841 protein-coding genes, 8 tRNA genes, 1 other RNA gene and 3 pseudogenes are annotated in these 840,428 nt (G+C 70.8%); 331 read left to right on the top strand and 522 right to left on the bottom strand.

Annotated features, from left to right (window positions below):
- The 12 genes from AA23TX_RS51265 to AA23TX_RS46835 form a co-directional block, all read right to left on the bottom strand.
- The coding region (locus AA23TX_RS51265; RefSeq protein WP_439328810.1) for a hypothetical protein at window positions 1-2,408 on the bottom strand (2,408 nt) is incomplete at its 3' end.
- A 96-nt stretch (window positions 2,409-2,504) separates the two neighbouring features.
- Entirely contained in the window at window positions 2,505-3,506 is a 1,002-nt protein-coding gene (locus tag AA23TX_RS46885; RefSeq protein ID WP_155549298.1) for a C40 family peptidase, read from the bottom strand.
- Between the two features lie 2 nt (window positions 3,507-3,508).
- Window positions 3,509-4,111 (bottom strand): hypothetical protein, encoded by a 603-nt coding sequence (locus tag AA23TX_RS46880; RefSeq protein WP_155549297.1) that lies wholly within the window; start codon window positions 4,109-4,111, stop codon window positions 3,509-3,511.
- A gap of 3 nt (window positions 4,112-4,114) precedes the next feature.
- On the bottom strand, window positions 4,115-6,193 hold the full coding sequence (locus AA23TX_RS46875) for a magnesium transporter (protein WP_155549296.1): 2,079 nt from the start codon (window positions 6,191-6,193) through the stop codon (window positions 4,115-4,117).
- Between the two features lie 106 nt (window positions 6,194-6,299).
- Window positions 6,300-9,302 carry an ATP-binding protein gene (locus AA23TX_RS46870; protein WP_155549295.1) on the bottom strand — a complete coding sequence of 1,001 codons (3,003 nt, stop codon included), beginning with the start codon at window positions 9,300-9,302 and terminating at the stop codon, window positions 6,300-6,302.
- A gap of 3 nt (window positions 9,303-9,305) precedes the next feature.
- The gene (locus tag AA23TX_RS46865) at window positions 9,306-9,785 is read right to left on the bottom strand and encodes a hypothetical protein (protein WP_155549294.1); all 480 of its coding nucleotides are present in this window, start codon (window positions 9,783-9,785) and stop codon (window positions 9,306-9,308) included.
- 9 nt (window positions 9,786-9,794) lie between these two features.
- Window positions 9,795-10,061, bottom strand: a complete 267-nt coding sequence (locus AA23TX_RS46860; RefSeq protein WP_004562703.1) for a hypothetical protein — start codon at window positions 10,059-10,061, stop codon at window positions 9,795-9,797.
- 453 nt (window positions 10,062-10,514) lie between these two features.
- On the bottom strand, window positions 10,515-11,372 hold the full coding sequence (locus tag AA23TX_RS46855; RefSeq protein WP_155549293.1) for an SCO6745 family protein: 858 nt from the start codon (window positions 11,370-11,372) through the stop codon (window positions 10,515-10,517).
- Between the two features lie 116 nt (window positions 11,373-11,488).
- An RNA gene (gene rnpB, locus AA23TX_RS46850) (RNase P RNA component class A) lies at window positions 11,489-11,893 on the bottom strand.
- A 202-nt stretch (window positions 11,894-12,095) separates the two neighbouring features.
- On the bottom strand, window positions 12,096-13,343 hold the full coding sequence (locus AA23TX_RS46845) for an NAD(P)/FAD-dependent oxidoreductase (RefSeq protein WP_155549292.1): 1,248 nt from the start codon (window positions 13,341-13,343) through the stop codon (window positions 12,096-12,098).
- Window positions 13,340-14,146, bottom strand: coding sequence for a 4Fe-4S domain-containing protein (locus AA23TX_RS46840; RefSeq protein WP_155549291.1), 807 nt, complete (start codon window positions 14,144-14,146; stop codon window positions 13,340-13,342). Before AA23TX_RS46840 ends, AA23TX_RS46845 begins: the two co-directional genes overlap by 4 nt.
- 8 nt (window positions 14,147-14,154) lie before the next feature.
- Window positions 14,155-14,823: a DUF4142 domain-containing protein gene (locus AA23TX_RS46835; protein ID WP_155549290.1), complete on the bottom strand. Its 669-nt coding sequence runs from the start codon at window positions 14,821-14,823 to the stop codon at window positions 14,155-14,157.
- 237 nt (window positions 14,824-15,060) lie between these two features.
- Here AA23TX_RS46835 and AA23TX_RS46830 point away from each other — a divergent pair, with 237 nt between their 5' ends.
- From AA23TX_RS46830 to AA23TX_RS46810, 5 genes are all read left to right on the top strand, one after another.
- Window positions 15,061-15,639 carry a sigma-70 family RNA polymerase sigma factor gene (locus AA23TX_RS46830; protein ID WP_155549289.1) on the top strand — a complete coding sequence of 193 codons (579 nt, stop codon included), beginning with the start codon at window positions 15,061-15,063 and terminating at the stop codon, window positions 15,637-15,639.
- Window positions 15,636-16,484: a zf-HC2 domain-containing protein gene (locus tag AA23TX_RS46825; protein ID WP_155549288.1), complete on the top strand. Its 849-nt coding sequence runs from the start codon at window positions 15,636-15,638 to the stop codon at window positions 16,482-16,484. The genes AA23TX_RS46830 and AA23TX_RS46825 overlap by 4 nt, the downstream gene beginning before the upstream one ends.
- A 31-nt stretch (window positions 16,485-16,515) precedes the next feature.
- Complete coding sequence (locus AA23TX_RS46820) at window positions 16,516-19,329, top strand: AAA family ATPase (protein WP_155549287.1); 2,814 nt, start codon at window positions 16,516-16,518, stop codon at window positions 19,327-19,329.
- A 57-nt stretch (window positions 19,330-19,386) separates the two neighbouring features.
- Window positions 19,387-20,499 (top strand): dimethylsulfone monooxygenase SfnG, encoded by a 1,113-nt coding sequence (gene sfnG, locus AA23TX_RS46815; RefSeq protein ID WP_155549286.1) that lies wholly within the window; start codon window positions 19,387-19,389, stop codon window positions 20,497-20,499.
- Between the two features lie 88 nt (window positions 20,500-20,587).
- A complete protein-coding gene (locus tag AA23TX_RS46810) occupies window positions 20,588-21,829 on the top strand; it encodes an SLC13 family permease (RefSeq protein ID WP_155549285.1) in 1,242 nt (413 codons plus the stop codon).
- 1 nt (window position 21,830) lies between these two features.
- On the opposite strand, the gene AA23TX_RS46805 is transcribed toward AA23TX_RS46810, so the two are convergent.
- The 4 genes from AA23TX_RS46805 to AA23TX_RS46790 form a co-directional block, all read right to left on the bottom strand.
- The gene (locus AA23TX_RS46805) at window positions 21,831-23,573 is read right to left on the bottom strand and encodes a hypothetical protein (RefSeq protein WP_155549284.1); all 1,743 of its coding nucleotides are present in this window, start codon (window positions 23,571-23,573) and stop codon (window positions 21,831-21,833) included.
- Window positions 23,574-23,757: 184 nt separating this feature from the next.
- On the bottom strand, window positions 23,758-24,882 hold the full coding sequence (locus AA23TX_RS46800; protein WP_230863103.1) for a bifunctional RNase H/acid phosphatase: 1,125 nt from the start codon (window positions 24,880-24,882) through the stop codon (window positions 23,758-23,760).
- Window positions 24,879-25,616 (bottom strand): zinc ribbon domain-containing protein, encoded by a 738-nt coding sequence (locus AA23TX_RS46795; protein WP_155549283.1) that lies wholly within the window; start codon window positions 25,614-25,616, stop codon window positions 24,879-24,881. Before AA23TX_RS46795 ends, AA23TX_RS46800 begins: the two co-directional genes overlap by 4 nt.
- A gap of 9 nt (window positions 25,617-25,625) precedes the next feature.
- Window positions 25,626-26,447, bottom strand: a complete 822-nt coding sequence (locus AA23TX_RS46790) for a Nif3-like dinuclear metal center hexameric protein (protein WP_155549282.1) — start codon at window positions 26,445-26,447, stop codon at window positions 25,626-25,628.
- 358 nt (window positions 26,448-26,805) lie between these two features.
- Here AA23TX_RS46790 and AA23TX_RS46785 point away from each other — a divergent pair, with 358 nt between their 5' ends.
- The 3 genes from AA23TX_RS46785 to AA23TX_RS46775 are packed head-to-tail and all read left to right on the top strand — an operon-like array spanning window position 26,806 to window position 28,826.
- Entirely contained in the window at window positions 26,806-27,267 is a 462-nt protein-coding gene (locus tag AA23TX_RS46785) for a low molecular weight protein-tyrosine-phosphatase (protein ID WP_155549281.1), read from the top strand.
- A 60-nt stretch (window positions 27,268-27,327) separates the two neighbouring features.
- The gene (locus AA23TX_RS46780) at window positions 27,328-28,158 is read left to right on the top strand and encodes an SURF1 family cytochrome oxidase biogenesis protein (RefSeq protein ID WP_155549280.1); all 831 of its coding nucleotides are present in this window, start codon (window positions 27,328-27,330) and stop codon (window positions 28,156-28,158) included.
- A gap of 50 nt (window positions 28,159-28,208) precedes the next feature.
- Entirely contained in the window at window positions 28,209-28,826 is a 618-nt protein-coding gene (locus tag AA23TX_RS46775) for an FMN-binding negative transcriptional regulator (protein ID WP_155549279.1), read from the top strand.
- Between the two features lie 23 nt (window positions 28,827-28,849).
- On the opposite strand, the gene AA23TX_RS46770 is transcribed toward AA23TX_RS46775, so the two are convergent.
- The 3 genes from AA23TX_RS46770 to AA23TX_RS46760 form a co-directional block, all read right to left on the bottom strand.
- Window positions 28,850-29,287 (bottom strand): hypothetical protein, encoded by a 438-nt coding sequence (locus tag AA23TX_RS46770; protein ID WP_155549278.1) that lies wholly within the window; start codon window positions 29,285-29,287, stop codon window positions 28,850-28,852.
- 64 nt (window positions 29,288-29,351) lie between these two features.
- Window positions 29,352-30,242: a cobalamin biosynthesis protein CobD/CbiB gene (locus AA23TX_RS46765; protein WP_155549277.1), complete on the bottom strand. Its 891-nt coding sequence runs from the start codon at window positions 30,240-30,242 to the stop codon at window positions 29,352-29,354.
- Window positions 30,243-30,306: 64 nt separating this feature from the next.
- Entirely contained in the window at window positions 30,307-30,990 is a 684-nt protein-coding gene (locus AA23TX_RS46760) for a FadR/GntR family transcriptional regulator (protein ID WP_155549276.1), read from the bottom strand.
- A 102-nt stretch (window positions 30,991-31,092) separates the two neighbouring features.
- Here AA23TX_RS46760 and AA23TX_RS46755 point away from each other — a divergent pair, with 102 nt between their 5' ends.
- The 4 genes from AA23TX_RS46755 (at window position 31,093) to AA23TX_RS46740 (ending at window position 33,873) form a co-directional block, all read left to right on the top strand.
- Entirely contained in the window at window positions 31,093-31,587 is a 495-nt protein-coding gene (locus AA23TX_RS46755; RefSeq protein WP_196425909.1) for a gluconokinase, read from the top strand.
- A complete protein-coding gene (locus AA23TX_RS46750; RefSeq protein ID WP_155549274.1) occupies window positions 31,584-32,948 on the top strand; it encodes a GntT/GntP/DsdX family permease in 1,365 nt (454 codons plus the stop codon). Before AA23TX_RS46755 ends, AA23TX_RS46750 begins: the two co-directional genes overlap by 4 nt.
- Window positions 32,949-33,040: 92 nt before the next feature.
- Complete coding sequence (locus AA23TX_RS46745; protein WP_155549273.1) at window positions 33,041-33,364, top strand: ArsR/SmtB family transcription factor; 324 nt, start codon at window positions 33,041-33,043, stop codon at window positions 33,362-33,364.
- Window positions 33,361-33,873, top strand: coding sequence for an SRPBCC domain-containing protein (locus AA23TX_RS46740; protein WP_155549272.1), 513 nt, complete (start codon window positions 33,361-33,363; stop codon window positions 33,871-33,873). Before AA23TX_RS46745 ends, AA23TX_RS46740 begins: the two co-directional genes overlap by 4 nt.
- A gap of 47 nt (window positions 33,874-33,920) precedes the next feature.
- Here AA23TX_RS46740 and AA23TX_RS46735 read toward each other — a convergent pair whose 3' ends face one another.
- From AA23TX_RS46735 to AA23TX_RS46710, 6 genes are all read right to left on the bottom strand, one after another.
- Window positions 33,921-34,889 (bottom strand): N-acetylglucosamine kinase, encoded by a 969-nt coding sequence (locus AA23TX_RS46735; protein ID WP_155549271.1) that lies wholly within the window; start codon window positions 34,887-34,889, stop codon window positions 33,921-33,923.
- Window positions 34,886-36,151, bottom strand: coding sequence for a 6-phospho-beta-glucosidase (locus AA23TX_RS46730; protein WP_155549270.1), 1,266 nt, complete (start codon window positions 36,149-36,151; stop codon window positions 34,886-34,888). Before AA23TX_RS46730 ends, AA23TX_RS46735 begins: the two co-directional genes overlap by 4 nt.
- Entirely contained in the window at window positions 36,148-37,038 is an 891-nt protein-coding gene (locus tag AA23TX_RS46725; protein WP_155549269.1) for a carbohydrate ABC transporter permease, read from the bottom strand. Before AA23TX_RS46725 ends, AA23TX_RS46730 begins: the two co-directional genes overlap by 4 nt.
- A gap of 70 nt (window positions 37,039-37,108) precedes the next feature.
- Window positions 37,109-38,101, bottom strand: coding sequence for a carbohydrate ABC transporter permease (locus tag AA23TX_RS46720; protein WP_196425908.1), 993 nt, complete (start codon window positions 38,099-38,101; stop codon window positions 37,109-37,111).
- Window positions 38,098-39,459 carry an extracellular solute-binding protein gene (locus AA23TX_RS46715; protein ID WP_155549268.1) on the bottom strand — a complete coding sequence of 454 codons (1,362 nt, stop codon included), beginning with the start codon at window positions 39,457-39,459 and terminating at the stop codon, window positions 38,098-38,100. Before AA23TX_RS46715 ends, AA23TX_RS46720 begins: the two co-directional genes overlap by 4 nt.
- Window positions 39,460-39,486: 27 nt before the next feature.
- Entirely contained in the window at window positions 39,487-40,728 is a 1,242-nt protein-coding gene (locus AA23TX_RS46710; protein WP_155549516.1) for an ROK family transcriptional regulator, read from the bottom strand.
- A 231-nt stretch (window positions 40,729-40,959) separates the two neighbouring features.
- Here AA23TX_RS46710 and AA23TX_RS46705 point away from each other — a divergent pair, with 231 nt between their 5' ends.
- Entirely contained in the window at window positions 40,960-41,442 is a 483-nt protein-coding gene (locus AA23TX_RS46705; protein WP_155549267.1) for a hypothetical protein, read from the top strand.
- On the opposite strand, the gene nudC is transcribed toward AA23TX_RS46705, so the two are convergent.
- Genes nudC through AA23TX_RS46680 form a run of 5 tightly spaced genes read right to left on the bottom strand, consistent with a single transcriptional unit; the run spans window position 41,414 to window position 48,433 of the window.
- On the bottom strand, window positions 41,414-42,433 hold the full coding sequence (gene nudC, locus AA23TX_RS46700; RefSeq protein ID WP_155549266.1) for an NAD(+) diphosphatase: 1,020 nt from the start codon (window positions 42,431-42,433) through the stop codon (window positions 41,414-41,416). The two genes, AA23TX_RS46705 and nudC, sit on opposite strands and share 29 nt — an antisense overlap.
- Window positions 42,433-43,812, bottom strand: coding sequence for a M16 family metallopeptidase (locus tag AA23TX_RS46695; protein WP_155549265.1), 1,380 nt, complete (start codon window positions 43,810-43,812; stop codon window positions 42,433-42,435). Before AA23TX_RS46695 ends, nudC begins: the two co-directional genes overlap by 1 nt.
- Window positions 43,809-45,101 (bottom strand): M16 family metallopeptidase, encoded by a 1,293-nt coding sequence (locus AA23TX_RS46690; protein ID WP_155549264.1) that lies wholly within the window; start codon window positions 45,099-45,101, stop codon window positions 43,809-43,811. The genes AA23TX_RS46695 and AA23TX_RS46690 overlap by 4 nt, the downstream gene beginning before the upstream one ends.
- Before the next feature lie 9 nt (window positions 45,102-45,110).
- Complete coding sequence (locus tag AA23TX_RS46685) at window positions 45,111-46,703, bottom strand: DUF2207 family protein (RefSeq protein WP_155549263.1); 1,593 nt, start codon at window positions 46,701-46,703, stop codon at window positions 45,111-45,113.
- 2 nt (window positions 46,704-46,705) lie between these two features.
- Complete coding sequence (locus AA23TX_RS46680) at window positions 46,706-48,433, bottom strand: DUF2207 domain-containing protein (RefSeq protein ID WP_155549262.1); 1,728 nt, start codon at window positions 48,431-48,433, stop codon at window positions 46,706-46,708.
- Window positions 48,434-48,670: 237 nt separating this feature from the next.
- On the opposite strand from AA23TX_RS46680, the gene AA23TX_RS46675 reads away from it, so the two are divergent.
- Window positions 48,671-49,936 carry a neutral zinc metallopeptidase gene (locus tag AA23TX_RS46675; protein WP_230863102.1) on the top strand — a complete coding sequence of 422 codons (1,266 nt, stop codon included), beginning with the start codon at window positions 48,671-48,673 and terminating at the stop codon, window positions 49,934-49,936.
- Here the strand turns inward: AA23TX_RS46675 and AA23TX_RS46670 are convergent.
- The gene (locus AA23TX_RS46670; protein ID WP_155549261.1) at window positions 49,933-50,931 is read right to left on the bottom strand and encodes an RDD family protein; all 999 of its coding nucleotides are present in this window, start codon (window positions 50,929-50,931) and stop codon (window positions 49,933-49,935) included. The two genes, AA23TX_RS46675 and AA23TX_RS46670, sit on opposite strands and share 4 nt — an antisense overlap.
- A gap of 33 nt (window positions 50,932-50,964) precedes the next feature.
- Here AA23TX_RS46670 and AA23TX_RS46665 point away from each other — a divergent pair, with 33 nt between their 5' ends.
- The gene (locus tag AA23TX_RS46665; protein ID WP_155549260.1) at window positions 50,965-51,972 is read left to right on the top strand and encodes a stage II sporulation protein M; all 1,008 of its coding nucleotides are present in this window, start codon (window positions 50,965-50,967) and stop codon (window positions 51,970-51,972) included.
- On the opposite strand, the gene AA23TX_RS46660 is transcribed toward AA23TX_RS46665, so the two are convergent.
- From AA23TX_RS46660 to AA23TX_RS46635, 6 genes are all read right to left on the bottom strand, one after another.
- Window positions 51,964-52,728: a ricin-type beta-trefoil lectin domain protein gene (locus AA23TX_RS46660; protein ID WP_155549259.1), complete on the bottom strand. Its 765-nt coding sequence runs from the start codon at window positions 52,726-52,728 to the stop codon at window positions 51,964-51,966. The two genes, AA23TX_RS46665 and AA23TX_RS46660, sit on opposite strands and share 9 nt — an antisense overlap.
- Before the next feature lie 96 nt (window positions 52,729-52,824).
- The gene (locus AA23TX_RS46655; RefSeq protein WP_155549258.1) at window positions 52,825-54,117 is read right to left on the bottom strand and encodes a DUF58 domain-containing protein; all 1,293 of its coding nucleotides are present in this window, start codon (window positions 54,115-54,117) and stop codon (window positions 52,825-52,827) included.
- A gap of 1 nt (window position 54,118) precedes the next feature.
- Window positions 54,119-55,084 carry an AAA family ATPase gene (locus AA23TX_RS46650; RefSeq protein WP_155549257.1) on the bottom strand — a complete coding sequence of 322 codons (966 nt, stop codon included), beginning with the start codon at window positions 55,082-55,084 and terminating at the stop codon, window positions 54,119-54,121.
- The gene (locus AA23TX_RS46645) at window positions 55,081-56,220 is read right to left on the bottom strand and encodes a DUF4350 domain-containing protein (protein WP_155549256.1); all 1,140 of its coding nucleotides are present in this window, start codon (window positions 56,218-56,220) and stop codon (window positions 55,081-55,083) included. The genes AA23TX_RS46650 and AA23TX_RS46645 overlap by 4 nt, the downstream gene beginning before the upstream one ends.
- Window positions 56,217-56,858, bottom strand: coding sequence for a DUF4129 domain-containing protein (locus AA23TX_RS46640; protein ID WP_155549255.1), 642 nt, complete (start codon window positions 56,856-56,858; stop codon window positions 56,217-56,219). Before AA23TX_RS46640 ends, AA23TX_RS46645 begins: the two co-directional genes overlap by 4 nt.
- Window positions 56,852-58,051 carry a hypothetical protein gene (locus tag AA23TX_RS46635; protein WP_155549254.1) on the bottom strand — a complete coding sequence of 400 codons (1,200 nt, stop codon included), beginning with the start codon at window positions 58,049-58,051 and terminating at the stop codon, window positions 56,852-56,854. The genes AA23TX_RS46640 and AA23TX_RS46635 overlap by 7 nt, the downstream gene beginning before the upstream one ends.
- 250 nt (window positions 58,052-58,301) lie before the next feature.
- On the opposite strand from AA23TX_RS46635, the gene AA23TX_RS46630 reads away from it, so the two are divergent.
- Window positions 58,302-59,321, top strand: coding sequence for a neutral zinc metallopeptidase (locus AA23TX_RS46630; RefSeq protein WP_155549513.1), 1,020 nt, complete (start codon window positions 58,302-58,304; stop codon window positions 59,319-59,321).
- On the opposite strand, the gene AA23TX_RS46625 is transcribed toward AA23TX_RS46630, so the two are convergent.
- Window positions 59,314-59,733 (bottom strand): hypothetical protein, encoded by a 420-nt coding sequence (locus tag AA23TX_RS46625; RefSeq protein ID WP_155549514.1) that lies wholly within the window; start codon window positions 59,731-59,733, stop codon window positions 59,314-59,316. The genes AA23TX_RS46630 and AA23TX_RS46625 overlap by 8 nt on opposite strands.
- A gap of 115 nt (window positions 59,734-59,848) precedes the next feature.
- Window positions 59,849-60,928 carry a potassium channel family protein gene (locus AA23TX_RS46620; RefSeq protein ID WP_155549253.1) on the bottom strand — a complete coding sequence of 360 codons (1,080 nt, stop codon included), beginning with the start codon at window positions 60,926-60,928 and terminating at the stop codon, window positions 59,849-59,851.
- Between the two features lie 91 nt (window positions 60,929-61,019).
- Between AA23TX_RS46620 and AA23TX_RS46615 the strand changes: the two genes are divergently transcribed.
- Window positions 61,020-61,388: a DoxX family protein gene (locus AA23TX_RS46615; protein WP_155549252.1), complete on the top strand. Its 369-nt coding sequence runs from the start codon at window positions 61,020-61,022 to the stop codon at window positions 61,386-61,388.
- Between the two features lie 132 nt (window positions 61,389-61,520).
- On the opposite strand, the gene AA23TX_RS46610 is transcribed toward AA23TX_RS46615, so the two are convergent.
- A complete protein-coding gene (locus tag AA23TX_RS46610; protein ID WP_155549251.1) occupies window positions 61,521-64,757 on the bottom strand; it encodes an ATP-dependent helicase in 3,237 nt (1,078 codons plus the stop codon).
- A gap of 76 nt (window positions 64,758-64,833) precedes the next feature.
- On the bottom strand, window positions 64,834-68,046 hold the full coding sequence (locus AA23TX_RS46605) for an ATP-dependent helicase (RefSeq protein ID WP_439328809.1): 3,213 nt from the start codon (window positions 68,044-68,046) through the stop codon (window positions 64,834-64,836).
- A 133-nt stretch (window positions 68,047-68,179) separates the two neighbouring features.
- Between AA23TX_RS46605 and AA23TX_RS46600 the strand changes: the two genes are divergently transcribed.
- Complete coding sequence (locus AA23TX_RS46600; protein WP_155549250.1) at window positions 68,180-68,503, top strand: MGMT family protein; 324 nt, start codon at window positions 68,180-68,182, stop codon at window positions 68,501-68,503.
- 28 nt (window positions 68,504-68,531) lie between these two features.
- Window positions 68,532-69,392, top strand: coding sequence for a siderophore-interacting protein (locus AA23TX_RS46595; protein WP_155549249.1), 861 nt, complete (start codon window positions 68,532-68,534; stop codon window positions 69,390-69,392).
- Window positions 69,393-69,397: 5 nt separating this feature from the next.
- Here AA23TX_RS46595 and AA23TX_RS46590 read toward each other — a convergent pair whose 3' ends face one another.
- Window positions 69,398-70,210 carry a uroporphyrinogen-III synthase gene (locus AA23TX_RS46590; RefSeq protein ID WP_155549248.1) on the bottom strand — a complete coding sequence of 271 codons (813 nt, stop codon included), beginning with the start codon at window positions 70,208-70,210 and terminating at the stop codon, window positions 69,398-69,400.
- Complete coding sequence (locus AA23TX_RS46585; RefSeq protein WP_155549247.1) at window positions 70,203-71,171, bottom strand: helix-turn-helix transcriptional regulator; 969 nt, start codon at window positions 71,169-71,171, stop codon at window positions 70,203-70,205. The genes AA23TX_RS46590 and AA23TX_RS46585 overlap by 8 nt, the downstream gene beginning before the upstream one ends.
- 62 nt (window positions 71,172-71,233) lie before the next feature.
- On the opposite strand from AA23TX_RS46585, the gene AA23TX_RS46580 reads away from it, so the two are divergent.
- Both AA23TX_RS46580 and AA23TX_RS46575 read left to right on the top strand, forming a co-directional pair.
- A complete protein-coding gene (locus tag AA23TX_RS46580; protein ID WP_196425906.1) occupies window positions 71,234-71,629 on the top strand; it encodes a DUF3224 domain-containing protein in 396 nt (131 codons plus the stop codon).
- A gap of 9 nt (window positions 71,630-71,638) precedes the next feature.
- A complete protein-coding gene (locus AA23TX_RS46575) occupies window positions 71,639-72,736 on the top strand; it encodes a DNA glycosylase AlkZ-like family protein (RefSeq protein WP_155549246.1) in 1,098 nt (365 codons plus the stop codon).
- Between the two features lie 32 nt (window positions 72,737-72,768).
- Here the strand turns inward: AA23TX_RS46575 and AA23TX_RS46570 are convergent, their stop codons facing one another.
- From AA23TX_RS46570 to AA23TX_RS46525, 10 genes are all read right to left on the bottom strand, one after another.
- Complete coding sequence (locus AA23TX_RS46570; protein ID WP_155549245.1) at window positions 72,769-73,869, bottom strand: uroporphyrinogen-III synthase; 1,101 nt, start codon at window positions 73,867-73,869, stop codon at window positions 72,769-72,771.
- A complete protein-coding gene (nirD, locus tag AA23TX_RS46565) occupies window positions 73,866-74,210 on the bottom strand; it encodes a nitrite reductase small subunit NirD (protein WP_155549244.1) in 345 nt (114 codons plus the stop codon). Before nirD ends, AA23TX_RS46570 begins: the two co-directional genes overlap by 4 nt.
- Window positions 74,207-76,729, bottom strand: coding sequence for a nitrite reductase large subunit NirB (gene nirB, locus AA23TX_RS46560; protein ID WP_155549243.1), 2,523 nt, complete (start codon window positions 76,727-76,729; stop codon window positions 74,207-74,209). The genes nirD and nirB overlap by 4 nt, the downstream gene beginning before the upstream one ends.
- Window position 76,730: 1 nt before the next feature.
- Window positions 76,731-78,122 carry a nitrate/nitrite transporter gene (locus tag AA23TX_RS46555; RefSeq protein ID WP_155549242.1) on the bottom strand — a complete coding sequence of 464 codons (1,392 nt, stop codon included), beginning with the start codon at window positions 78,120-78,122 and terminating at the stop codon, window positions 76,731-76,733.
- Complete coding sequence (locus AA23TX_RS46550) at window positions 78,119-79,546, bottom strand: FAD-dependent oxidoreductase (protein ID WP_155549241.1); 1,428 nt, start codon at window positions 79,544-79,546, stop codon at window positions 78,119-78,121. Before AA23TX_RS46550 ends, AA23TX_RS46555 begins: the two co-directional genes overlap by 4 nt.
- Window positions 79,543-81,585 carry a molybdopterin oxidoreductase family protein gene (locus tag AA23TX_RS46545; RefSeq protein ID WP_155549240.1) on the bottom strand — a complete coding sequence of 681 codons (2,043 nt, stop codon included), beginning with the start codon at window positions 81,583-81,585 and terminating at the stop codon, window positions 79,543-79,545. Before AA23TX_RS46545 ends, AA23TX_RS46550 begins: the two co-directional genes overlap by 4 nt.
- 138 nt (window positions 81,586-81,723) lie before the next feature.
- On the bottom strand, window positions 81,724-82,521 hold the full coding sequence (locus AA23TX_RS46540; protein WP_155549239.1) for a TIGR02569 family protein: 798 nt from the start codon (window positions 82,519-82,521) through the stop codon (window positions 81,724-81,726).
- Between the two features lie 143 nt (window positions 82,522-82,664).
- Window positions 82,665-83,840 carry an adenylyltransferase/sulfurtransferase MoeZ gene (gene moeZ / locus AA23TX_RS46535; RefSeq protein WP_155549238.1) on the bottom strand — a complete coding sequence of 392 codons (1,176 nt, stop codon included), beginning with the start codon at window positions 83,838-83,840 and terminating at the stop codon, window positions 82,665-82,667.
- 89 nt (window positions 83,841-83,929) lie between these two features.
- A complete protein-coding gene (locus AA23TX_RS46530) occupies window positions 83,930-85,075 on the bottom strand; it encodes a DUF3152 domain-containing protein (RefSeq protein WP_155549237.1) in 1,146 nt (381 codons plus the stop codon).
- Between the two features lie 80 nt (window positions 85,076-85,155).
- Window positions 85,156-86,169, bottom strand: a complete 1,014-nt coding sequence (locus tag AA23TX_RS46525; protein ID WP_230863101.1) for an alpha/beta fold hydrolase — start codon at window positions 86,167-86,169, stop codon at window positions 85,156-85,158.
- A 77-nt stretch (window positions 86,170-86,246) separates the two neighbouring features.
- Here AA23TX_RS46525 and AA23TX_RS46520 point away from each other — a divergent pair, with 77 nt between their 5' ends.
- A complete protein-coding gene (locus AA23TX_RS46520) occupies window positions 86,247-86,873 on the top strand; it encodes a TetR/AcrR family transcriptional regulator (protein ID WP_125307066.1) in 627 nt (208 codons plus the stop codon).
- 43 nt (window positions 86,874-86,916) lie between these two features.
- On the opposite strand, the gene AA23TX_RS46515 is transcribed toward AA23TX_RS46520, so the two are convergent.
- Window positions 86,917-87,828, bottom strand: a complete 912-nt coding sequence (locus AA23TX_RS46515; RefSeq protein ID WP_155549235.1) for an alpha/beta fold hydrolase — start codon at window positions 87,826-87,828, stop codon at window positions 86,917-86,919.
- Entirely contained in the window at window positions 87,825-88,733 is a 909-nt protein-coding gene (locus tag AA23TX_RS46510; protein WP_196425905.1) for an AurF N-oxygenase family protein, read from the bottom strand. Before AA23TX_RS46510 ends, AA23TX_RS46515 begins: the two co-directional genes overlap by 4 nt.
- Before the next feature lie 52 nt (window positions 88,734-88,785).
- On the opposite strand from AA23TX_RS46510, the gene AA23TX_RS46505 reads away from it, so the two are divergent.
- Both AA23TX_RS46505 and AA23TX_RS46500 read left to right on the top strand, forming a co-directional pair.
- The gene (locus tag AA23TX_RS46505) at window positions 88,786-89,559 is read left to right on the top strand and encodes a TetR/AcrR family transcriptional regulator (RefSeq protein ID WP_155549234.1); all 774 of its coding nucleotides are present in this window, start codon (window positions 88,786-88,788) and stop codon (window positions 89,557-89,559) included.
- A complete protein-coding gene (locus AA23TX_RS46500; protein ID WP_155549233.1) occupies window positions 89,556-89,873 on the top strand; it encodes a DUF4873 domain-containing protein in 318 nt (105 codons plus the stop codon). Before AA23TX_RS46505 ends, AA23TX_RS46500 begins: the two co-directional genes overlap by 4 nt.
- Before the next feature lie 88 nt (window positions 89,874-89,961).
- Here AA23TX_RS46500 and AA23TX_RS46495 read toward each other — a convergent pair whose 3' ends face one another.
- The 3 genes from AA23TX_RS46495 to AA23TX_RS46485 form a co-directional block, all read right to left on the bottom strand.
- Window positions 89,962-90,429 (bottom strand): pyridoxamine 5'-phosphate oxidase family protein, encoded by a 468-nt coding sequence (locus AA23TX_RS46495; protein ID WP_155549232.1) that lies wholly within the window; start codon window positions 90,427-90,429, stop codon window positions 89,962-89,964.
- Between the two features lie 169 nt (window positions 90,430-90,598).
- Window positions 90,599-90,829, bottom strand: coding sequence for a DUF3107 domain-containing protein (locus tag AA23TX_RS46490; RefSeq protein ID WP_125307071.1), 231 nt, complete (start codon window positions 90,827-90,829; stop codon window positions 90,599-90,601).
- A gap of 119 nt (window positions 90,830-90,948) precedes the next feature.
- Entirely contained in the window at window positions 90,949-91,602 is a 654-nt protein-coding gene (locus AA23TX_RS46485; protein ID WP_155549231.1) for a ferritin-like fold-containing protein, read from the bottom strand.
- A 231-nt stretch (window positions 91,603-91,833) separates the two neighbouring features.
- Here AA23TX_RS46485 and AA23TX_RS46480 point away from each other — a divergent pair, with 231 nt between their 5' ends.
- Both AA23TX_RS46480 and AA23TX_RS46475 read left to right on the top strand, forming a co-directional pair.
- Window positions 91,834-93,624, top strand: a complete 1,791-nt coding sequence (locus AA23TX_RS46480; protein WP_155549230.1) for a DEAD/DEAH box helicase — start codon at window positions 91,834-91,836, stop codon at window positions 93,622-93,624.
- 24 nt (window positions 93,625-93,648) lie between these two features.
- Entirely contained in the window at window positions 93,649-94,983 is a 1,335-nt protein-coding gene (locus AA23TX_RS46475) for an Rv3212 family protein (RefSeq protein ID WP_196425904.1), read from the top strand.
- A 151-nt stretch (window positions 94,984-95,134) separates the two neighbouring features.
- Here AA23TX_RS46475 and AA23TX_RS46470 read toward each other — a convergent pair whose 3' ends face one another.
- The 7 genes from AA23TX_RS46470 to AA23TX_RS46440 all read right to left on the bottom strand — a co-directional run bounded on the left by AA23TX_RS46470 (window position 95,135) and on the right by AA23TX_RS46440 (window position 101,775).
- Window positions 95,135-95,806, bottom strand: coding sequence for a hypothetical protein (locus AA23TX_RS46470; protein WP_155549229.1), 672 nt, complete (start codon window positions 95,804-95,806; stop codon window positions 95,135-95,137).
- Between the two features lie 12 nt (window positions 95,807-95,818).
- A complete protein-coding gene (locus AA23TX_RS46465; RefSeq protein ID WP_196425935.1) occupies window positions 95,819-96,670 on the bottom strand; it encodes a RecB family exonuclease in 852 nt (283 codons plus the stop codon).
- Window positions 96,671-96,883: 213 nt separating this feature from the next.
- Complete coding sequence (locus AA23TX_RS46460; RefSeq protein ID WP_155549227.1) at window positions 96,884-99,349, bottom strand: alpha-L-rhamnosidase-related protein; 2,466 nt, start codon at window positions 99,347-99,349, stop codon at window positions 96,884-96,886.
- A gap of 135 nt (window positions 99,350-99,484) precedes the next feature.
- Window positions 99,485-100,114 carry a MarC family protein gene (locus AA23TX_RS46455; protein ID WP_155549226.1) on the bottom strand — a complete coding sequence of 210 codons (630 nt, stop codon included), beginning with the start codon at window positions 100,112-100,114 and terminating at the stop codon, window positions 99,485-99,487.
- Window position 100,115: 1 nt separating this feature from the next.
- Window positions 100,116-100,979, bottom strand: a complete 864-nt coding sequence (locus AA23TX_RS46450; protein WP_439328808.1) for a PHP domain-containing protein — start codon at window positions 100,977-100,979, stop codon at window positions 100,116-100,118.
- Between the two features lie 49 nt (window positions 100,980-101,028).
- Window positions 101,029-101,589: a PH domain-containing protein gene (locus AA23TX_RS46445; protein ID WP_003095467.1), complete on the bottom strand. Its 561-nt coding sequence runs from the start codon at window positions 101,587-101,589 to the stop codon at window positions 101,029-101,031.
- Window positions 101,590-101,610: 21 nt separating this feature from the next.
- Window positions 101,611-101,775, bottom strand: a complete 165-nt coding sequence (locus AA23TX_RS46440; protein ID WP_196425937.1) for a hypothetical protein — start codon at window positions 101,773-101,775, stop codon at window positions 101,611-101,613.
- Window positions 101,776-101,971: 196 nt separating this feature from the next.
- Between AA23TX_RS46440 and AA23TX_RS46435 the strand changes: the two genes are divergently transcribed.
- The gene (locus AA23TX_RS46435) at window positions 101,972-102,385 is read left to right on the top strand and encodes an NUDIX hydrolase (protein WP_155549223.1); all 414 of its coding nucleotides are present in this window, start codon (window positions 101,972-101,974) and stop codon (window positions 102,383-102,385) included.
- A gap of 28 nt (window positions 102,386-102,413) precedes the next feature.
- On the opposite strand, the gene AA23TX_RS46430 is transcribed toward AA23TX_RS46435, so the two are convergent.
- Both AA23TX_RS46430 and AA23TX_RS46425 read right to left on the bottom strand, forming a co-directional pair.
- Entirely contained in the window at window positions 102,414-103,505 is a 1,092-nt protein-coding gene (locus AA23TX_RS46430; protein WP_155549508.1) for a DUF2332 domain-containing protein, read from the bottom strand.
- Window positions 103,506-103,530: 25 nt separating this feature from the next.
- Window positions 103,531-104,034 (bottom strand): MaoC family dehydratase, encoded by a 504-nt coding sequence (locus AA23TX_RS46425; RefSeq protein WP_013223004.1) that lies wholly within the window; start codon window positions 104,032-104,034, stop codon window positions 103,531-103,533.
- 416 nt (window positions 104,035-104,450) lie between these two features.
- Here AA23TX_RS46425 and corA point away from each other — a divergent pair, with 416 nt between their 5' ends.
- The 3 genes from corA to AA23TX_RS46410 all read left to right on the top strand — a co-directional run bounded on the left by corA (window position 104,451) and on the right by AA23TX_RS46410 (window position 107,191).
- Window positions 104,451-105,533: a magnesium/cobalt transporter CorA gene (corA, locus tag AA23TX_RS46420; RefSeq protein ID WP_155549222.1), complete on the top strand. Its 1,083-nt coding sequence runs from the start codon at window positions 104,451-104,453 to the stop codon at window positions 105,531-105,533.
- A gap of 171 nt (window positions 105,534-105,704) precedes the next feature.
- Entirely contained in the window at window positions 105,705-106,355 is a 651-nt protein-coding gene (locus AA23TX_RS46415; protein WP_155549221.1) for a metallophosphoesterase family protein, read from the top strand.
- Window positions 106,352-107,191 carry a chromosome partitioning protein ParB gene (locus AA23TX_RS46410; protein ID WP_155549220.1) on the top strand — a complete coding sequence of 280 codons (840 nt, stop codon included), beginning with the start codon at window positions 106,352-106,354 and terminating at the stop codon, window positions 107,189-107,191. Before AA23TX_RS46415 ends, AA23TX_RS46410 begins: the two co-directional genes overlap by 4 nt.
- A gap of 46 nt (window positions 107,192-107,237) precedes the next feature.
- Here AA23TX_RS46410 and AA23TX_RS46405 read toward each other — a convergent pair whose 3' ends face one another.
- Window positions 107,238-108,737, bottom strand: a complete 1,500-nt coding sequence (locus AA23TX_RS46405; protein ID WP_155549219.1) for an MFS transporter — start codon at window positions 108,735-108,737, stop codon at window positions 107,238-107,240.
- 119 nt (window positions 108,738-108,856) lie between these two features.
- Here AA23TX_RS46405 and AA23TX_RS46400 point away from each other — a divergent pair, with 119 nt between their 5' ends.
- From AA23TX_RS46400 to AA23TX_RS46390, 3 genes are all read left to right on the top strand, one after another.
- Window positions 108,857-109,522 (top strand): TetR/AcrR family transcriptional regulator, encoded by a 666-nt coding sequence (locus AA23TX_RS46400; RefSeq protein WP_155549218.1) that lies wholly within the window; start codon window positions 108,857-108,859, stop codon window positions 109,520-109,522.
- Window positions 109,523-109,608: 86 nt separating this feature from the next.
- Complete coding sequence (locus AA23TX_RS46395) at window positions 109,609-110,445, top strand: helix-turn-helix domain-containing protein (RefSeq protein ID WP_196425903.1); 837 nt, start codon at window positions 109,609-109,611, stop codon at window positions 110,443-110,445.
- Between the two features lie 8 nt (window positions 110,446-110,453).
- Window positions 110,454-110,654 (top strand): DUF397 domain-containing protein, encoded by a 201-nt coding sequence (locus tag AA23TX_RS46390; protein WP_230863100.1) that lies wholly within the window; start codon window positions 110,454-110,456, stop codon window positions 110,652-110,654.
- On the opposite strand, the gene AA23TX_RS46385 is transcribed toward AA23TX_RS46390, so the two are convergent.
- Window positions 110,638-110,835, bottom strand: coding sequence for a PspC domain-containing protein (locus tag AA23TX_RS46385; RefSeq protein ID WP_155549215.1), 198 nt, complete (start codon window positions 110,833-110,835; stop codon window positions 110,638-110,640). The genes AA23TX_RS46390 and AA23TX_RS46385 overlap by 17 nt on opposite strands.
- A gap of 262 nt (window positions 110,836-111,097) precedes the next feature.
- Here AA23TX_RS46385 and AA23TX_RS46380 point away from each other — a divergent pair, with 262 nt between their 5' ends.
- The 4 genes from AA23TX_RS46380 (at window position 111,098) to AA23TX_RS46365 (ending at window position 114,240) form a co-directional block, all read left to right on the top strand.
- On the top strand, window positions 111,098-111,994 hold the full coding sequence (locus AA23TX_RS46380) for a hypothetical protein (RefSeq protein WP_230863099.1): 897 nt from the start codon (window positions 111,098-111,100) through the stop codon (window positions 111,992-111,994).
- A 115-nt stretch (window positions 111,995-112,109) separates the two neighbouring features.
- Window positions 112,110-112,469 (top strand): YciI family protein, encoded by a 360-nt coding sequence (locus AA23TX_RS46375; RefSeq protein WP_155549214.1) that lies wholly within the window; start codon window positions 112,110-112,112, stop codon window positions 112,467-112,469.
- Window positions 112,469-113,674 (top strand): RNA polymerase sigma factor, encoded by a 1,206-nt coding sequence (locus AA23TX_RS46370; protein WP_155549213.1) that lies wholly within the window; start codon window positions 112,469-112,471, stop codon window positions 113,672-113,674. Before AA23TX_RS46375 ends, AA23TX_RS46370 begins: the two co-directional genes overlap by 1 nt.
- Window positions 113,671-114,240, top strand: a complete 570-nt coding sequence (locus AA23TX_RS46365; RefSeq protein WP_155549212.1) for a dihydrofolate reductase family protein — start codon at window positions 113,671-113,673, stop codon at window positions 114,238-114,240. The genes AA23TX_RS46370 and AA23TX_RS46365 overlap by 4 nt, the downstream gene beginning before the upstream one ends.
- Window positions 114,241-114,297: 57 nt before the next feature.
- On the opposite strand, the gene AA23TX_RS46360 is transcribed toward AA23TX_RS46365, so the two are convergent.
- From AA23TX_RS46360 to AA23TX_RS46335, 6 genes are all read right to left on the bottom strand, one after another.
- Window positions 114,298-115,479, bottom strand: coding sequence for an ABC transporter ATP-binding protein (locus tag AA23TX_RS46360; protein WP_155549211.1), 1,182 nt, complete (start codon window positions 115,477-115,479; stop codon window positions 114,298-114,300).
- A 2-nt stretch (window positions 115,480-115,481) separates the two neighbouring features.
- Window positions 115,482-116,321 (bottom strand): carbohydrate ABC transporter permease, encoded by an 840-nt coding sequence (locus AA23TX_RS46355; RefSeq protein ID WP_155549210.1) that lies wholly within the window; start codon window positions 116,319-116,321, stop codon window positions 115,482-115,484.
- Window positions 116,321-117,289, bottom strand: coding sequence for a carbohydrate ABC transporter permease (locus AA23TX_RS46350; RefSeq protein ID WP_155549209.1), 969 nt, complete (start codon window positions 117,287-117,289; stop codon window positions 116,321-116,323). The genes AA23TX_RS46355 and AA23TX_RS46350 overlap by 1 nt, the downstream gene beginning before the upstream one ends.
- The gene (locus AA23TX_RS46345; RefSeq protein ID WP_155549208.1) at window positions 117,286-118,608 is read right to left on the bottom strand and encodes an ABC transporter substrate-binding protein; all 1,323 of its coding nucleotides are present in this window, start codon (window positions 118,606-118,608) and stop codon (window positions 117,286-117,288) included. The genes AA23TX_RS46350 and AA23TX_RS46345 overlap by 4 nt, the downstream gene beginning before the upstream one ends.
- Window positions 118,609-118,851: 243 nt before the next feature.
- A complete protein-coding gene (locus AA23TX_RS46340; protein ID WP_196425934.1) occupies window positions 118,852-119,379 on the bottom strand; it encodes a YflT domain-containing protein in 528 nt (175 codons plus the stop codon).
- A gap of 118 nt (window positions 119,380-119,497) precedes the next feature.
- Window positions 119,498-120,694: an acyl-CoA dehydrogenase family protein gene (locus tag AA23TX_RS46335; protein WP_155549206.1), complete on the bottom strand. Its 1,197-nt coding sequence runs from the start codon at window positions 120,692-120,694 to the stop codon at window positions 119,498-119,500.
- A gap of 133 nt (window positions 120,695-120,827) precedes the next feature.
- Here AA23TX_RS46335 and AA23TX_RS46330 point away from each other — a divergent pair, with 133 nt between their 5' ends.
- A complete protein-coding gene (locus tag AA23TX_RS46330) occupies window positions 120,828-121,154 on the top strand; it encodes a DUF4190 domain-containing protein (RefSeq protein ID WP_155549205.1) in 327 nt (108 codons plus the stop codon).
- A 41-nt stretch (window positions 121,155-121,195) separates the two neighbouring features.
- A complete protein-coding gene (locus tag AA23TX_RS46325) occupies window positions 121,196-121,813 on the top strand; it encodes a DUF4190 domain-containing protein (RefSeq protein WP_155549204.1) in 618 nt (205 codons plus the stop codon).
- Here AA23TX_RS46325 and AA23TX_RS46320 read toward each other — a convergent pair.
- Window positions 121,810-122,703 (bottom strand): slipin family protein, encoded by an 894-nt coding sequence (locus AA23TX_RS46320; RefSeq protein ID WP_155549203.1) that lies wholly within the window; start codon window positions 122,701-122,703, stop codon window positions 121,810-121,812. The two genes, AA23TX_RS46325 and AA23TX_RS46320, sit on opposite strands and share 4 nt — an antisense overlap.
- A 92-nt stretch (window positions 122,704-122,795) precedes the next feature.
- Here AA23TX_RS46320 and AA23TX_RS46315 point away from each other — a divergent pair, with 92 nt between their 5' ends.
- The 4 genes from AA23TX_RS46315 to AA23TX_RS46300 are packed head-to-tail and all read left to right on the top strand — an operon-like array spanning window position 122,796 to window position 126,674.
- The gene (locus AA23TX_RS46315; RefSeq protein WP_155549202.1) at window positions 122,796-123,707 is read left to right on the top strand and encodes an aminoglycoside phosphotransferase family protein; all 912 of its coding nucleotides are present in this window, start codon (window positions 122,796-122,798) and stop codon (window positions 123,705-123,707) included.
- A 10-nt stretch (window positions 123,708-123,717) separates the two neighbouring features.
- The gene (locus AA23TX_RS46310; RefSeq protein ID WP_155549201.1) at window positions 123,718-125,016 is read left to right on the top strand and encodes a magnesium transporter MgtE N-terminal domain-containing protein; all 1,299 of its coding nucleotides are present in this window, start codon (window positions 123,718-123,720) and stop codon (window positions 125,014-125,016) included.
- Complete coding sequence (locus AA23TX_RS46305; protein WP_155549200.1) at window positions 125,009-125,518, top strand: DUF1003 domain-containing protein; 510 nt, start codon at window positions 125,009-125,011, stop codon at window positions 125,516-125,518. Before AA23TX_RS46310 ends, AA23TX_RS46305 begins: the two co-directional genes overlap by 8 nt.
- A 10-nt stretch (window positions 125,519-125,528) precedes the next feature.
- Window positions 125,529-126,674, top strand: coding sequence for an Mrp/NBP35 family ATP-binding protein (locus AA23TX_RS46300; protein WP_155549199.1), 1,146 nt, complete (start codon window positions 125,529-125,531; stop codon window positions 126,672-126,674).
- A 7-nt stretch (window positions 126,675-126,681) separates the two neighbouring features.
- Here the strand turns inward: AA23TX_RS46300 and AA23TX_RS46295 are convergent, their stop codons facing one another.
- The 5 genes from AA23TX_RS46295 to sigE all read right to left on the bottom strand — a co-directional run bounded on the left by AA23TX_RS46295 (window position 126,682) and on the right by sigE (window position 131,784).
- A complete protein-coding gene (locus AA23TX_RS46295; protein ID WP_155549198.1) occupies window positions 126,682-127,734 on the bottom strand; it encodes a hypothetical protein in 1,053 nt (350 codons plus the stop codon).
- A 348-nt stretch (window positions 127,735-128,082) separates the two neighbouring features.
- Window positions 128,083-128,514 carry a Sec-independent protein translocase protein TatB gene (tatB, locus tag AA23TX_RS46290; RefSeq protein ID WP_155549197.1) on the bottom strand — a complete coding sequence of 144 codons (432 nt, stop codon included), beginning with the start codon at window positions 128,512-128,514 and terminating at the stop codon, window positions 128,083-128,085.
- 76 nt (window positions 128,515-128,590) lie between these two features.
- Window positions 128,591-130,108, bottom strand: coding sequence for a S1C family serine protease (locus AA23TX_RS46285; protein ID WP_196425902.1), 1,518 nt, complete (start codon window positions 130,106-130,108; stop codon window positions 128,591-128,593).
- Window positions 130,109-130,534: 426 nt separating this feature from the next.
- On the bottom strand, window positions 130,535-131,188 hold the full coding sequence (locus tag AA23TX_RS46280) for an anti-sigma factor family protein (protein WP_155549195.1): 654 nt from the start codon (window positions 131,186-131,188) through the stop codon (window positions 130,535-130,537).
- Window positions 131,185-131,784, bottom strand: coding sequence for an RNA polymerase sigma factor SigE (gene sigE / locus AA23TX_RS46275; protein ID WP_196425933.1), 600 nt, complete (start codon window positions 131,782-131,784; stop codon window positions 131,185-131,187). The genes AA23TX_RS46280 and sigE overlap by 4 nt, the downstream gene beginning before the upstream one ends.
- 211 nt (window positions 131,785-131,995) lie before the next feature.
- Here sigE and AA23TX_RS46270 point away from each other — a divergent pair, with 211 nt between their 5' ends.
- Entirely contained in the window at window positions 131,996-132,640 is a 645-nt protein-coding gene (locus tag AA23TX_RS46270) for an O-methyltransferase (protein WP_155549193.1), read from the top strand.
- Here AA23TX_RS46270 and AA23TX_RS46265 read toward each other — a convergent pair.
- Entirely contained in the window at window positions 132,599-133,897 is a 1,299-nt protein-coding gene (locus tag AA23TX_RS46265) for an MFS transporter (protein ID WP_230863098.1), read from the bottom strand. The two genes, AA23TX_RS46270 and AA23TX_RS46265, sit on opposite strands and share 42 nt — an antisense overlap.
- Window positions 133,898-133,959: 62 nt before the next feature.
- On the opposite strand from AA23TX_RS46265, the gene AA23TX_RS46260 reads away from it, so the two are divergent.
- Complete coding sequence (locus AA23TX_RS46260; protein ID WP_155549192.1) at window positions 133,960-134,862, top strand: LysR family transcriptional regulator; 903 nt, start codon at window positions 133,960-133,962, stop codon at window positions 134,860-134,862.
- Window positions 134,863-135,126: 264 nt separating this feature from the next.
- Here AA23TX_RS46260 and AA23TX_RS46255 read toward each other — a convergent pair whose 3' ends face one another.
- A complete protein-coding gene (locus AA23TX_RS46255) occupies window positions 135,127-136,590 on the bottom strand; it encodes a leucyl aminopeptidase family protein (protein ID WP_155549191.1) in 1,464 nt (487 codons plus the stop codon).
- A gap of 90 nt (window positions 136,591-136,680) precedes the next feature.
- A complete protein-coding gene (locus tag AA23TX_RS46250) occupies window positions 136,681-136,848 on the bottom strand; it encodes a DUF3117 domain-containing protein (protein ID WP_013222969.1) in 168 nt (55 codons plus the stop codon).
- 197 nt (window positions 136,849-137,045) lie between these two features.
- Between AA23TX_RS46250 and AA23TX_RS46245 the strand changes: the two genes are divergently transcribed.
- Entirely contained in the window at window positions 137,046-137,840 is a 795-nt protein-coding gene (locus tag AA23TX_RS46245) for an enoyl-CoA hydratase-related protein (protein WP_155549190.1), read from the top strand.
- A 37-nt stretch (window positions 137,841-137,877) separates the two neighbouring features.
- Here the strand turns inward: AA23TX_RS46245 and AA23TX_RS46240 are convergent, their stop codons facing one another.
- From AA23TX_RS46240 to AA23TX_RS46220, 5 genes are read right to left on the bottom strand one after another with little or no spacing between them, the layout of a single operon-like run.
- Window positions 137,878-138,447, bottom strand: a complete 570-nt coding sequence (locus AA23TX_RS46240; RefSeq protein WP_155549189.1) for a DNA-3-methyladenine glycosylase I — start codon at window positions 138,445-138,447, stop codon at window positions 137,878-137,880.
- Window positions 138,440-138,898, bottom strand: coding sequence for an SRPBCC family protein (locus AA23TX_RS46235; protein WP_155549188.1), 459 nt, complete (start codon window positions 138,896-138,898; stop codon window positions 138,440-138,442). The genes AA23TX_RS46240 and AA23TX_RS46235 overlap by 8 nt, the downstream gene beginning before the upstream one ends.
- A complete protein-coding gene (locus AA23TX_RS46230) occupies window positions 138,895-139,218 on the bottom strand; it encodes a DivIVA domain-containing protein (protein WP_155549187.1) in 324 nt (107 codons plus the stop codon). Before AA23TX_RS46230 ends, AA23TX_RS46235 begins: the two co-directional genes overlap by 4 nt.
- The gene (locus AA23TX_RS46225) at window positions 139,215-139,883 is read right to left on the bottom strand and encodes a permease prefix domain 1-containing protein (protein ID WP_155549186.1); all 669 of its coding nucleotides are present in this window, start codon (window positions 139,881-139,883) and stop codon (window positions 139,215-139,217) included. The genes AA23TX_RS46230 and AA23TX_RS46225 overlap by 4 nt, the downstream gene beginning before the upstream one ends.
- Entirely contained in the window at window positions 139,880-140,197 is a 318-nt protein-coding gene (locus AA23TX_RS46220; protein WP_155549185.1) for a helix-turn-helix transcriptional regulator, read from the bottom strand. The genes AA23TX_RS46225 and AA23TX_RS46220 overlap by 4 nt, the downstream gene beginning before the upstream one ends.
- A gap of 60 nt (window positions 140,198-140,257) precedes the next feature.
- Between AA23TX_RS46220 and AA23TX_RS46215 the strand changes: the two genes are divergently transcribed.
- The 4 genes from AA23TX_RS46215 (at window position 140,258) to cydC (ending at window position 145,677) form a co-directional block, all read left to right on the top strand.
- The gene (locus tag AA23TX_RS46215; RefSeq protein WP_155549184.1) at window positions 140,258-141,418 is read left to right on the top strand and encodes a cytochrome ubiquinol oxidase subunit I; all 1,161 of its coding nucleotides are present in this window, start codon (window positions 140,258-140,260) and stop codon (window positions 141,416-141,418) included.
- A gap of 3 nt (window positions 141,419-141,421) precedes the next feature.
- The gene (locus AA23TX_RS46210; protein WP_155549183.1) at window positions 141,422-142,390 is read left to right on the top strand and encodes a cytochrome d ubiquinol oxidase subunit II; all 969 of its coding nucleotides are present in this window, start codon (window positions 141,422-141,424) and stop codon (window positions 142,388-142,390) included.
- A 9-nt stretch (window positions 142,391-142,399) separates the two neighbouring features.
- Window positions 142,400-143,959, top strand: a complete 1,560-nt coding sequence (gene cydD / locus AA23TX_RS46205) for a thiol reductant ABC exporter subunit CydD (protein ID WP_230863097.1) — start codon at window positions 142,400-142,402, stop codon at window positions 143,957-143,959.
- A 113-nt stretch (window positions 143,960-144,072) separates the two neighbouring features.
- On the top strand, window positions 144,073-145,677 hold the full coding sequence (cydC, locus tag AA23TX_RS46200) for a thiol reductant ABC exporter subunit CydC (RefSeq protein WP_439328807.1): 1,605 nt from the start codon (window positions 144,073-144,075) through the stop codon (window positions 145,675-145,677).
- On the opposite strand, the gene AA23TX_RS46195 is transcribed toward cydC, so the two are convergent.
- Window positions 145,613-146,515, bottom strand: coding sequence for a glucosyl-3-phosphoglycerate synthase (locus AA23TX_RS46195; protein ID WP_155549182.1), 903 nt, complete (start codon window positions 146,513-146,515; stop codon window positions 145,613-145,615). The genes cydC and AA23TX_RS46195 overlap by 65 nt on opposite strands.
- Before the next feature lie 51 nt (window positions 146,516-146,566).
- Here AA23TX_RS46195 and AA23TX_RS46190 point away from each other — a divergent pair, with 51 nt between their 5' ends.
- Complete coding sequence (locus AA23TX_RS46190; protein ID WP_155549181.1) at window positions 146,567-147,241, top strand: lysophospholipid acyltransferase family protein; 675 nt, start codon at window positions 146,567-146,569, stop codon at window positions 147,239-147,241.
- Here the strand turns inward: AA23TX_RS46190 and AA23TX_RS46185 are convergent.
- Both AA23TX_RS46185 and AA23TX_RS46180 read right to left on the bottom strand, forming a co-directional pair.
- Window positions 147,238-147,471 (bottom strand): hypothetical protein, encoded by a 234-nt coding sequence (locus tag AA23TX_RS46185; RefSeq protein WP_155549180.1) that lies wholly within the window; start codon window positions 147,469-147,471, stop codon window positions 147,238-147,240. The two genes, AA23TX_RS46190 and AA23TX_RS46185, sit on opposite strands and share 4 nt — an antisense overlap.
- A gap of 28 nt (window positions 147,472-147,499) precedes the next feature.
- Window positions 147,500-148,216 carry an SDR family oxidoreductase gene (locus AA23TX_RS46180; RefSeq protein WP_155549179.1) on the bottom strand — a complete coding sequence of 239 codons (717 nt, stop codon included), beginning with the start codon at window positions 148,214-148,216 and terminating at the stop codon, window positions 147,500-147,502.
- A 70-nt stretch (window positions 148,217-148,286) separates the two neighbouring features.
- Between AA23TX_RS46180 and AA23TX_RS46175 the strand changes: the two genes are divergently transcribed.
- On the top strand, window positions 148,287-149,129 hold the full coding sequence (locus AA23TX_RS46175) for a LysR family transcriptional regulator (RefSeq protein WP_155549178.1): 843 nt from the start codon (window positions 148,287-148,289) through the stop codon (window positions 149,127-149,129).
- Here the strand turns inward: AA23TX_RS46175 and AA23TX_RS46170 are convergent.
- From AA23TX_RS46170 to AA23TX_RS46160, 3 genes are read right to left on the bottom strand one after another with little or no spacing between them, the layout of a single operon-like run.
- Window positions 149,098-149,682, bottom strand: a complete 585-nt coding sequence (locus tag AA23TX_RS46170) for an LOG family protein (RefSeq protein ID WP_155549177.1) — start codon at window positions 149,680-149,682, stop codon at window positions 149,098-149,100. The genes AA23TX_RS46175 and AA23TX_RS46170 overlap by 32 nt on opposite strands.
- A complete protein-coding gene (locus tag AA23TX_RS46165) occupies window positions 149,682-150,467 on the bottom strand; it encodes an LOG family protein (RefSeq protein WP_155549176.1) in 786 nt (261 codons plus the stop codon). The genes AA23TX_RS46170 and AA23TX_RS46165 overlap by 1 nt, the downstream gene beginning before the upstream one ends.
- Before the next feature lie 9 nt (window positions 150,468-150,476).
- On the bottom strand, window positions 150,477-152,309 hold the full coding sequence (locus AA23TX_RS46160) for a glycoside hydrolase family 9 protein (protein WP_155549175.1): 1,833 nt from the start codon (window positions 152,307-152,309) through the stop codon (window positions 150,477-150,479).
- A gap of 207 nt (window positions 152,310-152,516) precedes the next feature.
- On the opposite strand from AA23TX_RS46160, the gene AA23TX_RS46155 reads away from it, so the two are divergent.
- The 8 genes from AA23TX_RS46155 (at window position 152,517) to AA23TX_RS46120 (ending at window position 164,331) form a co-directional block, all read left to right on the top strand.
- Window positions 152,517-152,831, top strand: coding sequence for a transposase (locus AA23TX_RS46155; protein WP_155549174.1), 315 nt, complete (start codon window positions 152,517-152,519; stop codon window positions 152,829-152,831).
- Entirely contained in the window at window positions 152,828-153,712 is an 885-nt protein-coding gene (locus AA23TX_RS46150; protein ID WP_155540926.1) for an IS3 family transposase, read from the top strand. The genes AA23TX_RS46155 and AA23TX_RS46150 overlap by 4 nt, the downstream gene beginning before the upstream one ends.
- 106 nt (window positions 153,713-153,818) lie before the next feature.
- Window positions 153,819-155,111: a helix-turn-helix domain-containing protein gene (locus AA23TX_RS46145; protein ID WP_155549173.1), complete on the top strand. Its 1,293-nt coding sequence runs from the start codon at window positions 153,819-153,821 to the stop codon at window positions 155,109-155,111.
- 404 nt (window positions 155,112-155,515) lie between these two features.
- The gene (locus tag AA23TX_RS46140) at window positions 155,516-157,534 is read left to right on the top strand and encodes a M4 family metallopeptidase (protein WP_155549172.1); all 2,019 of its coding nucleotides are present in this window, start codon (window positions 155,516-155,518) and stop codon (window positions 157,532-157,534) included.
- Between the two features lie 74 nt (window positions 157,535-157,608).
- Entirely contained in the window at window positions 157,609-158,874 is a 1,266-nt protein-coding gene (locus tag AA23TX_RS46135) for a helix-turn-helix domain-containing protein (RefSeq protein WP_155549171.1), read from the top strand.
- 314 nt (window positions 158,875-159,188) lie between these two features.
- Window positions 159,189-161,453 carry a M4 family metallopeptidase gene (locus tag AA23TX_RS46130; RefSeq protein WP_196425901.1) on the top strand — a complete coding sequence of 755 codons (2,265 nt, stop codon included), beginning with the start codon at window positions 159,189-159,191 and terminating at the stop codon, window positions 161,451-161,453.
- Between the two features lie 83 nt (window positions 161,454-161,536).
- Window positions 161,537-163,141 (top strand): M28 family metallopeptidase, encoded by a 1,605-nt coding sequence (locus tag AA23TX_RS46125; protein WP_155549170.1) that lies wholly within the window; start codon window positions 161,537-161,539, stop codon window positions 163,139-163,141.
- Window positions 163,142-163,278: 137 nt separating this feature from the next.
- The gene (locus AA23TX_RS46120) at window positions 163,279-164,331 is read left to right on the top strand and encodes a chitinase (protein WP_155549169.1); all 1,053 of its coding nucleotides are present in this window, start codon (window positions 163,279-163,281) and stop codon (window positions 164,329-164,331) included.
- 42 nt (window positions 164,332-164,373) lie between these two features.
- Here AA23TX_RS46120 and AA23TX_RS46115 read toward each other — a convergent pair whose 3' ends face one another.
- The 3 genes from AA23TX_RS46115 to dapE form a co-directional block, all read right to left on the bottom strand.
- Window positions 164,374-165,477, bottom strand: a complete 1,104-nt coding sequence (locus tag AA23TX_RS46115; protein ID WP_155549168.1) for an NADAR family protein — start codon at window positions 165,475-165,477, stop codon at window positions 164,374-164,376.
- Between the two features lie 9 nt (window positions 165,478-165,486).
- A complete protein-coding gene (locus AA23TX_RS46110) occupies window positions 165,487-166,290 on the bottom strand; it encodes a DUF3152 domain-containing protein (protein WP_155549167.1) in 804 nt (267 codons plus the stop codon).
- 143 nt (window positions 166,291-166,433) lie between these two features.
- Entirely contained in the window at window positions 166,434-167,504 is a 1,071-nt protein-coding gene (gene dapE / locus AA23TX_RS46105) for a succinyl-diaminopimelate desuccinylase (protein ID WP_155549166.1), read from the bottom strand.
- Window positions 167,505-167,548: 44 nt separating this feature from the next.
- On the opposite strand from dapE, the gene AA23TX_RS46100 reads away from it, so the two are divergent.
- The 4 genes from AA23TX_RS46100 (at window position 167,549) to AA23TX_RS49875 (ending at window position 170,218) form a co-directional block, all read left to right on the top strand.
- A complete protein-coding gene (locus tag AA23TX_RS46100; RefSeq protein WP_155549503.1) occupies window positions 167,549-167,956 on the top strand; it encodes a hypothetical protein in 408 nt (135 codons plus the stop codon).
- A gap of 95 nt (window positions 167,957-168,051) precedes the next feature.
- A complete protein-coding gene (dapD, locus tag AA23TX_RS46095) occupies window positions 168,052-169,035 on the top strand; it encodes a 2,3,4,5-tetrahydropyridine-2,6-dicarboxylate N-succinyltransferase (RefSeq protein ID WP_155549165.1) in 984 nt (327 codons plus the stop codon).
- A 28-nt stretch (window positions 169,036-169,063) separates the two neighbouring features.
- Window positions 169,064-170,002: a CHAD domain-containing protein gene (locus AA23TX_RS46090; RefSeq protein ID WP_155549164.1), complete on the top strand. Its 939-nt coding sequence runs from the start codon at window positions 169,064-169,066 to the stop codon at window positions 170,000-170,002.
- Window positions 170,003-170,041: 39 nt separating this feature from the next.
- Entirely contained in the window at window positions 170,042-170,218 is a 177-nt protein-coding gene (locus AA23TX_RS49875; protein ID WP_196425900.1) for a hypothetical protein, read from the top strand.
- Here AA23TX_RS49875 and AA23TX_RS46085 read toward each other — a convergent pair whose 3' ends face one another.
- The gene (locus AA23TX_RS46085; protein ID WP_155549163.1) at window positions 170,219-171,625 is read right to left on the bottom strand and encodes an FAD-dependent monooxygenase; all 1,407 of its coding nucleotides are present in this window, start codon (window positions 171,623-171,625) and stop codon (window positions 170,219-170,221) included.
- Between the two features lie 44 nt (window positions 171,626-171,669).
- On the opposite strand from AA23TX_RS46085, the gene AA23TX_RS46080 reads away from it, so the two are divergent.
- Window positions 171,670-172,317 carry a TetR/AcrR family transcriptional regulator gene (locus tag AA23TX_RS46080; protein WP_155549162.1) on the top strand — a complete coding sequence of 216 codons (648 nt, stop codon included), beginning with the start codon at window positions 171,670-171,672 and terminating at the stop codon, window positions 172,315-172,317.
- Here AA23TX_RS46080 and dapC read toward each other — a convergent pair.
- The 3 genes from dapC to AA23TX_RS46065 form a co-directional block, all read right to left on the bottom strand.
- Window positions 172,311-173,402, bottom strand: coding sequence for a succinyldiaminopimelate transaminase (gene dapC / locus AA23TX_RS46075; RefSeq protein ID WP_155549161.1), 1,092 nt, complete (start codon window positions 173,400-173,402; stop codon window positions 172,311-172,313). The genes AA23TX_RS46080 and dapC overlap by 7 nt on opposite strands.
- Window positions 173,399-173,719 (bottom strand): ferredoxin, encoded by a 321-nt coding sequence (gene fdxA / locus AA23TX_RS46070; RefSeq protein ID WP_003083029.1) that lies wholly within the window; start codon window positions 173,717-173,719, stop codon window positions 173,399-173,401. The genes dapC and fdxA overlap by 4 nt, the downstream gene beginning before the upstream one ends.
- Window positions 173,720-173,832: 113 nt before the next feature.
- Window positions 173,833-174,015: a hypothetical protein gene (locus tag AA23TX_RS46065; RefSeq protein ID WP_155549160.1), complete on the bottom strand. Its 183-nt coding sequence runs from the start codon at window positions 174,013-174,015 to the stop codon at window positions 173,833-173,835.
- A 59-nt stretch (window positions 174,016-174,074) separates the two neighbouring features.
- Here AA23TX_RS46065 and AA23TX_RS46060 point away from each other — a divergent pair, with 59 nt between their 5' ends.
- From AA23TX_RS46060 to AA23TX_RS50885, 7 genes are read left to right on the top strand one after another with little or no spacing between them, the layout of a single operon-like run.
- Entirely contained in the window at window positions 174,075-174,827 is a 753-nt protein-coding gene (locus AA23TX_RS46060; RefSeq protein WP_155549159.1) for a GNAT family N-acetyltransferase, read from the top strand.
- Window positions 174,824-175,813, top strand: coding sequence for a 2-phospho-L-lactate transferase (gene cofD / locus AA23TX_RS46055; protein WP_155549158.1), 990 nt, complete (start codon window positions 174,824-174,826; stop codon window positions 175,811-175,813). Before AA23TX_RS46060 ends, cofD begins: the two co-directional genes overlap by 4 nt.
- Window positions 175,749-177,143: a coenzyme F420-0:L-glutamate ligase gene (locus tag AA23TX_RS46050; RefSeq protein ID WP_155549157.1), complete on the top strand. Its 1,395-nt coding sequence runs from the start codon at window positions 175,749-175,751 to the stop codon at window positions 177,141-177,143. The genes cofD and AA23TX_RS46050 overlap by 65 nt, the downstream gene beginning before the upstream one ends.
- On the top strand, window positions 177,140-177,685 hold the full coding sequence (locus AA23TX_RS46045) for an NUDIX hydrolase (RefSeq protein ID WP_155549156.1): 546 nt from the start codon (window positions 177,140-177,142) through the stop codon (window positions 177,683-177,685). Before AA23TX_RS46050 ends, AA23TX_RS46045 begins: the two co-directional genes overlap by 4 nt.
- A gap of 26 nt (window positions 177,686-177,711) precedes the next feature.
- Window positions 177,712-178,182 carry a hypothetical protein gene (locus AA23TX_RS46040; protein WP_155549155.1) on the top strand — a complete coding sequence of 157 codons (471 nt, stop codon included), beginning with the start codon at window positions 177,712-177,714 and terminating at the stop codon, window positions 178,180-178,182.
- The gene (locus AA23TX_RS46035) at window positions 178,179-178,544 is read left to right on the top strand and encodes a GntR family transcriptional regulator (RefSeq protein WP_155549154.1); all 366 of its coding nucleotides are present in this window, start codon (window positions 178,179-178,181) and stop codon (window positions 178,542-178,544) included. Before AA23TX_RS46040 ends, AA23TX_RS46035 begins: the two co-directional genes overlap by 4 nt.
- Window positions 178,545-178,546: 2 nt before the next feature.
- On the top strand, window positions 178,547-178,852 hold the full coding sequence (locus AA23TX_RS50885; RefSeq protein WP_277875492.1) for a hypothetical protein: 306 nt from the start codon (window positions 178,547-178,549) through the stop codon (window positions 178,850-178,852).
- A 10-nt stretch (window positions 178,853-178,862) separates the two neighbouring features.
- Here AA23TX_RS50885 and AA23TX_RS46025 read toward each other — a convergent pair whose 3' ends face one another.
- Both AA23TX_RS46025 and manB read right to left on the bottom strand, forming a co-directional pair.
- Window positions 178,863-179,759, bottom strand: a complete 897-nt coding sequence (locus tag AA23TX_RS46025; protein WP_155549153.1) for a DNA-3-methyladenine glycosylase family protein — start codon at window positions 179,757-179,759, stop codon at window positions 178,863-178,865.
- Between the two features lie 2 nt (window positions 179,760-179,761).
- Window positions 179,762-180,841 (bottom strand): mannose-1-phosphate guanylyltransferase, encoded by a 1,080-nt coding sequence (gene manB / locus AA23TX_RS46020; RefSeq protein WP_155549152.1) that lies wholly within the window; start codon window positions 180,839-180,841, stop codon window positions 179,762-179,764.
- Between the two features lie 141 nt (window positions 180,842-180,982).
- Between manB and AA23TX_RS46015 the strand changes: the two genes are divergently transcribed.
- Entirely contained in the window at window positions 180,983-181,447 is a 465-nt protein-coding gene (locus AA23TX_RS46015; protein ID WP_155549151.1) for a hypothetical protein, read from the top strand.
- Here the strand turns inward: AA23TX_RS46015 and AA23TX_RS46010 are convergent.
- The 3 genes from AA23TX_RS46010 to AA23TX_RS46000 all read right to left on the bottom strand — a co-directional run bounded on the left by AA23TX_RS46010 (window position 181,444) and on the right by AA23TX_RS46000 (window position 184,782).
- Window positions 181,444-182,304 (bottom strand): glycosyltransferase family 2 protein, encoded by an 861-nt coding sequence (locus AA23TX_RS46010; RefSeq protein ID WP_196425899.1) that lies wholly within the window; start codon window positions 182,302-182,304, stop codon window positions 181,444-181,446. The genes AA23TX_RS46015 and AA23TX_RS46010 overlap by 4 nt on opposite strands.
- Before the next feature lie 199 nt (window positions 182,305-182,503).
- The gene (locus AA23TX_RS46005) at window positions 182,504-183,652 is read right to left on the bottom strand and encodes a glycosyltransferase family 4 protein (protein ID WP_155549150.1); all 1,149 of its coding nucleotides are present in this window, start codon (window positions 183,650-183,652) and stop codon (window positions 182,504-182,506) included.
- Between the two features lie 53 nt (window positions 183,653-183,705).
- On the bottom strand, window positions 183,706-184,782 hold the full coding sequence (locus AA23TX_RS46000; RefSeq protein ID WP_155549149.1) for a glycosyltransferase family 4 protein: 1,077 nt from the start codon (window positions 184,780-184,782) through the stop codon (window positions 183,706-183,708).
- A gap of 9 nt (window positions 184,783-184,791) precedes the next feature.
- On the opposite strand from AA23TX_RS46000, the gene AA23TX_RS45995 reads away from it, so the two are divergent.
- From AA23TX_RS45995 to AA23TX_RS45985, 3 genes are read left to right on the top strand one after another with little or no spacing between them, the layout of a single operon-like run.
- Window positions 184,792-185,727, top strand: coding sequence for a glycosyltransferase family 2 protein (locus tag AA23TX_RS45995; protein ID WP_196425898.1), 936 nt, complete (start codon window positions 184,792-184,794; stop codon window positions 185,725-185,727).
- Between the two features lie 31 nt (window positions 185,728-185,758).
- Complete coding sequence (locus tag AA23TX_RS45990) at window positions 185,759-188,260, top strand: glycosyltransferase (RefSeq protein WP_155549148.1); 2,502 nt, start codon at window positions 185,759-185,761, stop codon at window positions 188,258-188,260.
- Window positions 188,253-189,338: a glycosyltransferase family 4 protein gene (locus AA23TX_RS45985; RefSeq protein ID WP_155549147.1), complete on the top strand. Its 1,086-nt coding sequence runs from the start codon at window positions 188,253-188,255 to the stop codon at window positions 189,336-189,338. Before AA23TX_RS45990 ends, AA23TX_RS45985 begins: the two co-directional genes overlap by 8 nt.
- On the opposite strand, the gene AA23TX_RS45980 is transcribed toward AA23TX_RS45985, so the two are convergent.
- Window positions 189,324-189,512 carry a hypothetical protein gene (locus AA23TX_RS45980; RefSeq protein WP_155549146.1) on the bottom strand — a complete coding sequence of 63 codons (189 nt, stop codon included), beginning with the start codon at window positions 189,510-189,512 and terminating at the stop codon, window positions 189,324-189,326. The genes AA23TX_RS45985 and AA23TX_RS45980 overlap by 15 nt on opposite strands.
- A gap of 137 nt (window positions 189,513-189,649) precedes the next feature.
- On the opposite strand from AA23TX_RS45980, the gene AA23TX_RS45975 reads away from it, so the two are divergent.
- Entirely contained in the window at window positions 189,650-189,925 is a 276-nt protein-coding gene (locus AA23TX_RS45975) for a hypothetical protein (protein ID WP_155549145.1), read from the top strand.
- On the opposite strand, the gene rfbD is transcribed toward AA23TX_RS45975, so the two are convergent.
- Both rfbD and rfbB read right to left on the bottom strand, forming a co-directional pair.
- Window positions 189,907-190,800, bottom strand: coding sequence for a dTDP-4-dehydrorhamnose reductase (gene rfbD, locus AA23TX_RS45970; RefSeq protein ID WP_155549144.1), 894 nt, complete (start codon window positions 190,798-190,800; stop codon window positions 189,907-189,909). The genes AA23TX_RS45975 and rfbD overlap by 19 nt on opposite strands.
- Window positions 190,801-190,804: 4 nt before the next feature.
- Window positions 190,805-191,803 (bottom strand): dTDP-glucose 4,6-dehydratase, encoded by a 999-nt coding sequence (gene rfbB / locus AA23TX_RS45965; protein WP_155549143.1) that lies wholly within the window; start codon window positions 191,801-191,803, stop codon window positions 190,805-190,807.
- Window positions 191,804-191,943: 140 nt separating this feature from the next.
- Between rfbB and AA23TX_RS45960 the strand changes: the two genes are divergently transcribed.
- Window positions 191,944-193,464, top strand: coding sequence for an LCP family protein (locus AA23TX_RS45960; protein ID WP_155549142.1), 1,521 nt, complete (start codon window positions 191,944-191,946; stop codon window positions 193,462-193,464).
- Between the two features lie 37 nt (window positions 193,465-193,501).
- On the top strand, window positions 193,502-194,788 hold the full coding sequence (locus AA23TX_RS45955) for an LCP family protein (protein ID WP_155549141.1): 1,287 nt from the start codon (window positions 193,502-193,504) through the stop codon (window positions 194,786-194,788).
- Here AA23TX_RS45955 and AA23TX_RS45950 read toward each other — a convergent pair.
- Window positions 194,781-195,611: an NmrA family NAD(P)-binding protein gene (locus tag AA23TX_RS45950; RefSeq protein ID WP_155549140.1), complete on the bottom strand. Its 831-nt coding sequence runs from the start codon at window positions 195,609-195,611 to the stop codon at window positions 194,781-194,783. The genes AA23TX_RS45955 and AA23TX_RS45950 overlap by 8 nt on opposite strands.
- Window positions 195,612-195,719: 108 nt before the next feature.
- Here AA23TX_RS45950 and AA23TX_RS45945 point away from each other — a divergent pair, with 108 nt between their 5' ends.
- A complete protein-coding gene (locus AA23TX_RS45945) occupies window positions 195,720-196,430 on the top strand; it encodes a TIGR03089 family protein (protein WP_155549139.1) in 711 nt (236 codons plus the stop codon).
- On the opposite strand, the gene AA23TX_RS45940 is transcribed toward AA23TX_RS45945, so the two are convergent.
- Window positions 196,427-196,867, bottom strand: coding sequence for a DoxX family protein (locus tag AA23TX_RS45940; RefSeq protein WP_155549138.1), 441 nt, complete (start codon window positions 196,865-196,867; stop codon window positions 196,427-196,429). The two genes, AA23TX_RS45945 and AA23TX_RS45940, sit on opposite strands and share 4 nt — an antisense overlap.
- Before the next feature lie 248 nt (window positions 196,868-197,115).
- Between AA23TX_RS45940 and AA23TX_RS45935 the strand changes: the two genes are divergently transcribed.
- The gene (locus AA23TX_RS45935; RefSeq protein ID WP_155549137.1) at window positions 197,116-198,966 is read left to right on the top strand and encodes an elongation factor G; all 1,851 of its coding nucleotides are present in this window, start codon (window positions 197,116-197,118) and stop codon (window positions 198,964-198,966) included.
- Here AA23TX_RS45935 and AA23TX_RS45930 read toward each other — a convergent pair.
- Window positions 198,963-199,832: a DUF1206 domain-containing protein gene (locus AA23TX_RS45930; RefSeq protein ID WP_155549136.1), complete on the bottom strand. Its 870-nt coding sequence runs from the start codon at window positions 199,830-199,832 to the stop codon at window positions 198,963-198,965. The two genes, AA23TX_RS45935 and AA23TX_RS45930, sit on opposite strands and share 4 nt — an antisense overlap.
- Before the next feature lie 79 nt (window positions 199,833-199,911).
- On the opposite strand from AA23TX_RS45930, the gene AA23TX_RS45925 reads away from it, so the two are divergent.
- The gene (locus AA23TX_RS45925) at window positions 199,912-200,304 is read left to right on the top strand and encodes a hypothetical protein (protein WP_155549135.1); all 393 of its coding nucleotides are present in this window, start codon (window positions 199,912-199,914) and stop codon (window positions 200,302-200,304) included.
- Here AA23TX_RS45925 and AA23TX_RS45920 read toward each other — a convergent pair.
- The 3 genes from AA23TX_RS45920 to AA23TX_RS45910 all read right to left on the bottom strand — a co-directional run bounded on the left by AA23TX_RS45920 (window position 200,301) and on the right by AA23TX_RS45910 (window position 203,129).
- On the bottom strand, window positions 200,301-200,726 hold the full coding sequence (locus AA23TX_RS45920) for a hypothetical protein (protein WP_155549134.1): 426 nt from the start codon (window positions 200,724-200,726) through the stop codon (window positions 200,301-200,303). The genes AA23TX_RS45925 and AA23TX_RS45920 overlap by 4 nt on opposite strands.
- A 68-nt stretch (window positions 200,727-200,794) precedes the next feature.
- Entirely contained in the window at window positions 200,795-201,736 is a 942-nt protein-coding gene (locus AA23TX_RS45915; RefSeq protein WP_155549133.1) for an esterase/lipase family protein, read from the bottom strand.
- Between the two features lie 235 nt (window positions 201,737-201,971).
- Window positions 201,972-203,129, bottom strand: coding sequence for an acyl-CoA dehydrogenase family protein (locus AA23TX_RS45910; protein ID WP_155549132.1), 1,158 nt, complete (start codon window positions 203,127-203,129; stop codon window positions 201,972-201,974).
- 114 nt (window positions 203,130-203,243) lie between these two features.
- Here AA23TX_RS45910 and AA23TX_RS45905 point away from each other — a divergent pair, with 114 nt between their 5' ends.
- Entirely contained in the window at window positions 203,244-204,920 is a 1,677-nt protein-coding gene (locus tag AA23TX_RS45905) for a class I adenylate-forming enzyme family protein (RefSeq protein ID WP_196425897.1), read from the top strand.
- On the opposite strand, the gene AA23TX_RS45900 is transcribed toward AA23TX_RS45905, so the two are convergent.
- On the bottom strand, window positions 204,885-205,937 hold the full coding sequence (locus AA23TX_RS45900) for an Lrp/AsnC family transcriptional regulator (protein ID WP_155549130.1): 1,053 nt from the start codon (window positions 205,935-205,937) through the stop codon (window positions 204,885-204,887). The genes AA23TX_RS45905 and AA23TX_RS45900 overlap by 36 nt on opposite strands.
- 89 nt (window positions 205,938-206,026) lie before the next feature.
- Between AA23TX_RS45900 and AA23TX_RS45895 the strand changes: the two genes are divergently transcribed.
- Window positions 206,027-206,710 carry an SDR family NAD(P)-dependent oxidoreductase gene (locus tag AA23TX_RS45895; protein ID WP_155549129.1) on the top strand — a complete coding sequence of 228 codons (684 nt, stop codon included), beginning with the start codon at window positions 206,027-206,029 and terminating at the stop codon, window positions 206,708-206,710.
- 3 nt (window positions 206,711-206,713) lie between these two features.
- Here AA23TX_RS45895 and purE read toward each other — a convergent pair whose 3' ends face one another.
- The 5 genes from purE to AA23TX_RS45870 form a co-directional block, all read right to left on the bottom strand.
- Window positions 206,714-207,211 (bottom strand): 5-(carboxyamino)imidazole ribonucleotide mutase, encoded by a 498-nt coding sequence (gene purE / locus AA23TX_RS45890; RefSeq protein WP_155549128.1) that lies wholly within the window; start codon window positions 207,209-207,211, stop codon window positions 206,714-206,716.
- Between the two features lie 10 nt (window positions 207,212-207,221).
- Window positions 207,222-208,406 carry a 5-(carboxyamino)imidazole ribonucleotide synthase gene (locus AA23TX_RS45885; protein ID WP_155549127.1) on the bottom strand — a complete coding sequence of 395 codons (1,185 nt, stop codon included), beginning with the start codon at window positions 208,404-208,406 and terminating at the stop codon, window positions 207,222-207,224.
- 12 nt (window positions 208,407-208,418) lie between these two features.
- The gene (locus AA23TX_RS45880; RefSeq protein WP_155549126.1) at window positions 208,419-209,624 is read right to left on the bottom strand and encodes a glycosyltransferase 87 family protein; all 1,206 of its coding nucleotides are present in this window, start codon (window positions 209,622-209,624) and stop codon (window positions 208,419-208,421) included.
- The gene (locus tag AA23TX_RS45875) at window positions 209,599-210,948 is read right to left on the bottom strand and encodes a glycosyltransferase 87 family protein (protein ID WP_155549125.1); all 1,350 of its coding nucleotides are present in this window, start codon (window positions 210,946-210,948) and stop codon (window positions 209,599-209,601) included. The genes AA23TX_RS45880 and AA23TX_RS45875 overlap by 26 nt, the downstream gene beginning before the upstream one ends.
- Window positions 210,949-211,019: 71 nt before the next feature.
- Window positions 211,020-211,853, bottom strand: coding sequence for a GGDEF domain-containing protein (locus AA23TX_RS45870; RefSeq protein ID WP_155549124.1), 834 nt, complete (start codon window positions 211,851-211,853; stop codon window positions 211,020-211,022).
- A 269-nt stretch (window positions 211,854-212,122) separates the two neighbouring features.
- Here AA23TX_RS45870 and AA23TX_RS45865 point away from each other — a divergent pair, with 269 nt between their 5' ends.
- The 3 genes from AA23TX_RS45865 to AA23TX_RS45855 are packed head-to-tail and all read left to right on the top strand — an operon-like array spanning window position 212,123 to window position 215,395.
- On the top strand, window positions 212,123-214,318 hold the full coding sequence (locus tag AA23TX_RS45865) for a sigma-70 family RNA polymerase sigma factor (RefSeq protein ID WP_155549123.1): 2,196 nt from the start codon (window positions 212,123-212,125) through the stop codon (window positions 214,316-214,318).
- Window positions 214,319-214,328: 10 nt separating this feature from the next.
- The gene (locus tag AA23TX_RS45860) at window positions 214,329-214,829 is read left to right on the top strand and encodes a GtrA family protein (RefSeq protein ID WP_155549122.1); all 501 of its coding nucleotides are present in this window, start codon (window positions 214,329-214,331) and stop codon (window positions 214,827-214,829) included.
- A 38-nt stretch (window positions 214,830-214,867) separates the two neighbouring features.
- The gene (locus AA23TX_RS45855; protein WP_196425896.1) at window positions 214,868-215,395 is read left to right on the top strand and encodes a GtrA family protein; all 528 of its coding nucleotides are present in this window, start codon (window positions 214,868-214,870) and stop codon (window positions 215,393-215,395) included.
- 14 nt (window positions 215,396-215,409) lie between these two features.
- Here AA23TX_RS45855 and AA23TX_RS45850 read toward each other — a convergent pair whose 3' ends face one another.
- Window positions 215,410-215,751: a hypothetical protein gene (locus tag AA23TX_RS45850; protein ID WP_155549121.1), complete on the bottom strand. Its 342-nt coding sequence runs from the start codon at window positions 215,749-215,751 to the stop codon at window positions 215,410-215,412.
- Window positions 215,752-216,021: 270 nt separating this feature from the next.
- Here AA23TX_RS45850 and AA23TX_RS45845 point away from each other — a divergent pair, with 270 nt between their 5' ends.
- From AA23TX_RS45845 to AA23TX_RS45830, 4 genes are all read left to right on the top strand, one after another.
- The gene (locus tag AA23TX_RS45845) at window positions 216,022-217,320 is read left to right on the top strand and encodes an MFS transporter (protein ID WP_155549120.1); all 1,299 of its coding nucleotides are present in this window, start codon (window positions 216,022-216,024) and stop codon (window positions 217,318-217,320) included.
- Window positions 217,317-218,171, top strand: a complete 855-nt coding sequence (locus tag AA23TX_RS45840) for an NAD(P)H-binding protein (RefSeq protein WP_155549119.1) — start codon at window positions 217,317-217,319, stop codon at window positions 218,169-218,171. The genes AA23TX_RS45845 and AA23TX_RS45840 overlap by 4 nt, the downstream gene beginning before the upstream one ends.
- Window positions 218,172-218,189: 18 nt before the next feature.
- A complete protein-coding gene (locus AA23TX_RS45835; protein WP_155549118.1) occupies window positions 218,190-218,840 on the top strand; it encodes a response regulator in 651 nt (216 codons plus the stop codon).
- A 120-nt stretch (window positions 218,841-218,960) separates the two neighbouring features.
- The gene (locus AA23TX_RS45830; RefSeq protein ID WP_155549498.1) at window positions 218,961-219,593 is read left to right on the top strand and encodes a response regulator transcription factor; all 633 of its coding nucleotides are present in this window, start codon (window positions 218,961-218,963) and stop codon (window positions 219,591-219,593) included.
- Here AA23TX_RS45830 and AA23TX_RS45825 read toward each other — a convergent pair.
- Window positions 219,590-220,873 carry an ATP-binding protein gene (locus AA23TX_RS45825; protein WP_155549117.1) on the bottom strand — a complete coding sequence of 428 codons (1,284 nt, stop codon included), beginning with the start codon at window positions 220,871-220,873 and terminating at the stop codon, window positions 219,590-219,592. The genes AA23TX_RS45830 and AA23TX_RS45825 overlap by 4 nt on opposite strands.
- Window positions 220,874-220,876: 3 nt before the next feature.
- The gene (locus AA23TX_RS45820; protein ID WP_155549497.1) at window positions 220,877-221,572 is read right to left on the bottom strand and encodes a response regulator transcription factor; all 696 of its coding nucleotides are present in this window, start codon (window positions 221,570-221,572) and stop codon (window positions 220,877-220,879) included.
- 42 nt (window positions 221,573-221,614) lie between these two features.
- Between AA23TX_RS45820 and hisN the strand changes: the two genes are divergently transcribed.
- Window positions 221,615-222,400 (top strand): histidinol-phosphatase, encoded by a 786-nt coding sequence (gene hisN, locus AA23TX_RS45815; protein ID WP_155549116.1) that lies wholly within the window; start codon window positions 221,615-221,617, stop codon window positions 222,398-222,400.
- A 136-nt stretch (window positions 222,401-222,536) separates the two neighbouring features.
- On the top strand, window positions 222,537-225,791 hold the full coding sequence (locus AA23TX_RS45810; RefSeq protein WP_155549115.1) for a GH92 family glycosyl hydrolase: 3,255 nt from the start codon (window positions 222,537-222,539) through the stop codon (window positions 225,789-225,791).
- Between the two features lie 43 nt (window positions 225,792-225,834).
- On the opposite strand, the gene AA23TX_RS45805 is transcribed toward AA23TX_RS45810, so the two are convergent.
- The 5 genes from AA23TX_RS45805 to AA23TX_RS45785 form a co-directional block, all read right to left on the bottom strand.
- Window positions 225,835-226,095, bottom strand: coding sequence for a hypothetical protein (locus AA23TX_RS45805; RefSeq protein ID WP_003105220.1), 261 nt, complete (start codon window positions 226,093-226,095; stop codon window positions 225,835-225,837).
- Window positions 226,095-227,078, bottom strand: a complete 984-nt coding sequence (locus AA23TX_RS45800) for a TNT domain-containing protein (protein WP_230863095.1) — start codon at window positions 227,076-227,078, stop codon at window positions 226,095-226,097. The genes AA23TX_RS45805 and AA23TX_RS45800 overlap by 1 nt, the downstream gene beginning before the upstream one ends.
- Before the next feature lie 101 nt (window positions 227,079-227,179).
- Window positions 227,180-228,109 carry a hydroxymethylglutaryl-CoA lyase gene (locus AA23TX_RS45795; RefSeq protein WP_155549113.1) on the bottom strand — a complete coding sequence of 310 codons (930 nt, stop codon included), beginning with the start codon at window positions 228,107-228,109 and terminating at the stop codon, window positions 227,180-227,182.
- On the bottom strand, window positions 228,109-228,699 hold the full coding sequence (locus AA23TX_RS45790) for a PH domain-containing protein (RefSeq protein ID WP_155549112.1): 591 nt from the start codon (window positions 228,697-228,699) through the stop codon (window positions 228,109-228,111). Before AA23TX_RS45790 ends, AA23TX_RS45795 begins: the two co-directional genes overlap by 1 nt.
- Before the next feature lie 85 nt (window positions 228,700-228,784).
- The gene (locus tag AA23TX_RS45785) at window positions 228,785-229,582 is read right to left on the bottom strand and encodes a biotin--[acetyl-CoA-carboxylase] ligase (protein WP_155549111.1); all 798 of its coding nucleotides are present in this window, start codon (window positions 229,580-229,582) and stop codon (window positions 228,785-228,787) included.
- 81 nt (window positions 229,583-229,663) lie between these two features.
- On the opposite strand from AA23TX_RS45785, the gene AA23TX_RS45780 reads away from it, so the two are divergent.
- Window positions 229,664-230,692, top strand: a complete 1,029-nt coding sequence (locus tag AA23TX_RS45780; RefSeq protein ID WP_155549110.1) for a C40 family peptidase — start codon at window positions 229,664-229,666, stop codon at window positions 230,690-230,692.
- Here AA23TX_RS45780 and AA23TX_RS45775 read toward each other — a convergent pair.
- Complete coding sequence (locus AA23TX_RS45775; protein WP_155549109.1) at window positions 230,665-231,333, bottom strand: response regulator; 669 nt, start codon at window positions 231,331-231,333, stop codon at window positions 230,665-230,667. The genes AA23TX_RS45780 and AA23TX_RS45775 overlap by 28 nt on opposite strands.
- Window positions 231,330-232,430 carry a sensor histidine kinase gene (locus AA23TX_RS45770; protein WP_155549108.1) on the bottom strand — a complete coding sequence of 367 codons (1,101 nt, stop codon included), beginning with the start codon at window positions 232,428-232,430 and terminating at the stop codon, window positions 231,330-231,332. Before AA23TX_RS45770 ends, AA23TX_RS45775 begins: the two co-directional genes overlap by 4 nt.
- Window positions 232,431-232,615: 185 nt before the next feature.
- On the opposite strand from AA23TX_RS45770, the gene AA23TX_RS45765 reads away from it, so the two are divergent.
- From AA23TX_RS45765 to AA23TX_RS45755, 3 genes are all read left to right on the top strand, one after another.
- On the top strand, window positions 232,616-232,933 hold the full coding sequence (locus AA23TX_RS45765) for a DUF6223 family protein (RefSeq protein WP_155549107.1): 318 nt from the start codon (window positions 232,616-232,618) through the stop codon (window positions 232,931-232,933).
- A gap of 10 nt (window positions 232,934-232,943) precedes the next feature.
- Window positions 232,944-233,279, top strand: a complete 336-nt coding sequence (locus tag AA23TX_RS45760; RefSeq protein ID WP_155549106.1) for a VOC family protein — start codon at window positions 232,944-232,946, stop codon at window positions 233,277-233,279.
- 95 nt (window positions 233,280-233,374) lie between these two features.
- The gene (locus AA23TX_RS45755) at window positions 233,375-234,226 is read left to right on the top strand and encodes a sigma-70 family RNA polymerase sigma factor (protein ID WP_155549105.1); all 852 of its coding nucleotides are present in this window, start codon (window positions 233,375-233,377) and stop codon (window positions 234,224-234,226) included.
- Here the strand turns inward: AA23TX_RS45755 and AA23TX_RS45750 are convergent.
- Window positions 234,210-234,803: a dihydrofolate reductase family protein gene (locus AA23TX_RS45750; RefSeq protein ID WP_155549104.1), complete on the bottom strand. Its 594-nt coding sequence runs from the start codon at window positions 234,801-234,803 to the stop codon at window positions 234,210-234,212. The genes AA23TX_RS45755 and AA23TX_RS45750 overlap by 17 nt on opposite strands.
- Before the next feature lie 190 nt (window positions 234,804-234,993).
- Here AA23TX_RS45750 and AA23TX_RS45745 point away from each other — a divergent pair, with 190 nt between their 5' ends.
- The 3 genes from AA23TX_RS45745 (at window position 234,994) to AA23TX_RS45735 (ending at window position 237,549) form a co-directional block, all read left to right on the top strand.
- Window positions 234,994-235,812: a class I SAM-dependent methyltransferase gene (locus AA23TX_RS45745; RefSeq protein ID WP_155549103.1), complete on the top strand. Its 819-nt coding sequence runs from the start codon at window positions 234,994-234,996 to the stop codon at window positions 235,810-235,812.
- A gap of 15 nt (window positions 235,813-235,827) precedes the next feature.
- Complete coding sequence (locus AA23TX_RS45740; RefSeq protein WP_155549102.1) at window positions 235,828-236,439, top strand: TetR/AcrR family transcriptional regulator; 612 nt, start codon at window positions 235,828-235,830, stop codon at window positions 236,437-236,439.
- Between the two features lie 216 nt (window positions 236,440-236,655).
- Complete coding sequence (locus AA23TX_RS45735; protein WP_155549101.1) at window positions 236,656-237,549, top strand: LysR family transcriptional regulator; 894 nt, start codon at window positions 236,656-236,658, stop codon at window positions 237,547-237,549.
- On the opposite strand, the gene AA23TX_RS50645 is transcribed toward AA23TX_RS45735, so the two are convergent.
- The 3 genes from AA23TX_RS50645 to AA23TX_RS45725 all read right to left on the bottom strand — a co-directional run bounded on the left by AA23TX_RS50645 (window position 237,506) and on the right by AA23TX_RS45725 (window position 238,959).
- Window positions 237,506-237,667, bottom strand: a complete 162-nt coding sequence (locus tag AA23TX_RS50645) for a hypothetical protein (protein ID WP_230863093.1) — start codon at window positions 237,665-237,667, stop codon at window positions 237,506-237,508. The genes AA23TX_RS45735 and AA23TX_RS50645 overlap by 44 nt on opposite strands.
- Before the next feature lie 77 nt (window positions 237,668-237,744).
- Window positions 237,745-237,942 (bottom strand): hypothetical protein, encoded by a 198-nt coding sequence (locus tag AA23TX_RS50640; protein ID WP_230863092.1) that lies wholly within the window; start codon window positions 237,940-237,942, stop codon window positions 237,745-237,747.
- Between the two features lie 18 nt (window positions 237,943-237,960).
- Window positions 237,961-238,959 (bottom strand): GlxA family transcriptional regulator, encoded by a 999-nt coding sequence (locus AA23TX_RS45725; RefSeq protein WP_155549100.1) that lies wholly within the window; start codon window positions 238,957-238,959, stop codon window positions 237,961-237,963.
- A gap of 71 nt (window positions 238,960-239,030) precedes the next feature.
- On the opposite strand from AA23TX_RS45725, the gene AA23TX_RS45720 reads away from it, so the two are divergent.
- On the top strand, window positions 239,031-239,879 hold the full coding sequence (locus AA23TX_RS45720; protein WP_155549099.1) for an NAD(P)H-dependent oxidoreductase: 849 nt from the start codon (window positions 239,031-239,033) through the stop codon (window positions 239,877-239,879).
- Here the strand turns inward: AA23TX_RS45720 and AA23TX_RS45715 are convergent.
- Window positions 239,815-240,552: an SDR family NAD(P)-dependent oxidoreductase gene (locus AA23TX_RS45715; RefSeq protein ID WP_155549098.1), complete on the bottom strand. Its 738-nt coding sequence runs from the start codon at window positions 240,550-240,552 to the stop codon at window positions 239,815-239,817. The genes AA23TX_RS45720 and AA23TX_RS45715 overlap by 65 nt on opposite strands.
- Window positions 240,549-241,354, bottom strand: a pseudogene (locus AA23TX_RS51000) (NAD(P)-dependent oxidoreductase). The gene AA23TX_RS45715 and the pseudogene AA23TX_RS51000 overlap by 4 nt, the downstream one beginning before the upstream one ends.
- 128 nt (window positions 241,355-241,482) lie before the next feature.
- Between AA23TX_RS51000 and AA23TX_RS45705 the strand changes: the two are divergent.
- Window positions 241,483-241,842, top strand: a complete 360-nt coding sequence (locus AA23TX_RS45705; RefSeq protein WP_196425894.1) for a winged helix-turn-helix transcriptional regulator — start codon at window positions 241,483-241,485, stop codon at window positions 241,840-241,842.
- Here AA23TX_RS45705 and AA23TX_RS45700 read toward each other — a convergent pair.
- A complete protein-coding gene (locus AA23TX_RS45700) occupies window positions 241,814-242,998 on the bottom strand; it encodes an FAD-dependent monooxygenase (RefSeq protein WP_155549097.1) in 1,185 nt (394 codons plus the stop codon). The genes AA23TX_RS45705 and AA23TX_RS45700 overlap by 29 nt on opposite strands.
- A 73-nt stretch (window positions 242,999-243,071) precedes the next feature.
- Between AA23TX_RS45700 and AA23TX_RS45695 the strand changes: the two genes are divergently transcribed.
- Complete coding sequence (locus AA23TX_RS45695) at window positions 243,072-243,644, top strand: TetR/AcrR family transcriptional regulator (RefSeq protein ID WP_155549096.1); 573 nt, start codon at window positions 243,072-243,074, stop codon at window positions 243,642-243,644.
- Here AA23TX_RS45695 and AA23TX_RS45690 read toward each other — a convergent pair.
- Together AA23TX_RS45690 and AA23TX_RS45685 are read right to left on the bottom strand one after the other, a co-directional pair.
- Window positions 243,641-244,786 (bottom strand): polysaccharide lyase family 7 protein, encoded by a 1,146-nt coding sequence (locus AA23TX_RS45690; protein ID WP_155549095.1) that lies wholly within the window; start codon window positions 244,784-244,786, stop codon window positions 243,641-243,643. The two genes, AA23TX_RS45695 and AA23TX_RS45690, sit on opposite strands and share 4 nt — an antisense overlap.
- A 24-nt stretch (window positions 244,787-244,810) precedes the next feature.
- Window positions 244,811-245,371: a flavodoxin family protein gene (locus tag AA23TX_RS45685; protein ID WP_155549094.1), complete on the bottom strand. Its 561-nt coding sequence runs from the start codon at window positions 245,369-245,371 to the stop codon at window positions 244,811-244,813.
- Between the two features lie 79 nt (window positions 245,372-245,450).
- On the opposite strand from AA23TX_RS45685, the gene AA23TX_RS45680 reads away from it, so the two are divergent.
- From AA23TX_RS45680 to AA23TX_RS45650, 7 genes are all read left to right on the top strand, one after another.
- Window positions 245,451-245,867, top strand: a complete 417-nt coding sequence (locus tag AA23TX_RS45680; protein WP_155549093.1) for a MarR family winged helix-turn-helix transcriptional regulator — start codon at window positions 245,451-245,453, stop codon at window positions 245,865-245,867.
- A gap of 31 nt (window positions 245,868-245,898) precedes the next feature.
- A complete protein-coding gene (locus AA23TX_RS45675) occupies window positions 245,899-246,690 on the top strand; it encodes an SRPBCC family protein (protein ID WP_155549092.1) in 792 nt (263 codons plus the stop codon).
- 34 nt (window positions 246,691-246,724) lie between these two features.
- Window positions 246,725-247,828: a sensor histidine kinase gene (locus AA23TX_RS45670; RefSeq protein ID WP_155549091.1), complete on the top strand. Its 1,104-nt coding sequence runs from the start codon at window positions 246,725-246,727 to the stop codon at window positions 247,826-247,828.
- Window positions 247,825-248,475: a response regulator gene (locus AA23TX_RS45665; RefSeq protein ID WP_155549090.1), complete on the top strand. Its 651-nt coding sequence runs from the start codon at window positions 247,825-247,827 to the stop codon at window positions 248,473-248,475. The genes AA23TX_RS45670 and AA23TX_RS45665 overlap by 4 nt, the downstream gene beginning before the upstream one ends.
- A 97-nt stretch (window positions 248,476-248,572) precedes the next feature.
- Window positions 248,573-249,319 (top strand): hypothetical protein, encoded by a 747-nt coding sequence (locus tag AA23TX_RS45660; RefSeq protein ID WP_155549089.1) that lies wholly within the window; start codon window positions 248,573-248,575, stop codon window positions 249,317-249,319.
- A 206-nt stretch (window positions 249,320-249,525) separates the two neighbouring features.
- Window positions 249,526-251,163 carry an acyl-CoA carboxylase subunit beta gene (locus AA23TX_RS45655; RefSeq protein WP_155549088.1) on the top strand — a complete coding sequence of 546 codons (1,638 nt, stop codon included), beginning with the start codon at window positions 249,526-249,528 and terminating at the stop codon, window positions 251,161-251,163.
- Window positions 251,160-251,378: an acyl-CoA carboxylase subunit epsilon gene (locus tag AA23TX_RS45650; protein ID WP_155549087.1), complete on the top strand. Its 219-nt coding sequence runs from the start codon at window positions 251,160-251,162 to the stop codon at window positions 251,376-251,378. Before AA23TX_RS45655 ends, AA23TX_RS45650 begins: the two co-directional genes overlap by 4 nt.
- A 4-nt stretch (window positions 251,379-251,382) precedes the next feature.
- Here AA23TX_RS45650 and AA23TX_RS45645 read toward each other — a convergent pair whose 3' ends face one another.
- Together AA23TX_RS45645 and AA23TX_RS45640 are read right to left on the bottom strand one after the other, a co-directional pair.
- A complete protein-coding gene (locus tag AA23TX_RS45645; RefSeq protein WP_155549086.1) occupies window positions 251,383-251,841 on the bottom strand; it encodes a MarR family winged helix-turn-helix transcriptional regulator in 459 nt (152 codons plus the stop codon).
- A 9-nt stretch (window positions 251,842-251,850) separates the two neighbouring features.
- Window positions 251,851-252,744 (bottom strand): LLM class flavin-dependent oxidoreductase, encoded by an 894-nt coding sequence (locus AA23TX_RS45640; protein WP_155549085.1) that lies wholly within the window; start codon window positions 252,742-252,744, stop codon window positions 251,851-251,853.
- 438 nt (window positions 252,745-253,182) lie between these two features.
- Between AA23TX_RS45640 and AA23TX_RS50630 the strand changes: the two genes are divergently transcribed.
- From AA23TX_RS50630 to AA23TX_RS45615, 3 genes are all read left to right on the top strand, one after another.
- A complete protein-coding gene (locus AA23TX_RS50630) occupies window positions 253,183-255,936 on the top strand; it encodes an LAGLIDADG family homing endonuclease (RefSeq protein ID WP_230863091.1) in 2,754 nt (917 codons plus the stop codon).
- A gap of 151 nt (window positions 255,937-256,087) precedes the next feature.
- Entirely contained in the window at window positions 256,088-256,714 is a 627-nt protein-coding gene (locus AA23TX_RS45620; protein WP_155549084.1) for a PadR family transcriptional regulator, read from the top strand.
- On the top strand, window positions 256,695-258,308 hold the full coding sequence (locus tag AA23TX_RS45615) for a DHA2 family efflux MFS transporter permease subunit (RefSeq protein ID WP_155549083.1): 1,614 nt from the start codon (window positions 256,695-256,697) through the stop codon (window positions 258,306-258,308). Before AA23TX_RS45620 ends, AA23TX_RS45615 begins: the two co-directional genes overlap by 20 nt.
- Before the next feature lie 60 nt (window positions 258,309-258,368).
- On the opposite strand, the gene AA23TX_RS50875 is transcribed toward AA23TX_RS45615, so the two are convergent.
- Window positions 258,369-258,497, bottom strand: coding sequence for a hypothetical protein (locus AA23TX_RS50875; RefSeq protein WP_277875489.1), 129 nt, complete (start codon window positions 258,495-258,497; stop codon window positions 258,369-258,371).
- Window positions 258,498-258,613: 116 nt separating this feature from the next.
- Between AA23TX_RS50875 and AA23TX_RS45610 the strand changes: the two genes are divergently transcribed.
- Both AA23TX_RS45610 and AA23TX_RS45605 read left to right on the top strand, forming a co-directional pair.
- A complete protein-coding gene (locus AA23TX_RS45610) occupies window positions 258,614-259,243 on the top strand; it encodes a Maf family protein (RefSeq protein ID WP_155549082.1) in 630 nt (209 codons plus the stop codon).
- 99 nt (window positions 259,244-259,342) lie between these two features.
- A complete protein-coding gene (locus AA23TX_RS45605) occupies window positions 259,343-260,695 on the top strand; it encodes a dicarboxylate/amino acid:cation symporter (RefSeq protein ID WP_196425893.1) in 1,353 nt (450 codons plus the stop codon).
- A gap of 54 nt (window positions 260,696-260,749) precedes the next feature.
- On the opposite strand, the gene AA23TX_RS45600 is transcribed toward AA23TX_RS45605, so the two are convergent.
- Window positions 260,750-261,472 carry a hypothetical protein gene (locus AA23TX_RS45600; RefSeq protein WP_155549080.1) on the bottom strand — a complete coding sequence of 241 codons (723 nt, stop codon included), beginning with the start codon at window positions 261,470-261,472 and terminating at the stop codon, window positions 260,750-260,752.
- Window positions 261,473-261,602: 130 nt separating this feature from the next.
- Between AA23TX_RS45600 and AA23TX_RS45595 the strand changes: the two genes are divergently transcribed.
- From AA23TX_RS45595 to AA23TX_RS45565, 7 genes are all read left to right on the top strand, one after another.
- Window positions 261,603-261,878: an SAV_915 family protein gene (locus tag AA23TX_RS45595; protein WP_086673790.1), complete on the top strand. Its 276-nt coding sequence runs from the start codon at window positions 261,603-261,605 to the stop codon at window positions 261,876-261,878.
- A gap of 106 nt (window positions 261,879-261,984) precedes the next feature.
- Entirely contained in the window at window positions 261,985-263,778 is a 1,794-nt protein-coding gene (locus tag AA23TX_RS45590) for an acetyl/propionyl/methylcrotonyl-CoA carboxylase subunit alpha (protein ID WP_155549078.1), read from the top strand.
- Window positions 263,779-263,836: 58 nt separating this feature from the next.
- Entirely contained in the window at window positions 263,837-264,397 is a 561-nt protein-coding gene (locus tag AA23TX_RS45585; RefSeq protein ID WP_155549077.1) for a DUF1707 SHOCT-like domain-containing protein, read from the top strand.
- 6 nt (window positions 264,398-264,403) lie between these two features.
- The gene (locus AA23TX_RS45580) at window positions 264,404-264,793 is read left to right on the top strand and encodes a DUF1707 SHOCT-like domain-containing protein (protein ID WP_155549076.1); all 390 of its coding nucleotides are present in this window, start codon (window positions 264,404-264,406) and stop codon (window positions 264,791-264,793) included.
- A 22-nt stretch (window positions 264,794-264,815) separates the two neighbouring features.
- Complete coding sequence (locus AA23TX_RS45575) at window positions 264,816-265,970, top strand: sensor histidine kinase (RefSeq protein ID WP_155549495.1); 1,155 nt, start codon at window positions 264,816-264,818, stop codon at window positions 265,968-265,970.
- 76 nt (window positions 265,971-266,046) lie between these two features.
- On the top strand, window positions 266,047-267,054 hold the full coding sequence (locus AA23TX_RS45570; protein ID WP_155549075.1) for a hypothetical protein: 1,008 nt from the start codon (window positions 266,047-266,049) through the stop codon (window positions 267,052-267,054).
- 59 nt (window positions 267,055-267,113) lie between these two features.
- Window positions 267,114-267,644, top strand: coding sequence for a GNAT family N-acetyltransferase (locus AA23TX_RS45565; RefSeq protein WP_155549074.1), 531 nt, complete (start codon window positions 267,114-267,116; stop codon window positions 267,642-267,644).
- Window positions 267,645-267,797: 153 nt separating this feature from the next.
- Here AA23TX_RS45565 and AA23TX_RS45560 read toward each other — a convergent pair whose 3' ends face one another.
- Complete coding sequence (locus AA23TX_RS45560) at window positions 267,798-269,531, bottom strand: glycerol-3-phosphate dehydrogenase/oxidase (RefSeq protein WP_155549073.1); 1,734 nt, start codon at window positions 269,529-269,531, stop codon at window positions 267,798-267,800.
- Between the two features lie 269 nt (window positions 269,532-269,800).
- Between AA23TX_RS45560 and AA23TX_RS45555 the strand changes: the two genes are divergently transcribed.
- Both AA23TX_RS45555 and glpK read left to right on the top strand, forming a co-directional pair.
- Entirely contained in the window at window positions 269,801-270,550 is a 750-nt protein-coding gene (locus AA23TX_RS45555) for an MIP/aquaporin family protein (RefSeq protein ID WP_196425892.1), read from the top strand.
- Window positions 270,551-270,580: 30 nt separating this feature from the next.
- Window positions 270,581-272,095 (top strand): glycerol kinase GlpK, encoded by a 1,515-nt coding sequence (gene glpK, locus AA23TX_RS45550; protein ID WP_155549072.1) that lies wholly within the window; start codon window positions 270,581-270,583, stop codon window positions 272,093-272,095.
- A gap of 165 nt (window positions 272,096-272,260) precedes the next feature.
- Here the strand turns inward: glpK and AA23TX_RS45545 are convergent, their stop codons facing one another.
- The 5 genes from AA23TX_RS45545 to AA23TX_RS45525 form a co-directional block, all read right to left on the bottom strand.
- Window positions 272,261-273,064: a VOC family protein gene (locus AA23TX_RS45545; protein WP_155549071.1), complete on the bottom strand. Its 804-nt coding sequence runs from the start codon at window positions 273,062-273,064 to the stop codon at window positions 272,261-272,263.
- An 89-nt stretch (window positions 273,065-273,153) separates the two neighbouring features.
- Complete coding sequence (locus AA23TX_RS45540) at window positions 273,154-273,801, bottom strand: class F sortase (protein WP_155549070.1); 648 nt, start codon at window positions 273,799-273,801, stop codon at window positions 273,154-273,156.
- Window positions 273,802-273,887: 86 nt separating this feature from the next.
- Window positions 273,888-274,475, bottom strand: a complete 588-nt coding sequence (locus AA23TX_RS45535; protein WP_155549069.1) for a hypothetical protein — start codon at window positions 274,473-274,475, stop codon at window positions 273,888-273,890.
- 221 nt (window positions 274,476-274,696) lie between these two features.
- Window positions 274,697-275,155, bottom strand: a complete 459-nt coding sequence (locus AA23TX_RS45530) for a hypothetical protein (protein WP_155549068.1) — start codon at window positions 275,153-275,155, stop codon at window positions 274,697-274,699.
- Between the two features lie 72 nt (window positions 275,156-275,227).
- Window positions 275,228-276,631, bottom strand: coding sequence for an NAD(P)H-quinone dehydrogenase (locus tag AA23TX_RS45525; RefSeq protein ID WP_155549067.1), 1,404 nt, complete (start codon window positions 276,629-276,631; stop codon window positions 275,228-275,230).
- 128 nt (window positions 276,632-276,759) lie between these two features.
- Here AA23TX_RS45525 and AA23TX_RS45520 point away from each other — a divergent pair, with 128 nt between their 5' ends.
- Window positions 276,760-277,212 carry a gamma-glutamylcyclotransferase family protein gene (locus AA23TX_RS45520; RefSeq protein WP_196425891.1) on the top strand — a complete coding sequence of 151 codons (453 nt, stop codon included), beginning with the start codon at window positions 276,760-276,762 and terminating at the stop codon, window positions 277,210-277,212.
- Between the two features lie 53 nt (window positions 277,213-277,265).
- Here AA23TX_RS45520 and AA23TX_RS45515 read toward each other — a convergent pair whose 3' ends face one another.
- The 6 genes from AA23TX_RS45515 to AA23TX_RS45490 all read right to left on the bottom strand — a co-directional run bounded on the left by AA23TX_RS45515 (window position 277,266) and on the right by AA23TX_RS45490 (window position 285,167).
- A complete protein-coding gene (locus AA23TX_RS45515; protein WP_155549066.1) occupies window positions 277,266-278,165 on the bottom strand; it encodes an endonuclease domain-containing protein in 900 nt (299 codons plus the stop codon).
- Window positions 278,166-278,310: 145 nt separating this feature from the next.
- On the bottom strand, window positions 278,311-279,612 hold the full coding sequence (locus tag AA23TX_RS45510) for an amidohydrolase (protein ID WP_155549065.1): 1,302 nt from the start codon (window positions 279,610-279,612) through the stop codon (window positions 278,311-278,313).
- A gap of 197 nt (window positions 279,613-279,809) precedes the next feature.
- Window positions 279,810-280,118 (bottom strand): hypothetical protein, encoded by a 309-nt coding sequence (locus AA23TX_RS45505; RefSeq protein WP_155549064.1) that lies wholly within the window; start codon window positions 280,116-280,118, stop codon window positions 279,810-279,812.
- Between the two features lie 49 nt (window positions 280,119-280,167).
- Window positions 280,168-281,163: a methylmalonyl Co-A mutase-associated GTPase MeaB gene (gene meaB, locus AA23TX_RS45500; RefSeq protein WP_155549063.1), complete on the bottom strand. Its 996-nt coding sequence runs from the start codon at window positions 281,161-281,163 to the stop codon at window positions 280,168-280,170.
- A gap of 3 nt (window positions 281,164-281,166) precedes the next feature.
- A complete protein-coding gene (scpA, locus tag AA23TX_RS45495) occupies window positions 281,167-283,335 on the bottom strand; it encodes a methylmalonyl-CoA mutase (protein ID WP_155549062.1) in 2,169 nt (722 codons plus the stop codon).
- The gene (locus tag AA23TX_RS45490; protein WP_196425890.1) at window positions 283,332-285,167 is read right to left on the bottom strand and encodes a methylmalonyl-CoA mutase subunit beta; all 1,836 of its coding nucleotides are present in this window, start codon (window positions 285,165-285,167) and stop codon (window positions 283,332-283,334) included. The genes scpA and AA23TX_RS45490 overlap by 4 nt, the downstream gene beginning before the upstream one ends.
- Window positions 285,168-285,263: 96 nt before the next feature.
- On the opposite strand from AA23TX_RS45490, the gene AA23TX_RS45485 reads away from it, so the two are divergent.
- Complete coding sequence (locus tag AA23TX_RS45485; protein ID WP_277875487.1) at window positions 285,264-287,027, top strand: serine/threonine-protein kinase; 1,764 nt, start codon at window positions 285,264-285,266, stop codon at window positions 287,025-287,027.
- Here AA23TX_RS45485 and AA23TX_RS45480 read toward each other — a convergent pair.
- Window positions 287,024-287,662 (bottom strand): MerR family transcriptional regulator, encoded by a 639-nt coding sequence (locus AA23TX_RS45480; RefSeq protein WP_155549490.1) that lies wholly within the window; start codon window positions 287,660-287,662, stop codon window positions 287,024-287,026. The genes AA23TX_RS45485 and AA23TX_RS45480 overlap by 4 nt on opposite strands.
- Before the next feature lie 114 nt (window positions 287,663-287,776).
- Here AA23TX_RS45480 and AA23TX_RS45475 point away from each other — a divergent pair, with 114 nt between their 5' ends.
- Genes AA23TX_RS45475 through AA23TX_RS45465 form a run of 3 tightly spaced genes read left to right on the top strand, consistent with a single transcriptional unit; the run spans window position 287,777 to window position 289,910 of the window.
- Complete coding sequence (locus AA23TX_RS45475; protein WP_155549061.1) at window positions 287,777-288,718, top strand: hypothetical protein; 942 nt, start codon at window positions 287,777-287,779, stop codon at window positions 288,716-288,718.
- Window positions 288,715-289,134, top strand: coding sequence for an ABA4-like family protein (locus AA23TX_RS45470; protein ID WP_155549060.1), 420 nt, complete (start codon window positions 288,715-288,717; stop codon window positions 289,132-289,134). The genes AA23TX_RS45475 and AA23TX_RS45470 overlap by 4 nt, the downstream gene beginning before the upstream one ends.
- Complete coding sequence (locus tag AA23TX_RS45465) at window positions 289,131-289,910, top strand: purine-nucleoside phosphorylase (RefSeq protein ID WP_155549059.1); 780 nt, start codon at window positions 289,131-289,133, stop codon at window positions 289,908-289,910. Before AA23TX_RS45470 ends, AA23TX_RS45465 begins: the two co-directional genes overlap by 4 nt.
- Before the next feature lie 55 nt (window positions 289,911-289,965).
- Here the strand turns inward: AA23TX_RS45465 and AA23TX_RS45460 are convergent, their stop codons facing one another.
- A complete protein-coding gene (locus AA23TX_RS45460; RefSeq protein ID WP_155549058.1) occupies window positions 289,966-291,126 on the bottom strand; it encodes a glycosyltransferase in 1,161 nt (386 codons plus the stop codon).
- A 30-nt stretch (window positions 291,127-291,156) separates the two neighbouring features.
- Between AA23TX_RS45460 and AA23TX_RS45455 the strand changes: the two genes are divergently transcribed.
- The 9 genes from AA23TX_RS45455 to AA23TX_RS45415 all read left to right on the top strand — a co-directional run bounded on the left by AA23TX_RS45455 (window position 291,157) and on the right by AA23TX_RS45415 (window position 299,887).
- Entirely contained in the window at window positions 291,157-292,791 is a 1,635-nt protein-coding gene (locus AA23TX_RS45455) for a phospho-sugar mutase (RefSeq protein ID WP_155549057.1), read from the top strand.
- Window positions 292,791-293,243 carry a flavodoxin family protein gene (locus AA23TX_RS45450; protein ID WP_155549056.1) on the top strand — a complete coding sequence of 151 codons (453 nt, stop codon included), beginning with the start codon at window positions 292,791-292,793 and terminating at the stop codon, window positions 293,241-293,243. Before AA23TX_RS45455 ends, AA23TX_RS45450 begins: the two co-directional genes overlap by 1 nt.
- 311 nt (window positions 293,244-293,554) lie before the next feature.
- Window positions 293,555-293,959 carry an exosome complex component gene (locus AA23TX_RS45445; RefSeq protein WP_155549055.1) on the top strand — a complete coding sequence of 135 codons (405 nt, stop codon included), beginning with the start codon at window positions 293,555-293,557 and terminating at the stop codon, window positions 293,957-293,959.
- Window positions 293,956-294,477 (top strand): hypothetical protein, encoded by a 522-nt coding sequence (locus AA23TX_RS45440; RefSeq protein ID WP_155549054.1) that lies wholly within the window; start codon window positions 293,956-293,958, stop codon window positions 294,475-294,477. The genes AA23TX_RS45445 and AA23TX_RS45440 overlap by 4 nt, the downstream gene beginning before the upstream one ends.
- Window positions 294,474-295,595 (top strand): MAB_1171c family putative transporter, encoded by a 1,122-nt coding sequence (locus AA23TX_RS45435; protein WP_155549053.1) that lies wholly within the window; start codon window positions 294,474-294,476, stop codon window positions 295,593-295,595. The genes AA23TX_RS45440 and AA23TX_RS45435 overlap by 4 nt, the downstream gene beginning before the upstream one ends.
- Window position 295,596: 1 nt before the next feature.
- Entirely contained in the window at window positions 295,597-296,760 is a 1,164-nt protein-coding gene (locus AA23TX_RS45430; RefSeq protein ID WP_155549052.1) for an amidohydrolase family protein, read from the top strand.
- A gap of 86 nt (window positions 296,761-296,846) precedes the next feature.
- Window positions 296,847-297,236, top strand: a complete 390-nt coding sequence (locus AA23TX_RS45425) for a hypothetical protein (RefSeq protein ID WP_155549051.1) — start codon at window positions 296,847-296,849, stop codon at window positions 297,234-297,236.
- 24 nt (window positions 297,237-297,260) lie between these two features.
- Complete coding sequence (gene hisS / locus AA23TX_RS45420) at window positions 297,261-298,550, top strand: histidine--tRNA ligase (protein WP_155549050.1); 1,290 nt, start codon at window positions 297,261-297,263, stop codon at window positions 298,548-298,550.
- Between the two features lie 32 nt (window positions 298,551-298,582).
- Window positions 298,583-299,887, top strand: coding sequence for a hypothetical protein (locus tag AA23TX_RS45415; RefSeq protein WP_196425889.1), 1,305 nt, complete (start codon window positions 298,583-298,585; stop codon window positions 299,885-299,887).
- A 91-nt stretch (window positions 299,888-299,978) separates the two neighbouring features.
- Here AA23TX_RS45415 and AA23TX_RS45410 read toward each other — a convergent pair whose 3' ends face one another.
- The 8 genes from AA23TX_RS45410 to AA23TX_RS45375 form a co-directional block, all read right to left on the bottom strand.
- Window positions 299,979-301,169: a sensor histidine kinase gene (locus AA23TX_RS45410; protein ID WP_155549049.1), complete on the bottom strand. Its 1,191-nt coding sequence runs from the start codon at window positions 301,167-301,169 to the stop codon at window positions 299,979-299,981.
- Complete coding sequence (locus tag AA23TX_RS45405) at window positions 301,166-301,813, bottom strand: response regulator transcription factor (protein ID WP_155549488.1); 648 nt, start codon at window positions 301,811-301,813, stop codon at window positions 301,166-301,168. Before AA23TX_RS45405 ends, AA23TX_RS45410 begins: the two co-directional genes overlap by 4 nt.
- Window positions 301,814-301,877: 64 nt before the next feature.
- Complete coding sequence (locus AA23TX_RS45400) at window positions 301,878-303,158, bottom strand: cation:proton antiporter (RefSeq protein ID WP_155549048.1); 1,281 nt, start codon at window positions 303,156-303,158, stop codon at window positions 301,878-301,880.
- On the bottom strand, window positions 303,155-304,420 hold the full coding sequence (locus AA23TX_RS45395) for a cytochrome P450 family protein (protein ID WP_155549047.1): 1,266 nt from the start codon (window positions 304,418-304,420) through the stop codon (window positions 303,155-303,157). The genes AA23TX_RS45400 and AA23TX_RS45395 overlap by 4 nt, the downstream gene beginning before the upstream one ends.
- Window positions 304,417-305,487, bottom strand: a complete 1,071-nt coding sequence (locus tag AA23TX_RS45390; RefSeq protein WP_155549046.1) for an alpha-hydroxy acid oxidase — start codon at window positions 305,485-305,487, stop codon at window positions 304,417-304,419. Before AA23TX_RS45390 ends, AA23TX_RS45395 begins: the two co-directional genes overlap by 4 nt.
- Window positions 305,487-307,025, bottom strand: a complete 1,539-nt coding sequence (locus AA23TX_RS45385) for an NAD(P)-binding domain-containing protein (protein ID WP_196425888.1) — start codon at window positions 307,023-307,025, stop codon at window positions 305,487-305,489. Before AA23TX_RS45385 ends, AA23TX_RS45390 begins: the two co-directional genes overlap by 1 nt.
- Before the next feature lie 79 nt (window positions 307,026-307,104).
- Window positions 307,105-308,028, bottom strand: a complete 924-nt coding sequence (locus tag AA23TX_RS45380) for an aldo/keto reductase (protein WP_230863113.1) — start codon at window positions 308,026-308,028, stop codon at window positions 307,105-307,107.
- Between the two features lie 50 nt (window positions 308,029-308,078).
- Complete coding sequence (locus tag AA23TX_RS45375) at window positions 308,079-308,480, bottom strand: MerR family transcriptional regulator (RefSeq protein ID WP_155549043.1); 402 nt, start codon at window positions 308,478-308,480, stop codon at window positions 308,079-308,081.
- Between the two features lie 84 nt (window positions 308,481-308,564).
- Here AA23TX_RS45375 and AA23TX_RS45370 point away from each other — a divergent pair, with 84 nt between their 5' ends.
- Window positions 308,565-309,182: a TetR/AcrR family transcriptional regulator gene (locus AA23TX_RS45370; RefSeq protein WP_155549042.1), complete on the top strand. Its 618-nt coding sequence runs from the start codon at window positions 308,565-308,567 to the stop codon at window positions 309,180-309,182.
- Here AA23TX_RS45370 and AA23TX_RS45365 read toward each other — a convergent pair.
- Entirely contained in the window at window positions 309,155-310,414 is a 1,260-nt protein-coding gene (locus AA23TX_RS45365; protein WP_155549041.1) for a hypothetical protein, read from the bottom strand. The genes AA23TX_RS45370 and AA23TX_RS45365 overlap by 28 nt on opposite strands.
- On the bottom strand, window positions 310,411-310,986 hold the full coding sequence (locus AA23TX_RS45360) for an RNA polymerase sigma factor (RefSeq protein WP_155549040.1): 576 nt from the start codon (window positions 310,984-310,986) through the stop codon (window positions 310,411-310,413). Before AA23TX_RS45360 ends, AA23TX_RS45365 begins: the two co-directional genes overlap by 4 nt.
- A 70-nt stretch (window positions 310,987-311,056) precedes the next feature.
- Here AA23TX_RS45360 and AA23TX_RS45355 point away from each other — a divergent pair, with 70 nt between their 5' ends.
- Window positions 311,057-312,448 carry a hypothetical protein gene (locus AA23TX_RS45355; protein WP_155549039.1) on the top strand — a complete coding sequence of 464 codons (1,392 nt, stop codon included), beginning with the start codon at window positions 311,057-311,059 and terminating at the stop codon, window positions 312,446-312,448.
- Here AA23TX_RS45355 and AA23TX_RS45350 read toward each other — a convergent pair.
- From AA23TX_RS45350 to AA23TX_RS45340, 3 genes are read right to left on the bottom strand one after another with little or no spacing between them, the layout of a single operon-like run.
- On the bottom strand, window positions 312,430-313,407 hold the full coding sequence (locus tag AA23TX_RS45350; protein ID WP_230863090.1) for a pentapeptide repeat-containing protein: 978 nt from the start codon (window positions 313,405-313,407) through the stop codon (window positions 312,430-312,432). The two genes, AA23TX_RS45355 and AA23TX_RS45350, sit on opposite strands and share 19 nt — an antisense overlap.
- Window positions 313,382-314,005 (bottom strand): uracil phosphoribosyltransferase, encoded by a 624-nt coding sequence (upp, locus tag AA23TX_RS45345; RefSeq protein ID WP_155549038.1) that lies wholly within the window; start codon window positions 314,003-314,005, stop codon window positions 313,382-313,384. Before upp ends, AA23TX_RS45350 begins: the two co-directional genes overlap by 26 nt.
- A gap of 5 nt (window positions 314,006-314,010) precedes the next feature.
- A complete protein-coding gene (locus tag AA23TX_RS45340; RefSeq protein WP_155549037.1) occupies window positions 314,011-314,433 on the bottom strand; it encodes a protein-tyrosine phosphatase family protein in 423 nt (140 codons plus the stop codon).
- An 86-nt stretch (window positions 314,434-314,519) separates the two neighbouring features.
- Here AA23TX_RS45340 and AA23TX_RS45335 point away from each other — a divergent pair, with 86 nt between their 5' ends.
- The 5 genes from AA23TX_RS45335 (at window position 314,520) to AA23TX_RS45315 (ending at window position 319,119) form a co-directional block, all read left to right on the top strand.
- The gene (locus AA23TX_RS45335) at window positions 314,520-315,134 is read left to right on the top strand and encodes a DUF1707 SHOCT-like domain-containing protein (protein ID WP_196425931.1); all 615 of its coding nucleotides are present in this window, start codon (window positions 314,520-314,522) and stop codon (window positions 315,132-315,134) included.
- Between the two features lie 84 nt (window positions 315,135-315,218).
- Window positions 315,219-316,193 (top strand): deoxyribose-phosphate aldolase, encoded by a 975-nt coding sequence (gene deoC, locus AA23TX_RS45330; protein WP_155549035.1) that lies wholly within the window; start codon window positions 315,219-315,221, stop codon window positions 316,191-316,193.
- Window positions 316,193-317,623, top strand: a complete 1,431-nt coding sequence (locus AA23TX_RS45325; protein ID WP_155549034.1) for an aldehyde dehydrogenase family protein — start codon at window positions 316,193-316,195, stop codon at window positions 317,621-317,623. Before deoC ends, AA23TX_RS45325 begins: the two co-directional genes overlap by 1 nt.
- Window positions 317,616-318,482, top strand: a complete 867-nt coding sequence (locus tag AA23TX_RS45320) for an aldehyde dehydrogenase family protein (RefSeq protein WP_155549033.1) — start codon at window positions 317,616-317,618, stop codon at window positions 318,480-318,482. The genes AA23TX_RS45325 and AA23TX_RS45320 overlap by 8 nt, the downstream gene beginning before the upstream one ends.
- Window positions 318,483-318,612: 130 nt before the next feature.
- Window positions 318,613-319,119 (top strand): hypothetical protein, encoded by a 507-nt coding sequence (locus AA23TX_RS45315; RefSeq protein WP_155549032.1) that lies wholly within the window; start codon window positions 318,613-318,615, stop codon window positions 319,117-319,119.
- Here the strand turns inward: AA23TX_RS45315 and AA23TX_RS45310 are convergent.
- Entirely contained in the window at window positions 319,116-319,961 is an 846-nt protein-coding gene (locus AA23TX_RS45310; protein ID WP_230863089.1) for a GH12 family glycosyl hydrolase domain-containing protein, read from the bottom strand. The two genes, AA23TX_RS45315 and AA23TX_RS45310, sit on opposite strands and share 4 nt — an antisense overlap.
- An 86-nt stretch (window positions 319,962-320,047) precedes the next feature.
- Window positions 320,048-320,698, bottom strand: coding sequence for a TetR/AcrR family transcriptional regulator (locus AA23TX_RS45305; RefSeq protein ID WP_155549030.1), 651 nt, complete (start codon window positions 320,696-320,698; stop codon window positions 320,048-320,050).
- Window positions 320,699-320,875: 177 nt separating this feature from the next.
- Here AA23TX_RS45305 and AA23TX_RS45300 point away from each other — a divergent pair, with 177 nt between their 5' ends.
- Genes AA23TX_RS45300 through AA23TX_RS45290 form a run of 3 tightly spaced genes read left to right on the top strand, consistent with a single transcriptional unit; the run spans window position 320,876 to window position 323,545 of the window.
- Window positions 320,876-322,096, top strand: coding sequence for a cytochrome P450 (locus AA23TX_RS45300; protein ID WP_155549029.1), 1,221 nt, complete (start codon window positions 320,876-320,878; stop codon window positions 322,094-322,096).
- 10 nt (window positions 322,097-322,106) lie between these two features.
- Window positions 322,107-323,306 carry a cytochrome P450 gene (locus tag AA23TX_RS45295; protein ID WP_155549028.1) on the top strand — a complete coding sequence of 400 codons (1,200 nt, stop codon included), beginning with the start codon at window positions 322,107-322,109 and terminating at the stop codon, window positions 323,304-323,306.
- Between the two features lie 44 nt (window positions 323,307-323,350).
- Window positions 323,351-323,545 carry a ferredoxin gene (locus AA23TX_RS45290; protein WP_155549027.1) on the top strand — a complete coding sequence of 65 codons (195 nt, stop codon included), beginning with the start codon at window positions 323,351-323,353 and terminating at the stop codon, window positions 323,543-323,545.
- Between the two features lie 74 nt (window positions 323,546-323,619).
- Here the strand turns inward: AA23TX_RS45290 and AA23TX_RS45285 are convergent, their stop codons facing one another.
- From AA23TX_RS45285 to AA23TX_RS45265, 5 genes are all read right to left on the bottom strand, one after another.
- Window positions 323,620-324,693, bottom strand: coding sequence for an ABC transporter ATP-binding protein (locus AA23TX_RS45285; RefSeq protein ID WP_155549026.1), 1,074 nt, complete (start codon window positions 324,691-324,693; stop codon window positions 323,620-323,622).
- 2 nt (window positions 324,694-324,695) lie between these two features.
- A complete protein-coding gene (locus AA23TX_RS45280) occupies window positions 324,696-325,487 on the bottom strand; it encodes a carbohydrate ABC transporter permease (protein WP_155549486.1) in 792 nt (263 codons plus the stop codon).
- Between the two features lie 77 nt (window positions 325,488-325,564).
- Window positions 325,565-326,497: a carbohydrate ABC transporter permease gene (locus tag AA23TX_RS45275; RefSeq protein ID WP_155549025.1), complete on the bottom strand. Its 933-nt coding sequence runs from the start codon at window positions 326,495-326,497 to the stop codon at window positions 325,565-325,567.
- Window positions 326,497-327,837 (bottom strand): ABC transporter substrate-binding protein, encoded by a 1,341-nt coding sequence (locus tag AA23TX_RS45270; protein WP_155549024.1) that lies wholly within the window; start codon window positions 327,835-327,837, stop codon window positions 326,497-326,499. Before AA23TX_RS45270 ends, AA23TX_RS45275 begins: the two co-directional genes overlap by 1 nt.
- Window positions 327,824-328,828 (bottom strand): zinc-dependent alcohol dehydrogenase family protein, encoded by a 1,005-nt coding sequence (locus tag AA23TX_RS45265; RefSeq protein ID WP_155549023.1) that lies wholly within the window; start codon window positions 328,826-328,828, stop codon window positions 327,824-327,826. Before AA23TX_RS45265 ends, AA23TX_RS45270 begins: the two co-directional genes overlap by 14 nt.
- A gap of 128 nt (window positions 328,829-328,956) precedes the next feature.
- Between AA23TX_RS45265 and AA23TX_RS45260 the strand changes: the two genes are divergently transcribed.
- The gene (locus tag AA23TX_RS45260; protein WP_155549022.1) at window positions 328,957-329,940 is read left to right on the top strand and encodes a sugar-binding transcriptional regulator; all 984 of its coding nucleotides are present in this window, start codon (window positions 328,957-328,959) and stop codon (window positions 329,938-329,940) included.
- A gap of 310 nt (window positions 329,941-330,250) precedes the next feature.
- Window positions 330,251-330,901: a S8/S53 family peptidase gene (locus AA23TX_RS45255; protein WP_155549021.1), complete on the top strand. Its 651-nt coding sequence runs from the start codon at window positions 330,251-330,253 to the stop codon at window positions 330,899-330,901.
- On the opposite strand, the pseudogene AA23TX_RS45250 reads toward AA23TX_RS45255, so the two are convergent.
- A pseudogene (locus tag AA23TX_RS45250) lies at window positions 330,792-331,116 on the bottom strand (winged helix-turn-helix transcriptional regulator). The gene AA23TX_RS45255 and the pseudogene AA23TX_RS45250 overlap by 110 nt on opposite strands.
- 68 nt (window positions 331,117-331,184) lie before the next feature.
- On the opposite strand from AA23TX_RS45250, the gene AA23TX_RS45245 reads away from it, so the two are divergent.
- On the top strand, window positions 331,185-331,772 hold the full coding sequence (locus AA23TX_RS45245; protein ID WP_155549020.1) for an NADPH-dependent F420 reductase: 588 nt from the start codon (window positions 331,185-331,187) through the stop codon (window positions 331,770-331,772).
- Between the two features lie 3 nt (window positions 331,773-331,775).
- On the opposite strand, the gene AA23TX_RS50870 is transcribed toward AA23TX_RS45245, so the two are convergent.
- The 3 genes from AA23TX_RS50870 to AA23TX_RS45235 are packed head-to-tail and all read right to left on the bottom strand — an operon-like array spanning window position 331,776 to window position 335,571.
- Window positions 331,776-331,910: a hypothetical protein gene (locus tag AA23TX_RS50870; RefSeq protein ID WP_277875484.1), complete on the bottom strand. Its 135-nt coding sequence runs from the start codon at window positions 331,908-331,910 to the stop codon at window positions 331,776-331,778.
- Entirely contained in the window at window positions 331,898-333,028 is a 1,131-nt protein-coding gene (locus AA23TX_RS45240; protein WP_155549019.1) for a C45 family autoproteolytic acyltransferase/hydrolase, read from the bottom strand. Before AA23TX_RS45240 ends, AA23TX_RS50870 begins: the two co-directional genes overlap by 13 nt.
- 38 nt (window positions 333,029-333,066) lie before the next feature.
- Window positions 333,067-335,571, bottom strand: coding sequence for a DEAD/DEAH box helicase (locus AA23TX_RS45235; RefSeq protein ID WP_155549018.1), 2,505 nt, complete (start codon window positions 335,569-335,571; stop codon window positions 333,067-333,069).
- 151 nt (window positions 335,572-335,722) lie between these two features.
- On the opposite strand from AA23TX_RS45235, the gene AA23TX_RS45230 reads away from it, so the two are divergent.
- Window positions 335,723-336,979 carry a SatS C-terminal domain-containing protein gene (locus AA23TX_RS45230; protein WP_155549017.1) on the top strand — a complete coding sequence of 419 codons (1,257 nt, stop codon included), beginning with the start codon at window positions 335,723-335,725 and terminating at the stop codon, window positions 336,977-336,979.
- A gap of 284 nt (window positions 336,980-337,263) precedes the next feature.
- On the opposite strand, the gene AA23TX_RS45225 is transcribed toward AA23TX_RS45230, so the two are convergent.
- Window positions 337,264-338,475, bottom strand: a complete 1,212-nt coding sequence (locus AA23TX_RS45225) for an MFS transporter (protein WP_155549485.1) — start codon at window positions 338,473-338,475, stop codon at window positions 337,264-337,266.
- A gap of 111 nt (window positions 338,476-338,586) precedes the next feature.
- The gene (locus AA23TX_RS45220) at window positions 338,587-339,681 is read right to left on the bottom strand and encodes an adenosine deaminase (protein WP_155549016.1); all 1,095 of its coding nucleotides are present in this window, start codon (window positions 339,679-339,681) and stop codon (window positions 338,587-338,589) included.
- A gap of 212 nt (window positions 339,682-339,893) precedes the next feature.
- Between AA23TX_RS45220 and AA23TX_RS45215 the strand changes: the two genes are divergently transcribed.
- On the top strand, window positions 339,894-341,018 hold the full coding sequence (locus tag AA23TX_RS45215; RefSeq protein ID WP_155549015.1) for a PA containing protein: 1,125 nt from the start codon (window positions 339,894-339,896) through the stop codon (window positions 341,016-341,018).
- A gap of 95 nt (window positions 341,019-341,113) precedes the next feature.
- On the opposite strand, the gene AA23TX_RS45210 is transcribed toward AA23TX_RS45215, so the two are convergent.
- The 7 genes from AA23TX_RS45210 to AA23TX_RS45180 form a co-directional block, all read right to left on the bottom strand.
- On the bottom strand, window positions 341,114-342,397 hold the full coding sequence (locus tag AA23TX_RS45210) for a thymidine phosphorylase (RefSeq protein ID WP_155549014.1): 1,284 nt from the start codon (window positions 342,395-342,397) through the stop codon (window positions 341,114-341,116).
- On the bottom strand, window positions 342,394-342,786 hold the full coding sequence (locus tag AA23TX_RS45205) for a cytidine deaminase (RefSeq protein WP_091304561.1): 393 nt from the start codon (window positions 342,784-342,786) through the stop codon (window positions 342,394-342,396). Before AA23TX_RS45205 ends, AA23TX_RS45210 begins: the two co-directional genes overlap by 4 nt.
- Window positions 342,786-344,015, bottom strand: coding sequence for an ABC transporter permease (locus AA23TX_RS45200; RefSeq protein ID WP_439328816.1), 1,230 nt, complete (start codon window positions 344,013-344,015; stop codon window positions 342,786-342,788). Before AA23TX_RS45200 ends, AA23TX_RS45205 begins: the two co-directional genes overlap by 1 nt.
- 47 nt (window positions 344,016-344,062) lie before the next feature.
- Window positions 344,063-345,160, bottom strand: a complete 1,098-nt coding sequence (locus tag AA23TX_RS45195) for an ABC transporter permease (protein WP_155549012.1) — start codon at window positions 345,158-345,160, stop codon at window positions 344,063-344,065.
- Window positions 345,157-346,737 carry an ABC transporter ATP-binding protein gene (locus AA23TX_RS45190; protein WP_155549011.1) on the bottom strand — a complete coding sequence of 527 codons (1,581 nt, stop codon included), beginning with the start codon at window positions 346,735-346,737 and terminating at the stop codon, window positions 345,157-345,159. Before AA23TX_RS45190 ends, AA23TX_RS45195 begins: the two co-directional genes overlap by 4 nt.
- Window positions 346,738-346,815: 78 nt before the next feature.
- Window positions 346,816-347,958: a BMP family lipoprotein gene (locus tag AA23TX_RS45185; RefSeq protein WP_155549010.1), complete on the bottom strand. Its 1,143-nt coding sequence runs from the start codon at window positions 347,956-347,958 to the stop codon at window positions 346,816-346,818.
- A 377-nt stretch (window positions 347,959-348,335) separates the two neighbouring features.
- Window positions 348,336-350,327: an NPCBM/NEW2 domain-containing protein gene (locus tag AA23TX_RS45180; protein WP_155549009.1), complete on the bottom strand. Its 1,992-nt coding sequence runs from the start codon at window positions 350,325-350,327 to the stop codon at window positions 348,336-348,338.
- A 393-nt stretch (window positions 350,328-350,720) separates the two neighbouring features.
- On the opposite strand from AA23TX_RS45180, the gene sdhC reads away from it, so the two are divergent.
- Genes sdhC through AA23TX_RS45160 form a run of 4 tightly spaced genes read left to right on the top strand, consistent with a single transcriptional unit; the run spans window position 350,721 to window position 354,122 of the window.
- Window positions 350,721-351,164, top strand: a complete 444-nt coding sequence (gene sdhC / locus AA23TX_RS45175) for a succinate dehydrogenase, cytochrome b556 subunit (protein ID WP_155549008.1) — start codon at window positions 350,721-350,723, stop codon at window positions 351,162-351,164.
- A gap of 1 nt (window position 351,165) precedes the next feature.
- Window positions 351,166-351,579: a succinate dehydrogenase hydrophobic membrane anchor subunit gene (locus tag AA23TX_RS45170; RefSeq protein ID WP_155549007.1), complete on the top strand. Its 414-nt coding sequence runs from the start codon at window positions 351,166-351,168 to the stop codon at window positions 351,577-351,579.
- 18 nt (window positions 351,580-351,597) lie between these two features.
- Window positions 351,598-353,352 carry a succinate dehydrogenase flavoprotein subunit gene (sdhA, locus tag AA23TX_RS45165; protein WP_155549006.1) on the top strand — a complete coding sequence of 585 codons (1,755 nt, stop codon included), beginning with the start codon at window positions 351,598-351,600 and terminating at the stop codon, window positions 353,350-353,352.
- Window positions 353,352-354,122: a succinate dehydrogenase iron-sulfur subunit gene (locus AA23TX_RS45160; RefSeq protein ID WP_155549005.1), complete on the top strand. Its 771-nt coding sequence runs from the start codon at window positions 353,352-353,354 to the stop codon at window positions 354,120-354,122. The genes sdhA and AA23TX_RS45160 overlap by 1 nt, the downstream gene beginning before the upstream one ends.
- Window positions 354,123-354,527: 405 nt before the next feature.
- On the opposite strand, the gene AA23TX_RS45155 is transcribed toward AA23TX_RS45160, so the two are convergent.
- Both AA23TX_RS45155 and AA23TX_RS45150 read right to left on the bottom strand, forming a co-directional pair.
- Window positions 354,528-355,928 carry a S8 family peptidase gene (locus tag AA23TX_RS45155; RefSeq protein WP_196425887.1) on the bottom strand — a complete coding sequence of 467 codons (1,401 nt, stop codon included), beginning with the start codon at window positions 355,926-355,928 and terminating at the stop codon, window positions 354,528-354,530.
- A gap of 63 nt (window positions 355,929-355,991) precedes the next feature.
- Window positions 355,992-356,228, bottom strand: a complete 237-nt coding sequence (locus tag AA23TX_RS45150) for an SCO4848 family membrane protein (RefSeq protein WP_155549003.1) — start codon at window positions 356,226-356,228, stop codon at window positions 355,992-355,994.
- A 43-nt stretch (window positions 356,229-356,271) separates the two neighbouring features.
- On the opposite strand from AA23TX_RS45150, the gene AA23TX_RS45145 reads away from it, so the two are divergent.
- Window positions 356,272-357,516, top strand: a complete 1,245-nt coding sequence (locus tag AA23TX_RS45145) for a D-alanyl-D-alanine carboxypeptidase family protein (RefSeq protein ID WP_155549002.1) — start codon at window positions 356,272-356,274, stop codon at window positions 357,514-357,516.
- On the opposite strand, the gene AA23TX_RS45140 is transcribed toward AA23TX_RS45145, so the two are convergent.
- From AA23TX_RS45140 to AA23TX_RS45105, 8 genes are all read right to left on the bottom strand, one after another.
- Complete coding sequence (locus tag AA23TX_RS45140; RefSeq protein ID WP_155549001.1) at window positions 357,513-357,959, bottom strand: winged helix-turn-helix transcriptional regulator; 447 nt, start codon at window positions 357,957-357,959, stop codon at window positions 357,513-357,515. The two genes, AA23TX_RS45145 and AA23TX_RS45140, sit on opposite strands and share 4 nt — an antisense overlap.
- Window positions 357,956-358,960 carry an NADP-dependent oxidoreductase gene (locus tag AA23TX_RS45135; protein WP_155549000.1) on the bottom strand — a complete coding sequence of 335 codons (1,005 nt, stop codon included), beginning with the start codon at window positions 358,958-358,960 and terminating at the stop codon, window positions 357,956-357,958. Before AA23TX_RS45135 ends, AA23TX_RS45140 begins: the two co-directional genes overlap by 4 nt.
- Before the next feature lie 8 nt (window positions 358,961-358,968).
- A complete protein-coding gene (locus tag AA23TX_RS45130; protein ID WP_155548999.1) occupies window positions 358,969-360,075 on the bottom strand; it encodes an acyl-CoA dehydrogenase family protein in 1,107 nt (368 codons plus the stop codon).
- Window positions 360,076-360,131: 56 nt separating this feature from the next.
- Window positions 360,132-361,142: an inner membrane protein YhjD gene (gene yhjD / locus AA23TX_RS45125; protein ID WP_155548998.1), complete on the bottom strand. Its 1,011-nt coding sequence runs from the start codon at window positions 361,140-361,142 to the stop codon at window positions 360,132-360,134.
- Window positions 361,143-361,391: 249 nt separating this feature from the next.
- Window positions 361,392-362,567: an IS30 family transposase gene (locus AA23TX_RS45120; RefSeq protein WP_439328806.1), complete on the bottom strand. Its 1,176-nt coding sequence runs from the start codon at window positions 362,565-362,567 to the stop codon at window positions 361,392-361,394.
- Between the two features lie 227 nt (window positions 362,568-362,794).
- Window positions 362,795-363,298 (bottom strand): AAA family ATPase, encoded by a 504-nt coding sequence (locus AA23TX_RS45115; RefSeq protein ID WP_155548997.1) that lies wholly within the window; start codon window positions 363,296-363,298, stop codon window positions 362,795-362,797.
- Window positions 363,299-363,301: 3 nt separating this feature from the next.
- Window positions 363,302-364,336 (bottom strand): tryptophan--tRNA ligase, encoded by a 1,035-nt coding sequence (trpS, locus tag AA23TX_RS45110; RefSeq protein WP_155548996.1) that lies wholly within the window; start codon window positions 364,334-364,336, stop codon window positions 363,302-363,304.
- Window positions 364,337-364,893: 557 nt separating this feature from the next.
- Complete coding sequence (locus tag AA23TX_RS45105) at window positions 364,894-365,244, bottom strand: hypothetical protein (protein ID WP_196425886.1); 351 nt, start codon at window positions 365,242-365,244, stop codon at window positions 364,894-364,896.
- A 467-nt stretch (window positions 365,245-365,711) separates the two neighbouring features.
- Here AA23TX_RS45105 and AA23TX_RS45100 point away from each other — a divergent pair, with 467 nt between their 5' ends.
- Window positions 365,712-366,440 (top strand): chitinase, encoded by a 729-nt coding sequence (locus AA23TX_RS45100; protein ID WP_155548994.1) that lies wholly within the window; start codon window positions 365,712-365,714, stop codon window positions 366,438-366,440.
- Window positions 366,441-366,497: 57 nt separating this feature from the next.
- Here AA23TX_RS45100 and AA23TX_RS45095 read toward each other — a convergent pair whose 3' ends face one another.
- Window positions 366,498-366,998: a MarR family winged helix-turn-helix transcriptional regulator gene (locus AA23TX_RS45095; protein WP_155548993.1), complete on the bottom strand. Its 501-nt coding sequence runs from the start codon at window positions 366,996-366,998 to the stop codon at window positions 366,498-366,500.
- An 82-nt stretch (window positions 366,999-367,080) separates the two neighbouring features.
- Here AA23TX_RS45095 and AA23TX_RS45090 point away from each other — a divergent pair, with 82 nt between their 5' ends.
- Window positions 367,081-367,554, top strand: coding sequence for a cupin domain-containing protein (locus AA23TX_RS45090; RefSeq protein ID WP_155548992.1), 474 nt, complete (start codon window positions 367,081-367,083; stop codon window positions 367,552-367,554).
- Here the strand turns inward: AA23TX_RS45090 and AA23TX_RS45085 are convergent.
- Complete coding sequence (locus AA23TX_RS45085; RefSeq protein ID WP_155548991.1) at window positions 367,551-368,357, bottom strand: exodeoxyribonuclease III; 807 nt, start codon at window positions 368,355-368,357, stop codon at window positions 367,551-367,553. The two genes, AA23TX_RS45090 and AA23TX_RS45085, sit on opposite strands and share 4 nt — an antisense overlap.
- Window positions 368,358-368,392: 35 nt before the next feature.
- Between AA23TX_RS45085 and AA23TX_RS45080 the strand changes: the two genes are divergently transcribed.
- The 3 genes from AA23TX_RS45080 (at window position 368,393) to AA23TX_RS45070 (ending at window position 370,788) form a co-directional block, all read left to right on the top strand.
- Window positions 368,393-369,121, top strand: coding sequence for an MBL fold metallo-hydrolase (locus tag AA23TX_RS45080; protein WP_155548990.1), 729 nt, complete (start codon window positions 368,393-368,395; stop codon window positions 369,119-369,121).
- Between the two features lie 400 nt (window positions 369,122-369,521).
- Window positions 369,522-370,097 (top strand): TetR/AcrR family transcriptional regulator, encoded by a 576-nt coding sequence (locus AA23TX_RS45075; RefSeq protein WP_155548989.1) that lies wholly within the window; start codon window positions 369,522-369,524, stop codon window positions 370,095-370,097.
- A 79-nt stretch (window positions 370,098-370,176) separates the two neighbouring features.
- Window positions 370,177-370,788, top strand: a complete 612-nt coding sequence (locus AA23TX_RS45070) for a permease (RefSeq protein ID WP_155548988.1) — start codon at window positions 370,177-370,179, stop codon at window positions 370,786-370,788.
- Between the two features lie 4 nt (window positions 370,789-370,792).
- Here the strand turns inward: AA23TX_RS45070 and AA23TX_RS45065 are convergent, their stop codons facing one another.
- Window positions 370,793-371,089, bottom strand: a complete 297-nt coding sequence (locus AA23TX_RS45065; RefSeq protein ID WP_155548987.1) for an SH3 domain-containing protein — start codon at window positions 371,087-371,089, stop codon at window positions 370,793-370,795.
- Window positions 371,090-371,271: 182 nt separating this feature from the next.
- Window positions 371,272-372,495 (bottom strand): NADP-dependent isocitrate dehydrogenase, encoded by a 1,224-nt coding sequence (locus AA23TX_RS45060; RefSeq protein ID WP_155548986.1) that lies wholly within the window; start codon window positions 372,493-372,495, stop codon window positions 371,272-371,274.
- 259 nt (window positions 372,496-372,754) lie between these two features.
- On the opposite strand from AA23TX_RS45060, the gene AA23TX_RS45055 reads away from it, so the two are divergent.
- From AA23TX_RS45055 to AA23TX_RS50865, 4 genes are read left to right on the top strand one after another with little or no spacing between them, the layout of a single operon-like run.
- Window positions 372,755-373,273, top strand: coding sequence for a hypothetical protein (locus AA23TX_RS45055; RefSeq protein ID WP_155548985.1), 519 nt, complete (start codon window positions 372,755-372,757; stop codon window positions 373,271-373,273).
- A 25-nt stretch (window positions 373,274-373,298) separates the two neighbouring features.
- A complete protein-coding gene (locus AA23TX_RS45050; protein ID WP_155548984.1) occupies window positions 373,299-373,679 on the top strand; it encodes a DUF2203 domain-containing protein in 381 nt (126 codons plus the stop codon).
- Window positions 373,680-373,688: 9 nt separating this feature from the next.
- The gene (locus tag AA23TX_RS45045; protein ID WP_155548983.1) at window positions 373,689-374,306 is read left to right on the top strand and encodes a class I SAM-dependent methyltransferase; all 618 of its coding nucleotides are present in this window, start codon (window positions 373,689-373,691) and stop codon (window positions 374,304-374,306) included.
- A 29-nt stretch (window positions 374,307-374,335) separates the two neighbouring features.
- Window positions 374,336-374,467, top strand: a complete 132-nt coding sequence (locus AA23TX_RS50865) for a hypothetical protein (RefSeq protein ID WP_277875482.1) — start codon at window positions 374,336-374,338, stop codon at window positions 374,465-374,467.
- Here AA23TX_RS50865 and AA23TX_RS45040 read toward each other — a convergent pair.
- The gene (locus AA23TX_RS45040; protein WP_230863088.1) at window positions 374,457-374,963 is read right to left on the bottom strand and encodes a hypothetical protein; all 507 of its coding nucleotides are present in this window, start codon (window positions 374,961-374,963) and stop codon (window positions 374,457-374,459) included. The two genes, AA23TX_RS50865 and AA23TX_RS45040, sit on opposite strands and share 11 nt — an antisense overlap.
- A gap of 84 nt (window positions 374,964-375,047) precedes the next feature.
- Window positions 375,048-375,461, bottom strand: a complete 414-nt coding sequence (locus AA23TX_RS45035; protein WP_155548982.1) for a DUF2000 domain-containing protein — start codon at window positions 375,459-375,461, stop codon at window positions 375,048-375,050.
- Window positions 375,462-375,510: 49 nt separating this feature from the next.
- Here AA23TX_RS45035 and AA23TX_RS45030 point away from each other — a divergent pair, with 49 nt between their 5' ends.
- Together AA23TX_RS45030 and AA23TX_RS45025 are read left to right on the top strand one after the other, a co-directional pair.
- Window positions 375,511-376,287 (top strand): helix-turn-helix transcriptional regulator, encoded by a 777-nt coding sequence (locus AA23TX_RS45030; protein WP_155548981.1) that lies wholly within the window; start codon window positions 375,511-375,513, stop codon window positions 376,285-376,287.
- Window positions 376,288-376,317: 30 nt separating this feature from the next.
- Window positions 376,318-376,899, top strand: coding sequence for an HhH-GPD-type base excision DNA repair protein (locus AA23TX_RS45025; protein ID WP_155548980.1), 582 nt, complete (start codon window positions 376,318-376,320; stop codon window positions 376,897-376,899).
- A gap of 53 nt (window positions 376,900-376,952) precedes the next feature.
- On the opposite strand, the gene AA23TX_RS45020 is transcribed toward AA23TX_RS45025, so the two are convergent.
- Window positions 376,953-377,387 carry a TrmH family RNA methyltransferase gene (locus AA23TX_RS45020; RefSeq protein ID WP_155548979.1) on the bottom strand — a complete coding sequence of 145 codons (435 nt, stop codon included), beginning with the start codon at window positions 377,385-377,387 and terminating at the stop codon, window positions 376,953-376,955.
- A gap of 195 nt (window positions 377,388-377,582) precedes the next feature.
- Here AA23TX_RS45020 and AA23TX_RS45015 point away from each other — a divergent pair, with 195 nt between their 5' ends.
- Window positions 377,583-377,771, top strand: coding sequence for a DUF1918 domain-containing protein (locus AA23TX_RS45015; RefSeq protein WP_155548978.1), 189 nt, complete (start codon window positions 377,583-377,585; stop codon window positions 377,769-377,771).
- Here AA23TX_RS45015 and AA23TX_RS45010 read toward each other — a convergent pair.
- Window positions 377,768-378,946: an MFS transporter gene (locus AA23TX_RS45010; RefSeq protein WP_155548977.1), complete on the bottom strand. Its 1,179-nt coding sequence runs from the start codon at window positions 378,944-378,946 to the stop codon at window positions 377,768-377,770. The genes AA23TX_RS45015 and AA23TX_RS45010 overlap by 4 nt on opposite strands.
- A 108-nt stretch (window positions 378,947-379,054) precedes the next feature.
- On the opposite strand from AA23TX_RS45010, the gene AA23TX_RS45005 reads away from it, so the two are divergent.
- A complete protein-coding gene (locus AA23TX_RS45005; protein ID WP_155548976.1) occupies window positions 379,055-379,378 on the top strand; it encodes an ArsR/SmtB family transcription factor in 324 nt (107 codons plus the stop codon).
- A 194-nt stretch (window positions 379,379-379,572) separates the two neighbouring features.
- On the top strand, window positions 379,573-380,757 hold the full coding sequence (locus tag AA23TX_RS45000) for an MFS transporter (protein WP_155548975.1): 1,185 nt from the start codon (window positions 379,573-379,575) through the stop codon (window positions 380,755-380,757).
- A gap of 49 nt (window positions 380,758-380,806) precedes the next feature.
- Here the strand turns inward: AA23TX_RS45000 and AA23TX_RS44995 are convergent, their stop codons facing one another.
- Together AA23TX_RS44995 and AA23TX_RS44990 are read right to left on the bottom strand one after the other, a co-directional pair.
- A complete protein-coding gene (locus AA23TX_RS44995; protein WP_155548974.1) occupies window positions 380,807-381,130 on the bottom strand; it encodes a DUF3017 domain-containing protein in 324 nt (107 codons plus the stop codon).
- Window positions 381,130-381,984 carry a bifunctional methylenetetrahydrofolate dehydrogenase/methenyltetrahydrofolate cyclohydrolase gene (locus tag AA23TX_RS44990; RefSeq protein WP_155548973.1) on the bottom strand — a complete coding sequence of 285 codons (855 nt, stop codon included), beginning with the start codon at window positions 381,982-381,984 and terminating at the stop codon, window positions 381,130-381,132. The genes AA23TX_RS44995 and AA23TX_RS44990 overlap by 1 nt, the downstream gene beginning before the upstream one ends.
- A gap of 188 nt (window positions 381,985-382,172) precedes the next feature.
- On the opposite strand from AA23TX_RS44990, the gene AA23TX_RS44985 reads away from it, so the two are divergent.
- Window positions 382,173-384,917: a glycohydrolase toxin TNT-related protein gene (locus tag AA23TX_RS44985; protein ID WP_155548972.1), complete on the top strand. Its 2,745-nt coding sequence runs from the start codon at window positions 382,173-382,175 to the stop codon at window positions 384,915-384,917.
- Between the two features lie 41 nt (window positions 384,918-384,958).
- Here the strand turns inward: AA23TX_RS44985 and AA23TX_RS44980 are convergent, their stop codons facing one another.
- A complete protein-coding gene (locus AA23TX_RS44980) occupies window positions 384,959-385,546 on the bottom strand; it encodes a pentapeptide repeat-containing protein (protein WP_155548971.1) in 588 nt (195 codons plus the stop codon).
- A 28-nt stretch (window positions 385,547-385,574) separates the two neighbouring features.
- Complete coding sequence (locus AA23TX_RS44975) at window positions 385,575-386,033, bottom strand: VOC family protein (RefSeq protein ID WP_155548970.1); 459 nt, start codon at window positions 386,031-386,033, stop codon at window positions 385,575-385,577.
- Window positions 386,034-386,108: 75 nt separating this feature from the next.
- Between AA23TX_RS44975 and AA23TX_RS44970 the strand changes: the two genes are divergently transcribed.
- The 3 genes from AA23TX_RS44970 to AA23TX_RS44960 are packed head-to-tail and all read left to right on the top strand — an operon-like array spanning window position 386,109 to window position 388,099.
- On the top strand, window positions 386,109-386,921 hold the full coding sequence (locus tag AA23TX_RS44970; RefSeq protein WP_155548969.1) for a helix-turn-helix domain-containing protein: 813 nt from the start codon (window positions 386,109-386,111) through the stop codon (window positions 386,919-386,921).
- Entirely contained in the window at window positions 386,890-387,318 is a 429-nt protein-coding gene (locus AA23TX_RS44965; RefSeq protein WP_196425884.1) for an acyl-CoA thioesterase, read from the top strand. The genes AA23TX_RS44970 and AA23TX_RS44965 overlap by 32 nt, the downstream gene beginning before the upstream one ends.
- Window positions 387,319-387,349: 31 nt before the next feature.
- On the top strand, window positions 387,350-388,099 hold the full coding sequence (locus AA23TX_RS44960) for a class I SAM-dependent methyltransferase (protein WP_155548968.1): 750 nt from the start codon (window positions 387,350-387,352) through the stop codon (window positions 388,097-388,099).
- Here AA23TX_RS44960 and AA23TX_RS44955 read toward each other — a convergent pair.
- The 4 genes from AA23TX_RS44955 to imuA' form a co-directional block, all read right to left on the bottom strand.
- Entirely contained in the window at window positions 388,071-391,376 is a 3,306-nt protein-coding gene (locus tag AA23TX_RS44955; RefSeq protein ID WP_155548967.1) for an error-prone DNA polymerase, read from the bottom strand. The two genes, AA23TX_RS44960 and AA23TX_RS44955, sit on opposite strands and share 29 nt — an antisense overlap.
- Window positions 391,377-391,826 carry a hypothetical protein gene (locus AA23TX_RS44950; protein ID WP_155548966.1) on the bottom strand — a complete coding sequence of 150 codons (450 nt, stop codon included), beginning with the start codon at window positions 391,824-391,826 and terminating at the stop codon, window positions 391,377-391,379.
- 2 nt (window positions 391,827-391,828) lie between these two features.
- Window positions 391,829-393,436 (bottom strand): DNA polymerase Y family protein, encoded by a 1,608-nt coding sequence (locus tag AA23TX_RS44945; RefSeq protein WP_500676498.1) that lies wholly within the window; start codon window positions 393,434-393,436, stop codon window positions 391,829-391,831.
- A gap of 268 nt (window positions 393,437-393,704) precedes the next feature.
- Window positions 393,705-394,403, bottom strand: a complete 699-nt coding sequence (imuA', locus tag AA23TX_RS44940) for a DnaE2-dependent mutagenesis accessory factor ImuA' (protein WP_155548965.1) — start codon at window positions 394,401-394,403, stop codon at window positions 393,705-393,707.
- Between the two features lie 288 nt (window positions 394,404-394,691).
- Between imuA' and AA23TX_RS44935 the strand changes: the two genes are divergently transcribed.
- From AA23TX_RS44935 to AA23TX_RS44925, 3 genes are all read left to right on the top strand, one after another.
- The gene (locus AA23TX_RS44935; protein ID WP_155548964.1) at window positions 394,692-395,162 is read left to right on the top strand and encodes a GNAT family N-acetyltransferase; all 471 of its coding nucleotides are present in this window, start codon (window positions 394,692-394,694) and stop codon (window positions 395,160-395,162) included.
- 168 nt (window positions 395,163-395,330) lie between these two features.
- A complete protein-coding gene (locus AA23TX_RS44930) occupies window positions 395,331-396,080 on the top strand; it encodes a hypothetical protein (RefSeq protein ID WP_155548963.1) in 750 nt (249 codons plus the stop codon).
- Window positions 396,077-396,595 (top strand): GNAT family N-acetyltransferase, encoded by a 519-nt coding sequence (locus AA23TX_RS44925; protein WP_230863087.1) that lies wholly within the window; start codon window positions 396,077-396,079, stop codon window positions 396,593-396,595. Before AA23TX_RS44930 ends, AA23TX_RS44925 begins: the two co-directional genes overlap by 4 nt.
- Here AA23TX_RS44925 and AA23TX_RS44920 read toward each other — a convergent pair.
- The 9 genes from AA23TX_RS44920 to AA23TX_RS44880 all read right to left on the bottom strand — a co-directional run bounded on the left by AA23TX_RS44920 (window position 396,579) and on the right by AA23TX_RS44880 (window position 406,623).
- Window positions 396,579-397,322 carry a hypothetical protein gene (locus AA23TX_RS44920; protein ID WP_155548962.1) on the bottom strand — a complete coding sequence of 248 codons (744 nt, stop codon included), beginning with the start codon at window positions 397,320-397,322 and terminating at the stop codon, window positions 396,579-396,581. The genes AA23TX_RS44925 and AA23TX_RS44920 overlap by 17 nt on opposite strands.
- Window positions 397,323-397,352: 30 nt before the next feature.
- Entirely contained in the window at window positions 397,353-398,912 is a 1,560-nt protein-coding gene (gene purH / locus AA23TX_RS44915; RefSeq protein ID WP_155548961.1) for a bifunctional phosphoribosylaminoimidazolecarboxamide formyltransferase/IMP cyclohydrolase, read from the bottom strand.
- Window positions 398,902-399,519 (bottom strand): phosphoribosylglycinamide formyltransferase, encoded by a 618-nt coding sequence (purN, locus tag AA23TX_RS44910; protein WP_155548960.1) that lies wholly within the window; start codon window positions 399,517-399,519, stop codon window positions 398,902-398,904. The genes purH and purN overlap by 11 nt, the downstream gene beginning before the upstream one ends.
- Before the next feature lie 77 nt (window positions 399,520-399,596).
- Window positions 399,597-401,069, bottom strand: coding sequence for a cell division protein PerM (locus AA23TX_RS44905; protein ID WP_155548959.1), 1,473 nt, complete (start codon window positions 401,067-401,069; stop codon window positions 399,597-399,599).
- 146 nt (window positions 401,070-401,215) lie between these two features.
- Complete coding sequence (locus tag AA23TX_RS44900; protein ID WP_155548958.1) at window positions 401,216-401,998, bottom strand: DUF5336 domain-containing protein; 783 nt, start codon at window positions 401,996-401,998, stop codon at window positions 401,216-401,218.
- 208 nt (window positions 401,999-402,206) lie between these two features.
- On the bottom strand, window positions 402,207-403,097 hold the full coding sequence (gene sucD, locus AA23TX_RS44895) for a succinate--CoA ligase subunit alpha (RefSeq protein ID WP_155548957.1): 891 nt from the start codon (window positions 403,095-403,097) through the stop codon (window positions 402,207-402,209).
- Window positions 403,098-403,099: 2 nt separating this feature from the next.
- Window positions 403,100-404,269 (bottom strand): ADP-forming succinate--CoA ligase subunit beta, encoded by a 1,170-nt coding sequence (gene sucC / locus AA23TX_RS44890; protein WP_155548956.1) that lies wholly within the window; start codon window positions 404,267-404,269, stop codon window positions 403,100-403,102.
- Between the two features lie 118 nt (window positions 404,270-404,387).
- Window positions 404,388-404,720, bottom strand: coding sequence for a hypothetical protein (locus AA23TX_RS44885; protein ID WP_155548955.1), 333 nt, complete (start codon window positions 404,718-404,720; stop codon window positions 404,388-404,390).
- Complete coding sequence (locus tag AA23TX_RS44880) at window positions 404,710-406,623, bottom strand: hypothetical protein (protein WP_155548954.1); 1,914 nt, start codon at window positions 406,621-406,623, stop codon at window positions 404,710-404,712. The genes AA23TX_RS44885 and AA23TX_RS44880 overlap by 11 nt, the downstream gene beginning before the upstream one ends.
- Between AA23TX_RS44880 and AA23TX_RS44875 the strand changes: the two genes are divergently transcribed.
- On the top strand, window positions 406,616-406,801 hold the full coding sequence (locus AA23TX_RS44875) for a hypothetical protein (protein WP_155548953.1): 186 nt from the start codon (window positions 406,616-406,618) through the stop codon (window positions 406,799-406,801). The two genes, AA23TX_RS44880 and AA23TX_RS44875, sit on opposite strands and share 8 nt — an antisense overlap.
- A 1,565-nt stretch (window positions 406,802-408,366) precedes the next feature.
- The gene (locus tag AA23TX_RS44870; RefSeq protein ID WP_155548952.1) at window positions 408,367-409,047 is read left to right on the top strand and encodes a M23 family metallopeptidase; all 681 of its coding nucleotides are present in this window, start codon (window positions 408,367-408,369) and stop codon (window positions 409,045-409,047) included.
- 870 nt (window positions 409,048-409,917) lie between these two features.
- On the opposite strand, the gene pcrA is transcribed toward AA23TX_RS44870, so the two are convergent.
- Complete coding sequence (pcrA, locus tag AA23TX_RS44865; RefSeq protein ID WP_155548951.1) at window positions 409,918-412,335, bottom strand: DNA helicase PcrA; 2,418 nt, start codon at window positions 412,333-412,335, stop codon at window positions 409,918-409,920.
- Window positions 412,336-412,443: 108 nt separating this feature from the next.
- On the opposite strand from pcrA, the gene AA23TX_RS44860 reads away from it, so the two are divergent.
- The 7 genes from AA23TX_RS44860 (at window position 412,444) to AA23TX_RS44830 (ending at window position 419,376) form a co-directional block, all read left to right on the top strand.
- Window positions 412,444-412,869 carry a DUF1707 SHOCT-like domain-containing protein gene (locus AA23TX_RS44860; RefSeq protein WP_155548950.1) on the top strand — a complete coding sequence of 142 codons (426 nt, stop codon included), beginning with the start codon at window positions 412,444-412,446 and terminating at the stop codon, window positions 412,867-412,869.
- 161 nt (window positions 412,870-413,030) lie between these two features.
- Window positions 413,031-413,327 (top strand): chorismate mutase, encoded by a 297-nt coding sequence (locus tag AA23TX_RS44855; RefSeq protein ID WP_155548949.1) that lies wholly within the window; start codon window positions 413,031-413,033, stop codon window positions 413,325-413,327.
- A 64-nt stretch (window positions 413,328-413,391) separates the two neighbouring features.
- Window positions 413,392-413,706, top strand: a complete 315-nt coding sequence (locus AA23TX_RS44850; RefSeq protein WP_155548948.1) for a hypothetical protein — start codon at window positions 413,392-413,394, stop codon at window positions 413,704-413,706.
- Between the two features lie 338 nt (window positions 413,707-414,044).
- Entirely contained in the window at window positions 414,045-415,292 is a 1,248-nt protein-coding gene (locus AA23TX_RS44845; RefSeq protein ID WP_196425883.1) for a hypothetical protein, read from the top strand.
- Window positions 415,293-415,551: 259 nt separating this feature from the next.
- Entirely contained in the window at window positions 415,552-416,412 is an 861-nt protein-coding gene (locus AA23TX_RS44840) for a hypothetical protein (protein WP_155548947.1), read from the top strand.
- A 215-nt stretch (window positions 416,413-416,627) separates the two neighbouring features.
- Window positions 416,628-418,265, top strand: coding sequence for a serine/threonine-protein kinase (locus tag AA23TX_RS44835; protein WP_155548946.1), 1,638 nt, complete (start codon window positions 416,628-416,630; stop codon window positions 418,263-418,265).
- A gap of 16 nt (window positions 418,266-418,281) precedes the next feature.
- Complete coding sequence (locus tag AA23TX_RS44830) at window positions 418,282-419,376, top strand: serine/threonine-protein kinase (RefSeq protein ID WP_155548945.1); 1,095 nt, start codon at window positions 418,282-418,284, stop codon at window positions 419,374-419,376.
- Here AA23TX_RS44830 and AA23TX_RS44825 read toward each other — a convergent pair.
- Window positions 419,373-420,275, bottom strand: a complete 903-nt coding sequence (locus AA23TX_RS44825; protein WP_155548944.1) for a LysR family transcriptional regulator — start codon at window positions 420,273-420,275, stop codon at window positions 419,373-419,375. The two genes, AA23TX_RS44830 and AA23TX_RS44825, sit on opposite strands and share 4 nt — an antisense overlap.
- 106 nt (window positions 420,276-420,381) lie before the next feature.
- On the opposite strand from AA23TX_RS44825, the gene AA23TX_RS44820 reads away from it, so the two are divergent.
- Entirely contained in the window at window positions 420,382-421,350 is a 969-nt protein-coding gene (locus tag AA23TX_RS44820; RefSeq protein ID WP_230863086.1) for a DMT family transporter, read from the top strand.
- Window positions 421,351-421,353: 3 nt separating this feature from the next.
- Here the strand turns inward: AA23TX_RS44820 and AA23TX_RS44815 are convergent, their stop codons facing one another.
- Together AA23TX_RS44815 and AA23TX_RS44810 are read right to left on the bottom strand one after the other, a co-directional pair.
- Window positions 421,354-422,034, bottom strand: coding sequence for a response regulator (locus tag AA23TX_RS44815; protein ID WP_155548943.1), 681 nt, complete (start codon window positions 422,032-422,034; stop codon window positions 421,354-421,356).
- A 7-nt stretch (window positions 422,035-422,041) separates the two neighbouring features.
- Window positions 422,042-423,337 (bottom strand): ATP-binding protein, encoded by a 1,296-nt coding sequence (locus AA23TX_RS44810; RefSeq protein WP_155548942.1) that lies wholly within the window; start codon window positions 423,335-423,337, stop codon window positions 422,042-422,044.
- A 125-nt stretch (window positions 423,338-423,462) separates the two neighbouring features.
- Here AA23TX_RS44810 and AA23TX_RS44805 point away from each other — a divergent pair, with 125 nt between their 5' ends.
- Together AA23TX_RS44805 and AA23TX_RS44800 are read left to right on the top strand one after the other, a co-directional pair.
- Window positions 423,463-424,746 carry a PspC domain-containing protein gene (locus AA23TX_RS44805; RefSeq protein ID WP_155548941.1) on the top strand — a complete coding sequence of 428 codons (1,284 nt, stop codon included), beginning with the start codon at window positions 423,463-423,465 and terminating at the stop codon, window positions 424,744-424,746.
- Entirely contained in the window at window positions 424,739-424,981 is a 243-nt protein-coding gene (locus AA23TX_RS44800) for a hypothetical protein (RefSeq protein WP_155548940.1), read from the top strand. Before AA23TX_RS44805 ends, AA23TX_RS44800 begins: the two co-directional genes overlap by 8 nt.
- A 57-nt stretch (window positions 424,982-425,038) precedes the next feature.
- On the opposite strand, the gene guaA is transcribed toward AA23TX_RS44800, so the two are convergent.
- On the bottom strand, window positions 425,039-426,595 hold the full coding sequence (gene guaA, locus AA23TX_RS44795; protein ID WP_155548939.1) for a glutamine-hydrolyzing GMP synthase: 1,557 nt from the start codon (window positions 426,593-426,595) through the stop codon (window positions 425,039-425,041).
- 108 nt (window positions 426,596-426,703) lie between these two features.
- On the opposite strand from guaA, the gene AA23TX_RS44790 reads away from it, so the two are divergent.
- Both AA23TX_RS44790 and AA23TX_RS44785 read left to right on the top strand, forming a co-directional pair.
- Window positions 426,704-427,273 (top strand): DinB family protein, encoded by a 570-nt coding sequence (locus AA23TX_RS44790; RefSeq protein ID WP_155548938.1) that lies wholly within the window; start codon window positions 426,704-426,706, stop codon window positions 427,271-427,273.
- Between the two features lie 162 nt (window positions 427,274-427,435).
- Window positions 427,436-427,894 carry a hypothetical protein gene (locus AA23TX_RS44785; protein WP_155548937.1) on the top strand — a complete coding sequence of 153 codons (459 nt, stop codon included), beginning with the start codon at window positions 427,436-427,438 and terminating at the stop codon, window positions 427,892-427,894.
- Window positions 427,895-427,943: 49 nt separating this feature from the next.
- On the opposite strand, the gene AA23TX_RS44780 is transcribed toward AA23TX_RS44785, so the two are convergent.
- Window positions 427,944-428,537: a rhomboid family intramembrane serine protease gene (locus AA23TX_RS44780; protein ID WP_155548936.1), complete on the bottom strand. Its 594-nt coding sequence runs from the start codon at window positions 428,535-428,537 to the stop codon at window positions 427,944-427,946.
- Between the two features lie 74 nt (window positions 428,538-428,611).
- On the opposite strand from AA23TX_RS44780, the gene AA23TX_RS44775 reads away from it, so the two are divergent.
- Together AA23TX_RS44775 and AA23TX_RS44770 are read left to right on the top strand one after the other, a co-directional pair.
- Window positions 428,612-429,646, top strand: coding sequence for a zinc-dependent alcohol dehydrogenase family protein (locus AA23TX_RS44775; protein ID WP_155548935.1), 1,035 nt, complete (start codon window positions 428,612-428,614; stop codon window positions 429,644-429,646).
- Window positions 429,647-429,802: 156 nt separating this feature from the next.
- Complete coding sequence (locus AA23TX_RS44770) at window positions 429,803-431,248, top strand: aldehyde dehydrogenase family protein (RefSeq protein WP_155548934.1); 1,446 nt, start codon at window positions 429,803-429,805, stop codon at window positions 431,246-431,248.
- On the opposite strand, the gene AA23TX_RS44765 is transcribed toward AA23TX_RS44770, so the two are convergent.
- The 3 genes from AA23TX_RS44765 to AA23TX_RS44755 form a co-directional block, all read right to left on the bottom strand.
- Window positions 431,245-432,717 (bottom strand): FAD-binding oxidoreductase, encoded by a 1,473-nt coding sequence (locus AA23TX_RS44765; protein ID WP_155548933.1) that lies wholly within the window; start codon window positions 432,715-432,717, stop codon window positions 431,245-431,247. The genes AA23TX_RS44770 and AA23TX_RS44765 overlap by 4 nt on opposite strands.
- Window positions 432,718-432,888: 171 nt before the next feature.
- Complete coding sequence (locus AA23TX_RS44760; protein WP_155548932.1) at window positions 432,889-433,602, bottom strand: maleylpyruvate isomerase N-terminal domain-containing protein; 714 nt, start codon at window positions 433,600-433,602, stop codon at window positions 432,889-432,891.
- Window positions 433,603-433,612: 10 nt separating this feature from the next.
- The gene (locus AA23TX_RS44755) at window positions 433,613-435,322 is read right to left on the bottom strand and encodes a GMC family oxidoreductase (protein ID WP_155548931.1); all 1,710 of its coding nucleotides are present in this window, start codon (window positions 435,320-435,322) and stop codon (window positions 433,613-433,615) included.
- Window positions 435,323-435,485: 163 nt separating this feature from the next.
- On the opposite strand from AA23TX_RS44755, the gene AA23TX_RS44750 reads away from it, so the two are divergent.
- Entirely contained in the window at window positions 435,486-435,677 is a 192-nt protein-coding gene (locus AA23TX_RS44750) for a DUF397 domain-containing protein (protein ID WP_155548930.1), read from the top strand.
- Between the two features lie 25 nt (window positions 435,678-435,702).
- Here AA23TX_RS44750 and AA23TX_RS44745 read toward each other — a convergent pair whose 3' ends face one another.
- The 6 genes from AA23TX_RS44745 to guaB all read right to left on the bottom strand — a co-directional run bounded on the left by AA23TX_RS44745 (window position 435,703) and on the right by guaB (window position 440,276).
- The gene (locus tag AA23TX_RS44745) at window positions 435,703-436,116 is read right to left on the bottom strand and encodes a DUF3558 family protein (RefSeq protein WP_230863084.1); all 414 of its coding nucleotides are present in this window, start codon (window positions 436,114-436,116) and stop codon (window positions 435,703-435,705) included.
- Window positions 436,117-436,175: 59 nt separating this feature from the next.
- Window positions 436,176-437,309 (bottom strand): GuaB3 family IMP dehydrogenase-related protein, encoded by a 1,134-nt coding sequence (locus AA23TX_RS44740; RefSeq protein ID WP_155548929.1) that lies wholly within the window; start codon window positions 437,307-437,309, stop codon window positions 436,176-436,178.
- 76 nt (window positions 437,310-437,385) lie between these two features.
- Complete coding sequence (locus AA23TX_RS44735; protein ID WP_155548928.1) at window positions 437,386-437,871, bottom strand: hypothetical protein; 486 nt, start codon at window positions 437,869-437,871, stop codon at window positions 437,386-437,388.
- 2 nt (window positions 437,872-437,873) lie between these two features.
- Window positions 437,874-438,401 (bottom strand): hypothetical protein, encoded by a 528-nt coding sequence (locus AA23TX_RS44730; RefSeq protein ID WP_155548927.1) that lies wholly within the window; start codon window positions 438,399-438,401, stop codon window positions 437,874-437,876.
- A gap of 74 nt (window positions 438,402-438,475) precedes the next feature.
- Window positions 438,476-438,694: a DUF3574 domain-containing protein gene (locus tag AA23TX_RS44725; RefSeq protein ID WP_277875480.1), complete on the bottom strand. Its 219-nt coding sequence runs from the start codon at window positions 438,692-438,694 to the stop codon at window positions 438,476-438,478.
- A 70-nt stretch (window positions 438,695-438,764) separates the two neighbouring features.
- Window positions 438,765-440,276 (bottom strand): IMP dehydrogenase, encoded by a 1,512-nt coding sequence (gene guaB, locus AA23TX_RS44720; RefSeq protein ID WP_155548926.1) that lies wholly within the window; start codon window positions 440,274-440,276, stop codon window positions 438,765-438,767.
- A gap of 129 nt (window positions 440,277-440,405) precedes the next feature.
- Here guaB and AA23TX_RS44715 point away from each other — a divergent pair, with 129 nt between their 5' ends.
- A complete protein-coding gene (locus tag AA23TX_RS44715) occupies window positions 440,406-440,801 on the top strand; it encodes a DUF5319 domain-containing protein (RefSeq protein ID WP_155548925.1) in 396 nt (131 codons plus the stop codon).
- A 61-nt stretch (window positions 440,802-440,862) separates the two neighbouring features.
- On the opposite strand, the gene AA23TX_RS44710 is transcribed toward AA23TX_RS44715, so the two are convergent.
- The 5 genes from AA23TX_RS44710 to AA23TX_RS44690 form a co-directional block, all read right to left on the bottom strand.
- Window positions 440,863-441,801 (bottom strand): anti-sigma-D factor RsdA, encoded by a 939-nt coding sequence (locus AA23TX_RS44710; protein ID WP_155548924.1) that lies wholly within the window; start codon window positions 441,799-441,801, stop codon window positions 440,863-440,865.
- On the bottom strand, window positions 441,802-442,374 hold the full coding sequence (locus tag AA23TX_RS44705; RefSeq protein ID WP_026468912.1) for a sigma-70 family RNA polymerase sigma factor: 573 nt from the start codon (window positions 442,372-442,374) through the stop codon (window positions 441,802-441,804). It lies immediately after the preceding gene.
- 395 nt (window positions 442,375-442,769) lie between these two features.
- Complete coding sequence (locus AA23TX_RS44700; protein ID WP_003073605.1) at window positions 442,770-443,366, bottom strand: response regulator transcription factor; 597 nt, start codon at window positions 443,364-443,366, stop codon at window positions 442,770-442,772.
- A 131-nt stretch (window positions 443,367-443,497) separates the two neighbouring features.
- Window positions 443,498-444,364: a hypothetical protein gene (locus AA23TX_RS50625; protein ID WP_155548923.1), complete on the bottom strand. Its 867-nt coding sequence runs from the start codon at window positions 444,362-444,364 to the stop codon at window positions 443,498-443,500.
- A gap of 327 nt (window positions 444,365-444,691) precedes the next feature.
- Window positions 444,692-445,636, bottom strand: a complete 945-nt coding sequence (locus tag AA23TX_RS44690) for a MerR family transcriptional regulator (RefSeq protein WP_155548922.1) — start codon at window positions 445,634-445,636, stop codon at window positions 444,692-444,694.
- Between the two features lie 209 nt (window positions 445,637-445,845).
- Between AA23TX_RS44690 and AA23TX_RS44685 the strand changes: the two genes are divergently transcribed.
- Window positions 445,846-446,148, top strand: a complete 303-nt coding sequence (locus tag AA23TX_RS44685) for a WhiB family transcriptional regulator (RefSeq protein WP_043792619.1) — start codon at window positions 445,846-445,848, stop codon at window positions 446,146-446,148.
- A 115-nt stretch (window positions 446,149-446,263) separates the two neighbouring features.
- Here the strand turns inward: AA23TX_RS44685 and groL are convergent, their stop codons facing one another.
- Together groL and groES are read right to left on the bottom strand one after the other, a co-directional pair.
- Entirely contained in the window at window positions 446,264-447,877 is a 1,614-nt protein-coding gene (gene groL / locus AA23TX_RS44680; protein ID WP_155548921.1) for a chaperonin GroEL, read from the bottom strand.
- A 98-nt stretch (window positions 447,878-447,975) separates the two neighbouring features.
- Window positions 447,976-448,269: a co-chaperone GroES gene (gene groES / locus AA23TX_RS44675; RefSeq protein WP_007031106.1), complete on the bottom strand. Its 294-nt coding sequence runs from the start codon at window positions 448,267-448,269 to the stop codon at window positions 447,976-447,978.
- A 415-nt stretch (window positions 448,270-448,684) separates the two neighbouring features.
- Between groES and AA23TX_RS44670 the strand changes: the two genes are divergently transcribed.
- Window positions 448,685-450,559, top strand: coding sequence for an N-acetylmuramoyl-L-alanine amidase (locus AA23TX_RS44670; RefSeq protein WP_196425881.1), 1,875 nt, complete (start codon window positions 448,685-448,687; stop codon window positions 450,557-450,559).
- A gap of 19 nt (window positions 450,560-450,578) precedes the next feature.
- Here AA23TX_RS44670 and AA23TX_RS44665 read toward each other — a convergent pair whose 3' ends face one another.
- Both AA23TX_RS44665 and xrtP read right to left on the bottom strand, forming a co-directional pair.
- Window positions 450,579-451,955: an XrtP-associated glycosyltransferase gene (locus AA23TX_RS44665; RefSeq protein WP_155548919.1), complete on the bottom strand. Its 1,377-nt coding sequence runs from the start codon at window positions 451,953-451,955 to the stop codon at window positions 450,579-450,581.
- Window positions 451,952-452,446 (bottom strand): exosortase P, encoded by a 495-nt coding sequence (gene xrtP / locus AA23TX_RS44660; protein WP_500676499.1) that lies wholly within the window; start codon window positions 452,444-452,446, stop codon window positions 451,952-451,954. Before xrtP ends, AA23TX_RS44665 begins: the two co-directional genes overlap by 4 nt.
- A gap of 377 nt (window positions 452,447-452,823) precedes the next feature.
- Between xrtP and AA23TX_RS44655 the strand changes: the two genes are divergently transcribed.
- From AA23TX_RS44655 to wecB, 3 genes are all read left to right on the top strand, one after another.
- Window positions 452,824-453,591, top strand: coding sequence for a choice-of-anchor protein CoaP (locus AA23TX_RS44655; RefSeq protein WP_155548918.1), 768 nt, complete (start codon window positions 452,824-452,826; stop codon window positions 453,589-453,591).
- Window positions 453,592-453,602: 11 nt separating this feature from the next.
- Complete coding sequence (locus AA23TX_RS44650) at window positions 453,603-453,785, top strand: LAXTG motif-containing small protein (protein ID WP_155548917.1); 183 nt, start codon at window positions 453,603-453,605, stop codon at window positions 453,783-453,785.
- A gap of 93 nt (window positions 453,786-453,878) precedes the next feature.
- Window positions 453,879-455,030, top strand: a complete 1,152-nt coding sequence (wecB, locus tag AA23TX_RS44645; protein ID WP_155548916.1) for a non-hydrolyzing UDP-N-acetylglucosamine 2-epimerase — start codon at window positions 453,879-453,881, stop codon at window positions 455,028-455,030.
- A gap of 150 nt (window positions 455,031-455,180) precedes the next feature.
- Here the strand turns inward: wecB and tsaD are convergent, their stop codons facing one another.
- From tsaD to tsaB, 3 genes are read right to left on the bottom strand one after another with little or no spacing between them, the layout of a single operon-like run.
- Entirely contained in the window at window positions 455,181-456,227 is a 1,047-nt protein-coding gene (gene tsaD / locus AA23TX_RS44640) for a tRNA (adenosine(37)-N6)-threonylcarbamoyltransferase complex transferase subunit TsaD (RefSeq protein ID WP_155548915.1), read from the bottom strand.
- Entirely contained in the window at window positions 456,227-456,706 is a 480-nt protein-coding gene (gene rimI / locus AA23TX_RS44635) for a ribosomal protein S18-alanine N-acetyltransferase (protein WP_155548914.1), read from the bottom strand. Before rimI ends, tsaD begins: the two co-directional genes overlap by 1 nt.
- Window positions 456,703-457,368: a tRNA (adenosine(37)-N6)-threonylcarbamoyltransferase complex dimerization subunit type 1 TsaB gene (gene tsaB, locus AA23TX_RS44630; RefSeq protein ID WP_155548913.1), complete on the bottom strand. Its 666-nt coding sequence runs from the start codon at window positions 457,366-457,368 to the stop codon at window positions 456,703-456,705. The genes rimI and tsaB overlap by 4 nt, the downstream gene beginning before the upstream one ends.
- Window positions 457,369-457,467: 99 nt before the next feature.
- Here tsaB and AA23TX_RS44625 point away from each other — a divergent pair, with 99 nt between their 5' ends.
- The 3 genes from AA23TX_RS44625 to AA23TX_RS44615 all read left to right on the top strand — a co-directional run bounded on the left by AA23TX_RS44625 (window position 457,468) and on the right by AA23TX_RS44615 (window position 461,289).
- On the top strand, window positions 457,468-458,892 hold the full coding sequence (locus AA23TX_RS44625; RefSeq protein WP_155549476.1) for an acyl-CoA synthetase: 1,425 nt from the start codon (window positions 457,468-457,470) through the stop codon (window positions 458,890-458,892).
- On the top strand, window positions 458,885-460,216 hold the full coding sequence (locus AA23TX_RS44620; RefSeq protein WP_155548912.1) for a carboxyl transferase domain-containing protein: 1,332 nt from the start codon (window positions 458,885-458,887) through the stop codon (window positions 460,214-460,216). Before AA23TX_RS44625 ends, AA23TX_RS44620 begins: the two co-directional genes overlap by 8 nt.
- A gap of 110 nt (window positions 460,217-460,326) precedes the next feature.
- A complete protein-coding gene (locus AA23TX_RS44615; RefSeq protein WP_155549475.1) occupies window positions 460,327-461,289 on the top strand; it encodes a serine hydrolase in 963 nt (320 codons plus the stop codon).
- 49 nt (window positions 461,290-461,338) lie between these two features.
- Here AA23TX_RS44615 and tsaE read toward each other — a convergent pair whose 3' ends face one another.
- The 8 genes from tsaE to glmS are packed head-to-tail and all read right to left on the bottom strand — an operon-like array spanning window position 461,339 to window position 470,765.
- Complete coding sequence (gene tsaE / locus AA23TX_RS44610) at window positions 461,339-461,815, bottom strand: tRNA (adenosine(37)-N6)-threonylcarbamoyltransferase complex ATPase subunit type 1 TsaE (RefSeq protein WP_155548911.1); 477 nt, start codon at window positions 461,813-461,815, stop codon at window positions 461,339-461,341.
- Window positions 461,800-462,897 carry an alpha/beta fold hydrolase gene (locus AA23TX_RS44605; RefSeq protein ID WP_196425879.1) on the bottom strand — a complete coding sequence of 366 codons (1,098 nt, stop codon included), beginning with the start codon at window positions 462,895-462,897 and terminating at the stop codon, window positions 461,800-461,802. Before AA23TX_RS44605 ends, tsaE begins: the two co-directional genes overlap by 16 nt.
- The gene (gene alr / locus AA23TX_RS44600) at window positions 462,894-464,009 is read right to left on the bottom strand and encodes an alanine racemase (protein WP_155548910.1); all 1,116 of its coding nucleotides are present in this window, start codon (window positions 464,007-464,009) and stop codon (window positions 462,894-462,896) included. The genes AA23TX_RS44605 and alr overlap by 4 nt, the downstream gene beginning before the upstream one ends.
- Window positions 464,010-464,038: 29 nt before the next feature.
- A complete protein-coding gene (locus AA23TX_RS44595) occupies window positions 464,039-465,130 on the bottom strand; it encodes an ABC transporter ATP-binding protein (protein ID WP_155548909.1) in 1,092 nt (363 codons plus the stop codon).
- A 3-nt stretch (window positions 465,131-465,133) separates the two neighbouring features.
- Window positions 465,134-466,564, bottom strand: coding sequence for a xylulokinase (gene xylB / locus AA23TX_RS44590; RefSeq protein WP_155548908.1), 1,431 nt, complete (start codon window positions 466,562-466,564; stop codon window positions 465,134-465,136).
- Window positions 466,554-467,387, bottom strand: coding sequence for a DeoR/GlpR family DNA-binding transcription regulator (locus tag AA23TX_RS44585; RefSeq protein WP_155548907.1), 834 nt, complete (start codon window positions 467,385-467,387; stop codon window positions 466,554-466,556). The genes xylB and AA23TX_RS44585 overlap by 11 nt, the downstream gene beginning before the upstream one ends.
- A gap of 56 nt (window positions 467,388-467,443) precedes the next feature.
- Window positions 467,444-468,883, bottom strand: a complete 1,440-nt coding sequence (locus AA23TX_RS44580) for an NAD(P)H-hydrate dehydratase (protein WP_155548906.1) — start codon at window positions 468,881-468,883, stop codon at window positions 467,444-467,446.
- A gap of 22 nt (window positions 468,884-468,905) precedes the next feature.
- The gene (glmS, locus tag AA23TX_RS44575; RefSeq protein ID WP_155548905.1) at window positions 468,906-470,765 is read right to left on the bottom strand and encodes a glutamine--fructose-6-phosphate transaminase (isomerizing); all 1,860 of its coding nucleotides are present in this window, start codon (window positions 470,763-470,765) and stop codon (window positions 468,906-468,908) included.
- Window positions 470,766-471,127: 362 nt separating this feature from the next.
- On the opposite strand from glmS, the gene AA23TX_RS44570 reads away from it, so the two are divergent.
- Window positions 471,128-471,952: a dienelactone hydrolase family protein gene (locus AA23TX_RS44570; RefSeq protein WP_155548904.1), complete on the top strand. Its 825-nt coding sequence runs from the start codon at window positions 471,128-471,130 to the stop codon at window positions 471,950-471,952.
- Window positions 471,953-471,994: 42 nt separating this feature from the next.
- Here AA23TX_RS44570 and AA23TX_RS44565 read toward each other — a convergent pair whose 3' ends face one another.
- From AA23TX_RS44565 to AA23TX_RS44545, 5 genes are all read right to left on the bottom strand, one after another.
- On the bottom strand, window positions 471,995-472,453 hold the full coding sequence (locus AA23TX_RS44565; RefSeq protein ID WP_155548903.1) for a hypothetical protein: 459 nt from the start codon (window positions 472,451-472,453) through the stop codon (window positions 471,995-471,997).
- 19 nt (window positions 472,454-472,472) lie between these two features.
- Window positions 472,473-475,022: a WXG100 family type VII secretion target gene (locus AA23TX_RS50620; protein ID WP_155548902.1), complete on the bottom strand. Its 2,550-nt coding sequence runs from the start codon at window positions 475,020-475,022 to the stop codon at window positions 472,473-472,475.
- Window positions 475,022-475,333: a hypothetical protein gene (locus AA23TX_RS44555; RefSeq protein ID WP_230863081.1), complete on the bottom strand. Its 312-nt coding sequence runs from the start codon at window positions 475,331-475,333 to the stop codon at window positions 475,022-475,024. Before AA23TX_RS44555 ends, AA23TX_RS50620 begins: the two co-directional genes overlap by 1 nt.
- A 143-nt stretch (window positions 475,334-475,476) precedes the next feature.
- Window positions 475,477-475,737 carry an acyl carrier protein gene (locus tag AA23TX_RS44550; RefSeq protein WP_155548901.1) on the bottom strand — a complete coding sequence of 87 codons (261 nt, stop codon included), beginning with the start codon at window positions 475,735-475,737 and terminating at the stop codon, window positions 475,477-475,479.
- The gene (locus AA23TX_RS44545) at window positions 475,730-477,274 is read right to left on the bottom strand and encodes a fatty acyl-AMP ligase (RefSeq protein ID WP_155548900.1); all 1,545 of its coding nucleotides are present in this window, start codon (window positions 477,272-477,274) and stop codon (window positions 475,730-475,732) included. The genes AA23TX_RS44550 and AA23TX_RS44545 overlap by 8 nt, the downstream gene beginning before the upstream one ends.
- Before the next feature lie 30 nt (window positions 477,275-477,304).
- Between AA23TX_RS44545 and AA23TX_RS44540 the strand changes: the two genes are divergently transcribed.
- Window positions 477,305-478,189, top strand: coding sequence for a cytochrome P450 family protein (locus AA23TX_RS44540; protein ID WP_155548899.1), 885 nt, complete (start codon window positions 477,305-477,307; stop codon window positions 478,187-478,189).
- 25 nt (window positions 478,190-478,214) lie between these two features.
- Here AA23TX_RS44540 and glmM read toward each other — a convergent pair whose 3' ends face one another.
- The 3 genes from glmM to rplM form a co-directional block, all read right to left on the bottom strand.
- Complete coding sequence (glmM, locus tag AA23TX_RS44535; protein WP_155548898.1) at window positions 478,215-479,549, bottom strand: phosphoglucosamine mutase; 1,335 nt, start codon at window positions 479,547-479,549, stop codon at window positions 478,215-478,217.
- 188 nt (window positions 479,550-479,737) lie between these two features.
- Window positions 479,738-480,295 carry a 30S ribosomal protein S9 gene (rpsI, locus tag AA23TX_RS44530; protein WP_155548897.1) on the bottom strand — a complete coding sequence of 186 codons (558 nt, stop codon included), beginning with the start codon at window positions 480,293-480,295 and terminating at the stop codon, window positions 479,738-479,740.
- Window positions 480,296-480,309: 14 nt separating this feature from the next.
- Entirely contained in the window at window positions 480,310-480,762 is a 453-nt protein-coding gene (gene rplM, locus AA23TX_RS44525) for a 50S ribosomal protein L13 (RefSeq protein WP_020643241.1), read from the bottom strand.
- A gap of 273 nt (window positions 480,763-481,035) precedes the next feature.
- Here rplM and AA23TX_RS44520 point away from each other — a divergent pair, with 273 nt between their 5' ends.
- Together AA23TX_RS44520 and AA23TX_RS44515 are read left to right on the top strand one after the other, a co-directional pair.
- Complete coding sequence (locus AA23TX_RS44520; protein WP_155548896.1) at window positions 481,036-481,929, top strand: hypothetical protein; 894 nt, start codon at window positions 481,036-481,038, stop codon at window positions 481,927-481,929.
- A gap of 28 nt (window positions 481,930-481,957) precedes the next feature.
- Window positions 481,958-482,671, top strand: a complete 714-nt coding sequence (locus AA23TX_RS44515) for a DUF4333 domain-containing protein (RefSeq protein ID WP_155548895.1) — start codon at window positions 481,958-481,960, stop codon at window positions 482,669-482,671.
- A 107-nt stretch (window positions 482,672-482,778) separates the two neighbouring features.
- Here the strand turns inward: AA23TX_RS44515 and AA23TX_RS44510 are convergent, their stop codons facing one another.
- The 5 genes from AA23TX_RS44510 to eccCa all read right to left on the bottom strand — a co-directional run bounded on the left by AA23TX_RS44510 (window position 482,779) and on the right by eccCa (window position 490,211).
- Window positions 482,779-483,072 (bottom strand): WXG100 family type VII secretion target, encoded by a 294-nt coding sequence (locus AA23TX_RS44510; protein WP_155548894.1) that lies wholly within the window; start codon window positions 483,070-483,072, stop codon window positions 482,779-482,781.
- A gap of 61 nt (window positions 483,073-483,133) precedes the next feature.
- On the bottom strand, window positions 483,134-483,460 hold the full coding sequence (locus AA23TX_RS44505) for a WXG100 family type VII secretion target (protein WP_155548893.1): 327 nt from the start codon (window positions 483,458-483,460) through the stop codon (window positions 483,134-483,136).
- Window positions 483,461-483,714: 254 nt separating this feature from the next.
- Window positions 483,715-484,011, bottom strand: a complete 297-nt coding sequence (locus AA23TX_RS44500) for a hypothetical protein (protein ID WP_439328805.1) — start codon at window positions 484,009-484,011, stop codon at window positions 483,715-483,717.
- Window positions 484,012-484,087: 76 nt separating this feature from the next.
- Complete coding sequence (locus AA23TX_RS44495; protein WP_155548891.1) at window positions 484,088-486,094, bottom strand: type VII secretion-associated protein; 2,007 nt, start codon at window positions 486,092-486,094, stop codon at window positions 484,088-484,090.
- A gap of 103 nt (window positions 486,095-486,197) precedes the next feature.
- Window positions 486,198-490,211 carry a type VII secretion protein EccCa gene (eccCa, locus tag AA23TX_RS44490; protein WP_155548890.1) on the bottom strand — a complete coding sequence of 1,338 codons (4,014 nt, stop codon included), beginning with the start codon at window positions 490,209-490,211 and terminating at the stop codon, window positions 486,198-486,200.
- Between the two features lie 306 nt (window positions 490,212-490,517).
- Here eccCa and eccD point away from each other — a divergent pair, with 306 nt between their 5' ends.
- Window positions 490,518-491,882, top strand: coding sequence for a type VII secretion integral membrane protein EccD (eccD, locus tag AA23TX_RS44485; protein ID WP_155548889.1), 1,365 nt, complete (start codon window positions 490,518-490,520; stop codon window positions 491,880-491,882).
- 20 nt (window positions 491,883-491,902) lie between these two features.
- Window positions 491,903-493,534, top strand: coding sequence for a S8 family serine peptidase (locus AA23TX_RS44480; RefSeq protein WP_155548888.1), 1,632 nt, complete (start codon window positions 491,903-491,905; stop codon window positions 493,532-493,534).
- Between the two features lie 24 nt (window positions 493,535-493,558).
- Here AA23TX_RS44480 and AA23TX_RS44475 read toward each other — a convergent pair whose 3' ends face one another.
- From AA23TX_RS44475 to eccB, 3 genes are all read right to left on the bottom strand, one after another.
- Window positions 493,559-494,689: a WXG100 family type VII secretion target gene (locus tag AA23TX_RS44475; RefSeq protein WP_155548887.1), complete on the bottom strand. Its 1,131-nt coding sequence runs from the start codon at window positions 494,687-494,689 to the stop codon at window positions 493,559-493,561.
- The gene (locus AA23TX_RS44470) at window positions 494,689-495,006 is read right to left on the bottom strand and encodes a hypothetical protein (protein ID WP_196425878.1); all 318 of its coding nucleotides are present in this window, start codon (window positions 495,004-495,006) and stop codon (window positions 494,689-494,691) included. Before AA23TX_RS44470 ends, AA23TX_RS44475 begins: the two co-directional genes overlap by 1 nt.
- A 68-nt stretch (window positions 495,007-495,074) precedes the next feature.
- Window positions 495,075-496,715, bottom strand: a complete 1,641-nt coding sequence (gene eccB / locus AA23TX_RS44465; RefSeq protein ID WP_155548886.1) for a type VII secretion protein EccB — start codon at window positions 496,713-496,715, stop codon at window positions 495,075-495,077.
- Window positions 496,716-497,005: 290 nt separating this feature from the next.
- Between eccB and AA23TX_RS49860 the strand changes: the two genes are divergently transcribed.
- Genes AA23TX_RS49860 through AA23TX_RS44450 form a run of 3 tightly spaced genes read left to right on the top strand, consistent with a single transcriptional unit; the run spans window position 497,006 to window position 499,256 of the window.
- Entirely contained in the window at window positions 497,006-497,341 is a 336-nt protein-coding gene (locus AA23TX_RS49860) for a hypothetical protein (RefSeq protein WP_196425877.1), read from the top strand.
- Entirely contained in the window at window positions 497,305-498,540 is a 1,236-nt protein-coding gene (gene eccE, locus AA23TX_RS44455) for a type VII secretion protein EccE (RefSeq protein ID WP_155549471.1), read from the top strand. Before AA23TX_RS49860 ends, eccE begins: the two co-directional genes overlap by 37 nt.
- Window positions 498,537-499,256 (top strand): hypothetical protein, encoded by a 720-nt coding sequence (locus AA23TX_RS44450; protein WP_155548885.1) that lies wholly within the window; start codon window positions 498,537-498,539, stop codon window positions 499,254-499,256. The genes eccE and AA23TX_RS44450 overlap by 4 nt, the downstream gene beginning before the upstream one ends.
- Before the next feature lie 45 nt (window positions 499,257-499,301).
- On the opposite strand, the gene truA is transcribed toward AA23TX_RS44450, so the two are convergent.
- From truA to AA23TX_RS44245, 41 genes are all read right to left on the bottom strand, one after another.
- Window positions 499,302-500,141 (bottom strand): tRNA pseudouridine(38-40) synthase TruA, encoded by an 840-nt coding sequence (gene truA, locus AA23TX_RS44445; RefSeq protein WP_155549470.1) that lies wholly within the window; start codon window positions 500,139-500,141, stop codon window positions 499,302-499,304.
- A gap of 65 nt (window positions 500,142-500,206) precedes the next feature.
- A complete protein-coding gene (gene rplQ / locus AA23TX_RS44440) occupies window positions 500,207-500,881 on the bottom strand; it encodes a 50S ribosomal protein L17, sunset domain variant (RefSeq protein ID WP_155548884.1) in 675 nt (224 codons plus the stop codon).
- Window positions 500,882-500,925: 44 nt separating this feature from the next.
- Window positions 500,926-501,996, bottom strand: a complete 1,071-nt coding sequence (locus AA23TX_RS44435; protein ID WP_004558887.1) for a DNA-directed RNA polymerase subunit alpha — start codon at window positions 501,994-501,996, stop codon at window positions 500,926-500,928.
- Window positions 501,997-502,101: 105 nt separating this feature from the next.
- On the bottom strand, window positions 502,102-502,707 hold the full coding sequence (rpsD, locus tag AA23TX_RS44430; RefSeq protein WP_155548883.1) for a 30S ribosomal protein S4: 606 nt from the start codon (window positions 502,705-502,707) through the stop codon (window positions 502,102-502,104).
- Window positions 502,708-502,730: 23 nt separating this feature from the next.
- Complete coding sequence (gene rpsK, locus AA23TX_RS44425; protein WP_004558885.1) at window positions 502,731-503,138, bottom strand: 30S ribosomal protein S11; 408 nt, start codon at window positions 503,136-503,138, stop codon at window positions 502,731-502,733.
- Between the two features lie 18 nt (window positions 503,139-503,156).
- Complete coding sequence (locus tag AA23TX_RS44420) at window positions 503,157-503,342, bottom strand: hypothetical protein (RefSeq protein WP_086681363.1); 186 nt, start codon at window positions 503,340-503,342, stop codon at window positions 503,157-503,159.
- The gene (rpsM, locus tag AA23TX_RS44415; RefSeq protein WP_004558883.1) at window positions 503,339-503,719 is read right to left on the bottom strand and encodes a 30S ribosomal protein S13; all 381 of its coding nucleotides are present in this window, start codon (window positions 503,717-503,719) and stop codon (window positions 503,339-503,341) included. The genes AA23TX_RS44420 and rpsM overlap by 4 nt, the downstream gene beginning before the upstream one ends.
- A 205-nt stretch (window positions 503,720-503,924) precedes the next feature.
- Entirely contained in the window at window positions 503,925-504,038 is a 114-nt protein-coding gene (rpmJ, locus tag AA23TX_RS44410; protein WP_004558882.1) for a 50S ribosomal protein L36, read from the bottom strand.
- Window positions 504,039-504,135: 97 nt separating this feature from the next.
- The gene (infA, locus tag AA23TX_RS44405; RefSeq protein ID WP_004558881.1) at window positions 504,136-504,357 is read right to left on the bottom strand and encodes a translation initiation factor IF-1; all 222 of its coding nucleotides are present in this window, start codon (window positions 504,355-504,357) and stop codon (window positions 504,136-504,138) included.
- Between the two features lie 263 nt (window positions 504,358-504,620).
- Window positions 504,621-505,397: a type I methionyl aminopeptidase gene (gene map, locus AA23TX_RS44400; RefSeq protein ID WP_155548882.1), complete on the bottom strand. Its 777-nt coding sequence runs from the start codon at window positions 505,395-505,397 to the stop codon at window positions 504,621-504,623.
- A 44-nt stretch (window positions 505,398-505,441) separates the two neighbouring features.
- Window positions 505,442-505,996 carry an adenylate kinase gene (locus AA23TX_RS44395; RefSeq protein WP_155548881.1) on the bottom strand — a complete coding sequence of 185 codons (555 nt, stop codon included), beginning with the start codon at window positions 505,994-505,996 and terminating at the stop codon, window positions 505,442-505,444.
- Window positions 505,993-507,300 carry a preprotein translocase subunit SecY gene (gene secY / locus AA23TX_RS44390; RefSeq protein ID WP_155548880.1) on the bottom strand — a complete coding sequence of 436 codons (1,308 nt, stop codon included), beginning with the start codon at window positions 507,298-507,300 and terminating at the stop codon, window positions 505,993-505,995. Before secY ends, AA23TX_RS44395 begins: the two co-directional genes overlap by 4 nt.
- 267 nt (window positions 507,301-507,567) lie before the next feature.
- Window positions 507,568-508,200 carry a LysE family translocator gene (locus AA23TX_RS44385; RefSeq protein WP_196425876.1) on the bottom strand — a complete coding sequence of 211 codons (633 nt, stop codon included), beginning with the start codon at window positions 508,198-508,200 and terminating at the stop codon, window positions 507,568-507,570.
- A 31-nt stretch (window positions 508,201-508,231) separates the two neighbouring features.
- A complete protein-coding gene (locus tag AA23TX_RS50615) occupies window positions 508,232-509,431 on the bottom strand; it encodes a hypothetical protein (RefSeq protein ID WP_230863079.1) in 1,200 nt (399 codons plus the stop codon).
- Between the two features lie 48 nt (window positions 509,432-509,479).
- On the bottom strand, window positions 509,480-510,076 hold the full coding sequence (locus AA23TX_RS44375; RefSeq protein ID WP_155548879.1) for a hypothetical protein: 597 nt from the start codon (window positions 510,074-510,076) through the stop codon (window positions 509,480-509,482).
- Between the two features lie 104 nt (window positions 510,077-510,180).
- Window positions 510,181-510,627 carry a 50S ribosomal protein L15 gene (rplO, locus tag AA23TX_RS44370; protein WP_155548878.1) on the bottom strand — a complete coding sequence of 149 codons (447 nt, stop codon included), beginning with the start codon at window positions 510,625-510,627 and terminating at the stop codon, window positions 510,181-510,183.
- On the bottom strand, window positions 510,624-510,809 hold the full coding sequence (gene rpmD / locus AA23TX_RS44365; protein WP_155548877.1) for a 50S ribosomal protein L30: 186 nt from the start codon (window positions 510,807-510,809) through the stop codon (window positions 510,624-510,626). Before rpmD ends, rplO begins: the two co-directional genes overlap by 4 nt.
- A 1-nt stretch (window position 510,810) precedes the next feature.
- Window positions 510,811-511,458, bottom strand: coding sequence for a 30S ribosomal protein S5 (gene rpsE, locus AA23TX_RS44360; RefSeq protein WP_155548876.1), 648 nt, complete (start codon window positions 511,456-511,458; stop codon window positions 510,811-510,813).
- A 34-nt stretch (window positions 511,459-511,492) separates the two neighbouring features.
- Window positions 511,493-511,891 (bottom strand): 50S ribosomal protein L18, encoded by a 399-nt coding sequence (rplR, locus tag AA23TX_RS44355; protein ID WP_230863078.1) that lies wholly within the window; start codon window positions 511,889-511,891, stop codon window positions 511,493-511,495.
- Window positions 511,892-511,893: 2 nt separating this feature from the next.
- Window positions 511,894-512,433: a 50S ribosomal protein L6 gene (gene rplF / locus AA23TX_RS44350; RefSeq protein ID WP_155548874.1), complete on the bottom strand. Its 540-nt coding sequence runs from the start codon at window positions 512,431-512,433 to the stop codon at window positions 511,894-511,896.
- 16 nt (window positions 512,434-512,449) lie between these two features.
- Entirely contained in the window at window positions 512,450-512,848 is a 399-nt protein-coding gene (gene rpsH, locus AA23TX_RS44345; protein WP_155548873.1) for a 30S ribosomal protein S8, read from the bottom strand.
- Window positions 512,849-512,936: 88 nt separating this feature from the next.
- Window positions 512,937-513,122, bottom strand: coding sequence for a type Z 30S ribosomal protein S14 (locus tag AA23TX_RS44340; RefSeq protein ID WP_004558870.1), 186 nt, complete (start codon window positions 513,120-513,122; stop codon window positions 512,937-512,939).
- A gap of 4 nt (window positions 513,123-513,126) precedes the next feature.
- Window positions 513,127-513,690, bottom strand: a complete 564-nt coding sequence (rplE, locus tag AA23TX_RS44335) for a 50S ribosomal protein L5 (RefSeq protein ID WP_155548872.1) — start codon at window positions 513,688-513,690, stop codon at window positions 513,127-513,129.
- Complete coding sequence (gene rplX, locus AA23TX_RS44330) at window positions 513,690-514,004, bottom strand: 50S ribosomal protein L24 (RefSeq protein ID WP_086675498.1); 315 nt, start codon at window positions 514,002-514,004, stop codon at window positions 513,690-513,692. Before rplX ends, rplE begins: the two co-directional genes overlap by 1 nt.
- Entirely contained in the window at window positions 514,004-514,372 is a 369-nt protein-coding gene (rplN, locus tag AA23TX_RS44325) for a 50S ribosomal protein L14 (protein WP_004558867.1), read from the bottom strand. Before rplN ends, rplX begins: the two co-directional genes overlap by 1 nt.
- Window positions 514,373-514,450: 78 nt before the next feature.
- Window positions 514,451-514,729, bottom strand: coding sequence for a 30S ribosomal protein S17 (gene rpsQ, locus AA23TX_RS44320; RefSeq protein WP_086675499.1), 279 nt, complete (start codon window positions 514,727-514,729; stop codon window positions 514,451-514,453).
- On the bottom strand, window positions 514,726-514,971 hold the full coding sequence (rpmC, locus tag AA23TX_RS44315) for a 50S ribosomal protein L29 (protein ID WP_086675500.1): 246 nt from the start codon (window positions 514,969-514,971) through the stop codon (window positions 514,726-514,728). Before rpmC ends, rpsQ begins: the two co-directional genes overlap by 4 nt.
- Window positions 514,971-515,390 (bottom strand): 50S ribosomal protein L16, encoded by a 420-nt coding sequence (gene rplP / locus AA23TX_RS44310; RefSeq protein WP_004558864.1) that lies wholly within the window; start codon window positions 515,388-515,390, stop codon window positions 514,971-514,973. Before rplP ends, rpmC begins: the two co-directional genes overlap by 1 nt.
- 3 nt (window positions 515,391-515,393) lie before the next feature.
- Window positions 515,394-516,233 (bottom strand): 30S ribosomal protein S3, encoded by an 840-nt coding sequence (rpsC, locus tag AA23TX_RS44305; RefSeq protein WP_013222607.1) that lies wholly within the window; start codon window positions 516,231-516,233, stop codon window positions 515,394-515,396.
- Complete coding sequence (gene rplV / locus AA23TX_RS44300) at window positions 516,233-516,652, bottom strand: 50S ribosomal protein L22 (RefSeq protein ID WP_086675501.1); 420 nt, start codon at window positions 516,650-516,652, stop codon at window positions 516,233-516,235. Before rplV ends, rpsC begins: the two co-directional genes overlap by 1 nt.
- Window positions 516,653-516,681: 29 nt before the next feature.
- A complete protein-coding gene (gene rpsS / locus AA23TX_RS44295; protein WP_003102083.1) occupies window positions 516,682-516,963 on the bottom strand; it encodes a 30S ribosomal protein S19 in 282 nt (93 codons plus the stop codon).
- An 18-nt stretch (window positions 516,964-516,981) separates the two neighbouring features.
- The gene (gene rplB, locus AA23TX_RS44290; protein WP_155548871.1) at window positions 516,982-517,818 is read right to left on the bottom strand and encodes a 50S ribosomal protein L2; all 837 of its coding nucleotides are present in this window, start codon (window positions 517,816-517,818) and stop codon (window positions 516,982-516,984) included.
- Between the two features lie 15 nt (window positions 517,819-517,833).
- The gene (rplW, locus tag AA23TX_RS44285; RefSeq protein WP_003102087.1) at window positions 517,834-518,145 is read right to left on the bottom strand and encodes a 50S ribosomal protein L23; all 312 of its coding nucleotides are present in this window, start codon (window positions 518,143-518,145) and stop codon (window positions 517,834-517,836) included.
- Window positions 518,142-518,831, bottom strand: a complete 690-nt coding sequence (gene rplD / locus AA23TX_RS44280; RefSeq protein WP_155548870.1) for a 50S ribosomal protein L4 — start codon at window positions 518,829-518,831, stop codon at window positions 518,142-518,144. Before rplD ends, rplW begins: the two co-directional genes overlap by 4 nt.
- Entirely contained in the window at window positions 518,828-519,484 is a 657-nt protein-coding gene (gene rplC, locus AA23TX_RS44275) for a 50S ribosomal protein L3 (protein ID WP_086675504.1), read from the bottom strand. Before rplC ends, rplD begins: the two co-directional genes overlap by 4 nt.
- Window positions 519,485-519,517: 33 nt before the next feature.
- Window positions 519,518-519,823 carry a 30S ribosomal protein S10 gene (rpsJ, locus tag AA23TX_RS44270; protein ID WP_003102098.1) on the bottom strand — a complete coding sequence of 102 codons (306 nt, stop codon included), beginning with the start codon at window positions 519,821-519,823 and terminating at the stop codon, window positions 519,518-519,520.
- 406 nt (window positions 519,824-520,229) lie between these two features.
- Complete coding sequence (gene tuf, locus AA23TX_RS44265) at window positions 520,230-521,423, bottom strand: elongation factor Tu (protein ID WP_155548869.1); 1,194 nt, start codon at window positions 521,421-521,423, stop codon at window positions 520,230-520,232.
- Between the two features lie 131 nt (window positions 521,424-521,554).
- Entirely contained in the window at window positions 521,555-523,654 is a 2,100-nt protein-coding gene (gene fusA / locus AA23TX_RS44260; protein ID WP_155548868.1) for an elongation factor G, read from the bottom strand.
- 63 nt (window positions 523,655-523,717) lie between these two features.
- Window positions 523,718-524,188 carry a 30S ribosomal protein S7 gene (rpsG, locus tag AA23TX_RS44255; protein ID WP_003102106.1) on the bottom strand — a complete coding sequence of 157 codons (471 nt, stop codon included), beginning with the start codon at window positions 524,186-524,188 and terminating at the stop codon, window positions 523,718-523,720.
- Entirely contained in the window at window positions 524,188-524,562 is a 375-nt protein-coding gene (rpsL, locus tag AA23TX_RS44250; RefSeq protein ID WP_003102113.1) for a 30S ribosomal protein S12, read from the bottom strand. Before rpsL ends, rpsG begins: the two co-directional genes overlap by 1 nt.
- 584 nt (window positions 524,563-525,146) lie before the next feature.
- Window positions 525,147-525,302, bottom strand: coding sequence for a hypothetical protein (locus AA23TX_RS44245; RefSeq protein WP_155548867.1), 156 nt, complete (start codon window positions 525,300-525,302; stop codon window positions 525,147-525,149).
- A gap of 164 nt (window positions 525,303-525,466) precedes the next feature.
- Between AA23TX_RS44245 and AA23TX_RS44240 the strand changes: the two genes are divergently transcribed.
- Genes AA23TX_RS44240 through AA23TX_RS50610 form a run of 4 tightly spaced genes read left to right on the top strand, consistent with a single transcriptional unit; the run spans window position 525,467 to window position 528,256 of the window.
- Window positions 525,467-526,021 carry a YbaB/EbfC family nucleoid-associated protein gene (locus tag AA23TX_RS44240; protein ID WP_155548866.1) on the top strand — a complete coding sequence of 185 codons (555 nt, stop codon included), beginning with the start codon at window positions 525,467-525,469 and terminating at the stop codon, window positions 526,019-526,021.
- Window positions 526,021-526,368 (top strand): hypothetical protein, encoded by a 348-nt coding sequence (locus AA23TX_RS44235; protein WP_155548865.1) that lies wholly within the window; start codon window positions 526,021-526,023, stop codon window positions 526,366-526,368. Before AA23TX_RS44240 ends, AA23TX_RS44235 begins: the two co-directional genes overlap by 1 nt.
- An 11-nt stretch (window positions 526,369-526,379) precedes the next feature.
- Window positions 526,380-527,633 (top strand): hypothetical protein, encoded by a 1,254-nt coding sequence (locus tag AA23TX_RS44230; RefSeq protein WP_155548864.1) that lies wholly within the window; start codon window positions 526,380-526,382, stop codon window positions 527,631-527,633.
- Entirely contained in the window at window positions 527,633-528,256 is a 624-nt protein-coding gene (locus AA23TX_RS50610; protein WP_230863077.1) for a hypothetical protein, read from the top strand. Before AA23TX_RS44230 ends, AA23TX_RS50610 begins: the two co-directional genes overlap by 1 nt.
- On the opposite strand, the gene AA23TX_RS44220 is transcribed toward AA23TX_RS50610, so the two are convergent.
- Entirely contained in the window at window positions 528,240-528,461 is a 222-nt protein-coding gene (locus AA23TX_RS44220; RefSeq protein ID WP_155548863.1) for a hypothetical protein, read from the bottom strand. The two genes, AA23TX_RS50610 and AA23TX_RS44220, sit on opposite strands and share 17 nt — an antisense overlap.
- 58 nt (window positions 528,462-528,519) lie before the next feature.
- Here AA23TX_RS44220 and AA23TX_RS44215 point away from each other — a divergent pair, with 58 nt between their 5' ends.
- Entirely contained in the window at window positions 528,520-528,999 is a 480-nt protein-coding gene (locus AA23TX_RS44215) for a GNAT family N-acetyltransferase (RefSeq protein WP_230863076.1), read from the top strand.
- 42 nt (window positions 529,000-529,041) lie between these two features.
- On the opposite strand, the gene AA23TX_RS44210 is transcribed toward AA23TX_RS44215, so the two are convergent.
- Window positions 529,042-529,683 (bottom strand): zinc ribbon domain-containing protein, encoded by a 642-nt coding sequence (locus tag AA23TX_RS44210; protein ID WP_230863075.1) that lies wholly within the window; start codon window positions 529,681-529,683, stop codon window positions 529,042-529,044.
- Window positions 529,684-529,744: 61 nt separating this feature from the next.
- The gene (locus AA23TX_RS44205) at window positions 529,745-530,917 is read right to left on the bottom strand and encodes an MFS transporter (RefSeq protein ID WP_155548862.1); all 1,173 of its coding nucleotides are present in this window, start codon (window positions 530,915-530,917) and stop codon (window positions 529,745-529,747) included.
- Between the two features lie 95 nt (window positions 530,918-531,012).
- On the opposite strand from AA23TX_RS44205, the gene AA23TX_RS44200 reads away from it, so the two are divergent.
- Window positions 531,013-531,513: an Lrp/AsnC family transcriptional regulator gene (locus tag AA23TX_RS44200; protein ID WP_155548861.1), complete on the top strand. Its 501-nt coding sequence runs from the start codon at window positions 531,013-531,015 to the stop codon at window positions 531,511-531,513.
- A 46-nt stretch (window positions 531,514-531,559) separates the two neighbouring features.
- Window positions 531,560-532,342: a M15 family metallopeptidase gene (locus tag AA23TX_RS44195; RefSeq protein ID WP_155548860.1), complete on the top strand. Its 783-nt coding sequence runs from the start codon at window positions 531,560-531,562 to the stop codon at window positions 532,340-532,342.
- Between the two features lie 49 nt (window positions 532,343-532,391).
- On the opposite strand, the gene AA23TX_RS44190 is transcribed toward AA23TX_RS44195, so the two are convergent.
- The 17 genes from AA23TX_RS44190 to rplJ all read right to left on the bottom strand — a co-directional run bounded on the left by AA23TX_RS44190 (window position 532,392) and on the right by rplJ (window position 555,242).
- A complete protein-coding gene (locus AA23TX_RS44190) occupies window positions 532,392-533,837 on the bottom strand; it encodes a carboxypeptidase regulatory-like domain-containing protein (protein ID WP_230863074.1) in 1,446 nt (481 codons plus the stop codon).
- A 182-nt stretch (window positions 533,838-534,019) separates the two neighbouring features.
- Complete coding sequence (locus AA23TX_RS44185) at window positions 534,020-537,931, bottom strand: DNA-directed RNA polymerase subunit beta' (RefSeq protein WP_155548859.1); 3,912 nt, start codon at window positions 537,929-537,931, stop codon at window positions 534,020-534,022.
- 95 nt (window positions 537,932-538,026) lie between these two features.
- On the bottom strand, window positions 538,027-541,530 hold the full coding sequence (gene rpoB, locus AA23TX_RS44180) for a DNA-directed RNA polymerase subunit beta (RefSeq protein ID WP_155548858.1): 3,504 nt from the start codon (window positions 541,528-541,530) through the stop codon (window positions 538,027-538,029).
- A 715-nt stretch (window positions 541,531-542,245) separates the two neighbouring features.
- On the bottom strand, window positions 542,246-543,244 hold the full coding sequence (locus tag AA23TX_RS44175) for a hypothetical protein (protein ID WP_155549463.1): 999 nt from the start codon (window positions 543,242-543,244) through the stop codon (window positions 542,246-542,248).
- A gap of 70 nt (window positions 543,245-543,314) precedes the next feature.
- A complete protein-coding gene (locus AA23TX_RS44170) occupies window positions 543,315-543,902 on the bottom strand; it encodes a hypothetical protein (protein WP_155548857.1) in 588 nt (195 codons plus the stop codon).
- 36 nt (window positions 543,903-543,938) lie between these two features.
- Window positions 543,939-545,204: an MCE family protein gene (locus tag AA23TX_RS44165; RefSeq protein WP_155548856.1), complete on the bottom strand. Its 1,266-nt coding sequence runs from the start codon at window positions 545,202-545,204 to the stop codon at window positions 543,939-543,941.
- The gene (locus AA23TX_RS44160; RefSeq protein WP_155548855.1) at window positions 545,204-546,382 is read right to left on the bottom strand and encodes an MCE family protein; all 1,179 of its coding nucleotides are present in this window, start codon (window positions 546,380-546,382) and stop codon (window positions 545,204-545,206) included. Before AA23TX_RS44160 ends, AA23TX_RS44165 begins: the two co-directional genes overlap by 1 nt.
- Window positions 546,379-547,563: an MCE family protein gene (locus AA23TX_RS44155; protein WP_155548854.1), complete on the bottom strand. Its 1,185-nt coding sequence runs from the start codon at window positions 547,561-547,563 to the stop codon at window positions 546,379-546,381. The genes AA23TX_RS44160 and AA23TX_RS44155 overlap by 4 nt, the downstream gene beginning before the upstream one ends.
- Window positions 547,560-548,546, bottom strand: a complete 987-nt coding sequence (locus AA23TX_RS44150; RefSeq protein WP_155548853.1) for an MCE family protein — start codon at window positions 548,544-548,546, stop codon at window positions 547,560-547,562. Before AA23TX_RS44150 ends, AA23TX_RS44155 begins: the two co-directional genes overlap by 4 nt.
- Window positions 548,543-549,571 carry an MCE family protein gene (locus AA23TX_RS44145; RefSeq protein ID WP_155548852.1) on the bottom strand — a complete coding sequence of 343 codons (1,029 nt, stop codon included), beginning with the start codon at window positions 549,569-549,571 and terminating at the stop codon, window positions 548,543-548,545. The genes AA23TX_RS44150 and AA23TX_RS44145 overlap by 4 nt, the downstream gene beginning before the upstream one ends.
- Entirely contained in the window at window positions 549,568-550,893 is a 1,326-nt protein-coding gene (locus AA23TX_RS44140; RefSeq protein WP_155548851.1) for an MCE family protein, read from the bottom strand. The genes AA23TX_RS44145 and AA23TX_RS44140 overlap by 4 nt, the downstream gene beginning before the upstream one ends.
- Entirely contained in the window at window positions 550,890-551,726 is an 837-nt protein-coding gene (locus tag AA23TX_RS44135; protein WP_003060266.1) for an MlaE family ABC transporter permease, read from the bottom strand. The genes AA23TX_RS44140 and AA23TX_RS44135 overlap by 4 nt, the downstream gene beginning before the upstream one ends.
- A gap of 4 nt (window positions 551,727-551,730) precedes the next feature.
- Window positions 551,731-552,483: an MlaE family ABC transporter permease gene (locus tag AA23TX_RS44130; protein ID WP_086675527.1), complete on the bottom strand. Its 753-nt coding sequence runs from the start codon at window positions 552,481-552,483 to the stop codon at window positions 551,731-551,733.
- Between the two features lie 38 nt (window positions 552,484-552,521).
- Window positions 552,522-553,718, bottom strand: a complete 1,197-nt coding sequence (locus AA23TX_RS44125; protein WP_155548850.1) for an ABC transporter ATP-binding protein — start codon at window positions 553,716-553,718, stop codon at window positions 552,522-552,524.
- Between the two features lie 288 nt (window positions 553,719-554,006).
- A complete protein-coding gene (locus AA23TX_RS44120; RefSeq protein WP_155548849.1) occupies window positions 554,007-554,144 on the bottom strand; it encodes a hypothetical protein in 138 nt (45 codons plus the stop codon).
- 106 nt (window positions 554,145-554,250) lie between these two features.
- The gene (gene rplL / locus AA23TX_RS44115; RefSeq protein WP_155548848.1) at window positions 554,251-554,637 is read right to left on the bottom strand and encodes a 50S ribosomal protein L7/L12; all 387 of its coding nucleotides are present in this window, start codon (window positions 554,635-554,637) and stop codon (window positions 554,251-554,253) included.
- Between the two features lie 50 nt (window positions 554,638-554,687).
- The gene (rplJ, locus tag AA23TX_RS44110; protein ID WP_155548847.1) at window positions 554,688-555,242 is read right to left on the bottom strand and encodes a 50S ribosomal protein L10; all 555 of its coding nucleotides are present in this window, start codon (window positions 555,240-555,242) and stop codon (window positions 554,688-554,690) included.
- A 311-nt stretch (window positions 555,243-555,553) separates the two neighbouring features.
- Between rplJ and AA23TX_RS44105 the strand changes: the two genes are divergently transcribed.
- Entirely contained in the window at window positions 555,554-556,513 is a 960-nt protein-coding gene (locus AA23TX_RS44105; RefSeq protein WP_155548846.1) for a hypothetical protein, read from the top strand.
- Here the strand turns inward: AA23TX_RS44105 and AA23TX_RS44100 are convergent, their stop codons facing one another.
- The 6 genes from AA23TX_RS44100 to AA23TX_RS44075 all read right to left on the bottom strand — a co-directional run bounded on the left by AA23TX_RS44100 (window position 556,514) and on the right by AA23TX_RS44075 (window position 560,127).
- The gene (locus tag AA23TX_RS44100; protein WP_155548845.1) at window positions 556,514-557,287 is read right to left on the bottom strand and encodes an alpha/beta fold hydrolase; all 774 of its coding nucleotides are present in this window, start codon (window positions 557,285-557,287) and stop codon (window positions 556,514-556,516) included. It lies immediately after the preceding gene.
- A 70-nt stretch (window positions 557,288-557,357) separates the two neighbouring features.
- A complete protein-coding gene (gene rplA, locus AA23TX_RS44095) occupies window positions 557,358-558,077 on the bottom strand; it encodes a 50S ribosomal protein L1 (RefSeq protein ID WP_155548844.1) in 720 nt (239 codons plus the stop codon).
- 97 nt (window positions 558,078-558,174) lie between these two features.
- Complete coding sequence (gene rplK / locus AA23TX_RS44090) at window positions 558,175-558,606, bottom strand: 50S ribosomal protein L11 (protein WP_155548843.1); 432 nt, start codon at window positions 558,604-558,606, stop codon at window positions 558,175-558,177.
- A gap of 73 nt (window positions 558,607-558,679) precedes the next feature.
- Window positions 558,680-559,513, bottom strand: a complete 834-nt coding sequence (gene nusG, locus AA23TX_RS44085) for a transcription termination/antitermination protein NusG (protein ID WP_155548842.1) — start codon at window positions 559,511-559,513, stop codon at window positions 558,680-558,682.
- Window positions 559,514-559,587: 74 nt separating this feature from the next.
- Window positions 559,588-560,028: a preprotein translocase subunit SecE gene (gene secE, locus AA23TX_RS44080; RefSeq protein ID WP_155548841.1), complete on the bottom strand. Its 441-nt coding sequence runs from the start codon at window positions 560,026-560,028 to the stop codon at window positions 559,588-559,590.
- A gap of 26 nt (window positions 560,029-560,054) precedes the next feature.
- Window positions 560,055-560,127: transfer RNA gene (locus tag AA23TX_RS44075), tRNA-Trp, on the bottom strand.
- Between the two features lie 274 nt (window positions 560,128-560,401).
- Between AA23TX_RS44075 and AA23TX_RS44070 the strand changes: the two genes are divergently transcribed.
- On the top strand, window positions 560,402-561,286 hold the full coding sequence (locus AA23TX_RS44070; RefSeq protein WP_155549462.1) for a TIGR03619 family F420-dependent LLM class oxidoreductase: 885 nt from the start codon (window positions 560,402-560,404) through the stop codon (window positions 561,284-561,286).
- Window positions 561,287-561,290: 4 nt separating this feature from the next.
- On the opposite strand, the gene AA23TX_RS44065 is transcribed toward AA23TX_RS44070, so the two are convergent.
- On the bottom strand, window positions 561,291-561,506 hold the full coding sequence (locus AA23TX_RS44065) for a hypothetical protein (RefSeq protein WP_155548840.1): 216 nt from the start codon (window positions 561,504-561,506) through the stop codon (window positions 561,291-561,293).
- A gap of 152 nt (window positions 561,507-561,658) precedes the next feature.
- Here AA23TX_RS44065 and AA23TX_RS44060 point away from each other — a divergent pair, with 152 nt between their 5' ends.
- On the top strand, window positions 561,659-562,561 hold the full coding sequence (locus AA23TX_RS44060; protein ID WP_155548839.1) for an SGNH/GDSL hydrolase family protein: 903 nt from the start codon (window positions 561,659-561,661) through the stop codon (window positions 562,559-562,561).
- 168 nt (window positions 562,562-562,729) lie between these two features.
- Here AA23TX_RS44060 and AA23TX_RS44055 read toward each other — a convergent pair whose 3' ends face one another.
- The 6 genes from AA23TX_RS44055 to AA23TX_RS44030 form a co-directional block, all read right to left on the bottom strand.
- On the bottom strand, window positions 562,730-563,128 hold the full coding sequence (locus AA23TX_RS44055) for a MaoC family dehydratase (protein WP_155548838.1): 399 nt from the start codon (window positions 563,126-563,128) through the stop codon (window positions 562,730-562,732).
- Window positions 563,125-563,574, bottom strand: a complete 450-nt coding sequence (locus tag AA23TX_RS44050) for a MaoC family dehydratase N-terminal domain-containing protein (protein ID WP_196425873.1) — start codon at window positions 563,572-563,574, stop codon at window positions 563,125-563,127. Before AA23TX_RS44050 ends, AA23TX_RS44055 begins: the two co-directional genes overlap by 4 nt.
- An 81-nt stretch (window positions 563,575-563,655) precedes the next feature.
- Window positions 563,656-563,820: a 50S ribosomal protein L33 gene (gene rpmG, locus AA23TX_RS44045; RefSeq protein WP_005152047.1), complete on the bottom strand. Its 165-nt coding sequence runs from the start codon at window positions 563,818-563,820 to the stop codon at window positions 563,656-563,658.
- Window positions 563,821-563,871: 51 nt separating this feature from the next.
- Window positions 563,872-563,944, bottom strand: a tRNA-Met gene (locus tag AA23TX_RS44040).
- A gap of 133 nt (window positions 563,945-564,077) precedes the next feature.
- Window positions 564,078-564,150, bottom strand: a tRNA-Thr gene (locus AA23TX_RS44035).
- 80 nt (window positions 564,151-564,230) lie between these two features.
- Complete coding sequence (locus tag AA23TX_RS44030; protein ID WP_155548837.1) at window positions 564,231-566,876, bottom strand: putative bifunctional diguanylate cyclase/phosphodiesterase; 2,646 nt, start codon at window positions 566,874-566,876, stop codon at window positions 564,231-564,233.
- 284 nt (window positions 566,877-567,160) lie between these two features.
- Between AA23TX_RS44030 and AA23TX_RS44025 the strand changes: the two genes are divergently transcribed.
- The 3 genes from AA23TX_RS44025 to lon all read left to right on the top strand — a co-directional run bounded on the left by AA23TX_RS44025 (window position 567,161) and on the right by lon (window position 571,527).
- Complete coding sequence (locus AA23TX_RS44025; RefSeq protein ID WP_155548836.1) at window positions 567,161-568,099, top strand: GNAT family N-acetyltransferase; 939 nt, start codon at window positions 567,161-567,163, stop codon at window positions 568,097-568,099.
- Between the two features lie 70 nt (window positions 568,100-568,169).
- Window positions 568,170-569,024 (top strand): SAM-dependent methyltransferase, encoded by an 855-nt coding sequence (locus AA23TX_RS44020; protein ID WP_155548835.1) that lies wholly within the window; start codon window positions 568,170-568,172, stop codon window positions 569,022-569,024.
- 100 nt (window positions 569,025-569,124) lie between these two features.
- Entirely contained in the window at window positions 569,125-571,527 is a 2,403-nt protein-coding gene (gene lon, locus AA23TX_RS44015) for an endopeptidase La (protein WP_155548834.1), read from the top strand.
- Window positions 571,528-571,594: 67 nt separating this feature from the next.
- Here the strand turns inward: lon and AA23TX_RS44010 are convergent, their stop codons facing one another.
- The 4 genes from AA23TX_RS44010 to AA23TX_RS43995 all read right to left on the bottom strand — a co-directional run bounded on the left by AA23TX_RS44010 (window position 571,595) and on the right by AA23TX_RS43995 (window position 576,241).
- The gene (locus AA23TX_RS44010; RefSeq protein ID WP_155548833.1) at window positions 571,595-574,159 is read right to left on the bottom strand and encodes a DUF4407 domain-containing protein; all 2,565 of its coding nucleotides are present in this window, start codon (window positions 574,157-574,159) and stop codon (window positions 571,595-571,597) included.
- Entirely contained in the window at window positions 574,156-574,908 is a 753-nt protein-coding gene (locus AA23TX_RS44005; protein ID WP_155548832.1) for a hypothetical protein, read from the bottom strand. Before AA23TX_RS44005 ends, AA23TX_RS44010 begins: the two co-directional genes overlap by 4 nt.
- 97 nt (window positions 574,909-575,005) lie before the next feature.
- Window positions 575,006-575,797 (bottom strand): FHA domain-containing protein, encoded by a 792-nt coding sequence (locus AA23TX_RS44000; RefSeq protein ID WP_230863112.1) that lies wholly within the window; start codon window positions 575,795-575,797, stop codon window positions 575,006-575,008.
- A gap of 361 nt (window positions 575,798-576,158) precedes the next feature.
- Window positions 576,159-576,241 (bottom strand) — tRNA-Tyr (locus AA23TX_RS43995).
- 118 nt (window positions 576,242-576,359) lie between these two features.
- Between AA23TX_RS43995 and AA23TX_RS43990 the strand changes: the two genes are divergently transcribed.
- Together AA23TX_RS43990 and AA23TX_RS43985 are read left to right on the top strand one after the other, a co-directional pair.
- Complete coding sequence (locus AA23TX_RS43990) at window positions 576,360-576,851, top strand: YajQ family cyclic di-GMP-binding protein (protein ID WP_155548830.1); 492 nt, start codon at window positions 576,360-576,362, stop codon at window positions 576,849-576,851.
- A 98-nt stretch (window positions 576,852-576,949) separates the two neighbouring features.
- Window positions 576,950-577,423 carry an HIT family protein gene (locus AA23TX_RS43985; RefSeq protein WP_196425872.1) on the top strand — a complete coding sequence of 158 codons (474 nt, stop codon included), beginning with the start codon at window positions 576,950-576,952 and terminating at the stop codon, window positions 577,421-577,423.
- 63 nt (window positions 577,424-577,486) lie between these two features.
- On the opposite strand, the gene AA23TX_RS43980 is transcribed toward AA23TX_RS43985, so the two are convergent.
- On the bottom strand, window positions 577,487-578,143 hold the full coding sequence (locus tag AA23TX_RS43980) for a hypothetical protein (protein ID WP_155548828.1): 657 nt from the start codon (window positions 578,141-578,143) through the stop codon (window positions 577,487-577,489).
- A gap of 146 nt (window positions 578,144-578,289) precedes the next feature.
- Between AA23TX_RS43980 and AA23TX_RS43975 the strand changes: the two genes are divergently transcribed.
- Both AA23TX_RS43975 and rfbA read left to right on the top strand, forming a co-directional pair.
- Window positions 578,290-579,426 carry a sialidase family protein gene (locus tag AA23TX_RS43975; protein WP_196425871.1) on the top strand — a complete coding sequence of 379 codons (1,137 nt, stop codon included), beginning with the start codon at window positions 578,290-578,292 and terminating at the stop codon, window positions 579,424-579,426.
- Window positions 579,427-579,477: 51 nt separating this feature from the next.
- On the top strand, window positions 579,478-580,359 hold the full coding sequence (gene rfbA, locus AA23TX_RS43970) for a glucose-1-phosphate thymidylyltransferase RfbA (protein ID WP_155548826.1): 882 nt from the start codon (window positions 579,478-579,480) through the stop codon (window positions 580,357-580,359).
- On the opposite strand, the gene AA23TX_RS43965 is transcribed toward rfbA, so the two are convergent.
- The 3 genes from AA23TX_RS43965 to htpX are packed head-to-tail and all read right to left on the bottom strand — an operon-like array spanning window position 580,356 to window position 583,674.
- Window positions 580,356-581,666 carry an NtaA/DmoA family FMN-dependent monooxygenase gene (locus AA23TX_RS43965; RefSeq protein ID WP_155548825.1) on the bottom strand — a complete coding sequence of 437 codons (1,311 nt, stop codon included), beginning with the start codon at window positions 581,664-581,666 and terminating at the stop codon, window positions 580,356-580,358. The genes rfbA and AA23TX_RS43965 overlap by 4 nt on opposite strands.
- Before the next feature lies 1 nt (window position 581,667).
- A complete protein-coding gene (locus AA23TX_RS43960) occupies window positions 581,668-582,762 on the bottom strand; it encodes an LLM class flavin-dependent oxidoreductase (RefSeq protein WP_155548824.1) in 1,095 nt (364 codons plus the stop codon).
- A 60-nt stretch (window positions 582,763-582,822) separates the two neighbouring features.
- Window positions 582,823-583,674, bottom strand: coding sequence for a zinc metalloprotease HtpX (gene htpX / locus AA23TX_RS43955; protein WP_155548823.1), 852 nt, complete (start codon window positions 583,672-583,674; stop codon window positions 582,823-582,825).
- 132 nt (window positions 583,675-583,806) lie between these two features.
- Here htpX and AA23TX_RS43950 point away from each other — a divergent pair, with 132 nt between their 5' ends.
- On the top strand, window positions 583,807-584,775 hold the full coding sequence (locus AA23TX_RS43950; protein WP_155548822.1) for a YncE family protein: 969 nt from the start codon (window positions 583,807-583,809) through the stop codon (window positions 584,773-584,775).
- Window positions 584,776-584,815: 40 nt separating this feature from the next.
- Window positions 584,816-585,691 (top strand): LLM class F420-dependent oxidoreductase, encoded by an 876-nt coding sequence (locus AA23TX_RS43945; RefSeq protein ID WP_155548821.1) that lies wholly within the window; start codon window positions 584,816-584,818, stop codon window positions 585,689-585,691.
- 44 nt (window positions 585,692-585,735) lie between these two features.
- Here the strand turns inward: AA23TX_RS43945 and AA23TX_RS43940 are convergent, their stop codons facing one another.
- The 4 genes from AA23TX_RS43940 to AA23TX_RS43925 form a co-directional block, all read right to left on the bottom strand.
- Window positions 585,736-586,125, bottom strand: coding sequence for a hypothetical protein (locus AA23TX_RS43940; RefSeq protein WP_155548820.1), 390 nt, complete (start codon window positions 586,123-586,125; stop codon window positions 585,736-585,738).
- A 24-nt stretch (window positions 586,126-586,149) separates the two neighbouring features.
- Window positions 586,150-587,466, bottom strand: coding sequence for a CdiA C-terminal domain-containing protein (locus AA23TX_RS43935; RefSeq protein WP_155548819.1), 1,317 nt, complete (start codon window positions 587,464-587,466; stop codon window positions 586,150-586,152).
- 85 nt (window positions 587,467-587,551) lie between these two features.
- On the bottom strand, window positions 587,552-587,851 hold the full coding sequence (locus AA23TX_RS43930) for a WXG100 family type VII secretion target (protein ID WP_196425870.1): 300 nt from the start codon (window positions 587,849-587,851) through the stop codon (window positions 587,552-587,554).
- 75 nt (window positions 587,852-587,926) lie between these two features.
- Window positions 587,927-588,295 (bottom strand): YrdB family protein, encoded by a 369-nt coding sequence (locus tag AA23TX_RS43925; RefSeq protein ID WP_196425869.1) that lies wholly within the window; start codon window positions 588,293-588,295, stop codon window positions 587,927-587,929.
- 198 nt (window positions 588,296-588,493) lie between these two features.
- Here AA23TX_RS43925 and AA23TX_RS43920 point away from each other — a divergent pair, with 198 nt between their 5' ends.
- From AA23TX_RS43920 to AA23TX_RS43865, 12 genes are all read left to right on the top strand, one after another.
- Window positions 588,494-589,726 (top strand): class I SAM-dependent methyltransferase, encoded by a 1,233-nt coding sequence (locus AA23TX_RS43920; RefSeq protein WP_155548817.1) that lies wholly within the window; start codon window positions 588,494-588,496, stop codon window positions 589,724-589,726.
- A 1-nt stretch (window position 589,727) separates the two neighbouring features.
- Window positions 589,728-590,519, top strand: a complete 792-nt coding sequence (locus AA23TX_RS43915) for a glycosyltransferase family protein (protein ID WP_155548816.1) — start codon at window positions 589,728-589,730, stop codon at window positions 590,517-590,519.
- Window positions 590,516-591,163: a PIG-L deacetylase family protein gene (locus AA23TX_RS43910; RefSeq protein WP_155548815.1), complete on the top strand. Its 648-nt coding sequence runs from the start codon at window positions 590,516-590,518 to the stop codon at window positions 591,161-591,163. The genes AA23TX_RS43915 and AA23TX_RS43910 overlap by 4 nt, the downstream gene beginning before the upstream one ends.
- Window positions 591,164-591,167: 4 nt before the next feature.
- Window positions 591,168-592,187: an NAD-dependent epimerase/dehydratase family protein gene (locus AA23TX_RS43905; RefSeq protein WP_155548814.1), complete on the top strand. Its 1,020-nt coding sequence runs from the start codon at window positions 591,168-591,170 to the stop codon at window positions 592,185-592,187.
- On the top strand, window positions 592,187-593,467 hold the full coding sequence (locus tag AA23TX_RS43900) for a DUF4910 domain-containing protein (protein WP_155548813.1): 1,281 nt from the start codon (window positions 592,187-592,189) through the stop codon (window positions 593,465-593,467). Before AA23TX_RS43905 ends, AA23TX_RS43900 begins: the two co-directional genes overlap by 1 nt.
- 5 nt (window positions 593,468-593,472) lie before the next feature.
- Window positions 593,473-594,846, top strand: coding sequence for an MATE family efflux transporter (locus AA23TX_RS43895; protein ID WP_155548812.1), 1,374 nt, complete (start codon window positions 593,473-593,475; stop codon window positions 594,844-594,846).
- Between the two features lie 7 nt (window positions 594,847-594,853).
- On the top strand, window positions 594,854-595,798 hold the full coding sequence (locus AA23TX_RS43890; protein WP_155548811.1) for a glycosyltransferase family 2 protein: 945 nt from the start codon (window positions 594,854-594,856) through the stop codon (window positions 595,796-595,798).
- A complete protein-coding gene (locus AA23TX_RS43885; protein WP_155548810.1) occupies window positions 595,795-596,979 on the top strand; it encodes a polysaccharide pyruvyl transferase family protein in 1,185 nt (394 codons plus the stop codon). The genes AA23TX_RS43890 and AA23TX_RS43885 overlap by 4 nt, the downstream gene beginning before the upstream one ends.
- Window positions 596,976-597,524, top strand: coding sequence for a dTDP-4-dehydrorhamnose 3,5-epimerase family protein (locus tag AA23TX_RS43880; RefSeq protein WP_155548809.1), 549 nt, complete (start codon window positions 596,976-596,978; stop codon window positions 597,522-597,524). The genes AA23TX_RS43885 and AA23TX_RS43880 overlap by 4 nt, the downstream gene beginning before the upstream one ends.
- 5 nt (window positions 597,525-597,529) lie before the next feature.
- The gene (locus tag AA23TX_RS43875) at window positions 597,530-598,846 is read left to right on the top strand and encodes a glutamate-1-semialdehyde 2,1-aminomutase (RefSeq protein ID WP_155548808.1); all 1,317 of its coding nucleotides are present in this window, start codon (window positions 597,530-597,532) and stop codon (window positions 598,844-598,846) included.
- 147 nt (window positions 598,847-598,993) lie between these two features.
- A complete protein-coding gene (locus AA23TX_RS43870) occupies window positions 598,994-600,475 on the top strand; it encodes a right-handed parallel beta-helix repeat-containing protein (RefSeq protein WP_196425868.1) in 1,482 nt (493 codons plus the stop codon).
- Window positions 600,476-600,642: 167 nt separating this feature from the next.
- The gene (locus AA23TX_RS43865; RefSeq protein ID WP_196425867.1) at window positions 600,643-601,257 is read left to right on the top strand and encodes an HAD family hydrolase; all 615 of its coding nucleotides are present in this window, start codon (window positions 600,643-600,645) and stop codon (window positions 601,255-601,257) included.
- On the opposite strand, the gene AA23TX_RS43860 is transcribed toward AA23TX_RS43865, so the two are convergent.
- The 15 genes from AA23TX_RS43860 to ddaH all read right to left on the bottom strand — a co-directional run bounded on the left by AA23TX_RS43860 (window position 601,244) and on the right by ddaH (window position 621,367).
- Window positions 601,244-601,858 carry a maleylpyruvate isomerase family mycothiol-dependent enzyme gene (locus tag AA23TX_RS43860; protein WP_155548806.1) on the bottom strand — a complete coding sequence of 205 codons (615 nt, stop codon included), beginning with the start codon at window positions 601,856-601,858 and terminating at the stop codon, window positions 601,244-601,246. The two genes, AA23TX_RS43865 and AA23TX_RS43860, sit on opposite strands and share 14 nt — an antisense overlap.
- A gap of 283 nt (window positions 601,859-602,141) precedes the next feature.
- Window positions 602,142-602,789 carry a phosphatase PAP2 family protein gene (locus AA23TX_RS43855; protein ID WP_155548805.1) on the bottom strand — a complete coding sequence of 216 codons (648 nt, stop codon included), beginning with the start codon at window positions 602,787-602,789 and terminating at the stop codon, window positions 602,142-602,144.
- Complete coding sequence (locus tag AA23TX_RS43850) at window positions 602,786-603,961, bottom strand: glycosyltransferase (protein WP_155548804.1); 1,176 nt, start codon at window positions 603,959-603,961, stop codon at window positions 602,786-602,788. The genes AA23TX_RS43855 and AA23TX_RS43850 overlap by 4 nt, the downstream gene beginning before the upstream one ends.
- A complete protein-coding gene (locus AA23TX_RS43845) occupies window positions 603,958-605,211 on the bottom strand; it encodes an O-antigen ligase family protein (protein WP_439328804.1) in 1,254 nt (417 codons plus the stop codon). The genes AA23TX_RS43850 and AA23TX_RS43845 overlap by 4 nt, the downstream gene beginning before the upstream one ends.
- A 1-nt stretch (window position 605,212) precedes the next feature.
- Window positions 605,213-606,733, bottom strand: coding sequence for a right-handed parallel beta-helix repeat-containing protein (locus tag AA23TX_RS43840; RefSeq protein WP_155548803.1), 1,521 nt, complete (start codon window positions 606,731-606,733; stop codon window positions 605,213-605,215).
- Between the two features lie 9 nt (window positions 606,734-606,742).
- Entirely contained in the window at window positions 606,743-608,689 is a 1,947-nt protein-coding gene (locus AA23TX_RS43835) for a heparinase II/III family protein (RefSeq protein WP_155548802.1), read from the bottom strand.
- A 43-nt stretch (window positions 608,690-608,732) separates the two neighbouring features.
- The gene (locus tag AA23TX_RS43830; RefSeq protein WP_155548801.1) at window positions 608,733-610,910 is read right to left on the bottom strand and encodes a bi-domain-containing oxidoreductase; all 2,178 of its coding nucleotides are present in this window, start codon (window positions 610,908-610,910) and stop codon (window positions 608,733-608,735) included.
- Window positions 610,907-612,817 (bottom strand): asparagine synthase (glutamine-hydrolyzing), encoded by a 1,911-nt coding sequence (asnB, locus tag AA23TX_RS43825; protein WP_155548800.1) that lies wholly within the window; start codon window positions 612,815-612,817, stop codon window positions 610,907-610,909. The genes AA23TX_RS43830 and asnB overlap by 4 nt, the downstream gene beginning before the upstream one ends.
- Before the next feature lie 33 nt (window positions 612,818-612,850).
- Entirely contained in the window at window positions 612,851-614,686 is a 1,836-nt protein-coding gene (locus tag AA23TX_RS43820; protein WP_155548799.1) for a Wzz/FepE/Etk N-terminal domain-containing protein, read from the bottom strand.
- Window positions 614,683-616,041, bottom strand: coding sequence for an exopolysaccharide biosynthesis protein (locus AA23TX_RS43815; RefSeq protein WP_196425866.1), 1,359 nt, complete (start codon window positions 616,039-616,041; stop codon window positions 614,683-614,685). Before AA23TX_RS43815 ends, AA23TX_RS43820 begins: the two co-directional genes overlap by 4 nt.
- Before the next feature lie 109 nt (window positions 616,042-616,150).
- A complete protein-coding gene (locus tag AA23TX_RS43810; RefSeq protein ID WP_155548797.1) occupies window positions 616,151-617,341 on the bottom strand; it encodes a glycosyltransferase family 4 protein in 1,191 nt (396 codons plus the stop codon).
- Window positions 617,322-618,638 carry a nucleotide sugar dehydrogenase gene (locus AA23TX_RS43805; protein ID WP_155548796.1) on the bottom strand — a complete coding sequence of 439 codons (1,317 nt, stop codon included), beginning with the start codon at window positions 618,636-618,638 and terminating at the stop codon, window positions 617,322-617,324. The genes AA23TX_RS43810 and AA23TX_RS43805 overlap by 20 nt, the downstream gene beginning before the upstream one ends.
- Window positions 618,639-618,884: 246 nt before the next feature.
- Window positions 618,885-619,586, bottom strand: coding sequence for a glycoside hydrolase family 75 protein (locus tag AA23TX_RS43800; protein WP_155548795.1), 702 nt, complete (start codon window positions 619,584-619,586; stop codon window positions 618,885-618,887).
- Window positions 619,587-619,799: 213 nt separating this feature from the next.
- The gene (locus tag AA23TX_RS43795; protein WP_155548794.1) at window positions 619,800-620,459 is read right to left on the bottom strand and encodes a polysaccharide deacetylase family protein; all 660 of its coding nucleotides are present in this window, start codon (window positions 620,457-620,459) and stop codon (window positions 619,800-619,802) included.
- Window positions 620,460-620,539: 80 nt separating this feature from the next.
- Window positions 620,540-621,367, bottom strand: a complete 828-nt coding sequence (gene ddaH / locus AA23TX_RS43790; protein WP_338422546.1) for a dimethylargininase — start codon at window positions 621,365-621,367, stop codon at window positions 620,540-620,542.
- Window positions 621,368-621,459: 92 nt separating this feature from the next.
- Between ddaH and AA23TX_RS43785 the strand changes: the two genes are divergently transcribed.
- A complete protein-coding gene (locus tag AA23TX_RS43785; protein ID WP_155548792.1) occupies window positions 621,460-621,906 on the top strand; it encodes an Lrp/AsnC family transcriptional regulator in 447 nt (148 codons plus the stop codon).
- A 350-nt stretch (window positions 621,907-622,256) separates the two neighbouring features.
- Here the strand turns inward: AA23TX_RS43785 and AA23TX_RS43780 are convergent, their stop codons facing one another.
- The gene (locus AA23TX_RS43780; protein ID WP_155548791.1) at window positions 622,257-622,625 is read right to left on the bottom strand and encodes a hypothetical protein; all 369 of its coding nucleotides are present in this window, start codon (window positions 622,623-622,625) and stop codon (window positions 622,257-622,259) included.
- A gap of 22 nt (window positions 622,626-622,647) precedes the next feature.
- Here AA23TX_RS43780 and AA23TX_RS43775 point away from each other — a divergent pair, with 22 nt between their 5' ends.
- The 4 genes from AA23TX_RS43775 (at window position 622,648) to AA23TX_RS43760 (ending at window position 627,079) form a co-directional block, all read left to right on the top strand.
- Window positions 622,648-623,403 carry an enoyl-CoA hydratase gene (locus AA23TX_RS43775; RefSeq protein WP_155548790.1) on the top strand — a complete coding sequence of 252 codons (756 nt, stop codon included), beginning with the start codon at window positions 622,648-622,650 and terminating at the stop codon, window positions 623,401-623,403.
- A 262-nt stretch (window positions 623,404-623,665) separates the two neighbouring features.
- Window positions 623,666-625,591, top strand: a complete 1,926-nt coding sequence (locus AA23TX_RS43770) for a 2-oxoacid:acceptor oxidoreductase subunit alpha (RefSeq protein ID WP_155548789.1) — start codon at window positions 623,666-623,668, stop codon at window positions 625,589-625,591.
- On the top strand, window positions 625,588-626,652 hold the full coding sequence (locus AA23TX_RS43765) for a 2-oxoacid:ferredoxin oxidoreductase subunit beta (RefSeq protein ID WP_155548788.1): 1,065 nt from the start codon (window positions 625,588-625,590) through the stop codon (window positions 626,650-626,652). Before AA23TX_RS43770 ends, AA23TX_RS43765 begins: the two co-directional genes overlap by 4 nt.
- Window positions 626,653-626,749: 97 nt before the next feature.
- Entirely contained in the window at window positions 626,750-627,079 is a 330-nt protein-coding gene (locus tag AA23TX_RS43760) for a VOC family protein (RefSeq protein WP_230863072.1), read from the top strand.
- A gap of 45 nt (window positions 627,080-627,124) precedes the next feature.
- Here AA23TX_RS43760 and AA23TX_RS43755 read toward each other — a convergent pair whose 3' ends face one another.
- From AA23TX_RS43755 to AA23TX_RS43745, 3 genes are read right to left on the bottom strand one after another with little or no spacing between them, the layout of a single operon-like run.
- Entirely contained in the window at window positions 627,125-628,360 is a 1,236-nt protein-coding gene (locus AA23TX_RS43755; RefSeq protein ID WP_155548787.1) for a sunset domain-containing protein, read from the bottom strand.
- 17 nt (window positions 628,361-628,377) lie between these two features.
- Window positions 628,378-629,430 (bottom strand): polyprenyl synthetase family protein, encoded by a 1,053-nt coding sequence (locus AA23TX_RS43750; protein WP_155549456.1) that lies wholly within the window; start codon window positions 629,428-629,430, stop codon window positions 628,378-628,380.
- A 59-nt stretch (window positions 629,431-629,489) separates the two neighbouring features.
- The gene (locus AA23TX_RS43745) at window positions 629,490-629,690 is read right to left on the bottom strand and encodes a hypothetical protein (RefSeq protein WP_155548786.1); all 201 of its coding nucleotides are present in this window, start codon (window positions 629,688-629,690) and stop codon (window positions 629,490-629,492) included.
- Window positions 629,691-629,845: 155 nt separating this feature from the next.
- Here AA23TX_RS43745 and AA23TX_RS49855 point away from each other — a divergent pair, with 155 nt between their 5' ends.
- The 5 genes from AA23TX_RS49855 (at window position 629,846) to AA23TX_RS43720 (ending at window position 633,648) form a co-directional block, all read left to right on the top strand.
- Window positions 629,846-630,490 (top strand): hypothetical protein, encoded by a 645-nt coding sequence (locus AA23TX_RS49855; protein ID WP_196425865.1) that lies wholly within the window; start codon window positions 629,846-629,848, stop codon window positions 630,488-630,490.
- Between the two features lie 296 nt (window positions 630,491-630,786).
- Window positions 630,787-631,059 carry a hypothetical protein gene (locus AA23TX_RS43735; protein ID WP_230863071.1) on the top strand — a complete coding sequence of 91 codons (273 nt, stop codon included), beginning with the start codon at window positions 630,787-630,789 and terminating at the stop codon, window positions 631,057-631,059.
- A complete protein-coding gene (locus AA23TX_RS43730; RefSeq protein ID WP_155548784.1) occupies window positions 631,059-631,685 on the top strand; it encodes a DUF3558 domain-containing protein in 627 nt (208 codons plus the stop codon). The genes AA23TX_RS43735 and AA23TX_RS43730 overlap by 1 nt, the downstream gene beginning before the upstream one ends.
- Window positions 631,685-632,950 carry a PPE domain-containing protein gene (locus tag AA23TX_RS43725; protein ID WP_155548783.1) on the top strand — a complete coding sequence of 422 codons (1,266 nt, stop codon included), beginning with the start codon at window positions 631,685-631,687 and terminating at the stop codon, window positions 632,948-632,950. The genes AA23TX_RS43730 and AA23TX_RS43725 overlap by 1 nt, the downstream gene beginning before the upstream one ends.
- A 5-nt stretch (window positions 632,951-632,955) precedes the next feature.
- A complete protein-coding gene (locus tag AA23TX_RS43720) occupies window positions 632,956-633,648 on the top strand; it encodes an ESX secretion-associated protein EspG (RefSeq protein WP_155548782.1) in 693 nt (230 codons plus the stop codon).
- Between the two features lie 31 nt (window positions 633,649-633,679).
- Here AA23TX_RS43720 and nuoN read toward each other — a convergent pair whose 3' ends face one another.
- The 16 genes from nuoN to AA23TX_RS43640 form a co-directional block, all read right to left on the bottom strand.
- The gene (gene nuoN / locus AA23TX_RS43715; protein WP_155548781.1) at window positions 633,680-635,251 is read right to left on the bottom strand and encodes an NADH-quinone oxidoreductase subunit NuoN; all 1,572 of its coding nucleotides are present in this window, start codon (window positions 635,249-635,251) and stop codon (window positions 633,680-633,682) included.
- Window positions 635,252-635,253: 2 nt separating this feature from the next.
- Window positions 635,254-636,804, bottom strand: coding sequence for an NADH-quinone oxidoreductase subunit M (locus AA23TX_RS43710; protein WP_155548780.1), 1,551 nt, complete (start codon window positions 636,802-636,804; stop codon window positions 635,254-635,256).
- A complete protein-coding gene (gene nuoL / locus AA23TX_RS43705) occupies window positions 636,804-638,705 on the bottom strand; it encodes an NADH-quinone oxidoreductase subunit L (RefSeq protein ID WP_155548779.1) in 1,902 nt (633 codons plus the stop codon). Before nuoL ends, AA23TX_RS43710 begins: the two co-directional genes overlap by 1 nt.
- An 11-nt stretch (window positions 638,706-638,716) precedes the next feature.
- Window positions 638,717-639,016 (bottom strand): NADH-quinone oxidoreductase subunit NuoK, encoded by a 300-nt coding sequence (gene nuoK, locus AA23TX_RS43700; protein WP_003081840.1) that lies wholly within the window; start codon window positions 639,014-639,016, stop codon window positions 638,717-638,719.
- Window positions 639,013-639,876, bottom strand: coding sequence for an NADH-quinone oxidoreductase subunit J (locus AA23TX_RS43695; protein ID WP_155548778.1), 864 nt, complete (start codon window positions 639,874-639,876; stop codon window positions 639,013-639,015). Before AA23TX_RS43695 ends, nuoK begins: the two co-directional genes overlap by 4 nt.
- Window positions 639,873-640,397 (bottom strand): NADH-quinone oxidoreductase subunit NuoI, encoded by a 525-nt coding sequence (gene nuoI, locus AA23TX_RS43690; protein ID WP_086678351.1) that lies wholly within the window; start codon window positions 640,395-640,397, stop codon window positions 639,873-639,875. Before nuoI ends, AA23TX_RS43695 begins: the two co-directional genes overlap by 4 nt.
- On the bottom strand, window positions 640,384-641,733 hold the full coding sequence (gene nuoH / locus AA23TX_RS43685) for an NADH-quinone oxidoreductase subunit NuoH (protein ID WP_155548777.1): 1,350 nt from the start codon (window positions 641,731-641,733) through the stop codon (window positions 640,384-640,386). The genes nuoI and nuoH overlap by 14 nt, the downstream gene beginning before the upstream one ends.
- Window positions 641,730-644,204: an NADH-quinone oxidoreductase subunit G gene (locus AA23TX_RS43680; RefSeq protein WP_155548776.1), complete on the bottom strand. Its 2,475-nt coding sequence runs from the start codon at window positions 644,202-644,204 to the stop codon at window positions 641,730-641,732. Before AA23TX_RS43680 ends, nuoH begins: the two co-directional genes overlap by 4 nt.
- Window positions 644,201-645,499, bottom strand: coding sequence for an NADH-quinone oxidoreductase subunit NuoF (gene nuoF, locus AA23TX_RS43675; RefSeq protein WP_155548775.1), 1,299 nt, complete (start codon window positions 645,497-645,499; stop codon window positions 644,201-644,203). The genes AA23TX_RS43680 and nuoF overlap by 4 nt, the downstream gene beginning before the upstream one ends.
- Window positions 645,499-646,356, bottom strand: a complete 858-nt coding sequence (gene nuoE / locus AA23TX_RS43670) for an NADH-quinone oxidoreductase subunit NuoE (protein ID WP_155548774.1) — start codon at window positions 646,354-646,356, stop codon at window positions 645,499-645,501. Before nuoE ends, nuoF begins: the two co-directional genes overlap by 1 nt.
- Window positions 646,353-647,684 carry an NADH-quinone oxidoreductase subunit D gene (locus tag AA23TX_RS43665; protein ID WP_155548773.1) on the bottom strand — a complete coding sequence of 444 codons (1,332 nt, stop codon included), beginning with the start codon at window positions 647,682-647,684 and terminating at the stop codon, window positions 646,353-646,355. Before AA23TX_RS43665 ends, nuoE begins: the two co-directional genes overlap by 4 nt.
- Entirely contained in the window at window positions 647,681-648,430 is a 750-nt protein-coding gene (locus AA23TX_RS43660; protein WP_155548772.1) for an NADH-quinone oxidoreductase subunit C, read from the bottom strand. Before AA23TX_RS43660 ends, AA23TX_RS43665 begins: the two co-directional genes overlap by 4 nt.
- Window positions 648,431-648,434: 4 nt before the next feature.
- Window positions 648,435-648,983 carry a NuoB/complex I 20 kDa subunit family protein gene (locus AA23TX_RS43655; protein WP_155548771.1) on the bottom strand — a complete coding sequence of 183 codons (549 nt, stop codon included), beginning with the start codon at window positions 648,981-648,983 and terminating at the stop codon, window positions 648,435-648,437.
- Window positions 648,984-648,987: 4 nt separating this feature from the next.
- Complete coding sequence (locus tag AA23TX_RS43650; RefSeq protein ID WP_155548770.1) at window positions 648,988-649,407, bottom strand: NADH-quinone oxidoreductase subunit A; 420 nt, start codon at window positions 649,405-649,407, stop codon at window positions 648,988-648,990.
- Window positions 649,408-650,048: 641 nt separating this feature from the next.
- Entirely contained in the window at window positions 650,049-651,335 is a 1,287-nt protein-coding gene (locus AA23TX_RS43645) for a geranylgeranyl reductase family protein (protein WP_196425864.1), read from the bottom strand.
- Between the two features lie 10 nt (window positions 651,336-651,345).
- Entirely contained in the window at window positions 651,346-652,035 is a 690-nt protein-coding gene (locus tag AA23TX_RS43640; protein WP_155548769.1) for a demethylmenaquinone methyltransferase, read from the bottom strand.
- Between the two features lie 130 nt (window positions 652,036-652,165).
- On the opposite strand from AA23TX_RS43640, the gene AA23TX_RS43635 reads away from it, so the two are divergent.
- A complete protein-coding gene (locus tag AA23TX_RS43635) occupies window positions 652,166-652,621 on the top strand; it encodes a MarR family winged helix-turn-helix transcriptional regulator (protein WP_155548768.1) in 456 nt (151 codons plus the stop codon).
- Here AA23TX_RS43635 and AA23TX_RS43630 read toward each other — a convergent pair.
- Window positions 652,614-653,717, bottom strand: a complete 1,104-nt coding sequence (locus tag AA23TX_RS43630; protein WP_155548767.1) for a glycosyltransferase family 4 protein — start codon at window positions 653,715-653,717, stop codon at window positions 652,614-652,616. The two genes, AA23TX_RS43635 and AA23TX_RS43630, sit on opposite strands and share 8 nt — an antisense overlap.
- A 1-nt stretch (window position 653,718) precedes the next feature.
- On the bottom strand, window positions 653,719-654,789 hold the full coding sequence (locus tag AA23TX_RS43625) for a glycosyltransferase family 4 protein (RefSeq protein ID WP_277875477.1): 1,071 nt from the start codon (window positions 654,787-654,789) through the stop codon (window positions 653,719-653,721).
- Window positions 654,790-654,966: 177 nt separating this feature from the next.
- Between AA23TX_RS43625 and AA23TX_RS43620 the strand changes: the two genes are divergently transcribed.
- Entirely contained in the window at window positions 654,967-655,803 is an 837-nt protein-coding gene (locus AA23TX_RS43620; RefSeq protein WP_155548766.1) for an inositol monophosphatase family protein, read from the top strand.
- 352 nt (window positions 655,804-656,155) lie between these two features.
- A complete protein-coding gene (locus tag AA23TX_RS43615; protein WP_155548765.1) occupies window positions 656,156-656,752 on the top strand; it encodes a GNAT family N-acetyltransferase in 597 nt (198 codons plus the stop codon).
- Here AA23TX_RS43615 and AA23TX_RS43610 read toward each other — a convergent pair.
- From AA23TX_RS43610 to menD, 3 genes are all read right to left on the bottom strand, one after another.
- The gene (locus AA23TX_RS43610; protein WP_155548764.1) at window positions 656,679-657,116 is read right to left on the bottom strand and encodes a DUF3592 domain-containing protein; all 438 of its coding nucleotides are present in this window, start codon (window positions 657,114-657,116) and stop codon (window positions 656,679-656,681) included. The genes AA23TX_RS43615 and AA23TX_RS43610 overlap by 74 nt on opposite strands.
- 22 nt (window positions 657,117-657,138) lie before the next feature.
- On the bottom strand, window positions 657,139-658,656 hold the full coding sequence (locus tag AA23TX_RS43605) for a M1 family metallopeptidase (RefSeq protein ID WP_155548763.1): 1,518 nt from the start codon (window positions 658,654-658,656) through the stop codon (window positions 657,139-657,141).
- 152 nt (window positions 658,657-658,808) lie between these two features.
- Entirely contained in the window at window positions 658,809-660,485 is a 1,677-nt protein-coding gene (gene menD, locus AA23TX_RS43600) for a 2-succinyl-5-enolpyruvyl-6-hydroxy-3-cyclohexene-1-carboxylic-acid synthase (protein WP_196425862.1), read from the bottom strand.
- A 51-nt stretch (window positions 660,486-660,536) separates the two neighbouring features.
- Here menD and AA23TX_RS43595 point away from each other — a divergent pair, with 51 nt between their 5' ends.
- From AA23TX_RS43595 to AA23TX_RS43585, 4 genes are read left to right on the top strand one after another with little or no spacing between them, the layout of a single operon-like run.
- Window positions 660,537-661,460: a 1,4-dihydroxy-2-naphthoyl-CoA synthase gene (locus tag AA23TX_RS43595; RefSeq protein WP_155548761.1), complete on the top strand. Its 924-nt coding sequence runs from the start codon at window positions 660,537-660,539 to the stop codon at window positions 661,458-661,460.
- Between the two features lies 1 nt (window position 661,461).
- Window positions 661,462-662,595: an o-succinylbenzoate--CoA ligase gene (gene menE / locus AA23TX_RS43590; RefSeq protein ID WP_196425926.1), complete on the top strand. Its 1,134-nt coding sequence runs from the start codon at window positions 661,462-661,464 to the stop codon at window positions 662,593-662,595.
- A 51-nt stretch (window positions 662,596-662,646) separates the two neighbouring features.
- Window positions 662,647-662,790: a hypothetical protein gene (locus tag AA23TX_RS49850; RefSeq protein WP_196425861.1), complete on the top strand. Its 144-nt coding sequence runs from the start codon at window positions 662,647-662,649 to the stop codon at window positions 662,788-662,790.
- Between the two features lie 49 nt (window positions 662,791-662,839).
- Complete coding sequence (locus AA23TX_RS43585; RefSeq protein WP_196425860.1) at window positions 662,840-663,709, top strand: 1,4-dihydroxy-2-naphthoate polyprenyltransferase; 870 nt, start codon at window positions 662,840-662,842, stop codon at window positions 663,707-663,709.
- Here the strand turns inward: AA23TX_RS43585 and AA23TX_RS43580 are convergent.
- From AA23TX_RS43580 to AA23TX_RS43560, 5 genes are all read right to left on the bottom strand, one after another.
- The gene (locus AA23TX_RS43580; protein ID WP_155548759.1) at window positions 663,706-664,458 is read right to left on the bottom strand and encodes a response regulator transcription factor; all 753 of its coding nucleotides are present in this window, start codon (window positions 664,456-664,458) and stop codon (window positions 663,706-663,708) included. The two genes, AA23TX_RS43585 and AA23TX_RS43580, sit on opposite strands and share 4 nt — an antisense overlap.
- A gap of 101 nt (window positions 664,459-664,559) precedes the next feature.
- Window positions 664,560-666,191: a DUF7405 family protein gene (locus AA23TX_RS43575; RefSeq protein ID WP_155548758.1), complete on the bottom strand. Its 1,632-nt coding sequence runs from the start codon at window positions 666,189-666,191 to the stop codon at window positions 664,560-664,562.
- A 74-nt stretch (window positions 666,192-666,265) separates the two neighbouring features.
- The gene (gene cds1 / locus AA23TX_RS43570; RefSeq protein ID WP_155548757.1) at window positions 666,266-667,348 is read right to left on the bottom strand and encodes an L-cysteine desulfhydrase Cds1; all 1,083 of its coding nucleotides are present in this window, start codon (window positions 667,346-667,348) and stop codon (window positions 666,266-666,268) included.
- Window positions 667,345-667,632, bottom strand: coding sequence for a DUF4229 domain-containing protein (locus AA23TX_RS43565; RefSeq protein ID WP_155548756.1), 288 nt, complete (start codon window positions 667,630-667,632; stop codon window positions 667,345-667,347). Before AA23TX_RS43565 ends, cds1 begins: the two co-directional genes overlap by 4 nt.
- Before the next feature lie 11 nt (window positions 667,633-667,643).
- Window positions 667,644-668,117 carry an Lrp/AsnC family transcriptional regulator gene (locus tag AA23TX_RS43560; protein ID WP_196425859.1) on the bottom strand — a complete coding sequence of 158 codons (474 nt, stop codon included), beginning with the start codon at window positions 668,115-668,117 and terminating at the stop codon, window positions 667,644-667,646.
- A 279-nt stretch (window positions 668,118-668,396) separates the two neighbouring features.
- Here AA23TX_RS43560 and AA23TX_RS43555 point away from each other — a divergent pair, with 279 nt between their 5' ends.
- Together AA23TX_RS43555 and AA23TX_RS43550 are read left to right on the top strand one after the other, a co-directional pair.
- Entirely contained in the window at window positions 668,397-668,609 is a 213-nt protein-coding gene (locus AA23TX_RS43555) for a BldC family transcriptional regulator (RefSeq protein WP_072474890.1), read from the top strand.
- Between the two features lie 150 nt (window positions 668,610-668,759).
- Window positions 668,760-668,942: a hypothetical protein gene (locus AA23TX_RS43550; RefSeq protein WP_155548755.1), complete on the top strand. Its 183-nt coding sequence runs from the start codon at window positions 668,760-668,762 to the stop codon at window positions 668,940-668,942.
- A gap of 74 nt (window positions 668,943-669,016) precedes the next feature.
- On the opposite strand, the gene AA23TX_RS43545 is transcribed toward AA23TX_RS43550, so the two are convergent.
- The 7 genes from AA23TX_RS43545 to hemL form a co-directional block, all read right to left on the bottom strand.
- Window positions 669,017-670,399 carry a MinD/ParA family ATP-binding protein gene (locus tag AA23TX_RS43545; protein ID WP_155548754.1) on the bottom strand — a complete coding sequence of 461 codons (1,383 nt, stop codon included), beginning with the start codon at window positions 670,397-670,399 and terminating at the stop codon, window positions 669,017-669,019.
- Between the two features lie 76 nt (window positions 670,400-670,475).
- Window positions 670,476-671,444, bottom strand: a complete 969-nt coding sequence (gene ccsB / locus AA23TX_RS43540) for a c-type cytochrome biogenesis protein CcsB (protein ID WP_155548753.1) — start codon at window positions 671,442-671,444, stop codon at window positions 670,476-670,478.
- Window positions 671,445-671,448: 4 nt separating this feature from the next.
- Entirely contained in the window at window positions 671,449-673,044 is a 1,596-nt protein-coding gene (gene resB, locus AA23TX_RS43535) for a cytochrome c biogenesis protein ResB (protein WP_155548752.1), read from the bottom strand.
- Window positions 673,041-673,814 (bottom strand): cytochrome c biogenesis CcdA family protein, encoded by a 774-nt coding sequence (locus tag AA23TX_RS43530; RefSeq protein WP_155548751.1) that lies wholly within the window; start codon window positions 673,812-673,814, stop codon window positions 673,041-673,043. The genes resB and AA23TX_RS43530 overlap by 4 nt, the downstream gene beginning before the upstream one ends.
- A 287-nt stretch (window positions 673,815-674,101) precedes the next feature.
- The gene (locus tag AA23TX_RS43525) at window positions 674,102-674,674 is read right to left on the bottom strand and encodes a TlpA family protein disulfide reductase (protein ID WP_155548750.1); all 573 of its coding nucleotides are present in this window, start codon (window positions 674,672-674,674) and stop codon (window positions 674,102-674,104) included.
- Window positions 674,671-675,297 (bottom strand): histidine phosphatase family protein, encoded by a 627-nt coding sequence (locus AA23TX_RS43520; protein WP_155548749.1) that lies wholly within the window; start codon window positions 675,295-675,297, stop codon window positions 674,671-674,673. The genes AA23TX_RS43525 and AA23TX_RS43520 overlap by 4 nt, the downstream gene beginning before the upstream one ends.
- Entirely contained in the window at window positions 675,294-676,595 is a 1,302-nt protein-coding gene (hemL, locus tag AA23TX_RS43515) for a glutamate-1-semialdehyde 2,1-aminomutase (protein WP_155548748.1), read from the bottom strand. The genes AA23TX_RS43520 and hemL overlap by 4 nt, the downstream gene beginning before the upstream one ends.
- Window positions 676,596-676,655: 60 nt before the next feature.
- Between hemL and AA23TX_RS43510 the strand changes: the two genes are divergently transcribed.
- A complete protein-coding gene (locus AA23TX_RS43510; protein ID WP_155548747.1) occupies window positions 676,656-677,132 on the top strand; it encodes a TspO/MBR family protein in 477 nt (158 codons plus the stop codon).
- On the opposite strand, the gene AA23TX_RS43505 is transcribed toward AA23TX_RS43510, so the two are convergent.
- The 8 genes from AA23TX_RS43505 to hemB form a co-directional block, all read right to left on the bottom strand.
- The gene (locus AA23TX_RS43505; RefSeq protein WP_155548746.1) at window positions 677,129-677,713 is read right to left on the bottom strand and encodes a hypothetical protein; all 585 of its coding nucleotides are present in this window, start codon (window positions 677,711-677,713) and stop codon (window positions 677,129-677,131) included. The two genes, AA23TX_RS43510 and AA23TX_RS43505, sit on opposite strands and share 4 nt — an antisense overlap.
- A gap of 12 nt (window positions 677,714-677,725) precedes the next feature.
- The gene (locus AA23TX_RS43500) at window positions 677,726-678,931 is read right to left on the bottom strand and encodes an ABC transporter permease (protein ID WP_155548745.1); all 1,206 of its coding nucleotides are present in this window, start codon (window positions 678,929-678,931) and stop codon (window positions 677,726-677,728) included.
- On the bottom strand, window positions 678,928-679,641 hold the full coding sequence (locus tag AA23TX_RS43495) for an ABC transporter ATP-binding protein (RefSeq protein WP_155548744.1): 714 nt from the start codon (window positions 679,639-679,641) through the stop codon (window positions 678,928-678,930). The genes AA23TX_RS43500 and AA23TX_RS43495 overlap by 4 nt, the downstream gene beginning before the upstream one ends.
- Window positions 679,638-680,936: an efflux RND transporter periplasmic adaptor subunit gene (locus AA23TX_RS43490; RefSeq protein WP_155548743.1), complete on the bottom strand. Its 1,299-nt coding sequence runs from the start codon at window positions 680,934-680,936 to the stop codon at window positions 679,638-679,640. Before AA23TX_RS43490 ends, AA23TX_RS43495 begins: the two co-directional genes overlap by 4 nt.
- 62 nt (window positions 680,937-680,998) lie before the next feature.
- Complete coding sequence (locus AA23TX_RS43485) at window positions 680,999-681,337, bottom strand: hypothetical protein (RefSeq protein WP_155548742.1); 339 nt, start codon at window positions 681,335-681,337, stop codon at window positions 680,999-681,001.
- Window positions 681,338-681,350: 13 nt separating this feature from the next.
- Window positions 681,351-681,797: a transport-regulating membrane protein Mce1N gene (gene mce1N / locus AA23TX_RS43480; protein WP_155548741.1), complete on the bottom strand. Its 447-nt coding sequence runs from the start codon at window positions 681,795-681,797 to the stop codon at window positions 681,351-681,353.
- Window positions 681,794-682,336 (bottom strand): hypothetical protein, encoded by a 543-nt coding sequence (locus AA23TX_RS43475; protein ID WP_155548740.1) that lies wholly within the window; start codon window positions 682,334-682,336, stop codon window positions 681,794-681,796. Before AA23TX_RS43475 ends, mce1N begins: the two co-directional genes overlap by 4 nt.
- An 18-nt stretch (window positions 682,337-682,354) precedes the next feature.
- The gene (hemB, locus tag AA23TX_RS43470; RefSeq protein ID WP_155548739.1) at window positions 682,355-683,326 is read right to left on the bottom strand and encodes a porphobilinogen synthase; all 972 of its coding nucleotides are present in this window, start codon (window positions 683,324-683,326) and stop codon (window positions 682,355-682,357) included.
- A gap of 111 nt (window positions 683,327-683,437) precedes the next feature.
- Here hemB and AA23TX_RS43465 point away from each other — a divergent pair, with 111 nt between their 5' ends.
- Genes AA23TX_RS43465 through AA23TX_RS50600 form a run of 3 tightly spaced genes read left to right on the top strand, consistent with a single transcriptional unit; the run spans window position 683,438 to window position 685,106 of the window.
- Entirely contained in the window at window positions 683,438-684,232 is a 795-nt protein-coding gene (locus AA23TX_RS43465; protein ID WP_230863070.1) for a helix-turn-helix domain-containing protein, read from the top strand.
- On the top strand, window positions 684,229-684,642 hold the full coding sequence (locus AA23TX_RS50605; protein ID WP_230863069.1) for an NAD-dependent epimerase/dehydratase family protein: 414 nt from the start codon (window positions 684,229-684,231) through the stop codon (window positions 684,640-684,642). The genes AA23TX_RS43465 and AA23TX_RS50605 overlap by 4 nt, the downstream gene beginning before the upstream one ends.
- Window positions 684,570-685,106 carry an NAD-dependent epimerase/dehydratase family protein gene (locus AA23TX_RS50600; RefSeq protein ID WP_230863068.1) on the top strand — a complete coding sequence of 179 codons (537 nt, stop codon included), beginning with the start codon at window positions 684,570-684,572 and terminating at the stop codon, window positions 685,104-685,106. Before AA23TX_RS50605 ends, AA23TX_RS50600 begins: the two co-directional genes overlap by 73 nt.
- A 52-nt stretch (window positions 685,107-685,158) precedes the next feature.
- Here AA23TX_RS50600 and AA23TX_RS43455 read toward each other — a convergent pair whose 3' ends face one another.
- From AA23TX_RS43455 to AA23TX_RS43425, 7 genes are all read right to left on the bottom strand, one after another.
- Window positions 685,159-686,691, bottom strand: a complete 1,533-nt coding sequence (locus tag AA23TX_RS43455; RefSeq protein ID WP_155548737.1) for a bifunctional uroporphyrinogen-III C-methyltransferase/uroporphyrinogen-III synthase — start codon at window positions 686,689-686,691, stop codon at window positions 685,159-685,161.
- Between the two features lie 83 nt (window positions 686,692-686,774).
- Window positions 686,775-687,704, bottom strand: coding sequence for a hydroxymethylbilane synthase (gene hemC, locus AA23TX_RS43450; protein WP_155548736.1), 930 nt, complete (start codon window positions 687,702-687,704; stop codon window positions 686,775-686,777).
- 20 nt (window positions 687,705-687,724) lie between these two features.
- Window positions 687,725-689,032 carry a glutamyl-tRNA reductase gene (locus tag AA23TX_RS43445; RefSeq protein WP_155548735.1) on the bottom strand — a complete coding sequence of 436 codons (1,308 nt, stop codon included), beginning with the start codon at window positions 689,030-689,032 and terminating at the stop codon, window positions 687,725-687,727.
- The gene (locus AA23TX_RS43440) at window positions 689,029-689,943 is read right to left on the bottom strand and encodes a redox-sensing transcriptional repressor Rex (RefSeq protein ID WP_155548734.1); all 915 of its coding nucleotides are present in this window, start codon (window positions 689,941-689,943) and stop codon (window positions 689,029-689,031) included. The genes AA23TX_RS43445 and AA23TX_RS43440 overlap by 4 nt, the downstream gene beginning before the upstream one ends.
- Before the next feature lie 309 nt (window positions 689,944-690,252).
- Complete coding sequence (locus AA23TX_RS43435) at window positions 690,253-691,809, bottom strand: molybdopterin-dependent oxidoreductase (RefSeq protein WP_155548733.1); 1,557 nt, start codon at window positions 691,807-691,809, stop codon at window positions 690,253-690,255.
- Between the two features lie 132 nt (window positions 691,810-691,941).
- Complete coding sequence (locus AA23TX_RS43430; RefSeq protein ID WP_155548732.1) at window positions 691,942-692,178, bottom strand: glutaredoxin family protein; 237 nt, start codon at window positions 692,176-692,178, stop codon at window positions 691,942-691,944.
- Between the two features lie 19 nt (window positions 692,179-692,197).
- A complete protein-coding gene (locus AA23TX_RS43425) occupies window positions 692,198-693,715 on the bottom strand; it encodes an AMP-binding protein (protein WP_155548731.1) in 1,518 nt (505 codons plus the stop codon).
- A 316-nt stretch (window positions 693,716-694,031) separates the two neighbouring features.
- Between AA23TX_RS43425 and AA23TX_RS43420 the strand changes: the two genes are divergently transcribed.
- The 3 genes from AA23TX_RS43420 to AA23TX_RS43410 all read left to right on the top strand — a co-directional run bounded on the left by AA23TX_RS43420 (window position 694,032) and on the right by AA23TX_RS43410 (window position 696,904).
- Window positions 694,032-694,724 carry a sigma-70 family RNA polymerase sigma factor gene (locus AA23TX_RS43420; protein WP_155548730.1) on the top strand — a complete coding sequence of 231 codons (693 nt, stop codon included), beginning with the start codon at window positions 694,032-694,034 and terminating at the stop codon, window positions 694,722-694,724.
- A gap of 112 nt (window positions 694,725-694,836) precedes the next feature.
- Entirely contained in the window at window positions 694,837-695,910 is a 1,074-nt protein-coding gene (locus tag AA23TX_RS43415; protein WP_155548729.1) for a DUF5667 domain-containing protein, read from the top strand.
- A gap of 85 nt (window positions 695,911-695,995) precedes the next feature.
- Entirely contained in the window at window positions 695,996-696,904 is a 909-nt protein-coding gene (locus AA23TX_RS43410) for an HAD family hydrolase (protein WP_196425857.1), read from the top strand.
- Window positions 696,905-696,907: 3 nt separating this feature from the next.
- Here the strand turns inward: AA23TX_RS43410 and AA23TX_RS43405 are convergent, their stop codons facing one another.
- The 13 genes from AA23TX_RS43405 to AA23TX_RS43345 form a co-directional block, all read right to left on the bottom strand.
- Window positions 696,908-697,924 (bottom strand): lysophospholipid acyltransferase family protein, encoded by a 1,017-nt coding sequence (locus tag AA23TX_RS43405; protein ID WP_155548728.1) that lies wholly within the window; start codon window positions 697,922-697,924, stop codon window positions 696,908-696,910.
- Window positions 697,925-698,001: 77 nt separating this feature from the next.
- Entirely contained in the window at window positions 698,002-699,045 is a 1,044-nt protein-coding gene (locus AA23TX_RS43400) for an NAD-dependent epimerase/dehydratase family protein (protein WP_155548727.1), read from the bottom strand.
- A 256-nt stretch (window positions 699,046-699,301) separates the two neighbouring features.
- Window positions 699,302-699,403, bottom strand: coding sequence for a 30S ribosomal protein bS22 (locus AA23TX_RS43395; protein WP_007030867.1), 102 nt, complete (start codon window positions 699,401-699,403; stop codon window positions 699,302-699,304).
- A gap of 155 nt (window positions 699,404-699,558) precedes the next feature.
- Complete coding sequence (locus AA23TX_RS43390) at window positions 699,559-699,774, bottom strand: helix-turn-helix domain-containing protein (RefSeq protein ID WP_013222402.1); 216 nt, start codon at window positions 699,772-699,774, stop codon at window positions 699,559-699,561.
- 182 nt (window positions 699,775-699,956) lie between these two features.
- The gene (locus tag AA23TX_RS49845) at window positions 699,957-700,154 is read right to left on the bottom strand and encodes a hypothetical protein (protein ID WP_196425856.1); all 198 of its coding nucleotides are present in this window, start codon (window positions 700,152-700,154) and stop codon (window positions 699,957-699,959) included.
- 193 nt (window positions 700,155-700,347) lie between these two features.
- Window positions 700,348-701,160 carry a pyrroline-5-carboxylate reductase gene (gene proC / locus AA23TX_RS43380; protein WP_155548726.1) on the bottom strand — a complete coding sequence of 271 codons (813 nt, stop codon included), beginning with the start codon at window positions 701,158-701,160 and terminating at the stop codon, window positions 700,348-700,350.
- A gap of 24 nt (window positions 701,161-701,184) precedes the next feature.
- The gene (locus AA23TX_RS43375) at window positions 701,185-702,012 is read right to left on the bottom strand and encodes a thioesterase family protein (RefSeq protein ID WP_155548725.1); all 828 of its coding nucleotides are present in this window, start codon (window positions 702,010-702,012) and stop codon (window positions 701,185-701,187) included.
- Between the two features lie 134 nt (window positions 702,013-702,146).
- Window positions 702,147-702,959: a sugar phosphate isomerase/epimerase family protein gene (locus tag AA23TX_RS43370; RefSeq protein ID WP_196425855.1), complete on the bottom strand. Its 813-nt coding sequence runs from the start codon at window positions 702,957-702,959 to the stop codon at window positions 702,147-702,149.
- Between the two features lie 74 nt (window positions 702,960-703,033).
- Window positions 703,034-704,689, bottom strand: coding sequence for an Rv0497 family membrane protein (locus AA23TX_RS50595; protein ID WP_230863067.1), 1,656 nt, complete (start codon window positions 704,687-704,689; stop codon window positions 703,034-703,036).
- Between the two features lie 157 nt (window positions 704,690-704,846).
- On the bottom strand, window positions 704,847-705,830 hold the full coding sequence (locus AA23TX_RS43360; RefSeq protein WP_155548723.1) for a Ppx/GppA phosphatase family protein: 984 nt from the start codon (window positions 705,828-705,830) through the stop codon (window positions 704,847-704,849).
- A gap of 114 nt (window positions 705,831-705,944) precedes the next feature.
- Window positions 705,945-706,634, bottom strand: coding sequence for a response regulator (locus AA23TX_RS43355; protein WP_003062718.1), 690 nt, complete (start codon window positions 706,632-706,634; stop codon window positions 705,945-705,947).
- Complete coding sequence (locus AA23TX_RS43350) at window positions 706,631-707,872, bottom strand: sensor histidine kinase (protein ID WP_196425854.1); 1,242 nt, start codon at window positions 707,870-707,872, stop codon at window positions 706,631-706,633. Before AA23TX_RS43350 ends, AA23TX_RS43355 begins: the two co-directional genes overlap by 4 nt.
- 145 nt (window positions 707,873-708,017) lie before the next feature.
- Entirely contained in the window at window positions 708,018-708,890 is an 873-nt protein-coding gene (locus AA23TX_RS43345) for an oxidoreductase (RefSeq protein WP_155548722.1), read from the bottom strand.
- Between the two features lie 66 nt (window positions 708,891-708,956).
- Between AA23TX_RS43345 and AA23TX_RS43340 the strand changes: the two genes are divergently transcribed.
- On the top strand, window positions 708,957-709,595 hold the full coding sequence (locus AA23TX_RS43340; RefSeq protein WP_155548721.1) for a helix-turn-helix domain-containing protein: 639 nt from the start codon (window positions 708,957-708,959) through the stop codon (window positions 709,593-709,595).
- A complete protein-coding gene (locus AA23TX_RS43335; RefSeq protein ID WP_155548720.1) occupies window positions 709,592-710,470 on the top strand; it encodes a hypothetical protein in 879 nt (292 codons plus the stop codon). Before AA23TX_RS43340 ends, AA23TX_RS43335 begins: the two co-directional genes overlap by 4 nt.
- 1 nt (window position 710,471) lies before the next feature.
- Here the strand turns inward: AA23TX_RS43335 and AA23TX_RS43330 are convergent, their stop codons facing one another.
- The 7 genes from AA23TX_RS43330 to AA23TX_RS43300 all read right to left on the bottom strand — a co-directional run bounded on the left by AA23TX_RS43330 (window position 710,472) and on the right by AA23TX_RS43300 (window position 717,788).
- Window positions 710,472-711,221, bottom strand: a complete 750-nt coding sequence (locus AA23TX_RS43330; protein ID WP_155548719.1) for a phosphoglyceromutase — start codon at window positions 711,219-711,221, stop codon at window positions 710,472-710,474.
- A 585-nt stretch (window positions 711,222-711,806) separates the two neighbouring features.
- Entirely contained in the window at window positions 711,807-712,673 is an 867-nt protein-coding gene (locus tag AA23TX_RS43325; protein ID WP_155548718.1) for a DUF4349 domain-containing protein, read from the bottom strand.
- A gap of 70 nt (window positions 712,674-712,743) precedes the next feature.
- Window positions 712,744-713,247 (bottom strand): type III secretion system chaperone family protein, encoded by a 504-nt coding sequence (locus AA23TX_RS43320; protein WP_155548717.1) that lies wholly within the window; start codon window positions 713,245-713,247, stop codon window positions 712,744-712,746.
- Window positions 713,244-714,548, bottom strand: coding sequence for a D-inositol-3-phosphate glycosyltransferase (mshA, locus tag AA23TX_RS43315; RefSeq protein ID WP_196425853.1), 1,305 nt, complete (start codon window positions 714,546-714,548; stop codon window positions 713,244-713,246). Before mshA ends, AA23TX_RS43320 begins: the two co-directional genes overlap by 4 nt.
- A gap of 23 nt (window positions 714,549-714,571) precedes the next feature.
- On the bottom strand, window positions 714,572-715,387 hold the full coding sequence (locus AA23TX_RS43310) for an alpha/beta fold hydrolase (protein ID WP_155548716.1): 816 nt from the start codon (window positions 715,385-715,387) through the stop codon (window positions 714,572-714,574).
- A gap of 3 nt (window positions 715,388-715,390) precedes the next feature.
- On the bottom strand, window positions 715,391-716,572 hold the full coding sequence (locus AA23TX_RS43305; RefSeq protein WP_155548715.1) for a L,D-transpeptidase: 1,182 nt from the start codon (window positions 716,570-716,572) through the stop codon (window positions 715,391-715,393).
- Window positions 716,573-716,732: 160 nt separating this feature from the next.
- Window positions 716,733-717,788, bottom strand: a complete 1,056-nt coding sequence (locus tag AA23TX_RS43300; protein WP_155548714.1) for a UDP-N-acetylmuramate dehydrogenase — start codon at window positions 717,786-717,788, stop codon at window positions 716,733-716,735.
- 24 nt (window positions 717,789-717,812) lie between these two features.
- Between AA23TX_RS43300 and AA23TX_RS43295 the strand changes: the two genes are divergently transcribed.
- The 5 genes from AA23TX_RS43295 to purU all read left to right on the top strand — a co-directional run bounded on the left by AA23TX_RS43295 (window position 717,813) and on the right by purU (window position 721,279).
- Window positions 717,813-718,319: a DUF2505 domain-containing protein gene (locus AA23TX_RS43295; RefSeq protein WP_155548713.1), complete on the top strand. Its 507-nt coding sequence runs from the start codon at window positions 717,813-717,815 to the stop codon at window positions 718,317-718,319.
- On the top strand, window positions 718,298-719,098 hold the full coding sequence (locus AA23TX_RS43290) for a class I SAM-dependent methyltransferase (RefSeq protein WP_155548712.1): 801 nt from the start codon (window positions 718,298-718,300) through the stop codon (window positions 719,096-719,098). The genes AA23TX_RS43295 and AA23TX_RS43290 overlap by 22 nt, the downstream gene beginning before the upstream one ends.
- A gap of 68 nt (window positions 719,099-719,166) precedes the next feature.
- Complete coding sequence (locus AA23TX_RS43285) at window positions 719,167-719,874, top strand: DedA family protein (RefSeq protein WP_155548711.1); 708 nt, start codon at window positions 719,167-719,169, stop codon at window positions 719,872-719,874.
- Window positions 719,765-720,388, top strand: a complete 624-nt coding sequence (locus AA23TX_RS43280) for a maleylpyruvate isomerase family mycothiol-dependent enzyme (protein ID WP_155548710.1) — start codon at window positions 719,765-719,767, stop codon at window positions 720,386-720,388. The genes AA23TX_RS43285 and AA23TX_RS43280 overlap by 110 nt, the downstream gene beginning before the upstream one ends.
- Before the next feature lie 15 nt (window positions 720,389-720,403).
- Window positions 720,404-721,279 (top strand): formyltetrahydrofolate deformylase, encoded by an 876-nt coding sequence (purU, locus tag AA23TX_RS43275; RefSeq protein ID WP_196425852.1) that lies wholly within the window; start codon window positions 720,404-720,406, stop codon window positions 721,277-721,279.
- A 59-nt stretch (window positions 721,280-721,338) separates the two neighbouring features.
- On the opposite strand, the gene AA23TX_RS43270 is transcribed toward purU, so the two are convergent.
- Entirely contained in the window at window positions 721,339-722,388 is a 1,050-nt protein-coding gene (locus AA23TX_RS43270) for an NAD(P)-dependent alcohol dehydrogenase (RefSeq protein WP_155548708.1), read from the bottom strand.
- Window positions 722,389-722,478: 90 nt separating this feature from the next.
- Here AA23TX_RS43270 and AA23TX_RS43265 point away from each other — a divergent pair, with 90 nt between their 5' ends.
- From AA23TX_RS43265 to AA23TX_RS43255, 3 genes are read left to right on the top strand one after another with little or no spacing between them, the layout of a single operon-like run.
- On the top strand, window positions 722,479-723,090 hold the full coding sequence (locus tag AA23TX_RS43265; protein ID WP_155548707.1) for a TetR/AcrR family transcriptional regulator: 612 nt from the start codon (window positions 722,479-722,481) through the stop codon (window positions 723,088-723,090).
- 9 nt (window positions 723,091-723,099) lie between these two features.
- On the top strand, window positions 723,100-723,714 hold the full coding sequence (locus tag AA23TX_RS43260) for a pyridoxamine 5'-phosphate oxidase family protein (protein WP_155548706.1): 615 nt from the start codon (window positions 723,100-723,102) through the stop codon (window positions 723,712-723,714).
- A gap of 4 nt (window positions 723,715-723,718) precedes the next feature.
- Window positions 723,719-724,348: a haloacid dehalogenase type II gene (locus AA23TX_RS43255; RefSeq protein ID WP_155548705.1), complete on the top strand. Its 630-nt coding sequence runs from the start codon at window positions 723,719-723,721 to the stop codon at window positions 724,346-724,348.
- Here AA23TX_RS43255 and AA23TX_RS43250 read toward each other — a convergent pair.
- A complete protein-coding gene (locus AA23TX_RS43250; protein WP_155548704.1) occupies window positions 724,345-725,361 on the bottom strand; it encodes an NADP-dependent oxidoreductase in 1,017 nt (338 codons plus the stop codon). The two genes, AA23TX_RS43255 and AA23TX_RS43250, sit on opposite strands and share 4 nt — an antisense overlap.
- 95 nt (window positions 725,362-725,456) lie before the next feature.
- Window positions 725,457-725,891 (bottom strand): SRPBCC family protein, encoded by a 435-nt coding sequence (locus AA23TX_RS43245; RefSeq protein WP_155548703.1) that lies wholly within the window; start codon window positions 725,889-725,891, stop codon window positions 725,457-725,459.
- Window positions 725,892-725,975: 84 nt separating this feature from the next.
- Here AA23TX_RS43245 and AA23TX_RS43240 point away from each other — a divergent pair, with 84 nt between their 5' ends.
- Both AA23TX_RS43240 and AA23TX_RS43235 read left to right on the top strand, forming a co-directional pair.
- Window positions 725,976-726,458, top strand: coding sequence for a MarR family transcriptional regulator (locus AA23TX_RS43240; protein ID WP_155548702.1), 483 nt, complete (start codon window positions 725,976-725,978; stop codon window positions 726,456-726,458).
- Window positions 726,459-726,488: 30 nt separating this feature from the next.
- Window positions 726,489-727,262: a class I SAM-dependent methyltransferase gene (locus AA23TX_RS43235; RefSeq protein WP_155548701.1), complete on the top strand. Its 774-nt coding sequence runs from the start codon at window positions 726,489-726,491 to the stop codon at window positions 727,260-727,262.
- Here the strand turns inward: AA23TX_RS43235 and AA23TX_RS43230 are convergent.
- Window positions 727,259-728,182 (bottom strand): ABC transporter substrate-binding protein, encoded by a 924-nt coding sequence (locus AA23TX_RS43230; protein WP_155548700.1) that lies wholly within the window; start codon window positions 728,180-728,182, stop codon window positions 727,259-727,261. The genes AA23TX_RS43235 and AA23TX_RS43230 overlap by 4 nt on opposite strands.
- A gap of 137 nt (window positions 728,183-728,319) precedes the next feature.
- Here AA23TX_RS43230 and AA23TX_RS43225 point away from each other — a divergent pair, with 137 nt between their 5' ends.
- From AA23TX_RS43225 to AA23TX_RS43210, 4 genes are read left to right on the top strand one after another with little or no spacing between them, the layout of a single operon-like run.
- A complete protein-coding gene (locus AA23TX_RS43225) occupies window positions 728,320-729,018 on the top strand; it encodes an ABC transporter permease (RefSeq protein WP_155548699.1) in 699 nt (232 codons plus the stop codon).
- Window positions 729,015-729,728 carry an ABC transporter permease gene (locus AA23TX_RS43220; protein WP_155548698.1) on the top strand — a complete coding sequence of 238 codons (714 nt, stop codon included), beginning with the start codon at window positions 729,015-729,017 and terminating at the stop codon, window positions 729,726-729,728. Before AA23TX_RS43225 ends, AA23TX_RS43220 begins: the two co-directional genes overlap by 4 nt.
- Window positions 729,729-729,766: 38 nt before the next feature.
- Window positions 729,767-730,603, top strand: coding sequence for a helix-turn-helix domain-containing protein (locus tag AA23TX_RS43215; protein ID WP_155548697.1), 837 nt, complete (start codon window positions 729,767-729,769; stop codon window positions 730,601-730,603).
- 16 nt (window positions 730,604-730,619) lie between these two features.
- Window positions 730,620-730,799 (top strand): DUF397 domain-containing protein, encoded by a 180-nt coding sequence (locus AA23TX_RS43210; protein WP_230863066.1) that lies wholly within the window; start codon window positions 730,620-730,622, stop codon window positions 730,797-730,799.
- On the opposite strand, the gene AA23TX_RS43205 is transcribed toward AA23TX_RS43210, so the two are convergent.
- The 7 genes from AA23TX_RS43205 to AA23TX_RS43175 form a co-directional block, all read right to left on the bottom strand.
- Window positions 730,796-731,347, bottom strand: coding sequence for a cadmium resistance transporter (locus tag AA23TX_RS43205; RefSeq protein ID WP_155549446.1), 552 nt, complete (start codon window positions 731,345-731,347; stop codon window positions 730,796-730,798). The genes AA23TX_RS43210 and AA23TX_RS43205 overlap by 4 nt on opposite strands.
- Window positions 731,348-731,349: 2 nt before the next feature.
- Window positions 731,350-732,798: an aromatic amino acid lyase gene (locus tag AA23TX_RS43200; protein WP_155548695.1), complete on the bottom strand. Its 1,449-nt coding sequence runs from the start codon at window positions 732,796-732,798 to the stop codon at window positions 731,350-731,352.
- The gene (locus AA23TX_RS43195) at window positions 732,795-733,802 is read right to left on the bottom strand and encodes an ornithine cyclodeaminase family protein (RefSeq protein WP_155548694.1); all 1,008 of its coding nucleotides are present in this window, start codon (window positions 733,800-733,802) and stop codon (window positions 732,795-732,797) included. The genes AA23TX_RS43200 and AA23TX_RS43195 overlap by 4 nt, the downstream gene beginning before the upstream one ends.
- Entirely contained in the window at window positions 733,799-734,341 is a 543-nt protein-coding gene (locus tag AA23TX_RS43190; protein ID WP_155548693.1) for a YbaK/EbsC family protein, read from the bottom strand. Before AA23TX_RS43190 ends, AA23TX_RS43195 begins: the two co-directional genes overlap by 4 nt.
- A gap of 46 nt (window positions 734,342-734,387) precedes the next feature.
- A complete protein-coding gene (locus AA23TX_RS43185; RefSeq protein ID WP_155548692.1) occupies window positions 734,388-734,681 on the bottom strand; it encodes a DUF2516 family protein in 294 nt (97 codons plus the stop codon).
- Window positions 734,682-734,888: 207 nt separating this feature from the next.
- Window positions 734,889-735,578, bottom strand: a complete 690-nt coding sequence (locus tag AA23TX_RS43180; protein ID WP_155548691.1) for a hypothetical protein — start codon at window positions 735,576-735,578, stop codon at window positions 734,889-734,891.
- Between the two features lie 2 nt (window positions 735,579-735,580).
- Window positions 735,581-736,018, bottom strand: coding sequence for a helix-turn-helix domain-containing protein (locus AA23TX_RS43175; RefSeq protein ID WP_155549445.1), 438 nt, complete (start codon window positions 736,016-736,018; stop codon window positions 735,581-735,583).
- Window positions 736,019-736,267: 249 nt separating this feature from the next.
- On the opposite strand from AA23TX_RS43175, the gene AA23TX_RS43170 reads away from it, so the two are divergent.
- Entirely contained in the window at window positions 736,268-737,440 is a 1,173-nt protein-coding gene (locus AA23TX_RS43170; protein ID WP_155548690.1) for a methyltransferase domain-containing protein, read from the top strand.
- Here the strand turns inward: AA23TX_RS43170 and AA23TX_RS43165 are convergent.
- From AA23TX_RS43165 to AA23TX_RS43155, 3 genes are read right to left on the bottom strand one after another with little or no spacing between them, the layout of a single operon-like run.
- The gene (locus tag AA23TX_RS43165; protein WP_155548689.1) at window positions 737,437-738,048 is read right to left on the bottom strand and encodes an AAA family ATPase; all 612 of its coding nucleotides are present in this window, start codon (window positions 738,046-738,048) and stop codon (window positions 737,437-737,439) included. The two genes, AA23TX_RS43170 and AA23TX_RS43165, sit on opposite strands and share 4 nt — an antisense overlap.
- Window position 738,049: 1 nt before the next feature.
- On the bottom strand, window positions 738,050-738,394 hold the full coding sequence (locus AA23TX_RS43160; protein WP_277875473.1) for a TFIIB-type zinc ribbon-containing protein: 345 nt from the start codon (window positions 738,392-738,394) through the stop codon (window positions 738,050-738,052).
- 25 nt (window positions 738,395-738,419) lie between these two features.
- Window positions 738,420-738,788, bottom strand: coding sequence for a VOC family protein (locus AA23TX_RS43155; protein ID WP_155548687.1), 369 nt, complete (start codon window positions 738,786-738,788; stop codon window positions 738,420-738,422).
- A gap of 90 nt (window positions 738,789-738,878) precedes the next feature.
- Here AA23TX_RS43155 and AA23TX_RS43150 point away from each other — a divergent pair, with 90 nt between their 5' ends.
- On the top strand, window positions 738,879-739,349 hold the full coding sequence (locus tag AA23TX_RS43150; RefSeq protein ID WP_155548686.1) for a CGNR zinc finger domain-containing protein: 471 nt from the start codon (window positions 738,879-738,881) through the stop codon (window positions 739,347-739,349).
- 289 nt (window positions 739,350-739,638) lie between these two features.
- On the opposite strand, the gene AA23TX_RS43145 is transcribed toward AA23TX_RS43150, so the two are convergent.
- Window positions 739,639-740,937, bottom strand: a complete 1,299-nt coding sequence (locus AA23TX_RS43145) for a DUF445 domain-containing protein (RefSeq protein WP_155548685.1) — start codon at window positions 740,935-740,937, stop codon at window positions 739,639-739,641.
- Window positions 740,938-740,966: 29 nt separating this feature from the next.
- Here AA23TX_RS43145 and AA23TX_RS43140 point away from each other — a divergent pair, with 29 nt between their 5' ends.
- On the top strand, window positions 740,967-742,133 hold the full coding sequence (locus AA23TX_RS43140) for a pyridoxal phosphate-dependent aminotransferase (protein WP_155548684.1): 1,167 nt from the start codon (window positions 740,967-740,969) through the stop codon (window positions 742,131-742,133).
- 770 nt (window positions 742,134-742,903) lie between these two features.
- Window positions 742,904-744,097 carry a hypothetical protein gene (locus AA23TX_RS43135; protein ID WP_230863065.1) on the top strand — a complete coding sequence of 398 codons (1,194 nt, stop codon included), beginning with the start codon at window positions 742,904-742,906 and terminating at the stop codon, window positions 744,095-744,097.
- Window positions 744,098-744,604: 507 nt separating this feature from the next.
- Here AA23TX_RS43135 and yczR read toward each other — a convergent pair.
- Complete coding sequence (gene yczR, locus AA23TX_RS43130; protein ID WP_196425851.1) at window positions 744,605-746,050, bottom strand: MocR-like transcription factor YczR; 1,446 nt, start codon at window positions 746,048-746,050, stop codon at window positions 744,605-744,607.
- A 61-nt stretch (window positions 746,051-746,111) separates the two neighbouring features.
- Here yczR and yczE point away from each other — a divergent pair, with 61 nt between their 5' ends.
- Window positions 746,112-746,732: a membrane protein YczE gene (yczE, locus tag AA23TX_RS43125; protein ID WP_155548682.1), complete on the top strand. Its 621-nt coding sequence runs from the start codon at window positions 746,112-746,114 to the stop codon at window positions 746,730-746,732.
- Here the strand turns inward: yczE and AA23TX_RS43120 are convergent.
- Window positions 746,729-747,256, bottom strand: a complete 528-nt coding sequence (locus AA23TX_RS43120) for a Clp protease N-terminal domain-containing protein (protein ID WP_086675675.1) — start codon at window positions 747,254-747,256, stop codon at window positions 746,729-746,731. The two genes, yczE and AA23TX_RS43120, sit on opposite strands and share 4 nt — an antisense overlap.
- Window positions 747,256-747,465 carry a sigma factor-like helix-turn-helix DNA-binding protein gene (locus AA23TX_RS43115; RefSeq protein WP_086675674.1) on the bottom strand — a complete coding sequence of 70 codons (210 nt, stop codon included), beginning with the start codon at window positions 747,463-747,465 and terminating at the stop codon, window positions 747,256-747,258. The genes AA23TX_RS43120 and AA23TX_RS43115 overlap by 1 nt, the downstream gene beginning before the upstream one ends.
- A 93-nt stretch (window positions 747,466-747,558) precedes the next feature.
- Between AA23TX_RS43115 and AA23TX_RS43110 the strand changes: the two genes are divergently transcribed.
- Window positions 747,559-748,344 (top strand): protein phosphatase 2C domain-containing protein, encoded by a 786-nt coding sequence (locus AA23TX_RS43110; protein WP_155548681.1) that lies wholly within the window; start codon window positions 747,559-747,561, stop codon window positions 748,342-748,344.
- A gap of 35 nt (window positions 748,345-748,379) precedes the next feature.
- A pseudogene (locus tag AA23TX_RS43105) lies at window positions 748,380-748,940 on the top strand (DUF998 domain-containing protein); the annotation flags it as partial.
- An 84-nt stretch (window positions 748,941-749,024) separates the two neighbouring features.
- Here the strand turns inward: AA23TX_RS43105 and AA23TX_RS43100 are convergent.
- Complete coding sequence (locus AA23TX_RS43100) at window positions 749,025-750,053, bottom strand: D-cysteine desulfhydrase family protein (RefSeq protein ID WP_155548680.1); 1,029 nt, start codon at window positions 750,051-750,053, stop codon at window positions 749,025-749,027.
- A gap of 135 nt (window positions 750,054-750,188) precedes the next feature.
- Here AA23TX_RS43100 and AA23TX_RS43095 point away from each other — a divergent pair, with 135 nt between their 5' ends.
- From AA23TX_RS43095 to AA23TX_RS43085, 3 genes are read left to right on the top strand one after another with little or no spacing between them, the layout of a single operon-like run.
- Window positions 750,189-751,565 (top strand): amidase, encoded by a 1,377-nt coding sequence (locus AA23TX_RS43095; RefSeq protein WP_155548679.1) that lies wholly within the window; start codon window positions 750,189-750,191, stop codon window positions 751,563-751,565.
- The gene (locus AA23TX_RS43090; protein ID WP_155548678.1) at window positions 751,532-752,107 is read left to right on the top strand and encodes a TetR/AcrR family transcriptional regulator; all 576 of its coding nucleotides are present in this window, start codon (window positions 751,532-751,534) and stop codon (window positions 752,105-752,107) included. The genes AA23TX_RS43095 and AA23TX_RS43090 overlap by 34 nt, the downstream gene beginning before the upstream one ends.
- Window positions 752,107-752,973, top strand: a complete 867-nt coding sequence (locus AA23TX_RS43085) for an oxygenase MpaB family protein (RefSeq protein ID WP_155548677.1) — start codon at window positions 752,107-752,109, stop codon at window positions 752,971-752,973. Before AA23TX_RS43090 ends, AA23TX_RS43085 begins: the two co-directional genes overlap by 1 nt.
- A 28-nt stretch (window positions 752,974-753,001) precedes the next feature.
- On the opposite strand, the gene AA23TX_RS43080 is transcribed toward AA23TX_RS43085, so the two are convergent.
- Window positions 753,002-753,553 carry a CGNR zinc finger domain-containing protein gene (locus tag AA23TX_RS43080; protein ID WP_155548676.1) on the bottom strand — a complete coding sequence of 184 codons (552 nt, stop codon included), beginning with the start codon at window positions 753,551-753,553 and terminating at the stop codon, window positions 753,002-753,004.
- 53 nt (window positions 753,554-753,606) lie between these two features.
- Between AA23TX_RS43080 and AA23TX_RS43075 the strand changes: the two genes are divergently transcribed.
- The 5 genes from AA23TX_RS43075 (at window position 753,607) to AA23TX_RS43055 (ending at window position 758,038) form a co-directional block, all read left to right on the top strand.
- Window positions 753,607-754,461 carry an alpha/beta fold hydrolase gene (locus tag AA23TX_RS43075; protein ID WP_155548675.1) on the top strand — a complete coding sequence of 285 codons (855 nt, stop codon included), beginning with the start codon at window positions 753,607-753,609 and terminating at the stop codon, window positions 754,459-754,461.
- Between the two features lie 95 nt (window positions 754,462-754,556).
- Window positions 754,557-755,954 carry a DUF8832 domain-containing protein gene (locus AA23TX_RS43070; RefSeq protein WP_196425850.1) on the top strand — a complete coding sequence of 466 codons (1,398 nt, stop codon included), beginning with the start codon at window positions 754,557-754,559 and terminating at the stop codon, window positions 755,952-755,954.
- Window positions 755,951-756,343, top strand: coding sequence for a FixH family protein (locus AA23TX_RS43065; protein ID WP_155548674.1), 393 nt, complete (start codon window positions 755,951-755,953; stop codon window positions 756,341-756,343). The genes AA23TX_RS43070 and AA23TX_RS43065 overlap by 4 nt, the downstream gene beginning before the upstream one ends.
- A 14-nt stretch (window positions 756,344-756,357) precedes the next feature.
- Window positions 756,358-757,500 (top strand): hypothetical protein, encoded by a 1,143-nt coding sequence (locus tag AA23TX_RS43060; protein WP_155548673.1) that lies wholly within the window; start codon window positions 756,358-756,360, stop codon window positions 757,498-757,500.
- Window positions 757,493-758,038, top strand: coding sequence for a hypothetical protein (locus AA23TX_RS43055; protein WP_155548672.1), 546 nt, complete (start codon window positions 757,493-757,495; stop codon window positions 758,036-758,038). The genes AA23TX_RS43060 and AA23TX_RS43055 overlap by 8 nt, the downstream gene beginning before the upstream one ends.
- 146 nt (window positions 758,039-758,184) lie before the next feature.
- Here AA23TX_RS43055 and AA23TX_RS43050 read toward each other — a convergent pair whose 3' ends face one another.
- On the bottom strand, window positions 758,185-758,439 hold the full coding sequence (locus tag AA23TX_RS43050; RefSeq protein WP_155548671.1) for a DUF397 domain-containing protein: 255 nt from the start codon (window positions 758,437-758,439) through the stop codon (window positions 758,185-758,187).
- Window positions 758,440-758,707: 268 nt separating this feature from the next.
- On the opposite strand from AA23TX_RS43050, the gene AA23TX_RS43045 reads away from it, so the two are divergent.
- Both AA23TX_RS43045 and AA23TX_RS43040 read left to right on the top strand, forming a co-directional pair.
- Window positions 758,708-758,992, top strand: a complete 285-nt coding sequence (locus tag AA23TX_RS43045; protein ID WP_155548670.1) for a hypothetical protein — start codon at window positions 758,708-758,710, stop codon at window positions 758,990-758,992.
- A gap of 3 nt (window positions 758,993-758,995) precedes the next feature.
- Window positions 758,996-759,250: a hypothetical protein gene (locus tag AA23TX_RS43040; protein WP_155548669.1), complete on the top strand. Its 255-nt coding sequence runs from the start codon at window positions 758,996-758,998 to the stop codon at window positions 759,248-759,250.
- Between the two features lie 63 nt (window positions 759,251-759,313).
- Here AA23TX_RS43040 and AA23TX_RS43035 read toward each other — a convergent pair whose 3' ends face one another.
- The 4 genes from AA23TX_RS43035 to AA23TX_RS43020 all read right to left on the bottom strand — a co-directional run bounded on the left by AA23TX_RS43035 (window position 759,314) and on the right by AA23TX_RS43020 (window position 762,552).
- Complete coding sequence (locus AA23TX_RS43035; protein WP_155548668.1) at window positions 759,314-759,919, bottom strand: class I SAM-dependent DNA methyltransferase; 606 nt, start codon at window positions 759,917-759,919, stop codon at window positions 759,314-759,316.
- Window positions 759,916-760,764, bottom strand: coding sequence for an SAM-dependent methyltransferase (locus tag AA23TX_RS43030; RefSeq protein WP_155548667.1), 849 nt, complete (start codon window positions 760,762-760,764; stop codon window positions 759,916-759,918). Before AA23TX_RS43030 ends, AA23TX_RS43035 begins: the two co-directional genes overlap by 4 nt.
- Window positions 760,761-761,588 (bottom strand): SAM-dependent methyltransferase, encoded by an 828-nt coding sequence (locus AA23TX_RS43025; protein WP_155548666.1) that lies wholly within the window; start codon window positions 761,586-761,588, stop codon window positions 760,761-760,763. The genes AA23TX_RS43030 and AA23TX_RS43025 overlap by 4 nt, the downstream gene beginning before the upstream one ends.
- Window positions 761,589-761,688: 100 nt before the next feature.
- Window positions 761,689-762,552: a helix-turn-helix domain-containing protein gene (locus AA23TX_RS43020; RefSeq protein WP_155548665.1), complete on the bottom strand. Its 864-nt coding sequence runs from the start codon at window positions 762,550-762,552 to the stop codon at window positions 761,689-761,691.
- 234 nt (window positions 762,553-762,786) lie between these two features.
- Here AA23TX_RS43020 and AA23TX_RS43015 point away from each other — a divergent pair, with 234 nt between their 5' ends.
- Both AA23TX_RS43015 and gnd read left to right on the top strand, forming a co-directional pair.
- On the top strand, window positions 762,787-763,707 hold the full coding sequence (locus AA23TX_RS43015; protein ID WP_155548664.1) for an MBL fold metallo-hydrolase: 921 nt from the start codon (window positions 762,787-762,789) through the stop codon (window positions 763,705-763,707).
- Between the two features lie 85 nt (window positions 763,708-763,792).
- Complete coding sequence (gene gnd / locus AA23TX_RS43010; protein WP_155548663.1) at window positions 763,793-765,232, top strand: NADP-dependent phosphogluconate dehydrogenase; 1,440 nt, start codon at window positions 763,793-763,795, stop codon at window positions 765,230-765,232.
- Window positions 765,233-765,328: 96 nt separating this feature from the next.
- Here the strand turns inward: gnd and AA23TX_RS43005 are convergent, their stop codons facing one another.
- Genes AA23TX_RS43005 through AA23TX_RS42995 form a run of 3 tightly spaced genes read right to left on the bottom strand, consistent with a single transcriptional unit; the run spans window position 765,329 to window position 768,144 of the window.
- Window positions 765,329-766,066, bottom strand: coding sequence for a Clp protease N-terminal domain-containing protein (locus AA23TX_RS43005; RefSeq protein ID WP_155548662.1), 738 nt, complete (start codon window positions 766,064-766,066; stop codon window positions 765,329-765,331).
- 32 nt (window positions 766,067-766,098) lie between these two features.
- Window positions 766,099-767,328: an NAD(P)/FAD-dependent oxidoreductase gene (locus AA23TX_RS43000; protein ID WP_155548661.1), complete on the bottom strand. Its 1,230-nt coding sequence runs from the start codon at window positions 767,326-767,328 to the stop codon at window positions 766,099-766,101.
- Between the two features lie 24 nt (window positions 767,329-767,352).
- Window positions 767,353-768,144: an IclR family transcriptional regulator gene (locus tag AA23TX_RS42995; RefSeq protein WP_155548660.1), complete on the bottom strand. Its 792-nt coding sequence runs from the start codon at window positions 768,142-768,144 to the stop codon at window positions 767,353-767,355.
- A 113-nt stretch (window positions 768,145-768,257) separates the two neighbouring features.
- On the opposite strand from AA23TX_RS42995, the gene AA23TX_RS42990 reads away from it, so the two are divergent.
- Entirely contained in the window at window positions 768,258-768,620 is a 363-nt protein-coding gene (locus tag AA23TX_RS42990) for a hypothetical protein (RefSeq protein WP_155548659.1), read from the top strand.
- 42 nt (window positions 768,621-768,662) lie between these two features.
- Here AA23TX_RS42990 and AA23TX_RS42985 read toward each other — a convergent pair whose 3' ends face one another.
- Together AA23TX_RS42985 and AA23TX_RS42980 are read right to left on the bottom strand one after the other, a co-directional pair.
- The gene (locus AA23TX_RS42985; RefSeq protein ID WP_155548658.1) at window positions 768,663-768,980 is read right to left on the bottom strand and encodes an NIPSNAP family protein; all 318 of its coding nucleotides are present in this window, start codon (window positions 768,978-768,980) and stop codon (window positions 768,663-768,665) included.
- Window positions 768,980-770,119 (bottom strand): 5-methyltetrahydropteroyltriglutamate--homocysteine S-methyltransferase, encoded by a 1,140-nt coding sequence (locus AA23TX_RS42980; protein ID WP_230863064.1) that lies wholly within the window; start codon window positions 770,117-770,119, stop codon window positions 768,980-768,982. The genes AA23TX_RS42985 and AA23TX_RS42980 overlap by 1 nt, the downstream gene beginning before the upstream one ends.
- Before the next feature lie 118 nt (window positions 770,120-770,237).
- On the opposite strand from AA23TX_RS42980, the gene AA23TX_RS42975 reads away from it, so the two are divergent.
- Window positions 770,238-771,569, top strand: coding sequence for a nucleobase:cation symporter-2 family protein (locus AA23TX_RS42975; protein WP_155548657.1), 1,332 nt, complete (start codon window positions 770,238-770,240; stop codon window positions 771,567-771,569).
- On the opposite strand, the gene AA23TX_RS42970 is transcribed toward AA23TX_RS42975, so the two are convergent.
- Window positions 771,520-772,095, bottom strand: a complete 576-nt coding sequence (locus tag AA23TX_RS42970) for a TetR/AcrR family transcriptional regulator (protein WP_155548656.1) — start codon at window positions 772,093-772,095, stop codon at window positions 771,520-771,522. The genes AA23TX_RS42975 and AA23TX_RS42970 overlap by 50 nt on opposite strands.
- Before the next feature lie 88 nt (window positions 772,096-772,183).
- On the opposite strand from AA23TX_RS42970, the gene AA23TX_RS42965 reads away from it, so the two are divergent.
- Window positions 772,184-772,630, top strand: a complete 447-nt coding sequence (locus AA23TX_RS42965) for a pyridoxamine 5'-phosphate oxidase family protein (RefSeq protein WP_155548655.1) — start codon at window positions 772,184-772,186, stop codon at window positions 772,628-772,630.
- On the opposite strand, the gene AA23TX_RS42960 is transcribed toward AA23TX_RS42965, so the two are convergent.
- Window positions 772,631-773,134 carry a hypothetical protein gene (locus AA23TX_RS42960; RefSeq protein ID WP_155548654.1) on the bottom strand — a complete coding sequence of 168 codons (504 nt, stop codon included), beginning with the start codon at window positions 773,132-773,134 and terminating at the stop codon, window positions 772,631-772,633. It lies immediately after the preceding gene.
- 170 nt (window positions 773,135-773,304) lie between these two features.
- On the opposite strand from AA23TX_RS42960, the gene AA23TX_RS42955 reads away from it, so the two are divergent.
- Window positions 773,305-774,054 carry a rhomboid-like protein gene (locus tag AA23TX_RS42955; RefSeq protein ID WP_230863063.1) on the top strand — a complete coding sequence of 250 codons (750 nt, stop codon included), beginning with the start codon at window positions 773,305-773,307 and terminating at the stop codon, window positions 774,052-774,054.
- A gap of 40 nt (window positions 774,055-774,094) precedes the next feature.
- Window positions 774,095-776,404: a sensor domain-containing protein gene (locus AA23TX_RS42950; protein ID WP_155548653.1), complete on the top strand. Its 2,310-nt coding sequence runs from the start codon at window positions 774,095-774,097 to the stop codon at window positions 776,402-776,404.
- Here AA23TX_RS42950 and AA23TX_RS42945 read toward each other — a convergent pair.
- The 9 genes from AA23TX_RS42945 to AA23TX_RS42905 form a co-directional block, all read right to left on the bottom strand.
- The gene (locus AA23TX_RS42945; RefSeq protein WP_155548652.1) at window positions 776,398-777,183 is read right to left on the bottom strand and encodes an arylamine N-acetyltransferase family protein; all 786 of its coding nucleotides are present in this window, start codon (window positions 777,181-777,183) and stop codon (window positions 776,398-776,400) included. The two genes, AA23TX_RS42950 and AA23TX_RS42945, sit on opposite strands and share 7 nt — an antisense overlap.
- 33 nt (window positions 777,184-777,216) lie before the next feature.
- Entirely contained in the window at window positions 777,217-777,543 is a 327-nt protein-coding gene (locus tag AA23TX_RS42940; RefSeq protein WP_230863062.1) for a YciI family protein, read from the bottom strand.
- 131 nt (window positions 777,544-777,674) lie between these two features.
- On the bottom strand, window positions 777,675-778,250 hold the full coding sequence (locus AA23TX_RS42935; RefSeq protein ID WP_155548650.1) for a class I SAM-dependent methyltransferase: 576 nt from the start codon (window positions 778,248-778,250) through the stop codon (window positions 777,675-777,677).
- A 94-nt stretch (window positions 778,251-778,344) separates the two neighbouring features.
- Window positions 778,345-778,779 (bottom strand): hypothetical protein, encoded by a 435-nt coding sequence (locus AA23TX_RS42930; protein WP_155548649.1) that lies wholly within the window; start codon window positions 778,777-778,779, stop codon window positions 778,345-778,347.
- Window positions 778,780-778,939: 160 nt separating this feature from the next.
- Window positions 778,940-779,013 (bottom strand) — tRNA-Phe (locus AA23TX_RS42925).
- A 31-nt stretch (window positions 779,014-779,044) separates the two neighbouring features.
- Window positions 779,045-779,118 (bottom strand) — tRNA-Asp (locus AA23TX_RS42920).
- 28 nt (window positions 779,119-779,146) lie between these two features.
- Window positions 779,147-779,219 (bottom strand) — tRNA-Glu (locus AA23TX_RS42915).
- Between the two features lie 99 nt (window positions 779,220-779,318).
- Window positions 779,319-780,098, bottom strand: a complete 780-nt coding sequence (locus tag AA23TX_RS42910; protein WP_155548648.1) for an SCO6745 family protein — start codon at window positions 780,096-780,098, stop codon at window positions 779,319-779,321.
- A gap of 156 nt (window positions 780,099-780,254) precedes the next feature.
- Complete coding sequence (locus AA23TX_RS42905) at window positions 780,255-780,509, bottom strand: hypothetical protein (RefSeq protein WP_155548647.1); 255 nt, start codon at window positions 780,507-780,509, stop codon at window positions 780,255-780,257.
- A 634-nt stretch (window positions 780,510-781,143) separates the two neighbouring features.
- Here AA23TX_RS42905 and AA23TX_RS42895 point away from each other — a divergent pair.
- Window positions 781,144-781,596 carry a hypothetical protein gene (locus AA23TX_RS42895; RefSeq protein WP_196425849.1) on the top strand — a complete coding sequence of 151 codons (453 nt, stop codon included), beginning with the start codon at window positions 781,144-781,146 and terminating at the stop codon, window positions 781,594-781,596.
- A gap of 182 nt (window positions 781,597-781,778) precedes the next feature.
- Here AA23TX_RS42895 and AA23TX_RS42890 read toward each other — a convergent pair whose 3' ends face one another.
- The gene (locus AA23TX_RS42890) at window positions 781,779-781,982 is read right to left on the bottom strand and encodes a cold-shock protein (protein WP_003097368.1); all 204 of its coding nucleotides are present in this window, start codon (window positions 781,980-781,982) and stop codon (window positions 781,779-781,781) included.
- 427 nt (window positions 781,983-782,409) lie between these two features.
- Here AA23TX_RS42890 and AA23TX_RS42885 point away from each other — a divergent pair, with 427 nt between their 5' ends.
- The 5 genes from AA23TX_RS42885 to AA23TX_RS42865 all read left to right on the top strand — a co-directional run bounded on the left by AA23TX_RS42885 (window position 782,410) and on the right by AA23TX_RS42865 (window position 785,417).
- The gene (locus AA23TX_RS42885) at window positions 782,410-783,651 is read left to right on the top strand and encodes a L,D-transpeptidase (RefSeq protein WP_196425848.1); all 1,242 of its coding nucleotides are present in this window, start codon (window positions 782,410-782,412) and stop codon (window positions 783,649-783,651) included.
- Between the two features lie 170 nt (window positions 783,652-783,821).
- A complete protein-coding gene (locus AA23TX_RS42880) occupies window positions 783,822-784,118 on the top strand; it encodes a hypothetical protein (protein WP_196425847.1) in 297 nt (98 codons plus the stop codon).
- Window positions 784,119-784,122: 4 nt separating this feature from the next.
- Window positions 784,123-784,674 carry a SigE family RNA polymerase sigma factor gene (locus AA23TX_RS42875; protein WP_155548643.1) on the top strand — a complete coding sequence of 184 codons (552 nt, stop codon included), beginning with the start codon at window positions 784,123-784,125 and terminating at the stop codon, window positions 784,672-784,674.
- Window positions 784,675-784,679: 5 nt separating this feature from the next.
- Entirely contained in the window at window positions 784,680-785,141 is a 462-nt protein-coding gene (locus tag AA23TX_RS42870) for a hypothetical protein (protein WP_155548642.1), read from the top strand.
- Window positions 785,142-785,162: 21 nt separating this feature from the next.
- Complete coding sequence (locus AA23TX_RS42865) at window positions 785,163-785,417, top strand: hypothetical protein (RefSeq protein WP_155548641.1); 255 nt, start codon at window positions 785,163-785,165, stop codon at window positions 785,415-785,417.
- A gap of 67 nt (window positions 785,418-785,484) precedes the next feature.
- Here AA23TX_RS42865 and AA23TX_RS42860 read toward each other — a convergent pair whose 3' ends face one another.
- On the bottom strand, window positions 785,485-786,777 hold the full coding sequence (locus AA23TX_RS42860; protein WP_230863061.1) for an MFS transporter: 1,293 nt from the start codon (window positions 786,775-786,777) through the stop codon (window positions 785,485-785,487).
- A gap of 279 nt (window positions 786,778-787,056) precedes the next feature.
- Here AA23TX_RS42860 and AA23TX_RS42855 point away from each other — a divergent pair, with 279 nt between their 5' ends.
- On the top strand, window positions 787,057-787,653 hold the full coding sequence (locus AA23TX_RS42855) for a PaaI family thioesterase (protein ID WP_196425846.1): 597 nt from the start codon (window positions 787,057-787,059) through the stop codon (window positions 787,651-787,653).
- Window positions 787,654-787,663: 10 nt separating this feature from the next.
- Here AA23TX_RS42855 and AA23TX_RS42850 read toward each other — a convergent pair whose 3' ends face one another.
- The 13 genes from AA23TX_RS42850 to AA23TX_RS42795 form a co-directional block, all read right to left on the bottom strand.
- Window positions 787,664-790,321 (bottom strand): serine/threonine-protein kinase, encoded by a 2,658-nt coding sequence (locus tag AA23TX_RS42850; RefSeq protein ID WP_155548640.1) that lies wholly within the window; start codon window positions 790,319-790,321, stop codon window positions 787,664-787,666.
- 55 nt (window positions 790,322-790,376) lie between these two features.
- Complete coding sequence (locus tag AA23TX_RS42845; RefSeq protein WP_196425845.1) at window positions 790,377-791,348, bottom strand: glutamate ABC transporter substrate-binding protein; 972 nt, start codon at window positions 791,346-791,348, stop codon at window positions 790,377-790,379.
- The gene (locus tag AA23TX_RS42840) at window positions 791,345-792,763 is read right to left on the bottom strand and encodes a GlnX family signal transduction membrane protein (protein WP_155548639.1); all 1,419 of its coding nucleotides are present in this window, start codon (window positions 792,761-792,763) and stop codon (window positions 791,345-791,347) included. Before AA23TX_RS42840 ends, AA23TX_RS42845 begins: the two co-directional genes overlap by 4 nt.
- 171 nt (window positions 792,764-792,934) lie before the next feature.
- Window positions 792,935-794,071: a sensor histidine kinase gene (locus AA23TX_RS42835; RefSeq protein WP_155548638.1), complete on the bottom strand. Its 1,137-nt coding sequence runs from the start codon at window positions 794,069-794,071 to the stop codon at window positions 792,935-792,937.
- A 14-nt stretch (window positions 794,072-794,085) separates the two neighbouring features.
- Window positions 794,086-795,348, bottom strand: a complete 1,263-nt coding sequence (locus tag AA23TX_RS42830) for a helix-turn-helix domain-containing protein (protein WP_155548637.1) — start codon at window positions 795,346-795,348, stop codon at window positions 794,086-794,088.
- 159 nt (window positions 795,349-795,507) lie between these two features.
- The gene (locus tag AA23TX_RS42825) at window positions 795,508-795,660 is read right to left on the bottom strand and encodes a hypothetical protein (RefSeq protein ID WP_155548636.1); all 153 of its coding nucleotides are present in this window, start codon (window positions 795,658-795,660) and stop codon (window positions 795,508-795,510) included.
- The gene (locus AA23TX_RS42820; protein WP_155548635.1) at window positions 795,657-796,643 is read right to left on the bottom strand and encodes an alpha-ketoacid dehydrogenase subunit beta; all 987 of its coding nucleotides are present in this window, start codon (window positions 796,641-796,643) and stop codon (window positions 795,657-795,659) included. Before AA23TX_RS42820 ends, AA23TX_RS42825 begins: the two co-directional genes overlap by 4 nt.
- A 12-nt stretch (window positions 796,644-796,655) precedes the next feature.
- On the bottom strand, window positions 796,656-797,612 hold the full coding sequence (locus AA23TX_RS42815) for a thiamine pyrophosphate-dependent dehydrogenase E1 component subunit alpha (RefSeq protein ID WP_155548634.1): 957 nt from the start codon (window positions 797,610-797,612) through the stop codon (window positions 796,656-796,658).
- Window positions 797,609-798,643, bottom strand: coding sequence for an ATP-NAD kinase family protein (locus tag AA23TX_RS42810; RefSeq protein WP_155548633.1), 1,035 nt, complete (start codon window positions 798,641-798,643; stop codon window positions 797,609-797,611). Before AA23TX_RS42810 ends, AA23TX_RS42815 begins: the two co-directional genes overlap by 4 nt.
- A 683-nt stretch (window positions 798,644-799,326) precedes the next feature.
- Entirely contained in the window at window positions 799,327-799,551 is a 225-nt protein-coding gene (locus AA23TX_RS42805) for a heavy-metal-associated domain-containing protein (RefSeq protein ID WP_155548632.1), read from the bottom strand.
- Between the two features lie 64 nt (window positions 799,552-799,615).
- Window positions 799,616-799,819, bottom strand: a complete 204-nt coding sequence (locus AA23TX_RS42800) for a cold-shock protein (protein WP_013222289.1) — start codon at window positions 799,817-799,819, stop codon at window positions 799,616-799,618.
- A 206-nt stretch (window positions 799,820-800,025) separates the two neighbouring features.
- Window positions 800,026-800,199: a hypothetical protein gene (locus AA23TX_RS49835; protein WP_196425844.1), complete on the bottom strand. Its 174-nt coding sequence runs from the start codon at window positions 800,197-800,199 to the stop codon at window positions 800,026-800,028.
- Between the two features lie 213 nt (window positions 800,200-800,412).
- A complete protein-coding gene (locus AA23TX_RS42795; protein WP_155548631.1) occupies window positions 800,413-802,071 on the bottom strand; it encodes a thiamine pyrophosphate-binding protein in 1,659 nt (552 codons plus the stop codon).
- 135 nt (window positions 802,072-802,206) lie between these two features.
- Between AA23TX_RS42795 and AA23TX_RS42790 the strand changes: the two genes are divergently transcribed.
- On the top strand, window positions 802,207-803,487 hold the full coding sequence (locus AA23TX_RS42790) for a hydroxyacid-oxoacid transhydrogenase (RefSeq protein WP_155548630.1): 1,281 nt from the start codon (window positions 802,207-802,209) through the stop codon (window positions 803,485-803,487).
- Complete coding sequence (locus tag AA23TX_RS42785; protein ID WP_155548629.1) at window positions 803,481-803,894, top strand: acyl-CoA thioesterase; 414 nt, start codon at window positions 803,481-803,483, stop codon at window positions 803,892-803,894. Before AA23TX_RS42790 ends, AA23TX_RS42785 begins: the two co-directional genes overlap by 7 nt.
- Window positions 803,895-804,127: 233 nt before the next feature.
- Here AA23TX_RS42785 and AA23TX_RS42780 read toward each other — a convergent pair whose 3' ends face one another.
- From AA23TX_RS42780 to lanKC, 4 genes are all read right to left on the bottom strand, one after another.
- Complete coding sequence (locus AA23TX_RS42780) at window positions 804,128-806,176, bottom strand: ATP-binding cassette domain-containing protein (protein WP_155548628.1); 2,049 nt, start codon at window positions 806,174-806,176, stop codon at window positions 804,128-804,130.
- Window positions 806,173-807,840 (bottom strand): ABC transporter ATP-binding protein, encoded by a 1,668-nt coding sequence (locus tag AA23TX_RS42775; RefSeq protein ID WP_155548627.1) that lies wholly within the window; start codon window positions 807,838-807,840, stop codon window positions 806,173-806,175. The genes AA23TX_RS42780 and AA23TX_RS42775 overlap by 4 nt, the downstream gene beginning before the upstream one ends.
- 129 nt (window positions 807,841-807,969) lie before the next feature.
- Window positions 807,970-808,113, bottom strand: a complete 144-nt coding sequence (locus AA23TX_RS42770; RefSeq protein WP_155548626.1) for a SapB/AmfS family lanthipeptide — start codon at window positions 808,111-808,113, stop codon at window positions 807,970-807,972.
- A 38-nt stretch (window positions 808,114-808,151) separates the two neighbouring features.
- The gene (gene lanKC, locus AA23TX_RS42765) at window positions 808,152-810,716 is read right to left on the bottom strand and encodes a class III lanthionine synthetase LanKC (RefSeq protein WP_155548625.1); all 2,565 of its coding nucleotides are present in this window, start codon (window positions 810,714-810,716) and stop codon (window positions 808,152-808,154) included.
- 448 nt (window positions 810,717-811,164) lie between these two features.
- On the opposite strand from lanKC, the gene AA23TX_RS42760 reads away from it, so the two are divergent.
- Together AA23TX_RS42760 and AA23TX_RS42755 are read left to right on the top strand one after the other, a co-directional pair.
- Window positions 811,165-811,530 carry a hypothetical protein gene (locus tag AA23TX_RS42760; protein ID WP_155548624.1) on the top strand — a complete coding sequence of 122 codons (366 nt, stop codon included), beginning with the start codon at window positions 811,165-811,167 and terminating at the stop codon, window positions 811,528-811,530.
- Between the two features lie 22 nt (window positions 811,531-811,552).
- A complete protein-coding gene (locus AA23TX_RS42755; protein ID WP_155549437.1) occupies window positions 811,553-811,924 on the top strand; it encodes a hypothetical protein in 372 nt (123 codons plus the stop codon).
- On the opposite strand, the gene AA23TX_RS42750 is transcribed toward AA23TX_RS42755, so the two are convergent.
- Window positions 811,914-813,785 (bottom strand): ArnT family glycosyltransferase, encoded by a 1,872-nt coding sequence (locus tag AA23TX_RS42750; protein WP_155548623.1) that lies wholly within the window; start codon window positions 813,783-813,785, stop codon window positions 811,914-811,916. The genes AA23TX_RS42755 and AA23TX_RS42750 overlap by 11 nt on opposite strands.
- 299 nt (window positions 813,786-814,084) lie before the next feature.
- On the opposite strand from AA23TX_RS42750, the gene AA23TX_RS42745 reads away from it, so the two are divergent.
- Entirely contained in the window at window positions 814,085-814,759 is a 675-nt protein-coding gene (locus AA23TX_RS42745; protein ID WP_439328814.1) for a S1 family peptidase, read from the top strand.
- A 41-nt stretch (window positions 814,760-814,800) separates the two neighbouring features.
- Here AA23TX_RS42745 and AA23TX_RS42740 read toward each other — a convergent pair whose 3' ends face one another.
- The 3 genes from AA23TX_RS42740 to AA23TX_RS42730 form a co-directional block, all read right to left on the bottom strand.
- Window positions 814,801-816,096: an alginate lyase family protein gene (locus tag AA23TX_RS42740; RefSeq protein ID WP_155548621.1), complete on the bottom strand. Its 1,296-nt coding sequence runs from the start codon at window positions 816,094-816,096 to the stop codon at window positions 814,801-814,803.
- An 89-nt stretch (window positions 816,097-816,185) separates the two neighbouring features.
- Complete coding sequence (locus tag AA23TX_RS42735) at window positions 816,186-816,686, bottom strand: SixA phosphatase family protein (protein ID WP_155548620.1); 501 nt, start codon at window positions 816,684-816,686, stop codon at window positions 816,186-816,188.
- Window positions 816,687-817,069: 383 nt separating this feature from the next.
- Complete coding sequence (locus AA23TX_RS42730; RefSeq protein WP_230863059.1) at window positions 817,070-820,018, bottom strand: AfsR/SARP family transcriptional regulator; 2,949 nt, start codon at window positions 820,016-820,018, stop codon at window positions 817,070-817,072.
- Between the two features lie 280 nt (window positions 820,019-820,298).
- Between AA23TX_RS42730 and AA23TX_RS42725 the strand changes: the two genes are divergently transcribed.
- Window positions 820,299-821,513, top strand: coding sequence for a hypothetical protein (locus AA23TX_RS42725; protein WP_155548619.1), 1,215 nt, complete (start codon window positions 820,299-820,301; stop codon window positions 821,511-821,513).
- A 194-nt stretch (window positions 821,514-821,707) separates the two neighbouring features.
- On the opposite strand, the gene AA23TX_RS42720 is transcribed toward AA23TX_RS42725, so the two are convergent.
- Together AA23TX_RS42720 and AA23TX_RS42715 are read right to left on the bottom strand one after the other, a co-directional pair.
- Window positions 821,708-823,753, bottom strand: a complete 2,046-nt coding sequence (locus tag AA23TX_RS42720; RefSeq protein ID WP_155548618.1) for an NB-ARC domain-containing protein — start codon at window positions 823,751-823,753, stop codon at window positions 821,708-821,710.
- A 170-nt stretch (window positions 823,754-823,923) separates the two neighbouring features.
- Window positions 823,924-824,286 (bottom strand): helix-turn-helix domain-containing protein, encoded by a 363-nt coding sequence (locus tag AA23TX_RS42715; protein WP_155548617.1) that lies wholly within the window; start codon window positions 824,284-824,286, stop codon window positions 823,924-823,926.
- 666 nt (window positions 824,287-824,952) lie between these two features.
- Here AA23TX_RS42715 and AA23TX_RS42710 point away from each other — a divergent pair.
- Genes AA23TX_RS42710 through AA23TX_RS42700 form a run of 3 tightly spaced genes read left to right on the top strand, consistent with a single transcriptional unit; the run spans window position 824,953 to window position 826,861 of the window.
- The gene (locus AA23TX_RS42710) at window positions 824,953-825,237 is read left to right on the top strand and encodes a hypothetical protein (RefSeq protein WP_230863058.1); all 285 of its coding nucleotides are present in this window, start codon (window positions 824,953-824,955) and stop codon (window positions 825,235-825,237) included.
- Window positions 825,230-826,396 carry a putative T7SS-secreted protein gene (locus AA23TX_RS50590; protein WP_230863057.1) on the top strand — a complete coding sequence of 389 codons (1,167 nt, stop codon included), beginning with the start codon at window positions 825,230-825,232 and terminating at the stop codon, window positions 826,394-826,396. Before AA23TX_RS42710 ends, AA23TX_RS50590 begins: the two co-directional genes overlap by 8 nt.
- Window positions 826,397-826,435: 39 nt before the next feature.
- Entirely contained in the window at window positions 826,436-826,861 is a 426-nt protein-coding gene (locus AA23TX_RS42700; RefSeq protein ID WP_155548615.1) for a contact-dependent growth inhibition system immunity protein, read from the top strand.
- A 255-nt stretch (window positions 826,862-827,116) separates the two neighbouring features.
- Here AA23TX_RS42700 and AA23TX_RS42695 read toward each other — a convergent pair whose 3' ends face one another.
- Genes AA23TX_RS42695 through AA23TX_RS42685 form a run of 3 tightly spaced genes read right to left on the bottom strand, consistent with a single transcriptional unit; the run spans window position 827,117 to window position 833,192 of the window.
- The gene (locus AA23TX_RS42695; RefSeq protein WP_155548614.1) at window positions 827,117-830,254 is read right to left on the bottom strand and encodes a type I restriction endonuclease subunit R; all 3,138 of its coding nucleotides are present in this window, start codon (window positions 830,252-830,254) and stop codon (window positions 827,117-827,119) included.
- Window positions 830,254-831,402: a restriction endonuclease subunit S gene (locus AA23TX_RS42690; protein ID WP_155548613.1), complete on the bottom strand. Its 1,149-nt coding sequence runs from the start codon at window positions 831,400-831,402 to the stop codon at window positions 830,254-830,256. The genes AA23TX_RS42695 and AA23TX_RS42690 overlap by 1 nt, the downstream gene beginning before the upstream one ends.
- Before the next feature lie 44 nt (window positions 831,403-831,446).
- Window positions 831,447-833,192, bottom strand: a complete 1,746-nt coding sequence (locus AA23TX_RS42685) for a type I restriction-modification system subunit M (protein WP_155548612.1) — start codon at window positions 833,190-833,192, stop codon at window positions 831,447-831,449.
- 31 nt (window positions 833,193-833,223) lie between these two features.
- On the opposite strand from AA23TX_RS42685, the gene AA23TX_RS51305 reads away from it, so the two are divergent.
- A complete protein-coding gene (locus tag AA23TX_RS51305; protein ID WP_500676497.1) occupies window positions 833,224-833,802 on the top strand; it encodes a DUF8548 family protein in 579 nt (192 codons plus the stop codon).
- A gap of 71 nt (window positions 833,803-833,873) precedes the next feature.
- Here AA23TX_RS51305 and AA23TX_RS42675 read toward each other — a convergent pair whose 3' ends face one another.
- Window positions 833,874-834,161, bottom strand: coding sequence for a helix-turn-helix domain-containing protein (locus AA23TX_RS42675; protein WP_155548610.1), 288 nt, complete (start codon window positions 834,159-834,161; stop codon window positions 833,874-833,876).
- A 66-nt stretch (window positions 834,162-834,227) separates the two neighbouring features.
- Here AA23TX_RS42675 and AA23TX_RS42670 point away from each other — a divergent pair, with 66 nt between their 5' ends.
- The 3 genes from AA23TX_RS42670 (at window position 834,228) to AA23TX_RS49830 (ending at window position 839,727) form a co-directional block, all read left to right on the top strand.
- Window positions 834,228-835,205 (top strand): AAA family ATPase, encoded by a 978-nt coding sequence (locus AA23TX_RS42670; RefSeq protein ID WP_155548609.1) that lies wholly within the window; start codon window positions 834,228-834,230, stop codon window positions 835,203-835,205.
- A gap of 220 nt (window positions 835,206-835,425) precedes the next feature.
- The gene (locus AA23TX_RS42665) at window positions 835,426-837,663 is read left to right on the top strand and encodes a S8 family peptidase (protein WP_196425841.1); all 2,238 of its coding nucleotides are present in this window, start codon (window positions 835,426-835,428) and stop codon (window positions 837,661-837,663) included.
- 1,296 nt (window positions 837,664-838,959) lie between these two features.
- Window positions 838,960-839,727 carry a site-specific integrase gene (locus AA23TX_RS49830; RefSeq protein WP_196425840.1) on the top strand — a complete coding sequence of 256 codons (768 nt, stop codon included), beginning with the start codon at window positions 838,960-838,962 and terminating at the stop codon, window positions 839,725-839,727.
- Between the two features lie 463 nt (window positions 839,728-840,190).
- On the opposite strand, the gene AA23TX_RS42655 is transcribed toward AA23TX_RS49830, so the two are convergent.
- Window positions 840,191-840,263: transfer RNA gene (locus AA23TX_RS42655), tRNA-Lys, on the bottom strand.
- Window positions 840,264-840,428 lie beyond the last annotated feature (165 nt).

Raw genomic sequence — 840,428 nt, 5'->3', positions numbered from 1 at the left:
TGGGAGCTGGTGGGGTGCGGCTGGGGTGCGGGTTGGTGCTGAGTAGGCGCCTGCGGTGACTGCTGCGCGGCGGGCGGTTGCTGCTGGGCAGGCGACTGCTGCGCAGCCGCCGGTTGCGCGCTCGCCGGTTGCTGCGCGGCAGGCGGTTGCTGCTGGACCGGCGACTGCCGCGCGGCGGGCGGTGCCTGCGCGACGGACGGTGCCTGCGCGGCCGGTGACTGCTGCGGGACCGGCGACTGCTGCGCGGCAGGCGGTTGCTGCTGGGCCGACGACTGCTGCGCAGCCGCCGGTTGCGCGCTCGACGGTTGCTGTGCGGTCGGTGGTTGCTCCTGGACCGGTGCCTGGTCTGCCTGCTGCGGAGCCGGCAGTTGCTGCCGGACTGGCGACTGCTGCGGCTCCCGGGCTGCGGGCGGTTGGTGCCGAAGTGCTGAAAGTGGCGCGGCAGACGGCGGCTGCTGGACCGACGGCCGCGGCTGCTTGGCCGGCGGATGCTGAGCTGACTGCTGTACCGCAGACGCTTGCTGCTGAGTCGCCTGCGGTGCCACAGGCGACTGGTGAGCGGGCTGCTGCACCGCAGTCGATTGCTGCTGATTCGATTCTTGCGAACCAGCAGGTCGCTGCACAGCAGACACCTGCTCCGGGGCCGACGCCTGCGGCTCCTGCTGCACTGGAGCCGGTTGCACGGCCGACGCCTGCGGCGACTGCTGCTGCACTGTGGCCGGTTGCTGTTCTACCGCGGGCGATTGCTGCTGGTCGGGCGACGGAGCGGCAGGTTGCTGCTGGCTCGGTGGCTGCGGACCGTCAACGGGCTGCGGCGAGGTCGGCGATTCCGACTCCCGCGCAACGAACGGCTGCTGCCCCTCGGCAGGCGACTCGGGCGCGGCAGCCTGCTGATCCGGCGCCGATTCCGACTCGGGCGCAACGAACGGCTGCTGCCCCTCAGCAGGCGGCTCTTGCGCTGAAGGCGGCTGGTGCATCTCCGATGCAGCCGGTGCGCCCAGCTGCGGCTCACCAGCCGACTGCGGTTCCGCCGGGGGTTCCGCTGGCTGCTCCGGCGCTTGCGTGGCTGGGACCGCTGCCTCAGCCCCGGACTCCGCGCCATCCCGGGGCTCAGGCCCAGCAGCATCCCGCGGCTCAGGCCCAGCGCCGTCCTGCAGCCCCGACCCAACGGCCTCCCGCGACTCAGGCACAGCACCATCCTGCGGCCCTGACTCGAGGCTTTCCCGCAGCTCGGGCTCAGCACCGACCCGCGACTCAAGCCCGGCACCGTCCCGCAGCTCGGGCCCAGCACCGTCCCACGGCTCGCTCGCAGCGCTGCCCTGCAGCTCGGGCTCAGCACCAGCCCGACGCTCAGGCGCAGCGGCACCCTGCAGCTCAGGCTCTGCCGATGAAGACTCAGCTGCTTCGGGCTGGACCACATCCCGTCGCTCGTGTTCTGCAGACACGGATTCAGCCGCTTCCCCCGGCCTCACCTCCACCGCCGCCTCAGGCTGGGTGGTCTCACCCCGCTCCGGCGCGGACTCGACCGGCTCCGACGCCTCGGCCCGCAACACAGACTCGGCCTGCGACACCTCAGCGGCGGCCGTCTCCGACGGCAGCGGCGTCACTTCCGGCTCGGCCGGCTGCCAGCCGGTCTCCACCGGCTGACCGACGTCGATCGACGGCTCCCCCGGCGCAAGCGTCTCCTCGACAGGAGGCGCGGGAACAGCACGCTCAACGCCGGCCTCCGGAGCCGCATGGCGGGGCGCTCGCTCCTCCGCCGGCCGACGCCCCCGGTCCGGCGCACCGGGCTCCTGGCTCCAACCCACCCCCGATGCCGACTGCCCCCACCCGGGAGGCTGAGCCGGCTGCTGCACCGTCCGCCACACCGGGGCCGGCCCGATGTTCATCGGTGCCGGCGCCTGGTCCGGGCGCGCTCCCGGGGGCGGGGGCGTCGGACGGGCCGCCGGCCGCGGGATCGGGTCCAGCGACGACACCAAGACCGACGTGTTCTCCGGGTCCTCGACCTTCCGGCCGCTGCGCTCGCGGTAGACCATCTCGCCGTCGGCGTCCATCTCCACCAGGTAGCCCGCCTCCGCGAGCTGCTCCTCGTCGAGGTCCGCCAGTCTCTCGTAGCGCGAGGGCACCACGCGGTAGATCGGCCAGGCCAGCGACGCGTGCTCGGCGTGGAACTGGGCCAGCAGCGCCGCCATCTGCTGCTGCCACGGCAGCGACATCCCCTCCGCCAGCGACCTGGGCAGCACCACGTACCCCGCGTCGACGCCGGGATAGCCCTGGCTCAGCTGGTCGGACAGGGGCGTGCTGGACGCGGGGCGCGCCGACTGCCGGGGCGGCTGGGGCGCGCCGAACAGCCCCGCCGGGTCCTGGCCGGCCCCGGCTTTGCCTCGCTTGCCGAACTTGCGTCCCACGTGCTCATCCTCTGCCAGTACGCGGCCACCTGCTCGTGGAAGCGCCGCGACGTCGGGTGAATCGGCCGATTCGTGTCAAGGCCCTCGAGACCCATGCTAAACGCCGGGGCGGACGGCCTGCGGCACCACTTCGGCCTCGTCGAACGAGAACGGCCTCGTGTGCACCGGGACGCCGGTCTGCTGCGCCTCGACGACCTTGCCGTCGCCCAGGTACATCATCACGTGGTGGATCGTGTCCGGGTTCGAGGGATCCGTGGCGAGGAACAGCAGGTCACCGGGCTGCGCCTCGCGCACCGGCAGCAGCGCGCCCGCGTGGTACTGGTCGCGCGAAACCCGCGGCAGGATGATCCCGGCCGACTCGTACGCGCGCAGCATCAAGCCCGAACAGTCGTACGAGTTCGGGCCCGTGGCGCCCCACACATACGGCTTACCCTGCTCGCCGAGAGCGAAACTGATCGCCTTCCCGGCGGCCTCGCTCGGCGGCAGCAGCTGACCCAGCCCGGTGCCGCAGGCGACGACGTCGACGACCTGGCCGACGTTCTCCACCAGCGTCGCCGCCATCGGCTCCCACTTGTGGTAGCGGTCCGGGAACCCCGAGCGCTCGACCTTCTGCGCCGCGTCGCCCGGGCGCATGTTCTCCCAGTCCGGGACCGCGAGCAGCACGTCGTAGAACTTGTTGACCGCGTAGGTCGGGTTGGTGACCTCGGCGACCGAGCCCCAGCCCATCGACGGGCGCATCTGGAAGATGCCCTGGGAGTCGCGGTCACCGTAGGTGAGGTTGTGCAGCCCGGACTCGGTCATCCCGGCCTGGATCGCGACCTGCCACCCGCGCGGCGCCAGGGACCGCTGCTTGCCGATCGTGATGATCAGCGCGACGATGCCCTTCTGCTCGTCGTCGAGCTTGGACGCGTCGACCGTGCCGCGCTCGCCCTCGCCGGGCTGGGTCGGCCCGACCGAGGCGTCGCAGCTCATCAGCGACACGCCCCGGGCCTGCGCCTGCTGGTTGTCGACGACGACCTTGGCGGCGACGGCGGTGACGATCAGGGCACCGATCGCGACGAACACGATCAGCCCCAGCCACAACCCCAGCCGCCGCACGCTCAGCTCGCCTGGTCGTAGTCGGCGACGCGCCAGCCCGCGTTGGTGTTGACGACCGTGATGGCGAGCTTGGGCCCGTCGGTCGGGATCGTCAGCTGCACCGAGCTGGTGTAGGACGTCCCGACGACCGGCTCACCGGTGACCTTCGTCGCCGGGATGTTCGCCGGGTCGACCGACGACATCACCGGCAGGTACTCCTCGGTGGTGAAGGGTTTCAGCTTGGCGAGCCACTGGTCCGAGGTGATCCCGGCCGGGTGGTCGACCCAGGCCGCGGCCCACTCCTTGGCGACGCGGACGGCGTCCCCGTTCGGCGCCGCCGTGGTCGGGGTGGCCAGCGGCGCGGACAGCCGCGTCGGCAGGTTCGACGTCGGCACCGGCGCCGCGACCCCGGGCGGCGGGGTCGCCGTCACCGACGTCGTGGTGCCGGTGGTGGGCGAGGCCTTGGCCTGCGGCTTGCCGACCACCTTCGGCAGCACGATGCCGAGCGCGGTGACCAGGATGGCCAGGAAGACCAGCGTCCCCATCAGGTGGCGGGGCGAGCGCAGCGGCCAGCCCCACAGGCGGCGGTAGACAGCGGCGCGGCCGCGGTTGGTGCGGATCGGCATCGGTCACCGCCCCATGGCTTGGTCGGTGTCCCGCTCTTCGCGGACCTCGATGCCGCGCGACGGCCGGTACAGCACGAAGACCGGCTTGCCCGCGACGACTTCGGGGTCGACGCGGCGGGGCTGGGTCCGCACGCCCGGCGTCCGCGGCACGTCCTGCGGTGTGTAGTCGCTGAAGCCGGACTCGGGGGTGCGCAGGTCGGACGGCACGACGACGGGCTCGGGCTCGTCGTTCCAGCGGCGGTCGGCCACCGGGGAGGTGTCGACGCGCCGGCTTTCCTCCCGGCGGAGCGTGGGACGACCACCGGCACCGACGACGACGTAGTCGCCGGGGTCGCCGTTGGCCGGGTTGTACTGGCCGTAGACCGGGGAGCCGGGGCGTCCGCCGGCGGGCAGCGCGCCCGCCGCACCCCCGCCGATCGCCCCCGGCCAGGCCCCGGACCAGGCGGCGGCCGGGCGGCCGGCGCCCGAGGTGTGGTCGAGCCGCTGGGAGTTGGCGAAGATCGTGGCCTCCGGCCGGAAGCGGCCACCACCGGCGGTGGCGCCGAGCGGACCGCGCTGCTCGCCGTCGACGACGTCGTCGGTCTCGCGCACGTTCTGCCAGAACTCGTCCTGCGGCGTCGGGCCGCTGCGGTTGCGCTTGAAGCGGGAGAAGATCCCGCCACCGGGCGACGGCACGGCGGCGCCGACCATGCTGACCGACATCTCGACCATCTGCCACAGGCGCCGGACGGGCCGCCCGACCATGAACAGCAGCACGGTGATGAGCCCGGCGAGGACCATCTGCGTGAGCATGTTCAGCGAGTTCCCGGCGTCGAAGATGGCCTGCAGCAGCAGCGCGTGCACCCCGGCGAGCACCGAGAGCACGACGAGGTTGAACGCGACCCCGCCGGCGACCTTGAGCACGCGGCGCAGGATCTCGGGGTGCAGCAGGGCGACGAGCCCGATCAGCGGCGCGGTGAGCGCGAAGAGGCGGATCAGGACCTGGGCCAGGAGTACGGACGCCTTCGCGAGCAGCTGGAAGAGCGAGTAGACGAGGGCCTGGCCGAGGGAGAGGAAGCCGGCGCCGGTGCGGCCGCCCGCTTCGCCGGTGAAGTAGCCGGTGGCGGGGCCGAGCTTGGTGGAGATGTCCTTGTAGGCGTTCTTCTTGCCGTCGATGACACCTTGGTTGGCGTCGTCGCCGTTCACCAGCTGGTTGCGGGTGAACGCCTGGGCGTCGAGCAGCGGCTTGCCGAACTGCTCGGCCTGCGGCGCGTTGGTGGTGCCGAACTCCCCGCGCAGCCAGTTGTTGTAGACGATCTGCGTGTGGAGCTGGGTGGGCAGGATGTCGCGGACGATCCGGTCGCCGCTCTCGTCCACGAAGCCCGCCTGGATGTTCGTGGTGGTCTGGACGATCGCTTTGTCGATCGGGTCGAAGTAGCGCAGCATCGCCAGTGACGACGCGGCCAGCCAGATCCCGGCGAGTGCGTAGAGCGCCCGTTTGCTGACCGCGGCCAGGTCACCCCGCCAGATGTTGCGGAACATCATGATCGACAGGATCAGCGCGACCAGGCCGAACAGCTGGGCGTAGATGTTGTTGTAGACCTTCTCGGCGCCCGACTTGACCGCGGCGTAGATCGGGTTCAGCAGGCCGCCTTCGAGCACCGTGTAGTGCAGCGAGTTGGTGGCGCCGACGATGTTCTTGCCCAGGTTGAAAAGCTGGTTGCCACCCCAGGTGTCCAAAGTGGATCCCGCCGGGGTGAGGTTCAGCCCCGAGCAGTTGGTCTCGAAGGTGTTCCAGACCATGCCCGCGTAGCTGTAGTCGATGTACGCGCTGTTCGGTTCGCCGTGGCCCTCCGGCGGGTCGATCGCGCCAACCATGCCCGCCCCCGGACGCTCCGGGTTCGGCGCCTCACCGCAGGCCGCCGCGCTCGCCGCGGGCGCCGTGGCGATGGCCTGCAGGCCGAGCACCAGCATGACGGCGAACATCGTCGCCTTGCGGCTCGGGACGCGGCGCGCTTTCGGGCCTTCCTTGATGCGGCGCTTCAGCGCGTGCCACGCGGCGGCCAGCGTCAGCAGCACCGCCAGCGTCAGCAGGGTGTTCATGCGGCACCCTCCGCGGTAGCCCGCGGGGGTACGACCGCTCGCGAGGAACGGCGGGCCCGCCCCTCGCAGCCGGGGGCGGTGCGGCTACTTCGGGTCCGGGCGGCGGTCATGCGGCGTCCCGGCCGGTGCCGCCCTTTCCACCCGTGCGGGCGTGCTGCTGCCCGCCGTTGCCGTTCGGGGAAACACCGCCGTTTGGCGAGACACTGCCGTTCGGAGAAACGCCGCCCTCGACCTCGCCGGTTTCGGAGGCCAAGGGATCGGGCGCGCCCAGGAGGTTCTCGTCGGCCAGGCCGACCTCCAGCTCCGCCGCCAGCTCGAAGTCCTGCTCCAGCTCGATGTCGTCCTCCGGTGGGGACGCCACGAACGGCCTCTTCTCCTCCGACGGGAGCGCCAGCTCGTTGCCCGGGCGGCGCGGGGGCGATGCCGCGTCCTTCGAGCCCGGGGTCGTGTCCATGACCGCGCGGAGGTGGTCCAGGTGCGGCCCGGAGAAGTCGACGCGGATGCGTTCGACCCCGCCCGCGCCGTCGCCGAAGATGAACTGGCGGGGCTCGACGTCGCGCTCCAGACCGCGCTGCTGCGACCCCGGACGACGGCCCAGGGCCGCCACCACCTGCTCGTACCCGACCCCTACCGGGACCTTCAACAGCCGCAACGCGTCCGCCTGGGCGTCGTCGTCGTCCAACCGGCCCACGAACACCGAGTCCAGCAGGGTCACGAAACCCTGGATCTTCAGGAAGTCCGCCGGGATCTGGGACGACAGCAGGACACGGACGTTCCACTTGCGCGAGTCACGCGCGAAGCGGTTCATCAGCACCCGGCCGGTCGGGACCTCGGACAGGAAGAACGCCTCGTCGATCCAGACGCCCTTGCGCATCTCCTTCGGCTTCTCGTACACCGACCGCTGGGTCAGCCACGCCGCCAGGTTCAGCATCTCGACGCCCAGGGACTCCGCGTCCGTCCAGTACTCGCGCGGGACGCCGTCCTTGGGCAGGGTCAGCCCGGCCATCGTCAGGACCGTCAGGCGGTCGTCGCGGGTCTCCGCGTACGGGTCCGCGTCCGTCTCCGGGATCAGCAGCGCCATCCGCTCGCGCATCTCGTCGAGGAAGTCCGCGACGACACCCGCGTGCTCGTGGTGTTCCGAAGAATCCCGCCGGAGCGCATCGATTACCTGGCCCGGATCCGCGTCGAAGCGGCCGCCGACCGTGCGGACCGCGCGCAGCAGCACGATCCGGGTCTGGGCCATCCGCGAGACCTCGTACGGCAGGACACCGGTCAGGACGTCGAGCACGAGACGTCGTCGCGTCGCGCCCGCGAGGGCTTTCTCGCGGCGCCAGGAGCGCTCCGGGTCTTCCTCGTCCATGAAGTGCTCGATCAGCGGCTCGGCGACCACCCGGTACGGGTTCAGGATGCCGGGCTGGGCGTTGAGCAGGTTGATCGGCCGCGCGTACGGGCGCAGCTCCGGCAGGTCGCACAGCCGCGACAGCGGGCCGGACGGGTCGAGGATCGTCCAGTTCGCGCCGGCGCGCAGCGTCTTGTAGACGATGCCGCCGCCGAGGAACGACTTACCACCACCCAGGCCGGCGACCATCGCGGTCAGGCCGGAGCCGTCGCGGATCTCCTGGGCCATCCACGGGTCCCAGGCCACCGGGCGCCGCGTGGCGGTGCACGTCTCGCCGAGCAGGATGCCGCGGCGGTCGCCGACCTCCGCGGTCGCCGTCGGGACCGCCGAGGACGCCCAGACCACCGACCCGCGGCGCATGTACGCCGCCGAGGCCAGCGGCTCGCCCGGGATGAACTCCCGGGCCATCGCGTACTGGGCCTCGGGGTGCTCGATGGCGATCTTCGGCTTGTAGAGGTCGAGCAGCTGCTGGGCCAGGCGCAGCGCGTCGCGCTCGGTCGGGCCGGACACCGCCAGCCGCCACCACGAGCGCACGCGGGTGGCGAGCGCGGTGAAGCCCGACGTCATCTCGTCGTCGATCTCCAGCACGCGCCCGGCCTGGCGCGACAGCGACTGCGGCGGCTCCAGCTCGTGCTCGTCGGTGTAGTGCTTGACCTGCGAGCGCACCTTGTTCATCTGGCGCTGCAGCTCGCTGGCGACCTCCTCGGGCCGCCGGACGTAGATCCGCGCCGACACCTCGACCGCCGCCGGCAGCCGGTCGGCGTGCTGGATCCACGGGTCGTCGACCTCGGGGATCTGCAGGCCGTGCATCTGCCCGACGGTGAGCACGGCCAAGTGCCGCGACACCCCGGCGTTGGAGCCGGTGCGGCCGCGGACGGTGACCGTCGGCGCGTACGGGTCGGCGTAGTAGTCGGCGGCGTCGGTGAAGCTGGCCAGGTCCTCGGGCTCCCAGGCCGCGCCCGGCACGGCGGGCATGTTCCGCGGCGCGGGCAGGCCCAGCGAGCACGAGCGGTGCATCAGCCAGGACATCTCCTCGGCGTGCACCGGACGGCCTTCCAGCCCGGCGCTGCCGATGACCTGGTCGAGGTGCTCGACCTCGGAGTCGAGCGCGCTCAGCTCGGCGTCGACGGCCTCGGGCAGGATCTTGCGCAGCACGGGCGCGGCGCGTTCGACCGCGCGGTCGACCATCCGCCGGGTCTGCACCTGGACGCCGATGTAGACCTCTTTTTCGGCCATCGAGCGGCCCATGAGCTGCTGCTGCTCGCCGATCAGGTAGTCGTCGAACGACAGCGCGCCCGGGACGTCGCCGGGGCGGCCGTGTGCGTTGTAGACGTGCGCCTCGGCCCACATCCGGATCGGGTACGGCCGGTTCGTCACGCGCAGGTGCAGCCAGCGGCCCTGCAGCTCGGCGTACTGGCCGGCGATGGCCGCGACGAGGTCGCGCCGCTGCGAGTCCGAGCGGAACGACCAGCGCTGCGGCGCCAGCCGGTACCACGCGTAGACCTCGTAGCCCGTGCGGACCAGGTGCCCGTCGATGCTGCGCACCGCGATCGAGGGGGTGTACGCGGGGATCGCCTGCTCGCCGGTCAGGCGACGGCCGTTGCCGCCTCCCGAGCCGTTCCGCGCCGCGCGGACCTGCTCGGGCGGCTGCCACGCGCCCGAGTGCGCGTCCCGACCCCGTTTTCCTCGGCTACCGCCGCGACCGAACAACGACTACCTCCCGGCCCGAGCCGCGTTGCCGCGGCTCCGGCGCGCTCGTGGTGTTCCCTGGACCCCGGCACCCGGCGGCCCGCCGTGGTGCTGGTACTGCCGCTTCCGGCGATGCTTCGGCAGCGGGCGCTCGGCCCGTACCCGGACGCGGCTGGCGCTGACCGCGCCGCCCGTGCCCGTGGTCACCTCGCGGGGGGTGTTGAGCTCGCGCCCGGCCATCGAGACCACGGTGCCCAGGGGCCGCTCGTGGCTGATCTTGGCCGTGAGCAGCCGGGTGATCGCGATGGTGGCGATGAACGCCCACGCCGTCGAGAAGAACCCGAAGCTCCACCCCGCCCAGCGTTCGACGCCGAGGACGACGAAGAACGCCGGGATGCCGATGAGCCACGCGACGTAGCGGGCTCTCCAGGGAAAAGTCGCTTTCGGCGGGCCGAGCCACACGGCGTCGACCCGGTAGACCTCGTCATCAGTCCTGATCCGCACGCCGCCGCCTCAGCCGGTGAACAGGCCGGCGATCCACTGGCCCACGTTCACGCCCGCGCCACTGACCGCGAGACCGATGATGGCGAGCGCGATGACCACGCCGGCGAGCCGCCGCATGACACCGGCGTTGTCGCCCTTTCCGCCACCCAGCCAGAGAAGCAGGAGGGCGACGGCCAGCAGCACCAGGGGGATGACGTTGTCGAGCAGCCACTGGCGCACGTTTCCCGTGCCCAGCTCGCCGGCGGCCAGCGTGTCGAGGGTGGTCAAGGTCATCATCGCGTTACTCCCGGTGCGCGGTGGGGCCCGCGCGGCTCTGGCTCAGGCGGTGCTTCGAACAACATCATGGCGGCTACGAGGGGTAGTGGTCAAAGCGCGCTGCGTAGACGACGGCTGGGTTGTCAACCGGTGTGGCGCGCACGGCGCACGAAAACTCCACGCCCACCATCATCGCGGCAAGGGCCCTCGGGTTAAAGCCCGGGCACCCATACTTCTCAGTGTGCTGACGAACTCACCCCATTGCTCGGGATTTGCTCACTGTGGGTACTTGCACCGAGGCCGTTGTGCGGCCTGGGACAGTGTGACATGACCCGAACGGCCCCGTCGCGCGAGTCCGCTCCGTTACCGTGGTTCGGCCGGTGGGCACCCATGTCGATCTTGACGGCTCGCGCTGTCCGTCACACGGCGCTCAAAACCTCACACGCTTTTCACTACATAGCGTGATCTTGGGCTTCAGGCGCGGCGCTGGGCGAAAACGCCCTTCGGGAACGCACCGGCCGCGACCACGCGGCGGGTGAGGTCCCGGCCGAGCTCCTCCAGCCGGGCCAGCTTCTCCGCTCCGAGGTGGTCCCACGGGCCCCTCGCGGCGGCTTCGGTGGCCGCCTCGACGCGGTCACGCACCGCGACGCCTTCGTCGGTGAGCGCGCCTTCGCCGTCGAGGATCCCGCGGTCGCGCAGGCGCTGCTCGGCGGCGGTCCACTGCTCGTCGCTCCAGCCCCGCGTCAGCTTGGCCGCGTCGACGGTGAACCCGGCGCCGGTGGCCACGTGGGTGACGAGGGCTTCCACGCCGCTCAGGCCGTTGAGGAGGAGGGCGGCGATGTGGCCGTCGCCGCGGTGCTCGCGCAGCAGGGTGATGGCGTGCCAGAGCGCGAGGTGCGGCGGCTCCGGCCAGTCCAGGCCGGCGTGCGCGGCGTAGAGGGGGCGTCCTTCGGTCGTGCAGCCGGCGGTGGCCTCCCGGGCGAGGTCGGCGGCCTCGACGACCTCGTCGCTCTTCAGCTCGCCTTCGCCGAGGAGCCGGGTGAGGGCCCCGTCTACGCCGTCGAGCCGCGCTTCGAGGACCTGCTCCGGCGTCGCGAGGGTCCAGGCGCGCGGGATCACGCGGGCGACGACCTCGGGGTTGAAGTTGTAGAAGGTGGCGGCGACGACCTCGGGCCCGACCGGTCCCATCGCGGCCGAGCGGCCGGCGAAGTAGGGCATCCGCCCCGGCCGCAGCCCGATGCCGGTGAGCGCCTGGTCCACTTCGGGCGCGAAGTACGCCAGAGCGTGAAGGGAATCGAAGGCCGACTTGAACCGCTTCTCGTCACCCGCCATAGCGGCACCCTACTACCGGGTAACCACCGGCGGAACCTTCTGCCAAGACCGGTCGTGAGTGAGAAACAGGGTTAGAACACGGTTTCTCACTCACGACGGCCGCGGCAGAAGCGAGGCGGACGAGCCGGCATGTAAGCCGGATCCTGTTCCCGGGTCGCCTCGCGGCTCACCGGGCGGCGGCCATCCATCTCGGCCTGCCGTCGCCGGCAGGCTCCAGCGGCCTACCCGCAGGCTCGGACGGGCCGTCCTCGAACGCCTGCGCAGGAGCTCGCGCTCCCTCTTGGCCTTGCTCCGGGTGGGGTTTACCCAGCCGCCCCGGTCACCCGGGACGCTGGTGGTCTCTTACACCACCGTTTCACCCTTACCCCGGCCCTCGTGAAGCACGCGGGCCGTGGCGGTCTGTTTTCTGTGGCACTTTCCCGCGGGTCACCCCGGGTTGCCGTTAGCAACCACCCTGCCCTGTGGAGTCCGGACTTTCCTCGGACCGGGTCGCCCCGGCCCGCGACCGCCCTGCCAGCTCGTCCGCGGCACGAATGGTAGCCCAGCGCCCGGCCGCGGCCGGGCCGTGGTCGCGGACGGGCAGCACGGCGGCCCGCCACGGCCACGAAGCCGAGCCACGCTCGCGGGGACGAGCACCGGCCATCGCGGGGCCGCGCGGCAGGACCGGCGGCGACGGGCGGAGGCGCTCGCCGCACCACGGCCGCGGAACCGAAATCCCGGGACTCAGTAGCCGGCCGCGGCGCGGCTGTGGTGACGGGGCCGCTCGGGTTCCGGGGGCCGCTGCGGCGGGACGATCGACGGCGCCGAGCGGCGGGCCAGCTCGGCCGTCCAGTGCAGCACCGCGGCGGGGCTGTCGAGGCCGATGAGCCCGACCAGCTCGCCGCCCGAGACGAAGCCGGTGATCGGGCGGGTGCCGGCCACCGGCGACTCCAGCAGCACCGTGTCCGTCCCGAGCATGGGCCGGCCGGCGACCTGGATCCGGACGCCGTGCTGTTCGGACCAGTAGCGCGGCACCGGCGTGTACGCCGGCGAACCCGACGGCCCGGCGAGCAGGTTCTCGGCCGCCGCGCGGCTCATCTCCACGGCGTTGAGCCAGTGCTCGTCGCGCCGCGGCGTCGCGTCGTAGCGGAGGTTGGGCCAGCGGGCGACGTCGCCGGCCGCGACGATCGTGTCCGAGCCGACGACGTGGCAGGTGGGCCCGCAGACGACGCCGTCGTCGAGCGGCAGCTTCGCGCCGCGCAGCCAGGACACCGCGGGCACGCTCCCGACGGCGACCACGACGCAGCCGACGTCGATGGCGCGGCCGTCGGCGAACTCCAGGCCGACCGACGTCGTCCCCGGGTGCCACCGGCGGATGGTGGTCCCGAGCTCCAGCCGGACACCGCGGGCGGCGTGCAGCGCCGTGAGCCAGTCGCCGATCTCGGGGCCGAGGACGTCGGCCAGCAGTGCCCGCGACCGGCCGATGAGGACGACGTCGCGGTCCATCTCCCGCAGGCTCGAAGCGACTTCGCAGCCGATGAAGCCGTCCCCGATCACGGCGACCGGGCCGGAACTGGTGGCAAGCGCACGCTGGAGGGCCGTGGTGTCGGACAGGGTCCGGACGACGACGACCCGCGGGTGGCCGTGCGGCGCGCCGGGCATCCGGCGGGGCTCGACGCCGGTGGCGATGATCAGGCCGTCGTAGCGGAGCTCCTCGCCGTCGAGGTGGACGACCTGCCGGTTCGGCGACAGCGCGGTGACCGGCGTGTCGAAGTACCACTCGGCGTCGACCTCGAGCGGGTCGGCGAGCAGGGTCTGAGCCCGGCTGACCGCGCCGGTGAGCAGGCTCTTGGACAGCGCCGGGCGGTGGTAGGCGATGTCCGGCTCGGCGCCGAAGACGACGACCTCGCCCTCGAACCCGAGCTCGCGCAGCCGTTCGGCGGCCCGCAGGCCGGCGAGACCGGCTCCGGCGATGACGATGCGTTCGCTCACGAGGTGGCTCCCAACAGGTGGATGGCTCGCATGGGACAGGCGCGCGCGGCCGCGCGGACGTTCGGCGTTTCCCCGGCTCCCGGCCGTTTCTCGTACTCCAGCTGCCCGTCGTGGCCGAGCTGGAAGACCCCCGGCGCCTCGGACTGGCAGACGCCGTAGGCGTGGCAGCGGTGGCTGTCGACGTCGATGCGCAGCGACGCGAGCTCGGGTTCTTCGGGCGCGGGCTCGATCAGCCCGGCCCGGACGAGGGCCGAGGTGGGCAGCACCCGCAGCGCGGACAGCACCACCGGCGGCACGAGCAGCGTGATCCCGGCGAGCCAGACGACCGAAAGGTGCCCGCTCGAGATCGCGCCGAGCCAGGCGTGCACGGCCAGCAGCCCGATGGCGAGGTAGCCGAGCTGGTGGAAGCGCAGCCAGCGGCCTTCGCGCTTGCCGCGCCGCAGGCCCGCGGTGATCGACACGGCGATGACGAGCTCGAGGCCCGCGATGCCGAGCGCGTGCCGGGGCGTGCCGTCGTAGAACGGGAGCAGCAGGTCGGCGACGCCGAACGGGTCGTCCTCGAGGAAGAGGAACGTCAGCCCGTGCAGGGTGCCGGTGGCGAGGGTGAACGCGGCGAGCAGGACGTGCCCGGCGCGCAGCGCGTCCTGGCCGCTGAACCGGCGGACCCAGCCGGTGGCGGCCAGCACGCCCCAGCACAGGGTGAGGCACATGCAGAGGTAGGTGAGGCGGCCGGACAGCGCGGCGGCCTGGGCGATCCCGGTGTCGTGCGGCGACACCGGGAACAGCGCGGCGGACGGGGACATGGACGGGCTTACCTCCGGGTGCGCGGCTGGGTCCTGCCGGGGGTTCCGAGCAGGCGGAGCAGGCCGAACGTGGCGACGGCGGCGAACGCCACGAAAGCGGCCCCGAAAGCGAGGTCCCCGCCACCGAGGGTGTCGTCCTCGGTGGCGGAGACGAGCAGGGAAGTGGTCTCGGCGAGCCCGGTGCTCTCGAGGAGCGTCAGGTGCCCGAGCGAGGTGTCGACGGCGGTCTGGGCGAACGCGCGGACGTCGTCGTCGCGGGTGCCGGCGCGGACGTCGGAGGCGAGCCCGAAGAGGGACCCGTACTCGGCGCGCAGGCGGTTGACGTAGGCGCGGTCGAACGCGTCGCCGGAGTCACCGGACAGCTCGCCGGCCCACCGGCGTTCCTGCTCGGTCGGCTCGGCGGGGAGGGCGATGGCGAGCCGGTCGGCGACCGCGCGCAGGGCGACGTCGAGGCGGGCCTGGTCGTCGGCGATGCGGACGGCGACCGCGCGCACGCGCCGGTTGGTGGCGCGCTCGGCGGCGAGCCTGCTCGCCGGCGTGGCCCACAGCGTGTGCTGCTTCAGGCGCGCCAGCAAAGTGCGGTCGGTCTGCTGCAGCTCGCCGGCGGACGCGGGCAGGGCGCAGCCGAGCACGAGCGCGGTCGTGGCGGCGAACAAGGCCACGAATCGGAACGGCATCCCCGTTGTCCCTTCGTGAAGAACGTCTCACCGGGGGTTACGGAAGAACGGCGTTCACCGGTTCTCTTCGTCACCTTTTAGTGACTGTGATGTAAATCACAAGACACAATTTGAACCCCCTCTGCGGCGCGCATGGCCTAATGGGGCACGGAAACTAATGCATATGGCCTATTAAGTGCTTTTGCGCTACGCTCCGATGGCCCCACGGTCCGCCAGTCAGGTGAGGTTGCGAGCTTTATGGAAGCACTGGGCAGAGAAAGTCTCGGTCACGTCGGCCGCACTTCGTCCGCAACGGCGGTCGAAGCACGCCCCGACACGGGAGACGACCTCGTCCCGCTGCTGTACAAGGACTTCCGCGCCACCTTATTTTCGCAGGTACTGGCCCTGACGAACCACGACCGGCAGTGGACCGAAGACGTCGTGCAGGAGACCATGATCCGCGCGTGGCAGCACTCCGGCACGCTCGAACGCGAGCCCGGAATGCTGCGCGGCTGGCTCCTCACGGTGGCGCGCCGGATCGTCATCGACGGCTGGCGAAATCGCCGGGTCCGCCCGCAGGAGGTCGCTCTGGAGATCCCGGAAAACGCCGAGTCCACCGATCGCGCGGACAGTTCGTTAGCCGCACTAACGATTAGCCGGGCAATGTCGGCACTGGACGAGAAATATCAGTCCGTCATCGCCGAGACATATCTCGCCGGAAACACCGTCCGGCAGGCGGCGACAATTCTGGGAATTCCTGAGGGAACCGTCAAATCGCGGTTGTACACGGCGATGCGGCAATTGCGTAAAGCGCTCGGGGAAGTGACGGTGCGATGAGGGCGAGGCACCGCGACGCCGCGGCTTACGAACTCGGCGTCCTCGACGATGCGGGAGAGTTCGAAACCCACCTCGCGGAGTGTCCCCGGTGCCGCGAACTGCTCACCGGCTTCCACCCGGTGTCCGCGGCGCTGGCGGAGGCGGCCCGGCTCGGCTACCTGCCGGGCGGCGGTTCCCCTCCCGGTGGTCCCCCGGTCTCCGGCGGGCCGGTCGGTGCCGGTGCCCCGGCTTCCGGTGGTTCCGGCTCCCCGGCCCTCGGTAGTCCCGCCGACCACGGTTTGCCCGCCTCCGGTGGCTCCGCCGATGCCGGTGCCCCGGCCTTCGGTGGTTCTCCCGGTGCCGGTGCCCCGGCCCTCGGTGGTCCCGCTGGTGCCGGTGCCCCGGCTCCCGATGGTTCTCCTGGTGCCGGTGCCCCGGCCTTCGGTGGTTCTCTCGGTGCCGGCGCCCCGGCCCTCGGTGGCCCCGCTGGTACCGGTGTCCCGGCTCCCGATGGTTCCCCCGGCCCCGGTGCCCCGGCCTCCGGCAGCGTCTCCGCCTCCGGCGGCCCACCGGCTACCGGCGACCCGGTCCCCGGCTCCACCCAGCAGCGGCCCGGCGCGGCCGGCGTCGGCTACCCGCCGCCGAGCGAGGGGTCCGCCCGGCGGCGAAAGCCGTGGGTGTTCTCCCGCCGGCGGGGGATGGTCGCCGGCGTGCTCCTGCTGGGCGGGACGATCGTCTGCGCGGCCCGGCCGGCCGTCGCGAGGACCTGGTCCGCTTTCGCTGCGTCCATCGTCTCCCCTGCTCAGGTTGTGGCCGGTACCGGCCATGACCTGCGGGATCTCCCGTGGTCAGCCGGTTTCCAGTAGTCTGCCCCAACCCAACATGAAAGTCCTTACGGTGGATACCGAAGTAAATCCCGAGCATCCCGTCAGCGGGGCTTCGGTACCGAAGCGCCCCGCTCCGCGGCTCCCCGGCCGCGAGCCCGAGCTCAGCCGCCTGACCAGCCTGTTCCCCCTCGCGCTGGACGGCACGGCCGCGAGCGCGGTGCTGGTCGGCGAGTTCGGCATGGGCAAGACCGCCACGCTCCACACCGCCGCGGCGCTCGCCGCGGACGCCGGCTTCACCGTCGCGGTCGCCACCGGGTCGCGGCTGGAGAGCCACCTGCCCGGCGGGGTCGCCCGCCAGCTGGCCGACGCGCTCGACGATCCCGGTGCCCCGCGCCCGCCCGTCGCCGACCTCTGCGGGCCGGCCGGCGAGAGCGAAGCGCTCGACCTCTTCTTCCGGATCATCCGGGACGCGACCGAGCGGGGCCCGCTGTTCCTCGGCATCGACAACGTGCACCTCGCCGACGCCTGGTCGATGCGGTGCCTCGCCTACATCCGGCACCGCGTGCTCGACCTGCCGGTGTTGATCATACTCACCTCCCTGATCGGCCACCCGCCGCACCGCGAGGTCGCGCTGCTGGAGATGGCCGGCTGCACGCCGGCGACGATCACCCTGAACGGCCTCGGCGACGCGGGCGCGGCGGAGATCCTCGGCCTCGCGCCGGGCGAGCTCGCGACCGCCTGCCGCGAGGCGACCGGCGGCAACCCGTACCTGCTGCAGGCGCTGCGGCCGCGGCTGCTGCCCGGCGCGGACCCGCACGAGCTCGGCTCGTCGCTGATCGGGCAGGTGCTCCACACGCGGATGGCGGAGTTCCCGGACGCGCCGGCGATCCTGCACGCGGCCGCGATCCTCGGCGAGGACGCCGGCTTCGACCTGCTGGCCCAGCTCGCCGGCGTCGACGAGCTCGACGCGCTGCAGGCGATCGACACGATGGTCCGGCTGCACGTGCTGAACAACAGCAACGCACCGACGCTGACCTACCCGTTCGTCCGCAACTCCGTGCTGCGGGACATGCCGAAGACGACGCGGGCGGTCAACCACGCGCGGGCGGCGAAGCTGCTGTCGGAGACCGGTGCGCCGGTCGAGCGCGTCGCCGCGCACCTGCTCGAAGCGACGTCGATCCGGATCCCGTGGGGCGTGGACGTCCTGCGGCTGAGCGCGCGCAACGCCGTGTTCTCCGGCCGGCCCGAGCTCGCCTCGCGGCACCTGCGGCGGGCGCTGGAGGAGCGGCTGACGTCGGGGCGGCGGGTGGCCGTGCTGCTGCAGCTGGCCCACGCGGAGTTCCAGGTCGACCCGCCCGCCGCGGCGCAGCGGGTGCGGGAGGCCGTCGACACCATCGGCAACCGCGACACGGCCGCGTTCATCGCCTCGGCGATGCTGCTGTCGCTCTGCGGCGGCCAGGACGCGCGGCTCGCGATCAGCGCGGCCGGCCAGATCGCCGCCCGGCTCGACGCCGGCGGCCCGGACGCCGTCTGGCCGCTGCTGTGCATGACCTACCTCGCCGAGGCCGGCAGCCGGCTCGGCCCGCCGCCGGAGTTCCGCGACTTCGAGGAGCAGTGGGCGCCGCTGACCGACCCGGCGGCGCAGCGCAGCCGCTCGGCGTTGCTGGCGCTGGACGCCGTCCGCAGCGGCGAGTCGGCGCCGGACGCCGTCGGGCACTTCGCGGACGCGCTGAGCCTCACCGCGGGCGCCGCCGCCCCGGACCCGGCCGGCGACGAGCCCGAACTGTTCGAGCAGCACTACTTCTTCACGCTGGCCACCGCGGTGCTCGCGGACGAGCCGACGCTCGTCGACCGGCTGTGCCGCGTCCTCGACGTCGAGCGCGAGCCGTGGGACGTGCACATCCCGCACGGCGCGCTGCCCACCCTGGCCCGCGGGATCGCACTGCAGGCCAGCGGCGACCTGCAGCGGGCGAGCGTGCACTTCGAGTCGCTGCTGCGCCGCTTCGACGAGCGCGGCGGGACGACGACGTGCCCGGTCGGCGTGCTGTGCGCGGCGAAGCTCGTCGAATGCTGGGTGGACCTGGGCCGGTTCGAGGCGGCGACGTCGCTGCTGGACCGGATGGACTTCGTCGCGAGCCAGGGCCTGTTCACCCACACCTACCTCCTCTACGCGCGCGGCCGCCTGCGCGTCGCGACCGGGTACACCCGCTTCGGGTTCGAAGACCTGCTCAGCTGCGGCCGGAGGCTCGCCCACCACGGCATGCGGTTCCCGGGTTTCGTGCCGTGGCGCGCCCACGCGGCGCGGGCCGCGCTGGCGCTGGGCCAGGCCGACGACGCGGCCCGCTTGGCCGAAGAGGACATGAACGCGTCCGCCCGCTGGGGCGCGGCGCGGCCGCTGGGCACGGCCCTGACGACGATGGGGCTCGTCCGCGAGGACGACGAAGCCGAGCGGGCGCTGAACAAGTCGATCACGACGCTCGGCTCGTCCCCGGCCCGCCTCCAGCTGGCGACGGCGCTGACCGAGCTCGGCACGCTGCAGGCACGCCACGGCCAGTCCGAAAAGGCCATCGAGACCCTGCGGCAGGCGGTGGAGCTGAGCGAGCACTGCGGCGCGCGTCCGCTCGCCCGGCGTGCGGCGGAGGAGCTGCGGTCGGCGCGGCGGACGTTGACGCCGGCCAAGGACAACGAGCACGGCTTGACGCGGCAGGAGAACCGGATCGCCGTCATGGCCGCGCAGGGGCTGACGAACCGGGAGATCGCGACCGCGCTGCACCTCACGCGGCGGACGGTGGAGCTGCACCTGTCCGGCGCGTACCGCAAGCTCGGCATCCCCGGCCGCGCGGAACTCGGTGGCGCACTGGCGAAGTCCCAGCGCGGCGGGTGAGTTCCCACCGCGTGGACGCGCGTTGACCGGCTCCGGCGTCGTTGCTCTACTCGGGCCATGTCGCTCGAAGAGCCGTTGAAATTCGCCTACTGGGTCCCGAACGTGAGTGGTGGCCTCGTCACGTCCGACATCGAACAGCGGACGGACTGGGGCTACGAGTACAACAGAGACCTGGCTGTCCTGGCCGAGAACAGCGGGTTCGAGTACGCGCTTTCGCAGGTGCGCTACACGGCCAGCTACGGCGCCTCGTACCAGCACGAGTCCACCGGGTTCAGCCTGGCGCTGCTGCTCGCGACGCAGCGGCTCAAGGTGATCGCGGCCGTCCACCCCGGACTGTGGCACCCCGGTGTGCTGGCGAAGTTCATCGCCAGCGCCGACGTGATCTCCGGCGGGCGCGCGGCGGTCAACGTGGTGAGCGGCTGGTTCAAGGGCGAGTTCACCGGCCTCGGCGAGCCGTGGCTGGAGCACGACGAGCGTTACCGCCGGTCCGAGGAGTTCATCCGCGTGCTGCGCGAGCTGTGGACGAACGACCACGCCGAGTTCCGCGGCGACTTCTACCGGATCCACGACTTCGACATCAAGCCGAAGCCGGTGGCGGCCCCGCACCCCGAGATCTTCCAGGGCGGCAACTCGACGGCGGCGCGCAAGCTCGCCGGGAGCGTGTCGGACTGGTACTTCAGCAACGGCAAGGACTTCGACGGCTTCAGCGAGCAGGTTGCGGAGGTGCGGGGGTACGCGGCTTCGAACGCGCGCACTGTCCGATTCGGACTCAACGGGTTCGTCATCGCCCGCGAGTCGGAGAGTGAAGCTCGCGCGGTCCTGCAGGAGATCGTCGCGAAGGCCAACGTCGAGGCGGTGGAGGGGTTCCGGTCGGCGGTGGCGCAGGCGGGAAAGTCCACTTCGGACGCCAAGGGCATGTGGGCGGACTCGGAGTTCGAGGACCTGGTGCAGTACAACGACGGCTTCCGCACGAAGCTGATCGGCACGCCCGAGCAGATCGCCGACCGGGCGATCGAGTACAAGAAGCGCGGCGCTTCGCTGTTGCTGCTCGGGTTCCTGCACTACCTGGAGGACGTCGAGCACTTCGGCAAGCACGTGCTGCCGGTGATCCGGGCGAAGGAGCAGGACCTGGCGCGCGGCGCGGCCACCCCGGAGCCGCTCGGCGTCTGACCCGGGACCGTCGGGGCGCCCCCGTTCTCGACGCTACCCGAGAGCACCGACAAAACCGGTGGGCGAAACCGTCGGCTAGCGTGAGCCGGTGAACTTCTGGGCAGGCGCGGGAAGCCTGATACTGCTGGCCGCCGTGCTGGTCTTCGCGATCGTGCGGCCGCGCGGCTGGCCCGAAGCCGTCGCCGCGGTGCCGGCGGCCGGCCTCGTGCTGCTGCTGGGGCTCGTGCGGCCGGAAGCGGCCGGGCAGCGCGCTGTCGAGATCCTCCCGACGCTGGGCTTCCTGGCCGCGATCCTGCTTTTGTCCTTTTTGGCCAGTGTCGACGGTGTCTTCACCTGGCTCGGGAACCGCCTGGCCGAGGCCTGCCACGGCAAGCCGCGGCGGCTGCTCGTGCTCACCTTCGCGGCGGCGTCCGGAGTGACCGCCGTCCTCAGCCTGGACGCCACGGTCGTCCTGCTCACCCCGGTGGTTCTGGCGACGGCGACGAGCCTGCGTCTCCCACCCCGCCCGCACGTCTACGCCTGCGCGCACCTGGCGAACTCGGCGTCGACGCTGCTGCCGGTGTCCAACCTGACGAACCTGCTCGCGTTCGGCGCCTCGGGGCTGACGTTCGCCGGGTTCACCGCGGCGATGGCGTTGCCGTGGATGGTCACGATCGCCATCGAACTGCTGGTGTTCCTGCGGTTCTTCGCCGCCGACCTCCGTCCGCGCGAGACCGCCGAGCCGAAGCAGCACCTGGAGACGCCGACGTTCGCGCTGGTCATCCTGGGCCTGACCCTGGCCGGCTTCGCGCTGGGCCCGCTGGGCCACGTCGAGCCCGTGTGGATCGCGGCGCTGGCCGCGCTGATCCTCGGCACCCGCGCCCTGGCGCGGGGCACGATCAAGCCGTGGCAGCTGGTGACCGAAGCGGCGCCGCAGCTGTGCCTGTTCGTGCTGGGCCTGGCGGTCGTGGTCGAGGCGGTCTCGGAGCACCTGCTCGGCGGCCTGCTGCGCGACGTCCTGCCGTCGTCGGCGGGCCTGGTGGACCTGCTGGTCGCGGCCGGGGTGGCGGCGCTGCTGGCCAACCTGGTCAACAACCTCCCGGCGACGCTGATCCTGCTGTCCGTCCTGGGCCCGCACCCGGCGCCGGGAGTGCTGCTGGCGGTGCTCCTGGGGGTCAACATCGGCCCGAACGCGAGCTACCTGGGCTCACTGGCGACGCTGCTGTGGCGCCGCACGCTGCCGGAGCACCCGTCGGCGAAGACGTTCCACGCACTGGGGGCGATCACCACGCCCCTGTGCCTGGTGGCGGCGACCGGGGCGTTGTGGCTGAGCTTGGGGCTGCTGACCTGAGTCAGCCGGGCATCGTGATCGTCTGGCCCGGCTTCATCGTCGCGCCGCAGTCGTCGAGCGGGCCGCCGAAGCGGTCCGCCGCCACGGCCGGGATCGTCTTCGCCGCGTAGTCCTGCGCCGCCTTGAGCTTCGCCGGGTCCGTCGCCGCGTCCTTGCGCACCCAGTCGCCGTTGCGCAGGCCCTCGATCGGCGAGCTGTAGATCAGCACGTAGTCGCGGTCCAGGCGCGGGTCCAGCGCGATGCCGTTGCCCGCGGCCCACGGGCCCCAGGAGTGGATGAACGTCGGCTTCACCGTGTCGAACACGTAGTTCCGCAGACCGGCCAGGTCGTTGTCGTGCACCAGGTCGGCGATCGGCTTGTTGACCAGGCCGGCCATGTCGACGAGCTCGAGCCGGCTGGTCATCGACGAGCCGCCGAGGTCCGGCAGCAGCAGGGACGCCTTCTGGATGCCCAGGATGTCCGCGTACGTGTTGAAGCCGCGGCCGAAGCGGTCCGCCACCAGGCACGCGGTGATGTTCGGGCTCTTCGCGAACTTGTCCGCGGCCTGCGCGAACCCGATCGCCGACGGGACGAACGCCCCCACCAGCACCACGACGATCCCGATCCGCAGGAGCGCCCGGCGGTGCTTGAGCAGCTCACCCGCCGAGAGCGTGCCGGCGATGACGGCCAGCGGCCAGATCGGGCTGGCGAACCGGTGCTGGTACATCCAGTCGGCGACCATCACGCCGTACGCGATGATCCCCAGCGCCAGCGGCACCAGCAGCGCGATCAGCGGACGCCGCCACGGCGCCTTGACCAGCGCGAACGCGATCACCAGCGCGAGCAGGACCACCCCGGCCCAGCCCGCGTAGCCGGCCAGCTCGAAGGGCCGCTTCAAGGCGTCGAAGCCGGGCAGCCCCTGCTGCTTGGCGACCGACGGGTTGGCCAGCAGCCGCCCGAACTCCGAGTGCCGCCAGACGACGTACGCGCCGAACGGCACGGCGAACGCCGCCACCGACAGCAGGGCCAGGCGGAAGCTCTTCCAGAACAGGCCGCCGCGCAGCAAGAGCAGCGCCGCCAGCGGGTACGCGCCCGCGTAGATCAGGCCTTCCGGCCGGGTCAGCGCGGCGAACGCGACCAGGACGCCCGCCCAGAGCGCGACCTTCGGCGTCAGCAGCTTGTCGCGCTTGACCGAGACGAACAGCGTCACGGCCAGCGTGACGACCACGAAGGCGAACAGCGAGTTCTCCAGGCCGGACACGACCCAGATGACGAACGACGGGATCGTCGCCAGCGTCAGGCCCACGACCAGCGTGACCAGCCAGGCGAAGCGCGTGAAGATCTGCTTCGCGGCGATGTAGCACGCCGTCAGGATGCCGCCGGTGAAGAGCAGGCCCAGCGCCTTCGGGAACAGCACGTAGTCCGGGAGGCCGAACAGCAGGCCGTGGTCGAACAGGCCGACGAGCTTGCCGACGCCGAGCAGCACCATCCACGTCGGGTCGGAGAAGCCCTCGACCGGCGGGGCGCCCGGCTGCAGCACCGGGCCGAGGCCGTCGGCGAAGCTGCGGGCGTAGGAGAAGGTGATGGCGGCGTCGTCGACGATCCAGTGGCCGTAGCGGGTGGCGTGGACCGCCACGGCGGCCATTCCCGCCAGGACGGCCAGCACCGGCGCCAGCCGCGCGCCCCAGCCCCGCGTGGTCGTCACGGGCGTGGGCTCCTCGGGGACGTCGCTCGGGGAGGTCTCGGTGAGTGCGCTAGCCGTCATTTCCTCGTCACTGTTCCGCCCGCAGGCCTCTGCCGGTGGGATACGCACGAGCTGGCGCCCCATGAAGCGCGCCCGAGGCCGGACCCGCCACCGCGGCGACGCGGTCGAGACACTGTAGCCAATACCCCATCGGGGGTCCGGCACGCGTCGGCATTGAGCGTGATCCACCCCACATTTGCGGCGGTCAGGTCAGGTGCGAGGTGTCGTTGACCAGCCGCACCGAAGCGTTCCCGTCCGGGTAGAACTCGACGATCGACAGCGACGCCAGATCGAGGTGCAGCCGGAACAGCAGCTGCGGGCCGGCGTCGAGCCCCATCCGGAGCAGCGTCTTGATCGGCGTCACGTGGCTGACCAGCACCAACGTCTTCCCGCCGTGCTCGGCGATCAGCTCGTCGCGGGCCTTGCGGACGCGCCGGTGGACGACGTCGAAGCTCTCCCCGCCGGGCGGCGGCACCGCGCTGTCGCCCAGCCACGAACCGTGGAGCTCGGGGTCGCGCTCCGCCGCTTCGGCGAACGTCAGGCCTTCCCAGTCGCCGAAGTCGGTCTCGATGAGGCCGGGGTGGGTCTCGACGCGCCCGCCGAGCGCGTCGGCGACGGCCTGCGCGGTCTGCTTGGTGCGGGTGAGCGGCGAGGAGATGATCGGGACGCTCTCGCCGTCGACGACCAGGCCGTCGGTCGCGGCCAGCCGCTTCGCCGCCGCGGCGGCCTGCGATCGGCCCAGCTCGGTCAGCGGGACGTCACCGCGGCCGGAGTAGCGGCGCAGCGCCGACATCTCCGTCTGGCCGTGGCGCAGCAGGAGCAGCCGGGTCGGGGTGCCCTTCGCACCGGTCCAGGCCACCGTCGCGCGGTCGGGCCGTCGGGTCGGGAGCTTCGGGGCGGGCTTCCCGGCGGCGGGCTTGCCGGTGGCCGCGTCCATCGCTTCGTTGGCCAGCCGGTCGGCGTGGGAGTTCTGCGCCCGCGGGATCCACTCGTACTCGACGCGGGAGAAACCGGCGGCCAGCTCCTTGGCTCGTTCCGCCAGCGGCTGCATGTCCGGGTGCTTGATCTTCCAGCGCCCGGACATCTGCTCGACGACGAGCTTCGAGTCCATCCGGACGTCCACAGTGGACGCACCGAGCTCGGCCGCGGCGGCCAGCCCGGCGATCAGGCCGTTGTACTCGGCGACGTTGTTGGTGACGACGCCGAGGCTTTCCTTGCGCTCGGCCAGGACCTCGTCGGTGGCGGCGTCCTTGACGACCGCGCCGTAGCCGGCCGGGCCCGGGTTACCCCGGGAGCCCCCGTCCGCTTCGACGACCACGTGCGACGTCACAGACCCGACTCCATGGTCCGGACCAGCACCGCGCCGCAGTTCTCGCACTGGATGACGTCGTCCTCCGGCGCGGCCTTGATCTCGGCGATCGTGTTGCGGTCCATCTCCAGCTGGCACGCGCCGCAGCGGCGGGCCCGCAGCAGCGCGGCGCCGATGCCCTTCTGCTCACGGACGCGCTCGTACAGCTTGAGCAGCGGCTCCGGGAAGCGCGGCAGCAGCTTCGCGCGGTCTTCTTCGCGGCGCGCGCGGGTGGTGTCGAGATCCTTGAACGCCTCGTCGCGGCGGGCGACCGCGGCGGCGACCTCGGCCTCGGCCTTGTCGACCTCGGCGCCGGTGCGCTGCGCGTCCAGGCCGAGGGCCTCGCGCTGCTCCATCAGCTCCAGCAGGTCGTCTTCGAGCGCGCTCTGCCGGCGCTGCAGGGTCTGCAGCTCGTGCTCGATGTCGGTCATCTGCTTCGAGTTCACCGAGCCGGACGCGAGGAGCTTGCGGTCTCGGTCCTCGCGGGCGCGGACCGACTCGATCTCCTTCTCCTGCCGGGCCACCTCCCGGTCGAGGTCGGACGCGGCGGTCTCCACCGACACGAGCGCGTCACGGCGCTCGCGGGCCGTCTTCTCCCCCGCGTCGATCTCGGCCAGCTCGGGCAGGGTGCGGCGGCGGTGCGCGGTGCGCGAGAGCTCGGCGTCCACCTTGGCGAGCTCGAGCAACTGGCGCTGCACGGCGGGTTCGGCCTTCACGGTGCTCCTCTAAATCGATGTGCGCTCGGCGCGGACGTTCCACGGGTCGGTGCACCGCGTGGAGACGTAGGTGTCGACGTTACCCGCAAACGCCTGCGCCACGACCAGCGAGGCTTGCCCGCACCAGGGCCATTCGCTGGCCCAGTGGGTCAGCCCGACCAGTGCGGGCACCGCGCCCGGGTTCGCGAGGTGCTCACCGGCGGGGTGATGCCGCAGGTCGGCGGTGACGAAGGCGTCGACGCCGGCCGCGGTGGCCTGCTTCAGGTAGGAGTCCCCGGCGCCGCCGGAGACGGCGACGGTGCGGATCGGGCGGTCCGGGTCGCCCGCGCCGAGCACGCCCGGCACGGTCGCGGGCAGGGCCTCGGCGACGCGCTGGACGAACGTCGCGAACGGCTCGGCCTCGGGCAGCTCGCCGATCCGGCCGATGCCGGTGACGCCGTCTTCGTTGGGCGCCAGCGGGCCGGTCACGCGCAGCCCGATCGCCTGCGCGAGCGCGTCGGAGACGCCGGGGTCGGCGGAGTCGGCGTTGGTGTGCGCGCAGTAGAGCGCGATGCCGGTGCGGATCATCCGGTGCACCAGCGAGCCCTTGGCGGTGTCGGCGGCGACGCCGTGCACGCCGCGCAGCAGCAGCGGGTGGTGCGCGACGATCAGCTGCGCGCCGAGGTCGGCGGCCTCGTCGACGGTCTCGGCGACCGGGTCGACGCAGAACAGCACCCGCGTGACGGGCTCGGCGGGGTCGCCGCAGACGAGGCCGACGGCGTCCCACGACTCGGCGAGCGCGGGCGGGTAGGCCTGCTCCAGGACGGTGATGATTTCGGAAAGCGCGGGCACCGGGGGATCTTCGCATGTACGGGCGCGAGCCCCGCGAGTGCTGGCGGTGCGCTACGCGGTGATCTCCGGCTGGGTCCCGGCTTAGGTCCCAGCTTCGGTCCCACAGCGACGTGCATCACCCGTTAGTGGCGCCCCGGCGGCGGGTCCACCACCGCCGCCGTGAGCGCCGGGGCGGAGCGTCAGTTGCAGTTGCCGCAGCAGCCGCAGCCCTGACCGGTGCACTTCGAGCAGCATCCGTGCATGATCGCTCTCCTTCCGGTTCGCGTCCTCGCGGGAACGACGCTAAGTGGCGGCGCGGGGCAGCGGGTACCGCCGAGCGAGCGGGTGACCGGGTGAACCGGCCGGTTACGCTCGCGAAATGACGCACCTCGTCTTCGTCTGCTCCGGCAACATCTGCCGCTCCCCGATGGCGGAACTCGTCTTCCGCGCGCACCTCGAGGACGCCGGCCTCGGCGACGTGGTGCGCGTGTCCAGTTCCGGTACCGGGGGCTGGCACGCCGGAGAGCCCGCCGACAAGCGCGCCCGCGCCACGCTCGAAGCGCACGGCTACCCCACCGCGCACGTCGCCTCCGAGGTGTCGGACGAAGACCTCGCCGCCGATCTGCTGCTGGCCGCCGATGACGGGCACGCGGAGTTCCTGCGCGCCCGCGTCGACGATCCCTCGAAGGTGCGGCTGCTGCGGTCGTTCGACCCGTCGGCCCCCGGCGGCGCCGAAGTCCCGGACCCCTACTACGGCGGTGACGACGGCTTCGAAGACGTCCTCGGCATGATCGAACGCTCGGTCCCCGGTTTGCTGGATTGGGTGCGTTCGCGCGGGTAGAAGTCACAGGTGACGGAGGTCGGCGGGCGCCACGGGCGGGGCACCGCCTACCGTGGTGGCGTGCGGTTGCGGTTCCTGCTCAAGCCCGGGTGGCTGGCGCTGACGGTGGTGGTGTTCACCTTCGCCATCTGCTGCTTCACGCTGCTTTCACCCTGGCAGTTCAGCCGCAACGCCGAACGCGAGCAGCAGAACTCCGCGCTGGAGGCGTCGTTCACCGCGCCGCCCCTGCCGCTGACGCGGCTGCTGCCGCCGGGGAGCGCGCCCGACCAGCACACGGAGTGGCACCTCGTCTCGATCACCGGCCAGTACCTCGCGGACAAGGAAGTCGTCGCGCGGCTGCGGACGGTCCAGGGCGAGGGCGCCTTCGAGGTGCTGACGCCGATGCGGACCACCGACGGCACGGTCGTCCTGGTCGACCGCGGGTACGTCCGGCTCGACAGCAAGTCCGGCGTGCTGCCGTACGCGCCGCCGCCGGCCGGGATCGTTTCCGTGACGGCCCGGGCGCGGGCGGACGAGACCGATCCGAAGAACCGGGACGCGTTCGCCGACGCGTCGACCGGCGGGCAGCTGCAGAGCTACGTCGTCGATTCGCGGGTGGTCGCGCGGGCGGGGAAGCTCGACATCCGGCCGGGGTACTTCCAGCTCGACACCGATCAGCCCGGTGTGCTGGGCGCGCTGCCGCTGCCGCAGACCGACTCGGGGCCGTTCCTGTCGTACGCGCTGCAGTGGATCGCGTTCGGCGCGATGGCGCTGCTGGGCTGGCTGTACTTCACGGTGCGTGAGCTGAAGCCGGGTGGGGCTTTGGTCTCCGGGGAGGCTCCTGCGCGGCGGAAGTCCGTCGCGGAGATCCTGGCCGAGGACGAGCTGGCCGAAAGTGGCCATCAGAAGTAGCTCGAAATTGGCCCTTCTTCGGGGCCACTTGCCGGCGTGACACTGGGCTCATGCTGATCCACCCCTGGGACGCCGCTTCGGACGCGGAGTGGCGCGAATGGCTGTCCACGCACGACTTCGGCCAGCTGATCGCCGGCGGCACGGGCCGCGACCTGCCGGTGGTGACCCCGGCGCACTTCGCGTTCGACGGCGACCGCACGGTGGTGACGCACCTGGCGCGTCCGAACCCGATCTGGCCCCTGCTGGAGGAACACCCGCGAGCGCTGCTGACGGTGGTCGACGACTACACGTACATCCGCGCGGACTGGAACACGGACGCGGACCCGGCGTTCGGGGTGCCGACGTCGTACTACGCGACGGTCCAGCTCGAGGGCGACGTGCGGCTGGTCGACGACCCGGACTCGAAGGCTTCGTTGCTGGAGAAGCAGCTGCGGCACTTCGAGCCGGACGGCGCGCGGGCGCCGGTGAGCGCGGCTTCGGACTCGCCGGACCGGCGATTGCTGCCGGGGATCCGCGGGATCGAGTTCACGATCACGGGCGTGCGGGCGAAGTTCAAGTTCGGCGGGAACAAGACGGAGGCGGACCGGGACCGCATCGGCACCCGGTTGGCGGACCGCGGCGGCCGGCTCGACGCGGAGGCGTTGACCCAGCTGCGCCGGCGCGGCTGAAGCCGCCGCGCCGACGGTCCGTGTCAGCCGCCGCAGGCCGGGACCGGGAGCACGTCCAGGAACCCGTGGATGGTTTCGCCCGTGGTGTGGTTGAGCGCGTCGGCGGTCATGTGCTGAGTGACGCCGGGTTGGTTGGCCGTCGCGTGCTGCTCCCGGATCCCCATGGTCGTCGAGACGTCGTCGCCGGTGAAGAAGACCAGGCCGTTGTCGGCGAAGGTGATGGTCCAGGTCTGGCCGGCGACGTTCGTGTGGATCTCGAACTCCTCCCCCACGACGAACGACCCTCCGGGGCCGTCGTCGTCGTGCTTGGACTTCAGCGTGAACGGCGTGCCCAGGCTGCCGGACTTGTCCTGCTCGTAGGTGGGACCGCAGCGCCGCTTGGCCTCGGCGGTGCCGCCGGTGACGACGAGGGTGACCAGGCTCGCGGCGACCACGCCCGCCGCAATGTGCTTGTACCGCACGAAATCCTCCCGTATCTCTGCGAAGCGTTGCCTACGCCTGTCGATACGCGGAGGAGTTACAGCGTCAGCGCGAGCGGCGCCGGAAACCCGCCACCACGGCCAAAACCACCGACGTCACCGCGGCCAGCCAGCCGACGACCCGGGACAGCTCCACCGCCCGCGTCACGTGCCCCGCGTCCGGATTCCGCCCGACCCCGAGCACCGGCAGCTCCGCCACCCCGTGCGGGTACACCGTCCGCCCGCCGACGCGGACCTCCAGCGCCCCCGCGAACGCCGCCTCCACCCGGCCGGCGTTGGGGCTCGGGTGGGCGATCGTGTCGCGGCGCCAGGCCCGCCACGCGCCGCCCGCCGAGCCGCCGACCACCGGGGCCGCCAGGACCGTCAGGGCCGCCGCCATGCGGGTCGGGACCAGGTGGACCAGCTCGTCGAGGCGGTCGATCGCCCAGTGGCCCTGCCGTCCGACGCGTGACCGGCGGAGCAGGCTCACCGCCCGCGCGCCGAGCAGGCCCGGGACCCCCGCCACCGCGCCCCAGACCAGGGGCGCCACGACCGCGTCCGACGTGTTCTCCGCCAGCGTCTCCACCGAGGCCCGGGACAGCCCGACCAGGTCCAGGCCGTCGGCCACGCGCGGGTCCAGCTCGGACAGCGTGGACCGCGCCGGGTCGAAGCGGGACTCCTCGAGGTCGCGCGCCAGCTCCGTGCCCTGCAGGGCCAGGCCGGCCGCGCCGAGCACCGCCCACGTCGTCACCGCCGTCGCCGACGCCTGCACCAGCGGACGGCCGCGGCCGGCGCGCTCGAGCAGGAGACCGCCGGCCACCGCGGCGCCCGCGACCGCGAGGCCCGGGCCCTGCGCGAGCCGCCGGAACGCCGTCACCGGGGGCCGGCGACGCGGGTCGCCGAGGGCGCCGTCGGCCGCCACGCCCAACACCAGTCCGATCGCGCGCGCCGCGCTCACCCGTGCCCCCCGGCAGAAGAAAGTCCAGTTCCCGAGGGAGGCTACTCGCCCCCGCGGCACCGCCTTACTCGACCAGCGCCGCGATCTCCTCCCGCGCCTGGACGACGATGTCGCGCATCGCCCGCTCCGCCCGGTCCGCGTCCCCGGCCGCCACCGCCGCGGCCACCTCCAGGTGGAGTGCCACAGCCTCGGGCTGCGGCTCCGGCGGCATCAGCCCGTGCCCGGTCCGCCCGGTGAGCACCTCCGCGACGACCTCGGACAGCTGCGCGAACATCGGGTTCCGGGACGCGCCGAGCAGCAGGTCGTGGAACGCGATGTCGAACTCGAGGAACGTCGTCAAGTCGCGCGCCCGGGCCGTCCGCGCCAGCCGCTCCCCCAGCGCGCCGAGCCGGCCGCGCTCCTCCGGCGTCGCGCGCAGGGCCGCGTACCGCGCCGCGCACGGCTCGATCGCCGACCGCAGCTCGTTGAGCGTCGCGAGGGCCGTCGGCCGCGCGGGGCCGTCGAGCTGCCAGCGGATCAGCCGCGGGTCGTAGTGGTTCCACTCCGCCGGCTCCCGGACGATCACCCCGACCCGGCGCTTGCTGGTGGTCAACCGCATCGTCTCCAGCACTCGGACGACTTCGCGCGCGACAGTCCGCGAAGCGCCGAAGCGCTCCTGGAGCTCTTCGGAGCGCAGGACGGTGCCTGGTGGCAGCGCTCCGTTGGCGATCGACGCGCCGAGGGCGTCCAATACCTGCTCGTGTCCCACTCGGCCAACCTAGCCGTCTGATTCGATTAAGTAGTACTTTATCTTGAATAAGTAGTACTTTTGAGTTTGACTCACCCGAGCACAACGACGTGGGAGGTGCGGATGACCGTCATCGTGGTGATGGGCGTGTCAGGCTCCGGCAAGACGACGATCGGCACGGCGCTCGCGAACGCGCTGGACGTCGAGTACGCCGAAGCGGACACGTTCCACCCGCAGGCCAACATCGACAAGATGACCGCGGGCCACCCGCTGACCGACGAGGACCGCGCCCCCTGGCTCGAAGCCATCGCCGGCTGGATCCGCGAGCACCAGGCTTCCGGCGGCGTCGTGACGTCGTCCGCGCTCAAGCGCCGGTACCGCGACGTGCTGAGAACCGGCGGGAACGTCTGGTTCGCCCACCTGAACGGTGACCACGACACCCTCGCCGAGCGGATGAAGTCCCGCTCCGGCCACTTCATGCCGGTGTCGCTGCTGGACTCCCAGCTCGCCGACCTGGAACCGCTCGAGCCGGACGAGCCCGGCGCCGTCTTCGACATCCGCGAGACGCCCGACGAGATCACCGCCGCCGCCCTCACCGCCTTCCGGGAACGTTCATGACCACCCTCGCCGCCGCCTGGACCGGCCACGACACCCGGCTGATCGCCGCGACGGTCGTCGCGATCGCCGTCATCGTCGTGCTGATCACCAAGGTGAAGCTGCACCCGTTCCTGTCGCTGGTGCTCGGTTCGCTCGTGCTCGGCCTGACCGCCGGGATGCCGGTCGACAAGCTGCTGAAGAGCTTCAGCAGCGGCGTCGGCAGCACGGTCGCGTCCGTCGGCATCCTCATCGCCCTCGGCGCGATGCTGGGCAAGCTGCTGGCCGACTCCGGTGGCGCCGACCAGATCGTCGACACGGTGCTCGGCAAGGCCCGCGGCGCCGCGTTGCCCTGGGCGATGGCGCTGGTCGCGGCGCTGATCGGGCTGCCGATGTTCTTCGAAATCGGCCTCGTCATGCTCATCCCGGTGGTGCTGCTCGCGGCCAAGCGCACCGGGAAACCGTTGATGCTGCTGGGAATCCCGGCGGTGGCCGGCCTTTCGGTGCTGCACGGCCTGGTCCCGCCGCACCCGGGCCCGCTCGCCGCGGCGGGCGCGCTGAACGCGAACGTCGGGATCACGCTGGCGTTCGGCCTGCTCGTCGGCATCCCGACGCTGGTCATCGCGGGGCCGCTGTTCGGCAAGCTGGCCGCGCGGCTGGTGCCGGACGCGACGCCGCCCGAGCGGCTGATCCCCGAGCGGGCGGACCCGGACAAGCCGCGTCCCAGCTTCGCGGCGACGCTGACGACGGTCCTGCTGCCGGTCGTGCTCATGCTGGCGAAAGCGCTCTCGGACATCCTGCTGGCCAAGGACAACGGCGCCCGGCGCGTGCTGGACTTCGTCGGCGACCCGCTGATCGCGCTGCTGGCGGCGGTGCTGGTGGGCATGGTGCTGCTGGGCCGCCCGGCGGGTCTCGACCGTTCCCGGCTGTCCACTGTGGTCGGTGACTCGCTGGGCCCGATCGCGGGCATCATGCTGATCGTCGGCGCGGGCGGCGGTTTCAAGCAGACCCTGGTCGACGCGGGGGTCGGCGACGTCATCACGGGCCTGGCCAAGGACGCGCACCTGTCGCCACTGCTGCTGGGCTGGCTGGTGGCGGTGGCGATCCGCTTGGCGACGGGCTCGGCCACGGTGGCGACCGTCTCGGCGGCGGGGATCGTGGCGCCGTTGGCGGCGGGGATGGATCCGTCGCACAGTGCGCTGCTGGTGCTCGCGATCGGGGCGGGGTCGTTGTTCTTCTCGCACGTGAACGACGCGGGGTTCTGGCTGGTGAAGGAGTACTTCGGGCTGTCGGTCGGGCAGACGCTGAAGAGCTGGTCGGTGATGGAGACGCTGATCTCCGTGGTGGCGATCGCGCTGATCCTGCCGCTGTCACTGGTCGTTTAGCGCGCTGCTCACGAGGAGGCCGTCACCGGATCAGGGTGGCGGCCTTCTTCGGGCGTTGACATGTGACCTTTTGGTCACCTATTCTCGCTCACGTGCCCGACGACGACCTGGTGTTCAAGGCGCTGGCGGATCCGACCCGCCGGTTCCTGCTCGACCTGCTCTTCGAGCGCGACGGCCGCACGCTCACCGAGCTGGAGACCCAGGTCGACATGACCCGCTTCGGCGTCATGAAGCACCTGAAGCTCCTCGAGGAGGCCGGGCTCGTCGTCGCGCGGAAGGAAGGCCGGGAGAAACGGCACTTCCTGAACCCCGTGCCCATCCGGCAGATCCACGACCGGTGGATCGACAAGTACACCGAACGTCACGTCACCGCGCTGCTCGATCTCAAGGACGAACTGGAAGGCGAAGAACCATGACGACCACCGTGCAGGTCCACCGCGTCTACATCAAGGCCACCCCGGAGCGCATCTGGGAAGCCATCACCAAGCCCGAGTGGACCCGGAAGTACGGCTACACCGGCCTCGCCGACTTCGACCTCAAGGTCGGCGGCAAGCACCGCACCCGCCCCACGCAGGAGTTCATCGACGCCGGCTTCACCGGTGACCTCGTCGACGGCGAAGTCCTCGAAGTCGACCCGCCGCGCAAGCTCGTCGTCACCTGGAAGCTGCTCATGGGTCCCGACGAGATGTCCGCCGAGCCGTACACCACGCTCACCTACGACATCGAGGCGACGAAGACCGCCGGCACCAGACTGACCGTCACCCACGACGTCACCGGCGCGCCGCTCACCGGCGAGATGGTCAGCGGGATCCACGAAGACGTCAACGCCGGCCCCGGCGAGAACGCGGGTGGCGGCTGGGACTGGATCCTGTCGGACCTCAAGTCCCTGCTCGAAACCGGCGAGATCCTGGTCCCCGCGCCGTGAAGGGTCTGGTGGCCTGCCTCGCGCCGCTTCGAGGCAGGCCACCAGGTCTATGCGCGCTGGGTCGCCGCCTTCAGGGACGCCTTCGCGGCGTCCGACGCGCCCAGCGTGTCCAGTCCGAACAAAGCCGCTCCCACCACCGGGTTCACGTCCACGACGCGGACCACCGCGCGCGGCGCGACCTTCAGGCAGCGCCGCTCGATCTCCGCGATCACCGGCGCGCCGACCCCGGTCAGCACCCCGCCGCCGAGGACGATCTCCGGTGCTTCCCCGGTCAGGTCCAGGTTCCGCAGGATCACCGCCGCGAACACGCTGACCTCTTCCACGAACCGGGTGACGATGTCCGACGCCACCTCGTCGCCCGCCGCCGCGACCTCGAACAGCAGCGGGCACAGGCCGTGGATCGAGGCCGGGTCGATCTCCTCGAAGTGCAGGCCCTGCACGACGTCCAGCAGCCTCCGCTTGCCGAAGAAGGACGCCACGGCAGCCTGCAACGCGGTCCGCGGACCGCGGCCGTCCTCGGCGCGCACGGCCCACCACAGGGCCTCCTCGCCGAGCCGGTAGCCGCCGCCCCAGTCGCCGGAGATCTTGCCCAGCGCGGGAAAGCGGTGCACGCGGCCGTCGGGACCGACGCCGGCGCCGTTGATCCCGGCGCCGCAGACCACCGCGACACCCACCCCCGCGCTGCCCGCCCGGAGCAGCGCGAGGGTGTCGTTGCCGACCGTCAGGGTGTCGCTCCACCCGCGCGCGGACAGCGCCGCGTGCAGCGCTTCTTCCTCACGTGGGAAGTCGAGACCGGCGAGGTACGCCGACGTGTGCACCGCGAACGGCTTCTCCCCGAAATCGGGAAAAGCCTCCAGGACCAGGCCTTCCAGCGCCGTGACGCAGGCCGCCACGCCGATGTTCTGCGGCGACGCGCCGGGTCCACGCGACTTGCCCAGCACGACGCCGTCTTCCGAGATCACCAGGACCTCGGTCTTGCTGTTGCCGCCGTCGATCGCGATGACAGCGGGCCTCATCCGCGCGCCCAGGGCAAGTACTCGCGGTTGATCTGCACCAGCGAATCGGCCAGCGTGTCGGCCTTCGTGTACTGGCCGACCAGCGGGTGCGCCAGCAGCGCGTCGGCCACGCGGTCGCGGCCGCCCTTGATCGCCGCCTCCAGCGCGAGGAACTCGTACGCCGTGGTCGCCGCGATGAGGCCCGAGAACTGCGGCTCCACCGGCGTCTGCGCGATCGGCGTCGCACCGTTGGAGTCCACAGTGGACCGCGCTTCGATGACGGCGTCGTCCGGCAGGAACGGGAACGTGCCGTCGTTGCGGACGTTCACCACGTGCTCCTCGGCCGGTCCGCCCGCGGTCAGCGCGTGCACCAGCTGCACCGCGGCTTCCGAGTAGTACGCGCCGCCGCGCTTCTCCAGCGACTCGGGCTTCGTGTTCTGCTCCGGGTCGAGGTAGATCTTCAGCAGCTCTTCCTCGACGTCGGAGACGACGTCCGCGCGCGGCCGCTCAGTGCGCTGCTTCGTGACCTGCTCGTCGTGCGCGTAGAAGTACTTCAGGTAGTACGACGGCACGACGTTCATGCGCCGCAACCACTTCTCCGGAACGCTGACCTCGTTCGAGAGGTAGTCCAGATGCTGGTCCAGCAGCTCCGGCAGCCGGTCGACGCCGTCGACGAGCGCGCCGCGCTCCCAGCTCAGGTGGTTCAGTCCGGTGTGCACGAGCTTGACGTCGTCCGCGCCGACGCCGAGCAGCTTCCCGAACTGGCGCTGCAGGTTGATCGCGACGTTGCACAGCCCGACCGCGCGGTGGCCTTCGTTGAGCAGCGCGCGGGTCACGATGCCGACCGGGTTGGTGAAGTTGACGATCCACGTGTCGTCGCCGGCGATCTTGCGGACGCGGTCGGCGATGTCGAGCACGACCGGCACCGTGCGCAGCGCCTTCGCCAGGCCGCCCGCGCCGGTCGTCTCCTGACCGACGCAGCCGCAGGCGTGCGGGAACGTCTCGTCCGACCGCCGCGCCCGCTGGCCCCCGACGCGCAGCTGGATCAGCACCGCCGACGCGCCGTCGACGCCCTCTTCCAGCGACTGCGTGGTCCGGACCCGCGCCGGGTGCCCGGCGTGGTCGAGAACGCGCTGGCTGAACCCGCCGACGGCCTCCACGCGGTAGGCGTCCGGGTCGACCAGCACGATCTCGTCGACGTCCAAAGTGGACCGGCGACCGGCGATCCCGTCGATCAGCTCCGGCGTGTAGGTGGACCCGCCACCGACGACTGCCAGCTTCATCCCTTGACTCCCGTGAATGTGATGCCCTTGACGAACGACTTCTGCGCGAAGATGAACAGGACGATCACCGGCGCCATGATCAGCGCGGTCGCCGCCATCGTCATGTTCCACTCGACGTGGTGCATGCCGCGGAAGGACGCGATCGCCAGCGAAAGCGGCCAGTGGTCCTGGTTCTCGCCCGTGTAGAGCAGCGGCCCGAAGTAGTCGTTCCAGGTGAACAGGAAGCAGAACATCGCGGTGGCCGCGATCCCGGGCTTCGCCATCGGGATGAGCACCCGGTACATCGCCTGGAACTCGTTGCAGCCGTCGATCTTCGCCGCTTCGAGGTAGTCCTTCGGAATGGTGAGGAAGAACTGGCGGAGCAGGAAGATCGAGAACGCGTCGAAGAAGAAGTACGGCACGATCAGCGGAACCAGCGTGCCGGTGAGGCCCATCCGGACCCACAGGTCGTACAGCGGCACGATGGTGACCTGCGGCGGCAGCATCATCGCGGCGACCGTGAGCATGAAGAACAGGTTCTGCCCGCGCCACCGCAGTTTCGCCAGCGCGTACGCCGCCGGGATCGCCGAAAGCAGCGCGCCGACGGTCGCCAGCGCCGAATACAGCAGGCTGTTGCCGAAGTACTCCAGCAGCGGCGCCTTCTTGAACACCGTGACGAAGTTTTCGAAGTGCCATTCGGTCGGCCACAGGCTCGCCGTCATCGCCTGGTCGCTCTTCATCACCGCGGTGAGGAACACGAACAGCAGCGGCAGCATGAAGATCACGCCGAGAGCGATCCCGGTCGCGTGCAGCGCGATCCAGGACAGCCGTTTGTCCCAGGTCCGCTTGAACCGCACCCGTGGCGGCACGCCCGCCGGTTTCTGCGGCGCTTCGGCCAGTGCGGTCATGCCCCCACTCCATTCATGCGGGACACCCGCACCCGGTCGGGGTCACGAACAAGCTGTCGCGAGGGTATGTTCATGCCCCCTCCTCCTGGTGCTGGGACTTGCGCAGCTGCCTGACGAGAATCCAGGTGAAGCCCGCGCTCACGATGAACAGCAGCACGGCCATCGCCGCCGCGTAACCCATGTTGAAGTAGCGGAAGCCCTGGACGTACAGCCAGATCGGGTACGTCAGCGTCGAGTTCTGCGGTGCGCCGATGAGCTTCGAGTTGCCGGCGACGTCGGCGGTGCCCGCGGACGCGGAGGCCGCCACGATCGCCTGCGTGAAGAACTGCAGCGCGTAGATGATCGAGTTGACCACGCCGAACAGCAGCACCGGCGAGATCGACGGCAGCGTGACGTGCCAGAACCGCCGGACCGGGCCGGCGCCGTCGAGCTCGGCGGCCTCGTACTGCTCGGTCGGGACGTCGAGCAGCGCGGCCAGGATGATGATCATCAGCTCGCCGGAACCCCACAGCGCGAGCAGCGTCAGCGCGGGCTTCGACATGGCCGGGCTGTTGAACCACAGCCCGCCGTCGATGCCGATGAGCCGCAGGAACCGGTTCACCGGCCCGAATTCGGGGTTGAACACGAAGACGAACGCCAGCGTCGCCGCCGCGGGCGGGGCCAGGGTCGGCAGGTAGCAGAGCGTCCGGACCAGGCCCACCCCCGACTTGAGGCGGGAGATCACCGACGCGATGCCGAGCGAGAACAGCACCCGGCACGTCGTCAGGATGACCACCAGCCACAGCGTGTTGTACGCCGCGACGCCGACGAGCGGCTCGGTGGTGAACATCCGGACGTAGTTGTCGAACCCGATGAACTGCGGCGGGTTGATCAGGTCGTACTTGGTGAAGGAGTAGTAGACCGTGGCGATCAGCGGGTAGCCGAAGAAGACCAGGAACCCGATGAGCGCCGGAGCCATGAAGAAGAAGACGGTCCGGCGGCGCTTGGCCCGGCGGGCCCCCGTCCGCGCCTTGGCAGGCGCGGACGGGGTTCCGTCGGTTTTCGCGGCAAGAGTGGAGGTCATCCGCCCGCGCCCTTTTGCTTCAGTTCGTCGTTGATCTGCGCATCCACCTTCTTCAGGCCTTCGGTCAGATCGGGGATCGAGCCGGCCTGCCACTTCTCGGCGAAGTCGTTGACCGCCTTGAGGTGCGCGTCGCCGATCGGCGTGGTCTGGTTCGAGACGAGCTTGCCGCTGTCGTACATGTCGAGGAACGTCTTGAACTGCGGCTGCAGGTCGAGGCGCGGCGACGTCAGCGAGGCCTTCGTGCTGGGCACGTTCTTCAGGCCGTTGGCCATGTCCACCAGGGTGTCGGTGTCCAGGGTGACCTGCTTGATCAGCTCCCACGCGGCGCCGGGGTTCTTGGCGCCCTTGGGGATCGCGATGATCGTGCCGGTGGTGAAGGCACTGCCGTACTTGTCCGCCATGGAGGTGAGCACCGGGGCGGGCGCGGTGGCGTAGTTCAGGGTCGGCGCCTGGTCCTTGATGAACGCGGTGCGGAACTCACCGTCGTAGATCATCGCCAGCTTGCCCTTCTGGAAGCCGTTGTCGGCGGAGTACTCGTCCCCGAGACCGGCCTTGAACTTCTCGACCTTGTCGTGGCCGCCGAGCGCGTCGATCAGCTTCTTCTGGAACTCGAACATCGCCTTCCAGCCGGGGTTGGTGGCGAGGTCCGACTTGCCGTCCGGGCCGATGAACGGCGCGCCGAAGTTCGGCGCCCAGTACTGGGCCTGGTTGGCGTAGAACGGCATCGACGGCAGGAAGCCGGCGACCTTGATCGAGCCGTCCGCGTTGTACTCGGTCAGCTTCTTGGCGTCCTCGAGCAGCTCGTCCGTGGTCTTCGGCGGCGAGGTGACGCCCTTCGCCGCGAACATGTCCTTGTTGTAGTAGAAGCCGTAGACGTCGGCGAGCATCGGCATCGCGCACCGCTTGCCCTGGTACTCGGTGTAGTTGCGGACCGCCTCGGGGATTTGATCGAGGTCGATCTTGTCGCGGTCGATGTAGGGCTTCAGGTCCTGGAAGCTGCCGTTGGAGCACCAGGCGCCGAGGTTGTCGGTGTAGAAGGAGATCGCGACGTCGGGTGGGTTGCCACCGCGGATCGACTGCGTGAGCTTGTCGTCGTCCTGGTTGCCCTCGTGCTTGATCTCGATGTTCGGGTACTTCGCCTTGAGCTTGTTGAGGCCCGCGGTGACCACGCCGTACTCGCGGTCGGTGAACTTGGAGTACACGGTGATCGTGAGCTTGTCGTCCTTGCCGGGCGCGGCGGCCGCGTCACCGCCGCCGCTCGGCGCGGCGGCGCCGGAACAGGCGCTCGTCAGCAGGACGGACGCCGCGGCGGCGGCCACTAACAGGGCGCCTCGGCGGGTCCGGGTGGTAGGGGGCATGGCCCTCCTCCTCATCGGTTGGGGCTGCTACTCGGTTGGGGACGGGGCGGAACGGGTGTTCGGGAGGGCCTCCGGGTTCTTGCCGAGTGGCTCTCCGACCGCGGGCCTGCGCGACCCGAGGAGTGTGGGGGTGACGACGCCGAAGACGTCCTCACGGGCGGTGGCCAGCGCGGACTGCAGCGCGCCGGCGCGGACGGCGTTGCCCTGCACCGAAGCGCAGCCGACGGGCGTGCGCGGCAGGACCAGGTCGTGCAGCTTTTCCTGCACCAGCGCGGCGAGGTTCTCGCCGCCGGCGCGGCTGGTGTCCCCGCAGAGGAGCACGAGCTGCGGGTCGGCGACCGCGACGAGGTTGGCGATGCCGCCGGCGACGCGGCGGGCGAGGTCGTGTCGGAAGGGATGGTCCGGCTCGGTTTTCGCGACGGCGTCCCAGGCGGTTTCGGCTTCGACGCCGTGCGCGGCGGCGAGGCGGCAGAGGGCGGGCGAGTCGACCAGGTTGCCGAACCGGGCGCCGGCCTCGGGCCAGACGTCGCCGGTGTCCACGGTGGCCGGGTCGGGCACGCGCATCCAGTCGATCTCGCCGCCGCCGCCGGTGGCGCCGCGCAGCAGCCGACGGCCGATGACGACCGCACCGCCGACGCCTTCGGACAGCCAGACCATGACGAAGTCGTCGACGTCCTGGGCCTGCCCGACGCTCATCTCCTCGACGGCGACGAGGTTGACGTCGTTCTCGATGAGGACGTCGACGCCGAGGTCGTCACTGAGTCTCTGGGGAACGTCGAAGCCGAGCCAGCCGGGGATGTGCGGGGCGGAGGAGAGCAGGCCGGTCCGCGGGTCGAACGCGCCCTGCGCGCCGATCACGACGTGGGCGAGCTGAGTCCTGGTCAGTCCGGCTTGCCGGGCGACGTGTTCGAGGGCCTCGCCGAAGGTCCCGACGACGTCGGCGCCTTCGTGGACGGGCAGCGGCGTCCGGTACTCGGCGAGCACGATCCCGGCGACGTCGGCGACGACGAAGTCGGCGAGGTGCGGGGTGAGGTCCACGGCGGCAACGAAGGCGAGGCTGCCGTTGGCCGCCCAGAGCTGGGCGCGGGGACCCCGCCCACCGCCTCGGACGCCGGCCTTGATGACGAGGTTGTCCTGCTCGAGCCGGGTGATGAGCTGCGCGGTGGCGGGCTTGGAGAGCCCGATGGCGAGCTCGAGCTCGGCACGCGTCAGCGGGCCCTCCCGCAGGAGGACCTCGATGGCGGCGCGATCGTTGATCTCGCGCAGCATCCGCGGGCTACCGGCTCGCACTCGTCCCTCCGGACTTAATTAGGATACTTTACAGACGGTTTCGCAGGACTGTAGTGAGCCGGGGCACAGCCGTCAACGGTCTCGTGAAACGAGCAGGTAACGCCTCGACGGCGCTGGGCCACGTGGCGGAAACACCGGTGAACGAGTTGCGCCGGGCGGGTGGGGCCTGGTCAGCGGATTTCCAGTTGCGCAGGTGGGGATGCTGGAAGCATGACCTCGGCCGTTCCGCCTTCGGACGCACTGGGCTGCCCGGTGCCGATCGCACGGTTCGTCGCGCGGACCGACCTCGCCGTCGTCGCGCTTCAACACGTCGTCGCCTATCCGGCGGGGTGCGCCTTCACCGTGCACCTCGGCATCCGGCGCGGGTCGCTGGACCAGGCCACCTGGGACGGCATCGGCGAAAGTCACGCCGGCGGGTTCCGCGGCGCCTCTGACGACAGCCTGCAGTTCCGGGTCGGCCGGGGCTCCCTGACCGAGATCGGCGGCGGCGCGAGCTACGACGACCGGCGTTATCGGGGTGACCGGCAGCTTTGGCTCTCGCCGCTACCGGCCGGGCCGTTCGAGTTCAGTGTGGAGTGGCGGAAGGTCGGCCTCGCCCGCACCGCGACCACGATCGACGGACAAGCCATCGTCGAGGCGGCGGCGCGGGCCGAGCCGTACTGGCCTACTCCTCCGCGTCCGCCCAGGCCTTGAGCATCACGCGGGCGATCGACGAGTTGCCCGGCAGGATGATCTCCGCCGCGCCATCGGCGATCGGCGTCGGTCGCGCGCCCCCGTTGCGCGGTGAACTGTTCTCGAACGCCGCGCGCACCTCCTCGCGCGACACCCACAGCGCCTCTTCGATCTCTCCGTCCGCGGGGACCAACGGCAACGAGCGATCCGCCCGGGCCGTGAACCCCAGCATGATCGACCGCGGGAACGGCCACGGCTGGCTCCCGAGGTACCGGACGTCCGACACCACCGCCCCCACCTCCTCGCGGATCTCGCGCAGGACGCACGCCTCCAGTGACTCGCCCGCCTCCACGAACCCCGCCAGCACCGAATACCGCCCCGCCGGCCAGATCGGCTGACGCGCCAGCAGCACGTGGGAGCCGTTCACTCCCTCCGCGGAATGCACCAGGCAGATCACCGCCGGGTCCGTGCGCGGGTACTCCTCGCGGCCGTCGTTGGTGCACTTGCTCGCCCAGCCGAACTGGATCAGCTCCGTCGGATGACCGCAGCGCGTGCAGAACTTCGCCTGGCGACGCCAGTTCCGCAACGCCTGCGCCGTCGTGAACAGGCCCGCCGACGTGTCGTCCAGCAGGTCTCCGTACCCGCGCAGCTCGACCCAGATCTCGCCGTCGGCGCGCGGGACCTCCTCGACGAACCCCCAGCTGCCCGCCATCTTCACCGTGTCGGCGTCGCCCGACGGGCCGCCCGGCAGCGACCAGTAGTCCGTGTCCTGCCACTCGCCGAGGAACACCGCGTCCGCCGGCGGCGAGGCGCCGAAGTCGACGGCTTTGCGGAAGGCCAGCACCGAAGAGCCTTCGACCACCGGGGTGCGCCCGGTGTCGTCCAGCAGGACGACCCGGGCGTCGGCCCAGCGCGACAGCAGCCGCGAAGGGTTGGTGCGCAAGCCCTCCTGACGGTCCACAGTGGACCGTGACAGGGTGGGCAGGTCACCGAGGGCGAACGGGACGGACATCAGGCGGGCTCGCCCACTACGACGTCGCCCAGCGCGAGGAGCTTGTGTTCCAGCACCGCCGCGTCGCCGACCACCACGCCGGTGAACCGCTGGGGCGCGAAGTACTTCAGCGCCGCTTCCGCGACCTCCGAAGCCGTCACCGCCGCCACCCGCGCCGGGTGCTCGTTCAGCCACTCCAGGCCCAGCCCGGTCGAGGCCAGCGCCAGCACCTGGCCGGCCAGCCCGGACTGCGACGACGTCGAGGTCAGCAGCGACCCGATCGCGTACTGCCGCACCGACTCCAGCTCGTCGCCCACCGGCGGGACCTGGCCGAGGCGGCCCAGCTCGTAGCGGGTCTCCAGCAGCGCCGGCGCGGTCGCCTCGGTCGCGGTGTCCGCGTCGACGTTGACCACCGCGGTGCCGTCGGTGAACTCGAACCCGGAGTGCGCGGAGTAGGTGTACCCCTTGTTCTCGCGGATGTTCTCCACCAGCCGCGACGAGAAGTACCCACCATAGGCCAGGTTCGCCAGCTGCAGCGCCGCGTAACCAGGGTCGGTGCGCGGCACGGTCTGCGCCGACAGCCGGATCTGCGACTGCACGGCGCCGGCGCGCGGCACCAGCAGCACGTTCGGCCCGGTCAGCTCCGGCAGCGCCGGCAGCCGGACCGCGGAGCGGTCGGAAGCCCAGCCGCCCAGCACCTTCTCCAGCTCGCCGACGACGGCGGCCGGATCGATGTCGCCGACCAGCACCAGCACCGCGCCACGCGGCAGCACGGCCGCCTGGTGCAGCGCCCGGACCTGCTCGGGCGTCACGACGGCGACGTCTTCGGCGCGCGGGACCTCGCGCGTCGCCGGGTGGTCGCCGTAGCGGTGCTTCTGCAGCGCCTCCCGCGCGATCGTGCGCGGCTGCGTGCGCGAGACGGCGATCCGCTCGACCAGCCGCTCCTTCTCGCGCGCGATCTCGTCGTCGGCGTAGGTCGCTCCGGTGAGGACGTCACCGAGCACGTCGAGGAACGTCGGGAGCTTCTCCGCGAGCGCCGATCCGGTCAGCACCAGGCGTTCCGGGTCGACGCCGGCGCCGATGTCGCCGCCGATCAGCGCCAGCTCGGCGTCGATCTCGATGCGGTTGCGCCGCGCGGTGCCGGTCAGGATCGTCTCGGCGAGGACCTCGGACGTCGCCGCGTGCAGCGCGTCGTCGCCCGCGAACGGGATCCACAGCCGCGCCTCGACCATCGGCACGGTCGCCTTGCGCACGGCCAGCACGCGCAGGCCGTTCGAGAGCTCGGTGTCCACATGGGACAGATCGCCGGCGGCGCGCTGCTCGCCGAGGGGCGGCAGCGGGCGCGGCCCCCGCGCGGTGCGGCCGATCTCCTCGGCCGTGCGGTGCGTTGCAGAAGTCACTGCTCGTTGTTCCCTTCCGAAGCGGGCTTGACCACCAGCACGGCGCGCGCGTCCGGGCGCAGCGCCTTCGCCGCGGCCGACACGGCTTCCGACGTGACGGCGGACATCCGGTCCGCGAGCTTGTACACCAGCGACGCGTCGCCGTAGAGCAGCTCGAACGAGCCGAGCGCGAGGGTCCGGGACACCAGCCTGTCGTGCTCGGAGTGCAGGCTCGCCGTCCAGCGGGCGGTGACCTTCCGCAGCTCGTGGGCGTCCGGCGGATTCTCGGCGATCTTCTCGAGCTCGTCGTCCAGCGCGGCGAGCACGCGCTCGCGCGGCACCTCGTGCGGGTGGATCAGGGTGATGGTGAACGTGTCCGGGTCGCGCGCCTCGAACGGGCCGAACAGCCCGGCGCCGGCGCCGATGTCGACGACCAGCGGCTCCTTGTGCACGAGCCGCTGCTGCAGGCGGGAACCGTCGCCGTCGGTCAGGACGCCGGCGAGCACGAGGTAGGCCAGGTAGCCGTCGACGTCGTTGATCGGGTCGGGCATCCGGTAGCCGATGCCGAGCGCGGGCAGCGGCGCGTGCGGGTCTTCGACCTCGCCGCGCAGCTCGGTGGTCGGCAGCGGCTCGGCGAACGACGGCCGCTGCGGCGCGGGCCGGAACGGGACGTCGCCGAAGTGCTGCTCGATCAGCTCCTTGGCGGTCCCGATCTCGAAGTCGCCCGCCACGGTGAGCACGGCGTTCGCCGGCGCGTAGTAGGTGTCGAAGAACGCGGCGCAGTCTTCGACCGTGGCGCTCTCGAGGTCCTCGAAGCCGCCGTAGCCGTTGTGCGCGTTGGGGAACGTCGAGTACAGGACCGGCGGCAGGGTGATCCAGGGGAACCCGCCGTAGGGCCGGTTCAGCACGTTGAGCCGGATCTCTTCCTTGACGACGTCGATCTGGTTCGCCAGGTTCTCGGCGGTCAGCTTCGGCGCTCGCATCCGATCGGCTTCGAGGAACAGCGCGCGCTCCAGCGCGGCGCTCGGCAGCACCTCGAAGTAGTCGGTGTAGTCCGGGTGGGTGGACCCGTTGAAGGTGCCACCGCTGGACTGCACGTGCCGGAAGTGGGCGAGTTTCTCCAAGCTCTCGCTGCCCTGGAACATCAGGTGCTCGAAGAGGTGCGCGAAACCGGTGCGCCCCTCCGGCTCGGAGCGGAAACCCACGTCGTAGTGCACGCTGACGCCGACCACCGGCGCGGTCGCGTCGGGTGCGAGGACCACCCGCAGACCATTGTCGAGGGTGTATCGGACGAGCTCGGGATCGGCCATGGCCCCACCCTACGACGGCTCGGGGCCTCCTGGCTTCCCGGCTGGCGGGTGAGAACCGGTGTCCGCGGCCACGGTGGCGAGCAGGCGCCCGCGGTGCGCGCCGGCGAAGGTGCCGGCGAGCGCCGTCGCGAACGATCCGGCCTGGTCAGGGGTGATGTCGCCGTCGTGCCAGTACACCTTCGGCGGGTGGTCGAGGCCGGCGAACGCGGCCACCCACGGACCGGTTTCGCCCAGAGCTGACGCGTACGGCAGGCCGCGGGAGAACACCAGCTCGCGCTGGGGCTTGTCGTAGTCCTTCGCGCGCACCGAGGCGAGTTCCCCGGCGACGCCGCGCAGCCGGCACGCGACGTCGGCGCCCGCTCGGCGGCGCGCGGGCAACGCGGCCGAGACGGCGACGGCGGCGACCCCGGCCAGCACGAGGATGACGCCGAGCTGGGCGTACCCGGCGGTCAGCGCGAGCAGGATGGTCAAGAACACGCCGTAGAAGACGACCCGGGTCCCGGCCCGCCCGAGCCGCCGCGTCGTGAGCCAGCCGCGGCCGACGAGGTCGGCGCGCAGCTCCGCGTGGGGGATTTCGACGTGCCGCTGCCGCAGTTCGGCAAGGGTCACCGACTCCTCGGGCAGCACGGCTTCGAAGACGGCACGCTCGAAGGACGTCAGGTGCTCGTCGACGGGGTTGCGGCGGGTCAGGCGGGAGCCGTCGCTGACCCAGAGGTAGTTGCGGACCGCCAGGTCGAGCACGGTCGCGGCCAGGTCGGCGGGCCCGGCCCGGCCGTGCAGCAGCAAGCCGGCGTGCCCGGGCAGCACCCCGGACGGCGACGCGAACTCGCCGGACGCGGAGACCAGCGCGGCCTTCGGCGGTTCGCCGTCGCCGGCGTCACGGCGGCGCGCGAACCAGACGAACGCGGCCGCGGCGAGCAGGAGCGCGCCGAAGCCCGCCCAGGCCCAGCCGACCGGGGCGGTGAGCACGAACGCGCCGGCGATCGTCTTGGCCGGGACCAGTTCCGCGTTCGCCGGGACGGTGCCCGCGGGCAGCTCGACGGTCGTCGTCATCCGCTGGCCCGCCGCCAGGTTCTGCTGGCTGAACCGCGTCAGCCCGGCGTGGTCGATCTGCGCCGCGCCGCACTGGAAGTCGGAGCCGGGCGGCCCGGCGAGGCAGTCGACGGCGGTCGGGATCCGCGGCGCCGCGAAGGAAGCCCGGATGAACTTCAGGTCGGCGCTCCAGCCCCCGGCCAGTTCCCAGGTGACCCGGTCGCCGTCGACCGCGCCGTCCACTGTGTACCGGACGGTCGACGTGCCCGAGGTGAGGTGGACGGTGAAGGTGTCGTCGTCGACCTGGGCCGTACCGCTGCCTTCGAGGACGACGTCGCGGACGCCGTAGAAGCGGTCGCGATCGTGCGGCGCCGCGACCCGCAGCGGGACGCGGCGGTCCATCGTGACGCCGTCGGGCACGGAGATCGCTTCGGCTACCGAAAGCGAGCCGTCGCGCTCGACCTTGAGCTGGATCTCGGCGCTCTGCGGCACGGTGGGCAGCGGCGGCTGGTCTTGGGCCGCCACCGGTGCCGAGGTCAGGAAGAGCGCCAGCACCGCTTCCGCGAGCACGGTCAGCGGGACGCGCGGACGGACGCGGTGAGCAGCCCGTCGAGCGCCGTCAGGAAGGACGGGAAGTGCGTGCCGAAGCGGCGCAGGTCGTGATCGGACTCCATGCCGCCGTACCAGTAGAGCCCGGCCGAACCGTCCGACGCGGGGTTGAGCGCGGCGAAGGTGCCGAGCCAGCGTTCGGTGTCGCCCAGGACGACCGCGTACGGCAGCGAGCGTGAGAACACCATCTCGCGATCGGCCGGCGGGATGTCCTCGGCCTTCGCGGTGCGCAGGTAGTCGAGCAGGCCGCGGACCTGGCCGACGAGCACCCGGCCGCGCGCGGTGCGTGAGGGCAGCAGCGCGGCCGCCGCGGCGACGGCGAGCCCGGCCAGCGCGACCGCGACGCCGAGCAGCGCGTCGCCGATCGTGAAGGTGAGGACCGCGGTGGCGCCCGCGCCGAGCGCGAAGATCCCGGTGCCGAGCCAGGTCAGCCGGCCGCGGGCGGTGTCGGGCCGGCGGGAGAACCAGCGCTTGGTGACGACGTCGGCGTACATCGCGTCGCTGATCTTGCGGAGGTCGAGCCGGCCGTGAGCGCGCAGCTGGGACACGAGCACGGCGTCGGTGCCGGCCGGCAGGAGCGTCTCGTAGACGGCGCGTTCGAAGTCGTGCAGGTGCTCGTCCGGCGGGTTGCGGCGGGCGATCTGCCAGTCGGGCCCCGGTACTTCGGCCAGCCAGAGGTAGTTGCGGACGGCGAGGTCGACGACGGTGGCACTGATGTCGACGACGTCGACGGTCTCGTCCACGACGGTGCCGACCTGGCCGGGCAGGACGCCGTCCGGGCTGGCGAAGAAGACGCGGTCGCCGTCGCGGAGCAGGACCTCGACCGGGCCGGTGGCGGTGGTGAGCGCGCCGGCGTCTTCCTTGCGGCGGCGCCGGACGAAGAGGCCGCCGGCGACGAGGAAGACGAGCAGGAGCGCGAAGACGACGCCGGTCAGCGGGGTGAAGGCGAAGGCGGTGGCGAAGAGCCCGACCTCGGCGAACTTCGCGTTGGCCGGGACGGTGTTCGCGGGCAGTCCGACGATCAGGTCGACCCGGTCGCCGGGCTTGACGTCGTTCTGTTCGAGCCGGACGACGCCGGTGTGGTCGAGCTCCGCGAGGGTGCAGCGCTGGTTCGAGCCGATCGGGCCGGCGAAGCAGTCCACAGGGGACAGTCGCGGCGACGGCGCGAGGAAGGAGGCGGTGAGCTTGTCCACGGGCGCGTCGAAGCCGCTCGCGACCTGCCAGCGGGCTTGCTGGCGGCCGCTCTGGTCGGCGATGGCGCCGTCGACGGTGTAGGTGACGGTGGAGGTGCCGCCGGTGAAGGTGAGGACGAGCTGGTCACCGGTCAGCCGGCTGGTGGCGGCGCCTTCGGTCTTGACGTTCCTGGCGTCGAAGACGCGGTCTTGGTCGTCGCCGGCCGAGACTCGGAGGGGGACGCGCGAGATGAGCTGCCGGCCACCGGGGACCGTGACTTTCTCGGTGACTTCGAGGGAGCCGTCACGCAGAACCTTGAGGGCGACATCGGCGACGGCGCCTTCGGGCGGCTGGACGTTTTGGCCGTTTTCGCCGTTGAGCTGCTGGGGCTTCTTGACCTGTTCGGACGGAGCGTTCGGCAGGACGGGCCCGGCGGAGGGCCCTTGCGCGGCGGCCGGCCCGGCGCTCAGCACGACCCAGGCGGCGACCGCGGCCGCTGCCCCCCATTTGCTCGACACAGCACCACACCCTAGAGCACCCGCTCTATGCTGACGCCCGGAACGGCGAGATCTCCGCAGGTACGCCGCTTCCGACGGGGAAATCGCACGGGGGGTTCCGCTTTCATGACGCAAGGCCCACAGGGTCCTGGCTCCGGTCCTGGCCCGCACGACCCTCGGCGGCCGTTGCCACCGCCGGGGGCCCGGCCGTTGCCACCACCCGGGGCCCGGCCGCTGCCACCGCCGGGGACTCGGCCGTTGCCGCCGGGGCCGGTCGGACAGCCGCAGTTTCCCGGCCGGCCGCCGCAAGGTCCGCAGTTTCCCGGCCACCCTCCCCGAGGCCCGCAAGGCACCCAGGGCTTCCCCGCTCACGGCCCGTACCCGCGCCCCGGCTTCCCTCCGGCCGGCGCGCCCCTCCCGCCGCCGGCCGCCGCTGTCCCGCCCGCCTTCGCCCCCTCCTACGCCGGCCCGCCGCCCGGTGCGCCCTACGGCCCCCGCTTCGCTCCCGGCTACCGCCCGCACGTCGCCAAGAAGTCCAACACCGGGGTCATCGTCGCCGTCGCGATCATCGGGATCGTCGCCGTCGTCGGAGGGCTCGTCGCGGCCGTCGCGCTGATCGGGGGCACCACGCGGCACGTCGCCGACGCGGGGTACTCCAGCACCTACCCCTCGGACACCTACGAAACGACCTCCGCAGCCGAGACCACCGAAACCACGTCGTCCACCGAAGACACGACCACCAGCGAAACCACCGAGCGCACGACCCGCACGTCCGAGCCCCCGCGCGGGCCGCGCCCGGTCGCCGCGACCGGGGACAACCCGATGTTCGCCAGTGCCGACTACGGCCTGCAGAACGTCTCCTGCTCGCTGAGCCGCTGGGCGACCGACCAGGCCAGCGCCACCCGCTTCTTCCAGTCCGGGATCGCCTGCCTCGACGCGATGTGGTCGCGCATGCTCGGCGGCGCGAACCTGCCGTTCCGGTCGCCGAACCTGTCGGTGCCGCGGTCGCTGTCGGAGTCGTCGACGCCGTGCGGCAGCGGCGGCACGACGACCGGTGTCACGCCGTTCTACTGCCCGTCGAACGACACGATCTACATGCCGCTGGACCGCATCGAGATCGACGTGTGGGGCAACCACCCCGGCCCCTACCTCTCGATGCTCGCCCACGAATACGGCCACCACGTGCAGAACCTGGCCGGCATCTCCGAGGCGTACGGCAACCAGCGCTACGACGCGGGCGCCGACTCGGCGGTCGGCCTGGAGCTGTCCCGGCGGATGGAGCTCGAAGCCCAGTGCTTCTCGGGCATGTTCCTCGGCTCGGCGTCGGTCTCGGGCGGCTCGGTCGACAAGAACATCTACAACGAGGCCTGGAACGCCCAGGACCGCGGCGACGACTACGCCCGCAACGGCAAGCGCGACCACGGCAGCGCCAAGCACAACATCTCCTGGTGGCAGCACGGCGCGACCAAGAACCGCAACCAGCAGTGCAACACGTGGTTGTCGGCCTCGGGAGACGTCTCCTAGCCCGGCGGGGCGAACGGGTTTTCGGCGGGAGGCGCCGGAGTTCCGGACGGCGGGGTCGGCGTGTCCGCCTCGGCCGCCGCCGGCCAAGGCGAGGCCACGGCGGGCTGCCCGCCCGTGGCCGTCGACCCGAGCCGAGCGCCCGCCGGGTACCCCGCCTGCCGGAACCCCGGCTGATCCGGCCCCGGCGTGGCGGGGAGCTGCCCGCGCGCCGCCGCGACCTGCGCCGCGTAAGCCCGCACCGCTCGCGCGTGATCGCGGTTGCGCCGTTCCGCCAGCACCGCCGCCAGGAACGCCCAAGGCGGCACGCCCGGCGGCACCGGCGTCCCCAGTGCGTTGCCGACCTGCTGCGCCAGCTTCCAGCCCAGCGCGTGCGACGCTTCCGGCGCCAGCTGGCCGAACCGCGCCAGGAACTGACGGCTCGCCAGCGCGAGGTCGTCCGGGAGCCGCGTCAGGTCGAGCTGAGCCGCCCAGCCCTCGAGGCCCGGCGGCATGCCGATCGCCGGGTAGCCCACGCTTTCCGGCACGCGGTCGCGGACCACCAGAGTGCCGGCGAGGAAGTCGCCGACGCGGCGGCCGTCGGACGAGCACAGCGACACGATCACCGCCACCGCCCCGAACACGCCGAGCGCCCAGAAGTCGATGACGAACCCGGCCAGGCCGCGGGTCAGGGCGTGGCGGAAGCGGATCGGCCCGCCGTCGACGCGCACCACGCGCAGCCCCACCGCCATCTTGCCCAGCGAACGGCCCCGCGACAGCGTCTCGAACAGCACCGGGTAGCCGACCATGATCAGCACCACGAACACCAGGAGGAGGGTCAGCGCGAGCGATTCGTCGTCGCCCGGCACGGTGAGCATGAGCACGACGAACGCGCCGATGAACAGCGCGAACTGCACGAGGACGTCCAGCACCATCGCCAGCGCCCGGCTGGCGAGCTTGGCGACGTGCAGGTCCAGGACGACGGCTTCGCCGGTGACCAGCTCGGATTCCTCGTGCACACGGCCCAGCGTAGCGACGGATAGGCTGACCTCGTGGATGTGGACGTCTTCGTCGCGACGCACTCGGCGGAGTGGTCCCGGCTCGGCGAGCTGACCCACCGCGGCGGCAAGCTGACGGGGGCGGAGGCCGACGAGCTGGTGACGCTCTACCAGCGGACCGCGACCCACCTGTCGATCGTCCGGTCGGTCGCGCCCGACCCGGCCCTGGTGAGCCGCCTGTCCGGGCTGGTCGCCCGCGGCCGGAGCGCGATCTCGGGGTCGCACAACCCCGCGTGGCGCGAGGTCGCCCTGTTCTTCACGCGCCGCTTCCCCGCCGCCGTGTACCTCTCGCGGCGCTGGTGGATCCCGGCCGCGCTGGTGTCGATCGCGGTGATGGTCGTGATCGCGGTCTGGGTCGCCGGCGACCCGAACGTGCGCGCGTCGATCGGCAGCGCGGACGAGCTCAACCAGCTGACCAAGCCCGGCGGCGAGGCGGAAAGCTACTACTCGACGGGCCCGGCGACGTCGTTCGCGGCGCGCGTGTGGACGAACAACGCCTGGGTGGCCGCGACCTGCCTGTTCCTCGGCATCGCGCTGGGCCTGCCGGTGATCGGCGCGCTGTGGCTGAACTCGCTCAACGCGGGCGTGATCATCGGCGCGATGAGCGCGGCCGGCCGCGGCGACGTGATGATCGGCCTCCTGCTCCCCCACGGCCTCCTGGAGCTGACGGCGGTGTTCATCGCGGCGGGCACCGGGCTGAAGCTCGGCTGGACGGTGGTCGACCCCGGCCGCCGCTCCCGGACGAAAGCGCTGGCCGAGCAAGGCCGTTCGGTCGTGGTGATGGCGCTGGGGCTGGCGTGCGTGCTGTTCGTGTCCGGGCTGATCGAGGCGTTCGTGACGCCGTCGGGCTGGCCGACGTGGGTCCGGGTGGGGATCGGCGTCGCGGTCGAAATCGCTTTCCTGGTCTACGTTTTCACGCTCGGCAGACGGGCGGCGAAGGAAGGCGAAGTGGGCGACCTCGACGCGCGCGACGCCGGGGACGCCCTGCCCGAGTCAGCATAGGCACGAGCCCTCGAAGGCGATCGACGACCCGTCCTCCAGCCCGGCCGTCCCGACGAACCGCGCCTCGAACTCGCCCACCTCGGTCAGCACCAGCTTCGGGCTCGACGCCGTTCCGTCCGCGCCCGTCTTGACCGTCACCGTCTCGCCTCCGCCTTCGAACACCAAAGCGTTCTTCGGGCGAGCCGCGCGGACGAAGAACGTCACCGGCACGTCCGCCGCCGGCTGGCCGTTTTCGCCGATCACCCGGACCACGAACGGCGTTCCCGGGTCCTTCGACGCCAGGCGCTGGCCGTTGCCGGACAGGATCGCCAGCGTCCGGCCGCCCGCCGCCCACGTGTTCGCGATGCCCGTCAGGGAACAGACTTCCTGGTACAGCCGGGCCCCCGGGACGGCGTCCTCCGCGGTCAAGCACCGCGCCGTCGCGACGTTCGCGATCTCGACCAGGCCCGGCAGTCCCGCCACGCGCCGCCACGTCTGGTGCTTGTCCTTGTCGTCGCAGGCCGCCAGTTTCACCGCCACCCCGTCGACCGGGCTCGCCGCGGTCAAGCACTGTCCACTCTGGACATTCGTGAAATGCTGCCCGGCGTAGGTCCACTTCGCGCCCGCATCTCCCGCGTCGGCCAGCACGGGCTTGCCGTCGGCCACCGCGAGCGAGAGCTTGCCCCCGCCGTCGGCCAGGTAGACCGGCGCGCCGTCCGCCGGAACCGGCGAGGGTGCCGAAGAGATCGCCAGTGCCACGGCCATGAGCTTCCACATGCTTCGGGCTTAACAGGGTCGGGCACCTCGCACCACCGCAGCCACACTCGTGAGTGAGAAACAGGGTTAGAACACTGTTTCTCACTCACGACCTCTTTAGAGCCGCCCGGCCGCCTTCAGCGCCAGGTACCGGTCCGCCAGCGCCGGCGGCAGCTCCTCCGGCACCGCGTCCACCACGCTGACCCCGTGCCGGGCCAGGCGTTCGGTCACCCGCTGCCGCTCCGCCGTCGTCCGCGACGCCGCCGCCGCGTCGTACACGGCCTCCGCGTCGCCCCGGCCGGTGAGCATCTCCGCGACCCGCGGGTCCGCCACCGCCGCCACGATCAGCTCGTGCCGCGCGGTCAGCGAGCTCAGCACCGGGAACAGGCCTTCCTCCAGCGGCGCCGCGTCGAGCCCGGTCAGCAGCACCACCAGCGAACGGCGGCGGGTGCGCTGGAGCACCTCCGCGACCATCCCCCGCGCGTCCGTCTCGACCAGCGACGGCTCGATCGGCGCCATCGCGTTCACCAGGGACGTCAGCAGGGAGGCCCCCGAAGAACCCTGCACCGCGGCCCGCAGGCGACGGTCGTACGCCAGCAGGTCGACGCGGTCGCCCGCCCGGGAAGCCAGCACGGCCAGCAGCAGCGCCGCGTCCATCGCCGCGTCCAGGCGCGGGGCGTCGCCGACCCGGCCGGCCGACACGCGGCCCGTGTCCAGCACCAGCACCACGTGCCGGTCGCGCTCCGGGCGCCAGGTCCGGACCATCACGTCCGCCGCCCGCGCCGTCGCGCGCCAGTCGATCGAGCGGACGTCGTCGCCGATCACGTACTCGCGCAGCGAGTCGAACTCCGTGCCCTGCCCGCGGATCAGCACCGCGCTGCGGCCGTCGAGCTGCTGCAGCCGCGCCAGCCGCGACGGCAGGTGCTTGCGGCTGTGGAACGGCGGCAGCACGCGGACGGTCCACGGCACCTCGTGCGACCCCTGCCGCGCGGCCACGCCCAGCGGCCCGACCGACCGGACCGTCACCCGCGCCGCCGTCCGGTCGCCGCGCCGCGTCGGCCGCAGGGAAGTCACCAGCGCCTGCCGTTCCCCGGCCGGGACGCGCAACGCGTGCCGGTCCGCGGCTCCGGCCGAAGGCGGCCACGCGTCACGCAGCTGCCCGCGCACCGCACGGCCACCGGGGTTCGCGACGACCAACGTCACCTCGCACGGCTCGCCGAGCCGCACCGACGTGTCGCCCGACCGCCGGAAAGCCAGCGGCCGCACGCTTCCGGCCAGCACGAGGTCGACGACCACGAGCAGCACGAGCACGCCGCCGACGGCCAGGATCCCGGTCTTCGACGGCCACACCAGCCCGACCACCAGCGCGCCGAACAGCGCGAGCAGCCCGAGCCTTCCGGTGACGGCCATGTCAGCGCGGCACGGGCACGGACGCGAGCACGCGGTCGAGCACGCCGTCCGCGGTGACGCCCTCCAGCTCGGCCTCCGGCCGCACGTCGAGACGGTGCCGCAACGCGGGCCGAGCCAGGGCCTTGACGTCGTCGGGGGTCGCGTAGTCGCGGCCGGCGAGCCACGCCCAGGCCCGCGTCACCGCGAGCAACGCCGTGGCGCCACGCGGGGAAACGCCGATCCGCACCGACGGCAACGACCGCGTCGCCCGGCACAGGTCGACGACGTACCCGATCACCTCGGGCCCGATCGTCACGCGTGCCACGGCTTCCCGCGCCGCCGCCAGCTCCGTCGCGCCCGCGACCGCCTTCAAGCCCGCCGCAGCCAGGTTGCGCGGGTCGAAACCCTGCGCGTGCCGCCAGAGGATGCCGATCTCGTCCTCGCGCGACGGCGTGGGCATGGTCAGCTTCAGCAGGAACCGGTCCAGCTGCGCCTCCGGCAGCGGGTAGGTGCCTTCGTACTCCACCGGGTTCTGCGTGGCGATCACGATGAACGGGTCGGGCAGCGGCCGCGTCTTGCCGTCGAGCGAGACCTGCCGCTCCTCCATCGCCTCCAGCAGCGACGACTGCGTCTTCGGCGGCGTCCGGTTGATCTCGTCGGCGAGCAGCAGGTTCGTGAACACCGGCCCCTCGCGGAAGGAGAACTCGCCGCTGTGCGCGTCGTAGACGATCGAGCCGGTGACGTCGCCGGGCATCAGGTCCGGCGTGAACTGCACGCGCGTGGTCTCCAGGTCCAGCGCGGCCGCCAGCGCCCGCACGAGCAGCGTCTTCGCCACGCCCGGGACGCCTTCGAGCAGCACGTGCCCCCGGCAGAGCAGCGCCAGGATCAGCCCGGTGACCGCGGCGTCGTTGCCGACGACGGCCTTGCCGACCTCGGCGCGCAACGCGATCAGCGCGTCCCGGGCCCCAGTCGCGTTCTCGCTGGTCAAGATCGCCCCACCTCTCGTTCCACCCTGTCCAGTTCGCCGGCCAGCCGGACCAGCGCGGGGTCGTCCGGCACCGGCGGGCCGTGGAGCACCGCGCCGATGTCGTTGGCCGGCCGTCCGGTGCGCGCGCTCACCGCGGTCACCAGCGCCGCCGCGTCGGCGTCGCGCGGCAGGCCCAGCACGGTCCGCAGCCGGCTCCGCGCCGCTTCCCGCAGCGTCTCGCCCGCGTGTCCCGCGGCCTTCGCCCGCCGGTACAGCCGGGCGCGCCCTTCGGCGGTTTCGGCCGCGCGCACGACGATCGGCAGCGGCTCGGTGACCACCGGGCCGAGCCGGCGCGCCCGCCACAGCGCCAGCAGCGCCACGGCGATGAACGCCTGCGCCGCACCGTAGTACCAGCCGTCGGGGATCAGCTCGAAGATCGACTTACGGGTATCGTCCAGCGCCGGGTCGGTCGTGGACGGCAGGTACCAGACGAGCTTCGGGTGCCCGCCCAGCAGGTGCAGCCCGAGCGCGGCGTTGCCCTCGTCGGCGAGCCGCGAGTTGGTCAGCGGGGCGGGCGAGCCGAGCAGTGTCGTCGTGCCACCCGCGTCGGCGAGCTGCAGCAGCGTGCCGCCGCCGTCTTCGCCGGGGTAGCAGGACCGCGCGCCGGGCGAGGCGTACCCGATGCCACCGAGGGTGACGTCGCCCGCCGCGACGGCCGCGGCGACCGTGCACTGCGGGCTCAGGGTGCCGGTGTCGCTCTGGCCGACCGGGCGCACCAGCGGCAGCGAGTCGTGCAGCGTCGGGGCTCCCGGCGTCACGAAGACGACGTCCGCGGCGTGCTGCCGCAGCGCGTCGAGCCGCTTCGCCGGGACGAGGTCGGGCTGGGTGACCAGCAGCGTCGCGTCTTCGCTGAGCGCGTCGTCGGCTTCGTCGGCGGTGTGCGCGGTCCGGACGTCGACGCCCTGGTCCCGCAGGAGCTGCGCGAGCGCGTGGGCGCCGCCGGGTTCGTACGAGCCGGGTTCGAGCGCGCCGTGGGTCTGCTCGCCGCGGCCGAGCAGGAGCAGGGCCCCGGCGGCGAAGATCAGCGCGACCAGGGCGAGCGGGATCCGCGCACCGCGCCAGATCCGGCGCACGTCCGGCGAAACGGAGGTGCTCACGAGCCCGCCATGGCGACCGGCCGTTCGCGGCGGCAGCGTTCGTCCAGCTCGGTGAGCGTCCGGTACGCCGTTTCGGTGCCTTCGCGGCCGCCGTAGTGGACGTCGTCGAAGAGCCGCGCGCCGTCCCGCAGTTCCGCCGCGACGTTCGGCAGCAGGGTCCCGGCTTCGGCGGCGGCCTCGTCCGCGGTCCGGCCGGAGCGGGCGTCGAGCAGCGCGCGTTCCTCCAGGGCCCGCACGACGGCGCGGAAGCGGTCGCGGACAGCGTCGTCGTACCGGCCGGCGGCCGCGGCTTCGGCGGCCGAGCGGCGGTAGTCGTCGGCGCTCCGGCGCTGGCCGCCGAAGACCGTCCCGCCGGCCCGGGACGTCCGGGCGATCTTGCCGGTGCGCAGCCGGACCACGACGACGAGCACGATCAGCAGCACGAGGACGAGCAGCACGCCCCAGATCCCGCCCGGGACCACGGACGAAACGCCGTTGAGCAGCTTTTCCAGCTGCTCGCCGAGCCACTGCCCGATCTGCTGCAGGAAGTTCGGCTGCGCGTCCCGGTACTTCGGGTCGGTCAGCTCTTCCGCGGCGGCACGGCGGGCAGCGTCCCGGTCGATGTCGACCGGGACGTCGCTGAGGACCAGCGTCACCATGCCTGCGGCGGCTGCACGCCGGCCGCGCGCGCCAGCTCGATGTCCATGCCTTCGCGGCGCATCCGCTGGTCGAGGTAGACGATCACGGTGACCAGCGTGACGAACGGGATCGCGATGGTGCCGGAGACGATCTGCCCGGCCGACTGCAGCAGCAGGTCACCCGTGCTGGGCAGCGTCACCTTGCCCGGGTTGAGCACCTGGTCGAAGACGCCGGTGCCGAGGGCGAACGGCAGCTGGATGATGTTCTCGAAGAGCGACTGGATGAGCCGCGCCAGCAGCAGGATGCCCAGCACCCGCCAGAACGCGCCGCCGACCAGCTTGATCGACCGCGCGAACGCCTCGCGGAACGTCCCGCGCTCGAGCACGAGCGCCGGCACGGCCAGCGCCCAGAACACCCAGGCCAGCACGCCGGGGACGATGCAGAGCATCAGGCCGAGCGTCGTGACCAGCGCGTACACGAACGCGACGCCGAGCAGCGGGAACAGCCGCGGCTGCAGCTCGCGCCACGCGATGCCGAAGGTGACCTCGCGGCCCAGCGCGGCCCGGCCCATCACCGTGGCCATCAGGCCGGTGGTGATCGCCAGCAGCAGGGTCGAGATCAGCAGCGTCGGGATCAGCACGAGGAAGAGGTCGCCGAAGGTGCCGAAGACGAGGTCGCGCACTTCTTCGTCGGTCGCGCCCGGGCCGAGGGTCGCCGTCGTGGCGAGGTTCTCGAAGTCGGCGATCACGTACTTCTGCACCAGGAACGTGATCCCGGCGGTGAGCACCGCCATCACCGCGCCGATGCCGAGGATCAGCAGCGGGTGCCGGCGGATCGCGGTGATCGCGCCGTCGAGGATGTCGCCGATGTTGAGCGGCCGCAGCGCGATCACGCCGGGCTTGCCGAGCCCGTGCGGGCTCCAGCCCCCCGGCTGCTGGTACTGCTGCTGGTACTGCTGCCCGCCGTACGGCGGCAGTGGTGTCGGCGATGTCGGCGGGGTCGGCGGCCGCTCCCAGCCCGGCGGGGTCGCCGGTCCCGGGGTCGCCTGGGCGTCCGGCGGCTGCCACCCGCGCGGCGGCGTCGCCGGTGACGCGGAGTGGTCTTCGGCCGGCTTCGAATCACCCGATCCGGGGGCGGGAATCCGCGGGACGCCCTGGCTGGGTGTCGGCGTGTCGTCGCCCTTGTCGCCGGGCGCGCCACCGGTGTCTGTCATCGAAGCCCCTCGCCTGCGGTACCTGGTTGGCAACACTCTTTCAGAGCCGGTCGCACCCGGCCAGACCTGGGGTGACGTCCGTTCGCGGTGACACCGTGCGCACGGACGGGTGCGAGAGGCCCCATTCCCCCGATATGCTGAATGGCGGGATCGGGTACCCCCGGTCCGTACCGAGACCCTTCGGGACTGCCTAGTGACGCAACCGCCCCACGGCCAGGTACCGCCTCGCGGAACCGTCCAGCCGCCGCCGGTGCCGGATGCGCAACCGGATCTTCCCTGGCTGGGCCGCCCGCACACCGTGTCCGCGCCGCGTCGCCGGTCTCCCGCCGCGGTGATCGGGGTGTGCCTCGGCGCGGTCGCCGTGCTGGTGCTCGGGCTGGTCGCGATCGTCGCCCTCAACCGCGGCGAGACCCCGCTGGCCAACGCGAATTTCCGGGACACGCCGTCGTCCCAAGACGTCCCTTCGCCGCTGCAGCCCGGCGGCGCGGGCGCTCCGGCCTCGGCGTCGAGCCCCCCGTCCGAGACCTCCGCGCCCAGCGCGACCGGCCCGCAGAAGATCCTCAAGCTGGCCGACCACCCGATCCTGCAGGACCCGAACGCCGGCCTGCAGAACCGCGTCTGCACGCTGCCGGCGTGGCAGAGCACCCAGGCGGGCGCGGAAGCGTTCTTCACCGCGGCCAGCAAGTGCCTGGACGCGGCGTGGGGCCCGTTCCTCGAGGCCTACCACCTGCCGTTCACGCCGCCCGCGCTGCACTTCCCGACGGGCGCGAGCTTCGAGACCGAGTGCGGCACCATCCAGGTCGGCATCGCGACCGCCGCGTACTACTGCGAAAACAACCTGTACGTCCCGTTCCGCGGGCTGCAGACCGACCAGTACGGCAACAACCCCGGCGTCTACCTGGCCCTGTTCGCCCACGAGTACGGCCACCACGTGCAGGAGGTCGCCGGGCTGATGGACGCGGCCTGGCAGAAGATCTACGAGGCCGGCCAGAACAGCCCGGCCGGGCTCGAGATGTCGCGGCGCAAGGAGCTGCAGGCCCAGTGCTTCTCGGGCATGTTCCTCGGCGCGCACGTCGACCAGGGCGGCACGATCAGCCGCGACATGTACAACAAGGCCTGGAACGACCAGGAGACCCGCGGCGACAACACCTCCCGCAGCCACGACCACGGGACGAACGCGCACTACGCGTCCTGGTGGCGGGCGGGCGCGACGAGCAACCGGATCTCCGACTGCAACACCTTCGCGGCGCCGTCGTCCGAGGTCAGCTAGCTGTTTTGGGTCGCAGCGGGATGCTCAACCACAGGTAGACGAACATCCCGCCCGAGAAGCACGCGAACACCAGCAGGAACAGGCCGACCGGGCGCCGTGCGTCCGAGGCGCCCGCCGAGGTGTCCGCGACGCGGACCGTGACCGTCCCCTGGTCGGGCAGCACCTCCGGGACGCCGACGTCGACCCGCTCGCCTTGGCCGTGCCCGCAGCCGTTCAGGGTGCCTTCGTGCGTCTTGCCCGCGACGGTGAACTTCACGGTCTCGACCGCGTCCGGCCGGTCGCACGGCGCCGGCTTGGTGACCTCGGCCCGCACCGGCGCGCCCACGTCGTCGTTCGAGATGCCCAGCAGCCCCGGGCCGGCCAGCCAGGCCAGCAGTACGACGAGCACACCCGCCGCGGCGGGGATCGCCACCGTGGGCCACTTGAGATCGAGTGATCGCGGGGGCACTTCGCCATGGTTCCAGATCCGGCGGGCAAAACCCAGGCGCCCCGGTCCCGCTCAGCAGGTCTCGCCGGGCGAAGCGGACCTACCGCTCGATCTTCTCCGCCTGCGTCACCTTCTTGACGTAGAGCAGCTTGTCGCCCGGCTCGATGGCGTCGGCCTGCGGAGCGTCCACGCGGTACAGGACGCCGTCGCGGACCAGGCCGAGGACGAGGTCGGGCAGGTGCCGCGGCGACCCGCCCTCCTCGGACGGCTCGACCGGCCGTTCGGCGATCGCCAGGCCCGATTCGGGCGTGAGCAGGTCCTCCATGATGTCGACGACCAGCGGCGTCGACGTCGCCATGCCGAGCAGCCGCCCGGCCGTCTCACTGGAGACGACGACCTGGTTGGCGCCGGACTGCTTGAGCAGGTGGACGTTCTCCGCCTCCCGCACCGACGCGACGATGTGCGCCTGGGGCGCCAGCTCGCGGGCGGTGAGCGTGACGAGCACCGCCGTGTCGTCCCGGTTCGGGGCGACGACAACCGCGCGCGCGTGCTGCACAGCGGCGACGCGCAGGACGTCGGAGCGGGTGGCCGAGCCGTGCACGGCGACGAGGCCGAGTGCGCTCGCCGCGTCGAGGGCCTGCTGGTCGGTGTCGACGACGACGATCTGCCCCGGGGCGATGTTCTCGTCGCCGAGCAGCGCGTTGACGGCGGACCGGCCCTTGGTGCCGAACCCGACGACGACCGTGTGGTCGCGCACCTTCGTCCTCCACTTCTGGATCTTGAACGCCTGCCGGGAGCGCTCGGTGAGCACCTCCAGGGTGGTCCCGACCAGGACGATGAGGAAGAGCACCCGCAGCGGGGTGATCACCAGCACGTTCACCAGGCGGGCGGACGAGGTGGCCGGCGCGATGTCGCCGTAGCCGGTCGTCGAGAGGGAAACGGTGGCGTAGTACAGGCTGTCGAGCAGGGACAGGCCGTCGCCGTTGGCATCGCGGTAGCCGTCACGGTCGACGTACACGATGATCACCGTCAGCAGCAGCGCGAGTGTCGCGCCGATGACCCGCTTCATGATCGAACGCAGCGGGCTGACCGTCAGCTCGGGCATCCGCAGGACGCCGACGAGCTCGTGGTCCGGCCGATCGGTGAGACTGCCCAGCGGCAACCGCCTCAGTGCCTTCATGCACCGGCTCCCCGCGGCAGGTGTCGAGCGTCACTCACGCCCGGAGGATAGCCGAACGGAGTAGGGCGCCGCCGCGTGGAACGATGAGTCGATGGCCACCTCCCAGCGACCCGCCCACTTCCTGGCCGGTGCCCTCGGCTTCATGGGCGTCCTGCATTTCGCCGTCCCGAAGCCGTTCGACGGCCTGATCCCCCGGTGGCTGCCGGGTTCCCGGCGGGCGTGGACGTACGGTTCGGGCGTCGCCGAGCTGACGGTCGCGGCCGCGGTGGCGGTCCCCCGCACCCGCCGCCTCGGCGGCCTGGCGGCGGCCCTGCTGTTCCTGGGCGTCTTCCCAGGCAACGTCAAGATGGCACTGGACGCTGCCCCGGCCCCGGCCCCGCAACGCGCGATGGCCTGGGCCCGCCTCCCCCTGCAGTGGCCCCTGATCGCGTGGGCTCTGAAGGTCCGCGACCGAGCCTGACCGGGCATCACGCGTGATTGAGCGGGCATCACGCGTGATTGGAGGGGCATCAGCGCGATGCCCCTCCAGACACGGCTGATGCCCCGCTGATCACGGGTGATGCCCCTCCAGACACGCGTGATGCCCCGCGGGTCACGCCTCGGGGATGTCGCGGAGGATTTGGCGGAGGCCTTCGGGGTCCAGGAGGTCGGCCGGGCGGATCGTGCGGTTCGCGCGGACGTAGTGGAACGCCGCGCGGACCTCCTCCACCGGGACGTTCTTCAGCGCCGCCCACGCCATCCGGTACGCCGCCAGCTGGACCGCCAGCGCCGGCAGCCGGGACTCCGGCGGGACCGCGCCCGTCTTCCAGTCCACGACCTCCCAGTACCCGTCCGGGTGCCGGAACACCGCGTCCATGCGGCCGCGCAGGGTGATGCCCTCGACGTCCGCCGAGAACGACACCTCCACCGCCACCGGCACGCGGGCCGCCCACTCGCTCTTTTCGAACTCCGTCTGCAGCTCTTCGAAGTCCGTGTCGGGCGCCTCGCCGAAGTCGGCCGCGCCCGGGAGGTCGTCGATCTCGATGAGCTGGTCGCCCGCGAACCGGCGCTCCAGCCAGCCGTGGAACTCCGTGCCGCGGCGGGCGAAGCTGTTCGGTTCCATCGGGAGCGGACGGCTCAGGTCCGCCGCCAGCTTCCCCGCGTCGTCGGCCAGCGCGACCAGCTGGCTCACCGAAAGCCGCGACGGCAACGGGACCCGCCGGACCCGGTCGTCCTTCCGTGCCCACTCTTCGAGGAGGACGTCGGTGTCGGTCAGCCAACCGTCCGGATCGTCCTCTTCGGACTCAATTTCATCCACAGTGGACAGCGCTTCGGACACCAGCTCCACCCCCGTCTGGACGCCGGTGCGGCGGTCGGCCAGCGGATCGACCGGCCAGCGCCCCTTCCGCGAGTCCGACACCAGCGGGTTCTCGTCCTCTTCGGACGGTTCCGGCGCCCACTCGGCGAGCTGCCCGACGCCGGTCTCGCGCAGGACGTCGCCGATCTCCGTCAGGAATTCCGACGGCCCCTTGGACCGGCTGCTGCTCTCGTTCCACCAGTGCCCGGACACGATCAGCGCGTGCTCGGACCGCGTCAGCGCGACGTAGCAGAGCCGCCGTTCCTCCGACTGCTCCCGCTCGACGAACCCGGCTTCGTGCAGTTCCAGTCCTTCTTGGACTTCCTTGCGGTCGTAGCCGTCGGCGATCCGCAGCTCCGGCAGGTCCTGTGAGTCTCCGCGCAACGCCGCGGGCAGCGACGTCGCGGTCCGCAGCCACGACGACGACCGTCGCCGTCCCGGGAAGACGTCCTGCACCAGGTGCGGGACGGCGACGACCTCCCATTCGAGGCCCTTCGCCGAGTGCACGGTGAGTACCTGCACGCGGTCGGGCACGACCTCGACCTCGCCCGGGGTGAGGCCGTCTTCGGCGTGCGCGGCGGTGTTCAGGTAGTCCACAAAGGACAGCAGGGTCGCCGTCGGTGCCGTCTCGGCGTAGTCGGTGACGACCTCGGCGAACGCGTCCAGGTGCGCGCGCCCGGCGGATCCGGGGCGCGCCAGCGATTCGACGTCCAGGAGCATCGTGCGTTCGACGTCGGCGACCAGCTCGGGCAGCGACTGGTCGAGCCGCCGCCGCAACGCGGACAGCTCCCAGCCGACGCGGCGGATGCGCTTGTAACCCTCTTCGGAATACCGTTCCGGCGAGCCCGGCTCGTCGATGGCGTCGATCAGCCCGGCCTGCTCGACGCGTTCCGCGACCAGCTCGGGCGCGTCCGGCTTCTCGGGGCTCGAGAGTTCGCCGGCGCGCCGCCACAACGCGGCGACGTCCGCGGCCGCGAGCCGCCAGCGCGCGCCGGTCAGCAGCCGGGCCGCCGCGCTGCCCGACAGCGGGTCGGCGAGCACCTTGAGCGTCGAGACGAGGTCCGCGACCTCGGGCTCGTCCAGGAGCCCGCCGAGCCCGACGACCTCGACCGGCAATCCGCGCGCCCGCAACTCTGCGGCGATCGGGGCCATGTCGGCGCGGCGCCGCACGAGCACGGCGGCGGTCGGCGGCTTGCCGGTCTCCTCCTGGGTGGCGTACCAGCGCCGGGCGAGGGCGTCGGCCACCCAGTCGCGTTCGGCGCGGATGTCCGGCAGCAGCGCGCACGCGATGTCCGCTGGCCCGGCGCCTTCGCGCGCCCGGAGCCGTTCGACGCCGAGGCCGCGCGCCCGCAGCGGTTCGGCGATGGCGTTGGCGAGGTCGAGGATCTCCGGCGGGTTGCGGAAGCTCGTCAGCAGGCCGAAGTCGTTCGCGGGGACCAGGTTTTCCCCGTCGTGACGCGGGAAGTCCGTGGTGAAGCGGGGGAGGTTGGCCGCGCTGGCCCCGCGCCAGCCGTAGATCGCCTGGGCCGGGTCGCCGACCGCGGTGACCGGCATCGGCTGGTTTTCGACACCGCCGAAGAGCGCCCGGAGCAGGACGCGCTGGGCGTGCCCGGTGTCCTGGTATTCGTCGAGCAGCACCGCGCCGAAGCGCTCCCGTTCGCCGCGCACAACGGAGGGATAGTTGCTCGCGAGCTGCGCGGCCAGCGACATCTGGTCGGCGAAGTCGAGTGCGCCTTCGTTGCGCTTGCGCCGGTGGTACTCCTCGACCAGCGGCAGCAGCGCCAGCCGGAAGTGCTGCGCCGCCATGATTTCGGTGAGCTTCTGCGGCAGCGCGGCCCGCTGTCCCTTGGCCCGCGGCGCGTTCTCGATGACGCGGCACATCCACGTCGTGTATTCGGCGAGCTGGTCGACCGAGATGAGGTGCTCACCGAGCTCACCGGCCAGCTGCAGGACGTCCGCGGTGACGGTCGGCGGGACGCGGTCGGTGTCCAGCTCGTTGTCCCAAGTGGACACGACGCGGTGCGCGATCTGCCACGACGACGTTTCGGACAGCAACCGGACGCCGGGCTGGACCGGCAGGCGCAGCCCGTGTTCGGACAGCAGGCGCCCGGCGTAGGCGTGGTAGGTGAGGACGGTCGGCTCACCGGCGACCACAGTGGACCGCAGGCCGCCGCTCGGGTCGAGCCGATCGAGCAGCCCCGAGCCGGCGAGCCGCCGCAGCCGGGCCCGCACGCGTTCGCCGAGCTGGCGAGCGGCCTTGCGGGTGAAGGTGAGACCCAGGACGCGGTCGGGGCTGACGATCCCGTTGGCGACGAGCCAGACGACCCGCGCGGCCATGGTTTCGGTCTTGCCGGCGCCGGCCCCGGCGACGACGAGGGAAGGCTCGACCGGCGAGGCGATGACGGTGGCCTGTTCGGGAGTCGGCCGGTGCAGCCCGAGCGCGTCGGCGAGTTCGGCGGGCTCGACGGGGTTGGCGACGACGAGCGGGCTCACGCACGCCTCCCGGCCGGTCGTGAGTGGGAAACAGGGTTAGAACACTGTTTCCCACTCACGACGTCTTCGCGACGGGTCACGGGCCCGGCACCTGCCTGCCCTCGGGCCGCAGCGGGCAGCACCCGCGCGCGGGACAGCGGTCGCAGTCCGGGTTCTCCTGGGCCTGGTAGTCCGGCCCCGCCGCCGAGGCCGCCGCGTCGCGGACCAGCTCCAGCCACTGCTTGCCGCCCACCTCGTCGAGCGGGGGCTGAGACCTCTCCGTCGCTCCCGTCTTGTTGTTCGCCTTCGCCACGTACACCAGCCGCGCGCCGCCGGGCTCGTTGCTGCCCTTGATCGCACCCAGCAGTACCGCCAGCTGGTACGCCGCCAGCTGCGGGTGCTCCTCCGCGTCCTTTCCGGACACCGGGACCTTGCCGGTCTTGATGTCGACGATCACCGGGCGGCCCTCGGCGTCCAGCTCGACCCGGTCGACGCGGCCGCGCAGCAGCACCCGGACCTCGTCCTCGCCCCCGGCCGGCAGCTCGACCTCGATGTCCTGCTCGACACCCGCCGCCTTGAGCTCGGCACGGCTGCGCTCCAGCCAGGTCACGAAGTTCTGCAGCATCTGCTCGACGCGCCGCCGCTCACGCCGGGAAAACCACGGTGCGCCAGCGTCGACGCGCACCCAAGCCTCGTCCAAGGCGGCCTGCAGCTCGGCGTCGGTCTTGCCGGACGCGACGGACTCCGCCAGCCCGTGCACCAGCGTCCCGGTCACCGCGGCCAGCTGCGCCGGGTCGCTCCCGCCGTGGCGCTCGATCATCCACCGCAGCGGGCACTTCGTCAGGATTTCCACTGTGGACGGTGAGATCCGGATCAGGTCGCCGGGGCGGTGCACCGGCTCGTCGGTCGACGCCGGGAGCAGGCCGTACCACGTCGACGGGTGCGCGCCCGGCACCTTGGCCTCGGCCAGCCGCGCGAGCTGCTTCGCGGCACGACGCCGTCGCGCGGGCTCGGCCTTGTCGTCGCAGACGACCTCGCGCAGCTCCCCCACCAGCTCGGCCAGCACCAGCGACCGGCCGGGCGGCTTCATCCGCGAGTCGAGACCGCCGTCGTCGGCACCGTTCTCCTCGAGGTCGTCGAGGAAGCGGGACGGCTGTTCGTCCTCTCCGGACACCGCGGTGACCAGCAGCGTCTGCTTCGCCCGGCTCATCGCGAGGTAGAACAGGCGCCGCTCCTCGGCGAGGATCGGCGCGGTCGCGGAGACGGCGTCGTCGTCCACTCCGGACATCAGGTCCTTCAGCCGTTCCACGCCCAGCACGGATCCGCGCAGCCGCAGGTCCGGCCACGCGCCCTCCTGGACGCCGGCGACGGCGACGACCGTCCACTCGCGACCGGCGGCGGCGTGCGCGGTCAGCAGCGAAACCCCGTCCGAAGGCACGGCCGCCGGCGCGAGCGTGTCCCCCGCGATCTGTTGTGCACCGAGATAATCCGCGAAGGACGCGACACTCGCGCGCGGCAGCCGGTCGACGTACCGGCCGGCCGCGTCGAACAGCGCGACGACGGCGTCGAGGTCGCGGTCGGCCTGCGCCCCCAGCGATCCGCCGCGTTCGACCTGCTTCAGCAGCTTGTCCTGCAGCCCGCTTTCCCGCCACAGCTGCCACACGACCTGCTCGACGCCGTCGCCGCGGGCGACAGCCTGGTGCGTGAGGCGCAGCAGCCCGCCGACGCGCCGCACCGGTTCGGCCTCGGCGTCGGCCAGCCCGACGAGGATGTCCCCGCCGCGCAACGCTTCCACGAGCAGCTCGTCACTCGAGCGCTGCCCGCCGCCGGCCAGTTCCAGCCGCCGGAGACCGCGGCGCAACCGCCGCAGCGCCAGCGGATCCGCGCCACCGAGCGACGACGACAGCAGCATCTCGGCGAGGTCGATGTCGAGCAGCTCGGGCGACGGCGCGAGCTTCAGCACGGCCAGCAACGGCCGCACCGCGGGCTGGCGAGCCAGCGGCAGCTCCTCGGTCGCCGACCCGATCGGGACGCCGGCCGCGCGCAAAGCGCGTTGCAGCACCAGGAAAGTCCGGGCCGGCGACCGGACGAGCACCGCGATCTCCGACCACGGCACGCCGTCGACGAGGTGCGCGCGGCGGAGCTGGTCGGCGATCCAGCTCGCCTCGGCGGCGGGCGTCGGCATCACGCGCACCCGCACGTTCCCCCCGGAAGCACCCGCGGGCGGGACGATCTTGCGGTGCCGCGACGCCCCGGGCAGCGTCGCGCCGATCTTCGCCACCGCAAGCCGGACGGCCGGGGCCAGCCGGTGCGACGTCGTGAGCGTGACGGTCCGGCTGCCGTCCGGGTCGGCGTCGGCGAACAGGCTCGCGTCGGCGCCGCGGAAGGAGAACACGTTCTGGTCGGGGTCGCCGGCGACGACGAATTCGGCCGCGGTGTGCCCGATCATCCGGACGAGGCCGGTCTGCAGCGGGTCGAGGTGGTGGGCGTCGTCGACGAAGAGGTGCCGCACCCGGGTGCGCTCACGTTCGCGCAGCTCGTCGTCGTCTTCCAGGGCGAGCAGCGCGGAGGTGACCAGCTCGGCGGCGTCGAGGGCGGGCGCGCTCGCCACGCCCAGCGCGTTGCCGCCCGCGCCCTGCAGCTGCGTGACTTCTTCGTACTGGGCCCAGAACTGCCCGGCGGCGATCCACTCCTCGCGCCCGCGGCGGCGGCCCAGCTCGGCGAGGTCCTCCGGGCCGAGCCCGCGCTCGGCGGCCCGCATGAGCAGGTCGCGCAGCTCTTCGGCGAAGCCGGGGACGATCAGCGCCGGCCGCAGCTGCTCGGGCCAGTACCCGGCTTCCTCGTCGAGGTCGCCGGCGAGCAGCTCGCGGACGACGACGTCCTGCTCGGCACCGGCGAGCAGGCGCGGCGGCGGGAGTTCCTCGGCCATCGCTTCCAGCCGCAGCAGCGAGTAGGCGTACGAGTGGACCGTGCGGACGAGCGGTTCGCGGACGGTCCGGGGCAGCGGCCGCGCCTGGTCGGGGTCGGCGGTGAGGCGGCGCGTGATGTCGGCGCGCAGCGCGTCGGCGGCCTTGCGCGACGTCGTGAGCACCAGCACGCTCTCCGGGTCGGCGCCCTCGGCGATGCGGCGGGTGGCGGCCGAGGCGAGCAGCGCCGTCTTGCCGGTGCCGGGGCCGCCGAGCACGCGGCGGAAACCCCCGGGTGCGGAGAGCACCCGCCGGGCGCCTTCGTCCCAGGTGAAGGAGGGTGCGTCGGCGATCGGCGGGCGCACCAGGCGCGCGTCCGCCTGCGCCGTTCGCCTCGCGTTCACCCAGCGATGGAACCACGACCGGAGTAGTGGGTGCGGCACCGGCACGCCTTAACGGGGCTGCGTGCGATGAAGGTGCCGGAGCGTGCGCCGGGTGGCCACCGAAAGTGTCGTACCCCTCCGGCAGAGTGGGGGCATGGACGACGTTCTGCACGAGCGCGTGCGGGAAATCATCGAGTCGGTGCCGGCCGGCACGGTCGCGACGTACGGCGACATCGCGGCGCTCTCCGGCGCGCCCTCACCGCGGATGGTCGGCGCCATCCTGGCCGAGGACGGGCACGACCTGCCGTGGCACCGGATCCTGCGCGCGAACGGGACACCGGCGCCGCACCTGGTCCACGACCAGCTCGAACGGCTGCGCGCGGAGGGCGTCCTGGCCGACGGCCAGCGCGTCGACCTGCGCAAGTACCGCTGGAAGCCCGGCGGTGACGAAGATCCCGGTGAGGAGGGGCTGTTCTGACCGCTGTTTTTTAGGTTAGCCTCGCCTAATGGCGACGACTCAGGTGGAGCGACCGGCCCTGACGTACCACCGAGCCCGGGTGACCGCGGTCCGGCCGGTGACGCCGCACATGGTGCGCGTGACGTTCGAGGCGGCGAGCTTCCGCGAAGTCCCGGCCGGGGCGCCCGACCAGTACGTCAAGGTCTTCTTCCCGCGGCCCGGCCAGGAAGAACCCGAGCTGCCGGAGACCGGCTCCGACGTCATGTCCTGGTACCGCACGTACCTGGCGATGCCGGACGCCGTCCGCCCGCCGATGCGCACCTACACCGTGCGGGCGCACCGGCCGGCCGCGGCGGAGATCGACGTCGACTTCGTGCTGCACGGCGACACCGGCCCGGCTTCGGCCTGGGCGTCGCGCGTCACGCCGGGCGACCGTGTGACGTTCACCGGACCGTACGGCCTGTACGACCTGCCCGCCGAGGCCGACTGGCAGCTGCTCGTCGGTGACGAAACGGCGTTGCCGGCGATCGGCGCGATCATCGAGCAGCTCCCGGCCGGTACGCGCGCTTCGGCGTACATCGAGGTTTCGGAGCGCGAAGAGCGTCAGACGTTCGAGACGCGCGGAGCGGTCGAAGTCCACTGGCTGCTTCGCGGCTCGCGGCCGCTGGGACAAGCGTTGCTGGACGCGGTGCGTACGGCGACTTTCCCCGGCGGAGCGCCGTATGCGTGGGTGTCGGGCGAAGCGGGCGTCGTGAAGCTGGTGCGGCGGCACCTGGTGCGCGAGCGCGAAGTCGACAAGCGGCGGATCTGCTTCACCGGCTACTGGCGCGCGGGGATCAGCGAAGAGGCGGCAAGCCGGGAAGCGGTCCGCGCGGCCGACGCGGGCGAGGTGCCGCCGGACGAGGACTGACCCCGCTAGCCCGCCGTCGAGAGCGTCGTGACCAGGAGCTTCACCAGGGCGCCGAGGCGTTGCCGCTCCGGCTGCACCGTCCGGACCCCGGCCGCCTCCAACGGCGCGGCCGTCACCGGGCCCACACACGCGCACACCAACGGCCCGCGCATCGCCGCGAGCAGCTCGTCGTACCGTCCGTAGGAGCGGGCCAAGGTCAGGAAGTTCGCCGCCGCCGGGGCGCTCGTGAACGTCAGTGCTCCCAGCTCGCCGGCCACGGCCGCGTCGATCAGGTCGTGCACCGGTGTGACGTCCGGTGGCGAATACCACCGGTACGGCTGCAGTTCGACCAGCGTCGCCCCGGCCGTGACCAGCGGCGCCGTGTGCTCCGGCAGCGGCGTCCCGTGCAGCTGGACCGCCACCCGCGCGCCGTCGATCCCGGCTGCCGCGAGCGTCCCGAACAGCTCCGCGTTGCTCTCCGAGGCAGCCGAATACGCCTCCCGCAGCCCGGCACCGCGCACCGCGCCGACGGCCTTCGGGCCGCGCGCGTAGATCCGGGACGCACCCAGCGCCGTCACCAGGCGGTCGCGCAGGCCCCAGTCCTCGGCCGCCGCCAGCCAGCCGCGGAAGCCCGCGCCCGTCGTGACCACCGTGAACCCCACCGGCGACGCCAGCACGGACTCGGTGCCCGCGCGCAGCTCCGGGTCGCTGTCCAGGGGCACGATGGTGATCGTGGGCGCGTGGCGGACCTCGGCGCCGTACCGTTCGAGCGCGCCGATGAACTCCTCGGCTCGCCGCTCGGCCGTGACTCCGATCGCGATCCCGCTCAGCTCACCCATAGATCGCGCCCATCTCCTCGATCGCCCGCGCCAGCTCGGCCCGGAGGTCCGCCGGTTCCAGGACCTCCAGGTGCGGCCCGAACCGCAGCAGCTCGCCGATGGCCGGTTCGCCCGGCTCCACCGGCAGCTCCACGGTGAGCCAGCCCTCCGCGTCCGGTTCGTTCCGGCAGTGCCGCAGGGCACGGGCGCCGACCGACCCCGCGTAGAACGGTACGAGAGCCTGCGCCCGCGGCGACAACCGCACCACGGCCACCCGCGGGAACATCCGGCGTTCGAACTGCTCGGACCACTCCTGCCAGTACGTCGCGAGGTCGAACCCGGCGGGCCGCTCGAACTCCTCCCCCAGGTCGGTCAGCTCCAGCACGCGCGAAATCCGGTAGGTGCGGTCGGTGCCCTCGCAGCGGGCGGCGAGGTACCAGTTGCCCGCCTTGAGAATCAGCCCCAGCGGCTCGACGTCGCGCTCGACGACCCGCTGGCCCCACCGCTCGTAGCGGATCCGGATCCGGTGCGACGACCACACGGCGTCGGCGATCGCGGACAGGGCCGGCAGGCTTTCGATGCCCCGGTGCCAGCCGGGGACGTCCAGGTAGAACCGCTCGGCGACGCGCCCGGCGCGGTCGCGCAGCTCCTGCGGCAGCGCCGCGTACAGCTTGAGCTGGGCCGCCGCGAGGACGGTGCCGAGGCCCAGCTCGGCGGCCGCCACCGGCAATCCGGCCAGCGACAGCGACTGGGCCTCCTCCTCGGTCATCCCGGTCAGGCGAGTGCGGTAGCCGTCGACCAGGCGGTACCCGCCGGTCCGGCCGCGGTCGGCGTACACCGGGACGCCGGACGCCGACAGCGCGTCGATGTCCCGGTAGACCGTGCGGACCGAGACCTCGAGCTCCTCGGCCAGCTCTTCGGCCGTCATCCGGCCGCGGTTCTGCAGCAGGAGCAGGACGGACAAGAGCCGGCTGGCGCGCATGGCCCGATTCTGGCAGAAATACCTGACACAAGCTGACAGGTATGCCCGGCAGGGTGGTCTCCATGAACGCATTCACCATGAAGAACTGGGAAGAGAACATCGTCAGCGGGACGGACGGCGGCCCGCGGGTCGCCTACGCGCACGCCTCGATGGCGTACGACGGCGTCATCGAGGGTGAATCGGTCTGCGACCTCCTGCTGTACTACGCCGGCGAGGGCTACGAGAGTGGCACGACGACGTCGCCGAGCTTCGAGCGCTTCGCGGGCAAGGTCGACGGTCGCGAAGGGACATTCATCGTGAAGCACGAGTTCACGTTCGACGCCCAGGGCATCGCGTCCACCTTCGACGTCGTGCCGGGCTCGGGCACCGGCGAGCTGGCGGGCCTCACCGGGAGCGGCACCGTCGGCGGCGCGATGGGTGAGAAGAAAATGGGGTACACCTTCGAGTACACGCTCTAGGAGTCGCACGTGGACCGTCGCCAGGTACTCGCCTACCGCATCGCCGAGCACGGGCTGCACCGCACCGCGAAGGACGTCACCGGCCTCGCGGTCGTGCGGGCCGGGCTGCAGGACAGCATGCGCGACACCGCGCTGCTCGCTCTGGTGGCCCGGCTCGCCGAGCCCGTGTCCCCGGTGGACGATCCGCGGCTCGTGCTCGCGTGGACGTTGCGGGGCGCGCCGCACTACCACCTGGATCTGGCCGAGGTGACGCGCGCGCTGGTGCCCCTGGACGACGCGGACGCGCTGGCCCGGATGCTGTGGCAGCGCAAGGACCTGGCGGCGACCGGCCTGGCGGCGTCCGACGTGGTCTTCACTGCGGCCGCGGCCCTCCGCGCCGTGGTCAAGGGACCGATGACGAAGGGCGCGGTCTCGACGGCGGTGACGAAGAAGCTCCCGCCGGAGTTCTCCCGCTGGTGCCGCGGCTGCAACGCGACGCACATCCAGGAGCAGCTGATGCGCATCGCGGCGCCGCACGCCGGTGTCCGCCTGGTGGCCGGGGCTCCCGCGGCCACGCTGGCGCCCCTCGAGGGCCGTGGCCGGATGCGCAAGACACCCGACGTCGCCGCGGCGACGTCGGTGGTCGAGTCGTACCTGCGGCTCAACGGCCCGGCGTCGCCGGGTGAGGCCGCCGAGTTCGTCGGGACGGCGCGCGCGGTGGTGGACAAGACCTGGCCGGACGACCTGGCCGAGGTGCAGGTCGAGGGCAAGAAACGGTACCTGCCCGCTTCGCGCTTGGCGGCTTTGGAAAACCCGCCGGAGCCTGACGTCGTGCGGCTGCTGCCGCCGTGGGATCCGTTCATCCAGGCGCGCGACAAGACGTTGCTGGTCCCGGACCCGTTGCGGCGCAAGGAAGTCTGGAAGATGCTGGGCAACCCGGGAGTCCTGCTGGCGGACGGCGACATCGCGGGCACCTGGCGGACCAAGGGCAGCGGCGCGAAGCTGACGTTCACCGTGACGGCGTTCGACCCGCTTCGCCCGGACGTGCGCGAGGAGGTCGAAGCGGAAGCGGCCCGCGTGGCGGCGGCGCGGGGGTTCGAGAAGCACGTGGTCACCGGGATGTCGTGAGTGAGAAACTGTGTTCTAACCCTGTTTCTCACTCACGACCCGTCCACCGCCAGCCGGTAGCCGCGCTTCACCACCGTCTGCACGACCTTCCCGCCACCCAGGGACGTGCGCAGCCGGCCGATCGCCGTCTCCACCGCGTGCTCCTCGCCGCCTCCCGGCAACGCCGAAATCAGCTCGCGCCGGGACACCACCCGCCCCGGTGAAGCCGCCAACGCCCGCAGCAACGCCATCGGTGCCGGTGCCACCTCGCGCCATTCGCCGTCCACCACCGCCGCCTGGCCGCGCAGCTCGATCGACAGCCCGCCCGCCGAAAACCGGGGTGAACGCGCCAGGAGCGTCTCCGACACCGTCCGGGCCAGGGCGCCGAGCCGGGCCCGGTGCGGCTGCACCGTCGGCACGCCGAGCGCCGCCAGCGGACCCGCCGTGATCGGCCCGACGCACGCCGCGACGCACGGGCCCGACAACGCCGAGATCAACCCCGGCAACCGGCCGGTGCGGCGCGCCAGCGCGACCAGCGAGGCCACCGCCGGGGCGCTCGTGAACGGCAGCGCGTGGATCGACCCGTCCAGCACGCCGTCCAGCAACCGGTCCACCGGGCCGGGGTCGACCGGCCCGACCCAGCGGTACACCGAGACCTCGATGACCTCCGCCCCGGCCGCGCGCAGGGCGTCCACGAAGTACGGCAGCGGCTCGCCGTGCAGCTGCACCGCGATCCGCTTGCCGGAAACGTCCGCGGAAAGCAGGTGCTGCAACAGCTCCGCGTTGCTCTCCGACGCCGGCGAGTACGACTCCGACAGCCCCGCCGCGCGAATCGCCCCGGTCACCTTCGGCCCGCGAGCCAGCAGTGAAGACGACGAGAGCCGCGACAGCAGAGCGTCACCCAGACCCCAGCCCTCGGCCGCCTCCAGCCAGCCGCGGAAGCCGATGCCCGTCGTCGCCACCACGGCGTCCACATGCGACTCCAATAGCGCCGACGTCGCCGCGCGCAGCTCCGTGTCGTCGGTCAGCGGCACGATCCGGATCGCCGGGCCGTAGCGGACGCCGGCCCCCTTGCGCACCAGCAGCGCGCCGAGCTCGTCCGCTCGGCGCGCCGCGGTGATGCCGACCACGAACCCGGTCAGCGGCAGGATCACGGGCTCTCCACTTCGACCACGCCCTCTCGCACGCGCACCTCGTACACCGGAACCGTCACACCCTCGGTGTCCAGGCACTGTCCACTGTCGAGCGCGAACCGTTCCTTGTAGACGGGCGAGGCGACCACCGGGACCCCGCCCGCGTCACCGACGATGCCGCGCGAGAGCACCGCCGCTCCGCTGCACGGGTCCCAGTTGGACAGTGCGTACCAGCGATCCCCCGGCAGGTGGAAGATCGCCACCTGGACGCCGCCGTCGAACAGCGCGGCCACCCCCGCGTACTCCGGCACCGCTTCGGCGGCGCACACCGCCGTCCAGGTCCGTTCGATCGACGTCGTCATCGGCGCACCTCGCTGTTCGAAAAGCGCGGGACTCCCAGCATCACGGGCACTTTCTGCTCCCGCTCCGAACGGAACGAGATCGCCGGGTCGGGCGTACCCGGCGCATTGACGAAGGACGAGAACCGGGCCAGCTTCTCCGGGTCCTCGAGGACTCCCTTCCACTCGTCGGCGTAGTTGTCGACGTGCTTGGCCATCGCCGCGTCGAGGTCTTCGCAGATGCCGAGCGAGTCGTCGACGATCACCGCGCGCAGGTGGTCGAGACCGCCGTCCAGCTCCTCGATCCACGGCGCCGTCCGCTGCAACCGGTCCGCGGTCCGCACGTAGAACATCAGGAACCGGTCGATGGTCCGGATCAGCGTCGCCGTGTCCACATCGGACAAGAGCAGCTCGGCGTGCCGCGGGGTCGTTCCGCCGTTGCCGCCGACGTAGAGGTTCCAGCCGTTCTCGGTGGCGATGATGCCGAAGTCCTTGCTCCGGGCCTCCGCGCATTCCCGCGCGCACCCCGAAACCGCCGACTTCAGCTTGTGCGGCGACCGCAGCCCGCGGTAGCGCAGCTCCAGCTCGATCGCCAGCCCGACGCTGTCCTGCACGCCGTAGCGGCACCACGTCGACCCGACGCACGACTTGACCGTGCGCAGCGCCTTGCCGTAGGCGTGCCCGGACTCGAAGCCCGCGTCCACCAGCCGGCGCCAGATCAGCGGCAGCTGGTCCACGGTGGCCCCGAACAGGTCGATCCGCTGGCCGCCGGTGATCTTCGTGTACAGCCCGAAGTCCTGGGCCACCTGGCCGATGACGATCAGCTTCTCCGGCGTGATCTCGCCACCGGGAATCCGCGGGACGATCGAGTACGTGCCGTTGCGCTGCAGGTTCGCCAGGTACCGGTCGTTGGTGTCCTGCAACGTCATCTGCTCGCCGCCGAGCACGTGGCCGTTGCCGAGGGTGGCCAGGATGGACGCCACCGCCGGCTTGCAGACCGCGCAGCCGCTGCCCGAGCCGTACCGGCCGATCAGCTCGCTGAACGTCGTGATCCGGGTGGCCTGGACGATCTCGAACAGCTCCGCGCGCGACTGCGGGAAGTGCTCGCACACGGCCTTCGACTGCTCGACGCCGCACGCCGTCAGCAGCTTGCCGAGCAGCGGGACGCACGAGCCGCACGCGGTGCCGGCGCGGGTGCACGCCTTGAGCTTCGGGACGGTGTCGCAGCCGTCTTCGTGGATCGCCCGCGTGATCGCGCCCTTGGAGACGGCGTTGCACGAGCAGATCTGCGCCGCGTCCGGCAGCGCGTCGACGCCGACCGCGGCGCCCCCGCCGGCCGGGGCGAGGATCGCGCCCGGCTCGGCGGGCAGCGGACGGCCGACCAGCGCGCGCAGCGTGTTGTACTCGGTGGCGTCGCCGACGAGCACGCCACCGAGGAGCGTCTTGCCGTCGTCGGTGACCACGAGCTTCTTGTAGGTGCCGGCGACCGCGTCGTTGACGGCGACTTCCAACGCGCCTTCGGTCTTCGCGTGCGCGTCGCCGAAGGACGCCACATCGACGCCCATCAGCTTCAGCTTCGTGGACGTGTCCGGCTCCGGGAACTCGCCGGACCCGCCGGTGAGCTGGGCGGCGACGATCTCGGCCATCGCGTAGCCGGGCGCCACGATGCCGTAGACGCGGCCGTCGACGGCCGCGCACTCACCGATCGCGAACACCGCCGGGTCGCTGGTGCGGCAGGAGGAATCCGTGAGCACCCCACCGCGCGGCCCGACGTCCAAACCGGACTGGCGGGCGAGGTCGTCGCGCGGCCGGACGCCGGCGGAGAACACGACGAGGTCGACGTCCAGCTCGGTGCCGTTGCCCAGCTTGGCCAGCAGCCGGGAGTCGTCGGCCTCGATGGCGTCGGTCGACGTTCCCGTGTGGACGGTGACGTCCAGCCCGCTGATGAGCCGGCGCAGCAGCGACCCGCCGCCTTCGTCGACCTGCAGGGGCATCAGCCGCGGCGCCATCTCGACGACGTGCGGCGAGAGTCCCATGTCCCGCAACGCCTTCGCGGCCTCCAAGCCGAGCAGGCCACCGCCGATGACGACGGCCGAGCGCCGCCCGCGTCCCGGCTTTTCGACGGCCGCCGCGCGGATCGCGTCGAGGTCCTCGATGGTCCGGTAGACGAAGCAGCCGGGCAGGTCGTGCCCGGGCACCGGCGGCACGAACGGCCGCGAGCCGGTGGCCAGCACCAGCGCGTCGTAGGAAACGACGTCGCCGGAGGCCGTGGTGACCGTCCGGGCGGCCCGGTCGACCGATACCGCCAGTTCACCGAGCCGGAGATCCACCAGGGAATCGCCCGCGTAGTCCGAACCGGGCAGCGCCAGCGACGCCGGGTCCCAACTGTCCACATAGGACGTGAGCGCCACCCGGTCGTACGCCGGACGCGGCTCCTCGGACAGGACGACGATGTGCCAAGTGCCGGAAGGGTCTTCCGCGCGCACCGCCTCCACGAGCCGGTGGGCGACCATGCCGTGTCCGGCGACGACCAGGGTGGGCATCTCAGACCTCCGCTCCCGCGAGCGCCAGACCGCGCTCACTCGTGGGCTGTTCGGCGGGCTTGCGCAGGTAGACCGCCCAGGTGACGGCGAAGCACAGCCCGTAGAAGACGAGGAATCCGACGAAGGCGGGGACCCCGCTCTTGGCGTCGGCGAACGACTGCCGGAACGCGAGGTTGATGAACAGGCCGCCTTCGGCACCGATCGCGCCGGCCAGGCCGATCAGCGCGCCGGACAGCCGCCGCGCCTTGAGCAGCTCGGCCGCCTCTTCGGCACCGTTCGCGATCGCCACCTTCGCCTTCGCGCGGAAGATCGCCGGGATCATCTTGTACGTCGAGCCGTTGCCGACGCCGGTGAGGACGAACAGCACGATGAAGGCGACCGTGAACAGCGCCAGGGACTTCGACGTCGACGCGAGGATCAGCACGACGGTGGACAGCGCCATCCCGACGAAGGTGAAGAAGGTGATCTTGCCGCCACCGATCCGGTCGGCCAGCCAGCCGCCCGCCGGCCGCGAGAGCGAGCCGAGCAGCGGGCCGAGGAACGTCACCGCGGCCGCCTGCAGCGGGGTGCGGCCGAACTGGTTCTGCAGCACCAGGCCGAAGGCGAAGCTGTAGCCGATGAACGAGCCGAACGTGCCGACGTAGAGGAACGACATGACCCAGGTGTGCGGGTCCTTGACGACCTCGCGCATCGCCTTGGTGTCGCCCTTCACGGTGGCGAGGTTGTCCATGTAGAAGTACGCGCACACCGCGGCGACGACGATCAGCGGGATGTAGACGTAGAGCACGATCCGCGGCGCGGTCGCACCCGCCGTGCCGATCACCAGCAGCCCGACCAGCTGGATGGCCGCGACGCCGAGGTTGCCGCCGCCGGCGTTGAGGCCGAGCGCCCACCCCTTGTGCTTCTCGGGGTAGAACGTGTTGATGTTCGTCATCGACGACGCGAAGTTGCCGCCGCCGACGCCGCCGAGCGCCGCGACCAGCAGGAACGTGCCGAGCGACGTCCCGGGGTGCAGCACGACCGCGGCCAGGATCGTCGGGATCAGCAGCAGCGCCGCGCTGACGACCGTCCAGTTGCGACCGCCGAACTTCGCCACGGCGAAGGTGTAGGGCAGCCGCATCAGGCCGCCGATCAGCGTCGGCGTCGAGACGAGCAGGAACTTGTCGGCGGCCGAGAACCCGTAGTCCTTGCCCATGAACAGGACGATGACCGACCACAGGGTCCAGATGGAGAAGCCGATGTGCTCGGCGAACACGGAGAACCAGAGGTTCCGGCGCGCGACCTTCTTGCCCGTGGACTCCCAGAACTCCTCGTTCTCCGGTTCCCAGTGCTCGATCCAGTGCTTTCCTTGGTGTACCACGGTGTTCTCCTTGCGACGGGTCGGGTTGGTCATTGCGCCGCGAGCCAGTTCGCGATACCGCCTACGGCGTCCGCGCAGCCGCCGCAGCCGGTCGTGGCCCGGGTGGCCCGCGCCAGTGCGGGAGTGTCGGTGGCCCCGGCCTTCCAGGCCTCGACCAGCCGGCTCTTGGTGACGTTGTTGCAGCGGCAGATCACCGCCGCCGCCGGCAGATCGGCCGGGCTGGCCGCGGGGGCGCTTCCGGTCGGCAGCGCCCGGCCCAGCAGGACCGCGAGGCGGTCGTCGGGCAGCAGCGTGCCGCGGTCGTGGAACTGCGTGATCGACGCGGCGGCGTCGGGCAGGCCGAGCAGGATCGCGCCGGTGACGCGGTTTTCGCGGACGACGAGCTTGCCGTAGCGCCCGCCGGTGGGGTCGTTGAAGGTGAGCACCTCGACGTCCGGGGTGCCGGCGTCGAGCTGCGTCTCGCCGAGCGCGGCGAGGTCGATGCCGCGGGCCTTCAGCCGGGTGACGGCTGTGGTGCCGCGGTAGCGTGCGGCGGCATTGGTGCCGGTCAGGACGTCGGCGAGGACCTCGGCCTGCTCCCACGCGGGCTGGATCAGCCCGGCCGGCGCGCCGGGGTGGCGGGCGCAGTCGCCGAGGGCGTGGATGCGGCCGTCGCTGGTGCGCAGCACGTCGTCCACGACGATGGCGCCATCGACGTCGAGTCCGGCGTCCACGGCCAGGCTCGTCTCGGCGCGCACACCGGCGGCGACCACGACCAGGTCGGCCGGGACGAGCGTGCCGTCGTCGAGCTTGAGGCCGTCCCCGGGCAGGTAGCGGGCGGCGGTGGCGCCGAACTTGAACGTCACGCCCATGCCGGTGAGCTGCCGGGCCAGCACGTGCCCGGCGGCCGGGTCGAGCTGGCGTTCCATGACGTGCCCCAGCGGGTGCACGACCGTCACCTGGTTGCCGCGCCCGGCCAGGCCGCGGGCCGCTTCGAGGCCGAGCAGCCCGCCGCCGAGCACCGCGACCGGCGCACCGTAGCGGGCGGCGTCGAGGATCTTGGCGCAGTCGTCGAGGCTGCGGAAGGCGACCACGCCCGGCCCGGCTTCGAGGCCTTCGACCGGCGGGATCCAGGGGTTGGCGCCGGTGGCGAGCACGAGCGCGTCGTAGTCCACGCATGCGCCGTCGCCGAGTTCCACGCAGCGCTTGTCGCGGTCGATGCGGGTGACGTCGACCCCGAGCCGCAGGTCGATGTTGTGGCGCGCGGCCCATTCGTCGTCGTGCAGGCGGACGCTCTCGGCGCTCATCCCGCCGGCGACGACGGCCGACAGCAGCACCCGGTTGTAGGCCGCGTGCTTCTCGGCGCCCAGCACGGTCAGCCGGACGCGTTCGGCGATCGGGTCACGGCGGCGGATTTCGTCGGCCAGCCGGGCGCCGGCCATGCCGTACCCGACGATGACGACTTCACGCGGTGTCATGCGGCACCATCCACAGTAGACAGAGAAACGGCACACACCTTGAACTCCGGCATCCGGCTGACCGGGTCGAGCGCCGGGTTGGTGAACAGGTTCGCGCGCTGCTCACCGGGGAAGTGGAACGGCAGGAACACGAGATCGGGCTTCAACGACTGCACGAAGCGCACCTTGGCGACCGTCTCGCCACGGCGTGAGCGGATTCTCGCGGGATCGCCTTCCTCGAGACCGGCCCGCTTGGCCGTATCGGGGTGAACCTCGACGAATGCTTCGGGGACGACATCGTCGAGTTCCTTGATCAGCCGCGTCTGCGCGCCCGACTGGTAGTGCTGCAGCACGCGGCCGGTGGTGGCCTGCAGCGGGAACTCCTCGTCCGGCAGCTCGGCCGGGCCGGAGTACTCGACCGGCGCGAACCGCGCGCGACCGTCCGGGTGAGCGAACGCGTCGAGGAACATCCGCGGGGTTCCGGGGTGGTCATCCGCGGGCACCGGCCAGTGCAGGGCCTCGCCGTCGCGCAGCCGGTCGTAGCTCACGCCGGAGTAGTCGGCGACGCCGCCCTTGGACGCGATCCGCAGTTCTTCGAACACGGTCTCGGGGTCGGCGGGGAAGCCCGCCTTGCCCAGCCGTAGCGCGAGTCCGTTGAGGACGTCCAAGTCGGACCGGACACCCGGGGGCGCGTCGATCGCCTTGCGCCGCAACAGGACGCGGCCTTCCAGGTTGGTGAGCGTGCCGTCTTCCTCGGCCCACTGCGTGACCGGGAGGACGACGTCGGCCAGCGCGGCCGTCTCCGACAGCACGAAGTCGGCGACGACCAGGAAGTCCAACGCGGACAGTCGATCTTGGACCCGTCCCGAGCGCGGCGCCGAGACGACGACGTTGCTGCCGAACACCATCAGCGCCTTCGGGCCCTCGTCGGTGCCCAGCGCGTCCAGCAGCTCGGTGGCCGAGCGGCCGGGCCCGGGCAGGCTGTCCGGGTCGACGCCCCAGACGCCGGCGACGTACTCGCGCGCGGCCGGGTCGTCGAGCTTGCGGTAGCCGGGCAGCTGGTCGGCCTTCTGACCGTGCTCGCGGCCGCCTTGACCGTTGCCCTGGCCGGTGAGGCAGCCGTAGCCGGAACCTTCACGTCCGGGCAGGCCCAGCGAGAGCGCGAGGTTGATCCAGCCGCCGACGTTCGCGGTCCCGGTGGCGTGCTGCTCGGTGCCGCGGGCGGTGAGGATGTAGGCGTTGCGGGCATTGGCGAGCTTCGCGGCGGCGAGGCGCATGTCGGCCGCCGGGACGCCGGTGACGCGCTCGGCGCGTTCCGGCCACCACGTCGCCGCGATCCGCCAGGCTTCTCCGAACTCGTTCGTGCGTGCGTCCACATAGGATCGATCGAGGTGACCGCCTTCGACGACGGCGTGCAGGATCCCCAGCGCCAGCGCGAGATCCGTGCCTGGCGCGGGAGCGAGGTGGAGGCCCGCCGACTCGGCGGTCGGGGTGCGCCGCGGGTCGACGACGATCAGGTCGGCGCCGCGCAGGTGCTGGACGAACGGCGGCATCGTCTCGGCCGGGTTGGCCCCGGCGAGCAGCACGACGTCGGCGTTCTTGAGATCCGTGACGGGGAACGGCATCCCGCGGTCGGCCCCGAAGGCCTTGATCCCCGCGGCGGCGGCCGAGGACATGCAGAACCGGCCGTTGTAGTCGATCTGCGACGTGCCGAGCGCGACCCGGGCGAACTTGCCGAGCAGGTAGGCCTTCTCGTTGGTCAGCCCGCCGCCGCCGAAGACCGCGACGGCGTCGGGGCCGTGCTGTTCTTTCAGCTCGGCGAGCTTGCGCGCGACGAAGTCGAGGGCGAAGTCCCAGCTGACCGGCTCGAGCGCGCCGTCGACCCGGATCATCGGGGTGGTCAGCCGCCGCGGCGAGGTGAGGAGCGCCCCGGCGGTCCAGCCCTTCTGGCACAGGCCGCCGGCGTTCACCGGGAAGTCCCGCGGCGTCACGCGGACGCCGTCGAGGCGCATCCCGCACTGCAGCGCGCAGTACGGGCAGTGGGTGTCGACCTGCGGCACGGGCACCTCCTCGGCGTTCGGGATGACCCGACGCTAAGGAGGCCGTGTTACTCGGAATCGACCGAATGTTTCAGGCAGTTGACATTGCGACGGGTTTCACGCGCCCCCGGCGGTGAGGTGAGTGACCCGCGCCACTGCTCAGAGCACACCGCTGACTTCGCGAGCCGCCGCGCGAAGGCCGTCGAGAGCCGCGCGGGTGGACCTCGGGTTCAGCGCGTTCGACGCCAGCCGGAACAGGACCGCGCGCAGCAGCAGCTGCGGCCACTCCGGCAGGTGGGCCCACCGCTCGAGCAGCTCCCGCTTCGCGCCGCCCCAGGCCAGGGCGTCCACCGCGACGATCGCCGCGCCGTACTCGCCCGGGCGGTAGTACGGGACGAAGTCGACGAGGCCGGGAGCCTCGTCGCCGTCGAACAGCAGGCCGGCCAGCAGCTCGCCGTGGGCCACCTGCAGCGGCAGCTTGATCGGGCGGCGGGCGCCGGCGAGGACCTCGAACCAGCGGCCGCCCTTCGTCTCTTCGAGCGGGACCTCGAGCTCTTCCCACGCGACGCGGTCGGCGACGGCGTCGATGTCACGACGGCCGGCGATGAAGTCCGGCCGGGGCAGGCCGATGGTCGCGCGGTGCAGCTTCACCGCCGCCAGCACCGACGCGTCGCCGCGGTGCTCGGGCGTGCCCGCCACGAAGCGGGACGCCGTCCAGCCGCCGACGATCCAGCGGCCGTCGCTGGAGCGGACCGGCTTCGCCACGCGCAGGCCCGGCTCGTGGATGTAGTCGAGGGCGCGGGCCGTCCACAGCGTCCTGGCCTTGTCCGTGACCGGCTTGAACACGAGGTCGCCGCAGCGCCACGCCGTCGAATCCGGCATCGGTTCACTGCCGTCGTCGAGGCCGCCGAAGGCCGCGCAGACGTGCGCCGGAGGACGTTCGAGGGTTGTCCGCACAACTGGTGACGGTACCCGGCCGGGCGGTCCACGATCGAGAAGACGCGCTGGTCACGCAGTGTTTTAGCGCCGGAGCGCGAGTCGGACGAAACGCCGTGAAGGCCGCCTCCGAAGCCGGAGGCGGCCTTCACGGGCAACCACTGTCAGTAGGTCGGCAGGCTCGGGTCGATCTGCTTGGCCCAGGCCAGCACACCGCCGCCGAGGTGCGTCGCGTCCTTGAACCCGGCCGCGTGCAGCGCGGCGAGCGCCTCCGCGGACCGCGCGCCCGACTTGCAGTGCAGGACGATCGGCTTGTCCTGCGGCAGCTCGGCCAGCGCCTCGCCCGAGAGGATCCGGTCCTTCGGGATCAGCGTCGCGCCCTTGATGTTGACGATCTCGTACTCGTGCGGCTCGCGGACGTCGATCAGGGCGAAGTTCTCGCCGCTGTCGAACTTGGCCTTGAGCTCGGCGGGTGTGATCGTGCTGCCCGTCGCGGCCTGGGCGGCCTCGTCGGACACCACGCCGCAGAACGCCTCGTAGTCGATCAGCTCGGTGATCTTCGGGGTCTCCGGATCCTTGCGGATCTTGACCTCGCGGTACTTCATCTCCAGCGCGTCGTAGCTGATGAGCCGCCCGAGCAGCGTCTCGCCGATGCCGGTGATGAGCTTGATCGCCTCGGTCACCATGATCGAGCCGATCGACGCGCACAGCACGCCCAGCACGCCACCCTCGGCGCAGGAGGGGACCATGCCCGGGGGCGGCGGCTCCGGGTAGAGGTCGCGGTAGTTGAGGCCCTTGCCGTTCGGCGCGTCCTCCCAGAACACGCTGACCTGGCCCTCGAACCGGAAGATCGAGCCCCAGACGTACGGCTTGCCCAGCAGCACCGCGGCGTCGTTCACCAGGTAGCGCGTGGCGAAGTTGTCGGTGCCGTCGACGATCAGGTCGTACTGCTCGAAGATCTCGAGCGCGTTCGACGAGTCCAGGCGGTCGGTGTGCAGGTACACCTTGACCAGCGGGTTGATCTCGGCGATCGACTCCTGCGCGGACGCGGCCTTGAGCTTGCCGACGTCGGACTGGCCGTGGATGACCTGGCGCTGCAGGTTCGACTCGTCGACGACGTCGAAGTCGACGATGCCGAGCGTGCCGACCCCGGCCGCGGCCAGGTACAGCAGAGCGGGGCTGCCGAGGCCGCCGGCCCCGATCACCAGGACCTTCGCGTTCTTCAGCCGCTTCTGCCCGACCACCCCGACATCCGGGATGATCAGGTGACGGCTGTACCGGGCCACCTCTTCCTTGGTGAGCTCGGCAGCCGGCTCGACGAGCGGCGGCAGTGCTGACATCGGGTCCTCCATCTCGCGCGGATCGCGTCCATCCCACTATGCACAACGCGCGCGGGCAAATAGACCTTCCCGGGTCCAGATGCTGAGAACTACGGCGTGGGGTTCGGCCAGGAGTTGGTCTTGCAGATGCGGCCGTCCTTGGCCACCTTGCCCTTGTCGCCGCCGGGGATGTCGTTGAGCATCGAGACGTAGTCGTCGTTGACGCCGAACGACTGCTGCATCATCACCGGCGCGGGCTGGTCGTTGCCACCGCAGCCGACGTGCTGGTTGCCCAGGGCGTGCCCGACCTCGTGGTTGATGGCGTACTGCCGGTACCCGGTCATGTCGGCGCCGTACGCCTTCGCGCCGCGCACCCAGCGGGCCAGGTTGATCAGCACGCGGCCGAGGCTCTTGCGGTAGCAGGAGGCCTCGAACTTGATCTGGAACCCGCAGGCGTCCGGCCGGTGGGTGGTCTCCGGCGTGGTGAGGCTCACCCTGAACGTCGGGTTCGGGAAGTTGGCGTCCACGCGCTGGAACGCGATCTTGCCGTCCCAGGTCCAGCCCTTCGCCGGGTCGGACAGCGTGCCCTGGACGGCCGAGGCGAAGGCGTCGTCGCCGGCGTAGCTCGCCGGGTCGATGCCGTCCTCGACCTCGATCGTGTACGTGTACAGCTTCCCGTTGCCGACCTTCGGGCCGGTGCCCGGCACCACGTGCCACTTGCCGGCGCCCGCCTGCGTGAACGGGCCGCCGTCGGGCAGCTCGGCGGTCGGCACCTTGAGGTCGACGGGCGTGGCCGGGTTCTCCGGGATGGCCTGCTCGCCGTTGCCGTCGATCGCGCCGCCCGCCGCGTCCCCGCCCGCCGACTCGACGCCGGCCGGCGTCCCCTGCTCGGCGATCGGCTCGGCCGGGCTGTTCGCGGTGTTGAAGACGACGAGCACGGTCAGCACGACGAGGATCGGCAGGGCGTAGACGCGCCAGCCGTAGGTCTTGGTGAACTTCGCGAGGCCGGCCTTCGGCGGCTCCGGCTTCTCGCGCGGGGTCTCGACGTGCGGCTTCCAGGAGGCGCTCAGCGGCTCGGCGCTGGTCCGCCGCCCGCCCGGGCGGTAGCGGTCCTCGCCGACGCGCTGAGCCGGCTGCCCGCCGGGGCGGTACTGGCCGTTGCGCGGGGGGTTTTCGGGCTCCGGGGTGCGGCGGGCCGAGGCACGGTGGGGAGCCCGCCGATCTTCGCCTCGCGCGTCGTGCTTCACCCGGTCCACCGCACCAGGGTGCCACAGCGCCATCGGACCGTTATGAGCGACTGGCGGTCCACCCGGGGATTTGTCGGCACCCGATCGGGCTACCAGGTCCCGGCTTCGACGTGCTCCCACATGCCGAGCACGGCCTTCGCCACGACGATCGGGCGCTCCATCTGCGCCACGTGACCCGTCCGCGGCAGGACGAGCAGCCGGGCCTTCGGGATCACCCGGGCCGTCCGCAGGGCGCGTCGCACGGAGATGACCCGGTCCTCGCGGCCCCAGACCACCAGCGTCGGCGCCTTCACCCGCGGCGCCGACGACCACAGGGAGGCTTTTCCGAGCGTCGACCAGGCCCGGAAGATCGCGAACGTGCTCCGCGCCATCGCGGGCCCGGCCCAGGCGAACCCGGCGCGGGCGCCGTGCTCCTCGGCCAGCTCGTCCAGCCGGCTCGCCGGGAAGCGCGAGGGGTCGGCGAAGCACAGCTTGATCACCTGCGCGGCGCGTTCGCGCGGGCCGAGGGCGGCCAGCTGCGCCCGCACCCGCGCGCCGACCAGCGGCAGGTACGCCAGCGCCATCCGCGGGTCCGACAGCCGTCGCGGGTCGAGGCGGCGGTCCGGCATCGCGGGCGAGATGAGCGTCAGGGTCTTGACCAGCTCGGGTCGGCGTTCGGCGATGAGCAGGGCGATGGCGCCGCCCATGGAGTTGCCGAGCAGGTGCACCGGCGCGCCGACGTCCTCGATGTGCCGTGCGACGACCTCGGCGTGCGCCTGGAGGCTGAAGTCGAAGCCTTCCTCGGGCTCCGAGTAGCCGAAGCCGGGCAGGTCGGGCGCGGTGCCGCCGGCGACCGGCGCGAGCAGCGCGGCCAGGTCGGTCCAGTTCGTCGACGAACCGCCGAGACCGTGGACGTACACCGCGGGCACGCCGTCCGGACCCGGCGTGCGGCGGACGTGCAGGCGAGCCGTCCCGACTTCTTCGAAAGTCGCCGGCCAGGGCGGGAGTATCGGTTCCAGTGCGGGTAATCCCCTGGTCGACAGGGGCACGTGGGTGAGGGGCACCCGCGTCGTCACGGCGGCGTTCACGAACCCAGGATGCCCGACACTTGGCAAGGCATACATACCGGCGAGTAATCTTCAGGACGACTTCACGCGGTGGCGACCCCGCCCGTCGAAGGTGTGAAGACGGGAGGATGGGCATGACGGAGATGACGCGGCTGCAGCAGCGCGGGGTGCGCCTGCCCCGGACGGAACGGCGGGCCCAGCTCCTCGCCGCGGCGCAGCGGGTCTTCGCCGAGAACGGCTACCACGCCGCCGCGATGGACGAGATCGCCGAAGTGGCCGGTGTCAGCAAGCCGGTGCTCTACCAGCACTTCCCCGGCAAGCTCGATCTCTACATCGCGCTGCTGGAGAGCCACGTCGACGAGCTGGTCAAGCGCGTGCAGACGGCACTGGACTCGACGACGGAGAACCGTCAGCGCGTCCCGGCGACGGTCGGCGCGTTCTTCGACTTCGTCAGCAACGACGCGGGTGCGTTCCGGATGGTGTTCGAGTCCGACCTGCGCGGCGAGCCGGCGGTCCAGGAAGCGGTCGACCGCGCGACGTCGGCGAGCGTGGACGCGATCACGGAGACGATCACGGCGGACGCGGGCCTCGACGAGGACAAGGCGCGGCTGCTGGCCGTGGGCCTGGTGGGGATGAGCCAGGTCAGCGCCCGGTTCTGGCTGCAGCACCACCAGTCGATGAGCCGCGAGGAAGCGGTGGCGCTGACGGCCAACCTGGCGTGGCGCGGCATCGGCGGCGGCTTCCCGCTCAAGGACTCCTGACCCGCCGAAGCGGCACTTCCCCCGGGGAAGTGCCGCTTCGCGGTCAGCGGGTGGCGGCCACCCGGACCAGCGCGGAGATCCTGCGGGCGACCTCGAACGGACGCTCCTGCGGCAGCATGTGACCGGCGCCCGGGAATCGGACGAACTCCGCGTGCGGCAGCTCGTCCGCGATCACCTTCGCGTGCGCGAGCGGGCAGAGCCGGTCCTTCTCCCCCGCCAGCACCACCGACGGGACGTCGCACAGCGCGCCCAGCCCGCCGACGCCGCGGTGGGCCGCGATCGCGTCCAGGAACATCCCCGCGCTCGCCGGATGCGCGCTGAGCAGCTGCTCGACGACGCTGTCCACCTGCGCCCGCCCCGGCCGGTCACCGAAGACGAGCCGCCGGGCGCCCGAGCGAACCATCGTCGGCCGCAGCCGCAGGGTGTCCGCCTTGAGCCGGGCGAGCAGCCGGGCCACCCGGGGCTCGAAGCGCGTCACACCCCGGCCGACCAGGCCCGGAAAGCCGAGCGTCAGCTGGTCCATGTCGCCGGACGACGTCGCGACGAACGCCGCCCCCGCCAGCCGCTCCCGGACGAGGGCCGGGTGCCGTTCGGCGAGCACCATCAGCGTCATGCCGCCCATCGAGTGCCCGGCCAGCACCAGCGGCCCCTCCGGGACGCGATCGGCGATGATCTCGGCCAGGTCGTCGGCGAGCCGCGCGATCGTCGCCGAGCCCCGCCGGGCGTGCGCCGAGCCGCCGTGGCCGCGCAGGTCGTAGCGGAGGACGCGCACGCCGGGGTCGAGGTGCGGCAGCACGAAGTCCCACGTCCGGTGGTCCTGCGTCCAGCCGTGCACCAGCACCAGCGTCACCGCCGAATCGGCCGGCCCGGACGTCGAAAGGTGCAGCGCGGCGCCGTCGCTCGCGACGAACCGGTGCCCGATCGACGGGTCCCGCAGCCGCGACGCGGTCGTCATCGGCCCGCCGGGAGCAGGAAGGACTTGCGCCAGAAGTACTTCCCGGGCAGCCCGACCAGGCCGGACTCCTCCAGGAACGGCATGATCTTCTCCCCGGCCCAGGCGATCGTCCCCTGCCAGTGCGGGTTGTTCAGCGCCGCCTCGACGCCGTCGCGCGGCCGGATGCCGACCGCCTTGTAGACGTTCGGGTTGATGAACGCCCGCGTCACGAAGTACGAGATGAGCGCGATGACGAACTGCTGGTAGCCGATCTCGGCCTTCGACAGCTTCGCCATGCCGCGCGTGACTTCTTCGCGGGCGAAGGTGACGTGCCGCGCCTCCTCCAGCACGTGGATCCGGTTGACCATCCGGACCAGCGGCTGGACGCCGTCGTCGTTCATCTGCTCGCGCTGCAGCCGATCCAGGACCTCCTCGGCCACCAGGATCGCGCCGTAGCGCGCCGGGCCGTAGGAGATCGTCGGCATCAGCTTCGCCAGCTTCCGCAGCCACGGCACCGGGCCGTAGGCGGGGCAGCCGATCCGCGACGCCATCCGCGCGAACATCGTCGAGTGCCGGCACTCGTCGGCGATCTCGGTCAGCGCGAACTGCGCGTGCGCGGACGTCGGGTCCTGCTCGTAGACCTCCTTGAGCAGCATCTGCATCAGGAGGATCTCGAACCACAGTCCCGTGGTGGCGACGCTCGCGACCTCGTGCTTGCCCAGCTCGATGCGCTGCTCGGGGGTCAGCTTGTCCCAGAGTTCGGTGCCGTAGAGCGAGGAGCGCTCGTCGAGGATGAACCGCTTGCCTTCGACGAGCGGGGCCGCCCAGTCGATGTCGACGTCGGGGTCGTAGAACTTGTTCGCCGACGACTTGAGCAGGCGGTTCGCGGTCTTCTCGCGATCCGGTTCCTTCAGCGTCCGCGTCATCGCCGACACCCCTTCCAACATGTAACTTGAGGTAACAGTTACCTCTGGTAGCATGAGCCCCGTGATCGAACGTGTCAAGCGCTCCGGCAAGCCGTCCAGGTCGTCCTCGCGCGACGAGGAGGCGACCGGCGACGCCCGCCGCGACCGCTGGCGCAAGCACCGGATCGCGCGGCGCAAGGAGTTCGTCGAGGCCGCGCTGCGGGCGCTCGACACGCACGGCCCTGACCTCGGCATGGAGGACGTCGCCGCGGAGGCGGGCGTCACGAAACCCGTGCTGTACCGGCACTTCGACGACAAGGCCGACCTCTACGTGGCCCTCGGCCAGCGCGGCACGGAGATCCTCTTCGAGCGGCTGATCCCGGCGATCAACGCCGAGCTCGCGCCGGTCCCGCGGATCCGGATGGCCCTCGACGCGTTCTTCACGGTGATCGAGGAGCACCCGAACCTGTACCGGCTGCTGGCGCACGGGCGGCCGGAGAAACCGGTGTCGTCGGACGTCGTGGCCGAGGACAAGGAACTGATCGCGACGGCGCTGACCGCGCTGCTGGGCGACTACATGCGGATGTTCAACATGGACTCCGGCGCGGCCGAGCCGTGGGCGCACGGGATCGTCGGCATGGTCCAGAACACCGGCGAGTGGTGGCTCGACCGCCGCTCGATGGGCCGCGACGCGGTGGTCGAGTACCTGACGCAGATCATCTGGGCGGCCATCGACGGGCTGACCCGCCAGCACGGCGTGGTCATCGACCCGAACCAGCCCCTGGAAGCCAACAAGGTGGTCCAGCTGGGCCGCGCGGAGTCCGAGTCGTTGGAGGAGACGTCATGAGCGAGCACGACGAAGACGGCTACAGCGGTCCGGCGACGCTGGAGGTCGACGGCGTGTCGCTGTCGACGACGGTGGAGCTGCGCGGCTACTTCCAGCCGATCGACGGCTTCTACCGCTGGTACGGCCGGGTCGCGGTGAACGACGAGCTGACTCGCCTGGCCGGCGGCAAGAAGAAGGCCGTCTCGATCCAGGCCGGCGCGTATTCGGCCACCGGGGAGCTGTCGGACCCGGACCCGTGGGGGCGGTACCGGATCACCGGCACGAGCACGCCGCCGTTCCACGTCCCCACGACGCTCGAAGAGCTCAACGCCTAGAACGCCGTGAAGGCCCCCTCGGTCGAGGAGGCCTTCACGGACCTCGGAACCGGGGCGGCCGACCCGCGCGGCGGCCGACCCGGCCGGATCAGGGGTGGCGCGGGCCGGGCAGCGGGCCCGGCAGCTCACGCCCGGGCAGCCAGCCGTTCGGGATGTCCGTCGCGCGCCACTTGCGGACGCTCAGGCGCACCGCGGTGACCGGGGCGGCCAGGAACGGCCCCGCCTCGGGCACCTTCGCGACGAGCAGGTCGCGCACCAGCGCGTCGTCGTCGGCCGGGACGACCTCGGCCAGCGCCTGGGCCTGCAGGAACGGCTGCATCGGCGAGCCCGTCGACACCACCACCGAGACGACCGGGTTCTCGCGGACCGCGGCCAGGGTCCGGCCCCGGTCCTCGAGGACGAGGTTCAGCGTGAACGGTCCGCTCTCGGCGAAATACACGCCTCCGACCCACGGGCCGTCGCTGCCCGAGGTCGCGAGGAACATCGACTTGTGCGCGGAGAGGGTGTTCCGCACGAGATCCGCCACGTCGCTCGCCATCGGCTCGACAGTGGTCATGCTGGGTGCTCCTGGGGGTCGGGGCGTCCGGGTCCCGTGACACCGGATCGCTCGCCGAAGTTAGGCGGCGGAATCGCGACACACCAAGGAGAACCGACCGATCCGGTGAACCCGGAGCGCACGAAGGCCACCCCGGGCGGGCCCGGGGTGGCCTTCGAGTGGCTCCGAGTCAGTCGCCGACGCCGAACCCGACCTTGCGGACGTCGGACGGGGCGATCTCGACGTACGCGATGCGGTCGGACGGGACGATGTACTTGCGCCCCTTCTCGTCGCTGATGCGGAAGAGCCCGTCACCGGCCGTCAGGGCCTCGGCGACCAGCTTCTCCACCTCTTCGGGAGACTGGCCACTGGACACCACCAGCTCGCGCGGCGTGTCCTTGATGCCGATCTTGACCTCCACGTGGGACCTCCGCTGGAAATTCGTAAGGGATGTGCTCGGCAAGGCTAACCGAACGGGCTCGTTCCGGTGGCGCATGTCCGCGCTCGACCGCGTCGTCACTTCCGGGTACTCCATCGGGGTCAGCCCAGGCCGAGCGCCTGCATGCGCTTGGTGTGCCCCTGTTGCAACCGCCGGAACAACGCGGCAATTCCGGAGAGGTCACCCGAGCCGCCGATGATGAGCTCGGCGAGCCCGTCGCGCTCGGCGACGACGTACTGGGCCTGGGTCAGCGCCTCACCGAGCAGGCGGCGCCCCCAGAGGGCCAGCTTGTCGCGGGTCTTGGGGTCGGCTTCGATGCCGGCGGCGACTTCGCGCTCGGCGAACGCCGAGTGGCCGGTGTCGGCGAGCACGGTGAGCACGAGGTCCTTGGTCTCCGGGTCGAGCCAGCTGGCGATCTCCCGGTAGAGGTCGGCGGCCAGGCCGTCGCCGACGTAGGCCTTGACCAGCGACTCCAGCCACGACTTCGGCCGCGTCGAGGCGTGCCAGGCGTCGACCTGGGCCACGAACGGCGACATCGCGTCCTCGATCTTGACGTCGTGCGCGGCGAGGTGCCTGCCGAGCAGGCCGTAGTGACCGATCTCCGCCGCGGCCATCTGCGCCAGCGCGGCGCGCCCGGCCAGGGTGGGGGCGCTGCGCGCGTCTTCGGCCATCCGGTCGAACGCGGAAAGTTCGAGGTAGGCGATCACACCCAGAAGGTCGACTACGCCTTCTGAGATCTCTTTCGGCTCGGTCACGGGGGCAGGGTATCGCCGAAGCACCCGGGCGTGTCGGGACGAGACCGATCACACTGGTTCCGGCGTGCCGGGTACTGTCGAAAAACTGCTGACCAGGTACACTGCGGATGATATAGAAGCTTCCGTACGCCATACCGGCGTCGGGAACAGGCAGGTCACGTTGGCTTGCCGACGTACTGCAATGTGCGTGCACGCCTCTTCCGGCATTCCCGGGGCGGACCGGTTCCGCGCTTGAAGATCAGCGCCAGGGACCAGGGTTTACTCCCGGTCGAGTGTCGAGCGGACCCACGGCTGTGCGCGCTGGTCACGAGAGAGGCGATCACCCTGACCGCAGAAATTCCCACAACCGAACAGACCCCCGCCGTCGCGCTGGAGCACAGCGAGACCGGCCCGGCCGCGCTCGACACCTCGCACCCGCTGCAGGCGGGCGTCGAGGTCGAGCCCGAGAACCCGACCTTCGCGTCCTTCGGCGTCAAGCCGGAGATCGTCAAGGCCCTCGGCGAGGCCGGCATCGAGCGCACCTTCGCGATCCAGGAGCTCACCCTGCCGCTGGCGATGGCCGGCGACGACCTCATCGGCCAGGCCCGCACCGGCATGGGCAAGACCCTGGGCTTCGGCGTGCCGCTGCTGCACCGCGTGGAGGTGCCGGGCGACGGCACCCCGCAGGTGCTGGTCGTGGTGCCGACCCGCGAGCTGTGCATCCAGGTCGCCAACGACCTCAAGGGCGCCGGCAAGCACCTCGGCATCCGGACGCTGGCCATCTACGGCGGCCGCCCCTACGAGCCGCAGATCGAGGCCCTGCGCAAGGGCATCGACGTCGTGATCGGCACCCCGGGCCGCCTGCTCGACCTGGCCGAGCAGCAGCACCTCGTGCTGGGCAAGGTCCGCGGCCTCGTGCTGGACGAGGCCGACGAGATGCTCGACCTGGGCTTCCTGCCCGACATCGAGCGCATCCTGCGGATGGTGCCGGACGAGCGGCAGACCATGCTGTTCTCGGCCACGATGCCCGGCCCGATCATCACGCTGGCCCGCACGTTCCTGCGGCAGCCCACGCACATCCGCGCCGAAGAGAACGACGCGAGCGCGATCCACGAGCGCACCACGCAGTTCGTCTACCGGGCGCACTCGATGGACAAGCCCGAGGTGATCGCCCGCGTCCTGCAGGCGAAGGACCGCGGCCTGACGATGATCTTCAGCCGCACCAAGCGCACCGCCCAGAAGGTGGCCGACGACCTGGTCGAGCGCGGCTTCGCGGCCGCCGCCGTCCACGGTGACCTCGGCCAGGGCGCGCGCGAGCAGGCGCTGCGCGCGTTCCGCTCCGGCAAGGTCGACGTGCTGGTGGCGACCGACGTCGCGGCCCGCGGCATCGACATCGACGACGTCACCCACGTCATCAACTACCAGTGCCCGGACGACGAGAAGACCTACGTCCACCGCATCGGCCGCACCGGCCGCGCGGGCCGGACCGGCGTCGCCGTCACGCTCGTCGACTGGGACGAGATGCCGCGCTGGAAGCTCATTTCGGACACCCTGGGCCTCGACAAGCCGGAGCCGGTGGAGACGTACTCGTCGTCGCCGCACCTGTACGCCGACCTGGGCATCCCCGAGGGCACGAAGGGCCGGCTGCCACTGGCCAACCGCACCCGGGCCGGCCTGGCCGCCGAGGAGGAAGAGGACCTGGGCGGCAAGCGCCGCGGCCCGCGTGGCCGGGGCAAGCCGGGCGAGACCGTCTCGGAAGACGCGCCGCGCAAGCGCAACCGCACCCCGCGCAAGCGGACCCGCGGTGGCTCGCACGCGGCCGAGGCGATCGAGGCCGCGGACAACGCCGCTGCCTCGTCCCCCGACGACGCTCCCGCTGCCGAGGGACGCACCCGGTCGCGTCGCCGCACCCGCGGCACCGCGCCGGAAGCGACCGGCCCGGCCACCGAGAAGGAAGCCGGCGACAACGCCGAGCGGCCCGCTCGGCGGCGCCGCCGTCGCCGTCCCGCCGCGACGTCTGATACACCTGCGTCGGCAGACTGAACCTGAACGCGGGGGTCCGGGCACGTGAGCGACGTCGGGAAGGCGCCTGAAAACGCGCCTGAAGAGACCCCTGAGTACGGCTCGGAGGACGTCCTCGAGGACGCTTCCGAGGAGGCCGTGAGCTCTCCGCCCGCTCCGCGGGTCAAGGCGCGTCGTTCGCCTTGGAACCGCGGGCGGGACCGGGTGGCCGCGGCCTTGGTCGCGGTCGTCGCGGTCGCCACCGCGCTGGTCATCGGCGTGACGAGCGACAGCGCGGCGACCGACCGCACCGAGGCGGCGCCGCCCCCGCCGTTGCCGGCAGCGCCGGACAAGGTGCCCGGCTCGCTGGCCGAGATCTGGAGCGCCCGCAGCGGCGCGACGCCGGTCCCGGTGGTGGCGGGCGACGCGGTGGCGACGGCGGACGGCGGCGAGGTCGCCGCCCGCGACCCGTTGACCGGGCAGATCCGCTGGCACTACACGCGTGACCGGCCGTTGTGCACGATGAACGAGACGTGGGGTCGGCTGAACGCCGTCTACGCCAAGTCGGAGGGGTGCAGCGAAGTCACGCAGCTGGACCCGGGCACGGGCCGGATCACGGCGCAGCGCAACGGCAACGCGGAGCTGGGAACGCGCCTGGTCGGCGACGGCTCCCACGTGACGGCAACGGGCAAGAAGCTCCTCACGACGTGGCGCGACGACCTGGTGCAGAGCGCGGAGTACGGCCAGGTCCCGGCGCTGGTCAACGCGGGCAAGCAGCCCCGCACGGGCTGCACGTACGGCACGGTGGCGGCGGCGTCGGGCAAGGTCGGCGTGATCGAGCGCTGCCCGGGCGACCCGGCGGACCGCCTGACGGTCTACAAGGCGGCCCCGGAGAAGGACGACGAGCCATCGGTGGCGTTCAGCAGCGTGCTGGCCGGCAAGCGAGCACGCGTGATCGCGATGTCCGGCGACCTGACGGCGGTGGTCCTCCCGGACCAGAAGCTGCTGGTGGTCTACAACGGCGACGGTTCCCAGCGCGCGGCGTACCCGCTGGACGTGCCGGCCACGGACCTGGCGGCGGACCCGGCCGGCGGTGTCGAGGCGACGACCCAGACGACGCAGAACGTGTACTGGTTCAGCGGGTCGAAGATGCTGGCCCTTTCCCGCGACGACCTTTCGCCGCGCTGGACGTTGAGCAGCGCATCGGGGCCGGGGATCTTGTTCGCGGCACAGCTGGTGGTCCCGATCAAGGGCGGCTTGGCGGTGCTGAACGAGAATGACGGCTCCACGATCCGGACGGTCGGGGTGGACCGCCGGGGGTACGCGGGGGTAGTCCGCTTGGGCGCGGCGGGCCCGGTCCTGCTGGAAGAACGCGGCGACACCCTGACGGCCCTGAAGTAGCCGACGCGAGTCACGAGTTCGGCCCTCGATCACGCGAGTTCCGGCTTCGCTGTTCCGGCGCTGGTCACTCGCGTGATCGGGCGGGCTTTACGCGTGTCCGGAGCGGCATCTCGCGTGATTGCAGGGGCATCAAGCGTGCTCGGGCGACGGTTCAGGTGAGCCAGAAGAGAGTCAGGGCCGAGACGGTGAACAGCACCACCGCGACGCCCGCACCCACGGCGGGGGCACCGTTGCGGCGGTCCGCGACTCGCTGGGCCAGCAACGCCAGCACCGCCGCCACCGGGTGGCCGACCAGCAGCACCGCGCCGGGGCCCGGCGCGCCCGTGTTCAGGTCGATCGCCGCCACCACGAGGACGCCGATCGCCAGGACCGTGAGGCCGGCCGCGAGGGAGCCGGTGAAGCCGCGCCACCAGCGACCGCCCGGCTTGCCCGGCTCAGCGGGTTCTTCGGCATCGCTCTCCGGCGCAGCATCCGACGGCTCGACCCGCTCGGGCTCGACGCGTTCCTGAGGGACCGTCTGTGCCTCGGCCGGGCCGGGCCCGGCGGCGAACGGCTCAGTCTCCTGCGGAACGACCCGCGCGCCCGGCTCGGTCGCAAGCCACTCGGTCTGCCGCGACCTCGCCTCGGCCGGGCCGGATCCGGTCGCGAGCCGCTCCGTCTGTTGCGCCTCGGCCGGACCGGCTTCTGCGGCGAGCGGCTCGGCCTGCTTCCGCGACCCCGCCCGCGCCTCGGCCGCATCAGTCCCGGCCGAGGGGCGCTCCACCTCGGGCGCGCCCGTGGGCAGCGGGACCGTGGCCAGTTCGTCGGTTTCCGGTGAAGGCACTTTCCCTCCCTGTCAGGGCGCGAGCAGGTCCCATGGCTGCATCTGCGGGGCCGCTTCCTGCCCCGCCTTGCAGCTCGGCCTGAAGTCGCACCAGGCGCAACGGCGGTCCGGGCGGGGCGGGAACAGCTCGTCTCCGTCGCCGCCCGCGTCCAGGGTATCCGTGGCCAGCCTGAGGTCCGAGGCGGTCTCGCCGGCGCGTTGCAGCTGCCTCTGCAAGCTCTCCGGCGTGTGCTCGGCCGCCGCGATCGTGCCGGTCGGGAGGTGGTGCAGTTCCACCGTCGTGCACGGCATCCGCAGCGTCCGCGCCGCCGCCACCGCGTACAGCGCCAATGCCTGCGACGCCCGGGCCTCGTACTCGTCCGGCGGGCGCCGTCCCGTTTTGTAGTCCACGATCACCAACGCGCCGTCACGCGCGTCGATGCGGTCCGCGCGGCCCTCGATGATCATCGACGGCTTCTCCCCCGGTGACGGGCTCACCGGCGCCGACACCCATCGTTCGAGCCCGACCGGGTCGTGCGTGACGTCGTTGTCCTCGACGTACTCCGCCACCCACCCCTTGGCCCGCGCCCGGTAGCGCGCCGCCTGCTCCTCGCTCTCGAAGCCCGCGTCCTTCCAGAACTCCGCCACGAGCGCCACCGCCCGCTGCGGCACCCGCTTGAGCACCGGCAGGTCGAACAACGCCCGCAGCGCGTTGTGCACCACCGCGCCGAGCGTGCTGTGCGCCCACGGCCCCGTGCGCTGCGGGGTGGGCCGTTCGAGGTACGCGAGGCGGTACCGGCGCGGGCAGTCGTCGAAGGTGGCCAGCCGCGCCGGCGACACCTTCGTGAGCCGTACCGGTTGCGCGACGCCGAAGTCGAACCCCATCTGCTCCTTCACGGCTGCCACGCTACGCACCACCACCGACACTTTTTCCGGGGGTTCGGGTGGCGGAGCCCCCGACTTGGGGGCGAAGCCCCCAATGTCACCGACACTTTTTCCGGGGGTTCGGGTGGCGGAGCCCCCGGCTTGGGGGCGAAGCCCCCAATGTCACCGACACTTTCCGCGCGGGGCGCGACCGGCCCCGCGCGGAAAGAGCGGCTACTTCACCACGAGGACCGTGTGCGTCCCGCCGGATACAGGCAGGCCACCGGCCACGGCCCGCATCGGCCGCCCATCCAGCAGCACCAAGCGGCCCGACGGGACCACGAGCGAACCCGACGTCCCGCGCGGAGCCGTCACCGTCAACGAGAACACCGAACCCTGCTGAGTCCACGAAGCCGACAACGCGCCCTTCGGCGTCGGCACCGCTCCGCGCGCCCAGGCGACCGAACCCGGGTGCGGTGACACCGTCCACGTCGCGAAGCCCGGCGAAGCCGGCGAGACGCCCAGCAGCTCGTTCGTCAAAGCGGGCACGACGCCGGTCGACCAGCCGTGCGCCGCCGACGTGTACCCCTGCTCGTAGTGCGACCCGCCCTCGCCGATGCCCTCCCACGCCGTGATGCCCGGGTCGTGGGACGCCATCCAGCCGTACATCCGCTTGATCTGGTCGATCGCCGAGTCCGGCTGCCCGCTCCGGAACCGCGCCTGCAGCTCGGGGAACGACGTGAACGCGTACACGCGCTTCGTGCCATCGGAAACGAGAGTGTCGTTGTCCATGAACGGGTTCCCGTAGGGCAACGCACCCGCCGCGAGCCGCGCCAACGCCGAAGTGGCCTGCGAAGGCGACGCGATACCGGCCAAGATGGCCTGGCTGTTGCCGTCCTGGCCGTGGCGCACCGCGCCCGTCCCGGAGTCGAGGTACGCCCCCGCCGCGGGATCCCACAGGTAAGCGTTCACCGCGGACGCCACACCGGAAGCACGCGCGAGCCACCGGTCAGCGTCGGCGGAATGCCCGGTCGCCCGCGCCAGGCCCGCCGCGCCCTGAAGCGCCCGGACGTACAACGCGTTGTAGTAGGTCACTTCGCCCGTACGCGGCAGGAACGCGTAGTCGCCGTAGCCGCCCGTGCCGTTGAGGCCCTTCGCGAGCAACCCGCGCGAATCGGTGACCGACGGGTACCACGCGTCGAGCGTCTTCACGAGCTGCGAGTAGTACGAAGACGCGTACGCGGTGTCGCCCGTGTAGAGCACGTAGTCCCAACTCGACGTCACCCACCAGAGCGGATAGTCGAACAGCGGCAGCGTGTAGTCGTTGATCGACGCCGGCGGGATCCAGCCGTCCGCGCGCTGGTGGTCGGCCAGGTCGGCGAGCACATTGCGAGCCGCGGTGCCGTCCTGGTGGGTCAGGTACTCGGTCAGCCCGGAGACCGCGACGTCGCCGACGTACGGGTCCCGGTCGCGCTTCGCGCCGTCGTGCAGCACCAGTTTCCCGTCCAGCGACGGCGAGAACGCGCCGCGTGGGTCCACATCGGACTCGCGGAAGGTGTCCATCCCCAGCTCGTTGGTGTAGGACGCGGCGTACCAGTAGCGGTTCAAAGCGTCGTCGGACGACTCGAACCAGCCGCGGTAGGTGCTCGGCGTCCCGAGGAACGGCGTGAAGTCGAGCGAGACGCCGTTGATCCGCACCTCACCCGACGGCTGGGTGAGCGGCGCGTCCGACGCGAGCGCGTCGAGGCTGATCCGCAGGTAGCGGAAGCCGCGCAGGCCGTCCGCGCACACCTGCGTGCCGGAAGCACAGCCCTTCGTGTCCCGCCAGACGGTCGATGTCGCGGGCACCGCGATCTGGTCGCTGCCCGGCCCGCCGGAGAAGTCCGAGCGCGAGAAGTCGGAGCGTTCGCCCAGGTACTGCTGGGTTTCCGAGGTCGACACCCGGATGCCGGGGTGGTTCGCGGACGCACCCGCGAACGAGATCTTCGGATAGCCCGCGACGACCTTGCCGAAGTCTACCACCGCGACCGGCACCGGCGGGTCGGCGACCAGGCCGGGCCAGACCTCGGTGACGCGGCTGAACTCCCCCGACGGCGTGTTCTGGTCCTTCGTCACGGTGATCCGGACCTGCGTGGTCGTCACCGGCCGGTCGAACTGCACCGCGCGCTGGACGGCGGTGTTGCCGCTCACCGAAGCCGCGACGCGCCAGGCGCCACTGTCCAGGACCTCCACCGTGTAGTCCTGCGGCACACCGTCCACACTGGACAGGATCGTGACGCCGGGGAGCGCGACGGGCGCCGCCGAGGTGATGGTCAGGACGTCCGGGTAGGCGCCGATCGTGTCGTCGTTCCAGAAGGTGTCGGTGTTGCCGTCGACGGCGTTGCCGGGCGCGTACGTCCGCGGCTGGCCGTTCCCGCCGTTGTTCGGCGCGTGGAACGACGACGCGGCCGCCGTGGTCCCCGTGGGCCAGGCCGGCTTCGGCGGCGGGGCCTGCCGCTTGAACGTCGTGACGCCCCGGCCGAGCAGGCCGTCCGGGTTCGTGACGTCGCCGGCGGTCGACAGCACCTTGACCGGCCGCACGTCCCGGCTCGCCGGCGCTACGACGTACTTCTGCCAGCTCGGGGCGGCGTCGGCGGGTGCGGCGACCACGCCGCTCGCCACCAGCACCGTGACCGGCAGGAATGCTCTGAGCCACTTCATCGAGGCCTCCGAAAACCGACACAAGGCGGTTGAAACGATTCAAACGCTGGGCTGGGATTCAATCTGCGGGAGGCGTGCCAACGATGTCAACGAACCCGCCGGTTCCTGTCCGGCAGGACAACCCGAAAGGCGGGGTCAGCTGCCGCCGTCGATGAAGCCGCGCACGGAGTTCGCGACGAGCTCCACGGCGATCGCCGCGAGCAGCAGACCGGCCACCTTGGCCAGCAGCGTGATGCCGCTTTCCTTGATCAGCCGGATGACCACGCCGGAGTAGCGCATGCAGATGTAGATCACGAAGTGCGTCGTGACGATCGCCAGCGCCAGGGCGATGTACGCGCCGATGTGCCCGTCGGCCTGGCGGACGAACACGATGGTCGCGGCGATCGCGCCGGGCCCGGCCAGCAGCGGCGTACCGAGCGGGACGAGCGCGACGTTGACGTCTTCCGTGGCCGCTTCGGCCTCGTGGCCGCTGCCGGTGAGCAGCTGCAGCGCGATGAGCAGGAGCAGCAGGCCGCCGGCGCCCTGCAGCGCCGGGATGCCGATGCCGAGGTAGGCCAGGATCGCCTGGCCCGCGACCGCGAACAGGCTGATCACCAGCAGCGACACCAGGACGGCCTGCCGCGCGGCCTTCGCCCTGGTCGCGACCGGCTTGCGGCCGACGAGACTCAAGAACACCGGCACCGTGCCGGGCGGGTCCATGATGACGATCAAGGTGATCGTCGCGCTCATGAAGAGCTTGGCGTCGAAGAAGTCGGCGATGGCCATGTCAGCCCTTCACGACCTGGGACCCCGTCGCCCGCGAAACGAGTTCTTCGAACTGCCCGGGGTCGGTGGTGCACTCGCCGAGCGCGATCGTCTTGTTCGTGCCGTGGTAGTCGCTGGACCCGGTGACGAGCAGGCCGAGCTCGCCGGCCAGCGCGCGGGTGCGGGCGCGCGTCGGCTCGTCGTGGTTCGGGTGGTCGGCCTCGACGCCGGTGAGCCCGTGCGCGGCCAGCTCGGCGAGGGTTTCCTCGCTGATGGTGGCGCCGCGGCTGAAGGCGAAGGGGTGCGCGATGACCGTGACGCCGCCGGCCTCGGCGATCATGTCGATGGCCTCCTCGACCGGCGTGTCGCGTCGCGCGACGTAGTAGCCGCGGCGCGGGCTCAGGTAGTCGGCGAAGGCTTCGTCGACCGACTTGACCAGCCCGGCCCGGACCAGCGCCTGGGCCAGGTGCGGGCGCCCGGGCGGTGAGTCCTCGGGCAGCAGGCCGAAGATCTCGTCGGCGTCGATCGGGAGGCCGTCGGCGGCCATCCGCTCGGCCATCCGGCGCAGCCGCGTGCGGCGCTCGACGCGCAGCCGGGTCTGCTCGGTGACGACGGGCTCGGACGTCGGGTCGAAGAGGTAGGCCAGCAGGTGGACGCTGATCTGACGGCCGGTCTCGGGGTTGATCGAGACGGTCGAGAGCTCGGCGCCGGGCACCAGCGTCAGGCCTGGCGGGATGGCCGCGGTGGCCGGGGCCCAGCCCGCGGTGGTGTCGTGGTCGGTGATCGCGACGGCGTCGAGCCCGGCTTTCGCGGCCGCGGCGACGAGCCCGGCCGGCGAGTCGGTGCCGTCGGAAGCGGTGGAATGGGCGTGCAGGTCGATGCGCATCGGGTCCATTGTCGACGATGCGCTGCGTCACACGCGCGGCGGGATGAGGCTAGCCGACCGGCTTCTTGCCCCGGGCGGCTCGCTGGGCCTTGATCATCGAGAAGCGCTCGGCCTGCTTCTGCTTGTCGCCGAAGACCAGCTCCGAGATCGTGTCGTAGAACTCTTCGGGCCGCGGCAGGAAGTCGATCTTGTTGAGGGCCTGGATCTGACCGGCCGACTCGACGACCATCGTGCCGTAGCCCATCATGCGGCCGGTGGCGGTGCGCACGTAGCTGAGGTCGGTGACCTTGCTGATCGGCATCATCAGGACCTTGGTGGTGAACACGCCGGTGGTCATCACGAACCGCTTGTCGGTGACCACCAGCCGTTCGACCCACCACTCCATCACCACGTAGGCGAACCGCAGCACGACGAGGAGCGCGACGTACCAGAGGATGTTCTGGCCGATGTAAAGCGCCGGTGGCAGCAGGTAGGACACCAGGACGCAGACGGCCAGCAGGGCGGCCGCTTCGAAGGTGTCCCACAGCAGCACCGCCCAGTGGCGGCGGATCCGGATGACCCGCCGCTCGGTGTCGAGGAGGTACTCGTCGGGATCGCGAGGCGCGAACATGGTTCGAGGGTAGCCCCGCGATCAGCCCTTGAACACGTTGCTGACGAAGGTGATCACCGATTCGGCCGAGTCCCGGAGGAACTGGACGATGTTGCCGACAAGGCCCGCGGCCTGACCCGGCTGGGCAATGACGAAGAACAGCACCAACGCGATACCGGCGAGGCCCGCAATCTTCTTCACGTTCACCGCGATCAAATCCCGTCTCTTACGGTGACACCGGACAACAGCAGAAATCCTGACTTTTTACGTTGTACCGCACTGAACAGGCGGACGGGAGGTAAGTCCCGCGCTTGGGGCAGCACGTGGTCCGAAGTGTACCGTATGGCTACTCTCCGTGTACAGGACATCCGTTTTCAAGTCGGTCACGTCTACCCTTCGGGACATGGAAGCACCTGGGGACGCCACGATCCGCTGCGTCGGCGGCATAGCGTTCGACCCGCACGGCCGCTTGCTGCTCATCCGGCGCGCGAATGACCCCGGTTCGGGGCAATGGTCGCTGCCGGGTGGCCGAGTCGAACCGGGCGAAACGGACAAAGAGGCCGTGGTCAGGGAGCTCTCCGAAGAGACGGGACTCGACGTGATTCCCGGCACACTGGTCGGGACGGTGACCCGGGGGCGGTACGAAATCCACGACTACCGGTGCGCGGTCGCCGGCGGCGTCCTCACAGCGGGTGACGACGCAACGGACGCGCGCTGGTCCGATGCGGCAGACCTGTCGGCCCTGGAGGCGGGCGGGGAGCTGGTCGACCTGCTTTACGTGACGCTCCGCGACTGGAACGCCCTGCCTCGCGCCTGAAATGCCGTGATTCGCCACCTCCGCGGCTTTACAGCGGCAACCAGGTCATCCGCTGCCCGTGCGGAGCGGTCCGGGCCAACGCGTGCGCGTCGGCCTTCCCGCCCTCCCAGCGCACGACGCCCAGCGTCGCCAGCCCGTCACCCACCAGGTCGTCCCGCCCGGGCAGCACCGTCTCGAGCCCGGCACCGTAGAACTCCTCCGACACCCACCACAACGGCCGCGAAGCCGCCAGCGAAGCCAGCGCCGACACGAACGCGGCTCGCCGTGGCTCCGGGAAGTACGCCAGCGCGTGGCTCGTCACCACCACCAGCGGCCCCTCCAGCGACGAAGCGGCCGCCTCCAGGTCGTCGACCCCGTCCCCCGCGATGAGGCGGGGCCGGTGCTTCGCCTGCTCGGCCGCCGCGGTGCGGAGCAGCCGGATGCGGTCCGGCTGGTCGGCCCAGACGCAGGCCTCCAGCCACGCCAGCTCGTCCTCGTCCGAGAGGTCCACCGGCGCGCGGTCCAGGCCGGCCCGGTCGAGCAACGCGAGCTTCTTCGGCAGCTTCGGCGCGACGGCGCCCGGCGCCAGGTCCAACGCGCAGTGCAGGCCGACCGGGGTCTTCGCCGGGCCCGCCGTCAGCTGCTCGCCGCCGTCGCACTGGTAGCGGTAGCCGAAGCGGTCCAGCCCCAGCAGCAGGCCCGCGCTGCAGCCGACCTCCAGCAGGGAGACCTTGCCGCCCGCTTCCTTCGCCGCCCGCGCCACGCCCGGGTACAGCAGCGCCGCCCGGCGGACCTCGTTCGTCTGCGTGTACCGCGACGAAATCAGCGCCCTGGCCTTCTCGGACCGCTCCAGCAGGAACGACCGGAACAGCGGCCAGGTCTCCGAGTCGACGCCGTCGAAGCCGCCGAGCGACGGGTAGTACCGCGACAGCGGGTGGATCGGGTCGGCCTGCACGAGCCGGTGCGCGGTCGCCATCAGCAGCGTCGCGCGCACCTCGCCGTCGCGCGCCGAGGCCAGCAGCCCGGCGACGTCGTCGTCCTCGGCCGCCCGCAGGGCCAGGTGCTCGTACAGCGGCGAGACCCCGCGGGCCTCGACTTCCGCGAACGTGCGCAGTACTTCCTTGATCCCGTCCAGGTCCATCAGCGCCTCATCCGTGTACACAGCCTCATTCGTGCGGCACCGGCCGGCCCGGCTGCTCCCCGCCCCGAGTTTCCCCGTACGAGCGCTTCGGCACCATCACCTTCCGCCGGAAGGTGCACACGATCAGGCCATCCTGCTTGTACCCGCGCGTCTCGACGTACACGACGCCGCGATCGTCCTTCGACTTCGACGGCGTCTTGTCCAGCACCTCGGTCTCGCCGTAGATGGTGTCGCCGTGGAAGGTCGGCTTGACGTGCTTGAGCGACTCGACCTCGAGGTTCGCGATGGCCTTGCCGGAGACGTCGGGCACGGACATCCCGAGCAGCAGCGAATAGACGTAGTTCCCGACCACGACGTTCTTGCCGAAGTCCGTGGTCTCCTCGGCGTAGTGCGCGTCGAGGTGCAGCGGGTGGTGGTTCATGGTGATCAGGCAGAAGAGGTGGTCGTCGTATTCGGTGACCGTTTTGCCCGGCCAGTGCTTGTAGACCGCACCGACCTCGAACTCCTCGTAGTACCGACCGAACTGCACTCGTCTCTCCCTGTTCCGCGTACTGTGCCGTTGGTTACCAATCCGACCACAGCCACGGCCATCCAGCTGTGTGGCAACGGTTACCTACCGCTGAGGGGCGGCCTGCATTTGGTCGGATCGGTAACGCCGCGTGAGGCTGGTACGACACGCATCCGTAGTGAGGAGTACCCTCAACCATTGGTGTTCGCGCGTCAACGCGAGCCCCACCACTCTGGACCCGGCCCGAAGGAGGTGAGGAACCCCGATGAGTAGTGGCGATAGTCCGCTCCCTAGTACTCCCAGCGTTCCCACCACACCCGCCGGCCGGCTCATCTCCTGGTAGGCCTTTTCCCGGGAACGCTGGTGTCGCCGGGCGGACGCGTTCCGCCCCTGGTCAGTCGTCTTCGCACGACCACGCACGACGCCCAGGAGATCCCATGCCTGCCATTCCCTCGCTCGGCGGCCTTCGCGGCCGCGGCAACAAGGGCGCCGTCCCCGTCCGCCCGGTCCCGGTGCCGCTGTCCGCGTACGTCGTGGACTGCGCGGTGTACGTCGCGGGCGAGCGCCTGCCCGGCCGCTGGACGCACATCGAAGCGATCAAAGAGGTCCGCAAGCGGCACGAGGGGTTCGTCTGGATCGGGCTGCACGAGCCCGACTCCCAGCAGATCCAGGGCATCGCGGAGACGTTCGGGCTGCACGAGCTGGCCGTCGAGGACGCCCTCGAAGCGCACCAGCGCCCGAAGCTGGAGCGCTACGACGACACGCTCTTCCTGGTGGTCAAGACCGTCCGTTACGTCGAACACGAGTCCCCCACCACGGCGAACGAGATCGTCGAGACCGGCGAGCTGATGGTGTTCCTCGGCCGGGACTTCGTGATCACCGTCCGCCACGGGAACCACTCCGGCCTGGCGCGCCTGCGCCGTGAGCTGGACGACGATTCCGAGCGCCTGCAGCTCGGCCCGGCCGCGGTCGTGCACGCGATCACCGACCACGTCGTCGACCACTACCTCGACGTCACGGGCCGGATCGAGAACGACATCGACGTCATGGAGGCGCAGGTCTTCGCGCCCCGGTCGCAGGTCAGCGCCGAGCAGATCTACCTGATGAAGCGGGAGGTCCTCGAGCTGCGGCGGGCGGTGATGCCGCTCGCGACGCCGATCCAGCGGCTGGCCGAGGGCTACACGCGACTGGTGCCGGACGAGGTCCGCTCCTACTTCCGCGACGTCGCCGACCACCTCACGACCGTGTCCGAGCGGGTGGCGGCGTTCGACGAGCTGCTGTCCACCCTGGTCGACGCGACGGTCGCGAAGATCTCCCTGCAGCAGAACACCGACATGCGCAAGATCACGTCGTGGGCGGCGATCATCACCGTGCCGACGATGATCGCGGGCATCTACGGGATGAACTTCGACTACCTGCCCGAGCTGCACTGGAAGTTCGGGTACCCGCTGGTGATCACCGTGATCCTGGCGATCTGCCTGTTGCTGTACCGAATATTCCGGAAGAACGGCTGGCTCTAGGTCCCCTCTTCCCCCACTGGAGTGTTCGTGATGCCTCGCATGCTGTCCAACCTCAAGTTCTGGGCCCTCGCGCTCAGCCTCGTCTGGATCTTCGTCATCACCTTCGTCATCGTCGCCGACCCGGGGTTCGCACACGGGATGAAGTGACGCCCGGCGTCGTACCCTGGGTGCGTGCCGAAAGCGCTGGTGGTCTCCGACGAGGTCGACGAGCGGCTGTGGACCGACGCGGTCCGCGCCGTCTCCGTCGACCTGGTCATCGGCGCCGGCGATCTTCCCTACGACTACCTGGCGTTCCTGGCGAGCGCGCTCGACGCACCGTGCGTGTTCGTGCCCGGGAACCACGACCCCGACCTGAGCGGCTACACGCGCTACGGCGGGCTGTCCATGAAGGACGGTTTCCCCACGGCCTGGCCGGGCCCGGCGGGCGGCGTCAACGCCGACGGCCGGGTCGTCGACGTCGCCGGGATCCGGTTCGCCGGGCTCGGCGGCTCGATCCGCTACAACGACGGACCGAACCAGTGGACGCAGCGCCAGCAGGCGCGCCGGGCCCGCGGCCTGGTGCGGCGCGCGAAGTGGCGGCGCCGTCGCGACGGCCACGACGTCGACGTCCTGCTGACGCATTCGCCGCCGCTGGACCTCGGCGACCGGGCGGACCCGCCGCACCGCGGGTTCGCGTGCCTGCACCGGACGATCGACGTGCTGCGCCCGAAGTGGTTGCTGCACGGGCACATCCACCCCCACGGCGAGCCGGTACCGGACCGGGTCGTCGGCGAAACCCGGATCCGCAACGTGGTGGGCCACCGGATCATGGAGTTCTCATGAAAGAGACGGGGTTTCCCCGCGCCGACGCGGAAAACGACTTCCTCCGCGCTCGCCGGAGCCAGGTGCTCTCGCGGCTTTCGACGTGGCTGCGGCGCGAGCCCGACGACGTCAACATCATGCTGCCGTTCCACGAGGTCGTGGAGGCGCTCGGGTACGCGGGCGAGCACCGGATCGGGTTGCGGGTGATCAAGCTGGACTCGATCGTCGGCACGGTCGACCGCAGCCGCGACTTCGACCGCCGCTTCCGTCCGACGACCGGCCGCGTCCGCGAGCGCTGGGAGCGCCTGGCGTTGGCGGCACGGCGGGGCGAGGAGATCCCGCCGATCGAGGTGTACCGGGTGGGCGAGCTGCACTTCATCATCGACGGCCACCACCGCGTGTCGGTGGCGCTCGCCCAGGGGCTGTCCACAATAGAGGCATTCGTGACGGTGGTCCGGACCAAGCTGGACCCGAGCGGCATCCGCCACCGGGGCGACCTGATCGTCAAGGACTACCGGAGGTTGTTCCTGGAGCGCGTGCCGCTGACCGGCCACGCGCGGGCGTCGGTGATCGTGTCGGACCCGTGGGACTACGCGAAGCTGGGCGAACACGTGGAGGCGTGGGGCTTCCGGCTGATGCAGGACGAGGGCAAGTTCTGCGACCGGGCGAGCGTGGCGCAGCGCTGGTTCGACGAGGAGTTCGTGCCGGTGGTGGGGATGCTCCGGCAGGCGGAGATGATCGGCGACCGGACGGACGCCGAGGCGTACATGTGGGTGGCGGCGGAGCGGTACCGGCTGATCCGGACCCACCGCTGGGACGACGAAGTCATCGAAACCCTCCGCTCCCGCCAGTCGTGAGTGGGAAACAGTGTTCTAACCCTGTTTCCCACTCACGACGCGGTGCTCACATGTGCACGGCGCCGGGGGCGGCTTCGCCCTTCGGGACGCCCGACTGGAGCAGCAGGCCGCTGATCACCGCACCCGCGGCGAAGATCACCGCCGCCCAGGTGAACGCCGTCGTGTAGCTCTCGATCGCCGCCTCGGCCGCCAGCTGCGGGGTCGGGACCTTGTCCGCGAGGTACGACGTCGCCGCGTTGCCGGCCAGCGTCGACAGCAGCGCCGTGCCGATCGAGCCGCCGACCTGCTGCATCGTGTTGACCGCGGCCGACGCGACACCCGCGTCGTGCGCCTCGACGCCGAACGTCGCGACGCTCATCGCCGGCGCCATCGCCAGGCCGATGCCGAAGCCCATCACCAGCAGCGGGCCGAGGACGCCGGACGCGTACGTGCTCTCGAGCCCGATGCCGCTCAGCCAGAACAGCCCGACGGCCGCGATCGCCATGCCCGTCGGGACCAGCGGACGCGGGCCGAAGCGCGGCAGCAGCACCGCCGTCGCCGTCGTCGCGGCCAGCATCAGCGTCGCGACCATCGGCAGGAAACCGACGCCGCTCTCGATCGGCGTGAACTTCAGGTTCTGCTGCACGTAGAACGTCAGGAACAGGAAGATCGCGAACATGCCGATGGCGAGCAGGAACATCGCCAGGTACGAGCCGCCGCGGTTGCGGTCCAGCAGCACGCGCAGCGGGAGCAGCGGGTGCGAGACGCGCTGCTGCAGCCACACGAACACACCCAGCAGCACGACGCCCGCCGTGAGGAAGCCCCACACCGAAACCGACGACCACGAGTCCGACTCGGCGTTCGCGAAGCCGTAGACCAGCGCGAACAGGCCGGCCGACGCGGTGACCGTGCCCGGCAGGTCGAGCTTCGGGCGCGGGCCGCCGTCCCGCTCGTTGCGCAGCAGGACCGAGCTGCCGACGAAGGCGACGACCGCGAAGATGATGTTCACGAACATGCACCAGCGCCAGTCGAGGTACTCGGTGAGCACGCCGCCGAGCAGCAGCCCGACCGCCGCGCCGCCACCGCCGATGGCGCCGAACACGCCGAACGCGCGGCCGCGTTCCTTCGGGTCGGTGAACGTCGTGGTGAGCAGCGAGAGTGCGGCCGGCGCGAGCAGGGCGCCGAACACGCCCTGGGCCGCGCGGGCGATCAGCAGCATTTCGATGTTGGCGGCCGCGCCCCCGAGCGCCGACACCGCGGCGAAGCCGGCCAGGCCGACGAGCAGGGCGTTCTTGCGGCCGAAGACGTCCGCGAGCCGCCCGCCGAGCAGCAGCAGGCTGCCGAACGCGAGCGCGTACGCCGTCACGACCCACTGGCGGGCGTCGTTGGAAAAGCCCAGGTCGACCTGGGCGGACGGCAGCGCGATGTTCACGACGGTCGCGTCCAGCACGACCATCAGCTGCGCCAGGCCGATCATCACCAGGATCAGCCACCGTCTGGCGTGGTGGGGGTTCTCGGCGGCGCGCACGTCCCCCGGCGGCGCGACCTCGAGAGTGGATTCGGACATGGGTGTCCCCTCACTGGGAGTGATCAGGAAGCTATGTGGAGTAGGTATCTCCCCTTACGCGACCCAAGGTACACACAAACCGGAGAAGGTGCCTCTACTTTGTGAGCTAGACTGGGGGAATGACACGGGACGCAGGTCCCGCCGCACCGGCGCGGCCGCTGCGGCGCGACGCCGAACTCAACCGCCGCCGCATCCTCGCCTCGGCCCGGGTGGTCTTCGGCCAGCGAGGGCTCGAAGCCACGCTCGACGACATCGCCCACCACGCCGGCCTCGGCGTCGGCACCGTCTACCGCCGGTTCCCCAGCAAGGAACACCTGGTCGAGGCCATGTTCGCCGAGCGGATGGAAGAAATCGGCGACCTCGCCGAGGAAGCGCTGAAGGCCGACGACCCCTGGCAGGCGTTCGTCGACTTCACCTGGAAGTCGATCGAGCTTCACTCGGGCGACCGCGGGCTGCGCGAGATCATGCTGTCCAACAAGTTCGGCCACGAGCACGTCGCGGAAGAGAAAGCCCGCATGGTGCCGTTGATCACACAGCTCGTCGAGCGGGCGAAGGCGGCGGGCGGCCTGCGCGCCGACTTCGCCCCGACGGACATCCCGCTGCTGCACATGATGATCGGCTCGGCGATCGAGTTCACGTCCGCGGTCGAGCCCGACCTGTGGCGCCGCTGCCTCGCGATGCTGCTGGACGGCCTGCGCGCCCAGCCCGGCAAGCCGTCGGAGCTGCCCCACCCGCCGCTCGGCGTGGACGAAGTCGACGAAGCGATGTCCTGCTGGCGCCCCTGATGGGGTGATCGGCGCGGGATCCCGGCGCCGACCTCCCGCCCGGACACTGCTGCCCGCGCGATCATGGCGACGGGGAGGTGCGCGGGTTGGCGTATTACAGCGTTCCGGCGATTCGACGGCTGCAGCTGGGCCGGGAGCTGAAGGCCTGGCGGGAGAAGGCCGGCCTGACGCTGGAGCAGGCGGGCGGCGACCTCGACATTTCGAAGAGCACGCTGTCCCGGCTGGAGAAGGGGCAGGGGGCGATCCACCCGCTGCACGCCCGGGCGATGGCGGAGCTGTACCGCGTGCCCGAGGACGAGCTGGTGGAGCTGGTCGAGATCGCCCGCGAAGCGCGGCGGCCCAACCAGAACCGGATCGAAGGGGTGTCGGTCAACAGCTACCCGGCGCTGGAGGCGGAAGCGGTCTCGGTCCGCAACTTCGAGGTCGCGACGGTGCCCGGCTTGTTGCAGACCGAGGACTACGCCGCTGCCTTCTTCGCCGAGAGCGGCACTCGCGAGCGCAACCGCAACCTCAACGTGCGCATGCACCGCGCGAAGCGGCTTCACGCCGAAGATCCACTTCAGCTCCACACGATCATCGACGAGGTGGCCCTTCGCCGCCGGATCGCGAAACCGAGCGCCCTCGTCGCGCAGATGCTGCACATTGTCGAGCTCTCCGAGCTCGACAATGTGCAGGTGCAGGTGGTTTCCGCCGCGGTCGGGGCGCACCCGGGCCTCCGGGGTGCGTTTTCGGTGCTGCGGTTCCCGGAGGACACCATCAGCGATCTCGGCTACGTGGACCACGCGGGCGGCCATCTGCAACTGGTCAAGCAGACCCAGGTCGCCGAACTCATCCGCCAGTTCCGCAAGCTGGGTAGGATGGCCCTCGGCGAAACCGAGTCGAGGAATCTGGTTTTCGCGCTGGCCAACGAGATGAGCGGTTGAGGTGGGCTGTGGACCCGAGCAAGTCAGGCTGGTTCAAGAGCAGCTATAGCCAGGGCGAAAACACCGCCTGCGTCGAGGTCGCCTTCGCCACACCCGCCGTGGCGGTGCGGGACTCGAAGGATCCCTCCGGCCCGCACCTCGCCGTCGACTCTTCTTCCTGGCTCGGCTTCCTCACCTCGATCACTACCGCCGTCACTCGGACGGGATGATCGCCCACAGGATCAGGTAGGCCACGAACTGCGGCCCGGGCAGCAGGCACGACAGCACGGCCAGCAGCCGCACGGTGCTCGTCTTCATGCCCCACCGCTGGGCGAGACCCGCGCACACACCACCGATCATGCGGCCGTAGCGGGGACGGGACAGCCGTCGGGTGGTGACCGGTGCGCTCATCGTCTTTCCCTTTCTTCGTGCCTCGGAGAACTTCCGATATCTCCACTTCACCACCGGAGCACCCTCTTCCGCATCGCTCGCGGGAAGGATCTCTCCCTTAGGGGACGGTAAAAGCGAAATTCGTTCGGAGGCCGCCGTCGCACCCGGGAAACCGCCGTGGAATCCGGTGACCTGCACGTTCTCCGGGCCGGGCGCGAAAAACAGTGAGAGATGTCCCCGTCAGGGCTGGTTTTTCGCTTCGATACCGCGATACTTGCTCACCGTGTACCCGCGTCTGAACGTCTTGGTCGTCGCACTGCTCTGCGCCCTGCTCACCGCCGGGTGCGCGACGACCCAGGCCGCTCCCGAGCCGTCGTCGGGGCCCACGCCGCTGACGGCGTCCGCCGCGCTCGGGGACTTCGCCACCGTCGACTACTGCAGCCTGCTCGACGTGCCGGCGGTCGCGCCCGGCGCAGTCACCACCCCGACGTTCGAGAACTGCCGGGCCGACGCCGGCGGGCGCACGATCCTCGTCGGGCCGCTGGCCTTCGACTCCGACCCGAACATCAAGCCCTACGACTACCTCGGGCCGGTGCCCGACGGCGTCGCGGTGCAGCAATCGATGTTCAACGACCGCAGCACGTGCACCCGCGCGATCACCTTCGCCGACGGCAACCGGCTCGACCTCTCGGTCACTGACGGCGGCGGCGACCAGGCCGGCCGCTGCGGCGTCGCGGACGCGGCCGTCGGGTCGGTGCTGAGCACCGTCACCGCGAACAAGGTGAAGCGGCTGAACTTCCCGGACCGTTCGTGGGGCCTGGTGGCGCCGTGCGTGCTGCTGGACAAACCCGATCTCGAAGCCGTCGCGGGCGCCGGCAGCCGGCCCGCGACCGGGCTGTCCGGGCACAGCTGCATCCGGGGCAAGGTGAGCTTCAAGCTGACCGTGGAGACGGACGAGGCGGCGGCCCCGCCCGAGCAGCTCGGCGGCCGCGAGGCCCGGGTCCGGCTCGCGGGCGCGTTCTGCCTGGTCGACACGACCCAGCCGGCGCGAGGCCTGCCGGGCCACCGCGAGCTGGCGGAGCTCAGCGTGGTGGAGACGGCGGGCACCGCGGGCGACGGCACGTGCGCCCTGGCCAGGACGGCGGCGAACACGATCCTGCCCCTGCTCCCGCGGGGATAGGTGCTCAGGCTCGCGAGCCTCCCGAAAAATTCTTCCGCGGCGATGTCGAATGGCGTCGAGCCGGTTCGTAGCCAGGGTGAGAGCCGCTCGCCCGATCCCGCAGAAGGAGCCCGAGATGATGCAGTACCTCCTCGCCGTCCAGTTCGACGAAAGCGCGCCGCCGGAGCCCGAAGAGGACGTGCGGGCCATGATGGCCCGGACCGGCGAGGTCACCGACGAGATGAAGGACGCCGGGGTGTGGGTCTTCGTCGGCGGGCTGCAGCACTCGGACGCCACGACGGTCGTCCGCACCGCCGGCGGCACGACCGCGTTCACCGACGGCCCGTTCGCCGAAACCAAGGAACAGCTCGGCGGGTTCTGGGTGATCCAGGCCGAGGACCTCGACCAGGCGCTCGTCTGGGCCGAGAAGTGCTCGGTGGCCTGCGGGCAGCCGATCGAGGTGCGCCCGTTCGACGACGGTTCGCGCCGGCGCTGATGGATCTCGACGACGTCTACCGGGCGGAGTACGGCCGGTGCGTGGCCACGCTGACGCGTCTCCTCGGGGACATCGGGCTCGCCGAAGAGGCCGTGCAGGACGCGTTCGCGGTGGCCGTCACGCACTGGCACGACGCGCTGCCGCCCAACCCCGGCGCGTGGATCGTCACCACCGCCCGCAACCGGGCGATCGACCGCCTGCGCCGGGAGTCCACCCGCGAAGCCCGGCACGCGCAGGCGTTGCTGCTGCACCGATCCGACGAGCTCCCGGAGGAGGGACCCGTGCGCGACGACCAGCTCCGCCTGATCTTCACCTGCTGCCACCCGGCACTCTCGCCGCTCGCGCAGACGGCGCTCACCCTGCGGCTGCTCGGCGGCCTGGAGGTGCCGGAGATCGCCCGCGCCTACCTCGTGCCGGAGGCGACCATCTCGCAGCGGATCGTCCGCGCGAAGAAGAAGATCCGCGACGCCCGCATCCCCTACCGGGTGCCGGACGCCGCCGCGCTCCCCGACCGGCTGGCCTCGGTGCTGACCGTGCTGTACCTGGTGTTCAACGAGGGGTACGCGTCGACTTCCGGCGAGCTGCTGCGGACGGACCTGTGCGCCGACGCCGTCCGCCTGGCGCGGGCGCTCGCCGAGCTGATGCCGGACGAGCCGGAGGTCCTCGGGCTGCTCGCGCTGCTCCTGCTCACCGAAGCCCGGCGGCCCGCGCGCGTGGGCCCCTCGGGGGAGCTGGTCGTGCTCGCGGAGCAGGACCGGTCGCGGTGGAACCGGGAGCTGATCGCCGAGGGGCACGAGCTGGTGCGGCGGTGCCTGCGCCGCAACCGGCCCGGGCCGTACCAGCTGCAGGCGGCGGTCAACGCCGTGCACACGGACGGGCCGTCGACCGACTGGACGCAGGTGCTGGCGCTCTACGACCAGCTGCTGGCGCAGACGTCGTCGCCGATCGTCGCGCTCAACCGCGCGGTGGCCGTCGCCGAGGTCCACGGCCCGGCGCAAGCGTTGGCCGCCATTGAAGACCTGGACCTGCCGGGCTACCACCTGCTGCCCGCCACCCGCGCGGACCTGCTCGCCCGGCTGGGCCGGACCGCCGAGGCGGTCGCCGCCTACGACGAGGCGATCACCTTGGCCCGCAACGAAACCGAACGAACCTTCCTGGAGAGCCGGCGGGCGCGCTTGGCCCCCGAAGAAAGGAACCGGCCATGACCGCCACGTACACCTTCGACGTCTTCTCCAGCCTCGACGGCTTCGGCAGCCACCACGGCGACTGGGGCGGCTACTGGGGCAAGCAGGGGCCGGAACTGCTCGCGCACCGCCTCGCCCAGTACGAGGAGGACCAGCGGATGGTCTTCGGCGCCACCACCTTCCGGACCAACGCCGAGATGCTGAACGCCGTTCCCGAGGACGACCTCGACCCGTGGGTGAAGCGGCTGCGGAACCTGCCCGCCACGGTCGTGTCGACCACACTCGAAGAACCGCTCGCCTGGCCGGACGCGACGATCCTGAGGGGCGACGCCGTCGACGTCGTGGCCCGGCTCAAGGAGGAGTCCGACGTTCCGCTGCGCTCGCACGGCAGCCTCTCGCTGAACCGCGCGCTGCTGGCCGCCGGGCTGGTCGACCGCGTCCAGGTGACGCTCTACCCGGTGATCACCGGCCGGACCGGGGAGGGCCCGATCTTCGCCGGCGCGGAAGACTTCGACCTCGAACTGCTCGAGACCCGGACGCTGGACGGCGACATCCAGGAACTCGTCTACCGGCCCACCCGGCACTGAACGCCGGGAAGGGCGCCCCCCATGAGTCCATGAGGGCGCCCTTCCCGGGTCTCGTGGCTAGTCCTCGTAGGTGAGGTTCTTGCCGTTGGACGGGTCGAACAGCTTGATCTTGTCCGCGTCGTACCAGACCTCGAGGTCCTCGTTCTCCTTCGCCGACGACTCCGCCGAGAGGCGGGCCACGATCTGGGACTCCGAGCCGGGGACGTCGGCCGAACCGCTGTCCGCGGCCAGTTCCGCCAGCTCCGCGGACGTCGCCGTCTCACCGTCCACCGTGAAGTGGGCGAACTTCTCCGAGCCCATCGACTCGAGGACGTCGATGTGCGCGGTGAACGTGCCGCCGCCGGACTTCTGGGCCGCGTCGACGAGCGCCGCGTCCTCGAAGTGCTCCGGCCGGATGCCGACCAGCACCTCGCGCGGGGCGTCCGCCTTCTCCACCAGCTGCCGGATCCGGTCCGTCAGCGGCGTGACCCCGAGTGGCGTCCGCAGTTCGTTGTTCTCCAGCGTGGCCGGCACGAAGTTCATCGACGGCGAGCCGATGAACCCCGCGACGAACAGGTTCGCCGGGTTCTCGTAGAGGAACTGCGGGGCGCCGATCTGCTGCACGAAACCGCCGCGCAGCACCACGACCCGGTCGCCGAGGGTCATGGCCTCGGTCTGGTCGTGCGTGACGTACAGCGTCGTCGTGCCGAGCTGCTTCTGGATCTTCGACACCGACGTCCGCATCTGGCCGCGGAGCTTGGCGTCCAGGTTGGACAGTGGCTCGTCCATCAGGAACGCCTTCGGGTTCCGGACGATCGCCCGGCCCATCGCCACGCGCTGGCGCTGGCCACCGGAGAGGTTGGCCGGCTTGCGGTCCAGGTGCGCGGTCAGGTCGAGGATCGTCGCCGCTTCCTCCACCTTCGCCCGCACCGTCTGGTCGTCGACCTTGGCCAGCCGCAGCGGGAAGGCCATGTTCTCCCGCACGCTCATGTGCGGGTAGAGCGCGTAGGACTGGAACACCATCGCGATGTCCCGGTCCTTCGGGGCCTTCTCGTTGACGCGCTTGCCGTCGATGCGCAGCTCGCCGGAGGAGATGTCCTCCAGGCCCGCCACCATGTTCAGCATGGTCGACTTCCCGCAGCCGGACGGCCCGACCAGCACCAGGAACTCGCCGTCGGCGATGGTGATGTCCACTTCGGACACCGCGAGCGCGCCGTCGGGGTACTTCTTCGACACCTTGTCGAGGACGATTTCTGCCATGACTACCCCTTCACCGCACCGGAGGTCAGCCCCGCCACGATGCGACGCTGGAAGAACAACACGAACACAATGATCGGGATGGTGATGACGACCGCGGCCGCGCTCACCTGTCCCGTCGGGTCCTCGAACTGCGAGGACCCGGTGAAGAACGACAGCGCCGCCGGCACCGTGCGCGACGCCGTGGTCGACGTCAGCGAGATGGCGAACAGGAAGTCGTTCCAGCAGAAGATGAACACCAGGATCGCGGTGGTGAACACACCCGGCGCGGCCAGCGGCGCGATCACCTTCCGGAACGCCTGGGCCGGCGTCGCGCCGTCCATCTTCGCCGCTTTTTCCAGCTCCCACGGGATTTCCCGGAAGAACGCCGACAGCGTGTAGATCGACAGCGGCAGGGCGAACGTGATGTAGGGCAGGATCAGCCCCGGCCAGGTGTCGAACAGCGCCAGGTTCCGCTCGATGTTGAACAGCGGGGTCACCAGCGACACCTGCGGGAACATCGCGATCAGCAGCGAAAGCCCGACCAGCAGCTGCTTGCCGGGGAACTCCAGCCGCGCGATCGCGTACGCGGCCATCGTGCCCAGCACCACCGCGATCACCGTGGAGATGATCGCGATGCCGATCGAGTTGACCAGCGCCAGCAGGAACTCCGACGTCTGGAAGATGTCCGCGTAGTTCTGCCAGGTCCACGACTGCGGGATGAACGACCCGTCGGTCAGCGTGTCCTTGGTCTTGAACGACAGCGAGACGACCCAGAGCACCGGCACCAGCGCGAACACCAGCACGAGGATGTCGACCAGGCCCCACCTGAGCTTGCGGCCCGTCGTGACGGTTCCCATCACCATCAGCGCTTACCCCCGTCGTCCGAACCCGGTGCGGCCGTGCCGAACACCTTGATGAAGATGAAGGCGATGATCGCCACGGTGATGAAGATCAGCACCGCCATCGTCGACCCGATCCCGAGGTTGAGCCCCTTGACCAGGTTGTCGTAGGTCTGCATGGACACCGAGCCGGTGTCCTGCGCGCCGCCGGTGAGCACGTAGATGTTGTCGAAGATCCGGAAGGCGTCGAGCGTGCGGAACAGCAGCGCCACCAGGATCGCCGGCTTCATCACCGGCAGCATCACCTTCGTGAACCGCTGCCACGCGCTCGCGCCGTCCATCGACGCGGCCTTGAGCAGGTCGTCCGGCACCAGCGCGAGGCCGGCCATCAGCAGCAGCGCCATGAACGGCGTGGTCTTCCACACCTCGGCGAGGATGATGATGAACATCGACGGCCACTGGTCGGTCAGCGGCGCCGCGTCCGCGGCCAGCCAGTTCGCCAGGTAGCCGGTCTTCGGCGTCCACGCGTAGTACCAGGAGAACGCCGCGACGACCGTGACGATGCCGTACGGGATCAGGGCGACCGTGCGGACCAGGCCGCGCCCGACGAGCGTGCGGTGCATGACCAGCGCCAGCGCCATGCCGAGCACGAACTCGATCGCCACCGACACCACGGTCAGGAACATCGTGGTGCCGAACGCCGTCCACCAGTACGAGTTGGACAGCACGGCCCCGTAGTTGTCGAGGCCGACGAACTCCTGCTGCGCGGGGAACCTCAGGTCGTACCGCTGCAGCGACAGCCAGATCGAGTAGACGATCGGGTAGCCGGTGACGGCGATCATCACGAGGAACGCGGGCGCGCACAGCCACAGCCCGAGCTTCCGTTCGGCCTTCTTCCCTTCCGAGAGGGCGGGCTTGCCCTTCTTGCCGGAGGTCGCCTCGGCGACCGTGGCCCCGGAGGTGTCCGCCGGGGTCGAGTCCTGGACGGTCACGGGATCACTCCCTTCGACTGGAGCGCGTCGTTGAGCTGCTCGCGCAGCTTGTCCGCGGTGGCCTTCGGGTCGATTTCACCCGGCGGGGAAAGGACTTTCGACATCACCGTCGACATGTTCTGGTACGCCGGGGTCAGCGGCCGCACCGCCGAGTCCTTGATGGCGTCGATGATCGAGTCGCGCATCGGGTACTTGAGCGCCATGTTCGGGTTGTCGGCGCTCGCCGGCTTCGACGGGTCCAGCGGCGTGTCGTTGTGGTACACCGATTCGATGGTCGGCGGCACCCCGTCGTTGATCGCCGAGAACTTCTGGTTCTCCGCGTTGCGCAGGCACAGCGCCGCTTCGAACGCCTCGGGCTTGTGCTGCGACAGCGAGCTGACGCCGAGGTCGTACCCGCCGATCGTGGTCTTGGCCGGCGTGCCTGCCTGCGCCTCGGGGTAGACGGCCCACTTGAAGTGCGAGACGTCCTGCGGCTTTTCCTTGGCGTAGGAGGCGTAGACGAACGGCCAGTTGAGCTCGAACGCGGCGTCACCGCGCTGGAACGTCTGGCGGACGTCGTCCTCCTTCGAGTTGGTCAGCGACGGGTCGGTGATGCCCGAGGAAGCGATCTGCTTCAGCAGGGCGAGCGCCTTGACCGCGCCGTCGTCCAGGACGACGGACTTGCCGTCGTCGGACAGGATGTGCCCGCCCATGGACTCCACGAGCGTGTTGTAGAAGACGACGAGACCTTCGTACTGCGCGCCGGTGAAGACGATGCTGTACGGCTTGCCCTGCGCCTTGAGCTCCTTCGACTTGGCGATCATCTCGTCCCACGTCTTCGGCGGCGTGGGCGTGATGCGGTCGTCGTACCAGAGCAGCTGGACGTTGGTGTTCTTCGTGGCCGCGTAGAGCTTCCCGTTGTAGGTCGCCGTTTCCAGCGGGCCCTGCAGGACGCCTTCGGTCGCCGCCGTCTTGTTCTGGTCCTTCCACTCCTCGACCCAGCCGGCTTCGGCGAACTCCGAAACCCAGGTCACGTCGAGGCCGAGGACGTCCATCGCGGTGTCCCCGGCGGCGAGCCGCCGGGCCATCTGCAGGCGCTGGTCGTCCGCGCCGCGCTGGAGCTTGTTGTAGACGATCTCGTACTTGCCGTTCGCCGCCGCGTTGCAGTTGTCGACGACTTTCTGGAAGCTGTCCTCGGGCGCGTAGTAGACGTTGATCTTGAGCCCGCCGCTCGAACCGCAACCGGCCAGCATGCCGGTCACCAGAGCCCCTGCCCCCAGCAGGACCGCGGTACGGCCGGGCGAGCGCCCCCGTTTGCCCGCGCCGATCCTCTTCCCCATAAGGCCTCCTCACCCGCATGCACGCCGGAAACCGCGGCACCCGGCGGGCACCACGACGCGATGAGGCGAACCGCGCCAGCACCCCGACGTGCTAGTGATCGGGCCGCCGCGCTGGTTGGGCGAGGCCGCCCGACTGGTGTCGGACAACTTATGCCGGGCGATCACACCCCGCAAGCAGTATCGGTAACGATTCAGCCCACTGCAGCTCGAACTGTGATTTTCCCCTGATAATGGCCGTCTTTTTCAGGTCGTGGCCGGAGGTGGTTTGAGGGCGAGCCGGGCGAGCAGCTCACGGGCCTGCTCGGCCGAGCGCGGCTGGCACAGGACGTCGTAGCGGCCGGCGACGAGCTGGCTCGCCGAGGAGAAGTCCCGCCGCTGCCCCCGCGACATGCTGTACCCGATGGCGGCGAACATCAGCCCGGAGAGGACGCCCAGCACGAGCCCGGTGAGCAGCTGCAGCGCGAAGCCCTGGTTGACGAACAGGCCGAGCAGCAGCCCGGCGAACAGGCCGAACCAGGCACCCGAGACGGCGCCGGTGCCGAGCACGCGGCCCCAGCTGAGCTTCCCGATGACGCGCTCGACGAGCATCAGGTCCACGCCGACGATCGTGACGTCGCTGACGGAGAACTCGCTCTCCGCGAGGAAGTCGACGGCCTGCTGCGCCTCGCCGTAGGTCGCGTACGACCCGATCGGCCAGCCGGTCGGCGGGGTCGGCAGCCGCGGGAGGCCACCTTGCGCCCGGCCCCCGCCAAAGGGACTACTCACCATCATCACCTGCGCACTCGTGGGTCTGGGCGTCCATCTTGTCAAGAACGCCCGGACCGTGCGAGCCGCTTACCCCGAAAGGCCGGGCGCCGATTGTCGCTGTATCGACAATCGGCGCCTTCCTTCAGGAGCGGGACTTGTACTCGCGCAGCAGACCGCGGCTGATGATGGTCTTCTGGATCTCGCTCGTGCCCTCGCCGATCAGCAGGAACGGCGCCTCGCGCATCAGGCGCTCGATCTCGTACTCCTTCGAGTACCCGTAACCGCCGTGGATGCGGAACGAGTCCTGCGTGACCTCCGCGCAGTACTCCGACGCGATCAGCTTCGCCATGCCCGCCTCGACGTCGTTGCGCTCGCCGGAGTCCTTCAGCCGGGCCGCGTTCACCATCATCAGGTGGGCCGCCTCGACCTTGGTCGCCATCTCGGCCAGCTTGAACGCCACGGCCTGGTGCTCGGCGATCGCCTTGCCGAACGTCTTGCGCTGCTGGGCGTACTCCACCGCCAGCTCGAACGCGCGGATCGCGATGCCGCACGCCCGCGCCGCGACGTTCACGCGACCGACCTCGACACCGTCCATCATGTACGCGAAGCCCTTGCCCGGCGCCTCGCCGAGGACCATGTCGGCGCCGATCTTGTAGCCGTCGAAGACCGCTTCGGTCGTGTCGACGCCCTTGTAGCCCATCTTGTCGATCTTGCCGGGAATGGTCAGCCCGGGCGCGACCTCGCCGAAGCCCTCCGGTTTCTCGACGAGGAACGCCGTCAGGTTCTGGTGGGCCTTCTCCGCCCCTTCGTCCGTCTTGACCAGCAGCGCGATCAGGTTCGACGAGCCGCCGTTGGTCAGCCACATCTTGGCGCCGTCGATGACGTAGCCGTCGTCGGTCTTCTTCGCCTTGGTCTTGATCGCCGCGACGTCCGAGCCGAGGTCCGGCTCCGACATCGAGAACGAGCCGCGCACCTCGCCGGTCGCCATCCGCGGCAGGAAGTGCCGCTTCTGCGCTTCGGTGCCGTGGCGGGTGATCATGTGCGCCACGATGAAGTGGGTGTTGATCACGCCGGACACGCTCATCCAGCCGCGCGCGATCTCCTCGACGACGAGCGCGTAGGTCAGCAGCGACTCGCCGAGCCCGCCGTACTCCTCGGGGATGGTGATCCCGAACAGGCCCATCTCCTTCATGCCCTCGACGATGTCCGCCGGGTACGTGTCGGAGTGCTCGAGCTCCTGCGCGTGCGGGATGACCTCCTTGTCCACGAACGAGCGGACGGTCGCGAGGATCTCCGACTGCACGTCGGTCAGGCCGGCGGTCTGGGCGAGACGGGCCATCACGGCTCCCTTTCCGGATACGACGCCGGCTCGCGGCGCTGGGTTACCGGGGAGTATGACCCGAAAGCCGCAACCCTGCTATGAGGGCGCTCACGATCCGCGCCGTAAAGTCCCCCGGGGGAGGAAGCCGATCTTGAGCCACCCGTACGACCCGGACGACCCCTTCGGCAGGCGGTCCCCGGCCGGCGGTTCCACGCCGGACCCCGGCGAAGAACCGGGTCCGGGTCTCGCGGCCGGGGCGCTGCTCTGCTCGATCGCCGGCAGCTTCGTGTGCTTGCCGGCCGGTATCGCGGGCGTCGCCATGGGCCACGTCGCCCACGGCCGGGCCAAGCGCGGCGAAGCGACCGGGCGAGGCCTCGCGATCGCCGCGTTCGTCGTGGGCTACCTCGGGATCGCACTGAACGCCGTCGCGCTCGTGCTCCTCTTCCGGTTCGGCGTCGCGCACGGGCACTTCCGCTGACCGGCTAGGTTGAGGTCCTGAACGCACCGAGGGGACCCGCCATGACCGACCCGTCCGGGGACAAGGACCGTCCGGCCGATCCGACCGCTTCGTACGACCCGCCGCCCACCGCGGAGCCCGCGCCGTACGCACCGGAGAACTACGACCCGCCGTCGGCCGACAGCACGATCGCCGACGTCCCCGCCCCCGAGCGAGCCACCTCCGAGCAGCCCGCCCCGGAGCAGCCCGGTGAGCTGCCGCCCGGCGCGTTCGAGGCTCCCGCCGCGCACATCCCCGGCACGCCCTACGTCGCGCCCGGCCAGCCGCAACCGTCGTACGCCCACCCGTACCACCAGCAGCCGTACCCGCCGGCCTACGGCCAGCCGTACGGCGGCCCGGCGCCCTACGTCCAGCCGCCGTACGTCCCCGTCGCGCCCCGGCCGGACAACGCGCTGGCGATCGGTGCGCTGGTCTGCTCGATCCTCGGCTTCTGCTCCGGCATCACCGCGATCGCCGGGCTGGTCATGGGCCACATCGCGCTGAGCAGGACGAACCGCGGCGAAGCGGGCGGCCGCGGCCTGGCCACGGCCGCCGTGATCGTCGGCTACGTCGTGGTCGCGCTGTACGTGGGCTTCTTCACGACCCTCATCATCCTGGCCGCGAACGGCCAGCTGAGCTAGTCGGCGGGCTGCACCGCGTCGCCGGGGCTGCGCGGTGACGGCGTCACGTGACCGTTCTCCTCCGGCTTGGCTTCCCCGAGTTCGAGCTCCGGCTCCGGAGCCGCGGGAGCCGGCTCGGGTGCGGCGGGCGCCGCGGGCCTCGGCGTCTGCGCGTCGAGGAACCTCAGCAGCTCCACCGGGAACGGCAGCACCAGCGTCGAGTTCTTCTCCGACGACACCTGCACGACGGTCTCCAGCAGCCGCAGCTGCAGTGCCGCCGGGGTGTCGGCCATCTGCGCGGCGGCCTGCGAGAGCTTGTACGACGCCTGCAGCTCACCGTCGGCGGAGATGACGCGCGCGCGCCGTTCCCGCTCCGCCTCGGCCTGCCGCGACATCGAGCGCTTCATCGCCTCCGGCAGCGCGACGTCCTTGATCTCGACGCGGTCGATGTGGATGCCCCAGTCCAGCGCCGGGCTGTCGATCATCAGCTCCAGTCCCTCGTTGAGGCGTTCGCGGTTGGAGAGCAGGTCGTCGAGGTCGCTCTTGCCGATGATCGAGCGCAGTGACGTCTGCGCGACCTGGCCGACCGCCGACCGGTAGTCCTGGACGTTGACCGCCGCGACGACCGGGTCGATGACCTTGAAGTAGACGACCGCGTCGACCCGGACGGTGACGTTGTCCCGGGTGATGCCGTCCTGGGCGGGCACCGGCAGGGTCACGATCTGCATGTTGACCTTCTGCATCCGGTCCACGAACGGCACCAGCAGCGTCAGGCCGGGCTCCGACACGCGGGACCGCACCCGGCCGAACCGGAAGACGAGGCCCCGTTCGTACTGCTTGACGACGCGCACGCCGGCCGCGAGCCAGGCTCCGCCCGCGACGACTACGGCGCTGAGGATCTCCACCACCATGGCTGCTCCCGGGGTTGCGTTTTCCCCTGAAAACCCAGCGTACGCCCGTCTCGACCAGGGCGAAACGCGCTGGACGCGCCCACCAGACTGGGGTGGTGAACGATCTCCGCGTGCCACCGCTGTTCGCCGGCCGGGCGCCCCGGGTGCTCGGCCCGGAGGCCGTCCCGTGGCTCACGGCCTTGCCGGACCTCGCCGCCGGGTACGCGCGCGAGTGGGGGCTGACGTTCGAGGGCGAGGCGATGCACGGCTACGTCGGCGTCGTGCAGCCCGCCCGGCTCGCCGACGGCACGCCGGTGGCGCTGAAACTGGGCTGGCGCGACGAAGAGTCCGCCGACGAGCCGCTCGCACTGTCCACATGGGCCGGCCGGGGTGCGGTGCTGCTGCTGGAGTCCGCGCCGGAGGACGGCGTCCTGCTGCTGGAGCGGCTCGACGCCGCGCGCACCCTCGACGACCTCCCGCTGCGCGAGGCCGTCCCGCTGCTCGGCTCGCTGGCGCGGCGCCTCGCCGTCCCCGCGCCGCCGTCGTTGCGCCGGAACCTGCGCACCGAAGCCGGAAGGCTCGCCGAGGAGCTTCCCCGGCGGTGGGCCGCGCTCGGCGAGCCGTTCGAGCGGCGGCTCGTCGACGACGCCGTCGCGATCTGCCGCGAACTCGGGCCGTCGGCGCGTGAGCTGCTGGTGAACGAGGACCTGCACTTCCAGAACGTGCTGGCCGGTACGCGCGAGCCGTGGCTCGTCATCGACCCGAAACCCCTGGCGGGTGACCCCGAGTGGGGCGTGATCCCGTTGTTCTGGAACCGCTTCACGGAGTCCACACTGGACGAACGGTTCGCCATGATCGTCGCTTCACAGGAGCTGGACGCCGAGAAAGCCCGCGCGTGGACGCTCGTGCGAGCCGTCCAGAACTGGATCTGGATGGCGGAGGAGCTCGCGGACTCCGGCGAGGACAGCGACGACCCGGCGTTCGTCACCGTGGCGGAAATCGCTCCCTGGGCAGCCAGCCGATAGGGTCGGCGGCATGGCCGCGGTCAACAGGGTTTTCGCAGCTCAGCTGTCGGGTTTGCCGGTCTTCGGCCCCGACGGCGAGTCCATCGGCCGGGTCCGCGACCTCGTCGCCGGCCTGCGCCTGGACGCGCAGCCGCCGCGGATCCTCGGCGTGGTCGTCGAGCTGACCACGCGGCGGCGGGTCTTCGTGCCGATGCTGCGCGTCACCTCCATCGAGCCGAGCGCCGTCACGCTCGCCACCGGCTCGGTCAACATGCGCCAGTTCAACCAGCGCCCCAACGAGGTCCTGGTGCTCGGCCAGCTGCTCGACGCGCACGCGACGCTGGCCGGGTCGGACACGCGGATCACCGTCGTCGACGCCGCGATGGAGCCGACCCGCACCCGCGACTGGGTGCTGGCGAAGCTCGCCATCCGCGAGCGGCGCGTCGGGCTGGGGCGCCGCCGGTCGGCGATGCAGGTGCTGCGCTGGGAGGAGGTCGCCGGCCTGGGCCTGGCCGACCTGGCGAAGCAGCCACAGGGCGCGGGCCAGCTGCTCATGCTGTTCGACACCATGCGCTCGGTCGACGTGGCCGCGACCGTCCGCGACCTGCCGCTCAAGCGCCGTCACGAGGTCGCCGACGCGATGGACGACGAGCGGCTCGCCGACGTCCTGGAAGAGCTGCCGGACGACGACCAGAAGGAACTGCTGTCCTACCTCGCCGAGGAGCGCGCGGCCGACATCCTCGAGGCGATGAACCCGGACGACGCGGCCGATCTGCTCGCCGAGCTCGCTCCCGCGGAGCAGAGCCGGCTGCTGGAGCTGATGGAGCCGGAGGAGTCCGCGCCGGTCCGGCGGCTGCTGGCCTATTCGTCCGACACCGCGGGCGGCCTGATGACGCCCGAGCCGGTGGTGCTGACGCCCGACACCACGATCGCCGAGGCGCTGGCCCACATCCGCAACGCCGAGCTGCCGCCCGCGCTGGCCAGCATGGTGTTCGTCTGCCGGCCGCCGACCGCGACGCCGACCGGGCGCTTCGTCGGCGTCGTGCACTTCCAGCGGCTGCTGCGCGAGCCGCCGGCGGAGCTCGTGGCCAGCGCCGTCGACACCGGGCTGGCGGCCCTGCGGCCGAACGCGACCCTGCCCGAGGTCACGCGCTACTTCGCGGCCTACAACCTGACCTGCGGGCCGGTCGTCGACACCGAAGACCACCTGCTCGGCGCGGTCACCGTGGACGACGTCCTCGACCACCTGCTGCCCGAGGACTGGCGCGAGACCGGCCTGCACGACACCACCGGCGAGACCGGCGAGCACCTGGAGGCCGACCGTGCCTGAACCGACGTCCCGACGGCGGCTGGACCAGCCGCGCAGCCAGAGCCGGTTCAAGCTGAACATCGACCCCGACACCTTCGGCCGCTTCACCGAGCGGATCGCGCGGTTCCTCGGCACCGGGAAGTACCTCTTCTGGCAGACGCTGCTGGTGTTCATCTGGATCGTGCTGAACCTCACCGCGGTGTCGCTGCAGTGGGACCCGTATCCGTTCATCCTGCTCAACCTGGCCTTTTCGACGCAGGCGGCGTACGCGGCGCCGCTGATCCTGCTCGCGCAGAACCGCCAGGACGACCGCGACCGCGTCTCCCTGGAGGAGGACCGGAACCGGGCGCTGCAGACGAAGGCCGACACGGAGTACCTGGCCCGGGAGCTGGCGGCGCTGCGGCTGGCGGTCGGCGAGGTGGCGACGCGGGACTACCTGCGCAGCGAGCTGGACCGGCTGCGGGAGGACCTCGACGTCCAGCCCCGGAAGGCCAAGCCCAACCGCACTCCTACCGGGTCGTAACATCGACGGGGTGACCAGCACTCAGCAGCTCCCCAGCGTCGACGACGTCCGCAGCGCGCTGAAGAGCGTGCAAGATCCCGAGATCCACAAACCCATCACGGACCTGGGGATGGTGAAGGACGTCGTCGTCGGCGAAGACGGTGTCGTCACCGTCGGGATCTACCTGACGGTGGCCGGCTGCCCGCTGAAGGCGACGCTGACCAACGACACCCGCGAGGCCGTCGCGAAGCTCCCGGGCGTGGTCGACGTGCGGGTCGAGCTGGACGTCATGAGTGACGAACAGCGCTCCGAGCTGCGGAAGTCGCTGCGCGGGGACGCCGCGGAGCCGGTCATCCCGTTCGCGCAGCCGGGCTCGATGACGCGGGTGTACTGCGTCGCGTCCGGCAAGGGCGGCGTCGGCAAGTCGTCGGTCACGGTGAACCTGGCCGCGGCGATGGCTTCCCGCGGGTTGTCGGTCGGCGTCGTGGACGCGGACATCTACGGCCACTCGATCCCCCGCATGCTGGGCACGCGCGAGAAGCCGACCAAGGTCGACACGATGATCATGCCGCCGCAGGCGCACGGCGTGAAGGTGATCTCGATCGGCATGTTCACCCCGGGCAACACGCCGGTGGTGTGGCGCGGGCCGATGCTGCACCGCGCGCTGCAGCAGTTCCTGGCGGACGTCTTCTGGGGCGACCTCGACATCCTGCTGCTGGACCTGCCGCCGGGCACCGGCGACATCGCGATCTCGGTGGCCCAGCTGATCCCGAACGCGGAGATCCTGGTCGTCACCACCCCGCAGCAGGCCGCGGCCGAGGTGGCCGAGCGGGCCGGCGCGATCGCGCTGCAGACGCGTCAGCGCGTCGCCGGCGTCATCGAGAACATGTCGTGGCTGGAGCAGGAAGACGGCTCCCGCCTGGAGATCTTCGGCTCGGGCGGCGGGCAGGCGGTGGCCGAGTCGCTGACGAAGTCGATCGGCTCCGAGGTGCCGCTGCTGGGCCAGGTGCCGCTGGACCCGCGCCTGCGCGAGCAGGGCGACGCGGGGACGCCGCTGGTGCTGTCCGCGCCGGACGCGCCGGCGTCGGTGGTGCTCAAGGAGACGGCGAAGAAGCTGACGGTCCGGGCGCGCGGCCTGGCCGGGATGATGCTGAACGTCACCCCGGCCGGCCGCTGAGCCGTCCCTAGGAGCAGCGCCAGACGTAGGCGGTCGAGTGCTGCGTGGCGGAGTCGTAGCGGAAGCCGCCCGCGGTGCCGTCGTCGCCGATGACGACGGGCAGGTCGGCCTTGAGGTCGCCGAACTTCGAGACGAAGGTGCCCTGGTTCCAGACGCCGTAGCCGGTGCCGGCCGCGTCGTTGCCGCCGTTCGCTTCGTCGATCCGGCCGGTGATCAGGCCGTTCGCGTTGATCGTGAAGCCCGGGTTGCCGTTGGACAGGTTGTAGCTGGACTTCGGCAGGACGTGGGCCGCGTGCTGCTGGTCCCAGTAGACGCCGACCTTCTTGCCGTTGTAGACGCCGTAGCCGACGACGCGGCCGTTCTTGATGGCCTCGGGCCACGCGTACTCGAGGCCCGGCAGGGTGCCGAGGTGGGTCAGCGTCCCGTCGCGCCAGATGTCCCCGCTGTTCAGCACGATCGAGCCGTCCGTGTCGACCGCGGCCAGGCCCGACGGCAGGCCGGTCAGCAGCGTCACGGTGCCCGGCTGGGCGGCGGGCCAGCGGACCGGGGTCGTGCCCGAGCCGTTCTGCTTGCGCACGACACCGATGACGTCGCCGGAGTCGGTGATGCCGAGGGCGCTCGAGAGCGTGTAGCCCGCGGGCAGCTGGCTCGAAGTCGGGAAGGGCAGCTGCACGAGGGTGCCGCCGGAGCTCTTGAAGGCCTTCTGGAAGAGGAAGCCGGACCCGAAGAGCGAGTAGGTCGCGGTCCCGGCGACGGCGCCCGAGCGGTTCTCGGCGGTCACGGCGGCACCGGCGGTCCCCGCCGTGCCGAGGTCGGTGTAGGTCCCGTTGGTCCAGGAAGCGGCACGGCGGGTCTCGCCGAACTCGTCGGTCGGCAGTGTCCAGCCGGCGAAGTTCCCCTTGTCGTCGGTGGCGGTCACCTGCGCGCTGACGGAGGTGCCCGCCCCGAGGGCGGTGGGCTTCCAGGTGCAGGCGGCGGCTTGCGTGGCGGCGGTCGCCTGCTGCCCCGATCCCAGCAGGCCGACGGCGAGCAGCGCACAGCCCAGCGATCTGAATTTCATCTCTCTCCCCTTCGTTTGCGAGCGGCGGACAGCCGCCCCCACTTCGAACGTAGGAGGAAACGATCACTCGGCCGGGGCTCGCGACCCGGGACTAGGGAAATCCCCGGAAACGGTGCGCAAACGGGCGTTCGTGCTTAGTTGGTCCACAGTGGACCCGACGACGTGGCACCCGGCCCGTCTCCTGTTCACGGGTGACGGCCGCAGCCACCCACCCAAAAACAGCCCCCGCCCTCTCCGGGGGTCCGGCCCCGCACCAATTTTATCGGGGCCGGCAGACAAAAAGCTCTGAATGGCCGAGCCGCAGCCGAATTGTCCACATTGCGGCAGGGCTGGGGATAACTGCGACGCCTACGTGGCGTCCGGGTCGATCGGCGGGCGCTCCCCCGGCTTGAGTGGCTCCGGCTGCTTAGCCTGGGCCGTGTAGCCGTTCGAGCCATTCGTCCCGTTGGTCCCGTTGGTACCGCCCAGGTTCGGGCTGCCGTTCGTGATGCCCTTGAGGCCGAGCGGGTCCGCGTCGCCGTCGAACAGGTGCTGCGTCACCACCCGCTTCGGGTCGAAGTTGCGCAGCCCGCGCAGGTCTTCCAAGGGTTTGCGGAGCTGGTCGAACTCCGGGCCCATCTCCTCGCGGAGCTGTTCCCGCGCACCGGTCGCGAAGTCGCGGACCTTCTTCACGCTCTTCGCCATCCAGGACGCCGCTTCGGGAAGCCGTTCCGGGCCGAGGATGAAGAGACCGGCGATGATGAGGACGAGGATTTCCCCCCATCCGACACTGTCGAACACCGTCTACCTCCGCTCGGAACCTACCCGCCCAGGGTACCCGCCCCGGCCCGCGCTCCGGCAGGCCGAACGCGGGAACTCAGTCGGAAGCCAGGGTTACGTCGACGACGAAGCTCGCGCCGTCCCGGACCAGTTGCACCGGGACGACCTGGCCGACGTCGTGGGCGCGCACCGCGACCGTCATCTCGGCCGAGTCCCGGACCAGGCGGCCGCCGATCTTCGTGATGACGTCGCCCTCCTTGATGCCGGCGTTCGCGGCCGGCCCGCCGGGCGCGACGTTCTTCACCTGCGCGCCCATGGTGGACGAGCCGGCGACGGTCGACGAGGCGTTGATGCCGATGTCGGCGTGCTGGACCTTGCCGTCCTTGATCAGCGCTTTCGCGATCTTGACGGCGTAGTCGCTGGGGATCGCGAACCCGATGCCGATGCTGCCGCCGTCGGCGCCGGAGGAGCGGATCGAGGAGTTGATCCCGACGAGCGCGCCGGTGGCGTCGACGAGCGCGCCGCCCGAGTTGCCGTGGTTGATGGCGGCGTCGGTCTGGATGGCTTCGTAGGTGACCGGCGGCGCGCCGTTGTCGCCGCCCGCGGTGATCGGGCGGTTGAGGGCGCTGACGATGCCGGCGGTCACGGAGTTCTGCAGCGCGAGCGGCGAGCCGATGGCCATCACGGTGTCGCCGACCTGCAGGTCCGACGACTTGCCGATCTGCAGGACGGTCGGGTTGGTGACGTTGACCTTGACGACGGCGAGGTCGGTCTTCTGGTCGGAGCCGACGAGCTTGGCTTCGGTGCGGGTGCCGTCGATGAAGATGGCGGTGATCTTGACGCCTTGGTCGGCGCTCGCGGAGGAGATGACGTGCTCGTTGGTGAGGATGTAGCCCTGCGGGTCGATCATGACGCCGGAGCCCTGCTCACCGGAGTCGGCCCCGGGCTTGTAGACCTCGAGCGAGACGACGGCGGGTGCGACGCGCTTGGCGATCTCGGCGACCGAGCCGGCGGGACGCTCCTTGGCGGCCTCGGCTTCGGAGATGGTGGCGGAGCCGGTGAGCTCGTTCCCGGTGTCGGCGACCCACCAGCCGACGAGTCCCCCGACGGCCCCGACGAGCAGCGCGACGACGCCGAGCAGGCCGAGCGCCTTGGGCTGGACGCGCCGGCCGAAGAGCACCTCGGGCAGGCTGAGCAGGGCACCGGGCGGGCGCTGGGCGGGCTTTTCCTCGTCTTCGGCCGGCATCGCGGGCCCGGCGAGAACGGCACCGGCGCCGGGATCGCGCCAGGGATCGCTGGTGCTGTGCCAGAGGGGCGGGTCTTGTTCTTTCGGTTCCCCGGTGGCCTCGCGCGGCCGTTCGAGCAGCACGCCCTCGGCCCCGGGCGGCCGCCGGAAGGCTTCGGCGAGCGATTCGGGAGCGGGCGGCGCGAGCCGGACACCGTTGGATTTCTGCGGGGAGTAGAGCTGGTCGAACGCCCCGTCGACCCCACTCGGCCTGCCGAAGACGGCGGCCTGAGCCGGATCGACGGCGGGCCGCGCGAGCGGCCGCGGACCCAGCCGGTCGGCATCACGCGCGCCGGGCTGCTCGGGATTCTCGTTCGGCTCGGTCATCATTCCCCGGTGCAGAAGATCAGGTGGCTGGGCGTGACGATACCCAAGCCCAGTGCTCCGAGTCTGCCGGTACGTCAGTGAAATGGCTGTTGCTTGGGCCGGCTGTCCCCAGGGGGCGGGCATTGTGGACAAACGGACGGCTCAGCCGCTGATCAGGGCTTTCCGTCAGCGGGCGGCGATAGACTGGACTCGGGGTCGCCCCCCTGGGACGGGCGGGGGCTGCGTTCCGGGGCCTGATGGGGGCTTGCCCCGGGCTGGGGCCCGTACTTCGGGAGCGCCATCCGCCCTCGGACATGCAAAAGCCGCCGTTGGAACCGGCGGGAGCCGCTCCAGGGCTCGCACTCCCTGATCGCTTCAGCCGAGCAGCCCAGGACATGGCGAAGGCCGCCCCGAGGAATTCCTCGTGGCGGCCTTCGCGGGAAACAAGTCTCAGCGGATGCCCGCCGGCACCGCGGCCGGCGAACTCACCGGAGTCGACGTCGGGACCGCCACCGGCTGCGGCACCGCCATCTGGGCCGGCAGCAGGTTCGCCTGCTGCGGCGCTCCGCCCCCGGTTTCCGGGGTTCCGTCACCGCTGTCCGCGGTCGTCCCCACCAGCGCCAGCGCGCTCAACACCAGCCCGGACACCACCACTCCGGCGCCCTGTGCCGCGCGGCGCTTCAACCGGCCGCCGCCCAGGACGTTCGGGGACTGGCCCAGCGGGGCCGCTGTTCCCAACGGCGACACACCGCCCAGGACGCCCGTGTCCCGCAGCCCGGCGACCCGGTCCGGGCGCTGGACCGCGACCAGCTGACCGTCGGCCGTGATGGCCAGGTTGTCCGGGGCGCTCGGGACGTCCGTGTGCTCCGGGATCGACTGCAGGCTCGCCAGGAACCCCGCCGACATCGACGGCGCACCCGCGCGGCGGATCGCGTCGACCGTCTGGCGCTGGGCGCGCACCTCGGCGGCGCACCCGGCGCAGCGCGTGATGTGCGACGCCGCGCGATCGCGGGCGCCGTGCGACAGTTCCCCGTCGACGAACGCCACCACGGCGTCCGGCAGCAAGTGCGACTCGGGGAGTGCCCAGCCTCGGGGAGCGGTCATACCGACACCTTCGCAGACTCGCGGTCGTGAGCGCGCCGGCGCTCGAGCGACGCGCGCAGCGCCTGGCGCCCGCGGTGGATCCGGCTGCGGACGGTGCCCAGCTTGACACCGAGCGTCGCGCCGATCTCCTCGTACGAGAGCCCTTCGACGTCACACAGCACCACGGCGGCGCGGAACTCCGGCGGCAGCTCGTCGAGCGCGGCCTGCAGGTCCGGGTCCAGGTGCGTGTCGGAGAAGACCTGCTCGGGGCTCGGGTCGTCACCGACGATGCGGTCGGTGTCGTCCGGCAGGCCTTCCATCCGTACGCGCGAGCGGCGGCGGGCCATGTCGAGGAAGAGGTTGGTGGTGATGCGGTGCAGCCAGCCCTCGAACGTGCCGGGCTTGTAGGACGCCAGCGACCGGAAGACCCGGATGAAGGTCTCCTGGGTGAGGTCCTCGGCGTCGTGCGTGTTGCCGGTCAGGCGGTAGGCGAGCCGGTAGACCCGGTCGCTGTGCTCTCGGACGACCTCGTCCCAGGACGGCGGCGTCCAGACCGCCTCGTCCAGGGACACGGGCTGAGCCGCGTCGGCGTCGTCATCGGCAACGGCGTTCTGCATCGCGGGAGCAGGCACCTCCATCTGTGTTCTCCTGTCTGCTCCACCCAACGCGGGCTGTCGCCACGGTGTTCCCCGTGGCCTCGGATTTCAGTCTGTCCGGACTCCTTATGGTTCTAGTGAGACTGGACTGAGAGCAGGCTGAGAACTTCTTCCGGGGTGCTTACCAGGGAGCCTGCGCGGATTTATCGACAACCAACGCTAACCTCCGTGCGTGAACACGCCCACCCCCGCGGCCGCACCGGCCGACTCCGGGTTCGTCGACGGGTACCTGCCCGACGACGAGGTGCTGTCTTCGGCGCGCGCACGGGCCGATGACCTGGGCTGCAGCTCGCTGAGCGCGGGCGCGGGCGCGACCTTGCGCTTCCTGGCCGCGACGCTGTGCGCGAAGGCCGTCGTCGAGGTCGGCACGGGCGCCGGGGTGAGCGGGCTGAGCCTGCTGCGCGGCATGGCCCCCGACGGCATCCTGACCTCGATCGACGTCGAGCCGGAGTACCAGCGGGCGGCGCGCGCGACGTTCCGCGAGGCCGGCTTCGCACCGGGCCGCACGCGCTTGATCGTCGGGCGCGCGCTGGACGTGCTCCAGCGGCTCACCCCGGGCGGCTACGACCTGGTGTTCGTCGACTCGGCGCACATCGAGTACCCCGGCTGCTACGAGCTGGGCGTGTCCTTGCTGCGGCGCGGCGGGATCATCGCGTTCCACAACGTGCTGGCCGGCGGCCGCGTGATCGACCCGTCCCACCGTGATCCGGAGACGCTGGCGCTGCGCGAGGTGGCCCGGGCCTTCCGGGAGGACGAACGCCTGGTCCCGGCGTTGCTACCGGTGGGCGGCGGACTGCTGGTCGCGGCGGCGACCTGAGTACTTGTCCACAGGTCCGCCGGACTGTGGACAACTCGCCGGTTCCGGCCGGTTGTGTCGGCCCACGCCGATAGACTGGAACGGGGACGCCCCCCAGGGACGGGCGGGGGCTGTCCAGGCGCCGACCGCCGCTGCCGCCAGCAGGAGCCACACCGTCACCAGGGCGATCAGCCACGGCCAGCCCGCGTGCCCGTAGACCCACGCTCCCGCCGCGCCGCCGACGCTGCTGCCCAGGTAGTACGTCGCCGTGTACATGCCGCCCACCTGGCCGCGGGCGTTCTCGGGGGCGTCGGCCGCCGCCCAGCCGTTCGCCACCGCGTGCGCGGCGAAGAACGCGCAGGTCAGCACCAGGAAACCGGCGATGACCAGCGGTAGTGAGTTCGGCAGTGTCAGCGCCGCACCCACCGCCGTCAGCAGCAGCGCGCCGATCAGCGCGCGGCGCCGGCCGACGCGCGCCACCAGCCTTCCCGCCGCGGCCGACGACACCGATCCCGTCGCGTAGGCGAGGAAGACCAGCGACGCGATCGCCGGCGACAGGTCCAGCGGGTGGCCGGTCAGCCGGAACCCGGCCGCGTTGTACAGCGCGACGAACGAGCCCATCGCGAGCAGCGCGACCGCGTACTGGGCGAGCAGCACCCGCTTGCTCAACGCCGTGACGAGCCCCCGGGCGACCGCGCGAAGCTGGGCGTCGCCGCGTGGGCGCGTCCCCGGCGGCAGCGTCACGACCGTGATCGCCGAGCAGATCGCGCCCACGCCCGCGACGACGAACAGCGCGCCGCGCCAGCTGAGCGGCCCGGCGGTGAACCCGCTGGCCAGCCGGCCGAGCATGCCGCCGATCGTGTTGCCCGCGATCATCGCGCCGACCGCGGCGGCGACGCCCGCGCGGCCGAGGCGTTCGGCCAGGTAGGCCGCCGCGACGCCGGGGAAGCCCGCGATGGCGACGCCCTGGAGCGCGCGCAGGACGAGCAGCGCGGGGTACGTCGGCATCAGCGGCAGCAGCAGGCCGAAGACGACGGACGCGATCACCGAAGTCAGGATCACCGGGCGCCGGCCGATCACCTCGGACAGCGCGGCGATCGGCAGGACGGCGATGGCGAGCGCGCCGGTCGCGACGCTGACCGCGAGCGCCGCGCCGCCGGGGTCGAGGTGGTACTGCGCGGCGAGCTGGGGCAGCACCGGCTGCGGCGCGTAGAGCAGGGCGAAGGAGGAGATCCCGGCCGCGGCGACGGCGGTCTTGACTCGGCGCGTGGAAGTCACGACCTGAAAGTAAGCAGCGCTAACCAATACGTCCAATGCGCTGAACTGGCATGATTGATGCGATGACGTATGACTCGCTGACGGCGCAGGTGGCGCCGCACCTGCCGCTGCTCGCCGCGCTGCGCGAGACGAGGAACGTCACACGCGCGGCGGAGCTGCTGGGGGTGCCGCAGCCGACGGTGAGCCGCCGGCTCGCGGCGCTGGCCGACGCGCTGGGGGCGCCGTTGACGGTTCCGGACGGCCGCGGCATCCGTCTCACGCGCGCGGCGGAACTGCTGGCCGAAGCGGCCGAGCGCGGGTTGGCGGCGGTGGACACGGGCGTCCGGCTGGCGCGCGAGGAGGTGGCGCCGGAGTCGGGGCACGTCGTGCTGGGGTTCCTGCACCTGCTCGGGCGGTCGCTGGTGCCGTCGCTGCTGCGCGGGCACCGGGCGCGGTACCCGGGAGTGCGGTTCACGCTGGTCCAGGGCTCGCGGCAGGAGATGGTCGACCGTCTGGTGGGCGGCGAGCTGGACCTGGCCCTGCTGGCACCGCTTCCCGCGGCGGCTTCGCTGGCCACGGCGGGCTTGGTGGACGAGGAGATCCTGCTGTCGGTCCCGGCGGGCCACCACCTGGCGGGCCGGGCTTCGGTGCGGGTGGCGGAGCTGGCCGACGAGGAGTTCGTGCTGCTGGAGCCGGGGTACGGCGTGCGAACCCTGACCGACGAGCTGTGCGCGGCGGCGGGATTCACCCCGCGGATCGCGTTCGAGGGCCAGGAGTCGGACACGGTCCGGGGACTGGTGGCGGCGGGGCTCGGAGTGGCGCTGCTGCCGCGGTTCGGTCCGGGGACGCCGGCGGGGGTGGCCGAGGTGCCGTTGGAGCCGCGGCCGTACCGGACGATCGGGCTGGTGTGGCGGGCCGACGAGCCGATGACCCCGGCGGTCACCGGCTTCCGCGACCACGTCCTGACGACGGCGGCCGAGCGCTGAGGCCGACCCCACCCCCGGCAAAGTCGCGGTGGCTCGCTCACCCGCAGCTCCGCCAACGTCTGCGGCCACACCAGCGCCGTCGAAACCGCCCCCTTCGAGGCCGACCCCTCGACTTTGCCGCGGCCCCCACCCGTCCCTGGGGGGCGTCCCTGCTCCAGCCTATCGGCCCCCACCGACGACACTGGCTGCGAACAACGAGTTGTCCACAGATCCGCTGACCTGTGGACAACCACGGAACCCCAGGTCAGCCGCACGAAGCCGGGCTCAGGCCAGCGAAGCTGCCAGCTCCACCAAAGTCCGCGCCGCGAAACCGGTCGCCCCCGGGACCACGTCGTCGTAGTTCTTCTCCGACCGCGCCGGTCCCGCGATGTCCAAGTGCGCCCACGGCAGTCCCGCCGTGAACTCCCTCAAGAACAGGGCCGCCGTGATGCCGCCCGGGCCGGCCGGGGTCTGGCGGACGTCGCCGAACTCGCCGCGGACGTTCTCCGCGTAGTCCTCCGTCAGCGGCATGCGCCACCACGCCTCGCCCACGCGCGCACCCGCCTCCACCACCGAAGCCGCCAGGTCGGAATCCGTGGCGAACAGGCCGCCCGTACGCAGCCCCAGCGACACCTTCATCGCGCCCGTCAGCGTGGCCGCGTCCACCACCAGGTCCGGGTTGAAGCGGCGGATCCCGTAGACCAGCGCGTCGGCCAGGACCATGCGGCCCTCCGCGTCCGTGTTGCCGACCTCGGTCGTCTTGCCGCCGTAGTGGCGGACGATGTCGCCCGGCCGGTACGCCGATCCCGACACGTGATTCTCCGCCGCCGGCACCAGCGCCGTCACGCGCACCGGCAGCTCCAGCGCCGCGATCCCGCGGATGGCCGCGATCACCGCCGCGCCGCCCGCCATGTCCGTGCGCATCAGGTGCATGCCGTCGGCCGGCTTGATCGACAGGCCGCCCGTGTCGAACGTGATGCCCTTGCCCACCAGCAGCAGGTGCTTCGCCGCCCCCGACGGCTTGTACGTCATCTCGATCAGCCGCGGCGGCCGCGACGACCCGCCGCCGACCGCCAGGACGCCGCCGAAGCCCTGCGCCGTCAGCCACTTCTCGTCCCGGATCGCCACCTCGACGCGCGGGCCCGCCACCCGGGCCGCCGTGTCCGCGAGCCAGGCCGGAGTCTTGATGTTGGACGGGGTGTTCGCGAGGTCGCGCGTCAGCGCCGTCGACGCCGCCAGCACCGACGCCCGCGAGACCAGCTCGGTGAAAGTGGGGACCGCCCGGTCGTGCGCCACCAGCCGCACCGTGCGGACGGACGGCGCAGCGTCCTCGCCCGTCACCTTGAACTTGTAACCCCCGAGCAGCAGCCCCAGTGCCAGTTCCGTCACGTGCTCGCCGGAAGCCTCCTCCGGCAGCACCAGCTGCACCACGCGGAACGCCTTGCCGCCATGGTCGACGTCGTCCGCAAGGCCCGCGTTCACCGCGCGGACCAGCGCCGCGCCCGCCTTCCGGTACTGCTTCGGCTCGCCGTTGCCCAGGCCCGCGATCCAGCGGGCCTCCCCGGCGGGGACCGTCTGCACGTCGCCCGCCTTGCCGGTGATCCGGACGCCGCCGATCTCCAGCGGCTCGGACTCGACGTCGTCGGCGGGGGCCGTCACCAGCCGGGCGACCGGGGCGCCGCGACGGAGGTCGCCCGCCACCTCGATGTCGAGCAGACTGGTCGGAACGGGGGGTAGCGGATTACGCACAGTGAGCAACCTTCGGGCGCAGAGGAACCGCGACCCCGGCCTCCGAAGGGAGACCGGGGTGCGACGGAAGGACGGTTCGAGGGGGTCGGCTCAGCCGGTGACCTCCGCCAAAGCGGCGCCGAGGTCCTTCGCTTCTTCCGCGGAAAGTTCGACGACGAGTCGCCCACCGCCCTCGAGCGGTACGCGCATCACGAGGCCCCGCCCCTCCTTAGTCACTTCGAGGGGACCATCTCCGGTCCGGGGCTTCATGGCCGCCATAGCGTGCTCCCTCCGTCTCAACCGGCGCGCCCGGGTCGCGCTCGCGTGAAAGCCAGCCGGGTCTGGTGTCCATTGTCCCTCATCAGCGGCCGGGCGCATCAGCGGACCGATCTTTTGCCGCCGTATCGGTGCTGGTATGCGGCTCGCGCGGGGTGGAAGACTGTCGGACGACCGATGTTTCCGCGCAAGGAGAAGACGTGACCACATCCGACGTCCTGCTGTCCGCCGACGCCGACGGGGTGCGCACCCTCACGCTCAACCGGCCGCAGGCGTACAACTCGCTGACCGTCGAGCTGAAGGAAGCACTGCTCGCGGCGCTGCGCGAGGCGTCCGGCGATGCAGCCGTCCGCGCGGTCGTGCTGACCGGTTCCGGCAAGGCGTTCTGCGCCGGCCAGGATTTGAAGGAGCACGTGGGACTGCTCCAGGCGGGTGACCCCGCCCCGCTACACACGGTGAAGGAGCACTACAACCCGATCGTCCAGGCGATCGTGTCGATGGAGAAGCCGGTGATCGCGGCGATCAACGGCACCGCCGCGGGCGCCGGGGCGGCCTTCGCCTACGCCAGTGACCTGCGGATCGCCGCCGAGTCGTCGTCGTTCCTGATGGCCTTCGCCAACGTCGGGCTCGGCCCGGACTCCGGTGCGTCCTGGACGCTGCAGCGGCTGGTCGGCTACGGCCGCGCGGCCGAGCTGATGCTGCTGGCCCGGACCGTCGACGCCGCCGAAGCGCTGCGGCTCGGCCTGGTCGGCGAGGTCGTGCCGGACGAGGAACTGCCCGCCCGCGCCCAGAAGATCGCGGCGAAGCTGGCGAACGGGCCGACCGTGGCCTACGCGAAGATCAAGAGCGTGCTCAACCTGGCCGCGCAGTCGACGTTCGACGAGGCGCTCGCCGCCGAGGACGCCGCCCAGACCGCGCTCGGCGCGACCGCCGACCACACCGAGGCCGTCGAAGCCTTCGTCGGCAAGCGCAAGCCGGTCTTCCAGGGCAAGTGAGCGTCGTGAGTGAGAAACAGTGTTCTAACCCTGTTTCTCACTCACGACCGGCCCGGAAGCAGCCCTTGACGTGGTCGTCGACCATGCCGGTCGCCTGCATCAGCGCGTAGCACGTCGTCGGGCCGAGGAAGACGAAGCCGCGCTTCTTCAGCTCCTTGGCCATGGCCTTGGACTCGTCCGTGATCGCCGGGACGTCCGCCATCGTCCGCGGGCGCTTGTGCGACGAAGGCGCGAACGACCACAGCAGGTCGTCCAGCGGGGTGTCCAGGGAAGCGATCGCCTTCGCGTTGTTGATCGCGGCCAGGATCTTCGCCCGGTTCCGCACGATCGACGCGTCCTGCATCAGGCGCTCGACGTCGGCGTCGCCGAACTTGGCCACCTTCGCCGGCTTGAACTGCTTGAACGCCTTCCGGAAGCCGTCCCGCTTGCGCAGGATCGTGATCCACGAAAGCCCCGACTGGAACGACTCGAGGCACAACCGCTCGTACAGCTCGTCCTGCCCGTGGAGCGGCGTGCCCCACTCTTCGTCGTGGTACGACGCGTAGTCCGGGGTCGAATTGCCCCAGCTGCACCGCGCGACGCCGTCGGCGCCGAGAAGCTCACTCATCCCCACCCACCGAATAGTCCTCCGCGAACCGCGCGAACCGCCGCAGCGACTGGCGCACCCCGAGCGCGAACGCCGGCCGCACCACCGGCCAGCCGAGCCGACCCAAGGGCCCGAACGGCAGCCGCAGGTGCTCGGCCCAGACGAACGTCGAGTGCGTCGCGCCCTTGGGCACCACCTGGAACACGCCCGTGCCCTGCACGAAGCTGCCGAGGTGGCGGACCCCGCACCGCACCGGCGGCTCCCAGCTGGTGATCTCCATCGTGTCGGTGAAGCCGACCCCGGCGACGCCGGTGAACGCCGACAGGCGCGACCCGACGCTGCGGCCGTTGCCCTCGACGACCTCGACCTCGGTGCCGAGCATCCACTCGCCCTGGCGCGTCCAGTCCGTCAGCGCGAGCCAGGTCGTCCCGGCCGGCGCGCGGACGTCGACCGACAGGATCAGGTCCGTCACTGGGCGCCTTCGGGCGAGCTCTCCCGCTCGTGTTCGCGCTGCTCCAGCTCGGCGACCCGGGTGCGCAGCTCGTCGAGCTCGACGCCGAGGCGCCGCATCACCCAGTCCACTTCGGACATCTTGTAGCCGCGCAGGACCTGCTGGAAGCGGACCTCCCGCAGGTCCTCGCCGGTGATGTCCTCGGCGGGCAGCCGCGTCGGCGAGCTGCCCGGCGGCAGCGGGGCGAGCTCCTCACCCCGGCCGAAGACCACGGCGGCGAGCAGGAACACCACGGCGGCCACCAGCAGCATGACTACGAGGTAGATCAGCGCGGTCGTCACGCGACGATCGTGGCATACCCACCCCAGGATCGTCTCGCGAGCACGACGAGCCGGAGCGAAAGCAGCACCCACGCGACCATCAACAGGACGCACGGGACGCTCAGGAACAGCCTCGAGACGTCGACCAAGCCGGTCGAGCCGATGACCAGCCCGACCGAGGCGAGGTTGATGCCGACGGCCAGCGCGATCAGGACGCCGCAGAACCGGGCGAGCCGGACGGCGTCGAGGCGGCGGCTGAGCCAGCGGGTGCCGAGCAGGGCGATCAGGCCGATCACCGGCACCACGAAGACGGCGCCGTGGGTGGCGTGGGCGATCACCTTGTACCACTCCGGCGTGGGCGTCGACAGCTTCGTCCACTCGCCGAAGGTGAGGATCCGGGCGTAGTCCCAGGAGGCCTGCATCAGCGGGACGCCGATGACGAGCTTCCACAGCGTCCGGACGCCGCTGAGCATGCCGAGCTCGGCCTGGTAGTCGCGGGCGACGACGGCCGCCGGGCCGAAGTCGGCGACCGCGCGGCGTTCGGCGTCCTCGTCGCTCCAGCCGCCCGCGCGGTAGGCGTCGGCGGCGTCGTGCAGCCCGTCGCGGGCCTCTTCGAGGAGGTCGGCCTTGAACCTGCCGCAGCCGTGCAGCCGCTGGTCGAGGTCCCCCAGGTACTCGTCGATCATGCTCCCAGCACTCCCCCGATGACCGTGGTGAACTCCCGCCATTCGGTGCGTTCGGCGGCCAGGGCCTGCTCGCCGGAGCGGGTGAGGCGGTAGGTGCGGCGCTTGCGGCCGGACACGACGTCCCATTCGCTGCTCAGCCAGCCGGCCCGCTCGAGCCGGCGCAGCGCCGGGTAGACGGTGCCGGTGGGCAGGTCGAGCGCGCCGTCGCTGCGCAGCTGGAGCGCCTCGATGATCGCGTAGCCGTGGAGCTTCCGGCCGTCGAGCACGGCCAGCAGCAGCGCGTCGAGGTGGCCGCGCAGGGTGTCCGCCTTCATGAGTACGCAGTCTACACGTCGCCTTGCTACATGTAGCCAGTCTATGTGTAGCCTGACTACATGAACGCCCTCCCGGTCGCGAGACTCCAGTTCGCGACGACGACTTCGTTCCACTTCTTGTTCGTGCTGCTCACACTGGGGTTGGTCACGCTGGTGGCCGTGATGCAGACGCGCTGGACGCTCGGCGGCAGGCCCGAACTGCTGCGGATGACGCGCTTCTGGGGCCGCCTCTACGTCATCAACTACGCGCTGGGGATCGTCACCGGCATCGTGATGGAGTTCCAGTTCGGGCTCACTTGGACCGGGCTGTCCGCCTTCGCCGGGGACGTCTTCGGCGCGCCGCTGGCCATCGAGACGCTGGTCGCGTTCTTCCTCGAGTCGACCTTCCTCGGCCTGTGGATCTTCGGCTTCGGGCGCATGAACAAGTGGCTGCACCTGGCGCTGATCTGGCTGGTCACGCTGACCGCGTACGCGTCGGCGCTGTTCATCATGCTGGCCAACTCGTTCCTGCAGAACCCGGTCGGCAGCCGCCTCGAAGGCGGCACGCTGCACCTCGACGACTTCGGCGCGCTGTTCTCGAACCCGGCCCTGGCCGCGTCGCTGCCGCACGTGCTCAGCGCCGCGCTGGTGACCGGCGGGTTCTTCGTCGTCGGCGTCAGCGCGTGGCACTTCCTCAAGCGCACCAACGAAGTCGAGTTCTTCCGCCGCTCGATGCGGATCGGCGTCGTCGCGGCGCTCGTCGGCTCGATCTTCGTGGTCAACCAGGGCTTCGCGCAGTTCGGCCAGCTGAAGATGTACCAGCCGGACAAGCTGGACGAGAGCGTGGTCGGCATGCCGCTGGGCGCGATGATCGGGCTCGGGTTCCTCATGTTCGTCTGCGCGATCCTCGGCACGCTGCTGCTGGTCCGGAACTGGATCACCCGGGCGCGGTTCCTGCACTACCTGATGGTCGCGGCGATCCCGTTGCCCTTCCTCGCGGCGATCATGGGGTGGCTGGTGCGCGAGCTCGGCCGTCAGCCGTGGCTGGTCTGGGGGAAGCTGCGCACCGCGGACGCGATCGCGGACGTCCCCGCCGGCCAGATCCTGTTCTCCTTCATCGCCTTTTCCCTGCTGTTCGCCGCGCTCGCGGTCGCCGACTGGGTGCTCATGGCGCGGGTCGCCAAGCGCGGCCCGGAGCCGGTGGACGAGCCCGCCGAGCTGCCCGTCCTGAGCGGAGTCTGACCGATGGCGACCTTCTTCTGGTGCCTGCTGGGCCTGCTGACCTGCGGCTACTTCGCGCTGGCCGGCTACGACTACGGCGTCGGCATGCTGCTGCCCGCGTTCGAAGCCGACGAGCGGCGGCGACGGCAGACGCTCGGCGCGCTCGGGCCGTTCTTCCTGGCCAACGAGGTGTGGCTGGTGGCCGCGGTCGGCCTGCTGTTCGGCGCGTTCCCGCACCTGGAGGGCAAGGTGTTCGCCGGGGCGTACGTGCTGGTCGTGACGCTGCTGCTCGGCCTGGTCACGTTCACGGCGTCGGTGCAGCTGCGCAGCCGCCGCCCGGACGCGCGGCGCGGCGCCTGGACGGCGGGCATCGTCGGCGGTGCGCTGGTCACCGCGCTGTCGTGGGGCCTGTTCCTGGGCAACCTGGTGCTCGGCCTGCCACCGACCGACGATGTCTTGGCGTTCTTCAGCCCGTACGCGGCGCTGTGGGGGCTGGGGTTCGTCGCGCTGTTCTGCTTGCAGGGGGCGGCGTTCCTCGCGGTGCGCGCGCCGGCGGAGCTGACCGGCCGCGCGGTGCGGCTGGCGCGTGCCTTCTCGGCGCCGGTGCTCGCTTTCCTCGTGATCGCCACGGGGTGGGGGTTCTTCACCCTTTCCGGAGTTACCGCGCTCGGCATCGGCGTGGTCGTGCTGGCGTTCTTGGCACTCGCCGTTTCGCGGCTGGGGCTGGCTTCGCGGCGGCATCGGGTGGCGCTCGTCGCGTCGATGGTGCTGTCGGCCTGCCCGGCGCTGCTCGCGGGCACGCTGCGGTTCCCGACGGTGCTGGTTTCCCCGACGTCAACGCTGACCGTCGAGCAGGCGGCGACGGCGTCCGGCACGTTCGCGGTGCTGGGCTGGTTCGCCGTGCCGGCGGTGGTGGTGCTCCTGGTGGTGCAGTGGCTGACCTGGCGCGCGCACCGGCATCCCCTCGACCAGCGCTCGCTGCTGCACTTCTAGGGGGTTTCGGTGCCTGCTCTGCCCGGACTCCGGCGGTACCTGGTCGTGCTGGCCGTGCTCGGAGTGCTCTCGGCGATCCTGGTTCTGATCCAGGCCGAAGGGCTGGCCACGCTGCTCACCGGCGGTGGCGTGTCGGTCTTCCTGGTCGTGGCTGTCGCCTCGCGGGTCTTGGTGACCTGGGGTCACGGCGTCCTCAGTGGACGGTTCGCGGCCACGGTCCGCGCCGGCCTGCGGCGCCGGCTGCTCGGCTCGGCCGCCGAGCGCGCCGGCGTCGTCGCCACGCAGATCACGCGGGGTGTCGACGCGACGGACAGCTACCTGACCGGGTACCTGCCGTCGCTGGTCGTCTCGGCGGTGGTGCCGATCGCGGTGATCGTGCGGCTGTTCACGACGGACGTCGTGTCGGCGCTGGTGGTGACGGCGACGCTGCCGCTGATCCCGGTGTTCGCGATCCTGGTCGGCAAGCACACGGCGGCGCGCACGGCGCGGCAGTGGTCGTCGCTGACGAAGCTGGGCGGGCACTTCCTCGACGTCGTCCGCGGGCTGGAGACCCTTCGGCTGTTCGGCCGGGCATCGGCGCAGGCGTCGACGGTCCGGGCGATGGCTTCCGCCCACGCCGACGCGACGGTGAAGACGCTGCGGGTGGCGTTCCTGTCGTCGCTGGTGCTGGAGCTGGTCGCGACGATGTCGGTGGCCCTGGTCGCGGTCCCGATCGGGTTCCGGCTGCTGTCCGGCTCCCTCGACCCCCGGACGGCTCTGCTGGTGTTGGTCCTGGCGCCGGAGGCGTACCTGCCGCTGCGGGCGGCGGGCGCGAAGTTCCACGCGGCGGCGGAGGGGTTGACGGCGCTGCGGGAGGCACTCGCGGTACCGGTGGTCTCGTCGCGCTCGGCTGTCTTCACTCGACGACGAGGTGCGCCTTCGGTCGCCTTCGAGCGGGTGTCCGTTTCCTACGACGGGGTTCCCGCTCTGTCCGAAGTGGACTTTTCGGTGCCCGCCGGTTCGCGGGTGGCTCTGGTCGGGCCCAGCGGGTCGGGGAAGAGCACCGTGCTGGCTGTCTTGCTGGGGTTCGTGACGCCGTCTTCGGGGCGGGTGCTCGTGGACGGCGTGGACCTGCGTTCTTTGTCTCCTTCGGACTGGCTGGCCGACGTGGCCTGGGTCCCGCAGCGGCCGACGCTGTTCCGGGGATCGTTGGCGTCGAACATCTCGCTGGGTACATCGACCGACTTCTCGGCGGCGGCCCGGGCGGCTTCGTTGGACTCGGTGGCTGCCGGCTTGCCGGGCGGGTTCTCCACCGCGGTGGGCGAGCTGGGTGAGGTGCTGTCGGCGGGCCAGCGGCAGCGGGTGGGGCTGGCGCGGGCGTTGGCGCGGACTTCGGCGGGGCTGGTGCTGCTGGACGAGCCGACGGCCCGGCTGGACTCCCGAACAGAGGCGGCGGTGCTGTCGGCGACGCGACGGTTGTTGCCGGGCCGTACGGCGGTGCTGGTCGCGCACCGGCCGGCGATGGTCTCGCTGGCGGACCGGGTGATCGAGCTGCGGGGTGGCCGGGTGTGCTCGGAGGTGGCGGCGTGATGGGTTTGTCAACTTTTCTGTCCACAGGAGGTCAGTTGTCCACAGATCGCCGAGCGGCCCCTTTTTGCACCCCGGCGCCAGTAGGCTGGGATCGGGGACGCCCCCCGGGATGGGTGGGGGCTGCTCTGGAGGTCTGGGCCCTGTCCCCCAAAGACATCCTCCGGCTTCTCCGCGCCGCCCTTCTCGGTGCCGGCGCCGAACTCGCCGCCCTCGCGCTCATGGCCACCGCCGCGTGGCTGCTCCTCCGCGCCGCCGAACAGCCTCCGCTCGGTGCCCTGACCGTCGCCATCGTCGGCGTCCGGACCCTCGCCCTGCTCCGCGGTGGTCTCCGATATGCCGAACGGCTCGCCGGGCACGAAGTCGTCCTGCGCTGGCTCGGCGCCCTCCGGACCCGCGTCTACCGGGCACTCATCCCCGGCTCACGGTTCTCCGGCGGTGACCTCGTCACGCGGCTCGTGTCCGATGTGGACGCTCTGCAGGACGCCGTCCTGCGGTGGCTGCTGCCCTCCGGAGTCGCTGCGCTCGTCGGGACCGCCGCCGTCGCGGTCACGCTGACCGCGTCCGTGTCCGCCGCCGTCGCGCTCGCGGGCGGGCTGGCGGTCGCCGGGGTGCTGCTGCCGTGGCTGGTCGTCCGGATCACCCGGCGGGCCGCTCGGGACGACGCTCCGAAACGGGCCGAACTTGCCGAACGGGCCGTTGAACTCGTCACCGGGCACCGGGAACTCGTGGCCGCCGGGGCCCTCGACGAACACCTCGCCGGGGCGACCGGCGTTGTCGACGAAATCGCCGTGAGTGACCGAACCGCGTCGGGAAAGACCGCCGCGCTCACCGCCGCCGGGGTGCTCGTCCAACTGGTGACCACCGCCGCCGTCGCGCTGCTCGCCCACGCCTCCGTGCCCTGGACCGCCGCGCTCACCCTGGGCGCCATGACCGCCTTCGAAGTCGTCCTGCCGCTCGTCGGCGCCGCCCGCCGCGTTCCCGAGATCCGCGCGTCGGCCGCCCGCGTGAAGGACGTGCTGACCGGACCCGCCGGGCCACAGCACACCCGGGAAGTCCACAATGGACACATTGAATTCCGGAAAGCCGTTGTCCGGTACCCGGGCCGGGCGCCCGCGCTGAGGGACGTCGACCTCGACCTCCCGCCCGGCAAGCGCGTCGGGATCCTCGGCCCCAGTGGTGCCGGCAAGACGACCCTGCTCCGGCTCCTCCTCGGCCTCGAAACCCCCATGGACGGCCAGGTGCTCCTCGACGGCCATCCGCTCGCCGAGTACGCGGCCCTGCCCCAACTGATAAGCGCAGCACTCGCCGACGCCCACGTCTTCCACACGACCGTCCGCGAAAACCTCCTGCTCGCGAAGCCCGACGCCACCGACGAAGAGCTGCGAGAAGCCTGCGCGACCGCGGATTTCGACCTCGACCTGGACCGCGACACCGGCCCGGACGGCGACGCGCTCTCCGGCGGTCAACGTCAGCGGCTGATCCTCGCCCGCGCGGTCCTGGCCGCGCCGGAGGTCCTCGTGCTCGACGAGCCGGTCGAGGGCCTCGACCCCGCTCACGGCGACGCCGTCCTGAAGAACGTCCTCGCGCACGCGAAAGGCACCGTCGTCCTCGTGACGCACCGCCCCGAGCACCTCGAAGGCTTCGACCAGGTCCTCACCCTCGAGGACGGGCGAGCACTTCCCGCATCGGCGGCCGGTCCGCGACCCGGACCTCGGTGACGTCCGGCAGCCACTCCTCGTCGACCTGCACGAACTGCGTGAGCGGCGCGTCGGCGGCCGGGATCCCGCAGCGCGCCAGCGCCGTGCCCAGGATCTGCCGGGACATCGCGCCCAGCTGCAGCAGTGACCGGTTCCGGTGCTTGCGGACGCCGAGGTTGACCTGCGCGAGCCCGTCGAGGCCGTAGCGCGCCTCGGCGTCGAGCAGCAGCCCGATCTCGACGCCGTACCCGGCGGCGAACGGCACCGACTCCAGGAACGCGCGCGTGCCCGCGTACTCGCCCCCGAGGGGCTGGATCAGCCCGCCGAGCGACGGGCGCAACGCCGAGAGCACCGGCCGCGCCAGCAGCTCGGTGACGCGGCCGCCGCCGCTGCTCTCCAGTCGCAGCGGACGGCGGTAGAAGCCCTTCACCAGGTGGACGCCGTTTTCGGAGACCAGTGGCCCGAGCAGCGACGGCACGAACGCCGGGTCCGGGTCGACGAGGTCGGAGTCGAGGAACACGACGAAGTCGCCGCTGGTCGCGGCCAGCGAACGCCACAGCACCTCGCCCTTGCCGGGCACCGGCGGCAGGTCCGGCAGGACGTCCTCACGGCGGACGACCCGCGCGCCGGCGGCCTCGGCGGTTTGCGCGGTCGCGTCCGTGGAACCCGAATCCATGACGACCAGCTCGTCGACGACGCTGCCGACCAGCGGACGCACGGACGCGACGACGTCGCCCACCGTCCGCTCTTCGTCCAGCGCCGGTAGCACGACCGAAACCGTCCGGTCACCCTTCGCGGTCACGATGTCCTCGGGCGTCCACCCGGGCTCCTGCCACGTACGCCGCTCGAACCAACTCACGAGTAACGATCGTGCCATGCTGGGGTCACCGCACCCGAGGAGGAGGACCACTTGATCGCGCTGCTTGTCCGGTTCGTGCTGGGACCGCTGGCCAGGGCGGTGTACCGGCCGGAGGTGCACGGCGTCGAAAACGTGCCCACCACGGGCCCGGTGATCTTGGCGGCCAACCACCGGGCCGCGCTCGACACCGGCGTGATCACGTTCGCGACGCCGCGGCAGGTCAAGTTCCTCGGCAAGGCCGAGTACTTCACCGGCAAGGGCCCCAAGGGCAAGCTGATGGCCGGGTTCGTCGGCGGGCTCGGCTACATCCCGGTCGAGCGCGGCAACGCCCAAGCCGGGCTGGCCGCCCTCGAAGCGGCGCGCAAGGTGCTCGACGCGGGAGGCGTCTTCGCGATCTACCCGGAGGGCACGCGTTCCCTGGACGGCCGGCTGCACCGCGGCCACACCGGCGTCGCGGCGCTGGCCCTCGCGACCGGCGCGAAGGTGGTGCCGGTCGCGCTGACCGGCACCGAAAAGCTCCAGCCCGCCGGGAAGCGGATCCCCCGCCCGGCGAAGATCGCCATCACGTTCGGCAAGCCCCTCGACTTCTCGCGCTACGAGGGCCAGGACTACTCGCCGGCGATCCGCCGGTCGGTCACCGACGAGGTGATGTACCAGATCCTGGAGATCTCGGGGCAGGAGTACGTGGACACCTACCACAAGCGGCCGAGCGAGGGCGTCGCCTAGTTCGCGATCCAGATCAGCGAACTGGTGATCTTCGCGAAGTCGTACTTCGGCGCCAGCGGACCTCGCCAGTCGCGGCCGATCAGCAGCTGGCGACCGCCTCCGCGTTCGTAGTCGATGTTCTCGTACAGGCCCCACAGACGGGGGCCGGCAGGACGGCCGCCAGCCGCCGGACCGCGCGCTTGCTCGACTCGATCATGGTGGGTTCCTCCCCTTCGGTTCACCCCCAGCACGCGCGGACCGGCCCGCCGGTTTAGGCCGTCACCACGGCACCGGGCCCTCGTCGTCGACAAAAGTGCCCGTCGGGCCGTCCGCTCCGATCGTCGCCATCCGGACCGCCGCCACCGCGCCTTGCGCCGGTGTCCGGAACCCCGAGTGGCCGTTCAGGTCCGTCGCGCAGTAGCCCGGGCAGACCGCGTTGACCAGGATGCCGTCGCCGCGCAGCTCCCTCGCGTACTGCAAGGTCAGCGACGTCAACGCCGTCTTCGACGGGGTGTAGCCCGCCGAGATCGGCAGCTCGACGGCCGGATCGGCGTTGCGGGTCAGGGACGCGGCGCTGCTGGAGACGTTGACGATGCGCGGCGCGGCCGACCGGCGCAGCAGCGGCAGCAGCGCGTTCGTGACCGTGATGACGCCGAAGAAGTTCGTCTCGAAGATCGTGCGCAGCGTGCCCAGGTCGGCCGTGCTGGGGGTCTGGTGGGCCAGGTCGGTGCCCGGTGGGCGGGCGATGGCGGCGTTGTTGACCAGCACGTCGAGCCGGCCGTAGCGCTCCTCGAGAGCCGAAGCCGCCGCGGCGACCGAAGCGGGGTCGGTGACGTCGAGGACCACCGAGTCCGTGCCCAGCTCCGCGGCCGCCTTCTCGCCCAGTTCCGCGCTGCGGGCGCCGATGACGACGGTGTGCCCGAGGGTGGCGAGCTGCGCGGCGATCTCGCGGCCGATGCCCTTGTTCGCGCCGGTGACCAAAGTGATTCCGTCCATGACTCCAGCACACCAGCGAGCCGCACACGCGAGCCAACACCGATGCCGCATCGGCCGATACTCTGGCGGTATGGAGACGCGGGAGCTCGCGTATTTCGTGGCCGTCGCCGAGGAACTGCACTTCGGCCGCGCCGCGCAGCGCCTCGGCATGGCGCAGCCTCCGCTGTCGCGCGCCATCCAGCAGCTCGAACGCCGCATGGGCGTGCCGCTGCTGAACCGCACGAGCCGCGGCGTGAGCCTGACGCCCGCGGGCGCGGTTTTCCTTGCGGAGAGCCGCAAAGCGCTCGACGCGGTGGACGCCGCGGTGCGCCGGGCGCAGCGCGCGGGACAGGAGGTGCCGAAGCTGCTCGTGGCGATGAAGCCCGACGGCGACGCCGGCCTGCTCGAGCGGATCCTCCCCGGGTACCGGGCCGACCCGGACGCGATCGAGGTCGAGGTCGTCGTGGGCGGGATCGGCGAGCAGTCCCGCATGCTGCGCGACGGCCGCGTCGACCTGGCGTTCCTGCACGGCCCGCACGACGACTCCGTCGGGTTCGACACCGAGCTGCTGCTGGAGCAGGACCAGGTGGCGATGCTCGCGCGCGGGCACCGCCTGGCCGACCGGTCGGCGCTGGTGCTCGCCGACCTGGACGGCGAGCCGCTCCCCCGGTGGCCCGGCAGCGACGTGCGCGGGCCCGAGGTGCGGGACGCGGGGCAGCTGCTCCAGCTCGTGGCGCTGGGCCAGGTCGTCGCGGTGGTCCCGGAGTCGGCCCGCCGCCACGTGCGCGCGGACGTCGTGTGCCTGCCGGTGCTCGACGCGCCCCGGACGTCGGTGCTGCTGGCGTGGCCCGACCGGACGCGCTCGCGGGCGGTGGCCGCGTTCGTCCGGGCGAGCACCGACGTCAGATCCCCGGCGGCTCCGTCGCCCACTTAGGCGGCGCGGGCGGCTCGTACGTCGCGAACCGGTCGAGCAGCACCGCCGGGTCGGTGTCGGTCATCAGCAGCTGCCGGTACTCCGGCTTGACGAACCCCTCGGTCACCATGTGGTCGGCGAACGCCACCAGCGGCCCGTAGTACCCGTCGACGTCGACCAGGCCGATCGGCTTGCCGTGCAGGCCGAGCTGGGCCCACGTCCAGACCTCGAACAGCTCCTCCAGCGTCCCGGCGCCGCCGGGCAGCGCGAGGAAGCCGTCGGACAGGGCCGCCATCTTGGCCTTGCGCTCGTGCATGTCCTTCACGACGTGCAGCTCGGACAGCCCGGCGTGCGAAATCTCTACGCTCGAGAGCGCCTCCGGGATCACGCCGATCACCTCGCCGCCCGCGGCCAGCGCCGCGTCGGCGACCACGCCCATCGTGCCGACGCTCGCGCCGCCGTAGACCAGGCCGATGCCGCGCTGGGCCAGGAGCTTGCCCAGCGCAGCCGCCTGCTCGGCGTAGCGCGGCGAGAACCCCATCGACGAGCCGCAGAAGACACAGATCCGGCTCATCAGTGGGTGTCCTCCCAGGCCTGGTAGGACTCCTGCACGACGCGGACGGCGTCGTCGATGTCGTCGGTGACGTGCAGCAGGTCCAGGTCGTGCGGGCTGACCTTGCCCTCGGCCTGCACGGTCTTGGCGATCCAGTCGTAGAGCCCGCCCCAGTAGTCGCTGCCGAACAGCACCACCGGGAACTTCGTGACCTTCTTGGTCTGCACCAGCGTCAGCGCCTCGAACAGCTCGTCGAGCGTGCCGAAGCCGCCGGGCAGGCAGATGAAGGCCTGCGAATACTTGATGAACATCGTCTTCCGGGCGAAGAAGTACCGGAAGTTGACGCCGAGGTCGACCCACGGGTTCAGGCCCTGCTCGAACGGCAGCTCGATGCCCAGCCCGACGGAGAAGCCGCCGGCCTCGGCCGCGCCGCGGTTCACGGCCTCCATCGCGCCCGGGCCGCCGCCGGTCATCACGGCGAACCCGGCGTCGGCCAGCGCCGCGCCGATCTTGCGGCCGAGCTCGTACTCCGGGTGGTCGCGCTTGGTGCGGGCCGAACCGAACACCGTGACCGCGCGCGGGACCTCGGCGAGCGCGCCGAAGCCTTCGACGAACTCGGCCTGGATGCGCAGCACGCGCCACGGGTCGGTGTGCACCCAGTCGCTCGGGCCGCGCGCGTCCAGGAGCCGCTGGTCGGTGGTGCTGCCCTGGTCGCGGCGGTCGCGGCGCAGCACGACCGGGCCCTTGTGGCGCTCTACCGGGCGTTCGGGGTACTGGCCGTCCGGCCATTCAGACTGTTCGCTCACTTCCCCATGCTACGGCCTGCCCGCCAGCGAGAATGCCAACGTCGCCGTGGAGGTGAAGTCGATGGCGGGCTCGTTACTGGGCCATGAACTGAGGTCGTCGGCGTAGCGACTTCCCTGGCCGTCGAAGGATTCATACGGACGGGTGCATTCCTTCGCGCCCGCCGGGAAGGGCAGATCGGCGAAGTTGTCCGCTCCGTTGGGGCCGTTGACGACCGCGCCGTACAGCACTTTCGAAGGTCCGGCGAGGTTCGCGGCCTGGTGGTGCGGGCACTGCGGGGACGTCGTCCCGACGCCGACCACGAGCGACACTCCCCACGCGTTCGCGCCGAGCGTGAAGTTCCGCTGTTGCGCGCCGAAGGCCGCGTAGCGGGTGTCGCCGGTGACGCGCTGGTAGAGCCGCGCGGTGGCGGCGAAGCCGAAGCTCTTGCTGGCGGCGTCGAAGTCGGTGACGTCGACGGCGGTCCGGAATGGACTCTTCTTCGCCGACTCGACCCCCGCGTCCAGCTGACGGCGCAGATCCGCGGCCAGCTCGCGGACGCCGAGCGCGGCGCCGGGGACGCCGGTGCGCAGCAGGCCGGCGAGGTCGGCGTGGGCGAGCGCGCTGGTGTCGTAGAGGTTCAACGTGCTCGTGTCGTCGCTGCCGATGTAGGCCTTCGCCCACTTCGCCGCTTCGCGGACCCAGCCGTTCGCGCGGGGGTCTCCGAGGGCTCGCGCCGCGAGCGCCAGCTGCGTCGCACCGAGTTCCAGGTCGTCCTCCCAGGATGACTCCGGGTAGTAGGCGTGCGGGAACGCGCTGACGAGTTCGCCGACGTCCGCCGTCTTGGCCTGGGCGAACACCGCGGCCGCCTCGGCCAGGTAGTGGCGGGCCAGGCGCGGGTCCCGGTGGGCCTGGACCTGCGCGCCGAGCGCGAAGGCGGCGGCGACGCGGCCGGCGAGGTTCGGCGACAGCGGCGCGCCGGCGGGAGCGGCCGGGAAGACCGGGCGGTACTTGACGAAGTAGGCGGGGTCGCCGGGCTTGACGTCGAGGGCGTCGTCGTCCTGGGGGTTGCGCCAGACGTCGTGGTCGCCGAGGAAGCCGAACTCCTCGCTGCCGGTGCCGATGCCGACCTGGGCGTAGAGGGTCTTCGTCCGGCCGTCCCACATCTTGTCGAGCCAGTCGAGGCCGAAGCGGACCTCCTTCGCCAGCACCGCGTCGGGGTCGTCGCGGAGTACGAAGCCCAGTTCGGCCAGGGAATACGCGGTGTTGGAGGTGAACTTGACGAAGTCGCCGGCGTCGACCCAGCCGCCTTCGACGTCGACCGGGCCGCCCTGGGCTTTCAGCGGTTCGACGATTTCGTCGCCGCCTTCGCCTTGGAACTTCGGCTCCGCGTACACGGTCGCCTTCCGGTCCGCGAGGTGCGACGGCCGGCGGTCGAGACGGCCGGGGATGACGTCGTGGCCGTCGCGCTGGGCCTGGAAGAACTCGGTGGTGGCGCGCACGAGCGGGCGGAACAGGCGCCTCGCGGTGTCGATCCGGAACGGCGGCGACGTCGCTCCGGCGGCCTTGACGCGATAGGTGCCTGGGCGGTCCACAGTGGACAGGTCGAGATCGAACACGTTGTTGTACCGCGCGTTCCAGGCACCGAGACTGACACCGGTGCGGCCCTCACGGACCGTACGGCCGCGCTCGTCGACGACGGTGAACTTCCCCGCGGCGCCGCCGAGCAGGTAGGCGTGCTTCGCCTCGCCCAGCGCGTAGCCGACTTGGTCGACGCGCACCTCGGCGGGAGTCGCCGCCTCGGCCGGGGTGGCGGCGAGGGGCACGGCGAGCGCGGCCGCTGTCGCGAGGGGAAGCAGGCGCATGGTCGCCCTCCACTTTGTTAGGAAAGTTTCCTATTTAGCGAGAGAACGCTATCCCGGCGCGGGCGAGGCGTCAATATGTCCGTTTCCGCGGTCCCGCCGACGACCGCGCCGGGGCATCACGCGTGACTGGGCGGGCATCACGCGTGATGCCCCTCTGATCACGGGTGTGGGGTTGCCCCTTGGGGCCGGACACCTTGATTCCAGACAGTGGTCTGGAGGGAGGATGTCCTGGTGTCTCGCAGGTCGAAGTACCCGGAGCAGTTCCGTCGTGACGCCATCGAGTTGGTGAACTCGAGTGATCGTCCGTTGCGGCAGATCGCCCGCGAACTGGGGGTCAACCACGAGACCCTGCGGTCGTGGGTGAACGTGGCCAAGCAGGAAGCTGCGGCCGGGCCGATGGTGGAGGATCCGGCGGTGACCGATGAAGTCCAGCGGTTGCGGAAGCAGGTCGCTGAGCTGCAGAAAGAGAAGGAGATCCTGCGGAAAGCGGCCGCCTATTTTGCGCGCGAGATGGATCGATGATCTACCGCTACCGGTTCATCTCCGAACACCGCACCACCTTCGGTGTCCAGCGGTTGTGCCAGGTCCTCGGGCTGCGCCGGCAAGGCTTCCACGAGTGGGTCGCGGCCGAGTCAGATCGGGCCCGGCGGGCGGAGGCTGAAGTCGAACTGGTCAGGTTGATCACCAGCATCCACGCCGAGCACCGTGGCGCCTACGGCGTTCCGCGGGTGACTGCGGAACTGCACCGCCGCGGCCACACGATCAACCACAAACGGGTGGAGCGGCTGATGCGCGAGCACGGTCTGGCCGGGATCACCCGCCGCAAACGCCGCGTCACCACCCGGCCCGCGGCCGGCCCGGTCACCCCGGTGGGTGATCTGATCCGCCGCGACTTCACCGCCACCGCCCCAGGGACAAGGCTGGTCGGGGACATCACCTGCCTGCCCACCTTCCAAGGCTGGCTCTACCTGGCCACCGTCATCGACCTGCACACCCGCGAAATCGTCGGCCACGCCATGGCCAGCCATATGCGCACCGACCTGGTCTGCGACGCGATCGACCTCGCTGCGGCCCGCGGCCTCATCCAGCCCGATGCGGTGTTTCACACCGACCGCGGCGTCCAATACACCTCCGGCCAGTTCCGCACCGCCCTCGCCGAACACCAGATCCGGCCATCGGTCGGGCGGGTCGGGTCCTGCTACGACAACGCCGTCGCCGAAGCCTTCTTCGCCACGTTGAAGACCGAAATCGGCACCACGATCTGGCGCACCCGGGCCCAGGCCCGCCAGGACGTGTTCCGCTATCTGCGCTACTACAACCACGCAAGGTTGCACTCCACCATCGGCCAGAACACCCCGGCCGAAGCCAGAACCACCTACTACGCTCAAGCCTCAGCTGCCTAAACCCCGTGTCCGCCTCACCGGGGCAACTCCAGGTGATGCCTCCGTGGACACACGTGATGCCCGTCCGGGCACGCCCGCGTCTCTGACGTGACGGCTCCGCGAGGCCATGACCTACCGTGGGGAGATGACCGAACCGCTCGGCGCGCGGATCCGCCGGCTGCGCGCCGAGCGCGGGTGGACTCAGCGCGAGCTGGCCGAGCCGGGGTACGACCGGGGGTTCCTGGCCAAGGTCGAGACCGGCAGCCGGCCGCCGTCGGAGGAGATGCTCGCCTACCTGGCCCGGCGGCTCGGCCTGACCGTCGACGACCTGCGGTTCGGCCGCCCTCCCGGCGTCGCCGACGAGCTGCGCGCGTCCCTCGACGAGGGCTATCGCGACCTCGAACAGGGCCGCGTCGCGCTCGCGGAAGAACGGTTCGCCCTCGCCGGGAAGCAGGCGGCGGACTACCGGCTCGGCGACGTCGAGTGCTACGCGCGCTTCTGCCTCGCCGAGGTGAAGTGGCAGCTGTTCGACGTCTCGGGCGCGCAGAAGGCCCTCGAACACGCGTCGGAACGGGCCGATGCCGCGCCGCCGTGGCTGCGGGCGATGATCGTGCACCGCTGGTCGGGCTGCCGGTACCTGAGCGGCGACGCCGGCACGGCGATCGCGCGCGTCGAGGAGGCGCTGGCCTCTCCGGAACTCGACCCGGATGCCGAGCTGTGCCTGCTCAGCGCGTTGATCCACCCGCTGATGGAGATGGGCGGGCTGCACCGGGCCCAGCGCGCGGCCCTTTCCGGCGTGCGCCTGACCCGCGTGGCCACCCGGCCGGACTTCGTGGCGCGGTTCCACCGGCAGGCGTCGCAGGTGTGGCAGGCGACGGGGCAGTCCGCCCGGGCGGAGCAGGACCTCATCGAGGCCTGCCGCCTGTTCGCGTCGGTGGGTTTCGACCGCGACGCGGCCCGCTGCCGCTGGGCTCGTGGGTACCTGCTGCGCCGGCTGGGCCGCCTGGACGAGGCCCGCGCGGAGCTGACGTCGGCCCGCGACCAGCTGGCGGCGATCGGCGCGGAGGAAGGCGTCGCGGGCGCGACCCTGGAGCTGGCCGAGGTCCGCCTCCGCCAGGGCGCCCCCGCCGAAGCGGCGTCGCTGGTCTCGGAAGTCTGGCCACTGCTGGCCCGCGACGTCGAGTCCCTCGGCGAGGCGACGGGCCTGCTGGGCCAGGTCGCGCAGTCCCGCGACGACCTTCCCGAGGCCACCCGCCTCCTGCGCGAGGCGGCGGAGATCCAGACCCGCGCGTCCCTGCACGGCGCGGCGGTCTCGACGTCCCTGCGCCTCGGCGACGTCCTCCGACAACGTGGTCATCTCGACGAGGCGATCCAGGCCTACCAGCGCGGCCTCGACTCCGCCGCCGGCACCGACTCGTAGCCGTGTCGACCCTCCAGACACGCGTGTCGACCCTCTAGACACGCGAGATGACCCTTCAATCACGCGAGCGCACCGCCGATCACCGAACAGCGCGTGATCGGGAGGTCGACTCGCGTGATTCAAGGGTCGACACGCGTGATTGAGGGGTCGACACGGCGGACCTGCGGGGCGAGTGGTCCGGGTGGGGCAAGTTTCCTACCAAAGTTGGTGAATTGGTTCAGACCAGTCGCCAAGACCCCGTTTTCCTGGGGTTTGCCGGGAACCGGCGTGATCTTGTCCGGCCCGCGCTGGGCCGTTCGGCCCATTGACCCGCTGACGAGCGGAACCTTTACTCGGACGCGTCCGGCGCAATAACAGCAGTTATTCCGCTGGGCACACTCCCCGTGTCCCCGGAAAGGTTCCCCATGAGATCCCCACGAGGGCTGGCGGCGATCGCCGGCCTCGCCCTGACCTTCGCAGCGGTGCCGGCGATCCCGGCCACCGCGCACGCCCAGCCACAAGCCGTCCCGCCCGAGGCGCTCGCCGCCCGCGCCGCCGACCAGGCCGCCCTCACCGGCGCCGACCGGCTCGCCAAGGGCGCCGGGGAGGCCTTCGTCCGCACCGGGGTCACCCCGGGTGGCGGCGGGCTCTACTACGCCTCCTACCAGCGCACTTACCACGGCCTACCGGTCGTCGGCGGGGACGCGGTCGTCGTCGCCGACGGCGCCGGGCGCGTCCGCGGCACCGAAGCCGCCCACACCGCACCGATCGCCGTCGGCACCAGCGCCGCGCTCAAAGCCGAGCAGGCCACCAAGATCGCCGCGGCCAAGGTGTCCACAGTAGACACCGCCACCACGCCGAAGCTCGTCGTCCTCGCCGGAGACGCACCAAAGCTCGCCTACGAGGTCGTCGTCAGCGGCCGCGACCACGGCAAACCCACCAAGTTGCACGTCTTCGTCGACAGCACCACCGGCAAGGTCCTCGACACCCGCGACGACGTCCGCGAAGCCGGCACCGGCAACTCCTACTACGCCGGGACCGTCTCGATCGACACGTCCGGCTCCGGCAGCTCCTACTCGATGACCGACCCGGGCCGCCGAGGCATCGCCTGCGGCCGCGAGGGCGGCGCGATCTTCACCAAGAACACGAACACCTGGGGCAACGGCTCCGGCACCGACCTCGAAACCGGCTGCGTCGACACGCTCTACAGCGTCCAGACCGAGTGGAAGATGCTCGGCGAGTGGCTGGGCCGCAACGGCATCGACGGCGCCGGCGGCGGCTTCCGCGCCAGCGTCGGCCTCAACGACGTCAACGCCTACTGGGACGGCTCCTCGACCCACTTCGGGCACTCGCAGGACAACCGCCGCCAGGCGACGCCGATGGACGTCGTCGGCCACGAGTTCGGGCACGCGATCTTCCAGACGACCCCGGGTGGCGCCGGTTCCGGCAACGAGAACGGTGGCCTCAACGAGTCCACCGGTGACATCTTCGGCGCGCTGACCGAGTTCTACGCCAACAACCCGAAGGACACCCCGGACTTCACCGTCGGCGAGGGCGTCAACCTCGTCGGCCAGGGCCCGATCCGCTACATGGACAACCCGTCGAAGGTCGGCGACCCGAACTGCTACTCGTCGTCGATTCCCAGCACCGAGGTGCACGCCGCCGCCGGCCCGCAGAACCACTGGTTCTACCTCCTCTCGCAAGGCAGCGGCGCCAGCCCGACGTGCAACAACAGCACCGTCACCGGCGTCGGTATTCAGAAGGCCGGCAAGATCTTCTACAACGGCCTCCTCAAGAAGACGTCGTCGTGGAACCACAAGGCCGCCCGCAAGGCCACGCTCGAAGCCGCGATCGCGCTCTTCCCGGGCAGCTGCACCGAGTTCACCGCCACCAAGGCCGCCTGGGACGCGGTGAGCGTGACGGCCGTCAGCGGTGAGCCGACCTGCAGCGGCCAGCCGCCGGCGGGCAACGACTACTCGCTGACGCTCTCCCCGGCGTCCGCGTCCGTCCAACCCGGACAGACGGCGACGACCACGGTGACCACCCGGATCACGCAAGGTAGCGCCCAGACTGTCCAGCTGCTCGCGACCGGTCTCCCCGAAGGCGCCAAGGCGACCTTCAGCCCGGCGAGCGTCCAGTCCGGTGGCACGTCGACGCTGACCATCACCACCTCGGCGACCACGCCGCAGGGCACCAGCCAGGTGACGGTCACCGGCGACGGCACCGACGCGGACCACACCGCGCAGTTCTCGCTCACCGTCGGCACCGGCACCCCGCCGACCGGCTGCGACGGTATCGCCGAGTGGGACTCCGCGAAGGCGTACGTGCCCAACGACGTCGTCGGCCACAACGGTCACAAGTGGACGTCGCTGTGGTACTCGACCGGCGCCGAGCCCGGCGCGCCCGGCTCGTGGGCCGTGTGGAGCGACGCCGGCGCCTGCTGATCCCGGTCGCGCGGCGGCGGGCGACTCCCCCGCCGCCGCGCGGCCTACCCTGAACCGGTGGAAGGGCGACCCGAGTGAGCGAGAGCGTCGGCGAACGCCTGCGTGAGCTGCGCACCGAGCGCGGGCTCACGCAGCGCGAACTGGCCGGGCCGCAGTACTCCGCGGCGTACGTGTCGTCGGTCGAAACCGGCGCGCGGACGCCGTCGGGCGACGCGCTGCGGTTCTTCGCCCAGCAGCTGGGCATCGACCCGGACGAGCTGCTCGGCGGCAGCTCACCCCGGGAGCTGCTCGAGCTCGACCTCGAGCTGATCGAGACGGCGGACCGGTTCCTGTCCGGTGACGCCCGCCGCGCGACCCCGCGGATGCAGCGGATCCGGCGCCACGCCGAACGCCTGGACCGGCCGCGGCAGGCGGGCATCGCCCTGCTGTGGCTGGCCGGGTACTCCTCCGGCGACGTCCGCACGAAGTACGTCGCGGAGGCCGAGACGACGTTGTCGGGCGAGCCGCCGCCGGTCCGCGCGATGGTCGTCCCGCTGCGCGCGGCGGTGCTGAGCGACTGGGGCGAGGCGCAGTATTCCTTGCACCTGCTGGAAACCTGCCACGCGGAGCTGCTGCGCGACGGGTACCCGCAGCCGTCGATGCTGCTGACGCTGCGGGCGTGCCTGGCCGAGCGGCACCTGCGCCAGGGCGACCTGGAGCGGGCCGCGGAGTACGCCGAGGCGGCACTGCGGCTCACCCGGGGCGGGCCGGCGGTATTGGCCGAGCTGACCCGCAGCCACGTCGAGGTGTGCCGCAGCCACCTGGCGGCCGACCGGTTCGCCGACGCGGCGGCGTCGGTCGCCGCGGCGTACGACCTGATGCAGGAACGGGCCCTGCACCCGGCGATGGCGCACTGCCTGCTGGCCAGGGCCCGCGTCCGCGGCCGCGCGGGCGACGTCGAAGGCGCGCTGGCCGACCTCGGCGCGGCGCGGGAGACGGCGTGGCCCGACGACGTCCCGGCGATCACGGTCGAGCTGGCGTCGGAGTACCTGGCGGCGGGCCGGCTGGAGACGGCGGGCACGCTGCTCGACCAGGTCCGCCCGGCCGTCGTGGCGGGCACGCCGCTGGCCGCGGAACTCCGGTTGCAGCTGGGGTCACTCGCCCGCGCCCGCGGTGACGCGCGCGGCGCGGCGGAGTACCTGCGGGCGGCGGTCGAGCTGGCCACCGGGCTCGGCGCACGGAGTGTGCTGGTGCGGGCCCTGCGGCCGCTGAGCGAGCTGCTGGGCGAGACCGGGCGGCAGGAAGAAGCCGCGAACGTGCTGCGGAACGGGCTGATCGCGTTGGGCGCCGAAGCCGACTGACATCGTTTTCCCGAGCAGTACTGACGATTCCCGTTGATCGAGATCTTCCGGCGTTCGGATGGTGTCCGGAACAGTCCCTACGAAAGTCGTTCCGGTGCGGAACGCGCGGAGAATCCCCAGCACCGGCGGGGTTTGTACGAATTGACCGCCGAATCCGGAACGCGGCATTGGTCCGTTCGGCGCATTGACGCCCCGATCCGCTGATCCTTTACTCGGATGCGTCCGGACGCATACCTGGTGTTAGCACGCCGGACACGTCCCCCTTTTCCCCGCACCGCACCCCATCGTCCTGCCTTCGTGGAAGGAAGACCTCGATGACCCATCGTGGGTTCAGAACGGGCTTGGCGGCCGCCGCCGGGCTCGCCATGACACTCGCGCTGCCGGTAGCCCCGGCCAGCGCGGCTCCCCAGGCACAACCCGCCGCACCCGACGTCGCGGCCGCCCGCGCCGCCGACCAGGCCGCGGCTTCCGGACTGGACGCGCTCAAGCGCGGACCGGCGGAATCGTTCCAGCGCATCGGGCTCACCGCCGGTGGCGGCGGCCTGTTCTACGGCGCCTACCAGCGGACCTACCAGGGCCTGCGGGTCGTGGGCGGGGACGCGGTCGTCGTCGCCGACGGCGCCGGGCGCGTCCGCGGGACCAGCGCCGCCGAGACCGCGGCCATCACCGTCGGGACGCAGGCCGCGCTCGACGCCGCGAAGGCCGCGGCCACCGCGCGCGCCCAACTGCCCACTGTGGACAGTGTGAGCACGCCGGAGAAGGTCGTGCTGGCCGGGGCGAGCCCCAAGCTGGCCTACGAGGTCGTCGTCGCCGGGCGCACCGCCACGGCGCCGAGCAACCTGCACGTGTTCGTCGACGCCGCCACCGGCGCGGTGCTCGACAAGCGAGACGACGTCAAGACGTTCGCTTCCGGGGCGAAGACCCAGGCCCAGCCGGGCACCGTGAACGTGGCCGGCACGGGCAACAGCTACTACGTCGGCAACGTCTCCATCGACACGACGCAGTCCGGCACCACCTACACCATGCGCGACCCGGGCCGCACCGGCATCAGCTGCGGCCGTGAAGGCGGTTCCGTCTACAGCGGCACCGACAACGCCTGGGGCAACGGCACCGGCACCGACCTCGAGACCGCCTGCGTCGACACGCTCTTCGGCGTGCAGACCGAGTGGAAGATGCTCGCCGACTGGCTCGGCCGCAACGGCATCAACGGCAGCGGCACCGGCTACCCGGCGTCGGTCGGCCTGAGCGACGTCAACGCCTACTGGAACGGCTCCTCCACGCACTTCGGGCACTCGCAGGACAACCAGCGCCAGGCCACCTCGATGGACGTCGTCGGCCACGAGTTCGGCCACGGCATCTTCCAGTTCACCCCGGGCGGTGCCGGTTCCGGCAACGAGAACGGCGGGATGAACGAGTCGACCGGTGACATCTTCGGCGCGCTGACCGAGGCCTACGCCAACAACCCGAAGGACGTCCCGGACTACCAGGTCGGCGAGGGCGTCAACCTGGTCGGCCAGGGCCCGATCCGCTACATGTACCAGCCGTCGCTGGTCGGCGACCCGAACTGCTACTCGTCGTCGATCCCGAGCACCGAGGTGCACGCCGCGGCCGGCCCGCAGAACCACTGGTTCTACCTGCTCGCCGAGGGCTCCGCGCCCGGCGGCGGCAAGCCGAACAGCCCGACGTGCAACAACTCCAGCGTCACCGGCGTCGGCATCCAGAAGGCAGGCAAGATCTTCTACAACGGCCTGCTGAAGAAGACCTCGTCGTGGAACCACAAGGCCGCCCGCAAGGCGACCCTCGAAGCCGCGATCGCGCTCTTCCCGGGCAGCTGCACCGAGTACAACGCCACCAAGGCCGCGTGGGACGCCGTCTCGGTCACCACCGCGACCGGCGAGCCCACCTCGTGCAGCGGTGGCGGTCCGGACTTCTCCGTCGCGCTGAACCCGGCTTCGGGTTCCGTGCAGCCGGGTGCCTCGGCGACGACCACGATCAGCACCGCGATCACCTCCGGCGCGGCGCAGTCGGTCACGCTGTCCGCCTCGGGCCTCCCGGCCGGCGCGACCGCGACGTTCAGCCCGGCGACCATCCAGTCCGGCGGCAGCTCGACGCTGACGATCGCGACGACGTCGTCGACCCCGACCGGCAGCTTCCCGATCACCATCACCGCCGACGGGGCCAGCACCGACCACACAGCGCAGTACACGCTGTCGGTCGGGACCACGGGCTCCTGCGCCGCGGTGACCAACTCGACCCGGCTGGACATCCCGGACTACCCGGGCGCCGCGGTCAGCAGCACCAGCACCGTGGCCGGCTGCGCGCGCAACGCGTCGTCGACCACCAAGGTCGAGGTGCACATCACCCACACCTACAGCGGTGACCTGGTCCTCGACCTGGTCGCGCCGGACGGCACCGCCTACCGGCTGAAGAACTCCAGCAGCAACTCGACGCCGAACATCAACACCACGTACACCGTCAACGCTTCTTCGGAAGCCGCGAACGGCGCGTGGCAGCTCCGCATCCGAGACGTCGGCCCCGCCGACACCGGTTACCTGTCCACCTGGACGTTGACCGTGTAGCAGTTCCCCACCCGTGAAGGCCGCACCAGCCCGGTGCGGCCTTCACGGCCGTTCTCCCAACCCCCACCGAAGGAATCACCGCCATGAAGTGGAAGAGCAAGATCGGCGCCGGGGTCACCGCCCTGGCGGCCGTCCTGGGTGTCGTGACGGCCCCGGCGGCCACCGCCGCGCCCGCCACGGCGCTCGCCGCGCCGGACATCTCCCTGGCCAACATCAAGACCCACCTCAACCAGCTGCAGACCATCGCGAACAACAACGGCGGCACGCGCTCGGCGCGTGGCGGCGGGTACGCGGCGTCGGTGTCCTATGTGGAGAACCTGCTGAAGAACGCGGGTTTCACCACGACGCGCCAGACGTGCACCAGCTGCCTCGGGCAGTCGCAGAACCTGATCGCGGAGTGGCCGCAGGGTGACGCGAGCCAGGTCATCATGCTCGGCGCGCACCTCGACAGCGTCAGCGCCGGCCCCGGCATCAACGACAACGGCTCCGGCAGCGCGTCGATCCTCGAGACCGCGCTGACGCTGGCCCGCACCAACCCGGCGATGGCCAAGCGCGTCCGGTTCGCCTGGTGGGCCGACGAGGAGTCCGGCCTGGTCGGCTCGAAGTACTACGTCAACAACCTGCCGAGCAGCGAGCGCACGAAGATCAAGACCTACCTCAACTTCGACATGATCGGTTCGAAGAACTGGGGTTACTTCGTCTATGACGACGTCGCGTCGGTCAAGGCGATCTTCGACGAGTACTTCTCCTCCATCGGCATCCAGACCGAGGGCGACAGCGAAGGCGACGGCCGCTCCGACCACGCGTCGTTCAAGAGCGCGGGCATCCCGGTCGGCGGCCTGGCCACCGGCGCCGGCGACATCAAGAGCTCGGCGCAGGCCCAGAAGTGGGGCGGCACCGCGGGTGCGGCGTTCGACAACTGCTACCACCGCGCGTGCGACACGACGGCGAACATCCCGGACACCCCGCTGGAGAAGAACTCCGACGCCATCGGGTACGCGCTCTGGAAGCTGGCCGTCGCCACGACGCAGGGCAACGACTTCTCGGTGAGCTTGAACCCGACCGCCGGAACCGTCCAACCCGGACAGTCGCTGCAGGTCGCGGTGAGCACCGCGACGACGTCCGGCAGCGCGCAGTCCATCTCGCTGTCGGCTTCGGGCCTGCCCGCGGGCGCGACGGCGTCGTTCAGCCCGGCGACCGTCCAGTCGGGCGGTTCTTCGACGCTGACGATCACGACGTCTTCAAGCACTCCGACCGGCAGTTTCCCGGTGACCGTGACCGCCGATGGCGCCAGCGTCGACCACACGGCGTCGTTCACCCTCGGGGTCGGGACGTCCTCGTGCGCCCCGGTGACCAACGGGACCCGGCTGGACATCCCGGATTATCCCGGTGCCGCGGTGAACAGCACGGCGACCGTCGGCGGCTGCGCGCGCAACGCGTCCGGCACCACCAAGGTCGAGGTGCACATCACCCACACCTACCGCGGTGACCTGGTCATCGACCTCGTCGCCCCGGACGGCACGGCGTACCGGCTGAAGAACTCCAGCAGCGACTCGACGCCGAACCTCGACACCACCTACACCGTCAACGCCTCTTCGGAGGCCGCGAACGGGGCCTGGCAGCTGCGGCTGCGGGACGTCGGCCCGGCCGACACCGGTTACCTGTCCTCCTGGACGCTGACCGTCTGACCCCTCGGCCTGGGGCGCCCCTCACCGGGCGCCCCAGGTTGTCTAGACCACCCGTTCGTAGGTAGTCAGCGCTTTCCCCGGTTCCCTATCGTGGACGCCACACGCCGCGTTCGCCCTCAACGACGATGGGAGCCGGTATGTCCGGTCGCAGAACCCGCCTGTTCGGAACCCTCCTGGCAGCGGTCTTGGCCGTCCCGCTGCTCGTGTCGGCCCCCGCGCAGGGGGCGGTGCAGGCCGACACGTGCGCGGTGAAATCCCGGCCCACCGGCAAGGTCCTCCAGGGCTACTGGGAAAACTGGGACGGCGCCGCGAACGGCGTCCACCCCGGGATGGGCTGGGTACCGATCACCGACACACGCATGGCCCAGCACGGCTACAACGTCATCAACGCCGCCTTCCCGGTGATCCGGTCCGACGGGACCGTGTTGTGGGAGAACGGGATGGACGCCGGCGTCAAGGTGTCGACGCCCGCCGAGATGTGCGCGGCGAAGGCCGCGGGCGCGACGCTCCTGATGTCGATCGGGGGCGCGGCGGCCGGGATCGACCTGTCGTCGTCCGCGGTGGCCGACAAGTTCGTCGCGACGGTCGTGCCGATCCTGAAGGCGTACAACTTCGACGGGATCGACATCGACATCGAGACCGGGCTGACCGGCAGCGGCAACATCAAGACGTTGTCGGCGTCGCAGTCCAACCTGATCCGGATCATCGACGGCGTGCTGGCGAAGATGCCGTCGAACTTCGGGCTGACGATGGCGCCGGAGACCGCGTACGTCACCGGCGGCAGCATCACCTACGGCTCGATCTGGGGCGCGTACCTGCCGATCATCAAGAAGTACGCGGACAACGGCCGCCTGTGGTGGCTGAACATGCAGTACTACAACGGATCGATGTACGGCTGCTCGGGTGACTCGTACCAGGCCGGGACCGTGCAGGGCTTCACCGTGCAGACGCAGTGCCTGAACAACGGCCTGGTGGTGCAGGGCACGACGATCCGCGTCCCGTACGACAAGCAGGTCCCGGGGTTGCCCGCCCAGCCCGGCGCGGGCGGCGGGTACATGTCGCCGAGCCTGGTTTCCCAGGCGTGGCGGTCGGTTCCGGGGCTCAAGGGCCTGATGGACTGGTCGATCAACTGGGACGGTTCGAAGGGCTGGACGTTCGGCGACAACGTCAAGTCGTTGCAGGGCCGCTAGGAGTCGCACCGGCCCGGACCCGTTCCGGGCCGGTGCTCCCGGTCAGCGTCCCGCGAGCTCCGACCGCACCAGCTCCAGCAGGCGCCCCACCCAGTTGGCGCCGCCGGAGCTCCAGTACCGCGAACCCCAATCCCCGTAGAGCAGCCGGGCGTCGCCGGTTTCCCGCAGCCGCTGTGCCATCGCCGGATGCCGGTCGAACTTGTCCCGCAGGAGCGCGGCCATCACCCCGAGCCGCACCGCGGACCAGCCGTCCCGGCGGGGTGCCCGCTCGGCGAGGATCCGGGCTTCGCGGCCGAGCTCGACGGCGGCGATCCGATCGTGCCAGGCGGCGTCGTCGGTGGACAGCGCCCAGTAAGCGTGCATGACCGTCCGGTACTCCCGGCCGTCGTGCACAACCGGTGCCGGGTAGTCGATCTGCAACACCTCGGGACCCGGTGGCTCCGGCCAGCCGGTCGGGTAGACCCCGGCGCCGATCCGCAGCGGGATCGCGCCCGGTGTCTCCGGCCCGTCCGCCGCGTTCCGCTGCCGCGACTCGGCGACACCGCGCTCGCCGCGGCGGAAGTACTCCAGCGCCCACTCTTGCTTCTCCGGCGTCACGGTGATCGTGCGGTCCGGGTGCCGGGCGGGGATCGTCTCGCCCACTTCGGCAAGCAGGATCCGCACCGGCACGTCGTTCTGGTCCATGTCGCCGAGCACGTAGATCCGCCGGTGCTCGGGCACCGCGTGGTACCGCTCGCGGACGATCTCCAGGGTGGCGGGGCTCGGCTCGGCGGCGTACGCGACCAGTGCGTCCCGGCAGCGCCCGGAGGAATCCGGCCGGTCGTTGAGCCGATCCACCTCGTCGGCGAGGTCCGCGATGAGCAGTTCGGGCGTCAACCAGGATTCCAGCCGCGCGGTGCCGGCGGCGGTGCCGTTCACGATGACCCTCACGTCCTCGGGTGGGGTCAGGGTCAGGGTGCCGTCGGCGAAAGCGGTGCGAAGGCCGTCGAAGTCGGTCGTCTCCCACGGCCAGGCGACGACGCCGTCGGCGTAGACGGCGAGAGTGGTCAGGACGCACCTGTCGTGTTCGCGGACGAAGATCAGGCGTTGCCGCCCCTGAACGACGTCGCCCTCGACGGGCCGCCAGGTCGGAGTGGTGTCCGGCATGCGGCAAGCCTAGGAGTCGCCGGCCGGGATCGGGTCGTTGTACTCGCCGGACGGGCCGGCGTACTCGCGGCCGTCGGGGAACGGCCAGGGGTTCGGGACGCAGCCGTGCAGCCCGAGCGTCTGCTGCTCCATCACCGGCGCCGGCCGGCCCGCGCCCGGGCACAGCTCGTGGCCGTGGCCGAGCCGGTGCCCGGTCTCGTGGGTGACCATGTACTGCCGGTAGACGTCGAGCGGGGCACCGTAGTTCGGGACGGCGTTGGCCCAGCGGGCGACGTTCAGCACGACGTTGCTTCCGTTGCGGCAGGAGGTGTAGCTGTCCGCCGTGCCGCCGCAGAGCTTGTCGCGGCTGGCCGGCGTCGCCAGGTAGATGGTGAAGTCGGCGGGGTCCTCGGGCCCGACCTCCTGCAGCCGCCACTCGCCGCCGCCGGTCCAGCCGCGCGGGTCGCCGAGGATGCCGCGGATGGCCTTGGCGAACGCGGCCGGCCCGACGCCGTCGATGTCGGTCTCGAGGGCGATCCGGTAGCGCATGAGCTTGCCCTGGGTGCCGGCCACCTCGTCGCTGCCGGGGGTGAACATCCACTGGCCGGAGCCGGTGCGCGGGAAGGTGATCTGCTGCGCGGCCTGCGTCACCGGCTGCTGCTGTTGCGGCTGTTCGGCGGGCGGCGGCGGCAGCGAGGTGGCATCCCCGATGGCGGTGACGATCGGCCCGGCCGCCGGCGCGGCGACGGGCTGCTGTTCACAGGCGGTCAGCGCACCGACGACCGCCAGGGCCAGCGCGGCAACGGCCGCGGCCCGTCTCGCGGTTTTCGGCATGGGTCCTCCCGAACATGCGGCTTCACCAGGGAATACGGCTCCCGCCGGGGAAAAGTTGCGCGGTTCGGGTTCCGGTTCGCGCACCAGGGTGTCACCGCAGCTCAGCACACGCGAGTGTGACAGTCGCCACTGAGCCGGCCCACTCAGGACAGGAACTTGCGCAGGACCTCGGTCACCTGACGGATCTCCGCCGTCCGGACGTTCTCCTGCTTCGTGTGCGCCAGCGTCGGGTTGCCCGGGCCGAAGTTCACCGCCGGCATCCCCAACGCCGCGAAACGCGCCACGTCCGTCCAGCCCAGCTTCGCCGCCGCGTGGCCGCCCGCCGCCGCCACCAGCTCCGCCGCCGCCGGGGCCGACAGGCCCGGCAGGGCTCCCGGTGACATGTCCACAACGGACAGTTCGTAGCCGTCGAACACCTCGCGCACGTGGCGTTCCGCCGTCTCCGGGGTGCGGTCGGGTGCGAAGCGGAAGTTCACCGTCAGCACCGCCGAATCCGGGACGACGTTGCCCGCGACGCCGCCGCCGATCTTCGTCGCCTGCAGGCCTTCGCGGTAGGTCAGCCCGTCGATGTCGACGACGCGCGGCGCGTACTCCGCCAGCCGCCGCATCGGCTCGGCCAGCGCGTGGATCGCGTTCTCCCCCATCCACGCCCGCGCGGTGTGCGCGCGCTTGCCGGTGGTCCGCAGCTCGACGCGCATCGTGCCCTGGCAGCCCGCCTCGATCACGCCGTTCGACGGCTCGCCGACGATCGCCAGGTCGCCGGCCAGCCACTCCGGCAGCTCGCGCTCGATCCGGCCGAGGCCGTTCTTGACCGCTTCGACCTCTTCGTTGTCGTAGAAGACGAACGTGATGTCGTGCCGGGGCGAGGACAGGGTCGCGGCGAGGTGCAGGAACACCGCGTCGCCGCTCTTCATGTCGACCGTGCCGAGGCCGTGCAGGATCTCGTCGGCGCCGGTGCCTTCGCGCCGCGAAGGCAGATTTCCGTTTTCCGGCACGGTGTCCAGGTGCCCGGCGAGCACGACCCGTGACGGGCGGCCGAGGTTCGTGCGCGCGAGGACGGCGTCGCCGTTGCGGATCACCTCGAGGTGCGGCGCCTGCTTCTCCAGCGCTTCACGCACCAGCGTCGCCAGCTCGGCCTCGGATCCGGACACGCTGAAGACGTCCACCAAGGCCGCGGTCAGGTCGACGGGGTCGGCGCGCAGGTCGAGGCTCATGCCCGGCACGCTACCGTGAGGGTGTGCGTAGGTTCCCGGTCGCCGTGGGCGGCGCGTTGCTGGTCCTGGTCCTGTCCGGCTGCGGAAACGAAGCCGGCCCGACCCCCAAGCAGGGCGGCGAGCCGGGGCCGGACGCGCTCCCGACGAAGCTGGACGCGCTGACCGCCGACCAGTGCTACGCCAGCCCGCGCACCCAGCTGCCGAAGGGCTGTGAGAAGTACGTCACGGAGGTCGCCAACGTGCCGGGCACGGCCCGCAAGCGCGCGGACGACCGCGACCCGCAGCTGGTCGCCGAAGCGGACAAGCTCGACCAGGCGATCAAGTCCTTCCGGAGCGCGGGCTGCACGACCGTGCCCGAAGCGGGCGGCCCCTGCACCCAGGCGCTGGTCGACGTCGCCGCCGCCCTCGACGGCCTGAAGAAGCAGGTAGCCGCCCGGCCCACGAGTGGTTGACGCGCGTCACCCCCGATCTTTCGGGGGTCCAGGGGGCTTGCCCCCGGCTGGGGTCTGGGGCTTGGCCCCAGAGGTTACGGACTACCGTGAGGGCCGTGAGCGAGCAGAGCCCGAACCCCGAAACGACCGGCGCCAGCGGCGTCGGGCTGGCCACCGTCGCGACCGACGGGACGGTCCTCGACACCTGGTACCCGCACCCGAAGCTGATCGAGACCGGGTCCCCCGGCACCGAGCGCCTGAGTACCGAAGAGGCCACCGAGCTGCTCGGCGAAGCCGCCGCGGCGCTGCTCGGCCCGGACACCGACCGCGGGGTCGAGGTCGTCGCCGTCCGCACCACGATCGGCAAGCTGGCCGACGCGCCCGCGGACACCCACGACATGTACCTGCGGCTGCACCTGCTCTCGCACCGGCTGGTCCGCCCGCACGGCCAGAACCTCGACGGGATGTTCGGCCTGCTCGCGAACGTCGTGTGGACCAACCACGGCCCGTGCCCGGTCGAGGGCTTCGAGACGACGCGGCTGCGGCTGCGCTCGCGCGGCGCGGTGACCGTCTACAGCGTCGACAAGTTCCCGCGGATGGTCGACTACGTGCTGCCGTCCGGCGTCCGGATCGGCGACGCGGACCGCGTGCGGCTCGGCGCGCACCTGGCATCCGGCACGACCGTGATGCACGAGGGCTTCGTGAACTTCAACGCCGGCACGCTCGGCGCGTCGATGGTCGAGGGCCGGATCTCGGCCGGCGTCGTGGTCGGCGACGGCTCGGACGTCGGCGGCGGCGCGTCGATCATGGGCACGCTGTCGGGCGGCGGCAAGGAGACGATCTCGCTGGGCGAGCGCTGCCTGATCGGCGCGAACGGCGGCGTCGGGATCTCGCTGGGCGACGACACGGTCGTCGAGGCCGGGCTGTACGTGACGGCGGGGACGAAGGTCGTCGTCGACGGCAAGGTCGTCAAGGCTCGCGAGCTCAACGGCGTCTCGGGCGCGGTCTTCCGCCGCAACTCGGCGACCGGCGCGGTCGAGGTCGTGCCGCGGACGGGGTCCGGCGTCGAGCTGAACTCGATGCTGCACGCCAACGACTGAGCGGCGGAATTCACTTAGTATTCATGGTGTGACCACCGAATCGTTGCCTCGCACCCCGGCCGAACTGGGTCTGCCGGAGCTCCCGGTCGAGGCGCGCCCGGCTGATCCGGCGGCCCACCACGTGCGGGCCAAGCTCGACCGGGAGATCCGCGCGCTGCTCGCGTACGAACCCGGCACGCGCTCGGGCGCCGATCCCGAGGACCTGCACCAGATGCGCGTCGCCCTGCGGCGGATGCGCAGCGTGCTGAAGCTGTCCGGCGCGCTGGTCGGGGACGGCGCCGAGCCGGTGCGCGCGGAGCTGGGCTGGCTCGGGCAGTCGCTCGGCGAGGTGCGCGACTACGACGTCCTGATCGGGCACCTGCGCGAGGTCATGGCCGACTTCGAGGTCCGCGACCAGGCCGCCGGGCGCCGGCTGGTGTCCCGGTTCGTCACCGAGCGCGCCACGGCGAAACGGCGGCTGACCAGGGCGTTGTCCAGTGCCCGCTACTCGACGCTGCTGCGGGAGGTCAGCCTGCTGACCCGCGACCGGGAGGCCGCCGCCGAGGTGGCGGAGCGGTCGCACGACCTGGTCGCCGGGCTGACGAAGCCGCACCGCAAGCTCGCGAAGGCCGTCCGCGCGCTGCCCGCCGACCCGCCGGACGACGACCTGCACGCCCTGCGCATCCACGGCAAGAAGCTCCGGTACGCCGCCGAGCTGGCCCAGACGTCGGCGAAGAAGAAGCGGGCCAAGCGGATCAAGCGGCTGATCAAGGCGACGCGGGACTTCCAGACCGTGCTCGGCGACCACCAGGACGCGGTGATCGCGGCCGAGCGGATGCGCACGGTGCTGGAGACGGCCGACGGGGAGGTCGGCTTCGTCGCCGGCCGGATCGCCGAGCGCGAGCTGGGCCGCCGCGCCGAGGCTCGCGCGGCTTGGCGCGCCTCCTGGGCCGCGGTCGACGACGCCGCGAAGGCCCTCCACGCCTGACCACCCCTGGAGCCCTGCCGCCGACCGTAAGCTCGGCTGATGGAGACCGCGCTGACCCTGGCCATCGGCGGAGTGGTCCTGCTGCTCCTGATCGTCCTCACGATCGGCGTCCTGGCCGGCCGCCGGGTGCGGCGCGGGCGGAAGCTCGGTCGCTACCCCTACCGCGCCAAGCCGAACGGCACCTACGACAACTCCACGCACGGCGGGATGTCGTGATCAGGCGATCGACCAGACGTACCCGTCGGGCCGGATGAGCACCTGCCGGCCACCCTCGGCCTCGTACGCCGCGTACGCGTGGCCACCGTCGTCGACCAGGTCGGTGCCGGTCGCGACGCTCCCCGCGGGCAGGATCCGGTAGCCCTCCGCCGGGCCGTCGCCGAAGGTCAGCGACGTCGCGTGCGGGCCGCGGAACAGCTCGAACAGCCGCACGCGCTTGCCGTTCGCGTCGAGCAGGGGCGCGTCCGGGGCGCGGTCGCCGGGACGCAGCGCGCCGGTGCCGGCCGGGGACAGCGGGCCGCCGCGGTAGCTGATGTCCAGCTGGTGGAAGTCCTCGCCGCGCCGGTGCGCGTCCTCGTCGCCGTCGACGTACTTCTGCATCAGCTCCGTCGAGATGCCGAGCACGCGCGCCGCGTTCGTCCGGCGCTCGGGCTCGTAGCTGTCGATCAGCTCGGGTGCGCCGTCGGCGAGCTTCCAGCCCAGGTTGTAGCCGTCTCCGACGCCGGTGTTCAGGCCCTGGCCCCCGGTCGGCGGGTGGACGTGCGCCGCGTCGCCGGCCAGGAAGACCCGGCCGTCGCGGAACCGCGCGGCCAGCCGGACGTTCGGCCGCCACACCGTCGACCAGGCCAGGTCGGACAGCTTGACGGTGCCGCCGCTGAGGGCGTCGAGCCGGGCCTGGACCGCGGGCAACGCCGTCTCGGCGTCCAGCTCGCCGTCGCCGAGCGGCGCGCCGAACTGGAACCACGGCGTGCCCGGCAGCGGGCTGAACATCATGCCGCTCATCGGGTCTTCCGGAGTCGCGAACCAGTGGCCGTACGCGCGGTCCAGCCCCTCGGCGTGGACGTCGCCGAGCAGCATCCGGATCGACTCGTCGGTGCTGCCTTCGAACGCGATCCCCAGCGTCTTGCGGACGAAGCTCTTGCCGCCGTCGGCGCCGGCCAGGTACTCGGCGCGGACGGTCTCCCCCGTGCTCAGCGTGGCCGTGACGCCGTCGGCGTCCTGCTCGAAGCCGGTCAGCGCGGTGCTCAGCTCGACGTGCACGCCGAACTCGGCCAGCCGGTCGCGCAGGATGCCCTCGGTCTGCGACTGGCCGAGGAACCAGCCGGTCGGGTACGGCTTCGCCGGCGTCGGCTCGACCGGGTCGAACATCATCCGCTCGCCGACGACCTCGCCGCCGAGGTGGATCTTCATCGGCACCGGCGCGGCCCCCGCGGCCAGCACCGCGTCGAGCACGCCGAGGTCCTCGAAGATCTCCAGCGTGCGCGGCTGGAGCCCGTCGCCGCGCGAGCCCACGAAGTACGTCTCGGCCTTGTCGAAGATCCGCACGGCGACGTCGCGCCGGGCCAGCTCGATGGCCAGCGTCAGCCCGGTCGGCCCCGCCCCCGCGATCAGCACCCGAGTATCCATCTCGTCCTCCCAGTGAATTGCGATTCAGTGAATCTGGATTCAGAATGACACTGCTAGCGTCCGGCGTCAAGGAGGTGGCGGTGAACCGCAAGGAGAAGGCCGCGGAGACGGAGACCGCGCTGAAGGAGGCGGCCCGGCGCGTGTTCGCGCGGAAGGGCTACCTGAACACGAAGATCACGGACATCACCGCCGAGGCGGGCCGGGCCGCGGGATCGTTCTACAACCACTTCCCCGGCAAGGAAGAGCTGCTCGAAGCGCTCCTGGCCGACATCGCGACGTCCGGCGACGAGAGCGCGCTGACCGAGGGGCACCTGTCGGACTTCAGCGACCCGGCGGCGGTGCGCTGGCACGTGGCGCAGTACTGGGACTTCTACAAGGAGCACGCGCCGACGATGCAGGCGCTGCGCCAGGCGGCGATGGTCAACGACGCGTTCGCCCGGACGCTGGCGAGCTTCGGCGCCACCCAGGGCGCGGATCTCAACGGCCACCTCGCCCACGTGACGGCGGCCGGGATGCGGCTGCCGGCGCGCACCGAGCTGACGATCGCGATGATGTACCAGCTCGTCGACAGCTTCGCGCAGATGTGGCTGCTCGACCCGGCGCCGGCGGGGTGGACACCACCGACCGACGAAGAGGCGATCGAAGCGCTCACCCGGTTCGTCTACCGCGGCTTCACGGGCCGGGACTACTGACTCAAGCGCTCCACGGCAGCGTCGACGCGCTCGTCCGTCGCGGTCAGGGCGACGCGGACGTGCTGACCGCCGGTCGGGCCGTAGAACGTTCCCGGGGCCACCAGGATGCCGCGGTCGGCCAGCCACTCGACCGTCGCCGCCGCGGGCTCGTCGCGCGTGGCCCACAGATACAGCCCGGCCTCGGAGTGGTCAATCTGGAAACCGTTGTCCTGCAACGCCTTCCGCAGCGACAGCCGGCGCCGGGCATAACGCTCGCGCTGGGCGGCCAGCGCCTCGTCGTCGGTCAGGGCGGCGACCATCGCCTCCTGGACCGGGCGGGGCACGATCATGCCCGCGTGCTTGCGGATCTCGAGCAGCTGCGCGATCAGCCGGGGGTCACCGGTCAGGAACCCGGCGCGGTAGCTGGCGAGGTTCGCCGACTTGGACAGCGAGTGCACCGCGATCAGGCCTTCGGTACTGCCGCCGCACACGTCCGGGTGCAGCACCGACAACGGCGAAGTCTCCCAGCCCAGCGCCAGGTAGCACTCGTCGGAGACCACCACGACGTCGCGCTCGCGGGCCCACTCGACGACCTTGCGCAGGTGCTCCACCGGGAGCACGCGACCCGTCGGGTTGGACGGCGAGTTCAGCCAGATCATCGCCGGCCGCTGCGGGCCGAGCGCGACCGTGCTGTCGGCGCGCAGGATCGACGCGCCCGCGAGCAGCGCCCCGACCTCGTACGTCGGGTAGGCCAGCTCCGGGATGACCACGAGGTCGCCGGGACCGAAGCCGAGCAGGCGCGGCAGCCAGGCCACGGCCTCCTTCGACCCGATCGTCGGGAGCACCGCGTCCGGCTCGATGCCGGTGACGCCGTGCCGGCGGCCGAGGGCGGCGATGGCCGCCGCGCGCAGGGCCGGGATGCCGTGCGTCGTCGGGTAGCCCGGGATCTCCGACACCGACGCGAGCGCGTCGCGGATGCCGGCCGGGACCGGGTCGACGGGCGTGCCGATGGAGAGGTCGACCATCCCGCCGGGGTGGGCGCTCGCCGTGGCCTTGACCTCGGCGAGCGAATCCCAGGGGAAGTCGGGCAGCGCGACCCGGCTCATTCGCCCTGCGGGGGCAGCGCCTTGATGAACGCCGGGTCGTGCGCGGTCTTGCCCACCTTGGAGGCGCCGCCGGGCGAGCCCAGCTCGTCGAAGAAGTCGACGTTGGCCTTGGTGTAGTCCGACCAGTTGTCCGGGACGTCGTCCTCGTAGTAGATCGCCTCGACCGGGCAGACCGGCTCGCAGGCGCCGCAGTCGACGCACTCGTCCGGGTGGATGTACAGCATCCGCTCGCCCTCGTAGATGCAGTCCACGGGGCACTCGTCGATACACGCCTTGTCGAGCACGTCGACGCAGGGCTCGGCGATCACGTAGGTCACTGCGCACTCCTGCTTTTCTCTGCAAACAGCCAGTCGTGGCCGACACTACGCGGTTCGGCCACCCGTTCGGTTGGTGAGGCAAGCCTTAGCCATACCCCGGGTATGGCGCGTGCTCACCTCTCCCGGCGGCGCGGGGGCGGGGTGGCCCGGGCGTCGCCGGTGATGACGAAGCGCGGCTTGGGTGCCTCGCCCGCGTCACTTTCGGTCTTCTTCTCCCCCACGGCGCGGTTGAACCCCTCGGAGATCTCGTCGACGAGCTTCTCGTTGTGCCGCTCGTCCTTGCGCTGGATGCCCACGGCCACCTCCTCGGGAAAATCCGCTCCGCGCCTTTCACGGCCTTGGGGACAATCTAGCGGTGAACGCACCCGAGACGCTCGAAATCGCCTGCAGCAGAGCATGGCCGCCGCTGGTCGAAAAACCCTTGGGGACCTGGCGGCTGCGCTGGGCGGACGGCTTCACCGGCCGCGCGAACAGCGCGCTCGCCGTCGGCGACCCCGGCCTGCCGATCCCGGACGCCCTGCGCGCGGTGTGTGACTTCGCCCACGATCGGGGGATCCAGCCGATGGTGCAGGTGGTCCGCGACAGCCCGAACGAGCGGGCGATCGTCGCCGAGGGCTGGTTCCAGGCGACGCGGCACCACCGCGGCCACGAGGTCGTCGTGCTCACCGCGCCGCTGACCGGCGCATCCCCGGTCGACGGCGTCGTCGTGCACGACGAGCCGACGCCGGAGTGGTGGAACCTCACGCTCGGGCCCGGCGAGGACATCCCGGCCGCGCGGAGCGTCCTGACCGGCGGGAAGGTCGGCTACGGCGTCGCGACGCTCGACGGCGCCGCCGCCGGAGTCGTCCGCGGCGCCCTGGTCGACGGCTGGCTGCACGTCGGCCGCCTGGAGGTCGCACCGGATTTCCGGCGCCGCGGGCTCGCGAAGGCGCTGATGGGCGCCCTGCACGCGTGGGGTGCGGAACACGGAGCGGACCGGGCGGTGTTGCAGGTGGCGGAGGGGAACTCGGGCGCACTCGCGCTCTATGCGGGGCTGGGCTACACCCCGCACCACAGATACCGGTACTGGGTGCCCGCACCCGGCTCGTGCGAGGATTCGACGTCGTGAAGATCGTGGTGATGGTCGGCGGAGTGGGCGGGGCCCGCTTCCTGCTGGGTTTGAAGTCGGCGCTGGGCATGACGCCCGAAGGCGCGAGCGAGTCCGGGCACGAGGTGACGGCGCTGGTCAACACCGGCGACGACGTCTGGATGCACGGCCTGCGGATCTGCCCGGACCTGGACACCTGCATGTACACGCTGGGCGGCGGGATCGACAAGGACCGCGGCTGGGGGCATTCGGGCGAGACCTGGGTCGTCAAGGAGGAGCTGGCGGCCTACGGCGCCGAGCCGAGCTGGTTCGGCCTCGGCGACAAGGACATCGCCACCCACCTGATCCGGTCGCGGATGCTGCGGGCGGGCTATCCGCTCTCGGCGGTGACCGAGGCCCTGTGCGACCGCTGGCAGCCCGGCGTCCGGCTGCTGCCGATGTCGGACGACCGCGTCGAGACGCACGTCGTCATCGACGACCCGGAGCAGGACGGCCAGCAGAAGGCCGTCCACTTCCAGGAGTGGTGGGTGCGCTACCGCGCCGAGCCGAAGGCGCACTCGATCGTCGCGGTCGGCAACGACGAGGCCAAGCCCGCGCCGGGCGTGCTCGAAGCCATCGCCGGCGCCGACGCCGTGCTGTTCGCGCCGTCGAACCCGGTGGTGTCGATCGGGACCACGCTGGGCGTGCCGGGGATCCGGGACGCGCTGCGCAAGACGTCGGCCGGCGTCGTCGGGGTGTCGCCGATCATCGGCGGCAAGGCGCTGCGCGGGATGGCCGACGCGTGCCTGACCGCGATCGGCGTCGAGACGTCGGCGGAGGCGGTGGGCCGGCACTACGGCTCGCGCAAGGCCGACGGCGTGCTCGACGGCTGGCTGATCGCGGAAGGCGAGACGGCCGACGTGCCGGGCGTGACCGTGCGCGACGTCCCGCTGCTGATGTCCGATGTGGACGCGACCGCGGCGATGGCCCGCGCGGCGCTGGAACTGGCTGGAGCCCCCGTTGACTGACCACGCTTCCGCCAAGCTGGAGATCCTGCCCGTCACCGGGCTGCCGGAGTTCCGCCCCGGCGACGACCTGACCGGCGCGATCGTCAAGGCCGCGCCGTGGCTGCGCTCGGGTGACGTCCTCGTCGTGACCAGCAAGATCGTCTCGAAGGCCGAGGGCAGGCTCGTCAAGGTGCCCGCCGACCCCGAGGCCCGTGACGCCGAGCGCCGCAAGCTCGTCGAGCGCGAGGCCATCCGGGTGGTGGCGCGGATCGCGCGCACGGTGATCACCCAGAACCACCTGGGGATCGTGCAGGCGGCGTCGGGCATCGACGCGTCGAACGTCGAGGGCGACGAGGTCGCGCTGCTGCCGGCCGACCCGGACGCGTCGGCCCTGGCCCTGCGCAACGGGTTGCGCGAGCGGCTCGGCGTCGAGGTCGCCGTGGTCGTCACCGACACGATGGGCCGCGCGTGGCGGGTCGGGCAGACCGACGCCGCGATCGGCTCGTCCGGGTTGCGCGTGCTGCACGCCTACCGCGGCGAGGTGGACGGGCAGGGCAACGAGCTGGCCGTCACCGAGGTCGCGGTCGCCGACGAGCTGGCCGCGGCCGCCGACCTGGTCAAGGGCAAGCTCGGCGGCACGCCGATCGCCGTCGTCCGCGGTCTGGACATCTTCGACGACGGCTCGACGGCCCGGAACCTCGTCCGCCCGCTGGAGGAGGACCTCTTCCGGCTGGGCACGAACGAGGCCATCGAGCAGGGGCGGCGCGCGGCCGTCCCGGCGCGGCGTTCGGTGCGGCACTTCTCGGACGAGCCGGTGGACCCGGCCGCGATGCGCCGCGCCGTGGCGTCCGCGCTGACCGCGCCCGCGCCGCACCACACGCACCCGGTGCGGTTCGTCTGGCTGCGCGACCCGGGCCTGCGGCACAAGCTGCTCGACGCGATGCGCGAGTCGTGGCGGGCCGACCTGTCCGCGGACGAGTTCACGCAGGAGCAGATCGCGAAGCGGCTCAGCCGCGGCGACATCCTTTACCGGGCCCCGGAAGTGGTCATCCCGTTCCTGGTGCCCGACGGCGCGCACACCTACCGCGACGAGCGTCGCAACGACTGCGAGAAGACGATGTTCACCGTCGCTGGCGGCGCCGCGGTGCAGGGCCTGCTGGTCTCGCTGGCGGCCGAAGGGCTCGGTTCGTGCTGGATCGGGTCGACGATCTTCGCCGCCCCGCTCGTCCGCGAGGTCCTCGGGCTCGACGAACGCTGGCAGCCGCTCGGCTCGGTCGCGATCGGCGTCCCGCTCGACGATCCCGGCCCGCGCGGGCCGATCACGCCCGGGGAAGGACTGCTGGAGCTGTGAGCCTGCACGCGGACGCCGTCACGACGCTGGGTTCGTGGCAGCCCGATCTCGCTTCCCAGGAGTCGCTGCGGCAGGCGTTCCTCGGGTTCCTCGCGGCGCGTGAGGACAGCTGTCAGCGCTCGTGCGAAGCCGGGCACCTCACGGCGTCGGCGGTGGTCCTGGACCACACCGGGACGCGGGTCCTGCTCACGCTGCACCCGCGGGTCGGCCGCTGGCTGCAGCTCGGCGGGCACTGCGAGCCCGCCGACGTCTCGCTGGCCGCGGCCGCGCTGCGGGAGGCGACCGAGGAGTCCGGGATGGCCGGGCTGCGGATCTCCGCCGAGCCGGTCCACCTGGACGTCCACCCGATCACCTGCTCGCTCGGGGTGCCGACGCGGCACTTCGACGTCCGGTACGCGGTGCACGCCCCGGCGGGCGCGGAGCCGGTGCGCAGCGACGAGTCCGACGACCTGCGGTGGTGGCCGGTGGACGGGCTCCCGGCGGGGTCGGAAGATCTCGCCGATCTGGTGAAAGCGGCCGTTCCTGTCGGTGCCGGGCACTAGCCTGGGACGCGGAGAGGGAGGTCCACATGGCTACGCGGTTCCCCGAGCGGGTGCACTATCACTCCGGCAGCGGCGGGGACAGCGGGGTGTTCGGCTACATCGTCGTCGGCCTGCTGATCCTCGCGATCATCGTGTTCGTGATCGTGGTGGCGGTGCGGGTGTCGAAGATGCGCCGCGAAGAGGCGATGAAGCAGGGCGGGCAGTTCCCGCCGCAGCAGAACTTCCCGCCGCAGCAAGGGTTCGCGCAGCCACCGGGTGGGTTCGCCCCGCCGCAGCAAGGGACCGCCGCGTTCCCACCGCAGCCGGGGCCGGGTGGGTTCGCCGCGCAGCCCGGGTACCCGCCGGGTCCGCAGGCCGGGTTCGCGCCGCAGCAGGCCGGGTTCCCGCCGTCGCAACCCGTTCCGCAGCAGCCGGGCTTCCCGCCGTCGCAGCCGGTTCCGCAGGGGCCGTACGGGCAGCGGCCGCCGGGGCCGGGAGCGGGTCCGCAGAGCTGGTGATCATCCCCTTCGACAGCAGTTCGCCGGTCCCGCCGTTCGAGCAGGTGCGGTCCGGGCTCGCGACGCGGATCAACGACCGGAGCCTCCCGGTGGGCACGAAGCTGCCCACGGTCCGCCAGTTCGCCGCCGACCTGGGAATCGCGCCGAACACGGTGGCCCGCGCGTACCGCGAGCTGGAGGAAGCCGGGCTGATCGAGACGCGCGGCCGGGCGGGCAGCTTCGTCGCGGCGTCCGGCGACCAGAGCCGCCGCCGCGCGCAGCAGGCCGCGGCCCGATACGCGGACCTCACCCGTAAGCTCGGCTTGGACGACGCCGAGGCGCTGGCGATCGTCCGTGCCGCGCTCGACGAAGGGAAAGGCTGACCGTGGGACTGAGCGTGCTGACGCTGCTGATCATCCTGGTGCCGGTCGCGGTGCTCGTGACGGTGGTGGTCGTCGTGATCAAGGCGAACAAGCCGAAGCAGCCGCCGTACCCGCCGCAGCAGTACCCGGGTTACCCGCCCCAGCAGGGGTATCCGGGCCAGCAGCCGGGCTACCCGCCGCAGGGCTACCCCGGCCAGCAGCCGCCGGGATACCCGCCGCAGCAAGGCTATCCGGGCCAGCAGCCGCCGTACCCGCCCCAGCAGGGCGGCTACCCCGGCCAGCAACCGCCGTACCCGCCGCAGCAGTAGTCCGGGGCTCTCACATGGCGCGGTAGTCGCGCAGCTCGATGCGCGGACCGAAGCGCGGCCGCCGGTGGCCCGCCGCCTCCAGGTAGCGCACCGCCCGCTGCCGCTGCGGGGCGTACGGCGCCAGGACCTCCGCCATGCCCGCGTCGTCGAGTTTCAGGCCCAGCACGGCGTTCCCGACCATCGACGGGATGTTGTAGTCGCCGAAGCTGACCGCGTCCGGGTCGCCCCACGCGCGCTGCGCGATCTCCGCCGCCGTCCACACCCCGATCCCCGGGACGTGACGCAGCAGGTGCCTGCCCTCGATCCCGCGCAGCTCGACCGCCCGCTCCAGGTGGTGTGCGACGCGGGCCGCGTTGAGCAACGCCGTGCGGCGCTTGATGTCGACGCCCGCGCGGTGCCAGTGCCAGTCCGGCAGCGACCGCAGCGCGACCGGCGTCGGCGGCACGCGCAGCCGTTCCGGGCCCGGCCCGGGCGCCGGCGCGCCGAACCGGCGGCACAGCTCGGCCCACGACCGGATCGCCTCCTTGCCGGTCACCTTCTGCTCCAGCACCGCGAGCACCAGCCAGTCCCACACGACGCCGGTGGCGCCCAGCCGCAGCCCGGGATTCTCGCGCCGGGCGCGCGCGACGACGTCGTGGTGCGCGACGAACCCGGAGTCGTCGTCGTTCGCGCCCAGCAGCGCGGGGACGCCGGTGAGCAGCCGATCCTTGCCCTGGCCCCAGGCCGCGGCCTCGATGCGGCCGTCGGTCAGCTTACGCAGGGCGAGGGTGCCCGGGCCGTCCGGCGTGTTCGACGCGAGCCACGTGATCCCGCGCTCGTCGGTGAGGATGTTGAGCGACCCGCGCCCGCGCTTCAGCGGACCCAGGACGCTGCCCAGGTCGACTTCGAACGCGGGACGCCAGAACATGGCTAGGCGTCGCTCGAGAAGCGGACGGAACCGTCGGGCAGCACGGTGTCGGGCCAGATCCGGGCACCGTCGAGCAGCTCGCAGCCGGCGCCGACGGACACGCCGTCGCCCAGCACGACCCCGCGCAGCACCGCGCCGGCGCCGACGCGCGCACCGTGCCCGAGCACCGAACGCTCGACGATCGCGCCCTCGGACACGGCAGCGCCGTCGAAGAGCACCGAGCCGTCGATCTTCGCGCCGGAACCGACCACCGCGCCGCCGCCGATGGTCGAACCACCGGACAGCTGGGCGTCTTCGGCCACGGAAGCGCCGTCGAGCACCAGGAAGTCGCCGGGACGGCCGGGCAGCGCCGACGTCGGCGCGACGCCGCGCACCAGGTCGGCCGAGCCGCGGACGAACGCCTCCGGCGTGCCGACGTCCAGCCAGTAGGACGCGTCGACGAAGCCGTGGATGTGCGCGCCCTGCTCGAGCAGCTGCGGGAACGTCTCGCGCTCGACCGAGACGCGGCGCCCGGTCGGGATCGACTCGATCACCGGGCGGCGGAAGACGTAGCAGCCGGCGTTGATCTGGTCGGTCGGCGGGTTCGGCGTCTTCTCGAGGAAGGCCTGGACGCGCCCGGTCTCGTCGGTCGGCACCGAGCCGAACCGGCTCGGGTCGGGCACGCGCTGCAGGTGCAGGGTGACGTCGGCCTCGGACTCGCGGTGCACGCGCAGCTGCTCGCCGAGGTCGGAGCCGGAGATGATGTCGCCGTTGAAGACGATCACGTGGTCGGCGCGCAGCTTGTCGTAGACGTTCCGGATGGCGCCCGCCGTGTCGAGCGGCTCCTCCTCGACGACGTACTCGAGGTCCAGACCGATCGACTTGCCGTCGCCGAAGTACTCCTCGAACACCTCCGCCCGGTAGCTCGTCCCCAGCACGACGTGCCGGATCCCGGCCTCGCGGATGCGCGAGAACAGGTGGCTGAGGTAGGGCGTCCCGGCTGTCGGGAGCATCGGCTTCGGTGCCGAAAGGGTCAGTGGCCGCAGGCGCGTGCCCTTGCCCCCGACCAGCACGACGGCGTCGATCTCGACCTCGGACGTCACGGAAATCTCCTCTTGTATCACGCACCGCTGAGCGACAAGCCGCGGGAAACCCTGACGGAGGTCGCCCGGAGGGCCTACCCTAGACACGAAACAGGCGGGCCTTTCCCCAGAGGGCCCCGGGTCAGTCGGGAGGCCGAGGGGATGGACCCCCGCGATCGGGCGGACGCCCTGCTCGCACGAGCCCAGGCGCGCGGTGTGTTCGTGGTGACGCCGGACAGCGCCATTTCGCCGATGGACGCCTCGAACACGCAGCAGATACCGCGTGCCGCCATCGACGGCCTCGACAGAAGCCAGGACCCGGACACGACGACGCAGCTGCCGGCGTCGCTGATCGAGGAGAACGACCACCCGCTCGCGGGCGCGTCTCCGACTCGGCGGCTGGAAGCGGCGGGCGGACGTCGTCCCCAGGCCACCGCCCCGTTGAGCACGCCGGCGCCGACGACACCGATGAAGACCCCGGTGACGACGCCGCTGGCCCGCCGTCCCCAGGCCGAGCCGATCACGAGCCCGCTGAAGGAGCCGGACCCGGAGGACACCGGCCTGGTGCCGACGGTGACGCAGAACAACGGCAGGTCCGACCTTTCGCGCCGGCTCGACGGGATCTAGCGGGTCTCGAGCTTCAGCCTGACCGCCAGCCCGAGCTTCACGGCGGCCAGCACCGGCTTCCAGGCGAGGCCCGGGTGGCGGTCGGCGAGGTAGCGGTAAGCGCTGTCGTGGTGGGCCTTGAGCATCTTCTTCGACGCCTGCGAGGTCGAGTGCCCACCTTCGTGGGTGACGCTCGCGGACGGCGCGTAGACGTTCAGCCAGCCGGCCTTCGCCAGCCGGTCGCCGAGGTCGACGTCCTCGAAGTACATGAAGTAGCGCGTGTCGAAGCCGCCGACGGAGTCGAACGCCTCCCGGCGGATGAGCTGGCACGAGCCGGACAGCCAGCCCGACGTGCGCTCGACCGGCGTGCCGGTCTCCTGGCGGTACTGCTTCGTCCAGGGGTTGCCCGGCCAGACCTTCGCGAAGGCGGCGTGCCCGATGCCGCGCCCGAACGACGGCAGCAGCCGCGCCGAGGGGTAGACGGTGCCGTCGAGGTCCTTGATGAGCGGCCCGAAGGCACCCCCGCGCGGCCACCGGCCCGCGACGTCGAGGAGGGCGTCGAGCGAGCCGGGCTCCCATTCGAGGTCCGGGTTGACGACGACGACCCAGCCGTACCGGTCGTCCAGCTCGGCGACGCCCCGGTTGGCGGCGGTCCCGTAGCCGACGTTCTCCCCGATGCTGAGCAGCTGCACGTTCTTACGCTTCTTCGCGACCTCTTCGAGGGCGCCTTCGACGGACGCGTTGTCCGCGACGACCACCTTGACCTCGCGCTCGGTGGCCTTCTCGAGGGTGTCGAGGAACCGCTCGATGGTGTCCTCGGAGAAGTAGGTCACGGTCACGACGCCGACTTCGTCGCCATAGCGGGGGTGCTCAGTCACCCGGCCATTGTCCACCGGTCACCCAACGCGACCCCGCCACCCCGCACCGCGTGACGGAACCGCCGACACGCGTGATCAGGAAGCCGACACGCGTGTTTGGGGAGTCGACACACCGCGCGGGGCCGCGTTTTGCCGTGTCGACCCTCCAATCACGCGTGTCGACCCTTCAATCACGCGTGTCGACTCTCGGATCACGGGTTCAGCGGGTGCGGAGGTGGCGGGACCAGGCCTTTGCGTACGCCTCGCGGTGCCGCTCCGCGGTGGTGGCCCAGGAAAACTCCTTCGCGCGCTGCTGGGCCGCCGTCGCCAGCTCGGCTCGGCGGCCCGGGTCGGCCAGCAGCTCCTCGATCGCCGCCGCCACGTCGCCCGCGCCGACGCCGCAGTACGCCACCGCGTCGCCGCCGACCTCCGGCAGCGACAGCCGCCGGGTCGTCAGCACGCAGGCGCCGCACGCCATCGCCTCCAGCACCGGCAGGCCGAAACCCTCGCCCAGCGACGGATAAGCCACCAGCGAAGCCCCGCCGAGGAACCCGGCCAGCGTCCCGAAGGGCAGATATCCTGCCCGGATCACCCGAAGCCGATGCGGGACGGCGTCCAGCGCCCGCTCCACCTGTGTGTCCCACCCGGGCTGGCCGGCCAGCACCAACGCCGGCGCGTCCCGCTGCCCGGCCACCGCCCGCGCGAACCCGCGGATCAGCGCCGGCACGTTCTTGCGCGGCTCCAACGCCCCGAGGAACGCCACGTACGGCGTGCGCCCGAGCCCGACCGCCGATCGGGCGGCCGCCACCTCCGACGGTGACGGCGGGTGAAAGCGCTCGGTGTCGACGCCGTGGTGAATGACTTCCAGCGAAGCGTGCCGCACCGGGCCGACGCGGGCCAGCTCCGCGGCCGTCGCCGCCGACGGCACCACGCACAGCGTCGCGCGCCGGAGCGCTGTCGCCGTCCACGCGCGGAAGAACCGGGCCTTCACCGACGAGTGCAGCACGGCGTCGGTGAAGAACGTCGCGTCGTGGAGCGTGACGACCGATGCCGCCGACGTGGCCAGCGGCATCGTGTAGTGCGGCGAGTGGACGACGTCCGCGCCGAGGCGGCGCACCAGCCGGGGCAGGGTCGCCTGTTCCCAGGTCAGCCGCGCGGTGCGGGTGGTCGTCGACGGCGAAGCGGGCACGACCCGCGAGCGCGGCGCCAGCCGATCGTAAAGCTGCAGGTCCCGGGGCTGGCAGACGACGGTGATCCGCGCCCCGTCCGCGTCGAGCGCGGCGACGAGCGAGTCCACGTACCGGCCGACCCCGCCGCGGTCCGCGGGAACCGCGGTGGCGTCGATCAGGACCCGGGGCTCATCGCTCACCCCTGCAGGGTACGGCGGCGACCCTGCGTCATGGTGGGGAACTGGCAAACCGGTCAGGTGTGAGCCCGCGTGTGAATCGCCCAGACGGCTTCGGCCGCGCGGCGCCAGGTGAACGCGCGTGCCCGCTCCCTCCCCGAACGAGTGAGGTCGGCCGCCACGGAGGGTGAGCTCAGCACCTCTCGCAACGCGGCTGCCAGCGCCGCCGCGTCGCCGCGCGGGACCATGATCCCCGCGCCGCCCGCCACCTCGGCCAGCGCCGGCGCGTCGGTGTGCACCACCGGGATCCCCGCCGCCATCGCCTCCAGCAGGCCCAGCCCGAACCCCTCGTCGAGGCTCGGCACGGCCAGCACGCTCGCCCGCCGCAGCACCGTCGCCAGCTCGGCGTCCGACACCTTCCCCAGCATCCGCAGCCGGTCCGCCGGAAGGCCGCGCTCGGCGGCCAGCGCCACCGGGTCGACGCCGCCCCAGCCCGGCTGCCCGGCCAGCACGAGCACCGTGTCTTCGAGCGCCGCGACCGCGTCGACCAGCACGTCGATCCCCTTGCGCGGCTCGATCGTCCCGACGGCCAGCACGTACTCCGGCGGCAGGTCGAGAGGCGCGGACCCGGTCGGGACCCGCACCCCGTGCGGGACCACGCGCACCGGGACGTCGACGTCGATCAGCACCGCCAGCTCGTCGGCGACCGCCCGCGTCGGCACGACCAGCCCGGACGCGCGCCGCGCCGCGCGCGCGATCATCGACCGGTGCCAGCTGACCCCGCGCGCGGTGAGCGTCTCGGGGTGGGTCCACGGCACGGTGTCGTGCACGGTCACGCTCAACGTCTTTCCGGCCGGTGCACGCGGCGGCGCGAACGGCGTCGGCGCGTGCACCGCGTCGCCGCCCGGCCACCACGGAAACCCCAGCTGCCAGAGGCCGATCAGCGCCCGCGGCGGGATCCGCAGCGCCCGCGGCCCGTCGACGCCCTCGAGCCGGGCCGCGCCGACGTCGGCGTGCCGCGCGACCACGCTGGACACCGTCCAGCCCGGCGGCGCGGTCTTCGCGAGCGCGGGCAGGAGCTCGGCCGTGTAGCGCCCGGTGCCACCGGGCACGGGCGCGAGGAGCTGCTCGGCGAGCACGACCAGTTCGGGCACGCGGCTATTGTGCGGGACGTGACCGCGAATCCCGCCACTACGGTGGTCGTCGTGACCTGGCGGGGTGCCGGGCACGTCACCGCCTGCCTCGACGCGCTCGCCGCGCAGACGCGTCCACATCGGACGCTCGTGGTGGACAACGCCTCCGACGACGGCACCGCCGCCCTGCTCGCGGCCCATCCTTCGCACCCGCAAGTAATTCGCCTGCCGCGCAACACGGGTTACGCGGGCGCGCTCGCCGTCGCCGCGAAGCGCGTCGAGACCCCGCTGATGGCGTGGCTGAACGACGACGCCGAACCCGAGCCGGACTGGCTGGCGACACTCGAAGACACCCTGGAAAAAGCGCCTTTGGCCGGCGCGGCGACGTCACGGCTCGTGCGGCCGGACGGCGCGACGCAGTCCGCCGGGGTCCGCCTGACCACCGACGGCCACGGCGCCGACCTCACCGAGCCCACCGCCGAGGTGTTCGGCTTCTGCGGCGGCGCGGCGCTCCTGCGGACGGACGTGCTGAAGAGCGTGCGCGGCGTCCCGGCCGGGTTCTTCTGCTACTACGAGGACACCGACACGGCCTGGCGGCTGCGGCTGGCCGGCTGGGACGTCATCGCCGCGCCCGACGCCCGCGTCCGGCACGCCCACGGCGTCAGCAGCGAGCTGGGTTCGCCGCTGTTCCACCGTTGGAACGAGCGCAACCGGCTGCTCATGCTGCTGCGCTGCGCACCCCGCGGGGTCGCGGTGAACCAGCTGGTCAGGTTCGCCGTGTTGACAGCGGTACTGCCGCTGCGGCCGGGCCGTCCGGCCGCCCCGAACTTCCGCTTCGGGCTGCGCTGCCGGGTGCTGGCCGAGGTGGTGGTCAGGCTGCCCGCGACGCTCGCGGCCCGCCGCAAGATCGGCCGTCGCGCGGCACTCGGCCGAGGCGCGGTCTGGGAGGCTTGGGCTGGCCTTTAAGCTGGCGCTCATCCCGACGAAGGAGCAGGCTTTGGCGCAGGGGGCACCGCAACCGCTCGTCTCGGTGATCGTGGTCAATTACCACGGCGCCGACGACACGATCACCTGCCTGCGCGCGCTCGCCGAGCACGACTACCCCGAGCTCGAGCTGATCTGCGTCGACAACTCCGACGAAGCCGCGCGCATCCGCGAAGCCGTCCCCCAGGCCCGCGTCATCGAGGCCGGCCGCAACACCGGCTTCGCCGGCGGCTGCAACCTCGGCGCGAAGCACGCGAAGGGCACGGTCCTCGGCTTCCTCAACAACGACGCCCGCCCGGCGCCCGGCTGGGTCTCCGCCGCGGTCGCCGAGCTGCGCGCGCAACCCCGCGTGGCCGCCGTCGCCAGCAAGGTCCTCGACTGGGAGGGCACCGGCACCGACTTCGTCGACGGCGGCCTGACCTGGTTCGGCATGGGCTACAAGCGCCACGCGGGTTCGCCGCTGGCCGACGTCCCGGCCGCCGAGCACGAGGTCGCGAAGGACGTCCTGTTCGGCACCGGTTCGGCGATGTTCGTCCGCACGGCCGTGTTCGCCGAGCTCGACGGCTTCGACGAGCGGTTCTTCATGTTCTACGAGGACGTCGACCTCGGCTGGCGGCTGAACCTCCGCGGCTGGCGCGTCCGGTACGTGCCGGAGTCGCTGACCTATCACCGCCACCACGGCACGATGGCCGCGGTCGACGCGCCGGAGACCGGCCGCGAGACCTTCCTCCTGGAGCGCAACGCCCTCGCCGCGCTCTACAAGAACCTCTCCGACGAGACCCTGGTCCGCGCGCTGCCGGCGGCGCTCGCGCTGGCCGTGCGCCGGGCCACCGCCCGCGGCGAGCTGGACGCCACTCAGCTGGACCTCGAACAGGGCGTCGGCCCGATCGAATCCGGCGACGTCGCGATCCCCCGCACCACGCTCGCCGGGATCCTGGCGATCGACCAGTTCGTCGAGCAGCTGCCGTCGCTGGCGGAGTCGCGTGCGGTCGAGCAGGCCGCTCGCGTCCGCACCGACGCCGACCTGCTTCCCTTGCTGCGCAAGGCGTTGGAGCCCGCCTACCCGCTGCCGCGCTACCTCGCCGCGCACGACATCCTCGTCGAGGCGTTCGGCATCGAAAAGGCTTTCGGGCAGCGTCGCAAGATCCTCGTGATCACCGGCGACGCGCTCACCGAGCGGATGGCCGGCCCGGCGATCCGTGCCTGGAACATCGCGCTGGCGCTGTCCGCCGAGCACGACGTCCACCTCGTCACCACCAACCCCCTCGCGACGCCGCCGCCCGCGCCGTTCCGCATCAGCGCCGGCAAGCACCGCGAGCTGGAGGCGCCGATCGCCTGGGCCGACGTCGTCGTGCTGCAGGGTCACGTGCTCGAGCTCGCGCCGTCGCTGAAGAAGGAGCACAGCGGCAAGATCGTCGTCGCCGACCTCTACGACCCGATGCACCTCGAACTGCTGGAGCAGGGCAAGGGCGTCGCCGACGACAAGCGCGCGGCCGACCTCGCCGGCGTCACGCGGGTCCTGGACGCCCAGATCGAGCGCGGCGACTTCTTCCTCTGCGCGTCCGAGCGGCAGCGGCACCTCTGGCTCGGCCACCTGGCCGCGCTCGGCCGGCTGTCCCCGCGGCTCTACGACGCCGACCCGACGACGCAGTCGCTGCTCGCGGTCGTCCCCTTCGGACTGTCGACGGAGGCGCCGACGCGGACCGGCCCCGGGCTCCGGTCGTCGCTGGGCCTCGGCGGCACCGACCACGTCGTGCTCTGGGCAGGCGGGGTGTACAGCTGGTTCGACCCGCTGACGCTGGTCCGCGCGATCGACACGCTCCGCCGTCGCCGCGGCGACGTCCGGCTGGTCTTCCTCGGTATGAAGCACCCGAACCCCGAGGTCGCCGAGATGGACATCGGCACGCGGACGATGCGGCTGGCGGATTCGCTGGGGCTGACGGACAAGCACGTCTACTTCAACGAGCAGTGGGTGCCCTACCACGAGCGCCAGAACTGGCTGCTCGACGCGAACTGCGGCGTCACCACGCACTACGAGCACGTCGAGACGACGTTCGCGTTCCGCACCCGGGTGCTCGACTACCTGTGGGCCGGGCTGCCGATCGTGACGACCGACGGCGACTCGTTCGCCGACCTCGTGCGGGCGGAACGGCTGGGCGTCGTCGTCCCGGCCGAGGACGCCGACGCGCTGGCCGAAGCGCTCGAAAAGTGTTTGTACAACGAGGAGTTCGCCGCGGGCTGCGTCGAGCGGATCGCCGTCGTCGCGCAGCGCTACACCTGGCCGGAGGCGCTGAAGCCGCTGGTGGAGTTCTGCCGCGACCCGCGCCCGGCGGCCGACCGGCTGCCCGGGTCCGCGGACCTGGTGACGACGCCGGCCGTGCGCGGCCGCGCGATGGTGCGCCGCGACGTCGACCTGGTCCGGGAGTACCTCGCGGCCGGCGGCGCGGGCGAGCTGGCGCGGCGCGTCGGCGGCCGGGTGCTCAAGGTCGCGAAGCAACGGCTCCGTCGTGGCTAGGTCCCTGAGCGTTCTCCTCGACGGCACCCCGCTGCTCGGCGCGCGCACCGGGATCGGCCGGTACACCTCGGCGCTGATCGAAGAGCTGGTGTCGATCCCCGAGGTGGACACGCGCGCGGTGGCGTTCACGCTGCGCGGCTGGCGAAGGCTGCGGCACGTGCTCCCGTACGGCGCGCGGGCCCGCGGGATCCCGGTGGCGGCGCGGCTGCTGCGGGCGGCGTGGACGCGGTCGGACTTCCCGGCGGTGGAGCTGTTCGCCGGGCCGACGGATGTCGTGCACGGCACGAACTTCGTGCTGCCGGGCCGCCTCCGCGCGGCCGGCGTGGTGACGATCCACGACCTGGCCTTCTTCGACAACCCGGCGGAGCTGGCGCCGAGCGACCGCGGCCTGCCGGAGCTGGTCCGTCGCGGCGCGCGCCGGGCGAACGTGATCTGCACCCCGACGGCGGCGGTCGCGGACGCGGTGGCGGAGCGCCTGGACGTCTCCCGCGACAAGATCGTGGTGACCCCGCTGGGCGTCAACCCGGCGTGGTTCACGGCACGTCCCCCGGACGACGAGCGGCGCGCGCGTCTCGGCTTGCCCGCCCGGTACCTGCTGTTCGCCGGAGCCGCGGGCCCGCGCAAGGGCCTCGACTGGCTGACCCGCACCCACGACGCGGCGCCGGACCTGCCGGACCTGGTGTTCGCCGGCCCGGGCCCGTTCCCGCGCGGCCCCCGGCTGTCGCAGACCGGCTATCTGTCCGATGTGGACCTGCGCACGGTGGTCGCGGGCGCGTCGGCACTGGTGCTGCCGTCCCGTGACGAGGGCTTCGGCCTGCCGGTGCTGGAGGCGATGGCGTCGGACGTCCCGGTGGTGTGCACCGACATCCCGGCGTTGCGCGAGGTGGCGGGCGACTGCGCGAGCCTGGTCCCGTACGGCGACGTGGACGGCTTGGCGGAGGCGCTGAGGACGGCGATCACGGACCCGCACGCGGTGGCGACGTCGGCATCGAGGCGAGCGCACGCGGCGAACTTCACGTGGCGCACGTGCGCCGAGCTGACGGTCGGCGCGTACCGGCTGGCCTCAGGCCGCCACTGACCGGTCCGCCCGCGGATCCGGCGCGGCGGCGTCGCCGCCCACCAGCAGCAGCGTGGCGAGGAACGTCACCAGCACGGCCACGGCCACGATCTTCGTCACGGTGCTCAACCGCATCGTCACCAGCATCGCGACTCCGTTCTCCGGGACCTGCGAGAACCACGGTCCGCTCCGCACCCGCGCTCGGTCCAAGCCGACCCGGCGCAACGGACCGGTATCGGGCCGCCCGATCCGGTAACGAAGGCCGGGCGCCCCGAGACGTACGGATCCTGCGGCGCGCCGACGAGGCCGACCGGACCCGGCGGAACCCGAACGTGCTCACCGTCAACATGTTCCGGTACCGCTGGGAGCGCAAGGACCGCTACACCGAGGACCTCATCTCGTACCTGTTCCGGCCGGCGCCCCAGCGCCGTCACTTCGCCGAAATGACCGCAGTCGTCGAAGGTGAGCTGATGTGGTCGCGCGTGGCCGCCCGGCCGGTCCTGTCCGGCGGCGGCCACGTCGTGCCCACCACGATCCTGGCCATGCTGGCCAGTCTCCTGGAGAACGCGCCGCCGGACTTCGCGGACCGCTACGCCGTCGCGAAGTAGGCGTCCAGCGCCTCTTCCCACGGCCGCATCGGCGTCAGCCAGGCTTCCTTCCACGAGGCCGGGGACAGCACCGAGTACGCCGGCCGCGTCGCCGCCTGCGGGTACTCCGCCGTCGTACAAGGCTTCACCCGTGCGGGGTCCGCACCCAGGTGCTTGAAGATCGCCTGCGCGAAGCCGCACCAGCTCACCGAACCCGCGTTCGTGCAGTGCAGGATCCGCCGCTCCGGCCCGTCACCGGCCGCCACCCGCGAAGCCAGCTCGAGCAGCCCCGCGGCCAGGTCGGCCGTCCACGTAGGACCGCCGATCTGATCGTCCACAACGGACAGTTCCGGGCGCGAAGACTCCAGCCGTGCCATGGTCTTCACGAAGTTCGACCCCGCGTGCCCGTACAGCCACCCGGTCCGCACCACCCACGACGACGCCCCCGACCCGAGCACCGCGTCCTCGCCGGCCGCCTTCGTGCGGCCGTAGGCCGACCGCGGCCCCAGCTCGTCGGACGGCTCGTACGGCAGCGAAGCGTCGCCGGCGAACACGTAGTCCGTCGACACGTGGATCAGCGGCACCCGCCGGGAAGCGCACGCCGCGGCCAGTACCCGCGGCCCGTCGGCGTTCACCGCGAACGCGCGGTCCTCGTCCTTCTCCGCCGCGTCGACCGCCGTGTACGCCGCCGCGTTGACCACGACCGGCGCCGAGCCCGTTTCGCGCGCCCGGTCGGCCAGCGCGCCGACGGCCGCCAGCACCTGGCCCGTCGCCGTCACGTCCAGCTCCGCCGATCCCGGCGCGACGACGTCCACGTCGTCACCCGAAGCAGCGGCCAGGTCGCGGCCGAGCTGTCCGGAACCGCCGGGCACGAGCACCGTCAGCCGCACGAGCACATCCTCACTTCTTGAGCGTCTTGAGCGCGGCCCGCTCCGCCAGGGGCTCCCACCACGCGCGATTGTCCGTGTACCAGGCCACTGTCGCGGCCAGACCGTCCTCGAAGGACACGCGCGGAGCGTACCCCAGCTCCGTACCGATCTTCGTGATGTCCACCGAGTACCGGCGGTCGTGACCCTTGCGGTCCTCGACCGGCTCGACGCTGTCCCAGCCCGCGCCCACCGCGGCCAGGAGCTTTTCCGTCAGCTCCCGGTTCGTCAGCTCGGTGCCGCCGCCGATGTTGTAGATCTCGCCGGGCCGCCCGCCGTCGGCGACCAGCTGGATGCCGTGGCAGTGGTCGTCCACGTGCAGCCAGTCACGGACGTTGAGCCCGTCGCCGTAGAGCGGCACCTTACGGCCGTCGAGGAGGTTCGTGACGAACAGCGGGATGACCTTCTCGGGGAACTGGTACGGACCGTAGTTGTTGGAGCACCGCGTGATGCACACCGGCAGCCCGTGGGTCCGGAAGAAGGAGCGCGCCACCAGATCGGAGGACGCCTTCGACGCCGAATAGGGCGAGTTCGGCTCCAGGATGTGCTCCTCGGTCCAGGATCCGGACTCGATCGAGCCGTACACCTCGTCCGTGGACACGTGGACGAACTTCGAGACGCCCGCTTCCAGCGCCGCCTGCAGCAGGTTCTGCGTGCCGAGCACGTTCGTCAGCACGAAGTCGGCGGCGCCGAGGATCGAGCGGTCCACATGCGACTCCGCGGCGAAGTGCACGACCAGGTCCACCCCGCGCATGACCTCGGCGACCCGCGTGGCGTCACAGATGTCGCCGCGGACGAACTCGAGCCGCGGGTCCGCGGCGACCGGCGCCAGGTTGGCCTCGTTGCCGGCGTAGGTGAGCTTGTCCAGCACCACCACCTCGGCGTCGCGCACCGTCGGATAGGCGCCGCTCAGCACCTGCCGGACGTAGTGCGACCCGATGAAGCCGGCACCACCGGTGACCAGGACCCGCATCTTCCCGCCTTTCCCTCGGCCCCCGACCGGGGCAATCGGCCCCCAGCCTACGGAGGTCAGACAACACCCTCAGTAGAGTCATCCTCGGAGGCACAGGGGTGCCCTGGGGGAAGCACGGGGTTTCACAGGGGAGGAAGCGCGTGACCGAATGGCCTGCGCCGCCGATCCCGGCGCACCGTAGCCACGGTGTCGCGGTCTTCGCACGCCGCGGCGGCAAGGTCGTGGTGTCGTTGCTGTCCGTCGCGATCCTGGCCCTGACCTGGTACGGCTGGCACTTCATCGGCGACCCGAACACCGGCTTGACCACCACGAACGTCTTCGCCGACACCGAGGCGCACGCGAAGCCGCTCGACGGCGCCATCGACATCCTCCTGGTCGGGCAGGACAGCCGCACCGACGCGCAGGGCAACCCGCTGCCGCGCGAAGTGCTGGACATGCTGCACGCCGGCGTCTCCGACGGCGAGCTGAACACCGACACGATGATCCTCGTGCACATCCCCCAGAACGGGAAGCACGCGATCGCGATCTCGTTCCCCCGCGACTCCTGGGTGGAGCTGGCCGGCGGCTACGGCAAGCACAAGCTCAACAGCGCCTTTGTCTACGCGTACACGGACACTTACAAGACGTTGCAGCGCCAGGGCATGACCGACCTCAAGCAGGCCGACGCCGAGGCGAAGGTCGCGGGGCGGAAGAACCTGATCGCCACGATCGAGAAGTTCATCGGCAAGCCGGGCATGATCGACCGGTACGCCGAGGTGAACCTGGCGAGCTTCTACGAGATCACCAAGTCGATCGGCGGCGTCGAGGTCTGTCTCAACGGGCCGGTCAAGGAAGTGAAGTCCGGCGTGGACCTGCCGGGCGGGCGCCAGACGATCGAGGGCGTGCAGGCGCTCGCGTTCGTCCGCCAGCGCTACGGCCTGCCCAACTACGACCTCGACCGGATCGCCCGGCAGCAGGCGTTCCTGTCCGGCCTGGCCCGCAAGGTCATCTCGACCGACGTGCTGACCAGTCCGGGGAAGATCGCCGACCTGGTGGCCGCGGTGAAGAAGTCCGTGGTGCTGTCGCAGGGCTGGGACCTGACCGAGTTCGCCGAGCAGATGCGCGGCCTGACCGGCGGCAACATCGAGTTCCACACCATCCCCACCCAGGGCAACGCGGTGATCGGCGGCGCCGACGTGCTGCGCGTCGACCAGGCGGCTGTCCAGGCCGAGGTGACGCGGCTGACCACGGACGGCGACGCCCCCGCGACGCCGGCGCCGGCCCAGCTGCCGGGTGCGAAGGCCGTCACGGTCGAGTTGTTCGACGGCACGGGCTCGCCGTCGCTGGCCACCCAGACGCACACAACGCTCCAGGGCAAGGGCTTCACCCTCGTCGCCGACCAGAAGCTGAGCACCCGCAACACCACCGTCGTCCGGTACAACCCGGCCGACAGCGCCGCGCTGGACCTGGTCAAGCAGGCCCTGGGCACGACCGTCCAGGCGGAGCCGGACCGCGACGTCGCCGCCGGGCACGTGCGCGTCCTGCTGGGCAAGGACTTCCGCAGCTCGGCCGCCGGCCCGGGCGGCGCACCGGCCAGCACGCCGAAGGCGCCGTCGACCCCGGCGTCTGCCACCCCCGCCGCGCCGCCGATCACCGCGGGCGACGTTCCCTGCATCAACTAGACTGAGTACGCAGGGTGGTCGGGGGAGGTCAACCAGGATGGACGACGAGCAGGAAAAGCCGGATCCGGCCGCGGAGCCGGTGACGGAGCGCGACGATTCCGAGTGGAAGCCGTCGCCATTTCCGCGGGAAGCGGCTCCCGCTCCGGTGGCCGCGAGGCCGTCGCGGGTGCGGCGGGCCGGGCGGGTCACCCGCCGGGTCGCGGTCGGGCTCGTCTCGGTGCTCGCGCTCGGCGCCAGCGGCTACGCCTACGTCACCAAGGACCAGCTGCAGAGCACCGTGCCGACGACGGACGCGCTCACCCCGCGCGCCGGTGAGCCCGCGCCGCCGCCAGCGGACGACGGCGCCGACGACATCCTGCTCGTCGGCAGCGACGCGCGGACGGACGCGCAGGGCAACCAGCTCCCGCCGCGGGTGCTGAGGGAGCTGCGGACCGAGGCCAACAGCGGCGCGGTGAACACCGACACGGTGATCCTCCTGCGGGTGCCGAAGGACGGCTCGAAGCCGTCGGCGGTGTCGGTGCCGCGGGACACCTGGACCGACATCCCGGGCCGCGGCAAGGCGAAGATCAACTCGGCGTACGGCATCGCGAAGGCGCACTTCGCGCAGGAGCTGCGCGGGCAGGGCGAACGCGACCAGGCGAAGATCGAGCGCGACTCCGACACCGAGGGCCGCCGGGTGCTGGTGCAGGCGGTGCAGGACCTCACGCAGGTGCGCGTCGACCACTACGCCGAGATCAACCTGCTGGGCTTCTACCTGCTCACCGAGGCGCTCGGTGGCGTCAAGGTGTGCCTGAACCACTCGACCGAGGACAAGGACTCGGGCGCGAACTTCCGCCGCGGCGAGCAGACGGTGTCGGGCGGGGAAGCGCTGTCGTTCGTCCGGCAGCGCAAGAACCTGCCGCGCGGCGACCTCGACCGGATCGTGCGGCAGCAGGCGTTCCTGTCGTCGGCGCTGCGCCAGGTGCTTTCGGCGGGCACGCTGACCAGCCCGGGCACGCTGAACAACCTGATGGACGCGGTGCACCGGTCACTGACCCTGGACCCGGGGCTCGACCTGCTGCAGTTCGCGCAGCAGGCGAAGGGCATCGCGTCGGGCGACCTGACGTTCGCGACGATCCCGGTGATCACGGCGAACGGGCGCAGCGAGGACGGTCAGAGCATCGTCGAGATCGACCCGAAGGCGGTCCGCGAGTTCGTGGCGGGCCTGGCGGGCCGAGCGGCCCCGGTGGCGGCCAAGGCATCGGGCGGCGGCTCGGGCAGCGGCGCCGCCCCCGCCGCGGCGCCGCTGCTCCAGGCCTCCGACGGAGTCCCCTGCGTCAACTGAAGTCGGCGCGGTGGTCCTCCGCCCACTGCCGGAACGTCCGCGGCGCGTGCCCGGTCACCTCGCGCACGACGTCCGTCACCACCGACGGCTCCCGCGTCGTCCGCTCCCACGCCCGCAGGACCTCCGGTGGCACCTCCGGCGGCCACCCCAGCGCCGTCATGCGGGACGCCGTCTGCTCCGGCGTCTCCTCCTCGACCCGCATCGGCCGGCCGAGGACGTCCGCGAGCACTTCCGCCTGCTCCCGGAACGTGATCGGCGCCGGCCCGCTCAGCTGCAGCGCTTCGCCGGCGTGGGAGCCGTCGACCAGGATCCGCGCCGCGACGTCGGCGATGTCGCGCTCGTGGATGGCGCCGATCCGCGCGTCCGGGTACGGGGTGCGGATCACGCCCTCGGCGACGTCCGCGCGCCAGCCCAGGACGTTGGTGGCGAACGCGCCCGGGTTCAGCAGCGTCTCCGCGAACGGCGCCGCGATCAGCGCCTGCTCCACCGCGCGGTGGAGCGACGCGATCCGGCTCCCCGAGGACCTCGGCTCGAGCGTCGCGCCCGACGACAGCAGCACGACGTGCCGCACGCCGGCCGCTTCGGCCGCCTTCACGAAGCCCTCGATCCCCGACGGCCGGGTGTACAGGAACACCGACTCGACGCCGTCGAGCGCGGCGTCCAAGGTGGACGGATCTTCGAGGTCGACGCTCACCTTCGCCGTGGGCACGTCGAGCGTGGTGGCGTCGCGGCTCGACGCGCGCACGTCCTGACCTGCGGCGACGAGCGCGTCGAGCACGGCGCGGCCGACGTGTCCACGCGCGCCGGTGACGAGAATGGTCATGGCTGTCCCCCAGCTCTCCAGTTGCATTTGCTTGCAAAGCAAACGTACTGAGATTCACGTGGCGGTGTCAACCGGCGAAGCGCGTGGTCCGCGCTTTAGCCTGTCCGCATGAGCCTGACCGACGAGCTGCTGCGCCCGCTGCTGGCCTCGCCCGCGAAACCGTTGATCACCCACTACGACGACCAGCTCGGCAGCCGCGTCGAGCTGTCCGTGGCGACGACCGCCAACTGGGCCGCGAAGACGGCCAACTGGCTGACCGAGGAGTTCGACGTCGAGCCGGGCGACGCCGTCGCCGTGCAGCTGCCGGCGCACTGGCAGACCGTCGGCGTGCTGCTCGGGGCGTGGTGGTGCGGGGCGCGCGTCGTGACCGAGGGCGCCGGCGCGCGGGTGGCGTTCGTCGGGCCGGACGACCCGGAGCCGACCGGCGCGACCGCGACCGCCGTCGTCACGCTGGACCCGATGGGCCGCGGCCTCGACGAGGCGCCGGGCGGCGGCGCGTTCGACTACCTGACGGAGTCCCGCGCGGCGGGCGACCAGTACAGCCCGCTCGTCGCGATCCCCGGCGACACCCCCGCGCTGTTCGACTCCACTGTGGACGAAGTACTGGCCGAAGCCCGCGCCCGCGCGGCGAAGCTGGGCCTCGGCGCGGACGACCGCGTGCTGTCCACTCGCGACTGGAGCGGGCCGGAGGGCATCCTCGACGGCCTGCTCGTCCCCCTGGTCGCCGGCGCCCACCTGGTCCACGTGAGCAACGCGAACGAGGCGAAGCTGGGAGCCCGCCGTGATGCGGAGCGCACCACGGCGGACCTCCCGGCCTAGGCGTTCTGCAGCTCGCTGGCCTCGGCTTCGCGGCGGGCCCGCTTGCGGCCCCACAGCAGGTGGTCGAGCGAAAGCCGGCCGCCGTTGAAGCCGAGCGCCAGCCCGGCGAGCGCGAGCACCAGGACCAGCTCGTAGCCGCCCTGGCCGGTCAGCCCGTTGTCGATGTGCACCGAGAGCAGCGCGCCCACGGAGATCACGACGTACCCGATGCCGACCAGCGGCATCAGGAACCCGACGATGAACGCGATCGAGCCGAGGATTTCGACGGTCATCGCGAAGACCGCGGCGACCGTGGGCAGCGGGATGCCCGTCATCGAGAAGAACTTCGCCGTGCCGTCGATGCCGTTGTTCCACTTCTGGAGGCCGTGCGCGAGGAAGACGACCGCGACGCCGATCCTCCCCAGCAGCAGGGCCACGTCCTTGAATCGTCCGAACATCCGGTTTCAGCTCCCCGGTGGGTGAATTTTCAACTGACCCGCCCCAAGTTAGGGCGCCGGGACCCCGGATCGAAGCTCCGGAGGGTGATCGACAGGGAACCGACAGGGACGGAAATTCGCTTTTCGCGCGCCCCGCCGCGGGGCTATCTTCGCCCTGACCTGCGTCCACGACCGTGAGGAGACCCCGATGCGCCGACAGACCGTCCGACCCGGCCTGTCACCCGCATCACAAAGGACTTCCCACGACCGTGAAAACCCTGAACATCGGCATCCTGGCGCACGTCGACGCCGGTAAGACCAGCCTGACCGAGCGCCTGCTCTTCGAAGCCGGCGCCATCGCGCGCCTCGGCAGCGTCGACCGCGGCGACACCCAGACCGACTCCCTCGAGCTCGAACGCCGTCGCGGCATCACCATCCGCTCCGCGGTGGTCTCGTTCACGACCGGCGACACCCGGATCACGCTCATCGACACCCCGGGTCACTCGGACTTCATCGCGGAGGTCGAGCGCGCGCTGCGCGTCCTCGACGGCGCCGTGCTCGTCGTGTCCGCGGTCGAGGGCGTCCAGGCCCAGACCCGCGTCCTGATGCGCACACTGCGCCGGCTCGGCATCCCGGTGCTGATCTTCGTCAACAAGACCGACCGGATGGGCGCGCGCGACCAGCTCGGCGATATCCGCGCGAAGCTCACGCCCCGGGCGATCACGCTGAACGCGTCATCCGGCGAGCTGGCCGAGTTCCTGGCCGACGGCGACGACGCCTTCCTGGCGTCCTATGTGGACGACCGAGTCGACGCCGCGTCCTGTCGAGCCGAGCTGGCCCGGCAGGTCGCCCGCGCCGAGCTGCACCCCGTCCTGTCCGGCTCGGCGCTCACCGGCGACGGCGTCGCGGACCTGGTGACGGCGATGACCGAGCTGCTCCCGGCGACCGAACGCACCGGCGACGGGCCACTGCACGCGACGGTCTTCAAGATCGACCGCGGCCGCGCCGGGGAGAAGATCGCCTACGCCCGCCTGCACTCCGGTTCACTGGCCGCGCGACAGCGAATCCCTTTCTTCCGCGGCGAAACCGAGTTCACCGGCCGGGTCTCGGCGCTCGAGGTCGCCGGCGACGACGTGGCGCTCGCCGGGGACGTCGCCCGGGTGCGCGGGCTGCGGGAGGTCCGCATCGGCGACCGGCTCGGCTCCCCCGGCCCCGCCGGCGACGGCGTGTTCGCGCCGCCGAGCCTGGAGACCGTCGTGCGGCCGGTCCGGCCCGAGCAGGCCGCGGCGCTGTTCACGGCGCTGACGCGACTGTCCGAAGAGGACCCGCTGATCGACGTCCGCCGCCACGGCCACGACATCTCGGTCCGGCTCTACGGCGAAGTGCAGAAGGAGGTGCTGCGCTCGATGCTGGCCGACGGCGCCGGCATCGACGTCACGTTCGAGCGGACGAGCACCCTGTACGTCGAGAAGCCGGTCGGCTGCGGGGAAGCCCTCGAGGGGCTGGATCCGGAGCAGCGGCTGTACTTCTTCGCGACGGTCGGGCTGCGGGTGGAGCCCGGCCCCGGCCGCACGTTCGGGCTTTCGGTCGAGCTGGGTTCGCTGCCGCTCGCGTTCCACAAGGCCATCGACGAGACCGTCCACGCCACGCTGGAGCAGGGGTTATACGGCTGGGAAGTGCTGGGCGTGGCCGTCACGCTGACGCACACGGCGTTCTTCAGCCCGCTCAGTGCGGCGGGCGACTTCCGCAAGATGACGCCGCTGGTGCTGATGGCGGCGCTGAAGGAGGCCGGCACGCGGGTGCACGAGCCGGTGCACCGCTTCGAGCTGGAGGTCCCGGCGAACGCCGTCAGCGCGGCGCTGCTCAAGCTCGCGGACCTGCGCGCGGTGCCCGGCGAGCCGGTGACCGGGCCGTCGTCGTGCACGCTGCACGGCACGATCCCCGCGGAGCACGTCCACGCGTTCGAGCAGGCGCTCCCGGCGCTCAGCCAGGGCGAAGGCGTCTTCCTCAGCGAGTTCGAGGACTACCGGCCCTACCCCGGTCCGCCGCCGGTGCGGCCGCGGACCGGCCAGAACCCCTTGGACCGCAAGGAGTACCTCGCGCAGGTGGCCCGGCGTTAGCGCTTGTGCGCCCAGGCCGCGCCGAAGCAGTACGCGCCGAAGGAGGCGAGGCCGAGCGCCACCACGATCAGCAGCACGGTGCCGAAGGGCTGGGCGGCGAGCGTCTTGAGCGCGGCGTCCAGCCCGCCGGCCTTGTTCGGGTCGGCCGTGAACCCGGCGATGGCGAGCAGGAACGCGACGATGGCGAGGACGACGCCCTTCGCGAGGTAGCCGACCCGGCCCACCCCGCCGATCCAGCGCTTCGTCTTGCCCGGCAGCTCCTGCGTGTCGAGGTCTTCGAGGAACTTCTTCTTGACGCCCTTCACCCCGGCCGCGATCGCGACTCCGAGGACGCAGGCGGCGGCGATGACCACCAGCGCCGGGCCCGCGGGCAGCTGGAGCAGCTTCCCGGTGAACTCCTGCTGGGTCTGGTTGCCCGACCCACCGCCACCGCTGCCGGTGGCGATCTTGAAGGCGGTGAAGCCCAGCGCGATGACGACGACGCCGCGCGCGGCCGCGCCGATCCGCTTGCGCGTGCGCTTGCCGCCGCTGACCCATTCGTAGCCGGTGGCGGCCATCATGAACTGCCAGAGGCCGAACAGGACCAGGCCGACGGCGAGGATCCAGAGCAGGACCTGGCCGAACGCCGTCGAACCGACCTGCTGCAGTGCGCCCTTCTGGTCGGCCTGCTCGCTGCTCCCGACGGCGACCTGCACGGCCAGGTAGGCGATGACGAGGTGGACGACGCCGTAGCAGGCCATGCCGATCCGGCCGAGCAGCTGCGCGGTGTCGCTCTTCTCGCCCTTTTCGGCTTCGGCCTCGGTCCGGTTCGCGCCTCTTCGGGCGGAACCCTCGGTCCGGCGCACGCCGTCTGATGTCCGGTTCATACCGTGTGGGTACCCATCCCGGAGCGCACCCCGCTGGGCCATGCGGCGCAATCGCGCGCTGTGATGGGACGATTCCGGCATGGATGCGCGGCTGGTCGGCTACTGGTCGGAGTCGGAGGTGCACCCCGGTTCGACCGAATACACCGAACTGGGCTTCCGCCCCGACGGCACGGGCTGGCAGTACTGGTCGAGCTGGAGCACGGCGTTCGTCGTCCACCGCTTCACGTGGGAGGGCACGGCGAGCCGGCTCCTGATCCGGCTCGGCATGATCCTGGACGGCACCTGGTCGCTCGCCGGCGAGCGGACGCACCACCGCATCGAGCGCCGCGAGCACCTCGACACGGAATTGACGCTGAGCTGCACGCTGGCCCCGGGGCCGAGGCTGCGGCTGGCCCGCCCGCTCGACGAGATGCTCGGCGGCACGGAGTTCCTCGCCGTCCCGGGCGGCGGCACCGACCCGACGCTCGCTTAGGCGGGGCGGCGCCGCACCTCGTCGAGGCGGGCCCAGCCGCCGTTGACCGCCAGCAGCGTCAGTACCTGCTCGGCCTGTTCGGCGAAGCGCACGAGGTCGTCGTGCAGCAGGGCGGCGCGTTCGCCGTCCAGCGGGTCGACGTCGTCGAACCAGAGCGAGATCGCCGAACCGGCCGTGACGGCGAGCCCCTGCGTCAAGCTGAGGAAGCCGGGCGACGGCTCGCGCGCGGCCGCGCGGTAAGCGGTTTCGATCTCATCGCACGCGGCCAGGAGCTCCCGCAGCTGGGCGACGGCCCCGGCGGGCGTGCCGTCCCAGGCGGCCGTCGGCCAGGCGCGGTCGGACAGCTCGAGCCACAGCCGCCAGCCGGCGACCAGCTCGGCTTCGTCATGGGGCGTCCAGGACGCCGGAACCGGCCAGTACATCCTTCGAGGGTGACACCGCCGGAGCGGAAAACCGCCCCGGCGGTGGGTTATGTCTCATGTGGCGAAACTCAGCCGATCTGCCCGCTGATCACCGGCGGCACCGGCACGCAGGGCGGCGTCTTGGCGTGGGCCGGGTCGAGCGCGTTGAGCACCAGCCCCTGGGCGACGGGGTCGTAGGTGATGCCGAGGTGGTCGGTGAAGTCGAGCCCGCAGACGTTCTGCAGCAGGATGTTCTTCACGTTCGGCTTCTGGGCCAGGAACGCGCTCGCGTACGGCGTGACGACGTCGTCGTAGCGGGTCTGGATGACGGTGTACTGGATGCCGTCGACGGTCTCGCCCCCGGAGTTGAGCGCGGTGAGGAAGTCCGAGCCGACGGCTTGTTCGTTGCACGACTGGCAGACGGTGCCGAGCGCGGCCGGCACGCCGGGGATCATCTCGAGGGTGCTGAGCAGACCGAAGAGATCGGTCCCGTGATTGGACGGCGACAGCCCGACGAGCCGGCTGATCTTGTCCGCGCCACCGAGGTACTTGATCCAGTACCGGACGTTCATCCCACCCTGCGAGTGCCCGACGACGTCGAGCTTCTTCGCCCCGGTGGCCTGGAGGATCTTGTCCCCGAAGGCGGCAAGCGCTTTCGTGGTGTCGGCGATGGGCCCGACGGTCTGCAGGAAGCTCCCGGGCGCCCCGCCGAAGTTGCCGGCGAAGACGCAGTAACCGGCGTTGGCCAGCTTCTGCGAGAGGTTGGCCCAGTTTTCGTAGGCGTTGGCGGTGGTCCCGTTGGAGAGCAACACGGGGTTCGGGTGCCGGTCGGAGGGCTTGCAGTTCCAGTCGTTCGCCCCCGGTGGGGCGATGGTGGGCGCACCGAGCGAGTAGAGCGCGGCGGTGAGGATGTTGGGCTGCACGGGCCCGGTGGGTTCCTTTTCGGCGGCTTGCCCGGTACCGGCCCCGAGTGCCAGCGCCGCCACCGTGGCGACGGCGGCCGTGAGCCACCTGCGCGTCGTTGCGCCCATCCGTTTCACCTCTCTGTGAACCGATGGTGATCCGCATCACCGAAGTGTTAACGCGCGGGTAACTTGTCCGGACACTCCCCCTGGTGAGTGATTTTCTTCCGGGCCCTGACCTGCTACGAGTGACACAAGGCGGGTTGAGTGGCACTCACGGACATGACAAACTCCACCGCTCCCGGACACGACGAAGCCCCCGGCGCGATCGTCGCGCCGGGGGCCGTTGGTCGGTTGCGGTTGTTCAGCCCTTGAGCAGGGCGCGGGCCATGACGACCTTCTGGATCTGGTTCGTGCCTTCGTAGATCTGTGTGATCTTCGCGTCGCGCATCATGCGCTCCACCGGGAAGTCGCGGGTGTAGCCGGCGCCGCCGAAGAGCTGAACAGCATCCGTCGTCACCTCCATCGCGATGTCGGACGCGTAAGTCTTGGCCGCCGAAGCCATGAACCCAGCCCGCTTGTCCCCGCGCTCCGAAGCCGCCGCCGAGGCGTAGACCAGGTGGCGAGCCGCCTCGATCTTCGTGCCCATCTCGGCCAGCATGAACTGAACGCCCTGGAACTCCGCGATCGACTTGCCGAACTGCCGGCGGTCCTTCACGTACGCGATAGCCGCGTCCAAAGCGCCCTGGGCGATACCCAACGCCTGCGCGCCGATCGTCGGGCGGGTGTGATCCAGCGTCCGCAGCGCCGTCTTCAAACCGGTCCCCGGCTCGCCGATGATGCGGTCCTCGGGAATCGTGCAGTTCTCGAAGTAGATCTCGCGCGTCGGGGAGCCCTTGATGCCGAGCTTCTTCTCCTTCGGGCCCACCGAGAAGCCCGGGTCGTCCTTGTGCACGACGAACGCCGAGATGCCGTTGGCCTTCTTCTCCGCGTCCGGGTCGGTCACGGCCATCACCGTGTACCAGGACGACTCGCCCGCGTTGGTGATCCAGCACTTGGTGCCGTTGAGCACCCAGTGGTCACCGTCGAGCCGGGCGCGCGCACGCATCGACGCGGTGTCCGAGCCGGCCTCGCGCTCCGAGAGCGCGTACGACGCCGAAGCTTCGCCCGACGCGATCGAGGGCAGCACCAGCTTCTTCACGCTCTCCGAACCGGACAGGATGATCGGCTGCGTGCCGAGCTTGTTCACCGCCGGGATCAGCGACGCCGACGCGTCGACCCGCGCGACCTCTTCGATCACGATGCAGGCGCCCACGGCGTCCGCGCCCTGGCCGTCGTACTCCTCGCCGATGTGGACGGCGTTGAACCCGGACTTGACCAGCGCGTTGTACGCCTCGATCGGGTAGCGCTCGTTCTCGTCGACCTCGGCCGCGTACGGCGCGATCTCCTTCTCGGCCAGGGCCCGGACCGCGGCCCGCAGCTCCTCGTGCTCCTCGGCAAGCTGGTACAGGCCTTCGGTCACTTCCGGTCACCTTCTCTACGACGTCGGGAGGGTTCCGTCGATGTTAGCGCTCGTTCACTGACTGCGTCGCTCTCGTCCTTGTGTCGTTGACCGCAGAATTCGTATGGTCGAGTGATGCCGCTCACCGCGCCGACGACGCCGCCCGGTTTGCCCGCCACCCTCGACTACCCCGAAGTCCCCGTCGGTTCCCTCATCGCCGCGGGCGCCGCCCGCTGGGGCGACCGGACCGCCTTCGCCCACGACGGCCGCAGCCTCACCTTCACCGAGACCTACCGCGCGGCCTGCCGCTTCGCCCACGCGCTGCGGGCGCGGGGTGTCGGCCGCGGTGACGTCGTGGCGCTGCACCTGCCGAACTGCCTGGCCTTCCCGATCGCCTACTACGGCACGCTGCTGGCCGGGGCGACCTTCAGCCCGGCCAACCCGCTGCTCCCGCCGGACGACCTCGCCTTCCAGCTCGCCGACTGCGAAGCCGCGGCCGTCGTGACGTTCGGGCCGGTCGCCGGGGTACTCGCGAGCGTCGCCGACCGGATCCCGGCCCGGCTGACGATCGTCGTCGGCCCCACCGGCGACCTGCCCGCCGACGCCGTCGAGTTCGAGGCGTTCCACGCCGGGCAGCCGGACGAGCGGCCGGACGCCGGCACGTCGGTCCACGACGACCTCGCGCACCTCGCCTACACCGGCGGCACCACCGGCCGGTCGAAGGGCGTGCGGCTGACGCACCGCAACGTCGTGGTCAACACCCTCCAGCACGCGTGCTGGGGCACCGGCTCGGTACCGGCGCTCGACGAGCACGGCGACGTCACCATCGACCAGATCGGCAGCGAGGACGAGTGGCCGTCCCGGCTCGGCACCGGCGTCGCGATCAACCTGACGCCGTGGTTCCACGCGATGGGCATCATCGGCGGGCTGAACGCGGCCGTTCTCGCCGGCACCACGACCGTGCTCCACTCGCGCTTCGACCCCGCCGCCTACATCGCCGACGCCGAACGGCTGCGGATCACCGGCATCGGCGGCGCGCCCGCACTGTTCGCCGCGCTGCTCGCGACGCCCGCCTTCCACACCGCGGACCTGTCTTCGGTGAAGTCGATCGGCTCCGGCGCCGCGCCGATGAACCACGCGATGATCAACGCGCTGCGCGAGCGCTTCCCGGGCGTGGTCGTCGCCGAGGGCTACGGCCTCACCGAGGCGACCATGGGCGCGGTCATCTCCCCGACGTACCGCTCGGGCACGCGCAAGGTCGGCTCGGTCGGCGTGCCGATCTTCGACACCGAGGTCAAGGTCGTCCCCGCCGAGGGCGGCGAGGACCCGCTCCCGGCGGGCGAGAAGGGCGAGGTCTGCCTGCGCGGGCCGCAGATCATGCTGGGCTACCGCAACCGCCCGGAGGAGACGGCGGCCGCCCTCGTCGACGGCTGGCTCCACACCGGCGACGTCGGCATCCTCGACGCCGACGGCTACCTGTCCATTGTGGACCGCAAGAAGGACATGCTGCTGTACAAGGGGTACAACGTCTTCCCGCGTGAGCTGGAGGAGCTGCTCATCACGATGCCCGGCGTCGCGGCGGCGGCCGTGGTGGGCCGGCCCGACACCGAGGTCGGCGAACTGCCGGTCGCCTTCGTGGTGCCCCGCGGTTCGCTGGACGCCGACGAGCTGATGGCCGCGGTCAACGAGAAGGTGACGCCCTACAAGCGGCTGCGGGAGATCCGCGTGGTCGAGCAGATCCCGGTGTCCGCCGCCGGGAAGGTGCTCAAGCGGGAGTTACGGCAGCAGCTGATCGGCGAGCTGCCCGGCTAGCCGGTCGCCGGACAGGAGCGTGCCCGCCTGCTTGACGTGCTTGAGCAGCGGGGAGACCTCCATGCTCTGCAGCCCGGGCAGCGCGCCGATCCGGTCCGAGGTGAACTCGAACAGCTCGTCGAGGTCCCGGCAGTGCGCGACGGCGTGGAGGTTGTACGGCCCGGAAACCGCCGCGGCGAAGGCGATTTCCGGCTGCTGCGCGAGCGTGCGCCCCACGTCCTTGACCGCCGACGGGTGCACGCGCAGCCAGAGGTGCGCCCGGGCGTGGTACCCGAGCGCCTCGGCCGCGATTTCGACGTCGATGTGGACGACGCGCAGCCGGAGCAGCGTCTCAAGGCGGCGCGCGGCGCGGCCGGGCGTCAGGTCCGCCGCCGCGGCCAGGTCGACCAGGGCGGCGCGGCCGTCCGCGGCGAGGACGTCGAGCAGCTTTTCGTCTTCGGGCGTGAGGTGCACGGGCTCACGCGCCACGACCGGGGCTTCCGTGAACGGCGACGCGTCGGTCCCGAGCATCGCTTCCTGCTCGGGGGTCAGCGTGCCCCGCAGCGCGGCCCAGTAGTGCCCGCGGCCGCCGACGAACTGGCGGAGCATCGCCGACGCGTGGATGTCGAGGACGGCCGCGGTCCGCGGCAGCTGCTGGCCGAGCAGGTCGTCCCGCTGTTCCCGGGTCCGCGACCGCACCGCGAACCCGATCTCGGAGCCCCCGGCGCAGAGGCCCACCCAGCTGACGTCCTCGCGCTTCGCGAGGGCGTCGGCGATCGCCGCGGTGCTGCCGGGACGGCACCGCAGCCGCACCAGCCACTTGCTCTGGCCCAGCGCGCCCGGGTCGACGATGCCCGCGACGCGCAGGACGCCCTCGCTCCGCAGCCGCCGATAGCGGCGGCCGACCGCGTTCTCGGTGACACCGAGGACGGCCGCGATCGAGGCGAACGAGGCTCGCGGAGCCACCTGGAGTGCCCGGATGAGACGCACATCGTCGGCCTGCACAGTGCCGGATTCGGCCATCGCGGCTCCCCTCATCGAGGCAATCCTACAAATCCGCCACCCGCACGGGCACGCTCGGCGAGCGAGTGGACAGACTCGGGGCACACCGCTCGAAGGGAACAGCCATGGAAACCGCCCTCGTCATCGGAGCCTCGCGCGGGCTCGGGCACGCGATCGCCGCCGAGCTGGCCGCCCGCCACTGGCACGTGATCGGCACGGTCCGCGACCCGGCCGCCCGGACACCCCTGCACGACCTGGCCGACGCCTCCGCCGGACGCGTCGAGGTCGAACACCTCGACATCACCGAGCCCGATCAGCTGCCGCCCCTGCGCGAACGGCTCGCCGGACGCCGGATCGACGTGCTCTTCGTCAACGCGGGCACCACGAACAACCCGGCGACTCCGATCGGCGAGGTGTCGACCGCCGACTTCGTCGAGGTGATGGTGACCAACGCGCTCAGCCCGATGCGCGTCATCGAGGCGCTGCAGGACCTCGTGCCCCCGGACGGGCTCATCGGCGCGATGTCGTCCGGCCAGGGCAGCATCACCAACAACACGGCCGGCTCGCGCGAGGTCTACCGCGCCAGCAAGGCGGCGCTGAACATGCTCATGCGCAGCTTCGCCGCCCGGCAGGCCGACCGGGCACTGCTGCTCATGGCCCCCGGCTGGATCCGCACCGCTCTCGGCGGCGACCAAGCGCCGTTCACCGTCGAGGAGTCCGTGCCGCTGATCGTGGACGTCCTGCTGGCCAAGCTCGGCAAGCCCGGCCTCGAGTTCCTCGACCGCGAGGGCAAGACCGTGCCGTGGTGACCGCTAGTGGCCGGCCTTCGCGCGCAGGGCCGCGTCCTTGTCCAGGACCAGCTTCTCGAGGTCGCGCTGGAACTCCGCCATCTTCGAGCGCAGGCCCTCGTCCGACGCCGCCAGGATGCGGACCGCCAGCAGGCCCGCGTTGCGCGCGCCGCCCACCGAGACCGTCGCCACCGGGACGCCCGCCGGCATCTGGACGATCGACAGCAACGAGTCCAGGCCGTCCAGGTACTTCAGCGGGACCGGGACGCCGATCACCGGCAGCACCGTCGCCGAGGCGACCATGCCCGGCAGGTGGGCCGCGCCGCCCGCGCCCGCGATGATCACGCGGATGCCGCGCGCCACCGCCGACGTCGCGTAGTCCAGCATGCGCTGCGGGGTGCGGTGCGCCGAGTAGACGCCGACCTCGTACTCGACGCCGAACTCGTCCAGCGCCGCACCGGCCGCCTCGAGGGTCGGCCAGTCCGAGTCGCTGCCCATGATCACGCCCACCTGCGGCGCCATACCTGATCTCCTAGTGGATTTCGTAGCCGTCGAGCCAGACGGCGTGGGACAGCCAGTGCGCCGAGAGCAGCGCGCGGTTGCGCAGGTCGTCCATGCGGTCGCCGGTGAAGTTGACGTGCCCGAGCTTGCGCCCCGGCCGCTCCTGCTTGCCGTAGAGGTGCACCCGCGCCTCCGGGTACCGCGCGAACAGGTGGTGCAGCCGCTCGTCCGGCCCCATCTCGGGCAGCTCCGGCGCGCCCAGCACGTTCGCCATCACGCACGCCGGCGCGATGAGGTCCGTCCGGCCCAGCGGGTAGTCGAGCACCGCCCGCAGGTGCTGCTCGAACTGCGACGTGCGCGCGCCGTCCATGGTCCAGTGGCCGGAGTTGTGCGGGCGCATGGCCAGCTCGTTCACCAGCAGCCCGGTGTCCGTCTCGAACAGCTCGACCGCGAGCAGCCCGGTGACGTCCAGCGTCGACGCGACCCGCAGCGCCAGGTCCTGTGCCTCGTGCACGCGCTCCGGCGAGAGCCCCGGGGCCGGGGCCAGCACCTCGGTGTTGATGCCGCCGGTCTGCACCGTCTCGACCACGGGGTACGCCGCGCCCTGGCCGAAGGGCGAGCGGGCGACGAGCGCGGCCAGTTCCCGCCGCATCGCCACCTTCTCCTCGACCAGCAGCGCTGTGCCCGCTTCCAGCAGCTCCGGCACGGTCTCGCGCGCGTGCTGGGCGGTGTCCAGCATCCAGACGCCGCGGCCGTCGTACCCGCCGGTCGACGCCTTGAGCACCACCGGCCAGCCGTGCTCGCCGCCGAACTTCACCACGTCGTCCACAGTGGACACCTCGGCGAAGGCCGGGCCCGGCACGCCGAGACCCGCCATCATCTCGCGCATCACCAGCTTGTTCTGCGCGAAGCCGAGCGCCGACGGCGCCGGCCGGATGAGGTAGCCCTCCATCGCCAGCGTCAGCAGGTGCTCGCCCGGCACGTGCTCGTGGTCGAACGTGAGCACGTCGACCGACGCCGCGAACTTCCGCAGCGCGTCGAGGTCGGTGTGGTGCCCCAGCGTGACGTCGCCGGCGACGAGCCCCGCGGCTTCGTTCTCCCCCGCCGCGAGCACGCGCAGGGACTGGCCGAGGGAGATCGCCGCCTGGTGGGTCATCCGGGCCAGCTGACCGCCGCCCACCATGCCCACGACGGGCAGACCGGTGTGTTTGTCCATAGCCGTCTCAGACTAAACGGTGACGACCTGCGGCGACCGCCGGACCAGACGTAGCTCACGCGCCGCCAGGCCGAGGATCCCGCCCGCCGCCGCGAGCACGTAGACGTTGCCGAGGACCGACCAGCCCAGGCCCCAGCCGAACTCCGCGTCGCCGCCGTTGGGCACGAGCATCACGATCTGCGAGAGGAACAGCGCCGCCACCGCCGCCGCGGCCCACCACCGCGCCTTGACCACGAGCAGCGTGAGCAAGGGCACGCACCAGACCCAGTGGTGCGACCACGACACCGGCGACAGCAGCAGCCCGTAGAACGCCGTCACGAGCAGAGCCGCCGCGTCCTCACCTCGCCGGTGCAGCCGCACGACCAGCCACACCGCGGGCACGGCGAGCACCGCCGCCACCCCGACCGCCACCGCCAGCGACCAGGACGCCAGGTGCGAAGCCCGGTTGACCAGCCCGTTGAGCGACTGGTTGAAGATCCAGTGCACCGAACCGACCCGGCTCGGGTCGGTCGCCGAATCCCGCCAGAACCGCGCCGCGTCGACCGGGATGACCGCGAACATCACCGCTTCGAGCGCCACGAACGTGCCCAGGGCCCGCAGCCCGTCTCTCCACCTTCCTGTGAAGAACAGGTGCGGCACGAAGATCAGCGGAGTCAGCTTGATCGCCGCCGCCACGCCGATCAGCACGCCCGCCCAGCGCGACCCCCTGGCCGACAGCACCAGGACGTCCAGCACCACGAACGCCATCAGTATCAAGTTGATCTGGCCCAGGAACAGCGTCTTCCACACCGGTTCCAGCGCCAGCGCGATGGCCGTTCCCGCCGGCAACGCCCACCAGCTTCTTCCCAGAAGCGACGAGTGCCCCGGCGACGACAGCACCACCGTGATCACGACCATAAGGGCGACCACCGACAAAAACGCGATCACGCCCCAGACCAGGCCCGATGGCACGAGCGCGAGCGGCAGGAACAGCGGCGCGGCGGCCGGCGTGTAGGTGAACGGCAGGCGCACCCAGTCGGGCAGCGCGGTCAGCACGTCCCGCGTGTAGAGCGGGTCACCGTGCAGCAGCGTCATGGCCCCGGCGCGGTACACGGCGCTGTCCGCGCCCAGGTGCCACCCGGCCAGCCAGACGACGACGCCGAGCGCCAGCACCAGCAGCGCGATCCCGCCGGCCAGGAGCCGGCCCCGCACCTCAGACGCCGGACGCGACGTCGACATGCTCGTCCGTCGCGGCTTTCTTCCTGGCCCGCCGCTGCAGGCCCCAGCGCAGGCTCAGCGCCACGGCCAGCACGACCGGCATCAGGATGTACGCGTCACCCAGGATGTTCTGCCAGACCGTCCAGTGCAGCTCGACGTTGCGGCCGTTCGGCAGGATCAGCAGCACGCAGCTGACGAACACGAACGCCGCGAGGAACGTCCCGACCCAGCGCTTCCACGCCGTCTTCGGGGTGGTCTTCGGCAGCCGCGAGACCAGCAGCACGATCAGCGGGATCACCCACACCCAGTGGTGCGTCCACGAGATCGGCGAGATCAGCAGCGTCCAGAACGCCGTGACGAGCAGCGCGGCCAGCGCCTGGCCCTTGCGGTGGAAGCGGACCAGCAGCCACAGCGCCGGGATCGCGAGCAGGAACCCGATGCCCATCGCCGCCGACGACGCCCACGGCGCGAGGTCGGTGGCCCGGTTCATCAGCGCGTTCAGCGACTGGTTGCCCGCCCAGTGCACCGGCCCGATGCGGCCGGTGTCCGGCAGCGTCACGGTCCAGTACTTGGCCGCGTCGTGCGAGTTGATCAGGAACATCAGCCCCTGCAGCACGACGAACGTGGCGAAGCCGCGGATCGCGTCCATCCGGCGGCCGGTGATGAACAGGTGCCCGAGGAACACCAGCGGCGTCAGCTTGATCGCCGCCGCGACGCCGACCAGCACGCCGCCCCACCGGCTGCCGCGCGCGCCGATGACCAGCATGTCCAGCATGATCATGGCCATCAGGACCAGGTTGATCTGGCCGAGGAAGATCGTCCGCCACACCGGCTCGAGGGCGAGGAAGACCAGGAAGAAGACGATGGTCGAGCGGGCGGGCGAGGCCCACCAGCGCGGGCCGTCGGCGGCCGGGCGGGGCAGGGCGCCGATCGCGATCCGGATCGACAACGCCATCGCCGCCAGCGAGATCGCGGTGATCAGGCCCCAGGAAATCTGCGTCGGGAACGCGGCGAGCGGCACGAAGATCAGGGCGGCCGTCGGCGGGTAGGTGAACGGCAGCAGCGCCCACCACGGCTCGGGGGCCAGCGTGTTCGCGTCGTAGAGGGAGTCGCCGTGCAGCAGCGTGAGCGCACCGGCCCGGTAGACCGCGCTGTCGACGCCGAGCACCCAGTCGTGCTGCCAGCCCCAGATGCCGTATCCGATCGCGACCAGCGGGATCACCGCGAGGATCAGCATCGACCGAGGGCGGACGGACAGGCGGGCGAGTGACTTCCGCAGGGCCAGGCGGTGCTGCGATCTGGCCGCGACTGCGCCGTCGACGTCGGTGGATACGGTCCGGGTCACCTCACCAGGAAATCATGAGCCGCCTGATCGGGGTCAGAAGGGTCCTGGCGAAAACGGACTTTTCACGCTTTCTACACCCGGGCGAGGTGGGCCAGCAGGTCGCAGGCCATTTCGTGGGTGGCGGGCAGGCGCACCGCCGACACCCGGGGCCGGCCGGCGTCCGCCAGCTGCGAATCCACGGAAAGCCGCTCGTGCAACGCTCTTCGCAGCGCGACGCCGTGCGAAGCGACCCGCTCGTCCTTCGGGACCAGCGCGGCCACGACGGACGTCCCCAGCGAAGCGACGCTCTGCCCGCTGTCGAACACCGCCCGCAGCGCGTCCGCGACCAGGATCATCCCGGTCAGCCGCGGGAACCCGGTGACCGTGGTGAGGTCGAGCGAGACGACCAGCAGCACGTGATCCTCGGCGGCCGGCCGCTCGCGCGCGGCGGCGGCCCGGTAGACCTCGTAGAGCCGGGTGCGCAGGTAGGCGGCCGAGGGCAGGCCGGTCAGCGGGTCGGTGACCTCGGTGTGCACGAGCTGGTCGGTGGCGACGTCGGCCCAGGCCAGCGCGGTGGTCCGCAGCAGCCGCGCCGGCGTGGCGTCGATGTCCGGCGAGACGAACCCGTCGCCGGTGTGGTCGAGGACCGCGTGCAGCGCGGCCAGGTCGGCGAGGGTTTCCGCGAGCCCCGCACCGGCCGCCGCCCGGGCGCGGGCCAGCCCGGCCAGCGCGGTTTCGGCGGCTTCGACGCGGCCCTTGGCCATCACGGCCGCGCAGACGGCGTCGACCTCGGGCAGGGCCCAGTCGCTGGGGAACCGCCAGCCGGCGGCCAGGCTGGCCGTCCGCCAGCGGGCACGCAGGGTGCGCAGGGCGCGGTCGGCGAGCGGGGCGTCACCGGGACCGGAGCGCGTAGCCGGAACGTCCACTGGCGGCCTGCCCCTTTCGTCCGGTCCGTGTCGATCTTGCTCGGTGCTTCACGGTGAGGACGTGCCCCACCGGACGCCGTGACGCGTACTCGCGAGTTTTGTTAAGAAGCTTTTCCACGGCGCGACCCGGGGTCGGGTGATTTCGATGCGCCGTCGGAGTCAACACCCCGACCACAGCGTGACGGCTCGGGGTGGGTCAGTCACACTTGTCACGCGTCGCGGACCCGCCTGTAATGGCAGGTCCTGGCCCTAACCGACCGAGGAGTGCCGTGTCCACCGTTCCCGCCGATCTCAGCGGAAAGAGTGACGCCGAGCTGATCGCCGAGGTCCGCGCGGGAAAGATCGAGTCGTACGGGCCGCTCTACGAACGTCACACCGGTGCGGCCCACAATCTCGCTCGTCAGCTGGCCCGTTCGAGCTCCGAAGCCGACGACCTCGTGTCCGAGGCGTTCGCGAAAGTGCTCGACACTCTGCGTGGCGGGAAAGGGCCGGACACAGCCTTCCGGGCGTACTTGCTGACTGCGCTGCGTCACACCGCGTACGACCGCACCCGCAAGGAACGCCGGGTCGACCTCAACGAGGACATGGCCGACGTCTCGGCCGAGGCACTGACCGTGCCGTTCTCCGACACCGCCGTCGCGGGACTCGAGCGGACGATGGCCGCCAAGGCGTTCGCGCGGCTGCCCGAACGCTGGCAGGCGGTGCTCTGGCACACCGAGATCGAGCAGCAGAGCCCGGCCGAGGTCGCGCCGCTGCTGGGGCTGACCGCGAACGGCGTCTCCGCGCTCGCCTACCGCGCTCGCGAAGGGCTGCGCCAGGCGTACCTGCAGGTCCACCTGCAGGAGAACGCCGAGGAACGCTGCCGCGCCTGCGCCGAGCGGCTCGGCTCGTGGACCCGCGACGGACTGTCCAAGCGCGAACGCTCCCAGGTCGAAAACCACCTCGACGAGTGCGAGAACTGCCGGGCGCTGGCCGCGGAGCTCGCCGACGTCAACGGCGGGCTGCGCGCGATCATCGCCCCGATCGTCCTGGGCGGCGCGGCGCTCGGCTACCTCGCCACGATCGGCGCGGCCAAGGCGAGCGCGGCCACCGCGGCCGCGGCCGGTGCGGCGGCCGCCGGTGCCGCCGCAGCCGGGGGCAAGGCCGGCGCGGCCGCCGGAGCCGCTGCGGCGGGACCCCGTCAGTTCGCCGGGGTCGCCGCCTCGGGCGCGGCGGTCGTCGCGGCCGTCGTCATCGCGCTCACCGCCGGCGGCGGGGCGCAGGAGATCCCGGTCGCGGCCCAGGTGCCGCCGCCGGTGGTCCAGCCGGTCAACCCGCCGGCCCCCAAACCGCAGCCCCCGGCCCCGCCGGCGCCGGCGCAGCCGCCCGCACCTCCCGCTCCGCCCGCTCCTCCGGCGGCCCCGCCCGTCGAGCCCGCCCCTCCGGCGGTCGAGCCGCCCGCGCCGGCGCCCCCCGCACCGCCGGCCCCGGCGCCGCCGTCGATGTCCGCGACCACCCCGCCGGACGGCCTCGAACTGAGTCCCGGCACCGCGATGAACCTGCCGATCACCGTCCGCAACGACGGCGGCAGCCCGTCCGAGCCGGTGGTCGCCGCGATGAAGCTGCCCCCGGGCGTGCACGCGGTCGACGCCGGCGGAGGCGGCGCGCCGATGGCGTTCGCGCAGGACGGCGGCCCGATCTCGGTGAACTGCCCGGGTGGCGACGGCGTGGTGACGTGCAAGACCGGCGCGGGCCTGCAGCCCGGCCAGAGCGCGACGCTGAACTTCCGCCTCCGGGCCGACGACGACGCCGAAGGCGGCACGGTGACCGGCTCGGTCACCGCCGGCGTCCGGATCAACGTCGCGGTGAGCGTCAAGGTCACCGTGAAACTGCCGCCGGACGCGGTGGTGCTGGAAGCCCAGGGCGACGGGCTCTCGGCGTTCCCGTGGACCCGCAACCCGCTGGTCTACGTGCGCGTGCGCAACACCGGCGAGTCGACGAAGCCGGTCACGGTCACCTTCGACCACCCGCTGTGGCAGTGGTGGAGCCTGCGCGGCTTCCCGTGCGCGCCGTCCGGCGAGGGCGCGACCTGCACGACGAACACGGCGCTGGCGCCCGGTCAGCACGTCAACCTGTGGGTGCGGCTGAAGGGCCGTCCCGACGACGGGCGCGTGACGATCACCGCGAAGCTCGGCAAGGCGGCCGCGCAGCCGGTGACCGTGGACTTCGGCTGCTACCACCACTGGTGCGGCAAGGACCCGCTCCCGACGACGACAACGCCGACGACCAAGCCGTCCAAGCCGGCTCCGACGTCGCCCTCGAAGCCGACGTCCACGCCTCCGGCGACGACCACGAAGACCGAGCCGACGACCGAGCCCCCGACGTCGCCGACCACGACGAGCGCACCGCCGCAACCGGGGACGAAGCCGGCCGATCAGCGACCGACCGTCACCCCCGAGAAGGGATTCGGCTGGCTGACCGGGTAGCGTCCGCGCGGTGCGCGAGCTGCTGAAGAAGCATCGCGAGCTCCTCCGCTTCGCCGTCGTCGGCGGGATCAGCTTCGTGATCACCATGTCCGTCAACTACGGCCTGAAGTTCACCGTGCTGCGGACCCATCCGGTGACGGCGTTGATCGTCGGCGTCCTCGTCGCGACGATCTTCTCCTACGTCGCCAACCGCGAGTGGTCGTTCCGCACCCGCGGCGGCCGGGAGCGGGCCCACGAGGCCGCGCTGTTCTTCCTGATCAGCGGCGTCGCGCTGGGCCTGAACGCGCTGCCGCAGTGGTTCTCGCGGTACGTGCTCGACCTGCAGGCGCCACGGCTGTCGCCGTTCGGCGTCGAGGTGGCCGACTTCGTCAGCGGGATCATCATCGGGACCCTGCTCGGCACGGCGTTCCGGTGGTGGGCGTTCAAGAAGTGGGTCTTCCCGGACGAGGACGCGCGCGGCGTCGTCGCGGTCGCGGATGATCCGGACATTCAGGACCGGAAGGCCGCCTGAACCACAGGTCAACGCGGTGTGCTCCTAGACTGCATGCTGTGACCGTTGTGGAAACCGTGCTCAAGCGCACGCCGGAGCCGCTGCGTTCGGTGCTCATCAAGCACCGGGAGCTGCTGAAGTTCGGGATCGTGGGCGGCACGACGTTCCTGGTCGACAACGGCGTCTGGTACTTCCTGAAGCTGTCGGTGCTGGAGTCGAAGCCGACGACGGCGAAGGCGATCGCGATCATCGTCGCGACGATCGTGTCGTACATCCTGAACCGCGAGTGGTCGTTCCGCACCCGCGGCGGCCGGGAGCGCCACCACGAGGCCGCGCTTTTCTTCGTGATCAGCGGCATCGCGGTCGTGGTGAACCTGATCCCGCTGTACGTCTCGCGGTACGTGCTGGACCTGGAGGTCCCCCACGTGACGCGGCTGGTGCAGGAGGTCGCGGACTTCGCGAGCGGCTCGATCATCGGCATGCTGCTGGCGATGTTCTTCCGCTTCTGGGGCTTCAAGAAGTGGGTCTTCCCGGACGAGCTGGGCGAGCGCCGCCGGGACACCGGCGACGTGACCCGCCTGCACTGACCCGGGTTCAGCGGCTACATCTGCACGAAGTACTCGGGATCGTCGTCGCGATCGGCGTTGACCGGGACGGTGCGGTAGGTCTTCCCGCTCTCGCAGACGGTGATCTTGAGCCGGTCGAAACCGCCGACCCGATCGGGGTCGCCGATCGAAAAGTCGAAGGGCACGTCGTCGTGGGCCGAGGCGGTCCTCGTCGCGCTGTCGATCTTGGTCGCCCCGGCGTAGGCCCCGAAGCACACGGTCGTGCCCCTCGCGAGGTAGTCCGCCACGGTCCCCTGCACCGTCGAGGTCCGATTGCCCCAGATGACGTCGCCGATGGCCTGCCCGCCGCAGCCCTGGGTCGTTCCGCCGTTGAGCACGGACGACCCGCTTCACCCGGATGATGTCCTGCCCCAGGAAAACTACTTGTCCTCTGACATGTAGTTGTCTACTGTCATCTCGTCAGTGTTCCTTCGTGAGGACGCCGTCCGGGTTCGGCCGGGCGAGCGGGACGATTCGAGGTGGTTTCCGAGCGCGAAGAGGTCGTACCCGTTCGCGGGTGACGATGGAGCCTTTTCCCGACTCGACGGGACGCGTTTTCCTGCGCGTCCGGACACCTCTCGTCCCTTCTGACGAAACAAGGACATCCCTTGATCACAACCGCGCCTTCGCGCGCCCAAAAACCGGCCCTCGCCGGGCTTTTCCTGTCCGTCTTCCTCGCGATGCTCGACGCCCAGGTCGTCGCCATCGCGCTCCCCCGGGTCGCCGCCGAGTTCGGCGGGACCGGTTCCTACGCCTGGGTCACCACCGCCTACCTGCTCGCCGGGAGCGTCACCGCTCCCCTGTACGGCAAGCTCGGCGACGTCTTCGGCCGCAAACGCGTGCTCCTCGGCGCGCTCGGCCTGTTCCTGCTCGGTTCGCTCGCCTGCGGGCTGGCGCCGTCGGCCACCGCGCTCATCGTCGGCCGGGTTCTGCAGGGCGCCGGCTCCGGAGGGCTCTTCGTCTCCGTCGGCGCTTCGCTCGGCGAGATGTTCACGCCGCGCGAAGGCGCGAAGTACTTCGGATGGTTCTCGATCTGCTTCGCCGTCGCGTCGCTCGCCGGGCCGGTCGTCGGCGGCGTCCTCACCGGGCTCGCCGGGTGGCGGTCGATCTTCCTGGTCAACCTGCCGCTCGGGCTCGTCGCCGTCGCGCTCCTCAAGACCCTCGACCTGCCGAGACGACGGCGGGAAGCGCCCTTCGACTTCGCCGGCGTCGTTCTGCTCGGCGGGGCGATCACCGGGTTCACCCTGCTCACGCCGTGGTCGGTCGGTCTCGGCGCGGTGGCGGCCGTCGCGTTCGTCTTCACCGAGCGAAAAGCCGAAGCGCCCGTGCTCCCGCTGCGCCTCTTCAAGGACCGCACGTTCACCGTGTCCGTCGTGCTCAGCGTGCTCGCCGGGTTCGCGTTCCTCGGCTCGATCAACTACATCGCGATCCTCCTGCAGGCCGACGCCGGCCCGGCGGAAGGCGGGCTGCGGCTGGTGCCGATGACGCTCGCCGTGTCGCTTTCGTCCGTGGTCGCGAGCAGGATCATCGCCCGCACCGGCGCCTACCGCTGGGCGCCCCGGCTGAGCACGGCGCTGGGCCTGATCGCCGTGCTCGGCCTGACCACGCTGCACGAGCTGCCCCTGATCCTGGCCTGCCTGGTCGTCTTCGGCCTCGCGGCCGGGCTCAACCTGCAGGTGCTCGCCATGGCGACGCAGAACACCGCGCCGCCGGCGGACCGCGGTGCCGTCGCCGCGGGCGTCAACCTCGCCCGCGCGCTCGGCTCGAGCCTCGGCCCGGTCGCGCTCGGCTTCGCCTACAACGCCGGCACGCACGGCGTTTTCCTCGCCCTGCTGCCCGTCCTCGCGCTCGCCGTCGTCACGGCGTTCGCACTCCCGCACGTCCCGCTCGAAGGAGCTTCCCGATGATCTTCGTCCTCGGCGCCACCGGCAAGATCGGCCGCGCCCTAGTTCCCGCCCTCCTCGACGCCGGCGCCGCCGTCCGCGCCCTGACCCGGGACCCGGCCAAGGCCCGCATCGACCCGCGCGCCGAAGTCGTGCGAGCCGACCTGGACACCGCCGACCTGCCGGCCCTCTTCGACGGCGCGGACCGCGTTTTCGTTCTGACGCAAGGCCACAGCGCCGACCGTGAAGCCGCGGTCGCGCGGGCCGCCGCGAGCGCCGGTACCACCCACCTCGTCAAGCTGTCCACCACCGGTGTCCACTTCGGACAGAAGGATCCGATCACCCGCGCCCACGCCGAAGCCGAGCAGGCGATCCGCGAAGCCGGCCCGGCGTGGACGATCCTGCGCCCCGGCGCGTTCATGGACAACCGGTTCGCCTGGCGCGAAACCATCCGCGACGAGAACGCCGTCTACGTCCCCGAAGGCGACTCGGCGTCCGCGCTGATCCACGTCCGGGACATCGCGGCCGTCGCGACGCTCGCCCTCACGACGTCCGAGCACGAAGGGGCGACCTACGAGCTCACCGGCGGCGAAGCCCTCACGACCGAGCGGCAGGTCGCGATCCTCGCCGACGCCCTCGGCCGTCCGGTGCAGTACGTCGAAGAGCCGGAAAGCGCCGCGCGCGAACGCATGATGCGGAAGTACGGCTGGCCCGCCGAAGCCGTCGACGGCTTCTTCGCGCTGAAGCGGGAGTCCGCCGAGCGCGAACACGTCGTGTTCGACACCGTCGACCGCGTGCTCGGCCGGCCGCCGCTGACGTTCGCCGATTGGGCACGTGAGAATGCGGCCGCGTTCCCCTACCATTACCGGGGGTGACGGCGGGGAGGTGACCGGATGAGCCAGGACCTGCGCGTCCTCGTCGTGGACGACCACCCGCTGTTCCGGTTCGGCGTGTGCACGCTCCTGGACGCCGAGCCCGGGATCGAGGTCGTCGGCGAGGCCGCCGGCGGTGGCGCCGCGATCGACGCCGCGGGCGCGCTGCTCCCCGACGTCGTGGTCATGGACCTCCACCTGCCGGACCTGTCCGGGATCCAGGCGACCCGGCACATCGCGGCCGTGAGCCCGGACACCGGCGTGCTGATGCTGACGATGGCCGACGAAAGCGAGTCGGTCTTCGCGGCGATGCGCGCCGGTGCCCGCGGCTACCTGCTCAAGGACGCCGAGCCGGACGAGATCATCCGCGCGGTGCGGGCGGTCGCGCGGCGGGAAGCGATCTTCGGCCCCGACATCGCGAACCGCCTGCTCGGCTTCTTCAACCAGCCGCCGCCCGCGAGCGAGCCGGTGTTCCCGGAGCTGACGGCGCGTGAGCGCGAGGTCCTGTCGCTCATCGCGGCCGGGCACAGCAACGGCGTCATCGCGCACACCCTGTGCCTGAGCCCCAAAACGGTGCGTAACCACATTTCGAACGTCTTCGCCAAGCTTCACGTCGCCGATCGCGCCGAAGCGATCGTCCGGGCGCGGGACGCGGGTCTCGGCCGGTCCTGACGGGCGTCCATCCGGGCAACATCGGGACGCCGGTCCCATGCGCCCGGGACACTGAGACGGGCATTCTGGACAGGGTGAGGGGTGGAACTCTCGCACACCGTTCGAGGGGAATGGGTGACGATGTTCGAATCCGACAGGACGCCGGTGGTGGTCCGCGCCACCGATCCGATCCTGCACAACGGCGTCTGCATGGCGCTGCGTTCGCGGGACGAGGTCCGCGTGGTGGACGGCGAGGCGGGTGATCCGGCGGAGGTCGCGTTGCTGGTCGCCGACCGGCTCGACGAGACGATGACCCGGATGCTGTCCGCACTGCACCACCAGGGCTTCACCCGCATCGTGCTGGTCGCGGGGGAAGTCGACGACAACGAGATCCTCAACGCCGTCGAGCACGGGGTCTGCGCGGTCGCCCGCCGCGCCGACGCCGGGCCGGAGGTGCTCGTCCGGCTGATCAAGGCGGCCGCGGCCGGGGAGGGCGCACTGCCGCCGGACCTGCTCGGCCGGCTGCTGAACCGGGTTTCCCGCCTGCAGCGGCAAGTGCTCCAGCCGCACGGCCTGCACCTGGGCGGGATGAGCGACCGGGAGACGGAGGTGCTCCGGCTCGTCGCGGCGGGGTATTCGACGCAGGAAATCGCCGACGAGCTGTGTTATTCGCAGCGGACGGTGAAGAGCATCCTGCACGACGTGACCAACCGGTTCCAGCTGCGCAACCGTTCGCACGCCGTGGCGTATGCGTTGCGGGAGGGGTTGATTTAGCGCGGAACGCGTTCGGCGGGCCAGCGGACTTCCGGGACATCGCTGGGCCGCGGCACCTTCAAGAACAGGCTGAAGACGGCCGGGCGGCGGTTGGACAGCTCCAGCCGCCCGCCGTCGGCCTCGACTAGCGCGCGGGCCAGTGCCAGCCCGACACCCGTCGAGCCGCCGCCGGAGAAGCCGCGTTCGAAGATGTGCGGGGCCAGCTCGTCCGGGACGCCCGGACCCGTGTCGCTGACTTCGACCACCACCGTGCCGTCGGCGTCGCCGCGGCGCGCCACCACCGTGACCGTGCCTGAACCGTGGCGCAGGGCGTTGTCCAGCAGTACTCCGACGACCTCGCGCAGCCGTCCCGGTGTCGCGCGCGCCATCAAGCCGTCGGCCACGCGCATCCGGAGGTTGCGTCCCTCCGAGCGCAGCAGCTCGCGCCACTCCTGCGCCATTTCCGGCAGCTGCTTCGGCAGGTCCACCGGTTCCGCGCCGACCTCACGCGCCGCGCGCGCCGCCGCCAGCAGCTCGTCGAGCGCCTCCGCGAGCCGGTCGGCCTGTTCCTGCGCCGCCTTCGACTCGTCGGCCACCTCCTCGTCCGGGTGGACGGTGAGCGGTTCCAGCCGCAGCTGCAACGCCGTGAGCCGGCTGCGCAGCTGGTGCGAGACGTCGCCGACGAGCTGGCGTTCCCGCTGCACGAGCTGGGCGAGCGCGGTGCCGGAGGCGTCCAGCGCCTCGGCGACCATGTCCAGCTCGCCGACGCCGTAGCGGCTCGGGTCGGGCCGGAAGTCGCCGCCGCCGAGGCGGGACGCGCGTTCGGCGACGTGCCGCAGGGGTTTCGCCAGCCGCCGGGCCGTCGCGATCGCCACCACCGCGCCGGTGGCGACCGACAGCAGCACCAGCAGCACGACGACCAGCGTCACCGTCGTCTGGCGCTCGTGCATCGGGCCGGCCGGGACGGCGATCGCCACCTTGCCGTCGCGGGCCAGGTCGGCCGTCTCGGTGACGGTGTCGGGACCCGGGTCGTTGCCGTAGCGCTTCTCCTGCTGGTTGGGGACCTGGACGCTGAGCAGCCCGTTGGCCGGGACCGCCGCGCGCACCTGGTCGAGGTCGATCTCCTGGCCGTTGGCGATCTCGGTGTCGAGGATCGCCGCGGCGGCGCGGGCGTTCTCGGCGAGCGTCTCGCGGTAGCTCGACTCGATCTGCCAGCTCGCCACGATGCCCAGCGGAATGCCGAGGACCGCCGCGGTGACGGCCACGGCCAGCAGGATGGCCAGCAGGATGCGACGGCGCACGGCTTATTCGGCGTTGAACCGGAAGCCGACACCGCGGACGGTCGCGATCCGCCGCTCGCCGTCGTGGGTCTTGCTGGTGCGCCCGGCGGCCTCGTCGGCGGCGATGGCGAGCTTCCGCCGCAGCCACGACATGTGCATGTCGAGCGTCTTGGACGTCTTCGACTCGAGGTCGTTCCAGACCTCGGCGAGGATCTCGTCGCGGCTGACGACCTGCCCGGCGCGGCTCATCAGCACGCGCAGCAGCTCGAACTCCTTGTTCGCCAGCTGCACCTCGTGCAGGTCGACGGTGACCAGCCGCGCGCCGAGGTCCATCCGCACGCCGCCGGCTTCGAGCACCTCCGGCACCCGGCGGCGCAGCAGCGCGCGGATCCGGGCGAGCAGCTCGGCGAGCCGGAACGGCTTGGCGACGTAGTCGTCGGCGCCCGCGTCCAGGCCGACGACGAAGTCGACCTCGTCGGTGCGGGCGGTGAGCATCAGGACGGGCAGCTCGGTGCCGTTGGCGCGCAGGCGCCGGCAGACCTCGAGGCCGTCCATGCCGGGCAGCCCGAGGTCGAGCACGAGCAGGTCGACTCTCTGGGCGGCGGTGGCGTCGAGGACCGAAGGACCGTCGGTGACGACGTGGATCTCGTATCCCTCACGTTCGAGGGCGCGGGAGAGCGGTTCGGCGATGGCCGGATCGTCTTCGGCAAGTAGGACCATGCTCACCTGCGTAACTCTACGGCGAAGAGGCGTGAAACCATCGTGACCGTGCCTGGCTACGGAGATGATCTGGCCCTCGCCACCCGGCTGGCTGACGCCGCCGACGCGATCACGACGGCGCGCTTTCGCGCCCTGGACCTGAGGATCGAGCGCAAGCCCGACCGCACCCCGGTGACCGACGCGGACACCGCGGTCGAAGACGCGATCCGGGCTTTGCTGGCTACCGAGCGCCCTTCCGACGCTGTCCTGGGCGAGGAACGCGGCGGTTCGGCGGCGACGGGCCGGGCGTGGGTGCTCGACCCGATCGACGGCACCAAGAACTTCCTCCGGGGCGTACCCGTCTGGGCGACCCTGATCGCCCTCGTCGAAGACGGCGACCCGGTGGTCGGCATGATCAGCGCGCCACTGCTGGGCCGCCGTTGGTGGGCGGCCTCCGGGTCCGGCGCGTTCTCCAGCGATTCGGCCGGAACGCGGCAGCTGTCGGTTTCCGGCGTCTCGTCCCTTTCGGACGCTTATCTGTCCACGACGGACTTGAACTCGTGGACCGAGTACCACTCGCGCGAGAAGTACCTGGACCTGGTGGACGCGTGCTGGGAAACCCGCGCGTTCGGCGACTTCTGGCACCACGTGCTGGTGGCGGAGGGCGCGCTCGACGTGGCGGCCGAGTGCATCGTGAACCCGTGGGACGTCGCGGCGGCCCAGGTGATCGTCACCGAGGCGGGCGGCCGCTTCAGCGACCTGGACGGCTCGGGCCGGTACGACAACGGCAGCGCGCTGTCGACGAACGGCCTGCTGCACGAGGACGTCCTGGGGATCCTCAAGAGGTAACCGGATAGGCCGCTCGGCGGGCACTTCTTGACCGGTCTGAACCACCGGTGGTTCACTCCCAGTGCTCGCCGGGCCACCCCTGCTCCCTGACAACGTTGTCAGCCCCGGGTGCCCCACTCACCCCGGGAGGAAGAGCATGCGCAGAGTCGTCACCGCGGCTTTGGTCATTCCCCTGTTCACGGCCATCACGACCGGCCCAGCCACTCCGGCCGCCGCCGCTCACGCGACCGACCTCGCCGCCTACGTCAACCCGTTCGTCGGCGCCAAGGCCGGCGACACCCCCGAAACCAACACCTACGCCGGTGACACCTTCCCCGGCGCCGACGTCCCCTTCGGCATGGTGCAGTGGAGTCCCGACACCCCCCTGCAGCCCAAGCCGCCCGCCGGGCAGGGCCGCTACTACGCCCGCGACCGCGACGGCGGCTACGCGTGGGAAGAGAACCGGCTCCGCGGCTTCAGCCTCACCCACTTCAACGGCGCCGGCTGCGGTGGCGCGGCCGGTGACGTCCCGTTCCTCCCCTTCGCCGGGAACATCACCACGTCACCGGCGAAAGACGCCACCCCGTACTTCCCCACCTTCAGCCACCCGAACGAATCCGCGTCCCCCGGCTACTACAAGGTGACGACGGACTCCGGCATCACCACCGAGCTGACCGCGACCCAGCGCTCCGGCATGGGCCGCTTCACGTTCCCCAAAAACTCGCCCGCCACGCTGCTCATCGACGTCGCGCAGTCCGCGATGGGCAGCGACGACGCGTCGGTGACCGTCGACCCGGCGAAGCGCACCGTCGAAGGCTGGGTCTCCAGCGGCCACTTCTGCCGCGGCCCCAACACCTACAAGGTCTACTTCTCGGCGTCCTTCGACCAGCCGTTCGCGACGTCCGGGACCTGGCAGGACGCGACCGTGACGCCCGGTGGCACCAGCGCCCGCGGGGGCGATCTCAGCAAGGACAGGTGGGACAAGCAGGTCGTCACCGCCGAGGGCGGCTCCGGCGCCTACTTGACCTTCGACCCCGCCAAGCCGGTCCAGGTCCGCGTCGGTTTGTCCTATGTGGACGCCAAGGGCGCGCGGCTCAACGCCGCGCTCGAACAGCGTCACGACTCCTTCGAGACCATCAAGGACAACGCGCGCCGAACGTGGAACGACCGGCTCGGGCAGATCGCCGTCGAAGGCGGCACGGACGCGGCCACGCGCACCTTCTACACCGCGCTCTACCACACTCTCCTGCAGCCGAACGTCTTCTCCGATGTGGACGGTCGCTACGCCGGCTTCGACAAGGCGATCCACCACACGAAACCGGGCCACGCGCAGTACGCGAACTTCTCCGGCTGGGACACCTACCGCGACGAGGTCCAGCTGCTCTCGATGCTCGCGCCGCACGAGGCCGCCGACATGGCGCAGTCGATGCTCAACCAGGCGAACCAGGCCGGCGGGATCTGGGACCGCTGGTCGCAGAACAACGACTTCATGGGCGTGATGGGCGGCGACCCGTACCACTCGATCATCGCCAGCACGTACGCCTTCGGCGCCACGGACTTCGACGCGTCCCAGGCGTTGAAGTCGATGGTCAACGGCGCCACCCACGTCCAGCAGGCGGGCGAGCGCGCCCTCGAACGGCCGGGCCTGTCGGACTACCAGACACTGGGCTACCACCCGAACAACGTCTCGGACATGCTCGAAGAGACGACCGCGGACTTCGGCATCGCACAGCTGGCCCAGCGGCTCGGCCAGAAGACCACCTACCAGCAGTTCATGACCCGCGCGCAGTACTGGGAGAACGTCTACAACCCGGCGACGGGCTACCTGCAGACCCGGCTGCGCGACGGCCGGTTCCTATCGCCGTTCGACCCCGCGAAGTACGAAGAAATGCGCTACCAGGAAGGGAACGCGGCGCAGTACACGTGGATGGTGCCCTACAACGTCCGCGGACTCTTCGACGCGATGGGCGGCGACGAAGCCGTGAAGAAGCGGCTCGACTTCTTCTTCACGAAGCTGAACAGCGACGCCAGTTCGCCGTACGCGTTCATGTCCAACGAGCCGTCGTTCGAGGTGCCGTGGGAGTACGCGTACGCGGGCGCGCCGTCGAAGACGCAGGACATCGTGCGCCGCTCGGCCGAGCTGCTGTTCAAGCCGGCCGAGGACGGCCTGCCCGGTAACGACGACCTCGGCGCGACGTCGGCGTGGTACGTCTTCGCCGCACTCGGCATGTACCCGGAAGCGCCCGGCCGCGCCGAAATGGTGCTGGCCAGCCCGATGTTCCCGAAGATCACGCTGACGCGGGCGACCGGGCAGCGGACCACGATCACCGCGCCCGGCGCGTCCAGCTCGGTGAAGTACGTGAAGAGCCTGAAGGTGAACGGCCAGGCGAGCACGAAGCCGTGGCTGCCGGAGTCCTTCGCGGTGAACGGCGGCCGGCTCGACTTCACGCTCGGCGCGTCCCCGACGTCGTGGGGCTCGAAGGCCTCGGACGCGCCGCCGTCCTTCCGCGACGGCGAGGTGCCGGTGCGCGGCCGCGTCGGGCCGGGCCGGATCGTCGTCGCGCCCGGCTCGGCGACCACGGCCACCGTGATCGCGGAAGGCATCACCGGCCAGGGCAAGGTGACCTGGCGGGCGAAGCCGCCGGCCGGGATCACCGTGACGCCGTCGAGCGGCACGCTCGCGGTGGGCCCGAACGGGACCGCGTCGCAGCAAGTCCGCGTCGCGGCCGCCGCCGGGACACCGGACGCCTACACGAGTGTGCCGGTGGAGTTCAGCGGGCAGCCGGTGCCCGCGTACCTGCCGGTGACGGCCGGGAAGCCGGGGACGCTGCCCGCGGCGAACACGAACGTCGGCGTCACCGACGATCGGTTCGTCCAGTACGGCGACTTCGGCGAGACGGACCTCTACCCCGGCCAGTTCGCCTATTCGGCCCAGGGCTTGGCCGCGAGCGGCATCCAGCCCGGCGCGAAGGTGCGGGAGTTCACGTGGCCGTCGAGCCCGGCGGGATCGCCGGACAACGTGATCGCCTCAGGGCAAACGCTTGCGGTGGACGCCCCTGCGGGCGCGACGAAGCTGTCGTTCCTCGGCTCGGCGACCGGCGGTGACGCGCAGGGCAGCGTCACGGTCACCTACACCGACGGCTCGACCCAGCAGGGCGCGCTGGGCCTGTCGGAGTGGCTGCTGCGGGGCGGCGAGGAGACGCCGCAGTTCGGGAACACGGTCGTCGCGTCGGTGCCGTACGTGAACTCGGCGTTCCCGAGGTACATGTTCCGGCTGCAGCGGCCGTACACGTCGTACCTGTTCGCGACGGCCCCGATCGCCCTCGACCCGGCGAAGCGGGTCAAGTCACTCACCCTGCCCACCGCCACCGGCGCGGGACAGGCACACGTCTTCACCTACGCGGTGTCCTGACGAGGTCGTGAGTGAGAAACAGTGTTCTAACCCTGTTTCTCACTCACGACCCGGGCAGCAGGCCGACGGCGCCGCGGGCGACCTGCGCCCAGGCCAGCCGGCCGAAGAGGTAGTGGCACGCCACCTGCTCGCTGGTGAACCGCGCCCAGTCGTAGCGGTTGCCCTGCTCCCGCCAGAAGACCTCCCACGCCTCGTCCTCGCCCTGCATCAGGCACCAGGCGTTGTCGACCTCGGCGCCGAGCGAGACGACCTCCGGCGGCACGCCCAGCACGCCCAGCCAGCGCTGGATCGACTGCGTGTTCATCAGTCCTCATCCCCCTTGGCCTCGGCGAGGTAGCCGAGGGTCACGAGCTCGTCGGCCGCCAGCAGGGCCCGGAACCGGACGCCGCCGCCGACCTGGCCGAACCAGTTCGCCGTCTCCGAACGCCACATCGGCACCGCGCGCACGACGACGTACCGGCGGTATTCGGCGTCCAGCATCCCGGGCGGCAGCGAGCGTTCCGCGAACGGCGTGCCGTCGGCGAAGAACACGCGCCCGTACGCCGGGCCGAAGCGGTCGAGCACGGTGTTCATCGGGACCATCACCGGCGTGGCCGGCTCGATGCTGCCCTCCGGGTAGTGGTCGCCCGGCGGCCACGCGTACTCGGGCCCCAGCTCGCTGTGCCCGAGCACGAACCGGCGGATCCAGACGGCCTGCGTCGCCCGGGCATACGGGACATACCCGTCGGTCAGGTGCCGGGGTACCGGCCGCGGCGGCGCGGTCGGCGAACGGCGGAACCCGGCGGTGACGTTGGTGAGCGCCTGGTCGTCGAAGATCAGCCGGGCGTCCGGGTGGTCGTTCGGGCCGAAGCCCTCCGGGTCCTCGGGCAGCGGCAGCTGCAACGCCGGCCGGTCCATGGCCACCGGCAGGTGCCCGATCGGGAACATGTGCACCAGGAACAGCGCGACAACGCTTTCCCGCTCCATGCGCGGCGAGCCGAGCGCGGGCAGCGGTGCGGGCGAGCCCGGGTTCGGCGGCGGGCCGGCCACCGGCGGAGGCGGCCCGGCGGGTGCCGGCGGAACGGGCGCCGACGGGACGGGAGCGGGCGGAGCCGGCGGCAGCTGGAACGGCGGGAGCAGCGGCGACACCGCGTGCGGCCACGCCGCGGGGTTGCCCGAGGGCGGTGTCGGCGCCTCTTCGAACGCGCCGGAATCCGTCAAGCCGTACCCGGGCAGCCGGATCGGCCCGGTGTCGAGGTCGGCCTCGACCGGTTCGGAGCCCGCCTCGGAAGGCTCGGTCACACACATCCTCCGGCTCGGTCGGTGCCCGCGGGCACTCTGTTCGACGCGGCCGCGGCGCTGCCGGTCCCCCTTGATACCGCACGCGTCACGTGCGGGTGCGGGCGAGGTCAGCTCAGCGCGGCCACCACGCGGGACGGGCTCGGGCGGCCGAGCTGTCCCGCCATCCACGCGCTGGCCGCCACCAGCGTGTCCAGGTCGACGCCGGTGGCCACCCCGAGGCCGTCCAGCATCCACACCAGGTCTTCGGTGGCCAGGTTCCCCGTGGCCGACTCGGCGTACGGGCAACCGCCGAGCCCACCCGCCGAAGAGTCCACTGTCGACACTCCACATCGGAGCGCCGCCAGGGTGTTGGCCAGAGCCTGACCATAGGTGTCGTGGAAGTGCACGGCCAAAGTACCGACATCGCCGAACAGCCCGACCAGGTTCTCGACCTGGCCCGCGGTCGCGACGCCGATGGTGTCGCCCAGCGACAGCTGCGAGCACCCCATCTCCAGCAGGCGGCGGCCGGCGTCGGCGACCTGCTTCGCCGGCACGGCACCCTCCCACGGGTCGCCGAAGCACATCGAGAGGTAGCCACGCACGTCCAGGCCGGCTTCCCGGGCCCGCGTCACGACCGGCTCGAACATCGCGAACTGCTCGTCCAGCGACGAGTTGAGGTTCTTCCGCGCGAACGTCTCGGTCGCGCTGGCGAAGATCGCGATGTGCTCGACGCCGGCGTCGAGGGCCCGGTCCAGGCCCTTCTCGTTCGGCACCAGCACCGGGTAGCGGACGCCCGCGCGACGATCCAGCCCGGCCAGCAGCTGCTCGGCGTCGGCCAGCTGCGGCACCCACTTGGGGTGCACGAAGCTCGTCGCCTCGAGCGTCGTCAGGCCGGCGCCCGCGAGCCGGTCGAGGAACTCCAGCTTGACCTCGACCGGGACGATCGTCTTCTCGTTCTGCAGGCCGTCCCGGGGGCCGACCTCCCAGATCGTGACCCGCTCCGGCAGCTCACCCGTCGAGGGGACCCGCTCCGGCAGGCCCAGTTCGCGCGTGCCCATCAGCGGCGTCGGTCGCCGCGGGGCGGGTGCCCGCTCTGGGGCGGCAGCGGCTCGGTCTGCTGGGGACCGGGGGCCTGGCCGCCCGCCCGGTAGTCGTCGTACGGGTTGTCGTTGACCTCGCGGTAGATCACCGTGTACACCTTCTCGACGTGCGGGATGTCCTCGAACCGCAGCGGCTCGGCCGACGCCGACTCGATGATCAGCGTGCCGCAGCCGAACACCCGGTCCAGCAGGTCGTGCTCGAACTGGACGCTGTTGATGCGGCCCATCGGGATGTCGATGCCGGTGCGCTTCAGGACGCCTTCACGGGCGATCAGGCGATCGGTGGTCACGATGAAGTGGGTGGTGCGCCAGCGCACGAGCGGTGCCAGGAACAGCCACACGATCAGCACGAGGGCGACGACCCCGATGGCGATCAGCCCGACCGTGTTCCACGGCGAGCCGGCGTCCTTGGCGAGGATCGCCAGCCAGATACCCGCGCCCAGGGTGACCAGGAACGCGAGTGTCGGGAAGATCAGCATCTTGAAGTGCGGGTGACTGTGCACCACGACGTGCTCTTGCTCGCTGAGCAAATCGTCCGGATAAGCCACGGCGGACGCTCCCAAGGTCGGTGCGGCGATGTCGCTTCACCGTACCGGCGAGACGCCCGGCCGGTGAGTGCAACGCCCCGAAGAATCAGGCCGGGCGGACGTGGACCACGTCACCCGCGAACACGGTGTGCCGCTGGCCGCCGGTCATGTCGACCTGGAGCTGCCCGGCGGCGTCGATGTCGGCCGCGCGGCCGACGAGCGACGTCCCGTCCGGCAGCTGCACCTCGACGTCCTGGCCGAGGGTCGCGCAGTGGGCGCGGTAGTCGCCCAGCAGGCCGGCTTCGGTGAGGTCGCCGCCCGCGAGCCGCCAGCGCTTCTCCAGCTCGTCGAACTCGGTGAGCAGCGCGATCGCGACGTCGGTGCGGTCGGTGTCGGTGGCGCCCAGCTCGGCGAGCGACGTCGCGGGCAGGCCGCCAGGGCCCGGCTGGACGTCGCCGAGCGGCAGCACGTTGAGGCCGATGCCGAGCACGAGCGACGGCGGGTCCCCGGCGACGGCCTCGGCCAGGATCCCGGCGCACTTCGCGCCGCCCGAAAGGACGTCGTTGGGCCACTTGAGCACGGCGTCGACCCCCACGCCGGCCGCGGCCGCCCGGACGGCGAGCCCGGCGACGACGGAGAGTGAGCCCAGCGCCGTGAACGGGACGCCCGGCCGCAGCGCCACGCTGAGGTACAGCCCGGCGCCCTTCGGCGAGCTCCACGTCCGGGCCCGGCGGCCGACCCCCGCGGTCTGCTCCTCGGCCAGCAGAACGGTCCGGTCCGCGGCGCCGTCGTCAAGGGCTTTCCGCAGGTCGGCGTTGGTGGACCCGGTGCGCTCCACGACGTCGATCTTCGCGTACCGATCCTTGAGCGCCGCGGTCAGCCGGGCGGCGTCGATCTCTGCCATGTGTCCACCATATGGGAGTCCCCCTAACGTGCAAGCTACTCAGTCGTTCACTAAGAGGTGCGCTCTTCTAAGTTGGACCCCGTGACGACCAAGCCGACCTCCTGGGCTCGTGGTGCGGCCCTCCGCGGCCTCGTCGCGCTCCCGCTCGTCGCGGGTCTGGTGGCCGCGGGCTGGCTGCTGGCCGACCGGTCGCCCGAGCCCGCGGCCGCCCCGGCTCCCCTGCCGGTGGCGCGCGACGCGGCGTCGGGCCCGTCGGTCCTCGAGGTCAGCGCGCCGGTGAAGGCGCAGGAGCCGGGCCAGGGCGCGTCCGGGCAGGGCGGCAAGAGCCCGCTCCAGCAGTGGGCCGACCAGCTGTCCGAGCCCCTCGACATCCCGGCGGCCGCACTGATCGGCTACGCGAACGGCGAGCTGACCCTGCGGAGCGAAGACCCGTCGTGCCACCTCTCGTGGGTCACGCTGGCGGGCGTCGGCTCGGCGGCGTCGAACCACGGCCGCGGCGGCGGCAACCTCCTCGGGCTGACCGCGGCGCAGGCCAAGAAGTACGGCGGCGAAGCGCCGGTCGCGGCCGGACGCGCCCTGTGCGCGGGCGGCACGGACCTCGGCGCCGGCCCGGGCTGGTGGAAGGCGATCGCGGCGTACCACCCGGGCGGCGACACGGAGTTGTTCCGCCAGCGCGTCCTCGGCATGGCCCAGCTGTACGCGACGCTCTCCCTGGACCCGGCGGCGGCCTCGTCGCCGTCCGTTCGCGCGACGCGCTTCGCGTTGGGCCAGCTCGGCCTCCCGTACGTCTGGGGCGGCAACGGCCCCGACGCGGGCGCGGCCGGCTTCGACTGCTCGGGCCTGACGAAGGCGTCGTACGACAGCGCGGGCGTGAACCTGCCGCGAACGGCGGACAGCCAGTTCCGGGCGCTCCCGCCGGTCCCGGCGTCGCAGGAGCCCCGCCTCGGCGACCTGGTGTTCTACGGCAGCCCGGCGACGCGCATCCACCACGTGGGGCTGTACCTGGGCAACGGCCTGATGATCAACGCGCCGACCGAGGGCCAGGCGATCCAGATCCACACGTACCACTCGAAGGGCGACGACTACGCGGGCGCGGGCCGCCCGGCCTGAGGCACCAGCCCGGACTCGTAGGCGAACACCACCAGCTGGGCCCGGTCCCGTGCCCGCAGCTTCGCCATCGCCCGGTTGACGTGGGTCTTCGCGGTCAGCGGGCTGATCACCATCCGGTCGGCGACCTGGTCGTTGGACAAGCCGCGCGCGACCAGCGCGACGGCCTCGCGTTCGCGGTTGGTCAGCTCCGCCAGGCCCGCGCCCGGCACGGGCGGCTGAGTCACGTACCGGTCGATCAGCTTGCGGGTGATCGACGGCGCGAGCAGCGCGTCGCCCCGCGCGGCGACGCGCACAGCGTGCAGGAAGTCCTCCGGCCGGATGTCCTTGACCAGGAACCCCGCCGCGCCGGCGCGCAGGGCTTCGAAGACGTATTCGTCCAGGCCGTAGTTGGTCAGGATGACGACGTGCACGGCGGCCAGCGCCGGCTGCGCGGCGATGCGGCGGGTCGCCTCGATGCCGTCGACCCCCGGCATCCGGACGTCGAGGAGCGCGATGTCCGGCAGGTGCTCGAGCGCGAGCGCCACGGCCTCGCCGCCGTCGGCGGCTTCGGCCACCACCTCGATGCCGTCCTCGGCGTCTAGGAGCGCGCGGAACCCGCTGCGGATGAGCGGCTGGTCGTCGGCCAGCAGGATGCGGATCATGCCGGGTGGTCCACGGGAAGCTCGGCCTCGACGCTGAACCCGCCTTCGCGGCGCGGCTCGGCCCGGAGCCGGCCGCCGAGGGCCGTGACGCGTTCGCGCATCCCCAGCAGGCCGACGCCCGGCTCCGGCGCGGTGTCCACAGTGGCCTCGCCGTCGTCGTCGACCCGGACGACCAGGGTGCCGGGCCGGTGGTCGATCCGGACCGACGCGGTGGCCGCGGCGGCGTGCCGGGCGACGTTGGTCAGCGACTCCTGGACGATCCGGTAGGCGGTCCGGCCGACTGCCACCGGCACGTCCTCGCGGCGGCCTTCGATCGTCAAGTGCGCGTCGAGACCGGTGGACCGGGCGCGGTCCACGAGTTCCGGGACGTCGTCGAGCCCGCGCGGCGGGTTCGGGTCGTCGTCGCGCAACGCTTCCAGCGTCGCGCGCAGCTCCCGGGCTGCCTCACGGCCGGCGTCGCGGATCGCCAGGAGGGCTTCCGGCACGTCCTCGCCCCGCTTGCCCGCCAGGTGGACGGCCACTTCGGCCTGCAGCTTGATGACGGAGATCTGGTGGGTGAGCGAATCGTGCAGCTCCCGCGCGATGTGCAGCCGCTCCTCGTCGGCCCGCCGCCGCGCGGTCTCTTCGCGGGTCCGTTCGGCCTCGTCGGCACGGCGCTCGGCCTGGCGCAGCGCCTCCCCCGCCGCGCCGGCGGCGATAAGCCAGGCCAGCTGGAGGACGTCGCGGGACTGCGTGAACGCCTCGCCGGTGGTGTGCAGACCCGAGGCCAGGATCGCGAACGGAACCGCGCCCAGCATGAGCACCGAAGCCACCACCGCGGCGACGCGGTGGCCCGCCCGGACCGCCGCGTACACCGCGAACAGGTAGGCGACGACGGGCACTTCGAATCCCGCGCCCTGGTAGCCGAGTGCGCACGCCGCGGTCACCGCCAGCACGACGACCGGCGCCCGGCGGCGCGCCGCCAACGCGAGTCCGCCTGTCACCAGGAACGCGTAGCCCAGGGGGTCGAGGTCCGTCGGCACGTGCCGCGTAGAGAGCCCGGCGACCAGCAGGGCCGCCGCCACCCCCACGGCGATCACTCCGTCCACGACCCTCATCCCCGCACCCTAACCGGATGTTCCGGGCGGCGAATCCGGCGCGAAGAGCATTCGCGGGCTACCGCGCCCGCGGTACATCCCCGGTTCCTGCGGCGGCCGCGGCAGCGGGAAGTGCCCGCGCCCGCACGACGACGGGCGGCGGGTCCGGCGGCCATCCTTCCCGGACACCGAAGAAGGAGTACGCCATGGTTGCAGCAGCTGTCACGAGTTATGCCTTGACGCCGGGACGTGTGTGGTCCGTGGTGGCCGCGCTGGTGGGACTGGCCGGCGTGGTCGCCGGCGGGCTGGCCCTAACCCGTGGCCGGGGTGCCGCTGTCGCGCTGGCCGCGGGAGCGGCGGGCGCGGCCGGCGGAGCCGTCGTCGTGGCCATGGCCAAGGGCGGTCCCGGCACCGGATACGGGATCGTCGGCGGCTGGGCGGCGCTGGTGATCGGCGTGGTCGCCGCGGCCCTCGGCGGGCTGGCGCTGGCTCGCTCGCGCGGTTTTGTCGGTGGTCGCCGCTAGCGTCGGCGGCATGTACGAAGTCGACTTCGCCGAGTTCCCGTCCACGTCGGCCACCGCGTCCGGCGAGTTCTTCGCGCGCGCCTTCGGCTGGGAGGTGACGCCGTACGGGCCGACGTATTCGGACGTCCGCGCGCCCGGTCTCACTTTCGGCTTCCAGGCCGACGCGGCCGAGCAATCCAGCGCGCCCCTGGTCACGATCCGCACGGACGACCTGGCGGCGGCCCGCGTCGCGGTCGAAGCGGCCGGAGGGGAGGTGACGAAGGAGCCGTTCGGCTTCCCCGGCGGCCGACGCTTCCACTTCCGCGAACCCGGCGGCAGCGAGCTGGCGGTGTGGTGCACGGAGTAGCCGGCCACTTCGGCGGGGTCAGCGAGCTCATCGGTCACCTCTGGTCGCGGCGATCCGTCGTCAGTGCGACGGCGAAGGCGGGCGAAAGGTGACCGATGGACGAGCTGGCCGGGAAGTTCGAGGCCGAACGCGGGCGGTTGCGCGGCCTGGCCTTCCGGATGCTCGGCTCGGCGGCCGAAGCGGACGACGCCGTCCAGGAGGCTTGGCTTCGCCTGAACCGCGCGGACTCCATCGACAACCTCGCGGCTTGGCTGACGACGGTCGTCTCGCGCGTCTGCCTGGACGTCCTGCGCACGCGGAAGGCTCGCCGCGAGGACCCGTTCGAGGTGGTCCCGGACCTCGCGGCCGACGCCGATCCGGCGGGCGAGGTCGAGCTGGCCGACTCGGTGGGCCGCGCGCTGCTCGTCGTGCTGGACGCGCTGGGCCCCGCCGAGCGGATCGCGTTCGTGCTGCACGACCTGTTCGCGGTGCCGTTCGACCGGATCGCGCCGGTGCTCGACCGCACCCCGGTGGCGGCGAAGAAGCTCGCGAGCCGTGCGCGGCACCGCGTCCGCGACACGTCCCCGCTGCCGCCGGCCGACCTGGCGCGGCACCGCCGGGTGGTCGACGCCTTCCTCGCCGCGGCCCGCGGCGGAGACCTCGACGAGCTCCTGGCCGTGCTGGCCCCGGACGTCGTCCGGCACGCCGACGCCGCCGCGCTGCTGGCCGGAACGGCCCTCGAGGCCCGCGGGGCTCGTGCCGTCGCCGAGGAGACGCAGGTGTTCGGGAAACGGGCTCACTTCGCCGAAACGGCCTTGGTGGACGGCGCGGTCGGCGTCGTCGTGGCCCCGCGCGGGCGGCTGGTGCTCGCCCTCGCGGTGACGGTCGAGGGCGAGCGGGTGGCGGCGTACGAGGTGATCGCCGATCCCGCCCGGCTCGCCGCGCTGCACGTCACGCTCCTTGCTTGACCCGGTAGGAGAGGTGCGTGACACCGGTCCCTTCGACGACCTCGGGGCCGGTGAGCATGGTGGTCGTGTCGAGGTCGTCGAAGAACCGGACGCCGGAGCCGAGCAGCACCGGGACGAGGTCGACCTGGATGCCGTCGAGCAGGCCGAGGTTGAGGCACTGCTGCGCGATCTTGGTGCTGGCGACGGCGACGTTCTTGTCCCCGGCGGCCTTCTTGGCCTGCTCGACAGCGCTTTCGACGCCGTCGGTGACGAAGGTGAACGGCGCGTCCGGGTGCGGCCAGTCCGCCGGCGGCTCGTGGGTGACGACGAAGACCGGCACGCCCATCGGGTGCTGCCCGCCCCAGCCCTGGGTGATGTCGAACAGGTGGCGGCCGGCGATCAGCGCGCCCACGTTGTCCATGGCGTCGCGAAGCATCTTCGCGCTGGCTTCGGAGGTCTTGAAGGTCGCCCACTCGACGGCGGTGGGCACCTCGACGTCACCGCTGCCGAACCATCCGAACAGGTGATCGATGCGGTCCTGCGGGTCGGCGACGAAGCCGTCGAGGGACATGGACATGTTGGCGATGACGTCGGCCACTTTGAGCTCCTTTGTGCTTTTCGGAGGCGGTTTGCCTCGCTGAGGGGAAGTCTTCCGCGATCGCCCGGCCGGAAGATCTGCCACCTGGCCGACATCCGGCGGCGGGTGGCCGATGCCTTGACAGGCGCCGCAGTCTTCGCGACCATGAACGTGTGTTCATGAACGCATGTTCACAACGAAGGAGATGGGGATGACGGGGATCGTCAACACCGCGCAGGCCGAGGCGTGGAACGGCTACGAAGGGGAGCACTGGGCTTCGCACGCGGACCGCTACGACGCGGTGAACAGCGGGTTCAACGACTACGTGCTCGACCAGGTGGGCAGGGACGACAGGGTGCTCGACATCGGCTGCGGCAACGGGCAGCTGACGCGGCTCGCGGCGGCGCGGGCCCGGTCCGCGACCGGCGTCGACCTGTCCGGGCCGATGCTCGCGACCGCGCGGACGCGGGCGGCGGAGGTGCCGAACGTGACCTTCGAGCAGGGTGACGCCCAGGAGCACCCGTTCGCCGACGGCGGGTTCGACCTGGCGATCAGCCGGTTCGGGGTGATGTTCTTCGCCGACCCGGTGGCGGCGTTCGCCAACGTCCGGCGGGCCCTGAGCCCCGGCGGGCGGCTCGCGTTCCTCTGCCTGACGGCGCTCTCCGGCACCGACCTCGGCACGGTGTTCGGGGCGATGGCGGAGTACCTGCCCCAGCCCACGGGCCCGGACGGCAGCGGCCCGACGTCGTTCGCGGACCCGGACCGGACGACGGCGGTCCTGACCGGAGCCGGCTTCGAGGACGTGGTGTGCACCCGCGTCGAGGCCGGCCAGGTCTGGGGCCGCGACGTCCCGGACGCGGCGGGGTTCATCGCCGGCTGGGGTCCGGTCCGCCACCACCTGGGCATGGTCGACGCCGCGACCGCCGCCAAGGCGACCGAAGCCCTCACCGCGGCGCTCGAACCGTTCGCGGGCCCGGACGCGGTCCGCCTCCGCGGGGCGGCGTGGCTGGTCACGGGAAGGAGGTCGTAGGGCACTGGTTCTACGATGGCGGTGATGTCACCGAGGAAAGCCGCGGCTCAGCGGGACGGCCAGTCCCTGCACGACCTGCTGGTCGAAACCGCTCAGAAGATGATCGCCACGCACGGGACGGCCGGGATGACCGTGCGCGAGATCGCGCGCATGGCGGGCGTCGCCGACGGCGTGCTCTACAACCACTTCTCCGACAAGGAGGAGCTGGTGGCCAGGGCCCTCCTGGAGCACGTGCGCACGACGGAAGCGGAGCTGGGCGACCTGCCGGTGGCCGGCGAAGGCACGCTGGAGGGGAACCTCCGCCGCCACCTGGAGTTCGGCCTCGCCCTGCACGCGGTGATCGTCCCGGCGTTCAGCGGCCTGCTCGGGCAGCCGAAGGTGCTGGAGCGGTTCGCGGAAATCAGCGAGCGATCCGGCTACTGGCGCGATCGCCTGCTGACGTACCTGCAGGAGGAACGCACCCTCGGCAGGCTGCGCCCGGAGTCCGAAGTGGACGCGACAGCGGCCATGCTGGTCGGCTACTGCCACGCCTCGGTGATGGCAGCGGTCTTCCCGCACACGGGCCCGCTCGACCCGCCCACCCCGGACGCGGTGGTCCGAGCGGCCCTCGACGGCATCGCTCCTTGACACCCGACCGGCGCTCCTCGCCCTCGCCGCTCGCGCACCGGGCGGTCGCGCTCCCCGCGGTCCGGCTTCAGCCGCAGGAGGGCTGTGCGCGGCTCCCGTGGGTCGCGGAGTCTCCGTCATCACTGTCTGTCCTTTGTGGAATTGTCGACACCAAAACCACCATTCGCACAACAGAAAGGGAAAGACCGATGGACTCTGCCGCGATACCCTCGCGGTATGGACGACGTCGAGGTCCGTGAGCTGCGGTACTTCCGCGCAGTCGCCGAGGAGCTGAACTTCTCCCGCGCCGCCGAGCGGCTCGGGATGGCGCAGCCGCCGCTGTCGCGTGCGATCCGATTGATGGAGCGGCGGCTGGGCGTCCAGCTCTTCGAACGCACGAGCCGGCACGTCGAACTGACGCCGGCCGGGAACGTCCTGTTCGCGGAGTCGGCCAAGGCACTGGACGCGGTCACGGCCGCGGTCCGGCGCACCCGCCGGGCGGCGCGGCGGCCGCTCGTCGTCGCCGCGAAACCCGGTGTCGCCACCGAACTGCTGCGGCGGATCGCCGACGGGCACCCGGACCCGGTCGAGATCCGGCTCAGCGGGTTCGGGGAGCAGGCCGCCCTGCTGCGGGACGGCCGGGCCGACGTGGTCTTGCTGGGCGGTCCGGGCGACCACGGCGGCCTGGACGCCGAGGTGCTGTTCACCGAGCCTCGGGTCGCCGCGCTCCCGGTGCGGCACGAGCTGGCCGGCCGGTCCTCGCTGACCTGCGCGGACTTCACCGGGCGGGCGACGCCGTCCTGGCCGGACGCGTCGGCCGTGGACCGGGCCTACTGGTCGGGCCGGGACGTGACCGGCGGCCCGGTCACCCCGGGGCCGGTGGTGCACGACAGCGCCCAGCTGCTGGAGGCCGTCGCGCTCGGGCAGGCGATCGCGTTGCTGCCGGCGTCGGTCGCGCAGTGGTACCCGCGGACCGATGTCGTCTACCGGCCGGTCGCCGACGCGACGCCGTACTCGCTCGCGCTCGGCTGGCCGGCGGGCGCGCGGGATCTGCGGATCGCGCGGTTCGTGCGGACCGCCGTCGAAGTCAGCGAAGCACGACCTCGACCGGGAGCGGTCCCGGCGGGGTGACCGAGCGGATCACCGGCGACACCCGGAGGTCCCACAGGATCATCTCGTGCTTGGTGAGGGCGGCGAGGTCGAGCACGAGGTTGTGCCGCGCGTACGGCAGGCCGCGCAGGAACGGCACGTCCAGATCCGGCGCGACCACGAGCAGGGCCGGGTCGACGTCGCCCGAGCGGGCGGCGGTCCAGGCGTCCGCGCCGGTCAGGAACCGGTCGCGGGGTACGTCGAGGACCAGCCCGGCACGAGGTAACCCGCGAAGCCGACCCGGGCGCGCGCCGGGATGCCGTGGTGGCGGGACGCCGCCCGGCGCAACTCCGCGAGGTCGCGCGGAACTCCGTCGAGCCACGACGACTGCGCGCCCGGGTCGGTGAAACGGCTCTGGCCGCGGTACCAGTCCACCGCCCCGGACTACGAAAATCAGCCCGCCTGCATCGCGAGTTCGCCGCGGAACGTCGTGCGGTACGCGCTCGGTGACACCCCGAGTGCGGCCTGGAAGTGCTGGCGCAGCGACGCCGCCGTGCCGAAGCCGGCCTCCGTCGCGACGCGGTCGACCGGCAGGTCCGACTCCTCCAGCAGCTGGCGGGCGCGCTCGATCCGTTGCTGTGTCAGCCATTGCAGGGCCGAGATGCCGACCTCGTCGCGGAAGCGGCGGGTGAACGTCCGGGTGCTCATCGCCTCACGGGCGGCGAGTTCGCGCAGCGTCAGCGGGCGGTGCAGGTTCTCGAGCGCCCAGGCGCGCGCCGCTTTCGTCGACGACGTGCTCGGCTCGGGCACCGGCCGCCGGACGAACTGGGCCTGGCCGCCCTCGCGGTGCGGTGAGACCACCGTGCCGCGGGCGACTTCGTTGGCGACGGTCGCGCCGTGGTCGCGGCGGATCATGTGCAGCACCAGGTCGATCCCGGACGCGACGCCCGCCGACGTCAGGACGTTGCCGTCGTCGGTGTAGAGCACGTCCGGGTCTACGTCGACCTCCGGGAACCGGTTCCGCAGGTCGTCGGCGGAGCGCCAGTGGGTCGTCGCGCGGCGGCCGTCGAGGAGGCCGGCCGCGGCGAGCACGAACGCGCCCGTGCAGATCGACGCGATCCGCGCGTCCCCCGGGATCCGGTCGAGCGCCGCCGCGAGGGGCGGGGTCAGCACGCGCGCCAAGGGCTCGTATTCGACCAGCGACGCCGGGACGATCACGGTGTCGGCTTCGGCGAGGACCTCGGGGCCGCGGTCGATCGGGATGGTGAAGTCGGAGTCGGTGCGGACCGGGCCGGGTTCGAGGGTGCAGGTCACGACCTCGTACAACGGCTCGCCCGACGCCGAGCGCGCCTGCCCGAAGAGCCGGTGGACGATGCCCAGCTCCATCACGAGCATGCCGTGCCTGACCAGCACGGCGACGTGGTGACGGTCCGGGTGCACGAATTCGGCCATGGCTCGATTCTTGCACATGTTGTCCATCAGGCCACTCGATCGTGACGGCGGTCCGCGTGACCATCGAGGTCATGAACGTTCTGTGGGTCTTCGCGCATCCGGAACCGCGCTCGCTGAGCGGAGCCCTCCGCGACGACGGGCTCCGGACGCTGCGCGAGCTCGGTCACGACGTCCGGGAATCCGACCTGTACGCGATGAAGTGGAACCCGGTGGTCGACGCGGCCGACTTCGGCGCCGAGGCCGGCGACGAGCGGCTGGTCGTCGGGGCGACGTCGGCCCGTGCGCACGCGCGGGGCGAGCTGAGCCCGGACATCGTGGCCGAGCAGGAGAAGCTCGACTGGGCGGACGCAGTCGTCGTGCAGTTCCCGTTGTGGTGGTACGGAATGCCGGCGATCCTCAAGGGCTGGTTCGACCGCGTGTTCGTGAAGGGCTTCGGCTACGGCGTCCGCGCCGACGACGGCCGAACGTTGCGCTACGGCGAAGGCCGGCTCGCGGGCAAGCGCGCGATGGTGGTGCTCACCGCGGGTGCCCGCGAGCCGGCCATGGGCCCGCGCGGGGTGAACGGCCCGCTGCACGACATCCTGTTCCCGCTGCACCACGGAACGCTGTTCTACGCGGGGATGTCGGTACTGGAGCCGGTCCCGGTCTACGGCGCCGACCGGCTGCCGGACGAGCGGTTCACCCGGGCCCGCGAGCAGGTGCGCACGCGCCTGGCCACGCTGGAGACGGCGGAGCCGATCCCGTTCCGGACGCAGAACGGCGGCGACTACGACGAAGACCTCGTCCTGCGCGCGGATCACGCACCCGGCGCGACAGGCCTGGCCGTCCACCTCGCCGCACCCGCCGGGCCGATCGTCACGCCGGCAACGTCAGCCGCTGGCCCAGGCCGCCGTCGACCGGGAGGTCCGCTCCGGTCGTGAACGTCGCCTCGAACGCCAGGAACAGCACCGCCGCCGCGACTTCCTCCACTCTCGCGTGTCTCTTCAGCGGCGTCACCTCGTCGCCGGTCGACTTGAACGACGCCAGCACCGACGCGGGCACCCCGGTCACGCCCATCGTCGGCGTGTCCGTGTAGCCCGGGCTGACCACGTTCACCCGGATCCCGCGCGGCGCCAGCTCGGCCGCGTATGTCAGCGCGAACGACCGCACCGCCGCCTTCGCCGCCGAATACGGCCCCATTCCGGCGATCCCCGCGCCGGCCGCCACCGAGGTCGTGAACACGAACGACCCGCCCGGCCGCACCAAGCCGGCCAGCCGCTGCGCCGTGAAGTACGCGCCCTTCGCGTTGACGTCGAACGTCCGGTCGTAGATCTCCGGCGTCGCCTCGGCGTACGGCGTCAACGTGGCGAACCCGACGTTGATGAACACCAGGTCCAGCGAGCCCAGCTTCTCGGCGGCGAACGCCCCCAACGCCTCGATGTCGGTCAACGACGAAGCGTCCGACGACAGCAGGTGCGCCGGCAGGTCCAGCCCCGACACGTCGCGGCCGGTCGCCAGCACCTCCGCGCCGCCGTCGAGCAGCGCGCGCACCACCGCCAGGCCCATGCCGTGCGTGCCGCCCGTGACGACGGCCTTCTTCCCCGAATACTTCACCGGATCTCCTCGATGACACTGGCGATCGCGTGCGCACCGTGGCCCGAAGCCACCGCGCGGTCGAACAACTCCTGCAGCGCCGCGGGCACGGAAGCGCCGATCCCCTGCGCACGGCTCGTCTCCACCAGGAGACGAGCCCCGCCGCGTTGATGTCCAGCGCCGACACATCGGTCTCGTAGTCACCGCCGGCCACCGAAGCGCCGATCCCCGGTAGGAAACCGCCGACCGCCGAGAGCCACGACGTCGCCATCGGCGTGAACGTCGACGGCGCGACGCCCTCGGTCCCCACCAGGGCCAGCGCGTGCAGGTACCCGGCCATCGTCGACCACATGATGCCCAGCAGCGCCAGGTCGTACAGCGCCGCCAGCCCGGCGTCCTCACCGAGGAACACCGGCTCCCCCAGCACCGTCAGCACTTCGCGCTGCGCCGAAAACACCGACGGCGAACCGCTGTAGAGAATCCGTGACTGCGGGGTCCCGATGCCCTGCGGCACCGCCATGATCACGCCGTCCACGTACTCGATCCCCGCCGACGCTGCCCACGACGCCGTCTCACGAGCCTGCGCGGGCGTCCCCGAAGTGAGGTTGACCAGCACCTTCGGTGAACACGCCGAGAGCACCGGCCGCTGGCTGTCGTATGTGGACAGACAACTGAGCACCACGTCCGCCGAGGCGGCTTCCGCCGGCGTGGCCGCGAGGCGTGCCCCACAGTCGAGCAGCGGCCCCGCCTTGAGCGGCGACCGGTTCCACACCACGACGTCGTGGCCCGCCCCCAAGAGCGCGCCGGCGAGGGCGGAGCCCATCCGCCCCAGGCCGAGCACGCCCACCTGTTTCTTGCTATCTCCCATGCGGATCATGCTGGGCCCAGCGCTTTACTATGGACAAGTACCGACTATTTGGTCAGGTACCCACCAAAAGGTAAGGATCCTGCATGCTGGCGAGAACCTACCGCTGCGGGCTGGACGCGGCGATCGACGTCGTCGGCGGCCGCTGGAAGGCCCTGATCCTGTGGGCGCTGCACGCCGAGCCGCTGCGGTTCGGGGAGCTGAAGCGAAAGGTGAACGGGATCAGCGAGAAGATGCTGATCCAAGCACTGCGAGAACTCGAAGCGGACGAAGTCGTGCACCGCGAGGTGTTCCACGAGATCCCGCCGAAGGTCGAGTACTCGCTGACCGACCTGGGTCAGCGGCTGAACACCGCGTTGCTGCCGCTGGGCGACTGGGGCGAGGAGAACATGGCCGGCATCGCGAAGCGTCGCGGAGTCACGCCCGCGCCGCCGCATACTCCTTGAGCGTGATCGCGTTGCCCGCCTTCAGCGGCAGTTCCTCGATCATCTTGCGCCACGGCAGGTACGGCAGCAGCTTGTAGTTGAGGTTGCGCAGCCGGATCCACCCGCGGGTCGGCGGCACGAACCACTTCCCGTTGCCCTGGGCCAGCTTCTGGCAAGCGTCGACGAAGCCGCGCATCTCCTGTTCGTAGGCCGCGAACGCGGAGACGTGGTCACGGCCCGCCAACTCGCCCGCCAGCACGTACGCGCCGACGATCGCGAGGCTCGTCCCCATGCCCGAGAGCGGCGCGGCGCAGTACGCGGCGTCGCCGACCAGCGCGACGCGGCCGCGTGAGTACGAGTCGAGCACGATCTGGCTGGCCGAGTCGAAGTAGAAGTCCGGCGCCTCACGCATCGCGTCGAGCAGCCTCGACGTCTCCCAGCCGACCTCCCCGAACTTCTCCTCGACGATCCGCCGCTGCTGCTCGACGTCGCGGTGGTCGTAGTCGAGCGCGCCGGCGCCGAACCAGAACAGCGCCTTCGCCTCCGTGTTGTCCCGCGCGCTGTAGACGCCGACGGTGCGGTTCGGCTCGTTGTAGAACCGGCCGGCGCGGTCGAGGCCGAGGTGGTTCGGCACGGTGCAGATCGAGACGTAGTACCCGAGGTCGCGGCGGTACCGCGACTCGTCGCCGAAGACCAGCGAGCGCACGTTCGAGTGCAGCCCGTCGGCCCCGACGACCAGGTCGAACTCGCGCGGCTCGCCGTGTTCGAACGTCACCGTGACGCCGTCGTCGCGCTCGAGGACACCGGTGATCGAGTCGCCGAAGACGTACTCGACGTCGTCCTTCGTGGCGTCGTAGAGGATCCGCGACAGGTCGCCGCGCAGGATTTCCAGCTCGCCGCTCTGGAACGTCGCGGGCGTGACGGCCAGCGGCCGGTCGTCACCGTCCACATAGGTCACGTCGCCCATCCGCGTCGCGGCGGCTTCGACCTGCGCCAGCAGGCCCATCCGGTCGAGAACCCGCAGCGACGCGCCGCGGAAGTCGACCGCGTAGCCGCCGTCGCGCAGTTCGGGAGCGCGTTCGACGACCGTCGGCGTGAAGCCGTGGCGGTGCAGCCAGAAGGCGAGAGCGGGGCCGGCGACGCTCGCGCCGGAGATGAGGACTCGTCGGTTCGTCATGCCGAGAACCATAACCGCGATTTGGGCGATCGCGCAAGGCGTTCGCCTAAGGCGATCGTGCTAGACTCCGGTCATGGGCAACAAGGAAGCACTCCTGGCCGGCGCGAAGCGCTGCCTGAACGAGAAGGGCTACGCCCGCACGACCGTGCGTGACCTGGCCTCGGCGGCGAACGTCAGCATGGCCGCGATCGGCTACCACTTCGGCTCGCGGGAGGCGCTGCTCAACACGGCGCTGATCGAGGCGAACGAGGAGTGGGGCGAGACGCTGGCGAAGGTGCTGCAGGTCGAGACACCGGCGAGCGCGTCACCGGCCGAGCGGTTCGAGCTGATCTGGCGCCGCGTCATCGAGTCGTTCGAAGAGCACCGCCGGATGTGGGCGGTGAGCATGGAGGCGTACTCGCAGCCGGACCTGGACCCCGAGGTCCGCACGCAGCTGGCGAACGCCCTGGAGCTGGCCCGCTTCGGGCTGGCGAACCTCTTCCAGGGCCTCGACGACGGCAGCGCCGAGGCCCGGGCCGTCGGCACCGTGCACCAGGCCCTCCTGTCGGGCGCGATGCTGCAGTGGCTGATCGACCCGGACCGTGCGCCGTCGGGCGCCGACCTGGTCCGCGGCCTGCGCCTGATCGCGACGGACGTCCTGACCTAGGTGTGGGTCACGGCGAGGTCGTGGATCACGACTTCGCCGTAGTTGCCGGCGGAGCAGGGCGAGGAGTTGCCACAGTTGGCTTGCGTGTAGGCGCCGGCCTTGAAGTAGGCACCGGAGAACTTCTGGCTGATCGTGGTCACGAGCGTGCCGTTGTAATACGCCTTGACGGCACCACCGGAGACGACGAACTTCGCCTCGAACACCGTGCCGAGCTCGTAGCCGCCGGTGATCAGCTTGTAGTGGGCGTCGTCGCCCTTGGTGACGTAGAGGTTCGAGCCCTCCAGCCTGAACACCGTGATGTCGTCACTGGAGCCGTGGATCTGCCCGGCCACGACCTGCGGCTTGCCCGCGGGCAGGTGGGTGATCGCCTCACGGATCGTCATCGTCGACGTCCCCGAGGTCGACGACCAGCTCGCCAGGTCCGCACCCTTCGTCTCACGCAGTTCCGAACGCGGATAGCCGGAGCCGCTGGTGGTGACGCCGTCGACCGCCGCCCGGAACCGCACGCCGGCGCAATCGGCGGTCGGGACGAACCACGGGTCAGCCTTGAAGGTCGCGAGCCGCGGCTGCTTGACCACCGTGGGATCTTCGGCTTGGCCGGTCGGCAGGCCCTCGTACCAGTTGCGGAGGTCGAGCACGTCCGCCGGATACGCGCACGCCCCGCCGCTGCCGCCGTCGGCGCCGAAGACGTGGGCTTCGGCGATGCTGGTCCAGTCGTTCTTGGTGTTGCCGTGCCCGACGATCCGCACGTAGCGGCCGGCGGTGTCGGCGAAGTCCGCGGTCTCGAAGTCCGCGGTGCGGCCGCTGGACGCGTGCCGGGACAGCACCGTGGTCCAGGCCGAGCCGTCGCCGGACACCTGGACGTCGAAGGTGAACACCCGGGCGTCGCCCTGGTACCACGCGAGCGCCACCGACCCGACAGTCTGCGCCGAGCCCAGGTCGTACTCGATCCACGCGCCGTCGCCCTCGGCCGACCAACGGGTGCCGAGGTCGCCGTCCAGGCTGGCGGCCGGGACGTGGCCGTCGTCCCCGCTCGCGGACACGGCCGCGACCGCCAGCACCGGCGCGCCGGCGGCGTGCGCGACCGGCGCGCACACCGCCGCCAGGGAGAAGGTCAGAGCGGCGATCTTCGTCGTTCGCATGCCCCGGACTCTGCCACCGAAGATCTAGGCGTTTACCAGATCCGCGCCGGTGAAGAAGGTCGACGCCGCCGACATCGCGTCCGCGTCCAAGAGCACGTCACCGGGACGGCTGCCGTTCCCCAGCAGCACGCCACCCCAGTTCATGCTCAGGTACTCCGCGCACAGCTCGAGCGTGCCGATCAGCGGCTGGGCCTCGCGCGCCGTCTCGCTCAGGACGCTCACGCCCCACAGCGTCTTGCCGCGCATCTTCGGCTTGAACTCGACCGGCAGCCGCATCCACCCGGACCAGTAGTCCAGGTAGAGCTTCACGCTCGCCGCGACCGAGTACCAGTACACCGGCGACACGACGACGATGTCCGTCGCGGCGAACGTCGCGTCCATCAGCAGCTGCTCGTTCTCACCCGGCGCCGGGTGCTCGCCCGCGCCGTGGCGGCGGTCTTCGAACGGCGGTAGCGGCAGCTCGGGCAGCCGGAGCCACCGCTGCTCGGCGTCGCGAGGCAGCTCCCTCGCTGCCCGTCGCGCCAGCATCTCCGTGTTCCCGCCGGCTCGCGCCGCGCCGACCAGGAAGAGGAAGTTCCGCGTCATGACCAGTCCCCTCAGTTACTTGCATGTACATATAAAGACTGTCCCTGGACTATGCTGGTGTCAAGAGGAAGGCGGAGAGATGACCGTCGACGAACAGTCCTGGGGACGCATGCTCGTGCTGCATGCCCGCGTCGAGCAGGAGCTGGGGAAGGCGCTGCAACGGCGGCACGGGCTCGGCCTGTCCGAGTACCGCGCGCTCGGCAAGCTGGTCGCCGGCCCGCGCGGTGGCCTGCGGATGCAGGAGCTCGCCGAGGCGATCGGGCTCAACCAGAGCTCGGTCAGCCGGATGTGCGCGCGCCTCGAAGACGCCGGCCTGACCATCCGCGACCTGTGCGAAGACGACCGCCGCGGCGTCTATTCGGTGATCACCGACGCGGGCCGCAAGCGCTACGCCGAGACCGAGCCGACGTACTGTTCGGTGCTGCGGACCTCGCTCGACAAGGCCGCGAGCGACCCGGAGCTCGCCGCCGCGGCGGCCGCCGTCCGGGGAGCTTGACCCGTATATTCCTCAGTGGTTATATACGGGCATGCCCGCGAAACTGCTGACCGACGAGGACCGCCCCGCCCTCCGGCTGGAACGCCGCCTGAAGCACGCGCCGGAGAAGGTCTGGCGGGCCATCACGGACCCGGCCGAGCTGGCGCACTGGTTCCCGGCGAAGGTCGACGTCGAACTGCGCGATGGCGGCGACATCCGGTTCACCTTCCCCGGCGAGGACGACTCGACGACCGGCCGGGTCGTCACGGTCGACCCACCGCGCGAGTTCACCTTCGTCTGGAACGACGACACGCTGCGCTGGCTGATTTCGCCGGACGGCGACGGCAGCCTCCTGGAGTTCACGCACACGTTCGGCCGCGGCGACCCGGCGATCGCGAAGCTGGCCGCGGGCCGCACCGCCGCCGGCTGGGACGTCTGCCTCGAAGCCCTCGACGCGCGGTTGTCCGGCCGCGATTTCGAGCAGCCGAAGGACTGGCACGCCCGCATGGCGTCCTATGTGGACGAATTCGGCCTCGGCCACGGGGAAGTGCTCGAAGACGGCACGATCCGCTTCCGCCGCGACCTCGTCTGGAAGCCGGTGGACGAGGTCCGCGCGCTGCTCCCGGACGAACCCGGCTGGCACGTGACCCAGGAGCCCCTCGAAGGCACCCGCGTCGAGTTCACCGAACCCGCGCCCGACGACGTCGTCGCGGAGCTGGCCAGGCGCCACGAGCAGCTCGACAAGCTGTTCGCCGCGACGCACGGTGTCGAGCTGCCGGACTGGACGCCCGAGCACGTCGAGACCGTGAAGAAGCAGTACGCGGAGCGTCCGACCCAGGGTTGACGCGCGGCGCGCACGTCGGCATTACGTTCGTTCCATGCGAATTCGCGTGGTGCTGGACGTGCTCGCGGTCCTGGTGCTCACGGTGGGGGCCGGCGGCAACCTCGCCGCCGGGGCGTGGACGCTGCCGCTGTGGCTGCCCGCGTGGCTCGGCTGGACGATCATGCTGACGAGCGTCGCCCCGATCGTGCTGCGGCGCTGGTGGCCGCGGCCCGCCTACATCCTGGCGCTCGTGCTGACCGCGGCGGCCGTGCCGATCGGCGGGCCGGTGCTCGCGGTCGCCGTCGTGTCGGCCGGGTGCGCGCTCTACACCTTCGTCGTGCACCGGGGCAGCCGAGCCTCGCGAGTCGGTTTCGTGGCCGGGCTGCTCGGTGTCGGCCTGGTCGGGGTCGTGGTGCCGAACCCGAGCACCGCCACGACCGTCAACTTCGGGGCGTCGGCGCTGATCGTCGGGTTCGCGCTCGGCATCGCCGTCCACGGGCGCCGCGAATACGCCGCGGCCGAGCGGGAAAACCACGCGCGGGAAGCGGTTTCCGCGGAACGGCTGCGGATCGCGCGCGAGATGCACGACGTCGTCGCGCACAGCATGAGCCTCATCGCGGTGAAGGCGGCCGTCGGCAACCACGTCGCTTCGGAGCAGCCCGCGGAGGCGCGGGAAGCGTTGCGGGTCATCGAAGACACCAGCCGCGAGACGCTGGCCGAGCTGCGGCGCATGCTGGGCGTGCTGCGCGACGGCACGGGCGTCCCGGCGCTGGCCCCCGCCCCGACGCTCGACGACCTGCGCGCGCTCGCCGAACGCGCGGAGCTGGCGGGGCCGTCCGTCGACCTCGCGGTCGAGGGTCTCGACGAGCTGCCGGGCGGCGTCGGCCAGTCGGTGTACCGGATCGTGCAGGAGGCCCTGACCAACGTGGTCAAGCACGCGGGAGCGACGACGTGCCGCATCCGCGTCACGGGAAGCGAGGGCGAAGTGAGCATCGAGGTCCGCGACGACGGCCGCGGCGGCCCGGCCACCCCGGGCCACGGCTTGATCGGGATGCGCGAGCGCGTGGCCGTCTACGGCGGCGAGTTTTCGGCGGGCCCGTGCACTCCTGGCTTCCGTGTGTTCGCGCGCTTGCCGTACGAGACGGCGGTGGCCCGATGACCCGCGTCCTGATCGCCGACGACCAGGCGCTGCTGCGCGGAAGCTTCCGGGTGCTGGTGGACAGCGCACCGGGCCTGGAGGTGGTCGGCGAGGCCTCGGACGGCGTCGAGGCGGTGGCGTTGACGCGGCGCTTCGCCCCGGACGTCGTGTTGATGGACGTCCGGATGCCGTCGATGGACGGCATCGAGGCGACCCGCCTGATCTGCGCCGTGTCGGAAGTCCGGGTGCTGATGCTGACGACGTTCGACCTCGACGAGTACGTGTACGCGGCGTTGCGCGCGGGGGCGAGCGGGTTCCTGTTGAAGGACACGCGGCCGGCGGACCTGCTGTCGGCGATCTCGATCGTGGCTTCGGGTGACGCGCTGCTGGCCCCCTCGGTGACGCGACGGTTGGTGTCGGAGTTCGCACGGCTGCCGACGGGCCCGGTGAAGCAGCTGGAGGGCGTGACGGCGCGTGAGCAGGAGGTCCTGGCCCTGATCGCGCGAGGGTTGTCGAACGACGAGATCGCCGCGCGGCTGCATTTGGGGATCGCGACGGTGAAGACCCACATCGGGCGGCTACTGCACAAACTGGCGGCGCGGGACCGGGCACAGCTGGTGATCGCGGCTTACGAGTCGGGATTGATCAGACCGTCACCGCGGCAGTAACGGGAACATCTCCATTCGGGCGCCGTCACGGTAAATAGCGTGACGACGGCACCAACGAACGCGACTTACCGGCACACGAGATTTCGAGGTGCCGGCCATGAATATTCCACCGAACAACCAAGCATTGCGAACCTCCATCACCAAAACCTACCTGGCGTTGCGCTGGGGAATGGCGGGGATCGGATTGATCCTGCCCTTCTTCCTGTGGATCGTCGGCCCGTGGGTCACCTCGGGCCCGCTGCCGGATTCGATCAGCGGGTACTACCACACCCCCTTGCGGGACGTGTTCGTCGGCGCTCTCGTCACGACGGGGACCTTCCTGTTCCTCTACAAGATCTTCACCCCCCTCGAGAACTGGCTGCTGAACATCGCGGGGATCAGCGCCATCCTGGTCGCCGTGCTGCCGTGCACGGTGCCCACCGGCCGCCCGCCCGCGGAGTTCACCTTCCAGGCGGGCCACGTGCTCTTCGCAATCATCACCTTCGTCTGCCTCGGCTTGACCGCGATTTTTTGCGCACGCAAGTCGCTGATGAAGGGGAAACAGGACCTCACGCCAGGGCAACTCAAGATCTTCACCATCGTCTATCGGACGATCGGTGTCCTGATGATCGCATTACCCCTCGCGGTCGCCCTCTTGGACGCGGCCGGAATGGCCAACCTCTTCTGGATCGAGTCCGCCGGACTGTGGATGTTCAGCGCTTACTGGGGCGTGAAAACCTTCGAATTCAGCATCACGGGAGCCGAAAAGAAAGCGATCAAGGGACCGACCTGCACACTCCCGGACTGCCCGCTGGCCGACCGCACGAGCGAAGGCGGCGAAGCGCCGCATCCTGTCGCCCAGTAACGGGGAGGCCGCCGAGGGCCCGCGAAGCGGGCTGCGCCACACCGACACGCGGCTCAGGGCCGCAACCTACCCACCGCAAGCGTTTGCGTCGAGACCGAGCAACGCAGGTAGCCAGGTCGGGGCACGTCCGCCACACCGAGGTCCGGCTCCCGGACGTTGCCTACGCCACACGCGAAGTGACCGGCAAGTAGCTAAGCTCCCGTGGCATGAGCAGTGCGACGGAGCCGCTCGGGACGCCGCCCGAGGATGAACCGGACATCCACACCACGGCGGGCAAGCTGGCCGACCTCTATCGCCGCTATGACGAGGCCGTGCACGCCGGCTCGGCTCGTGCGGTGGAGAAGCAGCACGCCAAGGGCAAGAAAACCGCGCGGGAACGCATCGAGCTGCTGCTCGACGAGAACTCGTTCGTGGAGCTCGACGAGCTGGCCCGGCACCGCTCGACCAACTTCGGGCAGGAGAAGAACCGGCCCTACGGCGACGGCGTCGTCACCGGGTACGGCACCGTCGACGGCCGCCCGATCTGCGTGTTCAGCCAGGACGTCACCATCTTCGGCGGCAGCCTCGGCGAGGTCTACGGCGAGAAGATCGTCAAGGTCATGGACCTGGCCATCAAGACCGGCCGCCCGATCGTCGGCATCAACGAAGGCGGCGGCGCGCGCATCCAGGAAGGCGTCGTCTCGCTCGGCCTCTACGGCGAGATCTTCCGGCGCAACGTGCAGGCGTCCGGCGTCATCCCGCAGATCTCGCTGATCATGGGCGCGAACGCGGGCGGGCACGTCTACTCCCCCGCGCTGACCGACTTCGTCGTGATGGTCGACGAGACCTCGCAGATGTTCATCACCGGCCCGGACGTCGTCAAGACGGTCACCGGCGAGGACGTCACCTTCGAGGAGCTCGGCGGTGGCCGCACCCACAACACGAAGTCCGGCGTCGCGCACTACCTCGGCAACGACGACGAAGACGCCATCGCCTACGTCAAGGAACTGCTCTCCTACCTGCCGCAGAACAACCTCTCGGACGCACCGGTCTTCGAGCCGTCGGATGCGCCGGCCGGGTTCTTCGACGACGTCACGGACGCCGACCGTGAGCTCGACACACTCATCCCGGACTCGCCGAACACCCCGTACGACATGCACGAGGTCATCAACCGCGTCGTCGACGACGGCGACTTCCTCGAGGTCCACGAGCTCTTCGCGCCGAACATCATCGTCGGCTTCGGGCGCGTCGACGGCCAGAGCGTCGGCGTCGTCGCCAACCAGCCGACGCAGTTCGCCGGCTGCCTCGACATCGACGCGTCCGAGAAGGCCGCGCGGTTCGTCCGCACCTGCGACGCGTTCAACATCCCGGTGCTCACCTTCGTCGACGTCCCGGGCTTCCTCCCGGGCACCGACCAGGAGTGGAACGGCATCATCCGCCGCGGCGCGAAGCTGATCTTCGCCTACGCGGAAGCCACGGTCCCGCTGGTCACGATCATCACGCGCAAGGCGTACGGCGGCGCGTACGACGTCATGGGCTCCAAGCACCTCGGCGCCGACATCAACCTCGCCTGGCCGACCGCGCAGGTCGCGGTGATGGGCGCCCAGGGCGCGGCGAACATCGTCCACCGCAAGACGCTGGCGAACGCGGCCAACGAGGGCAAGGACGTCGACGCCCTTCGCGCCGAGCTGATCCAGGAGTACGAGGACACGCTGCTCAACCCGTACGCGGCGGCCGAGCGGGGATATGTCGACTCGGTGATCGTGCCGGCGCACACCCGCGGGCACGTCGCGCGGGCGCTGTCGCTGCTGCGCAACAAGCGGGAGTCGCTGCCGCCCAAGAAGCACGGGAACATCCCGCTGTGAGCAGCGACGAGAAGCCCCTGCTGCGGGTGGTCCGCGGAAACCCGAGCGACGCCGAACTGGCCGCGCTGACGGCGGTCGTCGCCGCGGCGTCGGCCGCGAAGGCGCCGGAGAAGCCGAAATCGCGTACGTCGTGGTGGGGCGATCACGCCGCTTCGCTGCGTAAGCCGCTTCACCCCGGCGAAGGCGCTTGGCGCGCTTCGGGTTTCCCCAGCTGACTCCTCAGCGCTGGACGGCGTCCAGGAACACCGTCGGGACCTCGTTCTCGCGGACGACCCGCCCCAGCAACGCCGCCAGCCGGTCGCGGTCCGGACCACTCCAGCCCGCGGCCAGGTCGTCGACTCGCCGGCACGTCGCCGCGTAGAAGTCCTCCGCCAGTTCGCGGCCCTCCTCGGTCAGCACGACCTGGACCGCGCGGCGATCGTCCGGGTCGGGCTCGCGGCGCACCAGCTCGCGCCGGACCGCGCGGTCGACGAGGCCCGTCAGGCTGGACTTCTCGAGGCCGAGCGTCGCGCCGAGGTCGCCCATGCCGTACGGACGGCCCATCAGCACGCACAGCAGCTGGCCCTGCGGCACGGTCAGCCCGTACTCGCGCGCCGACTCGGCGTAGACGGCGTTCACCAGGAACGACGCCCGCACGAGCCCGGCCACCACGCCGAGGTCCTCCCCGTGTTTCCCCATCGCGCCAGCCTACTTCGCGACGGCTTCCCGCACGGCGGGCACGATCTCCCCGGCCCAGCGCGCGGCGCTCGTCTCGTCGGGCGTGCTGCCCCCGGGCCCGAACAGCACGAACCCGGCGGCGCCGTGCTCCAGGACCGCGCCGGTCAGCTCCTCGATCCACTGGTCCGGCGAGCCGCCGATCCAGCGCCCGTCGTCGGCGCGGGTGTTCTTGAGTGCCTCGGTCGTGATGCGGCCGGGGAAGTTGTAGACGGTGACGATGTCGCCGGGATCGCGGCCGGCGTCGACGGCGGCCTGGTCGATCACCGGTCGTGAGGTGCGGTAGCGCTCGCTGAGCCAGTCGGCGGCGCGGCCGGGCATCCAGCCGTCGGCGACGCGCCCGGTGACGGCCAGCGACTTCGGCCCGACGGACCCGGTCCACAACGGCGGCATCGCTTCCTCCGCCGGTTCGAGGTTCGTGACCTGGTAGAACTCGCCGTCGAAAGTCACCGGTTCCCCGCCCCCGCCGAGCATCTTGACGAGCCGGACGCCCTCCTCGAAGGCGCGGACGGCCTGCCCCGGCGTCAGCTTGGTGAACCCGAGCCGCGCGATGTCGTCCCAGAGCCCGCCGACCCCCATCCCGAGCACGATCCGCCCGCCGGTCAGTGCGCTCAGCGACGTGATCGTGCGAGCGAGCATCGACGCGGGGCGCGTCGGCAGGTTGGTGACGCTGACCAGGCCGGAGATCCGTTCGGTGCGTCCCAGAAGGACCCCGATCTCGGCGTACGCGTCGAGGCGGTCGGCGTAGTACGGGTGATCGGACACGGTGAGCAGGTCGAGCCCGGCCTGGTCGGCCTGGAGGGCGAGCTTCAGGGTGCCGGGTACGGCGGCGACCGCGGTGGACACGCCGATGCCGAAGTGCGTCATGGTTCCTCCCAGTTTTAGTTCGTGCTACGAACTTACTATAGATAGTTCTTAGCACGAACTACTCACGCTCGCCAGGCCGTCCGCGGACCGGTCGGATATTCGGTTCCGCCGGGACGAGCGGGCGGCTAACGTAGTTCTCGCCCGGTGCGGCGGTGAGGGTTACTTCTCTGGTATCCCATGGGTTCGAATCCCGAAAGCCTTCACCACTTCGATCTCGGGCACGCACTCCCGGTGCGAGCACGATCTCGGGAGCCGCGGCCACACCGATGTCCGGTGCGCAGGCGAGGGTTACTTCCTTGTAGTGGGCAGGTCGGGGGTTCGAATCCCTCCCGGGCCACTTGGTCCGGTAGCTCAGCTCGGCAGAGCAGCAACATACCTTCACCGACTTCGAACTCGGGCATCGCCGTGGCCGCGGCTCCCCCATCACGAGGGGGAGAAATGAGCAAGTTCAACACCGCGACCTCGCCGGTCCGCGGTGAGGCCACGGCTTCCGCCGTCACCCACGAGGGTGGCGCCGGCTACGCGCGCGACGCCCGGTCCGAGCTTTTCCTGCTCGCTGTCACCAACATGGTCGGCGAGCACACCTTCTACGAGTCCGCCGGCGCGCGCGACACCCGCTACACATCGCTCGTCCACGCCGCGACCCTCGAGGATCCACAGTGGACGGCCCGGTTCCTGCGCTGGCTGCGCACCGAGGCGAACCTGCGCACCGCGTCGCTCGTCGGCGCGGCCGAGTTCGCCAAGGCGCGCCGCGATGCCGGGCTCGACGGGCTCGGCCGTCAGGTCGTCGCCGACGTCCTGCAGCGGGCCGACGAGCCCGGGGAGCTGCTCGCCTACTGGACTTCCGTGCACGGCAAGAACATCCCGAAGCCGGTCAAGCGCGGCGTGGCCGACGCGGCGCGAAAGCTCTACGACGAGCGCGCGTACGTCAAGTGGGACTCGGCCGCGCGGGCGTTCCGCTTCGCCGACGTCCTCGAGCTGACGCACCCGGCCGGCCGTGACGCCGCCCAGGGCGCGCTGTTCAAGCACGTCCTCGACGAGCGGCACTCCCGCGGGAACCCGCTGCCGGACGCGCTCGAAGTCCTGCGCGCCCGCGCCGAGCTGATGGCGTGGGACGTCCCGCGCCGTCGCGAGCTGTTCGGGCAGCCGGACGCGCCGGACGTCCTCCGCGCGGCGGGCATGACGTGGGAGTCGGTCGCCGGCTGGCTGCAGGGCCCGCTCGACTCGCGCGTCTGGGAAGCGCTGATCCCGTCGATGGGATACATGGCCTGCCTTGCCGAAGGAACTCCGGTCTGGCTCCCGGACGGGACGACCGCTCCGATCGAGGAGGTCGTCCGTCGTCGTCTGCCAGTCCTCGCCTACGACCGCGACTGGGACACCCGCCCGGTGCGCTACGGCCCCGGACAGGAGCCGCGCGAACGGTCCGTCGGCCGCTTGGTCCCGACCGCGCCGTCAGACTGGATCGACGCCGGTCTACGCCCCGCCTCGACTGTGCGGCTGGTCTCCGGCCGCGAGATCACGGCGACGCGGGATCACCGCTGGGTCCGTCAGCGAGCGCGCGGACGGCAGGCTTGGGAGTGGACGACGACCGCCGGCCTCGTCGTCGGCGACCGTGTCCCCATTCCGCTCACCGCCTCGTACTTCGGCACCGAGGGCGACGCCTGGGACGGCTACTTCATCGGCGCGATGCTCGGCGATGGCGGCATGACTTCCGTGACACCCGAGTTCCACGGCGACCCCGAGGACGGCGCCTGCGCCTTCATGCGCGACTACGCCGGAAAGCACGGCTGCGAAGTGCGCGAGTACCCGAACGGCAAGATCGTCCGGATGCGCTTTCCGCTCCAGCGGTGGCATCGCAATCCCCTGGCCGAGGTGCTGCGCGCCTACGAAGTCTGGGGCAAGCGAGTCGAGATGAAGGCGCTCCCCGAGCGCCCGTTCAGCCGCGAGTTCTGGATCGGAGCGCTCTCTGGGCTCATCGACACCGACGGCTGCGTGCGGGAGCGCCGAAACGCGAAGAAGACCTACCACGCGTCGGTGGAGTACGCGACCGTCAGCCGACGGCTCGCCGCCCAGGTCGCGGACGCGCTGCTCCGCCTCGGAGTCCCGTCGAGGTTGGTCGAGCGCGCTCCGCGGACGAGCGGAAGCCGCGCCGGTGGACGTGAGATCATCAGCCGGCACCCGCTGTTCGTCGTCGAGGTGAGCCGGGCCGCCGCGGTCTGCCGTCTCTCGGAGCTCCTCGAGCTTCGGATCGGGTACAAGGCGACGACTCTCGCCCGCGCCGCGGAACGTCTCGCACACGTGGCGGCCGCGACGAGCGAAATGCACGGCTATGACCCGTCGGTCGCCCTGGACCGGATCGTGGCGATCGAAGACGCGGGCGACGTCCCGGCCTACTGCGTGACCGTGGATACCTCGCACCTCTTCGTCGCGAACGGTGTGGTGACCGGAAACTGCCTGCGAAACCTCAGGAACTTCGACCAGGCCGGTGTCTCGGACGAGGTCGCGCAGCGGGTCGCCGCACGGCTGGCCGACCCGGCGCAGGTCGCGAAGTCGCGGCAGCTGCCGATGCGGTTCCTGTCGGCGTACCGCGCCGCGCCGTCGCCGCGGTGGGCGTGGGCGCTGGAGCAGGCCATCGCGCATTCGCTGGCGAACGTGCCGGAGCTGCCGGGCCGGACGCTCGTGCTCGTCGACACCTCGGCGTCGATGAACATGGGCTTCAGCAAGGACGGCACGCTGAAGCGCTGGGACGCGGCCGCGGTGTTCGGCCTCGCACTGGGCCGCCGGTGCGCGAGCGCCGACGTCGTGTCGTTCTCGGACGGCTTCCTCCTGGGCGGCGCGCACACCAAGGTGTTCAAGCTGCGGCCGGGCGGGTCGCTGCTGAGCGACGTCGAGCGCTGGAAGTCCCGCGGGTACTTCCTCGGCGGTGGCACGAACACGGCGGCCGCGGTGAAGCGGCACTTCGCCCGGCACGACCGCGTCGTCATCCTCACCGACGAGCAGGCCGGCGGCGGCGACGTCGGACGGTCACTGCCCGCGCACGTGCCGCTGTACACGTGGAACCTGGCCGGCTACCGGTTCGGCCACGCGCCGTCCGGCAGCGGGCACCGGCACACGTTCGGCGGCCTCACCGACCAGGGGTTCCGGATGATTCCCCTGCTCGAAGCGGGTGAGAACGCCGACTGGCCGTTCTGAGAGAAGCCGCGGAGGCCCCCATGACGGGATCATGGGGGCCTCCGTGCCGTGTACGGACCGTCACAGAAGTGAGCGTGGACGGCCGCTTAGTCTGCGCCGTATAGTCCACGTGGAATAAACGACCTGGAGTCATCCGAAGGGACTAACGATCATGGCCTCGGCCAAGCTGACCCCGCTCGGCCTCGCCGTGCTGGAGCTGCTCCACGAGAAGCCCATGCACCCGTACGAGATGGCTTCGCTCATGCGCGAGCGGTACGTCAGCACCCGCGTCAACGTGAAGGCCGGGTCGCTCTACCACACCGTGGAACGCCTGCAGCGCAACGGTTTCATCGAGGTCGTCGACACGCAGCGCGACGGCAGGCGGCCCGAACGGACCGTCTACGGCATGACCCAGGCCGGCCTGGACGAGTTCAACCAGCGCGGCCGCGAGCTGCTGGGCGACCTCGCTGACGAGTTCCCCGCGTACCTCTCCGGCCTCGCCGTGATCGACGAGCTCGGCAAGGAGACGTCCCTGCTGGAGCTCGAACACCGGATCACCCGGCTGCGCGCCGGCGTCGCGGCCGACGAGGCGGTGCTGCAGCGCCTCGCCGAGGACCGGACGCCGCCGATCTACTGGCTCGACTGGCAGTACAAGTGCGACCAGCGGAAGTTCGAGCTCGAGTGGACCGTGCGCCTGCACGAAGAACTGAGGTCCGGGCGGATCCCGTTCCAGGACTGCGAACAACCGAAGCTCACGCTCATCACCGAGGAAGACGACGATGAACGCAAGACAAGCTAACCCGTGGGCGGCGCTCGGCGCGCTGTGCCTCGGCTTCTTCATGATCCTGCTCGACACGACGATCGTGTCGATCGCGATCCCGACCATGCTGCGCGAGCTGAACGCCGGGCTGAACTCCGTCGTCTGGGTGATCAGCGTCTACCTGCTGACCTACGCCGTGCCGATGCTGTTCACCAGCCGCCTCGGCGACCGCTTCGGCCCGAAGCGGGTGTTCCTCGCCGGGCTGGTCGTGTTCACCGGCGCGTCGCTGTGGTGCGGCCTGTCCGGCAACGTCGAGATGCTGATCGCCGCACGTGCCGTGCAGGGCATCGGCGCCGCGCTGATGACGCCGCAGACGCTGGCGTTCATCACGCACCTGTTCCCGCCGGCCAAGCGCGGCCCGGCGATGGGCATGTGGGGCGGCGTCGCCGGGCTGGCGACGATCACCGGCCCGCTGCTCGGCGGTGTGCTCGTCGACCACTTCGGCTGGGAGTGGATCTTCTACGTCAACGTGCCGATCGGCGTGGTCGCCATCGTCATGACGCTGGTGCTGGTGCCGGACTGGCAGCCGAAGCACTCGCACTCGTTCGACGTGATCGGCATCCTGCTCTCGAGCGCGGCGCTGCTGTTCATCGTGTTCGGCGTGCAGAACGGCCAGCAGTACGACTGGGGCACCGTCTGGGGCGGGATCACGGTGTTCGAGATCATCGGCGCCGGCGTGCTGCTGCTGATCGCGTTCGTGGTGTGGCAGCGGGTCAACAGGCGCGAGCCGCTGCTGCCGCTGCAGGTCTTTTCGAACCGCAACTTCTCGGCGGGCACGCTCACGGCGACGACGGTCGGCTTCGCGATGACCGGCATGTTCCTGCCGCTGGTGATCTACATCCAGTCGGTGCTCGGCCTGACCCCGACGATGGCGGGCCTGCTGACCGCGCCGATGTCGCTGCTGTCGGGGATCGTGGCGCCGTTCGTCGGGAACCTGTCCGACAAGGTGAACGGCAAGTACCTCGTGATGTTCGGCCTGGGGTCGCTGGCCGCGGGGCTCGGGGTCATCGCGCTGCAGGCGTCGCCGGACAGCAGCCCGTGGAGCTTCATCCCGGCGCTGCTGCTGTGCGGTCTCGGCATCGGCTGCATCTTCTCGCCGATGAGCAACATGACGATGGGGTCGGTGGAACCCCGGCTGGCCGGGACGGCGTCGGGGATCTTCAACACGTCCCGCCAGGTCGGCGGCGTGCTCGGCTCCGCGGCGATCGGCGTGCTGCTGCAGGCCCAGGTGAGCTCGTCCATCGCGGACGAAGCGGCGAAGGCGGCCTCGCAGCTGCCGGAGCAGTACCGGGCGCCGTTCGCGGAAGGCATCGCGAAGGCCGCGGCGAGCACCGGAGAGTTCGGGTCGGCCGGCGGGCCGTCGCCGATGCCGGGGCTGCCCGCGGAGGTCGCCGCGCAGGCGGGCCGGCTCGCTTCCGACGCTGTCCACAGTGGACTGACGGACGCCGCGCGGGTGACGATGCTGCTGCCGATGGCGGTGCTGCTGCTCGGCGTGCTTTCGGCGGCCATGCTGCGGAAGGTGAAGCCACGCTGGGAAACCCAGGCGCCGGCTCCCGAGGCCGCCACCGCTTGAGAACCGTGCGAGCCTCCGGGGTCGGGACCGGAGGCTCGCACGAACCGCGGGAGCGGTGGTCTAGCGGGCGGCCTTCGACACCGAGGTCGAGTCCGCCCGGATGGTCGCCCGGCCCTTCGTCGCGCGGATCCTCGCCCACAGCGACTGCGACCTGTGAGCCGACGTCGATTCCGTGACCCGTACGGTCATCGGTCACCTCCGCGTCTTCCCGGCGCCATATGTTGCGAGCAACAACAAACTAACTCCGCATCCGGGTGGCGCCGGTCACAATTCGGTTACGGCAGGCGTCCGGGTACCTTCACGCTGTGCAGTTCGTCCTCGCCTCCCAGTCCCCCGCCCGGCTCGCCCTCCTGCGTTCCGCCGGTCTCGATCCGGCCGTGTTCGTCTCCGGCGTCGACGAGGACGCCGTCGCCGCCTCGCTGACCGATCCATCACCGTCGGAACTGGTCGCCGCCCTCGCCGCGGCCAAGGCCGAAGCCGTCCTCGACGAGGTCGCCGCGGCCCACCCGGACGCCGTCGTCGTCGCCTGCGACTCGATGTTGAACATCGGCGGGCAGATGGTCGGCAAACCGGCGAACCCGGACATCGCGCGGCAGCGCTGGGCCGCGATGGCGGGGTCATCCGGTGAACTCCTCACCGGCCACGCGGTCGTCCGGCTCGACGGCGGCACGCGCGCCAAGGACACCAGCGGCTGGGAGTCGACGACCGTCCGGTTCGGCACGCCGAGCGCGGCGGAGATCGACGCCTACATCGCGACCGGCGAGCCGCTGCACGTGGCCGGCGGCTTCACGATCGACGGCATGGGCAGCTGGTTCGTCGACGGGCTCGACGGCGGCCACACGAGCGTCGTCGGCATCAGCCTCCCGCTGACGCGCCGGCTGCTCGCCGAGGTCGGCGTGAGTGTCGTGGATCTCTGGCGACCTCCCGCATCCTGAGAAGAGCGCCACACCAACGGGTGATCCGGAAGAGTCTCGTCTTGCCTAACGTTCTTCTCACGAGGCAATACAGAAACTTTCGAGCACCGGAGTCTCCCCGTGTCTTTTGTACGGACATACACCAAACCGCGGGTGTTCGCGGCCGCGGTTCTCGGCTCGCTCGTCGTCGGCGCCCTCCTGGGCGTCCTCGCGCGGCAGACCGGAGCCGGCTGGCTGACCGATCTCCTCGACCAGATCGGCACCATCTTCACGACCCTGCTGCAGATCGCGGTGATCCCGCTGGTCTTCACGGCGATCGTGGTCGGCATCAACAGCCTCCGGAAGCTCGGCGGCGGCCGCACCGCCGCGCGCCTCGGCGGCAAGACGGTCATGTGGTTCGCCATCACGTCGTTCATCGCGTCGCTGATCGGCATCGCGGTCGGGCGGATCTTCAACCCGGGTTCGGGCGGGCTCGGCGGCGTCACGGCGACCGCCAAGAACGCGGACAAAGCCGCCGCCAGCGTCGACCACTGGGGTTCGTGGGACGCCTTCGTCAACGGGCTGCTGCCGGAGAACTTCGTGAAAGCGTTCTCCGACGGCGAGACGCTGCAGGTGCTGTTCCTCGCGCTGGTCATCGGCGCGGCCGCGTACAGCCTGGGTGACAAGGCGAAGCCGTTCGTGGACTTCACGACGAGCGTCTTCGAGATCATCCAGCGCTACCTCGGCTGGATCGTCCGGCTGGCCCCGATCGGCATCATCGGCCTGATCGGCGCGGCGGTCTCCAACTACGGCGACGCGCTGTTCCGGCCGCTGTTCTCCACCACGCTCGCGGTGTACGTCGGCTGCCTGCTCGTGCTGTTCGTCGTCTACCCGATCCTGCTGCGGTTCGTGGCGAAGGTCAGCCCGCTGAAGTTCTTCTCCAAGGCGGGCACGGCGATCCAGTTCGCGTTCGCCTCGCAGTCCTCGGCCGCGACACTGCCGCTGACCCGCCAGTCCGCGGTGAACCTCGGCGTCCAGCCGGCGTACGCGGCCTTCGCGACCCCGCTCGGCAGCGCGACGAAGATGGACGGCTGCGCGGCGGTCTTCCCGGCGATCGCGGCGATCTTCGTCGCCAACCTGGCCGGGGTGTCGCTGAACTTCTGGCAGTACGTGGGCATCGTCGTGGTCGCCGTGGTCGGCGCACTGGCGACGGCCGGCACCACGGGCTGGCTGACGGCGTTCACGCTGACGACGTCGTTCATCGGCCTCGACGCGAAGCAGGTGGCGCTCGGCCTGGCGCTGATCTACTCGGTCAACCCGATCATGGACATGATGCGCACGGCGACGAACGTGGCCGGCCAGATCGTGGTGCCGGTGGTCGTGGCCCGCGGCGAGGGTCTCCTCGACGAAGAGGTCCTGAACGCCCCGACGGACCGTCCGCAGCACAGCGACGAGGGCACCGAGGCCCGGCACACGGAACCCGCCCCCGCCTGACCCGCGAGTCCGAGAAGGCCGCCTCGAGAAGCTTCGAGGCGGCCTTCTCGTCGTTCAGGACGGGCAGGTGCGCAGGTCCGCGCGCGTGAGGCGGATGTCCGGCCACCCGCGCAGGTCCGACGGCGCCGTGTACCGGCGCGTGCAGCCGACCGACTTGCCCGTCAGGTCGTACACCTGGCCCAGCACCGGGGCCGCGTCGCACTTCGCCGTGCCCGAGTCCGCGCCGCGGCAGTCGTGGCGGACCACGATCACGTCCGGGCGGCCGTCGGCCGTGACGTCGTAGAGCGAAAGTGTTCCCGCGTCCGCGAAGTACGGCTTGCCCGGCGCGCGCCACACCCCGCCGCTCGCGACGAGCAGCTCGCCGTACGCCGCCTTGCCCTCGCTGCCGACGTCGCCGCGGACCAGGCACGTCGGCGCCGCGCCGTCGATGCAGCGCAGCGAGTTCTGGTCCAGCCGCACGCCCAGCTGGGCGATCGACAGCTCGAACACCGTGCCCGGCTCGGGCCCGACGCGCACGCGCGCCGACCCGCCCGCCGCATCGGTCAGCAGCACCACCGGGGTGCCGCCGACCGTCATCGCCGCCAGCTGGCGGCACGGGCCGCCGCCGCACGTCACCACCGGGGACACCGGAGCGGCCGCGGGCTCGGCCGCGCCGGCGGGTTCCTCCGGCCGCGGCCGGAGCAGGAACACCGCGGCGATCGCGCCGACGGTCACCACCGCGGCCAGCACCGCGGTGAGCAGCGCCGACCGAGGCGTGCGCGCCGCCGAAGTCCGCATGAGACAGAGCGTAAGCCGCGTCGCGACTGTGTGTGGGCAGCGGCCCGGCGGGGTGTGGCCGAAATCCCCCGGCCGTGGACCCCGCGGAGGCACCCCGTGCTCGCGGAGCGTGTCCGTCTATGTTGTCCGGGTGACGAACCCGAACCTTCCCCCCGCCCTCTACCTGCCGACCGGGCCGGCCAGCGCCGAGACCGAAGGCGCGTCGATCGAGCTGCGCCGCACGCCGGACGGCCGCACCGCCCTGGTCGCGTTCACCGCGCTCGACCGGCTGATCGACTGCTGCGGCGAGCACCAGCCGTGGGTGCTGGTGAACACCGAGCACCTGCCGAAGGTCCACGCGGCGAACCCCTACGACGTCATCGTGCTGGACTCGCCGCTGCCCCAGGAGCTGCGGCACCACGTCTGAGCGTGGTTCAGCTCTCACTCAAGGGACTCGCGACGGCATATCCGTAGACTTCCCCGTACCGCGTGAGCGGTCAGCAATGCAGCTGTCGGGACGCAGGAGGTGCGGGGTGGCCGAGCAGGTCGGCGAATCCACCGGTGGTCCGGTGACGAGGGTCCTGGTCGCCAACCGGGGCGAGATCGCGGTACGCGTGATCAGAGCCGCCAAGGACGCTGGACTGACCAGCGTCGCGGTGTACGCCGATCCGGACCGCGACGCACCGCACGTGCGCCTGGCCGACGAGGCGTTCGCACTCGGCGGGAGCACGGCCGCCGAGAGCTACCTGAACTTCGACAAGCTCCTCGACGCCGCCAAGCGCTCGGGCGCCGACTCGGTGCACCCGGGCTACGGTTTCCTCTCCGAGAACGCGGACTTCGCCCAGGCCGTCCTCGACGCCGGGCTGACCTGGATCGGGCCGAGCCCGCAGGCCATCCGCGACCTCGGCGACAAGGTCACCGCCCGCCACATCGCGCTGCGCGCGGGCGCGCCGTTGGTGCCGGGCACGAAGGAGCCGGCCAAGGACGCCGACGAGATCGTCGCGTTCGCCGACGAGTACGGCCTGCCGGTGGCCATCAAGGCCGCGTTCGGCGGCGGTGGCCGCGGCCTCAAGGTCGCGCGCACCCGCGAAGAGATCCCCGAGCTGTTCGAGTCGGCGACCCGCGAGGCGGTCGCCGCGTTCGGCCGCGGCGAGTGCTTCGTCGAGCGCTACCTCGACAAGCCGCGCCACGTCGAGGCGCAGGTGCTGGCCGACCAGCACGGGAACGCCATCGTCGTCGGCACCCGCGACTGCTCGCTGCAGCGACGGCACCAGAAGCTCGTCGAGGAAGCGCCCGCGCCGTTCCTGAGCGACGAGCAGCGCAAGCGCATCCACGAGTCGGCGAAGGCGATCTGCAAGGAAGCCGGGTACTACGGCGCCGGCACGGTCGAGTACCTCGTCGCCACCGACGGCACCATCTCCTTCCTCGAGGTCAACACGCGCCTGCAGGTCGAGCACCCGGTCTCGGAGGAGACCACCGGCCTCGACCTCGTCCGCGAGATGTTCCGCATCGCGCGCGGCGAGAAGCTCCGGATCACCGAGGACCCCGAGCCGCGCGGTCACTCGATCGAGTTCCGCATCAACGGCGAGGACGCCGGCCGCGGCTTCCTGCCCGCGCCGGGCACGGTGACGAAGTTCGTCGCGCCGAGCGGCCCCGGCGTGCGCGTCGACTCGGGTGTCGAGTCCGGCAGCGTGATCGGCGGCCAGTTCGACTCGATGCTGGCGAAGCTGATCGTCACCGGCTCCGACCGGAACAACGCCCTCGAACGCAGCCGCCGCGCGCTCGACGAGATGGTCGTCGAGGGCATGGCGACGGTGCTGCCGTTCGACCGCGTGATCGTGAACGACCCCGCGTTCATCGGCGACGAGAACGGCTTCAGCGTGCACACGCGCTGGATCGAGACGGAGTTCGACAACAAGATCGAGCCGTTCGTCGCGCCGGACGTCGAGGCCGCCGAAGAAGAGCCACGGCAGAACGTCGTCGTCGAGGTCGGCGGGCGGCGCCTGGAAGTGTCGCTGCCGGGCGGGTTCGCGCTCGAAGGCGGCGGCGGGGGCGGTACGGCCGTCAAGGCGAAGCCGCGCAAGCGCGCCGGTGGTGGCAAGGCCGCGGTCAGCGGTGACGCCGTCACCGCGCCGATGCAGGGCACCATCGTGAAGGTCGCCGTCGAAGAGGGCCAGACGGTCGAAGCCGGTGAGCTGATCGTCGTCCTCGAGGCGATGAAGATGGAGAACCCGGTCACCGCACACAAAGCGGGCACGGTCACCGGCCTTTCGGTCGAGGTCGGCGCCGCCGTGACGCAGGGCACGCAGCTTCTCGAGATCAAGTAGCGCAGTTCGTTACCGATGTCGTGGTGGGCCGCCCCCGAGGCGGCCTACCATCGACCAGGTGACCGAAGTCCCGTCTCCGCAGCTGCGGATCAGCGACCAGAACCGCGAGTCCGCGCTGTCCGCGCTCGGTGAGCACATGAGCGCGGGGCGGATCGACATCGACGAGTACGGCGAGCGCTCGGCGCGGATCACCGCGGCCAAGACCCGGGGCGAGCTCGTCGAGATCTTCGCGGACCTGCCCGCACCACACCCCCGCTACGACGACGCGCCGCAGGCCGTCGCGGCCCCCGGGCCGGCGTCGGAGGCCCAGCCCGCGCCCCGGCAACCGGGTGCGCCGGTCGGCTGGAGCGGGGGACAACGGTTCGTCGCCGCGTTCCTCCCGCTGGTCTGGATCGCGACGATCGCGCTGATCGCCACCGGCGTCGTGCACGGGACCCTGATCCTCGTCCCGATCGGGCTGAGCATCTTCGGCCGGTCGATGTGGGGTCACGCCGGGCACGACCAGCACCACGCCCACCACGACCACGGGGACCGCCGCGAGCGGCACCTGCGCGACCGGGACCGGCGGCGCGAGCTGCGCGACTCCTACCGCGACCACCGGCGTGGCCTGGACCGCTGATCCACCGTGGGCGACATGCGGTTGAGCGACGACGAACGCCAGGACGCCCTGGACGTCCTCGAGGAGCACGTCCGGTCCGGGCGGCTGGACATCGACGAGTACGGCACCCGGTCCGCGAAGGTCACCGCGGCCAAGCGGGTCAGCGAGCTCGTGCCGCTGTTCGACGACCTGCCTTCGCCGCGCCCGAGCGCGCTGCTCAACGGGGCGTCCGCGCCCCCAGTGCCGGTGATGTCCGGCGACGGCGCGCTGCAGCAGTTCCTGATCCGCGGCGCGGTCCCGATCGCGATCGTCCTCGCGGTCGCGGTGCTCATCCTGTCCCGCGGCCGGCTGTTGATCATCTCGGTGGCGCTGCCGCTGGTGGTCGCGATGATCGCCGGGGCCCGCCGCCGGCGCTGAGCCTGCGAGAATCACGGCCGTGATGGGCGTGGTGCCGGGCGCGCTGGACGCCCGAGGCGAACGGGTGGCGGGGCCGATCTTCACCGGCGTCGGCCTCGCCGGGCTCGCGGCGTGCGTGATCTGGGGGCCCGGGATCCGGGGTGCCACGCTCGCCGTCGTCGTGGCCGCGGCGGTGTGGGTGCCGCTGCTGATCCCGCTGTTCCCGCACCGGCGCACGCACCCGTGGCTCGCCGCCGGCTACTACGCGGGCGTGCTCGCGGCCGCCACCGTGCTGGTGGCGCGCGACGACACCTTCATGGGCTTCGCGTCCTTCGGCTACCCGCTCGCCTTCGTGCTCTTCCCGGCGCGCTGGGGGTTCTTCGCGGTGGCCGCGACGGCGACGGTGCCGCTGCTGGCGGCGAACTCGGATTCGCCGAGCCCGACGTGGGTGCTGGTCCTGTCGATGGCCGGGCCGCTGCTGTACGCCGCGTGGTTCGTCGGGGCGGAGAGCGAGCAGCGGCGGAAGGCGACCGTCCGGCTGGAAGCGGCGCTCGAGGAGAACGCGGACCTGCACGCGCGGCTGGTCACTCAGGCGCGGGAGGCCGGCGTCCTCGACGAGCGGCAGCGGATGGCCCGCGAAATCCACGACACCCTCGCCCAGGGCCTGACCGGGATCGTCACGCAGCTGCAGGCCGCCGACGGCCCGGACCGCGACCGGCGGGTGGAGCAGGCTCACGCGCTCGCCCGGGAGAGTCTCGGCGAAGCGCGTCGCGCGGTGCAGGCGCTGCGGCCGGAGCCGTTGGCCGCGGCCCAGCTGCCGGAAGCGCTTTCCCGGCTGGCCGACCGGGTCTCCGCGACGTCCGGGGTCGCGGTGCGCATGGAGACCACCGGCGACGCCCGGCCCCTGCTGCCCGACCTGGAGGAGACGCTCTACCGCGTCGCGCAGGAGGCACTGGCGAACGCGGAGAAGCACGCGAAGGCGTCCCGGATCGCGGTGACACTGTCCTATTCGGACGATCTGGTGCTGCTCGACGTCGTCGACGACGGTGCCGGCTTCCGGCCCGGCGACCGCGGCGACGGCACCGGCTTCGGCCTGGAGGCGATGCGCCAGCGCGTCCGCCGGGTGGCGGGGACGCTGTCGATCGAAAGCACCCCGGGCGGCGGCACGGCCGTCAGCGCGCAGGTCCCCGCGCTCTGAGATTGCTCCGTTCGCCGGGCAACCGGTACCCCCCTCCGGACGTGGAGAGCACGCAGGTCGGGGGAAAGGGGACAAGATGAAGAAGACGTGGTTGCGGGCGGGGGTGCTCGCCACCGTGGCGATCGCCGTCACCGCTCTGGGTGTTCCCGCGGACGCCGCGGCGGTCCGCATTCCGTGGCGGCCGACGGTACTGCCGTTGCCGCCCGGCGCGGGCGCGGGCAACATCACCGGGTCGGACGGCAAGGGCGAGTACACCGGCACGTTCCGGGTCAACGACGTCACCCAGGTCGTGAGCTGGCGCAACGGGCAGCCGTTCTTGCGTGGCGTGCCGGACGGGTACGAGCGGGTCGACGCCAACGACGAAAACTCGTCCGGCGTCGTGGTCGGCACGATCCACGACTACCAGACCATGACCAGCCGGACCTACACCTTGGACGAGTCGTGGTACCACATCAAGGACAACCCGGCGGGCTACCGGGAAGTGACCGGCGTCGCGATCAACACGCGCGGCGATGTGCTGGGTGAGGCGTACGAGCCCGGGGTGCCCCGGGCCATCGTCCTGTGGCGGGCCGACGGCAGCGCGCCGGTGGTCATCCCGGAGACGGGGGACGTCTCGAGCCCGCGCGACCTGGACGACGACGGCACGATCCTGCTGAGCACGGGCACCGGATCGGCGCTGTGGAAGGACGGCGTCCTGCGGAAGCTCACGCCGAGCCCGTCCGGACAGGCCGAGGGGTCCGCGATCCGCAACGGAGTCGTCGTCGGGTGGCGCCTGTGGGGCGGCAACCAGGCGGCCCGGTGGTCCACGCCGGACGGGACGACCGGCCTGGAGGGCGGCGGCATCGCCGTGGACGTCAACAAGGCCGGGTTGACCGTGGGCATGGCGCCCACGCCGTCAGGGCCGCAGATCTACGGCAACGCGGTGGTGTGGCGCGGCACGGTCCCGGGCGTGGTCCAGGGCCCCAGCGGCTACTCGACGTTCCGGGCCCAGGTCGCGGCCGACGACGGCACGCTCGCGGGCTACGCGTCGAACGACGCGACCCCCGACAGCGGGGTGCCGGTGATCTGGCGCTTGACGCCGTGATCCGGCCTTGATCGCCGGGCCGGGGGCGGCGCGCTCCCGGCCTGGCTAGGCTGGGCGGAGTGGAACCGGTGGAGATCAACGCGGGCACGTACTACTTGCGCCAGCTGCGCGCGGACCGGCACATCGACGACCGGCCGCCGCTGATGGAGGCGTTCGCCGACCCGACGCACCGCAAGTACGTGCTGAACTACCGCTTGCGCACCCTCGACGAGGCAACGGAGTACGTAGCGCTGCGAGCAGCCCAGTGGGCGGGCGACGAGCGCTGTTCGTGGGCGATCGCGGAGCCGACGTCGGGCAGGCTGCTGGGCGAGGTGGGCCTGCGCGAGCTGGACCTCGCCGCGCAGTACGCGGAGGCGACGATCTGGGTTCACCCGACCGAGCGAGGCAAGGGCATCGCGACAACGGCGTTGAACGCGGCTTTGCGTTTCGGTTTCGGTGGCTTGGGGCTGACGGAGGTGAGCTACCGCTACGAGGAGAGCAACACGGCATCGGCAATCGTGGCGGAGCGCTGCGGGTTCACCCTGGTGGGCCCAGAGCCAACCCCAGCCCCGACCGGCGAGCGCCTGATCCGCTGGCACCGGACTTCCTGAGCAGCGGGGGCCCGGACTCCCGGAAAACATCCCCCGCCGCTCCCAGGGGGGCGTCCCCTTGGCCAGTCTATCGGCGCCCTCGGACGGAACTCGTCCGAAAGCGCCCGGCGGCGCGGCTTGTCCACAACTCGCAGGGGCTGGGGACAACCTCTCTCAGCTCACCGGCTCCACGATGCCCGCCCGGGCCTCCGGGGCCGCCGACCGCAGGGCGTCCGCCGCTTCGTCGCTCGGCTGGGACTGGGACTCGCGCTCCGCCTCCACCCGTGCGTTGTAGACCTCGATCTCCCGCTTCACCGTTTCGGGTGACCAGCCGAGGACCTCGCCGACCAATGCCGCCACCTGCTCCGCGCACTCCACCCCGCGGTGGGCGTACTCGATCGAGATGCGGGTCCGGCGGGCCAGGACGTCCTCCAGGTGCAGCGCCCCCTCGTGCGAAGCCGCGTACACCACCTCGACGCCCAGGTAGTCCGGCGCGTGCTCGATCGGCTTCAGCAGCTCGGGACGACCGCTTGCCGAGGCCAGGACCTCGTTGACCAGCGACCCGTAGCGATCCAGCAGGTGACGGACCCGGTACGGGTGCAGGCCGTGCTCGGCGGCCAGGTGGTCGGCCTGGTTGACCAGCGCGTGGTAACCGTCCGCGCCGATCAGGGGCACCTTGTCCGTGATCGACGGCTGCGAGCGGCCCGGCAGGTCCACCGCCGCCGCGTCGACCGCGTCCGCCGCCATCACCCGGTACGTCGTGTACTTGCCGCCCGCGATCGCGACCAGGCCCGGCGCCACCCGTGCCACCGCGTGCTCGCGCGAAAGCTTCGAAGTCTCTTCGCTCTCCCCCGCCAGCAGCGGGCGAAGGCCCGCGTACACGCCTTCGATGTCGTCGTGCGTCAGCGGGGTCGCCAGGACGCTGTTGACGTGCTCCAGCAGGTAGTCGATGTCGTGCTTCGTCGCCGCCGGGTGCGCCAGGTCGAGGTTCCAGTCCGTGTCCGTCGTCCCGACGATCCAGTGATTCCGCCACGGGATCACGAACAGCACCGACTTCTCGGTGCGCAGGATCATCCCCGACTCCGAGACGATCCGGTCGCGCGGCACGACGATGTGCACGCCCTTGCTGGCGCGCACGCGGAACCGCCCGCGGCCGCCTGACAGGCGCTGCAGCTCGTCGGTCCAGACGCCGGTGCAGTTGATCACCGCGGCCGCCGAGATCTCCGTCTCGCGGCCGTCCTCGACGTCGCGCACGCGCACGCCGGACACCCGGTCGGCCTCGCGCAGGAACCCGACGACCTGGGTCGACGTCCGCACGACCGCGCCGTAGTGCGCCGCCGTCCTGGCCACCGTCATCGTGTGACGGGCGTCGTCGGACTGCGCGTCGTAGTAGCGGATCCCGCCGATCAGCGCGGACCGCTTGAGCGCCGGCACCATCCGCAGCGCGCCCGCACGAGTGAGGTGCTTCTGGCCCGGGACGCTCTTGGCGCCGCCCATCGTGTCGTACATCAGCAGGCCGGCGGCGGTGTAGGGCCGTTCCCACACGCGGTGCGTCAGCGGGTAGAGAAAGCTGACCGGCTTCACCAGATGGGGTGCGATCGTCGTCAGCATCAGCTCACGTTCGCGCAGCGCCTCCCGGACCAGGCCGAACTCGAGCTGTTCCAGGTAGCGCAGGCCGCCGTGGAAGAGCTTGCTCGACCGGCTCGACGTCCCCGAAGCGAGGTCGCGGGCTTCGACGAGCGCGACCCGCAGCCCGCGCGTCGCGGCGTCCAGCGCCGTGCCCGCGCCGACCACGCCGCCGCCGATGACGACGAGGTCGAAGGTCTCGTTGCCGAGCCGCTGCCAGGTCTCTTCGCGCTTGACCGGGCCCAGTCGAGCCGGGTTCGTCTCCGCTGCGTGCTGCGCCACGTGACATTCCTCCTCGGTGCCGGCGAGGGTTCCAGCATCGCACGACCTGGTGATCCTCCGCCCGTCCACGGATGACACTTGTGGCGTAACCCTCCGCGATCTTGCTGTGCTTCCACCTGCGTTCGGGTCGGATCTTGAAAAGATTCGGCTGGCCGGAGCTTGGAATCCGCTTCTACGCCCCGGTAACGTCGCGCGAACGTGGGTCGGCAACGGTGCCGTGGCACGCCGTGATCGACCCTGCGCAGAGTGTCCAGTGTGGAGGTGCAGCGGTGAGTGCTGGGGCAATAATCGTCTGGGAACTACTGGGAACGGCCGCGCTGATCCTGCTCGGCAACGGTGTGGTCGCGAACCACGTACTCCGCAAGAACAACGGTCACAACGCCGGGTTCCTGTTCATCAACTTCGGCTGGGCGTTCGCCGTCTTCACGGGCGCCAGCATCGCCGCGCCCAGCGGCGCGCATCTCAACCCGGCCGTGACGCTGGGCCTGGCCATCGCGGACAAGACCCACTGGGCCGACGTCCCCTTCTACTTCATCGGCCAGATGGCCGGCGCGATCATCGGCGCCGTGCTCTGCTGGGCCACCTACAAGCTGCAGTTCGACGACCACCCCGAGCCCGAGAACACGCTCGGGATCTTCTCCACCGCGCCGCAGATCCCGAACACCGCGTGGAACCTCGTCACCGAGGTCATCGGCACCTTCGTCCTGGTGGCCTGGATCCTGCTCAGCCCGGTGGTCTCCGTCGGTGACGGTGGCACCCCGAACTTCGGCAACTCCGCGCTCGGCTACGCGGGTGTCTCGTTCGTGGTCCTCGTGATCGGTACTTCGCTCGGCGGGCCGACGGGCTACGCCATCAACCCGGCCCGCGACCTCGGCCCGCGCATCGCGTACGCGTTCCTGCTGCCGATCAAGAACAAGGCCAACGCCAACTGGGGCTATTCGTGGATCCCGGTCGTCGGCCCGCTGGCCGGCGGTTCGCTGGCCGCGTTGCTCTACCTCGTCGTGCACAACCTGACCTGATCGCCCCCCTACCGGATTCCTGGAGCACACATGACTTCGTACGTAGCCGCGATCGACCAGGGCACCACGTCGACCCGGTGCATGATCTTCAACCACGAGGGCCGGGTCGTCGCCGTCGACCAGAAGGAGCACGAGCAGATCTTCCCGAAGGCGGGCTGGGTCGAGCACAACGCCGAGGAGATCTGGGAGAACACCCGCGCGGTCGCCGCGGGCGCGGTCGCCAAGGCCGACCTGCACACCACCGACATCGTCGCCGTCGGTATCACCAACCAGCGCGAGACCGCGCTGGTCTGGGACAAGACGACCGGCAAGCCGGTGTACAACGCGATCGTCTGGCAGGACACCCGCACCGACCGGATCGTCACCGAGCTCGGCAACCTCGGCGGCGGCCAGGAGCGCTACCGCGAGAAGGTCGGCCTTCCGCTCGCGACGTACTTCTCCGGGCCGAAGGTCAAGTGGATCCTCGACAACGTCGAAGGCGCGCGCGAGAAGGCCGAAGCCGGTGACCTGATCTTCGGCAACATGGACACCTGGGTGCTGTGGAACATGACCGGCGGGCCCGACGGCGGCGTGCACGTCACCGACCCGACCAACGCGTCGCGCACCATGCTGATGGACCTCGACACGCTGCAGTGGGACCCCGAGATCGCCGCCGAGATGACGATCCCGCTGTCCATGCTGCCGGAGATCCGATCGTCCTCCGAGGAGTACGGCAAGGTCCGCGCAAAGGGTGCGCTGGCCGGCGTGCCGATCGCGGGCATCCTGGGCGACCAGCAGGCCGCGACGTTCGGCCAGGCCTGCCTTTCGCCCGGCGAGGCCAAGAACACCTACGGCACCGGCAACTTCATGCTGCTGAACACCGGTACCGAGAAGGTGATGTCGCAGAACGGGCTGCTCACCACGGTCTGCTACAAGATCGGCTCGAACGACACGGTCTACGCGCTGGAAGGCTCCATCGCGGTGACCGGCTCGCTGGTGCAGTGGCTGCGCGACAACCTCGGCATGATCTCGACCGCGGCCGAGATCGAAGAGCACGCCCGCAGTGTCGAGGACAACGGCGGCGCGTACTTCGTCCCGGCGTTCTCGGGTCTGTTCGCTCCTTACTGGCGGTCCGACGCCCGCGGCGCGATCGTCGGGCTCACCCGGTTCGTCAACAAGGGTCACCTGGCCCGCGCGGTCCTGGAGGCCACGGCGTTCCAGACGCGTGAGGTGCTCGAGGCGATGAACGCCGACTCGGGTGTTTCGCTCACCTCCCTCAAGGTGGACGGCGGAATGGTCGTCAACGAGCTGCTGATGCAGTTCCAGGCCGACATCCTCGGCGTGCCGGTGATCCGCCCGGTGGTCAACGAGACGACGGCGCTGGGAGCCGCGTACGCCGCCGGCCTGGCGGTGGGGTTCTGGAAGTCCGAGGACGACATCCGCACGAACTGGGCCCAGGACAAGCAGTGGGAGCCGGCCATGGACGACGCCCGCCGCGACCGCGAGTTCCGCAACTGGAAGAAGGCCGTGACGAAGACCTTCGACTGGGTCGACGACGAGGACTGACCGGCCCGGGCCGGGGGCGTCTTCCGGCGCCTCCGGTCCGCAGCCGTGCGCTGCCCCGCCCGTTCGCGCGCAGGGCAGCCGCTCTCGACCTCACGGCCACGCGGCGCTCCGGCCCTCGCCGCACTCCCCTGCGGCCCGCCTTACCCCGCGCCCGCACTCGCCCTCTCAGTCCTCCCAGCCCTCCGGTTTCCCGGACTGCTCGTTCGGCGCGATGATCAAGAACGGCACCCCCTGGTCGTCCACCACCCGCACCTGCCGCCCGTACGGTGAGTCGAACGGCTGGTCCAGCGCCCGGCCGCCCAGCTCCGCCACCTTGGCCGCGCTCGCGTCGGCGTCCGCCACCGAGAAGTACGCCGACCAGTTCGACGGCACCTCCGCCGGCACCGAATCGGGCAGGGCGCCGAGCCCGCCGACCGGGCGGCCGTCGAGCAGCAGCACCGCGTACGTGAAGTCGTCGTTCGACAGGTCCTGGAACCCGTACCCGAACACCTGCTCGTAGAACGCCTTCGCCGCCGGGTAGTCGCGGCTCATGCACTCGTTCCACGCCAGCGTGCCCGGGGCCGCCGTGACCTGCGTGCCCAGGTGGTTACCCGGCTCCCACAGCCCGAACACCGCGCCCGCCGGATCGGCCACCACCGCCATCCGGCCTTCCTTCAGCACCTCCATCACCGGCATGACGATCCGGCCGCCGGCCTCGGTGATCGCCGCGGCCGTCTTGTCCACGTCGGACACCGAGAGGTATGTCGTCCACACCGGTGGCAGGTCCTGCCCCGGCGGGGTCTGGCCGATCCCGGCGACCGGGCGGCCGCTCAGCTCGGCCATGCCGTAGAAGCCGGTTTCTTCACCGCCCGCCTGCACGTCCCAGCCGAACAGGCCGCTGTAGAAGGCCACCGCTTTCGCCTGGTCGGGCACCATCAGGTCCACCCAGCTGGGTGTCCCGTCGGGCCACGGCTCGTCGCGGAACAACATGTCGACTCCCAACCCTCGCCTACGCCGCCTCGGGTGACGGCCGACACAGTCTTGCACCGGGCACCGACAAAAACAGGGCCGAAGGACTCTCAGCCGCTGATGAGCTGGGCGTAGACGACGATGTTGTCGACGTAGTTGTGCGCGCTCCGGTCGAAAACGCCGCCGCAGGTGATCAGCCGCAGCTCGGGTCCGGCCGTGTCGTCGTACACGCCTTCCTTCTCGAAGTCCTGCTTCGGCACCTGGTGCACCTTCGTCACCTCGAACAGCGCCGTCGTGCCGTCCTTGCGCGCGATCGAGACGCGGTCGCCGGGGGCCAGCTCCTTGAGGCGGTAGAAAATGCCCTTCTGGTGGTTGCCGTCGACGTGCCCGAGGACGACGGCCGGGCCGACCTCGCCCGGCGTCGGCGCGTAGGTGTACCAGCCCGCCTGCAGCGGCGTGGTCACCGGCGGCACCTGGATCGTGTTGTCCGCGTTGACACCCAGCGGAACCAGCGACGAGTGCGCACCGATCTTCGGGATGTCGATCGAGACCGGATCGGACTTCGGCAACGCGACGTCGGCGGGCTGCTCACCGGCCGCGGGTTCCGGGTTCACCGCGACGGGTTGCGCGGGCGGCGGCTGGGCGGTCGACGGCTCCGGGCCGCCCCCGAGCGTCAGCGCCAGCACCACCAAAGCGGCCAGCAACGCCAGGATCAGCGCGATCAGGTAGCGCCGCCGTCCCGTGGTCCTCGTGGTCATGTGCTCCCCCTTCCCACGGGTTTACACGTCTGGGCGGCCCGATCGGTTGGGCCGCCCAGACGCTACCCCCGCTCCCCCTCGGAGGATCAGCGGCGCCGCGCCCGCCGGGCCAGCACGAGACCGCTGCCGCCGACGGCGAGCACCCCCATGGCGGCCGCGGCCGCGAGCGGCGCGCCGGAGTCGTCGACCGGGCCGTCGGTGCCGCCGGTCTGCGGCGCACCGGCCGGCACCTTGGCGACCTGCTTGGCGCCCGACGTCTTGGCGCCCGGCGTCTTGGCGGCCACGCGGTCCACGACGAACGCCACGTCGACGAAGGTGTCGGGGCGGCCGTCGCGCGGGTGGCAGCGCAGGTTGACGGGATACTCGCCGGCGCGGACGTCGCGCACGGTCCCGACGTAGGCCCGGACCGAGCCGTTCGAGCCGGTCCCGGTTGCGAAGGCGTCGACCGCTCTGGAGGTGACATACGCCTCGCCGTCGCACTCGGCGGTGATCCGAAGCTCCGCGCCGGGCACGCCGTGGCGCGGAGTGATCGTGAGCTTGGGAGCAGCCGGCTTGGCGGTGGTGCCCGGCTCGGGGGTCGCGCTCGTGCTCGGCGCGGTGCTCGCGAGCGCCGCGCCGGGCGCGAGGACGAGAAAGGCCACAGCGATGCCCGCGACGACAGCGGTGTTCTTCATTCTTTTCTCCCCTGGTGAATGAATAGACAAAGCATTTTCGCGGACTCCGGTCGCAGTTTCCACTGCCTCGACTTCGTTCGCTTGCTTATGTAGCCCAAGACGTCTCCACCTGCGAAAGGTTGCGCCCGAAGGTCACGAAAAAGTCGCGAAATCGCCCGGCGGGAACTCAAGAAAAAACCACCCCGGAGCGTGGCTCCGAGGTGGTTCGGTGGTTTGCGGATTCAGCCGGCCATGCTGCCGTCGCCGGCTTTCGCGGCGCCGGAGGGCACCTTCGAAACCTGCGGCGCGGGCACCGAGAACTGCGTGCTGTACGTCTGGCCGCCGCAGGTCACCGTCAGCGGGTACGTCCCGGCCTGGGTGCCCGGGTTGAGCGCGACGTCGGCGCTGATGTTCGCGTCGGCGCCCATGAACGGGCCGGGGGTGTAGTTGGAGAAGGTCAGCACCGGCGAGGAGAACTTCGGCGAAGCGCCCTCGCACTTCGCCAGCGCGACGTTGGGCGCGTCGCGGACGTACTTGTCCACGAGCGTCTGGTTGATCGCGGTGTTGACGTTGAGCTGGACGCTGCCCTTCGCCGGCGCGGCGGCCGGCGTCGTGCCGGGACTCTGCTGGGCCATCGCCGGCCCCGTCAGCGTCGTCGCCCCGATCACCGCTGCCACAACCAAAACCACCGTCTTGCGCACCTTCGCACCCTTCGCGTCCTTCAGCCTTACAACCGACAAGACGCGACGGGGCGCGACGGGTTGCCTACCGGATCAGTCCAGATCGTCGTGGCGCATGAGCTGGCGCCCGGCCTCGGTGATCGAGCCCGACAGCGACGGGTACACCGAAAATGTCAGTGCCAGGTGGTCCACTGTGAGCTGGTTCTGGACGGCGAGCGCGATGGGAAGGATGAGCTCGCTCGCCTGCGGCGCCACGACGACTCCACCGACGACCACGCCGGTGGCGGGGCGGCAGAAAAGCTTCACGAAGCCTCGGCGGAGGCCCTCCATCTTCGCGCGCGCGTTGGTGGCCAGGGGCAGCATGATGGTGCGCGCGGGCACCTCGCCGGAGTCGATCGCGTGCTGGCTGATGCCGACGGTCGCGATCTCCGGGTGGGTGAACACGTTGGCGGCGACGGTCTTGAGCTTGATCGGCGCGACGCCCTCGCCCAGCGCGTGCCACATCGCGATGCGGCCCTGCATGCTCGCCACCGAGGCCAGCATGAGCACGCCGGTGCAGTCGCCGGCGGCGTAGATCCCGGGAACGGAGGTGCGCGAAACGCGGTCGACGGTGATGAACCCGCCGGGGCCGGGCGAGATGCCGACGCGGTCGAGGCCGATGTCCTTGGTGTTCGGGACCGACCCGACGGTCATCAGCGCGTGGCTGGCTTCGATCACGCGGCCGTCGGCGAGGTGGATCTCGACGCCCTTTTCGGTGCGCTCGACGCGGTCGGCGCGCGCCTGCTTCGCGACGGTCGTGCCGCGCTGCGAGAAGACCTCCTCGAGCACCGCGGCGGCGTCGGCGTCCTCGTGCGGGAGGACGCGGTCACGGCTGGAGACGACGGTGACCTTGACGCCCATCTCGGTGTAGGCGGACGCGAACTCGGCGCCGGTGACGCCCGAGCCGATCACGGCGAGGTGCTCGGGCAGCTCCTCGAGCTCGTAGAGCTGACGCCAGTCGAGGATGCGCTCGCCGTCGGGCACCGCGCCGGGCAGGACGCGCGGGGTGGCGCCGGTGGAGATCAGGACGACGTCGGCGGGGAGCTTCTCGGTCTGGCCGTCCGCCGTCGTCACGGCGACCTTGTGGGTCGCGAGGCCGGTCTCGTCGTCGCAGAAGCGGGCTTCGCCGATGACGACGCGAACGCCCTCACGCTGGACGCGGGCGCGGATGTCGGCGGACTGGGCCAGCGCGAGGCCCTTCACCCGGCCGTGGACGGTCGGGAGGTCGATGCTCGTGTCGGCCATGTCGGTGTTGATGCCGAGCTCGCCGAGGTCGTGCATCTTCGCCAGCGCGCCCGAGCTCGCGATGAACGTCTTCGACGGGACGCAGTCGTAGAGCACGCAGGCGCCACCCAGGCCGTCCTTCTCGACGATCGTGACGTCGGCCCCGTGCTGGGCTGCGACCAGCGCGGCTTCGTAGCCGGCCGGGCCCCCGCCCATGATCACGATCCTGGTCACCTGGGTCCTCCTCGAAGTGCTCGCGTGCGGTGCTCTCACCGTACGCGGCGAAGGTGACCGGACACTGAAGTGGGCGAACACGGCGAGTGCGTCCACTCGGGTCAGCGCGGGGTCGCTACGCTGTCGGCGTGCCGTTGTATGCCGCTTACGGATCGAACATGGAGCCCGCCCAGATGCTGGAGCGCGCGCCGCACTCTCCGATGGCCGGCTCCGGCTGGCTGGAGGGGTGGCGCCTGACCTTCGGCGGCGAGGACCTCGGCTGGGAAGGTGCCCTGGCCACGATCGTCGAAGACCCGGCTTCCCGGGTCTTCGTCGTGTTGTACGACGTGACGCCGCTGGACGAGACGGGCCTGGACCGCTGGGAAGGCGGCGAGCTGGGGATCCACTCGAAGATCCGGCTCCGGGTCCAGACGATGGACGGCTCGGTGCTGGCCTGGCTGTACGTCCTGGACGCGTACGAGGGCGGCTTGCCTTCCGCGCGTTACCTGGGTGTGCTGGCCGACGCCGCCGAGACCGCCGGAGCCCCCGCCGACTACGTCGACGACCTCCGAACCCGCCCCTGCTCCGGCATCTCCGGCTGATGCCCCTCCAGTCACGCGTGATGCCCTCCTGATCACGCGTGATGCCTCTCCAGTCACGCGAGATGCCTCGAACGTAACGTGAAGGCGTCCCGCAGCTCGGAGAGGAGACGGCTCGGATCCCGCAGGTCGGCCGCCGTCGCGCGGATGGTGGTCCACCCTCGCCCTGCCATCCGGGCATCCCGCTGTGCGTCACTCTCCTGCCGTTCCTCGTGCGCGGCGAACCCGTCGTACTCGAGTGCGATCCGCAACTCGGGCCAGGCGATGTCGAGGACGTACAGCCGGCGGCCGTCGACCGCGGTGATCTCGAACTGCACCTCCGGCACCGGGAACCCGGCCTCGACCACGATCAGCTTGAGGATGCTCTCCGGTGGTGATTCGGCCTTCCCGGTCGCCAACGCCAGCAGCATCTGCCCCCTGTGGATACCTCGCCGGTCCCGGCGGTCGACGAGGCGGTCCCGGACGTTCTTCCGCAGGGTCCGGGAGTGGTCCGGTGGGAGCCCGGCCATGGCCTGATCGACCGCCGCGAAGGCAGTCCGCTCGTCACCGTCGCAGAGGTAGTCGGCCAGGGCGAGATCGAGGGAGAAGGCCGGAAGACCGTCCAGTTCGACCACGTCGGAAGGCTGGTATTCGGCCCGGTGCACCACCAGTCCAGGCTTCGAGCGAGCACGCTTCGCGGGAGGTACGGACAGGTGGATCACGGGGCCCACCGCCGCCGAAATCCCATGCAGTGCAAGGGAAGTCGCGCCGGACAAGGCGGCGGGCTGACCGACGTGGATCAGCGCCGCCTGGGCCAGCGTCGGCAGGTTCAGCGAATCGGCGGCGTGGATGAGCACGCCGCGCCAGGGTTGTGCGAGCACCCCCGTCGCCAATCCCTCCAGAACCGCCCGGCGACCCAAGATCCGATCAGCCTCGGCCCGTGAAACCGCTCCATGTCGTCCTCCCCAATCGATCATGTAATCGAGAATCGGCCCTTCCCTCGACGAAGGGAAGAGCCGATTCCGTGATCTGTGGACAACTCGCTATACCTGTGGATAACTCCGTGCGGAAAGAGGCATCACGCGTGTCTGGACGGGCATCACGCGTGATTGGAGGGGCATCTCAGGCGAGGGTGGTTAGGGCGGTGTGGACCAGGGTTCGGACTCCGCAGAGCAGGGCTCGCTCGTCGAGGATGAACGTGGGGCGGTGGATGTCGGACTGGGGGGCCGGGGCGCCGGGCCAGACGCCCAGGCGGGCGAACGCTCCCTGAACGTGCTCCAGGTACCAGCCGAAGTCCTCGCCGCCGGATGACTGCTCTGTCGAAGCCACCGCGCCTTCGCCCAGGGCCGCTTCGACGCCCGCGCGCATCAGGGCCGTCGAGTCCGCGTCCGAGACCACCGGCGGGACTCCGCGGCGGTAGTCGAGGGAGAAGCCGACGCCCAGCGGCGCCAGGAGGGACTCCACCGACGACGCCACCAGCGGCTCCAGCGACGTCCAGACCTCGTGGTCGGCCGTGCGCAGCGTGCCGCGCAGGACGCCGTCCTGGGGGACCGCGTTGGCCGCCTGGCCCGCGTGGACCGCGCCCCAGACCAGGACCGTTCCCGAGCGCGGGTCGACGCGCCGCGAGAGCAACGCCGGCAGCCCCGTGATCACCGTGCCCAGCGCGTGGACCAGGTCGGCCGTCAGGTGCGGACGGGACGTGTGCCCACCCGGCGACGTCAGCCGCAGCTCGATCAGGTCCGCCGCCGACGTCAGGGCGCCGACGCGCATCCCGACCAGGCCGACCTCGAGCCGCGGGTCCACGTGCAGGCCGTAGATCCGCTCGACGCCGTCCAGCGCGCCCGCCGCGATCATGTCCAGCGCGCCGCCGGGCATGACCTCTTCGGCGTGCTGGAAGATCAGCCGCACGCGGCCGGGCAGCTCCGGCGCGCCGGCCAGGGCGCGGGCCGCGCCCAGCAGGATCGCCGTGTGGGCGTCGTGGCCGCACATGTGGGCCGCGCCCTCGACGGTCGACGCGTAGGGCAGCTCGGTCGCTTCGGTGAGCGGCAGGGCGTCCATGTCCGCGCGCAACGCCACGCACCGTTCGCCGCTGCCGATGTCGCAGACGACGCCGGTGCCGCCGGGCAGCACCCACGGCTTGAGCCCGACGGAGCGCAGCAGCGTGACGATCAGCTCCGTGGTCGCGAACTCGTGCCGCGACAGCTCCGGGTGCGCGTGGATGTGCCGGCGCCAGGCGAGCACATCGGTCGCGTTGGCGCGCAGCCAGTCATCGAGCCAGAACGGGCCACGGCCCGCACCAAGGTCCTCCACGGGAGCCATGCTTACGCCGGCTTCGGAAATCAGCGCTTCGGACCCCTCCATGGGGTTGATGATGCGCCCGTGGGGGTCGCCTGGAACGTCCGGTCGTGAGTCCAACACCGTCACGCCGCACCTCCTCCCGCAACACGGGTAACCCGGGCAGCGGCTGGGGTCACGCAACGTGCCGATCGATCTGTCGTACGCATTTGCAGACGATCGTGCACCATGCAGGCGGCAACGCGCGCCTCGAAAACGGCCGTCCTAGATGGCCGGTACCGGATCTGCGTTGAACGGCGTGCAGTAGTTCGGCTAAGCCGAACGCCTCAAGAGCTCTTGGCTTTCTTCGAACGGATCCGCCTGCCCCAGATCACGATCCCGAGCAGCGCCACCGCTACCACACCCGCGACCAGCTTGTTCCTGGTCTTTTCGGTGTTCGCCTTGTCGGTCTGGGCCGGGTCGAGCACCGGACCCGGATTGGGAGTGGCCTGCACGGGGACCAGCGCGGCGGACGCGTGCCCGACCGTCACCGCCACCGTGTGGTGGGCACGCACCGGTTCGGCGGACGCCGGAGACGCGGTGAACAGCACCGCGCCCAGCACGCCGGCCAGGACCAGACCCCGCAGTTTCGCCATGTCATCCCTTCGCCACGACCAGGCATTCTCCCGCGGAACGCCCGGCGCGTCAGCCCCCACGCGGTGGACCGAACGCGTCGAGGATCCGCTGAGCACCGAGGGTAGCCGTCAGCTCACCGTCCCGCACCGCCCGTTCGACGTCGGGAACGACCGTTCGCACGTCCGGATGTGCCGCCAGGCGACTCAGCAGCTGTTCGCGAACCATCGCCCACGTCCAGTCGACCTGCTGCTGACGGCGTCGCGCTTCGAGCTCGCCGGACGCCGTGAGCGTGTCGCGGTGCTGCTCGATCGCGCCCCAGACCTCGTCCAGCCGCAGGTTGTGCAGGCCGCTGCAGGTCAGCACGGGTGGCGTCCAGGACGCTTCGGGCCCGTAGATCATCCGCAGCGCGCCGGACAGCTCCCGGGCCGCGCGGCGAGCGTCCCGCTCGTGGTCGCCGTCGGCCTTGTTGACGGCGATGACGTCGGCCAGCTCCAGCACGCCCTTCTTGATGCCCTGGAGCTGGTCGCCCGTGCGCGCGAGCGTCAGGAACAGGAAGCAGTCGACCATGTTCGCGACGGTCACTTCGGACTGTCCTACCCCGACGGTCTCGACCAGGACGGTGTCGTAGCCGGCGGCTTCCATCAGCACGATCGTCTCGCGCGTCGCGCGTGCGACGCCACCGAGCGTCCCGGACGTCGGCGACGGCCGGATGAACGCCCGTTCGTCGACCGCCAGGCGCGCCATCCGGGTCTTGTCGCCGAGGATCGACCCGCCGGTGCGCGTCGACGACGGGTCGACCGCCAGGACGGCGACGCGGTGCCCGGCCGTGGTCAGGTCGGTGCCCAGCTGGTCGATGAATGTCGACTTGCCGACACCGGGAACGCCCGTGATGCCGATGCGCCGCGCGCCACCGGAAGCGGGCAGCAGCTCGACGAGCAGCTCCTGCGCCAGCGCCCGGTGGTCCTCCCGCTGCGACTCGACCAGCGTGATCGCCTTCGACAGCGTCCCGCGGTCTCCCGCCAGCACGCCCTTGGCGTACGCGGGGACGTCGATCTTGCGCGGCAAGGGTCAGGACTCCTGCGCCGTCAGCTGGCCGAGCAGGTCGATGGCCGCGTCCGCGAGCACCGTGCCGGGCCCGAAGATCGCCGCCGCGCCGGCCTCGCGCAGCGCCGGGTAGTCCTGCGGCGGGATGACCCCGCCAACGACGACCATGATGTCCTCGCGGCCCAGCTCGGCGAGCTCATGGCGCAGCGCGGGCACCAGCGAGAGGTGCCCGGCGGCCAATGAGGACACCCCGACGACGTGCACGTCCGCCTCGATCGCCTGCCGCGCGACCTCGGCCGGGGTGGAGAACAGCGGGCCGACGTCGACGTCGAAGCCGATGTCGGCGAAGCCGGTGGCGATCACCTTCTGGCCGCGGTCGTGGCCGTCCTGGCCCATCTTGGCGACCAGGATGCGCGGACGGCGTCCTTCCTCCGCGGCGAACTCCTCGACCAGCTGACGGGCCTTCTCGACGTTCTGCGACTTACCCACCTCTTCGCGGTAGACGCCCGAAATCGTCCGGATCTGCCCGGCGTGGCGGCCCCAGAGCTTCTCCAAGGCGTCGGAGATCTCGCCGACGGTGGCCTTCGCGCGGGCCGCCCCGATGGCCAGCTCCAGGAGGTTGCCGCCGTTCCCGGCGCCCTCGGTGAGCCGTCGCAACGCGTCCTCGGTGGCGGCGGAATCGCGCTCGGAACGCAGGCGCCGCAGCTTCTCCAGCTGCTGCGTCCGGACGCCGGCGTTGTCCACTTTGAGCACTTCGATGTCTTCGTCGCTCGTGACCTGGTACTTGTTCACGCCGATCACCGGCTGGCGACCGGAGTCGATGCGCGCCTGGGTGCGCGCCGCGGCCTCCTCGATGCGCAGCTTGGGGATGCCCGCGTCGATCGCCTTGGCCATCCCGCCGGCCTGCTCGACCTCGCTGATGTGGCCCCACGCCTTGCGCGCGAGGTCGTAGGTCAGCTTCTCGACGAACGCACTGCCGCCCCACGGGTCGATCACGCGCGTCGTGCCGGATTCCTGCTGCAGCAGCAGCTGCGTGTTGCGGGCGATCCGCGCGGAGAAGTCGGTGGGCAGCGCGAGGGCTTCGTCGAGGGCGTTGGTGTGCAGCGACTGCGTGTGCCCCTGGGTCGCGGCCATCGCCTCGACGCAGGTCCGCACGACGTTGTTGTAGACGTCCTGGGCGGTCAGCGACCAGCCGGACGTCTGGGAGTGCGTGCGCAGCGAGAGCGACTTCGAGTTCTGAGGGTCGAAGCCCTTCACGAGCTTCGCCCACAGCAGGCGCGCCGCGCGCAGCTTCGCGACCTCCATGAAGAAGTTCATGCCGATGGCCCAGAAGAACGACAGTCGCGGCGCGAACTTGTCGACGCTGAGCCCCGCGTCGACGCCGGAGCGGAGGTACTCGACGCCGTCGGCGAGCGTGTACGCCAGCTCCAGGTCGGCGGTCGCCCCGGCTTCCTGCATGTGGTAGCCGGAGATGGAGATCGAGTTGTACTTCGGCATGTGCTGCGAAGTGAAGGAAAAGATGTCGGAGATGATCCGCATCGACGGCTGCGGCGGGTAGATGTAGGTGTTGCGGACCATGAACTCCTTGAGGATGTCGTTCTGGATGGTCCCCGCGAGCTGCTCCGGCTTCACCCCCTGCTCCTCGGCCGCGACGACGTAGAGCGCCAGCACCGGCAGCACCGCGCCGTTCATCGTCATCGACACGGACATCTTGTCGAGGGGGATGCCGTCGAAGAGCTGGCGCATGTCGTAGATGGAGTCGATCGCGACGCCCGCCATGCCGACGTCGCCGGAGACGCGCGGGTGGTCGGAGTCGTAGCCGCGGTGGGTGGCCAGGTCGAAGGCGACCGAAAGCCCTTTCTGGCCGGCGGCGAGGTTGCGCCGGTAGAAGGCGTTGGACTCCTCGGCCGTCGAGAACCCGGCGTACTGGCGGATGGTCCAGGGCTGGTTGACGTACATCGTCGGGTACGGCCCGCGCAGGAAGGGCGCGATGCCGGGGTACGTGCCCAGGAAGTCCACATCGGACAGGTCGTCGGCGGTGTAGACCGGCTTGACTCCGATGCCCTCGGGCGTCTCCCAGACCAGGGCGTCCGGGCCCTTGCCGGTGGCTTCCTGCACCGCGCGCGCCCAGGCGTCGCGGTCGGCCGGCGCGGGCGTGCCGAGGTCGAGGCCGGCGAAGTTCGGGATGCTCATCGGGTGACTCCCAGCTTGGCGTGCAGGCCGTTCAGGACGTCGAGGGCGTCGCAGCCGGCGAAGACGTTGGCGTCCACACCGTCGTAGGTACCCTTGCCCGCCAGTAGTACGTAGTCGGCTCCGAGCGACGCGGCGACGTCCGCCGCCCGCTCGACGTAGGCGTCGTCGGTGCCGCAGAGACAGGCGATCTTCGCGCCGGACTCGCGGAACGCGCCCGGCAGGTCGTCGGTCGCGCCCGGGTTGACGGCTTCGAGGCCGCCGGCCTGGAACAGGTTGGCGGCGAACCCGGCGCGCGCGGTGTGCGCCGCGACCGGTCCCAAAGTGGCGAGGAAGATCTTCGGCCGTGAACCGTGCGCAGCGAGGTACGCGTCCGAAGCGTCGCGAAGCGCCTCGAAGCCTTCGGCGTACCGGTGCCGCGGCAGCCCACCTTCCACAGTGGACTCGACCGGCGTCCGGACCACCGGCTTCTCGGCCAGGTTCGGGAACTCGCTGACGCCGGTGAGCGGGTCGCGACGGGTCGCGATCCGCTTCGACCGCTTCTCCCACGTCTCGGCGAGCCGCCCGGCCAGTGCGCCCGAAGCGAGTTCGGCGACCAGGCCGCCCGCACCCTCGATGGCCGTGAACTCGGCCCAGGCCGCGTGCGCGAGGTCGTCGGTCAGCTTCTCGACGTACCAGGAGCCGCCCGCCGGGTCGGCCACGCCGGCCAGCTTGGACTCTTCCAGCAGGACGGCGTGGGTGTTGCGGGCGATCCGCGCGGAGAACGCGTCCGGACGCCCGATCGCGGCGTCGAACGGCAGCACCGTGACGGCGTCCGCGCCGCCGACGCCGGCGCCGAAGCAGGCGACCGTCGTGCGCAGCATGTTCACCCAGGGGTCGCGCCGGGTCAGCATGGACGGCGACGTCACGGCGTGCTGGCGCATCGGCGAGGAGAACCCGCACACCTCGGCGACGCGGGCCCACAGGCGGCGCGCCGCGCGCAGCTTGGCGATGGTGGAGAACTGGTCGGCGGTGGCGGCGAGCCGGAACTCGAGCTGCCCGGCCGCGGCTTCGACGTCGAGGCCCGCGTCCGTCAAGGAACGCAGGTAGGTGACGCCGGCGGCGACGAGCGCGCCCAGCTCCTGCGCGTCCGATCCGCCCGCCTCGTGGAACGGGAGGCCGTCGGCGACGACCGTGCGCACCTTCGGGTACTTCCCGGCGACACGCGCGGCGAGCGCGGCGGCCGGTTCCAGCTCGACGGCCGAGCCGCTGCGCGCCGCGAGCCCGATCGGGTCGGCGCCCAGCACCGCGGTGGCTTCGCTCGCCGGGATCTCGCGCTCGTCGAACAGCTCGAACAGCGCGTCGGCGGCGGCCTCGAACGAAGCACCCGCGTCCAGGACCACCGGCGCCAGGTCGACGTAGACCTCGTTGAGCGCGTCGGCGATCGACGCGGGCGGGACGGCCAGCCAGATCGACGTCACGCCGCCTTCGAGGTCGGCGAGGATCGCGCGGTTGACCTCGCGCGCGTCGTCGCCGGTGAAGCGGGCGCGGACGTCCCAGCCCGTGCTGATCTGCCCGTCCGGCCGGGATCCGCGCACGAACGGCGGCAGGCCGGGGAACCCGGTCTCGCCGGGGACGTCCTCGGCCGTGTACAGCGGCTGGATCTCGATGCCGTCGTAGGTCCGCGTGACGAGCTTGCTCTCCGGGGCGCCCGCGAAATTCTCGGGCAGCCTGCCGCTCTTGCGCAGGACCCCCGCGACGAGCTCCTGCCACTGCTCGCGCGTCGCCTGCGGGAACTCGGCTGCCAGGTCGAGGTCGGAGATCGGCACTGACTCCGGACCGGCCACTTCAGTCATACCCAGTGATGGTAGAGGCACGGGCCGCGTCGGACCTGTGACTCTAGTCGCGCCCCTAGGCAGTCAGGGGTCGATCGGGTACGACACAATCAGGGGGTGCCCCCCTCCAGCGAAGAGACACGACTGGTCGCCGGTCGCTACCGGCTGCGCTCGGTGCTGGGCTCGGGGTCGATGGGCACGGTCTGGTCGGCCTACGACGAGTTCCTGCACCGCCAGGTGGCCGTCAAGGAGATGAAGGTGCCCCCGGGCATCCCCTCTTCGCAGGCCGACGAGCTGCGGGAGCGCACGCTGCGCGAGGCCCGCGCGATCGCCGTCCTGTCTCACCCGAACGTGATCATCCTGCACGACGTCGCCCGCGAGGACGACCAGCCGTTCGTGGTGATGGAGCTGCTGCCCTCGCGCAGCCTGGCGCACATCCTGCGCGACCACGGGCCGCTGACGGTCGAGCAGGCCGCCGCGGTCGGCATCGCCGTCGCGTCCGCGCTGGAGGCCGCGCACGCCGCCGGGATCACGCACCGCGACGTCAAGCCGGGCAACGTCCTGGTCGCCAGCGACGGCCGGATCAAGCTGACCGACTTCGGCATCGCGCGCAACGTCTCCGAAGCGACCATGACCCGCACCGGGATCATGCTCGGCTCCCCCGCCTACATCGCGCCGGAGGTCGCCTCCGGCGGCGCGGTCATCCCCGCCGCCGACCTGTGGGGCCTCGGCGCGACGCTGTTCGCCGCGGTCGAGGGCGCGCCGCCGTACGACGCCGACGGCGACCCGCTGGAGACCGTCGGCAAGGTCGTCAACGGCAAGGTGCCCAAGCCGAAGGCCGGGCCGCTCGCCGACGTCATCTCCGCGCTGATGAAGAAAGAGCCGGGCGACCGGATCACCCTGCGCGAGGTCCGGTACCGGCTGTACCCGCTGCAGACGAAGACGCCGCTCGACCTGTTCGGGCCGGACCTGTTCCGCACCCCGGACGGGAAGAAGACGTCCGCGCAGCCGGACGCGACCGACACCCAGGTGATCAAGACCGTCCTGCCCGCCAAGGCGGAGAAGAAGGCCGAGGGGTCGAGCAGCGAGCTCGCCACCGACCCCGGGCCGCTGCCGTTCCTGCGCCCGCCCACGCCGGCGCCGGCCGCGCCCCCGGCTCCTTCGCCCGAGCCGGCGACGGTGTTCGTCGCGCAGCCGCGGCCGGCCGGGCGGCGCACCGCCCGGGCGAGCGCGGTGCTCGTCGCCGTGGCGATCCTGCTTTTCCTGCTGGCCGCGGGCGGCGGGTTCGCGCTGGCCAGGACGGTGGGCGGGCAGCCGCTGCTCCCCCCGGCGGCCGAACCGACGGCGACGCCGAACGGGCCGACCCAGGTGCCGCCGCCGACGCTGGTGCACCAGACCGGCAACGGCAGCGCGCTGAACAACGACGGCGGGCAGTACGACCTCGACGTGCCGGAGGGCTGGCAGCGGTTCGTCGCCCCGCACAACACCAAGTTCGGGCTCAGTCTGGTCATCCAGTACGTCTCGCCGGACGGGCGCCGGTCCCTGCGCCTGGAGCGGCTGGGGAAGTACTTCGACCAGACCGACAGCTACGACGACTACATCACCTGGCTGCAGCAGTCCTACCCCGACAACGCGTTCGAGCTCTCCGAGACGTCGACGGCGCCGGACCACAAGAGCGCGACGCTGGGCTACCGCCTCGGCGAAGCCGGCACCCTGCCGCAGAACGAAGGCACCGGGGGCACCCGCGTGACGTTCATGAAGATGGTCGAGGCGGGCACCAGCCTGTGGCTCCTGTCGGTGACCGTGCCGGTCGAGCAGGAGAGCGCGGGCCGGGAAGACGTCTTCGACCGCGTCGCGCCCACGCTCAAGGTCTCGGACTAGCTGCCGGGCGTCCGGCCGAGGACGTCGCGGGAGACGTGTTCCTGCGCGAGGTGGCGCAGGCCCGTGAAGATCCGGTCGCCCAGCACCGTGGCGACCAGCCCCGCCTCGATGATCTTGTCGAACGACGTCAGCCCGGCCACGACCTCGACGTCCAGCTCGGCGACGCGTACCGCCAGCGCGGCGTACTCGTCCAGGCGCTCGGCGAGCTTCCCGTGCCCGAGCTCCTTCGCCGTGGCCAGCGCGGCGATCAGGTTGCCGAACGCCCGGTTCTCCGTCGGGTGCCACTTCCAGCCGTGGCGAAGTGCCAGGTCGTGGAGCAGTTCGGACGCCCACGCGGCGGCCTCGTCGGACACCTGCGGTGGCACGCCGGCCAGCTCCTGCTGGACCACGCCCATCGTCTCGTGCGGGGTCGCGTCGCCGTCGATCGCGGCGAGGACGGCGCCGACCGAGGCGAGCGGCAGCCCGCCGACCTCGGTGAGCGCCCTGATCAGCCGGAGCCGCTGGACGTGGTCCGGGGAGTACCGGGCCTGGTTGGGGCTCGTGCGCTCGCCCGGCGGGAGCAGACCTTCGCGCAGGTAGTACTTGACGGTCGCGACCGGCACTCCCGATCCCGCGCTCAGTTCGGCCATCCGCATGCGCATCCACTCCGATCCCAGGGTCCGGTTCCGGGTCAACCCTGAAGACTTCTCAGTATGGATAGCTTAACTTCCCATAACGGAGAGCTTGACTATCCATTCTGGGAGGGAACCATGACCATCCTTGCCGACGTCCGGAGCAGAACGCGCGGGTGGCACCGGCCGTCCGCGCTGGCGGCCGCCACCCTGGGGGTGGTCGCGGTCCTGTGCGTCGCCGCGATGCTCCTCGACCAGCGGACTCTCGAAGGCGCGCCGATCTGGGCGAAGCCGTTCAAGTTCGCGGTGTCCGGCGCGCTCTACTTCCTCACCTGGAGCTGGCTCGTCTCGCTGCTGCCGCGGTTCCGGCGCACGGCGAACTGGCTGACGAACTTCCTGGTGCTGATCTTCGCCGCCGAGTACGTCCTGCTCGTGGTCCAGGCCGCGCGTGGCCGGGCGAGCCACTTCAACAACGCGACCGCGCTCGACGCCGGGATCTACAGCGTCATGGCCAAGATGATCATCGGGCTCTGGGTCGCGACGTTCGCGCTGACCGTGCTGGTGATGGTCACGAAGGTCGAGGACCGGGCGAGCTTCTGGGCCGTGCGCGCCGGCGCCGTCGTGTCGCTCGGGGGGATCTCGCTCGGCGTCCTGATGACGAGCCCGACCGCGCGGCAGCTCGCGCAGTGGCAGACCGGCGGGAAGCCGGACATGGTCGGCGCGCACACCGTCGGGCTCGCCGACGGCGGTCCCGGCCTGCCGATCCTCGGCTGGAGCACGGTCGCCGGCGACCTGCGGATCCCGCACTTCGTCGGGATGCACGCGCTGCAGGCGCTGCCGCTGCTGGCCCTCGCGCTCGCGGCGCTGGCCCCGCGCTTCGCCCGGCTGCGCGACGACGCCGTCCGTGCGCGGCTCGTCCTGGTCGGCGCGGCCGGGTACGCGGGGCTGACCGCGCTGGTCACCTGGCAGGCGCTGCGGGCGCAGTCGATCGTGCACCCGGACGCGCTGACGCTCGGCGCGTTCGCCGTGCTCGTGGCGGGGGCCGGGCTGGGGTCGTGGGCCGCGGTGCGCGTCCGATGACCCTCTTCGACCTGGCGTTCCCGCTGGCCACGCCGTTCTGGGCGCTGATGATCCTGCTGCCGGAGTGGCGGTGGACCCCACGGATCATGGCGTCGCCGTGGGTGCCGTTGGTGCCGCTCGCCTGCTACTTCGCCCTGGTCGTGCCGCACTTCGGCGAGTGGGGCCGGGCGATGCTGCGGCCCGACCTCGGCGTGCTGCAGACGCTGCTGGCCACGCCGTGGGGCGCCGGGCTCGTCTGGGCGCACCTCATCGCGTTCGACCTGTTCATCGCGCGGTGGATGTACTTCGAAGGCCGGTCGACGGGGATCTCACCGTGGATCGTGAGCCCGATCCTGGTGCTGACGATCTTCCTGTCGCCGTTCGGGCTGGTGGTGTTCCTCGTGGTGAGGGCGGTCCGGATACGCTCCCTGGCATGAGTGAACACGAAGCCGCGAGCGCCATCGCCAAGCGCACCGGCGTGGACGCGCACGACATCGCGGTGGTACTGGGATCGGGCTGGCGCCCGGCGGCGGACGTCATCGGGGAGTACGAGACGGAGATCCCGTTCGCCGAGCTGCCCGGCTTCACCACGCCCGGCGCCGTGGGCCACGGCGGCACGATCCGCTCGCTGAAGATCGGCGACAAGAACGTCCTGGTCCTGCTCGGGCGGACGCACTTCTACGAGGGCAAAGGCATCGACCCGGTGGTGCACAACGTGCGCACCGCGGCGGCGGCCGGCGTCCGGACGGTGCTGCTGACGAACGCCGCGGGCGGGCTGCGCCAGGGGTTCCAGGTCGGTCAGCCGGTGCTGATCTCCGACCACCTGAACCTGACCGCGCGCTCGCCGATCGTCGGGGCGAACTTCGTCGACCTGACCGACCTGTACTCGGCGCGGCTGCGGAAGGTCGCGCAGGAGATCGACCCCTCGCTGGAGGAAGGCGTCTACGCGGGCCTGACCGGGCCGCACTTCGAGACGCCGGCCGAGATCCACATGCTGCGCACGCTGGGCGCGGACCTGGTCGGCATGTCGACCGTCCTGGAGGCGATCGCGGCCCGCGCGGCCGGGGTCGAGGTGTTCGGGCTGTCGCTGGTGACCAACCTGGCCGCCGGCATGACCGGCGAGCCGCTGAACCACCAGGAAGTCCTGGAGGCGGGCCGCGCGGCCGCGACCCGGATGGGGTCCCTGCTGCGCGAGCTGGTCACCCGCGCCTGACCGGTTCCGGCTTGAACTCCGCGCGCACGGGGTTCAAGCCGGAACTCGCTTGGTTTCAGGCGAAGCCGGGGAGCTGGGCGGTCACCTCGGCCGGGGACGGCATGGCCGCGACCTCGGCCGCCAGTGCCCGGGTCGCGTCGGCGACCGACGTGTCCGTGAGCAGGCGGCGTCCTTCGGAGGCGACCGCATCCGCCGTGACCTCGGCGGCCAGGAGCCGGGAGCCGACGCCGGCCGCCACGACCGCGTCCGCGTTGCTGAACTGGTCCGCGCCCTGCGGCAGCAGGAGCTGCGGGAGGCCCGCGCCGAACGCGCCCAGCGTCGTGCCGCTGCCGCCGTGGTGGACCACCAGGTCGACGTGCGGAAGCAGCTCCGACTGCGGTACCCAGGACTCGAGCCGGACGTTCGGCGGCACCTCGCCGAGCGCCGCCGGGTCGACCGTCGGGCCCGTGGCGACCAGGACGTCGACGTCCAACCCGGACAGTCCGGCGATCGCCGCGCCCAGCACGCCCGCGTGCCCCATCGCCGTGCCGAGCGTCAGGTAGACCAGCGGCCGCGACCGCTCCAGCACGCCGGCCGGCAGCTCGCCCGGCTCGCTCCAGCCGACCGGCCGCAGCGGGACGCGCGTCGCGCGCGCCAGGAATCCCGGGTCCTGCACCGACTCCGGGCAGATGTCGACGAACGGCCCGCCGAACGCGAGGTCCGCACCGACGGAGATGCCCAGCTCGGCACCGTGCGCACGGATCGCGTCGCGGATCCGCGTCACCATCGGGTCGTCGCTCGACACGCGGCCGAAACCGTGCGCCACCACCGGGATCCCGGCCTTCATCGCGGCGAACGCGCCACCGGAGTTGCCGGCCTCGCTCACGACGAGATCCGGGCGGAACCGCGAGAACAGCGGCAGCAGGTCGGCGACGAACCGCTTCGGCATCAGCTCGCCGAACACATTCGCGACGATCGGTCCCAGCACCTCCGGCGGGACCTCACCGGGCGGACGACGCGGACCGGACGGCCCGGCCCCGGCGAACGCCTGCCCGAACGCGTCCTTGATGGCCAGCCCGGCGGCCGCCGTCTCGAGACCGGCTTTCGTCAGCTGTGGCAGGAAATCGCCGGAGGTGGCGAAGACGACGTCGTGGCCCGCGTCGCGCGCGGCGACCGCCAGCGGGACGAGCGGGAACGTGTGACCGAAGGACCCCAGTGAGGTGAAGAGCAAGCGCACCCGTCCGACCCTAGCCCGTAGGCTGTCGCGGTGACCTTGACTTCCACGCTGCGTGACGCCGCCTACCGCTGGATTGCCGACGACCCGGACGAAAGCACCCGCGCCGAGCTGCAGGACGTCCTGGCGAAGGCGATGGGCGGCGAGCCGGACGCGGCGGGCGAGCTGGCCGACCGGATGGCCGGCGCCCTGGAGTTCGGCACCGCCGGCCTGCGCGGGCCGGTGCGCGCCGGGCCGAACGGGATGAACGTCGCCGTCGTCACGCGGACCACCGCGGGGGTCGCGGAGTGGCTGAAGGCGCACGGGCACGCGGGCGCGCTGGTCGTCGTCGGCCGGGACGCGCGGCACGGCTCGGAAGCCTTCGCGACCGCGGCCGCCGAGGTCCTCACCGCGGCCGGGTTCGACGTCAAGGTGTTCCCGAAGCCGCTGCCGACGCCGGTGCTCGCGTTCGCCGTCGGGCGGCTCGGCGCGGTGGCCGGAATCCAGATCACCGCGTCGCACAACCCCCCGGCGGACAACGGCTACAAGCTCTACGACGCGACCGGCGGCCAGATCGTCCCGCCGTCCGACGGCGAGATCGAGCGCGCCATCCAGGCCGCGCCCGCCGCGGTGAGCGTGCCGCGGGCGCCCGGCGCCGAGGTCGTCGACCTCGTGGACCGCTACCTCGACGAGGTCGCGACGCTGCCGATGGGAGGCGAGCGAGCGGTGCGCGTGGCCGCGACGGCGTTGCACGGCGTCGGCGCCGACACGCTGCGCGCCGCGTTCGAGCGGGCCGGCTTCACCGACCTGCACCTGGTCGGCGACCAGGCCGCGCCGGACCCCGACTTCCCGACCGTGTCGTTCCCGAACCCGGAAGAGCCCGGCGCGACGGACCTGCTGCTCGCGCTCGCGTCCGATGTGGACGCCGACCTGGCGGTCGCGCTCGACCCGGACGCCGACCGGTGCGCGCTGGGCGTGCGGGACGCGGGAGGCGAGTGGCGAATGCTCCGCGGCGACGAGACCGGCGTGCTGCTCGGCTCGTACGTCCTGTCCACAGTGGACCGCACGGTCCTGCCGGACCCGCTGGTCGCGACGACGATCGTCTCGTCGTCGATGCTGGGCGAGATCGCGAAGGCCGAGGGCGCCCGCTACGCCGAGACGCTGACCGGGTTCAAGTGGCTGGTCCGCGCGGGCGAAGGACTCGTGTTCGCCTACGAAGAAGCGCTCGGCCTGTGCGTGAACCCGGGCTTCGTGCGGGACAAGGACGGCATCGCCGCCGCGACCTTGGCCGCGGGGTATACGGCGCGGCTGAAGGCCGAGGGGCGCACGCCACTGGACGTGCTGGACGAGCTGGCGCGGCGCCACGGCGTCCACCTCACCGACCAGGTTTCCCTGCGGGTCACCGATCTCGCCGTCCGCGGGCAGCTGATGGCGAAGGTGCGGGAGACGCCGCCGGCCGAGCTGGGCGGCGTCGCGGTGACGCTGGAAGACCTGCTGCCGGACGCGGACGTGCTGCGCCTGACCGGCGAAGGGCTGCGCGTGGTGATCCGCCCGTCCGGGACCGAGCCGAAGCTGAAGGCGTACCTGCAGGTCGTGGCGCCGGTGACGGGTTCGCTGGCCGAGGCTCGCGACGCCGCGTCCGCCCGGCTGGCCGCGTCGCGGGCGGCCGTCGAGGAGCTGCTCGCCTGATGCCGAGGCTGCTGATCGTGCACCACACGCCGTCGCCGTCGACGCAGGCGCTGTTCGAAGCGGTGCTGGCCGGCGCGGCGCACCCGGACATCGAGGGCGTGGAGGTGGTCCGCCGGGCGGCGCTGGGGGCAGGAGTCCCCGACGTCCTCGAAGCGGACGGCTACCTGCTGGGCACGCCGGCGAACCTGGGCAGCATGAGCGGTGCGCTGAAGCACTTCTTCGACACCGTCTACTACCCGTGCCTGGACGCGACGCGCGGCCGTCCGTTCGGGTACTGGATCCACGGCACCGGCGACACGTCGGGGACGGAACGCCAGCTGCTTTCGATCACCACGGGCCTGGGTTGGGAGAAGGTGGCGGAACCCGTGATCAGCACCGGGGAACCGGACCGGAAGACCCTGGAAGCGTGCACCGAACTGGGCGGCACGCTGGCTGCCACGGTGATGTCGTAGAAACGGATGTCCTGAAAAAGTAAGGGGCCTGTCACCGGAAGCCCTGGGGGTCGACCTCCGGCAACAGGCCGTGGCCAAGGGACCGCCGCGAGGGCGTTCGACCTTGGCAGCTGAAGCGTACTACAGACCGCGGATCATGACGAGTCGGCGGACACGACGGCCTCTCGTCTTGCGGTTCCGTACACCCCCAGGGTACGGAGAGCAAGACGAGAGGCGCGCCAACTGTAAACCACTGCATACGATACCTGTCAACATGTGCGTACAGTGGTTTCCCGGCTAGAATTTTCACGGTGGAAACCTAGGGGGCGGGTATGGCACGGGAACGCACCTTCGCGGAGCGCCTGAGCGCCCTGATCGAGGCAGCTCGGGTGGACGGCCGCGCGCCGCACAGCTATCGGGAGATCTCGGCCGCCGTCGAGCGGGCGGGCGGGCCGGCGATGTCGCCCGCCTACCTGCAGCAGCTGGCCACGGGCAAGCGCGTCAATCCGAAGATCCACTATGTTGAAGCCCTGGCGAGACTGTTCGGCGTGCCCGTCACGTACTTCTTCGACGAAGAGGCAGCCGCTCCCCCGGCCGGGGAAGCGCAGCTGATGGCGATGCGGGCGCAGGAGCTTTCGCCGCAGGGACGCCGGCAGGTCATGGACCTGCTGGAGCTGGTGGAGCGCTACGAACGGGCCGAACGCGATGGCCGGAACCCGGAGGACGCCGCGCGATGAAGGAACGGGAGCTGCGCCGCCGGTGCCGGAAGCTGCTGAAGCAGCTCGACATCGGCCCGCCGCTCGACGTCGAAGTGCTGTGCGCGCGGCTGGGGGACCAACGGGGGAAGCCGATCCGGCTGATGGCCTACCCGCTGGAAGTGCCCGGACCGTTCGGCTGCTGGATCGCGACGTCGGCGGCGGACTACATCTTCTACCAGGCCGAAACGACGAAGTCCCACCAAGATCACATCATCCTGCACGAGCTCGGGCACATGCTGGCCGACCACCACCCGCACGGCGACGCCGAGCCGGCGGACTTCCTGCGCGGGCCCGCTCCGGATCTTGACCCGGATGCAGTACACCGCGCACTGCGCCGGACGTCCTACGATGACGCGCACGAGTGGGAAGCCGAGACCGTCGCGACCATCATCCTCGAGTGGGCGTCGGTCCTGAACTACACGATCCCGCGGCGCGCTGCGGACCGGGATCTCCGCCGGATCCAGGGGGCGCTCGGCGATCACCAAGGGTGGTTGTGAGTACACTTTTCAGCCCCGTGAACCTGATCGCGATGGTGCTGTTCGGCGTCGCGCTCGCGTGGCGGATCTACCAGGTGCAGCGTGCGCCGACCGTGCCGAACTGGGCCGTCACCGCGTGCGTCGCCGGGTTCGCCCTCGCGTTCCTCCTCCAGCAGGAGGTCATTTCCGACGAGATCGACGCCGTCCTCGGGCGCGGCGCGGCGCGCGTGGCCAACAACGCGCTGCTGGCGTGCGCCGTGTGCGCGCTGGTGATCTTCTTCCTCGGCTCGGCGCTGGGCCCGCGGCGCTACCGCCGGGTGGTCGTGGAGCTGGTGCCGCTGGCCGCGGCGATCACGCTGATGATCGTCACGATGGCCCTGACGGCGCCGGAGCTGCGCGGGCTCCCGCTCGGACCGTCGACGATCCACGACAGCGGGGTCGCGAGCTTCTACCTCGGCGCCGGGCTGTACCTGATCTACGGCCTGATCGCCTGCACGACGTGGATCGTGCGCTACCAGCGGGTGGCCGACCGGAACCTGCGGATCGGCCTTCGGCTGGGCGCGATCGGCCTGGCCTGCGCGACCGTGGGCAGCATCTTCCGCGCGCTGTACATCGTGGTGGCGTGGGCGTTCGGGCCGGTCGTCAAGGTGCTGCTGCTGCTCGGGGTGCCGTTCGTGATCGTCGGCGGGATGCTGTTCCTGCTCGGCGTCACCTACCCGGGGGTGAGCGCGCGCGTGTCGGCGTTGCGGCGACGGCGCCAGCACCGCCGCGAGCACCACGCGCTCGGTCCCTTGTGGACGGTCCTGGTCCAGGCGTTCCCCAGCATCGTGCTGCGGACGCCGCCGCGCCGCCGCGGCGAGCTCCTTTCCCCGCGCAGCATCCACCGCGTGCACTACCGCCGCGTGATCGAGATCCGGGACGGCCTGGTGCAGCTTTCGCCCTACCTGGACGCGGGCTTCGGCGAGGTCGTCGCCACCGATCCCGCGGCCGCGGCGGCCGCGTTGAAGACGGCGCTGGCGCGGCACGCGGCCGGCGAGGAGAGCGACGGCCACGCCAAGCAGGTCCTGCCCGCGCCGGCGGACGACATCGAATCGGACGTCCGGCCGCTGCTGGCGCTGTCCGCGGCGATGGAGTCGTGACGTGGACACGCTGATCACGGCGGGCCGGGTGCTGCCACGACCGTCTTCGCCGGTGCGCGACGGCGCGGTGCTGGTGCGCGACGGCGTGATCGTGGCGGCCGGCCCACGCGCGGAGGTGCTGCCACTGGCCGCGCCGGACGCGTCGCGGCGCGACTTCCCCACCGGCACCGCGCTGGCCGGGTTGTTCAACGTCCACGTGCACCTGGCTTTCGACGCTTCCCGCGAGATGCTGGCGCACTTCCACGCTGGCTCCCTTCTGGACGGTGCGCGCTCGCGGCTGTCGTCGATGCTGCGCAGCGGCGTCACGACGGTGCGGGACCTCGGCGACCGCGACCACCTGGGCGCGGCGGTCCGGCGGTCGTTCTCCGGGGAAGCCGCGCCGCGGCTGCTGGTGTCGGGCCCGCCGATCACCGTGCCGGACGGGCATTGCCACTTCTTCGGTGGCGCGGTCGCGTCCGATTCCGAAATCCGCGCGCTGATCGACGAGAACGCGGCGGCGGGCGCGGACGTGATCAAGGTGATGGCCAGCGGCGGCCAGATCACCGAGGGCGGCGCGGACATGTGGGAGTCGCAGTTTTCCGCGCGCGAGCTTGCGGTGGTGGTTTCGCACGCGGCCACGCACGGGCTTCCGGTGGCGGCGCACGCCCACGGCGCGGACGCGATCGAGGCGGCGGTCGAGGCCGGGGTGTCGACGATCGAGCACTGCAGCTTCCTGACCGGGCCGCGGTCGTTCGACCGGCGGGACGCGGTGGCTTCGAAGATGGCCGCGGCCGGGATCTCGGCGTGTTCGACGAGCAGCCGCAACTGGCGGGTGATCGTCGAGAAGCTCGGCGACGACGTCGCACAGGCGATGTACGGGCGGCTGCCGTGGCTGGAGGAGCACGGCGTCCGGCTGTTGTCGGGGACGGACGCGGGGTTGCCGGGGTCGGTGTTCGGCGACCCCGTGGGGGCTTTGGAGCTGTACGAATGGCTGGGGTTCTCCCGGCGCCGGATCTTGGAGATCGCGACCTGTGATTCCGCGGCCGGGCTCGGCCTGACGTCGGTGACCGGCTGCCTCGAGCCGGGGCTGGCGGCGGACGTGCTCGTGGTCGAAGGTGACCCGCTGGCGTCGCTGTCGGCGTTGCGGAACCCCTTGCTGGTGCTGGCCCAGGGCCGCGAAGCCTAGTTTCCCGATCGGGGAATGCCTGGTTTGGTGACACCGTTTTAAAACAGTGTTACCGTAGCCGCAGCCCACCTCGAAGGAGTCCCCCGATGCACGGACCCACCCAGCTCTTCACCGTGATCGCCCTGGTCTCGCTGCCCACCGTCATGTACGGCGGCTACGCGCTCATGGGCGTCATGCGCGACCGGAAGCTCACCGAACACCAGCGCACGATGTTCCGCGCCGGTCATGCCCACGCCGGTGTCCTGCTGATCCTCGCCCTGGTCGCGCTGCAGATCCTCAGCCGCACCACGCTGTCCGACACCACCCTGTGGGTCACCTGCTTCCTGCTGCTCTTCGGGATCCTCGCCCAGTCCGGCGGCTTCTTCCTCCACCTGATCCCGAACCGGGGCAAGCTCGGCGGCCGCGTCACGTCCGTCGGTGCGGTGCTCCTGGGGGCTGCCACGCTGCTCACCGCCTACGGGGTCGCCTTCGCCTGAGCGCCGGTCGTTAAGCTGGGTGACGTGCCTGAATACCTGCCGACCGCGCCCTACAAGGGGACCCGGGACTTCCTGCCCGCCGAAATGTCCGTCCGCACGCAGGTCTTCGGTCATCTCTACGACGTCCTCGAGCGCCGCGGCTTCCTCCGCTACGACGGGCCGATCCTCGAATCGGCCGAGATCTACGAGCGGAAGTCGGGCCAGGAGCTCGCCGACAAGCAGCTCTACACCCTCACCGACAAGGGCGGGCGGCGCCTCGCGCTGCGTCCGGAGATGACGCCGTCGGTGGCGCGGATGATCGCCGGGAGCGCCAAGTCGCTGTCGTTCCCCGTCCGCTGGTACAGCCACCCGAACTGCCACCGGTACGAGGCGCCGCAGCGGGGCCGCGTGCGCGAGCACTGGCAGATCAACGCCGACATCTTCGGCTCGGACAGCGCCAACTGCGAGATCGAGATCTTCGAGCTGGTCCACGACATGATGGCGGCGCTGGGCGCGACGCCGGACATGTTCGTGCTGCGCGTCAACGACCGGAACCTGCTGACGTCGGCGCTGACCGACGTCGCCGGTGTCTCCCAGGACCACCTGGCCCAGGTGTTCGCGCTGGTCGACCGCTGGGAGAAGTACCCGCGCGAGAAGCTGGCCGAAAGCGCCGGCGAGATCGGGCTCTCGGACAAGCAGTTCGAAAAGCTCGCCGAGACGCTCGACGCGGGCGAGTCGCTGCTGGACGAGCTGCCGGCCGAGGTGCGCGAGCAGTCGAACCTCGTGAAGGTCCTGAACAGCAGCGCGGGCAGCCTGGTGAAGTACGAGCCGATGATCGTGCGCGGGCTGGCGTACTACACGTCGACCGTGTTCGAGGTCTTCGACACCTCGCCGGAGAACCGCCGCGCCCTCTTCGGCGGCGGGCGCTACAGCGACCTCGCGTCGATGTTCACGCCGCAGCAGATCCCGGGCATCGGGTTCGGCATGGGCGACGTCACGCTGATGGACTTCCTCGACACGCACGGCTTGTCGCCCGCGCCGCGCAGCGAGGTCGACGTCATGGTGATCCCGGTGACCGAGGACCTCTCGGACGCGGCCCGCTCGGTGGCGTCGTCACTGCGCGCCGCGGGGCTCCGGACGTCGACGCCGATCGAGCACCGCAAGCTGGGCAAGGAACTCGGCCGCGCGGACAAGGCGGGCGCGGTCGCGGTGGTGATCGTCGGCCAGGAGGACTGGGCGGCCGGCAACGTCACCGTCCGCAGCCTCGCGACGCGCGAGCAGAACCCGGTCGCGATCGCCGACGCCCCCGCCGCGGTCCAGGCCCTGCTGAGCTGAAACCGGCTCGACACGCCTGACAGGCTGGGTGCGTGTTCGAAACCGGCCTGCCCGATCTGGACGCCTTCGCCGCGGGTGACGTGCGACGCTGGGCGGAGTTCGACGTCGCCGTGCGGCGGGCGTGGTGGACCGAGCAGCGCTGGTACCGCTTCCCCGGCAGCGAGCTCCTGCCGCTGTCGCGGGAAAAGCTGGCCGAGGCCGCGTGCCACGGCAACGGCCGGATGCGCGAAGTGGCCGTCGAGCGGCTGGCCGTCAGCCCCGATCCGGAGGCGGTGCCGCTGCTGCTCGTCCGGTGCGTCGACTGGGTCCGGCCGATCCGCGAGCGCGCACGGGAAGCGGCACTGTCCAGGTTGGACTCCGCGACCCTGCGGTCGATGCTGCCGCTGATCGGGGTGCTCCGGCGCCGGCAGCTCGACGACTGGATGACGACGCTGTTCCGGCGAGCCCTGCCGGATCACCTCGACGTGGCGCTGGCGATCGACGACCGGGAGGTCCGGCGCTGGGTCCACGTCGAGGTGCTCGGGCTCCTTTCGCGCGAGCACCTGCTGGACGTCGCGCTGCGGGACCACGACTTCGTGGTCCGCGCGGTGTGCGGCACCGCGCTGCTCGACCGCGGCGAGTGCGTCGAAGAGCTCCTCGCGGCCGGGACACCGAAGGTCCGGATGCGGGCGTTGACGCTGCTCGGGCCCGACGCCGCCGTGGCCCACCTGGCGGACCGGTCGTCGGCGGTGCGGTCGATGGCGCAGGCGCTGGTGTCCCAGGCGGGTGGCGACCCGGCCGCGCACTACCGCGCGATGCCGGTGTCGTTCGGCGCGGTCGCCGGGCTCGGCGAGACCGGCACGCGCGAGGACGCTTCGGGCCTGGAGCGGCTCCTCGCCGACGATCGTCCCCGGATCCGGGCCGTGGCGGTCCGCGGCCTGCGCCGGGTGGCGCCGGAGTCGGCCGCGGTGCGCCCGTTGCTGACGGACCTGTCGCCCGCGGTGACTCGTCAGGTGGTGACGTTCCTGCGCGGCAAGCCCGCGCTGGTCGACGTCCCCGCGCTGCGGGAGCTGCTCGCGGCGGAGCCACTCCACACCCGACGTGCGGGCGCGGCGCTGCTGCGTGACCGCGACACCTGGTTGCGCCTGCACACGGACCTCACGCTGCTGCGCGACCCCGACCTGGCCGCCGACGCCGAGCAAGACCTGTACGCCTGGCTGCACCACACGGCGGCGACGTACACGACCCCGTCCCCCGCCCTGGCAACCGAAATCGAGGCACTCCTCCCGCTTGCCCCACCGCAAGCGGCCCGGCAGCTCCGCTTCGCCCTGCGTCCAACCCGGAACTCGCGTGATTGAAGGGGCATCACGTGTGATTGGGGAGGCATCACTCCTGATGCCCCTTCAATCACCCGTGATGCCCTCCTGATCACGGGTGATGCCCCGTGGATCACGCGGGGTCGGCGCGGAGGAGCCTGAGGGTGAACGTGGCTCCGTCGCCGGGGCGGCCGGCGGCCGCGATCGTGCCGCCGTGGCCCGTCACCACCTCGCGGACCAGGGCCAGGCCCAGGCCGAAGCGGCGGCCGTCGCCGTCGGAACCTCGGGCGAAACGCTCGAAGATCCGCTCCGCGTCCGCCGAGGGGAAGCCGACGCCCGTGTCGCGGATGCGCAGCTCCACGTGCTTTTCGTCCGGTACGCCGAGCCACACCTCGATGGAACCGCCCGGTGGGGTGTGGCCCAAAGCGTTGTCCAGCAACGCCGAAAGCACGCGCCGCAACGCTGTCGGGACGCCCTGGACGACGTACGGCCGCCGTTCCCGTGACACCGCGAGCCGGACCCGGCTCTCCCCCGCGCGCACCGCTTCGGCCGCCACCGCCTCCTCGGCGAGCCCGCCCAGCTCCACCAGCTCGAACTCCGGCCGGTCGCACGCCTGCGCCGACAGCAGCAGGTCCTCGACGACCTCACCGAGCTCCCGCGTGCCGCGGACCAGCTGCTCGAGATCTTCGGCGTCGCGGCCGGACGAACGCCGCGCCAGCAGCTGCGCCCGCGTGTGCAGCCGGGTCAGCGGGGCGCGCAGCTCGTGGGACGCGTCCGCGACGAACGTCCGCTGTCGCCGCAGCGCGTCGGCCAGGGGCCGGATCGCCCGGCAGGCCAGCACCCGGCCGCACAGCACCGCCGCGAGCAGCGCCAGCACCTCGGCGACCACCAGCCCGGACACCAGCGACGAGCGGTCCTGGATCTGGTAGAGCTCCTCGAAGTACGCCTGCGAAACGACGCCCCCGCGGTTCTCGACCCGGATCGTGTACGTCATGCCGCCGATCGGGCGCCGTTCCGTGTGGACGTCCCCGGGCGACGGCACCGTCGCGTCCAGCGCCGCGATCGGCATGCCGGCCGGGGACGGGCCCGCGGGCGCGTGCAGGACCGGCGTGAACAGCCAGACGCAGCCGGGCGGGGTCGCGGCCGGGCCCAGCTCGACCGTCCTGGCCAGCGAGCGGTCGGCCTCGGCGTGCTGCCGGGTCAGCAGCATCCCGTACGCGATCGCGCCCGCGACGGCCACCAGCATCGACACCACCACGGCGATCTGCGCGGTGATCGCCCACCGCGCCCGCCGCAGGGCCCGTTCCTCCTGGTCCGGTTTCATACCACGCCGATCTGGTAGCCGAGGCCGTGCACGGTCCGGACGACGTCGCGGCCGAGCTTGCGCCGCAGGTAGTACACGTAGGTGTCCACAATGGACTCACCGGTCGAGTCGGCGAAGACGTGCGTGACCAGCGACGCCCGCGGGTGGATCGCCTTGGGCCGCTGCGCCAGCGTCCGCAGCAGCTCGAACTCGCGTCCGGACAGCGTGATCCGCTCCCCTCTCGGCAGCACGACCTCGTGCCGCCGCAGGTCGAGGGCCGCCGCGCCGAGCGGCAGACTCTCCGCGCCCTCCAGGTCACGGCGGCCGAGCGCGCGCAGCCGCGCCAGCAGCTCCTCGGCCTCGAACGGCTTGACGAGGTAGTCGTCGGCACCGGCGTCGAGCCCGCCGACGCGGTCGGCGAGCTCGCCCAGCGCCGAGAGCACCAGGACCCGGGTGGTCACCGCCCGCGCCCGCAGCCGGGCGATCAGCTCGAGGCCGTCCAGCACGGGAAGGCGGCGGTCGATGATCATCACGTCGTACTGCCCGGTGAGCCCGAGGTGCAGGCCCCGCTGCCCGTCGTGCGCCGCTTCGGTCTCGTAGCCTTCGTCCGCGAGCAGCTCGGCGAGCATGCCCGCCAGCTCCCGGTCGTCCTCGACGAGCAGCACTCTCGGTTTCGTCGCCCCTTCGTGCACGAACCCATACTGGCAGTGATTTTCCGAAATTGAACTATCAACTTTTCCCGTTTACCGGGACCGGTTCGGCCGTCAGGAGCAGTGCGCTGCTCCCCCGGCGGGCATCACGGCGGTCGAGCCAGCTCAGCACCGGCGCCGTCATGATCGTGGTGACGAGCGCGACGAGCACCAGCACCGTGAACAACGCCGGCGAGACGATCCCCGCGGCGAGCCCGACGTTGAGCGCGATCAGCTGCATCAGCCCGCGGGCGTTGATCAGCGCGCCGACGCGCAACGCCACCGGCTGCGATTCCCCCACCAGCCGCGCCGCGCCCCAGCAGGCACCGAGCTTGCCGATGATCGCGACGACCACGCACAGCACCGCGAACGCGAGCAGCTTCGGGTCCGCGAGCAGCGCGAACCGGGTGTTCAGGCCGGAATAGGTGAAGAACAGCGGGAGGAACACGATCCGCCCGATCGGCATGATCTTCGCGAGCACGGCGTCCGCGGCGGGCACGCGGGGGAACACGATGCCGACGCAGAAGGCGCCGAACACCGCGTACAGCCCGATGATGTCGGTGAACCAGGCGGCCGCGAACAGCGTCAGCGCCGTGATCAACATCTTCTGGTCGGCCGTGATCCGCTCGCTGCCCATCGCCTTCGCGAGCACCCGGCGGCCGACGAGCACGAGCAGCAACGCGAACAGCAGGCCGCCGCCCACGGCCAGCGCGACCGGCCCGGCCGAGTCGGCGTGCATGCCCAGCACGACAGCCAGCAGGACCCACGCCAGGACGTCGTCGAGGGCGCCGCAGGCCAGCGCGAGCGAGCCGAACCGGGTGCCGCCGAGACCGCGTTCGGTGATGATCCGGGCGAGCATCGGGAACGCGGTGATGGCCAGCGCGACCCCGACGAACGCCGCCGACGTCGCGAGCGAGACGCCGTCCTTGGCGATGCCGGCCCAGCTCGTGCCGAACACGGCGACGCCGACCCCGAGCGCGAGCGGCACCACCGTGCCCGCGGCCGAGATCGCGCCGACCGACTTCGCCGAGCCGCGGATGCTGCGGAGGCTGAACTCGTACCCCGCACCGAACATGTAGATGACCAGGCCGATCTGGCCGCCGACGTAGAGCAGCGGGCGGATGCCGTCCGGGAACAGCGCCGTCTGCACGCCCGGGAGGACCAGCCCCAGCAGCGACGGGCCGAGCAGCACGCCGGAGATCATCTCGCCGACCACCGGTGGCTGGCCCAGCCGCACCGCGACCAGGCAGACGAGCCGGCACACCACGAGGATGACCGCGACGGCGAGGAAGAACGCCGGTGCCGCTTCGGTGGGGGTCATGAGTTTCCTCCGGCGAAGTAGGTCGAGCAGAGGGCTTGTCTGCGGGCGTCGAGCACCATGTACGTGCCGAAGACGAGCTGGGCGAAGCTGCGCCAGACGTCTTCCCAGCGGTCGCGGACCGCGAGCCACACCAGGGGCGCACGCCGTCGGCGCGCACCGCGGGGCGTGAACAGCGCCGGGCCGCGGTTGGGGATGGAGCGCGTGTGCCCGGCCGTCGAGGCGAGGCTGAACCGGCGCAGGACCTCACGCGTCACGACGCGCATGGTCGGCGGGGCCAGTCCGCGGGCCGGGCAGGCCCGGTTCTGCGCGACTCCGAACGGGATGAACTCGTCTTTCGCGGTCTGGGCGGCGAAACCCGGGTAGCTGAAGCACAGCACTGTGCCCGCCGGGATGGTCAGGTCGGCCAGGTCGATGTCGGCCGTGGAGATCCGGTGCGCGATGCCGAACAGGGGGTACTCGCGCAGCCCGTCGTCGATGACCCGGTCCAGGTAGGCGTCGTCGTCCGGGTGCTCGACGAGGCGTCGCTGCACGTCCGGGCGCTGCGCGACGATCATCAGCAGGTGCGCCATCGCCTCGGACATCTGCACGACGGCGGTGTTGAAGAACGTGCCCTGCAGGTAGTAGGCCTGCTCCTCCGGCGTCAGGGAGTCCGGCAGCGGGTGCGGGACGTCGGCGAGGCGCCGCCGCAGGTACTTCGTCAACCGGGCCCGGCGGCGCATGTTCCGCGGCCGCACGCACTTCAGGGCCGAGACGACGTCGTCGGCGTGTCCCACGATGAGGTCGCGCGCCTCGGGCGGGCACGGCTCGTCGAACACCAGCTCGTAGTACAGCTCGGCCCAGATCGGCATCATCTCGTCGCGGATCCGGACCAGGCCGCCGCCGAGATCGTCGAGGACGTGGGCGGCCACCCGGCGGGCCAGGTCCTCGGAGTCCTTTTTGGACCGCACCAGGATGTGCCGGGTGCACTTGGCGACCTCGTCGTAGCGCGGCCCGGCTTCGAGGTGCTCCTGGTGCACCTGGGGCCCGGGCGCGAGCCAGTACCAGAACAGGTCGGACAGCGCGGCGCCGCGGCTGCGGCCGTTCGCCGCCGGGTCGGCGTAGACGCGCCGGAAGTCCTCGACGCCGACCTGCTCCCCCGGGATCGTCACCGTGTCCTGGCCGTTGACCAGCGAGAAGATCCGCATCCGCAGCGCGACGACCCGGGCGGGCAGCCACGCCGGCGCGGTCACCAATGCCGCGGTGGCAAGCGCTTTCCCGATCATCGCCGCACCTGGTCCGGAGTCAGGTCGGCCGGGTGCCGGCCACCGCACATGGCCAGCGCTTGGTCGAAGTCGTCGCGCAGCAGCTCCAGGACCTGCGTGACGCCTTCGCGGCCACCCGCGGCGAGCCCCCACACGATCGGCCGGCCGACGCCGACCGCGTCCGCGCCGAGGGCCAGCGCCTTGACGACGTCGGTGCCGCGGCGGATCCCGCCGTCGAGCAGCACCGGGATCGCCCCACCGACGGCCGCCGCGATCTCGGGCAGGACGTCGATCGTGGCGGGCACGGTGTCGAGCTGGCGGCCGCCGTGGTTGGACACGACGATCCCGGCGACGCCGTGGTGCACCGCCAGCCGCGCGTCCTCGGGGTGCAGCACGCCCTTGATCAGCACCGGGAGCTTGGTCTTCGACCGCAGCCACGCGATGTGGTCCCAGTTCAGCCCGGCCGACATGACGATCTCGCGGACGTGGCTGGCGTTGCCGCCGCTGCGGTTTTCCCCCAGGTTGCGGAGGTTCTCCACGACCAGTCCGGGCGGCAGGTCGTGGAAGTCGTTGCGGTCGTCGCGCTCGCGGCGGCCGAGCACCGGCGAGTCGACGGTGACGACGAACGCCCGGACCCCGGCGCTTTCGGCGCGGCGCACGATCGCCTCGGTGAACTCCAGGTCCGGCTGCAGGTAGAGCTGGAACCACAGGCCCGGGTCCGGCGCGACCTCGCGGGCCGCCGCGGCGATGTCCTCGATCGCCGTGGTGGCGGCCATGCTGACGATCATGATCGTGCCCGCCCGCGCCGCCGCCCTCGCCGTGGCGAGTTCGCCGTCTCCGTGGGCCAGCCGGTGGAACGCCGTGGGCGCGACGAGGATCGGCATCGACGACGGCGTCCCGAGCAGCTCGACGCTCAGGTCCCGTTTGTCGCTGCCGCGCAGGACCCGCGGGAGCAGCCGCAGCTTCTTGAACGCGGTTTCGTTCTCCGCCACGGTGATCTCGTCCTGCGCGCCGCCCGCGAAGTAGTCGTAGTGCACCGGGTCGAGGCGCTGCCGGGCCGCCGCCTCGAACTCCGCGATCGTGCGCATCACAGCTCCCGAGCGAAGAACGCGGTCAGCGGCTCGACGTGCACCTCTTTGTCCCACTCGTTCTCGAGGTTCTCGGTGACGTGGTGGGTCGCGACCAGCTCGCCGCGGCGGTAGTGCCGGACGATCGGGTGCAGGTAGTGGCCTTCGCCGGTGTCGTTGGCCTGATCCTGGGCGGCGCGCGCGACGAAGTCGAAGGGGTCGATCTTGTCGTGGTCGGGGCCGTAGTCGAGGGTGACGACGTAGACCTCGTCCGGCGGGTCCTGGAGGACGCGATCGACCGGCACCTCTTCGAGGTAGCGGGCGGTGTCGCCGTCGACGACCAGCGCGTCGCCGAGGAAGCCGAACTGCTGGTACAGCGCGGAAGTCCGGTTGATCCGGGTGATCACGGCGTCGGTCAGCGCGTCCGGTTTGGCGGGCAGCTCGGTGCTCGGCCACGGCGTGTCGTGGTGACGCTCGTTCAGGACCTTGGTCAGCGCGCGGACGCCGTAGCGGAAGCCGTGGATGAACGCGCTGGTGGCCTTCTTGAAGTCGCGGACCTGCGTGATCGTGCCGGCGAAGTAGAGGCCGGGCACGTTGACCGACTCCCAGTCCGGCGTCTGCGCCGGGAAGCGATCGTTGATCGTGAGCTGCGGGCGGCAGTCCTCGTCGAACAGCGACGCGTCGAAGCGGAAGCCCGTGCAGCCGATGACGCGGTCGTAGCGGATTTCCTTGATGACCTCGTCGGCGCGGGCGAAGGCGAACTTGACGTGGTAGCCGTCGGCGTCCTTGCGGACCTCGCGGACGTCGCCGTCGAGGATCGCGTGCTGGAGCTTCAGCTGGTACATGTCGAGGATGCCCGCGTTGTAGGCGCGCAGGTGGCCGACGAAGTGGGTGCGCCAGGCGAGCTTCACCGGCCGCGGGCCGCCGACGTGCACGACCGCGGCGGTCTCGATGAGGTTGTCGGCGGTCTCGAACGCGGAGTTCCCCTTGCCCAGCACGAGAACGCGCTGGTCGGTGAAGCTCTTCGGATCGACGTCGACGTCCACGTACTGGTCGATCAGCTCGACGCCGGGGAACTGCGGGAGGTACGGCTTGGTGACGCCGGTGGCCATGACCAGCCGGTGCGCTTGGAACTCTTCGTCACCGGCGGTGAGGATGAAGAGAGCGCTTTCCGGGTCACGGCGGATGCGCGTCACCCGGGTGTCGTAGCGGACCTGGACGTCGTGCTTCGCCGCGTAGTCGGCGAGGTAGCGCAGGAGGTCCGGCGCGTCCGGGAAGAGCTTTTCGCTGTAGTCGGTGAAGAGGGGCTGATCCTCGCCGCCCGCGGTCAGGATCGAGTTCCAGTCCATCCGCATGCGCAGCTCCGGGTCGGTGTACCCGGTGTGCTTCTTGTTGATGGAGATGAGCGTCCGGTGCCGCGGGAAGGTCTCGAAGAACTGACCGGGCGCGGACCCGGCCTCCAGCACCAGGTACCGGTGGCCGGCGTGGCCGAGGTGCTGCCCCAGCTGCACCCCGGCGGGCCCGGCCCCGACGACCAGATAATCGAGCACTTCCTCCACGACGACCTCCTGAGGCTCGGCACCGACCTTGATCGGCGCCGAGCCTGCTCCGGAGATCTCAGAAAAGGCTCAGAAGCACTTACCTGCCGGCCGCGCGGGCCAGGCGTTCGGGGTAGCGCTCCCCCGCGACGGCCTCGGCGGGAGCCGCCGCCGCAATGGCCGCGAGGTCGTCCGCGGTCAGCTCCAGCGAAGCCGCCGCCACGTTCTCCTCCAGGTACTTGCGGCGCTTCGTCCCCGGGATCGGGACGACGTCCTCGCCGTGGGACTGCACCCACGCGAGCGCGAGCTGCCCCGCCGTGACGCCCTTTTCGTCCGCCAGCTTCCGCAGCGCGTCGACGATCGCCATGTTGCGCTCGAAGTTGCCCTCGGCGAACCGCGGCAGGCCGCGGCGCATGTCGTCCTCGGGCAGGTCCTTCATCGACGTCACCGCGCCCGTCAGGAAACCGCGGCCCAGCGGCGAGAACGGCACGACGCCGATGCCGAGCTCCCGGCACGTGTCCAGGATTTCGCCCTCGATGCCGCGGGTCCACAGCGACCACTCGCTCTGCAGCGCCGTCACGGGGTGCACCGCGTGCGCGGCGCGGATCGTCGCCGCGCTCGCCTCGGAAATCCCGGCGTACCGGATCTTCCCGGCTTCCACCAGCTCACCCAGCGCGCCCCAGGTCTCCTCGATGGGCGTGTCCGGGTCGACGCGGTGCTGGTAGTACAGGTCGATGTGGTCGACGCCGAGCCGGCGCAGCGACTCGTCGCAGCTCTGCTTCACGTACTCGGCGTCGCCGCGGGCCCCCATCGCGCCGTCGGTCCACACGATGCCGAACTTCGTCGCGAGCACGACCTCGTCGCGGCGGCCGGCGATCGCGCGGCCGACCAGCTCCTCGTTGACGCCGTTCGCGTAGACGTTCGCGGTGTCGAGCAGCGTGACGCCGAGGTCGAGAGCCCGGTGGATCGTCGCGATCGACTCGTCGTCGTTGTCGCGGACGCCGTAGGCCTGGCTCATCCCCATGCAGCCGAGCCCCTGGGCGCCGACCTCCAGACCGCCGAGCTTCCTGGTCTTCACGCGGAAATCTCCTCCCTGCCCGGTTCCACTCCGAGCACGTTGCGCTCGACCTGGGCGTAGTTGTCGATCTTGTAGTCGAGGATGTCGAGGCAGCCCTGCAGCTCGGCGATCCGCTCGGCGACCGACCGCCGCTGCTCCACCAGGAGAGCCTTGCGACGGCCCGCGCTGGCGACGCCGTGGCGGCGCAGCGACGCGTACTCGCGCATGCTCTTGATGGGCATCCCCGTGGTGCGCAGCTTGGTCAGGAACCCCAGCCAGCCGAGGTCGTCGTCGGAATAGGCCCGGCGGCCCGCGGTGTCGCGCGCGGGCGGGTCGAGCAGTTTGATGCGCTCGTAGTACCGGAGGGTGTCGATGGACAGCCCGCTACGTCGAGCGGCTTCCGCTATCGAGTAGCTCATGCGCTCGACACTACGACCTGGAGTGCACTCCAGGTCAAATCCTCGTTCTGGTCAAAAATAACAGCGTTCCGATACGCTGTGTGCATGGCTCGACCACGGACACACGACGAAGCCCTCCGGCTGAAGCTGCTCGACCGCGCCGGCGAGCTGATCGCCGCGGACGGGCCGAAGGCGCTTTCCCTGCGGAAGCTGGCCGCCGACGCCGGGACGTCGACCACCGCCGTGTACTCCCTCTTCGGCAGCAAACCCGATCTGGTGAACGCCCTCTACACCGAAGGCTTCCGCCGCTTCGGCGCCCGCATGGCCGGCACCGTGCTGACCGGCGACCCGGTCGGCGACCTCGTCGCGCTCGGCAGCGCCTACCGCGCCAGCGCGCTGGCCGACCCCAACCTCTACGGGATCATGTTCACCAGGTCGGTGCCCGGGTTCGAGCCCAACGAAGACGCCGAGAAGCTGGCCCGGAAGACCCTCGAGCCCTTGGAAGCGGTCATCCGGAAGGCCATCGCCGACGGGGTCTTCCTCGACGTCCCCCCGGAGACGGTCGCGGTCGGCTGCTGGGCCTTCGTGCACGGGCTCGTCTCCCTGGAGCTGACCGGCAACCTGCCGGAGGAGTTCGACGTCACGGGCTCCTACGAGACGGCCCTGCGTGCGAACGCCTCCGGCTGGCTGCGGCCTCACAACAGCCGCAGCGACCCGTCGTAGACGACCTTGCCCTGCGCGTCGCGGGCCAGGACGTGCACCTTCGCGTCCGGGGCCCAGTCGATCCCGTCCGGCAACCAGGCCAGGGCCATGCCCTCGACGACGTCCACGTCGGCTTCGGCGCCGGCTGCGAACCCAAAGGCCGCCGAGGTCGCCGAGGCGGGCAGCGCCACCGGGACCGGGTTGCGGGCCTTCCCCGCCGGGGCACCTGCCTCGCGGGCGCCGAGCGTGCTCACCCTCAGGACGCGGGCCGGGGTCTGCCGGTTTTCGGCCAGGTCGGGGTAGACCCGCGCCTGGGTCTGTCCCGGCCGCCCGTAGTCGGGCTCCCGCGTGCAGACGATCACCCGGTCACCCCGGCGGCCCATGACGACCTGGTAGTCGTCGTCCTGCAGGAGCGGCCCGGGCCGGTAGGCCGCGGCGTCCGGGACCACCTCTTCGGCGTCGGCGAGGCAGTCGCCCAGCGCCCGACCCGCCGGTGAGGTGCGGTCGGCCGGCTCCGGGCGGTCGGTCACCGCGAGCAGGGGCGCCGGCGCGGCCGGCAGGTCCACCTGCCGGGGCGGTCCGGCGCCGGTGTCGGTGAGCGCGACCCGGGCCAGGCCCGACCCGACGCGGGTGAACGCCGCGAACTGGCGGCTGACCGGCGAGGCCTCGAGCTCGTTCCCGCTCGACCCGCGGGGCGTCGTGACCGCGAGGCTCGCCTTAGGCCAGGCCGGGTCGAGCACCCCGCCGACCAGCCCGGTCTGGCTGCGCAGCAGGAGCCCGGTGCGCGTACCCGGCGCGTACGCGGGCGTGGCCGCCGGGTCCGACAGCGTCACGGTCGTCTCGGTCGTCTCGCAGAACATCGGCTTGCCGGCCGCGGTCGCCGCGACCATCGAGTCCGCTGCCAAGACCTCCGTGAACAGCGGGACCCACTCCTCGCGCGGCGGCACCCGGTCCGTCTTGCCGGCGGCCTGGACCGCCGCCCAGCAGCGATCCAGTGCCGCGGTCGCGAGCCGGGCGTCGAGCGTCAGGCCGCCGGTGACCGCGGGCGGCGGCCCCGCGACGGGCTGCTGCCGGAACGTCTTCGTCGCGACGACCGCGCCGGCGGCCAGGACGAGCACGGCGGCCGCCGCGGCGTACCAGACGCGGTTGGTCCGACGCGGTTGCCCGATCCCGGCGCGGACTTCGGCACGCAGCCGGTCGCGGACGTCGTCCGGCAGCGCGCGCCGCGGCGGGAGACCGAGGTCGTCGCTCATTTCTCTGCCTCCTTCAGCAACGTGCGCAGGCGTGCGCGGGCCCGGGACAGGTGGGCGCGGACGGTGACCTCGGCGACGGCCAGCGCCGCGGCCGCGTCGGCGACGCTCAGGTCGCCGAGCAGGCACAGCTCGACGACCGCGCGCTGCGCTTTCGGCAGCGCCCGCACGGCTTCGACGATCTCGCGCAGCCGCTCCTCACCGTCGAGCCGCTCGGCGACCGCGTCGGCATGGTCGGACACCACCGGCGGGTCGGGGATCTTCCGGAGCAGCCGCAGCCGCCGTCTCGCGCCGCGGTGCTCGTCGCGGGCGGCGTTGCCGGCCACCGTGTAGAGCCACGGCAGGGCACTGTCGCGCACCAGTGTCACGTCGGCGCGGCGGCGCCAGGCGGTGAGAAACGTGTTCGAGGTGAGGTCCTCGGCGGCGCTCCACGACCCGGTCAACCGGTAGGCGTGGTTCCAGACGGCTTCGGCGTGCCGCTCGAAGAGTTCGCCGAAGGCCGCCTCGTCGCCGCCCGCGGCCCGGTCCCACAGGACCCGATCGTCCACCGGCGCCCCCGTCGCATGGCTGGTCACACCCCTCAGTGGCCGGCACCGGCCGGGTTGTTGCGCGCAACTCCCGCGAATCCGGCGGCCACTTCCGGTCGTGATCATCGAACAGGTCCGGACCACGGACAAGCTTCGCCTGCGGTTGCCCGCCGCCGTCGCGTGCGTGTCGGCGCTGGTGTTCGCGCTGGCCCGCCCGCACCTCATCGACGACACGTTCATCACGCTCGCCTACGCGCGCAACCTCGCGTTCCACGGGCACTGGGGACTGCTGGCCGACGCGACGTCGAACTCGGCGACGTCCCCGGCGAACGTTCTCGCCCTGGCCGCCCTGACCTTCGTGGTGCGCGACGCCGTCTTCGCCGCCGGAGTGCTGTACGTGCTGAGCCAGGTCGCGCTCGTCCTGGCCCTGCGGCGGCTCGGCACGGCGCTGCCGCGCTGGTTCCCCGCGCTGACGTTCGCCGCGTTGACGGTCAACCCTCTGCTGCTGTCGTCGATCGGGCTGGAGGTCGCCCTGGGGTCGGCGGTGCTCGGGTGGCTCACGGTCTTCGCCGTCGAACGGCGGCCCCTGGTTTTCGGGCTCACCGCGGGCGCGCTCGCGCTCGTGCGGCTGGACCTGCTGATCTTCGCCGTCGTCCTGGGTTTCTCGCTGCGATCCGGGCGGGCCGTGCTCGGCGCCGCGCTCGTCGCGCTGCCGTGGTTCGCTTTCAGCTGGGTCGTGCTCGGCGCGGCCGTGCCGGACACCTTCGTGATCAAGACGCTGCAGGGCGCGCAACGGGCCTGGGGTGACTGGACCTTCGCCAACGGGCCGCTGTTCTACCTCCGGACCTCGCCCTGGACGACCGTGCTGTCGTTCCTGCCGCTCGTGTCGCTGCCCTTCGCCGCCCGGCGGCTTCGGCCGTTTTCGCTGCTGGCGCTGGGAGGTGCGCTCTACCACGGGATGTACGTGCTGCTGACCGTTCCGCCGTACCACTGGTACTACGGCGCCGGTATCACCGCGGCGACGATCTTCCTGTGTGCGCGGGTTTCCGGACGGATCGCGGTCGGCGGTGTGCTCGTGCTGATCGCGGCCAGTGTCGTCGCGTACGCGGCCCCGGGGCTGCCGCGCGAATTCGCGCCGCTCACTTCGAACTACGCGTCGACCGCGAAGTACGTCGAGATCGGCCGGGACCTGCGCGGCCTCGCCGCCGGCCGGGTGATCGGCAGCGCCGGGGAAATCGGCGTGCTGGCCTACACGTGCGAGTGCGCGATCGTCGACGTCTTCGCCGACCGCGGCCTGCTGCCCGCGGCCATCGACGCCCGCGGCGCCGGCGACCGGTGGGTCCGCGCGGCACTGCGGGTGGACTACGCGTTCTTCGACTTCGACGTCCGGCCGCGGCGGCCCGACCTGGTCCTGCGCCGGTTGCCCAGCCCGCCGCCGGACGCCCTCGCGCACTGGACGCTCGACGCGCCGACGCTGGGACGGCAGGAGCTCTACTTGGTGCCGTCCTGAGGGAACTGCGCGTCGGTCAGGTCGAGTTCCGCGTGCTCGCCGCCCTCGAAGTCGGCCCCCTCTTCGAAGACCGTGCGCGAAAACTCGAACCGGCCGCTGGACCGGATCCGGGTGAAGCGGACGTTGCTGGTGAAGTGCGCCCGGGAAAAGAAAGCGCCTTCCTCGAAGACCGACCGGTCGAAGTTCACGATGTCGCGGAACTCGGTGCCGTAGAACCCGACGCGGCGGGTGAAGTGCGAGCCGCGGATGTGGAGCTGACCGACGAACCGGGCGCGGCTGAAGTCGGCGCCGGCCAGGGTGCACCCGCTCAGCCGGAAGTCGACGAGCGTGGCTCGCTGCAGGTCGATCGACATCCCCGGCCAGTAGCCGGCCGTGTCGTGGCTCAGGTGCGTCTTGAGCAGCTCCTGCACGGCCAGCCGGACGAGGAGCTCACCTTCCTCGGGGTCATCGGCCAGGTCGCGGGCCGCGGTGCCCTTGAGCCCGACGTCCGGAGCTTTGAACGGCATCCGCAGGTACGCGCACAGCACGTTGACGATCGTCTGACGCTGCTTCGGGTTGTCCTGCCCGAGCCGCTCCAGCGCGTAGAGCCCGCCGAACCGCACCGGCGCCTTGTCGCTGCCGAGCTGCTCGACGGCTTTCGTGTACAGCTCGGTGACGCGACGCTCCTCCAGGTCGCGTTCGGTCACGCCGGCGACGCGGGTCGTCTCGGCGAGCTGCAGCTCGAGCGTGCGCTGGCGGCGCGTCGCCAGCCACAAGGCGAAGACGCCACCCGCGCCCGCGCCGACGCCGAACGCCGTCTTCACGGCGTCGATGCGGACCGGCGCGTCCGGTCGTCCGGACCAGGCCAGGAACAGCCAGAGCAGGCCGCCGGTGACGGCCGCGACCGCGACGGCCGTCACCGCGATCCACCGCCACTTCAGGACCGGCAACGGCTCAGACGGCGCCGTACTGGCGGTCACCGGCGTCGCCGAGGCCCGGGACGATGAAGCCCGAGTCGTTGAGGCGCTCGTCGATACTGGCGGTGACGACGCGGACCGGCAGGCCGGTCTTTTCCAGGTGCGCCAAGCCTTCCGGCGCGGCCAGGGCGCAGATGGCCGTGACGTCGTCGGCGCCCCGATCGGTGAGCAGCCGGATCGTGTACTCCATCGAGCCGCCGGTGGCGAGCATCGGGTCGAGCACCATGACCGGCCGGTCGGCGAGCGACTCGGGCAGCGACTCGAGGTACGGCGTCGGCTTGAGGGTTTCCTCGTCGCGCGCGAGGCCGACGAAGCCCATCTGCGCGTCCGGGATCAGCTTGTGCGCCTGGTCGGCCATGCCGAGGCCGGCCCGCAGCACCGGGACGAGCAGTGGCGGCTTGGCCAGCTTGTAGCCCTCGGTGCGCGCGACCGGCGTGTGGATCCGCTCGGTCTTGACCGGCACGTCGCGCGTGGCTTCGTAGACCAGCATGACGGTCAGCTCGTGCAGCGCGGCCCGGAACGCGGCGCTGTCGGTGCGCGCGTCGCGCATCGTGGAGAGGCGGGCCTTCGCGAGGGGGTGATCGACGACGTGCACATCCATGCGGGTCAATCTAGTCGTTTCGCGAAGCTCTTCACCCAGCCGCGCTGCCAGGGCGTTTCGACGGCGCGTTCGTGGTAGTGCTTTCTGGTCCAGGCGACGGCTTCGCCGGCCGGGACGCCGGAGAGGATCGCGAGGCAGGCCATCACCGTGCCGGTCCGCCCGGCGCCGCCGTAGCAGGCGACTTCGACGGTTTCGACCTTGGCTCGTTCGTGCAGGGCCTTGATCTTTTCGCGGGCGTCTTGGGGATTCGTCGGTAGCAGGAAGTCGGGCCAGGTCACCCACTCGTGCGGCCAGGTGATGCCGCCGCCGTGCTTGCGCCGCAGCCGGCTGGTGCCCAGGTAGAGCCCGAAGTCCGGCTCGGGTTCGTCGGGTCGCGGGCGGGCGAGACCTCGCCCCCTGACGCGGGTGCCGTCCGGAAACTCGACCATAGGGGTCAGTGTCCTCCTGAAGGTGGACACGGTGGGTGGTTTTCGCCGCTAAGCTCCGCCGGGTGAGCGAACTGACGCCCGACCAGATGCGGGCTTCCGACGCGGACCGCGAACGCGTCGCCCAGGTGCTGCACAACGCCCTCTCGGAAGGGCGGATCACGGTCAACGAGCTGGAAGAACGCCTTTCCACGGTGTACGCGGCGAAGACGGTCGGCGAGCTCAAACCCGTGACGGAGGACCTGCCGTCGACGTCGGGGGCGATCGAGCCGGCGACCACGCGGGCGCTGGGCTTCCCGGACCAGCGCATCGGCGGCCACCCGGGCTCCCCGGTGTCGATCGGCGTGATGTCCGGCGCGGTCCGCAAGGGCAGCTGGGTCCTGCCACCGCAGCACACGAGCTTCGCCTTCTGGGGCGGCGCGGAGATCGACCTCCGCCAGGCCCGTTTCGCGGACCGGCAGTGCACGATCACGGCGGTCGCGATCATGGGCGGCATCACGATCACGGTCCCGGACGACATCAACGTGGACGTGACGGGGATCGGCTTCATGGGCGGGTTCGTGCTGGAGGACAAGTCGGGAGCGCCACCCGCACCCCCGACGGCACCGACGGTGAAGATCAACGGCCTGGGCTTCTGGGGCGGGGTCGTCGTCTACCGGAAGCCGGCGAAGCGGTCAGAGCCGCCGCAGATCGAAGGGTCCTGACCTCGGCGTTGTGACGCGTCCCGCACCCAGCGTCACAACCAATGGGGGCTCGCGCTGTCGGACCCGCCGCCTAGACTCAGGCGCATGACAGCCACGACCAGCACGTCAGCGGCGCCGGCCACCCCGGCACCGCTGGTGGACGCGGCTCGCGATGACGCGAGCCTGCGCCGCTTCCTGCTCGGGCTGCCCGGTGTCGACCAGGTCGGCGTCGAGCAGCGCGCGGCGGGCCTCGGCACGCGCAGCATCAAGAAGGACGCCAAGCGGTGGGCCATCGACACCGCCATCTCCATGGTCGACCTGACCACGCTGGAGGGCGCCGACACCCACGGCAAGGTCCGGGCGCTCGCCGCGAAGGCCGTCCGCCCCGATCCCGAACGCCAGGACACCCCGCGCGTCGCCGCCGTCTGCGTGTACCCGGACATGGTCGCCACCGCCGTCGAGGCGCTGAAGGGCAGCGGCGTCCACGTCGCGTCCGTCGCGACCGGCTTCCCCGCGGGCCGCACGAGCCGGGAGATCAAGCTGGCCGACACCAAGATCGCCGTCGACGCCGGCGCGCACGAAGTCGACATGGTGATCGACCGCGGCGCCTTCCTCGAAGGCCGCTACATGGACGTCTTCGAGGAGATCCAGGCCATCAAGGCCGCCTGCGGCGACGCCCACCTGAAGGTCATCCTCGAGACCGGCGAGCTGGCGACCTACGACAACGTGCGGCGCGCGTCGTGGCTGGCGCTGCTGGCCGGCGGCGACTTCATCAAGACGTCCACCGGCAAGGTCTCCCCCGCCGCGACGCTGCCGGTCACCCACATCATGCTGCAGGCCGTCCACGACTGGCACGTGCAGACCGGCCAGCTGCGCGGCGTCAAGCCCGCCGGCGGCATCCGGACCACGAAGGACGCGATCAAGTACCTCGTCGCCGTGCACGAGGTCGCCGGCGAGCAGTGGCTGGTCCCGGACCTGTTCCGCTTCGGCGCGTCCAGCCTGCTCAACGACCTGCTGCTGCAGCGCCGCACCCAGGTGGACGGCCACTACAGCGGCCCCGACTACGTGACGGTGGACTGATGCCTGTTTTCGAGTACGCGCCGGCGCCCGAATCCCGGGCCATCGCGAACCTCAAGGACCACTACAAGCCGTTCATCAACGGCGAGTTCGTCGACGGCTCGGGTGAGCCGCTCAAGACGATCAACCCGGCCACCGAAGAGGTGCTGGCCGAGGTCGGCACCGCGTCGAAGTCCGATGTGGACACCGCGGTCAAGGCGGCGCGCAAGGCTTTTTCGACCTGGTCCAAGATGCCGGGCACCGAGCGCGCCAAGTACCTGTTCCGCATCGCGCGGCTGATCCAGGAGCGCTCGCGCGAGCTGGCGGTGCTGGAGAGCCTCGACAACGGCAAGCCGATCAAGGAGTCGCGCGACTCCGACATCCCGACGGCCGCGGCGCACTTCTTCTACCACGCCGGCTGGGCCGACAAGCTGGACTACGCGGGCTACGGGCCGAACCCGAAGCCGCTGGGCGTCGCGGGCCAGATCATCCCGTGGAACTTCCCGCTGCTGATGCTGGCCTGGAAGATCGCGCCGGCGCTGGCCACCGGCAACACGGTGGTCCTCAAGCCGGCCGAGACGACGCCGCTGACCGCGCTGGTCTTCGCCGACATCTGCCGGCAGGCGGAGCTGCCGCCGGGCGTCGTCAACATCCTGCCGGGCGCGGGCGACATCGGTGCGTCCCTGGTGGAGCACGCGGACATCGACAAGATCGCCTTCACCGGTTCGACCGAGGTCGGCAAGGCGATCCAGCGCGAGGTCGCGGGCACGCCGAAGAAGCTGACGCTGGAGCTGGGCGGCAAGGCCGCGAACATCGTGTTCGAGGACGCGCCGCTCGACCAGGCCATCGAAGGCATCGTCAACGGCATCTTCTTCAACCAGGGCCACGTCTGCTGCGCGGGCTCGCGGCTGCTGGTGCAGGAGTCCATCGCCGAAGAGGTGCTGGAGAAGCTGCGCTACCGCGTCTCGACGCTGCGCGTCGGCGACCCCCTGGACAAGAACACCGACGTCGGCGCGATCAACTCGGCCGAGCAGCTGGCGAAGATCCGCGGGCTCGTCGAGTCCGGTGACGCCGAGGGCGCGCAGCGCTGGACCAGCCCGTGCCCGATGCCGGACCGCGGGTTCTTCTTCGCCCCCACGGTGTTCGCGAACGTCCACCAGTCGATGCGGATCGCGCGCGAGGAGATCTTCGGGCCGGTGCTGTCGGTGCTGACTTTCCGCACACCGGACGAGGCCGTCTCGAAGGCGAACAACACCCCGTACGGGCTTTCGGCCGGTATCTGGACCGAAAAGGGCTCCCGGATCCTGTGGATGGCGAACCAGCTGCGCGCGGGCGTGGTCTGGGCCAACACCTTCAACCGCTTCGACCCCACCGCCCCCTTCGGCGGCTACCAGGAATCCGGCTTCGGGCGCGAAGGCGGCCGCACCGGGCTGGAGGCGTACCTGAATGTCTGACCGGATTTCCGTCGCGAAGACGTACAAGCTTTACGTGGGCGGCAAGTTCCCGCGTTCGGAGTCCGGCCGGGTGTACCCGGTGACGGACGCGAAGGGCAAGTTCCTGGCGAACGCGGCGCACGCGTCCCGCAAGGACGTCCGCGACGCGGTGGTGGCGGCCCGCAAGGCGTTCGGAGGCTGGGCCGCGGCGACGGCGTACAACCGCGGCCAGGTGCTGTACCGGGTGGCCGAGGTACTAGAGGGCCGCCGCGACCAGTTCATCGCGGAGGTTTCGGCCTCGGAGGGACTGGCGCCGAAGAAAGCCGAGTCCATTGTGGACGCGGCGATCGACCGCTGGGTCTGGTACGCGGGCTGGACGGACAAGATCGCGTCGGTCCTGGGCTCGGCCAACCCGGTCGCGGGGCCGTACTTCTCGTTCACGGTCCCGGAGCCGACGGGCGTGGTGGGCATCCTCGCGCCGCAGGGGTCGTCGTTGCTGGGCTTGGTCGAGGTCCTGGCCCCGGTCCTGGCGACGGGCTCGACGGCGGTGGTGGTGTCGAGCGCGGAGAGGCCGTTGCCGGCGATCACGCTGTCGGAGGTCCTGGCGACATCGGACGTACCGGGCGGAGTGGCGAACATCCTGACGGGGCGGGCATCGGAGCTGGGCCCGTGGCTGGCGTCGCACGGTGACGTGAACGCGCTGGACCCGACGGGAGCATCTCCGGAAGACCGCGTGGGGTTGGCGCGCGAAGCGGCGAACACGGTGAAGCGGGTACTGACGGTGCCCTCGGCAGAGCCGGACTGGACGGAGGCACCGGACCTGACTCGCCTGCGGAGGTACCTGGAGGCGAAGACGGTCTGGCACCCGCTGGGCGTCTGAGTTCACGAGCGGAGGCCACTGCCCGGGTTCGGGTGGTGGCCTCCGTCGTTTATGACCACGCTAAGCTGTCGGACAAGTACTCAGAGTGCCGGGGGCGCACGTGAACGGACCGATCTGGATCCCACCTCGCATGGCCGCGCGTTTTCGCAGCTCCTGCCTGAGCCTGGGCGTGGTCTCGGTGGCCGGGGGCGTCCTGGTCGGGTTCGGGATTTCGATCGGTGGCGTCCTACTCCCCGGCAGGTCCGGCGCGATGCTCGTCTCCACAGTAGCCACGGGCGTCTCCCTCGGCCTGTTCGTGCTGGTCTCCGGCGTAACGATGACCCTGGCCCGAGGCTGGGTGACGACGCTCCCCCAGGGGCACCTCCTCGACCGGCGAAAGTCGGCACTGGCGCTCTACCCGCTCGGCGTACCGGCCGGCGCCGGCCTCTTCGCATCGTCGATCTTCTACGTGACCTTCACTGCCCGCTTCACGTGGTCAGCTGAGGAGGTGACCCGGACCGTCCACCTCGTGACGCCGGGAATCGCGGCCTACCTCTTCCTCCCGGCCATCGCCGTCGTGCTGTGCATGGTCAACCTCGTGGTCGGCTGGCCGCTGTTCCGCCCGTCCCAGCGGACCATCCAGCGGTACGCGCGCTAGCTCATCGTCACCGAGAATTCGGTCAGCGTGAACCTCGCCTTGCCTCCGCCCGTCGAGCAGAACTCGATCCCGTAGCCGATCTGGTTCACGGTCGGGTTGGGCGGGATCAGGCCCTTGCCGATCGCCCAGGCGATCATCGCCTTCAGGTCCAAGCTGCCCGAGTACTGCGTCGCCCGTGAAACGAACGCCACGTACCCGTCGTCGTCCGCCCAGACGTCGTACGTCGACCCTCCCGCCGTGTACGTCGCCAGCTTGTCGCCCGACGGCTGCTGCTTCAGGTTCTCCGTCCACACCATCAGCTCGCTGACGCCCTTGCCGTCGCCGACTCCGTTCAGCCACAGGTCGTACGCCACGTCGTAGATGCCCACGCCCGGGCCGCGGCCCGCGAACGTCGTCCTGATCACCGAATAGTCGTTGAACGGTTTCCCCTTTTGTTCGTTGATGTCCTTGTGCACATTCGGATAGGTTTTCACCGACGTCGAGTCGGGCTGACTGGAATCGACGTACCAGTTGTCGTACGCGCACGCACGCAGCGTTTCCGGGCCCGCTTCGTCCTGATTCCACATGTTGTTGTGGACGTAGTAGCCGCCGTCCGACCAGCCGCCGTCGGCGTCGGACGTCGTGAACTCGGGACTGCGGCAGCCGCGCACCGGTGTCGTCGACGGCGGTGTCGGAGTCGGTACCACCACAGGGGAAGACGGCGTCGGCGACACGGGGGTGGCCGACGTGGCCGGCACGCTGGGCGCCGTCGTCGAAGGCGGGACCACAACCGCGGGCGCCGCCACGCCGCCGACCGGGCCGTCACCGCAGCCGGCGACCGCCAAGAAGGGAATCGTCAACACCACGGCCAGCATTGTTCGTCGCATTTTCCCGCCCGCAACCAGAATTCGGCAGAACGAGGCGGAACCCTAACACGGAAACCGAAGAATCAGCTGTGGTCGTCCGTGGGCTCCAGATCGGCCGAAGTGATCGGGCGGCCCGGCAGCTCGGTGCTCGGGAACGCGCTGAGCCCGTCGATCATGATTCCGACGCAGCGCCGCGCCGCCATCTCGGCGATCTCCGGCGCCTTCGCCCGCACCTGCCGCAGCAGCGTCGCGAAGAGGATGGCGATGTCCCCGGCACCGACGTCCGGGCGCAGCTTGCCCTCGGCCTGGGCGCCGCGGACGAAGTCGTCGACCACCTCGAGGATCTCGTCACGCAGGCGCCGGACCTCCGGGTCGCCCTTGAGGATCACCAGCGCCCGGTGCGACACCATCGCCAGCTGGATGCTCAGCTGCAGCTCCACCGACTGCCGCAGCAGCCGCTCGAGCGCACGCCACGGCGACGTCTCCTCCGCGGCGATCGTGCGCGCGTCGATCAGCACCCGCTCGAAGTTGTCCATCGCGACCGCGCGGACCAGCGCGTCCCGGTCCGGGAACCGGCGGTACAGCGTGCCGACGCCGACGCCGGCCGCGCGGGCGATCTCCTCCATCGGCACCTCGGGACCGGAAACGGCGAAGATGGTCTTCGCGGCGGCCAGGATCTGGTCACGGTTGCGCCGCGCGTCCGCCCGCAGGGTCGTCTCGGGGTCTGCCGTCATGCCGTTCGCCTCTCGCTGGATCGCGCGGGCTGATTCTCGCATGGTCAGGCGGCCACACACTCGAACTCGAGTGAGTCACCCGTTAGCTAGTGGACGACTTCCCTCCACTTGAGTACCTTGGGTTCTAGAACCGGAATGTAATCCTCCGCATACGTTACGTCCGTTTTAGGGGGTCCCATGACCGAAGTTGCCGAACCTGCCACGCGGGGCGAGGTGTTCCCGCTGGAGCGGAGCTGCCCGTTCGCGCCGCCGCCGGCCTACGAAAAGCTCCGCGAAGCGGGCCCGGTCCAGCGCGTCGGCCTGCCCGACGGCTCGGACGCCTGGGCCATCACCCGCCTGGAGGAAGTCCGGGAGATGCTGACCGATCCGCGGTTCAGCTCCAACCGGTTCAACCCGGGCTTCCCGATACTGACGAAGAGCGGGCGCCCGCAGCGCCGCCGGTTCACCGCGTCGCTGATCAACATGGACCCGCCGGAGCACGGTGCCGCCCGCCGCGAGGTCGTCGGCGAGTTCACCGTCAAGCGCATGAAGGCGCTGCAGCCGCGGATCCAGCAGATCGTCGACGAGCACATCGACGCGATCCTGGCCGGCCCGAAGCCCGCCGACCTGGTCTCGGCGCTCTCGCTGCCGGTGCCGTCGCTGGTCATCTGCGAGCAGCTCGGCGTCCCGTACGCCGACCACGACTTCTTCCAGTCGCGCAGCTCCACCCTGCTGAACCGCGAGGTGACGCAGGAGGCGCGCATCCAGGCCGTCGAAGAGATGCAGGACTACCTCGACAAGCTGGTCGCCACCAAGGAGGCCGACCCGACCGACGACCTGCTCGGCCGGCAGATCCTCAAGCAGCGCGAGGAGCACGGCGACGTCGACCACGACTCGCTGGTCTCGCTGGCGTTCCTGCTGCTCCTCGCCGGGCACGAGACGACGGCGAACATGATCTCGCTCGGCACCGTCGCGCTGCTGGAGAACCCGGACCAGCTCGAGATCATCAAGAACGACCCGGGCAAGACGCTCGACGCCGTCGAGGAGCTGCTGCGGTACTTCACGATCGCGGAGTTCGCGACCTCGCGCGTCGCCACCGAGGACGTCGAGATCGGCGGTCAGCTGATCCGCGCTGGCGAGGGTGTCCTGGGCCTGAGCTACTCCGGCAACCGCGACGAGGCCGCGTTCGAAGACGCCGACAAGCTCGACCTCGAACGCGGTGCGCGCCACCACGTCGCCTTCGGCTTCGGGCCGCACCAGTGCCTCGGCCAGAACCTGGCCCGGATGGAGCTGCAGATCGTCTTCGACACGCTCTTCCGCCGCATCCCGGAGCTGAAGCTGGCCGCGCCGGTCGACCAGCTGCCGTTCAAGCACGACGCGCAGATCTTCGGCCTCTACTGCCTGCCCGTGACCTGGTGAGGGGGACGCCATGACCACCGTCGAGAAGCACGAGTTCCCGATGACCCGCACGTGCCCGTTCGCGCCGCCGCCGGCGTACGAGGAGATCCGCGAAGAGGATCCGGTTTCGAAGGTGGGACTGCCCGACGGCGGCTGGGCCTGGGTCGTCACCCGGCACGAGGACGTCCGGACGGTCCTGAACGACCGCCGCTTCAGCGCCGACCGCCAGCACCCCGACTTTCCGCAGCTGGTCAAGGGCGGGTTCCGGCGGAAGGGCGACGAGCGCACCATGATCACCATGGACGCGCCGGAGCACGGGCCGGCCCGCAAGGCCGTGCTCGGCGAGTTCACCGTCCGCCGGATGGAGGCGCTGCGGCCGCGGATCCAGGAGATCGTGGACGGGCAGATCGACGCGCTGCTGGCCGGGCCGAAGCCGGGTGACCTGGTCGAGGCGCTGTCGCTGCCGGTGCCGTCGCTGGTGATCTGCGAAATGCTCGGCGTGCCCTACGCCGACCACGGCTTCTTCCAGGAGCACACCGCCAAGCTGATCAAGCGCGCGACGCCGCCGGAGGAGCGGCGGGCGGCCTTCGACACCATCCGCGGCTACATGGAAGACCTCATCGCGAAGAAGGAGGAAAACCCGTCGGACGACCTGCTCGGGCGGCAGATCGTCAAGCTCCGCGAGGACGGCACCTACCGGCGGGCGTCGCTGGCCGCGACCGGGTTCCTGCTGCTGGTGGCCGGGCACGAGACGACGGCGAACATGATCTCGCTGTCCACCGTGGCGTTCCTGCGGAACCCGGAGCAGCTCGCGGCGATCAAGGCCGACCCGGGCAAGACGCTCGACGCGGTCGAGGAGATGCTGCGCTACTGGACGATCGTCGACGCGGCCACGGCGCGCCTGTGCGTCGAGGACGTCGAGGTCGGCGGGCAGCTCATCAAGGCCGGGGAAGGCGTGCTGGCGCTGGGCTACGCGGCGAACCGCGACCCGCGGGCGTTCGAGAACGCCGACGAGCTGGACATCGAGCGCGGCGCGCGCCACCACGTCGCGTTCGGCTTCGGCCCGCACCAGTGCCTCGGCCAGAACCTGGCCCGGATGGAGCTGCAGATCGTCTTCGACACGCTCTTCCGGCGCATCCCGACGCTGGCGCTGGGCGCGGACGTCGACGACCTGCCGTTCAAGGACGACGCGAACATCTACGGCCTGTACCGGCTGCCGGTGACCTGGTAGAGATCGAAGAGCTGCGTATCCCACCACAGGCAGAAAGAAGAACCATGAAGATCATCGCGGACACCGGCAAGTGCGTCGGCGCCGGGCAGTGCGTGCTGACCGAGCCCGAGCTCTTCGACCAGAGTGAGGACGACGGCACGGTCATCGTCCTGAACGAGCAGCCGGAGGGCGAGCTGGTCGAGAAGGCCCGCGAAGCGGTGCACGTCTGCCCCAGCCAGGCCCTCTCGCTGCAGGAGTAGCGAGGAAACGGCCACCTCGCGGGCAAGGGGTTTCCCGCGAGGTGGCCGTGGCCTGTTTCTTCAGGAGAGCCTTTTCAGGAGAGCCGCAGCGTCGTCTCCGGGTTGAAGGCGTGGGTCTCGCCTTCGCCGCGCAGGCCCACCCGGACGTTGTCGCCCATCCGGGGCGGGGTGCGGCCGTCGACCCGGACGACGAACCGGTCGTCGCCGACCTTGCCGTGCAGGTACGCGTCCGCGCCCAGTTCCTCGACCAGCTCCACCACCAGCTCGAAGCCGCCCTCCGACACCAGCTCCAGCGACTCCGGACGCACGCCGAAGACGACCTCGCGCAGATCGCCCGCGGCCGCCAGCACCGACCGGGGCAGCGGCAGGGTGACGTCGCCCAGCTTGACGCCGCCTTCGGTCAGCGGCAGGGTCGCCAGGTTCATCGCCGGCGACCCGATGAAGCCCGCCACGAACGAGTTCTTCGGGTTCTCGTACAGCTCCCGCGGCGACGCGCACTGCTGCAGCACGCCGTCCTTCAGGACCGCCACCCGGTCGCCCATCGTCATCGCCTCGACCTGATCGTGCGTGACGTAGATGGTCGTCGTGCCCAGGCGCTGCTGCAGCTTCGCGATGTTCGCGCGGGTCTCCACGCGCAGCTTCGCGTCCAAGTTGGACAGTGGCTCGTCCATCAGGAACACGCTGGGCTCGCGCACGATCGCCCGCCCCATCGCGACGCGCTGCCGCTGCCCGCCGGACAACGCCTTCGGCTTGCGGTCCAGGAACTTCGAAAGGTCGAGCATCTTCGCGGCCTCGGCCACCTTCGCGTCGATGTCCACTTTGGACAGTCCACGCAGCTTCAGCGCGAAGCCCATGTTGTCGGCGACCGTCATGTGCGGGTACAGCGCGTAGGACTGGAACACCATCGCGATGTCCCGGTCCTTCGGCGGCAGGTGCGTGACGTCGCGGTCGCCGATGTGGATGGCGCCCTCGTCGATGTCCTCGAGCCCGGCGAGCATCCGCAACGCCGTCGACTTGCCCGAGCCCGACGGCCCGACCAGGACGAGGAACTCACCGTCCGGCACCGCGAGGTCGAGCTGGTCGACGGCCCGTACCGCGTGCGCGCCCGGGTAGATCCGCGACGCCGATTCGTAACTGACTCCGGCCATGGCTACTTCACCGCTCCCATCGACAGACCCCGGACGAGGTGGTTCTGCGCGATCCAGCCGACGATCATCACCGGCAGCGAGGCCAGCAGCGCGGCGGCGGAAAGCTGGGCCCAGTACAGGCCCTCACTGGTGATGAACCCGACGAGGAACACCGGCACGGTGCCGGCGCGCGCCGCCGTCAGGTTGACCGCGTAGAAGAACTCGGTCCAGGAGAAGATGACGCAGATCAGCGCGGTCGCCGCGATCCCGGGCGCGACCACCGGCATGATGATCTTGCGCAGCAGGGTCGGCAGGTTCGCGCCGTCGATCCGCCCGGCCTCGATCATCTCGTGCGGCACTTCCAGGAAGAACGACCGCATCATCCAGATGGCCAGCGGCAGGTTCATCGACGTGTACAGGATGACCAGCGCCCACACCGTGTCCAGCAGCTCGGTGTTCTGGGAGATGATGTACAGCGGGATGATCGCCGCCACGATCGGCAGCATCTTCGTCGAGAGGAAGAAGCCGAGCGCGTTCGACGTCTTCTTCACCGGCGCCAGCGACAGCGCGTACGCGGCCGGGATGCCGAGCAGCAGCACCAGCAGCGTCGAAAGCACCGTCACGAACGCCGAGTTCGACAGGTAGGGCAGGAACCCGCCCTTCAGGACGTTCGCGATCTGGTCGAACGTCGGGCTGAAGAACAGCTTCGGCGGGTCGGTGTAGGCGTCGGCCTCCTGCTTGAACGCCGTGAGGATCATCCACAGCAGCGGGAAGACGAACAGGATCGCGATGATCCAGGTGACGGCGGTGAGCACGCCGGGACCGGTCTTGCGCTTCGGCTTGGGCGCCGGAGGGGCGGTGGTGGCCGCTTCCGGGCGGGTGTCGAGGGTGGTCACTTGATGCCTCCGTCCACCGAGAAGGTCCGGAACATCAGGCGCAGCGCGAAGGTCGCGACGATCATCGTCAGGATCACGACGATCACGCCCATCGCCGACGACTGGCCGACGTCGAAGCCTTCGAACGCGCGCTGGTAGATGTAGTACGGCAGGTTGGTGCTGGCCGTGCCCGGCCCGCCCTGGGTCATCAGGAAGATCGCGTCGAAGCTGTTCACGATGTAGATCGCGCCCAGCAGCGTCGCCAGCTGCAGGAACCGGGACAGGTGCGGCAGCGTGATCGACGCGAACGTCCGCCACCGGCTGGCACCGTCCACGGAGGCCGCTTCCAGGACCTCCTTGGACTGGCTCTGCAGGCCCGCGAGGATCAGCAGCATCATGAACGGCGTCCACTGCCACACGATCTGCGCCATCACCGAGGCCAGCGGGAACTCCGAAAGCCAGTCGACGTCGGTGCCGAAGACGAAGTGCAGCAGCCCGTAGGTCGGGTCGAACACCGTCGTCTTCCACAGCAGCGCGCCGGCCGCCGGCAGGATCAGGAACGGCGTGATCAGCAGCGTCCGGACGACGCCGCGGCCGAAGAACTTCCGGTCGAGCAGGATCGCCAGGCCGAGGCCCAGCAGCAGCGCGACGAGCACGCACACCACGGTCAGCACCACCGTGTTGAGCAGCGCCACCAGGAACGTCGTGTCGCTGAAGACGTCGATGTAGTTGTCGAGGCCGACGAAGTGCCGCGAACCCGGCCGGACCAGGTTCCACGACTGGAACGAGTAGAACACGGTGAGCAGGAACGGCAGCTGCGTCACCGCGATGACGAAGATCAGCGCGGGCAGCAGCGGCAGCCGCCGCTTGGCCGCGGTGCTCAGGCCTTTCTTCTCTTCGGCCTTCGCGTGCGTCTGGGACTGGGGGGTGTCTACGGAGAGCGTGGACATCACTGCACCGCCTTGTAGGAGTCGCCCACCGTCTGGGCGTAGTCCTGGGACTGCTTCAGGGCGTCGTCGACCGACTCGCGGCCGGCGATCGCCGCCGACAGCTGCTGGCTCACCCGGGTGCCCAGGTCCTGGAACTCGGGGATGCCGACGAACTGGATGCCGGGGTAGGGCACCGGGTTCGCCATGGCCTTCTGCTGGTTCGCGTCCGCGATGCCGTCGAGCGTCGGCTTCGCGTAGGCCTGCGCGGCCTTGGCGTAGTCGGGGATGTCGTAGGTGGACTGACGCACACCTGGCGGGACGCGGTTCCAGCCGTAGGTCGCCCCGACCTTCTGCACGTACGCCTTGTCGGTCATCCAGGCCATGAACTTCCAGGCCGCGTCCTTGTCCTTGGCGACCTTCGGGATGCCGAGCGCCCAGGTGTAGAGCCAGCCGCTGGCCTGCGTCTTGACGACCGGCGCCGGCGCGTACCCGGACTTGCCGACGATCTTGCTGCTCGACGGGTCCTCGTTGGTGCCCGCCATGACCGTCGCGTCGTACCACATCGCCGCGTTGCCCTGCGTGTAGCGCGTACCGCACTCGGAGAACCCGGCGCTGGAGGCACCGACCTCGCCGTGGTCACGGATCAGGTTGACGTAGAAGTTCGCGGCTTCCTTGAACTCCGGCGACGTCAGCTTGGCGTTCCAGTCCTTGTCGAACCACTGGGCGCCGAAGGTGTTGGCCACGGTCGTGAACGGCGCGAGGCTCTCGCCCCAGCCGGGCTTGCCGCGCAGGCAGATACCGCTGACGCCGGCGGCCTTGTCGTCGAGCTTCGCGGCGTAGTCGGCGATCTGCTGCCAGGTCGGCTTGGCCGGCATGGTGATCCCGGCCTTGTCGAAGAGGTCCTTGCGGTAGGCCAGGAACGACGACTCGCCGTAGAACGGCACCGCGTACATCTGGTTCTGGTACGACAGCGACTGCTTGATGCTGGGGATGAAGTCGCCTTCGTCGTAGCCCGGGGTGGCCGCCATGTGCGGTTCGAGGTTCTCGAGCCAGCCGTTGGCCGCCCACTGCGGGGCCTCGTAGTTGCTGATCATGACGACGTCGAACTCGCCGCCTTCGGTGGCGGTCGACGCGGTGATCTTGGCGCGGGCCTGGTTTTCCGGCAGCGAGACGAACTTGAGGTTGATCCCCGTCGCCTTCTCGAACTCCGGGGCGAGGGAGATCGCGTCCTTCATCTGCGGGTTGGACACGATCGCGATGACGAGGGTCGAGCCGCCGGTGCCGACCGAGCCGGCGCCGGCACAGCCGGTGACCAGCAAGGACGTCGCGGCGAAGAGGGTGAGGAGCTTACGCACGGCCACCTCCCGGGAGTACCTGGACCTTCAGGCCCGAGCCGCTGCGCATCTTGGCCAGCGCCTCGGGGTACTGCTCCAGCGGAAGCCGGTCCGTGAGCAGCGAGTCGGTGTCGATCGCACCGGACGCGACGAGGTCGAGCGCGGTGCCGAAGCTGTGCAGCACGGCCATCGAGCCGACGATGGTGATCTCGTCGTTGTAGATGCGGAACGGCGACAGCGCGACGCGGGCTTCCGCCGGTGCGACGCCGAAGACGAGCAGCCGGCCGCCGCGCCGGATCGAGTCGAACGCGGCTTCGATGGCGGGCGCGGCGCCGGTGGCGTCCACGGCGACGTCGAACTTCTCGCCGTTCAGGTCCTTGACGTCGGCCGCGGTGGCGACGGCGCCGAGGCTCTTTGCCCGTGGCAAGCGGGCTTCGTTGCGGTCGACCACCGTGACCTGCGCGCCGGAGCGCTGCAGCAGCTGCTGCATGATCAGGCCCATGGTGCCGGCGCCGACCACGAGGAAGCGCTCTCCGGCTTCGACGCCGACGCGGCGCACGCCGTGCACCGCGCAGGAGACGGGCTCGACCAGCGCGCCCTGTTCCCAGGTCATCGAGTCGGGCATGCGGTAGCAGGTGGACGACGGGACGGCGACGTACTCCGCGAAGGCGCCGTTGACGGTGTCGCCGGTGGCACCCCAGTTCGCGCAGAGGTTGCCGTGGCCGGCGCGGCACGGGCCGCAGTAGCCGCAGAACAGCGACGGATCGACGGCGACGCGGTCGCCGACCTTCCACTCGCCCGGCACGTCCGCGCCGAGCTCGACGATCTCCCCGGCGAACTCGTGCCCGGGGACGATGGGATACGGCGTGGGCGGGAAGTGCCCGTCGGCGATGTGCAGGTCGGTCCCGCAGATCCCGCACGCTCCGACCTTGACGACGACCTGACGTTCCCCGGGTTTCGGATCGGGCACCTCGCCGACCCTGATCTCACCGGGCCGGTCGACGATGGCGGCACGCATGCCTTGCCCCTTTCTCGCGCTCATATGAGCGGCGTTGACCTATGGCGTCGAGAACATGTGAAGGCATTACAGGACTGACCTCGGTGTTACGTCAACCTTTCGGGCAGATTTCGGGCTATAGTGCTCAGATGAGCGCTTCTCGCAAGGGTGCCTCGCTCTCGGAAGCGATGCTGCTCGCCACCGTCGCCCGGCGCTTCTACGTGCAGGGACGTTCCAAGCTGGAGATCGCCGACGAATTCGGCGTCAGCCGGTTCAAGGTGGCGCGCATGCTCGACACGGCCAGGGACTCCGGGCTGGTCAGGGTGGAGTTCTCGCTGCCGGCGCCGGTGGACCTGGCGCTGTCGGACGAGGTGCGTTCGGCCTACGGCCTGCAGCAGGCACTCGTGCTCGAACGCTCAACCGAGCGCGAGCCACGAGAGGTCGTCCGCGCCAAGATCGGGACGCTGGCCGCGCGGCTGCTGGAGGAGATCGTCCGGCCCAGCGACGTCGTCGGGCTGTCGTGGGCGCGGTCGGTGAACGCGATGACCGAGGCGATCCGGGCGCTGCCGCGGTGCCCGATCGTCCAGCTGTGCGGGGTGCAGGCCGGGATGGACATGCGCGGCCGTTCGGTGGAGACGGTCAGCCGCGTGACGTCGGTGTCCGGCGGCGACGCGTACCCGATCTTCGGGCCGCTGGTGCTGCCGGACCGGCGGACCACCGAGACGCTGCGGCGCCAGCCGGGCATCGCGGAGACGTTCGGGCAGTTCCGGAACCTGACCAAGGCGGTGGTCAGCATCGGCGCGTGGCAGCCGGGCGAGTCGACGGTGTACGACGCACTGGACGAAGCCGAGCGCGCGGCCATCGCGGCCCGCGGAGCGACGGCGGAGGTCGCGGCGCGCCTGTTCGACGCTTCCGGCAACGCGTTGTCGACGGGCCTGGCCCACCACGTGCTGGCGATCAGCCACGAAGAGCTGACGGCGGTGCCGGAGGTGATCGCGCTCGGCTACAGCCGGCCGAAAGCAGCGGCGGTGGACGCGGTCCTGCGGTCCGGCATGGTCACCACGCTGATCACGGACGCGGCGGCAGCCGTCCCCCTCCTGGCCCTGGCCGCCAAGAACCCACCCCACAAGTGATCGAAGGGTCGACACGCGTGATCCAGAGGTCGACACGCGTGATCAGGGAGCCGACACGCCACCCGGCCCCCGCGCCGCCGTGTCGACCCTCCAATCACGCGTGATGCCCCTCTAATCACGCGTTATGCCCCTCCAGACACGCGTTATGCCCGCCCGATCACGCGAGTTCCGGGTTCCGGCCCTACTCCCGCGGAGGTACTGCCCCCGTGGCGGCGTACTCCGGTGGGTGCAGAGCGGAGGTCGCGGGCTCCGGGGCGAAACCCGGGTCGCGCCCGATGTGCCGCCGTCACCTCTCCGCGAGCCTGGAAGCGTGAAGACTTCCCCTCGCTGGCGTCAAGCCGTCGTCTGGCTGCACGTCGTTTCGTCCGTCGCCTGGATGAGCCAGGCCCTCGCGCTCGTCGTGCTGATGGCGTCGGGCGCGCCCACGATGGCCGACCGGCTCGACTCCGTCCTGCTCGCGCCGATGGCGAACGTCTCCGCGTTCACCGGCTTGCTGCTCGCCGGCGCCACGGCGTGGGGCTACTTCCGGCATTGGTGGGTGCTGACGAAGTTCGCCCTGACGTTCATCCAGCTCTACGCCGGAATCTTCCTGCTCTCCCCCGCGCTGCGCGACTCCGCGCACACCGACACCGTCGCCTGGCCGCAGATCGCCGGGGCCTCTCTGATGGCGAGCGCGCTGTCGTTCCAGGCCTGGCTGTCGATCGCGAAGCCGGGGAAGAAGACGCCGTGGTCCCCTAAGGAGAAGCCGCCGACCGCGCCGACCTGGGTGTTCGTCGCCGGGATCGCCGCGCCCGCGGTCGACGTCGTCGCCGGGATCCTGCTCGGCTACCCGCTGCCCGCGTTGTCGCTGGTCATGCTGATCGTGCTCGGTCTTGAGCGGCGACGACGGCATCGCCGTGCTCCGCGGCCCAGCGTCCGAAGCCCTCGATCGGCTCGAGCAACGTCGAACCCAACGGCGTGAGCGCGTACGCACCGGAACGCCGCTCGACGAGACCGTCGGATTCCAGGCGCCGCACGGTTTCCGTGAGCACCTTTGCGCTGATCCCCCCCGATGGTGCGACGCAGCTCGCCGTGCCGGCGCGGGCCGTGGCGCAGGGCCCAGAGCACCACCGGGTTCCACGTGTTGGCGACCAGGTCGAACGCGAGCCGCGTCCGGCAGTCGGCGAGAAAGTCCATGGTTACCTTTCGGTTCCTGCCGGGGTTCCTACCGTCGTGCTGGTACCAGCCAAGCACAAGGAGGACGCATGCGGATCGGGATCTTCGGCACGGGCGGGATGGCGGACGCGCTCGGCACGCACTGGGCGCGCGCCGGCCACGAGCTGCTGGTGAGCGGCCGCAGTCCCGACGCGCTGGCGAAGCGGTTGGGCGCGCGAAGCGGAACCTGGCGCGAAGTGGCGTCGCAGGCCGAAGTGCTGCTGCTCGCTCTACCCGCCGACGCGGTCTTCGAGGTCCTCGCCGAGGCGGGCTCGTTGACCGGCAAGGTCCTGGTGGACTGCACCAACCAGCCCGGCACGCCCGACGACCTCCCGCCCGGCACGCCGGTGGCCTCGCGGATCGCGGCCGCCGCCCCGGACGCGCACGTGGTCAAGGCGTTCAACCTCGCCCACGTCGACGTCTGGCGGAACCCGCCGAGGACCCTCACGGTCCCCCTCTGCGGCGACGACCCGGCGGCCCTCGACGCGGTCCGCACGCTGGTCCGCGACGTCGGCTGCGCGCCGGTCGACGGTGGCGGCCTGGACCGCGCCGCGCTGCTGGAAGCGACGGCGGCGTTCGTCATCGGCCTGTGGTTCGCCGGCGAAGACGCGCAGGCGATCCTCGCGCCCGCCGGCTGAACGTCAGAGGCCGTACTCGATGGCGGTGGCGTCGGTCGCGTACTCGACCGCCGTCGCCGCCGTCGCGGCGGGCGCGACCACCAAGGCCAGCACTCCCGCGGCGAAGATCCCGGCCAGCACGCGCTTCAGGTTCCGCATGGTCCCTCCCCGGTTCGGCGAGCCTCCACGGTAACGCCGGGACAGCGCTGTCCGGCGACGATTGCGCCGTTGAGCGCACCGGCTGCGTCCACGTCGCCGGACGCCAGGTCCGCCACCCGGGCGCGCAGCGGCGCTCCGCCGCGGGGAACCACCGTCACCGTGCCGTCGGCCAGGTCCGTCACCACGGTGCTCAACGTCATCAGCGGGTCGCCGCCGGCGGCGTCGCGGCGGACGTCGGTGGTCAGCGCCGAGACCAGCCACTTCGCGTCCGGCGCGAGCGGGGCCAGGTGCGCGCACACCTCGGCCCTCGCCAGGCTCTCCTCCGGCGCGACGTCCCAATGCGGCGAGAGCCGGCGGAAGTGGTTGGTGTGCCAGGAAAGCCCACTGCCCACAGTGGTCACGGCGGTCTCTTCCCCGGCCTTCTCGACCACCGTCACGGCGGGCGAGCCGACCTGGCCCATCGTGTACGCGAACCCGCCCGCCGACGCGTGGGAACGCAGCACGGACACCGCTTCCGCCACCGAAGTGGCGCGCTGGGCGGTGCGCGCGACGAAGTGCCGTCCGGCGCACGGCGGAGGCGTCACCACGCTCACGCTGTCGATCCCCCACACCAGGCCGTGCGTGGTGAGCGTGACCGTGTTGGCCGGCAGGAAGCCCGGGTACCACCAGACGCACACGCCGGGCTCGCCGTCGATCAGCAGCGTCAGCAGGCGCCCGATCCCGTCGAACACCGGGGCGCCGTCCTCGTTGTGGCCGAGCAGCGACGGCGTGCCGGCCCACGCGAGGTCCGTGCACCCCGTGCCGTCGCCCGCGCCGAGGTCGCCGCGCAGGTTGGCCAGCAGCAGGTCGTCGAACGGCACCCCGGCGCCCTCGGCCAGCGCCGTCAGCTCGGCGTAGGCGTCCGGGTGCTCGACCTGCGACGCCGATTCGACGGCCCGGAACAGCACCGGCGACCGTCGCGAACGCGCGGTGACCGGCCAGTCCGGCAGTCCGTCGAGGACGGTCCGGATGTCCGCGGCGGCGTAGGCGCCCAGCTCCCGGAAAGCGGCTTCCCGGGGCCCGCTGACGACCGTCCAGCGCACGTCGCCGATCCGGTGCTCCCGCACTGTCGCCACCATGTGATCACGATGACTGAGCAGTCAGTGAATCGCAACGGCTAGTGGGCGCCCACTTCGGTCACGTGGACCACCGCCGACCCGGCTTCGTCGGACGCGGCCAGGTCGACCTCCGCGCTGATGCCCCAGTCGTGGTCGCCCGCCGGGTCATCGAAGATCTGGCGCACCTTCCAGACGTCCGGCTCCTGCTCGATGATGATCAGCGCCGGGCCGCGCGCGTCCGGGCCGGTGCCGAGCGTCTCGTACTCCTCGAAGTAGCCCTCGATCGCGTCCTGCCACGCCTCGGCGTCCCAGCCGGACGCCGCGTCCAGCTCGCCCAGGACGTTCCACGCCCGCCGTCCGAACAGCTCGACCCGGCGGAACAGCTCGTTGCGCACCAGCACCCGGAACGCGCGTTCGTTGCGCGTGACCCCCGCCGGAACGGCCGGCTGCCGCACCTCCACCTGGCCCTCTTCGCCCGGGTGGCGTAGCGCTTCCCACTCGTCGAGGAGGCTGGAGTCGACCTGCCGGACGAGCTCGCCGAGCCACTCGATGAGGTCCTGCAGCGGCTCGGTCTTCGCCTCGTCCGGCACGGTGTGGCGCAGCGCGTCGTAGACGTCCGCGAGGTAGCGCAGCACCAGGCCTTCCGACCGGGCGAGCTGGTAGAAGCCGATGTACTCGACGAAGTTCATCGCGCGCTCGTACATGTCGCGCACCACGGACTTCGGCGAAAGCTCGTAGTCGTCGACCCACGGGTGCCCCTGCCGGTAGCTGTGGAACGCGCCCTGCAGCAGCTCCTCCAGCGGCTTCGGGTACGAGACGTTCTCGAGCAGCTCCATCCGCTCGTCGTACTCGATGCCCTCGGCCTTCATGGCGTTCACGGCCTCGCCGCGCGCCTTGAACTGCTGCTGCGACAGCACCGGCCGCGGATTGTCCACAGTGGCTTCCACAGTGGACACGACGTCGAGCGGGTAGCTCGGCGACTCCAGGTCGAACAGGTCGATCGCGGCCAGTGCGAACGGCGAAAGCGGCTGGTTGAGCGCGAAGTCGAACTGCAGGTCGACGGTGAGCCGGATGATCCGGCCCTGCTCGTCCGGTTCGGGCAGCCGCTCGACGACGCCGGCGGCGAGCAGCGCGCGGTAGATCGCGATGGCGCGCAGGATGAGCTTGCGCTGCGACGCCCGGTCCTCGTGGTTGTCCTCCAGGAGGTGGCGCATCGAGGCGAACGCGTTGCCCGGCCGCGAGATCACGTTGAGCAGCATCGAGTGCGTCACCTTGAAGCTGGACGTCAGCGGCTCGGGTTCGGCCGCGATGAGCCGGTCGAACGTGCTCTCGGTCCAGTTGACGAAGCCCTCCGGCGCCTTCTTCCGGACGATCTTCTTTTTCTTCTTCGGGTCGTCGCCCGCCTTCTCGAGGGCCTTCGCGTTCTCGACGACGTGGTCGGGCGCCTGCACGACGACGTAGCCGTCGGTGTCGTAGCCCGCGCGCCCGGCCCGGCCGGCGATCTGGTGGAACTCCCGTGCCTTGAGGTGACGCTGCCGGACGCCGTCGTACTTGGTCAGCGCGGAGAAGACCACTGTCCTGATCGGTACGTTGATGCCGACGCCGAGGGTGTCCGTCCCGCAGATCACCTTGAGCAGCCCGGACTGGGCCAAGGTCTCGACCAATCGCCGGTACTTCGGCAGCATGCCGGCGTGGTGGACGCCGATGCCGTGGCGGACAAGCCGCGAGAGCGTCTTGCCGAAGCCGGCGGCGAACCGGAAGTCGCCGATCAGCTCGGCGATGGCTTCCTTTTCGGCCTTGGTCGTGACGTTGATGCTCATCAGCGTCTGCGCCCGCTCGATGGCCGCGGCCTGCGAGAAGTGCACGACGTAGACCGGCGCCTGGCCGCCGTTGAGCAGCTCGGACATGGTCTCGTGCAGCGGCGTCAGCGCGTACCGGAAGGTCAGCGGCACCGGGCGCTGCACCGACGTGACGACGGCCGTCGGCCTGCCGGTGCGGCGGGTGAGGTCCTTTTCGAAGAAGGACACGTCGCCCAGGGTCGCCGACATCAGGACGAACTGCGCCTTCGGCAGCTCCAGGATCGGCACCTGCCACGCCCAGCCGCGGTCGGGCTCGGAGTAGAAGTGGAACTCGTCGGCGACGACCTGCCCGACGGGCGCGTCGGCCCCGAACCGCAACGCGATGTTCGCCAGGATTTCGGCCGTGCAGCAGATGATCGGCGCGTCCGGGTTGACGCTGGAGTCGCCCGTCATCATCCCGACGTTGTCCGCGCCGAAGATCTCGATGAGCTGGAAGAACTTCTCCGACACGAGGGCTTTGATGGGCGCGGTGTAGTAGCTGCGGCGGCCCTGGGCGAGCGCGGTGAAGTGCGCGCCGACGGCGACGAGGCTCTTCCCGGAGCCGGTCGGCGTCGAGAGGATGACGTTCGATCCGGAGACGACCTCCATCACCGCCTCCTCCTGCGCCGGGTACAGCTCGATGCCCCGTTCGGCCGTCCAGGTCGTGAACGCTTCGAAGAGGGCGTCGGGGTCGGGATCCGCAGGCAGGAGGTCTGTGAGAGTCATCAGGCGTCCATCGTGCCATCCGCTCGTCGCAAAGTCGGCAGGGGCGATCGCATCGCGCGTGGTAAACCCGTAGGCTTCGCGGTACCGCGCACCGACCGGGGGATACTTTCGGTCTCGCGCGCACACGGGCGGTACTCCGGAGGGCTTAGGAATGGCACAGGACATCATCCCGATCGAACTCGGGCTGCCGCAGGGCGACGTCGTCACCCTGTGGGCCCCGCGCTGGCGGGAGGACGGCGAGGAGTGGGAAGCGTTCCTCGGCGACGAGGACGACCTGTACGCCTTCCCGGACGCCGCGCACCTGGCCGCCTTCGTCCGCACGTCCGAGCGTCACGACCTGCTCGACCACCCGGCGTGGGACGCCGTGCCGTCGCTGAACGTGCCGGAGCTGATCCCGGACGAGGACCACACCTACGACCTCGTCGGCGTGCCGGAGCTCGTCGCCGAGGAGCCGGACGTCTGGCACATCGCGGAGCTGGCCGAGATCGTCGGCATCGTGCGCTCGCTCGCCGACGTCTGCGACCTCGAAGAGGTGCACGAGATCCTCGACTCGACCGAGGGCTTCTCGCTGCTCGACCAGGGCACCCTCCCGTTCACCGGGAGCGTCGGCGTCCAGGTCTGGAACGACCTGTCCGAGACGGTGTCGCAGAAGTGGGACACCGTGCTCGACGCGATCGACGGCCTGGTGACCGCGCCGGACGTCGACGAGAAGGTCCTGGAGCAGACGGCCGAGGAGCTGGCGGCGTTCCACGAGGAGTCCGCGGAGGCCGAGGCCGGCGCCGAGGGCGAAGAGGACCTCGAGGCGATCTCCTCGGACGATGAGGACGACGAAGACGAGGAAGAGGGCCCGGTCGGCTTCTGGGCCGAGGTCGGCATCGACCCGATCAAGATCATCACGTCCGGCGCGGAGTACTACACGCTGCGCTGCTACCTCGACGACGCACCGGTGTTCCTCGGCAGCGAAGGCGAGATCGACGTGTTCACGTCCGAGAAGGCCCTGGCCCGAGCGCTGGCCGACGGCAAGGACCTGGCCGACACCGACCTCGCCGAAGTGTCCACGTGGGACGAGGTCCTGGCGAAGGCGACGGCGGGCGAGCTCGAGGTCGAGGTCGACACCGAGAACACGTACGTCCTGACGGGCCTGGACGCGGACATCGCGGAGGGCCCGGAGGCGATCGACCCGACGCAGCTGGAGCTGGCGGTCGAGCTGATCACGGACGCGGCGGACTGGGCGGGCGACGACTCGGCCGAGACGGCACTGGCGGGCAACGAAAGCCTGGGCTGGCTGGTGTCGTTCGTCCTGCGCCCGGACCCGACGCGCCTGGAGCCGTCGGCCCCGTTCGACGCCGAGCAGAGCGCTTGGCGGAAGCTCGTCGAGGGTTTCGAGAACCGCCTGACGGTGGCTTGATCTTTTCGCTCACGAAGGCCGCCTCCCGAGGTTCCGGGGAGGCGGCCTTCGTCGTGTCGTCCCTCCAAGCACGCGTGATGCCCCTCCAATCACGTGAGATGCCTCCGCAATCACGCGTGATGCCCCGCTGATCACGGGTGATCGCCATCCCCGCACCACTTGGACCGGTCGGCTCGCGTACCCGGAGGGTCGGCTCGCGTGCTTGGCCGGGCATCTCACGTGATTGGGCGGGCATCACGTGTGATTGGAGGGGCATCACGCGTGATCCGGAAGCCGACACGGTGTCAGTCCGGGGAGGTGTGCTCCGCGCGGGTCGGGACCACCAGTACCGCCAGCGCCGGGAACACTGCCGCCACGCAGAACGCCAGTGCGTACCTGCTGTCGCCGATCACCAGGCCCAGCAGGGGCGGGGTCAGCGAGGCCGCGATGTTCTGGCCCGTGTTCTGCGTCCCCATCGCGCGGCCCGACCAGGCCAGGCCCGCCAGCTCCGCAGAGGCCGTGAAGCCGAGGCCGTTGTCGGCCACCGTGATGATCCCCGCCAGCGCCACGGCCAGCAGTACCAGCCAGGGCCACGAAACGTCCCCCAAAGCCACCAGCAGCATCACCAAGCAGCTCAGCACCGCCAGCTGACGCATCGGGCGCAGCCGGCTCCCCACCCGGTCCGACCACCAGCCCGACCCGAGCCTGCCCAAAGCGCCCAGCACCTGGACCGCCGCGAGGAACCAGCCCGCGGACAGGGGGCTCCAGTGCTGCACCGCCACCAGGTACGCCGGCGCGAACGCCGACACCGCGAACTGCGGCACCACCAGCAGCGCGCTCGCGCCGTGGACCCGCCACAGCGTCGCGTGCCGGTACGGCGAGGGCGGCTTCTCGCCCGATGCCGGCCGCGGGGGCCGGGGCGGGTCCGTCACCAGCCACGCCACCAGCAGCGCGACCACGATCGCCAGCCCGGCCGGCAGCAGGACGGCCGCCCGGAACCCGAAGTGCTCCGCCAGCGGCGGCAACCCGAGCGCCGCGACGCCGACACCGAGCGGCTGGGCCGTCTGGCGGATGCCCATCGCGACTCCGCGCTCGGACTTCGCGAACCAGCCCATCACCACGCGACCGCTCGCCGCGTTCACCGAAGCCGTACACGCTCCGGCGGCCAGGAACACACCAAAGAGAAGCCCGACCGGGTGAGTTCCCACCCCGGCGTACACCAGGAGTAACCCCGAGGCACCCAGCCCGAGCGCCATGATCAGACGCTCTCCGTAACGGTCCGCAGCCGCGCCCCACACGATCAGGGTGAACAGCAGACCGATGCTCGGGGCCGCGACGACCGTGCCGGCCTGGGCCAGCGTCAGCCCCTCGGCGTCCCGCATGACCGGGACCAGGAACGGGATGCCGTAGAGGAACGAACAGCTCGCGGTCTGCGCGGCGAGGCCGAGCGCGAGAACGAGCCACCGTCGCGAACTCGTCTGCAGCTGCTCGACCGAACCGTCCGCGACCTGCGCCATCTCGCTCACCGTCTCAAATTCTGAGAACTACTTCCTACATGGTGAACGATAGTTGCCGTGCCTAAGGACCGCAACCGCCTTGCGGGCGGTCACGGTCCGGAGGCGAGGAGGTCAGCTCAGCGCGGCGTACCCGGGCTTGATGACGTCGTCGATCAGCGCGAGCCGGGCGTCGAAATCGATGAACGCGGATTTCATCGCGTTGATCGTGAACCACCGGAAGTCGTCGAGGTCATACCCGAAGGTCTCGTGCAGCGCGGCGAATTCGCTGGTCATCGTGCATCCGCTCATCAGCCGGTTGTCGGTGTTCACGGTCACCCGGAAGCGCAGCCGCTTGAGCAGGGCCAGCGGGTGCTCGGCGATCGAGCGCACGGTGCCTGTTTGGACGTTCGACGTCGGGCAGATCTCCAGGGGGATCCTTCGGTCGCGGACATACGCGGCCAACCGTCCAAGGTGGACCGTCCCGTCCGCGTCGGTCTTGACGTCCTCGACGATCCGCACGCCGTGCCCGAGCCGCTCGGCCCCGCAGTGCTGAATCGCCTCCCAAATGGACGGAAGTCCGAACGCCTCGCCGGCGTGAATGGTGAAATGCGCATTGTTCTGGCGCAAATATTCGAAAGCGTCGAGATTGCGGGTCGGCGGGAATCCGTCTTCGGGGCCGGCGATGTCGAAGCCGACGACGCCGGCGTCGCGGTAGCGGACGGCCAGGTTCGCGATCTCGAGGGCCCGGGCGTGCTGGCGCATCGCGCAGAGCAACGTCCCGACGCGGATGCTGCCGCCGTTCGCGGCCACGCGCCGTGTGCCCTCCGTGAACCCCTCCTGGACCGCCTCGACCACCGCATCGAGTGACAGACCGCGTTCGACGAACAACTCCGGTGCGTAGCGCACCTCGGCGTAGACGACGCCGTCGGCGGCCAGGTCCTCCACCGCCTCCGCGGCGACCCTGACCAGCGATTCCTCCGTTTGCATCACTCCGCAGGTGTGCGCGAACGTCTCGAGGTAGGAAACGAGTGAGCCGGAATCGGCCGCTCGGCGGAACCAGCTGCCCAGCTCGGCCGGATCGGTGGTGGGCAGACCGGCATAACCGGTGGCGTCGGCGAGCTCGGCGACGGTGGCCGGGCGGAGGCCGCCGTCGAGGTGGTCGTGCAGGAGGACCTTCGGCGCGCGGCGGAGTGTCTCGCTGGTCAGAACAGGGCTTTCGTCAGGCATCCCCCAACGGTAACCTCGTTGTCATTCCCCTACATGGCCGTAACTCTCAGGCTCGGGTCAACGCTCAGCGTTGACGATCATGCGACGAATCGGCCATCCGGGGGCAGCCTCCGTAATACGCGCTTCACGGGGGCCATACGCACAGCAATTTCGCAATCGTTAAGCTTCGTGGCACGTCCCTCCATTTCCCCGCCGACGAAGGACACACAGCAGTGACCACTGACAACCACATTGCCGCCCCGTCCTTCGACCGGATGCGCAACATGCTGGTGCGCGCGGCCGAAGTGCGTGAGAGCGAGCAGCAGCAGATCTTCGACGCGCTCGACGACATCTACGCCCGCCTCGCGCCGGTGGACTCGCTGGGCGCGGTCCGCAAGCGGCTGTCCGAGATGCCCGACCGCACCGAGGTCAGCGTCCTGGCCGAGCGCCTCGACGAGACGATGTCCCGGCTCGAGTCGCAGGACAACGCGATCGCCGCGCTGACCCGCGCCGTCGAGAGCATCGTCGACAAGCTGGCCAAGCCGTTCGCGCAGCTCGACGGCCGGCTCGACGGCATGGCGGCGCGCCTCGAGGGCGTCGGCGGCCGGATGGACGGACTCGAGGACAAGCTCCAGAACATCCACCGCCGGCTCGACGAGGTCGGTGGCCACCTCGACAAGCAGGACGCGAAGCTCGACTCGATCCCGCAGTCGGTGCACGGCCCGGTCCGGGAGCGGATCGAGCAGGCCGAGGCGTCGCTGCGCGACCGCGTCGACCACGCCGACCACGAGCTGCGGGGCAAGGTCGACGAGCTGAGCCGCACCACGCACGAGCGCATCGGCGAGCTGGACCGCGTCACCGGCGAGCGGATCGGCGCGAACACCGAGGCGCTCAAGGTCGCGCTGACCGAGACCGGCGAGATGATCGACGCGTCGGACCGCCTGGAGAAGCTCGGCAACCGCCTCGAGACGGTCACCACCCGCCTCGACGAGCTGGCCGGCCGCCTCGACAAGGTGGAGGACGGCTTCCTCTCCGGCATCGGCGACCTCGACGGCGCGCTCAAGGCCGGGCTGTCGAAGGTCGAGGGCACGTTGTCCAAGCAGCCGGACACCGACTCGGTCGACACGCTGGTCCGCAAGAGCAACGACGAGAGCGTCCGCCGCATCGGCGGCCAGCTCGACGAGGCGATGGCGACGTTCGCGGAGCTGATGCTCGGCGGCGGCCCCGCGGTGCAGCAGATCTCCCCGCCGCCCCCGGCGCCGCGCCAGCCGCGTCGCAGCTCGCGCAACGGCCGCGCGCCGAAGGCCGCGGACACGAAGACCAAGACGGGCGAAGGCGCGGAAGAAGCCGCGGAGTAACCCCAGCCCCATGAAGAGGCCCCCGCCGGGATCCGGCGGGGGCCTCTTCATGCTTCAGACGTCACTCAGTCGGGTGATCATCTTCGCGATGATCATCACACCGTTCCGCGGATCGTCTCCCGGACGATCGGGCCCGGCTCCGGCGCGGAGTCAGCGACCGTGAAGCCGCCTTCGAGCGCCGCCAAGGCCGCCGGGACGGCGTCGGGCGTGTCTGTGTGCAGCTCCAGCAGCGGCTCACCCTCCGTGACGCGGGAGCCGGGCTTGGCCAGGCACAGGATGCCCGCCGCGGCCTGGACCGGATCTTCCTTGCGGGCCCGGCCCGCGCCCAGCCGCCATGCCGCGACGCCCACCGCGTAGGCGTCCAGCGAAGCCAGCACGCCCGACGCAGGCGCGGTGACCACGTGGACGTGCGAAGGCGTCGGCAGCGGCGCCGAAGGGTCGCCGCCCTGGGCGGAGATCATCCGGCACCACGTCTCGTACGCCTCGCCGGAAGCCAGCACCGCGGCCGGATCCACGTCGAGACCGGCCAGCGCCAGCATCTCCCGCGCCAAGGCGAGCGTCAGCTCCACGACGTCCGCGGGGCCACCGCCCTGAAGCACGGAAACCGACTCGGCGACCTCCACCGCGTTCCCGACCGCCCGCCCCAGCGGGACGTTCATGTCGGTCAGCAGCGCCGTCGTCGGGACGCCGTGGTCGACGCCGATCGAGGTCAACGTCGACGCCAGCTCACGAGCCTGAGAAAGCGTCTTCATGAACGCGCCCGACCCGAACTTCACGTCCAGGACCAGTCCGGACGCGCCTTCCGCGATCTTCTTGCTCATGATCGAGCTGGCGATCAGCGGGATCGACTCCACTGTGGACGTCACGTCCCGCAGCGCGTAGAGCTTCTTGTCCGCCGGTGCCAGCCCGGACGTCGCCGCGCAGACCACCGCGCCGACGTCCTCCAGCTGCACCTGAATTTCCGAAGTGGACAGTGACGCACGCCAGCCCGGGATGGACTCCAGCTTGTCGAGCGTGCCGCCGGTGTGCCCGAGCCCGCGCCCGGACAGCTGCGGCACGGCCGCGCCGCACGCGGCCACCAACGGTGCCAGCGGCAACGTGATCTTGTCACCGACGCCACCTGTCGAATGCTTGTCGACCGTCGGTCGCGAGACGTCCAACGAGAGGCGCTCACCCGAGGAGATCATGGCGTGGGTCCAGCGGGAGATCTCCGCGGAATCCATGCCCCGCAAGAAGATCGCCATCGCCAGCGCCGACATCTGTTCCTCGGCCACGACACCGTGCGTGTACGCGTCGACGACCCAGTCGATCTGCTCGTCCGAAAGCCGGCCGCCGTCCCGCTTCGTGCGGATGACGTCGACCGCCGCGAAGTCCGTCACGGCAGGTCGTCCGGGCCGAAGGCGTCCGGCAGCACGTCCGACATCGGCAGGATGCCGCTGGGGGTGTCGACCAGACACGAAGACCCGCCCAGCTCGAACAGGATCTGCCGGCAGCGCCCGCACGGCATCAGCAGGTCACCGGCACCGCTGCGGCACGCCACCGCGACGAGGCGACCGCCGCCGGACAGCCGGAGCTGGCCGGCCATCGTGCACTCCGCGCAGAGCCCGAGCCCGTAGGACGCGTTCTCGACGTTGCACCCGGTGACCACGCGCCCGTCGTCGACGATCCCGGCGACGCCCACGTGCAGGCCCGAATAAGGCGCGTACGCGTGGGAAGCCGCTTCGATCGCCTGGGAACGCAGCGCATCCCAGTCCACAGTGGACGTCATCAGTCCTCACCTCGCCGGTACGGCTGCCCGTCGGCCTTCGGCGGCCGCAGCCGCTGCGAAGCCACCGCGAGCACGATCAGCGTCACGAAGTGCGCGGTGTACGGGATCAAGTCGGACGGCAGCGTGTCGTTGGACCAGTAGATCGCGTACAGCACGCCGGCGCCGACGACGCCGAGCCCCGCGGCGATCCACTGGCGGCGGAACAGCTGCACGACGACGATCACGGCGACCAGGATCACCGCGCCGTACAGCAGCGCGAGCACCGCTTCGCCGCCGCCGGCGAGCTGCAGGCCGTCCGCGTAGCCGAACAGCGCCGCGCCGCCGAGGAGGCCGCCCGGGCGCCAGTTGCCGAAGATCATCGCCGCGAGGCCGATGTACCCGCGGCCGTTGGTCTGGTTCTCCAGGTAGTCCGCGCCGCCGCGCAGCAGCACCAGCGAGGCGCCACCCATGCCGGCCAGCGCGCCGGAGATCAGCATCGCGATGTACTTGTGCCGGTAGACGTTGACGCCGAGGGACTCCGCGGCCACCGGGTTCTCGCCGCACGACCGCAGCCGCAGGCCGAACCGGGTCTTCCAGAGCACCCAGAAGCTCAGCGGTACCAGGAGGATCGCGATCATCGTCAGCGGCGCGACCTCGGTGACCAGGCCGCGCAGGATGCCGGCCACGTCGGAGATCCCGACGCGCTGCTCCTTTTCCAGGTCGCCGAGCCAGTCCGAGAGGCCGCTCGCCGAGTAGGTGTCGAACTTCGGCACCACCGGCGACTGCCGCGGGTTGCCGGAGATCGGCGCGAAGATCAGGTTCGCCAGGTACTTCGTGACGCCCAGGCCGAGCAGGTTGATCGCGACGCCGGAGACGATGTGGTTGACGTTGAACGTCACCGTCGCCACCGCGTGCAGCAGGCCGCCGAGCGCGCCGAAGACGATCGCGGCCACCAGGCCGGCCCACACCCCGCCGTTGTACGAACCCCAGGCGGCGCCCCAGGTCCCGAGGATCATCATGCCCTCGAGACCGATGTTGACGACGCCCGCGCGTTCGGCCCAGAGGCCGCCCAGCGCGCAGAGCAGGATCGGCAGCGCGAGGCGCAGAGCCGTCGACGCCGTGTTCGACGACGTCAGGGCGGCGACGCCGGTCGAGTACGAAGCCGTCGAGACGACGGCGATGGCGATCACGGCCCAGATGACCCCGCGGAGCCAGCCGGGGATCCGGGACCGCTTGCGGTGCACGGGCATCGTGCCGGGGCTGCCCGCGTCGGGCCGGGAGACATCGGTGACGGCCATCAGACCGCACCCCCTTCGGCGACCGAGGAACCCTTGCGGCCGTTGGCGGCGAGCGCCCGGCCGACTCTGCGTTGTTCGGCGGCCAGGTCGGCCCGGCGCACGACCTCGTACGCCACGACGACCGACAGCACGATGATGCCCTGCATGATCGTCGCGATCTCCTTGGACACGTTGATCTGCTCCAGCGACACCGCGGAGGTGTCGAGGAACGCCCACAGCAGCGCGCCGAGCGCGATGCCACCGGGGTGGTTGCGGCCGAGCAGCGCGACGGCGATGCCGGTGAAGCCGTACATCTGGGTCGCGGTGATGCCGTAGCTGTAGTCGCGGCCGAGCAGCTCCGGCATCGCGACCAGGCCGGCGACGCCACCCGAGAGCAGCATCGCGATCAGCGTCATCTTCTTGGCGCTGACCCCGCCCGCGGCCGCGGCCGTGGTGGACTCGCCGGAGGCCTTGAGCTCGAAGCCGAACCGCGTGCGGTTGAGCATGAACCAGTAGGCCCCGCCGACGATCGCCGCGATGATCACGAACCCGAACAGCGTGCCGGAGCCGAGCGGGATGCCCGGGATCCGGCCGGACGGCTCGATCACGCGGGTGCCGATGTTGTTGCCCCGCTGCACGCCGAACTGGTCGGCGTTGATGAGGAAGGCGATGATGCCGGCGACGATCGCGTTGAGCATGATCGTCGAGATGACCTCGCTGACCCCGCGGGTCACCTTGAGGATCGCCGGGACCGCCGCGTAGGCCATGCCCGCCACGACCGCGACCACCAGGATCGCGATGACGTGGATGACCGGCGGCAGCTTCATCGCGCCGCCGGCGATGGCGGCGACGACGGCGGCGAAGCGGTACTGGCCCTCGACACCGATGTTGAAGAGGTTCATCTGGAAGCCGATGGCCACCGCGAGCCCGGACAGGTAGTAGACGGTCGCCAGGTTCACCGTGTCGACCGCGGTGGAGCCCTTGAACATCTGGCCGATCATCGTGCCGTAGGCCTGCAGCGGGTCGGCCCCGGAGATGATCAGCGCGATCGCCGACAGCAGCACGGCGAAGACGATCGCCAGCAGCGGCGGTAGCAGTTTAGTGCGCCAGGAAGTCATTCTTCGTCACCCGCTGTGTCGTCTTCGGCGCCGGTCATCGCCGAACCCAGTTCCTGCGGCGTCACGGTGGCGGGGTCGGCCTCGCTCACGAGGCGCCCGCGCAGCATGACCCGGATCGTGTCGGACAGGCCGATCAGCTCGTCGAGGTCGGCGGAGATCAGCAGCACCGCGAGCCCGGCGGAGCGGGCCTGGCGGATGTTTTCCCAGATCAGCGCCTGTGCGCCGACGTCGACACCGCGAGTCGGGTGCGAGGCGATCAGCAGCACCGGGTTGCCGGAGAGCTCCCGCCCGACGATCAGCTTCTGCTGGTTGCCGCCCGAGAGCGCCGCGGCGGGGACGTCGATCCCCGGCGTGCGGACGTCGTACTCGCGCACGATCCGCTCGGTGTCGGCGCGGGCGCCGGCGATGTCGAGCAGCTGACCCTTGGAGACCGGCTCGCGGGTCTGGTAACCGAGGATCCGGTTGACCCACAACGGTTGCGTGAGCAGCAGGCTGTGCCGGGTGCGGTCTTCGGCGATGTAGCCGATGCCGGCCTCGCGCCGGGTGAGCGTGCCCGCCCGGGTGAGGTCACGGGCCTTGCCGTCCGCGTCCACCAGCTCGATCTTCCCGCCGGACGGCTTGCGCATGCCCATGATGGTTTCGACGAGCTCGGTCTGGCCGTTGCCTTCGACGCCCGCGACGCCGAGCACCTCCCCCGCGCGCACGGTGAAGGTGACGTCGTCGAGCGCGTTGCGGTCGGAACCCTCGGCGCCCAGCGTCAGGCCGGTCAGCCGCAGGACCGCGCGGTCGGTGACGGTGGACTCGCGGGTCTCCGGGCTGGGCAGCTCCGAGCCGACCATCATCTCCGCGAGCTGGCGCGAGGTGATGGTCTTCGGGTCGGCCGTGCCGACGGTGGTGCCGCGCCGGATCACCGTGACGGTGTCGGCGATCGCGCGCACCTCGTCGAGCTTGTGCGAGATGAAGAGGAAGGTGTAGCCGTCGGCCTTCATCTCCCGGACGGTCGCGAACAGCGCGTCGACCTCCTGTGGCACGAGCACCGCGGTGGGCTCGTCCAGGATGATGATCTTCGCGCCGCGGTAGAGCACCTTGACGATCTCGACGCGCTGGCGGTCGGCGACGCCCAGCTCTTCGAGCAGCGTGTCCGGCTTGGCGTGCAGGCCGGTGCGCTCGGCGAGCTCGGCCAGCCGGGCGCGGGCGGCGCGGCCGATGCCGTGCAGGGCCTCGGCGCCGAGGAAGACGTTCTCGCCGACCGTGAGGTTGTCGGCCAGCATGAAGTGCTGGTGCACCATGCCGATGCCGGCGCGGATGGCGTCCTGCGGGTTGCGCAGCTTCACCTCGTCGCCGTTGATCGCGATCGTGCCCTCGTCCGGCGGCTGCATGCCGTAGAGGATCTTCATCAAGGTGGACTTGCCGGCGCCGTTCTCGCCACAGATGGCGTGCACCTCGCCCGTGACGACGGTGAGGTTGACGTCGGAGTTGGCCACCACACCCGGGAAGCGTTTGGTGATCCCGGTCAGCTGGACGGCGGGGGCGCCCCGGTCGGGGACGGCCTCGGCCGGGGCCTCGGCAGTGCTCATGGGCGGGAGAATTCCATATCTCTTAAACGCGTGAGGGGCCCGGAGGGATTTTCCCTCCGAGCCCCGACGCGTAGTGAGCTACTTCTGCGGCTTGTCCGAAACGGTGATCGCGCCCGAGATGATCTGGGCCTTGTACCCGTCCAGGACGTCCTTGATGTCGTCGACCTTGCCACCGGAGGTGGCGTAGCCGACGCCGTCGACCTTGAGGTCGAACCGCTTCGGCAGGACGGTCAGGTCGCCCTTGGCGACGGCCTGGATGTAGTCGAACACCGCGACGTCGACGCGCTTGAGCATGGACGTGATGATGACGTCCTTGTCGGCCGCGACGGTCTTCTGGTTGTACTGGTCGGAGTCGACCCCGATGGCCAGCGCGTTGCCCGCCTTGGCGGCGTCGAAGACGCCCTTACCGGAAGCGCCGGCGGCGTGGTAGATGACGTCCGCGCCCTTGGCGATCTCGGCCGCGGCCTTGGCGTTGCCCTTCGGCGGGTCCTGGAACCCGGAGAAGTCACCGGCCGGCGTGAGGTACTCGTCCTCGATCTTGATCTTGGACGAAACCGTCTTCGCGCCCTGCAGGAAGCCGGCCTCGAACTTCTGGATCAGCGGGGTGTTGACACCGCCGACGAAGCCGATGTGGCAGCTCTTGCTCTTGTACGCGGCAGCGACGCCGGCCAGGAACGAGCCCTGCTCCTCGGCGAAGACCAGCGGCGTGACGTTCGGGAGCGTGATCGAGTCGTCGTCGACGATGGCGAACTTGGTGTTCGGGTACTTCGCGGCGACGGCCTTGACGGAGTCGGCGTAGGCGAAGCCGACCGCGACGATCGGGTTCAGGCCCTGCGAAGCCATCTGGTCGAGGCGCTGCTGCTTGGCCGACTCGGCCTCGCTGGCGGACGCGGTGCTCTCGTTGACCGTCGTCACGCCGAGGTCGGACTTGGCCTTGTCGGTGCCCGCGGCGGCGGCGTCGTTGAACGACGCGTCACCCCGGCCGCCGACGTCGAAGGCCAGGCCGATCTTCAGCTGGCTGCCGTCGACCTTGCCGCCGGCGGCCGCGCTGCTCGAAGTGGCGGCGGGCGCGGCGGGCGGCTTCTGCGCGGTCACGCAGTCCGAACCGCCCGACGAAGGCGCGGCACTGTTGTTACTGCTGCCACCGCTCGAGTCCTTGGCGCACCCGGCCAGGGCGAGCACCCCGGCCATGGTCACTGCGGCCAGCGCGGTTCCACGCATGCGACGCAACGTGAGTCTCCCTCCCCGCTGATCCAGCGGATGGTCAAGAGCACGACCCGGCCCACTGCCGGGTCGACCGCCAGACCGTACCCAACGGACAGGAAAGCGCCATAGGAACGGCACGCTACGTAACACAAACGTTTACTCACGAGTCGCGCGCGCGACGACATGTATACCCAAAGTGATCATCAGGCGTACCGCGAGCCACTTTCGCCGGACTCGCGGGGGTCGGGACGGCCAAAATGCCGCCGGACGTCACCGATTGTGCCGGGTGAAGGTGATCCGCCGCCGACACCGTCACTCTGTGAGATGACAGAGCGCGGTGGGGTCGTGAGTGAGAAACAGTGTTAGAACACTGTTTCTCACTCACGACCGGGTCAGGCACACGTGAGCCGAGCGGCCGCCCAATCGCTGCGGTCGTAGGAGTTGCCGTCGCCGCCGTCGGTGACCACCAGCCGCAGGTAGCGGGCGCCGTGGAGGTCCGCCGTCAGCGGGACCGCCGGGTCCTGCCACGTCCGGACGCCGGTCGCGGCGACCCGGGAGCCGTCCGCGTAGACCTCGAACGTCGCCGAGCCCTGCTTGTTCGTCGCCTCGCGTTCGTCGTCCACGCCGACGTCGGCGGTGAACGTCGTGCAGTGGCCGCCCAGGTAGAAGACGACTTCGCTGGGGGCGTGCGCGCCGAGGCCCTTCGGGTAGACGACGCCGTTGATCGTCAGGGGCTTGCCGTCTCCGGCCGGGATGCTGCCGTTGGACATGTCCCGCTCGACCGGGCCGTAGCCGTTCTTCTCCGCCGCCCAGCGCAGGTCGCTCGCCCACGCCGGCCCGCTGGGTGGCGCCGTGGGCACCGTCAGCCGCTGGTCACCGGCCCAGCTCACCTGGCCGAACCCGAGCGCGCGGTACGTGACGCCGCCGCCCAGCACCGCCGTCGTGCCTTCGGTTCCGGCCGGCGGGGTGACCCGCCAGCGTCCCGCGGCGGTGTCGCCGGTACCCAGCACGAACGCCCGTGGCCGGGCCACCTGCTCGACGCGCCAGCCGGCGGGCGCGGACAGCGTCACGCGCGGGTCGAACACCGGGACGCGGGCCTCGTCGGTCGCGGACACGGTGACCTCGAACGGCCGGCCTGCCGGAGTGATCTCCCCCGGCACGCCGGGCACCGGCGCGGCCAGCTCGACCCCGGTGCGCACGAGCGGCTCGTTCCGCAGCCAGGAGCCACCCGCGTGGACCCGGTAGACGACCGTCGCGTGCGGCGGGACGACCGCGGAGATCCGGCCCGCGGTCTGGAAGTCGCGGCGGGCCCAGAGGTCGCGGGCGGCGTAGCCGGCGGCCTGGGGCAGCCCGGCGGCCGCGGCGGTGGTGCCGATCGTGGCGTTGGCGGAAGTCTCGTTGAAGAGCGCGACCGCGACGTCGCCGTTCGCGAGGGGCTTGGCGAAGACCCAGTGACCGTCCTGCTTGGACAGCAGGCGCGCCTGGACGCCGCGGCGGTCCTGGTCGAGGGCGATGACCTCGGCGTTGCGCAGCACGTCGAAGTTCTCCGGGGACACCTTGCGCAGGTCGGCGCCGATGAGCAGCGGAGCGGCCATCATGGCCCACAGCGAGAAGTGGGACCGGTACTCCTCGGTCGTCATGCCGCCGTTGCCGACCTCGAGCATGTCGGGATCGTTCCAGTGGCCCGGACCGGCGTAGGGCGCGAGCGGCGCGTTCGCCGCGAGGATCTGGACCATCTTGGCCCAGTTGTCCTTGATGTCGCCGGTGGTGCGCCACAGGTGCCCGACGCCCGCACCCCACTCCCACGGCTTGTTCTCGCCCCACTCGCAGAGCGAGTACACGATCGGGCGACCGGTCTTCGCCAGCGCGTCGCGCATCTTCGGGTACCGCTCGAGCGCGGGCCGTCCGTCGTTGTTGCAGTTGTCGTACTTGAGGTAGTCGACACCCCAGTCCGCGAACGTCTGCGCGTCGACGTCCTCGTGGTCGAGCGCGCCGGGCTGGGTCTTCGCGCAGGTCACCGTGCCCGCGCTGGTGTAGATGCCGAACTTGAGGCCCTTCGAGTGGACGTAGTCGGCCAGCGCTTTCATCCCGCTCGGGAAGCGCGCCTTGTTCGCTTGCATCCGGCCGTCGGCGTCGCGAACCGGCTCGGCCCAGCAGTCGTCGACGTTGACGTACTGGTAGCCGGCCGCCTTCAGGCCCTGGGCGACGAAGATGTCGGCGGTGTCGCGGATGATCCGCTCGTCGACGGCGCAGCCGGTGGTGTTCCAGTTGTTGAAGCCCATCGGCGGCGTCAGCGCCAGTCCGTCGGGCAGCGCCCGCGCGGGCGTGACCACCGCCACGGGAAGCAGAACCGCGACGGCGATCACCAAGCCGAGTCGTCGCACCAGAACGTCACCCCATCGTGAGAGATCCGATGTATCTGGCAGCGACAGTAGAAATGACCCGCCGGTTGGTCAACAACAAACCGGATGCACCAGCCTTTTGGTCTAGTGCATCAGATATCAGACTCCACAGACGTCAGATCTACAGTGACCAGAAGGCCGTCTGCCTCTGCACGACCGAGTGCGCTGCGCCACACCGCCGGGTGGCGGCACGGGAGTACCGGTGTCTGGTCCATCACAGAGGGGAACCCGGAGGTGAGCCGCGTCCCGGGTGCGGGTCTAGCATCCGATTCATCCAGGCTCGATGACGTTGATCTCGGCACTGCCGCCGTCCCACGGCGACTGCGGACCTCACGACCACCGGGCACATAGTCAGACGTTGGAGGCCGTTCACCGATGTCCACCACGGCGAGCACTGCCACCTCGGCAGAGGCGAGCGATCGGGCGGGTGCCTCACGCCGGCAGGGGACCTTCTACCGGGGCGACCCCGGCATGTGGTCCTGGGTGCTGCACCGCATCACCGGCGTGCTCACATTCTTCTTCCTCTTCGTGCACGTGCTCGACACCGCGCTGGTGCGCGTGTCGCCGAACACCTACGACCAGGTCATCGAGACGTACAAGACCCCGATCGTCAACCTCCTCGAGGTCGGCCTGGTCGGCGCGGTCCTGTTCCACGCGCTCAACGGCATCCGCGTCATGCTGGTCGACTTCTGGTCGAAGGGCCCGAAGCTGCAGAAGGCCATGCTCTGGGTGATCGGCGTGGTCTGGGTCGTCGTGATGGTCCCCGGTGCGTTCTTCATGCTGAAGCGCACCGTCGAAACGCTCTTCGGGGGTAACTGACATGGCCGACCTCGCCCTCGCGAACCCCCGCGCGCCGAAGCGTCCCGCCGCCCGCCGGAGCAACTTCGAGCTCTACAGCTGGCTGTTCATGCGGATCTCCGGCCTCGCGCTGATCATCCTGGTGCTGGGCCACCTGCTGATCATGAACATCCTCGACGGCGGTGTGCACCGCATCAACTGGGGCTTCGTCGCCGGTCGCTGGGCCTCGCCGTTCTGGCAGTTCTGGGACCTGGCCATGCTCTGGCTGGCCGAGATCCACGGCGGCAACGGGCTGCGCACCATCATCGACGACTACGCGCGCAAGGACAGCACGCGGTTCTGGCTGAAGATCCTGCTCTACGTGTCCATGGCGCTGATCCTGGCCGTCGGCACGATGGTGATCTTCACCTTCGACCCGAACATGCCCGCGAACTGACTCCGGAGACTTCCTGCCATGCAGTTCCACAAGTACGACGTGGTGATCGTCGGCGCCGGCGGCGCCGGGATGCGCGCGGCCATCGAGTCCGGCCAGCGGGCCCGCACCGCGGTCCTCACCAAGCTCTACCCGACCCGGTCCCACACCGGCGCGGCCCAGGGCGGCATGTGCGCCGCGCTGGCGAACGTCGAAGAGGACAACTGGGAGTGGCACACCTTCGACACGATCAAGGGCGGCGACTACCTGGTCGACCAGGACGCCGCCGAGATCATGGCGAAGGAGGCCATCGACGCGGTCCTCGACCTCGAGAAGATGGGCCTGCCGTTCAACCGCACGCCCGAGGGCAAGATCGACCAGCGCCGCTTCGGCGGGCACACGCGTGACCACGGCAAGGCCGCGGTCCGCCGCGCCTGCTACGCCGCGGACCGCACCGGCCACATGATCCTCCAGACGCTTTACCAAAACTGCGTCAAGTACGGCACGGAGTTCTTCAACGAGTTCTACGTGCTCGACCTCGTCACCACCCCGGACGAGAACGGCAACCCGGTCGCCTCCGGCGTCGTCGCCTACGAGCTGGCCACCGGCGAGCTGCACGTCTTCCAGGCGAAGTCGATCGTGATGGCCACCGGCGGGGCGGGCAAGATCTTCAAGACGACGTCGAACGCGCACACCCTCACCGGTGACGGTCTCGGCATCATCTTCCGCAAGGGCCTGCCGCTGGAGGACATGGAGTTCTTCCAGTTCCACCCGACCGGCCTCGCGGGCCTGGGCATTCTCATTTCCGAAGCCGTCCGCGGCGAGGGCGGGATCCTGCGCAACGCGTCCGGCGAGCGGTTCATGGAGCGCTACGCCCCCACCATCAAGGACCTCGCCCCGCGCGACATCGTGGCGCGCTCGATGGTGCAGGAAGTGCTGCAGGGCCGGGGTTGCGGGCCGAACAAGGACTACGTCGTCCTGGACGTCACGCACATCCCCGAGGAGACGCTGAACGCGAAGCTCCCGGACATCATGGAGTTCTCCCGGACCTACCTGGGCGTCGACCCGGTCAAGGAACCGGTGCCGGTGTTCCCGACCTGTCACTACGTGATGGGCGGCATCCCGACCAACATCCACGGCGAGGCGCTGCGGGACAACGAGAACGTCATCCCGGGTCTCTACGCGGCGGGCGAGGTCGCGTGCGTGTCCGTGCACGGCTCGAACCGCCTGGGCACGAACTCGCTGCTGGACATCAACGTGTTCGGCCGCCGCGCCGGCATCGCGGCCGCGGAGTACGCGCTGGCGCACGAGCACGTCGAGCTGCCGGCGGAACCCACCAAGCTGGTGGAAGAGCAGCTGGCGGGCCTGCTGTCGGAGCACGGCGACGAGCGCGTCGCCGACATCCGCAAGGAAATGCAGCAGACGATGGACTCGCACGCGTCGGTGTACCGGACCGAGGACACGCTGAAGCAGGCGCTGACCGACGTCCAGGCGCTGAAGGCGCGTTACCAGCGGATCACCGTGGCGGACAAGGGCAAGCGGTACAACACCGACCTGCTCGAGGCCGTCGAGCTGGGCTTCCTGCTGGAGCTGGCCGAGGTGCTGGTCGTGGGCGCGATCGCCCGCAAGGAGTCCCGCGGCGGCCACGCGCGCGAGGACTACCCGACCCGCGACGACACGAACTTCATGCGCCACACCATGGCCTACAAGCAGGGCGCCGAGCTGGCCTCGGACATCCGCCTGGACTACAAGCCCGTGACCTTCACCCGCTATGAGCCGATGGAGCGGAAGTACTGATGACTGCTATTGCTGAAGCTCCTTCGGCTTCTGCTTCCGATGAGCACACGCCGATCACGGTCACGCTGAAGATCCTCCGGTTCAACCCGGAGGTGGATCAGGAGCCGCACTGGGAGTCCTACGAGGTCCCGGCGCAGCGCACCGACCGCCTGCTCAATCTGCTGTTCTACGTCAAGGACTACATCGACGGCACGTTCTCGTTCCGCCGCTCGTGCGCCCACGGCGTGTGTGGTTCGGACGCGATGCAGATCAACGGCATCAACCGCCTGGCGTGCAAGGTCCTGATGAAGGACCTGCTGTCCCCGAACGGCAAGCCGACGACGATCACGATCGCCCCGATCAAGGGCCTGACGACGTTGAAGGACCTGTACGTCGACATGGACCCGTTCTTCGAGGCGTACCGGGCGATCAAGCCGTACCTGATCAACTACAGCCCCGAGCCCACCCGCGAGCGTCTCCAGTCCCAGGCGGACCGCGACCGGTTCGACGACACGACGAAGTGCATCCTGTGCGCGTGCTGCACGTCCTCGTGCCCGGTGTACTGGAACGACGGCTCGTACTTCGGCCCGGCGGCGATCGTGAACGCCCACCGGTTCATCTTCGACTCCCGTGACGAGGGAGCGGAGGAGCGCCTGGACATCCTCAACGACGGCGAGGGTGTCTGGCGCTGCCGCACGACGTTCAACTGCACGGACGCCTGCCCCCGAGGAATCCAGGTGACGAAGGCGATCCAGGAAGTGAAGCGCGCACTGTTGTTCAAGCGCGTCTGACGTTCTGACGAAGAAGGGCCCCCGCTCACCTGAGCGGGGGCCCTTTTTCTCGCAACCGACGGCCGGCAGCGAAGGCCGACCACGAGGTCACCAGACCTCCTGCTTTGCCGCGGCAGGGTTAAGTCACGGCAGGATTAAGCCACGGCAGAAGTCAGCCGTGAAAAAGCAAAAGCATGTCCTCGCCGGACCGGCAGGCTCCGGGATGACCACCCGTTTCGCTGCTGTCTCTCGTTTGAGAGGTGGGCCGCTGGGTGGTCATCCCGTCGCCTGATTGAGGCCTATCACTTTGAGCCGGGCCCGCAAGCTTGCGTTGTCGTCTCGCGGTGGTCTCTGTGTTGCGGGCCCGGCTCAAAGTGATTTGACGGCCTCAGGCGACGGGATGACCACCCTGCTCCTTTGCTGGGGTCAGCGCACCGCGTCCAGGGCGTTGACCAGGCCGTGGCCGTAGTACGAGTTGTTCTTCGCCGGCCCTGTGCACTCCGTCTCCGCCGATGCGCACTTCACCGGGTCCGCCTCGCCGGTGAGAACGCGAGCCAGCAGCTGCGGCGGAAGCCCGCGGAAACGAGACGCGATCAGCGCCGCAACCCCCGCCGCGTGCGGCGAGGCCATCGACGTCCCGCACTTCGAGCCATACAACCCGCCGAACACCGTCGTCGACAGCGGGCACGACGGCCCTTCACCAGCCGGCGGCAACTGCGAGAAGTCCCCACCCGGGGCCGTCACGTCGATCGCTCCGTAGTTGCTGAACGACGACTTCGTGCCCGCGTACCCCACCGACGACACCTTCACCACGCCGTCGATCGCCTTCGGGAGGATTCCGCACGACGAGTCCACCGGGTGCGGGCGGTTCGGGTCCGTCGTCTGCGCCGTCGTGTCGAAGCCCGAGTTGCCCGCCGCCGACACGTTCAGGACCCCGTGGCGCGTCGAGAACTCGATCGCGCGGCGCACTGCTTCATACGCCGCCGCGTCGCCCGGCTCCTTCGAGCAGAAGAACATGCCCGGGTCGATGTAGTAGCTGTTGTTCGTCACCGGGAAGCCGTGCTTCGCCGCCCACACGAAGCCGCAGACCGCCGACTCCGGGAAGATGTAGCCGTCGTCGTTGACCACCTTCACCGAGGCCAGGCGCACGCCCGGTGCGATGCCCGTGAAGCCCGCCGCCGGGTCCTTGCCCGCGATCGTGCCCGCCACGTGCGTGCCGTGGTCGGACGTCGTCGGCGCCCACGATGCCGGCGTCAGGTCCGGCGCGCCCGTGATGCAGCCCGCCGACTCGGACGGGGAAACCGCCGCCTTGAGCGCCGGGTGCGTCGCGTCGATGCCCGAGTCCAGGACGCCGACCGTCACCGAGCGGCTGCCCTGGTACTTCTTGTTCGCCTCGGGCGCGTGGATCGCCTTCATGTCCCACTGCTGCGCCGACAGGTCACCCGCGGCCGCGGTGGTCCGCGTGTCCTCCAGCGTCCGCACCGCACCCAGCGAGCGGGCGGAAGCCGCGGCCCCCTGGGAAGCCACGTCCTTCCCGCCCGAATACGCCCGGTAGACGCCGATCTTCTGCTGGAAGTCCGCGTTGCGCGAGCTGGCGATCGCGACGCCGATCTCGCCGTAGTACGCCACCTTCGTGCCGCACTTGGCCGCCAGCTCCTTGTCGACCGCCGAAGCGCGCGTGCCCGGCTGGTAGGTCACGACGTACGTGTACGGCGTGCTCGTCGTGTCGCAGGCGACCGGCGCGGCCTCCGCGGCCGGGGCCGCCGCGAACAGGCCGCCCCCGACGGCCAGCACGAGCGGGGCCGCCATTCGGCGTAAACGGGACATTCCACCTCCAGAGTCAGTGGCGTCAACCTAAACCGGCCCCGGGGACCGCGCCACCGACCAAAGTCAGGAGGCGACCCGGGACGCGCGGAACGCGCGCCAGCCCAGCACGCCGATGATCGTCCCGAGCACGAACGACACGACCGTCAGCACCGCGTGCACCACGAAGTACGCGGTCGGCGAGCCGTCGGGGGTCCACGACTGGTCGCTGGCCCACAGGTTCTTGGCGAAGGTGATCCAGATGATCCACGACCACACGCCGAAGGCCAGCAGGAACAGCGAGGTGCCTCGGGAAATCCGCATGCCCCTGAGTATGCGACGCACGCCTCGGCGCTAGATTGCGTGGGTGCACTCCGCTGTCTTCCGGTCGCTCAAGGTCTTCACGACGACGCTCGCCGCCGCCCTCCTGGCCCTGAGCACCCCGGTCCTCGCGGCCGCGGCGCCGCAGCAGGGCCAGTGCGCGAACCGCCAGGCCCCGCCGGCCCCCGTCGACACGTCGGAGCGGCCCGCCCCCGGCCAGCAGGTCCCGGCCGCGCTGGCCGTGCCCGCCGTCCCGGTCGGCGGCCCGCGGATGGCCGAGTGCGGCCTGGTCACCCCGGACGGCGCGCTCAACCCGCCGGACGGCAACACCGCGGCGTCGTGGGTGGTGCAGGACCTCGACACCGGCGCGGTCGTCGCGGCGAAGGACCCGCACGCCCGGGAGCGGCCGGCGTCGCTGATCAAGACGCTGCTCGCCCTCGTCGTGGTCACCCAGCTGAACCCGCAGCAGGTGCTCGTCGCGACGAAGGAGGACGCCGAGCAGGAGTGCACCTGCGTCGGCCTCGTCGCCGGCGGCCAGTACACCGTCGACCAGCTGCTCCACGGCCTGCTGATGCACTCGGGCAACGACGTCGCGCACGCCTTCGCCACGGCGCTCGGCGGGGTCGACGCGGCGGTGACCAAGATGAACGCGCTGGCGGCCCGCATCGGCGCGCACGACACGCGCGCCGCGACGCCGTCGGGGCTCGACGGGCCGGGCATGTCGACCTCGGCCTACGACCTGAGCCTGATCTTCCACTACGCGATGAAGCAGCCGGAGTTCGCGAAGGTCGTCTCGACGAAGAACTTCGAGATCCCGGCGACCGGCGGCAAGCCGGCCATCCCGATCTACAACGACAACAAGCTGCTCGGTGTCTACCCCGGCTTCCTCGGCGGCAAGACCGGCTTCACCGACGACGCCCGCCACACCTACGTCGGCGCGGCGCAGCAGAAGGGCAAGCGGCTCGCGGTCGTCATGCTGCGCGCCGAGCAGAAGCCGACGAAGGTCGTCGACCAGGCGGCGAAGCTGCTCGACTACGGCTTCGCGCTGGAGGCCGACCGCGCGGTGCCGGTCGGCCGGATCGACTACCAGTCCCCGGTCGCCACGCCCGACGGCAGCAACCCGTCTTCGGTCGCCGACGGCGGCACCGGCAACAGCGGGACGTCCTCGGCCGCGTCGGCCGCCAAGGAGGACCCGTTCGGCGTCACCGGCTGGATCATCACGCTGGTGGTGTTCCTGATCATCGTCGGCGGGTTCGTGGTCGGGCGCCGGCGCACGAAGGCCGCGAACTAGCGGAACCCGGGGCCGGGTTCCGGGGTCACCTTGTCGGTGGTGACCGCGCCGCCGCAGTGTCCACACGCGACATACGTCTCCGAGATCTCGCCGCAGTCCTTGTGCCGCAACAGGATCGGCGGGCCTTCCGGACCGGCCAGGTGCTTGTCGCCCCACTGCATCAGCGTGACGACGGCGCCGAAGAGGTCCCGCCCGGCCTGCGTGAGGTGGTACTCGGGACGATCCGGCACGTCTTCGACGCGCGTCAGCACACCCGCCTCGACGAGCGTCTTGAGCCGGGCGGACAGCGTCGGGCGCGGGATCGACAGGTTGCGCGCGAACTCGCCGTAGCGCCGCACGCCGAAGAACGCCTCGCGCAGGATGAGCAGGCTCCACCGCTCGCCGACCAGGTCGAGCGCCCGCCCGACCGAGTCCGCCGTGAAGCGGTGCGTCAGGTCGGTCACAGCGCCAGCACCAGCTTGCCGGTGTTCTCGCCGCGGAACAGCTTGAGCAGCGTCTCCGGGAACTTCGCGATCCCGCCTTCGACGACGTCTTCACGCGACTTCAGCTTGCCCTCGCCCAGCCAGCCGGCCAGCGCGGCGATCGCCTCCGGGTAACGCTCGGCATAGTCGGAGAAGACGAACCCGGTCATCGACGCGCGCCGCACCAGCAGCTGCATGTAGTTGGCCGGGCCGCGCGGGCCTTCGGTGCTGTTGTACTGGGAAACCGCGCCGCTGAGCACGATCCGGGCGCCGCGCGCGAGCCGGGCCAGCGCCGCTTCGAGGACGTCGCCACCGACGTTGTCGAAGAAGACGTCGATGCCGTCGGGCGCGTGCTCCTTGAGGTCGGCGCGGACGTTCCCGGCGCGGTGGTCGACGGCGGCGTCGAAGCCGTACTCCTCGACCAGCATCCGGCACTTTCCGGGCCCGCCCGCGATGCCGACGACACGGCAGCCGTGGATCTTGGCGAGCTGGCCCACCACGATCCCGACGGACCCGGCCGCGGCCGAGACGGCGACGGTCTGGCCCGGCTCGGGCCGGCCGACGTCGAACAGCCCGAAGTAGGCGGTGATCCCGCTGATCCCGAGCGCGCCGAGGAACGTCGGCGCCGGCGCGAGCGACGTGTCGACGATCGTGACGCCCTTGCCGTCCGAGACGGCGAAGTCCTGGACGCCGAAGGTCCCGAACACGCTCTGCCCGGCGCGGAAGCCCGGGTGGCGTGACTCGACGACCTCGGCGATCCCGGCCGCGCGCATGACTTCGCCGATGCCGACCGGCGGAACGTAGGACCGGCCGGCGTTCATCCACGTGCGCATCGCGGGGTCGAGCGACAGGTACCGGACCTTGACCAGGAACTCGCCGTCGCCGGGCGCCGGAACGGCTTCCTCGGTGTACTGCCAGTCGGTGTCCTTCGGCAGCCCGGCGGCCGGGCGGGCGGCGAGGCGGTACTGGGCGTTGACGGGCACGGGACTCCTCAGAGCTGTTCGGTGCGGGCGGGGACGCCCAGCAGCAGCTTGCCGGACAGCTCGAAGCTGGCCGGGTTGACCTGGAAGTGGGCGGTCGCCGTGTGCGCGTCGCGGAAGCGGCGCTGCAACGGCGAAGTTTCGTAGATCGCCGCGCCGCCGCCCAGGTCGTACATGCTTTCGGCGACCTTCGCGGCAGTGCGCGTGACGTGGGTGGCGGCCAGGCGCAGGCCCAGCTTGAGCGCGTCCGGCACCGGGTCCGTGCCCTGCGCGGCCTGCCAGGCGTCGTCGATGCTGGTGTAGAAGAGCAGCCGCGCCGCACGCAGGGCGGCTTCGGCCTCCGCGACGGCGGCCTGGGTCTGCGACCGCTCGGCCAGCGACCGGCTGGAGCCGAGCGGTTTGCGCGTCGAGGCGAGGGCGACGAGGTCGTCGATCGCGCCGCGCGCGTTGCCCAGCGCGGCCGCCGCGACCGACAGCGCGAAGAAGCCGAAGAGCGGGAAGCGGTGCAGCGCAACGGCTTCCGCGGGTGGCCCGCCCATCACCGAGAAGACGCGGTGCTCGGGGACGAACAGCTCGTCGACCACGCAGTCGTGGCTGCCGGTGCCGCGCAGGCCGTTCGTGTGCCAGGTGTCCAGCACTTCGATCTCGGCCTTGGGCAACGCGGCGACGTACAGCTCCTTTTCGTGCACGAACCCGGCGAACAACCAGTCGCAGTGCGGGATGCCGCTGCAGAACGGCCAGCGCCCGGAGACGGTGTAGCCACCGTCGGTCTTGCGGCCGGTGCCGCGCGGGGCCCAGACACCGGCGGCGACCGTCTTCGGGTCCCCGAAGACCTCTTCGGCGCACTTCGGCGGGGCGTAGGCGGAAAGCAGGCTGCTCGTCACGGCGATCGAGACGCACCAGCCGGCCGAAGCGTCGCCGCGCGCGACCGTCTCCGCGGTTTCGAGGCTGAGCGCGGGCGGCGCTTCCGGGCCGCCCAGGTAGCCGGGGACGCCGCTGCGCAGGAGCTGGGCGTCGGTCAGCTTCGCGACGAGCTCCGCGGGCAACGCGCGGCGCTGCTCGGTGACCGGCGCGAGCGTCTGGGCGAGGGCGGCACACTCGCGGGCGGCGTCCAGCATGAAACCTCCGGTTCAGATTTCTTACCGGTTCAGTTTCTTTACCGCGGGTGTCACTGTCAAGGCTTGCGGCGGCCACCCAGCCACGCGAGCAGGGCCCCGGCGCTGAACGCTCCCGCGACGGCGCCGAGCCCCGGCCCGCGCTGCACCGTGACGGCCTGTTCGAGCCGCACGGGCGGCGGTGGCTGGACGACCTCGCGCTGGTTCTCCTTCGCTGTCGCCGTCCACGCCGTGACGAGCAGGAGGAAGCGCGAGACGAAGTTGGCGAACACGAGCAGGCCGATGACCGGCCCGAACAGCGCGAACGCCGGCGACTTCGTGACGCTGGCCAGGTAGAACGTGGCGGCCTGCTGCAGGATGACGAACCCGATGGAAGCGAACACCGCGCCCTTGACGGCGCTGCGCAGGGCGACGCGTTCGCGTGGCAGGCGCGCGATGACCCAGAGGAAGACGAGGGTGTTGGCGGCCAGGCCGAGCACGATGGTGGCGATGCGGAGCAGGACCTTCGCCCAGGTCTCGTCGGCCAGCCCGACGAGCCCGAGCAGGAAGTTCCCGACCCCGCCGCCGACCGCGGTCAGCGCGAACGAGACGACGAGCGCCACCCCGAGGCCGACGAGCGCGACGAGGTCCTTGAGCGTCTGCTTGACGACCGGCTGCGGCTGCTTCTCCTGGCCCCACTGCGCGGTGAGCGCGTCCCGCAGGTTCGCCATCCAGCCGACGCCGGAGTAGAGAGCGATGAGGAGGCCGAAGATCCCGATGCCGCTGCCGGCGTTGATCGCGGCGTCCACGATGCCCTGGACGAGGCTGCGCAGGCCCGAGGGCACGGAGTCGTTGATGCTGTTCTTGATCTGATCGATGACGTGCGGGTCATGGTTGACGACCAGCCCGACCACGGCGAACGCGACCATCAGGATCGGGATGACGGACAGGACGCTGAAGTAGGTGATGGCGGCGGCGTAGTGGTTGCCGTACCGCTCGGTGAAGGCCTCGTTGGCCCGGATCAGGTGATCGAGCCACGGGTACTTCCGCCGCAGCCGCGGCAGGAGCTTTTCCTTCTCTTCGTTCGCCACTGTGAAACGCTAACCACGCCAGGTGACTCCCGCAACGCGAGCGGTCTCCGTGAGGGATGCGAGCGTTTCCGGGAGGGGCCTTCGCGGCCAGAGCTGACACCGTCCGGCTCGGCGATCGCGGCGCGGCCTCTGGTTGTCCACAGTCCTCGGCAGTTGTGGACAAGCCGCTGGTCCGGCACCGCGCAAGTCCGAATCGTCGGTGGGCGCCGATAGACTGGACGTGGGGACGCCCCCCAGGGAAGGCGGTTTCTAGCGGTCGTTGCAACACTGCTGCTGGTGGGTGGTGTTGAGTAACTGTGTCATGCGTTCGGCTGGGCTGTCCCAGTCGAGGGTCATCCGGGGCCGGTCGTTGAGCTCGGCGGCGACGGTGTCGAGGTGTTCAGCGGTGTGCACCGAGAGGTCGGTTCCTTTGGGGAAGTACTGGCGGAGCAGGCCGTTGGTGTTTTCGTTGGATCCGCGTTGCCAGGGGGCGTGCGGGTCGCAGAAGTAGACCGGCATGTTCGTGGCCGCGGTGAACTGGCCGTGCAGGTGCATTTCGCTGCCCTGATCCCAAGTCAGCGACCGGCGCAGCTGCTCGGGCAGTGTCTGGATCTTGGTGATGAGGGCGTCGCGGACCAGGGTCGGGGTGTAGCCCTCGGGCAGGTGCAGCAGCATCACATACCGGGTGTGGCGTTCGACCAGGGTTGCGATCGCTGTCCGGTTGTGAGCGCCCATGATCAGGTCGCCTTCCCAGTGTCCAGGCACCGCCCGGTCCGCCACCTCGGGTGGCCGGTCGCTGATCATCACCATCGGGGTGGCCATCCGCGGCCGCCGCTGATCCGAACGCACGTGCGGCCGCCGCTGTATGCGGCCGGTGCGCAGCCACCCGGCGACCTCACGCCGCAACCCGCCCTTGGCCTGCACATACAAGGCTTGGTAGATGGTTTCGCAGGTCACATGCCACTCCGGCCGGTCAGGGTGATCGCGGCGGAGTCGGCGGGTGATCTGCTGCGGGCTCCACCGCACGTCCAGCCCATCCTGAACGATCGCCCGCAGCACCGGATCCGCGACCAGCTTGCCCACCTTCGGGCGGGGCCGCCGGGCCGTGGCCATCCCGTGCGCGGCGTGCGGGTGGTAGGTCCCGTCGGGCTGCTGGTTGCGGGCCAGCTCCCGGCTGATGGTCGAGACCGGCCGGCCCAGCTCAGCCGCGATCATCCGCAGCGAGGTCCCCGCCTGGCGGACCCGGTCGGCGATCAAGTTCCGCTCGTCCAGGCTCAAGAACCGCGAGGCCACCTCGACCAGCGCCACCGGCGCCGCTGCGGCGTGGGCTGCCTCGGCCCGCCAGCGTTTCGCGGTCCGGTAGTTGATCCCGACCTGCCGGGCCGCTTCTCTGGTGCCTGCTCCTGCTTCCACCAGGCCAAAGTAGGCCACCCGCTCCGCAGTCAACGCCCGGCCAGGCCGACCACGACCGCGGGAAAGGCAGCCTGGGGCACGATCTCGATCCCGTCTAGGCACGAGGCAACTCCTAAACACTCAGGTGTTGCAACCACCCCTAGAAACCACCGAAGGGCGGGGGCCGCTTTAGGGTCGGCGGCGGCCCCAAGTCCACAAGAACCTGGGTCCCGCAACCTCGTGACCCGCGGTCAGGTGCGTGGGCGCCGCCCGTTCTTCGCTTACGTGAGGGAGGCGAGCAGCGCCGGATAGGCGTCCTCTTCGCGCAGGACCACGGCCCGCGGGCGCGTCGCCGCGTACCGGGCCACTCGGTCGTACGCCGCCACCAGGTCTTCGTCCGTCAGTGGCTCCGCCGTCTCGATCTCCGGCGAACCGCGCCCGGCGAAGCGCCGCCGGGTCTCCGCGAGGCCGGGCAGAAGCACGATCTCGTGGAAGCTCGCGCCGGTCTCCGCGGCCAATGCTTCGAGCCGCTCGGCGAAGCCCGGCCGGGCCAGCAGTTGCGGCACCACGACGTCGTAACCCGCGGTCAGGTGCGTGCGCGCCGCCGCCAGTGCGATCTCCCGCGCCAGCAGGCCCGCCTCGCCCGGCGACGACCGCCACCCGCCGACCATCGCGCGGACGCGATCCACGTCCAGGGCGAGCGCCGGCGGGTGGGCGTCGGCGTAGTGCCGGGCGAGCGTCGACTTGCCGCTGCCCGGCGGGCCGTTCACCAGGATCAGCTTCACGCGTCAGCGGACGGGCGGCAGGAAACCGATCCGCTGGTACGTCTTGGCCAGCGTCTTCGACGCCACGTCGCGGGCGCGCTCCGCACCCGCCGCGAGGACCTTGTCCAGCTCCGCGACATCGTCCAAATAGGACTTGGCGCGCTCCTGGATCGGGGTCACCCACTCGACGAACACCTCGCCGAGGTCCTTCTTCAGGTCGCCGTAGCCCTTGCCCTCGTACGCCGCTTCGAGGTCGGCGATCGACCGGTCGGTCAGGGCCGAGTAGATCGTGAGCAGGTTCGACACGCCCGCCTTGTTCTCGGTGTCGAACTTGACCTCGCGGCCCGTGTCGGTGACCGCCGAGCGGATCTTCTTGGCCGAGCGCTTGGGGTCCTCGAGCAGCTCCACGATCCCGTTGGCGCTGGAGGCCGACTTGCTCATCTTGGCCGTCGGGTCCTGGAGGTCGTAGATCTTCGCCGTGTCCTTGATGATGTACGGCTCGGGCACGACGAACGTCTTGCCCAGCCGGTTGTTGAAGCGCTGCGCGAGGTCGCGCGTCAGCTCCAGGTGCTGGCGCTGGTCCTCGCCGACCGGGACCGCGTCGGCCTGGTAGAGCAGGATGTCCGCGGCCTGCAGGATCGGGTACGTGAACAGGCCGACGCTGGAGCGGTCGGAGCCCTGCTTCGCGGACTTGTCCTTGAACTGCGTCATCCGGCCGGCCTCGCCGAACCCGGTCTGGCACTCCATGACCCAGCTCAGCTGGGCGTGCTCCGGGACGTGGCTCTGCACGAACAGGGCACTGCGCCGCGGGTCGATGCCGATCGCGAGCAGCTGGGCGGCCGAGACGCGGGTGCGCTGCCGCAGCACCTTCGGGTCCTGCTCGACGGTGATGGCGTGCAGGTCGACGACGCAGTAGAACGGCTCGTGGGTGTCCTGCAGCCGCACCCACTGGCGCAGCGCGCCGAGGTAGTTGCCGAGGTGGAACGAGTCGGCGGTGGGCTGGATCCCGGACAGGACCCGCGGACGGCGTTCGGCGGCGACGGTCTGCTCTTCGGACACGTGAGGATTCTTCCAGGCCGGACCGCGCGGCGGGTGCCGAGGGGGCCCAAGCTGGGGATTCTTCCAACCTGCGACGCGCGCGAGGTATCGGCGGCAAGACGCGTGATCGGAGGGCCGACACGCGTGATCAGGCGGTCGACACGCGTGATTGGAGGGTCAACTCGCGTGATTGGGGAGTCGACACGCGTACCCGGGGGTCGACTCGCGTGCCCAAACGGACGACACACGTACTTGAACGGACGACACGCGTACCTGGGCGGACGACACGGTGTGGCCCGCGGCCGGTCGGGGCAGGTGCGCGCCGGGTTGGCCAAGCGGGCGCCGGGTCCGGGGCAGGCGCGCCGGTTTGGCCAGGCGGGCGGCTGGTTGGGGCAGGCGCGGCGAGTTGGTCAGGCGGGCGCCGGGTGGAGCAAGCGCGCCGGGCTGGCCAGGCGCGGCGAGTTGGTCAGGCGGGCGCCGGGTGGAGCAAGCGCGCCGGGCTGGCCAGGCGCGGCGAGTTGGTCAGGCGGGCGCCGGGTGGAGCAAGCGCGCCGGGCTGGCGAGGCGCGGTGCGTGGGTCAGGCGTGCGGGCGCTGGGTGAGGAACGGGCGGGTCGGCGTGGCGTCGGGCTCGCCGAGGACTGCTTCGGCCATCGCCGTGACCGGGCCGGGCGCTTCGGGGACGGCCGGGGCGGCCTCGGCGATGCGGGTCTTGCGGCGCTGGCGCAGCACACCCAGCGTCATGCCGACGATGCCGAGCGCCACCGCGACCAGCCCGACCGGGCCGAGCACGCCGAAGCTCTCCGCGTTGGTCTCCGCCTGCGCCGTCACGACGTCGGCGAACGCGTTCCCGCCGCCGGCCACGAGCAGCGCGACCGGGACGAGCGCGACCACGGCAACCGCGCGGAATCCGCGCAGGGTGGACCGCATCAGGCTTTGACCTGGGTTGCGCACCGGAGTGCCTCCCGCGAGTGACGAGCGCAGTGAACCTAACAAGAAGCTCACCCATACGAGTGAGGCGCTGCATGCTGCTGGTCAAAAAACTACCGAGTGTGTCAAGACCCGGAGGCACTGACCGGCTTGGCGGCCGAGACTAGCGCCCAACCGAGAACACGAGCCGGGCACCCCCAGGGTTCACGCCGCCACCCGAGTGGGTGTTGCGCAAGACGGAACGCTCCTACACAAAGTAGAGAATGACCGATCCATGTCCGATCGCCCGTCACCCGTTCATCGCAATTCGGGCTCACCCTCTGCCGTTCGCCGCAGTCACACTGCTCCGATCGCGCACTCTTATTCGGAAAACTTTTAACACTATTGAGATTGGTCTATACCTCTTGGAGTAACCCATTCGGCTCGGTCGGACCGCGCACGACCGGCGTGATCAAGAGGAGTCCCGAATGTCGTTCACCCGGTTCCTGAAGCGCACCGGAGTGGCGGTGAGCGCGCTCGCCGCGGCGGCGACCGCCGTCGTACTCCCGGCCACCACCGCGTCCGCGGCAGCGGACGCCTCCTTTGTGGTCAGCGAGGCCCAGTTCGACCAGATCTTCCCGGGCCGCAACAGCTTCTATACCTACAGCGGCCTCACCGACGCGCTGTCGGCCTACCCCGGCTTCGCCAACACCGGCGACGACACGGTGAAGAAGCAGGAAGCCGCGGCGTTCCTCGCCAACGTCAACCACGAAACCGGCGGCCTCGTCTACGTCGTCGAGCAGAACACCGCGAACTACCCGCACTACTGCGACACCAGCCAGTCCTACGGCTGCCCGGCTGGCCAGGCCGCGTACTACGGCCGCGGCCCGATCCAGCTCAGCTGGAACTTCAACTACAAGGCCGCGGGCGACGCCCTGGGCATCGACCTGCTGAACAACCCTTACCAGGTCGAGCAGGACGCGGCCGTCGCGTGGAAGACCGGCCTCTGGTACTGGAACACCCAGACCGGCCCGGGCACGATGACGCCGCACGACGCGATGGTCAACCAGCGCGGCTTCGGTGAGACCATCCGCAGCATCAACGGCTCCATCGAGTGCAACGGCGGCAACCCCGCCCAGGTGCAGAGCCGGATCGACAAGTACACCCAGATCACCGGGATCCTCGGGGTCCCGACGGGCGGCAACCTGTCCTGCTGATCCGGGCGCGGCGAGAAGGGCCTTCCCGGCAGTGCGCCGGGGAGGCCCTTTTTGCGGTCAGGTCTGGGGATCGAGGTGACCGAGGAGCTTGCGCAGGACGTCGTCGAGCAGGTTCAGGTCCTTTCCGGACAGTCCGGAAAGGAGCTCGGAGACGTTCGCGGTGTGCTCGGTCATCGCGGCGTCGACGGCGTCGAAACCCTGGTCCGTCAAACGGATCCGGAAGCTGCGGCGGTCGTTCGGGTCCAGCGCGCGCTCGACGAACCCCGCCTTCTCCAGCCGATCGAGGCGGCTCGTCATGCCGGCGCGGGACATCATCAGCGTCGCGGACAGCTCGGACGGGATCAGCGTGTAGGGCGGCCCGGACCGGCGCAACGCGGCCAGGACGTCGAACTCCCCGCGTTGCAGGCCGAACTTGCCGAACACCCGCTCCTGGGCCGGGCCCAGCACGAGCGCGAGCCTGCCCATCCGGCCGGCCACGCCGATGGCGGTCAGGTCGAGGTCGGGGCGTTCGCGGTGCCAGGCCGACACGACGGCGTCGACGGCGTCTTCGTCACTCACGCGGCCCACTCTATTCGACGCCAGCACTATTCGCCGCCTGATAGTTTGACAGCGAACTATCAGTCGTGGAACCATCCTCGGCATGACGACATTGCTGGTACGCCACGACGAAGCCGAGCAGCTCGGCTCGACCCCCGACACGATGACCCTGCTCGCGGACGTCTCGCAGACCGGCGGGCACCTGAGCACGAACCGCGCCTCGCTGGGCCGCGGACGCGACGGCGCGACGCCGCACTTCCACACCTCGTCGGCCGAGATGTTCTTCATGCTGGACGGCGAGCTGGAGGTCCTGAACGGCGAAGACGTCGTGACGGTGCGGACCGGCGACATGCTGTTCGTGCCGCCGCACACGACGCACGCCTTCGGCGCGAGCGAGCGTTCGGGCGCGGACGTGCTGATCGTGTTCACGCCCGGCGTCGAGCGCTTCGAGTACTTCCGGATGATCGACCGGATCCGGCGCGGCGAGGCGTCGCCGGCGGAGATCCTGGCGTCGCAGGACCGGTTCGACAACCACTTCGTGGACAGCGCGACCTGGCGCGCGGCCCGCGCGGCCTAGATGTCGTAGGTGGCAGTGACCGGCGCGTGGTCGGACCAGCGCTGGTCGTAGGCGGCGGCGCGTTCGACGACGACGTCGACGACCTTCTCGGCGAGGCCCGGGGTCGCGAGCTGGCAGTCGATGCGCCAGCCGGAGTCGTTGTCGAAGGCCTGGCCGCGGTAGGACCACCAGGTGTAGGGGCCGGGGCCTTCGGGGTCGAGGCGGCGCTGGACGTCGGCGAAGCCGGCCTCGGAGTAGACGCGGCCGAGCCAGGCGCGTTCCTCGGGGAGGAAGCCGGAGTTCTTGCGGTTGCCGCGCCAGTTCTTGAGGTCGACGGTGTCGTAGGCGATGTTCCAGTCCCCCACGACGACGACCTCGCGCCCGGCCGCGGCGGCCTTGGCCCGGAGCTCGACCAGGTAGGGCAGGAACGCGGCCATGAAGCGTTCCTTTTCGTCCTGGCGCTCGGTGCCGACGTCCCCGCTGGGGAGGTAGAGGCTCGCGACGACGACGTTCGGCAGGTGCACTTCGAGGTAGCGGCCGCTGTCCTCGAACTCCGGTTCCCCGAAGCCGATCCGGACCTCTTCGGGCTCGACGCGGCTGTAGACGGCGACGCCGTTGCGCCCCTTGACGGCGGCGGGGGCGTGCACCGCGAACCAGCCTTCGGGGTCGACGACCTCGGCGGGAAGCTGCTCGGCCGTGGCGCGCACCTCCTGGCAGCAGACGACGTCGGCCTTCGTGGCGGCGAGCCACTCGACGAAGCCCTTTTTGGCGGCGGCGCGGAGGCCGTTGACGTTCACGGTGGAGACGGTCAGCACGAACTGCACGCTACCGGCCGGGCCGCTCTGCCAGACTGCCGGGCATGGGTGAGCTGGCGGTGCTCGGCAGCTGCGGCGCGTTTCCGGAGCCAGGGCGAGCGTGTGCGGGATTCCTGTTGTCGCACAACGGATTCCGCATCGTCCTCGACCTCGGGTACGGCGCGGCGTCGCGCCTGTTCGCGCACGGGCTGCCCGACGCCGTCGTGGCGACGCACGAGCACCCCGACCACTGCGCGGACGTGAGCGCGCTCGGGCGAGCCTGGCACTACACGGCGTCGGCGACCGGCCGGTTGCCGTTGCACTGCACACCCGGAACGGTCCGGCGCTTGGCGGCGATGGAGCCGCGGCCGCACCCGACGGAGCTGTTCGAGGTGCACGACCTCGGCGCGCCGGCCGACATCGGGCCGTTCCGCCTGACGACGTATCCGCTGCCGCACCACGTGCCGAACTTCGGCGTGCGCTTGACGGCGCCCGGGTTGACGGTGGCGTACACCGGCGACACGGGACCATCGCCGACGTTGGCCGACCTCGGCCGCGACGCGGATCTGGTCATCTGCGACGCCACGCTCCGCACCCCACCGGCGGAGGGAGAGCCCCGGTTCTTGATGACCGCGACCGAGGCGGGCCAGTGGGCGGCCGCCGCCGGAGCGCGGCGGTTGATGCTGACCCACTTCTGGCCTGGGACTGACCGCGGGGCCGCTGCCGAGGAGGCGCGCGCGGAGTTCGGTGGCGAGGTGCTGGTCGCGGACGAGGACCTGACGGTCGCCCTCTGACGGCTGCCCGGACTCGACTCACCCACTCCAACCGACCCGTCCCGGCTCGCTCCAGCCCGGCCCGGCCATGCTCAGAAGAGTCTCACCCTCGCGCTCCGACCCCCGTCCGAGCGCGGTCCCCAGGCTCCACTCCCCCGGCCCCGCCAAGCCGCACCGACCGAGCACCCACCGAACACCTGCCGAACACCCACGCCCGCGGAACTCCCCCTGGAGACCCCGCGGACAACCGCACTCAGCCCGTGCCGCATTCAGTTGTCGCCCGTCCTCGGGCGGTGTCACACCTCCTCTCACCTGCGTATTCAGCCTGATCAAGTTCTACCAGCCACCACCGACAAAAAACGCGCCTTGACGCACCAAGCTACGAGTATTAGCTTTAAAGCTATGCCAAGTAGCCAACCCGATGTCCCCTAGAGCGGGCCTGACCACCGCGACCGTGGTCGACCTGGCCCTCAAGATCGTCGACGAATCCGGACCCGAGGCCCTCACCCTCGCCAAGGTCGCCGACCGCGCGAACGTCGCCGCGCCTTCTCTCTACAAGCACGTCAAAAACGTCGCCGACCTGCGACGGCTCATCGACCTCCGAGTCGTCCAAGAGATGGCCGAAGCACTGAGGACCGCCGCCACCGGGCGGGAAGGCGCAGCAGCCGTACGCGCCCTTGCCGACGCCTACCGCGCCTACCTGCGGCGCCACCCGCACCGCACCCACGCGCTCGCCACCGCTCCCGACGAAACCGATACCGAGCTCAGCCGGGCCACGCACGCTGTTGCCGAGGTCGTCTTCGCCGTGCTCCGGCCGTTCGGCTTCGACCACGTCCAGGCCGTGCACGCCACCCGCTGCATCCGCGCCGCCGCGCACGGCTTTGCCGGGCTGGAAGCGTCCGGGGGCTTCGGGCGGCCCGAAGACGTCGACCAGAGCTTCGAAGTCCTCAAAACCATGCTCGTCCAAGGCCTCACGAACTACGCGGAGAAACCATGAGCTTCATCGTCGCTGTCCTCCTCTTCACCGTCGGGCTCGGCGTGCTCGACGCCCGCTTCCCCTGGACGGAGGCCCGCAGATGATCGCCGGGCACTTCGGGCTCGCGGCCGCCGTCAAGGCGGGCCGGCCGGCCATTCCCGTGTGGACGCTCATGCTCGCCACCGCCTGGCTCGACGTCGTCTTCGTGCCGCTCTACCTCAGCGGCATCGAGACCGTCGACGGCGCGGGCTACGGCGGCGGCCTCATCCACGCCGACTACACGCACTCGCTCGTCGGCGCGCTCGTCCTCGCCGCCCTCTTCGGCCTGGTCGCGAGCTACTGGCTCGGCCGCGAAGCCGTGACATCCCGGGCTTCGCCCGAGGCCGGGGGCTCCGCCACCCGGAACCCCCGAAAAGAAATCGGGCTGATCCTCGCCGGCGTCGTCTTTTCGCACTGGCTGCTCGACCTCGTCGTGCACCGCCCCGACCTGCCGATCCTGCCCGGCAACGCCGGCGACCTGCCCACGTTCGGCTTCGGGCTCTGGCGGCTGCCCGTCGTCTCGGCCGTCGTCGAACTGCTGATGCTCGCGATCGGCATCGGCCTCTACTGGCGCGCCGCCGCGAAACGGGACCCGAAGCGCGCTCGCACGCTGGGCCTGTCCGCCGCGGCGTTCGGCGTCGCCACCCTCGCGCTGGACCTGCTCGGCGTGTGACGGCTCAGCAGGCGGACCCGGCGACCGGCGCGGTGAACGCGGCGGCGACCCACTTGTCGTCGGCCACCTTCCGGAAGCCGTTCTGCACGCCGGGCAACGCGTCGAACGAGGCGTCACGCAGGTACTTGCCGACGATCTTGGCGTTGCCGTCGGCGGTCTCGCGGGCGTTGAGGACGTCCGCGGTCACCGTCACCTTGCAGCCGGTGGCCGAAGCTCCCGAGGCCTGCTTGTCCGTGTTCATCACGTAGACGACGATGACCAGGACGATGGCGCCCAAGATGATCAGAGTCTTCTTCGACATGCCTTCCTCCAACCGCGTGCCCCGTCCCCCGCCAAGGGTAGGCAATCCTTTACCCGGACCGACAGCGCCGGACGCAGCAACCACCCGGAGGCGCCAATCCGGATCACCCGCCGGTGACGCACCGTGCACGAAAAGAACCCCCGCCCCGGCAAACCGGGACGGGGGTTCTTCACGAGACGAACTCAGCCCTGGGCGATCTTCTTCGCCAGGTTGTCGTCCAGCGTCGCGAGGAACTCCTCGGTCGTCTGGAACGGCTGGTCCTTGCTGATCAGCAGCGCCAGGTCCTTCGTCATCTGACCGGCCTCGACCGTCTCGACGACGACCTGCTCCAGCTTGTTGGCGAAGCCGATGAGCTCCTGGTTGCCGTCCAGCTTGCCGCGGTGCTCGAGACCCCGGGTCCACGCGTAGATCGACGCGATCGGGTTCGTCGAGGTCGGCTTGCCCTGCTGGTGCTGGCGGTAGTGCCGGGTGACCGTGCCGTGCGCGGCCTCGGCCTCGACGGTCCGGCCGTCCGGCGTACGCAGGACCGACGTCATCAGGCCGAGCGAGCCGAAGCCCTGCGCGACCGTGTCGGACTGGACGTCACCGTCGTAGTTCTTGCACGCCCAGACGTAGCCGCCCTCCCACTTCATCGCCGCCGCGACCATGTCGTCGATCAGGCGGTGCTCGTAGGAGATGCCCTTGGCGTCGAACTCGGCCTTGAACTCGGCCTGGAAGATCTCCTCGAACACGTCCTTGAACTGGCCGTCGTAGGCCTTGAGGATGGTGTTCTTGGTGGAGAGGTAGACCGGCAGGCCGCGGTCGAGGCCGTACTGGAGCGAGGCGCGCGCGAAGTCCTCGATGGACTTCTTGAAGTTGTACATCCCCATGGCGACGCCGCCGCCCTCGGGGAACTTCGCGACCTCGAACTCCATCGGCTCGGAGCCGTCGTCCGGGGTGTAGCTGATGGTCAGCGTGCCCGGGCCGGGGACCTTGAAGTTGGTCGCCTTGTACTGGTCGCCGTGGGCGTGACGGCCGATGATGATCGGCTTCGTCCACGTCGGCACCAGCCGCGGGATGTTCTGGATGACGATCGGCTCGCGGAAGATCACGCCGCCGAGGATGTTGCGGATCGTCCCGTTCGGGGACAGCCACATCTTCTTGAGGCCGAACTCTTCGACGCGCGCCTCGTCCGGGGTGATCGTGGCGCACTTGACGCCGACGCCGTGCTTCTTGATCGCGTTCGCGGCGTCGACCGTGACCTGGTCGTCGGTGCGGTCCCGCTCCTCGATGCCCAGGTCGTAGTAGTCCAGGTTCACGTCCAGGTACGGGTGGATCAGCTTGTCCTTGATGAACTGCCAGATGATGCGGGTCATCTCATCGCCGTCGAGTTCGACGACGGTGCCCTGGACCTTGATCTTGGCCATGAGCAGCGGTGCTCCTTCCGCGGATCTTCGCGTTACTTCGATAAGTCTTCGCCGGTAGCGGTACAAGCGTACTGCTTGACCGTCCTGGATGGTTCCAGTAGTGGCCGGTATCAAGTCTCCCCCGCCTGTTTGTGGTGGTAGTCACCGGGCGGGTGCCCGCCGTTCGCCCGATTCGACCGTTCGCCGAGCGATCGTCGCGTGGAGGGGTGAACCAAGGCACGATGCGATCCGTGAACTCATCATGCGGGAGGTGACGGCCATGTCGACCCATCGGTACGCCGAGTACGAAGACGACTACGAGGACTACGAAGACCCCGAAAACACCACTGACGTGCTCGACGAGCGGCCGCGCCGCGGCGTCGCCCACTTCGTCAGCGCGCTGGGCGGGCTCCTGCTCACGCCGGTCGCGCTGGGCCTGCTGAGCTGGGGCGGGTTGCGCCAGCAGCAGCTGATCCAGGCGACGCTCAGCACCAACCGCGACCCGCAGGGCATCGCGCTGCTGGCCGGCGGGGCGATCCTGCTGCTGGTCGTCGCGTCGCTCGGCGCGCTGTCGGCGGTCGGCCCGATCCTCGGCGGGCTGCTCTACGGCGTGCTGCCCGGCGTCGCGGCGATGGCCGTGCCCGACTGGGGCTTCCGGCTGGTGAACCTGATGCCGAAGAGCGACATCGCGTACGGCGTCATGGACTTCCTCTTCATCGGCGGCCTGCTCGGTGTGGGGTTCCTGCTCGTCGGCAGCGGGCTGGCCAACGCCCTGGTGCGGCGGCGCCGGGAGGCCTGAACCGCGCCGGTGGGATCATCGGCCGATGGGTTTGTTCACCGTCGCCGAAGCCTGCGACGAACTGGCGAAGCTGCGGCCGGTCCTCGACGAACTGGTGCGCGTGCGGGCCGACGCGGCCGAGCTCGCGGCGTCGCTGCGGCCCGGCGGGCGCGCCACCGAGCTGGGCGGGCTGCCCGAGTGGAAGGCCGCGCAGGCCCGGCTCGACGACCTGATGACGACGGTCCAGCGCACCGGCGCCGAGCTCAAGGGGTTCGCGCCGCTGCTGGTCGACTTCCCGGCCGAGCTCGACGGCGTCGACGTGCTGCTGTGCTGGCTCGAGGGTGATCGCGAGCTGGGCTGGTACCACCGCACCGACCTGGGCTTCGCCGGCCGCCGTCCGCTGAAAATCGCTGGTCCGCCGGACTAGGTTGGGTCCGTGGACCACGCATCGCGGGCAGCGCTGTTCGACGGCACGGCCGAGAACTACGACGAAGACACCTTCCACGCCCAGGTGGCGGACGCGCTGGTCGCGCCGCTGCCGGCCGGGCCGGGGCTCGTGCTGGACGTCGCCACCGGGACGGGGTTCGCGGCGTACGCGGCTTTGCGGCTGAAGCCTTCTCGCGTGCTGGCCGTCGATCTCTCGCCGGCGATGGTGGCTCAAGCCGCGGCGAAGGCCGCTTCGCTCGATCCTGCCGGGGTGATCACCTGGCAGGTCGGGCCGGCGGTGCCGATGCCCGCGGACGACGGTTCGGCCGACGTCGTGCTGTGCGCGTCCTCGCTGCACTTCCTGGGCGCGGTCGCGTTCGCCGACTGGCTGCGGGTGCTCCGGCCGGGCGGACGGCTGGCGTTTTCGGTGGTTTCGGGGGCGCGGTTCAAGCCGTCCGGCCCCTTCGCGGCGTTCGTGCCGGCGGACTTGTCGTTCCCCCTCGACGAAACCGGCGCCGCGGCCCTGGCCTCGTCGGCGGGGTTCCGGGACGTCTCGGCCCGGACGTTCACGGTCGACGGCGGCGACCGGGTGCGGAGCGTCTTCCTGGTGCACGCGACGGCCCCGTGAACCTGGAGCGCCCCGACGTGGTTTGGCGCATGCTGGGCGGTGACGCGGGCACGCCCGCCGATCCCGACGGCTGGTTCCTCCAGCGCCGGGACCGGCCCGCGGACTGGGTCACCTGGGTGACCGCCGGGACGTTGCCGCCGGTGGCGCGGCTCAGGCCGTGAAGTGGACCTCGCCGCGAGTGGCCGGACCGTCCGGGGTGTCGCAGCGCTGGACGAACGTCGCGTCGAGGCCGGTGACGCGGCCGTCCGCCCCGCGGTCCAGGCGGTCCACGGTGAAGTCCGCATAGACGTCGCCGCAGCCCAAGCCGCCGCTGACCACCAGGAAGCCCGGCGTGTCCGTCGCCGGGTCGTCGGTCCAGCGGAAGCGCGCGCCGGTGTACGTGCCGGTGTGCAGCGTTTCGCCGGCCGGCGGGCTCATCTCGACCCGCAGGTCGGTGAACCCGGACTGGACGTCGACCTTCAGGATTCCCTCGTTGACCCACACCCGGACCTCGTCGCCCGGCCCGGCGTAGTGCGCGGTGCCGTGCAACGGGTGCGAGCCTTCCTCCGCGACGTAATCGACGGTCTGCACCGGGTCCGCCGAAGCGACCGGCACGAACGCCACGCCCAGCCCGGCCACCGCCGTCAGGACCACGCACGCACGACGAAGCGAATTCACGGAACCTCCCCAGTCCGAGCCGCTCTCCGCGGCGCTGCCGATCATGCTGCCAGTGCCGGCGCGGACCGGACAGGGGGTTTCTACTCAGCGGTGCAGCGACGCGCCCTTGAGGATCTTGTCCACGGCGTTCTTCGGGCCGTGCACCGCGAGCCCGGCCAGCGCGAGCTTCTCCCCCGGCACCGCGCGGACCGCCGCCCGGTTGTCGTCGTCGTTGCCCGTGTGGAACAGCTCGTCGGTGAAGATCGAGAACCGCAGCCCGCGGCCCAGCGCGCGGGTGTGCGCCGCGGTCAGGACGTCCGCGCTGCCCGAGAACACCATCACCGGCTGGCCGAACATCGGCAGGTACTCCGTGCCGTCGGCGTCCGCGTAGGGCTCGCCCATCAGCTCCGGCGTCACGTGGGCGATCCCGCTCACCAGGAACGCGGTGACGTTCAGCCGCTGCCAGGACGCCAGGTCGTCGCGCAGCAGGACGGCGATCTTCGTGTCGAAGGAAGTCATGCACGAAGACTCGTCCGCCGGCCACGCCCGCGTCTTGTACGTTCTTGACATGGCCCACGTGGAAGCTTGGCGGCCGGCGGTCCCGGGGATCGCCGAGGTCTTCCACGCCCACTTCATCACGCACGCCTACCCGTTGCACACGCACGACACGTGGACGCTGCTGATCGTCGACGACGGCGTCATCCGCTACGACCTCGACCGCCACCACCACGGCGCGCTCGGGACGGCGGTGACGCTGCTGCCCCCGAACGTCGCGCACGACGGGCGCGCCGCGACCAGCCACGGCTTCCGCAAGCGCGTGCTCTACCTGGACACGTCGGTGCTGGGCGAGGACCTCGTCGGCGCGGCGGTCGACCAGCCGAGCGTCGCCGACGGCCTGCTGCGCACCCGGATCCACCAGCTGCACGCGTCGCTGGCCGAGCCGGGCGACGCGCTCGAGGCCGAAAGCCGGCTCGCGCTCGTCGCCGAGCGGCTGCGCACCCACCTGGGCCGGACCGAGACGCACCCGCCGAAGCAGGGGCTCGCGGACGACCTGCGAGACCTGCTCGACGCTCGCCTGCCCGAAGCGGTGACGCTCGCCGAAGCGGGCGAGACGCTCGGCGCGCACCCGGCGCACCTCGTCCGCTGCTTCGGCGCGCGGTTCGGCCTGCCACCGCACCGCTACCTGACGGGCCGCCGCGTCGACCGCGCGCGCCGGCTGCTGCTCGACGGCGCTCCCGCCGCGGAGGTCGCCGTGACGGCCGGGTTCACCGACCAGGCCCACCTGACCCGGCACTTCAAGCGGTACCTGGGCACGACGCCGTCGCGGTACTCGAAGGCTCGTTGACCCACCGGCCGGTTGTGTCAAGATGACCGCATGCTGCGCGAACTGCACCTGACCGGCGACCCGGCCGCCGACAAGCTGCTCAACGACGACCCGTTCGCCCTGCTCGTCGGCATGCTCCTCGACCAGCAGTTCCCGATGGAGCACGCGTTCGCCGGCCCGCGGAAGATCGCCGACCGGATGGACGGCTTCGCGCTGGCGAAGATCGCCGCGACCGACGTCGAGAAGTTCGTCGAGATGTGTGTCGTGCCGCCGGCCATCCACCGCTACGGCGGTTCGATGGCCCGCCGCGTCCACGCGCTCGCGGAGCACATCATCGAGAACTACGACGGCCGGACCGAGGGGCTCTGGCTCGACGGCCGCCCGAAGCCCGACGGCCCCGAAGTCCTGAAGCGGCTGCGGGCGCTGCCGGGGTTCGGCGAGCAGAAGGCGAAGATCTTCCTGGCTCTGCTGGGCAAGCAGCGCGGCATCCAGCCGAAGGGCTGGCGCGAGGCAGCCGGCGCGTACGGCGACCGCGGCTCGCGCCGGTCGATCGCCGACGTCACGAGCGCCGAGACGCTCGCCCAGGTCCGAGCGTTCAAGAAGGCCGCCAAGGCCGCCGCCGCGTCGAGCTAGCGCAGCGGGCCCAGCGACCGCGGCCCGTGCTGATTCGTCCACAGTGGACCCTCTCACAGCAGGCCGGCGAGTTTGTACAGGACCAGGCTTCCCGCGACGGCGACGTTGAGGCTCGCGCCGGTCCCCACCATCGGGATTTCGACGACGGTGTCGAGCAGGTCGAGGACTTCCGGCGGGATGCCGGTCTGCTCGTGGCCGAGCACGGCGATCATGCGGCCGCGGGCGGCGGGAAGGTCGGCCAGGCGCACCGCTTCCTCCGCCAGCTCGACGCCGACCACGTGCGTGCCCGCTGCCCGTTCGCGGGCCAGCCAGCCCGGCGGGTCGTGCACCCAGTGCACGCACGCCGGACGCCGCAACGTGTTGCCGCGGCGCAGCGCCTCCGGTACCCAGGGGAACCGCGGCACTGCGAGGCACGCGCCCACCGCGTCGCAGGTGCGCAGGAGCGTGCCGAGGTTCGCGCCGTGCAGCGGCCAGAGCGGGGCGGCCACCAGGTGACCCCAACAGGAATGTGCCTTGCTCCGCCAGGACTTCCGCAGCTCGCGGGGCGTGCGGACCCGGACAGCGGGGCTCACCGGCGCCGAGGCGCGGCGCCTCCGATTTCGTTGGTCATGCCCGGATTCTAACCCGTTCGCCGGGACCGTCGAACGAGTTGCGCTCCTACCCTGGACCCGGAGGTGAAGGCCATGCACGCCGGAGTGGGAGACGAAATCCAGGTACACGGCCGTACCGTCGGGTCGGCCGAGCAGCGCGGCGAGATCCTCGAAGTCCGCGGGCCCGACGGCGCCCCGCCCTACCTGGTGCGGTTCGCCGACGGGCACGAGGCGCTCGTCTTCCCCGGGCCGGACTGCGAAGTCCAGGCCCACGCCGACTAACCCACGGCGACCTCTTCACGACGTCCGCGGACCCGGCCCCACGCGGTGCCGACGAGCACCAGCGCCACCAGGGTCAGCGCCGCCGCGACCTCCGGGAGCAGCAGCGGCCCGCCGGAGTCGAGGACCGCTCCGCCGACCACGCCGGACAGCCCCACGCCGAGGTAGATCGCCGACGCGTTGAGCGACAGCACCAGACCCGCGTGGCCCGGGGCCAGCTCGATCAGGCGGTGCTGCACCGGCGGGCTGAACGACCACGTCGCCACGCCCCACACGAACAGCGCGACACCCGCCACGATCGGCGTCGTGGTCGCGATCGGCAGCAGCGCCAGCACCACGGTGATCGCGGCCGTCACGACCAGCAGCGGCGTGCGCGAACCCCAGCGGTCGGTCGCCCGGCCGGCGGCGAAGTTGCCGACCGCGCCGCCGACGCCGTAGCAGAAGAGCAGCACCGTGACCGCCGTGCCGTGAACGCCCGCGGTCGCGGCCAGCAGCGGTGACACGAACGTGTAGACCATGAACGCGGCGAGGCAGCCGAGCACCGTCACGGCCAGCATGACGAGCACGCGCGGGTCGCGGCCCGCGGCGAACCGCTCGGCCAGGCTCACCTTCGGCGGCGCGGCGACCGACGGCAGCGCCACCCGCACGGCCAGCGCGCTCGCCAGCGAGAACGCCGCGACCAGCGCGAACGCCGTCCGGTAGCCGAGGTGCTGCGAAATGAGGCTGCCCAGCGGGACGCCGAAGATGAGCGCGACGGTCAGGCCGCCGAACACCAGCGCGACGGCGCGGCCCCGGCGTTCCGGGCTGCTCAGTTCGGCCGCGACCGCGCTGGCCGCCGGGGTGAACACCGCGGCGCCGACCGCGGTCACCACCCGGGCCAGCAGGAGCGTGCCGTAGCCGGGTGCGAGTGCCGCGAACAGGTTGCCGGCGGCGGTGACGACGAGCGCGGCGACCAGCAGCGCCCGGCGCTCCCAGGTGCCGGTGACGGCGGCGAAGATCGGCGAGCCGACCGCGTACGCGATGGCGAAGGCCGTGACGAGCTGCGCCGCGGCGGTGGCCGACACGTGCAGCTCGCCGGTCAGCGCCGGCAGCAGCCCGGCGACGATGTAGCCGCTGGTCCCGACGCCGAACGCGCCGAAGGCCAGCACCGAGATCCTCGAGGACGAGGGTGCGGACATGGGTGGGTCCCCCAAGCGGGCGAGTGATTGGTTCGACGAACGTCGTAGTTCGACCATCACCGTACTACGCCACTCCGACAATTTCGATCGGCGTCGTACAATGGGCTCATGGCCAAGACCGTCACGCTGCCGCCGATCGTCCACCCGACGACGGACGAGATCACCGTCGAAGGCGTGCTCCGCGCTCTCGCCGACCCGGTGCGCCTGGCGATCGTGCGCCAGCTCGCGGCCGCGGACCACGAGATCGCGTGCGGCGGGCTGACCGTGCCGGTGACCAAGTCCACACTCACCCACCACCTGAGCATCCTGCGCCAGGCCGGCGTCGTGGCCGGCCGCCAGGAGGGGACGACCCGGTTCAACGCGTTGCGCCGCAACGACCTCGACGCCCTGTTCCCGGGCCTGCTGACCGGCGTTCTGGCCGCTCCGCGCTGATCACGCCGTTACGGTGTGGATCGTCACGCGCTATCGGGATGACAACGACCCCCTCCGCTTGTTGGACTGTGCGTAGGACAGCCCACGGCGCTGGGGCCGCATGGCTGTCTTCTTTTTCGTCCACCAACTGAACCGATCCAGTACCTGTGACTGAGACGGCCAAGTAATCGATTTCTCATCTGGGAAGGAGTGCCGTGCCCGTCGCGCTGCTCGCGCTCGCCATCGGAGCCTTCGGCATCGGGACCACCGAGTTCGTCATGATGGGCGTGCTGCCCCAGGCGGCCGCCGAGTTCGGCGTCGACATCCCGACCGCCGGCTACCTCATCTCCGCCTACGCCCTCGGCGTCGTCGTCGGCGCCCCGCTGCTCACCGCGGTCGCCGTCCGGCTGCCGCGCAAGACCATGCTGCTGGCCATGATGGGCCTGTTCACCCTGGGCAACGCCCTCTTCGCGCTCTCCCCGAACCAGGAGTTCGGGGTCGCGTTCCGGTTCCTGGCCGGCCTGCCCCACGGCGCGTTCTTCGGCGCCGGCGCCGTCGTCGCCTCCAGCCTCGTCGGGCCCGGCCAGCGTGCCAAGGCCGTGTCGATGATGTTCTTGGGCCTGACCTTGGCCAACGTCATCGGCGTGCCGCTGGGCACGCTGCTGGGCCAGCGGGTCGGCTGGCGCGCCACGTTCGGCGTCGTCGCCGTGATCGGCCTGGTCGCCGCCGCGGCCATCGCGAAGCTGGTGCCCCACCAGGGCCGGCCCGCGGAGGCCTCGCTGCGCACCGAGCTCGGTGCGTTCAAGCGGCCGCAGGTGCACCTGGCGCTGGCGATCGTCACCTTCGGACTCGGCGGCGTGTTCGCCTGCCTGTCCTACATCACGCCGATGCTGACCGACGTCGCCGGCTACTCGCCGTCGAACGTCACCCTGCTGCTCTCGCTGGCCGGGGTCGGCATGACGATCGGCAACCTGCTCGGCGGCCGCCTGGCCGACCGCGCGCTGATGCCGGGCCTGTACGCCGCGCTGCTGGCGCTGGCGTGCGTGCTGGGCATCTTCACGATCACCGCGCAGGGCAAGGTCGGCGCGGCGATCACGATCTTCTTCGTCGGTGTCGCCGGGTTCATGATCGGCCCGATGATGCAGGCGCGGATCATGGAGAAGGCGGGCGGCACTCCGTCCCTGGTGTCGGCCGCCGTCCAGTCCGCGTTCAACATCGCGAACTCGATCGGGGCGTACCTCGGCGGGCTCGTCATCGCGGGCGGCCTCGGCCTGGTCGCCCCCAACTGGGTCGGCGCGCTGCTGGCCGTCTTCGGGCTGTCGCTGGCGATCGTCTCCGGCACCCTGGACCGTCGCGAAGCGCGCGCCGAACGTCACCGCGAACTCGCGATGGCGTCCTGACCGGCCTGAAAAGCGCCACTTTCCCCGGGAAGTGGCGCTTTTCAGGCGTTCAGGAGGAGGCGAGCGGGCCGCCGATGATCGTCAGGGCCACGTAGAGCACGGCGGCCGCGAGACCGACGTACGTCACGATGTCGACGACCTTGCCGCGGATCGCGAGCAGCCCGGCCCGCTCCGTCGGCAGCACCGCCCGCAGCACCCCGGCGAGCAGGAGCGCGGCGCCGATCAGCGCCGCGCCCTCGCGCCAGTGGTACTGGACGATCCGCAGCGCCGCGACGGCCGCCACCAGCAGCACCGCCGCGAACGGGAGCTGCGTGAACCTGGCCCGTCCGCCCCGGCGGTCGTGCACGTCCCGCCGGTCTTCGGTCATCGTCATCAGCCTTGGACCGAGCGCTCGGCCGCTTCGACCACGTTGCTGACGAGCATCGCCCGGGTCATCGGCCCGACCCCGCCCGGGTTCGGCGAGATCCAGCCGGCCACCTCGGCCACGTCCGGGTGAACATCGCCGGTGAGCTTGCCGTCCACGTGGGACACGCCGACGTCGAGCACCGCGGCGCCCGGGGCGACCATGTCCGGCGTGATGATCCCGGGCACGCCGGCCGCGGCGACCACGATGTCGGCCCGGCGGACCTCGGCGGCGAGGTCGCGGGTGCCGGTGTGGCAGAGGGTGACGGTGGCGTTCTCGCTGCGGCGGGTCAGCAGCAGGCCCAGCGTCCGGCCGACGGTGATCCCGCGGCCGACGACGGTGACGCGCGCGCCGTTCAGCTCGACGCCGTGGCGCTTGAGCAGCTCGATGATCCCGTACGGCGTGCACGGCAGCGCGCCCCGCTGGCCCAGCACCAGGCGGCCGAGGCTGACCGGCGCGAGGCCGTCGGCGTCCTTCTCCGGGTCGATGCGCTCGAGGACGCGGTTCGCGTCGAGGTGCTTCGGCAGCGGCAGCTGGACGATGTAGCCGTGGCACGCCGGGTCGGCGTTGAGGTCGTCGACGACGGCCTCGAGCTTCTCCTGGGTGATGTCGGCCGGCAGGTCGCGGCGGATCGAGTTGACCCCGATCTTGCCGCTGTCGGCGTGCTTCATCCGCACGTACGAGTGCGACCCCGGGTCGTCGCCGACGAGGACGGTGCCCAGGCCCGGCGTCACCCCCTTCGCGGCCAGCGCCGCGACGCGCGGCTCGAGCTCCGCGAAAATGGCGTTCTTGGTGGCCTTGCCGTCGAGAATCTTCGCCGTCACGACGCCCATTCTGGCAAAGCGACCCCCGCGCGTCGCTTCCAGGCGCGCGTGGTCGCAGCCCGTAGAGTGATCGTCACCCCCGCACGGTCCACTCGCGACGCTGGCCGCGATCAAGCTGTGATCTACCGCACCTCGCATCACCCGAGGTCAGACCGTGTGCCACCGGGTCGCCGAGCGGCAAAACCCACATGCGGGGTGCACTCGCGCGCGCGAACAGTCAAAATGTCCCCGTGGCACAACCGACGACGCAGCTGAACGCGACCGAGCAGGACACCCTGGTCAAGCAGATCGGCCTTGCCCTGCTCCGTGCCGCCCCGCGCGACTGGCGCAAGGTCTCGGCGGAATACCGAGCCGTCGGGAGGTACCACGAGCTGACCGGCGAGATCGTCACCGAAGACGGCACGGTGCACGAGTGGCTCGCCACCCACGACATCGCGACCCTCTTCGGGCGGTTACGCGGCGGCATGTACCGCGACGGCCGCGGGACGTGGTTCAACGCGCGCTACCAGCTCGACCACCCGTCCAGCTACAACCTCGAGTACAACCGCGACGAGCCGGTGTGGAACCTCGCGCCGCCGCCGCAGGCCTACTCGGACGAGCTGCGGATGTTCCCGCGCACCGAGGACAACGTGCCCGAGTGGCTGATCCGGCGGATGTCCGGGCTCGGCCCGGAGCAGCCGGGGCCGCACTTCCGGATCGCCCGGATCTTCGACACGATCGGCCCCGCCGGCCGTCCGGTGATCAACCGCCCCGACCTCGAGGTCGAGGAGCAGGACCGGCTGCTGGAGTACCTCGACCACGCGCCGCTGGTCGTCACCGAGCGCGGGTACGACATCGACCGCCTGGCCGCGACGCCCGAGGCCACCGTGCCGGTCGCCTTCCACAGCGACGGGCAGTGGATCTGGCCCGCCGCGGTCAACTTCTACCTGCGCAAGTACGGCGTTTCCCCCGAGTCTGACCTGGTCGAGCACGTCCGCGCGGTCGGCTTCTCGCTGCCACCGGTCGACGAGCCGACGCTGCAGGCCGCCGGCGCGTACCTGACCCGCGGCAACCAGCCGCCCCCGCAGCAGCAGCGCCCGGGCGGCCCGCCGCCGCAGGGCCCGCCGCCCGGACCGCCGCCGCAGGGGCCGCCGCCCCAGCAGGCACCCGCGGGCCCGCCGCCGACCATGGTCGCGCCGGCGGTGCCGGTCCCGCCGGTCCCGCAGCACCAGGAGCCGCCCGCACCCGTGGAAGCGCCGCCGGCCGCGGCGCACGCCCCCGAGCCGGAGGCCCCGGCCGAGGAGCACGCGTACGCCGAAGACGCGGAGTTCGCCGAAGAGGGCTACGACGACCAGGAGTTCGACGACCGCTTCGCCGAGGAGGACTCCTACGGCGAGGGCGAGTACGAGCACTCCGAGCACGCCGCCGGCGCGAACGGCACTTCGCCGGAGCCGGGCCGGGTGCCCGACCTCGAAGAGACCGCGGAGTACGTCCCCGACCAGCCGATCGGGCACGGGGAGGAGCCTCGCGACGGCGCCCACGCGCCGGGCCGGTTCGGCGACGAGCAGGAGCCGGAGCCCACTTCCCACCACGAGGACGACGAGCACCCCGCGTTCGACGCCGGCACCCATCGCGACGACGAGCCGGCGCACGCCGCGTTCCAGCCGGACGAGGCCGAGTCCGCGGCCGACGCCTTCCCGGGCCGGCCCCGCCAGGACGAGGAGTCGTTCCAGCCGCCGGAGCAGCCCGCGTTCGACCCGGGTCCGCCGACCATGATCACGCAGTCGGAAGTGCCGGGCGTGCTGCCGGTGCCCGAGCCGACGATGCCGCCGCGGCCGGCCGTCCCGGCACCGGCTCCCGAGCAGCCCCGCTCGGGCCGCCGCGCGCTGCGCCGCGAGACCCCGGACCACCCGGTGCTCGCCGGCCTGCAGGCCAAGCTGGACGAGCTCGAGGTGCCCGAGAGCGGCTACAAGCTGGGCGAGCCCGCCGAGCACGGGTGGAGCGTCGAGCAGGTCGACGACGGCTGGCGCGTCGGCTGGTACGACGGCAAGCTCAGCAACCCCGCGGTCTTCGGTGACGCCGAGGACGCGGCCGCGTTCATGCTCGGCAAGCTGCTGCTCAACCCGGAGGGCCACGTGCCCGAGCCGGAACCGGAGCCCGAACCGGAGCCCGAGCCCGAGCCGGAACCGGCGCCGCAGCGGGTCGTCGCGACGCTGTCGCCGGAGGTCGCGACCGGGTCGTACCCGGTCCGCAAGCCGGAGCCGCCGGTGCCCGCCCAGGAGCAGACGGCGTTCACGAGCGCCGAGGAGCTGTTCGGCGACCTGGAGGACGACGAGCCCCCGGCCCCGCCGACGCCGCCGCGTCAGCCCGTGCCGGTCCCGGCCGGGCCGCCGCCGCTGGCCCAGCAGCAGGCCGGGCCGCCGCCCGCGGCCCCCGCGCCGCCCCGGCGCGAACCGCCGTCGACGCCGACCGTCCTGGCGTCCCCGGTGCCGCCGGGTGCCCCGCCCGCCGGGGCTCCGCTCGGTGCGCCGCCCGCCCCGCCACGTCGTGAGGAGCCGGCCCGCCCGGCCGTCAACGGCGGTGGCGGCGGTGCTCAGCAGCAGTGGCCGATCGGGCCGATGGCCGGTGAGCCGCCGCTGACGCTGTTCCGCGGCAAGGAGCTGCGCGAGCTGCCCGCGGGCAGTGAGCTGGACCGCTTCGGCGGCCCGACCGGCAACCTGACGTACGCCGCGGGCACGCCGTTCGCCGAGCGGTCCCTGGTGCCCGAGTGGGTGAACCGGCCGTACCACGTCTACCGCGTGCAACGGCCGCTCGAGGCGCTGGCCGGCGTCGCGATCCCGTGGTTCAACCAGCCGGGCGGCGGGTCGGCGTACCTGCTTCCGGCGTCGATCGAGGAGCTGGTCGCCGAGGGCGACCTGATCGAGCTCGACCCGGGCGAACCCCCGATCGACTGAGCTTCTTCGAAGGCCCCGGCGCTGCCGGGGCCTTCGTGGTTTCAGCGGATGACGAGCCCGTGGGCGGCGGCGAAGGCGATGGCCGTCTCGACGTCCACTTCGGCGCCCCGCAGGTTCGCCTGGACCAGGGCGTTCGCGTCGAGGCGTGCGCCGCGCAGGTCCGCGCCGTCGAGCTTCGCGGCCTGGAGGCGGGCGCCGGTCAGGTCGCTCCCGCGCAGGTCGGCGCCGGTGAGGTCGGCCTCGGTCAGGTTGGCTTCGCGCAGCCGCAGCCCGGACAGGCCCAGCTTGCGCAGCCGCGCTTTCGCGAGCGACGCCAGCGACAGGTCGCACTCGGTGAGGGCGATGCCGCCGAACCCGCACTCGGCGAACGACGAGCCGAGCAGCGAGCACGACGTCCAGCGGCTTTCGACCAGCACCGAGCGGTCGAAGGTGCACGACCGGAACGCGGACGCGTCGTGCCGCGAGCGCGAGAGGTCGGCCCGCCCGAACACGCAGTCGTCGAAGGTGCAGCCGCGCGTGCGCAGCCCGCTCAGGTCCGCCCCGGTGAAGTCGCACCCGGTGAACCGGCGCTTTTCCCACCACTGCCCGGACAACACCGCTTCGCGGTAGTCCTCCCCCGTCTCCAGCACGGCCCCAGGGTGCCACACCCGCGTCCGGCTAGAGCTTCGCACCCTGGACGTAGTTCATGGCCTCGACGTACTCGGGCAGCTGCGCGCGGCGCGCCATCTCGGCTTCGTCCAGGTCCTCCAAGCGGGTCTGGATCCACCACAGGTTTCCGAAGGGATCCCGCACGCGGCCGACGCGGTCGCCGAAGAACAACACCGTCTGGCGCGTCACTTCGGTCGCGCCCGCCGCGATCGCGCGCCGCTGGGTTTCTTCGCTGTCCGGCACGTAAAGCCGCAAGAAGGCCGGGGTGTCCGCCCAGTCGTCCGGCGAGTCGAACGCCATCACGACGGCATCGCCGATGCGGACCTCCGCGTGGCCGATCTTCCCGTCTTCGCCGGCGACGCGGCCGAGCTCCTCGGCGTCGAAAGCGCGCTTCAGGAAGTCGAGCAGGCCGGCGGTGTCGTGGCCGATGATCCACGGGGTGACCGTCGTGTAGCCGGCGGGAACCATGTTTCCTCCTCGGTCGGTGTGGCCCCGACGATAAGGTCGAAATAGGACAGTTCCTGACCGCTGCATACTGGGCTCATGGGAGTTCCGCTGCGGCCGCTGGCGGCGCGGTCGGTGTACCGCGAAGTCGCGCCTCCGGCCGCTTTGGCCGGCGTCCTGGCCTGCGGCTGGCACGGGCAAACCGGCTGGGCGCGGCCGCTGCGCGTGCTCCCGGACGGCTGCGCGGACCTCGTCTGGGACGGCGACGCGCTCACGGTGGTCGTCACCGTCGGCGCTCCCCTGCGGCTGTGGGTGCCCGCCGACGCGTCGCGAGTCGGCGTGCGGCTGCGGTGCGGGGCCGCGGCCGCCGTGCTCGGCACATCGATGCCGGAGCTGCCCGCGGGCGCGACCCGGCTGAGCGACCTCTGGGGTGCCGACGCCCGTCGCGCCGAAGAAGCCCTCGCTGCCGCCGATCCCGAAGCCCAGCGCGGAATCCTCGAAACGCTCGTCGCTCGCCGGAGTGCGACGCCGGACCGGCGGGTGCTGGCCGCCGTCCGGGCTCTCGGCGCGGCCACGCGGACGTCCGACGTCGCCGTGGGGATCAGCGAACGCGCGTTGCGGCGGCACCTCGTCCACGCGGTCGGCGCCGGGCCCAAGCAGCTGCACCGCGTCCGGCGGTTCCAGCGGTTCCTGCGCCTCCTCGAGCCCCTGGTCGCCGGGCGGACGTCGCTGGCGCGCGCCGCCGCCGAACTCGGGTACGCCGACCAGTCGCACCTCGGCCGCGAATGCCGTCGCCTGTCCGGTTCCTCCCCGGCCGCGCTCGTGCGGGTGGCCGAAAAGTTCCAGACGCCCGCCCCGCCCGTGCGCCACGATCGCCGGCATGTTCCGAGTCACCATCGCGGTGCGCGCTGACGACCTCGACGTCAACGGCCACGTCCGCGGCCCGGCCTACCTCGCCTACGCCGACCACGCACGCTGGGTGTGCGTGCGGGCCGCCGGCATCGACCCCGCCGAGCTGACCGCGCGCCGGATCGGTCCGGTCAACCTGGAGACGACCGTGCGGTTCCACCGCGAGCTCGTCCCGGGCAGCGAGGTCTCGGTAAGCTGCGAATTCCGTTACGGCGAAGGCAAGACCTCGCGGGTCGAGCAGGAGTTCCACGCGCCGGACGGGACGCTCGTCGCCTCGGTGTCGTCGGTGTCGGGGCTGCTGGACCTCGACCGGCGGCGGCTGCTCCCGGACCCCGGCGAGTACTGGCGGGAGCTGGCCGCCCACCCGGAGCTGCTGGGCCTGGCGCCGAAAACCGGGTGATCTTTCCCGGCCCCCTCACTACGGTGGCGCCGTGCCCGACCACGACTACGTCGATCCCTACCTCGCCTCGCTCTACGACGTGATGAACCCGCGCGAGAGCAGCGGCGACTTCGCGTTCTACCTGCCGATGATCATGGCCGCGGAGTCGGTGCTCGACGTCGGCTGCGGCACCGGTTCGCTGCTGCACTGGGCGCGCGAGTCCGGCCACGCGGGACGGCTCGTCGGCCTCGACCCCGCCGAGGGCATGCTCATCCAGGCCCGCCGCCGGGACGACGTCGAGTGGGTGCACGGCGATTTGTCGACCGCCGCTTGGGAAAGCGAGTTCGATTTCGCGGTGATGACCGGGCACGCGTTCCAGGTGCTCCTGACCGACGACGAACTCCGCACGGCGTTCTCGGCGATCCACCGCGCGCTGAAGCCGGGTGGCCGGTTCGGGTTCGACACGCGCAATCCCGCCGCTCGCGGCTGGGAACGCTGGACGCCCGCGCACGTCTGGGAGGCCGGTGAGGTGCGGTCGTGGAACGACGCCGGGCCCTTCGAGAACGGCTACGTCAGCTTCACGACGACGTACGAAAGCCCTCAGTGGGACGCGCCGCAGTACAGCGAAAGCACGTTGCGCTTCCTCGACATCCCTTCCCTGACCGGCTTCATCGAGGACGCCGGGCTGGTCGTCGACGAGCAGTACGGCTACTGGGACCGCACCCCCGTGACCGGCGACAGCCCGGAGATCGTCACGATCGTCCGGCGCCCGCTCACCGGAAGTCCCGCGACTTCGCCTTGATCCGCATGGGCAGCGCCTCGACGCGGTCGGCGAGCACGCTGACCACGCCGTCGGCCTTCTCCACCACCCCGCGGATCAGCAGCGCCGGGCTCGCGCGCGCGACGCGGTGGTAGCGCTGCCACAGGCCGAGCGTGCAGATCACGTTGACCATCCCCGTCTCGTCCTCGATGTTGAGGAAGGTGACACCGCCCGCGGTCGCCGGGCGCTGCCGGTGCGTGACGGCGCCGCCGACCAGCACGCGCACGCCGTCGTCGAGGTCGGCGAGGCCGTTCGCCGGGACGACGCCGAGCGCGTCGAGGCGGTCGCGGATGAACTGGGTCGGGTAGCTGTCCGGCGATACCCCGGTGGCCCAGACGTCCGCCGCCGCGAGGTCGATGCCGTCCATCCCGGGCAGCGTCGGCGCCGACCCGCCGACCAGGCCCGGCAGCTTCTCCGGGCGTTCCCCGGCGACGGCGCCCGCGGTCCACAGCGCCTGACGGCGGTCGCCGCCGAACCCGGCGAACGCGCCGGCCGTGGCGAGCGCCTCGATCTGCGGGGTCTTCAGCCGCACGCGGCGGGCGACGTCGGCCATGTCGGTGAAGTCGCCGTTCGCCTGCCGTTCGGTGACGATCCGCTTCGCGACGTCCTCGCCGATCATCCGTACGGTGCTCAGCCCGGTGCGGACGTCGTGGTACTTCCCGCCGCCCGGCTCCAGCGTCGCGTGCGGCAGGCTGCGGTTGATGTCCGGGCCGTGCACGGTGACGCCGTGCCGCCGGGCGTCCGCGACCAGCGACTGCGGTGAGTAGAACCCCATCGGCTGAGCGCGCAGCAGGCCCGCCAGGAACGCGTCCGGGTGGTAGAACTTGAAGTAGGCACTGGAAAAGACCAGGTGCGCGAAGCTCAGCGCGTGGCTCTCCGGGAAGCCGAAGTTCGCGAAAGCCTTGAGCTTCAAGAAGATCTTCTGCGCCAGCTCGTCTTCGACACCGTTCGCGGCGGCGCCTTCGAGGAACCGCTGACGCAACCGGTCCATCTTCCGGTCCGAGCGCTTCGAGCCCATCGCGTGCCGCAGCTGGTCGGCCTCCGCCGCCGTGAAGTCGGCGACGTCCAAGACGATCTGCATCATCTGCTCCTGGAACAGCGGCACGCCGAGGGTCTTCTCCAGGGCCGTCGCCAGCAGCGGGTGGTCGTAGTCCCACTCCTCGATGCCCTGCTTGCGGCGGATGTACGGGTGCACCGAACCGCCCTGGATCGGGCCGGGCCGGATCAGCGCGACCTCGACGGCTAGGTCGTAGAACTTGTCGGGCTTGAGGCGTGGCAAGGTGGCCAGCTGCGCGCGGCTTTCGACCTGGAACACGCCGATCGCGTCGGCGCGGCAGAGCATGCCGTAGATGTTCTGGTCGGTGAGGTCCAGCTCGGCGAGGTCGATCTTCTCGCCCTTGTACTCCTCGACGAGGTCGAGCATGTAGTGCAGGGCCGAGAGCATGCCGAGGCCGAGCAGGTCGAACTTGACGAGCCCGGCGGCGGCGCAGTCCTCCTTCTCCCACTGGATGACGCTGCGGTTTTCCATCCGCGCCCACTCGACCGGCACGACCTGGCTCACGGGTTCGTGGCACATGACCATCCCGCCGGAGTGGATACCCAGGTGCCGCGGGAAGTCCTCGAGCGCGAACGCGAGCTGCACGACCTCGTCCGGGATGTCGTGGTCGTGGTCCTTTTCGGTGCTGCGCAACGATCCCCAGCGGTCGATCTGCTTGCTCCAGGCGTCCTGCTGCCCCGGCGAGTAGCCCAGTGCTCGCGCGGCGTCGCGGACGGCTGACCGGGCGCGGTAGGTGATCACGTTCGCGACCTGGGCGGTCCGCAGGCGCCCGTGCTTCTCGAAGACGTACTGGATGGCCTCCTCGCGGCGGTCGGACTCGATGTCGAGGTCGATGTCCGGGTAGCCGTCGCGGTCCGGGGCGAGGAAGCGCTCGAAGAGCAGCTTGTTGGCCACCGAGTCGACCTTCGTGATGCCGAGCGCGTAACAGACGGCCGAATTCGCGGCCGAACCCCGGCCCTGGCAGAGGATTTTGTGGTCGTTGCAGAACTTGACGATGTCCCAGACGATCAGGAAGTAGCCGGGGAAGCCGAGCTGCTCGATGATTTCCAGCTCGTGCTGGATCTGCTCGTTGGCCTTTTCTTCGTGTTCCTTGCCGCCGAAACGCTCCTCCGCGCCCTTTTTCGTCAGCTCGCGCAGGTAGGTCGCTTCGGTGTGGCCTTCGGGGACGTCGAAGGGCGGCAGCTTCGGGGCGATCAGCTTGAGCGGGAAGGCGCATTCCATGCCCAGCAACGCACTGCGGCGGACGGCGCCGGGGTAGCGCCGGAACAGGACGTCCATTTCGGCGCCGCTGCGGAGGAACGCCGTTCCGGCGGCGGGCAGCCAGCCTTCCAGCTCGTCGATCCCGCGACGGGCGCGGATGGCGGCGAGCGCGTCGGCGAGCGGGGCACGTTCCGGACGGGCGTAGTGCGCGGCGGTGGTGGCCACGGTCGGGAGGCCCAGTTCGCCGGCGAGCTTCGTCAGGACGTCGTTGTGGGTGCTGTCGAGCGGCTGGCGGTGGTCGGTTAGCTCGACGTAGACGTTGTCCTGGCCGAACCGGTCTGTCAGTTCCTTCAGTTTCTCCGCGGCGGCCGCCGGGCCGTGCGTGACGAGGGCGGTGCGCACCGCGCCTTTGCGGCAGCCCGTCAGCACCACGCACTGCCCGGCGACCTCCTCGGCGACCGCACCGAGGTCGTAGCTGGGCTTGCCCTTCTCGGCGTGCTCGTGGATCTGGCCGGCGGTGATGGCGCGGCAGAGGGCTCGGTAGCCCTGGTCGCCGCGGGCGAGCAGCAGGAGGTGCTCGCCTTCGGGGTCGGCGACGCCGTTCTGCGGGCCCTGGAGGCCGAAGCTGAGCTCGGTGCCGAAGACGGTGTTGACGCCCAGTTCCCGCGCGGCCTCGGCGAAGCGGACGACGCCGTACATGCCGTCGTGGTCGGTGAGCGCGATGGCGTCGAGCTGCAGGCGCGCGGCTTCTTCGACGAGCTCTTCGGGATGGCTGGCGCCGTCGAGGAAGCTGAAGTTGGAGTGGCAGTGCAGCTCGGCGTAGGGGACGCGGACGGTTTCGCCGCCGTCGTCGTTGCGCCGGGTGGGGAGGTTCTGTGGCCGCTGGTAGGCCTCGCGCTTGCGGCCCCAGGCGGGGCTGTCGCCGTGGTCGCCGGGAGGCACCCCGCCGGCGAGGGTGCGGGCGAGGTCCTTCCAGCGGACGGGCGGGTTGTTCCAGCCCATTCAGCGGCTCCCGGGCTCTTCGGTTCCCTGCGCCTCCCGGCGGCGACGGTGCCAGTTGCTGGGGTGGTTCCAGCGGCTCCGAGCCTCGGCGTCACTCATGGGGCGCGGCTCCGCCGCCGGGGTGGCCGGGTGATCCTCCGCCGCATCGGTGCGTCGTCGCCGGTCGGCGGGTCCGCTCAGGCGGCAGCCGTTCTCCTTCGACGAGCGCGGAACCGGCAGCATGATCACCGGGCACACCCACTCTTCCTCGGCATCGGGCAGCTGTCCGCGCACCGACCAGCTTTCGCTCGCCGCGTCACCCACCTCCGCGGCAGGTGCCGCGTGGTGGTCGCCGGCTGCTGGAGCCGGAACCTCTCGCAGCCATTCGCGCTCCTCTTCGGCTCGGCGGGGCGTTGCTCCCGGTTCGGCTCGCAGCCAGGCTCGGAGCTTTCGTGCGTAGTCCTCGTCCATGCTCAGTCGTACACTCCCTCGACCGTCCACAGTGGATTTTCCGTGCCCGCGCAGTGCACCAGCACCGCGTCGGGCGGGTCGTCCGGCTCGCCCGCGATCAGCAGCTGCAGCCGCGCGCGCCGGGGGCCCGGTCTTCGGCGGTCACCCGCCACCGGCCACGGCCCCGCCCACCCCACGACCTCGCGGTGCGGGCCGCCGGTGATGCTCAGCCCGCGCGGGACCGCCGTCAGCTGCTCGCGCGCCGTGATGCCCACCGGCCTGCCCTCGGCGTCGAAGACCTGGGCCGGCACCGGGCGGTCGAGGACCGTCGCGGGCGAAGGAGCCGGCAGCCGTCCGGGCCAGGTCGCGTCCGCGGGCGCCGACTGCTCGCGCGGGTCACCCCACGGCACCAGCCGGACGCGGCCCGCCGGGTCGCGGCCGCCGTCGAGCAACGGCGTCACCACTCCCCCCGGCCCGAGCAGTCCCTGGACCCGCACGAACGCCCGCGCCGCGCGTTCGTCGTCCTCGTCGGAACGGCCGTTCCGCCACAGGTCGAGCTGCAGCGACCGCCCTTCGACGACCTCCTCAGGCTCCAGCCGCAGCCGCACCACACCCGAAGTCGGACGCCGGCCCGGCGCCGCGCGCAGCCAGCCTTCGAACTGCCAGCGCACGCGGTCGGCGACCCCGGCGGGCGTCAGCGGTTCCGCGCACCGCCACGCGCGGCCGAGGTGTTCGCCCTCCTCGGTGACCGCGTAGACACCGAGCCGTGTGCAGGCCAGACCGTGCCCGGCGAGCCCGGCGCAGAACCGCGTCGCGAGGCCCTTGGCGAGGAAGGCCGCGACGTCCACCCGCTCGACGACCGGGTCGAACTCCTCGGTGAGCGTCAGTTCGGGCGGCGGCCGGCGCCGCAGCGGCGGACGTTCGGAACGGCCCCGCGCCAGCCGGTGCGCGAGCACGCCGTCGGCACCGAAGCGGTTGACGACGTCGCGCTCGGGAAGTTCAGCGAACGCGCCGAGCGTCCGCAGTCCGAGCCGGCGCAACAGGTCGACGAGCTCCGCGCGCTCGGCGCCGGGCTGGTCGAGCTCGGTGACGGGCAGCGGCGCGAGGAACTCGGCGACGCGCCCGGGTTCGACGAACTCCCCGCACCGCGCGGCGAGCGTCGCGGCGAAGAGCCCTTCGGCGACGCCGACCTGGCACTCCACGCCCGCCGCGGCGGACACTTCGTCGACGAGCCGTTCGACGAGGGCGTGCTCCCCGCCGAAGTACCCGGCGGCACCGTCGACGGGGACGGCGACGAGCCCCGGCCGCACGACCTCGACCCCGACGACGAGCGCCTCGACCGCCCTCGCGACGGCTTCGAAGAGCCGCGCGTCCCGGCCGTCGTCGGCGGCGAAGACGGCCAGGTCCGGACAGTTCGACTGCGCCTCCCGCCGCCGCATTCCCCGCCGGACGCCGTTCCGCCGGGCACCGGCATTGCTCGCGACAACCCGGTTCGCACTGAAAACAGCGGCGGGCGCGGTGACGGCAACGCCCTCAACGGCCGCAGCGGCGACCACGGGCCAGTCCGGGCACCAGAGGACGAGCATCCGGGTGGGGAGGTCGACGGAACGCCGCTGCGCGGGGACGGTCATGCGGCCTCCCCGAGTGAGCGGCGGAAGCCGGCCAGGCGGCGCGCGTGGCCAGACAGTCGACTCACGTGCCCACAGAGTCGGCTGGCGTACCCGGCGGGTCGACTCACGGACCCAGACAGCCCAGAGGGTCGGCTCACGGACCCAGAAAGTCGGCTCGCGTACCTGGAAGATCGGCTTGCCTGGCTGGCGGGCCAACACGGGGACTTGGGGACATGGTGCTTCGGGCGGCGGGGGCCGTCCGGGGAGGGAGTCCGCTGGGGATGCCAAGTCATGCCGTGGCCTCCTCGTGGACGGAGCCGCGAGGTTCGGCCGGCGACGGCGCACCGGCGGAGCCGGGGAGCGCGAGCGAAGCCGAGAGCGGGCGGGCCGCCGCGCCGCGGCCGTGGACCCGTACCGAAGCCGTTCGCTCGCGCAGGTGGCCGTAGCCGTCCGACAGGCCGGACCACGCCGAAAACCGGCACGACAGCTCGACGTCCGCTGCCGGCCACGCCCCCGACGCCAGCAGCACCGCCCCGCGGTGCCGGGCCCGGGCCGACAGCCGCCGCGCCACGGCCGGCTGTACCTTCTCCGCGTTGACCACCACCAGGTCGACGCCGTCGAGCAGCGCCGCCACCACCGCCGGGAGCTCCACGCCCGGGTGTGGGACCAGCGCCACCCGGGCGAGGTCCACGCCATACTCGGACGCCGCCGCCAGACCCAGCGACGGGAGGCCGGCCACGGCCGCCCACGACCCGGCGCTGGTGGCTTCGGCCAGCAGCGCGAACACCAGCGATGTCCCCCCGTGGACCGCCACGGTGCTCCCGCGCCGGAGCCCGCCCGCGGGCAGCAGCCCGGCGAGCGCCGGGACGACCGGGAGCACCTTCCCCGTCGCCCGGGCCCGCTCGGCCTGGGCCGCGACCCGGCTCGCCGTGCTGACCCCGGGCAGGGCCGCCAGCCGGGCCACCGGCGGCTCCACCACAGCGGTCACCGCACGCACCTCCCCACCACGGACTAGGCCGGCGGTCGGGCCTCTCCCAAAACACGACCGACGGCACTGGTTCGCCGCGGGGAAGGCGGCGGTTTCACATCGAACACGTGTTCGATGTGCTCAAGTCAACCGCGAACCGCCCGACCTGTCAAGTCACCCACCAGTGGGCAACGAACCGGGCTGCGGACGACAGAAACCGCAGGCCACGGGCAGAATCGCCACCGAAGCAGCACCCTGCCCCGGCAATGCGGTTGCCCCCGCCGAGCCTCGGTCGCTAAACAGTCCCCTGTGGAGCTCACCGAAGTCCGGCCCGAAGACTGCCCGGAACTGCTCGTCCTGCAACGCTGCTGCTGGGTCCAGGAGGCCGTCCTCAACGACACCCTCGACATCCCCGCGCTGCACGAAACCCTCGAGGACGTCCGCGACTGGGCCAAGACCTGGTCGGTGTGGGTCCTGCGGCAGGACCACCGGCTGGTCGGCGCGGTGCGGGCCCGGCTCGAAGGCGACCGCTGGGAGCTCGGCAGGCTGATGGTCGCGCCCGATCTCGCCGGCCGCGGGCTCGGCCGCCGGCTGCTCGAGCACGCCGAGGCGCACGCACCCGCCGAGGCGCGCCGGTTCGCCCTGTTCACCGGCGCCCGCAGCACCCGCAACATCACGCTCTACCAGCGGGCCGGCTACCGGCTCACCGACGCGCCCGCGGCCGGCGGCCACATCAGCGGCGCCGTTTACCTGGAGAAAGAAGTCACACAGCGCTACTGAGCCATTCGTCGCCGAGCCGGCCGCAGTCACGGCCGAATGGTTTCGTGGCAACGGTTCCTTGCCTCGGGGCGGGCGGCCTGCTTCCGGCCGGATCGGCGAAAAAGCCGGTCCGCCCGCCTGACGCTGCGGCGTCGGCTAGATTCCCCGGTGGACTTCTGGGGGTGCGCGATGACCAAACGGCCGGTTCTGTGGATCGCCGGAGCACTGGTCGCGGCGGGTGCGGTGCTGACCGTCGTGCTCACGGCCGGCGGTGGGGTGCCCGGCGCCAAGGCCGCGGCCCCGGGGCCGACGACGATGGGCGCCGAGTGGCGCTCCTTCCGCGCCGACGTCACCGGGATCCGCCCGGGGCCGGAGCCGACCAGCCTGTTCGTGCAGGTCGCCCTGCCCGGCAAGGACCCCGGCTGCGTCCGGGAACCGCGCATCGAGCAGATCGTGGAGACCAAGACCGACGTCCGCGCCGACGTCGTCTACTCGACCCGGCCCGCCTCGGGCGGTTGCCAGGACAAGGTGCCCGCCGAGCTGCTGCTGGCCACGGCCACGCCGGTCGCCGAACGCACCGTGATTCTCAACGGCGACAACGGCAACGCCTGGCACAAGCTCGGCGCCGGCTGGGGGCACTGCGCGCCGCAGGGCACCTGCGCCCCGCCCGCCGACCACTGCGACCCGGCCTGGATCGGCGCCGCCGTGACCGCGACGGGCGCCCAGAGCACGGGCACCACCCGCGTCTGCGACCCGAACTGGCTGGTCCTGGACCTGCCGGTGCGGCAGACCGAACCGCCGGCCCGTTCGGTCTTCCGCTGGGCCGACACCGGCTGGACGTCGTTCGCGCAGGTCAAGTCGGCCGGCTGCCCGGAGATCCGGGCGGCCGAGCCGAAGTTCCCCGTCGCGCTCTGCAAGACGCTGCCCGCGCCCGCGTGACCGACGTCGCGCTGCGACCCTTCCGCGAGGACGACCTGCCGGTCCTGGACCGGTTCGCGAACGACCCGGCGGTGCTGGGCGTCCACCAGTGGACCGGGTTCACGGACCCACGGGTGCGCCGCCGCCGCTGGGCCGAAGACGGTTACCTCGGCCCGAACGACACGGCGCTGGCCGTGACCGCGGACGACGTCGTCGCCGGCATGGCGAGCTGGGAAGCCGCCGACCGCGGCGGTCCGGCGGGCGGCTGCTTCGAGATCGGCCTGACGCTGCTGCCGGAACACCGCGGCCGGGGCCTCGGCCTGACCGCGCACCGGCTGCTCGTCGCCCACCTCTTCTCGGTCACGCGCGCCCACCGGCTCGAGGCGTTCACCGACGGCGGCAACGCTGCCGAGCAGAAGACGCTGGAACGGGCCGGGTTCCACCGCGAAGGCGTAATGCGCGAAGTCACCTGGCGCGACGGCGGCTGGCGCGACGAGGTCGTCTACGCGCTGTTCCGCCCTAGCGGAGCTGCTTGACGATCTCGGTGCCGACCGCCTTCACGGCGTCGTCGGTCTCCTGCTGCGGCATCGGCGAGTTCGAGAAGAAGCCCTTGTCCCAGCCGGACACCTCGACGATGACGACCGTGGTGCCCTTCAGGACGTGCAGCTCCGAACCGCTGAAGGCGCTCTTCGTGACCAGCCGGACCAGCACCGCCTTGTCGCCGACGCCCTTGACGTCGGTCGGCGGCACTTCCGGGCCGACCGGCGCGAACAGCTGGTTCGCCTGGGCCCGCGCGTTTTCCCCGGAGTACCCGGTGATCCGGACGCTCAGGGTGGCGTCCCGGACGTTCTCGTCGGACCCGGGCTTCCAGCTGCAGTTGACCTGCTTCAGGCCGGGCACGTTCGCGGTGCCCGGGCCGCCCAGCGCGAAGCTCGGGAAGCCCGCTTTCTCCAGCACCGCCGCCGGGACCTGGCACTCGGCGGGCACCGGCGACGACGACGGTGCCGCGCCGGTGCTCGCGAAGTAGTCGCTCGCGAAGATCCCGAGCGGGATGCCCGCGCCGAGCAGCACCACCACCGCGCCGGCGATCCCGAGGATCAGCCCGGTCCGCTTCTTCTTCGGCGGCGGCACCGGCCCGCCGTAACCGGGATATCCCTGCTGCGGGTAGCCGGGTGGCGGGTAGCCGGGCTGCTGGGGATACCCCGGCGGCCCCTGCTGCCCGTAGCCCGGCTGACCCGGTCCGTACGGCGGTGGTTGCTGCATCGAGCCCTCCCTCTCGAAGCGAAGCCGGGGTCAGTGCGCGAAGTGGCGCGTCCCCGTCAGGTACATCGTGACGCCGGCCTTCTCCGCGGCCGCGATCACCTCGGCGTCGCGGACCGAGCCACCGGGCTGCACGATCGCCCGCACGCCCGCCTCGACCAGCACCTCCAGGCCGTCCGGGAACGGGAAGAACGCGTCGGACGCGCCCACCGAGCCCTTCGCCCGGTCGCCCGCCCGCGAGACCGCCAGCCGCGACGAGTCGACGCGGTTGACCTGGCCCATGCCGACGCCGACGGTCGCGCCGTCCGCGGCGAGCAGGATCGCGTTCGACTTGACCGCGCGCAGCGAACGCCACGCGAACTCGAGGTCGCGCAGGGTCTGCTCATCGGCCGGGGTGCCGGTCGCCAGCGTCCACGAAGCCGGGTCGTCGCCCGGTGCGTTGATCGCGTCGACGGTCTGCACGAGCACGCCGCCGGAGATCTGGCGGAACTCGATCGGGGACGGCGGGACCTCGGGGAGCTTCAGCAGCCGGATGTTCTTCTTGCGCTGCAGGATCTCCAGTGCCTCGGTGTCGAAGTCCGGCGCCAGCACGACCTCGGTGAACACCTCGGCGATCTGCTCGGCGGCCTCGCGGCTGACCGGCCGGTTCGTCGCGATGACGCCGCCGTAGGCCGAAACCGGGTCGCACGCGTGCGCCTTGCGGTGCGCCTCCGCGATGTCGGTGCCGACCGCGATGCCGCACGGGTTGGCGTGCTTGATGATCGCGACGGCCGGCTCGGCGAAGTCGAACGCGGCGCGGCGGGCGGCGTCGGTGTCGACGTAGTTGTTGTAGGACATGGCCTTGCCGTGCAGCTGCTCGGCGTGGGCCAGGCCGGCCCGGTGTCCCTTGTACAGCGCGGCCTTCTGGTGCGGGTTCTCGCCGTAGCGCAGCACCTCGCCGCGTTCCCAGCTGATGCCGGAGAAGTCCGGGAAGCCGGAGTCGTCCGCGGGCGCGTAGACGTTGGAGAACCAGGACGCGACGGCGATGTCGTACGCCGCGGTGTGCGCGTACGCCTGCGCGGCGAGGCGCTTGCGGTCGGCGAGGTCGAAGCCGCCGTCGGCGACGCGCTCCAGGACCCAGCCGTAGCGGGCCGGGTCGACGACGACCGCGACGCTGCCGTGGTTCTTCGCGGCGCCGCGGACCATGGCCGGGCCGCCGATGTCGATGTTCTCGACGCAGTCCTCGGGGCTCGCGCCGGAGGCGACGGTCTGCGTGAACGGGTAGAGGTTCACGACGAGCAGGTCGAACGCCGCGATGTCCAGCTTGCGCAGCTGCTCGACGTGGTCGGGGTTGCCCTGGTCGGCGAGCAGCCCGGCGTGCACGTTCGGGTGCAGCGTCTTGACCCGGCCGTCCAGCGACTCGGGGAAGCCGGTGACGTCTTCGACCGGCGTGACCGGGACACCCGCGTCGGCGATGGCCTTCGCCGTGCCGCCGGTGGAGACGATCTCGACGCCGGCCGCGTGCAGGCCGGTCGCGAGGTCCAGCAGGCCCGCCTTGTCCGAGACGCCGATCAGCGCCCGGCGGACCGGGCGCCGTCCCAGGTCAGTGCTCACGAAATGTCACCTTTCGTCCGTCCACGGTGCAGCCACCGCGGCCGAGTCGCTCGATCGTTTCCACCAGCAGCCTGCGTTCGACGGCCTTGATCCGTTCGTGCAGGACGTCTTCGGTGTCGTCGTGCTCCACGACGACCGCCTCCTGGGCGATGATCGGCCCGGTGTCGACCCCGGCGTCCGCGAAGTGCACGGTCGAGCCGGTGACCTTGACGCCGGCCTCCAGTGCGTCGCGCACCGCGTGCATCCCGGGGAACGACGGGAGCAGCGCCGGGTGCGTGTTGACCACAGTGAACCGGCCGAGGAACTGTTCGCCGAGGATCTTCATGAACCCGGCGGAGACGACCAGGTCGGGCTGGTAGGCGCCGACGGCCTCGGTCAGCGCCTTGTCCCAGGCCGCGCGGTCAGGGTGATCCGCGACGCGGACCGTGAACGACGGGATGCTCACGCGCTCGGCGCGGGTCAGCGCTTCGATGCCGGTGCGGTCGGCGCCGACGGCGATGACCTTGGCCGGGAAGCCGGACCGCCCGGTGGCGTCCAGCACCGCCTGCAGGAGGGTGCCGGAGCCCGACGCGAGCACGACGAGCTTCACCGGAGTGGGCAGGTCCAACCGTTGAGACAGAGCGGGCTCCTTGCCGCGGGCGGTGCGCAGCCGGGCGCACGGCGCTTCACCAGGTCACGTCAACCCTAACGGTCGGTCTCGGCCGCCTCGACGTCGCCGCAGGTCTCGGTGCCTCCGGTCACAACCTCGCCGGCTTCGGGGACGTCCTCGGCCGGGTCTTCGAGGCCCAGTTCGGCGTCGGCTTCGGCGTCGAACTCCGTGTCCTCGCCGGGTTCTTCGCCAGCTTCTGCTTCGGGCTCTTCGGTTTCTTCGTCCTCTTCGGACGCTTCGAGTTCCTCGACGGCTTCGGCGGCTTCGTCGACGTCGACCTCTTCGGCGTCTTCGAAGGCCTCGTTGTCCTCGAGCGCTTCGGGCGGCGAGGGCGGCTCGTGCTCGCCCGTGAAGAACGCGACGAACGAACCCGGGATGAAGATCCAGCAGAACGCGACGATCGACGCGACGCCGACCGGGACGCTGACCGGGTCGAACGGGCCGTCGCCGAGCCGCCCGCCGGACAGCGAGCCCAGCAGGACGCAGCCGAGCGCGACCACCGCGCCGGCCACCGCGACCGCGCGGATGCGCTGTGCCGGGTCCGCGTCGACCTTGCGCAGCGACCAGCCGGCGAGTGCGCCCGTCGCCGCGGGCAGCACCAGCAGCGCCGGCCACCACGCCGCGTGGTGTTCCGGCAGGCCGCCCAGCAGCGGGACGCCGGGGACGGCACCGCCGCGGTAGCCGAACATCCCGACGTTCAGGTCGCCGATCGAGAAACCGGGCCCGGTGACGAACGACAGCGTGGCCGTCACGGCGTTCGGCAGGTACAGCACGGAGAGCAGGAACATCCCGAAGCTGCTGCCGAGCGCGGGCTCGTACATGTCGGCCACCGTCCGCCAGGACAGCGCGGTCGCGACGGTGAACACGACAGCACCGCAGGCCACCAGCACCGCGAGGCCCAGCGCACCGGCCCGGACCCCGCGCAACGCGAGGGGGTCGAGGCGCTCGGCGACGACGTCCGGCAGTCCGCAGCACCGGGCGATGCCCACCGCCGAGGCCGCCGCGGCGAGCAGCCCGGGCACGGCGAAGGCGACCATCGGGTTCGCCGTCACCGGCGAGCCCTGCGCGCAGAGCGCGATGACGAGCCCGAACAGCGCGTGCGCGCCGGTGATCGTCACGAACACCGGCAGCGCCGCGCGCGGTGTCCGGCAGCCGAGGCGCACGGTGGCGCCGGACGCCGTCCGCGCGGCCAGCACGAGCGCGCCCAGGGTCGGGAGCAGCGGCAGCACGCCGAGCGGGTGGACGCCGAGGCCGAGGCGCACCTGGTGCGCGGCGAGCCAGCCGGGCCCGGCGGCCAGCAGCACGCCGGTGCCGGAGAAGACGGTGCGGGGGGCGGTGAGCGCCACCAGCGTCAGCACGGTCGCGACGACGGCGTAGCCGGTGACCAGCGGGCCGAGGGCGGCGGCGAGCAACACCCGCACCCGCGCCGCCCGGGACGGTCCGACGTCGGGTTCGAGGTCGCCCACCGGCTCCTCGCGGGAGTCGGTGAGCAGGTCCATGATCCGCACCCTGACATCCGGGCTGGTCCGTCCGGGTGAGCCACGCCGCCGTCGGCCGGGGTGGCGAAGCTAACCCACCCGGTCGAGTAACCCTCGGAGTGCAAAACACCCGCTGTGACACCGAGCGTCACAGCGGGTGTTTCGGAGGACTTGCGTCAGCTCGACTTGCCGAAGCCACCGGGCGGCGTGCCCGGGTTGTCCGGCGGCGGCTGCTGGAAGAACGAGCCCTGCTGCGGGGCGTACGTCGTGGCCTGCTGCCCCGGCGGCGGCGTGGTCGACGGCGGGTTCGGCGAGCCGTACTGGCCCTGCGAGAACGGCTCCCCGGTCTGGTTGGCCGGACCCGGTCCGTGGCCCGGCTGCTGCTGGCCGTACTGCTGCTGCCCGGGCTGGCCGTACTGCTGCTGGCCCGGCTGGCCCGCCTGGCCGTACTGGCCGCCGTAGGACGGCGCGGCCGGCTTCGGCGTCGGCGGCTTGACGATGTCCTGCTCGATGAGCAGCGCGCCGACGGCCGCGGCCATCTGCAGGATGCCCAGGATCAGCACGATGACGAAAATGCCGGGCGTCGTCTGCAGCGCGATGAGCGAGTCGAGGACCTCGAGCGCACCGAGGACGCTGAGCAGCGCCGCGAACGGCAGCGTCTTCGGTCCCCTCGGCAGCGCGTACATCCCGGCGAGCAGGCCACCGGCGAGCAGGAGCACCGTGCCGAGACCGGTGTCGGCCTTGTCGGAGAACCCGAGGAAGTACTGGACGATGCCGAACACCGCGACGCCCAGGGAGAGCAGCAGCGGCAGGTTCTGCGTCAGGCCCGCGGCGCCCGAGGGCGCCTGGTGCGAGTGCGGCGGCGGCTGCTGAGCGGGGAAGCCACTGGACGGCGGTCCGGGGGGCTGCTGGCCGCCACCCTGCTGGGGGTAGCCGGGCCCACCGCTGGGGAAGGTCATCGGGAAGCACTCCTGTCGGTTCGACCGGCACTCCGGGGCACGCGGGCACCCGGGGGAAGACGAGGCGGCTTGCGTGCGCAGAACGCTAGCGCACTCGCAGGCCACCAGCCCATCAGACGCGTGAATACCTCGGGAGGTTTCGTCCTGAAACCAGGAAAGGCCGGGCACCCTGCGGATGCCCGGCCTCACCAGGAGTTACGCCTCGAACTCAGCCGAGGTTGTTGTACAGCTCACGCGCCAGGACGGCGGTCTCGCTCGGGGTCTTGCCGACCTTGACGCCGGCGGCCTCGAGGGCCTCCTTCTTGGCGGCGGCCGTGCCGGAGGAACCGGAGACGATGGCGCCCGCGTGGCCCATGGTCTTGCCCTCGGGCGCGGTGAAGCCCGCGACGTAACCGACGACCGGCTTCGTCACGTTCTCCTTGATGTAGGCCGCGGCGCGCTCTTCGGCGTCGCCACCGATCTCGCCGATCATCACGATGACCTTGGTCTCGGGGTCCGCCTCGAACGCCTCGAGGGCGTCGATGTGCGTGGTGCCGATGATCGGGTCACCGCCGATGCCGACCGCGGTGGAGAAGCCGATGTCCCGCAGCTCGTACATCATCTGGTAGGTCAGCGTGCCGGACTTCGACACGAGGCCGATCTGGCCAGGGCCGGAGATGTCGGCCGGGATGATGCCGGCGTTCGACTTGCCGGGGCTGATCACGCCGGGGCAGTTCGGCCCGATGATCCGGGTCGTGTTGCCCTTGGCGACGGCGTGGGCCCAGAAGTAGGCCGAGTCGTGCACCGGGATGCCCTCGGTGATGACGACGGCCAGCGGGATCTCGGCGTCGATCGCCTCGACGACCGCGTCCTTCGCGAACTTCGGCGGCACGAAGATGACCGACACGTCGGCGCCGGTCTCCTTGATCGCCTCTTCGACGGTGCCGAAGACCTTGAGGTCCTTGCCCTCGATGGTGACGGTCTGGCCGGCCTTGCGGGCGTTGACGCCACCCACGATGTTCGTGCCGGACTTCAGCATCTTGGTCGCGTGCTTCATGCCCTCGGAGCCGGTGAGCCCCTGCACGATGACCTTGCTGTTCTCGTTCAGGAAGATCGACATCTTCACGCACCTGCCGCGGCGAGCTCGGCAGCCTTGTCGGCCGCGTTGTCCATTGTGTCCACCACGGTGACCAGCGGGTGGTTCGCGTCGGCCAGGATCTGGCGACCCTCGACGACGTTGTTGCCGTCCAGGCGGACGACCAGCGGCTTGGCGGCCTCGTCACCCAGGATCTTCAGGGCCTCGACGATGCCGTTCGCCACCGCGTCGCAGGCGGTGATGCCGCCGAAGACGTTGACGAAGACGCTCTTGACGTCGGTGTCGTTGAGGATGACGTCCAGCCCGGCCGCCATGACCTCGGCCGACGCGCCGCCGCCGATGTCGAGGAAGTTCGCCGGCTTCACGCCGCCGTGCTTCTCGCCCGCGTACGCCACGACGTCCAAAGTGGACATGACGAGGCCCGCGCCGTTGCCGATGATGCCGACCTGGCCGTCGAGCTTGACGTAGTTGAGGTTCTTGGCCTTGGCCTTCGCCTCGAGCGGGTTCTCCGCGTCCTTGTCCACCAGGGCCTCGTGGCCCGGCTGGCGGAAGTCCGCGTTCTCGTCGAGGGTGACCTTGCCGTCGAGGGCGATGATCTTGTCCTGCGGGTCACGGACCAGCGGGTTGACCTCGACCAGGGTGGCGTCCTCGGAGACGAAGGTCTCCCAGAGCTTCACGACGACGTCGGCGGCCTCGTCGATGATGTCGGCCGGGAAGTTGCCGGCCTTCAGGATCTCGAGCGCCTTCGCCTTGTCGACGCCGGTGATCGAGTCGACCGGGATCTTGGCGAGCGCCTCCGGGCGCTCGACGGCGAGCTGCTCGATCTCCATGCCGCCCTCGGAGGACGCCATCGCCAGGAAGGTCCGGTTGGACCGGTCCAGCAGGAAGGAGAAGTAGTACTCGGACGCGATGTCCGAGGCTTCGGCCACCAGCACGCGACGCGTGATGTGGCCCTTGATGTCGAGGCCGAGGATGGCTTCCGCCTTCTCCTTCGCCTCGTCGGGCGTCTGGGCCAGCTTGACGCCGCCCGCCTTCCCGCGGCCGCCGACCTTCACCTGCGCCTTGACGACGACCTGGTTACCGATCTGCTCCGCGGCGGCCTTGGCTTCTTCGGGGGTGCTAGCCACCGAGCCCGGCAGAACCGGTACTCCGTGGGCGGCGAAGAGATCCCTCGCCTGGTACTCGTAGAGGTCCACTACTCCAGTCTCCTGACGACACGCCACTGCAGGTGGTCCGCGACCGGACCGCGCTGTCGGACCAGTCGAGGTTAGCGACCTGCGCAGACGCAGGGGACTCCGCACCTGGTGAAGTCGGTCACCGTACGCGGTCAGACGGTGCTCCCGCGGTGTGAGACCGCCCACCGCGCAACCGTTCCGCCGCTTTTTCCGGGGTCGTCCCGGCGTCGACCGGAACCACGCGGACGGGGTCGAGCGCCTGTTCGAGGTCCGGCGGCGGCCGCTCGCCGAGCACGGCGACGGCGTCCGGGTCCTCCTGCTCGGCGGTCCGGAGGATCTGCTCGATAGTGTCCAGCGGGCCGGCGTGAACGACCTCCATGCCGTCGTCGCGCAGCGCGCGGCCGAGCGCGACGGCGGCCGGATCGGGCTTCCCGAACTCGACGACGAGCACCCGGAGTCGCTCACGGCTCACGGCGGCCACCGGCGACGGCCAGGCCGGCCGCCAAGAGCAGCGCGGCGACGGCGGCGAGGGCGAGCCAGAAGCCGGTCGACGGGCTCGCGTCGCCGAGGGAGCCGCCGACGAGCGGCAGTTCCGCGGCGTGCAGCGCGGTGAGCAGCGCGGCCCCGGCGAGCAGGGCCGCGGCGGACTTGGGCCGCGACCGCAGCGCGAGCGCGGCCGCGCCGACGACGACCACGACGGCGGTCAGCAGCCCCCACGAAGGGGTGTCGAAGTTCGACCAGAGCCCGGGCGCGACGTAGCCGGGCACGCTGAAGACGGGCAGCCCGAACGCGGCGACGGCCAGCACCCCGCCGGCCACGACGGGCGTGAGCACGTTCTTCCCCGGCTCGGTGACGGTTTCGGCGTCCTCGCGTTCGACGACCCCGGTCCCGGCGGCGGCGAGCGCGACCAGGACGGCGAGCACGAGCGCGGCGAACGTCCAGGCCGCACCGGCGCCGAGGTCGTAGGTGAAGACGGGGGCGGCGCCGGACGTGCCGCCGAGGTCCGCGCCCCCGAAGCCGGCGAGGTTGCCGGCCTGGGTGGCGGTCAGCGCGGTGTTCAGAACGGCGGTGCCGGCCAGGACGATCCCCGCCCAGGCGACCCCGAGCACGGACCGCGCGCCTGCCGCCGTCTTGCGGATCAGGGTGCCGAGCGCGAGGACCCCGACGACGAGCGCGGCGGCGAGCAGGAACCACCGGGCGGGGCTCTCCGCGGCGGCGCTGGTGGGCGCGACGGCCCCGGGGTTGACCGCGGTGACGGCGACCTGCGGCGCGAAGGTTCCGATCAGGGCGGCGACGGCGGTGGCGAGGCCGAGCACGCCGGTCGTCAGCCGCCACCAGAAGATGCCGGGGACCTTGACGTCGCTCTCGGTGTCTTTAGGCGTTTCGCTGAGCCGGGTGAAGGCGAGGCCGGCGGTGATCGCCGTCGCGGCGAGCACGAGGACCGGGCCCCAGGTGACGTGGAGGTCGTCGCGCAAGAGTCCGGCGAGGACGGGCGGCACGGCCATCCCGAAGGCGCCGGCGGTGAGGCCGAGCAGGGTGCCTCTCGCGGTGCTTTCGGACGGAGAGGCGAGCGCGAGCACGGCGGCCAGCGGCAGCGCGGCGGCGAGCAGCAGGTAGCCGCCGAGGGCGGGCCAGGGCCCTTCGAAGGCGGCGCGGGCGAGGAGGAAGCCGTTGTCCGAGCCGACGGGGGCGGTGAGCAGGCCGACGGAGGCGGCGACGGCGAGCAGCGGGACGAGCAGGCGCCAGCGTCGCCGTTCGGGTTCGTCGTCTTGCCGGTTCGCCTGCCAGGCGGCCACACCGGCGGCGACGGTGAGCAGGTCACCGGCCAAGAGCAGCCAGAACCCGGCGCCGACGGCCGAGCCGCCGACGAAGCGGTCGGGGAGGTAGAGCTCGGGGCGGATGGTGAGGGGCCCGTTGACGGCGAACTGGAGGTCGAGCACCAGACGCCCGGGAGCGAGGGCGGCGAGACCCAGGAGGAGCCCTTTGGCGAGGGCGGGTTTCCCGGCGACGGCGGTCCAGATGGCGGCGAGGACCGGGGCGAGGGAGAGGAGGGCCAGCCAGGGCCAGCTGCCGAACCCGGGGCCCGCGGCCGGGGAGACCGGGACGACGGCTGCGGCGGTGAGGGCGATGGCGCCGAGGGTGGCGACGGCCAGGGCGATGGTCAGGGGGCGGGAGGGGGTGGTGTCTTCGGCCCAGGTGGCGGGGTCGGTCGTCGCCGCTGTGGGGGGCTTGGGGCGGGTGGCTGTAGGGCGGGTGCTCGCCGGTCCGGCCTTGGCTGTGCGGGTGCTCGCGGGTCCGGCCGTGGCTTTCGCACTGCCGGTGGCCCCGGCTTTCGCAGCGCCGGTGGGCCCGGCCTTCGCCTCGCCAGTGGCCACGGCCTTCGCCGCGCCGGTGGGGCCGGCTTTCGCGCTGCCGGTGGCCGTGGCTTTCGCGGCGCCGGTCGGCCTGGCTTTCGCGGTGCCCGCGGGTTCGGGGCGGGCGGTTGCCGCGGAGGTGCCGGCGTTCGCCGCTGCGGCGGGCTTTGCCTTCGCTGCGTCGGCAGGCTCGGGCTGAGCGCTCGCCGCGCGGGTGCCCGCCGGTCCGGACCGGGCTTTCGCCGCGCCGGTGGGCCGTGCTTTTGCTGCACCGGCGGCACCGGTCTTGGCCGCATCGACGGGTTCGGCCCGAGGGGGCGCTGCGTCGGTGGGGGCTTGGCCGGGGGCAGCTTCAACCGATTCGGTGGTTTCCGCGGGCGCCTGCCGGGAAGTCTGTGCGCGAGGAGGCTTCCGCTTGCCGGTGGGATCGGTGGTCGCGGGGTCCTGCGGGGAGGCCGGGGAGCCGGGGGTGCTCCCGGTCGGGGGCTCTGAGCGTGGGGGCATCGCCCGCGACGCTAGCAAGGTCGGCCGGACCGGGAGGTCCCAGCGGGCCACGAGTCGGCGAGCGGCGCAGGTTGGCGGGCGACGGATACCGGCGAGGTGGCCCGGGCTGGCTAACGGGGCGGCGCAGTTCGGCGGGCGGCGCCAAGCGCAGAACGGCGCAGGTAGGCGGGGCGGTGCAGGTAGGCCGAGCCCGGGTGACATGCGGAGCGGCACGGGTCAGCGGTCGGTGCAGACGCGCGGATCGCGCAAGGTGAAGGCGCAGGCCAGCGGACGGGTGCAGAGTGGCGCGGGCTAGCGCGAGCCGCGAGTCAGCGAGCTGCGCAGGCCATGGGCGGCGGAAGTCGGCGGACTGCCCGGGCTGGCTGCCGTTGGGCGGTGCCGGTCGGCGGGCGGCGCGAGGTCCAGGACGGCGCGGGCCATGCGGCCAGAGCAGGTGCGTGAGCGGGCCAGCCCGCCGGATGGCGTCGGGTGCAGAACGGACCGGCTGGCGGGCATGCACCACAGAGCCGCCCGAGCGTCGCCGGAGTTGAGGTCGGGCTGCCGGGCGTTACCCATCAGACAGTGGCCGAATGCGGGACTCGGTCACGAGAACCCAGCGAATCCTCGAGCGCAAGCCCAAGAAGTCGGACAAAACAGACACCGACGAGCCGGATCTAAACACGAGTCGGTGAGCGGTTCGCGAGCGTCGATGAACGGTCGCCCCGGTCGACTCCGAGAGCCTTCGTGACACCCCGACATCCGCGCCCAGAGCACGCCTCGAGATGCACTCGGGCGTCGAGAGTGCTTGAACATCCCCTGGCTGACCCTTATTCCGGCCCCCTGGGCCGCAAACCTCGTCGGACGGTCCATAACCGCCCGCAAGGTCTGTAAGGCAAGTCACAACCAATGTAGTAAACCCCGTCTAACTTTGAGTAATCCCTACAGGTGGACGCAAGATCCGCGCCACCCGATCGGCCGCCCGACGGGGCAGATCTTGCTTACGGCGGTGCCCGTTCGTTACTGTCCCCCGGTCCCCATTACAGTCAGGTCACGAAGTAGGACAACGAGCGAACCACCCCCGAGGTTGGCTCACCGGGTTCCCCCGCCCGCAGTCCTCGACCCGGCTCCCCGACGATGGAAGGCTCTGTCTTGGCTTCACACCGCTCCCCCGGCGGCCAAGCTCCTTCCCCGGCACTGAAGGACGCACTCGAAGGTGCAGTCGTTCGTGTCCGGGGTGCGCACCGCATCGCCCCGCCCTCCTCGGCCCTCCGCGGACGTGTTGTGGTCGCCGCTGTCGCGGCCGGTGCGTTCGCTGCCGCTGCTGCGGGCTCGACGCTCAAGACGGTCACCGATTCCGACCAGGCTGTGACGCCCTTGGCCAACAGCCAGGACGCCAGCGCCTCGTTCACCTCGGGAGGTGCGGGCACCGGGGGCGCCCCCGAGCTCCTGCCGGCCGGGCACGCCATCGACGCTTCCGCCGAGGCCGCCAAGCTTTCCGACAGCGCTTCGATCACGCAGGCCCGTGAGCAGCGTGAAGCCGACGCCGCCAAGAAGGCCGCCGAAGAAGCCGCTCGTCCCAAGACCTGCCTGCCGGCCCACGGCACCTTCACCTCGGGCTTCGGTGCCCGTTGGGGCACGAGCCACCTCGGCATCGACATCGCCAACGCGATCGGCACCCCGATCTACGCCGCCTCCGACGGCACCGTGATCGAGGCCGGCCCCGCCAGCGGCTTCGGCCTCTGGGTCCGGGTGCAGCTCGACGACGGCACCATCCAGGTCTACGGCCACATGAACAGCTTCTCCGTCAAGGAGGGCCAGAAGGTCAAGTGCGGCCAGCAGATCGCCGAGATCGGCAACCGCGGCCAGAGCACCGGACCGCACCTGCACTTCGAGGTGTGGCAGAACGGCACCAAGAAGATCGACCCCCGGCCCTGGCTGGCCGCGCGCGGCATCGTCATCTGATCCGTTCGCTCCACCCCGGTGGCCCACCGAACCGGGCCATCGCACCGGGAAACCCGGCTGTAGAGCCATGATCCGCCACCGAGGGCCGACGACGCCCCTCGTTCGAGTGCGAACGGTCATCCGCTCCAGCCGGGACACCACGGCCGTCCGAGACACGTGAACACCCGCGCCGGACGGCACCCGGCTCCGGCACACGGCGCACGCACGACGGATTCCCATCCGAGAGCGGCGAACCGACAGCGGATGCACCCGAGCCAGCGCGGCCGGAAGCCCGCCAGCTCGCTCCACACCCCTCGGCTCGCCCGAGATCATCCTCAGCCGCAAAAGACGCGCCAAACGACGGCTCAGCGCCCGGAAACGGCTAACGATGCCCGCCCGGCAACCGGCGGATGAAGTAGGCCACCGCGACCTGCCACACCGTGCACAGCTCCGCGGACCTCCGGACCGGCACCGGCACCCAGCCCCAGGGCAGAATTCCCCCTGCGCCCCCCGCGGAGCGGACACGCGCGGCCCGACGTGTCGTCCAGCGGCGTCCCCGGCCGCAGGTGACACATCGCCCGTCCGCTCCGAGCTCGTGCTGCCTGAGCAGCGCTCGCCAGGCGGCGGCCAGCCGGCACGCCTCCGCTCCCGCACGCGAAGGAATTCCTGAAGCCCCCGAAGGGCCCGGACCCCGATCCGGAACCGCCGACCCCAGGACTCCTCGCAGGTGTTTTTGTACCCCTTCGGCCAACAGGTGAAACAGCACCGCGTCCACACCACACTACCCCCTCCGTCGAACTTGTGTTCGATCGTGGGGTCAGTTCTACCGGTGGGGTACGACGATTCCGGCGGCGATCGCCGGGATCGCCGCCGGGTTCACTCGGACGGGTGTTAGAGCTTCACCATCGGCACGCTGCCGATCAGCATCAGGCGGACCTTGCCCGCCGCACCGAAGTCGATGGTCGCCGTGGCGCGCGGGCCGACGCCGTCGCACGAGATCACCGTGCCCAGGCCGTACTTGTCGTGGCTGACCCGGTCGCCGACGTCCAGCTTCAGCGCCACCGTGTCCTTCCAGCCCTTGCCGAACGACGGCGTGCCCGAAGAAGACGGTGAAGACGTCCGGCGGCCGCCCCAGGTGGTCGCCGCGCGCGGCGTGCCGCCACCCCGCGAACCCGACCCGAACCCGAACCCGCCGCTCGACGGCTCCAGCCGCCGCCAGTCGACGAGGTCGCCCGGCAGCTCGTCGAGGAACCGCGAAGCCGGGTTCATCGACGGCTGCCCCCAGGCCGACCGCGTGATCGCGCGCGAGACGTACAACCGCTTGCGCGCCCGCGTGATCGCGACGTACGCCAGCCGCCGTTCCTCGGCCAGCTCGGTCGGGTCGCCCAGCGCGCGCATGTGCGGGAAGACGCCGTCCTCCCAGCCGGTGCAGAACACGACCGGGTACTCCAGGCCCTTCGCGGTGTGCACGGTCATCAGCGTGACGACGCCCGCGCCGCCGTCGCCTTCTTCGCCGCCGTCGGGCGAAGGCACCGAATCGGCGTCCGCCACCAGCGACACGCGTTCGAGGAACGCGGGCAGCGAGCCCGGCGCCGGCACCCCGGGCTCCACGACCAGCTCGGCGTTCTCGTCCGCGACGACCTCGGCGGTGATCTCGGTGAACTCCCGGGCGACGGTGATGAGCTCGTCCAGGTTCTCCACGCGCGTGTGGTCCTGCGGGTCGTCCGACTCCTCGAGCTCGACGCGGTAGCCGGTCTTCTCCAGCACCGCTTCGAGGACGTCGTGGACCTCCGCGCCGGAAGTGATCAGGTCGCCCAGCTCGTCGAGCATCCCCACGAACCCGCTGATCGCCTTGACCGAGCGCGGGTTCAGCAGCGCCACCTTGCCCTCGGCGGCGTCCCGCAGCGCCGCCGCGAACGACACCCGCTCGCGCTCGGCGTGCGTCGCCACCACGGCTTCCGCGCGGTCGCCGATGCCGCGCTTGGGCACGTTCAGCACGCGCCGCAGGCTGACCGTGTCGTCCGGGTTCGCCAGCACGCGCAGGTACGCGATCATGTCGCGGACTTCGCGCCGCTCGTAGAACCGCACGCCGCCGACGACCTTGTACGGCAGGCCGAGCCGGATGAAGATCTCTTCGAAGACGCGGGACTGGTTGTTGGTGCGGTAGAAGACGGCGACGTCGGAGTAGTCGGCTTCGCCCTTCTCCGCCAGCGCGTCGATCTCGTTCGCGACGAACGCGGCCTCGTCGTGGTCGTTGTCCGCGACGTAGCCGACGATCTTCTCGCCCTCGCCCGAATCCGTCCACAGCCGCTTCGCGCGCCGGTTCGGGTTCCGCTCGATGACGGCGTTGGCCGCGGACAGGATCGTCTGCGTGGAGCGGTAGTTCTGCTCCAGCAGGATGGTGTGCGCGTTCGGGAAGTCCCGTTCGAACTCTTCGATGTTGCGGATCGTGGCGCCGCGGAAGGCGTAGATCGACTGGTCCGCGTCACCGACGACGACCAGCTCGGCCGGGTCGACGCCCGATTCGTTCGGCGTGGTCCCGGCCAGCTCGCGGACCAGCGTGTACTGCGCGTGGTTCGTGTCCTGGTACTCGTCGACCAGCACGTGGCGGAAGCGCCGCCGGTAGTACTCGGCGACGGCCGGGAACGCCTGCAGCAGCGAGACCGTGCGCATGATGAGGTCGTCGAAGTCGAAGGCGTTGGCCTGGTTCAGCCGCCGCTGGTACTCGACGTAGACCTCGGCGACGCGCCGCTCGAGGTCGTTGGCCGCGTTGGCCGACGCCTCTTCGGGGTCGACGAGCTCGTTCTTCAGGTTCGAGATGTGGATGGCCAGAGTGCGGGCGGCGTAACGCTTCGGGTCGATGTCGAGGTCCCGCGCCACGAGCGTGATGAGCCGCTTCGTGTCGTCCGAGTCGTAGATCGAGAAGCTCGACGACATGTCCAGCGTCTTGGCTTCCCGGCGCAGGATCCGCACGCACATCGAGTGGAACGTCGACACCCACATCGCGTTCGCGCGGCGCCCGACGAGCGCGGCGACGCGCTCGCGCATCTCGGCGGCGGCCTTGTTGGTGAACGTGATCGCCATGATCTCGCCCGGGTGCACGCGGCGTTGCCCGAGCAGGTAGGCGATCCGGCGGGTCAGCACCCGGGTCTTGCCCGATCCCGCACCCGCGACCACCAGCAGCGGGCCACCGGCGTGGGTGACGGCTTCGCGCTGGGACGGGTTCAGGTCCTCGAGCAGATCGGCCTGCCCGCCGGAAGCGGGCTTGCGCGCGGGGGTCTCGGCGGGGAGATCGAAGAGGGTGTCCATCGTCTGTCCACGCTACCCCGGGCGGGTGGGCTACCGCGTCAGGCGTAGGGCGAGATGTCGCCTGGCGTCCGACGCGCGGCGGGCCCGCCGCGCGGAGCATCGGCGGACATGGAAGACAAGCGCACCGCCCGCATCCGGGCCGCCGACGCCGATCGCGAACGCGTCGCCACCACCGTCCAGACCGCCGGCTCCGAAGGCCGGCTCACCCTCGAAGAGGTCGAAGAGCGCCTCGCCCACGTCTATTCCGCCCGGTTCACCGACGAGCTGACCGAGCTCACCGCCGACCTGCCGCGGCCCGTGCCGGCCCGGCCGGGCTTCCCGCTGACCCGGGCCGCGCTGCGGCGGTACCCGGCGCTGCGCCTGCACCTCGCCGTCGTGGTCGCGATCGCCGTGGTCGCGATCGTCCGGTGGGCGGTGCTGGGCGCCGGGTTCTTCTGGCCCGCCTTCCCGATGTTCTGGCTCGCGGTGAGCCTCTTCGTTCATGCCGGGGTGCGTTCGGCCCGGGAGCGGGCCGGTGCGGCTGTGCCATACTGAAACCGTGCGGCACCACGCAGAGCGATTTTTTTACGGGACCCGGACTCCGGCTCCCGTGATCGCGTAGTGCCCGAACCGCCATCACGCCAGCCCCGGAGTCCACGGACCCGGGGCTGTCGCCGTCCCAGGGGCCGGATCCGGGCACCGAGGGAGAGGTCCCGATGAACGCACACGCGACGAACGCCGATGGCCAGCCCGCCGAGGACACCCCGGCCGGGGACGACATCGCGTCGCTCCGGCAGGAGATCGACTGGCTGGACAAGGAGATCCTGCGGCTGGTGAAACGCCGGGTCGAGGTGTCCAAGGAGATCGGGGCCGCGCGGATGGCCGCCGGTGGCACGCGGATCGTCTACAACCGCGAGATGGACGTGCTCGAGCGCTACCGCGAACTCGGCCCGGATGGCCGCCAGCTGGCGATGGCGCTGCTGAACCTCGGCCGCGGCAGGCTCGGCCGGTAACGGTTGTCCGAATTCCGGGTCTTCCCTGAGGCACCGGTGACCCGGCTGCGGGCAGACTGTGGTCATGGACTGGCTCGTGAACCTCATCGCCGTCATCGTCGCGCTCGCGAGCGTGCTGGCCGCGCTGGGCCATGTGGGGTATCTGGCGATGCTGAACAACGCGGCGGGTAAGCGGGCCGGCGGTGCGCCGGTCGCGCAGTACGTCCGCGGTCGCTGGGCCGTTGCGGGCGGTACCACCGCGGCCTCGCTGTTCGCCTGGTTGCTCACGGCCGGGGGACCGACGCTCGACATCGTGGCGATCCTGCTCGCGGCGGGTAGCGGCGTGGTGGCGACCAAGGCCCTGCAGTCGACGCGTGACCGTTACCGCACCGGCGGCTGAAACCCGCTGAACTGGGCCGATGGCGCTGCGTGAGACTGCGCAGCGTCACTTTCCCCCGTTCGGTCGCGCCCGACCGAGTGAAACCTCTGCAACTTGCAGGTTTGGGGGCGACTTTCTACGCCGGATGCTCCTAGGGTTGACGCCGTGAGGACCCTTGCGTTCGGGTCGGGCGGAGCCCGCAGGACGCGCGGGGGCACCGGCCCCGCGCGCCCAGTCTCGCATGCGCGTGCATCTGCGCAGGATTCGGAACGCGAAGCCGCTCGTGAGGATGGTGCTCCGATCGGGTTCTCCTGCCACCGGACGGCGTCACGGCCGGACCGCCGGGTGGTCGAGTCGGCATGACCCAAGGCACGGAGTTCCACGGACGCGGCGGTGCGCCCGCGCATCCCGGGCGGCACCGGCTCGGCGGCACGGACGGCTGGACGCCCCCGCTCCCCCAGAACCGCGCCGGCCGGCGGCACGCGGCCGGCCCCGCGCCGGTCGACCCGCCCGTGTCCGGGTCCCTTCCCCTCGCGCAGCCGATGTCCGGTGGGCTCCCCCTGCCCCAGCCGACGTCCGGCGCGCTCCCCCAGCCGTCCCTGCCCCAGCCCCGCGACCGGCGCCCCGTGCCCCCGCTGTTCCCCGCCTCGCACGGCAGCCTGCCCCTGGACGACGTCGAGCCCGAGGCGCCGTCGCGCCCCGAGACCCGCGCCGACCAGGCCGCGCGCCGCACCCGCGTCTCGCTGGCCACCCCGCAGCCGCGCGGCGTGGACCAGGTGGACCAGGAGGACGACGACGTCCGCGTCTACGCGGCACCCCCGATCGACGGGCTCGGCGTCGGCGGCTTCACCATCGGGTCGGTGCCCGCCTCCGTGACCCCGCCCAAGACGTGGCGGAAGGCGGCCTGGTTCGCCACCGGCGCGTCCGGCGCCGTGGTCGTCGGGCTGCTCTTCGCCGGGTCCTACCTGGTCGGGAAACCGCCGGTGGACCAGGCCGTGCAGGGCGCGTGGCCCGGCTACCAGGGCGCGCCGACCGTCATCGACCCCACGGGCGAGACCGAGCCGCCGTCCCGGCAGGGCGGTTCCGCGCCGGCGCCGGACGACAGCACGCCGACGCCGGACAAGCCGGCCGGGCGGACCAGCGGCGGTGGCGCGGGCCCCGTCGACGGCGTCCCCTCGCCGCCGATCACCGACAGCGGCGCAGGTTCGCAGACGTCCGGCACCACCACGCCGAACGGACGGCCGCAGAAGCCCGCGGTCACGCCCGCCCAGCGCGAGACCCCGGTCAAGCCGCCCTGGTGGTACTCCTTCCCGCCGGACGCCCAGACCATGGGCGACAACTCGGAGAAGTTCTTCAACACCGTCACCACCGACCCCGCCGCGGCGTCGGCGGTGACCACCGGAGAGCTCCACGACCAGGGCCCGCAGGCCCTCGCCGAGCGGTACGCCGGCGTCGCCTACTTCGAGGTCCGGAAGATCAGCATCGACCAGCAGCGCGGCGTCACGGTGAACACCGTCGAGATCACCCGCACCGACGGGTCCAAGACGATCGAAGAGCGCACGCTGACGTTCGGGGACGGCGACAAGATCGCGGCTGACGGCCAGTAACCGACCCTGCACGTGCGGTTCGCCCGTTCCGATGCACGTGCGGTGCGCCGAGCGGTTACCCCTGGTCCGGGTGGGTGACATAAGCTGCCGCTCGTCGTATCGCGATGGCATTCCGGCGACAGAGCCTGGTGATGCCCGTCCGCACAGGGTTACCTGACGACAGCGGATCCGGAACCGGCCACGAGTCGGCCATCCGGACCAACGGAAGCCCGGCCGAACGGCCGTGTGACCGCCCCGGAACCCCAGAGCGAGGACATTCGTGCTTGATCGGCAGCGCACACGGCGTGAGGTACCCAACGCCGTCCGCGTCGAGGACGTGATCCCGGCCGAGATTCTCGACGGCGTCGGCGACGCCGACCGCGACTATCTCGAGCAGGTCTTCCGTGACCCGCAGCGGTTCCTGCCGCCGCGGCCGGAACCCGTGCGCGAGCCGGCGCAGGCCGAGGACGCCGACGAGCCGGAGAGCCGGTTCGTCCGCCGCGCCAAGCTGGCCGGGCTCGTCGCCGCCGGGGCGCTCGTCGCCGGCGCGGTGGTCGCCGCGCCGATGCTGACCAGCGCGCACCGCGCCGTGTCCGAAGGCGCCCAGTCCACGCCCGCCGGGTTCACCGGCGCCGCGGAGCTCGGCGGCCTCGCCGTCCCACAGCACCAGGCCGGTGGCGGCGCGCCCGAGCAGCCCAGCGCCCCGACCGCGGGCACGCACTCCGGAGGCGGCCCGTCGGCCGACGAGTCGACCGGCAACGGTCCGCGGACCCAGGCCGCGCCGGCCACCACGAACGAGGTGCCGGACAAGGCCGCCGACGCACGCAGCGCGAGCCGGAAGATCCAGGCCGTCAAGGACTTCTACGCCGCCATCGCGCGGGATTCGGCGGGCGCGCTCGCGCTGCTGAGCCCGTCGCTGGCCGACGGCGCGGCCGGTGAGCTGGTCCGCACGTGGAGCTCGATGGACGCCATCGACGTCCAGGAGGCCGACACGCAGATCAACCCGGACGGCTCGATCCTCGCGGTCGCGACGCTCCACCGGCCGGACGGCGCCCTGGTGCGCGTGACCCAGCTGTTCCGGGTCGCCGACACGGGCGGGTTGATCACCGAAGCCGAGCTCGTCTCGGCCCAATACATGTAGCCCTGGGCGATCACGCCTTCACCCGTGGTTCAAGTGCCTGTACCGGATTCGTGTGCGCAGAGTGAGCGCCTAGCCTTGTCACGGGCCGATCTCGGGAGAGGCGGCCCACAGCCCACGACATGTGCATACGCTCCAGCGAAGCGGCGTGCGCGTGGCCGCGTCACCAGGCACCGATCCTCACGCCCTGGTGAAGTCGGAGCCCAAAGGGAGGTCGCGTGAGCGACGAGGGTCGCCTGGTCGCCGGTCGGTACCGCATCGCCGGCCGGATCGGCACGGGCGCGATGGGGGCCGTCTGGCAGGCGCATGACGAAGTCCTGGGCCGCACCGTGGCCATCAAGCAGCTTCTGCTCCAGCCGCACCTGGACGAGCACGACGCCGAGGACGCCCGGCAGCGGACGATGCGCGAGGGCCGGATCGCCGCCCGCCTGCACCACCCGAACGCGATCTCCGTCTTCGACGTCGTCACCGACGACAACGGGCAGCCGTGCCTGATCATGGAGTACCTCAACTCCACCAGCCTGGCCGCCGTGCTGCAGGAACGCCGCACGCTGCCGCCGACCGAGGTGGCGCGCATCGGCGCCCAGGTCGCCGCGGCGCTGCGCGAGGCGCACGCGGTCGGCATCGTCCACCGCGACATCAAGCCGGGCAACATCCTGCTCGGCGCCAACGGCGTCGTGAAGATCACCGACTTCGGCATCTCCCGCGCCAAGGACGACGTCACGGTCACCAAGACCGGGATGATCGCCGGCACCCCGGCGTACCTGGCCCCCGAGGTCGCGATCGGCGGCGACCCCGGCCCGGAGTCCGACGTCTTCTCCCTCGGGTCCACGCTCTACGCCGCCTGCGAGGGCCAGCCGCCGTTCGGCTTGTCCGAGAACACGCTGAGCCTGCTGCACGCGGTCGCGGCCGGGCAGATCAACCCGCCGCGCCAGTCCGGCCCGCTGGCCAGCGTCCTGGCCGTGCTGCTGCACCCGGACATCCAGCACCGGCCGACCGCCGAAGAGTGCGAGGAGCTGCTCGCGGCCGTCGCGCGCGGTGAGCTTCCGCTCGGCGGGCCGTCGGACGAGACCATGATGGCGCCGTCGGCGGGTGTCCTGGGAGCGGGCGCGCTGGGCGCGGCGGCCGCCGCGGACCCGAACGCGACCCAGATGTTCGACGAGATCCCCGCGGGCCACTCGGGCAGCCTGCTCGACAACCAGGCCCCGACGCAGGCCGTGCCGTACTACGACGAGGACGACTACCCGGAGGGCACCGGCTACCCGGAGGACGACTACGACGGGTACGGCCGCTACCGCGACGACGAGCAGCAGTACGCGGCCGGAGGCGTGCCTCCCGGCCTCGCCGCGACCCGCGCGGTGCCGGTGCCCCCGCACGACCAGGGCCCGTACGCGGACGATTACGACGACTACGACGACGAGCCCGCCCCGCCGCCCCCGCCGCGGCGCGCGCAGACCAGCCCGGCCGACGATGACGACGAGAAGCCCGGTGCCTGGAAGCGCCCGGCGATCATCGGCGGCATCGTGGTCGTGGGCCTGGTCGCGCTGGCCGTCTGGCTGCTGAACCCGAACAACCCGGAAACGCCTGCCTCGCCGATTTCGAGCAACAAGCCGACCCCGGTCGCGACGTCGTCGTCGCAGGCTTCGACGACGGAGGAGCCGACCGAGACGGCCGACGTCCCGCCGCCGGTGTCGGAGACGACCTCGTCGAAGCGCACGACCTCTCGGCAGACCGAGCCGGAGAAGACAACGACTCCGAAGACCACGCCGAAAACGACGCCGCCGGAAACCACGCCCGTCGAGACAACGCCCACCACGCCGTCGACGACAACTACGCCGCCCGCCGGCAACCCCTGATCATCCGAGGTTTGTGTTGAGCTCTGAAGGCACCATCGTCGGCGGCCGGTTCCGGCTGGACCAGCCGATCGGCCGCGGCCGCGCGGGCATCGTGTGGCTGGCGTTCGACACGCGGCTCTTCCGCACCGTCGCGATGAAGCGGATGTACCTGCCGGTCGGCGCCGGCGAGCGCGCCGAGCAGGCGCGCGCGGGTGCCATGCAGGAGGGCAAGGACGCGGCCCGGATCGAGCACCCCAGCGCGATCAAGGTGTTCGACGTGCTGCCCGACGGCCAGGACGTCTGGCTGGTGATGGAGTACATCCCGTCGCGCAGCATGGCGACGTTCCTCGCCGAGCACGGCCGCCTCACCCCCGACCAGGCGGCGCAGCTGGGGATCCAGCTCGGCAACGCGCTCTCCGCGATCCACACGGCCGGGTTCGTGCACCGCACGCTCGAACCGGGCACGGTGCTGCTGGCCGACGACGGCGGCGTGAAGCTCACCGACATCGGCATCAGCGGCGGCGGACCCCACGCGGCCTACGTGGCGCCTGAGGTCGCGCGGGGGCTGCCCCCGACGCCGGCCGCGGACGTCTTCTCGCTCGGCGCGACGCTGTACACGTCCGTCGAGGGCGTGCCGCCGTTCGGGGAGGACGGGCAGTCGTCCGAGCGGCCGGCGCAGAACGCGGGCGTGCTGACCGCGGCGCTGCGCAAGATGCTGCGCTCGGACCCGACGACCCGGCCGACGATGGCCGACACGGTCCGTTCGCTGAGCGCGATCACCGAGGGCCGCGAGACGGCGTTCATCCCGCCGACCAACCCCGGGATCCCGCCGCCCCCGCCCCCGCCGTTCAACCCGGGGCTGGCGGCCGCGGCACCGCCGATGCCGCCGTCGGGACCCCAGTTCCAGCAGCAGGTCCCGGTCGCCGCGCCCGGCTACTCCTCGGCCGAGGAGACGCAGCGGATGCAGCCGGTACCGCCGCCGACGCAGTACGCGCCGTCGCCCGCGCCCGGACCCCAACCGCAGGCCGGGGCGTGGACTCTGCCGGTGTCGAAGAAGACGCTGATCACCATCGCCGCGATCCTCGCGGCCGTGCTGGTCGGGATCCTCGTCTCGGAGCTGTTCTTCGTCTAAGCCACCTTGGCGGTCGCCGCGCGCATGGCTTCGAGCAGCGTGCGGACGGCCGGGTGGCCCCACGCCCGTGACGCGACCGCGGCGTGGATCGCGCGGACCGGCTCCGGGTTGCGGATCTTGCGGACGACGACGCCGGGGTGCAGCGCGCCGAGCCCCAGCTCCGGGATCAGGCCGACGCCGATGCCGGCGGCCACGAACCCCTGCGCCGTCTGGTAGTCCTCGGACTCGACCACGACGTTCGGCGCGAACCCGGCGGACGCGCAGGCGCTGTCCAGGATGTCGCGGCAGACGCCCGGCAGGCCGTCGACGCCGACCCACGGCTCCTCGGCGAACTCCGTCAGGTCGAGCACGCGCTTGCGGGCCAGCGGGTGCGTCTTCGGCAGCACGGCGCGGTAAGGGTCGTCGAGCAGGTGGACGAGCTCGACGCCCTTGCCGGGCTGCCTCTTGCGCGGGAAGACGGTGATCGCGACGTCGGCGTCACCGGCTTCGACCTCCGTCATCGGGTCGTCGGGCTCGACCAGCTTGAGGTCCAGGCGGACGCCGGGGTGCTCGCGGCGGACCGCGGCCGTGGCGGGCGCGACCAGGGACGCGCCGGCCGTCGAGAAGTAGCGGATGGCGACGCGGCCGATGCGGCCTTCCTTCAGCTCGGTCAGCGCCGCTTCGGCCTTCGCGAGCTCGGAGCTCAGCGTCTCGGCGTGCTCGGACAGCAGCGCGCCCGCCGGTGTCGGCCGCACGCCGCGGCCGACGCGTTCGAGCAGTTCGGTGCCGGCTTCGCGTTCCAGCGCCGAGAGCTGCTGGCTGATCGCGGACGGCGTGTAGCCGAGGTTGCGGGCTGCGGCGGTGATCGACCCACTGGTGATCACGGCGCGGAGGACCTGCATGCGGCGGACGTCGAGCATGCCCCTGATCGTACAGCTGAGCTTAACGGTTCATGCAGTTATTTTCGCTTGTCCTTATGTCTTTCCCGGACGAAGCTGGCGCTTGATCGGAGAAGGAGGAACTGGGGTGGGCGAGTCGAAGACCCTGCTGAGGATCGCCGCGCTGGCGTTGATGTGGGGCTCGAGCTTCTTCTGGATCAAGCTGGGGCTGGGCATGTTCTCGCCGGTGCAGCTGGTGCTGGCGCGGCTCGTGCTCGGCGCGGCGATGCTGCTGGTACTGTGCCGGCTGCAGCGGGCCCGCCTGCCGCGCGACCGGCGGATGTGGGGTCACCTGGCCGTGGCGGCGTTCTTCCACAACGCGCTGCCGTTCCTGCTGTTCGCGATCGGCGAGACGACCGTCGACTCGGGGATCACCGGGGTGCTGAACTCGACGACGCCGCTGTGGGTGCTGCTGGCGGCGCCGATGATGGGGACGTCGTCGCGGATGACCGGGACTCGGCTGGCCGGACTGCTGGTCGGCCTCGGCGGGATCCTGCTGATCTTCGCGCCGTGGCAGGCGTCGGGGCTGCTGAGCTGGGGCGCGCTGGCGTGCCTCGCGGCGGCGGCGAGCTACGGCTTCGCGTTCGTCTACGAGGGCAAGTACCTGTCTTCTTCGTCGTCTTCGCCGTACGCGCTCTCGGCCGGGCAGATGGTGCTGGCCAGCGGGATGCTGGTGCTGGCGCTGCCGGCGGGCGGGTTCACGCCGGTGCACGTGTCCACCGGGCCACTGCTGGCCGTCCTGGTGCTGGGCATCGGGTCGACGGGCATCGCGTTCGCGCTCAACTACCAGCTCCTGGCGAGCGAGGGCGCGGTCGCGGCGTCGGTCGTCGGCTACCTGCTGCCGGTGGTCTCGGTGCTGCTGGGCGCGGTGTTCCTGGGCGAACAGCTGAACCTGCGGGTGATCGCGGGCATGGTGGTCGTCCTCGGCGGGGTCGCGCTGACCCGCCTCCAGAAGCCGGAGCGAGTGGCCGCGGAACTGCCCCGTGACCAAGCGGATGGGCTTGGTGACGACACCACCGGGCACGCGCCGCGGCCGCTCGCTCCTCTGGCGGACTGAGGGTCAGACCAGGCGGCGGTCGGAGGCCCAGCGGGAGAGCTCGTAGCGGTTCGAGAGCTGGGTCTTCCGCAGGACGCTCGACACGTGCGTCTCGACGGTCTTGACCGAGATGAACAGCTCCGACGCGATCTCCTTGTACGCGTACCCGCGGGCCAGCAGCCTCAGGACGTCGCGCTCGCGGGGGGTCAGCAGGTCCAGCTCGGGGTCGTTGATCGGGGCGGAGCCCGGGCGGTCGGCGAACGCGTCCAGCACGAACCCCGCCAGCCGCGGGGAGAACACCGCGTCACCGTCCGAGACGCGGACCACCGCGCGGACCAGCTCCTTCGACGAGATCGTCTTCGTCACGTACCCGCGCGCACCCGCGCGGATGACCGCGATGACGTCCTCGGCCGCGTCGGAGACCGACAGCGCCAGGAACACCACGTCCGGCAGCTCCGGGCGGACGCGGCGCAGCACTTCGGCGCCGCCGCCGTCGGGCATGTGGACGTCGAGGAGGACCACCTGGGGCTTCGTCCGGGCGATGCCGGCGACCGCCTCGGCCACCGAGCCTGCCTCGCCGACCACCCGGACCTCGTCGGTGATCGAGTCGAGCTCGGTGCGGACACCCGCGCGGAACAGCGCGTGGTCGTCGACGAGGAACACCTTCACCGGTTCGCGCTGGGTGTCAGTCACGAGTTCGAGCATAGCCGCCTCACGCTGCTCCCTTACCCGCTTTCACCGGCATGGCGAGCTGCACTTCGGTGCCCTCCCCCGGCGCGGTGCGCACCTTGCACGTGCCGCCGTGGCGGGTCATCCGGCCGCGGATCGAGTCGGCGAGGCCGTGGCGGTCGTCCGGGACCAGGTCGGGGTCGAAGCCCTTGCCGCGGTCGCGGACGAACACCGTCACCGACGTCGGCTCGACCTCGGCGAAGACGCTGACCTCCTCGACGCCGGCGTGCTTCGCGGCGTTGACGATCGCTTCGCGCGCGGCCTGGACGAGCGCCACCAGCGAGTCGTCCAGCTCGGCGTCGCCGACGACGACCTGGCCCACGGAGATCGCGAACGTGTCCTCGACCTCGCCGCACGCCGTCGCGAGGGCTTCGGACAGCTGGCCGCTCGCCTCTTCGGCGGTCTCGACGGGCTTGCCGTAGCCGTTCGGGCCGTAGAGCCAGCCGCGCAGCTCGCGTTCCTGGCTGCGGGCCAGCCGCGCGACCTCGCGCGGCTGCTCGCTCTGCTTCTGGATCAGCGCGAGCGTCTGCAGGACGGAATCGTGCAGGTGCGCGGCGATCTCGGCGCGTTCGTCGGTGCGGATGCGGGCCTTGCGCTCGTCGGAGAGGTCGCGGACCAGCCGCAGCCAGAACGGGATGGTCAGGACGGCGACGCCGATGAGCGTCGCGACGACGGCGATCAGGGCGAACTGGACCTGGTCGAACGTGCCGCTGCGCAGCACGACGACGGTGATGCCGGTGATGACCAGCGCGACGCCGGCGACGATCCGGATCGCGGCCGACCAGCCGCCCCCGCCGAGGAAGGCGCCCGCGAAGCCGTCCTTCGCGCCGACCCGCCAGCGGCGGCGCTGCGACTCGTCGGCCTCACGCCAGACGACGGCGAGACCGATCATGGCGACGGCGAGCGGCACGGCGACCCAGCCGCTGATGAACCCGGTGAGCGTCCCGCTGGCGACGGCGAGACCGACCCCGAGCGCGATCAGGCCGAACGCCTGCTGCCGCTCCTTCGAGGTGGGCGCCTTCGCGGTTTCTTCGGTCTGCTGCTGGACGAAGACCCAGAGGAGCCCGTAGGCGAGCAGGCCCGCGCCGTTCAGGGCGGCGAGCAGCGCGAAAGCCGTCCGCACCCACAGGACGGGCACCCCGAGGTGATCGGCGAGCCCCCCGGCGACGCCGGCGATGGCCCGGCCGGACCGGCGCCGGAACATCTTGGGCTTGTCCGGGACGGCCACCTGGTCGGGGGCTACGTGGTCGAGGGCTTCCTGCACGTGGTCCATGGTCACACGCAGGGGCGTGCGCTTCCATCGGGGAAGTCCCCGATTCCGGACCCGGCCCCGGAACCCTCTCCGGGAAACCTCAGGGACCATCCCGGATGTCCGCCGATCTCCCGTGCCGCATGCTCTTCGGTATGAGTGGTGCGAGTGAGACACGGGCACCGAAGCCGAGTCCGTTGAACGGCTTCGAGGAGACCGTGAAGGACTTCTGGGTGAGCCGGCCGAGGCGGCCGCACGTGGGGCGGAAGGTGGCCGGCGTCGCCGCCGCCATCGGGTACCGGTACGGGATCGATCCCGTCGTCGTGCGGATCGCGCTCGTGGTCGCGACGATCTTCGGTGGCTTCGGCGTCCCCTTCTACCTGCTGGGGTGGCTGTTCCTGCCGGGCGAGAGCGACGAGGTCTCCGGCTTCGAAAGCCTGATCGGCCGCGGCCGGTCGTCGGTTTCGCCGGCCTTCGCCGTCGTGCTCAGCGTGCTGACCGTCGTCAGCGTCGGGGGCAGCTTCAGCGGCTCCTGGTTCGACGGCGGCGCCCTCATCAGCTTCGCCCTCATCTCCATCGCGCTCTACCTGCTGCACCGCAACCGCGGCCAGGAGAACCGGCCCGCGCCGGTCGTTTCGCGGACACAGGCCTTCACCGGGAACGGAGCCTTCACCATGACCGACACCGCGACCGCGCCCGCGGAGGCGAAGCCGGGGTGGGACCCGCTCGCCGCCGACCCGGCCGGCTGGGACCTGCCTGACCCGCCGTCGACGCAGCCGCCGCCCGCGCCGCCGATGCACCACCGCGACCGCCGGCCCGAACGGCGCCGCAACTCCAAGGTGGGCTCGGCCACGTTCGCGCTCGCCGTGCTGACCGCCGGCGGTGGCGTGCTCGCCAACCTCAACGGCGCCACGTGGTTCTCCGCGCAGCACATCGTCGGCCTCGTGCTCGGCGTGGTCGGGATCGGACTGGTCACCGGCGCGTTCGCCCGCGGCGGGCGGGGCCTGATCGGGCTCGCCGTGCCGCTCGCGATCGCCGGGATGGTCCTGACGACCGTGCCGTTCGAGAACTTCGACTTCCGCGGCGGTGCGGGCGACCTGCACGAGACCCCGCACTCGGTGACCGACCTGAAGCCGCTCTACCAGCACGCCGCGGGCGACATCGACCTCGACCTGACCGCGTTGCCGGCCGGCTCGCCGATCACCACCAACGTGATCAACGGCGCCGGCGACACGACGGTCACCGTGCCGGACACCGCGGACGTCACCTACGACTGCCACACCGGCGCCGGCAACACGCAGTGCTTCGGCCACGAGGCCGACGGCATCAGCCAGGACGCGCTGACCGGCGTCGACTACGGCACGGACGGCCCCGGCGGCCAGCAGATCACCCTGCACGTCAAGAACAGCGTGGGCAACGTGGAGATGCGCCGTGGCTGACCAGAACCCCTACGCCTACGACAACCCGCAAGAGGCCCCGCCCGCGAAGCGCGGTGGCGTGGACGTCTTCACCCTGATCGTCGGGGTCGCGACGCTGCTGATCTCCGCCTACGTCCTCTCGGACGGCGCGAGCTGGCTGCCGCAGTTCGACTTCCGCTGGGTGATCGCCGGCGGCGCGGTGTTCGTGGGGCTCATGCTCCTCGGCGCGTCGTTCGGCAGCAAACGCCGCCGATAACCGAAGACACTCGAGGCCCTGGATCCCACGCCGGGGCCTCGAGTCCTGTCCGGGCCCTTACTCCCACTCGATGGTGCCCGGCGGCTTGGACGTCACGTCCAGCACCACCCGGTTGACCTCCGCCACCTCGTTGGTGATGCGCGTGGAGATCCGCTCGAGGACGTCGTAGGGCAGGCGCGTCCAGTCCGCGGTCATGGCGTCTTCGGACGACACCGGCCGCAGCACCACCGGGTGCCCGTAGGTCCGGCCGTCGCCCTGGACGCCGACGCTGCGGACGTCGGCGAGCAGCACCACCGGGCACTGCCAGATGCTGCGGTCCAGCCCGGCCGCCGTCAGCTCCTCGCGCGCGATCAGGTCGGCCGCGCGCAGGGTTTCCAGGCGCTCGGCGTCGACCGCGCCGATGATGCGGATGCCCAGGCCGGGGCCGGGGAACGGCTGGCGCTGGACGATCGTCTCGGGCAGGCCCAGCTCCAGGCCGACGCGGCGGACCTCGTCCTTGAACAGCAGCCGCAGCGGCTCGACGAGCTCGAACTCCAGGTCGTCCGGCAGGCCGCCGACGTTGTGGTGGCTCTTGATGTTGGCCGTGCCCTCGCCGCCGCCGGACTCGACGACGTCCGGGTACAACGTGCCCTGGACCAGGAACTTGTAGTCGCCCACGGCCTTGAGGTCGCGCTCGGCCTGCTCGAAGACGCGGATGAACTCACGCCCGATGATCTTGCGCTTCTGCTCCGGGTCGGTGACGCCGGCGAGCGCGTCGAGGAAGCGTTCCCGCGCGTCGATCGTGACGAGGTTGACCCCGGTGGCGGAGACGAAGTCCTGCTCGACCTGGGTGCGCTCGCCCGCCCGCAGCAGGCCGTGGTCGACGAACACGCAGGTCAGCCGGTCGCCGATGGCGCGCTGCACCAAAGCGGCGGCCACCGCGGAGTCGACCCCGCCGGACAGCCCGCAGATCGCCCGGCCGTCGCCGATCTGCTCGCTGATCCGCTGGACCTGCTCTTCGACGATCGACGATGTCGTCCACTGCGGCTCGATCCCGGCGATGTCGCGCAGGAACCGGCGAAGCACCTCCTGGCCGTGCGGCGAGTGCGCGACCTCCGGGTGGTACTGGACGCCGGCGAAGCGGCGCTCGACGTCTTCGAAGCCGGCGACCTCGGCGCCGTCGGAGGAGGCCGTGACGACCGAGCCCTCCGGGGCCTTGGTGACGCTGTCGTTGTGGCTCATCCACGCGGGCTGGTGCGCGGGCAGGCCGGCGTGCAGGACACCGCCGTCACCGGTCACGCGGACCTCGGTGCGGCCGAACTCGCGGACGCCGGTCGGCTCGACGACGCCGCCGAGCGCGCTGGCCAGCAGCTGGTGGCCGTAGCAGATGCCGAACATCGGGACGCCGGCTTCGGTGAGCTTCGGGTCCATGCCCGGGGCGCCTTCGGCGTACACGCTCGAAGGGCCGCCGGAAAGGATGATGGCCGCGGGGTTCTTCGCGAGGATCTCTTCGGTGGACGCGCTGTGCGGCACGACCTCCGAGTAGATCTGTGCCTCGCGGACGCGCCGGGCGATCAGCTGCGCGTACTGCGCCCCGAAGTCCACGACGAGAACCGGACCGGTGGGGTTGGGCACCTGAGGACCTCCTGGCAGCGGCGGGATTCCCCACCATCGTCCCAGGTGGGCTGGGTCACCCCGGATTCAGGGCCGTCCCTGTCCTCGATCGGGCCTACGGTGCCCGTCATGGCTGTGAACTGGACGAAGGAACTGACCGACCAGCTCGACTTCCACTGGAACGTCCTGGTACGCCCGAAGCTCGAAGGGCTCACCGACGAGGAGTACTTCTGGGAGCCGGCGGCGGGCTGCTGGACCGTGCGCCCGCGCAAGTCCGACGACGAGCCCGGCACGGGCCCGTTCACCATCGACTTCGCGTTCCCGGAGCCGACGCCGCCGCCGGTCACGACGATCGCGTGGCGGCTCGGGCACATCCTCGTCGGCGTGCTCGGCGCGCGGATCGGGTCGCACTTCGGCGGCGCGCCGATCGGCTACGACAGCTACCCCTACCCGGGGACGGCCGCCGAAGCGCTGTCGGAGCTCGACAAGCTCTACGCGCAGTGGATCGAAGGCGTCCGGGGCCTCGACGAGGAAGCCCTGGCCCGGCCGTGCGGCCCGGCGGAGGGCCCGTACGCCGAATACCCGATGGCGACGCTGGTGCTGCACATCCACCGCGAGATGATCCACCACTGCGCCGAGATCCTGCTGCTGCGCGACCTCCACCGGAGCCAGGCCGATTACCGGCCCGGCCAGAAGTAGGCCGGCCCTCGAGCGGCACGTGACCATTGCGGCGAACCGATCCGGCCGTGGCTGTGGCCGGGTCGGTCATCATCAGCACTGTAACGCCGAGTCACCGTCGGCCCGATTCACGGGTATCGAGGGCGGCCCCGGCCGGGGCCCGCCGCCTAGGGGGACCCGCGCATGCTCTACCGACTCCGCCCGCCGGACCGCCTGACGTGGTGTGACGTACCCGGGTACGCGGTCTGCCGCGCCGACGACCAGCCACCGCCCGACTGGGAGGAGCTGTCGTGGGTGCCCGCCGAAGCGCGCGCGTTCAGCAACGACCTCCTGCGGATCGCCGTCCGGTACGGCGTGCGCTCGGGCGGTGGGATCGTCCTCGACGCCCGGCACACCGAGGACCTGGGCCGGGCCGACGAGCTGCGGTGCGACCGGATCGCCGCCGCCCACGCCCGGGCGGAGCTGCGCAGCGGTGCGAGCGGGCAGCCGGTGGGCGTGCTCGGCTCGGAAGACCACGAGTGGGACCGCACCGAGGAGGCGGCTCGCAAGGCCGAAGCGGATCTCGCCGAGCTCCTCGCGGTGCCCGTGCGGATCGACCTCGTCGCGCACTGGCAGCGGCTCGGCGGGCGCTACCCGGACTGAGGAACGGACGGACCGGAGCCACCCCACCGGGACTCCGGGCCGTCCGCGGTCACCGCCCCGGGCGCGGCAGGAGCAGGAAGCCGAGCGCCATCCCCAGCAGGCAGGGCAGGCCGTGGTTGTCGTGGACGACCGTGTCGACGACGGCCAGCACCGGCACGGCGAACGCCATGACGCGGAACTGCACCGGCAGCAGCACGCCGTAGCGGCGCGAGGCCACCATGACCACCGCCGTCAGGCCGCCGATGAGGCCGACGACGCACATCGAGTTGCCCGCGCCGACCGGGTTCAGCCAGACGTAGCTCATGAACTGGCCGAACAGGCCGCAGCCGAAGTACAGCAAGAGCCAGCGAGCACGGCCGAACACCCGCTCGGCGAGCGTGCCGAAGACCGCCAGCCAAAGCAGGTTCGAGACCAGGCCGAACGCCAAGGCGTCCTGGAAGAACATCCCCGTGACCAGGCGGTACCACTCGCCGTCGTCGATCCTCGCCGCGTCGCGGACGACCGCGTCGTACAGCGGCCGGTGCGCCAGCTGCGCGATCCCGCACGCCAGCGTCACCAGGAACACCGCGGCGGTGAGGTACGGGCGGCGGGCTCCCAGCGTGAGTCGCCCGAACGGGCTGCGGGATGCGGCGCGGGTGGTCATGGACGAAAATCTAGGCGCGACAACGCCGCCGTACCCCCGACGTTTGTCACGAACCTCCACGGGAAGGCACTGGCATGCGAGCGACAGTCATCTACGGCGCCGGCGACGTCCGGGTCGAGACCGTTCCCGACCCGAAGCTGGCCGAGCCCACCGACGTCGTCCTGCGGGTCGTGCGGTCCTGCATCTGCGGGAGCGACCTCTGGCCGTACGCCGACATGGAGCCGCGCGAGCACGGCCGCCGGATCGGGCACGAGTTCCTCGGGATCGTCGAGGAGACCGGCGCCGACGTCACCACGGTCAAGAAGGGCGACCTCGCCGTCGCGCCGTTCGTGTGGTCCGACAACACCTGCGAGTTCTGCCGCGAAGGCCTGCAGACGTCGTGCCTGCACGGCGGCGGCTGGGGCGCGAAGGGCGTCGATGGCGGCCAGGGCGAGGCCGTGCGCGTCCCGCAGGCCGACGGCACGCTGGTCAAGCTCCCGCCCACCGAGGACGACGACCTGCTCGCGTCCCTGCTCACGCTGTCGGACGTCTTTTCCACCGGCCACCACGCCGCAGTGAAGGCGCGTGTGAGCGAGGGCCAGAACGTCACCGTGATCGGCGACGGCGCCGTCGGGCTTTCCGCCGTCCTCGCGGCGAAGCGCCTCGGCGCCGGCCGGATCGTCCTGATGGGCCGGCACCGGGCCCGCACCGACCTCGGCCGCGAATTCGGCGCGACCGACGTCGTCGCCGAACGCGGCGAGGAGGGCGTCGAGAAGGTGCGCGAACTGACGAACGGCCGGGGCACGCACGCCGTCCTCGAGTGCGTCGGCACGAAGGGCGCCTTCGAGATGGGCATCGGGGTGGTGCGCGCGGGCGGCGCGGTCAGCCGGGTCGGCCTGCCGCAGTACGAAGAAGGCCCGATCGGTGTGGGCGTGTTCCGCCGCAACGTCACCATCACCGGCGGGGTCGCCCCGGCCCGGCACTACATCCCCGAGCTGCTGCCGGACGTTCTCGACGGCCGGTACCAGCCCGGCCGGGTCTTCGACCGGACCATCGACATCGAGGGCGTGCCGGACGGCTACCGCGCCATGGCGAACCGCGAGGCGCTGAAGGTGCTCATCAAGCCGTGACCCGTCCGGGTGGGTTCCACTTTCGGGGGTTCCCACCCCGCATTGCCGATCCGGCCAAAGCAGGCCGCGCCCGAGCAGCACGTAATCGCTGCTCGGAGAGCCGTCGGCCGTGGCTGCGGTCGGATTGGCAATGAACGGCACAGTACGTTGGTACGCATGGACATGATCACCCCCGAGCCGCGTCCCGCCTGGATCGCCGGCCGCCCGGAGGCGGGCGCCACCACCCTCGTCGTGCACCACCCGTACGACGGCAGCGAGGTCGCGACGGTCGCCGTGCCCGGGCCGGAGCAGGTCGAACGCGCGGTCGCCGCCGCGGTGTCGGTCGCTCGCGAGCTCCGCGCCACCCCGGCGCACGTGCGCGCGGGCGCGCTCGAGCACGTGTCCCGGGTGCTCGCCGCCCGTGCCGAAGAGATCGCCGAGGTCATCACGGCCGAGAACGGCAAGCCGCTCAAGTGGGCCGAAGCCGAGGTCAACCGCGCGGTGTCGGTGTTCCGCATCGCCGCCGAGGAGGCCCGCCGGTTCACCGGCGACGTCCAGCGCCTCGACACCGACCCGGCGGGTGAGGCGCGGCTGGCGCTGACCCGCCGCGTGCCGCGCGGGCCGGTGCTCGGCATCGCACCGTTCAACTTCCCGCTCAACCTGGTGGCGCACAAGGTCGCGCCGTCGCTGGCGATCGGTGCGCCGATCATCGTCAAGCCGGCCCCGCGGACGCCGCTGTCGTCGCTGATCCTCGGCGAGATCCTGGCCGAGACGGACCTGCCCGAGGGGTCGTTTTCCGTGCTGCCGCTGGGAAACGACGAGACGAAGGCGCTCGTCACCGACCCGCGGCTGCCCGTCGTGTCGTTCACCGGCTCGGGTCCGGTCGGCTGGTCGCTCAAGGACGCCGCGCCGCGCAAGCACGTCGTGCTGGAGCTGGGCGGCAACGCGGCGGCCGTCGTGCTGCGCGACTGGCCCGACCCCGAAGGCGCCGCGCACCGCATCGCCACCTTCGGCAACTACCAGGCCGGACAGTCCTGCATCGCCGTGCAGCGGGTGATCGTGGACGCCGCCGTCGCGGACGAGTTCGTGCCCGCGCTGCTGGAAGCCGTCGAGTCGCAGCGCATGGGCGACCCGTACGACCGCAACACCGACGTCGGCCCGGTCGTCGACGAGGCCGCCGCCGAGCGGATCGTCGCGTGGGTCGCCGAGGCCGTCGACGCGGGCGCGAAGCTGCTCACCGGCGGCACCCGCGACGGCGCGACCGTGGCCCCGACCCTGCTCACCGACGTCCCGGCGGACACCAAGGCCTGGGCCGAAGAGATCTTCGGGCCCGTGCTCGCGGTGTCCGTTGTGGACGGTGTGGACGAGGCCTTCCGCTCGGTCAACGAATCCGCGTACGGCCTGCAGGCCGGCGTCTTCACCACCGACGTCCAGCTGGCGTTCCACGCGTCGGCGGAGCTGGAGGTCGGCGGCGTGATCATCGGCGACGTCCCGTCCTACCGCGCCGACCAGATGCCCTACGGCGGCGTCAAGGGCTCCGGCGTCGGCCGCGAAGGCGTGCTGGCCGCGATGCACGACCTGACCGAGGAGCGCGTCACCGTCTTCACCGGCATCGACCTCTAGACGACGAGGCCCTGCCCGAACCGGAAGACGTTTTGGGGGTCGTACTTCCTCGCGACGTCCTGCAAGCGCTTCGCGTTGTCGCCGTAGTAGGCGGCCTTCCAGTCGGGCAGGGCCGGGTCGATGTAGTTGACGTACCCGCCGCCCGCGCCGGCCGCGGCGAGGCCCGCGACGACCTCACCGACCGACTGCGCCACCTTCGCCTGGGTCTTCACCGTCGCGGGCGCGTAGATCTGCACGCTGGCCAGCGCGTCGCGGTGCCAGAACGCCGTCGCGTCCTTCGCCGGCTCGCCGACCTTGCCGCCGAGGCCGTCGATGAGCAGGTCCATCCCCGCCCGGCCGTCGGCGAGAGCGACGACCTTCGCCGGGTCGACCGGGTTCGTGATGATCCGCGACGACGCGACGAAAGACTGCCGGGCCGAGCTGCCCGAGAAGTAGTTCATGGCGCCGAGGTAGTCCAGGCTCTTCACGGTGCGCTGCGTCGGCCGCGCGCCGGCGTTGGTCGTGAGGTTGTTCAGCAGCGTGTTCAGCCCGGACGGCGGACCGACGTAGCAGCCGCCGACGCGGCACTGCACCGGAGAGCCGCCGGAGATCACGATGTTGGCCCACAGCTCCGGCGGCATCGCGGCGATCCACTGCTGCCACGCGCCGAGCACGCCGGCCGCGGAACCGGACGGGAAGCGCAGCGAGAACACCGTCAGGTTCGGCGCGGGGTCGGTTTCGAAGGTGAACTGGGTGACGATGCCGAAGTTGCCGCCGCCCCCGCCGCGCAGCGCCCAGAACAGGTCCGGCTCGGAGCTCGCGGACGCCGTCACCACCTTGCCGTCGGCCGTGACGACCTGCGCCGAGCTCAGGTGGTCGCAGGTCAGGCCGTACTTGCGGGAGAGCACGCCGATGCCGCCGCCGAGGGTCAGCCCGGCGATCCCGACCGTCGGGCAGGAGCCGGCGGGCAGCGCGCGCCCGGCCCGCGCCAGCCCGGCGTACACGTCCTTCAGCTTCGCGCCCGCGCCGATGACGGCCTGGGTGCCCTGGATGTCCACTTTGTTCATCCGGGACAAGTCGATGACGAGCCCGCTCTGGGGAACCGAGTAGCCGGCGTAGGAGTGGCCGCCGCTGCGCGCGGCGAGCGTCACGCGCCCGGCGGCGGCCTGGACGCAGGCCTGCACGTCCTCGGCGCTCGACGCCGAGGCGATGGCGACCGGGTTGTTGCCGTCGAAGAGGGGGTTGAAGGCGCGTTTGGCGGTGTCGTAGCCGTCGCCACCCGGGCGCACGACGCCGCCGGCCAGCTTGCCGCGCAGGTCGTCCCAGTTCGGCGGACCGGTGGGCAGCCGGGTGGTGGGCGGCCCGGACGTCTCGGGCGGCGGCGCGCCCGTCGAAGCGGCGGGGGCCGAAGGGGTGCCCGGCCCGCACGCGGCGGCGACGGCACCGGCCGCCGACACGCCCGCGACCCGGAGGAACGCCCTTCTGTCCATGTGGTCGAAGACGTGCGGCCGTCCGCCGGGTTGCCCGGTCACCGGGCCGGCCTGCTCACGCTGTCCACATCGGACTCCTCGCTGCCGGGGACGCCCAGTTTAGGGCCGGACCCGGGGTTTCGCGCCCCTGATCGGTACACGGAGGACGGTCGCGGTCAGTTCACGGCCGCTTCACGACCAGGCGGGGATCCGCGGCACGTCGCCGTCGAGGCTCTCGCCGTCGGAACGCCCGCTCAGCCAGGCCAGGAGCTGCCCGCTCGTGCCGGTGACGGTCGCACCGGGGGCGGCGCCCATCGTCCATTCGCCCGTGCCCTCGGCGACCAGGCGCAGCGCGGGGAGGTGCGCGCTCCGGGAGTTGATCGCGTGCTGGACGACCTCACCGGCGAGCGGACCGAGCAGCGCCAGGACGCGGTCGAGGTCGTAGCCGCGATCGAGGTCGGCGAGGTGGATGGTCAGCTCGGACACCCGCATCCGCGCGACGACGGTCCCGCTGACGGGGTTGCCCTGCCGGTTGCGGGCCTCCCGCGCCCAGGCGTCGTCCGGCAGGCCGGCGGCGTACTCCTCGAAGCGCGCGGCGGACGCGACGAAGTCGGCGAGGATGTCGGCGGCCCCGCGCCGGGCACCAGCCTCGATGTCGGCTTCGCGGGCTTCGGGGCTGGCGTACATCGGCGTCTCGACACCGGTGTTCGCCCAGGTCAGGAGGTTCTTGAGGCCGTCGGCGTTGCGCGCGACGTGCGCCAGGACGTGGGCGCGCGACCACCCGGGCAACGCGCTGGGGGCGCGCAGCTCGGGCTCGCCGAGGCCACCGATGGCCCGCGCCCATTCGTCGTCGAGTTTCCGTACCGCGTCGAGCAGGGCGCGCGCCTTTTCGGATGCCGTCGTCACGGCCCCGAGTCTAGGACCGCCGGAGTGCCGCCGGGGCGTCGGCGGGAACGGCCGGGTTCTTCGGCGCCACCGGCTCCAACCGGACGTACGACGAGTCCTGCGCCGGCCGCTGGTCCGCCTCGCCCTTGTTCGGCCAGAACGAGAACGCCCGCTCGGCCTGGGCCGCGATCGTCAGGGACGGGTTCACGCCCAGGTTGGCCGTGATCGCCGCGCCGTCGACGACCGACAGGCCCGGGTAGCCGAACACCCGGTGGTACGGATCGATCACGCCCTCCTCGGCGGACGCGCCGATCGGGACGCCGCCGATGAAGTGCGCGGTCAGCGGGATGTCGAAGATCTCGCCCCACGTGCCGCCCGCGATGCCGCCGATGCGGTCCGCCGTGCGCTCGTTGGCCTCGTGACCGGCCGGGATGAAGCTCGGGTTCGGCTCGCCGTGGCCCTGCTTCGACGTGTACTTGCGCCGGCCGAACAGGCCGCGCTTCGTGTACGTCGTGATCGAGTTGTCGAGGCTCTGCATCACCAGCAGGATCACCGTGCGCTCGCTCCAGCGGTAGCCGTTGAGCAGCTTCGCCGCCTGCACGGGGTGCTTGAGCATGAACGTGACGGCCTGCCGCCAGCGCGGCACCGGCGACGCGCCGTCGGTGGCGATCGTCTGCAGCAGGCTCATCGCGTTGCTGCCCTTGCCGTACCGCACCGGCTCGATGTGGGTGTTCTCGTCCGGGTGGATCGACGACGTGATCGCGACCCCGCGGCTGAAGTTGCGGCTCTCGTCGACCTCGGTGCGGGCCGCGCCGATGATCGCCTCGGAGTTCGTCCGGGTCAGCTCGCCGAGGCGCCGCGACAGCTTGGGCAGCGTGCCGGTGTCCTTCAGCTGGTGCAGCAGGTTCTGCGTGCCCCAGGTGCCGGCGGCGAAGACGACCTTCTCGGCGGTGATCGTGGTCCGGAAGCGCTTCGACGTCGTCCCGGTCTTCTTCAGGTCGACTTCGTAACCGCCGCCGACCGGCCGCACCGACGTCACCGTCGTCAGCGGGATGACCTTCGCGCCGTCCTTCTCCGCGAGGTAGAGGTAGTTCTTGACCAGCGTGTTCTTCGCGCCGACGCGGCAGCCGGTCATGCAGGCCCCGCATTCGGTGCAGCCGGTGCGCTCGGGCCCGGCACCCCCGAAGTACGGGTCCTGGGCACGCGCGCCGGGCTTGCCGAAGTAGACGCCGACGGGGGTCGGGTGGAACGAATCGGCGACGCCCATGTCCTTCGCGACGTCGCGCATCACGACGTCGGACGGGGTGATAGTCGGGTTCGTGACGACGCCGAGCATGCGACTCGCCTGGTCGTAGTGCGGCGCGAGCTCGGACTCCCAGTCGGTGATGTGCGACCACTGCTTGTCCGCGTAGAACGGCTTGAGCGGCCGGTAGAGCGTGTTCGCGTAGACGAGCGAGCCACCGCCGACGCCCGCGCCGGCCAGCACCATGACGTCGTTGAGCATGTGGATGCGCTGGATCCCGTAGCAGCCGACCTGCGGCGCCCACAGGTAGCGCCGGAGGTCCCACGACGTCTTCGCGAACTCGTCGTCGGCGAACCTGCGCCCGGCTTCGACGACCGCTACCCGGTAGCCCTTCTCGGTGAGCCGCAGCGCCGCGACGCTGCCGCCGAACCCCGACCCCACGACGACGACGTCGTAGTCGAGGGCACCCGCACTGGTGGTGGTGTTACTGGCAGTCACACCTTGAGCGTAACCCGGGGTTCCCGTCCTGACCAGAGGTAAGTTACTGGCGAGTCACCCGTTTTGGCGCATCCATCGAGACCTTTGTGGGTAATTATCAAAGTGCTCGATGTCCACGTAGGCGAGACCCGTCGGCGGGACACGATTTCCGGGAGGGACCGACATGGGCCCCCAGCAGCTCACCGGTTGGCGCAAGTCGAGCCACAGCCACTTCGAGGAGAACGCGTGCGTCGAGATCGGCGCCGGTCCGGGCGTGGTCGGCGTGCGGGACACCAAGCAGTCGGTGCCCCGCCCGATCCTCGTCTACTCCGACAACGCCTTCGCTGCGTTCCTCGCGCACCTCACCAGGCAATAGTGTGCTCTGCCGGGAGCTGACCTCGTCAGCTCCCGGCCTTCGCATTGCCCAGCACCATCGCCGTGACCTGGCGCGCAGCTTCGCAGGGGTCGTTCTTGCCGATGTTCTTCTCGGACTGATCAACGCTGATGTCGACGGTTTGCGTATCACTGGTCCCCACGGCGACGGTGCATTCGCCCCTGGCCCGCTGATCACCGACGCCGTCGTAAGCGACCAGCGGATACCCGTCAACGGGCTCCAGCGGCTCGAAAAAGGGATAGGTCGTCCCCTTCGCGAGCCCTGGCTCGCGTACTCCCGGCCCAGCCCTGGGCGTGAGCGATCCTGTTTGCGTTCTTGCGGTCTTCCTTGAACTCGTCGGCCAGGTCGTCCCGGTCCTTGGCCAGTTCGCGGAGCGTCGCCTCGTCGGAGCCGAACCCGACCCTCGAACCAGCCGGCGCACCGTACGAACCCGCCACCGGAACACCGTTCGGGCCCGGCAACACCAGCAAGGTTCAAGCCTCACCGGCGGACGGTGAGCCCCACCCGCTGGAACTCCTTGAGGTCCGAATAGCCCGTCTTCGCCATCGCACGACGCAGCGCTCCGAACAGGTTCACCACGCCTTCCGCGTCGGACGACGGCCCGAACAGCAGGGTCTTCAGGTCGACGGCGTAGTCCGGCCCGGCCGCCACGCGCGAGCGCGGCAGTGACGGGTGCGCGGCCGCCGCCGTCCAGTACAGGCCCTGACCCGGTGCGTCCGACGCCGCGGCCAGCGGTGAGCCGAGCATGACGGCGTCCGCTCCGCACGCGATCGCCTTCGCGATGTCGCCGGAGACCGTCATGCCGCCGTCCGCCAGGACGTGCACGTAGCGGCCGCCGGTCTCGTCGAGGTAGTCGCGGCGGGCGGCCGCGGCGTCGATGATCGCCGTGGCCATCGGGACGCCGATGCCGAGGACGCGGTCGGTGCTCGTCACGCCCGGCGTGTAGCCGTGGCCGACGATGACGCCGGCCGCGCCGGTGCGCATCAGGTGCATCGCCGTGCGGTAGTCGCTGACGCCGCCGGCGATCACCGGCACGTCGAGGCGGCCGATGAAGTCCTTGAGGTTCAGCGGCTCGGCGTCGCGCTGCACGTGCTCGGCCGAGATGATCGTGCCCTGCACGACCAGGATCTCGACGCCGGCCGCGATCAGGTCCGGGGTCAGCTCGGCGGCGTGCTGCGGGCTGACGCGCGCGGCGACCGTGACGCCGGATTCGCGGACGGTCTTGATCGCCTCGGTCAGCAGGTCGAGCCGGATCGGCGCGGCGTGCAGCTCCTGCAGCACGCGCCCGACCGCGGTCGGGTCCTCGAGGTCCTCGGCCGCGCGGACCAGCTGGAAGATGGCGTCCTCGACGTTCGCGTGCCGCGCCCACAGACCCTCGGCGTTGAGCACGCCCAGGCCGCCCAGCTCGCCGACGGCGACCGCGGTCCCGGGCGAGACGATCGCATCCGTCGGGTGCGTGACGAGCGGCAGGTCGAAGCGGTAGGCGTCGATCTGCCAGGAGGTGGACACCACCGAAGACGACCGGGTCCGCCGCGACGGCACGATCTCGACGTCGTCGAGGTCATAAGCCCGCCGCGCGGTGCGGCCCATCCCGATCTCGACCAGGTCCCGCACGTGAAGCCTCCTCCGACGACGACAATCTGCCGTGCCCCATTGTCGCTAGTCCGCGTGGGTGACCCGCGCACGGGGGTTAGAACAGCAGCAACACCGGCAGCGCGCCCGCCGCGAACCCGGCCGTCGCGGTCAACGCGGCCAGCGCGGGCCGGTCCGCTTCCGCGACCCAGATCAGCGTGAAGACCAGCGCCATGACCTCGATCGCCGCCACGAAGACGCCGACGGCGACGGGCGAATTCCCGACCCTCACCCGGTGACCGCCGGCCTCCACGGCCTGCACCGACCGCCCGAACTCGGAAACGTCCAGGCGGACCGGCACTCCCGGCTCCAGGTCGAGTGTCGCGTCGCCCGATTCGACCTGGAAGCGCTCGCCGGCCGCCGTGCGGAGGACGAGGTCGTACCGGTGGCCCGTCGAGCTCGAGTCGTGCTGGCCCCGGCTCTCGACGGTGGCTTCTTCCCGCTCGGCCGGTCCGCCCGCGTCGAGGACCCCCCACGTCCCGAAGGCCAGCGCGGCCCCGGCGAGGGCCGCGCCCACCACGGAGACGACGAGGCTCCCGGCCACGGCTACACCCGCACGAAGACGATGACGGGCGCCAGCAGCGCACCCAGGGCCAGGGCCAGCCAGGTCGCCACCGGTGGGTAGACGTTCAGCCGGACCGCGCCGAAGTACATCGCGCCCAACGCGAGCAGGGCCGCGCAGATCAGCAGCACCGGCCGGATCACGCCCGGCCGCAGGTCGACCACGCCGCCGCCGGCGCTGAGGTAGGCGATGCTGCCGTCCGCCGTCGAGACGTCGAGCGCGACCGGCTGCCCGGCGGGCAGGTCGAGGCCGGGATCGACCGCTGTGACGCGGTAGAGCCGGTTCCCGGCGTCGATCGCGACGGTGTGGCTGACCGCCTCGTCGTCCCCGCCGACCGGGAGCGCTCCCCGCTCGTGGGACAGGACGTGCCCTTCGACGCGAAAGGTGGGCGCGTCGCGACCGGCCAACACCTGGCACATCAGGCAGACGATCCCGCCGAGGAACAGCGACGCGAGCGCGACGGCCGTGAAGAACACCTTGCGCAGCAGGCGCGTGAAGCGGCTGACCGTCATGCCGTCCAGTGCACACCAAAGTGGCCACGCAAGGCGATAGGCCGATTACCGTAAGCACGCTAGGTTACGAAAACTCAGAAGGAGACCTTCGCCACTGAGTCCGAACGCAGTACCGACTCCTGCTGGAACTGCTTTTCGTAGTCGGCGCGCAGGCCTTCGATCTCCCGCTCGGCCTCGCGGTCGGCGAACGGGTAGAGCAGTACGACCACATGGGTGTGCTCGCGCACGATCGTCCCGGACCCGCCGCGCCACCGGTCGTGAGTGAGAAACAGTGTTCTAACCCTGTTTCTCACTCACGACCGTCTGGGACTCGAGAGCCGGGCCGCGATCAACGAATGGCTCTGACCGACTTCGATACCGGCCCTAACGCGTCGTGTAGTTCGGGGCCTCGACGGTCATCGTGATGTCGTGCGGGTGGCTCTCCTTGAGGCCGGCCGCGGTGATCCGGACCAGCTGGGCTTCCTGCAGCTCGGCGATCGTGTTCGCGCCGGCGTAGCCCATGCCCGAGCGCAGGCCGCCGACGAGCTGGTGCACGACGTTGGCCAGCGGCCCGCGGAACGGGATGCGGCCTTCGATGCCTTCGGGGACCAGCTTGTCCTCGCTCAGCACGTCGTCCTGGGCGTAGCGGTCCTTGGAGTACGACTTCGCCTGGCCCCGCGACTGCATCGCGCCGAGCGAGCCCATGCCGCGGTAGACCTTGAACTGCTTGCCGTTGACCAGGATCAGGTCGCCGGGCGACTCGGCGGTGCCGGCCAGCAGGCTGCCCAGCATCACCGTCGACGCGCCGGACGCGATCGCCTTCGCGATGTCGCCGGAGTACTGGATGCCGCCGTCGCCGATCACCGGGACGCCCGCCGGGCGGCACGCCTGGTCGGCCTCGTAGATCGCGGAGATCTGGGGGACGCCGACGCCCGCGACGATCCGGGTGGTGCAGATCGAGCCCGGGCCGACGCCGACCTTGACGCCGTCCGCGCCCGCGTCGACCAGCGCCTGCGCGCCCGCGCGGGTCGCGACGTTGCCGCCGACGATGTCGACCGCGTCGCCCAGCTCCTTCTTCAGCAGGCTCACCGTGTCGACGACCGCCCGGGAGTGCCCGTGCGCGGTGTCGACCATCAGGACGTCGACGCCCGCGTCGGCCAGCGCCATCGCGCGCTTGTGGCCGTCCGGGCCGACGCCGACCGCGGCGCCGACGATCAGGCGGCCGTCCGGGTCCTTCGTCGCCTTCGGGTACTGCTCGGTCTTCACGAAGTCCTTGACGGTGATCAGCCCGCGCAGCTTGCCCGCGCCGTCGACGATCGGGAGCTTCTCGATCTTGTGCCGGCGCAGCAGGCCGAGCGCGGCGTCCGCGGACACGCCGACCTGGGCGGTGACCAGCGGCGCCTTCGTCATCACCTCGGACACCGGGCGGCTGTGGTCCACCTCGAACCGCATGTCGCGGTTGGTGATGATGCCCACCAGCGCGCCGGACGCGTCGGCCACCGGCACCCCGGAGATGCGGAACTTCGCGCACAGCGCGTCGACCTCGGCCAGCGTCGCGTCGGGCGAGCAGGTGACCGGGTCGGTGACCATGCCCGCCTCGGACCGCTTCACGACCTCGACGGCGGCGGCCTGCTCGTCGATCGGCAGGTTGCGCTGGAGCACGCCGATGCCGCCCTGGCGGGCCATGGCGATGGCCATCCGGGCCTCGGTGACGGTGTCCATCGCGGCGGAGACCAGCGGGATGCCGAGGGTGATGTTCCGGGTCAGCCGCGTGCCGGTGTCCACCGCGCTGGGCACGACGTCGGATTCGGCAGGCAGCAGCAGCACGTCGTCGAAGGTCAGGCCGAGCATGGCGAACTTGGCCGGCATGGGGGCGGTGATGCCGTCGCTGGTCATAGCGGGTGAAGGGCCTTCCTGACGCGGGATGAGCGGGGTCGCTGTGGCGACTCGGAGCCTTCCCCTCATGATATCCGCCGCTCGGCCCCGCCCCGGGCGGTGGGCGAGCCGCGGGGACCGCCCGGTACCGTGCAGGCCGTGGCGCATGATGTCCTGCCTCCAGACCCGTTCGCGGACGACCCGGACGACCCGGCCCGGGCGTTCCTCGTCGACGAGGACCGGCTGGACGAGCCGATCAGCGACTCCGAACGCACGGAGCTGCTGGCCGACCTCTCCGATCTGGCCGTCTACCAGGCGCTCCTCGAGCCCCGCGGGGTCCGCGGGATCGTCGTCGACTGCGGCGAGTGCGACGAACCGCACTACCACGACTGGCACCTGCTGCGGGCCAGCCTGGAGCAGCTGCTGGCCGACGGGCGGATGCGCCCGCACGAGCCGGCCTACGACCCGAACCCGGGCGACTACGTGAGCTGGGACTACTGCCGGGGCTTCGCCGACGGCGTAACGGCCAACGAAAGCGCCTACTGAGTCAGAACGCGAAAGAGCCCTGGTGAGCTTGCTCACCAGGGCTCTTTCGTATCCGAAGCTCTTACTCGCCGCCGGAGCTCTGGCCGCCGACGGAGGACTCGCTGCGGCCCGTGTTCGTGCCGGGGTCGTTGCCACTCGCGGCCGTGGTGCTCGGCGGCGGCTCGGTGGTCGGCGGCGGCGGCGTGGTGGTCGGCGGCGGCGGGGGCGTCGGGGTCGGCGTCCCGGTGCCCGGCAGGCTGGTGGTACCGCTGCCGCTGCCCGGGATGGACGTCGCCGAGCCGGCCGGCGGCACCTGCGTCGACGAGGCACCGGGCGGCACCAGCGTCGGAGTCGTCTGGGTCGGGCCCTGGACCGGCGCTTCCGGGTTCTGGAGCTGCGCGGCGAGCTGCCGGTGCTGCTCCATCAGCTGGTCGCGGTTGTCCTCGTCGCTGACCTGCGACAGGGCGGCCTGCGCGGCGTCGAGGGCTTCGCGGGCGGCGTCGAGGTTGCCGCCGGCGATGGCGAGGTTCGCCTTCTCGAGGTCGACCTTCGCGTTCGCGGCCGCCTCGACCGAGCGGGTGTGATCGGAGTACAGGACCTTCGCGAGGCCCCACAGGGTGTCGCCGGGTTCTGCGGAGCGCGCGGCCAGCCCGGTGCCGGTGAACGCGATCGCCAGCACAGCGGCGGCGACGGCGACCGGGACGAGCAGCCTGCGGCGGCGTCCGCTCGAAGCGTGTTGCTTCGCGAGACTCGCGGTGGTGACGGTCCGCACAGCGGTGTCGACGTCGACCAGTTCGGCCAGAGGCTCACTGTCGATGTCTCTTCGCCACGCGACCAGCAACGCGTTGAGCTCCTGATCGCCGAGGCCGTCGGCCAGCGCCGGATCGGACCCGCCGAGCGCGTCGAGCAGAGCATCGTCCGCTTGGACCGCCGACAGGTCGGCGGCGAACTCCGCCTCCGAAGACGACAAGCCATTGCCGAACACGTCATCGGGCTCGTAGCCCTTCTCGTGACCGGTCACTCAGATCACCTCCTCCGCGGCCAGGACCTTTCTCAGCCGCGCGAGGGCGCGGTGCTGGGCGACGCGGACGGCACCGGGCGTGGAGCCGACCGCATCCGCGGTCTCCTCCGCCGACAGGCCCACGACCACGCGCAACACCACGATCTCCCGCTGCTTGTCCGGCAGCACCTGCAACAACTGGGACATCCGCTCGTTCAGCTCACCTTGCAGCGCCCGCTGCTCGGGACCGACCCCGCCCTCGACTTCGTCGGGGATCTCGGCCACCGGCTCGGCCCGGTTGCGCGCCGCGGCGCGATGCGCGTCGGCCACCTTGTGCTGGGCGATCCCGTAGACGAAGGCCAGGAACGGACGGCCTTGATCGCGGTACGAAGGCAATGCCGTTAGCACCGCGAGACACACCTCCTGCGCAACGTCGTCCGCCGAAGCGAAAGATCGCTCCTGCCTGCCAACCCGGGCGCGGCAATACCGCACTACCAGTGGACGGATAGCAGCCAGCAGCCGCTCCACTGCCTGGGGATCTCCCTCGACAGCAGCGGCGACCGGTTCATCCAGTCCATCCCCCACATTGGCCATCGCAGACAACAGTCCCAGTGTTACGTGTAGGTGTGCAAAGAACCCGGCCCGTGGTCGCCTCCACCCCGAACCGGTGACCGCTACCGTACCTTCGGGCCGCTTCGGACCGGCGCGCGCGGTGCTTCCCGGCGCGCCGCACCGTCTGAAGGCACGGAAATACGGATGGTCCTGCAGACCCGCGGTCGTCATCGCCGATTCAACGAACGAACGGTGTCGCGGGTACGAGATCCGTCGGAGGGACGGGTGCCGGGACGGGGTTCCGCCCGGTGGCTGCCCGAAGGGGCGCCGGAGTGTGATGGGGACCACACAAGTGCGGGCCAGGGCGGTGCGCGCCCTGGCCCGTCGTCACCTGTATTCCGGCCGTGTCAGGATCGAGGAGAAGCCGCGGGGACGGGTCAGCTGACCAGGCCGCGACGGAAGCCGTGCGCCACGGCCTGCGCGCGGTCGCGCACGCCGAGCTTGCGGAACAGCCGCCGGGCGTGGGTCTTCACCGTGTCCTCGGACAGGTAGAGCTCGCGGCCGATCTGGCCGTTGCTCTTGCCCTGGCTCATCCCGCGGAGCACCTGAAGCTCGCGCTCGGTCAGCTGGACGCCCGGGTCGGACGGCTGACGGGGCGCGGGCACCGAGGTGCTCGCCAGGGTGTGGGCCAGTGCGGCGACCAGCTCCGGCCGGGACGCGTCCCAGCGGAGGTAGCCACGGGCACCGCCGGCGATCGCCGCGGCGATGCTGCCCGCGTCGTCGGGGGCACCGAAGACGATGACGTTCGCCTGGGGGTTGGCGGAGACGAGCCGTCGAGTGGCTTCGACACCTGTCGGGACCGCGCGTTGCGTTCCGACCAGCACGACGTCGACGGGCTGACGGGAGTACCGGGCCAGCAGCTCGTCACCGTGCGCTACGCAGTCGATGCGACTGACCCCAGGGACCGCGGACATCACTCGGGTGAGCCCTTCACGGACACTGCGTCGGTCGTCGCAGATCAAGACCGTCGTCACGGGGTTTCCTTCCTGCAGCCGGGTGACATTCCACTTCCCCTATCGGACGCTTTAGCCCGAACCTTGACACGATCCGGTGGCTTTTTTTGAAGTTTCTTAGCCCGGATGCCGGAACACCCCATTCCGACGGCTCAACCACCCGGGGCGGGGACCCATGGTGATTCCCCCGCGATCCTCCTCCCGCAAGGATCTGCGCTTCGTAACACTGCGTGCAACACCTCTGCCACTCTGAATCGATACTCCTCGGCGTGTCCTGGGCGCAGATCGGCCATGACGAGGGCGGCCGGCCACAAAAGTGAAAGCAGTTCGCATTCCTCGGCCGTCGCCATTGCATTTCCGACAAGACCGTCCGAAATCTCCCGGTGATCGGGAGCCCCGGCGGCCCGCAGGGCCACGGCCAGCACAATCCCGGATTTCACGACGTGCCGCCGTGCACCGCGGGCTTCGGCCGTTTCGAATGCGCGCTCGGCGTGCGGCACGGCGGCGGCGCCCTGACCTGCGGCGAGCTCGATCTCGGCCCCGACCCAGCCGCCGCGGACCCGGGCTCGCCACCGATCGTCCTCGCGGGTCGCACGCTCGGCGAGCCTGCGAGCGGCGCCGAGGCGCCCGAGGGCGAGGTTGTCGGCGGCCAGGCCGAGGAGGGCATCGGCTCGCGCGCCCGCGGCGTCGAGACCGTCCGGGTCGGGGCGGCTGTCCCGGCCGGCGGCTTTCGCGAAGGCCTCACCGTCGAGCGCACGAGCCTGCCGGTGGCCGCCCAGCTGCCTCCGGTGGGCGGCGAGGGCGCTGGCGGCGAGTGAGGCCTCGACCGGACCGGCTTCGTGCCTCAGGGGGCCAAGCAGAGCCGCGGCGGCGGCATACCGGCCTTGGGCGCCGAGCACGATGGCGGCGAGCAGCCGCCCCCGGGGGGTGCGGGCCCCTCCGCCGGCTCCGCGCGTGACGGCGGGGTCCGGGAGCGGATCGCTCCCGAACGCGGCGGCCCTGAGGGCGGGTTCGTGCACCCGTCCTTTCTAGCGGGTGGCACCGACAGAAACATGATCGAAGTGAGCCGCCTCGCGGATCGCCCGGTTCGCCCGAGGGCGGCGGCGGCCCGGACAGCCTTCCCCTGGGGTTCCAGCAAGATCGACGGTGCTGCTCTCGAGTTGACTCCGACGAGATGCCAGCTGGCGTGGCCTGCGGGCGGCAGCGGCCCGGACAGCACGCCCCCGCCCTTCCCTGGGGGGCGTCCCCTTGGCCAGTCTATCGGCGAGGCCGGACAAAACCGGGGGACCGCGGCCCCCGCGGCGAAGTTGTCCACAACCAAACCTCGCCTGTGGACAACTCGGGGTCTACCCCCGTCCGCCCACCAGGACGTGCTCGAGCCGGTCTGCCGCGCCCGGTAGGTCGGTCAGCAGCTCCACCTTGTCCGGCAGCCCCGCCGGGTCCCATCCGGGCCCGCACGCGAACAGCCGGCTCCGCTGCCTGCCCCGGGACACCCTCGCGAACAGCCGCGTGTCCGCCACCCCGCGGCGGTGGGCCCACAGGACCACCGCCGCCGGCGCGCTGCGGCGGACCGCCACCGCCAGCACCTCCGCCGGCAACGGCACCCCGAACAGCTGCGCCCCGATGCGGCGGCCGGCCAGGGACGCCGCCAGTGCGTACATCGGCATCGAGTCGCGCTCCTCCGGGACGCAGCCCAGCAGCACCGGGCGCGTGTTGCGGGGCTCGTCCAGCACCGGGGTCGCGCGGACCAGCGCCGCGAACACGCACTCCGCCAGCAGGTACTCGACCTCCGCGCCCGCGCTCGCGCCGCGCCAGCGGGCTCCCAGGGCCGACAGCACCGGCTCGACCACGCCCGTCCACGCCGGGAGGACGCCCAGCTCGGCGATCGTGTCCGCGAGCATCCGCTGGACCGCGCCCACGTCCATCGCCAGCGCCGCCGTGCTCAGGCGGCGGGCCAGTCGGGAACGGACCTCGAGTCCGTCGTCGGCGCCGGACACCCCCGGAGGGTCCTCGGGCTCCTCCGGCTGGGGCGGCCCGGAGCGCGGCATCTGCTCGAGGGCGTAGCGCGCGGCCTCGGCCGTCGACGCGCCGCTCAGCAACGCTCGCTGCATCAGTTCGAGGCGGCCGATGTCGGAGCTGCCGTAGCGGCGGTGACGGCCGTCGGTGTGCCGGCTGGGACCCAGCCCGTAGCGGCGGTCCCAGGTTCGGAGGGTGGACGGCGCGACCCCGAGCCGGCGGGCGACCGAGGCCACCGGCAGGGTGGGTTCTTCGGTACCCGACCCAGCTCCCACGAGCCTCAATATCCAGGCACTCAGCGCAGTCGGCAACCGGAGGCGAAACCCCTGCTCACACATCCGGGGGATGCCTAACGGCTGAATCGAACCGAATCGCTTGAACAACTATTGGCGCGCTTCTAACGTTACCGCCGTTGCACCGAATGGAGTATCGGCACCACAGCAGAGCAGCTAGCGGCATCGACCGATTGACGGAGGCGGTCAGGATGGCAGACACGCGCAGGCTCCCAGGACCCAACGCCGACATGTGGGACTGGCAGCTCGAAGGGTCGTGCCGGGGGATGGACAGCGCGTCCTTCTTTCACCCGGACGGCGAGCGCGGCCCGGCGCGGGCACGGCGGGAGGCCAGGGCGAAGGCGGTCTGCCTGAGCTGCCCCGTCCTGGAGATGTGCCGCAGCCACGCGCTGGCCGTGCACGAGCCCTACGGCATCTGGGGCGGGCTCTCGGAGTCCGAGCGGGAGCACCTCATCAAGTCCGACAAACGCGCGCTCAGCATGTCCGGCGGCTGAGCGCCCCACAGACATCGGAGGGCGGCACCGGGTGGGGTGCCGCCCTTCGTGCTGTTCCGGACACAAAGAAGCGGGGCGGCACTCCCGAGGGAGTACCGCCCCGCTCTCGCCTGAATCAGTGCGAGTGGCCGTGGCCGCCCGCGGCGGGCTCTTCCTCGGCCGGCTTCTCGACGATCGACGACTCCGTCGTCAGCACCAGACGCGCGATCGAGGCGGCGTTCGCCACCGCGGACCGGGTCACCTTGACCGGGTCGACGATGCCGGCGGCCAGCAGGTCGGTCAGCTCGCCGGTGGCGGCGTTGAAGCCCTGGCCCCAGCTCTGCTCCCGGACCTTGTTGACGATGACCGCGCCCTCGTGGCCCGCGTTGGTCGCGATCCAGAACAGCGGGGCGGACAGCGCGTCGCGCACGATGCGGACACCGGTCGCTTCGTCGCCCTCGAGGCCGAGGCCGCCTTCGAGCTCCTTGACCGCGTGGACCAGCGCCGAACCACCGCCGGGCAGGATGCCCTCTTCGACGGCCGCCTTGGTCGAAGCCACGGCGTCCTCGATGCGGTGCTTGCGCTCGTTCAGCTCGGTCTCGGTGGCCGCGCCGACCTTGATGACCGCGACGCCGCCGCCGAGCTTCGCGAGCCGCTCCTGCAGCTTCTCGCGGTCCCAGTCGGAGTCGGTGGTCTCGATCTCCTTGCGGATCTGCGCGACCCGCCCGGAGATGGCGTCCTTGGTGCCGGCACCGTCGACGATCGTGGTGTCGTCCTTGGTGACGACGATCCGGCGGGCCTTGCCCAGCGCGCCGAGGTCGACGTCGGACAGCTTGCGGCCGATCTCCGCGGAGATGACCTCGCCACCGGTGACGACCGCGAGGTCGTCCAGGAACGCCTTGCGGCGGTCGCCGAAGAACGGCGCCTTGACCGCGACGGCGGTGATCGTCTTGCGCAGCGAGTTCACCACGAGAGTGGACAGCGCTTCGCCGTCGACGTCCTCGGCGATGATGAGCAGCGGCTTCTTGGCCTCGACGACCTTCTCGAGCACCGGCAGCAGCTCGGCCAGCGACGAGACCTTCTCGCGGACGAGCAGGATGTAGGCGTCCTCGAGGATCGCCTTCTGCTCCTCCGGGTTGGTCGCGAAGTGCGCCGAGAGGAAGCCCTTGTCGAACTGGACGCCCTCGGTGATCACCAGCTCGGTCGCCAGGGTCGACGACTCCTCGATGGTGATGACGCCGTCTTCGCCGACCTTCTCGACGGCTTCGCCGAGCAGGGCGCCGATGGTGGCGTCGCGGGAGGTGACGGTGCCGACCTGGGCGATGTCCTTGCGGCCCTTGACCGGGGTGGCCTTGGCCTTGAGGACCTCGATGACCTTCTCCGCGGCGGCCTCGATGCCGCGGCCGATCGAGGTCGGGTTGGCGCCGGCCGCGACGTTGCGCAGGCCGACCTTCACCAGCGACTGCGCGAGCACGGTCGCGGTCGTGGTGCCGTCGCCGGCGACGTCGTTGGTCTTGGTGGCGACGCTCTTGGCGAGCTGCGCGCCGAGGTTCTCGAAGGGGTCGTCGAGCTCGATCTCACGGGCGACGGTCACGCCGTCGAGGGTGATGGTCGGGCCGCCGAACTTCTTGTCGAGCACGACGTGACGACCGCGCGGGCCGAGGGTGACCTTGACCGCGTCGGCGAGCTTGTTCACCCCGCGCTCCAGCGCGCGACGAGCGTCCTCGTCGAAACTGATCTGCTTGGGCATAGCGTGTTCCGCTTACCTTTCGGTGTCTTTGAAACGCAAGAACGCCCCGCTCCCCGGCGTTGTGCGGGGCCCGGGGCGTCATGCGCTGCGAGCGGACGTCAGTTGATGACGGCCAGCACGTCGCGGGCGGACAGGATCAGGTAGTCCTCACCGTTGTACTTGACCTCGGTGCCGCCGTACTTCGAGTAGATGACGACATCGCCGACGGAGACATCGAGCGGGACGCGGTTGCCCTTGTCGTCGATGCGGCCCGGGCCCACGGCCAGAACCTTGCCCTCCTGGGGCTTCTCCTTGGCGGTGTCGGGGATGACGAGGCCGGAAGCGGTCGTCTCCTCGGCCTCACTCGTCTGGACAACGATCTTGTCCTCGAGCGGCTTGATGTTCACGCTCACCGGGTTGACCTCCACGGTCGTCGAAAGCGTTGGCAGGATGTGGTTACGGCTCTACCACCCCCGCCGTCGCGGGTGCCGGGGCTGTCGGGCCGTGCGATTAGCACTCTAGCCACGTGAGTGCCAGTCGTGCAAGGAGGGTCCCCACCGGCGTGTGAAGCAGCCTCGAACGACCCCCTGACCGGCGCCAACACAGACCGCCCTAGACCTCCCCCGCCCCTCGTCCCCGCCGCAGTCAGCGCCGGAGAGCCGGGGTCAAGGGTGAGCGAAGCTCATCGCGAAGCGACGCCGAAGGCGCCCGTGAGGCCGGGTATCCGGTGTTGAACAATCGAGCGACGAGGAGCGGTCACCGCCTCTTACCCCTGGCGTGAGTTTCTGGTTAGGTTCTCACCACCTGGCACCAGAACCCTGGGGGTTTATGCCCATGTCAACCCGTCCCCTCTCCAGAGCGGCGGTCCTCACCGCCGCCGTCTCCCTCACCGCCGCGCTGGCCACCGCCCCGGCCCAAGCAGCCACCACCGAACAACGCCAACGCGACTTCACCGCCGCGGCCACCGAGTTCGGCGTCCCCGAGAACGTCCTCCTCGGCGTCTCCTACCTGGAGTCCCGCTGGGACTTCAACGCCGGAACGCCCAGCACGTCGGCCGGCTACGGCCCCATGCACCTCACCGACGTGAGGGAAGCCGGAGCAGCCACCTCCCACCACGACGAGGGCACCGAAGACCCCCGCGGCGACGACGCCCGCCCCGCCCTCCACCCGGAGGCCGGTCCCGCCACTCCCCCACCGGGTCTCCAGACCATCGACGAGGCCGCCCAGCTCACCGGCCAAACAGCCGAGACCCTCCGCACGGACCCGGCCCAGAACATCCGGGGCGGCGCCGCCCTGCTCGCGAAGTACCACGCCGGCCAAGCCGACTGGTACGACGCCGTGGCGCGCTACAGCGGATCCACCGGCGAAGCCGCCCAGACGTTCGCCGACGAGGTCTTCGACACGATCAAGACCGGCGTCGCCCGCACCACGGACGACGGTCAGCAGGTCACCCTGGCCGCGACGCCGGACGTCGCCGCGAAGCAGCACCCCGGCAACCCCGCGAACGTCGAGTGCCCGAGGACCGTCGCCTGCGAGTCGGTCCCGGCGCCGTACCAGGAACTGCCGAACGACGACTACGGCAACCACGACCTGGCCAACCGGCCGGTCAGCCAGAAGATCGACCACATCGTCATCCACGACACCGAGGGCTACTGGGACAGCGTCCTCAAGCTCGCCCAGGACCCGACGTACGTGAGCTGGCACTACACGATCCGCTCCAACGACGGCCTGATCGCGCAGCACGTGCCGACCAAGGACGTCGCCTGGCACGCCGGCAACTGGTACATCAACGCGAAGTCCATCGGCATCGAGCACGAGGGCTTCGCCGCGAAGGGCACCTGGTACACCGAAGCGATGTACCGGTCGAGCGCGAAGCTCGTCGGCTACCTCGCGCGCAAGTACGACATCCCGCTCGACCGGGCGCACATCATCGGCCACGACAACGTGCCGGGGACGGTCCCGTCGACCATCGCGGGCATGCACTGGGACCCTGGCCCCTACTGGGACTGGTCGCACTACTTCGACCTGCTCGGCGCGCCGCTCGGCGGGTTCGGGCTGCCCGGCTCGTCGCTGGTCACCATCGACCCGGACTTCGCGAAGAACCAGCCGATCTTCACCGGCTGTGACGCCGTCGGAACGCCCTGCGCGGCAAGGGGTTCCGAGGCCGTCGTACTGCACTCCGAGCCGAATGACGCCTCGCCGCTGCTGAAGGACGTCGGCCTGCACACCGACGGCTCGCCGTCCACCATGGCCGTCTCCGACGTCGGCAGCCGGGCCGCGACCGGGCAGCGGTACGCCGTCGCCGACGTCAGCGGCGACTGGACCGCGATCTGGTACCTCGGGCAGAAGGGCTGGTTCCACAACCCGCGCGGCGCCCGCGTCGCGAAGCCCGCGATCGGGCTCGTGGTGACCCCGAAGCCGGGGCTGGCGACGATCCCGGTCTACGGGCGCGCGTACCCCGAGCCCGAGGCCTACCCGGCGAACGTCAAGGTGCAGGCCATCACGCCGCTGCCGTACACGCTGGCGGCCGGGCAGAAGTACTCCTCGGCCGGGACGGTCGGCTCGGAGTACTACTCGGCCACGACGTTCGACGTGGCCGACCACGTGGTGGTGAAGGGCAAGCTCAAGTACGTCCAGATCCAGTTCGGGCACCGGATCGCGTTCGTCAAGGCGGACGACGTCCGGATCCTCCCGGCCTTCTGACCGAGGGCGGAGGTCGCGCTCACGCGTCGAGCGCGACCTTCGCCCCGGCCGCCTGCTCGGTGTTGCGGCGCGTCTTCGCCCAGCCGTTGCGGCCGCGGATCAGGCGGAACAGCGCGCGCCACGACGTCACGTAGAACGTGTAGATGTACGCCGCGTAGGCGAAGCCGAGACCGATGCCGCGCAACACATTGCGGCTGCGCAAGCACTTCAGCTGGTAGATCGGGCCCCAGACGAGGAACGGGAGCAGCCCGAACGAGCCGTAGATGGCGAAGAGGATCCATGCGCCGCCGGTGAACCACGTCCACATCTGCGCCGGGTCGCCCGCGGTGCTCGCGATCAGCAGGATGAACGGGATCGGGTACAGCAGCGAGCCGAGCAGCTGCAGCCACGGCTGGGCCAGGTAGTACATCATCTCCGCCGCGCCGAGCGTGCTGACGTGCGGCGAGTCCCAGATCCGCCGCAGGTACCGCGCGCACTGCATGGTGCCCTGGCCCCACCTCGTGCGCTGCACCAGGAACCGCCGCAGGCTGTACAGACCCTCCTGCGCCACATGGGAATCCGGCGTGAACCCGGTGCGCCAGCCTTCGGTGAGCAGGTGGACGCCGAGCTCGAAGTCCTCCAGCAGCGAGCCGCGCCACGGCTGTTCGTCGGGGCCGGCGATCGAGTCGAGCGCGGTGAGCCGGGTGAACTGGCCGTTGCCGCCCATGGAGATCGTGCCGGTGAAGCCGCGTGACGTCTGGATCGCCGCGATCGCCGTCCGGAACTCGAGGTCCTGCAGCTGCGCCAGCTTCAGGCCGAACCAGCGGCCGACGGGGTTGCGCGTCGGCGGGGGCGTGCCGACGTTGCTCATCCAGACGTCGAGCTGGACCGCGCCGATCCCCGCGTCGCCGAAGAGGTGGTCCGCCGCGCAGACCTCCAGGCAGTTCGGGGCCGGGCGGCCGTCGGCGTCGACCACCACGACCACGACGTCGTCGCGGGTCGCCTCCGGGCCCATCCAGTCGTTGAGCGCCCGGTAGGCGGCGTTGAGGGCGTCACCCTTGCCGGTCCGGGCCTCGGGGCGCACGCGCGGCACGAGGTGCAGGTACGGGTCGTAACCGCCGTGGCGCCGCCACAGCATCCGCACGACGCGGGCGGTGCGGTCGTCGGAGTCGTCGTCGACGACCCAGACGTGCGCCTTGCGGAACGTCGTGCGCAGGTAGCGGATGGTCTCGCGGATGACGGACTCTTCGTCGCGGCACGGCACGAAGAAGTGCCACGTGAAGTCCGCCGGATCACCCACCGGCGCGGGTTTGCGGCGCAGGTACGGCACGACGATCACGACGACGTACACCAGGAACGCCACGCTCATCGTCAGCGCGAACGCCTGCGTGATCGCCAGCAGGACCTTGACGCTCATGCCTTCTTCTTCCGGGTGGCCAGCCAGACGAACAGGACCAGCGAGACGGCGCCACCGAGCACGCTGACCATCGAGCCGAGCAGCGTGTGGCCCCAGTAGTAGCCCTCGTCGGTGCCGAACTCGTGGACCAGCCCGACGATCGTCAGAATGCGCAGTTGATTCACCAAGACGACGACGAGCGCGGAAATGCCGAGGGAAAAGAAGAGCCGCTTCGCATTGGCTGGCCGGAAGTACAGCATCGCCATCGTCACAACGAGCAGTGGCAGCAAAAGGAACGCGGAAGAACATTCCGGCGTCATTCTCAACCCGAATGGAGTAGCACTGCTCAACCCAAAGTAAACGGACTCCCGATCGGGCGCTACATAAACACCCGATGTAGTGATGAGATCGAGGATCACGCCGGCGAGGCGCACTTCCAGTTCGCGGTAGAACCGCTCGGCCAGCACCAACGCGGCCCCCGCGACCATCAGCGCACCGAGTGCGATGACCAGGGGAAACTTCGTCGTACCTGAGTTCGGAGCGCTCGCTACGGCCACGACGGTCCTCTCGGTGTCGGTTCTTCGGTCAAGCTGCGGACCCCGGGCGAGCGTAAGTCATGGACGCCCCGCGATTCCACTCGGAGGTGGGGTTTGACCGGCCATTCGGCAGAATCGCCGTCGAACTTGCTAGGCCGACCGGGTGACGTCGGGTTCGACCTGCGAAAACGCCCGAAAGCACTACCCGATCCGGTGATCAACCCCATTTTGTGTGCTATTCGCGGCGGTCTTGGCGATAGTCGATTCGCGTGCCGAATCGAGGCAGGCAGGATCGATCCGCGCCCGCGGTCACGCTTTCACCCGGAAACTCAGCGAATTCGGAGGATCAGTTGATGAAGAGCTCCCTCGTACGCCGTGGCGGGCTGCTCGCCGCGGTCGTGGCGAGCGTCGTGCTCGCCGGCGCGACCCCCGCTTCGGCGGCCCCCGGCGACGGTTCCGCGTACGGCGTCGACGTCAACGTGACGCTGCTCGGCCAGCCCGCGGTCAAGGTGGGGCCGCTCGCGGCCGCGAACACCGCCGGACCGACGACGAACACCCTGGCCAGTGCGAACGCGGCCGGCATCCTGACCGCCGGCGTGATCACCACCGAGGCCAAGCGCGACGACAACTCCGGCGCGGTGACGGCGAAGGCGACCACCGCCGACGTCGGCCTGCCGCTGCTCAAGGCCGCACTCGGCACCGTCGGCGTCAAGACCGTCGAAGCCGTCTGCACCGCCACCCAGGAAGGGGTGAAGGGCAGCAGCACGCTGGCCGACGCGAAGCTCGGCAGCATCGGCGCGGTCGACGCCAACCCGGCGCCGAACACCCAGATCAAGGTGGCCATCGGCCTGGTCAACGTCGCGACGATCATCCTCAACGAGCAGATCAAGAACGCCGACGGCAGCCTCACGGTCAACGCCATCCACGTGAAGCTGCTCGGTGGCGTCGTCGGCGCACTCGGCTCGGGTGACGTGATCGTGTCCTCGGCGACCTGCGGCCCAGCCGCGCCGCCGATGCCGCTGGCGTCCGGCGCGGGGCTGTGGATCGGGCTCGGCCTGCTCGGCGCGATCGCCCTGCCGGTCGGGACGCGGATCTACCGCCGTCGCGCGGCACAGGCCTGAGTGAGGCCCGGATGTACAAGATGCCGGGTGCGGGCGTCGGCGTGGCCGGTGGCGGGGTGGGCACCCTCGCCGCCACCGGTGCCGACGTCGGGTGGTGGCTGGCCGTCGGGGTGCTCCTGGTCCTGCTCGGGACCGTCGCGCTGATCGCCGTCCACCGCCGCAACCGCCGCCTCTCCCAGGCGCGGGAGCACTGAGGCCGGGGCCGTCGGCGTGCGCCCCTCGCACGCCGGCGGCCCTTGCCGACGATTTGCTGGACACTGGACGATGTGGAGAAGGGGCACCGCGGGGTGGATGTGATGTTGCTGGCCGGGACGCGGCCGGAAGCGCTCAAGCTCGCGCCGCTGGCACTCGCGCTGGAGGAGCACCCGGCCATGCGGCCGATCCTGGTCCACAGCGGGCAGCACGCGGGCATGGTCGAGCAGGCCCTGTCCCCGTTCGGCCTGGTCGCGGACGCGTGGCTGGACGTGCCGCCGCGCGTGACCGGCGGCCAGGCGGAGCTGGTCGCGGGCCTGCTGCCCGCGCTCGACGACGTCCTGCGCCGGTTCGCCCCGGCCGCACTCGTCGTCCAGGGCGACACCACGACGACGCTCGCCGGCGCGCTGGCGGCGTTCTGGCTGGGCATCCCGGTGGTGCACCTCGAAGCCGGGCTGCGCACGCACGACCTCACCGCACCGTTCCCGGAGGAGGGCGCGCGGCAGATGGTGTCCCGCCTGGCGGCGCTGCACCTGGCACCGACCCTCGGCGCGGCCGCCGCGCTGCGCTCGGAAGGCGTTGCGCGGCAACGGATCGCGGTCACGGGCAACACAGTGGTCGACGCGGTACTGGAGATCGCGGCACGCGACCTCCCGGCGCGCGACACGGCGCTGGCGCTGCTGGAGATGGAGATCGCGGAGGCGGACGAGCGGCTGGTACTCGTGACGTCGCACCGCCGTGAGTCGTGGGGCGAGCCCCTGGAGCGGACGCTGGCCGCGGTGCAGCTGATCGTGGCCGAGCACCCGGACGTGCAGGTGCTGTTCCCGGCGCACCCGAACCCCCAGGTCCGCGACCAGGTCGAGGCGGCACTGGGCGGCCTGCCACGCGTGACGGTGACGGACCCGCTGGAGTACCCGGACCTGGTCCGCGCACTGCGCCTGGCATCACTTGTGCTGACGGACTCGGGCGGCATCCAGGAGGAGGCGCCAACGTTCGGCACACCGGTGCTGGTCCTGCGCGACGTCACCGAGCGGCTGGAGGTCGTGGAGGCGGGCTGCGCGTGGCTGGTGGGAACGGACACGGAACGAATCGCCGACACGGCGGCGCGTCTGCTGAGCGGCGAGCTACAGCCGGCGCAGGTCGGAAACCCTTACGGCGAAGGCAAAGCGGCCGCACTGGCCGTGGCGGCAATCGAGGAGCTACTGGGCGTGGGCTCCCCGGCACACAAGCACGCGGCGGCGTCCTGACGCGCACCCCGGAAGAAAGGGACCCACACCCCCCGCAACCCCGATCCGAAGCCAGAACACGGCCGGCGACGCCGGGTCAAGGCATCTTTCCCGTCTTGACCCGGTGCCGCCGGCCGTAGTCACAATGGGCGAGCGGGGTGGCGGACGCCCCTAGAGCGACACCACCGACACCGGCAGAGCCGGGTTAGCACTGAAGTCCAGCGACGCGGTCGGACGCTTGGCCGCCACCACATGCGCACCCAGCGCCGCGATCATCGCCCCATTGTCCGTGCACAGCCGCGGCCGCGGAACCCGCAGCTCGATCCCGGCCGCGGCACAGCGCTCAGCCGCCAGCGACGACAGCCGCGAGTTCGCCGCAACGCCACCCGAGATGACGATCGTGCCAATCCCCTGCTCCTTCGCCGCACGAATCGCCTTCATGGTCAGCACATCCGCAACGGCCTCCTGGAACGACGCAGCAACGTCGTCCACCGGGATCTCCTCACCGCGCCGAGCCGCACCCTCGACCCAGCGCGCCACCGACGTCTTCAAGCCCGAAAACGAGAAGTCGTTCTTCGCGTCGCGCGGACCCGTCATGCCACGCGGGAACGCGATCGCGGAAGGATTCCCGTTCTTAGCCGCCTTGTCGATCGGCGGACCGCCCGGGTACGGCAGGCCCAGCACACGCGCAACCTTGTCGTACGCCTCACCAGCTGCATCGTCCACAGTGGACCCCAACTCGGTGATCTCCGACGCGATGTCGTCGACGCGCAGCAGCTGGGTGTGCCCACCGGAGACCAGCAGCGCCAGGCACGGCGTCGGCAACGGCCCGTGCTGCAGCGTGTCCACCGCGATGTGCCCGGCCAGGTGGTTGACGCCGTACAAGGGCACGTCCAGCGCCGTCGCGTAAGCCTTCGCCGCGGACACGCCGACCAGCAGCGCACCGGCCAGGCCAGGGCCGGCCGTCACCGCGATGGCGTCCACATCGGACAGTGCGAGCCCGGCTTTTTCGAAGGCACGCGAAGTCGTCGGGACCATCGCCTCGAGGTGCGCGCGGCTCGCGACCTCGGGCACCACGCCGCCGAACCGGGCGTGCTGCTCGACGCTGGAAGCGACCTCGTCGGCGAGCAGCTCGACCGTGCCGTCGTCGTGCAGGCGGACCAGGCCGACGCCGGTCTCGTCGCACGAGCTCTCGATGCCCATGATGATGCGTGACATCAGCCCGCCACCTCGTCTCGCGTCCGCGCCGGGCGGACCATCGTGTACGCGTCGGCGCCGGAGGGCTGGTAGTAGCGCTTCCGGATGCCGAGCCGTTCGAAGCCGTGGCTCTCGTACAGCGCGAGAGCCGAGTCGTTGTCCGTGCGGACCTCGAGGAACACCGGCGCCTCGAACTCGTCGGCCCGCTCCAGCAGGGCCCGCAGCAGCGCCTTGCCGATGCCTCGCCGCTGGTGCTCGGGCGCGACGCCGATGGTGTGCACGGTCGCCTCGTACTCGCCGCGCCGGCGTCCGACGACGGCGAGCCCGGCGTACCCGAGCAGCTCGTCGCTCTCGTCCGGGCGCGCGGCGAGGTAGAAGTTGCCCGCGTCCAGCTCCGAGTGGAAGGCGCGGGAGCTCCACGGGTCGTCGCCGGGGAAGAGGATCTGCTCGATCTCGACGCACCGGGCGATGTCCCGGCGGCGCAGCGGCTCGAGTCTCACGGCGCGGTCACCCGTTTCGGCGCGGTGGGCTCGGCGGCGTCGGGACGGCGCAGGTACAGGGGCGTCAGCGGCGCGGGCGTTTCCTTCGCCAGCAACGCACTCCGCGCGACCTTCACCAAGCCGGCGGGCGACGGGAAGCGCGGCTCGATCGGCTGGACGTCGAGCGCGTCGGCGTACAGCACCGCGCCGTCGCCGGCCGCGACCTCGATCCCGGTCTCCAGCTCGGCCGGGCGCTGGACGTGCGGGCCGTCGGTGCGGTTCCCGGCGGCGTCGTACGCGGCGCAGTAGACCTCGCGGCGGCGGGCGTCGGTGAGGACGAGGAAAGCGCTGTCGCTCCGGACGACGTCGGCGGCCAGCGCGTCGAGGCTGCAGACGGGGTACACCGGGAGGCCGAGGGCGTGCCCGAGCGCGGCGGCGGTGGCCATCCCGGCGCGCAGGCCGGTGAAGGGGCCGGGCCCGACGCCGACGACGATCGCGTCGAGGTCCTTGAGCGACACTCCGGCGGCCTCGGCGGCGGCCAGCGCGTGCGGCATGATCAGCTCGCCGTGGGCGCGAGGGTCCACTGTGACGCGTTCGCCGCGCGTCTCGACCCCGTCGCCGTCCGCCTCGACGACGCCCGCGGTGACCGCCGGGGTCGAGGTATCGATCGCCAGTACCAACACGGTAAGCAAGCGTACGACCAGGGCCTTCGGCCGCTTGCTGCAGGGGACTGATCCGCACGGTAACGTGCGGGGCGAGTGCGACTCTGGGAGGTCCCCGCGGTGCCCGACCCGTTGTTCCCCACCCTCGCGTCAGGTTCGGGCAAGGAAGCCCTCCGGTTCGGCGAACAGGCTCTTGCTTACCGTGAACTCGCCGCGGTCGCCGGCGGTCTCGCCGCCGGGCTGCCCCGTGGCCGGGTCGCGGTCTGGGCGACCCCGACTCTCCACACGAGCGTCGCCGTCGTGGCCGCGCTGCTGGCCGGCGTCCCGGCCGTGCCGCTCAACCCGAAGATCGGCGAGCGTGAGCTGGCCCACATCCTCGCCGACAGCGAACCGGAGCTGGTGCTGGCCGAACCGGGCGTCGAGCTGCCCGAAGGCCTGGCGGCGCTGCCCCGCCATGACATCCCGCTGACCGGCGAAGCCACGCCGATCCCGGACGAGCCGGACCCCGAGACGCCCGCGCTGATCGTCTACACGTCGGGCACCACCGGCCCGCCCAAGGGCGTCGTCCTCCCCCGCCGGTCGATCGCGACGACGCTCGACGCTCTCGAGGACGCCTGGGGCTGGACCGGCGAAGACGTCCTCGTGCACGGGCTCCCGCTGTTCCACGTGCACGGCCTGATCCTCGGCATCCTCGGCCCGCTGCGCCGCGGCGGTTCGGTGCGCCACCTCGGCCGCTTCTCGACCGAAGGCGTCACGCGCGAGCTGGCGACCGGCGCGACCATGCTGTTCGGCGTCCCGACGATGTACCACCGCATCGCCGGCGAGGTCGCCACGGACACCGCACTGGCGGAGGCGCTGAAGAACGCACGGCTCCTGGTTTCCGGGTCGGCCGCGCTACCGGTGCACGACCACCAGCGGATCACCGCGGCGACCGGCCAGCAGGTCGTCGAGCGCTACGGGATGACCGAGACGCTGATGAACACGAGCGTCCGCGCGGACGGCGAGCGCAAGCCCGGCACCGTCGGCGTCCCGCTGCGCGGCGTCGAGCTCAGGCTGGTCGGCGAAGCCGGCGAGACGATCGAGGACCTCGACAGCGTCGGCGAGATCCAGGTGCGCGGGCCCAACTTGTTCACCGAGTACCTCAACCGCCCGGACGCGACGGCGGCCGCGTTCGACGGCGGCTGGTTCCGCACCGGCGACATGGCCACCCGCGACTCCGACGGGTACGTGCAGATCGTCGGGCGCAAGGCGACCGACCTGATCAAGAGCGGCGGCTACAAGATCGGCGCCGGCGAGATCGAGAACGCGCTGCTCGAACACCCCGGTGTCGCGGAGGCGGCCGTCACCGGCGAGCCGGACGACGACCTCGGCGAGCGGATCGTCGCGTGGATCGTGCCCGACGGGGAGCCACCCGGCGCGGAGGAGCTGGCCGACCACGTCGCGAAGCTGCTCGCGCCGCACAAGCGCCCGCGGGTCGTCCGCTACCTGGACGCGTTGCCGCGCAACGACATGGGCAAGGTCATGAAGCGGGCGCTCGGTGACTAGGCAGCCGGCGCGCGAGGTCGTCGGGGCGATCGCCAACGGCTTCGTGGAGTTCCCCACGCCGTTGCGCGACGAGCCGGCCGACGGGCCGATCGGCTGGCCCGGCTACCGCGAAGCACGCTCCGCCGCCGAAGAGCGCACCGGTGAGAAGGAGTCCGTCGTCTGCGGGACGGCGAAGGTCGGCGACGTCGAGGCCGTGCTGATCGCGTTCGAGTTCGGGTTCCTCGGCGGGTCGCTCGGGCAGCGCACCGGCGACCGGATCGAGGCGGCGTTCGCGCACGCGCGCGACGCGCGGCTGCCGGTGGTATCGCTGATTTCGACCGGCGGCAGCCGCATGCAGCAGGGCATGCGCGCGTTGATGCAGCTGCAGCGGGTGGCCCGGGCGTCGGCGCTGACGCGGGCGTCGGGCATCCCGCAGATCTCCGTGCTGCGCGACCCGACGACCGGCGGCGGCTGGGCGACGCTCGGCGCGGGTGCCGACGTCATCCTCGCGCTGCCGGAAGCACAGGTCGGCTTCGCGGGCTCGCGAGTGCGTCCGGACGGCTCGCCGGAGGCGTACACGGCGGAGGCCAAGTACGAGTGGGGTCAGGTCGACGCTCTGGTGTCCCCGGACGCGCTCGGCCCGACCCTGGAACGGTGGCTGCGGCTGCTGACCGCACGCTCGTCGGCGGCCGCTCCGCCACCTTCGGCGCTACGAGCGGCTTCGCTGCCTTCGACGGGCTGGGAAGCGGTGGAGGCCGCGCGTTCCCCGCGTCGGCCGCGAGCCGTCGAGTACCTCGACGCGTACTTCGACTGGCGCTCGGACGTCAGCGGCGACCGCACCGGCGGCGTCGACCCGGGTGTCCTGTGCGGCTTCGGCTGGCGCGACGGCCGGACGATCGCGTACGCGGCCCAGTGCGGCACACCGACGTTGCCTTCGGGCTTCCGGACGGCGGCGCGGCTGGTCAAGCTGGCTTCCCGGCTGGGCATCCCGGTGCTGACCCTGGTCGACACCCCGGGCGCGGCGAACGACGCGGCGGCCGAGCAGGCCGGCGCGGGCGGCGCGATCGCGGCGATGTTCGAAGCGGTCGCGACGGCCTCGATCCCGGTGACGACCTTGGTGATCGGCGAGGGCGGCTCGGGCGGCGCACTGGCGTTCGCGGCCCTGGAGTCGACGTGGGTGACCCCGGACGCGTACTTCTCGGTGACCTCCCCGGAAGCCGCGGCGGCAATCCTGAAGCGACCGGCTTCGGAGGTGCCGGACATCGCCAACCAGCTGCACCTGCGGCCACAGGACCTGGTGGACCTCGGGGTCGCCCGCGCGGTCGTGAGTGAGAAACAGGGTTAGAACACTGTTTCTCACTCACGACCTCTTCGCGAGCTTTGTGCCGCCGACGGGTCCATCCGTGGTTGGATCTTGCGATGGGGTATCGACTCAACAGGCGAGCGGCGTTCGGTTTGGGGACCGCCGTCGCCGCTGGAAGCATTCTGGCCGGCTCTCCCGCGTACGCGCAGGAAGCAGACATCGAGGCCAGCCCGGCCACACCGGACCGGGCCAGGCAGAAAGTGCGGCGCGTCTACGACACCGCGGCCGCTGAGGCAGGCGGCATCTGGAACTCCTACATCAGCGTGGCCGACGAGGTGGCCGTCGACGTGGCGTCCGACGAGATCGTCGAGGCGTACAGCGTCAACAAGGTGGCCGTCGCGGTCACCTTGATGGACAAGATCGACCGTGGCCTGCTCACCCTGGACCAGCAGGTCCAGGTGCCGGCGAGCATCGTCGTGCCGGGTGGTGACGGCATCATCATCCTGGACCAGGCGTACCCGAGCGCGTTCACGCTGGGGCACGTCCTGTCGCTGTTCCTCACGGTTTCGGACGACACGTGCGTCCGGCTGGTGGGGCTCGTGGTTCCGGCGGCCGAGATCAACCAGATCCTGGTGACCAAGGGCTTCCCCAAGACCCAGGTCACGCCGGTGGCCAACCCGAACCGCTACTTCCTCGGCCAGACCACTCCGCGCGAGACCCACGACCTGCTGAAGGCACTGGTCGCGGGCACGTTGCTGAGCCCGGCGTCGACGGAGTACCTGCTGTCCATCCTGCGGTCGCAGGTGGCGTTCACCGACGGTATCCGCCGGGAGATGTCGTCCGTCGATCGGGCGAGGATCGCCACGAAGGCGGGCTGGCTGAACGACGGCCGCAACGAGGCGGGCATCATGTTCGACGCCGCGGGCAAGCCGGTGCTGATCTACTCGATGTTCGCGCACGGCCAGGCGAACCCGGAGGACTTCGGGGCCACGCACCCGGTCCGGCAGGCGAGCGCGAAGATGGGGCCGAAGTTCCTGCGCGCGGTCGACAAGATCGCGGGCGCCGGCGCCAGGACCTTCCGGGCACCGGCCTACCAGCAATACAACGGCGGCTGACCGCAGCTACCTCGTGAGTGAGAAACAGGGTTAGAACACTGTTTCTCACTCACGAGGTCTTGGCGAGCTCCGGAACCCGGTCGACCCAGGTGCCGTGCGGTTCCAGGGTGACCTCGCGGACGTCGTCCTCGCGGCGGTCCAGCCGCACCACCAGGTAGTCGGCCGACAGCCGTTCCGCCGAACCCTCGCCCCACTCGACCACGATGGCCGAGCGTTCCAGGTCGGTGTCCAGGTCGAGGTCGTCCAGCTGGGACAGGTCACCGCCGAGGCGGTACGCGTCCACGTGCACCAGCGGCACTCCCGCCGCGCCCGCCGGGTGGACGCGGGCCAGGACGAACGTCGGGGAGCTGACGCGGCCGCCGACGCCGAGGCCGTCCGCGATGCCGCGGGTCAGCGTCGTCTTGCCCGCGCCGAGGGGACCCGCGAGCAGCACCAGGTCGCCCGCGCGCAGCGAACGGCCGAGGGACCGCCCGAACTCCATCGTGTCTTCGGGCTTCGGGTACAGATGCGTCAACGCTGCCACCACCAGTTTCGCCGGGCTGAAGTCATGCCGTCCACACCGGAACAGCGTTGCAGGAGATCGATCAGGTGGCTGGTCACCAGCTCGGGCTGTTCGAGCAGCACCATGTGCCCGGCGCCGCGCACGCGCACCAGCTCCGCGTCGGGCAGCTCGGACGCGATCCGCTCGGCGTGCGAGAACGGCGTGAACCGGTCCGAATCGCCGCCGATGACCAGCACTTCCGCGTGCTTCAACCCGGCCAGCGCCGCGTACCGGTTGTGGCTGCCGAGCGTGTCGACGAAGTTGACGAGCCCGCGGACCGGCGTCACCTCGAGCATTTCGAGCATGAAGTCGACCAGCCTCGGCGCGACGTCGCGGCTGCCGAAAGCCAAGCGCCGCACGGCTTGGCGCGTCAGCTGCCCACCCGCGGCGCGAACGAACTCCACCAGCCCCGGCTGCCAGCCGGCGAGACCGCCGGCGGCGCGCGTCAGCGGGTTGTACTTCGAGAGCAGCGAACGCGGCAACCCGCGTGCGCCCACTTCGCCCGCCGCGGTCGCGATGAACGCGACGCCTTCGACACGCTCTTCGAACAAGGAAGGAAACTCGGCGGCCAGCTCCATGATCACCATGCCGCCCATCGAGTGCCCCATCAGCACGAGGGGCCCGTCCGGCACCACGGACCGCAGCACGACGTCGAGGTCGCGCGCCAGCTGCTCGATCGTCGAGTTCTCCGCCGAAGCCGCGCCGGACAGGCCGTGGCCGCGGTGGTCGTAGTACACCTGACGCACGCGCGGCAGCCGAAGCGACTCGAGGTCGCGACGCTGGAAGTGCCAGCAGCGCCGCGAAAGCGCGAAGCCGTGTACCCCCACGACAGTCAGTTCGGGCTTGCCGCCGTCCCCCGGGTCGATCTCCTCGACCGAAAGCGGCGTGCCGTCGTCGGCCGCGACCGTGTAGACGCGGTCGGGCTTCAGCTCCCCCAGCGGCTCGTCCACGTACGGATCCTCACTGTGCCGCCGCTGCTGCGCGGCGACGATTGCGGCGGCGGCCGTCCCGGTGGCGATGGCCCCGACCCCGCCGGCGATGGCCAGCAGTCGACGTGAAGGTGTCACGAGCGCTCTCCCAGATACCGGCGCCGCACCCGCGGGCGGTACATCGAGGTGACGACCTCGTAGTCGATGGTGCCCAGCTTGTCGGCCCATTCCCGGGCCGTCGGCTCGCCGTTCCCACCGGCGCCGAACAGGACGACCTCATCGCCGACGGACGGCTCGAAGTCACCGCAGTCGACGACGAGCTGGTCCATGCAGACCCGCCCGGCCACCGGCCGCCGCTGCCCGCCGAGCCAGACGTCCATCCGCCCGGACAGCGACCGCGGGACGCCGTCGGCGTACCCGGCCGGCACGAGCGCCAGGTTCGTGTCGCGCGAAGCCGTCCAGGTGTGGCCGTAGGAAACCGATTCGCCGGCTTCGATGCGCTTGACCAGCGCGACCGTGGACCGGAACGTCATGGCCGGGCGCAGGTCTTCGGCCTGCGGCACCGGATTCAGCCCGTACATCGCGATGCCCGGGCGGACGATGTCGAAGTGCAGGTCCGGCCGGGTGAGCAAGGCCGCGGAGTTCGCCAGGTGCCGCTTCGGGTCGAGCCCGGCGGCGCGGGCGGCGTCGTAGGCCTCGGCGAACCGCTTCGCCTGGAGGTCGGTCGCCGGGTGGTCCGGCTCGTCCGCGCACGCGAGGTGGGACCAGATCGCGACGACTTCGACCCGCGGTTCGGCGGCCGCCGATTCGACCAGCTCGGCCCACTGGGCGGGCGGGCAGCCGTTGCGCGAGAGCCCGGTGTCGATTTTGAGGTGCACACGAGCCCGGGTACCCACCGGCGTGGCGGCCGCGATGCGGCGTAGCTCACCCACGGAACTGGCCGCGAGGTCGACGCCGGCCTCGATGCCCGGCGCGAAGTCGACGTCCGGAGTGTCCAGCCAGCTGAACAGCCGGGTCGTGATCCCGGCTTCGCGCAGGGCCAGGGCCTCGCCGAGCGAGCACGTGCCGAGCCAGCCCGCGCCGGCCTCGACCGCGGCGCGCGCCACCGGCAGCGCGCCGTGGCCGTAGGCGTCGGCCTTCACCACGGCCATCACCTCGGCACCGGGCGCGCGGGCGCCCAGCAGGGTGAGGTTGTGGCGGATCGCGTCGAGGTCGATGTCGACCCGGGCGCGGGAGAAACTGGGAGTCATGGCGACTCCCAGTTTCCCATGACCCGAGGTCAGGGCAGGCGCAGCCCGGACGTGGCGGAGAACACGTGCAGCTCGTCGGGGCGGATCCGCAGGTGCAGGGTGTCGCCCATGGCCGGCGGCGTGCGCGGGTCGACCCGGACGACGACGTTGGGCCGGGTGTCGTCGGCGTCGGTCTGGGCGAGCTTGCCGTAGACGAAGGCGTCCGAGCCGAGCTCCTCGACCAGGTCCACCTTGATCGGCAGGGCGCCGTCCTCGTTCGTCACGACCTCGAGGGCCTCGGGGCGGAAGCCCAGGGTCACGGTGTCGCCGTCGGCGGCGGCGATCGTCTCGCGGGTCAGCGGCACGCGCGCGCCGCCCACCTCGGCCCCGTCGGCCGTCAGCTTCGCGGTGGCGAGGTTCATCGCAGGCGAGCCGATGAACCCGGCGACGAAAGCGTTCGCGGGCCGGTCGTACAGGGCGCGCGGGGTGTCGCACTGCTGCAGCAGACCGTCCGACAGCACGGCGACGCGGTCACCCATCGTCATGGCCTCGACCTGGTCGTGCGTGACGTAGACCGTGGTGACGCCGAGGCGGCGCTGCAGCGCGGCGATCTGCGTACGCGTCGACACTCGCAGCTTCGCGTCGAGGTTCGACAGCGGCTCGTCCATCAGGAAGACCTGCGGCTCGCGGACGATCGCGCGGCCCATCGCGACGCGCTGGCGCTGACCACCGGAGAGCGCCTTCGGCTTGCGGTCGAGGTAGTCCACGATGTCGAGCAGCTTCGCGGCCTCGAGGACCTTCTGCTTGATCTCGGACGCGGGACGCCCGGCGATCTTCAGCGCGAAGCCCATGTTCTGCGCGACCGTCATGTGCGGGTACAGCGCGTAGTTCTGGAACACCATCGCGATGTCGCGCGAGCGCGGCGGCAGCTGCGTGACGTCGCGGTCGCCGATCCAGACGGCGCCGTCGTCGATGTCCTCGAGGCCGGCGAGCATGCGCAGGCTGGTCGACTTGCCGCAGCCGGACGGGCCGACCAGCACCAGGAACTCGCCGTCGGCGATCTCCAGGTCCAGCGCGTCGACCGCGGGGCGCTCCGAACCGGCGTAGCGCCGGGTCGCCTTGTCGTAGGTGATGGAAGCCATCGGTCAGTCCTCTCCGAGATTCCGCCGGACCCCGTACGCCGCTTCGCGGGCTTCGAGGTGGCGCTGCTGGATCCGGTGGCCCTCGGCGCGCTGCGCCTCGGTCGGCTCGTCCAGCTCGAGCCGGGCTTTCGTGTTTTCCTGCCAGGACGGGGGTTCCGCACTGGAAGTCAGGGCCCAGGCCGCCTGCCGCGCCGCGCCGATGGCGACGTACTCGGCGACGTCGGGCAGCTGCACGGGCACGCCGAACACCAGCGGTGCGACCGCGCGGACGGCGGCCGACTGCGCGCCCCCGCCGATCAGCAGCACGCGGCCGACGTCGAGGCCGTGCGCGCGCACCGCGTCGAGGCCGGCGGCGAGGCCGCAGAGCATGCCTTCGACGGCGCTGCGCGCGAGGTTCTCCGGGGTCATGTTCACCCTGGTCAGCCCGGTCAGCGAGCCGGTCGCGCCGGGCAGGTTCGGGGTGCGCTCGCCGTCGAGGTAGGGCAGGAAGGTCAGGCCGCCGGCGCCGGGCTCGGCCCGCAGCGCCAGCCGGTCGAACTCGCTCAGCGTCGCGCCGAGCATGGCCGCCGTCGCGGTGAGGACGCGCGCGGCGTTGAGCGTGCAGGCGAGCGGCAGGAACCGGCCGGTGGCGTCGGCGAACCCGGCCACCTCGCCGGACGCGTCGGCCGCGCCGGTTTCGGCGACGCCGAACACGGTCCCGCTGGTGCCCAGCGAGACGACGACGTCGCCCGGCTGCAGCTCGAGCGCGAGGGCGGCGGCCATGTTGTCGCCCGTGCCCGCGGAGACGAGCACTCCGTCCGGGGTGTGGCCGGCGGTGTCGGCCGGGCCGAGGACGGTGGGCAGCTCCGGCGTCCGGCCGCCGAAGGCGTGGGCCAGGACGTCGAGGCGGTAGGCGTTGTCGGACGGCGAGAAGTACCCGGTGCCGGACGCGTCGCCGCGGTCGGTGACCGGGGCGCCGCCGGTGAGCTTCCAGGTCAGCCAGTCGTGCGGGAGCAGCACGCGGGCGACGCGGTCGGCGAGCTCCGGCTCGTGGTCGGCCAGCCAGCGCAGCTTCGTGACGGTGAAGCTGGCGACCGGCACCGAGCCGACCGACTTCGCCCAGACCGACGGCCCGCCGAGCTCGTCGATGAGGTCGAGCGCCGACTGCGCGGAGCGGGTGTCGTTCCACAGCAGCGCGGGGCGGACGACCTCGTCGTCCTCGTCGAGGGTGACCATGCCGTGCTGCTGACCGCCGACGCCGATGGCCTTGACGTCGTCGAGCAGGCCCTTCGTGGCTTCACCGAAGGCGTCCCACCAGGCGGCGGGGTCGACCTCGGTGCCCTCGGGGTGCGGCGCGCGGCCGGTGCGGACGATCTCGCCGGTTTCGGCGTCGCACACGACGACCTTGGTCGACTGCGTGGACGAGTCGATGCCGGCGACCAGCTCAGCTGTCATAGGGCTGCCCCTCTGCGACGTGTTCGACGATCTCGATCGCGGTACCGGCGTTGAGCGCGGCCTCGATCTCCTCGGTCGGCGTGGTTTCGCCGGTGATCAGCAGGTCGTAGTCGCCGACGTCGCCGTGCCCGTAGGTGGCGGTGCGGCCGAACTTCGAGTGGTCGACGACGAGGACCGTCCGGTTCGCGACCCGCAGCGCCGCCTTCTTCAGCTCGGCGTAGTCGCGGTCGGGGTGGAACAGCCGCCCGACGGCGACGGCGGTGACCGAGACGAACGAGACGTCGGCGCGGAGGGAGTCGAGCAGGTTCAGGACCTCGGGGCCGGAGCAGGAGTCGTACTCGGGCGAGTACCGGCCGCCCGCCAGTACGACGTCGACCTTCGAGCCGAGCAGCCGGGCGGCGTGCAGCGAGTTCGTGACGACGGTGAGGGCGTCGATCTCGGCGAGGCGCTTGACCAGCGGGAGGAGCGTGGTGGAGTCGTCGACGAAGACGGTCTGGCCGGGCTGGACGTGGTTCGCGGCCGCTTCGCCGAGGGCCTCTTTCTCACCGTGGTGAAGGGTGTCTCGGAAGCGGGCGGCGGTCTCGATGGTGAGGGCCGGGTAGGCCTCGACCTTGCCGCGCAGCTTGCGCAGGAGACGGCGCTCGGCGAGGTCGTCGAGGTCGCGGTGCATGGTCATCAGGCTGACCCGGAACCTCGTCGTCAGGTCGTCGATGCGGGCCTCGCCCTGCTCGATGACGTGGTCGAGGATGTCCTGCCGCCGCTGTTCGACGACGGCATCGGACGGCCGGGTCTTCCGGTCTCCAGGTGCTGTGCCGCCGCTCACACGGCATTCTTACCAGATTTAGCGCCCGGAGTTAACAGAGAACTCGATAAGTCTTCTCAGGACGTCAGCGAGCGGATCGCGCGGATCGCCTCCGGGATCGCGTGGACCAGGCCCGACGCCGACGTCGGGGCGTTCTGGGCCGCGATCGCGCCCGCCAGCGAATGCACGTGGGCCGCCGCCGCGGCCGCCAGCCAGGGGTCCAGGCCCGCCGCCAGCAGGGCGCCCACCAGGCCCGACAGCACGTCGCCCGAGCCCGCCGTCGCCAGCCAGGCCCCACGCGGGGTGTTGACCGCGACCCGGCCGTCCGGAGCCGCGATCACCGTGACGTGCCCCTTCAGCAGCACGACCGCGTCGTACTTCTTCGCCGCTTCGCGCGCTGCCGCCACCCGGTCCGCGCCGGGCTTACGGCCCATCAGGCGCTCGTACTCGCCCGCGTGCGGGGTCAGCACCAGCGGTGTGTCCGGGTCACGGGCGTCCAGGACCTCCGGGGACTTCGCGATGATCGTCGTCGCGTCGGCGTCCGCGCAGACCGGGACGCCCTGGCCGAGCACGTGCCGCAGCACGTCACGCCCCTCGGAGCCGGTGCCGATGCCCGGTCCGACCGCCCACGCCTGGACGCGCCCGGCGTCCGCGACCGTGCCCGTCGCGATGATCTCCGGCCACTGCGACCGGACGACGTCGGCCGCGTGGCCCGCGTAGCGCACCAGGCCCGCCGTCGCGCGCACCGCCGAACCCGCCGCCAGCACCGCCGCGCCCGGGTAGGTCGCCGAGCCCGCCGCGATTCCGACCACGCCCTGGCTGTACTTGTCGTCTTCGGGCCCGGGCACCGGCCAAGCCGCGGCGACGTCCACGATGTCGAGCCGCCGCAGGTCGGGGTCGGCCAGCTCGAGGCCGATGTCGACCAGCACGACCTCGCCGCAGTGGGTGGGCGCCAACGCGTGCACCGGCTTGAGCGCACCGAACGTCACCGTGCGGGCCGCCTTCACCGCCGGGCCGTCGACGGCGCCGGTGTCCGGGTCGACGCCGCTGGGCAGGTCGACGGCGACGATCGGCGCCTCGACCAGCTCGACGAGCCGGGCCGCATCCGGACGCAGACCGCCTTTGCCGGAGATCCCGATGATGCCGTCGACCACGACGTCGGCCTTCGCGATCCACTGTGGACCGTCCTCGGGGGACACGATCCGGCCGCCGGCCCGCTTCAGTGCCTCGAGACCGGCGGGGTGCGCCTTCTCGGGCTTGAGCAGGATCGCCGTGACGGCGACCCCGCGTCGGCGCAGGAAAGCCCCGGCCCAGAGCGCGTCGCCGCCGTTGTCGCCCGAGCCGACCAGCAGCACGACCCGGCGGCCGGAGACCGCACCGGTGTGGTCTCCGAGGAAGTCCGCCAGCTGCACCGAGAGCCCGAAGGACGCTCGGCGCATCAACTCGCCTTCGGGCGTCACGGCGAACGCCCGCCCCTCCGCCTCGCGAATCCGTTCCGTGGTCCAGATTCCCTGCACGGCGGAGCCTCTCTACGCTGTGTTATTCAACAGTCACGGACTTCGCCAGGTTACGCGGCTTGTCGACGTCGTACCCGCGGGCGCGGGCGATCTCCGCGGCCAGCACCTGCAGCGGCACCGTGGACACCAGCGGCTGCAGCAGTGTCGGCACCGCGGGGACCTCGATGAGCTCGTCCGCGAACGGCCGGACCGTCTCGTCGCCCTCTTCGGCGATCACGATCGTGCGGGCGCCGCGCGCCTGGATCTCGCTGATGTTCGACACCAGCTTCGAGTGCAGCACCGCACGGCCCTTGGGCGACGGCATCACGACGACGACCGGCAGGCCCTCTTCGATCAGCGCGATCGGGCCGTGCTTCAGCTCGCCGGCCGCGAAGCCCTCGGCGTGCATGTACGCGAGTTCCTTGAGCTTGAGCGCGCCTTCGAGGGCGACCGGGAACCCGACGTGGCGGCCGAGGAACAGGATCGCCTTCGAGTCGGCGATCCGGCGGCCGAGGTCGCGCACCTGGTCCACAGTGGACAGCACCTTCTGGACGGCCGCGGGCATGGCCTCCAGCTCGGCGAACTCGCGGGCGACCTCGTCCGGGTACTTCGTGCCGCGGGCCTGCGCCAGCGCCAGGCCGACCAGGTAGTTGGCCGCGATCTGGGCGAGGAACGCCTTGGTCGAGGCGACGCCGATCTCGGGCCCGGCGTGCGTGTAGAGCACGGCGTCGGACTCGCGCGGGATCTGCGCGCCGTTGGTGTTGCAGACGGCCAGGACGCGCGCCTTCTGCTCGCGCGCGTGCCGGACGGCTTCGAGCGTGTCCGCCGTCTCGCCGGACTGGGAGACGGCGACGACCAGCGTGTCGCGGTCGAGGACCGGGTCGCGGTAGCGGAACTCCGAGGCCAGCTCGACCTCGACCGGCAGCCGTGTCCAGTGCTCGATGGCGTACTTGGCGACCAGGCCGGAGTGGTAGGCCGAACCGCAGGCGACGACGAAGACCTTGTCGACGTCGCGCAGGTCCTGGTCGGAGATGCGCTGCTCGTCGAGGATGATCCGGCCGGACTCGAAGTGCCCGCGAAGGGTGTTCGCGAGCGCCTCGGGCTGCTCCTCGATCTCCTTGAGCATGAAGTACTCGTGGCCGCCCTTTTCGGCGGCGGAGAGGTCCCAGTCGACGGTGAACGGCTTGGCCTGGGCGGCGTCGCCGTGGAAGTCGGTGACCTCGTAGCCCTCGCGGGTGATGACGACGAGCTGGTCCTGGCCCAGCTCGACGGCCTCGCGGGTGTGCTCGATGAACGCGGCGACGTCGGAGGCGACGAAGTGCTCGCCCTCCCCGACCCCGACGACCAGCGGCGACGACCGGCGCGCGGCCACGATCGTGTCCGGCTGGTCGGCGTGCGTCACCACCAGGGTGAAGGCGCCTTCGAGCCGTCGGCAGACGGCGGCGACGCTCGCGGCCAGGTCACCCTTGGTGTCGCCTTCGGTGTAGGCGCGGGCGACGAGGTGCGCGGCGGTCTCGCTGTCGGTGTCGCTGGCCATCTCGACGCCGTCGGCTTCGAGCTCGGCGCGAAGGGCGGCGAAGTTCTCGATGATGCCGTTGTGCACGACGGCGACGCGCTGCGAGGCGTCGCGGTGCGGGTGCGAGTTCCGGTCGATCGGCGCGCCGTGGGTGGCCCAGCGGGTGTGGCCCATGCCGGCGGTGCCGGTGATGCTCTCCCGGCCGACCTTGTCGAGCTCGGCTTCCAGGTTGGCGAGCCGGCCGGCCTTGCGCTCGACGGTCAGCTCCCCGCCGTCCAGCACGGCGATCCCGGCCGAGTCGTAACCGCGGTACTCCATGCGACGGAGCCCGCCGAGGACGACGTCCAGAGCCGGGCGGTGCCCGACATATCCCACGATTCCACACACGAGCACCAGCCTAACGAGGGATATTCAGCGGGTTGACTGGGTCTGGAAAGTGGGTTTTACCTGCGTGAATGTTGCGCCCGATGGTCCGGACCAATGCTTTGTCACTCACACGTGGGGGCTGTTGGTCCGCCACCCCGAAGCCTGATTGTGACTACGGACGGCAGCACCGCGTCAAGGCGGGAAAGATGCCTTGACCCGGTACTCCCGTCCGTGTTCGGGCTTCGGATCGGGGTTGCGGGGAGGTCTGGGTGGCTGAGTCTGGTGCCTGTGCTGCTTCTGGCGGGCCGGGCCGTCCGGTACGCCGGCTGATCGTCGGTGCGGCGGGCGCGCCGTGCCGGGGGTCGGGCGCTAGGGTTCCGGGCATGGCCAGCAAGCCCAAGCAGCTGCTCGCGGAGTTGACGCACCCGGGTCCGCACGAGGTTCTCCGGGGCAACCTTGCCCTGGTCGGGCTGCCCGGCGTCGTCTACACACCAGGTGCCGGGCTCGGGTTGCCCGCTCTTGCCTTCGGGCACGGGTGGCTGCAGCCGCCCGATCGGTACCGGCAGCTGCTGCACCACCTCGCCAGCTGGGGCATCGTCGCCGCCGCGCCCGCTACCCAGCGGGGTCCGCTGCCGTCGCACCGGTTGCTCGCCGCCGACCTGATGACCACCCTCGACGTCGTCACGACCGTGCGGCTCGGGCCGGACGGCATCAGCGTCGACCCGGCCAAGCTCGGCCTCGCCGGGCACTCCACCGGGGGCGGCTCCGCCGTCCTCGCCGCGGCTCAGGACGCGCAGTCCGAGCACCCGCGGATCAAGGCGGTCGCGACCATCACCGCCGCCCAGACGCTGCCGCCGGCCACCGAGTCGGCGAAGGCCATCACCGTCCCCGGGCTGCACCTCGCCGCCGAAGAGGACCTCGTCGCCCCGAAGATCGGGCACGCCGAGGCCATCACGAACGCCTGGGGCGGCGAAGACGTCCAGCTGCGCACCCTCGGCAAGTCGACCCACCTGGGCGTCACCGAGGGACGGCACTGGTCGCAGCTGATCATGCACGGCAAGCCGCACCGCAAGACGCAGCAGCTCACGCGTGCCCTGTTCACGGCGTTCTTCCTGACGCACCTCACCGGCACGGACAAGTACCGGGCGCTGCTGGAGGCCGACGTCAAGCGCGCCCCCATCGAGCGCGAAGAAGAACCCGCGCACTGACGCGGAAAGGGCCCGGCCGGAGCCGGGCCCTTTCGAAGAAACTCAGACCAGCCAGCTCGTGCTGGAGAAGTCGTCCTCGTCCTCGATCTGACGCGCGTGCCGCCCCCGCTTCGACGGCTCCGGGGCCGGTTCCGGCACGGGCTCGGGCCGGGGCGCCGCCGCCGCGGGCAGCGGGGTGCCGTAGCTCGGCGTCGGGTACGGCGTGCGGCCGGTGTCCGCTTCCTCGTCCTCGACGCCGAACTCCATCAGGGACTCGCGGCCCTTGTCGGCCAGCGTCTTCTCCGTCGCCCAGCCGCCCGCGCTCTCCTTGCGCTTGGTGAGCTCGTCCATGTGCTCGGCGTACTTCTGCGCGGCGGCGAGCTCGTTCTTCAGCCCTTCGCGGGCCTGCTTCTCGGCCTCCGCGACCCGGCGTTCGCGCAGCCCCCGCTGCTCGTCCTGCTCGCGCGCCGCGGCGTCCATCGTCGAGATCGCCGCGCGATACCGCTCTTCGGCGCTGCTCATCGCCCCTCCTCGCCCCTGGTCACCGGTCGTACCGGATCGAACGGTCACCCTCGTCGTCCAGCGAGCCGCTGATCCGGCCCTTGGCCCCGCTCGTCTCGAAGACGCCGCCCTCGATGCGGTACTGGCTGGGCCCGCGCTGCTGGTCGCCGCCGCCACCGCCACCCGGGGCGCCGCCCATCCCGCCCATCATGCCCATGCCACCCATGCCGCTCATCCCGCCGGACGAGCTCGCGGCGGCGGCCTGGTGGCCGCCCGGGTCGACCGGGGTCGCGCCGAGACCGCCACCGTCGGACATCGGCATCGACGCGTCGCTGCCCGTCTGCGCACCGGGATCCAGCGACACGGCACCGGCGAAGTCCGCCGACCCGCCGCCCGTGACGGCGGACCCGAAGTCGCTCGCCCCGGCCGTGGTCGTCGAGTCGCCGCCACCACCGCCGGCCACGCCGGAGTCACCGCCGGCACCCGCGTCGGCCACGGCCACCGCCGGCTCCGCGCCGACACCGCTGCCGCCGCCGAAGTCGCCGGAGAAGTCCTGGCCACCCGGGGCGGTGAAGCCGCCCCCGCCCGCGCCGGCCGCCGCACCCTGCGTGAACGCCGGGTCGGGGTTGGGCGGCGACGGGTCCTTCGTCAGCGGCGACTCGGCGTCCGCGTCGTGCCGGATCGCGGACCCGGTGCCGTCGGTCGCCGACGCCGGGCCGGTCTTGAGGTCGCTCGCCTTGGGGTCGTCCTTCTCGTCGAGCGTGTACGTCGTCGGCTCGCCCTTGCCGTCGTCGACGGTCACGATCGTCGGGCCGTCCGGGCCCTCCGGCCGCTCGGCCGTGATCTCGAGGTTGCCGTCCTTGATGTGGATCTTGCCGTCGGGACCCGGCTTGTAGCTGCCGTCGGCCGAGGGCTGCCCGTCCTTGACGGCCTGCTGCGAGCCCTGCGGACCGAAGCTGCCGTCGGCGGCCTTGGCGCCGTCCTTGCCGTCCTTGCCCGCTTCGGCCTTGTCGTCGTCACCCCAGTCGAGGTGGTAGTCCTTCTTGTTGCCGTGGCCGTCGTCCACGGAGATGTCCTGCTTGCCCTGCTTGTCGGGCTCGGACATCTCGATCGTGTTGTCGCCCTTCTTGACCGACACCGTGTCGGTGTCGTCGGTGTTCTTGATGGCTTCACCGGTCGTCGGGTCGATCGGGTACGGCTTGCCGGTGTCCGGGTCCATCTCGAGGGGCTTCCCGGTGATCGGGTTCTTGCCGTCCTCGGGCTTCGCCGGGTCCGCGGCCGCGGGGGGCTCGGCCGCCGACGGCGTCGTGCCGCCCCCGCCGGTACCGCCGCCCGTGCCACCCCCGGTGCCACCGCCCGTGCCGCCGCCGGTCCCGCCGCCGTTGTCGTTCTTGCCGGGGCCGCCGGTGTTCTCCTTGCCCTTGTCCGTGCCGCCGGTGTCCGTGCCCTTGGCCTCGGTGAGCTGGTTGCGGTAGCCGTCCATGTACCGCTCGAGCGCGCCGAACTGCTGGTCGATCGTGTCCTTGGCGGACTTGCAGGAGCCGTTGAAGGCGTTGATCAGGCCCTGGTACTCGGTCGCGAACGCGCCGTCGCGCCAGTAGCGGCAGACGTTGCGGCCGTACTCCTTGTTCTCGTCGTTGAAGCCGCAGTCGTCGTTCTGCAGCCGCTCGGCGAGGTTCGTCTGGTTGCCGTTCTTCGCGTTGACGGCGTCGACCCAGCCGGCGACCTTCATGAAGTCGTCGAACTCCTCGGTCTCGCCGTTGGCGATCTTGAGGACGTCCTTGGCCATGTTGATGTCGGCCTGCGCGACCGTCGTGCGGTGCAGCTGCAGGACCTCGTCGACCTTCTTCTTGACGGCGTCGTAGACGTGCGTCACGGTCTGCGGGATCAGCTTCGCGGCGCCGTCGATCTGCTGCGAGAGCTCCTTGGCGTGCGGCTTGATCGTCTCGTCGTACTTGATCTCCGCCGCGTTCGCGCCCTTGCCCTTCCACTCCCCGAAGAGGGTCTGGAGCTCGGTGTCGCTCTTGCTCAGCGTGTCTTCGACGACCTTGTGCGCCTTGGCGAGGTCGTCGGCCTCGGTGAGGAACTTCTGGAACTGGATCCCGCGGTTCTCGTGGAACTTGTCCTTGAGGTCCTTCTGAGAGTCGATGTGGCCGGACCCGCCCTTGATCTTGTTCCAGATCTCGTCGGTCCACAGGACGAGGAAGTCGACCGTGATGTTGCCCTGGTCGAGCATTTCGTCGGAGGTCTTCGCGCCGGCCCCCAGCGTCGGCGCAGCGATTCCGTCGAGGTTCTTCTTCGCCGTGTTCTTGCGGTCGGTCTGGGCCTGTTGTTCCTTGCCCTTCGCCGCCCCGTCCTGCTGGGCTTCCTTGAGCGCGTTGTCGACGTCGTCATCGGATCCGGACGGCGCGAGCGGGGTCGTCAGCCAGTTCCGGTCGGAATACCCGTCGATGTATTCCTTGGCGTACTTCTCTTCTTCGTCGTTGAAGTTCCAGGTCGCCTTGTCGTACGCCTCCATGAGCGCGGACTTCTTGTCCATGGAGACGTTCGGGTCGTCGAGGACCTTCTTGATTTCCGCCCAGTCCGCCATTACTTGCTCCCCGCCGCGTTCGCCTGTGCGCCGGCGTTCGACTCCTGCGCGGTGTACTTGGAGCCGGCGGTCCCGATCCCGCTGCCGAGGTTCATCAGCGCGTTGGACAGCCCGGTCATGCCCGCGCCGATCTCGTCGATCCCGGATTTGTACTTGCCGTAGCCATCACCGTGGACCCGGCCGAAGTCCGCCTGCGCGATTTCGGTGGGCGCGACCTTCTTGGCCTCGGCGGCCGGGTCGTCCGCGACGTCGTTGAGGCGGATCTGCGCCCGCGTCATCGCCTCGGAACTCGCTTCGTAACCGTTCGGCATGCTCGGCTTTCCCCCTTCGATCCACAGCCCCTGTTCCGGGTGTCAGGACTGTGACGCACCCGGACGCCGTTCGGTGCCGTCGCGGATGCACACAGAGTCTAGCGTTCGGCCGAGCGGCCGACCTGGGCTTTGCCCAAGTGCACTCACCCGGTCGGGTGCTGCGCGGCGATCGCTTCGGAAATGACTTCGGCGACGCCGCGGACGTCCACCAGCCGGTCGAGCTCGTCCAGGTCGACGGAGACGCCGTAGCGCACCTCGACCCGGGCGAGCAGCTGGACGCGCTGCCGGGACGTCATGCCGATGTCGTCGAACGGCGTCGTGTCGGTCAGCCGCTCGAGCGGGAGCTGCAACGCGGTGCAGACGATCTTCCTGATCTCGTCGGTGTACTCGCCCGCGTCAGTCATGGGGCCCATTCTCGCCCCACCAGCGGTCGCGGGCGGCGGCGCGGGACACCTTGCCGCTGGAGGTCCGCGGCACCGCTCCCGGCGGAACCAGCCACAGGGCACGCAGCGGCAGGTCGTGGCCCGCGGAGACGGCCCGCCGCACGGCCGTCTCGACGTCGGCGTCCGGCGCCGCGCAGCCGGCCACGACCGCGACACCCTCGCCGTGGCCGTCCCGCACCGCGAACGCGGCGACGCGCCCGGCCCGGACGCGCGGGTGCGCGGCCTCGACGGTGGCTTCGATGTCCTGCGGGTGGTGGTTGCGGCCGTCGACGATGATCAGGTCCTTGAGCCGCCCGGTGACGTACAGCAGGCCGTCGTGGAGGAAGCCGAGGTCGCCGGTGCGGAGCCAGCCGTCTGCGGTGAAGGTGTCCCCGCGGTCCGGATCGCCCCAGTAGCCGTCGGCGACGTTGGGACCGGACACCCAGATCTCCTTGTCGACAATGCGGATCCGCTGGCCGTACGGCCGCCCCACGGACACCAGCTCGCCGCGGCCGAACGCCGTGACCGTCGGGCCTTCGTCGCCCGCGCTCGTGACGAACACCGTCGCCTCGGCCAGGCCGTAGCAGGGCTTGTGCGCCGCGCGCGGCAGCCCGAACGGCGTGAAGGCGCGGTCGAAGGCCTCGACGCTGGCCGCGCGGACCGGCTCGCTGCCGTTGAGGACCGAGTTGACGTGCGAGAGGTCGACGTCTTCCAGCTCTCCGGCGGCCTCCGCGGCCAGGTCGAAAGCGAAGTTCGGTGCGGCGGTGATCGCGCCGGGGTGCTCGGCGAGCAGCCGGATCCAGCGCAGCGGGTCGCGCACGAACTCCATCGGCGTGAAGAACACCGAGTGCGCGCCGAGGAAGACGGGGGTGCCGATGAGCAGCACGAGACCCATGTCGTGGAAGAACGGCACCCAGCCGGCGAGATGGGTCGACGCGTCGGCGTGGTAGCACTCGGTGGTCTGCCAGCAGGCGGCCACGAGCGCCCGGTGCGAGATCACGGCGCCGGCCGGCCGGCGCGTCGAGCCCGACGTGTACTGCAGGTACGCCGGGTCGGTCATCGCCACCTCGGCGGGCGGCTCGGCGGCGTCGGGCGCGATGTCCTCGACGGCCAGCGCGAAGACCGGCGGGATCTTGTCCAGGAGGTCCTTCGAGGTCAGGCAGGCCGCCGGGGTGGCGTCCGCGAAGGCGGACTCGATCCGGGCGCGGCCGGTCCGGCCGGTCGGGACGGACAGCGGGACGGCGACGCGACCGGCGTAGAGCGTGCCGAGGAAGGCGACGACGTACCCGAGGTCCTGGCGGGCGACGATCGCCACCCGGTCCCCCGGCCGCGTGCGGCGCCGCAGCTCACGCGCGACGCCCCGGACGCGGTCGAGCACCTCGGGCCAGCTCAGGGTGTGGTCGGCCGGACCGGGGAAGGTGCGGCAGGTGAACGCGGGACGATCGTGGGCGGCGTTGCGGCGCAGGTAGTCCGTGAACGGCGTGGTCAGGACCTCTTCCGGGACATCTGCGGGCGGCACGGCCTCATCCTGCCCTACCGTGGGCAGGCGATGGACGAGTTCGAACGGCACGGGATCGGCGTGGTCTCCGGCCGCGACGCGTGCGCGCACGCCCTGCGTTCCCCGGATCTGACGTCCGATCCGGGCGCCGGCTCGCCGAGCGTCCTGCTGCGCGACGGCGACGGCCACGCGCGGGTGCGCGGGGTGCTGCGGGAGATCATCGCCGGGCTGGACCCGCTCCCGGACGCCGTGATCACGTCGATCGAGGCCGTCGTGGCCGGCCTGGGAGCGTCGTTCGACCTCGTGCGCGACTTCGCGCGGCCGGTGGCGGGCGCGGTGACGTCGGCGGTGCTCGGCGTCCCGCTCGACGACGTCTTCCTCGACCACCTGGAGAAGACGACGGCGAACCTCGACGTCTTCGCCGGCAGCGACCGGGCGGGGCAGGCGTCGGCGTTCCGGCTCGCGGTGCAGCTGAGCCGGACGTCGGCCGGGCCGGGCGGCCTGACGGCGTTGCGGGAGGCCCACGCGGCCGGGCGGCTCGACGAGGACGAGCTGATGCTCAACCCGGTCGTCCTGGCGCACGCCGCGTACGAGAACTCGCTGAACTTCCTGGCGTGCGCGGGCCTGGAGCTGGCCACTTCCGGCCCGCGGAGCGTGCGTGACCTGGTGACGTCGGTCTGCCCGGCCCGGTACGTCCTGCGCTTCGGCCCGGACGGCCCGGTCGCGGTGTCGCTGACCGACGGCCTCCCGTTCGGCCTGGGACGCCACGCGTGCCCGGGGTCAGGAGTCGCGCTCGCCGAGGGCGAGATCGCGCTCACCGCGTTGGCGAAGCTCCTCGACGGCGGCTGCGAGGTCGGCGAGGTGGTGTGGAAGACCCACTCGGTGTTCCACGGCCTGGCCTCGGCGCAAGTGGTCGTGAGTGAGAAACAGGGTTAGAACACTGTTTCTCACTCACGACGGGTTACGAGACCGCTGAGACGACGCCCGCCAGGCGGTCGGCCGCGGCCTGCGCCGTCGCCTGGGCCGTCGCCTCCACCATCACGCGGACCAGCTGCTCGGTGCCGGACGGGCGCAGCAGCACCCGGCCCTCCTCGCCCAGCTCGGCCTCGACCTCGCCGACGGCGTCGCGGACCTCGCTCGAGTCCGCCACCGCCGCCTTGTCCGCGACCGGGACGTTCACCAGGACCTGCGGGAGCCGGTTCATCACGGCCGCCAGGTCTTCGAGCGACTTGCCCGTCTCGGCCATGCGGCTCATCAGGCGCAACGCCGTGAGCAGGCCGTCGCCGGTGGTGGCGTGGGCCGGCAGCACGACGTGGCCGGACTGCTCGCCGCCGAGGGCGAAGCCGCTCGCGCGCAGCTCCTCGAGGACGTACCGGTCGCCCACCGCCGTCGTGACGACGGTGATGCCGTGGGCCTTCATCGCCAGGTGCAGGCCGAGGTTGCTCATCACGGTCGCGACCAGCGTGTCCTTGACCAGCTCGCCGGACTCGGCGAAGGCGAGCGCGAGCACCGCCATGATCTGGTCGCCGTCCACCAGCTCGCCGGCGGAGTCGACGGCCACGCAGCGGTCGGCGTCGCCGTCGTGGGCGATGCCCAGGTCGGCGCCGTGCGCGACGACCGCCTCGCGCAGCTTGTCGGGGTGGTTCGAGCCGCAGTGCTCGTTGATGTTGACGCCGTCCGGCTCGGCGAACAGCGCGACGACCTCGGCACCGGCCCGGCGGTAGACCTCGGGCGCGGCGGCCGACGACGCGCCGTTCGCGCAGTCGACGACGACCTTCAGCCCGGCGAGCGAGTGCGGCGTGACGTTCAGCAGGTGGGTGGCGTAGCGGTCGAGCGCGTCGTCGACGTCGTGGACGCGGCCGACGCCGGCGCCGGTCGGGCGGACCTTGCCGTCCGCGAGACCGGCTTCGATCTCGTCCTCGATGCCGTCGGGGAGCTTGTGCCCGCCCGCGGCGAAGAGCTTGATGCCGTTGTCGGGCATCGGGTTGTGCGACGCGGAGATCATCACGCCGAGGTCGGCCTCGAGCGAGCCGACCAGGTAGGCGACGGCGGGCGTCGGCAGCACGCCGACGCGGAGCACATCGGCCCCCGCGGAGGTGAGGCCCGCCACGACGGCGGCCTCGAGCATCTCGCCGCTGGCACGCGGGTCGCGGCCGACGACCGCGACCGGCCGGTGCGAGCGGTCGTGTGCGGCGAGCACGCGGGCGGCGCTGGCCGCCAAGGCCAGCGCCAGCTCCGGCGTCAGCTCCGCGTTGGCCAAGCCACGTACCCCGTCGGTACCGAACAGGCGTGCCATCGATCGACCTCCTCAGTGCGGCTGCGCCAGCGCAACCGACCATCACAACGTAGCGACCCTCCCGGGCCGCACTACCCCTGGATGTCGCTCCGGACACGGGGGCCCGAAAACGATACCGCCGGTAAAAACGCCGAAGCGCCCATCCGATGGACGGATGGGCGCTCCGGTGGGTTGCGCCAGAGGCGCGATCAGCGCTTGCTGTACTGCGGGGCCTTGCGGGCCTTCTTCAGGCCGTACTTCTTCCGCTCCGTGGCGCGCGCGTCACGGGTCAGGAAGCCGGCCTTCTTGAGGGCCGGGCGGTCGTCGGCGTCGACCTCGATGAGCGCACGGGCGATCGCGAGGCGCAGCGCGCCCGCCTGGCCCGAGACGCCGCCACCGTGCAGGTTGGCGAAGATGTCGAACGAGTCCGGCTTCTCGACCAGGACCAGCGGGTCCTTGATGAGCTGCTGGTGCACCTTGTTCGGGAAGTACTCCTCGAGGGTGCGGCCGTTGAGCTTGAACTCACCGGTGCCCGGGACGACGCGCACGCGGACGACGGCTTCCTTGCGGCGGCCGACGGTCTGCGCGTTGCCACCGGCGGCGCGCGACGGGCGGGGCGCCGAGGCGCTCTCGCTCGTGGCGACCGGGGTCTCACTCGTGGCGACCGGCGTCTCGCTGGTCGCGGCTTCGCTGGTCTCGACGGCGCCGGTCTCGGTCGCCTCGGTGGCCTCAGCGACCTCGGGGGTCTCGTTCTCGGTGCTGGTCACAGACTGTTCCTCACTCACTGCGCGACCTGCGCGATCTTGGTGATCTCGCGCGCCTGCGGCTGCTGCGCGGCGTGCGGGTGCTGCGGGCCGGCGTACACCTTGAGCTTCTTCGCCTGGGCGCGGCCGAGCTTGTTCTTCGGCAGCATGCCCTTGACGACCTTCTCGACAAGGTGTTCGGGCTTGGTGTCGAGCAGCTCGCCGAACGAGCGCTTCCGCAGACCGCCCGGGTAACCGCTGTGCCGGTAGGCGAACTTCTGCTCGCGCTTGTTACCGGTGAGCGCGACCTTCTCGGCGTTGACGATGACGACGAAGTCGCCGGTGTCCATGTGAGGGGCGTAGGTCGGCTTGTGCTTGCCGCGCAGCAGCGTGGCGACCTCGGTCGCAAGCCGGCCGAGCACGACATCCTCGGCGTCGATCACGTGCCAGGCACGAGTGACGTCGCCGGGCTTGGGGCTGTACGTGGGCAAGGGTCTACCTCGTCGTCAACATTGCGTGTGGGTTCTGTGCGGGCCTAGCGCGCTGATGCGCCGCAACGCACAACGACATATGAAGATACCCGCACGTCCACCGCCGCCGTGCAGCGGGGTGGGTTGGCACGGCCGTACAGGCTCCGACCGGCCCGGGCGCAGCCGGACTCTACCCGGTTTTCCCGCCGAAGTGCCCGCACCCGACGCCCCGACACGCGAGGATGAGACGATCCGGGCGCCCGGCACCGGGAGCACAGTCGAGCGGGGGACGCGATGAGGAAACGACCGACGGCGATCTTCGTCCTGGCTGCCGTCCTGGCCCTCGTGAGCGCCTGCGGCACGGCCAAGGCGGGCACCGCGCTGCCGAAGGGCGACGACGCGGCGGACTACGTCGGCGGCAAGTTCGAGCAGGTCATCGGCAAGCTCGGGGACGCCATCACCGACACGCGCGACGTCACCAACTCGCTGGTCGCCTACTTCAAGTTCGACGACAAGTGGATCCACAGCACCGTGACGTCGGCCCGCACCGGCAGCCCGGAGAGCCGGGCGGTGCGGCACCGGTCGCAGAAGAACCCCGACGAGATCATCGACACGTACACGCCGGCCGACGGCGCCGTCGAATACACCTACCTCGGCCCGATGTACGTCCAGAAGGGCGTCTCGCCGACGGCGTGGGTGTCGATGCCCAAGCCCGAGGCGGGCCTGATCCTGCCGTGCGCCTGGGGCGGGGTGCTGACCCCGTGCCGGATGGCGGACTCGACCGTCGACGCCTACAAGGCCGACAAGCGCGCGGTCCGCGGGGCCAAGAGCCTCGGCGACGGCAAGACCGCGCTGACGGTCACCGTGCCGTTCGAGATCTTCGTCAAGAACAAGGTCGAGATCCTGCCGCCCAGCATCACGAGCCAGGTCGGGCCGGAGCTGAACAAGGCCATGGTGCCGACCACGATCACGCTGAACCCGGACGGCAGCCTGGTCTCGTTCGTGATGGACGCCAAGTTCTCCGGCGACGGCCACCAGGTGGAGCTCAAGTACGACTTCCGGTTCACCGGCAAGGCCAGCCTGCAGGACATGCCCAAGCTGCCGGACGCGGCGCAGATCACCGTGCTGCCCGACCGGGCGGCCATGGACGACTTCTACCGCCGGCTCGGCGAAGCGCAGGGCCAGTGACCACCGCCACGACCCGAGGTGAGCACCGATGACCCAGCCGCCCGACCCGCAGCAGCCGCAGTGGTGGCAGCCGACGGCGAACCCGCCCGGCGCCCCGTCCGGGTGGCAGCCGGAGCACCAGGCGACCGGCCCGCACGCCGGCCAGTGGCAGCAGAACGCCGACCCGGGCACGGCGTCCGGTTCCTACACCGGCCAGTGGAACCCCGCGCAGCAGCAGCCCGGCCCGAGCGGGTCGTTCTCCGGGCCGTGGCAGCCGGGGCAGCCGAACCCCGGTCCGTGGCAGCCGCCGTCGCAGCCGGCGCCTCAGCAGCCGGGCACGCCCGGCGGCGGGTGGCCGGCGCCGCCTTCCCAGCAGCAGTACGGCGGCGGGTTCCAGCCGTCGCAGTACGGCGGTCTCGGGGCGTTCTCCCCGGAACCGGCGAAGAAGCCGAAGTCGAAGAAGCCGCTGCTGATCGCCGGCGCCGCCGTGCTGGTGCTCGTCCTCGGCGGCGGGGCCGCGTGGCAGCTGGGCGCGTTCCGCGGGAACGTGCTCGAGCAACAGTCCCTTGAGGACGGTGTGGTCAAGGTCCTCAACGAGAGCTACGGCGAGCCGGACGTGAAGAACGCGCAGTGCCCGGCGAACGAAGCCGCCGAGAACGGCACGACGTTCGACTGCACGGTGAAGATCGGCGGCCAGGACAAGAAGGTGACGGTGCGGGTGCTCAACGACCGGCCCGAGTACGAGGTCGGCGCGCCGCACTGAGTTTCCCTTGCCGCACAACGGTTCCGACCCAAACGGTTCTGGCACGAACGAAAACGGCGGGCCCCGCACCGGAGTGCGGGCCCGCCGTGGTTTCCGGGACTACCGGCTCAGAACAGGCCTTCGACGGCGTTGTCCGTCGACTGGTAGCCGTCGGCGATCTGCGGCAGGGCGGCGGCGATCTGCGCCAGAACCTGCTTCAGGTCCTCGAACTTCTGGTCCCAGGTGCGCTGGGCCTGGTCGTACTGCTCCTTGGCGGAACCGGTCCAGGTGGTGACCAGCGGCTTGAGGTCGTCCTTCAGGCGGTCGAACGCCTGCTGGAGCTCGCCACCGGTGCTCTGGCAGTCCTCGGCGGCCGCGTGGATGGTGGCGTAATTGACGACAATGCCGGCGCCATCAGGCATGATGTGCTCCTTCTGTGCGATGAAAGTTTTGGTGGGTGGAAAGGAAGTTCAGGGGTGAAGCTCAGCCGAGCGCGTCGAAGCCCTTGTTGACGGCCGACAGGATCTCCTGCTGCTGCTGCTCGGAACGCTCGTACTTCGAGCCCGCCTCGCGGAGGAGGTCACCGATGCGCTGCAGGGCCTGGTTCATCTGACGGGCGTCGTCGTCGAACCGCCGCATGACGTTGTCGAACGCCTTCTGGGCGTCACCCTGCCAGCCGGCGCGGGTGGCCTCGATGCGGTCGCGAAGGGTCACGAGGTTGCTGTCCATGCCCGCGCGCACCTCGGTGACGCGGCCTTCGGCCTCGGTGAACTGCTGAACTGTTCCCTGGAATCCGGCTCCGGCGCTCATACCGGTACCCCCTTCAGAAGAGTGATGTTGTCCGTACCGCTCTTGCTCGTTTGTACGGCCCTACGACGCAGACATTGCCACGTCCGGTTCCCCCTTGTCGTGCTTTGCCCGCAAGTAGTTGCTTGCGTGAACGCTCGCACCGGGAACCGATCGCCGCGCGTATTCCGCGAGCGACCCGGGACGGCGACGCGTCACCCGGAAATATGTTCTCCACCAGCGTGGTTAGCACACGCACAGCGATCACCGGCCGGTACTCAGGCGTCGCGATTCATGATTCGCATCTGGGAAAAGTCTTCGTCCTCGTCACCCGTTCGAGGGGCACGAGCGGAGGATTGCGAACGCGAAGGAACCGAATCGGCCGGATCCGGAACCGCCACGGCCGGCAGCCCGCGGGCGCGGCGGAACCGTTCGGCGGCGGCGCGCAGCGTTCCGGGGGTCGGGTCGCCGGACTTCGTGCCGCGGCCACCGCGCTTCAGCAGTTCGACGTTTTCGCTGTGGTGGCGCCGGCTGCGCGCCTTCGCGTTCCCGGTGACGCGCCGGGCGTGCGTCACCGCGTCTTCGCCGGTGCGCCGGAAGGCCGACGCGGCGCTTTCGAACTCTTCGGACGGCACCGCGGGCCCTGCTCTCTCAGTTGAGGATCTCGACCGTCCGCACGGCCTGCGTGCAGGCGGCGGCGACCCGGTCGCGCAGCTGCGCCGTGGCGTACTGGCAGCCGACGTGGACCCGGATCCGGCCCTTGGCCACGACGTACCAGTCGACCTGGAGGTCGGGCCGGTCCTTCTTGATCTCGTGGTAGCCGATCACGGTCTTGCCCGCGTACGACAGTGCCGGGTTGAACGAACTGTAGTACTCGGGGTGCTCGTCCACGCCGCCCTTGATGTAGTCCACCAGCTTCTGCGGGTCCGCCGTCGCGTCGTAGTCCATCACGAACTCCTGCGCGACCAGCAGGTCGTTGCCGTCCCGGGACTCCTGGGGGTGGATGACGACCTGCCGGTCGGCGACCCGGTCGTCGGTCTGCACCCAGTCCTCGGGCGCGACGAACTTGAAGTCGTACTGCGAGAGCGTCCGGCCGGTCTCGGCTTGGCCGCCGGGGTCGCCGAACACGACGATCCCGGCGACGACGAGCGCGGCCACGACGACCACGGCACCCACGACGAGGCCGAAGAGCCTGCCCCGGCTCCGCATCTTCTCCGACGCCGCGGTGGCCCCGCCGGGGCGGTTGCCGGGCGGGCCGGGGGGCGGCGCCCACGGCGGCCGGGCCACCGGCTGCCCGTGTGGCGGTGACGGCGGCGGGGCGGCGCGGTTCGGGAACCCGTTGGCGGGCGGGACCGGCGTGCGCGGCGGTGCCGGACGCTGGCCCGCGTCACCGGGGCGCGGTGCGACGTCGCCGGGGCGGACGACCTCGGTGCGCTGCGCCCCGGGGCTGAGGGCGCCGCCCGGCACGGCTCCCAGCCGGGCCATCGCTTCGCCGGGCAGCGCGCCCGTGCGGTCCGGGTCCACCAGCACCGCGCGCAGCGCACCGCGCGCGACCACCGTCTCGGGCTGGTCGAGGCTCGTCGGCACGACGCCGGTGCGTTCGTGCACCAGCCGCGAGATCATCGGGATCCGGCTCGACCCGCCGACCAGGAAGATCGCCGTGAGCTGCTTCGGCCGCAAGCCGGCGTCGCCGATCGCCGCGACCGTCAGCTCCACCGCGCGCCCCAGCGGCGCGGTGATGAGCCGCTCCAGGTCTTCGCGCGTCACGTGCGCGTCGGCGAACGGCGGCGGCATCGGCACGTCGGTGTAGGCGTGCCGCGACAGCGTTTCCTTGGCTCCGCGCACGTCTTGGCGCAGCACGCGGCGCCGGCGCCGGTCGACCAGCTCGCGCCCTTCGACGAGCTGGCGCCACGCGTCCTGGTCGGCGCCGGCCACGAGCGAGCCGACGTGCTCCAGTAACGCCTGGTCGATGTCCGCGCCGCCGAAGGCCGGATCTCCCCGGGTGGCCAGCACCTGGAAGCCGCCGCGCTGCGGACGGCCGGCGCGGTCGCGCGCGGTGTCCGGGGGCAGCCGCCGCACCACGCTGACGTCGACCGTGCCGCCACCGAGGTCCAGCACCGCCAGCGCGTCGCCGGGACGGCCGCTGAACTCGACGGTGCGGTCGTTCGTCACGTCCTGCGGCGCGAACGTCGCCGCGTGGTAGACCGCCGCCGCGACCGGCTCGGGCACCAGCGCGACCTCGCGCGCCAGCCCGCCGGCCGCCTGCCGCAGCAGCCGGGTGCGGATGGCACCCCAGTCCGCGGGGTGGGTCAGCACCAGGAGATCGACCTCGGCTTCGCCGGCGAGGCGGCGCGCCTCGGCGACCGCGCGACCCAGCACGGCGTGCACGACGTCGGTGACGCGCAGGACGCTGTCCCCGAGCAGCAGCTCGCCTTCGTCGATCCGGCGCTTCGGGTTCGGCTCGTAGCGCGCCGGGTCGACGGCCGCCTGCCGCTCGGCCTCCTGGCCGACGAACAGCGTGCCGTCCGCCGCCGCGAACACCGCCGAGGACATCAGCGGCTGGCCGTCGATCACCACGACCTGCGGATCGCGCCCGTTCACCGAGGCGACGACGCAGGTGCTCGACGTCCCGAAGTCCACCGCAACCCGGACCGTCACCAGCAGCTCCCGCAGTACTTGTCGCGATCCCCCGCGCCCGGCCGACGGGGCGCGCCCTCGAGGAGGAACCTACCCCGTCGCCGGACGCGCCTGGCCGCCGTGCTCAGTCGGGCTGGATCCACGACACCTGGATCAGCTGCTTGCCGGACTTGCGGGTCAGCAGGTTGCCCCGGCCCGGCGGCATCGCGCTCGGCTTGATGTTGCCGACCAGCGCACCTTCGTCGCGAGAACCGTTCATGACCAGGCCAGGCGCCGCGATCTCCTTGAGCTTGCCGATGATCGGGTCGTACATCGACTTGCTCGCACCACCGGTGCGGCGGACCACGATCAGGTGCAGGCCGACGTCCTTGGCCTGCGGCAGGAAGTCGGAGATCTTCCGCAGCGGGTTGTTCGTCGACGTCGCCACCAGGTCGTAGTCGTCGACCAGGATGAACAGCTCCGGGCCCTTCCACCACGACCGCGTCTTCAACTGCTCCTGCGTGACGTCCGGCCCCGGCAGCCGCCGGGTCATCGAGTTGAAGACGTCGCCGACCATGCTCTCCAGCTGCGCCGCCGACACCGCATACCCCAGCAGCGAATCACCCTGCACGAACCCGAGCATCGAGCGCCGGTAGTCGACCAGCAGGATCAGCGCTTCCTTCGAGGTGAACCGCTCGGAGATACCGCGGGCGATCTGACGCAGCAAGTTCGTCTTCCCCGACTCGCCGTCCGCGAACGCGTAGAAGTGCGGCTCGGCGTTGAAGTCCAGGTAGATCGGCTGCAGGTCCTCTTCGTTGACCCCGATCGGGATCAGCTTGGAATCCCGGTGCTGGTCGAGCTTGAGCACCTCGTCGTAGGTGATCATCTCCGGCAGCAGCCGGACCTGCGGCGCGACCCGGCCACGCCACGCACCCTTGATCTTCGCCACCGCGTCGGCCACGCCGGCCGCGATCGTCTCCGGGTCACTCGACCCGTCGATGCGGGGCAGGCCACCCAGCATGTGCAGCTTTTCGCGGGTCAGGCCGCGGCCCGGGCGCCCAGCCGGGATGTTCACCGCGACCCGCCGGTCGATGTCGGACTCGGTCGGGTCACCCAGCCGCAGCTCGAACCGGGTCCCGATCATGTCCTTGATCGCCGGACGGATGTCGGCCCACCGGTTCGCCGCGATCACCACGTGCACGCCGTAGGACAGACCCTGCGTCGCCAGCCGGGTGATCGTGGTTTCCAGCTCCTCGAAGTCGTCCCGCAGAGCCCGCCAGTTGTCGACGATGAGGAACGCGTCGCCGAACGGGTCCTGATCCGCCCGGATCTCCCCGCGGCGCTTGCGGTTGCGGAACTCGGTCATCGAGTCGATGCCCATCGCCCCGAACCGGCCCTCCCGCTCGGTCAGCAGGGTGGTCAGCTCGGCCACGATCCGGCGCGCCTTGTCCGGCTCCCGCCGCGCCACCGCGACCCCACCCACGTGCGGCAGGTCCGCGAGGCCGGCCAGGGTGCCGCCACCGAGGTCGAGGCAGTAGAACTGGGCCTCTTCCGGGGTGTGGGTCAACGCCATCGACATGATCAGCGTCCGCAGCATCGTCGACTTCCCCGACTGCGGCCCACCGACGATCACACCGTGGCCCGACGCACCGGAGAAGTCCGCCCACAGCGGGTCACGCCGCTGCTCGTACGGCCGGTCGATGATGCCCAGCGGCACCTGCAGCCGGCCGTTGCCGAAGAAGCCGACCGGGGACAGCCCGCGGTCGTCGGTCGGGTTCAGGTTGGGCAGCAACGTGTCGAGGGAGTTGGGGTCCTTCAACGGCGGCAGCCACACCTCGTGCGCGGGCGGGCCCTGCCCGATCAGCCGCGACACGATGACGTCCAGCTCGGAAGGTTCGACCGCCTCCTCGGGCTGCTGCTGCACCACTTCCTTCGGTGCCTCGATCTGCTCCGGCTCCGGTTCCTTCGGCAGCTCCACGAAGTCCGGGACGAACAGCTGCGGCCGCTTGTCCGCCCGCACCACGGTCGCCGCCGGCCCGGCGGCCTGGATACCGGCCGGACGGTAGGGGCCCGAGACGTAGGAAGCCTTGAACCGCACCAGCGTCGAGGTGTCGAACTTCAGATAGCCGCCACCGGGGACCGAGGGCAGCTCGAACGCGTCCGGCACCCCGATCGCGGCGCGGGACTCCGCCGCGGAGAACGTCTTCAGACCGATCCGGTAGGACAGGTGCGAGTCCAGGCCGCGCAGCTTGCCCTCTTCGAGGCGCTGGGAGGCGAGCAGCATGTGCATCTGCAGCGACCGGCCCAGCCGGCCGATCGCGACGAACAGGTCGATGAAGTCCGGCTTCGCCGCCAGCAGCTCGGAGAACTCGTCACAGACGATGAACAACGCGGGCAGCGGGTCGAGGTCGGCGCCGTTCTCGCGGGCTTTCTCGTACTCCCAGACGTTCTTGAAGTTACCGCCGTTCTTCAGCGCTTCCTGACGGCGGTTCATCTCCCCCGCCAGCGCGTCCTTCATCCGGTCGACCAGCGTGACCTCGTCGGCGAGGTTGGTGATGACCGCCGAGACGTGCGGGGCCTTGTCCAGGCCGAGGAACGTCGCGCCACCCTTGAAGTCGACCAGCACGAAGTTCAACGTGCTGGAGGAGTGCGTGGCGAGCATGCCCAGCACCAGCGTCCGCAGGAACTCCGACTTGCCGGAACCGGTCGCGCCGATGCACAGGCCGTGCGGGCCCATGCCTTCGGCGGCGGCTTCCTTGATGTCCAGCTCCACCGGCTGGCCGTACTCGCCGACACCGAACGGGACGCGGTAGCGGTCACGGATCGGGCGGGGCCGCCACGCCTGCTGGACGTCGAACGTCATCGGGTCACCCGGGATGCCCAGCAGCTCCAGCAGCGACGGGTTGGACAGCAGCGGCTCTTCGTCGCTCGTGTCCTGCCCGGCCGCGCCACCGACGCGGTAGGGCGAGATCAGGCGGGCCAGCGACTCGGTCTCGACCAGGCTGAGGGTGTCCGGGCGGCCGAACCACTCGACCCCGCCGGCGCTGCGCGCGCCCAGCCGGTCGGCTTCCACGACCAGCCGCAGGCCGCGGCGTGCGGCGAGGTTGCCGATGGAGTCCGACAGGTCGACCAGCGTGACGCCGACCAGGCCCTCTTCGAGGATGATCTGCTCTTCGCGGGTGACCTCGGCGTCGTCGATGATGATCACGACGTGCGGCTGGTCCGGAGCGGGCGTGGCGTTGCGGGAGAACCGCTGGCGGTCACGCAGCTCTTCGTCGAGCCAGTTCTCGATCTGCGCCAGCGAACCGGCCATCATCCGCAGCTGGCCGATGCCGTCGGCGAGCGTCGGGTGCTGGGCGTGCGGGAGCCACTTCGCCCACTCCCACTCCTCCTTCGCCCGGCCCGCGGTGGCGACCGCGATCAGGACGTCGTCGGGGCTGTGGAAGGTGACCATCTGCGCGAGCATCGCGCGGGTCAGGCCGCGGGTCAGCGCCCGGTCGCCCTGCATGCTCACCGCGGCGAACCCACGCAGGGTGATCTGGGTGGGCAGGTCCGGCACGATCGAGTGCGCGCGCACGAACCGGCGCAGCGCGAGGGTGGCGATCGGCTCCAGCTCGTCGACCGGCCCGGTCTGCGGCGGGACCAGCCGCGTCGCGAGGCGGTGCGAGCTGCGCCCGACGCGCAGGTGCAGGAAGTCCTGGTCGTTCTGGCGGCGCTCCCACATGCGGCGGCTGGCGGCCAGCGACCACAGCGACTGCGGGTCGGGGTGCACCCACTCGAGCGCGGCCCGCTGGTCGACCATCGCCTCGCGGGCGCGGTCACGCATCTGGCCCAGGTAGCGCAGGTAGTCCTTGCGGTCTTCGTCCATCTCGGCGCGCTTGGCGCCGCCGCCCTTGCCGCCACCGCCGGCCATCATCCCGAGCGTCCCGACGACCATCATGCCGCCCATGGCCATCATCATCGGGTTCCGGTTGCTGGCCTGGAACATGAAGACCATCATCCCGAGCGACGCGACGATCATGACGACCGGAAGCGCCTTCATGACGATGTTGCCGGGGATGACGCGCGGCACCTCGGGCGGCGGCTCGAGGTGCACCTCACCGCCCGGCGGACGCGGTGCCGCCAGCCGCGGCGACTTCTTGAACTGCAGCGTGCTCATCGAAGGACCCCTCATTCAAAACTCGACGATGGCGGCCACCGCAAGGTGTGCGAACAACCTATCGAACGCCGCGGGGGAATTCCGCCGGATGCCCGAACCCCCCGTGAACGCTGCCCCACCCTCGTCCAGCGAGTGTACGGCCTGCCACCGACAGTAACGCCGCGTTCCGGGACCCGACCTGTGGATGACAGTGAATTTCGGACGTTCGATGATGTCGGCACCGGGGTTCGGTATAAGTTCCCCCGGGAGCAGTCTCGACCGAGCGGGGGCAGTGCAGTGGCTACGGGCACGACAGTTTTCAGCAGGGTGACGGTCGTCGCGCCCTCGACGCGGATCGATGTGGCCCTGCCCGCCGACGTCGCGGTGGCCGATCTCCTGCCGATGCTCCTGGACATGGCCAAGGAGTCGTCGCCGGACGGCGGGGCCCGCCACGGTGGCTGGGCGCTCGCCAAGCTCGGGGACGCCCCGCTCGACCCGAGCCGGACCCTGGCTTCGCTCGGCGTCGTGGACGGCGAGCTGCTCCAGCTGCGCAAGCGCAACGAGAACCCGCCGCCGCCGCTGTACGACGACGTCGTCGACGCGATCGCGGAGTCCTCCCCCGACAGCTTCCGCCCCTGGACCAAGGAGACGGCGAACCGCTTCGGGCACGTCGCGGGCGGGCTGGCGCTGGTCGCCGCCGCCATCGCGCTGTTCATGAGCGGCTCGCTCTACGGCGGCAACGCGCTCGGCGCCGCCATCGCCGGCGGCATCGGCGCGATCGCGTGCGTCGCGGTCGGCGCGACGCTCGCCAAGGCCTACCAGGCGGAAGCGACCGGGGTGCTGATCGCCGCGGCCGGCGGCCTGCCGCTGGCGTTCGTCAGCGGCTTCTACATCGTGCCCGGGCTGTCGATGCGGGCGAACCTGCTGCTGGGCGCGGTCCTCGTGATCATCGTCGCGTCGGTCTGCATCATGGTCATCGGCGCCGGCATCACGACGTTCATCGCCGCGGCCACCGCGGGCACCTTCGGCGCGCTGGCCTTCCTGTTCGGCACGCTCGTCGCGCACCCCGCCGCCGGCATCGCGGCCGGCACCGTCGCGGTCGCTCTCGCCTGCATCTCGATCCTGCCGCGCGCCACCATCTGGCTCGCGAAGCTGCCGCTGCCGCACGTCCCGGGCAGCGCCGAAGAGCTCAAGGAAGACTCCGGTTTCCCGGACTACCGGGCGATCGAGCGCCGGACGGCGATCGCGCACGACTACATGACCGGCCTGATGGTCGGCTGCGGCGTCACGGTCGCGATCTCCGCGATCATCGCCGCGAGCGCGCCCGGCGCGTTCGGGATCATCCTCGGCGTCGTCGCGACGCTCGTGCTGCTGCTGCGCGCCCGCGCGTACGCGAACGGCAGCCAGGCGGTCGCCCTGCTCACCACGGGCCTCGTCGCGGCGACCGGGATCGCGATCGGCTGGCTGGTCTCGGCGAGCGCGGAGAACCGCCTGCTCTACGTCTTCGGCATCCTGATCCTGCTGGCCGCCGGCGCGCTCGTGGTCGGCGTGATCTTCCCGGGTCAGCGCTTCTCGCCGCCGCTGCGGCGCACGGTGGAGATCATCGAGGCGCTCTGCATCGCCTCCGTGCTCCCGCTGGCCCTGGGCGTGATGGACCTGTACACGACCCTGCGGCACCTGAACTTCAAGTGACCGGATCGGGTGAATCTCGGATGGCAGTAGGACGGCGTTTCGGCGCCACCCGGCGGACCACGACGGCGTTGCTGACCGGCACGATCGGCTTCCTGTCCTCGGTGGCCGTCGCGGTGCCGGTCTGGGCGCAGCAGGCGCCCGCCGACGGCTACTTCGCGACCCCGCCCCCGGTGGACATGACCAAGCTGCTCCCGGACTCCGGCCAGCCGGACAAGAAGTACAAGCAGTCGAAGGGCTGCGTCCAGCGCAGCACGCTGGGCCAGAACATCGTGCTGAAGAACCGGCCGTGGGGCCAGGACTACCTGCAGATCACGAAGGCCCAGGAGATCGTCAAGGCCGCCACGAACGGCGGCGTCGGCCGGGGCGTCAAGGTCGCCGTGGTCGACACGGGCGTGACGAAGCACCCGTGGCTGCCGAACCTCGAGTCCGGTGGCGAGTACGTCGCGACGCCGACGAACGGCCAGCCCAAGGGACTCGAGGACTGCGACGGCCACGGCACCGAGGTCGCCGGGATCATCGCGGCGAAGCCGGACAACCCGGAGGTCGGGTTCATCGGCGTGGCGCCGGACGCGACCATCGTGTCCTACCGCCAGCTGAGCGAGAACTACGAGCCCGACACCTCGACGTCGACGCCGCCGGCGAGCAACACCGCCGGGGGCACGCCGTCGTCGAGCACCACGCCGCCCACCGGTTCGGGGTCTTCGCTGCCGCCGAGCGGCGAGGGCGGTGGCGGCTCCGGTTCCGGTGACGGCGACCGGACTTCGCCCGGGCAGTCGAACGGCGGACGCCAGCTGGAGAAGGCCGGCACCGCGGGCACGCTGAAGACGCTGGCCGAGATCATCCGCGGCATCGCCGACCGCAAGTCGGCCGACGTCATCAACATGTCGGTCGACAACTGCCGCACGGCGACCGGCAGCATCACCGAAGGCGAGCAGCAGGTCCAGGCGGCCGTGCACTACGCGGCGCTGGCGGGCATCGTGGTCGTCGCCGCCGCCGGCAACGCGACGGACACCTGCCCGCAGAACGACCAGCCGGACGCGCGGAAGCCCAAGACGATCGTGACGCCGCCGTGGTTCGCCGACGACGTGCTGTCCGTCGGGGCGATCGACCAGTACGGCAGCGTGGCCCCGTTCAGCGTGCACGGCCCGTGGGTGGGCGTCGCGGCGCCGGGGACGCAGATCATCTCGCTCGACCCCGCCGAAGGCTCCCGCGGCCTGGCGAACCTGACGTTCGAAAGCGGCGACAAGGCCAGCGAGATCCAGGGAACGAGCTTCGCCGCACCGTACGTGGCGGGCCTCGCGGCGTTGGTCAAGGCCAAGTACCCGACCCTCGACGCCAAGGGCATCATCAACCGCATCAAGGAAACGGCCCAGCACCCGGCGGCTCCGGGCGGCCGCGACAACTTCGTCGGCTACGGCGTCATCGACCCGGTGGCGGCGCTGACGCAGAGCCTCCCGTCCGAGATCGGGAACCAGGCGCCGATCCCGCCTCCGCAGCTGGCCCAGCTCCCGCCGGCGAACGACCACAGCTCGACCCCGATGATCGTGGCACTGGCCGGCACCGGCGGCGGTGTCGTGGCGCTGCTGATCACGCTGTTCGTGATGCGCACCATCCGCCGCAACCGGCCCGAGGAAGCGGCTTCCCGGCGCTGACGCTTCCCCGGCCGGGGAAGCGGGTCACTTCGCCGGCGGTTTCTTCTTCTGCTGCGGGTCTTCCTCCTCGCCGATGACCGGCGGGGCCACCAAGCCCGGCTCCCCCAGCAGTTCCGACGGCGACGTCGTCGGACGTGTCTTCGACTGGCGCCGTCCTTGGCCACCGCCGCCGCCGAAGGCTCCGAAGCCCATCATCGGCATCATCGGCATGCCCGACGACGACTGGTTCGCGGCGTCCGGCTGGTCCGGGGCGGCGACCGGCTGGGCCGCGGCCGGCTGAGCCTCCGGCGTGCCCGCGCCGGTGTGCTTCGGCTCCGCCGGGTCTCCGCTCGCCGACGACGGCGTCGTGGCCTCGTCGGAACCGGAACCGGAAGCCGAATCCGCGGCGGCGGGCGTCGTCGTCGGTTCCTCGGCGGCGGAGGTGCCGATGACCGAGTCGTCGTGCAGCCGGAACCGCTCGTCCGGGTACCGGTGCGCGATCTCGATGCTCCGGGCGGTCGCGTCGGGATCGTCGACGCCGTCGCACAGCCGGTCGAACGCCTCGAGGACGTCCCGCGCCGTCTCGTACAGCGCCTTCGCCGAATCCTGCGTCTCGCGCAGCTGGACCCGCGCCCGCTTGGCGCCGCCGCTCGGCAGCGTCATCGTCTCGGAGATCAGGTCCGCCGCGTCGACCAGCACTTCGGTGAGGTCGACGACGACGTGGCGGAGGGTCGTCACCAGCTCGTCGAGCGAGCCGGCGAGGACGGTGAACGCCTCCTGGAGGTCGCCGCCCGCGGCCCCGATCTCCCGCATGTACGCGACGAAAGCGTCGGCGTCGCGGCCTTCCCAGCCGCCGTCGAGGCGGCCGAGGCCGTCGTCGAGGCGGGTGGACACCTCGGCCGCGGTGGCGGCGGCCTGGCGCAGCCGGCCGGCTTCGGCGCCGAGGTCCCCCCAGCGGCCGATCAGCGGGCGGAAGTACGTCTCGACGGGGTCGATCAGCCCGAGCTGGTGCGAAACATCGGTGAGGTAGGCCAGGTACGGCTCGGCCGTGGCGGCGATCTCGTCGCCTTCCGCGTCCGGGGCGAACGCGACCACGGGCGCGGCCGGCGCCGGGGCGGTCTTCTTGGCCAGCGGGTGCGGAATGGAGTCCGTGGCGCCTTCCGGTTCGGCGAACATCATTCGACCCGCCCGGCGCGCTCGATCAGCTCGGCGGCCGCCGCGTCCTGCCCGCTGTGGCGCACCGTGACCTGCCGCAGCGCTTCGGCGGCCGACTTCAGCGCCTCGGCGCCGTCGGACAGCTGACGCCGGAGTGCACCGGCCGCGCGGCCGTACGACTCACCGAGCCCGATCTGCGCCCCCAGAGGGCCGTAGGACTCGCCGGAGACGCCCTCGCCCCCCACGTCGGCCGCGGCCGCGTGCAGGTCGTCAGCGGCCTCCTCGGCGGTCCGGGCGTACTCGGCGACGACCACGCCGTCCATCCTCAAGCCGGCCATGGCACCTCTCCGCTCACCAGAAGATCTCCTCGAGCGTGTGACGTCCGCCGGCCCCCGGTGGTTCCGCCTCAGCCGCCCGCTTGCGGAGTCGCGACCGGGAACGTGCCGGCGTTCGGGTCGATCGGCACCGAGTCGAACTGCTTGAGCACGTCCTGGGTGTTCAGCGAAGCCCCGGTCGGCAGCAGGCCGATGATCGACTCCGGCGCGGGCTGGCGGTTGTTCAGGCCGATCGCGTCCGCGGTCGCGGCGTCCGGGACGCTGTAGCGGATACCGCGGTCGGAGATCAGCTGGATCGCGCCCTTGCCGAAGCTGGCCTTGCCGGTCGCGGACTGGACCACCGCGCCGAAACCGGGCTGGAGGTAGAACCCGTTGATCGGCACGCGGTTCGGGCCCGGCGTGGTGACCTTGGTGGTGGCGAACTTGGCGCCGTGGCTGTTCTGGCCCGGCAGCAGGGTGTCGATGTACACCGACGTGTGGCCGTCGCGGTTGTCGCCCTCGCCGACCACGGACCAGCCGAGGCAGGCGACCGCCGAGTTCTTGGTGGCGTCGAGGACCGTCGGGACCGACCGCGGGAAGTCGTCGACCTGGATGTAGTCGGGGTCACCGGCCCGCAGCACGCGGATGCCGGACAGCTTGTCGAGGCCGAGTGTCCGCAGCTCGCTCGCGCTGCCGTGCTTCGCGACGCGCATGACGTCGGCGACCGCCTGCGACACCTGCTGGATGCCGGCCGTGGTGATGGCCCAGTACTGCGGCTGCTCACCCGTGGGCTGCGTGGAGAAGACGTCGCCCGCGGCCAGTCCGTCGAGGTCGGCCGGAGGCGCGCCGTCCGCGATCACCGGCGGGGTCAGGCGCGGGACCTCGGGGATCGCGTTCAGCAGGCCCTGCGTGATCTTGCGCGGCTTCTGGTTCAGCAGCTGCAAGGCCGTCGAGACCGCGTTGTGCGAGTCGCTGGTGTCGATCTCGGCGCGGACGGTGTTGGCGTTCGGGCGGTTCTGCGTGCTCGGCAGGCGGTAGATCAGGTAGGTCTTGCCGTTGTCCGCCGCCGCCAGCAAGGCTTCCTTCTCCCCCAGCTCGGTGCCGAGGGCGCTCGGGGCGACGCCGCCGAAGACGGACGTCTCGGTCTTGCCGATGTCCGGGTTCGGCTGCGTCGGATCGAGCAGGACCTGGTCGCACACCGCCCAGTTGGGGGTGATCCGCTGGGAGTCCGTCGGGATCAGCTGCGGCCCGTCCGGAATTCCGGTCAGCTTTCCGCGCGGGATGTCCTTCAGCTGTTCGTCGGAAACGACAGTGGGATTCTTCACAGCGGCGGGGCTCGCCGGGGCCGGGGCGGCGGCCGGCGCGGCCCCGGGGTTGTTGCCCGTGCTCGAATTCTTCTGCTGAGCCAGCAGAAGAAGCCGCGCCGACGCGAGGTTGAACGTCGGGACGAGGGTCTTCGGGTTCCCCATCACCACGTAGACCGTGCCGGACTGCTCACCGATCACGATGCCGCCGGCCTCCGGGACCGACGGGGCCGGGCTGAGCAGCCCCCAGACGACGAACACGATCATGCCGAGGGCGCCGAGCACGACCCCCACGATCGTGGCCCGCGTGTGGGTGCGCATCGGGTCGTGCAGCATCACGGCGTCGCGCCGGACCAGCGCCGACTGCATCCGGCGCAGGACGAACTTGTACGCCTGAACCTGAGACTTAGTCGTGGGTGTTGATGGCATTCTCGACCTACAGCTCTCCCCGTCGCGGTACGGTTCCGCAGGATAGCCGTACGGGGACCGTCTGGTGTGGGGTTTCTACCAACTCCGGCTAGGGTCGGATCCCCCGGGACCCGGCTTCCGGGGTACGCAGCAAGCACGAGGGGAAGAGAAAGCGCGGATGTCCGTCACCACTCCTCCACGTCCGCCTGGCCCGCCCGGGCCCCCGCCCTCCGGCCGCCCGCCGGGCCCGCCGCCGCGCCCCGGGAGACCCGGAGGTCCCGGCGGTCCGGGAGGCGTGCCGGGTGGCCCCGGTGGCGTTCCCGGCGGACCTGGCGGCCCCGGTGGTGGCCCCGGCGGACCCGGGATGCCCCCGCGCGGTCCCGGTGGACCCGGTCCCGGTCCTGGTGGCCCCGGCGGACCCGGTGGACGTCCCGGCGGTCCCGGTCCCGGTCCCGGTGGACCTGGCGGCCCCGGTGGACCTGGTGGCCCCGGCGGTCCGGGTGGTCCCGGCGGTGGCGGTCCGGGTGGACCCGGCGGTCCTGGCGGTTCTGGCGGTCCCCAGGGACCCGACGACAGCGGCCCTTCCACTCCCCCGCCCAGTCCCGTGCGGATGGCGCCCCCCGCGCGGCGCCGCTCGTCGGGCGTGAGCCTCGGCCCGCTTCCCGTGGCGAACCTCGTCGTGCTCGAGGTCGGTCTCGCGGTCGGGCTGGTGCTGCTCGCCATCGACATGTCGATGAAGTACGTCGCGATCGGCGTCGTCGGTTTCGCCCTCATCGTCGCTCTCCTGCGCTGGCGCGGCCGCTGGTTCACCCAGTGGGTAGGCCTGACGACGCGGTATTCCTTCCGCTCGCACGACCGCGTCGCCGAGCCGCTGCCGCCGAGCACGGTCGAGGAGCTGGCCGCCGAAGAGACCACCGTGACGGGCCCGGACGACGCCCGCGTCAACCTGCTTCGCATCGCCGTGCCGGACCTCGTCGTGGCGCACGGCGTCGACCACGAGCGCCAGCAGGTCGGGCTCGCCTGGAACGACGGCACCTGGACGGCGGTGCTGCTCGTCGAGCCGACACCGGCGCTGATCACCCAGGCCGGTGGCGCGCCGAGCCTGCCGCTGTCGGCGCTCGCGCCGTGCCTCGAAGACCGCGGCGTGGTCCTCGACTCGATCCAGACGATCTGGCACTGCTACCCCGGCAGCGCGGCGCTGCCGGCGGATTCGCCCGCGCTGAGCTCCTACATGGAGGTGCTCGGGCCGCTGCCCGCGGCCGCGCGGCGGACGACGTGGGTCGCGATCCGGCTGGACCCGAAGCGCTGCCCGGCGGCGATCCGCGAGCGTGGCGGCGGCGTCGTCGGCGCCCACCGCGCGCTGATCGGCGCGCTTTCGCGGGTGCGCAACGCGCTGGAGTCGCAGGGCGTGCCGACCCGGCCGCTCGACCCGGACGAGCTGCTGCGCGCGAGCATTTCGGCCGCGGAGCTGACTTCGGTCGCCGGCTCGCCGAACCGGGTGACGCTGCAGGAGCGCTGGTCCGGCGTGACCGCGGCCGGCATCGGCCACGCGAGCTACGCGATCACCGGCTGGCCGAAGGGCAAGATCTCCGGCAGCTTGAACGCGCTGACGAGCGTCCGCGCGCTGTCGTCGACGCTCGCGATGTCGATTTCCCCGGCGTCCGACGAAGGCAAGATCGGGCTGCGCGGCGTGGTCCGGCTGAGCGCGCGCAACCCGCGTGAGCTCGACGCCGCCGACCAGCGGCTGCGGGGCCTGGCCGAGCGCCTGGACGTGAACCTGACGCCGCTGCGCGGGCTGCAGGTCTCCGCGTTCGCCGCGACGCTGCCGATCGGAGGAACAGCATGAGCTCGCGTGTCCGCGACGCCGGGCAGAACATCGGGGTGGCGCCGGAGTTCACCGTGGACCCCGCGATGCTCGACGCGGTCAGCCCCTCGGGCGACCGCGGCGGCATCGTGCTGGGCTCGGGCCTGAAGGGCGAGCCGCTGACGATCTCGGCGCTGCGCTCGACGCCGACCCGCATCGTGCTGGTGGGCGGGCTGTACCTGGCCCGCCAGGTCGCGATGCGCGCGATGGCGGTCGGCGCGTGGGTCGTGGTCGCGACCGGGCGCCCGACCGAGTGGCAGGTGCTGTCCCGCGCGGCCGGCAGCGGCGACGGCCGTCCGTCACCCCTGGTGCAGATCAGGCGCCTGTCGCCGGTCGAGCTGCCGCGGCCGTCCGAGGACGCCCCGCTGCTGGTGGTGACCGACGGCGGCCCGACCCCGCAGGACCTGTTCCCGCCGCGGTCGCCGTGGCAGACGACGGTGTACGTGCTGCCGTACCTGCACCCGCAGGCGGGCGTGACGGCGAACGCGGCGGACCTGGTGCTGATGCAGCGTCTCCCGGCCGGCCAGGCCGAGCTGGCGGGCCGCATCTGGAACCTGCCGCCGCAGATGATGCGCCAGCTGACGATGCTGAAGGACGACCAGGTCGTGGCCCTCGGCCGCAACCTGTGGCGGCCGCTGCGGCTGGTGACGACGGGCAAGGAGCAGCAACTGCTCGGCCCGGTCCGCCGCGGCGACTGAGGTCTCAGCCGTCGTGAGTGAGAAACAGTGTTCTAGCCCTGTTTCTCACTCACGACCGGCGGGCGAGGTGCGGACGTTGCGCGTCTGCTCGGCCCGCGCCGCCAGTTCGGCGTCCGGCGGGTAGTCGACCGCGGTCAGCGTCAGGCCGTGCGCCGGGGCCACCGCGCTGTCGCGGACTCCGCTCGCCAGGACCTGTTCCGGCCAGCCGGGTGCCCGGCGGCCGTCGCCCACCAGGAGCAGGGCGCCCACCAGGCTGCGGACCATCGAATGGCAGAACGCGTCCGCCGAGACCGCCACCTCCAGCAGGTGCTCGTCCACCCGGCGCCACTCCAGGCGCTGCAGCTCGCGGATCGTCGTGCCCGTGTCGCGCTGCTTGCAGTACGCCGCGAAGTCCTGCAGCCCCAGCAGTGCCGACGCCGCCGCGTTCATCGCGTCCGTCGAGAGTGGACGGTTCCAGGCCAGCGTGTCCTTGCGGCGCAACGGGTCCACGCCCCACGGTGCGTCGGACACTCGGTAGCGGTAGTGGCGGCGGATCGCCGAGAAGCGGGCGTCGAAACCGTCCGGGGCCACCCGGGCGCCCAGCACCCGGACGTCGCCCGGCAGGAGGCGGTTCCAGCGGCCCGTCATGCGGGTCAGGTCCGGGATGCCGTCGGCGGAGACCGGGATTCGCCCGGCCGAGGAAGCGAGCGGCACGACGTCGACGTGCACCACCTGGCCCGTCGCGTGCACCCCGGCGTCCGTGCGGCCCGCGACCACCACGGACTTCGGCACCGAAGCCCCCGGCGGCTGCCGGTGCAACGCCTCCTCCAGGACCCCCTGGACCGTGCGTCGCGACGGCTGCCGGGCCCAGCCGGAGAAGTCCGTGCCGTCGTAGGAGACGTCCAGGCGCAGACGAACGAGCCCGCCCTCCCCAGGGGGAGTGGCGGGCTCGTCCGGAACGGCTTCCGTCGTCAGGACTCGTCGTCCTGCTGCGACGGCGGCAGCGAGAAGCCCGCGGCTTCGGCAGCCTCGGCGGAGGCGAACCACACCTCGGCCTTGGTCTGCTCGTAGTACGGGCTTTCCTCGGTGTGGTAGTACTTCGACTCGTCGTTGCCCTTGATCGGGAAGCCCTCGGGCTGCGTCCCGTCCTCGAGCGCGGCGTGGCTGCCCTCACCGTAGGGAGCCTCCGAAGCGGCTTCCTCGGTGGCGGGGGCCTCGACCGCGGCGGCCGGCTTCTCGTCCTTCGCGAACTTGGTCTTGCGAGCCCGCTCGGCTTCCGAAGTCACGGTCTTCTCGGGCACCAGTTCGATGACCGCCATCTTGGCGTTGTCGCCCTTGCGCGGCATCGTCTTGGTGATCCGGGTGTAGCCACCGTCGCGCTCCGCGAAGTGCGGACCGATCTCGGCGAACAGCTTGTGGACGACGTCCTTGTCACGGACGACGCGCTGCACCTGACGACGGTTGTGCAGGTCGCCCCGCTTCGCCTTGGTGATCAGCTTCTCGGCCAGCGGGCGGACCCGCTTGGCCTTCGCCTCGGTCGTCGTGATCTTGCCGTGCTCGAACAGCTGCGTGGCCAAGTTGGCCAGGATCAGCCGCTCGTGCGCGGACGACCCGCCGAGCCGGGCTCCCTTGGTAGGGGTGGGCATTGGTTCTCCTACTAGTTCAGCTCGCAGCGTCCAGGCACAGAGCCCTAGAGCTGCTCGGTCTCTGCGTAGTCCTGGCCATCGTCGTGGCCGTCCGAAATCCCGTCGGCGATGCCACCGACACCCTCCGACCAGCCTTCACCGTCGTAGCTGGCGGCAGCCGCGGTCGGGTCGAACCCGGGCGGGCTGTCCTTCAGCGCGAGGCCGAGGCCGACGAGCTTGAGCTTGACCTCGTCGATCGACTTGGCGCCGAAGTTGCGGATGTCGAGCAGGTCCGCCTCGCTGCGCGAGACCAGCTCGCCCACCGTGTGGATGCCTTCGCGCTTGAGGCAGTTGTACGACCGGACGGTGAGGTCCAGGTCCTCGATCGGCATCGCGTAGGCAGCGATGGTGTCCGCTTCCTGCGGCGACGGGCCGATCTCGATGCCCTCGGCGTCGACGTTCAGCTCGCGGGCGAGACCGAACAGCTCCACCAGCGTCTTGCCGGCCGACGCGACCGCGTCGCGCGGCGTGATCGACGGCTTGGTCTCGACGTCCAGGATCAGCTTGTCGAAGTCGGTGCGCTGCTCGACACGGGTGGCCTCGACCTTGTACGTCACCTTCAGCACCGGCGAGTAGATCGAGTCGACCGGGATCCGGCCGATCTCCGCGCCCGCCTGCTTGTTCTGCAGGGCCGGAACGTAACCGCGGCCGCGCTCGACGACGAGCTCGATCTCGAGCTTGCCCTTGCCGTTCAGCGACGCGATGTGCAGGTCCGGGTTGTGCACGGTGACGCCGGCCGGAGGCACGATGTCGGCCGCCGTGACCTCACCGGGGCCCTGCTTGCGCAGGTACATGGTGACCGGCTCGTCCTCTTCCGAGGACACCACGAGCTCCTTGAGGTTCAGGATGATGTCGGTGACGTCTTCCTTCACCCCGGGAACGGTGGTGAACTCGTGCAGCACGCCGTCGATGCGGATGCTCGTCACGGCCGCGCCCGGGATGGACGACAGCAGCGTACGACGCAGCGAGTTGCCGAGCGTGTAGCCGAAGCCGGGCTCCAGCGGTTCGATGGTGAACCGGGAGCGGGTCTCGTTGACCGTCTCTTCGCCGAGAGCCGGCCGCTGGGAAATCAGCATTCTTCCTAATTCCTTTCCAGACGACGCCCGCCATATGACGTCGAAGGGATGGCGCGGCGGCGGCGCACCTGTTGCGCCGCCGCCCTGCGTCCGACCGGGGCCGGACTACTTCGAGTAAAGCTCGACGATCAGCTGTTCCTGGACCGGAACATCGATCTGCGCGCGCTCCGGCAGCTGGTGGACCAGCACGCGGAGGTTGGACTGGACGACCTGCAGCCACGCCGGGACCGGACGGTCGCCGTAGGACTCCTTGGCCACGACCAGGGGCAGCATCGAGAACGACTTCGGCCGCACGTCGATGATGTCCCACTTCGAGACCTGGTAGGACGGGACGTTGACCTTGACGCCGTTGACCAGGAAGTGGCCGTGGCTCACCAGCTGACGCGCCTGACGGCGGGTGCGGGCGATGCCGGCGCGGTAGATCACGTTGTCCAGGCGGGACTCGAGGATCTGCAGCAGGTTCTCACCGGTCTTGCCAGGACGCCGGACGGCTTCCTTGTAGTACCGGACGAACTGACGCTCGAGAACGCCGTAGGTGTAGCGAGCCTTCTGCTTCTCCTGCGACTGCAGGAGGTACTCGGACTCCTTGATGCGCCCGCGGCCGTGCTGGCCCGGCGGGTAGGGGCGACGCTCGAAAGCCTGGTCGCCGCCGATGAGGTCAACCTTGAGGCGACGCGAAATACGCGTCGCGGGGCCGGTGTAACGAGCCATTTCTTCTTACTCCTCCCCGTTCCTCAGACCCGGCGCCGCTTGGGCGGGCGGCAGCCGTTGTGAGGCTGCGGGGTCACGTCCTGGATGGTGCCGACCTCGAGGCCGGCCGCCTGCAGCGAGCGGATCGCCGTCTCGCGACCCGAACCCGGGCCCTTCACGAAGACGTCGACCTTCTTCATGCCGTGCTCGGCGGCCTTGCGGGCAGCGTTCTCGGCGGCCATCTGCGCGGCGAACGGGGTGGACTTACGGGAGCCCTTGAAGCCCACGTGACCACTCGACGCCCACGCGATCACGGCACCGGTCGGGTCCGTGATCGAGACGATGGTGTTGTTGAAGGTGCTCTTGATGTGCGCGTGACCGTGCGCGACATTCTTCTTTTCCTTGCGGCGGACCTTCTTGGCCCCGGCCGCAGTACGAGACTTCGGTGGCATGTTCTGAGGGTTCTCCTGTTAGCGCGCGTTCTCTTGGTGAGCGGCGACCGCTTCGGCCTGTCCGCGCCGGATGATCGACCCGGCGTCGGTGTACAGGTTGCGGAGCGCCATCGGGCGGGCGTAGAGCGCCTTGGGCGAAACGCAAGCCGTGCCGCGGCGCTGGACGCCGCCCATCTGCACGACCTTCTTGCCCTGGACGCTCACTTCTTGCCAGCCTTCTTCTTGCCGGCGACCGTCTTCTTCGGACCCTTGCGGGTACGGGCGTTGGTCTTCGTGCGCTGACCACGGACGGGAAGTCCGCGGCGCCAGCGAAGGCCCTCGTAGCACCCGATCTCGATCTTCCGACGGATGTCGGCGTTCACCTCGCGGCGAAGGTCACCCTCGACCTTGAAGTTCTCTTCGATGTACGTACGCAGCTTCGCGAGGTCGTCATCGCTGAGGTCTTTGACGCGGGTGTCCGCGTTGAGCTCGGCAGCCTTGATCAGCTGCTTCGAGCGGGTACGGCCGATGCCGTAGATGTACGTAAGCGCGATCTCCAACCGCTTTTCGCGGGGGAGGTCTACGCCAGCGAGTCGTGCCATTGGCGTTGATGCTCCTTCATTGAATTCATCTTCAGGTCTGCTCCCCGTCCGGTTCCGGGACCGACTCGCCTGTCGTGCCCTCTGCTTGCGCTTCGGGTGTCCCGGCCCCGGCCTGAAGTCCGGGGGTGAACCGGACCACTCGCGTGGCCCGGCAGGTGCGGGGAGGTTGTGTAGCCGTCAATCCACTCTGCTCGAGTGCGAGTGATCAGCCCTGCCGCTGCTTGTGCCGCAGGTTCTCGCAGATCACCATGATCCGGCCGTGCCGGCGGATCACCTTGCACTTGTCGCAGATCTTCTTGACGCTCGGCTGGACCTTCACGTCTTCTGCTCTCCTAGTAGCTGCTCTGTCATCCGGGGCTTCGCCCCAGAGCCGGGGGCTCCGCCACCCGGAACCCCCGAAAAGCGACTCGTCGTGATCACTTGTAGCGGTAGACGATGCGACCACGAGAGAGGTCGTAGGGCGAGAGCTCCACGACAACCCTGTCCTCGGGCAGGATGCGGATGTAGTGCTGCCGCATCTTGCCGCTGATGTGTGCCAGGACCTTGTGACCGTTCTCCAACTCGACGCGGAACATCGCGTTGGGGAGCGGCTCGACTACGCGGCCTTCGACCTCGATGGCCCCGTCTTTCTTCGCCATGTCCTCCGCATTTCCTTGTCTGCACTGTCGGCCGCCACACCTGATCAACTCGAGCACTAGTGCTGGGTCGGGTGTTGCGTGGCACACTGGTGCCCAGGTCCCAAGATCGTGAAATCACGAGCGCGCGAGATCCGGGCGCGATAAGTGCGCCGACTTGACAGTGTACGCAACCCGTGTCGCGACCCCCAAACCGGGGGTAATCATGCTAGGAGAACGCGCAGGTGCACGTGACCTCGATCACCACTGAAGGGTGAATGCGCAGGTCAGGAGTCTTCCGGAGCCGTGAGAACCCACGGGCCTTCTTCGGTGATCGCCACGGTGTGCTCCCAGTGGGCCGCGCGGGAGCCGTCGGCCGTGACGACCGTCCAGCCGTCGTCCAGCTCGCGGGTCTCGCCGCCGCCGCCGGTCAGCATCGGCTCGATCGCCAGCGCCATGCCGGGCTTCAGCCGCGGGCCCTTGCCCGGCTTGCCGATGTTCGGCAGGAACGGGTCCATGTGCATCTGGCGCCCGATGCCGTGACCGCCGTACTCGACGATCATCCCGTACTCGATGCCGTCGTCGCGGCCCGCGCGTTCGGCGGCCGACTGGACGGCGTAGGAGATGTCGGTCAACCGGCCGCCGGCGCTGACCGCCTCGATGCCGGCCCACATCGCCGCCTCGGTCGCCGCGGACAGCGCCAGGTCGGCGTCGGAGACCTCGCCGATGGCCAGCGTGACGGCGGAGTCGCCGTGCCAGCCGTCGAGGATCGCCCCGCAGTCGACGGAGATGATGTCGCCGTCGGCCAGCACCTGGGTCTTCGCCGGGATGCCGTGGACGATCTGGTCGTTCACCGACGCGCAGATCGACGCCGGGAAGCCGTGGTAGCCCTTGAAGGACGGCACCGCGCCGGCGTCCCGGATCGTCTGCTCGGCCAGCTCGTCGAGCTCGGCCGTGCTGACGCCCGGTTTCGCGGTGGCGCGGACCGCCGCCAGCGTGCGGGCGACGACGAGCCCCGCAGCCCGCATCGCCTGCAGCTCGTCCGGGGTCTTGACCTCGATCATGCGCCCACGGCGGAGCACTTGCAGAACACGCAACCCTCCGAGATTCACGTGCGGTCGCGCAGCGCTTTCAGCACCCGGCCGGAGATCTCCTCGACGCTGCCGACGCCGTCGACGACCACGAGGATGTCGGCGTAGTACTCCAGCAGCGGCGCGGTGTCCGAGACGTAGATCTGCTGACGCCGGCGGATGACCTCTTCGGTGTCGTCGGCGCGGCCGCGGGACATGAGGCGCGCCACGACGACGTCCTCCGGCACCTGCAGCTGGATCACGGCGTCGAGCGAGACGTCGGCGTCGCCGAGGATCTCGCCGAGGACCTCGGCCTGCTTGGTGTTGCGGGGGAAGCCGTCGAGCAGGAAGCCGGCCTTCGCGTCCGGCTCCGCCAGGCGCTCGCGGACCATTTCGTTCGTGACCGAGTCGGGCACGAGCTCGCCCGAGTCCAGGTAGCGCTTCGCTTCCTGGCCCAGCGGGGTCTCCTGGCCGACGTGCGCGCGGAACAGCTCGCCCGTGGAGATGTGCGGCACGCGCAGCTGCTCCGACAGGGCCTCCGCCTGCGTACCTTTGCCCGCGCCGGGCGGACCCACGAGAACCAGCCGTGTCACTTCAAGAACCCTTCGTAGTTGCGCTGCATCAGCTGGCTTTCGATCTGCTTCACGGTGTCGAGCCCGACACCGACCATGATCAGCACAGCCGTGCCACCGAACGGGAAGTTCTGGTTGTTCCCGCTACCGGTCACCGACAGGAAGAAGTTCGGAAGGATCGCGATGATGCCCAGGTACAGCGAACCCGGAAGGGTGATCCGGCCGAGCACGAAGCTCAGGTACTCCGCCGTCGGGCGGCCCGGGCGGATGCCCGGGATGAACCCGCCGAACTTCTTCATCTCTTCCGCACGCTCGTCCACGTTGAACGTGATCGTGATGTAGAAGTACGTGAAGAAGATGATCAGGGCGAAGTACAGCGCGATGTGCACCCAGCTGGACTGGTTCACGATGTAGTTCTTGATGAAGACCTGCCAGCCGGAGTTGCTGTTCTGGTCGCCGACGAGGCGGCTGATCAGGTCCGGCAGGTACAGCAGGGAAGACGCGAAGATGACCGGGATGACGCCGGCCTGGTTCACCTTGATCGGCAGGTAGGTCGACGTGCCGCCGTACATCCGGCGGCCGATCATGCGCTTGGCGTACTGCACCGGGATCCGGCGCTGCCCCTGCTCGACGAAGATGACGCTCGCGATGATCACCAAGCCGAAGACGCAGATCATCGTCAGCGCGACGCCACCGCCGTTGCTGAGGATGTTGCCGCCCTCGACGGGGATGCGCGCGGCGATGTTCAGGAAGATCAGGACGGACATGCCGTTGCCGACGCCGCGCTCGGTGATCAGCTCACCCAGCCACATCATGACGGCGGTGCCCGCGGTCATCGTGATGACGATGATGGCGAGCGAGTAGACGCTGTTGTCCGGGATGATCGGCTGGTCGCAGTCCGGGAAGAGCTGCTTGCGGTCCGCGAGCGCGACCACGCCGGTGGCCTGCAGGATCGCCAGCGCGACCGTCAGGTACCGGGTGTACTGGGTCAGCTTGCCCTGGCCGGACTGGCCTTCCTTCTTCAGCTCCTCGAACCGCGGGATGACCACGGTCAGCAGCTGGATGATGATGCTCGCCGTGATGTACGGCATGATCCCGGTCGAGAAGAGCGACAGCTGCAGCAGCGCACCGCCGCTGAACAGGTTCAGCAGCTGGTAGACGCCTTCCTGCTGCGCCTGGGAGCTACAGGCCTGTACCGCCCCGTAGGAGATCCCGGGTGCCGGGATGGTCGCACCGATTCGGTAGACCGCGACGATGGCTAGCGTGAACAGGATCTTCTTGCGTAGATCCGGCGTCGCGAGAGCCGAGCGGAAGGCGCTGAACACGCGGGGGACCTCCTCGGCGTCGTCGGCCGTCCTCAACCGACGATCGGCTTGGCCGGCACGGGTGGCCGGCGGGAACACACAGCACTACTGGCACGCAAGCCAGGAACGCTTCGGGGCACACTCGTCCCGAAGCGTGTCGCCGACTCTAACAGCTTCACAGGGCGTGTCCGCAGTGCGTGTGCGTTTTCCGTACCAAGGTTGCTCCGGCGGGTTGATCCACATCGCCGGCTTGCCCGTAATCCTTGACACACGGGCACAAGATCCGGTTCAAGCCGTCGACGTCGCGAGCACGCCGGCCAGCCCCACGAGGACCACGCCGGTGCCGCGATCGACGTTGCGCCGCGCCCGCCGCGTCAGCTCGATCGACTTCACCGCGGCGCCGACGCCGACGTACACCGAGCCGGCCAGGAACTCGGCCAGCAGGTAGACCGCGCCCAGCAGCGCGATCTGGGCCGGAAAGGGCCCGTGAGCTGCGTCGATGAACTGCGGGACGAACGCCGTGAAGATGAGGATCGCCTTCGGGTTGGTGATCGCGACACCGAACTCCTTGCGCGCGACGCGCCACGCCGTCGCCGGTTCGGCCTTCGCTTGGGGACTGTCCGGTTCGTCGCCCTTGTGCCGGATGGTCGACCACAGGATCCGGACGCCGAGGTAGAGCAGGTAGGCGGCGCCGGCCCACTTGATGATCGTGAGGGCGGTCTCGGAGGCGGCCAGCAGCTGCCCGAGCCCGGCCGCCACGGCGGCGATCAACAGCGTGAACGCGGTCAGGCGGCCGAGCAGGCCGGCGAGGCCGCGGCGAACACCGTGCGTCATCCCGTGGTGGAGACCGAGCAGGTTGTTCGCCCCTGGCGTAAGCGCGATGAGCACGGACGCCCCGAAGAAGACCAGCAGCCACGACATGGTTCTCACGGTAGCTGCCGTGGCGAGCGGGTTATCCGGGCTCTTCCGGGGGCAGCACGGTGATGGCGACGCCGCTGGGCGGGGTCGGGGTGTCGGCGTAGGCGAGCGCGGGGTCGGCCCACTCCTCGCCGGGGCGCCGCCAGGCGGGCAGGTAGGCCAGCACGGCCGCGACGCCGGCCACGACGGTGGCCCCGATCAGCAGCCACATGCCGGCTTCCGTGGTGACTTCGAGGTCCATGCCGTCCGCCAGGGCGGACAACCCGGGCCCGCCCATGCCGACGGTGGTGACCACGCCGGCGGTGAAGACGGCACCCGCGGCGATCAGCCACCGCCCGGGACCGCGGCCCGGCCGCGCGAAGGCCGTGAAGGCGGCCACGGCCAGCACGAGGACAGCGAGGATCAGCGGGATGCCGACGGGCGATCCCCCCTGCTCGGCGACCTCCTGCCCGGGAATCTCGATGCGGCTGCCCCAGGCGGTTTCGGTCAGGGTGAGCTGGGCCTCGAAGAACCGCTGCCGGACACTGACGTGCTGCTGCAGCCGGAAGAGCGGCAGGAGGCAGCCGGCGACGGTCATGAGCGCGGCGACGGCGGTGAGGACGGGCGGGAGGAAGCGGAGGAGCCCGGTGGGTGTTTCGGACGGGGTCTCGGTGACCGGGATCGGTGCTGACTCGGGTGCTGGGGCTGGAGCCGGTGCCTGGATGGCGGTGACCGAGCCGGGTAGCTCGGCGACCGGGAACGGGAGCTGCTCGGCCGGCGGGTGAAAGGCGTGCGGATCAGTGGGTGGCGTGGCCGGGAAGAGCGGTGGAGCGGTCGGTGGGGCGGCTTCTGCCGGGAAAGCCAGCGGGCTCACCGCCTGGGTGGCTTCCACCGGACCGGCAGGCGCAGCCTCCGCCGCGGCAGCGAGCGGTGGGACAGCCTCCACCGGAAAGCTGAGCGGACTCACTGCCGGACCGGCGGGCGTCGCCTCCGCCGCGATCGCGTGCGGCGGCGCGGCTTCCACCGGGAAGGCCAGCGGGCTCACCGCCTGGGTGGCTTCCGCCGAAGCGGCAGGAGCAGCCTCCGCCGCGGCCGCGAGCGGTGGGACAGCCTCCACCGAGGTGCCGAGCGGCTCCCCCGCCCCCGGCTCCACGCCCACCGGCTTCGGGGCCTCGACCGGGAAGCTCAGCGGCGACTCCCCCGCCTCGGGCAGCGGGCCGGGGTGCTCGGGCGGCTTCTGCGACGGTCTGTCCACCCTGTGATCCTCCGTCCGGATCCGCGCGGCGGCAAGGTATCTGTCCGGTCAGTCGTCCTCCGGGGGCAGCACCGTGATCGCCACGCCGGACGGCGGTGTCGTCGTGTCCGCGAACGCCAGCGCCGGGTCGGCCCACCCGGGACGCCCCGCCGCGAACCGGCGGTGGCTCAGCACCGCCGCCCCCGCCGCGGCCAGGACCGCCGCCAGGAGCAGCCACATGCCCGCCAGCACCGTCGTGTCCACCTGGGCCGGGCGGTCGTCGAAGAGCCGGCTCGCGCCGTGCATGCCGATCGTGCAGACCGATCCCGCCAGGAACGCCGCCCCCGCCAGCGTGGTCCGCCGCGCGGCCGGCGACGGACGGCGGGTCGCCGCCTGACGGATGCCCAGGACCGCCGCGGCCAGGAGGATCGCGCTCGCCAGCAGCAGCGGGAACCCGAGCGGGACGGACGGCGAGCTGAGCTCGGCCTGGCCCGGGAACGAGTAGTCGACCCGCCAGGCCCGCAGCACCGACCGGGCGACCTCGTCGTCGCTCGCCCCCAGCAGCTGCTCGGTGAGGAAGAACGGCAGGAACGTCGCGAGCACCGTCAGCGCGAGAGCGAGCACCACGAGCACCGGGACGAAGAAGGCCAAGCCACGACGGTCCACCCCGCCGATCCTTCCGCCGGAGCAGGCCCACCACAAGCAGCTCCCGGGAACGCCGAAGGCCCGCCTGGCGAACCAGACGGGCCTTCGGGTTACTGCGAAACCGCTCAGTTGGTGGTGGCGGAGCCACCGGCCGCTTCGAGCTTCTCCTTGGCGGAGCCGGAGAAGCCGTCGGCGGTCACGTCGAGCTTGACGCCGTTGACGTCACCGGTGCCCAGCACCTTGACGAGCTTGCCCTTGCGGACGAGACCCGCCGCGGCGAGCTCTTCGGCGCCGACCGTGCCACCGTCCGGGAAGACGCGGGCGATGTCGCCCACGTTCACCGGCTGGTACTCGGTGCGGAAGCGGTTCTTGAAGCCGCGAAGCTTCGGGAGCCGCATGTGGATGGGCATCTGCCCACCCTCGAACCCGGCGGGCACGTTCTTCCGGGCCTTGGTGCCCTTCGTACCGCGACCGGCCGTCTTGCCCTTCGAACCCTCACCACGACCGACGCGCATCTTCTCGCGCTTGGCGCCCGGAGCCGGACGCAGGTGGTGGATCTTGATGGCCGTCATGCCTTGACCTCCTCGACCTCCACCAGGTGGCGGACGGTGTGGATCAGGCCGCGCACCTGGGGGGTGTCTTCCCGCACGACGCTCTGGCGGATCTTGCGCAGCCCGAGGGTGCGCAGCGACTCGCGGTGAGCGTGCTTCGTGCCGATCTTGCTCTTGACCTGGGTGACCTTGAGCTCAGCCATGTCAGACCCCCTGGCCCGCGCGCTGGCGCAGCATCCGGGCCGGAGCGACGTCCTCGAGCGGGAGACCGCGGCGGGCCGCGACCTCTTCGGGACGCTGCAGGCCCTTCAGGGCCGCCACGGTCGCGTGCACGATGTTGATCGCGTTGTCGGAGCCGAGCGACTTCGACAGCACGTCGTGGACGCCCGCGCACTCCAGCACCGCGCGCACCGGACCACCGGCGATGACGCCGGTACCGGCGGACGCCGGGCGGAGCAGCACGACGCCGGCCGCTTCCTCACCCTGGATCGGGTGCGGAATGGTGCCGCCGACGCGGGGAACGCGGAAGAAGTTCTTCTTCGCTTCCTCGACGCCCTTGGCGATCGCCGCGGGAACTTCCTTGGCCTTGCCGTAGCCGACGCCGACCTGACCGTCACCGTCACCGACGACGACGAGGGCGGTGAAGCTGAAGCGACGACCACCCTTGACGACCTTGGCGACGCGGTTGATCGTCACGACCTTCTCGAGGTGCGGGGTCTTGTCCTGGCCGGCCCCGCCACGGCCGCTGTCGCGCCGGTCCCGGCCGCCACCGCGACGGTCATTGCGGTCGTTGCCGCCCTGCCCGCCGGGTCCGCCCTGTCCGCCGCCGAATTGCCGTGTACGTCCCGGCATCAGGCTTTCCTTCCGTTAACAAGCTTCTGCATCGTCAGAACTCCAACCCCGCCTCACGGGCGGCGTCGGCGAGCGCGGCGATGCGGCCGTGGTAGGCGTTGCCCCCACGGTCGAACACCACAGCCGAGATCCCGGCGTTCTTGGCACGCTCGGCGACGAGGGCCCCGACCTTGGCGGCCTTGGCCTTCTTGTCGCCGTCGAACGACCGGAGGTCCGCCTCGAGGGTGGACGCCGACGCCAGCGTGTGGCCGGCCAGGTCGTCGATGACCTGCACGGCGATGTGCCGCGAGGACCGCTTGACGACCAGGCGGGGACGCTGCTCCGTGCCCGAAACCTTCTTGCGGAGCCGGAAGTGCCGACGGGCCTTCGCGACGCGGCGGCGGGTCGAGATGTCCTTGCCCACCGGCTTGCGCTTCGTAGTCGTGTCGCTCATGATCACTTACCCGTCTTTCCGACCTTGCGGCGGATCTTCTCACCCTCGTAGCGCAGGCCCTTGCCCTTGTAGGGGTCCGGGCGCCGCAGCTTGCGGATGACGGCCGAGATCTGGCCGACCTTCTGCTTGTCGATACCGGAGACCGAGAACCGGGTCGGGGTCTCCACCTTGAAGGTGATGCCCTCCGGAGCCTCGATCTTCACCGGGTGCGAGTAGCCGAGGGCGAACTCGAGGTCCGAGCCCTTGGCCTGCACGCGGTAACCGACACCGTGGATCTCGAGCTTCTTCTCGTAGCCCGCGGTCACACCCACGACCAGGTTGTTCACCAGGGTGCGGGTGAGGCCGTGCAGGGCCTTGCTGGTGCGCTCGTCATCCGGGCGCTTGACCAGCAGAGTGCCGTCCTCGTCGCGCTCGACCGTGATCGGCTCGGCGATGGTGTGCTCCAGGGTCCCCTTGGGGCCCTTGACGCTGATGTGCTGACCGTCGATGGTCACCTCGACCCCGGAGGGGACGGCGACCGGCAGCTTTCCGATGCGTGACATGTCTGTGCCCCCTTCCTTACCAGACGTAGGCGAGGACTTCGCCGCCCACGCTGTTTCGCTTGGCCTGACGGTCCGTCTGCAGCCCCGAAGACGTCGAGATGATCGCGACGCCGAGGCCACCGAGAACGGACGGCAGTTCGGTCGATTTTGCGTAGACCCGCAGACCGGGCTTGGAGACGCGCCGGAGGCCGGCGATGCTCCGCTCACGGTTGGGGCCGTACTTGAGCTCGACGATCAGGTTCTTGTGCTTCTCGCCCGGCTCGTCGCGGTAGCTCGCGATGTAACCCTCGCGCTTGAGGATCTCCGCGATGTTCGCCTTGAGCTTCGAGTGAGGAAGCACGACCTCGTCGTGGTACGCCGAGTTCGCGTTGCGCAGACGGGTCAAGAAGTCTGCGATCGGGTCGGTCATCGTCATGGTGACCTGTCAACCTTTCTCGCCTGGTTCCCCGCCGTCCGGAGCACGGACGGCGGGGCCTGTGGCGAAGTGGGAGTTCTGTATCGAGTTACCAGCTGGACTTGCGGACGCCGGGCAGCTCGCCCGCGTGCGCCATCTCGCGAAGGCAGATCCGGCAGAGCCCGAACTTGCGGAACACGGCGTGCGGCCGGCCGCACCGCTGGCAGCGGGTGTAGGCACGGACGGCGAACTTCGGCTTCTTCGCGGCCTTGTGGACCAGTGCTTTCTTGGCCATCGGCTCAGTTCTCCTTGAACGGGAAGCCGAGCTTGCGCAGCAGCGCCCGGCCCTCGTCGTCGTTCGTGGCGGTCGTGACGACGGTGACGTCCATGCCGCGCGGGCGGTCGATGGAGTCAGGGTCGATCTCGTGGAACATCGACTGCTCGTTGAGACCGAACGTGTAGTTGCCGTGGCCGTCGAACTGCTTCGGCGAAAGCCCGCGGAAGTCGCGGATACGCGGCAGCGCGATGGTCAGCAGCCGGTCGAGGAACTCCCACATCCGGTCGCCGCGCAGCGTGACGCGCGCACCGATCGGCTGACCCTCGCGCAGCTTGAACTGCGCGATGGACTTGCGGGCCTTGCGGACCTCGGGCTTCTGGCCGGTGATCAGGGAGAGGTCCTTGACCGCACCCTCGATCAGCTTGCTGTCACGGGCGGCGTCGCCGACACCCATGTTCACGACGACCTTCACGACGCCCGGGATCTGGTGGACGTTGGCGAAGGAGAACTCCGCCTGCAGCTGGCCCTTGATCTCTTCGCGGTAGCGCACCTTGAGGCGCGGCGCGACCTTCTCTGCGGTGGTCATCAGATGTCCTTACCGTTCCGGCGCGAGATCCGGACCTTCTTGCCGTCCTCGCCGATGCGGTAACCCACCCGGGAGGGCTTGCCGTCCGAGTCGACGACCATCACGTTCGAGACGTGGATGGGCGCCTCCTGCGTGACGATGCCACCGGACTGCGCACCGCGCTGGGTCTGGGTGATCCGCGTGTGCTTCTTGATCCGGTTCACGCCCTCGACCAGCACGCGGTCGCGCTCGGGGTAAGCCTGGATGACCTTGCCCTTGGCGCCCTTGTCCTTGCCGGCGATGACGACGACCGTGTCGCCCTTCTTCACCTTCATCACAAGACCTCCGGCGCGAGCGAAATGATCTTCATGAACTTTCGGTCGCGCAGCTCGCGGCCCACCGGGCCGAAGATGCGGGTCCCGCGGGGCTCGTTGTCGTTCTTGATGAGCACGGCGGCGTTCTCGTCGAACCGGATGTAGGAACCGTCCGGACGACGACGCTCCTTGACCGTGCGGACGATGACAGCCTTGACGACATCGCCCTTCTTCACCCCGGCAGCCGGGATGGCGTCCTTCACGGTGGCGACGATGATGTCACCGATGCCGGCGTAGCGCCGCCCGGAGCCACCGAGAACGCGGATGCAGAGGATTTCCTTCGCACCCGTGTTGTCGGCTACCCGAAGCCGCGACTCCTGCTGGATCACGTCAACTCCTGTATGTCGCGCCGGTTCTCGCCCCGACGAGCGAGCCTTGCGGAACTAAGGACTCACGAAGAGCCCTGCTTACTTGGCCTTCTCCACGATCTGCACCAGGCGCCAGCGCTTGGTCGCCGACAGCGGGCGGGTCTCCATCAGGGTGACCCGGTCGCCCACGCCGGCCTCGTTGTTCTCGTCGTGCACCTTGACCTTGGTGGTGCTGCGGAGAACCTTCGAGTAGCGGGGGTGCTTCTTGCGGTCCTCGAGCTCGACCACGATCGTCTTGTTCATCTTGTCCGAGACCACGTAGCCCTCGCGGACCTTGCGGTCGTTCCGGGCCGGCGTCTCGGTGGTGGGCTCGCTCATGCGGCACCTTCACTCTCGGCGTCGGGGGCAACGGACAGGCCGAGTTCGCGCTCGCGCATGACCGTGTAGATCCGCGCGATGTCCGTGCGGACGGTGCGCAGACGGCGGTTGTTGTCGAGCTGCCCGGTCGCCATCTGGAAGCGGAGGTTGAAGAGCTCCTCCTTGTATTCCTTCAGACGCAGGACGAGCTCTTCCGCGGTGAGCTCACGCAGCTCCGATGCCAGAGCACCAGCGTTCGCCATCAGAACTCACCACCTTCACGGGTCACGATGCGGCACTTCATGGGCAGCTTGTGGATCGCGCGGCGGAGCGCCTCACGGGCGGTCTCCTCGTTCGGGAACGAGATCTCGAACATCACGCGGCCCGGCTTCACGTTGGCGATCCACCACTCGGGCGAACCCTTACCGGAGCCCATGCGGGTCTCGGCCGGCTTCTTGGTCAGCGGGCGGTCCGGGTAGATGGTCGTCCACACCTTGCCACCACGCTTGATGTGACGGGTCATGGCGATACGAGCGGACTCGATCTGCCGGTTCGTCACGTAGCTGTGCTCAAGCGCCTGGATGCCGTACTCGCCGAAGCTGACCTTCGTGCCACCCTTGGCGGCGCCGTGGCGCTTCGGGGAGTGCTGCTTCCGGTGCTTGACCCTGCGCGGGATGAGCACGTCTCAGCCCTCCGTCTTTTCTGCGGTCTCGGTGGCCGGAGCCGCCGGGGCCTCGGTCGTGGCCGCAGCGGCGGCGCGACCGGCTTCGGTCGAGGTGGCGGTCGTGCCCGAGGCGCCGGAACGACGCGGACGGGACGGCCGGTCGCTGCGGTCACGGTCGCGACCACCGCGCGGCGCGCGCTCGGCGGCGTCACGGGCCTCGCGAGCCTTCAGGCCACCGACGAGCTCACCCTTGTAGATCCACACCTTGACGCCGATGCGACCGAACGTCGTCTTGGCCTCGAAGAAGCCGTAGTCGATGTCGGCGCGCAGCGTGTGCAGCGGGACGCGGCCATCGCGGTAGTGCTCGGAGCGGGACATCTCGGCACCGCCGAGACGACCGCCGCACTGCACGCGGATGCCCTTGACCTGCGGCGAGCGCATGGAGGTCTGGATCGCCTTCCGCATAGCGCGGCGGAACGCCACGCGGTTGGAAAGCTGCTCCGCGACCGCCTGGGCGACCAGCTGGGCGTCGGCCTCGGGGTTCTTGACCTCGAGGATGTTCAGCTGGACCTGCTTCTTGGTCAGCTTCTCCAGCGCGCCGCGGATCCGGTCGGCCTCCGCACCGCGGCGGCCGATGACGATGCCCGGCCGGGCGGTGTGGATGTCCACGCGGACGCGGTCACGGGTGCGCTCGATCTCGACCTTGGAGATGCCGGCCCGCTCCATGCCCGTGGCGAGGAGCTTGCGGATCTTGACATCCTCGGCCACGTACTCGGCGTACTGCTTGTCGGCGTACCAGCGCGACTTCCAGTCCGTGGTGATACCCAGGCGGAAACCGTGCGGGTTGATCTTCTGGCCCACTACCGGCCACCTGCCTTCTTCTTGCTCTGAGCCTTCTGCGCGACGGCCGGACGCGACTCCACCTCGACGGTGATGTGGCTGGTCCGCTTGCGGATCCGGTACGCACGGCCCTGGGCCCGCGGGCGGATCCGCTTGAGGGTGGGGCCCTCGTCGGCGTACGCGTTCTTGACCCAGAGCGTCTCCGGGTCCAGCTGAAGGTTGTTCTCGGCGTTGGCCACGGCGCTGGCGAGCACCTTCGCGACCGGCTCGCTGGCCGCCTGCGGGGCGAACCGGAGCACGGCCAAGGCGTCGGCGGCGCTACGTCCCTTGATGAGCTCGATCACCCGGCGCACCTTGGTCGGCGAGTCCCGGACGAAGCGAGCCCGCGCGTACGCCGTAGGCAGTTCAGCCTCGGTCGTCACGTCGTTCTGGGCGTTCATCGCTACTTCCTGTCTGGTTTCGTGCCCGCTCAGCGGCGGCGCGACTTGCGGTCGTCCTTGATGTGACCCTTGAAGGTCCGCGTCGGGGCGAACTCGCCCAGCTTGTGACCCACCATGGCCTCGGTGACGAACACCGGGACGTGCTTGCGGCCGTCGTGCACGGCGATCGTGTGACCCAGGAAATCCGGGATGATCGTCGAACGACGCGACCAGGTCTTGATCACGGTCTTCTTGCCCGATTCGTTCAGCGCGTCCACCTTCTTGAGCAGGTGGTCGTCCACGAACGGGCCCTTCTTGAGGCTACGTGGCATGTTGTTCTACCTCCCTGCTCAGCGCTTGTTCTTGCCGGTACGCCGGCGGCGGACGATGAGGGCGTCGCTCGGCTTGCGCCGGCGCGTACGACCTTCGGGCTTGCCGTTCGGGTTGACGGGGTGACGACCACCGGACGTCTTGCCCTCGCCACCACCGTGCGGGTGGTCGACCGGGTTCATGACGACACCGCGGACCGTCGGGCGCTTGCCGCGCCAGCGGTTGCGGCCGGCCTTGCCCCAGTTGATGTTGGCGTGGTCGGAGTTGCCGACCTCGCCGATCGTGGCGCGGTTGCGCACGTCCACGTTGCGGATCTCGCCCGAGGGGAGACGCAGCTGGGCGTACGGACCGTCCTTGGCGACGAGCTGCACCTTCGCGCCGGCGGACCGCGCCATCTTCGCGCCGCCACCGGGGCGGAGCTCGATCGCGTGGATCACGGTACCGACCGGGATGTTGCGCAGCGGCAGGTTGTTGCCCGGCTTGATGTCGGCCCGGGGGCCGTTCTCCACCGTGTCACCCTGGCGCAGCTTCTCCGGCGCGATGATGTAGCGCTTCTCGCCGTCGGCGTAGTGCAGCAGCGCGATGCGAGCGGACCGGTTGGGGTCGTACTCGATGTGCGCGACCTTGGCGGGGATGCCGTCCTTGTCGTTGCGACGGAAGTCGATGACGCGGTAAGCGCGCTTGTGGCCGCCACCCTTGTGCCGGGTGGTGATCTTGCCGGACGAGTTGCGACCGCCCGAACCGCTCAGCGGACGAAGCAGCGACTTCTCCGGGGTGGAGCGGGTGATCTCGGCGAAGTCCGAGACGCTCGAACCGCGACGACCCGGGGTCGTCGGCTTGTACTTGCGGATGCCCATTGTCAGCTCAGTCCTTTACGCGGTGGGTCCGCCGAAGATCTCGATCGCCTTGCTTTCAGGCGAAAGAGTCACGATGGCGCGCTTGGTGTCCTTGCGCTTGCCGAAGCCTGCGCGAGTCCGCTTCCGCTTGCCCTGGCGATTGGCCGTGTTGACACTGACCACCTTGACGCCGAACACCTTCTCGACCGCGATCTTGATCTGGGTCTTGTTGGCGTCCGGGCGGACGATGAACGTGTACTTGTGGTCCTCGAGCAGCCCGTAGGACTTCTCGGAGATGACCGGCGCGAGCAGGATGTCGCGGGGGTCCGGAATGGCGACCGAACTCACTTCTCGTCACTCCCTTCCGTGACCTCGCCCGACCGCGCGGAAGCCTTGACGGTCTTGCCGCGGGCGGGGCCGGCGACGAACACGTCGTACGCGGCCTTGGTGAACACGACGTCGTCGTTGACCAGCACGTCGTAGGTGTTGAGCTGGTCGGCCCAGAGCAGGTGCACCTCGGGCAGGTTCCGCAGGGAAACCCAGCTGTACTCGTCGTCCCGGTGCAGCACCACGAGCACGCGCTTCGCCTGCGTCACCGCGGCGAGAACGGCCTTGGCGGCCTTGGTCGACGGCTTCTCACCCGTCACCAGTTCGGTGACGATGTGCAGCTGGCCGGCGCGCGCCCGGTCGGAGAGGGCGCCACGCAGAGCGGCGGCCTTCATCTTCTTCGGGGTGCGCTGGGAGTAGTCGCGCGGCGTGGGGCCGTGGACGACGCCACCGCCGACGAACTGCGGCGCGCGGGTCGAACCCTGGCGGGCACGGCCGGTGCCCTTCTGCCGGTACGGCTTCTTGCCGCCACCGGAGACCTCACCACGGGTCTTCGTGTCGTGCGTGCCCTGGCGCGCCGCGGCCTGCTGGGCCACCACCACCTGGTGCATCAGCGCGACATTGGCCTGCACGTCGAAGATCTCCTCGGGGAGGTCCACGGTGCCGTCGGCTTTACCGGCCGGGGTCTTCAGCTCGACGCTTGTCATTCGGAGTTACCACCCTTCGCGGCGCTGCGCACGAACAGCAGGCCGCCCTTGGGACCGGGCACGGCGCCCTTGATCAGCAGCAGGCCGTCCTCGGCACGCACGGCGTGCACGGTCAGGTTCTGCGTGGTGACCCGGTCGTTGCCCATCCGGCCCGCCATGCGCAGGCCCTTGAAGACGCGGCCGGGGGTGGCGCAGCCACCGATCGAACCCGGCTTGCGGTGCACGGCCTGGGCACCGTGGCTCGCGCCCTGGCCCTTGAAACCGTGGCGCTTCATGACGCCCGCGTAGCCCTTGCCCTTGCTGGTACCGGTCACGTCGACCTCGACGCCGGCGGCGAACACCTCGGCGGTGATCTCCTGCCCGACCTCGTAGGTCTCGGCGTCGGTGGTGCGCAGCTCGGCGAGGAACCGGCGCGGCGTCACGCCCGCCTTGTCGTAGTGGCCGGTGCGCGGCTTGTTCACCTTGCGCGGGTCGACCGCGCCGAACGCCAGCTGCACGGCCTTGTAGCCGTCCTTCTCCTGGGTCCGAACCTGGGTGACCACGTTCGGACCGGCCTTCACGACGGTGACCGGGACAACCCGGTTCTGTTCGTCGAAGACCTGGGTCATGCCGAGCTTGGTGCCCAGGATGCCCTTCATCTGCCTGTCAGACATGAGTCTCTTATCTCCGCCGCTCGCCCGCCGCTACTACTGGATGTTGACGTCGACGCTCGCCGGCAGGTCGATGCGCATGAGCGCGTCGACCGTCTTCGGCGTCGGGTCGAGGATGTCGATCAGACGCTTGTGCGTGCGCATCTCGAAGTGCTCGCGCGAGTCCTTGTACTTGTGCGGCGAGCGGATGACGCAGTAAACGTTCTTCTCGGTGGGCAGCGGCACCGGCCCGACAACCCGGGCGCCGGTGCGCGTGACCGTCTCGACGATCTTGCGCGCCGAGGTGTCGATCGCCTCGTGGTCGTAGGCCTTGAGCCGGATGCGGATCTTCTGTCCCGCCATGGTGGCTGCTCGTTCCTTGTCGTCTCGTGCCGCTATCTCACAAACCCCGCCGCCGTGTCTCCACTTTGGCCTGGGTTTCCGCAGTTCAACGGCCCTGTCCCCGGTCCACGCGGTCGGGCGTGTCGCGCCCGACGCACAGACGGATCCCGCGGGATCGTCGTCTTGCCTGGTCTTCCTCAACGTGAGGAGGCTATGAGCCGGCTGCGCTTTTGCAAGAACGCCGTCTCACTGCCTTTGCCCGCTCGCCTACCCGAAGGAAGAGGCTCGGCGGACCGTGGCCACTCGCACCAGGGCGGCCGGACCCTTGAAGGGTCGGCCGCCCCAGGACGAGCAACCTGAATAGTGTCGCACACGTGATTTGACGCCCCTGACCCGGGGGTGTATTGCCCCCGGGTCTGGCGTTAAATCACTTGATGATCTTGGTGACCTGACCCGCACCGACGGTGCGGCCACCCTCGCGGATGGCGAAGCGCAGGTTCACGTCCATCGCGACCGGCTGGATCAGCGCGACCGAGATGTCGGTGTTGTCGCCCGGCATGACCATCTCGGTGCCCTCGGGGAGGGTAACGACGCCGGTCACGTCGGTGGTGCGGAAGTAGAACTGCGGGCGGTAGTTGTTGAAGAACGGGGTGTGACGGCCACCCTCGTCCTTCGACAGGATGTAGACCCGGCCCTCGAAGTCGGTGTGCGGGGTGGTGGTACCCGGCTTCACGACGACCTGGCCGCGCTCGACGTCCTCACGCTTGATACCGCGGACGAGGAGGCCGACGTTGTCGCCCGCCTGGCCCTGGTCCAGCAGCTTGCGGAACATCTCGACACCGGTGACGGTGGTCTTGGTCGACTTTTCCTTGATGCCGACGATCTCGACCTCTTCGTTCACGTTGACCACGCCACGCTCGACGCGGCCGGTGACGACGGTGCCGCGACCGGTGATCGTGAAGACGTCCTCGATCGGCATGAGGAACGGCTTGTCGAGCTCGCGCACCGGGTCCGGCACGTTGTCGTCGACAGCGGTCATCAGCTCGAGAACGGCCTCGGCCCACTTCTCGTCGCCCTCGAGGGCCTTCAGGCCCGAGACGCGCACGACCGGGGCGTCGTCGCCGGGGAACTCCTGCGAGGACAGCAGCTCGCGGACCTCGAGCTCGACGAGCTCCAGGATCTCCTCGTCGTCGACCATGTCGGCCTTGTTCAGCGCGACCACGATGTAGGGCACGCCGACCTGGCGGGCGAGCAGCACGTGCTCACGGGTCTGCGGCATCGGGCCGTCGGTCGCCGCGACCACGAGGATCGCGCCGTCCATCTGAGCGGCACCGGTGATCATGTTCTTGATGTAGTCCGCGTGACCGGGGGCGTCGACGTGCGCGTAGTGACGCTTCTCGGTCTGGTACTCGACGTGCGAGATGTTGATCGTGATGCCGCGCTGCTTCTCTTCCGGCGCGTTGTCGATCTGGTCGAACGCCCGGGACTCGTTGAGCTCCGGGTACTTGTCGTGCAGAACCTTGGTGATCGCCGCGGTCAGCGTGGTCTTGCCGTGGTCGACGTGACCGATGGTCCCGATGTTGACGTGCGGCTTGCTCCGCTCGAACTTCGCCTTCGCCACTGGAATGTCCTCCTGGACTGATTTCGCTTTGTGCTCGGGGGCCGGCGTGGCTGCCGACCCCCGAATGTTCCTTCGTCGGTGCTAGCGGACGTTCAGGAGAGTCCCTTAATGCCCGCGCGCGGTGAGGGGTTTTACTCCCCCGTCGCCTTCGCGATGATTTCCTTCGCGACGTTCGCGGGAACCTCGGCGTAGGAGTCGAACAACATGGAGTAGTTCGCCCGGCCCTGGGTGCGGGACCGGAGGTCACCGACGTAGCCGAACATCTCCGACAGCGGGACCAGCGCCTTCACGACGCGGATGCCCGCCCGCTCCTCCATGGCCTGGATCTGACCACGGCGGGAGTTGAGGTCACCGATGACGTCACCCATGTAGTCCTCGGGCGTGGTCACCTCGACCGCCATCATCGGCTCCAGGATCACGGGGTGGGCCTTCTTCGCGGCTTCCTTCATCGCCATGGAACCGGCGATCTTGAACGCCATCTCCGAAGAGTCGACCTCGTGGTACGCACCGTCCAACAGGGTGAACTTCAACCCGACGAGCGGGTAGCCGGCCAGGACGCCGTACTGCATCGCGTCCTGGGCGCCCGCGTCGACCGACGGGATGTACTCCCGCGGCACGCGGCCACCGGACACCTTGTTGTCGAACTCGTAGAGCGCGCCGTCGGTGCGCTCCAGCGGCTCCAGCTTCACGATGACCTTCGCGAACTGGCCGGAACCACCGGTCTGCTTCTTGTGGACGTAGTCGAGCTTGTCCACAGTCTTCTTGATCGTCTCGCGGTAGGCGACCTGCGGCTTACCGATGTTCGCCTCGACCTTGTAGTCGGACTTCATCCGGTTCACCAGCACCTCGAGGTGCAGCTCACCCATACCCGCGATGATCGTCTGGCCGGTGTCCTCGTCCAGCTTGACCTGGAACGTCGGGTCCTCTTCGGCCAGCTTCTGGATCGCCAGGGACAGCTTCTCCTGGTCGGCCTTCGTCTTCGGTTCGATCGCGACCCGGATGACCGGCTCGGGGAACGTCATCGACTCCAGCACGATCGGGTTCTGCGGGTCCGCCAGGGTGTCACCCGTGGTGGTGTCCTTCAGGCCGATGACCGCGTAGATGTGGCCGACCTGGGCGTCGTCGACCGGGTTCTCCTTGTTGGAGTGCATCTGGAAGATCTTCCCGATGCGCTCCTTGCGCTCCTTGGTCGCGTTGACGACCTGCGCCCCGGCGGCGACCTTGCCCGAGTACACCCGGATGTAGGTCAGCTTGCCGAAGAACGGGTGCGCGGCGATCTTGAACGCGAGCGCGGCGAACGGCTCGTCGACCGACGCCTTGCGGGTGGCCACGGTCTCGCCGTCGGGCAGCAGGCCCTCGACGGCCGGGACGTCCAGCGGGGTCGGCAGGTAGTCGATGACCGCGTCGAGCATGGGCTGCACGCCCTTGTTCTTGAACGCGGAACCGGCCAGCACCGGGAAGACCTGGCTGGTGATGGTGAGCTTGCGGATGCCGGCCTTGATCTCGGCTTCCGTGAGCTCCTCACCCTCCAGGAACTTCTCCATCAGCGCGTCGTCCGCCTCGGCGACGGTCTCGACGAGCTTCTCGCGGTACTCGGCGGCCAGCTCGGCCAGCTCGGCCGGGATGTCCTCGATCGAGTAGTCCTCGCCCTTCTGGACCTCGCCGCGCCAGGTCAGCGCCTTCATGCGGACCAGGTCGACGACGCCTTCGAAGTCGTTCTCGGCGCCGATCGGCAGCTGGATGACCAGCGGGCGGACGCCGAGGCGCTCCACGATGGTCTTCACGGTGTAGTAGAAGTCCGCGCCCAGCTTGTCCATCTTGTTGACGAAACAGATGCGCGGGACGTCGTACTTGTCCGCCTGCCGCCAGACCTGCTCGGACTGCGGCTCGACGCCTTCCTTGCCGTCGAAGACGGCGACCGCACCGTCGAGCACCCGGAGGTTGCGCTCCACCTCGACGGTGAAGTCGACGTGGCCCGGAGTGTCGATGATGTTGATCTGGTGGTCGTCCCAGAAGGTGGTGGTCGCAGCCGAGGTGATGGTGATGCCCCGCTTCTGCTCCTCCTCCATCCAGTCCATGGTGGCGGCGCCGTCGTGGACTTCACCGATCTTGTAGTTGACCCCGGTGTAGAACAGGATCCGCTCGGTGGTGGTCGTCTTGCCGGCGTCGATGTGGGCCATGATGCCGATGTTGCGGACCTTGTTCAGGTCGGTCAGCACTTCACGTGCCACGAGAGTGTTCCCCTGTTCTCAAGCTTGGGGCCCGGCATGGCTTGGTCGACAGCCGGGCAGTCATCACCAGCGGTAGTGCGCGAAGGCCCGGTTGGACTCGGCCATCTTGTGCGTGTCCTCGCGACGCTTCACGGAGGCACCGAGGCCGTTGGAAGCGTCCAGGAGCTCGTTCTGCAGGCGCTCGATCATCGTCTTCTCGCGGCGAGCCTGCGAGAAGGAGACCAGCCAGCGCAGGGCCAGCGTGGTGGAGCGACCCGGCTTGACCTCGATCGGCACCTGGTAGGTGGCACCACCGACGCGGCGGCTCTTCACCTCGATGGTGGGCTTCACGTTGTCGAGGGCGCGCTTCAGCGTGACGACCGGGTCGGTGCCCGTCTTCTCGCGAGCGCCTTCGAGCGCGCCGTACACGATGCGCTCGGCCAGGGACCGCTTCCCGTCCTTCAGCACCTTGTTCACCAGCTGGGTGACCAGCGGGGAGGCGTAGACGGGGTCGGAGATCAGCGGCCGCTTCGGGGCCGGACCCTTGCGGGGCATTAGCTCTTCTCCTTCTTCGCGCCGTACCGGCTGCGCGCCTGCTTGCGGTTCTTGACACCCTGCGTGTCGAGCGAACCGCGGATGATCTTGTAACGGACACCCGGAAGGTCCTTCACACGACCACCACGCACGAGCACCATCGAGTGCTCCTGCAGGTTGTGGCCCTCACCGGGGATGTAGGCGGTGACCTCGATGCCGCTGGTCAGCTTCACACGCGCGACCTTGCGAAGCGCCGAGTTCGGCTTCTTGGGGGTCGTGGTGTACACGCGAGTGCACACGCCACGCCGCTGCGGGCTCCCCTTGAGGGCCGCGGTCTTCTGCTTGGCAGCCTTGTCCTGGCGGCCCTTGCGGACCAGCTGCTGGATCGTGGGCAATGGACCAGCTTCCTGTCGTGATCTGCTTCTTCGTGTCTTCACCGGCCCCCGCGGTCGGGCGTGTCGGCCCGCGTCACGGTCTGTCGACCGGTAACTTCCCGGAGGGATTTTCCGTCGGAACCCCGACCTGCCGAAGCCGGTGACCGGGTGCCTGAGCACCCCGCCCATGCCGCACGGCACGCGGAGCGGCCCGACGCATGCCGGGCACGGTCTCCAAAGATACCCGCCCGGGTCCGGACGGAACGCGGCGGGGGGTCCGTAGGCTGGCGAACCTCCAGCGTACCTCCGGACACCGGCCAGTGGCGGGATGTCCCGGAGTCCGGTCGCGCCGAAGCGGCGCAACGCTTTCCGGTACCGGCCGCTCCCGGACCCGACGGGGCCAGGGCTGCCGGCCACACCCTGAACAACACACCCGGCCTGCGGAATGTTCCGAGCCCGGCCACGTACCCAGGTGGTCGGGTCGCGTACCCAGGCGGCCGGCTCACCGGCCGCCCCTCCGGGTACGCGAGCCGACTCCCCCGGCACGCGACCCGGCCCCCTCCAGGTACCCGACCCGACCCTCCGGGCACACGACCCGCGGCGGATCAGTCTTCGTCGGGCTTCGCGTGGTCCGGCTTGCCCGGGTTCGGGTCGCGCGAGAGGTCGATGAGCGGGTGCACGCCCGCCCCCTCCGGCGCCGCGTGGCTACCGGTCGACTTCTTCTCTTCGTCGGGCCCCGCGGCCCCTTCGTTGCTGCTCATCACGCACTCCTAGCGCTCATCCCTGCTTCCCCTTGCGGCCGGAAACCTACCCATTACCCGGTCGGGTGACGCAGAGGGATCGGATCGGGCGTTCCGTGCGTCACACCGCCACCGAGGCGTCACGATGGGTGGCGAGCACCGGGCGAGCGGGGAGGGCCAAGAGGATGTCGGGCGAGTTCGACCAGCTGGTAGCCGAGTTCGAGCGGTTCCAGTCGAGCATCCGGAACGTCGACGACCGGTTCGCCGGCGTCGGCGCGATGCGGCAGGGGCTGACCGAGCTGCGGGCGAGAGCATCCTCGCCGGACGGCGGCGTGACCGTGGTCACCGGGCCGGGCGGCGCGGTCCTCGACGTCGAGTTCACGGACGCGGCGCTCGCGAAGGGCCCGAAGGCGCTGTCGGCGGTGTTGCTGACGACGCTGCGCGAAGCCGTCGGCGAGGCGGCCCGCCGGCAGGCGGTGCTCGTCGAGGAGCACCTGGGCGACAACCTCGGCCTCGTCGACCAGGTCCTCGAGACCCAGGCCGTCGTGTTCGGAACCACCGTCGAGGAAATGCGGTCGAAGCTGGCGGAAGGAACGCCGGCGCCGCCGGCCCCCGCCGAGGACTTCTCCGAGGAGCGGGTGCTGCGCCAGGCCGACGCGCCGCAACCGCCGCAGGTACCGCCCGCGGCCGGGTCCGCGGGCGACACCTTCCTCCGCACCCTGTTCGACGAGGAGGACTGATGCCCGACGGAGCCGGCGGTTACCAGGTGGAGGTCGACGCACTGCGCGGGTACGTCGGCGACCTCGGCAAGTACCGGGAGCAGGGCGCGAAGATCACCGAGAAGGTGGGCCAGGCCGACGTCGGCGACAAGTCGTGGGGCGTCGTCGGCATCTTCACCAAGCAGGGGTACGACGAGACGCTGCGGGAGCTGCACGAGCTGCTGGCGTCGATGGCCGACGGCCTGACCTCGGCCCAGGGCAAGTTCACCGACGCGGCGAACGTCTACCAGGGCGTCGAAGACGACCACACGGCGTTCTTCGGCCAGGTCGAGGTCCTGCTCGACGGTCCGCGCGAGCCGAAGCACTGAGGGGGACGCAAGTGGCAGAGGTGGAAGACGTCGCGAGCGGGATCACCGTCAAGTCCGACGACCCGGCCACCGTGCTCGGGATGAACGTCGGCAACGCCGTCAAGGCGACGCCGTTCGTCGGCGGCGCGGTGACCGTCGGCAAGGACTTCGTGTCGGTGGCCAAGGCGGTGACCGCGCCGCACCCGGACGGCGCCGACATCACGCTCGGCCTGGGCACGATCGCGACCGACACGGCGGGCTTCATCCAGTCGAGCTCCAGCACCATCACCGACATCGCCACCGACCCGCTCGGCTGGCTGGTCGGGCAGGGGCTGAACTTCCTGATCGGCGTCGTCCAGCCGGTGCAGGACGCGATCCACTTCGTCAGCGGCGACGGCCCCGCGCTCGGCGTCGCGGCGGAGAACTTCGGCGCGATCGCGACCGGTTTGGACCAGCTGTCCAAGAACTTCGGCCAGGTGGCCGACGAGAGGCTCAAGGGCTGGCAGGGCGACGCTGCCAACGCGGCGAGGACGTCGCTCGGCGAGTTCGCGCACGGCATCGGCGGCGTCGCCGGCAAGTCCGGTGACCTCGCGCAGATGCTGCAGCTGAACAGCATGCTGATGAGCTTCATCGAGGAGCTCATCAAGGCGATCCTCACCGAGTTCATCACGTGGCTGGTCATGCTGTGGGTGCCGGCGCTGGCGGCCGCGGTGCCGACCTGCGGCGCGTCGACGGCGGCGGCGGGCGCGGCCACCGAGGGCGAAGCCGTCGCGACGACCGCGCGGACCACGCAGAAGGTGTCGAAACTGCGGGAAATCCTGCAGAAGGTGCTGGACTGGCTGAAGAAGCTCAAGGACAAGCTGGCCGCCACGAAGCTCGGCCAGAAGCTCGCCGAGGGCAAGACCGCGACGAAGCTGTCGGAGATCGCCGAGAAGAACTCGGGCAAGACGCTGCTCGAAAAGACGATGGGCGAGGACGGCATGCTCGGCAAGCGCTGGGCGAAGGCGTGGGAGAACCCGGTCAAGGACGCGGCCGGCAACATCCAGTACAAGCCGTCGATCCTGAAGACGGGCGCCGAAGAGGCCCTGAAGAAGGGCGGCGAAGCGGCGGTCAAGGGCGTGCTGGGGTTCAACCCGGCCAACCCGAGCGACAACGACGCGAAGAACGTCAACGACCACCTCGGAAAGCTGAACAGCCACACCAAAAACGCCAAGAAGGCCAGCGGCTACGGCTCGACCGGCGAGGACCAGTCCGACGAGGAAACCCGGACGGAGCTGGACTTCTGATGGTGACGGTGGTCGCCGTGCTCATCGGCGTCGTCGTGGTCGCGGTGGCCGGGGCGATCTGGTGGCGCTCGAACAGCAAGTTCGTGGCAGGACGCCAGGAGCACTGGTTCAAGGCGTTCGCGGCGGAGCGCGGCGGGACGTTCCACAGCGGCGTCGGGCCGGGGCCGTCCCCGACGTTCGGCGTGGCCCACCCCTCGGGCCGGCCGCTGACGGAGAGCACCCGCGCGGCGTGGGTGGAGTTCCGTCACCGCGACCGCCCGGCGATCGCGGTCGACACGCGCGAGTCGTACCGCCGCTCCGACGACCACACGGGTTTCCGCGACATCCACGTCACGCAGGTGGCCGTGCCGCCGTGCCCGGAGCTGCGGATCGTGCCGGGGAAAGCGCTGTCGATGCCGACGCTGCCGCCGGACTCGCGGCTCGAGGGCGCGCTGGGTCAGTGGCTGGCGGCGAACCCGCGGTTCGGGCAGCGGAACGTCGTGGTGGAGCACGGGTCGGCGCGGACCTGGGCGCCGGGGTGCGCGACGCGGGAGACCATCATCGCCGAGGCCGAGTTCCTCACCGAACTGGCCGAGCGGCTCCCCGCGGCACTGTGGGCCCCGGGGGTCACCGGCGCCGGGTAGTCCAGTGCGTCAGCCCGGCCGAGAGGGCGAACACCAGGCCCAGCCCGACGATGTACGGCCCGGCCAGCAGGGCGAACCCCGCGCCGATGTTGGCGTCGGCCTGCTCGTCGGACCGGAAGCCGAGCGCGCCCACCGACAGCAGGATCGCTCCCACCGTGATCAGCACGACGGCCACCACCGTCAGGCGCTTCGTGACAGTCGTCATCTCCCCATCGTGCCGGGGGCCGGCCGAATTCGCTGGACAGCGGCCCCAGGATGAGGACGTGAACTGGAAGATCACCCAGATCGACGTCGCTCATCCGGACGCCGTCGCGATCATGCGCGAGTACATGGACGAAGTCGCTTCGCGCTACTACGGACGTCCGATCACCGAAGCCGAGCTCACGCGCTACGTGGCCGAGGAACCCGGGACCGACCTGGTGCCGCCCACCGGGGCGTTCGTCGTCGGCTACCGCGACGGCGAGGCCGCGGGCTGCGCCGGCACCCGCGTGGTCGCGCCGGGGGTCAGCGAGCTGACGAAGGTGTTCGTCAAGCCGGGCCACCGCGGCTCGGGGCTCGCCCCGGTCCTGGTGACGGCCGCCGAGGACGCGGCCCGGCAGCTCGGCTCGAGCCTCATGCGGCTCGACACCCGCCACGACCTCGTCGAGGCCCGCGCGCTCTACGCGAAGATCGGCTACGCCGAGGTCGAGCCCTTCAACGAAGGGCAGTTCGCCGAGCGCTGGTTCGCGAAGGCCCTCAGCTGACGCACGCGACGACTTTGGGTCTTCACCCTTACGTAGCTCCGGTCAGAGCTTGGAACCGCAGTCCGAGCAGAACAGGGCGCCGGGCTTGTTGCCCTCGCTCCCGCAGCCGCCGCAGCCGACCTTGAGCGCCAGCGAAGTGCCGCACGACGAGCAGAACTTGCCGCCCTCGGCCTTCAGGCCGCAGCCCGGGCAGGTGACCTTCGCGCGGGTCTCGAGGTCGAGATCGGACGTCCAGTCCTTCTCGCGGGCCTTGTCCCAGATCTGGTCGCGCTGCGCCGACGCCTGCGCCCGCGAGATCTCCTCGGCGACGCTCGGCGAGCAGCGCAGGCACTGCCCGATCTCCTCGTTCCAGCACTGGTCCTGGCACATCCAGTCGCCGCAGCCGCGGCACTGGCGGAAGCTCGGGGTGATCTCCTTGACCGCCGCCGCCAGCGCGCGGTCCTTCGCCGGCGAGTTCGTCGCGCGGTCGTAGCGCCACTGGTCGGCCGAGTTGCTCAGGTCCCTCAGCGTCCCGCCGAAGAACGAGCCGACCGTGCGAAGCACGCTTCGCCCGGTTTCCATGTTGTCGCGCTGGAACGCGGAACGGAAACCGTTGCCACAGCGTTCGCACCGGAACTCGAACTGGTACCCCTGCGTGTTGGAGAGGTCCGAGAAGTTGTCCGTGAAGGGCACAGAGTCAGCCACGGCCCATCTTCGCCAGCGCACCGCGGGCACTGCGACGAGAGATTTGCCGACAACGACCCGGCTACCGGCCGTGACGGGATGCCGTCAGGGCCAACGGAAGCAGCGCCAGCACCCCGCCGACGACGGCGACGAGCGCATACCCGCCGCCCGCCAACAGCTGTCCTGACCCCAAACCGGCCAAAGCGGACGCGGACCAGACCACCGCGTCCACGGTGCCCTGCACCCGGCTGCGCGTCTCCGGCGCGAGGTCGCGGCTCAGCTGCGCACTGCCGCCGACGAACACCAGGTTCCAGCCGTACCCCAGTAAGAACAGCGCCACCGGCAGCCCGGACGTGTGCGCGGTCGGGGCCGCCAGCGCGGTCGCCGTCGACAGCGCCAGGACGCCGAGACCCGCGTTGATCGTGACGCGCGGCCCCCAGCGGTCGGCGATCCGGCCGGACAGCGGCGCCAGCGCGAACATCCCGATCAGGTGCGCGCTCAGCACCCAGCCGACGACGTCGAGCCCGTGCCCGTGGTCCTCCAGCTGCACGGGCGTCATGGTCATCACCGCGACCATCGTGAGCTGCGCGGCGACCATCGCGACCAGGGGCCGCGCGACGCCGGTCGCGCGCACCGGCGCGGCCACCGGCTCGTCCCGCGGGGGCGGGACGTGCCGCGGAAGGAACGCGGCCGCCAGCGCCGCGCCCGCCGTGGCCAGCACCGCGACCGCGACCGGCCCGGACAGCGCCGGCCAGCCGAAGCCGGTGACGACGTTCGCCGCCGGGGCCATCAGCGCCGGGCCGGCGAGAGCGCCGACGGTCCCGGCCCAGACGACGTTCGAGAGCGCGCGGCCCCGGCGTTCCTCCGGGTAGAGGTCGGCAGCCAGGTAGCGCGACAGCTGCGCGCCGCCGTTGCCGAGGCCGACCAGCAGGATGCCGAGCAGGAGCGGCACCAGCGACGTCGTCAGCGCCCCGGCGAACGCGATCAGCGCCCCGGCCGCGGCGACGCCGTAGCCGGCGGCCAGGACGCGACGGCGGCCGTGCCCCGGCAGAAGCAGGCCCGCTCCGAGTGCCCCGGCGGCCGTGCCGAGCACGTTCGCGACGCTCGGCAGCCCGCTCCAGCCCGGCCCGTTGCCCGCGGCGACGATCAGCGTCGCCGCGGTGCCCAGGCCGACCGTGGCCGTGTTGAGCAGTGCGACGCCCGCGAACAGCGCGCCCATCGACCTGGTCCGGCCTGCCACCATCGGAGTCCCCATGACCAGCAACTTTAGGAACTTCCGGCGATCTTTCGAAGGGCCCGTCAACGGCAAATCCGTCGCCACGGCCGCGCTTCGGAAGGAAGATGGGGCTCATGACCTTCCGTTCGGAAAAGCCGCTGGACGACGTCGACTGGCGGCTGCTGGACCTGCTGCAGACCGACGGGCGGTTGTCGTTCAAGGAACAGGGCCGGCGGATCAACCTCTCGCCACCGGCGGTCGCGGAGCGGGTGCGGCGGCTGGAGGAGACCGGGGTGATCACCGGCTACCGCGCGCAGGTCGACGCGCGGCGCGCGGGCCAGCCGCTGCAGGCGTTCGTCGAGATGCGCTGCGCGCTGAGCAGCTGCCTGCTGAAGACGTCGAAGTCCGAGGACTACCCGGAGGTCGTCGAAATCCACCGGCTGTCCGGAGACCACTGCACGATGCTGAAGATCCGGGCGGCCTCGCTGGAGCACTTCGAGGGTCTGCTGGAGCGGCTCGGCAAGCACGGCGAGCTGCGGTCGTCGGTGGTGCTGTCGACGCAGTTCGAGGGACGGCCGGTGCAGCCGCCCTCGGACGACTTCCTGCGCGCGTCGACCTCGGATGGCTGGTCTTGACCGGTTGGCGGCTGTTTGCCCGATGCCCGCCTGCTAGACGAGAGGGATGCCGATCTTCCGCGCTCTCGCCGTCACCGTCGTCACCCTGGCCACGTTCGCCGCTCCCGCGACCGCACAGGCCGCGCCACCCACCGCGCCCGCCGGGTTCGTGGCGCTGTCCGACGTCGCGCCGTCGATCCTGCAGGACATGCGCTACGCCACCCGGCACAACTTCGTCGGCCGGCGCATCGACGGCTACCTCGAGCCGACCTGCATCCTGACCCGGCAGGCCGCCGAGGGGCTGCGTCAGGTCCAGTCCCGGTTGAGGAAGAAGGGCTACACGCTCAAGGTCTACGACTGCTACCGCCCGCAGCGCGCGGTCGACCACTTCGTGCGGTGGGCGAAGGACCTCGCCGACGAGAAGATGAAGGCCGAGTTCTACCCGAACGTCGCCAAGGACCGGCTGTTCGAAGACGGCTACATCGCCGAGAAGTCCGGGCACAGCCGCGGCAGCACGATGGACCTCACCGTCGTGAAGCTCCCGCCGCGGTTCCAGCGGCCGTACTTCCCCGGCGAGCCGCTCGTGCCGTGCTTCGCGCCGAAGGACCAGCGCTTCCCCGACAACATGGTCGACATGGGCACCGGCTACGACTGCTTCGACCCGCTCGCCCACACAGACAACCCGGCGATCACCGGCACCGCACGCCAGAACCGCGATCTCCTGCGGACCGCGATGATCGCCGCCGGCTTCCACAACCTGCCCGAGGAGTGGTGGCACTACACCCTCGACGGCGAGCCGTTCCCCGACACCTACTTCGACTTCCCGGTGTCGCACCGCAGCCTGCGCTGAACGCGAAAACGCCCCCAGTCCTTTGTGGACCGGGGGCGTTTTCAGGTCGTCAACCGCAGTCCGCGGGGTTGACGGGCACCTCCGGCGCCGGAGCGTCGCCCTCTTCGGCGGCGATCCGGTACGCGTAGTGGTTCGCCGGCGGACCCTGGACCTCGACCCCGGTCGGGTTCTCGTACTTCGTCTTCCAGCCCGCCGGAGTCAGGAAGTACAGCCGGTATTCGGGCCCCGGCGCCACGCCCTCGAAGAGGAAGTGGCCGGTGCCGTCCGTGGTCTGCCGGCCCGCGACCGGGCAGTGCTGGTCGGCCACCAGCACGACCTCGGTGCCGGCGAGCCCCTCGGTCACCTCGCCGTTGTCGCCGACGTGACCGATCGTGCCTTCGACGACGGCCTGCCCACCCGGCACCGAGGCCTGGGCGCGAGCATTCGCGTGGTTCTCGATGTCGACTTCGCTGTACCCGAAGTCGCAGGCGGCCACGACCTTGCCGCGGTCGAAGGAAGCCTGCGGCACCGTCTCGGACACGTCGAAGGTGCGCGTTTCGCCCGCGGCGATCGTCACGCCGCGGTCCCACACGAGATCACCCCAGCCGGGGCCGGTGCCGTTCAGCATGTAGCCGTCACCGATGCGGTTGCACGCGGCCACGATGCCGGTCAGCGGGGTCGAGCCCGAGTTGGCCAGCGTCACGGTGAGGTGCGCCAGGTCACCCGGCCGGTAGCTGTCCTGGGTGAACGCCAGCGACGCGGTCAAGGCGCCGTTCAACGGCGGCGCGCCACGGACGAGCAGGTCCGGGGTGTCCGGGGTGATCCGGACGGTCTGCCACCGGACGAGCCAGCCGTCGACAACGTCACCGCCCAGGGTGTAGTCCCCCGCCGGGAGGTCGAACGTGAACTTCCCTTCGGCGTCGCTCGTGGCCGTGTAGTTCCTGGAGCCGGTGACGTACCGCAGGGTGAGCGTGGCGCCGGCGAGCGGTTCGCCGCCGTCGAGGACACCGTCGCCGTTCCGGTCCGCGTAGAAGATCCCCGTCGCGCGACCGGGCACCTTCGTGACCGGCACCCGCGAGTCGAACGAGCCGACCCCGAACCCGGTGTCGTCGAACACGGTGCCGCGCAGCGCCGTCGTGGCCTGCTCGGGGTCCCGGACGTGGCCGGACACCGTCAGCTCGAACGACCCACCGGCCTCGATCGTCAGCCCCGGCCGGTTCTGGAGCGCACCCCAGCCGCCGTAGGGGACGTACAGGTCGATCGGGTCGAAGTACTGGAACACCGTGAGCCCGGTCGCCCGGCCGGAGTTGTTGTTCGTCAGCTTGACCGTGGCGTGGATTTCGTCGCCGGTCCCGTAGGACGGCTTGTCGAAGGTGACCGAAACGCCGATCCGGCCCGAGGCCGCTCCCGCCGGAGCGGCGAACACGCCGGTCAACGCCGCCATCGCCGTGACGAGCACGGCGAGCAGGACCGCCGCTCTTCGCCCGGCTGAACGCATGACAAATGAAGTGGTCAACGCAGTCTCCCCCTGCTACCTGTGTGAATGCGCCAAAGCCCCCGAACGGCGCAGAACCTGCTCACTGTAGGCAGAGTGCGCGAAAAAGGACCAGGCTTTCCGGCCGATTGGCCGGTTCCGGACACACGGGAAAGGCCCCCGCCGGAAACCCGGCAGGGGCCTTTCTCGTGGATCCGGCTTCGTCAGCGGAAGTCGCGGCCGAAGTCGTAGTCGTCCAGCGGCACCGCGGCACCGGTACCCGTACCGAACACGTCCGGGGTGTAGTAGCCGTCGTCGTAGGACGGGATCGCGTACGCCGCGACCCGGGCCTCTTCCGTCGGCTGCACCTGGATGTTGCGGTACTTGTTGATGCCCGTACCGGCCGGGATCAGCTTACCGATGATCACGTTCTCCTTGAGGCCCACGAGCCGGTCCGAGCGGCCGTTGATGGCCGCGTCGGTCAGGACGCGCGTGGTCTCCTGGAACGACGCCGCCGACAGCCACGAGTCCGTGGTGAGCGACGCCTTCGTGATCCCCATCAGCACCGGACGACCCGAAGCCGGCTCGCCGCCTTCGGACACCGTCGAGCGGTTGCGTGCCTCGAACTTGGTCCGCTCGGGCAGCTCGCCCGGCAGGAAGTCCGTGCCACCCGAGTCGATGACCGTCACCCGGCGCAGCATCTGCCGGACGATGACCTCGATGTGCTTGTCGTGGATCGACACACCCTGGGCCCGGTACACCTTCTGGACCTCGTCGGTGAGGTGCATCTGCGCCTCACGCGGGCCCATCACGCGCAGGACCTCGTGCGGGTCCGGGGTGCCCTCGAGCAGCTGCTGCCCGACGTTGACGTGGTCACCGTCGCCCAGCGGGCCGTTCGGGGTGTTCGCGAGCCGCTGACGCTTGGACAGCTTGTCGAAGACGATCTCTTCGCCGCCGTCGTCCGGGATCAGCGTGATCTTCCAGAACCGCTCGCTCTCCTCGATGCGCACGCGGCCATCGACGTCGGCGATCGGCGCCTTGCCCTTCGGGACACGAGCCTCGAAGAGCTCCTGCACACGGGGCAGACCGGTCGTGATGTCGTCACCGGCGACACCACCCTGGTGGAACGTACGCATCGTCAGCTGCGTACCGGGCTCACCGATCGACTGGGCCGCGACGATACCCACGGCCTCGCCGACGTCGACGAGCTGACCGGTCGCCATCGAGCGGCCGTAGCAGGTCGCGCAGATGCCGACGGCCGACTCGCAGGTCAGCACCGAGCGGACCTTGACCTTCGAGATGCCGCTGGAGAGCAGCTTGTCGAGGGCCGGGTCGCCGATGTCGTCGCCCGCGTTCAGCACGACGTTGCCCTTGGCGTCCACCGCGTCCGTCGCGAGGTTCCGCGCGTACACGGAGGTCTCGACGTGCTGGTCGCGCAGGACCTTGCCGTCGCCGATGTCCTCGCCGATCGGCATCATGATGCCGCGGGTGGTGCCGCAGTCGACCTCGCGGACGATGACGTCCTGCGAGACGTCCACCAGACGACGGGTCAGGTAACCCGAGTCGGCGGTCCGCAGCGCCGTGTCCGCCAGGCCCTTCCGGGCACCGTGCGTCGCGATGAAGTACTCCGCCACCGACAGGCCCTCACGGAAGTTGGCCTTGATCGGACGCGGGATGTACTCACCCTTCGGGTTCGACACCAGGCCACGCATGCCGGCCAGCGACCGGACCTGCGTCATGTTGCCCGCCGCGCCCGACTTCACGATCATGGCGATCGGGTTGTCGTCCGGCAGCGCCGTCTCCATGATCTTGTGGACCTCTTCGGTGGCCTGCGTCCACACCTTGACGAGCTCGTTGTTGCGCTCGGTGTGCGACAGCTGACCACGCTGGTAGCGCTTCTCCACCTGGGAGGCCTTGCCCTCGTACTCGTCGAGGATGGCGGCCTTGCCCACCGGGGTGAGCACGTCCGAGATGGCGACGGTGACGCCCGAGCGGGTCGCCCAGTAGAAACCGGCGTCCTTCAGGCGGTCCAGGGTCTGCGCGACCTGCGTCATCGAGTACCGCTCGGCGAGGTCGTTCACGATCGCGGCCTGACGCTTCTTCGGCATCGGCTCGTTGATGAACGGGTAGTCCGCCGGCAGCAGCTCGTTGAAGAGCACCCGGCCGAGAGTCGTCTCGGCCAGCCACATCTTGCCCGGCTCCCAGCCCTTCTCCGCGAGCGCCGCTTCGTCGGCCTTCGCCGGCTGACGGTCGGTGATGCGGATCTTGACCGGCGCGTGCAGGCTCAGCGCCTTGCGGTCGAAGGCCATGATGGCTTCGGCCGTCGACGAGTACGCGTTGCCCGCGCCCTCGGCGTCCTCGCTCAGGCGGGTCAGGTGGAACAGGCCCGTCACCATGTCCAGCCGCGGCATGGCGAGCGGACGGCCCGACGCCGGCGACAGGATGTTGTTCGCCGACAGCATCAGGATCCGGGCCTCGGCCTGCGCCTCGGCCGACAGCGGCAGGTGCACCGCCATCTGGTCACCGTCGAAGTCCGCGTTGAACGCCTCGCAGACCAGCGGGTGCAGCTGGATGGCCTTGCCCTCGACCAGCTGCGGCTCGAAGGCCTGGATGCCGAGGCGGTGCAGCGTCGGCGCGCGGTTCAGCATCACCGGGTGACCGGTGATGACCTCTTCCAGCACGTCCCACACCTGCGGCCGCGAGCGCTCCACCATCCGCTTGGCGGACTTGATGTTCTGCGCGTGGTTCAGGTCGACCAGCCGCTTCATGACGAACGGCTTGAACAGCTCGAGCGCCATGTCCTTCGGCAGACCGCACTGGTGCAGCTTCAGCTGCGGCCCGACGATGATGACCGAACGGCCCGAGTAGTCGACGCGCTTGCCGAGCAGGTTCTGGCGGAACCGGCCCTGCTTGCCCTTGAGGAGGTCGGACAGCGACTTCAGCGGCCGGTTGCCCGGGCCGGTGACCGGACGCCCGCGGCGGCCGTTGTCGAACAGCGCGTCGACGGCCTCCTGCAGCATCCGCTTCTCGTTGTTGACGATGATCTCGGGCGCGCCGAGGTCGATCAGCCGCTTGAGGCGGTTGTTGCGGTTGATCACGCGGCGGTACAGGTCGTTCAGGTCCGACGTCGCGAACCGGCCACCGTCGAGCTGCACCATCGGGCGCAGGTCCGGCGGGATGACCGGCACGGCGTCGAGCACCATGCCGCGCGGGTCGTTGCCCGTCGCCTGGAACGCGGCGACGACCTTGAGCCGCTTCAGCGCGCGGAGCTTCTTCTGCCCCTTGCCGTTGCGGATGGTGTCGCGCAGGTTGTCGGCTTCCGCGGCGACGTCGAACTCGGCGGCCAGCTTCTGGATGGCCTCCGCGCCCATGCCGCCGGTGAAGTACTCGCCGTAGCGGTCGACGAGCTCGCGGTAGAGCAGCTCGTCGGCGATCAGCTGACGGGTGTCGAGCTTCGTGAAGGTCGTCCAGACCTCCTCGAGGCGGTCCAGCTCGCGACCGGCGCGGTCACGCAGCTGGCGCATCTCGCGCTCGCCGCCTTCCTTGACCTTGCGGCGGACGTCGGACTTGGCGCCCTCCGCCTCCAGCTCGGCCAGGTCGGCTTCCAGCTTCTGCGCGCGGGCCTCGATGTCCGCGTCACGCTTGGTCTCGAGGTTCTTGCGCTCGACGCCGATCTCGTTCTCGAGGGTCGGCAGGTCGTTGTGACGCAGCTCCGTGTTCACGCCCGTGATGACGTAAGCAGCGAAGTAGATGATCTTCTCGAGGTCCTTCGGCGCCAGGTCCAGCAGGTAGCCCAGGCGGGAAGGAACACCCTTGAAGTACCAGATGTGGGTGACCGGCGCGGCCAGCTCGATGTGGCCCATCCGCTCACGGCGCACCTTGGCGCGGGTCACCTCGACGCCGCAGCGCTCACAGATGATGCCCTTGAAGCGGACGCGCTTGTACTTGCCGCAGTAGCACTCCCAGTCCCGGGTCGGACCGAAGATCTTCTCGCAGAAGAGGCCGTCCTTCTCGGGCTTGAGCGTCCGGTAGTTGATGGTCTCCGGCTTCTTGACCTCGCCGTACGACCACTGACGGATGTCGTCGGCCGTGGCGAGACCAATGCGGAGCTCATCGAAGAAGTTGACGTCCAGCACGTCTAGATCCCCTTGGGGTTGTTTCGGCTAGAGAGGGGGTGGCGGGCGAGCGTCGGGGGCCTGCGGGAGGCCGGCCCCCGACGCTCAGCTCGCGATCAGTGCACGACGTCGTCCACCGAGGGCGACTCGTTGCGGGACAGGTTGATGCCGAGGTTGGCCGCGGCGCGCTCGAGGTCCTCGTCGTCGGAGTCGCGCATCTCGATCGCCGCGCCGTCGCTGGAGAGCACCTCGACGTTGAGGCACAGCGACTGGAGCTCCTTGAGGAGCACCTTGAACGACTCCGGGATGCCCGGCTCGGGGATGTTCTCCCCCTTGACGATGGCCTCGTACACCTTGACGCGGCCGACCACGTCGTCCGACTTGATCGTCAGCAGCTCCTGCAGCGTGTAGGCAGCGCCGTACGCCTGCATCGCCCAGCACTCCATCTCACCGAAGCGCTGGCCACCGAACTGCGCCTTACCACCCAGCGGCTGCTGCGTGATCATCGAGTACGGACCGGTGGAGCGGGCGTGGATCTTGTCGTCGACCAGGTGGTGCAGCTTCAGGATGTACATGTAGCCGACCGCGACCGGGTACGGGTACGGCTCGCCGGAGCGGCCGTCCAGCAGGGTCGCCTTGCCGTTCTCCTTGACCATGCGCTCGCCGTCACGGTTCGGCTTGGTCGCCCCGAGCAGCCCGGTGAGCTCCTCTTCCTTCGCGCCGTCGAACACCGGGGTCGCGGTGTTCGTGTTCGGCGCGACGTCGTAGAGCTCCTGGGAGAGGTTCTTCGCCCAGTCCGGTTCGCCTTCGATCGTCCAGCCCTGTGAGGCCAGCCAGCCCAGGTGCAGCTCGAGGATCTGGCCGATGTTCATCCGTCGCGGCACACCGTGCGTGTTCAGGATGATGTCGACCGGGGTGCCGTCCTCCATGAACGGCATGTCCTCGACCGGCAGGATCTTGCCGATGACACCCTTGTTGCCGTGCCGGCCGGCGAGCTTGTCGCCCGGCTGGATCTTGCGCTTCTGGGCCACGTAGACGCGGACCAGCTCGTTGACGCCCGGGGGCAGCTCGTCGTCGTCCTCGCGCGAGAACACGCGGATGCCGATGACCTTGCCGGTCTCGCCGTGCGGCACCTTCAGCGAGGTGTCGCGGACTTCGCGGGCCTTCTCACCGAAGATCGCGCGGAGCAGGCGCTCTTCCGGCGTCAGCTCGGTCTCGCCCTTCGGCGTGACCTTGCCGACGAGGATGTCGCCGTCGCGGACCTCGGCACCGATGCGGATGATGCCCCGCTCGTCGAGGTCGGCCAGCACCTCTTCGGAGACGTTCGGGATGTCCCGGGTGATCTCCTCGGCGCCCAGCTTGGTGTCGCGGGCGTCGATCTCGTGCTCCTCGATGTGGATCGACGTCAAGACGTCGTCCTGCACCAGGCGCTCCGAGAGGATGATCGCGTCCTCGTAGTTGTGGCCCTCCCACGGCATGACCGCGACGAGCAGGTTCTTGCCGAGCGCCATCTCACCGTTTTCGGTGGACGGGCCGTCGGCGATGACCTGACCCTGCTCGACCCGGTCGCCCTCGTTGACGATCGGGCGGTGGTTGAAGCAGGTGCCGTGGTTGGAGCGACGGAACTTGTACAGTCCGTAGCTCTTCCGCGTGCCGTCGTCGTGCATGATCGTGATCAGGTCGGCCGAGAGCTCCTCGACGACACCGGACTGCTCGGCGACGAGCACGTCACCGGCGTCGACCGCGGCGCGCAGCTCCACACCCGTGCCCACGTACGGGGCCTGGTTGCGCAGCAGCGGCACGGCCTGGCGCTGCATGTTCGCACCCATCAGGGCGCGGTTCGCGTCGTCGTGCTCGAGGAACGGGATCATCGCCGTCGCGACCGAGACCATCTGCCGCGGCGAGACGTCCATGTAGTCGATGTCGAGCGGGTCGATCAGCTCGACCTCGCCACCCTTGCGGCGGGCCATGACCCGGTCTTCCACGAAGGTGCCGTCGTCCGAGATCGGCGCGTTGGCCTGGGCCTTGACGTACCGGTCCTCTTCGTCCGCGGTCAGGTAGTCGACCTGGTCGGTGACCCGGCCCTCGACGACCTTGCGGTACGGCGTCTCGATGAAGCCGAACGGGTTGACCCGCGCGTAGGAGCAGAGCGAGCCGATCAGGCCGATGTTCGGGCCTTCCGGCGTCTCGATCGGGCACATCCGGCCGTAGTGCGACGGGTGGACGTCCCGGACCTCCATGCCGGCGCGCTCACGGGACAGACCACCCGGGCCGAGGGCCGACAGACGACGCTTGTGCGTCAGGCCCGACAGCGGGTTGTTCTGGTCCATGAACTGCGACAGCTGCGAGGTGCCGAAGAACTCCTTGATCGCCGCGCCGATCGGGCGGATGTTGATCAGGGTCTGCGGGGTGATCGCCTCGACGTCCTGCGTGGTCATGCGCTCACGCACGACGCGCTCGGTGCGCGACAGGCCGACCCGGATCTGGTTCTGGATCAGCTCGCCAACGGTGCGCAGGCGACGGTTGCCGAAGTGGTCGATGTCGTCGGTCTCGACCGGGATCTCGGTACCGTTCGCGCCGGTCACCTTGTCCTCGCCGGCGTGCAGCCGGACCAGGTACTCGATGGTGGTGACGATGTCCTCTTCGGTCAGCGTCCCGGTGTCGTACGGGGTGTCGAGGCCCAGCTTCTTGTTGACCTTGTACCGGCCGACCTTGGCCAGGTCGTAGCGCTTCGCCTTGAAGAACAGGTTCTCCAGCAGGGTCTGCGCGCTCTCCTTCGTGGGCGGTTCGCCCGGGCGCAGCTTGCGGTAGATGTCGAGCAGGGCCTCGTCGGTGCCGGCGGTGTGGTCCTTCTCGAGGGTCGCCAGCAGCGTCTCCGAGAAGGAGAAGCGCTCGCGGATCGCCTCGGTGGTCCAGCCCAGCGCCTTCAGCAGGACGGTGACCGGCTGGCGGCGCTTGCGGTCGATGCGGACGCCGACGGTGTCGCGCTTGTCGACGTCGAACTCGAGCCACGCGCCGCGGCTCGGGATCACGCGGACGCTGAAGACGTCCTTGTCGGTCGTCTTGTCGACGTCCTTCGAGTAGTAGACGCCCGGCGAGCGGACCAGCTGGGACACGACGACACGCTCGGTGCCGTTGATGATGAACGTGCCCTTGTCGGTCATGACCGGGAAGTCACCCAGGAAGACCGTCTGGCTCTTGATCTCGCCGGTGTTGTTGTTGACGAACTCGGCCGTGACGAACAGCGGCGCGGCGTACGTCATGTCCTTGTCCTTGCACTCCTCGATCGAGGCCTTGACCTCGTCGAAGCGCGGGGCGGAGAAGGACAGGGACATCGACCCGGAGAAGTCCTCGATCGGGGAGATCTCGTTCAGGACCTCTTCGAGGCCGCCGACCGGGTTTTCTTCACCTTCTTCGACACGGCGTTCGAACCACGCTTCGTCCCCGGTGAACCACTGGAACGACTGGATCTGGACGTCGAGCAGGTTGGGCGTGTTGAGCGGTTCGCGAATCTTTGCGAAGGAAACCCGCTTGGGCGCGCCGGGGATTCCCGTGGACTCCGAGCGAGATTCAGCCGAGGTGGTCGCAGCAGTGGCCTGGTTCGCGGGAGAGACTGCCAAGATGCGTCCTTCCGGGGACAATGAGCGGTGACGGCCGCCATAGCAACAGCTATCAGCGACTGTCAAGGGTGCCGTGTGCCCACTATCCTAACTACCGGCTCCGGGCAGCCTGAAAGAGGGCAGCGCAAAGAGGCAGTCTAGCCCGAACGGCGCGGTCTGTCCAGGGGGCGCTCCCGATGGGGCCCAGCCTGCCTCGCGACGTCTTCAGGTATGCCTCCAGGCGAGCCGGTTGTCCCTCCCGCAAGGGCCGCCGGTTTCGCCGTTCGGGAGTAAGCGTGAACCCACCGGGCCCGAGAGTCAAGATGCCACACGGGGGTCCCGCCGGTTGGCGCAGCGTGGAAGAGGTTCAGCGGAGCGTGAGCGGCCGAATAGTGTTCCAGTTACCGGCCGGTAGCGCCAGCAGTAGGGGTCGGACCTGGGGGTTTCCGCATTTCTGCGGCCGTGCGACCTGTGTTCCAGGCCACTTCGGACGGCACCGGTTCCGCCGCCGGCGGCGTGTCGCGGCGGGTTTCGGTAACCGCCGGGGGCGCGTCCCAGGCGCCTCAGGCGTCGCAGGCGTCCCGGCCGGTGGGCGGCTCGGAGATGGCCTGGGGAGTCGCCTCGGGTGTCCACGTGACGGTTCGGGCCGCGAGCGGCGCAGGGGGGCGCTGAGCCCCGGACACAGCCGCGGCCCGCGACCCCTGCTCGGGGGTGGCGGGCCGCGGCCGGCGGAGCGCTACTTCGTCGGCGAGGGGGACGCGGGCGGCGCGGAGGACGCCGGCGGCTGGGTGGCCGCCGGGACCTTGGGCGCGTTGTACGTGTCCATGTCCGTGATCTTCCACTTGTCGCCCTGGAGCTGGGCGTTCAGGTGGAGCTGGGCGGTGCCCGCGGTCGTCTTCTTCGTGTCCGTGCGGGTCGACGTCTGGTCGACGAAGACCATCACCTTCGCCAGGTCATCGTTGAGCATGATCACCGCCGCGCGCGTCACCTTGCAGGTCACGATCATCTTCTGCGCCGGCGCGAGCCGCTTGACCTCGCCCATCAGCGAGTTGTACTTGTTCCGGACCTCGTCGTTGGCGAGCAGGTCGTTCGCCGCGTCCTCGGTCTTCTTGATGTTGTTGAAGTCGTACGAGAACAGCGACTCGGCCGCCTTCGACACCGCGTCCTTGACCTGGGCCGTCTTCGCGACGTCCAGCAGCGCCGTGTTGCTGGTCGCGTCGGAGACCTTGACCTCTTCGGACTTGAACCAGTACGCCAGGCCGCCCAGGAGCAGCGCGACGAGCACCAGGGCGCCGGCGATCAAGTACGGCTTCTGCGCCTTCGGGCCCGCGGCCTTCACCGGCTTCTCGTCCACCGAAGCAACCGAAGCAGCGGCCTCGGCTTCGGAGACGTCGGACGGCTTCGCGATCCCCGTGTCGCGCTTCTTCCGCCGCGGCGCCGGCCGCGAAGGAGCGTCTTCGACGTCCGGTTCGCCGGTGAGCGCGTCGACCTTGGGCTCGTCGTCGGTCTCGACCGCCGCGAACACCGCCGTGTCCTCGGCGGCGGACGGCGCCGTGTCCAGCTGCCCGCTCGCGGCTTCGAACGACTCGGGCTTCGCGGCCGGCTTGGGCGCCGGGCGCGGCACGGGCCGGGGCCGCGGCCTCTTGGGCTCGGCCGGTGCAGGCGGCACTGCGGGGAGCTGACCGGTCCGCTCGGCGGCGGACTCGTCCGAGGCAGGCTTGCGCAGCCCGGCCACGCGGGGCCGGCGCGACGGCGGGGTGCTGGGCTGGCGGCGGGAGGGGGGCACTGCTGCTCCTTCTGCGTGACTACTGGCCGGCCGCGACGAGCGGGACGCTGTCGATGCCGGACAGCTTCCAGTCGTCGCCCACCCGGGTCATCGACACCTCGAGGCGCAGCGGCTTCGCGCTGCTCTTGTCCCCCTGGGTGACGGTCGTGGCGATGGCGGCCAGGAAGCTGGCCTTGCCTTCGTGGTCGTCCAGCTCCTCGACGGCGATGTCCTGGACGTCCGTGGTGACCTTCGTCTTGGCGTCGGCGAGCGCCTTGCGGAACGTCGGCGCCGACTGGTCGATCTGCTGCGACATCTTGTCGTCCGACACGGACTTCTGCCGGGCGAAGAAGCCGTCCAGGTCCTGGTAGTCGACCTCGGTGTAGGCCTTCAGCGCGTTCGTGCCCGCTTTGACCACCGCCTCGCGCGAGGCCGCCAGGCCGGCGTTGTCGTCGTTCTCCGCCACCCACCACTGGACACCGAAGATCGCCGCCGCGATCAGCGCGGCCAAGGCCAGCGCCGCGGCGCCGAGCACCAGGATCCGCGAAGACTCCTTCGGCGTCCCGTCGGCCGCAGGCGCCGCTTCGGGCTCCTTCACCGCCACGTCGGCCGGCTCGTCCGAACTCATAGCACTCCAGGGTAGGTAACGGTCATCAAATCCACGTCAGGCCAGGCCGAGCAGCGAACCCAGGCTGGTCAGGCTCACGCCGGGGCTCCCGACGATGCCCGGCACACCCCGGGTGTCCCGCTCCTCGGCCAGCTCCTCCGCCGGCCGGTTGGCGTTCGCGTTGACGTCGCTCGAGGACGGCGCGACCGGCACCCCGCCGTACGGCGCGTTCTGCGCACCCCGCACGTTGATCGGGCTGCCCTTCGGTTCGGCACAGTACGCGTCCTCCTTCGCCGCCTTCGGCGAAGTGTCGGCTCCGGTGCGGTACTGCGAGTAGGGCAGGTACCCCTTCGTGCACGCAGGCGGGTTGAAGAGGTTGAGCACCAGGCCGAGGTGCGCGGTGCCGTCGCCGGGCGCCACGCTGCTCGCCGCGCCGGCCAGCGCCGGGTAGGTGACCAGGCCCTGCTCGATGCCGTCGAGCCGCGTCACGGTCAGGTTGGCCGTGGTCAGCAGGTTCGCCGTCAGCGCGCCGAGGCCCGGGCCGGACTCACGGAGCACCTGGCTGATCTGCGTCGCCACCTGCGGCGTGATGCCGATGAGCTTGCGCAGGTCGCCGTCGGAGTTCTTCAGGGTCCCGGTGAGCTCGTTGAGGCTCTTGCTGAACGACGCGAAGTTCGCCGCCTCGTCGTTCTGCGTGTCCAGCACCTTGCCGCCCTGGTCGAGCAGCTGGATCGTCTGCGGCAGGTACTCCTGCGCGGTCGTGGTGAAGCTGCGCGCGGTGTCGAGCAGCTTCTGCAGGTCGCCGCCGGTGCCGCGGAAGGCGTCGTAGGACTCGTCGACGACCGTGCGCAGCGAGTCGACCGGGACCGACGCGGCGAGCGTGTCGAGGTCGCCGATCAGCCGCTCGGTGCTGACCGGGGTGGTCGTCTTCGACGCCGGGATGACCGAGCCGGCCGCCAGGTACGGGCCCTTGTCGGCCTTCGGCTTGAGGTCGACGTACTGCTCGCCGACCGCCGACCGGTTGGCGACGACCGCGTCGAGGTCCGACGGCACCTGCGGGGCCGACGGGTCGATGTTCAGGTCGGCTTCGAGCCCGGTCGGGGTCAGCCGCATCTCCCCGACCCGGCCGATGTTGTAGCCGCGGTAGGTGACTTCGGCGTTGGTGAAGATGCCGCCCGACTCGTTGAGCTGCAGCTTCACCGTGTAGCCGCTGTTGCCGAAGACGGTGCCGAGCCCGGCGAACCGGATCAGCGCGTAGACGATCGCGACGATCGAAATGATCGCGAAGGCGACCAACTGGATCTTCGTCCGGCGTACCAGCATCAGCCCGCACCTCCCGGAAGGAGCCCGAAGAGGTTGCCGAGCCCGGGCTGTGATGTCCCCGACTGCTGCCCGGAGCCCGGGATCGGCAGCGGAGGCGGCTGGTTGGCGGGCGTGCCTTCGACGCCACCGGTGAGGCCCGGCAGCGGGATCTGCCCGGCCAGCGCGTTCTGGCGGCTGCTTCCCAGGTTCTCGACGACGGTCTTCAGGTTCAGGTCCACCTTCGCGTACAGGTTGAAGTAGTCGCCCTTGACGCCGTTGACGGCCTGGTCGCTGAACGGGAACGTCAGCAGGATCTGCAGGGCCTTCGGCAGGTCGTTGCCCGCCTCGCCGAGCTTCTGCAGCGTCGGGGTCAGCGCCTTCAGGTCGGCGACGAGGTCCTTCTGCGACCGGTTCACCGTGTCGGTGGCGACGCCGGAGAGGTTGTCCAGCGCCTGCAGCATCGTGACCAGCTGGCCCCGCTGCTGCTCCAGCACGCCGAGGCCGGGCCCGAGGTTGTCGACCGCGCCGACCAGCTTGTCCTTCTGGCCGTTCAGGGTCGAGGAGAGCCGGTTGAGCCCGTCGATGGCACGGGTGATGTTCCGCGACTGCTGGTCGAGGTTCGTGACCAGCTGGTTCGCGTTGTCCAGCAGCGCCTTGATGTCCGGCTCGCGGCCGGACGTGGCGTTGTTGAGCTCCTTGGTGATGGTGTTGAGCTGGTCGACGCCACCGCCGTTGAGCAGCAGCGACAGCGCACCGAGCAGCTCTTCGACCTCGACGCTGCGGTTCGTCCTGGCCAGCGGGATCGTCGCGTTGTCGGCGAGCTTGCCCTGGGCCTGGTCGTCGCCGGGCGAGGCCAGCTCGACGTACTTCTCGCCGAGCAGGCTGGACTGCTTGACGTTGGCGATCGCGTTGGCCGGCAGCTTGATGCCGCCGTTGACCTTCAGCGTCACCAGCGCGTGCCAGCCGTCCTTGGTGAGCCCGACGTTCTCGACGCGGCCGACCGGCACCTCGTCGACCTTCACCCCGGCCTGCGGGGTCAGGTCGAGCACGTCGCGGAACTCGACGTTCACCGTGTACGGGTGGTCGCCGAGGTCGGCGCCGCCGGGCAGCGGCAGGTCGTAGATGCCGTTGAACGCGCAACCGGACAGCGTCAGCACCGACACGGTGGTGAGCGCCCCGATGCTCAGGAGCTTCTTCACTGGCCACCTCCGTAGAGCTGCCCGGCGATGGGCAGCGGGAGCGGCGGCAGCTGGCCGGCCTGCAGGGCCTGCACGGTCTGCGCCACGGACGGCAGCGGGATCACCTTGTCGACCAGGCCGGCGATGCCCTCGCAGGCGTTGCCGAGCACGTCCGGGATGCCCTTGCTGCCGACCTGCTTGAGCAGCCGGCAGATCATCACCAGCGGCGGCTGGGTCAGCTCGTTGAGGTTCGGCCGGGCGTCGAGCGTGCCCGCCGAGCCGTTGTAGGTGTTGACCAGGTTGCTCAGGCCGACCGGCGCGACGTCGAGGATCTCGGCGAGCGAGCTGCGCTGGTCGACGAGGACCTTCGTGATGCCGGCCAGCTTGTCCACGTTCGACTTGAGCCGGTCGTGGTTCTGGTCGACGAACGCCTGCACCGCGGTGAGCGTCGTCCCCAGCTGCTGGACGGTCGCGGCGAGGTTGTCCTTTTCGGACGCCAGGTAGCCGCTGACGTCGGCGAGCTGGCTCTCGAAGCTGCGGACCGACTTGTCGCTGTCGGCCAGCGTCTGCGAGAACTTGCCGAGGTTCTCGACCGTGGAGAACAGGTCGTCCTTGTTGCCCGACAGGGTCCCGGCGGCCTGGCCGAGCTTGGTGATCGTGTCGTGCAGGGCCTGGCCGTTGCCGTCGACGTTGGCCGCCGCGGTGGTCAGCAGGTTCGACAGCGACCCGTTCTTGTTGGCGCCGTTCGGGCCGAGGGTCTCGCTGACCCGGGCCAGGCTGGACGCCAGCTGGTCGACCTCCAGGGGCACCTCGGTGCGGTCGAGACCGATGACCGCGCCGTCGGAGATCCGCGGGCCGCCGGTGTAGGCCGGGGCGAGCTGGACGTAGCGATCCGACACCAGCGACGGCGCCACGATGAGCGCCTTGGCGTCGGCCGGGACGGCGACCGAGCGGTCGTACTCGAACTCGACCTTCACCTGGTTGCCCATGGGCTGGATCTTGGTGACCGTGCCCATGTCGACGCCGAGCATCCGCACGCTGTTGCCCTCGTACAGGCCGACGGCGCCGGCGAAGTACGCGGTCAGGTGGTTGCGGCCGGCGTCCTTGAGGGTCCACCAGATGCCGCCGGCGACGACGAGCGCGAGGACGATCGCGATGGTGAAGCCCCGGGTCAGAGCCATTCCGAAGCGGGTGTCACTCATTTCGTGTAGCACCCCTCTTCGTTGATCGGGCCGAACGACGGCAGCACCAGGCCGCAGATGTAGTTGTCGAACCAGCGGCCGTTACCGATGGTGTTGGTGAAGACGCGGATGAACGGCGCGAACTTTGCGATGCCCTGGGCGAGCGAGTCCTGGTTGCGCTGCAGCATCGACGTCAGCTGGTCCAGCGACGTGAGCACCGGGTCGAGCTGCTTGCCGTTGTCGTCGATCAGGCCCTGCAGCTGCGTCGCCAGCTCGCGGGAGCCGTTCAGCAGCGACGTGATCGCGTCTTCGCGCTTCGAGAGCTCGGCGAGCAGCTGGTTGCCGTCGTCGAGCAGCTTCTGCACCTCGGCGTCGCGGTCGACCAGGGTCTGCGACACCTCGCGGGTGTTGGCCAGCAGGTTCGACAGCTGCGTGTCGCGCGAGGCGATCGTGTCCGACAGCTTCGACAGCCCGGACAGCGCGCCCTTCACGTCTTCGGGCGTGTTGGCGAAGGTCTGCGAGATGGTGTCGAAGCTCTGCGCCAGCTGCTTGGTGTCGATGTTGTCGACGGTCTGCGACAGCCCGCGGAACGCGTCGAGCACGTCGTAGGGGGCCATCGTGCGGTCGCGCGGGATCGCCTTGTCCGGGCTCAGTGAGCCCTCGCCCTGCGGGTCCAGGGAGAGGTACTTCTGGCCCAGCAGCGTCTTGATCTTGATCGCGGCGCTGGTCCGGTCGCCCAGCCAGGCGTCCTTGACCTTGAACGACACCTTGACCGACGCGCCGTCGAGCTGGATGTCGCTGACCTTGCCGACCTTGACGCCGGCGACCCGGACGTCGTTGTCCTTCTGCAGCCCGGAAGCCTCGCTGAACTCGGCGGTGTAGGTCGTGCCGCCGCCGATCACCGGCAGGTCGTCGGAGTTGAGCGCGGCGATGAAACCGAGGGCCAGCACCGCGATGCCGACCAGCGCGATCGGGACGGGGTTGCGCTTCTGGAAGGACTTCATCCCTTGCACCTCTCGCGGTTGAGAGGCACCAGCGGGATCGGCACTTCGGGGATCAAGGGGGGCAAGCTGACGCTCCCGGAGAACTCGCAGGCGTAGAAGTTGAACCAGGAGCCGTAGTCCGCGGTGCGGGTCAGCGTGCTCACCTTGGTCGGCAGGAACTGGATGAAGTGCTCCAGCTCCGGCTCGTTCTTGTTCAGCTGGTCCGTGAGGTTCCCGAGGGCGCTGATGTCGTTCTTCAGCGGCTCCCGGACGTCACCCAGCAGGCCGGACGTCGTCTCGGCCAGGTTGCCGAGGCTCTCGATCGCGTCGCCGATCGGCTTGCGGTCCGCGGCCAGCCCGGACACCAGCTGCTGCAGCTTGACGATCAGGTCGTTGAGCTGCGGGGTGTGCGCGTTGACCGTGTCGAGCACCGAGTTGAGGTTGTCGATGACCTGGCCGATCACCTGGTCCTTGTCGGCGATCGTGGTGGCCAGCGACGCCGTGTGCGACAGCAGGCTCTCGACGGTGCCGCCCTCGCCCTGCAGGACCTGGATGACCTCGTAGGACAGCTTGTTGACGTCGTCCGGGTTGAGCGCGGTGAACAGCGGCTTGAAGCCGTTGAACAGCTCGGTCAGGTCCAGCGCCGGCGTGGTGTGGTCCAGCGGGATGGTCCCGCCGGGCTGCAGGGTCTTCCCGGCGCTGTCGTCGCCCTCGCCGAGCGAGACGTAGCGCTGACCGACCAGGTTGCGGAACTTGATCTGCGCGGTCACCCCGGCCGGCAGCGTGCGCCCGGCGTCGACCTCGAACTCGACCTCGGCCTGGCGCTTGTCGACGATCTTGACGTCCTTGACCTGCCCGACGCGGACGCCGGCGATGCGGACGTCGTCGTTGGGCAGCAGCAGCGTCGCGTCGGTGAAGCGCGCCTTGTAGGCCTTGGTGCTGGTGGTGTTGATGTTGGCGATGCTGATGCCGAGGATCGTCGTGAACAGCACGGTGACGACCACGAAGACGCCGAGCTTGATCAGCGGTGCGAGCAGGCCCCTCACTTCACCGTCACCTCCGCCCCGCGGTAGAGCGGTCCGACGAGCAGCGAGCTCCAGCCCGGGACGTCGGCCGCGTTCATGCCCAGCTGCGGGCCGAGGAGGTCGGCCAGGAAGCCCTGCTCCGCGGGCGAGTAAGCCAGGTCACCGCCGCTGCCGTTGCCGCCGGCCGCGTCCTGCTTGAACTTGGCCGGGTTGAGGCCCTCGCCGACGGTCTTCGGCGCGGCCTGGTGCTTGGTGCCGTCCTGGAAGGCGCCGTCCGGCGGCTCGGACGGGAACGGCTTCGGGATGTCCTTCATGTCGTAGCACCGCGGGCCGCGCTTGTCCTCGAACCGCGGCTCCTCCTTGCCCGCTTGGTACGGCGCGCGCGGCACGATGATCTCGATCGTCGCGTGCAGGCCGGGCTTGTCGGTGCCCTTGCCGAGGGCCTGGTCGATCAGCGGCACGTTGTCGGCCATCTGGGAGATCACGCAGGGGTACTCCGGCGCGTACCTCGCCAGCAGTTCGGCGGTGGGCCGGGCCGTGCTGGCGAGGGAGATGATGTTGTCCTTGTTGTTCTGCAGGAACGTCTGCAGGTCCACCGAGGCCTGGGTCAGGCTGCCGTAGAGGTTCGACAGGTTCTGCTGCTCGTCGACCACGGTGCGGGTCGTCGTGCTCAGGTTGTCGAGGCTCTGCACCAGGTCGGGCGCGGCGTCCTTGAGGTGGTCGGAGAACTCCGCGAGCGCCTTGAGGTTGTGCTGCAGCTCCGGCTCGTGCGGGTTCAGCTCGCCGATGTAGGTGCCCAGCTGCGTCAGCGTGTCGCCGAGCTGGTCGCCGCGGCCCTGCAGGGCGGTCGAGATCGCGGTGAGCGTCGCCGACAGCTTCTGCGGCTGCACCGCCTGCAGCACCGGCATCAGGTGCTCGAACGCCTGGTCCAGCTCGATCGCGCTGGACGTGCGGTCCTGCGGGATGACGTCGCCGCTGGCGATCGTCTTCGCCGACGGGTCCTTCGGGATCTCCAGCGAGACGAACCGCTCGCCGAAGAGCGTCTTCGGCAGGAACCGCGCCGAGACGTTCGCCGGGATCAGCTTCGCCGACTCCGGGCTGAGCGCGAGGGTCAGCTCCGCGCCGTGGTCGGTCGCGACGATGTCCTGCACCGAGCCGACGATCAGCCCGCGCACCTTGACGTCGGACTGCTTGATCAGCTGGTTGCCGATCTTGTCGGCCTGCAGCTTGACCGTGACGACGGGCGTGAAGGCCTTGTCGTACATCGCGATGGACAGTGCCACCCCGCCGACCATCACGGCGATGAGCGCCAGGCCCAGCAGCCTGCGTCGGAGCGTCCTCATCCCGCGATCCTTACCGTGACGTCGGTTCCCCAGATGGCGAAACCGATGAAGAAGTTCATGATCGACACCGTGACGATGGAGAGGCGCACGGCCTTGCCGACCGCGACGCCGACGCCGGCCGGGCCGCCGGTCGCCCGGTACCCGAAGTAGCAGTGCGACAGGATGATCAAGACGCTGAACAGCAGCACCTTGATGAACGAATAGAGCACGTCCTGCGGTGGCAAGAACAGGTCGAAGTAGTGGTCGTAGGTGCCGGCCGACTGGTTGTAGATGTAGATCACGACCAGTCTCGACGCGAGGTACGAGCTCAGCAGGCCGATGATGTAGAGCGGGATGACCGCGACGAACCCGGCGATGATCCGCGTCGTCACCAGGTACGGCAGGCTCGGCACGCCCATGACTTCCAGCGCGTCGATCTCCTCGGAGATCCGCATCGCGCCCAGCTGCGCGGTGAACCCGGCGCCGACCGTGGCGCTCAGGGCGAGGCCGGCGACCAGCGGCGCGATCTCGCGGGTGTTGAAGAACGCCGTCAGGAAGCCGGTGAAGGCCGAGGTCCCGATCGAGTTCAGCGCCGAGTAGCCCTGGAGGCCGACGAGGACACCGGTGAACAGCGTCAGGCCGACCATCACGCCGACCGTGCCGCCGATGACCGCGAGCGAGCCGGACCCGAAGCTCACCTCGGCCAGCAGCCGGAGGACTTCCTTCGTGTAGCGGCGCAACGTCCGCGGCGTCCACAGCAACGCCCGGCCGTAGAACGACATCTGGTCACCGAGGGTGTCCAGTGTCTGAAGAGGACGGTTGGCGACGCGCTTGGCGCCCTGGAGGAACGTCATGGCGCTAGTCCAGCTTTCCGGGCACGATCTGCAGGTAGATCAGGGTGATCACGAAGTTCACGACGAAGAGCATGAGGAACGTGATGACCACCGACTGGTTCACCGCGTCCCCGACGCCCTTCGGACCGCCGGAGGGGTTGAGGCCCCGGTAGGACGCGACGACGGCGGCGATGAACCCGAAGATCAGCGCCTTGAGCTCGCCGACCCAGAGGTCGGGCAGCTGCGCGAGGGCGGAGAAGCTCGCCAGGTACGCACCCGGCGTCCCGCCCTGCAGCACGACGTTGAAGAAGTAGCCGCCCAGCACGCCGATGACGCTGACCATGCCGTTGAGCAGCAACGCGACCAGCATCATCGCGAGGGTGCGCGGCACGATCAGCCGCTGCACCGCGGAGACACCGAGCACCTCCATCGCGGCGATCTCCTCGCGGATGGTGCGCGCGCCGATGTCGGCGCAGACGGCCGAGCCGCCCGCGCCCGCCACCAGCAGCGCGGTGACCAGCGGACTGGCCTGCTGCACGGTGGCGAGCACGGAGCCCGCGCCGGTGTAGGACTGCGCGCCCAGCTGGCGGGCGAGCGAACCGAACTGCAGCGAGATGACCGCGCCGAACGGGATCGCCACGAGAGCCGTCGGCAGGATGGTCACGCTCGCGATGAACCACGACTGCTGGATGAACTCCCGCAGCTGGAACGGGCGCTGGAAGAGGCCGCGGATGATGTCCAGGCCGAGAGCGAACAGGTTCCCGGTCTCGCGGAGCATGCCGATCCCGGGGATCTTCGCCTGTGTTGCGGGAGAGCTCACCGGCCACCTGGCCCGTTGTTCGGTGGCGGCGGCATGCGCCGTGCGCCCGGTCTGGGCGGCTGGCCGCCGGGGATGCGCGCGACCTGGTCGGCGGGCAGCTCGCCGTGGTGCTGGTTCGGGACGCCGTCACCCTGCCGGGCACCGGCCGGGACCTGCTGCTGTTGCTGCTGGGCCTGCGCGACGCGCCGCGGGCTGACGCCGTAGTGGCGTTGCTCCTCCGGCGAGAGGGAGGCGATGATGCTCTCCTGCGCGGCCGGCGGCAGCCGGTGCATGACCTCCATGACGCGGTCCTTGCGGCGGACGGCGCCCATCCGGGTCGGCACGCCCGGCGTCGTCTGCATCTGCGGGGGCACCCCGGAGACGTCCTCGACACCGCCCGCGTGGTGGCCGGCGTCGAACATCGCCTGCTCGGCGGCCATCTGGGCGGAGTCCTTCTCCTCGGACATGCCGATCGGGCCCTGCATCTTGCCGTTGAGGAACTGCTTGACGACCGGCTCTTCGCTGGTCAGCAGCACCTCCCGCGGGCCGAACATGACCAGTTCCTTGCGGAAGAGCATGCCCAGGTTGTCCGGCACCGTGCGCGCCAGGTTGATGTTGTGCGTGACGATCAGGAACGTCGCGTCGATCTGCGCGTTGACATCGAGGAACAGCTGCGAGATGTAGGTGGTGCGGACCGGGTCGAGGCCCGAGTCCGGCTCGTCGACCAGGATGATCTCCGGGTCCAGCACGAGGGCGCGGGCGAGGCCGGCACGCTTGCGCATACCGCCGGAGATTTCGCCGGGCAGCTTCTTGTCGGCGCCGTTCAGACCGGTCATGTCGAGCTTTTCGAGGACGATCCGGCGGATTTCCGTCTCGGACTTCTTCGTGTGCTCGCGCAGCGGGAAGGCGACGTTGTCGTAGAGGTTCATCGAGCCGAACAGCGCGCCGTCCTGGAAGAGGACGCCGAAGAGCTTCCGGATCTCGTACAGCTTGTGCTCGGAGCAGGTGACGATGTCCACCCCGTTGATCACGCAGCGGCCGCGGTCCGGCTTGAGCAGCCCGATCATCGACTTGAGGAACACCGACTTGCCGGTTCCCGACGGACCGAGCATCGCCGACACTTCGCCCGGGGGCAGTGTCAACGTGACGTCCCGCCAGATGGCCTGCTTACCGAAGGACTTGGTCAGACCTTCGATGACCACCTCGGCACCCATCGCACCTCCAGGAGCTGTTCCGCGTCATTGCGCCCGCTGCCACACCCATGCCACCCCACGTCGGCGGCGGGTGCGGGCTGTGGGCCCCATGAACCCGCGTCAACCAGGTGCAACGAGCTGAGTGCGAACAGGTTACTCACCAGTTTTCTTTTCTGGCCAGACCCGGATCCATCGTCACCCCGCCGTGATCGGCAATGGGAGGCACGGTAGTCCATTCGGGGCAACGACGCAGATCTCCGAAGCCCCGGTCCCACGATTTAGGGACCCGGGGCCAATCGGACACGGCTCCTAGGGGATCACCGTGAAAGCGGCGAGGACCAGCAGGAACAGCACTGGCGCGAGCACGGCCGCCAGGGAGAGCGTCAGGAGGGGCTTGCGGGCGGACAGCTGCTGCGCGAGGAGCTCGACGTGCTCGGGGTCGGTCATGGTCGTCAGATCGCTCCGAAGCGCGTCCGTGCAACACGGAAGGGCGGGCATCCGAGTGGATGCCCGCCCCTTCTCGAGGTGGTGCCAGGCGCTCACGCGCCCGGAATCACTTGATGGAGATCTTGGCGCCCGCGGCCTCGAGCTTCTCCTTGGCGGCCTCGGCGGCCTCCTTGTCGACCTTCTCCAGGAGGGCCTTGGGAGCGGCCTCGACCAGCTCCTTGGCCTCCTTCAGGCCCAGACCGGAGACGACCTCGCGGACGACCTTGATGACCTGGATCTTCTTGTCGCCGGCGCCCTCGAGGATGACGTCGAACTCGTCCTGCTCCTCGGCGACCGGGGCAGCGGCACCGGCGGGGCCGGCGGCGGCCACGGCGACCGGGGCGGCGGCGGTGACGTCGAAGACCTCTTCGAACTCCTTCACGAACTCGGACAGCTCGAGGAGGGTCAGCTCCTTGAAGGCGTCGATCAGCTCGGCGGTGCTCAGCTTCGCCATGATGGCTTCCTCTCAGAAAAACGAACTAGACGTTCGGGGTGGGGGGTGGTTCAGCTCTCGGCGGGTGCTTCGGCTGCTTCGGTACCGGCGGCGTTGCGCTGCTTCTCCTCCAGCGCGGCAGCCAGGCGGGCGACCTGGGACGCCGGCGCCTGGAACAGCGCGGCGGCCTGGGAAAGCTTCGCCTTGAACGCGCCCGCCGCCTTGGCGAGCAGGACCTCACGGCTGTCGAGATCGGCGATCCGGTTGATCTCGTCCACGGACAGCGCTTTGCCGTCCATGTAGCCGCCCTTGATCACAAGCGCGTTGTTGTCCTTCGCGAAGTCGCGAAGCGCCTTGGCGGCGTCGACCGCTTCACCCTCGACGAAGGCGATGGCGGTGGCGCCGACGAACAGGTTCTCGAGACCCTTGACGCCGGCGTCCTCAGCGGCACGCTTGACGAGGGTGTTCTTCGCGACCCGGTACTTGGCACTGGTGCCGAGAGCGCGGCGCAGCTGGGACAGCTGGGACACGGAGAGGCCGGTGTACTGGGTAACGACGGTGGCCGAGCTGGTGCGGAAGCTCTCCGCGATCTCGGCGACGGCCGCCACCTTGTCGGGCTTCGCCATGGTCGCCTCCTCTCTTGGCTAGTGTTTCCACTGGCGCCGAGGGGCCCCCGATACGACGAAACGCCCTCGCGCAAGCAGGCGCGGGGCGTCATACGGCACACAGGGTGCCGAGCCTCGTTCCTCCTGCGCGGGCCGCCCGACGAGTTGCGGGACCTTCGTTCCCCGTGCGAACGGGGAAAACCAGCGGTCTTCGGTAGAACTGCCGTGAACTATACCCGGCTGGTTCCGGAGGCTTCACCGGGCCCCCGCCCTGACCTGCGTTTAGGGCGGCTGGGGGTTCCGCGGAAGGCCCGGGAGGGCATCATGGTCACGTGGCGGAGCAGCGCGATGACGGAAAGCCGGGCTCGGAAATCGAACCGGCGGGCTCGAACCCGCCCGCCCCCTCCGGCGGCGGGGGTTCGCCGGTACCCGCGCAGTCCGGCGCGCACCCGCCCTCCGGCGAGGGCGCGCAGCCGCCGATGGATCAGGCGCAGCTGGAGCAGTTCCGCCAGTTCCAGCAGTTCCAGGACTACTTGCGATTCACCCAGTCCCAGCAGGGCAACCAGCCGGCTCCCCCGCCGGGCGGCGGCGTGGTGCAGGCCCCGCCGTCGCAGCCGACTGCCCGGCAGTCCGGTGAGCCACCGGCCATCCCGCCGGGCTACCAGCTGGTTCCCACCGAACGCCGCCGGGCGCCGAAGTGGCTGAGCTGGATCGGCAAGAAAGTCATCGCCTGGGCGCTGGCGATCGTGATCCTCGGCCTGGCCGGAACGTGGCTGTACAACCACTTCTTCCCGAACGACGAGGGCAAGACGTCGGCCCAGCTCGCCCAGGAGGGCGGCGGGACCTATCACACCAACCACGTGTTCTCGACGAACCCGTACGAAGCGGTGCGGTTCGTGTACCACAACATCGCCCAGGGCCGGGTCGCCGACGCCTGCGGCCGCTTCCAGAACGAGGGTCAGCGCGACATCCAGACCCAGTTCGCGCAGGACATCGCGCAGACGTTCCGCCAGAACACCGCTCAGACCGACTGCAAGAAGGCCGTCGAGTTCCTCGCGACCCAGGTGACGAACAAGAACGCCTACGCGGAATCCCTGCCGTCGAGCGTCTCGGACCCGTTGCCCGGCGACACCGTGACGATCGATTCGTGCAACTACGCGGTGAGCGGCGGTCCGGCGCTGGGTGTCTTCACGGTCTCGAAGGTGGACAAGGGCCAGTGGCTCATCACCGGTCACGCCATCGGCCCGGCGAAGTGCAGCGGAGTGCCCACCACCCCGTCGCCGACCGGCTGATCAGCGGGGGTGAGGGGCGGTCAAGAACGTCACCAGCGCCTCCGAGAATGCCGGTGACATCACCGCCGTCATGTGGTCGCCGGGGATGCGGACCAGGCGGGCCCCCGCGATCGCCGCCGCCAGGCGCTCCGGCTCGGCGGCCAGCAGGTCCTGGTCGCCGGCCAGCACCAGCGTCGGGACGCCGATCGACGACAGCTCCACGTGCCCCTCCTGCGAAGCCAGCGCCACCGCCGCCAAGGCCTGGCGATCCCCGCCCACCGCGTCGGCCAGCAGGCGGAACGGGACCCCGGAAGGCGGCACCGTCGAAGGATCCTCGGCCAGCAAAGCCGAAGCGATCTCCGCGGGCTTCACCACGCGCAGGTCGACGCCGCCGAAGTCGACGATGCCCGAACCCACGCCGCCCGTGGCCAGGCAGCGGATGCGCTTGTCCGCCGCCGTGGCCGCCAGGGCGATGATCGCGCCCATCGAGTAGCCGACCAGGGACACCTCGTCCAGGCCCAGCTCGTCCAGCAGCGCCGAAACGTCGCGGGCCATGCTGTCGCCCGTGTAGCGGCACTCGTCGTGGGGCTTCTCCGAACGGCCGTGGCCGCGGGCGTCCAGCGAGATCACCGTCAGGCCGGCGGATCGCAACGCGGCCACCACGCCGGTCGAGATCCAGTTCGCGTTCGTGTCGGCCGCGAAGCCGTGCTGCAGCAGCACCGGGCGGTGGGCGGCCTCGCCCTCCCACACGGTGTAGTTCAACCGGAGGCCGTCGAACGACGCGAAAGTCGGCATGACCTCCATGAGACACGAAGAAAGGGCGCCCCCGCAGCAAGCGGGAGCGCCCTTTCCGGTGATGTCCGACTCAGGCGTTCGCGTCCTCGGAAAGGAGGTTGCGGGTGCGCAGCGGGTCGACCGGGATGCCCGGGCCCATCGTCGTGGTGAAGGTGACCTTCTTCAGGTAACGGCCCTTCGCCGACGACGGCTTGGCGCGGAGGATCTCGTCCAGCGCCGCCGCGTAGTTCTCGACCAGCTTCTCCGTGTCGAAGGAAGCCTTGCCGATCACCAGGTGCAGGTTGGCCTGCTTGTCGACGCGGAAGTTGATCTTGCCGCCCTTGATGTCCTTCACGGCCTTCTCGACCGCGGGGGTCACCGTGCCGGTCTTCGGGTTCGGCATCAGGCCACGCGGGCCGAGGATGCGGGCGATGCGGCCCACCTTGGCCATCTGGTCCGGCGTCGCGATCGCGGCGTCGAAGTCGAGCCAGCCACCCTGGATGCGCTCGATCAGCTCGTCGGTGCCGACCGCGTCCGCGCCGGCGGCCTCGGCCTCGGCGGCCTTGTCGCCGACGGCGAAGACGATGACGCGGGCGGTCTTACCGGTGCCGTGCGGCAGGTTCACGGTGCCGCGGACCATCTGGTCGGCCTTGCGGGGGTCCACACCGAGACGCATCGCGACCTCGACGGTCGCGTCCATCTTGGTCTTGGAGGTCTCCTTCGCCAGCTGCGCGGCCTCGACCGGCGCGTACAGCCGCGCCTTGTCGATGAGCTCCGCAGCCTGGCGGTAAGCCTTGCTGTGCTTGGTCATGCTTCTGTCCTTAAGTCAAAAGTGGATCAGTGTGGTCGGAGCCAGCACTGGCTCTCCCACGAACAACTCGCCGCCTCGACGGGTCGAGGCCGGCGACTCAGACGACCGTGATGCCCATCGAGCGGGCGGTGCCGGCGATGATCTTCGCGGCCTGGTCGATGTCGTGCGCGTTGAGGTCGGACTCCTTGGTCTTGGCGATCTCGCGGACCTGGTCCCAGGTGACCTTGGCGACCTTGGTCTTGTGCGGCTCGCCCGAGCCCTTCTCGACACCAGCGGCCTTGAGCAGCAGGCGCGCGGCCGGCGGCGTCTTCAGCTTGAAGTCGAACGACCGGTCCTCGTACACGGAGATCTCGACCGGGACGACGTCCCCACGCTGCGACTCGGTCGCGGCGTTGTAGGCCTTGCAGAACTCCATGATGTTGACGCCGTGCTGACCCAGAGCCGGGCCGACCGGCGGTGCGGGGTTGGCCGCGCCCGCCTTGATCTGCAGCTTGATGATCGCCGCAAGCTTCTTCTTCTTGGGTGGCATTTCTTTTCCTGTCCTGTACTACGTTCCCCGCGTACCTGCCGTGGACGTGGGGACTGCGGCCGCGCGGCGGCCGTCAGATCTTGGAGACCTGGTTGAACGACAGCTCGACCGGGGTCTCCCGGCCGAAGATCGACACCAGGACCTTCAGCTTCTGCCCGTCGACGTTGACCTCGGAGATCGTCGCCGGCAGCGTCGCGAACGGGCCGTCCATGACCGTGACCGACTCGCCGATCTCGAAGTCCACCTCGACGGCCGGGCCACCGAGCGGGGCCGCGGTCGTGGCGGAATCGCCCTTGCCGGACTTCGCCGGGGCTTCGCTCTCGACCTTCGGGGCGAGGAACTTCAGGACCTCGTCCACGGTCAGCGGCGAAGGCCGCGAGGTGGCGCCGACGAACCCGGTGACGCCCGGCGTGTTGCGCACCGCGCTCCACGAGGCGTCGTTCAGGTCCATCCTGACCAGGATGTAGCCGGGCAGCACCTTGCGCTGCACCTGCTTGCGCTGGCCGTTCTTGATCTCGGTGACCTCTTCGGTCGGGACCTCGATCTGGAAGATGTAGTCCTCGACGTCCAGGGTCGTGGTCCGGGTCTCGAGGTTGGTCTTCACCTTGTTCTCGTACCCGGCGTACGAGTGCACGACGTACCACTCACCGGGCGCGGCGACCAGCTCGGCGCGCAGCTTGGCGACCGGGTCCTCGTCGTCCGCCTCGGGCTCGGCGGCCTCTTCGCCGGCCGCGGCCTCGGCCACGTCGTCGCCGGACTCGTCAACTGCAGCGGCTTCGTCGACCTCGTCGGACACCTCGACGGGCTCGAGGTGCTCGGACTCCTCGTCACCGAGTGCCGCGTGCACCTGCTCGTCGGAAAGCTCGGTCAGGTCATGACCGGCTGATGTGCCGTTGTCGGAGGTCACGTTCCGTCCTCTCAGTTGATCATTGCCGGGGTCAGGCCGGGACCTGAGCCCCTATCGGCGCGCGCCGAGGCGCGTCAGCCGAAGATCTTGCCGATGCCCCACTTGAATGCCAGATCGAGCACGCTGACGAGGGCCACCATGAACACCACGAAGGCCAGCACGACCGCGGTGTAGGTGACCATCTGCTTGCGGTTCGGCCAGATGACCTTGCGCAGCTCCGCCCACACCTCGCGGATGAAGCGGACCAGCCGCGCGAACACCGATGCCTTCTTCGGCTTCTGGTCCCGCTTCGGGGTCGGAGCGCCCTTCGCGTCGGGGGCGGACTTCTCCCCCGACTTCCCGGCCGGCCGGGACTTGTCGTCCGCACGTGCCGCGGACTTGCCCGCCGGACGAGCGGTCGCACGGCGCTCACGCCGGGCAGCGGCTGTGACGGGACGGGACGGGCTCTCGGGCTTCCGCCCGTTACCGTCCTGCTCCTGCTCGCCGCCGCTGGCGTCGCTGTCGCTCACGACCACTCCTCTGCTCCACCAGTTCCGTTACGCAGGGGTGACAGGACTTGAACCTGCAACCTGCGGTTTTGGAGACCGCTGCTCTGCCAATTGAGCTACACCCCTGTGAGACCCCGATCGCTCGGAGCCCCGGAGGACGCATTCCAGCATCCCCACCATCCAGGCGGGGATGACCGTAGTGCGTTCCAAGTCCCGAAGTCTACGGCAAGCCTCGCGAGAGCCCGCAACCGCGCCCCCCGATCGACCGCCGTACCCCGGCCGGCCGGCGGAAAACTCCCCGCCGACCACCTGATCATGCCAGGATGTCCGCCATGACGAGCACCCCGGACCCCCGAAGAGCGGGCCCGCCGGCCGCGTCCGCCGTGGCCCGGTGAGCGGGATGCGGCTCGGGCTGGCGCTCCCCCAGTACGGCACGCTCGCCGACCCGGCGGCCGTCGCGCGCTTCGCCATCGCTGCCGAGGAACTCGGCTTCGGCTCGCTGTGGGTCGGCGACCGGATCCTGACGCCGCACGAGCCGTCCGACCTGTACCCGGGTGGCGGAACGCCGGAGCACCCGTACCCCCGGGAGTTCGAGACCTTCGCGGACCCGTTCACGACGCTGGCCACCGCGGCCGCCGTCACGCGGACCGCTCGCCTGGGTATGAGCGCGCTGACCGGACCCGTTTATTCCCCGGTGCTGCTCGCCCGGGCCCTGACCTCGCTCGACCTGGCCAGCGGCGGCCGGTTGGACGTCGGGCTCGGGCTCGGCTGGCTGCGCGAGGAGTACTTCGCGACCGGCGTCCCGTGGGAGGGCCGCGGCCGGCGGCTCGAGGCGGTGCTCGACGCGCTCGACGCGATCTGGACCGGCGACCCGGTCGCGCACGACGGCCCGCAGTGGCGGATCGCGCCGTCGACGGTCGGCCTGCGCCCGGCGCAGGACCCGCGGCCACCGGTGCTGCTCGGCGGGTTTTCGCCGCCGGCACTGGCCCGGATCGGGCGACGGGCCGACGGCTGGCTGGCCGGCTGGATGCCGCGGCAGTACCTGCACGGCCTCTGGTCGGTCGCCGTCGAGGCGGCGGAGAAGGCCGGCCGGGACCCCGGCACCCTGCGGCGGGTTCTGCGGATCAACCCGCGCGCGGGTACCGGGGTCGAGTCGGTCGCGGACGTGCCACCGTGCCTGGACGTGGCCCGCGCGGAGGGCATCACCGAGGTGCTGGTCGACCTGCACTACGTCGCGAAGGACGTCGACCACGCCCTGGAACTGGCCGGCGAGCTGACCGGCTGAGCGCTCAGCTCTCGCTGTCGGCGAGGGTCGCGAGCGCCTGGGCCTTCGCGGCGTACTTCCAGTTCGCGAGGTCGCGGATGGTCTTGATCTTCAGCTCGGCGAGCAGTTCGTCGTGCTTCGGCGTGAGCCCTTCGAGCGCGGACGGCGGCGCTTCCAGCAGCTCGTTGATGGTCTTGCCCTCGTAGGCCTTGTCGACGAGCTTGTTCAAGTTCAGGCTCACTGCGGTTCCTGCCTTTCCCGGAGACGTCATCGAACGCGCCCACCCTCGCCGCCATCGACGGTCCGCGCAACAGTCAATCCCTCGTTCAGGTTTTCCCTAGTCACCCAGATCGACGCCGCCGGAAACCGTCCCCGTTCGGTAGAAACGAAGGTGTGGCTAAGAACAGCGGGGGCGGCTGCCTCGTCGTGGTGGTCGTGGTGGGGCTCTTGGCTTACGGCTACTACAAGTGGGATCACGGCTCGTCGTCCGCGCCGCCCGCGGGTGCGGCGACCGGGGACGGCACCGGCCGGTACGTCGCTCTGGGTGACTCCTACACGGCTTCTCCGCGGACCGGGAAGAACGTCGGGACTCCGCCTGGGTGCGATCGGTCCGACGACAATTACCCTCGGCTGGTCTCGGCGGATCTGAAGCCGGCCGAGTTCGACGACGTCAGCTGCAGTGGGGCGACGACCGCGAACTTGACCGCTGCTCAGAAGACGGGGAACGGTTCCAACCCGCCTCAGCTCGATGCTGTGACTTCGAAGACGACGCTCGTGACTCTGGGTATCGGCGGTAATGACATCGGGTTTCTGTCATTGGCGTCGTCCTGCGCTACCGCGCATCGGTCGTCGTCGCCTTGCAAGGACAAGTTGACCGCCGGTGGGCATGATCAGCTCGCTGACCGGATCGATGCCACCGCGCCGAAGGTCGCCGCTGTGCTGGAGCGGATTCACAAGCAGGCTCCGAAGGCGAAGGTCGTGGTCGTCGGGTATCCCTCCGTGCTTCCTGATGGGGATGGGTGCTGGCCGGTGCTTCCGATCGGGGCCGGCGATGTCGATTACTTCCGTGGGGCGCTCGGGAAGTTGAACAAGATGCTCGAGGATCAGGCTGATGCGCACAAGGCGGGGTACGCCGATACCGCGACGCCGGGGAAGGGGCACGACGTCTGTACCGCGTCGGATACGCGGTGGGTGGAGGGGGTTATTCCCACTCTGCACGGGACTGCGCTGCATCCCAATGCTCGGGGGGAGCAAGGGATGGCTGATGCTGTTCTGGGGGTTCTGAAGCTGTTTTGACGGTGTGCTCCGGCACCCCGGAGCCCGATGGTGACTACGGCCGGCGCGACCGCGTCAAGGCGGGAAAGATGCCTTGACCCGGTGGCGGCGGCCGTGTTCCGGCTTCGGATCGGGATGCCTGGGGGCGGTCTGGGTGCTCTTTGCCCTGCTTCTCGTGCCGTCCTGCGTTTACACGCGGACCAGTGCTTGGGGCTTGCCCAGGACCGTCTTGCCCTCGTGCTTGACCACCAGGTCCACTCGGGCGATGCCCTCGTCGTTCACGTTGGCCACCTTGCCGGTGATCTCCAGCAGGGCGCCCTCCTTCGTGTTCGGTACCGGCACCGGGCGGGTGAAGCGGGCGCTGAAGTCCACCAGGCGTCCTGGGTCGCCCAGCCAGTCCGTCACCACTCGGCCCGCCACCGCCATCGTCAGCATTCCGTGGGCGATCACGTCCGGGAGGCCGACTTCCTTCGCGAACGGTTCGTTCCAGTGGATCGGGTTGAAGTCCAGGGCCGCTCCCGCGTAGCGGACCAGCTGGTCGCGGGTGATCCTGACCTCCAGGGGGGCCAGCTCGTCTCCGACGTTCACGCGCTCTCCCCTCGCACCACGAGCTGCGCGCGCGTTGTGGCGATGTGTGCTCCGTCGCCGTCCGTGATCTCGGCGCGCAGGTTGATGAAGTCGTTGCCGGCCCTGGCCATGATCCGGTCGATGTGCGTCGTCAGCAGGAGCTCGTCGCCGGCGTGCGCCGGGCGGCTGTACGTGAACTGCTGATCTCCGTGGACCATGCGCGAGTAGTCGAGGCCCAGCTCCGGGTCGGAGACGATCGAGTTGATCGATGCCAGGTTGATGATCGTGAGGAACGTCGGGGGCGCGATCACGTCCGGGTAGCCGGCCGCCTTCGCCGCCTCCGGGTCCCGGTAGACCGGGTTCTGGTCGCCGATCGCGTCGGCGAACTCGCGGATCTTCTCCCGGCTCACTTCGTAGCTGGTCTGCGGCGGGTACACCCGCCCGGTGAACGACTCGTCCAAGGGCACCCGGAGAGGCTACCAACAGCAGAAGAGCCGCCCCGGTGGTCCGGGGCGGCTCTTCGAAGCTGGTGCGAACGCGCTACGCGGTCAGCGAGTTTCCTTGTGCGTCCGGTGCGTACCGCAGTTCGGGCAGAACTTCTTCATCTCCAGGCGATCCGGGTTGTTGCGCCGGTTCTTCTTGGTGATGTAGTTGCGGTGCTTGCACTCTTCGCACGCCAGCGTGATCTTGGGTCGCACGTCGGTGGCAGCCACAGCGTTTCCTTCTCTCTCAGGTCCCGGGGGCCAGCCCCAGTCGTTACCGCGTAGCGGTGGCCGGACTTGAACCGGCGACACAGCGATTATGAGCCGCTTGCTCTGCCAACTGAGCTACACCGCCCTAACAGGCGCCCGACCTCCGGGGGTCCAGGGGGCGAAGCCCCTTGGCGGGGGTCTGGGGGTTCGACCCCCAGATGGACACCGCGAAGCGAGCTAGGCTCGGGATTTCCCCGGGCATAGCCCGCCCACTCGCGAGCCCCTTTACGGAATCGAACCGTAGACCTTCTCCTTACCATGGAGACGCTCTGCCGACTGAGCTAAAGGGGCCTGGCCTCTCGCGAGGACTTGGAAAGATTACCAACCCCCGTCACCCGGCCGTGCAACCGGGGTCCCCATAGCACAAAACCTCAGGTCAGCAGGGTCAAGACGGTCTCGGAGTGGCGTCCCGGCGAGCGCGCGGTGCGGGCCTGCAGCCACGCCTCCAGGCGGTCCTCCGGCAGCGGGCGCGAGATCAGGTAGCCCTGGGCGACGTCACAGCCCATCGCCTCGAGCTGGTCCCGGGCCACGTCTTCCTCGACGCCTTCCGCGACCACCGTCAGCCCGAGCGAGTGCCCCAGCTCGACGATCGACCGCACCACCGCGAGGTCGCCGAGGTCCGTGCCCATGCCGAGGACGAAGCTCTTGTCGATCTTGACCTGGTCGACCGGCAGCTGCCGCAGGTACGCCAGCGACGAGTAGCCGGTGCCGAAGTCGTCCACGGCGAGGGTGATGCCCAGCGAGTGCAGCTCACGCAGGATCGGCAGCGCCTTCTGCGGGTCCGACATCACGCCGGACTCGGTCAGCTCGAACGTCAGCAGCTCCGGCGGGATGCCGACCCGCTCCAGCTCGCGGGCCACCTTGTTCGGGAAGTCCTCGTCGGCCAGGTTCCGCACCGACAGGTTGACCGCCACCGAGATGCGCAGGCCCTCGTCGAGCCACTTGCGGCAGCGCTTCAGCGCCTCGCCGAGCACGAACGACGTCAGCACGCCGATCAGGCCGGCCGCCTCGATGGCCGGGACGAACTCGTCCGGGCCGAGCCTGCCGAACTCCGGGTGCACCCAGCGGACGAGCGCCTCGACGCCGGCCACCTGCCGGTTCGGCAGGGTGATCTTCGGCTGGTAGTGGACGCTGACCTGGCCGTCTTCGAGGGACTGCCGGAACTGCGTGACCATCTGGAAGCGGCGCAGGAAGATCTGGCCCATGCTCGGCACGTACCCGCGGACCTCTTCGCCGCCCTTGGTGGCGCGAACGGCCACATCGGCGCGCTGGAGCAGGCCTTCGATGTCGACGACGTCGCCGGACTCCTCGGGCGTCGTCGTCGCGTAGCCGATCATCGCGTTGGCTTCGACCGACAGCCGGTCCACCGGATACGGCGCGGAAAGCTCCTCGCGCAGCCGTTCCGCCGCGGCGTGGGCGTCCTCGGGCGGGCAGCCGACGAGCAGCGCCGCGAACGACGCGCCTTCGAGGCGGGCGAGCGGGACGTCGGGGCCGAGCGCGTCGCGGATGCGGCGGCCGGCGGCGATCACCATCCGGTCGGCCCAGGCGTAGCCCAGCGCGTCGCTGACCGTCGAGAAGACGTCGAGGTCGATCCGCAGCACCACGGCGTTCGCGAAGTCCCGCAACGGTTCCTTCGCCACCTGCCGGAAGCCCGGCCGGTTGAGGTGCCCGGTGAGCGGGTCGTGGTAGGCGTCGTGGCGCAGCGTCGCGAGCAGCCGCCGGTTGTCCAGCGACGTCGCGAGGTGGCTGGCCATCGTGCCGAGCAGCTGGACGTCGTACTTGCCGAAGCCGCGCCAGCGGGACAGCCGGTCGTGCGCCTCGACGACGCCGAGCAGCTGGTTCGCGCTGCGCAGCGGGACGACGAGCGCCTCCTGCGCGCCGCGGTCGAGCAGTGCCGCGCGGACGTCGGGGTTGGCCTCGGTGATCCGGAAGTGCCGGACGTGCGCGCCGGGCAGGCGCAGCAGCGGGTCGTCGGCGGCCGGGTCGGCGGGCGGCAGGTCGTCGCCGGCGACGACGACGCGCATGGTGTCCTTCGGCTCGAGCCGGAGCCGCAGCACGACGCGGCCGGCGGCGAGCTGGTCCTTGATGCGCTCGGCGATCGTGGCCCATTCGCGGACGTCGACGCCACCGACGAGCTCGTCGGCGCGGCTGGCCGGGCGCGCCGCCGCCTGCTGGCCGGAGCGCGCCACCATCAGGCTGACGTCCGACAGCGCCTCCATGTCCCGCTGCTCGCGGAGCAGGTCGGAGTAGGCCCAGTACAGCGCGGTCAGGCCGAGGAACACCGCGAGCACCAGCGGCCACGCCTTGGGCGTGTTGGAGATGACGAGGTAGCCGGACAGGCCGACGGACGCGTTGACGAAGCCGACGACCAGGATCCGCGCGGTGAGCCGGACCGCGGTGCTGACCCGCATGCGGCGCCGCAGGACGCGGACCGCGGCCAGCGCCAGCAGCGTGCTCACCAGCGGTGCGGTGAGCGTGCCGGCCAGGGCGGCGACCCACGGGATCTTGTCGCCGACCCCCGCGCCGACGGCGTACTTGACCAGCCCGGCGACCGCGAAGGCGCCGGTGATCTCGAGCAGGAACGCGCCCGCGTTGTAGAGGACGCGGCCGGAGACCTTGCGCGCGAGCAGCGTGCCGATGCCGGCGACCAGGTGCGCGGCCAGCACGACTTCGAACGGCGCGACGAAGAACCCGATGACGAGCGGGATCTCGGTGAAGGAGATCGTCCACGAGATGCCGCTGCGGACGTCGACGTTGATGCCGAGCTGCTCGGCGAGCAGGAACGCGACCGCGAGCACCGGCCCGATCCACAGCAGCCGGCTGTCCCAGTGGAACGGCAGCCAGGACCCGACGGCGAACGCGGCGACGAGCCCGATGCTCAGGACGGCGAAGGTGTACGCGCGGAAGCGGCGCTCGTCGGTGCGGGCCTCGACGGAAACGGGCGGTGTCCCGGAAGCGGCTCCCGGCCCGGGCTGCGCCTGTGCGACGGCGTCGCCGTGGGCGTTGGTGTCCGGCATCCGACCTTCCCTCCCGGCTTGTCCACCGGTGCTGATCCGTGACTTCGGGTGTGGACAAGGGCCATACCGTACCCCGTAGGGCGTACCCGCGTCCCTTTCGAGACAGTAGGAGATCACCCCAGGGTTAACAATGCCTCGATGGCGCTGACCTGCGTGGACCAAGGGGTGAAACTCTGCGGCAACCGGGGCCGGGAACTCCGCCACCCGGCCCCCGGGAACACCCGTTGGCCGAAGCAGGGGTGGTTCTCTGCGCACGAGGTCCCGCGTAGCGCTTCAATAAGTGCATGCACAGCGATGTGATCGCCACCGAACACGCGGCCCGGCTCGCGGCGGTGGATCCCCTGCTCCCCGGTTCTTCTCCGTTCGAAGCGGCCGAGAACGCCGTGGTACTCGAAGTCGCGACCGGCACGTCGGCCGCCTCCGGCCTCGCCTCGCGCATCCAGGTCGACCAGGGCGCGCCGAACGCTCCCTGGCGCGCGCTGACCGAACACCGGCTCGACCTCCAGCTGGCGGGTTCGCAGCCGGCGGAGGTCCTGGACGCCCTCCTCACCCGATGGGATGAACATCTGCGCGCGGTCGCCGAGCGTGGCGACACCGAGACCGCCGCGGTGGTGCCGCGCGCCAGCCGTGACGGCGCCGGCGCGCGGGAGATGCTGCACCACGGGTTCGCCCCGCTGCGGGTGATCGCCGTCCGCCCGTCAGAGCGGATGGTCCCGGCGACGCCGCTCGGCACCCCCGGCGTCAAGATTCGCCGCGGCGAGCCCGGCGACCTCGAGACCGCCGTCGCGCTCGGCATGGAGCTGCACTCCTACGACGCCCAGTACGGCACGGTGAACTGGCGCGAAGGCGTCGAGGACATCCTGACCAAGGACCTGGCCGAGAAGCTGAACCGGCCGGAGCCCGCGGTGTGGATCGCCGAGCTCTACGGCCGTCCGCTCGGCATGGTGAACGTCCAGCACCCGGGCGAGACCGGCTGGATCAGCGCCCGCGTGGCGGCGGACCGCGTCGGCTACCTGTCGTCGCTGGCCGTCGCGAAGGAGGCGCGGTCGTCCGGCGTCGGTACCGCGCTGGCCACCCACGCCCACCACGTCCTGGACGAAGAGGGCGCCGACGTCGTCCTCCTGCACCACGCGGCGGCGAACCCGCTGTCGACGCCGTTCTGGTACGCGCAGGGCTACCGGCCGCTGTGGACGTACTGGCAGCGTCGACCAGCCGTTCGGTGAACGACTGGCGGATTACCCCTGCTCGCCAGTCCTTATAGGCTGGCGCCCGGAGCAGCGAGGGGAGCCGGAAGTGACCGATCAGCGGGATTCCGCGCCGAGAGCACCCGAAGGCGTCGACACCGAGAAACCGTCCGCGGCCCGGATCTACGACTGGTACCTGGGCGGCACGCAGAACTGGGCCGTGGACCGCGAGTTCGGCCGGCGCATGGAGCAGCAGTGGCCGCTGGTGCGCCCGGGGTCGAAGCAGAACCGCGAGTTCATGAACCGCGCGGTCCGCGCGGCCTTGAAGGCGGGGATCCGGCAGTTCATCGATCTCGGCTCCGGGGTCCCGACGGCCGGGAACGTGCACGAGGTCGTCGAGGCCGAGCTGCCCGAGGACCACGACGCGACGGTCGTGTACGTCGACTACGAGCCGGTCGCGGTCGCGCACGCGACGCTGATCCTCGAAGAGGAGGCGGCGACGGACTGGGCGGGCATCGTCCAGGCCGACATGCGCGACGCGAAGGCCGTGCTGCGCGCGGAGGAGACGAAGCGGCTCATCGACTTCTCGAAGCCGGTCTGCCTGATGATGATGGCGGTGCTGCACTTCGTCGGGCCGGACGACGACCCGATCGGCCTCCTGAAGGCGTACCGGGACAAGCTCGCGCCCGGGAGCTGGCTGGCGATCTCGCAGATGAGCGAGGGCGACGGGACCGGCGAGACCCTGGCGGGGCTGCGCTGGTTCGTCGAGCAGTACCGGAAGACGAGCAACCCGGTGTGGCTGCGCGACCGCGAGGAGATCGAGCCGCTGTTCGGTGACTGGCCGTTGCTCGAACCAGGCATCGTGCACCTGCCGGACTGGCGGCCGGACCGGAAGCTCAACGCGCTGGAGGCGGAGGCGCGGCCGTACGCGTGGTGCGGGATCGCGGAGAAGCCAGGCTCCTGACCTGCGGTTTTCCTGATCGCTGTGGGCGAACGCACCATCGGAAACAAACACACCCTTCGGAGAGTTGAGCTAGGCAGACTCAACTACACGAGGAGTGCACATGTCCGACACCCGCCTCCTGCCCGTGCTCCCGCTCGATGACGACGTCGTGCTGCCGGGCATGGTCGTCCCGCTCGACCTCACCGACACCGAGACGCGGGCCGCGGTGGAGTCCGCCCAGGCCAACACGCCGAGCCAGGCGTCCTTCCCGGGCATCCGGTCGACCGGCGCCACGAAGGCCGAGGTCCTGATCGTCCCGCGCGTCCACGGTGAGTACGCCGAGTTCGGCACCGTCGCGACGGTCGAGCGCATCGGCCGCGTGCCCGGCGGCAAGGCGGCCGTCCTGCTGCGCGGCACGGGCCGCGCGCTCGTCGGCCGGATGGCCGACGGACCCGGCGCCGCCCGCTGGGTGCACGCCGAGGACGCCACCGAGACCACCGACGACCGGACCGCGCAGCTTTCGGCCGAGTACAAGGCCGTCGTCATCTCGATCCTCCAGCAGCGCGGCGGCTGGCAGCTGATCGACGCCGTCCAGCAGGTCGAAGACGGTTCCGCGATCGCCGACCTGTCCGGCAACGCGCCGTACCTCGACACCGAGCAGAAGCTCGAGCTGCTGACCACACTCGACGTCAGCGCGCGCCTGGAGAAGGCGCTCGAGTGGAGCAAGGAGCACCTGGCCGAGCTCGAGGTCACCGACACGATCCGCAAGGACGTCGCCGAGGGCATGGAGAAGCAGCAGAAGGAGTTCCTGCTGCGCCGCCAGCTCGAGGCCATCCGCAAGGAGCTCGGTGAGCTCGACGGCACCGCGCAGGACGACGACTACCGCGCCCGCGTCGAAGGTGCCGAGCTGCCCGACGCCGTGAAGAAGGCCGCGCTGGCCGAGGTGGACAAGCTGGACCGCACGTCCGAGCAGTCTCCCGAGGGCGGCTGGATCCGCACCTGGCTGGACACCGTCCTGGAGCTGCCCTGGAACGAGCGCACCGAGGACAGCTACGACATCGCGGCGGCGCGGGCCATCTTGGACGCCGACCACGCCGGCCTCGACGACGTCAAGGAACGCATCATCGAGTACTTGGCCGTCCGGAAGCGTCGCGCGGAATCGGGTCTCGGCCCGGTCGGCGGACGGCGTTCCGGTGCGGTGCTCGCCCTCGCGGGCCCTCCCGGGGTCGGCAAGACGTCGCTGGGTGAGTCCGTCGCGAAGGCCATGGGCCGCAAGTTCGTCCGCGTCGCGTTGGGCGGCATCCGTGACGAGGCGGAGATCCGCGGTCACCGCCGCACGTACGTCGGCGCGCTGCCCGGCCGGATCGTCCGCGCCATCAAGGAAGCCGGCTCGATGAACCCGGTCGTGTTGCTCGACGAGATCGACAAGGTCGGCGCCGACTACCGCGGCGACCCGACCGCGGCGCTGCTCGAAGTGCTGGACCCGGAGCAGAACCACACGTTCCGCGACCACTACCTCGAGGTCGAGCTGGACCTGTCCGACGTCGTGTTCCTGGCGACGGCCAACGCGCTGGAGACCATCCCCGGCCCGCTGCTGGACCGCATGGAGCTCGTCACGCTGGACGGCTACACCGAGCACGAGAAGGTCACCATCGCTCGCGACCACCTGCTCCCCCGGGAGCTGGAGCGAGCGGGCCTGGGCACGGCCGACGTGGTCGTGACGGACGCCGCGTTCAGCCGGATCGCCGCCGAGTACACCCGCGAGGCGGGCGTGCGCGACGTGAACCGGACCATCGCGAAGGTGCTGCGGAAGATCGCGACGAAGGTGGCTTTGGACGAGGTCTCGCTGCCTCTTTCCCTCGACGCCGCCGACCTTCCGGATTACCTGGGCCGCCCGCGGCACATCCCCGAGTCGTCGCTGCCGGCGTCGACGCAGCGCACGGCGACCCCGGGCGTGGCGACGGGCCTGGCGGTGACGGGTGCCGGCGGTGACGTCCTGTACATCGAGGCGTCGCTGGCGGACCAGGAGTCCGGCGCGTCCGGGCTGCAGCTGACCGGCCAGCTCGGCGACGTGATGAAGGAGTCGGTGCAGATCGCGCTGTCCTACCTGCGTTCGCACGGCGCGGAGCTGGAGCTGCCGGTGGGCGACCTGCGCGAGCGCGGCATCCACGTCCACGTCCCGGCGGGCGCGGTCCCGAAGGACGGCCCGTCGGCCGGCGTGACGATGACGACGGCGCTGGCGTCGCTGCTTTCGGGCCGGGTGGTCCGGCCGGACGTGGCGATGACGGGCGAGGTGTCCCTGACGGGGCGCGTGTTGCCGATCGGCGGCGTCAAGCAGAAGCTCCTGGCGGCCCACCGAGCGGGGATGAAGACGGTGATCATCCCCCAGCGCAACGAGCCGGACCTCGACGACGTCCCGGCCGAGGTGCTGTCCCAGCTGGACGTCCACGCGGTGGCGAACGTCCGCGAGGTCCTGGACCTCGCTTTGACCCCGGCTTCAACGCCGGTTCCCCAGGCGGCGTAACCCCGAACGCCGCCACCTGAACGGCCGGTTTCCCTCTCCCCCAAGGGAAACCGGCCGTTTCTCATGCTCAGTGCTCGTCTTCGTCGAACTCGGTCTCGGGCAGCGTCGTCCGGATGGTGCGTTCCCCGTTGCGGCCGTTGTAGGCCCGCAGGGTCACCGTCGGTTCGTCGTCGGTCACGATCGAAGGCGCCGACGAACCGGACAGCGCCTGCGTCGGGACGTCGACCGAGATGATCCCCGACTCCAGTTCGGTCGACGCCGGTCGCGCCGCGGCCGGCCGGTCGAGCCGGACTGCCGTGGCCCCGACGACCAGCTCCGCCTGCCCGGAGTTGTCGATCTCCCGGGCCACCGCCTTGACCGCCTGCTTCAGCCCGGTCGCCGGACGAACATCGGCCTGGCCGACCACCCGAGCGGCCGGCTCCGGCGACAGCAGCGTGTGCACCAGCCCCGCGACGTCCCGCGGGATGTTCGGCAGGAGCTGGTCGAGCGGGGTGTACGTCGTTTCCCCGGATCGGATGCGCCGGGCCTGTTCCCGCTTGTCGGCGAGCCGGCCGGCCTCCTGGTGGGGAGCCTGACCGGTCAGCAGGTAGTACCAGGTGGCGCCGATCGAATACAGGTCACCCAGTTCGGGGTCGTCCTTGTCTCCCAGCAACGCTTCGGGAGCCGTGTAGTTCGGGGTTCCACCGCCGGCGCTGCTTACTTCGTTCCGGTCCGCCGCGGAGAACACGCGGGCGAAACCCCAGTCCACGAGGACCAGCAGCGGTCCGTCCAGCACGGCGTTGGTCGGCTTGATGTCACCGTGGCTGACGTTGTTGCTGTGCGCGTACTCGAGCGCGTCGGCGAGCTGACCGATGTACTCGGCCGTGCGTCCCAGCGTGTAGCCGATCCTGCCTCGGGCGGTGGCGTTCGCGATCCAGTTGACCAGGCTTCCCGGCGTGTAGAGCGGCGAGGCCGTCCACAGCCATTGGCGATCGACGCCCGAGTTCAGGATCTCGCCGATGTTGCTGTGCTGCAGCCGCCGGGCCGCTTCGACCTCCCGCTGCCACATCCGGCGTCGCGCGGTCCTGAACAACCGCCGCTTGGTGGCGGCCTCGTCGCGGACGGCCTTGATCGCGACTTCCCGGTCGGTGTCCACCTCCCGGCCGCGCAGCACCCGGCCGAACCCACCGGCGTCGGCGCTGTTCAGCGGTTCGATCGCCTGGTACTGCCCACCGAACACCCGGCCGAGCAGTTCGCGGTCCTCCATGTCCCAGTTGTGCGGGATCTTCACGGTGTCGTAGGGCTGCGGCTCTCCGGCCCCGGCGTCCTCCGCTTCGGCGGGAGCGGGTCCGTCGGGCTCGACCGCGTCGTCTTCGGCCGGCTCCTCCTCCGACGTCTCCTCCTCGACCGGTTCCCGGGCCAGCTTCGCCAGCTCACGCTCGAGGCGAACCCGTTGCCGTTCTTCCTCGATCTTGCGGGTGGTCTGCGCCTGGAGCTTGGCGACGTCACCCTCGAGATCGGCCTCCAACGTCACGCGGTCGAGCCGTGCCCGCTGCTGCTTCGCGTGCTCCTCACCGCGGAATTCGAGCTCCTTGATGTGGCGGTTGCGGGCGTGCACCACCGTGCTGTCGTAACGCGTCCGCCCTCGGCCGATCTTGATGAACAGCGGCACGAGGTCCAGCAGGATGAAGAAGACCGTCAGCATGATGTGGAAGCCCAGCGCCCAGCCGTCGGAGAAGGCGAACTTCAGCAACGCGTGCCACCGCGCCGCGAGGCCGTCTTCGGCTTTGGCCAGCGCGTCCGCCTTTCCCAGGTCGGCCTGGACGGCCTGGTCGAGCGCGGTGATCTGGCTGTCCAGCTTGGGTCCGTCGTTCGTCTGCGCGGTGGTGGCCCGCGTGAGCTCGGCCTGTGCCTTGGCCGCGTCCGCGTCCCGCTGCCGCGTCAGCCCGCCGTCGCCGCCCCGGCCGCTGATCTGACCCGACTTGACGAGGTCCGGCGGGCACCCCGCCGGCTGCCTCTCGCACACGGCCACCAGACCGGCTTGCTTGGCCGCGGTGGTCGCGTTCGCGACGTCGGTGTCGAGCTTCGCACGATCGGCCCGGAGTTTCGCGAGCTGCTGCGCCCGGTCGGTCGGCTGGCCGTCCGCCCCGACGATCAGCTTCCGCGAGGCCTCGACCTGCGCGGCGATGCTGTCGTTCATCGTCCGGTTGATGTCGTCCTCGAAGATGGCCAGCGCGCCCATCTCGGAGATCATGAACCCGAGCAGGCCCGCGCAGATGGCCCTGGCGAGGTAGCTGCGCCGTGCCGCGGTCCGTCTCGCCGGATCGAACACCACCGCGCAGATCGCCCGGTCGAAGCCGATCACGAACAGACCCCAGACCGCGACGAACGGAGCAGCCGCGCCGAAGCTCTGCGTCAGTTCCATGCCGACCGCGGCGAAGGTGGCCAGGCCCCACGCGATGAAGCCGTTGAGCAGCACGAAGAAGCCCGACACCTGGTACGAGGAGCGTTCGTGGCGGTCGTCGAGCGCCCGCCAGGACGCACCGCCCAGCCAGGCGAAACCGTTGCCCAGCATCCAGACCGGCCACAGCGGCCACCCCGGCCGCCGGGTGGCCAGCGCGTCCGGCGACGATTCCTGCGCTGGAGACGTCATGACTGCTCTCCTCGTTCCGTGTCGGCGGCCCGGCGGGCGGGGATGAGCCCCTCGGGTGAGCCGGGCCGCCAGGGATGGGCCCGCTGGACGGAGGCGTAGGTGATGGCTTCGGACTCGATCAGCAGCTGCAGGAGAACCGGGTCGACCCCGCGCCGGCCTCGGTCCTGCCAGGGGAAGTCGGGGTCGGTGTCCGCCGCGCCCACGAGCCGCTTGTAGGCCATGCGGTGGGCGTCGCCCGTGGGGAGCTCCGTCCAGCCGCGGATCCGGCTCGACCCCGCGGGCGGTGGCCAGCGGACGGCGTCGATCAGCGCCGCCACGATCGCGTCCCGCTGGGGCGGTGTCACCTCGATCACGTTTTGCGTCGCCCGCTCGGTGACCGGGCCGGTCTGCTCGGCGGACGAGCGCTCCCGGTCTTCCTCGGTGAGGTCGGCCGTGAGCGTGATCACCCAGTCGTCGGGGCGATCGGTGAGCCGGAACGCGATGAGGCCGTCCCGCGCCTCCCACGCTTGCCCGCTCGCGACGCGCCGCCAGTCCAGCTCGCCCCAGTAGCGGATCCGTCCCGGGTTCGGCACGCCTTCGAGCACCGCCAGGCGGACGCCCCGGCCAGTGTGGTGGACGAGCAGGTGGCGCCGCGAGATCCACGGTTCGGTCGCGGGAATGGTCACGTGGTGGCGCCCGGTTTCGATTCGTTCGGTGGCCAGGTTTTCCCCGCGGCCGACGAGCACGGACGCACCCCGGCGGATACGCACGGCTTTGACGCAGGCATCGGCGCGCCAAATCGTGAGGGCGCACTCATCACGGCCGGGGGCGAAAAGGCGGCCGGGATCGATCATGGCACCGGCGGGCTTACTCATCGGCGACCACCTCGAGCCGCAACCGGAGTTTCCGTCCGAGGCCGAGGATGTCTCCGTCACGGAGAATTCCGGCTTCGGTCGGGCGCGAATTGATGGACATTCCGTTCGCGCTGGCGAGGTCCTCGACGAGGAAGCAGTCGCCGCCCGCACGTGGCCGGATTCGCGCGTGCCGGCGCGACACGGTGGGAGATTCGACGACCACTTCGCACTTCTCGACGTCACGGCCGATGACGCCGCCGGCCGCCGGGATGCGCACGGTTTCCCCGGTCCGGCCGATGACGACCAGCCGCGCGCGGCCGGGCGCGGGGACCGCGGTGGGAGCGTCGTCTTCGAACAGCCTGGTGCGGGCCGGGCCGGTGGTCAGCGCGATCCGCGGGTTGCCCCGGATCGCGGACGGCTCCGACCGGCACTCCCGGATCCGGGCCTTGACCTGTGGCGATCGTCCGCGACGTCGCAGAATCTCCGGCAGTACCAAGGCGAGGTCCTCCTCGTCCGTGACGAGGTTGACGCCGAGGAGGCCGTGGTCCTCGGGGTTGATCTCGATGGCCAGCCACAGCGCGCCGGGCGCACGCGTCTCGGCGAACCCGGCCACGGTCTCGCCGATGCGGCGCAGCAGGCACTGGCGCTGTTCGACGAATTCCCGGTCCTCGCGCGCAGCGGCGACGCGGAGCCAGCTCAATGCGTCGCGGAACATCCGCCGGGCCATTCCCGGGCCGTCGTAGCGACCCTTCTTCTTCCACCAAGCGACCGCGCCGACAACGGCGACGATCACCATGATCAGCATCAACACCGGAGACCTCGCAGGTTACGTCGACTCTGCGGACGAGCATTTCGGACAACATCGAGCCGCGCCAAGCCACCGGCTCGATTCGTTCGTTTCCGAACGCGACAGTCTCCCGGACCCGCACCGTGTACGAGATCAGTAATCGCTCGACGGGCGGCAGTTGTTTCACCCCGGCCCGTCCGAAAAACGGCAACCGGTGGCATGGCGGCCGTGTTACCGGATGACCACCATTAAAAGGTAAGCCTATCGAGTGAATCAGGTCGACAATTCGCCGTCGTCGACCGGCTGCTCGCGCGGCAACCGATCCCGGGTAACGCAAAAGCTCCGCGACCTCTTACGAGATCGCGGAGCCTCTGACCTGTGGCGGGTGAGGGATTCGAACCCCCGTAGGCGTAAGCCAACTGGTTTACAGCCAGTCCCCTTTGGCCACTCGGGTAACCCGCCATGACCGGGCGTACCGGCCGGGGAGAAGTTTACCCAAGGGCTCCCGGCGGGGGTCAACCGGGATACCCGGGGCTAGGCTGGGTGGCCCCTGACAAGCGAGTACGAGGTGTGAGGACACGTGGCGGATCCCTCTTTCGACGTCGTGAGCAAGGTCGACCGCCAGGAGGTGGACAACGCGCTGAACCAGGCAGGCAAGGAGCTCGGCACGCGCTTCGACTTCCGCGGCACCGGCACGACGATCAGCTGGGCGGGCGAGGAAGCGATCACGGTCGAGTCCGAGACCGAGGAGCGCGCCCTGGCCGCGATCGAGGTGTTCAAGGAGAAGCTGATCAAGCGCAGCATCTCCCTGAAGGCCTTCGAGGCCGACGAGCCGGCGCTGTCCGGCAAGATCTACAAGATCTCGGGCAAGATCCTCCAGGGCATCGCTTCGGACAAGGCGAAGCAGATCGCGAAGTTCGTCCGCGACGAGGGCCCCAAGGGCGTGCAGGCCCAGATCCAGGGCGACCAGCTGCGGGTGTCCGGCAAGAAGAAGGACCAGCTGCAGGAGGTCATCGCCTTGCTGAAGGGCAAGGACTTCGAGATCGCGCTGCAGTTCACGAACTACCGGTGATTCACCCTCGTTGACCTGCGGGTATCTGGTTTCGGATGCCCGTAGGCCAACCCGGGCGCGGAGTCCCGGCCGAGGCGGCACGAAAGCGGAATTCAGCCATGAAGAGTGCGTGGCCGAGCGACTGGGCCGGCCGGATCAGCGGCCGAGCCTGTCCGATGTGCCAGTCGGAGCGCTTGGACGAAGACACCTACGGGATCCGCATCTTCAGCACCGCCGACGTCGACGCCGTACTCCAGCGAGCCGACATCCAGCGCGGGTACACGCTGGTCATCTGGCGTGGTCGGCACGTCGTCGAGCCGTTCGAGCTGAGCGAGCCGGAGGCGCAGTCCTACTGGAAGGCGACGCTGACCGTGGCGAAGGCGCTCGCCACGTTCTACCGGCCGCTCAAGATGAACTACGAGACCTTGGGGAACTCCGTTCCGCACCTCCACACGCACCTGCTGCCGCGTTTCGTCGAGGATCCTGCCCCAGGGCGACCTTTTCCACTGCTGCCGCTGAGTGGCGACGAAGCTCGGATCGATCCTGCCGCGCTCGCCGGCGACGCCGACGCTCTCCGGGCGATGCTCGGGTGAAGCGGCCTCGACCCGGCGTGATCGGGCTGGGGGGGCCACCCACTTGCAGTGGGTTCCCGCCGCTCAGGACGGTGTGATCGTCCAGCTCGCTTCGTAGCCGTCCACCCTCAGGTACGCCGGTCCCGCTACCTCCACCGTCTTCGACTGGTCGCCGATCGCGTTCACCAGCAGGTCGCGGACCTTCTCCGAATGGACCCACAGGGCCACGTTGCCGCGCGTCTTCGCCGTGAACGCGATCGACTTGACGCCTTCCGGGACCCGGAACACCGCGTCGCCCTTGCCTGAGGCCGTCGCGCCCGGGGCGGCCACCGGCAGGCTTCGGTAGTCCGCGATCGTCGCCGTCCACTGGGCGTTCGCGTGGACGGTCACCTTGGTCGTCGGGCGGTCGGGGTTCGTGTTCAGCCACGTGGTGCCCTTGTACTTGCCGATCGCGTTGACCAGGCCGTACTCGCCGCCGTCGGTGTCGATGATCACGTTCGCCGAGCACTTCGGGCAGTCGAACGTGAAGAAGCCCAGCTGGTCCGCCGGCCACGACGTCGCGAACTCGCCCTCGCCCCTGCCCGTGTGCGTCTCCGTCGGCACGTCCTTCAGCACCGGGGCCGCGGACGTCGTGGGCGCGGGGACGACCGGCGTGGACGACACGATCGTCCCGAAACCCGTCGACGGCTCGCACCCGGCCAGCAGGACCAGGACCAGAAGACCGGACAACCGAAATTTCATCGCTCCCCCTCGCAGCCACTCCACGTTACCGGTCACCCGAAAGCGCACAGCAAACCCCTCGAACGCGCGAATGCCCCGTGTGACTGTCCACGAAGGACCCCATTCGCGTGCTGTAATCGCGCGGTCACCGCGTGGAGAGGCTCAGAATGCGCCGTTTGCTCGCCTTCGTGCTGTCACTCACCGTGATCTGCGCGACACTGACCCCCGCGAGCGCCGCCGAGCGCAAGCAGCTCCTGCCCGGCCTCGGCTCGTACGCGCGCTTGGTCCGGCTCGATCACTCCATCTTCGGCCGCGGGAACATCGTCGCGGCGCTGACCAGCGAAGACGCCGGTGGCAAGTTCACGCCCGTCCTGGAAAGCACCGACGAGGGCGAGACCTTCCACCAGATCGGCGCCATCCACGATCCCGACGGTCGGTACGGCATGTGCTGCGGCACGCTCTACGAACTGCCGGAGCGCGTCGGCCGCCTGCGCGCGGGCACCCTGCTCTGGGCCGCCTCCTACCGGCAGGACGCCGGGGCGCAGCGGCGCGTCGGGATCAAGGTCTGGGCCAGCCCGGACGGCGGCCGCTCGTGGCGGTTCCTGTCCGAAGCCGCCCGCTCGCACAACATCGACGGCATCTGGGAGCCCGAGTTCACCGTCGACGCCGGCGGCACGCTCTGGCTCCACTTCGCCGACGAGACGCAGGCACCGAAGTACGCGCAGGTCCTCAACCGAGTCGCCTCGACCGACGGCGTGAACTGGGGCACCAAGCAGCTCACCCTGGCCATCCCGCCGGACCGGGTCCGGCCCGGCATGCCGATCATCCGCCGGCTGCCCGACGGCCGCTACTACTTCGCCTACGAGATCTGCAACTTCCGCGACCGCTACTGCGACCCGTACTTCAAGATCTCCCCCGACGGCGCCAACTGGGGCAGCCCCACCGACCCCGGCACGCGCGTCGACACCGCGAACGGCAACTACTTCCAGCACGCGCAGACGATCACGCTCTTCCCCGGCGGCCCGAACGGCGTCCGGATCGTCATGGTCGGGCAGATCTACACCAACGCGAAGGGCCAGCCGCAGCCGAAGAACGGCCAGGTGCTGCTCGCGAACGACAACTTCGGCAGCGGCAACTGGTACGAGCTGCCCGCGCCGGTGCACATCACCGGCATCCACAACAACTTCTGCCCGAACTACTCCTCGACGCTGCTGCCGGTCGACGGCGGCAAGAACGTGCTCGAGATCGCCACCGAGTACAACACCGGCTGCAAGGCCTACTTCGGCAAGGGACCGGCTTTCTGATCCCGCCCGGCCCGTAGGGTGGGGCCGACGCCGGATCCGAGGAGGCAGTTCATGAAGGGCATCGTGCTGGCCGGAGGCAGCGGGACGCGCCTGCACCCGATCACCCAGGCGGTGTCGAAGCAGCTGCTGCCGGTCTACGACAAACCGATGGTCTACTACCCGATCTCGGTGCTGATGCTGGCCGGGATCCGCGAGATCCTCGTCATCTCCACCCCCGCCGACCTGCCGATGTTCCGCAAGCTGCTCGGCAACGGCGACCAGTTCGGCGTCTCGTTCTCCTACGCCGAGCAGCCCAGCCCGAACGGACTGGCCGAGGCCTTCGTGATCGGCGCGGACTTCATCGGCGACGACGACGTGGCGCTCGTGCTCGGCGACAACATCTTCTACGGCCAGGGCTTCTCCGGCCGCCTGCAGCAGGCCGTGCGGGACCTCGACGGCTGCGTCCTGTTCGGCTACCCGGTGAAGGACCCCGAGCGCTACGGCGTCGGCGAAGTCGACGCGGACGGCAAGCTGGTCTCCATCGAGGAGAAGCCGGCGAAGCCGCGCTCGAACAAGGCGATCACCGGCCTGTACTTCTACGACAACCAGGTCGTCGAGATCTCGCGCGCGCTCAAGCCGTCACCGCGCGGCGAACTGGAGATCACCGACGTCAACCTCACGTACGTGCGCCAGGACCGGGCGTCGCTGGTCGACCTCGGCCGCGGCTTCGCGTGGCTCGACACCGGCACGCACGACTCGCTGCTCGAAGCCGGGCAGTTCGTGCAGGTGCTGGAGCACCGCACCGGCGTGCGCATCGCGTGCCTCGAGGAGATCGCGCTGCGGATGGGCTTCATCGACGCCGACGAGTGCTACGCGCTGGGCGAGAAGCTGGCGAAGTCCGGCTACGGCGACTACGTGAAGGCAGTCGCCGCAGCCGCGGGAGCTTCGGCCTAGAAGAGCTGCTCGCGCAGCGTCGTCCCGGTGTACTCCGTCCGGAACACCCCGCGTTCCTGCAGCAGCGGGACGACCTTCTCGACGAACTCGTCGAGCCCGCCCGGCGTCAGGTGCGGCACGAGGACGAACCCGTCGGCCGCGTCGGACTGGACGTACTCGTCGATCGTCGAAGCGACCGTCGACGGCGTGCCGACGAACTGCTGCCGCGCGGTGACCTCGATCACCAGCTCGCGGATCGAGAGCTTCTTCTCCTCCGCGATCGCCCGCCACTTGCGCGCGAGCGCGACCTGGTCCTTCTCGTGCCGGACGCGGCCCCAGGTCAGCGGCTCGGCGTCCGGGTCGGGGTCGACCTCCGGCAGCGGCCCGTCGACGTCGTAGTCCGACAGGTCGCGGCTCCACACCTGCTCGAGGAACTGGATCGCGGTCGCCGGCCGGACCTGCTGGAGCCGGATCTCACGCGCGTGCTCTTCGGCTTCGGCGTCGGTGTCGCCGAGGACGAACGTCGCCGCAGGCATGATCAGCAGCTCGCCGTATTCGCGGCCGTACGCGGCCAGCCGCCGCTTGACGTCGTGGAAGAACGCCTGGCCGTCTTCGAGGGTGCCGTGGCGGCTGAAGATGACGTCGGCGGCCTTCGCGGCGAACTCGCGGCCTTCGTCGGAGTCGCCGGCCTGGATGACGATCGGCTGCCCCTGCGGCGTCCGCGGCAGCGTGAACTCGCCGTGGATGTCGAACTGCTGTCCACTGTGGACGAATTTGCCGGGGTCGCGGGCGAAGACGCCGTTTTCCTTGTCCCCCACCAGGGTCCCGGGCTGCCAGCTGTCCCACAGCTCGCGCACGGTGGCGAGGAACTCCTCGGCGCGCGCGTAGCGGTCCTCGCGCTTGAGGAATCCGCCGCGGCGGAAGTTCTTGCCGGTGAAGGCGTCCGGCGACGTCACGACGTTCCACGCCGCGCGCCCGCCGGAGAGGTGGTCGATGCTCGCGACCTGGCGGGCGACCTCGTAGGGCTCGTTGAACGTCGAGGACAGCGTCCCGGCCAGGCCGAGGTGCGTGGTGACGGCGGACAGCGCGGCCAGGACGGTGGTCGTGTTGGGCCGGCCGACGACGTCGGAGTCGAGGATCTTGCCCGCGTGCTCGCGCAGCCGCAGGCCCTCGGCGAGGAAGAGGAAGTCGAACTTGCCGCGCTCGGCGGTGCGGGCGAGGTGCTCGAAGGAGGCGAAGTCGATCTGGCTGCCCGACGCGGGGTCGCTCCACACCGTCGTGTTGTTGACGCCGGGGAAGTGCGCGGCGAGCTTGATCTGCTTGGTCATCTCAGGCTCCCGGGGTGACGGCGTAGGCGTTGACGGCCCGGCCGAGGCCGAGGTGCTCGCGCAGGGTCTCGCCGCGGTAGGCGTCCCGGAACGCGCCGGCCGCGCGCAGCGCCGGGACGACTTCGCCGGCGAGCAGGTCGAGGTCGTCGGGCAGGACGGCGGGCCGCAGGTGGAACCCGGCGACGCCGGTCTCGGCGGCCCAGCGGGGCAGGTCGGCGGCCAGCTGCGCGGGGGTGCCGACGAACGACAGGCCGGCGGGCTCGAACGGGACCAGAGCGTCCAGCTCGTGCTGCCGGTCGCGGGCGCCCTGCTCGGTCTCGGCGAGCACGATCGACACCGTGGCCAGGACCTTGGCTCCCGGGAAGCGGGCGGCCGCGGCGCGCACGGCGTCGAGGTGGTCGGCGCGGGTGATGACCAGGTCGGCGCCGACGGCGTGCGGCGAGTCGCCGTAGACCGCGGTCACCGGGTGGCCCTGCGGCGGACGCGGGGTGATCGACGGGCCCTTCACGCTGAAGAAGCGGCCCTCGAAGTCGACGTAGTGCAGCTTCTCCCGGTCGATGAACCGGCCGGTGGCGGCGTCGCGGACGATCGCGTCGTCCTCCCAGCTGTCCCACAACCGGGTGATGACGTCGAGGACTTCCGCCGTCTCGGCCTCCCCGTCCTGCGGTGACGGGGCCGGGCGACGGCCGAAGTGCGCGGCCTCGGCGTCGGTCGGCGACGGCACCGCGAGCACGCCGGCGCGGCCGCGGCTCGCGTAGTCGAGGGTCGCCACCGACGTCGAGACGTGGAACGGCTCGGTGTGCGTGGTCGTGACGGTCGGGACCAGGCCGATCCGGCTGGTCGCCGGTGCGATCGCGGACAGCGTGAGCAGCGCGTCGAGGCGCCCTCGGACGACCCCCTCGCCGCCGGACTGCAACGCCAGCGAGTCGTCCAAGGTGACGAAGTCGAGCGAAGCGGCTTCGGCCAGCTTCGCATACCTCAGGTAGTGACCGGAGGTGAACAGCGCGGCGGGCTCGGCCGCGGATACCCGCCAGGCGGCCGGGTGGAACCCGGCCCCGTCGATGGCGACGCCCAGGTGCAGCTCTGCGGAGACCATGCTTACGGAACCGCCGGACCGGAACCGGGATTCCCGCTCCCACCAGTTGAGAAGACCGGGTCAGAGGCGGTGGCGGGCCATCTCCTCGAGCCGCGCGATGCGGTCGGCGATCGGCGGGTGCGTCGAGAACAGCTTGCTCAGGCCTTCACCGGGGCGGAACGGGTTCGCGATCATCAGGTGCGACTGCGACACGAGCTGCGGCTCGGCGACCAGCGGCCGCGCCCGCGTGCCGGCCTCCAGCTTCCGCAGCGCCGAGGCCAGGCCCAGCGGGTCGCCGGTCAGCTTCGCGCCGGACGCGTCGGCCTGGTACTCCCGCGAGCGGCTCACGCCCATCCGGATGACCGCCGCCGCGATCGGCCCGACGAAGATCAGCATGAGGCTGACCAGCGGGCTGCCGTCGCGGTTGTTGCCGCCGAAGAACAGCGCGATGTTCGCGAGCACGCTGATCACGCTGGCCAGCGCGCCGGCGACGCACGAAATGAGGATGTCGCGGTTGTAGACGTGGGACAGCTCGTGCCCGAGCACGGCCCGCAGCTCCCGCTCGTCCAGCAGGTCGAGGATGCCGGTCGTGCAGCAGACGGCCGCGTGGCGAGGGCTGCGGCCGGTCGCGAACGCGTTGGGCGCGACCGTCGGACTGAGGTAGAGCTGCGGCATCGGCTGCCGGGCGACGTGGGCGAGCTCCCGCACGATCCGGTACATCGCCGGCTGCTCGACCTCGGACACCGGCCGCGCGTGCATCGCGCGCAGCGCCAGCTTGTCCGAGCTGAAGTACGCGAAGGCGTTCATCCCGAGGGCGACGACCAGGCCGATGACCAGGGCGCCGCGGCCGAACAGGCCGCTGATCGCGATGATGATCGCCGACAGCAGACCGAGCAGCATCGCCGTCTTCAGTCCGTTCTGGTGCCCGTGCACGCGCTCGCCTCCGTCCGCTCTTCAGGTGAGTTACCCATCGGAAACAACGCGATCGGGGGACGCGAAGTTCCTTCACGTGGGGATCGCGCGGGTTAGGCTCGGAGGGCGAGTTGATCACGAGCGGAGGCGCCGATGCGAGGTCGCCCGATAGGCCGGAGGACCCTGTTCGCCCTGGTCACGGCCGGTGCCGGGGCCCTGGTCCTGCCCGGGGTGGCGCGGGCTGAGGACGTCCGCTCGATCGAGCTCGGCGGGGCGCCCACCGCGGTCACGGTGAACCCCGTCACCGGGCTCGCGTACGTCACCGATCCCGAGGCAGGCACGGTCACGGTCATCGACGCGCGCACCGCCACCGTCGGCGCCGTCATCAGCGTCGGCGGCGCCCCCGGCGACGTCGCGATCGACGCGAAAGCCAACCGGATCTACGTCTCGAACCCGCCGGCCGGCACGGTCGTCGTGCTGGACGGCCGCACCCACGACCTGGTGAGCGTGATCGGCGCGGGCGCCGGCGCGTCCGCGCTGGCCGTGGACGACCAGGCCAACCGCGTCTACGCGGTCAGCGGCAGCACCGGCATGCTCGCCGTGCTGGACGGCGTCAGCTGCACGCTCGCCGCGCTCGTGCCGGGCCCGAAGCCGAGCCTCGGCGGCGTCGCGGTCGACGCCGGCCGCAAGCTCGCCTACTGCGCCAGCACCGGCACGGACTCGCTCGAGGTGTTCTCGATCGACAGCGGGAAGTTCGTCGCCAGCGTGAAGGTCGGTGCGCGGCCGACCGCCGTCGCGGTGCACGCCGCGAGCGGTTCGGTGTACGTGGCCAACTCCGGCATCCACCACATGTCCATTGTGGACGCGGCGACGCGCACCGAGCGCAAGACCGTGTTGCTGCGCAGCGAATCGTCCGCGCTGGCCGTGCACCAGGGCACGAACACCGTCTACACCAACGGCGGCCAGAACGGGCTGAGCCGGATCGACGGCGCGAGCGGGACGCTGACCGGCGAGCTGTCGCTGGGCGTCAACCCCGGCGACGTCGCGGTCGACGAGCGTACGCGCACGGTGTTCGTCACGGATCCCTTGCACGGCAGGGTTTCCCTGATCCGAGATTTCTGAGCGGGCAGCTGGGGTAACTCCAGGTATACGGTCGGAAACCATGAGACTCGGACTGCAGATCCCCGACTTCACCTGGCCGAACGGGGCGTCCGCGCTGGGCGCCGAACTGGCCGCCGTCGTCCGCACCGCCGACAACGCGGGCTTCGACTCCATCGCCGTGATGGACCACTTCTTCCAGATCGGCGGGGTCGGCGCGACAGAAAACGACATGCTCGAGGCGTACACGACCCTCGGCTTCATCGCCGCGCACACCGAGCGCGCCAAGCTGCTGACCGTCGTCACCGGTGTCCTCTACCGGCACCCGGGCCTGCTGGCCAAGGCGATCACGACGCTGGACGTGCTGTCCGGCGGCCGCGCGATCCTGGGCATCGGCGCGGGCTGGAACGAGGACGAGTCCCGCGGGCTCGGCTTCCCCTTCCCGCCGGTCGCGGAGCGCTTCGAGCTGCTGGAGGAGAACCTCCAGTACGTGCTCCAGATGTGGGCCGAGGGCGACGCGCCGTTCAAGAGCAAGCACTTCGACGCGGCCCGGCTGCTGAACGTGCCGCAGGCGCTGTCGGACCCGCGCCCGCCGATCATGATCGGCGGCGGTGGCGAGAAGAAGACGCTGCGGCTGGTCGCCAAGTACGCCGACCAGTGCAACCTCTTCAACGGCCCCGAGCTGGAGCACAAGCTCGACGTCCTCAAGCAGCACTGCGAGAACGAGGGCCGCGACTACGGTTCGATCACCAAGACCGTCTACCACATCCTCGACATCGGCGAGAACGGTGAGAAGACCGGCGAGCTGCTGAAGGAGCTGGAGCGGCTGCACGGGCTCGGCATCGACATCGCCCTCGGCATGGTCCCGCACGTCCACAACCCGGCCGTGCTGGAGAAGTTCGGCACCGACGTCATCCCGGCGGCGGAGAAGATCGGCTGATCACCGATGGGCTGCCTCGCGGAACGGTTCCGCGAGGCAGCCCGTCACGAGCTCGTTCCCGCGGCCGGGTTCTCGATATCCTCACTGAGGACGTATTGCAGGTCGTAAGTCGAAAAAATCGAGAACTTCCCCGTCGCTTTCAAAGCGCCATATGTTCTCTCCATGAAAGAACGAGCGTTATCGACATCCCGATTGAGGGTCCGAAACCGAAGCATGTACGGATGTGTCGCGAACGGCATGTCGTCGTAGATCTCATAACCGTGGTTCACGAACAGTTCGACCGCGACGTCCTCGCGCCGCCCGAAGTACGCCTCGTCTTGATATTTCGGTTCCCGCAGAAGCGGCGTTCCGACCAGCTCTGCAATCTCGCCGACGACCGATTGGACGGGCACGGCCTCGAGCGGCCTCAGGAATATTTCGACATGTGTTGCCATTGACGCACACCTCCCGCACCGCCCTCAAGGAGCGACGATCGTCCAGCCGTCACCCCAGATGATGATCTTGTCATAGGCGTCCTTCCTGAGGCCTTTGAAACGCTGCACACCTTCGAGTGCGGCTTCTCTCGTCAGCGACGTTCCTTCGGCGTCGACGACTATCTCACGCGCCTGACCGCCCTTGCGCGCCGAATCATCCAGCACTCGCATGACTTTCGTACTGCCCGGATCAGTCGCCTCGATCGTCTTGAACTCGGTCGGCGTCCCGTCGAGGAGCGCGTCCGGCGTTCGAACCCCTGGCTCCGTGGACGGCTTGAGCGCCTTCACGTCATGTCCCTCACCAGCCAGTCGTTCGGCGATCTTTCGCTCAGCCTGATTGAAGGTGGATTCGGACTGGTCGATCACGCCGGTTCGCTCACCGAGCTCCTCACCGAGCTTCGTGGTGTCCGCCTGCTCGATGTTCGGCTCCGGGGTCCGCTCGACCGCCATCGCCATGGCCGTCACCCCGCCCGCGACCGCACCGAGGACTTCCGCCCCTTCCAGGGTGGCCACCGCTCCGGCCGAGAGCTCCGCGATCGGGCCCGCCAGCACGCCGATGACGTCGATCCCCAGCAGTTCGGCCGCGCCCACGAGGACGTCGAACGCCCCCTCGGTGAGGATGCTGACGATGCCCGCGATCGCGAGCCCGAGCCCGGCCCCGTCGATCACGTCACGGACCGAGTCTTCGATGCGCTGACGGGTGTCGACGACCCAGACCCGGAAGTCCGCGAATGCCGTCGACAGCTTCCGCAGGAACTGCGGGAGCACGAAGAAGATCGCCGTGTCGTGCCCACCGGCGAGCCTGTCCCAGAAGTCGTTCAGGGCATCGATGTCCGCGGAGTCGTTGTTCTCCACCAGCTCGAACATGCTGTTCTTGAGGTCGGCCGCCAGCGCCTGGACGGCGTCGCCGGCTTGTTCGAAGGCCAGCTGGATGTTCGTCAGCTTCCCGGTGTCGGCGTTCGGCGCGTACCGGCCGATCCCGTGCGGCAGCCACCACTCCTCCGGCCCCAGCAGGCCCGGCCACGCCGGGCTGCCGCCGGCCTTCGGCGGCAGCAGCGGCGTCCACGGCGCCGGACCGGGTTGCGGATGGGAAGAGTTGTCCGCGGTCCAGTGGTTCAGCCCGGCCTGGTCGATGCCCGCGGCGACCGAGCCGAGCACGTCGTAGGCGCGGAAAAAGGCTGCGACCAGGGTGTGCATGGCGCTCTGGTAGCCGCGTTCGAATGCCTCGGCACCGTCTCCCGCGCCGGCCGCACCGGCATTGCCATCCAGCGCGGTGAACAGTTTCAGCCGGATCTGGTGCACCTGCTCCTGCCCCTCGGCCAGGCCGAGAGCGACGACGTGGAAGTCCTCGGGCGTGACGTCGACGACACCCTGCGGCGCACCGCCGTCATCGATCCGGGCCACGCCAGATACCCAGATTGGCCGACAGGGCTGCACCGTGGTTGTCGTGTGCGGTCAGGACGAATTCCCGGATACGCGGTAGGTCGGAGTGCAATTCTCTGGCTGCGACAACCCATTCGCCATATGCCGTCGCGAAAGCGTTTTGCCCCTCACCGAGCCAGGCGCCCAAGGCGTCCTTCAGTTCCTGCTCCAGTTGAGCCAGCAACTCTTCAGCTCGCCCGAAAGCATGGTCAAGGGCGTCTGCCTGCGCTCGCAAGGCCGAGAAATCCACTCGGAGCGTGCCCAATTCACCCTCCCCGGTGACTGACGGCGTCCGACCAGTCACGTTAGCGGTCGAGGCTTGGGTAATCGAACGGTAAAGTCAGCCGTCCTTGGCGACGACGCGGGTGAGCGCCGCGACGCCGATCCCCGCGACGGCGAGCACGATCCCCGCGACCACCCAGCCGACCAGCACCAGCACCGCGCCGGTGGCCGCGAACAGGGCGAACTCCACCAGGAAGCGGGCCGGTTCCGGCAGCCGGCGGCGGGCCCGCGGGGCGATGAACAGGCCCCAGATCGCGGCGGCCACCACCGGCAGCAGGACCGCGTCGACGATCGCCAGCGCCACCCCGCTGCCGAGCTGGGTCCCGGCCAGCGCCAGGCCGCCCAGCAGGGCCAGCTCGGTCAGGAAGCGGACCGTCAGCACCACGCCCGCGAACCCGCTCAGGCGGGGACCCGTCTCCGAAGTCATCGGGCCAGCCTAGGACCCCGGGTCCACTGTGGACGTTACGGGTTCGGGCCGGCACCGTCCGTGATCTCGGCCACACGACGTGATCATGTTGCGGTTCCGAATCGGTCCACCACGCCGCCACGCGTCGCTGTAACGACGGTCCACCCCTGCTCGACGTGTTAAGCGCATATCGCGACCGCGAGCCAAGGAGCCTGGTAGATGACCACATGTCGACTCTGCGGTTCGACAAACACGGCCAGCGTGGTGGACCTCGGGGCCACTCCCCCATGTGAGCGATTCTTGACCGCTGAGCAGCTCGACGAGCCGGAAGCCACTTTCCCGCTCCACCTCAAGGTGTGCACCGACTGCTGGCTCGCTCAGATCCCCCCGCTGATCGATCCTGACGACACCTTCACCGAGTACGCGTACTTCTCGTCGTTCTCGACGTCGTGGGTCGAGCACGCGAAGCGCTTCGTCGACGGGTCGGTCGAGCGGCTGGGACTCGACGAGAAGTCGTTCGTCGTCGAGGTCGCCAGCAACGACGGTTACCTGCTCAAGCACGTCGTCGGGCACGGCATCCGGTGTCTGGGCGTCGAACCTTCGGTGAACGTCGGGCAGGCGGCGCGGGACGCCGGCGTGCCCACCCTGACGGCCTTCCTCTCCGAGGAGACCGGCCGCCAGGTGCGCGAGGAGCACGGCCCGGCCGACCTGGTCGCCGCCAACAACGTCTACGCGCACATCCCCGACGTCCTCGGCTTCACGAAGGGCCTGCGCGCCCTGGTCGCCGACGACGGCTGGGTCTCCATCGAGGTCCAGCACCTGCTCACGCTGATCGAGAAGAACCAGTACGACACGATCTACCACGAGCACTTCCAGTACTACACGGTCGAATCGGCCCGGCGCGCCCTCGCGACCGGCGGCCTGACCGTGGTCGACGTCGAACTGGTGCCGACGCACGGCGGGTCGATCCGGCTGTGGGCGCGTCCCGACGAGGTCGCGGGCGAGCCCAGCGAGCGGATGACCGACGTCCTGGAGCGCGAAAAGGCCGCCGGGCTGCACGAGCTGTCCGGGTACACCGAGTTCGCCGAGCGCGTCACCCGCGTGCGGCTGGACCTGCTGAAGTTCCTCATCGAGGCGCGCAACGACGGGAAGACCGTCGTCGGCTACGGCGCCCCGGGCAAGGGCAACACCCTGCTCAACCACTGCGGCATCCGCACGGACCTGCTGCAGTACACGGTCGACCGCAACCCGTACAAGCACGGCCGGTTCACCCCGGGCACGCGCATCCCGGTGCTGCCCCCGGAGCGGATCGAAGCCGATCGGCCCGACTACGTGCTCGTCCTCCCGTGGAACCTCCGGGAGGAACTGACCGAACAGCTGTCGTTCGTGGGTGAGTGGGGCGGAAAGCTCGTGTTCCCCATCCCCCGCCTGGAAATCGTCGAGGTGCAGTGAAGTGAAGGTCGTCCTCTTCTGCGGTGGCTACGGGATGCGGATGCGCAACGGCGCGGCCGACGACGTCCCCAAGCCGATGGCGATGGTCGGTCCGAGACCGCTCATCTGGCACGTCATGCGCTACTACGCGCATTTCGGCCACACGGAGTTCATCCTGTGCCTCGGCTACGGCGCGGCGCACATCAAGAACTTCTTCCTGAACTACCAGGAAACCATTTCCAACGACTTCGTCCTGCGGGGCGGCAAGGCCGAGCTGCTCTCGACCGACATCGCCGACTGGACGATCACGTTCGTGCAGACCGGCATCGAGTCGCCGATCGGTGAGCGCCTGCGCCGCGTCCGCGACTACCTCGACGGCGACGAGATGTTCCTCGCGAACTACGCCGACGTCCTCTCCGACGTCCCGCTGCCCGACATGATCGAGCGGTTCTCGAACACCGACGCCGGCGCGTCGATGATGGTCGTCCCGCCGCAGTCGTCGTTCCACTGCGTGGAGATGAACGAGGGCGGCATGGTCGGCTCGATCACGGCGGTCAGCGAAATGCCGCTGTGGGAGAACGGCGGGTACTTCGTGCTCCGCCAGGAGGTCTTCGACCACATCCCGGAGAACGGCGACCTGGTCGCCGACGGCTGCGGCGAGCTGGCCAAGCGCGGCCGACTCCTGGCCTACCCGTACCGCGGGTTCTGGAAGCCGACCGACACGGTCAAGGAGCGCGCCGCGCTCGACGACGCGTACACGCACGGCAAGAAGCCCTGGGCGCTCTGGGAGCGGCCCGTCGCGAGCACCGCGTGATCGGGCTCCGGCCGGGACGGCTCGGCGGCGTCGTCGCCCTCGGCGCGCACTGCGACGACATCGCGATCGGTGCCGGCGGCACCCTGCTGACGCTCTGTGCCGGGCGCCCGGGCCTGCGGGTCGACGCGTTGATCCTGTCCGGCGGCGGCACCCCCCGCGAGGACGAGGAGCGGGCGGCGCTCGCGGCGTTCTGCCCGGGCGCGCAGCTCGACGTCACGGTGCTGAAGCTGCCGGACGGACGCTTCCCGGCGCACTGGGAAGAGGCCAAGAACGCGCTGGAGGAGCTGCGGCGGCGGACCGAGCCGGACGTCATCCTGGCCCCGCGCACCGACGACGCGCACCAGGACCACCGCGGGCTCGCCAAGCTGGTGCCGACGGCGTTCCGCGACCACCTCGCGCTGGGCTACGAGATCGTCAAGTGGGACGGCGACCTCGGGGCCCCTTCGGTGTACCAGCCGCTCGACGACGACGTCGCCGAGGAAAAGGTCCGGCTGCTGCAGACGCACTACGCGTCGCAGCGGCACCGCGGCTGGTACGACCGCGAGGCGTTCCTCGGCCTGGCGCGGATCCGCGGGATCGAAGCGGCCGCGAAGTACGCCGAAGCGTTTTTCGTCAAGAAACTCACTCTCGACCTGAAGGGCTGATCCGATGCGGGTGTTGCTGACGGGGCACAAGGGCTACCTGGGGACGGTGATGGCCCCGGTGCTCGCGGCCGCCGGTCACGAGGTCGTCGGCCTCGACTCGGGGCTGTTCGAGGACTGCCTGCTCGGACCCACGCCGGCCGACCCGGCCGGGATCGCCGTCGACCTGCGCGACGTGGAGGCGAAGCACGTCGAGGGCTTCGACGCGGTCATCCACCTCGCCGCGCTCTCGAACGACCCGCTCGGCTCGCTCGCGCCGGAGCTGACCTACGACATCAACCACCACGCGTCGGTGAAGCTCGCGAAGCTGGCCAAAGACGCAGGCGTGCAGCGGTACCTCTACGCGTCGACCTGCTCGGTGTACGGCGCGGGCGGCGACAAGCTGGTCGACGAGGACGCCCCGCTGAAGCCGGTGACGCCGTACGCCGAGTCGAAGGTGCGCGTCGAGGCCGACGTTCACGAGCTCGCCGACGACGACTTCACCCCGGTCTACATGCGCAACGCGACCGCGTTCGGCTACTCGCCCCGGCTGCGCGGCGACATCGTGCTGAACAACCTCACCGCGCACGCGCACCTGTCCGGCGAGGTGCTGGTGCTCTCCGACGGCACCCCGTGGCGGCCGCTGGTGCACGCCCAGGACATCGCGCGCGCGTTCACCGCCGCGCTGACGGCGCCCAAGGAGGCCGTGCACAACAAGGCCTTCAACATCGGCACCGAGGACAACAACGTCACCGTCGCCGAGATCGCCCAGGAGGTCGTCGAGGCCGTGCCGGGCTCGACGCTGAACATCACCGGCGAGGCCGGCGCCGACCCGCGCTCGTACCGCGTCGACTTCTCGCGCTTCCGCGACGCCATCCCGGGCTTCGCGTGCGAGTGGTCGGTCAAGGACGGCGCCGTCGAGCTCATCGAGGCCTACCGCAAGTTCGGGCTCACCCGCGAGTCGTTCGAGAAGCTGTTCACCCGGCTCGCCTGGCTGAAGAGCGAAGGCGAAGCCGGCCGCATCGACGACACCATGCGGCGGCACTAGTGACGGGCACGCAGCTGCGGTCGGGGGCGGAGCTGCACGCCCTGGTCGAACGGCTGTACCCGATCTGCCGCAGCATCACCGGCGACGGCGTGCGGCAGACCCTGGACATCATCGGCGAGCACATCGCGCTGGAGCGGCACGAGGTCCCGACCGGGACGGCGGTGCTGGACTGGACGATCCCGCAGGAGTGGAACATCCGGGACGCGTACGTCGCCGCTCCTTCCGGCGAGCGGGTGATCGACTTCCGGGAGTCGAACCTGCACGTCGTCGGGTACAGCGTCCCGGTGTCGCGGCGGATGCCGCTGAGCGAGCTGCGGGAGCACCTGCACACGCTGCCGGACCAGCCGTCGTGGGTGCCCTACCGGACCAGCTACTACGCCCCGGCCTGGGGTTTCTGCCTCGCGCAGGAGAAGCTCGACGCGCTGCCCGACGGCGAGTACGACGTCGTCATCGACTCGACCCTGGCCGACGGCTCGCTGACGTACGGCGAGCACGTCGTCCCGGGCCGCGTCACCGACGAGGTCATCGTGTCCTGCCACGTCTGCCACCCGTCGCTGGCCAACGACAACCTGGCCGGCATCGCGGTGGCGGTGTCGCTGGCACAGCAGCTGGCCGAGTCGCAGCCGCACTACACCTACCGGTTCCTGTTCATGCCGGGGACGATCGGCTCGATCACGTGGCTGGCCCGCAACTCGTCGCGGATCGACAAGGTCAAGCACGGCCTGGTCCTGGCCTGCGCCGGCGACCCGGGCCCGCTGACCTACAAGAAGTCCCGCCGCGACGACGCCGAGATCGACCGCGTGCTGCAGCACGTGCTGCGCTCGCGCGAGCACCGCGTTGTCGACTTCTCGCCGTATGGCTACGACGAGCGCCAGTTCTGCTCGCCGGGCTTCAACCTCGGCGTCGGCTCCCTGACGCGGACGCCGTACGCGGGCTACCCCGAGTACCACACCTCGGCGGACAACCCGAGCTTCGTTTCGCCGACGGCCATGGAGGACACCCTCGGCGCGCTTAGCGACGCCTTCAGCGTCCTGGACCGCAACCGCCGGTACGTCAACCTCAGCCCGTACGGCGAGCCGCAGCTCGGCAAGCGCGGGCTGTACGACTCGCTCGGCGGCCGCAGCGACGCCAAGCAGGCCCAGATGGCGATGCTCTGGGTGCTCAACCTCTCCGACGGCGAGCACTCGCTCCTCGACATCGCCGAGCGGGCCGGGCTGCCCTTCGACATCGTCGACGTCGCGGCCCGTGCCCTGCACGACGCCGGTCTGGTCAAGGAGTGAGCGACGTGGCCAACCACCGCCGTGCGCCGCGCTCGATCTTCCGGTCGGGCGCGGTGCGCGCGATGGCCGGAAGGTTGAGCTGGGGCCTCGGCGACCAGGCGGTGTCCAGCCTGACCAACTTCGCCGTCGGGCTGTATGTGGCCCGCTCGCTCGGGACGTTCGCCTTCGGCATCTTCAGCCTCGCCTGGGTGACCTACGGCGTCGTCTTGAATGTTTCCCGGGGTCTGGCCACCGACCCGCTGATGGTGCGGTTCAGCGCGGTGCCGGAGGCCCGCTGGCGACTGGGGGTCGCCAGCGCGTCGGGCACCGCGATCGGCGTCGGCTGCGCGACCGGGCTGATCAGCCTGGTCGCGGGGCTGGCCGCGGGCGGCCCGCTCGGCAACGCGTTCGTCGCGCTCGCCGTCGTCCTGCCGGGCCTGCTGCTGCAGGACGCGTGGCGCTTCGCCTTCTTCGCCCGCGGCGCGGGCAAGAAAGCCTTCATCAACGACTGTGTGTGGGGCGTGGCGCTCCTCCCGGCGCTGTACGTCGCCGCTCAGGTCCACACCGTGGTCGCGTTCGTGCTCGCCTGGGGCCTCTCCGGCGCGGTCGCGGCCGCCTACGGCTGGTTCCAGACCGGGATCCTGCCCCACCCCCGCGAGGCACTGGGCTGGTTCCGGCGGCAACGCGACCTGAGTGTCCGCTACCTGGTCGAGAACGTCAGCAACAGCGGCGCGTCCCAGCTGCGCGCGTACGGCCTCGGCGCCATCGCCGGCATCACCGCCGTCGGCGCGGTCCGCGGCGCCGAGCAGCTCCTCGGGCCGTTCCTGGCCCTGCTCATGGGGCTGTCGCTGGTCACGGTCGCCGAGGGCGCGCGGGTGCTCCAGCGGGCCCCGCACCGGCTGAAGCACTTCTGCATGATCCTCGGCGGTGGCCAGGCCGCCGCCGCGCTGTGCTGGGGCCTCGGGCTGCTGCTGCTGGTGCCCGACAGCGCCGGCCGCTGGGTGATGGGCTCGGTGTGGGACTCGTCGTCCCCGCTGATCCTCCCGGTCACCCTGGCCGTGGTCGGCGCGAGCTTCGCCACCGGCGCGGCGGCCGGGCTCCGGGCACTGGGCGCCGCACCGCGAAGCCTGCGGTCGCAGCTGATCGCCTCCCTGTTCTACGTCACGTTCGGCATCACCGGCGCCTTCCTCGGTGATGCCGCCGGGTCCGCGTGGGGCGTCGCGATCGCCACGCTCACCGGCTCCGTCGTCTGGTGGTGGCAGCTGCGGCTCGGGCTGCGCGACTACGTCCCGCCGGAGCCGGGAGCCAACGAGACGACCATCGTCTTCGCCCCGCTCCGGGAAACGATCAACGAAACCACCGTGGTCTTCGAGCCGATCAAAGAGCCGATCAAGGAATGAGGACTCCATGACCACCGTCCCGCGGCTGAGCCTCGGCCTCCCGGTGTACAACGGCGAGGAGTACCTCGCCGAATCGCTGGACGCCCTGCTCGGCCAGACCTACGAAGACTTCGAGCTGGTCATCTCGGACAACGCGTCCACCGACCGGACCGACGAGATCTGCCGCCAGTACGCGGACAAGGACTCCCGGATCCGCTACGTGCGCCAACCGAAGAACATCGGCGCGACGCCGAACCACAACTTCGTGTTCGACGTCTCCCGCACCGAGCTGTTCAAGTGGGTCTCCCACGACGACCTCTACGCCCGCGACCTCCTCAAGCGGTGCATCGAGGCCCTCGACGAGCGCCCCGAGGTCATGCTCGCCCACTGCGACCAGGCGATCATCGACGGCGACGGCCGCATCGTCCAGCCGCTCGAGTACACGCTGGACACCGCCTCCCCGCACGCGCCGGACCGCTTCCGCGCGGTCCTGTTCGAGCCGGGCGGCGACGACTTCTACGGCGTCATCCGCACGGACGTCCTCCGCCGCGTCAAGCCGCTCGACAGCTACCACCACGCGGACCGGACGTACTCGGCCGAGATGGCCCTGCACGGCCCGTTCCACCAGGTGCCCGAGCTGCTCTACTTCCGCCGCGACCACCCGGGCCGCGCGGAACGGGCCAACCCGACCATCCGGAGCCGGTGCGCGAATCTGGACCCGCGGCGCGCGAACCGGCTCCGGAACCCCACCGTCCGCCTGCTCGGCGAGTACGTCTTCGGGTTCGCGGACCTGATCCGCCGCGCGCCGATCTCGGCCGCCGACAAGCGCGAGTGCTTCGGGCACCTCGGCGCCTGGCTGACCAACCGGGCGCGCTCCGGCCACGGCGAACGCGTCGAGGACCGCGCCCCGACCGCCTCCGACGTCGCCACGGTCAACGAGATCGTGGCCGGCCGGGAAGGCAGGCTCGCGTGAAGCGTGCCCCGCGCGTCGGCGTCTTCGGCCTGCTCGGCTCGGGCAACCTCGGCAACGACGGTTCCCTCGAAGCCGTGCTCGGCTACCTGCGCACCGAACACCCGGACGCGGTCCTGACCGGCCTGGTGGGCGGCCCGGACATCGTCCGCGAGCGGTACGGCGTCGACACCACGCCCCTGCACTGGAACCAGGCCGAGTACGAGACGGCGACCGGCCTCCGGTCGATCGTCCTCAAGGGACTCGGCAAGCTGGTCGACATCGGCCGCACGGCCGCCTGGGTCCGCAAGCAGGACGTCGTCATCGTGCCCGGCATGGGCGTCCTCGAAGCGACGCTTCCGTTGCGTCCGTGGGGTTTTCCGTATTCGCTCCTCCTCCTCTCCGCCACCGGGCGGCTCTTCGGCACCAAGGTCGCGCTGGTCAGCGTCGGCGCCAACGAGATCAGCGCGCGGGCCACGCGGACGCTCGTCCGCTGGTCCGGCCGGCTGGCCGCGTACCGCTCCTACCGCGACGACCTCTCCCGCGACGCCATGCGCGCCATGGGTGTCGACACCAGCCGTGACGAGGTCTACCCCGACCTCGCGTTCTCCCTCCCGACTCCGGCCGCCGGCGGCGTGCCGGGCACCGTCGGCGTCGGCGTGATGGCCTACTACGGCGGCAACGAAGACCGCGCCGACGGCGACCGCATCTACCGCCACTACGCCGACACGATGAACCGTTTCGTCGCGTGGCTCGTTGACCAGGGCAGACCCGTCCGGCTGTTCATCGGTGATCAGATCGACCGGCAGGTCGTCGACGAGATCATCGAGAAGACCGCTTCCCCGCTGGTGACGGCGGCGTCGGCGGAGACCTTGGGCGAGCTGATGCACGAGATGGCGGCGGTGGACAGCGTGGTGGCCACGCGCTACCACAACGTGCTCTGCGCCCTGAAGGTCGCGAAACCGACCGTAGCAATCGGTTACGCGCCGAAGAACGACGTGCTCATGGCGGAGATGGGCCTCGACGGCTTCACCCAGCGGGCGAAGACCGTCGACTACGACCGGCTCCTCGAGCAGTTCGCCGAGCTGGAAAACCGCTCGGCCGAACTGCGCCAGACGCTCCTGGAACGGAACGACATGAACGCGCAACGGCTCAAGGACCAGTTCGCCGCCCTTTCGGCGGCCCTCTTCGGGGGTGCGCGATGAAGGCCATTCCGGTGCCCGAAATCCAGGGCGTGTACCTGTTCGAACCGACTCCGCACGCGGACGAGCGCGGCTTCTTCAGCCGGACGTTCGACCGCGAGGTCGTCGCGTCGGTCGGCATCGACCCGGACGGCTTCGCCCAGGACAGTCTTTCCCGTTCCCGCAAGGGAGTCGTGCGCGGGATGCACCTGCGCGGCGGCGCCGGCGAGGCGAAGCTGGTGCGGTGTTCGCACGGCGCGATCTTCGACGTCGTCGTGGATCTCCGACCGGATTCGCCGACATTCCGCAATGTCAAAACGTTCGAACTTTCCGGTGAGACGCAGGTTTCCGTATACATCCCGGCAGGCTGCGCGCACGGATTCCAGTCACTCACCGAAATCTCGGACGTGTCGTACCGTATCGATCGACCCCACGACCCGTCCGAAGACATTACGATTTCGTACAAAGACCCAGAATTGGACATTTCGTGGCCACTGTCGGTCACAATGGTCAGTGACCGGGATGAGCGCGCGCCGTCTCTCGGAGAGGCGTTGAAACCAACGAGGTGACCCCCATGGGAACGAACTTGCCCCGCTCCGTCAAGGCTAACGAGCGGCTGCACCGGGTCATCCCGGGCGGTGCGCACACTTACGCCAAGGGCTCGGACCAGTATCCCGACATGATGGCTCCGGTCATCTCCCACGGCCGTGGCGGCCACGTCTGGGACGTCGACGGCAACGAGTACATCGAGTACGGCGCCGGGCTGAGAGCCGTCAGCCTCGGCCACGCCCACCCTCGGATCCTGGACGCGGTGCGGGCCGAGCTGGAGAAGGGCAGCAACTTCATCCGCCCGTCGATCATCGAGGCCGAAGCCGCCGAGCGGTTCCTCGAGAACGTCCCGACGGCCGACATGGTGAAGTTCACCAAGAACGGCTCGGACGCCACGACGGCCGCCGTCCGGCTGGCCCGCGCGGCCACCGGCCGCCGGCTCGTCGCCAAGTGCGCCGACCACGCCTTCTTCTCGACCGACGACTGGTTCATCGGCACCACGCCGATGAACGCGGGTATCCCGGACGAGACGACGGAAGCGGTCGTGTCCTTCCCGTACGGCAACCTGCAGGCGACGGAGGAGCTGCTGCAGCGCCACGAGGGCGAGATCGCCTGCATGATCCTGGAGCCGGCCGCCGCGGTCGGTCCGCCGCCGGGGTACCTCAAGGGACTGCGGGAGCTCGCCACGCGCCACGGCGTCGTGCTGATCTTCGACGAGATGATCACCGGGTTCCGCTGGTCCGCGCACGGCGCGCAGGGCCTCTACGGCGTCACTCCGGACCTCTCGACGTTCGGCAAGGCCCTCGGCAACGGCTTCGCCATCTCCGCGCTGGCCGGCAAGCGGGAGCTGATGGAGATCGGCGGCCTGCACACCGACCGCGAGCGGGTGTTCCTGCTCTCCACCACGCACGGCGCGGAGACCCACTCCCTCGCCGCCGCGATGGCGGTGATGGACGTCTACCGCGACGAGGACGTCATCGGCAAGCTCCACTCCCTCGGCGACCGGCTCGCCGCCGGCGTCCGCGAGGTCGCGAACGGGATCGGGGTCGGTGACCACGTGGTCGTCCGCGGCCGTTCCAGCAACCTGGTCTTCGGCACGCTCGACGAGCAGCTCGTGCCGTCCCAGCCGTACCGGACGCTGTTCCTGCGCGAGCTGGTGGCCGGCGGGGTGCTCGGACCATCCTTCGTGGTCAGTGCCGCGCTCACCGAGGCGGACATCGACAAGACCATCGACGTGGTCGCCGGGGCCTGCACGGTCTACCGCAAGGCCCTCGACGCCAACGACCCGACGCCGTGGATGGGCGGGCGCCCGGTGCAGCCCGTCTTCCGCAAGCACGCCTGACCGATCAGCGGTGCCGGCCGGCCAGGGGGTTCGCCCCGGCCGGCACGGGACCGGCTCCCCCACGGACGGGCCGGATTCACCCCTTGGGTCCGATGAGGACACTTGAGGGTGACTGTTTTCCGGCTCGTTCGTGCGTAACTTCCTGCCATGGGCAGATCTCGTGCGGTTCTCGTCGCTGCTTGCTCGCTCCTGATCGCCGTGGCGTGCCCGGCGACCGCGCGGGCCACCGACGGGCCCGGGCCGGTGTGCGACCACCAGCCCGCGGAGCACGAGGAAGCGCCTCCCGGGGCCGTCCCCGTCGATCCGGGCGTCGACGGGGACCTCTCGGCCGAGACGGCGGCGAACCCGCCCGGTACGACTTTCTGGCTTCGCCCCGGCACCCACACGCTCGGCACCGACCGGTTCGGCCAGGTCGCCCCGAAGGACGGCGACGTGTACCTCGGCGCGCCGGGCGCGGTCGTCGACGGCCGCGGCGTCAACCAGGCGGCCTTCACCCAGCGGGCCCGCGACGTCGAGATCCACGGGCTCAAGATCCGCGGGTTCGCCGCGCTCCAGGATCAGGGCGTGGTGAACCACGACTCCGGCGACGGCTGGCTCATCGAGAACACGACCATCGAGGACAACGCCGGCGCGGGGCTGATGGCCGGGGCACGCCAGGTCGTCCGGCACAGCTGCCTGCGGAACAACGGCCAGTACGGGCTCAACGCCTACCAGGCCGGCGACGGCATCACCGGGCTCGTGCTGGAAGGCAACGAGATCACCGGCAACAACACCGGCGACTGGGAGACCAAGGTGCCGGGCTGCGGGTGCAGCGGCGGCGCGAAGTTCTGGGCCGTGAACGGCGCCGACATCAGTGGCAACTGGGTCCACGGCAACCACGGCGCCGGCCTGTGGGCCGACACGAACAACAACGACTTCCTCGTCGAGGGCAACCTGTTCGAAGCCAACGACGCCGAAGCGCTGTTCTACGAGATCAGCTACAACCTGGTCCTGCGAGGCAACACGTTCCGCGGCAACACCCTGGTCCAGGGCCGGGCGTTCGCGGCGCGCGGCGACAACTTCCCGGCGGCGGCGGTGTACCTGTCGGAATCGGGCGGCGAGCCGCGCGTACCGGGGCGGACGGCGTCCGTCGACATCAGCGGGAACACGTTCGAGGACAACTGGGCCGGGATCACGTTGTGGGAGAACGCCGATCGCTACTGCAACAGCCCGGCGAACACCTCGACCGGCTACTGCACCAAGGCGGCGGCGAAGTCTTCGTGCGCCGCGGGCACGATCGAGAAGGCCCCGGCGTACGACGACTGCCGCTGGAAGACACAGCGGGTGGAGATCCACGGGAACACCTTCCGGTTCGACGCCGGCCGCGTCGGCTGCACGAGCCTGTGCGGGCGGATGGCCCTCCTGGCGAACTTCGGGACGTTCCCGGATTGGTCGCCCTACAAGGGAACGGTGATCGAAGAGGCCATCACCTTCGGCCAGGCCAACCGGTGGCACGACAACTCCTATGCCGGGCCGTGGACCTTCGTCGTGCATGACACCTCCAGGACGGTCGACGCTGCGGGCTGGCGGGCGGAGCCCTACTCGCAGGACGAGTGTTCTTCGTTCGACGGTGGGACCGCCGGCTGCTGATCAGGAGCTTGCCGACGGGGTCCGACACTTTTCGCCGCGACTTCGACCCCTGACCCAGATTCTCCTTGCTACCAAAGGGAAAAGTCGCGAAAGGAGGATTCCGGACAGCGCGCACTTCACCCATTTCAGTGATGGCGTTCGCACGGGTGTTCGGTACCGTCGGAGACATGCCAGCCATCCCCGACCCCCTCGACCGCGACGCGATCGACGTCGTCCTGTTCGACGCGATGGGCGTCTTGTACTCCTCCGCCGACGACGTCGGCCAACTGCTCGTGCCCTACCTCCGCAGCCACGGCTGCGTGCTGCGCCGAGAAGAAATCGTCCTGCTGTACCAAGAATGCAGCCTCGGCAAGATGTCCTCCGCGGACTTCTGGGCGACGGCCGGAGCATCCGGCGCATCCGACGAGGACTACTGCCACAACCACCGGCTGACCGAAGGCGTGGTCGCGGTCCTCGCCGAGCTCGACGCCACCGGAGTGCGGCTCGGCTGCCTCAGCAACGACGTCAGCGAGTGGTCGAAGCTCCTACGCGAGCGGTTCGGCCTCGGCGAGTACCTGACCGACTGGTTCATCAGCGGCGACACCGGAGTACGCAAGCCGGATCCCGAAGCGTTCGCCGGCGTATGCCGCCGCCTCGACGTGCTCCCGAACCGGATCCTGCTCATCGACGACCGCGCGGAGAACGTCTCGGCCGCACGTGCCTCCGGCCTGCAAGCACTGCGCTACGGCACGACCCGACTGTCCACAATGAATTATTTGCGGAAGGAGCTCAGACCGTGGTGAAGCGCGCGCTCGGCTCTCCTCGAAGACGTCCCGCCGGCAGACGCCGGTTGCAGAGGACGAGAAGCAGATCCTGGGCCAGGCCGGTGAGCGGGGTCCCGGTGCCGTACGACCAGTCGAGATCATCCGCACGCAGGCAGACGCCGGTCAGATCGGTCCCGAAGTACTTCACCTGCTTCGCCTTGACCCCGCCGAGAACCACTTCCAGCCGTTCCGGAGGCACGCGGCGGTCCAGCCCGAGGGCGGTGGTGATGTCGAGGCCGTGGATGACGTCGTGGCTGAGAGCACCCTGCGGCCCACCGCCGGGCGGCTGCCACGGGTGGTCGGCGTTGTCCCGCAGCGAGGCGACCAAAGCCTCGCGCGAAAGCTCGGCGGCCTCCCGCCGTGCCACGCGATCGGCCATCCGGTTGAAGCGCCCCGCGGACTTCACCATCTCGCGCACGAACCGCCCGGTCGTGAAGCGAAACGGCATGGTCATGTGCGCGACGACCTCAGGAACCCGCCACCCGGCGCACAGGGTCGCCGAGCCCCAGTCGGCCGGCGCCAGCTCACCCAGCACAGCAGCCAACTCCCGCCGCTCGGCGGCGATCAGGTCTTGGATCATCGGTCTCTCCTTCGCGAGCTTCGCGGGTAGGTCACCTCACCGACGAACGCAAGCCGCCCAGACCGACACCGAGACCGCACTAAGGAACCCGTTCACTCTGCGGGCAGCCCCGCGGCCGGGCTGAGCCGGGCTCCGCGGAGCCGGAAACCAGGCTGAGCTGAGCTGAACATCAGCGCCGGGATTCTCGCCCCGAGCGAAACCAGCAAACCCGCCTCAGCCGGCCGACCCCACCACAAGCCCGTCCCCCGCCGACGAACCCACACCCCGGGCCCGCGCTCAGACATCAAAGCCGTTCGGCCACGCGGTCCACCAGCCACGCCGTCGCCGGGACTGCCGCCAGCGCCGCACAAAACCCGCCCACCGCGTCCGTCGGGTAGTGCGCCCCCAGGGCTACCTCGGCCCAGCCCATCGCCACCCCCGCGACCACCGCCAGCCCCAAGACCAACACCACCGCCGGGGCCCGGCCCCAACCCAGCCGGTCCGCCAGCAGCAGTGCGATCACCACCGCCAGCGCGGTCGCCAGCGCCGTGTGGCCACTCGGATACGAAAGGAACTCGCCATGGATCGTGCGGCCGACGATCGGCTTCAGCAGCGTCGTCACCGCCACCGTCGCCACCACGCCGAGCACCGTCAGCACGGCCGTCCGGATGCGGTGAACCAGGAAGCACACCAGCGCCAGCAACGCGACCAGGATCGTCGACCCGATCGGCTCGCCGCCGAAGTCGAAGACCAGGGCCACGTACCGCCATGGCGGCTGTACGCCGTCGATCGATGGGAGCAGCGCCGCATCGATCCCCGTCAATCCCGACTCGTGGAAGTGCAGGATGCCGAGCGCGACCAGCACCGCCGTCGCCAGGGCAGCCGTCATGGCCAGGGGGGCGCGCAGCGTGGCCGGCAGGGCCGCGGGCGCCGTCCGGACCAGCTGCCTCACCCGCGCGCCTCGATCGCCGCCTCGTATCCGGCGATCAACCGGTCCAAGCCGACCGCCGGCGTGAAGTCCTTCTCGTACCGGACGCGGGCCGCGTCGCCCATCTCGCGGTTTCTCTCGCCGACCACCGTGCGCAGCCGGTCCGCCAGCGAGCCGGCGTCGTTCGGTGCGTGCAGGAGGCCGGTGACGCCGTCGTCCACCAGTTCCGGGAACGCGCCGTGCGACGCCGCCACCGTCGGGACGCCCGCGGCCATCGCCTCGACCACCACCAGGCCGAACGCCTCCAGCCACGTCGACGGCGCCACCACCGCCACCGCGTCGGCCGTCAGAGCACGGCACTCCGCCTTGTTCTGCAGACCCACGTACGACACGTCGGCGCGGCCGGCCGCCCAGGTCGCGACCTCGTCCTGCATCGGGCCGGTGCCGGCGATGACCAGCGGCACACCCAGGGCGCCGCCGAGGCGGTCCCACGCCTGCATCAGCAGGCCGACCCCCTTCTCCTCGGTGACGCGGCCGAGGAACAGCACGTGCTTGCCGTCGCCGGTGCGGCGGACGCCGGGGTCGGTGACGAAGTTGTGCTTCACCGCCATCCGCTCGCCGGGCATCCCGGCCGACACCAGGAGGTCACGTTGGGCCGCCGAAATGCAGAAGAACCGGGCGATGCCCGTCCACCACCGGCGCCGGTTGACGGCCGTGCTCGCCGCCATCGGGAGCGTCGCCACGCGTGAACCGCGGTAGCAGCCGTGCTGCACCGCCGGCAGTGGTGCGCCGCCGACGCACTCGGTGCAGATGTGGCCGTCGCGGTGGAGCGTGCCGGGTGGGCAGACCATCCCGTAGTTGTGGAGCGTCGCGACCGCGGGCACCCCCGCGTCCGCGCAGGCCGCGACCACCGACGGCGACAGCAGCGGGAACGTGTTGTGGATGTGCACGACGTCCGGGCGGGTCGCGCGCAGCCGGGCGGCGAGCTCCTTCCGCACCGCCGGGTTCCACGGCACCGTCAGCGGCACCGCGGCCTTGCGGGGCAGCGACATGGACGTGATGTCGTCGCTGCGGCGCTCGAACAGCGACACCTGGTGCCCACCCTCGGAAAGGAGCGTCACTTCGGCGTCGACGACGTTGTTCTCGCCGCTCGGCTGCTCGGACCGGTACCGGTTGTGCACCACGAGCACCTTCACGCGACTGTCCCCTTCGCCGGGATGAATGCTTGTTCGTCGGACTGCGGCACCCCGCGGACCAGCAGCGACGCGGCCAGAGCCAGGTGCAGCAGGTACGGCGACGCGTCGCCGAGCCCGGCTTCGGTGTAGGAGGCCGAAATGCAGTAGGTGATCAGGAAGATCGCGCACGCGCGAGCCAGCGACGGCGGCCGCAGCACGGCCACCACGACCAACGTGAGGAGGAACCCCGCCACCAGCGCGATCCCGACGAAACCCTGCTCGTGGTAGATCGCGAGCCAGCTGTTGTCGATCGGCAGGCCGTCGTAGGACTTGTCCGTCAGCCCGACCCCGAAGATGTACTCCGACGTCGTCCGCGGGGCCTCCAGCAGCGCGTCCCACACCTTCGCGCGGCCGGTCAGGCTGGAGAAGTTGTCCGCGCTCTGCCCGCGGAGGAACCACGCCTGCAGCGCGCCCGCCAGCACCACGCCGGCGACCCCGCCGATGCCGACCGTCCACGCGAACACCTTCCGGGCCCGGGCGCTGGTCAGCAGCATCGACAGGAAGGCCACGCCCAGCCCGGCGACCAGGCCGAGCGTCGCCGTGCGGGTGTGCGTGAGCAGCAGCAGCCCCAACGCCGGCACCACGATGTACACCGCGCTGCGCCAGGTGGTCCGGCGCCCGAACCAGAGGAGGAGCGTGAGCCCGGCGATGACCGCCGCGTACTGGCCGATCTGCGGCGGGGTCAGCGGCCAGACCGCGCCCGACAGCCGGCCGCCGTACTCCTCCGGCATCGCGTTGCCGGGCGAGATCACGAGGCCGATCGCCACCGACGCGAGCACGACGGAGTACGTCCGGATGTGGGCGCGGACGAACGTGAACCCGCCGTCCCACCAGCGGGTCAGCAACCAGAGCGTGGAGAGGAACACCGTGAGCCGGAAGCACCGGAACAACGCGCCGGCGCCCTCCTGCAGGTCGGCGCTGGACAGGATGCTCGACACCAGCAGCAACGTCAGCAGCAGCAGGTACGCGCTCGGCCGGATCCGCAGGTGCTTGTTCAGCGCCAGCGCGATCACGAACGCCGTCATCAGCGAGCCCATGGTGACCAGCTGGCTGACCGAGCGCGGCAGCGGGATGACCGTCTTCGCGCCGGTCGAGCCGAGCGTGTTGATGATCAGCAGGGCCCACGCCACCGCGGCCCACTTCGGGGTCGCCGACGCGCGCTCGGCGGCGGCCTCGCCGCGGATGCCCGCGATGCCGGTCTGCGTCGCCATGTCAGCCCCCGCCCTGTGCGGTGTACGTGCTGCCGGTGTCCTGCGAGTACGGCGAGCCTTCCCACTCGCCGACCTCGAGGATGCGGTCGGTCGTGTACGCGATGAAGGTCCACGGGCCGGCGTAGCTGTTGTCGTGCCAGCGGTTGTCCTGCTTGTACGTGATCGCCTCCTGGACCACGGCGCCCTTGTACGGCGACCAGTCCGGGTAGGTGCCGAAGTTCGAGAGCAGGCCCATCCGCCCGCACGACGCCTGGCAGCCGACGACCGCCGGGTCGAGGACGAACTTGTTGTCGTGGATGTCGACGTGCTGGGTCTTCCAGCGGCAGTCGCTCAGCAGCGGACCGCTCGTGATGGCCGGGTCCGCGCACGTCTTGACGTCCGGCACCAACCGGGTGCAGTCGCCGGACGAGGTGTTGGCCGGGCTGTTGCAGTAGCGATCGGCGTTCTCCCACAACGTGATCCCGGACCAGTTGTTCTCCAGGTAGTTGCGGGAGATCTCGATCTTCGCCGTCCGCGCCTTGATCCGCGGCTCGCCGCCGGACTCGGAGATGTAGATCGCCGGCGTCGGGAAGTTGTCGCCCTTGTCGGCGTACCGGCGGCCGTCGACCCAGTTGTTCTTGCGGATCGTGTTGTCGCGGATGATCGCGTTGTAGCTGATCTCGTAGATCAGCGCGGCACTGTCGTTGTTCTCGATGAGGTTGCCCTCGATGAGGAAGTCGTTGTTGTTGGTGTCGGCCCACAGCCCGGTGCCGTGGTTGTCGTGCACCCAGTTGCCGCGCACGTCGGCGCCGTTGACGTCCCAGAACTTGACGCCACCGGTGCAGCCGCAGCCGTCGATCTTCGCTTCCCAGTCGCCGGTGTTGTTGCCGGCGATCTCGTTGCCCTCGACGACCAGCGCGGTGATCGGGGTGCTGCCCGAGAAGGCGTTGATCCCGTACTGGCCGTTGCGGCGCAGGCAGTTTCCGCGCACCTGCTGGCGCGCACCCGCCATCAGGCCGGCACCGTCGTTGTCCTGGATGGTCGAGTGCTCGATCACCCAGCCGTCGCCGGAGTCGTGGTTGACCACGCCTTCGTCGCGGGGCGCGGCGAAGCCCTGCACGGTCAGGTACGTGAGCTTGACGTTCGTCCCGTGGCCGGTGAACGCGTACTGGTTGATCTTCCGGCCGTCGACGACCGCACCGGGAGCGCCGATGTAGGCGTCGCCGTCCTTGGGCGAGATCTGGTCGTACTTGTCGTCGCCGAGGATGTGCTTGCCCGGCTTGAGCCAGAACGTCGTGCCGGCGGCGGCCGAGCGCGTCTTGGTGGCGAGGTCGCCGGGCACCGCCGGGTCGACGACGACCGCGCCCGCCGGGGCCGTCGCCGGGCCGGCCGGCTCCTTGTCGCAGACCGCCGCGACCGACCCGCTGGGGGCCGGGGTCGCCTGGGCCGGGCCGCTGCTGTCCGGCCCGCTCGAGCACGCCGCGACCGTGAGGAGGACGCCGAGCAGCGGAGCGGCACGGCGGAGTCGGAAGCGGGCTGTCACGGGCGGGTCCTAACTGAAGCGGAGCAGGGTGGCGAGGTGTCCGGGGGTGCCGGAGCCGACGAGGGTGGTCGAGGGCTCCTTGCGGCCGAAGCCCGCGGAGTACCAGCCGAGGGGTGGGTCGATCTCACCGCGGTGGGCCGTCCACGACAACTCGGACGGCAGTTCCAGCACGGCGGTGTGCACGGGGGCGACGGACCCCGTGGCGGTGCCCTGCCAGCGCAGGTGGGCGACGGTCCCCTCGAGCCGGACGGTGACCGCCGGCCCCAGGTGGAACGCCAGGCGTGCGGCCGGGCGGGTGTCGCCGAGCACTTCGTCGACGATCTTCAGCACGTCGCCGTCGAGCTCGACCGTGCGGCGGTGGAGCGCGGGTGCGTAGCCGTCGTGGGCCGCCGTCCAGCGGGACGGGCCCTCGTCGGGGGTGCGCACGTCGAGCACCTTCGTGACCGCGTGCCGCGTCCACAGGAAGGGCCCGCCGGACACCGACTGGTCGGTCCCCGCCAGTTCGAGCGTGTTGTGGCCGAGCGTCGACCGGAAGTAGGACCGCCACCGCGGCTCGCCGTGGTAGCAGAAGGTTCCGGGGTCGGCCAGGATGTCGACGCCGTCGTGGCGGACCTCGACCGACAGCGCGTCGGCGTGGGCGTGCGCGGCGATCGAGAGGAAGCCGTGCGGCCCGCCGTCGCAGCGGGCCCAGATCCGGCCCGAGCGCAGGATCGTCATGCCCGCGTCCCGCAGGTGCGCGGGACGGCGGGCGGCGCGAACGCCCGCGGCGCGCGGAGTCCGAGACACCAGCGAGGCCAGCAACGGTGTGCGGACGTCCTCAGCCGGGACCGGCGGCCACCAGCCGAGGCGGCCGAACAGCGCCTCGCCGGTCGCCAGCAGCGACGCCCAGCGGTCGGTTTCGAGACCATCGACGATCAGGCCGAAGCCGTCGTCGGCGTCACCTTGGCGCGGCGGGCGGAACCGATTGTCCACAATGGACGCCAGAGCGTCGGTCATCCGGAGCAGGACGTCCCACGTCGAGTCCGGCACCGGGGTGCCCGCGGCATCGGCCTCGACCGCCGCCGCCAGCCCCAGCTCCAGCACCAGGCCGTGGTACTCGGACGCCAGCTCGGCGTTCAGTCCCGAGGCGAAGGTGTTGCGGGCCAGCTGGACGTCGAGGGAACGCATCGCTTCGGTTCGCCAGCGAGCCGATTCCGGGAACCAGCCGAACGCGCACGCGGCGGCCAGCAGGCCGGCGTCCTCGGCGATGACGTGGTTGTTCGCCGACGAGCCGTGGCTGCGCAGCGTCGAAAGCCAGTTCTGGTGGTGCCACAGCTGCAGCTGGAAGTCTGGGTTGTCCTCGAACAGCTCCCCGGCGCCGGCCCAGCCGTCGAGCAGGCGGCGCGTCCAGACCCACGACAGCAGCCGGATGCCCAGCTCGATGCCGCTGACCCAGTGCGGCCCCTGCAGCGGCGGGTTCTCCGCCCACCACGAACGCAGGTGGGCGGCAACGCGGGAGGCGTAGTCCGAGTTGCCGGTCAGGGCGTACGCCGCGGCCAGCACGGTGAGGTGCTGGTGGCGCGACGGCTCCCAGATCTGCTTGATGTCGCCGACCGTGTCCTCCGAGCGGTACGGCACGTCGAACGCGTACACGTTCGAGGGCGCGCGCCGGCCGGTCTTCGGGTCGAGGCACCAGTCCGGCGACTCGAGATCCGAACGGACCACGCCGAAGTACTCGGCGCGGCCGGCCATCAGCTCGTCGGCGGTGGCCAGCAGCCGCTTGACGGCCTCGCCGGACACCTTGTCCAGTGCCCCGGAAGGCAGCGCGGCCGTGAAACGCGGGTGCGACGGCCAGTCCGGCGGAGTCGGCAGGGCAGTCCGCCACTGCCGCTGGACGACGGCGTGCCGCGCACGGCCGACGACCTCCGCCGGCCCCATCCGGGACAGCCGGCGCAGGTACCAGCCGGGACCCATCATGTCCGGGCACCTGCCTTCCGCGGCAGCTCCCGCGCCACATTCGTCATGCCGGCGCACCCGCCTTGACCGGCAGCTCGATCCGGACCGGCGCCGCGTTGGAGACGCTCGCCTGTGCGGCGAGCGTGGCCAGCGTCGTCGCGGCCATCGAGGCGACCGAGATCGGCATCGGGCCGCCCGTCCGCACCGCCGACAGGAACGCGTCGACCTCGGCGGCCTGGCCCTTGTCGCGGCCCTTCGGGATCCGCGAGCTGGCCCACTTCTTGCGCGAGTACACCGACGCGCGCACGAAGTCGTCGAACTTCAGGACCTTGCCGTCGGCGGTGAGGTCGAGGGTCTCCTTCGGGAAGCCGGAGGAGCCGGTCTCGGCGTAGGTGATGACCGCGGTCGAGCCGTCCTCGTACCCGAGCGTCACCTGGAGGTCGCCCGTCGCGTACACCGACACGGGGTCGGCGTCGAGCAGCCAGCTCACGGTGTCGATGAAGTGCCCGCCTTCACCGGCGAAGCGCGAGCCCTCGGTGGCGGTCTGGTTGTACCAGCTGCCGTGGTCGAGGCGGCCGGCGTTGACCAGGTACCGGACCGTCGCCGGGCCGACGCGCGGGCCGAACTGGCCACGGGCCTCGTGCAGCAGTGGCGCGAACCGGCGGTTGAAGCCGACCTGCAGGCGGTCGTTGCCGGACTCCTCGATCGCGTCGAGGACCTTCTGCAGCTCCTCGGGGGACAGCGCCAGCGGCTTCTCGACGAACACCGACTTGCCCGCCAGCAGCGCCTGACGCGTCAGCTCGGCGTGCGAGCTGTGCCGGGTCACGACGAACACCGCGTCGATCGACGAGTCGCCGAGGACGTTGTCGATGTCCGTGGACGCCGCGGCGAAGCCGAACTTGCGCTTCGCGTTGGCGCCCGACAGGGCCGACGTCGTCGCGACGTGCTCGAGCCGCACGTCCGAACGCTCGACCAGGTGCGGCAGCAGCATCGACGACGCGTAGTTGCCCGCGCCGATGAAGCCCAGGCGCACGGGCTGCCCGGCGGGCAGCCCGGCGGCCGGGGTCGAGACCAGGCCGACGCGGGCGGACGTGACCACGGGCTCCGTGCGTGCGACCGCGTCCGGGTAGCGGAACAGCACAGCGACGGCCTTGAGCTCACCCTCGTTCAAGGACTTGTACGTCTCGACCGCGGAGGAGAAGTCCGCGACGTGCGTGATCAGCGGCTCGACGTCGAGGCGGTCGCGCGCGATCAGGTCGATGACGCACTCGAGGTTGCGGCGCTCGGTCCAGCGGACCTGGCCGATCGGGTAGTCACGGCCTTCGAGCTCGTACGACGGGTCGTAGCGGCCCGGGCCGTACGAGCGGGAGAACCGGACGTCCAGTTCCTTCTCGTAGTAGGCGTTCCACGGCAGGTCGAGCTTGCACTTGCCGATGTCGATCACGCGGCCGCGGTCGCGCGAGAGCTTCGCGGCCAGCTCCACCGGGTCGTTCGTGTTGCCGCCGGCGGCGAGGTAGGTCTGGTCGACGCCCGCGCCGTGCGTCAGCTCGTCCACGGCGGTGTCGACGATGCCGGACGCCGGGTGCGCGCAGGTCAGCGCGCCGAGGCTCTCGGCGAGCTTGCAGCGCTCGGGGTCGGGGTCGACGCCGACGACGCGCACGCCGGACGACGTCAGCAGCTGCACCACGAGCTGGCCGATCAGGCCGAGCCCGATGACCAGGGCGACGTCGCCGATCTGCGGCTCGCCGCGGCGCACGCCCTGCATGGCGATCGACCCGACGGTGCCGAACGCCGCGTGCCGCGGGTCGACGCCGGCCGGGACGCGCGAGTAGAGGTTCTTGGGTACCCAGTTGAGCTCGGAGTGCAGCGCGTGCTCGTTGCCCGCGCAGGCCACGAGATCGCCGACCGCGACGTCGGTGATGCCGTCGCCGACCTGCTCGACGATGCCGCACAGCGAGTAGCCGAGCGGGGTGTAGGAGTCCAGTTTGGACGTCACCTTGCGGTAGGTCGCGGAGAGGCCGTTGGTCGCGACGCTCTGCATGACCTTCGCGACCTGGTCCGGGCGGGCCTTCGCCTTGCCCACCAGGGACATGCTGGCCTCGGACACCTTCATCATCTCGGTGCCGGTCGAGATCAGCGAGTACACCGTCCGCACCAGCACGCCGCCGGCCTTGCAGGCGGGTTCGGGGACCTCGAGGAGCGCCAGTTCCCCGCTCTTGTAGTTCTGGACTACCTGCTTCACTTCGCTCCCGCTCCAGACATCGCGTTCCGGTACCAATACTCAAGAGTCAAGACGTGCCAGAGGTGCTTGCCGCGGTCCTCCTGGCCGGCCGCGTCCTCGGCGACCATGCGCTGCAGCGCCTCCCGCTGCAGGAATCCCGAGGAAACGAGCACGCCTTCGTTGACGACTTCGCGCACCAGCGGCGCCAGGTCGCGGCTCATCCACGCCCGCAGCGGCGCGCTGAACAGGCCCTTCGGCCGGTGCACGATCTCGCTGGGCAGGATGTTCAGCGCCGCGTTCTTCAGCGCCACCTTGCCCGCGCGGCCGACGATCTTCTTGTCACCCGGGATCTTGAACGCCGCGCGCACGACTTCGACGTCGACGAACGGGGTCCGCACCTCGGTGGACGCCGCCATCGTCGAACGGTCGGTGTAGGTCAGGTTCAGCCCGGGCAGGAACATCCTCGAGTCGGCCAGGCACATGCGGTTGACGAAGTCGTCGAGCGCCTGGTCGTTGTAGGTGTCCGCGTGCTCGGTCAGGACGTCCTCGACCGCGGGAGCGAAGTCCGGGTTCACCAGCGAGAGCAGCTCGGCCTGGTCGTACATCGTGTAGCTGCGCCGGAACGCCGTCTCCTCGGGCAGGCCCGCGAAGGACAGGAACCGCTTCGCGAACCGCACCGACCGGTACCCTCGCTTGGCCGAGGCCACCGGCAGCCGGTCGACCAGGGACTCGACCGGCTTGCGGACCGCGCCCGGCACCTTGTGGTAGCGCAGCGCGATCAGGTTCGCGAGGTGCTTGCGGTAGCCCGCGAACAGCTCGTCGGCGCCCATCCCGGACAGCATCACCTTGACGCCGGCCTCGCGCGCGGCCGAGCAGATGAGGAACGAGTTGATCGCCGCCGGGTCGCCGATCGGCTCGTCGAGGTGGTAGGTCATCTTCGGCAGCAGGTCGAGCACCTGCGGCGCGATCTCGATCTCGTGCAGGTCGACGCCGAACTGCTGCGCCACGATCCGGGCGTACTTCAGGTCGTCCGGCATGGCCTCGAACTTCGCGTCCTCGGCGCGGAACCCGATGGTGTAGGCGGAGATCCCCGGCTGCGACCGCGCGGCCAGCGCCGTCAGGTAGCTGGAATCCAGGCCGCCCGAGAGGAACGTCGCGACCGGGACGTCGGAGAGCAGGTGCTTGGCGGTCGACTCGGAGATCACCTCGTGCAGGTCGACCTCGCCGTCGAAGGCCGCACCTTCCTCGGCGACCTCGCGCAGTGACCAGAACCGGCCGCGGTCGATCCGACCGTCCGGGCGGCAGCGCAGCCACGTGCCCGGCTGCAGTTTCTCCGCACCCTGGTAGGCGCAGCGGCTGTCCGGCACCCAGTAGTAGAGCAGGGACGCGATCAGCGCGGCGTTGTCGACCTGCAGCGACCCACCCAGCTCACCGGCCAGCGCCTTCAGCTCGGAGGCGAAGGCGACGCCGCCGCCCCGCGGCACGAAGAACAGCGGCTTGATGCCCAGCTGGTCGCGGACCAGGAACAGCTCGCCGGTGCCTTCCTCGAACATCGCGAAGGCGAACATCCCGCGCAGCTTCGGCAGGCAGTCCGTGCCCCAGCGCCGCCACGCCTGCAGCAGCACCTCGGTGTCGGACGTCCCCCGGAACCGGACGCCGGCCGCGGAAAGCTCAGCCCGCAGTTCAGGCGCGTTGTACAGCTCGCCGTTGTAGCTCAGCGCGAGCCCGTCGAGGACCATCGGCTGGGCGCCGGTCTCGGACAGGTCGATGATCGAGAGCCGCCGGTGTCCCAAGTGGACGGAGCCGCCGCCGACGGCGTGGTCGTAGCGGCCGGAGCCATCCGGCCCGCGGTGGGCCAGCGTCTTGGTCAGCCGGTCGGTGAGCTGCCCGCCGTCCGGCCAGAGGTAGGTGCCTGCGATGCCGCACATCTCGAGTGGGTCCCCTTCGTCGCGGCGCGGTGGTCAGGAGACCTCCGCGCTCTTTTCGGGGGTCTGGGTGGCGAAGCCCCCGGCTCGGGGCGAAGCCCCGCTTATCACAGCGCTCTTTTCTGACTCGAGCTCGGCGTTCAGTTCGCCTTTGTGCGCCGGTTCGCCGTGGTCGCGCTTGAACGGCGTCGGCCGCTTCGGCGGCTTGACCGGGGCGAACTTCTTCGTCGGTGCGTCCAGGTGGTCCGGCACACTGACCTTGCCGGGCTCCGGCAGCGGTGCCGCGGGCGGCTTGGCCAGCGCCGGCGGCGGGCCGACCGGCCGGACCGGCGCGATCCGCCGCGTCGGCGGTTCCGCGACCGCGACGCGTTCGGCGATGCGGGCGGCCAGTTCGTCGATGCGTTCTTCGTGCTCGACGACCGAGACGCGGTGGGCGGACGGCGCCGACTTCGCGCGGCCGCGCAGCGCTGTGTGCAGGCCGTCCCACAGCGTGCCGTCGGACTTGTCGCGCGGGTCCGGGTCGACCAGCACCACGCCGACGATCGGGATCTGCTGGTCGGCGAGCTGCCGGGCGACGGTGTGCAGCCACAGCGTGTTCGCGTGCCCGGCCTTGACGACCAGCACGGTCTCCCGGCCGAGGTGCTCCAGGTCCGTCCACGCCGTGCCCGGCGAGACCGTGCCGACGCCGATCCGCCGCTCGGCCGGCTCGGCGGCCGGATCACCGGCGCCGACGACGGTGATCTCGCTCGACGTCTCACCGGCGAGCCGTCGGACGTCTTCGCCCGGCAGGTCGTCGAGGACGCTCGCCTTGCCGTCGGCGGCGAGCTCGGTGGCGATGTCGAGGGCGAGCGCGGCGGCGACCTTCGGTGCGCCGAGCTCCAGCAGCGACACCCGGGGCTCGTCCTTCTTGATCGCGCGCACCAGCGTCGTGGCGACGCGCTGGCGTTCGGACACCGCGCGCGAGCGCTGCCACAGCCGCGCCGGGCCACGGCGCTTCGACGGCAGCTGCGCGATCACGGACGCGCCGAGGTGCGTGGAGATCTCGCGGCGCAGCACCGGCCGGTCGCGCGACACCGCGCCGATGGCGGCGATCGCGATCCCCAGGACCAGGCCGAGCGCGAAGCCGATGCCGGAGTTCGTCGCGGTGGTCTTGAGGAACGCCTTGGGCAGCGCCCGCGGCGCGTCGACGATCTGGGTGCCCGCGGCGACCTGCGGACTGCCGATGCCGGCCTGCTGGGCGCGGGAGTCGAAGTCCGACACCTGCGACGCGAGGGCGGCACGGCGGCCGTACATGCCTTCGAGGGTGCTGGCGTTGGCGTTGCGGCCCTTGCCGGTCTCGTCGGCGATCTGCGCGTCGACCTTCGCCAGCTCGTCCTGGGCGTTCTTCCGCTGGTCGAGGATGGCCTTCGACTCCGCGGCCGCGGCGGCCTGGCTGCGCTGGACGTGGTCGGCGATGAACGCGTCGGCCAGCGCCTGTGCCTGCGCCACGGCCTCTTCGTTGCTCTTCGCCTTGACGGTGATCTGCATGACGTTGTTCGTCACGGGCAGGCCGGCGTAGTTCTTCATGAACTCTTCGGCCGACTCGGTGCTGCCCAGCTTCTTCAGCGCGCCTTCGGCGATCTGCGTCGTCGACAGCACGGCGACGTCGGTGCGCATCAGCGTGCCGCTGTCGGTCGGCGAGTCGTCCTGGTGGACCACGATCACCTTGGTGACCGCGGTCGGCGGCGCGGGCAGCAGGATCGCCACCAGTGCCCCGGCGATCAGCCCGAGCAGCGCCGTGGCCAGCCACAGCCGCTTGCGACGGCGGATCGCGACGAACAGGCGCTGGAGGTCGACCAGCGGTGCGGCCTGAGTTTCGGAGGTAGTCGTCACGCCGAACCTGCCAGGGCTTTCTCGGGGGCGTCTTCCGCCACGGGTTCGGCTTCCGGCCCGGACGACCGGACGGGATGGGAGAGGACCGCGCCGACGATCTCCTGGCCCGCGTCGGAGCAGGCCTCGGCGAGCCGGACGAGCTCCCACGCGGTGCGGGAGCCGGCGCTGAGCACGACCAGGACACCGGCGTCGGGGCCGGCGTCCGGCACCGTCGGCCGGCCGGCCGCGAACTCGAAGATCCGCAGCGGCACGGACAGCCGGTCGGCCAGCTCGGCGAGCTGCCCGGCGGCCAGCTTGCCGGTTTCGTCGTCCTCGGCGACGAGCGCCAGGACGTCGGCGGGGCCGGTGGCCAGCCGGGCCAGCACCCGGCGGTAGCGGATGTCGCGGTTGACGGCGTCGGCCGACGTCGCGATGGGCGGCAGCACCCACGGCCGGTCGCCGCCGAGCAGCCGCCGCAGCTTGCCGTAGAGGCCGGTCGCCGGGAGGCGGTCGCCCTGCGGCGTCGTGACGTCGACGCCGGCCAGGATCGGCGAGCCGAGCGCCGAGGCGATCTCCGGTTCGCCCCGCAGCCGCCGGTCGGCGCGCGCGGCGAAGAGGTGGCCGAACACGCCGGCGAGGAAGAACAGGACCGCGCCCCCGGCGACGAGCTGCACCAGCGTCGGCGCGGCCGGCCCGGCCGGGCGCTCGGACGGACCGAGCACCACGGTGTTGCCGACGCCGGTCGCGAGGTCGGCCTGGTTGAGGTCGTTGATCGCCTGCTCCAGCGACGTCCGCAGGCCTTCGAGCTGCGTGCGGACCTGGACGCTCTCCACGGTCAGGTCACCGCCGACGGTCTTGGCGAGGTCGCTGATCTTCTGCGTGGTCAGCTGGACCTGCTGGCGCAGCGACTCGCGCTGTTCCTGGGCCAGCTGCACCGACGCGTCCGCGGAGTTGCTGGCCAGCTGGCCCGAGTACTTCACGAACTGCTGCGCGACCTGGTCGGCGAGCTGCTGGGCGTGCTCGGCGGTGTCGGCCGAGACGGTGATCGTCACGACGTTGCCGTTCGCGACGGACGCGGTGACCTGCTTCTTCAGGTCGGCGCCGCTCGGGTGCCACGGCAGCACGGCCGCGGCGCGGTCGAAGACGACCGAGCTGGTCGCGACCTCGGCCTGGGTGAGCAGCTCGTCCGCCTGCCGCGGTCCCTGGAGCAGAACGCTCGAGGAGGTCTGGTAGCCGGGCGAGAAGAGCACCGACGCGCCGGCGCCGACGGCCGCGCCCAGGACGGCGAGGGCGACGAGCAGCCGCCAGCGTCTGCGGAGGACCTGCCCGATCAGGGCCAGGCGCACCGTGTCGTCAGTCAACGGCGGTATCTCCATTCCTGAGACGGGTACGCCGAACGGATCCACATGATCGGCCGGTTACCCGATCCGTCGTCGAGCCGAGTGCTTTGGTTACACGTCCGGTGACTTCTTGACCTAACGGCGATCAGGACTTCACGGCGTGCTCATACGCGGCGAGCAAGTTCTTCGCCGAGTTCTCCCACGAGAGCGTGCCGGCGACCCTGGCCTGCCCGAGCTTGCCCATCCGGACTCGCTCCTCCGGGTCGTCGAGCAGCTGCGAGACGAGCTTCGCGAACGCCGCCTCGTCGTTCGCCGGGGCGTAGACCGCCGCGTCGCCCGCCGAAACGCGCGCCTCGCGCAGCTCGAACGAGACGATCGGCTTGCTCATCGCCATGTACTCCATGACCTTGTTCATCGTGGAGACGTCGTTCAGCGGGTTGAGCGGGTCCGGCGACAGGCAGACGTCGGCGGTGGACAGGTAGCGGACCAGGTCCTCGTCGGGGATCCGGCCGGTGAACTCGACCTGGTTGGCCAGCCCGAGCTTGGCCGAGAGCTCGACCATGTCGTCGAAGGCGTCGCCGGAGCCGACGAACACCGCGTGCCAGTCGGTGCGCCCGATCTCGTCCCGCAGCTTCGCGAGCGCGCGCAGGGCGTAGTCGACGCCGTCCTGGGGGCCCATCACGCCGAGGTAGGCGAGCATGAAGGGCTTGCCCTTCTTCAGCTCGGGCTCGACGGGGACCTCGTGGAACCGCTCGACGACCGGGGCGCTGCGCACGACGTAGACGTCTTCGGGCTTCTTGCCGCCGCGGATCCGGGCGACCTGCTTGTAGCTCTCGTTCGTCGAGATGACGACGTCGGCGGCACGGTAGGTGGCGCGTTCGAGGGCGCAGACCCCGCGGTAGAGCAGGTCCTGCCCGCGGTCGAACCGCGAGAGGTACAGCTCCGGGCAGAGGTCGTGCTGGTCGAAGATGAACCGCGCGCCCTGGCGCTTCAGCACCTTCGCGACCAGGTACAGCAGGTCCGGCGGGTTGCAGGCGTGCACGACGTCGACCGGCCCGACCTTCCGGGCCAGCCGCAGCGTGTGCCACAGCGCGCTGCCGTACTCCTGCAGGTAGCCGGCCGGGCCGCCGGTCGCCGCCTTGAGCGGGTACCGGTGGATGTGGACGCCGTCGACGACGGCCTCGGCCTCGGTGTCGCGCTTGGTGCCCTGCGGGCAGATCACGTGGACTTCCCACCCGGCGTCGCGCAGGGTCGTGGACTCCTGCCAGACCCGCCGGTCGAAGGGGACGGACAGGTTTTCGACGAGGATGAGCGCTTTACCAGGCAAGGCCGGCATATCCCTCTTCAAGGCGACGCGTCTCGGCGTCGGGCAGGCGGACGAGGTCGACGATCTCCCGGTCGCCGCCGTGCGGCAGGGCCGCCAGGACGTCGGGGTCCTTGGTGCCGACGAGCAGGACGTCGGCGTGGTCCATCACTTCTTCGACGGACCCGGCGAGCAGCTGGCCGAGGTGCGGCAGGCGCCCCTCGATGTACTCGCGGTTGGCGCCCATCAGCCGCGAGAGGCTGACGTTGGCGTCGTAGATCTTGAGGTCGAAGCCCTTGCCGAGCAGCTTCTCGGCCAATTCGACCAGCGGCGACTCGCGCAGGTCGTCGGTGCCCGGCTTGAACGAGAGCCCGAACAGCCCGACCTTGCGCTTGCCGGTGCGCGCGACCAGGTCGAACGCGCGCTGCAGGTGGTCGGCGTTGGACGCGAGCACGTGCGACAGGATCGGCACGCTGACGTCGGCGCGGTGCGCGGCGTAGACCAGCCCGCGCAGGTCCTTCGGCAGGCAGGAGCCGCCGAAGGCGAAGCCGGGCTTGAGGTAGGCCGGGCTGATGTTGAGCTTGGTGTCGGCGAGGAAGACGTCGATCACCTGGTGCGAGTCGAGGCCGAGGGCCCGGCAGACCGCGCCGAGCTCGTTCGCGAACCCGATCTTCAGTCCGTGGAAGGAGTTGTCGGCGTACTTCGTCATCTCCGCCACCGGGATCGGCACGCGGAAGACCGGGCCGGGCAGCCCCTCGTACAGCCCGGCGACGGCGTCCCCGCTGGCCGCGTCGATCTCGCCGATCACGGTCTTCGGCGGGTCGAAGAAGTCGCGGACGCTGGTGCCCTCGCGCAGGAACTCGGGGTTCACCGCGACGCCGAAGTCGACGCCGGCCGTGCGGCCCGAGGACTTCTCCAGGATCGGGATCAGCAGGTCCAGGCAGGTGCCCGGCAGCATCGTGCTGCGGAAGACGACGGTGTGCCGCTCGCTTTTCTTCGCGATCGCCTCGCCGATCTCCTCGGCGACGCGCTCGAGGTAGACGGTCGAGAGGCTGCCGTTCGGCGCCGACGGCGTGCCGACGCAGATCAGCGAGATCTCGCTGTCGGCGACGGCTTCCGCGACGTCGGTCGTGGCTCTCAGCGCGCCACTCGCGACGACCTCGGCGGTCAGCTCGCCGATCCGCTCCTCGACCACCGGGGCCTTGCCCTGGGTGATGAGGTCGATCTTGACCGGGTTGACGTCCACGCCGACCACCCGGTGCCCCTGCCCCGCCAGGCACGCGGCGGAGACACAACCGACATAACCGAGCCCGAAGACACTGATCCTCACGCCAAAACCTCCGCTATTCCGCGCGACCCTCAAGTTGGTCGGCCGGGCCCCCTGGATCGTTACCGGGAGGGCGGCGAACGGGGTAAAGCGTGAGGAGGCCGTTAGGCGTAACGGTTTTCCCGTGAAAATCGGATGTCGAATTGCATCTTGCAGTGGGTGGGCAACGCGGTCGACGCGGTTGTCGTCAGGCGGTGGCGAGAAGGGGCCGATCCGCCGGATGCGGATCGGCCCCCGGGAAAGCTCGCGTCAGTTGTTGTTCACGAAGGTGGTCGCGAGACTCTGACCCTTGCTCGTCGCGGCCGAGTGGTTCTCGATCGGCGACACCGTCGAGTTCTTGAAGCAGATGTACGTCACACCGGAGTCGGTGCCGCCGTTGGACGGGTCGGGGTTGATGCCGAGGTCCTTCGCCGTCGCGTAGGAGGCTTCACCGATGATCTGCGTCGGCCCGGTGTCGCCGATGACCGCGTACTCGACCTTGCCGTTGTAGATCACGGCGCAGGAGCCGCCACCCTTCAGCTGCGACGACGAGTACTTCCAGATGCTGCTCGAGCTGGGCACCACGATGTAGGGCAGCTTCGCGGCGTTGAGCGGCTTGCCGTCGGACTGGTGGAACGCCGTGTCGTCCTGGTAGCAGCAGTCGGTGTCCTCGTTGCACTGCGAGGAGCGCTGGCCGTCGCAGTCGATGTCCATGTCGGCTTTCCAGAACACGGCGCCGTTGGCGTCGCAGACGGCGACGGTCTTGGCCGAAACGTCTTCGTCGGTCTTGTACTTGCCGTTGGAGATCTGCTTGCAGCTGTTCGTCTTGGCGAGCAGCTGGGCCGCGGTCGGGGCGGCCGCGGTGGTCGCGGGTGCCGCGGCCGGGGCGGGGGCTTGCGCCGCCGACGCGAGGGCCGAGGGCATCACGGCCGCGGCGAGCGCCATGGTCGCGAGCAGGATCAGTTTCCGCATTCCTGGTGCTCCCTTTAGTTAGGAAACTTTCCTTACGGCGGCGAGGCGACCAGGATGCACCCGCGCGAGAGCGCGTACAAGACCCCGCGGTGCGGGAATTTCCCATCAGGTGAGCGAAGTTGACGAAAAGGCTGCTCACCGGAGTCCGGGGCGCGGGACGGGGCCCGGGCGGTGTGCCGATGGCCGGGACCGGCCGGCTCAGCGGAATCCGGCTTAACGGACACCGCGCCGGAACACGCGGCTCACCCAGTTCCCGGCCCGCCGCTGCCCGGCGACGAGCACGTCGTCCAGCCAGTCGCCGTCGAGGTCGTGCCGGAGTTCGGTCCGCGCCTGCAGCCACTCGTCGTGGCTCGCCGCGCCGCCGTCGCTCGTGTACACCCGCGTCGCGCCCGCCTGCCGCAGCCGGCTCAGCACCCGGCGGTCGTACGCGCCGAACGGCAGCGAGAACCGGCGCACCTGACGTCCGCACAGGTCGCCGAGCAGATTCGGCGCGTCGGTCAGCTCGCGACGGGCGTGGCGCTCGTCGAGGTGGCGCCAGTCGCGTGGCTCCCAGCCGTGCGAGCCGATCTCCATCCCCGCGCGCACGAGTTCGCGCAGGCCGCCGCGCTCGAGGTAGCCGCGCTGGCCGAGGCGGCCGGCGAGCGGGAAGAACTCCGCCGTCAACCCGCGGTCGACCAGCCTCGGCAGGGCGATCTCGACGTCCGACTCGTTGCCGTCGTCGAACGTGAGGTGGACGTCTTCGCGCTCGGCGACGGCCTCGAGCAGCTGCTCGAACTGCTCGACCGTCACCCAGCGCTCGTTCTCGCCCGGGTCGAGCTGACGCGCCGGCCGCCCGATCCCGTGCAGGGCGAGGTTCACCGTCACCACTCCCACCGCCTGCCACCGCGAGTAGTCGATTTGTTACCTCGATTAATCGCCATGGCAAACGGGTGAGTTACAGGATTCGGCGAAAATCAGCCCTTCCGGATTTCCAGGGTGCAGCACTTGGGTCCGCCGCCGGCTTTCCGCAGCTCGGAGATGTCGACGTAGACCGGCTCGTACCCCCGATCGGCGAGGAGTTCACCCAACCGGGTGGCCTCGACGGGCAGGACGACATTGCGGCCATCGGAGACGCCGTTGAGGCCGAAACACTCCGCGTCTTCTTTCGTCGCTCGCACGGCGTCGGGGAACAGCCGCTCCAGCACGCGGCGCGTGCCGGCCGAGAACGCCTCCGGGTAGTAGACGATCTGCGCGCGCGTCGTGTCCGTCGCTTCGGCGAGCACGAACAACGCCGTGTCGAGGTGGTAGTACAGCGGGTCGACCAGGTGCAGCGAGACGACCGGGACGCCGAGGACCTCCTGGGCTTCGGCGTGCGCGGCCGGGTCGGTGCGGAAGCCGGTGCCGGCCAGCAGCAGGGTGCCGGTCCAGGCGAAGTCGCCCTCGGCCTCGTTGATCTTCTCCGGCATGGTGATGTCGCGGTAGCCGTGCTCGACGAACCAGCGGCGGAAGTGCTCGGCCTCGGCGGCGCGCTGCGGCGCGCGGAACCGGGAGCCGAGCACGCGGCCGTCGACGACCGTGCCGGAGTTCGCGGCGAAGACCATGTCGGGCAGGCCGGGCTGGGCGTCGATCTCCTCGACGGTGTGGCCGAGGCGGCGGTAGGTGTCGCGCAGCTCGGTCCACTGCGCCATCGCGACGTCGGCGCTGACCGGCTGGGTCGGGTCCATCCAGGGGTTGATCACGTAGTCCACCGCGAAGTGGCGCGGGGGGCACATCAGGTATCGACGGGTGGTCGGTACGCGCATTGGCGATGATCCCTGCATGATTGTAGGGTAAGGGGCGCCTAATATCGCAATCAATCGCTGTTCGCTGCGCGTATCTGTGCTAAGTGTTGCGTGTGAACACCATCGACCAGCGAATCGTTTCGTGCCTCGTGGCGAACGCGCGCTCCAGCTACGCGGAGATCGGCAAAGTGGTCGGCCTGTCCGCCCCGGCGGTGAAGCGGCGGGTCGACCGGCTCCTCGAAACGGGCATCCTGCGGGGCTTCACGGCGGTGGTCGACCCGGAGGCGCTGGGGTGGGGAACGGAGGCGTTCGTCGAGGTCACGTGCCAGGGCAACATCACGCCGGCCCGCATCCGCGCCCGGCTGGAGCCGCTGCCGGAGGTGGTGGCGGCGTACACGGTATCGGGAGCGGCGGACGCGATCGTCCACCTGCGAGCGGCGGACATCCATCACCTGGAGACGGCGCTGGAGCGGCTGCGCGGGCTGGAGATCGTGGACCGGACGGTATCGACGGTGGTGCTTTCCCGGCTGCTGGAGCGGCCCCCGACCCCGGAGAGCTGAGCGGGCGCGCGCCTCCGGCCCCCTTCTTCCAGCCTAGCGGCGCGTACCGACAGTTCTGGGCGGATGCGCGCGGGGTGCGCGGGACCGGTCCCCAGGTCGCGGCACTTGTGGACAGGTCCGCGCGCTTTCGCCCAGCCCCGTGGCACCTGGCGACAGCCGCCGCTTCTTCCACCGGCCGCAGCGCAGGTGGACAAGTCCGCGCGCTTTCACACCGCCCCGCGGCACCCGGGGACAGCCGCCGCATCTTCCACAGGCCGCGGCACTTGTGGACAGGTCCGCGCCCCGGGGCATCGGGGCCGCCGAACTGTCGGCCGTCGCCGATACGCTGGACACCGGGGCCGGAGGCCTGCTCAGCTCGCGAGAGCCCGCAGGACCAGGGGTGCCTCGTCCGGGTGCAGGCGCAGCTCGGTGCGGCCGCCCGCCGCGTGGAACGTCACCGCCTGCCGGTCGACCGCCTGCATCGTCAGCTCGCCCGGGTCGAACTCCGCCGGTTCTCCCCCCACCGGGAGCCACCGCACCGGGCCGTCACCCACCGCCAGCCTGCCTCGGCGTTCGCGACCGGCCGTCAGCTCCTCGAAGCGCAGTACGCACGGGATCTCGACTCGCGCGCCGCGCGCGAGGGCCGCAGCCCGGGATCGGCGACGGCGGCCGCCGAACAGCTCCGTCATGTCGATCATCGTCAGCAGGTTGCCCACCAGCACCACCAGCAATTCCCCCATGCACCACTAATACCCTGACGCGATGACCGACAGCATCGTCAGCGAGCACACCGGAGGCGTCGCGCTGCTGACCGTCGACGCGCCCGGCAGCCGCAACGCGCTCACCCTCGACCTCTCCGCCCAGCTCGCGGCCGCCGTCGAAGCCGCCGAACAGGACGAGTCGATCCACGCCGTCGTCGTCACCGGCACGCCGCCCGCCTTCTGCGCCGGCGCCGATCTCGCCGCGCTCGGCCGCGCCGACGAAGCCGGCCTGCGCGCCATCTACGAGGGCTTCCTCGCCGTCGCGCGGTGCGCGCTGCCGACCATCGCCGCGGTCGGGGGCGCCGCCGTCGGGGCCGGGCTGAACCTGGCGCTCGCCGCCGACGTCCGGCTCGCCGGGCCGCGCGCCAAGTTCGTCGCCCGGTTCCTCGAGCTCGGGCTGCACCCCGGCGGCGGGATGACGTGGATGACGCAACGCCTGGCCGGCCCCCAGCAGGCCGCGGCGATGACGTTGTTCGGGCAGCCGCTCGACGCCGATGCCGCCGTACGGGCCGGGCTGGCCCTCAAAGTCGTCGAAGGCGACCTCATCGACGCCGCGCTGGAGCTCGCCGCCCCGGCGGTCGCCGCGCCGCGGGAGGCGCTGCTGGCCACCAAGCGCAGCCTCCGGACGACCGCCTCGCTGGCCGCGCACGCCGACGCCGTCGACGTCGAGATCGAGCCGCAGCTCGCGTCGCTGGCTTCGCCGGAGTTCGCCGAACGGCTCGAGGCCATGCGGGCGCGGATCCGTTCCCACTCCTGATCCCAGCAGGTGGACACCCCTACGCGAGACACGAGTCACAGCGAGGACAGGGGTTTACCCGTTACCATCAGTTACACATATTTGTCGGACCAGCGCAGGAGAACCGGTAGCGCAGCAATGAGGTCGCTCCGGACGCCGGGAGTCTAGGAACATCGTGGTCGGGCGCGAGCTAACCTCGTGGTAGGGCCTGGTGATCCGCGTGTCACTGCACCGGGCAGGCGACCGATGGCCGCAACGTCGGGAGAGAGGGAATCCCTGACCCATGAGCACGAGTGCGAACGGCAACGGCGCTGGTCACGGCTCGCTCGCCGCGACCAGGCCGACCGAGATCAGCAAGCTGGACCGGGTCGTCATCCGGTTCGCCGGCGACTCGGGTGACGGCATGCAGCTGACCGGCGACCGCTTCACGTCCGAGGCCGCCGCGTTCGGCAACGACCTGTCGACGATGCCGAACTTCCCCGCCGAGATCCGCGCGCCGCAGGGCACGATCCCCGGCGTCTCGAGCTTCCAGGTGCACTTCGCCGACTACGACATCCTCACGCCCGGCGACCGCCCGGACGTGCTGGTGGCGATGAACCCGGCCGCGCTCAAGGCGAACCTCGGCGACGTCCCGCGCGGTGGGACGATCATCCTCAACACCGATGACTTCATCAAGCGCAACCTGACCAAGGTCGGCTACGCCACCGACCCGCTCGACGACGACACGCTCGCGCCCTACCAGGTGCACCGGGTCGCCATGTCGACGCTGACCCAGGGCGCGCTCGCCGACACCGGCCTCGGCAAGAAGGACGCCGAGCGCTGCAAGAACATGTTCGCCCTCGGCCTGCTGTCGTGGATGTACCACCGGCCCACCGAGGGCACCGAGCGGTTCCTGCGCGAGAAGTTCGCGAAGAAGCCGGACATCGCCGAGGCCAACATCCTGGCCTTCCGGGCCGGCTGGAACTACGGCGAGACCACCGAGTCGTTCGCGACGACGTTCCAGGTCGCGCCGGCGAAGCTGGCCCAGGGCACCTACCGGCAGATCACCGGCAACACCGCGCTCGCCTACGGGATCGTGGCCGCCGGGCAGCGCTCCGGCCTGCAGATCCTGCTCGGGACCTACCCGATCACGCCGGCGTCGGACATCCTCCACGAGCTGTCCAAGCACAAGAACTTCGGCATCATCACCTTCCAGGCCGAGGACGAGATCGCCGGCATCGGCGCCGCCCTCGGCGCGTCGTACGGCGGCGCGCTCGGCGTCACCTCGACGTCCGGCCCGGGTGTCGCGCTGAAGTCCGAAGCCGTCGGCCTCGGCGTGATGGTGGAGCTGCCACTGGTCGTCATCGACGTCCAGCGCGGTGGCCCGTCGACCGGCCTGCCGACCAAGACCGAACAGGCCGACCTGCTGCAGGCGATGTTCGGCCGCAACGGCGAGTCGCCGGTCCCGATCGTCGCGCCGCTGTCCCCCGCGGACTGCTTCGACGCGGCCGTCGAGGCCACCCGGATCGCGCTCAAGTACCGCACGCCGGTGCTGCTGCTCTCGGACGGCGCGATCGCCAACGGCTCCGAGCCGTGGCTGATCCCGGACGTCGAGACGCTGCCCGACCTGCGCGTCGAGTTTGCGTCCGAGCCGAACGCCGACAACGACTCCGGCGAGTTCTGGCCGTACGTGCGCGACCCCGAGACGCTCGCCCGCGCCTGGGCCATCCCGGGCACCCCCGGGCTGCAGCACCGCATCGGCGGGCTGGAGAAGGCCGACAAGACCGGCCACATCTCCTACGACCCGGACAACCACGACAAGATGGTCCGGCTGCGGCAGGCGAAGATCGACGGCATCGACGTCCCCGACCTGGTCGTCGACGACCCGAGCGGCGGCAAGGCCCGCGTGCTCGCGCTGGGCTGGGGCAGCTCGTTCGGCCCGATCGGCGCGGCGTGCCGGCGGGTGCGCAAGCTCGGGATGCCGATCGCGCAGGCCCACCTGCGCCACCTCAACCCGCTGCCGACCAACCTCGGCGACGTCCTGCGCAGCTACGACAAGGTCGTGGTGCCGGAGATGAACCTCGGCCAGCTGTCCCTGCTGCTGCGCGCGAAGTACCTGGTGGACGTCCACTCGCACACCAAGGTCGCCGGGATGGCGTTCAAGGCCGAAGAGCTGCAGAACCTGTTCTCGGAGATCATCACGAGCATCACTACGGAGGCGGCGAAGTGACCGCGATCGACATCGGGCTTCCGGCCATCGGTGGCCTCGACCTCGTGCCCACCACCGAAGAGCCCCAGAAGGCCAAGGACTACAAGTCCGACCAGGAAGTCCGCTGGTGCCCCGGCTGCGGCGACTACGTCGTGCTCAACGCGGTGCAGTCCTTCTTGCCCACGCTGGGCCTCAAGCGCGAGAACATCGTGTTCATCTCGGGCATCGGCTGCTCGTCGCGCTTCCCGTACTACCTCAACACCTACGGCATGCACTCGATCCACGGTCGCGCGCCGTCGATCGCGACCGGGCTCGCGACCACGCGCCCGGACCTGTCGGTGTGGGTCGTCACCGGTGACGGCGACGCGCTGTCCATCGGCGGCAACCACCTGATCCACGCGCTGCGCCGCAACGTGAACATCAAGATCCTGCTGTTCAACAACCGGATCTACGGTCTGACCAAGGGCCAGTACTCCCCGACTTCGGGCCAGGGCATGGTCACCAAGTCGACGCCGATGGGGTCGGTGGACACGCCGTTCAACCCGCTCTCGCTGGCGATCGGCGCGGAGGCGTCGTTCGTGGGCCGGGCGATGGACTCCGACCGCAAGGGCCTGACCGAGGTCCTGCAGGCCGCGGCCGAGCACCGCGGGTCGGCGCTGGTGGAGATCTACCAGAACTGCCCGATCTTCAACGACGGCGCGTTCGACGTCCTCAAGGACGCCGACGAGGCCGCCACCCGGCTGATCCCGCTGCGCGCGGGCGAGCCGATCCGCTTCGGCCCCAACCAGGAGTTCGGCGTCAAGCGCGGCGAGTGGGGCGGCCTGGACGTCGCGAAGGTCGCCGACATCGGCGAAGACAACGTCGTGGTGCACGACCCGTCGATCCAGGACACGTCGTACGCGTTCGCGTTGTCGCGGCTGGGCGACCAGAGCCTCAACCACGTCCCGACGGGCATCCTCCGCCAGGTCGAGCGCCCGACGTACGACGACGGCGCCCGCGCCCAGGTCGAGCAGGCCCGCGCGGCCCGCAAGCCCGACCTGCAGGGCCTCCTGCGCGGCAAGGACACCTGGACGGTCGCGTAGCTTTTCGCTTCTCCGAAGGCCGCCACGCCCCGCGCGTGGCGGCCTTCGCCGTTTCGGGGGTTGCCAGACTTAGGACACGTGTCCTAAGTTTTGGGTCATGCGACCTTTCGTGTTCTTCGACGTCCGGACGTCCGATGTGGACGGCACCAAGCGGTTCTTCGGCGAGTTGCTCGGCTGGCAGACGTCCGGTGCCCTGCTGACCGACGGCGGTGCGCCGTGGGGCGGCCTGACCGAGCTGGCTCCCGGCGACGACCGCGCGCCGCAGTGGCTGCCCTACGCGCCGGTGTCCGATGTGGACTCCGCGGCGGCGAAAGCCGTGGCGTTGGGCGGAAAGATCGTGCGCGAGCGCACCGACCTTCCGGTCGGCTCCCTGGTCGTCGTCACCGATCCCGGCGGCGCGGCCCTGGTCCTGTTCCAGGCGGCGTGAAACGACGAAGGGCCGCCCGGAGGCGGCCCTTCGTCACGGGAAAACTCAGCTGAGCGGCCGGAACCCGACCCGCTCGGCGTCCTCGGCGGTCCGGAACCACACCTCGGCCACCATCTTCGGGAACTGCGCCGATTCGTCGGTGCAGTACCGCAACGCCGTCACGCTCGCCTTCACCTCGAACCCGTCACCCGGCCGGCCGCCACCGGGCCGCGGCATCGCCGAACCGGGGCCGAACGGGCCGGGCGGGACCGCGTCGGCGGGCTGCTGCCGCGCGGGCGGGGGCTCCGGTGCCGCGAGGGCGGCCTGGTTCGGCTGCACCGACGGCTCGAACAGCGAACCGCTGTGCCCGCCGGAGTGGTCGGTCTCGCGCCGCTCGACGGTGCGCATCGACGGCTGGATCGGTTGCGGCGTCTCGAATCCGCCGCGCAGCGCCTCCCGGGGCTGCCGCTTCGGCAGCACCTGCGTCGCTTCGGCCGGGGTCTCCGGCGGCACGTCCGGGTCGCCGTCGTCGCCGGCGAACGCGTACTGCGGCGCCTCCTCCGGCTCGTCCTCGTCGACCTGGTCGCCGCCGACCGACAGGTAGCGCGTGCGCTCCATCGGCTCCTCGAACGCCGAGCGCTCCGACGGCGGCTCGTGGTCGAACCAGTCCGGCGCCGGCGCGTCCTCGCCCGGGGGCTGGAACAGCGATCCGGCGGCGGGCTCCGGGTCGAGCTGCTGCTCGAGCCGGGAGAGCGCCGGCGTGACGGGCTCGAGTTCGTCTTCGGGCGCCAGGTACTCGGTCGCGGCGGCGCGGTACGGGTCCTCGGCCTCCGGGTCGGCGACCGGGGCCATGACCTGGGTCTCCGAGGCCCGGTACGCAGCGTCGTCCTCGCGCTCGAGGTCCGGCTCCGGCCGGAAGGCGTCGTCCGGGTCCGGGTGGCTGCCCGGCGGGACCTGCGAGTCCAGCTCGGCGAAGTCCGCGTCGATGTCGTCGTGGACGTCGTCGCGGTTGTACGGCGCCGGGGCGACGAGCGTCCCCGGGTAGGAGGTCTCCTGCCGCACGGGCTCCGGCTCCGGGCGCGGCTCGGGCCGCGGCTCCGGCCGGAAGACCTCGGTGCCCGGCGCGGCCAGCCCGGCGGCGTTCGCGGGCGTGCGCGCGGCGTCGGCGTGGGCCTGCGCCAGCGAACTCTCCAGCTTGCGAACGCTCCTGCGGAGCGGCAGCACCAGCACCAGCCAGGTGAGCAGCACCCCGACGAAGAACGCCGCGAGACTCCACAGCCAAACCTGTCCGAAAATGGACATCTCTTTCCTGCCCCTGTTTAGTGCGTGCGCGCGACCAGGTAGTCGGCGACCGACTCGCACGCGTCCCGGGCGGGTGACGCGGGCAACGCGGCAAGCTCGGCTCGCGCGCGCTGAGCGTAGTCGGAAAGGGTGACGCGTGCTCGATCGAGTCCGCTACTCGCCCGGAGCAGCTCCAGGGCTTCCTGGACGACGGCGTCGTCGGCGATCGGGCCCGACAGCAGCTCGATGAGCCGCGGGTCCGTGCCCGGGTCGGCCAGCGCGTACAGCATGGGCAGCGTCCGGACGCCTTCGCGCAGGTCGGTGCCCTGCGCCTTGCCGAGCTCGTCGGACGGCGACGCGATGTCGATGATGTCGTCGGAGATCTGGAACGCGGCGCCGATGATGTCGCCGAAGCGCCGGAGCGCGCCGATGTGCTCGTCGGCGGCACCGGACATCATCCCGCCGAACCGGCCGGAGGTGGCGATCAGCGAGCCGGTCTTCTGCCCGATCACGGTGAGGTAGTGCGCGACGGCGTCGTCACCCGGTCCGGGGCCGACGGTCTCGCGCATCTGGCCGGTGACCAGCTCGCCGAAGGTCTCGGCGATGATCCGCGCCGCGTCCGTGCCCAGGTCGGCGACCAGACGGGAGGCGTGGGCGAAGAGGAAGTCGCCGGTGAGGATGGCGATGGTGTTGTCCCAGCGCGAGTTGACGCTCTCGGCGCCGCGGCGCATGTCCGCCTCGTCCATGACGTCGTCGTGGTAGAGCGTGGCGAGGTGCACCAGCTCGACCGCGGCGGCGGCGATCACGACGTGGTCGTCCTGCTTCGGGCCGAACTGCGCGGACAGCAGGGTGAACAGCGGACGGAAGCGTTTGCCCCCCGCCTCGACCAGGTGCAACGCGGCGTCGTTGACGGCCTGGACGTCACTGCGGACGACCTCGCGCAACAGCTTCTCGACGTCGGCCAGCCCGGTGGCGATCGTGCGCAGCAGGGTCTCGTCGGCGATCTGCAGGCCGACCGACGCGCGCAGGTCCTCGAGGGCGCCACCCGGCGCAGCGGGGAGGGATCCCGCCCCGGGGGCTGGGGAAGGCACAGACACGTCGGCTCCGCTCTACTCGTGCACCGGTCGGGTTATCGCCTTGAGCGTAGTGGCTACCCCGCGCCGCCGTTTACCCGCTGTCCTGCGGAAACGGTGACGAACATGACACCTCGGCGCCGAGTGGCGTCGTCACCCGGAGCGACCTCGACGGCGACCCGGAAGCCGAAGCCGCCGGGGTGGTGACTGTAGGTGAGTGTGCCTTCCGGGTTGAAGGACTGTCCGCCGAGGTCGTCGGCCTGCGCATCGAGATACAAGGGTGTATCCGGATACCGCCGGGATTATCCGAAGGGTGGTTCATGATCCACGAAGGGGTGATCAGCGGTTTCGGGCGCAACGGACGTCTCCGGCGGGCGGATATTCAGCTTCGAGGAAGAGCGTCGCTCTCCCCGATCGTCAAGGAGGACGCGACATGCGCAACACCATCGGCGCACTCACCGGCACAGTGATCTTGGCCGGGTTGGCCCTGGCCGCACCCGCCCAGGCCGCGCCCCAACCGGGCGTCGCCCAGATCGGCTCGGCCGACTTCACCAAGGGCGACACGGCGATCAAGGTGCCGGTCCAGGGCAAGTGCTCGGTCGACGGCCCGACGAGCGCAACGGCCCAGAAGGTGACGAAGACGGGCATCGTCTTCGGCGGCGGCACCTCGTCCTGCACGACAACGGTGACGGACCCGGAAACGGACGCGACCTCGACCAAGTCCACGGCGACGGGCAAGGCGTTCGAGCTCTCGGCACTGGTGAGCGCGGGCGGGCCGCGGATCAAGCTGGCGACGTACACGGTGACGTGCACGGCAACCCAGACGCAGACGAACGCGAACTGGAGCTACGGCGGGATGTCGGGCATCACGAACCCGCCGAGCCCGGTCCCGGTGGGGTACACGACGCCGATCAAGAAGTCCAACGGAACGGTGCTGGCGAACGCGGTGTTCAACATCCAGAACCTCCCGGGCGACGGCAGCATCGGACTGACGATGCTGCGGATCGACTTCCTCCCGGCGTCGGGAATCAGCGGCCAGGTGGTGCTGGGCCACACATCCTGTTCACCCACGCCGTAACAGCGATTCCGGGGGCCGCAGCCGGTATGCGGCCCCCGTTTCTTTCCCGGCTTTCGGGGTGGGGAACCCTGGTAGTCTGCTGGCCGTCGGATACGCAGGGTGCGCGGGGTGAAGCACACTGCAAGCTAGGGGAGAGCTGATGACGACGGGGTCGAGGGATGCCTGAGGGACCGATTTACGACCCGCGGGGTGGGCCGGGGGTACCGGTGGGTCCGGTTGTGCGTGAGGCTGGGTCTTATGGGGGCGGGGCCGGCGGTGCGGGGTTCAGCTACGACGAGGCGACACTTCGTGAGTTGATGCACGAGTGGAACGACTTGGCCAACGAGTTCAAGCTCGACCAGGAGCACGCGATCGTCCTCGCGCGTACCCAGGGTCCTGGTGCCGAGTACGCGAGCGGCGGTAATGCCGAAAGAATCCAGCTTTCGGGGAATGCGCTGATCCAGACACTCAGCCAGCGCGAAGACTACTGCCGGAGTATGGCTGCCAAGTTCAAGGCTGCTCTGGGAAAGTACGCAAGTACTGAGGACGACCAGGCCGCCGAAATCAAGCAGACCGGAGGTAGCCTCTGATGCGCGGCACCATCCTCGTACTCAGCGCATTGCTACTCGCCATTGCGGCCTGCTCGACCACGAATCCGGGTACCCCGTCACCTGCAGGCGGTACAGCGAGCACGAACACCTCATCTGAGACCGGAAGCAACGTGCCTGGTCCGGGGGTCCCCAAGGTCCCAAGTCCGATCGATATCACACGATTCAAGCAGAACCCGTGCAATGCGCTGAACACCAACCAAGTCGCGGGCCTACTGGGATCCGGAGTATCCGGGAAATCCGACTTGCAAGCACCTGCCGGACCCAGTTGCGCTTGGGACTCACCTGACGTATCCCAGGCCGGCATAGCGGTCATCTTCACGGGAGCGGACCAACTTGGCCTGACCAGCGTCTATGCGGCAAAGGGCAAGCAGTACCAGTTCTTCCAACCCCTGACAGCCATCGATGGTTTTCCGATTGTGGCGTACGGCGTGAACGACGAGCGAACCACCCGCGGCCGCTGCGCTGTTGCCCTGGGAGTGAGCGACACGCAGGTTGTGGACATCCATGTTTCACAATCTGAGGGCAATATCGGGAAGAAAGACCCCTGTGAGGCAGCTCACGACATCGCTTCACAGATGCTCGGCAACCTCCGTGGAGCGAACTGATGGCCACCGAAGGCCCACTGACGGCAGCCCAAATCTACGAGCAGATCACCGGCGGAAACGGCAGCCAGTCGCTGGGAGATGCTCATGACAGCGCTACCCACCTGACCAATCGGATGATCGAGCGGGCTCAGCGGATCAACGCTCTGCGCGCCAAGACCATGTCGGGGTGGCAGGGTGACGCGGGGCAATCTGCCGCTGATGCCACTCTTCCTCTCGTTCAAGCCGCCGCTGATGATGCTGTTCATCTTGAGACTGCTCGGACTGCTGTGGGTGCTCAGATGGATGCCTTCGGGACCGCCAAGAACTCCGTCAAGCCCGTTTCCGCTCAACCTCCCGAGATCACCGCGGTGGATGTCCTTCACGCCATCAACGGAGATGGCATTGGCTCCTACAAAACCAAAGTCGCCGGCTGGCAAGCCGACAGCCAGGCCAACATCGATGCCTTCAGTGCCTATCACTCCGCCAGTGGCACCAATGGTGAGCAGATGCCCGCCCGGTACGCGCAGCTCTCGAACTCGGGCTCCCCCATCGGGATGACCGAGGACACCCAGCGCAAGGCCGGCCCCACCGATACCGGTGAGTGGGCTCGAAACCCGCGGCAGCCGCAAGTACCCGCGCAGCAGAACCGGCAGACCGTCCAACCCGGACAGAACCAGGTTCGCAACCAGGTGCAAAACCAAGTCCAGAAACAGAACCAGACGCAAAACCAGAACGTCCGGCTGCCCGGCAGCAACGACCCGGACGGCACCTACGCCAATAGCTACGTCCCCAAGCCCGTCGCCGCTCAGGGTGGGTATCAGTTCGGGCCCACCGGGCAGCCCGGGAGCAACGGCGGCAACCTCGGCGGGAACACCTTCGGACCTGGCACCGGTGGCTACACCGGCGGCGGATTCGGGCCCGGCACCGGCGGATACGGAAGCGGCACGAGCACCGGCTACCGGCCAGGCGGAGTGGCAGGCACCGGGCCGGGCACCGGATCGGGAACAGGAACGAACCCGGGCACAGGCATGCGTGGCCCCGGACCGAACACCGGCGCCCGGCTCCCGGAAGAACGCCTCCCCAACTCGGCGCCACCCCGCGGAGCCACCGGGCAACGAGGCGCCAACGGCATGCCCATGACCACCCCCGCCGGCGGGCGCAAAGACGAAGACAAAGAAAAGAAAATTGCCGCCTACCTCCGCAACGCCGACCCCGACGAAACCTTCGGCGGGTTCACCGAAAAGCCGATGCCTCCGGTAATCGGCGAGCACCGGCCCAAGAACTAGACACCATGCTCAAAGCCGAACTCACGCTGAACACCCTGCTCACCGCCCTGCGCAACGCCGGCGGTGGCGACTCGCACCCGGTCTTCGCCCAAGGACTCCGGTACGTCCCGCCCAGCGCCGAACGCGGGGTGAACCGCGAAGCCTTCGAAGAACTCAGCCACCACGGCTTCACCCAAGGCGACGGCTACACCCCCGAATTCGAAGACGTCCTCCGCATCATCGACGACCCGGCACGAGAGTTCTACGCCTATGCCCGCGACACCGAAAGCCAGATCGGCATCCTCGTCGCCGCGCTGAACCGCTCCGCCGTCAGTGTTGTCTGCCGGGGCGAGACCGTCGAACTCAGCGAGGTCTCCCCCGATACCCACCCCGCCGACGCCCTCGTCGCACGACTGCCACCGTGGCAAAGCGCGCCGATCAAGCCCTTCTCGCTTCCGCAAAAGGACTTTCAACCGCACGAAGAAAGCGACATCTTCGACGACGCCCCTGCCCGGAGCCGGGAGGCGCAGGAACTCGATGCCTTCTTCCAGCAGCCCCACTTCGGCCTCGGGCAGCTCTACGCCGGAACCACGACGGTCCACTACCTCGATCTCGACGCCGGGCGCGTCGGGATCTCCCTCGCCGATGGCTACATCAGCGTCCTGCCCGGCGAACCGAAGCAACTGAGCCACAAACTGAAGGCCGCCACCCCCGCGTAGCGAGAGTGGCGGCCCGGAAACGAAACACAGCTCAGGAGGCGAACCCGCCCGCGCCGGCCCAGCCGAGGGCGAAGGCCGGTACCAGGCCCAGGATCAACGTCACCGCCGTGCCCAGGAAGATCGCCGTTCCCGTGCCGAAGCCCGGGACCGATACCGAGGGGCCGTCGGCCGCCGGCTCGGAGAAGTACATCAGGACGATCACCCTCAGGTAGAAGAACGCCGCCACCGCGCTGAACACCAGCGCCACCACGACCAGGGGGGCCATTCCGTCCGACAGTGCCGCCGAGAACACCACGAACTTGCCGACGAAGCCCGATGTCAACGGAATGCCCGCCAGGGCCAGGAGCAAGAACGTGAAGACGCCCGCCAGCAAGGGTGACCGCTTCGCCAGCCCGGCCCACGCTGAGAGGTGCGTCGCCTCGCCCGAAGAATCGCGGACCAGGCTGATCACGCCGAACGCCGCCAGCGTCGTGAAGCCGTACGCCAGCAGGTAGAACAGCGTGCTCGACAGCCCGTCGCGGGTCATCGCGATCGCGCCGATCAGGAGGAAGCCCGCGTGGGCGATCGACGAGTACGCGATCATGCGCTTGACGTCCGTCTGGGTCAGGCCCAGCACCGCGCCGATCACCATCGAGATGATCGCCACGCCCCAGAGGACGCCGCGCCACTCCCAGCTGGTCGAGCCGAACGCCACCGACAGCACCCGCAGGATCCCGCCGAACGCCGCGACCTTCGTGCACGCCGCCATGAACGCCGTCACCGGCGTCGGGGCTCCCTGGTACACGTCCGGGGTCCAGGTGTGGAACGGGCCGACCGAACCCTTGAACAGCAGGCCGACCACCAGCAGGCCGAGGCCCGCGAACAGCAGCGTGTCCGACCGGTCCGAGCCCGCCGCCGCGGCCGCGATGTCCGCCAGCTTCACGGAGTTCGCGTAGCCGTACAGCAGCGCCAGCCCGTAGAGGAAGAACGCCGAGGAGAACGCGCCGAGCAGGAAGTACTTGACCGCCGACTCCTGCGACAGCAAACGCCGCCGCCGTGCGAGGCCGCACATCAGGTACAGCGGCAGCGAAAGCACTTCCAGCGCGATGAACATCGTCAGCAGGTCGTTCGACGCGCAGAACGCCATCATGCCGCCGAGCGCGAACAGCGTCAGCGGGAACACCTCGGTCTGCATGACCGTCGCCGTCTGGGCGCGGTCCTGGACCGTGCCCGGGCGGATGCCGGCCTGCGCGACCAGCGCGCCGCCCGGCTCGACCACGCGGTCGGAGATCAGCAGCACCGCGCCGACCGCCAGGGCGAGCAGCGTGCCCCAGAGGAACAGCGCCGGCTTGTCGATCGAGATCGCGCCACTGAACGTCTTGACGCCGCCCGCGGGCGCGTCGCCCGTGGCGTAGAGGATCAGGCTGACGCCGGCCACGACGATCGCCAGCAGGCTCAGCCCGACCTGCAGGCCGAACCGCGAGCGCTTCGAGGCGAACGCCTCGACCAGCACGCTGACGCACGCCGCGCCGAAGATGATCAGCATCGGCAGGACCGCCGGGTAGTCCACCGACGGCGTCACGATCGCCGGCTCCGGTGCCTGGGTCAGGAGGATGTCGAGCACGGTTACTTGCCTCCCTGGACCGCGGACAGCGTCTGCTGCACCGTCGGGGTGACTGTGTCGAGCACCGGCTTCGGGTAGAAGCCGAGGAAGAGGACCAGGACGACCAGCGGCGCCAGGATCGCGATCTCGCGGCCGTTCAGGTCGCGGATGGCCTTCTTCGCACCCAGCTCCGGCGCAATGGCGGTGCCAGGCCCGCCGCCGACGCCCACGAGAGCGTCACCGCGGACCGGGCCCTGCATGACGCGCTGGTAGAGCCAGAGCACGTACGCCGCGGCGAGGACCATGCCCACCGTCGCGAGGATCGTGTACACCGGCTGGTCGACGAACGCCCCGATCAGCACCAGGAACTCCGAGACGAAGGAGTTGGTGCCCGGCAGCGAAAGCGTCGACAGCCCGGCGAGCAGGAACAGGCCAGCCAGCAACGGCGTCACCTTGGCCATGCCGCCGTAGTCCGAAATGCGAGTCGACCCGCCGCGCGCGACGACCAGGCCGATCACCACGATCAGCATGCCGGTCGCGATGCTGTGGTTCAGCATGTACGTCGCCGAGCCGACCATCGCCTGCTCGTTGAACGCGAAGATGCCGAGCGAGATGAAGCCGAAGTGCGCGATCGAGACGTAGGCGATGAACCGCTTCATGTCCCGCTGGCCCGCGGCGAGGATCGATCCGTAGAGGACACCGATCACCGAAAGCACCAGCACCAGCGGCGCCAGGGTCTTGCTCGCGTCCGGGAACATCGGCAGGCAGTAGCGCAGGAACCCGAACGTGCCGACCTTGTCCAGCACGCCGACCAGCAGGACGGCGACGCCGATCGGCGCCTCCCCCGCCGCGTCCGGCAGCCAGGTGTGGAACGGCACCAGCGGCGCCTTGATCGCGAACGCCAGGAAGAACCCGAGGAACAGCCAGATCTGGGTGGACAGCGGCGCGTCGCGGACGACCGTCACCAGCGTGGCCCAGTCGAACGTGCCGTGCCCGAGCTTGTCCTTCGCGAGCGAGTACGCCCCGATCGCCGAGGCCAGCATGATCAGGCCGCCGAGGAACGAGTAGAGGAAGAACTTCACCGCCGCGTACTGCCGGTTCGCGCCGCCGTAGCCGCCGATCAGGAAGTACATCGGGATCAGCATGATCTCGAACAGCACGTAGAACAGGAAGACGTCGGTCGCGGCGAACACGCCGATCGTGAGCGCTTCCTGCAGCAGGATCAGCGAGAGGAACCCGCCCGCGCTGCGGCCCGCCGGCAGCTTGTCCAGCGTGCCGAGGCCGCCGACGACGATCGGCACCAGCAGGGCGATCACCGCGATCATGATCAGCGAGATGCCGTCGGTGCCGAACGCGATGTGCACCCCGAAGCTCGGGATCCAGTCGAAGCTCGACGTCATCTGCAGCCGCGCGCCCGAGGGCGAGTAGCTGAGCCAGAACGGGATGATCAGCAGGAACTCGAGGATCGAGAACGCCAGCGCGGCCAGCACCGCGGCGCGGTCGTTCCCCTTGAGGAACGCCAGCACCAGGGAGCCGGCGAGCGGCACCAGGATGAGGATCAGCAACCAGGTCATCAGGAGAACCTCACCAGCAGGAGAGCCGCCAGAAGCAGGAACGCGCCGCCCAGCATGGAAAGCGCGTAGGACCGGACGAACCCGGTCTGGAGCCGCCTCAGCCGGCCGGAGCCGCCGCCGAGGGAGGCGGCCAGGCCGTTGACCGCACCGTCGACGCCGCGGTTGTCGACGAACACCAGCGCCCGCGCGAGCCAGGTGCCCGGACGGGCGACCAGCGTCTCGTTGAGGGCGTTGCCGTAGAGGTCCTTGCGAGCCGCGCGGGTGACGAACGAGACCCGCTCGGGCCGCTCGACCGGGACGTCACGGCGGAAGATCAGGTACGCGATCAGCACGCCCAGCACGGAGAACACGATCGCCGCGATGGAGATCACCCCGGCGCTCAACGGCGAGTTGTGCGCTTCCTCCAGCTCGCCGACCGAGGGCGTCAGCCAGTGGGCGAAGCGGTCACCGAGGGCGAAGAACGCGCCGGCACCGACCGAACCGACCGCCAGCACCGCCATCGGGACCCACATGATCGCCTTGGACTCGTGCGGGTGGAAGTCCCGGCCGTCGCTGGACTTGATGTCCTTCCAGCGCTCCTTGCCGAAGAACGTCATCACCATCAGGCGCGTCATGTAGAACGCGGTGAGCCCGGCGCCCAGCAGCGCGGCGCCGCCCATCACCCAGCCGCGCCAGCCGCCCTGGCTGAACGCCGCTTCGATGATCGCGTCCTTGGTGAAGAAGCCCGACAGCGGCGGGATGCCGATCAGGGCCAGGTAGCCGAGGCCGAACGTGATGAACGTGATCGGCATGTGCTTGCGGAGGCCGCCGAACTTCCGCATGTCGACCTCGTCGTTCATGCCGTGCATGACCGACCCGGCCCCGAGGAACAGCCCGGCCTTGAAGAAGCCGTGCGCGACCAGGTGCATGATGCCCAGCGCGTACGCGATCGGCCCGAGGCCGACGGCGAGCATCATGTAGCCGATCTGGCTGACCGTGGAGTACGCGAGGACCTTCTTGATGTCGTCGTACGCGCAGCCGATGATGCACCCGAGCAGCAGCGTCACCGTGCCGACCAGCGTGACGATCAGCCTGCCGTCCTCGGTGGCGTTGAAGATGTCCTTCGAGCGGGCCACCAGGTAGACACCCGCGGTGACCATCGTCGCCGCGTGGATGAGGGCCGACACCGGGGTCGGGCCCTCCATCGCGTCCGGGAGCCACGCCTGCAGCGGGAACTGGCCGGACTTACCGCAGGCACCCAGCAGGAGCAGGATCGCCATCGCGGTGATCGCGCCCGGCGAGAACTTGCCGTCGGCGACCGCCTGGAAAACCTGCGCGTAGCCGGTCGAGCCCGCGTACTTGAACATGATGAAGATCGCCAGCGCCAGCCCGACGTCGCCGACGCGGTTCATCAGGAACGCCTTCTTCGCCGCGGTCGCGGCGGACGGGCGGCCCTGGTACCAGCCGATGAGCAGGTAGGACGCGAGACCCACGCCTTCCCAGCCGAGGTACAGCGTCACGAAGCTGTTGCCCAGCACCAGGATCAGCATCGAGGCGACGAAGAGGTTCAGGTACGCGAAGAAGCGGTACCGGCCTTCGTCGTCGGCCATGTAACCGATCGAGTAGAAGTGGATCAGCATGCCGACGCCGGTGATGAGCAGCACGAACGTCAGCGACAGCGCGTCGATCCGGAGCCCGAAGTCGATCTGCAGCGCGCCGGCCGGGATCCACGAGTACAGCTTGGTGTCCGTCGTGGTGCCCGTGTTCGCGGTGAAGAACAGGATCAGGCCGTAGACGAAGGCCAGCGTGACGGTGGCACAGCCGAGCAGATGCCCCCACGCCTTCACGCGCTTGCCCGCCAGGAGCAGGATCAGGGCGCCGAGGGCAGGAAAGGCCACCAGCAGCCACGATGATGCGGTCACTCGGGGGTCTCCTAGTACTTCAGCAGGTTGGTGTCGTCGACCGAGGCCGAGCGCCGGGTGCGGAAGATGGCCATGATGATCGCCAGGCCGACCACGACCTCGGCGGCCGCGACGACCATGACGAAGAACGCCATGATCTGGCCGTCGAGCCCGCCGTTGATCCGGGCGAACGTGACCAGCGACAGGTTCACGGCGTTGAGCATCAGCTCGATGCACATGAACACGACGATCGCGTTGCGCCGCACCAGCACGCCGACCGCGCCGAGCGCGAACAGCAGCGCCGACAGCAGCAGGTAGTACGTCGGGGTCATGCCTTCTCCCCTTCGGATTCCGAGCTGTCCGAACCGACGAGCGCGTGCGCGTCCGGGTGCTCGACGTCGTCCGCGACGAGCTTGCGTTCCTTCGCCAGCTCGATCGCCGAGGTGGACTCGATGATCGCCGAGAGCGACTCCGGGGCGATCGAACCGTCCGGCAGCAGCGCCGGCGTCGCGACGGAGTTGGCCGTGGCGAAGACACCCGGGCCGGGCAGCGGCGACGGCCGGTCGTGCTCACCGCGGAAGCGCAGCAGCACGAGCTCCTTCTGCGTGAGCTTGCCGCCCTTGGCGTGCCGGTCGGTGAAGGCCAGCACCATCGCGCCGATCGCGGCGGTGATGAGCAGCGCCGACGTCAGCTCGAACGGGAACAGGTAGTCGGTGAAGATCAGCCGGCCCAGGCCCTTCGGCCCGCCGCCCGCCGAGGTGGCGGAGTCGAGCGGGATGGCCGGGGTGACGTTCTCCATGGCCCGGTAGATGCCGGTGGCCAGCAGCGCCGCCAGGCCGATGCCGAGCACCGTCGCGGCCAGCCGCTGTCCACGGAGGACTTCGACGACGGAGTCCGAGCTTTCCCGGCCGACCAGCATCAGCACGAACAGGAACAGCATCATGATCGCGCCGGTGTAGACGATGATCTGCGTGAAGCCGAGGAACGGCGCCGACTGGATCATGTAGAGCGCGCCAAGGCTCAGCATCGTGACCACCAGCCACAGCGCCGAGTGGACGGCGTTGCGGGAGAAGATCATGCCGAGGCCGCCGAGCAGCGAAAGCGGGCCGAGGATCCAGAACGCGATGGCCTCGCCGGTCGAGACGCCGGCCGCGGCGCCCGTCGGGGCCTGGGCCAGGAGGGCGGCGATCACTTGACGCCCTCCCCGCGTGCCAGTTCGGGCCCGTTCACGTAGTAGTCCTGCTCGTTCTCGCCCAGCCGCATCGGGTGCGGCGGCTGCTCCATGCCGGGCAGCAGCGGGGCGAGCAGGTCTTCCTTCGTGTAGATCAGCCGCTGGCGGTCGTCGTCGGCCAGCTCGTAGAAGTTGATCATCGTCAGCGACCGCGTCGGGCACGCCTCGATGCAGAGGCCGCAGCCGATGCAGCGCAGGTAGTTGATCTGGTAGTCCGCGCCGTACCGCTCGCCCGGGGAGAACCGGGCTTCCTCGGTGTTGTCACCGCCCTCGACGAAGATCGCGTCCGCCGGGCACGCCCACGCGCACAGCTCGCAGCCGACGCACTTCTCGAGGCCGTCCGGGTGGCGGTTCAGCTGGTGGCGCCCGTGGTACCGCGGGGCGGCGGGGGCGCCGGCCTCGGGGTACTCCTCGGTGGCGACCTTCTTGAACATCATCCCGAAGGTGACGCCGAAGCCCTTGACGGGATCAAGAAACCCCATCTTGCGCTCCTTCCTTTGCGGTACCGACGGCCGCCGGCTTGCGGCGGGCCGCCTTGGCTTCGGCCTTGGCCAAAGCCTTCTGACGCGGGGTGGTCTGCGGAACCTTGAGGTCCAGCGGCGGGACCGGGAAACCGCCGCCGGTCACCGGGATGGTCTCGCTCTCCTCTTCGCGGCCCGACGCGCGGACGTAGAAGAAGAGCGCGATGACGATGAAGATGGCGACCGCGGCGATGATGATCGACGCGGTGTTCCAGGCGATGACCTTCGCGAAGGTCACCATGACGATCCAGACCAGGTTCAGCGGGACCAGGACCTTCCAGCCCAGGCGCATGAACTGGTCGTAGCGCAGGCGGGGCAGCGTGCCGCGCAGCCAGATGAACCCGAACAGCAGGACGAACATCTTCGCGAAGAACCACAGCACCGGCCACCAGCCGGTGTTGAGGACGTTGTTCCCGATCAGCGACAGCGGCCACGGGGCCATCCAGCCGCCGAGGAACAGCGTCGTCGCGAACGCCGAGACGATCACCATGTTGACGTACTCGGCGAGGAAGAACATCGCGAACTTCATCGAGCTGTACTCGGTGTGGAAGCCGCCGACCAGCTCCGACTCGGCCTCGGGGAGGTCGAACGGGGCGCGGTTGGTCTCGCCGACCATCGAGATCAGGTAGATCACGAAGCTCGGGATCAGGTAGAGGAACCACGCCGGCTGCTGCTTGGCGACGATGTCGGCCAGGTCCAGCGAGCCGGACTGCAGGATGACCGCGACGATCGACAGGCCCATCGCGATCTCGTACGAGATCACCTGCGCGGCCGAGCGCATGCCACCGAGCAGCGGGTACGGCGAGCCCGAGGCCCAGCCGGCGAGCACGATGCCGTAGACGCCGATCGAGGAGCAGGCCAGGATCACCAGCGCGCTGACCGGCAGGTCGAGCAGCTGCAGCACGGTCCGCTCACCGAAGATCGACACCACCGGGCCGAACGGGATGGCCGCCAGCGCGATCAGCGGCGGCACCACGCAGATGACCGGGGCGAGGAAGTACACCTTGCGGTCGGCCGTGTCCGGGATGATCTGTTCCTTGAACGGCAGCTTGAGCGCGTCCGCCAGGGACTGCAGGTAGCCGTTCGGGCCGACGCGGTTGGGGCCGGGCCGGTTCTGCATCCGGCCGACGGCCTTGCGCTCCCAGACGATCAGCAGGATCGTCAGGATCGGGCCGATCAGCAGGATGACCACGGACTTCAGCAGGATCATCCACAACGGGTCGTCCGCCAGGAGCGCCGCCCGCGTCGCGGCGTCGGGCACACTCCCGACGGCGACCTCGGTGAGCAACGGTGTCACTGTTCACCCCCAGCGAGGTTCACGACGGCGCCGTGCCCGGCACCGAGCGTCTTGAACACGGCGGAGCCGTCGGAGTTGCCCGGCAGCCACACGACGCCGTCAGGTAGGTCCGCGATCTCCAGCGGCAGCGTGATCGCACCGCGTTCGGTGCTCACCTTCACGGTCGTGCCCAGCCCTTCGGCGGTCTTCGCGGACAGCCGCGCGACCGGCTTGCGCTGGGTGCCCTTCAGGTGCGGCTCGCCGTCCTGCAGCGACCCGTTGTCGATCAGCTGGCGCCAGCTCGACAGGACCGCCTGGCCGGCGAGCGGAGCCGCCGTGGCGCCTCCGGTCTCGGCCTCGACGTTGCCCCAGCGCAGGGCCGAAGCCGGGCCGAGCTTCTCGAAGTCGCCGCGGGAGGCGGCCGGCGTCTGCGTGAACAGGTCGGCGTCCATCTCGACGGCGAGGGTGTCGAGCACCCGGCAGTCCGGCAGGGCGCCGGTGCCTTCGAGCGTGACGTCGAACGGGCGGGTGCGGCCCTCCCAGTTGAGGTAGCTGCCCGCCTTCTCGTCGGACGCGGCCACCGGGAGCACGACGTCCGCGCGCTCGGTCACCGCGCTGTGGCGGAGTTCGAGGCTGACGACGAAGCCGGCGTTGTCCAGCGCGCGCAGCGCGAGGTCCGGGTCCGGCAGGTCGAACGGGTCGACGCCGCCGACGACCAGGCCGCCGAGCTCGCGGGCCGAAGCCGCCTGCAGGATGCCGGTGGTGTCGCGGCCCGGCGCGGCCGGGATCGGGACGCCCCAGGCGTTTTCGACGGCGACGCGGGCCGCGTCGTCGCCCACCCGGTGCCCGCCCGGCAGCAGCGTCGGCACGCAGCCGGTGGCGAGGGCGCCGCGGTCGCCGGCGCGGCGCGGGATCCACGCGAGCCGGACGCCGGTGCGCTCCACCAGGTCGTGCAGGGCGGAGAACAGGCCGGGCACCTGGGCGGCGCGCTCGCCGACCAGGACGACGGCGTGCTCGCCGCGCAGGGCCTCGTCGAGGTCCGGCGCGTGCTTGGCGATGCCGTCGATGGCGGCGGGCTCGGTCCCGGGGACGCAGGCGAGCAGCTCGCCGAACGTCTTGTGCACCGACGAGGTAGTCCACTGTCCCAAGTGGACGACGCGGGTGCGGTTCTTGCGGGCCGCCTTGCGCAGCCGCAGGAACACGATCGGCGCTTCGTCCTCGGGCTCGAACGCCACGCACAGGACCGTGCGGGCCCGCTCGATCTCGCCGAAGGTGACGCCGGACTCCGGCGTCACGCCCACGACGTGCGAGGTGAGGAAGGCCAGCTCCTCGGCCGAGTGCGGCCGGGCGCGGAAGTCGACGTCGTTGGTCTGCAGGGCGACGCGGGCGAACTTCGAGTACGCGTAGGCGTCCTCGACGGTCAGCCGGCCGCCGGTCAGGACGCCGACACCACCGTTGGAACGGGCCGCGGTGAGGCCCTCGGCGGCGGCGCGCAGCGCGTCGGTCCAGGAAGCTTCCTCCAGCTCACCGGTCTCGCGGTTGCGGACCAGCGGGCGCCGGATGCGGTCCTCGGCTCCGGTGTAGCGGAAGGCGAACCGGCCCTTGTCGCAGATCCACTCTTCGTTGACTTCGGGGTCGTCGCCGGCCAGCTTGCGCTGGACCTTGCCGCGCCGGAAGTCGGTGCGCTCGGCGCAGCCGGACGAGCAGTGCTCGCAGACGCTCGGCGCGGACACCAGGTCGAACGGGCGGGAGCGGAACCGGTAGGCGGCGCTCGTGAGGGCACCGACCGGGCAGATCTGGATGACGTTGCCGGAGAAGTAGCTCTGGAACGGCTGGCCGCTGGTGGTGCGCGAGGCCAGGTCCAGGACGTCCGCCGTCTCCGCGGTGCCGATCTGCTGGTGGGCGCCGCGTTCGAGGAGCTCGATGAACGGGTCGCCGGCGATCTCGCGGGAGAACCGGGTGCAGCGCTGGCAGAGGACGCAGCGTTCGCGGTCCAGCAGCACCTGCGTGGAGATCGGCAGCGGCTTCGGGAACGTCCGCTTGGTGTCGACGAACCGCGACTCCGCGCGGCCGTGGGCCAGCGCTTGGTTCTGCAGCGGGCACTCGCCGCCCTTGTCGCAGATCGGGCAGTCCAGCGGGTGGTTGATGAGCAAGAGCTCCATCACACCCTGCTGGGCCTTGTCCGCGACCGGCGACGTCAGCTGCGTCTTGACGACCATGCCGTCGGCGACGGTCATCGTGCAGGACGCCTGCGGCTTCGGCATCGGCCGGCCGCCCATCTCGACCTCGACCAGGCACTGGCGGCAGGCGCCCGCCGGGTCGAGGAGCGGGTGGTCGCAGAACCGCGGGATGACCGTGCCGAGGCGCTCGGCCGTGCGGATGATCAGCTCGCCCTTGGGGGCGATGACCTCTTCGCCGTCGATGACCAGCTTGACGTGGCCTTCGGGGACCGGCGTCGCGGCCGTTTCGGGCTTGTCGGGCGCGATCGTCATGATGCCTGCGCTCCCACGAGTTCGGGCTTGGTCTGTTCGTGCCGGTTCTTCTCGCACAGCGCGAGGAACTCCTCGCGGAAGTACTTGATGCCGCTCTGGATCGGCGACACCGCGCCGTCACCGAGGGCGCAGAACGACCGGCCGAGGATGTTGTCGCAGACGTCGAGGAGGGTGTCGATGTCCTCTTCGGTGCCGTGGCCCTCGACCATCCGCTCGAGGATCTGCGCCAGCCAGTACGTGCCTTCGCGGCACGGCGTGCACTTGCCGCAGGACTCGTGCTCGTAGAACTGCGTCCACTTCATCACGGCCCAGGGCACCGACACCGTCTCGTTGAAGACCTGCACGGCGGTCGTGCCCAGCATCGACCCGGCTTCCGCCGCACCCTCGAAGTCCAGGGGAACGTCGAGGTGCTCGGCGGTGAACATCGGGGTGGACGAGCCGCCCGGGGTCCAGAACTTGAGCGGGATGCCGTCCTTCATGCCGCCCGCCATGTCGAGCAGCTCGCGCAGCGTGGTGCCGAGCGGGCACTCGTACTGGCCGGGCTTCTCGACGTGGCCGGAGATCGAGTAGATCTTCGGGCCGGGCGACTTCTCGCGGCCCATCTCGCGGAACCAGCTGGAGCCGCCGTTGACGATGAACGGCGCGCTCGCGATGGTCTCGACGTTGTTGACCGTGGTCGGCGCGGCGTACAGCCCGGCGGCCGCGGGGAACGGCGGCTTGAGCCGCGGCTGGCCACGACGTCCCTCGAGGGAGTCGAGCAGCGCCGTCTCCTCGCCGCAGATGTACGCGCCGGCGCCCGCGTGGACGGTGATCTTGAGGTCGAAGCCCGACCCCAGGATGTTCTCGCCCAGGTAACCCGCCGCTTCGGCTTCGCGCACGGCCGCGTTGAGGCGGCGGATGCAGTGCAGCGCCTCGCCGCGGACGTAGATGAAGCAGTGGTTGGACCGCATCGCGTACGAGGCGATGATGCAGCCCTCGATCAGCGAGTGCGGGTCCGCCATCATCAGCGGGATGTCCTTGCAGGTACCCGGTTCGCCTTCGTCGGCGTTGATCACCAGGTAGTGCGGCTTGTCGAAGTTCGGCGGCATGAAGGACCACTTGATGCCGGCCGGGAAGCCCGCGCCTCCGCGGCCGCGGAGGCCGGAGTCCTTGACCACCTGGACGAGCTGCTCCGGCGTCCCGGCCAGTGCCTTGCGGACGGCGGTGTAGCCCTCGAGCGCCTCGTACGTCCCGATCTGCCAGGAGTTCGGCGACAGCCAGCGCTTCGTCAGAACCGGAGTGATGGGGTCAGCCATTACTTCTTCTCCACTTCTGGCAACGGCACATCGGAAGCCACCGGGGCGACCCAGCCGCGGTCCTGCGCGAGCTTCGCGCCGCGCAGCGTCTCGACGGCCTGCGAAGGACCGTCGACGTCCGTGCGGTACTGGCGCTCGTCCTCCGGGAAGAACCCGGCGAGCTGCAGTTCGGCGCCCTTGAAGCTGGACAGCGGCGCCCCGCGCGTCGGCGCCGGCTTCTTGCCCGCCCGCAGCGCGTCGACCAGCGCGACGGCCTTGTCCTCGGTCTGGTTGTCGAAGTACTCGTAGTTGACCTGGATGACCGGCGCGAGGTCGCAGGCCGCGAGGCACTCGGCGTGCTCGAGGGTGACCGAGCCCGGCTCGTTCGGCGTGCCCGCGGTCTCGTTGTGCCCCAGCGGCTTCTCCTCGGAACCGAGGTGCGTCTGGAGCTTCTTGTAGATCGCGTCACCGCCCATGGCCGCGCACAGCGTGTTGGTGCAGACGCTCACGAGGTGCTCGCCGCACGGCTTGCGCTTGTACATCGTGTAGAACGTCGCGACCGCGCTGACCTCGGCATCGGACAGCTCGAGCTGCTTCGCGCAGAACGCGATGCCCTCCTGGCTGACGTAGCCCTGCACCGACTGCACGAGGTGCAGCATCGGCAGCAGCGCCGAGCGGGACATCGGGTAGCGCGCGATCAGGTCCTGGGCCCTGGCCACGACACCTTCGTCGAAGATGTCTTCGAGCGGGGTGTCTTCGATGATCCCGGCGGCGACCGCGGGGTCGGGCGCGATGGCGATCACGTCGGTGTCCGGGCCGGCCGCCGCGTGCGTCGTCACGGCGTCGTTGGGGCCCGGCTCGGGAACAGCTGTGCTCATCGGTCCACTCCCCCCATGACGGGGTCGATCGAGGCGATCGCGGCGATCACGTCCGCGACCAGGCCGCCTTCGGCCATGGCGGGCATCGACTGCAGGTTCACGAAGCTCGGTTCGCGCACGTGGACCCGCAGCGGCCGCGTGCCGCCGTCGGACACCAGGTGCGCGCTCAGCTCGCCGCGCGGCGACTCGACCGAGGTGTAGACCTGCCCGGCCGGCACCTTGAAGCCCTCGGTGACCAGCTTGAAGTGGTGGATCAGGGACTCCATCGACTGGCCCATGATCTTCTTGACGTGCTCGAGCGAGTTGCCCATGCCGTCGCTGCCGATGGACAGCTGCGCGGGCCAGGCGACCTTCTTGTCCTCGACCATGACCGGGCCCGGCTCGAGCTTCTCCAGGCACTGCTCGATGATCTTGAGGCTCTCGTGCATCTCGTGCACCCGGATCAGGTAGCGCGACCAGCAGTCGGCGCCGTTGTCGACCGGGACGTCGAAGTCGAACTCGTCGTAGCAGGAGTACGGCTCGGTCTTGCGCAGGTCCCACGGGAGGCCCGCCGACCGCAGCACCGGGCCGGTGACGCCGAGCGCGAGGCACGCGTCGACCGGCAGGTACCCGACGCCCTTGAGCCGGTTGCGCCAGATCGGCTGCCCGGTGAAGAGCTTGTCGTACAGCGGAAGGCGTTCCTTCATCGTCTTGACGAATTCGGTGACCTTCTCGCGGTAGTCCTCGGGCATGTCCTGCGCGAGGCCGCCGGGGCGGATGAACGCGTGGTTCATGCGCAGGCCGGTGAGGTGCTCCAGCAGGTGCAGCACGATCTCGCGCTCGCGGAAGCCGAGCGTCATCGCGGTGGTGGCGCCGAGCTCCATGCCGCCGGTGGCGATGTAGACCAGGTGCGAGCCGATGCGGTTGATCTCCAGCAGCATCACGCGCAGCAGCTGCGCGCGGCGCGGGGCCTCGATCTGCAGCAGCTTCTCGACACCGAGGCAGTACGCCATCTCCGTCGAAAGCGGGGCCAGGTAGTCCATGCGCGTCACGAAGGTGACGCCCTGGGTCCAGGTCCGGTACTCGCAGTTCTTCTCGATGCCGGTGTGGAGGTAGCCGATGACCGACCGCAGCTGCGTGACGGTCTCGCCCTCCATCTCCAGCACGAGCCGGAGCACGCCGTGCGTCGACGGGTGCTGCGGGCCCATGTTGATGACCATGCGCTCGTCGTGCGCCGCGTCGGCGATGACGTCGTCCCAGTCGCCGCCGGAGACCGAGTAGACGCGGCCTTCGGTGGTGTCGCGGCTGTCGGCCTCGGGAACTTCGGTGGTGTCTTCGTTAATCGTCACGAGTACGACCTCCGCTGGTCCGGCGGCGGGATCTCCGCGCCCTTGTATTCGACCGGGATCCCGCCGAGCGGGTAGTCCTTGCGCTGGGGGTGGCCGTCCCAGTCGTCCGGCATGAGGATGCGGGTCAGCGCGGGGTGGCCGTCGAAGACGATGCCGAACATGTCCCAGGCTTCGCGCTCCTGCCAGTCGGCGGTCGGGTAGATCCCGACCAGCGACGGCACGTGCGCGTCCTCGACGTCGAGGGTGACCTCGAGGCGGATCCGGCGGCGGTAGGTCAGCGACGTGAAGTGGTAGACCGCGTGCAGCCGCTGCGGGACGTCGACGCCGTAGTCCACGCCGGACACCGAAGACAGCAGCTCGAACCGCAGACCGCCGTCGTCGCGCAGGACCTTCGCGATCTCCGCCAGCTTCTCGCGGTCGACGTAGAAGGTGATCTCACCGCGGTCGACCGTCGTCTGCAGGATCGCTCCGGCGGGGATCTTGTTGTCCGACAGCGCGGCGTAGAACTCGTCGGCGAACTGGTCGAACCAGCCGCCGTACGGGCGCTCGGCCGGCGCGGGGCTGTAGGCCGGGAGCCGGACGCCGCCGTAGCCGGAGGTGTCGCCGGTGCCGTGGACGCCGAACATGCCCTGGCGTTCGCGGCCGGTGACGACCGGTTCGGCGGGGCGCGTGCCCCGGGGCTCGAGGCCGCCTTCGGGACGGTCGGCGCTGGACTGCTCGCCGCCGGTCTCTGGGGTTTCAGTCATCGCTCTACTTCTTCGCGTACTTGATCGACGACGCGACGAGCTCGGTGCGGGCCCCGCTGGCGGCGCGGATGGCGGCGCGGCGGGCGTTGATCGGCTCGTCCTGGATCTTGGCGTGCAGCTTGAGGATCGCGTCCAGCAGCATCTCCGGCCGCGGCGGGCAGCCGGGCAGGTACATGTCGACCGGCACGACGTGGTCGACCCCCTGGACGACCGCGTAGTTGTTGAACATGCCGCCGGAGGAGGCGCAGACGCCCATCGCGAGCACCCACTTGGGCTCGGCCATCTGGTCGTAGATCTGACGCAGGACCGGCGCCATCTTCTGCGTGACCCGGCCGGCGACGATCATCAGGTCGGCCTGCCGCGGCGTCGCGCTGAAGCGCTCCATGCCGAAGCGGGCGATGTCGTAGCGGGAGCCGCCGACGGTCATCATCTCGATCGCGCAGCAGGCGAGCCCGAAGGTGGCCGGCCACATCGAGTTCTTCCGCGACCAGTTGACGAGACCTTCGAGGCTGGCCAGCAGGATGCCGTTGGGGAGTTTCTCTTCGAGGCCCATGGGTCTAGTTCCAATCCAGGCCGCCGCGCCGCCACACGTAGGCGTACGCGAAGCCGACCGTCGCGATGAACAGCAGGATCTCCACCAGGCCGAACGTGCCCAGCGCGTCCGCCTGCACGGCGAACGGGTAGAGGAAGACCATCTCGATGTCGAACAGGATGAACAGCATCGCGGTGATGTAGTAGGCCACCGGCATCCGCCCGGCGCCGACGAGCGGCTGCGGGGACGGTTCGATGCCGCACTCGTAGGCCTCGAGCTTGGCCTTGTTGTAGCGGCTGGGGCCGACGAGCGGGCCCAGCAGCACCGACAACACGGCGAACGCGAGCGCCAGCACGAACAACAGGACCAGGGGCAGGTAGGGCTTCAGGCTCGGGGCCTCTTGCGCCAGCTGCACCGTGTCGGTTCGGGTCAGCAACGTCAGCACGGGGTCTTCGCCATCCTTTCCGCGCCGATGCGGTTGTGCTTGTGGTGGGGAACCGCTTGGCCTCGTCGGCACCCTAAGGGACCTGGGTCACACCGCCGAGGGTCAGGGTCTCCTTACGGCCCGTGGCTGGACCGGGAGGGAAAACACAGCTCGCTTGTGAAATAGTTCACAAGCCACTCGTCGTGGATGTGAAGGGATTCACAAAGCATGGGGGGAGTCTAGGACGCGACTCACACTCTTGTCCCTAGGCCCCCGTGTTATAAGGGTGGCCTAACTTTTCCCGCCATCGTTGTCACGGCCCGATGACGACGCGCGCACGACCTGCACGAAGACCGGTCAAGATCGGTTGGCGGCCGGACAATCCGGACGTCAGCGTGTGAGCTATCCCACTGGCCGCACGGCCAACTTGCTGGGCCACTCGTGTGTCCGCGCGCGAAAAGGCGGTGCGGCAAGGGGCATCACGCGTGCTCGGACGGGCATCACGCGTGTCTGGACGGGCATCACGCCGATGCCCGCCGGATCACGCGTGATGCCTCTCTGGTCACGCGTGATGCCCCGCGGATCACGCGTGATGCCCCGGAGCGCACGGCCGCGCGGAAAGGCCCCGGCACGGAAGTCGTGCCGGGGCCCGTGGATCCGGGTCAGCGCGGGGTGGGCGTGACCTTCGCCAGCGCCGAGATCAGGCGGTCGACGCCGTCGCCGCCCTTGGCGTCGTAGCAGCCTGACAGGCCCTTGTAGACCAGCGGCAGGAGCTTGTTGATGCGCAGCCCGTACTTCGTGCACGCGTGCATGATCTTCGGCTTGCCGATGATCTTCGCGAACACGTTCCCCAGCTGGTAGTAGCCGCCCATCAGCTCGCCGACCGCGCGCGGGTACGCCTCCAGCGCCCGCTCGCGCGAAGGCCCTTCGCGGCGGGCAAGCGCCTGCACGACGACCTCCGCGGCGATCTGAGCCGACTCCATCGCCGCCGAGATGCCTTCGCCGTTGAACGGGCTGACCATGCCGCCCGCGTCGCCGAGCAGCAGGAGGCCGTCGCGGTAGTGCGGGGTGCGGTTGAAGCCCATCGGCAGCCCGGCGCCGCCGACCTTGCCGATCGCGTTCTCCTCGCGGTAGCCCCACTCCTCGGGCGTCCCGTCGAGCCACTGGCGCAGCAGCGCGCGGTAGTCGGTGTTCCGGAACGACGCCGACGTCGACAACATGCCGAGGCCGACGTTCACCGTGCCGTCGCCGAGCGGGAACGCCCAGCCGTAGCCGGGCAGCAGCTTCGGGTCGCGCGGATCCGACTTGTCCCACAGCTCGAGGTGGCCCTCGATGAACGGGTCGTCGTGGCGCGGGCTCTTGTAGTACTGGCGCACCGCCACGCCCATCGGGCGCTTCTCGTTCTTCTGGATGCCGACGCTCAGCGCGAGCCGCGCGGACACGCCGTCGCAGGCCAGGACCAGCGGCGCGCGGTAGTTGACCGGCGTCCGTTCCGGGCCGACCTTCGCCTCGACGCCGACCACGCGCCCGCTCGCGCTGGTGATCGCGCCGGTGACGGTCGTGCGCTCGTACAGCCGGGCACCGGCCTTCACCGCGAGCTTCGCGAGCAGGTCGTCGAAGTCGTGGCGGGTGCGGGAAACGCCGTACGGCGGGTAGCTCGTCAGGTCCGGCCAGTCGAGCTCCAGCGTCAGGTCGCCGGTGAGGATCCGCAGGCCGCGGCTGTGCACCCAGCCCGCGTCCTCGCTGGTGTCGATGCCCAGGTCGATCAGCTGCTTGACGCCGCGCGGGGTCAAGCCGTCCCCGCAGACCTTCTCGCGGGGGAACTCGGTCTTCTCCAGCAGGAGGACGTCGACGCCCGCGCGGGCCAGGTAGGTGGCCACGGTGGACCCAGCGGGTCCGGCGCCGACGACGATGACTTCGGCGTCCTGGTCTGCGGTGCGTCGCGTCATGAACGCGAGTTTATGCAGGCTTGCGCGCGCGGTGGATCGCCACGACGCCGAATGTGAGGTTCAACCACTCGACGTCGGCCCAGCCCGCGCTCGCGATGATCTCGCCGAGCGTGCGCTGGTCCGGCCACGCCAGCATGGATTCGGCCAGGTAGGAGTAGGCCTCGGGGTTCGACGACGTCCGCTTGCCGACCCAGGTCAGCAGCTTCAGCATGAACCGCCGGTGAATGAACCGGATCGGGGCGAACGGCGGGGTCGAGACCTCGCAGATCACCAGCCGGCCGCCCGGCTTGACCACGCGGGCGATCTCGGTCAGCGCGGCCTTCGTGTCGACGAAGTTGCGCAGCGCCAGCGAGATCGTCACGGCGTCGAAGCTCTCGTCGGCGAACGGCAGGTTGAGCGCGTCCGCCGCGACCATCGGGACGTTGCGGTGCAGCCCGGCGCGCAGCATGCCGAAGGAGAAGTCCGCGGCCAGGCACCAGGCACCGCCACGGGCGTACTCGACGGTGGACACCCCGGTGCCGGCGGCGAGGTCCAGGACCTTCTCGCCGCTTCGGGCGTCGAGCACGCGGGCGGTGGTGGTGCGCCAGCGGCGGTCGAAGCCGAAGGTCATGAACGAGTTCGCCCGGTCGTACCCGTCCGCGACACCGTCGAACATGGCGGCGACTTCGTGCGGGTCCTTGTCCAGGCTTGCGCGTGACATGGCTTGAGATTAGTCGGGCCGTCGGACGAACGTCGCCAGCACCAGCCAGCGAGGTGAAGGCGCGGGAAAAGGTTCAGGCCATAAATGATTACACTGGTGTAATCGATCGCCGACGATTACCGTCCCGGCCATGGAAGCTCCCCCGTCCGGCAGCGCGTTCCTGCTCGCGCAGGTCGGCGCGCACGCGGCGATGCGGTTCACCGAGCGGATCGGTGCGCTGGACCTGACGCCGCCGCAGGTCGGGCTGCTGCGGCTCGTCGCGTCGCGGCCCGGGCAGAGCCAGCAGGCGCTGGCCAAGCAGCTCGGCACGCCGGCGACGCGGCTCGTCCCGCTCGTCGACGGCCTGGAGAAGCGCGGCCTGATCGAGCGTCGCCGCAACGCCGAAGACCGGCGGCTCTACGCGCTGGAGCTGAGTGAGGACGGCCGCGCCCTGATGGGCCAGGTCGCCCGGGCGGCGGCGTCCCACGACCGCACGATCACCGCGGTGCTCACCGAGGACGAGCGCGCGACCCTCCACGCCCTCCTGACGAAGATCGCCGACGACCAAGGTCTCACCCCCGGCGACGCGCGGGGGCGGCTCAGCTGAACGCCGCCAGCATCCCGGCGACCGACGCGGGCCAGGTGAACTCCTCCGCCCGGGCCCGGGCCGCCGCGCGGCGCAGGTCCTCGGGGCTCTCCAGCAGGTCCGTCACCGCCGTGGCGAACGCGGGCGCGTGGTCGTCCACCGCCGCGCCGCAGCCCGGCCGCACGATCTCGCGCAGCGCCGACGACGCCGACACCACCACCGGCGTCCCGGACGCCAGTGCCTCCAGCGCGGCCAGCCCGAACGTCTCGTGCGGGCCGGGCGCCAGGGAGACGTCCGCGCTGGCCAGCAGCCGTGCGACGTCGCCGCGGCCGGACAGGAACCCCAGGAACGTCACCGGCAGACCCCGCGCCCGCCTCTCCAGCGCGCGCCGTCGTGGCCCGTCCCCGGCGACGACCAGCCGGACCCGCGCGCCGGCCTCGGTCAGCTCGGCGACGGTGTCCACGCTGCGCTCCACGTGCTTCTCCGGCGACAGGCGTCCACAGTGGACGAGCAGCGCGTCCGCTCCCCCGGCGAGGCCGGCGCGCCAGCCGTCGTCGCGCATGGCGGGCCGGAACGTCGCCAGGTCGACGCCGAGCGGCACGCGGTGGACGTTCGGCGCCTCGATCCGGTCGAACTCCGCGCGCGCGAACGCCGTCGTGCAGACGACCGTGTCGTAGCTCGCGGCCATCCGGCGGTTCGCGACGTCGGCGACGCGCCGCGCCACCGGCTCGGGCAGCAGGAACTGCTCCAGCAGCCGGTCGAGGCGCTCGTGGGAGATGACCGTGCTCGGGACGCCGTGGCGCCGCGCCCAGCCGCCCATCCCCCGCAGCGTCAGCCGGTCCGACACCTCGAGCCGGTCGGGTTCGAGTCTTCGCAGGACCGAGCGGACGCGGTGCGGGTCGACGGCGCGGTAGCCGCCGGTGCCCGGGATCTTCGGCGCCGGCAGGGAAAAGCGGCGCACGCCGGTCGGCAGGACCTCGTCGGCGTACCGGGTGCCGGGCACCACGAGCGTCACCTCGTGCCCGCTCGCGACATACCCGGCGCCGAGGTGGTGCAACGCCGTGCGCAGCCCGCCCGAGCGCGGCCCGTAGAAGTTCGCGAGCTGGACGATGTGCATGTCAGGCCGCGCGGGCGGCCCGGCCCTGCACGGCTTCGTAGTGCCCCATCAGCTCGCGGCAGATGGCGGGCCAGGTGCGGCCCAGCACCACCTTGCGCGCCTTCTCGCCGAGCCGCGCCCGCAAAGCGGGGTCGCGCAGGGCATCGACCTTCTCGATGAGCGCCGGGCCGAACCCCTCGCGGTCCGCGGGCAGCAGGTAGCCGGTGCGGCCGGGCAGGACGAGGTCCTTCGGGCCGCCCGCGTCCGGCGCGAGCACCGGCAGCCCGGACGCCATCGCCTCCTGCACCGCCTGGCAGAACGTCTCGTGCGGACCGGTGTGGACGAAGACGTCGAAGCTCGCGTACGCCTTCGAGAGCTCGTCGCCGTACTTCGCGCCGAGGAAGGCGGCGCCGGGCAGCTGCTCCCTGAGGTTTTCCAGTTCGGGGCCGTCGCCGACGACGACCAGGCGGACCCCCGGCATCCCGGCGAGCGCGGCGAGGCGGTCGACCTCCTTCTCGGGCGCGAGCCGTCCGACGAACCCGACGAGCAGCTCGCCGTCGGGTGCCAGCTCGGCCCGCAGAGCCGGGTCGGCGTGGTCCGGGGAGAACCGCTCGATGTCGACGCCGCGTGCCCAGCGGTGCACGCGCGGGACGCCGTGCAGCTCCAGCTGCTCGACCGCGTCGCTGGACGGCGCCAGCGTCCGGTCGGCGCGGGAGTGCAGCCGGCGCACCCAGCGCCACGCGGCCCGCGCGGCGATGCCGAAGCCGTACGCGGCGGCGAACCCGGCGATGTCGGTCTGGTAGACGGCGATCGACGGGACGCGCAGGCGTCTCGCGGCGGCCAGCCCGCGCGCCCCGACGACGAACGGCGAGGCCAGGTGCACGACGTCCGGGCCGAACGCGGCGAGCGCGTTGAGCACCGTGCGCGTCGGCACGCCGATCGGCAGGGAGTTGACGCCGGGGAAGTCCAGCGCGGGGATCCGGACGACCGGGGCGCCGCGGTAGGAGTCCGGGCCGGGACCGGGGGCGATGATCAGCACGTCGTGGGCGCGTTCGCGCAGGTGCTCGACGACCCGCAGGACGGAGTTGGTCACGCCGTTCACCTGGGGCAGGAAACTTTCGGTGACTATGGCGACTCGCACGTCTTGGACGATCGCACCCGATCCTGGCGGCGGCGTGACACTGCGGCCAACGCTGCCGGAACAGATCCGCCACGACATGTCATCTCAAGGTCGTGTCCCGGAAACCAGGGTGACCCAGACTAAGCAGGCATGACCCTCTTGTCCTCCCGGCCGCCGCGGCCCGTCGAGCCCGGCCTGCTGTCGAGGGCGCTCGAAGTGGCCGGACGGCTGGCCAACGACGCCACCGACGTGATCACCGCGACCGCCGGCCGCGGCGCCCACCCGTCGACGCTGGACTCGCCCTTCGACTGGGTCACCGACACCGACCGCATCCTGGAGCGCCACACGCGGCGCGTCCTGACGGCCGAGTTCCCGGGCATCCCGGTGGTCGGCCACGAGTTCGGCGCGGACCACGGCGCGGACGTCGCCGAGTACCGCTGGGTGGTGGACTCGGTGGACGGCACGGCGAACTACGTGGCGGGGGTGCCGTGGTGCGCGTACAGCCTGGCACTGGTGGACGCGGCGGGGCCGGTGGTGGGGGGGGTGGCGGACCCGTACCGAGCTCAGATCTACGCGGCGGCGCGCGGACGAGGGGCCCGCGCGAACGGCAAGCCGGTCAAGCTGGTGGACCGCTGCGTGACAGCGGGCGCGCTGGTGTGCACGGAGTTCGCACGGAGAGGCCCGTGGCCGGGAATGGGCGGCTTCATCGAGCGCGCGGCGGCGGCGCACGCCGGGGTGCGGGTGCTGGGATCGGCGGCGTTGTCGATCGCCCAGGTAGCGCTGGGCCACGCGGCGGCAGCGGTGCTGCACAGCTACCACGAGTGGGACGTGGCCGGCTCGGTGGCGATGGCGATCGAGGCGGGAGCGGTGGTGCTGGACAAGCACGGAGAGGACACGGCGTTGCCGACCGACGGGCTGCTGGTCGCGGCCCCGGGGGTGGCGGACGAGGTACTGGGCTGGTGGCAGGAGACGGCCGGGACGGGCTGAGTTGTCCACATCGGGTCCGGCTATCCACAGATTCGCCGCATCACCCTTTCGTGAAGCCCCCCACCGATAGACTGGAGCAGGGAACGCCCCCCAGGGTGTGGCGGGGGAATGTCTGGTCAGGGGAGGCCCGGCAGCGACCGCCCTGGACCCGCGACCGCCCCTCGTCCCAGCCGCAGTCAGCACCGGAGACCCCGGGTCAAGGGTGAGCGAAGCTCATCGCGAAGCGACGCCGAAGGCGCCCTTGAGGCCGGGTCTCCGGTGTTGAACAATCGAGCGACGAAGAGCGGGAGAACCTCGGAAGGCTCCGACCGCCCCCGGCAAATCGGGTTGCGGCCGCTGTGAGGATCGGAAGATGCCGACCCTCCACACCCAGCGGCTCACCCTCGTACCCCTCGCCGACGAGCACCTCGACCTGGAACACGAACTCGACTCCGACCCCGAAGTCATGCGCTACCTCACCGCCCGGCCCTCGACCCGCGCCGAGGTCGAACGAGCCCACCGGCGCCGGATAGCCACCGCACCCGGGTTCGGGTTCTGGATGGGCTTCGCCGGCGACGACTTCGCCGGCTGGTGGATCCTGCGCCCACCCCAGGGCCCGGACCAGCCGTACGGCGAAGGCGAAGCCGAACTCGGCTACCGCCTGCTGCGCCGCCAATGGCGAAAGGGCTACGCCCGCGAAGGCTCACTCGAACTGATCCGCTACGGCTTCGAAGAACTGGGCCTGGACCGCATCTACGCCCAGACAATGGCCGTCAACACCCCGTCCCGCGCGACGATGACCTCAGCCGGGCTCACCTTCAAGAGGGCGTTCACCTCGGCCGCCGACTACGACGACCCGGTCGAAGGCTCCGAGCAGGGCGAAGTCGAATACGAGATCACGCGGGAACGGTGGCTCGCTTCTCCACCCGGCGGATCCACCACAGCACCGGCCCCGCCACCAGCCACGTGAAGAGCACGAAGCTCCCCAGCGGCAGCAACGTCAGAGCCGCCGACCGCCCCGCCACCCGGGCCAGCTCCGGATCGGAAGCGTCGTACTCGATCCGCACCAGCTGACCGGCCGCCAGCCCGTCCGGGTACAGCACTCCGTTCGCCGGGCTGTGGACGATGCCGTCCGGGGTCTCGAAGTGGATGATCGTGCGGTCGAACGCCACCGAGTCCACCGTCGCGTTCGCCGTGCCGAGCTGGCCCTGGATCGCGCCGTCGTTGCGGATCGCCGCGAACAGGAGGCAGACGCACATCACGGTGAGGAGCGAGGCGACGCCGAGGGTGACCCACCACCCGACGCGCCTCACCCGCTCACCTCTCGTGCTCACGCCGCGAGCGTAGCGGTCCCGCTCAGTGCGCGTGTTCGGCGGCGAGATTCCGGTGGTTCGCCTGGATCTGGTCGTACGACTTCGGCTTCACGGACGCCGAACGCGCCGTGAACGCGGCGGGCGAAGCGCCGTTCGGGCCGACCGCCGGCTTGCCCGCCGTGTACAGCCACGTCTGGAACAGGTCGTACAGCGGCTTGCCCGAAACCTTCTCGGCCAGCGCGATGAACTCCTGGATGCGCCCGTGCGACCCGCCCTTCTGGACCTGCCAGGTCTGCAGGATCTTGAAGAACGCTTCGTCGCCGACGGCCGTCCGCAGCGCCTGCAGCGTCAGCGCGCCGCGGTCGTACACGGCGTTGTCGAACTGGTTGTCCGCGCCCGGGTCGGCCGGGACGAGCTTCCACAGGTCGCCGTCGGCCGGGTTGGAGTCGTACGTGTACTGCGCGAGCTCGGCGACCGAACCCTCGCCCTCGTGCTCCGACCAGAGCCACTCGGCGTACGACGCGAAGCCCTCGTTCAGCCAGATGTCGCTCCAGCGGCCGAGCGAGACGTTGTCGCCGAACCACTGGTGGGCGTTCTCGTGCGCGATCAGCGTCGTGTTGGAGCCCGCGCGGAAGTTGCGCGCGCCGTAGGTCGGCCGGGTCTGGTTCTCCAGCGAGAACGTGATGCCGCTGGTCACGACGCCGCCCTCGGCCTCGAACGGGTACGGCCCGAACTGCGTCGCCAGGAACGCGTCGATCTCCGGCGTCCGCTCGACGCTGGCCTTCGCCGCGTACAGCGAGTCGCCCAGGTCGGACCCGTACGCCGTGATGAACGGCTTGCCGTCCGGCGTCGTCGACTGGTTCAGCTCGTACTTGCCGACGATGAACGACGTCAGGTACGTGGCCTGCGGCTTCGTGCTGCGCCACTGCCAGCGGGTCCAGCCGGCGCGTTGCTTCGTGGTGCGGACCAGCGTGCCGTTGGTGACGGCGACGTTGTCGTCCGGAGCCTCGATGGTGACGTCGTAGGTCGCCTTGTCGGTCGGGTGGTCGTTGGCCGGGAACCACCACGCGGAGCTCTGCGGCTCGTCGACGCCGAGCGCGCCGAAGGAGCCCTTCTTCCACGCGTTGAGCCCGTCGACCTTTTCGGTGGACGGGGTGTCCGAGTAGGCGACGACGACGGTCGCGGTCTGGCCCTTGAGCAGCGGCTGCGCCGGCGTGACGACGAGTTCGCCGTTGCCGTTCTGGTTCGCGAACTGCGCGGGGCGGTTGTTGACCAGGACGCTCGACGCCTTGAGCGCGAAGTCCAGGTCGAACCGCGAAAGGTCCTGCGTGGCGGTGAGCAGCAGCGTGGTGGTGCCGGCGAGGACGTCGGTCGCGGGCTGGTAGGTCAGCCGGATGTCGTAGTGCAGCACGTCCGTCCCGCCGTTGCCGGCGTTCGGGTAGTACGAGTCACCGACGCCGGGAGCACCGGGCGCCGGGGCCGCACTGGCGGTACCGGCGAGCAGCACCGAGGCGACCCCGGCCGCGAGCACACCGAGGCCGGTGCGAGTTCTTGCACGCATTCGAATCCCTCCAACGGGTGAGGATCAGCGCGCTCGAACGTAGCCAGCCAAGGAGGTGCCAGGTACAGCCAAAGGAAGGTTCTTGCCTACTGGGATCAAGATCGGAAACCGCTTGACGTGCCGTTTTCCACCGAGACGGCCGTGTCGATCCGTCAGACCGCCGAAACCGCGCTCGACACCGCCGCCCGCAGGCGTCCGTGCAGGTCGCGGTGCCGGGAGCGGTCCACCCGGACCTCGACGACACGCAGCCCCGGCGCCGGCCGCAGGGCCGCGCGGAACTCCGTCAGCGTCTCAGCCACCACGTGCGGGACCCGGTACCCCGCGCACAACGCGCCCAGGTCCGCGCCGTGCGGGGTCCCGAACACCCGCTCGAAGCTCGCCGCGTGCTCCGGCGCGCCCTGCTCCAGCAGGGAAAAGATGCCGCCGCCGTCGTCGTTGCACACCACGATCGTCAGGTCCGGGCGCTGCTCCGCCGGGCCCGTCAGCAGACCCGACGCGTCGTGCAGGAACGTCAGGTCGCCCAGCAGCGCGTACGACGGCCCGCGGTGGACGTACGCCGCGCCGATCGCCGTCGAGACCGTGCCGTCGATGCCCGCCACCCCGCGGTTGCGGTGCACCAGGACGTCCGCGCGCAGCCGGCCGGCCAGCGCCACGTCCCGCGTCGGGTTCGACGAGCCCACCACCAGCAGCGAGTCCGGGGGCAGCGCGTCGACCAGCTCGGACGCCACCCGCAGCCCCGACGGCCACGGCTCCGTATCCAGCATCGACGTCACCGCCGACGACGCCGCCGCGTCCGCCCGGCGCCAGCTCGCCAGCCACTCCGGGTCGGCCGGCTTGGTCGGCTCGTCGAACCACTGCCCGACCTGCCGGACGTTGTGCGCGGGCGCCGGCCAGTCCGAGTCCGGGCGCACCAGCAGGACCTCGACCGACGGGTCCGAGATCACCTTCTGGATCTGCCGGAACACCGTCGGCCGGCCGAGGCACAGCACCTGCTCCGGCTTGTGCTTCGCGATGAACTCCTCGACGCCCAGCAGCCACGCGCCGGACGAGATCGCCGTGCCGCCCGACAGCCCCAGCCCGCCGGTCTCCGACACCACCGGCCAGCCGTGCTGCTCGGCCCACTCGCTGGCCGCCTGGACGCCGGTGTCGCACGCGATCACCAGGCCGTGGCGCGCCGAGGGCACCACGAACGACGGCAGCGCGCCGAAGTCCGGCAGCTCGGTCCAGCGGGAGCCGTCGGGACGGCCGTCGAGGGACTCGTACCACTCGCCGTCATCGTCCGGATCGGGCACGAGCGGCTCGCGGAAGGGGATGTTCAGGTGCACCGGCCCGCAGCGCCACTCGCCGTAGGCGGCGTTCCACGCCCGGCAGATCTGGCTGCGCCAGTACGAGTTCTGGCCGGCCCGCCGCTCGGCGACGGCCAGCTCGTCGAAGTAGCGGATCGCGTTGCCGTAGAGCTGGTGCTGGTCGATGACCTGGGACGCCCCGGCCGCGCGCAGCTCCGGCGGCCGGTCGGCGGTCAGGACGATCAGCGGGACGCCGGCGCGGTCGGCCTCGAGAACGGCGGGGTGGAAGTTCGCGGCCGCGGTGCCGGACGTGCAGAGCACGGCCACCGGACGGCCGGTGCGGGCGGCGATGCCGAGCGCGAGGAAGGCGGCCCCGCGCTCGTCGATGCGGACGTGGAGCTGGAGCTTCCCGGCCGCCGCCGCGTCATAGAGCGCGATCGACAGCGGCGCGTTGCGGGAGCCCGGGCAGAGGACGACGTGCGAAACGGTGTTGCGGACGAGTTCGTCGACGATCACCCTGGCCTGCGCGGTGGAAGGGTTCACCGGCAGGCTCCAAGCAGATCACAAGTGTCCACAGGTCCTATTCTCCCAAACGTGGATGACGCCCGAGTTTCCGAGCTGTTCGACCCGGCCGCGTGGACCGAGGTCGACGGTTTCGCCTTCACCGACATCACCTACCACCGTTCCGCCGAGAACCGCGGTGGCAAACGCGTGGTGCGCATCGCGTTCGACCGTCCGGAGGTCCGCAACGCCTTCCGGCCGCACACCGTCGACGAGCTCTACCGGGCGCTGGACCACGCCCGGATGAGCTCGGACGTCGGCTGCGTCCTGCTCACCGGCAACGGCCCCTCGCCCAAGGACGGCGGGTGGGCGTTCTGCTCCGGTGGTGACCAGCGTATTCGCGGACGCTCCGGGTATCAGTACGCGAGCGGCGAGACCTCCGACACGGTGGACCCCGCGCGGGCCGGCCGGCTGCACATCCTCGAGGTCCAGCGGCTGATCCGGTTCCTGCCGAAACCGGTGATCGCGGTCGTGCCGGGCTGGGCCGCGGGCGGCGGGCACTCCCTGCACGTCGTGTGCGATCTCACGCTCGCCTCGGCCGAGCACGCGAAGTTCAAGCAGACCGACGCCGACGTCGGCTCGTTCGACGGCGGCTACGGCTCGGCCTACCTGGCGAAGATGGTCGGGCAGAAGTTCGCTCGCGAGATCTTCTTCCTCGGCCGCGAGTACTCCGCCGAGCAGATGCACCAGATGGGCGCGGTCAACGCCGTCGTCCCGCACGCGGATCTCGAAAAAGAGGCCCTGACCTGGGCCTGGGAGATCACCCGCAAGTCGCCGACGGCCCAGCGGATGCTCAAGTACGCGTTCAACCTCACCGACGACGGCATGGTCGGCCAGCAGCTGTTCGCCGGCGAGACCACCCGGCTGGCGTACATGCAGGACGAAGCCGTCGAAGGCCGTGACGCCTTCCTCCAGAAGCGTGACCCCGACTTCAAGGACGTCCCCTATTACTACTGAGCTGCTCCCGATCGAGCTCGACGGCTCCGCGGAGTCGCTCGAAGCCCTCACCAGGGCCATCGCCGACGCGCTGGGCGGCGGCCGGGCCGTGCTGCCCTTCACCGACCCCGCGCTGCGCGATGCCATGAAGCCGGGCGAGCCCGCCGAGGCGGACACCGCCGTGGTCATCGCCACTTCGGGCTCGACCGGCGCGCCCAAGGGTGTGCTGCTCTCGGCCCGCGCGCTGGTCGCGTCCGCCGAGGCCACGCACGCGCGGCTCGGCGGCCCCGGTCACTGGCTGCTGGCCACCCCGGCGCACTACATCGGCGGCCTGCAGGTGCTGGTCCGGTCGCTGCTGGCCGGCACCACCCCGGCGCTGCTCACCGGCCAGGGCTTCCGGCCGGACGACTTCGCGGCCGCGGCGGCGCGGCTCAAGAGCGGCCCGCGGTACACAGCGCTCGTGCCGACCCAGCTGGTCCGGCTCCTCGACGACGGCGGCGCCGGGCTGGCCGCGGCGAAGGCGTTCGACGCGATCGTGGTCGGCGCGGCCGCGACGTCGGCGGCCCTGCGCGAGCGCGCGGCCGACGCCGGCGTCCGGATCGTGCCCGCCTACGGGATGAGCGAGACGGCCAGCGGCTGCGTCTACGACGGCTTCCCGCTCGACGGCGTCCGCGTCGACCTCGACGGCGGCCGGATCCGCATCGCCGGCGACGTCCTCGCGCACGGCTACCGCCTGCGTCCGGACCTGACCGCGGAGTCCTTCGACGGCGGCTGGTTCACGACGTCCGACCGTGGGGTTCGTCACGACGACGGCCGGATCGAGGTCCTCGGCCGGGCCGACGACATGATCAACACCGGCGGCGTGAAGGTGTCGGCGAACGCGATCGAGCGGGTGCTCGGCGCCCAGCCGGGCGTGCGCGACGCCTGCGTCGTCGGCCTGCCGGACCCGGAGTGGGGCGAGGCCGTGGTGGCGCTGGTCGTCCCGGAGGGTGAACCTCGGGAAGCGGACGAACTGCGCGCCGCCGTCCGGGCCGAGCTGGGTGCGGCGGCCACGCCGAAACGCGTCGAATACGGCGCTGAGCTGCCCCTTCGCGGGCCGGGCAAGATCGACCGCGCGGCGGTGAAAGCGAGACTTCAGTCGGGTTTGAGCGGCTGAATGGCGGCACTTCGTTGACATGTACGGCGTGCACCCGCTTGGCTACTCACCATGACGCGCTGGATGAGAACGGCCCTCGTCGGGACCGCCGTCACACTGGGGCTCCTGCTTCCCGTGGGCGCCGCACTGGCCGACCCGCCCGGAGCGGATCCCAACAGCGGCACGCTCACCTGGCAGCTGCCGACCACGGACTGACTTCGCGGGCTCTCGCTCGCGGGTGATCACCATGGCGTTGAATGGCGCCATGGCGAGCTTGAGCGAGTGGATCGAAGGGGCGCGGCCCCGGACGCTGCCGAACGCGGTGGCGCCGGTGGTGGCGGGCGTCGGCGCGGCGATCGCGCTGGACGCGTTCTCGTGGTGGCGCTCGGCCTTGGCGCTGCTGGTCTCCCTCTCGCTGATCGTCGGCGTCAACTACGCCAACGACTACTCCGACGGCATCCGCGGCACCGACGAGAACCGCGTCGGCCCGTTGCGGCTGGTCGGTTCGGGTGTCGCCGCGCCGAAGGCCGTGCTGACCGCGGCGCTGGTCGCGCTGGGCCTCGCCGGGGTGCTGGGCCTGGTGCTCGTCGCCCTCAGCGGGCTCTGGTGGCTGCTCGCGATGGGCGCGGTCTGCATCCTCGGCGCGTGGTTCTACACCGGCGGCAAGAAGCCCTACGGCTACTACGGTTTCGGTGAGATCGCCGTGTTCGTGTTCTTCGGGCTGGCCGGCGTCCTCGGCACGGTGTACGTCCAGGCGGGCCGGGTCAGCTGGGCCGCGCTGGCGGGCGCGGTCGCGGTCGGCAGCTTCTCGACGGCGGTGCTGACGGCCAACAACCTGCGCGACATCCCGACCGACGTCGAGTCCGGCAAGCGCACGCTCGCGACCCGCCTCGGGGACGGCGGAACGCGGCGGCTGTACCTGACGCTGATCGCGGTGCCGTACGTCCTGAGCGTCGTGCTCGGGATCTTCCACCCGCTGGTGCTGATCACCCTGCTGACGGCACCGATGCTGCTGAAGTCGGTCCGCGCGGTCGCCGGCGGCGCCCACGGGCGCGAGCTGATCCCGGCGTTGCGGGACACGGGCCTGGCGATGCTCGCCTGGGCGGTGCTGGCCGCGGTCGCGCTGAGCTTCTAGACCTCGATCAGCCGCAGGTCGTGGGCGGCGACGAGGGCCGCGGTGCGCGTGTGCACCCGCAGCTTGCGGAACAGCGCGCCCTGCAGGTTTTCCACCGTCCGCGCCGAGATCCCCAGCTCCGACGCCGTCTGCCGGGTCGTGTGGCCGGCGCCGATGGCCGCCAGGATCTCGCGCTCCCGCCGCGTCAGCGACAACGGGTACGGCCCCGGCAGCTCGGCCGGCGCACCGACCAGGCCGAGCCGGACGGCGTGGGCGACCGCGTGCGCCTGGCTGTGGACGTCGAGCTTCGCGAAGATCTGCTGCTTGTGGTTCTCGACGGTCCGCGGGCTGATCCCCAGCACCGCCGCGGCCTGCCGCGGGGTGTGACCGGCGCCGATGAGGCACAGCACCTGCCGCTCCCGCGTGGTCAGCGCCGGCGTCCGGGCGCCGGCCTGCTTGATGACGTCGAGCAGGACCCGCAGGCCGCTGCCGTACGGCACGACGGCGGCCGTCCCCGCGCTCGTGGGTCCGCCGTCGCCCAGGCCGACCAGCCGGACCGGCGCGGGCAAGGGATCCGAGCCGCCCGCGTCGGCTTCGAAGACGGCGACGTCCGGGGTCCGGCCCGCGCACACTTCGGCCAGCCGGGTCCGGGACGGCACGGTCCCCACGACGGCGACGCCGGGGACGCGCGCCAGGTTCTCCGCGAGCAGCTCGCGGAACAGGCGGTTGCCGTGCTGCACCACGACGCGTACGGCGGGCTTCGTCGCCATGCCCTACCTCGATCCGGTCGGCTCCCCTCGCGAACCGCCCGTTCGACAGTTTCGCACACCCGCCCGCGAAAGGGTCTGGACCAAATGGTGGTTCTGTCGCCTCAGGTCAGCTCGACGAGCGGGAACGCGCGGTGCCGCCGCGGGGGAACCAGGTAGTTCTGCCGCCGGGTCGCCGTGATGAAACGTTCCAGGCCGTGGTCCTCCTCCTCGAGGCCGAATTCGTCCAGCAGATCGACGGAAGCCTGGCTGCGCCGGAGATCCGCGAAGAAGTCGGCGCTCGGGAAGAATCCGGAGAACTGCAGCTTCGGTGTGTTGCGCCCGCCGCGGACGTCCATCGCGTCGAAGCCGGGGCCGTCGATCCGGAGGTGGATCGGGCGGCCTTCGGCGGTCCGGCCGGTGCGGTGCAGCTGCGAGACGTGCCCGATGCGGGCGAACCGCTCGGCGCTCGTGCGCGCGTAGTCCCGGCCGTTGAACAGGTTCCGCAGCACCGCGCCGCGCATGCCGAGGCTGCGCGGGCCACCGCCGTCGAGGAACGGGTCGGCCGGGTCCTCGGGCACCTGTGCCGGTGACTGGAACATGTACTGCAGCCGCTCGCCGAAGTTCTCGCGGTGGTCGACGTCCTCTTCGGGGTCGCGGCCGTCCACGTAGAACTGCTGGAGGTCGAGCAGGACGTGCGAAAGGTGTTGCACCGCACCGTTGTCGAAGTACCCGCCGGGTTGGGCGTTCGTCAGCCGGATCCCGTGGCCGCCCACGAAGGTCACGTCCTGCGGCGGCGCGCTCGCGTCCACCTGCTGGTCGGCGAACCCCATCCACATCGGGGAGAACGGGTTGACGAACGAAGCGAACGGCAGCCGGTTGGCGTCGGCGAGGTACCGCGGCAGGCCCATCTGCACGAACATCGCGCGGGACGAGGTGATCGTCATCCCCGCGTCGAACCGCGGCGACGCGATCGGGCGGCCGACGAGCCGGCCGCTGCCGCCCAGCCACGCGACGACGTCGGCCACGTAGCTCCAGTCGTCGCCGCGGACGGTGAACAGGACGTCGTTGTTCTCCAGCACGAGCGGCACGGTGAACTCGGGCCGCCGCAGTTCGAGCGCGTGCGCGCCGGGCGCGACGTCCGTGGGGCCCGCGACGGCCCGCTTCAGCACCGGCTGGTTCCCGGCGAGCGTGCGCGGCAGGTGCGCGTTCACGAGCGCCGCGGGGAACCGCGCGAAGTAGGTGTCGCTGTAGGCGACGTGGGTGAAGACGCCACCGGGCGCGTAGGGGTAGTTGCCTTCGATGGTGCGCAAGGCGGTTTCCATCCGGCCCGCGTCCGCTTTGGACGGTGCCCGGCCCAGCCGCGCGGTGACGAAGGTGGTGTGGATGGGCGGCATCCCGACCGGGACGCCGTCCAGGGTCTGCGCGGGCGGCATGAAGGGACCGAGGTCGAACTGGACGTCGGGGAAGGCGACGTCATCGGCGGCCCAGGCCATCCGCACCGGCACCCTGGCGAAGCCGGAGACCAGCTCGAGCGTGCCGAGCGCGGCCATCGCGCCGGCGACGACGCCGGTGCGGCGCAGGGCCGTCCGGCGGTCGACCGGCCGGGACCGGATCGGGACGATGCTCACCCCCGCGTCACCGCCGGCGCGGTGGGCGAGCGGACACTTCGACACGGGACGTTCGGGGACAGCGGACACGGCGACCTCCGGGGACCCGCCGCCCCTCGTCGGCGCCCGGCCACGGTAGATCTTCACGCGCGGCGGCCACCATGACGAGAAGAACCTAGGTATGCGCGGAAAACCCTAGGTACTCCACTGTCCACAAGGGATCAGCTCTCCGGGACGAACTTCCCCGTCGTCAGGAACTCCTCGAACAACGCCGCGTGCGGCGCCAGGTCGAGGTCCTGCTGCGCCACCCAGTCGTCGTTGTAGTACGTGTGCGCGTACCGCTCGCCGCCGTCGCACAGCAGCGTCACGACGCTGCCCGCCTGGCCGTCCTCGACCATCCGCGAGATGAGCCGGAACGCGCCGTAGAGGTTCGTGCCCGTCGAGCCGCCCGCCCAGTGCCCGGTGCGCTCGCGCAGCAGCCGGATCGCCGCCAGGGAGCCGGCGTCGGGGATCTGGAACATCTCGTCGATGACGCCCGGTACGAACGACGGCTCGCAGCGCGGCCGGCCGATCCCCTCGATCCGCGACGGCATGCCGGTCGCGTAGTCGAGCGCTCCCGTCTCCCAGGCGCCGAAGAACGACGAGTTCTCCGGGTCGACGACGCAGATCTTCGTCGTGTGGCGCTTGTAGCGGACGTACCGGCCGAAGGTCGCGCTCGTGCCGCCGGTGCCCGCGCCGACGACGATCCACGCCGGGACCGGGTGCCGCTCCGAGCGCATCTGCGCGAACACCGACTCGGCGATGTTGTTGTTGCCGCGCCAGTCCGTCGCGCGCTCGGCGTAGGTGAACTGGTCGAGGTAGTGCCCGTCGCACTCGGCCGCGAGCCGCTCCGCCTCGGGGTACATCGCCGGCGCCTCGTCGACGTAGTGGCACTCACCGCCGTAGAACTCGATGAGCGCGATCTTCTCCTTCGACGTGCGCCGCGGCACGACGGTGATGAAGCGCAGGCCCAGCATGCGGGCGAAGTAGGCCTCGGACACGGCGGTCGAGCCGCTGGAGGCCTCGACGAGCACGGTGTCCGGCCCGATCTGGCCGTTGACGAGCCCATACAGGAACAGCGACCGCGCCAGCCGGTGCTTCAGCGAGCCGGTCGGGTGGACGGACTCGTCCTTGAGGTACAGGTCGATGCCCCACTCCGGGGGCAGCGGGAAGACGTGCAGGTGGGTGTCGGCGCTGCGGTTCGCGTCGGCTTCGATGATCCGGACGGCCTCGCGGACCCAGCTGCGGGCGTGCAGGCGGCTCATTCGGAGTGGCCGGAGACGTCGCCGCGCAGCTGCGCCCGCAGGTCGGCACGGGCCCGGGCGCGCTTCTCGTTGCGCTTCGCCAGGCCGGCCGTGACGCGGGCGTTCAGCGGGCGGAACAGCAGCAGGCCCAGCGGCAGCCCGACCACCAGGCCGACGACCAGCGCGACCAGCAGCGGCACCCCGACCAGGGACAGCACCCACGCGATCGCCGCGACCAGCACGAACCGCGCCAGCAGGTACAGCGTCAGGTCACGGGCCAGCTGTGGGGGCTTCTCGTCGCTCACACCAACGCAGGCTACGCGCCGCCTTGCCGGTCCCGCTGCAGGCCCGCGTTGTTCGGGCGGCCCTCGAAGCGCGTCGAGAGCACGACGGTCGTGTTCGTCCGCCCGACGCCGGGGATGCGCCGGAGCCGGCCGAGGGCGCGTTCGAGCTCGTCGACGGTCGCCACGCGCACCTTGACCACGAACGCTTCGTCGCCCGCCACCGCGTAGCAGCTCTCGACCTCGTCGAGTTCGCCGAGCGCGTCGGCGACGTCGTCTTCGGTCGCGGTGTCGGTCGGATGGATGCCGACGAGGGCGGTCACGCCGAGGCCGACCGAGCTCGGGTCGACGACCGCGTGGTAGCCGGTGATCACGCCGCCGGCCTCCAGCTTGCCGACCCGCTCGTGCACCGACGACGCGGAGAGGCCGACGGCCCGCCCGAGGTCGGCGTACGTGGCCCGTCCGTTGATGCGCAACGCTGCGATGATCTTCCGGTCCAACTGATCCACGGCATCACTCTATGCGGTTGGACAATCCCCCATTGAGACCATGCCTCGCGGCCGATGACCGGGTCGAACGACATCTGAGCACGTCAGGTCACCGGAAATTAGTTGCACAACGTAAGCAACCTGTCCGTTTTGACCTTTAAGGGCTCTTTACTCTTGGACAACCGTTCGAGTACCCGACGGGTGAAGTGCAACGATTGCCGTGTTGGCTACCCCGGCGGAACGGGCCAGAAGGGCCCGGACGCCTCCGGTATAGCAGTGAGGTCGTTAAGGAGGCGGAAAATGACCGCGACGATGGGCGGACGACTGCTCACCCCTGGTGAGGTGGCAGCACTGTTCCGAGTGGACCCCAAGACGGTCACCCGGTGGGCCACCGCGGGCCGGATCGGCTCGATCCGGACCCCGGGCGGGCACCGGCGGTTCCGGGAGTCCGAGGTGAACGAGCTCCTCGCGGAGCTGACCACGGACGCCAGCGAACCGGCCCGCAAGGCCTGAACCATCTCGAGCGCCGGGCCGTGTCGGGTACGGGGACTTTCCCCGCCCCGCGCGGCCCTTCGTGTCCTGGTCGTCACCCCGCCCGACGGGGTTCGGGCCGAAACCGGCTCGACGGGTTAACCTCGGGGGACCCACACGGAAGGATCCGGCATGCTCGCTCTGCTCGCGGCGGTCGGCGCGCTGGTCGTCGCCCTGCTCCTGTGGCGGTCTTTCGCCGGTCAGCGGATGGTCACTTCGCCTCCGCGCCGCGCCCCGATCGCCCCGGACGACGACCCCGACTTCCTGCGCCAGCTGTCCGAACAGCAGCGCAAACGCCGGGACGAAGACTCCTGACCAGGCTTTGCGGGTCTGCCGCGCCCTGTCGTGAGTGGGAAACAGGGTTCTAACCCTGTTTCCCACTCACGACCTCAGCGGTAGCCCTGCGAGAGCGGGGTGGCGAAGCCGTCGGCGACCGTGGCGGCCAGTTCCAGCAGGGCCAGGCGGGTGTCGCCGGACAGGCGGTCCAGCTCGATCTCCGCGCCCTCTTCCAGGTGCGGGTCGAACGGGACCTTGCAGACCGCCCGGACCTTCGCGCCGAAGTGGGCCGACAGCTTGTCGAGGTCGACCGAGCCGCCCTTGGGACGGACCGAGTTGATCACCGCCACCGAGCGCTTCACCAGCTCGCCGTACCCGTGGGCCTCGAGCCAGTCGAGCGTCGCCGAAGCGCTGCGGGCACCGTCGACCGAGCCGGACGACACCACGACCAGCGCGTCCGCGACGTCCAGGACGCCCTTCATCGCCGAGTGCATCAGGCCGGTCCCGCAGTCGGTGAGCACGATGTTGTAGAAGTGCTCGAGCAGGTTGACCGTGCGCCGGTAGTCGTCCTCGGAGAAGGCCTCGGAAACGGCCGGATCCTGCTCGCTCGCGAGGATTTCCAGCCGGCTGGAGCCCTGGGACGTGTACGACCGGACGTCGCTGTAGCGCGTGATGCGGGCCGCGTCGCGCAGGAGGTGGCGGACCGTCGCCGTCGTCTCCAGCGGGAGCTTCTGGGACAGCGTGCCGCGGTCCGGGTTGGCGTCCACCGCCACCACGCGGTCACCGCGCAGCGAGGCGAACGTCGCGCCCAGCGTCGTCGTCACCGTCGTCTTGCCGACGCCGCCCTTGAGCGACAGCATCGCGATCTTGTAGCACCCGCGCAGCGGCTGGTTGACCCGCGCGATGAGGTCACGGCGCTGCGTGTCCGCCGGGCTTTCCCCCGGGTTGATCAGCTTGCCCGTGCCGACGTAGACGGCCTTGCGCCAGCCCGACTGCGGGGGCCGCTTGACCTGCTTGACCAGGTGCGCGGTCGACAGGTCGTGGCCGTGGCCCGGCTGCTGCGGCGGCGCCGCGTGCCGGCCGCCCTGGGGCTGCGGCAGGCCCGAAGGCTGACCCGGCTGACCCGGCTGCTGCGGGTACTGGGCGTGCGCCTGGGCGTACTGCTGCGCCGGGTCGCCGTACTGCGGCTGCAGCGGCGGGAGGTTCTGGTCGTAGCCGTAGCCCTGGGGCACCTGGTGCGGGCCGGACACGGCCGGGTTCGGCACCTGGTGCGGGCCCGACACCGCCGGGTTCGGCACCTGGTGCGGCCCGGACACCGCCGGGTTGGGCGGCGGCGGCACCGCCTGCGTCGGCTGCACGTCGAAGGCCCCGGACGTCTCGGGGTGCGGGTGCGAGTCCGTCCGGTCTTCGGCGAACAGGCTCGGCTTGGCCCCCTCGGGCTGCGGCTCGACCTGTTCGGGGTGGCCAGGAGCCGATTCTTCGCTGGGTCCGGTCACCGGTGTAAACCTCCGCGCACTCCGCCCGACATCGTTCCCCCTGGCGACGACGGTAGTCGGCGAACCCGCGGTCCGCTCAGCCCACCCCGGCGTACGAGTGCAGGCCCGCCGTGACGAGGTTCACGAAGAACAGGTTGAAGATCATCGCGGCGAACCCGACGATGTTGATCGCCGCGGCCCGGGCCCCGCGCCAGCCGGCGGTCGCCCGCGAGTGCAGGTAGGCCGCGTAGATGACCCAGGCGATGAACGCGACGGTCTCCTTGGGGTCCCAGCCCCAGAAGCGGCCCCAGGCCGACTCGGCCCAGACGGCGCCGCAGAGCACGCCGAAGGTGAAGACGGGGAAGGCGAAGATCGTCGTCCGGTAGGCGATCCGGTCGAGGACGTCGGCCGCGGGCAGCTTCGAGGCGAACCGGGCGAACTTCGTCTCGTCTTTTTCGTAGGCCGCGCGGAACAGGTACAGGACGCTCGCGACGCCCGGCACCAGGAAGACGCCGGAGCCGATGATGGCCGCCGAGACGTGGATGACCAGCCAGTACGACTGCAGCGCGGGCTGCACCGGCGCCGCGGTCGTGTACAGCAGCGTGCCGTTGATGAACATCAGGATCACGACGGGCAGCAGCAGGAAGCCGGTGAGGTGCCGGACCGGGAACTTCCACATCACGACGATCCAGGTGACCACCGTGATGAAGGTGACCGCCATGCCGTACTCGTACATGTTGCCCCACGGCGCGCGGTGCACGGCGAGCCCGCGCAGCACGATCGCCGACAGCTGCAGCAGGGCGCCGAGCACGAGCAGCGACGCGCCCATCTTGCCGATCCGCTCCGCGCGGCCGGTCGGGCGCTGCGCGGCCTGGACCTCCTCGATCGGCGGCCCGCCGGCCCCGACGAGCTCGCGCGCGCGGAGCTTGGCGCGCTCGGTGGCGAGCCGGCCCTTGGCGCCGAAGCCCTGCTCGATCAGCGTCATCATCAGCGCGACGACGTAGATCGCCGCGGCGGTGGTGTACAGCCAGTCGCTGTACTGCGACAGCGTCTCGTTGATCGGCATTGCCTCAGCCCTTCTGACCACTGATCAGGCGCTCGCTGATCCGGTGGAACTCTTCGCCGTACCCCGCCTGGTCGGTACGGGCCAGTCCGGCTACCTCGATCACGGTACCGGGGTCGTTTTCGGTCCCCGGCTTCACCCGCACCCACAGCCGGCGGCGCTTGACCAGCAAGGACGCGCCGAGACCGAGGAACATCGAGATGGCGAAGCCGAGCACGAAGCCCTGCGTCGGGTCGTGGGAGACCTGCAGGGAGACCCAGTGGTTGACGCCGTCGAAGCGGACCTTCGTGCCGTCGTCGAGCTTGATCTCCTGGCCGACCTTCATGTTCTCGCGGGCGATCTTCTTCAGCCGCCCGTCGTCCACGAGCGACTGGTCGATCTCGAACACCGACTGCCCGCGCCCGGCGTCGAGCCCGAGGTCGCCACGCATGATGTCGACGGCGACGGCGGGGTCCTTCAGCTCCGGCGCCGACGACGTCAGGACGTTGCCGTGCAGGAACGACGTCGGCGCGAACAGCCCGGTGATGGCGAGCTGGCGGGTCCGCCGCTGCACCTCGTCGGTGACGCCGGGCTGGTCGAACTTCGTCGCGCCCTCGGCGAGCATCGTGGTGGGGTCGACCGTGCGCCACTGCGTGTTCTGGGTGCGCTTGTCGCCGTTGGGGAAGGTCACCGTGAACTGCGGCGAGTAGCCCTGGCCGAGCAGGTAGACGCGGTCGCCCGCGGTCCGCAGCGGCGAGTTGACCTCGAGGCCGTACGGCCGCCAGGTGTTCGTGTCGAGGTCTCCGCCGGACTGGTACTGGATGTTCGCGTGGTAGTACTCCGGCTCGCCGGCCGGGGTGTACCGCACGGTGAAGTCGTCGACCTTCACGCAGAACGGGTCGAGGTCGGTGCCGTCGACGCGCAGGCCCGCGTTGAAGGAGTCGTAGTTGTAGATGCCGGAGTTGCAGAAGCTGTCGCCGTCGGCCTGGACGATGACCTGGCCTTCGTAGCCGTAGAGCTTGCCCAGGGCGAAGAAGACGATCAGGCCGAGCATGCTGAAGTGGAAGATCAGGTTGCCGGTCTCGCGCAGGAACCCGCGTTCGGCGGAGATCGTGCGGACGCCGTCGGCTTCCTCGCGCTCGACGCGGCGCCAGCCGGACAGGTGCTTGTGGACGGCGGCGATCTCGGCTCCGACGTCGGACTTGCCGCGGCCGAGCCGGTAGTGCGGCATCCGCGCGAGGTTGCGCGGGGTCAGCACCGGCTTGGCGCGCATCGCCTTGACGTAGTCGAAGCTGCGCGGGGTCAGGCAGCCGATGAGCGAGATCATCAGCAGCAGGTAGATCGCCGAGAACCAGATGCTGGAGTAGACGTCGTAGAACTCGAGCTTGTCGAGCAGGGTGCCCCACCAGCCGTGGGCACTGATGTACTCGTCGACCTTGGGGGCGTTGAGCTTCCGCTGCGGCAGGAGCGCGCCCGGCAGCGCGGCCAGTGCGAGCAGGAACAGCAGGACGAGCGCGGTGCGCATCGACGTCAGGCCGCGCCAGGTGTTGCGCACGAAGGCGAACGTGCGCTTCGCGGGCGTCGGGCCTTGCGGGGTCTTGGGGGGTGCCTCCGTGGTCGTCACAGCGGCAGCCTCAGGTCACCGGCGAGCTCGTTGCGCAGCCAGCCCATCAGATCCCCCCACACGCCCGTGACCAGCAGGACGCCGACGATCAGCAGCAGCGCGCCGCCGAAGATCTGCACCTGGCGGCCGTGCCGGCGCACCCAGTCGGTGGCGCGCACGGCCCAGCGGGCGCCGAGCGCGATCAGCAGGAACGGCAGCCCGAGGCCGAGGCAGTAGACGGCGATGAGCAGGTAGCCGCGGGCCTCGGCGCCGCCGGTCGCGCTGGCCAGCGTGGTGACGGCGGACAGCGTCGGGCCGATGCAGGGCGTCCAGCCGAGGCCGAAGATCGCGCCGAGCAGCGGGGCGCCCCAGACGCCGCCGCCCGGGACGCGGTGCGAGCGGACCTCGCGCTGCAGACCCGGGATCCAGCCGAGGAAGACCATCGCCATGGCGATGGTCAGGACGCCGCCGATGCGCTGGAGGAGGTCCTGGTTGAGGGTGAGCGTGTCGGCCAGCCAGACGAGGGTGCCCAGCGTGGCGACGAAGACGACGGTGAACCCGAGCACGAACAGCAGGGCGGCGCCCAGGACGGCCCAGCGGCCCTTCTTGCGCTCCTCGTCGGCGCTGACCGCGGGGGCGTCCGCCCCGACGAGCGCGGCGAGGTACGCGAGGTATCCGGGGACCAGCGGCACCACGCAGGGCGAGGCGAAGGAGATCGTCCCGGCCAGCAGCGCGACGCCCGCGGCGAGCAGCAGCGGTCCGGAGATCGCCAGCTCGGTCACGGAGTTCACCCCGTTGAGGGTAGGCAGTGAGGTCCTGGTGAGAACTCCGGGGGCGGTTCACAGGACCTCGGTCACAGCAGTTCAGGACCTTCGTCCCGGACGTTTCGGCGGCCGTGCGGCGGTTCACCACCCCGAAGCCCGATTGTGACTACGGACGGCAGCACCGCGTCAAGGCGGGAAAGATGCCTTGACCCGGCACTCCCGTCCGTGTTCTGGCTTCGGATCGGGGTGGTGGGCGGGGTCTGGGCGGGTGCCGGTTCCGCCCCCGGCTGCCGGGGTGCGTCCCTCGGTGCCGGTCAGGCCTGCTCCGACTCCAGGCGTTGCGTGACCGGGAGCAGGTCCTGGGCCAGCACCGGCCGCAGGAACACCGCCGCCACGCGGTGCTGTTTGTCGAGGATGATCGTCGACGGGATGATGTTGCGCGGGTAGCCGCTCAGCTTCAGCAGCACCCGGCCGTCCGGGTCGTAGATCGACGGGTACGTCAGCTGCCGGTCGCGGACGAAGTCCTGGGCCACCTCGCGCGCCGGGTCGCGGACGTCGATGCCCACCACCTGGACGCCCTGGGCCTGCTTCGCCAGCGACTCCAGCTCCGGGACCTCCGTGCGGCACGGCCCGCACCACTGGCCCCACAGGTTGAGCACCACGACCTTGCCCGGGAAGTCCGCCAGCGACAGCTGCTTGCCCTCGTTCATCAGGTCGTCGCCCGCGAGCACCGGGGCCGTCTGGCGCTGGGTGAGGTCGTAGGTGATGTCGACCTTGCCGCCCGGGGACACGAAGCTGAAGCTGCTCCCCTGCACCACCGCGTCCTTGCCCGCGCTGCAACCGGCCAGCGCCAGCACCGCGGCGACCCCGGCGACCAGCCGTTTCATGCCCCGGTCACCTTCGGGTCCGTCGTCCCCGCCGGCTCGCTGTAGACGATCTCGCGCAGTTCGTCGCCGTCGAAGACCAGTGACGTCAGGGACGCCAGCGAGCACTGGCGGCGCCGCGGGTCGTGCCACAGCTTCTTGCCCTCGAGGAACCGCCGGAGCGTCCAGATCGGCAGCTGGTGCGACACGCACAGCGCCTCGTGGCCGTCAGCCGCCTCCCGCGCGCGGTGGACCGCGCCGAGCATCCGGTGCGCGATCTCCAGGTACGGCTCGCCCCACGACGGCTTGAACGGGTTCACCAGCTTCGGCCAGTGCTTCGGCTCCCGGAGCGCGCCGTCGCCGACCGCGACGTGCAGGCCCTCGAACTGGTTGCCGGCCTCGATCAGGTTCTCGTCGGTCGCGATGTCGAGCCGGTGCGCCGCGGCGATCGGGCCCGCCGTCTCCTGCGCGCGCTGCAGCGGCGACGCGACGACGTGCACGAGGTCGTGGCCCGCGACGGCCTCGGCGACCGTCAGCGCCTGCCGCTGCCCGCGCTCGGAGAGCCGGTAGCCGGGGAGACGGCCGTAGAGGATCTTCTCGGGGTTGTGCACTTCGCCGTGGCGAAGCATGTGGACGACCGTGGTCACTTGACCGCCTCCGCCGCCGCGCGAGCCGCCGCCGGCAGAGCCGCTTCGATCACCGAGAACGCTTCGTCGTCCATGGCCGCGTTGACGAACCAGGCCTCGTACGCGCTCGGTGGGCCGTAGACGCCCGCGTCGAGCAACGCGTGGAAGAACGCCGGGTACCGCCACGTCTCGGACGCCTGCGCGCCGGCGTAGTCGCGCACCGGCTGGTCGCCGAAGAACACGCTGACCAGGTTGCCCGCGTACTGGACGTGGTTCGCGACCCCGGCGGCGCTCAGCTCGCGGCGGAAGAGGTCGCCGAGGCGCTTGGCGTTGGCGTCCAGCGCCGCGTAGACGGAGTGGTCGGCCGCGCGCAGCGTCGCGAGGCCCGCGGCCACCGCGACGGGGTTCCCGGACAGCGTCCCGGCCTGGTAGACCGGCCCGCCCGGGGCCAGCTTGGCCATCACGTCGGCGCGGCCGCCGAAGGCCGCCGCCGGCAGCCCGCCGGACATCACCTTGCCGAACGTGTAGAGGTCGCCGGCCACGCCTTCGAGGCCGAACCAGCCCGCGCTCGAGACGCGGAACCCGGTCATCACCTCGTCCATGACCAGCAGCGCGCCGTGCTCGTGGGCGATCTCGCGCAGGCCGGCGTTGAAGCCTTCGTCCGGCGCGATCGCGCCCATGTTCCCGGCCGCGGCTTCGGTGATCACCGCGGCGATCTCGCCCGGGTTGTCCGCAAAGGACTGCCGGACGGCGTCGAGGTCGTTGTAGGGCAGCACGATCGTGTCCGCGGCCTGGGCGCCGGTGACGCCCGGCGACGTCGGCAGCCCGAGCGTCGCGACGCCGGAGCCGGCCTGGGCGAGCAGCGCGTCGACGTGACCGTGGTAACACCCGGCGAACTTCACGATCTTCGACCGGCCGGTGAACCCGCGGGCCAGCCGGATCGCGCTCATGGTCGCCTCGGTGCCCGAGTTGACCAGGCGCACCTGCTCGACCGGCTCGACCCGGTTGATGATCTCCTCGGCCAGCTCGACCTCGCCGATGGTGGGCGTGCCGAACGACAGCCCGGCCGTCGCCGCCGCGCGCGCCGCCTCCACGACGTGCGGGTGCGCGTGGCCCAGGATCATCGGGCCCCAGGAGGAGACCAGGTCGACGTAGCGGTTGCCGTCGGCGTCCCACAGGTGCGGGCCCTCGCCGCGGACCATGAACCGCGGGGTGCCGCCGACCGAGTTGAACGCCCGGACCGGCGAGTTCACCCCGCCCGGGATGGCCGTCTTCGCGCGGTCGAACCATGCCTTGGACTGCTCGGTTCCAGTGCTCACCTGCCCAGTCTCGCAAACCCGGCTAAGGTGACCCGACGCCGCCCGGGAGGGGAACAGCCGGTGACCGAACGTGCGTCACAGCGCAACCCGTGGCTGGTGCTGGCCTGCTTCCTCGGCGTCGTCGCCGTGGTGGCCGTGGTCGGCGCGCTGGCCGCCACCTCGTCGAAGGAGGTCTACGCGCGGCTCGAGCTGCCGTCGTGGGCGCCGCCCGCGTCCCTGTTCGGTCCGGTGTGGACGGTGCTGTACGTCACGATCGCCGTCTCCGGCTGGCTGTACTGGCGCACGGACGGCGAAACCCGGGGCTTCGCCGCGTACGGCATCGGCCTGCTGGCCAACCTGCTGTGGACGCCGCTGTTCTTCGAGGGCGGCGCGGCGACGGCGGCGTTGGTCGACATCGCCGTGCTGGACGTCGTCGTGGTCGTGACGATCGTCCTGTTCGCCCGCCGGTCGAAAGCCGCCGCCGCGCTGCTCGTGCCGTACCTGGCCTGGATCCTCTACGCGACGGCGCTCAACACCGCGATCGTCGCGCTCGGCTAGCGCGCCGCCTGCTGGGTGATGGCCTGCGCGGCCACCGTCCCGTCGTCGCCCGCCTGGCCCTGGACGACGACCGTCGAGCCCGGCTTGAGGTCCGAGAGCTTGCCCTGCTGGGTCACGCCGACGGTCGTCGAGTCCGATGTGGACACCTTGACGTCGTTACCCTGCGCGGTTTTCACGTACACGGTGGTGCCGTCGACGTGGTCGACCGTGCCCGTCGTGCCGCGCCCGCCCGCGCCGCGGAAGCCGCCGCCCTGCTGGCCCGTGCCGCCGGTCTGGCCGGTGCCGCCCGCGGCGTTCTGCCCGGCGCCGCCGGTCCCACCCTGGCGCCCGGTGGGCGTCGAGGAGGAGGACGAGCCGAAGGCCGCGTGGGTCCAGGCGCCGCCACCGAAGGCGATCGCCAGCACCACGAGCCCGGCCAGCACCAGTGTGCTGCGGGAGAACGGCTTCGCGGCGCGGCGCATCTCCGCGTTCAGATCACCGTCGACCGCCGGGCTGGCGACGATCTGCTCCGCGGTCGGCTCGACGGCCGGCAGCACGGCCGTCGGCTCGTCCCCCGGCTGGGTCGTCGTGGAGGAAGACATGGCGAAGACTCCTTATTCGTGACGCAGGGCGTCGATCGGCCGCAGCTTGGCGGCCCGGTTCGCCGGGAAGCTGCCGAAGAACAGCCCGATCAGGGCGGATACCGCGAAGGCGAGCAGGATCGACGACGGCACCACGACGGGAGTGATCCCGGAGATGGTGAACCGGCTGCCGATGAGCCCGATCGCGACGCCGAGCAGCCCGCCGAACAGGCTGAGCATGGTCGCTTCGGCGAGGAACTGGCCGAGGATGGCCGAGCGTGGGGCGCCGATGGCCTTGCGGATGCCGATTTCGCGGATCCGCTCGGTCACCGTGACGAGCATGATGTTGGTGACGCCGATGCCGCCCACCAGCAGCGAGATCGCCGCGACCGCCGCCAGCAGGACGGTGAACGTCTCGGTCGCCGACGTCCGCGTCGCGAGCAGCTGCTCGGAGTTCTGGATCTGGTAGTCGGCGGTGCCGCCGAGCCGGATGCCGTGGCGGGCGTTGAGGATCGCGGTGATCTCGGACTGGGCCAGCGACACGGAGTCGGCGCTGGTGGCCTGGACCGCGATCTGGCTGAGGCTGCCGTAGCCGGCCAGGGAGTTCTGCACGGCCGAGATGGGCGCGATCGCGACGTCGTCGGCGTTCTGCAGGCCGGTGCTGCCCTTGGCCTGGAGCACGCCGACCACGGTGAACTGGATGCTGTTGAGCAGCACGTTCTTGCCGACCGCGTCGGTGCCGCTGCCGAAGATCGACTCCGCCGTCGTCGGCCCGAGGACGACGACCTTGCGCGCGGCCGTGACGTCTTCGGCGGTGAACAGTTGCCCCTGGGCCAGATCGCGGTTGGTCGTCGTGAAGTACGCGGGCTCGGTGCCGGCGACGCTGGAGATGTCGTAGGAAGTCTGCCCGTAGGTCGCGGTCGCCGTCGTGTTCACCACCGGCGAGGCCGCCTTGACGTCCGGCGCGCCGATCGGGTCGACGAGCGCGTGCGCGTCCTGGACGGTCAGCGGCCGCGCGGACGCGCCCTGCCCGCCGCCGCGCGCCGGGGAGACGTTGACGACGTTGGTGCCGAGGCCCTGGATGCTGGCCGCGATGGCCGCCGAGGCGCCGTTGCCGACCGCGACGAGCAGGATCACCGCGGCGACGCCGATGGTGATGCCGAGCGTGGTGAGCGCCGAGCGCAGCTTGTTCGCGGTGAGCCCGCGGACGGCGAAGCGCAGGATTTCGAAGAAGTTCACGTGAGCGCTCCGACTGTGCCGGCCACGCGAGTGACCTCATCCGAGACGATGAGGCCGTCGTCGACCCGCACCACGCGCCGCGCGTGCGCGGCGACCTCGTCCTCGTGCGTGATCACGACGATGGTGCGCCCGAGCTGGTTGAGCCGGTCGAACACGCCGAGGACGTCCGCGGTGCTGCGGCGGTCCAGGTTGCCGGTCGGCTCGTCGGCCAGCAGCATCGCCGGGCCGGTGACCAGCGCCCGCGCCACCGCGACGCGCTGGATCTGCCCGCCGGACAGCTCGCTGGGGAGGTGCTTGGCGCGGTCGGAGAGCCCGACCATGTCCAGCGCCGCCAGCGCGCGCCGGCGTCGTTCCGACCGCCGAAGTCCACTGTAGACGAGTGGGAGTTCCACATTGGACAGTGCCGACGTCCGCGGCACGAGGTTGAAGGACTGGAAGATGAAGCCGATCTTCCGGTTGCGCAGCAACGCCAGCTGCCGCTCGTTCAGCTTGCCGACACCGAAGCCGTCCAGCAGGTACTGGCCGGACGTCGGGACGTCGAGGCAGCCGAGCATGTTCAGCAGCGTCGACTTGCCCGAGCCCGAAGCACCCATGATGGCGACGTACTCGCCGGGCCACACGGTGAGCTCGACACCACGCAGTGCGTGCACGGCCGTCTCACCGGCGCCGTAGGTCTTGCGCAGTCCGGAGACCGCGATCACCGGGTTCACCCGCGGCCGCCGAAGCCGCCACCCGCACCGGTGCCCGTGCCGCGCTGGCCGCCGCCGGGGAAGCCCCCGGTCCCGCCGCCGGGGAACCCGCCGGTGCCGCCCGTCCCGGTGCCGGTCCGGCCGGTGCCGGTGGCCGAAGAGGCCCCGGTGAGCACGACGTTCTCGCCCTCGGTCAGCCCGGACGTGATCTGCACGGTGGACTCGCCGCGGATCCCGATCTGCACCTGGCGCGGGACGTTCTGGCCGTTCTCCTGCACGGTGACGATGTTGGTGTTGCCGGCCGTCGTCACGGCCGCGGCCGGCACGCTCAGCGCGTTCTCGGCCGAGGCGACGGTGATCACCACGCTCGCCGACTGGCCGGGCCGCAGCCCGTCCGGCGGGGCGGTCAGGGCCAGCTGCGCGCCGTAGGACACGACGCTGCCGCTCGTCGTGGGCGTCAGGTTGATGCTCGACACCGTGGCCTGGACCGGCTTGTCCGGCAGCGCGTTGAGCGTCACGGTGGCCTTCTGGCCCGCCTTGACCTTGCTGACGTCGATCTCGGCGACCGAGGTGTTCACGACCAGGCCGGTCATGTTCGTGATGGTGATGAAGCCGCTGCCGGTGCTGCTGGACGACGACGCGGCGCTCGAGTTCGACGAGCCCTGCCCGCCCTGGCCGCTGCCGCTGGACGACGACTGCGAGCCGCTGCTGCTCGCCGAGCCGCTGGAGGACTGCTGCCCGACCGTGCCGTTGACCGCGGTGACCGTGCCCGCGCCGGGCGCGTACAGCGTCGTGTTGTCGAGGGTCTCCTGCGCGGTCTGGACGTCGAGCTGGGCCTGGTCCAGCTTCGCCTGCGCCGACGTGACGCTGGTGGCCGCCGACTGCGCGCTGTTCTGCGAGTTCTGGCTGTTCTGCCCGGTCGCCGGGGTGTTTTCGGCGTCCTCGGCGGAGTCCAGGCTGTCCTGCGCGACGGCGAGGTTCGCCTTCGCGACCTGCAGCTGTTTCGACGCCTGCGTGCTGTCGATCGTGGCGAGCTTCTGGCCGGCGCTCACGACGTCGCCGACCTTCACGTCGATCGAAGTGACCTTGCCCGCGCTCGAGAAGTTCGCCGCGCCGGTGTAGCTGCTGGCGAGGGTCCCGGCCGCGGAAATGGTCTCGGTGACCGTCGCGCGGCGCACCGCGGTGCTGCGCGTCTGCGCCTGCGCCGTGTTCGGTTCGGGGCTGAATGCCTGGTATATCCCGAAAGCCGCTCCGGCCAGCAGTACGACCAGAGCACCGTTGATCACCCATGCCTTCGAGGCACGCACGCGCGTCATGCGGCAACAGTGTCGCCGCTGTTTAGCAATTGACTGTTCGTTCCCTGTGTGGGAGCTGTGTATCAGGCCTTCGGCTTCGGGTGCCGCGCACGGACCGCGAGCGAGAGCTGACGCACCGCGTCGACCAGCAGGATCGCGGCCACGGTGCCCAGCCCGATGGCGGCGGCGAGCATCCCGCCGAAGTACCGGTGCGACTCCAGGACCGCGCCGTCGTCGGTGCGCGTGACGACGGTGGCGGACCCGCCGTGCCAGAGCGCGTAGGCGGCCCACCCGGCGGCCACGGCGAGCACGACCTCCACGGCGGCGACGAGCGCCCGCCAAGGCTTGTGCAGCCGGTCCTGTGGGCCGGCTTCTTCCGGCGGCCAGAGCTCGGCCCCGGTGGGCTGCGGAAGGTCGATCACGAGAGGGATTTTCTCATGCTTCCTTCGGCGTCGCCCGGACGAGCCGGTCGAGCGCGTCCTGGAGGGCTTCGACGTCCTTCGCCCACGCGAGGACCACCGTGCCGTCCGCCAGCTCCACCGGCAGCGAGTCGTACTTGCGCGGGACCGACCATCCGCCGCCCAGCACCCGCGCACCGACCGGGGCACCGACGTCCGTCACCGAGGCGAGCTGGTCCGCCGCGACCTTCTCCCGGCCCTGGCGCAGCTGCTTCGTCGTGACTTCCAGCGAGAGGAACCGCCGCCGCGCGTAGACCCACGGCACGGTGATCGCGCACAGCCCGGCGCCGACCATCAGCCAGCCCACGATGTGCACCGGCCCGCCCGTGACCAGCTCGGCCAGCGCGCCGACCAGCGCGAACACCGGGCCCCACAGGATGGCGGCCCAGCTCACGCCGGACTCGGCGTAGAGCCGGTCGCTCACGGCTTCCGGCCGGCCTTCGGGAAGTAGGCGGCGACCGACGGCAGGTACATCAGGATGACCGCGATGACGAACACCAGCACCGCGAGCAGCGTCAGGTAGTTGATGATCGGCGCGACGACCATGATCAGCAGCACCATGACGACCGGCAGGACGGTCAGCACCGTCCGGGCCGAGCGGGTGCCTTCGCGGGCCTTGTACGCGAAGAGCAGGAACAGCAGCACGAACACGACCGACCCGCCGAGCAGGTACCACAGCAGCGTCGTGACGCCGTCCGCGATCATCTGCGGCGTGTACTTCGGGTCGGTGGTGCCCTTGACGTACTGGTCGATGACGGCCGACTTGCTGGTCAGCAGCTGGACGTAGCCGAGGATCAGCACGACGCCCCCGACGAGCCACAGCCAGAACGCGATCGCCACGGGCTTCGGCGGCGTCGCCTTGGGCGCCTTCTGGCCCGGCATCAGCGGGTCCGGCGAGCGGCCCTTCTTGCGTCGTTCGTCGTCGGTGAGACCGCTGAGATCTTCGGTGTCTTTGTCCGCCACGGCGGTGACTCTAACCGGTCAGTCCAGCCAGGCAGCGGCTTCGGCGGCCCAGTACGTGAGGATCATGTCGGCGCCCGCGCGGCGGATCGACGTCAGCACCTCGAGGACCGTGCGCTCGCGATCCAGCCAGCCGTTGGCCGCGGCGGCCTCGACCATCGCGTACTCGCCCGAGATGTTGTACGCCGCCACCGGGACCGGGGAGATGTCCGCGGCCGCCTTGACGACGTCCAAATAGGACAGAGCGGGCTTGACCATGATCATGTCCGCGCCCTCGGCGAGGTCCAGCTCGATCTCGCGCAGCGCCTCGCGGGCGTTGCCCGGGTCCTGCTGGTAGGTCTTGCGGTCGCCCTTGAGCTGCGAGTCGACGGCCTCGCGGAAGGGACCGTAGAACGCGCTGGCGTACTTCGCGGCGTACGCGAGGATGGCCTTGTCGCTGTGGCCGACCTCGTCGAGCGCACGGCGGATGACGCCGATCTGGCCGTCCATCATCCCGGACGGCCCGAGCACGTGCGCCCCGGCTTCGGCCTGCGCGACGGCCATCTCGGCGTAGAGGCGCAGGGTGGCGTCGTTGTCGACCCCGCCGTCGGCGTCCAGGACGCCGCAGTGGCCGTGGTCGGTGAACTCGTCGAGGCAGGTGTCGGCCATCAGCACGGTGGCGTCGCCGAGCTCGTGCCGCAGGTCGCGCAGGGCGACGTTGAGGATGCCGTTCTCGTCGACCGCCCCGGAGCCCTCGGCGTCCCGCGTCTCGGGAATGCCGAAGAGCATGAGCCCGCCGACGCCGGCGTTGACCGCGTCGACGGCGGCTTTCCGCAGCGTGTCGCGGGTGTGCTGGACGACGCCCGGCATGCTCGAGATCGCCTTCGGCTGGTCGAGCCCTTCGGCGACGAACATCGGGAGGATCAGCTGGCGTGGCCGCAGCGTCGTTTCACCCACCAGCCTGCGCATGGCCGGGGTGGTGCGGAGCCTGCGGGGACGATGCTCTGGGAACACCCTTCCAAGTTACTCCGGCGGTTCGGGCGCGGGTTCCGCAAGGGTGCTCAGCGGCGCTTTCCGCTCGGTGAATGGCTTGACGCCGTTCGGCACGGGCGATTCGGTGGAGGCGTGACCGAGTACGTCGAGCGCCTGCCCGTGCCGGAGCTGGCGGACGTGGTCCGGACGGTCTGGACCCAGCGCACCGGCGCGACCCCGTACGTCCAGCGGCACCTGCCCACCGGCGGCATCGAGCTGCACTTCCCGCTCGGTGGCCGGCCCCGCCTGCTCGGCCCGCTGACCGCGCCGCTGCTCGAGGTCCTGCCGGCGCGCACCACCCTCGTCGGCGTGCGCTACCGGCCCGGCGCCGCACCCCCGCTCCCGGTACCCCTCGACGAGCTGGTCGACCGGCACGTCGACCTCGCGGACCTGTGGGGTACCCGGGCCGGGACCCTCGCGGCGGCCGCGGCCGGATCGCTCGCGGCACTGCAGGACCGGCTGCCGCGCAGCGGGGTGGACCCGCTGGTGAACGCGGCCGTCGAGGCGCTCATGCCGTGGCGCCCGGTCGACATCGACTCCCTGGCCGGACGGCTCGCGCTGTCCCCCAGCCAGCTGCGGCGCCGCTGCCGGCACGCGGTGGGCGTCACGCCGAAGGTCCTCCAGCGGACGCTGCGGTTCCAGGGTTTCCTCGCGCTGGCCCAGGCGGGGTTGCGGAGCGCCGCCGGGCTCGCCGCCGACGCCGGGTACGCCGACCAGGCGCACCTCAACCGGGAGTGCCTGCGCCTGACCGGGCTCACCCCGCGCGGGCTGCTGGGCGGCAGCGTCGAGGAGTGCGCGTGCGGCCACGACCACTCGGCGTCCTCCCTGCCGTTCCTGCGCGATTCGTTCAAGAACGGGCGAGACGGCGTGCCTAGCCTGGCGCGATGATCCTCGTCACCGGCGGGCTCGGCATGATCGGCGCCCACACCGCCCGCGCCCTCCTCGCCCTCGGCCACGACGTGGTCGTCACCGCCCACCGCCGCGTCGAGGTCCCGTCCTTCCTCGCGGGGCGGGTGACGGTCGAGCAGCTCGACGTCACCGACCGCGAGACGTTCCTGGCGCTCGGTTCACGCCACGGGATCACCGACATCGTCCACCTGGCGGGCAGCGTTCCCGGCGAGGATCCGGTCGAGTTCTTCCGCACGGACACGACGGGCCTGCTCAACGCCCTCGCCGCGGCCCGGGCGTGGGGTGTCCGCCGGTTCGCCGTGGCGAGCAGTCTCGGGTGTACGTCGGGCGTCCCGAGATCCCGTGGCACGAGGGCTTGGACCTGCCGGCCGCCGCGTTGCCGCACCTGATCATCGCGTTCAAGAAGGCGGTCGAGCCCCTGACGACGCACGGCCTCGCGGGCAGCGGCGTCCAGCCGGTGGTGCTGCGGATCGGCACGGTCTGGGGCCCGCTCGTGGATCCGCGGTCCCCGTTCTGCCCGATCCCGTCGCTGGTCAACGGGGCTTCCCCACCCCCGGACCTGCACACCGACGACGGCGGCGACGTCTGCGACGCCCCGGACGCGGGCCGCGCGATCGCCCTGCTGACCACGGCTGAGACGGTGAACCACGAGGTCTACAACGTGTCGAGCGGCCGCCCGTTCACCTACGGCGAGTTCGCGGCCGCCCTGGGCACAACGCTTCCCCCGGGCGGCGCGAGCGGCCCGTACCTGGACATTTCGCGCCTGACGGCGGACACGGGGTTCAAGCCGCAGTTCGACGTCCCGGCTTCGGTGGCCGACTACCTCAAGTGGCGCGAGGACAACGCCCGCTGAAACGAGCGAAGGCCGCCCCGGCGAACCGGGGCGGCCTTCGTCACGCAGTACCTCAGGAGCGGCGGGCCCGCTTCGCCTTGCGCGGCGGCGGCAGGGCGCCCTCCGCGCGGAGCCGGGCGGCGTGCTCGGCCAGCGCGTCCACCAGGTGCGGCACGTCGGCCTTCTCCGGCTGGACGTCGACCCGGAGCCCGAACTCGACCGCGGTCTCCGCGGTCTTCGGGCCGATGCACGCGACCAGCGTGCGGGTGTGCGGCTTGCCGGCGATGCCGACCAGGTTCCGCACGGTCGAGGACGAGGTGAAGCAGACCGCGTCGAACCCGCCGGTCTTGATCATCTCGCGGGTCTCGGCGGGCGGCGGCGCGGCCCGGACGGTCCGGTAGGCCGTCACGTCGTCGATCTCCCAGCCGCGCTCGCGCAGGCCGGCCGACAGGGTCTCGGTGGCGATGTCCGCCCGCGGCAGCAGCACGCGGTCGACCGGGTCGAGCACGTCGTCGTACGGCGGGAACTCGGCCAGCAGGCCTTCCGATGACTGCTCGCCGGACGGGATCAGCTCGGGGATGATGCCGAACGAGCGCACCTTCGCCGCGGTGGCCGCGCCGACGCAGGCGATCTTCACGCCGGAGAACGCGCGGGCGTCGAGGCCGAACTCCTCGAACTTCTCCCACACCGCACGGACCGCGTTGGTGGAGGTGAAGACGATCCACTGGTAGCGGCCGTCGACCAGGCCCTTGACCGAGCGCTCCATCTGCGCCGGGCTGCGGGGCGGCTCGACCGAGATGGTCGGCACCTCGTGCGACGTCGCGCCGTGGCCGCGCAGGCGCTCGGCCATCTCGCCGGCCTGCTCCTTGGTGCGCGGCACCAGGACCTTCCAGCCGTACAGCGCGCGCGACTCCCACCAGGACAGCTTCGAGCGGTGCCCGGCGGCCTGGCCGATCGTGACGATCAACGGCCCGACGAGCTCGCCCGCGTCGTTGGCGACCTTCTCGAGCGTGGTGTCGAGGGTGCGCTGGGTGTTGATGGTGCCGTTCGCGGTCACCGCGACCGAGGTCGACGCCGGGACGCCGTTGCCGGTCAGCGCCGACGCGGCCTCGGCCAGGTGGGCCGACGAAGCGTGCAGCACCAGCGGGCCGGGCGAGGCGGCCAGTGCCGCCCAGTCGACGTCACCGCGGACGTCGACCTCGGTGTGCGTGCCACCCAGCGCGACGCCCGCGTACGCCGGGACGGCCGCACCCGGCGAGACGCCCGGGATGATGTCGAACACGGCGCTCGTGCGCGCGACCGCCTGCACCTCGGCCACGACGGCCGGGGTGGTCAGCGGGTCGCCCGCGATCAGGCGCAGCACCAGCCGGCCGGCCTTGGCCTCGGCGGTGAGGTCCTTGGCGACCTCGGTGGCCTCGCCGACGGCGGGCCGGACCTCGGCGCCCTCGGCGGCCATGGCCAGCACCGCCTGGGGCACGTCGGGGTCGGTCACCACGACCTCGGCCTTGGCGAGCAGTTCCTGGGCACGGACCGTGAGCAGGCCGGCGTCGCCGGGCCCGGAGCCCACGAACGCTACGCGCCCGGTGGTCTTTCGCGCGGGGGTCATCTGTGCGTTTCTCCTCTTGCGGCGTCCGTGCGCGAGTGCACGGACGCAGATCTCCTACGTCTTGGGAAGCGCTTCGGAAAGCGCTACTGAGCGGGACCGGAGAGGGCTCCGGCACCGAGGTCCAGCAGCTCGGCGGCCAGGTCCTTGCCCAGCTGGGCGGCCTGGTGCTTGTCGGCCAGCGCGATGGCCCGGACCATGTCCACCGCGCCGTCCTCGCCGTCGACCGCGGCGGTGCCGCGCAGCGAGATCCGTTCCACGACCTTGCCCTCGGCGTCGAGATCTTCGACGATCTCGGCGAGCGCGCCCACCGGCGCGCTGCACCCCGCCTCGAGCGCGGCCAGCAGGGAACGCTCGGCCGTCACCGCGGCCCGCGTGCCCTCGTCGTCCAGCGTGGCCGCGAGCAGCTGCTCGAGGTCCACGTCGGCGGTCCGGCACTCCACCGCCAGCGCGCCCTGGGCGGGCGCGGGCAGCATCTGGATCGGGTCGAGGGTCTCGGTGATCACCCCGACCAGTCCGACCCTGGCCAGTCCGGCACGCGCGAGCACCACGGCATCCAGCTCGCCGTCGGTCACCTTGCGCATGCGGGTGTCGATATTGCCGCGAATCGGCACGATTTCCAAACCGAGACCCAGCGCGTGCAGCTGGGCGGTGCGCCGCGCGGCGCCGGTGCCCACCTTCGAACCCGGCGGCAGCTCGCCCAGCGTCAGCCCGTCGCGCGCGATCAACGCGTCTCGCGGGTCTTCGCGCGGCGGCACGGCGGCGAGCGTGATGCCCGGCTCGGGTGCGGTCGGCAGGTCCTTGTACGAGTGGACGATGACGTCGACCTCGTTGCGCAGCAACGCTTCCCGCAGCGCCGAGGTGAACACGCCGACACCGATCGTCGCGATCGGCGCCATCGACCTGTCGCCGGGGGTGGTCACCTTGACGATCTCGACCTCGACGCCGGTGGCGCGGAGGGCATCGGCGACGATCCCGGTCTGGGTCAGCGCGAGCTTCGATCCACGCGTACCCATGCGAATGACTCTGGTCACTACTACTTCTTCTCCGGTGGGGGCTTCGGGCTCGCCACCGCGGCGGGCGCCTGCGGGTCGAGGCAGAACAGTTCGCGCAACGCGTTCGCGTAGTCGGTGTCGGCCGTCTCGGCGGCCAGCTGCTTGACCCGCACCGTCGGCGCGTGGAGCAGCTTGTCGACCACCCGGCGGACCGTGCGGCCGACCTCCTCGCGGACGGCGCCGTCCAGGTCGGGCAGCCGGTGGTCCAGCCGCAGCAGCTCGGCGTCGACGACCTCGGCCGCCCGGCGGCGCAACGCCGTCACCGTCGGGGTCACCTCGGCGCTGCGCTGCCCGGCGAGGTAGTCGCGCACCTCGTCGAGGACGATCCCGGTCGCCTTGGCCGTCTGGCGCTCGGTGGTCGGGGTGCCGGCTTCGCGCATCCGGCGCTGGACGGTGGCCAGGTCGACGACCCGCACGCCGGCCAGCTCGCCGACCGCCGGGTCGACGTCGCGGGGCAGGCCGAGGTCGCAGACGACCAGGTCACGGCCGCCGCGGGCCGGCACGTGCTCGGGGCCGAAGACCGCGTCCTGCGCGCCGGTGCAGCAGATCACGACGTCGGCGTCGCGGACGGCGTCCGCGACGAGCGACAGCGGGATCGCGCGGGCGGGCACGCCCTGCTCGGTGACGTTCGCGGCGAGGCGGCGGGCGCGGGCGTCGGTGCGGTTGGCGACGGTGATCTCGCCGATCCCGGCCTTGCGCAGCTGCGAGGCGCTCAGCGCGCCCATCGAGCCGGCGCCGACGATGACGGCGTGCTTGCCGGCGACGTCCCCGGCCGCGGCGAGCGCCTCGGAGACGACCGACGCGCCGAGCTGGTCGAGCCCGGTCTCGGAGTGCACGCGCTTGCCGACGCGCAGCGTGGTCTGGATGAGCTCGTGCAGCGTGCGGCCGACGGTGCCGGCCTCGCGCGCGGTGGCGTAGGCGGACCGGATCTGGCCGAGGATCTGCGTCTCGCCGACGACCATCGAGTCCAGGCCGGAGGTGACGGAGAACAGGTGCTCGACGGCGGCACCGGCGTAGTGGACGTACAGGCTGTCGTAGAGGTCGGCCGGTTCCATGCCGGCCTGGCGGGCCAGCACCGCGGAGACGTCGTTGAGGCCGCCGTGGAACGTCTCGACGACCGCGTAGACCTCGATCCGGTTGCACGTCGAGACGAGCATGACCTCGCTGATGTGCTCGGCCTGCTGCAGCTCGTCGAGGACCTTGCCGACCTCGGGCGCCGGCACCGCGACGCGCTCGAGCGTGCTCAGCTCAGCGCTCCGATGCGAAAGCCCGACCGCCAGGACGCTCATCCGCGTACCACCATTTCTCGTCCGCCGTCCGGGCCCGAACCGTTCCGGCCGCCCTTCCCATTGTCGGACGGCCTGACGGTGCCGGGTAATCCGGAATTGCCCTGATTGCCGGCGGCGTCATCCGCGCGGCGGGCCACGTGGAACGAGAGTATCTGCAGCTCGACGGCCAAATCCACTTTGCGGACCTCGATGTGAGCAGGAACCTGCAGCACGACGGGAGCGAAGTTGAGGATGCACTGGACACCGCCCGCGACCAGGCGGTCACACACCGATTGCGCGGCGGTGGGCGGGGTGGCGATCACGCCGATGGAGATCCCGCGCTCGGCGCACACCCGCGGGATGTCGTCCATGTGCGACACCGGGAGGCCGCCGACCGGCACGCCGATCAGGTCCGCGTCCAGGTCGAACAGGGCCTCGACCGGGAACCCGCGCCCCGGGAAGCCGCCGTAGTTGGCCAGCGCGTGGCCGAGGTTTCCGATGCCGACCACGGCCACTTTGTGCTGCCGGGTCAGGCCCAGGATCCGCTCGATCTGGCTGACCAGGACGCTCACTTCGTAGCCGACGCCGCGGGTGCCGTAGGAGCCGAGGTACGAGAGGTCTTTGCGCAATTTCGCGGAATTGACACCCGCGGCCTGGGAGAGCTCTTCGCTCGAAACGGTCGTCGCGCCCTGCTCGGACATTCCGGACAGCACGCGGAGGTAGACGGCGAGGCGGGCGACCGCGGCTTCGGGGATCGACTTCGCCCGGACGGCCTCGGGGGCATCCCCGGCGCGGCCGTTGCCGTCGGCGGGCACGGCCGGGATCTCGGCGGTCGGCGCGTTGTCGGCGTCCGGGGTGTCCTGGCGGCGCGACCGGCGCGGCGGCCGGCCCGGGGAGCTCGCTTCGTCGCGCCTCCCCCGCTGTGTCACCACGCCGTTGTCTCCTGCCCGCTGTGCACCCGGCGGCCATCGCCACGGCCGTGCCGAACTGTGTCTTGACCCAGGGCCCGGGGTCCGGTTCGATACGGACCGCCCGGGGGCGATGGTCCTACGGTAGACCACTTGTGAACGCGCGCACAAAGTCACAGGTCGGAGGCGGTTCCCGGCCGCGCACGATCATGACACGGCGTCAGAATCCTTGTCCGCCAGGCACTTCCGGGGCCGGCGGCCGCCGAGCGATGATCGGGTGCCGGCCCCGCGGCGCGACGAACGGGCGACCGGACGCTGTGAACGGCTCCGGCGTCAGCGGGCGTCGAGGGTCACCGAGTGCCAGCCGGTCGCCCCGTCCGGGACCGGGTCCGCGCGGTTCTCGGTCTGCGTGTAGCCGTCCTGGTCGGTCGCGCGGACGAACGCCTGGTGCGTCCCCTTCGGCACGTCCAGCTCGACCCACCACATGCGCCAGGTGTCCTTGCTCACCTCGGCCGACAGCACCGCCGGCTGCCACGGGCCCTGGTCCAGCCGGACCTCGACCTTCGCGATACCCGTGTGCTGCGCCCACGCCGTGCCGGCCAGCCGGACCTTGCCCGCCGTCACGCCGGCGAAGCCGCTCGGCGTGTCGATCCGGGACTCCGTCTTGATCGGCGCCTGCTCGGCCCAGCCGCGGTTCAGCCAGTACGCCTGCCGCGCGTCCCACTTCGTGAATTCGAGGGATTCGACCCACTTCGTCGCGGAGACGTAGCCGTACAGGCCCGGGATGACGATCCGCGCCGGGAAGCCGTGCTCGATCGGCAGCGGCTGGCCGTTCATGCCGATCGCCAGCATCGCGCCCCGCTGCGGGTCGAGCGCGACGTTCGCCGGCGTGCCGCACGTCCAGCCGTCGACGCTGGTGGCGAACATCTGCTCGGCGCCCGGCCGCACGCCGGCTTCGTCCAGCAGGTCCACGAGGTCGACGCCGAGCCAGGTCGCGTTCGAGATCAGCGGGCCTCCGACCTCGTTGGAGACGCACGTGAGCGTGACGCGGCGCTCGACCAGCGGCCGGTTGCGGATGTCGGCGTAGGAGAACGTCACCTCCTTGTCGACCATGCCGTGGATCTTCAGGCTCCAGTCCTCGGTGCGGATCTGCGGGACGACCAGCGCGGTGTCGATGCGGTAGAAGTCGCCGTTCGGGGTGAGGAACGGCGGCGAGCCCAGCTTCGCGAAGTCGGCGTCCGCGGGCAGCGGCGGCGCGGTGCGCGCGGGGACGAGCGGCCCGACGGCGGCCCGGGAGTCTTCGGCGTTCTTGCTGGTCCCGGCCACCTGGCCGACGACGGCCGCGATCCCCGACCCCGCGGCGACGCCGATCCCGGCGCGCAGGAACTTCCGGCGGTCGAAGCCCCGGTCGTGCACGAGGTCCGCGGGCAGCGCCACCCGGTGCAGCATCGTGAACACCACGAGCCCGGCGACGAGGGCCGCGACCGGCGCCAGCAGCGAGACCTGCCCGAGGTCGCTGCGCGCGTAGACGGCGGCGACCCCGGCGGCGCCCAGCAGGAAGACGAGGACCTGCCCGGCCCGCGGTGTCCGGCGCGAGAGCTGCCCGGCGAGCAGCGCGAACAGAACGAGCACGACGGCCAGCCCGACCTTGAGGATCGGCTTGTCCCAGGTGCCCAGCGTCCGCTCGGCCCACTTCACGATCCCGGTCGGGCTGTGGTCGATGACGTAGTTGGCGACCGCGATGAACGGCGACGCGGTGTACCCGACGAAGCCCGCGACGAAGTGCCCGACCCCGAGGGCCGCGGCCAGCGCGAGGAGCCCGATGAGGGTGGCGACGGGCAGCGAAAGCCGCCTCGGTGCCTCGGGCGGCGCTTCCTGCAGAGTGCTCACGCCTCCATCTTCGGAGCGGGAGCGGTAAAAGGCTGCCGGGAACCGCTTACGAGCGTGTTACGGCTGGGGCCCGGCGCAAGTTGTCGTGAGTGAGAAACAGTGTTCTAACCCTGTTTCTCACTCACGACCGGTTCATGCCAGCGCGCGCCGGAGGCGGTCCTCTTCCACCCGCCAGTACCCGTGCTCGGCGCCGTCGACCAGGATCACCGGGACCCGGTCGCCGTACTCCGCCCGCCACTCCGGGTCCGTGTCGACGTCCGCCGTCTTCCACGGCACGTCCAGCTCGCCGCAGATCCGGGCGACGTCCGCCTCCGCGACCTCGCAGAGGTGGCAGCCCACCCGGCTCATGACCGTCACTTCGTGCGCCATGTCGTCCTTATTACCGCAATTACCGCAACCGCACGCGGCGCAGCTTGCCGGTGGCCGAGTGCGGCAGCGACTCGGCGAACTCGACCGCGTGCGGCACCTTGTACCCCGCGAGGTGGGCCGCGCAGTGGTCGACGACCTGCTGCTCGGACAACGACGCCCCGGCCGCCGGCACCACGAACGCCTTCACCGCTTCGCCGCTTCGCTCGTCCACGACCCCGACGACCGCGGCCTCGGCCACCTCCGGCAGCTCGGTGATCACGGCCTCCACCTCGGTCGGGAAGACGTTGAAGCCGTTGACGATGATCAGGTCGTTGGCCCGGTCGACCAGGTGCAGGTCGCCGTCGACGTCGAGGTAGCCGACGTCGCCGGTGCGGAACCAGCCCTCGTCGTCCGGCCCGTGGCCGCCGTCGGGCCAGTAGCCGGAGAACAGGTTCGCGCCGCGGATCGAGACCAGCCCGGTCTCGCCGTCGGCCTCGAAGACGTCGTCGACGTCGTCCGGGTCGAGCGGCACGGCCTGGTCGGTGCCGTCGCTGTCGACCAGCCGCAGCTCGACCCCGGGCAGCGGCCGCCCGACCGAGCCCGGCTTCGGGTAACCGGTGACCAGCGTGGACGTCACCACCGGCGCGCACTCGGTGAGCCCGTAGCCCTCGTAGACGTCGACCCCGGTCGCCTCGCGGAGCGCGCCCAGCACCTTCGGGTGCAGCGGCGCGGCGCCCGACGTCATCCGCCGGACGGTCGCCAGCTTGCCCCGCAGCTCCTCGGTGCCGAGCGCGGCGAACTCGGAGTACATCGTCGGGACGCCGGTGATCGTCGTGACGCCGTGTTCGGCGCAGTCGTCCAGCGTGCGCTGCGCCTCGAAGCGCTCCGACAGGATCGCCGTCGCCCCCACCGACACCGCCTGCAGCAAGCCTGGGCCGAGGCCGTAGACGTGGAAGAGCGGGATGGTGATCAGCACGCGGTCGTCGTGCGTGAGGACGCCCTCGACCCCGCTCAGCTGCTCCAGGTTCGCCAGCAGCGCGCGGTGCGAGAGCATCACGCCGCGCGGCGGGCCGGTGGTGCCCGAGGTGTAGGAGACGACGGCGATGTCCTCGCCGGCGCCCGCCCGGCCGTCGTCGACGAATTCGACTGGGCCATCCGGGTCGGATTCCGGAGTGAGACCCGTCACGCCGTCCGGCAGCGTCTCCTCGGTGTCGCGCGTGATGACAACCTTGGCACCGCTGTGCGCGAGCAGCTTCTCGAACTCGGGCGCCGGCGCCTGCGGCGACAGCGGCACGACGACCGCGCCGGCGCGCAGCGCGCCGAAGATCGCGACCACGAAGTCCACCGCCGTCGGCAGCCGCAGCGCGACCCGGTCGCCGGGCTCGATCCCCGCGTCCACGAGCCGCCCGGCCTGCGCCCGCACGAGCGCCTCGACCTGGGCGTACGTCAGGCCTCGCCCGGTGCCCGTCTCGCGCACGGCCGGGTGATCCGGCCACGTGGCCGCGGCCCGCGTGAGCAGCCCGCCGACCCCTGCCTGCGTCCCCTCTGGAGCACTCACCCGCGGTCCACCTCTCCTCGCCCGGCCCAAACCGTTGCAAGTCTGTCATTCGGAGCGACGTCATGGGTGCCGGCCGCGAGCGTCGCGTCTGTGCAACCTCGGAGCCACTACCTACTTCGCGGTAACTACACGTATGCTGCACTGCGTCGCGGGGTGTTGTTGATCACCGCCGCGACCGGAGAGAGGGAGTCGCCGTGACGAACTTGCCTGCCCACGACGTCGTGGGGCACGCGAGCCGGCAGGCCCCTGCTCGTCCGGGTTCCGGGGGTACCGTGGCCCAGCACAGGGCCGAAGCCGCCGCCGGAGGTGCCGCCCGATGACCGTGCCGACCGCCGTGAGCCGCGGCCCCGTCTTCATGTTCGCCGAGCGCGTGTTCGGCCGATCGCCGTCCGTGCCGCTGAGCAGGCAGGCGGTCGACGAGGAGCGCGCCGAGGCGGCGAAGGCGGAGGCCTGGGACCTGGTGCGCGCCGCCCAGGACGGCGACTCGTCCGCGTTCGGCCGGCTCTACGACCGCTACGTCGACGTCGTCTACCGGTACGTGCTCTTCCGCCTGGGTGACCGCGACCTCGCCGAGGACGTCACCAGCGAGACGTTCCTGCGTGCCCTGCGCCGGATCACGTCGGTGAGCTACCAGGGACGTGACGTCGGCGCCTGGTTCGTCACCATCGCCCGCAACCTCGTGCTCGACCACGTGAAGTCGAGCCGGTTCCGCCTCGAGGTCGTGACCGACGAGGTGACCGAACCGGGTTCGGCGCCCTTCAGCGTCGGCGCGAGCGTCCAGGCGGGCCCGGAGCAGGAGGCGATCAGCCGCGCGACCCGCACCGAGCTGCTCCGCTGTGTCGCCGAACTGGGCGATGACCAGCGGGAATGCATCATCCTGCGGTTCCTGCAGGGCCTGTCGGTGGCGGAGACGGCCGAGATCATGAACCGCAACGAGGGCGCGATCAAGGCGCTCCAGCACCGCGCGGTACGCCGATTGGCACAACTCCTGCCCACCGGATTGCGCTGATCCCGCGAACTTTTCGACCCGTCGACCGAAACCGGTAACCCTGACGCCTTCTTAATCGTTACTCCAGCCAGACCGGTGTCAGGACCGGCCAAGGCCCGGATGGAGCAGCGCAGTGAGGTTTGCGCGTGAGCGAGCCGACGTAGAGCGGTTCGCGCGTGCCCTGGAGCCGTCCCCGGTACGCCGGGACGGCGAGTTCGCCGACGAGCTGGCTCTCGTCGGTGCGCTGCGTGAGCTCGGTGCGGCCGGGGCTCCGGACCTGGAGACGCGCCAGCGGATCCGCGCGGAGATCGCGGGCCGGTTGGAGACGGCGGCGGCCACCCCGCGTCGGAGGTGGCGGCCGCGGACCGCCGACCTGGTGGCCGCCGCGCTCTTCCTCGTGCTCGTCCTGTCCGGCCTGGCGCTGGTGCTCTCGCGCAACGCGTTGCCGGGCGACCCGCTCTACGGCGTCAAGCGGGCGGGCGAGTCGACGGCGCTGGGCCTGACCTTCGGCGAGCAGGCGAAGGCGCACAAGCACCTCGAGTTCGCCACCAACCGCGTCACCGAGCTCGGCGAGCTGGCCGAACAGGGCGCGAGCGAAGCCGACTACCGGACCGCGTACGAAGACTTCGCGAGCGACCTCCGCGCCGGCGTCGCCCAGCTGGCCGCGGTGGCGACCAGCGACGGCAGCGGCACGCAGGCGCTGGCCGACGTCCGGCTGTGGGCGCGGAACCAGGCGGCGCGGCTCGCGGCCGACCAGCCGAAGGTCCCCGCGGACGCGGCGACCGTGTTCGGCGACGTGCGCGACCTGCTCGGCAAGGTCCAGGAGCGCACGAGCGGGCTGGTCGAGCGGATGAACTGCTACCAGATCACCACCGGCGCGTCCGACGACCTCGGCCCGCTCCCGGCGACCGGCGAGTGCACGCAGCGGCCGGTTCCCTCGTCCGGCGGCGAGCCGACGTCCGCGTCGACCGAGCCGTCGTCGGCCGAGAGCACGGCGCCGGTGGCGACCGGCACCGAGCTGCCGCCCTCCGACGCGACGGCGACCCCGGGCTCGCCCCTGCCGACGGGCGGGGTGACGCCGCCGCCGGTGTACGGCCAGGACCCGACGACCACGCAGCGGCCCCCCGTGACGTCGACCACGCAGCCGCCGCCGCTGGTTTCGATCCCGCCGCTGCTCCCGGGTCTGCCGCCGATCGTGATCGGCTGAGGTCCGGGCCACACCTGCGACGAGCCAGTGGGCGGCTCGCTACGCTGTGCGAAGGACCGGGAGACGTGGCCGGACGTGGGCAGACGTGGAGGCGGTGTGCGTGTCAGCTTGGCGTGGCAGGGATAAGAGTCAGGAGCTGGAACGGCTCGCCGCGCTCGCGGGCGAGGCGTCGGCCGAGGCCGCCCACGCCCGCGTGGTCGCCGAACCCCCCGCCCCGCCCGCTCCCCCGGACCTGACCGCGGCCGCGTTCTTCGACGTCGACAACACGATGATGATGGGCGCCTCGATCTTCTACTTCGCGCGCGGGCTCGCAGCGCGCAAGTTCTTCACGTCGTCGGACCTGGCCGGATTCGTCTGGGGCCAGATCAAGTTCCGCCTCGGCGGCCGCGAGAACAAGGAAGACATCAAGACCCACCGCGAGCGCGCACTGTCCTTTGTGGCCGGCCGCACGGTGGCGGAGCTGACGTCGATCAGCGAAGAGATCTACGACGAGCTGATGGCGGACAAGATCTGGTCCGGCACACGCGCGCTGGCTCAGATGCACCTGGACGCGGGCCAGCGGGTCTGGCTGGTGACGGCGACCCCGATCGAGCTGGCGGCGATCATCTCCCGCCGACTCGGGCTGACGGGCGCGCTGGGCACGGTGGCGGAGACCCGCGACGGCGTCTACACGGGACGCTTGGTCGGCGACCTCCTGCACGGCCGCGCGAAAGCGCACGCGGTGCGCGCCCTGGCGTCCCGTGAAGGGCTGAACCTCAAGCGCTGCACGGCTTATTCGGACTCGGCGAACGACATCCCGATGCTGTCGGCGGTGGGCACCGCGGTGGCGGTCAACCCGGACGGCGGGCTGCGCGACGTCGCCCGGGCGCGGGGCTGGGAGATCCGCGACTTCCGGACCGGCCGCAAGGCGGCGAAGATCGGCGTGCCGTCGGTGCTGGGCGCCGGAGCACTGGCCGGCGCGGTGGCGGCGGGCATGGCCTACCGCCGCCGCTGAGGCTCAGCCGCGGAAGACGGACTTCCGCTGCGAAAGGCGCTGGTACAGCGTCTGCTGGATCGACTCCCGCACCTGATCCGTCAGCTGGAACACCAGCATCGGGTCGTCCACGGCTTCCGGGCCGTACGAGTCCGTCGCGATCGGCTCGCCGAACTCGATGCTCCACTTCGTCGGGAGCGGGATCGCGCCCAGCGCGCCGAACAGCGGGAACAACGGCGTCACCGGGAAGTACGGCAGCCCGAACATCCGCGCCAGGACCTTGATGTCGCCCAGCTTCGGGTAGATCTCCTCGGCGCCGATCACCGACACCGGGATGATCGGGACACCCGCGCGCAGCGCCGCGGACACGAACCCGCCGCGGCCGAAGCGCTGCAGCTTGTAGCGCGACGAGAACGGCTTGCCGACGCCCTTGAAGCCCTCCGGCCACACGCCGACCAGCTCGCCGTTGCCCAGCAGGCGCTCCGCGTCCGCGTTGCAGGCCAGCGTCTGGCCGGACTTGCGGGCGAACGAGCCCACCAGCGGCACCTGGAACACCAGGTCCGCGCCGAGGCCGCGCAGGTGCCGGCCGCCGGTTTCGTCGTGGACCGCCACCGCCGTCATCAGCGAGTCGAGCGGCACCGTGCCCGAGTGGTTCGACACCAGGAGCGCGCCGCCCGACGCCGGGAGGTTCTCGACGCCGTACGTGTCGACGCGGAACCACTTCTTGTACAGCGCGCGCAGCGGCGGCAGGAACACCGCGTCGGTCAGCTCGGCGTCGAAACCGAACTCGTCGACCGTGTAGTCGCCGGTCAGCCGGTCGCGGATGAAGCCGAGCGCCGAGCGCGCGGCGGCCGAAAGCGGCTCCTCGGGAGCCGGCTGGTCGGCGCCGGGGAAGGCGACGACCGGCGCGTCCGCCCGGGCGGCTTCCTCCTCGCGGAGGTCGCGCTCCGCTTCAGGCTTTTCCCGGCCCGGTCCGTGCAGGGGGATGACCTGCGCCTCGGCACCGCCCACGGTTTCCGCCTCGCTTCCGAAGTCGTCCAAGTCGTGCGGCCTGCTGTAATAAACGGAGCTTCGCTCCGGGCCGGGGGCTCCGCCACCCGGACCCCCGAAATGCCTCGTCATCGGCTCTGCCCCGTCGCTGCCGCAACGAGCACCTTGCCGGCCAGTCCCGCCAGCTTGCCGCCGTCGAGCACCGGCCGGAGCCCGCGTCCGACCACATAGTCGTCGAACGCCTCACGCGTCGTCCACCGCGGGATGTAGCCGAACTCGCCCTTCAACTTGGCGATGTCGACGACCCGGCCGAAGTTCAGCAGCCGGACCTGGTCGGCGGAGAAGTCCACGACGCGTGCGCCGCGCAGCACCTTCCCGACCGACGGCACCACGCTCCGCGGCATCGGCAGCTCGACCCGGCCCGCTCGCCGGATCGCCTGCGAAAGAGTGAGTACCCCTTCCGAGCCGACGTTAAAGACGCCGGGTTTGTCGTTCAGCGACGCGTGTTCCAGCACCGCCAGCGCGTCCGAAGAGTGCAGCAGCTGGATGCGGGCGTCGTACCCGAAGACGGTCGGCACGACCGGGAGCGCGAAGTAGCGCGAAAGGACGGTGTCGGTCGACGGCCCGATGATGTTGGCGAAGCGGAACAGCGTCGTGGTGATGTCGGGACGGCGCCGCACCAGGCCGCGCACGTACCCCTCCATCTCGACGGCGTCCTTGGCGTACCCGCTCGACGACGTCGGGATCAGCTCGGAGTCCTCGGTGAACACCGCCTGCGAGCGCGCGCTCGCGCCGTACACCGCCGCCGTCGACTTGACGACCAGCTTGCGCACCAGCGGCGAGCGCTGACACGCGGCCAGCAGCCGCATGGTGCCGATGACGTTGACTTCCTTGATCGCGGTGCGGCGCCCGGGCCCGGCCGGGTGCGCGGTGCACGACGCGTGCACCACCGTGTCGACCTTCGCGGTGCTGATCACCTTGGCGATCAACGGGTTCCGGATGTCCGCGCGGACGAACTCCGCGTGGCCCATGCGCTGCAGCACCGTCTTGTCCGGGGCGACCGTGTCGACACCGATGACCCGCTCGAAGCCGGGGTTGTTGCCCAGCCGGGCGAGCAGTTTCCCGCCCAGTTCGCCGGCTACCCCGGTGACGAGCACGATGTTCGACGGCATACGACTCCCTGCGGCGTAGGGCGTGGTGGGGGTGGACGGTCACCCGAAGTGCGCGAGCCTGCACTCACTGGAAGCATCGCGCGGACACCGTTGAGATGTTACCGCTCTTCAGGGGTAGGCCCGGGGTGTCTTACGTGCTATTAACCGCTATCCCCCGGAAAGCGATGAACGCCTCACTCGAACGGGGGGACCGGCCCACCACATGGACGTGGCCCGTCCAGGGACTGGACGGGCCACGGCTGCGCAAGGCTGGGTCTTACTTACCGGCCTTCCGACGCTGCACTCGCGTGCGGCGAAGCAGCTTGCGGTGCTTCTTCTTCGACATGCGCTTGCGGCGCTTCTTGATCACAGAGCCCATGGGCGCTCCTTAGGTCGTCGTCGGTCACGCTGCCCGGCGCAGCGTCCAACGGGTGGAGCGCACAGGCACGAGCGGTTTTCCAGGTTACCCGTCACCCCGGAGGGGCCGGTCGGCGGGCACGTCGTAGGACGACGTGCCGCCGGCCGAGACGTGGATCAACCCACGTCGTAATAGGCACCCTGGAGGTACTCGTGCACTGCTTTCTCCGGCACCCGGAAGGACTTGCCGACCCTTACGGCGGGCAGCTCACCCGAGTGCACGAGACGGTAGACGGTCATCTTGGAGACCCGCATCAGCGTGGCCACCTCGGCGACCGTCAGGAACTGGACCTGCCCGACAGCCGGCAGATCCTCCTTCTTGTTCGGCGACATGTTTACCGCGTCCTTCGACACGCGTCGCGCCACGAGGCTTCCCCACCTGTGGTACCGACACGCACGTGCTCTATCGAGAGTAGCGGGACTGGTGGGACTAATGCGACGCCTGTCACCGAGATGGGCCCCTACCAGCGCTAACGCATGGGCACTCGCGCGTGCAAGACCGCAGGAATCGCCCATTACGGCGAATCCGGGCGCCCGGTACCCGGCTCCAGGGGCAGCCGGAGCGCCCGGACGGTGAACGAAATCGCGTGGTACCACCCGCAGACGAGCAGGACGTCGAGCGCGCCGTCCTCCCCCACGGCGGCCACGAGGTCCGCCCAGGTGCCGTCGGCGAGGTCCGCGGTCGCGCGCAGCTCGTCGACGGCCGCCAGCACCGCGCGGTCCCGCTCGTCCCAGCACGCGTCGGCGTCGATGACCAGCTCGCGCTGCCGGACCGTCAGCGCCGACCGCCGGGAGAAGTAGTAGCGGCCCCACTCGGCGACCCCGCGCGCCGGCTCGGGACGTCGCGTCCCTGTTCGAGACGCTGGTCAAGCTGGACGCGTGGGCGAACGATTGGCGGCCCCGCGCTCAGTCTTCGTCGTGAGCCTTGCCCAGCTCGACCGACCGGTCCTTGGCCGCCTCGATGGCCGCCAGCAGCGCGGCCCGGACGCCGTGCTTCTCCAGCTCGCGGATGGCGTTGATGGTCGTGCCCGCCGGTGACGTCACGGCTTCGCGCAGCAGCACCGGGTGCTCGTCCGACTCGGCCAGCATCTTCGCCGCGCCGACGGCCGACTGGATGATCAGCTGCCCGGCCAGCGCGCGCGGCAGGCCCAGCAGGATGCCGGCGTCGATCATGGCCTCGACCAGGAAGAAGAAGTAAGCCGGCCCGGAGCCCGACAACGCCGTGACGGCGTCCTGCTGCGCCTCGGGCACCTCGACGACCTGGCCGACGTGCGAGAGCAGGTCGCGCACGACCGCGAGGTGCTCGGCGGTGGCGTGGCGGCCGGCGGAGATGGCGCTCATGGCCTCGCCGACCAGCATCGGTGTGTTCGGCATGACCCGCACGACGGGGACGCCATCGGCCAGCCGCCGTTCGTAGAGCGAGGTCGGCAGCCCGGCGCACAGCGAGACGACGAGCGAGGACGGGCTCAGCAGCGGCGCCAGCTCATCGAGCACCGGATCGATGTCCTGCGGCTTCACGGCGACGACCAGGACATCGGCCTGCTTGGCGGCGTCCTCGACCTCGACACCCCGGACGCCGTAGCGGGCGGTGAGCTCCTCGACGCGCGCCGGGTACCGCTCGGTGAAGAGCAGGTCGCCCGGCTCGTGGCCGCCGTGCAGCAGCCCCGAGAGCAACGCCTCGCCGATCTTTCCCGCACCCAGCACCGCGATGACCGTCATGCCGTAAAGCGTGCCAAACGCGCCTCAGGCGCCCGGTGCCGGGGCGAGCCCCAGCTGCCGGGCCTGGCACACCAGCCGTCCCTGGGAGTCCACCACCGTCGCGTCCGAGTCGAACCACGACTCGTGCACCGACCGCGACTCCACCACCACCCGCAGCCACCCCGGGGCCGGGCGGGTCCTCAGCAGCGCCGTCAGCTGGACCGTCGGGGCCCAGCCGATGCGGCCCAGGTTCATCACCACCGGCGGGTTCACATCCGACGCCAGCAGCGTGAAGTACGGGTCGACCAGGCCGTGGCGCGGGCGGACCCACAGCCGCATGCGGGGCGGCTCGTCCGTGCGCCCGGCGAGGTAGCCCGCCGTCGCCGGGTCGAGGCGGACTTCGCACCCCTTGGCCAGGTTGAACGGGCCCTCCGTGCTCTCCGCCATCGCGAGCGCGCCCGGGGACGGCTCGGCCGGCATCGACGGCACGTCCGTCCACTCCGGGCGCCGCATCGGCAGCCGTCCCGTCGTCACGCGCGCCTCGACGCAGCTGCGGCCGCGCTGCTCCAGCCGGACCTCGACGACCGTCGCGCGGCGGCCGACCTTGCGGACGTCCGTGCGCAGCAGCACCGGGCCCAACGCCGGCGCGTGCAGGAACTCCGCGCTCACCACGAGCGGTTCCGCGTGCGGCTCACCCCGCTCGTGCAGCGCGGCGATCGCCGCCTTGGCCAGCAGGGCCAGCAGGAAACCCCCGTGCGGGTGCGAGCCGATGGCCCACTCCGCACGCAGCACCGCGGTGAAGGTGCCGTCCCCCAGCGACCGCGCCACACTCGCCGTGTCGAAGGACAAGGCGGTGCCGTCCGTTCCGCTCACGAACGCGCCGTACCAATGGAGGAATCCGGCAAGGTGACGATCAACGAGCGCGACGGTTTCACAGTCGGGACTTTACGTGTTCGGTCCCGGTAAATGGACCCGGGAGTAGTCGTGTCCGCGCCGCCAGCGCGCAATTACTGCCCTAGGTGGAATCGCGCGAACAGCAATGCCTCGGCCAGGTCCCGGACCCGCTGGGCACCCGTCCCGGCGTGCCGGGTGTTGATCTCCAGCACGATCTGCCCGGCGAAACCGCCGCTGACCAGCTTCTCCAGGATCTCGGCGCAGGGCTGGCCACCGCGGCCGGGTACCAGGTGTTCGTCCTTCGGGAGGCCGGTGCCGTCCGCCAGATGGACGTGCGAGAGGCCCTCACCCATCCGCTGCGCGAGCGCGAGTGCGTCCATCCGGGCTGCCGCTGTGTGGGACAGGTCGAGCGTGTAGTGCCGGAAACCGACGTCCGTCGGGTCGATCGACGGCCGGAACGCGGAGACCCGGGAATTCTTCGAACCACCCGGTGGGCGCACCTTGAACATGTTCTCGACGGCGATTTCGATCCCGCTGGACTCCTCCAGCTCGTCGACCAGATCACCGAACGCGTCGCCGTACCGCCGTTGCCACCGGAACGGCGGGTGGACGACGACGGTCCGCGCGCCGAGCTCGGCCGCGGCCTCGACGGACATCCGCAGCCGGACCACGGGGTCGGGCGACCAGATCCGCTGGGTGATCAGCAGCGACGGCGAGTGGACGGACAGCACGGGCACCCCGGTGCGGCGCGACCACCGGCGCAGGGCGCTGACGTCCTGGCTGACCGGGTCGGCCCACACCATGACCTCGACGCCGTCGTACCCCAGCTCGGCCGCGAGCTCGAAGGCGGTCCCGGCCTTGAGGGGCCACACGGACGCCGTGCTGAGCCCGACGGGGACCGGCTTCTCGTCTGTCACGCGCGCCATCCTGCCTCGTCACCGAGGGTGGGTGGAATCGCCGGGCCGGAAGGGGGACGCGGATCACCGCGCCCCCGCCGCGGTCAGCGGCCGACGAGCAGCAGCGCCGCCGGGGACACCGTCACGACCAGGCCGACCAGCACGGCCAGCACCGTGGTCTGCAGGTCCTCGGCCCGGCGGATCTTCCGCACGATCCAGACCAGCGCGACGACCACCAGCAGCGCCGCCACCAGGGCGGCCGCGGGGATGTTCACCCACAGCCAGTTGAAGCCCAGCCACACGGCCGCGCCACCGACGACACCCAGCGCCAGCTGCCCGGCGAGCGCCAGCCAAGCCTTGCCGGGCGACGTCGTGGGCTCCGGCTCCGCGACCGGCTCGGGGACGTCGTCGTATTCGTCGTCCTCGTAGCCGTCGCCCTGCTCGTAGCCGTACTCGTCCTGCTCGAAGTCCGGGCCGCCCGCCGGGTAGCCGTCGGTGAACTCGCGCTCGTAGGGCTCGAGGTCGTCCGGGATCGGCGCCCGCGAGGGGCGGTCGCCGGGCGCGAACGGCATCGGCGGCGGGTACGTCCCGGTCGGCGGGCCGGCGTCGTAGGCGGCCTGGTAGCCGCTGCTCTCCGGCGCGAAGCCCTCGGGCTCGAAGTCGTCGTCGGGGTAGCCGTCGGCCGGGGCGTCGGTGGGCACCACCGGCATGACGCCGATCTCGGTGTCCTCCAGCTGCTCCTTCTGCCGGCGCTTGCGCCAGTTCGCGAGCCCGCCCGGTGACGACGGCGGCGGCTCGGCCGCGTCGGGCTTCTTGCTCGGCGCGGGCGGGACCGGCGGTCCGCCCTTCACCGCGTCGAACTGCTCGGTGTAGGCCTCCTGCTGCGGCCGGCGCGCCGGGCCCCGGCGCGGGCGGCCGGGTGCGGCGGGCGGCGGCGCGAACGTGCCGCTGGCCATCGGGCCCGGCGGCGGGTCGATTTCGGCGTCCGGGGTGCCGTTGAGGCCGTCGAGACGCGCCGACAGCGGTCCGCTCGGCGGCGGCGTCGGCAGCTGCTGCGACGGCTGCGGCGGCGGGGTGGGCAGCTGCTGCGAAGCCTGCGGGGGCGGACGGCGCCGGACCGGCGGGACGGCCGCGCGGGTCTCCTCGGCCGCGGGCGGCGGCGGGGTCGGCAGCTGCTGCGACGGCTGCGGGGGCGGCGGCTGGCGCCGGGGCGCGCGCGGCGGCACCGGCAGCTGCGCCGACTCCTGCGGGCTCGGGTACTGCCCCGACGGCTGCGGCGCGGACGGCGGGCCGGCGAACTGCCCGGACTCCTGGGGCGGCCGGCTGAACTGGCCCGACGGCTGCGGCGGCGCCGGGGGGCGCGCGTACTGGCCGGACTCGGCGCCGCCGGGGGCGGGCCGGGCCGGGGGCGGCGGGACCGGCCGCGGCAGCGGCTGGGAGTCCTGCGGGACGGCGCGGGGTGCGGGCGGCGGCGGGGACGACGGCTCGGCGCGGCGCCGGCCGGCGGGCCGGTTCGGCGGCGGCGGGGTGCCTTCGCCGGCGACCCGGTCGATGATCGCCTGCGGGCCGGTGTCGCTGACGCCGGGACGCCGGTGGGAACCGGTCGCGCCGGGCGGGGTCTCCGGGGTGCCGGGCTCGTCGTCGTCCTCGGCCGCGCGACGGCGCCGACGGCGGTTGCCGCCGTCGACCTGGGCACCGTGCTGGGCGAGCAGCTCAGCCACGGTCTTCTGGGGCTGGCCGTCTCCGGTCTGGTCCGTCATACCTGGCAATCCCCTGCGCGCTCCGGGTCCTCGGCACTCGGCGAAGCGGTATCCGACGGTACGCCGGCGGCGCCGCGCGCGCTGTACGCCGACCTCTGCATGTCCGTCACCTCTCCACCGTGCCCGTCCACCTTCCGGGAAGTCCAGCCGCGTGCTTTCACCGGTCCTCCTGTGCGCCGAAGCGCCCCACGAGACCGGCTCCAGTTTCATCCGCGCCGTTGGAATGGTCCAGCCGCCGCAGGATGACACCTTCTCGCAGAGCCCACGGGCAGATCTCGAGTTCGGGCAAACCGAGCGCCCGCATCGTGGCCTGCGCGACGAGCGCGCCGGCCACCAGCTGGTGCGACCGGCTCGAGCTGACGCCCTCGAGCTGGGCGAGGTCGGCCGACGGCATCCGCGAGATGAACGCCAGGAGCTGGCGCAATGCGGTGTCCGTGAGCGTACGTCGCACGCGCGGGCCCGCCGCCGAGGGGGCGGCGCCGGTCAGCCGGGCGAGCGACCGGAACGTCTTCGACGTCGCCACGACACGATCGGGTTCACCCCATTTGGTGACCTTCCGCGCGAGCTCGGTGAGCTGGTCGTCGAGCCACGCCGACGTCGCGACGAGCTCGGAGCGCGTCGGCGGGTCGTGCTTGAAGCGGGTTCGCGTGGTCCGGCCCGCGCCCAGGGGAAGCGACTCGGCCAGGACGGGCTCTTCGTCGCGGCCCATCGCGATCTCCAGCGAGCCACCGCCGATGTCGAGCACCAGCAGCTGCCCGGCCGACCAGCCGTACCAGCGGCGGACGGCGAGGAAGGTGAGCCGGGCTTCGTCGGTCCCGGAGAGGACCCGCAGCTCGACGCCGGTGCGGTCGGCCACGCGGGCCAGCACCTTGGCGGAGTTCTTAGCTTCGCGGACCGCGGAGGTGGCGAAGGCCATGACCTCTTCGCAGCCCAGCCGGGCGGCGGCGTCCTTCGCGGATTCGACGGCGGTCACGAGGTCGTCGGCACCGGCCTTGCTGAGCTCGCCACCGGGGGTGAGCTGCTCGGCCAGCCGGAGCACGGACTTCTCGGAATGCATCGGCGTCGGGTGGGCGCCACGGTGGGCATCGACCACGAGAAGGTGGACGGTGTTGGAACCGACGTCGAGTACCCCTAGGCGCACGGGGGTCCAGCGTACCGGGCCCAGCGCCAGGTCTCGAACATGTAACCAACAACACTCGGTGCGGTACCGCCCCGGCGCGCCTCCCACCGGGGCGTCACCGCCCGAAAAGCCCGCTTACGTCTCGAACTTGTAGCCCAGGCCGCGGACCGTCACCAGGTGCCGCGGCGAGCCCGGGTCCGGCTCGATCTTCGAGCGCAGCCGCTTCACGTGGACGTCCAGCGTCTTCGTGTCGCCGACGTAGTCAGCGCCCCACACCCGGTCGATCAGCTGGCCGCGCGTGAGCACCCGGCCGACGTTGCGGAGCAGGTACTCCAGCAGGTCGAACTCCTTGAGCGGCAGCGAAACCTCGGCGCCGTCCACCGTCACCACGTGCCGCTCGACGTCCATCCGCACCGGGCCCGCCGAGAGCACCAGCGGCGCCAGCTCGCCTTCCGAGCCCGGCTCGCCGCCGCGGCGCAGCACCGCCCGCACGCGCGCGATCAGCTCACGCGCCGAGTACGGCTTCGTCACGTAGTCGTCCGCACCCAGTTCCAGGCCGACGACCTTGTCGATCTCGCTGTCGCGCGCCGTCACCATGATCACCGGCACGGCCGAGCGCTGGCGCAGCTGCTTGCAGACGTCGGTGCCGCTCATCCCGGGCAGCATGAGGTCGAGCAGCACGATGTCGGCGCCGTTGCGGTCGAACTCCTCCAGCGCGGCCTGGCCGGTACCGGCGACGGCCGCGGTGAACCCTTCCTTGCGCAGCAGGAAGGCGAGGGGGTCGGCGAACGACTCCTCGTCCTCGACGATGAGAACCCTGGTCACAGGTTTCCTCCATGATCTGGGCTGTCCTGCCCGGTAACCACGAGCCTCGGGGTGCGCTCGGGGGTCTTCTCCTGCCGTGGTGCCGGCGAGGTCTTGGTGGTCCGCGCCGGCTCGAGGGCCGGTTCGGGGCGGACGTGCGCGGGGATGCGCAGCGTGAAGGTCGAGCCGGTGCCGGGGCGGCTCCACAGCCCGACCGAGCCGCCGTGGTTGGCCGCGACGTGCTTGACGATCGCCAGGCCCAGCCCGGTGCCGCCGGTGGCGCGCGAACGGGCCTTGTCGGCGCGGTAGAACCGCTCGAACACGCGTGTCTGCTCGTCCTCGGGGATGCCGATGCCGCGGTCGGTGACGGCGACCTCGACCATCCCGTCGGCGAGCCGCCTGCTGATCGAGACCGGGCTGCCGGCCGGCGAGTACGCGACGGCGTTCTCCAGCAGGTTCGAAAGCGCGGTGACCAGCAGCGTCCGGTCACCCTCGATGAGCAGGCCGCTGGGGGTGTCGGTGGTGATCCGGATGTCGGCCGACTCGGCCGAGAGCGTCGTGCGGCCGAGCGCTTCGCGGACGACCGCGTCGACCTCGACGACGTTGAGGTCCGGCAGCCGCTCGGCGCCCTGCAGCCGCGAAAGCGCGATCAGCTCGGTGACGAGCTGGCCGAGCCGGGTGGACTCGCGCAGGATCTTGCCGCCGAAGCGGCGGACCTCCTCGACGTCCTCGGCGGCGTCGAGCACGGCCTCGGTGAGCAGCGCGATCGCGCCGACCGGGGTCTTGAGCTCGTGGCTGACGTTGGCGACGAAGTCGCGGCGGACGGCCTCCAGCCGGATGGCCTCGGAGTGGTCGACGGCCTCGACGACGGTGAAGCCGTCGCCGAGCGGCCGGACCTCGCCGAGCACCGCCTCCGGCTGGCGGCCGCGCGCTTCGAGCGGCGATAGGTCGATCTCCATCGGCTCATCGGTCTCGACGACCTGCTCGGCGGCCTTGCGGGCCCGCGAGTCGGCCTGGTTGACCTTCACCAGGCCCAGCTCGTAGGCCCGCGGGTTGTGCAGCACCATGTCGCCGAATCTGTTGAGCACGACGACGCCGTTGTGGGACGAGCGGACCAGGCGTTCGAGGAGCTCCGCGACGGTCGGACCCGGCGGCCGGGCCTCTTCGCGACGGGTCCGGGCCCGCGCGAGGAGGTAGCCGACCACCGCACCGGCCACCAACGTTCCGATGGCCAGTGCGAGGGAAACAGGCGTGGTCACAGGCCGATCGTAAGCTGAGAAGTGGCCCTTCGGCCTAGCGTTGTCCGCCTTGTCGTGAGCACCGCGACACCTGGGGCAGACATGTTCGCCGGTGCTTCAGCCCGCGTTCACCCGATCGATTCCGCGGCGAGACATTCCGGGTGAATCACGCATCGCCGTCAAGGGTCTTCAAGTCCTCCTCGGTGAGCCGCAGCGCCGCGGCGGCGACGTTCTGCTCGAGGTGCTCGACGTCCCCGGTGCCCGGAATGGCGAGCACGTGCGGTCCTTGGTGGAGGGTCCACGCGAGCCGCACCTGGGCCGGGGTGGCGTCGTGCCGGCGGGCGACCTCGGCGACGCGGGCGTCCTCGCCCGTCCCGCTCGCGACGGCGAAGAACGGCACGAAGGCGATCCCCCGCTCGGCGCACATCCGGACGATCTCGTCGTCCTCCCGGCGGGCGGTGAGGCCGTACTGGTTCTGGACGCAGACGACCGGCGCGATCTCCAGGGCTTCGGTCAGGTGGTGCGGCGCGACGTTGGAGATGCCCAGCTCGCGGATGAGGCCCTGCTCACGCAGCTCGGCGAGCGCGCCGAAGCCGTCGGCGAGCGAGCCCTCCCCGCGGTCGAGGCCCTGGCCGATCCGGTAGTTGGCGACATCGAGGTGCTCGAGGCCCAGCTCGCGCAGGTTCTCTTCGACCTGGGCCCGCAGCTGGTCCGGCCGGGCGGTGTAGAACGCGCCGGTGAAGTCGCGGCCCGGTCCGACCTTGGTGGTGATCGTCAGGTCGCCGTACGGCGCGAGGGCCCGGTTGATCAGCTCGTTCGCCGAGCGCGGGCCGGCGAAGTAGAAGACGGCGGTGTCGATGTGGTTGACGCCGAGCTCGACGGCGCGGCGGAGCACGGCGATCGACGTCTCGCGGTCGCGGATGCCGCCGTCCGAAGTGGACATCAGGCGCATGGCGCCGAAGCCGAGCCGGTTGACTTCGAAGGAGCCGAGCTTCCAGGTGCCCGCCGCGGCGGCGGGGAGAGTGGTGTTCGTGGTCATGGCTCCAGCCTCGCGATCCGGCGCGAGCGGCGCCGGGTTTGGCATTTAGCTGCCACACTGGAATACGTGGAGAGAGTCAGCGACGTCGTGGTGGTGCGGGGCGAGGCCGAGCTGTTCGAGCGGACGGCCCACCTGTTCGCGACCGCGACGGAGATCTCGTGCGCGGCCCGCGACCTGCACACCTGGTCGGTGGCGCACCCGAGCGCGCCCGAACGGGAGCAGGCGGTGCGCACCACGTCGGTGCGCAAGATGTACCTGCCCGGGGTCCTGTTCGACCCGGCGCTGGCGGAGCACCTGCGGTTCATGGCGACCCACGGCGCGCGCATCCGGATCACCGAGCGCGAGGTCAACGAGACGATCCTGCTGGACCGCCGGATCGCGATCGTGGCGGGCGACCACGTCGGCGGCGTCCGCAGCTACACCGTCGTCAGCAGCCCGGAGCTGGTCCAGGGCATCCAGTCGCTGTTCGAGGCGGCCTGGGCCGGCGGCACCGACCTCGAGTCGTACCAAGCCCGGTTCACCGAGCTGGGCGCGCGCGAGATCCTCGAGCAGCTGGCATCCGGCTGCAAGGACGAGACGGCGGCCCGCGCTCTCGGCGTCGGCCTGCGGACCTACCGGCGGCGGGTGGCGGAGGTGATGGAGATCCTCGGCGCGTCGTCGCGGTTCCAGGCCGGGGCGCGGGCCCGCGAGGCCGGGCTCTTGTGAAGCTCGCGCTGCTGGGACTGCTCCTGGTGGTGTCGGCGTGCTCCGCGCCGGTCTCCGGCACGGCTACCCCGCTCAGCGGCAACCTCGCGCTCGTCAACGGGCCGGGGACGGCCGCCGCGCTCGACGCGGTGAAGACGGCGGCCGAGGCGGTCTTCAGCTACGACTCCGCGAACCCGGCCGCGTTCGACCAGGCCGTCGCGGCGAACGTCACCGGCGCCGCGAAGCAGCAGCTCGCGACGTTGTTCGACGTGGTCAGGAAGAGCCCGCAGCAGGTACGGCTGGCGACGCGGGTGCGGGAAGCGGCCGCGCTGGAGTTCACCGGCGACCGGATCCGCGAACTGGCCGTGCTCGAGCAGGACAGCGGCACCACGAAGGGGCTGGCCACGGTCGCGTTCACCGCGCAGAAAGCCGGGGGGCACTGGCAGCTCTCGGACATCGCGGTGAGCCCGGCCCAGCCACCGCCCGCGCCACACCAGGACGATGGCACCCCCGCGGGCACCCGTGACGCGGCGCTGGCCGGCGCGCGGGCGATCGGCGGCGGCCTGTTCACGACCGACAGCGCCGACCCGGACGGCTCGTACGCGCGGGCCGAGGCCGTCATCGCCGACCCGATGCTGAGCGAGTACCGCGCCAAGAAGGGCACCTACGTCGAGGCGATCCGCAAGAGCGGCACGAAGGTGGCGCTCGGGCCGGACCCGATGGCAGGCGTCGTCACACTCACCGGCGCGCGAGCGGTCGTGCTGTTCTTCACGACGCTGCAGGTGACCGACGCGACGGGCCAGGCCACCGGCAAGCCCTTCACGGCCGAATTCGACATCGTCCGTGAAGGGGCGAGCTGGAAGGCGACGGCCGTCCGGCCGGTCACCGCGGCGTGAGTCAGCGGCCCTGGTTCGCCACCGCGGCGGCGGCTTCCTTGGCGGCTTCGGGGTCGAGGTACTCGCCGCCGGCCTTGACCGGCTTCAGGTCGGCCGTGAGGTCGTAGCGCAGCGGGATGCCGGTCGGGATGTTGAGGCCGGCGATGTCGGCGTCGGAGATCCCGTCGAGGTGCTTGACGAGCGCACGCAGCGAGTTGCCGTGCGCGGCGACCAGCACGGTCTTGCCCGCGCGCAGGTCGGGCACGATCTCGGACTCCCAGTACGGCAGCAGCCGCTCGACGACGTCCTTGAGGCACTCGGTCAGCGGCGCCTTGTCGCCGAGGTTCGCGTAGCGGGGGTCGTCCGCTTGGCTCCACTCGTCCTTCGGGTCGATCGGCGGCGGCGGGGTGTCGTAGGAGCGGCGCCAGAGCATGAACTGCTCTTCGCCGAACTCGGCCAGGGTCTGCTTCTTGTCCTTGCCCTGCAGCGCGCCGTAGTGGCGCTCGTTGAGGCGCCAGTCGCGCTTGACCGGGATCCAATGCCGGTCGGCGGCGTCCAGCGCGATGTTCGCGGTGGAGATCGCCCGGCGCAGCAGCGAGGTGTGCACCACGTCCGGCAGCAGCCCGGCGTCGGACAGCAGCTGCCCGCCCTGGCGCGCTTCGCCCTCGCCCTGTTCCGACAGCGGCACGTCCACCCAGCCGGTGAACAGGTTTTCCGCGTTCCACGTGCTCTGCCCGTGGCGGAGCAGCACCAACGTCCCAATCTCGGCCATGCCGACAGCCTGCCAGACGGGACCACTCGATCGACTGGTGACCTCGCGTCCTACACAGAGTGTGTTACCGCGCAGTAACACCTTCACTCTTACACAAGTCCAAGTGCCAACAACGCGCAAAATCCGGGCATCGGACTGCGCACCGTTATCGCCACAACTAAAATTCACTCGAACGGACTAGCGAGTAGTCTTGTGATTACAGGTCGAGATCTGACAGGTTGACTTACGTCCCGAGCGGCCGGATTCCACGCACTCCCCGGCCGGTTTCGGGCTTCGACCGCGGCTCGTCTCCCCCCTGCCGAGCCGCGGCCCGCCGGCCCCGATGGCACCCCCCTCGTCACCGGGTCCTGATCGGCGGGAACTTCAGCGGGGCGGCTCGAGATCGCGACTCCCCCCTCCCTCGAGCCGTCCCGCCTGTTCCGCAACGGGCCGCCCCAGACCTCGCCGCCCTCACCCCTGCCGCGCAAACAGGCCGCGCAAACAGGCCGCCCCAGACCTCCCCCGCCCCTCGTCCCCGCCGCAGTCAGCACCGGAGACCCGGGGTCAAGGGTGAGCGAAGCTCCTCGCGAAGCGGGAGAACACCGCTCACCCCTCGGAAGGCTCCGGCCGCACCGAACGGCGACGCCGGTTCACCCACCAGCCGACCCACGCCAGCGGCACCACGATCAGCAAAAACGGCGCAACAGCCCCCAGCACCGTCAGCAACCCGCCCCCAAAGGTCAAGAAAGCATCCCAGCCACCAGCCAACCCACCCAGAAAACCGCTGTGATCCTCAGACGGCGGCGGCGGCGCGGCCACGCTACGAATACTCATCGCCACAGTCGCCATCGCCACACTCCCAGCGAGGGAGTTCCGCTGCTGCTCCAACGACTCCAGCGCCGACTCGCGACTGGTCAGCTCACTCTCGATCGACGTGATGTCCGACACCGAAGTCGCCTGTGAAAGCAGCGCGCGAATCCGCTCGACCGACTTGCGCTGCGTCGTCAACCGCGCCTCGACATCGACGACCTGCTCGGTCACGTCCTGGGTGTTCAACTCTCGCTTGACCAGCGACGTGCCCAAATGCGAAAGCTGGTCGAGCACCGGGTCGAGCTTGTCCGAGGGCACCGCGAGCGACAGCGTCGCCGCGTCTTCGCCCGTGCTTTCCTGCCCGGTGTAGCCGCCGGCGCCCAGCGCGATCCCGCGGGCCTGCGCGACGACGTCGACGACCTTGGTGGCCGTCAGGTCCAGCCGGGCACTGCGCGAAAGCTTGCGATCGGTGGCGCCGGCCTGCGGCGGTGTCACCTTCGACTCGCCCTTGGCCCCGGTGCCTTGCTGCGGCGCGGCCGGGACCTTCGCCACCCCACCGGCACTGTCCGCCGTGGACGATGCCCCGTTCTCCGCCGCCGAGCAGCCGGCCAGCGCGAACGCCACCGCCGTGATCGCCAGCGCCGCTCTCCATCGAGTCCGCATCGTGGGTCTCCCTCCAGGTTCGACTGGCGGTGAGACGGATGTCCGGATCAGGACCGTTGCACGGCCCGGGTCACGACTCGGTCAAGCCCGGTTCGCGCGGCTCCGCGAGGTGCTTGAACGCCTGCAGGTTCGCCAGGGACTCGCCGCGGGAGACGCGCCAGTCCCACTCGCGCTTGATCGACGTCGCGAAGCCGATCTCCAGCAGCGTGTTGAAGTCGCCGTCGGCGGCTTCCAGCACCTGGCCGAGCACCTTGTCGAGCTCGTCGGCCGACATCGTGTCCTTGCCGAACCGGCCGACCAGGTAGATGTCACCGAGACTGTCCACTGTGTAGTGCACACCGTACAGCTTCGCGTTGCGCTGCAACAGGAACCGGTAAACGTCCTCATGGGACTCATCCGGGCGCCGGCACACGAAGGCCTCGACCGAAAACGCGTGGTCGCCATCGACGAGCCACGCGTTGGTCTGCAGCTTCTTCGTCCCCGGCAACGTGACGAAGTACTTGCCGGGACCGCGCTTGTCGTACTTCAGGTCCGAAGAGTCCAAAGTAGACTGGATCAGCTCGTCCAGGCTCACACCGCCACCTCCGTGCGCAGGTCCAGCGCGTGCCGGAAAGCGCTGGTGGCCTGAGCATAGATGTCCAGGAGCGCGTCGGTCGTGCGACGCCAGGAGAACCGGCCGGCGTGCACGACGGCGTTGGCGCCGAGCTCGGCGCGCCGGTCCGGGCGCAGGGCGACCGCGGCCAGCGCGTCCGCCCACTCCTCGGCGCCGTGGCCCGGGACGAGCAGGCCGGACACGCCGTGCGGCACCGCCACCGGCAGCCCGCCGACCTCGGCCGCGACCACCGGCGTCCCGCAGGCCTGCGCCTCCAGCGCGACCAGGCCGAACGACTCGTTGTAGCTGGGCACCGCGACGACGTCGGCGGCGCGGAAGACCCGGGCCAGCGCCTCGCCCGGCTGCGGCGGCAGGAACCGGACCTGCCGCTCGATGCCCAGCGAAACCGCCAGCTCGCGCAGGGCCTGCGGCTGTTCCAGCCCGGTGCCCGACGGCCCGCCGACGATCAGCACGACCAGGCGCGGCGCCAGCTCGGGACGGCGGCGCAGCAGGGCCGCCGCGGCGTGCAGCAGGACGTCCGGCGCCTTCAGCGGCTGGATCCGGCCGGCGAAGGCCAGCACGACGTCGTCGTCGGCGAGGCCGAGGGAAGCACGGGCGACGGCCTGCGAGCCCGGCGTGAAGCGTTCGAGGTCGACGCCCGGCGGCACGGCGTGCACCGCGTGCGGCTCGGCGTCGTAGAGGTCGATGAGCTGACGCGCCTCGACGGCGGTGTTGGCGACCAGCCGGTCGGCCTCGGCGACCACCTGCTCCTCGCCGATCACGCGGGTGCGCGGCTCGGGCTTGTCGCCCTCGGCGAGCGCGGCGTTCTTCACCTTCGCGAGGGTGTGCGCGGTGTGCACCAGCGGCACCGACCAGCGGTCGCGGGCCAGCCAGCCGACCTGGCCCGAAAGCCAGTAGTGCGAGTGGATGAGGTCGTAGTACCCGGGCTCGTGGAACGCCTCGGTGCGCAGCACGCCGGAGGTGAACGCGCACAGCTGCGCGGGCAGCTCGTCGCGGCTCAGCGGCTCGAACGGGCCCGCCTGCACGTGCCGGACGGTGACGCCCGGGGCGAGCTCGGCCACCGGCGGCTGGTCCGACGCCGTCGCGCGGGTGAACACCTCGACCTCGACGCCTTGGCGGGCCATCTCCGTCGCCGTCTGGCTGACGTAGACGTTCATCCCGCCCGCGTCGCCGGTCCCCGGCTGCTCGAGCGGCGAAGTGTGCACGGAGAACACCGCGACCCGGCGCGGCGCAGCACTGAACCCCCGGATGGAGCTGGTCACCTGGTCTCGTCTCCCGCGTTACGTCAGCATTCTTCGGCGAACTGCCGGAGTACCGCGTCGAACTCCTCCGCGGACTCGGCGAAGGGCGCATGCCCCCCGTCAAGGAACCAACGTCCGGTGGCACCCGGAATCTTCCCGATCGTGTGTTCCGCGGCCGCGGGGTCGATCACACGGTCGTGGGAGCCGTGCACGACCAGCGTGGGTTTGTCGACCGCGGCCAGCACTTCTTCGCTGCCGATGTCGCGGCGGAACAGGGCCGCGCGGACCGCGGGTGGCACGCTCAGAGAAGCCCCGAGCAGGGCCTGGACCTGCGTTCCCGGCACCGGGCCGCCGGCCATGTCACGGCTGAACGCCGTGAGCGCCGGGACCGCGATGTCCGGATCGTCCGAAAGCATCGCCCGCATGTGCTCGCGCATCAGCGGGCCGACGCGCCCGCCCGCGCGGTCGCGGCCGATCTCGGTGATCGCGCCGACGAGCACGATCCCGCGCAAGCGTGCGGTGCCGTGCACCCGGATGTGGTCGGCGAGCACCAGGCCGCCGTAGGACCAGGCGACGACGATCGCGTCCGGTCCGGCGAAGTCGAGCACCGCGGCGAGGTCGTCGGCCCAGGCCACCGGGTCGTCGTAGCCCTCCGCGGGGACGTCGGACGCGCCGTGGCCGCGCAGGTCCATCGCGACCAGCCGGAACCGCTCGGTCAGGCCCGGGTCGGCGAGCTGCGCGGCCCAGCAGCCGGACGACTGCGCCCAGCCGTGCACGAAGACGATCGGCCCGCTGTTCTCCGCGCCCTCGACCCGCAGGCCGAGCCGGACCCCGCCGTACCCGACGACCTCGGTGCGCACGGGTTACTTCGCACCCAGCCCTTGCCAGGCCGCCCAGCTGTAGTTCCAGTCCTTGACGTCCGAGGCCATCGGCGCGCTCAGCTTGGAGCCGGTGATCTCGACCGGGTCGCCGACCAGCGCGGAGTCGAAGAAGTCCTTGGCGTCGGCCTCGAGGAGGTTGACGCAGCCGTGGGAGTTGTTGTTCTTCCCGATGTTGGCCGCGTTGTCCTGGTTCTCGTGGATGTACTCGCCGTGGTTGGAGAACCGGCAGGCCCACTTCTTGTTGACGTTCGTGTAGCCGTAGCGGGCGTTGTCGAACACCGCCGTCGGCTCCTTGCTCATGACGATGTAGGTGCCGTTCGGGGTGTTGCGGTCGACCTCGGCGTCCAGCCCGTTCGCGCACGGGTAGCTCTTGTACTGCGCGCCACCGCGGTAGACGTGCATCTGGTGCTCGGGGGTGTTGACCTTGACCACCTGGTTGCGGCCGATCTTGAACTTCGTGGTGACGTCGGCCTTGCCGTACGCGCCGCCGCCCAGCTCGACGCCGTACAGCTTCGCCTCGACGCTCACGGTGATGTTCTGCGGCCAGTACTCCTTCGGCCGGTAGTCGACCTGACTGTCGGACAGCCAGCCCCAGGCGCCTTCGACGTCCTTGTCCGTCTTCACGGACAGGGCCTTCTCGACCGCCTTGCGGTCCTTGACCGGCGACTGGAACTTGACGCTGATCGGCATGGCCACGCCGACCTGCTGGTTGTCGGCCGGGTTGAGCGTGGCGCGGACCTGCTTGGCCGGGTTGACCGTGCTGAACGTGCCGGCGAGCTCGACCGGCTTCCCGTCGGTGCCGGTGGCCTTGGCCGCGTACGTGTAGGTCTTGCCGTAGCCGAGCGGCTCGGAGCTGGTCCAGGTGAGCCCGTCCGGCGCGGTGTCGCCCTTGACGGCCTTGCCGCCGTCGGCGGTCACCTTGCACTCGGTGAGCTTGCCGTCGGCGACCTTGATGGTGACCGGCTTGAGGACCGAAGCGTCCTTGGCGTTGACGGCGGGCTCGGCCGTGATCTTCGCCACGGGCTGGGCGCCACCGCCCTCGCCGTCCGAGTTCGCCGCGCCGGTCGGGAACGCCGTGCCGTCGTTCGTGCTCGAACACGCCGCGGCGACCAGGGCAGCCCCCGCTGCCAGAGCGGCCTTGAAGACCGTACGCCGTTCGATCACCGAAACCTCCCGAGTTTCCCCCACCGACCAGCGAGGCACACGCCCTTAGCGCTGGTGACGCGCTCGACGTTACCTGTCGAAAGGTAAAGACCATCCGATCAGGTGGCACCGCCTATGTCGACAAAGACGTCCTGTACACGTGCAGGTTGCCCGATTCGGCTCAAATGACGCAGTTGATCAAGAGCGGTTCCGGGTGCAATCGAACGCCGAACCGGGCGAAAACCCCATCACGGACCTCCCTGGCCAGGCCGAGCAGGTCTTCGGTCGTCGCGTCGCCGCGGTTGGTCAGCGCGAGGGTGTGCTTCGTCGACAGCGAGACGCGGTTCCCCGGCCCGGGGTAACCCTTGGCGAACCCGGCGCGCTCGATCAGCCACGCGGCCGAAAGCTTGACGCCGCCCACGGCCGGGTACTGCGGGGCTTCGGCACCGACGCTGTCCGTGATGCGCCGCAGGACGGCCTCCGCCTCGGCCGACGGGACGATCGGGTTGGTGAAGAAGGAGCCCGCGCTCCACGTGTCGTGGTCGTCCGGGTCGAGCACCATGCCCTTGCCGCGACGCAGCTTGAGCACGGCTTCGCGTGCTTCGGCGGCAGGGACGCGGGCGCCGATCTCGACGCCGAGGGTGCGCGCCAGCTCGGCGTAGCGGATGGGCGCGGAGAGGCCGTCCTCGCGGATCTCGAAGCGGACCGAGAGGACTACGCCGCTGTCGGTGCCCTTCAGGACGCTGGTGCGGTACGCGAAACCGAGCTCGTCCGCCTTGAGCGTGCGCACTTCGCGCGTCCGCCGGTCGTACAGTTCCACCGAGACGATCGATTCGGCGACTTCGCAGCCGTACGCGCCGACGTTCTGGATCGGCGTCGCGCCGACGCTGCCCGGGATGCCGGAGAGGCATTCGAGCCCGCCCAGGCCCGCTTCGACGAGCCCGGCGACGAACGCGTCCCAGTTCTGGCCCGCCTCGACCTCCACGACGTCGCCGTCCTGGCGCCAGCCGGTGTTCGCCACCTCGATCAGCGTGCCGTCGAACCCCGCGTCCGCGACCACCAGGTTGGAGCCACCGCCGAGCAGCAGCACCGGCTCGCCCGCCGCGTCGGCCTCGCGGACCGCCACTACGAGGTCTTCGCTGGTCACGGCGCTGACGAACTGGCGGGCCGGGCCGCCGAGGCGCAGCGTGGTGTACGCGGAGAGCTTCGGGAGTGCGGGAGTTCGGGCCGTGTTCACGCGTCTGACGGTACTGTCCGGCTCATGGGATCCCGGATCGAGCACCGTGCTGAGTTCTCCGCCGACGTCGCCGCGACGTACGCGGCGGTCGCCGGCGAAGCGGCGCTGCGAGCGCGGCTCGAGCAGCTCGGCGGGCACGGCGCGGCGCTGCTGTCGTACGAGGTCTCCGGCACGGACCTCCGGTACGAGCTGCAGCAGGGGATCAGCGCGGACAAGCTGCCACAGGCGGTGCGGACCCTGCACAAGGGCGACCTGGTGGTGACGCGCACGCAGACCTGGCGCGTGAGCAACGACGGCACCGGCCGGCAGGGCCAGGCGACGGTCTCGGTCGGCGGCGTCCCGGGCGAGATCTCCGCACGGACGGCGTTGCTGGCGAACGGCGACAAGACGGTGCTGCGGATCAGCGGCGAGGTGACGGTCCGGATCCCGCTGTTCGGCGGGAAGCTGGAGAGCGTGATCGCCGAGCAGGTCACGAAGCTGCTGGAGCACGAGTCCGAATTCACGGCGAAGTGGCTCACCGAAGCAAACTGAGCCCGGTCGGCGCCCCGACCCGCGGCACGACCAACCCGAACCGCCTCCGCCGGGTGGACCGGTGGATCGCTTCCTCGCCACGCACTTCGCGGCTGCTGCGCGCGGCGGCGGACCCGCTGGTCGTCGACCTCGGGTACGGCGCGTCCCCGGTGACGACGATCGAGCTGGCCCGGTGGGTGCGCCGCGTCCGGCCGGACGTGCGGGTGCTGGGCCTCGAGCTGGACCCCGCTCGCGTGGCCTTCGCGCAGTACGCCGCGTCCCCGCCGATGCTGGACTTCCGCCGCGGCGGGTTCGAGCTGGCCGGGACGCGCCCGGTGCTGGTGCGCGCGTTCAACGTCCTGCGGCAGTACGCGGAGGACGAGGTCCCGGGCGCGTGGGGGCTGGTGCTGGACTCGATGGCTTCGGGCGGCCTTCTGGTCGAGGGCACGTGCGACGAGATCGGCCGGCTGTCGACGTGGGTGCTGGTCGCCGCGTCCGGTCCGGTTTCCCTGACGCTCTCGCTGCGGCTGGCGGGGCTCGAGAAGCCGTCGACGATCGCGGAGCGGCTGCCGAAGGCGCTGATCCACCGGAACGTCCCGGGCGAGCGGGTCCACACGCTGCTGTCCGCTCTCGACGCCTGCTGGGCGACGGCCGCGCCGCACCAGGCGTTCGGGGTCCGGTCGCGGTGGCTGGAGACGGTCCGGCTGCTGGCGGCGCGGGGCTGGCCGGTGTCGGGGCCACCGTCGCGCATCCGGCTGGGTGAGCTGACGGTCCCCTGGGACTCGGTCGCCCCTGCCTGAAGCGAACGTTCACCGGGCCACCCCCACTGCGTCACCCCGAAGTGACCTGCGGTGATCACCATTGAGCCGTGGAACTGCTGGCGCACGTCACCGAGCTGCTGCGCGACGCCTTGGGCTCGCCGTGGCTGTGGGTGCTCGTCTTCGCCGTGTCCGGGTTGGACGCGCTGCTGCCGTTCATGCCCAGTGAGACGACCGTCGTGACCGTCGCCGTGCTGCTCGGGCCGGATCTCGCGGACCTGACGCTGCTCGCCGCCGTCGCCGCGGCGGGTGCGTGGGCGGGCGACTGCCTCGGCTACGCCGTCGGACGGGCCGCCGGGCCGCGGGCGATCGCGCGGCTGCAGCGCGGGGCGGACGGGCGCCGGCGCTACGAATGGGCGCGTGACCAGGTGCGGCGCAACGGCGGGCTGCTGATCATCGCCGCGCGGTACCTGCCCGGCGGACGCGTCGCCAGCGCGCTCGCCAACGGCAGCCTCGGCTACCCGCTGCGCCGGTTCGTCCCGCTCGACCTGGCGGGCGCGGCGATCTGGGCGGTGTACAGCGTGCTGATCGGCCTGGCCGGTGGAGCCGCCTTCGCGGACGAGCCGGTGAAGGGCCTGCTCCTGTCGTTCAGCCTCGGCTTGGGCCTGGTCTTCGCCATCGAAGCGGGACGGCGGCTACGGTCGGCCCATGCAGCTGCTGGAGGCGATCGACGTCCACGCCGACGGACTGAAGCGGGCGGCACTGGAAGCGGGTCCGACGGCACCGGTCCGGAACTGTCCGAAGTGGACTGTCCATGACCTGGTGTCGCACATCGCGTTCGTGCACGGCTTCGCCGTCGGCTTGGCGCTGAACCGGCCGGCGAGGCCGACTCCGCCACCGGACTGGGACGACGTCCTCGGCTGGTGGGACGGCCAGCGCCTGGCCTTGCGCGAAGCACTGGGCGGGAACCCGGAAACGGCCGCGTTTTCGCCGTACCCGGGCTTCGCCGAGACGGTCGGCGACTGGACGCGGCGGATGGCGCACGAGACGGCGATCCACCGCCTCGACGCCGAATCGGCGCTCGCCGACGTCCCGGAAACGCGCTTCTCCCCCGGGTTCGCCAACGACGGCGTCGACGAGTACCTGACGTACCTCACTCCGCGCCGCGGCATCACGCCCGACGTGCGCGTCACGACACCGGAGCGGTCGTGGGCCTTCGGCGAGCCGAAAGCCGAACTGGACGGCGCCGCCGACGACGTCTACCGGGCGTTGTGGGGCCGCCCGCACCAGGCGTCGGTGACGGGTGACCTCGCACCGCTCGCGGCGCCCTGACCAGCGCGGGGGAGAATGTCCGGCGTGACCGCTCCCGAACGCCGCTACGTCATCACCTTCGGCTGCCCCGACCGCACCGGCATCATCGCCCGGATCTCCGGGTTCCTCGCCGAGCACGGCGGCTGGATCGTCGAAGCGGCCTACCACACCGACCCGGACACGGGCTGGTTCTTCACGCGCCAGGTCGTCCGGGCCGACTCGCTGCCGTTCGACGCCGCCGAGCTGCGCGCCCGCTTCGGCGAGGTGGCGGCGGACCTGTCCGCGGAGTCGAGCTGGCAGGTCAGCGACACCGGTGAGCGGCGCCGCGCGGTGGTGCTCGTCTCGAAGGCCGGGCACTGCCTGTACGACCTGCTCGGCCGCGTCGCGTCCGGCGAGCTGGACGTCGACATCGCGGCCGTGATCGGCAACCACGAGTCGCTCGCCGACATCACCCGCGCGCACGGCATCCCGTTCCACCACGTGCCGTTCCCGGCCGGCGGCAAGGAAGAAGCGTTCGAAGAGGTCCGCAAGCTGGTCGACGAGCACGAGCCGCACGCGGTGGTGCTGGCCCGGTTCATGCAGATCCTGCCCGCGGACCTGTGCCGCGAATGGGCCGGCCGCGCGATCAACATCCACCACAGCTTCCTGCCGTCGTTCATCGGCGCGAAGCCGTACCACCAGGCGCACACGCGCGGGGTGAAGCTGGTCGGCGCGACCTGCCACTACGTGACGGCGGACCTCGACGCGGGGCCGATCATCGACCAGGACGTCATCCGCGTCGACCACGGCGACTCGGTCGAGGACATGGTCCGCAAGGGCCGGGACATCGAAAAGGTCACCCTCGCCCGCGGGCTGCGCTGGCACCTGGAGAACCGGGTGCTGGTGCACGGCAACCGCACCGTGGTCTTCTGACCCGGCGGTCGTGAGTGAGAAACAGTGTTAGAACACTGTTTCTCACTCACGACCGGTGGTCACGCCCCGATGGTCGAGGCGTCGATGACGAAGCGGTACCGCACGTCCGAGTTCTCGACGCGCTCGTAGGCCTCGTTGACCTTGTCCGCCGAGATGGTCTCGATCTCGGCGCCGATGCCGTGCTCGGCGCAGAAGTCCAGCATCTCCTGGGTCTCGGCGATGCCGCCGATCATCGACCCGGCCAGGACCTTGTTGCCGCCGAGGAGCGAGAAAGCGTTGTACGACAGCGGTTCGCCGGGCGCGCCGACGTTCACCATCGCGCCGCCGACCTTGAGCAGGCTCAGGTAGGCGTCGATCGGCAGCTTGGCCGACACGGTGTTGAGGATGACGTCGAACTTGCCGCGCAGGACGTCGAACGTCGCCTCGTCGCTGGTCGCGTAGTAGTCGGTCGCGCCGAGCTTGAGGCCGTCTTCCTGCTTCTTGAGGCTCTGGCTCAGCACCGTCACCTCGGCGCCCATGGCGGCGGCGATCTTCACGCCCATGTGCCCGAGCCCGCCGAGGCCGATCACGGCGACCTTCTTGCCCGGCCCGGCGCCCCAGTGGTGCAGCGGCGAGTAGGTGGTGATGCCCGCGCACAGCAGCGGCGCGGCGATGTCGAGGCTGATGCCCTCGGGGATGCGGCAGACGAAGGCGTCCTTCACGACGATCTGGTTGCTGTAGCCGCCGTAGGTGTTCTCGCCGTCGAAGCCGACGCCGTTGTACGTCTGGATGTTGCCCTTGACGCAGAACTGCTCGGTGCCGGCCTTGCAGTACTCGCACTCGCCGCAGGAGTCGACCATGCAGCCGACGCCGACGCGGTCGCCGACCTGGTATTTCGTGACGTCCGAGCCCACCGCGGCGACCACGCCGGCGATCTCGTGGCCCGGGACCATCGGGAAGATCGCCTGGCCCCAGTCTTCCTTGGCCTGGTGGATGTCGCTGTGGCAGATGCCCGCGTAGGCGATGTCGATCAGGACATCGTCGGCGCGCAGGTCGCGGCGCTCGATCGTGGTCGGTGCGAGCGGCGCACCCGGCGCCGGTGCGGCGATGGCGTGCGTGGTGGTGCTCATGGAACCCTCCAGGTTCAAGTACCGTTGCTTCAGTAAGAGGCCTCTTACATGTCTACGTAAGAGGGGTCTTACATATTTCGATCGGGAGACGTGATCCAGGTCATGGGCGGCAAGTACCACCACGGCGACCTCCGGGGCGAGCTCGTGCGCGTCTCACTCGACCTGATCGCCGAGCAGGGCCTCGAGGGCTTCTCGGTGGCGAAGGTCGCGAAGCTCGCGAACGTCAGCCCCGGCGCGCCGTACAGGCACTTCCCGACCCGCGAGAGCCTGCTCGCCGAGGTCGCCTGCCACATCGCCTGCCAGCTGGCCGAACGCGTCGCTGCGGCGGCGGCCGAGCACGACGACCCGGCGGACGCACTGGCCGCGGGGGCAGGCGCGTACACGCGGTACCTGATCGAGCGCCGGGCCGGGATGAACGTCATCTACGCCGACGGCCTCCACAGCCCGGACCACGTGGAACTGGTCGAACAGACCCGCCGGCTCACCGACGAGTTCCTGATGCGCTGCCTGGCGGTCGCCCCCGACCCGGCGACGGCGCTGGAGCTGATGGAGCAGCTGTTCACCCAGGCCCACGGCTACGGCACGTTCCAGCTCGACGGCGTTTTCGTGAAGCACGGCTACTCGGTGGACCTCGTGGTGAAGAAGTCGACGGAGGCCGCCCGGATCGCGATCGCGGGCCGGACTGTCGGTGGTGCGCGCTAGCTTGAAGACATGGGGACCATCGACACGCACGAGGCCTTGCGCGAACTGCTGGGTGAGCCGAAGCCGACCACGCGGCGGAAGATCATCGACCGCATCGACGAGCACGCGCGAACGCTGATCGCGCACTCGCCGTTCGTGCTGCTGGCGACGTCGGCGCCGGACGGCAGCTGTGACGTCTCACCCCGCGGCGACCCGGCGGGTTCGGTGCTGGTGCTCGACGACCGGACGCTGGTGCTGGCCGACCGGCCGGGCAACAAGCTGATCGACAGCTTCCGCAACATCATCGACAATCCGCACGCCGGCCTGCTGTTCCTGGTACCGGGGATGAACGAGACGCTGCGGGTCAACGGCCGCGCGAAGCTGGTGGCGGACGCGCCGTACTTCGACGAGCTGGTGGTGCGGGGGAAGCGGCCGAAGCTCGCGGTGGTCGTCGAGGTCGAAGAGCTGTTCATGCACTGCGCGAAGGCGTTCCTGCGGTCTTCGCTGTGGCAGCCGGAAACCTGGCCGGAGCGCGCGGCGCTGCCGACCATGGGCACCATCCTGCGCGACCAGATGTCCCTGCCGACGTCGGCGGAAGAACTGGACGCGAGACTCACCGAAGGCGCGCTGAACTCGCAATACTGAACCCATGCTCTGCGTGTTCGACGTCAACGAGACCCTGCTCGACCTCAGCGCCATGGACCCGCTGATCGGCGGGCCCGCACTGCGGCGCGAGTGGTTCGGGCTGGCCATCCACACCGTCCTGACGGTGACGGCGACCGGCGGCTACCGCGATTTCGCGGGCATCGCGGGCGAAGCCGCCACCGAGGTCGCCGCCCGGCACGGGCACGCCGTGGACCTCGCCGAGATCGGCGAAGGACTCCGGCACCTCCCCGCCCACCCGGACGCCGAAGCCGGCCTCGCCAAGCTGCGCGAAGCCGGCCACGACGTCGTCGCGCTGACGAACTCGCCGCTCGCCACCGCCGAGGCGCAGCTGCAGAACTCCGGCCTGGCCAAGCTCTTCGACCGGATCTTCTCGGCCGAGCAGGCCGGCCGGCTCAAGCCCGCGCCGGAGCCGTACCGGCAGGTGCTGGACGCCTACTCCGTCGAAGGCCGGAACGCGGTGATGATCGCCGCCCACGACTGGGACATCGCGGGCGCGCAGGCGGCCGGGCTGCGGACGGCGTTGCTCGCCCGCCCCGGCGTCCGCCCGCTGCCCGGCTCGCCCGAGCCGACGTACACGATCTCGTCGCTGACCGAGCTGGCCGGCGTCCTCTAGTCCGCGATCCGGACCAGCATCTTGCCGGTGTTGGCCCCGGACAGCAGGCCCAGGAACGCCTCCGGCGCGTTGCGGATGCCGTCGACGAAGGTCTCCGAGTACTTGATCTCGCCGGACTTCACCAGCGGCGCGATCTCGCTGACGAACTGCTCCTGCAGGTGCCAGTGGTCGATCACCAGCAGGCCGCGGATGGTGAGCCGCTTGGCGATGATCTGCGCGAGGTTGCGCGGCGCCGGCGTCGGCTCGGTGGCGTTGTACTGCGAGATCATGCCGCAGACGGCGATCCGGCCGTGCACGGTGATCGAGTTGATCGCCGCTTCGAGGTGCTCGCCGCCGACGTTGTCGAAGTAGACGTCGATGCCCTCGGGCGCGGCCTCGGCCAGCTGCGCGGCGACCGGGCCGTCCTTGTAGTTGAAGGCCGCGTCGAAGCCGAGGTCCTCGACCAGGTGCCGCACCTTCTCCGCCGAACCCGCCGAGCCGATGACGCGCTTGGCGCCCTTCAGCTTCGCGAGCTGCCCGACGAGCGAGCCGACCGCGCCGGCCGCGCCCGAGACGAACACCGTGTCGCCCGGCTTGAACTCGGCCGACTCCAGCAGGCCCGCGTACGCGGTCAGGCCCGGCATGCCGAGCACGCCGAGGTACGTCGAAAGCGGGGCCGCGGCAGCGTCGACCTTGACGTAGCGCTGGGCGTCGAGGACGGCGTGGGTGCGCCAGCCGGCCTGGTGCAGCACGTGGTCGCCCGGCTTGACGTCGTCGACGTTCGACTCGACGACCTCGCCGACCGCCCCACCGGACATGACCTCGCCGACCGCGAAGGGCGGCGCGTACGACTTGACGTCGCGCATGCGGCCACGCATGGCCGGGTCGACGCTCATGATCAGGTTGCGCACCAGGATCTGCCCCTCACCGGGGGTGGGGATCTCGGTGTCGACGACCTCGAAGTTGTCCTGCGTCGGGACACCGTCCGGACGCGAAGCCAGCCGGATTTCGGTCGCCTGGGTGGGTGCGTTCACCGTCGAACTCCTCAAGTCTGTCGAAGCGGGGCAGGCGCCCCGGATTCCTCTGGCTGCAACCTACTAACCGGGGCGCACATTCCGATTGTGAGGCGTCACACGATCTCGGCGAGCTTGCCGAGAACGCCGTCGTAGATCTTCTTGAGCCCACCGGGCGCGAAGGTCTTCTCGAAGAAGCCGCCGATGCCGCCGGCGCCCTCCCAGGTGGTCTCGATCTTCACGACGCTGCGCTCGCCGGCCTCGGTGACCGACCAGGTGGTGACCATGCTCGAGTTCGCGTCGGTCTCGACCAGCGTGCCGGGCTTCGGCTCGCTGACCGTCGCCTTGACGTCGCGCACGCGCTTGGACGTCGCCTGCAGCTTCCAGCCGGCCTTGGTCCCGGCGCCGACGCCGCCCTCGGTCACCTCGTAGTCGCGGTAGTGCTCGGTGAGCAGCTTCGGGCGCGTTTCGGCGTAGTCGGCGACGAGCGCGCGGACCTTGTCGGCCGGGGCCTCGATGGTGCGCTCCGCGGTGGCCGTGACCTTTCCCATTTCACTCCTTTGCCCGAGGTACCGATCCTGACCCACGATTCCACCACCGCCCCGGAGGCAGTGCACCGCGTTAGGCTGACGTGCATGACAGCCACGCCGGACGCCACCCGTCGGCGCCGGTCGACGGTCGAGGTCAAGGAGTCGCTGCGCGACCTGCGCAACCAGCTTTCGCTGCTGAACCACCAGGTCAGCGCCCACCTCGCGCTCAAGGACGTCGACCTCGACTGCCTGGAGCTGATCGGCAGGCACGGTCCGCTGAGCCCGAGCGCGCTCGCCCGCCGCGCCGGGCTGCACCCGGCGACGATGACCGGCATCCTCGACCGGCTGCAGAAGGGCGGCTGGATCGTCCGCGAGCGCGACCCGGAGGCGGCCGACCGCCGCGCGGTCGCGGTGCGCGCGGTCCGCGGCCGCAACGCGGAGCTGTTCCGGCTGTACGCGGGGATGAACACGGCCATGGACGACCTCTGCGCCGGCTACAGCGAGGAGGAGCTGGCCCTGATCGCCGGCTTCCTGCGGCGCGCGACGTCAGCGGGCAACGCGGCGACGGGTGACCTGGCTAACGGCTGACCAGCGGTTCTTTGTGCTGTACTCCCAGGCATGTGGCAGACGGGCGACGCGTACGAGTCCTACATCGGCCGGTGGAGCCGCCGGGTCGCGCCGGTGTTCGTCCGGCGGCTGGGCGTCCCGGCGAGCCGGCGCTGGCTCGACGTCGGCTGCGGAACCGGCGCGCTGACGTCGGCGGTGCTCGAAGCGGGCGCCCCGGCGGAGGTCGTCGGCGTCGACCCGTCCGAGGGATTCCTGAAGACCGCCCGCGCGAGCGTGCCCGATCCGCGCGCGTCGTTCTCGGTCGCCGACGCCCGTGAGCTGCCCTTCCCGGACGACCACTTCGACGTCGTGGTTTCCGGCCTGGTCCTGAACTTCGTCCCCGATCCGGCGCGCGCGGCGGCGGAGATCGCCCGCGTGACACGCGGCGTGGCCGCGGCGTACCTCTGGGACCTCGCCGAAGGCATGCAGCTGATCCGGCACTTCTGGGAGGCCGCCGCCGAGCTGGATCCGGCGAAGGTCGCCGAGCTGGACGAAGGCCGCCGGTTCACGCTGTGCCGCCCGGAGCCGCTCGGTCGCTTGTGGACGGACGCGGGCCTGACCGGGGTGTCCGTCGACGAGATCAAGGTCCCGACCGTGTTCACGGATTTCGACGACTACTGGCAGCCGTTCCTCGGCGCGCAGGGCCCGGCCCCGGCGTACCTCGCGACACTCCCCGAGGCCCGCCGGGACCAGATCCGTGAACTCCTGCGCAGCCGCCTGCCGACCAGCCCGGACGGCTCGATCCCGTTGTCGGCCCGAGCCTGGGTGGTCCGCGGAACCGCTTAGAGACCGGCCTGCGAGAGCCAGTCCTTCGCGACGTCGGCGGCCTTCTCGCCGTCCGAGTCGACCTTCTTGTTCAGGTCGCGCATGACGTCCGTCGTCAGCTTCGCGCTCACCGCGTTGACCGCGGTCGCGAAGTCGGCGCCGCGCTCGTCGAGGACCTTCTTGTTCACCGCCGGCACGACGTTCTCGGTCGGCACGATGTTCAGGTCGTCCTTGAGCACCGTGTAGTTCGAGTCGCCGGTCAGCGGGCTGACCGAGTCGACCGGGATCACCGTGACGGCGCCCGACTTCAGCTGCTCGACCCGCGGCCCGGCTTCCTGGATCGTCTGGAACGTCGCGTTCGTCAGCTTGTAGACGTCCTTGAAGCCCTGGAAGCACGGCAGCCGCTTCTCGCACTCCGGCGGCCCCGCCATGACGACCTTGTCCAGCTTCTTGAGGTCGCTGATGGACGCGATGCCCTTTTCCTTGGCCAGGTCGGACTTGACGATGTAGGTGTTCTTGTCCTCCGCCGCGGCGAAGTTCAGCAGGCCGACGCCGCTGGGCTCGAACAGCTTGGCCAGCTGGTCGTGCTCCTCCTGCGCGGTCTTCCCGGCCTCCTTGCCGAAGCCCGTGGTGATCGCCGCACCCTGGTACTCCGGGATGAACTGCAGCTCACCGGACTTCAGCGACGGGTAGATCAGCTCCCGCGAGCCCAGGTTCAGCTTGCGCGTCACCGGGTAGCCCTTGGCCTCCAGCGCCTGCGCGTAGATCTCGGCGAGGATCTGGCTGTCGGTGAAGTTGAAGGACGCGACGACGATCGGCGCCCCACCTTTGCCCTGCGCGGCGGGCTTGTCACCGCTGTCGCTGCCACCCCCACAGGCGGCCAAACCGAGCGTCGCCGCGACGGCCACCGCCACCACGGACGCGTTCCGGAACCAGCGCACGAATCCCACTCCCTCGTCACTCGAACAGACGAAAGGACCCTAGCGCCGCCCACCGACAATCGCCCACATCTTGGGAGAAAACCCCTCGATTTCCCAGTCTTCGGAATACATCCGTCCAATCGGGGTAGGGTCGCCGGGTGCACGTGACCGCGGTGACCCCGCTGGCCGCCGATAGCGGACCCCCGATCTTCCAGTGGAAGTGGGTGGACCGCAACGCGGACGACATCGTCCAGCGCCTCGGCGAACACATCTCGCTGACCGCCGCCGCGCTCGGCGTCGGGCTGGTCGTCTCGATCGCGCTCGCGGTGCTCTCACTGCGGTACCGCTGGTCGTACCCGGTCATCCTGGGCACGGCCGGCGCGCTGTACGTGATCCCGAGCCTCGGCGCGTTCGCCGTGCTGGTGCCGTTCTTCGGGCTGACGTTCCTCACCGCGATGATCCCGCTCGCGACGTACACGCTGCTCATCCTGGTCCGCAACATCGTCACGGGCGTCGACCAGGTGCCGAACGAGGTCCGCGAGGCCGCGGTCGGCATGGGCTACACGCGCGGCAAGCTGCTCTGGCAGATCGAGCTGCCGCTCGCGCTGCCGGTGGTGATCGCCGGGCTGCGCGTCGCCGCGGTGACGACGATCGGCCTGGTCACGGTCACGTCGATGCTCGGCCTCGGCGGCCTGGGCTACTTCATCCGCGCGGGCATCCAGACGGCGACGCCCAACCCGACGGAGATCCTCGTCGGCGTGGTGCTCTCGGTGGTGCTGGCGGTGGTCGTGGATCTGGTGCTGTGGCTCAGCGAACGCCTGCTGGCGCCCTGGTCGCGGAAGGTGCGGACGCGATGAGCTTCCTCGACCAGCTGAACGCGTGGCTCTCGGACCCGAACCGCTGGAGCTGGACGGACAAGGCCGGCATCCCGTACCGGACGCTGGAGCACCTCCGGTTTTCGGTGCTGGCGCTGGTGATCGCGGCGGTACTGACGATCCCGGCGGCGCTGTGGCTGGCCCACTACCGCAAGGGCGCGTTCCTCGCGAGCAGCGCGGTGAACATCGGCCGCGCGATCCCCAGCTTCGGCCTGATCATCCTGTTCTGGTTCCTGGCCAGCCGCTGGGAGTTCGACACGACGTTCTGGCCCCTGCTGCTCGCGCTCGTCGCGCTGGCGATGCCGCCGCTGTTCACGAACACGTACGCGGGTGTGGTGTCCCTGGAACAGGAAACGGTCGACGCGGCCCGCGGCACGGGGTACCGCGAGTGGCAGATCATGTTCCGCGTCGAGCTGCCGCTGGCGTCCCCGGTGCTCCTGGCCGGCGCGCGGGTGGCGTTCCTGCAGCTGATCGCGACGGTCGCCATCGGCGCGATCGTCAACGACGGCGGCGGTCTCGGCCGCTACATCGTCGACGGCTTCGCGCTGGGCGCGGCGGGCTACGGCGAGATCTTCGCGGGTGGTCTGGCCGCGGTGGTCCTGGCGCTCGCGTGCGACGGCCTGTTCGCGCTGATCACCCGTTTGGCCACACCCCGAGGCCTGGCCCTGCAGAACGCCCGCCGCGAGTCGTAGGAATCTCACCCTGCGCAGTCACACCTTACGATCCGTGCATGGATCGGCCGAAGCCCAACGCCCGCAAGCGCCTGCTCGCGAACAAGCTCCGACGGCTGCGTGAGGACGCCGGGCTCACGCAGGTCGAAGCCGGCGAGCCCATGCGGTTCAACAAGAACAAGATGAGCCGCATCGAGCTGGGTCACTTGCCGGATTACAACGGCTTCTTGGCGCTGCTCGACCGCTACGGCGTGATCGTGTCGGACTACGACGACTGGGTCCGCCAGTACGACCGCGCGTGGGAGAAGGGCTGGTGGCACGCCTACGGCCTCAACGACCAGGGCTATATCGCGTTGGAAGCCGACGCTGATGAGGTCCGCGAGTACCAGCTCGGCTTCGTGCCCGGACTGCTGCAGACCGAGGCCGGGATGCGCGCCGCGTTCGCCGATGCGCGGGACCCGTTGTCCGGTCGCAGGCTGGAGAACGAGATCGCGGTCCGCCTGCGTCGCCAGGCCAGGCTGACCGAGGACCCGCCGCTCGAGTACCACGCCATCATCGACGAATCCGTGCTCCGGCGCCCCGATCTCCTCCCCGATGACCAGTGCGCACAGCTCGAGCAGATCATCAAGCGCGCCGAACTGCCCAACGTGACGGTGCAGGTCGTGCCCATCAACCACGGCATCCACTCCGGGCGGAACGGCAGCTTCATCATCCTCAGCTATCCGCGCCTGCGGGAGCCGGACATCGCCTACATCGAACACGGCTTCGGCTCGCTTCAGTTCGAGAAAGCCAAGGACGTCCACACTGCTAGGCTGGCTTTCCGCCACCTCGCCGATCTCGCGTACGACGAACCGGACTCGATCCGGCTGATCCGGCAGGTGATCACCGAGACCTGACTCGAGGTGAACGATCGTGTCCGACCTCAGCTGGCGCAAGAGCAGCTACAGTTCCGGCGAAGGTTCCCAGGGTGCCTGCGTCGAGGTTGCGTTCACGCCCGGCTCGGTCGCGGTCCGGGACTCGAAGGCGCCGACGTCCGGCACGCTGACCGTGTCGCCCGAAACCTGGCGCCACATCGGCGAAATCGCCCGCTAGAACGCCCCGAGCAGGATCAGCACGCCGAGCGCGATCAGCACCACGGGCAGCACGACGTGCCCCCACCGCGCGAGCACCCGCGCGACACCCGGCCGCGTCGCGAGGAACCGCCCGGCGAGGCACCACACGGCCACGCCCACCAGGAACACCACGCTGTAGCCGACCAGGCCGCCGGGCCCGGTCGCGGCGAAGGCGGGCACGTAGACACCGACGTTGTCGCCACCGTTGGCGAAGCACACGGCCGCGATGCCGAGCACTCCGGTGGCCGGCGGCGGCCCGCCGTCTCCGGAGCGCCGCGCCTGCCAGACCGCCCGGATCCCGAGCAGCACCGGCAGCACGCCGAGCCAGCGGACGGCGCCGTCGGGCAGCAACCCGGCCCCTAGCGCGCCCGCGACCGAGACGGCCAGGATCGCGCCGAAGCCGAGGAACTGCCCGGCCACGACCGTCAGCGCGGTGGCCTGCCCGAAGAACACGGCGAGCAGCACGAGGTCGTCGACGTTCGTCACGGCGAACATCGCCGCGGCCTGCCCGATCAGGCCCAGGTCCAGGCTCACTCCAGCGTCGAGAGTTCGGTGAACCGCGCGGCCCGGCAAGCGGAAACCAAGCGCTCGACCTCGGGTCCCAGCGGGCGGTCCTCGTCGACCGGCGGCACGATCGACCGCACCCACTCGTACCCCGCGCGCAGGTCGGGAACGCCGTCACCGGAAGCCAGATACCGCCCTTGCGAACCCGCGACCAGCTCGCAAGCGGTGATCGCGAAAAGGTGCGAAGACGCCGCGCGGAGTTGCTCGCCGGCCGCCCACGCAAACGCTTGCACGTCCTCCTGACCGGCCGATGTGTCGATCGAACCGAGCGTCGCGGGCGTCGCGAGGCGACGCAGCGCGTGCAGCTCGCCCACCGCCCTCTTGTGCAGCGGCACCAACCCCGCCCGCGGCCCCGGATCCGCGGTGAGCTGCGCCGGGAGGCCGCTGAAGCGCTCGTCGAGCAGGCGGTGCATCCGCTGCACCGAGATCTCGCCGAGGTGCACCAGCGCCGCCGTCACCGCGTCCATCCGCAGGCCGAGGTCGACCGCGTGGTAACCCGTCCCCGGGATGAACGCCCCGTCGATGAACGACGGGGAGTCGCCGGGCATCGATTCCCAGCGCCGCACGGTTTCCCGCAGGTCGGCGTGCACGCGGGACGCGTGGGCCAGCGCCCGTGGCGCGACCCGGACCGACAGCGGCGCCTGCACGACGCCCGGCCGCACCGGGCCCGGGCCGATCAAGCCGCCCAGGGAAACCAGCACGGAGCTCAGGTGGTCGTCGCTGCCGGCCATCACCGGCGAGAACACCTCGCGCGGCGCCCCGAGGACGTCGATCGCCATCGCCTCGGTGAGCGTCTGCAGGGCGATGAGCTGCCGCGTTTCGGCCCAGCCGCGCTGCGCGTGCACCATCGCCAGCGGCGAACCCTGAAGCAGCGAAGCACCTTCCTTGGGCCCCAACACGTACGGCGCTACGCCGCGCCTCGCGAGCGCGTCCGCCGCGGGGGTCTCGATGCCGTCTTCGAGGACCGTGCCGATGCCGAGGAAAGTCTGGAAGGCGTGGGACAGCGGGATGATCTCGCCCGAGCTGCCGAGGCCGGAGCGCGGCACCGCGGGCGTGAAGCCGTCATTCAGGCGGTCCACGAGGAACTGCACCAGCTCCGCACTCACCCCGGACCACGGCTGCAGGAAGTCGCGCAGCCGCGCGACGAGCAGCGCGCGGACGTCCTCCGGCGGGAGCCACGGCGGGCCGCCGACCGCGCGGCCGATCAGCAGGCCGCGCTGGTGGTCCGCCTGCTGCCGCGCGTCGAGCGCGACGCCCGCCAGCCGTCCCATCCCGGTGTTGACGCCGTAGACGGGCTTTTCGCGGCTTTCGAGCGCCGTCAAGAGCGCCTTCCGGCGTTGGAAAAGCGTCTCCAGCAGCGAATCGGCCAATTCCAACCGTTCACCGTCGGCGAACTCGCTTCCGGTGACGATCATCGGTACGGCAGCATGGTGCCGACGCCGGAAGCCTCGGCACGGGCCAGGATCATGTTCGCCACCGCGACGTCCGTTGTGGACAGTCCGCGGTGCCAGAACAGGATCCGCTCGGCGTCGTGCTCGCGGCCCGGCTTCTTCCCGGCCACGATGTCGCCGATCTCGGCGTGGACCCCGTCCGCGGTGAGGAGGCCGGCGTTGAGCTGCGGGCGCAGGGCGCCGAACCGCGGGTTGCCGGACTGCGATTCGCGCCAGTCGTCGACGACGACCTTGTCGACGTCGTCGAGCAGCGTGAGCTCCAGCGCGCTGATCGTGCCGTAGGGCACCAGGAAGGTGCCCGGCCGGAGGAACTCGCGCCGCACCAGCGGTTCGGGTTCGACCAGCCGGGAGGCCTCGACCTGGATGTCCGCGCCGTCCAGGGTCTCCTCGGCCGTGGCGCAGACGCGGACGTCCTTGCCGAGCCGTTCGGAGAGCCGGCGGCCGAAGTCCTCGCGGGACTCCGGGCGCTTGCTGGTCACGCGGATTTCGGCGAAGTCGAACAAGGAGTCGAGGAGGACGACGTTCCACCAGGCGGTGCCGCGGGCGCCGATGTGCCCGAGCACCCGCGAGTCCGGGCGCGCCAGGTACTTCGCGCCGACGGCGGTCATCGCGCCGGTGCGGGCCTCGGTGATCATCGTGCCGTCGACGATGGCCCGCGGCATGCCCGTGTCCGGGTCGAGCAGCAGGATCAACGCCATTTCGGAAGGGAGGCCCCGTTCGAAGTTCCCCACGAAGTCACCGACGACCTTCACGCCACTGACCTGCTTCGCGGACAAGTGGCCGCGAAGGATGTTGAAGTGGCCCTTGCCGCCGTTGTCCGGCACCAGGTGCGTACGCGGCTCGAAGACGACCTGGCCGCGGCCGTGGTCGCCGAGGACGTCCTCGACCGCGCCGACGATGTCCGCTTCGGTGACGCCGAGCGAGTCGATGTCGGCACCGGTGAGGTACCGGAGCCAGACGGACGTCACTTGGCGAGGTCCTCGATGACCTCGGCGCCGGGCAGCGAGGCCAGCGCGGCGCCGGAGATCAGCAGCTTGCTGCCGCGGATCCCGCTGCCGATGACCAGCTCGGGAGCGTCGGCGACGCGCTGGTCGATCAGGATCGGCCAGTCGGCGGGAAGGCCGACGGGCGTGATGCCGCCGTACTCCATCCCGGTCAGCGAGACGGCCTCGTCCATCGGCGCGAACGACGCCTTGCGGACGTCGAGGCGGCGCTTGATCACGCCGTTGACGTCGGCGCGGGTCGTCGCGAGCACGAGCGCGGCCGCGAACCGGACTTCACCGGCGCGCTTGCCGGCGACGACGACACAGTTCGCGGACGCGTCGAGCGGCGAACCGTAGGTCTCGCAGAAGGCGGCGGTGTCGGCCAGCGCCGGGTCGATCTCGGCGACGCCGACGGCGTCCGGGTCGGCCAGCGCTTCCAGGGCCTTGGCGACGGGGTCGGCGAGCAGGTCGGTACGCGTGGGGGCGGGAACCACGGTGAGGCTCCCGGCAATCGTCCAGGTCACCTCGCCACCCTAACCGTGCCGATCGCCGCCGATCCGGCATCGGCGACTACCAGTTGGAGCCGCCGCGCTGGACCTCGATGAGCTTGGGGCGGACGTCCACGATGTAGACCAGGGCCGCGGCCATGGCCGGCACCCAGAAGATCATCCCCGGGCCCATCACGCTGAACAGCGCCATGGCGAGCGTCGCGCCGCCGGTGATGAGCATCCAGATGGGCTTGGTCTTGCGGTCGGCCGCCGAGTAGGCGTCGGCGCGCTGCAGGAGCGCGTGCACGAACGCGAAGAGCCCGACCAGCGCGCTGCCCCAGTGGACTACTTCGAGGATCCAGATGGCAACCAGCACAGCGACAGCTTACGGCAAACCGCCCGAACGACCCCGGCCCCGCCACCGGGGTGCGGTGGCGGGGCCGGGGTGTTCACGGCTTATTTACCAATCCGGCCAAAAGCAGGCCGCCCCTCACGCGGCACGTGACCGTCGCTGCGAAGCCATGCGGCCGTGGCTGTGGTCGGATTGGTAAACATCGGCTCGGTTACCGGTCGGCCTTCGGCTTTACTTGTCGGTCTTCGGCGCGGCCGGCTTCTTCGCGGCGGCGCTGGTGGTGGTGCCGGTGGTCGTGCGACGGGCCGGGGTGGCCGTCTTCGGAGCGGTCTTGTTCGCGACCTTGCGGCTCGCGGAACGGGTCTCGTGGGCGACGTCGTCACCCAGCTCCTCGATGGCCTCGGCGGCGTCGCCGGCGACCTCGGTCACCTTGCGGGCGGTCTTCTCGCCGACCGAGCGGGTGCGCTTGGTGAAGGTGCCCAGCACGCCGTCGACGCGCTCGCGGACCTCGGAGGTCACACCCTCGACCTGGCCCTGCGCGGTGGTCAGGGCCTCCTCGAGCTGCTCGATGGCCTTCTTGACCTGCGGCTGCGTGGAGAACTTGTCCCACGCCTGCTCGCCCGACTCGGCCAGCTTGTTGTACAGCTTGAGCGCGGCCTCGGTGTACTCGTCGATGACCTTGCGCAGCTCGGCCGGGTCCAGCTTCTCGCGCAGGCTCTCGACGTCGGTCGGCAGCTCCTGCAGGTTCTTGCGGGCGGTCTCGCCGCTCTTGGTCACGTTCTCGCGGGCCTTCGCCACGGCGTCGGTGACGGCCTGCCCGGCCAGGTTGCCGGCGCCGAGCGCGGCGAGCAGCGGGGTGCGGACCTGGTCGAGGGCGGTGGTGACGGCCTTCTTGACGTCTTCGGTCTTGGGCGTGGTCATGGTTACTCCCTGGTGTTGGCGGCTGGAGTGGTGTCTGGGGTGTCTGAGGTGTCCACGGTGTCCGGAGCGGGAGACGACTCGGCGGCCGGCCGTGCCGCGGCGTTCTCCCGGCGGAAGGACTCGTAGACGTCGAGCAGGACCTGCTTCTGCCGTTCGGTCAGCTCGGCGTCGGCGCGGATCGCGTCGCCCACCGGACCACCCGTCGGCAGATCGAGGATCCCGGCTTGCACATACAGCGCTTCCGCCGAAATGCGCAGGCCCTTCGCGATCTGCTGCAGGATCTCCGCGCTGGGCTTGCGCACCCCGCGCTCGATCTGGCTCAGGTACGGGTTGGACACGCCGGCGAGCTTCGACAGCTGGCGCAACGAGATCTTCGCGGTGTTGCGCTGCTGGCGGATGTACTCGCCGATGTCGGAGGCGATGTCCGCGACCTTGTCCATGGGGCTGCCGGATCCTGACGTCCCACCGGTCTCTGCCATCCGGTCACCTCCTCGCGACCCTTTCGACGGTACGCGCGGGTGCTAGCTATTGCAAGCACTCTGCTTGCAATAGCCGCTGTGGCCGTCCTCACCCGCTACCGGGCTCGATGGTTACCAATCCGACCACAGTCACGGCCGATGACTTCGAAGCTTTGATTACGCACCGCTCGGGGGTCGGCCTACTCGTGGTCGGATCAGTAACGTGGTCGCATGACGCGCTCGGCCCGGCTGCGGCGGCGCCTCGTCGAGCACCTGCTCGACGAGGACGTCCTGCACGCCCCGGAATGGATCGCCGCGTTCCGAGCGGTACCGCGCCACGTCTTCCTGCCGCGGTTCTTCGCACCCGCGGGCGGGCTGTGGGCGGCGGTCGACCGGGACGACCCGGGCTGGCTGGAGACCGTCTACTCGCGCGAGGTGCTGGTCACGCAGCTGGACGACGACCCGGACCGCTGGGAGCTCGCCCGGCGCACCGGGCCGGTGGCGGGCACGCCGACCAGCTCGTCGAGCATGCCGTCGATCATGGCGATCATGCTCGAGGAGCTGCGGGTCCGGGACGGGCAGCGCGTGCTCGAGATCGGTACCGGCACCGGCTACAACGCCGCGCTGCTGAGCCACCGCTGCGGCGCCGGCCTGGTGTCCACTGTGGACATAGACCCGGTGATCGCCGGCGAGGCGCGCGAGCGGCTGGCCGCGGCGGGCTACCGGCCGACGTGCGCGGTGGGCGACGGCGCGCTCGGCTTCCCGGCGGGCACGCTGTTCGACCGGGTGCTGTGCACCGCTTCGGTTTCTTCGATCCCGCTCGCGTGGCTGGCGCAGACCACCCCGGACGGGCTGATCGTGACGACGCTGAACCGGCCGATCGGCGCCGGGCTGGTCCGGCTCGTCGCCGGCGAGGACGGCACCGCGCAGGGCCGCGTCCTCGCGCGCGACGGCCGTTTCATGCCGCTTCGCGCACATCGGCTGGCGCAGGCCGATCCGCTGCCGATGCCGTCACGCGACGACTGGGAGCAGACGCGGCTGCCGATGGCGTCGGTGCTCCAGCCGCGCCGGCAGTTCGAGTTCTTCGCCGGGCTGGCGATGCCGGGCGTGCGGCCGGTGCGCGACGGCGACGGCACGGACCCGCACGCGGCGGGCGGCCCGGGCGACAGCGGCGTCGCGCTCGTCCACCCGGACGGCTCGTGGGTCCGCCACCGCAAGCGCGCGGGCGCGGACGAGGTGGCCCAGGGCGGCCCGCGAGCCCTGTGGGAGCTCGCCGAAGCGGCCTACGTCGAGTGGTGCGAGCTGGACAAGCCGGACCGCGACCGGTTCGGGGTGACGGTCACCGCCGACCGCCAGGAGTTCTGGCTCGACGAACCGGGCGGCCGCACCTGGCCGCTCGGCTAAGGCAGCCGGTCGCGGATCCACTTCTCGGCGTGGTCGGCCGTCGCCTCCCTAGAGACGTCCGTGGTGTCGAAGAGGTCGACACCCAGCTCCGGTGCCGACTTCCGGAGCCACTCGTTGAACTCCAGCATCTCCTCGATCCGCGGCTCGTCCCACTCCCGCCACGCCGGGCGCGCCCGCAGCCGCCTGCCCAGCGACTCCGGCGTGCCGACCAGCGCCAGGTAGTGGATCTCGCTGAAGAACGCCCTCTCCGGCAGCGGCTCGAACTCCGGTGGCGCGACCGTGCCGCACAGCACGACCGGCCGGCCGTTCTGGTGGAGCATCGCCGCCATCCGCAGCCACACCGACCGGAACGTGCCGACCTCGTCGCGCAGGGCACCGACCCAGAGGATGTCCTGGTCCAGCACGACGACGTCACCACCGAGCCGGGCCGCCAGCAGCGGCCCCACCGTCGACTTCCCGGCTCCGCTCGGGCCGGTCAGCGCGAACAGCGGCAGCTTCCGGAACGGCCACTCGTGGCCGCACCGGCGGCACGTGAGGACCGTGCCCGCGACGATGGGACGCTCCGCCAGATCGCCGCACGCCGGGCAGATCCGCAGGTCGAGACCCACCTCAGTCGAAGAGGTTCTCGAGGAAGCCGCGCTTGCGGTTGCCGTGCCCGTACGGCCTCGGCGAATCCGAGTACCCGCGGTGCGGCCGCGGCGAGTCCGCGTACCCGCCGCGGTACGCCTTGGGCGAGTCCGGATGGCCGCCGCGGTAGGGGCGCGGCGAGTCGGGACGGCCGTGGCCGCCCTGGTAGGGCGGTGGCTGGCGGCCGTAGAACGAACTTTCCGCACCGGCGATCGCTTCGAGCTCACCGCGGTCCAGGAAGATCCCGCGACAGCCCTCGCACTGCTCGATGTGGACGCCGTTCTTGTCCACGGTCCGCATCTGGTTCTGACACTTCGGACAAATCACACATGCGAGCCTACGCACAAATCGGTCAGCAGGCGCAGAGGCAGAACGGGTGGCCCGCCGGATCGGCGTAGACGCGGAACGTCTCCGGCGCGTCGTCCAGCAGTTTCGCGCCGAGACCGAGGACGCGCTCGTGCGCCGCTTCGAGGTCGGTGACGGTGAGGTCCAGGTGCAGCTGCTGCGGGTTCTCGGCGGACGGCCAGGCCGGCGGCCGGTAGTCGGCCACCCGCTGGAAGGCGAGGCCGGCGCCCCCGAGCGGGTTGGCGAGCGTGACCCAGTGGCCGTCGTCGGCGACATCGGGCGCGTCCCACTCCAGCACGGCCCGGTAGAACCCGGCGAGTGCCACCGGGTCGGGGCAGTCCAGCGCCACCACACCCAGCGTCGGTACCGCACTCATCGTCGCTCCCTTCGATCGCGAGTAACCATTGTTCGTAGTATGTGGGTTACTGCGCGCGGGAGCAACCACCGACCGCCGTACACTGGGTGGGTGCACACCGACGCGTCTCTCGTCGTGGAGTTCCTCAACACGGTCAACGTCGAAGAGGGCACTGACCTGCTCGAAGATCCCGGGCAGTGGCACAGGTGGGCGGCCGGGAGGGCGTTGACGGCCAATCCGGCCCCCGAGGCCCGCGCGGCCCGAGACGCGCTGCGAGCCGCTGTCGGCGACCCCCGGCTGCCCGGCGGAAGCCTCGACGTGGGCACGCGGATCTCGTTGACGGACGACGGCCCGGAGCTGGTGGCGGACGACGTCGTGGGGGCGGTGTTCGCGGCCTGCGCCCGGCTGGTGGTCCGCGGCGAGTGGATCCGGCTGAAGATCTGCCCGGCCGACACGTGCCTGTGGGCGTTCTACGACGAGTCCAGGAACAGGTCCCGCACGTGGTGCTCGATGAGGGTGTGCGGAAACCGCGAGAAGGCCCGCGGCTGGCGAGCCCGGGCGGCGGAGACCGCGGCGGGCTGAGGGTCGGCCGTCTCCCGGCAGGCGCCAACCGCGGCGGGCTGAGCGGCGGCCTCAAGCCCCCTCAAGCCCCTGGCAAGTCGCTCTCATCCGAGCGGCGGACCCACGAACGGCTGTGGACAACTCAGCCGCAACCCCCCACATATCCACGCCCCAGAGAGCCCCGCCCCCATACGTTGTGGACACCCATTAGGCCATCACCGTGAAAACCTGTGGATAACCCCGGGGATAACTCAGCTTCCTGTGGACAACTCGTTTGAACCTCCCCCAGCTGTGGTATACGCCTCAGCCGTCAGAACAGCAGCTCCGCCACCGCGTAGATGACCAGCCCGGCCAGCGCACCCACCACCGTGCCGTTGATGCGGATGAACTGCAGGTCACGGCCCACCTGGAGCTCGATCTTGCGCGACGTCTCCTCGGCGTCCCAGCGCTCGACCGTGTCCGTGATGATCGTCGTGATCTCGTGGGAGTAGTTCTTCACCAGGTACGCAGCCGCGCCCTCGACCCAGCCGTCGGCCTTCGCTCGGAGCTGGTCGTCCGACACCAGGCGCGTGCCCAGCGAGGTCAGGCCGAGGCGGACGCGCCGGCGCAGCTCGCTCGACGGGTCCTCCGCCGCCGTCAGCAGCATCTCCTTCGCCGTGCTCCACGCCGAGCCGATCAGGCGCTGGACCTCCTCGTGGTGCACGATCTGGCCCTTCACCTGCTCGGCGCGGGCCATCACCTCCGGGTCGGTCTGCAGGTCCTGCGCGAACTCGCCGAGGAACTTGTCCAGCGCCAGCCGCATCGGGTGGTTCACGTCGGTCTTGACCGCCCACGCGAACGACAGCACCTCGCCGTAGACCTTGTCCGCGAGCATCTCGTCGACGAACTTCGGCGACCAGCTCGGCGCGCGGTCGGACACCACGCGCAGCATCGTCGTGTGGTTGTCGCGGACCCACTCGTAGCCGCGGTCGCACATGAGGTCGACCAGCTTGTGGTGCGCGCCGTCGGCGAACACGCCCTGCAGGATCTTGCCCAGCGGCGGGCCCCACGGCTTGTCGATGATCCGGCGCGCGACGGCCTGCTCCATGATCGCCTGGACGTCCTCGTCGCGCAGGACCCGGACCGCCGCCCGGACCATCGTCGCCAGCTCGGACGTCACGCGCTCGGCGTTGTCCTCCTGCGCCAGCCAGCCGCCGAGACGCCGCGAAAGCTCGACGCGCTTCAGCTTGTCGCGGACGACCTCCTCGGACAGGAAGTTCGACCCGACGAAGTCGCCGAGGCTGTTGCCCAGCGCGTCCTTCTTGTTCGGGATGATCGCCGTGTGCGGGATCTTCAGCCCGAGCGGGTGGCGGAAGAGCGCCGTGACGGCGAACCAGTCGGCCAGCGCGCCGACCATGCCGGCCTCGGCCGCGGCTCGCACGTAGCCGACCCAGCCCGGCCAGCCGGCCGACTGCGCCCAGCTCGTCAGCAGGAACACGACGGTGGCGCCGATCAGGAACGACAGCGCGACCAGCTTCATCTTGCGCAGCGCGCGCCGCTTTTCCTCTTCGCCGGCGGCGCCGCCCGGCGGGTCGGCGGGCGTCACCTTGGCGGGGGTCAGTTGCTCCACCCTGCCATTGTCCGCGAGGATCGGTGATCGTGCGCGAACCTGCTCTCGTCCCCCGTCTCCGGCCGTTCACCTCGACCATCTTCGCCGAGATGACGGCGCTCGCGGTCAAGCACGACGCCGTCAACCTCGGCCAGGGCTTCCCGGACACCGACGGCCCGGCCGGCATGCTCGAAGCGGCCAAGAACGCGCTGTTCGGCGGGGCCAACCAGTACCCGCCGGGGCCCGGGCGGCCCGAGCTGCGCGCGGCGATCGCGCGGCACCGGCAGCGCTACGGCACCGAGTACGACCCGGACACGGAGATCCTGGTCACCGCCGGCGCCACCGAGGCCATCACCGCTGCGCTGATCGCGCTGACCGAGCCCGGCGACGAGGTCATCGTCATCGAGCCCTACTACGACTCCTACGCCGCCGCGGTCGCGATGGCGGGCGCCGAACGCAAGGTCGTCGGGCTGGTCGAGGGCGAAGACGGCCGGTTCGGCCTGGACGTCGAGGGCCTGCGGGCCGCCGTCACGCCGCGGACGCGGGCGATCCTGGTCAACTCGCCGCACAACCCGACCGGCACCGTGTTCACCCGCGCCGAGCTGGAGTCGCTCGCCGCGCTGTGCGTCGAGCACGACCTCATCGCGATCTGCGACGAGGTCTACGAGCACCTGGTCTTCGACGACAACGAGCACATCCCGCTGGTCACGCTGCCCGGCATGCGGCCGCGGACGGTCAGCATCTCCAGCGCCGGGAAGACGTTCAACTGCACCGGCTGGAAGATCGGCTGGGTCTGCTCGACACCGGAGCTCGTCGCGGCGGTGAAGGCGGCGAAGCAGTTCATCACCTTCGTGTCCGGCGGGCCGCTGCAGCCGGCCGTCGCGCACGCGCTCGACCACGAACTGGCCTGGGTCGACGGCCTGCGGTCGTCGCTGGAGGAGAAGCGCGACCGGCTGTCGGCCGGGCTGGCCGACGCCGGGTTCGCGGTGCGGCCGACGGCGGGCACGTACTTCGTCTGCGTCGACGTGCGGCCGCTGGGCTTCACCGACGCCGCCGACCTCGCGTGGGAACTGCCCGGCCGGGTCGGCGTCGCCGCGGTCCCCGTCAAGGTGTTCACCGATCACCCGGACGAGTGGAAACACCTCCTGCGTTTCGCGTTCTGCAAGCGCAACGACGTCATCGACGAAGGCGTCACCCGGTTGCGCAAACTGGTCTGACGACCGCGGAGACGAGACGGAAACTTTCCGGCGGGGAATTCGGGAGAGAAAAGCCGGCGAACCGCGCGCGCCGAGGCCGGACGCGTCCGGTGACCGGCGCGGCACGCGCGGCGGGGGTCGACCGGTTGCCGTAGCGGGCAGTCACGCTCCGCGATCATGAAGGCGATTCCGTGTCTGCGGCGCCGCCTGGCGAGCCCGGTCCGGACCAGCGGGCATCCGGCCGTCGACGATCACGGACCGGAGTGGCCCGACCGGCGCGGATCCCGGTGGACCGACCACTGTGGACCCATTCGGCCCAGTGCGGGTCGCACCCTCCGGACGCCTTCCCGGCCATCCGGCCGAAAAGCGGGTGCGCGCACCCAAAGCCACTGTGTCGGCACGGAAAGCGACCGCGGTGCCGGAAACATCAGGTCAACGCTCGAATGTGCAAGTTGCAGTACTCGTCCGAATGGCCGCAGCGGAGCACCCGAACGGCACTGAGAGTGATCAACTTGTCGGCCGCAGATACCTTGCCCGGTAGGGCCGTTCCGCCTTACGGGCTGGATCGAAAGCGGGAGAGATGAAAGACTCCCGAGCGGTGCTAGAAAGAGTGCAGCCCCGAGGGAACTGCGACCTGGCCGGAGAAAGACCCCAGCAAGAACAGACTCGAGCGGGCATCGCGAGAGTTTCAGGCGCGGACGGTGGTGGTGGCGGTGGGGAGCACGGCGAACGCGTGCCGCAGCGTCCTCGCACGGCCTGCGCTCACAGCGGGTGAGTCCCCTCGTGCGCGCGTGCGCACGCCCCGCCCGTGGACTGCGGCCCTGCATCGTCCCGCGGCCAAGATCGTGATCGCCGGCGGCCTGACGCTGGCGGGCTGGCTGCTCACCGGCGCGCTGTCCGGGAGCGCCGCTTCGGCCGCCGAGACGGCGAGCTGCCCGGCCGCCCCCGCCGTCTCCTCCACTGTGGACCACTCCGCGAAGCTCTTCGCGCACGGCAAGCACCACAAGAGCCACCGCGAAGCCGCCGACCGGTGCGCGCAGCCGTCCGACAAGGCCCAGTCCGACGAGACCAAGGCCGACGAGACCGTGGCCGACGAGACCGCCGCGGCACCCGGAACGACCGCGACCGAGTCCACGAAGGACACTCAGCCCGCCGAAGAGCCGGCGGCCGCACCCGCGACCACGACGAAGGCCACCTCCTCCGGCGGCGGACTGCTGAACGGGCTCGTCGGCACCGTCACCTCCGCGACGAAGCTCGTCACCGAACCCGCAGCCAAGTCGACGACCACCAAGACGACCTCCTCCTCCGGCGACGGCCTGCTCGGCGGGCTCCTCGGCGGCGTCCTCAACGTGGTCGGCGGCACGCTGAACACGGTCACCACGACCGTCAGCGGGACCCTGCAGACGGTCAGCACCGTCACGGACACGCTGTCCCACACCGTTCTCGCGCCGCTCACCCAGCCGCCCGCGAACAACCCGGACGCGCCCGTCCTGCTCCCCCTCGACGACATCCTCGACCCGATCCTGGGCGGCAGCTCGAACTCGGGCGGCGTCACGGTCACCGTGCCCGGCGTCGTCACCGGCGAAACCGTCACCCAGCCGACCACCACCCCGGCCGTCGCTGAGACCGCGTCCACCGAGACGCCCACGACGACCCAGCAGACCTCCCGGGTCGCGGTCGTGCACCTCGTCGAGGTGCAGAACACCCGGCCCGCCCAGCAGGAGCAGCCGCGTGACTCCGGCGTGCACGCCCGCAACGGCGGCGGTGACAGCACCCCGGGCCTGCCCGGCGGCACCAGCGCCCCGAGCGCGCCGGCCCCGACCGCCGCTCCCGGCCACGACGGCCCCGGTGGCGTCCGCCACCAGTTCGCCGTCCACACCGACGACGCCACTACCACCCAGCTGAAGCTCATCGGCGCCAGCCGCGACCACGACGTCGACGGCGCGGGCAGGGAAGCCGCCCTGCCCACCACCTCTCCCGACTGACCCAAACCGGGCAGCCGGGGAGAACTGCGTCCAAAACAAGATCAACTCGACGCACGGCCACGCGGTGATCGCGTGACGATTCCCCCAGCTCCAGTACGAAATTCGTGACTCTTTCACGTCTCGTGACGCTCGCCCGCGTCCGACGTACCCCAGGGGCGTAAACCCATGCGAAACCACAGTCTTTCCGACCGGCCGACCGCGCCCGGCCGGGTCGGATCCCGGTCCCGGCGCCGCGCTGCCCCCGTGGCGCCGGGACCCACACCGGGCGTGCTCCGGGAGTTTTCGCTCACCGCGCCGAGCGAGATCTCGCAGTACCGAGAGCGCGCCTGAACCGCGGGCTTCCCGGCACGTCGAGGGGCTGTGCCGGGAAGCCAGCGGTTACCCGCGAGCGGGGTCACGTCCGCGAACGGGGGTGTGAACACCGAACCGGTGCGCTGGATGCTCACGAACGCCGCCCATCCCTGGGAGCAGGCTCGCATCCAGCGCACCGGTTCGTTCTGTCCGGACCTAGGCGATCGGCGCGTCCAGCGAGGCCGGCGTGCCACTGACCGACGCCGCGGCGGCGCTCAGCCGCCGGACCGCTTCGTCGATCTTGTCCGGCGGCAAGGAAAACGGCAGCCGGATCCACCGCTCCAGACCACCGTGGACGCCGAAGCGGGAACCGGGCGCCACCTGGACGCCGTGGCTCGCCGCCGCCACCGCCAGCCGTGAGCTCACCGGCTCCGGCATGCGGCACCACAGCGACAGGCCGCCCTTCGGCAGGGTGAACGTCCAGTCCGGCAGGTACCGGTGCACCGCGCCGGCCAGCGCGTCGCGGTAGCCGCGCAGCTCCTCCCGCCGCCGGGCCAGAGCGGCCTCGTCGGCCAGCAGCTCGGTCAGCACGATCTGCTCGAACACCGGTGACCCGAGGTCGACCGCGTAGCGCGCCGAAACCAGCCGGCCGAGCAGGTCCTCCGACGCCCGGATCCAGCCGAGCCGCAGCCCGCCCCAGTGCGTCTTCGACGCCGAGCCGACGCAGATCGCCAGGTCGCCGGCGAACGCGGCCAGCGGCGGCGGCCCGTGGAGCGGGTCGCCTTCCAGGTCCAGCTCGACGAGCGTCTCGTCGACGACCACCGGCGTCCGGGCGCGGGCCAGCACGGTGCCGAGCCGCCGGCGGCCTTCGGTGTCCAGGCGCAGGCCGGTCGGGTTCTGGAAGTCGACGACGAGGTAGGCGAACCGCGGGTTCGCCTGGCGCAGCGCGGCGTCGACGCCCGCGATGTCCCAGCCGCGGGCCCCGGTCGGGTCGAGCGCCACCGGCACCGGGATCGCGTGCGCGGCGCGGATCGCCTCGAGCGCGTTCGGGTACGTCGGCTGCTCGACGAGCACGCGGTCGCCGGGGCCCGCGAGCATCCGCAGGACCAGGACGAACGCGTGGTGCGCGCCGTTGGTGACCATGACCTGCGCGGGCGTCGTCGGCAGGCCGCGTTCGGTGTAGCGCCGCGCGATCTTCTCTCGCAGGCCGAGCAGGCCGCGTTCCTGGTAGCCGTGGTCACCGAGGTGGTCGGCCAGCCCGACGCGGGCCGCGTCGACCGCCGCGGCCAGGCCCGCGATGGCCGGCGAAGACGCGTGGGTGAAGTCGATCGCACCGTCGTGCACCGGCGCGAGCGGTCCGCGGCGACGACGTCCGGGCGCGGCGATCCACGACCCCGCGCCGCGGCGGCTCGCGACGAACCCGTTCTCCCGCAACCGGTCCAGGGCCGCGCCGATGAGCGTCCGGCTGACGCCGAGCGCGTCGGCCAGCTCGCGCTCGGCGGGCAGCCGGGTGCCGAGCGGGAGCTGGCCGTCCAGCACCTGCAGCTCGATGGCCCCGGCCAGGTCGGCCGCCCCCTGCCGCGATCCTTGCCGCCACGAGCCCAGCATGACGGCCAATCGAGGGCCGGAGATGCGTCCACCTACCGGGATGACGGATTCCATAAGACCAATATCCTCGAAGTGGCTATGGTTTACCAGACCACCTTGCCCTGATAGTGAAGACGTGGCTCAGATCGATCTCCGGCCCGTCCGGATCTCCCGCGACCCCGTCCGCCGCAGTACCCAGCTGCTCGTGGGCCTCGCCCTCTACGGCACCAGCGTCGCCTTCGTGACCCGCGCGGGCCTCGGCCTCGAGCCGTGGAGCGTGCTCGCCGAAGGCGTCATGAAGCACACCGGGCTGACGTTCGGCACGATCACCGGGCTGATTTCCGTGGTCGTGCTCCTGCTGTGGATCCCGCTGCGCCAGCGCCCCGGGATCGGCACGATCGCGAACGTCGTGGTCATCTCGGTGATGGTCGACGTCGTCCGGGCCTTCCTCCCGGACCAGCACGACCTGGTGTGGCAGATCGCGCTGCTGGCCGGCGGAGTGCTCCTGAACGGCGTCGCCACCGCCACGTACGTCGGCGCGCGGCTCGGCCCAGGCCCCCGCGACGGCCTGATGACCGGGCTCGCGGGACGCACCGGCTGGTCGGTCCGGCTGGTGCGCACCGGCATCGAGGTCACCGTGGTCGGCATCGGTTTCCTGCTCGGCGGGACCGTCGGCATCGGCACCGTGCTCTACGCACTGGCCATCGGACCGCTCACCCAGGCGCTGCTGCCGCTGACCACCTGGCGTGAGAGCTAACCCGCTTTGCGCTGCTGCACCGCCCGGCGCAGCGTCAGGTAGTCGGCGCCGCGCCGGGCGAGGACGTCGTCGGTGCCGCGCTGCTGGGCCAGCGCGAGCAGGATGTGCTCCTGCCCGAGGTGCTTGTCCCCCAGCCGGACGGCCTCCTTGAGGCTCAGCTCCAGGGTCTTCTTCGACTGGGACGTGAACGGGACGTGCCCCCGCTTGGCCGGGCCGAGCCGGCCGGCCAGCGCGCCCTCGCCGTGGGTCCGCTCGACGCTTTCGACGATCTGCTCGACGTCGATGCCGAACTCGGTGAGCGCCTCGGCGTCGGCGTCGCTGACCCCGCCCCGCCGTCTCGTCCGCTCCAGTTCCGCGGCCAGGTCGTCGGTGGCGACGCCCAGCTCGGTGAGCAGGGGGACCCCGGTCTTGAGCAACCCGGCCAGCAGGTCCACCGGCCCGACTTCCACCGAGCCGGACTGCCGCGCCGTCATCTGCGCTTCGACGACCGCGAGCCGCGCGTCCGCCGTGAACCGCTCGAACATCAGTGCCTCCCGTACTTCTTGTGCACGGCCTGCCGGCTGACCCCCAGCTCGGCGGCGATCTCCTGCCACGACCAGCCGTCGATCCGCGCACTGCGGACCTGCACGGCCTCCAGTTGTTCCACCAGCCGCCGGAGCGCGGCGACCGCGCGAAGCCCCACCCGGGGATCGCGGTCGCCGGCCCGGGCGGCCAGGTCCGTCGCTTCCGTCATGCTTGTCAACCTACGTTGACAGGTGCGGTGTTGTCAACCTGAGTTGACAGTCTCCAGCGCGAAGCTCCCGGACGGGCGACGTACAGTCGGGCAATGCCCGAGATCGTGATCGCCGAGCGGGCCGGGGTGGGCGCCGACGGCCACCCCCGCCCGACCGAAGACCACGTCGTCGTCCTCGACAACGCCGTGCTCCTCCTCGACGGCGCCACCTCGCCGGACCCCGCGCTGCCCCCGGGCGGCTGGTACGCCGAACGGCTGGCCCAGCGTCTCGCCGACGACCTCGGCGCAGCCCCCGAAGCCGACCTGACCGACCTCCTGACCAGCGCGATCGCCGTCGTGACGACCGAGAACGCCCTGCGTCCGCAGCAGTCGCCGTCGAGCACCGTCGCCGCCGTTCGGTGGCTCGAAGACCGCGTCGAAGCGCTGGTGCTGGCCGACAGCCCGGTCGTCGGGTTCGGTGACTTCGGTGTCGACGTCGTCTCGGACGACCGGCTCGCGCGGCTGCGGCGGCGCGGGATGCTCCAGACCGGCGCCGACGTCCGGCGCCGGCGCAACGCCCACGACGGCTTCTGGGTCGCCGAAGCCGATCCCGGCGCCGCCGCGCACGCCGTCCGCCGGAGCTGGCGGAGGACCGACGTCGACGCCGTCGTGCTCGCCAGCGACGGTGTCTCCATCGGCGTCGACCAGTACGAGCTGTTCGACTGGCGGGAAGTGCTGGCGATCACCCGCGCCGACGGTCCGGACGCCGTGCTGGACGCCGTCCGGACCGCGGAAAAGCAGGACCCGGACGGCGAGCGCTGGCCGCGTCCGAAGCGCCACGACGACCAGGCCCTGGTGCTGATCGACTTCGCATCCGGGGGAATTCAGGGTCTTCCCTGATCACGGCCGTCCGGTTCTTCGAGAACCTGGATGGCATGGGGATGGAACAGGGGAAGCGCACGAGACCGTGGCGGCTCGTGGCGCTGGGCGCGATCGGCTGGGGGCTGTTCACGGCCGTGGTGCTGCACATCATCAGCTCGCACGACCCGGTGTACGACACGCTGTCGAGCTACACCGTGACCGACCGGGGCGAGGGCATGCTCGCCGCGAGCGTGTTGTCGCTGGCCATCGGCTCGCTGGCGGTGCTCGGCGCGCTGCACGCCGCCGGTGTCCCGCTGTCGCGCACGACCCGGCTGCTGCTCACGCTCTGGTCGCTCGGGATGGCCGCGGCCGCGGTGTTCCCGGCGAGCTACCCGGAGGCGCCCGACCCGGTGAGCGGCGAGATCCACCTCTACGCGTGCCTGGTCGCGTTCCTGAGCCTGCCCGGCGCGGCGATCTCGCTGCTGGAACCGTTGCGGGGACGGCCGGAGCGGCTCGCCGTCGTGCGCGCGATCCGGCTGAGCGCGGGCGCGTTCGGGCTGTTCGCGGTCAGTTTCGTGTTCGTGCGGCTGAGCGAGGCGGGTGTCGGGCCGTTCCCGGAGATTTCGGACGCGTTCCCGATCGGCGTCATGCAGCGGCTGCTGCTGCTCGCCGACGTGGTGCTGCTGCTCACGCTGCTCCAGGTCGCGACGCGGCTCGAGTCAGCTTTCGACGGCCGCCGCGAATTCGGGCGTGTAGCCGTACAGGCCGGGCATCCCGCCGGTGTGCAGGAACACCACGTGGTCGTCCGGGGCGAAGTGGCCCGCCCATTCGATCAGCGCGGCGGCCACCTTGCCGGTGTAAACCGGATCGAGCACAACTCCCTCGGTGCGGCCGAAAAGCCGTAGCGCGCTCCAGACCGCGTCGGTCGGGATGCCGTAGCCGGGGCCGAGGGTGGAGTCGCTCATCTTGGTGTGCGTGAGCGGCGGCGGTTCGACGCCAAGCAGCTTGGCCGCGCCGGCGACGAGGTCGTGGAGGTTCTCCGTGGCCTCGTCGAGCGGGTGGCTGACGCAGGCGATGCCGACGCCGAGGTTCCCGAGGAGCCCGGCGGCCAGCGCCACGCCGGCCGCCGTCCCGCCGCTGGCGTGCGGGACGATCAGGTGGGCGCGCTCGACACCGCGTTCTTCGAGCTGCTTCGCGAGTTCGTACGTGGCGCGGACGTAACCGAGCGCGCCGAGGTCGTTGGACCCGCCGACCGGGACGGTGGCGACCTTCCGGCCTTCGGCGGCGGCTTCGGCGACGAGCCGGTCGTAGGCGCGGCCGGTCTCCTCGCCGTCTTCGCAGACGTGGACCGTCGCGCCGAAGAGCTTGTCGAGCGGGACGTTTCCGCCACGCTCGTACGCTTCGCCGTCGCGCGGGACCTTCGCGGTGAGGACGAGTTCGCAGCGCAGGCCGAGCTTCGCGCACGCGGCGGCGGTCTGGCGGCCGTGGTTGGTCTGGAGGGCGCCGAAGGTGATCACGGTGTCCGCGCCGGCTTCCCGGGCCGCGCCGAGGTGGAATTCGAGCTTGCGGAGCTTGTTGCCGCCGGCGCCGAGCGGGTGGACGTCGTCGCGCTTGAGCCACAGGTTCCGCAGGCCGAGGGCTTCGCCGAGCCGGGGTGCCTCGTGCAGCGGCGTCGGCCAGCCGCCCAGGTCGACGCGGGGGACCGCGTCGAGAGCGGCGGCGGGGAATCCGGCGAAGTCGAACGTCATGAGCCCAGTCTGCCGCAGCCGTCGTGAGTGAGAAACAGTGTTCTAACCCTGTTTCTCACTCACGACCGGGGTGGCCAAAGACTGCGGGTATCCGGTAACGTTCGTTCGAACGAACGAGGACCTCCGGGGGCCGACATGACAGCTACGAGCCTGGACTTCACCGGTCTCGCCCAGCAGGCCGCGCAGCTCGCCGCCGGCGAAGTCACGTCCGCCGAGCTGACCGCCACCGCCCTCGGACGCGCGCACGCCAGCCAGCCCACGCTCAACGCGTTCCGGCACCTGCGCGACGACGCGGCCCTCGCCGAAGCGGCCGATGCCGACCAGCGGCTCCGGACCGGCGACCGGAAACCCCTGCTCGGCGTGCCCGTCGCGATCAAGGACGACGTCGACCTCACCGGCCTGCCCACGTCGTTCGGCTGCGTCGGCGACTTCCCGTGCGCGACCACCGACGCCCCCGCCGTCGCGCTGCTGCGCGAGGCCGGCGCGATCATCATCGGCAAGACGAACACCCCCGAGCTGGGCCAGTGGCCGTTCACCGAAGGCCCGGCCTTCGGCGTGACGCGCAACCCGTGGCACACCGGCCACACCCCCGGGGGTTCTTCGGGCGGGAGCGCGGCCGCGGTGGCGTCGGGGGCCATCGCGGCCGCGCTCGGTTCCGACGGCGCCGGCTCGGTGCGCATCCCGGCCGCGTGGACCGGGCTCGTCGGCATCAAGACCCAGCGCGGCCGGATCCCGACCGAAAGCGAGCTGTTCCACGGCCTGACCGTGCTCGGCCCGCTCGCCCGGACCGTCGAAGACGCCGCCCTGCTGCTGGACGTCGTCGCGGACACCGGCACCACCTTCCGGACCGCCGCGGCGCGTGAACCAGGCCGGCTGCGGATCGGGCTGTCGACGCGGATTCCCTTCACCGCCACCAAGACCCGGCTCGACCCGGTCGTCGAAGCGAACGTGCGGCGGCTCGCCGAGTCGCTCGCCGGGCTGGGCCACGAGATCGTCGAGGTCGAGCCGGACTACGGGCTGATCGGCCTCACGTTCCTGCCGCGCTCGCTCACCGGCGTCCGCGACTGGACGCTGCGCGTGCCCGACCGCACCGGGCTCGACCCGCGCACGCGCAGCAACGCCGGCCACGGCCGCCTGCTGGCCGGGCCCGCGCTGCGGCTCGCCCGCGCGCTGGAGCCGGGGCTGCACCGCCGGATCGGCTCGGTGTTCGGCCGCGTCGACGTGCTGCTGACCCCGACCACCGCGACCCCGCCGCCGCCGATCGGCACGTTCGACGGGCTGTCCGGCTGGGAGACCGACCAGGCCATGATCGCCGCCTGCCCGTACGCTTGGCCGTGGAACGTGCTGGGCTGGCCGGGGGTCAACGTCCCGGCCGGGCTGACGGAAGACGGGCTGCCGCTGGGCGCGCAGCTGCTCGGCCCCTCGCACGCCGAGGAGCGGCTGGTTTCGCTCGCCGCGCAACTGGAAGAGGTCGAACGGTGGCCGGAGCGGCATCCCGAGACAAGCTGGTAAGCACCCGGGACGCCATCCTGCGCGGCGCGCTGACGGTCGTCGGCGAGCACGGCGTCGGCGGTCTGACGAACCGCCGGATCGTGGCCGCCGCCGGCGTTTCGCTCGGCACGCTCACCTACCACTTCCCCAGCCAGACGGCGTTGCTGCGCGAAGCGATGCTGTTGTTCGTCGAAGAAGAAACGGCGAAGCTGGGCGCGATCGTCGACGGCTACCGCTCGGAAGGCCTCAGCGTCGAGCAGGCGGCGTCGGTCGTCGAGCACGTGATCGCGCAGCTGCCGTTCGGCGCCGACGAGCTCGGCGCGCACGAGCTGTACCTCCAGTCCGCCCGGGATCCCGAGTTGCAGGAAGCGTCGTCACGTTGCTTCGCGGCGTACGACGAGCTGGCCGTGACGATCCTGTCGGCGGTCGGCGTGCCGGAGCCGCAGCGGCTGGCCGGGCCCGTGGTCGCGCTGATCGCCGGGCTGCAGCTGCGCCGGCTGGCGACCGGCGAGACGGACACGCCGGTGGCCGAACCGCTGATGATGCTGCTCCGCGGGGCTTGATGGCGCGGCCGATCGTCCGCGGCACGGCGGCGTGGAAGTACTTCGGCGACTTCCGCGACGGGCTGCTGGCCGGGCAGGTGCTGGTGCTGCAGGTGGCGCACCCGGTCGTCGCGGCGGGGGTGCGCGACCACTCGGACTACAAGTCGGATCCCTGGACGCGGCTGATGCGGACGGGCGCGTCGCTGTCGATCTACGTCTACGGCGGTCCGGCCGGGGCCCGGGTGGAGGCGGAACGGTTGCGTGCCTTGCATCGCACGTTCACGGGTTCCCTGGACGGACGCCGGTACAGCGCGCTCAACCCGGCGGCTTACGCCTGGGTGCACGCGACCCTGGTGAAGGTTCCCGTTGACGCACAACAGTTCTTCGGCCGCCCACTGTCCGATGTGGAGCTTGAGGAGTACTACGCGCAGATGTGCGACGTCGGACGGCTGCTCGGCGTGCGCGAACGCGATCTGCCGCCGGACTGGGCGGCTTTCGAACGCTACTACGACGACATGGTGGCCGGTTTCGCGGGGAATCCGGCGATCGAGGAGCTCTTCGAGACGATCCACACCGTCCCGAAGCCGGTGCGGTGGCTGCCCGGCTCGTGGTGGCGGTGGCACGCCCGGACCCAGATGTTCCTGATCCGGGCGACGCTGCCACCCGGACTCCGCGACCGCCTGGGTCTCCAGTGGACTCTCCGCGACCAGCGGCGCTTCCGGCGTTTCACCCGGGTGGTGCGGACTCTCGCCACCCCGCTCCCGGCGGGATTGCGAACGGCGCACATGCGGTGGATCGGCAAGCTCAACGTCTGGCTCCGCGCCCACCCGAAGGTCTACGAGCGCCTGGTGGGCGGCAACGGCCCCGGCTCGGCGCAAGGGTCGTGAGTGAGAAACAGTGTTCTAACACTGTTTCTCACTCACGACCGCTGACCCGGGCATAGTGCGCGCGGGCCTTGGCCCGGTTCCCGCAGCGGGCCATCGAGCACCACTGCCGGTTCCGCCGCGGCGAAGCGTCGCAGAACCGGATCCCGCAGTCGTCCGCCGCGCAGACGCGGACCGCCGCGTCGCTCGCCGCCAGGTCGATCGCGTCCGCCGCCAAGGCCGCGAACGCCACCGCCACCGGGTCCTTCGCCGCCGGGACCTCGCGGCGGAGGCGGCCGCCCGCCGTGACCAGGCGGGGCGGGGGTGCCGGCGCCGCGGCCGCCGCGTTGTTGACCAGGTCGACGTCCATCTCGGCCGGCAGCCCGTCCGCGAGCAGGACGCGGTCCACCGCTTCCCGCAACGCCTTCGCCGCCAGCACGTTCCCCGCCGTCACCGGCACCGGGCCCGTCGTGAAACCCGCCAGGGACAACCACTCCGCCAGCGCTTCGGGCCCGGTCAGCAGCTCGACACCCTCGGCGTACCGGGAGCGCAGCGTGTTGACCAGGTCGAGGCACGGCCGTCCGCCGTCGAAAGCCCACTCCATACCTTCACCCTAACCGTTGCGAACGGTTAGAGGAACCGCTACCTTCTAACCGCATGGACAGGTTAGAAAGCATGGCCACGGTCAACGGCATCCGGATGCACTTCGTCAAAGCCGGCGAGGGGCCGCCGCTGTTCCTCCTCCACGGCTGGCCGCAGACGTCGCACTGCTGGCACCGGGTCGTCGGGCCGCTCGCCGAGACGCACACCGTCATCACCCCCGACCTGCGCGGCTACGGCCGCACCGACAAGCCCCGCACCGGCTACGACAAGCGCACGATGGCCGCCGACATCGCCGCCCTCGCCGAGCACCTCGGGTACCCGAAGGTCGCCGTCGCCGGGCACGACCGCGGTGGCCGCGTCGCCCACCGCTGGGCCCTCGACCGCCCGGACCAGGTCGAACGCGTCGCCGTCCTCGACATCGCTCCCACCCGCGCGATGTGGCAGCGCCTCGACACCGGCGTCGCGCAGGCCTACTGGCACTGGCTCTTCCACCTCCAGCCCGATCTTCCGGAACTGCTCGCCGGCCAGAACATCGCCGCCTACCTCGGTTACTTCTACGAACGCTGGACCTACCAGCGCCACAGCCTCGACCCCGAGGCCGTCGCCGAGTACGTCCGCGCCTTCTCCCAGCCCGGCGCCCTCCGCGCCGGTTTCGACGACTACCGCGCCTCCTTCCCGGACGACGCCGAGCTCGACGACGCCGACTTCGCCGCCGGAAAGCGCGTCACCCAGCCACTTCTCGCTCTCTGGGGCGCGAACGGCCTGCTCGGCACCCTGCCGACACTGGAGATCTGGCAGGAGTACGCGAACGACGTCACGGGCGCGGCCCTGGCCGAATGCGGCCACTTCCTGCCCGAGGAGCAGCCGGACGAAGTCGTCTCCCACCTGCGGAAGTTCCTTGACCCCTGAGACCCCCGGGGGCTCCGGTCCCCCGCGCTGGGGACCGGAGTTCCCTCCCCGCCGTGACGCCCGCCACGGTCCGCCGTCGCTAGGTTCGGACCACGATGGGGACCAAATCGAAAGCCGCGCTGCTGATGCTGCTGGCCGTGCTGGGAATCGCACTGGGCGGCGGGACCGCGCACGCCGACGGCGCGCCGTCCGGCACCGACGTCCAGGTGGCGCAGACTCTCGGCGCGCGTGAGCTGACCGTGATCATCCGCCGGGTCGACGTCACGCCGTCACCGCTGCGGGTCGACGTCGTGACGCACCAGGGCACCGCGCCCGGGACGCTGCACCTGGCCGTCGCCGCGGACGGCGTCGTCACGTCAAGGGGTGACGTCGTCCTCGGCGCCGAACCGGGCGTGTACCCGGGAAATCTCCAAGTCGACAAGCCGGGGCCGTGGGAGCTGTCGCTGAACGACGGCGGCGGAACCACCGCGACCATCCCGTTCATCGTCCCCGCGCGGGTGGTGCCGCCGTGGGAGAAGGCGACTTACGGCGGGTTCGTCGCCGCGGGCGTGCTCCTGTTGCTCGCGCTCGTGGTCGGCATGCGGGCGAGACGAACCGCCTTCGCGCTGATCCCGGCCGGCGGCGTGGTCGCCGCGCTCGCCGTCGCCGTCACCGGCGCCCTGCTGTCGGCGAACACTCCCCCGCCGCCCGCGCCCGGCAGCCAGCTCGACCCGACGTACGACAACGTCACCGACCCGTACGCCAACGCGCAGTTGTCCACAATGGACTACACGCGGCCGCCGGTGAACCTCGCGGCGCGCGCGGAGCCCGGTGGCCTGCGGCTGAGCCTCACCGACGGCGCCACCGGCCGCCCGGTCGACGACCTGCTCGTCCACGACAACGCGCTCGTGCACCTGGTGCTGGTGTCGCCGTCCGGCCGGCTGAGCCACCTGCACCCGGTGCGGGTCGCCCCCGGCGACTACCGCGTCGCCGTCGCCGATCCGGAGGCGGGCACGTACGCCGTCGCCGCGGAGCTCGTCCGGCGCGGCGGCGGGACGCAGCTCCTCCGGTCCACTGTGGACCTGGCCGGCACCGCCGTGCCCGCGCCCGAGCCGGCCGGCGCCGGACCGCGGACGGTCGACGGCACCCCGGTCGACCTCACGATCACCCCAGGCACGCCGACGACCGTCACCGCGCACTTCAAGACCCAGGACCTCCAGCCGTGGCTGGGGATGCTCGGCCACCTGATCATCGCGGGCCCGATCGACGGGCCGGTCGGCGAGAGCGCCGCGAAGGCACCGACCTGGGCGCACGTCCACGCGATGATCCCGCCCGTCGCGGGCCAGGTCGACCGCCCCGACGAGACCGTCGCCGCGTACGGGCCGGACGTCGGCTTCACCTACACCTTCGCCGCGCCCGGCCGGTACCGGATCTGGCTGCAGGCCGAACGCGGCTACCGCGTGCTCACCATCCCCGCCGTGGTCGACGTCCCGACGACAGGAGCCGGACGATGAAACGCCCCAAGGTGCTGATCGCGGTCGTCGCGCTGGTGGTCGTGGCCGGTGTCGCCTGGCTGCTCTGGCCGGCCGGCGACGCCAAGGCCACGACGCAGCAAGCGGTTTCCGGGCCCTACACGGTCCAGTTCTCCGCCGACCCACCGCGCATCGGCGGCAACACGTTCGCGGTGGCCGTCACCGGACCCGCGCCCGACAGCGTGTCGGTCGAGCCGGTCATGGCGCAGATGGGGCACGCGTTCGCGCCGGTGCTCGCCGTGCCGGACGGTTCCGGCCGGTTCCGCGCCACCGGCGTCGGGCTGCCGATGTCCGGGCAGTGGGAGATCACGGTGTCCCTGCACGGGCCCGGCGGGCCCGCCCAAGTCGTTTTTCCGTTGCTCGTCAAGTAGAAAGGGTCGGGGGAATGGATCTCACCGCATCCGGGGTCAGGACGACCGCGGTCGCGAAACCGGCGCGAACGGGCTTGCTGCCCGCGAACGTCGTGCTCGGGGGGTCACTGCTGTCACTGGTCGGGCTGACCTGGGACATCCAGTGGCACAGCGACGTCGGGCCGGACACGTTCTTCACGCTGCCGCACCTGTTCCTGTACGCGGGCAGCGCGGTCGTCGGCCTGGCGAGCCTCGCCGTCGTGCTGCTGACGACGGCGGCGCGCCGCGCGGGCCGCGAAGTCGACCCGCGGATCGGCGGGCGCGTCGTCAACGTGTTCGGCAAGACGTTCGCGGCGCCGCTGGGCTACCTCGTTTCGGGGGTCGGCGCGGCGACGTTCCTGCTGTACGGCCTGTGGGACCAGTGGTGGCACGGGCTCTACGGCTTCGACGCGGTCATCGACTCGCCGCCGCACATCGGGTTGCTGCTGTCGATCACGGTGTCGCTGATCGGCACGACCGCGGTGTTCGCCGCGGCGCGGGAGCACCGGTGGGGCCGGCTCGGCACGCTGGCTTCGCTGACCGTGCTGCTAACGTTCGGGCCGGTGCTGGCGCTCGGGCTGCAGCAGGTACCCGACGACTACGCCGACGCCGTCGCGATCGGCTGCTCGATGATGGCGGTGCTGCTCGTCACGGTCGGCGCCGGGTTCCTGCGCCGGCCGGGCGGCGCGGTCGGCACCGCGGCGATGGTCGCGGCCGTGCAGGCGGTCTTCTGGTGGTTCTCGCCGTGGGCGGCCCAGGCCTACGCGGACCTCGTCGGCCTGCCGATGCGCGACGCGATCTCCGGGGTGCCGGAAATGCCGTCGCTGACGCCGATGGCGTTGCTGCCGGTGGCCGCGCTGATGGAGCTGGCCTACCTCGCCGGCCGTCGCCGGGGGTGGTCCGCGGGCCGCGTGTCCGTGGTCGCGGGCGGGATCGCCGGGCTGCTGATCGGGCTGAGCCTGCCGGTCCAGCGCTTCCTGCTCTACACCGGCGCGCACCTGCCGCCGGCCTGGTACCTGGCGACGACGGCCGTGTTCAGCGGCCTGCTCGGGCTGCTCGGCGGGTTCGCCGGGTGGCGGTTCGGCGGGATGCTCTGTCTGCTGGCGCCCGCGAAGAAGGGGGAAACCGCTGATGCGTAAGACACTTCTGGCCTTAGCCGCCGTCGCCGGGCTGCTGTTCGCCACCGCGGCACCGGCGAACGCCTACGAGCCGGTCAACATCGTGCACACCGAGCACGTCCAGGCCGGGCCGTACGGGATGACGATCGGGTTCAGCACCTGGCCGCTGAAAGCCATGCAGTCGCTGGACTTCACGTTCATCCCCGACGGCGGGATCGAGGACAAGTCCGGCACGCTCACGATGATCAACCCGGAGGGCGGGAAGAACCGCACGCAGCCGCTGGTCCGGCACCCGCGCAAGCTCGACGTGTGGGGGCTCGACGTCCGCTCGATGCCGCGGCCGGGGGAATGGACGTTCCGCTTCACGGTCAACGGTCCGGCCGGGTCCGGCACCGGCGACCTGCGCGCTCTGCCGGTGCTCGAACAACCGGGGCCACCGATGGGCTTGAGCTGGGCGATCAGCACGCTGCCGTTGATCGGGCTCGTCGTGCTGGTCGTGCTGGCCTGGCGGCGGACCCGGGGCCGGCTGCGCGGGGGTGAGCTTCCGGCAATCGGGTGAGATTGCCCTCACAATCGGCGTCCACGCGTATCCGCGCCGTCGCGAAGGCCTCCTTCTCCAGAGAACGGGAAGGGGGCCTTCGCCATCTTTTATCGGACGCAACTGTGCACCGGCGGGTGATCACGATCACCGCCGCGGGGGACGGATCAAGCGGGCAGGTCGAACTGCCCGGCTTTCACGGCGACCAGGAACGCTTCCCATTCGGCGCTGTCGAAAACGAAGACCGGGCTGGTCGCGAGCTTCGTGTCGCGGACACCGATCAGGCCTTCGCGGCCGAGGTTGACCTCGACGCAGCTCCCACCGTTGGGCTCGCTGGCGAACGACTTCTCCCAGGCAGCCTCTTGGAACAGGGACACGGCCGTGTTCGGATCGTAATCCGCGAACGACGGATAATCCGCCATGGGTCGTACCTCCGAGCATCGATGGGGGGCGCGGCCGGGACCAGGTCAAAAGTACCCGCGTCCGGCTACTCAGTGTCTCAATGGAGTACGCCGCACGGCCAAGCGGGTGATCAACTAGGTCCGGCCTCGACATGAAGATTATTCCAGGAGTAGGATTAATCGCATCGGCCGGGGCGCTGGTGTCGGTGAATGACTGCCTGCATGCGGCGGGCGGTCCCCGACCGCGGACCACTGGCTGACGACCGGCCAACCACCACCGCAGGACCTCATGGGGGAGGACAGCGTGATCGTCGAGGACAGTGCGCCACCGGGCGTTCTGATCGTGGGCAGGCTCGCCAGGGGAACCGCCGGTGAGGCCCGCCGGGTCGTCCACGTCTTCGGGCTGGACGTCGCCGGGAGTACGAGCGAGCTGGTCCGAACCAAGTGCGGGGAAGCGCTTTCCCGCGCCCAAGTGGAGTGGCTGGCCCCCGGGGCCGGCATGCCGTGTGAACCCTGTCTCGGACTGACCGGCGGCGAACGCGCCAGGTCACCGCGACGAGAGCTGGGGGTGTAGACGATGGCCGTCCGGCTGAACTCGCTCTTCCGCCGCGAGGAAGAAGAGCACCGCGGCCGCCGCGGGATCGGCGACGAGCTGAGGAACCGCTTCGGCTTCAGCCTGATCCAGGCGCCGCTGCGCAAGACGACGACGTGGGCCGCCGACCAGGACCTGCCGCTGCAGCGCCACTCCGACGGGTTCCGGACCACCCGCCCGCTGGAGGCCGCGATCGACCTGACCCCGCTCCTGCGCGGGCGAATCGGTTCCCGCGTCTGAACTGCTGTCCCACCACGAGAAGAGCCCCGGTCCAGCGCGGACCGGGGCTCTCGCTGTCTCCGGCTACGGTTTCCGCAGCAGCAGCCGGCCCTGACGGAAGGGGCGTTCCCCTTCGACGGGCTCGCGGTACATCCGCCCCACCTCGGCGAGCCCCGCGGCCGCCGCGATGTCCACCAGTTCGCCGAGGGGCCACCGGTACGCCGTCGTCACCTTGTGGTCGAACTCCGAAACCGGGCCGTCCCCGGCCTCGAAGAACCCCAACAGAACGTGACCACCCGACGCCAACGTCCGGGTGAATTCGGCGAAGTACCCCGCTACCTCCGACGGCGGCGCGTGGATCACCGAATACCACGACAGGATCCCGGCGAGCGACTCGTCGGGCAGGTCCAGCGCCGCCATGGAACCCACCTCGAACCGCAGCTCCGGCTGCGCGGCCCGCGCCAGTGAAACCATCTCCGGCGACACGTCGACGCCGAACGCGTCGAGCCCGAGCGAACGCAGGTGCGCCGTCAGGTGGCCGGGCCCGCAGCCGAGGTCGGCGACCGGGCCGCGGCCGCGCGCGAAGTCCGCGAACGCGGCCCACGCGGCCCGGTCCAGCGGGTCGCCGTCCCAGATCCCGCGGACGAACTCCGCGTACCGGACGGCGACCGCGTCGTAGGCCGCTGTCACGGTTTGCGGCCGAGGCCGCAGATGTGGCCGACGAACGACGGGTCGTTCGCCATCTTCTTCGTGGCGCGGGATTCGATCTCCTCCGGGTGCCACTCCGGCAGGTAGACGATGCCCGGCTCGACGAGCTCCAGGCCCTCGAAGAACGTCGTGAACTCCGCCTTGCTGCGCAGGTGCAGCGGGGTGCTCGACCGCTGGTACTGCGCCACGATCGACTCGCGGCTTTCGGCGTCGGCCATCGCGTCGAGGCCTTCGGTGGTCAGGTGCGAGGACAGGAAGTACGAGCCGGCGGGCAGCAGCGACAGGTACTTCTGGATGGTCTGGGCCACCGGCTCGTCCGGGCCGAGGAAGTACAGGACGCCGACCATGATCAGGCCGATCGGCCGGTTCGTGTCGAGGACACCGGTCTCGAGCGCCCGCTTCCAGATGTCGGCCGGGTCGCGCAGGTCGCCCTGCAGCACGGCGTGCCGGTCCGCGACGCCCTCCTTCTCCAGCAGGACCTGCGAGTGCGCCACCGCGACCGGCTCGTTGTCGACGTACACGCACCGCGCGTTCGGGTTCACCTCCGCCGCGACCTCGTGGACGTTCCCGACCGTCGGCACGCCCGATCCCAGGTCGAGGAACTGGTCGATGCCGTTGCGCGCCAGGTACCGGACGCCCCGGCCGAGGAAGTCGCGGCCGACACGGGCGACCGTCTTGATCATCGGGAACGTCTTGACCGCCTGCTCGCCGAACTGGCGGTCGATGGCCCAGTTGGCGTCGCCGCCGAGGAACCAGTCGTAGATGCGGGCCGCGTTCGGCCGCTCGAGGTCGACGCCTTCGGGGGCTTCGGGGTCCTGCGTGGTCATGCGCTTCCTCCAGGCTTGCGGCCGACACCGCCGACCACGCTCGCGAGGGGGACCGGGGCGGTGCCGGGCTCGGGGCGCCACTCTCCCACAGGCACGATCCCGGGGTCGACGACCTCGAAGTTACCGAAGAACGAGGCGATCTCGTCGAGCGACCGGGACACCGCCGGCGAGCTCGACCGTTCGGACAGCTGCACGAGCCGCCGGATCTGCGCCAGCTCGTCACCTTCGACACCGGACTCGGTCGCGTGCGAGAGGACGTACGCCGATCCCGGCGCCAGCAGCGTCCGGTAGTCGCGGATCGCTTCGCGGACACCGGTGACGTCCGGCAGGAAGTGCAGCACGGCCACGCTGAGCAGGCCGATCGGCCGCTCGGGGTCGAGCACGCCGGTGGCGAGCGCGGCCTCCCAGACCTCCTCGGCGTCCCGGAGATCGGCGTGCAGCACGGCGTGCCGCTCGGGATCACCCTCCTCTTCGAGCAGGATCCGGCCGTGCGCGACGGCCACCGGCTCGTTGTCGACGTAGACGCAGCGGCTGTCTTCGGCGTACTCGTCGGCCACCTCGTGGACGTTGCCGGCGGTGGGGATGCCGGACCCGAGGTCGAGGAACTGCGTGATGCCTTCGGTGACGCAGTGGCGCACGGCCCGGCCGAGGAAGTCGCGGTTGCCGCGCGCCAGGGTCTTCGCCAGCGGGAACGCTTTCACGGCCAGCTCGCCGTACTGCCGGTCGACCGCCCAGTTCGCGGTGCCGCCGAGCGCCCAGTCGTAGATCCTCGCCACGTTCGGCCGGTCGAGGTCGACGGCGTCGGGGAGGAAGTCGGGGTCCACGATGTCCCCTTCGGGCGGCACTTCCGGTGGCTTAGGGCACAACAGAGCCACTCTACCGACAGTTGTTCACCACTCGGGACCCCTGAGGCCGCCGTTCGCCCTATTGGAGCTGCTGCATCTGGCCGCGGTAACCCTCCGCGAGCTCCTTCAGGAACTGCCGGGTCTCCTGCCGCTCCAGCGCCGCTCCCCGCAGCCGGTCCCACGAGTCGACGAAGATGTTGAAGTCCTTGACGTCGTCGAGGTACAGGCCGCCGGCGGAGTGCTCGATGTAGACGAAGTCCCGGGTGCGGTCCGGGAAGCGCATGATCGTGAAGTCGTTGGGCACCGCGGCCAGCCGCGCCCCGAACGGCAGCACGTGGACGTAGACCCGCGGGTGCCGTTCGAGCGAGAGCAGGTGCTCGACCTGGTCGAGCATCACCGCGGGCGCGTACCCGCCGGGAGCCCGGCGCAGCGCGCCCTCGCTGATGATGAACCGGTAGTAGGGCGGCTGCTGCTGCTCGAACACCGCCTTGCGGTCGAGCCGGTTGCGCACCAGGGACGTCACGTCCGTCGCGCCGGCTTCGGTGAACTGCTTGAGCATGTAGTGCTCGGACTGCAGCGGACCCGGGATGCGCTCGCCGTGCCAGGTGAGGATCTCCGCGGCCGCGGGCTCCAGGTCGGTGAAGGTGCGGAACCAGTGCGGCACCACCGAGCGGTAGCCGGACCAGTGGCCGCGCTGCCCGGCGGCCGCGCGCGCCAGGTTCATCAGCGTGTCGGCTTCTTCGCCGTTGATCCCGAATGCGTTCAGCATGGATCGCACATCCCCGAGTTTCACCCCGACGGCACCGGACTCGATCTTGTTGACCTTGCCCTGGGTGCAGCCGAGGACCTCGGCGACCTGCTGCTGTGTCATCCGCGCCGCGGTGCGGGCATGCCGGAGCTCGTTCCCGAGCTGCTTCCGGCGCGAGGTGACGGTGCTGGCCATCGCCCTGCTCTCCCGGACCACTACAAGTGACGGCGGCCACCGGCCGCCGTCACACACGAACTACCGAACCCACCCAGGTTAGTGCTTCACCTTGCGGATCTCGATGATGACATCGCGCAGCGTTCCAGGAAACGCCGCAGAATGCCAGTCACCTGCGCTATCACTCGCCTGGACCAGTGAAATTCCGAATTATTCGGCCAACCGGCGGAGCCCGGTCTCGGGCAGACTGGGCCGGTGACCGATCGCTCGCCCTCCGCCGCCGCCGTCACCCGCCTGGCCGACCGGGTCCACGGGTACGTCCAGCCGGACGGCTCCTGGTACATCAACAACTGCGGGTTCGTCGACGCCGGCGACCACACCGTGCTGATCGACACGTGCTCGACCGAGCGCCGCACGCGCGCGCTGCTCGAGACGGTCGAAGCCGCCACCGGCAGCCCGGTGACGACGCTGGTGAACACCCACCACCACGGCGACCACACCAACGGCAACTACCTCGTCGGGGCCGCGACGATCATCGGGCACCGCAAGACGCGCGAGCTGATGGTCGCCGAGGGCATCCAGACGTTCGAGGGGATCTTCGTCGGCAGCGACTGGGGCGAGCTGCGGTCGCGGCCGCCGGAGGTCGTGTTCGACGACCGGCTGACCGTGCACGCCGGCGACGTCACCCTCGAGCTGATCCACCCCGGCCACGCGGCCCACACGACCAACGACGTCCTGGTCTGGCTGGCGGAGCAGCGCGTCCTCTACGCCGGCGACCTGGTGTTCAACGGCGGCAGCCCGTTCGCGCTGATGGGCTCGGTGGCCGGGTGGCGCAAGGGCCTCGACGTCATCCGGGAACTCGAACCGGAAGTGATCTTGCCTGGTCACGGCGGCCCGTGCGACCTCTCGGTGGTGGACACAGTGGACGCGTACCTGAGGTTCGTCCAGGAGACAGCGGAGCGCGGGAAGGCCGCCGGGCTGTCGCCGCTGGAGGTCGCGAAGGAGACCGACCTGGGCGAGTTCGCGTCGCTGAGCGAGCAGGAGCGGCTGCCGGGGAACCTGCACCGCGCGTACGCCGAGCTGGACGGCGCCGAGTGGGGCGCGCAGATCGACCTGGTCGCGGCGATCACCGACATGCTCGCGATCAACCGCGGCCCGATCCGCTGCTTCTCCTGAACTGAGTGAGCTGCTCCTCCGTGCCCTCCCTTGAGGCGTCGATCGGACTACTGTCTGAATCGAGAGAGTCTTCGGAAGGATGCGGATGAGCAAGAAGGCGAGCATCGGGGTCACCGGCCTGGCGGTCATGGGCCGCAACCTGGCCCGCAACCTGGCGCGGCACGGCCACACGGTGGCCCTGCACAACCGGTCCGAGGAGCGGACCCGCGCGCTGGTGGAGCAGTTCGGCGACGAAGGCGACTTCATCCCGGCGTACTCGGCGCAGGACTTCGTCAACGCGCTGGAGCGGCCCCGGCAGGTCGTGATCATGGTCAAGGCGGGCGGCCCGACCGACGCCGTCATCGACGAGTTCGCGCCGCTGCTCGAAGAGGGCGACGTGATCATCGACGCCGGCAACGCGCACTTCGCCGACACGCGCCGCCGCGAGAAGGCGCTGCGCGAGCGCGGGCTGCACTTCGTCGGCAGCGGCGTCTCCGGCGGCGAGGAAGGCGCACTGCACGGGCCTAGCATAATGCCCGGCGGTTCGAAGGAGTCGTACGAGTCGCTCGGCCCGCTGTTCGAGGACATCTCGGCGAAGGTCGACGGCGAGCCGTGCTGCACGCACATCGGCGCGGACGGCGCCGGCCACTTCGTCAAGATGGTGCACAACGGCATCGAGTACGCCGACATGCAGCTGATCGCGGAGTCGTTCGACCTGCTGCGCGGCGCGGGCGGCTACTCCCCCGCCGAGATCGCCGACGTGTTCCGCACTTGGAACACCGGCCGGCTGGACTCCTACCTGATCGAGATCACCGCCGAGGTGCTGGCCCACGTCGACAAGTCGACGGGCAAGCCGTTCGTCGACGTCGTCGAGGACGCCGCCGAGCAGAAGGGCACCGGCCGCTGGACCGTGCAGATCGGCCTCGACCTGGGCGTCCCGATCTCGGGCATCGCCGAAGCCGTCTTCGCGCGTTCGCTGTCCGGGTCGAAGTCGCTGCGCGCGGCCGCCCGTGGCCTCGGCGGTCCTTCGCGGGCGCCGCTGACGGGTTCCTCGTTGGAGCGCTTCGCCGACGACGTCGAGCAGGCGCTGTACGCGTCGAAGGTCGTCGCGTACGCGCAGGGCTTCAACCAGATCCAGGCCGGCGCGACGGAGTACGGCTGGGACATCGACCTCGGCAAGGTCGCCTCGATCTGGCGCGGCGGCTGCATCATCCGCGCGAAGTTCCTCAACGACATCACCTCGGCCTACGCCGAGGAGCCGGGCCTGCCGACGCTGCTCACCTCGGGCGGCTTCCGCAAGGCCGTCGAAGACGCGCAGGACTCGTGGCGTTCGGTGATCTCGACGGCGGTCCAGCTCGGCATCCCGACGCCGGGCTTCTCGACGGCGCTGGCGTACTACGACGGCCTCCGCGCGGACCGGCTGCCGGCGGCGCTGGTCCAGGGTCAGCGTGACTTCTTCGGGGCCCACACGTACCGCCGCGTGGACCGCGAAGGCTCGTTCCACACGGCTTGGGCCGCCGACGGCCGCCCGGAGTCCGAAGCCTGAGCCGATGCTGCTCTGATCGGGAAAACCCCCTGGTACATCCCGATCAGAGCAGCGTCACCAGCACCAACGCGAGGAGCGCGGCCGCCAGGAGCAGTCTCACTGCCCCCGTGCGGCGAGGAGTTCCGCCAGCACCTCCACGATCTTCGCCTCGGCCTTGTCCTTCTTGACGCCGAGGCCGTCGAGCACCTCGAAGCCGACGCCTTCGCCCTGTTCCAGCAGCGCCAGCAGCAGGTGCTCGGTGCCGATGTAGTTGTGCCCGAGCCGCAGGCCTTCGCGCATGGTCAGCTCAAGGGTCTTCTTCGCGGCGGCAGAAAAGGGAACCACGTTCGGCACCGGGTCGATCGGCTCGGGTAGCCGCGCTTCGGCGGCTTCGCGAACGGCGTCCAGCGACACGCCCTGGGCCAGGATCGCTCCGGCCGCCAGCGCGGCGGGCTCGGTGAGCAGGCCCAGCACGATGTGCACGGTTTCGATCTCCGGGCTGGCGTGCGCGACGGCGGCCTTCTGGGCCTCGACGATCACGTGCCGGGCCCGGTCGGTGTAGCGGCCGTAGACGCGCTCGATGGCGCCGCTCGGGTCGCCGCCGGGATCGACCTTCGGCACGAACCGCTTCTGGGCGGCCTGTTTCGTGACGCCCATGCTCTGGCCGATCTCGGTCCAGGACGCCCCGGACCGGCGGGCCTGGTCGACGAAGTGGCCGATCAGGTGGTCGGCCACTTCGCCGAGGTGCTGGCCCACGTAGACCGCGTCGGTCAGCTGGGCGAGGGCGTCCTGGTCGTGGTTGCTCTTGATCGCGCTGATGAGGTCGTCGAGCTTGATGGTGGTCGGTGGGGTCATGCCGTCAACTTTAGGTTGACGATCTCCCGTCGTCAACCGCGAGTTGACGCCGCCTTCAGATGTTCCTTCAGGTTGAACTCGCTCGCCCGCAGGTCCGCGTACCGCGGGTGCGGGTCGGCCGTGAACAGGCGGCGCGCGGCGATGTGGTCCGCGGGCCGGTTCACCGACTCGACCGCGATGAGGACGTCGTCGCGGAAGGACAGCACCGAGAACTTGCCCGTGTCCTGATCGCCCGCCACGACCGTCTTGTCGGCGCCCGAAAGGATCCCGGCGATCTGCAGTTTCGCGCCGGACTGGTCGGTCCAGAACCACGGCAGGCTCGCGTACGGCTCGGGCGTGCCGGTGATCGCCGCGGCCACGCACCGGGCCTGGTCGACGGCGTTCTGGACGGACTCGAGCCGGGTCGCGGCACCCGCCTGCACGCACGGGAAGTTGGCGCAGTCGCCGATCGCGAAGATCTTTTCGTCGGTCGTGCGCAGGTGCGCGTCGACGACCACGCCGTTGTCGACGGGGAGTCCGGCCTCCGCGGCGAGCGTCGTCTCCGGGACGACGCCGACGGCGACGACGACCAGGTCGGCGGGCAGCCGGCGGCCGTCGGACAGCTCGACCTCGCGCACCCGGTCGTCGCCGTGGAGCGCCGAGACACCCTGGCCGAGCAGCACCGTGTGCCCGGCTTCCCGGTGCAGCGCGGCGAAGTACGCGGAGATCTCCGGCGTCGCGACGCGGTTGAGGAGCCGGTCCTGCGCCTCGACGATCGTCACCGGGCGCCCGGCGTGCGAAGCGAACTCGAGCCCGATGAAGCCGCCGCCGACCACGACGACGTCCCGGGCCTCCACGAGGGACGCACGCAGCCGGTCGGCGTCGTCGCGGGTGCGCAGGGTCAGCACGCCCGGCAGGTCCGCGCCGGGGACGGGCAGCGTCCGGTTGCGCGAGCCGGTGGCCAGGACGAGGTGGTCGTACGCCAGCTCGGTGCCCTCCTCGAGACGCACCTTTGCGGCTTCGCGGTCGATCTCCGCGACGCGGCCGGCGAGCAGCTCGATGTCCTTCTCGGCGAAGAAGTCTTCACCGCGCAGGTGCAGTTGTTCGAGCCCCGCGGTCCCGGCCAGATAGGCCTTCGACAGCGGCGGCCGCTGGTACGGCACGCCCGGCTCGTCCCCGACCAGCACGACCCGGCCGTCGAAGCCCCGATCCCGCAGCGACGCGACGGCCTGAAACCCGCTCTGACCCGCCCCGACGACGAGGACGGTGTTCTGTGCACCCATGCCCGCCATCCGATCACAAGAGGCTCAAGCCGTCGAGGAACCACCGCTCGACCGCAGGACGCGCGGTGCCCCCAGCACGCGCGAAATCCCCCGCGCCGCGGCCCGGACCGCCGGGACCAGCGTCCGCGGGTCCGTCCCTTCGGCGGGGACGACCACCGAGATCGCCGCGACGACCTCGTCCGTCGAGTCGCGGACCGGCGCGGCCACCGACAGGGAGATCAGCTCGATCTGGCCGTCGCTGATCGCGTAACCGTCGCGACGGACGTCGGCGAGGACCCGCCGCAGCTGCGAAGCCGAGCCGATCGTCTTCTCGGTGAAGGTTTTCAGCGGCGCGGACAGGACTCCCTCTTGGACCTCGGCCGGGGAGTGCGCGAGCAGCACCTGGCCGACGCCGGTCGCGTGGGCGGGCAGCCGTCCGCCGACGCGCGTCAGGACGTTGACCGCGCCGCGGCCCGAGATGCGCTCGACGTAGACGACCTCCGCCCCGTCGAGCACCGCGAGCTGCACGTTCTGGTGCGTGGCCTCGTAAAGGTCCTCCAGGAACGGCATCGCGCTCTCCCGCAGTTCGGCACCGTGCGGAGCGAGCGAAGCGACTTCCCACAGCCACAGCCCGACGCGGTAGACGCCCGCTTCGTCGCGCACGAGCGCACCGCGCCGGGTCAGCTCGCCGGCCAGCCGGTGCGTGGTCGACAGCGGTAGCCCGACGCGGCGGCTCAGCTCGGACAGCGTCAGCCGCGGCCGCTCGGCCGTGAAGGCGCCCAGCAGATCAAGGACACGATCCACGACCGACGGCGGCCGCCGCGCGCTGTGTCGCATGGGATCAGTCTTCGCACCTCGAGGTGGCCCCGCAACCCGCGGCTGAACCGCCCGAAGCCGCGGAGCGTGGGGGCGGTGCGTCTCACCCGAGGCGTGAAACGAGGGGGAACCCGGTGAAGCTCTGGGCCAAACTGGGTGCCGCCGTCGCGGCGGCGCTGAGCGCGACCGCGATCGCCGCGCCGGTGGCTTCGGCCGCGGCCAACCCGTACTCCCCCGAAGGGGCCTGCGCCAACGACTTCGGTGGCACGTGCGCCAACTGCGTCGCCACCATCAAGTCGGTCGACGTCGGCACGGAGACGTACGTCGATGCCGGAATTCTGCCGAAGGGCGGGACGTGGCACGACGACGGTCAGTTCCAGTACTACGCGGCCGTCAAGATCTCGGCGAACTACCAGTGCGTCCAGTACGACGGCTCCATCGCGCGCGGTACGGCCATGGGCTCCGGCGGGCGCTACACCTGGGGAAACTGCACCTGACCGCACGCGCCGCCCCGGGACGCACCCGGGGCGGCACCCGCGTCAGAGGTCGTCGTCCGGCAGCAACGGGCGCATGAACGACCGCCGGTACCGGACCACGCACCCGCTTTCCTCGCGGATCTTGTCGGCCTCGATGAACTCCGGGTCGACGCCGAACAGCGTCCGGTAGCGCTCGTACGCGGCGAAGCTCTCGAAGCTGAACAGCGCCCGGGCTTCGTCGCTCGCGCCCTCCGACGGCAGGAAGTAGCCGTGGTGGATCCCGCCTTCGCGCTGCACCAGCCGCATCCACGCGGCGGCGAAGCGTTCGAAGTCGGGGAGCTTCGCGGGATCGATGACGTAGTCGACGACGCAGGTGATCATCAGTGGCCGCCCCAGACGCGGTCGGCCGTCGCCACGATCAGCTCCAGCTTGCGCAGCTGGTCGTCCGGGGTGAGGTCGTTGCCCTCCTCGGTCGAGGAGAACCCGCACTGCGGCGAAAGGCAAAGCTGGTCGATGTCGACGTACTGCGACGCCTCCTCGATCCGCCGCACCAGGACGTCGGGATCCTCCAGCTCGGGCCGTTTCGTCGTGACCAGGCCGAGGACGACTTTCTTGTCCTTCGGCACGAACCGCAGCGGCTCGAAGCCGCCGGAACGTTCGTCGTCGAACTCCAGGAAGAACCCGTCGACGGCCAGCTCGCCGAACAGTGCCTCCGCGACGAACTCGTAGCTCCCGGACGCGACCCACGACGACCGGAAGTTGCCGCGGCACAGGTGGGTCGTCACGGTGAGGTCGTCGGGCCGGCCGGCCAGCGCCGCGTTCATCGTCGCGATGTTGCGCACGTGCTGGGTGTCCGGGTCGCCGCCCATCCGCGCGACGAGCTCCCGCTGCGCCGGGTCGTTGAGGTACGCCAGGCTCGTGTCGTCCAGCTGCAGGTACCGGCAGCCCAGCCCGTGCATCGCGGAAACCTGCGCCGCGTACGCCGCGCTCAGGTCGGCGAAGAACTCCTCGAGGTCCGGGTAGACGGTCTCGCTGACCGCCGCCCGGCCGCCGCGGTAGTAGACCATGCTCGGCGACGGGATGGTCAGCTTCGGCGTCACGCCGGGGTCCACATGGGACTTCAGGAACTCGAAGTGCGAGGCGAAGATCGGCTCGTCGAGCCGCACCTTGCCGTCGACCTGCAGGCCCGGCGGGCTGAACTCGAGGTCGCCCGCCAGGTTGTGGAACTTGACGTGCAGCCGCTCGTCGCTCTTCGAGATGCCGCCGAGCGCGTAGATGAAGTCCATGTGCCACGACGCGCGCCGGAACTCGCCGTCGGTCGCCGAGCTGAGCCCGGCCACCCGTTGCATCTTGATGACGTCGCGGATCGCGTCGTCCTCGACCGCGCGGAGCTGCTCCGCGTTGATCTCACCGCTTTCACGCCGCCGCCGCGCGTCGCGCAGCACCGGGGGCCGCAGGAGGCTCCCGACGTGATCGGCGCGAAACGGCGGGCCCACCTGGGAAATACCACCCGAAGTCATGCACCGATGGTCACACATTCGCGGCCGTCGCGCCGCCCCCTGAAACAAGATCATGACCCCGGGGACTTGCTACGGTCACGCGCGGGGCGTTGGCTGGGCGCCGGGAAGGGGCTTGATCATGACGGAACCCGCGGTGCACCCGGTCGACCAGGGCCTGCCGGCCGGACGGCTCGCCCTGCTCGGCCTCCAGCACATGTCGATCATGTACGCGGGCGCGGTCGCCGTGCCGCTGATCGTCGGCAGCGCGTTGAAGCTGGACACGGCGACGATCGGGCTGCTGGTCAACGCCGACCTGCTCGTCGCGGGCATCGCGACGCTGATCCAGGCGATCGGCATCGGGAAGCTCCTCGGCATCCGGCTCCCGGTGGTCGCGGGTGCGACGTTCAGCGTCGTCAACCCGATGATCCTGATCGCCTCGCAGTACGGCCTGACCGCGGTCTACGGCGCGATGCTGGCGTCCGGCGTCTTCGGGCTGATCATCGCGAAGCCGTTCGCGAAGCTGATCCGCTTCTTCCCGCCGCTGGTCACCGGGACGCTGCTGCTCGTCATCGGCGTCTCGCTGCTCGGCCCGGGCGCGGGGCTGATCGCGGGCAACGACCCCACCGCGTCCGATTACGCGGCCCTGTCGCACATCCTGCTCGCGTTCGGCGTGCTCGCGCTGCTGATCCTGTTCACGCGGGTGCTGCGCGGGTTCGCCAACCAGATCGGGCCGCTGCTGGCGCTGGCGATCGGGCTGGTGATCGCCATCCCGATGGGACTGGTGCACTGGGACGGCGTCGGCGCGGCGAGCTGGTTCGGGCTCGCGTCGCCGTTCCACTTCGGGGCACCGACGTTCCCGGTCGCCGCGGTCCTGTCGATGTGCGTCGTCATGCTCGTGACGTTCACCGAGTCGACCGCCGACATGATCGCCGTCGGCGAGATCACCGGGCGCCCGCCGACCGACTCCGACCTCGCGCGCGGCCTGGCCACCGACGGATTCTCGGCCGTGCTCGGCGGCGTGCTGAACTCCTTCCCCGACACGGCGTTCGCGCAGAACGTCGGCCTGGTGCGGATGACCGGCGTGCGCAGCCGCTGGGTGGTCGCGGTGACCGGCGGGATCCTGGTGCTGATGGGCCTGGTGCCGAAGATCGGCGCGTTCATCGCGGCGATCCCGCAGCCGGTGGTCGGCGGGGTCGCGGTCGTCATGTTCGCGATGGTCGCCGCGGTCGGCGCGCAGAACCTCAAGAAGGTGGAGTTTTCCGGCAACCACAACACTTTCATCGTCGCGGTCGCCCTCGGCGTCGGCTTGCTGCCGGCGTTCGCGCCGAAGATCTTCCAGCACTTCCCGCCCTGGCTGCAGACGATCGGCGGCAGCTCGATCACGGTGGCGGCGGTGCTGGCGTTCGCGCTGAACCTCCTGTTCAACCACCTCGGCCGGCGCGCGGAGCCGGATCTGCTGGAAGCGCCGTGAGCAGCCGTCCGACGAGCCGGGCCGCGGTGCCCGGCTCGACCGGGCGCCGGAACAGCACCCGCAGGTAGAGCGGGGCCAGGACGAAGTCCAGCACCTCGTCGACCGTCGGCACGGGTTCGCCGCGCGCCGCGGCCCTGTCGAGCGCGTTCTGCAGGTCATCCCCGCGGGCCCTGAGGTACTCCACCGGTTCCTCGTCCGGAGCCATGGTCGCGACGAGCGCGCGGAGCAGGATCTGGCCGCGGCGGTCGCGCATCGAGCGTTCGACGCCCTCGGCCCAGCCGAGCAGGTCGTCGCGCAGGGAACCCGTGTCCGGGATCGGCGACTTCGCCCGCAGGCGCGTCACGGCGGCGTCCAGCAGCAGGTGGTCGCGGCTGCCCCAGCGCCGGTAGATGCTCGTCGGGTTCACGCCCGCGCGCTCGGCGATCTTCGGGATCGCGGCGTCGATCTCCCCGGCGGCAAGCAGCTCGACGACAGCTTCGTGCACCGCGTCGCGGACGCGGGCGCTGCGGCCACCGGGGCGGGTCATGACTCCACCTTAAAGCAATGACACTTGCTTTTGCAGTCCACCCGTGGCTAGCCTTAAGTCAAATCAGATTGCTTTAAGGAGTGCCGAGATGGCCCGGAAGATGACCAAGGACGAACGCGAAGCGTTCCTCGCCCGGCCGCAGGTCGGCGTGCTCAGCGTGGCGGCCGAGGCCGGACGGGCGCCGCTGACCACGCCGATCTGGTACCGCTACGAGCCGGGTGGTGACGTCGTCGTGATGACCTCGCCCGGCTCGCGCAAGTCCCGGCTGATCGAGGCGGCCGGCCGCTTCGCGCTGTGCGTCCAGCAGCAGGACGGCGTCTACAAGTACGCCTCGGTCGAAGGCCCGGTGGTGGAGTCGTGGCCGATGACGAAGGCGCAGCGGCACGAGATGGCCGCGCGCTACCTGCCCCCGGGCGTCAGCGAGGCGTACACCGACGCGACCGACGACACCCACGGGAGCAACATCGCGATCGTGATGCGCCCGGAGCGGTGGAACACGTCGGACTTCAGCGACCTCGCGGAGAAGCTGTCCTGATCACCAGCAGATGATCAGGATGCACGTCGGCCTCGGGGCCGGCGTCGTGCTCGGCGGGTGCTGAGCGGCCGGCGGGGTCGTGGTCGAGGTGACCGAGCTGCTCGGGCCACCGCTGGTCGGCGTGGTGGTCGGCGTCGTCGAGCCCGTGCTGCTCTCGGTGGTCGGGTCCGTGCCCGGCACCTCGGTGACGGTCTCACGCGGGACGCCGACACCCGGGACGACGTCGCCGCCGCCGGTGCCGCCCTCCGGGCGCGAGTCCGTGGCCTGACCGGCGCCGCCCAGGCCGGTGGTGCGCTGGGGGAACGGGATGACCTGGATCTGGTCGACCGGGGACGCGTTCTCGGTGCCCTTGCCGCCGAGGCCGACCAGCACCGCCGCGGCGCCGCAGCCGATGACGACGGCGAGCATCACCGCCAGCACGCGCCAGCGCGACTGGCCCGGTGCCGAACGGTCGCCCCAGCCCTCGCGCACGAGCAGCTCGCCGACCGATATCTCGTCGTTCACCCCGGCAGACCCTCCCGAAAGGCCTCTCGGCCGACATATTGACCGTATTTTTACCGCACAAGCCCCCCAAAAGGGTGAGTTTTTGGCAAAAATTCGTCACGTAACGTTGGGATTGACGGTGGGTGACATTCCACAGCGGATTCACAGCTGCGGTTCGGGAGACTCCCAGCATGACGGGCGAAGCTCGAACCATGCTGCTGAAAGCCGATCGGCCGGTCCCCCGGATCGCCGTTCCGCGTCGCAGCCTGACGGCGTTCGCCAAGGCCGTCCCCACTCCGAAGGTGACCCCCTTCACGTTCGGTTACCTCGTTCTCCTGCTCGGCACGACGCTGCTGCTCAAGTTCGCCGACCCGGAGCTGGCGAACCGGCTGCTCCAGCTGTCCAGCACCGACGCCCACAACCTGTGGCGGCGGCCGCTGACCTCGCTGCTGACCAGCGCGATCTGGCTGTCCGACGAAGGCTGGCTCGCCTACGTCGTGATCTTCACGATCGCCGTCGCCCCGCTGGAACGCCGCTTCGGCGCCCGCCGCGCGGCGACCGTGTTCTTCTCCGGCCACGTGCTGGCCACGCTCGTCACCGAGCTGCCGGTGATGGCCCTGATCAGCGCCCGCGTCCTGCCGAACTCGGCCGGGCATTGGCTCGACATCGGCGTCAGCTACGGCTTCTTCACCACCGCCGGCGCCCTCGTCTTCCTGCTGCGCGGCCGGTCCCGGCTCGTCGCGCTGGCCGTCATGGAGGCGTTCATCGCGGCGATCTGGCTGAGCGACGACCCGCTGGCCCTCGACTCGGTCGTCACGCTGCTCGGCCACGCGGTCGCGGCGCACTTCGGGCTGCTGTTCTGGGGACCGCGGCTGCGTGGCGCAGCCGCAGGCCGGACCCGGATTCCGGCGGGTAGGCAGGGGCCGGAGTCGGTGGTGTAATCGACCGAGCCACACGCCGACTGCCGGGGGGACGACGCTCATGCAGGCAGGCTCCCTCGCCGCACTGGTCGAGCTGAGTCCGGACGCGATCTGCGTCCACGAGCACGGCGTCCTGACCTACGCCAACCGCGCGGCCCTCGAGACGTTCGCCGCGCGGTCCGCGGCCGAGGTCGTCGGCCGCCGGTTCACCGACTTCGTCGCGGAGGACTCGCGCGCCGCGGTGGTCGGGAAGCTCGCGCTGCTGACCGAGCCCGGCCAGGCGAGCGAGCCGGTCGAAGCCCTGATGTCCCGGCTGGACGGCAGCAAGTTCGCCGTCGAAACGGTGTCGGTGCACCTCGGCGGGCACGCCTACCAGGTCGTCATGCGGGACATCACGGCGAAGAAGGCGGCCGCGGACGCCCTCCGCTACCAGGCCGCGCTCGTGTCGCACGTCAGCGACGCGCTGATCGCGACCACCGGCGAAGGCGTCGTGACCAGCTGGAACCCGGCCGCCGAAGCCGTGTACGGCTGGACCGCGGCCGAAGCCGTCGGACGGCGGGCGAGCGAGCTGGTCGGCGCGCCGCTCGACCTGTGCGGCGGCGGGGTCACCGAAGCGCTGCACCGGCGACGGGACGGCGCTCCCCTGACGGTCCGCGTTTCGGCAGCTGAGATGAACGACGGGTACGTGCTCGTCTGCGCGGACGAAACCGCGCGGCGGCGGGCCGAGCAGAACTACCGCACGGTCGTCGCGTCCCTCGACGAAGGCGTGCTGGTGATGGGCCCGGGCGGGCTCATCGAGGCGGCGAACCCGGCGGCGTGCCGGATCATCGGCGTCACCGAAGCCGAGCTGGTCGGCGTCCCGTGCCACACGCTCGTGCTGTTCACCGAGGCCGGGCACTGGATCCCGCCGGACGAGACGCCGTCGGTCCAGACGCGGCGGACCGGCGTCTCGCACAACGGCCTGGTCGTGCGGCTGCGCCGGCCCGACGGCCGCGACGTCTGGGTGTCGCTGACCTCGCGGCTGCTCAACCCCGACGACCCGGCGGCGCTGGCCGTCGTCACGTCGTTCACCGACATCACCGAGACCCGCGCGATCAGCGCACGGCTCGCCCACGACGCGACCCACGACCCGCTCACCCGCCTGGCCAACCGGACCCTGGTGCTCGACCGGCTCGACGGCACCGGGCGCGGCGCGCTCACCGTGCTGTTCCTCGACCTGGACAAGTTCAAGGTGATCAACGACTCGCTCGGGCACTCGGTCGGCGACCAGGTGCTGCGGATCGTCGGCGAGCGCCTGCGCCGCTGCTCCGGCCGGGACGACCTGGTCGGGCGGCTCGGCGGCGACGAGTTCGTCGTCGTCACCGGCGAGGTCACCGAACCCGCCGAGGTCCGGGCGCTGGCCGAGCACCTGCGGGCCGCGCTGGCCGAGCCGATCGGCGTGCTCGGCCGTCAGCTGCACCTCGACGCCAGCATCGGTGTCGTGCTCGTCGGCAGTGCCGACCGCCGCAGCGCCGAGGACCTGCTGCGCGACGCCGACGTCGCGATGTACCAGGCCAAGACGCTCGGCCGGGGCCGGCACCACTTCTTCGACGTCGGCCTGCGCGAGCGGATGCAGCGGCGGCTGCGGATGGAGCAGGACCTGCGCGACGCGGTGCACGACGGCCAGCTCTGGCCCGCGTACCAGCCGGTCGTCGACCTGAAGACCGGCGACATGGTCGCGGTCGAGGCGCTGCTGCGCTGGACCCACCCCCGCCACGGCGCGATCTCGCCCGTGGAGTTCATCCCGCTCGCCGAAGAGAGCGACCTGATCAACGTGATCGGCAAGGAGATGCTCCGCGCGACGACGCGCGAGCTGGCCGCGCGACGCCGTGACCAGGGTCTGGACCTCACGCTGAAGGTCAATCTTTCGACGCGCCAGCTCGACGACCCGCACCTGGTGCCCGCGGTGCAGGACGCGCTGGCCAACACCGGGCTGCCGGCCGGCGCGCTCTGCCTGGAGGTCACCGAAAGCGCGTTGATGCGCGACCAGGAAGCGGCTGCCGAAGTGCTGGCTTCCCTGCGCTCACTGGGTGTCCTGCTGGCGATCGACGACTTCGGCACCGGGTATTCGTCGCTCGCGCAGCTGCGCCGGCTGACGCTGGACACGCTCAAGATCGACCGTTCGTTCATCACCGGCATCGCCGAATCCCGCGACGCGGCGGCGATCGTCACGAGCATCATCGCGATGGCCCACGCCGTCGACCTGACGGTGATCGCCGAAGGCGTCGAGACCGCGGAGCAGGTGGACCTGCTGCGCTCGCTGGGCTGCGACCAGGCCCAGGGCTACCACCTCGGCCGCCCGGTCGCGGCGGCCGAGCTGTTCGGTCAGTAGCCGGTTTTCAGGCGCTCCAGCTCGTCCGGCGTCAGCTCGATGCCGAGGTCCTTGAGGGTGGCGTCGAGTTCGTCCGGCGCGATGACGGTGGTTTCGCTGCTGCCGTCGGGCTTTTCGACGGTCAGCTCGCGGCCCAGCAGCTTCCGGCTGACGCCCGGTTCGAGCGTCATGACCACCAACCGCCCGGTGAACGGCGACTTCGGGTGCGTCGAGGTGTAGTGGTGGTAGACCTCGAAGTCGATCGGGTGCATGCCGTCGAGCCGGAAGTCGAGCAGGTCCTCGTCGCCCTTCTTCAGCGTCCACCAGCCGTTCCGCTCGGTCAGCCGGTGCGGCCAGCCGGCCTGGTCGGTCTCCTGGCCGTCGACGAGCGGCATCGGGGCGAGGATCCCGGCCCCGAACCCGACGTCGGCGTGAAAGCGGTTGCCGTCGGCTTCGACGACGAGCGTCATGTGGGTGTACGGCCCCGGCCGCCGCGGCTGGACGCGCGCGGCGAGCCGGTGGACGGTGTAGCCGAGCTGCTCGAGGACGGCGGCGAAGAGGCCACTCTGCTCGTAGCAGTAGCCGCCCCGCCGCCGTCCGACGAGCTTCGCGCTCACGACGTCGAGAGAAATCCCTTGGTGCTGCCCGAGAACGACGTCGACGTTCTCGAACGGGATCGCCTGGACGTGCGCGCGCACGAGGTCCCCGAGCGCTTCTTCGGACGGCGGCCGTCGTCGTTGCCCGATCCTGGTCAGGTAGGCGTCCAGGTCGACGGCGTCGGAGCCCCACTCGCTGGTCATGGGGTCAGCGTGCACCCTCGACCTTGCTGGAGGTCAACCTTCGTGGACTATCTTCCGCACCTCGACGGCGGTGTACTGCGCATCGGGAATCATCGCGGCCAGCTCGACAGCGCGCGCTTCGGTTGCGACGTCGACGATGTAGTAGCCACAGAGGAAGGCCTCCGACTCGACGAAGGCGCCGTCGACGACGTCGGTCGCGCCGTCCTTGACGCGGACGGTCTTGGTTTCGGACGGTTCGGCGAGCGCCTTGGTCTCGACCATTTCGCCGGTGCCGGTGACGAGCTTGATGAAGTCGCCGTGGCCTTCGTAGACGCCGTTCTTCTGGTCGTCGGTGAGGGTGGCCCAGAGGGTCGGGTTCATGTGGAGGGTAAGGAGGTATCGCACGTCGGCTCCCCGGTATGGGCGGCGGCCCCGGGTGGGCTGCCTTTCGCCGGGTGGTCGGCGCCGGCCGCGGCGTCCGGACACCGACTTCCGGGGTTCACTCGTTCGGCCTAATAGCGGCTCAGGAGCAGGTACCGCTCATCGCCGATTTCCTTGCCCCACAAGGCGGGGTCGTCGAGCAGGCTGACGTCCGTCTCCCGCCGGTGAGCTGCGACAAGGGTCCGGCATTCGTCCCGCGTGAGTCCGGCACCGGTGAACCACCGACCTTCGACGAGGACGAGCCGTCCCCCGGGATTGAGCAGCCCCACCCACTTCCCCAGGGCGGCGTCCGGATCGGGCAGGGCCCAGAGCACGTGCCGCACCAGGACGACGTCGTAGGTCTGCGTGGTGGGCGGATCGGCCGCGTCGCCTTGCCGGAAATCGACGTCGATCCCGGCGGCTTTCGTCCTGGCGATGTCGAGCATGCGGGCCGAGAGGTCGATCCCGCAGACGTCATGGCCCGCTTCGGCGAGGAGCAAAGACAGGCTGCCAGTGCCGCAGCCGAGATCGATGATCTTCGCTGGGGCGGCCGGGATCAGCGGGAGGAGAAGTTCTTTCCAGGCGGCGCGGACGACCGGGTCGCGGAGGCCGTGGTCGGGTTGGTCGTCGAAGGTCGCGGCTTCGGTGTCCCAGGGATTCGACGTCACAGTGGGTCCTTCGGGGTGAGCCACACCCGGATTCTCGTCGGAGCCGGAGCTGGAGGCGAACCGAGACGGCACCAAGCTGCCGACCTGTCCACGACTAAGGGTTGATGGTCCAGGAGAACGAGGTGGTGGCGGTCCGCTGATCGATGACGTCCTTCACCGTCCCGTTGACGGTGTAATGACCGGCCACCGTCGTCGTGCCGCTGATGTTCCCGTAGGACGTGTAGGTCAGACCCGGCGGTAGGCCCGTGATCTTCCAGTCACAAATGTAGTTCTGGTGGTAGCAATAGAGCTGGACCGGAGTGACCGGGACGCCGGCGGTGCCGATCTGAGGGCCGGGATTGCTGGCCGTAAGAGGCGGCTTCGGATCCGCCGTGCTGACGACGGCACTGGCCGCGGCCTCCTGGGTGGCTGCCACCAACCCGCCGGACGACAGCACCAAGGCCGCCACGAATGTCAGCGATCGCTGTAACCGATGCATTTCCCCTCCTGGATTCCGCTCCGCCAACGGCGACCAGCCGCTGATCAGCAACGTAGCGAGGGTAAAGATCCGGATCGCCGCGAGACGTCTCTCATCGTGCGACCAGCGACGGCCAACGGCGGTCACCCAAGGTCGACGACGGCCCCGGCCAAGATCGGCCCAGACATGGAAAAAGCCGCCCTGACCTGAGTCAAGACGGCTTCTACAAGCGTGGCCAGGGCCGGGGTCGAACCGGCGACCTTCCGCTTTTCAGGCGGACGCTCGTACCAACTGAGCTACCTGGCCGGGAACGCCGGCAAGGAGCCGAACGATCTTGCGACCCTGACGGGACTCGAACCCGCGACCTTCGCCGTGACAGGGCGACGCGCTAACCAACTGCGCCACAGGGCCTTGCGTACTACTGTCTTACTGTACTGCGTACTCCCAACGGGATTCGAACCCGCGTTGCCGCCTTGAAAGGGCGGAGTCCTAGGCCGCTGGACGATGGGAGCCCGGTCGGTTTCGGGTGACCGACCGACCGCGCTCTCAGGTCCCCCCGGGAGCGATTACAAGCATAGGGCACGCCGCCACCGCTTTGCACGGGGGTTCCCTTAAGCCTCCGGCGATGCCACGACCTGCGCAAACAGCTCGGCCAGCCGGCTTTCCAGCTCCGTCCGCTCCGCCGACGTCAGCGCCGACTCCAGAACTTCGTCGATCCGCGAGTCCGTCAAGGACTCCGCGTCCTGCCACCGGGCGTGCAGATCCGGCTTCCGCACCGCCGCCGCCACCAGCTCGTCCGCCGCCTCCGCCGGCCACGCCGTGCGCAGCAGCCGCTCGCGGCCGCCCTCCGGGTCCGCGATCACCGCCTCCGGCACCGACAGCCCCACCGCCCGCAGCGCCGCGAAGTGCAGGCCGCCGCGCAGCTCGCGGAAGACCATCAGCGCGAACCCGAGCCGTTCGACGTCCGCGGTGGGACGCTCCGCGTTCTTCCAGCCGGCGAACAGCGCCAGCCCGCTCGCGTCCGCGGCGTCGATGACGCGGAACAGCAGCTCCGCCAGCCGGCCGGGCTCCGATACGGCCGAAAGGTTGACGCGCGACCAGCGAGCCGATGACTCCGCGTAGGCACGGACAGCCGCGGGTGCGGCCAAGGCCGCCGTCGCCGGTGGCAGGACAAAGTCGAACAGCCAGTGCGGGAAGATCCCGAACAGCTCCGCGGCCACCTTCGGCGGGACGTCGCCCAGCACCGCCGAGCGCCCCCGGACGTACAGCGAACGCGGCGGCAACCCCACTTCGCCTTCGACCGCCGCCAGCTCCGGCGACGTCATGAACCGGCCGCCCAGCACCTGCACCACCGGCCGGATCCGGTTCGCCACACCCTCGATCGTCGTCATCGCCACCCTTTCGTCCCAGCAAACGTAACACTGTTACGAAACCCGCGTCAAGAAAGGCCGACAACCTCGCGAATCACTCACCGGAAACGACGTCAACCAGCACGAACATCACCGGACAGGCCCGGCGCTCCCGCCAGGCCCCCGGCCTCCACGACCTCAGCGCTGAACCGGCGCCTGCCCGTCCTCGTCCAGGTTCAGGCCCAGCATCTCCAGCAGCTGCGCACAGTCCTCGACCCCCAGCGCACCATTCGCCACCGCCAGCCGAGCCCGCCGGACCTGATCATCCGACACCCGCTGCGCATCGCCGGCCCCGCTCCGCTGCGCGGGCAACCCCCCGGCGAACGGAGCACTCCCCCCATCGGCACCTTCGTACCGAAGGAGGAACTGCCGCACTTCAACAGACCCGCTCATAGCCCCTCCATACGGCTCACAACAGCTTGGCCGCGAGGCTAACCAGCGCCGGGCGCCACACACAGCCCCCCGGAGAGTGAACCTGAGGCCACGCTCCGCTCAACGCAGCGCAATCGGCACGGAGAGAGAAGGGACCACCCGAACGACGGTCACCTGGGCTGGAAGTGACACCGCACGCGGAAATTTCCCGCTCTCCACTCGCCCAGCGCGACAACTCGTGCAACAATCGAAGTGCTGACACACCCCCGGTCAGCGCCTGTGGAGATCCCCTCCGACCCCCGCGTTCCTCCCCCTGGCGCGGGGGTCCTCCATTTTCTGGGTGCTCGGGCTTCGCCCTTCGCTCACCCATCTTCTTTCGGCGTATTGCCCGGGGGGCCGAGCCCCCCGGACCCCCCACGGTGCCTCTGGCCCTTCTTCCAGCCGGTGCGAGTTTTTCGCCTCGGGCACTGGGCGCCCTGGCGAAACTTGTGGCCGGCCGGGTGGGTGATCGACTCGGTGGGTTAGGGGGGTGTTGCTTTGGGTGTTTGGGGGGTTGGGCTGTTCGGGTTGCCGTTGGGCTGATGGGGGCGACCGCTTGGCGTGTTGTGGCTCACAGTGGTTTGCGGGGTGAGACCTAACCGTTATCGTGGCTGGCGTGCCTCTTCCTTCACTTGGCCGCTTGAGCAGCCGGACGAACCTCAAAGCCGCGTCCTCCGGACGCCATCGTGGTGCCGCGAAGCCTGCGGACGATGGTGTTGTCGAGGACAAGGAGCTCACCTCCTACCTTGCCGCCCTGGCCCCCGATGCCGACAACGAGAGCACCGGGACCGGTAAGCGCTTCGGTGAGGCCCAGGTCATCCAGCTGCGGATGAGCCTCATCGCCAACCAGCAGCTCAAGGACATCGCCGCCGACCGCGAGATCTCGCCCCAGGCCCTCGCTCAGGAGTGGATCCTCGAGCGGCTCAACTGGGAAGGCCAGGCCTCGTCGCTGCAGGACCAGCGGCAGCAGGCCGGGGACCTCGGCGACTTCGGCGAGCTGACCGACCTCACCGACGAGTTCCGCTTCCCCGCCGACGCCTTCGACGCGCCGGCCGTCGGACGACGCTGAAGTCCCTCTCCTCTTCATGAGAAAGGGCCCCCGGCGGATCGCCGGGGGCCCTTCACTCAGGCCTCAAGACAACGCTAAAGGGCCTGCGAGGCTTGTTCAGCCGTCGCCCGTCGCAGGACTAGTGCACGAAACCAGCGGTCTGTGTACGGGATGCGGTGAGCTGACCGGAACAAGCCTCGGTCTCAGATCGCGCGGACCTTCTGGGCCTGCGGGCCCTTCTGTCCCTGGCCGACCTCGAACTCCACTCGCTGGTTCTCCTCGAGAGTGCGGAAACCGCGGCCCTCGATCTCCGAGTAGTGAACGAACACGTCGCCTTCGCCGCCGTCCTGCGCGATGAAGCCGAAGCCCTTCTCCGCGTTGAACCACTTCACAGTGCCTTGCGCCACCGCTGTTCTCCTCGTTACACAGATCCGCTTCGAATGCCACCGAAGCGGCACCCCGGCCGTCCCGGGCGGTTCCAACGAGACGAGTCAAGAGCGTGTCGGCTCCATGGCTCGCGTCAGAAGTTCCGCGAGTGTGAAGCCACGAACACGCAAAACGACGGCCTGCAAGCAGACTACCGGGATCTGGCCAAAGTTGAACCCCGTGATCGAGGCGAAAAACGCCGGTCCGGGCCAAGGTCACCGGAACGTCGTAGGGCTCCCACCGCGTTCTGTCGGACCCACCGGTTAGTCTTGCGCAGCACAGCGACACCGTGATCACCGGATACGGCTCGGAGTCACTCGTGCCCCCTCTGTGAAGCAGCGTCGGCAAGCGGTTGTGACCTTCGTCACGCGGATCTTGCTCAACGTCGCCGGTCCACGAGACGTCTCGATGAGGGGTAGCACCAAAGGGGCAAAGGGGAATGGGTTGACGGTGAGGACTTCCACGCGGCGCCGGGGCGCGGCTGTGGCACTGGGCTTGGTCGCGGTACTCACGCTGGGGGCGTGCAGCAGTGAACCGACGGTGTCGGCGAGCGGGACTTCGGGCGGGGGCCCGACTTCCGCGCCGGCGCCCACCGCGCAGCCGGCGAAGCTGACGGTGACGCCGGCCGGCGGCGCGCAGGACGTGCCGCCCGGCGAACCGGTCGAGGTCAAGGTCGACAGCGGCACGATCGTCTCGGTCACGCTGACCAACCCGGACGGCAAGCAGGTCCAGGGGCAGACGTCGGCGGACAAGAAGAGCTGGAACACCACCGAGCAGCTCGGCTACGGCAAGACCTACACCTGGTCCGGCCAGGCGCAGGGTGCCGACGGCAAGAACGTGCCGATCGGCGGCGCGTTCACCACGGTGAAGCCGAAGCGCCAGACGTCGGCCAGCCTGAACGTCGGCGACGGGCAGACGTACGGCATCGCGATGCCGATCGCGCTGTCCTTCCCGAGCCGCGTCACCGACAAGGCTTCGGTCGAGAAGGCGCTGTCGGTCGAGACCACGCCGAAGACCGAGGGCTCGTGGGGCTGGACGAACGGCGACACGTCGGTGCACTGGCGGCCCAAGGAGTACTACAAGCCGGGCACCACGGTGAAGGTCAACGCCAAGATCTACGGCGTCAAGATCGGCGAAGGCACGTACGGCAAGCAGGACGTGTCGGCCAGCTTCACCATCGGCCGCTCGCAGATCGTCAAGGGCAACACCACGCAGCACACGATGCAGGTGATCCGCGACGGCCAGCAGATCGCCGACTACCCGGTCAGCTACGGCCTCGACTCCGACCCGGGCCGCGTCACCCACAGCGGCACGCACGTCGTGATGGGCAAGCAGGCCACGTACGCGATGAGCAACCCGAAGTACCACTACGAGAACGTCGTGGTGCCGTGGGCGGTCCGGATCTCCAACAACGGCGAGTTCATCCACGGCCTGGCGGCGTCGGTCTGGGCACAGGGCAAGAAGAACGTCTCGCACGGCTGCCTGAACCTGTCGCCGGCGCGCGCCAAGGAGTACTACGACGGCGTGCTCACCGGTGACCCGGTCGAAATCACCGGAAGCACCCAGACGCTGACGGCCAAGGACGGCGACTACAGCGACTGGACGTACGACTGGGCGAGCTGGCAGAAGCTGTCGGCCCTGGCCGGCTGAGTCTCTCCGCGCTGAGACCTTTCACGACGACGGGCGGCCGGGAAGTCCACGCGGACTTCCCGGCCGTTCGCGTTTTCCCGGAACTCGATGCAACCCCGTCGAGCACCGACCGCATGACTAAGGGCAGAGGCGCGCCGATCCCGGCCGCGCCCGCGAGAAGAGGAGCTGTCTTGCGTATCCGTATCGCCCTTTCCCTCGGCGCTCTCGTGCTCGCCGGTGGCGCCCTGACCGGTGGCATCGCGCTGGCTTCGGAGGCGCAGCCGGCGGCACCGACCGCGACGACCCGGCCCACCGCGCCGCCGTCCGCGATGCCGACCACCAGCCGCAAGCCAGCCCAGGCGCCGTCCGCTGTGCCCGCGCCGCCGCGTGAGGCGACGAGGGCCCCGTCCGCGGTGCGCGTCCCGCGTGCCGTGCCGGCCGGCCCCACCGGTGACCTGCACCTGCCGGCCATCGGGGAGTCCCGGTAGCCAGGTGATCTCCCGCTCCCGTCCGTCGACCGGGCCGGGCTCGCCGTGGGACGGCGAGTTCGCCCGGTACTTCGGCGAGCGCGCGCACAGCCTGCGGTCCACGGCCTTCCTGCTCTGCGGTGACTGGCACCAGGCCGAGGACCTCACGCAGGCCGCGCTGCTCAAGCTCTACCTCGCCTGGCCGAGGCTGTCGCGCCACGACGCCTTGGACGCCTACGCCCGCAAGGTCGTGCTGCGCACGTTCCTCGCCGAGCACCGGCGCAGCAGGTGGAAACGGGAGCGGCTCACCGACACCCCGCCGGAGCTCCCGGCGGAAGCCACCGGGAGCGACCAGGACATGCTGGTCCGGCAGGCCCTGGCCGTACTGGCCCCCAAGCAGCGCGCCGTGCTGGTGCTGCGGTACTTCGAGGACCTGAGCGTCGAGGAGACGGCGCAGGCGCTCGGCTGCAGCGCCGGCACGGTGAAGAGCCAGGCCTCCCGGGGCCTGGCGACGCTACGCAACCGGCTCGGCCCGCACTACGCGCTGACCTTCAGCGCGACCACGGAGGGGAGGTGACGAACATGGACCCCGAAGACGACGTCCGCGCGTTCCTGACCGGCGCGGCCGGCGGCACGCAGCCGCCGATGCGCCTCGAAGCCACCGACGTGATCGAGCGCGGCGGCCGGGTCCGGCGCCGACGCAAGCGCTGGGCGGTCGCCGGCACCTCGACGGCGACGGCGGTGATCCTCGCGGTGGCGGGTTTCCTGGCCGGTCACCGCGTCGGGCCGCCCGACCCCGTGCAGCCCGCCGACCCGGGCCTGTCCACGATCGGCACCACCGCTCCCAGCTCACCGGCGCCCGCCGAGGTCCCGGCGACCTCGATCGCGCCGCCGGCCGCCCAGCCGGGCCGGGTCCCGTCGCGCGCGTCGAAGACTCAAGTACCGACCCCCTCGACGGCCCGGCGGACCGAGCGGCCGACGGCACCACCGTCGGCGAACCCGACCAGTACGGTTCCGGACGTTCCGAGGGCGACGTCCCGCTAGACGTTTCCGCAGGTCAGCGACGTGGTGCAGATCACCGTCGCGAGGTGGGTTCTTGACGAAATACCCGAGCCGGTCGTGGCGATATGCCGGGTGGTGTTCCGTTCGGACGCCGGACAACTGCTCAGCCGGGCGCTCCGCCGCCGGCCCGAGAATCCGAGGAGGAAGCACATGGTGCTCGCCGCATTGGTCGTCGAAACCGGAATCGCTGTTGTGGTCGCGGGCGCGCTCGCCGCTTGGTCCCGCAAGCGCTTCACTCCTCGGAGCGACGCCAACTGACCCTGGTCGAACACACGAGTGCCCCGCCCGGTGATCCGGACGGGGCACTCCTGTTTCCGGTGACCGCTCAGCGCTGAGCGGCCGCGGAGGTCAGCTTGCCGCCGCTGTCGGCGGTTTCGATCTGGTCCATCGGGACCTGCGACGTCTCCGGGATCTTGATGATGGGGATGATCGCGATCAGGGCCGCGGCCATCAGGTAGTACGCCGGCCAGTCCTCGTTGCCGGTGCTCTTGATCAACGCCGTCACGATGACACCGCAGGTACCACCGAACAGCGACGTCGAGATGTTGTAGCCGATCGCGAACGAGCCGTAGCGCACCCGCGTCGGGAACATCGCCGGGAACGTCGAGCCGATCACCGCGAGCATGAGCACCAGCAGCAGCGCCACGATCAGGAAGCCGACGAAGAGCCAGAAGATGCTCCCGGACTGCATCAGCTTCAGCGACGGCCAGCTCAGCACCAGGAACCCGATGGCCGCGGTGAGCAGCAGCGGTTTCCGGCCGATCCGGTCGGACAGCGCGCCGAGCGGGATGATGATCGCCATCTGGATGACTTCGACGGCGATGATGATCAGGGTCGACGTGTTGTCGTTGATCTTCAGCGTGTCCGTGAAGTACGTCGGCATCGTCGTCAGCAGCAGGTAGTCCGCGACGTTCAGCAGCAGCACGATGCCGATCAGGTTGAGGATCATCCGCCAGTTGCGGACGAAGATCTCCTTGAGCGGCGCCTTGTGCGGCTTCTCGCCCGCGGCTTCCATCCGGCGGAACTCGGGGGTGTCCTCGAGCTTGTTCCGCAGGTAGAGCCCGATCAGGCCGAGCGGCAGCGCGACGAAGAACGGGATCCGCCAGCCCCAGGCGTCGACCTGGTCGGCCGACAGCGAGAGCGTCACCGACAGCACGACGAGGTTGCCGAGCACGTAGCCGCCCAGCGTCCCGAGCTCCAGGAAGCTGCCGAAGAAGCCCCGGCGCTTGGTCGGTGAGTACTCGGCGATGAACGTCGCCGCTCCGCCGTATTCACCACCGGTCGAGAAGCCCTGGATGATCCGGAGCAGCAGGATCGCGATCGGCGCCGCGATGCCCATGCTGTAGCTGCCGGAATACGTCGGCAGGACGCCGACCAGGAACGTGCACCCGGACATCAGCAGGATCGTGACCGCGAGGACCCTCTTGCGGCCGATCTTGTCGCCGAGCGGGCCGAAGAACGCCCCGCCGAACGGCCGCACGATGAACCCGACGGCGAGCAGCGCCAGCGACTTCAGCACGGCGTTCCCCTCACCGGGGAAGAACTCCGAGCCGATGCTCACCGCGATCGCGCCCGAGGTGAAGACGCCGTAGTCGTACCACTCGGTGGCGTTGCCCATCGCGGACGCCCACACCGCTCGCTTTACGGTTCTCTCGTCCGCTGTCGGTTTGCCCGTCGTAGCTGCTTCTTCGCTCATGCCGGCGACGACCTCCTCCGTGCAGTGCCCACTGGGCCGTTCGAGCTCATCCATCCAGTCTTGCCCGGTCAGCGGGGGTCGGCAGTCTGAGCCGTGAATCTTCTACGGTGGGGAACTTTCCGGCTACCGAGAGGTAAAGGTTGCCCGCTTACGCCGTGGGTCGCGCGCGACGAGCGGCTACCGGCGAGTTAACGTCAGCGCATGAGTCGTGTTTCTCAACCCTGGCCGCCGGTGCCGGTGGAGCCGGCCGTCCCGCACCCGAAGGCGCCGGAGCCGGGCACCGAGCTCGGTGTGCACTTCAGCGAGTGCTTCGGCTGCGGCGACGAGGCCGACGCCGGGCTGCACCTGCGCTCGACGGTCGGCGAGGGCCAGGTGATCCACTCGCGGTTCACCGTGACGGCGGCGCACCAGGGCGCCCCCGGGCTCGCCCACGGCGGCCTGCTGGCCTGCGCGTTCGACGAGGCCCTCGGTTCGACGGTCGGCAACCTGATGCGCCGTCCGGCGGTGACGGGCAAGCTCGAGACGGACTTCCGCCGCCCGGTCCCGGTCGGCTCGACGCTGTTCATCGAGGCCCGGCTGGACGGCATCGCGGGCCGCAAGATCTACGTCAGCGCGGACGGCCGCCTCGACGCCGAGGACGGCCCGATCGCGGTGAGCGCGCGGGCGCTGTTCATCGTCGTCGGCTTCGAGCACTTCAGCACCCACGGCGACGCCCAGGCGCTGGAGAAGCTGGCGGCCCAGCACGAGAAGAACCAGCAGCGGCAGCGCGAAGAGCGCGACTGGGACATCAACCCCTGACCGGGAAAGCTCAGGTGAGGGTGCGGGGGCGGATGGCGTTCGCCCGGTCCACCAGCTTCACGCGCTCGTCGACCGTGCCCGCCAGCCGCGCCAGCGCGCGGTAGCAGCGCTCGAGCCCGAGCCGCAGCTCCCGCTCGTCCAGCGGGCTCCCCAGCACCCGCGCACCCGGTGTGGGTTTGCCCTGCTTGAGCCAGTCGTGCGCGGCTTCGAGCACCCCGGCGGACAGCCGCGTCCGGCGCTCGAGGTCCAGCCGCAGCCGCTCCAGCCGGGCCGACGCGTCCAGCAGGTCGTGCTCGGTCACCGGCGTCTCGCGGCCGTTCGCCTTGGTCGCCGTGGTCTTGATCCTGATCGCCGCGACCTGCGCGTCGACGTAGTGCGTCGAGGACGGCGGGACCGTCTCCAGCACCTCCACCGCACTGTTGCGCGCACCCTGCGCGAGGTACACCCGCGCGAGGCCGAACGCCGCGCTGACGTAGGAGCGGTCGGTCCGCCAGACCAGCTCGTAGAACCGCGCCGCGGCGAAGTAGTCGCCGACCCCCTCGGCGCTGATCCCCAGCGCGAGCTTCGGCGCGATCTCGCCCGGCAGGTCGTCGTACACGGACTCGAACGCGACCTGCGCGACGCGCGACCGCCCGCCGGCCAGCTCGATCAGGCCGCGGTACCAGTCGATCCGCCAGTCGTGCGGGAAGCCGTTCTTGATCGCCAGGTACTGCCCGGCCTGCAGCTGCCGCTGCGCCTCGGCCAGCTCGCCCAGCTCGATCCGGGCGCGCACGATCCGCAGCCGCACCTCGATCGACTCGCGTGGCGCGCCGGCCAGCGCCTCGATGGCGCCACGCGGCTCGAGCGCGGTCGTCGTGGCGAGCACGCCCGCCGCCGGGTCGTCCGTGTCGACCTGCGGGATCGGCAGGCCGGCGACGACCTCGTCCGCGCCGGGCAGCGGCACGTTCCGGCCGGCCTCCGGCACCACCAGCTGCACGCCGAACGTGCGGCTCTCCGGGCCGAACACCGTCGACGCGCCGGGGCGCGGCTTGCCGGTGCCGAGCGCCATGATCTCGCGCAGCACGCCGGTCAGCTGGTCGCCCATCTCCTCGGCGGAGAGGAACCGGCGGTCCGGGTCGGCGTGCGTCGCCCGTCGCAGGAACCGGTAGTACGAACCGAAGAGCGCGAACAGCGGGACCGCGTCCGGGCCGGGCAGCGTCGTCTTGAACTTGCTGGTGTAGCCGGTGAACTCGAAGCTCAGCACGGCGAGCGTGCGCCCGACGGTGAACAGGTCCGACGCCACCGACGCGCCCTGCTTCGCCAGCTCCGGCGCGCTGTAGCCGGTGGTGAAGAACAATGGGCTCTCGTAGTCGTCCATCCGCCGGACCGCGCCCAGGTCGATCAGCTTCAGCTGCTCGTTGGTCTGGATCACGTTGTCCGGCTTGAGGTCGCAGTAGAGCAGGTTCTGGCTGTGCAGGTACCCGAGCGCGGGCAGGATCTCCAGCCCGTACGCGATGACCTGGCCGATCGGCAGCGGTTCCGGACGCCGGCTCTCGCGGTGGTGCGCGAGCGCGAGCTGCCGCAGCGACTGGCCGCCGACGTACTCCATGACGATGTAGCCGACGGTCGTCCCGCTGTGGGCGTCCGGGTGCTGGACGAAGTTGTGGATCTTGACGATGTTCGGGTGCTCGACCTCGGCGAGGAACCGCTGCTCGTTGGCCGCGGCCGCCATCGCCGTCTGGTCACCGGTGTCGATCAGTCCTTTGAGGACGACCCAGCGGTCGCTGACGTTGTGGTCCTGCGCCAGGTAGATCCAGCCCAGGCCGCCGTAGGCGATCGCGCCGAGGACTTCGTACTGACCGCCGACGACCTCGTGCGGCTCCAGCTTCGGGACGAACGAGAACGGCGCACCGCAGTTTTCGCACTTTCCTTCCGGCGAACCGGGTTTTCCGTCCTTGCCGCGGCCGACCTTGGCGCTGCAGCTGCCGCAGAACCGTTTTTCCTCCGACACCATCGGGTTCGTCAGCACCGCCGACGCCGGGTCGCGCGCGGGGACCGCCGGGACCTCGACGAGCCCGGCGCCGAGCCGGCCGCGACGCGAGCGTGACGTCCGCGACGACGTCCGCCGGCCGGTACCCGGGAACGCGCCGGAACCGGAGCCCGAGCCGCTGCCGGTTCCCGTTCCGGTGTGCCGGCCTTCGCTGCTGCGCTCGGGCAGGACGCTCTCGGTGCCCGGGTCGGGCAGCGGCGTGTCCGGCCCGGTGGCCGGCCGCGGCGCCGGCGGCATGATGCTCTGGGTCTCCGGCGCCGGCGCCGCGAGCACGCTCGTCGGCTGCGGCGCGTTCGGATCGGGACGGATCGCCTGCGTCGCGGGCTGCGCCGCCTGGGCCGGCTGGACCGGCGGCAGGACGGGGTTGATGCTGCCCGGCGGGCGCGTCGGATCCTCCGCGCCCGGGATCGTCCCGCGCACGGCCGTCGGCTGGCCGCGCGGCGGCGTCGGCGGGCGGCGGACGGGCGCGTGGAAGACGGTCTCCTCGCCCCGGGGCGGTTCACCGTCGTCGAGGCGGCCCGAGATCGACGGCTCCGGCGTCTCCCACCGCACCGGTGGCGGCGGCTGCCAGCTCGGCGTCGCCACCTGCTGCTCCTCGTCCGGTGCGGCGTGCCGAGGACGGCGCGGCTCCTCCGACACTGCTACCTCCCAGATCCCCACCGGCGTGCGGAGATCGATCCTAGCCGCGACCGGCTCACTTGTACTTCGGTGACGGCGGCGACGCCGGGCCGAGCGAAGGCTCCACCCAGCGGCGGTAGCTGTTCTGCCACGCGTCGCTGCCGCGGATCTTGTCCAGCACGGCGTTGACGTACTTGACCATGTCCTCGTTGTCCTTCGGCACGCCGATGCCGTAGTTCTCCTGGGTGAACTGGTCGCCGACGACCTTCAGCGTCGGGTCCTGCGCGGCCATCCCGGCGAGGATCGTGTCGTCGGTCGAGACGGCGTCGACCTGGCCCTGCTGGAGCATCACCAGGCAGTCCGACCAGTTGTCCACCGAGACCGGCACCGGCTTCGACGGGTCCGTCGCGATCTTCGCCAGCGACGTCGACTTCTTCGCCGCGCAAATCCGCTTGCCGCTCAGGTCGGCCAGCTTGGTCACCTTCGACTCCTTCGTGACCAGGATCCGTTGCCCGGACACGTAGTACACCGAAGAGAACTGCACCGACTCCCGGCGCTTGCAGGTGATGCTGTAGGTCCGGACCACGATGTCGACCTGGTGCTGCGTCAGGACGTCTTCACGCTGCGACGACGGGATCGCGCGGAACTGCACGCGGCCCTCCGGCGAGCCGAAGATCGACCGGGCGATCTCGTTGACCATGTCGATGTCGAAGCCCTCGAGGTTGCCTGTCGTGGGGTTGCGGAAGCCGAACAGGTAGGTCGTCTGGTCGACGCCGGCGATCAGCTTGCCGCGTTCCTTGATCTTCGCCATGGTCGAGCCGTCGGGGATGCCGGTACCGTTCGGCGCGAGGCTGACCAGGGGGTCGCAGCTCGTGTCGGTGGCGCCGCCGGCGGTCGAGTCGGGGCCGCCGACGTGGGCGGGCTGCGGCCAGGCCGCGTTGCTCACCGGGGCCGGGTCGACCGGCTTCCCCGGGCTGCCGCAGGCCGCCAGCAGCAGCGCGGCGACCGCCAGCGCACCCGCCCGGACCGTGTTCCCCCGCCTGCTCACCGGTACTCCCTCAGTCGCTCCCGGATCCCCATGGTGACACCCGCCGCGGCGACGACGGCGAGCACGGCCAGGCCGGGCGCGAGCAGCGTGAGCGCGGCCTCGCCACCGTGGGTGTCGTCGAGGAACTCCTGCCTGCCGACGTCGATCGCCGCCTGGAGGCTGTCGTCGAGGCGGCGGAAAGCCGGCGCCGAGCCGTCGGTCTTGTCCTCGAGGACCGCGGCGTCGACGGCTTCCTGGTACGCGCCGGCGTTGTCCTGGTCGCGCACCTGCTTGTGCGCCTTCATCCAGTCGTTCGCGGCCTTCGTCGCGTCGGCGACCTTCGCGGCGCCATCGCCGCCGGTGATCAGGCCGCGGGCTTCGCCGAGCAGGCCGCCCTGGCCGTCCGGGCCGACCAGCTGGGCCGCGTTGGCGCCGAAGTCCTTTTCGTACGCCGCGCCGTCGCCGCGGGCGACCAGCGTCAGCGTCTCGTCGGCGCGGGCCTGCAGCGCGGCGATCCGCGCGCGGACGAGGACGTCGACGCGGTGCGAACCGTCGTCCTGGCCGCTGCCGACCAGGCTGCCCTGCACGACGAGGGCGACGGCGCCCCACAGCAGCGACACCACGACGGCGGCCGTCGCGACGACCAGCCCGACGTTGAGCAGCCGGTTCGTCCGCCGGGTCAGGTAGACCTGGGCCGCGATCAACGCGGCGAGCAACGCGACCACGAGGATCGTGGCGAGCCACGGGAACCCGGTGGCGCTGTTCTGCTCCTCGACCAGCCGCGCGGTGTCGACGCGGTAGAGGTCCTGCGCGGCGGGCAGGATCTTCGCGCGCATCAGCTCGGACGCCTCGCGCAGGTAGGAGGCACCGACCGGGTAGCCGAGGCGGTTGTTCGCGCGGGCGGTTTCGACGAGCCCGGAGTAGACCGGCAGCGACTGGTTGAGGACGTCGACCGGGCCGGCCGCGCCGGCGACGTCGGAGGAGTCGGAAGCGGCCTTCGCGAGCGCGGCGCCGGCTTCGGCGATGTCACGCTCGTAGCGCGACCGCAGCTCGGGCGGCTCGGTGCCGATGGAGAGGAACGCGCTCGCCGCGGTCGCGTCGGCGTCCGAGAGCGACTTGTAGACCTGCTGCGCGGCGGCGGCGAGGGGCTCGCGGTGGTCGATGACGCCGCTGATCGTGTCGTCGCGGTCCTGCACCGACAGCGTCGCGACCAGCCCGGCGACCAGCGCCAGCAGCACCAGCCCGACGGCGATCACGGTGAGCCGGCCCGGCGTGGTCGCGGCCGACCGGATGATCGCGCGCACCCCCTGGCCCGGCAGGTCCAGCAGGCCGAGGAGGCCACTGCGGCCCCCGGGGCGGTCGCGGCCGTCCGGTGGCGACGGTGGGGGTCCCGGCGCGGGCGCCGTCGGACCCGGGGCCGTCGCAGTGGTGGTCATCCCCGATTCCTCCCCGTGCCTTCCGGGGCTCCGCCCCAGGCCGGGGGCTTCGCCACCCGGAACCCCCGAAAAGCTGCTGTTTAGCCGTACCCGGAGAAAGGTAGCCGAGTCGCCGCACGTGCGGGCACAGGCACCACCCGCCGTCACCAGCACGTGATCTCGTGCGGCCGGTCAGCTTCGGATTTCGGCGCGTACGCACCAGTAGCCGTCGTCCTCGCCCGATTCCAGCGTGCCATCGGCGAGAGCGAGCCGCTCGCGCATGCCGGCCAGCCCGAAACCTTCACTCGTCCGAGTGAATCCGCCGAGCTTGGTGCGGACGTCGAGCCGGACTTCCGCCGTCGTGTACTCCAGCCGCATCCGGACGTCTTCGCCGGGCGCGTGCTTGCCCGCGTTGGTCAGGGCTTCCCGCGCGACGCCCACCAGCGCGACGACCGCCGCGGACGGCAGCGGCCGGACCTCGCCGCCGGTGGCGAAGCCGACGTCGACGCCGTGGTTGGCCGCGTGCTCGGCGGCCACCGCGGCGAGCGCTTCGGCCAGCGGCGGGACGTCCCGCCGAAGCGCGGCGACGGCGTTGCGCGCCTCGGCCAGCCCGTCGGCGGCCAGCCGCCGCGACCGCCGGACCGAGCGCAGCGCACCGTCCACATCGGACCGTTCGGCGAGCAGCGCTTCGGCGAGCTCGAGCTGAACCCCCAGCGCGCCAAGGGAATGCGCCAGGACGTCGTGGATCTCGCGGGCGATGCGCGTGCGTTCGTCGAGCGCGGCGGCGCGCGCGTGTTCGGCCTGCGCGAGCCGGGTCTGCTCCAGCAGCGCCTCCGCCTGGTTGGCCTGGACCTCGTACTGGCGCCGGTTGAGCCCGACGAGCACGAGCAGCAGCATCACGGCAGCGTCCGCGAGCGCCGCACCGAAGGAGTGCCCGGCGACCAGGTGCGCGGTCACCGCCAGCGCGATGTCGAGCAGGCCGGTCCCGAGGATCACGCCGACGCTGACGGTGGTGAGCGCCGCGAGCCGGCCGAGCGCGATGACGGACAAGAGGATCGCCGAGGAGTCACCGGCCCGGCCGACGAGCGCGGCCGGCAGCGCGCTGGCCACGGCGAGCAGCGCGGCCGCCGGCTTCGGCCGCCGGGACGCGAGCACGACGAACCCGAGCCAGCAGGCGCTCGCGACGCCGTAGGCGGCCCAGATCCGCGGGTCCGGCTCGCGCGCCGTCACCAGCGTCCCCGCGACGAACAGGGTGCCCAGCACCTGCACCACGAGCCAGCTCGGCGCGATGGTGTCCGGCAGCAGGGGACGTTTCGGCACGTCCCCCATCTTCCCGGGCGTGATCAGCCGCGGATGGCGGGGGCGAGCGAGTGCGGCAGCACCTCTTCGGGGCTCGGCGGGCGCCGGACCAGCACTTCGACGTCGTCGGCGAAGCGGTACGGCTTCGCGCCGAGGATCCCGCCGAAGTGGCGGCGCAGCCGGGACATCTCGGCGCGGACGGTGACCGTGCGGCCCGCGTCGCCGAACAGGTCCGACGACAGCTCGGACGCCGAGCGGCCGCCGCGGTGGCTGGCCAGCACGTACAGCATCTCGGCGTGGCGCGGGCTGAGCCGGTGGGTCCAGGTCCCGGACGCGCCGGCCACGGTCAGCTCGGGTTCGCGCGGCGACCGGACGTCGAGGACGACGCGCGTCGGCGGCGCGACATCGCTCTCGGTGGGGCGGATCAGCCAGCCGCCGGGCACGGGCTCGACCGCGCAGTGGCCGTACGCCGGCAGCCAGACCCCGCCGGGCGCGAGGTTCGCGGGCAGCGAGATCCGGTCGACCGGCGCGAGGCCGGCCGCCGCGGCGACCCAGCCGTGCTCGTCGGCGACGACGGCCTGCCCGCCGACCTTCGAGAGCACCGGGACGGCGAAGCCCCGGAGCCGTTCCAGCTCGGTGAGGTGGGTGGTGCGCAACTGGGACTCCGCGAGCCGCGTCACGGCGTCGACCAGCGCCAACGTCGTCGCGTGGACGGTCGAGGCCGAGCCGGAGAGGTCGACGACGCCGAGCAGCCTGCCGTCGCGCGGGTCGTGCAGCGGCGCGGCGGCGCACGTCCAGGAGTGGTGCGCGCGGACGTAGTGCTCGGCGGCGTACATCTGGACCGGGCGGCGCGTGACCAGCGCGGTGCCGATCGCGTTGGTGCCGACGGCTTCTTCCTGCCAGTCGACGCCTTCGACGAACCCGAGCCCGTCGGCGCGGCGGCGAACCGCGGCACTGCCGTCGCGCCACAGCACCTTGCCGCCCGCGTCGACGATCACCATGATGTGCGCGGCCTGCTCGGCCAGGCTGATCAGGCCGCCGCGCAGCGTCGGCAGCGCTTCGGCCAGCCCGCTCGTGCGGCGGCGCGCTTCCAGCTCTTCGACGGTCAGGACGGGCGCGGCGGACCGGCTGTCGGGATCCATGCCGAGGCGGCGCATGCGTTGCCAGGACGCGTCGATCACCGGCCGCGGCCGGCTGGGTCCGTCTTGGCCGGTCAGGGCCGCTTCGTGCACCTGCGCGAGGACACGGGCGTACCGCCGGGGGTCCGCCCCGGCAGGCAACGCTGCCTCGAGGTTTCGCTGCCCCAACCGCCGCTCCTTGCGCTCTGCCTCCTCAGTCTGCCTTTTCGGTCCGCTGATCGGAAGGTGGCGACAATCTCGCCGAGAGCTCTTCGCCGGCCGGGGAGGTGCCGGCGAAGAGCCCTTCGCGGCCTCCGGCGGGGCCAAGAGCCACCGGAGGCGGGCGGGTCAGCCGGTGATCGCGCTGCCCTGAGCTTCGAGGTGGACGTCCGCGTGGTACGACGGCAGTAAGTCCACTGTGGACAGCCGCCGAGCTGCGTCGATGGCCTGCACGTCGGCGAACAGCGCGCTCAGGTGCGGTTTCCGCGCGCGCCGGATCATCGCCGGTACTCCACGACCGCCTTGGCCGCGTTGATGACCTTCTGCGCGTCCGGGAGGTAGAGGTCCTCGAGCGCGTCGGAGAACGGGACGGGCGTGTGCGGCGGCGTCACCATCTCGATCGGGGCCCGCAGGGCGCCGAACGCCTCCTTCGCGACGAGCGCGGAGATGTCCGTGGCGAGGTTGCAGCGCGGCGAGGCCTCGTCGACGACGACCAGGCGCCCGGTGTTCCCGACGCTTTCGCGGATCGTGCCGGTGTCGAGCGGGCTGGTGGTGCGCGGGTCGATGATCTCGGCTTCGATGTCGCCGGCGGCCAGCTCTTTCGCGGCTTCTTCCGCGACGGCGACCATCCGCCCGAACGCGACGATCGTGACGTCGCCGCCGTCACGCACGACGTTGGCCTCTCCGAACGGGATCGTGTAGCTGTCCTCGGGAACGTCGCCGCTGGTGTCGTAGAGGGCCTTGTGCTCGCAGAAGATCACCGGGTCGTCGTCGCGGATGGCCTGGATGAGCAGGCCTTTCGCCTCGTACGGGCTCGACGGCACGACGACCTTCAGGCCCGGGATGTGCGTGAAGATCGGGTACAGGCACTGCGAATGCTGCGCGGCGGCCCGCAGCCCGGCGCCGTACATCGTCCGGATCACCACGGGCGTCCGGGCCTTGCCGCCGAACATGTACCGGAACTTGGCCGCCTGGTTGAAGATCTGGTCGAAGCCGACGCCCATGAAGTCGATGAACATCAGTTCCGCGACCGGCCGCTGCCCGCGCGTCGCGGCGCCGATCGCCGCGCCGACGAAAGCGGACTCGGAGATCGGCGTGTCGAGGACGCGGCCGGGGAACTTGGGGAAGAGCCCCTTCGTGACGCCGAGGACGCCGCCCGGGCCGCCGGCGTTCTCCTCCCCCATGACGATGACCGACTCGTCGCGCTCCATCTCCTGGCTGAGCGCCTCGGTGATCGCCTCGCGGTAGCTGATCGTCCTGGCCATGCCGTGCGCTCCTCAGTAGGACACGTAGACGTCGGTCTCGAGGTCTTCCTTCGCGGGTTTCGGCGCGGCCTTCGCCTCGGCGACGGCGTCTTCGATGAGCTTCGCGACTTCGGCGTCGATGTCGTCGAGGACCTGTCCGGGCAGCTCACCGTTGTCGGTGACGCGTTCCCGGAACCGCTTGAGGCAGTCGAGGTTCTCGCGCGCGTCGGCGGCTTCGCCGGCCCGGTAGGTCTGCTGGTCGCCCCCGAAGGGCCCGAAGCAGCGGCTGAACTTGACCTCGATGAGCGTCGGGCCACCGCCGCCGCGGGCGCGTTCGATGGCCTCCCCCGCGGCTTCGTGGACGGCGAAGAAGTCGAACCCGTCGATGATCACGCCCGGCACGCCGAACCCGGCGGCGCGGTCGGCGATGTTGTCCGAGGCGACGGACCAGGTGCTCGACGTCGCTTCGGCGTAGCTGTTGTTCTCGGCGACGAAGAGGGCTGGGAGGTCCCAGACCGACGCGAGGTTCAGCGCCTCGAGCGTCGCCCCCTGGTTGCCGGCGCCGTCGCCGAAGAAGGCGACGCCGACGCCGCCGGTGTGCTGCTGCTTGGCGGCGAGGGCGGTGCCGCAGATGAGCGGCGGGCCGCCGCCGACGATGCCGCTGGCGCCGAGCATCCCCTTCGAAAGGTCGGCGATGTGCATCGAGCCACCCTTGCCGTGACAGGATCCTGTCTTGCGACCGAAGATCTCGGCCATCATGGCTTTGACGTCGACGCCCTTGGCGATGCCGTGGCCGTGGCCGCGGTGGGTGCTGGCGATGGCGTCACGGTCGTCGAGGTGGGCGCAGACCCCTGCGGCGGACGCTTCCTCACCGGCGTAGAGGTGCACGAACCCGGGGATTTCGCCCGTCGCGAACTCGTCGTGCACCCGCTCTTCGAACGCTCGGATGGTGCGCATCACGCGATACGCCTCCCGCAGGGTGTCCGTCATCTTCGACGCTCCTTCCCCAGTTCGGTTTCCGTGCGCAACAGCCCTTTCCGTGCCGCTTCCGCCATCACCGCCCGGACGTCCACGACCCACGGCCCGTCCGGCTTGAGCTCGACGAACGCGCTTTCGCCCGTCTTGAGCTCGAGTTCGCGCTCGCCGTCCAGAGCGATGACGCCACCGGACGCGGCCAGCTCGACGCGCATCCCGGGTTTGAGCACGCCCCACCCCCGCACCCCGACGGGCCGCACGAGCCCGGGCGCGATGGGCGCGTGCACGACGTAGGGCGTCTCGTCGACGGGCCCGAGCTGCAGCGCGACGCCGTCCGGGCTGGATCGCGGGCTCGGGCAGAGCTGCCCCGGGACGCTGGAGAGGCCGATGCCGTCGGGTTCGGCGAAGGTGCAGTAGAGCTCGGTGAGCGAGGCGGGATCCCACAGCGCCCGAGCCCCGATGTGCCGGCTCGACGAGACACAGACATCGACGAGCGCGATCTCCCGGCGAGCCTTGGTGACGACTTCGAGCACGCTGACGCGGTGCGTGACGAGATCGGGATCGACCTGCCCGGAGGCGATCAGCCCGGCCGCCAACCCGGCGACGGTCGCCTCCCGCATCTGCGGGAAGGCGTTGTTGGTCCCGGTGGAGAGGGCGAGGATCGGAACGTCTTCGCAGGCGGCGGCGGCAACGCGAGCGGTGCCATCCCCACCGAGCACGACAATGACCCCAGCCCCGGCCTCGACCATCCGGCGCACGGCATTGGTCGTATCGGCGGCGGTCCCGGTGATGGGATCGTCGGCACAGAAGTCGACGGTCGGCCAGGTCCCCCCGCGCCCGAGAGCTTTGAGCACAGCGGCGGAAATGCCCCCGAGATCAGTGGAGACCAGGGCCCGATCAAGGCCGGTAACCGCGAAGGCGGCCAGCAGCCGCTGGACCATGTTCGCCTTTTCCGCGGTGGGGAACACGGAAGCCTGCGCAACCAGCCGGCGGATGTCCCGCCCCGAAGCCGGATTCGCGACGATCCCCGCCACCGTCTCGCCCAACCTGACCTCCTGTCACCGCACCGGAGAACAGAAGACTCCGTAGCGGCCCGAAAGGGAAGGGTTGCAGGGCGTTGCAGTGTTCACAGGAGCTTGCCGGTCCGCTCGGCTTTGGTCGCTCGACCTTGGTCGCTTGGCCGCTCGGTGGCTGGTCGCTCGGCCGCTCGGTGGCTGGTCGCTCGGCCGCTCGGTGGCTCGGCCGCTGGCCGCTCGGTGGCTCGGCCGCCGGCCGCTCGGTGGCTCGGTGGCTCGGTGGCTCGGCGGCGCGACCTTGGTCGCTCGGTGGCTCGGCCGCTCGGTAGTGCCGGCCGGATCGAGGTGGGCGCGCCATGCGCTGCGCCGACCGGAGCGATCAGGTGAGCCCACTGCGCCCGAGTACTGCGCGAGCCGAATCGAGCAGGCGTGCCCTCCGCGTCGCGTGCCGTACTAGCCGCATCAAGCCGGCTACCACTTGCCTCCGAGCGCTGTGCCGACGGATCGCGCGGCCGTTGCTCCACTGCCCAGCCAGGCTCGCCGCCTGGTCATTCCGCCGCGCAGCCGCGGCCGGTCCGCGGCGCGCGTGTCACGTCGGCGGCCGCTGACGGTCTGAGCCGAAGATCACACCGGCTCCGATCTCCAGTGGACTGTCCAACCTGGATATCACCCCGGCGGAGAAGAACGAACCGAGGTCAACCCCCGGCGAAGAACTACGAGACGAGGTTCGCCGTGCCCTCGTAGGAGAAGCCGGCTTCCTCGACCGCGGCCCGCACATCGTCCTCCACCAGCGGACCTTCGGCGCGAACGACCACACGGCCGGTCGCGACGTCGACGTCCACTTCGGTCACTCCCGGCAGACCGGTGAGTTCTTCGGTGACCGACTGCGCGCAGTGCCCGCAGCTCATCCCGGAGACGGCGTAACCGTGCTCGATCATGGTGCGCAGCATACGAAAAGGGCCGTCACCCCGAACGGGTGACGGCCCTTTCCCAAGATCAAAGTCAGATCACGGTGACCGACGTGGCCTGCGGGCCCTTCTGGCCCTGGCCGATCTCGAACTCGACGCGAGCGTTCTCCTCGAGGCTCTTGAAGCCGTTACCCTGGATCTCGCTGTAGTGAACGAAGACGTCGCCGCCACCGTTGTCGGGGGTGATGAAGCCGAACCCCTTCTCGGAGTTGAACCACTTCACAGTGCCCTGAGTCATCAAAATCTCCATATGCAACCACAAAAACGGGAAGCCACTTCGGCGCCCCGGGTCAACACGGGGACGGTTTGCTTCCTCGGCGAGGAGACACTACGCCCGCTGATATCTGCGAGCGTGACTCAACACGAACACAAAAATCGAGACCATGGGCAGTAAAGCACACCTTGAGCAGGGCGGACAACCCGTCGTCACCCGGACAGGGTGAGCTATTCGCCACTCGCCGGGCGCAACCCCTCCGAGCTGAACGGCGACCGCCAGGTCGTGTCGCGCTCGGCGGCGACGACGGCGTCGTCGTGGGCCTCCGCGCTGGCGCTGAACAGCACCGGTACGACGCCCGAGGACTTACGCGCTGCTTCGGATGTGCGCTGGTGATCGGTCACGTCGAAACTCCCCTCGTTCCCTGCCCGCTTCGGCGCGGGTCATGACCGTGATGGTGCCATGCGGCACCGACAGAAACCGGTTGTTTCCCGCCGGGACCCGGCCGGGAAGGTTCAGCGGCGAACCACCACCGGAACAAGGCCAGATTACCTGAGCCGCCGCCGTGCTACCACAGAACTTACCCGGCGTTTTCCGAAGCGAAACCGAGCAAACCCTTACTGGGCGGGCGGTTGCGGACGCGCTTGCCCGAGCAGGGCCGAAAGCCGCACGTCCGGGGTCACCACGTCCGGGTCTGTGCGCACATCGATGACGCACGGGCGCTGCCGCACCAGTGCGCTGGCGATGATCGGTTCGAGCTCCTCACGATCGTCCACCGTGTACCCGGCCGCGCCGAGCCCACGCGCCCAGGACGCGAAGTCCGTCAGCGGGATGGAGACACCGGACAGCCTGCCGTGTGTGCGGGCTTGATGCATGGCGAGCGCGCCGTGGACGCCATTTTGGAAGACGACGACCATCACCGGCGCCCGGTACCGCACGGCCGTTTCGATCTCCTGGCCGGTCATCAGCGTCCCGGCGTCCCCCACCATGGCTACCACGGTCCGCCTCGGCTCGGCCAGTTTCGCCGCCACAGCGGCCGGAACGGCGTAGCCCATCGCGGCGTTGCTCGGGCCGAGCTGGCTGCGCGGCGCGGTGAAGCACCAGTACCGGTGCATGAACTGCGCGAAGTTGCCGGCGTCGCTGGTCACGATGGTGTCCTCGGGCGCCAGCTTCCGCAGCGCGCGGACGACGTCCACCGGGTGCACCCGGGTGTTGCCGCTCGTGTCGGGCGGGGTCATGAAGGTGTGGACGGCCGCGTTCGCCGCCGAAGCCCGCCGCGTCCGCGGCGACGCCACCTCGCGCAGCTCCCGCAGGAACGGCTCGACCTCGGAGTCGACGCGGAAGGTCAGCCCACGCCGCCGCGAGCTGACGTCGATGCCGGTGCCGACCAGGATCAGCGTCTGTTGAGCCGTCGGGTAGCGGTAGGCCTGGGTGGTGACCTCGTCGAGCTGGGTGCCGAGAGCGAGGACCAGATCGGCCCGTTCCAGGGCGTCCAGCTGCCGCGCCGGGATGCCGAGCCCGAGGTGGCCGGCGTACCGAGCGTGGTTCTCCGGGAAGGCGTCCTGTCGCCGGAAGGCGTTGTAGACGGGCAGCGCGAGCTCGTCGGCGACCGCGATCAGCTCGTCACGCGCGGACCGGGCCCGACCGCCGACGATGACCACGGGGTACTTGGCCTCGTCCACCAGTTGCGCCACGGCGTCAGCCGAACGGCCCAGCGTGCCGGAAGCCGGCGGCCGGACCCGCGCCATCGGCTTCGCCGCGTCGTAGGGCATGCCCCAGATGTCGCAGGGCACCCCGAGCACGACCGGCCCCGGACGTCCTTCCTGCGACGTCGTCAGCGCGTGCGCGAGCAGGCTGGGCAGGCTGTCCGGGTCGGTCACCCGCAGCGTCGACTTGGCGATCGACTCGAACATCGCCGTCAGGTCCGACGTCGGCAGCTCCCCGGACGACGACGGCACCGGCTCCGTCGCCGGCGTCTCCAGCAACACGACCATCGGCGTCTCGTCTTGGTACGCCGTCTGGACGCCGATCGCCAGGCTCGCCGCACTCGGCCCCCGGCTGGCGAGCAGCACGGCGGGCCGCTCGGTGAGCTTGCCCTCCGCCTCCGCCATGAAGGCCGCACCCGCGTCGTGGCGCGCCGAGACCAGCGTGATCTCCCGCTCGCGCTGCAGGGCGTCGAGCAGTTCCAGGAAGGACTCGCCGACCACCGCGTACACGCGGCGGACCCGTGCCTCGGTCAGGATCCGCACGGCCGTCTGGGCGACGGTCGCTCCCAGTTGGTATCTAATGAGGAGAGCTTAGGCGGGCACCGTTCAGTGCAGTCAAGTGATCTTCGCCGAAACCCGGTAAGGATGGGCTGAATGTCCGCTTTGACCGACTGCTAGCCGATCAAGGGAGCGAGGACCGCAGTCTTGGCCGCGACCGAACATGAAACCGTTTTTACTTATGGCGCACCGGCGTTGAAGTACGGCACCGGCTCGAGCGACGAGATCGGCTACGACCTGACCCAGTACGGCGTGCACCGCGTGCTCGTCGTGACGGATCCACAGGTCGCCGCGACCGGCTGGCCGCGCCGCATCGCCGACGGGATCGCGGGCTACGGCATCGAAGCCGAGGTCTTCGACGGCGTACACGTCGAACCCACCGATGTCAGCATGCAGAAGGCGGTTGACTTCGCCCGCGGAACCGGTCCGTACGACGCCTTCGTCGCCGTGGGCGGCGGGTCGGCCATCGATACCGCCAAGGCGGCGAACCTGCTCACCAGCAACGACGGCGAGCTGATGGACTACGTCAACGCCCCGGTCGGCGGCGGCCGCGCGCCGGACCGCCCGCTGAAGCCGCTGGTCGCCGTTCCCACGACCACCGGCACCGGCTCGGAGAGCACCACGGTCTGCGTGCTCGACGTGCTGTCCCTGCGCGTCAAGAGCGGGATCAGCCACCTGCGGCTGCGCCCGACCCTCGCCGTCGTCGACCCCCGGCTCACCATCAGCCAGCCCGCCGGCGTGACCGCGGCCAGCGGCATGGACATCCTCTGCCACGCCGCCGAGAGCTACACCGCGAAGCCGTACACCGAGTTCGAGCGCAAGCGCCCGGAGCAGCGTGTGCCGTATTGCGGCGCGAACCCGCTGGCCGACATGTTCGCCGAGCAGTCACTGCGACTGCTGTCGTGGGCCCTCCCCGCCGCCGTCCGCGACGGCGACGACCTCAAGGCGCGCGAAGCCATGGCCCTGGCCGCGACGTTCGCCGGGCTCGGGTTCGGCAACGCCGGCGTGCACATCCCGCACGCCAACGCGTACCCGATCGCCGGCCAGGTCAGGGATTTCCACCCGGACGGCTACCCGGGCGAAGAACCCATGGTCCCGCACGGCATGGCCGTGTCGCTGACCGCGCCCGCCGCGTTCCGCTTCACCTTCGACGCCGCGCCGGACCGCCACCTGCGCGTCGCGCGCCTGCTGGCGCCCGACTTCGAGTGGCCGGGTGACTTCGCCGACCACCTGCCCGCAGTGCTGATCGACCTGATGCGGCAGATCGGCATCCCGGACGGCATCGGTGCCGTCGGCTACACGGAGTCCGATGTGGACTCCCTGGTCGAGGGAACGCTGAAGCAGCAGCGGCTGCTGGCGACCGCACCCCGTGAGGCGTCCACGGATGACCTTTCCGGCATCCTGCGCGAGTCGGTGTCACTGTGGTGAACGGGTACCCGCACTGGCAGACGGTTCCGTTGCGCTGGAAGGACAACGACGTCTACGGGCACGTCAACAACGTGGTGCACTACTCCCTGATGGACACCGTGATCAACACCTGGCTGATCGAGCAGGGCGGCCTCGACATCGAAGCCGGGGAGGTGATCGGGCTGTGCGTCGAGTCGCACTGCGGCTATCACTCATCGGTTTCCTTTCCTGGGACGTTGCGGGTGGGTTTGCGCGTGGCGCACCTCGGGAAGTCCAGCGTGCGCTACGAGATCGGCATGTACGCCGCCGACGAGTCCCTGGTCGCGGAAGGGCACTTCGTGCACGTCTTTGTGGACCGCGAGTCCCGCCGGCCGGCACCGCTCGCCGGCAAGCTGCGTGAGGCATTGGAAGCACTGCAACCCGGATGACGTCGACCGCCGGCGGTTCACCTCCTCTCTGACGGTGCCGGTTCCGGGCCGGGTTCTTCCCGTGTTTCCGATCATGCACGACGGCACCGACAGAACCGGTCCGACGGCCCGAGTTGTCCACAGGCGGGGAAAAGATCGGCGAGTTGTCCACAGATTCGCGACGAGGGGTTCCCCGGCCGTTCGGCCGCGATAATCTGGAAGTCCCCAGAGATACGTCCACAATGGACGGGAAGTCAGCTCACTCGAGCGGCTCGCGACACGGATGGCGGCCTAGGCGTCGATCCGGTGGCACCGCTGTGAGAAGGCAGCCCGCTCGTGGCTCCGTTGCCGGCAGGCGTGCCCGCGGCGGACCCCACATCCGAAGTTGGACCAGCAGTAGCTGCGGCTTCGTCGCCGGCAGGCGCCCCGGCGGCGACCGCAGACCCTGTGCCCACTGGCGGATTCGCAGTGGTCGCGCGGCCGTTGCCGGCAGGCGCCCCGCCAACGGCCGCGCCACTGCACGCAGGCGGCGAGCCCCCGGTACCGGCCGGTTGGCTGCCTGCACCCGCGGTCGGCTCGGCACCGGTGGCTGCTTCCCCAGCCACCGGTGTCGCCCAGGCCTGCATGAGTTCGGCGTACCGCGCCGACCTGGCCAACAGGTCGGTGTGGCGGCCCAGAGCGGTCTCGCGGCCGTCCATGACGACGACGCGATCCGCGCGCAACGCCGACGAAAGCCGGTGCGCGATCACTACCAGAACACCACCCCGCGCGGCGAAGGCCCGCTCCGCACGGGCTTCCGACACCGGGTCGAGATGGGAGGTGGCTTCATCGAGGATCACGAATTCCGCCGAACTGGCGTAGACCCTGGCCAGCGCGAGCAACTGCGCTTCGCCCGCGGAGATGCCTTCGCCGCCGTGACCGATCTCGGCGTGGAGACCGCCCAGGCGCCGAAGCAACGCGCCCGCGCCTACCGCGTCCACGGCGGCCAGCAGTGTGTCGTCCGAGGCTGACGACGCGAACAGGCCGACGTTGTCCCGCACAGTTCCCGCGAAGACGTACGCCTCTTGCGGGATCAGCGCCACCAGCTCGTGGCGGAGCGCCGTGGGCACGTCCCTGACCGGGACGCCGCCCAGCAGGACCCGGCCTTCCTGTGGCGTCAGCATCCCGGTCAGCAAGCCGGCCAATGTCGACTTGCCGATGCCACTCGGTCCGACGACGGCGAGGTGCTCCCCCGGCCGCAGGTCCAGGTCCAGTCCGCGGACCACGGGTTCGGCCGTCGCGCCCCAGCCGAACGTCAGGGCACGAACCTGGACGTCGGTGCCGCGCGGAGTCGCGGTGCCGTCGGGTACGGCGGGCAGCTCGGCCGTCTCCGCCAGCCTGCGGAGTGCGACCAGCAGGCGTAAGACGACGGTGCCTGCCGTGGCGGCGAGACCGCGGAGGGCCGGCTGCATCGTCGTGGCCAGGTAGACGAGCGCGCCGAGTGCCGCGCCCGCGGTCAGTTCGCCGCGGGCCACCAGGCCCGGCGCCAACGCCAGCGCGAGCAACAACGGGATGAACCCGCCAAGCGAGATCACCAGGGCTCGGAGGGCACTCGACCGCGCCACGCGGATCGCGGCCGTCGCCTGCTCGTCGACCGCGTCATACATCGCCAGTGCGGCGATCGGCTCGGCACCGCAGGCCACGATGTCGCGCATGCCGGCCAGGGAGGCGCCGGCCGTCGCAGCCGTGTGCTCGTCGGCCAGCGCAAGCGCGCGCTGGCGGCGAGCCAGAGAGGGAAGGAGACAGGCGAAGACGACCAACGACACGACCACCGGCACCGCGACCGGAACCACCAGCGCGCCGGCGACCGTCACGAGGCCGGCGAGCGCGGACGCCGTCGTCACCAGCATGCCGCGGGCCTGCACCAACAGGCCGGCGGTCGCGTCGCGGACCACTTCGACGTGCTGGGTGATCCGGGCGACGCCGCTGGAGTCCGGCTGGTTGCGCGGCGGGGACTCGTCGTGCAGCACACCACGGACGACCGCGGTCACCAGGGCGTCGCGCAGCGGCTCGACCACCTTGCCGAGCTGGTGCCACACCATCCGCGAGCCGAACGCGCCGAGCACGGCGGCGAGCCCGAACAACGTCAGCCAGCCGAGGCCGGCCGCCGGGTCGCCGACCGAAAACCCACGGTCCACGGACAGCTCGACGAGCCGTCCCGAGAAGAAAGCAGGTACGCCTTCGAGCAGTGAACACACGAGCAGCACCGCACCGCCACGCCACTGCCCGGCGAGCGCGGACCAGTACAACCGGTGCAGGCTCACTCGTCGTCCTCCGTGAAAACACCGCGGTAGCCGGGCTCCTGCCAGAGGGCGGCGTGCGGGGCCACCGCGCGGATCCGGCCCTCCTCGAGCCAGACCACCAGGTCGGCGCGGGCAGCGGTGCCCGCGCGATGGGTCACGACGACGCGGGTGCGGCCCGGCAGCGCGTCGGCCAAGGCGCGCTCGACCGCGGCCTCGGTGACCGTGTCGAGGCTGGCCGTGGCGTCGTCGAAGATCAGGATGCGCGGGTTGTGCACGATCGCACGGGCCAAGCCGAGGCGCTGGGCTTCGCCGCCCGAAAGCGGCGTCTCGGCCAACGGCGTGCGGTAGCCGTCGGGCAGGCGGACGACGACCTCGTCGACCTGCGCGGTCCGGCACGCGGTGCGGACGGCGGACTCGCCGGCCCAGGTGCCGTAGCCGACCGCGTCGGCGACCGTCGCGCCGAGCAGTGCCGGCCGTTCGAAGGCGTAGCCGACGACCGCGCGCAGCTCCTCGCGGCGGAGGCGCTCGATCGGGCGGCCGTCGAGGAGGACCTGGCCTTCGTCGGGCGTGATCAGTCCGCCGAGCACGCCGGCCAGCGCGGACTTGCCCGCGCCCGACCGGCCGACGACCGCGAGGACGGTACCGCCGTCGATGCGCAGGTCGATCTCCGCCAGTGCGCCCGTCACGCCGATGTGGCGAAGTTCGACGGTGCCGTCGCCGGGTAGCAGCGGGAGCTTTCCGGGCACGAGTTCGGGCTCGTCGAGAACCTCGACGAGCCGTTCGGCGCAGCCGCGCGCCCGGGACAGCATGGTGAGCAGCGGGATCTGGGTGACCAGGCCCAGGCCGAGCGCGACGTAGCCGAGCGTGCCCACGACGTCGCCGACGCTGAGCCGGCCCGCGAGGACGCCGAAGCCGGCCGCGGCCAGCACGGAGATCTCGACCGCCGGCGTCAGCAGGCCGGCGCGCCAGACCATCCGGGCCTGGGTGCGCCAGATGCCGAGCCCCGCCAGACCCAGCTTCGGCAGGGGGCGCAGCACGCGCTCGGCTTCGCGGTCGGCTGTGCCGGACGCCGCGATCGTGCGGAGGCCGGCGACCGCGTCGACCATCCGGGCGGCGAGCTCGCCGGAAACCTGCTGGTAGGCGAGGACGTCGTCGGCGGTGTGCTTGAGGTGGCTGCGGGCGAGCAGCAGCGCGAACGGGATGCTGCCGAGGAAGACGAGCGCCAGCCGCCAGTCCTGCACGGCGAGCAGCACCACGGCGCCGGTCGAGATGACCAGCATCGAGCCGCACTGGACGACGATCGTCACGATGCCGCCGGCGCCGACGCAGTCGCCGGTGAGGCGGCTGATCGCGTCGCCCTCGGCGAAACGCGACCGGGCGCCGAGCGTGAAGAGCTTGTCGGAAAGGGTGCGGCGCAACCACGCGGACGCCGTCGCCGTCACGCGGGTGGTCAGGATCCCGCCGACGACGTCGGCCGCGATTTCCGCGCCACCCACGAACAACAGCCACGAGACTTCAGGCCAGCTCGGGCGGCCCGCGACCACGGCGTCGACCGCGGCCGCGAGCGCGCCCGGAAGGAGCAGCCCGGCCACGGTGGCGACCAGGGCGGTGACGACGATGGCGGCGAGTCGCGGACGGTCGAGGCCGGCTACCCGGACCAGGAGCCGATCGGCGGAGCCGCGCATCTCACTCCTTCGGACGAGGTACCACCGGGGCGGTACCGGGGCCACAATGAACGTGCGGGAGCGGCGCACTTGGCCTGTGCCGCTCCCGCACCGTTCACCTAGGCACTACTTGCCGACGGACTTGCCAGGTCAGTGGCAGGTCAGCAGCGAGAGGGTGCTGTTGGTGCAGGAGGCCAGCAGGCTCAGGTTCGACGGCGCGCCGCCCCCGCCACCGTGACCACCGTTGAGCACCTCGGGGGTCTCCAGGGCCTGCAGCTCCAGAACGAGTTCCATGGTGTTCCTTTCATCGGTTTCTTCGTTTCCGCCGGTCTTCAGCGACCGGAGGTGTGGGGGGACGGCGTGCTGCCCAGGAAGGGCAGCACCTCCTTGCCGTCCAGGAGGGCGGCGAGCGCGAGGAGGATTCCCGCGCTGCCGGTGGTGACGTCCATCGACAGCCGCAGCAGCTGGTTGCCGGGGAAGGCGAGGCCGCCGCGGAACGGCACGGCGTACCAGGCCAGCCGGGCCAGGTGCAGGTCGATCGCTTCGCGGACGCGTTGCTCGGGTTCGGCACCCATGCCGAGGGCGACCGCGAGCCCGAGCCGGCCGTAGAGCAGGCCGGGGTGGATCACGAACTCGCCGCGGCACGACTGACGCAGCTCGGGGAGGCTCTCGCAGGCGACCGCGTCCGGGCGGTGCCGAGCCAGCTGCTCGGCGACCACGAGGATTCCGGCACTGCCGATGGCGGCGTACGGAAGGGTGCGGGTGGCACCGTCGCGGACCTGCAAGGACGCGTCGTCGGCGAGCACGCATTCTTCGAGGTCACGGCGCAGCGCCTGGTCGGCGAACGCCAGCCACGCGGGTTCGCCGGTGCCTTCGAAGAGGCGGATGAACAGCAGCGCCGGACCGGACCAGCCGGACAGCAGGCCCGCGCGGGCGAACTTCCCGGGCGGGGCCGCGGTCTCGAGCGCCTCGGCCAGCCGGACGGCGGTGGAGAGCGCCTGCCGGCCGAATTCGTTGTCCTGCCGGGCGGCGGCGAAGTGCAGCTGCGTCAGCCCGATCCCGGCCAGTCCGCCCTCGAGCGCGTGGTCGGTGGTCTGCTCGACGAGTCGCGCCGACGACGCGAGCAGCCGGCTCGCCTCGTCGTGGTGACCGAGGTTCTCCAGCACGTACGCGATGCCGTAACTGCCGTCGTAGAACCCGGGCCGGGTCGGCGGCTCACGGCGGACCGCATCGATCAGCCAGCGCTCGTGCTCGGGGAACCGGCCGACGCCGGCGACGTCGAGAGCGTGCAGCACGCCCGCGGCACCGACACCGAAACAGGCGCCGCCGAAGCGAAACTGCTCGATGTCGCCGGGGAACAGCCGGTCCTGGCGCTCGGGAGTCGCGCTGGCCAGGATCGCCTCAGCGATCTGCTTGCGGACCAGCGGCCAGTCCGGTTTCTCCTGGTCGAGCTCCGTGTGAACCGGTGCCGGCTCCGCGGTTTCGTCACGCGAAGCCAGCACCGCGACCGCGGCGTCGGCGTAGCCCTCGGGGAGGCCGAACCGGCGCTCGACGAAGTCGGCGATGCCGCGCAGCTTCGCCGGCGCGAGCTCCAGCAACGCGGACAGCGGCAGGAAGATCCACAGCCGCAACGCCGCGAGGGCGTGCTCGTCGATCTCGAAGCCGGTCCGGTCGGCCGGTGCGCGGAAACCCGGTGCGCCGAGCGCGGGCCGGGAACCGGACTCGAGGGTCGCCGCCATCTCGAAGTCGATCAGCGAGACCCGGCTCTCGTCGTCCTCGTCGATCAGGATGTTCAGCGCGTGCAGGTCTCCGAAGACGAAACCGCGAGCGTGGATCTCCTCGATCGTCTCCTCGACCTTCGCGAGCACGGCCAAGGCGCGGGCGGCGTAGGCGGTGAGGTCGGCTTCGGTCGTGTCACGCCTGGTCAGCGGGTAGTTGCGGGCCAGCCAGTTGCCGAGCGACGTGCCGGGCATGTACTCCATGGCGAGGTAGTGGTGTTCCCAGACGGTGAAGTGCTCGAAGGCACGGGGCACGCCGGGGACGCCGGCCAGCGCGTCGAGCACCTCGTGCTCGCGGCGCAGCCGTGCGACGGCGTCGATCTGCGCACGGTCCAGGCCGGCGTGCGGACGGGCTTCCTTGAGGACGACCTCGTCGCCGCCCGCCTTGGGGTCGGCGAGGTAGACGCCGCCACCGTTCGAGAAGTGCAGGGAGCGCGTCACCCGGTAGGGGAACTGGTCCGGGTCGCCGCTTCTACGCGCAGCGATGCTGCTCTGCAGACAGGCCGGAATCTTCACCCAGTCGGGGACGGAGAACGTCGGTTCGCGCTTGTCGGGCACGAGCCGTCCGTCCGGCTTGCGGATCGCCAGGACGCGGTTGCCCTCGTGTTCGACCCACTGTTCGGCGAATCCGCCGTAACGGACGTAGAGTGGGCCGTCGCCGTATCTGAGGTCGCTCAGGATATAAGCGCCGTGCTCACCTTCGAGCCGGACCGCCAGATCTTCGAGAACACGCCCCAGCTCGTCTTCGTCAACCGGGTAAATGGTGATGAGCTTGGCACTGCCGTCACGGGGGGCGTATTTCGAATTCCGGGCGAGCAGGATCATCAGCGAGCGGAGGTGCTTGTAGGCGATCCGGTGCTCGACACAGTACTCGTGCACCTGCACGAGCACGCGCCGCGCATTGTCCAGACCGGCGGAAACGTGGATTTTCCAGCCTTGGCCGGGAAGTTGGCGACCCTCGGGGCTCAGCGACCGCCAGATGCCGCGGTCGGCGGCGACCCAGCCGGTGGCCGGCGTCGGCAGCGCCTGGGAAAAATCGTCGACCGGCGCACCGATTTCCAGTTGTTCGTCGTAGAACAACGGGTCGGCGAAGCAAAATGCTTCGTAGCGCAGGTCCATCGAAGATTCCCCTCCGGGTTCCCCCCGGGTAACTCGGCTCCGGGGACGAGGAATATTCCCCCATGCCGGACGGCCTCTCGCCTATCCGCCAACCCGGGGGTTCAACTGGGCTATCCGAGGTAGGCAAAAAGGGCACTTACCTGTCGGTAGTCGAACCCAGCGTGATTCTTGGCCGATGGCCAACCACTCTGTCGGGGTGTAACACGAAGCTTTCTCCAACATTCCCCCAGGTCCACACGAGGATAACACGGAATAAACCGCCGAATTGGCACAATGCCATCAAGGTCTTCTCGTGATCAATTAACCCGGTGCACGTATATCTCGTTGAGCGGGATTGTCCACTGTGGAGCGGACCGGGTGGCCCAGGCCACGCCCGCGGTACCTCGGCGGACGGACCCACCGGTACCACGGAGTAAGTTGGCGGCCGGCGGACCGGAAGGAGGAACGGGTGATCTTCGGATTCGCCGTGACGGTCGCCGTGGCGGCCACGCTCGTCGCGCTGTGGAGCTTCGTCCAGTCGGCCCGCAACCGGCTGCCGGACAAACCGCTCCTGATCGGGATCGCGATCGTCGAGGTCCTGCTGGTCGTCCAGCTGGTGATCGGGATCGTGCTGCTCGTCGGCGGCGACCGCCCGGGCAGCCTGGCGACCTACCTGGCCTACCTGATCGGCAGCCTGGTCGTGCTGCCGGTCGGCGCCGCCTGGGCCCTGGCCGAGCGGAGCCGGTCGAGCACGGCGGTGCTCGGCATCGCCTGCATCGCCATCCCGGTGATGGTGCTGCGACTGAACGAGGTGTGGAGTGGAGCAACAGCGTAGGACGGCCACCGGCCCCGGGCGGGTGCTCGTCGCCGTGTACGCGATCTTCGCGCTGGCCGCGACGTCGCGGGCCGGCGTCCAGATCAGCACGAAGTTCCACGAGGCACCGCTCGCGTACCTGCTCTCGGCGTTCGCCGCGGTCGTGTACATCGTCGCGACGATCGCGCTGGCCCGGCGCGGCGACGGCTGGTGGCGCGTGGCACTCACCGCGTGCTCGATCGAGCTGCTGGGCGTGCTGACCATCGGCACGCTGAGCCTGGTCGACGCGGCCGCGTTCCGGCACCCGACCGTCTGGTCGGTCTACGGCGAGGGCTACCTGTTCATCCCGCTGGTCCTGCCGGTCATCGGCCTGTACTGGCTGCGCCGCAGCGCGCCGGCGAAGGTCACGGCCTGACGCCGCAGTCGAACAGCACCCCGGCGGACACGGCGTCCGGGCCGATCCGCGCGGGCGGCACCGGACGGCAGTGCGTCGCCTCCCACCCGATGCGCCGGGTCAGCTCGCCCGCGTCCGCCACCACGGGTTTCGCGGCGCCGCGGCCGATCTCGAGGAACACGTGCGGCAGCAGCACGAACCGGAGCTTCCCGGCCGACACCCAGCGCGGCAGGTCGGCAGCGGACGGCGCCGGATCGAAGCCGATGTACCCGCCCAGCGGCGCCACGCGCGCGTCCGTGTTCAGCAGGAACGGGTCCGCGCCGTACGTCCCGCCCTCGACGGCGAGAACGCTCCCCGGCGCCTGGGCCTGCGCATACGCGAGCACCTCGCGCTGACCAGGGCTGAGCCGGTACGCGTCGTCGATGAACCGGACGTACCCGGCCTCGGCACCGGCGCCGGTGTCGATGCCGACCACGGTGCGCACCGCGTCCGTCGACGGCGGCCCGGCACCGGGGTCGGCCGTCTCCAGCACGCTGACCGGCCGCAAGGCGGTGTCGACGACGAAGGCCGCGGGACCGGCGACGACGGCGGCCAGCCCGGTGACGACGACGGCGCGCGGAGCCCGCAGGAGCGCCGCGACGACGGCGAGCACCGCCAGCGCGAGCACGGTGTACCGCAGCCACGGCAGCCAGCCCGGCGTCCGGCTGAGGAGGAGGAACGCGAGCAGCGCCGTCCCCGCGACCGCGGCCGGCAGCACGAACCGGACCGGCCCCGGCGAACGCTGCCACCGCCAAGCCGTGACGAGCCCGGCGGCCGCGAGCGACGCGATCGCCGGCGCGAGCTCGGCGGTGTAGTACGCGTGGAAGATGCCGCCGGTGAACGAGAAGACCGCGGCGCCGGCGACGAGCCAGCCGCCCCACAGCACCCAGCCCGCCCTCGTGCCCGGCGCGGCGCCGCGGGCGCGGCAAGCCGCGACGACCAGGGACACCAGCGCGAGCGGCAGCAGCCAGGCGATCTGCCCGCCGACCTCGGCGTCGAACAGCCGCAGCGGACCTTCGCCGCCGCCGAGTGCCGCGCCGACCGCGGCGCCGTAGCCGCCGCCGATCCCGGTCGACCCGCCGACCAGCCGCGTCACGCCGTTGTAGCCGAAGGCCAGCTGCCAGACCGAGCCGTCAGTGGTGCTGCCGACGAACGGCTTCGCACCCGGCCACAGCGTGACGACGACGGGCCAGGCCAGCGACACGACGAGCGTCACGCCGCCGCCGACGCCGATCCAGGCGAGACGCCGGCCGCGCGAGCCGGGCGCCGCGACGAAGTACGCCATGGCCAGGCCCGGCAGCACGATCCACGCGGCGAGCATCTTCGTGAGGAAACCCAGTCCGACGAACACGCCGGCCCACACCAGCCACCGCGCGTCATCCTCGATCGCGCGGGTGACGCAGTAGGCGGCGAGCAGCAGCAGGAGCACCAGCAAGGTGTCCGGCAAGTTGTCGCGGTTGATGGCCGCGGTGATCGGCGTCAGCGCGAAGAGCGCCGAGGCGAGCAGGGCGGTGCGGGGGCCGGCCCAGCGGCGCACCACCAGGTGCAGCACGAACACGGCGGCCACGCCTTCGACGACCTGGACCAGCGCGATCGCCCAGGTGTGGAAGCCGAACACCGCCACGCCGAGCGTCTGGGTCCAGAACGCGAGGGGCGGCTTGTCGACCGTGACGACCCCCGCCGGGTCGAACCCCGCGAAGAAGAACGCCGCGACGTCGTGGGACATCGAGTGCACTGCGGCGGCGTAGTAAGGCTGCAACGGCCTGTTCAGCGCCCATCCCCACAACGCCGCCGCGACGACCAGCACCGTCCCCAACGCGATCCGCTCGGTCTTCGCCGTCATGGCTCCCCCTCCGGTTCCCGCCGGCAACGCTAGGGCGGCGCGACGCCGGAGTCCTCAAGCTCCGGATTGAAATGGCCCTCCACCCGTGGGTTGAGCGCGGAACAGTACGGGAACTGCACGTAGTCCACTCGGCGAAATAAATACGGACGCCACCGGACTTTCGTCGGTTCCGGACATTCCCCGAAAACTCGGACACTCTTCTCGTTCGGTCCCCACCGGCTTTCCCGTGCGGGTTCTCCGCACGAAAAGGAGTGAGCGTGAAATTCGGCAAGTTCGTGCTGCTGGCCGCGAGTACCGCGCTGGCCGTCGTCGGCCTCGGCGGCCCGGCGACCGCCCAGACCACCCCGCAGGCCCAGCCGTCGATCATCGGTGGCAGCACCGCCTCGAGCGGCCCCTGGGCGGCCCGGCTGTTCGTGAACGGCCAGCAGAACTGCACCGCGACGATCATCGCGCCGCAGTACATCCTGACCGCGAAGCACTGCGTCAGCAGCGCCGGGACGTACACGTTCCGGATCGGCAGCCTCGACCAGTCCAGCGGCGGGACGATGGCCACCGGCTCGACCATCACCAAGTACCCGGGTGCCGCCGACCTGGCGATCGTCCGGCTCACGACGTCGGTGAGCGCCACCTACTCACCGCTCGGCAGCGTCGGGAACGTCGCGGTCGGCCAGAACGTCTCGGTCTACGGCTGGGGCGCGACCAGCCAGTGCGGCTCCGAGATCAACTGCCAGTCGCGGTACCTGAAGGTCGCGACGGTCCGGGTCAACTCGATCAGCTGCAGCGACTACACGGGCGGCACGGCGGTGTGCGCGAACCGCGTCGACGGCATCACGGCCGGCGGCGACTCGGGCGGCCCGATGTTCGCGTCCGGGCGTCAGGTCGGCGTCGCGTCGACCAGCGACCGGTCGAACAACACGGCGTACACGAACATCACGCGTTATCGCAGCTGGATTTCCCAGGTGGCCGGCGTCTGATTCCCGGAAAGGGCCCGGCCGGTCCAGGCCGGGCCCTTTCTTCAGGACGTCGAAATGTCGTCGAGCTGTTCCGCGGCGGGCCGGACCGGGTAGAGGTCGCCGCCGGGCTGGACGGGCACGCGCGACAAAGCGGCCCGCGCGGTTTTGTCACCGGCGTCGGCTGCCGCGTGCAGCACGTCCAGCGCGGCGTACGGCCGGAAGTCCAGTTCGGGGTACGGCCACTGTCCCGTCGTCGCGCCCGGCACCAGGAAGTCGACGGCCTTGAACAGCGTCGCGCCGCTGGGTGCGGTGTAGTGCCACAGGTCGACGCCGACGTGCTTGCCGATCTGCGCGAGCCGCGTCAGCGCGACGAGGTTGAAGTTGGAGTAGTGCCAGCTGCGCGTCCGGCTCGCTTCCGCCGGCTGGTAGCCGTCGGCGTCGACCTGCGGCGCGATGCGGTTCGGGCCGGCGTCCTGGACGATCGTCTTCGCCAGGTCACGCTGCCCGGTACCGAGGGCGAGCGAGGCGGCGAGCATGTCGTAGAAGCTGCCGTGGTTGTTCTGCGCCTTGGCTTCGTCGGTGCCGTTCTTGCTGGTGCGCAACCAGTTCAGGAACTGTGAGTACCAGCCGGTCATGCCGGCCTGGTCGGTCTTGCTCCAGCCGGGCGCACCGGTCGCGAGGATCGCGGTGGCGTCGACGACCTGGGTCAGCGTGTAGGAGAATTCGATGATGCCGATGCCGCGGCCGTCGACCTTGCACGGGATGCCCTGCGCGTAGTTCATGTTCGGGTTCATCTTCGTGGCCGCGTCGAGGAACCACGTGCGCAGGTCGAGGGCCGCGCGCTGGGCGTAGCGCGTGTCCCCGGTGTAGTACCAGGCCAGCGCGAGGCGGTAGATCGCGGCGAAGGCGTCGCCGCGGTAGGCGTGGTCGGTGATCTCGTCGACGATCGGGTTGCGCTGCCCGTCCTTCTGGACGAAGGGGCAGCCCCACGGGTTTTCGGCGGTCGGCGTGGTGGTCGGCCACCAGTAGGGCGCGAGGCTGAGGTAGTCGTGCTTGTCCCCGCTGGGCGGGACCTGTTTCTTGGTGGTGACGCTCCAGGGCCCGGTCGTGAGGTCGGTTTTCGCGGCGGCGAGCAGGTGGTCCAAGGCGGTCTTGGCCGTCCGTTCGCCGACGAGCGCGGCGAACTTGGTCCGCAGCAGCCGGCCGCCGTCGAGGACGGTGGTGTTCGGAGCGCAGATCGGCCCGATGACCGGGACGCTGCAGCCGTTCGCCGCGGGAGCGGCCTCGGTGGGCGCGGCCGCGGAGGTGACGAGCCCGGCCACGGCGAGCGCAGCCACGACGGTGTGGCGGAAGATCATGTCCGCTCCATTCACAAATATGAACGTCAACCCTGTGAGTGAATGGAGGGTACGCATGTGAACTCAGCGGGGGCAATGCCCTGGCGGGTTCAGTCGCGGGGACGGAAGAAGGCTTCGAGCCGCGCGGTGGCGAGGTCCGCCCAGGTGTCGGTGGTGACGAGCACAGCCGCGGCGCCGGTCGGGAACTTGGCCTGGACCAGCCGGGTGTCCTCCCCGTAACCGGCGAGGTGCAGGGTCAGTTCGCTGACCCCGGGCTCGTGCCCGACGAGGGCGAGGGTGGTGACGTCGCCGGGAATCCGTCGCGCGGCTTCCAGGAATTCCTCGGGACCGGCGCCGTAGAGGTCTTCGTCGTACTCGACGGGAGGTTCCCCCGGCAGCGCGCCACTGACGTGCTCCCAGGTTTCCCTGGTGCGGCGGGCGGTGGAGCAGACGACGTGATCGGGGACGTAGCCGTGGTCGCCGAGCCAGCGGCCCAGGTTGGGCGCGTCGCGGAGCCCGCGGGGAGCGAGTGGGCGTTCGTGGTCGGGAAGGTTGTCGGACCAGTCCGACTTGGCGTGCCGGAGGACGATGAGCCGCCTGGTCGCGTCCATGTTCACCACCTGTGGCCTGAAGTCGATGCTTCGGTCACCGTAACCGAGAGCTGGAGGCGCCCGGCCAAGCCGGGCGCCTCCAGCGCACTAACACCAGAACCAGAACAGGGAGAACATCTACTTCCTTCCGAATTGCAAGCAACAGAAATAATTCGGCGCGGCCCTACAAAGAGAATCCCGAGTGTCGCGCTGCGTTGGCGCGAAGATTAGGGCAAGCGGACGCCTCGCCGCAAGCCTTTTGTTGACGTAGTGTTACCTACAGCCGTGTCCGTAAAAGGCATTCGCTGCGATGAACCAGCCGCTGGTGGCCAGCACCTGCACGTTTGCCCAGAGAGACGCATGGTGAGAGTGTACGAACGTTCGGTGATTCACTCTCTAGTGGGCTATGAAGAGTGATAGCGGGGCGGCGAGGGCAGGGAAACCGTGTCCTCGTCACTCATCCGGACGTCCGGGACGTCGGGCGCGACGCCGAGCTCGGCCAGGAGCCGTTCGACCCGCTCGGCGCGGCGGTGGCGTTCCCGGTCACGGTACAGCCCGGCGGCCCGCTCCCAGGCGATTCGCGCCGGCTCCAGGTCACCGCGTCGGGCCAGGACGGTTCCGAGAGCGGTCAGCGCGCGGGCTTCGCCGGTTGCCGCATGTGACCGCTCGGCGAAGACCACCGCTTCCCTCGCGAACCGCAAGGCGTCGTCGAATCGGCCTTCGGCCAGCGCGAGGTCGGCCCGTGCGGTGTGCAGTCGCATGACCGCCGACAGATCGCGCACCTTTTCCAGCAGCGGAATCGCCGCCCGGCAGTGCGCGTGCGCCGAATCGAACTCGCCGAGGTCGGTGTGGACGCCGACGAGTTCGGTGTGCGTTTCGGCCAGCGCCGACGCATCGCCCATTCCCCTTCGCAGCCGCAGCGCCTGCCGCAGGTGCTCGAGCGCGCGATACGGCTGGTCGAGCTCGGCCACGGTCTTGGCCAGATTGTGCGCGGCTTTCGCCTGCCGCTCCTCGTCCCCGATTTCGTGGGCGGCGACGGCGCATTCTTCGTACAGCGCCGCCGCTTGGTCGAGCCGCCCCGCGTGCCGGTGCCGGTGCCCCATGTTGAGCTTCGCCGTGAGCACGGCGAGCGGGACGTCCCGCGCCGTGGCGAGGTCGAGGGCCTGCCGCAGGTGGGTCTCCGCGACCGCGTCGTGCCCGGCGAGCAGGTGGAGGTAGCCGAGGTCGTTGAGGCACGCCATGCGGGCGAGGTCGTCCCCCGCCGCGGCGGCGGACCGGACGGCGACGGTCAGACCGGCGATGATGTCGTCGAAGTACCCGAAGCGGTTCAGGATGCCGCCGGTGACGTGCGGGAACCGCCACGCGAACTCGTGGAGGCCGTGGTCGGCGGCGTAGCGGACCATCGCGGTGAGGTTCGTCCGCTCGCGCAGGCACCAGCGCATCGCGGCGAGCGGATCGGTGAACCGGTCCGGCCGGCACCCCGGCTCGACCGGCGGCATCTTCGGTCCCAGCCCGTGCGGGTGGACGATCCGGTGCGCGTTGTGGGCGGTATGCAGGTAGTAGGAGACCAGCCGCCGGCGCGGCCCGTCCACCGGCGTACCCGGCGTGTTCAGCGCCCGGGCGAAGTGGTGGAACAGGTCGTGGATGCGGTACCGGTCGCCGTCGCCCGGTTGCTGGACGAGGTGGGCCGCGACGAGCAGGTCCAGTGCCCGCCGGCCCTCCGCCACCGGGACACCGGCCGCCGACGCCAGCACCTCGACGCCGGCCTCGGGGCCCGGATGCAGGCCGAACACCCGGAAAGCCTGCTGCGCGGCCGGCTCGAGACACTGGTACGACCAGGAGAACGCCAAGTACAGGTTCGTCTCTTCGCCGTCGCCGTCGTCACTGATCGTCAGCAGCGTGGCCGGGTCCCGGACCTGCTCGACGATGGTCTGCAGCCGGCTGCCCGCCCGGCTGGCCGCCCGTTCGGCGACGATGGTCAAGGCCAGGGGCAGCCCGTTGCACAGCGACGCGAGACTCGCGACCGCGTCCGGTTCCCGCAGCGAACGGTCACCCAGCCGCCGGCGGAGCAACTCGGCCGACAGTTCGCCGGAAAGCGGGTCGAGGGTGAGCGTCGGGCACTGGTGCCGCCGGACGAGCGCCTTGAGCCGCCGGCGCGCGGTGACGATCACCGCGCAGTCGGACAGGACGCCGACCAGGGGCTCGATGTGCGCGGTGTCTTCGGCGTTGTCGAGCACGACCAGCATCGGCCGCTCGCTCAGGAGACTGCGCAACCGCGCGGCCCGCCCGGCCGCGCCGACGATCTGGTCGACGGGGTAGTTCAAGGCCGACAGCAGCACGCCGACCGCGTCGGCGGGCTCGACCCGCGGTACGGAACCGACCCCGTGCAAGTCGATCAGCATCGCACCGCCGGGGAACCGCGATGCCGCCTTCCTGGCCCAGTGCACGACGGTGCTGGTCTTGCCGACACCCGGCGGGCCCGTCACCGCCACGACGGTCGGGACGAAGGCCTCGCCGGGCGGCGTCACCGCGGCGTCGAGGTCCGAGAGGACGTCGGCGCGGCCGGTGAAGCCGGCCACGTCGCGCGGCAGCTCGCGCAACGGCGACGGCGGCGCGTACGGCCGGTCCACCGGGCCCGGGTCCGGCTCCGCGGGAAGGGGTTCCGGCGCACGCAGGTGGTCCTGCAGCGCACGGAGGTCCTCGGCGGCCTGGTCGTCCCCGGCCTTGTGGAAGTACCGGTACATGTCGAGGTAGTACTCGTTGCGCGCCGCGTAACGGCCGACGGCGGTCAACGCCTGCAAACGCAGCTTCGCGAACCAGAGTTCATTGGCGCATTCGCGGCTCAGTTCGTCGAGCAGAATCAGTGCCTCGTCCGGCCGTCCGGCGATGAGCAGTTCCGAGAGCAGGAACGTGTTGGCGGGAATCCAGTGATTCGCGGTGACGGAAGTCCGCCAATTCCTCGCCGGTTCCGACGTAATACCGGCGAGCGGTTCGTCACGCCACAACGTCAGCGCGGCGCGTGCCGCTTCGCACGCTTCCCGGTGCTCGTCCTGGTCGCTCAGTTCGTGGGCCCGACGCATCGCCGAGCGGAATGCGTGGAAATCGATCAGCTCGGGAGCGATCTCGAGCTGGTAGCCGCCGCTGATCGCGACGATCTTCGCGGGCGCCCCGGCTTGGTCGAGCGCCTGGCGGAGCCGGGCGACGCACTTGTAGAGCGCACCTCGCGGGGCGCGCGGCCGTACTTCGTCGTCGTTCCAAGCCCAGTTCACCAGGGTTTCGATCGACATCCGCCGCCCCGGCTGGGTCAGCAACGCGGCGACGACGTTGCGTTCGCGCCGATGGGTCCACCGCACGCTCAGATTCCCGTGCACACGCATCGTTGTTTGCCCGAGAATTCCGAACGTGATCTCCATTCTGCGTCCCCTCCCCCGCAGAGGTGGCACGGTCGCCCGCTCCTCCTGACGAGTTTTGCACCCACCGACCGGAAACACTATGACAACCGGATAACGACGAGCACCGGAAACGACCTGTCGATCGGTTGTCAGTTTTTTGTCCAACGTGCGCAAGCGCCTTGTCGAACGGCCGTTGCACGCTGGCCGCATGGTCGCGACGAATACGGGAGGGTGCGCGAACATGGACAGGTGGATTCGTGGGCCGATCGGCCTGGATGCCGATCGCCGGGTCACCAGATCGGGATGCCGGAACGCGGTGGTGGTCGTGCCCACCATGACGGCGGGCACCCGGCTGCTCGACGCGCTGCCGCTGCTGGAGGCGGATCACCGCGTGCAGACGATGTTCACCGTGCCGCACACCGGCGACGGCTGGCACGGCGTCGAGGAGTTCGTCCGAGCACAGCACGGGCTGGTCCTGCCCTGGCACCAGGCCCTGCAACACCGTTTCGACCTGGTGCTCGCGGCCAGCCACCGGCACCTCGACGAACTGCACGGCCCGATCCTGCTGCTCGCGCACGGCGCGGGGACCGTCAAGTCAGGGCGGTTCAGCCGCAAGGCCGGCGCGGCGACGCTCCCGGCGACCGGGCTCGACCGGGAGCTGCTCACCCATCGCGGGCGGATCCTGCCGGCCGTCCTGGGGCTGGCGACCGACGCGGAGGTCGCGGCGCTGCGCCGGTCGTGTCCCGAGGCGCTGCCACGCGCGCTGGTGGTCGGGGACATCTGCCTGGACGAGATGCTGGAAAGCGTGGCGTTGCGGGAGATCTACCGGCACCAGCTGGGCATCGATCCCGGGCGCCGGCTGGTGACGGTCAGTTCGACTTGGTCGGCCGACTCGGTGTTCGGCCGGCTTCCCCGGCTCTGCCACGCGTTGCGGGACGCGTTGCCGCCCAGCCGCTACGCCGTCGCGGCCGTGCTGCACCCGAACGTCTGGACCGTGCACGGACGGCGCCAGGTCACCGCGTGGTTCGCGGACTGCCTCCGCGACGGCCTGCTGCTCATCCCGCCGGACCAGGGCTGGCAGGCGACCATGGTGGCCTCCGACTGGGTGATCGGCGACTACGGCTCGACCACCGCCTACGCGGCAGCGCTCGGCCGTCCGGTGACCCTGGCGGTGGACGGCGGCTCGGCGATCCGGCCCGGCAGCATCGCGGATCTGGTCCGTCGCCACGCTCCCGGACTGCGGTACGACGTTGCTTTGGCGCCGCAGGAGGAAGTCGCTTCGCGAGCGAGTGATCGTCTCGCCAGGGTGGTCCGGGCCGCGATCACCTCCCGCCCTGGACAGGCCGCGGCCGTCCTGCGGCGCGCGATGTACGAACTCCTCGACTTGCCCGAGCCGGACGGCGCCGCGAGCACCCGCTTCGTGCGGTCGCCGAACCCGCTTCGGGACATCGCATGACGAGCGGGGGCGCGCTCGTCGTCGCGCGGCAACCCGGTGTCTGGCACGTGCGGCTGTCCGGGCCGGGCCGCGGCGCCGACGTGCTGATCGTCGCGGAGGAGGCGCCGCGCGCCTGGTGGGAAGCCGGCGACCTGCTGGTGTGCCGGCAATCCGGTGACGGCGCCGCCGCGGTCCTGGCGGCGTCACGGGCGTTGTCATCGGCGATCGGCGCCGGCGCCGCGCTCGCCGCGTTCCCCGGCGGCTGTGCCTGCGTGGTCCGTGGCCGGTTCGCCGGCCTGTGGGTCTCCGAGCCGGACCCGGAGTTCGCGTGCCTCGGCGCGGTGACGGCGGCCGTCCTCGCTGTGTCCGGCGTCCGACTCGACGTCAGCGAGGCTCTCCAGCACCTCGGCCGTGTAATAAGGCGAGTCGAGGTCGCGCATGATCCGTAGGGCGCCCAGGAGGACCAGCCGGGCTTCGTCGCGCCGGCCTTGCCTCGAACGCAGCCTCGCGACGGCCGTGGTGGCCCGCACGTGCTGGATCGGATCCCCCAGCTCGGCCATGGTCTTCGCCGCCGCGGTCAGCTCGACGATCGCCTCGTCGTCGCGGCCGAGCTTCGCCAGGACCTCACCGCACCGGCGCCGGCACAGCGCGACTCCGCGGGGGATTCCGAGGTCCTCCTGGAGCCGCGCGGCCCGCCGGTAGTACCCGAGCGCGGCGAAGAGGTCACCCTGGCCGCGCACGGCCCGCCCGAGCTGGGAGAGCGCGGTCGCCTGGGTGGGGCCGTGCGCGTGCTGCTCGCCGAGACGCAACGCGATCGAATTCTGGGTGACGGCTTCGTCGAACCGGCGCAGCTTGGCGTACGCGAAGCCGAGCTGCGAACGCAGTCTCGCCTCCACCAGCGGGACGTCGCACCGCTCGGCCGCGGCCACCCCCGCGGTGTGCATCGCCACCCAGGGCTCGTAGTCGCGGTGGTGCAGGAAGAACCCCCACGACGCTTCGCAGAACTGCCAAAGCTCTTCGTCCCAGTTCCGCCGGTCGGCCTCGGTGACCACCGCGCGGATCGACCGGAGATCACGCCGCCACCACGCCACCGCGGCGGCCCGGTCCGAGAACGCTGTCCGGTGCCTGCCGGGCGGGGTGACGCCGAGTCGAGGGCGCTGCGGGTGGATCAGGTCGTCCGCCGCCTGGGCCCGATTGAGGTACCACCGGGTGAACCCGCGAACCACGGCGGCCTGGTCGGCGGGTTCGAGTTCCCGCTCCGCGCGCAGGCGGGCATCGCGGCGCAGCAGGTCGTGCTGGGCGACCCGGTCATCGGCGGCGTCGGCGAGGAGGTTCTCCGACACGAGCGTGTCGACGGCGTCTTCGACGTGCGCGAAGAGCTCGCCGAGAACGTCGGTGAGTGCGTCGAGCGAGACGTCCGGGCCAGGGTGCAGACCGCATGTGCGGTACACCCGGGCGGCTCCATCGGGCAGTGCGGCGTACGACGTGTCGAAGACCGCCTGCACCTCTCGGACGTCGTCGGGTGCGCCGGAGCCCGCGCCGAGATGACGCGCGTAGGCGCTCGCTTCCCTGGCCATGCTCCGCAGCGGGCGGGCGCGCAACCGGGCGCCGATGATGCCGAGTGCGAGTGGCAGTCCGCCGCAGATCTCGATGATCGTTCCGGTCGCGTCCGGTTCCGCGTCGACCCGCTCGGGCCCGACCACCTCGCCGAGCAACCGGCGTGCGTCGTCCGGGGTCAGTGGCGGCAGGTCGAGCAGTTCGGCACCGTCCATTGCGAGTCCGCTGAGCTGCCGCCGGCTGGTCACCACGACCATCGCCGACGCGGTGGCGGGCAGCAGCGCGCGCACCTGCCCGGCGGAGACGGCGTCATCGAGCAGGATGCCGACGAACCGGCCCGCGATGGCGGCCCGGAACAAGGCCGAACGCTGTGCGGAACGCGGCGGGATCGTGTCGGCGGGGACGCCGATCGCGACGAGAAAGCCGAACAGGACCTCGCCGACGGGCACCGGATCCCCGCCGGCTTCGGTCAGGCGGGTGTAGAGAAGGCCACCAGGAAACCGATCGCGGCGATCGCTGAGCCACCGGACGGCGACGGTCGTCTTGCCGACCCCACCGATGCCGGTCAGCACCACGACGGGCGGTCGGTCCACCCGGCGCTGCCACGTCCGATCCATGAGGTCGAAGGCCGCTTCCCGGCTGACGAAGCCCCCCACCGGAGCCGGAATCTGAACCGGCGGCGGCCGCTCCTGTGTGTCGTCCATCCGAGATCTCCCCGTAGGTCTCGAACTTTCTGTTCTACCGTCGGTTCCCGTACACCGCGGCGGTTCAGCCGCTTTTCCACTCGAACGCGCGTGCACGTGCACGTCGACTTTGCGCACAGTGGTCAAACGGCGAAATTCAATACGGTCCGCTTTGTGACCCGCCGCACATTTCAGCGGCCGTCCGGCCTGGCGCGGGTCGACGGTCGCAGCTCGACCCCTTCACGCAGCAAAAGTTCCCGCACACGCTTGTAGTAAAGCCCGTGTTTCTCGGCGATGGCGAGGATGCTCGCCCCGTCCCGGTACTCGTCGGCGAGGATTCCGGGAGCAACCGGAGATTCCCGCGGCGCCGCCCGCGAGCGCAGCTCCACCCCGGCTTTGAGCAGCCGACGCCGCAGCCAGGAGTAGCTGAGCCCGCTCATACGAGCCAGCTCGGCAAGCGAAGCCCCACGCGCGTAGAGCTCGGCGAGCAGGTTGTCCTGTTGATCGTGAGTGAGATCGGCGAACGTCCGGTAGCGCGGTGTCCTTTCGTCCATGATGCCCCCGTCGCATCCTGGTTGGTGGAGCGGATCGCAACAGTCTCTGTGTCCCATCGCGTTGACACCTGCTTTGGTTACTGCGCGTTCTGGTGAATTCATGAAATCTTGCGAACCGGAAACCGAATGAGATCATCGCGAATTGCGCGGCGAATCCTACGAACCGGGAAGGCGGGGGTCGGGATTCCCGGATGCGCCCCAGCGACGGCTGGCTCGGCGCGAGTGAGCGTCCTGCGCTGCGGGGTCACTCGACGGAGGGCTGCGTTCAGGTGAGCTCGACCGTCCCGGTCCGGTAGGAAGGTCTCCCGGGCGACGCTGGAGCCGATGGTGACCACCAGGCCGTTGACCTGGGAGTTTGAGTGGGCCGCCTGGGGCTCGAACCCAGAACCTACGGATTAAAAGCCTGCTCGTGACGCCGCAGCGATCCAATCGTGGTCGCGTTGACAACGGCTTCTACCAGCAGTTTTAGGTCTGCAGCGCTCATCGTAACGTGCCTTGACGGCAGGTCTGGGCTCCGTTATGTCTCCGTTCGTCCAGCTGCGCTCACGGCAGGTCGGCCGCTTGTCATCGGCATTCGAATCATCCACACTCGATGAGTACTGAACGTGTTCGAGGGGGATGGTTTCAGTAGTGGATGGCCCTGGGTTCCATGTCGACGTCGGCAAGGTGGAGGAAGCCGCGAACGGCATCAAGCGAAGCGTGACCGACCAGTCGAGCTTCGAGCTACGCGACCTGTGCGGTGATACTGGCCTGTACGGACACGACGGTATCCACAACTCCCTGATGAACTTCTGTGTCCGCTGGAGCGACGGTCTCGACATCTTGACCGACGACGCGGACGCGATCGGCGACGTCCTCACCAAGGCAGCCGCCGCGTACCGAGCGACGGACTCCGCCGCTGCCGGCTCACTCACCACCGACCCGGGCCAGGGGCCGGTGGACGATGGCTGAACTCGGAGACACCAGCGACCCGACAGCCCTCGTCCCCGGCAAACCCGAAGCGATCGAGGAGAACGCGCGCGTGCTGAACGCTCGCGGCGATCTCGCCGGCCAGGCGGCCGACGGGCTCAAAGCCATCGACACCGGAGCCTGGGAAGGCCCCGCTGCACGCGCGTTCCACGACAAGTTCAGCTACGAGCCGAACAAGTGGTTCGACGCCGCCGACGCCCTCCACCGCGGCGGATCACTGCTGACCGACTACGCGCGCACGCTCCGCTGGGCCCAAACCCAAGCAGGCGAAGCCATCGCCCAGTGGAACAACGCCCAAGCCGCCACCCAACAAGCCAAAACCCGGCACGACGCCGCCGCAGCTGAGGCTCAGGCCAACAACCAGCCTCTGCCACCGTTCACCGATCCAGGTGAAAGCGGACGGCAAGCAGCCCAGGGCACGCTCAACCGGGCCCGAGCGCAGCTGTCCGACGCCGGCAACTCCATCGCAGGCATGCTCGACACCGAAGCGGACGTAGCACCACAAAAGTCCAGCTGGCTCGACGACGCCGGCAACTTCCTTGCCGACCTCGGCACCCACGCCGCGAACAGTCTCGCCTCGTTCGGCAACGCCATGCTCAACCATCCGGTCGACACCGCCGCCGCGGTCGGCGGAATAGCGCTGACCACGATCAGCTCAGCAGGCGAAGGCGCGGGCCTCCTCCTCGACGCAACCGGCATCGGCGCCATCGCCGGTGTGCCCCTCAACGTCGTATCCGCCGCCGGCATCGCCGTCGGCGGAACGATGACCGTCGGCGCCGTCGGCGACCTCGCCCGACACGCCATGACCGACGACCACGTCGAACCCGTCAAACCGCGTTCCAACCCGACCAAACCCACCAAGACCGACCGGCTCAAGGAACATCTCACCGACAAGGACCTCGACGGAGCCCGGCGCGAACTGAACGGCGAAGTCGTCGCCCGTAAGGGTGATGGCACACCTTGGGACCATGTCACCGAGGTCAGGGAGGCCCAGAACGGCCTCTCGAACCAGATCAACCGGTTGAAACGCCTGCTCAGCGACTCGCGACTGTCGCCAGAAGACCGTCCTGCCGTCGAGGCCGAGCTGTCCGAGGCCAGTCGACTGCTCGACTACAGTGAGCAGTGGGTGCCACGCGGATAGCAGACACACGCACGACCACGACAGCTGACACGAGGAGCCATGGGGACCAGTCCTGACGTCGACGAATCGCTCTCTCTCGAGCAAATCGAAGACCGCCACTGGGGCAACCCACCAGCCGACGCTACGCGGCTGATCAGGACCGTCTACGAGCTGCGCCACAAGCCAATCGGCTCCTTGGACGTCGAAGACCTCCGTGTACTTCTGCTCCAGCAGGAGAGCCTCGACGTACTGGTCCCCATTGCGCTGACCCACCTGGAGCAGAACCCACTCGCCGAAGGCGACTTCTACCCCGGCGACCTGCTCACGGCTGTGCTGAAGATCCCGCAGGCGTACTGGCAACAGCACCCTGACCAACGAAGCCGCGCTTCAGCCGTGACCGGAGCGGTCGAGTCCCTCGGCAACCTCGACGATCACGACGCACCACACGACACCATCTGGCAGCAGATCAACATGTTCCGCGGCTGACATCCACGCTTAGGACAGCCGCGGACATCTGATCTGAGGAATTGTTTCAATACCTGTCGGAGCAAGACGGGAATGGCGCTGACCGCCGCCAACTGCACGAGCCGCTCTCGCTACCGCTGCGATGGCCGATTGAAAACTTATGTGTGCGCGGCACGCCACCTGTGCGTTCGCCATCACCTTCGGGTGACCGCCGGCAAGCTATCGAGACTGATCGAGAATGCCGAAACACCGTTCGTGGCATGGCGCCCAGGCTGCTCACACATCCGTCTGCTGATCGATCGCAGCTTCGTAAAAGGCGTCCGCGAGTGCCACGATGACAGCGTTGACGCCAGGTCCGTCACTGAAGAAGTAGTCCGCCATGGTGTTGTGGGCCTCCTGATTCTCGACCACCGCCTCGACGACCGCAGCCTGGAAGTCCTGCGACTCCATGAATTGCTTCTTCGAGTTCACCTTGGTCTGGTTGATCAGGTCCGGGTGGGCGAGCAGCCGCTGCACCAGGCCCTGCACGAACTCCCGGACCTGCGACCCCGTGAACGACTCGGCACCGAAAAGATCATTCATCTTGTCGATGACGACCTGGAGTGCGACGTACTTCGGCTCCTTCCGGCCGCCGGTGCCCGCAGCGCTGATGCCTTTGAGCTCGCCGTCGCCGGTCAGCGAGATGTCGACTGCGGTTCCCTTGCTGTGCTTGACGCCGACGAGGACCACATCGGACAAATCGACCTCTGCGGCCCAGGACGAGTCTGCGATGACCTTCTCCAGGAGCCGCAGGAAGATCGACAGCATCTCCATGTACGCGTCGCCATAGTCGACGATCTGGCTCATGAAGTCGTAGAGCCGGACAAGGGTGGAGACGTCCTTGCGGAACAAGTCGAGAGTGTTGAGGGTGACCTTGTCATCGGCCTCAATCGCAGCCGCGTAGCGGCGGGCGAACTCGTTCTTGGCTGGGCTGATCGCAGCCGAGAGCGCGTTGTTGCCCTTCCGGGTGACCCACAGTTCGGCGACCTCGCGCACCTGCTCTGGCGTATAGATACCAGCCTGGTCGAGCTTGGTGGCGAGGTGGAAGACGACGTACGGATCGGTCTCGGTCTCCAGGGTGGCGTTCGTGAAGTACGGCTCGAACGCCGCCCGGATGTCCTCGGGCTTGTTCACGAAGTCGATGACGAACGTCTTGCGCTTGCGCTCTCCGCCCGCAGTGCGATAGGTGCGGTTGAGCCGCGACAGCGTCTGCACGGCGGTGACCCCGGAGAGCTTCTTGTCGACGTACATCGCCGAGAGCAGCGGCTGGTCGAACCCTGTCTGATATTTGTTGGCGACCAGCATGATCTTGTACGTTGCGCCCTTGAAGGCGACGGCCAAGTCCGAGCCGGCGCCCGGGTTGAGGTTGGCCTCGGTGAACTCGTCGTCCTTGCTCGGCTGCGGCCCCCAGTCCGAAGCCCACTCTTCGTCCTCGGCCATCGTCACCGAGCCGGAGAAGGCGACCAGGGTGCGGTAGTTGTACGAGGGGTCGTTGGCGGCCCGCTTGTCGATGTACGCGTCGATCGCCTTCTTGTATTTCACCGCGGCCTTGCGAGAGTCTGTCACGACCATCGCCTTCGCCTTGCCCTCCAGCAGGTGGGCGACATTGACGTGGAAGTGCTCGACGATGATCTGCACTTTCTGGCTGATGTTGGTCGGGTGCAGCTTCACCCACCGCATCAACCCTTTGCGCGCCGCGGCCTCGTCCACCACCACGTCGCCGTCGCCGCTCTCGGCCTGACCGGCGATCTTCAGCGCGGTGTCGTAGGACTGATAGCCCTTGAGAACGTCGAGGATGTAGCCCTCCTCGATCGCCTGCCGCATCGAGTAGAGGTGGAACTCGACCGGCTTATTGTCAGGACCCTTGCGGCCGAAGAGCTCCAGGGTCTTGTTCTTCGGCGTCGCAGTGAACGCGAAGTAGGAGATGTTCTTCGACTCGGCCCGCTCAGTCATCTCCGAAGCCAAGATCGACTCGACATTGATCGAGCCGCCCTCCTCGATCTCCTTGACCTCCTCAGCAGTAAGCACGGCCTTGAGCTTGGACGAGATCTGCCCGGACTGCGAGGAGTGCGCCTCGTCCGCGATCACCCCGAACCGCTTGCCCTTCAGACCTTTGTCGGCCCGGATCTCGTCGAGTGCGAACGGGAACGTCTGCACCGTGACAGCGATGATCAGCTCCCCGTTCTTTAACGCAGTCGCCAGCAGTCCGGACTTCGACTTGGCTCCCGCCTTGCGCACGTCCTCCGGACTGATCGTGGTCACGATCTTCCCCGACCCATCGATCTGCCGGATCGCCTCCTGGAGCTGCCCGTCGAGCACGGTGCGGTCCACGACCACGATCACCGAGTCGAAGACCTTCTTGTCCTTCACGTGTAGCCGCGCCAGCCGGTGCGCGGTCCAGGCGATGGTGTTGGTCTTACCCGAGCCTGCCGAGTGTTCGATCAGGTAGCGATGACCCACTCCTTCTTCACGCACCGTGGCCACGATGGTCGTCACGGCCTCCCACTGGTGGAACCGGGGGAAGAGCATGCTCGTGCGCCGCACCGAGGTCCCGGTCGCGACGTCCCACTCTTCCTTGGTCTCCACGATCATGAGTCGGCCGATGATGTTGAGCCAAGCGTGCTTGTCCCAGACCCGCTCCCACAGGTACGCGGTTGCTGAACGCCCGTCCGTACCCGGCGGGTTCCCCGCACCATCCTCATGGCCGACGTTGAATGGCAGGAAGTGCGTCTTCTCGCCCTCGAGCCGGGTGGTCATCGCGGCCAGGTCGTTGGAGACCGCGAAGTGCACCAGCGCCCGGTGCCCGAACGACAACAGCGGCTCCGGCCGGCCGTTGGTCAGCGGGTTCCGGTTCTTGCGGTACTGGTTGATCGCCTGATCGACGGACTGTGTGAAGTCGGTCTTCAGCTCAACGGTGGCGGCCGGAAGCCCGTTGACGAAGAAGACCAGGTCGATGCTGCGCTGGTCAGCGGTGGAGAAGTGCACCTGCCGCATCACCCGCACCCGCATCGCCGCGTACTGCTCGTTGGTGGTTGCGTTCAGGCTCGTCTCGGGGCGGAACTGCGCCATCTTCAACCTGCCGCCGCCGATGTACTGCACCCCGTTGCGCAGGATGTTCAGCGTCCCGCCACCGTGTTCCAGGGGCTTGTCCAGAGCTGTGGCCAGCACGTCGAGGAACTTCGCCTGCGCCCCCGCCGCCCTCACGGCCTTCCCGTACGCCGCCTGCTGGGTCTCTTCCAGCCACGCGAACAGGTCTTCGGGAAAGAGCGCCCGCTCCCGGTCATAGCCGGTGTCGTCCGCCGAGTACAGCCACCCATGGGCGGCCAAGTACTCGCAGATCTCGGTCTCGAAGACGTCCTCGTGGTGGTCCGCCATCACACCATCTCCCGTACGTCGATCTGCCCCGTGACCGCCGCCGTGATCAGCACAGCACGCCGCTCACGAGCGAGCTCGATGAACCGCTCGGTCTCGGCGATCAGCGTGTCGATCTTCGCAGTCTGCTCGTCGAGATACGCGGCGATGCGACGTTGCTCTGTGAGGTCCGGCAGCCAGATCGGTGTTGTGCGCAAGACCGGCAGCCGAACGTTTGCCACTGTCGAGCCGTTCGCCGAGAGTAAGAAGTGGTCCTGTACGCGATCCGAGTAGATCTGCCAGAGCAGGAACTCGCCGACGCATACCGTGTCATCGATGCGCAACAGCACCATCCGCTGGCCCAAGCAGACCCGATCGTGAGGGACCATGCACGCCTCGCCAGCAGGCGCCTCACGCGTGAATAGAATGTCGCCAACCGCTGGAGCCCCTCCTGCGTTCCGGTTCTCCCAAGTCGCTCGGTCGACTGGCAGCCCATTTCCAGGACGAAACTTTCCATCCCTCACTGAGGCGGTGCGGACAGCCTCATACTCGCTATCGTCCGAGACTTCCGGCGTCGTGTGTGGGCAGTCGACGACATCGACGCAAGCGTTCTGGAGTCGTGAGTTCGGCGTCTGGACGCCGAAGACTCCATCGACCAGCGAGTGCCGCCGCTCGCGGAGCAGCTCGATCAGGCGTTGTTGCTCCTCGGTGAGCGTGTCGATGCGGGCGGTCTCCCGGTCGAGGTAGCCGGCGATGGCGCGTTGCTCATCGGCAGGCGGCAGTGCCAGGGGTATGCGGGCGAAGGTGCTCCAGTTGCGGAAGTCAACGCTGCGCTCGCGGACGTTCGGCGCCTGGGCGGTAAGGAAGCCGGAGGTTCCAAGGTGACGTAGCAGGCGCGCGAGGTAAGTGAGATCGTCGTCTGCCACGGGTTCGCAGACGTGGTAAACCGGTGAGGCGTTGCCATGACTGTCGGAGACGCCGACCGCGCCAGCGAAACCGTCGAGGGCGTGGAAGACCAGGTCGCCGGGGCGGATCTCTTGGTAGCCGTTCTCAGTGTCGGAGAAGGTGTAGCCGTCCTCGCGGCGGTTGGAGCGCAGTGTCACGATGCCGTCTCGGTAGGCGGTGATCACACCAAGCCCGGGTTGGGCCTGACGGTCGAGCGGACGGAGCACCCGACGTACTGTTGTCTCGCGCCAGCCGGGCCTCAAACCTGTATTCACCCCTCCACCTCCCGCAGCAGGTCGAGGATCTTGGTGACCTGCTTCTCCAGGTCGGCATCGATCTCGGCGAGGGGACGCGGCGGGACGTACTTGTAGAAGTGGCGAGTGAAGGGGATCTCGTAGCCTGCCTTGGCCTTGGCCCAGTCGATCCAGGCGCCGGGGACGTGCGGCTTTACCTCGGCGTCGAAGTACGCCTGGATAACATCGACCTTGCCAGCCACACCGGCGGTCGAGCCGCCGTAGGTGAACGGGACGTTCTCAGTGCCGCGCTTCTTCGTGTCTGGCTTGGGCTTGCCTTTGCGGTCGACGACCGGCATCTCGTTCTCGTCCAACAGCGGGCGCTCGACGGTAATGGTCCAGTAGCCGAACTCGTCGTTGCGCAGCATCTTGGAGTAGTCGGGGTCGGCATCGGTGAAGTCAGCGTACAAGCTGACAACCTTGGTACGGTCGGCGTCGCTGATTTCGCGGCCCTTGGAGCCGAGGTTCTTGCGCATCTTGGTCCAGAACGAGGTGCCGTCGATGAGCTGGACCAGGCCCTTGCGGTCGGGGTGCTTGGCGTTGTCGAGGATCCAGATGTAGGTGGCAATGCCGGTATTGAAGAACATGTTCGTCGGCAGTGCGACAATCGCGTCGACCAGGTCGTTCTCCAGCAGCCACTTGCGGATGTTGGAGGGGCCGGACTCAGCACCACCATTGAAGAGCGGCGAGCCGTTCATCACGATCCCGGCCCGGCCGCCGCCATCCTCCGGCGCCCGCATCTTGTGAACCAGGTGGAGCAGGAAGAGCATCTGCCCGTCCGAGGTCGACGGCAGGCCCGGAGCGAACCGTCCGTAAGGACCTGCCGACTCCTTCTCTTTGGTGACCGCCTTGGCGTACTGCTTCCAGTCGACGCCGTACGGCGGGTTGGACATGCAGAAGTCGAACTGGCGTCCCTTGAACGCATCGTCGGTGAGCGTGTTGCCGAAGGCGATGTTGGTCGCGTCATGGCCCTTGGCCAGCAAGTCGGACTTGCAAATCGCGTACGACTGCGGGTTGTACTCCTGGCCGAACAAGCTCAGTTTCGCGTCAGGGTTCTGCAGGAGGAGGTGTTCCTCGGCCAAGGCGAGCATGCCGCCGGTGCCGGCAGTGGGGTCGTACAGTGTCCGGATGATGCCGGACTCGGTCAGGTCGGCGTCCTTCTCGGCGAAGAGCAGATCGACCAGCAGCCGGATCGCGTCCCGCGGCGTGTAGTGGTCACCCGAGGTCTCGTTCGCGGCCTCGTTGAACTTGCGGATGATGTACTCGAACGCATCGCCCATGTCGGCGTTGGAGACGACATCCGGATGCAGGTCGACGGCTTTGAAGGACGTGATGACCTCGCGCAGCAGTTCCGCCTTCTCAAGGGCGAGGATCTCCTTCTTGAAGTCGAAGTACTCGAACACGTCAACGTCGGGTGAGAACCGGTCGATGTAGTCGGCCAGGTTGTCCGCCAGCCCGTCGGCGTCGGCCAGCAGGTTGGCGAAGGAGTAGTTCGAGGTGTTGAAGAATGACCGGCCGGTCGCCTTCTTGACCTCGATCCTGAGCCGGTTCGGGTTGTCGTACTTCGCCGCCAGCTTGCGTACCGTCTCGCGGTCGGGCTCGAGGATGCAGTCGAGGCGGCGCAGGATCGTGAGCGGGAGGACCACGTTGCCGTACTGGTTGGGGCGGTAGGGACCCCGAAGCTGATCAGCGATCGACCAGATAAAGCTACCGAGAGTGCTCACGCGGCTCCTTACGACGTTCACTCGACGTTGAATGGTGGACGTCCAGCTTGAGGACGTGCGCACCGTCCGACCAGGCGGCGCACAGTCTGCGACAGCCGGCGCGTCACAGGGACATCATGGCGCATCGCCAGTCCTCGCAGCGGCGCCACCAGCGCTCGGCTGCGTGAGAGCCTGTAACCGGGCGCTGGCGTGGCCAGGACGTTTAGGCCAGTGCAAGCGGGGAATCGCGCGGGAATCCCTCGGCCGCGAGCTCGGTCTGCACCTGCGGCGAGGTCGCTGTGCTGCGCACGCTGCCCCCCTCGCCGCAGGCAGACGAGCCGGCTGCACCGCCTCCGCCGGGACGACGAACCGACGGTCGAGCCGACGCCGTGGAGAGCCGGCTGCGAGCCGTCCCGGCAACGGTGGGCACGATGTCCGGCTCGGCTACCTCTGGATGCTGGCCGGCACCAACGAGCAGGTGAAGCCGGACCGGAAAGTGCTTCACTGGCTGAGTCGCCACGTCGGCCACCAGGTCGACGTCCCCAGCCGCGCGGCGGCTGCTCGCCGACGCGCCGCCGAGCTGGACCGGCCGCCCAGGGAGCTCGACCACGCGATCTGGAAGGCCACCTAACCGGAGGTCGCGGCCTCTTAGCTGGCGTGTTGTCAGAACGCTTCCGGCTCCGGCCAAGAGGGCCCGAAACCTCATGAATCTGTGCGAGCTGCCGCCTCAGTCGACGCCGTGCCGGACGTCTCAATGAGATCCACAGCATCGATCCGGAGAGCTTGCGCTAGCGCAAGCACGGTGAAGAACCCCGGTTCGACGGTGCGATGCCCCTCCAACGCGCGGACTGTGCCGATCGCCACCCCTGCAGCTTGAGCCAATTGCTGCTGGCTAAGGCCCAGGTCCTGGCGGGCCGCCTTCAGGATCGCGGCCAGACGCTCGGCCGGCAGGCGATAGCGGCTGGTCTCGCGACTGGCGCGATTCGGCACACGATCATGCTACTACTGTAGCGCTACTACTTTGACACTCTTGCGTACGCGGGCTACCGTAGAGATGTGGCGGGGCGACATCTGAAAGCGCTGATTACGGCGTATCGCGACAAGGACGACCTGGCGTTCCGTCGCGCCGCTCAAGCGATCATCGACGAGGAAGAGAGCAAGCACCACGTCGCGCTTGCCCGCGACCTGCGCCGCTTGCTAGCCAGCGGTTCCGGCCTGCAGATGCCCATCGCTGACGCACCGCTGCCGGAGCCCCCTCACGATCGCGACACCGACCTCCCGCTGGCTGATGTGCTCTCGGCTGACAGCATGCTCGACGATCTGGTGCTCTCTCCGTCGCTGGGCGCGCGTCTCGCGGAGTTGACACACGAGGTGCCAGCCTGGCCGCTGCTGGACGCCGCCGGAGTTCCTCGCCGACGATCTCTGTTGCTCTACGGTCCGCCAGGGTGCGGCAAGACCAGCATCGCCGCCGCGTTGGCCGGCCAGCTGGATTGGCCCCTCGTCACAGTCCGGACCGAGAGCGTGGTGTCCAGTTATCTTGGGGAAACCGCCAGCAACCTCAGCCGGGTGTTCGACTTCGCGCACTCCGGTGCGTACGTGATGCTGTTCGACGAGTTCGACAGCCTGGGCAAGCTGCGGGACGACCCGGCCGACCACGGCGAACTGCGCCGTGTCGTCAACGCCGTGCTGCAGCTGATCGACCGGTACACCGGCCCGTCGCTGCTGGTGGCCGCTACCAACCACCAGCAGGTCCTGGACCCGGCCCTGTGGCGCCGGTTCAGCGAGGTTCTCGAGGTGCCCCTGCCGACAGCCGAGCAGCGGCACATCCTGCTTGAACGCGTCTTGGCCGGCCGCATGCAGCCGGGTACGGATCTGGACCCCGTGGTGCAGGATCTGGACCGCTTTCCTCATGCCGCGGTGGAGCAGGCCGGACATGACGCTTTGCGGCTGGCCATCCTCGACGGCCGCGACGTCGTGACCGCCTCCGACCTGGGCGAAGCCCTGGTACGGACGCTGTCACGTCCGTGGGTGTGAGCACTGCTCTCTTTACGATTCGTTCACTTTGTCGCGTTATGCGCGCAGTTGGTAGCAGAATGCGGTTATGGCTGATCATCTGCCGCTGCCGCCCGGACGGCCCTTGAGCAGTCGCCGACGACGAGGGGGACCTTCAGAAGATCGAGAAGTCAAACGGGGGGCCCACGCCACCGGCTTACGAGGTCAGCTGCGAGACGTCGAAACGACCGCACTGGGCCAGATGGAAGCGGATGCCGACGTCGAAGAGCTGGACACCCGCATCGTGTTGAAGCTGCGGGGAGCCACACGGCTGAAGACTGGGCCGTTCCGCGGCTTGGGCCTGACGGAACTCGGTGAAGGCGCCGGCTGGACCTATGCGGTACTCAGTACCCGCGAGTCACGGAACCGGCTGGGTGAGGTCCTGCGGGAATATGGCGGCACCGACCCGGCAACCCCCATCGACTGGGACCATCCGCAAAGCTGGGCTGACCTGCTGGACACGATCGAGGACATCGCGCTCTACGGCCCGGACGACCGCTACGACCGCGAACTCGACACCCTGACCTTTGACCGCCGGGAGCTGCTCGATGTGGTGATGTGGCCGTCGCCCGGCCCCGCCGACGCTCAAACCCGAGTAGCCGCGATCGAGAACCTCGTACGCGCCGCTTCGCGCGACGACAGCGCCATCCGGGTGGTCGCGATCGACCCGCGTCCCCAAACCACAGTCATCCGTGTGAGTGCCGACCGGGCACTGCTTGATCGGCTGCTGGCCGAGCCGTGGGTGGAGCGCGTGCGACCTCCGCTGCGACCGGAGGTCACCCTCGCTGACCTGGTCACCGCCACAATCACGGTGCCGTTGCCGACACCTGACGGCGAGCCGATCGGCATCGTCGATGGTCTCGCGGTCACCGCCAACCCTCTCCTGCACGGTGCGGTCACCGCCTCCAAAGGCTTTCCTGCAGGCCATGTCTACGGCGGTCCCGACGACCACGGCACCGGCGTCGCGGGGATGGCCGTGTGGGGTGACCTGGAATTTCTTGTCCGCCGGACACCCCCATCGCGGACACCACGCCCGGTCGTCAACGCCCGTGTACTCGAGTTCAACGGCAGAAACAACACTGTCGTCGGACAGCCTCACGTCACCATCGCCGAAGCCATCCGATGGCTCGTTGACGAGCACGGTGTCCGTGTCGTGTCCATCTCGATCAACCGCAACGAGCCGGCTGACGGACTGCTGCCCTCGGAGCTGACCACCACGCTCGACGAACTGGCCCGCGAACTCGACGTCGTCATCGTGGTCAGTACCGGCAACCGCCACACCGACGTTCCCGCCTCGGGATGGCTCCACGGCTACCCGGGCTACCTGGTCGACACCGACGCCGGCATCGCCGAACCCGCTGACGCGGCGTTGGCGGTCACCGTCGGCTCTCTGGCCCGCCGCGATGTCCCCGGCGGCGCCAGCACGTCGTCAATGATCGCCATTGCTCCGGCTGCCGGCCCGTCCCCGTTCACTCGCAGCGGTCCCACGCGGGGGAAGAATGCGACAGGCACCCTCAAACCGGAATTCGTCCACCACGGCGGCAACTGGGCCCACGACCACCAACTCAACCAACTCAGCCGCCGGGACCCCGGCATATCCGTGATCACCGCGATCCCGCCGCAAGGCGCCCGGTTCATCGGAGTGGACAACGGCACCAGCTACGCGGCGCCGGCGGTCGCACACGAAGTCGCCCGCATCGCCACCCGCTACCCCGACGCCTCCGCCAACCTGCTGCGTGCCCTGCTTGCCCTCTCTGCCCGAGTTCCGGAAAAATCGGCGGTCGCCGGCATCGACCCTCTCCGGACCTGCGGGTACGGCGTGCCGGACGCAGAGCGAATTCTCGAGTCCGGCGGCGCGAACGCCATCCTGACGATCGAAGCGACCATCACCACCAACTCTGTCGTCATCCACCGCGTTCCGGTCCCCTACGAGTTCGCCGAAGGCGCCAGTAAGCGGCTCTTCCGCGTCGCTTTGGCGTTCGACCCGCCGGTGCGGCGCAGCCGCCGCGAATACATCGCCGGCACCATGAGCGTCGAACTCGTCCGCGGCCTCGACGAAGCCGAGGTCGGACGGCACTACCGGCTCCAGCCCAGCGTGAGCCAAGTCAACGCCGACCCCACCGTGACACGCCTCGACCTCCCGAAAGGGCGGCTACGACCGCAACTGGCCCCTCCACCGTCGCGCGTCGCATCGAACACCCTGATCCGCCGCGACTTCGACCACAAAGCCTGGGATTCTGATGACGAGCACTACTTCCTCGTCGTCAGCCACGACCTGAGCCCCTGGACTGACAGACAGAAGAAGCAGTATCCAACCCAGCGTTACGCCCTCGCCGTACACATCGCCGACGAGGACCGCGCGAACCTCGACCTGCACAACCTCATACGCGTACAGCTGCGCACCCGGCTGCGCGCCGGCGGCAGCGGACGTCGGAGGTGACGGATCTGGAGTCGTCGGGCTGATTGCCGCCAAGGTGTAAGCGAACCTCTGCTCGCCCACCTACCCCGCTTCGGCAGCGTCCGCCTGACGACGCTCTTCCCAAGGGGGCTGTCTCACCAGGGTGGCGTCGCCGCTGTCTCCCAGCGACAGGAGCGTGTTCGGATCGTCCCACAGCAGAACGAGATTCCTGGTGAGGGCGCTGAGACCGGCGTCGCCCTCGAATCCCTTCAAACGTCAACGCCCTGGTACGCGCAAGCAACTTGGCCGCGCCATCGCCTACGGTGAGATCACCCACGAGATCGCGCATCTCGCCGGGCGAAGCGTGCGGGTGCCACAGCAGTGCAGGAATCCCGGCCCGCATCGCCGTGGCGAATGGGTCTATACCGGGGACTGGGACCTCGGGAACCGAGTAGCCGGCCAACACCAAGACGTTCCACCGGCCGTCACTGAGAATCGCATCGAGCCGATGCTGCTCCTGAAGGTCATCCGGTACAAGGAAGTAGAACCTATCGGGCGAGGGATCAACCTGAGCGACTCCCAGCGAATCCGCCACGCTCGGTGCCATTGCCTCGACCGCATCCGCTCCAGGGAACGCAAGGCGGTCCCGTAGTCCATGATCAGGAACCGACTTCGACCGACTCTCGCGGACGATTCGCAGGTTGCCGACCGGATCGAGCGCGCTCACAGTTCGATCTACCCAAACTGATCGAGAGGTGCGATATGGCGTCGAAGGGTGTTTTCAAGCGATGTGGGTGCCGGTGCCCGGCGACAGGGAAGCAGCTGGGTGCGCGTTGTCGCCGCTTGGCTGAGGAGGGGCACGGGTCGTGGTGGTTCGCGGTCGAGGGCCCCAAGCTGGTGGACGGGTCTCGTTCACGAGTGCGCCGGAGTGGCTACGCGTCGGAGGAGGCCGCGAAGGTCGCCCGGGAGCAGGTCGCAGCGACTAGCAAAAGCATCGGGCTGACGACCGGTCACTGGCTGGAACACTGGGTCCGCAGCGTCGCGCTACGTCCCAGTACACGCCGGACCTACCAGCAGCATATCGTCACGTACCTGACCCCCCAGCTGGGTGCACTACCGTTAGTGACGCTCAGCGACAGCGATGTGCAGACGGCGTTTACTGCGATCGTCGACGGAGTCGGGTCCCACTATGGGAGGCTGGGGCCATCGACCGTGGCGCGGATCCGCGCGACGTTGAGCTCCGCCCTGACGTCAGCGGTGGGTCAAGGACTGCTTGCACATAACCCTGCGCGAGGCCGGGAAATTGATCTCCCGAAAGCGGTGAGGCCACGACCGTACGTGTGGACCGACGAGCGGGTCGCGCGATGGCGGGCAACCGGATGGCGCCCGGGGCCGGTATGCGTGTGGACTCGAGAGCAGACGATCGAGTTCCTCAATGCCATCGCCGGACACAAGCGCTACCTGTACTACCACCTCGTGGCTGTCACCGGTCTTCGTCGCGGCGAAGCCGCCGCGTTACGCGAGGTCGACGTGGATCTACGACACCGCGAACTGTTCGTCGTCACCAGGCCGGATCCAGGTGAGCAGATAGACGATGATGGGAAGCTCAAGAGTCCTCACAGCGCACGTACGATCGCTCTTGATCATGTCACCATCGGCTTGCTGCGGCGCTACCTCACGAACCGCGCCACACTCCCCGCAGGACCAGGCGGCGAGCGCTACCTGTTCACCATTCCGACCGGGATGCCGTGCCGACGTGACTTGTTCACCCACGAGTTCGAGGACCTGCTGACCGGGCGCACGCAGCTGCCGCCGATCCGGCTGCACGATCTCCGTCACGGCGCAGCCTCGCTGTCCCTGGCCGCCGGCAACGACCTCAAGAGCGTCCAGGAGATGCTCGGACACGCTTCGATATCCTTCACCGCCGACTACTACATATCGCTCTACCCCAGCACCCGCCACCAAGCCGCCGAGAGGATCGGCGCATCCCTGTTCACGGCGTCACCCGGACGCGTGCACCGAGCCCGGCTCCCGCTCCACAACCGACGCGTGGCAGGCACTGCCACCCGATGCCTACACAGGCCAGCTGCTGCCACAAAAATCTGAACCTGAGGACCGAAAATCTGCGGGTTCGTCGCGTTCCGAGATGCGCAAAGTACCGTCTTGAGCTGCGGAAACGTGTCAGATCGGCGCTGCGGCGCAGCATCCGCGGTCTCCGATTGGGCTCCGTTGCTCACGTCGCGCTCAACCGTGCACCGATCCGGCACCGTCAACAACCTCCGGGACTCACATACGGACACACCACGCTCAGCGAGCACATATGCCGAGGTGACTTCGCCGAGGCGCGGATCGCCTGCACGCTACGACGGCATTTCCCAACAACAGCAACGAAAACATCACACTGGCGCCGGCTCAGACTTCGGCTACACATACACGCTGAGTTCAGCCGGACACCGTTCCAGCCACGCGAGCCCACGGGCTGGGGACTCACACCGGGCCACACGGACTTCTCAGCCTGCGCAAAGATCACAGATTACACTGTTTGCGCAGGTCATACGCATGATCGTAGTGGGCCGCCTGGGGCTCGAACCCAGAACCTACGGATTAAAAGTCCGCAGCTCTACCAATTGAGCTAACGGCCCGCGCCCCAAGTTTAGCCAGGGGGCTGTCACCCGCCTGCACACCGGGTCCGGCTGCGTGTCGCCGACTGCTGTGCACCTTCGCACCGGCTGCTTCTACGTCTGGATCTGACGCCGATCGCGGACGTCACCTGCGGTGGCTCCGACGCGCGGGGCCCGGCTGGACCC

The sequence above is a fragment of the Amycolatopsis camponoti genome, from assembly GCF_902497555.1.
GTDB lineage: Bacteria > Actinomycetota > Actinomycetes > Mycobacteriales > Pseudonocardiaceae > Amycolatopsis > Amycolatopsis camponoti.
The sequence above is the reverse complement of the archived record's forward strand: the minus strand, read 5'-3'. Positions and strand labels throughout refer to the sequence as shown.

Excerpts from the sequence above, each read along its gene's own strand:
- AA23TX_RS45915 (WP_155549133.1), bottom strand. The coding sequence starts at position 201,736 with ATGGGCGCAACGACGCGCAGGTGGCTCACGGCCGCCGTCGCCACGGTG.
- AA23TX_RS44775 (WP_155548935.1), top strand. The coding sequence starts at position 428,612 with ATGCGAGCGACAGTCATCTACGGCGCCGGCGACGTCCGGGTCGAGACC.
- AA23TX_RS44340 (WP_004558870.1), bottom strand. The coding sequence starts at position 513,122 with ATGGCCAAGAAAGCACTGGTCCACAAGGCCGCGAAGAAGCCGAAGTTC.
- rplV (WP_086675501.1), bottom strand. The coding sequence starts at position 516,652 with ATGAACGCCCAGAACGACGTGACGACCGAGGCTGAACTGCCTACGGCG.
- AA23TX_RS46855 (WP_155549293.1), bottom strand. The coding sequence starts at position 11,372 with ATGGCGGGTGACGAGAAGCGGTTCAAGTCGGCCTTCGATTCCCTTCAC.
- AA23TX_RS46025 (WP_155549153.1), bottom strand. The coding sequence starts at position 179,759 with ATGTTCTGGCGTCCCGCGTTCGAAGTCGACCTGGGCAGCGTCCTGGGT.
- AA23TX_RS45490 (WP_196425890.1), bottom strand. The coding sequence starts at position 285,167 with ATGACTGAAGTGGCCGGTCCGGAGTCAGTGCCGATCTCCGACCTCGAC.
- AA23TX_RS45895 (WP_155549129.1), top strand. The coding sequence starts at position 206,027 with ATGGAAACCGCCCTCGTCATCGGAGCCTCGCGCGGGCTCGGGCACGCG.
- AA23TX_RS43395 (WP_007030867.1), bottom strand. The coding sequence starts at position 699,403 with ATGGGCTCTGTGATCAAGAAGCGCCGCAAGCGCATGTCGAAGAAGAAG.
- hemC (WP_155548736.1), bottom strand. The coding sequence starts at position 687,704 with ATGGGTACGCGTGGATCGAAGCTCGCGCTGACCCAGACCGGGATCGTC.
- moeZ (WP_155549238.1), bottom strand. The coding sequence starts at position 83,840 with ATGTCAGCACTGCCGCCGCTCGTCGAGCCGGCTGCCGAGCTCACCAAG.
- AA23TX_RS44555 (WP_230863081.1), bottom strand. The coding sequence starts at position 475,333 with ATGCCGAACGGTTACGAAGCGAGTTCCGAGGCGATGACGCGGGCGCAG.
- nuoE (WP_155548774.1), bottom strand. The coding sequence starts at position 646,356 with ATGAGCACAGCTGTTCCCGAGCCGGGCCCCAACGACGCCGTGACGACG.
- AA23TX_RS42965 (WP_155548655.1), top strand. The coding sequence starts at position 772,184 with ATGGCCCGGAAGATGACCAAGGACGAACGCGAAGCGTTCCTCGCCCGG.
- AA23TX_RS45660 (WP_155549089.1), top strand. The coding sequence starts at position 248,573 with ATGAATATTCCACCGAACAACCAAGCATTGCGAACCTCCATCACCAAA.
- AA23TX_RS44655 (WP_155548918.1), top strand. The coding sequence starts at position 452,824 with ATGAAGAGCTCCCTCGTACGCCGTGGCGGGCTGCTCGCCGCGGTCGTG.
- AA23TX_RS46495 (WP_155549232.1), bottom strand. The coding sequence starts at position 90,429 with ATGACCACTGTCGAGCCGATGGCGAGCGACGTGGCGGATCTCGTGCGG.
- AA23TX_RS46690 (WP_155549264.1), bottom strand. The coding sequence starts at position 45,101 with ATGGCCGATCCCGAGCTCGTCCGATACACCCTCGACAATGGTCTGCGG.
- AA23TX_RS44965 (WP_196425884.1), top strand. The coding sequence starts at position 386,890 with ATGTTCCGAGTCACCATCGCGGTGCGCGCTGACGACCTCGACGTCAAC.
- AA23TX_RS46015 (WP_155549151.1), top strand. The coding sequence starts at position 180,983 with ATGGACCCCCGCGATCGGGCGGACGCCCTGCTCGCACGAGCCCAGGCG.
- AA23TX_RS46220 (WP_155549185.1), bottom strand. The coding sequence starts at position 140,197 with ATGAAGGCGGACACCCTGCGCGGCCACCTCGACGCGCTGCTGCTGGCC.
- AA23TX_RS44030 (WP_155548837.1), bottom strand. The coding sequence starts at position 566,876 with ATGCCGGACACCAACGCCCACGGCGACGCCGTCGCACAGGCGCAGCCC.
- rpsS (WP_003102083.1), bottom strand. The coding sequence starts at position 516,963 with ATGCCACGTAGCCTCAAGAAGGGCCCGTTCGTGGACGACCACCTGCTC.
- AA23TX_RS46170 (WP_155549177.1), bottom strand. The coding sequence starts at position 149,682 with ATGAGCCGGATCTGTGTCTTCTGCGGCTCGTCGATGGGGTTCTCGCCG.
- groL (WP_155548921.1), bottom strand. The coding sequence starts at position 447,877 with ATGCCCAAGCAGATCAGTTTCGACGAGGACGCTCGTCGCGCGCTGGAG.
- AA23TX_RS45450 (WP_155549056.1), top strand. The coding sequence starts at position 292,791 with ATGCCGAGGCTGCTGATCGTGCACCACACGCCGTCGCCGTCGACGCAG.
- AA23TX_RS44200 (WP_155548861.1), top strand. The coding sequence starts at position 531,013 with ATGACCTTCCGTTCGGAAAAGCCGCTGGACGACGTCGACTGGCGGCTG.
- AA23TX_RS43710 (WP_155548780.1), bottom strand. The coding sequence starts at position 636,804 with ATGACCTGGTTGCTGATCCTCATCCTGGTGCCGCTCGCCGGCTCCCTG.
- AA23TX_RS45640 (WP_155549085.1), bottom strand. The coding sequence starts at position 252,744 with ATGACGCACTTCGGCATCGGCGTGTCCACCGCGGTCGCCGCCGTACCC.
- AA23TX_RS44845 (WP_196425883.1), top strand. The coding sequence starts at position 414,045 with ATGACCCAAGGCACGGAGTTCCACGGACGCGGCGGTGCGCCCGCGCAT.
- AA23TX_RS46260 (WP_155549192.1), top strand. The coding sequence starts at position 133,960 with ATGACGTATGACTCGCTGACGGCGCAGGTGGCGCCGCACCTGCCGCTG.
- AA23TX_RS45305 (WP_155549030.1), bottom strand. The coding sequence starts at position 320,698 with ATGACGGCAGACCCCGAGACGACCCTGCGGGCGGACGCGCGGCGCAAC.
- gnd (WP_155548663.1), top strand. The coding sequence starts at position 763,793 with ATGAGCAAGAAGGCGAGCATCGGGGTCACCGGCCTGGCGGTCATGGGC.
- AA23TX_RS43430 (WP_155548732.1), bottom strand. The coding sequence starts at position 692,178 with ATGGCGCACGAAGTGACGGTCATGAGCCGGGTGGGCTGCCACCTCTGC.
- sucD (WP_155548957.1), bottom strand. The coding sequence starts at position 403,097 with ATGTCGATCTTCCTGAACGAGAACAGCAAGGTCATCGTGCAGGGGCTC.
- AA23TX_RS43455 (WP_155548737.1), bottom strand. The coding sequence starts at position 686,691 with ATGACCCCCGCGCGAAAGACCACCGGGCGCGTAGCGTTCGTGGGCTCC.
- AA23TX_RS43810 (WP_155548797.1), bottom strand. The coding sequence starts at position 617,341 with ATGCCGGCCTTGCCTGGTAAAGCGCTCATCCTCGTCGAAAACCTGTCC.
- AA23TX_RS50630 (WP_230863091.1), top strand. The coding sequence starts at position 253,183 with ATGAGCAAGTTCAACACCGCGACCTCGCCGGTCCGCGGTGAGGCCACG.
- AA23TX_RS46705 (WP_155549267.1), top strand. The coding sequence starts at position 40,960 with ATGACCTCGGCCGTTCCGCCTTCGGACGCACTGGGCTGCCCGGTGCCG.
- AA23TX_RS45725 (WP_155549100.1), bottom strand. The coding sequence starts at position 238,959 with ATGGCCGAATTCGTGCACCCGGACCGTCACCACGTCGCCGTGCTGGTC.
- AA23TX_RS42735 (WP_155548620.1), bottom strand. The coding sequence starts at position 816,686 with ATGGACGCGACCAGGCGGCTCATCGTCCTCCGGCACGCCAAGTCGGAC.
- AA23TX_RS45690 (WP_155549095.1), bottom strand. The coding sequence starts at position 244,786 with ATGCGAACGACGAAGATCGCCGCTCTGACCTTCTCCCTGGCGGCGGTG.
- AA23TX_RS42940 (WP_230863062.1), bottom strand. The coding sequence starts at position 777,543 with ATGAACCCGACCCTCTGGGCCACCCTCACCGACGACCAGAAGAACGGC.
- AA23TX_RS45155 (WP_196425887.1), bottom strand. The coding sequence starts at position 355,928 with ATGTCCCGTTTACGCCGAATGGCGGCCCCGCTCGTGCTGGCCGTCGGG.
- AA23TX_RS43730 (WP_155548784.1), top strand. The coding sequence starts at position 631,059 with ATGCGCGGCACCATCCTCGTACTCAGCGCATTGCTACTCGCCATTGCG.
- AA23TX_RS45050 (WP_155548984.1), top strand. The coding sequence starts at position 373,299 with ATGGGTTTGTTCACCGTCGCCGAAGCCTGCGACGAACTGGCGAAGCTG.
- AA23TX_RS50595 (WP_230863067.1), bottom strand. The coding sequence starts at position 704,689 with ATGACGGACCAGACCGGAGACGGCCAGCCCCAGAAGACCGTGGCTGAG.
- AA23TX_RS45505 (WP_155549064.1), bottom strand. The coding sequence starts at position 280,118 with ATGGCGAAACTGCGGGGTCTGGTCCTGGCCGGCGTGCTGGGCGCGGTG.
- AA23TX_RS50875 (WP_277875489.1), bottom strand. The coding sequence starts at position 258,497 with ATGACCGTACGGGTCACGGAATCGACGTCGGCTCACAGGTCGCAGTCG.
- tsaD (WP_155548915.1), bottom strand. The coding sequence starts at position 456,227 with ATGTCACGCATCATCATGGGCATCGAGAGCTCGTGCGACGAGACCGGC.
- AA23TX_RS46620 (WP_155549253.1), bottom strand. The coding sequence starts at position 60,928 with ATGAAGGCACTGAGGCGGTTGCCGCTGGGCAGTCTCACCGATCGGCCG.
- AA23TX_RS42770 (WP_155548626.1), bottom strand. The coding sequence starts at position 808,113 with ATGGAACTCGTTCTGGAGCTGCAGGCCCTGGAGACCCCCGAGGTGCTC.
- rplE (WP_155548872.1), bottom strand. The coding sequence starts at position 513,690 with ATGACCACCGCAGAGAAGGTCGCGCCGCGCCTCAAGGTGCGCTACCGC.
- sigE (WP_196425933.1), bottom strand. The coding sequence starts at position 131,784 with ATGCAGAACGCCGTTGCCGATGACGACGCCGACGCGGCTCAGCCCGTG.
- AA23TX_RS46750 (WP_155549274.1), top strand. The coding sequence starts at position 31,584 with ATGACCACCCTCGCCGCCGCCTGGACCGGCCACGACACCCGGCTGATC.
- AA23TX_RS43445 (WP_155548735.1), bottom strand. The coding sequence starts at position 689,032 with ATGAGCGTCCTGGCGGTCGGGCTTTCGCATCGGAGCGCTGAGCTGAGC.
- AA23TX_RS46595 (WP_155549249.1), top strand. The coding sequence starts at position 68,532 with ATGGCGACGACTCAGGTGGAGCGACCGGCCCTGACGTACCACCGAGCC.
- AA23TX_RS44685 (WP_043792619.1), top strand. The coding sequence starts at position 445,846 with ATGGCAGACACGCGCAGGCTCCCAGGACCCAACGCCGACATGTGGGAC.
- AA23TX_RS45100 (WP_155548994.1), top strand. The coding sequence starts at position 365,712 with ATGTCGTTCACCCGGTTCCTGAAGCGCACCGGAGTGGCGGTGAGCGCG.
- AA23TX_RS50590 (WP_230863057.1), top strand. The coding sequence starts at position 825,230 with ATGGCTGAACTCGGAGACACCAGCGACCCGACAGCCCTCGTCCCCGGC.
- AA23TX_RS43890 (WP_155548811.1), top strand. The coding sequence starts at position 594,854 with ATGACCACCGTCCCGCGGCTGAGCCTCGGCCTCCCGGTGTACAACGGC.
- AA23TX_RS45685 (WP_155549094.1), bottom strand. The coding sequence starts at position 245,371 with ATGACGCGGAACTTCCTCTTCCTGGTCGGCGCGGCGCGAGCCGGCGGG.
- AA23TX_RS45745 (WP_155549103.1), top strand. The coding sequence starts at position 234,994 with ATGACGGGGATCGTCAACACCGCGCAGGCCGAGGCGTGGAACGGCTAC.
- AA23TX_RS44070 (WP_155549462.1), top strand. The coding sequence starts at position 560,402 with ATGCGGCTCGGGCTGGCGCTCCCCCAGTACGGCACGCTCGCCGACCCG.
- AA23TX_RS43880 (WP_155548809.1), top strand. The coding sequence starts at position 596,976 with ATGAAGGCCATTCCGGTGCCCGAAATCCAGGGCGTGTACCTGTTCGAA.
- AA23TX_RS46640 (WP_155549255.1), bottom strand. The coding sequence starts at position 56,858 with ATGGTGACGCTGGTCCTCAGCGACGTCCCGGTCGACATCGACCGGGAC.
- AA23TX_RS45900 (WP_155549130.1), bottom strand. The coding sequence starts at position 205,937 with ATGAGGGGAGCCGCGATGGCCGAATCCGGCACTGTGCAGGCCGACGAT.
- asnB (WP_155548800.1), bottom strand. The coding sequence starts at position 612,817 with ATGTGCGGCATCGCAGGCACCTACCTCTGGCCGGACGGCGGGCAGCTC.
- AA23TX_RS43070 (WP_196425850.1), top strand. The coding sequence starts at position 754,557 with ATGGGGACCAAATCGAAAGCCGCGCTGCTGATGCTGCTGGCCGTGCTG.
- AA23TX_RS46710 (WP_155549516.1), bottom strand. The coding sequence starts at position 40,728 with ATGCTGCGCGAGATCAACGATCGCGCCGCCATCGAGGTCCTCCTGCGG.
- AA23TX_RS43095 (WP_155548679.1), top strand. The coding sequence starts at position 750,189 with ATGACAGCTACGAGCCTGGACTTCACCGGTCTCGCCCAGCAGGCCGCG.
- AA23TX_RS49875 (WP_196425900.1), top strand. The coding sequence starts at position 170,042 with ATGGAGACCGCGCTGACCCTGGCCATCGGCGGAGTGGTCCTGCTGCTC.
- AA23TX_RS45805 (WP_003105220.1), bottom strand. The coding sequence starts at position 226,095 with ATGAACACGCAGTCGATCCAGCGCTGGCTGGGCGTGCTGGGCGTGCCG.
- AA23TX_RS45665 (WP_155549090.1), top strand. The coding sequence starts at position 247,825 with ATGACCCGCGTCCTGATCGCCGACGACCAGGCGCTGCTGCGCGGAAGC.
- AA23TX_RS45830 (WP_155549498.1), top strand. The coding sequence starts at position 218,961 with ATGTTCGAATCCGACAGGACGCCGGTGGTGGTCCGCGCCACCGATCCG.
- dapC (WP_155549161.1), bottom strand. The coding sequence starts at position 173,402 with ATGAGCCGGGTCGCGCTGCCCGACTTCCCCTGGGATTCGCTCGCCGAG.
- upp (WP_155549038.1), bottom strand. The coding sequence starts at position 314,005 with ATGGATGTGCACGTCGTCGATCACCCCCTCGCGAAGGCCCGCCTCTCC.
- cds1 (WP_155548757.1), bottom strand. The coding sequence starts at position 667,348 with ATGAGCCGCCTGCACGCCCGCAGCTGGGTCCGCGAGGCCGTCCGGATC.
- AA23TX_RS45515 (WP_155549066.1), bottom strand. The coding sequence starts at position 278,165 with ATGATCGATTGGGGAGGACGACATGGAGCGGTTTCACGGGCCGAGGCT.
- AA23TX_RS44850 (WP_155548948.1), top strand. The coding sequence starts at position 413,392 with ATGGACTGGCTCGTGAACCTCATCGCCGTCATCGTCGCGCTCGCGAGC.
- AA23TX_RS45840 (WP_155549119.1), top strand. The coding sequence starts at position 217,317 with ATGATCTTCGTCCTCGGCGCCACCGGCAAGATCGGCCGCGCCCTAGTT.
- AA23TX_RS43725 (WP_155548783.1), top strand. The coding sequence starts at position 631,685 with ATGGCCACCGAAGGCCCACTGACGGCAGCCCAAATCTACGAGCAGATC.
- AA23TX_RS44220 (WP_155548863.1), bottom strand. The coding sequence starts at position 528,461 with ATGACGACTGTCACGAAGCGCCTGACGGTGGTGGCCGTCGTGCTGATC.
- AA23TX_RS42980 (WP_230863064.1), bottom strand. The coding sequence starts at position 770,119 with ATGACTTCGGGTGGTATTTCCCAGGTGGGCCCGCCGTTTCGCGCCGAT.
- yczR (WP_196425851.1), bottom strand. The coding sequence starts at position 746,050 with ATGGAATCCGTCATCCCGGTAGGTGGACGCATCTCCGGCCCTCGATTG.
- AA23TX_RS43325 (WP_155548718.1), bottom strand. The coding sequence starts at position 712,673 with ATGCGGACTCGATGGAGAGCGGCGCTGGCGATCACGGCGGTGGCGTTC.
- AA23TX_RS46505 (WP_155549234.1), top strand. The coding sequence starts at position 88,786 with ATGAGCCCCGTGATCGAACGTGTCAAGCGCTCCGGCAAGCCGTCCAGG.
- AA23TX_RS43400 (WP_155548727.1), bottom strand. The coding sequence starts at position 699,045 with ATGCCGTCGAACATCGTGCTCGTCACCGGGGTAGCCGGCGAACTGGGC.
- AA23TX_RS46285 (WP_196425902.1), bottom strand. The coding sequence starts at position 130,108 with ATGATGACCGAGCCGAACGAGAATCCCGAGCAGCCCGGCGCGCGTGAT.
- AA23TX_RS43585 (WP_196425860.1), top strand. The coding sequence starts at position 662,840 with ATGGCGAGCTTGAGCGAGTGGATCGAAGGGGCGCGGCCCCGGACGCTG.
- AA23TX_RS43045 (WP_155548670.1), top strand. The coding sequence starts at position 758,708 with ATGGGGGAGGACAGCGTGATCGTCGAGGACAGTGCGCCACCGGGCGTT.
- xylB (WP_155548908.1), bottom strand. The coding sequence starts at position 466,564 with ATGACAGCTGAGCTGGTCGCCGGCATCGACTCGTCCACGCAGTCGACC.
- AA23TX_RS44955 (WP_155548967.1), bottom strand. The coding sequence starts at position 391,376 with ATGGGCTGGAACAACCCGCCCGTCCGCTGGAAGGACCTCGCCCGCACC.
- AA23TX_RS46120 (WP_155549169.1), top strand. The coding sequence starts at position 163,279 with ATGTCCGGTCGCAGAACCCGCCTGTTCGGAACCCTCCTGGCAGCGGTC.
- AA23TX_RS42740 (WP_155548621.1), bottom strand. The coding sequence starts at position 816,096 with ATGATCTTCCGCCACACCGTCGTGGCTGCGCTCGCCGTGGCCGGGCTC.
- AA23TX_RS43220 (WP_155548698.1), top strand. The coding sequence starts at position 729,015 with ATGAGCTTCCTCGACCAGCTGAACGCGTGGCTCTCGGACCCGAACCGC.
- corA (WP_155549222.1), top strand. The coding sequence starts at position 104,451 with ATGCCTGCCATTCCCTCGCTCGGCGGCCTTCGCGGCCGCGGCAACAAG.
- AA23TX_RS45475 (WP_155549061.1), top strand. The coding sequence starts at position 287,777 with ATGACCATCCTTGCCGACGTCCGGAGCAGAACGCGCGGGTGGCACCGG.
- AA23TX_RS46460 (WP_155549227.1), bottom strand. The coding sequence starts at position 99,349 with ATGAAGTGGCTCAGAGCATTCCTGCCGGTCACGGTGCTGGTGGCGAGC.
- AA23TX_RS45620 (WP_155549084.1), top strand. The coding sequence starts at position 256,088 with ATGGCCTCGGCCAAGCTGACCCCGCTCGGCCTCGCCGTGCTGGAGCTG.
- eccCa (WP_155548890.1), bottom strand. The coding sequence starts at position 490,211 with ATGAGCACGCTGCAGTTCAAGAAGTCGCCGCGGCTGGCGGCACCGCGT.
- AA23TX_RS45200 (WP_439328816.1), bottom strand. The coding sequence starts at position 344,015 with ATGCCCGTGCACCGCAAGCGGTCCCGGATCCCCGGCTGGCTCCGCGGG.
- AA23TX_RS46430 (WP_155549508.1), bottom strand. The coding sequence starts at position 103,505 with ATGGACCTGGACGGGATCAAGGAAGTACTGCGCACGTTCGCGGAAGTC.
- AA23TX_RS45160 (WP_155549005.1), top strand. The coding sequence starts at position 353,352 with ATGACTGCTATTGCTGAAGCTCCTTCGGCTTCTGCTTCCGATGAGCAC.
- AA23TX_RS43030 (WP_155548667.1), bottom strand. The coding sequence starts at position 760,764 with ATGACCACGCAGGACCCCGAAGCCCCCGAAGGCGTCGACCTCGAGCGG.
- AA23TX_RS46435 (WP_155549223.1), top strand. The coding sequence starts at position 101,972 with ATGGAAGCACCTGGGGACGCCACGATCCGCTGCGTCGGCGGCATAGCG.
- AA23TX_RS44025 (WP_155548836.1), top strand. The coding sequence starts at position 567,161 with ATGCACAGCGATGTGATCGCCACCGAACACGCGGCCCGGCTCGCGGCG.
- AA23TX_RS45755 (WP_155549105.1), top strand. The coding sequence starts at position 233,375 with ATGGACGAGCTGGCCGGGAAGTTCGAGGCCGAACGCGGGCGGTTGCGC.
- rplR (WP_230863078.1), bottom strand. The coding sequence starts at position 511,891 with ATGAGCGACACGACTACGAAGCGCAAGCCGGTGGGCAAGGACATCTCG.
- AA23TX_RS46725 (WP_155549269.1), bottom strand. The coding sequence starts at position 37,038 with ATGACCGCACTGGCCGAAGCGCCGCAGAAACCGGCGGGCGTGCCGCCA.
- AA23TX_RS46385 (WP_155549215.1), bottom strand. The coding sequence starts at position 110,835 with ATGAGCGCACCGGTCACCACCCGACGGCTGTCCCGTCCCCGCTACGGC.
- AA23TX_RS46400 (WP_155549218.1), top strand. The coding sequence starts at position 108,857 with ATGACACGGGACGCAGGTCCCGCCGCACCGGCGCGGCCGCTGCGGCGC.
- guaB (WP_155548926.1), bottom strand. The coding sequence starts at position 440,276 with ATGACCAGCGACGGCATCACCGCCCCCATGCCGGCCAAGTTCGCCATG.
- rplF (WP_155548874.1), bottom strand. The coding sequence starts at position 512,433 with ATGTCACGCATCGGAAAGCTGCCGGTCGCCGTCCCCTCCGGGGTCGAG.
- AA23TX_RS44550 (WP_155548901.1), bottom strand. The coding sequence starts at position 475,737 with ATGACTGACGCGGGCGAGTACACCGACGAGATCAGGAAGATCGTCTGC.
- AA23TX_RS43735 (WP_230863071.1), top strand. The coding sequence starts at position 630,787 with ATGCACGAGTGGAACGACTTGGCCAACGAGTTCAAGCTCGACCAGGAG.
- AA23TX_RS45735 (WP_155549101.1), top strand. The coding sequence starts at position 236,656 with ATGGACGACGTCGAGGTCCGTGAGCTGCGGTACTTCCGCGCAGTCGCC.
- AA23TX_RS49855 (WP_196425865.1), top strand. The coding sequence starts at position 629,846 with ATGCGCAACACCATCGGCGCACTCACCGGCACAGTGATCTTGGCCGGG.
- AA23TX_RS44155 (WP_155548854.1), bottom strand. The coding sequence starts at position 547,563 with ATGAGTGACACCCGCTTCGGAATGGCTCTGACCCGGGGCTTCACCATC.
- AA23TX_RS45245 (WP_155549020.1), top strand. The coding sequence starts at position 331,185 with ATGCGGATCGGGATCTTCGGCACGGGCGGGATGGCGGACGCGCTCGGC.
- AA23TX_RS46360 (WP_155549211.1), bottom strand. The coding sequence starts at position 115,479 with ATGGCAGAAATCGTCCTCGACAAGGTGTCGAAGAAGTACCCCGACGGC.
- AA23TX_RS46655 (WP_155549258.1), bottom strand. The coding sequence starts at position 54,117 with ATGGCCGTCACCGGAAGGCTCGGGCTGCTCGCGCTGTTCGGCGCGCTG.
- AA23TX_RS42715 (WP_155548617.1), bottom strand. The coding sequence starts at position 824,286 with ATGGACGAAAGGACACCGCGCTACCGGACGTTCGCCGATCTCACTCAC.
- AA23TX_RS43295 (WP_155548713.1), top strand. The coding sequence starts at position 717,813 with ATGGGATCCCGGATCGAGCACCGTGCTGAGTTCTCCGCCGACGTCGCC.
- AA23TX_RS43580 (WP_155548759.1), bottom strand. The coding sequence starts at position 664,458 with ATGGCGACGAAGCCCGCCGTACGCGTCGTGGTGCAGCACGGCAACCGC.
- AA23TX_RS43815 (WP_196425866.1), bottom strand. The coding sequence starts at position 616,041 with ATGGAGATACCGCCGTTGACTGACGACACGGTGCGCCTGGCCCTGATC.
- lon (WP_155548834.1), top strand. The coding sequence starts at position 569,125 with ATGTCCGACACCCGCCTCCTGCCCGTGCTCCCGCTCGATGACGACGTC.
- rplK (WP_155548843.1), bottom strand. The coding sequence starts at position 558,606 with ATGCCACCCAAGAAGAAGAAGCTTGCGGCGATCATCAAGCTGCAGATC.
- AA23TX_RS46635 (WP_155549254.1), bottom strand. The coding sequence starts at position 58,051 with ATGACAGACACCGGTGGCGCGCCCGGCGACAAGGGCGACGACACGCCG.
- rpsJ (WP_003102098.1), bottom strand. The coding sequence starts at position 519,823 with ATGGCGGGACAGAAGATCCGCATCCGGCTCAAGGCCTACGACCACGAG.
- AA23TX_RS45320 (WP_155549033.1), top strand. The coding sequence starts at position 317,616 with ATGTCTGACCGGATTTCCGTCGCGAAGACGTACAAGCTTTACGTGGGC.
- AA23TX_RS45675 (WP_155549092.1), top strand. The coding sequence starts at position 245,899 with ATGCCCGCGAAACTGCTGACCGACGAGGACCGCCCCGCCCTCCGGCTG.
- AA23TX_RS46295 (WP_155549198.1), bottom strand. The coding sequence starts at position 127,734 with ATGAAATTCAGATCGCTGGGCTGTGCGCTGCTCGCCGTCGGCCTGCTG.
- AA23TX_RS45940 (WP_155549138.1), bottom strand. The coding sequence starts at position 196,867 with ATGTTCGGACGATTCAAGGACGTGGCCCTGCTGCTGGGGAGGATCGGC.
- AA23TX_RS42855 (WP_196425846.1), top strand. The coding sequence starts at position 787,057 with ATGAGTCGTGTTTCTCAACCCTGGCCGCCGGTGCCGGTGGAGCCGGCC.
- AA23TX_RS43875 (WP_155548808.1), top strand. The coding sequence starts at position 597,530 with ATGGGAACGAACTTGCCCCGCTCCGTCAAGGCTAACGAGCGGCTGCAC.
- AA23TX_RS46040 (WP_155549155.1), top strand. The coding sequence starts at position 177,712 with ATGGCTACGCGGTTCCCCGAGCGGGTGCACTATCACTCCGGCAGCGGC.
- AA23TX_RS46830 (WP_155549289.1), top strand. The coding sequence starts at position 15,061 with ATGGAAGCACTGGGCAGAGAAAGTCTCGGTCACGTCGGCCGCACTTCG.
- AA23TX_RS46405 (WP_155549219.1), bottom strand. The coding sequence starts at position 108,737 with ATGTCCGAATCCACTCTCGAGGTCGCGCCGCCGGGGGACGTGCGCGCC.
- AA23TX_RS44240 (WP_155548866.1), top strand. The coding sequence starts at position 525,467 with ATGTCGGGCGAGTTCGACCAGCTGGTAGCCGAGTTCGAGCGGTTCCAG.
- AA23TX_RS43965 (WP_155548825.1), bottom strand. The coding sequence starts at position 581,666 with ATGACCAAGCAGATCAAGCTCGCCGCGCACTTCCCCGGCGTCAACAAC.
- nuoK (WP_003081840.1), bottom strand. The coding sequence starts at position 639,016 with ATGACCCCGACGTACTACCTGCTGCTGTCGGCGCTGCTGTTCGCGCTC.
- proC (WP_155548726.1), bottom strand. The coding sequence starts at position 701,160 with ATGACGGTCATCGCGGTGCTGGGTGCGGGAAAGATCGGCGAGGCGTTG.
- AA23TX_RS42725 (WP_155548619.1), top strand. The coding sequence starts at position 820,299 with ATGGACAGGTGGATTCGTGGGCCGATCGGCCTGGATGCCGATCGCCGG.
- AA23TX_RS44945 (WP_500676498.1), bottom strand. The coding sequence starts at position 393,436 with ATGACCGTCCCCGCGCAGCGGCGTTCCGTCGACCTCCCCACCCGGATG.
- AA23TX_RS45770 (WP_155549108.1), bottom strand. The coding sequence starts at position 232,430 with ATGAGGGTCGTGGACGGAGTGATCGCCGTGGGGGTGGCGGCGGCCCTG.
- AA23TX_RS43390 (WP_013222402.1), bottom strand. The coding sequence starts at position 699,774 with ATGTCGCCGAACAAGAAGGAGGATCTGCCGGCTGTCGGGCAGGTCCAG.
- AA23TX_RS42910 (WP_155548648.1), bottom strand. The coding sequence starts at position 780,098 with ATGACGACGATCGAGGGTGTGGCGAACCGGATCCGGCCGGTGGTGCAG.
- AA23TX_RS46880 (WP_155549297.1), bottom strand. The coding sequence starts at position 4,111 with ATGCCGATCCGCACCAACCGCGGCCGCGCCGCTGTCTACCGCCGCCTG.
- AA23TX_RS44985 (WP_155548972.1), top strand. The coding sequence starts at position 382,173 with ATGCGGGGTGCACTCGCGCGCGCGAACAGTCAAAATGTCCCCGTGGCA.
- AA23TX_RS42825 (WP_155548636.1), bottom strand. The coding sequence starts at position 795,660 with ATGATCCGGCGCGCGCGGAAACCGCACCTGAGCGCGCTGTTCGCCGAC.
- AA23TX_RS43835 (WP_155548802.1), bottom strand. The coding sequence starts at position 608,689 with ATGATGGGTCCCGGCTGGTACCTGCGCCGGCTGTCCCGGATGGGGCCG.
- AA23TX_RS45290 (WP_155549027.1), top strand. The coding sequence starts at position 323,351 with ATGAAGATCATCGCGGACACCGGCAAGTGCGTCGGCGCCGGGCAGTGC.
- AA23TX_RS43920 (WP_155548817.1), top strand. The coding sequence starts at position 588,494 with ATGACCACATGTCGACTCTGCGGTTCGACAAACACGGCCAGCGTGGTG.
- AA23TX_RS46130 (WP_196425901.1), top strand. The coding sequence starts at position 159,189 with ATGACCCATCGTGGGTTCAGAACGGGCTTGGCGGCCGCCGCCGGGCTC.
- AA23TX_RS45820 (WP_155549497.1), bottom strand. The coding sequence starts at position 221,572 with ATGGTCCTACTTGCCGAAGACGATCCGGCCATCGCCGAACCGCTCTCC.
- AA23TX_RS44475 (WP_155548887.1), bottom strand. The coding sequence starts at position 494,689 with ATGTTCGCCGAACCGGAAGGCGCCACGGACTCCATTCCGCACCCGCTG.
- AA23TX_RS46520 (WP_125307066.1), top strand. The coding sequence starts at position 86,247 with ATGACGGAGATGACGCGGCTGCAGCAGCGCGGGGTGCGCCTGCCCCGG.
- AA23TX_RS42665 (WP_196425841.1), top strand. The coding sequence starts at position 835,426 with ATGGAAGCGGATGCCGACGTCGAAGAGCTGGACACCCGCATCGTGTTG.
- AA23TX_RS45365 (WP_155549041.1), bottom strand. The coding sequence starts at position 310,414 with ATGAGCGACGACCTCGGTCTCCCGCCGCGGCGCGCGCTGCCGGACGAC.
- ddaH (WP_338422546.1), bottom strand. The coding sequence starts at position 621,367 with ATGCGCGTACCGACCACCCGTCGATACCTGATGTGCCCCCCGCGCCAC.
- sfnG (WP_155549286.1), top strand. The coding sequence starts at position 19,387 with ATGTCGCTCGAAGAGCCGTTGAAATTCGCCTACTGGGTCCCGAACGTG.
- AA23TX_RS44860 (WP_155548950.1), top strand. The coding sequence starts at position 412,444 with ATGGAAGACAAGCGCACCGCCCGCATCCGGGCCGCCGACGCCGATCGC.
- AA23TX_RS45240 (WP_155549019.1), bottom strand. The coding sequence starts at position 333,028 with ATGGTGGCGACAGTGCGGGAGCACCGGATCGGCGACGTGCGCTGGACG.
- AA23TX_RS45070 (WP_155548988.1), top strand. The coding sequence starts at position 370,177 with ATGATCGCCGGGCACTTCGGGCTCGCGGCCGCCGTCAAGGCGGGCCGG.
- AA23TX_RS45950 (WP_155549140.1), bottom strand. The coding sequence starts at position 195,611 with ATGACCATTCTCGTCACCGGCGCGCGTGGACACGTCGGCCGCGCCGTG.
- rplD (WP_155548870.1), bottom strand. The coding sequence starts at position 518,831 with ATGACAAGCGTCGAGCTGAAGACCCCGGCCGGTAAAGCCGACGGCACC.
- AA23TX_RS46585 (WP_155549247.1), bottom strand. The coding sequence starts at position 71,171 with ATGCGCGCCAGCCGGCTCTTGTCCGTCCTGCTCCTGCTGCAGAACCGC.
- AA23TX_RS43060 (WP_155548673.1), top strand. The coding sequence starts at position 756,358 with ATGGATCTCACCGCATCCGGGGTCAGGACGACCGCGGTCGCGAAACCG.
- AA23TX_RS42970 (WP_155548656.1), bottom strand. The coding sequence starts at position 772,095 with ATGACCCGCCCCGGTGGCCGCAGCGCCCGCGTCCGCGACGCGGTGCAC.
- AA23TX_RS46515 (WP_155549235.1), bottom strand. The coding sequence starts at position 87,828 with ATGACGACCGCGTCGCGGCTGCGGGACCCGTCGATCGGGCACCGGTTC.
- nirD (WP_155549244.1), bottom strand. The coding sequence starts at position 74,210 with ATGACGACGTCGATCGAACGGACCTGGACGGCGGTGTGCGCCGCCGAA.
- AA23TX_RS46835 (WP_155549290.1), bottom strand. The coding sequence starts at position 14,823 with ATGCCGTTCCGATTCGTGGCCTTGTTCGCCGCCACGACCGCGCTCGTG.
- rpmD (WP_155548877.1), bottom strand. The coding sequence starts at position 510,809 with ATGGCTGAGCTCAAGGTCACCCAGGTCAAGAGCAAGATCGGCACGAAG.
- AA23TX_RS45760 (WP_155549106.1), top strand. The coding sequence starts at position 232,944 with ATGTACGAAGTCGACTTCGCCGAGTTCCCGTCCACGTCGGCCACCGCG.
- AA23TX_RS45235 (WP_155549018.1), bottom strand. The coding sequence starts at position 335,571 with ATGACTCTCACAGACCTCCTGCCTGCGGATCCCGACCCCGACGCCCTC.
- AA23TX_RS44705 (WP_026468912.1), bottom strand. The coding sequence starts at position 442,374 with ATGGCCAATGTGGGGGATGGACTGGATGAACCGGTCGCCGCTGCTGTC.
- AA23TX_RS46210 (WP_155549183.1), top strand. The coding sequence starts at position 141,422 with ATGGCGACCTTCTTCTGGTGCCTGCTGGGCCTGCTGACCTGCGGCTAC.
- AA23TX_RS46310 (WP_155549201.1), top strand. The coding sequence starts at position 123,718 with ATGGCCGCGGTCAACAGGGTTTTCGCAGCTCAGCTGTCGGGTTTGCCG.
- AA23TX_RS46340 (WP_196425934.1), bottom strand. The coding sequence starts at position 119,379 with ATGATGGTGAGTAGTCCCTTTGGCGGGGGCCGGGCGCAAGGTGGCCTC.
- AA23TX_RS46320 (WP_155549203.1), bottom strand. The coding sequence starts at position 122,703 with ATGGTGGTGGAGATCCTCAGCGCCGTAGTCGTCGCGGGCGGAGCCTGG.
- AA23TX_RS43630 (WP_155548767.1), bottom strand. The coding sequence starts at position 653,717 with ATGCACATCGTCCAGCTCGCGAACTTCTACGGGCCGCGCTCGGGCGGG.
- AA23TX_RS45955 (WP_155549141.1), top strand. The coding sequence starts at position 193,502 with ATGGACGACGAGCAGGAAAAGCCGGATCCGGCCGCGGAGCCGGTGACG.
- AA23TX_RS45380 (WP_230863113.1), bottom strand. The coding sequence starts at position 308,028 with ATGGGGATGAGCCAGGCCTACGGCGTCCGCGACAACGACGACGAGTCG.
- pcrA (WP_155548951.1), bottom strand. The coding sequence starts at position 412,335 with ATGGACACCCTCTTCGATCTCCCCGCCGAGACCCCCGCGCGCAAGCCC.
- AA23TX_RS44670 (WP_196425881.1), top strand. The coding sequence starts at position 448,685 with ATGCCCATGTCAACCCGTCCCCTCTCCAGAGCGGCGGTCCTCACCGCC.
- AA23TX_RS43780 (WP_155548791.1), bottom strand. The coding sequence starts at position 622,625 with ATGGGGGAATTGCTGGTGGTGCTGGTGGGCAACCTGCTGACGATGATC.
- AA23TX_RS45440 (WP_155549054.1), top strand. The coding sequence starts at position 293,956 with ATGAAGGAACGGGAGCTGCGCCGCCGGTGCCGGAAGCTGCTGAAGCAG.
- rpsE (WP_155548876.1), bottom strand. The coding sequence starts at position 511,458 with ATGCCGGGACGTACACGGCAATTCGGCGGCGGACAGGGCGGACCCGGC.
- AA23TX_RS45325 (WP_155549034.1), top strand. The coding sequence starts at position 316,193 with ATGCCTGTTTTCGAGTACGCGCCGGCGCCCGAATCCCGGGCCATCGCG.
- AA23TX_RS46500 (WP_155549233.1), top strand. The coding sequence starts at position 89,556 with ATGAGCGAGCACGACGAAGACGGCTACAGCGGTCCGGCGACGCTGGAG.
- AA23TX_RS43620 (WP_155548766.1), top strand. The coding sequence starts at position 654,967 with ATGACCCTCTTGTCCTCCCGGCCGCCGCGGCCCGTCGAGCCCGGCCTG.
- AA23TX_RS44510 (WP_155548894.1), bottom strand. The coding sequence starts at position 483,072 with ATGCCTGATGGCGCCGGCATTGTCGTCAATTACGCCACCATCCACGCG.
- AA23TX_RS44730 (WP_155548927.1), bottom strand. The coding sequence starts at position 438,401 with ATGACGGTCAGCCGCTTCACGCGCCTGCTGCGCAAGGTGTTCTTCACG.
- AA23TX_RS43490 (WP_155548743.1), bottom strand. The coding sequence starts at position 680,936 with ATGACGCGCGTGCGTGCCTCGAAGGCATGGGTGATCAACGGTGCTCTG.
- AA23TX_RS43660 (WP_155548772.1), bottom strand. The coding sequence starts at position 648,430 with ATGACTGAAACCCCAGAGACCGGCGGCGAGCAGTCCAGCGCCGACCGT.
- AA23TX_RS44170 (WP_155548857.1), bottom strand. The coding sequence starts at position 543,902 with ATGAGTTCGGACGAGCCGGCCGACGTGGCGGTGAAGGAGCCCGAAGCG.
- AA23TX_RS45785 (WP_155549111.1), bottom strand. The coding sequence starts at position 229,582 with ATGGCAGAGATCGACGCCGCCCGGCTGACCGCGGCGCTCAAGGATCGG.
- AA23TX_RS44815 (WP_155548943.1), bottom strand. The coding sequence starts at position 422,034 with ATGCTCGAACTCGTGACTGACACCCAGCGCGAACCGGTGAAGGTGTTC.
- AA23TX_RS43755 (WP_155548787.1), bottom strand. The coding sequence starts at position 628,360 with ATGTCCATTTTCGGACAGGTTTGGCTGTGGAGTCTCGCGGCGTTCTTC.
- AA23TX_RS46325 (WP_155549204.1), top strand. The coding sequence starts at position 121,196 with ATGACCGACCCGTCCGGGGACAAGGACCGTCCGGCCGATCCGACCGCT.
- AA23TX_RS45130 (WP_155548999.1), bottom strand. The coding sequence starts at position 360,075 with ATGCTGGACGCCGCCCGCGAGTGTGCCGCCCTCGCCCAGACGCTCGCG.
- AA23TX_RS46860 (WP_004562703.1), bottom strand. The coding sequence starts at position 10,061 with ATGATGACCTTGACCACCCTCGACACGCTGGCCGCCGGCGAGCTGGGC.
- AA23TX_RS46875 (WP_155549296.1), bottom strand. The coding sequence starts at position 6,193 with ATGAACACCCTGCTGACGCTGGCGGTGCTGCTGACGCTGGCCGCCGCG.
- rplL (WP_155548848.1), bottom strand. The coding sequence starts at position 554,637 with ATGGCGAAGCTGAGCACCGCCGAGCTGATCGACGCCTTCAAGGAGCTG.
- AA23TX_RS43240 (WP_155548702.1), top strand. The coding sequence starts at position 725,976 with ATGACAGCCACGCCGGACGCCACCCGTCGGCGCCGGTCGACGGTCGAG.
- AA23TX_RS43550 (WP_155548755.1), top strand. The coding sequence starts at position 668,760 with ATGCTCGCTCTGCTCGCGGCGGTCGGCGCGCTGGTCGTCGCCCTGCTC.
- AA23TX_RS45075 (WP_155548989.1), top strand. The coding sequence starts at position 369,522 with ATGTCCCCTAGAGCGGGCCTGACCACCGCGACCGTGGTCGACCTGGCC.
- AA23TX_RS45285 (WP_155549026.1), bottom strand. The coding sequence starts at position 324,693 with ATGGCCGGAGTCAGTTACGAATCGGCGTCGCGGATCTACCCGGGCGCG.
- AA23TX_RS45170 (WP_155549007.1), top strand. The coding sequence starts at position 351,166 with ATGGCCGACCTCGCCCTCGCGAACCCCCGCGCGCCGAAGCGTCCCGCC.
- AA23TX_RS43280 (WP_155548710.1), top strand. The coding sequence starts at position 719,765 with ATGCAGCTGCTGGAGGCGATCGACGTCCACGCCGACGGACTGAAGCGG.
- rpsK (WP_004558885.1), bottom strand. The coding sequence starts at position 503,138 with ATGCCACCGAAGTCTCGTACTGCGGCCGGGGCCAAGAAGGTCCGCCGC.
- AA23TX_RS42750 (WP_155548623.1), bottom strand. The coding sequence starts at position 813,785 with ATGACGGCGAAGACCGAGCGGATCGCGTTGGGGACGGTGCTGGTCGTC.
- AA23TX_RS45800 (WP_230863095.1), bottom strand. The coding sequence starts at position 227,078 with ATGTGTGTGACCGAGCCTTCCGAGGCGGGCTCCGAACCGGTCGAGGCC.
- AA23TX_RS43170 (WP_155548690.1), top strand. The coding sequence starts at position 736,268 with ATGACGCGCTCGGCCCGGCTGCGGCGGCGCCTCGTCGAGCACCTGCTC.
- AA23TX_RS50620 (WP_155548902.1), bottom strand. The coding sequence starts at position 475,022 with ATGGCGGACTGGGCGGAAATCAAGAAGGTCCTCGACGACCCGAACGTC.
- rplA (WP_155548844.1), bottom strand. The coding sequence starts at position 558,077 with ATGACCAAGCACAGCAAGGCTTACCGCCAGGCTGCGGAGCTCATCGAC.
- glpK (WP_155549072.1), top strand. The coding sequence starts at position 270,581 with ATGACTTCGTACGTAGCCGCGATCGACCAGGGCACCACGTCGACCCGG.
- AA23TX_RS46110 (WP_155549167.1), bottom strand. The coding sequence starts at position 166,290 with ATGCCGAAAACCGCGAGACGGGCCGCGGCCGTTGCCGCGCTGGCCCTG.
- AA23TX_RS42945 (WP_155548652.1), bottom strand. The coding sequence starts at position 777,183 with ATGACCAGCGAGTGGGGCTCCGACGCCGTCGACCTGGACGCCTACCTG.
- AA23TX_RS46280 (WP_155549195.1), bottom strand. The coding sequence starts at position 131,188 with ATGACCGCTCCCCGAGGCTGGGCACTCCCCGAGTCGCACTTGCTGCCG.
- AA23TX_RS44650 (WP_155548917.1), top strand. The coding sequence starts at position 453,603 with ATGTACAAGATGCCGGGTGCGGGCGTCGGCGTGGCCGGTGGCGGGGTG.
- AA23TX_RS44665 (WP_155548919.1), bottom strand. The coding sequence starts at position 451,955 with ATGAGCGTCAAGGTCCTGCTGGCGATCACGCAGGCGTTCGCGCTGACG.
- AA23TX_RS43120 (WP_086675675.1), bottom strand. The coding sequence starts at position 747,256 with ATGTTCGAGCGGTTCACGGCGGACGCGCGGCTCGCGGTCGTCGAAGCG.
- AA23TX_RS43370 (WP_196425855.1), bottom strand. The coding sequence starts at position 702,959 with ATGGCGCGCGTGACAGACGAGAAGCCGGTCCCCGTCGGGCTCAGCACG.
- deoC (WP_155549035.1), top strand. The coding sequence starts at position 315,219 with ATGACAGCCACGACCAGCACGTCAGCGGCGCCGGCCACCCCGGCACCG.
- rplQ (WP_155548884.1), bottom strand. The coding sequence starts at position 500,881 with ATGCCCACCCCTACCAAGGGAGCCCGGCTCGGCGGGTCGTCCGCGCAC.
- AA23TX_RS45300 (WP_155549029.1), top strand. The coding sequence starts at position 320,876 with ATGACCGAAGTTGCCGAACCTGCCACGCGGGGCGAGGTGTTCCCGCTG.
- AA23TX_RS45545 (WP_155549071.1), bottom strand. The coding sequence starts at position 273,064 with ATGTTGTTCCGCGACGAGCCGTGGCCCGACGGGACACCCAGCTGGGTG.
- AA23TX_RS46660 (WP_155549259.1), bottom strand. The coding sequence starts at position 52,728 with ATGTGGAAGCTCATGGCCGTGGCACTGGCGATCTCTTCGGCACCCTCG.
- AA23TX_RS43115 (WP_086675674.1), bottom strand. The coding sequence starts at position 747,465 with ATGACGGAAGCGACGGACCTGGCCGCCCGGGCCGGCGACCGCGATCCC.
- AA23TX_RS49850 (WP_196425861.1), top strand. The coding sequence starts at position 662,647 with ATGACGCGCTGGATGAGAACGGCCCTCGTCGGGACCGCCGTCACACTG.
- AA23TX_RS42820 (WP_155548635.1), bottom strand. The coding sequence starts at position 796,643 with ATGGCCAGGACGATCAGCTACCGCGAGGCGATCACCGAGGCGCTCAGC.
- AA23TX_RS43110 (WP_155548681.1), top strand. The coding sequence starts at position 747,559 with ATGCCCGAGATCGTGATCGCCGAGCGGGCCGGGGTGGGCGCCGACGGC.
- AA23TX_RS43655 (WP_155548771.1), bottom strand. The coding sequence starts at position 648,983 with ATGGGCCTCGAAGAGAAACTCCCCAACGGCATCCTGCTGGCCAGCCTC.
- AA23TX_RS44245 (WP_155548867.1), bottom strand. The coding sequence starts at position 525,302 with ATGAGCAGCAACGAAGGGGCCGCGGGGCCCGACGAAGAGAAGAAGTCG.
- AA23TX_RS45220 (WP_155549016.1), bottom strand. The coding sequence starts at position 339,681 with ATGCCTGACGAAAGCCCTGTTCTGACCAGCGAGACACTCCGCCGCGCG.
- AA23TX_RS46615 (WP_155549252.1), top strand. The coding sequence starts at position 61,020 with ATGGCCACCTCCCAGCGACCCGCCCACTTCCTGGCCGGTGCCCTCGGC.
- AA23TX_RS46355 (WP_155549210.1), bottom strand. The coding sequence starts at position 116,321 with ATGGTGATGGGAACCGTCACGACGGGCCGCAAGCTCAGGTGGGGCCTG.
- AA23TX_RS43640 (WP_155548769.1), bottom strand. The coding sequence starts at position 652,035 with ATGTCACGCGCAAGCCTGGACAAGGACCCGCACGAAGTCGCCGCCATG.
- AA23TX_RS44975 (WP_155548970.1), bottom strand. The coding sequence starts at position 386,033 with ATGGTTCCCGCCGGCTACACGACGGTCACCCCGTGGATCATCGGCCAC.
- AA23TX_RS45010 (WP_155548977.1), bottom strand. The coding sequence starts at position 378,946 with ATGTCCGCACCCTCGTCCTCGAGGATCTCGGTGCTGGCCTTCGGCGCG.
- AA23TX_RS42885 (WP_196425848.1), top strand. The coding sequence starts at position 782,410 with ATGAGGGGTAGCACCAAAGGGGCAAAGGGGAATGGGTTGACGGTGAGG.
- AA23TX_RS46080 (WP_155549162.1), top strand. The coding sequence starts at position 171,670 with ATGACACTGCTAGCGTCCGGCGTCAAGGAGGTGGCGGTGAACCGCAAG.
- AA23TX_RS46370 (WP_155549213.1), top strand. The coding sequence starts at position 112,469 with ATGGATCTCGACGACGTCTACCGGGCGGAGTACGGCCGGTGCGTGGCC.
- AA23TX_RS44450 (WP_155548885.1), top strand. The coding sequence starts at position 498,537 with ATGAGCTCGCGTGTCCGCGACGCCGGGCAGAACATCGGGGTGGCGCCG.
- AA23TX_RS45065 (WP_155548987.1), bottom strand. The coding sequence starts at position 371,089 with ATGTCGAAGAAGACTCTGATCATCTTGGGCGCCATCGTCCTGGTCATC.
- purE (WP_155549128.1), bottom strand. The coding sequence starts at position 207,211 with ATGGCGCCGCAGGTGGGCGTGATCATGGGCAGCGACTCGGACTGGCCG.
- AA23TX_RS44520 (WP_155548896.1), top strand. The coding sequence starts at position 481,036 with ATGAGGAAACGACCGACGGCGATCTTCGTCCTGGCTGCCGTCCTGGCC.
- AA23TX_RS46250 (WP_013222969.1), bottom strand. The coding sequence starts at position 136,848 with ATGGCGGCCATGAAGCCCCGGACCGGAGATGGTCCCCTCGAAGTGACT.
- AA23TX_RS46735 (WP_155549271.1), bottom strand. The coding sequence starts at position 34,889 with ATGAGGCCCGCTGTCATCGCGATCGACGGCGGCAACAGCAAGACCGAG.
- AA23TX_RS43760 (WP_230863072.1), top strand. The coding sequence starts at position 626,750 with ATGCGACCTTTCGTGTTCTTCGACGTCCGGACGTCCGATGTGGACGGC.
- AA23TX_RS46550 (WP_155549241.1), bottom strand. The coding sequence starts at position 79,546 with ATGACACCGCGTGAAGTCGTCATCGTCGGGTACGGCATGGCCGGCGCC.
- AA23TX_RS43770 (WP_155548789.1), top strand. The coding sequence starts at position 623,666 with ATGAGCACGAGTGCGAACGGCAACGGCGCTGGTCACGGCTCGCTCGCC.
- AA23TX_RS43555 (WP_072474890.1), top strand. The coding sequence starts at position 668,397 with ATGACCGCGACGATGGGCGGACGACTGCTCACCCCTGGTGAGGTGGCA.
- AA23TX_RS46085 (WP_155549163.1), bottom strand. The coding sequence starts at position 171,625 with ATGGATACTCGGGTGCTGATCGCGGGGGCGGGGCCGACCGGGCTGACG.
- nudC (WP_155549266.1), bottom strand. The coding sequence starts at position 42,433 with ATGTCCGTCCCGTTCGCCCTCGGTGACCTGCCCACCCTGTCACGGTCC.
- AA23TX_RS43155 (WP_155548687.1), bottom strand. The coding sequence starts at position 738,788 with ATGAGTGCGGTACCGACGCTGGGTGTGGTGGCGCTGGACTGCCCCGAC.
- rplB (WP_155548871.1), bottom strand. The coding sequence starts at position 517,818 with ATGGGCATCCGCAAGTACAAGCCGACGACCCCGGGTCGTCGCGGTTCG.
- sdhC (WP_155549008.1), top strand. The coding sequence starts at position 350,721 with ATGTCCACCACGGCGAGCACTGCCACCTCGGCAGAGGCGAGCGATCGG.
- AA23TX_RS45925 (WP_155549135.1), top strand. The coding sequence starts at position 199,912 with ATGGATGCGCGGCTGGTCGGCTACTGGTCGGAGTCGGAGGTGCACCCC.
- AA23TX_RS46050 (WP_155549157.1), top strand. The coding sequence starts at position 175,749 with ATGTGGACGCGACCGCGGCGATGGCCCGCGCGGCGCTGGAACTGGCTG.
- AA23TX_RS45575 (WP_155549495.1), top strand. The coding sequence starts at position 264,816 with ATGGGCGTGGTGCCGGGCGCGCTGGACGCCCGAGGCGAACGGGTGGCG.
- AA23TX_RS42835 (WP_155548638.1), bottom strand. The coding sequence starts at position 794,071 with ATGGGGGACGTGCCGAAACGTCCCCTGCTGCCGGACACCATCGCGCCG.
- AA23TX_RS43605 (WP_155548763.1), bottom strand. The coding sequence starts at position 658,656 with ATGCGTGCAAGAACTCGCACCGGCCTCGGTGTGCTCGCGGCCGGGGTC.
- AA23TX_RS43860 (WP_155548806.1), bottom strand. The coding sequence starts at position 601,858 with ATGATCCAAGACCTGATCGCCGCCGAGCGGCGGGAGTTGGCTGCTGTG.
- AA23TX_RS46455 (WP_155549226.1), bottom strand. The coding sequence starts at position 100,114 with ATGGCCATCGCCGACTTCTTCGACGCCAAGCTCTTCATGAGCGCGACG.
- AA23TX_RS45705 (WP_196425894.1), top strand. The coding sequence starts at position 241,483 with ATGCTGGCGAGAACCTACCGCTGCGGGCTGGACGCGGCGATCGACGTC.
- AA23TX_RS46580 (WP_196425906.1), top strand. The coding sequence starts at position 71,234 with ATGAACGCATTCACCATGAAGAACTGGGAAGAGAACATCGTCAGCGGG.
- AA23TX_RS45230 (WP_155549017.1), top strand. The coding sequence starts at position 335,723 with ATGGCACAGGACATCATCCCGATCGAACTCGGGCTGCCGCAGGGCGAC.
- AA23TX_RS45880 (WP_155549126.1), bottom strand. The coding sequence starts at position 209,624 with ATGTCGACGTCGCGTCCGGCGTCTGAGGTGCGGGGCCGGCTCCTGGCC.
- AA23TX_RS46115 (WP_155549168.1), bottom strand. The coding sequence starts at position 165,477 with ATGCCGGACACCACTCCGACCTGGCGGCCCGTCGAGGGCGACGTCGTT.
- AA23TX_RS45315 (WP_155549032.1), top strand. The coding sequence starts at position 318,613 with ATGGCCGCGCGTTTTCGCAGCTCCTGCCTGAGCCTGGGCGTGGTCTCG.
- AA23TX_RS44195 (WP_155548860.1), top strand. The coding sequence starts at position 531,560 with ATGCCGATCTTCCGCGCTCTCGCCGTCACCGTCGTCACCCTGGCCACG.
- AA23TX_RS46410 (WP_155549220.1), top strand. The coding sequence starts at position 106,352 with ATGAAAGAGACGGGGTTTCCCCGCGCCGACGCGGAAAACGACTTCCTC.
- AA23TX_RS45540 (WP_155549070.1), bottom strand. The coding sequence starts at position 273,801 with ATGACCACGAGGACCACGGGACGGCGGCGCTACCTGATCGCGCTGATC.
- AA23TX_RS46755 (WP_196425909.1), top strand. The coding sequence starts at position 31,093 with ATGACCGTCATCGTGGTGATGGGCGTGTCAGGCTCCGGCAAGACGACG.
- AA23TX_RS46180 (WP_155549179.1), bottom strand. The coding sequence starts at position 148,216 with ATGGACGGAATCACTTTGGTCACCGGCGCGAACAAGGGCATCGGCCGC.
- AA23TX_RS43950 (WP_155548822.1), top strand. The coding sequence starts at position 583,807 with ATGCGAGGTCGCCCGATAGGCCGGAGGACCCTGTTCGCCCTGGTCACG.
- AA23TX_RS44130 (WP_086675527.1), bottom strand. The coding sequence starts at position 552,483 with ATGCTCCGCGAGACCGGGAACCTGTTCGCTCTCGGCCTGGACATCATC.
- AA23TX_RS45185 (WP_155549010.1), bottom strand. The coding sequence starts at position 347,958 with ATGCGTGGAACCGCGCTGGCCGCAGTGACCATGGCCGGGGTGCTCGCC.
- rfbA (WP_155548826.1), top strand. The coding sequence starts at position 579,478 with ATGAAGGGCATCGTGCTGGCCGGAGGCAGCGGGACGCGCCTGCACCCG.
- AA23TX_RS44100 (WP_155548845.1), bottom strand. The coding sequence starts at position 557,287 with ATGCCGACTTTCGCGTCGTTCGACGGCCTCCGGTTGAACTACACCGTG.
- AA23TX_RS46840 (WP_155549291.1), bottom strand. The coding sequence starts at position 14,146 with ATGTCCCCGTCCGCCGCGCTGTTCCCGGTGTCGCCGCACGACACCGGG.
- AA23TX_RS45795 (WP_155549113.1), bottom strand. The coding sequence starts at position 228,109 with ATGGGCACGCGCGAACTGGGCCTGCCGGAGCGGGTCCCCTCGACGGGT.
- map (WP_155548882.1), bottom strand. The coding sequence starts at position 505,397 with ATGATCGAGGTCAAGACCCCGGACGAGCTGCAGGCGATGCGGGCTGCG.
- AA23TX_RS43615 (WP_155548765.1), top strand. The coding sequence starts at position 656,156 with ATGCCGACCCTCCACACCCAGCGGCTCACCCTCGTACCCCTCGCCGAC.
- AA23TX_RS43980 (WP_155548828.1), bottom strand. The coding sequence starts at position 578,143 with ATGAAATTTCGGTTGTCCGGTCTTCTGGTCCTGGTCCTGCTGGCCGGG.
- AA23TX_RS45535 (WP_155549069.1), bottom strand. The coding sequence starts at position 274,475 with ATGAAGAACACCGCTGTCGTCGCGGGCATCGCTGTGGCCTTTCTCGTC.
- AA23TX_RS43505 (WP_155548746.1), bottom strand. The coding sequence starts at position 677,713 with ATGTCTTCCTCCACGACGACCCAGCCGGGGGACGAGCCGACGGCCGTG.
- AA23TX_RS46140 (WP_155549172.1), top strand. The coding sequence starts at position 155,516 with ATGAGATCCCCACGAGGGCTGGCGGCGATCGCCGGCCTCGCCCTGACC.
- AA23TX_RS45105 (WP_196425886.1), bottom strand. The coding sequence starts at position 365,244 with ATGCGGTCCACCCTGCGCGGATTCCGCGCGGTTGCCGTGGTCGCGCTC.
- AA23TX_RS42975 (WP_155548657.1), top strand. The coding sequence starts at position 770,238 with ATGACGGAACCCGCGGTGCACCCGGTCGACCAGGGCCTGCCGGCCGGA.
- AA23TX_RS45390 (WP_155549046.1), bottom strand. The coding sequence starts at position 305,487 with ATGCGCACGATCGCGGAGTTCGAGGCGGCGGCCCGGCAGCGCCTCGAC.
- AA23TX_RS45445 (WP_155549055.1), top strand. The coding sequence starts at position 293,555 with ATGGCACGGGAACGCACCTTCGCGGAGCGCCTGAGCGCCCTGATCGAG.
- AA23TX_RS45930 (WP_155549136.1), bottom strand. The coding sequence starts at position 199,832 with ATGAACCGGACATCAGACGGCGTGCGCCGGACCGAGGGTTCCGCCCGA.
- AA23TX_RS43720 (WP_155548782.1), top strand. The coding sequence starts at position 632,956 with ATGCTCAAAGCCGAACTCACGCTGAACACCCTGCTCACCGCCCTGCGC.
- AA23TX_RS42905 (WP_155548647.1), bottom strand. The coding sequence starts at position 780,509 with ATGAGCGGGTCTGTTGAAGTGCGGCAGTTCCTCCTTCGGTACGAAGGT.
- eccB (WP_155548886.1), bottom strand. The coding sequence starts at position 496,715 with ATGCCATCAACACCCACGACTAAGTCTCAGGTTCAGGCGTACAAGTTC.
- rplC (WP_086675504.1), bottom strand. The coding sequence starts at position 519,484 with ATGTCTGACAGGCAGATGAAGGGCATCCTGGGCACCAAGCTCGGCATG.
- AA23TX_RS45295 (WP_155549028.1), top strand. The coding sequence starts at position 322,107 with ATGACCACCGTCGAGAAGCACGAGTTCCCGATGACCCGCACGTGCCCG.
- AA23TX_RS42815 (WP_155548634.1), bottom strand. The coding sequence starts at position 797,612 with ATGACGGACACCCTGCGGGAGGCGTATCGCGTGATGCGCACCATCCGA.
- AA23TX_RS44995 (WP_155548974.1), bottom strand. The coding sequence starts at position 381,130 with ATGACGATGACCGAAGACCGGCGGGACGTGCACGACCGCCGGGGCGGA.
- AA23TX_RS43000 (WP_155548661.1), bottom strand. The coding sequence starts at position 767,328 with ATGGGTGCACAGAACACCGTCCTCGTCGTCGGGGCGGGTCAGAGCGGG.
- lanKC (WP_155548625.1), bottom strand. The coding sequence starts at position 810,716 with ATGGACCTGCGCTACGAAGCATTTTGCTTCGCCGACCCGTTGTTCTAC.
- AA23TX_RS50605 (WP_230863069.1), top strand. The coding sequence starts at position 684,229 with ATGATCCTCGTCACCGGCGGGCTCGGCATGATCGGCGCCCACACCGCC.
- AA23TX_RS44900 (WP_155548958.1), bottom strand. The coding sequence starts at position 401,998 with ATGACCTTCCCCAGCGGTGGGCCCGGCTACCCCCAGCAGGGTGGCGGC.
- AA23TX_RS42700 (WP_155548615.1), top strand. The coding sequence starts at position 826,436 with ATGGGGACCAGTCCTGACGTCGACGAATCGCTCTCTCTCGAGCAAATC.
- AA23TX_RS44805 (WP_155548941.1), top strand. The coding sequence starts at position 423,463 with ATGAGTGGTGCGAGTGAGACACGGGCACCGAAGCCGAGTCCGTTGAAC.
- AA23TX_RS42775 (WP_155548627.1), bottom strand. The coding sequence starts at position 807,840 with ATGCGCGGCTCCGCCGATCGGCTCCTGGTCCGGGTAGCCGGCCTCGAC.
- AA23TX_RS45720 (WP_155549099.1), top strand. The coding sequence starts at position 239,031 with ATGAACGTTCTGTGGGTCTTCGCGCATCCGGAACCGCGCTCGCTGAGC.
- rfbB (WP_155549143.1), bottom strand. The coding sequence starts at position 191,803 with ATGCGGGTCCTGGTCACCGGTGGTGCCGGCTTCATCGGGTCGCACTAC.
- AA23TX_RS46825 (WP_155549288.1), top strand. The coding sequence starts at position 15,636 with ATGAGGGCGAGGCACCGCGACGCCGCGGCTTACGAACTCGGCGTCCTC.
- AA23TX_RS43180 (WP_155548691.1), bottom strand. The coding sequence starts at position 735,578 with ATGACCACGCCCAAGACCGAAGACGTCAAGAAGGCCGTCACCACCGCC.
- AA23TX_RS44785 (WP_155548937.1), top strand. The coding sequence starts at position 427,436 with ATGCTCTACCGACTCCGCCCGCCGGACCGCCTGACGTGGTGTGACGTA.
- AA23TX_RS44385 (WP_196425876.1), bottom strand. The coding sequence starts at position 508,200 with ATGTCGTGGCTGCTGGTCTTCTTCGGGGCGTCCGTGCTCATCGCGCTT.
- AA23TX_RS43065 (WP_155548674.1), top strand. The coding sequence starts at position 755,951 with ATGAAACGCCCCAAGGTGCTGATCGCGGTCGTCGCGCTGGTGGTCGTG.
- AA23TX_RS43800 (WP_155548795.1), bottom strand. The coding sequence starts at position 619,586 with ATGCGGAAACTGATCCTGCTCGCGACCATGGCGCTCGCCGCGGCCGTG.
- AA23TX_RS44825 (WP_155548944.1), bottom strand. The coding sequence starts at position 420,275 with ATGCTCGACGTCCGCCGCATGCAGGTCCTCCGCGCCGTGATCACCAGT.
- nuoI (WP_086678351.1), bottom strand. The coding sequence starts at position 640,397 with ATGGGGTTTCTTGATCCCGTCAAGGGCTTCGGCGTCACCTTCGGGATG.
- AA23TX_RS46240 (WP_155549189.1), bottom strand. The coding sequence starts at position 138,447 with ATGAGTGAGCTTCTCGGCGCCGACGGCGTCGCGCGGTGCAGCTGGGGC.
- AA23TX_RS45680 (WP_155549093.1), top strand. The coding sequence starts at position 245,451 with ATGACCGTCGACGAACAGTCCTGGGGACGCATGCTCGTGCTGCATGCC.
- AA23TX_RS45225 (WP_155549485.1), bottom strand. The coding sequence starts at position 338,475 with ATGGCGCAGGTCGCGGACGGTTCGGTCGAGCAGCTGCAGACGAGTTCG.
- AA23TX_RS50610 (WP_230863077.1), top strand. The coding sequence starts at position 527,633 with ATGGTGACGGTGGTCGCCGTGCTCATCGGCGTCGTCGTGGTCGCGGTG.
- AA23TX_RS43050 (WP_155548671.1), bottom strand. The coding sequence starts at position 758,439 with ATGGCGGATTATCCGTCGTTCGCGGATTACGATCCGAACACGGCCGTG.
- AA23TX_RS43945 (WP_155548821.1), top strand. The coding sequence starts at position 584,816 with ATGAGACTCGGACTGCAGATCCCCGACTTCACCTGGCCGAACGGGGCG.
- nuoF (WP_155548775.1), bottom strand. The coding sequence starts at position 645,499 with ATGGCTGACCCCATCACTCCGGTTCTGACGAAGCGCTGGCTGTCGCCG.
- AA23TX_RS46600 (WP_155549250.1), top strand. The coding sequence starts at position 68,180 with ATGGACGACGTTCTGCACGAGCGCGTGCGGGAAATCATCGAGTCGGTG.
- AA23TX_RS43975 (WP_196425871.1), top strand. The coding sequence starts at position 578,290 with ATGCGCCGTTTGCTCGCCTTCGTGCTGTCACTCACCGTGATCTGCGCG.
- AA23TX_RS43925 (WP_196425869.1), bottom strand. The coding sequence starts at position 588,295 with ATGACTTCGGAGACGGGTCCCCGCCTGAGCGGGTTCGCGGGCGTGGTG.
- AA23TX_RS46150 (WP_155540926.1), top strand. The coding sequence starts at position 152,828 with ATGATCTACCGCTACCGGTTCATCTCCGAACACCGCACCACCTTCGGT.
- AA23TX_RS44470 (WP_196425878.1), bottom strand. The coding sequence starts at position 495,006 with ATGGCCGGCTTGAGGATGGACGGCGTGGTCGTCGCCGAGTACGCCCGG.
- purU (WP_196425852.1), top strand. The coding sequence starts at position 720,404 with ATGTCCGGCGTGACCGCTCCCGAACGCCGCTACGTCATCACCTTCGGC.
- AA23TX_RS43345 (WP_155548722.1), bottom strand. The coding sequence starts at position 708,890 with ATGACCACGAACACCACTCTCCCCGCCGCCGCGGCGGGCACCTGGAAG.
- AA23TX_RS44540 (WP_155548899.1), top strand. The coding sequence starts at position 477,305 with ATGGACGAGTTCGAACGGCACGGGATCGGCGTGGTCTCCGGCCGCGAC.
- AA23TX_RS43200 (WP_155548695.1), bottom strand. The coding sequence starts at position 732,798 with ATGATCGTCACCGGAAGCGAGTTCGCCGACGGTGAACGGTTGGAATTG.
- nirB (WP_155549243.1), bottom strand. The coding sequence starts at position 76,729 with ATGCCCACCCTGGTCGTCGCCGGACACGGCATGGTCGCCCACCGGCTC.
- AA23TX_RS45005 (WP_155548976.1), top strand. The coding sequence starts at position 379,055 with ATGGCCAAGACCGTCACGCTGCCGCCGATCGTCCACCCGACGACGGAC.
- AA23TX_RS43215 (WP_155548697.1), top strand. The coding sequence starts at position 729,767 with ATGGATCGGCCGAAGCCCAACGCCCGCAAGCGCCTGCTCGCGAACAAG.
- AA23TX_RS46510 (WP_196425905.1), bottom strand. The coding sequence starts at position 88,733 with ATGACGCGGACGCTGAAGGAACCGGATCGCGAGAAGACCGCGAACCGC.
- AA23TX_RS44010 (WP_155548833.1), bottom strand. The coding sequence starts at position 574,159 with ATGACGTCTCCAGCGCAGGAATCGTCGCCGGACGCGCTGGCCACCCGG.
- AA23TX_RS44920 (WP_155548962.1), bottom strand. The coding sequence starts at position 397,322 with ATGCAGCAACCACCGCCGTACGGACCGGGTCAGCCGGGCTACGGGCAG.
- AA23TX_RS45395 (WP_155549047.1), bottom strand. The coding sequence starts at position 304,420 with ATGATCGGGAAAGCGCTTGCCACCGCGGCATTGGTGACCGCGCCGGCG.
- AA23TX_RS45570 (WP_155549075.1), top strand. The coding sequence starts at position 266,047 with ATGAAGAAGACGTGGTTGCGGGCGGGGGTGCTCGCCACCGTGGCGATC.
- AA23TX_RS46175 (WP_155549178.1), top strand. The coding sequence starts at position 148,287 with ATGGAGACGCGGGAGCTCGCGTATTTCGTGGCCGTCGCCGAGGAACTG.
- AA23TX_RS44970 (WP_155548969.1), top strand. The coding sequence starts at position 386,109 with ATGGGAGTTCCGCTGCGGCCGCTGGCGGCGCGGTCGGTGTACCGCGAA.
- scpA (WP_155549062.1), bottom strand. The coding sequence starts at position 283,335 with ATGAGCATCCCGAACTTCGCCGGCCTCGACCTCGGCACGCCCGCGCCG.
- rpsH (WP_155548873.1), bottom strand. The coding sequence starts at position 512,848 with ATGACGATGACCGACCCGATCGCAGACTTCTTGACCCGTCTGCGCAAC.
- AA23TX_RS42950 (WP_155548653.1), top strand. The coding sequence starts at position 774,095 with ATGCAGGCAGGCTCCCTCGCCGCACTGGTCGAGCTGAGTCCGGACGCG.
- AA23TX_RS46730 (WP_155549270.1), bottom strand. The coding sequence starts at position 36,151 with ATGAAGCTGGCAGTCGTCGGTGGCGGGTCCACCTACACGCCGGAGCTG.
- AA23TX_RS44480 (WP_155548888.1), top strand. The coding sequence starts at position 491,903 with ATGGCAGTAGGACGGCGTTTCGGCGCCACCCGGCGGACCACGACGGCG.
- AA23TX_RS45835 (WP_155549118.1), top strand. The coding sequence starts at position 218,190 with ATGAGCCAGGACCTGCGCGTCCTCGTCGTGGACGACCACCCGCTGTTC.
- AA23TX_RS42860 (WP_230863061.1), bottom strand. The coding sequence starts at position 786,777 with ATGGGCAACGCCACCGAGTGGTACGACTACGGCGTCTTCACCTCGGGC.
- AA23TX_RS44515 (WP_155548895.1), top strand. The coding sequence starts at position 481,958 with ATGACCCAGCCGCCCGACCCGCAGCAGCCGCAGTGGTGGCAGCCGACG.
- AA23TX_RS43985 (WP_196425872.1), top strand. The coding sequence starts at position 576,950 with ATGAAGAGTGCGTGGCCGAGCGACTGGGCCGGCCGGATCAGCGGCCGA.
- AA23TX_RS43055 (WP_155548672.1), top strand. The coding sequence starts at position 757,493 with ATGCGTAAGACACTTCTGGCCTTAGCCGCCGTCGCCGGGCTGCTGTTC.
- AA23TX_RS42805 (WP_155548632.1), bottom strand. The coding sequence starts at position 799,551 with ATGATCGAGCACGGTTACGCCGTCTCCGGGATGAGCTGCGGGCACTGC.
- AA23TX_RS45190 (WP_155549011.1), bottom strand. The coding sequence starts at position 346,737 with ATGAGCACTGCCGAGGCCCCGGCCGAGGCCGTCCCCGACCGGGGCGCC.
- AA23TX_RS46555 (WP_155549242.1), bottom strand. The coding sequence starts at position 78,122 with ATGACCAACCCGACCCGTCGCAAGGAGAACACCGTGGTACACCAAGGA.
- AA23TX_RS46740 (WP_155549272.1), top strand. The coding sequence starts at position 33,361 with ATGACGACCACCGTGCAGGTCCACCGCGTCTACATCAAGGCCACCCCG.
- AA23TX_RS45055 (WP_155548985.1), top strand. The coding sequence starts at position 372,755 with ATGTCGACCCATCGGTACGCCGAGTACGAAGACGACTACGAGGACTAC.
- AA23TX_RS43005 (WP_155548662.1), bottom strand. The coding sequence starts at position 766,066 with ATGACCCCACCGACCACCATCAAGCTCGACGACCTCATCAGCGCGATC.
- AA23TX_RS45645 (WP_155549086.1), bottom strand. The coding sequence starts at position 251,841 with ATGGGGAAACACGGGGAGGACCTCGGCGTGGTGGCCGGGCTCGTGCGG.
- AA23TX_RS44780 (WP_155548936.1), bottom strand. The coding sequence starts at position 428,537 with ATGACCACCCGCGCCGCATCCCGCAGCCCGTTCGGGCGACTCACGCTG.
- AA23TX_RS46805 (WP_155549284.1), bottom strand. The coding sequence starts at position 23,573 with ATGACGGCTAGCGCACTCACCGAGACCTCCCCGAGCGACGTCCCCGAG.
- AA23TX_RS46125 (WP_155549170.1), top strand. The coding sequence starts at position 161,537 with ATGAAGTGGAAGAGCAAGATCGGCGCCGGGGTCACCGCCCTGGCGGCC.
- AA23TX_RS42955 (WP_230863063.1), top strand. The coding sequence starts at position 773,305 with ATGACGGGCGAAGCTCGAACCATGCTGCTGAAAGCCGATCGGCCGGTC.
- AA23TX_RS46785 (WP_155549281.1), top strand. The coding sequence starts at position 26,806 with ATGACGCACCTCGTCTTCGTCTGCTCCGGCAACATCTGCCGCTCCCCG.
- AA23TX_RS43645 (WP_196425864.1), bottom strand. The coding sequence starts at position 651,335 with ATGACGCGACGCACCGCAGACCAGGACGCCGAAGTCATCGTCGTCGGC.
- AA23TX_RS45410 (WP_155549049.1), bottom strand. The coding sequence starts at position 301,169 with ATGAAACCGGACCAGGAGGAACGGGCCCTGCGGCGGGCGCGGTGGGCG.
- AA23TX_RS43865 (WP_196425867.1), top strand. The coding sequence starts at position 600,643 with ATGCCAGCCATCCCCGACCCCCTCGACCGCGACGCGATCGACGTCGTC.
- AA23TX_RS44205 (WP_155548862.1), bottom strand. The coding sequence starts at position 530,917 with ATGGGGACTCCGATGGTGGCAGGCCGGACCAGGTCGATGGGCGCGCTG.
- AA23TX_RS46160 (WP_155549175.1), bottom strand. The coding sequence starts at position 152,309 with ATGCGCCTGCTTCCCCTCGCGACAGCGGCCGCGCTCGCCGTGCCCCTC.
- AA23TX_RS45015 (WP_155548978.1), top strand. The coding sequence starts at position 377,583 with ATGCACGCCGGAGTGGGAGACGAAATCCAGGTACACGGCCGTACCGTC.
- ccsB (WP_155548753.1), bottom strand. The coding sequence starts at position 671,444 with ATGCCGATCAACGAGACGCTGTCGCAGTACAGCGACTGGCTGTACACC.
- AA23TX_RS43270 (WP_155548708.1), bottom strand. The coding sequence starts at position 722,388 with ATGAGCACCACCACGCACGCCATCGCCGCACCGGCGCCGGGTGCGCCG.
- AA23TX_RS42995 (WP_155548660.1), bottom strand. The coding sequence starts at position 768,144 with ATGCGACACAGCGCGCGGCGGCCGCCGTCGGTCGTGGATCGTGTCCTT.
- AA23TX_RS42695 (WP_155548614.1), bottom strand. The coding sequence starts at position 830,254 with ATGGCGGACCACCACGAGGACGTCTTCGAGACCGAGATCTGCGAGTAC.
- rplX (WP_086675498.1), bottom strand. The coding sequence starts at position 514,004 with ATGAAGGTGAAGAAGGGCGACACGGTCGTCGTCATCGCCGGCAAGGAC.
- AA23TX_RS43235 (WP_155548701.1), top strand. The coding sequence starts at position 726,489 with ATGTGGCAGACGGGCGACGCGTACGAGTCCTACATCGGCCGGTGGAGC.
- AA23TX_RS43635 (WP_155548768.1), top strand. The coding sequence starts at position 652,166 with ATGGAAGCTCCCCCGTCCGGCAGCGCGTTCCTGCTCGCGCAGGTCGGC.
- AA23TX_RS45260 (WP_155549022.1), top strand. The coding sequence starts at position 328,957 with ATGAGCGCTTCTCGCAAGGGTGCCTCGCTCTCGGAAGCGATGCTGCTC.
- AA23TX_RS44765 (WP_155548933.1), bottom strand. The coding sequence starts at position 432,717 with ATGGACAGAAGGGCGTTCCTCCGGGTCGCGGGCGTGTCGGCGGCCGGT.
- AA23TX_RS43905 (WP_155548814.1), top strand. The coding sequence starts at position 591,168 with ATGCGGGTGTTGCTGACGGGGCACAAGGGCTACCTGGGGACGGTGATG.
- AA23TX_RS45655 (WP_155549088.1), top strand. The coding sequence starts at position 249,526 with ATGAGCAGTGCGACGGAGCCGCTCGGGACGCCGCCCGAGGATGAACCG.
- AA23TX_RS45945 (WP_155549139.1), top strand. The coding sequence starts at position 195,720 with ATGAGCCTGACCGACGAGCTGCTGCGCCCGCTGCTGGCCTCGCCCGCG.
- AA23TX_RS45025 (WP_155548980.1), top strand. The coding sequence starts at position 376,318 with ATGCTGCGCGAACTGCACCTGACCGGCGACCCGGCCGCCGACAAGCTG.
- AA23TX_RS43525 (WP_155548750.1), bottom strand. The coding sequence starts at position 674,674 with ATGAAACGGCTGGTCGCCGGGGTCGCCGCGGTGCTGGCGCTGGCCGGT.
- AA23TX_RS45695 (WP_155549096.1), top strand. The coding sequence starts at position 243,072 with ATGGGCAACAAGGAAGCACTCCTGGCCGGCGCGAAGCGCTGCCTGAAC.
- AA23TX_RS45600 (WP_155549080.1), bottom strand. The coding sequence starts at position 261,472 with ATGCGGACTTCGGCGGCGCGCACGCCTCGGTCGGCGCTGCTCACCGCG.
- AA23TX_RS44235 (WP_155548865.1), top strand. The coding sequence starts at position 526,021 with ATGCCCGACGGAGCCGGCGGTTACCAGGTGGAGGTCGACGCACTGCGC.
- AA23TX_RS45470 (WP_155549060.1), top strand. The coding sequence starts at position 288,715 with ATGACCCTCTTCGACCTGGCGTTCCCGCTGGCCACGCCGTTCTGGGCG.
- AA23TX_RS50865 (WP_277875482.1), top strand. The coding sequence starts at position 374,336 with ATGCTGGGCGGTGACGCGGGCACGCCCGCCGATCCCGACGGCTGGTTC.
- AA23TX_RS44000 (WP_230863112.1), bottom strand. The coding sequence starts at position 575,797 with ATGCTGATCATGGTGATCGTCGCCGTTGTCGGCGCGGTCGCTTGGTGG.
- AA23TX_RS45905 (WP_196425897.1), top strand. The coding sequence starts at position 203,244 with ATGCCGCTCACCGCGCCGACGACGCCGCCCGGTTTGCCCGCCACCCTC.
- AA23TX_RS45370 (WP_155549042.1), top strand. The coding sequence starts at position 308,565 with ATGGCTCGACCACGGACACACGACGAAGCCCTCCGGCTGAAGCTGCTC.
- AA23TX_RS45810 (WP_155549115.1), top strand. The coding sequence starts at position 222,537 with ATGCGCAGAGTCGTCACCGCGGCTTTGGTCATTCCCCTGTTCACGGCC.
- AA23TX_RS42840 (WP_155548639.1), bottom strand. The coding sequence starts at position 792,763 with ATGACCACCACTGCGACGGCCCCGGGTCCGACGGCGCCCGCGCCGGGA.
- AA23TX_RS45080 (WP_155548990.1), top strand. The coding sequence starts at position 368,393 with ATGGGTGAGCTGGCGGTGCTCGGCAGCTGCGGCGCGTTTCCGGAGCCA.
- AA23TX_RS46345 (WP_155549208.1), bottom strand. The coding sequence starts at position 118,608 with ATGGGGAAGAGGATCGGCGCGGGCAAACGGGGGCGCTCGCCCGGCCGT.
- AA23TX_RS44770 (WP_155548934.1), top strand. The coding sequence starts at position 429,803 with ATGGACATGATCACCCCCGAGCCGCGTCCCGCCTGGATCGCCGGCCGC.
- AA23TX_RS42800 (WP_013222289.1), bottom strand. The coding sequence starts at position 799,819 with ATGACTCAGGGCACTGTGAAGTGGTTCAACTCCGAGAAGGGGTTCGGC.
- AA23TX_RS43330 (WP_155548719.1), bottom strand. The coding sequence starts at position 711,221 with ATGGCCGAGATTGGGACGTTGGTGCTGCTCCGCCACGGGCAGAGCACG.
- rpsG (WP_003102106.1), bottom strand. The coding sequence starts at position 524,188 with ATGCCCCGCAAGGGTCCGGCCCCGAAGCGGCCGCTGATCTCCGACCCC.
- AA23TX_RS44125 (WP_155548850.1), bottom strand. The coding sequence starts at position 553,718 with ATGGGTGCCGAGGTGGTCATCGAAGGTCTGACCAAGTCCTTCGGTAAG.
- AA23TX_RS46365 (WP_155549212.1), top strand. The coding sequence starts at position 113,671 with ATGACCGCCACGTACACCTTCGACGTCTTCTCCAGCCTCGACGGCTTC.
- AA23TX_RS45090 (WP_155548992.1), top strand. The coding sequence starts at position 367,081 with ATGACGACATTGCTGGTACGCCACGACGAAGCCGAGCAGCTCGGCTCG.
- AA23TX_RS45150 (WP_155549003.1), bottom strand. The coding sequence starts at position 356,228 with ATGCGGATTTCCCGAGGCACCTCGCTGTTCCTGCTGGCCTTCGGCGTG.
- AA23TX_RS45035 (WP_155548982.1), bottom strand. The coding sequence starts at position 375,461 with ATGACTTCCTTCGACACGAAGATCGCCGTCCTGCTGCGCGACGACCTG.
- AA23TX_RS45340 (WP_155549037.1), bottom strand. The coding sequence starts at position 314,433 with ATGGTCGAGTTTCCGGACGGCACCCGCGTCAGGGGGCGAGGTCTCGCC.
- AA23TX_RS43420 (WP_155548730.1), top strand. The coding sequence starts at position 694,032 with ATGACCGTGCCGACCGCCGTGAGCCGCGGCCCCGTCTTCATGTTCGCC.
- rpsM (WP_004558883.1), bottom strand. The coding sequence starts at position 503,719 with ATGGCACGACTCGCTGGCGTAGACCTCCCCCGCGAAAAGCGGTTGGAG.
- AA23TX_RS45265 (WP_155549023.1), bottom strand. The coding sequence starts at position 328,828 with ATGCGTGCCGCCATCGTCGACCGGCCCGGTGAGATCAGGGTCGGCGAG.
- alr (WP_155548910.1), bottom strand. The coding sequence starts at position 464,009 with ATGACTCCCAGTTTCTCCCGCGCCCGGGTCGACATCGACCTCGACGCG.
- infA (WP_004558881.1), bottom strand. The coding sequence starts at position 504,357 with ATGGCGAAGAAAGACGGGGCCATCGAGGTCGAAGGCCGCGTAGTCGAG.
- AA23TX_RS42720 (WP_155548618.1), bottom strand. The coding sequence starts at position 823,753 with ATGGACGACACACAGGAGCGGCCGCCGCCGGTTCAGATTCCGGCTCCG.
- AA23TX_RS43775 (WP_155548790.1), top strand. The coding sequence starts at position 622,648 with ATGACCGACAGCATCGTCAGCGAGCACACCGGAGGCGTCGCGCTGCTG.
- AA23TX_RS45205 (WP_091304561.1), bottom strand. The coding sequence starts at position 342,786 with ATGACGTCCACTGTGGACTGGGATGCGCTGCGTTCCCAGGCGATCGAA.
- AA23TX_RS45670 (WP_155549091.1), top strand. The coding sequence starts at position 246,725 with ATGCGAATTCGCGTGGTGCTGGACGTGCTCGCGGTCCTGGTGCTCACG.
- rpsD (WP_155548883.1), bottom strand. The coding sequence starts at position 502,707 with ATGGCTCGTTACACCGGCCCCGCGACGCGTATTTCGCGTCGCCTCAAG.
- AA23TX_RS46215 (WP_155549184.1), top strand. The coding sequence starts at position 140,258 with ATGAACGCCCTCCCGGTCGCGAGACTCCAGTTCGCGACGACGACTTCG.
- eccE (WP_155549471.1), top strand. The coding sequence starts at position 497,305 with ATGGCGCCCCCCGCGCGGCGCCGCTCGTCGGGCGTGAGCCTCGGCCCG.
- AA23TX_RS43245 (WP_155548703.1), bottom strand. The coding sequence starts at position 725,891 with ATGGGAAAGGTCACGGCCACCGCGGAGCGCACCATCGAGGCCCCGGCC.
- AA23TX_RS45400 (WP_155549048.1), bottom strand. The coding sequence starts at position 303,158 with ATGACCCCCACCGAAGCGGCACCGGCGTTCTTCCTCGCCGTCGCGGTC.
- AA23TX_RS45885 (WP_155549127.1), bottom strand. The coding sequence starts at position 208,406 with ATGGACAAACACACCGGTCTGCCCGTCGTGGGCATGGTGGGCGGCGGT.
- rplJ (WP_155548847.1), bottom strand. The coding sequence starts at position 555,242 with ATGGCGAAGCCCGACAAGGTGGCGGCCGTCGCCGAGATCGCGGAGAGC.
- AA23TX_RS44505 (WP_155548893.1), bottom strand. The coding sequence starts at position 483,460 with ATGAGCGCCGGAGCCGGATTCCAGGGAACAGTTCAGCAGTTCACCGAG.
- AA23TX_RS45775 (WP_155549109.1), bottom strand. The coding sequence starts at position 231,333 with ATGATCCGCATCCTGCTGGCCGACGACCAGCCGCTCATCCGCAGCGGG.
- AA23TX_RS46445 (WP_003095467.1), bottom strand. The coding sequence starts at position 101,589 with ATGTTCGCGCCTCGCGATCCCGACGAGTACCTCCTCGACACCGAGCGG.
- AA23TX_RS44595 (WP_155548909.1), bottom strand. The coding sequence starts at position 465,130 with ATGGCTTCCATCACCTACGACAAGGCGACCCGGCGCTACGCCGGTTCG.
- rpsQ (WP_086675499.1), bottom strand. The coding sequence starts at position 514,729 with ATGAGCGAGCCCACCACCGAGACGCCGGCCCGGAACGACCGCAAGGTC.
- dapE (WP_155549166.1), bottom strand. The coding sequence starts at position 167,504 with ATGAGCCTCGACCTGCGCGCCGACCCCGTCGACCTGACCGCGGCCTTG.
- AA23TX_RS43020 (WP_155548665.1), bottom strand. The coding sequence starts at position 762,552 with ATGGCCAGCACCGTCACCTCGCGCCGGAAGCAGCTCGGGAACGAGCTC.
- AA23TX_RS43680 (WP_155548776.1), bottom strand. The coding sequence starts at position 644,204 with ATGACGATCGCGCCCGACAAGCCCGAAACGGCCGCGACGCCGGTCCCC.
- AA23TX_RS46335 (WP_155549206.1), bottom strand. The coding sequence starts at position 120,694 with ATGGCCCGTCTCGCCCAGACCGCCGGCCTGACCGACGTGCAGTCGGAG.
- AA23TX_RS42985 (WP_155548658.1), bottom strand. The coding sequence starts at position 768,980 with ATGATCACCTGCGTCGTCGACTACGTCATCGATCCCGCGAAGCTCCCC.
- AA23TX_RS43260 (WP_155548706.1), top strand. The coding sequence starts at position 723,100 with ATGGGGACCATCGACACGCACGAGGCCTTGCGCGAACTGCTGGGTGAG.
- AA23TX_RS45480 (WP_155549490.1), bottom strand. The coding sequence starts at position 287,662 with ATGCGGATGGCCGAACTGAGCGCGGGATCGGGAGTGCCGGTCGCGACC.
- AA23TX_RS44135 (WP_003060266.1), bottom strand. The coding sequence starts at position 551,726 with ATGACGTTCCTCCAGGGCGCCAAGCGCGTCGCCAACCGTCCTCTTCAG.
- AA23TX_RS43845 (WP_439328804.1), bottom strand. The coding sequence starts at position 605,211 with ATGGCGACGCAGACCGGCATCGCGGGCATCCGCGGCGAGGCCGCCGCC.
- sdhA (WP_155549006.1), top strand. The coding sequence starts at position 351,598 with ATGCAGTTCCACAAGTACGACGTGGTGATCGTCGGCGCCGGCGGCGCC.
- AA23TX_RS45275 (WP_155549025.1), bottom strand. The coding sequence starts at position 326,497 with ATGTCCACGCTCTCCGTAGACACCCCCCAGTCCCAGACGCACGCGAAG.
- AA23TX_RS42870 (WP_155548642.1), top strand. The coding sequence starts at position 784,680 with ATGGACCCCGAAGACGACGTCCGCGCGTTCCTGACCGGCGCGGCCGGC.
- AA23TX_RS46145 (WP_155549173.1), top strand. The coding sequence starts at position 153,819 with ATGACCTACCGTGGGGAGATGACCGAACCGCTCGGCGCGCGGATCCGC.
- AA23TX_RS43255 (WP_155548705.1), top strand. The coding sequence starts at position 723,719 with ATGCTCTGCGTGTTCGACGTCAACGAGACCCTGCTCGACCTCAGCGCC.
- AA23TX_RS44855 (WP_155548949.1), top strand. The coding sequence starts at position 413,031 with ATGAACGCACACGCGACGAACGCCGATGGCCAGCCCGCCGAGGACACC.
- AA23TX_RS44150 (WP_155548853.1), bottom strand. The coding sequence starts at position 548,546 with ATGAAGTCCTTCCAGAAGCGCAACCCCGTCCCGATCGCGCTGGTCGGC.
- AA23TX_RS44120 (WP_155548849.1), bottom strand. The coding sequence starts at position 554,144 with ATGACCGACCCCGAGCACGTCGAGCTCCTCGCGCAGCAGCTGTCCGCC.
- AA23TX_RS46225 (WP_155549186.1), bottom strand. The coding sequence starts at position 139,883 with ATGATCGACGAGTACCTGGGGGACCTCGACCAGCGGCTGCACGGCTGC.
- AA23TX_RS46375 (WP_155549214.1), top strand. The coding sequence starts at position 112,110 with ATGATGCAGTACCTCCTCGCCGTCCAGTTCGACGAAAGCGCGCCGCCG.
- AA23TX_RS45465 (WP_155549059.1), top strand. The coding sequence starts at position 289,131 with ATGAGTGAACACGAAGCCGCGAGCGCCATCGCCAAGCGCACCGGCGTG.
- AA23TX_RS45030 (WP_155548981.1), top strand. The coding sequence starts at position 375,511 with ATGGCCCACGTGGAAGCTTGGCGGCCGGCGGTCCCGGGGATCGCCGAG.
- AA23TX_RS43870 (WP_196425868.1), top strand. The coding sequence starts at position 598,994 with ATGGGCAGATCTCGTGCGGTTCTCGTCGCTGCTTGCTCGCTCCTGATC.
- AA23TX_RS46715 (WP_155549268.1), bottom strand. The coding sequence starts at position 39,459 with ATGCCCCCTACCACCCGGACCCGCCGAGGCGCCCTGTTAGTGGCCGCC.
- AA23TX_RS46590 (WP_155549248.1), bottom strand. The coding sequence starts at position 70,210 with ATGGGTGAGCTGAGCGGGATCGCGATCGGAGTCACGGCCGAGCGGCGA.
- AA23TX_RS50870 (WP_277875484.1), bottom strand. The coding sequence starts at position 331,910 with ATGCGGAACCTGAAGCGCGTGCTGGCCGGGATCTTCGCCGCGGGAGTG.
- rplO (WP_155548878.1), bottom strand. The coding sequence starts at position 510,627 with ATGACGGCCATCAAGATCCACCACCTGCGTCCGGCTCCGGGCGCCAAG.
- AA23TX_RS43085 (WP_155548677.1), top strand. The coding sequence starts at position 752,107 with ATGGCGCGGCCGATCGTCCGCGGCACGGCGGCGTGGAAGTACTTCGGC.
- AA23TX_RS44565 (WP_155548903.1), bottom strand. The coding sequence starts at position 472,453 with ATGAGCAGCGCCGAAGAGCGGTATCGCGCGGCGATCTCGACGATGGAC.
- AA23TX_RS44950 (WP_155548966.1), bottom strand. The coding sequence starts at position 391,826 with ATGGACGAGGACTACGCACGAAAGCTCCGAGCCTGGCTGCGAGCCGAA.
- AA23TX_RS44750 (WP_155548930.1), top strand. The coding sequence starts at position 435,486 with ATGGGCCCCCAGCAGCTCACCGGTTGGCGCAAGTCGAGCCACAGCCAC.
- AA23TX_RS44435 (WP_004558887.1), bottom strand. The coding sequence starts at position 501,996 with ATGCTGATTTCCCAGCGGCCGGCTCTCGGCGAAGAGACGGTCAACGAG.
- AA23TX_RS43100 (WP_155548680.1), bottom strand. The coding sequence starts at position 750,053 with ATGACGTTCGACTTCGCCGGATTCCCCGCCGCCGCTCTCGACGCGGTC.
- AA23TX_RS45375 (WP_155549043.1), bottom strand. The coding sequence starts at position 308,480 with ATGAGCTACTCGATAGCGGAAGCCGCTCGACGTAGCGGGCTGTCCATC.
- rpmC (WP_086675500.1), bottom strand. The coding sequence starts at position 514,971 with ATGGCGAACGCTGGTGCTCTGGCATCGGAGCTGCGTGAGCTCACCGCG.
- AA23TX_RS43080 (WP_155548676.1), bottom strand. The coding sequence starts at position 753,553 with ATGGAGTGGGCTTTCGACGGCGGACGGCCGTGCCTCGACCTGGTCAAC.
- AA23TX_RS51305 (WP_500676497.1), top strand. The coding sequence starts at position 833,224 with ATGGTGGACGTCCAGCTTGAGGACGTGCGCACCGTCCGACCAGGCGGC.
- AA23TX_RS45765 (WP_155549107.1), top strand. The coding sequence starts at position 232,616 with ATGGTTGCAGCAGCTGTCACGAGTTATGCCTTGACGCCGGGACGTGTG.
- AA23TX_RS46720 (WP_196425908.1), bottom strand. The coding sequence starts at position 38,101 with ATGACCTCCACTCTTGCCGCGAAAACCGACGGAACCCCGTCCGCGCCT.
- AA23TX_RS45060 (WP_155548986.1), bottom strand. The coding sequence starts at position 372,495 with ATGGCCAAGATCAAGGTCCAGGGCACCGTCGTCGAACTCGACGGCGAT.
- AA23TX_RS44165 (WP_155548856.1), bottom strand. The coding sequence starts at position 545,204 with ATGCTGGTACGCCGGACGAAGATCCAGTTGGTCGCCTTCGCGATCATT.
- AA23TX_RS45195 (WP_155549012.1), bottom strand. The coding sequence starts at position 345,160 with ATGACTTCCTGGCGCACTAAACTGCTACCGCCGCTGCTGGCGATCGTC.
- AA23TX_RS43940 (WP_155548820.1), bottom strand. The coding sequence starts at position 586,125 with ATGGCAACACATGTCGAAATATTCCTGAGGCCGCTCGAGGCCGTGCCC.
- AA23TX_RS45335 (WP_196425931.1), top strand. The coding sequence starts at position 314,520 with ATGCGGGCTTCCGACGCGGACCGCGAACGCGTCGCCCAGGTGCTGCAC.
- AA23TX_RS43960 (WP_155548824.1), bottom strand. The coding sequence starts at position 582,762 with ATGGTCTCCGCAGAGCTGCACCTGGGCGTCGCCATCGACGGGGCCGGG.
- AA23TX_RS45425 (WP_155549051.1), top strand. The coding sequence starts at position 296,847 with ATGCACGGACCCACCCAGCTCTTCACCGTGATCGCCCTGGTCTCGCTG.
- AA23TX_RS43040 (WP_155548669.1), top strand. The coding sequence starts at position 758,996 with ATGGCCGTCCGGCTGAACTCGCTCTTCCGCCGCGAGGAAGAAGAGCAC.
- glmM (WP_155548898.1), bottom strand. The coding sequence starts at position 479,549 with ATGGCACGCCTGTTCGGTACCGACGGGGTACGTGGCTTGGCCAACGCG.
- AA23TX_RS46525 (WP_230863101.1), bottom strand. The coding sequence starts at position 86,169 with ATGTATGCCTTGCCAAGTGTCGGGCATCCTGGGTTCGTGAACGCCGCC.
- AA23TX_RS43175 (WP_155549445.1), bottom strand. The coding sequence starts at position 736,018 with ATGGACAAGGTCGCGGACATCGCCTCCGACATCGGCGAGTACATCCGC.
- AA23TX_RS45920 (WP_155549134.1), bottom strand. The coding sequence starts at position 200,726 with ATGTACTGGCCGGTTCCGGCGTCCTGGACGCCCCATGACGAAGCCGAG.
- AA23TX_RS44570 (WP_155548904.1), top strand. The coding sequence starts at position 471,128 with ATGGCCAGCAAGCCCAAGCAGCTGCTCGCGGAGTTGACGCACCCGGGT.
- AA23TX_RS45740 (WP_155549102.1), top strand. The coding sequence starts at position 235,828 with ATGGCGGTGATGTCACCGAGGAAAGCCGCGGCTCAGCGGGACGGCCAG.
- AA23TX_RS45700 (WP_155549097.1), bottom strand. The coding sequence starts at position 242,998 with ATGACGAACCGACGAGTCCTCATCTCCGGCGCGAGCGTCGCCGGCCCC.
- AA23TX_RS44140 (WP_155548851.1), bottom strand. The coding sequence starts at position 550,893 with ATGAGGACGCTCCGACGCAGGCTGCTGGGCCTGGCGCTCATCGCCGTG.
- AA23TX_RS44790 (WP_155548938.1), top strand. The coding sequence starts at position 426,704 with ATGGCTGTGAACTGGACGAAGGAACTGACCGACCAGCTCGACTTCCAC.
- AA23TX_RS46465 (WP_196425935.1), bottom strand. The coding sequence starts at position 96,670 with ATGGGGTTCGACTTCGGCGTCGCGCAACCGGTACGGCTCACGAAGGTG.
- AA23TX_RS46775 (WP_155549279.1), top strand. The coding sequence starts at position 28,209 with ATGCTGATCCACCCCTGGGACGCCGCTTCGGACGCGGAGTGGCGCGAA.
- AA23TX_RS45615 (WP_155549083.1), top strand. The coding sequence starts at position 256,695 with ATGAACGCAAGACAAGCTAACCCGTGGGCGGCGCTCGGCGCGCTGTGC.
- AA23TX_RS43075 (WP_155548675.1), top strand. The coding sequence starts at position 753,607 with ATGGACAGGTTAGAAAGCATGGCCACGGTCAACGGCATCCGGATGCAC.
- AA23TX_RS46450 (WP_439328808.1), bottom strand. The coding sequence starts at position 100,979 with ATGCGCATCGACCTGCACGCCCATTCCACCGCTTCCGACGGCACCGAC.
- AA23TX_RS44930 (WP_155548963.1), top strand. The coding sequence starts at position 395,331 with ATGACCAAACGGCCGGTTCTGTGGATCGCCGGAGCACTGGTCGCGGCG.